756 protein-coding genes, 38 tRNA genes, 3 rRNA genes, 4 pseudogenes, 1 riboswitch and 1 other annotated feature (2 of these 803 cut by a window edge) are annotated in these 922,746 nt (G+C 47.9%); of the genes and pseudogenes, 356 read left to right on the top strand and 445 right to left on the bottom strand.

Features of this window, described 5'->3' with window-relative positions; all coding sequences use genetic code 11:
- Nucleotides 1-528, bottom strand: partial view of a 7-cyano-7-deazaguanine synthase QueC gene (gene queC, locus K0H59_RS11320; protein WP_023267229.1) — the 5' portion only. 192 nt of this gene lie to the left of the window's left edge; only the first 528 of its 720 coding nucleotides appear in the window; its start codon is at nt 526-528; its stop codon lies beyond the left edge, outside the window.
- Between the two features lie 188 nt (nt 529-716).
- Between queC and queE the strand changes: the two genes are divergently transcribed.
- Nucleotides 717-1,385 carry a 7-carboxy-7-deazaguanine synthase QueE gene (gene queE, locus K0H59_RS11315; RefSeq protein ID WP_220053177.1) on the top strand — a complete coding sequence of 223 codons (669 nt, stop codon included), beginning with the start codon at nt 717-719 and terminating at the stop codon, nt 1,383-1,385.
- Between the two features lie 191 nt (nt 1,386-1,576).
- Here queE and K0H59_RS11310 read toward each other — a convergent pair.
- From K0H59_RS11310 to K0H59_RS11300, 3 genes are all read right to left on the bottom strand, one after another.
- Nucleotides 1,577-1,661: transfer RNA gene (locus tag K0H59_RS11310), tRNA-Tyr, on the bottom strand.
- Between the two features lie 130 nt (nt 1,662-1,791).
- A tRNA-Tyr gene (locus tag K0H59_RS11305) sits at nt 1,792-1,876 on the bottom strand.
- Between the two features lie 39 nt (nt 1,877-1,915).
- Nucleotides 1,916-2,000: transfer RNA gene (locus K0H59_RS11300), tRNA-Tyr, on the bottom strand.
- 125 nt (nt 2,001-2,125) lie between these two features.
- Between K0H59_RS11300 and K0H59_RS11295 the strand changes: the two genes are divergently transcribed.
- From K0H59_RS11295 to K0H59_RS11285, 3 genes are all read left to right on the top strand, one after another.
- Complete coding sequence (locus K0H59_RS11295) at nt 2,126-2,614, top strand: VC2046/SO_2500 family protein (protein WP_088212335.1); 489 nt, start codon at nt 2,126-2,128, stop codon at nt 2,612-2,614.
- 249 nt (nt 2,615-2,863) lie between these two features.
- A complete protein-coding gene (locus K0H59_RS11290) occupies nt 2,864-3,151 on the top strand; it encodes a DUF406 family protein (RefSeq protein ID WP_011717114.1) in 288 nt (95 codons plus the stop codon).
- 188 nt (nt 3,152-3,339) lie between these two features.
- The gene (locus K0H59_RS11285; protein WP_220053176.1) at nt 3,340-5,523 is read left to right on the top strand and encodes a bifunctional diguanylate cyclase/phosphodiesterase; all 2,184 of its coding nucleotides are present in this window, start codon (nt 3,340-3,342) and stop codon (nt 5,521-5,523) included.
- An 80-nt stretch (nt 5,524-5,603) separates the two neighbouring features.
- Here the strand turns inward: K0H59_RS11285 and K0H59_RS11280 are convergent, their stop codons facing one another.
- Nucleotides 5,604-6,098 carry a YchJ family protein gene (locus K0H59_RS11280; RefSeq protein ID WP_220053175.1) on the bottom strand — a complete coding sequence of 165 codons (495 nt, stop codon included), beginning with the start codon at nt 6,096-6,098 and terminating at the stop codon, nt 5,604-5,606.
- Between the two features lie 30 nt (nt 6,099-6,128).
- Nucleotides 6,129-6,704 carry a DUF4440 domain-containing protein gene (locus K0H59_RS11275; RefSeq protein ID WP_220053174.1) on the bottom strand — a complete coding sequence of 192 codons (576 nt, stop codon included), beginning with the start codon at nt 6,702-6,704 and terminating at the stop codon, nt 6,129-6,131.
- A gap of 132 nt (nt 6,705-6,836) precedes the next feature.
- On the opposite strand from K0H59_RS11275, the gene smrA reads away from it, so the two are divergent.
- Nucleotides 6,837-7,427, top strand: a complete 591-nt coding sequence (gene smrA, locus K0H59_RS11270; RefSeq protein ID WP_220053173.1) for a DNA endonuclease SmrA — start codon at nt 6,837-6,839, stop codon at nt 7,425-7,427.
- A gap of 143 nt (nt 7,428-7,570) precedes the next feature.
- On the opposite strand, the gene K0H59_RS11265 is transcribed toward smrA, so the two are convergent.
- On the bottom strand, nt 7,571-9,433 hold the full coding sequence (locus tag K0H59_RS11265) for a M2 family metallopeptidase (RefSeq protein ID WP_088212339.1): 1,863 nt from the start codon (nt 9,431-9,433) through the stop codon (nt 7,571-7,573).
- A gap of 218 nt (nt 9,434-9,651) precedes the next feature.
- Between K0H59_RS11265 and K0H59_RS11260 the strand changes: the two genes are divergently transcribed.
- Entirely contained in the window at nt 9,652-10,290 is a 639-nt protein-coding gene (locus K0H59_RS11260) for a TetR/AcrR family transcriptional regulator (RefSeq protein WP_011622813.1), read from the top strand.
- A gap of 15 nt (nt 10,291-10,305) precedes the next feature.
- Nucleotides 10,306-12,585 (top strand): acyl-CoA dehydrogenase, encoded by a 2,280-nt coding sequence (locus tag K0H59_RS11255; protein WP_220053172.1) that lies wholly within the window; start codon nt 10,306-10,308, stop codon nt 12,583-12,585.
- A 141-nt stretch (nt 12,586-12,726) separates the two neighbouring features.
- Here the strand turns inward: K0H59_RS11255 and pyk are convergent, their stop codons facing one another.
- Both pyk and K0H59_RS11245 read right to left on the bottom strand, forming a co-directional pair.
- A complete protein-coding gene (pyk, locus tag K0H59_RS11250) occupies nt 12,727-14,166 on the bottom strand; it encodes a pyruvate kinase (RefSeq protein WP_088212341.1) in 1,440 nt (479 codons plus the stop codon).
- A gap of 185 nt (nt 14,167-14,351) precedes the next feature.
- Nucleotides 14,352-15,206 carry a MurR/RpiR family transcriptional regulator gene (locus K0H59_RS11245; protein ID WP_011622810.1) on the bottom strand — a complete coding sequence of 285 codons (855 nt, stop codon included), beginning with the start codon at nt 15,204-15,206 and terminating at the stop codon, nt 14,352-14,354.
- 312 nt (nt 15,207-15,518) lie between these two features.
- On the opposite strand from K0H59_RS11245, the gene zwf reads away from it, so the two are divergent.
- The 4 genes from zwf to K0H59_RS11225 are packed head-to-tail and all read left to right on the top strand — an operon-like array spanning nt 15,519 to nt 20,200.
- A complete protein-coding gene (gene zwf, locus K0H59_RS11240) occupies nt 15,519-16,991 on the top strand; it encodes a glucose-6-phosphate dehydrogenase (RefSeq protein ID WP_011717106.1) in 1,473 nt (490 codons plus the stop codon).
- A gap of 9 nt (nt 16,992-17,000) precedes the next feature.
- Nucleotides 17,001-17,699 (top strand): 6-phosphogluconolactonase, encoded by a 699-nt coding sequence (gene pgl, locus K0H59_RS11235; RefSeq protein ID WP_011622808.1) that lies wholly within the window; start codon nt 17,001-17,003, stop codon nt 17,697-17,699.
- Nucleotides 17,700-17,711: 12 nt separating this feature from the next.
- The gene (gene edd, locus K0H59_RS11230; protein WP_220053171.1) at nt 17,712-19,538 is read left to right on the top strand and encodes a phosphogluconate dehydratase; all 1,827 of its coding nucleotides are present in this window, start codon (nt 17,712-17,714) and stop codon (nt 19,536-19,538) included.
- A 20-nt stretch (nt 19,539-19,558) separates the two neighbouring features.
- Complete coding sequence (locus K0H59_RS11225; protein ID WP_011622806.1) at nt 19,559-20,200, top strand: bifunctional 4-hydroxy-2-oxoglutarate aldolase/2-dehydro-3-deoxy-phosphogluconate aldolase; 642 nt, start codon at nt 19,559-19,561, stop codon at nt 20,198-20,200.
- Between the two features lie 70 nt (nt 20,201-20,270).
- Here K0H59_RS11225 and K0H59_RS11220 read toward each other — a convergent pair whose 3' ends face one another.
- From K0H59_RS11220 to K0H59_RS11210, 3 genes are all read right to left on the bottom strand, one after another.
- Entirely contained in the window at nt 20,271-21,611 is a 1,341-nt protein-coding gene (locus K0H59_RS11220; RefSeq protein WP_220053170.1) for an anti-phage deoxyguanosine triphosphatase, read from the bottom strand.
- A 25-nt stretch (nt 21,612-21,636) separates the two neighbouring features.
- Nucleotides 21,637-22,224 (bottom strand): 5'-deoxynucleotidase, encoded by a 588-nt coding sequence (gene yfbR, locus K0H59_RS11215; protein ID WP_220053169.1) that lies wholly within the window; start codon nt 22,222-22,224, stop codon nt 21,637-21,639.
- 239 nt (nt 22,225-22,463) lie between these two features.
- The gene (locus K0H59_RS11210; protein ID WP_220053168.1) at nt 22,464-23,678 is read right to left on the bottom strand and encodes a pyridoxal phosphate-dependent aminotransferase; all 1,215 of its coding nucleotides are present in this window, start codon (nt 23,676-23,678) and stop codon (nt 22,464-22,466) included.
- A gap of 740 nt (nt 23,679-24,418) precedes the next feature.
- Between K0H59_RS11210 and K0H59_RS11205 the strand changes: the two genes are divergently transcribed.
- Nucleotides 24,419-25,801 (top strand): Na+/H+ antiporter NhaC family protein, encoded by a 1,383-nt coding sequence (locus K0H59_RS11205; RefSeq protein ID WP_220053167.1) that lies wholly within the window; start codon nt 24,419-24,421, stop codon nt 25,799-25,801.
- A gap of 267 nt (nt 25,802-26,068) precedes the next feature.
- On the opposite strand, the gene efp is transcribed toward K0H59_RS11205, so the two are convergent.
- The 6 genes from efp to K0H59_RS11175 all read right to left on the bottom strand — a co-directional run bounded on the left by efp (nt 26,069) and on the right by K0H59_RS11175 (nt 29,933).
- Nucleotides 26,069-26,629, bottom strand: a complete 561-nt coding sequence (gene efp / locus K0H59_RS11200; RefSeq protein ID WP_088212346.1) for an elongation factor P — start codon at nt 26,627-26,629, stop codon at nt 26,069-26,071.
- Between the two features lie 44 nt (nt 26,630-26,673).
- Complete coding sequence (earP, locus tag K0H59_RS11195; protein ID WP_220053166.1) at nt 26,674-27,858, bottom strand: elongation factor P maturation arginine rhamnosyltransferase EarP; 1,185 nt, start codon at nt 27,856-27,858, stop codon at nt 26,674-26,676.
- A 108-nt stretch (nt 27,859-27,966) separates the two neighbouring features.
- Nucleotides 27,967-28,494 carry a flavodoxin FldA gene (gene fldA / locus K0H59_RS11190; protein ID WP_088212348.1) on the bottom strand — a complete coding sequence of 176 codons (528 nt, stop codon included), beginning with the start codon at nt 28,492-28,494 and terminating at the stop codon, nt 27,967-27,969.
- Between the two features lie 55 nt (nt 28,495-28,549).
- Nucleotides 28,550-28,822, bottom strand: coding sequence for a LexA regulated protein (ybfE, locus tag K0H59_RS11185; RefSeq protein WP_011622798.1), 273 nt, complete (start codon nt 28,820-28,822; stop codon nt 28,550-28,552).
- Between the two features lie 11 nt (nt 28,823-28,833).
- Nucleotides 28,834-29,055 carry a DUF2788 domain-containing protein gene (locus K0H59_RS11180; RefSeq protein ID WP_007648263.1) on the bottom strand — a complete coding sequence of 74 codons (222 nt, stop codon included), beginning with the start codon at nt 29,053-29,055 and terminating at the stop codon, nt 28,834-28,836.
- A gap of 101 nt (nt 29,056-29,156) precedes the next feature.
- Nucleotides 29,157-29,933, bottom strand: coding sequence for an alpha/beta fold hydrolase (locus tag K0H59_RS11175; protein ID WP_220053165.1), 777 nt, complete (start codon nt 29,931-29,933; stop codon nt 29,157-29,159).
- Nucleotides 29,934-30,228: 295 nt separating this feature from the next.
- Between K0H59_RS11175 and seqA the strand changes: the two genes are divergently transcribed.
- On the top strand, nt 30,229-30,780 hold the full coding sequence (seqA, locus tag K0H59_RS11170) for a replication initiation negative regulator SeqA (protein WP_088212350.1): 552 nt from the start codon (nt 30,229-30,231) through the stop codon (nt 30,778-30,780).
- A gap of 71 nt (nt 30,781-30,851) precedes the next feature.
- Entirely contained in the window at nt 30,852-32,504 is a 1,653-nt protein-coding gene (pgm, locus tag K0H59_RS11165) for a phosphoglucomutase (alpha-D-glucose-1,6-bisphosphate-dependent) (RefSeq protein WP_220053164.1), read from the top strand.
- Between the two features lie 117 nt (nt 32,505-32,621).
- Here pgm and msrA read toward each other — a convergent pair whose 3' ends face one another.
- On the bottom strand, nt 32,622-33,101 hold the full coding sequence (gene msrA / locus K0H59_RS11160) for a peptide-methionine (S)-S-oxide reductase MsrA (RefSeq protein ID WP_220053163.1): 480 nt from the start codon (nt 33,099-33,101) through the stop codon (nt 32,622-32,624).
- 278 nt (nt 33,102-33,379) lie between these two features.
- On the opposite strand from msrA, the gene astE reads away from it, so the two are divergent.
- The 6 genes from astE (at nt 33,380) to sodC (ending at nt 40,356) form a co-directional block, all read left to right on the top strand.
- A complete protein-coding gene (gene astE, locus K0H59_RS11155; protein ID WP_220053162.1) occupies nt 33,380-34,414 on the top strand; it encodes a succinylglutamate desuccinylase in 1,035 nt (344 codons plus the stop codon).
- A gap of 162 nt (nt 34,415-34,576) precedes the next feature.
- A complete protein-coding gene (locus K0H59_RS11150) occupies nt 34,577-35,755 on the top strand; it encodes a thiamine pyrophosphate-dependent dehydrogenase E1 component subunit alpha (RefSeq protein ID WP_023265282.1) in 1,179 nt (392 codons plus the stop codon).
- Nucleotides 35,756-35,758: 3 nt separating this feature from the next.
- Nucleotides 35,759-36,736, top strand: a complete 978-nt coding sequence (locus K0H59_RS11145; RefSeq protein ID WP_220053161.1) for an alpha-ketoacid dehydrogenase subunit beta — start codon at nt 35,759-35,761, stop codon at nt 36,734-36,736.
- A gap of 9 nt (nt 36,737-36,745) precedes the next feature.
- On the top strand, nt 36,746-38,335 hold the full coding sequence (locus K0H59_RS11140) for a dihydrolipoyllysine-residue acetyltransferase (protein WP_220053160.1): 1,590 nt from the start codon (nt 36,746-36,748) through the stop codon (nt 38,333-38,335).
- Between the two features lie 144 nt (nt 38,336-38,479).
- Nucleotides 38,480-39,553 carry a quinolinate synthase NadA gene (nadA, locus tag K0H59_RS11135; protein WP_011622789.1) on the top strand — a complete coding sequence of 358 codons (1,074 nt, stop codon included), beginning with the start codon at nt 38,480-38,482 and terminating at the stop codon, nt 39,551-39,553.
- A gap of 290 nt (nt 39,554-39,843) precedes the next feature.
- Nucleotides 39,844-40,356, top strand: coding sequence for a superoxide dismutase family protein (gene sodC / locus K0H59_RS11130; protein ID WP_220053159.1), 513 nt, complete (start codon nt 39,844-39,846; stop codon nt 40,354-40,356).
- 123 nt (nt 40,357-40,479) lie between these two features.
- Here the strand turns inward: sodC and gap are convergent, their stop codons facing one another.
- Nucleotides 40,480-41,490 carry a type I glyceraldehyde-3-phosphate dehydrogenase gene (gap, locus tag K0H59_RS11125; protein ID WP_011622787.1) on the bottom strand — a complete coding sequence of 337 codons (1,011 nt, stop codon included), beginning with the start codon at nt 41,488-41,490 and terminating at the stop codon, nt 40,480-40,482.
- 212 nt (nt 41,491-41,702) lie between these two features.
- Nucleotides 41,703-42,590 (bottom strand): DUF2989 domain-containing protein, encoded by an 888-nt coding sequence (locus tag K0H59_RS11120; RefSeq protein WP_220053158.1) that lies wholly within the window; start codon nt 42,588-42,590, stop codon nt 41,703-41,705.
- A gap of 206 nt (nt 42,591-42,796) precedes the next feature.
- Here K0H59_RS11120 and K0H59_RS11115 point away from each other — a divergent pair, with 206 nt between their 5' ends.
- The 5 genes from K0H59_RS11115 to K0H59_RS11095 all read left to right on the top strand — a co-directional run bounded on the left by K0H59_RS11115 (nt 42,797) and on the right by K0H59_RS11095 (nt 46,339).
- The gene (locus K0H59_RS11115; protein WP_011622785.1) at nt 42,797-44,230 is read left to right on the top strand and encodes a glyceraldehyde-3-phosphate dehydrogenase; all 1,434 of its coding nucleotides are present in this window, start codon (nt 42,797-42,799) and stop codon (nt 44,228-44,230) included.
- Nucleotides 44,231-44,543: 313 nt separating this feature from the next.
- Nucleotides 44,544-44,619: transfer RNA gene (locus K0H59_RS11110), tRNA-Gly, on the top strand.
- A gap of 23 nt (nt 44,620-44,642) precedes the next feature.
- Nucleotides 44,643-44,716, top strand: a tRNA-Cys gene (locus K0H59_RS11105).
- Between the two features lie 49 nt (nt 44,717-44,765).
- Nucleotides 44,766-44,852 (top strand) — tRNA-Leu (locus K0H59_RS11100).
- Nucleotides 44,853-45,145: 293 nt separating this feature from the next.
- Nucleotides 45,146-46,339 carry an amino acid aminotransferase gene (locus tag K0H59_RS11095; protein WP_220053157.1) on the top strand — a complete coding sequence of 398 codons (1,194 nt, stop codon included), beginning with the start codon at nt 45,146-45,148 and terminating at the stop codon, nt 46,337-46,339.
- 131 nt (nt 46,340-46,470) lie between these two features.
- Here K0H59_RS11095 and K0H59_RS11090 read toward each other — a convergent pair whose 3' ends face one another.
- Nucleotides 46,471-47,394 carry a YvcK family protein gene (locus K0H59_RS11090; protein WP_220053156.1) on the bottom strand — a complete coding sequence of 308 codons (924 nt, stop codon included), beginning with the start codon at nt 47,392-47,394 and terminating at the stop codon, nt 46,471-46,473.
- Between the two features lie 316 nt (nt 47,395-47,710).
- On the opposite strand from K0H59_RS11090, the gene K0H59_RS11085 reads away from it, so the two are divergent.
- Nucleotides 47,711-48,523, top strand: a complete 813-nt coding sequence (locus K0H59_RS11085; RefSeq protein ID WP_220053155.1) for a glucosaminidase domain-containing protein — start codon at nt 47,711-47,713, stop codon at nt 48,521-48,523.
- Entirely contained in the window at nt 48,516-49,139 is a 624-nt protein-coding gene (locus tag K0H59_RS11080) for a DUF2987 domain-containing protein (RefSeq protein ID WP_220053154.1), read from the top strand. The genes K0H59_RS11085 and K0H59_RS11080 overlap by 8 nt, the downstream gene beginning before the upstream one ends.
- Before the next feature lie 58 nt (nt 49,140-49,197).
- Here K0H59_RS11080 and ttcA read toward each other — a convergent pair whose 3' ends face one another.
- The 11 genes from ttcA to ccoN form a co-directional block, all read right to left on the bottom strand.
- Complete coding sequence (gene ttcA / locus K0H59_RS11075; RefSeq protein ID WP_220053153.1) at nt 49,198-50,166, bottom strand: tRNA 2-thiocytidine(32) synthetase TtcA; 969 nt, start codon at nt 50,164-50,166, stop codon at nt 49,198-49,200.
- Nucleotides 50,167-50,243: 77 nt separating this feature from the next.
- Complete coding sequence (uspE, locus tag K0H59_RS11070) at nt 50,244-51,176, bottom strand: universal stress protein UspE (protein ID WP_220053152.1); 933 nt, start codon at nt 51,174-51,176, stop codon at nt 50,244-50,246.
- 142 nt (nt 51,177-51,318) lie between these two features.
- Nucleotides 51,319-52,071 (bottom strand): FNR family transcription factor, encoded by a 753-nt coding sequence (gene etrA / locus K0H59_RS11065; RefSeq protein WP_218738453.1) that lies wholly within the window; start codon nt 52,069-52,071, stop codon nt 51,319-51,321.
- 55 nt (nt 52,072-52,126) lie between these two features.
- Nucleotides 52,127-52,819, bottom strand: coding sequence for a sulfite exporter TauE/SafE family protein (locus K0H59_RS11060; protein ID WP_220055594.1), 693 nt, complete (start codon nt 52,817-52,819; stop codon nt 52,127-52,129).
- An 8-nt stretch (nt 52,820-52,827) separates the two neighbouring features.
- The gene (ccoS, locus tag K0H59_RS11055) at nt 52,828-53,040 is read right to left on the bottom strand and encodes a cbb3-type cytochrome oxidase assembly protein CcoS (RefSeq protein WP_023265289.1); all 213 of its coding nucleotides are present in this window, start codon (nt 53,038-53,040) and stop codon (nt 52,828-52,830) included.
- Between the two features lie 19 nt (nt 53,041-53,059).
- Entirely contained in the window at nt 53,060-55,459 is a 2,400-nt protein-coding gene (locus K0H59_RS11050) for a heavy metal translocating P-type ATPase metal-binding domain-containing protein (protein WP_220053151.1), read from the bottom strand.
- A 22-nt stretch (nt 55,460-55,481) separates the two neighbouring features.
- On the bottom strand, nt 55,482-55,961 hold the full coding sequence (locus K0H59_RS11045; RefSeq protein ID WP_220053150.1) for a FixH family protein: 480 nt from the start codon (nt 55,959-55,961) through the stop codon (nt 55,482-55,484).
- A 110-nt stretch (nt 55,962-56,071) separates the two neighbouring features.
- On the bottom strand, nt 56,072-57,040 hold the full coding sequence (gene ccoP / locus K0H59_RS11040) for a cytochrome-c oxidase, cbb3-type subunit III (protein WP_088212366.1): 969 nt from the start codon (nt 57,038-57,040) through the stop codon (nt 56,072-56,074).
- Nucleotides 57,040-57,216: a CcoQ/FixQ family Cbb3-type cytochrome c oxidase assembly chaperone gene (locus K0H59_RS11035; RefSeq protein ID WP_011072349.1), complete on the bottom strand. Its 177-nt coding sequence runs from the start codon at nt 57,214-57,216 to the stop codon at nt 57,040-57,042. Before K0H59_RS11035 ends, ccoP begins: the two co-directional genes overlap by 1 nt.
- A gap of 11 nt (nt 57,217-57,227) precedes the next feature.
- Complete coding sequence (gene ccoO, locus K0H59_RS11030; RefSeq protein ID WP_011622772.1) at nt 57,228-57,854, bottom strand: cytochrome-c oxidase, cbb3-type subunit II; 627 nt, start codon at nt 57,852-57,854, stop codon at nt 57,228-57,230.
- 12 nt (nt 57,855-57,866) lie between these two features.
- Nucleotides 57,867-59,303 carry a cytochrome-c oxidase, cbb3-type subunit I gene (ccoN, locus tag K0H59_RS11025; RefSeq protein WP_011072351.1) on the bottom strand — a complete coding sequence of 479 codons (1,437 nt, stop codon included), beginning with the start codon at nt 59,301-59,303 and terminating at the stop codon, nt 57,867-57,869.
- A 223-nt stretch (nt 59,304-59,526) separates the two neighbouring features.
- Here ccoN and K0H59_RS11020 point away from each other — a divergent pair, with 223 nt between their 5' ends.
- Nucleotides 59,527-60,012 carry a hypothetical protein gene (locus K0H59_RS11020; RefSeq protein ID WP_011717082.1) on the top strand — a complete coding sequence of 162 codons (486 nt, stop codon included), beginning with the start codon at nt 59,527-59,529 and terminating at the stop codon, nt 60,010-60,012.
- A gap of 108 nt (nt 60,013-60,120) precedes the next feature.
- On the opposite strand, the gene K0H59_RS11015 is transcribed toward K0H59_RS11020, so the two are convergent.
- Nucleotides 60,121-61,698, bottom strand: a complete 1,578-nt coding sequence (locus K0H59_RS11015; RefSeq protein ID WP_220053149.1) for a DUF3369 domain-containing protein — start codon at nt 61,696-61,698, stop codon at nt 60,121-60,123.
- Nucleotides 61,699-61,868: 170 nt separating this feature from the next.
- Here K0H59_RS11015 and K0H59_RS11010 point away from each other — a divergent pair, with 170 nt between their 5' ends.
- Both K0H59_RS11010 and K0H59_RS11005 read left to right on the top strand, forming a co-directional pair.
- On the top strand, nt 61,869-62,087 hold the full coding sequence (locus K0H59_RS11010; protein WP_220053148.1) for a hypothetical protein: 219 nt from the start codon (nt 61,869-61,871) through the stop codon (nt 62,085-62,087).
- A 61-nt stretch (nt 62,088-62,148) separates the two neighbouring features.
- Nucleotides 62,149-63,444, top strand: a complete 1,296-nt coding sequence (locus tag K0H59_RS11005; RefSeq protein ID WP_220053147.1) for a site-specific integrase — start codon at nt 62,149-62,151, stop codon at nt 63,442-63,444.
- A gap of 405 nt (nt 63,445-63,849) precedes the next feature.
- Here the strand turns inward: K0H59_RS11005 and fdhE are convergent, their stop codons facing one another.
- The 7 genes from fdhE to K0H59_RS10970 form a co-directional block, all read right to left on the bottom strand.
- The gene (gene fdhE, locus K0H59_RS11000; RefSeq protein ID WP_220053146.1) at nt 63,850-64,749 is read right to left on the bottom strand and encodes a formate dehydrogenase accessory protein FdhE; all 900 of its coding nucleotides are present in this window, start codon (nt 64,747-64,749) and stop codon (nt 63,850-63,852) included.
- Nucleotides 64,750-64,751: 2 nt separating this feature from the next.
- On the bottom strand, nt 64,752-65,375 hold the full coding sequence (locus K0H59_RS10995) for a formate dehydrogenase subunit gamma (protein ID WP_023265795.1): 624 nt from the start codon (nt 65,373-65,375) through the stop codon (nt 64,752-64,754).
- Entirely contained in the window at nt 65,372-66,274 is a 903-nt protein-coding gene (gene fdxH / locus K0H59_RS10990; RefSeq protein WP_220053145.1) for a formate dehydrogenase subunit beta, read from the bottom strand. Before fdxH ends, K0H59_RS10995 begins: the two co-directional genes overlap by 4 nt.
- A gap of 2 nt (nt 66,275-66,276) precedes the next feature.
- Nucleotides 66,277-69,294, bottom strand: a complete 3,018-nt coding sequence (gene fdnG / locus K0H59_RS10985; protein ID WP_220053144.1) for a formate dehydrogenase-N subunit alpha — start codon at nt 69,292-69,294, stop codon at nt 66,277-66,279.
- Nucleotides 69,295-69,982: 688 nt separating this feature from the next.
- Nucleotides 69,983-70,879 (bottom strand): SMP-30/gluconolactonase/LRE family protein, encoded by an 897-nt coding sequence (locus tag K0H59_RS10980; RefSeq protein WP_220053143.1) that lies wholly within the window; start codon nt 70,877-70,879, stop codon nt 69,983-69,985.
- A gap of 99 nt (nt 70,880-70,978) precedes the next feature.
- The gene (locus tag K0H59_RS10975; protein ID WP_220053142.1) at nt 70,979-71,830 is read right to left on the bottom strand and encodes a DMT family transporter; all 852 of its coding nucleotides are present in this window, start codon (nt 71,828-71,830) and stop codon (nt 70,979-70,981) included.
- 99 nt (nt 71,831-71,929) lie between these two features.
- The gene (locus tag K0H59_RS10970; RefSeq protein ID WP_220053141.1) at nt 71,930-75,295 is read right to left on the bottom strand and encodes a LamG-like jellyroll fold domain-containing protein; all 3,366 of its coding nucleotides are present in this window, start codon (nt 75,293-75,295) and stop codon (nt 71,930-71,932) included.
- Nucleotides 75,296-75,881: 586 nt separating this feature from the next.
- Here K0H59_RS10970 and K0H59_RS10965 point away from each other — a divergent pair.
- Together K0H59_RS10965 and K0H59_RS10960 are read left to right on the top strand one after the other, a co-directional pair.
- Complete coding sequence (locus tag K0H59_RS10965) at nt 75,882-78,719, top strand: TonB-dependent receptor (protein ID WP_220053140.1); 2,838 nt, start codon at nt 75,882-75,884, stop codon at nt 78,717-78,719.
- Between the two features lie 176 nt (nt 78,720-78,895).
- Nucleotides 78,896-79,651 carry a sulfite exporter TauE/SafE family protein gene (locus K0H59_RS10960; RefSeq protein ID WP_220053139.1) on the top strand — a complete coding sequence of 252 codons (756 nt, stop codon included), beginning with the start codon at nt 78,896-78,898 and terminating at the stop codon, nt 79,649-79,651.
- 193 nt (nt 79,652-79,844) lie between these two features.
- Here the strand turns inward: K0H59_RS10960 and K0H59_RS10955 are convergent, their stop codons facing one another.
- Complete coding sequence (locus K0H59_RS10955) at nt 79,845-81,749, bottom strand: family 43 glycosylhydrolase (protein WP_220053138.1); 1,905 nt, start codon at nt 81,747-81,749, stop codon at nt 79,845-79,847.
- Nucleotides 81,750-81,751: 2 nt separating this feature from the next.
- Nucleotides 81,752-82,819, bottom strand: coding sequence for an arabinan endo-1,5-alpha-L-arabinosidase (locus K0H59_RS10950; protein WP_220053137.1), 1,068 nt, complete (start codon nt 82,817-82,819; stop codon nt 81,752-81,754).
- A gap of 208 nt (nt 82,820-83,027) precedes the next feature.
- On the opposite strand from K0H59_RS10950, the gene K0H59_RS10945 reads away from it, so the two are divergent.
- Both K0H59_RS10945 and K0H59_RS10940 read left to right on the top strand, forming a co-directional pair.
- Nucleotides 83,028-84,473: an MFS transporter gene (locus tag K0H59_RS10945; protein WP_220053136.1), complete on the top strand. Its 1,446-nt coding sequence runs from the start codon at nt 83,028-83,030 to the stop codon at nt 84,471-84,473.
- 106 nt (nt 84,474-84,579) lie between these two features.
- Complete coding sequence (locus tag K0H59_RS10940; protein WP_220053135.1) at nt 84,580-86,967, top strand: glycoside hydrolase family 127 protein; 2,388 nt, start codon at nt 84,580-84,582, stop codon at nt 86,965-86,967.
- A gap of 269 nt (nt 86,968-87,236) precedes the next feature.
- Here the strand turns inward: K0H59_RS10940 and K0H59_RS10935 are convergent, their stop codons facing one another.
- The 10 genes from K0H59_RS10935 to K0H59_RS10890 all read right to left on the bottom strand — a co-directional run bounded on the left by K0H59_RS10935 (nt 87,237) and on the right by K0H59_RS10890 (nt 98,805).
- A complete protein-coding gene (locus K0H59_RS10935) occupies nt 87,237-87,872 on the bottom strand; it encodes a DUF4303 domain-containing protein (protein ID WP_258405924.1) in 636 nt (211 codons plus the stop codon).
- A gap of 311 nt (nt 87,873-88,183) precedes the next feature.
- Entirely contained in the window at nt 88,184-89,185 is a 1,002-nt protein-coding gene (locus tag K0H59_RS10930; protein WP_220053134.1) for a family 43 glycosylhydrolase, read from the bottom strand.
- Between the two features lie 61 nt (nt 89,186-89,246).
- Nucleotides 89,247-90,383: a family 43 glycosylhydrolase gene (locus K0H59_RS10925; RefSeq protein ID WP_220053133.1), complete on the bottom strand. Its 1,137-nt coding sequence runs from the start codon at nt 90,381-90,383 to the stop codon at nt 89,247-89,249.
- On the bottom strand, nt 90,358-91,320 hold the full coding sequence (gene yjfF, locus K0H59_RS10920) for a galactofuranose ABC transporter, permease protein YjfF (protein ID WP_011622755.1): 963 nt from the start codon (nt 91,318-91,320) through the stop codon (nt 90,358-90,360). Before yjfF ends, K0H59_RS10925 begins: the two co-directional genes overlap by 26 nt.
- The gene (locus K0H59_RS10915; RefSeq protein ID WP_220053132.1) at nt 91,317-92,534 is read right to left on the bottom strand and encodes an ABC transporter permease; all 1,218 of its coding nucleotides are present in this window, start codon (nt 92,532-92,534) and stop codon (nt 91,317-91,319) included. The genes yjfF and K0H59_RS10915 overlap by 4 nt, the downstream gene beginning before the upstream one ends.
- Nucleotides 92,535-94,034 carry a sugar ABC transporter ATP-binding protein gene (locus K0H59_RS10910; RefSeq protein ID WP_220053131.1) on the bottom strand — a complete coding sequence of 500 codons (1,500 nt, stop codon included), beginning with the start codon at nt 94,032-94,034 and terminating at the stop codon, nt 92,535-92,537. It lies immediately after the preceding gene.
- Nucleotides 94,035-94,065: 31 nt separating this feature from the next.
- Nucleotides 94,066-95,007, bottom strand: a complete 942-nt coding sequence (locus K0H59_RS10905) for an ABC transporter substrate-binding protein (protein ID WP_011717049.1) — start codon at nt 95,005-95,007, stop codon at nt 94,066-94,068.
- A gap of 98 nt (nt 95,008-95,105) precedes the next feature.
- Complete coding sequence (locus K0H59_RS10900) at nt 95,106-96,161, bottom strand: aldose epimerase family protein (protein ID WP_220053130.1); 1,056 nt, start codon at nt 96,159-96,161, stop codon at nt 95,106-95,108.
- Between the two features lie 79 nt (nt 96,162-96,240).
- Complete coding sequence (locus K0H59_RS10895) at nt 96,241-97,011, bottom strand: SDR family NAD(P)-dependent oxidoreductase (RefSeq protein WP_109286045.1); 771 nt, start codon at nt 97,009-97,011, stop codon at nt 96,241-96,243.
- Nucleotides 97,012-97,071: 60 nt separating this feature from the next.
- Complete coding sequence (locus K0H59_RS10890; RefSeq protein ID WP_220053129.1) at nt 97,072-98,805, bottom strand: IlvD/Edd family dehydratase; 1,734 nt, start codon at nt 98,803-98,805, stop codon at nt 97,072-97,074.
- Nucleotides 98,806-98,981: 176 nt separating this feature from the next.
- On the opposite strand from K0H59_RS10890, the gene K0H59_RS10885 reads away from it, so the two are divergent.
- On the top strand, nt 98,982-99,929 hold the full coding sequence (locus K0H59_RS10885) for a glycoside hydrolase family 43 protein (protein ID WP_220053128.1): 948 nt from the start codon (nt 98,982-98,984) through the stop codon (nt 99,927-99,929).
- 108 nt (nt 99,930-100,037) lie between these two features.
- Here K0H59_RS10885 and K0H59_RS10880 read toward each other — a convergent pair whose 3' ends face one another.
- The 5 genes from K0H59_RS10880 to K0H59_RS10860 all read right to left on the bottom strand — a co-directional run bounded on the left by K0H59_RS10880 (nt 100,038) and on the right by K0H59_RS10860 (nt 105,586).
- A complete protein-coding gene (locus tag K0H59_RS10880) occupies nt 100,038-100,754 on the bottom strand; it encodes a FadR/GntR family transcriptional regulator (RefSeq protein WP_011622747.1) in 717 nt (238 codons plus the stop codon).
- Between the two features lie 235 nt (nt 100,755-100,989).
- Nucleotides 100,990-101,598 carry an HAD family phosphatase gene (locus K0H59_RS10875; protein ID WP_220053127.1) on the bottom strand — a complete coding sequence of 203 codons (609 nt, stop codon included), beginning with the start codon at nt 101,596-101,598 and terminating at the stop codon, nt 100,990-100,992.
- Nucleotides 101,599-101,674: 76 nt separating this feature from the next.
- Nucleotides 101,675-103,177, bottom strand: a complete 1,503-nt coding sequence (araA, locus tag K0H59_RS10870) for an L-arabinose isomerase (protein ID WP_088212400.1) — start codon at nt 103,175-103,177, stop codon at nt 101,675-101,677.
- A 38-nt stretch (nt 103,178-103,215) separates the two neighbouring features.
- A complete protein-coding gene (locus K0H59_RS10865) occupies nt 103,216-103,911 on the bottom strand; it encodes an L-ribulose-5-phosphate 4-epimerase (protein WP_011626173.1) in 696 nt (231 codons plus the stop codon).
- A gap of 1 nt (nt 103,912) precedes the next feature.
- Nucleotides 103,913-105,586, bottom strand: a complete 1,674-nt coding sequence (locus K0H59_RS10860; RefSeq protein ID WP_220053126.1) for a ribulokinase — start codon at nt 105,584-105,586, stop codon at nt 103,913-103,915.
- Between the two features lie 368 nt (nt 105,587-105,954).
- Between K0H59_RS10860 and K0H59_RS10855 the strand changes: the two genes are divergently transcribed.
- The gene (locus tag K0H59_RS10855; RefSeq protein WP_220053125.1) at nt 105,955-106,485 is read left to right on the top strand and encodes a hypothetical protein; all 531 of its coding nucleotides are present in this window, start codon (nt 105,955-105,957) and stop codon (nt 106,483-106,485) included.
- A 215-nt stretch (nt 106,486-106,700) separates the two neighbouring features.
- Here K0H59_RS10855 and K0H59_RS10850 read toward each other — a convergent pair.
- Together K0H59_RS10850 and punC are read right to left on the bottom strand one after the other, a co-directional pair.
- Nucleotides 106,701-106,791, bottom strand: a tRNA-Ser gene (locus K0H59_RS10850).
- Between the two features lie 80 nt (nt 106,792-106,871).
- A complete protein-coding gene (gene punC, locus K0H59_RS10845) occupies nt 106,872-108,143 on the bottom strand; it encodes a purine nucleoside transporter PunC (protein ID WP_220053124.1) in 1,272 nt (423 codons plus the stop codon).
- Between the two features lie 115 nt (nt 108,144-108,258).
- Between punC and punR the strand changes: the two genes are divergently transcribed.
- The 6 genes from punR to K0H59_RS10815 all read left to right on the top strand — a co-directional run bounded on the left by punR (nt 108,259) and on the right by K0H59_RS10815 (nt 111,513).
- Complete coding sequence (gene punR / locus K0H59_RS10840; RefSeq protein ID WP_041408771.1) at nt 108,259-109,161, top strand: DNA-binding transcriptional activator PunR; 903 nt, start codon at nt 108,259-108,261, stop codon at nt 109,159-109,161.
- 259 nt (nt 109,162-109,420) lie between these two features.
- Nucleotides 109,421-110,080 (top strand): Bax inhibitor-1/YccA family protein, encoded by a 660-nt coding sequence (locus K0H59_RS10835; protein ID WP_011717039.1) that lies wholly within the window; start codon nt 109,421-109,423, stop codon nt 110,078-110,080.
- Between the two features lie 59 nt (nt 110,081-110,139).
- Nucleotides 110,140-110,529, top strand: a complete 390-nt coding sequence (gene tusD / locus K0H59_RS10830; protein ID WP_220055592.1) for a sulfurtransferase complex subunit TusD — start codon at nt 110,140-110,142, stop codon at nt 110,527-110,529.
- Between the two features lie 14 nt (nt 110,530-110,543).
- Entirely contained in the window at nt 110,544-110,900 is a 357-nt protein-coding gene (tusC, locus tag K0H59_RS10825) for a sulfurtransferase complex subunit TusC (RefSeq protein ID WP_086904827.1), read from the top strand.
- The gene (gene tusB, locus K0H59_RS10820; RefSeq protein WP_011622736.1) at nt 110,900-111,181 is read left to right on the top strand and encodes a sulfurtransferase complex subunit TusB; all 282 of its coding nucleotides are present in this window, start codon (nt 110,900-110,902) and stop codon (nt 111,179-111,181) included. Before tusC ends, tusB begins: the two co-directional genes overlap by 1 nt.
- Nucleotides 111,175-111,513 (top strand): TusE/DsrC/DsvC family sulfur relay protein, encoded by a 339-nt coding sequence (locus K0H59_RS10815; protein WP_088212406.1) that lies wholly within the window; start codon nt 111,175-111,177, stop codon nt 111,511-111,513. The genes tusB and K0H59_RS10815 overlap by 7 nt, the downstream gene beginning before the upstream one ends.
- Before the next feature lie 67 nt (nt 111,514-111,580).
- Here K0H59_RS10815 and K0H59_RS21260 read toward each other — a convergent pair whose 3' ends face one another.
- From K0H59_RS21260 to lrp, 7 genes are all read right to left on the bottom strand, one after another.
- Nucleotides 111,581-111,703 (bottom strand): hypothetical protein, encoded by a 123-nt coding sequence (locus K0H59_RS21260; protein WP_011622734.1) that lies wholly within the window; start codon nt 111,701-111,703, stop codon nt 111,581-111,583.
- An 18-nt stretch (nt 111,704-111,721) separates the two neighbouring features.
- Complete coding sequence (gene serS, locus K0H59_RS10810; protein WP_220053123.1) at nt 111,722-113,008, bottom strand: serine--tRNA ligase; 1,287 nt, start codon at nt 113,006-113,008, stop codon at nt 111,722-111,724.
- A gap of 18 nt (nt 113,009-113,026) precedes the next feature.
- Entirely contained in the window at nt 113,027-113,401 is a 375-nt protein-coding gene (gene crcB, locus K0H59_RS10805; protein ID WP_011622732.1) for a fluoride efflux transporter CrcB, read from the bottom strand.
- A complete protein-coding gene (locus tag K0H59_RS10800) occupies nt 113,394-114,725 on the bottom strand; it encodes a replication-associated recombination protein A (protein ID WP_220053122.1) in 1,332 nt (443 codons plus the stop codon). The genes crcB and K0H59_RS10800 overlap by 8 nt, the downstream gene beginning before the upstream one ends.
- 8 nt (nt 114,726-114,733) lie before the next feature.
- Nucleotides 114,734-115,354: an outer membrane lipoprotein chaperone LolA gene (lolA, locus tag K0H59_RS10795; RefSeq protein WP_220053121.1), complete on the bottom strand. Its 621-nt coding sequence runs from the start codon at nt 115,352-115,354 to the stop codon at nt 114,734-114,736.
- Between the two features lie 69 nt (nt 115,355-115,423).
- Entirely contained in the window at nt 115,424-118,180 is a 2,757-nt protein-coding gene (locus K0H59_RS10790; RefSeq protein WP_220053120.1) for a DNA translocase FtsK, read from the bottom strand.
- 321 nt (nt 118,181-118,501) lie between these two features.
- Nucleotides 118,502-119,008 (bottom strand): leucine-responsive transcriptional regulator Lrp, encoded by a 507-nt coding sequence (gene lrp / locus K0H59_RS10785; RefSeq protein WP_007647640.1) that lies wholly within the window; start codon nt 119,006-119,008, stop codon nt 118,502-118,504.
- 180 nt (nt 119,009-119,188) lie between these two features.
- Between lrp and ald the strand changes: the two genes are divergently transcribed.
- Nucleotides 119,189-120,304 carry an alanine dehydrogenase gene (gene ald / locus K0H59_RS10780; protein ID WP_011717031.1) on the top strand — a complete coding sequence of 372 codons (1,116 nt, stop codon included), beginning with the start codon at nt 119,189-119,191 and terminating at the stop codon, nt 120,302-120,304.
- A 47-nt stretch (nt 120,305-120,351) separates the two neighbouring features.
- Here the strand turns inward: ald and K0H59_RS21255 are convergent, their stop codons facing one another.
- The gene (locus tag K0H59_RS21255; protein WP_088212411.1) at nt 120,352-120,555 is read right to left on the bottom strand and encodes a hypothetical protein; all 204 of its coding nucleotides are present in this window, start codon (nt 120,553-120,555) and stop codon (nt 120,352-120,354) included.
- Nucleotides 120,556-120,820: 265 nt separating this feature from the next.
- On the opposite strand from K0H59_RS21255, the gene trxB reads away from it, so the two are divergent.
- Nucleotides 120,821-121,774: a thioredoxin-disulfide reductase gene (gene trxB / locus K0H59_RS10775; RefSeq protein ID WP_011717030.1), complete on the top strand. Its 954-nt coding sequence runs from the start codon at nt 120,821-120,823 to the stop codon at nt 121,772-121,774.
- A gap of 176 nt (nt 121,775-121,950) precedes the next feature.
- Here trxB and rplT read toward each other — a convergent pair whose 3' ends face one another.
- From rplT to thrS, 4 genes are all read right to left on the bottom strand, one after another.
- Complete coding sequence (rplT, locus tag K0H59_RS10770; protein WP_006081652.1) at nt 121,951-122,307, bottom strand: 50S ribosomal protein L20; 357 nt, start codon at nt 122,305-122,307, stop codon at nt 121,951-121,953.
- 16 nt (nt 122,308-122,323) lie between these two features.
- Nucleotides 122,324-122,518 carry a 50S ribosomal protein L35 gene (rpmI, locus tag K0H59_RS10765; protein ID WP_011072303.1) on the bottom strand — a complete coding sequence of 65 codons (195 nt, stop codon included), beginning with the start codon at nt 122,516-122,518 and terminating at the stop codon, nt 122,324-122,326.
- 85 nt (nt 122,519-122,603) lie between these two features.
- Nucleotides 122,604-123,146, bottom strand: coding sequence for a translation initiation factor IF-3 (infC, locus tag K0H59_RS10760; RefSeq protein WP_084294816.1), 543 nt, complete (start codon nt 123,144-123,146; stop codon nt 122,604-122,606).
- Nucleotides 123,147-123,149: 3 nt separating this feature from the next.
- A complete protein-coding gene (gene thrS, locus K0H59_RS10755) occupies nt 123,150-125,078 on the bottom strand; it encodes a threonine--tRNA ligase (RefSeq protein WP_011622724.1) in 1,929 nt (642 codons plus the stop codon).
- Nucleotides 125,079-125,871: 793 nt separating this feature from the next.
- On the opposite strand from thrS, the gene K0H59_RS10750 reads away from it, so the two are divergent.
- Nucleotides 125,872-126,072, top strand: coding sequence for a CPXCG motif-containing cysteine-rich protein (locus K0H59_RS10750; RefSeq protein WP_011622722.1), 201 nt, complete (start codon nt 125,872-125,874; stop codon nt 126,070-126,072).
- 9 nt (nt 126,073-126,081) lie between these two features.
- On the opposite strand, the gene K0H59_RS10745 is transcribed toward K0H59_RS10750, so the two are convergent.
- Nucleotides 126,082-126,702 carry a riboflavin synthase subunit alpha gene (locus K0H59_RS10745; protein WP_220055532.1) on the bottom strand — a complete coding sequence of 207 codons (621 nt, stop codon included), beginning with the start codon at nt 126,700-126,702 and terminating at the stop codon, nt 126,082-126,084.
- Nucleotides 126,703-126,735: 33 nt separating this feature from the next.
- Here K0H59_RS10745 and K0H59_RS10740 point away from each other — a divergent pair, with 33 nt between their 5' ends.
- The 3 genes from K0H59_RS10740 (at nt 126,736) to K0H59_RS10730 (ending at nt 128,570) form a co-directional block, all read left to right on the top strand.
- Nucleotides 126,736-128,115 carry an MATE family efflux transporter gene (locus K0H59_RS10740; protein ID WP_220055531.1) on the top strand — a complete coding sequence of 460 codons (1,380 nt, stop codon included), beginning with the start codon at nt 126,736-126,738 and terminating at the stop codon, nt 128,113-128,115.
- Between the two features lie 251 nt (nt 128,116-128,366).
- Nucleotides 128,367-128,443: transfer RNA gene (locus tag K0H59_RS10735), tRNA-Val, on the top strand.
- 50 nt (nt 128,444-128,493) lie between these two features.
- Nucleotides 128,494-128,570: transfer RNA gene (locus K0H59_RS10730), tRNA-Val, on the top strand.
- A 605-nt stretch (nt 128,571-129,175) separates the two neighbouring features.
- Here the strand turns inward: K0H59_RS10730 and K0H59_RS10725 are convergent.
- Nucleotides 129,176-129,778 (bottom strand): TetR/AcrR family transcriptional regulator, encoded by a 603-nt coding sequence (locus K0H59_RS10725; RefSeq protein WP_220055530.1) that lies wholly within the window; start codon nt 129,776-129,778, stop codon nt 129,176-129,178.
- A gap of 509 nt (nt 129,779-130,287) precedes the next feature.
- Between K0H59_RS10725 and K0H59_RS10720 the strand changes: the two genes are divergently transcribed.
- From K0H59_RS10720 to K0H59_RS10700, 5 genes are all read left to right on the top strand, one after another.
- Nucleotides 130,288-131,439 carry an NADH-dependent flavin oxidoreductase gene (locus K0H59_RS10720; RefSeq protein WP_220055529.1) on the top strand — a complete coding sequence of 384 codons (1,152 nt, stop codon included), beginning with the start codon at nt 130,288-130,290 and terminating at the stop codon, nt 131,437-131,439.
- 48 nt (nt 131,440-131,487) lie between these two features.
- On the top strand, nt 131,488-132,402 hold the full coding sequence (locus K0H59_RS10715; protein WP_220055528.1) for an alpha/beta hydrolase: 915 nt from the start codon (nt 131,488-131,490) through the stop codon (nt 132,400-132,402).
- 55 nt (nt 132,403-132,457) lie between these two features.
- Nucleotides 132,458-133,390 carry an alpha/beta hydrolase gene (locus K0H59_RS10710; protein ID WP_220055527.1) on the top strand — a complete coding sequence of 311 codons (933 nt, stop codon included), beginning with the start codon at nt 132,458-132,460 and terminating at the stop codon, nt 133,388-133,390.
- A 162-nt stretch (nt 133,391-133,552) separates the two neighbouring features.
- Nucleotides 133,553-134,173, top strand: a complete 621-nt coding sequence (locus K0H59_RS10705) for a flavodoxin (RefSeq protein WP_220055526.1) — start codon at nt 133,553-133,555, stop codon at nt 134,171-134,173.
- Nucleotides 134,174-134,195: 22 nt separating this feature from the next.
- Entirely contained in the window at nt 134,196-135,101 is a 906-nt protein-coding gene (locus K0H59_RS10700; protein ID WP_220055525.1) for an AraC family transcriptional regulator, read from the top strand.
- Nucleotides 135,102-135,143: 42 nt separating this feature from the next.
- On the opposite strand, the gene K0H59_RS10695 is transcribed toward K0H59_RS10700, so the two are convergent.
- The 4 genes from K0H59_RS10695 to K0H59_RS10680 form a co-directional block, all read right to left on the bottom strand.
- Complete coding sequence (locus tag K0H59_RS10695) at nt 135,144-136,193, bottom strand: NAD(P)-dependent alcohol dehydrogenase (protein ID WP_220055524.1); 1,050 nt, start codon at nt 136,191-136,193, stop codon at nt 135,144-135,146.
- A 31-nt stretch (nt 136,194-136,224) separates the two neighbouring features.
- Nucleotides 136,225-136,890 carry an NAD-dependent epimerase/dehydratase family protein gene (locus tag K0H59_RS10690; protein WP_220055523.1) on the bottom strand — a complete coding sequence of 222 codons (666 nt, stop codon included), beginning with the start codon at nt 136,888-136,890 and terminating at the stop codon, nt 136,225-136,227.
- 28 nt (nt 136,891-136,918) lie between these two features.
- Nucleotides 136,919-137,554 carry an SDR family oxidoreductase gene (locus tag K0H59_RS10685; RefSeq protein WP_220055522.1) on the bottom strand — a complete coding sequence of 212 codons (636 nt, stop codon included), beginning with the start codon at nt 137,552-137,554 and terminating at the stop codon, nt 136,919-136,921.
- 97 nt (nt 137,555-137,651) lie between these two features.
- Nucleotides 137,652-138,575, bottom strand: coding sequence for an alpha/beta hydrolase (locus K0H59_RS10680; RefSeq protein WP_258405910.1), 924 nt, complete (start codon nt 138,573-138,575; stop codon nt 137,652-137,654).
- Between the two features lie 136 nt (nt 138,576-138,711).
- On the opposite strand from K0H59_RS10680, the gene K0H59_RS10675 reads away from it, so the two are divergent.
- Nucleotides 138,712-139,629, top strand: coding sequence for a LysR family transcriptional regulator (locus tag K0H59_RS10675; RefSeq protein ID WP_220055521.1), 918 nt, complete (start codon nt 138,712-138,714; stop codon nt 139,627-139,629).
- Nucleotides 139,630-139,701: 72 nt separating this feature from the next.
- On the opposite strand, the gene K0H59_RS10670 is transcribed toward K0H59_RS10675, so the two are convergent.
- Together K0H59_RS10670 and K0H59_RS21375 are read right to left on the bottom strand one after the other, a co-directional pair.
- Nucleotides 139,702-140,577 (bottom strand): HlyD family secretion protein, encoded by an 876-nt coding sequence (locus K0H59_RS10670; RefSeq protein ID WP_220055520.1) that lies wholly within the window; start codon nt 140,575-140,577, stop codon nt 139,702-139,704.
- Complete coding sequence (locus tag K0H59_RS21375; RefSeq protein WP_220055519.1) at nt 140,574-140,804, bottom strand: DUF1656 domain-containing protein; 231 nt, start codon at nt 140,802-140,804, stop codon at nt 140,574-140,576. Before K0H59_RS21375 ends, K0H59_RS10670 begins: the two co-directional genes overlap by 4 nt.
- A 515-nt stretch (nt 140,805-141,319) precedes the next feature.
- Between K0H59_RS21375 and K0H59_RS10660 the strand changes: the two genes are divergently transcribed.
- Nucleotides 141,320-142,951, top strand: coding sequence for a methyl-accepting chemotaxis protein (locus K0H59_RS10660; RefSeq protein ID WP_220055518.1), 1,632 nt, complete (start codon nt 141,320-141,322; stop codon nt 142,949-142,951).
- 228 nt (nt 142,952-143,179) lie between these two features.
- Here K0H59_RS10660 and K0H59_RS10655 read toward each other — a convergent pair whose 3' ends face one another.
- Genes K0H59_RS10655 through K0H59_RS10645 form a run of 3 tightly spaced genes read right to left on the bottom strand, consistent with a single transcriptional unit; the run spans nt 143,180 to nt 148,930 of the window.
- Nucleotides 143,180-144,658: a sigma-54 dependent transcriptional regulator gene (locus K0H59_RS10655; protein ID WP_220055517.1), complete on the bottom strand. Its 1,479-nt coding sequence runs from the start codon at nt 144,656-144,658 to the stop codon at nt 143,180-143,182.
- A gap of 8 nt (nt 144,659-144,666) precedes the next feature.
- Nucleotides 144,667-148,026 carry a PAS domain S-box protein gene (locus K0H59_RS10650; RefSeq protein ID WP_220055516.1) on the bottom strand — a complete coding sequence of 1,120 codons (3,360 nt, stop codon included), beginning with the start codon at nt 148,024-148,026 and terminating at the stop codon, nt 144,667-144,669.
- Nucleotide 148,027: 1 nt separating this feature from the next.
- The gene (locus tag K0H59_RS10645; RefSeq protein WP_220055515.1) at nt 148,028-148,930 is read right to left on the bottom strand and encodes a phosphate/phosphite/phosphonate ABC transporter substrate-binding protein; all 903 of its coding nucleotides are present in this window, start codon (nt 148,928-148,930) and stop codon (nt 148,028-148,030) included.
- 309 nt (nt 148,931-149,239) lie between these two features.
- On the opposite strand from K0H59_RS10645, the gene K0H59_RS10640 reads away from it, so the two are divergent.
- From K0H59_RS10640 to K0H59_RS10585, 12 genes are all read left to right on the top strand, one after another.
- Entirely contained in the window at nt 149,240-150,475 is a 1,236-nt protein-coding gene (locus tag K0H59_RS10640) for a PP2C family protein-serine/threonine phosphatase (RefSeq protein WP_220055514.1), read from the top strand.
- Complete coding sequence (locus K0H59_RS10635; protein WP_220055513.1) at nt 150,472-150,867, top strand: ATP-binding protein; 396 nt, start codon at nt 150,472-150,474, stop codon at nt 150,865-150,867. The genes K0H59_RS10640 and K0H59_RS10635 overlap by 4 nt, the downstream gene beginning before the upstream one ends.
- A gap of 225 nt (nt 150,868-151,092) precedes the next feature.
- Nucleotides 151,093-151,434, top strand: a complete 342-nt coding sequence (locus tag K0H59_RS10630; RefSeq protein WP_220055512.1) for an STAS domain-containing protein — start codon at nt 151,093-151,095, stop codon at nt 151,432-151,434.
- A gap of 37 nt (nt 151,435-151,471) precedes the next feature.
- Nucleotides 151,472-152,740, top strand: a complete 1,269-nt coding sequence (locus K0H59_RS10625; RefSeq protein WP_220055511.1) for a polysaccharide biosynthesis/export family protein — start codon at nt 151,472-151,474, stop codon at nt 152,738-152,740.
- Between the two features lie 66 nt (nt 152,741-152,806).
- Nucleotides 152,807-154,219, top strand: coding sequence for an exopolysaccharide biosynthesis protein (locus K0H59_RS10620; protein ID WP_220055510.1), 1,413 nt, complete (start codon nt 152,807-152,809; stop codon nt 154,217-154,219).
- On the top strand, nt 154,174-155,469 hold the full coding sequence (locus tag K0H59_RS10615) for an O-antigen ligase family protein (protein WP_220055509.1): 1,296 nt from the start codon (nt 154,174-154,176) through the stop codon (nt 155,467-155,469). Before K0H59_RS10620 ends, K0H59_RS10615 begins: the two co-directional genes overlap by 46 nt.
- Before the next feature lie 256 nt (nt 155,470-155,725).
- Nucleotides 155,726-157,054: an oligosaccharide flippase family protein gene (locus K0H59_RS10610; RefSeq protein ID WP_220055508.1), complete on the top strand. Its 1,329-nt coding sequence runs from the start codon at nt 155,726-155,728 to the stop codon at nt 157,052-157,054.
- Complete coding sequence (locus K0H59_RS10605) at nt 157,051-158,106, top strand: glycosyltransferase family 2 protein (RefSeq protein WP_220055507.1); 1,056 nt, start codon at nt 157,051-157,053, stop codon at nt 158,104-158,106. Before K0H59_RS10610 ends, K0H59_RS10605 begins: the two co-directional genes overlap by 4 nt.
- Before the next feature lie 392 nt (nt 158,107-158,498).
- The gene (locus K0H59_RS10600) at nt 158,499-160,448 is read left to right on the top strand and encodes an exopolysaccharide biosynthesis polyprenyl glycosylphosphotransferase (RefSeq protein ID WP_220055506.1); all 1,950 of its coding nucleotides are present in this window, start codon (nt 158,499-158,501) and stop codon (nt 160,446-160,448) included.
- A 10-nt stretch (nt 160,449-160,458) separates the two neighbouring features.
- A complete protein-coding gene (locus tag K0H59_RS10595) occupies nt 160,459-161,952 on the top strand; it encodes a sugar phosphate nucleotidyltransferase (RefSeq protein ID WP_220055505.1) in 1,494 nt (497 codons plus the stop codon).
- Complete coding sequence (locus K0H59_RS10590) at nt 161,949-162,377, top strand: adenylyltransferase/cytidyltransferase family protein (RefSeq protein WP_220055504.1); 429 nt, start codon at nt 161,949-161,951, stop codon at nt 162,375-162,377. The genes K0H59_RS10595 and K0H59_RS10590 overlap by 4 nt, the downstream gene beginning before the upstream one ends.
- Nucleotides 162,378-162,427: 50 nt before the next feature.
- Nucleotides 162,428-163,768: a CDP-glycerol glycerophosphotransferase family protein gene (locus K0H59_RS10585; RefSeq protein WP_220055503.1), complete on the top strand. Its 1,341-nt coding sequence runs from the start codon at nt 162,428-162,430 to the stop codon at nt 163,766-163,768.
- Between the two features lie 75 nt (nt 163,769-163,843).
- Here the strand turns inward: K0H59_RS10585 and K0H59_RS10580 are convergent, their stop codons facing one another.
- Nucleotides 163,844-164,281: a hypothetical protein gene (locus K0H59_RS10580; RefSeq protein ID WP_220055502.1), complete on the bottom strand. Its 438-nt coding sequence runs from the start codon at nt 164,279-164,281 to the stop codon at nt 163,844-163,846.
- Nucleotides 164,282-164,618: 337 nt separating this feature from the next.
- Here K0H59_RS10580 and eco point away from each other — a divergent pair, with 337 nt between their 5' ends.
- Nucleotides 164,619-165,170, top strand: coding sequence for a serine protease inhibitor ecotin (eco, locus tag K0H59_RS10575; protein ID WP_220055501.1), 552 nt, complete (start codon nt 164,619-164,621; stop codon nt 165,168-165,170).
- Nucleotides 165,171-165,253: 83 nt separating this feature from the next.
- On the opposite strand, the gene K0H59_RS10570 is transcribed toward eco, so the two are convergent.
- From K0H59_RS10570 to K0H59_RS10560, 3 genes are all read right to left on the bottom strand, one after another.
- The gene (locus K0H59_RS10570) at nt 165,254-167,230 is read right to left on the bottom strand and encodes an ATP-dependent DNA helicase RecQ (protein ID WP_220055500.1); all 1,977 of its coding nucleotides are present in this window, start codon (nt 167,228-167,230) and stop codon (nt 165,254-165,256) included.
- Nucleotides 167,231-167,312: 82 nt separating this feature from the next.
- The gene (locus tag K0H59_RS10565) at nt 167,313-167,639 is read right to left on the bottom strand and encodes a hypothetical protein (protein WP_220055499.1); all 327 of its coding nucleotides are present in this window, start codon (nt 167,637-167,639) and stop codon (nt 167,313-167,315) included.
- A gap of 157 nt (nt 167,640-167,796) precedes the next feature.
- Nucleotides 167,797-168,297, bottom strand: a complete 501-nt coding sequence (locus K0H59_RS10560; protein WP_220055498.1) for a hypothetical protein — start codon at nt 168,295-168,297, stop codon at nt 167,797-167,799.
- A 628-nt stretch (nt 168,298-168,925) separates the two neighbouring features.
- Here K0H59_RS10560 and K0H59_RS10555 point away from each other — a divergent pair.
- Complete coding sequence (locus K0H59_RS10555) at nt 168,926-170,035, top strand: tyrosine-type recombinase/integrase (protein WP_220055497.1); 1,110 nt, start codon at nt 168,926-168,928, stop codon at nt 170,033-170,035.
- A 197-nt stretch (nt 170,036-170,232) separates the two neighbouring features.
- Nucleotides 170,233-172,290 carry a PhoX family phosphatase gene (locus K0H59_RS10550; protein ID WP_220055496.1) on the top strand — a complete coding sequence of 686 codons (2,058 nt, stop codon included), beginning with the start codon at nt 170,233-170,235 and terminating at the stop codon, nt 172,288-172,290.
- Nucleotides 172,291-172,341: 51 nt separating this feature from the next.
- Here the strand turns inward: K0H59_RS10550 and K0H59_RS10545 are convergent, their stop codons facing one another.
- The 4 genes from K0H59_RS10545 to K0H59_RS10530 form a co-directional block, all read right to left on the bottom strand.
- Entirely contained in the window at nt 172,342-173,835 is a 1,494-nt protein-coding gene (locus tag K0H59_RS10545) for an efflux transporter outer membrane subunit (protein WP_309304161.1), read from the bottom strand.
- Complete coding sequence (locus tag K0H59_RS10540; protein ID WP_220055495.1) at nt 173,828-176,995, bottom strand: efflux RND transporter permease subunit; 3,168 nt, start codon at nt 176,993-176,995, stop codon at nt 173,828-173,830. Before K0H59_RS10540 ends, K0H59_RS10545 begins: the two co-directional genes overlap by 8 nt.
- On the bottom strand, nt 176,995-178,251 hold the full coding sequence (locus tag K0H59_RS10535) for an efflux RND transporter periplasmic adaptor subunit (RefSeq protein WP_220055494.1): 1,257 nt from the start codon (nt 178,249-178,251) through the stop codon (nt 176,995-176,997). Before K0H59_RS10535 ends, K0H59_RS10540 begins: the two co-directional genes overlap by 1 nt.
- Nucleotides 178,252-178,513: 262 nt before the next feature.
- Nucleotides 178,514-179,278: a tRNA-uridine aminocarboxypropyltransferase gene (locus tag K0H59_RS10530; protein WP_220055493.1), complete on the bottom strand. Its 765-nt coding sequence runs from the start codon at nt 179,276-179,278 to the stop codon at nt 178,514-178,516.
- Between K0H59_RS10530 and K0H59_RS10525 the strand changes: the two genes are divergently transcribed.
- The 3 genes from K0H59_RS10525 to emrD all read left to right on the top strand — a co-directional run bounded on the left by K0H59_RS10525 (nt 179,277) and on the right by emrD (nt 182,525).
- On the top strand, nt 179,277-179,414 hold the full coding sequence (locus K0H59_RS10525) for a hypothetical protein (RefSeq protein ID WP_166485351.1): 138 nt from the start codon (nt 179,277-179,279) through the stop codon (nt 179,412-179,414). The two genes, K0H59_RS10530 and K0H59_RS10525, sit on opposite strands and share 2 nt — an antisense overlap.
- Nucleotides 179,415-179,766: 352 nt before the next feature.
- The gene (ampC, locus tag K0H59_RS10520) at nt 179,767-180,906 is read left to right on the top strand and encodes a class C beta-lactamase (RefSeq protein ID WP_258405923.1); all 1,140 of its coding nucleotides are present in this window, start codon (nt 179,767-179,769) and stop codon (nt 180,904-180,906) included.
- 374 nt (nt 180,907-181,280) lie between these two features.
- Nucleotides 181,281-182,525 (top strand): multidrug efflux MFS transporter EmrD, encoded by a 1,245-nt coding sequence (gene emrD / locus K0H59_RS10515; RefSeq protein ID WP_220055491.1) that lies wholly within the window; start codon nt 181,281-181,283, stop codon nt 182,523-182,525.
- 56 nt (nt 182,526-182,581) lie between these two features.
- On the opposite strand, the gene pssA is transcribed toward emrD, so the two are convergent.
- A complete protein-coding gene (gene pssA, locus K0H59_RS10510) occupies nt 182,582-183,895 on the bottom strand; it encodes a CDP-diacylglycerol--serine O-phosphatidyltransferase (protein WP_220055490.1) in 1,314 nt (437 codons plus the stop codon).
- An 11-nt stretch (nt 183,896-183,906) separates the two neighbouring features.
- Nucleotides 183,907-184,239: a DUF1904 domain-containing protein gene (locus K0H59_RS10505; RefSeq protein ID WP_011622704.1), complete on the bottom strand. Its 333-nt coding sequence runs from the start codon at nt 184,237-184,239 to the stop codon at nt 183,907-183,909.
- Between the two features lie 391 nt (nt 184,240-184,630).
- Between K0H59_RS10505 and K0H59_RS10500 the strand changes: the two genes are divergently transcribed.
- The gene (locus tag K0H59_RS10500; protein WP_011622703.1) at nt 184,631-184,807 is read left to right on the top strand and encodes a hypothetical protein; all 177 of its coding nucleotides are present in this window, start codon (nt 184,631-184,633) and stop codon (nt 184,805-184,807) included.
- A gap of 26 nt (nt 184,808-184,833) precedes the next feature.
- Nucleotides 184,834-186,375 (top strand): D-alanyl-D-alanine carboxypeptidase/D-alanyl-D-alanine-endopeptidase, encoded by a 1,542-nt coding sequence (gene dacB, locus K0H59_RS10495; RefSeq protein ID WP_220055489.1) that lies wholly within the window; start codon nt 184,834-184,836, stop codon nt 186,373-186,375.
- A gap of 107 nt (nt 186,376-186,482) precedes the next feature.
- On the opposite strand, the gene K0H59_RS10490 is transcribed toward dacB, so the two are convergent.
- The 10 genes from K0H59_RS10490 to aroA all read right to left on the bottom strand — a co-directional run bounded on the left by K0H59_RS10490 (nt 186,483) and on the right by aroA (nt 196,546).
- The gene (locus K0H59_RS10490; protein WP_220055488.1) at nt 186,483-188,240 is read right to left on the bottom strand and encodes an acyl-CoA dehydrogenase family protein; all 1,758 of its coding nucleotides are present in this window, start codon (nt 188,238-188,240) and stop codon (nt 186,483-186,485) included.
- A gap of 217 nt (nt 188,241-188,457) precedes the next feature.
- Nucleotides 188,458-189,000, bottom strand: coding sequence for a DUF2058 domain-containing protein (locus K0H59_RS10485; protein ID WP_011716975.1), 543 nt, complete (start codon nt 188,998-189,000; stop codon nt 188,458-188,460).
- A 59-nt stretch (nt 189,001-189,059) separates the two neighbouring features.
- A complete protein-coding gene (locus tag K0H59_RS10480) occupies nt 189,060-189,887 on the bottom strand; it encodes an SDR family oxidoreductase (protein ID WP_220055487.1) in 828 nt (275 codons plus the stop codon).
- Between the two features lie 63 nt (nt 189,888-189,950).
- Nucleotides 189,951-190,655, bottom strand: coding sequence for an orotidine-5'-phosphate decarboxylase (gene pyrF, locus K0H59_RS10475; protein ID WP_088211164.1), 705 nt, complete (start codon nt 190,653-190,655; stop codon nt 189,951-189,953).
- Between the two features lie 42 nt (nt 190,656-190,697).
- A complete protein-coding gene (lapB, locus tag K0H59_RS10470; RefSeq protein ID WP_220055486.1) occupies nt 190,698-191,858 on the bottom strand; it encodes a lipopolysaccharide assembly protein LapB in 1,161 nt (386 codons plus the stop codon).
- Between the two features lies 1 nt (nt 191,859).
- Nucleotides 191,860-192,135, bottom strand: a complete 276-nt coding sequence (locus tag K0H59_RS10465) for a LapA family protein (protein ID WP_011626213.1) — start codon at nt 192,133-192,135, stop codon at nt 191,860-191,862.
- Nucleotides 192,136-192,258: 123 nt separating this feature from the next.
- Nucleotides 192,259-192,546, bottom strand: coding sequence for an integration host factor subunit beta (ihfB, locus tag K0H59_RS10460; RefSeq protein ID WP_011072380.1), 288 nt, complete (start codon nt 192,544-192,546; stop codon nt 192,259-192,261).
- 73 nt (nt 192,547-192,619) lie between these two features.
- Nucleotides 192,620-194,287 carry a 30S ribosomal protein S1 gene (rpsA, locus tag K0H59_RS10455; protein WP_011622695.1) on the bottom strand — a complete coding sequence of 556 codons (1,668 nt, stop codon included), beginning with the start codon at nt 194,285-194,287 and terminating at the stop codon, nt 192,620-192,622.
- Between the two features lie 102 nt (nt 194,288-194,389).
- Nucleotides 194,390-195,082, bottom strand: coding sequence for a (d)CMP kinase (gene cmk / locus K0H59_RS10450; protein WP_011622694.1), 693 nt, complete (start codon nt 195,080-195,082; stop codon nt 194,390-194,392).
- Nucleotides 195,083-195,265: 183 nt separating this feature from the next.
- Complete coding sequence (aroA, locus tag K0H59_RS10445; RefSeq protein ID WP_220055485.1) at nt 195,266-196,546, bottom strand: 3-phosphoshikimate 1-carboxyvinyltransferase; 1,281 nt, start codon at nt 196,544-196,546, stop codon at nt 195,266-195,268.
- Between the two features lie 435 nt (nt 196,547-196,981).
- Here aroA and K0H59_RS10440 point away from each other — a divergent pair, with 435 nt between their 5' ends.
- Entirely contained in the window at nt 196,982-198,172 is a 1,191-nt protein-coding gene (locus K0H59_RS10440; protein WP_220055484.1) for an amino acid aminotransferase, read from the top strand.
- A gap of 239 nt (nt 198,173-198,411) precedes the next feature.
- Here K0H59_RS10440 and serC read toward each other — a convergent pair whose 3' ends face one another.
- Nucleotides 198,412-199,503 (bottom strand): 3-phosphoserine/phosphohydroxythreonine transaminase, encoded by a 1,092-nt coding sequence (gene serC, locus K0H59_RS10435; RefSeq protein ID WP_220055483.1) that lies wholly within the window; start codon nt 199,501-199,503, stop codon nt 198,412-198,414.
- A gap of 105 nt (nt 199,504-199,608) precedes the next feature.
- Nucleotides 199,609-202,365, bottom strand: a complete 2,757-nt coding sequence (gene gyrA / locus K0H59_RS10430) for a DNA gyrase subunit A (RefSeq protein ID WP_220055482.1) — start codon at nt 202,363-202,365, stop codon at nt 199,609-199,611.
- A 385-nt stretch (nt 202,366-202,750) separates the two neighbouring features.
- Between gyrA and ubiG the strand changes: the two genes are divergently transcribed.
- The 6 genes from ubiG to K0H59_RS10400 all read left to right on the top strand — a co-directional run bounded on the left by ubiG (nt 202,751) and on the right by K0H59_RS10400 (nt 209,183).
- Entirely contained in the window at nt 202,751-203,461 is a 711-nt protein-coding gene (gene ubiG / locus K0H59_RS10425; RefSeq protein WP_220055481.1) for a bifunctional 2-polyprenyl-6-hydroxyphenol methylase/3-demethylubiquinol 3-O-methyltransferase UbiG, read from the top strand.
- A gap of 1 nt (nt 203,462) precedes the next feature.
- Entirely contained in the window at nt 203,463-204,137 is a 675-nt protein-coding gene (locus tag K0H59_RS10420; RefSeq protein WP_220055480.1) for an HAD family hydrolase, read from the top strand.
- 485 nt (nt 204,138-204,622) lie between these two features.
- Nucleotides 204,623-206,911, top strand: coding sequence for a class 1a ribonucleoside-diphosphate reductase subunit alpha (nrdA, locus tag K0H59_RS10415; protein ID WP_220055479.1), 2,289 nt, complete (start codon nt 204,623-204,625; stop codon nt 206,909-206,911).
- Nucleotides 206,912-206,972: 61 nt separating this feature from the next.
- Nucleotides 206,973-208,103, top strand: a complete 1,131-nt coding sequence (gene nrdB, locus K0H59_RS10410; RefSeq protein WP_088211170.1) for a class Ia ribonucleoside-diphosphate reductase subunit beta — start codon at nt 206,973-206,975, stop codon at nt 208,101-208,103.
- A gap of 16 nt (nt 208,104-208,119) precedes the next feature.
- Nucleotides 208,120-208,530: a class I ribonucleotide reductase maintenance protein YfaE gene (yfaE, locus tag K0H59_RS10405; protein WP_220055478.1), complete on the top strand. Its 411-nt coding sequence runs from the start codon at nt 208,120-208,122 to the stop codon at nt 208,528-208,530.
- A 197-nt stretch (nt 208,531-208,727) separates the two neighbouring features.
- The gene (locus K0H59_RS10400; protein WP_220055477.1) at nt 208,728-209,183 is read left to right on the top strand and encodes a nuclear transport factor 2 family protein; all 456 of its coding nucleotides are present in this window, start codon (nt 208,728-208,730) and stop codon (nt 209,181-209,183) included.
- Between the two features lie 101 nt (nt 209,184-209,284).
- Here the strand turns inward: K0H59_RS10400 and K0H59_RS10395 are convergent, their stop codons facing one another.
- Nucleotides 209,285-211,303, bottom strand: a complete 2,019-nt coding sequence (locus tag K0H59_RS10395; RefSeq protein WP_220055476.1) for an FAD-dependent oxidoreductase — start codon at nt 211,301-211,303, stop codon at nt 209,285-209,287.
- A gap of 165 nt (nt 211,304-211,468) precedes the next feature.
- Here K0H59_RS10395 and sppA point away from each other — a divergent pair, with 165 nt between their 5' ends.
- Both sppA and ansA read left to right on the top strand, forming a co-directional pair.
- Nucleotides 211,469-213,313: a signal peptide peptidase SppA gene (sppA, locus tag K0H59_RS10390; protein WP_220055475.1), complete on the top strand. Its 1,845-nt coding sequence runs from the start codon at nt 211,469-211,471 to the stop codon at nt 213,311-213,313.
- Nucleotides 213,314-213,424: 111 nt separating this feature from the next.
- Nucleotides 213,425-214,438, top strand: a complete 1,014-nt coding sequence (gene ansA / locus K0H59_RS10385) for an asparaginase (RefSeq protein WP_011716958.1) — start codon at nt 213,425-213,427, stop codon at nt 214,436-214,438.
- A 69-nt stretch (nt 214,439-214,507) separates the two neighbouring features.
- On the opposite strand, the gene K0H59_RS10380 is transcribed toward ansA, so the two are convergent.
- The 11 genes from K0H59_RS10380 to K0H59_RS10330 form a co-directional block, all read right to left on the bottom strand.
- Entirely contained in the window at nt 214,508-214,789 is a 282-nt protein-coding gene (locus K0H59_RS10380) for a YeaC family protein (RefSeq protein WP_011716957.1), read from the bottom strand.
- Nucleotides 214,786-215,103 (bottom strand): hypothetical protein, encoded by a 318-nt coding sequence (locus K0H59_RS10375; protein WP_039977219.1) that lies wholly within the window; start codon nt 215,101-215,103, stop codon nt 214,786-214,788. Before K0H59_RS10375 ends, K0H59_RS10380 begins: the two co-directional genes overlap by 4 nt.
- Before the next feature lie 8 nt (nt 215,104-215,111).
- Nucleotides 215,112-216,239, bottom strand: coding sequence for a M14-type cytosolic carboxypeptidase (locus tag K0H59_RS10370; RefSeq protein ID WP_011716955.1), 1,128 nt, complete (start codon nt 216,237-216,239; stop codon nt 215,112-215,114).
- A gap of 180 nt (nt 216,240-216,419) precedes the next feature.
- Nucleotides 216,420-217,100, bottom strand: a complete 681-nt coding sequence (locus tag K0H59_RS10365; RefSeq protein WP_220055474.1) for a response regulator transcription factor — start codon at nt 217,098-217,100, stop codon at nt 216,420-216,422.
- A gap of 197 nt (nt 217,101-217,297) precedes the next feature.
- On the bottom strand, nt 217,298-219,859 hold the full coding sequence (locus K0H59_RS10360) for a TonB-dependent siderophore receptor (RefSeq protein ID WP_220055473.1): 2,562 nt from the start codon (nt 219,857-219,859) through the stop codon (nt 217,298-217,300).
- Nucleotides 219,860-220,823: 964 nt separating this feature from the next.
- Nucleotides 220,824-221,828, bottom strand: a complete 1,005-nt coding sequence (gene ruvB / locus K0H59_RS10355) for a Holliday junction branch migration DNA helicase RuvB (RefSeq protein ID WP_220055472.1) — start codon at nt 221,826-221,828, stop codon at nt 220,824-220,826.
- Nucleotides 221,829-221,948: 120 nt separating this feature from the next.
- Nucleotides 221,949-222,566 carry a Holliday junction branch migration protein RuvA gene (gene ruvA / locus K0H59_RS10350; protein WP_011626232.1) on the bottom strand — a complete coding sequence of 206 codons (618 nt, stop codon included), beginning with the start codon at nt 222,564-222,566 and terminating at the stop codon, nt 221,949-221,951.
- Entirely contained in the window at nt 222,563-223,084 is a 522-nt protein-coding gene (gene ruvC, locus K0H59_RS10345) for a crossover junction endodeoxyribonuclease RuvC (protein ID WP_011622671.1), read from the bottom strand. Before ruvC ends, ruvA begins: the two co-directional genes overlap by 4 nt.
- Before the next feature lie 201 nt (nt 223,085-223,285).
- Nucleotides 223,286-224,032 carry a YebC/PmpR family DNA-binding transcriptional regulator gene (locus tag K0H59_RS10340; protein WP_220055471.1) on the bottom strand — a complete coding sequence of 249 codons (747 nt, stop codon included), beginning with the start codon at nt 224,030-224,032 and terminating at the stop codon, nt 223,286-223,288.
- A 215-nt stretch (nt 224,033-224,247) separates the two neighbouring features.
- The gene (aspS, locus tag K0H59_RS10335; RefSeq protein ID WP_220055470.1) at nt 224,248-226,023 is read right to left on the bottom strand and encodes an aspartate--tRNA ligase; all 1,776 of its coding nucleotides are present in this window, start codon (nt 226,021-226,023) and stop codon (nt 224,248-224,250) included.
- A 184-nt stretch (nt 226,024-226,207) separates the two neighbouring features.
- Nucleotides 226,208-229,021, bottom strand: a complete 2,814-nt coding sequence (locus K0H59_RS10330; RefSeq protein ID WP_220055469.1) for a transporter substrate-binding domain-containing protein — start codon at nt 229,019-229,021, stop codon at nt 226,208-226,210.
- Nucleotides 229,022-229,169: 148 nt separating this feature from the next.
- Between K0H59_RS10330 and cmoA the strand changes: the two genes are divergently transcribed.
- From cmoA to K0H59_RS10290, 8 genes are all read left to right on the top strand, one after another.
- On the top strand, nt 229,170-229,901 hold the full coding sequence (gene cmoA, locus K0H59_RS10325; RefSeq protein WP_011622667.1) for a carboxy-S-adenosyl-L-methionine synthase CmoA: 732 nt from the start codon (nt 229,170-229,172) through the stop codon (nt 229,899-229,901).
- Nucleotides 229,898-230,890, top strand: coding sequence for a tRNA 5-methoxyuridine(34)/uridine 5-oxyacetic acid(34) synthase CmoB (gene cmoB, locus K0H59_RS10320; RefSeq protein ID WP_088211180.1), 993 nt, complete (start codon nt 229,898-229,900; stop codon nt 230,888-230,890). Before cmoA ends, cmoB begins: the two co-directional genes overlap by 4 nt.
- Before the next feature lie 83 nt (nt 230,891-230,973).
- Nucleotides 230,974-231,795, top strand: a complete 822-nt coding sequence (locus tag K0H59_RS10315; protein WP_220055468.1) for an ATP-dependent zinc protease — start codon at nt 230,974-230,976, stop codon at nt 231,793-231,795.
- Between the two features lie 209 nt (nt 231,796-232,004).
- Entirely contained in the window at nt 232,005-233,513 is a 1,509-nt protein-coding gene (locus K0H59_RS10310; RefSeq protein WP_220055467.1) for a UUP1 family membrane protein, read from the top strand.
- Nucleotides 233,513-234,457, top strand: coding sequence for an alpha-L-glutamate ligase-like protein (locus K0H59_RS10305; protein ID WP_220055466.1), 945 nt, complete (start codon nt 233,513-233,515; stop codon nt 234,455-234,457). Before K0H59_RS10310 ends, K0H59_RS10305 begins: the two co-directional genes overlap by 1 nt.
- Nucleotides 234,432-236,354, top strand: coding sequence for a M3 family metallopeptidase (locus K0H59_RS10300; RefSeq protein ID WP_220055465.1), 1,923 nt, complete (start codon nt 234,432-234,434; stop codon nt 236,352-236,354). Before K0H59_RS10305 ends, K0H59_RS10300 begins: the two co-directional genes overlap by 26 nt.
- Nucleotides 236,281-237,480 carry a DUF3541 domain-containing protein gene (locus tag K0H59_RS10295; RefSeq protein WP_220055464.1) on the top strand — a complete coding sequence of 400 codons (1,200 nt, stop codon included), beginning with the start codon at nt 236,281-236,283 and terminating at the stop codon, nt 237,478-237,480. The genes K0H59_RS10300 and K0H59_RS10295 overlap by 74 nt, the downstream gene beginning before the upstream one ends.
- A gap of 174 nt (nt 237,481-237,654) precedes the next feature.
- On the top strand, nt 237,655-238,557 hold the full coding sequence (locus K0H59_RS10290; RefSeq protein ID WP_011622660.1) for a LysR family transcriptional regulator: 903 nt from the start codon (nt 237,655-237,657) through the stop codon (nt 238,555-238,557).
- A gap of 176 nt (nt 238,558-238,733) precedes the next feature.
- Here the strand turns inward: K0H59_RS10290 and K0H59_RS10285 are convergent, their stop codons facing one another.
- The 9 genes from K0H59_RS10285 to K0H59_RS10245 all read right to left on the bottom strand — a co-directional run bounded on the left by K0H59_RS10285 (nt 238,734) and on the right by K0H59_RS10245 (nt 249,884).
- Nucleotides 238,734-240,938: a putative metalloprotease CJM1_0395 family protein gene (locus K0H59_RS10285; RefSeq protein ID WP_220055463.1), complete on the bottom strand. Its 2,205-nt coding sequence runs from the start codon at nt 240,936-240,938 to the stop codon at nt 238,734-238,736.
- A 2-nt stretch (nt 240,939-240,940) separates the two neighbouring features.
- Nucleotides 240,941-241,204, bottom strand: coding sequence for a hypothetical protein (locus K0H59_RS10280; protein ID WP_011716940.1), 264 nt, complete (start codon nt 241,202-241,204; stop codon nt 240,941-240,943).
- Between the two features lie 112 nt (nt 241,205-241,316).
- Nucleotides 241,317-242,432, bottom strand: coding sequence for a 2-iminoacetate synthase ThiH (thiH, locus tag K0H59_RS10275; protein WP_220055462.1), 1,116 nt, complete (start codon nt 242,430-242,432; stop codon nt 241,317-241,319).
- Nucleotides 242,429-243,193 (bottom strand): thiazole synthase, encoded by a 765-nt coding sequence (locus tag K0H59_RS10270; protein ID WP_220055461.1) that lies wholly within the window; start codon nt 243,191-243,193, stop codon nt 242,429-242,431. The genes thiH and K0H59_RS10270 overlap by 4 nt, the downstream gene beginning before the upstream one ends.
- 1 nt (nt 243,194) lies before the next feature.
- Entirely contained in the window at nt 243,195-243,398 is a 204-nt protein-coding gene (gene thiS / locus K0H59_RS10265) for a sulfur carrier protein ThiS (protein WP_220055460.1), read from the bottom strand.
- Nucleotides 243,395-244,396 carry a HesA/MoeB/ThiF family protein gene (locus K0H59_RS10260; RefSeq protein ID WP_220055459.1) on the bottom strand — a complete coding sequence of 334 codons (1,002 nt, stop codon included), beginning with the start codon at nt 244,394-244,396 and terminating at the stop codon, nt 243,395-243,397. Before K0H59_RS10260 ends, thiS begins: the two co-directional genes overlap by 4 nt.
- Nucleotides 244,393-246,075: a thiamine phosphate synthase gene (gene thiE, locus K0H59_RS10255; RefSeq protein WP_220055458.1), complete on the bottom strand. Its 1,683-nt coding sequence runs from the start codon at nt 246,073-246,075 to the stop codon at nt 244,393-244,395. Before thiE ends, K0H59_RS10260 begins: the two co-directional genes overlap by 4 nt.
- Nucleotides 246,076-246,077: 2 nt before the next feature.
- Nucleotides 246,078-248,249, bottom strand: a complete 2,172-nt coding sequence (gene thiC / locus K0H59_RS10250; protein ID WP_220055457.1) for a phosphomethylpyrimidine synthase ThiC — start codon at nt 248,247-248,249, stop codon at nt 246,078-246,080.
- Between the two features lie 158 nt (nt 248,250-248,407).
- Nucleotides 248,408-248,506: riboswitch (TPP riboswitch) on the bottom strand.
- Between the two features lie 175 nt (nt 248,507-248,681).
- Entirely contained in the window at nt 248,682-249,884 is a 1,203-nt protein-coding gene (locus K0H59_RS10245; protein WP_220055456.1) for a hypothetical protein, read from the bottom strand.
- Between the two features lie 276 nt (nt 249,885-250,160).
- On the opposite strand from K0H59_RS10245, the gene K0H59_RS10240 reads away from it, so the two are divergent.
- The gene (locus K0H59_RS10240; protein ID WP_011716932.1) at nt 250,161-250,844 is read left to right on the top strand and encodes a hemolysin III family protein; all 684 of its coding nucleotides are present in this window, start codon (nt 250,161-250,163) and stop codon (nt 250,842-250,844) included.
- 106 nt (nt 250,845-250,950) lie between these two features.
- On the opposite strand, the gene K0H59_RS10235 is transcribed toward K0H59_RS10240, so the two are convergent.
- Nucleotides 250,951-251,436 carry an NUDIX hydrolase gene (locus tag K0H59_RS10235; RefSeq protein WP_258405908.1) on the bottom strand — a complete coding sequence of 162 codons (486 nt, stop codon included), beginning with the start codon at nt 251,434-251,436 and terminating at the stop codon, nt 250,951-250,953.
- A gap of 111 nt (nt 251,437-251,547) precedes the next feature.
- A complete protein-coding gene (locus K0H59_RS10230) occupies nt 251,548-252,372 on the bottom strand; it encodes a tRNA (adenine(22)-N(1))-methyltransferase TrmK (RefSeq protein ID WP_220055455.1) in 825 nt (274 codons plus the stop codon).
- A 253-nt stretch (nt 252,373-252,625) separates the two neighbouring features.
- Between K0H59_RS10230 and K0H59_RS10225 the strand changes: the two genes are divergently transcribed.
- The 3 genes from K0H59_RS10225 (at nt 252,626) to K0H59_RS10215 (ending at nt 256,390) form a co-directional block, all read left to right on the top strand.
- Nucleotides 252,626-254,737, top strand: a complete 2,112-nt coding sequence (locus K0H59_RS10225) for a glycoside hydrolase family 97 protein (RefSeq protein WP_220055454.1) — start codon at nt 252,626-252,628, stop codon at nt 254,735-254,737.
- A gap of 282 nt (nt 254,738-255,019) precedes the next feature.
- Entirely contained in the window at nt 255,020-255,904 is an 885-nt protein-coding gene (locus K0H59_RS10220; RefSeq protein WP_220055453.1) for an AraC family transcriptional regulator, read from the top strand.
- 36 nt (nt 255,905-255,940) lie between these two features.
- Nucleotides 255,941-256,390, top strand: coding sequence for a carboxymuconolactone decarboxylase family protein (locus K0H59_RS10215; RefSeq protein ID WP_220055452.1), 450 nt, complete (start codon nt 255,941-255,943; stop codon nt 256,388-256,390).
- A 248-nt stretch (nt 256,391-256,638) separates the two neighbouring features.
- Here K0H59_RS10215 and K0H59_RS10210 read toward each other — a convergent pair whose 3' ends face one another.
- From K0H59_RS10210 to K0H59_RS10200, 3 genes are read right to left on the bottom strand one after another with little or no spacing between them, the layout of a single operon-like run.
- Complete coding sequence (locus tag K0H59_RS10210) at nt 256,639-257,154, bottom strand: hypothetical protein (protein WP_220055451.1); 516 nt, start codon at nt 257,152-257,154, stop codon at nt 256,639-256,641.
- 47 nt (nt 257,155-257,201) lie between these two features.
- On the bottom strand, nt 257,202-257,678 hold the full coding sequence (locus K0H59_RS10205; RefSeq protein ID WP_220055450.1) for a GNAT family N-acetyltransferase: 477 nt from the start codon (nt 257,676-257,678) through the stop codon (nt 257,202-257,204).
- A gap of 27 nt (nt 257,679-257,705) precedes the next feature.
- The gene (locus K0H59_RS10200; RefSeq protein WP_220055449.1) at nt 257,706-257,999 is read right to left on the bottom strand and encodes a YciI family protein; all 294 of its coding nucleotides are present in this window, start codon (nt 257,997-257,999) and stop codon (nt 257,706-257,708) included.
- A 750-nt stretch (nt 258,000-258,749) separates the two neighbouring features.
- Between K0H59_RS10200 and K0H59_RS10195 the strand changes: the two are divergent.
- Together K0H59_RS10195 and K0H59_RS10190 are read left to right on the top strand one after the other, a co-directional pair.
- Nucleotides 258,750-260,343 (top strand): annotated as a pseudogene (locus tag K0H59_RS10195) (MFS transporter).
- Between the two features lie 120 nt (nt 260,344-260,463).
- Nucleotides 260,464-262,977, top strand: a complete 2,514-nt coding sequence (locus K0H59_RS10190; RefSeq protein WP_220055448.1) for a glucan 1,4-alpha-glucosidase — start codon at nt 260,464-260,466, stop codon at nt 262,975-262,977.
- A gap of 232 nt (nt 262,978-263,209) precedes the next feature.
- Here K0H59_RS10190 and K0H59_RS10185 read toward each other — a convergent pair whose 3' ends face one another.
- On the bottom strand, nt 263,210-264,022 hold the full coding sequence (locus K0H59_RS10185) for a helix-turn-helix domain-containing protein (protein WP_220055447.1): 813 nt from the start codon (nt 264,020-264,022) through the stop codon (nt 263,210-263,212).
- Between the two features lie 79 nt (nt 264,023-264,101).
- Here K0H59_RS10185 and K0H59_RS10180 point away from each other — a divergent pair, with 79 nt between their 5' ends.
- Nucleotides 264,102-265,490, top strand: a complete 1,389-nt coding sequence (locus tag K0H59_RS10180) for an SLC13 family permease (protein WP_220055446.1) — start codon at nt 264,102-264,104, stop codon at nt 265,488-265,490.
- Between the two features lie 213 nt (nt 265,491-265,703).
- On the opposite strand, the gene K0H59_RS10175 is transcribed toward K0H59_RS10180, so the two are convergent.
- From K0H59_RS10175 to K0H59_RS10145, 7 genes are all read right to left on the bottom strand, one after another.
- The gene (locus tag K0H59_RS10175; RefSeq protein WP_220055445.1) at nt 265,704-266,303 is read right to left on the bottom strand and encodes a membrane integrity-associated transporter subunit PqiC; all 600 of its coding nucleotides are present in this window, start codon (nt 266,301-266,303) and stop codon (nt 265,704-265,706) included.
- A gap of 2 nt (nt 266,304-266,305) precedes the next feature.
- Nucleotides 266,306-267,958 carry an intermembrane transport protein PqiB gene (gene pqiB, locus K0H59_RS10170; RefSeq protein ID WP_258405907.1) on the bottom strand — a complete coding sequence of 551 codons (1,653 nt, stop codon included), beginning with the start codon at nt 267,956-267,958 and terminating at the stop codon, nt 266,306-266,308.
- A 22-nt stretch (nt 267,959-267,980) separates the two neighbouring features.
- Nucleotides 267,981-269,264, bottom strand: coding sequence for a paraquat-inducible protein A (locus tag K0H59_RS10165; RefSeq protein ID WP_220055443.1), 1,284 nt, complete (start codon nt 269,262-269,264; stop codon nt 267,981-267,983).
- 119 nt (nt 269,265-269,383) lie between these two features.
- Complete coding sequence (locus K0H59_RS10160) at nt 269,384-270,853, bottom strand: efflux transporter outer membrane subunit (protein WP_220055442.1); 1,470 nt, start codon at nt 270,851-270,853, stop codon at nt 269,384-269,386.
- Between the two features lie 2 nt (nt 270,854-270,855).
- Nucleotides 270,856-273,963: an efflux RND transporter permease subunit gene (locus tag K0H59_RS10155; protein ID WP_220055441.1), complete on the bottom strand. Its 3,108-nt coding sequence runs from the start codon at nt 273,961-273,963 to the stop codon at nt 270,856-270,858.
- A complete protein-coding gene (locus K0H59_RS10150; protein WP_258405906.1) occupies nt 273,960-275,069 on the bottom strand; it encodes an efflux RND transporter periplasmic adaptor subunit in 1,110 nt (369 codons plus the stop codon). Before K0H59_RS10150 ends, K0H59_RS10155 begins: the two co-directional genes overlap by 4 nt.
- Nucleotides 275,070-275,154: 85 nt before the next feature.
- Nucleotides 275,155-276,060 carry a LysR family transcriptional regulator gene (locus K0H59_RS10145; protein ID WP_220055439.1) on the bottom strand — a complete coding sequence of 302 codons (906 nt, stop codon included), beginning with the start codon at nt 276,058-276,060 and terminating at the stop codon, nt 275,155-275,157.
- Nucleotides 276,061-276,830: 770 nt separating this feature from the next.
- On the opposite strand from K0H59_RS10145, the gene K0H59_RS10140 reads away from it, so the two are divergent.
- A complete protein-coding gene (locus K0H59_RS10140) occupies nt 276,831-279,503 on the top strand; it encodes a TonB-dependent siderophore receptor (protein ID WP_220055438.1) in 2,673 nt (890 codons plus the stop codon).
- Between the two features lie 85 nt (nt 279,504-279,588).
- Here K0H59_RS10140 and K0H59_RS10135 read toward each other — a convergent pair whose 3' ends face one another.
- On the bottom strand, nt 279,589-279,765 hold the full coding sequence (locus K0H59_RS10135; RefSeq protein ID WP_220055437.1) for a hypothetical protein: 177 nt from the start codon (nt 279,763-279,765) through the stop codon (nt 279,589-279,591).
- A gap of 186 nt (nt 279,766-279,951) precedes the next feature.
- Between K0H59_RS10135 and K0H59_RS10130 the strand changes: the two genes are divergently transcribed.
- The 9 genes from K0H59_RS10130 (at nt 279,952) to K0H59_RS10090 (ending at nt 287,762) form a co-directional block, all read left to right on the top strand.
- Nucleotides 279,952-280,356, top strand: coding sequence for an ArsC family reductase (locus K0H59_RS10130; RefSeq protein WP_011716911.1), 405 nt, complete (start codon nt 279,952-279,954; stop codon nt 280,354-280,356).
- Entirely contained in the window at nt 280,353-281,498 is a 1,146-nt protein-coding gene (gene dapE / locus K0H59_RS10125) for a succinyl-diaminopimelate desuccinylase (RefSeq protein ID WP_220055436.1), read from the top strand. The genes K0H59_RS10130 and dapE overlap by 4 nt, the downstream gene beginning before the upstream one ends.
- Nucleotides 281,492-282,304, top strand: a complete 813-nt coding sequence (locus K0H59_RS10120) for a M15 family metallopeptidase (RefSeq protein ID WP_220055435.1) — start codon at nt 281,492-281,494, stop codon at nt 282,302-282,304. The genes dapE and K0H59_RS10120 overlap by 7 nt, the downstream gene beginning before the upstream one ends.
- 65 nt (nt 282,305-282,369) lie before the next feature.
- Entirely contained in the window at nt 282,370-283,200 is an 831-nt protein-coding gene (locus tag K0H59_RS10115; RefSeq protein WP_220055434.1) for an alpha/beta fold hydrolase, read from the top strand.
- A 153-nt stretch (nt 283,201-283,353) separates the two neighbouring features.
- Nucleotides 283,354-283,959: a carbonate dehydratase gene (gene can / locus K0H59_RS10110; protein WP_011716907.1), complete on the top strand. Its 606-nt coding sequence runs from the start codon at nt 283,354-283,356 to the stop codon at nt 283,957-283,959.
- Nucleotides 283,960-284,399: 440 nt separating this feature from the next.
- Nucleotides 284,400-285,587 (top strand): 8-amino-3,8-dideoxy-alpha-D-manno-octulosonate transaminase KdnA, encoded by a 1,188-nt coding sequence (kdnA, locus tag K0H59_RS10105; protein ID WP_011716906.1) that lies wholly within the window; start codon nt 284,400-284,402, stop codon nt 285,585-285,587.
- A gap of 19 nt (nt 285,588-285,606) precedes the next feature.
- Complete coding sequence (gene kdnB / locus K0H59_RS10100) at nt 285,607-286,677, top strand: 3-deoxy-alpha-D-manno-octulosonate 8-oxidase KdnB (protein WP_088211218.1); 1,071 nt, start codon at nt 285,607-285,609, stop codon at nt 286,675-286,677.
- A gap of 82 nt (nt 286,678-286,759) precedes the next feature.
- A complete protein-coding gene (kdsB, locus tag K0H59_RS10095) occupies nt 286,760-287,497 on the top strand; it encodes an 8-amino-3,8-dideoxy-manno-octulosonate cytidylyltransferase KdsB (protein ID WP_011622622.1) in 738 nt (245 codons plus the stop codon).
- 28 nt (nt 287,498-287,525) lie between these two features.
- Nucleotides 287,526-287,762: a DUF2897 family protein gene (locus tag K0H59_RS10090; RefSeq protein ID WP_220055433.1), complete on the top strand. Its 237-nt coding sequence runs from the start codon at nt 287,526-287,528 to the stop codon at nt 287,760-287,762.
- A 371-nt stretch (nt 287,763-288,133) separates the two neighbouring features.
- Here K0H59_RS10090 and K0H59_RS10085 read toward each other — a convergent pair whose 3' ends face one another.
- The 16 genes from K0H59_RS10085 to K0H59_RS10010 form a co-directional block, all read right to left on the bottom strand.
- On the bottom strand, nt 288,134-288,556 hold the full coding sequence (locus K0H59_RS10085; protein ID WP_220055432.1) for a GNAT family N-acetyltransferase: 423 nt from the start codon (nt 288,554-288,556) through the stop codon (nt 288,134-288,136).
- 28 nt (nt 288,557-288,584) lie between these two features.
- Complete coding sequence (locus tag K0H59_RS10080) at nt 288,585-289,112, bottom strand: hypothetical protein (protein ID WP_220055431.1); 528 nt, start codon at nt 289,110-289,112, stop codon at nt 288,585-288,587.
- 143 nt (nt 289,113-289,255) lie between these two features.
- The gene (locus K0H59_RS10075) at nt 289,256-290,116 is read right to left on the bottom strand and encodes a hypothetical protein (RefSeq protein ID WP_220055430.1); all 861 of its coding nucleotides are present in this window, start codon (nt 290,114-290,116) and stop codon (nt 289,256-289,258) included.
- 499 nt (nt 290,117-290,615) lie between these two features.
- Nucleotides 290,616-290,915 (bottom strand): hypothetical protein, encoded by a 300-nt coding sequence (locus K0H59_RS10070; protein ID WP_220055429.1) that lies wholly within the window; start codon nt 290,913-290,915, stop codon nt 290,616-290,618.
- Nucleotides 290,916-291,040: 125 nt separating this feature from the next.
- Entirely contained in the window at nt 291,041-291,685 is a 645-nt protein-coding gene (locus K0H59_RS10065) for a hypothetical protein (RefSeq protein WP_220055428.1), read from the bottom strand.
- A 105-nt stretch (nt 291,686-291,790) separates the two neighbouring features.
- Nucleotides 291,791-292,360 carry a DUF3601 domain-containing protein gene (locus K0H59_RS10060; protein WP_220055427.1) on the bottom strand — a complete coding sequence of 190 codons (570 nt, stop codon included), beginning with the start codon at nt 292,358-292,360 and terminating at the stop codon, nt 291,791-291,793.
- Nucleotides 292,361-292,782: 422 nt separating this feature from the next.
- Nucleotides 292,783-293,193, bottom strand: a complete 411-nt coding sequence (locus K0H59_RS10055; RefSeq protein ID WP_220055426.1) for a hypothetical protein — start codon at nt 293,191-293,193, stop codon at nt 292,783-292,785.
- 78 nt (nt 293,194-293,271) lie between these two features.
- Nucleotides 293,272-293,679, bottom strand: a complete 408-nt coding sequence (locus tag K0H59_RS10050) for a DUF4386 domain-containing protein (protein WP_220055425.1) — start codon at nt 293,677-293,679, stop codon at nt 293,272-293,274.
- Between the two features lie 756 nt (nt 293,680-294,435).
- Nucleotides 294,436-295,023 carry a cytochrome c3 family protein gene (locus K0H59_RS10045; protein WP_011626281.1) on the bottom strand — a complete coding sequence of 196 codons (588 nt, stop codon included), beginning with the start codon at nt 295,021-295,023 and terminating at the stop codon, nt 294,436-294,438.
- 8 nt (nt 295,024-295,031) lie between these two features.
- Nucleotides 295,032-295,517, bottom strand: a complete 486-nt coding sequence (locus K0H59_RS10040; protein ID WP_220055424.1) for a nitrate reductase cytochrome c-type subunit — start codon at nt 295,515-295,517, stop codon at nt 295,032-295,034.
- A 10-nt stretch (nt 295,518-295,527) separates the two neighbouring features.
- Nucleotides 295,528-298,017 (bottom strand): nitrate reductase catalytic subunit NapA, encoded by a 2,490-nt coding sequence (gene napA / locus K0H59_RS10035; RefSeq protein WP_011716900.1) that lies wholly within the window; start codon nt 298,015-298,017, stop codon nt 295,528-295,530.
- A 2-nt stretch (nt 298,018-298,019) separates the two neighbouring features.
- Nucleotides 298,020-298,277: a chaperone NapD gene (locus K0H59_RS10030; protein ID WP_011716899.1), complete on the bottom strand. Its 258-nt coding sequence runs from the start codon at nt 298,275-298,277 to the stop codon at nt 298,020-298,022.
- 44 nt (nt 298,278-298,321) lie between these two features.
- The gene (locus tag K0H59_RS10025) at nt 298,322-298,480 is read right to left on the bottom strand and encodes a periplasmic nitrate reductase, NapE protein (RefSeq protein ID WP_011716898.1); all 159 of its coding nucleotides are present in this window, start codon (nt 298,478-298,480) and stop codon (nt 298,322-298,324) included.
- A gap of 740 nt (nt 298,481-299,220) precedes the next feature.
- Nucleotides 299,221-303,102: an ATP-dependent RNA helicase HrpA gene (hrpA, locus tag K0H59_RS10020; RefSeq protein WP_220055423.1), complete on the bottom strand. Its 3,882-nt coding sequence runs from the start codon at nt 303,100-303,102 to the stop codon at nt 299,221-299,223.
- Between the two features lie 128 nt (nt 303,103-303,230).
- The gene (locus K0H59_RS10015) at nt 303,231-303,647 is read right to left on the bottom strand and encodes a CBS domain-containing protein (RefSeq protein WP_011716896.1); all 417 of its coding nucleotides are present in this window, start codon (nt 303,645-303,647) and stop codon (nt 303,231-303,233) included.
- A gap of 251 nt (nt 303,648-303,898) precedes the next feature.
- Complete coding sequence (locus K0H59_RS10010) at nt 303,899-304,930, bottom strand: isoaspartyl peptidase/L-asparaginase family protein (RefSeq protein ID WP_220055422.1); 1,032 nt, start codon at nt 304,928-304,930, stop codon at nt 303,899-303,901.
- Nucleotides 304,931-305,050: 120 nt separating this feature from the next.
- Between K0H59_RS10010 and K0H59_RS10005 the strand changes: the two genes are divergently transcribed.
- Together K0H59_RS10005 and K0H59_RS10000 are read left to right on the top strand one after the other, a co-directional pair.
- Nucleotides 305,051-306,907, top strand: coding sequence for an autotransporter assembly complex family protein (locus K0H59_RS10005; protein WP_220055421.1), 1,857 nt, complete (start codon nt 305,051-305,053; stop codon nt 306,905-306,907).
- The gene (locus tag K0H59_RS10000) at nt 306,904-311,184 is read left to right on the top strand and encodes a translocation/assembly module TamB domain-containing protein (protein WP_220055420.1); all 4,281 of its coding nucleotides are present in this window, start codon (nt 306,904-306,906) and stop codon (nt 311,182-311,184) included. The genes K0H59_RS10005 and K0H59_RS10000 overlap by 4 nt, the downstream gene beginning before the upstream one ends.
- 104 nt (nt 311,185-311,288) lie before the next feature.
- On the opposite strand, the gene rplY is transcribed toward K0H59_RS10000, so the two are convergent.
- A complete protein-coding gene (gene rplY / locus K0H59_RS09995; RefSeq protein ID WP_011622605.1) occupies nt 311,289-311,576 on the bottom strand; it encodes a 50S ribosomal protein L25 in 288 nt (95 codons plus the stop codon).
- 312 nt (nt 311,577-311,888) lie between these two features.
- Here rplY and K0H59_RS09990 point away from each other — a divergent pair, with 312 nt between their 5' ends.
- Complete coding sequence (locus K0H59_RS09990; protein ID WP_220055419.1) at nt 311,889-312,323, top strand: hypothetical protein; 435 nt, start codon at nt 311,889-311,891, stop codon at nt 312,321-312,323.
- Here K0H59_RS09990 and K0H59_RS09985 read toward each other — a convergent pair.
- The 10 genes from K0H59_RS09985 to K0H59_RS09940 all read right to left on the bottom strand — a co-directional run bounded on the left by K0H59_RS09985 (nt 312,274) and on the right by K0H59_RS09940 (nt 324,364).
- Nucleotides 312,274-312,822 (bottom strand): DUF882 domain-containing protein, encoded by a 549-nt coding sequence (locus K0H59_RS09985; RefSeq protein ID WP_011622603.1) that lies wholly within the window; start codon nt 312,820-312,822, stop codon nt 312,274-312,276. The two genes, K0H59_RS09990 and K0H59_RS09985, sit on opposite strands and share 50 nt — an antisense overlap.
- Before the next feature lie 123 nt (nt 312,823-312,945).
- Complete coding sequence (locus K0H59_RS09980) at nt 312,946-314,598, bottom strand: murein L,D-transpeptidase (RefSeq protein WP_220055589.1); 1,653 nt, start codon at nt 314,596-314,598, stop codon at nt 312,946-312,948.
- A gap of 201 nt (nt 314,599-314,799) precedes the next feature.
- Nucleotides 314,800-316,983, bottom strand: coding sequence for a glucans biosynthesis glucosyltransferase MdoH (gene mdoH / locus K0H59_RS09975; RefSeq protein ID WP_220055418.1), 2,184 nt, complete (start codon nt 316,981-316,983; stop codon nt 314,800-314,802).
- Between the two features lie 23 nt (nt 316,984-317,006).
- Nucleotides 317,007-318,644, bottom strand: a complete 1,638-nt coding sequence (locus K0H59_RS09970) for a glucan biosynthesis protein G (protein WP_220055417.1) — start codon at nt 318,642-318,644, stop codon at nt 317,007-317,009.
- 407 nt (nt 318,645-319,051) lie between these two features.
- A complete protein-coding gene (locus tag K0H59_RS09965) occupies nt 319,052-320,446 on the bottom strand; it encodes an ATP-binding protein (protein ID WP_220055416.1) in 1,395 nt (464 codons plus the stop codon).
- Between the two features lie 115 nt (nt 320,447-320,561).
- On the bottom strand, nt 320,562-321,221 hold the full coding sequence (locus K0H59_RS09960) for a response regulator transcription factor (protein WP_011716887.1): 660 nt from the start codon (nt 321,219-321,221) through the stop codon (nt 320,562-320,564).
- A gap of 10 nt (nt 321,222-321,231) precedes the next feature.
- Nucleotides 321,232-322,134, bottom strand: coding sequence for an FAD:protein FMN transferase (locus K0H59_RS09955; protein WP_220055415.1), 903 nt, complete (start codon nt 322,132-322,134; stop codon nt 321,232-321,234).
- A 97-nt stretch (nt 322,135-322,231) separates the two neighbouring features.
- Nucleotides 322,232-323,578, bottom strand: a complete 1,347-nt coding sequence (locus K0H59_RS09950) for a DUF3570 domain-containing protein (protein ID WP_220055414.1) — start codon at nt 323,576-323,578, stop codon at nt 322,232-322,234.
- 93 nt (nt 323,579-323,671) lie between these two features.
- Entirely contained in the window at nt 323,672-323,893 is a 222-nt protein-coding gene (locus K0H59_RS09945) for a DUF4266 domain-containing protein (protein ID WP_011716884.1), read from the bottom strand.
- 3 nt (nt 323,894-323,896) lie between these two features.
- The gene (locus tag K0H59_RS09940) at nt 323,897-324,364 is read right to left on the bottom strand and encodes a TlpA disulfide reductase family protein (protein WP_220055413.1); all 468 of its coding nucleotides are present in this window, start codon (nt 324,362-324,364) and stop codon (nt 323,897-323,899) included.
- 349 nt (nt 324,365-324,713) lie between these two features.
- Between K0H59_RS09940 and hyaA the strand changes: the two genes are divergently transcribed.
- The 6 genes from hyaA (at nt 324,714) to hypF (ending at nt 333,249) form a co-directional block, all read left to right on the top strand.
- Nucleotides 324,714-325,850: a nickel-dependent hydrogenase small subunit gene (gene hyaA / locus K0H59_RS09935; protein WP_220055412.1), complete on the top strand. Its 1,137-nt coding sequence runs from the start codon at nt 324,714-324,716 to the stop codon at nt 325,848-325,850.
- A 3-nt stretch (nt 325,851-325,853) separates the two neighbouring features.
- Complete coding sequence (gene hyaB / locus K0H59_RS09930; protein ID WP_220055411.1) at nt 325,854-327,557, top strand: nickel-dependent hydrogenase large subunit; 1,704 nt, start codon at nt 325,854-325,856, stop codon at nt 327,555-327,557.
- 21 nt (nt 327,558-327,578) lie between these two features.
- On the top strand, nt 327,579-328,253 hold the full coding sequence (gene cybH / locus K0H59_RS09925; RefSeq protein ID WP_088211234.1) for a Ni/Fe-hydrogenase, b-type cytochrome subunit: 675 nt from the start codon (nt 327,579-327,581) through the stop codon (nt 328,251-328,253).
- Nucleotides 328,254-328,260: 7 nt separating this feature from the next.
- Nucleotides 328,261-328,839 carry a HyaD/HybD family hydrogenase maturation endopeptidase gene (locus K0H59_RS09920; RefSeq protein ID WP_011622590.1) on the top strand — a complete coding sequence of 193 codons (579 nt, stop codon included), beginning with the start codon at nt 328,261-328,263 and terminating at the stop codon, nt 328,837-328,839.
- Nucleotides 328,820-330,670 carry a NiFe hydrogenase gene (locus K0H59_RS09915; protein ID WP_220055410.1) on the top strand — a complete coding sequence of 617 codons (1,851 nt, stop codon included), beginning with the start codon at nt 328,820-328,822 and terminating at the stop codon, nt 330,668-330,670. The genes K0H59_RS09920 and K0H59_RS09915 overlap by 20 nt, the downstream gene beginning before the upstream one ends.
- Before the next feature lie 71 nt (nt 330,671-330,741).
- Nucleotides 330,742-333,249, top strand: a complete 2,508-nt coding sequence (gene hypF / locus K0H59_RS09910; RefSeq protein WP_220055409.1) for a carbamoyltransferase HypF — start codon at nt 330,742-330,744, stop codon at nt 333,247-333,249.
- A 4-nt stretch (nt 333,250-333,253) separates the two neighbouring features.
- Here hypF and K0H59_RS09905 read toward each other — a convergent pair whose 3' ends face one another.
- Nucleotides 333,254-334,132, bottom strand: a complete 879-nt coding sequence (locus K0H59_RS09905; protein ID WP_220055408.1) for a LysR family transcriptional regulator — start codon at nt 334,130-334,132, stop codon at nt 333,254-333,256.
- A 161-nt stretch (nt 334,133-334,293) separates the two neighbouring features.
- On the opposite strand from K0H59_RS09905, the gene fdhD reads away from it, so the two are divergent.
- The 7 genes from fdhD (at nt 334,294) to hypA (ending at nt 341,243) form a co-directional block, all read left to right on the top strand.
- Nucleotides 334,294-335,154, top strand: coding sequence for a formate dehydrogenase accessory sulfurtransferase FdhD (fdhD, locus tag K0H59_RS09900; RefSeq protein ID WP_220055407.1), 861 nt, complete (start codon nt 334,294-334,296; stop codon nt 335,152-335,154).
- Entirely contained in the window at nt 335,138-337,459 is a 2,322-nt protein-coding gene (locus K0H59_RS09895; RefSeq protein WP_220055406.1) for an FdhF/YdeP family oxidoreductase, read from the top strand. Before fdhD ends, K0H59_RS09895 begins: the two co-directional genes overlap by 17 nt.
- 211 nt (nt 337,460-337,670) lie before the next feature.
- On the top strand, nt 337,671-338,432 hold the full coding sequence (gene hypB, locus K0H59_RS09890) for a hydrogenase nickel incorporation protein HypB (protein ID WP_220055405.1): 762 nt from the start codon (nt 337,671-337,673) through the stop codon (nt 338,430-338,432).
- Nucleotides 338,432-338,677: a HypC/HybG/HupF family hydrogenase formation chaperone gene (locus tag K0H59_RS09885; RefSeq protein WP_011716875.1), complete on the top strand. Its 246-nt coding sequence runs from the start codon at nt 338,432-338,434 to the stop codon at nt 338,675-338,677. Before hypB ends, K0H59_RS09885 begins: the two co-directional genes overlap by 1 nt.
- 58 nt (nt 338,678-338,735) lie before the next feature.
- Nucleotides 338,736-339,875, top strand: a complete 1,140-nt coding sequence (hypD, locus tag K0H59_RS09880) for a hydrogenase formation protein HypD (RefSeq protein ID WP_220055404.1) — start codon at nt 338,736-338,738, stop codon at nt 339,873-339,875.
- Nucleotides 339,868-340,887, top strand: a complete 1,020-nt coding sequence (gene hypE / locus K0H59_RS09875; RefSeq protein ID WP_220055403.1) for a hydrogenase expression/formation protein HypE — start codon at nt 339,868-339,870, stop codon at nt 340,885-340,887. Before hypD ends, hypE begins: the two co-directional genes overlap by 8 nt.
- Nucleotides 340,887-341,243: a hydrogenase/urease nickel incorporation protein HypA gene (gene hypA / locus K0H59_RS09870; RefSeq protein WP_220055402.1), complete on the top strand. Its 357-nt coding sequence runs from the start codon at nt 340,887-340,889 to the stop codon at nt 341,241-341,243. The genes hypE and hypA overlap by 1 nt, the downstream gene beginning before the upstream one ends.
- 131 nt (nt 341,244-341,374) lie before the next feature.
- Here the strand turns inward: hypA and lpxM are convergent, their stop codons facing one another.
- The 4 genes from lpxM to pheS all read right to left on the bottom strand — a co-directional run bounded on the left by lpxM (nt 341,375) and on the right by pheS (nt 346,095).
- Complete coding sequence (gene lpxM, locus K0H59_RS09865; protein WP_220055401.1) at nt 341,375-342,313, bottom strand: lauroyl-Kdo(2)-lipid IV(A) myristoyltransferase; 939 nt, start codon at nt 342,311-342,313, stop codon at nt 341,375-341,377.
- A 96-nt stretch (nt 342,314-342,409) separates the two neighbouring features.
- Nucleotides 342,410-342,706 carry an integration host factor subunit alpha gene (ihfA, locus tag K0H59_RS09860; RefSeq protein WP_011716870.1) on the bottom strand — a complete coding sequence of 99 codons (297 nt, stop codon included), beginning with the start codon at nt 342,704-342,706 and terminating at the stop codon, nt 342,410-342,412.
- A 3-nt stretch (nt 342,707-342,709) separates the two neighbouring features.
- On the bottom strand, nt 342,710-345,097 hold the full coding sequence (gene pheT / locus K0H59_RS09855) for a phenylalanine--tRNA ligase subunit beta (protein WP_220055400.1): 2,388 nt from the start codon (nt 345,095-345,097) through the stop codon (nt 342,710-342,712).
- A 14-nt stretch (nt 345,098-345,111) separates the two neighbouring features.
- Nucleotides 345,112-346,095 carry a phenylalanine--tRNA ligase subunit alpha gene (gene pheS, locus K0H59_RS09850; RefSeq protein ID WP_041413005.1) on the bottom strand — a complete coding sequence of 328 codons (984 nt, stop codon included), beginning with the start codon at nt 346,093-346,095 and terminating at the stop codon, nt 345,112-345,114.
- Nucleotides 346,096-346,565: 470 nt separating this feature from the next.
- Between pheS and K0H59_RS09845 the strand changes: the two genes are divergently transcribed.
- Entirely contained in the window at nt 346,566-348,083 is a 1,518-nt protein-coding gene (locus tag K0H59_RS09845; RefSeq protein WP_220055399.1) for a methyl-accepting chemotaxis protein, read from the top strand.
- A gap of 490 nt (nt 348,084-348,573) precedes the next feature.
- Nucleotides 348,574-350,535, top strand: coding sequence for a TonB-dependent receptor domain-containing protein (locus tag K0H59_RS09840; protein WP_220055398.1), 1,962 nt, complete (start codon nt 348,574-348,576; stop codon nt 350,533-350,535).
- Between the two features lie 61 nt (nt 350,536-350,596).
- Here the strand turns inward: K0H59_RS09840 and K0H59_RS09835 are convergent, their stop codons facing one another.
- Nucleotides 350,597-351,109 (bottom strand): rod shape-determining protein, encoded by a 513-nt coding sequence (locus tag K0H59_RS09835; RefSeq protein WP_258405905.1) that lies wholly within the window; start codon nt 351,107-351,109, stop codon nt 350,597-350,599.
- Nucleotides 351,110-351,169: 60 nt separating this feature from the next.
- Nucleotides 351,170-353,149, bottom strand: a complete 1,980-nt coding sequence (locus K0H59_RS09830) for an ATP-dependent DNA helicase (RefSeq protein WP_408733580.1) — start codon at nt 353,147-353,149, stop codon at nt 351,170-351,172.
- Nucleotides 353,150-353,448: 299 nt separating this feature from the next.
- On the opposite strand from K0H59_RS09830, the gene K0H59_RS09825 reads away from it, so the two are divergent.
- From K0H59_RS09825 to K0H59_RS09750, 16 genes are all read left to right on the top strand, one after another.
- On the top strand, nt 353,449-353,790 hold the full coding sequence (locus K0H59_RS09825) for a hypothetical protein (RefSeq protein ID WP_220055397.1): 342 nt from the start codon (nt 353,449-353,451) through the stop codon (nt 353,788-353,790).
- Between the two features lie 87 nt (nt 353,791-353,877).
- Entirely contained in the window at nt 353,878-354,321 is a 444-nt protein-coding gene (locus K0H59_RS09820; protein WP_220055396.1) for an acyltransferase, read from the top strand.
- 91 nt (nt 354,322-354,412) lie between these two features.
- Nucleotides 354,413-354,739 (top strand): hypothetical protein, encoded by a 327-nt coding sequence (locus tag K0H59_RS09815; protein ID WP_220055395.1) that lies wholly within the window; start codon nt 354,413-354,415, stop codon nt 354,737-354,739.
- 65 nt (nt 354,740-354,804) lie between these two features.
- On the top strand, nt 354,805-355,632 hold the full coding sequence (locus tag K0H59_RS09810; RefSeq protein WP_220055394.1) for a hypothetical protein: 828 nt from the start codon (nt 354,805-354,807) through the stop codon (nt 355,630-355,632).
- A 657-nt stretch (nt 355,633-356,289) separates the two neighbouring features.
- Nucleotides 356,290-357,189, top strand: a complete 900-nt coding sequence (gene hisG, locus K0H59_RS09805) for an ATP phosphoribosyltransferase (protein ID WP_220055393.1) — start codon at nt 356,290-356,292, stop codon at nt 357,187-357,189.
- Nucleotides 357,190-357,192: 3 nt separating this feature from the next.
- Nucleotides 357,193-358,494 carry a histidinol dehydrogenase gene (gene hisD, locus K0H59_RS09800; RefSeq protein WP_220055392.1) on the top strand — a complete coding sequence of 434 codons (1,302 nt, stop codon included), beginning with the start codon at nt 357,193-357,195 and terminating at the stop codon, nt 358,492-358,494.
- A 68-nt stretch (nt 358,495-358,562) separates the two neighbouring features.
- A complete protein-coding gene (gene hisC / locus K0H59_RS09795; RefSeq protein ID WP_220055391.1) occupies nt 358,563-359,768 on the top strand; it encodes a histidinol-phosphate transaminase in 1,206 nt (401 codons plus the stop codon).
- Between the two features lie 82 nt (nt 359,769-359,850).
- Nucleotides 359,851-360,942: a bifunctional histidinol-phosphatase/imidazoleglycerol-phosphate dehydratase HisB gene (gene hisB / locus K0H59_RS09790; protein ID WP_220055390.1), complete on the top strand. Its 1,092-nt coding sequence runs from the start codon at nt 359,851-359,853 to the stop codon at nt 360,940-360,942.
- Between the two features lie 147 nt (nt 360,943-361,089).
- Entirely contained in the window at nt 361,090-361,740 is a 651-nt protein-coding gene (hisH, locus tag K0H59_RS09785) for an imidazole glycerol phosphate synthase subunit HisH (RefSeq protein WP_220055389.1), read from the top strand.
- 132 nt (nt 361,741-361,872) lie between these two features.
- The gene (gene hisA, locus K0H59_RS09780) at nt 361,873-362,610 is read left to right on the top strand and encodes a 1-(5-phosphoribosyl)-5-[(5-phosphoribosylamino)methylideneamino]imidazole-4-carboxamide isomerase (RefSeq protein WP_220055388.1); all 738 of its coding nucleotides are present in this window, start codon (nt 361,873-361,875) and stop codon (nt 362,608-362,610) included.
- Nucleotides 362,592-363,365, top strand: a complete 774-nt coding sequence (gene hisF / locus K0H59_RS09775; protein WP_220055387.1) for an imidazole glycerol phosphate synthase subunit HisF — start codon at nt 362,592-362,594, stop codon at nt 363,363-363,365. Before hisA ends, hisF begins: the two co-directional genes overlap by 19 nt.
- Nucleotides 363,366-363,409: 44 nt before the next feature.
- On the top strand, nt 363,410-364,069 hold the full coding sequence (gene hisIE, locus K0H59_RS09770) for a bifunctional phosphoribosyl-AMP cyclohydrolase/phosphoribosyl-ATP diphosphatase HisIE (protein ID WP_023267317.1): 660 nt from the start codon (nt 363,410-363,412) through the stop codon (nt 364,067-364,069).
- A 664-nt stretch (nt 364,070-364,733) separates the two neighbouring features.
- The gene (locus tag K0H59_RS09765; protein ID WP_088211260.1) at nt 364,734-365,921 is read left to right on the top strand and encodes an aromatic amino acid transport family protein; all 1,188 of its coding nucleotides are present in this window, start codon (nt 364,734-364,736) and stop codon (nt 365,919-365,921) included.
- 257 nt (nt 365,922-366,178) lie between these two features.
- Nucleotides 366,179-369,382, top strand: a complete 3,204-nt coding sequence (locus K0H59_RS09760) for a YdbH domain-containing protein (protein ID WP_220055386.1) — start codon at nt 366,179-366,181, stop codon at nt 369,380-369,382.
- 13 nt (nt 369,383-369,395) lie between these two features.
- Nucleotides 369,396-369,596 carry a YnbE family lipoprotein gene (locus K0H59_RS09755; RefSeq protein WP_011716849.1) on the top strand — a complete coding sequence of 67 codons (201 nt, stop codon included), beginning with the start codon at nt 369,396-369,398 and terminating at the stop codon, nt 369,594-369,596.
- 24 nt (nt 369,597-369,620) lie between these two features.
- Nucleotides 369,621-369,971: a YdbL family protein gene (locus tag K0H59_RS09750; RefSeq protein WP_220055385.1), complete on the top strand. Its 351-nt coding sequence runs from the start codon at nt 369,621-369,623 to the stop codon at nt 369,969-369,971.
- A 151-nt stretch (nt 369,972-370,122) separates the two neighbouring features.
- Here the strand turns inward: K0H59_RS09750 and K0H59_RS09745 are convergent, their stop codons facing one another.
- The 5 genes from K0H59_RS09745 to K0H59_RS09725 all read right to left on the bottom strand — a co-directional run bounded on the left by K0H59_RS09745 (nt 370,123) and on the right by K0H59_RS09725 (nt 374,685).
- Nucleotides 370,123-370,464, bottom strand: a complete 342-nt coding sequence (locus tag K0H59_RS09745) for a hypothetical protein (protein ID WP_220055384.1) — start codon at nt 370,462-370,464, stop codon at nt 370,123-370,125.
- A 54-nt stretch (nt 370,465-370,518) separates the two neighbouring features.
- Nucleotides 370,519-371,304 (bottom strand): trypsin-like serine protease, encoded by a 786-nt coding sequence (locus K0H59_RS09740; RefSeq protein WP_220055383.1) that lies wholly within the window; start codon nt 371,302-371,304, stop codon nt 370,519-370,521.
- A gap of 112 nt (nt 371,305-371,416) precedes the next feature.
- Entirely contained in the window at nt 371,417-372,259 is an 843-nt protein-coding gene (locus K0H59_RS09735) for a trypsin-like serine protease (RefSeq protein ID WP_220055382.1), read from the bottom strand.
- A 320-nt stretch (nt 372,260-372,579) separates the two neighbouring features.
- Nucleotides 372,580-373,419, bottom strand: a complete 840-nt coding sequence (fghA, locus tag K0H59_RS09730; protein ID WP_011716846.1) for an S-formylglutathione hydrolase — start codon at nt 373,417-373,419, stop codon at nt 372,580-372,582.
- A 126-nt stretch (nt 373,420-373,545) separates the two neighbouring features.
- Nucleotides 373,546-374,685 (bottom strand): S-(hydroxymethyl)glutathione dehydrogenase/class III alcohol dehydrogenase, encoded by a 1,140-nt coding sequence (locus K0H59_RS09725; RefSeq protein WP_011622557.1) that lies wholly within the window; start codon nt 374,683-374,685, stop codon nt 373,546-373,548.
- 195 nt (nt 374,686-374,880) lie between these two features.
- On the opposite strand from K0H59_RS09725, the gene K0H59_RS09720 reads away from it, so the two are divergent.
- The gene (locus tag K0H59_RS09720; protein ID WP_088211265.1) at nt 374,881-375,762 is read left to right on the top strand and encodes a LysR substrate-binding domain-containing protein; all 882 of its coding nucleotides are present in this window, start codon (nt 374,881-374,883) and stop codon (nt 375,760-375,762) included.
- Nucleotides 375,763-375,849: 87 nt separating this feature from the next.
- Here the strand turns inward: K0H59_RS09720 and K0H59_RS09715 are convergent, their stop codons facing one another.
- The gene (locus tag K0H59_RS09715; RefSeq protein WP_220055381.1) at nt 375,850-377,139 is read right to left on the bottom strand and encodes an FAD-binding oxidoreductase; all 1,290 of its coding nucleotides are present in this window, start codon (nt 377,137-377,139) and stop codon (nt 375,850-375,852) included.
- A 280-nt stretch (nt 377,140-377,419) separates the two neighbouring features.
- Here K0H59_RS09715 and K0H59_RS09710 point away from each other — a divergent pair, with 280 nt between their 5' ends.
- The 4 genes and pseudogenes from K0H59_RS09710 (at nt 377,420) to K0H59_RS09700 (ending at nt 380,226) form a co-directional block, all read left to right on the top strand.
- Complete coding sequence (locus K0H59_RS09710; RefSeq protein ID WP_220055380.1) at nt 377,420-378,064, top strand: DUF938 domain-containing protein; 645 nt, start codon at nt 377,420-377,422, stop codon at nt 378,062-378,064.
- A gap of 138 nt (nt 378,065-378,202) precedes the next feature.
- Nucleotides 378,203-378,589 (top strand): annotated as a pseudogene (locus tag K0H59_RS21250) (LexA family protein); the annotation flags it as partial.
- Complete coding sequence (locus K0H59_RS21245) at nt 378,566-378,982, top strand: LexA family transcriptional regulator (protein WP_258405920.1); 417 nt, start codon at nt 378,566-378,568, stop codon at nt 378,980-378,982. The pseudogene K0H59_RS21250 and the gene K0H59_RS21245, both read left to right, overlap by 24 nt.
- Nucleotides 378,970-380,226, top strand: a complete 1,257-nt coding sequence (locus tag K0H59_RS09700) for a Y-family DNA polymerase (RefSeq protein ID WP_220055378.1) — start codon at nt 378,970-378,972, stop codon at nt 380,224-380,226. The genes K0H59_RS21245 and K0H59_RS09700 overlap by 13 nt, the downstream gene beginning before the upstream one ends.
- Nucleotides 380,227-380,436: 210 nt before the next feature.
- Here K0H59_RS09700 and K0H59_RS09695 read toward each other — a convergent pair whose 3' ends face one another.
- The 4 genes from K0H59_RS09695 to K0H59_RS09680 all read right to left on the bottom strand — a co-directional run bounded on the left by K0H59_RS09695 (nt 380,437) and on the right by K0H59_RS09680 (nt 385,925).
- Nucleotides 380,437-381,372 (bottom strand): M14 family metallocarboxypeptidase, encoded by a 936-nt coding sequence (locus K0H59_RS09695; RefSeq protein ID WP_220055377.1) that lies wholly within the window; start codon nt 381,370-381,372, stop codon nt 380,437-380,439.
- 55 nt (nt 381,373-381,427) lie between these two features.
- Nucleotides 381,428-381,886 carry a GNAT family N-acetyltransferase gene (locus K0H59_RS09690; RefSeq protein WP_220055376.1) on the bottom strand — a complete coding sequence of 153 codons (459 nt, stop codon included), beginning with the start codon at nt 381,884-381,886 and terminating at the stop codon, nt 381,428-381,430.
- A gap of 168 nt (nt 381,887-382,054) precedes the next feature.
- Nucleotides 382,055-384,106, bottom strand: a complete 2,052-nt coding sequence (locus K0H59_RS09685; RefSeq protein ID WP_164717957.1) for a S9 family peptidase — start codon at nt 384,104-384,106, stop codon at nt 382,055-382,057.
- A gap of 274 nt (nt 384,107-384,380) precedes the next feature.
- A complete protein-coding gene (locus tag K0H59_RS09680) occupies nt 384,381-385,925 on the bottom strand; it encodes a fumarate hydratase (RefSeq protein ID WP_220055375.1) in 1,545 nt (514 codons plus the stop codon).
- Between the two features lie 121 nt (nt 385,926-386,046).
- On the opposite strand from K0H59_RS09680, the gene pabB reads away from it, so the two are divergent.
- On the top strand, nt 386,047-387,450 hold the full coding sequence (pabB, locus tag K0H59_RS09675) for an aminodeoxychorismate synthase component I (protein ID WP_088211274.1): 1,404 nt from the start codon (nt 386,047-386,049) through the stop codon (nt 387,448-387,450).
- A gap of 25 nt (nt 387,451-387,475) precedes the next feature.
- Nucleotides 387,476-388,063: a CoA pyrophosphatase gene (locus K0H59_RS09670; protein ID WP_220055374.1), complete on the top strand. Its 588-nt coding sequence runs from the start codon at nt 387,476-387,478 to the stop codon at nt 388,061-388,063.
- 24 nt (nt 388,064-388,087) lie between these two features.
- Here K0H59_RS09670 and K0H59_RS09665 read toward each other — a convergent pair whose 3' ends face one another.
- Entirely contained in the window at nt 388,088-388,423 is a 336-nt protein-coding gene (locus K0H59_RS09665) for a hypothetical protein (protein ID WP_088211276.1), read from the bottom strand.
- A 151-nt stretch (nt 388,424-388,574) separates the two neighbouring features.
- On the opposite strand from K0H59_RS09665, the gene asnS reads away from it, so the two are divergent.
- Entirely contained in the window at nt 388,575-389,975 is a 1,401-nt protein-coding gene (gene asnS, locus K0H59_RS09660; protein WP_220055373.1) for an asparagine--tRNA ligase, read from the top strand.
- Between the two features lie 263 nt (nt 389,976-390,238).
- A complete protein-coding gene (locus K0H59_RS09655; protein ID WP_220055372.1) occupies nt 390,239-391,249 on the top strand; it encodes a D-alanine--D-alanine ligase in 1,011 nt (336 codons plus the stop codon).
- A 78-nt stretch (nt 391,250-391,327) separates the two neighbouring features.
- On the opposite strand, the gene K0H59_RS09650 is transcribed toward K0H59_RS09655, so the two are convergent.
- From K0H59_RS09650 to K0H59_RS09635, 4 genes are all read right to left on the bottom strand, one after another.
- The gene (locus K0H59_RS09650; protein WP_220055371.1) at nt 391,328-393,586 is read right to left on the bottom strand and encodes an EAL domain-containing protein; all 2,259 of its coding nucleotides are present in this window, start codon (nt 393,584-393,586) and stop codon (nt 391,328-391,330) included.
- 152 nt (nt 393,587-393,738) lie between these two features.
- Nucleotides 393,739-394,953, bottom strand: a complete 1,215-nt coding sequence (locus K0H59_RS09645) for an RsmB/NOP family class I SAM-dependent RNA methyltransferase (RefSeq protein ID WP_220055370.1) — start codon at nt 394,951-394,953, stop codon at nt 393,739-393,741.
- A gap of 152 nt (nt 394,954-395,105) precedes the next feature.
- Nucleotides 395,106-396,377 carry a sugar MFS transporter gene (locus K0H59_RS09640; RefSeq protein ID WP_220055369.1) on the bottom strand — a complete coding sequence of 424 codons (1,272 nt, stop codon included), beginning with the start codon at nt 396,375-396,377 and terminating at the stop codon, nt 395,106-395,108.
- A gap of 125 nt (nt 396,378-396,502) precedes the next feature.
- Nucleotides 396,503-398,125, bottom strand: a complete 1,623-nt coding sequence (locus K0H59_RS09635; protein WP_088211282.1) for an alpha-glucosidase — start codon at nt 398,123-398,125, stop codon at nt 396,503-396,505.
- Between the two features lie 499 nt (nt 398,126-398,624).
- Between K0H59_RS09635 and K0H59_RS09630 the strand changes: the two genes are divergently transcribed.
- From K0H59_RS09630 to K0H59_RS09590, 9 genes and pseudogenes are all read left to right on the top strand, one after another.
- Nucleotides 398,625-401,345, top strand: coding sequence for a TonB-dependent receptor (locus K0H59_RS09630; protein WP_088211283.1), 2,721 nt, complete (start codon nt 398,625-398,627; stop codon nt 401,343-401,345).
- Between the two features lie 109 nt (nt 401,346-401,454).
- The gene (locus K0H59_RS09625) at nt 401,455-402,945 is read left to right on the top strand and encodes a tryptophan halogenase family protein (RefSeq protein WP_088211284.1); all 1,491 of its coding nucleotides are present in this window, start codon (nt 401,455-401,457) and stop codon (nt 402,943-402,945) included.
- A 236-nt stretch (nt 402,946-403,181) separates the two neighbouring features.
- Complete coding sequence (locus K0H59_RS09620) at nt 403,182-405,044, top strand: alpha-amylase family glycosyl hydrolase (protein WP_408733573.1); 1,863 nt, start codon at nt 403,182-403,184, stop codon at nt 405,042-405,044.
- Between the two features lie 81 nt (nt 405,045-405,125).
- The gene (locus K0H59_RS09615) at nt 405,126-407,258 is read left to right on the top strand and encodes an alpha-amylase family protein (RefSeq protein WP_220055367.1); all 2,133 of its coding nucleotides are present in this window, start codon (nt 405,126-405,128) and stop codon (nt 407,256-407,258) included.
- Nucleotides 407,259-407,374: 116 nt separating this feature from the next.
- Nucleotides 407,375-407,758 (top strand): VOC family protein, encoded by a 384-nt coding sequence (locus tag K0H59_RS09610; protein ID WP_055647128.1) that lies wholly within the window; start codon nt 407,375-407,377, stop codon nt 407,756-407,758.
- Between the two features lie 209 nt (nt 407,759-407,967).
- Entirely contained in the window at nt 407,968-408,177 is a 210-nt protein-coding gene (locus K0H59_RS09605; RefSeq protein WP_088211287.1) for a hypothetical protein, read from the top strand.
- Between the two features lie 161 nt (nt 408,178-408,338).
- Nucleotides 408,339-408,751, top strand: a pseudogene (locus K0H59_RS09600) (hypothetical protein); the annotation flags it as partial.
- 258 nt (nt 408,752-409,009) lie between these two features.
- Entirely contained in the window at nt 409,010-409,222 is a 213-nt protein-coding gene (locus K0H59_RS09595; protein WP_309304160.1) for an ATP-binding protein, read from the top strand.
- Nucleotides 409,212-410,552 (top strand): sigma-54 dependent transcriptional regulator, encoded by a 1,341-nt coding sequence (locus tag K0H59_RS09590; RefSeq protein ID WP_220054197.1) that lies wholly within the window; start codon nt 409,212-409,214, stop codon nt 410,550-410,552. Before K0H59_RS09595 ends, K0H59_RS09590 begins: the two co-directional genes overlap by 11 nt.
- 403 nt (nt 410,553-410,955) lie before the next feature.
- On the opposite strand, the gene K0H59_RS09585 is transcribed toward K0H59_RS09590, so the two are convergent.
- Both K0H59_RS09585 and K0H59_RS09580 read right to left on the bottom strand, forming a co-directional pair.
- Complete coding sequence (locus tag K0H59_RS09585) at nt 410,956-412,455, bottom strand: EAL domain-containing protein (protein ID WP_220055365.1); 1,500 nt, start codon at nt 412,453-412,455, stop codon at nt 410,956-410,958.
- Nucleotides 412,456-412,749: 294 nt separating this feature from the next.
- On the bottom strand, nt 412,750-413,640 hold the full coding sequence (locus K0H59_RS09580) for a LysR family transcriptional regulator (protein WP_220055364.1): 891 nt from the start codon (nt 413,638-413,640) through the stop codon (nt 412,750-412,752).
- A gap of 116 nt (nt 413,641-413,756) precedes the next feature.
- Here K0H59_RS09580 and K0H59_RS09575 point away from each other — a divergent pair, with 116 nt between their 5' ends.
- The 3 genes from K0H59_RS09575 to K0H59_RS09565 are packed head-to-tail and all read left to right on the top strand — an operon-like array spanning nt 413,757 to nt 416,371.
- Nucleotides 413,757-414,188, top strand: a complete 432-nt coding sequence (locus tag K0H59_RS09575) for an organic hydroperoxide resistance protein (RefSeq protein ID WP_220055363.1) — start codon at nt 413,757-413,759, stop codon at nt 414,186-414,188.
- A gap of 37 nt (nt 414,189-414,225) precedes the next feature.
- Complete coding sequence (locus tag K0H59_RS09570) at nt 414,226-415,638, top strand: coniferyl aldehyde dehydrogenase (protein ID WP_220055362.1); 1,413 nt, start codon at nt 414,226-414,228, stop codon at nt 415,636-415,638.
- Between the two features lie 49 nt (nt 415,639-415,687).
- The gene (locus tag K0H59_RS09565) at nt 415,688-416,371 is read left to right on the top strand and encodes a type 1 glutamine amidotransferase domain-containing protein (protein ID WP_220055361.1); all 684 of its coding nucleotides are present in this window, start codon (nt 415,688-415,690) and stop codon (nt 416,369-416,371) included.
- Between the two features lie 87 nt (nt 416,372-416,458).
- Here the strand turns inward: K0H59_RS09565 and K0H59_RS09560 are convergent, their stop codons facing one another.
- Nucleotides 416,459-418,834, bottom strand: a complete 2,376-nt coding sequence (locus tag K0H59_RS09560; RefSeq protein ID WP_220055360.1) for a phosphatase PAP2 family protein — start codon at nt 418,832-418,834, stop codon at nt 416,459-416,461.
- Nucleotides 418,835-419,548: 714 nt separating this feature from the next.
- Here K0H59_RS09560 and K0H59_RS09555 point away from each other — a divergent pair.
- The 3 genes from K0H59_RS09555 (at nt 419,549) to K0H59_RS09545 (ending at nt 422,909) form a co-directional block, all read left to right on the top strand.
- Nucleotides 419,549-420,472: a LysR family transcriptional regulator gene (locus K0H59_RS09555; RefSeq protein ID WP_220055359.1), complete on the top strand. Its 924-nt coding sequence runs from the start codon at nt 419,549-419,551 to the stop codon at nt 420,470-420,472.
- 105 nt (nt 420,473-420,577) lie between these two features.
- Nucleotides 420,578-421,756, top strand: coding sequence for an MFS transporter (locus K0H59_RS09550; protein ID WP_220055358.1), 1,179 nt, complete (start codon nt 420,578-420,580; stop codon nt 421,754-421,756).
- A gap of 121 nt (nt 421,757-421,877) precedes the next feature.
- A complete protein-coding gene (locus tag K0H59_RS09545; RefSeq protein WP_220055357.1) occupies nt 421,878-422,909 on the top strand; it encodes a hypothetical protein in 1,032 nt (343 codons plus the stop codon).
- A gap of 70 nt (nt 422,910-422,979) precedes the next feature.
- Here the strand turns inward: K0H59_RS09545 and K0H59_RS09540 are convergent, their stop codons facing one another.
- The gene (locus tag K0H59_RS09540; RefSeq protein WP_220055356.1) at nt 422,980-424,077 is read right to left on the bottom strand and encodes an NADH:flavin oxidoreductase/NADH oxidase; all 1,098 of its coding nucleotides are present in this window, start codon (nt 424,075-424,077) and stop codon (nt 422,980-422,982) included.
- Between the two features lie 677 nt (nt 424,078-424,754).
- Between K0H59_RS09540 and K0H59_RS09535 the strand changes: the two genes are divergently transcribed.
- The gene (locus K0H59_RS09535) at nt 424,755-425,501 is read left to right on the top strand and encodes an ABC transporter substrate-binding protein (RefSeq protein WP_220055355.1); all 747 of its coding nucleotides are present in this window, start codon (nt 424,755-424,757) and stop codon (nt 425,499-425,501) included.
- 131 nt (nt 425,502-425,632) lie between these two features.
- Here K0H59_RS09535 and K0H59_RS09530 read toward each other — a convergent pair whose 3' ends face one another.
- From K0H59_RS09530 to K0H59_RS09510, 5 genes are all read right to left on the bottom strand, one after another.
- The gene (locus tag K0H59_RS09530) at nt 425,633-425,965 is read right to left on the bottom strand and encodes a hypothetical protein (protein ID WP_220055354.1); all 333 of its coding nucleotides are present in this window, start codon (nt 425,963-425,965) and stop codon (nt 425,633-425,635) included.
- A gap of 85 nt (nt 425,966-426,050) precedes the next feature.
- The gene (locus tag K0H59_RS09525; protein WP_220055353.1) at nt 426,051-427,178 is read right to left on the bottom strand and encodes a hypothetical protein; all 1,128 of its coding nucleotides are present in this window, start codon (nt 427,176-427,178) and stop codon (nt 426,051-426,053) included.
- Nucleotides 427,178-427,774, bottom strand: a complete 597-nt coding sequence (locus K0H59_RS09520) for a hypothetical protein (protein ID WP_220055352.1) — start codon at nt 427,772-427,774, stop codon at nt 427,178-427,180. Before K0H59_RS09520 ends, K0H59_RS09525 begins: the two co-directional genes overlap by 1 nt.
- 121 nt (nt 427,775-427,895) lie before the next feature.
- Complete coding sequence (locus tag K0H59_RS09515; protein ID WP_220055351.1) at nt 427,896-428,465, bottom strand: hypothetical protein; 570 nt, start codon at nt 428,463-428,465, stop codon at nt 427,896-427,898.
- Nucleotides 428,466-428,981: 516 nt separating this feature from the next.
- Nucleotides 428,982-429,413 (bottom strand): GNAT family N-acetyltransferase, encoded by a 432-nt coding sequence (locus K0H59_RS09510; RefSeq protein WP_220055350.1) that lies wholly within the window; start codon nt 429,411-429,413, stop codon nt 428,982-428,984.
- 285 nt (nt 429,414-429,698) lie between these two features.
- Here K0H59_RS09510 and K0H59_RS21240 point away from each other — a divergent pair, with 285 nt between their 5' ends.
- Nucleotides 429,699-429,833, top strand: coding sequence for a hypothetical protein (locus tag K0H59_RS21240; RefSeq protein WP_258405904.1), 135 nt, complete (start codon nt 429,699-429,701; stop codon nt 429,831-429,833).
- Between the two features lie 21 nt (nt 429,834-429,854).
- On the opposite strand, the gene K0H59_RS09505 is transcribed toward K0H59_RS21240, so the two are convergent.
- From K0H59_RS09505 to dnaQ, 4 genes are all read right to left on the bottom strand, one after another.
- Nucleotides 429,855-429,931 (bottom strand) — tRNA-Asp (locus K0H59_RS09505).
- Between the two features lie 56 nt (nt 429,932-429,987).
- Nucleotides 429,988-430,064 (bottom strand) — tRNA-Asp (locus K0H59_RS09500).
- A 165-nt stretch (nt 430,065-430,229) separates the two neighbouring features.
- Nucleotides 430,230-431,792, bottom strand: coding sequence for a TIGR03503 family protein (locus K0H59_RS09495; RefSeq protein ID WP_220055586.1), 1,563 nt, complete (start codon nt 431,790-431,792; stop codon nt 430,230-430,232).
- A 10-nt stretch (nt 431,793-431,802) separates the two neighbouring features.
- Nucleotides 431,803-432,531 carry a DNA polymerase III subunit epsilon gene (gene dnaQ / locus K0H59_RS09490; RefSeq protein ID WP_011717296.1) on the bottom strand — a complete coding sequence of 243 codons (729 nt, stop codon included), beginning with the start codon at nt 432,529-432,531 and terminating at the stop codon, nt 431,803-431,805.
- A gap of 70 nt (nt 432,532-432,601) precedes the next feature.
- On the opposite strand from dnaQ, the gene rnhA reads away from it, so the two are divergent.
- A complete protein-coding gene (gene rnhA, locus K0H59_RS09485; RefSeq protein ID WP_088211289.1) occupies nt 432,602-433,078 on the top strand; it encodes a ribonuclease HI in 477 nt (158 codons plus the stop codon).
- A gap of 36 nt (nt 433,079-433,114) precedes the next feature.
- On the opposite strand, the gene K0H59_RS09480 is transcribed toward rnhA, so the two are convergent.
- Complete coding sequence (locus tag K0H59_RS09480; protein ID WP_011717298.1) at nt 433,115-434,014, bottom strand: LysR substrate-binding domain-containing protein; 900 nt, start codon at nt 434,012-434,014, stop codon at nt 433,115-433,117.
- Nucleotides 434,015-434,037: 23 nt separating this feature from the next.
- Nucleotides 434,038-434,772, bottom strand: a complete 735-nt coding sequence (locus tag K0H59_RS09475) for a class I SAM-dependent methyltransferase (protein ID WP_220055349.1) — start codon at nt 434,770-434,772, stop codon at nt 434,038-434,040.
- Nucleotides 434,773-434,967: 195 nt separating this feature from the next.
- Here K0H59_RS09475 and gloB point away from each other — a divergent pair, with 195 nt between their 5' ends.
- Complete coding sequence (gene gloB / locus K0H59_RS09470) at nt 434,968-435,771, top strand: hydroxyacylglutathione hydrolase (RefSeq protein ID WP_220055348.1); 804 nt, start codon at nt 434,968-434,970, stop codon at nt 435,769-435,771.
- A gap of 252 nt (nt 435,772-436,023) precedes the next feature.
- Entirely contained in the window at nt 436,024-437,571 is a 1,548-nt protein-coding gene (locus K0H59_RS09465) for a LysM peptidoglycan-binding domain-containing protein (RefSeq protein ID WP_220055347.1), read from the top strand.
- 247 nt (nt 437,572-437,818) lie between these two features.
- On the opposite strand, the gene K0H59_RS09460 is transcribed toward K0H59_RS09465, so the two are convergent.
- The 3 genes from K0H59_RS09460 to K0H59_RS09450 are packed head-to-tail and all read right to left on the bottom strand — an operon-like array spanning nt 437,819 to nt 440,838.
- Nucleotides 437,819-438,478, bottom strand: a complete 660-nt coding sequence (locus K0H59_RS09460; protein WP_220055346.1) for a BsuPI-related putative proteinase inhibitor — start codon at nt 438,476-438,478, stop codon at nt 437,819-437,821.
- 2 nt (nt 438,479-438,480) lie between these two features.
- Complete coding sequence (locus K0H59_RS09455; RefSeq protein ID WP_220055345.1) at nt 438,481-440,301, bottom strand: AsmA family protein; 1,821 nt, start codon at nt 440,299-440,301, stop codon at nt 438,481-438,483.
- A gap of 42 nt (nt 440,302-440,343) precedes the next feature.
- Nucleotides 440,344-440,838: a putative 4-hydroxy-4-methyl-2-oxoglutarate aldolase gene (locus K0H59_RS09450; protein ID WP_086904121.1), complete on the bottom strand. Its 495-nt coding sequence runs from the start codon at nt 440,836-440,838 to the stop codon at nt 440,344-440,346.
- Nucleotides 440,839-441,057: 219 nt separating this feature from the next.
- Between K0H59_RS09450 and K0H59_RS09445 the strand changes: the two genes are divergently transcribed.
- A complete protein-coding gene (locus K0H59_RS09445) occupies nt 441,058-441,378 on the top strand; it encodes a hypothetical protein (RefSeq protein WP_011717305.1) in 321 nt (106 codons plus the stop codon).
- A gap of 202 nt (nt 441,379-441,580) precedes the next feature.
- Here the strand turns inward: K0H59_RS09445 and K0H59_RS09440 are convergent, their stop codons facing one another.
- Nucleotides 441,581-443,371, bottom strand: a complete 1,791-nt coding sequence (locus tag K0H59_RS09440) for a DUF885 domain-containing protein (RefSeq protein ID WP_220055344.1) — start codon at nt 443,369-443,371, stop codon at nt 441,581-441,583.
- A 311-nt stretch (nt 443,372-443,682) separates the two neighbouring features.
- On the opposite strand from K0H59_RS09440, the gene K0H59_RS09435 reads away from it, so the two are divergent.
- Together K0H59_RS09435 and K0H59_RS09430 are read left to right on the top strand one after the other, a co-directional pair.
- The gene (locus K0H59_RS09435) at nt 443,683-445,146 is read left to right on the top strand and encodes a DEAD/DEAH box helicase (RefSeq protein ID WP_220055343.1); all 1,464 of its coding nucleotides are present in this window, start codon (nt 443,683-443,685) and stop codon (nt 445,144-445,146) included.
- Nucleotides 445,147-445,191: 45 nt separating this feature from the next.
- Nucleotides 445,192-445,692 (top strand): peptidylprolyl isomerase, encoded by a 501-nt coding sequence (locus K0H59_RS09430; RefSeq protein WP_086904117.1) that lies wholly within the window; start codon nt 445,192-445,194, stop codon nt 445,690-445,692.
- A gap of 264 nt (nt 445,693-445,956) precedes the next feature.
- Here the strand turns inward: K0H59_RS09430 and K0H59_RS09425 are convergent, their stop codons facing one another.
- From K0H59_RS09425 to K0H59_RS09415, 3 genes are read right to left on the bottom strand one after another with little or no spacing between them, the layout of a single operon-like run.
- Nucleotides 445,957-446,397 (bottom strand): YcgN family cysteine cluster protein, encoded by a 441-nt coding sequence (locus K0H59_RS09425; protein ID WP_220055585.1) that lies wholly within the window; start codon nt 446,395-446,397, stop codon nt 445,957-445,959.
- A 56-nt stretch (nt 446,398-446,453) separates the two neighbouring features.
- Nucleotides 446,454-447,455 carry a lytic transglycosylase domain-containing protein gene (locus K0H59_RS09420; protein WP_220055342.1) on the bottom strand — a complete coding sequence of 334 codons (1,002 nt, stop codon included), beginning with the start codon at nt 447,453-447,455 and terminating at the stop codon, nt 446,454-446,456.
- Nucleotides 447,456-447,479: 24 nt separating this feature from the next.
- Complete coding sequence (locus tag K0H59_RS09415; RefSeq protein ID WP_220055584.1) at nt 447,480-447,758, bottom strand: YcgL domain-containing protein; 279 nt, start codon at nt 447,756-447,758, stop codon at nt 447,480-447,482.
- A gap of 123 nt (nt 447,759-447,881) precedes the next feature.
- On the opposite strand from K0H59_RS09415, the gene minC reads away from it, so the two are divergent.
- The 3 genes from minC to minE are packed head-to-tail and all read left to right on the top strand — an operon-like array spanning nt 447,882 to nt 449,644.
- Nucleotides 447,882-448,547 carry a septum site-determining protein MinC gene (gene minC / locus K0H59_RS09410; RefSeq protein ID WP_011717312.1) on the top strand — a complete coding sequence of 222 codons (666 nt, stop codon included), beginning with the start codon at nt 447,882-447,884 and terminating at the stop codon, nt 448,545-448,547.
- Between the two features lie 27 nt (nt 448,548-448,574).
- Nucleotides 448,575-449,384: a septum site-determining protein MinD gene (gene minD / locus K0H59_RS09405; RefSeq protein WP_011717313.1), complete on the top strand. Its 810-nt coding sequence runs from the start codon at nt 448,575-448,577 to the stop codon at nt 449,382-449,384.
- 2 nt (nt 449,385-449,386) lie between these two features.
- The gene (gene minE, locus K0H59_RS09400) at nt 449,387-449,644 is read left to right on the top strand and encodes a cell division topological specificity factor MinE (protein WP_011622938.1); all 258 of its coding nucleotides are present in this window, start codon (nt 449,387-449,389) and stop codon (nt 449,642-449,644) included.
- A 194-nt stretch (nt 449,645-449,838) separates the two neighbouring features.
- Here the strand turns inward: minE and rnd are convergent, their stop codons facing one another.
- The 7 genes from rnd to tsaB all read right to left on the bottom strand — a co-directional run bounded on the left by rnd (nt 449,839) and on the right by tsaB (nt 456,585).
- Nucleotides 449,839-450,948 (bottom strand): ribonuclease D, encoded by a 1,110-nt coding sequence (rnd, locus tag K0H59_RS09395; RefSeq protein ID WP_220055583.1) that lies wholly within the window; start codon nt 450,946-450,948, stop codon nt 449,839-449,841.
- A gap of 71 nt (nt 450,949-451,019) precedes the next feature.
- Nucleotides 451,020-452,693 carry a long-chain-fatty-acid--CoA ligase FadD gene (fadD, locus tag K0H59_RS09390; protein WP_011717315.1) on the bottom strand — a complete coding sequence of 558 codons (1,674 nt, stop codon included), beginning with the start codon at nt 452,691-452,693 and terminating at the stop codon, nt 451,020-451,022.
- A gap of 199 nt (nt 452,694-452,892) precedes the next feature.
- Complete coding sequence (locus K0H59_RS09385; protein ID WP_011717316.1) at nt 452,893-453,759, bottom strand: alpha/beta hydrolase; 867 nt, start codon at nt 453,757-453,759, stop codon at nt 452,893-452,895.
- Between the two features lie 21 nt (nt 453,760-453,780).
- A complete protein-coding gene (locus tag K0H59_RS09380; protein ID WP_220055341.1) occupies nt 453,781-454,593 on the bottom strand; it encodes a class I SAM-dependent methyltransferase in 813 nt (270 codons plus the stop codon).
- A 130-nt stretch (nt 454,594-454,723) separates the two neighbouring features.
- Nucleotides 454,724-455,431 carry a M50 family metallopeptidase gene (locus K0H59_RS09375; RefSeq protein WP_220055340.1) on the bottom strand — a complete coding sequence of 236 codons (708 nt, stop codon included), beginning with the start codon at nt 455,429-455,431 and terminating at the stop codon, nt 454,724-454,726.
- On the bottom strand, nt 455,424-455,732 hold the full coding sequence (locus tag K0H59_RS09370; protein WP_220055339.1) for a hypothetical protein: 309 nt from the start codon (nt 455,730-455,732) through the stop codon (nt 455,424-455,426). The genes K0H59_RS09375 and K0H59_RS09370 overlap by 8 nt, the downstream gene beginning before the upstream one ends.
- 142 nt (nt 455,733-455,874) lie before the next feature.
- On the bottom strand, nt 455,875-456,585 hold the full coding sequence (gene tsaB / locus K0H59_RS09365; RefSeq protein WP_220055338.1) for a tRNA (adenosine(37)-N6)-threonylcarbamoyltransferase complex dimerization subunit type 1 TsaB: 711 nt from the start codon (nt 456,583-456,585) through the stop codon (nt 455,875-455,877).
- 375 nt (nt 456,586-456,960) lie between these two features.
- Here tsaB and hemB point away from each other — a divergent pair, with 375 nt between their 5' ends.
- Complete coding sequence (gene hemB, locus K0H59_RS09360; protein ID WP_220055337.1) at nt 456,961-457,959, top strand: porphobilinogen synthase; 999 nt, start codon at nt 456,961-456,963, stop codon at nt 457,957-457,959.
- Between the two features lie 95 nt (nt 457,960-458,054).
- Here the strand turns inward: hemB and K0H59_RS09355 are convergent, their stop codons facing one another.
- Entirely contained in the window at nt 458,055-458,960 is a 906-nt protein-coding gene (locus tag K0H59_RS09355; protein WP_220055336.1) for a bifunctional methionine sulfoxide reductase B/A protein, read from the bottom strand.
- A gap of 377 nt (nt 458,961-459,337) precedes the next feature.
- Between K0H59_RS09355 and K0H59_RS09350 the strand changes: the two genes are divergently transcribed.
- A complete protein-coding gene (locus K0H59_RS09350; protein WP_220055335.1) occupies nt 459,338-460,177 on the top strand; it encodes an isopenicillin N synthase family oxygenase in 840 nt (279 codons plus the stop codon).
- A 147-nt stretch (nt 460,178-460,324) separates the two neighbouring features.
- Nucleotides 460,325-461,266 carry a ribosome biogenesis GTPase YlqF gene (gene ylqF / locus K0H59_RS09345; protein WP_069454860.1) on the top strand — a complete coding sequence of 314 codons (942 nt, stop codon included), beginning with the start codon at nt 460,325-460,327 and terminating at the stop codon, nt 461,264-461,266.
- Between the two features lie 296 nt (nt 461,267-461,562).
- Here ylqF and K0H59_RS09340 read toward each other — a convergent pair whose 3' ends face one another.
- The gene (locus K0H59_RS09340; protein WP_220055334.1) at nt 461,563-462,003 is read right to left on the bottom strand and encodes a hypothetical protein; all 441 of its coding nucleotides are present in this window, start codon (nt 462,001-462,003) and stop codon (nt 461,563-461,565) included.
- An 807-nt stretch (nt 462,004-462,810) separates the two neighbouring features.
- Between K0H59_RS09340 and K0H59_RS09335 the strand changes: the two genes are divergently transcribed.
- The 3 genes from K0H59_RS09335 to K0H59_RS09325 all read left to right on the top strand — a co-directional run bounded on the left by K0H59_RS09335 (nt 462,811) and on the right by K0H59_RS09325 (nt 464,687).
- Nucleotides 462,811-463,224: a Crp/Fnr family transcriptional regulator gene (locus tag K0H59_RS09335; RefSeq protein ID WP_249554904.1), complete on the top strand. Its 414-nt coding sequence runs from the start codon at nt 462,811-462,813 to the stop codon at nt 463,222-463,224.
- Nucleotides 463,225-463,338: 114 nt separating this feature from the next.
- Entirely contained in the window at nt 463,339-463,791 is a 453-nt protein-coding gene (locus K0H59_RS09330; RefSeq protein WP_088211311.1) for a GNAT family N-acetyltransferase, read from the top strand.
- Nucleotides 463,792-463,793: 2 nt separating this feature from the next.
- Entirely contained in the window at nt 463,794-464,687 is an 894-nt protein-coding gene (locus K0H59_RS09325; RefSeq protein WP_088211312.1) for a DMT family transporter, read from the top strand.
- Nucleotides 464,688-465,152: 465 nt separating this feature from the next.
- On the opposite strand, the gene rhlP is transcribed toward K0H59_RS09325, so the two are convergent.
- Both rhlP and def read right to left on the bottom strand, forming a co-directional pair.
- Nucleotides 465,153-466,001, bottom strand: coding sequence for a rhombotarget lipoprotein (rhlP, locus tag K0H59_RS09320; protein WP_088211314.1), 849 nt, complete (start codon nt 465,999-466,001; stop codon nt 465,153-465,155).
- A 210-nt stretch (nt 466,002-466,211) separates the two neighbouring features.
- The gene (def, locus tag K0H59_RS09315; protein ID WP_088211315.1) at nt 466,212-466,703 is read right to left on the bottom strand and encodes a peptide deformylase; all 492 of its coding nucleotides are present in this window, start codon (nt 466,701-466,703) and stop codon (nt 466,212-466,214) included.
- Between the two features lie 220 nt (nt 466,704-466,923).
- Between def and K0H59_RS09310 the strand changes: the two genes are divergently transcribed.
- Both K0H59_RS09310 and K0H59_RS09305 read left to right on the top strand, forming a co-directional pair.
- Entirely contained in the window at nt 466,924-467,364 is a 441-nt protein-coding gene (locus K0H59_RS09310; protein ID WP_220055582.1) for an MGMT family protein, read from the top strand.
- Between the two features lie 129 nt (nt 467,365-467,493).
- A complete protein-coding gene (locus K0H59_RS09305; RefSeq protein WP_220055333.1) occupies nt 467,494-468,306 on the top strand; it encodes a DUF3108 domain-containing protein in 813 nt (270 codons plus the stop codon).
- 155 nt (nt 468,307-468,461) lie between these two features.
- On the opposite strand, the gene K0H59_RS09300 is transcribed toward K0H59_RS09305, so the two are convergent.
- The gene (locus K0H59_RS09300) at nt 468,462-469,241 is read right to left on the bottom strand and encodes a class II glutamine amidotransferase (protein ID WP_088211317.1); all 780 of its coding nucleotides are present in this window, start codon (nt 469,239-469,241) and stop codon (nt 468,462-468,464) included.
- Between the two features lie 243 nt (nt 469,242-469,484).
- Here K0H59_RS09300 and fadE point away from each other — a divergent pair, with 243 nt between their 5' ends.
- On the top strand, nt 469,485-471,932 hold the full coding sequence (fadE, locus tag K0H59_RS09295; protein ID WP_088211318.1) for an acyl-CoA dehydrogenase FadE: 2,448 nt from the start codon (nt 469,485-469,487) through the stop codon (nt 471,930-471,932).
- A gap of 139 nt (nt 471,933-472,071) precedes the next feature.
- On the opposite strand, the gene K0H59_RS09290 is transcribed toward fadE, so the two are convergent.
- From K0H59_RS09290 to K0H59_RS09275, 4 genes are all read right to left on the bottom strand, one after another.
- Complete coding sequence (locus tag K0H59_RS09290) at nt 472,072-474,084, bottom strand: sodium:proton antiporter (protein WP_220055332.1); 2,013 nt, start codon at nt 474,082-474,084, stop codon at nt 472,072-472,074.
- 860 nt (nt 474,085-474,944) lie between these two features.
- The gene (locus K0H59_RS09285) at nt 474,945-475,409 is read right to left on the bottom strand and encodes a low molecular weight protein-tyrosine-phosphatase (RefSeq protein WP_258405919.1); all 465 of its coding nucleotides are present in this window, start codon (nt 475,407-475,409) and stop codon (nt 474,945-474,947) included.
- 71 nt (nt 475,410-475,480) lie between these two features.
- On the bottom strand, nt 475,481-476,503 hold the full coding sequence (locus K0H59_RS09280; RefSeq protein ID WP_220055331.1) for a hypothetical protein: 1,023 nt from the start codon (nt 476,501-476,503) through the stop codon (nt 475,481-475,483).
- A gap of 101 nt (nt 476,504-476,604) precedes the next feature.
- Nucleotides 476,605-477,519 (bottom strand): DNA ligase, encoded by a 915-nt coding sequence (locus tag K0H59_RS09275; protein ID WP_220055330.1) that lies wholly within the window; start codon nt 477,517-477,519, stop codon nt 476,605-476,607.
- Nucleotides 477,520-477,771: 252 nt separating this feature from the next.
- Here K0H59_RS09275 and K0H59_RS09270 point away from each other — a divergent pair, with 252 nt between their 5' ends.
- Nucleotides 477,772-478,143, top strand: a complete 372-nt coding sequence (locus tag K0H59_RS09270; RefSeq protein WP_220055329.1) for a diacylglycerol kinase — start codon at nt 477,772-477,774, stop codon at nt 478,141-478,143.
- A gap of 166 nt (nt 478,144-478,309) precedes the next feature.
- Here the strand turns inward: K0H59_RS09270 and hdfR are convergent, their stop codons facing one another.
- A complete protein-coding gene (gene hdfR / locus K0H59_RS09265; protein WP_220055328.1) occupies nt 478,310-479,167 on the bottom strand; it encodes an HTH-type transcriptional regulator HdfR in 858 nt (285 codons plus the stop codon).
- A gap of 108 nt (nt 479,168-479,275) precedes the next feature.
- Here hdfR and K0H59_RS09260 point away from each other — a divergent pair, with 108 nt between their 5' ends.
- From K0H59_RS09260 to K0H59_RS09250, 3 genes are all read left to right on the top strand, one after another.
- Complete coding sequence (locus tag K0H59_RS09260; RefSeq protein WP_011717333.1) at nt 479,276-479,728, top strand: DUF413 domain-containing protein; 453 nt, start codon at nt 479,276-479,278, stop codon at nt 479,726-479,728.
- A 20-nt stretch (nt 479,729-479,748) separates the two neighbouring features.
- Nucleotides 479,749-480,756: a RimK family alpha-L-glutamate ligase gene (locus K0H59_RS09255; RefSeq protein WP_220055327.1), complete on the top strand. Its 1,008-nt coding sequence runs from the start codon at nt 479,749-479,751 to the stop codon at nt 480,754-480,756.
- Between the two features lie 310 nt (nt 480,757-481,066).
- Nucleotides 481,067-481,930, top strand: coding sequence for a DUF481 domain-containing protein (locus K0H59_RS09250; protein ID WP_220055580.1), 864 nt, complete (start codon nt 481,067-481,069; stop codon nt 481,928-481,930).
- A 55-nt stretch (nt 481,931-481,985) separates the two neighbouring features.
- On the opposite strand, the gene K0H59_RS09245 is transcribed toward K0H59_RS09250, so the two are convergent.
- Nucleotides 481,986-483,611 carry a M28 family metallopeptidase gene (locus tag K0H59_RS09245; RefSeq protein WP_220055326.1) on the bottom strand — a complete coding sequence of 542 codons (1,626 nt, stop codon included), beginning with the start codon at nt 483,609-483,611 and terminating at the stop codon, nt 481,986-481,988.
- 160 nt (nt 483,612-483,771) lie between these two features.
- Here K0H59_RS09245 and K0H59_RS09240 point away from each other — a divergent pair, with 160 nt between their 5' ends.
- Nucleotides 483,772-484,797 (top strand): diguanylate cyclase domain-containing protein, encoded by a 1,026-nt coding sequence (locus tag K0H59_RS09240; protein ID WP_220055325.1) that lies wholly within the window; start codon nt 483,772-483,774, stop codon nt 484,795-484,797.
- A gap of 67 nt (nt 484,798-484,864) precedes the next feature.
- Here K0H59_RS09240 and K0H59_RS09235 read toward each other — a convergent pair whose 3' ends face one another.
- The 3 genes from K0H59_RS09235 to pdsO are packed head-to-tail and all read right to left on the bottom strand — an operon-like array spanning nt 484,865 to nt 488,665.
- Nucleotides 484,865-485,548: a class GN sortase gene (locus K0H59_RS09235; protein WP_220055324.1), complete on the bottom strand. Its 684-nt coding sequence runs from the start codon at nt 485,546-485,548 to the stop codon at nt 484,865-484,867.
- Nucleotides 485,549-485,557: 9 nt separating this feature from the next.
- Nucleotides 485,558-487,825, bottom strand: a complete 2,268-nt coding sequence (locus K0H59_RS09230; protein ID WP_220055323.1) for a marine proteobacterial sortase target protein — start codon at nt 487,823-487,825, stop codon at nt 485,558-485,560.
- A gap of 45 nt (nt 487,826-487,870) precedes the next feature.
- Nucleotides 487,871-488,665: a sortase-associated OmpA-like protein PdsO gene (gene pdsO / locus K0H59_RS09225; protein ID WP_220055322.1), complete on the bottom strand. Its 795-nt coding sequence runs from the start codon at nt 488,663-488,665 to the stop codon at nt 487,871-487,873.
- 245 nt (nt 488,666-488,910) lie between these two features.
- Between pdsO and pdsR the strand changes: the two genes are divergently transcribed.
- The 3 genes from pdsR (at nt 488,911) to K0H59_RS09210 (ending at nt 493,114) form a co-directional block, all read left to right on the top strand.
- Nucleotides 488,911-489,603 (top strand): proteobacterial dedicated sortase system response regulator, encoded by a 693-nt coding sequence (gene pdsR, locus K0H59_RS09220; protein ID WP_011622965.1) that lies wholly within the window; start codon nt 488,911-488,913, stop codon nt 489,601-489,603.
- A gap of 27 nt (nt 489,604-489,630) precedes the next feature.
- Nucleotides 489,631-491,790 (top strand): proteobacterial dedicated sortase system histidine kinase, encoded by a 2,160-nt coding sequence (gene pdsS, locus K0H59_RS09215; protein WP_220055321.1) that lies wholly within the window; start codon nt 489,631-489,633, stop codon nt 491,788-491,790.
- 124 nt (nt 491,791-491,914) lie between these two features.
- Nucleotides 491,915-493,114, top strand: a complete 1,200-nt coding sequence (locus K0H59_RS09210; protein ID WP_220055320.1) for a cystathionine beta-lyase — start codon at nt 491,915-491,917, stop codon at nt 493,112-493,114.
- Nucleotides 493,115-493,226: 112 nt separating this feature from the next.
- Here K0H59_RS09210 and K0H59_RS09205 read toward each other — a convergent pair whose 3' ends face one another.
- Together K0H59_RS09205 and yegD are read right to left on the bottom strand one after the other, a co-directional pair.
- On the bottom strand, nt 493,227-493,700 hold the full coding sequence (locus K0H59_RS09205; RefSeq protein WP_408733579.1) for a CreA family protein: 474 nt from the start codon (nt 493,698-493,700) through the stop codon (nt 493,227-493,229).
- Nucleotides 493,701-493,751: 51 nt separating this feature from the next.
- Entirely contained in the window at nt 493,752-495,206 is a 1,455-nt protein-coding gene (gene yegD, locus K0H59_RS09200; protein WP_220055318.1) for a molecular chaperone, read from the bottom strand.
- Between the two features lie 324 nt (nt 495,207-495,530).
- Between yegD and ppk1 the strand changes: the two genes are divergently transcribed.
- Together ppk1 and ppx are read left to right on the top strand one after the other, a co-directional pair.
- Nucleotides 495,531-497,693, top strand: coding sequence for a polyphosphate kinase 1 (ppk1, locus tag K0H59_RS09195; RefSeq protein WP_220055317.1), 2,163 nt, complete (start codon nt 495,531-495,533; stop codon nt 497,691-497,693).
- Nucleotides 497,694-497,735: 42 nt separating this feature from the next.
- Nucleotides 497,736-499,292 (top strand): exopolyphosphatase, encoded by a 1,557-nt coding sequence (gene ppx / locus K0H59_RS09190; RefSeq protein WP_220055316.1) that lies wholly within the window; start codon nt 497,736-497,738, stop codon nt 499,290-499,292.
- A gap of 85 nt (nt 499,293-499,377) precedes the next feature.
- On the opposite strand, the gene K0H59_RS09185 is transcribed toward ppx, so the two are convergent.
- The gene (locus tag K0H59_RS09185) at nt 499,378-500,247 is read right to left on the bottom strand and encodes an ion transporter (protein ID WP_220055315.1); all 870 of its coding nucleotides are present in this window, start codon (nt 500,245-500,247) and stop codon (nt 499,378-499,380) included.
- Nucleotides 500,248-500,404: 157 nt separating this feature from the next.
- Here K0H59_RS09185 and K0H59_RS09180 point away from each other — a divergent pair, with 157 nt between their 5' ends.
- From K0H59_RS09180 to K0H59_RS09170, 3 genes are all read left to right on the top strand, one after another.
- The gene (locus tag K0H59_RS09180) at nt 500,405-500,920 is read left to right on the top strand and encodes a murein L,D-transpeptidase family protein (protein ID WP_220055314.1); all 516 of its coding nucleotides are present in this window, start codon (nt 500,405-500,407) and stop codon (nt 500,918-500,920) included.
- An 81-nt stretch (nt 500,921-501,001) separates the two neighbouring features.
- Nucleotides 501,002-501,610, top strand: coding sequence for a VOC family protein (locus K0H59_RS09175; RefSeq protein ID WP_220055313.1), 609 nt, complete (start codon nt 501,002-501,004; stop codon nt 501,608-501,610).
- Between the two features lie 236 nt (nt 501,611-501,846).
- A complete protein-coding gene (locus K0H59_RS09170) occupies nt 501,847-502,107 on the top strand; it encodes a DUF5062 family protein (RefSeq protein WP_011626406.1) in 261 nt (86 codons plus the stop codon).
- Nucleotides 502,108-502,188: 81 nt separating this feature from the next.
- Here K0H59_RS09170 and K0H59_RS09165 read toward each other — a convergent pair whose 3' ends face one another.
- Complete coding sequence (locus K0H59_RS09165) at nt 502,189-503,109, bottom strand: M23 family metallopeptidase (RefSeq protein WP_220055312.1); 921 nt, start codon at nt 503,107-503,109, stop codon at nt 502,189-502,191.
- Nucleotides 503,110-503,175: 66 nt separating this feature from the next.
- Nucleotides 503,176-504,051 (bottom strand): 6-carboxytetrahydropterin synthase, encoded by an 876-nt coding sequence (locus K0H59_RS09160; protein ID WP_086904215.1) that lies wholly within the window; start codon nt 504,049-504,051, stop codon nt 503,176-503,178.
- Between the two features lie 579 nt (nt 504,052-504,630).
- Between K0H59_RS09160 and K0H59_RS09155 the strand changes: the two genes are divergently transcribed.
- A complete protein-coding gene (locus K0H59_RS09155) occupies nt 504,631-505,632 on the top strand; it encodes a cytochrome-c peroxidase (protein WP_220055311.1) in 1,002 nt (333 codons plus the stop codon).
- Between the two features lie 138 nt (nt 505,633-505,770).
- Here the strand turns inward: K0H59_RS09155 and yejK are convergent, their stop codons facing one another.
- Entirely contained in the window at nt 505,771-506,799 is a 1,029-nt protein-coding gene (gene yejK / locus K0H59_RS09150) for a nucleoid-associated protein YejK (protein ID WP_011622980.1), read from the bottom strand.
- Nucleotides 506,800-506,876: 77 nt separating this feature from the next.
- Between yejK and K0H59_RS09145 the strand changes: the two genes are divergently transcribed.
- Both K0H59_RS09145 and K0H59_RS09140 read left to right on the top strand, forming a co-directional pair.
- On the top strand, nt 506,877-507,095 hold the full coding sequence (locus K0H59_RS09145; RefSeq protein ID WP_011622981.1) for a YejL family protein: 219 nt from the start codon (nt 506,877-506,879) through the stop codon (nt 507,093-507,095).
- 66 nt (nt 507,096-507,161) lie between these two features.
- Nucleotides 507,162-508,952: a DUF3413 domain-containing protein gene (locus K0H59_RS09140; RefSeq protein ID WP_220055310.1), complete on the top strand. Its 1,791-nt coding sequence runs from the start codon at nt 507,162-507,164 to the stop codon at nt 508,950-508,952.
- A 139-nt stretch (nt 508,953-509,091) separates the two neighbouring features.
- Here K0H59_RS09140 and K0H59_RS09135 read toward each other — a convergent pair whose 3' ends face one another.
- A complete protein-coding gene (locus K0H59_RS09135; RefSeq protein WP_220055309.1) occupies nt 509,092-510,204 on the bottom strand; it encodes an NADH:flavin oxidoreductase/NADH oxidase in 1,113 nt (370 codons plus the stop codon).
- 100 nt (nt 510,205-510,304) lie between these two features.
- Here K0H59_RS09135 and K0H59_RS09130 point away from each other — a divergent pair, with 100 nt between their 5' ends.
- Nucleotides 510,305-511,171 carry a LysR family transcriptional regulator gene (locus tag K0H59_RS09130; RefSeq protein ID WP_220055308.1) on the top strand — a complete coding sequence of 289 codons (867 nt, stop codon included), beginning with the start codon at nt 510,305-510,307 and terminating at the stop codon, nt 511,169-511,171.
- A 196-nt stretch (nt 511,172-511,367) separates the two neighbouring features.
- On the top strand, nt 511,368-512,318 hold the full coding sequence (locus K0H59_RS09125) for a GGDEF domain-containing protein (RefSeq protein ID WP_220055307.1): 951 nt from the start codon (nt 511,368-511,370) through the stop codon (nt 512,316-512,318).
- Nucleotides 512,319-512,626: 308 nt separating this feature from the next.
- Here the strand turns inward: K0H59_RS09125 and K0H59_RS09120 are convergent, their stop codons facing one another.
- The gene (locus tag K0H59_RS09120; protein ID WP_220055306.1) at nt 512,627-513,130 is read right to left on the bottom strand and encodes a hypothetical protein; all 504 of its coding nucleotides are present in this window, start codon (nt 513,128-513,130) and stop codon (nt 512,627-512,629) included.
- Nucleotides 513,131-513,311: 181 nt separating this feature from the next.
- Here K0H59_RS09120 and K0H59_RS09115 point away from each other — a divergent pair, with 181 nt between their 5' ends.
- Nucleotides 513,312-514,499, top strand: coding sequence for a recombinase (locus K0H59_RS09115; protein ID WP_220055305.1), 1,188 nt, complete (start codon nt 513,312-513,314; stop codon nt 514,497-514,499).
- A gap of 147 nt (nt 514,500-514,646) precedes the next feature.
- Here the strand turns inward: K0H59_RS09115 and K0H59_RS09110 are convergent.
- Nucleotides 514,647-514,723, bottom strand: a tRNA-Pro gene (locus K0H59_RS09110).
- Between the two features lie 361 nt (nt 514,724-515,084).
- Between K0H59_RS09110 and K0H59_RS09105 the strand changes: the two genes are divergently transcribed.
- A complete protein-coding gene (locus K0H59_RS09105) occupies nt 515,085-517,265 on the top strand; it encodes a diguanylate cyclase (RefSeq protein ID WP_220055304.1) in 2,181 nt (726 codons plus the stop codon).
- Here K0H59_RS09105 and K0H59_RS09100 read toward each other — a convergent pair.
- Nucleotides 517,262-518,728, bottom strand: a complete 1,467-nt coding sequence (locus tag K0H59_RS09100) for a carboxylesterase (RefSeq protein WP_220055303.1) — start codon at nt 518,726-518,728, stop codon at nt 517,262-517,264. The two genes, K0H59_RS09105 and K0H59_RS09100, sit on opposite strands and share 4 nt — an antisense overlap.
- 164 nt (nt 518,729-518,892) lie before the next feature.
- Between K0H59_RS09100 and K0H59_RS09095 the strand changes: the two genes are divergently transcribed.
- The gene (locus K0H59_RS09095) at nt 518,893-519,414 is read left to right on the top strand and encodes a DUF6942 family protein (RefSeq protein WP_220055302.1); all 522 of its coding nucleotides are present in this window, start codon (nt 518,893-518,895) and stop codon (nt 519,412-519,414) included.
- 126 nt (nt 519,415-519,540) lie between these two features.
- Here the strand turns inward: K0H59_RS09095 and nadE are convergent, their stop codons facing one another.
- The 15 genes from nadE to K0H59_RS09025 form a co-directional block, all read right to left on the bottom strand.
- Nucleotides 519,541-520,371: an ammonia-dependent NAD(+) synthetase gene (nadE, locus tag K0H59_RS09090; RefSeq protein WP_220055301.1), complete on the bottom strand. Its 831-nt coding sequence runs from the start codon at nt 520,369-520,371 to the stop codon at nt 519,541-519,543.
- Nucleotides 520,372-520,582: 211 nt separating this feature from the next.
- Nucleotides 520,583-521,887 (bottom strand): inosine/guanosine kinase, encoded by a 1,305-nt coding sequence (locus K0H59_RS09085; protein ID WP_220055300.1) that lies wholly within the window; start codon nt 521,885-521,887, stop codon nt 520,583-520,585.
- A 190-nt stretch (nt 521,888-522,077) separates the two neighbouring features.
- Nucleotides 522,078-523,124 carry a ferrochelatase gene (gene hemH / locus K0H59_RS09080; RefSeq protein WP_220055299.1) on the bottom strand — a complete coding sequence of 349 codons (1,047 nt, stop codon included), beginning with the start codon at nt 523,122-523,124 and terminating at the stop codon, nt 522,078-522,080.
- An 80-nt stretch (nt 523,125-523,204) separates the two neighbouring features.
- Nucleotides 523,205-523,849, bottom strand: a complete 645-nt coding sequence (gene adk, locus K0H59_RS09075) for an adenylate kinase (RefSeq protein ID WP_220055579.1) — start codon at nt 523,847-523,849, stop codon at nt 523,205-523,207.
- A gap of 141 nt (nt 523,850-523,990) precedes the next feature.
- Entirely contained in the window at nt 523,991-524,854 is an 864-nt protein-coding gene (locus K0H59_RS09070) for a tetratricopeptide repeat protein (RefSeq protein ID WP_088211351.1), read from the bottom strand.
- 117 nt (nt 524,855-524,971) lie between these two features.
- Nucleotides 524,972-526,885, bottom strand: a complete 1,914-nt coding sequence (gene htpG / locus K0H59_RS09065) for a molecular chaperone HtpG (protein WP_220055298.1) — start codon at nt 526,883-526,885, stop codon at nt 524,972-524,974.
- A gap of 314 nt (nt 526,886-527,199) precedes the next feature.
- Entirely contained in the window at nt 527,200-527,799 is a 600-nt protein-coding gene (gene recR / locus K0H59_RS09060; RefSeq protein WP_023265729.1) for a recombination mediator RecR, read from the bottom strand.
- 12 nt (nt 527,800-527,811) lie between these two features.
- Nucleotides 527,812-528,141 (bottom strand): YbaB/EbfC family nucleoid-associated protein, encoded by a 330-nt coding sequence (locus K0H59_RS09055; RefSeq protein WP_047540411.1) that lies wholly within the window; start codon nt 528,139-528,141, stop codon nt 527,812-527,814.
- 169 nt (nt 528,142-528,310) lie between these two features.
- On the bottom strand, nt 528,311-531,448 hold the full coding sequence (gene dnaX / locus K0H59_RS09050; RefSeq protein ID WP_220055297.1) for a DNA polymerase III subunit gamma/tau: 3,138 nt from the start codon (nt 531,446-531,448) through the stop codon (nt 528,311-528,313).
- Between the two features lie 129 nt (nt 531,449-531,577).
- Nucleotides 531,578-532,129 carry an adenine phosphoribosyltransferase gene (gene apt / locus K0H59_RS09045; RefSeq protein ID WP_011623016.1) on the bottom strand — a complete coding sequence of 184 codons (552 nt, stop codon included), beginning with the start codon at nt 532,127-532,129 and terminating at the stop codon, nt 531,578-531,580.
- Between the two features lie 471 nt (nt 532,130-532,600).
- Complete coding sequence (locus K0H59_RS09040) at nt 532,601-532,969, bottom strand: YbaN family protein (protein ID WP_220055296.1); 369 nt, start codon at nt 532,967-532,969, stop codon at nt 532,601-532,603.
- A 119-nt stretch (nt 532,970-533,088) separates the two neighbouring features.
- Nucleotides 533,089-533,211 carry a hypothetical protein gene (locus tag K0H59_RS21235; protein WP_011623018.1) on the bottom strand — a complete coding sequence of 41 codons (123 nt, stop codon included), beginning with the start codon at nt 533,209-533,211 and terminating at the stop codon, nt 533,089-533,091.
- 156 nt (nt 533,212-533,367) lie between these two features.
- On the bottom strand, nt 533,368-534,108 hold the full coding sequence (locus tag K0H59_RS09035; protein ID WP_220055295.1) for a DUF2063 domain-containing protein: 741 nt from the start codon (nt 534,106-534,108) through the stop codon (nt 533,368-533,370).
- Nucleotides 534,108-534,947, bottom strand: a complete 840-nt coding sequence (locus tag K0H59_RS09030) for a DUF692 domain-containing protein (RefSeq protein WP_220055294.1) — start codon at nt 534,945-534,947, stop codon at nt 534,108-534,110. Before K0H59_RS09030 ends, K0H59_RS09035 begins: the two co-directional genes overlap by 1 nt.
- A gap of 91 nt (nt 534,948-535,038) precedes the next feature.
- Complete coding sequence (locus K0H59_RS09025; protein WP_220055293.1) at nt 535,039-535,470, bottom strand: hypothetical protein; 432 nt, start codon at nt 535,468-535,470, stop codon at nt 535,039-535,041.
- 259 nt (nt 535,471-535,729) lie between these two features.
- On the opposite strand from K0H59_RS09025, the gene K0H59_RS09020 reads away from it, so the two are divergent.
- Entirely contained in the window at nt 535,730-536,677 is a 948-nt protein-coding gene (locus K0H59_RS09020; protein ID WP_220055292.1) for a tRNA-dihydrouridine synthase, read from the top strand.
- A gap of 163 nt (nt 536,678-536,840) precedes the next feature.
- Nucleotides 536,841-537,200 carry a TraR/DksA C4-type zinc finger protein gene (locus tag K0H59_RS09015; protein WP_011717378.1) on the top strand — a complete coding sequence of 120 codons (360 nt, stop codon included), beginning with the start codon at nt 536,841-536,843 and terminating at the stop codon, nt 537,198-537,200.
- A 74-nt stretch (nt 537,201-537,274) separates the two neighbouring features.
- On the opposite strand, the gene K0H59_RS09010 is transcribed toward K0H59_RS09015, so the two are convergent.
- Complete coding sequence (locus tag K0H59_RS09010) at nt 537,275-539,923, bottom strand: TonB-dependent receptor (RefSeq protein ID WP_220055291.1); 2,649 nt, start codon at nt 539,921-539,923, stop codon at nt 537,275-537,277.
- Between the two features lie 411 nt (nt 539,924-540,334).
- Nucleotides 540,335-540,781 (bottom strand): annotated as a pseudogene (tnpA, locus tag K0H59_RS09005) (IS200/IS605 family transposase).
- A 253-nt stretch (nt 540,782-541,034) separates the two neighbouring features.
- Between tnpA and K0H59_RS09000 the strand changes: the two are divergent.
- A complete protein-coding gene (locus K0H59_RS09000; protein ID WP_041412604.1) occupies nt 541,035-541,709 on the top strand; it encodes a response regulator in 675 nt (224 codons plus the stop codon).
- Complete coding sequence (locus K0H59_RS08995; RefSeq protein WP_220055290.1) at nt 541,700-543,049, top strand: sensor histidine kinase; 1,350 nt, start codon at nt 541,700-541,702, stop codon at nt 543,047-543,049. The genes K0H59_RS09000 and K0H59_RS08995 overlap by 10 nt, the downstream gene beginning before the upstream one ends.
- An 18-nt stretch (nt 543,050-543,067) precedes the next feature.
- Here K0H59_RS08995 and K0H59_RS08990 read toward each other — a convergent pair whose 3' ends face one another.
- A complete protein-coding gene (locus K0H59_RS08990; protein ID WP_220055289.1) occupies nt 543,068-543,763 on the bottom strand; it encodes a 2OG-Fe(II) oxygenase in 696 nt (231 codons plus the stop codon).
- A 116-nt stretch (nt 543,764-543,879) separates the two neighbouring features.
- On the opposite strand from K0H59_RS08990, the gene K0H59_RS08985 reads away from it, so the two are divergent.
- Nucleotides 543,880-545,142, top strand: coding sequence for a DUF3391 domain-containing protein (locus K0H59_RS08985; RefSeq protein WP_220055288.1), 1,263 nt, complete (start codon nt 543,880-543,882; stop codon nt 545,140-545,142).
- A gap of 83 nt (nt 545,143-545,225) precedes the next feature.
- On the opposite strand, the gene corA is transcribed toward K0H59_RS08985, so the two are convergent.
- The 4 genes from corA to cobB all read right to left on the bottom strand — a co-directional run bounded on the left by corA (nt 545,226) and on the right by cobB (nt 548,126).
- Nucleotides 545,226-546,173: a magnesium/cobalt transporter CorA gene (gene corA / locus K0H59_RS08980; RefSeq protein ID WP_011716742.1), complete on the bottom strand. Its 948-nt coding sequence runs from the start codon at nt 546,171-546,173 to the stop codon at nt 545,226-545,228.
- Between the two features lie 126 nt (nt 546,174-546,299).
- Nucleotides 546,300-546,662 (bottom strand): hypothetical protein, encoded by a 363-nt coding sequence (locus tag K0H59_RS08975; protein ID WP_220055287.1) that lies wholly within the window; start codon nt 546,660-546,662, stop codon nt 546,300-546,302.
- Nucleotides 546,663-546,899: 237 nt separating this feature from the next.
- A complete protein-coding gene (locus tag K0H59_RS08970) occupies nt 546,900-547,349 on the bottom strand; it encodes an ATP-binding protein (RefSeq protein WP_220055286.1) in 450 nt (149 codons plus the stop codon).
- A 33-nt stretch (nt 547,350-547,382) separates the two neighbouring features.
- Nucleotides 547,383-548,126, bottom strand: a complete 744-nt coding sequence (cobB, locus tag K0H59_RS08965) for a Sir2 family NAD+-dependent deacetylase (protein ID WP_220055285.1) — start codon at nt 548,124-548,126, stop codon at nt 547,383-547,385.
- A 256-nt stretch (nt 548,127-548,382) separates the two neighbouring features.
- Between cobB and fur the strand changes: the two genes are divergently transcribed.
- The gene (gene fur / locus K0H59_RS08960; RefSeq protein ID WP_011716738.1) at nt 548,383-548,814 is read left to right on the top strand and encodes a ferric iron uptake transcriptional regulator; all 432 of its coding nucleotides are present in this window, start codon (nt 548,383-548,385) and stop codon (nt 548,812-548,814) included.
- A 91-nt stretch (nt 548,815-548,905) separates the two neighbouring features.
- Here fur and K0H59_RS08955 read toward each other — a convergent pair whose 3' ends face one another.
- The 10 genes from K0H59_RS08955 to sdhC all read right to left on the bottom strand — a co-directional run bounded on the left by K0H59_RS08955 (nt 548,906) and on the right by sdhC (nt 559,895).
- Nucleotides 548,906-549,403, bottom strand: a complete 498-nt coding sequence (locus K0H59_RS08955; RefSeq protein WP_220055284.1) for a GNAT family N-acetyltransferase — start codon at nt 549,401-549,403, stop codon at nt 548,906-548,908.
- 46 nt (nt 549,404-549,449) lie between these two features.
- Nucleotides 549,450-549,857 (bottom strand): nucleoside diphosphate kinase regulator, encoded by a 408-nt coding sequence (gene rnk / locus K0H59_RS08950; RefSeq protein WP_086904046.1) that lies wholly within the window; start codon nt 549,855-549,857, stop codon nt 549,450-549,452.
- Nucleotides 549,858-550,236: 379 nt separating this feature from the next.
- On the bottom strand, nt 550,237-551,109 hold the full coding sequence (gene sucD, locus K0H59_RS08945) for a succinate--CoA ligase subunit alpha (protein ID WP_011622417.1): 873 nt from the start codon (nt 551,107-551,109) through the stop codon (nt 550,237-550,239).
- The gene (sucC, locus tag K0H59_RS08940) at nt 551,109-552,275 is read right to left on the bottom strand and encodes an ADP-forming succinate--CoA ligase subunit beta (RefSeq protein WP_011622416.1); all 1,167 of its coding nucleotides are present in this window, start codon (nt 552,273-552,275) and stop codon (nt 551,109-551,111) included. The genes sucD and sucC overlap by 1 nt, the downstream gene beginning before the upstream one ends.
- 118 nt (nt 552,276-552,393) lie before the next feature.
- A complete protein-coding gene (gene odhB, locus K0H59_RS08935) occupies nt 552,394-553,590 on the bottom strand; it encodes a 2-oxoglutarate dehydrogenase complex dihydrolipoyllysine-residue succinyltransferase (RefSeq protein WP_011622415.1) in 1,197 nt (398 codons plus the stop codon).
- A 48-nt stretch (nt 553,591-553,638) separates the two neighbouring features.
- Complete coding sequence (gene sucA, locus K0H59_RS08930; RefSeq protein ID WP_088211368.1) at nt 553,639-556,458, bottom strand: 2-oxoglutarate dehydrogenase E1 component; 2,820 nt, start codon at nt 556,456-556,458, stop codon at nt 553,639-553,641.
- 214 nt (nt 556,459-556,672) lie between these two features.
- The gene (locus K0H59_RS08925) at nt 556,673-557,380 is read right to left on the bottom strand and encodes a succinate dehydrogenase iron-sulfur subunit (protein WP_011622413.1); all 708 of its coding nucleotides are present in this window, start codon (nt 557,378-557,380) and stop codon (nt 556,673-556,675) included.
- Between the two features lie 11 nt (nt 557,381-557,391).
- Entirely contained in the window at nt 557,392-559,158 is a 1,767-nt protein-coding gene (gene sdhA / locus K0H59_RS08920; RefSeq protein WP_011622412.1) for a succinate dehydrogenase flavoprotein subunit, read from the bottom strand.
- Nucleotides 559,159-559,506, bottom strand: a complete 348-nt coding sequence (gene sdhD, locus K0H59_RS08915; RefSeq protein WP_086904060.1) for a succinate dehydrogenase, hydrophobic membrane anchor protein — start codon at nt 559,504-559,506, stop codon at nt 559,159-559,161. It abuts the gene before it with no gap.
- Nucleotides 559,500-559,895, bottom strand: coding sequence for a succinate dehydrogenase cytochrome b556 subunit (gene sdhC / locus K0H59_RS08910; protein WP_011622410.1), 396 nt, complete (start codon nt 559,893-559,895; stop codon nt 559,500-559,502). The genes sdhD and sdhC overlap by 7 nt, the downstream gene beginning before the upstream one ends.
- 416 nt (nt 559,896-560,311) lie before the next feature.
- Between sdhC and K0H59_RS08905 the strand changes: the two genes are divergently transcribed.
- From K0H59_RS08905 to K0H59_RS08890, 4 genes are all read left to right on the top strand, one after another.
- On the top strand, nt 560,312-561,598 hold the full coding sequence (locus K0H59_RS08905; protein WP_011716732.1) for a citrate synthase: 1,287 nt from the start codon (nt 560,312-560,314) through the stop codon (nt 561,596-561,598).
- A 286-nt stretch (nt 561,599-561,884) separates the two neighbouring features.
- Nucleotides 561,885-562,949 (top strand): efflux RND transporter periplasmic adaptor subunit, encoded by a 1,065-nt coding sequence (locus tag K0H59_RS08900; protein WP_011716731.1) that lies wholly within the window; start codon nt 561,885-561,887, stop codon nt 562,947-562,949.
- Between the two features lie 12 nt (nt 562,950-562,961).
- Nucleotides 562,962-566,225 (top strand): efflux RND transporter permease subunit, encoded by a 3,264-nt coding sequence (locus K0H59_RS08895; protein WP_220055283.1) that lies wholly within the window; start codon nt 562,962-562,964, stop codon nt 566,223-566,225.
- Complete coding sequence (locus K0H59_RS08890; protein WP_220055282.1) at nt 566,222-569,278, top strand: efflux RND transporter permease subunit; 3,057 nt, start codon at nt 566,222-566,224, stop codon at nt 569,276-569,278. The genes K0H59_RS08895 and K0H59_RS08890 overlap by 4 nt, the downstream gene beginning before the upstream one ends.
- A 171-nt stretch (nt 569,279-569,449) precedes the next feature.
- On the opposite strand, the gene yqfB is transcribed toward K0H59_RS08890, so the two are convergent.
- Nucleotides 569,450-569,782, bottom strand: a complete 333-nt coding sequence (gene yqfB / locus K0H59_RS08885) for a N(4)-acetylcytidine aminohydrolase (RefSeq protein ID WP_220055281.1) — start codon at nt 569,780-569,782, stop codon at nt 569,450-569,452.
- A gap of 268 nt (nt 569,783-570,050) precedes the next feature.
- On the opposite strand from yqfB, the gene K0H59_RS08880 reads away from it, so the two are divergent.
- A complete protein-coding gene (locus tag K0H59_RS08880) occupies nt 570,051-570,269 on the top strand; it encodes a DUF2986 domain-containing protein (RefSeq protein WP_011716727.1) in 219 nt (72 codons plus the stop codon).
- Between the two features lie 153 nt (nt 570,270-570,422).
- On the opposite strand, the gene K0H59_RS08875 is transcribed toward K0H59_RS08880, so the two are convergent.
- Together K0H59_RS08875 and K0H59_RS08870 are read right to left on the bottom strand one after the other, a co-directional pair.
- Complete coding sequence (locus K0H59_RS08875) at nt 570,423-571,985, bottom strand: MATE family efflux transporter (protein ID WP_220055280.1); 1,563 nt, start codon at nt 571,983-571,985, stop codon at nt 570,423-570,425.
- Between the two features lie 288 nt (nt 571,986-572,273).
- Nucleotides 572,274-573,182, bottom strand: coding sequence for an AraC family transcriptional regulator (locus tag K0H59_RS08870; protein ID WP_220055279.1), 909 nt, complete (start codon nt 573,180-573,182; stop codon nt 572,274-572,276).
- A 211-nt stretch (nt 573,183-573,393) separates the two neighbouring features.
- Between K0H59_RS08870 and K0H59_RS08865 the strand changes: the two genes are divergently transcribed.
- Nucleotides 573,394-573,933 (top strand): cupin domain-containing protein, encoded by a 540-nt coding sequence (locus tag K0H59_RS08865; RefSeq protein WP_220055278.1) that lies wholly within the window; start codon nt 573,394-573,396, stop codon nt 573,931-573,933.
- 96 nt (nt 573,934-574,029) lie between these two features.
- The gene (locus tag K0H59_RS08860; protein ID WP_220055277.1) at nt 574,030-574,416 is read left to right on the top strand and encodes a cyclophilin-like fold protein; all 387 of its coding nucleotides are present in this window, start codon (nt 574,030-574,032) and stop codon (nt 574,414-574,416) included.
- 87 nt (nt 574,417-574,503) lie between these two features.
- Here the strand turns inward: K0H59_RS08860 and K0H59_RS08855 are convergent, their stop codons facing one another.
- The 4 genes from K0H59_RS08855 to K0H59_RS08840 all read right to left on the bottom strand — a co-directional run bounded on the left by K0H59_RS08855 (nt 574,504) and on the right by K0H59_RS08840 (nt 578,846).
- On the bottom strand, nt 574,504-574,941 hold the full coding sequence (locus tag K0H59_RS08855) for a cupin domain-containing protein (protein WP_220055276.1): 438 nt from the start codon (nt 574,939-574,941) through the stop codon (nt 574,504-574,506).
- Nucleotides 574,942-575,045: 104 nt separating this feature from the next.
- Complete coding sequence (locus tag K0H59_RS08850) at nt 575,046-576,092, bottom strand: NAD(P)-dependent alcohol dehydrogenase (RefSeq protein ID WP_220055275.1); 1,047 nt, start codon at nt 576,090-576,092, stop codon at nt 575,046-575,048.
- 93 nt (nt 576,093-576,185) lie between these two features.
- Nucleotides 576,186-577,256: an alpha/beta hydrolase gene (locus K0H59_RS08845; RefSeq protein ID WP_220055274.1), complete on the bottom strand. Its 1,071-nt coding sequence runs from the start codon at nt 577,254-577,256 to the stop codon at nt 576,186-576,188.
- Nucleotides 577,257-577,595: 339 nt separating this feature from the next.
- A complete protein-coding gene (locus tag K0H59_RS08840) occupies nt 577,596-578,846 on the bottom strand; it encodes an MFS transporter (RefSeq protein ID WP_220055273.1) in 1,251 nt (416 codons plus the stop codon).
- Between the two features lie 256 nt (nt 578,847-579,102).
- Here K0H59_RS08840 and K0H59_RS08835 point away from each other — a divergent pair, with 256 nt between their 5' ends.
- A complete protein-coding gene (locus tag K0H59_RS08835; protein ID WP_011622400.1) occupies nt 579,103-579,984 on the top strand; it encodes a LysR family transcriptional regulator in 882 nt (293 codons plus the stop codon).
- 85 nt (nt 579,985-580,069) lie between these two features.
- Here the strand turns inward: K0H59_RS08835 and K0H59_RS08830 are convergent, their stop codons facing one another.
- The 4 genes from K0H59_RS08830 to K0H59_RS08815 all read right to left on the bottom strand — a co-directional run bounded on the left by K0H59_RS08830 (nt 580,070) and on the right by K0H59_RS08815 (nt 586,961).
- Nucleotides 580,070-583,972 (bottom strand): S8 family serine peptidase, encoded by a 3,903-nt coding sequence (locus K0H59_RS08830; RefSeq protein ID WP_220055272.1) that lies wholly within the window; start codon nt 583,970-583,972, stop codon nt 580,070-580,072.
- A gap of 648 nt (nt 583,973-584,620) precedes the next feature.
- Complete coding sequence (locus K0H59_RS08825; RefSeq protein WP_220055271.1) at nt 584,621-585,025, bottom strand: YbaY family lipoprotein; 405 nt, start codon at nt 585,023-585,025, stop codon at nt 584,621-584,623.
- Between the two features lies 1 nt (nt 585,026).
- Nucleotides 585,027-585,893 (bottom strand): acyl-CoA thioesterase II, encoded by an 867-nt coding sequence (tesB, locus tag K0H59_RS08820; protein ID WP_220055270.1) that lies wholly within the window; start codon nt 585,891-585,893, stop codon nt 585,027-585,029.
- A gap of 114 nt (nt 585,894-586,007) precedes the next feature.
- A complete protein-coding gene (locus K0H59_RS08815) occupies nt 586,008-586,961 on the bottom strand; it encodes an SDR family NAD(P)-dependent oxidoreductase (protein ID WP_220055269.1) in 954 nt (317 codons plus the stop codon).
- Between the two features lie 324 nt (nt 586,962-587,285).
- Between K0H59_RS08815 and K0H59_RS08810 the strand changes: the two genes are divergently transcribed.
- A complete protein-coding gene (locus K0H59_RS08810; RefSeq protein ID WP_011716715.1) occupies nt 587,286-588,161 on the top strand; it encodes a 1,4-dihydroxy-2-naphthoate polyprenyltransferase in 876 nt (291 codons plus the stop codon).
- A gap of 155 nt (nt 588,162-588,316) precedes the next feature.
- Here K0H59_RS08810 and K0H59_RS08805 read toward each other — a convergent pair whose 3' ends face one another.
- Both K0H59_RS08805 and K0H59_RS08800 read right to left on the bottom strand, forming a co-directional pair.
- Entirely contained in the window at nt 588,317-589,126 is an 810-nt protein-coding gene (locus tag K0H59_RS08805) for a class III extradiol ring-cleavage dioxygenase (protein WP_220055268.1), read from the bottom strand.
- Nucleotides 589,127-589,197: 71 nt separating this feature from the next.
- Complete coding sequence (locus K0H59_RS08800) at nt 589,198-589,677, bottom strand: DoxX family protein (protein ID WP_011716713.1); 480 nt, start codon at nt 589,675-589,677, stop codon at nt 589,198-589,200.
- 199 nt (nt 589,678-589,876) lie between these two features.
- Between K0H59_RS08800 and K0H59_RS08795 the strand changes: the two genes are divergently transcribed.
- On the top strand, nt 589,877-590,776 hold the full coding sequence (locus K0H59_RS08795) for a LysR family transcriptional regulator (RefSeq protein ID WP_088211385.1): 900 nt from the start codon (nt 589,877-589,879) through the stop codon (nt 590,774-590,776).
- Between the two features lie 65 nt (nt 590,777-590,841).
- On the opposite strand, the gene K0H59_RS08790 is transcribed toward K0H59_RS08795, so the two are convergent.
- The 7 genes from K0H59_RS08790 to K0H59_RS08760 all read right to left on the bottom strand — a co-directional run bounded on the left by K0H59_RS08790 (nt 590,842) and on the right by K0H59_RS08760 (nt 599,864).
- Nucleotides 590,842-591,159, bottom strand: a complete 318-nt coding sequence (locus K0H59_RS08790) for a hypothetical protein (protein ID WP_088211386.1) — start codon at nt 591,157-591,159, stop codon at nt 590,842-590,844.
- Between the two features lie 271 nt (nt 591,160-591,430).
- Complete coding sequence (locus tag K0H59_RS08785; RefSeq protein ID WP_088211387.1) at nt 591,431-592,141, bottom strand: hypothetical protein; 711 nt, start codon at nt 592,139-592,141, stop codon at nt 591,431-591,433.
- A 290-nt stretch (nt 592,142-592,431) separates the two neighbouring features.
- Nucleotides 592,432-592,896: a hypothetical protein gene (locus tag K0H59_RS08780; RefSeq protein WP_220055267.1), complete on the bottom strand. Its 465-nt coding sequence runs from the start codon at nt 592,894-592,896 to the stop codon at nt 592,432-592,434.
- A 10-nt stretch (nt 592,897-592,906) separates the two neighbouring features.
- Nucleotides 592,907-595,024, bottom strand: coding sequence for a S8 family serine peptidase (locus K0H59_RS08775; RefSeq protein WP_011716707.1), 2,118 nt, complete (start codon nt 595,022-595,024; stop codon nt 592,907-592,909).
- A gap of 537 nt (nt 595,025-595,561) precedes the next feature.
- On the bottom strand, nt 595,562-597,088 hold the full coding sequence (gene gndA, locus K0H59_RS08770) for an NADP-dependent phosphogluconate dehydrogenase (RefSeq protein WP_220055266.1): 1,527 nt from the start codon (nt 597,086-597,088) through the stop codon (nt 595,562-595,564).
- A 227-nt stretch (nt 597,089-597,315) separates the two neighbouring features.
- Nucleotides 597,316-597,630 carry a quaternary ammonium compound efflux SMR transporter SugE gene (sugE, locus tag K0H59_RS08765; RefSeq protein ID WP_011716705.1) on the bottom strand — a complete coding sequence of 105 codons (315 nt, stop codon included), beginning with the start codon at nt 597,628-597,630 and terminating at the stop codon, nt 597,316-597,318.
- Nucleotides 597,631-597,956: 326 nt separating this feature from the next.
- Nucleotides 597,957-599,864 carry a propionyl-CoA synthetase gene (locus K0H59_RS08760; protein ID WP_088211390.1) on the bottom strand — a complete coding sequence of 636 codons (1,908 nt, stop codon included), beginning with the start codon at nt 599,862-599,864 and terminating at the stop codon, nt 597,957-597,959.
- A gap of 226 nt (nt 599,865-600,090) precedes the next feature.
- Between K0H59_RS08760 and K0H59_RS08755 the strand changes: the two genes are divergently transcribed.
- The 16 genes from K0H59_RS08755 (at nt 600,091) to K0H59_RS08680 (ending at nt 614,837) form a co-directional block, all read left to right on the top strand.
- Nucleotides 600,091-601,773: a murein L,D-transpeptidase gene (locus tag K0H59_RS08755; protein ID WP_220055265.1), complete on the top strand. Its 1,683-nt coding sequence runs from the start codon at nt 600,091-600,093 to the stop codon at nt 601,771-601,773.
- Nucleotides 601,774-602,046: 273 nt separating this feature from the next.
- Complete coding sequence (locus K0H59_RS08750) at nt 602,047-602,451, top strand: MerR family DNA-binding transcriptional regulator (protein ID WP_011623082.1); 405 nt, start codon at nt 602,047-602,049, stop codon at nt 602,449-602,451.
- A 153-nt stretch (nt 602,452-602,604) separates the two neighbouring features.
- On the top strand, nt 602,605-603,774 hold the full coding sequence (locus tag K0H59_RS08745; RefSeq protein ID WP_011716702.1) for an isovaleryl-CoA dehydrogenase: 1,170 nt from the start codon (nt 602,605-602,607) through the stop codon (nt 603,772-603,774).
- A gap of 100 nt (nt 603,775-603,874) precedes the next feature.
- The gene (locus K0H59_RS08740; RefSeq protein WP_220055264.1) at nt 603,875-605,482 is read left to right on the top strand and encodes a carboxyl transferase domain-containing protein; all 1,608 of its coding nucleotides are present in this window, start codon (nt 603,875-603,877) and stop codon (nt 605,480-605,482) included.
- A 59-nt stretch (nt 605,483-605,541) separates the two neighbouring features.
- The gene (locus K0H59_RS08735; protein ID WP_041412601.1) at nt 605,542-606,387 is read left to right on the top strand and encodes an enoyl-CoA hydratase-related protein; all 846 of its coding nucleotides are present in this window, start codon (nt 605,542-605,544) and stop codon (nt 606,385-606,387) included.
- The gene (locus K0H59_RS08730; RefSeq protein WP_220055263.1) at nt 606,387-608,426 is read left to right on the top strand and encodes an acetyl/propionyl/methylcrotonyl-CoA carboxylase subunit alpha; all 2,040 of its coding nucleotides are present in this window, start codon (nt 606,387-606,389) and stop codon (nt 608,424-608,426) included. The genes K0H59_RS08735 and K0H59_RS08730 overlap by 1 nt, the downstream gene beginning before the upstream one ends.
- Nucleotides 608,427-609,359, top strand: a complete 933-nt coding sequence (locus K0H59_RS08725) for a hydroxymethylglutaryl-CoA lyase (protein WP_220055262.1) — start codon at nt 608,427-608,429, stop codon at nt 609,357-609,359. It begins immediately after the preceding gene.
- Between the two features lie 88 nt (nt 609,360-609,447).
- Nucleotides 609,448-610,152, top strand: coding sequence for a CoA transferase subunit A (locus tag K0H59_RS08720; RefSeq protein ID WP_011071999.1), 705 nt, complete (start codon nt 609,448-609,450; stop codon nt 610,150-610,152).
- Nucleotides 610,153-610,260: 108 nt separating this feature from the next.
- A complete protein-coding gene (locus K0H59_RS08715; RefSeq protein ID WP_188870481.1) occupies nt 610,261-610,917 on the top strand; it encodes a 3-oxoacid CoA-transferase subunit B in 657 nt (218 codons plus the stop codon).
- 183 nt (nt 610,918-611,100) lie between these two features.
- Nucleotides 611,101-611,418, top strand: coding sequence for a hypothetical protein (locus K0H59_RS08710; protein WP_220055261.1), 318 nt, complete (start codon nt 611,101-611,103; stop codon nt 611,416-611,418).
- Between the two features lie 153 nt (nt 611,419-611,571).
- Complete coding sequence (locus tag K0H59_RS08705) at nt 611,572-611,772, top strand: hypothetical protein (RefSeq protein WP_220055648.1); 201 nt, start codon at nt 611,572-611,574, stop codon at nt 611,770-611,772.
- A gap of 95 nt (nt 611,773-611,867) precedes the next feature.
- The gene (locus K0H59_RS08700) at nt 611,868-612,470 is read left to right on the top strand and encodes a DJ-1/PfpI family protein (protein ID WP_220055260.1); all 603 of its coding nucleotides are present in this window, start codon (nt 611,868-611,870) and stop codon (nt 612,468-612,470) included.
- Nucleotides 612,471-612,505: 35 nt separating this feature from the next.
- The gene (locus K0H59_RS08695) at nt 612,506-612,817 is read left to right on the top strand and encodes a hypothetical protein (RefSeq protein WP_011716694.1); all 312 of its coding nucleotides are present in this window, start codon (nt 612,506-612,508) and stop codon (nt 612,815-612,817) included.
- A 222-nt stretch (nt 612,818-613,039) separates the two neighbouring features.
- Nucleotides 613,040-613,795 (top strand): sulfite exporter TauE/SafE family protein, encoded by a 756-nt coding sequence (locus K0H59_RS08690; protein ID WP_220055259.1) that lies wholly within the window; start codon nt 613,040-613,042, stop codon nt 613,793-613,795.
- A 219-nt stretch (nt 613,796-614,014) separates the two neighbouring features.
- Nucleotides 614,015-614,371, top strand: coding sequence for a hypothetical protein (locus tag K0H59_RS08685; RefSeq protein WP_220055258.1), 357 nt, complete (start codon nt 614,015-614,017; stop codon nt 614,369-614,371).
- Between the two features lie 34 nt (nt 614,372-614,405).
- A complete protein-coding gene (locus K0H59_RS08680) occupies nt 614,406-614,837 on the top strand; it encodes a GNAT family N-acetyltransferase (protein ID WP_408733572.1) in 432 nt (143 codons plus the stop codon).
- 68 nt (nt 614,838-614,905) lie between these two features.
- Here the strand turns inward: K0H59_RS08680 and K0H59_RS08675 are convergent, their stop codons facing one another.
- The 4 genes from K0H59_RS08675 to dapA form a co-directional block, all read right to left on the bottom strand.
- Nucleotides 614,906-618,001, bottom strand: coding sequence for an efflux RND transporter permease subunit (locus K0H59_RS08675; RefSeq protein ID WP_011626494.1), 3,096 nt, complete (start codon nt 617,999-618,001; stop codon nt 614,906-614,908).
- The gene (locus K0H59_RS08670) at nt 617,998-619,080 is read right to left on the bottom strand and encodes an efflux RND transporter periplasmic adaptor subunit (RefSeq protein ID WP_220055256.1); all 1,083 of its coding nucleotides are present in this window, start codon (nt 619,078-619,080) and stop codon (nt 617,998-618,000) included. The genes K0H59_RS08675 and K0H59_RS08670 overlap by 4 nt, the downstream gene beginning before the upstream one ends.
- 370 nt (nt 619,081-619,450) lie before the next feature.
- Nucleotides 619,451-620,548, bottom strand: coding sequence for an outer membrane protein assembly factor BamC (gene bamC / locus K0H59_RS08665; protein WP_220055255.1), 1,098 nt, complete (start codon nt 620,546-620,548; stop codon nt 619,451-619,453).
- Between the two features lie 3 nt (nt 620,549-620,551).
- Nucleotides 620,552-621,436: a 4-hydroxy-tetrahydrodipicolinate synthase gene (gene dapA / locus K0H59_RS08660; protein ID WP_011716687.1), complete on the bottom strand. Its 885-nt coding sequence runs from the start codon at nt 621,434-621,436 to the stop codon at nt 620,552-620,554.
- A 172-nt stretch (nt 621,437-621,608) separates the two neighbouring features.
- Here dapA and K0H59_RS08655 point away from each other — a divergent pair, with 172 nt between their 5' ends.
- Both K0H59_RS08655 and bcp read left to right on the top strand, forming a co-directional pair.
- Nucleotides 621,609-622,160 carry a glycine cleavage system protein R gene (locus K0H59_RS08655; RefSeq protein WP_011716686.1) on the top strand — a complete coding sequence of 184 codons (552 nt, stop codon included), beginning with the start codon at nt 621,609-621,611 and terminating at the stop codon, nt 622,158-622,160.
- A gap of 3 nt (nt 622,161-622,163) precedes the next feature.
- Nucleotides 622,164-622,631, top strand: a complete 468-nt coding sequence (gene bcp, locus K0H59_RS08650; protein WP_220055254.1) for a thioredoxin-dependent thiol peroxidase — start codon at nt 622,164-622,166, stop codon at nt 622,629-622,631.
- Between the two features lie 180 nt (nt 622,632-622,811).
- Here bcp and K0H59_RS08645 read toward each other — a convergent pair whose 3' ends face one another.
- Nucleotides 622,812-623,426, bottom strand: a complete 615-nt coding sequence (locus tag K0H59_RS08645; RefSeq protein ID WP_088211405.1) for a LysE/ArgO family amino acid transporter — start codon at nt 623,424-623,426, stop codon at nt 622,812-622,814.
- A 112-nt stretch (nt 623,427-623,538) separates the two neighbouring features.
- Here K0H59_RS08645 and K0H59_RS08640 point away from each other — a divergent pair, with 112 nt between their 5' ends.
- On the top strand, nt 623,539-624,456 hold the full coding sequence (locus K0H59_RS08640) for a LysR family transcriptional regulator ArgP (RefSeq protein ID WP_208662360.1): 918 nt from the start codon (nt 623,539-623,541) through the stop codon (nt 624,454-624,456).
- 114 nt (nt 624,457-624,570) lie between these two features.
- Here K0H59_RS08640 and K0H59_RS08635 read toward each other — a convergent pair whose 3' ends face one another.
- Nucleotides 624,571-625,671 (bottom strand): AI-2E family transporter, encoded by a 1,101-nt coding sequence (locus K0H59_RS08635; RefSeq protein WP_011716682.1) that lies wholly within the window; start codon nt 625,669-625,671, stop codon nt 624,571-624,573.
- A 208-nt stretch (nt 625,672-625,879) separates the two neighbouring features.
- Nucleotides 625,880-626,113, bottom strand: a complete 234-nt coding sequence (locus tag K0H59_RS08630; RefSeq protein WP_011716681.1) for a sulfurtransferase TusA family protein — start codon at nt 626,111-626,113, stop codon at nt 625,880-625,882.
- Between the two features lie 111 nt (nt 626,114-626,224).
- Here K0H59_RS08630 and K0H59_RS08625 point away from each other — a divergent pair, with 111 nt between their 5' ends.
- The 4 genes from K0H59_RS08625 to K0H59_RS08610 all read left to right on the top strand — a co-directional run bounded on the left by K0H59_RS08625 (nt 626,225) and on the right by K0H59_RS08610 (nt 630,932).
- Complete coding sequence (locus tag K0H59_RS08625; RefSeq protein ID WP_011716680.1) at nt 626,225-627,694, top strand: M48 family metalloprotease; 1,470 nt, start codon at nt 626,225-626,227, stop codon at nt 627,692-627,694.
- Between the two features lie 111 nt (nt 627,695-627,805).
- On the top strand, nt 627,806-628,156 hold the full coding sequence (arsC, locus tag K0H59_RS08620) for an arsenate reductase (glutaredoxin) (RefSeq protein ID WP_220055253.1): 351 nt from the start codon (nt 627,806-627,808) through the stop codon (nt 628,154-628,156).
- 47 nt (nt 628,157-628,203) lie between these two features.
- Complete coding sequence (locus tag K0H59_RS08615) at nt 628,204-628,584, top strand: DUF2069 domain-containing protein (RefSeq protein ID WP_220055252.1); 381 nt, start codon at nt 628,204-628,206, stop codon at nt 628,582-628,584.
- A 395-nt stretch (nt 628,585-628,979) separates the two neighbouring features.
- Nucleotides 628,980-630,932 carry a hypothetical protein gene (locus K0H59_RS08610; RefSeq protein ID WP_408733571.1) on the top strand — a complete coding sequence of 651 codons (1,953 nt, stop codon included), beginning with the start codon at nt 628,980-628,982 and terminating at the stop codon, nt 630,930-630,932.
- A gap of 181 nt (nt 630,933-631,113) precedes the next feature.
- Here the strand turns inward: K0H59_RS08610 and hda are convergent, their stop codons facing one another.
- Complete coding sequence (gene hda, locus K0H59_RS08605) at nt 631,114-631,824, bottom strand: DnaA inactivator Hda (RefSeq protein ID WP_011622356.1); 711 nt, start codon at nt 631,822-631,824, stop codon at nt 631,114-631,116.
- A gap of 77 nt (nt 631,825-631,901) precedes the next feature.
- On the bottom strand, nt 631,902-632,984 hold the full coding sequence (locus K0H59_RS08600; RefSeq protein WP_220055251.1) for a DUF2066 domain-containing protein: 1,083 nt from the start codon (nt 632,982-632,984) through the stop codon (nt 631,902-631,904).
- A 215-nt stretch (nt 632,985-633,199) separates the two neighbouring features.
- Here K0H59_RS08600 and K0H59_RS08595 point away from each other — a divergent pair, with 215 nt between their 5' ends.
- Nucleotides 633,200-634,438, top strand: coding sequence for a uracil-xanthine permease family protein (locus K0H59_RS08595; protein ID WP_220055250.1), 1,239 nt, complete (start codon nt 633,200-633,202; stop codon nt 634,436-634,438).
- A gap of 136 nt (nt 634,439-634,574) precedes the next feature.
- Here K0H59_RS08595 and K0H59_RS08590 read toward each other — a convergent pair whose 3' ends face one another.
- Entirely contained in the window at nt 634,575-634,907 is a 333-nt protein-coding gene (locus K0H59_RS08590; RefSeq protein ID WP_011622353.1) for a Grx4 family monothiol glutaredoxin, read from the bottom strand.
- Between the two features lie 226 nt (nt 634,908-635,133).
- On the opposite strand from K0H59_RS08590, the gene sodB reads away from it, so the two are divergent.
- The 4 genes from sodB to K0H59_RS08570 all read left to right on the top strand — a co-directional run bounded on the left by sodB (nt 635,134) and on the right by K0H59_RS08570 (nt 640,774).
- A complete protein-coding gene (gene sodB, locus K0H59_RS08585; protein ID WP_220055249.1) occupies nt 635,134-635,718 on the top strand; it encodes a superoxide dismutase [Fe] in 585 nt (194 codons plus the stop codon).
- A gap of 251 nt (nt 635,719-635,969) precedes the next feature.
- Nucleotides 635,970-637,904, top strand: coding sequence for a PrkA family serine protein kinase (locus K0H59_RS08580; RefSeq protein WP_011716674.1), 1,935 nt, complete (start codon nt 635,970-635,972; stop codon nt 637,902-637,904).
- Nucleotides 637,905-637,969: 65 nt separating this feature from the next.
- Nucleotides 637,970-639,238 carry a YeaH/YhbH family protein gene (locus tag K0H59_RS08575; RefSeq protein WP_041408751.1) on the top strand — a complete coding sequence of 423 codons (1,269 nt, stop codon included), beginning with the start codon at nt 637,970-637,972 and terminating at the stop codon, nt 639,236-639,238.
- 9 nt (nt 639,239-639,247) lie between these two features.
- On the top strand, nt 639,248-640,774 hold the full coding sequence (locus tag K0H59_RS08570; protein WP_088211413.1) for a SpoVR family protein: 1,527 nt from the start codon (nt 639,248-639,250) through the stop codon (nt 640,772-640,774).
- A 120-nt stretch (nt 640,775-640,894) separates the two neighbouring features.
- Here K0H59_RS08570 and fadR read toward each other — a convergent pair whose 3' ends face one another.
- Entirely contained in the window at nt 640,895-641,620 is a 726-nt protein-coding gene (gene fadR / locus K0H59_RS08565) for a fatty acid metabolism transcriptional regulator FadR (protein WP_220055248.1), read from the bottom strand.
- 303 nt (nt 641,621-641,923) lie between these two features.
- On the opposite strand from fadR, the gene nhaB reads away from it, so the two are divergent.
- The 3 genes from nhaB (at nt 641,924) to K0H59_RS08550 (ending at nt 646,937) form a co-directional block, all read left to right on the top strand.
- Entirely contained in the window at nt 641,924-643,525 is a 1,602-nt protein-coding gene (gene nhaB, locus K0H59_RS08560; protein WP_220055247.1) for a sodium/proton antiporter NhaB, read from the top strand.
- A gap of 95 nt (nt 643,526-643,620) precedes the next feature.
- A complete protein-coding gene (gene dsbB / locus K0H59_RS08555) occupies nt 643,621-644,148 on the top strand; it encodes a disulfide bond formation protein DsbB (protein WP_011716669.1) in 528 nt (175 codons plus the stop codon).
- Nucleotides 644,149-644,318: 170 nt separating this feature from the next.
- The gene (locus K0H59_RS08550; protein WP_220055246.1) at nt 644,319-646,937 is read left to right on the top strand and encodes a PAS domain-containing protein; all 2,619 of its coding nucleotides are present in this window, start codon (nt 644,319-644,321) and stop codon (nt 646,935-646,937) included.
- Between the two features lie 31 nt (nt 646,938-646,968).
- Here K0H59_RS08550 and K0H59_RS08545 read toward each other — a convergent pair whose 3' ends face one another.
- The 9 genes from K0H59_RS08545 to K0H59_RS08505 all read right to left on the bottom strand — a co-directional run bounded on the left by K0H59_RS08545 (nt 646,969) and on the right by K0H59_RS08505 (nt 655,224).
- Nucleotides 646,969-647,934, bottom strand: a complete 966-nt coding sequence (locus tag K0H59_RS08545) for a RimK/LysX family protein (protein ID WP_220055245.1) — start codon at nt 647,932-647,934, stop codon at nt 646,969-646,971.
- Nucleotides 647,935-648,124: 190 nt separating this feature from the next.
- A complete protein-coding gene (locus K0H59_RS08540) occupies nt 648,125-648,505 on the bottom strand; it encodes an STAS/SEC14 domain-containing protein (protein WP_220055577.1) in 381 nt (126 codons plus the stop codon).
- A gap of 374 nt (nt 648,506-648,879) precedes the next feature.
- Entirely contained in the window at nt 648,880-649,236 is a 357-nt protein-coding gene (locus K0H59_RS08535; protein ID WP_011716665.1) for a DUF3802 family protein, read from the bottom strand.
- Between the two features lie 160 nt (nt 649,237-649,396).
- Nucleotides 649,397-649,972 (bottom strand): YceI family protein, encoded by a 576-nt coding sequence (locus tag K0H59_RS08530; RefSeq protein ID WP_220055244.1) that lies wholly within the window; start codon nt 649,970-649,972, stop codon nt 649,397-649,399.
- A gap of 151 nt (nt 649,973-650,123) precedes the next feature.
- Nucleotides 650,124-650,576, bottom strand: a complete 453-nt coding sequence (locus tag K0H59_RS08525) for a YaiI/YqxD family protein (protein WP_220055243.1) — start codon at nt 650,574-650,576, stop codon at nt 650,124-650,126.
- Nucleotides 650,577-650,594: 18 nt separating this feature from the next.
- Nucleotides 650,595-651,233 (bottom strand): pyridoxamine 5'-phosphate oxidase, encoded by a 639-nt coding sequence (pdxH, locus tag K0H59_RS08520; RefSeq protein WP_220055242.1) that lies wholly within the window; start codon nt 651,231-651,233, stop codon nt 650,595-650,597.
- A 228-nt stretch (nt 651,234-651,461) separates the two neighbouring features.
- Nucleotides 651,462-652,397, bottom strand: coding sequence for an adenosylmethionine decarboxylase (locus K0H59_RS08515; RefSeq protein ID WP_220055576.1), 936 nt, complete (start codon nt 652,395-652,397; stop codon nt 651,462-651,464).
- Nucleotides 652,398-652,693: 296 nt separating this feature from the next.
- Nucleotides 652,694-654,607 carry a biosynthetic arginine decarboxylase gene (speA, locus tag K0H59_RS08510; RefSeq protein ID WP_011716660.1) on the bottom strand — a complete coding sequence of 638 codons (1,914 nt, stop codon included), beginning with the start codon at nt 654,605-654,607 and terminating at the stop codon, nt 652,694-652,696.
- A gap of 464 nt (nt 654,608-655,071) precedes the next feature.
- Nucleotides 655,072-655,224 (bottom strand): hypothetical protein, encoded by a 153-nt coding sequence (locus K0H59_RS08505; RefSeq protein ID WP_011071981.1) that lies wholly within the window; start codon nt 655,222-655,224, stop codon nt 655,072-655,074.
- Nucleotides 655,225-655,698: 474 nt separating this feature from the next.
- Here K0H59_RS08505 and K0H59_RS08500 point away from each other — a divergent pair, with 474 nt between their 5' ends.
- From K0H59_RS08500 to K0H59_RS08480, 5 genes are all read left to right on the top strand, one after another.
- Complete coding sequence (locus K0H59_RS08500) at nt 655,699-656,538, top strand: S1 RNA-binding domain-containing protein (protein WP_023265812.1); 840 nt, start codon at nt 655,699-655,701, stop codon at nt 656,536-656,538.
- Nucleotides 656,539-656,704: 166 nt separating this feature from the next.
- Nucleotides 656,705-657,370, top strand: coding sequence for a YceH family protein (locus tag K0H59_RS08495; RefSeq protein ID WP_220055241.1), 666 nt, complete (start codon nt 656,705-656,707; stop codon nt 657,368-657,370).
- Nucleotides 657,371-657,457: 87 nt separating this feature from the next.
- Complete coding sequence (locus K0H59_RS08490; RefSeq protein ID WP_011716657.1) at nt 657,458-658,288, top strand: ABC transporter permease subunit; 831 nt, start codon at nt 657,458-657,460, stop codon at nt 658,286-658,288.
- Nucleotides 658,285-659,193: an ABC transporter ATP-binding protein gene (locus K0H59_RS08485; RefSeq protein WP_220055240.1), complete on the top strand. Its 909-nt coding sequence runs from the start codon at nt 658,285-658,287 to the stop codon at nt 659,191-659,193. Before K0H59_RS08490 ends, K0H59_RS08485 begins: the two co-directional genes overlap by 4 nt.
- Before the next feature lie 377 nt (nt 659,194-659,570).
- A complete protein-coding gene (locus K0H59_RS08480) occupies nt 659,571-659,846 on the top strand; it encodes an HU family DNA-binding protein (protein ID WP_037425710.1) in 276 nt (91 codons plus the stop codon).
- Between the two features lie 295 nt (nt 659,847-660,141).
- Here the strand turns inward: K0H59_RS08480 and K0H59_RS08475 are convergent.
- The 9 genes from K0H59_RS08475 to K0H59_RS08435 form a co-directional block, all read right to left on the bottom strand.
- Nucleotides 660,142-660,228 (bottom strand) — tRNA-Leu (locus K0H59_RS08475).
- A 131-nt stretch (nt 660,229-660,359) separates the two neighbouring features.
- Nucleotides 660,360-660,446 (bottom strand) — tRNA-Leu (locus K0H59_RS08470).
- Nucleotides 660,447-660,494: 48 nt separating this feature from the next.
- A tRNA-Cys gene (locus tag K0H59_RS08465) sits at nt 660,495-660,568 on the bottom strand.
- A 20-nt stretch (nt 660,569-660,588) separates the two neighbouring features.
- Nucleotides 660,589-660,664 (bottom strand) — tRNA-Gly (locus K0H59_RS08460).
- Between the two features lie 210 nt (nt 660,665-660,874).
- On the bottom strand, nt 660,875-661,423 hold the full coding sequence (pgsA, locus tag K0H59_RS08455) for a CDP-diacylglycerol--glycerol-3-phosphate 3-phosphatidyltransferase (protein ID WP_088211423.1): 549 nt from the start codon (nt 661,421-661,423) through the stop codon (nt 660,875-660,877).
- Between the two features lie 47 nt (nt 661,424-661,470).
- Nucleotides 661,471-663,300 carry an excinuclease ABC subunit UvrC gene (gene uvrC / locus K0H59_RS08450; RefSeq protein ID WP_220055239.1) on the bottom strand — a complete coding sequence of 610 codons (1,830 nt, stop codon included), beginning with the start codon at nt 663,298-663,300 and terminating at the stop codon, nt 661,471-661,473.
- 109 nt (nt 663,301-663,409) lie between these two features.
- Nucleotides 663,410-664,054, bottom strand: coding sequence for a UvrY/SirA/GacA family response regulator transcription factor (gene uvrY / locus K0H59_RS08445; protein WP_011622328.1), 645 nt, complete (start codon nt 664,052-664,054; stop codon nt 663,410-663,412).
- Nucleotides 664,055-664,555: 501 nt separating this feature from the next.
- Nucleotides 664,556-664,646, bottom strand: a tRNA-Ser gene (locus tag K0H59_RS08440).
- 647 nt (nt 664,647-665,293) lie between these two features.
- A tRNA-Ser gene (locus tag K0H59_RS08435) sits at nt 665,294-665,384 on the bottom strand.
- 221 nt (nt 665,385-665,605) lie between these two features.
- Between K0H59_RS08435 and K0H59_RS08430 the strand changes: the two genes are divergently transcribed.
- Both K0H59_RS08430 and fabA read left to right on the top strand, forming a co-directional pair.
- The gene (locus tag K0H59_RS08430) at nt 665,606-667,339 is read left to right on the top strand and encodes an AAA family ATPase (protein WP_088211425.1); all 1,734 of its coding nucleotides are present in this window, start codon (nt 665,606-665,608) and stop codon (nt 667,337-667,339) included.
- Nucleotides 667,340-667,413: 74 nt separating this feature from the next.
- A complete protein-coding gene (gene fabA, locus K0H59_RS08425) occupies nt 667,414-667,929 on the top strand; it encodes a bifunctional 3-hydroxydecanoyl-ACP dehydratase/trans-2-decenoyl-ACP isomerase (RefSeq protein WP_011625892.1) in 516 nt (171 codons plus the stop codon).
- A gap of 107 nt (nt 667,930-668,036) precedes the next feature.
- On the opposite strand, the gene rmf is transcribed toward fabA, so the two are convergent.
- The 5 genes from rmf to rlmKL all read right to left on the bottom strand — a co-directional run bounded on the left by rmf (nt 668,037) and on the right by rlmKL (nt 674,551).
- The gene (gene rmf, locus K0H59_RS08420; RefSeq protein ID WP_011071969.1) at nt 668,037-668,213 is read right to left on the bottom strand and encodes a ribosome modulation factor; all 177 of its coding nucleotides are present in this window, start codon (nt 668,211-668,213) and stop codon (nt 668,037-668,039) included.
- Nucleotides 668,214-668,399: 186 nt separating this feature from the next.
- Nucleotides 668,400-670,226 carry a DUF3466 family protein gene (locus K0H59_RS08415; RefSeq protein WP_220055238.1) on the bottom strand — a complete coding sequence of 609 codons (1,827 nt, stop codon included), beginning with the start codon at nt 670,224-670,226 and terminating at the stop codon, nt 668,400-668,402.
- Nucleotides 670,227-670,253: 27 nt separating this feature from the next.
- Entirely contained in the window at nt 670,254-672,176 is a 1,923-nt protein-coding gene (locus K0H59_RS08410) for an ABC transporter ATP-binding protein (protein WP_220055237.1), read from the bottom strand.
- A gap of 1 nt (nt 672,177) precedes the next feature.
- The gene (locus K0H59_RS08405; RefSeq protein ID WP_220055236.1) at nt 672,178-672,417 is read right to left on the bottom strand and encodes a glutaredoxin family protein; all 240 of its coding nucleotides are present in this window, start codon (nt 672,415-672,417) and stop codon (nt 672,178-672,180) included.
- Entirely contained in the window at nt 672,410-674,551 is a 2,142-nt protein-coding gene (gene rlmKL, locus K0H59_RS08400; protein WP_220055235.1) for a bifunctional 23S rRNA (guanine(2069)-N(7))-methyltransferase RlmK/23S rRNA (guanine(2445)-N(2))-methyltransferase RlmL, read from the bottom strand. The genes K0H59_RS08405 and rlmKL overlap by 8 nt, the downstream gene beginning before the upstream one ends.
- 257 nt (nt 674,552-674,808) lie before the next feature.
- Here rlmKL and K0H59_RS08395 point away from each other — a divergent pair.
- The 7 genes from K0H59_RS08395 to K0H59_RS08365 all read left to right on the top strand — a co-directional run bounded on the left by K0H59_RS08395 (nt 674,809) and on the right by K0H59_RS08365 (nt 678,187).
- Nucleotides 674,809-674,885: transfer RNA gene (locus tag K0H59_RS08395), tRNA-Met, on the top strand.
- A 62-nt stretch (nt 674,886-674,947) separates the two neighbouring features.
- Nucleotides 674,948-675,024: transfer RNA gene (locus tag K0H59_RS08390), tRNA-Met, on the top strand.
- 33 nt (nt 675,025-675,057) lie between these two features.
- A tRNA-Met gene (locus tag K0H59_RS08385) sits at nt 675,058-675,134 on the top strand.
- Between the two features lie 428 nt (nt 675,135-675,562).
- A complete protein-coding gene (locus K0H59_RS08380; RefSeq protein ID WP_011622321.1) occupies nt 675,563-675,847 on the top strand; it encodes a DnaJ family molecular chaperone in 285 nt (94 codons plus the stop codon).
- 141 nt (nt 675,848-675,988) lie between these two features.
- Nucleotides 675,989-676,522: a hypothetical protein gene (locus K0H59_RS08375; RefSeq protein ID WP_220055234.1), complete on the top strand. Its 534-nt coding sequence runs from the start codon at nt 675,989-675,991 to the stop codon at nt 676,520-676,522.
- Nucleotides 676,522-677,280, top strand: a complete 759-nt coding sequence (locus K0H59_RS08370; RefSeq protein ID WP_086904444.1) for a hypothetical protein — start codon at nt 676,522-676,524, stop codon at nt 677,278-677,280. The genes K0H59_RS08375 and K0H59_RS08370 overlap by 1 nt, the downstream gene beginning before the upstream one ends.
- A 10-nt stretch (nt 677,281-677,290) precedes the next feature.
- On the top strand, nt 677,291-678,187 hold the full coding sequence (locus K0H59_RS08365) for a hypothetical protein (RefSeq protein WP_011716640.1): 897 nt from the start codon (nt 677,291-677,293) through the stop codon (nt 678,185-678,187).
- A gap of 58 nt (nt 678,188-678,245) precedes the next feature.
- On the opposite strand, the gene K0H59_RS08360 is transcribed toward K0H59_RS08365, so the two are convergent.
- The 11 genes from K0H59_RS08360 to K0H59_RS08310 form a co-directional block, all read right to left on the bottom strand.
- Nucleotides 678,246-678,674 (bottom strand): DUF6678 family protein, encoded by a 429-nt coding sequence (locus K0H59_RS08360; RefSeq protein WP_220055233.1) that lies wholly within the window; start codon nt 678,672-678,674, stop codon nt 678,246-678,248.
- Between the two features lie 182 nt (nt 678,675-678,856).
- Nucleotides 678,857-681,703 (bottom strand): ExeM/NucH family extracellular endonuclease, encoded by a 2,847-nt coding sequence (locus tag K0H59_RS08355; protein WP_220055232.1) that lies wholly within the window; start codon nt 681,701-681,703, stop codon nt 678,857-678,859.
- A 239-nt stretch (nt 681,704-681,942) separates the two neighbouring features.
- Nucleotides 681,943-682,458, bottom strand: a complete 516-nt coding sequence (locus K0H59_RS08350) for a GDYXXLXY domain-containing protein (protein ID WP_220055575.1) — start codon at nt 682,456-682,458, stop codon at nt 681,943-681,945.
- A 5-nt stretch (nt 682,459-682,463) separates the two neighbouring features.
- Nucleotides 682,464-683,570 (bottom strand): DUF4401 domain-containing protein, encoded by a 1,107-nt coding sequence (locus tag K0H59_RS08345; RefSeq protein WP_220055231.1) that lies wholly within the window; start codon nt 683,568-683,570, stop codon nt 682,464-682,466.
- Nucleotides 683,563-684,627 (bottom strand): DUF2157 domain-containing protein, encoded by a 1,065-nt coding sequence (locus K0H59_RS08340; protein ID WP_220055230.1) that lies wholly within the window; start codon nt 684,625-684,627, stop codon nt 683,563-683,565. Before K0H59_RS08340 ends, K0H59_RS08345 begins: the two co-directional genes overlap by 8 nt.
- A gap of 225 nt (nt 684,628-684,852) precedes the next feature.
- Nucleotides 684,853-685,248 (bottom strand): hypothetical protein, encoded by a 396-nt coding sequence (locus K0H59_RS08335; RefSeq protein WP_220055229.1) that lies wholly within the window; start codon nt 685,246-685,248, stop codon nt 684,853-684,855.
- A gap of 167 nt (nt 685,249-685,415) precedes the next feature.
- On the bottom strand, nt 685,416-685,811 hold the full coding sequence (locus K0H59_RS08330; protein WP_011625878.1) for a hypothetical protein: 396 nt from the start codon (nt 685,809-685,811) through the stop codon (nt 685,416-685,418).
- 34 nt (nt 685,812-685,845) lie between these two features.
- Entirely contained in the window at nt 685,846-686,310 is a 465-nt protein-coding gene (locus tag K0H59_RS08325; RefSeq protein ID WP_220055228.1) for an N-acetyltransferase, read from the bottom strand.
- An 82-nt stretch (nt 686,311-686,392) separates the two neighbouring features.
- Entirely contained in the window at nt 686,393-686,995 is a 603-nt protein-coding gene (locus K0H59_RS08320; RefSeq protein WP_220055227.1) for a GNAT family N-acetyltransferase, read from the bottom strand.
- A gap of 428 nt (nt 686,996-687,423) precedes the next feature.
- The gene (locus K0H59_RS08315) at nt 687,424-688,047 is read right to left on the bottom strand and encodes a 2OG-Fe(II) oxygenase (protein ID WP_220055226.1); all 624 of its coding nucleotides are present in this window, start codon (nt 688,045-688,047) and stop codon (nt 687,424-687,426) included.
- Between the two features lie 225 nt (nt 688,048-688,272).
- Nucleotides 688,273-690,420 (bottom strand): M3 family metallopeptidase, encoded by a 2,148-nt coding sequence (locus tag K0H59_RS08310; protein ID WP_220055225.1) that lies wholly within the window; start codon nt 690,418-690,420, stop codon nt 688,273-688,275.
- A gap of 691 nt (nt 690,421-691,111) precedes the next feature.
- On the opposite strand from K0H59_RS08310, the gene K0H59_RS08305 reads away from it, so the two are divergent.
- Nucleotides 691,112-693,169, top strand: coding sequence for a bifunctional 2',3'-cyclic-nucleotide 2'-phosphodiesterase/3'-nucleotidase (locus K0H59_RS08305; protein WP_220055224.1), 2,058 nt, complete (start codon nt 691,112-691,114; stop codon nt 693,167-693,169).
- 236 nt (nt 693,170-693,405) lie between these two features.
- Nucleotides 693,406-694,122, top strand: a complete 717-nt coding sequence (locus K0H59_RS08300; RefSeq protein ID WP_220055223.1) for a DUF2057 domain-containing protein — start codon at nt 693,406-693,408, stop codon at nt 694,120-694,122.
- Between the two features lie 226 nt (nt 694,123-694,348).
- Here K0H59_RS08300 and rrf read toward each other — a convergent pair.
- The 6 genes from rrf to gmhB all read right to left on the bottom strand — a co-directional run bounded on the left by rrf (nt 694,349) and on the right by gmhB (nt 700,721).
- Nucleotides 694,349-694,464, bottom strand: a 5S ribosomal RNA gene (gene rrf / locus K0H59_RS08295).
- A gap of 178 nt (nt 694,465-694,642) precedes the next feature.
- Nucleotides 694,643-697,535 (bottom strand): 23S ribosomal RNA (locus K0H59_RS08290).
- A 272-nt stretch (nt 697,536-697,807) separates the two neighbouring features.
- Nucleotides 697,808-697,883 (bottom strand) — tRNA-Ala (locus K0H59_RS08285).
- Nucleotides 697,884-697,927: 44 nt separating this feature from the next.
- Nucleotides 697,928-698,004, bottom strand: a tRNA-Ile gene (locus K0H59_RS08280).
- Between the two features lie 70 nt (nt 698,005-698,074).
- Nucleotides 698,075-699,617: ribosomal RNA gene (locus K0H59_RS08275) — 16S ribosomal RNA — on the bottom strand.
- The 16S, 23S and 5S rRNA genes sit together here with 2 tRNA genes alongside, the layout of an rRNA operon.
- A gap of 552 nt (nt 699,618-700,169) precedes the next feature.
- Nucleotides 700,170-700,721 (bottom strand): D-glycero-beta-D-manno-heptose 1,7-bisphosphate 7-phosphatase, encoded by a 552-nt coding sequence (gene gmhB, locus K0H59_RS08270; RefSeq protein WP_011625872.1) that lies wholly within the window; start codon nt 700,719-700,721, stop codon nt 700,170-700,172.
- 316 nt (nt 700,722-701,037) lie between these two features.
- On the opposite strand from gmhB, the gene K0H59_RS08265 reads away from it, so the two are divergent.
- Both K0H59_RS08265 and K0H59_RS08260 read left to right on the top strand, forming a co-directional pair.
- The gene (locus tag K0H59_RS08265) at nt 701,038-701,709 is read left to right on the top strand and encodes a GntR family transcriptional regulator (protein WP_086904656.1); all 672 of its coding nucleotides are present in this window, start codon (nt 701,038-701,040) and stop codon (nt 701,707-701,709) included.
- A gap of 92 nt (nt 701,710-701,801) precedes the next feature.
- Nucleotides 701,802-702,866: a ketoacyl-ACP synthase III gene (locus K0H59_RS08260; RefSeq protein WP_220055222.1), complete on the top strand. Its 1,065-nt coding sequence runs from the start codon at nt 701,802-701,804 to the stop codon at nt 702,864-702,866.
- 42 nt (nt 702,867-702,908) lie between these two features.
- Here K0H59_RS08260 and K0H59_RS08255 read toward each other — a convergent pair whose 3' ends face one another.
- Both K0H59_RS08255 and K0H59_RS08250 read right to left on the bottom strand, forming a co-directional pair.
- A complete protein-coding gene (locus K0H59_RS08255) occupies nt 702,909-703,508 on the bottom strand; it encodes a lecithin retinol acyltransferase family protein (RefSeq protein WP_220055221.1) in 600 nt (199 codons plus the stop codon).
- A 619-nt stretch (nt 703,509-704,127) separates the two neighbouring features.
- The gene (locus K0H59_RS08250) at nt 704,128-705,123 is read right to left on the bottom strand and encodes an NADP-dependent oxidoreductase (RefSeq protein WP_220055220.1); all 996 of its coding nucleotides are present in this window, start codon (nt 705,121-705,123) and stop codon (nt 704,128-704,130) included.
- A gap of 236 nt (nt 705,124-705,359) precedes the next feature.
- Here K0H59_RS08250 and K0H59_RS08245 point away from each other — a divergent pair, with 236 nt between their 5' ends.
- The gene (locus K0H59_RS08245; RefSeq protein ID WP_220055219.1) at nt 705,360-705,785 is read left to right on the top strand and encodes a MarR family winged helix-turn-helix transcriptional regulator; all 426 of its coding nucleotides are present in this window, start codon (nt 705,360-705,362) and stop codon (nt 705,783-705,785) included.
- 153 nt (nt 705,786-705,938) lie between these two features.
- Here the strand turns inward: K0H59_RS08245 and K0H59_RS08240 are convergent, their stop codons facing one another.
- The 11 genes from K0H59_RS08240 to smc form a co-directional block, all read right to left on the bottom strand.
- On the bottom strand, nt 705,939-706,625 hold the full coding sequence (locus tag K0H59_RS08240) for an exonuclease domain-containing protein (RefSeq protein ID WP_220055218.1): 687 nt from the start codon (nt 706,623-706,625) through the stop codon (nt 705,939-705,941).
- Complete coding sequence (locus K0H59_RS08235) at nt 706,625-708,487, bottom strand: DUF294 nucleotidyltransferase-like domain-containing protein (RefSeq protein WP_220055217.1); 1,863 nt, start codon at nt 708,485-708,487, stop codon at nt 706,625-706,627. The genes K0H59_RS08240 and K0H59_RS08235 overlap by 1 nt, the downstream gene beginning before the upstream one ends.
- Before the next feature lie 162 nt (nt 708,488-708,649).
- Nucleotides 708,650-710,386, bottom strand: coding sequence for a sodium:solute symporter family protein (locus tag K0H59_RS08230; RefSeq protein ID WP_088212110.1), 1,737 nt, complete (start codon nt 710,384-710,386; stop codon nt 708,650-708,652).
- Nucleotides 710,387-710,397: 11 nt separating this feature from the next.
- A complete protein-coding gene (locus K0H59_RS08225; RefSeq protein ID WP_011622295.1) occupies nt 710,398-710,664 on the bottom strand; it encodes a DUF4212 domain-containing protein in 267 nt (88 codons plus the stop codon).
- Nucleotides 710,665-711,111: 447 nt separating this feature from the next.
- Nucleotides 711,112-711,735: a thiol:disulfide interchange protein DsbA/DsbL gene (locus K0H59_RS08220; RefSeq protein WP_220055216.1), complete on the bottom strand. Its 624-nt coding sequence runs from the start codon at nt 711,733-711,735 to the stop codon at nt 711,112-711,114.
- A 130-nt stretch (nt 711,736-711,865) separates the two neighbouring features.
- The gene (locus K0H59_RS08215) at nt 711,866-712,717 is read right to left on the bottom strand and encodes an SDR family oxidoreductase (protein ID WP_220055574.1); all 852 of its coding nucleotides are present in this window, start codon (nt 712,715-712,717) and stop codon (nt 711,866-711,868) included.
- A gap of 62 nt (nt 712,718-712,779) precedes the next feature.
- Nucleotides 712,780-713,985: an HD-GYP domain-containing protein gene (locus tag K0H59_RS08210; protein WP_220055215.1), complete on the bottom strand. Its 1,206-nt coding sequence runs from the start codon at nt 713,983-713,985 to the stop codon at nt 712,780-712,782.
- A gap of 210 nt (nt 713,986-714,195) precedes the next feature.
- The gene (locus tag K0H59_RS08205) at nt 714,196-714,684 is read right to left on the bottom strand and encodes a DUF2919 domain-containing protein (protein WP_220055214.1); all 489 of its coding nucleotides are present in this window, start codon (nt 714,682-714,684) and stop codon (nt 714,196-714,198) included.
- 156 nt (nt 714,685-714,840) lie between these two features.
- Nucleotides 714,841-716,910 (bottom strand): NAD-dependent DNA ligase LigA, encoded by a 2,070-nt coding sequence (gene ligA, locus K0H59_RS08200; protein ID WP_220055213.1) that lies wholly within the window; start codon nt 716,908-716,910, stop codon nt 714,841-714,843.
- Nucleotides 716,911-717,008: 98 nt separating this feature from the next.
- Entirely contained in the window at nt 717,009-718,049 is a 1,041-nt protein-coding gene (gene zipA, locus K0H59_RS08195; protein WP_220055212.1) for a cell division protein ZipA, read from the bottom strand.
- Nucleotides 718,050-718,075: 26 nt separating this feature from the next.
- The gene (gene smc / locus K0H59_RS08190; protein WP_220055211.1) at nt 718,076-721,504 is read right to left on the bottom strand and encodes a chromosome segregation protein SMC; all 3,429 of its coding nucleotides are present in this window, start codon (nt 721,502-721,504) and stop codon (nt 718,076-718,078) included.
- 241 nt (nt 721,505-721,745) lie between these two features.
- Here smc and cysZ point away from each other — a divergent pair, with 241 nt between their 5' ends.
- Both cysZ and K0H59_RS08180 read left to right on the top strand, forming a co-directional pair.
- Complete coding sequence (gene cysZ / locus K0H59_RS08185) at nt 721,746-722,525, top strand: sulfate transporter CysZ (protein WP_089068065.1); 780 nt, start codon at nt 721,746-721,748, stop codon at nt 722,523-722,525.
- A 129-nt stretch (nt 722,526-722,654) separates the two neighbouring features.
- Nucleotides 722,655-725,054, top strand: a complete 2,400-nt coding sequence (locus K0H59_RS08180; RefSeq protein ID WP_220055210.1) for a carbohydrate binding family 9 domain-containing protein — start codon at nt 722,655-722,657, stop codon at nt 725,052-725,054.
- Nucleotides 725,055-725,113: 59 nt separating this feature from the next.
- Here the strand turns inward: K0H59_RS08180 and K0H59_RS08175 are convergent, their stop codons facing one another.
- The 3 genes from K0H59_RS08175 to K0H59_RS08165 all read right to left on the bottom strand — a co-directional run bounded on the left by K0H59_RS08175 (nt 725,114) and on the right by K0H59_RS08165 (nt 728,231).
- Complete coding sequence (locus K0H59_RS08175; RefSeq protein WP_220055209.1) at nt 725,114-725,563, bottom strand: hypothetical protein; 450 nt, start codon at nt 725,561-725,563, stop codon at nt 725,114-725,116.
- A gap of 170 nt (nt 725,564-725,733) precedes the next feature.
- Entirely contained in the window at nt 725,734-726,855 is a 1,122-nt protein-coding gene (locus K0H59_RS08170) for a beta-ketoacyl-ACP synthase III (protein WP_220055208.1), read from the bottom strand.
- A complete protein-coding gene (locus K0H59_RS08165; RefSeq protein ID WP_220055207.1) occupies nt 726,852-728,231 on the bottom strand; it encodes an RDD family protein in 1,380 nt (459 codons plus the stop codon). The genes K0H59_RS08170 and K0H59_RS08165 overlap by 4 nt, the downstream gene beginning before the upstream one ends.
- A gap of 245 nt (nt 728,232-728,476) precedes the next feature.
- Here K0H59_RS08165 and cysK point away from each other — a divergent pair, with 245 nt between their 5' ends.
- The 4 genes from cysK to K0H59_RS08145 all read left to right on the top strand — a co-directional run bounded on the left by cysK (nt 728,477) and on the right by K0H59_RS08145 (nt 735,156).
- Nucleotides 728,477-729,445, top strand: coding sequence for a cysteine synthase A (gene cysK, locus K0H59_RS08160; protein ID WP_011622282.1), 969 nt, complete (start codon nt 728,477-728,479; stop codon nt 729,443-729,445).
- Between the two features lie 212 nt (nt 729,446-729,657).
- Entirely contained in the window at nt 729,658-730,731 is a 1,074-nt protein-coding gene (locus K0H59_RS08155) for a methyltransferase (protein ID WP_220055206.1), read from the top strand.
- A 121-nt stretch (nt 730,732-730,852) separates the two neighbouring features.
- Nucleotides 730,853-731,842: a TDT family transporter gene (locus tag K0H59_RS08150; RefSeq protein WP_220055205.1), complete on the top strand. Its 990-nt coding sequence runs from the start codon at nt 730,853-730,855 to the stop codon at nt 731,840-731,842.
- A gap of 665 nt (nt 731,843-732,507) precedes the next feature.
- Nucleotides 732,508-735,156: a TonB-dependent siderophore receptor gene (locus K0H59_RS08145; RefSeq protein ID WP_088212121.1), complete on the top strand. Its 2,649-nt coding sequence runs from the start codon at nt 732,508-732,510 to the stop codon at nt 735,154-735,156.
- Nucleotides 735,157-735,309: 153 nt separating this feature from the next.
- On the opposite strand, the gene yfcC is transcribed toward K0H59_RS08145, so the two are convergent.
- Together yfcC and focA are read right to left on the bottom strand one after the other, a co-directional pair.
- Nucleotides 735,310-736,878, bottom strand: coding sequence for a putative basic amino acid antiporter YfcC (gene yfcC, locus K0H59_RS08140; protein WP_220055204.1), 1,569 nt, complete (start codon nt 736,876-736,878; stop codon nt 735,310-735,312).
- 276 nt (nt 736,879-737,154) lie between these two features.
- Nucleotides 737,155-738,129, bottom strand: coding sequence for a formate transporter FocA (focA, locus tag K0H59_RS08135; protein WP_011716602.1), 975 nt, complete (start codon nt 738,127-738,129; stop codon nt 737,155-737,157).
- Nucleotides 738,130-739,149: 1,020 nt separating this feature from the next.
- Between focA and pflB the strand changes: the two genes are divergently transcribed.
- Entirely contained in the window at nt 739,150-741,432 is a 2,283-nt protein-coding gene (gene pflB, locus K0H59_RS08130; protein ID WP_220055203.1) for a formate C-acetyltransferase, read from the top strand.
- A gap of 63 nt (nt 741,433-741,495) precedes the next feature.
- Nucleotides 741,496-742,236 (top strand): pyruvate formate lyase 1-activating protein, encoded by a 741-nt coding sequence (gene pflA / locus K0H59_RS08125; protein WP_011716600.1) that lies wholly within the window; start codon nt 741,496-741,498, stop codon nt 742,234-742,236.
- A gap of 15 nt (nt 742,237-742,251) precedes the next feature.
- On the opposite strand, the gene yfbV is transcribed toward pflA, so the two are convergent.
- Nucleotides 742,252-742,695 carry a terminus macrodomain insulation protein YfbV gene (yfbV, locus tag K0H59_RS08120; protein WP_083757889.1) on the bottom strand — a complete coding sequence of 148 codons (444 nt, stop codon included), beginning with the start codon at nt 742,693-742,695 and terminating at the stop codon, nt 742,252-742,254.
- 141 nt (nt 742,696-742,836) lie between these two features.
- Between yfbV and ackA the strand changes: the two genes are divergently transcribed.
- From ackA to K0H59_RS08100, 4 genes are all read left to right on the top strand, one after another.
- Nucleotides 742,837-744,036 (top strand): acetate kinase, encoded by a 1,200-nt coding sequence (ackA, locus tag K0H59_RS08115; protein ID WP_011622273.1) that lies wholly within the window; start codon nt 742,837-742,839, stop codon nt 744,034-744,036.
- Between the two features lie 125 nt (nt 744,037-744,161).
- Entirely contained in the window at nt 744,162-746,315 is a 2,154-nt protein-coding gene (pta, locus tag K0H59_RS08110; protein WP_088212125.1) for a phosphate acetyltransferase, read from the top strand.
- 470 nt (nt 746,316-746,785) lie between these two features.
- On the top strand, nt 746,786-747,220 hold the full coding sequence (locus K0H59_RS08105; protein ID WP_220055202.1) for a hypothetical protein: 435 nt from the start codon (nt 746,786-746,788) through the stop codon (nt 747,218-747,220).
- Between the two features lie 549 nt (nt 747,221-747,769).
- Entirely contained in the window at nt 747,770-747,994 is a 225-nt protein-coding gene (locus K0H59_RS08100) for a hypothetical protein (protein ID WP_088212127.1), read from the top strand.
- A 139-nt stretch (nt 747,995-748,133) separates the two neighbouring features.
- Here K0H59_RS08100 and K0H59_RS08095 read toward each other — a convergent pair whose 3' ends face one another.
- Nucleotides 748,134-749,045 (bottom strand): class I SAM-dependent methyltransferase, encoded by a 912-nt coding sequence (locus tag K0H59_RS08095; protein WP_220055201.1) that lies wholly within the window; start codon nt 749,043-749,045, stop codon nt 748,134-748,136.
- A gap of 6 nt (nt 749,046-749,051) precedes the next feature.
- A complete protein-coding gene (locus tag K0H59_RS08090; RefSeq protein WP_220055200.1) occupies nt 749,052-750,158 on the bottom strand; it encodes an AI-2E family transporter in 1,107 nt (368 codons plus the stop codon).
- A 97-nt stretch (nt 750,159-750,255) separates the two neighbouring features.
- Between K0H59_RS08090 and folX the strand changes: the two genes are divergently transcribed.
- From folX to gltS, 3 genes are all read left to right on the top strand, one after another.
- Nucleotides 750,256-750,624, top strand: a complete 369-nt coding sequence (gene folX / locus K0H59_RS08085; RefSeq protein ID WP_011622266.1) for a dihydroneopterin triphosphate 2'-epimerase — start codon at nt 750,256-750,258, stop codon at nt 750,622-750,624.
- A 70-nt stretch (nt 750,625-750,694) separates the two neighbouring features.
- Nucleotides 750,695-751,585, top strand: a complete 891-nt coding sequence (locus tag K0H59_RS08080; protein ID WP_220055199.1) for a TIGR01777 family oxidoreductase — start codon at nt 750,695-750,697, stop codon at nt 751,583-751,585.
- 550 nt (nt 751,586-752,135) lie between these two features.
- Nucleotides 752,136-753,359, top strand: coding sequence for a sodium/glutamate symporter (gltS, locus tag K0H59_RS08075; protein ID WP_086903895.1), 1,224 nt, complete (start codon nt 752,136-752,138; stop codon nt 753,357-753,359).
- 101 nt (nt 753,360-753,460) lie between these two features.
- Here gltS and lepB read toward each other — a convergent pair whose 3' ends face one another.
- The 3 genes from lepB to K0H59_RS08060 form a co-directional block, all read right to left on the bottom strand.
- Nucleotides 753,461-754,123, bottom strand: a complete 663-nt coding sequence (lepB, locus tag K0H59_RS08070; RefSeq protein ID WP_220055198.1) for a signal peptidase I — start codon at nt 754,121-754,123, stop codon at nt 753,461-753,463.
- Between the two features lie 319 nt (nt 754,124-754,442).
- A complete protein-coding gene (locus K0H59_RS08065) occupies nt 754,443-756,944 on the bottom strand; it encodes an ABC transporter permease (protein ID WP_220055197.1) in 2,502 nt (833 codons plus the stop codon).
- Between the two features lie 3 nt (nt 756,945-756,947).
- A complete protein-coding gene (locus K0H59_RS08060) occupies nt 756,948-757,697 on the bottom strand; it encodes an ABC transporter ATP-binding protein (protein WP_220055196.1) in 750 nt (249 codons plus the stop codon).
- A gap of 52 nt (nt 757,698-757,749) precedes the next feature.
- Here K0H59_RS08060 and K0H59_RS08055 point away from each other — a divergent pair, with 52 nt between their 5' ends.
- Together K0H59_RS08055 and K0H59_RS08050 are read left to right on the top strand one after the other, a co-directional pair.
- Complete coding sequence (locus tag K0H59_RS08055) at nt 757,750-758,349, top strand: arylesterase (RefSeq protein WP_220055195.1); 600 nt, start codon at nt 757,750-757,752, stop codon at nt 758,347-758,349.
- Nucleotides 758,350-758,493: 144 nt separating this feature from the next.
- A complete protein-coding gene (locus tag K0H59_RS08050; RefSeq protein ID WP_220055194.1) occupies nt 758,494-759,561 on the top strand; it encodes a DUF3083 family protein in 1,068 nt (355 codons plus the stop codon).
- Nucleotides 759,562-759,662: 101 nt separating this feature from the next.
- Here K0H59_RS08050 and K0H59_RS08045 read toward each other — a convergent pair whose 3' ends face one another.
- A complete protein-coding gene (locus tag K0H59_RS08045; RefSeq protein ID WP_220055193.1) occupies nt 759,663-760,394 on the bottom strand; it encodes a virulence factor in 732 nt (243 codons plus the stop codon).
- A 7-nt stretch (nt 760,395-760,401) separates the two neighbouring features.
- Entirely contained in the window at nt 760,402-762,954 is a 2,553-nt protein-coding gene (mprF, locus tag K0H59_RS08040) for a bifunctional lysylphosphatidylglycerol flippase/synthetase MprF (protein ID WP_220055192.1), read from the bottom strand.
- Between the two features lie 439 nt (nt 762,955-763,393).
- On the opposite strand from mprF, the gene K0H59_RS08035 reads away from it, so the two are divergent.
- Both K0H59_RS08035 and K0H59_RS08030 read left to right on the top strand, forming a co-directional pair.
- Complete coding sequence (locus tag K0H59_RS08035) at nt 763,394-766,129, top strand: SO2930 family diheme c-type cytochrome (protein ID WP_220055191.1); 2,736 nt, start codon at nt 763,394-763,396, stop codon at nt 766,127-766,129.
- Nucleotides 766,130-766,267: 138 nt separating this feature from the next.
- Nucleotides 766,268-767,461 carry an SO2930 family diheme c-type cytochrome gene (locus K0H59_RS08030; RefSeq protein WP_220055190.1) on the top strand — a complete coding sequence of 398 codons (1,194 nt, stop codon included), beginning with the start codon at nt 766,268-766,270 and terminating at the stop codon, nt 767,459-767,461.
- A gap of 140 nt (nt 767,462-767,601) precedes the next feature.
- Here the strand turns inward: K0H59_RS08030 and K0H59_RS08025 are convergent, their stop codons facing one another.
- The 3 genes from K0H59_RS08025 to K0H59_RS08015 all read right to left on the bottom strand — a co-directional run bounded on the left by K0H59_RS08025 (nt 767,602) and on the right by K0H59_RS08015 (nt 772,439).
- Nucleotides 767,602-768,633, bottom strand: coding sequence for an AraC family transcriptional regulator (locus K0H59_RS08025; protein ID WP_220055189.1), 1,032 nt, complete (start codon nt 768,631-768,633; stop codon nt 767,602-767,604).
- A gap of 193 nt (nt 768,634-768,826) precedes the next feature.
- Complete coding sequence (gene sohB / locus K0H59_RS08020) at nt 768,827-769,843, bottom strand: protease SohB (RefSeq protein ID WP_109287437.1); 1,017 nt, start codon at nt 769,841-769,843, stop codon at nt 768,827-768,829.
- A 112-nt stretch (nt 769,844-769,955) separates the two neighbouring features.
- A complete protein-coding gene (locus K0H59_RS08015; protein WP_220055188.1) occupies nt 769,956-772,439 on the bottom strand; it encodes a VolA/Pla-1 family phospholipase in 2,484 nt (827 codons plus the stop codon).
- A 261-nt stretch (nt 772,440-772,700) separates the two neighbouring features.
- Here K0H59_RS08015 and K0H59_RS08010 point away from each other — a divergent pair, with 261 nt between their 5' ends.
- The gene (locus K0H59_RS08010) at nt 772,701-773,438 is read left to right on the top strand and encodes a YciK family oxidoreductase (protein WP_088212142.1); all 738 of its coding nucleotides are present in this window, start codon (nt 772,701-772,703) and stop codon (nt 773,436-773,438) included.
- Between the two features lie 66 nt (nt 773,439-773,504).
- Here K0H59_RS08010 and K0H59_RS08005 read toward each other — a convergent pair whose 3' ends face one another.
- The 6 genes from K0H59_RS08005 to rnm form a co-directional block, all read right to left on the bottom strand.
- A complete protein-coding gene (locus tag K0H59_RS08005; RefSeq protein WP_220055187.1) occupies nt 773,505-774,467 on the bottom strand; it encodes an exo-alpha-sialidase in 963 nt (320 codons plus the stop codon).
- Between the two features lie 112 nt (nt 774,468-774,579).
- Entirely contained in the window at nt 774,580-775,455 is an 876-nt protein-coding gene (gene rluB, locus K0H59_RS08000) for a 23S rRNA pseudouridine(2605) synthase RluB (protein ID WP_011716577.1), read from the bottom strand.
- A complete protein-coding gene (gene scpB, locus K0H59_RS07995) occupies nt 775,448-776,044 on the bottom strand; it encodes an SMC-Scp complex subunit ScpB (RefSeq protein WP_011622248.1) in 597 nt (198 codons plus the stop codon). The genes rluB and scpB overlap by 8 nt, the downstream gene beginning before the upstream one ends.
- A 3-nt stretch (nt 776,045-776,047) precedes the next feature.
- Nucleotides 776,048-776,836, bottom strand: coding sequence for a ScpA family protein (locus K0H59_RS07990; RefSeq protein WP_011622247.1), 789 nt, complete (start codon nt 776,834-776,836; stop codon nt 776,048-776,050).
- 189 nt (nt 776,837-777,025) lie between these two features.
- Complete coding sequence (locus K0H59_RS07985) at nt 777,026-777,646, bottom strand: L-threonylcarbamoyladenylate synthase (protein ID WP_086904495.1); 621 nt, start codon at nt 777,644-777,646, stop codon at nt 777,026-777,028.
- Nucleotides 777,643-778,503 (bottom strand): RNase RNM, encoded by an 861-nt coding sequence (rnm, locus tag K0H59_RS07980; protein ID WP_220055186.1) that lies wholly within the window; start codon nt 778,501-778,503, stop codon nt 777,643-777,645. Before rnm ends, K0H59_RS07985 begins: the two co-directional genes overlap by 4 nt.
- A 210-nt stretch (nt 778,504-778,713) precedes the next feature.
- Nucleotides 778,714-778,821, top strand: a sequence feature (Trp leader region).
- A 51-nt stretch (nt 778,822-778,872) separates the two neighbouring features.
- Here rnm and K0H59_RS07975 point away from each other — a divergent pair.
- From K0H59_RS07975 to trpA, 6 genes are all read left to right on the top strand, one after another.
- Nucleotides 778,873-780,564: an anthranilate synthase component 1 gene (locus K0H59_RS07975; RefSeq protein ID WP_220055185.1), complete on the top strand. Its 1,692-nt coding sequence runs from the start codon at nt 778,873-778,875 to the stop codon at nt 780,562-780,564.
- A gap of 10 nt (nt 780,565-780,574) precedes the next feature.
- Nucleotides 780,575-781,183, top strand: coding sequence for an aminodeoxychorismate/anthranilate synthase component II (locus K0H59_RS07970; protein WP_086904498.1), 609 nt, complete (start codon nt 780,575-780,577; stop codon nt 781,181-781,183).
- A complete protein-coding gene (gene trpD / locus K0H59_RS07965; RefSeq protein ID WP_220055184.1) occupies nt 781,183-782,226 on the top strand; it encodes an anthranilate phosphoribosyltransferase in 1,044 nt (347 codons plus the stop codon). Before K0H59_RS07970 ends, trpD begins: the two co-directional genes overlap by 1 nt.
- Nucleotides 782,227-782,303: 77 nt before the next feature.
- Nucleotides 782,304-783,713: a bifunctional indole-3-glycerol-phosphate synthase TrpC/phosphoribosylanthranilate isomerase TrpF gene (gene trpCF, locus K0H59_RS07960; RefSeq protein WP_258405918.1), complete on the top strand. Its 1,410-nt coding sequence runs from the start codon at nt 782,304-782,306 to the stop codon at nt 783,711-783,713.
- 108 nt (nt 783,714-783,821) lie between these two features.
- On the top strand, nt 783,822-785,012 hold the full coding sequence (gene trpB / locus K0H59_RS07955; RefSeq protein ID WP_011622240.1) for a tryptophan synthase subunit beta: 1,191 nt from the start codon (nt 783,822-783,824) through the stop codon (nt 785,010-785,012).
- Between the two features lie 5 nt (nt 785,013-785,017).
- The gene (gene trpA / locus K0H59_RS07950) at nt 785,018-785,854 is read left to right on the top strand and encodes a tryptophan synthase subunit alpha (protein ID WP_220055182.1); all 837 of its coding nucleotides are present in this window, start codon (nt 785,018-785,020) and stop codon (nt 785,852-785,854) included.
- 99 nt (nt 785,855-785,953) lie between these two features.
- On the opposite strand, the gene K0H59_RS07945 is transcribed toward trpA, so the two are convergent.
- On the bottom strand, nt 785,954-787,009 hold the full coding sequence (locus K0H59_RS07945) for an alpha/beta hydrolase (protein WP_220055181.1): 1,056 nt from the start codon (nt 787,007-787,009) through the stop codon (nt 785,954-785,956).
- Nucleotides 787,010-787,298: 289 nt separating this feature from the next.
- On the opposite strand from K0H59_RS07945, the gene K0H59_RS07940 reads away from it, so the two are divergent.
- The 11 genes from K0H59_RS07940 to xthA all read left to right on the top strand — a co-directional run bounded on the left by K0H59_RS07940 (nt 787,299) and on the right by xthA (nt 800,191).
- Nucleotides 787,299-789,227, top strand: a complete 1,929-nt coding sequence (locus K0H59_RS07940; protein ID WP_220055180.1) for a TonB-dependent receptor domain-containing protein — start codon at nt 787,299-787,301, stop codon at nt 789,225-789,227.
- Nucleotides 789,228-789,457: 230 nt separating this feature from the next.
- Nucleotides 789,458-789,883: a glycerate kinase gene (locus tag K0H59_RS07935; RefSeq protein WP_220055179.1), complete on the top strand. Its 426-nt coding sequence runs from the start codon at nt 789,458-789,460 to the stop codon at nt 789,881-789,883.
- Between the two features lie 181 nt (nt 789,884-790,064).
- Nucleotides 790,065-790,346: a DUF2798 domain-containing protein gene (locus K0H59_RS07930; protein WP_220055178.1), complete on the top strand. Its 282-nt coding sequence runs from the start codon at nt 790,065-790,067 to the stop codon at nt 790,344-790,346.
- A gap of 579 nt (nt 790,347-790,925) precedes the next feature.
- The gene (locus K0H59_RS07925) at nt 790,926-792,416 is read left to right on the top strand and encodes a lysine N(6)-hydroxylase/L-ornithine N(5)-oxygenase family protein (protein WP_220055177.1); all 1,491 of its coding nucleotides are present in this window, start codon (nt 790,926-790,928) and stop codon (nt 792,414-792,416) included.
- Entirely contained in the window at nt 792,416-793,072 is a 657-nt protein-coding gene (locus K0H59_RS07920; protein ID WP_220055176.1) for a GNAT family N-acetyltransferase, read from the top strand. The genes K0H59_RS07925 and K0H59_RS07920 overlap by 1 nt, the downstream gene beginning before the upstream one ends.
- On the top strand, nt 793,069-794,964 hold the full coding sequence (locus tag K0H59_RS07915; RefSeq protein WP_220055175.1) for an IucA/IucC family siderophore biosynthesis protein: 1,896 nt from the start codon (nt 793,069-793,071) through the stop codon (nt 794,962-794,964). Before K0H59_RS07920 ends, K0H59_RS07915 begins: the two co-directional genes overlap by 4 nt.
- Nucleotides 794,965-795,048: 84 nt before the next feature.
- On the top strand, nt 795,049-797,262 hold the full coding sequence (locus K0H59_RS07910; protein WP_220055174.1) for a TonB-dependent siderophore receptor: 2,214 nt from the start codon (nt 795,049-795,051) through the stop codon (nt 797,260-797,262).
- 88 nt (nt 797,263-797,350) lie between these two features.
- A complete protein-coding gene (gene fhuF / locus K0H59_RS07905) occupies nt 797,351-798,379 on the top strand; it encodes a siderophore-iron reductase FhuF (RefSeq protein ID WP_220055173.1) in 1,029 nt (342 codons plus the stop codon).
- Nucleotides 798,380-798,534: 155 nt separating this feature from the next.
- Complete coding sequence (locus K0H59_RS07900; RefSeq protein ID WP_220055172.1) at nt 798,535-799,080, top strand: septation protein A; 546 nt, start codon at nt 798,535-798,537, stop codon at nt 799,078-799,080.
- On the top strand, nt 799,080-799,379 hold the full coding sequence (locus K0H59_RS07895; RefSeq protein WP_011072939.1) for a YciI family protein: 300 nt from the start codon (nt 799,080-799,082) through the stop codon (nt 799,377-799,379). The genes K0H59_RS07900 and K0H59_RS07895 overlap by 1 nt, the downstream gene beginning before the upstream one ends.
- Nucleotides 799,379-800,191: an exodeoxyribonuclease III gene (xthA, locus tag K0H59_RS07890; RefSeq protein WP_220055171.1), complete on the top strand. Its 813-nt coding sequence runs from the start codon at nt 799,379-799,381 to the stop codon at nt 800,189-800,191. The genes K0H59_RS07895 and xthA overlap by 1 nt, the downstream gene beginning before the upstream one ends.
- A 239-nt stretch (nt 800,192-800,430) precedes the next feature.
- Here xthA and K0H59_RS07885 read toward each other — a convergent pair whose 3' ends face one another.
- The 10 genes from K0H59_RS07885 to K0H59_RS07840 form a co-directional block, all read right to left on the bottom strand.
- Nucleotides 800,431-800,862 carry a nuclear transport factor 2 family protein gene (locus K0H59_RS07885; protein ID WP_088212158.1) on the bottom strand — a complete coding sequence of 144 codons (432 nt, stop codon included), beginning with the start codon at nt 800,860-800,862 and terminating at the stop codon, nt 800,431-800,433.
- Between the two features lie 128 nt (nt 800,863-800,990).
- Nucleotides 800,991-801,533: a GNAT family N-acetyltransferase gene (locus tag K0H59_RS07880; RefSeq protein ID WP_220055170.1), complete on the bottom strand. Its 543-nt coding sequence runs from the start codon at nt 801,531-801,533 to the stop codon at nt 800,991-800,993.
- A gap of 213 nt (nt 801,534-801,746) precedes the next feature.
- The gene (locus tag K0H59_RS07875; protein WP_258405901.1) at nt 801,747-802,127 is read right to left on the bottom strand and encodes a hypothetical protein; all 381 of its coding nucleotides are present in this window, start codon (nt 802,125-802,127) and stop codon (nt 801,747-801,749) included.
- Between the two features lie 446 nt (nt 802,128-802,573).
- Complete coding sequence (locus K0H59_RS07870; protein WP_220055168.1) at nt 802,574-804,028, bottom strand: methyl-accepting chemotaxis protein; 1,455 nt, start codon at nt 804,026-804,028, stop codon at nt 802,574-802,576.
- Nucleotides 804,029-804,142: 114 nt separating this feature from the next.
- Nucleotides 804,143-804,634, bottom strand: a complete 492-nt coding sequence (locus tag K0H59_RS07865) for a DUF1097 domain-containing protein (protein ID WP_011622224.1) — start codon at nt 804,632-804,634, stop codon at nt 804,143-804,145.
- 370 nt (nt 804,635-805,004) lie between these two features.
- Nucleotides 805,005-807,251, bottom strand: coding sequence for a molybdopterin cofactor-binding domain-containing protein (locus K0H59_RS07860; protein WP_220055167.1), 2,247 nt, complete (start codon nt 807,249-807,251; stop codon nt 805,005-805,007).
- Nucleotide 807,252: 1 nt separating this feature from the next.
- Nucleotides 807,253-807,750 carry a (2Fe-2S)-binding protein gene (locus tag K0H59_RS07855; protein ID WP_220055166.1) on the bottom strand — a complete coding sequence of 166 codons (498 nt, stop codon included), beginning with the start codon at nt 807,748-807,750 and terminating at the stop codon, nt 807,253-807,255.
- Nucleotides 807,751-807,753: 3 nt separating this feature from the next.
- Nucleotides 807,754-808,440 (bottom strand): NTP transferase domain-containing protein, encoded by a 687-nt coding sequence (locus K0H59_RS07850; RefSeq protein ID WP_220055573.1) that lies wholly within the window; start codon nt 808,438-808,440, stop codon nt 807,754-807,756.
- A complete protein-coding gene (locus tag K0H59_RS07845) occupies nt 808,440-809,453 on the bottom strand; it encodes an XdhC family protein (RefSeq protein WP_220055165.1) in 1,014 nt (337 codons plus the stop codon). Before K0H59_RS07845 ends, K0H59_RS07850 begins: the two co-directional genes overlap by 1 nt.
- A 225-nt stretch (nt 809,454-809,678) precedes the next feature.
- Nucleotides 809,679-810,323, bottom strand: a complete 645-nt coding sequence (locus K0H59_RS07840) for an MBL fold metallo-hydrolase (RefSeq protein WP_220055164.1) — start codon at nt 810,321-810,323, stop codon at nt 809,679-809,681.
- A 179-nt stretch (nt 810,324-810,502) separates the two neighbouring features.
- On the opposite strand from K0H59_RS07840, the gene K0H59_RS07835 reads away from it, so the two are divergent.
- Complete coding sequence (locus K0H59_RS07835) at nt 810,503-811,792, top strand: alpha/beta fold hydrolase (protein ID WP_220055163.1); 1,290 nt, start codon at nt 810,503-810,505, stop codon at nt 811,790-811,792.
- Between the two features lie 221 nt (nt 811,793-812,013).
- Here K0H59_RS07835 and K0H59_RS07830 read toward each other — a convergent pair whose 3' ends face one another.
- The 3 genes from K0H59_RS07830 to K0H59_RS07820 are packed head-to-tail and all read right to left on the bottom strand — an operon-like array spanning nt 812,014 to nt 815,666.
- Complete coding sequence (locus K0H59_RS07830) at nt 812,014-812,397, bottom strand: cytochrome c3 family protein (protein WP_220055162.1); 384 nt, start codon at nt 812,395-812,397, stop codon at nt 812,014-812,016.
- Nucleotides 812,398-812,438: 41 nt separating this feature from the next.
- Nucleotides 812,439-814,076 (bottom strand): histidine ammonia-lyase, encoded by a 1,638-nt coding sequence (gene hutH / locus K0H59_RS07825; protein WP_220055161.1) that lies wholly within the window; start codon nt 814,074-814,076, stop codon nt 812,439-812,441.
- Between the two features lie 36 nt (nt 814,077-814,112).
- Nucleotides 814,113-815,666, bottom strand: a complete 1,554-nt coding sequence (locus tag K0H59_RS07820) for a flavocytochrome c (RefSeq protein WP_220055160.1) — start codon at nt 815,664-815,666, stop codon at nt 814,113-814,115.
- Nucleotides 815,667-815,831: 165 nt separating this feature from the next.
- Between K0H59_RS07820 and K0H59_RS07815 the strand changes: the two genes are divergently transcribed.
- The gene (locus K0H59_RS07815; RefSeq protein WP_220055159.1) at nt 815,832-817,358 is read left to right on the top strand and encodes a sigma-54-dependent Fis family transcriptional regulator; all 1,527 of its coding nucleotides are present in this window, start codon (nt 815,832-815,834) and stop codon (nt 817,356-817,358) included.
- Between the two features lie 80 nt (nt 817,359-817,438).
- Here the strand turns inward: K0H59_RS07815 and K0H59_RS07810 are convergent, their stop codons facing one another.
- On the bottom strand, nt 817,439-818,608 hold the full coding sequence (locus K0H59_RS07810) for a porin (protein ID WP_220055158.1): 1,170 nt from the start codon (nt 818,606-818,608) through the stop codon (nt 817,439-817,441).
- Nucleotides 818,609-818,857: 249 nt separating this feature from the next.
- On the bottom strand, nt 818,858-820,984 hold the full coding sequence (locus K0H59_RS07805; protein WP_220055157.1) for a DNA topoisomerase III: 2,127 nt from the start codon (nt 820,982-820,984) through the stop codon (nt 818,858-818,860).
- 851 nt (nt 820,985-821,835) lie between these two features.
- Between K0H59_RS07805 and K0H59_RS07800 the strand changes: the two genes are divergently transcribed.
- Nucleotides 821,836-823,320, top strand: a complete 1,485-nt coding sequence (locus K0H59_RS07800; protein WP_220055156.1) for a sodium:alanine symporter family protein — start codon at nt 821,836-821,838, stop codon at nt 823,318-823,320.
- A gap of 105 nt (nt 823,321-823,425) precedes the next feature.
- Here the strand turns inward: K0H59_RS07800 and purF are convergent, their stop codons facing one another.
- The 9 genes from purF to fabB form a co-directional block, all read right to left on the bottom strand.
- The gene (gene purF, locus K0H59_RS07795) at nt 823,426-824,940 is read right to left on the bottom strand and encodes an amidophosphoribosyltransferase (RefSeq protein WP_011716540.1); all 1,515 of its coding nucleotides are present in this window, start codon (nt 824,938-824,940) and stop codon (nt 823,426-823,428) included.
- A 180-nt stretch (nt 824,941-825,120) separates the two neighbouring features.
- Complete coding sequence (locus K0H59_RS07790) at nt 825,121-825,609, bottom strand: CvpA family protein (RefSeq protein ID WP_023267711.1); 489 nt, start codon at nt 825,607-825,609, stop codon at nt 825,121-825,123.
- 110 nt (nt 825,610-825,719) lie between these two features.
- Nucleotides 825,720-826,544: a cell division protein DedD gene (gene dedD, locus K0H59_RS07785; RefSeq protein WP_220055155.1), complete on the bottom strand. Its 825-nt coding sequence runs from the start codon at nt 826,542-826,544 to the stop codon at nt 825,720-825,722.
- Nucleotides 826,537-827,835: a bifunctional tetrahydrofolate synthase/dihydrofolate synthase gene (gene folC / locus K0H59_RS07780; RefSeq protein WP_220055154.1), complete on the bottom strand. Its 1,299-nt coding sequence runs from the start codon at nt 827,833-827,835 to the stop codon at nt 826,537-826,539. The genes dedD and folC overlap by 8 nt, the downstream gene beginning before the upstream one ends.
- A gap of 51 nt (nt 827,836-827,886) precedes the next feature.
- Nucleotides 827,887-828,672, bottom strand: a complete 786-nt coding sequence (gene truA / locus K0H59_RS07775) for a tRNA pseudouridine(38-40) synthase TruA (RefSeq protein WP_220055153.1) — start codon at nt 828,670-828,672, stop codon at nt 827,887-827,889.
- A 103-nt stretch (nt 828,673-828,775) separates the two neighbouring features.
- Nucleotides 828,776-832,105: a FimV/HubP family polar landmark protein gene (locus K0H59_RS07770; protein WP_220055152.1), complete on the bottom strand. Its 3,330-nt coding sequence runs from the start codon at nt 832,103-832,105 to the stop codon at nt 828,776-828,778.
- Between the two features lie 179 nt (nt 832,106-832,284).
- Nucleotides 832,285-833,301: an aspartate-semialdehyde dehydrogenase gene (locus tag K0H59_RS07765; protein ID WP_220055151.1), complete on the bottom strand. Its 1,017-nt coding sequence runs from the start codon at nt 833,299-833,301 to the stop codon at nt 832,285-832,287.
- A gap of 2 nt (nt 833,302-833,303) precedes the next feature.
- The gene (locus K0H59_RS07760) at nt 833,304-834,434 is read right to left on the bottom strand and encodes a 4-phosphoerythronate dehydrogenase (protein ID WP_088212179.1); all 1,131 of its coding nucleotides are present in this window, start codon (nt 834,432-834,434) and stop codon (nt 833,304-833,306) included.
- A 315-nt stretch (nt 834,435-834,749) separates the two neighbouring features.
- Nucleotides 834,750-835,961 (bottom strand): beta-ketoacyl-ACP synthase I, encoded by a 1,212-nt coding sequence (gene fabB, locus K0H59_RS07755; protein WP_041408740.1) that lies wholly within the window; start codon nt 835,959-835,961, stop codon nt 834,750-834,752.
- A 138-nt stretch (nt 835,962-836,099) separates the two neighbouring features.
- On the opposite strand from fabB, the gene mnmC reads away from it, so the two are divergent.
- Nucleotides 836,100-838,187 (top strand): FAD-dependent 5-carboxymethylaminomethyl-2-thiouridine(34) oxidoreductase MnmC, encoded by a 2,088-nt coding sequence (mnmC, locus tag K0H59_RS07750; protein WP_220055150.1) that lies wholly within the window; start codon nt 836,100-836,102, stop codon nt 838,185-838,187.
- A 164-nt stretch (nt 838,188-838,351) separates the two neighbouring features.
- Here the strand turns inward: mnmC and K0H59_RS07745 are convergent, their stop codons facing one another.
- The 6 genes from K0H59_RS07745 to prmB form a co-directional block, all read right to left on the bottom strand.
- On the bottom strand, nt 838,352-838,960 hold the full coding sequence (locus tag K0H59_RS07745; RefSeq protein ID WP_220055149.1) for an RNA methyltransferase: 609 nt from the start codon (nt 838,958-838,960) through the stop codon (nt 838,352-838,354).
- 3 nt (nt 838,961-838,963) lie between these two features.
- Entirely contained in the window at nt 838,964-839,245 is a 282-nt protein-coding gene (locus K0H59_RS07740; protein WP_220055148.1) for a YfcL family protein, read from the bottom strand.
- 62 nt (nt 839,246-839,307) lie between these two features.
- A complete protein-coding gene (locus tag K0H59_RS07735; protein ID WP_220055147.1) occupies nt 839,308-840,450 on the bottom strand; it encodes an ATP-NAD kinase family protein in 1,143 nt (380 codons plus the stop codon).
- A 65-nt stretch (nt 840,451-840,515) separates the two neighbouring features.
- Nucleotides 840,516-841,685, bottom strand: coding sequence for an MFS transporter (locus K0H59_RS07730; protein WP_220055146.1), 1,170 nt, complete (start codon nt 841,683-841,685; stop codon nt 840,516-840,518).
- Between the two features lie 69 nt (nt 841,686-841,754).
- Nucleotides 841,755-842,849 (bottom strand): chorismate synthase, encoded by a 1,095-nt coding sequence (gene aroC / locus K0H59_RS07725; protein ID WP_011716526.1) that lies wholly within the window; start codon nt 842,847-842,849, stop codon nt 841,755-841,757.
- A gap of 114 nt (nt 842,850-842,963) precedes the next feature.
- Complete coding sequence (gene prmB, locus K0H59_RS07720; RefSeq protein WP_011716525.1) at nt 842,964-843,908, bottom strand: 50S ribosomal protein L3 N(5)-glutamine methyltransferase; 945 nt, start codon at nt 843,906-843,908, stop codon at nt 842,964-842,966.
- An 80-nt stretch (nt 843,909-843,988) separates the two neighbouring features.
- Here prmB and smrB point away from each other — a divergent pair, with 80 nt between their 5' ends.
- A complete protein-coding gene (gene smrB / locus K0H59_RS07715; RefSeq protein WP_220055145.1) occupies nt 843,989-844,519 on the top strand; it encodes an endonuclease SmrB in 531 nt (176 codons plus the stop codon).
- A gap of 65 nt (nt 844,520-844,584) precedes the next feature.
- On the opposite strand, the gene sixA is transcribed toward smrB, so the two are convergent.
- On the bottom strand, nt 844,585-845,055 hold the full coding sequence (sixA, locus tag K0H59_RS07710) for a phosphohistidine phosphatase SixA (protein ID WP_220055144.1): 471 nt from the start codon (nt 845,053-845,055) through the stop codon (nt 844,585-844,587).
- A 169-nt stretch (nt 845,056-845,224) separates the two neighbouring features.
- On the opposite strand from sixA, the gene K0H59_RS07705 reads away from it, so the two are divergent.
- The 3 genes from K0H59_RS07705 (at nt 845,225) to K0H59_RS07695 (ending at nt 853,209) form a co-directional block, all read left to right on the top strand.
- Entirely contained in the window at nt 845,225-848,014 is a 2,790-nt protein-coding gene (locus tag K0H59_RS07705; protein WP_220055143.1) for an insulinase family protein, read from the top strand.
- A gap of 286 nt (nt 848,015-848,300) precedes the next feature.
- Nucleotides 848,301-852,560 (top strand): EAL domain-containing protein, encoded by a 4,260-nt coding sequence (locus K0H59_RS07700; protein ID WP_220055142.1) that lies wholly within the window; start codon nt 848,301-848,303, stop codon nt 852,558-852,560.
- A 106-nt stretch (nt 852,561-852,666) separates the two neighbouring features.
- Nucleotides 852,667-853,209 (top strand): hypothetical protein, encoded by a 543-nt coding sequence (locus K0H59_RS07695; RefSeq protein WP_220055141.1) that lies wholly within the window; start codon nt 852,667-852,669, stop codon nt 853,207-853,209.
- 743 nt (nt 853,210-853,952) lie between these two features.
- On the opposite strand, the gene fadJ is transcribed toward K0H59_RS07695, so the two are convergent.
- Together fadJ and fadI are read right to left on the bottom strand one after the other, a co-directional pair.
- Nucleotides 853,953-856,082, bottom strand: a complete 2,130-nt coding sequence (fadJ, locus tag K0H59_RS07690) for a fatty acid oxidation complex subunit alpha FadJ (RefSeq protein WP_220055140.1) — start codon at nt 856,080-856,082, stop codon at nt 853,953-853,955.
- Nucleotides 856,083-856,087: 5 nt separating this feature from the next.
- The gene (gene fadI / locus K0H59_RS07685; protein WP_011622190.1) at nt 856,088-857,398 is read right to left on the bottom strand and encodes an acetyl-CoA C-acyltransferase FadI; all 1,311 of its coding nucleotides are present in this window, start codon (nt 857,396-857,398) and stop codon (nt 856,088-856,090) included.
- Between the two features lie 273 nt (nt 857,399-857,671).
- Between fadI and K0H59_RS07680 the strand changes: the two genes are divergently transcribed.
- From K0H59_RS07680 to K0H59_RS07600, 17 genes are all read left to right on the top strand, one after another.
- Entirely contained in the window at nt 857,672-858,628 is a 957-nt protein-coding gene (locus K0H59_RS07680; protein ID WP_011622189.1) for a MoxR family ATPase, read from the top strand.
- 73 nt (nt 858,629-858,701) lie between these two features.
- Nucleotides 858,702-859,670, top strand: a complete 969-nt coding sequence (locus K0H59_RS07675; protein WP_220055139.1) for a DUF58 domain-containing protein — start codon at nt 858,702-858,704, stop codon at nt 859,668-859,670.
- A 63-nt stretch (nt 859,671-859,733) separates the two neighbouring features.
- On the top strand, nt 859,734-860,327 hold the full coding sequence (locus K0H59_RS07670) for a DUF4381 domain-containing protein (protein WP_220055138.1): 594 nt from the start codon (nt 859,734-859,736) through the stop codon (nt 860,325-860,327).
- The gene (locus K0H59_RS07665) at nt 860,321-861,337 is read left to right on the top strand and encodes a VWA domain-containing protein (RefSeq protein ID WP_220055137.1); all 1,017 of its coding nucleotides are present in this window, start codon (nt 860,321-860,323) and stop codon (nt 861,335-861,337) included. Before K0H59_RS07670 ends, K0H59_RS07665 begins: the two co-directional genes overlap by 7 nt.
- Complete coding sequence (locus tag K0H59_RS07660) at nt 861,337-863,409, top strand: VWA domain-containing protein (RefSeq protein WP_220055136.1); 2,073 nt, start codon at nt 861,337-861,339, stop codon at nt 863,407-863,409. Before K0H59_RS07665 ends, K0H59_RS07660 begins: the two co-directional genes overlap by 1 nt.
- Nucleotides 863,403-865,064 (top strand): BatD family protein, encoded by a 1,662-nt coding sequence (locus K0H59_RS07655; RefSeq protein WP_220055135.1) that lies wholly within the window; start codon nt 863,403-863,405, stop codon nt 865,062-865,064. Before K0H59_RS07660 ends, K0H59_RS07655 begins: the two co-directional genes overlap by 7 nt.
- A 93-nt stretch (nt 865,065-865,157) precedes the next feature.
- Entirely contained in the window at nt 865,158-865,721 is a 564-nt protein-coding gene (locus K0H59_RS07650) for a sigma-70 family RNA polymerase sigma factor (protein WP_023267683.1), read from the top strand.
- Nucleotides 865,714-866,418 carry a DUF3379 domain-containing protein gene (locus K0H59_RS07645; RefSeq protein WP_011716512.1) on the top strand — a complete coding sequence of 235 codons (705 nt, stop codon included), beginning with the start codon at nt 865,714-865,716 and terminating at the stop codon, nt 866,416-866,418. Before K0H59_RS07650 ends, K0H59_RS07645 begins: the two co-directional genes overlap by 8 nt.
- Before the next feature lie 158 nt (nt 866,419-866,576).
- Nucleotides 866,577-868,028: a sodium/proline symporter PutP gene (gene putP, locus K0H59_RS07640; protein WP_220055134.1), complete on the top strand. Its 1,452-nt coding sequence runs from the start codon at nt 866,577-866,579 to the stop codon at nt 868,026-868,028.
- Between the two features lie 340 nt (nt 868,029-868,368).
- A complete protein-coding gene (locus K0H59_RS07635; protein ID WP_220055133.1) occupies nt 868,369-869,655 on the top strand; it encodes an OmpP1/FadL family transporter in 1,287 nt (428 codons plus the stop codon).
- A 100-nt stretch (nt 869,656-869,755) separates the two neighbouring features.
- Nucleotides 869,756-870,142 (top strand): VOC family protein, encoded by a 387-nt coding sequence (locus K0H59_RS07630; protein ID WP_220055132.1) that lies wholly within the window; start codon nt 869,756-869,758, stop codon nt 870,140-870,142.
- A 157-nt stretch (nt 870,143-870,299) separates the two neighbouring features.
- Nucleotides 870,300-871,016, top strand: a complete 717-nt coding sequence (locus K0H59_RS07625; RefSeq protein WP_041412588.1) for an SIMPL domain-containing protein — start codon at nt 870,300-870,302, stop codon at nt 871,014-871,016.
- Nucleotides 871,017-871,198: 182 nt separating this feature from the next.
- Complete coding sequence (locus K0H59_RS07620) at nt 871,199-872,212, top strand: efflux RND transporter periplasmic adaptor subunit (protein ID WP_220055131.1); 1,014 nt, start codon at nt 871,199-871,201, stop codon at nt 872,210-872,212.
- A gap of 35 nt (nt 872,213-872,247) precedes the next feature.
- Complete coding sequence (locus K0H59_RS07615; protein ID WP_220055130.1) at nt 872,248-875,499, top strand: efflux RND transporter permease subunit; 3,252 nt, start codon at nt 872,248-872,250, stop codon at nt 875,497-875,499.
- A 42-nt stretch (nt 875,500-875,541) separates the two neighbouring features.
- The gene (locus K0H59_RS07610; RefSeq protein ID WP_011716505.1) at nt 875,542-875,754 is read left to right on the top strand and encodes a DUF2892 domain-containing protein; all 213 of its coding nucleotides are present in this window, start codon (nt 875,542-875,544) and stop codon (nt 875,752-875,754) included.
- Between the two features lie 25 nt (nt 875,755-875,779).
- Complete coding sequence (locus K0H59_RS07605) at nt 875,780-876,178, top strand: rhodanese-like domain-containing protein (RefSeq protein WP_220055129.1); 399 nt, start codon at nt 875,780-875,782, stop codon at nt 876,176-876,178.
- A 584-nt stretch (nt 876,179-876,762) separates the two neighbouring features.
- On the top strand, nt 876,763-879,192 hold the full coding sequence (locus tag K0H59_RS07600) for a S8 family serine peptidase (RefSeq protein WP_220055128.1): 2,430 nt from the start codon (nt 876,763-876,765) through the stop codon (nt 879,190-879,192).
- Between the two features lie 41 nt (nt 879,193-879,233).
- Here the strand turns inward: K0H59_RS07600 and K0H59_RS07595 are convergent, their stop codons facing one another.
- From K0H59_RS07595 to K0H59_RS07550, 10 genes are all read right to left on the bottom strand, one after another.
- On the bottom strand, nt 879,234-879,779 hold the full coding sequence (locus K0H59_RS07595) for a YaeQ family protein (RefSeq protein WP_220055127.1): 546 nt from the start codon (nt 879,777-879,779) through the stop codon (nt 879,234-879,236).
- 85 nt (nt 879,780-879,864) lie between these two features.
- On the bottom strand, nt 879,865-880,776 hold the full coding sequence (locus K0H59_RS07590) for a bifunctional precorrin-2 dehydrogenase/sirohydrochlorin ferrochelatase (protein WP_220055126.1): 912 nt from the start codon (nt 880,774-880,776) through the stop codon (nt 879,865-879,867).
- Nucleotides 880,777-880,806: 30 nt separating this feature from the next.
- Nucleotides 880,807-881,166 carry a rhodanese-like domain-containing protein gene (locus K0H59_RS07585; protein ID WP_011716501.1) on the bottom strand — a complete coding sequence of 120 codons (360 nt, stop codon included), beginning with the start codon at nt 881,164-881,166 and terminating at the stop codon, nt 880,807-880,809.
- Nucleotides 881,167-881,440: 274 nt separating this feature from the next.
- Entirely contained in the window at nt 881,441-881,758 is a 318-nt protein-coding gene (locus tag K0H59_RS07580) for a DUF2007 domain-containing protein (protein ID WP_088212207.1), read from the bottom strand.
- A gap of 256 nt (nt 881,759-882,014) precedes the next feature.
- Entirely contained in the window at nt 882,015-882,962 is a 948-nt protein-coding gene (gene secF / locus K0H59_RS07575) for a protein translocase subunit SecF (RefSeq protein WP_023267666.1), read from the bottom strand.
- A gap of 12 nt (nt 882,963-882,974) precedes the next feature.
- Nucleotides 882,975-884,825 (bottom strand): protein translocase subunit SecD, encoded by a 1,851-nt coding sequence (gene secD, locus K0H59_RS07570; RefSeq protein WP_088212208.1) that lies wholly within the window; start codon nt 884,823-884,825, stop codon nt 882,975-882,977.
- 17 nt (nt 884,826-884,842) lie between these two features.
- The gene (gene yajC / locus K0H59_RS07565) at nt 884,843-885,175 is read right to left on the bottom strand and encodes a preprotein translocase subunit YajC (protein WP_023267664.1); all 333 of its coding nucleotides are present in this window, start codon (nt 885,173-885,175) and stop codon (nt 884,843-884,845) included.
- Nucleotides 885,176-885,201: 26 nt separating this feature from the next.
- Nucleotides 885,202-886,326, bottom strand: a complete 1,125-nt coding sequence (tgt, locus tag K0H59_RS07560) for a tRNA guanosine(34) transglycosylase Tgt (protein ID WP_011622165.1) — start codon at nt 886,324-886,326, stop codon at nt 885,202-885,204.
- A gap of 161 nt (nt 886,327-886,487) precedes the next feature.
- Nucleotides 886,488-887,525: a tRNA preQ1(34) S-adenosylmethionine ribosyltransferase-isomerase QueA gene (queA, locus tag K0H59_RS07555; protein ID WP_011622164.1), complete on the bottom strand. Its 1,038-nt coding sequence runs from the start codon at nt 887,523-887,525 to the stop codon at nt 886,488-886,490.
- A gap of 64 nt (nt 887,526-887,589) precedes the next feature.
- Complete coding sequence (locus K0H59_RS07550) at nt 887,590-887,793, bottom strand: hypothetical protein (protein ID WP_011622163.1); 204 nt, start codon at nt 887,791-887,793, stop codon at nt 887,590-887,592.
- 182 nt (nt 887,794-887,975) lie between these two features.
- Between K0H59_RS07550 and K0H59_RS07545 the strand changes: the two genes are divergently transcribed.
- The 3 genes from K0H59_RS07545 (at nt 887,976) to K0H59_RS07535 (ending at nt 890,028) form a co-directional block, all read left to right on the top strand.
- Nucleotides 887,976-888,602 carry an ACP phosphodiesterase gene (locus tag K0H59_RS07545; protein WP_220055125.1) on the top strand — a complete coding sequence of 209 codons (627 nt, stop codon included), beginning with the start codon at nt 887,976-887,978 and terminating at the stop codon, nt 888,600-888,602.
- A 104-nt stretch (nt 888,603-888,706) separates the two neighbouring features.
- Nucleotides 888,707-889,261 (top strand): protein disulfide oxidoreductase, encoded by a 555-nt coding sequence (locus K0H59_RS07540; protein WP_220055124.1) that lies wholly within the window; start codon nt 888,707-888,709, stop codon nt 889,259-889,261.
- Between the two features lie 95 nt (nt 889,262-889,356).
- Complete coding sequence (locus tag K0H59_RS07535; protein ID WP_220055123.1) at nt 889,357-890,028, top strand: RluA family pseudouridine synthase; 672 nt, start codon at nt 889,357-889,359, stop codon at nt 890,026-890,028.
- Between the two features lie 111 nt (nt 890,029-890,139).
- Here K0H59_RS07535 and K0H59_RS07530 read toward each other — a convergent pair whose 3' ends face one another.
- Complete coding sequence (locus tag K0H59_RS07530) at nt 890,140-890,574, bottom strand: hypothetical protein (protein WP_220055122.1); 435 nt, start codon at nt 890,572-890,574, stop codon at nt 890,140-890,142.
- Nucleotides 890,575-890,910: 336 nt separating this feature from the next.
- Between K0H59_RS07530 and K0H59_RS07525 the strand changes: the two genes are divergently transcribed.
- Nucleotides 890,911-892,290 (top strand): Gfo/Idh/MocA family oxidoreductase, encoded by a 1,380-nt coding sequence (locus K0H59_RS07525; protein ID WP_220055121.1) that lies wholly within the window; start codon nt 890,911-890,913, stop codon nt 892,288-892,290.
- 52 nt (nt 892,291-892,342) lie between these two features.
- Here the strand turns inward: K0H59_RS07525 and K0H59_RS07520 are convergent, their stop codons facing one another.
- From K0H59_RS07520 to K0H59_RS07485, 8 genes are all read right to left on the bottom strand, one after another.
- The gene (locus K0H59_RS07520) at nt 892,343-892,867 is read right to left on the bottom strand and encodes a CIA30 family protein (RefSeq protein WP_220055120.1); all 525 of its coding nucleotides are present in this window, start codon (nt 892,865-892,867) and stop codon (nt 892,343-892,345) included.
- 76 nt (nt 892,868-892,943) lie between these two features.
- Nucleotides 892,944-894,170, bottom strand: a complete 1,227-nt coding sequence (gene sstT, locus K0H59_RS07515) for a serine/threonine transporter SstT (RefSeq protein WP_011716493.1) — start codon at nt 894,168-894,170, stop codon at nt 892,944-892,946.
- Nucleotides 894,171-894,342: 172 nt separating this feature from the next.
- The gene (locus tag K0H59_RS07510) at nt 894,343-895,242 is read right to left on the bottom strand and encodes a chemotaxis protein CheV (RefSeq protein WP_220055119.1); all 900 of its coding nucleotides are present in this window, start codon (nt 895,240-895,242) and stop codon (nt 894,343-894,345) included.
- Between the two features lie 91 nt (nt 895,243-895,333).
- A complete protein-coding gene (locus K0H59_RS07505) occupies nt 895,334-896,854 on the bottom strand; it encodes a phospholipase D family protein (RefSeq protein ID WP_408733578.1) in 1,521 nt (506 codons plus the stop codon).
- A 148-nt stretch (nt 896,855-897,002) separates the two neighbouring features.
- Nucleotides 897,003-897,473 (bottom strand): dual specificity protein phosphatase family protein, encoded by a 471-nt coding sequence (locus K0H59_RS07500; RefSeq protein WP_220055117.1) that lies wholly within the window; start codon nt 897,471-897,473, stop codon nt 897,003-897,005.
- A gap of 65 nt (nt 897,474-897,538) precedes the next feature.
- Nucleotides 897,539-898,822, bottom strand: a complete 1,284-nt coding sequence (locus tag K0H59_RS07495; RefSeq protein ID WP_220055116.1) for a DEAD/DEAH box helicase — start codon at nt 898,820-898,822, stop codon at nt 897,539-897,541.
- A gap of 37 nt (nt 898,823-898,859) precedes the next feature.
- Nucleotides 898,860-899,426, bottom strand: coding sequence for a methylated-DNA--[protein]-cysteine S-methyltransferase (locus tag K0H59_RS07490; RefSeq protein ID WP_220055115.1), 567 nt, complete (start codon nt 899,424-899,426; stop codon nt 898,860-898,862).
- A 129-nt stretch (nt 899,427-899,555) separates the two neighbouring features.
- Nucleotides 899,556-901,184: a DNA-3-methyladenine glycosylase 2 family protein gene (locus K0H59_RS07485; protein WP_220055114.1), complete on the bottom strand. Its 1,629-nt coding sequence runs from the start codon at nt 901,182-901,184 to the stop codon at nt 899,556-899,558.
- A gap of 181 nt (nt 901,185-901,365) precedes the next feature.
- Between K0H59_RS07485 and K0H59_RS07480 the strand changes: the two genes are divergently transcribed.
- Both K0H59_RS07480 and K0H59_RS07475 read left to right on the top strand, forming a co-directional pair.
- On the top strand, nt 901,366-903,195 hold the full coding sequence (locus tag K0H59_RS07480; protein WP_086904850.1) for an ABC transporter ATP-binding protein: 1,830 nt from the start codon (nt 901,366-901,368) through the stop codon (nt 903,193-903,195).
- Nucleotides 903,196-903,561: 366 nt separating this feature from the next.
- Complete coding sequence (locus K0H59_RS07475) at nt 903,562-903,882, top strand: hypothetical protein (RefSeq protein ID WP_220055113.1); 321 nt, start codon at nt 903,562-903,564, stop codon at nt 903,880-903,882.
- A gap of 49 nt (nt 903,883-903,931) precedes the next feature.
- On the opposite strand, the gene K0H59_RS07470 is transcribed toward K0H59_RS07475, so the two are convergent.
- From K0H59_RS07470 to gltX, 10 genes are all read right to left on the bottom strand, one after another.
- Nucleotides 903,932-904,007, bottom strand: a tRNA-Glu gene (locus K0H59_RS07470).
- 100 nt (nt 904,008-904,107) lie between these two features.
- Nucleotides 904,108-904,183, bottom strand: a tRNA-Glu gene (locus K0H59_RS07465).
- A gap of 100 nt (nt 904,184-904,283) precedes the next feature.
- A tRNA-Glu gene (locus K0H59_RS07460) sits at nt 904,284-904,359 on the bottom strand.
- A 100-nt stretch (nt 904,360-904,459) separates the two neighbouring features.
- Nucleotides 904,460-904,535 (bottom strand) — tRNA-Glu (locus K0H59_RS07455).
- Between the two features lie 100 nt (nt 904,536-904,635).
- A tRNA-Glu gene (locus K0H59_RS07450) sits at nt 904,636-904,711 on the bottom strand.
- Between the two features lie 100 nt (nt 904,712-904,811).
- Nucleotides 904,812-904,887, bottom strand: a tRNA-Glu gene (locus tag K0H59_RS07445).
- 64 nt (nt 904,888-904,951) lie between these two features.
- Nucleotides 904,952-905,027 (bottom strand) — tRNA-Ala (locus K0H59_RS07440).
- Nucleotides 905,028-905,133: 106 nt separating this feature from the next.
- Nucleotides 905,134-905,209: transfer RNA gene (locus K0H59_RS07435), tRNA-Glu, on the bottom strand.
- A gap of 67 nt (nt 905,210-905,276) precedes the next feature.
- A tRNA-Ala gene (locus tag K0H59_RS07430) sits at nt 905,277-905,352 on the bottom strand.
- 104 nt (nt 905,353-905,456) lie between these two features.
- On the bottom strand, nt 905,457-906,866 hold the full coding sequence (gene gltX, locus K0H59_RS07425; RefSeq protein WP_011625747.1) for a glutamate--tRNA ligase: 1,410 nt from the start codon (nt 906,864-906,866) through the stop codon (nt 905,457-905,459).
- Nucleotides 906,867-907,465: 599 nt separating this feature from the next.
- Between gltX and K0H59_RS07420 the strand changes: the two genes are divergently transcribed.
- The 12 genes from K0H59_RS07420 to K0H59_RS07365 all read left to right on the top strand — a co-directional run bounded on the left by K0H59_RS07420 (nt 907,466) and on the right by K0H59_RS07365 (nt 915,274).
- Nucleotides 907,466-907,541: transfer RNA gene (locus K0H59_RS07420), tRNA-Val, on the top strand.
- 48 nt (nt 907,542-907,589) lie between these two features.
- A tRNA-Val gene (locus tag K0H59_RS07415) sits at nt 907,590-907,665 on the top strand.
- Nucleotides 907,666-907,697: 32 nt separating this feature from the next.
- A tRNA-Val gene (locus K0H59_RS07410) sits at nt 907,698-907,773 on the top strand.
- Nucleotides 907,774-907,814: 41 nt separating this feature from the next.
- Nucleotides 907,815-907,890: transfer RNA gene (locus K0H59_RS07405), tRNA-Val, on the top strand.
- 26 nt (nt 907,891-907,916) lie between these two features.
- Nucleotides 907,917-907,992: transfer RNA gene (locus K0H59_RS07400), tRNA-Val, on the top strand.
- A 25-nt stretch (nt 907,993-908,017) separates the two neighbouring features.
- Nucleotides 908,018-908,093 (top strand) — tRNA-Val (locus K0H59_RS07395).
- 143 nt (nt 908,094-908,236) lie between these two features.
- Nucleotides 908,237-908,467, top strand: coding sequence for a hypothetical protein (locus K0H59_RS07390; protein WP_220055112.1), 231 nt, complete (start codon nt 908,237-908,239; stop codon nt 908,465-908,467).
- Between the two features lie 394 nt (nt 908,468-908,861).
- The gene (locus tag K0H59_RS07385; RefSeq protein ID WP_011716484.1) at nt 908,862-909,884 is read left to right on the top strand and encodes a TRAP transporter substrate-binding protein; all 1,023 of its coding nucleotides are present in this window, start codon (nt 908,862-908,864) and stop codon (nt 909,882-909,884) included.
- Between the two features lie 62 nt (nt 909,885-909,946).
- Nucleotides 909,947-910,591 (top strand): TRAP transporter small permease, encoded by a 645-nt coding sequence (locus K0H59_RS07380; RefSeq protein ID WP_086904586.1) that lies wholly within the window; start codon nt 909,947-909,949, stop codon nt 910,589-910,591.
- Nucleotides 910,591-911,988 (top strand): TRAP transporter large permease, encoded by a 1,398-nt coding sequence (locus K0H59_RS07375; protein WP_011716482.1) that lies wholly within the window; start codon nt 910,591-910,593, stop codon nt 911,986-911,988. The genes K0H59_RS07380 and K0H59_RS07375 overlap by 1 nt, the downstream gene beginning before the upstream one ends.
- Before the next feature lie 98 nt (nt 911,989-912,086).
- Nucleotides 912,087-913,898: an ATP-binding protein gene (locus K0H59_RS07370; RefSeq protein ID WP_089068140.1), complete on the top strand. Its 1,812-nt coding sequence runs from the start codon at nt 912,087-912,089 to the stop codon at nt 913,896-913,898.
- The gene (locus K0H59_RS07365) at nt 913,895-915,274 is read left to right on the top strand and encodes a sigma-54 dependent transcriptional regulator (protein WP_011716480.1); all 1,380 of its coding nucleotides are present in this window, start codon (nt 913,895-913,897) and stop codon (nt 915,272-915,274) included. Before K0H59_RS07370 ends, K0H59_RS07365 begins: the two co-directional genes overlap by 4 nt.
- Before the next feature lie 123 nt (nt 915,275-915,397).
- Here K0H59_RS07365 and K0H59_RS07360 read toward each other — a convergent pair whose 3' ends face one another.
- Nucleotides 915,398-918,469, bottom strand: a complete 3,072-nt coding sequence (locus tag K0H59_RS07360; protein ID WP_220055111.1) for a transglycosylase domain-containing protein — start codon at nt 918,467-918,469, stop codon at nt 915,398-915,400.
- A gap of 288 nt (nt 918,470-918,757) precedes the next feature.
- Nucleotides 918,758-919,336 carry a thymidine kinase gene (locus K0H59_RS07355; RefSeq protein WP_126512879.1) on the bottom strand — a complete coding sequence of 193 codons (579 nt, stop codon included), beginning with the start codon at nt 919,334-919,336 and terminating at the stop codon, nt 918,758-918,760.
- A gap of 540 nt (nt 919,337-919,876) precedes the next feature.
- On the opposite strand from K0H59_RS07355, the gene K0H59_RS07350 reads away from it, so the two are divergent.
- Entirely contained in the window at nt 919,877-921,967 is a 2,091-nt protein-coding gene (locus K0H59_RS07350; RefSeq protein ID WP_220055110.1) for a multiheme c-type cytochrome, read from the top strand.
- Between the two features lie 170 nt (nt 921,968-922,137).
- Nucleotides 922,138-922,746 carry the start of a M3 family metallopeptidase gene (locus tag K0H59_RS07345; protein WP_220055109.1) on the top strand. It continues 1,542 nt past the right edge of the window, so the window shows 609 of its 2,151 coding nt (coding positions 1-609); it begins with the start codon at nt 922,138-922,140; its stop codon lies beyond the right edge, outside the window.

Here is a 922,746-nt window from a genome sequence, read left to right as displayed (position 1 = left end):
GGCCAGCGCCCAGGTTTGGGCCTTGTTGAGCCACATTAATGGGGTGATGATCTCAAGCTTTTTGTCCATGCCTTGCACCAGTGCCGATTCCATCGCGCGCACAAAGTCGTGGCGACAGTCGGGATAACCCGAAAAATCGGTTTCGCAGACACCGGTAATAATCGCCTCGGCTCCTAATTGATAGGCGTAGATCCCCGCCAAAGTCAAAAACAGGATATTACGGCCAGGTACAAAGGTATTGGGTAAGCCATTTTCCATTAATTCGTGGGATACGGGGATCGCATCGCGGGTGAGGGCAGAAATCGCTAACTCATTGAGTAAGCTCACATCCATCACCTTATGGCTAGTGATCTTTAAGCGCTTGGCAAGGGATTTAGCAACTTCAATTTCTTCACGGTGACGCTGACCATAATCGAAGGTGATCCCGTGGACTTCATCAAACTGAGTTAAGGCTTGAATAAGACAAGTCGTTGAGTCTTGTCCGCCACTGAAAACCACTACCACCTTTGAAACTGACGCTGCTGACATAGGATCCACTTAAATTGACACATAAAATAGGGTGTAAGTGTAACTCAGGCGCTAGGGCTTGCAAACTCTTTGCTGGCGCGTGGCGACGGGAATATCGCTCTTGGGATCACTCTGTCTGAGGCGGTAAAAACTTGCAGCTGCAGCTAAAATCCTCTATAAATGCCGCCCCAGAAAAACGGAACGCAAGCATGAATTACCCAGTCAACGAAGTCTTTGAAACCATTCAAGGTGAAGGTGTCTTTACCGGAGTCCCCGCCATTTTTGTGCGATTACAGGGCTGCCCTGTGGGATGTGCTTGGTGTGATACCAAACAGACTTGGGATCTGCTTGAGGAAAACAAGGTGTTACCCGAACAAGTGATCACCGTCGATGGTTCTGTGGGGCGCTGGGCTAACCATACGGCGCAGAGTCTTATCGAGGCGTTCAACGCTAAGGGATATACGGCGCGCCATGTGGTGATCACTGGCGGTGAGCCTTGCATGTACGATCTGCATGAATTAACCCACACGCTTCATGCTGCCGGCTTTGCCACTCAAATCGAGACCAGTGGCACCTTTGATGTGAAGTGCGATGCTGATACCTGGGTGACTGTCTCGCCAAAGATCAATATGAAAGGGGGTTATAAGGTGTTAGCGCAGGCCTTGACCCGCGCCAACGAGATAAAGCACCCAATAGCAACCGAAAATCATATCGTCGAACTCGATGAGTTACTCAAAGGGATTGATGTGTCAGCGAAAACTATTTGTCTGCAACCCATCAGCCAAAAACCAAGGGCGACGGAATTAGCGATGAAGGTGTGTATTGCCCGTAATTGGCGTTTATCGATTCAAACCCACAAATACCTGAATATCGATTAATGGCCACATAGAACTGCAGTATTTTTTAATGCTCAGAAATAGTTTTAACGCTCCGAATGGGGCGTTTTTTATCAGCAAAATCCATGGATGAAAAGCAATAGGGTTAAGCGATAGAATAAGCTTGAATAGCGGGAGTACGAGTAAGAAAAATTGGGGAATAACGCGAGATAAAGTGTGAGATAAGAAAGAAGTGGTGGAGGGAGAAGGATTCGAACCTTCGAAGGCGGAGCCGTCAGATTTACAGTCTGATCCCTTTGGCCACTCGGGAACCCCTCCACATATTTTCTTCAACTTTTAACTCTGACTCATTAAGACGAATTTAAAAGTTATCTTAAATCTTGGCCGGATTTAAGGGTAAAGCAAGTTTGCAGCAGACTAACGATTGTCTAACCATACAAGATAAAAGTGGTGGAGGGAGAAGGATTCGAACCTTCGAAGGCGGAGCCGTCAGATTTACAGTCTGATCCCTTTGGCCACTCGGGAACCCCTCCACGAGTATCTTTTATAGCATCGCTAATTGTTAGTGCAAATGGTGGAGGGAGAAGGATTCGAACCTTCGAAGGCGGAGCCGTCAGATTTACAGTCTGATCCCTTTGGCCACTCGGGAACCCCTCCTCAATTGCGGCCGCCATAGTAGTCAGAAACGTTTGGCATGTAAAGTCTAAATATGAAAATTTTCCTAAAGTTCTGGTTCAACTGGTCGATTAACTAACAACGAGTTGTTTTAATGATGTTTTTTTATGCAAATCGATGTTCCTTTAATCAACGAAGCCCAAATTGGCTCCCGCTTAAATGCGGCAATCGAACACAACAGGCGAGGAGAGTTCGCCCTGTTGTTATCGCTATTGTCGGCAGACGCGAGGGACATGGCGCAGTTTCAATGGCAAAAAGAGCTCGATAATGCAGAAAAATTGCAACGTCAGTTTGAGTTACCCCCAAAACAAGCGCTTGTGGCGGATTTATCGACGGATAACAATGTTACCGACAATAGTGCTGTTTTTGCCGAGCAAGGGGCGAGGGCGTTTCAACTGCAGCAGGCATTGCGCCCTGAAGCCTTAGTGATCCGCGGTGGCGAGCCTATCGCCATGGCTGAAGCCTTAAGTAATTGCGATCTCACCACACGCCTGCGCCAACGTGGGCAATTGCCATCCCCTAAAATGGACATCATGCATTTTGCCGATCAACTGGCGATTCAACGTAACTTGGTGCCGTTATTAGCCAGCGCCTAGCCAATATGTCGTCTTACCTCCAAGTCGCTTTCGGGCTGTTGAGGAAGATTCAGTCTTTAAAAGTACATCTAGGCTTTAAGGGACCTGTTGACCAAATAGCCATCAACTGTGTCGATACACAATAATAAGCGTGAGCTAAAGCTGAGTCTCTGACATCACAGTTATCTATAATAAGGCGTTAATGATGCAGCTTTAAGTTGATGCATCACCCTTAAATGCAGCTGTATAGCGATTAATGAGGAAAAACAGATGAAAGGTATCATTGCAGGACAAGCGGCTACCGTAAACGACACTTGCACCGATTGTGGCAGTTTTGTGGATATTGGCGCTGTGATTGATGAGCAGGATACAATGCTGGAGTTATCCTTTGCGGGTGCTCAGGCTGAGGTCGAAGCCAGCAAGATGCTGGAACGGGCTCAAGCACGCTTTAGCCAAACCCAAGGAAACATTGTCAAGAATGACGCGGGCGTTACCCTCAAGCTGGTCTTCGATGTGAGTGTCGAGAAGATGATTTTCCAATTAGAGAACGGGCTGTAAGCATAAAACCCTGCGGTAAATGTTGATTCATTTGTAATAAATTGTGCTCGATGTTGCTGTTTGAAATGCCAATGTGTAATCTGCATCGACAAAAATATTCAGGATTGGCGCAATTAGCACGCTGAAATGAGTAGTGCTACTCGCTGTAGTATCTGTGTTACCCAACACGATGTTTTGTAGGGATTAGAGTGAAGCGACGTCAACATCAGCACTTATTAGAGTCTTTAGTTCATTCTACGGCTAAGCAGCAGGGCGACTTTACGAAAACCGCAGAGCTAGCAACAGAGCTACTCTGTGAGAATTTAGCCGTTTCTCTGGTGTCGGTTTGGATTTTTTCTGCCGATCAATCTAGCCAATCCCTCGTCGCGCAATTTGGCGCAATGGCTCTACAAGACACTTACCGCCCCTCGCAGTTGCAGTCGCTGCCTCGTTATTTAAATGAACTCAAAAATCATCGCCATATCGATGCGGGTAATACCCTTATCGATCCACGCTTGACTGAGTTAGTCGATAACTACTTTATCCCTCGGCAAATTTTATCTAGCCTTGAGATTGGCATTCGCATTAATGGTCATCTCGAAGGCGTGCTTTGCCTTGAGCGAGCGCAAGTCACTCATCATTGGCACGACAGCGAAATCCATCTTGCTTGCCAAATGGCCGATCAACTGGCCTTAACGCTGGCCACTAAACATACCTATGATAAAGAAGAACGCCTAAGTCTATTTCGCTGTGCCACCGAGCAGTCACGCCAGATGAGCATGCTGATTAACCTGCACACTGAAAAAGTCGAATACGTGAACCAAGCCCATGAAGAGATCACTGGCTTAGCGCGTGAAAAAAGCATTGGCGCCAATTTACGTGAGTTAAGTTTTTTTAAGCAGCACAATCAATTAGCTGAGCAAACTCTCGCGCAGATCTTCAGGGGCGAGCAAGCCAAGGGCGAGGTACAATTTAATCGAGCCGATGGCAGTCGATACTGGCTCAAGTATGTGGTCAGTGAATTTATTACCGATCGCGGCAATCATTACGCCTTAGTGTCGGGCGAAGAAAGCACGGATGAACACAATTATAAGGCGGAGCTGGAGCGTTTAGCTTGGCGTTGCAGCCTCACTGGGCTGAATAATCGCAGCCACTTTAATCGGGTATTAGAGAAAACCACCAATGGATTGTTGCTTCTGGTCGATTTAGTCGCCTTTAAACGATTTAACGATACCTATGGCCATGAAAATGGCGACAGCTTGCTGATCGAAATTGGCCGGCGCTTAAAACATTTTTCGGAAATCAATAAGGCGACTGAAATCGCCCGTGTCGGCAGTGACGAATTTGCCGTGTTGCTCACCGATGATAACGCGGTTTACGATCTGGATTATTTCAGTACCCGTCTATATCAGCATTTAGCCATGCCGATTTTAATCGGTCGTGAGCAAATCGAACCTAAGCCCGCACTGGCGGTTGTCGATATCGCCTCGGTGGCGAATCTATTTGCGCCACTGACCTGCGCCGATATTGCGGTGCAATACGCGAAGAAGAAAAAGGGCACGGCCATTCAAGTGTTTAACAGCACTTTGCTCAGTGCCTTTAAGGAAGATGCGCAAATCGAGCGTGATTTGCATAGCGCGATTCGCGGCCGTCAATTTGAACTTTATTATCAGCCCTTACGGGATCTAGAGCAGCAAACCTATATCGGTGCCGAAGCTTTGATCCGTTGGCATCACCCGAAAAAAGGCGTGTTGTATCCCGGTGCGTTTATCGATATTGCCGAGCAATCTGGGATGATCAACGCCATTGGCAGTTGGGTGCTTGAGGCTGCGTGCCGACAACTAAATATTTGGCAGCACCATAATGCCGATTTGAGCATGCATGTTAACGTATCGGCGCGGCAGTTTTTTAGCGGGAACCTGTATGAGCAAGTCTGGCAACTGCTGACGCGTTATCGTTTGAAACCCAAAACCCTGATCCTTGAGATCACCGAGACAGAATTGATGGGCGATATTCGCCATGCCACGCTCTTATGTCAGGAATTAGCGGAGCTGGGGGTGGGGCTGGCCATTGATGATTTTGGTACGGGCTACAGCTCGATGCGTTATCTTAAACAGTTCCCGATCAGTAAGTTAAAAATTGACCGCTCCTTTATCTCCGATCTCACCATTAGCCGCGAAAGCCAAGAAATCGTCTCGGCCATTATCGCGATGGCGAGTGCGCTCAACATTTCCTTGACCGCAGAAGGGGTTGAAACTGCCGAGCAGGAAGCGTTTTTGGCCAAGAGTTTTTGCCATCAAGCGCAGGGTTATTTATACAGTCCCGCACTACGAGAGCCCGAGTTTGCACAATTCTTATTGGCGGCGAAAGAACCTAGTCTAGTGACGCATTAATCATTCAGATTAGCGGTGTCGGCGATATAAAAACAAAAGGCAATCAATCGATTGCCTTTTGTTTTACAAACCATCTTTTGTTAACCCTTCATGCAGCACTGCTTAAACTTCTTACCGCTGTGGCAGACGCAGGGAGCATTACGTCCCGGCAATTTGGCATGCATTTGATGGCCTTTAGTGTAAAACCAACGATCTTGCTCGAAGATAAACTCCGAGCGCTCGTAAATGGCATCAATCTCGCCACTCATTTTATACCAGGCTTTGAAGGTTACAGTACCGTGCTTGCGGCCATCGGGGTGAATGGTTTCATCGGCGGATAACACATCGAGCCCTAACCATTGGGGATGTGGACCTTGTTGGAGCTGTTCAAGGGTTAAGCCATCGAGGTAATCTGCATGGTGCGTTTTGATAATGTAATCAAAATTTTTCAACGTAAAAGCACAGTAGCGAGAGCGCATTAATTGCTCAGAACTCGTCGCCAGTTGTGCACCAGAATCGAGACCTAGATGCAGTGTTTGGCAGCAGTCTTGGTAGGGTTTTTGGCTGCCGCAAGGGCAGTTTTTGTCGTGTGTCATAATGGTAACGCTTTAAAATATAATAGATTACTATTTTTTCTTTTGGCTGTCAGGTAACGGTGGGAATTGGCGGCCATAGTAAAGATTGGGTACAGGTTTGGCATTCAAATAGAAACTGGGTTCGGCACGGTTGTTCATATCCAGCGTAACGTTCCAGCGCTGCTGAGAGTCTTTTTGAGTGCCAATCACAAATTTGCCTGCAAACTCACTCACAGGTTCGCCGGTCTCTTCAGCGGGGTAAAAACGCACTAGATAATAGCCAGTGTCAAACGCGCTGTTGCCCGATAACTTACGGTTAAGCACCCGAAAATCGATATCGATTCGGGCCTTTTTATTGCGGATTTTATCGAAAAATCGCTGGTAAATAGCAACGATACTCTCGCGGCCATAATAGATTTCTTTACTTTGACTTTCAGAGAGATAGCTTGCATCTTTCGAATAGATTTCTGCGGTAACTTCGGGGTCAAGCTCGGTAAATGCTTTAGTGAACAGCGGATAATTGGCATTGATCAGCTGATCGGTTGTCGTGGTAGTTTTGGCTTTTGTGGGAGTAGCAAAGCTTGGAAGCGACAATAGGCATATCAGGGCTAGCAGCAAAAATCTCATTACATTATTCTAATCAAGCATTCATGGCGCCACTATAATGGAGGTGCCCGCTGAACTAAAGGGTTGAATGTTTACAAAGTGTGTTTCTGTTCTAAAAGTGCACACTGAGCGTTAAGAGTGGAGGAGCTTGCCATGCTAGATGATGAATCGGCACTGTTTTTTGAGGAAATGGCGGGGGTTGTGCCACTTAAGGGCGATGTGAAGGCGGTGGATCTACAACCTAAGGCATTAACGGATGAGCAGCTTCAACGTCGTGAAGCGCTGCAACGCGAGGCTTATTTAGCTTGTATGCCCTTGGATTTAAGCTTGATCCCGATTATTGCGCCCGATGATATTGCCAGTTTTAAGCGCGAAGGGGTGCAGGGAGCGGTATTTAAGCGCCTAAGGCTGGGGCAATACAGCATTAAGATGGAGTTAGATGTACATGCCTATCGTTTGAGTCAGGCCCGTGATGCCTTACTCAATTATTTACTAGCGGCGCAGGCCCATGGCGAACGCTGCGTCATGCTTATCCATGGCAAGGGGCATAACAGTAAACCCGTGGCTGGCCTGCTCAAATCTGCCGTCTGCCATTGGTTATCACTGCTTGATATGGTGCTGGCCTATCATTCGGCGAAAACCGAGCAGGGCGGCACGGGCGCCTTGTATGTGATGCTGACTAAATCCGAACAGCTTAAGATTGAGAATAAAGAGGCAAACCGTAAGGGGATGGGGTGGCGTTAATAGGAGTGTGAGCGCATTGATTTTTCTGATAGTTATTCGCGTTCGTTATTAATGCCGAAGCTTAAAAAGAAAATGCCCAACATCGTTGGGCATTTTTATCGGTTTAGTTTAAAGCGTGGATATGACTGGCACCTGAGGCTTAATTACCAGCCACATTGACGATTTGCCGCCGTGTTTTGCTCATCGAGCCAGATTTTAAGCGGCGCAAAATAATCGAGCACGGCTTTGGCATCCATTCCCTCGGTACCCGTTACTTCTTTTAAGGCAACTGGCCAAGGTTGGCTAGCACCCAGCTCTAACATTTTGTTGAGTTTTTCCCCAGCGGCTTGATTGCCATAAATACTGCATCTGTGCACAGGTCCTTTATCACCGGCGGTATCACACAGCGCCTTATGGAACTGGAACTGCAGAATATGCGCGAGGAAGTAGCGGGTATAAGGCACGTTACCGGGCACATGGTACTTGGCACCTGGGTCAAAATCGGCTTCAGTGCGGTCTGTCGGCGCCTTAACGCCTTGGTATTTCTCCCTTAATTCCCACCAAGCTTGGTTATATTGCGCTGGAGTAATTTCACCGCTAAAGACTTTCCAGCGCCACTGGTCAATCATCAAACCAAAGGGTAGGAAGGCGATTTTATCCAGAGCTTGCTTTAACAATAAGCCAATATCCTTGGAAGCATCGGGCACGTCTTCGAGCAAACCAATCTGTTTTAGATAGCTTGGGGTGATAGATAGCGCGATCGTGTCACCAATGGCTTCATGGAAACCATCATTGGCACTGTTTTTAAACAGGAAAGGCTGCTGTTTATAGGCTCGTTGATAGAAGTTGTGTCCAAGTTCGTGGTGAATAACGGTAAAGTCTTCAGCGGATTTTTGGATACACATCTTGATGCGAATATCGTCAAGGTTGTCTAAATCCCACGCCGAGGCATGACAAACGACATCACGATCCTTAGGTTGTAAGAATAAAGAGCGACTCCAAAAACTGTCTGGCAGCGGCGCAAAGCCTAACGAGGTGAAAAAGCTTTCAGCTTGTTTGACCATCTTGTGCTCATCATAACCTTTCTGTTCGAGTAATTCCGTCACATCATAGCCAGGATCGGCATCGTCTGGGGCTACGAGATCGTACACATTACCCCATTGCTGTGCCCACATATTTCCTAATAAGTGGGCGGGGATCGGACCGGTTTTTGGTGCAATAACGTCACCGTACTCGTTATTCAGCTCGCCGCGAACATAACAATGCAGGGATTCGTAGAGGGGCTTAACTTGACCCCATAAACGGTCTAATTCCTGTGAAAATTCATCGGGTTTCATATCGTATTGGCTGCGCCATAACTCAGAGAGATTAGCGTAACCTAGATCTTTTGCCCCTTCGTTGGCGAGTTCGACTTCACGTTGAAACAGTGGGCGCATCGGTTTTGCAATTTCACGCCAGCCTTTCCACGCCTCAAGCAGCTTGGCTGGGTCTCGCGATTCCGCCATCAGGCTCGACAGCTCTGGCTGGGTCATACACTTGCCATCGGCGAAACAGTATTTGCCTTTACCGTAGAGTCCATTGAGCTCGGAGCTGATTTGCGCCAGCTCAGCATTTTTTGCGGGATCAAGCGGTGCAGGTAACACGAGTGCACTGCGCAGAATATTCAGTTTGCGCGCATTGGCAGGATCGAGTTCCACATTGGCGTACTTGGCAGCTTCGGTAGCGAATTTGACCGAAGCGGCACTGACTTTTTCACCCACTGCGGCCGATAGCGCAGCGGTATCTTCGGTGATGAAGTTACTGTAAATCCATTCGGCGCGATTCGCTTCGATAGAGAGCTGTGCCATCTGGGCTTCAGCATCTTGAATAAAGGCGATGGCCTGTGCTTTATCGGGCGCGGCATTAGTTGCAGCAGGTGCCGCTGAAGTAGTTTCGGCCTTGCTTTGTGCATCATTACAGGCGGTTAAGCCTAAGGTTAGCGCTATGGTGAGTGCGAGCGTGGTGGGACGATTCAATAGAATAGCCATGTATTGCAGTCCTTTGTTGTTTTTGTGTTAAGCATTCTACCTAAGCACAGTGTTTTTTGCACAGGACTTGATGACTTTTCATGGTTTTTTGCAACGGATGTGAGTGGCCTGTTAATCCTTGTCAGCAGGGCGCAGCTTATTTGGCCATTTTTCGTTTGACAACTCCCATACCAATGTTTAATTTAAACGAGTGTTTTAAATTAATTCAAGGTCACGGAATGGCAAGTCGATCCGATACAAAAACTAGAATACTTGATGCCGCAGAGAAGCTATTTGCCGAAAGGGGGTTTTCTGAGACGTCATTGCGACTTATCACGAGCAAGGCGGAGGTTAACTTAGCCTCGGTGAACTATCACTTTGGCTCTAAAAAAGAGTTAATCCGCGCCGTGTTAGCCCGCTATTTAGACGTGTTTATGCCCGCCGCATCGACGGCCATAAAGCGTTTGCATACCGCGCCAACACAGGCTTCGTTAGAGGAGATTTTCTCTGCGTTAGTCGATCCATTATTGGATTTGAACGAGCTGCGCACCGAAGGCACGACAATTTTCCTACAATTGCTGGGTCGCGGTTACATTGAAAGCCAAGGGCACCTGCGTTGGTTTATCACCACTCATTATGGGCAGCATTTAGACACCTTTGTAAAAGCTGTTTCGGCCAGTGCACCGCATATTCCTCCTGCTGAAATGTTTTGGCGCTTACACTTTACCCTAGGCACGATTGTTTTCACTATGGCGTCAGCCGATGCGCTCAATGATATTGCCGCGGCCGAATTTGGTGAGCATAACGACATCGAAGCCGTGATCCGTAAAGTGATCCCCTACATGGCCGCGGGCGTATCAGTCCCCGTGGCTTCTTAATAAAAGGTCTTGATTATGTTGACGATTATAATTATTGCCCTGATTGCGATTATTGCGCTATTTGCAGTAAAAAGCCTTCGGATGCAATTTATCACCCAGCCTGTTTTTCACTTCTTTAAAAAAGTATTACCGCCATTATCCGATACCGAGCGCGAAGCGATGGAAGCGGGTGATGTGTGGTGGGAAGGCGAGTTATTTCGCGGCAACCCAAACTGGAATACCTTGCACAGCTACGGTAAACCCACTCTTACGGCTGAAGAGAAAGACTTTATCGATAATCAGGTGATGACCGCCCTGAAAATGATCGATGATTTCGACATCGTGCATAACCGCAAGGATCTGCCACCAGAACTGTGGGACTACTTTAAGAAAGAAGGCTTCTTTGCGCTGATCATCCCGAAAAAGTTTGGTGGTCGAGCGTTTTCTGCCTACGCCAACTCAACGATTGTGAGTAAATTAGCCAGCCGCAGTGTGAGTGCTGCGGTCACTGTGATGGTGCCAAACTCATTAGGTCCTGGTGAGCTTTTGACTCACTATGGTACTAAAGAGCAAAAGGAGCGCTGGTTACCTGCATTAGCTAAGGGTGATGAGATCCCATGCTTTGCATTAACTGGCCCAGAAGCGGGCAGTGATGCGGGCGCTATCCCCGATGTGGGTATTGTTTGCCGTGGTGAGTTTAACGGCGAAGAAGTTTTAGGCCTTAAATTAACCTGGGACAAGCGTTACATCACGCTTGCACCTGTAGCAACCGTATTAGGTTTAGCCTTCCAGATGCGCGACCCTGATGGTCTGCTGGGCGATAAAAAGAATTTAGGCATTACCTGCGCCCTGATCCCAACCGATCACCCTGGTGTGGTGATTGGCCGTCGTCATAATCCACTCAATATGGCGTTTATGAACGGAACCACTAAGGGCGAAGAAGTCTTTATTCCGCTGGATTGGATCATCGGTGGTCCTGAGTTTGCGGGCAGAGGCTGGCGCATGCTGGTTGAATGTTTATCGGCGGGTCGCGGTATTTCTCTGCCTGCATTGGCGACGGCTTCTGGCCATATGGCGACCAAAACCACCACGGCTTACAGCTATGTGCGTCACCAATTTGGGATGGCGATTGGTAACTTTGAAGGTGTGCAGGAAGCGCTGGCGCGCATTATCGCCAATACCTATCAATTGGAAGCGGCGCGCCGTTTAACTACCACGGGGATCGATCTTAAAGTTAAACCTTCAGTCGTGACGGCGATTGCTAAATTCCACATGACTGAACTTGGCCGCGCGGTGATGAACGATGCGATGGATATTCAGTCGGGTAAGGGCATCCAATTAGGTCCTAAAAACTACTTAGGCCACCCTTATATGTCGAATCCTATTTCGATCACTGTTGAAGGGGCGAACATTTTGACTCGTTCCTTGATGATCTTTGGTCAAGGTGCGACCCGTTGCCATCCTTATGTGTTGGCCGAAATGGAAGCCGCGGCGATGGAAAACGAGCACGATGCGCTTGAGCGTTTCGACTCGCTGTTAATGGGCCACATGGGTTATGCCACTCGTAACGCGTTCAGTGCCTTACTCAATGCTTTAACTGCCAGCCGTTTCGGCAGTGCGCCAGTGAGCGGCGAAACTAAGCAGTACTATAAAGATATGTCGCGCCTTTCATCGGCATTAGCCTTAATGACGGATATTTCGATGCTGATCATGGGCGGCGATTTGAAGCGTAAGGAAATGTTGTCGGCACGTATGGGTGATGTATTAAGCCAGCTTTACTTAGGCTCAGCCACCTTAAAACTGTTTGAAGACAATGGTCGTCAACAGGACGATTTACCCGCGGTGCGTTATGTGATGGCCAATCGCCTACATTTAGCGGCTAAAGCGCTTGAAGAAGTGATCCGTAACTTCCCGAACCGTCCATTTGCCTGGTTGCTACGTGCGCTGACTTTCCCAATCGGCAACCATTTCAACGCCCCGAGCGATAAAATGGCGACCGAATTGGTCTCTGGCATGCTAAAACCAAGTCCTGCCCGTGAGCGCATTACTTTCCTATGCCCTGAGTTCGAAGGCGACGTGGGTGGTATTGCTGAAGTTGAACAGGCCTTTGTGGCGCAATATGCCTGTAAAGAGATTTACAAGAAGCTCAAGAAAGCACAACGCGCCGGAGAGTTACCAGCCAAAGTGCCTAATTTGGTGTTATTTGCTAAAGCGTTGGAGCAGGGAACAGTTACTCAAGATGAGCATCAAAAGCTGTTACATGCCGATAAGCTGCGCTTAGCTGCCATCAATGTGAATGATTTTGAAGCCCTATAATCTGCTTGGCTAGTACGACTGCTATCGTTTCTAGCCGTGACAAGAGATAAAAAAACCACCTCAATTGAGGTGGTTTTTGTTTTTAAGCTTGATGACGGTTAGGCTTGGTCTTTACGTCTAGCTAACGCCAATCAAGGCAGATTAAGCAACGATCAACACTTTACAAGTGTTTGTGCCGCCGATAGTTTCCATTGCATCGCCCTTGGTCATTAATACCAAGTCGCCGCTTTGCAGGTAACCCGCAGTTGTTAATGATTCCAGCGCTTTTTGCGCTAACTCATCGGCAGGATAAATGGTTGAGTCGAAGTAAATCGGTAACACGCCACGGTACAGTGCCATCTTCGCCAGGGTTGTCTCATGACGTGATAAACCTAGGATAGGTAAAGATGAGCTGATACGTGACATCAGTTTAGGTGTTGCGCCAGACTCAGTTAGGGCGATAATCGCTTTAACGCCTTCTAAGTGGTTAGCGGCATACATAGTGGAGAGTGCAATCGTTTCTTCAACTGAAGTGAAACGTGCATCTAATCTGTGCTTAGACACTTTCACGCTTGGGTGAGATTCGGCACCGATACACACATTCGCCATCGCCTTCACGGTTTCTTCTGGGAAGTCACCTGCTGCAGTTTCGGCAGACAGCATCACAGCGTCAGTACCATCGAGCACGGCGTTGGCCACGTCCATAACTTCTGCACGTGTTGGCATTGGGCTCGAAATCATTGACTCCATCATTTGAGTCGCAGTGATCACGATTTTATTCAGTTGACGAGAGCGAGCGATTAGCTTCTTCTGCACTGCAACCAGTGCTGCGTCACCAATCTCAACCCCTAAGTCACCACGGGCAACCATGACGACGTCAGAGGCTAAAATCACATCATCCATCGCTTCTTCGCTAGCAACGGCTTCAGCACGTTCTACTTTTGCTACGATCAGTGCATTGCTGCCAGCTTGTTGCGCTAAAGAACGGGCGTATTCCAGATCGGCGCCGCTACGTGGGAAAGACACGGCTAAGTAATCCACTTGGATCATCGCCGCAGTCAGAATGTCTGCCTTGTCTTTTTCAGTCAGAGCCGCTGCAGATAAGCCACCACCTTGTTTGTTGATCCCCTTATTGTTTGATAGAGGGCCAGCAACGGTAACAGTCGTGTGCACTTTACGACCTTCAACGCGCTCAACACGCAGTTGCACACGGCCGTCGTCGAGCATCAGGATATCGCCAACATTCACATCGTCTGGCAATTGCTTGTAGTCGATACCGACTTGATTCTCGTCGCCTTCGCCTTTACCTAACTCGGCATCCAGAATGTAGGCTTGACCTAAGTTCAGTTGAACTTTTTTGTTGTCTTTAAAGGTAGATACACGGATTTTAGGACCTTGTAAGTCACCTAAAATAGCAACATGGACACCTAATTCTTTTGCAATTTCGCGAGCTTGAGTCGCGCGTTTGAGATGATCTTCGGGGGAGCCGTGGGAGAAGTTAAGACGAACAACGTTTGCACCTGCCGCGATAATACGGCGTAAGTTATCGTCACGGTCAGTGGCGGGGCCCAGAGTGGTGACGATTTTGGTTCTGCGGAACATAAGATACTCCGTTAAAGTTAAAAAAATCTTGGGGCTATATTACCATGCAATTCCAAATTATGTAGTAAAGTTACAATCAAATTGATCTAAAGTTATGTTTCAAATTTGTGAGGTATCGCTGAAATTTGCTTTAAAAAAGGCTAGACGGACGATTTGCACTAGCCTTTTTTAAGATAGGAAGTGAATTACAGTATCGGATCTTTATTGATACGAGACTCTTTCAACACTTCTTTCACACGTTTTAAATTGTCACGGAAACGCGGGCCACGGCGTAGGGTAAAACCAGTCGCCAATACATCTATAGTCACCAATTGCGCTAAACGCGAGGCCATTGGCAAATACATATCGGTATCTTCTGGCACTTCCATCGTCACGGGCAGTGTACATTCCATGGATAACGGTGAGTTACGAGCCGTAATACCAATCACAGCCGCGCCGTTTTCTCTCGCTAAACGCGCTATTTCAATCAATGACTTAGTGCGACCAGTATGGGAAATCAGCACCACAACGTCGCCTTCATTGCTGTTAATGCAGCTCATACGTTGCATCAGAACATCGTCAAAACAGATGACAGGCACATTAAAACGGAAAAATTTATTCTGGGCATCATGGGCAACAGACGCAGACGCGCCTAAACCAAAGAAGGAGATCGTTTTGGCCTGAGTCAGAATATCCACGGCTTTATTGATGGCAGTGACGTCTAAGCTTTGACGTGCGGTATCTAAGGAAGCCATTGAAGATTCGAAAATTTTTGTCGTGTAAGACTCTGGAGAGTCATCCTCTTCCACATGGCGGCTCACATAAGGTGTACCGTTAGCGAGACTTTGCGCCAGATGTAACTTAAAATCAGGAAAGCCTTTAGTATCTAAGCGGCGACAGAAACGGTTCACAGTAGGTTCACTCACATCTGCCATCTTAGCTAGCGTGGCGATACTGGAGTGAATTGCTGTTTGCGGAGAGGCTAAGATCACCTCTGCAACCTTGCGTTCTGACTTACTAAAATGGGTGAGGCTTTTTTGAACCTTTTCTAGGGTATTCATACGCGTACGTCCGCTAAATTGAGAATGTAATTTTATTTATTTTTGTTTAGTGCTGTTGATCTGTTTCAGGATCTCACTAATCGACACTGCTTAAGTAAGTTTTAAGTACATTTTTGAAATAAGAATTTACTATCATCAGTAATTTAAGCACAAAAAGCATATCAGATTTATGCCCTAGGTGCCTAGTTAGCTAGAATGTTAATATTGATAAAAATAGATGCATTTAACAAATTCTGTTGTTATATTACAACAAAAGTGTGGATTTCTTCATTGGCTTGAAGGGACACGACATACAAAGGAGAGCGTAACGCAATGGGCAAAACAACATCAGGCGCCAAAGCTTGTGACTTCGTACTCTTTGGTACTAAAGGCGACTTGGCACGACGCAAGTTGTTACCTTCTTTATACCAGCTAGATAAAGCTGAACTTCTGGATAAAAACACCAAAGTCATTGGGGTTGCCAAAGATGAGTTCAGTCAGGATGAATTTAGAGAACTCGTCATCCTTGCGTTAAAAACCTTCGTAAAAGAAGCCCTCTGTGAAGAGACTGTCCAACGCTTCTTGTCCCGCTGCCATTATGTCGGCACGAACTTCACCGAATCAGCAGGCTACAGCGCCTTCCATGAATTGCTCAAACCAGAAGAGCGCGTCATGGTCAGTTACTTTGCCACCCCTCCTGCAATTTTTGGCGATATCTGCCGCTGTTTACACGAACAAAATCTTATCCATAGCGATTCTCGCGTGGTACTCGAAAAGCCGATTGGCTCCGATCTCGCTTCTTCCCGCGTAATTAACGACCAAGTTTCTGCCTACTTTAAAGAAAACCAAGTTTATCGTATCGACCATTACTTAGGTAAAGAGACGGTACAAAACCTGATTGCGCTGCGTTTCGCTAACTCGTTATTCGCGTCTAAGTGGGACAACCGGACCATTGACCATGTTCAGATCACCGTTGCTGAAGAAGTGGGTATTGAAGGCCGTTGGGGTTACTTCGATAAAGCCGGTCAGATGCGCGACATGATCCAAAACCACTTACTGCAAGTGTTGACACTGGTTGCCATGGATCCACCGGTTAACTTAGATGCCGACAGCATTCGCGATGAAAAAGTGAAAGTACTGAAGTCGCTGCGCCCAATCAATGCCGACAATGTGTATGAAAATACTGTCCGTGGTCAGTACAGTGCGGGCTTCCTCAAGGGCAGTCCAGTGCCAGGCTATTTAGAGGAAGAAGGCGCCAACCTTCAGTCCCACACCGAAACCTTTGTGGCGCTGCGTGTCGATATCGACAACTGGCGCTGGGCGGGCGTGCCATTTTATCTGCGTAGCGGTAAACGCATGCCGTTCAAGAGTTCTGAAATTGTGGTGTATTTTAAAAACCCACCACACAACTTGTATCGCTCAAGTTACCGTAACTTGCCACCTAACAAGTTAACCATCCGTCTGCAACCACACGAAGGGGTTGAGATCCAGATGATGAACAAGGTGCCGGGGCTAGAACAGAAACAACGTTTACAAACCACCAAACTCGACTTGAGTTTCTCGGATACCTTTAAAAACGAGCGTATTGCCGATGCTTACGAGCGTCTGTTGCTCGAAGCCATGCTCGGTAACCAAGCGCTGTTCGTTCGCCGCGACGAAGTGGAACAAGCTTGGACTTGGGTGGATGGCATCATCCAATCATGGGAACAAAGTAACGAGAAACCGAAACCTTATCCTGCGGGCACCTGGGGACCTGTAGCGTCGGTCGCGCTGATCACTAAAGACGGCCGTTCGTGGGATGAATAGGGGGCTTCGATGATTAAAGAAACCGTATTTAAATCCTTTGATACACCCGCAGCGCTCGAGCAGCAGTTGGCGAACAAGATCGCCAGCCAGTTGCAAGAGGCTGTGGATGCCCGTGGTAAGGCAAGCTTAGTCGTTTCCGGCGGCTCAACACCGCTGAAACTGTTTGAGCTCCTCAGCATGAAATCCATCGATTGGAGTGATGTTTATGTCACGCTCGCCGATGAGCGCTGGGTAGATGTGGAAGACAGTGCATCGAATGAGCGTTTAGTGCGTGAACATTTACTGCAAAACCGCGCGGCCAATGCCAAGTTCCGTGGATTGAAGAATATGTTTTCCACCGCCGAAGCGGGCGCCGATATGACCGCCGAGTCGCTGTCTAATTTCCCGCGTCCCTTCGATGTGGTGGTGCTCGGTATGGGTAATGATGGTCACACTTGCTCATGGTTCCCTTGCAGCGCCGAACTAAATGATGCCTTGAGCACTCAAGCACTGTGTGTGGCAACCAATCCCACCACGGCGCCCCATGGCCGGATCACATTATCTAAGAATGCGATCCTCAATAGCAGACAGATTTATCTGCATTTGGTCGGGGAACAGAAATTATCCGTATATCGTCAAGCCTTAGAAAATGATGATGTTAATGCTATGCCCATCAGAGCCGTGTTAGCGCAGCGTAAAACGCCCGTTGACGTGTTCTGGAGCGCTTAAGGAGTCACTCTCATGCACTCAGTCGTTCAATCTGTTACCGACAGAATTATTGCCCGTAGCAAAGCATCTCGTGAAGCGTATTTAGCCGCGTTAAATGATGCTCGTAACCATGGCGTACACCGTAGCTCGTTAAGCTGCGGTAACTTAGCCCACGGTTTTGCTGCTTGTAATCCAGATGACAAAAATTCATTGCGTCAACTGACTAAAGCCAACATCGGGATTATTACCGCATTCAACGACATGTTGTCTGCGCACCAACCCTATGAAACCTATCCTGAATTGCTGAAAAAAGCCTGTCAGGAAGTGGGCAGCGTTGCACAGGTCGCCGGTGGTGTACCTGCAATGTGTGACGGTGTGACTCAAGGTCAACCCGGGATGGAATTGAGCTTACTGAGTCGTGAAGTGATTGCCATGGCGACGGCAGTGGGCTTATCCCACAATATGTTTGATGGTGCCTTATTACTGGGTATTTGCGACAAAATCGTGCCGGGGCTATTAATTGGCGCCTTAAGTTTTGGCCATTTGCCCATGCTGTTTGTGCCTGCAGGCCCAATGAAGTCGGGTATTCCCAACAAGGAAAAAGCCCGTATTCGCCAGCAATTTGCCCAAGGTAAAGTCGATAGAGCGCAGCTGCTTGAGGCCGAAGCCCAGTCTTACCACAGCGCTGGCACTTGTACCTTCTACGGTACGGCGAACTCGAACCAGCTGATGCTCGAAGTTATGGGGCTACAATTACCGGGTTCATCCTTTGTGAATCCTGACGACCCACTGCGCGAAGCCCTGAATAAAATGGCGGCCAAGCAGGTGTGTCGCTTAACCGAGCTGGGCACTCAATACAGCCCAATCGGTGAAGTCGTTAACGAAAAATCCGTGGTGAACGGCATAGTGGCGCTGCTGGCAACCGGTGGCTCAACTAACTTGACCATGCACATTGTGGCGGCGGCGCGTGCAGCCGGCATTATCGTGAACTGGGATGATTTTTCTGAATTATCTGACGCGGTTCCTCTGCTGGCCCGTGTTTATCCAAACGGTCATGCGGACATCAACCACTTCCATGCCGCCGGTGGTATGGCTTTCCTTATCAAGGAATTACTCGATGCAGGCTTACTGCACGAGGATGTCAACACAGTTGCTGGTTTTGGTCTACGTCGCTACACCCAAGAGCCCAAATTACTCGATGGCGAGCTGCGCTGGGTCGATGGTCCAACCGTCAGCCTAGATACCGAAGTGTTAACGTCTGTCGCTACGCCTTTCCAAAACAACGGTGGCTTAAAACTGCTTAAGGGCAACTTGGGCCGCGCTGTGATTAAAGTGTCAGCCGTGCAAGAAAAACACCGTGTAGTTGAAGCGCCTGCCGTGGTGATTGACGATCAAAACAAACTTGATGCGCTGTTTAAATCCGGCGCGTTAGACCGAGATTGTGTGGTGGTGGTAAAAGGTCAAGGGCCGAAAGCGAACGGTATGCCAGAGCTGCATAAGTTAACGCCACTGTTAGGCTCTCTGCAGGACAAAGGCTTTAAAGTGGCTCTGATGACCGACGGTCGTATGTCGGGCGCATCGGGCAAAGTACCAGCAGCGATTCACTTAACGCCTGAGGCTATCGATGGCGGGCTGATTGCCAAAGTGCAAGATGGCGACCTTATTCGTGTCGACGCGCTAACGGGGGAGCTGAGCTTATTAGTCTCTGATGCCGAACTTGCCGTGAGAACCGCTGCTGAAATCGATTTACGCCACTCACGCTATGGAATGGGCCGTGAGTTGTTTGGGGCACTGCGTTCAAACTTAAGCAGTCCAGAAACCGGTGCGCGCAGTACCAGCGCCATTGACGAACTTTATTAATACAAAGGAAGAATACCGCAATGCTTGAGAATAACTGGTCATTACAACCACAAGATATTTTTAAACGCAGCCCTATTGTTCCTGTTATGGTCATTAACAAGATTGAACATGCGGTGCCGTTAGCAAAAGCCTTAGTCGCTGGCGGGATCAGCGTTTTGGAAGTGACATTACGTACTCCATGCGCCCTCGAAGCTATCACTAAGATCGCACAAGAAGTGCCTGAGGCGCTTGTTGGTGCGGGCACCATTTTAAATGAAGCCCAGCTCGATCAAGCGATTGCCGCCGGTGCGCAATTTATTATCACCCCAGGTGCGACGGTCGAACTGCTTAAAGCCGGTATGCAAGGCCCTGTGCCTTTGATCCCTGGCGTTGCCAGCATCTCCGAAGTGATGACAGGCATGGCGCTTGGTTACACTCACTTTAAATTCTTCCCAGCGGAAGCCTCGGGCGGTGTGGACGCGCTAAAAGCATTCTCAGGCCCATTAGCGGATATCCGTTTCTGCCCAACGGGTGGTATTACGCCAAGCAGCTATAAAGATTATTTAGCGCTGAAGAATGTGGATTGTATCGGCGGCAGCTGGATTGCCCCAACCGATGCGATGGAGCAGGGCGATTGGGCGCGTATCACTCAATTGTGTAAAGATGCGATTGGCGGACTCTAAGCCGTTTACTTGCACAACGCACCGATAATAAAAAACCACCTTGAGGTGGTTTTTTATTGCCTGAACAGCGCTACATTTCTTTGCTGAGTTCCACGTTAGAACCAGCTTTGGGGCTAAATAACTGCTGGTAAAGTCGTCCGGCAAACTCGTCTGTCATGCCAGAAATATAATCCGCCAACACCCTGTGGCTGTTTTGGCCTTGCTGCTCGCTGGTGCGCCAACGTTCTTGGGTATTGAGTGGTAATAAGCGCTCAGGATCCGAGGCAAACGCTTCAAAGAGTCCCATCACTATCTGTTGGCCCTTGTATTCCAGCATTTGGATCTCGGGTTTACGGATAACGTATTTATACACAAGCTGTTTTAGCACATTGAGCGCATGGGCAAATTCGGGTTCGAGGCTGGCATTAAACCGCAGCAACGGTTCCTCGAAGGCCGGATCGTCGTTGATGATAATGGCGGTGACAAAACCATTTACTAAGGTGCCTATGGCATCCTTTCGCAGATGATGTTCATGGGAGAAGAGCTTAGTGCCAATATCGGCAAGCTCTTGGCGGATCCAAGGATCGCCACTGTGCTTAAGTGTTGGCGCCACATCCTGTTGCCATTGCGAGGCGGTGACTATGCCCATGACGATGGCATCTTCAAGATCGTGCACCGCGTAGGCGATGTCGTCCGCCAGTTCCATAATCGAGCAATCGAAGGATTTAAACTGAGTGCGTAGATGGGGATAGTTTGGTTGCTGGCTCGGCTGAACAGAGGTAAAGCGCGCTCTATCGGCAACGGATAACGGTTCCAGTACCCAATCGAAAATGTCGTTATCATCGTCGAATATGCCTTTAACAGGCGGCCATTGTGACGGTTTAAGCTGTCTGTGATTGGTGATTTCAGGATGTGATCCCGGCACAAACAGCAGTGATTGCGGTGCGGGATATTTTAAAATGCCGAGCATAGTACGGCGGCACAGATTCATCCCAAAGGCCTCTGTATAGGGCTCGAGTTTCGAGAGGATGCGAAAGGTCTGGCCATTGCCTTCAAAGCCGCCGTGGTGGCGCATCATATAGTTGAGCGCGACTTCACCGCCGTGGCCAAAGGGCGGATGACCAATATCATGGGCAAGACAGAGTGATTCGAGTAGGCTCATCGAGCCTAATAAGGGCTTATGCTCGGGATACTTACGGCTCAGCTGTGCCGCGATGCCCGTGCCGATTTGAGACACTTCGAGTGAATGGGTTAAGCGCGTGCGATAGAAATCATTCATGCCCACCCCAAGCACTTGGGTTTTGGCCTGTAGGCGGCGAAAGGCGGCGGAGTGGAGGATCCTTGCCCTGTCCCTTTGGAAAGGGCTTCGATGATCATTACGTCGTTGTTTATCTTCGCCATGGCGGCGTTCTTGCCAAACACTTGAGCTCATATGCATTCCTAGCGAGAGTGATACATCACAACATCTTGTTAATTTCGTCTAAATTCAAGGTGAAACTTGGCACAAAGCAATCCATAAAATATTTCACCGCCGGATCGGGATTGGCCGCCAACATGGCTTCGAGGCGTTTGCGCGCGGTATTAAATTCGGTATTGCCGGCGCGATTTTCCTCTAGACACTTAAGGTAAGCGCACAGGGTATCGGCGGATTTGACTATGGCTTTGTAAATCGGATCGGCGTAATCGCTGATAAATAAGCTGCGATAATCCTCTTTAAATTCATCGGGCACCATATCGAGCATGCGTTGCTCGGCAATGGCCTCAATCTTCTTATACTCGGCTTCGATTTCTTTATTAAAGTACTTTACCGGGGTCGGCAAGTCGCCAGTCAAAATCTCACTGGCATCGTGGAAAATCGCTAAACTCGTCGCCTGATGGGCATCGAGCGAGGTGCCAAATTTCTTATTACTGATAATAACGAGGGCATGGGTCACCATGGCAACTTGCAGTGAATGCTCTTGAACGTTTTCGGTGCGCACGTTGTACATTAAGGGCCAGCGCTGGATAAGTTTCATTCGGGCGAGGTGGGCAAATAAATGACTCATAATGCTCCTTTATATGAATGCCTGACCGCACAACTGTAACTCGAGATAAATCGGTGAGAAGTGCGGCTTAAAAATACGGCTTAAAAAGTACGGCGATGAAGCTTTAGCCTAACACAGGCAAGGGGATAAGTGAGTGGCATGATTGAAGAGTTTTTACGCACTGCAAAAAATAAAGCGACCCAGAGGATCGCTTCAGTAGATAGTTACTTTATGCCCGATTTGGCGATGAGCCCACAGCACTATTGCTTGTAGGTCTCGAGGAAATTGCCAAACTCTGTCAATGCTTTGGTTAAATCTTCCTTATAGGGTAAAAACACCACTCTTAAGTGATCCGGCTCTGGCCAGTTAAAGGCGCTGCCGTGCACCAGGAGGATTTTTTTATCCCTGAGTAAATCGAGTACTAAGCGTTCATCGTCCCTGAGATTGAACTTCTTCATGTCTAATTTGGGGAAGGCATACAGCGCACCCTTGGGTTTTTTCACGCTGACACCCGGGATTTGGTTCAATAACTCAAAGCAGGTATCGCACTGCACGGTTAAGCGGCCACTGGGTAAAATCAGCTCATTAATGCTTTGGTAACCACCGAGCGCCGTTTGAATTGCATGTTGATTCGGCACGTTGGCACATAGGCGCATCGAGGAGAGCATCTCTAACCCTTCGATATAGCTCTTGGCTGCTTTTAGATTGCCAGACAACATCATCCAACCGACACGAAAGCCCGCCGCGCGGTACGCTTTAGAGAGACCATTAAAGGTCACGGTTAAGATATCATCTGAGAGGCTCGCGGCCGGAATATGTTTGGCTTCGTCGTATAAAATCTTATCGTAGATTTCGTCGGCAAACAGGATCAGGTTGTGCTCGCGGCAAAGCTCGATAACTTGCAGCAGTAATTCTCTGCTGTAAACCGCGCCCGTTGGGTTATTTGGGTTAATCAACACAATACCACGGGTACGGGACGATATTTTGCTCTTAATATCATCAAGATCCGGAAACCAATCCGCGTCTTCATCACAGCGATAATGTACCGCTTTACCGCCGGCTAAATTGGCCGCTGCGGTCCACAGTGGATAATCGGGTGAGGGGATCAGCACTTCATCATCGGTGTTTAATAAGCCCTGCATGGCCATCATAATTAGCTCTGATACACCATTACCGATATAGATGTCTTCGATATCGACACCATGAATGCCCTGCGCTTGATAATGCTGCACAATCGCCTTGCGGGCAGAGAATAATCCTTTTGACTCACAGTAGCCTTGGGCGCTGGGGAGATTGAGGATCACATCGCGCACAATTTCTTCCGGCGCTTCAAAACCGAAGGGGGCGGGGTTACCAATGTTGAGTTTGAGGATGCGGTGTCCCTCGTCCTCTAAACGTCTGGCTTCCTTGTGCACTGGGCCGCGGATGTCGTAGCAAACAGTATCCAACTTGTTGGACTTGATGATAGGGCGCATTTACACCTCGAAACATGCAGTTAATTTAGGCTTAAGTTTGTGCACCATAACGAAAATATCTGGCTTAAGGAAGGGGGCTTGAGCACAAATAACAAGTTTTTTTCATCAAACTCGCTAGTTAAATATGCTTTAACTAAGCTTTAAATAAATTAAAACAAGTTTTAAATGCTGAATATTTGCGGATTATCAAACTAATGAACTGTTGGTTTTGATGGGGTCAGCCTTTGCGACTATCAAGCGGCTTGCTTAAGCTTCTACTCGCTTTTTAGAAACTCGAAAATCCACTCACGGGTTAAATGTTAATAAAATTGTTAATCAGTTTTTGCTTAACCGCTGATTTACTGGCGGTGATTTGAGTTAATGCGGTTTTATCAGGCGTTCAGCGCTTTTTTGATATTTAGGCAGATTAACTGAATGCTTATTAAGCATTTAAGGTCAAATAAAGATTTTGTTGTACGTGCTTAAAATCATTTAAAATCAGATGTATATATCATTACTTATTTCAATATTAAAAATTATTTATGGTTAGCATAAATTTATAGTTGACTCGCTATTCGATGCGCTTTATTTTCTGCGCGATGTTTTTGGCAAGGCACCTAAGATAACAAGCTTTTAGCAGGTAATATCGGCGGAGTTAGTCATCATGAAGCAGCAATATTGGCGTCCGTTATCGAGGTGATTTCAGGCGCTGTTCTAAAAACTTTTGCCTTTTAGGCGACTTATTTAGAGGACCTAAGTGCATGTCTGAACCGACAGCGTTAAGTCTTATTCCACCTTTGGTGGTATTGGTGTTGGCCATTTGGTTACGCCGCCCCATTCTTTCTCTGATCATTGGTGCGGTAACTGGGTTTCTGTTACTCGATCCGTCGCAAGTCTTAAATAATTTCGCCAGTACTTCATTAAAAGTCATGGCCGATGAAACCATCGGTTGGTTGATTTTAGTCTGTGGTTGTTTTGGTGCGTTAATTGCCCTGTTAGTGCGTACTGGTGGTGCACTGGCGTTTGGTCGAAATGCGCTCAAATTTGCTAAAGGCCCTAAATCCTCCCTGTTTATGACCTTTATTCTCGGGATTGTGATTTTTATCGATGACTATCTGAACGCGTTAACCGTGGGTGAAACCATGAAGCGTGTGACCGATAAGTTTAAGGTATCCCGTGAAATGCTGGCCTATGTGGTTGACTCAACCGCAGCTCCAGTGTGCGTGCTCGTGCCATTATCTACCTGGGCGGTATTCTTTGGTGGCTTGCTGGTCGATAACGGTGTAGCGGCAGAAGGTCAGGGCATTAGCGTGTATATGCAGGCGATTCCCTACATGCTTTACGCTTGGTTAGCCGTGGCCATGGTGTTACTGGTGGTGTTAGGTGTTGTACCCGCCATTGGTCCGATGAAAAAAGCCCAGCTGCGTGCTGCACAGGGTGAACCAGCAGAAGCACAGGTCGATTTAGACCAAGTACAAACCTCTGACGAATACGCGATTGCTGCGATTGAAGAAGAGTTTAAACATGCCGACAATCAAGGCAAACTGCACAACTTCTTAGTGCCTATTCTGCTACTGGTTGCCTTTACCGTTTATTTTAATATCGACGTGTGGAAGGGCTTGTTAGCGACATTAGTTATCACGCTGCCTTACTATGCAGTGCAACGCTTAATGCCACTGTCAGAGATGATGGATCAGATGATCGATGGTTTTAAGAGCATGTTGCCCGCCATTGGTACCGTGATCGCCGCATTCGTGTTTAAGGATGTGTGTGATGCGTTGCTACTGCCACAATATGTAATTGAGTCATTGAGCCCCTTTATGACGCCTAAGATGCTGCCTGCGGTGGTATTCCTCTCTATGGCGATCCTGGCCTTTGCGACAGGTTCAAGTTGGGGTATTTTCGCGGTGACAATCCCTATCGTGATGCCACTGGCGCAATCGGTTGGTGCGGATATTCCACTGGTGATTGGGGCGCTGTTATCGGCATCCTCATTTGGTAGCCAAGCGTGTTTCTACTCAGATTCAACCGTATTGGCCGCACAAGGCTCTGGTTGTAACTTAGTGAGCCATGCGGTGACTCAGTTACCCTATGCGTTAATTGCCGCTGTGATTGCGTTCTTTGGCTTTATCTTGATTGCCTAAACCGCGATGCCGTAAATATAAAAAACCAGCTACGGCTGGTTTTTTTATGGCTCGCGTATATTGTTTACTTTAACTATTGGCGCTTGTTGCTCGCGCTGAGTGTCGAGCTGTTTGGCACGACGCTAAAACAAACGCTTACGCTACTTAACCTCGATATCCAATACCATGTGATAACTGTCCTCTGTAAAACTTTAGAAGCATCAAATTCGAGGCAATAAAAAAGCCAGTGCAGGCACTGGCTTTTTTATCTGGGACTGAGAAGGGCGATTATACGCGCTTCTTGAATTCACCAGTACGAGTGTCGATTTCAATCTTGTCGCCAACTTTAACGAAGTCAGCCACGCTGATTGTACCGCCGCCAGTGATAGTTGCTGGCTTCATCACTTTACCTGAAGTGTCGCCACGAGCAGATGGCTCAGTGTAAGTCACTTCACGTACGATAGTGGTTGGCATTTCAACAGAAATAGCTTTGCCTTCGTAGAAAGTCACTTGGCAAGTTTCTTCCATACCGTCAACGATGTAAGCCGCTGCGTCACCTAAGTTTTCAGCTTCTACGTCGTATTGGTTGTATTCTGCATCCATGAACACGTACATAGGATCAGCAAAGTAAGAATAAGTACAATCCAGACGATCTAAGATAATATCGTCAATCTTATCTTCACCTTTGAAAGTGGTTTCAGTACCAGAGTTAAGCAGTAAGTTTTTCAGCTTTAACTTAACGATGGCAGCGTTACGGCCAGAACGAGTTGTTTCTGTTTTCTGTACAACCCATGGGCTGCCTTCAAACATGATCACGTTACCAGGACGGACTTCATGAGCAGTTTTCATTACACAATTTCCTATATGTCGATTTTCTATTTCAGCGCAGCATCTTAGCTTTTTTTGACGAATTGGACTAGCCGAGTCGCAAGATCTGCAGCATTTATTGCGTCAATTGGCCAATCTTTAGCATGTTGCAAGAGTGGCAAACTGACAGGATTTAGGTTTTGCCAGTGAGTTTTCACGGCAGATTGCTCGCCTTGGTTAAATGCAACATTCAATTTAGACCAAGTGTCGGCAATATCAGGGGGCAGATTATCGCAGTAAAGTTGGATAAAAGCTCCTAATTTTATTAGATGATAATCATCTTCTTGCGGATAAATATGCCAAATAAAGGGTTTAGCGGCCCATTGTGCCCTCAGGAAGCTGTCTTCACCGCGAACAATATTAAAGTCACAGCTCCACAACAGGCGGTCAAACCCCTGCTGGTCTGTCATCGGCAAGATATGCAGGGTCAAATCACCGAGCTTGATTTGCTGTCCGGGGCTGAGCGCCTCAATCTTGCAGGGTAATAAGTGTTGTAAGCTGTTTAAGCTGCGTCCCTTGGGAATGAGTGCATGGATTTTGGCATCGCTTGTTGCACTGGCTTGCCAGAGCTCACATAACGCCGGTAGAGACTCGGTCTCATAGCTAAAGACGCTGTAGACAGTATCTTGGGCTTGAATATCCTTAAGGCCGAGGCGCTCAAATAATTGCAATTTATTAGCGCTATCCCGTTGCCATGCATCACGTTCGGCAAATAGCTCCCGCTCACAAATCAGTCCACCCGTCTTTGGGGTAAAGCCAGGAAAAAAGAAATACTTCTTGATGCCGCTTGCCTGCATCGACGGTAACCCATGGCAGCCATCGACCCAGTCTTCGGCACTTAAATATTCTAAATTCAGCCATGCGGGTACCGCTTGTGGTGTTGTGCTGTGCAGCGCAATGAGTTGTTGCTTGACCTCATCGGGCAGTTCACAGGCAAAGGCTTCAATTAACACCGCGCCGGGCACAAATGCCACGGGCAGGGGTGTTGTCCATTGATTGATGGTGACACCATTAAACACTTGGCTGCTAAGCTTGGGGTCAAGGCTCGGTAAGATATGCGAAAAGCTGTGTAAGTCATCGACCCAGAGTGTTATGGGGAGCTGATATTCATTGACCAGCTGTTTGGCTAAGCGCCAAGTAACGCCGATATCACCGTAGTTATCGACAACACAGCAAAAGATATCCCAATGGGCTGCGCGAATGTCTGTCATAAATGGAATGGCTCCGCGTTCACAACGTTAGGGACGAAAATCCCCCATAAAAAAAGCGGCGTTTAGGCCGCTTTTGATCCATCGTTAACGAATTAACGATAGCGCGAATTAGTCTTCAAACTCGGCTAAGCACATTTCTTCGTAGATTTGCTTAACCCAAGCATCGACACGCTCTTCAGTCAGCTCAGGTTGACGGTCTTCGTCAATCCCTAAACCGATGAAGTGGTCATCATCGACTAAGCCTTTTGAAGCTTCGAAGTTGTAAGTCGCTGTTGGCCAGTGACCGATGATGATCCCGCCACGGGCTTGAACAATATCACCCACCATGCCCATGGCATCGAGGAAGTATTCTGCGTAGTCTTCTTGGTCACCACAACCGAAGATAGCAACCAGTTTGTCGGTAAAATCAATCTGTTCTAATTCAGGGAAAAAGTCATCCCAGTCGCACTGTGCTTCACCGTAATACCAGGTTGGGATGCCGAACAGCAGCAGGTCGTATTCTGCGATCTGTTCTTTGGTGCTCTTGGCGATATCTTTCACCTCAACCATTTTCTTACCCAGTTTCTTCTGGATCATCTTGGCGACAGCTTCGGTGTTGCCTGTGTCGCTACCGAAAAAAAGACCTACAGTTGCCATTGTCTATCCTTTATGTCTAGTTCACTTATACGTTAATCTTGCTGCTATCGATTGCTCAGCATTCAATTTTTTGCTGAAGAATTAATTCGATTAACTGGCTTCGGCTGATGTTACTGGCCAATGCCTGCTCATTCAAGGCGTCATATAAATCTTGTGACACCTTTAACTCTATTCGCTTTAATCCTTTGGCTTTATCCCGCTGGATCTGGTTGCGCTTATTGACCTTAAGTTGCTGGCTACGGGACAAAGGATTGCTACGTGGGCGGCCCCGGCGCTTTTCATTGGCAAAAAGGTCAATGGTTGTTCTATCTGTTGCTTCTTTTGCCATGTTCTTATTGTTTAACCGATGCCCGAACCTTCCCAGGACATCTGGATAATACCTTTTGCAATAAACCCGGCGCAGCCGAGAAATAACACTAACCACACAATAAATCGACCAAATTTCGGCACATTACCTTGTTTAAGCACATCGTGGATGGCCATGCCGATAAAGAAAAATATCGCGGCAAAAAACAGGTTCAGGCCGATGGTTTCAATTTGTTCCATGTACTGAGATAACATACTTTCTTAGTCCTCTAGAGTCTTCTAAGGCTAAAAGAGGCGCGAATATATCACATCAGCAGGGTGTCGGCTATATGATTTAGGTCGAGAATCATTGTCATTTACACTGAGTGTTTGTCAATAAATTCAGACACAATACGATTAAACACCGCCGGTTTTTGGGCATGTAGCCAATGGCCACAACCTTCTAATGTTTTGGCCTGCGCCGCCGGAAATTGGCGCATGATCTCATCGCGATGCTCGGCGGTCACATAATTGGAGTCGCCACCACGGATAAAAAGGCTCGGTCCGTTAAAGACTTGTTGTGTTTCGTGCTTTTGATTAGGCCAACCAATGATGTTGGGATAGCAGCTTTTTAAGCCAGTAAGGTTCATTTTCCAACGAAAGCCTGTGTCGGTGCGCTGGAGGTTTTTAAGTAAAAACTGCGCGGTCGGCTCATCGATGCCACCCGCTAATAAATGCGCTAACGCGAAGCGGCGGTCGGTATGGCCTTCAAGTGGCAAACTTTCGAGTGCGGCAAATACCGCATCATGGCGCGGTTTGTAAGCAACTGGGGCAATATCGGCGGCCACCAAGCTGATGATGCGCTCTGGGTAAGCAAGGGCTGTTGCCATGGCGATTTTACCGCCCATGGAGTGGCCAACAATGTGCACGCGCTCAAGCGCAAGTTCATCTAACAATGCCACCATTGCCTTGGCTAAACTTGGGTAATCCATCGTTTGCCAATGTTCACTCAATCCGTGATTAGGCACATCGACACGAATAACCTGATGATTTGCTTCGAGGACTTGTCCTAGCCCCTTAAGATTATCTAAATTGCCAAAGAGTCCGTGGATAAGGAGGACTGCTTCTCCTTGACCTGTGGATGCAAAATTCATGAAGTCGCCTGTGCTGTGGTACATAAAGTGCTGCGGATTGTGCCCCTAATGGGTTAAGTTTGACAAGTCTTCAGGCGATTTTGAGGCACAGTGCACCGAACTTGCTGGCTTTTTCAGCGATTAACGCGCTTGTGCTAATTTGATGTGCGATTTCACGCATTTTTAGATTAATGATGCTTTATCAGATTGATAGAGATAGATACACTGGGGCAACGATCGCACAGATCCTTTGCGAGGATCGCCTGTGGTGCACTTTTTCGGTTAAGCCTATCGAATAACAAAGGATAATAAGGTTATGAAATACATCGAAGTGGATGAAGAGCTCTATCGTCATATTGCCAGCAAAACGGAACGTATTGGTGAGAGCGCCTCTGACATTCTCCGTCGATTACTCGGCCTGTCCGTCGATGCGGTTGAACAAACGCAACCACAGGCCATTAGCCAACCGAGTTTAGAGGCGGCGACGCCTGAGCCACAGGTTGCGCCTCAGGTAGAAACCTTAGTCTCAGCGACCGATTTCAATCAATTGGTGGATGAGCATAAGTTAGCGCAGCAAAAAGGCGCCGTGGGTCGCTTCTTATTCTTGCTCGAGAGTTTATATCAACAGAGCCAAGCGCAATTCTCGCAAATTTTACAGATCCAAGGTCGCGATCGACTCTATTTTGCGCGCTCACGGGAAGAGTTACTCAAGGCCAGTACTACCGCCAACCCGAAGGAAATCGGTAACACCGGATTTTGGGTCACGACCAACAATAACACTGCGAAAAAACGGGCGATTTTAGTCGAAGCCTTAGTGCAATTTGGTTGCGATGCCGAAATTGCCAACGGCATTGCCGAACGCGTATAACGCCTTTATCGACGCCACAATGATGCGGCGTTTCCATTTAATTAACCGATTTTCCAGTAGGAGAGGATCAGGTGGCAATACATCAACGGGCAGGACAAACCGCGAGTCAGACGGATCTGGTGAATATTCCAAAACTGATGAGCCATTATTACAGCATCAAACCTAATGTGGATGCTGCCGAGCAACGTGTGACGTTCGGGACCTCGGGTCACCGCGGAACTGCGTTTCAAGCAAGTTTTAACCAAGACCATATTTGGGCGATTACCCAGGCCGTGGTGGATTATCGCCAATCGGTGAATATTGACGGCCCACTATTTTTAGGTATCGATACCCACGCCTTATCTTATGCAGCCTACGTGTCGGCGATTGAAGTGTTAGCGGCCAATAAGGTGACTGTTAATATTCAGCAAAATGATGGCTTTACTCCCACGCCTGTGGTGTCCCATGCCATTATTTGCGCCAATCGAGAAGCGGCGCTGACGGGTGCCGCGTTAAGCGATGGTTTGATCATCACGCCATCTCACAATCCGCCGCAGGATGGCGGCATCAAGTACAATCCTCCCCATGGCGGACCAGCCGAAGGCAATATTACCGCTTGGATTGAGTCCCGCGCCAATGATTACCTGCGCGCAGGGCTGAAGGGCGTTAATAAGCTGGCTTATGCCGACGCGTTAACCTCGGGCTATGTGCATGCCATCGATTTGATTACCCCCTATGTGGCGGATTTAGTTAATGTGGTCGATATGCATGCTATCGCCAAGGCTAAGCTGAAATTGGGTGTTGACCCATTAGGCGGCTCGGGTATTCATTATTGGGCGCCGATTGCCAAGCACTATGGTATCGATATCACCTTAGTTAACGATAAGGTCGACCCAAGCTTTAGCTTTATGTCGCTTGATAAAGACGGCAAGATCCGCATGGATTGCTCTTCGCCCTATGCGATGGCAGGCTTACTGGCCCATAAAGAATCCTTTGATTTATGTGTGGGTAACGACCCTGACTACGACAGACACGGAATCGTGTGTCCGGGCACGGGGCTGATGGATCCCAACCACTATTTAGCGGTTGCGATTGATTATCTGCTGACCCACAGACCTCAATGGAGCGAGCAGTTAGCCATCGGCAAGACGTTGGTATCGAGTGCGCTTATCGATAAAATCTGCGCCTTCCACGGCAAAAAATTACTCGAAGTTCCCGTTGGCTTTAAGTGGTTCGTCGATGGGTTAGCCGAGGCAACCATTGCCTTCGGTGGTGAGGAGAGTGCGGGCGCCGCCTTCCTGCGCCGTGATGGCACGACTTGGTGTACCGACAAAGACGGTTTTATTCTGGTGCTGCTTGCGGCCGAAATGCTCGCGGTTACTGGCAAGACGCCGGGGCAACGCCATCAAGAATTAGTGGCGCAGTTCGGTCAAAGTTTCTACAAGCGTATCGACAGTCCGATTAGTCTTGAGAACAAAGCCAAATTTGCCAAGCTTAATGCTGAAACCTTAAACGCCACTATGCTGGCGGGTGAGAAAATTGATGCCGTATTAACCCATGCCCCAGGTAACAATGCCTCTATAGGTGGTATTAAAGTGACTACGGCCAATGGTTGGTTCGCGGCGCGACCGTCGGGCACTGAGGCGTTATTTAAGATTTACGGTGAGAGCTTTATCAGTGAGCAGCATCTTGCCGATATCATTAAGGACGCACAAGCCTTGATTGATAAGGCGCTTAGCGCCTGATCTAACGTTTAAGCATTTTTTACAGATAAAAAACGCACTCATGGAAATCCTATGAGTGCGTTTTTATTTGCAGCGATGAGCGGCAGAAGCCACTCACTCGGATGCTACAGGTTATGATCAGTACTCGAGATGGCAACTTGGTAAGTTGTTCTTATCGATATAGTTTTGATGATATTCCTCGGCCACATGGAATTGCTGTAAAGGCACAATTTCAGTCACGATGTGGCGCAATCCCCAACGGCCCGAGCGGGCAAAGGCCAGTTTAGAGGCTTCGGCCGTGGCTTTTTGCTCACGGTCATGGAAGAAAATGGTACTGCGATACTGAGTGCCAATATCGCCGCCCTGCATATTGAGTGTGGTGGGGTTGTGGTTCTTCCAAAACACATCCAATAACTCGTCGTAGCTGACAATCGCAGGGTCAAACTCCACTTGCACGACTTCAGCATGGCCTGTCTTACCTTTTTTGACTTCCTCATAGGTGGTCGCTTCGTTATTGCCACCCATATAGCCACAGGTCGCGTTGCTCACGCCGTTGACTTGTCTAAAGAAATACTCCACGCCCCAAAAACAGCCGGCACCGAAAGTTGCTAACGCCATGATAAATCCTGATAGAAGTCTAGATGGCTAAGGATTGTGATAAAACTCATGCCTAAAAGCAAGTGTGTCGACAAAATTAATCCTATGTCGGCCAAATGTGGCTAAGATGCTGTGGTTTTGCCGTGAAATGCGCTTGTTTGACCAGAATGACAGAGTAACGGCTCAAAAACTTGTGTTAGTATGGATGCGCTTTTTAAGGCGGGTAGCGATAAGTGCAATGAAACAGGTAGTTATTGCCATAAATCCCGTCTTTAACACGCTATTATAAGGAGAATTCTGTGTTACAAGCTCTGTTAGATTCGAAGGATTTTCTCGCGCTGACCCTCGCCAATCCGCAAACCCTCGGTGATGAGTTTAGTTTCACCTTAGGGGAACATACTCGAGTCGAAGTGTGGGACACGGGCGTCATCGTTTTTGAGCCAGCACAAGCCCAAGGTAAGGATGTCATTCTCTCCTGCGGTGTCCACGGTAATGAAACCGCCCCCATCGAACTCTGCAATACCTTAATCAAACAGCTTCTCCAACAAAAAATCATCGCCAAACAACGCACGCTGTTTATTATTGGCAACCCTTTAGCGATTAATAATGGCACTCGCATTATCGACGAAAACATGAATCGTCTGTTTAGTGGCGAGCATTCAAATCCACCGGGGTTAGTGAATCCTGAGCGGGTGCGGGCGAAAAAATTAGAAGCCTATGTCGACCGCTTCTTTAACGGCGCAGCCGCAGGGCGCCAGCGAATTCACTACGATTTACACACGGCGATGCGTGCGTCAAAACACGAAAAGTTTGCGATTTATCCTTATCGTCCCGGCCGTGCTTATAGCGCCGAGCAAATCATGTTTTTAGCGGCAAGTGGCGTGGATACTGTGTTATTTCACCATGAGCCGACGACGACCTTCAGTTATTTTTCCTCCGAGCAGTATGGCGCCGATGCCTTTACCATTGAATTAGGTAAGGTGTATCCCATGGGGCAAAACGATATGACGCGTTTTATTGCCGCCCAAGAGATGTTTATGCGCCTTATCACAGACAAACCCTTAGCGCTTGAGCCATTCTCAGCGGATAAGGTAAATCTGTATCAAGTGTGCCGGGTGATTAACAAACATTTTGATGATTTTGAATTTACCTTCGCGACCGATGTCGAAAACTTCCGAGCTTTCCCGAAAGGCTTTGTATTGGCCCGAGAGGGTGGGCAGGAAATTAAAGTTGAACAGGAATTTGAAGCGATTGTCTTCCCCAATGCTAAGGTGCCCATCGGCAATCGCACTGTGATTTGCCTGATCCCTTCAGTCGCGCCAGATGTTCGCTAGTTTTGTAAAGCATTATATACATGCCCACAGGGGATTAGTTGTCGTTTGAACTGTGCCAACGGTTGATAGGTAGTTTACGTTAACGTAATGTTCATCCGGCATATTCGTATAAATTAGGCGTTGTGGATTTTCCATGGCGTAACGAGATAACAAGAGCACAATATGAGCAAAGCAACACTCAACACTGATACAGTGCACCGTGTCGGCTTCTTGGATAAGGCATCGCTTCACATTCCTATCCTTCGAATTCTACAAGCAGACGGCACTACCTATGAAACCGCGGTTTTGCCTGTAATAGATGAAGCCTTAGCCACCAAAATTTACGATACTTGCGTATTCACGCGGGTACTCGACGAACGTATGTTAGGCGCGCAGCGTCAGGGACGGATCAGCTTCTATATGACCTGTACGGGTGAAGAAGCGGCGATCGTCGGCAGTGTCGCGGCGCTGGACGCAGAGGACGTGATCCTCGCGCAATATCGTGAACATGCGGCGTTGCGCTACCGTGGTTTTACCACTGAGCAGTTTATGAACCAAATGTTCAGCAATGAGAAGGACTTAGGTAAAGGTCGCCAAATGCCAATCCACTATGGCTGTGCGGCGTTAAACTACCAAACCATTTCATCGCCACTGGCCACGCAAATTCCACAAGCGACAGGTGTCGGTTATAGCCTGAAAATGCAGGGCAAACGTAATGTTGCCGTCTGTTATTTCGGTGAAGGCGCCGCGTCTGAAGGTGACTTCCACGCCGGCTTGAATATGGCTGCGGTGTTAAAATGCCCCGTGATTTTCTTCTGCCGTAACAATGGTTACGCGATTTCCACCCCAACCGAAGAGCAATTTGCCGGTAACGGTATTGCTAGCCGCGGTGTGGGTTACGGTATGCACACTATTCGTGTCGACGGTAACGATATGCTGGCGGTGTTAGCGGCGACGCAACAGGCGCGTGCCTATGCGATTGAGCATAATGCCCCCGTGTTGATTGAGGCCATGACTTATCGTCTGGGTGCTCACTCATCTTCTGACGATCCTTCTGGCTATCGCTCAAAAGAAGAAGAGGCGAAATGGCAACAACATGATCCGGTCAAACGCTTCAAGTTGTGGTTAATCAACAAAGGCTGGTTGGCCGAGGCCGATGATGCCCAGCGTTACGAGAAGTACCGTGAAGAAGTGTTAGCCGCCGTTAAAGTCGCTGAAAAATTACCTATCCCTATGCTGGATGAGATCATTGAAGACGTGTACGACAAGCCAACACCAGCGCTGAAAAAGCAGCTGAGTGAGCTTAAAGAGCACATCAAGAAATATCCGCAATCCTATCCCAAAAGTGCAGGGAGGCTATAAGCCGTGGCAGAAATGAATATGTTACAGGCCGTCAATGAGGCCTTGTCAATCGCCATGCAATCTGATGAGCGCATGGTGGTATTTGGTGAAGACGTTGGCCACTTTGGCGGTGTGTTTCGCGCAACCTCAGGCTTACAGGAAAAGTTTGGTCGCAGCCGCTGCTTTAACACGCCGCTGACTGAGCAAGGCATTGCGGGTTTTGCCAACGGTTTAGCCTCTAATGGCATGACCGCCGTGGCGGAAATCCAGTTCGCCGATTACATCTTTCCGGCGTTCGATCAGATAGTGAACGAGTCGGCTAAATTCCGTTACCGCAGTGGCAATGAATTTAACGTTGGAAGCCTAGTGTTCCGTACACCTTATGGTGGTGGTATTGCGGGCGGTCATTACCATTCACAATCGCCAGAAGCCTATTTTACTCAAACGCCAGGCTTAAAAGTGGTTGTGCCGCGTAATCCTGAACAGGCCAAGGGCTTATTATTAGCCTCTATTCGCGATAAAAACCCTGTGGTGTTCTTCGAGCCAAAGCGTTTATATCGTGCTTCTGTGGGTGAAGTCCCTGCGGGCGATTATGAAATCGAGCTAGGTAAAGCCGAAGTGGTGCGTGAAGGGAAAGACATCACCTTAGTGGCCTGGGGCGCACAGATGGAAATCATCGAAAAAGCGGCCGACATGGCGTCAAAAGAGGGGATTTCTTGCGAAATTATTGACCTACGTACACTCGCTCCTTGGGATGTGGATACGGTTGCCGACTCAGTGAAGAAGACAGGCCGCTTACTGATCAACCACGAAGCGCCATTAACGGGTGGATTTGCGGGTGAAATTGCGGCCACGATTCAGCAAGAGTGTTTCTTGTATTTAGAATCCCCCATCAGCCGTGTATGTGGTCTAGATACCCCATATCCACTGGTCCACGAAAAAGAATATATGCCCGATGCGCTCAAGACCTTTGAAGCCATTAAGGCATCAGTGAACTTCTAGGAGTCCGGTATGATTAAAGATTTTATTTTGCCGGATATTGGTGAAGGCGTTGTCGAGTGCGAACTCGTCGAGTGGTTGGTGCAAGAGGGCGATACCATTGCTGAAGATCAGCCCATCGCCGATGTGATGACAGACAAAGCCTTAGTGCAAATTCCGGCGCCTTTTGCAGGAGTCGTGACCAAGCTTTATTACGCCAAAGGCGATATCGCTAAGGTGCATGCACCGCTGTATGCCGTGCAGATTGAGGCTGACGACGCCGCGACTGTTGCTGCGTCTCAACCTGAAGTACAGGCATCTACTCAAGCATCTGCAAGCCAAGCCAGTGTGGCTGGTACTAGCGTGGAAGAGTTCCTGCTGCCCGATATTGGCGAAGGCATTGTTGAGTGCGAACTGGTCGAATGGTTAGTACAAGAAGGCGATACCGTGGTTGAAGACCAACCCATCGCCGATGTGATGACAGATAAAGCCCTAGTGCAAATTCCCGCCATCAAAGCGGGCAAGATTGTCAAACTGCACTATCGTAAGGGTCAGTTAGCTAAAGTACATGCGCCACTATTTGCGATTGAGGTTGAAGGTGGTGTTATTGCGCCAGTCAGCCATGTACAAGAAGCCAGCGCCGCGGTGAATACCGCTGCACCAGCAGCTTGCGCGGCGGTGTCCTCGGAGCCTGCTCGCCAAGGTAAAGCCTTAGCCAGCCCAGCTGTTCGCCGTATGGCTCGTGCCTTAGATATCGATTTAAGTCGTGTACCTGGTAGTGGCAAACATGGCCGTGTGTATAAGGAAGACATTACTCGCTTCCAAGCGCAGGGCGGCGCTGTGCCTGCCGTTGCGCCAGTGGCGGTAGCGCCAACTGTTGCTCAATCAACCGTCTCTACCGCAGTGGCAAGCGCACGGGGTGACATTGTTGAGCCTATCCGTGGCGTGAAAGCCGTGATGGCGAAAATGATGGTGGAATCGGTATCGACCATTCCTCACTTCACCTATTGCGAAGAGTTTGATTTGACAGACTTAGTCGCACTGCGTGAAAGCATGAAGGCCAAGTATTCCTCCGACGAAGTTAAGCTGACCATGATGCCATTCTTTATGAAAGCCATGTCGTTAGCCTTAACCCAGTTCCCTGTGCTTAACAGCCAAGTGAATGCGGATTGTACTGAAATCACCTACAAGGCGCGTCATAACATCGGTATGGCGGTCGACTCTAAGGTGGGATTATTGGTACCAAACGTGAAGGATGTACAAGATAAGAGCATCCTTGAGGTGGCTGCTGAGATCACCCGCTTAACCAATGCTGCGCGCAGCGGCCGTGTGGCGCCGGCGGATCTTAAAGACGGCACGATTTCGATTTCGAATATCGGCGCCTTAGGTGGCACAGTCGCAACGCCTATTATCAATAAGCCGGAAGTTGCGATTGTCGCATTAGGTAAGTTACAAACCTTGCCTCGCTTTAATGCGAAAGGTGAAGTAGAAGCGCGTCAGATCATGCAAGTGAGTTGGTCTGGCGATCACCGCGTAATTGATGGCGGCACCATTGCCCGTTTCTGTAACCTGTGGAAACAATACCTTGAGCAGCCGCAGGATATGCTGTTAGCCATGCGCTAATCGGCTGTCAGCCAATACTTACAGCCAATCCAGCAAAAAAGGACGCCATTTAGCGTCCTTTTTTATTTGCAGGCCATAAATGGGTTAATCTTTTGATCCCAATTACGTATAATTCGCGAACGTTGTTATCCTGATGGATTTGTTATGAGCCCCAGCCCATTTGCCCCGACAATCGAAACTATTGATTATCCGTTTCCGCCTAAGCCAATTCCTCTGTCCGATGCCGAAAAGGCGGACTACAAGGCACGTATCAAGCAGCTGCTGATTGAAAAAGATGCGGTATTGGTTGCCCATTATTATACCGACCCTGAAATTCAAGCTCTGGCTGAAGAAACCGGTGGTTGTGTTTCTGACTCACTCGAAATGGCGCGCTTTGGCCGCGATCATCCCGCCAAGACGTTAATCGTCGCCGGGGTGAAATTTATGGGTGAAACCGCCAAAATCTTAAGCCCAGAAAAAACCATTCTGATGCCGACCTTGGAGGCGACCTGTTCATTGGACTTAGGTTGCCCCATCGATAAATTCAGCGCCTTCTGTGATGCGCATCCTGATCATACCGTGGTCGTTTACGCCAACACTTCGGCGGCGGTAAAAGCGCGTGCCGATTGGGTGGTCACCTCGAGTATTGCCCTTGAAATCGTTGAACACTTAGACAGCGAAGGCAAAAAAATCATTTGGGGCCCAGACCGTCATTTAGGCAGTTATATTGCCAAACAAACGGGCGCCGAGATGTTGATGTGGCAGGGCGACTGTATCGTTCACGATGAATTTAAGGCCAATGCGCTGCGTGATTTAAAGCGTGTTTACCCCGATGCGGCGATTTTAGTACACCCAGAGTCACCCGCGAGTGTGGTGGCGATGGCCGATGCTGTGGGCTCCACCAGCCAGTTGATTAAAGCTGCACAAACCATGGCTAACGAGCGTTTTATTGTGGCGACCGATCGCGGTATTTTCTACAAAATGCAACAAGCGGCGCCGGGTAAAACACTGATTGAAGCGCCTACCGGTGGTAACGGTGCCACCTGTAAGAGCTGTGCCCACTGTCCTTGGATGGCGATGAACGGCTTAAAAGCCATTGAAGCGTCATTAAGTGACAGCGACAAAACGACCCATGAGATCTTTGTCGATGAAGATTTACGCGTGAAAGCCTTAATCCCGTTGACCCGTATGCTCGATTTCGCTAAGACACTGAATATGAAAGTGAAAGGCAACGCTTAACCAAGCGTCCATAACACTCACGAAAAATAAAATCCCTGCCACTTGGCGGGGATTTTTGTATTGGCTTAAATTGCTCAGCAGCTAAGCTGTTAAGCATCTGCTTAATAAGTCGCGCTAGCCTTAAAAGCCATTCTTCATAGATGCATATATGCTTCAATTTAAAGAAATACACGCTCTTTTACTTACCGGATCGGTGTTGTTGACCTAAATTTGATATAGCAAAGCGTAGGTGAATTCACTCATTACGCTGTGTTCATGCAATTTTGTATAAGATAACCATGGAGAAGGGTATGAAAAACATCGTGTTACTGCTTGCTTCAATGTCTGCTGCCAGCGCATTTGCGGACGTGAGTGTGCCAATGAATCTTGTCAATGAAAAGGGTGTGGGTGAAAGTGTCGGTCAAGTGACCATTTTAGAATCGCAGTATGGAGTGGTATTTACGCCATCACTCAAAGGCTTAATGCCGGGATTACATGGTTTCCATCTACATGAGAACGGCAGCTGTGATCCAAAGGAAAAGGATGGAAAAATCGTCCCTGCAGGCGCGGCAGGTGGACACTATGATCCTGCCGCCACGAAAGCCCACGGCACGCCATGGGGAGAAGGGCATTTAGGCGATCTGCCACCATTGTTTGTCGATGCAGACGGTGCTGCTAGCCAGGCCGTGCTGGCACCGCGTTTAAAAATGAGTGATCTTAAAGGCCATGCAATCATGATCCATGCCGGTGGCGATAACCATTCCGATCACCCTGCGCCTTTAGGTGGCGGCGGTGCGCGTGTGGCCTGCGGTATTATCAATTAATGCATCGCTAATATAAGTTGTTAGCGGCGAAATGCTAGCATTGGTAACGACAGTGCATTGATGAGCTTTACATCGGCATAAAAAAGCCCCGCAAGAGCGGGGCTTTTTGATAAAGAAGAATGATTACTTCGCGTTCATCAGCGCAACCGCGTTGTCCAACATACGGTTACTGAAGCCCCATTCGTTATCGTACCATGCCATCACTTTGACTAAACGGCCGTTTACGCGGGTTTGAGTCGCATCGAAGTTAGATGAAAACGCATTGTGGTTAAAGTCGATAGACACCAGTGGCTCTTTGTTAACCGCTAAGACTTCGCTCAGTGGCGCAACAGCAGCGGCACGTTCGATAATGGCGTTAACTTCTTCAACAGTGGTATCACGTGCAGCAATGAAAGATAAATCCACTAAAGACACGTTAACAGTCGGTACACGTACTGCTAAACCATCGAATTTACCTTGTAATTCAGGCACAACTAAACCTACTGCCGCGGCAGCGCCCGTTTTAGTTGGGATCATTGACAGTGCTGCAGCGCGAGCACGGCGTAAATCTGTGTGGTATACGTCAGACAAACGTTGATCGTTGGTGTACGCGTGGATAGTAGTCATCAGACCCGATTCGATACCAATCTCATCGTTTAACGGCTTAGCGAAAGGCGCTAAACAGTTAGTGGTACATGATGCGTTAGAGATAACGGTCATATCCGCGGTCAGCACATTGTTGTTCACACCGTAAACGACGGTTGCATCAACGTTTTTGCCTGGTGCAGAGATAATAACTTTTTTCGCGCCCGCAGCTAAATGTGGCTGTACAGATTCTTTAGAAGTGAAGATACCAGTACATTCGAACACGACGTCAACTTGTAAGTCGCCCCAAGGTAATTTACCTGGATCGCGCTCTTGGAAGGTGAGGATCTTGTCGCCGTTGACATAAATTGCTTCCGCATCATGCTCAACTTTGGCATTGAAACGACCATGCACAGAATCGTATTTAGTAAGGTGAGCATTGATTGAAGCGTCGCCTAAATCGTTGATGGCAACAATTTTGATTGGGTAAGCTTTTTCGCTTTCATACAGGGCGCGTAATACGTTTCTACCGATACGGCCATAACCATTTATTGCTACACGGATAGTCATCTCATATCCCTCTGGTGATTATAAAATTCAACTGGTAGTAAAATTACCAAACTGACAGCTATCGTCAAGTGAATTCGGCAATTTTGCCGGGATTCGGTTAACAAATTAGGTGTTTTTTTTACATCGGTCGCGAAAACACCATTTTTAGCACGGCATTTGGATAAAAAATTACAAGATGGCAAACATTTTGCCGACATTCCTCAAAACGCAAGTTAAGGCGAATTAGGTTTCTCTGGCTCGACAGTTGCTGCCGCAGGCGGTGGCGCCTCGGTGGGGTGAGGCGCGAGCCAAAGCGCAACAGGGCTCGTTGAATAGAGACCATCTTCTAACGCATCGATTAAGTTTTGGGCGTATTCATCTAATTTGGCCGCCAGCGTTTTGTCGCCACCGATTAAGGCTAGCATCTTATCTTCAGAATACTTCTGCTGCGTAAGTAGTAAATTGGCTTTTGTCAGCATATAAGTTTTTTCAAGCGCTTGGGTTTGGCGATAGGCAGAGGCAAGCCCAAGCAACCAATTTGGGTCAAAGTCAGCGTATTGGATCTCTGCGAACACTTTAAGATAGAGTTGTTGCGCTTTGATGGCATTACGGTTGCTGTAGTAGGTGGCTATCTGCGCCAACAGAAAAGGCTCAGTGACTTCGCCAGCGTTTTCTTGCGCCAATAATCGGCTTAGCGCACTGGTATCGCCAAAACGTGTCCATTGATAATAAGACATAAAGGGATCTTGGCGTTCACGGGTTTCATCCTGTAGGCGGCTGAGGTTTTGTGTGCTCAGGCGAAAGGCTCTGGCTCTGTCAGCCGTGCGATTCGTATGGATGATATGTTGCACCCCAGAGGCCAATTCAATACAACGACTGTAATCCTCGAGGTAAGTTAACTGTTGGTAAAGTTGCTTACCCGTAGGATTTTTGTTGTCTAATAGGTCGAATCGGCTCTGGATCAGCTTCGTTTTCTCGGTTAAACACCAACCATCCTTATGCAAATCGGCACAAATTTCAGGATTATTTTTACAAATCGTTTCGATATTTCGGCCATTATCACAACCGAAAAGGCTTATCGCGAGGGTAAATGATGTAATTATTACTAGATTTTGTCTCAAAATACGCTCCAAAATGCAATTTTCTCTAATAAAATTACAGATTTACAGAAAATATCTTACTGGCAAGCTGGGTCAGTTTTCATTACAATGGCGCCGACCAAAACACAGGGTTTCCCCTAAAACCTACATAAGATTATTGGTCTTTTCGTCATGTTACTCAAACCTTTCAATATATTTTATTGAAAAGTGAGATAAAGGATCTGTAAATGAGCGCTGATAAACACCTACAAAGTTGGCAAGAACGTTTTGAAATGGCAGAGGCAATGCAACCTTTGCTGGGCAAGTTGTACCGTAACCAAGGCGTCGAAGTTGTGGTTTATGGTAAGCCATTACTCAATGCTTCTACTATTGAGATTATTAAAGCGCACCGTTTAGTTCGTCGTCATGTCGGCGAGAAATTACGTTTACGCGAGAGTTTCCCATTTGTTCAAGCCTTAAGCAGACTCGCTGTTAAACAATGTAAAGTGGATATTGGTAAGCTTGCCGTTAAATACTGGGCTGAACATACCGATACCAACGAAATTGAAAGCTATATGGCACGCGAATTAGCGGCGGCGATTGACCATGCTGATGATATCGCTCCGCGTGATGTAGTGTTATATGGTTTTGGTCGTATCGGCCGCTTATTAGCGCGCTTACTGATCGAACGTACTGGCCGCAGCAACAAGTTAAGACTGCGCGCTATCGTATTACGTGGTGGTAAGAAGGGCGATTTAGAAAAACGCGCTAGCTTACTGCGTCGTGACTCTGTTCATGGTCCATTCAACGGTTCAGTTGAAGTGGATGAAGAGAACAACGCCATCATCGCGAACGGCACCTATATCCAAGTGATTTACGCAAACTCGCCTGATGAAGTGGATTACACCAAATACGGTATTACAGATGCCTTAGTGGTAGACAACACGGGTATTTGGAAAGATGAAGCTGGCCTTGGTTTACATTTGAAGAGCCCTGGTGCAAGCAAAGTGTTACTGACAGCACCTGCAAAAGGCGCCATCAAGAACATCGTTTACGGCGTGAATGAAGGCGACATCACTGCGGAAGATATCATTGTTTCTGCGGCGAGCTGTACCACTAACGCCATCACACCTGTACTGAAAGCAGTAAACGACAAGTACGGTATCGAGAATGGTCACGTTGAGACGATTCACTCATACACGAACGATCAAAACCTGATCGATAACTACCACAGTGCTGACCGTCGTGGTCGCAGTGCACCATTAAATATGGTGATCACTGAAACGGGTGCGGCTAAAGCCGTTGCTAAAGCTCTGCCAGTATTAGCGGGTAAACTGACGGGTAACGCGATTCGCGTGCCAACGCCAAACGTATCTATGGCGATCATCAGCATGAACCTCAATGCTGAGACCAACAAAGACGAATTAAACGAATACCTGAAAGACACGGCGCTGCAATCACCATTGCAAAACCAAATCGATTACACTGACTCAACTGAAATCGTATCAAGCGATTTAGTGGGTTCTCGCTATGCGGGCGTGGTTGATTCACAAGCGACCATCGCCGAAGGTAAACGTGCCATTCTGTACGTATGGTATGACAACGAGTTTGGTTACAGCTGCCAAGTAGTCGGTGTCATGCAGACCATGTTAGGCCTGACGACTCTGTCTCTGCCGGCATAATCGCCACGCACATAAAAACGTCTAATAAAAAGCGCCCAGTAGGGCGCTTTTTTATGGCGTGATGCGCTTTGTTACGGCGGGATAAAATCACTTCATCCCTTGTCGTTGCAAAGAAAATCATCAAATTGATTATTCCATCGGCAAGTTTTTATCTCTGTGGCTGAATATTGGGCAAACAGTGCTGCTAAGCGCAATATTTCAAATTTGATGATTGACTCTGAAGGTTAAATCGGTAGAATGCCAATCCGCAGTCAGGGGAAAGCGTAGCAACGTAACTCCTAAGCTTAATGACTCATTAAGCTGTGACATCGATGCGACATTAGCTCAGTTGGTAGAGCGATACCTTGCCAAGGTATAGGTCATCGGTTCGAACCCGATATGTCGCTCCAACTCTTTACGAGTTTGGAAATATGGCGCGATGGCAGAATGGCTATGCTGCGGATTGCAAATCCGTCGATCTCGGTTCGACTCCGGGTCGCGCCTCCATTGATTAAAGTATTAATGACATGATTCCCGTCGTTAATATAAAGAGTTTGCCCGAGTGGTGGAATCGGTAGACACAAGGGATTTAAAATCCCTCGCTGGTAACAGCGTGCCAGTTCAAGTCTGGCCTCGGGTACCATAACATAGAGAAGGCCTAACAGATGTTAGGCCTTTTTTATTGCCACAAATCCAGTTACAACTCCTACAAATTAATCCTGAAACGAATAGTGATCTGCCTCTTAAAAATCACAATAATCAAAAATTTCAGCTTCAAGATAATTGATCTCTCATTTAGTTGTTATTTATTTTAATCAATCCATAATACGCAAACTATTTCCTTAAGATGCGGCAATAGGCGCTATTCCCCCTCTTAAGACAGTGGTATAAATAAGCCGAATTTCCCCTACACGTGAACATTTAGGATAAGTAGTCATGATTTTCTCTCAGGTAGTACTCGCACCCGCTGATCCAATCCTTGGTTTAACCGATACCTTCAAGGCCGATCCACGCCAAGATAAAGTGAACCTCGGTGTTGGCATTTATAAGGATGAAGCAGGGCAGACTCCAGTATTACAGTCAGTGAAGAAAGCAGAAGCCCTATTGCTTGAGCAAGAGAAGACCAAGAACTATTTAGGTATTGAAGGGGTTCAAACCTATAACCGCGTAGTGCAAGAGCTATTATTTGGCGAGGGTAGTGAGCTTGTGACGTCAGGCCGTGCAGCGACCGCTCAGGCGCCAGGTGGTACTGGTGCACTGCGTATTGCCGCTGAGTTTTTACTGCGCAACACGCCATCGCGCACTGTATGGGTAAGTAACCCAACGTGGGCTAACCATCAGAATATTTTCGAAACTGCAGGTTTAACGGTTAAAGAATACGGTTACTACAACGCAGCTGCCCACGATATCGATTTTGACGGCATGATGACAGATCTCGCCAATGCACAGGCGGGTGACATTGTTTTACTGCACGGCTGCTGCCATAACCCAACTGGCATTGATTTGACCTTAGCCCAATGGGAATTGGTTGCCAATCTATGTGTAGACAAGCAGTTAGTGCCATTGTTTGACTTTGCTTATCAAGGTTTTGGTGCTGGGATTGAAGAAGATGCCGCAGGCCTACGTTTAGTGGCTGCAAAAGTACCTGAGTTGTTAGTGGCTAACTCTTTCTCTAAAAACTTTGGTCTTTATAACGAGCGTATCGGCGCTGTGACTGTGGTTGCACAAAATGCCGATGAAGCGGTGCGTGCCTTCAGCCAAGTGAAACGTACTATTCGCGCCAATTACTCAAACCCACCCGCACACGGTGCGTTAATCGTTAGCACCATTTTAAGCGATGCGACATTAAAAGCACTTTGGGTACAAGAGTTGACCGAAATGCGTGAGCGTATCGCTGAGATGCGTACTCTGTTCGTCCAAAGCTTAAAGGATGAAGGAGTGACCCAGGACTTTAGCTTTATTTCCCGCCAAAACGGTATGTTTAGCTTCTCTGGCTTAAATAAAGCGCAGGTTGCACGCTTGAAAGATGAGTTTGGTATTTATATCGTTGGTTCGGGCCGCATTAGTGTTGCGGGTATGACCAAAACCAATATGCCTGTGATCTGTAAAGCGATTGCTAAGGTTCTTTAATTTAGGACTCTAATTTAGCCCTCTAAATTAGCTTCTAATATAAGAAGAGGACTTATTAAAAAGGACAGCTTAGGCTGTCCTTTTTACATTGTGGATCTTGAGAGGCGCTTATGTTTGCTATTAATCGGTCGTTATGACGCCAAGGTCTCTAGCGGTAAATCCGACTTAATTCTCAATACTGCGCTGAGCGCATCACGCAGGCCCGCCTGATCGTGTAATTGCGGATTGTGGCGATTCCTTAACGGAAAGTGATTCATCAAAGTCCCAAGGCGTACTTGTTCAGAGTGGCGCAGCACCTTAGTGATCACAGGCTTACCAATCACTTGATGGCACCAAGCAATCCGCTGCTCAATGTTAAACTGGCCTGCTGGCGAAGTTTCTTCATTCAGATTGTCGATAAAGACTACGGGCGCGGTGCTCATCGCTAAGGCTTTGGCAAAGCAGGGCAGTAACAGTGGTGGCATAATACTGGTCAGGAAGCTCCCAGGGCCTAGGATGATTAGATCCGCGCGGCTGATGGCCTCACAGGCTTCGGCGGTCGCATCGACCTGTGGCTCAAGGCATAGGGCAATGGGCGCCTCATTCATCTTATCGACATTAACCTCACCAAATACCTTACAACCAGAGGCTTGCAATGCCACTAAATGGGTTGGTTGCTCTGACATAGGGATGATATTGGTTTCAATCTTAAGCATATGCCGAATCAGATTGACGGCTTCGAGGGGTCTAACACAAAGCTTATCGAGGGCGAGCAACATCAAATTGCCCAGATTATGGCCGCTAAGTTCGGTTTCGCCCTGAAAGCGATACTCAAATAATTGCGAGCTCACCGATGGGCGATGGGCAAGTTGAGATAGACAATTACGCAGATCGCCCCAGGCTATACAGTCCTGCTCGGCGCGTAATCTGCCCGTAGAGCCACCATTATCTGTGGTTGCAACAATGCCTGTGAGACGATTGCCCAAAAAATCCAGTGATGAGAGTACACGACCCAAGCCGTGACCACCGCCAATGGCGACCACGTGTCTGTATTGATTTAAGATTTGATGCTGCATGAGGGTTCCTTCCTGAATACCCATAAAATCCTGTCCTGTTGTTAAGCGGTGCTGCGAAGCCGCCTTTGAGCTCGTTTGCCAACACCTGCGTTAACGGAACCTTAGTATAAAAGCTCAGTCAAAAGCATGCACTAAATATTCACGCTGCAAATGTACCAAAGTGTATGAGTTAAGCGTGGGATCGCATTTTGGCGTAACAAACTCATACCAGCGTTGGGCATGGGCGGTTTTGCCGCCACATTTCGTGAATTTCAAGATATGACATATAATCTGGCGCTTATTTTGCCACTCGTGACTCAATATCAAAGGTGACTTATTGAAAACAGGTAGAATTGGTTCGTTTACACTCGCGTTAGCCCTAGTGATCTTAGCGATTTTTTCGCTGAGAGTCTGGCTCATTCCTACTATTGATGAGCCTGAATCTATCGTTAACCAACTGGAAAACTCCGTTGATCCCGTTACTCAAGTGCCTGATTTTTCTGCCATCAATGATGTGGCGGAAAAAAAGCGTGCCTTTTTTGATTTTCTCAGGCCGATTATTCAACAGCAAAACGCCATTATTGCCACCGAGCGTGACTTTATCACCGACATGTTGGCCTTAGTGGAGAACGACAGCACTCTGTCGGATACACAGCTAGCGCAGCTCAATCAGTTATTTGATAAATATCAATATGCTGCCCGTAATGTGGATGCAAAATCACTCAACAGTTTGCTTAAACGGGTCGATATCATTCCCGAATCTATGGTGCTGATTCAGGCGGCCAATGAATCGGGTTGGGGCAGTTCGCGTTTTGCCCGTGAAGGCTTTAATTTTTTCGGCGAATGGTGTTTTAGTAATGGCTGCGGCATAGTGCCATCCTCTCGAGGTTCGGGCAAAACCCATGAAGTGAAAGTGTTTCCCTCGGTGGACGCTTCAGTGTCTTCCTATATGCGCAATTTGAACTCGAATACGGCATATACACTGTTTCGCTCAATTCGGGCCGACTTACGCTCTCAGGAAGCCGAGTTAAGTGCCGATCAACTGATCTATGGATTAGTGAATTATTCTGAAAGGCAAGAAGCTTATATCGACGAATTACTCGATATGTTACGTCATAATGAAAAATATTTGGTGAAGGCGGATGTATAAAAAATGGTGGTTAGTGGGGCTTTGTCTATGTGCTACGAGCCTGCAGGCAGAAACGATTTCCCTCGAATATAAAGGCTTCTATGACAGGTTAAAGCAAGTCAATAAGGGTAATTATCAGCTAGTCGAAATCGCCTTTAGTGTGCCAATGCTGCCTAATTGCCAGATCCAGAGTGGCAGCATTTCAAGTGAATTAAATTCAACGCCACTTACGTATACTGCGGCGCAGCGGTTGTTTATTCCCTTTGATGATGCGCTGAAAGATCAACGCGCGTTAGTGAATCTAGAGTTTGAGGGCAAGGCTGAGGGCTGCGGTATTGCGATGCAAGTCAGAGCGAAGCAGACTTTAGCAACATACGACAAGGCGCGACTAGCGCAAATCGCCAGCGAAATGGATGCTTTACTCGGGGCTATGCAGGGCTTCCCGATGCGCTATTTTAAGGAGCCAATCGCGGGATTAAACTTTGAATTTGCTCAAGAGCAAGCCGTTACTGTGACGCTCGATGGGCATGAGCAACAGGTGAACGCCAGCTTTAAGTTGAGTACTGAACAACTTAACAGTTTGACATCATTGCAATTTAGCCAAGCGCCGACCGTACTGAGCCCTTGGGTTAAGTAACGATAGATTTAAGTTATAAAAAAGCCCACTCTCGTGGGCTTTTTTATACGTGCCGCGTTTACACTTCGTAAACGTTGACGATATTGATGCGTTTTGCCGCATCTAAATCGATATGGCCGCTGTTGACGATATCCAGAAAGTCAAATGCGGGTAAATCGGCTTCGGCCACATCACCCTTCATCGGCGCATTGGGATCGCGCTTCAAAGACACAAAGTCAAACTGCTCACGGTCAACACCCTGTGAAGGGGCAGTGTTTTGCATGGCGGTGAAAATGGTTTCAATACGGCCAGGGTAGAGTCTATCCCACTGATTGAGCATGTCTTTCACAGCTTGACGCTTGAGGTTTTCCTGCGAGCCACAAAGGTTGCATGGAATGATGGGGAATTTTTTCAATTCCGCATACTCTTCTAAATCCTTTTCACGGCAATAGGCGAGTGGGCGAATAACCACGTTTGCGCCATCGTCTGAAAGCAACTTAGGTGGCATGGCCTTCATCTTGCCGCCGTAGAACATATTGAGGAACATGGTCTCAATAATATCGTCTCTGTGGTGGCCTAGCGCGATTTTGGTCGCACCGATGCGCTGTGCAAAGCCATAGAGGGTACCGCGACGCAGGCGAGAGCACAGCGAGCAAGTGGTTTTGCCTTCAGGAATTTTCTCTTTCACAATCGAGTAAGTGTCTTTCTCGAGGATGTGATAGGGAATATTCAGGCTGTCTAAATAGGCGGGCAGCACGTGCTCAGGGAAACCTGGCTGCTTTTGATCTAAGTTAACGGCAATAATTTCGAACTGTACGGGCGCGCGCTGCTGTAGATTAAGCAGAATATCCAACATGGCGTAACTGTCTTTACCGCCACTTAAACAGCACATGACTCGGTCGCCATCTTCAATCATGTTGTAATCGGCGATGGCACTACCCACTTCACGGCGCAGACGCTTCTGTAACTTATTCAGACGGGTAATTTGTTTTTTTGATAATTCTTCAGGCATTTGACTCGCAGTAACTTCAGACATAGCTTCCAACATAAAAAAAGCGCCCAGTAACTCAGTTTCAGGGCGCGTATTATTCCAGCTATCGACGGCGGGGTAAAGAGCGGCGTGCGTTACGTCTCTTCAAGCGGCGATTTATAACCATCGGGTTTGATGGCTAACAAATCACAGTTAATGCTATCAATTACATGCTCTGCGGTGTTGCCGATAAGTGCCGCCGAGAATCCAGTCCGACCGACAGTGCCTAAAATGACCAGCTCGGCATCGAGTTGCTCGGCAAGCTCAGGGATCACATCCTCCGGCAAGCCTTCTTTCACATGACAGTGCAGGGTATCGATACCATAGGCATTGGCAAGGTATTGCACTCGTTGCTCATGTTGCATGCGAATGGTGTCGTTATAGGTTTGTGCATCAAAATCAGGCAGTTCAATGGCAAGATTCACTGGCGTGCCGGGATAACCATTGACTAAGTGCACTTCGGCGGCAAATTTTGCGGCCAAATCCTTGGCATGTTCGATAATCTTGCCGTTCAGCATCTGATGATCTGTGTCTTCGGTTGCCACGTTGACCGCGCAGAGAATTTTACCCGCTTCGGGCCAATCATGATCTTTGACCATCAACACAGGCACAGGCGCTTTACGCATCAAATGCCAATCGGTTGGGGTAAAAATCACCGCCTTTAACTTGTCGTGGGCGTGGGTGCCTTTGACGATCAAATCATATTGTCCGGCAATCGCATGATTGATGATGCTTTCAAATGGGCGATTGTGCCAAATCACTTGAGTATCAACATCGAGTTGCAGATGGTTGTAAGCAGTCAGTAGATCTTGGATCCACGCCAGACGCTGATCAATCACGCCTTGGCGCATGGCTTCGCGCTCTTGGCTCGATAGAATCGATGTCATTTCATAGGAGAAGTCAAAAATAGACAGAAACACAGTCACATGGGCGTTACTTTTACTGGCCAAGGTCACCGCTCGGGCGAGTGCAACCTGATGCTCTGTCGTGGGATCGACTACTACCAGTATTTTTTGATAATCCTTCATAACATGTTCCTTTAGTCATAGGCTCATGTTCATCATGAGCCTTTGGCAATTATCTGTATTGTTCTAGATCAAAACTCTTTTCAAAACCAGTGTCTAGCGCATTAATTACAATTATTAAAGCACAAATGTGGGAGGGTGTGACTTATCTGGCGATCCTGGCATTACCCGCCAAGAGATTCAGTTCATTGTGGTCAAGGATGGTGATGTATTTGCCTTTTACTTCAATCAAACCCGACTTTTGGAAACGGCCTAACAATCGGCTGATGGTTTCGACGGTTAAACCTAGGTAGTTACCAATGTCACCACGGGTCATGGTTAAACGGAACTCTTTAGGGGAGAATCCACGGCTGCCAAAACGATTAGCGAGATTACTGATAAACGCGGCGAGGCGTTCTTCGGCGTTTTTCTTACTGAGGAGCAAAATCATCTCTTGGTCGCTCATGATTTCATTACTCATTAAGCGCATAATTTGCTGACGTAACTTGGGCATGCTGCCTGAAAGCTCATCGAGAATGTTGAAGGGGATTTCACACACCATAGAGGTTTCTAAGGCTTGAGCAAAACTCTGATGGGACTGAGCATGAATACCATCAAAACCAATCACATCGCCAGCTAAATGGAAACCGGTGATCTGCTCATCGCCCTGCTCGGTAATAGTGTAGCTTTTGACTGTACCAGAGCGGATGGCGAACAGAGATTTCAACGGATCGCCTGATTTAAAAATCTGCTCACCTTTTTGAATTGGCTTTTTACGCTCAATGATGTCGTCGAGCTGATCGAGCTCATTGGCATTGAGGGTAAACGGAATACAAAGGGTTCCCATACTGCAATCGTGACAATGAATTGTGCACCCACTCGCGGCGGGACGACGGTTTTTATTCTGCTCTATTGTCATGTCGGTTCTCAAGTTAATCCACTGCAGCCATGTTAAACCAATTCACTCGCTTGGGCTAGTTTAGCTGCGACAGGGCGATATATAAAGTTTGTGCGCCAAAGGCAATTAAAAGTAAGCCACTCAATAATCTAACGGTTTTTTGCTGTACCCAATTGGCTAAGCGTTTGGCCGCCACACCGGCACTTAAGAGCGCAGGGAGAGTTCCTAAGCCAAAGGCGAGCATAATCAAGGCGCCTTGGCTGGCAGAACCTGCCGCCACCGACCAAGTTAAGGTGCTATACACTAGCCCGCAGGGCAACCAGCCCCAAATCAATCCAGCGGTGATGGCCTGCAATGGTGAGGCGATTGGCACGAGACGTTGAGCTAAGGGTTTAAGGTATCGCCACAACACTTGGCCGAGGCGCTCAATCTGTACTATCCCCACCCAGATTTTGGCAATGTAAAGCCCGGTCGCGATCATCATCACGCCGGCAATTATTCTCAGGATTAACAGGTAACTGTCGAGTTCGAATAAGTGCCCAAGCATGGCCGATGAACCACCCACTAAGGCGCCTGCGAGGGTGTAGCTTAAAATCCGGCCGAGATTATAGCTTAATAAGTAGGTGAGTTGATGGGCTAAGTGATTGCCCTGTTTCGGATTTGGAAGCTGGGAGGAAAAGGCGCCAACCAGGCCGCCACACATGCCAAAACAGTGGGCTGCGCCCATTAAACCAACAAGGAATGCGCCTGTGACGTTATACTCAATCACAGAGCCAATCACAGAGGCATGCCTTTGTCTTGGCTTGTGATTTTCTCTTGATTCGGGTTAGCTGCTTGACTCGGTTTATCGGCATCTTCATCGAAGAGAATCGACACGCTTTGACGGTCTAAGTCATCGAATTGTTCGGATTTTACCGCCCAAAAGAACACGGCTACGGCGATCAACACAAAGATCATCGCGATAGGAATTAGTACATAAATGATGCTCATAACCTAAGCCTTTTTGTTGTTATAATTTAATTCGTAATAATCTCAAACTGTTACCCACAACAATTAAAGAGCTTGCCGACATGCCAAGGGCGGCAATATAAGGCGCAACATGCCCAGTGACCGCCAGCGGTAAAATCAGCGCGTTGTAACCTAAGGCCCAAGCGAGGTTTTGACGAATAATTTGTGTGGTCAGTTTAGCAACCTTGACCGCTTGGGTGAAGCGAGAGAGGTGATCGCCAAGCAGAATCAGATCGGCGCTGTTTTTCGCAATCGCGCTGCCGCTACCCATAGCCACGGATAAATCGGCGCCCGCGAGTACTGGCGCATCATTGATACCATCGCCGAACATCGCGACCGGTGTCGATTGCTGCAATTTAGTCACCAGTGCCAGTTTATCGGCTGGAGTCAGTCCACTGTGGACATCGCTAATGCCGAGTTCTTTCGCCAATTGATGCACATGCCCTGAGCTATCGCCACTGGCGATACTGACTTGGCAACCTTGCTGCTTCAAAATATCGACGGTTTCTTTGCTATCGACGCGGATATTATCTTGGATCTCGATAGTGGCGATGACTTCAAACTGCTGATTGTTGCTACGGGCGAGCCAAATAAGCTGGTTTACAAGCTTGGGTTCGGCGGTGGTCCCCGTGAAGCTTGCGTTACCAATGCGGTATTCGGTGCCATTAATCAGGCCTTTTACTCCGAAGCCCACTTCATGGTGAACTTGTTTGGCAATCACATCGGTTTGGCTAAAGCTAGCAAAGGCTGCGGCAATAGGGTGGCGAGAACCTGATTCTAGCGCCGCTGCAATCGCGAGTACTTGTTCTTCGGTGAAATCTTTATGGCACTCAACTTTGGCTATTGATAGGGTGCCGCAGGTGAGGGTGCCCGTTTTATCAAAGACCACATGTTTGATCTGTGGCAGTTTTTCAAAGACGCCCGCCTTACGGGTAATGATCCCAAGGCGAGTAAAAATCGCGGTCGCACAGGTGACGGCTGTGGGGGTCGCCAGCGCAAGGGCACAAGGACAGGTGGCCACTAATACCGACAAGGTGACCCAAAAGGCATCTTCGGGGGAGATTTGCAGCCACACCAGATAGGTGATCGTCGCAATCGATAAGATGGTGCCTGAGAAATAACGCGACAGTTTATCGGCTAACATAGCCACGGCAGGTTTAGTGTTTGAGGCTAATTCCTGCAGACGAATAATCTCGGCAACTAATTGATCTTGCCCAAGGGCGGTGACTTTAACTTTAATGGGCTGGTCTAGGTTAATGGTGCCAGCAAACACTTGGCTATCGACGGGCTTTTCAATTGGCATTTGCTCACCGGTGAGCATGGCTTCATTGATGCTGGTGTGGCCGTCAACCACGATGCCGTCGGCGGCGACCATCTCGCCGGGTTTAATGAGAATAATATCCCCGAGGCGTAATTTTTTAGCGGGGATCTCTTCTTGCCCCTGGGCCGTGACCAAATGTGCCGTAAGAGGTACTAATTTGTGGAGATTGCTGGAGCTGACGGAAGCCTTTTGTCTTGCCTTCTGCTCGAAATAACGCCCCAGCAGCAGGAAGAAGGTAAACATGGAAACGGATTCAAAATAGACTTCGCCCGTACCGTTAACGGTGGCAAAGCAACTGGCGATATAGGCGCCGCCAATGGCGATAGAGACCGACACATCCATATTGAGTTTGCCACTCAGCAGGGTGCGAATGGCGCTGAAATAGAAGGGCTGCGCCGAATACAGCACCACGGGCGTGGCGAAAATCATGCTCACCCAGCGGAAATAATCCCGATATTGCACATCCAAATCGGTAAAGTAACCGGTATAGAGGGCGAGGGCGAACATCATCACTTGCATAGTCGCAAAACCTGCCAAGCCTAAGCGCAGTAGGAATTTACGGCTATTTTGCTTGGCGGTCAGTTCTTGCTCATCCACTTGATAGGGCGCGGCTTGATAGCCGATACGGCTAATTTGCCCAAGAATATCACTGAGTTTAACTTGCTGTTTATCCCAGCTGATCATCGCCCTTTGGGTGGTGGAGTTGACCATCACTTGGCTGACGCCAGGCAGTTGTTTCACTTTATGTTCGATTAACCAGGCGCAGGCGGCGCAGGTAATACCGTCGATGGACAGCGACACAGAGTCACGATTTTCCTCTGAGTGGACAAAGTCCAGCTGTACTTCGGGCAAATCGTAGGCACTAAACTGATTTAATTCATCAGGTACCAGCGCCGTCTGTTTACTGCCGGGCTCGGTTCGAAACTTGTAATAGCTTAATAAGCCTGCATCCACAATGGCTTGGGATACCGCTTGGCAGCCAGGGCAACACATGAGTTCATCGCGATCATTAATGCGGGTGACAAACTGAGTGCCCGTGAGCACGGGCTCATTACAGTGAAAACAACTTGGATGTGTCATAGCAATATTCATTCAACCACAATTAGTTCAACCACAATTGGACGTTGTCTTTGAGTTCGACACGTTGATGAATACGCCATTTGCCATCAAAACCTTCCAGACGGACTTCCCAAGCACCCGTTAACACATCGGGAAGGGTAATGCGATACACATGGTTGGCATCGGCGGTGACTGTGGTCTTAATGTCTTTTTCGGCAATTGTTGGGTGATAAAATTCGACTTTTAATGCGGCTTGGTAAGCTGGGCCGCCGTGTTGAGTGAAGAGGAGTTCATGATGATTTTGTTCTAGCTGCCATTGCATGCCAAGCTGCTTGGCATATTTGACCTTACTCAAGTCCATATTGATGGCTTTGCCTTCTTTGTAATAATCCTCGGCGACCAGAGAGTCAGAGTTTGAGAGGGCAATTTTTAGCGTGGTAAAACTTGCGACGACGGCACACAAAGGAAGAATAATTAAAAACCAAGGCCAAAACTGCTTATACCAGGGTTGTAGTTCGCTCATGTTAAATACCCATAATAAAAATTTGCGCCATTTTACCGTTAAAAGGTGGCTTTAGCACTTTAAAAAAAAGGCCTCGACGTTATCGAGGCCTTAGCGTTACTCACATCTAATTACTTGTTTGACAAGCTATAAACATAAGCTGCGATCACGTGGACTTTCTCTTCACCGAGAACGTCTTTCCATGCTGGCATCACGCCTGCACGGCCGTGCTTGATCGTTTCTTCGATCATGCCGCGGCTACCGCCATATAACCAAACATCGTCAGTTAAGTTAGGTGCACCCATGAGTTTGTTGCCTTTTGCGTCCATACCGTGACACGCAAAACAACCTTTCATGAATGAACCTTGACCTTGAGCGGCGAGTTTCTCGTCGTGCTCACGGCCAGATAACTTAACCACGTACTCGGCCAGACCTGCAATTTCGCTATCGTCGATTGGCAAACCACCTTTTGGTGGCATCATGCCATGACGACCGTTCATGATAGTGGTCTTGATAGTGGCTAAATCGCCACCGTATAACCAATCACTGTCGGTCAGGTTAGGGAAGCCTTTGCTACCACGTGCGTCAGAGCCATGGCACTGGGCGCAGTTTTGTAGGAACAAACGGCCGCCTACTTTCAACGCTTCTTGGTTTTTCACTAACTCTTCGAGTGGTGTTGCCAAGTAAGCCGCGAAGATTGGGCCATATTTTTCGTTAGCGTGTTTAACTTCTTGGTCGTACTGAACGTACATGCCTTCTTTTGCTGCCAGCTCAATCGCGGCTGCAGAATCGGCTTTAATCCCTTTCTCTGTACCAATGCTTTGGTTAGAGCTGGTCCAGTTCAGTAAACCTTTGTAGTTACCTAAACCTGGGAACAGGGCTAAGTACACTAGGCCAAACACGATAGTGATATAGAACATATAACTCCACCATTTTGGCAGTGGGTTATTGAGTTCTTCGATACCATCGAAACTGTGACCCATGGATTCGCCTTCTTTGACATCCGTGGTGTTCTTTGAACACACACGCAGCAACAGAAAACATCCTGCGATCACAATTAACGAGAGTACGCTAATCCAAATACTCCAGAAGCTACTCATCACTTATTCTCTCCTGAGTCCTTCGATTCCTTGCTGATTTCCTCATCGGAAAACACAAGATTCGCTGCTTCATCAAAGGATTTTTGACGACGCGAGCTATATGCCCAAGCAAATATACCGACGAAGGTCAGCATCACAATGATGGTTAAAATACCTTGTAATGTGCCGTAATCCATATATTGCCTCCTTATTTGAGTGCGTGACCCAAAGACTGAAGATATGCAATCAAGGCTTCCAGCTCTGTCTTACCTTCAACAGCTTTCTGAGCGCCTGCGATTTCTTCATCGGTGTAAAGATCATTACCCTTGTAACCGCCTTTGTGCATGTTACGCAGAATAGTCATCTTGTCGCCGGTTAACTTGCCGTCTAACTTGTTTTCGGCAAGCCATGGGAAGCCTGGCATATTCGATTGAGGGACCACAGCACGAGGATCGATTAAGTGAACTTCATGCCATTTATCGCTGTAGCGACCGCCAACACGGGCCAAGTCTGGACCAGTACGCTTAGAACCCCATTGGAATGGGTGATCCCAAACAGACTCACCAGCTACAGAGTAGTGACCGTAACGTTCAGTCTCTGCACGTAAAGGACGGATCATCTGGCTGTGGCAGTTGTAGCAACCTTCACGTACATAGATGTCACGGCCTTCAAGTTGCAGGGCAGTGTAGGGTTTCAAACCTTCAACAGGCTCAGTGGTATCTTTTTGGAAAATCAGCGGCGTGATTTCTACCAAGCTACCGAAGCTGATAGCGATAACAGTGAAGATCGCTAACAAACCGATGTTTTTTTCAACTATCTCATGATTAAATTTCATCGAGTTTGCTCCTTAAGCCGCTTTTGCTTCAGCCAGTGCTGGCAATGAATCTTTAGAGGCTTTCACAGTACGGATCACGTTGTATGCCATGATCAGCATACCGGTTAAGAAGAAACAACCGCCGAGGAAACGTACGAAGTAGAAAGGATAAGAAGCTTCCAGACTTTCAACAAAGCTATAAGTCAAAGTACCGTCAGCGTTAACTGCACGCCACATCAGACCCTGCATTACACCCGAAATCCACATAGACACGATGTAAAGAACAGTACCGATAGTCGCTAACCAGAAATGCACGTTAACTAACTTGATGCTGTACATACGGCCATGGCCGAACAGTACTGGGATCAAGTGATACAGAGAACCGATAGACACCATTGCCACCCAGCCTAGCGCGCCTGAGTGAACGTGACCTACAGTCCAGTCTGTGTAGTGAGATAAAGCGTTAACTGTCTTGATGGCCATCATCGGACCTTCGAAGGTCGACATACCGTAGAAAGACAGCGAAACCACTAAGAAACGTAGTACTGGGTCAGTACGCAGTTTGTGCCATGCACCAGATAAGGTCATGATACCGTTGATCATACCACCCCAAGATGGTGCGAACAGGATCAGTGACATCACCATACCTAACGACTGAGTCCAGTCTGGCAGGGCAGTGTAGTGTAAGTGGTGAGGACCTGCCCAAATGTACAGTGCGATCAGTGCCCAGAAGTGCACGATAGACAGACGATATGAGTAAACAGGACGACCCGCTTGCTTAGGAACGAAGTAGTACATCATACCTAAGAAGCCTGCGGTTAACAGGAAGCCTACCGCGTTGTGACCATACCACCATTGCACCATGGCATCGACCGCGCCACTGTACATAGAGTATGACTTGAACAAGCTAACAGGAACGGCCATAGAGTTCACGATGTGAAGCACGGCAACCGTAATGATAAATGCACCAAAGAACCAGTTCGCTACGTAAATATGCGATGTTGTTCGTTTGATAATAGTGCCGAAGAACACTATTGCATAGGAGACCCAAACGATGGTGATAGCGATATCGATTGGCCATTCTAATTCAGCATATTCTTTACCACTGGTGTAACCCATTGGCAGAGTGATTGCTGCTGACAGAATGATGGCTTGCCATCCCCAAAACGTAAATGCAGCTAATTTAGGTGCAAATAGTCGGGTTTGACAGGTGCGTTGTACGACATAATAGGATGTTGCAAAGAGGGCTGATGTTCCGAACGCGAAGATAACCGCATTGGTATGTAATGGTCGCAAGCGACTATACGTAAACCAAGGAGTATCAAAGTTCAGATGTGGCCAGATTAACTGAGCCGCAATTAATACACCGACTGACATACCAACAATACCCCACAAAACTGTGGTTAAGGCAAATTGGCGGACGATGGTGTAATTGTAATCAGCGCCTGTTGGCTGGGAATGGTTCATCATAATGCTTCCACTGCTTATTACTTTTACTTTTAGTAAAGACAAGCTTTACCTGTTATATATGACACAAAGCCCACTTCCCTATTAGGGTTGTGAAGCCATGTCAATGCGTTACCCTACACATTTGTGCTCAAATATGAGGTTTCGCAATGATACTTGAGCCATGTCAAAAAAGATACCAAAGATGGGGTCTGGAAAGTTGATCTAGATCAACCTACGCCATAGAATGTTAACATCTTGCATCACAAGGTTAATTTTTGTGCTTACTCGCAAACTTCTTCCGCTATCCATCATGCTAGTTATGATGAATCTCACAGCTTGTAATGAAAAAGCCACGCAACAGGTCGAAACAAAGGCTGTAGACCCAACACTTTGTGCTTTTACACAGGGGGATTGCATTAAAAACGTCGCGGGTGTTGAACTGCGAATTAGCCTGTCACCAGCCCATGCGCCGAGCGAAAAGCCATTAACATTGAAGCTATTAACCTCAGAGCCGATTGACAATCTTCAGATACGTTTAGAAGGTCGAGATATGTTTATGGGCATTATTCCTGTCAATCTTAATGAACTGAATAAAACTCACTATGAAGGACAGATGATTTACGGTTCTTGCAGCAGCGGATACATGGTGTGGCGAGGATTTATCCGTTTTAACCGAAACGGAGAGGAGCACGCCGTTATTTTTGACTTTCTTGCCGATAATCCTCACTAAGCAGGGGAATTAACTCCTATTAAACCCCTGTTGGTCAATTTAAACGAATAAACGCGTTGATATGGCGAATAATGATGAATTTTCTACTGATTTTTAAGCTTATTTTCATTATTCGTCATGATCCTTCCAACTCTCTTTGACCCGCACGAAAATATCGATGTCATTGATAAAGAGTTCCAGCAAATCGGGGTCAAAATGCTTACCCGCACCTTTACGCATTTCATCTATCACTTCGTTTAATGGCCATGCGGCTTTATAGCAACGGGCGTGAGACAGGGCATCGAATACATCGGCGATGGCAACGATGCGGGCAAAAATGTGAATTTGGTCTTGTTGTAAATTGCCTGGATAGCCAGAGCCGTCATATTTTTCATGGTGCTGCAAGGCGATAATCGCCGCCGCTTTAAGGATAGGCCGCTCGGAATTTGCGAGAATTTGATAGCCAATAGTCGGATGTTGGCGCATCACTGACCATTCTTGATCATCTAACTTACCGGGTTTGAGTAACACCGCATCGGGGATCGCGATTTTACCTATATCGTGCATAGGTGAAGCGCGGCGCAGCAAGTTGGCTTCGGTTTCGGTCAACCCCGCCAATAATGCCAACTGGGCACAATATTCCGCCATGCGTTTAACATGATTGGCGGCCTCTTTAGAACGACTCTCAACCACATCGCCTAAGCGCAGGATCAGTTCTGATTGGGTATCTTCAACTTCCTGATTCAGGAGTAGATTCTCAAAGGCAACCCCGACGTTTATCGCAAAGATATCGACCAGTTTTTTGTCCAAATCATCTATTTTATCAATGCCATCCATATAGAGTAGATTGATAAGCCCGCTCTTTGTCGGGAAGTAACCCACAAAACAATTGTCTTCGTATAGGCAGCGTTTTTGGATTAAGGCGCTACGTAGTAATTTACCAATATGCTCAGGGAGTTCTTTATGAGGAGGGCTATTGGCAAACTGGCCTGTTCCCGCGAGGATTTCGATTTCGGCCGAATCCACATGGCCGCTGATCGCATCCATCGCATTGCAGGTGAGTAATAAGGTTTCAGTATCGAGGTTGAGTAGGGTGGCGACTTGTGTAAGGAGTCCATCGGCAAACTTATGTAGCGTTCGCAGTTCAAACAAGCCCGAGGTGGCCTCAAGTACCCGCTCTAAACCCATTCTGTGATTCATTTGCGCGCGTCTTGCTTGTTCGATTTCCATAATATCGCGGTACGAGCGTAATGAAGAGTAGACGCTGGTCATCAGCTTGCGGGAATCGAGCTCAGATTTAGCTTTGTAATCATTAATATCGTAATTGACTATCACATCTTCTTCGGGGGCTTGTCCGGGCTGGCCGGTGCGCAGAATGAGTCGAATATTTTTGTTCACTTGCACTTCGCGGATCCATTTGACCAGCTCGAGCCCAGCATGGTCGCTCTCCATCACCACATCGATAAAGGCGACGGCAATGTCTTGCTCCTGTGCGAGCAGTTCTTTGGCCTGTTCACCACTGTAGGCATTAATAAAGGTGAGGGCACGGCCATCGAGTCGAAAACGTGAAAGAGCAAGTTTGGTGACAGTGTGGACATCGGGTTCATCATCAACAACAAGGATCTTCCACGGAGCGGCAGCGGGGGATATTTCTGTGGCTTTCTTCGCGGAGAACAACGGCTTTTTGTTTGTAAGATCAATCACCATCCGATACCTCATCACATAAAGGAGCGTCACACAGTTAGAGTGTAGTAGAAGCCAATCGGATAAGTTGAAAAAATTAATAAAGTGGGGGAGTTAGCATTATTGAATCAAGGTTATTGATAACTATTCTCATCTTGATATTATCGAGACAGGATTATTAGCAGGGGATTTATATGGCCGATCGGATCAATTTATCGATTTCTGAGGAGAAACTCGCGCAGCTTATCCGTGAAGGTAAGTTATGTGCGGCGGATTTCTCGTGTCTCGATAGTCAATCTAAACGTAAAGTCTGGCAGCTTTGTCTGATTTGCTGTCAAAAACGCATTAGTTGCCAGCAATGTACGCAAACAAGCTGTTCGCAAATTGAGTTTTTGGTTAATGCCGATAAATAACGTTATCGGCATTTGCGTTTAAGTATTATCATGCAATAAATAGTTAAATTTTAAAGTTAATATGCAGCTTCCTCCAGTTTTACCTCTGTTTGATTCAATTGAATTCATACAATATGGCAACAGTGTGGTGAATCAATACATCACTCAAGTCAGCTTATCTGATGTGCCCGATGCGGGTTTAGTGATGGAACACGCAACCGATTGGTTGTTCGAGCAAAAACACAGTGAAAACAACTATAAAGCCTATCGGAGCGAACTGACCACGTTCCTGCATTGGTGCTTTGATGTCGCGAAAATGTCGCCCACACAGGTATTACGTAAGGATATGAGTCGCTATGTGGATTATTGCTTGGCGCCGCCGCTGGAACTGATCGGCTATTTTAATGTGCCGCAATTTAAATTGGACAAATTGCGCGATGAACGGGTACCAAACAGTCTTTGGCGGCCATTTGTGGGCAAGAAACAGTTAGGGCAAATTCAACCCTATGTGTTGAGCGATAATGCGCTTAAAACCAAGATTGCAATTTTATCTTCATTTTACAGTTACTTAATGAGCGAGGAGTTTTGCGAGCGTAATCCCGCGCAAATTTGGTTGAATCACAGTCGCTTTGCGCAGAATAAGCACTATCAACGACAAGCTGATGAAGACGAAAACAGCCTAGCTTTCACAGAGTTACAGTGGTCCTATGTGATGAGCACAGTGACTCAGCTGGCAGAAACGACACCCGAATTACACCAACGTAGTTTGTTTTTGATTTCATTGATTTATTCCTGTTATCTGCGCATTTCGGATGTCTCGGCGCGGGTTGGCTATTCGCCGGTTATGGGGCAATTTAGGCAAAATCCACAGACAGGCATTTGGAGTTTTCACATTCCACTCAGTAAAGGTGGCAAAAAACGCAGCGTGGCGATTTCTAAGGCATTACTCGATGGTTTAGTCAAATATCGGCAATTTTTAGGGCTGTCCGATTTTCCAAACCAAGGTGAACATCATCCTTTGTTCGTACGTCATCGCGCCGCCGGTCGTGGCCGCGACGCAGGTCTTGTGAATGCCAATCTTGGGATCAGGCAAATCCGTGAAGATATTCAGACCATTATTAATCTCGCAGCGGATAATGCGCAAACAGATGGTTTTAATCACGATGCCGAGCAAATGCGAAAACTCACCGCACATAATATCCGGCACACAGGGATCACCCATGATATCAACATCAATCGTCGGCCATTGTCACACGTACAAGCCGATGCGGGCCATGAGAGTATCGACACCACATCGAAATATTTGCATACCACACAAATAGAAAGACACGAAAGCGCCTTCAATAAGCCATTAGACCATTTACGAGGGATTGACTAGTACCGCGCTGGCATCCCAAATCCCTCCTATATAAAACTGCGCACAATGTATATTATGTTAAATTAAATATTGATAAATATGGAAAGCACTATCCCTATGCGTCTAATTGTCCGCCCAATAAAGGGTTAAGATAGTCATCGTTTAGCGCTTACCGTTGATTTTTGGTCTTATCAAGGGATAGATTCATTTGATGGGGTTATTTCAACGCTATTTTCAAGGCGTTCCTACGTGAATATTTGGCAAGATTGCCCCTGCTAGTTTTGCAGATTTCACGTAGCGCACGAATGATACTTGAGTTAGTTTGATATCACAGTCGATGACCATTCGGTCACACTAAGTGGTGACCGAATGGAACATACAGTATCAAAACCATCCATGGCCTTGTTTATTAATCCTTTTTACTATTTAGGCCTCATGTGCAAGTAACAGTGGATTTACCGTTGTGGCACCATAGCCCTTTGCATTGAGTTCGGCATCCAATCCCATAGATGCGATATCGTCCGCTGCCGCATCTAACAATGGCAAACGGTTGCTAAACAACATCTTAGTGTATCCCTTACACGCCTCGCAGCTCTCAATCCGCACGGCAGCCTTGTGATCATCAAACGACCAAATCGACATCTCCCGGGATTGCTCGCAGCAGGTACAATGCGCGCGCACATAGTGCCACTCGCTTTCACACAGACTGCAATGCAGATAGCGCAGCCCTTCCCGCGGCTCATCGACAATCATGCTGGCGACGGGATGACAGCCGCACACTGGGCATAGGCTTGACTGCTTAACCTTATTCACATCCATTCGTGCAATCACCATGGGGGCCCAGTGTGACCAATACAAGGACAATCCCGCCCAAATAAATAGGCTGAACTGTGCAGGCACGGCACTAAACTCCCCTTGCCTCAGTTGAGTGCCCCACTCTAGCAATTGAGTTGGCGACTGCTGCTGTAACTCCTGGAGAACAGGCACTAAATGCGCGGGCACTTGAGATACCAATTCTGTCAGCAATGCTTGCAATGCTTGTAACCAATCCTGAGCCGTTTGAGTTTGGCTAAGGGACAACGGATATGGCACCTCAGCGTCAATTATTGGTGCTGGGCCCATATCCGTTGCCGCAAGTTTTTGCTGCACAGACACTAGGATTTGGCAGAGCTTGAGATAATCCGCCAGCGGAGAATCCTGCGCTAATTGGGCTAAACGACGTGCTCTATGCTGATAAACTTTCTCAGGATTTGCCGCTTTAAGCGGTTTTAATGCTAAGGGGGATTTATCAACAAAACTTAACGGGATATCGCTGGCCATCTTCATCGCTATTTTTCCTCGTGTTCTTCTAACATGGCTGGGTGGTGCTTACGAGCCCAAGCCTTAGAGACTTTGCCGTAGAGCATCCCTGTGATCGAACCTTCAATCCAGCAGGCCATCCACACGTGTACCACCAAGGATAACAGCATTAATATGCCGCAGGCCGAGTGGACTAAGGTGGCCCAATTGACGGCTTCTGCCGAGAACATGGGGGCAAAATAAGGTTGCCACATCATGATGCCGCTGATCAGAAACGCCAGTACAAAAACCACAAAGGCGCGGAATAACATTTTCTGACCTGGGTTGTAATGGCCCACGGGCGGAATGTTCTCTTCTTTTTGCAGTAACACCCAGACCACGGCTTTCATCCATGGCAAATCGTACTTATTCCACTTATTGTGCTGGTAATAGCGGATCAGCATCACAGCCAGCAGCAGACACATAGCGATCCCGAAGAATGGATGCATCACTTTTGCCAGTTGTGGTGTGCCAACAATGCCACTCAGCCACTGGAACGAAGGGTAAAAAAACGAGAACCCCGTTAAAAAGGTCACTAAACCCACAAAGACTATGGTCCAGTGACACAGACGATCAACGAGCTTATGGCGCACTATCATCTCTTTATGACTCATTGCTTTTCCTCCTCTGTGGCGCCGGCATCAATGTAACCGGGCTGATCTTCCTCGACGATGTTGCGCCCTACCGCAATGCGGTGCATCAGGGCGAACGCCGCCGTTGCGAGCAAGCCTGCGGTGCCAAAAGGTTTGAGCCAATCTTGACGCCATTCGGTGGCGGCAGGGATTTGCGGATCCTTTGGCATGCCATAGGTTTCGGGTTGCGTGATGTCGTGGAGGATCATCATCATATGCGTTCCGCCAACGCCCTCGGGGTTATAAAGTCCCGCCTTGCTGAAACCACGTTCCTTTAACTGCTCGACGCGTTTTTCGGCATAGAACAACATGTCTTCGCGGGTACCAAAACGCAGTGCTCCCACGGTGCAGGTTTTTACGCAGGAAGGCTCTAGGCCAACGGCGAGCCTATCGGAGCACAGGGTGCACTTATAGGCTTTGTTATCTTTGGCGCTGATCTTAGGCACATTGAAAGGACAGGCACTGGCGCAATAGCCGCAGCCAATACATTTGTTAGAGTCAAAATCCACTGTGCCATTAGCATGCTGCACAATCGCGCCGCTGGTTGAGCAGGCTTTTAAGCAGGCAGGATCGGCACAGTGCATACAGGCTGTGTGGGTAAATTGCCAACGCAACTTATTGTTATCCATCACTTCGTGATACTGCATGATGTTCCAGCTTTCGGGTGACAGTATCATCGGGTTCTGGTAACTGCCTTGGAAAGTACCGACATCTTCACGAAGGTCATTCCATTCGGAGCAGGCAACCTGACAGGCCTTACAGCCGGTACATTTAGTCGCATCAAACAGCTTAGTCACCTGCTGGACCGCACCAATGCGTGCTTGTGACGCAGGGGTGATGTCCGTGGTGCCTGAGATGCGGATAATATCTTGATAAGCCATAATTAGAAGCCCTCCGCTTTGGCAATATTCACAAGGAATGCTTTATATTCAGGGGTTTGGGTGTTGGCATCACCCACAGATGAAGTCAGCTCGTTGACGATATAACTCTTCTGCGTCAAGGCCTCGTAACTGCCATGGCGTGGAATACCAATGGTGTGGACTTTTTTGCCCTGAACCATCATGGGTTGGAGTCGTTTAGTGACATAGGCCTTAGTGACAATATGCGAGCGCTTGGAGCTCACTTTGACCCAATCACCGTTATTGATGCCCTTTTCCGCCGCCAAGGTTTCATCGATTTCGATAAAGTGTTGTGGCTGGGTAATAGCAGCCAGCTGGCAATGTGTGGTCCAGTTGTTGAAGTGCTCCGTCATCGAGTAAGTAGTGCCGACATAGGGGAATTCTTCATTGGTACCAAAGCTCTCACGTAAGCCTTTGAACATCCGCGCCACCGGATTATTGGTGACTTTAGGATGCAGTGGGTTACTCGCCAGTGGCGATTCGAACGGCTCATAATGCTCTGGGAATGGACCATCTTTTAAGTCACGCAGGGCAAATAAATGGCCAACACCATCGGCTTGCATGATGAAAGGATGGGCCGAATCTTCGGCGTTCAACTTGGCATTAAAGTCAGGCACATCAATGCCCTGCCACTTGTTGTCCTTGTATTCGAGCAGCACACGGCTCGGATCGCGCGGCTTACCTTGCACGTCGCAGGAGGCGCGGTTGTACAAGATACGGCGGTTTGCTGGCCAAGCGAATGACCAATTCGGGGTAATGCCTTTGCCGGACGGATCGCTATTATCGCGACGCGCCATGAGGTTGCCCGCTTCGGTCCACATGCCGGAGTAAACCCAAATACCACATGAGGTTGAGCCATCGGCTTTTAACTCGGAGAAGCCATTGAGTAGCTTACCGGTCGTGAGATCATAACCATTCATCTCCTGCGCGATTTCCTCGGAGCTAGGTTCATGCTCCATCGCATAATCCCATTTGATGGCTTCGATAGGCTCAGGCAAACGGCCGCCCTCTTCACGGTATAAACGTTTTAATTCCAGCATGATGCCAGAAAGAATTGCCGGATCTGATAAGGCTTCGCCGGGTGGATTAGCGCCCTTAAAGTGCCATTGTAACCAACGGCTTGAGTTAGCAATTGAACCACTTTCCTCGGCAAAGCAAGTTGTGGGTAAGCGGAAGACTTCGGTTTGAATGCTGGCCGTATCCACATCGTTAAACTGACCCGCATTACGCCAGAAGCTGGAGGTTTCATTTGCCAGTGCATCGAGCACTACTAAGAACTTCAGATTCGATAAGCCCTTAGACACTTTTTGCTTATCGGGCTGGGAGTTAAGTGCGTTGATACCTTGGATAAAGTAGCCATTAACTTCACCGTGAACCATCATGTCGATTTGCTTATTGATATCGTACTGTTGGTCCCACTTTGGCAGCCAGTCATAACCATAATCGTTTTCTGCGGTGGCATGATTACCGAAAAACGCTTTTAACAGCGACACGGTAAAGGCTGGGTAATTGTGCCAATAGTTGGTTTGGTTTGGTCTTAAGGCTTTAGGGGTGTAATGGGCTAAATAGTTTTGTAAATCAACATCTTTATCTTGAGGCAGTTTAAGGTAGCCAGGTAATCCTTGGCACAATAAACCTAAGTCTGTCGCGCCTTGAACGTTTGAGTGACCGCGCAGCGCGTTGACGCCGCCGCCCATGATCCCCATATTGCCAAGCAGCAATTGGATCATCGCCATGGTGCGGATGTTTTGTGCGCCGACGCTGTGCTGTGTCCAACCAAGGGCATACAGGAAGGTTGCAGCTTTATGGTCAACATGGGTCGCCCCAATTTGCTGACATACTTCAAGATAGGCGTCTTTCGGCGTACCCGTGATGCTTGAAACTGTGTCGGGATCGTAGCGATCAACGTGTTTTTTCAACAGGTTAATCACGCAGCGTGGATGACTTAAGCTTGGGTCAACCTTGGCGTAGCCTTCTTCATCTAACTCATAGAACCAAGTGGATTGGTCGTATTTATGGTTAGCCTCATCATAGCCACTGAATAAACCGTCATTAAATTCAAAGTCTTCCCGCACGATAAACGTGGCGTTGGTATAGGCCTTGACATAATTAAGGTTGATTTGCTGGGTTTCGAGCAGGTAGCGGATCATGCCGAGCAGGAAGGCAATATCGGTGCCTGAACGAATAGGCGCATATAAATCGGCGACGGCAGCACTGCGGTTAAAGCGCGGGTCGACCACAATCAACTTGGCGTTGTTATGCTCCATCGCTTCTGTCACCCAACCAAAACCGACGGGATGCGCTTCTGCAGCATTACCACCCATCACAATGGCCAGATCGGTATTTTTCATATCCGCCCAGTGGTTAGTCATAGCACCGCGGCCAAAGGTGGGCGCCATTGCGGCTGGTGTTGGGGCGTGGCAAACGCGGGCGATGTTATCTATCCCTAGCATACCAATGGCACGACCAAATTTATGGGTGATGTAGCAGCCTTCGTTTGCTTGGGCCGATGAGGTCATCATGCCAAGGCTGACTAAGCGGTTAACGGTTTGCCCCTGGGCATTTTTCTCAACCAGATTGGCATCGCGCTCGTCTTTGATGAGTCTTGCGATACGCTTAAAGGCCTCATGCCAGCTAATGCGCTGCCATTTATCCGAACCGGGTAAACGCACTTCAGGATATTTCAAACGGTGCGGGCTGTTTACATAGTCAACCAAGCCTGCGCCCTTAGGACACAGAGCACCGCGGTTAATCGGATTATCGGCATCGCCCTCAATATGAAAAATGCTCTGCTCCGCATTCTTCCCGTTACTGCTCTGGCTGTACATCAACAACCCACAACCCACAGAGCAGTAGCAACAATTGTTACGCGTCTCTTTTGCGCGCAGCAATTTAAAACCTCTGACGGATGCAAATGCCTTTTCGGACATTAACCCCAGTGCAGAAATAGCAGAAGTCGCGGCTCCCACAGCACAGAGTTTAAAAAACTGTCGTCTATTCATTGTCATTTCACACACTCTCTTTTATGTGCTCACTAAGTTGCAGCGCGTACGCTGCAGGCTTGAGTAGAGAACTTAACCCTACTCATGGTGTGAGTATAAAAAAGTGACTAATAATGACAATTTCTAACAGGTGATCAAAATCACATTAAGCCTTCAAAAGAACATTTAACCAAGATAAGTTGTTTATATGATTCTTATTGGAGTTAAAATCTATAAAAACTAACACTTACGATATTTAAGTGATTTTATCGGCATGGACATTTTGATTAGCCATTTTGTCCACTTTGTACCAAGTTCCATTTGGGGTAAATCTTATTGTTGACGCGCATCACAAAAGTGACGGCGATTGGTCAAAATATGAATGAAAATACCGATTAGGCACTTTTAGAGCAAGATCACAATTTAAGAGAAATGATCGGCAGAAAACAACCGTTTTTCCAATGGATGTTGCTAACAGTGGTCTCTATCAATGTAGCTAGCAGTGAGTTAAGCGGTTTAAACAGCAGCGAATAGTTGCCACTTGAGTGATGAAAACACCATAGAAAATCACTTATCAACCCTCAGTGTAGAACGTTTTGCAAGCAATAAATCGACTCAATAAAGCTATAAACTAAAGCTATAAAGATTGATTTAAAGAATAGTTTTAATGATTGATTTCATAACAGGTGTTAGCGAGTTTTATCACAAACTAACCGTTAAAGCGCGGACTGTCTAAGCCACAAATTCCATTTAATTGGTAGATAAACAGATCGCCGGCTTGCGGCTCTTGCTCTAATTGCGATGCCTCAAGGGAGTGTTTGGCACTGGTGACGATCAAAAATTCGCGTCTTTCACCGCCAAAGGCGATGCTAGTTGGATGGGTAACGGGCAATTTGAGGATAAGATCGACTTCACCATCGGGACGATAGCGCACCACTTGGCCACCACCCCACTGAGCATTCCAGAGATAACCCGCTGCATCGACATCTGAGCCATCAGGAAAAACACGATTGCTGGTGATCGCAAAAAGGCGCTTACGACTCAATAACCCCGTTTGAATATCAACATCATATTGATGGATTTGATGTGTTGGCGAATCGGCATGGTAGAGCGTTCGTCCATTTGGACTCCAGCATAGACCGTTGGAGATTTCGAGATGCGTTAGGCGTTGGTGGCAATCCCCATTCTCGTCAATGCAATACAGGGCGGCGTGTTGTGCTTCACTATGACGCTGTTCCACCATAGTGCCCGCCCAAAAACGCCCTTGCCTATCGATGCGACCATCGTTAAAGCGATTTCCCTCAATCTGAGCCTCTGGCTGCGCCAACCATGTCAGGCTTTGATCTTCAATATCATAGAATGCAATACCGATATCGAATGCGACGATAAGTGTTGTAGGCTTTGCCGTGAGGCCAAAGGAGCCGACGCGGTGCGGCATGGTGAACGTATCTAAGGTGCGGGTGGCGAGATGAAAACGATAAATCACAGCGGATAAAATGTCGGTCCACCAAATTGATTGGTGTAACTCATCCCATAACACACCTTCACCAAGGCGGTTGCCAACAGGGATTGTCATCAACAGCTCGCCAACCGTGACCGTTTGCATGATTTACTCAAGACATCCTTTTACCCAGAATGGCCTTATTCTTAAACAAGGCGTTGGATGACGCAAGGGCAAAAGGAAAAGATAAATGTTTCTTTCTATTTAGCTTTTATTTTGTGGTACAGATTTGCTTAGGACAACCAGTGCAATGCCACCGAGGATGGCACAGGAGGCAACCCATAATCGAAGGCTTAGGGGTTCACCCAGCAATAGCACTCCGCCAACGGCGGCAATTAACGGTACACTCAATTGTACTGTTGCGGCGTAGGTGGATGACAATAGAGGTAAAATGGAATACCAAATCGCATAACCTACGCCCGAAGCGATGGCGCCTGACGCCAAGGCATAGATAATCCCCATCTGACTTACTGCTAAGGGATCTCGAACTAATAGCAGTAATAACAGTGCCATTGGCACAGTGCGGATAAAGTTGCCTGCACTGATTGGAATGGGATGCTGGGCCCCTTTGCCCTTAATCGAATAAATCCCCCAAGCGACTCCGGCGCTTATCATCAGCAGTGAGCTCAAAAGCGGCGGCGCCGACAGCCCGGGTAACAACAGAAAAATTAACCCCGCGGCGGCGCAGACTAACCCAAACCATTGTTTAGTATTAAAGGTTTCTTTTCGGTACAGCCCATAGCCAATCATGGTGGCTTGTACGGAGCTAAAGAGTAGCAGTGCCCCCATTGAGGCCGTCATATTGATATAGGCGTAGGAAAACCCCGCTGCGTAGACAAACAAAGCCAAGGATGAGCCCCAATGGCCCTCGGCCTCCTTTGCAGGTTTGTTAAGGCTTAATAGCCAGAGCATGATGGCCCCAGACAACAAGCGGATCAGGGTAAAGCTGCCGGCATCGATACTGCCATCCTTGAGTGCGAGACGGCAAAGTATCGAGTTACAGGCAAAGGCCAGCATAGTAAGCGTCGTTAGCATAAATAGACGAAAAACAGTCATCAAATTCCTTAGTCACGGATAACCACAACTCTGCGGCCATGTTGCGGACAATAAAAAAGCACCCGAATGGGTGCTTTCAGTATAGACAGCTAATGCCGATTATTGATTAGATTCACCAAATAAATCAGCTACATCTTGTTCAGTAATCGCTTCGTCATAGAACTTGATTTCATCGATTGCCCCTTTGAAAGGCACATCCCAGAAGTTAACCCCGACCGCAAACTTAGTGGTCGGTACTGAGAAGATGTTCGGGAAGTTCGCGCCGGTAAACTTCAATTCACCATTGATATAGACCTTCACATCGCCGCCATTCACTGTGTACGCAAGGTGCGTCCATTGGGATTTTGGCATCACAAAACCAGTTCTACCGTCGTACCATGCTGTGCCCGACCAGAGTACCATGCGCTCATAATCATTTTGACCGCCTGGTAAGACGCTGGTCCAGCTGGAATCCGTCGCATAACCAAACAAGGCTGTAGTGTACTTATTCAGCTGCTCAGGGTTGAGCCACATTGACACTGAATAGGTGTAGTCTTTGATAAGGTTATTCGGCAATACAATACCCGAGGCACCATCAAAGACCGCCGCCTTGCCTACCGCGCCATCCACATAGCTGATTTTACCGCCTTCAACGCCAATCAGGTTACCCACTACAGTGCCCGCGCCGAAGTTAGCGGTACTGTCGTTAAGATTGTCTTCAAAACTATAGATTGCGACCGGTGTTGGCGGATTCTTAGCTTTAACGGTTGCCGTGAAGACTTTGGTTTGGGTCGCATTACCCAGTTTTAAGGTCGCCGTTAAGGTGACAACCTTGTCTTCTTCACCACGAACAGGTTGCGTTACGCCACCATGAGTATCAATAGTCGTTGGATCTGACGATTCCCATGAAATGGCCGAAGCATAAGGACCCGTTACTGGCAGTTCGATATTTTCACGCACCGTCGATAAGTCGCCTAGCTCCAGAATGGCCGTTGCTGAGGACAAGAGTTCACTGTCGGCTAACTTGTCGATATCGAGGGCTTTGACTTCTTCAGCCGTTAATGCCGCTTCATATACTTTTAGCTCATCGATAAGGCCGTTGTATGGAGCATCCCAGTAGTTAACCCCAAGACCGAAAACGCCCTGAGCCCCTGTAAAGTAGTTGGCAAGGTTACCGCTGCTAAAGCGCTCAACCCCGTTGATAAAGACTTTAACGAGCCCTTTATTGACGGAGAACGCCAGATGCGACCAAGTGTTTTCAGCGATGCGCTCACCCGTTACACCATCAAACCAGGTCTCCAGCACTGAGCTGCCGCTGGTATCGATATTATGGCTCCAGAACATGGTATTACCGTCCCAGCCCTGTGGCAGCAAGCTGACCCAGGTATTGGAGAACTTGCTACCATCTTCAGCGGTTTGCTCGTTAACTGCGCCGAAGAATGCCGTGGTAAATCCTGTGATAACCGCAGGACTTGCCCAGAAAGACACTGTGTACTCGTAGCTGGAGATAATGCCCGATGGCAGTAACACCCCGTGGGCACCATCTAATGAGAGGGCTTGTCCTTCAAAGCCTGTGGCGTAGCCAATGGCATCACCCGTTTTGAAGATCCTATCGCCAGTGGGTTGACCATCACTAAATAAGCCTAAGGTATCCTTGAGGTTATTCTCGAAGCTGTAGTGTGCAATACGGTTATAGGTTTTATGGGCAAATACGGTGATTTGGAAGGTTTTAGTCACCTTCTTACCATTGACCATAATCGTCGCGGTTAAGGTCACGACCTTATCGCCCTCGCCCACGTTGGGTCGGATAATGGTGCCATCGGCACGGATCACTGACTCGTCGCTCGATTTCCACTCGATAGTCGCCCCACGGGTACCATTTGTCGGTAAGTCGATCGTGCCTTCGGTGGCTTCGGTCGGCAGGCTAATGCCGTTTGCCGATGCCGATAAAATTTCCTCAGTGGTTTTATCGGTGAGTTTCACGCCCCAAATACTCGCCCCATCATTAGAAATGGCGCTAAATGTCGGCATGAGTTTGTTTTGCTCAGGATCCCATTGCCAGGCGAGTACGCCTTCAAACGTGCCTAAATTGTCTAGCATTAAGGTGATTTGGTTATCATCGCCCTGTTGGTATGTACCCGTCACATCGCCAGACACACTGCCTTTATTAGTCCAAGTACGGGATAACTTCACATGGACTGATTTGTGTGCCGCGGTATTAATATCTTTTGCGTGATTAATAAATTGATAATCACCGGTGACATCGATTTCATCGACAATGTTAGCGCCGTTGATCGGTGCATAACGCTGTGGTGAGGCAACTAACCAACCATCGCTGTTGAGAAATAGCTCATGTACGCGCACGCTGTGACCTTCGCCGGTATCGGGGAAGCGCGTATGGAATACTAAGAAGTATTTGCCCGTTTGTGCATCATAAAAAGCGGAGTTGTGGCCGGGTGAAAGGTAACCGTGATCATGACCCACATCGCCCGGGTGGGCCACAAATTGGAAACCGCCCATCAGTTTGACACCATAGTCGGCGATATTGCCTGCGGCCGTTGCGCCAATCATGTCCAGACCCGCAGCATCTACATAGGGACCGTTAGGATTTTTAGCGCGAGAGATACGAATGTTGTAACCGTCTTTTTGGGCGAAGCCGCCAAAGGAGGTAAACATATAATAGTATTCAGATTCTGGGCTGTAGATAACATAAGACCCTTCGATGGCACTGTAGTTACCACCCATGATCTTAGTGCCATAGCCCTGATCCGCTAACGGTTTACCCGTTGCAGGGTCTAACTGCATCACCCAGATCCCGCCTGAATAGGAACCATAGGTCATCCATAGACCGCCATCTTTATCGTAAAACACGGCTGGATCGATAGCGTTAGGGTCGACAAAGCCATCGTAAATTTGACCGTTTGCGCCAGGGTTTTCAGCCCCCTCTTGACCTGATTTCAGGATCAAGCCTTGGTTAACATAAGGGCCTAAAATATTGTCAGAGGTGGCCATCCCCAAATAGGAGCGCGATACGCAATCAATCTTATCGGGGCCGCCACAGAAGTCGTAATAGAAATGGTACTTACCGTCGGCAAGCTTTATCACATCCGGTGCCCACGAGCCGACAAAGCCACCCGTCCATGCGGTGCCTTCCGCGATTTCTGACTCATAGGTATTGAACAGGCTGCTCTCGGCTGCACCATCTGAGGCAATTTGTGTCCAGTTCATTAAATCAGTAGAACTGGCCACCGCGAGGTGGGAGCCGAAAACATAATAGGTGCCATCGGTATCTTTAATGATGGAAGGATCATGAACCACTGCATTTTTGTAGCTCACCTCACCTGCAATTATCGGATCCGCCGATGTCATAGGGGGAGGAAGTGTAAAGGTATTTGTGTCGTCTGCACTATAGCTGCTGTCGTCCCCACCACAGGAGGCTAGTGCCATGATCAAGCTTGCTGACACGAATGAGCGTTTAAGCACCATGAGCGTCGTTCCTTTTATTGTTGTGTTTGATAATTAGGTTAGCGTTTATCAATGTATCAAATCTAAAAGTAATACAATACTACTGTAACACTAAAATTACATTAGCATTCTGGGGATAGAAGTAAATATCTTGTGACAGAGATTTGTGAGATTTTGCAAAACATTTGACGTTAAGGTCAGCTTGCTTGACCAGTCTAACCTATTCAATCAAGACAATGCTTTAGTCGCCAAACCTTAACGCCATTCAATAAACTCGTTTAATTTCATGTTGATAGTGTTTATGCATCTTTTCGTCGCATTTTAGCGAAATGTGATCTTGCTTTCCTATTGCGTCAAACAGTGAGTTGACATGCAAATAGTCATACAATATTATTTTAACAGTTCTGATAAATTCTTAACCTCACCCGTTGAAGCGAAATTGGTTTAACGCGGTGCACTATACGCTACAAAATAGGCAACAAAATTCTAAATTTTCAGGGACACTGTGGGGATGTCCGTGACTCTGAAGTGGAATAAAAAAGACCGGGACGTCAGATGGTGTCTTAGGCTACCGGGTCAAATAATAAAACTACCGGAGATTAACTAGATGTTTAAACAGACTTATTTGGCAAGTGCTATTCTGCTTGCTCTTGCTAGTCAAGCGACGTATGCGGCAGAAGCTGAAGCGACACAATCGCCTCAGACGGAAGAAACGTCACGCCCCTCTTCTGGCGGTAAAGCGCAAAATAACGAAGAGATGGAGATCATTCAGGTTCAGGGGATCCGTGGTAGTTTAAATAAAGCGGTAGAACTTAAACGCCAAAACATTCAAGTTGTCGATGCCATTATTGCCGAAGATATCGGTAAGTTCCCAGATAATAACGTGGTTGAAGCCTTGCAACGGGTAACAGGTGTTCAAGTGACTGACCGTGCATCAGGTGAAGCCAATACCGTGAGTATTCGTGGTTTAACCGACGTAACCACTACAGTTAACGGCCGTCAAGTTTTCACTGCAGCAGGTCGTGAAGTCGCTATTGCTGACGTACCTGCGGCATTACTCGGCAGTGTAGAAGTCTTTAAAACCCGCTCTTCTTCTCAAGTCGCCAGCGGTATCGCGGGTCAAATTGACATTCGTACCCATAGACCTTTTGATTTCCAAGAAGAAAAAATTTCGGTAGCAGCCAAAGGTATTTACTCTGATCAGCCTGACACTATCGATCCCAATTTCAGCGCCTTAATTAGCGACCGCTGGGATACCAGCATCGGTGAAGTCGGCGCATTAGTTAACGTCTCCTATATCCGCACCAACTATAATGATCAAGTAGTTGCACCTGGCGCATCAATGCCCTATTACGCTGAAACTGGTGTCCAAATCCCTGATACTTATTGGAAGCGTGGCCTAGCCCATGGTTTAGATACCAGTGAAGGGGCCTTAATCAACGGTCAGGAATATCTGCTCATGCGCGACGCCGTATTCCAAAATATGAATAACGGTGAGCGTGAACGTCCAGCACTGAACCTATCATTGCAATGGGCGCCAACTGACACTTCCGAATATCTTTTTGAAGCATTCTATAACGGTTATCGTAATGATAACTTCAACTCTATGCTCTTTAGTAACGTAGATTCATCTGCTAACTGGAGCCAAGTGATTCAAGATGGTATTGAAGTTTATGATGGTACCAACGTGGTAAAATCGCGAACTGCCTATAATGTTGACGGATTTAGCAGTTCAGACCATAGCCATAACAAAACAGATAGTTATGTATTTGCCTTAGGAGGTAAGTGGGACTTTGATAATTTGACCTTAAAGTCTGAAGTGGTCTATCAAACCAGTACCTATGAATCACAATTTCTGGCGATGCGTGGTGTAAGCGCGAATAATACTAAAACTTTCTACGGTGTTGATGTTGACTATAACGACAAAAGCGGTGGTGTACCTAGCTGGGTTTATTTAGATAATCCAGACACAGATATTAATGAGTCTGATTTAACTCAATATGCCCTATGGCAAACGGCTCAATTATACGATAGTGGCGCTAAGGACGAAGGTGATTCAGTTACTTGGACATTCGATGGTGACTATTTCCTCGACTACGGCATATTTACTAAGATGAAATTTGGTGTTCGTGCAGAACAACGTGGTGCGAAACACGGACTTTACGATGCCGGTTCCTTGAACACCAACGTGTTATTTAGCGATCTTGACCCTAACATGTTCACCGTAACCTCCGGCTTCTTTGATGGCCGTGGTAATGTGCCGACCAGTTGGGCGATTGCCGATGGTAATTATTTATATGCTAATCGCTCAGCTATTGAAGCTATGTATAACGCCGATGAGCAAGCCCTTGCCATGTATACCAACTATGATATCACCGAAAAATCATATGCTGCATACATCCAAAGTGATTTTGAAACCGAGTTATGGGGTAAGCAAGTTGATGGTCAAATTGGCCTGCGTTACGAGAAAGCCGATGCTGATATGGATTTCTGGGAACGCAAAAAATATGCTGCAGAGGATGTTGTTGATGACATTCGATACTATCTCGTTCATGACACAGATACCAATGGAAGTGCGGAGTTATTACCAAGCTTAATGGTACGCTTCTGGTTAACTGACGACTTGGTTGCACGTTTTGCCTACACTGAAACGATTCGTCGTCCCGCCTTTGGCGATTTAACCACTGCGATTTCTTATACAGAGGACTTAACAAAGCTTGGGTTCGGTCAAGCTTCAAGTGGTAACTCTAAGTTAGAACCTACTACTTCACAAAACTATGATTTCTCATTGGAATATTACTTTGGTGAAGGATCTTCCATATTCGGTACTTATTTCCGTCGTGATATTGAAGGTTTCGTATTTAACTCTTCTTCTACTATTACCCGTGAAGTTGACGGCGAAACCAAAAAATATATCTTAAGCCGTCCAGAAAACGCTTCAAACGGAAAGCTGACAGGATTTGAGCTAGGTACTGTATATTTTCCAGAGAATATGCCTAGTTACCTAGATGGTTTAGGTACTCAAGTCAGTGCAACCTTCTTAGACTCAAGCCAAGACATTCCTGAGTTTGACTCTGAGAGTGGTGAGCAAATTGGTACTACAACTCGTGAACTATTCGGTGTGTCTGATACTTCTATGAGTGCGGTATTGATTTATGATAAAGACGATTACAGCGCTCGTTTATCATACACTTGGCGTGATAAATTCTTAAGTGCGTATGATGCAGGTAGCTTTGCTATGCCACGCGGTATTTATCGTAAACCTGAGCAGTCACTTGACTTCCAGTTCAGCTACAACATCAGTGATGAGTTTGTATTAACCTTCGATGCGACAAATATTCTTGATGATATCTATCAAGAATACTACGAGGACTCAGTACTCTATAACCGTACGAACAGTATCTACACTCGTACTTTTGCATTGGGTGCGCGTTACTCCTTCTAATTGACCACTGTTGTTTAAACCGAAAAAGCTAATCCTGTGGATTAGCTTTTTTTTGCTTTTCATCTAGATGTACAGCGAAAGCCTTAGCCGCGAAGAACTCGTTGGCCATCAAACTGCTTTTGTCTCTGGGAAAGCTTTGCTAGTTTAAGGATCCCACTCTTCCTCAAATATTGACTATGCATACCGCTTGGTTCGACTTTACGCTGCTCCCTATCGATATCTTTGCTCTGCTGACAATGACTGCGGCGTTTACTTCGTTTTTTACTGCCTGTTTTGGGATTGGTGGTGGCGTAATGTTGTTGGGAGTGATGGCGCAAGTTCTTCCGCCCCAAGTGATTATTCCCCTCCACGGCGTGGTGCAATTGGGCTCGAATCTGGGCCGCGCACTATTAGGTTGGCAGCATGTGCAGTGGTGGCTTATCAGTCGTTTCTTACCCGGCGCGCTCGTTGGTGCCGCCTTGGGGAGCTTAGTGTTAGTCGCATTGCCGCCAAAGGTCATGTACCTCACCATAGCCCTGTTTATTTTGTACTCCTGCTGGGGACCAAAAATCCCCCGAGTGGTGCTGGGAACAGCTGGGACCATTATCGCTGGGGCGGTAACAACCTTTATCTCGTTATTTGTCGGCGCGACAGGCCCCTTAGTGGCGGCCTTTATCAAACAACTAGAGGTTGACCGTTTTCGCACTGTCGCGACCTTTGCGATGGCGATGTCCTTGCAACATGGCGTCAAAATTATCTTTTTTGAGGGGCTGGATATTCCTATCCTGCCGTGGTGGCCGCTGCTGCTCTGCATGATTTTAAGCGGTGCCTTGGGAACCTGGCTTGGCTTTAAGATGTTAGCGCGGGTGACGGATAAGCATTTTGGCGTCGCCTTTAATTGGGTGCTGACACTGCTGGCGATACGTTTATTGTGGCAGGCCTTGGTGGGATAAAAACCATGGGATGAAAACTATGGGAGAAAAGAGCCTGAATAAAAAAGAGCAGCAGTTGCAAGCACAACTACTGCTCTGGTGCCGAGCAAACAAGGCTCAACCAAGATGCCGTTAAGCGACCTCAACTTAAACGACATTACAAGCACGCGTTTAGCCACCGCCGTGGTGATGCTCAGTTATTTAGAGGGATGAATTATTTCACCTCTCTAAAATAGAACTGTTGTGAAATGGTGTTTTTCCACACGTCCTCCACTATGTTATCGCCATTGGCATAGGAGCCATTGGCCACTTTCATGGACGAACCACCCTTGCGAGACACTAGCCTTAATGAGCCATTGGGCATCAACTCGCTACGGAACTCACTGTCGATGGCATTACACGCCCCTAACTCCAGATTACCTTCATTGGTCACAAGGCATTGATGCGCCTTGTTGTTTGAACGTTGGATGGATTGCAGACGGTAAAATCCATCGGTTGTCGGCATGGCTTGCCACTGCTGACAGGCATCGCCGGTGTATTCAAACTGAGCCACATTGGCATTAGGTTTAAGCTGACATTGTTCGGCGCTGACCACTCGGCCGCTATGGGCGTTGACTATGGCAAATGTTGAGATGGGCTCAATCCGCCAATCGGTGCATTCACTGACACGGTTTTCCCCTGCAATTACCTCGGCGCCAGCCTTTTTATTGCAGTTTTTTACCTGCAGATTGCCGATGGAGCGATCGTTTGCGAAACGGAACCAGCCTTCACGGGTCGAATCCACCGACCAACGCTGACAACGGGAGGCGACCCAAGGCGCAGTTTTCAGTGCCGTTGAAGACTCCTCTTGGCACTGAGCTTGAGTTAAAAAGGTACCCTGACCCACATTAGCAAAGCGATATAGGCCATCGTTACTCGGATCAATTACCCATTGGCTGTTGTCATCTTCGCACTTACCGACACTGACCTGCCCCTTGGCATTGGTCACTAGGCATTGACCCACCTCACGGCTCACGATGCGGTATTTCACGCCTTCCACTTGGGTGGTTATCGGACCAAACTCGCCACTTGGGACAGGCAGTTGTTTTTTATCCGCCATCGGTTCGCCAAATTTAGGCAAGCCTTTGTTATCCCATGTAAAGGGTTGAGCACGTGCCGCACGCGTACCACTACAGCCGTCGGAGGCCGAGGAGTTGCCATGGTAAATGAGCCAATCTTCTTTCCCATCGGGAGACTTGAAGAAACCATGGTGGCCAGGGCCATAGACACCATTGGCCTTGCTAAAGAAAGGCTTGTCGTACTTAGTCCATGCGGCGGGATCCATAGGATCGTCACCGGTGAGTTCAACCACGGCCAAGGAATAATCCTCAGTGTTACAAAAGCTTGCCGAGTGAACTAAGAAGGTTCTGCCCTCATGCTGGATGATTTCAGGGCCTTCGTTGACGTTTAAGCCTGATTTTTCCCAGTCGTGAATGGGCGCTGTGATCACCTTATGTTCGCCCTCGACGGTCCAAGGGTTGCTCATCTTGGCAATCAAGTTGACTTGATCTTGGCCATGCCATTCGGACCAGAGGAAATATAACTGGCCTTTATACTCCAAATAGCTGCCGTCGATATTCCAGTGGTCGGGCATTGGTGTGCCCTTAAACTTGTATGGCCCCATAGGGTCGCTGCCTTCACTCTCGAGGATATGGTTACGCTGGCCATCGAAGTTTTCTGCCACGCCCGAGGTGTAAATTACATACCAACGTAATCCCTGCGCAGTTTGTAGTGGGTGGAATTCGAACGCCCAAAAGTTACAGCAGTTGGATTTATCTGTGCCACTCCAAATATTGTGGGCTGGCGCATCGGCAAGCCCTGCAATGGTGGGCGATTTACGCATCACCAGCTCAGAGGTCCACGTGGTGGTGGTGAGATAATAGTTACCATTGTGGTATTCGAGCCAAGGATCTGCGCCATTTCGAAATAACGGATTGGCAAAGGTCGCTGCGGTAATGCGGTTTTCATCCGCGCCCTTCGCACTCTCTGCGGCATATAGGTTACCTGCCCCCAAGCAGGTCGCACTAAATCCCATGGCCAGCGCAAGCGTCGCCATTCGTTTGTTGATTGTGTGAGTCATTATTATTTTGTTCCTTCGGGTGCAACTAATACGCTCTGGTATTGATTGAGCGCCTTAGGATCGACCTCTGGCCAACCTTGGCGCCAGCTGAGTTCCGCCATCTTGAGTTTTTGTAAGCCATTATCGGCGGATTCGTAGGCATGAAAGACTAAGTAATCTTTACCGTCGAAGGCATAAACACTGTTATGGCCCAATCCCGGCCAAGCCTTAGTGCCATGCAGTAAAACCGAACCGCCGCCTTGCGCCATGTCTTTGCCCTCTTTATCGAGGTAAGGCCCGGTCACCGTTTTGGCGCGGCCCACGGCTAAGTGGTAAGTGCTGTCGTCCCCACGACAGCAAAGGCCATAGGAGACAAAAAGATAGTAATAATCATCTTTTTTATAGATAAAAGGCGCTTCGATTTCAGCAGGACCTGGCTCGGTTTCACCAAGCAGTGCGGGGCGTTCTAACTTGGCTAGCGTGTGCCACTCCTCTGGATTGGCGATGGAGATAAAGTCTGGATTGAGTTTGACCAGTTTTAACCCTTGCCAAAAGGAGCCAAAACTCATCCAAGGTGTACCCTGTTCATCGACAATAATATTGGGATCAATCGCGTTCCATGCATCGCGATTTGGCACAGATTGAACAACGATGCCCTTATCTGTCCACTGATAATCCTTTGAGTTTTTGTCGAGGGTTTTATTGACTGTTACGCCGATGGCCGAGGTGTTTTTACCAAAGGCTGATACTGAGTAATATAGATAAAACAAGCCGTTATGCTCAATGATATCCGGCGCCCACAAATGGCCGTTAAACTCTGGCGCAACGCCCTTTGCCCAGCTAGGCTCAGTTTCGAATACCCGCCCAGCTAATTCCCAATGGATTTTATCCTTTGAGGAATAATAGGTAATACCGGGACCTGTGCTGAAGAGATAATACTGTCCGGCCTCTTTTGCCATCACAGGATCGTGAATACTCACCTGCTTGGCACTCACTTGGCCTAGGGTTCCCAATACACCTAACAGCGCACAATTGAGCATCTTAAGGTGACGTTTTAGGGCTGTTTTCGGTGTGACTCTCATAGCTGGCATCAATTCTCCTTATGAACCCCATCCCATATAACAAAATAGTTATTATGCTATTGTATGATGAATTAAGTTATCATACTATCAGGACAAGGAAGTAACAATCAAATGCAAAAAAATTAACAGGAGAAAAATGTGTTAACATTGCGGAGGCGTTAAATCGCAAAATAACACAATAACTCACTGTTTATAATAAATATAATAAGGATTTCTGATGAGTTCTCATAAATTGTCAGTCATTGAAAAGATCGGTTACGGCTCCGGGGACATGGCCGTTAACGTGGTGATTTCGTCAATGATGTTAATTATAACCTTCTTTTATACCGATATTTTTGGGTTAAAACCCGCCGATGTCGGGATATTGTTCCTGCTGGTTCGTCTTATCGATGCCATTACCGATCCTTTAATGGGCATTATTAACGATAAAGTGACGACCCGCTGGGGAAGATATCGCCCCTACTTCCTGTTTATGGCGATTCCATTTGGTATTTCGGTGTTCTTAACCTTCTCAACCCCAGATTGGGATTACAATGCCAAGCTTATCTGGGCCTACTCGACCTATATTCTGGTCACTATTATCTTTACCACTGTGACTATTCCGTATATTTCGATTATCAGCGTAATCACCGATGATCCTAAAGAGCGGTTATCCGCCAACGGTTATCGTTTGTTCTTCGCCAAGATTGCCGCCTTTTTAGTGACCATTATCGTGCCTATGTTGGCGTCTGCCTGGGGCGGTGAGAACATTGCCGCGGGCTATCAAAAAGCCATGGGCGTGATGGCATTGATGGCAACACTACTGTTTTTATTCTGCTTTTTTACTACCACAGAGCGCGTGGCCTACAAGGTGGAAACTAAGCCTGTTGGCATGCAACTGCGATTATTGTTCAAAAACGATCAATGGTTAGTGTTAGTCGCGATTTGTGTGATTGGCACCATTGGCTATGTGATCCGCGGCTCAGTAGCAGCTTACTACGCTACCTATTACTTGGGCGGCGATGCCAAAATGCTCTCGGCATTCCTGTCGACCGGCGTGGGTGCTGCGATTCTGGCTATGGTCGCTTCAACTTGGATCACTAAGCGTTACTGCAAACTAAAACTCTTCCGCTACAGCCAAATCGTGGTTGGGATCTTAAGCGCCATCATGTTCTTTGCCGTGCAGCCGGGCGACATAGTACTGGCCTTCGTACTCTATTTTGCGATTTCATTCGTGGTGGATTTACATGCGCCTGTCTTTTGGTCGGTAATTTCCGAGTCGGTGGATTATGGCACAGTCAAAACGGGCCACAGGGTCTCTGGCCTTGCCTTTGGCGGGATCTCATTCGCCCAAAAAGCGGGGATGGGCGCGGCGGGATTTGTGGTGGGTATGCTACTGACCTACTTCAACTATCAACCCGGTGAAACTCAAAGCGAATTTGCGTTGACCGGTATTTCGTTAATGCTGACGGTGATCCCTGGTGCATTCCACGCGCTGATGGGCTTACTGATGTTCAAATACAAGATTTCTGACCGCGTTTATGAAGAAATCAAACAGGCTTTACCCGATCAGGCGCATGTCAGCCAAACGGATGCCAACTTGACGTCTAAGGCTCTTGCCTCTAGCACACAAGGCTCTGAGGCCGTAACGCCTAAGACTGCTGCGCCTCAAGTATCGGCGTAATCTTTCTGCGATAACACCATAAGCCCCTACCCAGGGGCTTTTTTATCACGCAAAAACTGAGTTAATCCAAACGTAAAACTCCAATCCGTATAATAAGGGAGCCAAGATGAACACTGCCCGATTGTTTGGCCTTTGCCTGTTATTGCCATTAACTTGCCCATTCGTATCCCAGCCAAGCTTTGCTAGCCTTACCCCCATTCCGCTAAACGATGTACGCCTAACCGCCGGGCCATTTCTGCATGCCCAGCAGACCGATTTGGCTTACATCATGTCGATGGATCCCGAGCGACTACTCGCCCCTTATCGCAAGGCCGCGGGAATTGCGACCACCGCCGACAACTACCCCAATTGGGAAAATACGGGCCTCGATGGCCATATAGGTGGGCATTATCTGTCGGCATTGGCCCTAATGTATGCCGCCACGGGCGATCAGGCGGTGCTTGAGCGCCTCAACTACATGGTGGCCGAGTTGGAAAAGTGTCAACAAGCCCATGGCAATGGTTATGTGGGCGGCGTCCCTGGTGGTGACAAATTATGGCAGCAGGTCGCCGCTGGCCATATCGAAGCGGATCTGTTTACGCTCAACCAATCATGGGTGCCTTGGTATAACGTACATAAGGTATTCGCGGGCCTGCGGGATGCCTATCTTTATACTCAAAATCCTACTGCGAAGAAAATGCTCGTCGGTTTTGCCGATTGGATGCTGGATTTAAGTCGCAATCTAACTGATGAGCAGCTGCAGCTTATGCTGCGCACCGAATACGGTGGCTTAAATGAAACCTTAGCGGATGTGTACAGCATTACAGGTCAAAACAAATACTTAAATCTTGCGAATCGCTATACGGATCAGAGCTTGTTGCAACCTCTGTTGCAGCATCAAGATAAACTGACCGGCCTACATGCCAATACACAAATTCCTAAAATTGTCGGTGTGGCACGTATTGCCGAGCTCAGTAATAACAAGGAATGGTTAGAAAGCGCCGATTATTTTTGGCAGCAAGTGGTTCACCAGCGCACCGTTTCCATCGGTGGTAACAGTGTGCGCGAGCATTTTCATCCCAGCGAAGACTTCAGCAGTATGCTCGATTCGGTAGAAGGCCCAGAGACCTGCAATACCTACAATATGCTGAAGCTGTCTAAATTACTCTATGAAAACAAACGTGATTTACGTTATGTTGATTACTACGAGCGGGCACTCTACAACCATATCCTCTCGTCCCAGCATCCGCAAACTGGCGGCCTAGTGTATTTTACGCCGATGCGCCCAGACCATTACCGCGTCTATTCCTCGGCGCAGGAAAGTATGTGGTGTTGTGTCGGCTCAGGCATCGAAAACCATGCTAAATACGGCGAGCTCATTTATGCCGAGGAGGACAACAATCTGTTTGTGAACCTGTTTGTCGATTCCGAGGTCAACTGGAAAGCCAAGGGCATCAGCCTTAGCCAAAAAACTCAGTTCCCCGATGACAATACTTCGCAGATGATTATCCATCAGGAGGCGGACTTTACCCTTAACCTGCGCTATCCCACATGGGCTAAGGGTGACGTGACCGTGAGCATTAATGGCGAGCCGCAAAGGTTTAAACCGACTCAAGGGCAATATATTCCCTTAACGCGGCACTGGCGCAAGGGCGATAGCGTGACCATCACCTTACCTATGGACATTAGTCTTGAGCAGCTACCGGATAAAACCGCCTATTACTCAGTGCTTTATGGGCCAATTGTGTTAGCAGCAAAAACGGCGCCTATTGCCAATGAAGCCTTAAACTTTATCGGCGATGCCAGCCGCATGGGACATATTGCCAGCGGCCCTATGTGCGAACCCAGTCAGGCGCCGATTTTTATCAGCGACGGCACCCGCTTTTTAACCGATATCCGCCGTGAGCCCATGAGTCAGCTGCAATTTACCACGGGTAAAGCACGTACAAATCAAGCAAGCCCCATCACGCTGATCCCCTTCTTTCGCCTGCATGACAGCCGCTATACCTTGTATTTTGGCCAGAGCGCTCCCGATGAATGGCAACAAAAACAGCAAGAGTTAGCTCAAAAAGCCCAGATGGAAGCCAAGCTGATGGCGCAAACCTTAGATAGTGTGCAGCCCGGTGAGCAGCAACCTGAGTCGGATCATTTCTTTAAGGCATCAAAGAGTGAAGCGGGCCTTAATGGTAATCGCCATTGGCGCCATGCCCAGGATTGGTTTAGCTACCAACTCGATGCCAAAGGTGAGCCCCAACCCGTATTGCGCTTAACCTATTTTGGCTTGGATGCAGGGCGACGTTTCGACATTTTGATCAACGATAAACGCCTTGCCGAAGTCACTCTGCCTGCCGATAAGGGGCCGATATTTTACAACGTCGACTACCCTATTCCCGCCGACATGCTTTTGGATAGCTCAGTGCCATTCAGGGTGAAATTTATGGCAAAACCAGGCTCCATTGCCGGCGGTTTATATGAGGTGCGCCTGCTAAAAAGTGAGCCAGCCTCGACTCAGTAAGCGAGCATCCCGAGCGCATGTAGTTACTCGGGCTCAAAAGACTCATTCAGACAAGGGAAAGTGAAACACTTTCCCTTGTTTTTATCCCCTTACCCATAGATTCTGCGCTTGGCACTACCTAATGTTTACTGGTGGCCCTATGCGATTCGCCGTAAATGACAATCACTAGCCGTCAATATATCAGTCACCATTTCAGTCAATATTGAGTGGGATGTTGTTGGTAACAGACGAAACAAGTCAATTGAGTTGAAAATTTTTGTAGGCAATATCTATTGCCATTGCTGATAAAAACTAGCGATCATCTCTTTATCATTACAACTTTGAACAAAATATTCGATATCAGCCTCGCTTTGATCGCCAAACCAGACGGAGAACAATATTGCCTGCGGGTTTAGCCCTCGCATGGTTTTAACCTCATTGAGCGCCCTGACTAATATGGCGTACAAAGCTTTAAGGTAAGCATCGTATGCCTCTTCGGACTCGAGCGCCTCAGCGTCTTTTTGCAGCAATTGCAGTTTGTCGTTAATTGCCTCAAAAATATCTTCATTTTCGTCGTGATGTGGGGAGTCGCAGGCCGACCAGCGCAGTGTTTGCTTAAGTTGTGTGAGGGATTTATGCCGAAAACTTTTATCGTTTTGATATTTCTGTGCGACGGCCGTCAGGCCTTCCTCGGTGAAAAGGGTCACACCTAAATATTCCACTAAGGGCGTGCTGTATAGGCAAAAACCGTAGAGGGTTTGCGCCGGATAGTGTGACAGCCACCAATCGTAATATTCCGCAAGCGCCAGAGCGAGTTCCTGAGCAAGCTCTTCTATTCTTGCTTCTATTCTTGCTTCAATATTTGCACTAATCTTGTCCTTGTTTATCGCCATCTCCCTACTCCTCGAACTTGGCAAAATCATCATCACTGATATTCACTTTCACACGCAGGCAGTACTTCTGCTCTCCATGTGAATGCTCGAGTGGCAATATAACATCTTTAGCTTTAAAGGCTGAATCAGTTAACTGATTGAAATAGCGATTGGAATGAGTAGTTAGGTTTTTATAGTGTTGATTATTGTGCGTGGGAGCCAAAAAATCGCGCTTCACTTAAGTCATAACGCTTAAATCGGGCATAAAAATGCGGGGCTGCTTAAGCATGCCCCGCGATGATCGATATTTCTCTGCGACGGCCGTTAGGCCTTTCTCAGTGGAATCATTTATGGCGGTAAATAAATTAGTAGAGGTTAAACAAGGGGCGGCCGCTCTCATCAAATGACACCGCTAACGTTCGCGCATGGCGATTGGGATCATAGAGTGGATCTTTAATGATTTGCGCTAATGGACGGGTATCTGTCTTTGGCACCACGCTTGGGTCGCCGACCGCATGTTCATAATCACGGGCATGGTAAACACAGATGGGCGTCACGCCATCTTCTGCTACGGTGAAACTGTTATGACCAGGGCCGAAGATTTGCTTGTCGACATCCGTGCACAGCACTGGCTGGCGGGTTTTCTTCCAAGAGTTACGATCGAGCAGATCAGCATGCTCATCGGCCTCCATATAACCCATGCAATAACAAGCACCTGTGGCGCTGGCCGAGAAAGTAATGAAGATTTTCCCCTGGTGTTTAAGCACTGCGGGGCCTTCGTTAACCCAAAAATCGACTCGTTCCCAATCGTAATCTGGGGTAGTGAGCATAAATTGCGCCGTCTTTAACTTGATGGGCGATGCCATTTCCGCAAGATACAGGTTGGATGCCGCAAATTGTCCACCGGTTTTCTCCGCCCAGCAGAAGTAACGCTTACCGTTGTTTTCGAAAATGGTCGCATCTAAGGAAAAGTCGATAAATGATTTATTATCACCATCGGCCGCCTGCATCATACCAAGTTCAATCCATTCATCATTCAAGGGATCTTGCCCTCGGCACTCAAGCACATAGGGACGTAAGGCCCAAATATTTTCTTCTTCGCTGGCAGCAAAGTAGATGTACCATTTGCCATCGAGATAATGGATCTCGGGCGCCCATACGTGGCGGCTCATCGGGCCACTTGGGTGTTTAAACCAGATGTCGTAGGTTTGGGCGTCTTTTAAGCCGTCTAAGGTCTTGGCTTTACGCAGTTCAATCCGATCGTAGGTCGGAACTGAGCCCGTAAAGTAGTAATAACCGTCGCTATGTCGGTACACAAAGGGATCGGCGCGTTGCTCGACTAGGGGGCTGTTTGTTGCTCTTATCATGGAAAACCTGTCTATTTCGATTACTTAAGTGTGCTATTCGTGTTTATTAAACGCATTTCGCTTATTCGCGGGATTGCGTGTCTTGCTGATTCAAGGTTTGGCTATCGCTCTGCTGATTATCAAATACGGGGAAACCGTCCGCCGACCAGCGAATGGCACGGTAGTAAGTGTGTCTATTACCGTCGGTCAATGGTGTCCCCTGCAGCTCAAGGTAATTACGAGCATGGTAAAACATCAGCTCGGTTTTACCATCCTCTGCCAGCACAAAACTATTATGGCCAGGACCAAAACGATTCAAGCTCGGCTCAGTGGTAAAGACTGGGCTTGGCGATTTATGCCAACTCTTGGGATCGAGTAAATCGGCATTTTCATCGGCCCATAGCAGCCCCATGGCATAACGGTCGTCCGTGGCACTGGCGGAATAGGTTACGAAGACTTTACCGTTTTTAACCAACACAGCGGCGCCTTCGTTGACTTTAAAACCTAAACGTTCCCAATCCAATAAGGGCTCGCTGATAATGGTTTCGTTATCAGAGAGTTGAGTTGGCGATAACATTTTGGCAATCACTAAGCCGGTGTTGTAACGCTTGGCTTTGTCCTGCTGCGCCCAAATAAAATAACGCTCGCCCTTCAGGCTAAAGCTGGTCGCATCGAGGGAGAAAGCATCCTGCGCCGATTGCAACTTGCCAAGTTCCTGCCATTGGCCCGTCATCGGCGAGTCGCCCTCGAGTCCTAAGACAAACATGCGGTTATGAAAACGCACATCCTTATTGCTGGCCGCAAAATAGATATACCAGCGACCATCGATTTTGTGCAGCTCAGGCGCCCAAATATCGATACTCATGGGGCCGGTTTCATGCTTGTGCCATAGGGTTTTAGGTGTTGCTTGGCGTAAACCATCGATGGTTTTCGCGTGGCGAAGTTCGATGCGGTCAAACTCAGGCACTGAGGCAATAAAGTAGTAACTGCCGTCATCGTCGCGGATCACCCAAGGATCCGCCCTTCTCTCGATAAAGGGCGCATTCGCATCGAGGGTTTGCACCGTGGCGCTGTGGGGTTGTGCGCGGCTAATTTCGAGCACAGGCACGGCTTGCGCTAATGGCAGCACCAATGTGGCGAGTAAGCAACAGACCAGAGGCAAGCGCCGAAAGACAGGTACGTTAGATTGACGATTATCCATGTTGTGTTTTGCGTCCATTCAAGAGTTTCTGTAACAGGATGAAGAAGAACAGTAACAGGCCAATGACAATCTTGGTCCACCAACTGCTTAAGCTGCCATCGAAGGTGATATAGGTTTGGATCACCCCCATCAAAATTACCCCAAGCACAGTGCCGAGCACAAAGCCACTGCCGCCAGTTAACAGGGTGCCGCCAATGACCACGGCCGCAATGGCATCCAGTTCGACCCCAATGGCACCAAGCGCATAGCCAGAGAAGGTGTAAAAGGTAAAGACAATGCCCGCCAGCGTCGCTAGAAAGCTGCTGATGGCGTATATGCTGATGGTGGTTTTCGCGATGGAAATCCCCATCAGCTCGGCGGAATGTTGATTGCCACCAATGGCATACACATTCGTACCAAAACGGGTGTAATGCATAACCACGGCGATAATCACAAAGAACAGGATAAAGATCAGCGAGCTTAAATCGAGCGCGCCATTGCCTGGTAGTGCAATGCTCATCTCGGCCACCGCATCGTAAAATGGATGGTCAATGGCAATCGACTCTTCGCTGAGCGTCGTCGCTAAGCCCCGCGCTAGGAACATGCCCGCAAGCGTCACGATAAAAGGCTGCAACTTATACACATGAATAATAGTGCCCATGAGTGCGCCAAACAGAGTGCCTAGGGGTAAGATAACCGCAAAGGCCAACAATGGATGCCACTGGTACTCGGTGATCAATAAACTGGTGACGACCCCGCTTAAGGCGATGACGGCGCCAACCGAAAGATCGATCCCCCCAGAGATAATCACTAAGGTCATGCCTAATGCGGTGATCAATAGGAATGCATTGTCACGCAATAGGTTGGTGACTACTCGGCCACTGGCAAAACCGTCAAACTGAAAGGTGCCAACCAGAAACATGGTCAGCAGCAATGAGGCGGTGATCCACAGCGGGATAAAACGTCTTGCTATCATAGTTTTTCTCCTGTTGCTGTACTAGCTTTTGCACTTGTGCCCTTTTCCACTGGTTTGGCATCCGTTTGGCGCTTGGATGTGAACAGCGCCGACAATTGGCGCCTAAATTTAGCCGATTGCAACAGCAGCACGGTCAGGATAACGATGGCCTTGATCAGCAAGTTAAACTTAGCGGGTAAACCGCTGACGATAATGGTGGTCGCTAAGGTCTGGATGATCAGCGCGCCGACGACCGACAAAATTAAAGAGAAACGCCCGCCCGTAAGCGCTGCGCCGCCAATCACGACGGCGAGCACGGCATCCAGCTCAAGCCAAAGCCCGGCGTTATTCGCATCTGAGCCTTGGATATCGGCGGTGCTGATCATGCCGGCCAACGCCGCGCACAGACCGGCAATGCCATAGGCAAACAGTTTGATGGATTTATCGTTGATCCCAAGGTAACGACTCGCCTTGGCATTACAGCCAACCGCTTCGATAAAAAGCCCTAGGGCGGTTTTACGCAGCAGTAATTGGCTGAAGGTCAGCATCCCAATCACAATCCACACTGGCATCGGCAGGCCTAAAAACTGACCCACCCCAATGGCGGCAAAGCCTGGGTGCTGGAAGGTGATAATTTGCCCTTGGTTGATAAGCTGAGCAACACCACGCCCAGCCACCATAAGCAGCAAGGTCGCGACAATTGGTTGAATGCCTAAGAAACTCACCAGGCCGCCATTAATGCAACCAGCTAAGATCCCGACGATAAGGCCTGCTGCGATAACGGTGACTAAACTGATATCCGGCACTAACAGTAGATTCGCGCAAACGGCGCCCGCAATCGCCATCACAGCACCCACCGACAGGTCGATTCCGCCAGTAGCAATCACGAGACTCATGCCAATGGAAAGCAGCGCCACGGGTGCACTGCGATTTAAGATATCAATCAAAGAGCCATAGAGTCTGTCGTCTTGATAGCTGATATTGAAGAAACTGCTGTCAATAAACAGATTGGCCAGTAACAGAATAGTTAAGGCCAATAGTGGCCACAGGTATCGACCAAAGGAGGTCGACTTGCCCGCTTGGTAACGGGCGTTTTTTTCTTGAACCATGGTCTTATGACTTTCCTGCATCCGCGGTTGCCGCTCAGATGAGTGCGCCTCAGATGCGTTCATCTGGGGTGAGATCAAATCGGCGGACATGCGTGTGGATGATAGGGTTTCGGCTGAGCTTTTCATTTATCCCTCCGCAATCGCTTGCATTACGTGTTGCGAGGTTAATTCCGCTCCTGAAAGTTCACGTACTGCATATCTGTCGCGTAATACCACGACTTTATTTGAAAAGGCCACGAGCTCATCGAGCTCAGACGATGCAACCAGCAGCGACATGCCTTCATCACACAAAGTTCTGATCAGCTTGACGATTTCGGCGTGGGCGCCAATATCGATGCCCCGGGTAGGTTCATCCAGCACGAGCAGGATGGGTTCGATGGCTAACCAACGCGCGAGAATTACCTTCTGCTGATTACCGCCACTCAATTGCTCTATGGGTTTATCCGCATCAGGCGTCGCAATCTGTAATTTATCGATAAAGAATTGGGCAATTTCCTGCTGCCGGGTGTTGGATAAATACCGCCACCACCCGATACGTGCCTGCAGCGCGAGAATAATGTTTTCGCGAATCGATAAAGGACCGATGATGCCGTCAATCTTGCGATCTTCGGGGCAGAGGGCGATCCCGGCGCTGATCGCATCCACGGGTTGTGACAGATTCAGTTTCTGCCCAGCCAAATGGATACTGCCGCTATCAACCAAGTCCAACCCAAACACGGCGTTGCAGACTTCGCTGCGCCCCGAACCTAGCAGCCCAGCAAGCCCAACAGCCTGCCCCTTTGGCACGGTGAGATTCATCGATTGGATTGAACCTTTCACCGACACATCTTCGAGGGACAAGAGCACGGCCTCAGCGCGGGTAACGGTGCGCTCCTTTTCCTGTTTATTAACCAATTGCTCCTGCAGAGAACGCCCGAGCATGGCTTCAATCAACTTAGGTTGTGGCAGTTCTGCCGTCAGATATTCGCCGATAAACTGCCCGTTACGTAACACGGTAATGCGATCGCTTATCTGATAAACCTGATCGAGGAAGTGAGTGATAAACACGATAGCCACACCCTTGGCTTTGAGCTGGTTTAAGATCCCAAACAGCACTTGCACTTCTTTGGCATCTAAGCTCGCGGTAGGCTCATCGAGCACTAATACCTTGGCCGACATGGCAACGCCACGGGCGATGGCGATCAGTTGCTGCACCGCGATGGAATAATCCGACAGCGGCGCGCTAACATCGATATCCAGCTTGAACTGGGTTAACACGGCCCGCGCGTCGGCATACATCTTTTTAAAATGGATCAGACCAAGGCGGCGCGGTTCGTAACCGAGGAACAGGTTTTGTGCCACGGTCAGATTAGGCACTAAGTTCACCTCCTGATAAACCGTGCTGATCCCCGATTTTTGCGCATCCATAGGTGTGTTGAAGTGTTGCGGCTCGCCAAGAAAGAGGATGTCGCCCATGTCTTTCGACTGGGCGCCTGTCATTACTTTCACCAGCGTCGATTTACCCGCACCGTTTTCGCCCAATAGGGCGTGAACTTCCCCTGCAAATAACCGTAAGCTCACATCCTCAAGGGCTTTAACGCCCGGATAATGCTTACTGATCTGCTTGAGTTCTAAAATAAGGCTCATAGCGCTATTCCCCAAGAAAGCGTCAATGGGATTATTGCTGGCGGCGCTTTTCGTACTCTGCGGCAGCGGTTTCTTGGGTAAATACATCACCCGTGGTGCTAATAAGCTTGGCTTGATCCTTATTGCCCTTCAGGTACGCATCGATAGCATCAAATGCTGGGCCGCCTAAGTATGGGCTCAGCTCAACCGTGGCATTGACATCGCCATCGGCCATCGCCTTAAAGTAATCGGGAACACCGTCCACGGAGACAATCAGAATATCTTTGCCCGGTTTTAAACCGGCTTCTTTAATGGCTTGCACGGCGCCAAGGGCCATTTCATCGTTATGCGACCATACGGCGCACAGTGGCTGACCGTTTTGCGCCTTGAGGAAACCTTCCATCACTTCTTTACCCTTAGCGCGGGTAAATTCGCCAGTTTGGCTACGAACAATCTTGGCATTGGGATAATTGGCAATCACTTGGTTAAAACCGGCTGCGCGATCAATCGCAGCGGTTGCACCTACCGTGCCTTGCAACTCGGCTATATCACAGTTGCCTTGGGTTTTATCCATCAGCCATTGGCCAATCTTGCGGCCTTCTTCGCTAAAGTCGGAGGCAATACGGGTGAGGAATAGGGAGTCATCATCGACCTTGATATTACGGTCGACAATCACGACTGGGATTTTGGCGCGTTTGGCTTCTTTCAGTACGGGTTTCCAACCTGTTTCTACCACGGGCGCGATAATAATGGCATCCACACCTTGGGCGATAAAGCTACGCACGGCTTTGATTTGGTTCTCTTGTTTTTGCTGAGCGTCGGCAAATTTTAAATCGATGCCACGCTGTTTGGCTTCGGCCTTGACCGCTTCGCTAAAGCTGGTACGCCAACCACTCTCGGAGCCAACCTGTGAAAAGCCCACTGTGGTGGCGTAGGCACAAGTAGCACTGACAGCCCATAATCCCAATGCGGTAATGATTTTATTATGTTTCATTATTATTCCCTTTATAATTTTAGGTAACAGAGATCCCCTAGCCTGCTGTTAACTGCAGACTAACTCGTACAAATAAATGTTATTTCGCCTTAATTGAATTAAATATTTTTAAACTTATGTACCGTAATTTGTTGATGTTGAGTATTTGCCTCAAGCATGACACTCGGGAAATGGTCAATGTTTACCGCATTCGGATAACCGTGGGTTTCTAAACAGAGACCATGAAATTGATTAATGCGATAACCTTCATCATCAATATGGCTGCCATCGAGAAAGTTGCCGCTATAAAATTGCACGCCGACTTCCGTGGTACTAATTTCGAGTTCTCGGCCAGAAAGCGGATCTTTTAACACCGCAATAGTCTGCAAACTGTTTTTATTGTCAGGATTTCTATCCATCACAAAATAATGATCATAACCATTGGTTAATTGCTTTATATCCGTAGCAATTAGCTTTGATTGTTTGAAATCGTAAGCGCTATCGTCGACTAAGATTAATTCACCCGTCGGGATCTGTTCATTATCGAGCGCTAGGAAATGGCTGGCTTGAATGGAGAGTTCGTGCCCTAAAATGCCTTGCTGCTTGTTGGAGGCAAGATTCCAGTAAGCATGATTGGTTAAACAGACAGGGGTGGTTTGATCGCAAACGGCGTGATAAGTCAGGGTTAATTCATTGTTTTCATTGAGGCGGTATTCTAGCTTAATGGCAAGATTACCCGGAAATCCTTGATCGCCATCGGGGCTGATAATGCTGAAAACCGCCGCTACACTGTCATTATCCTGCAGCGTCTCAACCTGCCAAGAGCAATGGCTTAATCCTTTCGGTCCGCCGTGAAGTTGATTATTACCTTCATTGGCGACTAATTGAATCGTTTTACCCGCTAAGGGGAATTGTGCTTTACCAATACGATTGGCGACACGGCCGGCGGTAATACCAAAATAATACGGATTAGTTGCCCAATCTTTAATATCTTGATAGCCAAGACTTAATGAAATAGGTTCTTGCGCTCGGCCATAAAGTTTGACTGACCAAATACTGGCGCCGTAATTTGACAGAACCACTTCAAGCCCGTGGCTATTGGTGAGCGTGACTAATTGTAATTCATCCGCAAATGCGGTGTGTTGTAGGCTTTTTTGAGTAACAGAGAGTTGCATGGTGAGTGCTTTACCTTTTATTTAAAATAAACTCAGCACTCACCTCATTATTCAATGAACTGAAATTTTATTGTGATATTTAAATCCAACCACCATCGACAATAAAATTTTGTGCGGTGCAGAGTTTGCTATCATCTGCTGCTAAAAATAACGCCATAGCAGCAATATCTTCGGGCATCACATATTCTTTAATACATTGGTTATTTTCGATATGTTTTGCCGTATCTTTATCTACCCAGTGTGTGAGTTGACGTTTTGTCATCACCCAACCCGGTGTTAAGGTATTAATCCGAATTTTATCTTTACCTAAATCGGCAGCTAACCCTCGGGTTAAGCCCATGGCGCCGGCCTTAGATGCGGTGTAACCCGCCATGCCCGCTTGCCGATTGTGCCAACTCATTGAACCTAAGTTGATCACTGAGCCTCCACCGAGGCGCTGCATTTGCGGCCTGACCGCTTGTACGGCGAAAAAGTAATGCCGCAAATTGGTGTTTAGGCATTGGTCCCAATATTCTGGGGTCACTTCGTCGATACTATGGCGTTGATCGCACGCGGCATTGTTAATCAATACCGAGATTGGACCTAAATCGTCCTCAACCTGAGCAATCACACGCTTGAGGGCGGCGATATCGACAAGATCGCAGTGATAAAATTTTACGCTGGCCTCTGGTTGAGTCTGCTTAAGATCTGCGACGAGTTGAGTCGACTCCTCAACTAAAATATCGACAAATGCCACCTTAGCGCCCTGCTCTAAAAAAGCATTAACCAAGCAAGCTCCAATACCCGTTGCGCCACCACTGATAAAAATGGTTTTCCCTTGTAAACTCGGGTATTGATTAGTCAACTTCATAACTCAACCTTTTATTAAAATAATTATCTGGTTTTATTATAAAAGAAAACGAGTTCATATTTAATGGGAATGTGCTGGTATCTCTGCACCTCGACATCCCACGAGAAAATCAAAATCACATCCCTCATCCGCCTGGAGAACATGCTCTTTAAAGAGCGAGAGATAGCCACCATTTACGGGAATGGATTTCACCGCCGCCAGTTTGTCAAGACGGGCTTGTAACTCTTGGTCACTGATCTCCAACTGTAACGTTCCGGCATAGGTGTCTAGCGCTATCATGTCACCATTTTGGACGGCGGCCAGTGGGCCAAGGGCTTGTGCTTCTGGGGCAACATGCAACACAACAGTCCCAAAGGCGGTGCCACTCATGCGTGCATCGGAAATCCTCACCATGTCCTTAATTCCTTTTTTCAACAGCTTAGGTGGCAGTCCCATATTGCCGACCTCAGCCATGCCCGGATATCCCTTAGGGCCACAGTTTTTAAGCACCATAATGCTGTTTTCATCGATATCCAATTCAGGATCGCCGATGCGAGCGTTGTAATCGTCGAAGCTTTCAAACACCACGGCCTTACCGCGGTGCTGCATCAGGTGCGCGCTGGCGGCTGAAGTTTTGATCACTGCGCCTCGGGGCGCGAGATTGCCGCGCAGTACGCGAATGCCGCCATTTTCAACCAAGGGATTTTCAAGTGACATGATCACCTCTTGGTTATAACAAGGCGCCTCTTTGACATTGTCCCAGAGGCTAGCGGCATTGACTGTGAGCGTGTTTTTACTCAGTAAATCATGCTCAAACAGCTGCCTTAATACTGCTGGCAGGCCACCTGCGTAGTAAAAGTCTTCCATTAAGTACTGACCCGAAGGCTTAAGATTCACTATGGTCGGTACTGTGTAACCATGGCGCCAGTCATCGAGTGACAGCTCAACCCCTATCCTGCCAGCGATCGCCTTTAAATGAATAACGGCGTTGGTTGAGCCACCAATGGCGGCATTCACTTTGATGGCATTGATAAAAGCATCACGGCTTAAAATTTTACTTAAGGTCAAATCCTCTTTGACCATCTCCACAATTCGCATTCCCGACATATGCGCCAATACTTGGCGGCGGGAGTCCACCGCAGGAATGGCTGCATTGTGTGGCAAACTCACTCCAAGGGTTTCCACCATACAGGCCATGGTCGATGCCGTGCCCATAGTGTTACAGGTGCCCGTCGAGCGTGACATATCCGCTTCGGCATTCATAAATGCGGCGAGACTGATGTTGCCCGCTTTATATTCTTGATGCAGTTCCCATACGAGTGTGCCCGAACCAACATCCTTGCCCTTATGCTTACCATTGAGCATGGGACCACCGGTAACAACGATTGTCGGTAAATCACAACTAGCCGCGCCCATTAATAAAGCCGGAGTCGTTTTATCGCAGCCTACTAACAACACAACACCATCGATGGGGTTGCCTCGAATGGCTTCTTCCGTGTCCATGGCCGCAAGGTTACGGGTGAGCATGGCGCTTGGACGCAAGTTGGACTCGCCATTCGAAAACACTGGAAACTCCACTGGAATGCCACCCGCTTCCCGAATGCCATTCTTTACTCTTTGCGCCAATTCCCGTAGATGACCATTACAGGGCGTCAATTCTGACCAGGTATTGCAAATACCAATCACAGGCTTATTTTGAAAGTGATGCTCGGGTATGCCTTGGTTTTTCATCCAACTGCGATACATAAAGCCATTTTTGTCATCACTACCAAACCAACTAGCCGAACGAAGTGTTTTCGGTTTTTTATTATTCATATGACACCTTCGTCTTCCAAGGCACATGCCCTGCCCGAACGATTGAGTAACACTCAACATAAAACGAACGGACGAACCTAATGCCCTGAGTTAACAATTTGTACTTTAATATTGCTAGCACGTAAAAGTATTGGTATTACTATAATACCAAAATATCAAAAAACAATAGAGGAAGTATGAAAAAGGCATTTTTGAGTGTGTGTTTGGCATTGAGTTCGAGTGTCAGCACTGCAGCGATTGCTGCTAACCCTCTGTTTACGGATGTATTTACCGCCGATCCCGCTGCAATAGTGCATCAAGATACTGTCTATCTTTATACTGGCCATGACGTAGCAAAGGACAATCGCACCTTCTTCGAAATGCATGATTGGCTCGTTTTTAGCTCTAAGGATATGCACAATTGGACGGCCCATGGCAGCAAGTTATCGGTCAAGGATTTCAGCTGGGCTAAAGGAGATGCATGGGCTAGCCATGTGATCGAAAAAGAAGGTAAGTTTTACTGGTTTGTGACGGCAAGACACAACAAAATCAATGGCTTTGCCATAGGTGTCGCGGTTGCTGATAATCCACTTGGCCCCTTCAAGGATGCCCGCGGCACAGCCCTTATCACTAATGATATGACCACAGATACTGAGATTGATTGGGATGATATCGATCCTGCGGTCTTTATCGACGATGACAAGCAGGCTTATATTTTTTGGGGTAACACTAAACCGCGATATGCAAAACTTAAAGACAATATGATTGAACTCGATGGCCCAATTAATGCCATTGATGTGCCTAACTTTACCGAAGCGCTTTGGGTACATAAAAAAGATAAAACCTATTATCTTTCATACGCTTCAGGCTTCCCTGAAAAAATTGCCTATGCGACCAGTGATAGCATCCTGGGCCCGTGGAAATACCAAGGCATCTTAAATGAAGTGGCGGGCAACTCGCCGACAAATCATCAAGCGATTATTGAATTTAAAGGTAAATCCTACTTTATCTACCATACCGGCGCATCGCAGGATGGCGGCGGTGAGTTTAGACGTTCAGTTGCCATTGACCCGCTGCATTACAATGCCGATGGCACCCTACAGCGCATTCATATGACGAGCGAAGGTATCAGCGAGCCGCAGTAACCCTATTTTCTGCTGGCAGCAAAGCAAAAAAGGTGAACCTAAGTTCACCTTTTTTATTGCTCGAGTGACGTTAAAGATAAGTAACTCGTTACTATGTTCGATATTTTGTTATTTACGCTCGATATTTTTATGCACAGTATCTTGAGACGTCGAGAGTAATTTATTCATTTCGGCTTTCGCGCCTTCACTGTCCCCTGCGGCAATCGCAGTATAAATGGCCTTATGCCCTGGGAGTGATTGGATAAAGTCATCCTGAATTGTGCTACTGAGTCTGAAGATTTCGAGCAGCGCAGATTGAATAGACACACCGAGAGACACCATAAACTCGTTATTGGTCGCATCTAAAATCGCCATGTGGAAATCGATATCCGAGGTATAGACTTCATCCGTACCTAATTCGGCCGCTTCCATCTTGGCATAGGCCGCTGCAATCACCTCAAGCTGCTCAGGGGTGCGTTTTTTCGCCGCCAGTTCCGCCGCTGCGGGTTCAAACACTTCACGGATTTCATAGAGAGAAGTGTAAAACTCGGGCGAAGGTTTAGATTGGGAAAACCAGTTTAAGATCACCGGATCGAACATATTCCAGTGGCGACGCTCACGAATACGGGTGCCAAGTTTAGGGCGAGATTCGATAAGCCCCTTTGCCGTGAGCACCTTAAAGGCTTCCCTTAAGGAGGTGCGTGACACTTCCAGCTCTTCACAGATAGCATTTTCGTTAGGGATATATTCACCTGGCGCATAAAAGCCGCCCACAATGCGAGAACCTAATTCGCTTGCCACCCAGTTATGGATATTCTGCGGACGGTTATTTGCCTGATTTGCCATAGTGCCCTCTTTAACTCTCTATCTCTGTGCTCAATCCAATCGGCTGGATAAGGTGCTTAACGCTGATAAACAAATGTTATGATACTACCTTTCCTGATAAAGGTAATAAAAATTTTGTTAACGCTAAGAATTTATGGGAATTTCCCTAAACTTACTGTCCCTACCTTACCCCAAACTTTTACATTGTAAAGTCTAATTTTGCGTTTTAACCAGTGATTGGACAAGCTCGCAAGGGCTACTGAGTGCCTAGGAAATAGTCATTTTCAATCTGTAATTCGGCATGCACATCGACCACAAACATCCCCGCAGCTTCGGCGGCTTGGATGCCCGCCTTTGCATCTTCAAATACGATACAGCGCTCAGGCGTTATGCCCATCAGTTCGGCGCAGCGTAAAAAGGTATCTGGCGCGGGTTTGGGTGACGCGACCTGATCTGCACCCACCACATAATCGACTAATTCCAGTAATCCACACAGGGTTAAGATTTGAATGGCTTCCTCTGTGTAGGCACCTGTGCCGACCGCCATTGGGCGTTTGCCCTGATTCTGCTTGGCAAATTCGGCTAATGCTGTCGGCTTTACATATAAATGCATAGTGTCGCGCACTAGGGCTTCTTTATACTCGTTCATGGCCTCGCTACTGGCCGTTGGCGTGACGCCAAAATGGGCGATCAGGATCTCTAAGGTGCCAATGGTGGGCACGCCCGCTAACGAGCGCATCAGTGCAGGTTCTACGGGGATCCCAAAGTGATTCAAAGTTTGTCGCCATGCCTGCTCATGCAACTGACCGCTGTCGACTAAGGTGCCATCCATATCGAAGATAATGCCGTCAAATTCTGTATACATCTGTGTTAACCCTATGAAATGAATGGTGCCAGAAAAATGAAAGCCGCCCGAAGGCGGCTTTATTGCTGCACGAGAATTATAAACCTCTTGCTAAACCGTAATAAACGGAATTTTGGCGAAGCTCATTCTTAAACTCGCGGATCTTAGTATCGGCATCGATAATAACCAGTTCAGCACCGGCCATTTCAGCAAAGTCGACAATCTGATCAGTCGTGATGGCTTGGCTATAAGCCGAGTGGTGAGCACCACCGGCGTGGATCCAAGCCGCGGCGGCAACCGCTAAATTCGGACGAGGCTCCCACAGCGCTGATGCGACAGGCAGATTTGGCAGATCCTGTGGTGGCGTTACTGTATCTAATTCATTGAGAATAATACGGAAACGGTTGCCTAAATCGATAGTCGATACGTTGATTGCTGGGCCCGCTTTACCAGTGAACAACAGACGTGGCACGTCACAACGCACACCAATGGTGTGGCGGTGAACTTCTAAACGTGGTTTTGCAGCGGCAATCGATGGGCACACTTCTAACATGTGGGCGCCGAGAACTTGGTCAGTCGCACCAAAGTTATAGGTGTAGTCTTCCATAAATGAAGTACCACCGGCACGGCCTTGACCCATTACCTTCATGATGCGCACCATGGCAGCCGTTTTCCAGTCACCTTCGCCGCCGTAACCGAAACCGTTCGCCATCAGACGTTGGGTCGCCAGTCCTGGTAATCCTGTCATGCCAGTGAGGTTTTCGAAGCAGTTGGTAAAGGCACCAAATCCACCTTGGGTTAAGAATTGGGTTAAGCCAAGTTCAATCTTGGCTTCTTTTCTTAAACGGTCTAATTGGTATTCATCGCCAAATAGCTCGTTACCCACTTGGTATTCGCTGGCGTAACGGTCGAGCTGTGCAGTCACATCGCCTTCGGCAATGGCTGCAATCGCCTCATTGAGTTCACCTAAGCTGTAGGCGTGCACTTCGTAACCGAATTGAATTTGTGCGGCAACTTTGTCGCCTTCAGTCACGGCCACTTGACGCATGTTGTCACCAAAGCGGGCGATACGCAGGTTTTGGCTCTCGTGCCAACCCGCCGCTGCGCGGCACCAATCATCGATTTGTGCCTGTACATCGCCCGATTGCCAGTGACCCACAACCACTTTACGCTCTTTACGCATACGAGTGCCGATAAAACCAAATTCGCGGCAACCGTGAGCACTTTGGTGGGTGTTCATGTAGTTCATGTTGATTTCGCTCCAAGGGAGCTCGGCATTGAACTGAGTGTGTAAGTGCATGAATGGCTTGCTTAATTCATTAAGGCCAGCAATCCACATCTTGGCAGGAGAGAAAGTGTGCATCCACAGGATCACACCAACACAGTTTTCATCGCTGTTGGCTGCTTGGCATACGGCGTGAATTTCCCGTGGGGATTTTACAGTTGGTTTATACACCACTTCGATGGAAATGGCGGATGATTCATTAAAGCCATGAACAATTTGCTCACTGTTTTTAGCGACTTGCTCTAATACTTTCGGGCCGTATAAATCCTGCGAACCCGTGATAAACCACACTTGTTTTTGTTTGAAGGCTTTCATATTACTCTCTCTATTTTGAAATGAGACCCGACTGGCAATTACTTGCTTTGGCCGTAATAAGCGTCTTTTCCATGCTTACGCAAATAGTGCTTATCAATAAGCTCTTGTTTTAACTGACTGATACCTGGTGATAATGTTTTGGTGAGATACGCCATCCGAGCGATTTCTTCGAGCAACACGGCGTGATATACGGATTTAGCCGCATTCGCGCCCCAAGTGAACGGTGCATGACCTGCAACGATTACCATGGGCGACTCGTTAGGATCTCGGTCGGCGAAGCAATCGAGGATCTGCACGCCGGTTTCTTCTTCGTAGTCGCGGCTGATCTGATCGTTGCGCATCACCGCTGTGCACGGGATTTCACCGTACACATAATCGGCCTGTGTTGTACCTAAACAGGGAATCGCAATCTGTGCCTGCGCCCAGGCAGTGGCGTAGGTCGAGTGGGTATGGGTAATGCCACCAATACTCTGCCACTGGCGATACAAATAGGTGTGTGTCTTGGTATCGGATGAAGGACGCATGCGCCCTTCTACGATTTGATTCTCAAGGTCAACAATCACAATGTCTTCAACCTTCAAATCTTCATAGGGCACACCGCTTGGTTTGATACCAATGACGCCGAGTTGGCGATCAATTTGTGAAACGTTGCCAAAGGTGTAAGTAACCAGTTTACGTTTCTCAAGCTCCATGTTGGCTTCGTATACTTCGCGTTTTAGCTCTAAAAAAGACATCTTATTTCGCTCCATCAACATAGTGGCCAAGGGCTAAGTACCCTAGGTAAAGCGCTTGATATTTCTCTGCGTTTTCAGGATTTGGCTGATAGGTTTTCGCAACGTTCGAGGCCATGGCTGCCTGGGCACTCAGCACATCGGGATAAACCCCGGCTGCGGTTGCGGCATAAATGGCGGCGCCCAGTGCGCAGCTTTGCTCGCTCTCGAGTACGTCGATGTTGCAATTCCACACATCGGCGCAGGTTTGCATAATGAAGTCGGATTTTTTCGAGATCCCACCAATGGTGACCACATGGTCAATGCATACGCCTTCCTGTTTGAAGCGCTCGATGATAGCCCGTGCGCCATAGGCGCTAGCTTCCACTAAAGCTTTGAAGACTTGCGGTGCTTGGCTACCCATGGTTAAGCCTGTGATAGCCATGGCAACAGATTGGTCGGCATCGGGGGTGCGACGTCCGTTAATCCAATCCAGCGCGACAATGCCCGTCTCGCCAACGGGGATTTTCGCGGCCGCATTGCCTAACATTGTCAGGGTTTCAGCTTCGAGTTGCTGAATGAGTTTGGCTTTGGTGTTTTCATCAAATAAGGCTGAAGTGTCAAGCTGTTGCATCGGCCATGCGGTGAGATCCCTAAACCAAGCGTAGAGATCGCCAAAGGCAGACTGACCCGCTTCTAGCCCTATCATGCCGGGCAATACAGAGCCATCGACTTGACCGCAAATGCCTTTGATACAACGCTCACCTATATCGTCATAACTGGCGACCGTGATATCGCAGGTAGAGGTCCCCATCACCTTGGTTAAGACGCCGGGTTTAACATTGGCCCCAACGGCACCTGCGTGACAGTCGAATGAGCCAAAGGACACGATAGCCTCGGTCGATAGCCCTAAATGCTGTGCCCACTCTGGGGTTAGCTTGCCGCAAACCTTGTCAGATGTGCAGGTTTCAAGCGGTAACTTGTCTCTCAAGCCATCGAGTAAGGGGTCGATGCCAACGAAAAAGTCATTCGGCGGATAGCCATTCCATGACTCATGCCACATCACTTTGTGACCGGCGGCGCAGCGCCCGGCTTTAAAGACCTTTGGATGTGTAGTGCCCGTCATTAATGCGGTGATCCAATCACAGTGCTCGACCCAGCTATAGGCGGCTTGTCTGACTTCGGTGTCGTGGCGCAGTACAAATAGCGCTTTCGCCCAAAACCATTCGGAGGAGTAAATTCCCCCTTCATATTTCAGGTAATTTTCGCTTGAATCGTTTGCCGCAGCGGTAATTTGCTGAGCTTCGAGGATGGCGCTGTGATCTTTCCAAAGCAAAAACATGGCATTGGGGTTATTCGCAAACTCTGGTTTTAAGGCTAAAGCAACACCAGATTCATCGACCGCGATTGGGGTTGAGCCTGTGGTATCAACACTCAAACCGCAGACTCTTTGCGCGGCGCCACTCGGGGCTTTTGCCCATAGCCCTTGCACTACCTCGATAAGGCTTTCGATGTAATCGAGGGGATGTTGTCTAAATTGATTCTTCGCGGGATCGCAAAAAAGCCCCTTCTTCCAACGTGGGTAGTACACCACATTTGTTGCTACTTCTGCGCCCGTTTGGGTATCCACCAATAACGCGCGAACTGAATCAGAGCCGTAATCAAGCCCTAACGCGTAAGCCCCTAAAACATTCGACATTTGCATCCCCGTACATTTTGTCTGCGTCCGATCCGGTTTACGCAGGTAGAGTAAATATTATTTAGTACTACAATATTACTACAGCTCAATAGTAATACAATATGATTTTAGTTGATGGTGATAAAATTTTTAACATTAAGGCTGAGCATGTAACGATTCGGGGGGATGAGCGTAAGGATGGGAGAAGCAGTACTGAGCTTGACTCGAGCATGAAGAAGTCGAATAATGGCGTCAGGTTGCAGAGACGCCTATCCGCAGAAGATGACATCACTCTGACTCATATCTCGATGTACGCATCACATGTATGACACAACAATTGATTAGGTTTGGCTTAGCGGAGATGCCAATAAAACTTAGGAGAATTGTTTGTGATACAACAAATTACCCCAGCACCACGCGCCTTAACTGAAGTCAAAATCCTCGCTAAAAAGCGCCTTAAAGCCTGCCAAGCTGGCGATGTAGTGGCGCTAGATAAACTCGCCTCCTTGATGAATAAGCAAGGTTTAACCCAGCAGGACATCCAACTCAAGCATTGCCAAAGCGTCTTGGCCCGAGAGCTCGGTTTTACAGATTTTAATCACTGCCAAAGAGTGTTATCGGGGCAAGCGTTAATTGGTGAAGACTTAGGTACCCTATTCCATAACAGGCGCTGCGATACCTTGCTCAATCACTGGTTTAGCGGTTTTGATGAGGCGTTGGCTTTTTTAGAGCAAGCACCGCAGATGGTGTTGTTGCCCTATAAAAAGCAGTTTTTCGTGGTCAACGGCCCCGACTATCTTGATGCTCTGGGACTTGCATTGAACGATCCCGACTGTATTTATTGCACATGGGTGGGGAGTGAAACGGTTCCTGCCTATGAAACTTTTGCGCTAAGCCTTATTAGGCATAAGCTCACTTAACCTAGCCTTACTTCACCTAAGCTACTTTGCTATTTGAACAACCAAGCTATTGGGAAATTAAATCTAGTGCGAAAGAAAAAGGCCGCTAATAACTTAGCGGCCTTTTTATCTGAATAGGGTGAAGGAACTGCGCTTAGCATAAGGAACCCTAGGTTCAACTTTCGAAATTCCAAAAACAAAAAAGCCATCATTGCTGATGGCTTTTCCGTAGAATATGGCGGAGGAGCAGGGATTTGAACCCTGGGTGGGCTATAAACCCACGCCGGTTTTCAAGACCGGTGCATTAAACCACTCTGCCACCCCTCCGAACGATGCGCATAATATAAGTTAGTTTACGGACTGTAAAGCACTAACTGATAATTCTGCGCTAACTGCTCGTATTACATTCAATCTGCTTGATTTTGCTTCGTATCTGCATTGATCCCAAGACGAGCAGGATCCGGTGCAGTAAAGTGTTTAGCAAAATCAGCCCAAGTTTGCTCGGTTTTTAACAGGTAACCTAAGATCACTACTAATGAACAGCTCAGAATCCCCCAACCTATGGCGACTTCTCCTGAACTTGCCCAGAGCGCGACTAAGCTTGAGGCGCCAAAGGCGATGGTGATTTGCAAAAAGTTCTGTAATCCTGCCGCCTTAGCCGCATTTTGAGTGAATTGTTGCAAAGCACTGTTTACTACAATCGGATAAATCGCCCCGTTCGCCGCTGCGAGTATCGAGAAGGAAATCAGCAGTGGGAAAATGGTTTCCGCCTTCATTAATAAGGTGAAAAACACAATCGAGATAACGCAGAGTCCAAAAATGGTCAGCAATACGTTGAGTGTACGGTCGGCACCAATGCGTTTTATCAACAACTTACTCGCGTATCCACCCACAATAAACATGATGGTTTGCGGAATAAAGCTCAGCCCAATCTCAGTTGCCTGATAGCCGTGTTGCTCCATCACAATCGGCCATACAGTAAGATATGCGAAAAACGCACCCGAACAGGCACCAAAAATCACCACATTGCCAAGGTAACGGGTATTTTTCAAAATCTGCCCGTAGGAAACCGCGCTTGGTTTAGCATCCTGATGCTCTGCATGGCTCGGCACGAAGTATAAGGTCATCAATACCAATAAAAAGGCAATCACACACAATGAGATAAAGATTGCACGCCATCCAAAATCGTTCAGAATATAAGCACCAAGGATGGGGGCTAATGCGGGTGATAATGCCACTAACGGCATAATGTTACTGAAAATTCCCTGCGCTTTTTCGGCATCATACTGTTCGACCACAATCGCTTGCCAGATGACCCCTGCACTACAGGCGCCTACGGCTTGGAAGAAGCGAGCGATGTTCAGCATCAGTATCGAATCGCTATTGGCGATGGCCACACTGGCGAGCGCAAAAATGCCAAGGCCGAGGATAAGAGCATAACGTTTGCCGAGTTTACTGACCAAAGGGCCATAAATCAGTTGCCCTAAGGCTAAACCGGCCAGAAAACAGGTGAGCGACATTGCCACTTGTGACGGTGAAGAATTGAACGAACTTTCAATTGCTTTGAAAGCAGGTAAATACATGTCAGTGGCAATAAAGCCTAACATGCTCAATAAGGCCAAATAGAATAAAAATATAAAAAACTTCATATTTACAAAGATATTACTAGACGTTTTCATAAAATAATCATGTCAAAAGACTTAAGGCGTGCAGTCTAAATACTTGTTAATTTGATTGGAAACGTTTATTTTTGACAGATGCTATCAATTATTTTCATCACAATGGATGTCAGCTATGCTCTCGGAACAAGCGTTAGAACTCATTGATATCGTGGCCCGGGTGGGGAGTTTTACGGCGGCAGCCAATCGACTGCACAAGGTCCCTTCTGCGGTCAGTTATGCCGTTAAACAAATCGAAGAAGAACTTGGCGTCGTGTTATTTGAGCGCCACCACCGCAGCGTGACCTTGACCCCCGCGGGAGAGCATTTTGTTAAGCAAGCCAGAAACTTGCTGACTCAAATGGATGAGATGAAACGCGGCACCCAGCGTGTGGCCAACGGCTGGCAACCCACACTGTCTATCGCCTTAGATAACATAGTGCGTGCCGACAGAATTAGCGTATTAATCGCCGACTTTTACCGCCATTTCCATGATATTGAGCTTATCATCCGCATCGAGGTCTTTAACGGGGTGTGGGAGGCACTTGCAACCGGGCGCAGTGATATCGCCATTGGCGCAACCACTGCTATCCCTGTAGGTGGTGTATACCAGTATAAGGACATGGGCGATATCCAATGGGCATTTTTGGTGAGTAAAAACCATCCCTTAGCCAGTATTGATCGCCCCTTGACCGATGATGAACTGCGTCCCTTCCCCTCCATTTGTTTGGAAGATACCTCGCGGGAAATTCCTAAGCGCATGACCTGGTTATTGGAGAATCAACGCAGACTCGTAGTGCCGGATTGGATCCGCGCGATTAACTGCTTTAGAGAGGGACTAGGCATCGGCTATATGCCAGTACATTTAGCCAGCGTATTTATTAAAGCGGGCGCTTTGGTTGAAAAGCAGCTTGAAAATCCTAAATTAACCAGCCCCTGTTGCCTAGCTTGGAACGCCGACAAGATGTCGCCCGCCCTTGCTTGGGTGCTCGACTACTTAGGGGATACTGAGAAATTACACCGTGAATGGTTGGCGTAATATTACTGCATTACCTCAGGATTAAGCTTGTTTTAAAGTCTTTGTGTTGCACTGGTGTAACGAAATACGCCTTAAGCGTTAGGCCGCTCAGAAAAATCAGTCATTACAACTTGTTATTTGTGGCGTGAATCCTTTAAGCCCAGCGCTGTTTTAGGTAGTATTCACCCAGTTTTACTGGATTTGCGATATTGATGGGAACTCTCGTCCCCGTTAAAAATCAAAATGATCAGTTTGGATTTAAAAGCTAATGGAGAAAGATATGACTCAGCAAACCTTGTACTCAGCGAGTGCATCCACCCTAGAAGTGAATAAACTTCTTAAAAATACCTATTTATTGTTGGCCATGACCCTCGCCTTCTCGGCATTGTGTGCAGGCTTAGCGATGGCACTCAATATCAGCCCTCTGATGTCACTCGGTTTATCTATCGGTGGTTTAGTGCTGTTGTTTGTTACCCTACGCAAAGCTGACTCGGCTGCGGGTATTTTCTGGGTATTTGCCTTCACCGGTATGGAAGGCGCCTCATTAGGTTACATGCTTAACCACTACGCTGGCATGACCAATGGCTCTGAGCTTATCATGCAAGCTTTAGGATTAACCTCGGTTATCTTTATTGCACTCTCGGCCTATGCAGTCACGACGAAGAAAGACTTCTCTTTCCTACGTGGTTTCCTGTTCGCCGGATTGATTGTGGTCATCGCCGCTGCGCTGATTAACATTTTCGTGGGTAACAGTGTGGCCTTTATGGCGATTAACGCGGGTCTTGCGCTGTTAATGACCGGCTTTATCCTGTTCGATACTAGCCGTATCGTGAATGGCGGCGAGACTAACTATATCCGCGCCACTATCTCCTTGTATCTGGACTTTTTAAACCTGTTTATTGCCATTTTGCATTTGCTTGGCATTGGTAACGATGATTAATCCCCTTTTCGGGAAACTTACGCTAAAATGGCCCTACTTTTAGGGCCATTTTTTTTATGATGAGCAAATTTATTATCCAAGTAAACGGGCCAGCCTATGGCACGTCGGCAAGCGTGAATGCCCTACGTTTCACCCAAGCCTCCCTGCAAAGCGGACATGAGATTGTCTGCGTGTTTTTCTACCAGGATGGCGTGTATAACTCGACGGACTTTAACTTACCCGCATCCGATGAATATGATGTGGTTAAAGGCTGGAAACAACTGGCGGCCGAGCATCAAGTCTCCCTCGTGAACTGTGTTTCTGCGGCATTAAGACGCGGCATAGTCTCGCAGCAAGAGGCACAAGAGAACGGGCTAAACCACTGGAATGTTGAACATTCTTTTATCATGGGTGGACTGGGTGAACTGGTCACGGGAATTGAATCAGCCGATCGTTTGATCTGCTTTTAAGCTTCGGAAATGCTATGAAAAAAATCTGTATATTGTTCCGAAGCGCGCCTCATGGCACTACTAAAGGCCGCGAAGCCTTAGACTTTGCCCTGTTAAGCGCCAGTTTTGAGCAAGAAGTGAGTTTAGTGTTTGTCGATGAAGGCGTGTTGCATCTGCTTAAAGATCAACAACCCGAACTTATCGGTGGTAAAGATTACCTCGCGGCGCTAAAAGCGCTCCCGCTGTACGACATCGAATCAGTGTTCGCCTGCAAACAGTCCTTAGGTGACTACGGTTTAAGCCATAGCTTGTTGTCTATTCCGGTGACTATCTTAAACGATGAAGCCATCTCAGCTCACTTAAAAGCCGTTGATGAGGTCTTAGTATTCTAATGATTTTACATCATATCCAAACCTCGCCCAGCCGAGACAATGCCCTCAAACTTTGCCTACGTTATGCTTGCAAAGAGGATGCGATTTTACTCTCGAGCGATGGCGTTAACGCATTATTACTGCGCCAATGGGCCATGGCGCTATCGCCCTTTAAGGTGATGGTGCTCAAAGACGATGTCATTGCCCGTGGCTTAACGGAACGTCTTAAAAACATTAGTCAGATTGATTACAACGAGTTTGTCGCTCAATCTTTGCAGCACGATAAGGTGATCACGTGGTAAATCCGCTTATATTCAATGGCGTCGAAATTGAACGCGACCATCAAGGCTATTTAAAGAATATCGCCGACTGGCAGCCGGATATGGCGCCGCTGTTAGCCCAAGAAGAACAGATTGAACTGACCAGTGCTCACTGGGAAGTGGTTAATTTTGTTCGGGATTTTTATCTGGAATATAAAACCAGCCCTGCAATTCGCGTGTTAGTCAAAGCGATTGGTCAAAGCTTAGGGCCGGATAAAGGTAACTCTAAGTACCTCTATACCCTCTTTCCGGTGGGTCCTGCCAAACAGGCGACAAAGATTGCGGGCCTGCCTAAACCTGCCAAGTGTATTTAAGCTTTAATCGATTCTGCTAACAAAAAAGGTATATTCCAGTGGAATATACCTTTTTATTTGAGTCGTGCTATTTCACGTTTTCTAACACAACCCAGACGGCTTTACCTAGGGTGGCCAACATCACTGCGCAAAACACGGCGATGACAGCGGTGTAGGAAAGCCAACGAAGATAACGTTGACCTTTATCCATGGTGTTGTGTTACGCCAATTAACCGATCTGAGTCAATCCACCCATGTATGGGCGCAGTGCTTCAGGAATCGTCACGCTACCATCGGCATTTTGATAGTTCTCTAAAATCGCAACTAAAGTACGACCTACCGCTAAGCCTGAGCCGTTTAAGGTGTGCAGCAATGCAGGCTTGTTATCTGCCTTAACGCGGTAACGGGCTTGCATACGACGCGCTTGGAAGTCCTTCATATTTGAACATGAAGAGATCTCACGGTAAGTGTTTTGGCCTGGTAACCACACTTCGATATCGTAGGTTTTGCTTGAACCAAAGCCCATGTCACCGGTGCACAGGATCACTGTACGGTATGGCAGGCCGAGGCGTTGCAGTACGGTTTCAGCGTGGCCAGTTAGCGCTTCGAGCGCCGCCATTGAGTCTTCGGGCTTAACCAGTTGCACTAATTCCACTTTATCGAATTGGTGCTGACGGATAAGACCACGGGTATCTTTACCGTATGAGCCCGCTTCACTGCGGAAACAAGCGGTATGCGCGGTTAACTTAATCGGCAATTCATCTTCATCGACAATGCTGTCACGCACTAGGTTCGTTAATGGCACTTCTGCGGTTGGGATCAGGCTTAAGCCTTGGCCTTCTTCGGTCGCAGGTTTAGTGTGGAACAAGTCTTCACCAAACTTCGGTAATTGGCCAGTACCCAGTAAACTTGCTTCGTTAACCAGTAATGGTACGTAAGCTTCGGTATAACCGTGCTCAGTGGTGTGCAGATCTAACATGAACTGACCTAATGCACGGTTTAAACGGGCGATTTGGCCTTTCATGACGATAAAGCGTGAGCCTGTGATTTTCACTGCGCTCTTAAAATCTAAACCGTTTAGGCCTTCACCTAAATCGATATGGTCTTTAACTGGGAAATCGAAGCCGCGTGGTGTGCCCCAACGACGAATTTCGACGTTCTCAGTCTCATCAGCACCGATAGGCGCAGACTCATCTGGCAGGTTTGGCATCGACATGGCAATCGCGTTCACTTCTTCAAGTACCGCGGCCAGCTCGACTTTCTTCGCATCTAATTGCGCACCTAAATCGCCAACCTGCGCCATGATGGCATCCACATCTTCGCCGCGGGCTTTTGCTTGTCCGATGGACTTGGAAATAGCATTACGCGAAGCTTGTAACTCTTCAGTCGCCACTTGCAGTGACTTACGTTTTTCTTCTAATTGAGTGAGATGAGCGACATCTAAAATAAAACCACGGGTAGCTAATCGCTCAGCGGTAACTGCTAATTCGTTGCGCAAAAATTTAGGATCTAACATGTGATATATTCTTAATAGTTAAATGCGAGAAAAAACCAGTTGTTGGCCTAAGTAAACCATAAACAAACATAGACTTAGGTTCAACACCACATTCAAAGCCGCCTTCAACCAATCTCCTTCTTGCATCAGCAATAAAGTTTCGTTTGAGAAAGTTGAAAACGTTGTCAAAGCGCCTAACAGGCCAACGCCGATCAGGGCTTTGAGTTCTGGGCTGATATGACTCATTTGTCCCAGTGCGTAAATGACGCCCATTAAAAATGAACCGAGGACATTGACCAACAGTGTACCAAAAGGAAAACTGCTGCCAAATACTTGGATCATGAATATTGAAATAAGATAGCGAAAAACCGCACCAATGGAACCACCCAAGGCCACAAGTAAGAGATTATTCATACCTTTTTCTCCCACTGGCTTGATCTAATTGCGCTAATTGCGCCAATTTGTCCTTAATCCGCTTCTCAAATCCGCGTTCGGTCGGGAAATAAAATTGCGACTCTTGTAAGGATTCGGGGAAATAATTCTCGCCGCTGGCATAGGCATTGGGTTCATCGTGGGCATAGCGATATTCGGCGCCAAAACCCATTTCCGCCATAAGTTTGGTCGGCGCATTACGCAGATGATAAGGCACTGCCTCTTGGCCCGTTTCGCGTGCCAGCGCCCTCGCCGCTTTAAAGGCGGTATAAACGGCATTACTCTTAGGTGCACTGGCTAAATACACAATTGCTTGGGCTATCGCCCGCTCACCTTCGGCAGGTCCGACGCGGTGGAAACAATCCCAGGCATTGAGCGCTACTGTCATGGCATTAGGATCGGCATTGCCCACATCTTCCGAGGCTATGGCTAATAAGCGTCTGGCGACATATAACGGATCGCCGCCGCCTTCTAAAATACGGCAAAACCAATACAGTGCTGCATCGGGTGCCGAGCCACGAATCGATTTATGTACTGCCGAAATCAAATCGTAAAACTGATCGCCATTTTTATCGAACCCTGCCACTTGATGGCCGGCGACTTGAACTAGCATCTCAGTGGTAAAACTGCCGCCATCGGCCACCATATCGCTCATCAGTTCAAGCAGGTTTAGTGCTTTGCGCGCATCGCCATCACAGAGCTGCGCCAGCGTATTGAGCACATCTGTTGGCATGACTAACTGACGTTGCCCTAACCCACGTTCGGGATCCGTTAAGGCTTGGGTGATGATATGCACTATCTCATCTTGGCTTAAGCGCTTGATAAGATAGACACGCGCCCGCGACAGTAAGGCGTTATTGATTTCAAATGAAGGGTTTTCAGTAGTCGCCCCAATAAAAATCACAGTGCCATCTTCAATGAAGGGCAAAAAGGCGTCCTGCTGACTCTTATTAAAGCGATGCACTTCATCAACAAACAACAAGGTGCGTTGTCCACGGGATTGAGCAACGGCTTGCGCCTGCTCGATGGCGGCGCGAATGTCTTTCACCCCCGATGTGACCGCTGAGATACGTTCAACATGGGCATTGGAATAATGGGCGATAAGTTCGGCAAGTGTCGTTTTACCTGTGCCCGGCGGTCCCCATAACATCATCGAATGGGCTCGGCCCGCTTCTAATGCTTGGCGCAGTGGTTGGCCTTCCCCCAACAAATGGGCTTGACCTATATACTCGGCAATCGTCCTTGGCCGCATACGCGCGGCTAAGGGACGAAAATCAGGCGCAAAATTAAACGATAAACTGCTCACGCGTAAACCTATTGGGTTTTAAGACGTTGATCATCCACATCAACGTTTTCTGGCAACACAAACTTAAACAGCGCTTTATCCGCGGCGCTAATGCTGTGTTGATTGCTCAAATCAAACTGGCTCAGGTTACCTTTATCATCGAGCACATTAAATTTATTCAGTATGCCTTTGTTAAAACAGACATTGACTGAGGAGATCCCAGCATCCGTGGCCTTAGGTTTGATTTCATAACAGTCTTGCTTTTGGGTCACGCTATATTGCGACCAAGTGGTGTCATCGCGGTGAACCAATAAGGCGATGGGTGATGCATTAATGGCTTCGGCAAAATCCATGATCACCACTTCTTCGGCGAAGGGATTATAGATCCATAAATCTTTACCGTCGGCGACAATTTGGGATTCATCGGGTGCGGTTAAATGCCAATAGAACTGGTTTGGATGGGCAAGCGCGAATACACCCGCGCCCGTTTGGATAACCTTTTTATTAATATCGGTAACGGTTTGCTTGAAATCCGCTTTGAGAGACTCAGTACCGTTTAAGGTTTCGCGCAATTGCGTTGCGTCATCGGCCAATACTGCATTGCTGTATAACAATGGTGATAACAACACAGCACACAACAGTTTTTTCATAGGTATCCTTTGGACTAAAAGTTGAACTCGCCGCATTATGGCGAGTTCAAACTGACATCTAGCTTAACATTAATAGTGTTTCGGGGCCGGCGGTGCCAGCACTTCGCGGTTACCATTATGGCCCTGCGCCGAGACCACGCCCTGCATTTCCATTTGTTCGATAATACGTGCTGCACGGTTATAACCAATCTTAAACTTACGCTGTACGCTCGAAATCGAACCTCTGCGGGTTTCGGTCACAAAGGCGACGGCCTCATCGTAAAGCGGGTCGTATTCCTCATCGGATTCGGCGGTTTCACCCGGCAAGAGCACTTGTTCGCCCTCACTCACGCCATTGAGGATCTCATCAATGTATTGTGGTTTACCACGGGCGAACCAATCGGCCACCACACGGTGAACCTCATGGTCATCAATAAATGCACCATGGACACGGTTTGGCACCGCGGTTCCTGGTGGTAAATACAACATATCACCCATACCCAACAAGGTTTCAGCGCCTTGCTGATCCAAAATGGTACGGGAGTCGATACGGGAAGACACTTGGAACGCCATCCGTGTCGGGATGTTGGCTTTAATTAAACCTGTGATCACATCCACCGATGGACGTTGGGTCGCAAGGATTAAATGGATACCAGCTGCACGGGCCTTTTGGGCGATACGGGCGATCAGCTCTTCCACTTTTTTACCGACAATCATCATCATGTCAGCAAATTCGTCGACGACAACCACAATCGATGGCAGTTTATCCAAGGCTGGCGCCTCAGGCTCCATGCTGTCAGATGACTTCCACATGGGGTCTAAAATCACTTCGCCATTGGCTTTCGCTTCGGCAATCTTCGCGTTATATCCCTTGATGTTACGAACGCCCATCATAGACATTAGCTTATAGCGGCGCTCCATCTCACCCACACACCAGCGCAGCGCATTGGCGGCTTCCTTCATGTCGGTAACCACTTCACAAAGTAAATGTGGGATGCCTTCATAAACCGATAATTCCAGCATTTTCGGGTCGATCATGATAAAACGAACATCTTCAGGGCCAGACTTATACAATAAGCTGGTGATCATCACGTTCACCCCGACCGATTTACCCGAACCCGTGGTACCGGCAACCAGTAAGTGCGGCATTTTGCCTAAATCAACCACCACAGGCTCGCCGGAAATGTCTTGGCCAAGCACCATGGTCAGGTTCGATTTGCTCTCGGTAAAGGCTTCACAATCGAGCACATCGCGCATGTACACGGTTTCGCGGAACTTGTTTGGCAGTTCGAGACCCACATAGGATTTACCCGGAATGACCTCAACCACACGCACACGCTCGGCCAGAAGTGAACGTGCGAGGTCGTTAGCGAGGTTTGAAATCTTCGAGGCTTTAATGCCTGGGGCTAAATCTAGCTCAAAACGGGTGATCACAGGACCGGGATAAACCCCCACCACTGTGGCCACAATGTTAAAGTCGGCAAGCTTGGCCTCGACTAAACGGGCAACTTGCTCTAATTCCTCTGGACTTATCGGATTCTTTTTACGATTAGGCACATCCAGCAAGCTGATGCTTGGCAGCGGATCCATAGGTTTTGCAGGGATAGGTTTATCTTCTTGTCCCGGTAAAACCACAATACCATCGACAATCTTCGCCTTTGGCGCTTCTTTTTGACGTTGCGCTTGAGTCACTGCGCCCGTTGAGGCTTTAGTATCAAAATCGATGACATCTTCATCGTTGAAACCTAACTCGTCTTCATCCTCGTCATCGAGCATGGTTTCACGATGGAATACGGGTTCATCGTCGTCATCTTCATCTTCGAAAACGTGCGCCTTGAAGTCAGTTTCATCCTCTAAATCTAACTCGGCTTCTTTGGGTTTAGCCACCCAAGGCGGCGCCTCAAAATGACCATGTTCAGCCACGGCGCTGGCTTGGTCCAATTGGGGCTCAACACGTTGTTGGCCTTTAGGTTCAGCCTTGGCTTTATTGCTGTTTAAACTCAAGATTTTTGCGAGCGCCGACAGCTTGCCCTTCCCTGTACTCGCTTCGGTGATGATTTCGTCGCTGACTTCTTCTTCCTTTTCTTCCTTCACTGGGCGAGTGGTAAAGATGCGACTCGGTGCGACTTCAGGCTCACGCACTCGGGCTTTTTCAAGCTGGTGCTGCGAATCACGGCGCTGCTTAAACTTATCAACGACCGTCATAAAACCGCGGGTATCTTCGGTTTCACGCTCACGTTTTAGTGCCTGTGGCAGACGTTTGAGCTTTCTGAAGCACCAAATAGAAACAAAGCCGACCTTCTCGACCACAGTTAACCAGCTGATCCCGGTTAACAGCGTAAAGCCCGAGCCTAAAAAGCACAGTAGCAACAAGGTCGTGCCGAGCTTATTAAAATACGGCAACATGGCTTGGCCGATAACATCCCCTGCCACGCCGCCTGCGGAAAATTCATAGATGTTATTAGCATTCATGCTGGCTAATGCCGAAAAACCGAGAATAAGCAGCAGAAAACCTATGATGCGCAGTGCAACTGAAAAGTAGTCAATTTCCAATAAATCATGGGCGCGTTTGAAAAGTAGCCAACCTGTAGAGGCCACAATGATCGGCATGATGTAAGCAGTGACGCCAAAAAAGTACAGCAGAATGTCGGCAATCCACGCCCCTACTGCACCCGTCCAGTTTTTGATATCGCCTTGAAAATGAGACTGGCTCCAGCCCGGATCCGACGGACTAAAACTGGTTAAGGCAAGCAAAATATAGGTGGCTAAAACACAGCAAATGATGAGTCCGCCTTCGAGCAGACGCTGCAGGCCTGAGAGCGTGCGTACACTATTTCCTTGAGACAAACGACTTAATCCATAAAAATGAAAACAGGTGGGCTAACGATACCAGAATCCCACTAAATGTGGAGCATCTTAGGGCGTTTTTATCCTAAGAATTACTGGTACAAGGCAAAAAATCGGCGCTAATGACCTAAAGCACAGGTTTTCAGCATTAACTGACTATTATGCAACCAATTTACCCGCGGAACAGAAGATAAAAACCAGATAAAAATTCGCCCTTAAGCTGGCAAACCTAAGGGCTAAGCAAGGTCATTTTTGAGTTTGAAACGGCGAGCGTAGGAATAAATAAGGGGCCTAGGCCCCTTATTGTAAACGTTCAGGGTATTAAATATCGGAGAGCAGATGGTTTATCGCGACACGACTCGTGTGTTTCACTTCTTCCATCACCACGTAAGTACGGGTATCGGACACTGAAGGTAATTTTAGCAGCGTCTCACCGAGTAAACGGCGATAAGCTGACATATCAGAAACACGTGTCTTCAATAAGTAGTCAAAGTCACCAGAAACCAGATGACACTCTTGAATATCATCTAACAGTTGCACAGCGCGATTAAACTTATCAAATACTTCGGGAGTATCACGGCTCAAGGTGATTTCCACGAATACCAGTAGGGATGCACCCAAGAAATGAGGATTAACCAAGGCGGTATAGCCGTTGATATATCCTTGCTTTTCGAGTCGTTTCACTCTTTCTAAACACGGAGTGGGACTTAATCCTACTCTTTTAGACAGTTCCACATTTGAAATGCGTCCATCAATTTGTAATTCATTAAGAATGTTGCGATCGATGCGATCCAAGTCTTTTACAGGACTCTTTTTATTATATGCCATTTATTTAACCTTGCTTTATCACTAAAACAACATTTTATTCTACGTATGTCTAAAGTTCAGCAGCATAAACTGCGTCGCCGATACTATACTAGATATCCCTGAATTAATCACGTTCAGGTCACGATAAAATAACAATTATGCCCATTAAAAGTGGGTTTTTCAGGCAATTGAGGCTCAAAAATGATTATTGGTGTACCAAAGGAAATTAAAAACCACGAGTATCGTGTCGGTATGGTTCCTTCAAGCGTTCGCGAATTGACCATCAAAGGTCATGAAGTGTTTGTCGAAACGAATGCCGGCACGGGAATTGGTTTTTCAGATCAGGATTATGTTGATGCAGGTGCCGAAATATTAGCAACTGCTGCTGAAGTCTTTGCTAAAGCAGAGATGATCGTAAAGGTAAAAGAGCCTCAAGCAGTCGAACGCGCTATGCTGCGTCATGACCAGATTTTATTCACTTATCTGCATTTAGCGCCGGATTTACCACAAACTGAAGATTTAATTAAAAGTGGTGCTGTATGTATCGCTTACGAAACAGTAACCGATGACCGTGGTGGCTTGCCTCTTTTAGCCCCAATGTCAGAAGTGGCTGGCCGCATGTCAATCCAAGCAGGTGCGATGGCGTTGGAAAAATCTTCTGGTGGCCGTGGCATGCTTTTAGGCGGTGTACCAGGTGTAGAGCCTGCAAAAGTAGTGATCATCGGCGGTGGTATGGTCGGTACCAATGCTGCACAAATGGCTGTGGGCATGGGCGCTGATGTGGTTGTGCTTGACCGTAGCATCGATGCACTGCGTCGCTTAAACGTACAATTTGGTTCTGCAGTTAAGGCTGTTTACTCAACTGCCGATGCGATCGAGCGCCATGTATTAGAAGCTGATCTCGTGATTGGTGGCGTATTAATTCCAGGTGCTGCGGCGCCTAAGCTTGTGACACGTAGCATGATCGCTCGCATGAAGCCAGGTAGTGCTATCGTTGATGTAGCAATCGACCAAGGTGGTTGTGTGGAAACTTCACATGCAACGACTCACCAAGATCCAACTTACATCGTTGATGATGTAGTGCATTACTGTGTCGCGAACATGCCAGGTGCTGTTGCCCGCACTTCAACCTTCGCCCTGAATAACGCGACTCTGCCTTATATCCTTAAGTTAGCTAACTTAGGTTATAAAGCTGCCCTACTACAAGACAAACACTTACTGAACGGTTTGAACGTGATGCACGGCAAACTGGTTTGTAAAGAAGTGGCGCAAGCATTAAATCTTGAGTACACAGCGCCAGCAAGTTTATTAGCCTAATCATATGAGAGCCTAGGTCCTTCTGACCTACTCTGCTTTGTTCGGCCTCACTCTGTTGAGGCCGATTTTTTATGTTGATCACAAATATCTACACCCGTGCAGGGTTTAATACCAACCGTATTAAATATCTGTTCATTCAGCGGGAATTCAACGCGCTTTAGACAAGGCGAAGGCTTGAAGGCATAGTGGCGCTCTGTCGAAAGTCTTAAACGCAGTATAAAGCGCGTTGAAACCTGCCCTTTGGGAGCCACACAGGCATCCCACTCCGGTGTTACATTGACTTAAAAGGGAATAACCATTTCTTCGTCAATGCGCCTTGGATTGAAATGCCTGCGAGGCTTTGAACTGATTAGATATTTAATGTGATTGGTATAAGCCAAAGCATCAGTAAACTCAGGCTGACAATTTGCCTTAGGATTCGATTAGCATAATCTAAAAGAATCACTAAACAGCGCTTTACCCCTACAGGTAAATTCCCTACAATCCATGCAATTTGCTAAAGGCACGGAGAGAAAAATGAGCCAAGTCAGACACAGTAACCTATTGATTTTAGGTTCAGGTCCCGCAGGATACACGGCCGCAGTTTATGCTGCGCGCGCAAACTTAAAGCCTGTGATGATCACAGGTATGCAGCAAGGTGGTCAGTTAACCACCACGACTGAAGTTGAAAACTGGCCAGGTGATGCTGAAGACTTAACGGGTCCAGCATTAATGGAACGTATGCAAAAGCATGCGGAAAAGTTTGATACTGAAATCCTTTTCGACCATATCAATGAAGTCACGCTGACTGAGCGCCCTTTCCGTTTAAAAGGCGACAATGGCGAATACACTTGTGATGCGCTGATCATTGCGACAGGCGCCTCTGCCCGTTACTTAGGTCTGGAGTCAGAAGAAGCGTTCAAAGGACGCGGCGTATCGGCCTGTGCGACCTGTGATGGTTTCTTCTATCGCAATCAGAAAGTTGCAGTCATTGGTGGCGGTAACACAGCCGTTGAAGAAGCGCTTTATTTAAGTAATATCGCCGCCGAAGTGCACTTAATTCATCGCCGTGACACTTTCCGCTCAGAGAAAATTCTTATCGACCGTTTAATGGATAAAGTAGCTAACGGCAACATTATCCTGCACCTAGATCAAACCATGGAAGAAGTGGTTGGTGATGCTATGGGTGTGACTGGCCTGAAAATGAAGAGCACCAAAGATGGCGCTATCACAGATCTGGCAGTTGCCGGTGTGTTCGTGGCCATTGGTCACAGCCCAAATACTGGAATCTTCGAAGGCCAGTTAGAAATGAATAACGGTTATCTGAAGGTGCAAAGCGGCCTTCAAGGTAATGCGACCCAAACCAGCATTGAAGGTGTGTTTGCCGCAGGTGACGTTATGGACCAACATTACCGTCAAGCGATTACCTCTGCGGGTACAGGCTGTATGGCAGCATTAGATGCTGAGCGTTACTTAGACGCTAAAAAGTAATCACGCGAAGAAACCATCGGATCAGGTTCTTAGTTTTAGCGAGATTCAAATAAAAATAGCAGGCATCAGCCTGCTATTTTTTATCTGTATTTTGTGACTCGTCTGAAGTAAGCCTGAAAAACAGTAACAAAAAAAGGGACCAAATGGTCCCCTCTTAAGTGCGGCAAACTAATTTCTTAGTTTAACGCTTCTTTTGCTTTTTCAACTAAAGTTGCGAATACAACTTTGTCGAATACAGCGATGTCAGCCAAAATCTTACGATCGATTTCGATAGACGCCTTTTTCAGACCGTTGATGAAACGGCTGTAAGACAGACCATTTTGACGAGCTGCAGCATTAATACGTGCAATCCACAGTTGACGGAATTGACGTTTTTTCTGACGACGGTCACGGTAAGCATATTGACCAGCTTTAGTTACTGCTTGAACAGCAACGCGGTAAGTACGGCTACGAGCGCCATAATAACCTTTAGCTAATTTTAAAACTTTCTTGTGACGAGCACGTGCGGTTACACCACGCTTAACTCTTGGCATTTTCTAATCTCCTAAATTAAGCGTATGGTAATTGACGCGCGATTGCTGGAACGTCAACTTTAGCAACTAAACACTTGTTACGTAAGTGACGCTTACGCTTAGTGCTCTTTTTGGTCAGAATGTGACGTAAATGGGCTTGCTTGCGCTTGAAACCATTAGCGGTTTTCTTAAAACGCTTCGCTACACCTCTGTCGGTTTTCATTTTAGGCATTACTAAAACTCCGCATTGGGATGTTAAATAAAAAGCAAGGCGAGCGAAGGCATATAGCCTTCGCTACTTTTATAGGTTGCCCTACTTATTTCTTTTTAGGCGCGAGCACCATAATGGCTTGTCGGCCTTCCATTTTCGGGAAGGATTCAACAATTGCATACTCATCCAAATCTGTTTTGATACGGTTCAACAGATCCATACCCAGGTTTTGGTGAGCCATTTCGCGGCCTCGGAAACGCAGCGTAATTTTCGCTTTGTCCCCGTCTTCCAGAAAACGTATCAGGTTGCGTAGTTTTACCTGATAGTCGTTTTCGTCAGTTCCAGGACGGAATTTGATTTCCTTAACCTGAACCTGTTTTTGCTTCTTCTTTTGTTCCTTTTGAGCTTTCGCTTTATCAAATAGGAACTTACCGTAGTCCATAATGCGACATACTGGAGGTTCAGCGTTTGGACTAATTTCGACTAGGTCTACACCCGCTTCATCTGCCAAATTCTGAGCATCTCTGATGCTCACCACACCAATAGCTTCACCATCAATGCCGGTTAAGCGTACTTCTGGTACACCTGTGATTTCTTCATTGATTCTATTAGGGGCCAGCTGACGCCCTGCTGTTTTCTTGATCTTTATGACCTATTCCTCCAACAATTTGAGACTACGGAGCGAAATTTGTTGATGGATCTTAGCGGCGAAATCTTCGATTCGCATCTTACCTAAGTCAACGCCATCACGAGTACGCACCGCAACTTCCTTATTTTCCATTTCCTGATCGCCAACGACCAATAAATAAGGAACACGCCTTAAGGTGTGCTCGCGTATTTTAAAGCCTATTTTCTCATTCCTCAAGTCAAATGAGGCGCGAATACCTTGTTCTTTGAAGAATTTGACCACTTCTTCAACATAATCAGCCTGTTTGTCGGTGATATTCATCACGACAACTTGCATTGGAGCCAACCAAGTTGGGAAACGACCTGCGTATTCTTCGATCAAAATACCTAAGAAACGCTCCAACGAGCCTAAAATCGCACGATGGATCATCACAGGCGTTTGACGGCTGTTATCTTCGGCGACATAAGTAGCACCTAAACGGCTCGGTAATGCGTAGTCTAATTGCACAGTACCGCATTGCCATGCACGGTCTAAACAGTCGTGCAGCGTGAACTCAATCTTCGGACCGTAGAAGGCGCCTTCACCCGGTAAAATGGTGAATTCGATATTGTTCGCACGTAAAGCTTGCTTAAGAGCTTCTTCGGCTCTGTCCCACATTGCATCGTCACCGATACGCTTTTCTGGGCGAGTCGACAGTTTTACAACGATGTTCTCAAAGCCAAATGTTGAGTAAGTGTCGTATACCATTTGGATACAAGAGCTGACTTCTGCTTGAACCTGATCTTCAGTACAGAAGATATGGGCATCGTCTTGAGTAAAACCACGGACGCGCATGAGTCCGTGCAGCGAACCTGATGGCTCATTGCGGTGACAGCAACCAAATTCCGCCATACGTAGTGGCAGATCACGGTAAGATTTCAACCCTTGGTTGAAGATCTGTACGTGGCCTGGGCAGTTCATTGGCTTAACCGCGTATTCACGGTTTTCACTGCTGGTTGTGAACATGGCTTCTGAGTACTTATCCCAGTGACCAGAACGTTCCCACAGTACGCGGTCCATCATCAACGGACCTTTCACTTCTTGGTAAGTGTATTGATTTAACTTACGGCGAATGAAACGTTCTAATTCGAGGAAGATGCTCCAACCATCGTTATGCCAGAACACCATGCCTGGTGCTTCTTCTTGCATATGGTAGAGGTCGAGCTGCTTACCAATTTTACGGTGGTCACGTTTAGCCGCTTCTTCGAGGCGGGCTAAATGAGTGCTCAGGGCTTTTTTATCCGCCCATGCAGTACCGTAAATACGTTGCAGCATCTTGTTTTCAGAGTTACCGCGCCAGTAAGCGCCGGCAATGCTCATCAACTTGAAATGATGGCAGAAACGCATGTTTGGCACGTGTGGACCACGGCACATGTCAGTGTATTCTTCGTGGTGATACAGCGCTGGAGTCGCATCTTTGCTGATGTTCTCATCCAGAATCGCAATCTTGTATTCTTCACCGCGGGCGGCAAAGGTATCACGGGCTTCTTGCCAGCTCACAACGCGTTTAACTACGTCGTAATTGGTTTTCGCCAGTTCCAGCATACGTTTTTCGAGGGCTTCGATATCTTCTTGAGTCAGTTTGTGCTCAAGATCGATGTCGTAATAGAAGCCGTTATCGATCACAGGACCGATCGCCATCTTGGTTTGTGGCCATAATTGCTTGATTGCATGGCCTAATAAATGCGCGCAAGAATGGCGAAGGATTTCAATACCTTCTTCGTCTTTAGCGGTAATAATAGAAAGTTCAGCATCGGTTTCGATAAGATCGCAAGCGTCTTTGAGCTCGCCATTCACGCGACCAGCGATACAGGCTTTAGCAAGACCAGGGCCGATATCAGCGGCAACATCGAGAGTCGATACGGGATGTGCAAACTCGCGCTTGCTACCATCAGGAAGTGTAATTACAGGCATGAAATATCCTTGTCCAGTGGTGACCCACACGTAGGGCCACATGGTGATTAAGTAAAAAGAGAATGCTCGCGAGGTTAAGACAGTACAGGAGTCTTAGCCGCCTTGCGTAACAGGACAGTTATTCTACGGGATAGCCTTTAAGGCGCGCAAGTTAAATGGCCCAATTGCGGGGCTTAGCACTCAAATCAGCTTCTTTATTAACACCAATCCGCAAAGTTTGCCGTGAATTCATCATATTGCAGTCAATCGTTCATGTGGCAGTCATCTAACACTCCTACGCTATGCGCGTTAAATGATTGCGGGTTGGTTGAAGGATTCCACCATGCCTACCACGCAGTCATATTGCCGTAAATAATGAAGCCAAAGGAGTTGGTATGTTCACGTGTATCCTATTGACGGTTGCGCTTAGCCAAGTCGCCCAGAACCCAATCCCAGTTAGCCCCACGACACTCACTCCACCTGAACGCCGAGCTTTTGCAGCAAATAGAGCAACTATCGCAAGCCATTAGTGACAATATAGAGGAAGGCATACTACCGACGGCGCCTATCGAACTTATGACGGTAAAGGATTGAGTTAGCTTAGCCGGTCGCATTGCTTGACGATTCTTACGCTAGATAAATCTCAATGAAAAAAGTACCCCGCGCTGAGATGAACGGAAAAATCTAGTTACTGAGATTTTGATACCGACTTTATCTAAGTTGCCACGGCACATTCTTGTATACTCAACTAAAGCCAGTATGAAGGCTTAGCGACAAGTGTCATCCCTAGCATTGGTTAGAGAGGAGTTGCGCCATGAGGATCATGAATAAAGTGATTGCCTGCCCCCACTGCGGACACCATCAACATATTAGTATTGATGCCAGCAGCGGCGATCAGGATTATTACGATGACTGCCGAATTTGTTGTAACCCCATCCACCTGCGTTTACATGTGGATGATGCCCGCCGCACCATAGAGTTATATATTGACTCGGACGACGAGCAAATTTACTAGGCATGTTAATTAAGATTGGCCGCTAAAACGTTTGGCCAGCACACGCTCGACGGTGTCGACGATGGCTTGGGTTTGGCTGTCAATTTCGATATTTAACTCATCTCCAACCTGACACTGGCCTAAATTGGTCAATTTGAGGGTTTCTGGGATCAAGTGCAGCATAAAACTGCTCTCGGTCACCTCGCCTACTGTTAAGCTGCAACCGTTTACCCCGACAAAGCCTTTATAAAGGATATAGTTCATCCATTTGGGCTCGACGCTTAAGGTCAGATCATAATGCTGCTCGGTGTGACTAATGTGGCTGACTTTCGCCTTGGTATGAATGTGTCCCGAGAGGATATGACCGCCGATTTCACTACCGAACGTCAAAGAACGCTCAATGTTCACCCGCTGACCCACGGTCAAATTGGCAAGGTTTGTCAGCCTTAAGGTCTCTTCCACTACATCGAAAAATACCCTATCATCAGCGACCTGAGTCACCGTCAGACATACCCCGTTATTTGCCACACTTGCACCAATCGCAAGTCCCTCATGCAAATCAGGTTTAAACGCTACCTCAAGGGTATTTAGGCCATCTTTCTTATGTATTGCAACCACCTCGCAGGTGGCTTGAACTATACCAGTAAACATTTTTTGCTCGCTTATTCGTTAAAGGCTGTATTTATGAATCATTCAGGCTTTCAGGCCAAACGCTTAATTCAACTCGCACTCCCTGTGTTGATCGCCCAAGTGACCCAAACCATGATGGGGTTTATCGATACTGTTATGGCGGGCCGCGTCAGTGCTGTCGATATGGCCGCCGTGGCCGTAGGAACCAGTCTTTGGTTACCCGCCATCTTATTTGTTCAAGGGCTGCTGATGGCGTTTACACCGTTATTTGCCCATCATAATGGCGCAAATAATCAGAAAGCGATTCAACCGCTGGCGTTTCAAGGCGCTTATCTGGCCTTAATTGGTGGCATTGGCGTAATGGTGTTTCTTGCATCCGCCCCACTCGTGCTCAGCCATATGAATTTAGAGCCTCAATTGTACAACTTAACCATAGGATATATCGACGGTATTTTATGGGGCGCGCCCGCATTTGTGCTCTATCAGGTATTACGCGGTTGCAGCGAAGGGATTTCTTATACGTTGCCGACCATGATCATCGGATTCGTTGGGCTAGCGGTGAATATTCCGGCGAACTATATCTTTATTTATGGCCATTTCGGCGTGCCTGCCATGGGCGGTGCTGGTTGTGGTGTCGCGACAGCACTGGTGTTTTGGGCCATGTTGATAGCCATGACGATTTATATGCAGCTACATAAAAAGTTTGCCGCATTGGCGCCCTTTAGCCAGTTTCATCGCCCTGATTTTGCCATCATAAAGAAGATGACGAAGCTTGGGATGCCGATTGCGATGGCGCTCTTCTTTGAGGTGAGCCTATTTGCAATTATTGCCCTGCTGTTGGCGCCATTAGGCGCGACCGTAGTGGCAAGTCATCAGATTGCGCTCAACTTCTCCGCCATAGTATTTATGTTGCCGCTTTCGATTGGTATTGCCGTCTCGATTCGTATTGGCTACTACCTCGGCCGCGATCGCGCAGATATTTCTGCCGTGGTGGCAAAGGTTGGATTGTGGTTGGCGCTTTCATTGGCCTTGTCGACGGCAATCTTAACGGTGTTATTCCGCTTCCAAATCGCTGAGTTGTATAACAGCGATCCTGAAGTGGTGGTACTTGCCGGCAGTTTGATGCTCATGGCCGCGCTGTATCAATTATCTGACTCAGTCCAAGTGGTCGCTGCTGGTGCCTTGCGTGGATATAAAGATACCCGCAGTGCGTTTTATATTACGCTGTTTTCCTACTGGGGCATTGGCATGACATTAGGTTATACCTTGGCGTATACCGACTTTATCGTACCCGCCATGGGCGCCCATGGTTTTTGGACTGGATTAATTGCCGGCCTCACCTCAGCGGCGCTGCTGTTTTTCATCCGCCTTCGTTATATTCAAAAGCATGGTGTGCATTTAAGTTTGATTGAAGGCGACAGCGTGCATCATTAAGCAGATAGAAAGATAAAACGGCGAGCATTTGGCTCGCCGTTTTATTTCGCGCGGGGTGATTTTGGCCTGCATCTCAGTCTAACTTGCCGTTTTATCAACAACTTTGCTGAAACACTGGACAAGTTGCACAGCAATTCACCATTTGGCAATAAAATTCATTTTTTTGCTTGCCAGCCTTTCGCTATCCCCCTAATATAGCGCTCGTTCCGAAGCGCAACGCTAAGTTGTGTTGAGGCAACAATTAAAACGATGCACCCGTAGCTCAGTTGGTTAGAGCACTACCTTGACATGGTAGGGGTCGGTGGTTCGAGTCCACTCGGGTGTACCACTCTCTTCACAGAGTCTAAAAAGTGAATTACTTTTTAAAAAGTAAACAGTGCACCCGTAGCTCAGTTGGTTAGAGCACTACCTTGACATGGTAGGGGTCGGTGGTTCGAGTCCACTCGGGTGTACCATTTCTCGCTTTAACTCCCTATAAAACTTCAATTCAAAATAATATTCCATCCGGATGCTTAATTTTATTTGTGCCTAACATAAAATCTTCGTGCCAGTTCATGGTTTTTCCATAAACATTCAAACATGCCCCTCCCTTTGGCTCTACCTGATTTTGCCTCTATTGTTTGAACCACATTTACCGCGTTCCCCCACAATTCGCCGTTTTTCTAAATTTGTGCCCATTTCGTGCCAAACCTGTTGGCATAAGTAGCTTTTGACGATTTTTTTATTGACCCCTCTAGTTGGCTCACAACAGCAGCTTAAAATGCAAAATAGCTTGAATCTCCCAAAGGAATCATTGGCCAAGGAAAAGATGGAATCGACACGATTTCACTAGACGACTTTGATCCCGATAACATACTGACATTTAAACTCTAACGGTGATAACCAGATTGGAGAATGCGCAAACTAATGAGTTTAAAAACGCGAAAAGCGACTTAGATTTGAATGTGACTGTATATACAGCACTTATGTGAAACGATGTTCCCGAATCTCTGTTTATCAATGCTTAGCGGCCACTAACCATCCAGATATACCTCCAGATTTAATCAGAGCGACTCAAACTTTACTTAAACGAAGTAAATGCCTGTAACGCAACGATAGCAACCTTATGAAGTTGCATAGCGCACGCACCATTTGTTGCTTGGATTGATAGTCCTTGAACGACTGTTAGAATAAAAGCAGCTAAAGCTTCCGGATCAGTATCGTTGTCTAAATCACCCGAGGTAACAGCTTCTTGAAATCGCACAACTAAGCGCGAATATCCCATTTGACGCCGCGCTATCAATTCATTTTTGACGCTTTGGCCACTATCACTGCAAGCTAAAGCACTTTGCACCATCATACAACCTTTGGGGTTGTGTGGATTTCCATATTCAGCGGCTGCTCCGAGCAAAATTCGTTCAGCAACTTTGTAGGCGGTCGGCTCGTTTAATGATGGATAAAAAAAGCCACCAACCTGGCTTTCGTACAGTTCTACCGCTTTTAAGAATAATTGCTCTTTATTGCCAAAAGTAGAATAGATGCTGGGTCTGTTTATTCCCATTGCGTTGGTTAAATCAGGCAAGGATGTCCCTTCATATCCCTTGTTCCAAAAAACGTTAAGCGCCTTTTGCAATGCATCGTCGATATCAAACTCGCGTGGACGCCCTACCGTATTAGAACTCATAAAATTGCAACTCCAAACAAAAGACTGCCGACCCAATTACATAGAAGACCCAATCAATATATACCGATGGGTACAGTAATTAAAGTCATCAAGAGTCATTTATTAATTACATATCACTCTATGTAAATCTCCCAAAGCATGCCCAGCTGAAATCCACTCAGTAGACATGCAATTAATTGTATTGATTAGAACCTAACTACACCAATTTTTAGATTTGTTGCCCAGGCGAGACTAAGAGAACTGAAATCTATAAAAGAAGCGCGTAAAAAGCCATGCAGTCGTTAAATTGTGTCAAATTCTCCGAAATGCCTAACGGGCAAGATATACTAGCTATTATTTGATTTTAAAAATTTTTATATAAAACCACCTTTAGAGTGGTAAATTTTTACCGCTCTAACCTCCCCTTCAAACTCATCATTTCAGGCAATAAGCGCGTCATTTTAGGCAAGGATTGTCAGTCGGTGAACTCTATACTTTTAACCAAGTTGAGTTAACCAAGAGCGCAAAAAATGGCATCCCAATTTCCAACACTGTTTAAACCGTTTCAGTTCAAGAATGGCAGCATTCTGCGTAATACAACCGTGATGGCCCCGATGACGACCTGGTCAGCGAATCTTGATGGCACAGTTTCAGATGAAGAAATTGCTTATTACCGCCGTCGTTCAAACGGTGTGGGGATGGTCATCACAGGGTGTACCCATGTCACACCCAATGGCGTCGGGTTTTATAACGAGTTCGCGGCGTTTGATGACAAATTCACACTAAGCTTAAAAGCATTAGCCGATGCGATCAAAAGTGGCGGAGCGAAAGCTGTCTTACAAGTTTTCCACGCAGGCAATAAAGCCGTACCCGAGCTGGTAGAAGGTGGTGTCGTTAGCTCAAGTAATGCCATGGCAACACCTGGTCCTTTTAACGGTTCGGATATCGCGCCACGTGAGCTTACCCCAAGCGAGATTAATGAGATTGTCACCGCATTTGGTCAGGTCACTCTACGCGCAATTGAAGCAGGCTTTGATGGTATTGAACTGCATGGAGCACATGGCTTTTTAATTCAAAATTTTCTGTCACCAAGATTCAACCTACGTATAGACCAATGGGGTGGTTCTCTTGAGAAACGAATGGCCTTCCCTTTAGCGGTCGTGTCGGAAGTCAAAAGGGTTGCTAAAGCGTTAGCCCCGACAGATTTCATCATTGGTTATCGATTCTCGTCGGAAGAGGCTGATATTGACGGCCTTAAGATTGAAGACACACTGGCACTGATTGATGAACTGCAAAGCTTGGAAGTGGATTACATCCATGCATCGCTAGCAGATGTGGTTAATTCAAAAGTCATGTACTCAGCTAATCATGAGTTAACCATAGAGCGGATTGTAAGCCATCTTCAGAATCGGATCCCATTGATTGTCGCAGGCCGAATTGACACACCAGAAGTTGCAGAACAAGCCTTGAATATGGGGGCGACTCTCGCAGCCATAGGTAAAAGCTTAGTCATCAATCCTAACTGGGTTGAACTGGTACAACAGGACAATTTACAGGAGATGGATTTCACTATCGCTCTGCACGACGTAGCACAAAAAACAATCCCAATGGGATTATGGAAAATTATTGAGTCAACGACAGGTTGGTTCCCTGTGAACACTGCAACCAACCTAAACGAATAACCACAACACTCTATATTTACGATGAATTTCAAACTGGAGATCACTCTCATGAACAAAGTCACATTCCCTAACACTAACGGTCTGAACATCACTATGTCTGGTTTAATTCATTTCCCAGCAGGATTTGATGAAACTAAAACCTATCCGGCTGTCGTCGTTTCTCATCCAGGCGGTGGTGTTAAAGAACAAACCGCAGGCACCTATGCTCGAAAGCTGGCTGAAAAAGGCTTTATTGCATTGGCATATGACGCATCTTACCAGGGCGAAAGTGGTGGTGAGCCTCGTCAACTAGAGAATCCACATGTACGTACCGAAGACGTCAGTGCGGCAATTGATTATTTGGTTACCCTTCCCTATGTCGATAACAATCGCATTGGCGCCATGGGGATCTGTGCTGGTGCTGGTTACACCGCTAACGCCGCAATCAATGACCGTCGTATTAAAGCGGTCGGTACTGTCAGCATGGTGAACATTGGTCAAATGTTCCGTAACGGCTGGGAAAATAACGTTAAAGACAGTGACGCTATTCCTTACTTACAAGCAGGCTCAGATTCAAGGACATCGGATGCGAGTGGTAACCCAACGGCGACGATGCCGATGGCACCTCTGAAAGAGGAAGACGCGCCTAACGAAGAGCTACGCCAAGCTTGGGAATACTATCACACTGACCGCGCCGCTTACTGTACCGCGCCAGGATTTGGTACAGCAAGAAGCTTAACGCAAATCATTAGTTATGATGCGTTCTTCAAAGCGGAAGCATTCTTAACCCAACCTTTATTAACCGTGGTGGGTAGCGTAGCAGGCAGTAAATGGATGAGTGACGACCTGATGGCTCGAGCTGCGAGCCAAGATAAACAAATGTATATCGTTGAAGGTGCAAACCACATGGACTTGTACGATGGCGAAGCAGAAATTGCAGAAGCTATCAGTGTGTTGTACCCATTCTTTAAACGTACGCTGTAATTATGAATGGATGCTAGGAGTGTAACCTAGCATCCTCCTTAAAGAGGTAACTTCCATGAAAAAAGTTAATTTTCGAAACGCGGATATGAGTTGGGATATGTCAGCGCTTATCCTGTTTCCATCAAATTTTGATGAGAGCCAAAAGTACCCTACGATTATCAGCGTTCACCCATTCGGTAGCTGTAAAGAACAAACATCGAGTGCCACTTACGGTAAAGCATTAGCAGAGGCGGGGTATATTGTTATCGCCTATGACGCTAGCTTCCAAGGCGAGTCTGGCGGTATGCCCCGCTATGTTGAAGACCCAACTCAGCGTGTGGAAGATGTCAGTCGTGTGATTGATTATGCCGTAACCCTTCCCAATGTGGATGCAGAACGAATCGGTGGTATCGGCATATGTGGTGGCGGTGGTTATATCATCGGTGCTGCTTTAACCGAAAAACGTATTAGAGCTGTCGTCGGCATTACGCCAGTCAATATCGGTCGCTTATTCCGAGAAGGATTCAGTCAGTACAATCCCATCGGCGCATTAGAGGCCATGGCGGCACAACGCACTGCCGAGGCCCAAGGTGCACAATTGATGGTGAATGAACTTTTACCACCAAGCCTTGAGTTTGCAAAAGAAAATGGTCTGACTGAGCGTGATGTCTATGAAGCTACAGACTATTACAAAACACCAAGGGGCCAACAACCTGGTGGAGCTACCAGAATGCTGTTTTCCCATGCTCAGAAAACCCTATCATGGGATGCTTTCTCCTTTGCGGAAACATTGATGACTCAACCCGTTATGGCTGTCATCGGTCAAAAGGTGGGCGCATTCGGTGCCTACAGCGATGGACGTGAAATCTATGGCCGTTCGGTTGCTTCTAAAGATAGACAGTTAGTCGAGTTGGCCGATTGGTCCCACTATGACCTATATGACAAATCGGAACCTGTAGGCCTTGCCATGGAACGCATTTTACCATTCTTCAAAGACTATTTACGTTAATTAAGACGGATTAGCGCCAGTAAATCACTGGCGCTGGTTTTCCTACCTCTTGGTTTTGATAATGTTGGACTTAGGGAAGGATGCAGCTTTTGAGATGCAAGATTATACCGATGGTCCCTACCGCCGTTTTAAGTTCAAACGCTTAACTCGTAAGGAATACAGATGATTAAATGGCTTTTTCTTTCGTCGTTTTTGATTGCGATGTGCTTGTTTACGTTTGCATTTGTGGTGACACGAATTGAGAATTTTCAACATGCTCAGAATAGCGAGCAAATGACTGATAATGCTGCTCATCCATTAAAGCCAAAAACGGCGGTCATCTATTTTTCAAGATCGGGAAACACAGGTGTATTAGCACAACACATTGCCCAGTCAGAACAAGCAGACCTGTTTGAAATCGATGCTGAAGATTATGCCTTAGGTATTCCAGGGTGGATGAGTGCCCTAAAAGATGCGCGAAATAATGTTGCTAGAATATCCCCGACTAAGATAAATCTTAACGGGTACGACAAAGTGTATTTGGGCGCCCCCATCTGGTTATATAGTCCTGCGCCACCGATTTGGCAGTTTGTTCAACATGCTGATTTAACAGAAAAAGATGTCATACTCTACAACTCATTTAACAGTAAGTTCGAACAGCGTTTTATCGATGATTTTGGTCTTTTAGTACAAGCGAAAGGGGCGAAGTCATTTGCGCATCAGTATATAAAACGTGGCAGAATGGGCTCACAAATTACGACAGAGCAAATGTTGGCTGACTTCGACAGTCAGCAACCTAAGTAACTAAAAATGTAGATATTAGTCTATGAATACCAATCAATATATTGAGACATTGCGTGACAGTGTGCTTAAGCACTGCAAACGAGAAGGTGATCATGCCACAGCATTGCCCGAACTCACACTGCATAACCGCAATGCACCCACCGAACCGCTGCATTGTATTTATACCCTGAGTTTGGCCGTCACCATACAAGGTGCTAAACAGATTTCCTATGAGGGCAATATTCTACCCTGCTCTGCGGGTCAGTCGATGTTAACGACCGTGGATTTGCCGGTAATTTCCCATGTGACGCACGCAAGCCGGCACAACCCGTTCGTCGCGTTAGTGTTGAAATTGGATTATACGATGCTGCTTCAGACGGCATCTGAATTAAATCTTGATAAGCCTGTCCGCGATATCAAGTATCAACCGATTTCGATTCATGATCTTGATGCAGGATTAACGGATGCGCTTAAAAGGCTCATTGAGTTGCAATCGGATAACCAATTCGCGAAGAGTCTCATTCCACTCGTTGAGAAAGAAATCATTGTTCGATTACTACAAGGGCCCCATGGGTTACAACTACGCCACTTAGCATCATCGGGGGTACCGAGCAGCCAAATATTAAAAGTGGTGACCTGGCTTAAGCATAACTTTGCTCAAACCGTTGAAATGGATGAATTAGCTGAAAAAGCACACATGAGTGGTACAACATTCAGACAGCATTTTAAAACGCTGACAGGAACAAGCCCACTGCAATACCTAAAGACCTTGCGTCTCCAAGAAGCTAGAGACCAAATGCTAATGAATGGACTTGATGCGACGCAGGCAAGCTCAATGGTGGGATACGAAAGTGCAACGCAGTTTAGCCGTGAATATAGTCGTTTGTTTGGGTTGCCGCCGCAAAAGGACATACAAAGGCTGCGTAAACAACAATTACCGATAAGATAAAAAGCAGGCTAGTTTATCTAGCCTGCTTTTTTAAATGAGATGTTACTTCAAAGACTGCATATCAATGACAAAACGATATTTTACATCTGACTTCAGGAGCCGCTCAAAAGCACCATTAATCTCCTGGATATCGATTAGTTCAATATCAGCAACGACATTATTAGCCCCACAAAAATCTAGCATTTCTTGAGTTTCTGCTAAACCGCCTATCAAAGAGCCAGTTAAGCTTTTGCCCCTGGCAATTAAAGGCACCGTTTCTACCCTTGGCTCGAGCGCGCCAAAATACCCAACTAAAACCAGTGCTCCATCAGGTGCAAGGGCATTGATATACGGATTTACATCGTGATTGTAAGGAATGGTATCAATGATTAAATCGAATGTTCCTCTGACAGACCGCATTTGTGATTCCGATGTCGAGATGACAACATTATCTGCACCTAGGGCATAGGCATCATCTTCTTTACCTTTAGAGCGACTAAATAAGGTCACTTCTGCCCCCATTGCTTTAGCAATCTTGATCCCCATATGCCCCAAACCACCTAGGCCAATCACTGCAACTTTTTTACCTGAAGTGACATTCCAGCGGCGAAGTGGAGAGAATACGGTTATTCCTGCGCACAGTAAGGGAGCTGAACTAGCCAAATCGAGATTTTCTGGAATGTGAAGTACGAAGTTTTGCGAAACGATGATCTTTTCGGAATAACCACCATAGGTAGGACTGCCATCATGACGATCTTTACTTGCGTATGTCGGGACAAAATTGTCACAGTATTGTTCTTGATGATGGTTACATGAAAAGCATTCTCGACATGAGTCGACTAGGCATCCTACACCCACTGTCTGCCCTAGTTTAAATCGAGTCACTTTGCCGCCGACTTTTGTTACTCGCCCAATAATTTCATGTTCTGGTACCATGGGATATTCTTCTTTACCCCAATCGCTTCTGACGTGATGAATGTCTGTATGGCAAATACCACAATAGAGAATGTCAATTTCCACATCATCTTCACGTAAATCACGTCGATTAAAAGTGAAAGGAACTAATGGAGTATCAGATGAATGCGCTGCATAGCCTTTCACTACTGTGCCCATGGTGAACATCTCCTTAAATATTGGTTATCCATCACTTTGCAATTGCGTTAATTTGAGCATTTTCGATCACAGCCGAAGCTGCATTCTTGCGTAACAAGTTAAAAATTGCCCGTCCCATTTTTTCTGTATCGGTGATCATGCTCGGAAATAGCCCTTGCACCATTTGCATTGCCCAACCCGTATATCGGTAAAGTAATCTGTAAACCGTTGTTTTCGACTGCTCACCATTTTTGGGGATAATCAGAGCAGGTCTGAGTAGGTACACGGCTTTAAACCCAATACCTAACAGACTATTTTCAGTTTTGCCTTTAATCCTTGCCCAAGCAACTTTGCCACTTTCGGTTGAATCGGTGCCCTTGCCTGAAATATACACAAAAGCCATTTCAGGATTAGCTTTATGGAAAGCTTCAGCGACAGTTAAAGGAAGCGTTTGATTGAGCTGAATGTATTCCTCTTCTGATCGATCTCCGCTAGATGTCCCTAAGCAGAATAAGCAAGCATCATATTCAGCGATGATTTCCATGACATCCTGATAGTCATACAAATTATTAAGCACGATGCTTTCTAATTTTGGATGCGTCAGTTTTAAAGCACTTCGACCAATGGTGAGCACTTTTTCAACATCTGTAGCAAGTAGACTCTCTCTTAAAACAGCGCTACCAACCATGCCCGATGCACCAAAAAGAATAACTTTCATATAAACCTTACCTATTTGATTCACGTCATTAATCAATAATGGGCATATCGCCATCACTATTGGGTTTGTTAACGCCAAGATTGCTTCTAGACCAGTTCTGCGGAGAATCAATAATTTGAGTAATTAATGCTGCGACACTTTTACGTGATACGACAGTCCCTTTAAAAGGCTCATCACGCTGTGTCACTTCATAATCAACTTCGTCATGATCTGTCAGCCAGGCCGCTCTTAAAATCGTGTAATCAAGTTCTGATGCTTCAATGGCATCTGCTGCATCACGGTAAGGTCCCAGATATTCCCCTATCTCACGCTCGTTCCATTCACCAAATTTCCCTGGCACTTCATTGTAGATCCCAAGCGAATTGACGAAAATGAGTCGATTGACGTTCGCGTTTTGCATTGCCGCAACAATGTTTTTAGCTTGAGCATCCAACTCTCCGGCCAAGTTGGCGTAGACGATGTCCTGCCCTTTCACTAATTCATGAATCAACTTTCGATTCAGTACATCACCAATGACTAACTGCGCATTGCTTGGTAATTCAACATTCAATTTGCTTGGATCTCGAACCAACAGTGTTTGCTGCACATCTTGGCTATCTGCGAGCATGTCGACTACCCACTGGGCTATCTGCCCATTGGCACCCAAAATCAATACTTTTTTCATACGATGTTCCTAGCTTGTTTGAGATTCAACCGATATCACAACCAATAAAAATGGTGACTTGAAAAGAGTGCCACGACTGCGGCACTCATGCTTTGGGTTAAAGGTTTGCTTGATAGAATGGGATCAACTTATCTAAAGCCATGCCAACGGGCTCTGGTTTGTCATATAAGTCGTAGTGGGACCAACCTTGAATTTCAACCAATTCTTTCTTCTTAGACGCAGCACGACCAATAATCTCACAACCATCACGGTAAGCACCGAAGGCACCGACTTTATCACCCACGACAACCATCAAGGGTTGAGTGAGTAACACCTCTGCTAAATGAAATGCATCCCAACCTACCGCAACAGCTTGGTGAGAAAACAATGAACGGTTTACCCCATTTGGTTTACGGCCACGATCTGAACGGTAGTATTCAGTTGCACCGAAAAGATCGGTTTCAATTAAACCTAAACGTTGCGCTTCTTCAGGCGATGGTGGGAGTAAGTCATCGACTCGACGTGCTTCACCACGAACTTCTGCAGTACGTTGTGCTGACATGGCTTCCATAGCGCTGATAGGGTCGAAACCACTGAATGCTTCACGCATTAATCGTCCATAATTTGCGCCAGTAACAGTGCCAATGGCTTTGATACGACGTTCAGTCATCGCAGCGTTAATCGCATAACCACCGCCACCGCAAATCCCGAGTACCCCGATGCGATGTTCATCAACATAAGGGAGCGTTACCAGATAGTCGACCACGACTCGGAAGTCTTCAACTCGTTGGGTTGGATCTTCAATATAACGAGGTTCACCACCGCTGGCGCCTTGATAACTCGCATCAAAAGCAATGACCACAAAACCTGCTTTCGCTAGCGCAGCACCGTAAACCTCACCAGAGGTTTGTTCTTTGCAGCTACCGATAGGGTGAGCACTGATAATGGCAGGATATTTATTGCCTTCTGTGAAGCTTGGTGGATAGTAAATATCCGCTGCAATATCCCAGAATTTGTTTTTGATCATTACGCTTTTCATCATCACTATCCTCAATAGATTTCACTTAACAAGCAACATGTGCCCTCACAAGTTGAGTTAAATATAGCCCCCTTATTTGGATTGATAAACAGCCCAATAACAACTACAGTGTTAAGTAAAATTTTACAATTGGTGTACTATGGATCCGACTCTTTTACCCGCATTAATGTGGTTTGTTCGAATTGCTCAAATAAAAAGTTTTACTAAAGTCGCCAAGGAATATGGGGTTACAAGAGCTGCCTTGTCCCAAAGTTTAAAGACGTTAGAGCAGAAACTTGGCGTTCAGTTGCTATTTAGAACCACCCGAGACATGTCACTGACTGAAGAAGGTCAATTATTGTTTGATTCTGTATTCCCTGCATTAGGGGACATAGATCGTGCACTCAGAAACATTGGTCAAGCCCATGATGAACCCTCAGGGTTGCTTAGGATCAATACTTCTCGGGTGGCGGCTAAATATCTGCTAGAACCTTATATGCCTGAATTTCTTGCTCAGTATCCTGAGCTTAAAATTGAACTGGTGATGGACGACGGTTTAGCAAACATCATTGCAGAAGGATGTGACGCTGGAATTCGACTCGGAGAATCATTGACAGAACACGTGGTCGCGATTCCCATTACGCCCATGCTAGAAATGGCTGTCGTTGCCTCTCCCCGCTATTTTGCAATAAATGGCAAACCCACTACACCATTGGAACTTTCTGGTCACAATTGTTTAGGCTTTAGAAACTCTTCAAGCCATTCGCTATACCACTGGGAGTTTACCTCCCCCAACGCTGATGGTCGTCAAATAAATTTTCAGCCCAATGGAAGACTCATTACCAATGATGATGAGGGCATGATAAGGGCGGCATTGAACGATCTTGGGTTAATTCAACATATGGATTTTGCAGTCAAAAGCCATGTTGAAAAAGGAGATTTGGTGCGGGTACTTGACGACTGGTGTCCTCCATTCAGTGGCTTTTTTCTATATGTGCCTTCTCGAGAAAATATGTCGGCAAAAACCCGAGTATTTATCGACTTCTTGAAGGAGAAAAGAGCGCAATGGAAAAAATAAAACCGCCCATCTGAACGCTTATCAGCACACAAAGCCTAGCCTTTTAGAACTAGGCTTCGCTCAATCGCAGAGTTATTCAATTTCTTCTAGAGTTACGGAAACGGTTCTTCCAGCAATGAGATTGACTCCTGGTTGAACCGTATCGATCTTAATCCGTACAGGTATGCGCTGCGCTAGACGGATCCAACTAAAGGTAGGATTAACATTTGCGAGCATTGTACCTGAAGAGGTCGTGAGTTCACTGTCGTTAATTCCCGCTGATAACCCTTCGACATGACCATAAATAGGCTGTGTTTCACCCATGACAGAAATTGTAGCCTTGGCACCATTACGGATACGGCTAAGTTTAGTCTCCTCGAAATACCCTAAGACATAAAAGCTTTTTTGGTCAATTAATGCCATTACTGGTGTGCCCGTGGAAGCGTAGGAACCTGGCCTTAGTGAAAAGTTGGTCACGACCCCATCGACAGGCGAAAAGACATCTGCACTGTTAAGGTTAATCTGCGCTAACTCTAGCTCTGCATTAGCACTTTCAAGATTGGCCTGCGCCAATAAAACAGCATCACGTTTGTCATCTCGTTGTTGTGCTGAAACCAGATCATTGAGTTTGGAGTAACGTTTGTATTCTCTCTCTGCGGTTTGCAAGGTAGCTTGGGATAACTTTAGGTTGGCTTGCGCTTGTGTAACATCATTCAAGAATCGAGTTTTATCCAAGCTAAACAATAACTCACCTGTTTTCACAAGCTGATTATCATGTACATGGATGGTTTCAATGCGTCCAGAAACATCGGTGGCCAATTGCACTATCTCAGCGCGTATTTTGCCATCACGCGTTTGTGGTGAAAAATGGTAATAACCATAAAGTTCCCATACCACAAATGTAGAAATGACGACCATTGATATGGTACTCAATATATTGAAACTAAATATAAAAATTTGTTTATTCATGATAGTACGTTACTTATTACTGTCATCATCCTTGCAAAGACATGAAAAATGAGTCCAGTTAGTGAAATGAACATGGCGGTAACAAAAATAGGCCTTTGGGCAAAAAGCTGATAAGCACCTATCTTTAACAATAATGTTGAAATTAATATCCTTAAGAAAAAAGCACATATCATGCAAATCAGTAATGGAGATACATAAATCCCAAATAGCTCTACCTCGTTAATCATAAACAGGACTCCAATGTGGGACTGTTGGGAATAAAGCAATCCGCAAACCCGTTAATAGGTGTTGGGCCGCGGCATCGGTAACATTGAGATTACTATCGATAAGACGTAATAACTTATCATGTCCTGAGCGTTGAAAACGCCCTGCTCATATCACTTCATTGCATTAGAGCTCAAGTCGATTGCCCCCGACTCTCTAAAGAACTAGAACAATCCCAACGTTATCGGACCTACCTAAGGAAGAAGTCGAGTTACTCATTAAAACCGACCACGAAATTTTGCGAAAAATCCGGAGTTCATAAGACTATTGAACATGATTGAAACCGAAAGCATTGACAGGAAGTGACTATCAATACCGCTGCATGAGCAAACAAGCAAGTCACTAGTGCAATTCAAATATTCATTGTGTGGACATAGCGAAAGTGAAGACTCTGACTTATATATCTATGGAAGGAAAAATACCTACATTAGGCTTCTTTTAACTGAATTTTAGCATAGTCATCATTGCTGGGGTTTACATGCGTAATCTAAAGATCAGTCACCTATTACTTGGCGCTTTTGCGATTCCAATTATTGCAATTCTAGGGTTAACCATGATGGCAATGAGCAAAATGCAGGTCATCAATGATCAGTCTACCGTCATATCCAATGACTGGTTGCCAGCCGTGCGGGTCATCGAGCGACTCAACGGTCAAACCGCAGATCTTAGGGTATTAGAATCCCGGCATATTCTCTCGCTGGATGAAGGACAGATGCGAGATACCGAGCGTGAACTGGAGAAAACCAAAGCGCAAATCGATGACTCTATCCGCACCTATGAGCAACTGATCAGCGGCAATGAAGAGCGAAATATCTTCAATGATTTTCAGCGCTTATATAAGGAATATCTGATCGTTCACCAGAAGCTGCTTATACTGTCACGGGCAAATAAAAACGAAGATGCTAAGCAATTGCTGCTGACGGAATCACTCGAGGCGTATAACGAATACTCGGATTTATTGCTGAAATTATCAGACCTGAATTACAAAGGCGCGCAGGACGCAAGCAACTATGGCGATGTGATTTACGATGAATCGATCAAAATAATGTTATTCATTTTGGTTATAGTGTCATTGCTGGTGTTAGTGACGTCGACGGCTATTTCAAAATTTATTATTACATCGATTAAAACCGTGCAGAGTTTTATGGCGAAATTGGCTAATGGCGATCTTTCCGAGCGCATTGCCGATATTGGCAACAATGAATTGGGTATTTTGGCCCAGGGTTGTAATGAGACTGCCGATAAAATCTCTGAAATGACCGAGCAATTAATTACCGTTGCCGACAATACCGCGACTTCGGCCGAAATACTCGCCTCGACCATGAATCAAGTTGAGCATAATTCCCAGCAAATGTTGGTGCAGGTAGAACAAATCGCGACGGCGCTCAATGAAATGTCCAGTACGGCACTGGAAGTGAGTAAAAATGCGACCGAGGCGGAAACCAGTGCCGGTGAGGCGATGGGCAATGTCTCTGAAGGCAATAAATCCCTCGGCGAGTCCGATAATATTTCAGTCAAAATCGGGGCGGCGATCCGAGATTCAGGCGCCATAGTGAATCAGTTGAAAGACTATTCTATCGAAATTGGCTCAGTTATTGACGTGATTACCAGTATTTCCGAACAAACCAACCTACTGGCACTTAATGCGGCGATTGAAGCGGCAAGGGCCGGAGAAGCGGGTCGCGGTTTTGCCGTTGTTGCCGATGAGGTTCGCTCTCTTGCGGCTAAAACTCAGCAATCCACCATTGATATTCAAGAAATTATTTCAAAATTACAGTCACAGGCGGAAAAAGCCGACCATTATATGAAGGCCAATACCAGTTTGCTGGATGAGTCACAATTGGTATCGGAAAAAGTCCGTAGTGCTTTCCAGGGGATTTCAGCCTCCGTCAATGCGATTTCCAATGTTAATACCGTGGTTGCCACGGCATCGAGCGAACAATCCAGCGTGACCGAAGATATTTCCAGAAATATCTCATCGACGGTTGAAATGGTCGATCAAAACGTGGTTGGGATCGGCAATGCCAGCAAGGCTTGCCATGATGTGTTATCTGAAGCGGGTAAACAAAAACAGCTACTTGCTTTCTTCAAAACCAAGCGCAGTTATTGATTAGAGAATAGATTTATTCAGGTGTCGATTGTGAGTTAAAGCGAACTACTGAACGTTAGCACACTTGAGATTTAGCGTACCTAGGTTATTGGAGCCTAGGCTGCGCAACAAAAGAGGATAAACACCTAACCGCAGACACTGTTGACGTTCAATGTGAAAGCACATTGTTTAGCTATCTGTTGAAGCTCTTGTTAACGCAAGTGTCTGCGGCTCAAAGCGGAGCAATTATTAGCTTGAACGTTCCGCTTGTTCTTCCCATGTCATACGTTTGCGATAAATGGTCGATGGGCTAATGTCCAGCAGTGCGGCCGCTTTAGGGACATTACCATCGCACAGGGCAATCGCCCCTTCTATCGTTTGCTTCTCGGTTAACCAAAGCGGTTGGATCCGCTGTTGCTCAGCAGTTTGTGTATGCGCCTCTTGCGTAGACTCTGCCGATAATTCGCGGCTCGCCACTTGAACGGGTGTATCAATGTCCAGTTTTGTCGTTTCGACCTGCATCTTGGTCTGCAGCTGAACTTTTGTTTGAGGCTGTGCTAGCGGCTTTAGCGGTACGGGGAACATACTTGGCTCGACATGGCTTGCGTCATTGAGTACCACAATCTGACGGATCACGTTCTGTAGTTGCCTTACATTGCCTGGCCAATCATAGGCTTGTAGCATGGCTGCAGCTTGTGGATTAAAGTCGATAAACTTTTTACCTTCTTCTTTGCTATAGGTTTTTAATAATTGTTTGGCCAACAAGAGCACGTCATTCCCACGTGCGCGCAGGGGCGGCAGTTCAATAGGAATAACATGCAGGCGATAAAACAAATCCTCACGGAAATGCCCAAGTTTGACTTCTTCCCAGGGCTCGCGATTGGTCGCACTGATAAAACGAATATCCACATGCTCTTCTTTAGAGCCGCCCACCCGTTGAAAGGTCCCCGTTTGGATAAACCGCAGTAATTTGCTCTGTAGTTCTAAATCCATTTCGCAGATTTCGTCGAGGAACAAGGTGCCGCCGTCGGCTCGGGTCGCGGCGCCATCCCGATTGTTATGGGCGCCGGTGAATGCTCCTTTGCAGTGGCCAAAAATTTCGCTTTCAATCAGTTCTTTCGGGATTGATGCGCAGTTTAAGGCGATAAAGGGTTTGTCGGCGCGATTGCCGACTTGGTGAATGGCTTGGGCACACACTTCTTTACCCGTACCACTCTCCCCCATAATAAAAACCGATGCCTTACTGTTGGCGACACAATCAATGGTTTTGTACACGCTCTGCATCGCCAGCGAATCGCCGATAAACCCTTGGTAATGACCCTTCGGCAAGCTGTTTTCATACTGAGTCACAAGCTCGAGTAATTGCTTTTGTTTAAGGGCATTACGCACCGTTATTGATAGTCGCTTGGCATCGAAGGGTTTAACTAAAAAATCGAACGCCCCTGAGCGCATCGCATCGATGGCAATGTCGATGCTGCCGTGGGCGGTGATCATAATGGTGCTGATATGGGGATGACTGTGCTGCACTTGCTTGAGGATATCGAGCCCCGACATATCCGGCAGCTTAATATCGAGAATTAACAGATCGGGCTGCCAGTTCGATAATTCCTTTAGGGCATCCGCGCCGTAATGCACATGGGTTACATTAATGTCCTCCGCGCGCAAATACTCCGTATAGAGCGCACCGAGTGACATACTGTCTTCAACCAATAATGCTGAATAATTCATAGCTATCCCTATTGAATAAATCGTTCCGTTAATAGGCTGTGAGTCTGTTTTCCGAGGACATCAATCTGTGCCATCAGCTCGGGAATGGCACCGAGTTGTTGCTGACGGGCACAGGCTTCTAATTTCTGAGCTAGTAAGAACAGCGCCGTCGCCCCAAAACTGCCTGAACTGCTTTTTAGAGTGTGCGCTTGATCTTCAATCTCGTCCACTTGCGTCGATTCGAGTTCGCTTAACTGATTGAGCCGCTGCGCCAATTCATCGCAGAAGATCGCCATCATGTTCGATAGACTCGCTTTACCTAAGGTATGTTCAAGCTCCGCAAGGAGCGGCTCATCGAGTAAACTCGCTGTATTTTCCGCGGGTTTCGGTGAGTTTTGTAAGCTGACAACGGCATTGGGCAACCATTTTTGAATGGCATGCAGTAAGGTCTTTTGTTTGACGGGCTTAGCGATAAAGTCCTTCATCCCGACTTGATAGCAATGCTCTATCTCTTCTTTCATCACATTGGCCGACATCGCCAGAATAACTTGCTCAGGGTGATTTTGCAGGATGACTTCCGTGGCCTCGAGTCCATCCATCTCGGGCATACGTACATCCATCAAGACGAGATCGAAGGGCTTTTCGGCGACCAACTTAACCGCTTCAAGCCCGTTGCAGGCATAAGTGATATCAAACCCCGCCTTGGTGAGCATGGTTCCGGCAATAATTTGGTTCGCGGGACTGTCTTCGGCGAGGAGGATATGGCCTTGGAATTTCTCTTGGGCCACATATTCCTCTTCAAACTCATTCGCCAGCGCATCTTTACTCAAGAGTGCTAACTGCATGGCGCGGCTTAGGGGCTTATTGACGACTTGATCTAACCCTAAAGTAGCGAGCGAATGGGTTATTTCGGTGCTCATACCCGATACCAAGGCCACCATAGAACCATCGGCGGTTAAATGCGCTTGCCTTAAGCGATTGACATTCTGTTCGTTTACATCCAAAAAGAAGCTTTCGTCGAGCAAAATCAGGTTGAATTGACCTTTTATTTTTTTCGTCCGTTTGATTGATGACCAGTCCATGACTTCAACCGTCTCTACTCCGTATTGCGAATATTGTTTCGAGACGAGCGATAGCCAAGTTGCATCATGGTGGGCAAGCAGAACCCGAGAATGGGCGGGGAAATAATGACTATGGCAAAAATTCCCCTCAAGCAATTGCAAAGACACATAAAAAGTAAAGCGACTGCCCTGACCAAGTTCACTTTGCAGCTCAATCGTGCCGCCCATCATAGTGATAAGCTCGCTACAGATGGCCAAACCTAGGCCTGTACCCTTGTAGTTTGTGTTATGGGTATCGTGTACTTGGCTAAATTCTTTGAATAGTTTGCTTTGCGCCTCCGCAGAAATACCAATACCTGAATCTGTGACACGGCAGTAGAGTTGCACCTCGGTTTGGTGATTGTCTGGGATCCACATTTCCACAGTGATGGTGCCGGATGCAGTAAACTTAATCGCATTATCGACGAGATTATGCAGCACTTGGCGTAAACGCTGCTGATCGCCAACCACGGTTCTTGGCACATTTCGATTCACAAAACTGACCAGCTCTAACCCCTTTTCGAAGGCTTTGGGCTCAAGAATTTGCAGCACTTGAGCGACCAGTTTATCTGGCTCAAACTCATGGGACTCTAGCACCATCTGCCCGGCTTCAATCTTCGAAAAGTCCAAGATATCGTTAATCGTATGCAGCAAAGCACTGCCCGCCTCCCGCGCGATATTGGCATGAATGCGTTGGTCTTTACTTAAGGATGAGTCGAGTAACAATTCCACCCCGCCTAAAATCGCGTTCAGTGGTGAGCGGATCTCATGGCTCATGGTGGCTAAGAAACGCGACTTCACTTTACTGCCCTGCTCGGCTTGTTCTTTTGCCTGCTGCAGTTTTTGCTCGTTGGCTTTGCGCTCAGAAATATCCCGCAAAAATGCCGTAAACAGCACTTCATCCCCGAGTTGGATCGGCACCACCTCAAGCTCGATGGGAATTAGATTGCCCGCCTTACAGCGCGCAAGTAATTCGACCCGTTTATTGAGAATATGGCCTTTCCCCGTTTTCCGATAACGCGCCATCCCCTGTTGGTGCCCATGATGTTTGTCTTCGGGGATAATTAAATCCTCCAATAAGGCGCCGACAGCTTCCTCGCGGCTATAACCAAACAGTCTGGTGGCCGCGAGGTTAAATTCAATGACTTTGCCCGACATATCGATGGTTATTAAGCAATCTTGGCTCGCCGCTAAGGTAGCAAGCAGCACTGACTCGGTTTTCGCCGCGGCGATTTCTTTGCGTTTCGCTTCGGATAAGTCTTTGACTAAACCGATAAACATCGCCCGATTATCGATGCTCATTTGGGACACGGATAAGGCGATGGGAAATAGCTGGCCGTCCTTACGTTGCGCCGTTAACTCGCGGCTGGTGCCGATGATTTTGGCAACATGGGTCGTAAAGTACTGCTGAATGTAGCCATCGTGCAGCGGCCTTTGGTCGAACGGCATAAAAATCGATACATTCTGGCCAATCAGTTCATTATGGGCATAACCAAAGAGTCGACTGACGGCGGGGTTGATGTCGGTAATGATGCCGAATTCATTGATGATCACAAAGCCATCGACCGCCGACTCAAGAATGGTGTTGAGGCGGATATTTGCCGCCTCTAATGCCTTAGTCCTAGCATCGACTTTATCGACCATATTGTTAAAGGCGCGGGTCATCTGGGCGATTTCATCCTTGCCTTTGACAGGCACCCTCACCCCAATCTCGCCCGCGAGAATGCGTTTCGAAGCACTGGTTAGCTGAGTTAAGTTACGGGTGAGGTAATGCCCAAGCAGCAATGAAAACAAGGCCACCAGCAGCATTTCAACCCCAGCGATTGAGAGGATCTGTTGTGTCACAGTATTAACCAGATTATCAAGGCTCTGGGTCTCAAACCCCATGTTCACTTTGCCGAACAGATAGCCATTGACTTCAATGGGATATTCGAGATCGAAGATCCCATCTTTGACTTGATCCAGATGTTTATCCGCTTGATGCGAAACCTGAATGTATTTATCGGCGCCGCCATAGGCCAAAATGCGGCTCTGATCTGAAACCGTTACATATAAGACTTCACTGTGGCTTAACAGCTCTTGAATTAACGAATGTAATGTCGCCAGATCGTTACTGATCACCGCATCCTGCGCCGACACAGAGAACAGCGTTAATGTGGTTTCGGCCCGTTTTTCAATTTGTGACTGATTAGACAACTTAAGGTAGTTAATGCTGGTATACACCAGCAAAAACAGTAATAAACCTTCGATTAAGGCGATCCCTAAAATTGTTTTCAGTCTAAACGACACACTATTTCTCCCCGAGCGGTTTGGTTAAGGAGCCGAGTTTGAGCGAGCGGACATCATCCCAATCCTGATCTTCTGCCGCAGTAAACGCTGAAAAATCCACCGATTCTAATAAGGTTTTGCCCTGCGCAGTCGTCGAGAGTGCCATTAACCGCTCGAGTAACATTTGACGCTGCGCCGCCGATACTCGTGGATGCGTTGCAATAGCATGAGGCGTATAGGTCGGCGTTTGCCACAATACCGTTAATTGCTGTTTTTGTGCCTCACTCAAATTATTAAAGGTGCGCTGTACACCGCCCCCCGCATCGACAAGCCCTTGCAGTACGGCTAAATATACTGAGTCATGGGAGCCTACATATTTTACCTGCACATTAAGATTGGCTTGCTGTAGATGTGCCCGAGGTAGCACACTGGCTGCAAATGCGGCGGGCGCCGGAAAAGCCAAGGTTTTTCCCTCTAATTGGGCTAACGATTTGATGGGAGAATCCTTGCGCACCACAAGCAACCCTTTGAGCTTTTTATCCTTTTCACGCGCTAAGGCCAAATAACCCGGGCTGTCATGAAACACCACATAGTGATAGGGATTCATGTAGGCAATATCGTACTCCCCTGCCTTGAGCCGCCGCTCAAAGGTGGGAATGTCGGGTGCCGTTGCAAATTGCAATTGATAATTTGCATTTTCGGATAAGGCGGCGAGGATCGGTGGCCACAGCTTTGCGAGTTGAGTGGCCGACTGCTGGGGTACTACGCCAAAAATCAGCGTCGGTTTAGGGGGAACAGGGGGATTGGTATCCTGCGCATAAGTCGGCGATACCCAAGCCATTACTATGATTATCAGATAGATAAGCTGCCATTTTATGGCATTATTAGGCGCTGCCTTGGCGCACAATCTGGAAAACTGAGCCATGCTAAATGTCCTTTTTTCAATGATATGCATTCTACATACAGGGCATAAAACACTTTGCCCCTATGCTGCATCAGCAACCCCTGTGCCATAAAAAATACCATCAATAAAAACAATCACCTTGGAGAACATTTCGCCTGAGATAAACTCACTATGGATGAGGGTTTTGCATTTTGCAACAAGATGGCAAAAATCAGTCTTAAGCCTGCGCTTTTCGGCGATCCTTTGCAGTATCAACCTCAATTAGTTGGCTTTTTTTAAATGGGCATAGCTCTTGCTATTCGAGAATATTCCCTTTGCAGGAGTCAGACTATGCCGCTCTCTTCGCTCACATCGATTCAAGCCGTTACTTTGTCTGTGCTGGTCGTGGAAGACACAGATTGCGAGCGCTTTTATATCACTCACCTGCTAAGACAGTTTGGTTGGTTGGTGGAGAGTCGCAGTAACGGTAAGGCTGCGCTGGATTACTTGCAGCAGAATGAAGTGCATATTTTAGTCAGCGATTGGCGCATGCCTGAGATGAGCGGCATCGAACTGTGCCAAATCGTTAAAAATAATCATCTGCCGCCCTTTGTGATCCTGCTGACGGCTAATAATCAGACTGCCGATATAGTGTTAGGTATTGAAGCGGGCGCCGATGACTTTATCTGTAAGCCTTTTCTACCGGAACTGTTAAAGGTTAGGATGTTAGCCGCGATGCGTATCGTGCAGCTGCAACATAACTTGAGCCGTAACAATCAACTGCTACAGCAAGGGCTTGCGAAAGAATCCGCTTTGCTCAGCACCATAAAACAGGATTTGTTTTCTGCCGCTAAGGTGCAGCGAGAATTACTGCCCCGCAGTAAAACCTTGCCAAGGGGCTGGCAGTTACACCATGAGTTTCAGCCCGCGAGTTATCTTGCTGGCGATCTCTATCAATGTTTCGATCTTGGCGACGATCAGCTCGGGTTTTATCTGATTGATGCCGCGGGTCATGGAGTCGCCGCCGCGCTGCAGAGTGTCAGCCTTGCCCAACGTCTGTCGATGGAACGTACCGATTGGTGCGGGTTATCGCCCCAAGAGATAGTGAATCAGGTTAATCGCGAGCTAAGCGATCCTGACAATACTGGTCGCTTTGTGACTCTGTTACTCGGCAAGATCAATACGCTGACGGGTGAACTAAGGCTGTGTAGCGCCGGCCATCCCGCGCCGTTACTGCTCACCGAGACTGGCTGCGAGCCCTTGCCCCTCGACACTGAGTTACCGCTTGGGATCCATGGCGCCGTGCAGTATCAAGATCAGCTAGTCACCCTCTTACCTGGCAGTCGCTTGTTGTTATTTTCCGATGGTACCTATGAGTGCCAACACCCCAAGTTCGGTTTTTTCGGCCAAGCGCGTTTGCAAACCCTGTGCTCGAAAGCCAACAGCTTGAGCGATGAAGCCTTGCTGCATCATTTGAGCCATGCCTTGCAACTCTGGCAAGGTGGCACAACTCAAGATGATATTTCGATGATGTTAATTACCTACCCGTCAGCCAACTATGCCAATGCGGCTTTGGAGGCATTATGAACAGCTTGCAGTTTAACCTCACCCATGAGCAATGGAGTCAACAGCCTTTTTGCTCTGAATTAGAGCAGTTTATGCTGATGCAAAATGTACATGAGCGCCAACGATTTAAAGTCATTACCTGCATACTCGAGGCGGTCAGTAATGTGATAAATCACACCGAAGATTCCCGTGAGCCCATCGTATTGATTGTTCACTGTAATCATGACCGGATTATCGTCGATTTACTGGACCGCTCGCCCGTGGTGCCTAAGGTTTCCTTCGACCAATGTCCTGACCAACTGAGCGAGCATGGCAGAGGCTTATGGATCATGTATAACTGGATGGATGCGGTGCGGTTTCAGACCACAGTGCTCGGTTCACATCTGAGGTTAACCTTACTGCGTCATCACTAAAGATCATTTCCATCATACCTAGCGGCGGGAATTTCCACCGCTAGGTTTCGTTTCATGTTCGTAGCGCTTTCCAATTGCAAATTGCAATGCATTTTCAAACCTAGCTCTATCCTTAATACCTTTGCCAAGTTAACTGATTGAATTTATTAATTATAAATATTGGCCTGATAAATGCCTATATGTTACTGCGGTTTCAATATTAACTGGCAGCCAGAGGTGATTATCATGAAATTCTTCCCACTCGAAAAATACAACGCGAGCCTAGTGATATTTCCCACAGAGATGATGATGGCCAATACGCCCACTCACAGGGCCGCGCTATTACGCCATATGGAGCAGAACACTAACCGCCTAATCATCAATCTTGAACAAGTGAAATACATCGACTCTAGCGGCTTGTCGGTATTGATCTCCGCTCTTAAACGGGCACAGCAGCATGATGGTGAAATATTGCTTTTGTCTCCTTCGGCCCATGTGCGCGCCCTGATTGAACTGACACGCTTACACCAGATTTTCAGCATCTATGAAAATCAAGATGCAGCCATCGCGCACTTTAGTTGCCACTAGCGCATCGTACAGGGTTTAGCTAAGAGGGAGTGATATTATGGAAAGGTTAACACTCAGCCATTTGGGCCATATCGCAGGTAAATGCCATTTATCCTTGCCACAAGTGGCTATCGGCGCCGCTATCTGCTTGTTAACGGCTTGCGTCACTCCCCTACGCACGACTCAGGATCAACTCTGTCAGCAACAGGCCGGAGAATATTGTCACTACTTCGGTCCGCAAACTTCGTATCTGCGTCAAGCAGATCAACAGTTGTTAACGGCGCAGGCTGAGAACGTCAGTCTTAATCCAAGTGAAGTTCAAAGCATTAGCGCCACATTCAGCGATACGGCCGTCCTCGATGCACAGCTCTCCGTTGGTGATAAATTGCGTGTGGGGATCCTTAATGGCGAGGATTTCAGTGCCGATGTGGAGATTGATGCCAACGGCCAAATCTATCTGCCCTATTTACCGCCGATTAATGCGCAAGGTTTAACAATCGCCACCCTCAAGCAGCGTATAAGCCAAACCTTAGTCAGCGAGCAATTAATGCAAGCCAGCAGCGTGCGGGTTAATATCAGTCCCATCGCCTGGGCGCCGGTTGAAATCACAGTATTGGGCTCGGTATTTGAACCGGGGCAGCACTTTATCAACCAAAAGTCCGATACCGAGATTAAGGATGATGACAAGAGCCATAGCGGCGATCAGGCAAGCGATCGCACCATAGCCGCCGCCCTTCGCGCCTCCGGAGGGGTGAGACCCGACGCAGAAATCCGTCAAGTACGAGTGATCCGCGGCCAACAGCATTTTTTACTGGATTTATCCGGCGTGATCAGCGGCACCCAAGTGCCACGTTTCCTCTTAAGTGCTGGCGATCAAATCTTTGTCCCAAGTTCTCGGCATTTTGAGGACAAACTCGTGCGTCCCTCGCAAATCACCGCACCTGGGATCCGCGTGTTTATTTCCAACTTAACCCAACCCGCGAGCAGTAACTCGCAATCGGCGGTAGATACCGAAGCGACACGTTTTCCCTACGGCACACGTTTACTCACTGGCGCGATAGCGGCTAACTGTGTCGGCGGTGCCCAAAGCACCAACGCCAGTCGTCATGTGTTGCTAGTGACCCGCAATCCGCTTTCAGACCAAACCGATATCGTCGAGCGCTCACTCGACAGCTTAATCCGTGATTCTTGGCAGCCACAAATGAACCCGGTATTGCTCCCTGGAGATGGTATCGCCTGCTATGACTCTGGCGTGACCAATGTGCGTGAGATTGCGCGCAGTCTAACCGACTTATTGGTGCCCGCAAGTTTACTCGGTTTGCTGTAGCTCGGAACAAGCGCTTGGGTGGCAGGTGACGCCACTCTTAGGATGATTTGCGAGGGAGAATTGATCATGAAAGCATCTCAGGAAGGCTACCCTCTACTGTGGTTAAAGCGCGCGCTGGTCAATGGCAGCAGCTTGCCCGCCCCCGCGCGCCGTAAGTTGTATCTAAAGACCGTGCTATCGGCATTAGCGGTGATTTGGCTGATCACAGGCCTTGTTATCGTCATCACCCCAACCCGCTATACCTGCAAATGGGTGCTGATTTTACCCGGCGCCGGCGCGGGGGCGGTCGTAAGTCTCGACAGTTTGGGCCAAGCCAGCAGTTCGAGCAGTTCTCCTTACCTGAGTTCTGCCATCGACCCGCGGGAAAACTATAAGGCCATCGCGCTAAGCGACAAATTATTAAGTGACGCAGCCGCCCAGTTAAATCTTAAGGCCTCAGCTTTGGGCACGCCAAAATTAAAGCTCCCCAGTCAAACGGGATTAATGGAGTTTAGTATCAGTGCCAATAGCGCCGAGCTTGCCGAGCAAAAAGCCTGGGCACATTATCGCACGCTACAGGGTACACTCTCACACCTGAGAATCGATGAAATCCATATTCGCGAAAACGGCGTCAGAATGGGGCTTGAGAGCTTTGCCGATAAAGTGCATCAGAGTCAGGCGAATATTGTCGCCTTCCAATCTAAGACGGGGTTAGTATCGCTAGATCAATTTAAGGAAGTTGCGGTCACCATTGAGCATTTACGCCAAAGCCAAGTCAATCTGACCGCTAAACTCAATGGCGGCCTTGCCAGTCAGCAACTGTTGGAAGCCGACTTATCCCTAACGGCGAGTCAGTCCACTGATTTGCTTAAGCTGAAAAACGATCAGCTGTTCCAACAACTCTTAGTTAAATATACCGAGTCTACCGCGCTGCTTGTGGGCCTTAATGGTCACTTTGGTGAGCAACATCCCCAAGTGCTGACCGCCAAGACAGAGCAAAAAACCATGTTGGACGCGCTACATAGTCGCTGCCAAAAATTGCTCATGCGCTGCGATCCTAAGTTGATGTTGATCCTCTCCGTTGACGATATCGATGGCCGCGCAGAACTGATGCAAAAGCTGATAAATATCACCACCGAAAACGAAGGCTTAACCCATGAGCTGGCGTCCCTGAGCACCCAGATAGATGAATGGGAAACCCGGCTCAAGCACAGCAATGACGATGCCGCCAAGCTCGAGGATTTACACCGAGATCATCAACTTGCGACCGCGGTGTTTACTTCCGCCATTGCTAAAATTGATGTGGGTAAAGCCGACATCTTTTCCGCTTACCCGTTATTACAGCTGTTTGCAGCACCGACTCGCCCCGAGAAGCCTGACAAACTGGGCTTAATTTTAACCTTAGTGGGTGGCATCGCCGCCTCAATGATGGTCATTGTCGGATTGAGCATACTATGGATACGCAAACCTATACTCCAGAAAATTCTGACGAACGACTAGTCTGGCTCGCCATTACAGGCACCTACTTCTTTTGGTTTTTAGGTGCCATGTATTTGGTTGCTCCAGTGATCGGTTGGATCTTAGTGCTGCGGATGCTCGGCAGACTGCTGTTTTACGCCGAAGGGTGCCGGATTTCGTTACCGATAGTGAGTTGGATATTTGCCATGTTATTGATGCTACTGGCATTAGTGATAGGCCATCTGGTAGAGCATTTAGGCATAGCCCAACTGATTAAATCCTCCATAGGTTGGGCTAAGGGCTGGGCGCTATTGGCGGTATTTCCGCTGGTTGGCGGTCTGCAAATTCGGCCACAGCTGATTTACCGCGCCTGCTGCGTCGTCGGCAAACATACCTTGATATTGTTTCCGCTGTTTGTACTTGCTTGGCTGCTTCACTTGCCGACAACCTTGTATGTCTCTCCCTTAAGCATTGTTGGCGGACCAGGGCCTGAGTTTTTCGCCGTCAGCCTGTATGAAATCGACCCTGGCAGCGGCATGCCAAGATGGCGCCTATTTACCCCTTGGGCTCCCGCGCTTGGCATGGTGGGTAACTTTTATTTTCTATTTGCCCTGCAGGAAACCAATAAGCGTTATCGAGTCTATGGCTTAGCTGGCAGTATCTTGATGGTGCTTATCTCCCAATCCAGACTCGCCATCCTCTGCTGCCTCGCCCTCGTCTGTTATTTCAACTTTATTCGCTACGCCAAATCCCCTTGGCTGTACTTATTGGTGAGTCCGGTTTTTCTATTGGCAGGTATTTTTGGCGAGTCGGTACTGTCTAGCATCGAAGCCAGTATTCACAGTGTTAAAGCCGCCAGAGCCGATTCGACTCGAGTGCGTGAGGCCCTCGGCCAAATCGCCCTCGAGCGCTGGGCGAACGAGGCGATTGTCTGGGGCCATGGCATTGTCGAGCGCGGCCCCCATATGGTGGAGTATATGCCGATTGGCTCGCACCACACTTGGTACGGTCTATTGTTTGTGAAGGGAATCGTTGGCGCCTTCGCGCTGGCGGTAGCCTTATTTGTCAGTGTGCTCAGTCTTCTACCTAGTTTGATGCAATCCAGACTGTCGGCGGTCGGAATGGCGGTACTGATGATTTTGCTGCTTTACACCTTTGGCGAAAATTTAGAGATCCTCGCCTATCTCTTCTGGCCAGGATTAATCGTGCTCGGGATTGCCCACAATCAAGCAAAGCAAGTGGCAAGTCTTCGCCATAAGAGCTTATTACAGGAACCATCACAACAACCATGACAGCAATCATCAGAAACCACTCAAACAAGTGCTGACTGAACTCCCTTCGTTAGTTTTTTCCTTGTCCTTTCAATACACATGGCCGTTGCAACTTGATTTGCATTTTGCAATCGGCCGCAAATCAAACCGCCGCCCTAATATGCATTTTCATTATAAATAGCCTAACAATATGTTTTTAAACTAGAAAATAAAAATTAACAAGCTGGCATAGAAACTGAATAGTCAACATAGGCACTCTTAACTGATAGGTGTTGCGATGAGCAGATGGGCATGGATACAAACCCTTAAGCACAACCAAGGTATCCGCCAATTGGGCAGCAGCATACTGTGGTTAGGCTCTGCCCAAGTCGGCGGTCGTATTGTGCGCCTTGGTTGCAGCATCATCTTAGCCCGTTTACTTACCCCCGAGGTCTTTGGCCAAGTCGCGATCATTCTGACCAGTTTTGAAATAGTCAGCATTTTTATTCGCAGGATCACCTCGGCATCACTGATCAAGATGGACGATAGCGCCTTTGCAGATCATCTCGCCAGCGCCAATCTGATCAATATTTTTGTGTGTGTACTGTCTTTTGTTGCCTTGAGCTTACTCAGTGGCCTGTTAGCGATTTACTATCAAGATGCACAGATAGTGAAGCCTATGATACTCATGGCAACAAGCTATTTGCTTCTCCCCTTTGGCATGCTGCATGCCGCCGCCAACCTACGCCAAAATAAGATGCGTATCGTCGCCAAAGCCAACCTGTGGCAGACGGTGGCCGACAGTGTGCTCACCGCTATCTTAGCGTTATGCGGCTTAGGGATCTGGGGGATTATTCTGCCTAAAGTGCTGGTGGTGTTGATTTGGGTAGCCGTGCATCGGCAGCATTCTGGCATCCAAAATATTCACACTGCCCCATTCGCCCGTACTTTCTCCCAGATAAACTTAAACCAATGTAAATCACTATTTCGCTTTGGTACTCAGGTGGCGCTTGGGGATCTTTGCCTCGCCCTAAGACAAAATATTGATTATTTATTAGTGGGTTACTTTTTAGGTGTCGAGGCGCTTGGGATCTATTTTTTTGCGGTCAATACCAGTCTTGGTATTAGCTTAGGGTTAATTCAAAGCTTTGGCACCGCTTTTTACTCCCATCTTTGCCAGAGTGATGGTGAAGATCCACTGCTTAAATACCGCCACGGCCTGCTGAGTATCATGCTGGTGACCTTGCCTATCATAGGCTTACAAAGCGCGCTCGCCCCTTGGTATTTACCCTTGGTGTATGGCCAACACTGGCTTGAGGCTGGCGCACTCCCAGTATTTATTCTGCTCTGTTTAAGTGGTTTAACGCGTCCCTTGGGTGAAGCCGCGAGTCAACTACTGATCTCCTGCGAGCTGAGTAAGCTGAATTTAGTCTCAAATGTCGGCTTTATTGGCCTACTGGCCCTGAGTATCAGCCTAGGCACCCTATGGGGGCTGAAAGGCGTCGCCATGGGCATCTTCCTCTGTTACCTGATTTGTATGCCGCTATTTGCCTACTTTGTGATGAAACCCATAGCACTCAAATTGAATTTACCCACCTTATCCCCTTCATTAGGAGGTTCATTATGATCCCTACAGTCTCTGTGGTGATGCCAGTCTATAATGTGGAAGCTTTTGTCTCAAAAGCAATTTCCTCTGTATTAGCTCAAAGTTTTACGGATTTTGAGCTCATCATAGTCAATGACTGCGCCACCGATAATAGCCTCGCCCGCTGTAAACAATTTTGCGACAGCCGCATTCGTATCGTGCAGCATGCCGTGAATAAGGGCTTAGCCGCCGCACGTAATACCGGCATACGCCATGCGATTGGTCGCTATGTGGCCTTTATCGATTCGGACGACCTCTGGCATCCGGATAAGTTAAAGCTGCATGTGGATCACCTGCAAAAATCGCCCAAGGTGGGGATCAGCTTCTCGCGTTCAAGCTTTATCGATTACCGGGGTAACCCGATCAATTTTTACCAAATGCCGCAGCTCACAGACATAGATGCTGGCCATTTGCTGTGCCGCAATCCTGTGGGCAATGGCTCTGCGCCGGTGATCCGCCGCGAGACCTTAAATGATATTCGCTTCCAAGCACTGAACCACAGCGAACATTACACTTGTTATTTTGATGAACAATTTCGCCAATCGGAGGATATTGAGTGTTGGTTTCGCATTGTGGCGACAACCGAGTGGCAGATGGAGGGGATCCCCGAGCCATTAACTTACTACCGCTTAAACCACGGCGGCTTGTCGGCAAATTTAGTGAAACAGTTGGCATCCTGGGAGCAAATGGTCACTAAGGCACGCCGTTATGCCCCTAAGATCCTGTTAAAGCATGAAAATGCTGCCAGAGCCTATCAGCTTCGCTATTTAGCCAGGCAAGCCATTCGCCTAGGCGATGGTCGTATGGCAAAAAACTTAGTCAATCAAGCACTGCTTACTTCACCACAGATCTTACTTAAGGAAACCAATCGTACCCTCACCACACTGATTGCGGCCTATTTGCAATGGTTAATGCCCCGAGGTTTATACCAAATGTGCGAAACCCTTGGCCAAAAGTACCTAGGTTATCGCCAACGTATGCAAATCAAACGTGATGGTGTGACGGCTAGCTTACTCACCACCCAATTAAAATAAGTCAAATCGACGCGACAGCAAACGTTACATATTCATCGTTTACAGATTCAAGGCGGCTCAGTGAGCCGCCTTGCTTTTGTCGTAGGTTAGTCTCTATTACATTGCGCTCGTTCTACCACGTTATTTGCGAGCATTTGAGATTGAGATTGTTAAGACAGTAACAGCGCCTGAGATCGCCACACCCTAGCCTAACTTCCATCTCAAATGGATTTGCAGCTTGCAAAGCAAACTGCAAAAAACCACTTAGCCCATAAAGCATTAATTCCTTAGTGATTGTTTTTAAATGATTTACTAATCTGGCCTGCATTATGCTTTGTGACTCTTGCCAAGCGCAGCTATAAGCCGTTATCGAGCGTCCCACTTGGCATCAAGCAAACTGCATGGAGGTCATGATGAATACTCAGAACTCGACTCAAGTACGCTGGTCTATTCGATTATTCGATAGCGCCATTGCGATGCTGGCCCTATTGCTCTGCTCACCTTTTATTCTTGTGGTTTACCTTTACCGCAAGTCACTGGGACAAAGCGTGTTCGAACGGGTGTATGTGCATGGTGGCCGTAATCAAATCGGCCTGTGGCAATTTGCCTATCAAGGCGCAGGATATCGTCTCCCCCAACTGTTTAATTTACTCAAAGGAGATATCGGCCTATTAGGTGTTGAAGCCCAATTTGCCTTCACGCCTTTAGTCGATTTACCTCAAGTTAATCGTATTGATCGAGTGGGTATATTTTCCATCAGTGCTATGCAGCGCCGGATAGGGATTGACTTTGAGTCCTGTGAGCAAAGCTTAAACATCGCCTATTCGAGCTTAAGCCGTTACTTTTTTGCGCTGCTAAGCGCTATTTTGAATAGCCTTTTGACCTCTGCTTCACGATCCCACACTAATCAAGTCACGATTTTTGGCGTGACCATGCGTAACCACAGCATGACAGGCATGCTCGACATGCTAGTACAACAAGCACAACATCCTGAACATCATTTAACCCCATTTGCCTTTGTGAATGCCGACTGTTTAAACAAAGCCTATTGCGATCCCCAGTACCATCAGATTTTGAATCAATGTGAAGCCGTTTTTGCCGATGGCATTGGTGTACGTATGGCTTGCCGTTGGCAGGGAGTGGATCTCAAGGGCAATTTAAATGGTACAGATATGTTGCCACTCTTATGTGAGCGCCTGATTAAGGCCAATCTGTCGCTCTATCTTCTGGGCGGCGCGCCAGAAGTCGCCCACCAAGCCGCCGAACAGCTTCAGTGTCGTTTCCCACAATTAAAAATTGCAGGCACCCACCATGGTTATTTCCATGAGGCCGATACCAAGCAAGTGATTAAAAAGATTAATCAATCTGGCGCTGCCGTGCTGTTGGTGGCCATGGGCGCCCCTAAACAAGAGCTATGGTTGAATCAATATCAAGCAAAACTTACTCCTGCGGTCGGTATTGGTGTGGGTGGCCTGTTCGACTTTTACTCCAACCGTATTAGCCGCGCGCCACTTTGGTTAAGGCAAATCGGCATGGAGTGGATCTGGCGCTTAATGCAAGAGCCCAAGAGAATGTGGCGCCGCTACATTATCGGTAATCCCCTGTTTTTATATCGGGTATACAAAGAACTGCGTGCTAACGCCAGCCTTAATGCAAAGACTCAAGCTGACGTACAACAAACACCCGCTACGCCCCAGTTTCCTAACTTAAGTGACTCAGGCTCACTTAAACGCTGTAAACGCATCCGCTTGCATCTGCTATTGAACCGCATCGTCAAACGTTGCCTCGATATCTTAGTCGCGACCATCGCCATGCTGTTGCTATCGCCTCTACTGTTGATCGTCGCACTGTTTATTCGATTGGAATCCCCTGGCGCCGTGCTGTTTTGCCAGCAGCGCGTCGGCAAGTGGAATCAACCTTTTACCATGTGGAAATTCCGCTCCATGTATCAGGACGCCGAAGCGCGACAGGCCAGCTTACAACAGGCGAACGAAATGCAAGGCGGCGTCCTATTTAAGATGAAACAGGACCCCAGGATCACCCGTGTCGGTCAATTTATCCGTAAAACCTCCATCGATGAGCTGCCACAGCTATGGAATGTACTCAAGGGCGAGATGTCACTGGTTGGCCCGCGCCCCGCGCTACCAAGAGAAGTCGCGCAATATAGCCCAAGCGATCGCCGCCGCTTAGAAGTTAAACCCGGCATAACCTGCATCTGGCAAGTATCGGGTCGCTCCGACATTCCCTTCGACCGTCAGGTTGAGTTGGATGTGGATTATATCTACCAACAATCCTTGATGGCGGATCTGTACTTGCTTATCAAGACCATACCCGCCGTGATTTTCAGCCGTGGTGCCTACTAAGGGGGTTACTATGCAAGCCATTATTTTCGCCAATCGCCATGGACACGAACTGGCACCGCTGGATAAACAATACTGCCCAGCATTACTCCCCATGGGAAACCGCGCCCTGATTGAATACACCCTAGAAGATGTCGCCAATGCCGGGATTGTTGAGGTAAAACTGATTATCTCAAGCCATGCCAAAGAACTCGAGGCGCATCTTGGCGACGGTAGCCGTTGGGGATTGAAGATTGATTACTTCCTCAGCAGAGAACAAGAGTCTATCAATTGCGTGATGTCACGACTAAAACTGGATTTCGAACAAGATTATCTCGTTGTAAGGGGCGATATGCTGCGCTCCCCCTGTATTAAACGCTTTATCGATTACAGCCTAAAGCGACCTTTACACTTAGTGTTACCCATAATGGCCGACTGCAATCCTGGTATGCTGCTATTGCCTAGCGCCTGTAACCATCTGTATCTCCTCGATTGGCCCTTAGAACGAGATCCAACGGTCACTAATGCCATGATGGAACCGCTACCTGGGCAGTGCGCCATGTTGGACTCCTTCGAATCCTATCTTAATGCCAATTTAGCCATAGGCGATGGCAGCTTTACTGGACTATCTCCTTCTGGTCGCCCCACTCCCAGTGGCCGACATGCCAAGTTTTTTCACCTAGGGGCTAAGGCACAAACGGGCAAATTGGACCAACATACCGCCTGGGGCGCGATTGGTGAGCAAACTTGGATAGCCCCCGATGTAGATATGCAAGACCAACTGATAATTGGCGATCAATGTGTTATCGAGAAAAACTGTCGTCTGAGTAACAGCGTGATCCTGACGAACAGCTTTGTCGGTGAAGGGCTGAATGTCGATAACTGCATTATCAGTAAAAATCTGCTGATCAATGTTGGATTTAATACAGCTATCGAAGTTGATGACCCTAGGCTTATCGCCTCAACCGAGCAGAATTTACACGCCCATGTATCTTGGTCGAGTCGTCTTATTGCCTTGATATTACTTGGCTTAAGTTTACCCTTCTGGCCATTACTCTGGTTGTGGAACTTATGCCATTCATCGACTCTCGGCCAGTCTAGACCAGCACTGAGTATTGCGTATCAGCCCATTAAACTCTGGCGCGTTAATTTGCCGCCATCAGGCATGGGATTAGCGCTACTACCACAGCTCTATCAAGTGTGTTTAGGGCGATTATTCCTGTTAGGCAGTCAATCCCCTGAGATGCATTCAGCATCCGAGCTTAGCGAAGCTACGCCACTATATGGCGTTTACGGCCCGCTGCAACTGCTTGGCGCCGAACTGCCAGAGGAAGAACAAGGGCTGATTGAGCAGGAATTTCTTAGCAAGCCTAAGGCATCGCAATGCTATCAAGTGGTCAAACTGTGCTTTCAATTAGTTTCTAAATCAGTGGCTTCAACAGGCTCTGCCACGGCAAAACAGCCCAGCACAAATCAACTTAGTGCAAGCCAGCCAAATATCGCCAATGAATGGGGGAACGGACAATGAAAACCATCATCACTTATGGCACCTACGACTTATTCCACTATGGTCATGTGAGATTGTTTCAGCGCTTAAAAGCCATGGGCGATAAGCTGATTGTCGGCGTCTCGACCGATGAGTTTAATGCGCTCAAGGGCAAAGCAGCCTTTTTCAACTATCAACAGCGCGCCGAAATGGTGGCCGCCTGTAAGTACGTCGATGTAGTGATCCCCGAGACGCACTGGCAGCAAAAACCTCAAGATATTGTGGCGTTAGATGTCGACATCTTCGGCATGGGCGACGACTGGCAAGGCAAGTTTGATTACCTCGGCACCCTTTGTCAGGTGATTTACTTAGGCCGCACCGAAGCGATTTCAACCACGGAAATCAAAACCAATCTGGCTATGCCACACACTAAGATGGCGCTAGCGACTCCCCAATTCGTTAAATAAGGCCGAGATTGAAGGAAATCATCAAAATCAAAGGGTAAGTGAGGGATATCATGGGCACAAATCTAGCATTAGCCTTACTGAAGAAATGCATTTTCACCCTCTCTTGGTTGGTGCCAAGAAACGCTAACAAGGCGGTATTAGGTTGCTACAAGAACCGTTTTGCCGACAATAGCAAATACCTATTTTTGCATTGGCAGCAGACGCACTTTATGCAAACCATTTGGATAAGCGGCGATAAAGCCCTTATCCATACTCTCAAACAACAAGGTTATACCGCCCATTCACGTTGGAGCCTGCTGGGCATTTACCATGCGCTCACGGCCAAATACTATGTGTACAATAGCTATATTGGCGATATTAATCAGTGGTTTGCAGCGGGTGCGGTTCGCATTAACCTCTGGCATGGTTTGCCGCTTAAAAAAATCGAGTTTGATATCACCACAGGGCCGTTAGCCCCCAAGTATCAAACCCGCTCCCTTTGGCAAGCTGGACTCAAGTCACTGCGTTATCACCAGGAATATGTCCGTCCGAGTTTGATGCTAAGCCCAAGCCTATTGGTCGGAGAGAGTTTCCAACGCGCCTTTCGGTTAAAAGAGGATTCGCTGCTGGCAAGTACTAATCCGCGCACCGATTACTATCTGCGTTACCCGGATCAGCGCCAAACGCTACCCTTAAAGGCGGATGCGACGGCCTATCGCCAAGTGATACTCTATGCGCCATCTTGGCGTGATGCTCTATGGCAAAACAGTCAAAAATCAACTCCACATTTAACGAGAGGTAATAGCGATTCACCCTACCAAGCGGCTTTTGACTGGCAAACCTTGTCCCAACATTTAGTCGATACAGATTCCTTGTTGCTGTTACGTCTGCATCCCAATGAACGCCACTACGCAGCACAGTTTTGTGCCTATCCTAATGTGCTTGATATCAGCGATTGGGACGATGTTTACGGGATTTTGCATCGTGTCGACCTGCTGATCACCGATTATTCGTCGTTATTTATCGATGTACTGCCACTTGAGATCCCTGTCATCTTTTACCGTTTCGACCATGAGCAGTATCTCAATCAGAGCCGCGATTGCTACGATATAGGTCAAGATCCGCTCAGTATTGGCCAGGTCGCCTATCAATTCGATCACTTATTAACATTGCTGCTGGAGATGAGTCAAATTAACGCCAAACCGCAGCCGAATAAGGCTTACAAACAATTACAGTGTTTATATTGGTCGCAGCACGCTAGTGGTTTATCAGCGGATAACTTAGCGACAGATGCTATATCTGTGGATGAAAGGCATGATGACAGTTTTGCACGTTTAGAGCGGCACCTGCGCCAAGGGCAAACTCAGTCGTTTAAGTTTGCCTTTGGCACTGATATCAAGCCTCGGATATGAAAGCTAGAAATAAAAGTTCTGGTATAAAAGCTCTGATATAAATAAATCCGCCATCTCACCTTGGTTTAAAGCCATTTATAAGAAGGTGTCTTTAAACCAATCCCAGATCCCGAGTGAGGTTTCCGGTAATAAATCGATACCGAGCGCTGATTTAAGCAAATATAACAGTAAGAGGCCAAACAAGGTACACAGCAAGATAAAGGCAATAAAGAACAGGCTAAACATCACCAAGGAAAAGCGTTTTTCTCGACGGGTATAAGCGCGTCTGTTTTTGCCTAAAAGGAATACATAATAAAAGCGCCATTTAATAAAAGGCAGCGCGAACGTACCTCGGTTATCAATAAAGTGTTTACCCCAAGTTCTGTCCCCCAAGGCAACACGTATCCCCATTAATTGTTCTTTTGTATAACTGTCGGCAATGTGTGGCGGTAATTTGGCCAATAACTTGAGAATGGTCGGATCCTGTTTAATCTTATCTAGCGTTTCTTGATCCCATGGCTCAAATTCATTCATGCCCTATTTCAACCCGATATTTATTATTTCTGAACAGATTATAGTCAACAAATTAAGCCATTTAGAGATATTACCATCAATCATTCGGTGGATATTCCCGTGCTATTCAGCTCAGGTTAACCGCGACGCGGGTATCATAGCGCCAGAAATTCACGCAGAGTTTAAGTTTTAAAAGCTATTATTTTCATTACGTTGTAGGAAAGTCCGATCTTTTTTGAAAAAATTTTCAAAAAGATTAACCCTTTTTTGCAGCTACTACGTTTACAAAGATAAGAATACAGCAAATGATGGTACAACCATCTGTGCTATGCCTTATCAACATCACTAGGAGACTATTATGAAATTGACTCACTTATTTAACACTGCGGCACTTCCCCTTGCCTTTGCATTATTGTCTTTTAATGCCGCAGCAGTGAGCCCACCACATCCAACGGGATTAAATGCACCTATGATCAGTGTCGCGAGTTTCAACCATAAAAATTATGCCGAGCAAGAAGCCACGAAAATGTTTCCGGCACCTGAGGCGGGTATGGTGCAACATATTTTGACCTTACCAAAACTTGAGAATGAAGACGACTACATGGTCGAAATCCAAATTGGCCAGACCCAATTAGTCGACTGTAATAAGCATGGTCTGAACGGCGAGTTAAAAGAACTCTCGGTTAAGGGCTGGGGTTATAGCTATTATCAAGTATCAGAAGTCTCTGAAGGCCCAAGCACTATGATGGCCTGTTTAGATATGGCGAAAAAAGAAGCCTTTGTCCGCATTCCAGGTGAACTTAAAATGCGTTACGACAGCCGTTTGCCTAAGGTATTTTATCTACCGGAAGGCACAGAGCTGCGCTTTAGAACCTGGAAAGTCGATTCAACGTATCACTACGCTAAATAAACTCGCATCAATATAAGTTGTTTATTTAATTGTATTACTACGGTGATATAAAGGGCATATCTCACGAGATATGCCCTTTTTTATCAGCAAGCTTCGTCGGCTAACTGCACTAATTTGGCTTTAATCTCGGCATATCTAAGGTGTTCGCAGCGACCAAAACCCGATAATTTCCGTACTTGTAGGCGAGTAAATAGTGGTAGTGTCATGCCAGCCAAAAACCGACAACGAGTATCTAGGGATAATGAAGCTAAACCTTTCGACTCCGCCGCTCGTTCCAGTTCATGTAAATCGGCCTTAAGCTGCGCATCATCAGGCCACTTTGGCACTTCGGAATACGCCAATTTAGCCATTTGGCCACGGCATACACTGCAATGACCACAGGATTGAGGCGCGGCGTTATCATCAAAGTAGCGGGCCAAATTGTAATTTAAACAAGTCGTTAGCTCAAAAAATCGCACTAACTGGGCAATACGTGCGACTTCTTTCGCCTCTTTGTTGGTAAAGTATTGATGGAGTTCATTGGCTAAATGCCCCTGCGTTAACGCATCAGCATCCACTTGATAAACATCCGTCACCCGCTTGGCTTCCAATTCGATAAGCTGTTGACTGGCAAGATATTCTAATGCAGCTAATACCCGCGTACGTTCCGCACCTGTGGCTTGATACAGTGCGGAAAAATCTAGACTGCCCCATACCCGCTTCATCTGAGTATGGGTAAAAATGTCATTTAAAAATGCCTGACGCTCGGGGGAAAACTGACTCAAGATCTGCGCTTGTGGCTCAATAAAACGGTAACTGATATCGGCGTAATATGCATAAAGCGGTTTAATCACGCCCAGCATTTCAAGCTGAACCAGCAAGGTTTTAAAGGGGAGTTGTCTGATATTACTCACATTTGACAGCTGATGAAGTTGCAGCTCCCAACGCCCATTGTGGGTTTCTTCGCGAATGTTATCGATCACGGCTGCAATACTGGCCTGTTCCGGCGTATCGCCGTAGACAAAATTTTCGACCGTGTTTATGCCATCTAAATTGGCCAAGGTCACGCACTGGGAGAGCTGACCATCCCTTCCCGCTCGGCCGATTTCTTGGCAATAATTCTCGATGGATTTAGGCAGATCGTAGTGGACCACAAAGCGAATATTGCTTTTATCTATGCCCATTCCAAAGGCAATGGTCGCAACCACGATGCGGATCTTACCTTGCATAAAATCTTGCTGAATTTGCTGACGTTTTTCATCCTCAAAGCCCGCATGATAGGCACTCGCATCAAAACCCATTTGGCAAAGTTTCGCCGCAACATCCTCCGCAGTATGCTGCAAAGTCACATATATAATCCCCGCGCCAGTAAAGTGATTAAGCTGCTGTTGCAGTGCTGTCAGTTTGTGTTGGGTTGCCACTGGCAAGACAGTCAAGTCGAGGTTTGAACGATAAAAGCCTGTTTGAACAATATGTTGTGGCTTGATATCGAAGCGCGCAGCCATATCCAGTTTCACTTTACGTGTCGCCGTGGCCGTGAGTAACAGCACCAATGGAATCGCTAATTCGCGGCGATAATCGGGAAGCTTTAAATAGTCGGGGCGAAAATTATGTCCCCATTCCGAGATACAGTGTGCTTCGTCAACAACCAGCATAGAGATAGGAATGGATTGAATAAATTGCCTAAAGCGCTCATTTTTAAAACGTTCAACCGAAACCATCAGAAGTTTTAACTCGCCAGAGCGAGCATCACGCATGACCTGTTGGGTCAATTCAGGCGTTAAGGTCGAGTCGATACTTGCCGCTTTAATGCCCTTCTCATGTAAAAAGCTCAGTTGATCTTTGATCAATGCCAGTAAAGGTGACACCACTAAGGTTAAATGGGGAAGTTGCAGCGCGGTAAATTGGTAACAGAGTGATTTTCCTGAACCGGTGGGAAAAATAGCAAGGCTCGAATGGCCTGACAACAGTTGCGAGACAACCTCCTGCTGCCCTTGCCTAAATCCATCAAAACCAAACTGTTGCTGTAATAATGACGCATAATCAGTGGCGTTAGCTGACGGCGTTATTGAATAAGACATAAACAAATCCTTATGCCACCACAAGGGTGGAGGCGACCACGCAAACTGATGAATGTGTGAATGAATACGAGTAAGCGTGTCGCTATGATTTTCTGGCTAAATATAAATTGATAAAAGCGGTCAGTTTGTCGTTGAAGGCTTCTTCAAAGGCATCAACATCTTGACCTAAGGTATTGAAATACTGTGTTACTTGCACTCGAGAAAGGCTTTTATTGGCGACACTGTATTCCATTTCAGGCAGCGTTTTATCGTACCTAGGCACAAGCGTCCAAGTCACCACATCGGCGGCGAAGTGCTTCATCGCTTGCTGCGCTAAGGCACAAAAAGCTTCAATATGCTCACGCCCATCGGGCCCCAAACACCCGGGTTCGACGCGGCAAAGGACGGCAACCGTTCTATGCTGTGACATGCTGTTTCCCTGTATAAAACGCATCAAAAATAGATAGTTACATAAGAGATGACGAAAGCGAATAAGTCATCTTTGCGCTTAAGCTCGCTCTCTTTGAGTGTATGTGACACGCGTAAGAAGTCACGTACGCTAAGGTTAAAAATCATATATCGATATTTTAAGCCTCGCTATCGTCATCAGTCATGGCTGCGACGGTCGCGGCATGTTCCGATAGTAACGTATCGAGCGCTTGATCAAAACTGTCCAAACGTTCGAGTTCCATATAACGCTTCAAACGCAAAATAATATCTTTGCTGACTTCGATATGGGATTTTTTCTGGCGCTTCTTAATTTGTGAAAGTTCTTTTCGCACCATGCGCCAACCCAAATCACTGAAATATTGATTCAGCATTTGATTTACGAATTGCAGTTGTTGGTCAACGGGCTGATTTTTTTTACGCTGTTGAACCAGCAAATTTAAATTCGCAATTAATTCGGTATAACTGGATTGGGACTGATTTAACTGAAACCACTCTGCCCGCTCGGCGACACTCTCGGGATGAACCATGCGATAAATTAACGGCAAGGCAAACACTAATTCAGTTTTATCTAACAGTAATAATTTTCGGCCCGCGGTAGGCGCGGCATGATGATATTCCCATAGCGTGTTTGTCGTCATTGGTATGGTTTTATACTTACTAATAATGGTTTTTGAATAGACTCATGATACCGACAAACAGCACAGATTAAAAGAATGGTTACACCATTTTATAAGTTCATTTTTACCGCACAAGGTTAAACGTCCCACTCCAGAAACACACGAGCTTGAGCACACACTTATCTTGTCCACTAATCCCCTGTTTTTGCATGGCTAAATCGATATCAGTTTGACATCACTAAATCACAAGATAAATTTTGGCTGCTACTTTTTAATAACATAAAATGGTTAAACCATCTTTTAAAAGTAAAGCTACTCACCCACAGAGTTAGCCGACTATCAAAATAAATGCAGATTGTTTTCTCGCCAAATTTAACTTAGATTATTGAAGTTGACTAAATAACAAACAACAAAACTAAGGTCCTCTTTATCTCTTATTAATGTGTTATTTGAACGCATCTTATACTTCGAGTTAGTTTTGTGCCCGCCTTCATAACAGCTCCACGTTAAATAATGCCTTCTTTTTAATCGATGCGTTTAATTAAACTACAAATAACACCTCTACCAGTGATAATGACGATTATCACTGGTAGATAAGCGCAGGTTTTACGTATAATTGCGCCAGTTTTATCGGCGGCAAAATACTCCCATGTCTAAATCGATTATCCATTATTCAACAGGTGGAAGTACTCCTAGCCGTTCCTCTGGCATAGCATCGAATATCACACCAAGCGATAGACAAATGGATCCGCCCTTTTTTGAGGAAAGCTCACTGCCCCAATCGGTTCACAGTGATTTTTTTAATGCGGCCGCCGAAACTGAATACGAAATCTCCAGCAATACCCGTCGAGTTTATCGGACCAGCTTTGGCCTATTTGAGCAATATTGCGCGACGCATCAACTGCAGCCGTTACCCGCCGATCCGCGCAGTATTATTTCTTTTATCGGTCATCAAAAAGAATTGCTCCAAGCAAGCAGTGGAACTCAGCTTTCAAAGCAAACCTTAACGACTCGGCTAGCCGCGATCCGTTACTATCATATTCAAGCAGGATTGCCATCCCCCACTGAACATCCGCTTGTGATCCGTGTGATGCGTGGTCTTAGTCGTAATCACCATAGACAAGTTCAAGATTATGATCAGCAACCAATCATGTACGATGAGGTCGAGCTACTGATCCAAGCGATAGAGCAACAACCCCATCCACTGCTACGCTTGAGGGATAAAGCCATCATTCAACTCGGACTACAGGGCGGATTTCGCCGCTCAGAATTGGCCAATTTAAAAGTACAATATTTAAGTTTTATGCGGGATAAATTAAAAGTGCGGCTGCCTTTTTCTAAAAGCAATCAACAGGGATTAAGGGAATGGAAGAATTTACCCGACTCAGAACCCTTTGCCGCCTATAATGCCGTCAAGGACTGGTTACATGAAAGTAACATTACCGAAGGTCATTTATTCCGTTCAATTTCTCGAGATGGAAAAACCTTAAGACCTTATCAAGTCAGTGATAAGGTCACATCTAAATCATCACTCGTCCGAAATAGTGGATTCTTAAATGGTGATGATATTTATCGGATCATTAAGCAGTATTGTTTAAAGGCGGGATTACCGGCGCAATATTATGGCGCCCACAGTTTGCGCAGCGGGTGTGTAACACAACTACATGAAAATAATAAAGATATATTGTATATCATGGCAAGAACAGGACATACGGATCCTCGATCATTACGCCATTACCTCAAACCTAAAGAAGATTAACCGCAGTATTAGCACTTAATTAATAACACTGTTTTTAATATTTATGTTAAGAATAATTTTATTTTTAAGCTATTTTTAATAAATAAGGAAAATTATTATATTGCAGTATTACTGTCATATAAACTCAGCTTTAGTGTCATATTGCTACTTTAGGCTTAGCTTCGAAATTTAATTCTTCGAACTAGCTGGAGTGAAATATGAGCAAGGCCACCTTTGATCCAACACTTTATAATAAAAGTAATAACGAACCTTTTAATCAAGTGTTGGATAAACATTTATCCCGTCGTAATTTTGTTAAAAGTGGATTAGGCCTAGGTGCGATGACCGCCTTTGCAGGCATGGGATTAGTCGGTTGTGGTTCGGACAATTCCCCTGCCCCTACACCTATTGATCCCGTTCCGCCATTACCACCGACTCAAAGTAGCGCCAAATTAAGCTTCACATCAGTCGCCGGCTCCCGCCTGGATGCGGTTGTGGTACCAGAAGGTTACAGCGCGCAAGTACTTGCCCCTTGGGGAACACCACTAAATGCTAAGGCCGCACCTTGGAAAGCCGATGGCAGCAATACCGCCGATGACCAAGCAAACTCTGTCGGTATGCATCATGATGGTATGCATTTCTTCCCATTGAATGATGCCGGCGATGACGGTTTACTCTGTATCAACCATGAATATATCGACGAGATAGCCCTGCATCCTAATGGCCCAACCGTAGATGAAACCACTGGATTACGTACCATCATCGATGAAATCCGTAAGGAAATTAATGCCCACGGCGTGTCGGTGGTAAGAATTAAACTCGTTAATAATCAATGGGAAGTTGTTTACAACGACAGTCATAACCGCCGCTTTACCGGCGCAACTGTGATGGATATCGCCGGGCCACTCGCTTATTCGCCACTACTAGAAACCCGTTATTCGCCCGATGGAAGTCAGGCTCGTGGCACCTTAAATAACTGTGGTAATGGTTACACGCCTTGGGGCACCTATTTGACCTGCGAAGAAAACTGGCCGGGTTACTTTGCCAACCGTGGCACTTTAGCCGCCGATCAAGCTCGCATTGGGATCAGCAAAAGCAGCACCCGCTATGGCTGGGATGATTTAGCGGGTCACGCCGAGGAGCGTCTCGATGAATTCGCGCGTTTTGATGTCACGCCAAAGGGGAATAGTGCACAAGATGATTACCGCAACGAGGCTAATGGTCACGGCTATATCGTTGAAATTGACCCCTACAATCCAAGCTCACGCGCCATCAAACGGACAGCCCTTGGTCGCTTCCGCCACGAGGGATGTACCTTTGGAAAATTAACCGAAGGTAAACCTGTGGTGTTCTACTCTGGCCACGATTCTCAATTCGAATACTTATATAAGTTTGTGTCGAATGCCGTGTGGGATCCACAGGATGCAAACAGCACAAATCGCCTGCAAATGGGTGATAAATATATGAATGAAGGAACATTGTATGCCGCTAAGTTTAATGAAAATGGCGCTGGTGTATGGTTGCCTTTGACCTTAGACAGCCAAACGACAGACGGTAAAACCTTAGGCGATAGCTTTGCCAGTCTGGCCGAGATTATCTTAAATACTGCTGGTGCGGCGGATTTAGTCGGCGCAACGCCTATGGACCGCCCAGAGTGGTGTGCGGTTGACCCCTTCACAGGTTCAGCCTACTTAACACTGACCAACAACTCTAAGCGTACCGAGGCAAACCCAGCTAATCCAAGGCTTAAAAACTCCTTTGGGCACATTATTCGTTGGGATGAAGGTGATAAAGACACTGAATTCACATGGGATATTTTTGTCTTTGGCTCACCGAGTGATGGCAATGCCGAGACCAACCTGTCGGGCTTAACGGATCTAAACCAATTTGCTAGCCCCGATGGATTGGCCTTCGACGCCCGCGGTATTTTATGGGTGCAAACCGATAATGGTGCCAAAGAAGTCGCCGAAGAAACCAATGATCAAATGCTAGCGATTGTGCCATCAACCTTAGTCGACAGCGCAAACAAGCAAGCCAGCGTCACGGCCGAAAACCAAATGGAATTAAAGCGTTTCTTTGTTGGGCCAAATGATTGCGAAGTCACAGGTTTTGCTATTAGCCCAGATTACACTTCGGTTTTTGCCAACATTCAGCATCCAGGTAACTGGCCCTATTCGAATAATGCCGCCGAAATAACGCCTGCTGGTACAGTACTGCGCCCACGTGCGGCAACAGTGGTGATCCGTAAACTCGATGGTAAAGAAGTGGCGGTCTAATCACTACCCCTACCGAAACCTGATAAAAATCCCCGCCATGCGGGGATTTTTTTATTCACTCACGGCGCCACCACCCAGCGCTCGATACAGTGCGATTTTGGCCAATTGCTTATCCCTTAAGATCTCGCTGTAGGCCAATTGGGCACTGAATAATTGCCGCTGCGCATCCATTAAATCCAGCGAAGTGGCCACACCATTTTGGTAACGCAGTCGTGCAAGACGCGCATAAGCCGATGAAGATTCAACTAATTCCTTTTGCGCTTTGATGGCCTGTTGGGCACGTTTAAGATTATTTAGCGCATCGTTCACATCAAAGTAAGCGGTCAGCACCACATTGCGATAATTCAGCATCGACTGTTTCGCGGCTTCGGTGGCGATATCATATTCGGCAGCAATCTTTCCGCGGTTAAAAATCGGCGCACTAATGCCGCCAAGGAGTAACCAAGTGACACCATTACTGTCGAAGATATCTTTAAGATGATTGTTCTCCCGACCATACACACCCGAAATGGTAAATTTGGGGAAAAAGGCCGCCTTGGCGATACCCACTTCCGCATTCGCTGCAATCATCTGCTGCTCGGCAATTTTGACATCGGGTCTTAATGTCAACAATTCAGAGGGAACACCTGTGTTGAGTTCATAGGGTAAACCCATATTTTCGGGTAAGCCTTGGGGAGATGGTAAAGCATAATCATATTCACCGAGTAAGATATGCAACTGATTTATTTTATATTTTCTTTCGTAGTCTAATGTCGGCAAAGTCACTTTTGTGCTTTGAAGCTCAACTTCTGCCTGACGCACATCGAGGCCCGAAATCACGCCATTGGCATGGCGAAGCTTGGCGATATCCAGCTCTTTCTGTCGTAATCCCACTGTGTCGATAGACACACTATAACGCTGCTCGATATCGAGCCATTCGTAATAACGGCTAGCAATATCGCTGATAAGGCTGACATGACTGAGCCTGAGCTTTTCAACCTCCGAAAGATAATCGGCCATAGCGGCCTCGCTCGCCCTACGGTTTGCACCCCAAAGATCTAGCTCCCACGAAACCGCGCCGCCTAAATCTAAGGTGGTACTCGGACTTGGATTAGTGCTGGTTGCACCGCTATCTAAACTGCGTTCATACCCAGCTTTGACTGAAACCTCAGGCCAAAGCGCACTGTCGACCACTGTCATTTTTGAACGTGCAGCGAGAAGACGCGACTGTGCCATTTGTAGGTCCAGATTGTTCGCCAACGCATGTTCAATCAAGGAAATCAGCACAGGATCTTGATAAAAATGCCGCCATGATAGGGCCGAGACTTCCTTTACATTCCCCTGCTCGGCAGTGGTTTGCGACAACATTTGCGCTTGATACTGGCTCGGTAACGCCAGATCTGGCCGCTGGTAATCTGGCCCCATGGCGCAGCCTGCAACACTCAATGCCGTCACGAGTCCCAAATAAAGCGGCTTTAAGCGCAAATGAAAACCCAACGAAATAGACTGGATCATAGGCTGAGTCGCCGTCGATTGAGAGTCAGATAAAGTATGGCGATTAACCACGGCTCACCTCCTCGACGGTTTCTTGATCTAGGAGTAATTCCTCTTTTGTTTTAATGGGTTGTTTAACGACTTTCTTTTTAACCCAGCCAGCTGTCGTGACAAAGAACAGCGGCACAAACACTATGCCTATGGTGGTTGCCAACACCATGCCACCCAGGATAGGTAACGAAATCGATTGCCGACTCACGGCCCCAGGGCCTTCGGATAACACCAACGGCAACACCCCAAGAATAAACGCCATGGAGGTCATTAAAATCGGCCTAAAGCGCATGGTGGCGGCTTCAAGCGCCGCCGAAATCCGCGTCCGACCTTGCTGATGCAACTGATTGGCAAACTCGACAATTAAAATCGCATTCTTCGCCGCCATACCGATTAAGGCGATAAACGCCACTTGGAAGAATAAGTTACTCTGCATGCCACTGATTAAGGTCGTCACCGCCGCCCCTAAGAGTGCGATGGGCGCGATCAGCAATACCGCGACAGGGATACTCCAACTCTCATAGAGCGCGGCTAAAAATAGAAACACGAATAACAGTGCCAACCCAATGGCAATGCCGGTTTGGTTCGCCGACTGCACCTCTTGGTAGGTAATGCCTGTCCATTCGTATTTAAACTCATCGGGCAAAATCGGCGTTGCGACCCGCTCTATGGCTTGGATAACATCACCAGTGGCGTAGCCCGTTGCAGGCGTGACATTGATGGAAGCGCTGGAAAATAAGTTGTAGTGGGTCACGGAAGATGGCCCAACCGTGTAATCATACTTAGCCAACACACCAATCGGCACCATAGCGCCGCTCGATGAGCGCACATAATAATCTTTGATTTGGTGCGGGAATTGGCGGTAACTCTCTTCCGCTTGGATCTTCACCCGATAGACACGACCAAAGAGGTTAAAGTCATTCACGGTTGAGGAGTCAGTTAAGGTTTTGATGGTGCTGTAAATATCACTCACATTCACCCCAATCGCCATCGCCTTTGCCTCATCGACCGTCAAATGCAATTGCGGGATTGCGCTCTGCAGTGACACACTGGCACTGGCAACTTCAGGCTGCAGTTTTAGCTGTTCGACTAATTCGTTTGCAGTTTCAATTAAGCCATCAAAATGGGTGCCAGAGGTGTCTTGGAGCTGCATTTCCACCCCAGAACCATTGCCTAAGCCGGGGACGGCCGATGGCAAATACAGGTTAAACTCAGCTTCTAAGACGTTTTTCAAGTCCTTATCTATCGCCTTCATCACGGATTGAACCGTGGCATGACTGGCTTCGCGCTCAGCCCAAGGCTTAAGCACCACTTCAAATTGACCGTTGGCCTGATTCGCCCCCGAGCGGCGGTTTTCCCCCGCCAGCGTAAATGAATAGGCCACGGCGGGATTGGCACGCACATATTGCTCGGCTTTCTTTAAAATCGCCTCGGTGCGATTCACCGTTGAGCCATCGGGCAATGTCATATCGATAAAGAATCGACCTTGATCCTCATCGGGCATAAAGCTGCTCGGCAAATGGGACATGATGAAATAGGTACCACCGAACATAATCGCAAAGGCTAAGTAACTGCGTTTGGCGTATTTATTGGTTAAGGCGACTAAGCCAACATATTGATTGGTTCCCAAGTCGAGTTTACGATTCAGCCAATGGAAGAATCCCCTTTCTGGTGCCTTGCTGGGTTTTAATAATAAGGCGCACAGTGCCGGACTTAAGGTCAGCGCGACTAGGGTAGAAATCAACACAGCGACCGTAATCGCCACCGCAAACTCACGGTACATGATGCCGGTGATCCCCGCTAAAAACGACACGGGCACGAATACCGCGCAGAGCACTAAACTGGTGGCCACCAATGCGCCCGACAATTCTTTCATCGCAATTCGGGTTGCATCGATAGCGCTCATACCCTTCTCATGGATTAAGCGCTCCACGTTTTCGACCACCACAATAGCATCGTCGACCACAATGCCGATGGCGAGAACCAGCGCGAGTAAACTCACGGTATTAATAGTAAAACCAAAGGCCAGCATGGCCGCTAAGGTCCCAATTAAGGAAACTGGTACGGCAATGGCGGGGATTAAAGTCGCGCGCACATTTTGCAGGAACAAGTACACCACCAACACCACAAGCACTAAGGCTTCTATCAGGGTGTGGATCACCTCATCGATGGATTCTTGGATAAAGATGGACGCATCGTAAAACACTTCCCATTTCATCCCTTGGGGAAATTTTTGCGACAGCTCGGCCATCGCCTGTTTCACCTTGCGGGTCACTTCTAGGGCATTTGCGCCCGGCAATAAATACACCTGCAAGATGGTAGCATTTTCACCATTTAACTGGGATTGCAACGTATAGGCGGAGGAACCTAGTTCTACACCGGCAATATCCCGCAGCCGGATAATCGAGCCGTCGGGATTGGCGCGCACTATGATCTCGTTAAATGCCTGCACCGAGCTTAATCTGCCCGCCACACTGATGGGCAAGGTTAAACTGATGTCGTCATTATTAGGTTGAGTACCAATGGTGCCTGCGGGGGATTCTTTGTTTTGTGCCTTGATGGCGTTGATCACATCTGTGGTGGTTAAGCTGTAACCCGCCATGGCATCGGGTTTTAACCAAATCCGCATCGCATAACTGCGTGAACCCGTGTTACGGGTGCGACCCACGCCGGGAATACGCCTGAGCGCCGATTCAATATTGATGGTAGCGTAATTACTCAGGTAAATTTCATCGAACCTTTCATCGTTCGAGGTTAACGCGAGTTTTAGCAATTCCACCGACGCATCTTTGGAGACGGTCACCCCTTCGGTTTGCACATCGATTGGCAGCCCCCCCGAAGCTTGCTGAGCGGAGTTTTGCACATCCACCGCCGCCAAGTCCGCATTGGTGCCCACATCGAAGGTAATGGTCACACTGGTGCCGCCCGAGTTGGTGCTCTTGGAACTCATGTAAATCATATTGGGCACACCATTCACTTCCTGTTCGAGCGGTGTGGCGACAGATTCGGCGGCTGTGGTAGAGCTCGCACCAGGGTAAGAGGCAGAAATGGTCACCTGTGGCGGCGTGATGTAAGGATACTGATCGACGGGCAGCTTAAACATCGCAATCACCCCGAGCAGCACGATAACAATCGAGATGACGCTGGCAAAAATCGGCCGATTAATAAAAAACTGCGCCATTATTTTTGCTCCTGCTTTTGCTGCTCCAAGGCTTGGCGCTTAAGTGCCTCGGCTTTTGACATCTCATCTTCCTTCTCGGCGTATTCCTTCGCGCTTAACGGCTCGGCAATCTGGCCGTGGCGTACACGGTGCATGCCTTCGGTGATCACCATCTCGCCAGCTTTGAGGCCACTTTTAACCACAACCCCTTCAATCCCTTGATGATCGATCACGATAAAACGTCGCTCGACCGTGTTATTGGGCAATACCACCATCACGTACACCCCACCCTGATCCACTTGGGTCGCTTTTTGCGGGATAACAATCGCATTGGGGATTTCGGACAGTTTAATCCGCACATTAGTATATTGGCCGGGCAACAGCTCTTTTTCAGGATTAGGCAGAATGGCGCGCACCTCAAAGGTGCCAGTGTTAGGGTTTACCTGGGGATCGGTAAAACTCACATCCCCGAGGTAGCGATATTCACTGCTATCGGGGAGCGTTATTCGCACAAAGCCTGCCAATGCTTTACCTTCGACCTCGGCTTCTTTTTTCGCCGAATAACTGGTCAGGCGGCGCTGGGCATTTAAATAATCCAGCGCCGACATATTAAAGCTGACATAAATCGGGTCGACCTGTTTAACGCGGGTCAATAGCGATTGGCCTTTACTGCCCACAAGAGCGCCAATATCAACCTCGGAGCGACTCACCAGTCCGGCTATTGGTGCCTTAATTTCGGTATAGCTGAGTTCTAACTCGGCCTCTTCCACCTCGGCGCGACTCGCGGTGAGGTTAGAACGCGCCTGAGCTAAGGTGGAGAGCGCATTATCGTAATCGAGTTGGCTAGCAGCATCCTGCTCATACAGCGGCTTTAAGCGTTTCACATCCCGCTCGGCCTTATCGAGAATCGCCTGCTGTGACGACAGTTTGGCCTTTAAACGATTCACCACCGCCACATAGGGTTTATTATCAATCTGATACAGTAGCTCACCCGATTTGACAGCACTACCTTCGACAAAACGCTTTTCCTCTACAAAACCATCGACGCGAGCCCGAACCTCTACATCTAAGGAAGCTTGGGTCACGCCAATATAATTGCCATAGAGTGGTACGGTTGCCGTGGTGACTTTTTCCACCACCACCATTTTGGGGGAGATTTTAATTTCAGGATCTTGGCAGCCACTCACCGAGAGACAGAGCAAAACACCACTCAGATAAAGGGGAAATGAGCCTAAGCGTGGAACAAAAAAACGAGCTGTAACAGATGGTTGAGGCATATGCGAATCCCGCACTCTAAAGACAGTGGAACCACTCGCAAGGACAAAGTGGTTTTAACAATTTTAGTCGGTTCTAGGTAACGTCCTGTGACCAATGCAAATTCAGTGTAAGGCAAACAGCATAAAATTGAAATTTTAAAATCAATAAGTTCAATGATTTGTGATGGGAATGCTAAAGCGAGGATTTACAGCGGATGAAAACAAGTGAAATCACTCCCCAAGAGTGTCAGTGTACTCTTGGGGGATTAAAAACTATCTAGTGTTAAACACTGGTTGGCGTTGCGGCGCAGTAAGCCGCTTCGAAGGCGTCGGTAAACTCGCTGATGGGTAAAATATCCTCGCGGCAGCGGCGATTGCGCCCGAGCAATGAGGACTCCACAAACAGATCGAACCAAGCCGTTAGTGCCTTACCATTAGCCTCCTCGCCCATTGCCGCCAGCGCAAGTGAGGCAACTTCTGCCGTCCCTAATTGAAAGTCATGACTGCCCTTACGTAAGGCATAGGTGGCTAAGGTATCGGGGTCGAAGGACAGCATAGGCAACCCCTGCAAATAAGTGCTTTTGCGAAACATCTTAATCGCCTCACGCCAACTGCCGTCGAGCATAATCAGCAAAGGTCGTTTCCCCTCGGCAAGACTGTCCATGGGCACCTCAGTCAATACGGTTTGCCCTTGGTCGGCATATTGCGCCGGAAAGACTAAAAAGGGTTGATAGTCGCTTGAAGCTAATAGCGCCAACAACTCAGGGGCGGGTTCGGTGCGCGACCAGAGAAAGGCATGGGTATCCGGGATAAGATCGGCAATTAAGCGACCGCTGTTGGTGGGCTTTAAGACCTCATCGTTATACATCAGCAGCAGAAAACTAGCATGAGTGGTCAACTGTTTACGCAGTGAACAGGTACAAAATTGCTCGCCCAATAGGCATAAATGACAGCGGATCAGTTTTTTACCGCGGGCGCCAAAGGGCTTAGTCGATATGGATTTACGGTATTCATATAAGCGATGTACAGCGTGGGGGGCTAGAGCCATGGCAGCCAATTCTCAGTCTATTTCGGTCAAACTTGTTTTTAGAGGCGCGACTCAGTATACGCCATTTATGCGTGTACTTGCGTGCGGTGGCGCAGTGTATCCTTTGGCCGTGAAAGGCGCAATTAGCCTAGAGTAAAAGTGGCATTGCCTTTAAATTTTCCTTTGGGTATTTCACGCCCCTACACAACAAAAACACCATTAAATCAGATCAAAAACTCAGCATTGCAATATAGGCATCAACCTCTTGTTCACCCTTTACTAAAATATTGCCGTTAATCCTATCACCCAAGCGAAATTAAATGGCGAGTCGAGCCTAAATCATGCTAAACCTTTCATCATTATCGAGTTTCAAACGGCGCAGATTGTTAATCCGTGCTGTTCAATCATGCCATCATCGCGAAAGGAATTGTATGCCAGAGTCTCTTCAGCCAGCCGTAAAAACAGCGAGGTTTTTACGCTTATCGACCCCATCACCCCTTCTCGGTTTAATGCTGATTACGGCGGCGCCATTAGTGGCCAATGCTGCACCACAGGTCCAGACAGAAGCCATGCAATCCCTTGTCGATTCGGCGGTTAATCCGTTAATGAAGGAATATGGGATCCCAGGGGCTATTGTTGGGATCAGTATGAATGGTCAACAGTATTTCTTCCCCTATGGTGTGAGCTCAAAAACCACAGAGCATCATGTCAGCAAGAATACCCTGTTCGAGATTGGTTCTATCAGCAAAACCTTTACCGCGACACTCGCAAACTATGCTCAAGTCGAAGGTAAGCTCACTTTGACTGATAAAGTAAGCCAATACCTGCCCGAATTAACGGGCAGTGCCTTTGACCAGATAAATCTTATCAACCTCGCGACCCATACCGCGGGCGATTTGCCCATGCAAGTGCCAGATAAAGTGACGAACAATGCAGAATTGATGCGTTATTTTAAAGAATGGCAACCCGCCTATGCCGCGGGAACACACCGAAATTATGCCAATCCCAGCATTGGATTACTCGGCTTAATTGCAGCTAAACAGTTAGGGCAAAGCTTTCCAAACGCAATGGAGCAAACCCTATTTCCACAACTGGGTATGACTCACAGCTATCTTCAAGTGCCAAGCAACAAGATGGCCGATTATGCCCAAGGGTATAATAAGCAAGATCAGCCTGTACGCCTGAATCCCGGTGTATTAGCCGATGAGGCTTACGGGATAAAAACCTCGGCCGTGGATTTGCTGCGTTTTGTTGAAACCAATATGCAGCAACATCCTCTTTCTCCCGCATTGCAACAGGCTATCGATGCAACTCACGTTGGCTACTTTGATGTCGGCATGATGACCCAAGAGATGATTTGGGAGCATTATCCCTATCCTATAGCCCTCGATAAGCTGCTTACGGGACATACCCAAGACGTGGTGTTTGGCAGTGTGCCAGTGAAAGCAATCGAGCCGCCGCAAGCACCACAGCCTGATTTATGGATAAATAAGACAGGTTCAACTGGCGGTTTTGCCGCCTATGTGGCTTATATTCCCGCGAAGAAACTGGGCATGGTGTTACTGAGCAATAAAAATTATCCCGTACCGCCTCGGGTGACTGTTGGCTACCAGATACTAACGGGCTTAACAGCACTGCCAGCGAAATGATCCCTTAGCACCCCTCATTCGATGGAAGGCAGATTCTGCTTTCCATCTTTTTAATTGTTAACTCACATAACGCTTTACGCTTCTATCTCTGTACTAATCTGAACGATAACTCTTTTATCCACATTGGATATATAAAATCTTGTTAATAAATAACTTGTGTTGATTAATTTAAGCTGCCGCTATTTATCAAAATCAAAACCCAATTAACAAGTTACTCACCAAGTGTAAGCTTAGTGTGACAATGATAATTCGATAGAAAAACTTATGAATAAGATTAAAAAATATTCCTGTAAATCAACATGATTGCCACTTGAACTGAAATGTTTTGGGCGTAAGATGCGCGCCATCGTTCAACTCTGCTTTTTAATGGAATTATGATGTCAGACGACACACCGTCTTTAATCTCACAAAAAGCGCCGACACCCGCCGCAGGCAGCGCCACTCAGTTACTCTTTATGCTGGTTTTTATGGTGGCCTGTGGGCAGATGGCACAAACTATTTTTGTCCCCGCACTCCCCCTTATCGCCCAAGGCTTAGCTGTGGATGCCAGTAAATTGCAGGCGGTCATGGCTTGCTATCTGCTCGCCTACGGCCTATGTCAGTTTATCTATGGCCCATTATCTGACCGAGTTGGGCGTAAAATGCCGCTGCTCATCGGCATTGGGATTTTTATCCTTGGTGCGTTGATGGCGGCAAATGCCACAAGTTTTAGCCAATTGATCTTCGCAAGCCTGCTACAAGGGCTAGGCACCGCGAGTGCGGGCGCCTTGTGCCGCAGTATTCCAAGGGACCATTACTTCGGCGATAACTTAGTTAGATTTAACAGTTATGTGTCCATGGCCGTGGTGTTCTTGCCCTTGGTCGCGCCCTTCTTAGGCAGCTTTGCCTCCGCTTACTGGGGGTGGCAGGCTGTGTATTGGGTGCTGTTTGGATTTGGCAGTTTGGTTTGGCTACTCCTTTGCTTTGGTTTTAAGGAATCCTTACCCAAGGATAAACGAGAACAACAACCCATTTTGGCATCCTATCGTCATGTACTGCGCCACCGCAGCTTTAGAGCCTATTTGCTTTCCCTTATCGCGACCTTTGCCGGCATTGCGGCCTTCGAAGCCATTGCAGGCGTACTCTATGGCCAATATTTGCAACTCTCGCCGTTTATGGTGAGCTGTTATTTTGTCGCGCCCATCCCTGGATACTTACTCGGTGCCCTGATTGCGGGTAGACAAAAACAGGCGCAGCGCACAGTGTTACAAGGGGTTGCACTCTTGGGCGCAGGCGCCTTGTTTATGTTGATCCCAGGTATATTTCAACTGGTCGTGGGATGGAGTTTATTGATAGGCTCGATTCTGTTTTTCAGTGGCGCAGGCATGTTATTTCCGACATTAACCTCGGCGGCGCTAGAGCCATTCCCACGCCAGGCAGGCATTGCGGGCGCCCTACTCGGTGGCCTACAAAACTTCGGTGCGGGGCTTGCCGCCTTAACTATGTCGCTCGTGCCAATGGGCGGCCAGTTAAGCATTGGTTTACTGAGCGCGCTGATGGTGCTGTTAGTGATTGTCGCCTTGCATTATGCGCGGGATCAAAACGATACCCACCACACCCTGTTGCCGCAAAATCCATAGTTGGCACAAACACCCAATAAAAAAGCCCACATTGGTGGGCTTTTTTATTGCTTCGATTAGAGAATGCGTCTGAGCAGGAAATCTGCCTTTAGCCTTCTAATGCGAGTCATAATCTTCTTCACTGGCGCGGGATAGCTCTGTAAGGTATCCACTTGACTGTAGTGATACAGCCGTTGCGTGTGTTCGAGGATATGGCTTTGTTCGGCCTCAAATTGTGCCTTCCAGCTACCGCTTTCATCGTGAATGAGTAAACCATTCTCTAAATCTAGCGCCCAAGCTCTTGGGTTTAAGTTTGAGCCCGTGATCAAATGCTTACGGCCATCGGCGCTGATCCCCTTGAGGTGATAGCTATTGATGCCATGTTTCCACAGGTGAATATTAAGCTGACCATTATCGATTGCCCATTGCTGACGCTTAGCAAATTTACGCAGCGATTGCTCATAGAGATACGGCAAGGCCCCTATGGTAGAGAAATCCTGCTCGGGCGGAATGTAAAAGTCATTCGCCGTTTTATCCCCAACCACTATGTCGATACGTTTGCCTTTACGCAGGTGCTTTGCCAAGGCACGCACCAGAATATAGGGAGGATTAAAATAAGGCGTGCAGATAAACAGCCTATCTTTTGACTCTTCCACCATGGCAATCACGGCTTTATTCAGCAGGTTATGTTTGCGGCCTAATCCCAGTAAAGGGGTGACACGATTACCACTGCGGGTAGCGTTAAACTCATACTGAGCCTGCGATAACCTAAGTTTGAAGCTGCGCACATCGGTTTTGGGTGGCAAGACTTCTTGCTGTGCATCTTGAGTAAGTGAGGCAACGGCAGGATCGGCAATAATATAGCGCTGGATCATAGTGCGCATACTGCGCGCTAACTCAGCCGACTCAATTACATGGTAACGGTCAAAACGATATTTATCGTTTTGCTGCAGATAAATGTTATTAAGGCTGGCACCGCTGTAAATCACGGCGTCATCGATCACAAAGCCCTTAAGGTGCAGTACGCCCATAAATTCACGGGATTTGACTGGCACGCCCATAATGTCGATAGGATGCTCTGCCTCGGCCATAACCTTGCGGTACATCAGATAGTTACCGCTATCACCCTTGTGACCAATCAAGCCGCGTCTAGCGCGGTGAAAATCCACCAAAATCTTGATATCTAACGCGGGGTTATTCGCCTTAGCCGTCATCAAGGCCTGTAAAATTTCGCGCCCTGCCTCATCGTCTTCAAGATAGAGTGCGGCGATATAAATGCTGTCCTTGGCATTTTCAATACGGCTAAGCAATTCTGCCTTAAATCGGCATGGCGTAAGCAACCACGTTAAAGCCTCGGGTTGAACGGCTATTCCACCAAGCTTATCTAGCAAGGCATCCTCCTTTAAACATGCTGACCACCCCGATAGGAAGCGCTTGGGGTCAGTGACAAAAACATCACAGCAATTTGGGTTAATTCTGGATAGGCTTCTGTCACTGCCAGCCTGATCGTTTGTTCTACTTTAAGATGGATATCAGGGTCGACCGGAAACCAAAGCAATTCGATTTGGACAAAGCGCTGATCAATTCTGCCATTACGGTAGCTGATGCTTGGGATCCAATCTAATGTAAAACTCTCTGCATTACCTTTACATATAGCCGCCAAAGACTGCAGTAATGTTTGGCTAAGCTCTGCAACGACTGCCTGTGGCAAGCCGCGCATACTAATATGAGGCATGGTTTTAGTGGTTACCTGAGATCCTAAAATCGTAAGGGGTAGAAATTACCGACTTCACTGCAACTCGGCAAGACTTTTCGGCGAAAAGCACGTGGGATAGCGCCTATTTTGCTGGTAATTTGACCTGAAACGACGCATTGCACATCAATGGAACTAAAATGCAGCAATTTAGTCCGCAAACGGCAGGCTTCTATGCCTCTATTCACGGCTAACTAAATGCTTTTACTGTTTTTCCCTGAATCTATTGTCCGTGATGATTAACCAACACTAATCAGGCCATAAACAAAATGGTGTGTGAGTCACAAAACAGGGCTTCTACCTTAGGCAAGCGTGCCTGTCATCGTTGTTTTAGCGTAAACTAAAACATCTTAAGTCCCAATTGCCTAACACCATGAACAAAAAAATCCTACTGACCCTCGCCCTCACCTTAGCCTTAGCTTGGGGCATTTTTCATTTTAAAGCGCAGCTCGGCTTACTCATTTTGCCGCTTTTTATTGGTTTGGTTTTATTTGTCACCCTAAGGCTGTATCGTCTAATGGAAAAAGACGATGGCAGCAATGACCGCTAATGGTAAAAATGATATTCAGGACACCTATGACGCACTCGCTAAACAAGGATAAGTTACAGGCATCATTCACTCGGCCCAAGATTAAAGGGTTACTCTTAGGCGGCTTGGTAAGCATGCTGCTGTCAACCCAAGCCCATGCAGCAATTCATCCGATGGATGAGTCGATATTGGCCAAGCAAATCGCCGATATTGCTCCGCGTCATTCGCAAGTCGCTTTACTGGCGCGTGATTTAAGTACCAATACCCTGTTATACAGCCAGCAAGCCGATACCTTATTTATCCCAGCCAGCACACAAAAAGTGCTGACCGCCGTTACCGCTATGGCTAGCCTTGGCCCAGATTTTCGCTATGTTACTGAGCTGTGGAGCGATGCGCCTATTCGCCAAGGTCATATTGCGGGCAGTGTTTATCTGCGTTTTAGCGGCGATCCGACGCTGACTCAGGACGATCTTAAGGCCTTGTTTGCCCATCTACAAAAGCAAGGCATAACAAGCATTGAGGGACATCTCTATCTTATCGGGGATAAACAAGAGCAATTACAAGCACCTGGCTGGGTGTGGGATGATCTCGGGATTTGCTTTGCCGCGCCAGTGTCGAGTTATATCATCAACCAAAACTGCGTGTACGGGCAGTTTTCGCCAAGCTCAACCAAGCATGCTTCTGAGGTCAAATTAAGGGCATCGAGTTTTGGGGTGAAAGTGAGTAGCGACGCCATATTCTCCCCCAAAGCAGGCCATGATTTTTGCCAACTCGATTTAGTACGCCTTGGCCAGAATCAGTATCATCTACGGGGCTGCTATCCTGGCAGTGAAGCGATACCGCTGGCGATTGCCATTAGCGATCCTGAAAAATTTGCCATGGACACCCTAACAGCGACGCTCAAGGGTGAAATGTCACTCTCAGGTAAAGTGAAGATAGGCAACGCCATCCCTTCGAAGGCAAAACTCATTGCCAGCCATAGCAGCGCACCTTTGCCTGAGCTGTTAAAAACCATGCTGCTGAAGTCGGATAACCTGATTGCCGACAGTTTATTTAAGCGCGTGGGGCAAAGTTATTACAAAACCCAAGGTAGCTTTACCAACGGTGCTGCGGCGATGCGCCATATTCTGACTGAACTCGGGATTGATTTAACCAACGCCAATATTGTCGATGGTTCAGGGCTTTCTCGCTATAACCTGTTGAGCGCAAAACAATTAGCCGATGTGCTGGCGCTCATTTACCAAGATGCACGCTTTCACAGCCTCATTGACAGTTTGCCCGAAGCCGGTGTCAGCGGCACACTGCAATATCGCTTGGGATACACTAAACCGCCCTTAAAACATCTTGTGTTTGCCAAGACTGGCTCGATGCAGGGCGTCGCAAATTTAGCTGGCTTTATGCGTTTAGCGCAGCAGCGGGATATTCTCTTTGTGGTGCTCGAGAATGGCATTAGTCCTGAAACTAAAAAGCAACGTAAGCCCGCCTTTAGCGCCGACTTTTTAACTCGGCTGCTGAGCGCTGTCGAAATTCAAACTCAGACCAGCCAAACAACGACCACAGAGCAGAGCACCGTTAAGTTAAGTGATTAACTCCCAATACGTGCATAGCAATATGCAAAGTATTAAAAACAAAAAGCACTGAATATCAGTGCTTTTTTATTAGGTGAATGCGAACGCTTAACGCGATTAAGCTTGCGTTAGAACAGCTCAGCTGGCATCGCCATAGTGCTGGTATCTCCCGCGCGCACTTGTGCTAAGTGATAGTCAGCCTTAGGCAGCAATTTGTCGAAATAAAATTTGGCGAGGTAGGATTTTTGCTCGGCAAACTGCTTATCTTCAGCACCCACCGCTTTATCCAACATGGCTAACCAATAGAACCCATAGAGGGTGAAGCCGAAGGCATCCAAAAAGTCGACCGCACTGGCGTTAATGAGCGCTGGTTGAGTGAACTTTTGCTCATTGATGGCTTCGGCAACATTGACTAAGGCATCCAAACGGGCACAAACGGCGGACACTTTCACCGCATCGACCTGAGTAAACTCACGCATTTGCGCCTTTAACTCGGCCACAAACTCCTTAAGGGTCGCGAGATTATCGCCTGTAACTTTTCGTCCTAGGAAGTCGATAGCCTGAATGCCGTTAGTGCCTTCGTAAATCTGCGCAATACGAGTATCACGTACTAACTGCTCAATGCCGGTTTCGCGAATATAGCCATGACCACCAAACACTTGTTGCGCCATGATAGTAGCATCTAAACCGCGGTCGGTTAAAAACGCTTTTGCCACGGGAGTTAACAAGCCCACATAACGAGCAGCCTTAGCTTTAGCCTCACCCTCGGCATATTTTGCTAAATCGAGTTGTTTACCGGTAAATACCGAGAGTGCGCGCCCCGCTTCTGTCATCGCACGTATGGTCAGCAGCATACGACGCACGTCGCCATGCACAATAATAGGATCGGAGTCGCTACCCGTGGGCGAGCCGCCAGCGGCAACGCCTTGGTTGCGCTCTTTGGCATAATCGGCGGCCATTTGATAAGCGGCCTGCGCACTGCCAAGCCCTTGAATACCGATGGCTAAGCGCTCGTAGTTCATCATAGTGAACATACACACTAGACCACGATTTGGCTCACCAATCAGGTAACCTTTTGCCTCATCAAAGTTCATTACACAAGTGGCAGAGCCCTTAAGCCCCATTTTATGTTCGATGGAACCGACGCTCACACCGTTCGCCTGGCCTAAACTGCCATCGGCATTAACCGTGGTTTTAGGCACGAGGAACAGTGAAATACCTTTGCTTTCAGGAAGCTTTGCCAGCACTAAGTGAATGACGTTCTCAGTTAAATCATGATCGCCACCCGTGATAAAGATTTTGCTGCCGCTGATGGCATAACTGCCATCATCCTGTGGGATAGCGCGGGTACGGATATTACGTAGATCAGAGCCTGCCTGAGGTTCAGTCATGTCCATGGCCCCTGCCCATTCACCGCTGTAGAGTTTTGGCAAATAGGTTTCTTTAATCTCTTCACTGCCGTGGGCATTAATACACAATGCAGCCCCCGCCGTGAGTGAGCCATACAGAGTGAATGCATTACAGGCGCTGTAAGCCATTTCATCGACTAACACCCCCAGCATTTTCGGCATGCCCATACCGCCGAACTCGGGTTCACCACACAGGCCCACCCAGCCGCCTTGGGAATATTGATCGTAAACGGCTTTATAACCATCGGGCGTAATCACTCGATTATCCTGATGAAGAACGCCTTGCTCATCACCAGCACGGTTAAGCGGATGGATTAATTCAGCACTGATTTTCGCGGCTTCTTCGAGAATCGCGCTGGCCGTATCCATATCGACCATTTCAGCAATATCAGGGAGTTGTGCCCAAGTATTTGGCGCATCAAAAACCTGTTCCAATAAGAAACGCATATCCGCTAACGGAGCTTGGTAAGGATTCATGGGTAGACTCTTAAACGTAGGATTTAAACAGTTGTTTTAATTTATACCAGTTCAATACAGAAAACAATCTCATTACAAATTCACTTTGCAACTCAGAACCAGCAAAACCGTTAATGTGAAATACGGGTAATAAAAAACCCTTAAGTTGCCTTAAGGGTTTTAGTGTAGCCAGAGATAAGCGATGCGTCGTCGGCTTAGCTCACGATTAACGCATTGATTACCACATTAAATCGTCTGGAATCGCATAATCGGCATAGGGGTCATCTTCGACCTCAACCGCTTTGCCTTCATCTTGTTGCCACAAGTAACCGCACCATTGTGGCACCAGTAGATTGACACGCTCGGCCAATTTATGGGGGACTAGATAGCTCTTATCTTCGTATCGAACAATCCCTAATAGACCTTTTAGCAGTTCTGATTGGATCTTTTCATCGATATAGACTGAATAGATTTTATTATCGAGGGTATAGTTAAACTTCACCTCGGCATGGCTTGGGATCTTAATCGCAAATTGAGTGAATTCACTCACTAAGCCACGCACTTGCCCACGGGCCGTCGCTTCGGCAAAGCGCTGCTCGTTCAAAGCCTTATCTTTTTCAGCTTGGAGTCGTTTTTGCTCGGCAATGTCACTCTTCAATGCGCTAGAACCATCATCCACCCGCGCCTTTTTATCGCGACGTTTTTGCGTCTTCACATCACGCACTTTTTGTTTACTGGCAAGGCCAGCCTTAAGCAGCTGCTCTTGTAATGCATTCGCCATGGATTTTCACCCGATTTCTCTATCAAATAAATAAGTTACAACGTTAAAATATTGCGCTATCACTGCTGAGCTTTAATCGCCAACTCGCCTAATGCCGTCATCGCAATGCTCGCTCCGCCAAGCGACCAGCCACCATCGACGGGTAACACAACCCCTGTAATGTACGAGGCATATTCTGATCCTAAAAACATCGCGGCATTAGCAATATCCTGCCCGACACCATTGCGTTTTAACGGTACAGACTGTGCAACTTGCTGTTGCAGTGCGGCGCTCGGCGCTAAACGGTTAAATCCTTCAGTGTCCGCAATTGGTCCCGGAATAATGGAGTTTATACGGATCCCTTCGCAGCCCCATTCTATCGCCAGTGTCCGAGTGAGCATGTCTACGCCAGCCTTGGCGGCGCAAACATGGGCTTGCATTGGCATGGCTATCGATGCCTGCGGCGCCGAGATTTGAATAATATTCCCTTGGGGGCGACGCAGTAAAGGATAAGCCGTCTTTAGCACTTGAAAACTGCCCAAGAGATCAATATCCATCACGGCCTTAAAGCCATTAGCAGAGAGTTTTGCCGCAGTCGCCGGAAAGTTGCCTGCCGCGCCACTCACCAACACATCGATAAAGCCAAATTCGGAGGCGATAGTATCAAAACCCTGCTCAACCGCAGCTAAATCCCTGACATCAAAACTCACCCCGAGGTGGATCCCATCTGGATTTGACTGTTTGAGCTGCAACACGGCGGCATCAATCTTGTCTTGACTGCGACTCGCCACCGCCACATTCGCGCCAGCCTGCGCAAAGGCGTTGGCTATCGCGAGGTTAATTCCACTCGTACCACCGACAACGACAACATTCTTACCTTGATAATTAAACATCGTAGTATTCAGCATGGGCATTCTCCGTGAACGGTCAAATTAACGTGCGAACAAGTGCTTAAGCCGCAATGGTTGTCATCATGCCTCTCTAGCGAGAGATTGATGAATCGCCTGCAACGCCGCCAGAGGATCGGCGGCCTTAGTGATTGGTCGACCAATCACTAAATAATCAGAACCGGCTGCAAGCGCCTCCGGTGGCGTCATCACCCGGTGTTGGTCACCCACGTCGCTGCCCACAGGGCGGATCCCCGGGGTGATAAGTTTAAAATCTTGACCTAAGAGCGATTTTAGTACACTTGCCTCTTGCGCCGAACAGACCACACCATCAAGGCCCGCCTGCTTGGTGAGTTTCGCGAGACGTTGCACATGTTCAAAAGCTGGCACATCAATGCCGATGAGTTTTAAATCCTCATCGCTCATAGAAGTCAGAACCGTTACTGCGATTAGCAGAGGTGCATCCTTACCATAGGGCTGCAACGCTTTTTTCGCCGCTTCCATCATAGCCAAGCCACCGCTGGCATGGACGTTTGTCATCCACACGCCAAGTTCTGCCGCAGCCGCAACTGCTTTGGCGACCGTATTGGGAATATCGTGAAACTTTAGGTCGAGGAAAAGATCGAAACCACGGTCGTGAATGTCTTTAACCAATTGTGGGCCAAACAGGGTAAACATTTCTTTGCCCACTTTGAGGCGGCACATGTTGGGATCGAGTTGATCTATCAGTTGTAAGGCGTGGTTTTTATTATCGTAATCAAGCGCTACGAGGATAGGTTTGGTCGTCATCATCTCTCCAACTGAGTTACACTAACAAGGTATTTCTAAAGGTTATTCACCGTCTAAGCCACGGATCCGTTTAATGGTGCCCCATTTTTTACAGGAGGGGCAATGCCAATACAGGGTGTGGGATGGGAAACCGCATTCTTTGCAGCGATAACTTGGACGGAATTTAATTTGTTGTTCAACAAGTTGCTCAAGCATAGTCAAACTTTGTTTGGCTTGCCCTTCTTCAGCTTGACGCAGGTGCATCTGCATTAAGTGCTGAAACCCCTTCATGGTGGGATGGCGGTACAGGGCATCCAACACCATGTTTTCAGCAGCTTTTATCTCATCGAGACTAATCATATGCTGAGCAAGCGCAACCACCACAGAAGCGCCCGCCCCTTCGGCCATCGCGCCCGCTAATAATTCTTGATAACCCTCTTTATCTTGGTTATCGCGATACACTTGCTTCGCCGTCGGCAAAGCATCGGCAAAGAGTTCTATGTCAGCCTTTTTCAGTGCCATCAGCATAGATTTACACTGGTTGTAATCCTTGGCGTCGAGGAATTTTTTGGCGAGCGTGAGTAAGGCTCGGCCGCACTTAGGATCTTGTTTTAATGCCTGTTGTAGTAATTTGATCTTGTCGGCATCGTCGCTGGTTTCATCCGCAAGCTGACAATAAAAATGAGCGATAATCGGTTTAAGCACCTGCTGACGCTTGCGACTTAAGCGCTTGGTGATATCGATGGCCTTTTGCCATTCCTTAATAACTTGGTAAATGGCAATCAGCTGCGTCTCAGACTCTTCACTATGGTCATCTTGACTCACCAAGTTCAGGAAAATCTCTTCAGCGCGGTCGTAAAACCCCGCCGCAAGGTAATCTTTCCCCAGTTCCATCATCGCAATATCACGCTGCTCATTGGTGAGCGTTGGGCGTGCGATTAGGTTTTGATGGATACGAATGGAGCGATCCACTTCGCCGCGTTTGCGGAATAACGACCCGAGGGAAAGATGGGTATCGATGGTTTCATCGTCCACATCGAGCATACTGATAAACAAGTCGACGGCTTTGTCTGACTCGTTTGACAACAGGAAATTCAAGCCGGTGAAATAATCACGACTTAATTGCTTACGCTGATTACTCTGGTTTTGCCTTATGCTCCGCCGCCCCATATACCAACCGTAACCGGCAGCAATAGGAAGCAACAGAAAGAGGATCTCAAGCATCTTAGGCGTCTACACCTTGAGGAGTTTTAGCGGTTTGGACCGTTAATTTCTTTCTGGTCGCCGCTAAAGCCAATTTCAGTTTGACAATATAATAGCTGGCCACGAGCCAACTCAACATAAAGCCTGCAAAGAAAACCACGGCTAAGACTACGGGTAAACGGTACTCACCCTGAGCCACAAAGTAGCTGATCGTCACTACTTGTTCATTACGTGCACCAAAAATCAATGCCACGATAAATAACAGTGCCACAAGGACTGTCGCTACAAAAGATTTCACGTCGCACTCCCTTAAACGCCTTTCAATTTTCTGATTATCCAAGAAATTTACTGAGCTGACCAGCTTTGCCTTGCATTAGATATAAAAAAGCCCCCTTACGGAGGCTTTTTGTAATGCGGTCAATTATACATTAACTGCGTCAACGCGTTCGCGCAGTTCTTTGCCTGGCTTAAAGTGCGGGACGTATTTGCCTTCCAATTCAACTGATGAACCAGTCTTTGGATTACGGCCAGTACGCGGTGCACGATAATGAAGCGAGAAACTACCAAAGCCACGGATTTCAATACGATCACCGCTTTCTAATGTTGTTGCCATTTGCTCCAACATCTCTTTGATTGCGCCTTCAACCTCTTTCGCCGACAGCTGCGACTGCCTGGTGGCGAGTTTTTCGATCAGTTCGGATTTTGTCATCCTAGCTATCCCCTATTATCAAGCCAAACACAGTCACCTAATGGGGAGAAAAAACTCCCCATACAACAGGCGATTATTTGCGAGCTGCTTTAAACGCTTCAGCCATTGCATTACTAATAACAGCGTCTTCTTGTTTATTCAAGGTCGCCATTACTTCTTTTTCTTCAGCTTCGTCTTTCGCTTTGATTGACAGGCTGATAGAACGGTTCTTACGGTCAACACCCATGAACTTAGCTTCGATAGCGTCACCTACTGAGTAAACAGTAGATGCATCTTCGATGCGCTCACGGCTGATGTCAGCTACACGGATGTAACCTTCAACAGTGTCAGCTAGTTCAACAGTCACGCCTTTAGCGTCAACAGCAGAAACAGTACCGTTTACGATAGTACCTTTCTTCTTGTCAGCTAAGTAAGCGTTGAATGGATCGTCTTCAGTTTGTTTAACACCTAAGCTGATGCGCTCGCGCTCTGGGTCAACAGACAGAACCACTGCGTGGATTTCGTCGCCTTTCTTGTACTCAGATACTGCGTCTTCGCCAGTGCCGTTCCAAGAAATGTCAGACAGGTGAACTAAACCATCGATACCGCCGTCAAGACCGATGAAGATACCGAAGTCAGTGATTGACTTGATCTTACCAGAAACCTTGTCGCCTTTGTTGTAACGAGTTGCGAAGTCATCCCATGGGTTGGTCTTACATTGCTTCAGACCTAGAGAAATACGACGACGCTCTTCATCGATGTCCAGAACCAGAACTTCAACTTCGTCACCTAAGTTAACCACTTTAGATGGGTGAATGTTCTTGTTAGTCCAATCCATTTCAGAAACGTGAACTAAACCTTCAACGCCTTCTTCGATTTCAACGAAACAGCCGTAGTCAGTCAGGTTAGTTACGCGACCAGTTAACTTAGTGTTTTCTGGGTAGCGCTTGCTGATTTCTAACCATGGATCTTCGCCAAGTTGTTTCAGACCTAAAGACACACGAGTGCGCTCACGATCGTACTTCAGAACTTTAACGTTGATTTCATCACCAACGTTTACGATTTCAGATGGGTGCTTAACGCGTTTCCATGCCATATCAGTGATATGTAACAGACCGTCAACGCCACCTAAATCTACGAATGCACCGTAGTCAGTCAGGTTCTTAACGATACCTTTAACTGCTTGACCTTCTTGCAGATTTTCTAACAGTGCATCACGCTCAGCGCTGCTTTCTGATTCGATAACTGCACGACGAGAAACAACTACGTTGTTACGCTTCTGGTCTAGTTTGATAACTTTGAATTCTAATTCTTTGTACTCTAAGTGAGCGGTGTCGCGAACTGGGCGCACGTCAACTAGAGAACCTGGTAAGAAGGCACGGATACCGTTTAATTCAACAGTGAAACCGCCTTTCACTTTACCATTGATGATACCGATTACAGTTTCAGCATCTTCGTAAGCTTTTTCCAGAACGATCCAAGCTTCGTGACGTTTCGCTTTTTCGCGAGACAGTTGAGTCTCACCGAAGCCGTCTTCAACAGAGTCAAGAGCTACGTCAACTTCATCACCAACAGCGATTTCTAAAACGCCTTGAGCGTTTTTGAATTGTTCAGCTGGGATTGGGCTTTCAGACTTCAGACCTGCATCAACCAGAACCATACCGTTTTCGATAGCAACTACAGTACCACGAACGATAGAGCCTGGACGGAATTCCAGAGTTTGAAGGGATTGTTCAAATAGATCAGCAAAAGATTCAGTCATGTTTAAGTTACTTTAATGTAATAAACCACAGTCAATCCTAGACGTGGAGTCAGTCAAATTATCCGTATCATCCTTAATACGAATACCTATCCAAACAATAATTTAGTTAGTGTTGGATAATTTTTGGTTGATGTAGTTGAGCGCAAGCTCAAGTACTTCATCAATACCTTTATCGCTAGTATCGATAACAAGCGCATCCTCGGCAGGGACCAAAGGGGCCACTGGACGATTCATATCGCGGTCGTCACGCTCGATAATTTCAGCTAAAAGGCGCTCGATATTAACATCGAAGCCCTTGTCCTGCAACTGATTATAGCGTCTTTGAGCCCGCTCCTCTGCAGAAGCAGTTAAATATAATTTAGCCGATGCCGTTGGGAAAACAACCGTGCCCATATCGCGGCCATCGGCGATTAATCCGGGTGCCGTTCTAAAGGCACGTTGACGACGTAATAAGGCTTCCCGCACACGGGGAAATGCCGCCACTTTAGAGGCCGCATTTGAGCATTCTTGAGTACGTATCGCAGTAGTGACGTCTTCACCTTCTAAGATCACTTGAACTGGGTCTTTCTCATTGCCGGTTAAAAATTTCACATCAAGGTGCGCAGCAAGGAGTGTGATGGATTCTTCATTTTCCAGTTCTACATCGTGGTGAATTGCAGCTAACGCCAGCACTCGGTAAATAGCACCACTATCAAGCAGTTGCCATCCGAGATGCTTAGCCAACAATTGGCTAATTGTCCCTTTACCAGCACCACTTGGGCCGTCGATTGTGACTACAGGAGCCCGTTCAGACATACATTCCTCCGCAAAAAATAATCATCATCCGTGAGTTCTTAACTAGAGCCCCGAAAATGAGCGCGCCGCATTGTACAATACAATACAAATAAAATCCGTGGATTTTTTATGAAGTTTAGAAGCCGCTCAAATGCGGCTTCATCATCTTGATATGACCCAAAGTGAGTCTGTTACAGGAAGCGGTTAGGCTTTGAGACTGGCAAATTGGGCAAAATAGTCTGGGAAGGTTTTCGAGGTACAATCGGGATCATTGATGGTGATCCCGCAATCGGCAAAAGCCAGCATGGAGAAGCACATCGCCATGCGATGATCGTTATAAGTGTCAATCTCTGCGGTATTGAGCACCACTGGCGGGGTGATTTGAATATAATCATGGCCCTCTTCCACTAACGCGCCAACTTTACGCAGCTCGGTGGCCATCGCCGCTAATCGATCGGTCTCTTTAATGCGCCAGTTATAGATGTTGCGTATAGTGGTCGTGCCCTTAGCAAACAAAGCCGCAGTGGCAATGGTCATCGCCGCATCGGGAATATGATTCATGTCTAAATCAACTGCGGTTAACGGTGCGCCACGGGCAATAATGTAATCATCGCCCCACTCAATATCGGCGCCCATTTTTTCCAGCACATCGGCAAATTTCACATCGCCCTGAATGCTTAAACGGCCAACACCCGTGACTTTCACCTCACCACCTTTGATGGCTCCCGCCGCTAAAAAGTAAGATGCAGAAGACGCATCCCCTTCCACTAACACTTTACCCGGAGACACATACTGCTGCCCGGCGGGGATTTCAAAGCGAGCATAGTCATGGTTAATCACCTGAACGCCAAACTGTGCCATCAGGGCTAAAGTAATGTCGATATAAGGCTTTGAAACCAGTTCACCTTTGACATGAATATTCACACTGCCCTTAGCGAGGGGCGCAACCATTAACAGCGCGGTTAAGAACTGGCTAGACAGATCGCCAGCAATTTCCACATCACCACCGTTAAGACCGGTTGCATTGATGGTTAGAGGCGGAAATCCTTCATTCTTAAGGTAAACAATATTGGCGCCCAATTGTTTTAAGGCATCGACCAAATCGCCAATGGGGCGCTCTTCCATGCGCGGCTCGCCGGTTAAGGTAAATTCGCCACGGCCTAAGGTGAGCGCAGCGCACAATGGACGCATTGCCGTGCCCGCATTGCCTAAAAACAGCGTTTGCGCGGTATCTGATGAAATCACGCCGCCTAAGCCAGTCAGTTCACAGACAGTATTATTTTGTGATAAGCGGTATTCGACGCCCAACTGCTTTAAAGACGCCAACATATGACGAATATCATCGGAGTCGAGCAAATTGGTTAGCGTGGTGGTGCCTTTGGCTAAGGTCGCTAATAATAACGCGCGGTTAGAAATGCTTTTTGAGCCCGGAATATTGATCTCACCGCGGACTTGCACAACAGGTTCAAGACGTAATTGCTTCATGAATAAATCTTCTTTCTCTTAGGGCGTAACCATCGACGGCACGCTGATTGAAAATAGGTAAATGGCAACCTCACGCTACATGGCGTCAAGTTAAGATTACAAATTAAAGGAGATTGGGGACCTTGTTGGTGCTTCGTCGTTATAAAATTACCGATAGTGACGCAGGATTCAACCGTTTTTTGCTAAAAAACGGCTTTTTAAACCGGAAAATTACTCAAGTCAGTCTAAAAATAACAAAAACACAAAATATCAGCGGTTAAATTGTGAACTAAAGCGTTTTTTGGCAGGCTTTTTTGCCAGATTAATTGGCCATAGTTCACAGTTTTTGCTTTAAATTTTTCATCTATCCACGCTATTCTAGGTTTCAAACGATAAATCACGCATATTCTTTGCAATTCATGTTGTCGCAATATAACCAAAAAGGTAGATGGAGCCATGTTTAACTCACTCGTCGCAATGCCTGCGGATCCTATCCTCGGCCTATTAACCCAATACCGTGAAGACTCACATCCTCAAAAAGTCGACTTAGGTGTGGGCGTATATAAGGATCCCGCGGGAAACACTCCCATCCTTAATTGCGTGAAAAAAGCCGAAAAATTCCGTTTAGACACTGAAACTACCAAAGTGTATATCGGCCCAACCGGTTCACCTCAGTTTAACACCCTGATAACAGAATTAGCCTTTGGCAGTGATCACAGCGCGATTATCACCAACCGCATTCGTACTGTTTCTACTCCTGGTGGTACGGGCGCCCTGCGCGTAGCCGGAGATTTTATTAAGCGCTGCAATCCTAATGCGGTGCTCTGGGTAAGCGATCCCACCTGGGCGAACCACACTGGCTTGTTTGAAGCGGCAGGTATCACCGTTAAAACCTACCCTTACTATGATTACGACACTAAATCATTAAAGTTTGATGAGATGCTCAGCGCGCTTGCTCAAGTTGGCCCGAACGATGTGGTGCTGTTCCACGCCTGTTGCCATAACCCGAGCGGGATGGATTTAACCACTGAGCAATGGGATAAAGTGGTTGCCCTCACCAAGGAGCAAGGTTTTACCCCGCTTATCGACATGGCTTACCAAGGTTTTGGTGATGGTGTCGATATCGATGCCTATGGCGTGCGTAAAATGGCCGCTGCGGTCGATAATATGATCCTGTGTAGCTCTTGCTCGAAAAACTTCGGCCTGTACCGTGAGCGTATCGGTTCATGCTCTGTGGTTGCAAAGGATGCGAACACTGCAAACATCGCGCACTCTGTACTGCTTTACGTGGTTCGCTGTCTGTACTCCATGCCGCCAGCCCACGGCGCGGCTATTGTCGAAACTATTCTCGGTTCAGCAGAGTTAAAGCAAGAGTGGTTAGAGGAGCTCAAAGTGATGCGCGACCGCATCAACGGTAACCGCGCGATTTTAGTGGAAAAACTCAAGGCCAATGGCGTTGAGCGCGACTTTAGCTTTATCGCTCGCCAAAAAGGCATGTTCTCCTTCCTAGGGGTTAATCCTGAGCAAGTAGCACGTTTACAGAAAGAATTCAGCATTTATATGGTGGGTTCGAGCCGCATTAGCATTGCAGGCATTAGCGAAGACAATGTGGATTACTTAGCCAAGTCGATTGCTAAAGTACTGTAACGAGGCTGTTGGGATGAAGCGCCTAAGTTGGCCTAAGTCCCCTAGCCTTCTTTTCGCTATTGCTTAGTGGCAGCTTTGACATAAGTGCCCGCTTTCATATCAACCTATAGCTTTATGCAACCAATAAAAAACGAATGCCTAGGCATTCGTTTTTTTGTCTCACTTTACGCGGTTAAAACTGACTTTATTCGACGCGTATCAATCTGCTAGTTAAGCAAGGTAAGCTCTATTCACAAAGCTTAACTATGCTTTGCCGCAAATTCGTTCATAAAACTCACCAGCGCGGCTACGCCTTCAAGTGGCATCGCATTGTAGAGGCTTGCACGCATGCCACCGACGATTCGGTGCCCTTTTAAGGCCACTAGGCCCGCCGCTTCGGCCTCTTTTAAGAAGGCGCCATCAAGGGATTCATCCGCCAGTTGGAAAGTCACGTTCATTTGTGAGCGGTTTGCCGCGACGACACCATTTTTATAGAAAGGATTGGCATCGATACAGGCATACAGCATTTGCGCTTTTTGCTGATTGACTTTCGCGATACTGGCCACACCACCTAAGGATTTAAGCCAGGCAAATACTTCAGCCGCTAAGTACCAGGCAAAGGTCGGCGGCGTATTGAACATAGAGTCATGCTCAACGGCTAAACGGTAATCCATGATGGATGATTGGGTTAAACTCGGCAGTTTCAACATATCATCACGCACGATCACGATGGATAAGCCCGAAGGACCAATGTTTTTCTGTGCGCCAGCATAGATTAAACCGTAACGACTAACATCAATTTCACGAGACATAATGGTAGATGATAAGTCGGCGACAATCGGCCATGGACTGTCTAACTCATCAAAAATTTCGATACCATCAACTGTCTCATTTGGGCAGTAGTGCACATAACGGTAATCGGCATCAATCTTATGCAGCTCAGGCAATACTACCGCATTGAGTCCATTATGTTTTTCAACAATATTAAGGCTATCAATTTGCGCGTCACCCGCCAGCTTTTGCGCTTCGGCTAATGCCGCAGAAGACCATTGACCACTGACTAAATACAGGGCTCGGCCTTGGTTGCCTAAAAAATTATTCACAACGGCAGAGAACTGACCGCGACCACCGCCGTGCATAAACAGCACATGATAGTTCTGTGGAATATGCATCAGCTCGCGTAAATCCGCCTCAGCTTGCTTGGTCAGCGCGATAAATTCCTTACCTCTGTGGCTGACTTCCATCACGGAGACACCTAGCCCATTCCAATCGAGTAATTCCTGTTGTGCTTTTTTCATTACCGCTGCGGGTAACATCGCAGGACCTGCACAGAAATTATAAATCGCGCTCACTGCCACTCTCCTTATTTACAAACCATGATATTAGAATTCATAAAATAAAACGTTGCCATGAAAAAAACGAGCGTCCAATTGGACGCTCGTTTTCATACTCTCGAATTAGTCTTCGTCTTGCTCGTCGTCAAGCTCTTCGTCTTCGTCTAATTCTTCTTCCAGTTCATCTTCTAAAGGCTCTTCTTGAACAGAGTCACCTTCAGCGACAACTGGAACGATTGGCATACCGTTTTCATCCAATTCGACCTCATCTTCGTCGCCTTGGATCTCATCGATACGCTGCAGACCAACCACTTTCTCGTCACTTGCGGTACGGATAATGGTCACACCTTGGGTGTTACGGCCGATAATAGACACACCGTTCGCTGGCGTACGCACAAGCGTACCTTTGTCGCTGATCAGCATGATTTCGTCATTGCCGCCAACTTGTACCGCGCCAACCACTGCACCGTTACGCTCGCTCACCTTGATCGATACCACACCTTTGGTCGCGCGGCTCTTCGATGGGTATTCGGACAGTTCAGTACGTTTACCGTAACCGTTTTCGGTCACGGTTAAGATAGCGCCATCACCCTTAGGTACGATAAGAGACACTACTCTTTGACCTTCTTCAAGCTTGATACCGCGAACACCGGTCGCGCCGCGGCCCATTGGACGCACGCCCTTGAAGTTGATTTGTGGGTTGCCTTCTTCGTCCAGTACTGGGTTGCCGTTTTCATCGAGTACGGCCACTTCTTCGCCTTCTTTAAAGCGAACCACTTTACCTTCGTTCGAGAACAACATGATCTCATCATCACCGTTGGTGATATCGACACCGATCAGTTGGTCACCGTCTTTCAGGTTCACGGCGATAATGCCATTAGCACGTGGGTTGCTGTAGGCTGTCAGCGCAGTCTTCTTCACGGTACCGTTAGAGGTCGCCATGATGATGTACTTATCTTCTGCGTATTCACGCACCGGCAGAATCGCCGTAATGCGTTCACCATCGGACAGCGGCAATAAGTTAACAATCGGACGACCGCGCGATGTGCGGCTCGCCAGCGGTAATTGATAGACCTTGAGCCAGTACATCTTACCGAAATCTGAGAAGCACAGAATGGTATCGTGAGTATTCGCAACCAGCAGTTTTTCAACGAAATCTTCGTCTTTCACCTTAGTCGCGGCTTTACCCTTACCACCACGGCGCTGGGCTTGGTAATCGCTCAGCGGTTGGTACTTGGCGTAACCTAAGTGTGACAGGGTCACAACCACGTCTTCTTCGTTGATTAAGTCTTCAAGACTCATATCAATTTCATTGGCATTGATGACAGTGCGGCGGGCATCACCGTATTCAGCAAGAATTTCTTCCAGCTCTTCTTTAATCACTTCCATCAAACGCTCTGGGCTTCGCAGAATAAACAGCAGACCTGCTATGAACTCGAGCAGCTCTTCGTATTCGGCGATGATCTTATCGTGCTCAAGACCAGTTAAACGGTGTAAACGCAGCTCAAGAATCGCCTGAGCCTGTTGCTCGGTCAGGTAATATAAGCCATCACGGATACCGAATTCTGGCTCTAACCATTCAGGACGCGCCGCATCGTCACCCGCTTTTTCAAGCATGCCCTGCACATGGCCAAGTGCCCAGCCCTGCTCAACCAGTTTCACTTTCGCATCGGCTGGGGTTGGCGAGGCTTTGATCAGCGCAATAATCGGGTCAATGTTGGCAAGTGCGACCGCTAATGCCTCAAGAATATGGGCACGTTCGCGCGCTTTACGCAGTTCGAATACGGTACGGCGAGTTACCACTTCACGGCGGTGCAGGATAAAGCACTCAAGCATTTCTTTTAAGTTAAACAACTTAGGCTGACCATTGGTCAATGCCACCATGTTGATACCAAAAGAACATTGCATTTGTGTCTGGGCATAGAGGTTGTTCAGAACAACTTCACCCACTTCGCCGCGTTTGATTTCGATAACGATACGCATACCGTCTTTGTCAGACTCGTCGCGCAGGCCGCTGATGCCTTCAATCTTCTTATCTTTCACTAACTCAGCGATTTTCTCGATGAGTTTAGCCTTGTTCACCTGATAAGGAATTTCGGTGACGATAATGCGTTCACGGCCGTTATCTTCGGTTTCGACTTCAGCCAGTGCGCGCATCACTGCGCGGCCGCGACCCGTCTTATATGCATCGATAATGCCTTTACGGCCATTGATAATCGCAGCCGTTGGGAAGTCAGGGCCTGGAATATGTTCCATCAACTGTTCAATAGACAGCGCAGGATCGGCAATTAGCGCTAAACAGCCTTTAACGACTTCGGTTAAGTTGTGAGGCGGAATGTTAGTCGCCATACCTACCGCAATACCCGATGAACCGTTGATTAACAGGTTAGGGACACGTGTCGGTAATACAGCGGGAATTTGTTCTGTGCCATCGTAGTTGGGCACATAGTCAACGGTTTCTTTTTCAAGATCGGCGAGGAGATGGTGCGCTAACTTGTCCATACGGATTTCGGTATAACGCATTGCCGCTGCGGAGTCACCGTCAACCGAACCGAAGTTTCCTTGACCGTCGACTAAGGTGTAACGCAGAGAGAAAGGCTGAGCCATACGCACGATAGTATCGTAAACCGCCGAATCACCATGGGGGTGATATTTACCGATCACGTCACCGACCACACGGGCAGACTTTTTGTACGGCTTGTTCCAATCGTTCTTCAATTCACTCATGGCAAACAGCACGCGGCGATGCACAGGCTTGAGGCCATCACGCACGTCTGGTAATGCACGTCCCACGATGACGCTCATGGCGTAATCAAGGTACGAATTCTTTAGTTCGTCTTCGATATTAATTGGCGAAATAGATGATGCCAGATCAGTCATAAACTGCTCGTTCCCCTGAAAATTAGCCGACAACGTATAATCCGTATCATTGAGCGGCCCAAAAACGTGATTTGGCATTCTAACACAGTTATTTAATGTCGCCAGACCTATCCTACGTGAATTGCGAAGGATGTGGCTTAATAGATGAAAACACTGTCAATTTGCCCTTTTAAACCCGATAAAACCCGTTGTTAATGGCGAAATTGAAGCCAAGACTTGATTAATCTCTGAGCAGAAAAACCGCTCTGCTTCACAAAGTGTTGAAGAATTAATGATAATTGCTGAAATTTCACTCAACCACAAAGACTTAGGATCAGCCAATACTGTGTTTATCCCCCATTGTCGTTATAATAGCCGCACAATGACAGCCGTAATAGGTAATAGCATGCAACAGAATACCAACGTGGACCCGCAGGAAATCGCAAAGTTTGAACGTATGGCCGAAACCTGGTGGGATCTCAACGGCGAGTTTAAGCCGCTGCATCTATTAAATCCCCTGCGCCTTAACTATATCGATCAAACGGCGGGCGGGATTTTTGGTAAGAAAGTGCTGGACGTCGGCTGCGGCGGCGGCATTTTATCCGAAAGCATGGCGCGCATCGGCGCGATCGTTCACGGCCTCGATATGGGTGAAGAACCATTAGAAGTCGCGCGTTTACATGCACTGGAAACTGGCGTGAGCATCAATTATGTCAAAAACACTGCCGAGGCCCATCGGGAAGAACACCGCGAATACTATGATGTGGTGACCTGTATGGAGATGCTCGAGCATGTACCAGATCCACAATCAGTCATTCAAGCCTGCTGCGATATGGTTAAACCCGGCGGTTTTGTGTTTTTCTCAACCATCAACCGTAACATTAAGTCTTTCGTCGAGACCATTATCGGCGCCGAGTACCTATTAAAGATGCTGCCCATTGGCACCCATGACCATAATAAGTTCATCAAGCCATCGGAACTCATGGCCTTAGTCGATAACACCGATCTTCTCTGTAAAGATGCACTTGGGATCACCTATAACCCACTGACGGGGATCTTTAAGTACACCCCAAAGGTCGATGTTAACTATATGATCGCGACGCAAAAGGTAGATTAAGATGAGCTTAGCTGAGGTTAAAGGAGTCTTATTCGACCTTGACGGTACCCTTGCCGATACCGCGCCGGATCTGGTTCAGGCCCTTAACCTCAGTTTGTTGGATGTCGGTATCGCGGCAAAAAACCTCAAAGACATGCGTAGCGCCGCCTCCCATGGCAGCTTTGCCTTAGTCGATGCGGCGATTCCCGGCGCGGATGACGCCCTGCGCACTCAAGTACAGCAAGGACTCCTCGCACACTATCAAAGGATCAATGGCGACCATTGCCAGTTGTTTGATGGTATCGCACCCCTGCTCGATTGGCTCGAGTTATGCCGTGTGCCATTTGGGGTGATCACTAATAAACCCGCCCGCTTTACTCGCCCTCTATTGCATAAACTTAAGCTCAGCTCGCGTATGCCGGTGATGATCAGTGGCGATTCGACTCGTTATCCTAAGCCCCATACCGCACCTATGCTATTGGGCGCGCAGCAATTGCAATGCCGGCCACAGCAAATCCTCTATTTAGGGGATGCAGAGCGGGATTTACTCGCAGCCCAAGCGGCGGGCATGCTCGGCGGTGTGGCGTTGTGGGGATATTTAGGTGAGGCCGATACACCCGATGCATGGCCTGCCTATGCGCAGTTTACCTCGCCATCGAGTTTGCATTCGGCCTTAAGCCAAGCATTAGCGAAATAGCAGTTACGAATTGACTCGTGCTAATTGCTCAACTGAACCATTAATGACGAAATTCTGCCCCATTTGCGGGTAATGCAATTTAGGCTAAGGGTCAATCCTTGCGATCGCGATCGCTGCTTATTTTAGCGATCGATCACACGGTGAAATTTGCGCAAAAAAACGTCATCAATGTCGCACGCTAATCTCAATTTGAGCTTCAGGGTTAGTCATCACTAACGCTTTTCTTTATCCTCAAGATATCCACAAGATACCCCCTGAATTGAGACTTGCAAATAGCGGCAAACCTCACTATCTTGTATCTCAGATTATTTAAAACACCATATCTTGTGTATAGGTAGCAATCAGACACACTAGAAGTTCCCCGTTAAATCGACTATCTCCTGCATAGTCAGCAGTATTAAGGGTTTTCAGGTTGATTGTTTTACAAGGAAACGTACGGTGACTTAGTTCACCTGAACAGATATCAGAACCAAGGCCTCTCTTCAATGAATAGCAATATGACAGTCACAAAACGCTGTGGTGCACGTGAGACAATCGATCTCGATAAGATACACCGCGTAATTACTTGGGCAGCCAAGGGATTAAAAAACGTTTCTGTTTCTGAAGTTGAACTTCGCACGCATTTACAGTTTTTCGACGGGATCCCAACCGAAGCTATCCACGAAACGATCATCAAATCTGCGGCGGATTTAATTTCCCCAGAATCACCGGATTATCAGTTTCTGGCTGCGCGCTTAGCCGTATTCCATTTACGTAAGAAGGCCTTTGGTCAGTTCGAGCCGCCAAAGTTATACGACCATGTGACTAAACTGGTCGAGCTAGGCAAGTATGATATGCATATTCTGCAGGATTACACCCGCGAAGAACTCGATATCATGGACAGCTATATCGACCATTGGCGCGATATGAACTTCTCCTACGCGGCGGTAAAACAGCTCGAAGGTAAGTATCTGGTACAAAACCGTGTGACCCACGAGATCTACGAGAGCGCCCAGTTCCTCTATATTCTGGTGGCGGCCTGTTTGTTTGCCCGTTATCCAAAAGAAACGCGCCTGCAATACGTTAAAGATTTTTACGATGCGGTATCGACCTTTAAGATTTCGCTGCCCACGCCAATCATGGCGGGTGTGCGTACGCCAACACGTCAATTCAGTTCATGTGTACTGATTGAATGTGGCGACAGCTTAGATTCCATCAACGCGACCGCCTCTTCTATCGTGAAGTATGTCAGCCAACGCGCGGGTATCGGTATCAACGCCGGTCGTATCCGTGCATTAGGTAGTCCAATCCGTGGCGGCGAAGCCTTCCACACCGGTTGCTTACCTTTCTACAAGTATTTCCAAACGGCGGTAAAATCTTGCTCGCAAGGCGGCGTTCGTGGTGGTGCTGCGACCCTCTTCTACCCTATTTGGCACTTAGAAGTGGAATCCCTGCTGGTACTGAAAAACAACCGCGGTGTTGAAGATAACCGTATTCGCCACTTAGACTACGGCGTGCAGCTCAACAAGCTGATGTACCAACGTCTGATCAAAGGCGAAAACATTAGCCTGTTTAGCCCATCGGACGTACCAGGTCTTTACGATGCCTTCTTCGAAGATCAAGACGAATTCGAACGTCTGTACCTGCAATATGAGCAAGACAGCAGTATTCGTAAGAAGACATTGAAAGCGGTCGAACTGTTCTCATTGATGATGCAAGAGCGTGCTTCAACAGGCCGTATCTACATCCAAAACGTTGACCACTGTAATACCCACAGTCCGTTCGACTCGAAAGTCGCTCCGATCAGACAATCTAACCTTTGTCTTGAAATCGCGCTGCCGACTAAGCCGTTGAACAACATTGACGATCCAAACGGTGAAATCGCGCTCTGTACACTGTCAGCATTAAACTTAGGTGCGATCAAAAACTTAGCCGAGCTTGAGCCATTAGCCGATTTAGCGGTACGTGCACTGGATAACCTACTGGATTACCAAGATTATCCAATCAAAGCGGCTGAAATTTCATCGATGAACCGTCGTACCTTAGGTATTGGTGTTATCAACTTCGCTAACTACTTAGCGAAGAATGGCATGAAGTACTCCGATGGTAGCGCGAACAACCTGACTCACAAGACCTTTGAAGCGATTCAATTCTATCTGCTCAAGGCGTCAATGAATCTGGCGAAAGAGCAAGGTGCGTGCCCATTATTTAATGAGACCACTTACGCCCAAGGTATTTTACCTATCGATACCTACAAACGTGATTTAGATAAGATTTGCAGCGAGCCATTGCATTTAGACTGGGAAACACTGCGCCAAGACATCAAGCAGCACGGTTTACGTAACTCGACCCTGTCTGCGCTGATGCCGTCTGAAACGTCATCACAGATCTCAAACGCGACTAACGGTATCGAACCGCCACGCGGTTTGATCAGTGTCAAAGCCAGTAAAGATGGCCAGTTAAAGCAAGTGGTGCCTGATTTTGATGAGCTGAAATACAACTACGAGCTGCTATGGCAAATGCCAAGCAACGAAGGTTACTTACAGCTCGTGGGTATCATGCAGAAATTCGTTGACCAAGCAATTTCGGCCAACACTAACTATGACCCAACGCGTTTCGAAGGCCGTAAGGTTCCGATGCAGACTCTGCTGAAAGACTTACTCAATGCCTATAAGTTAGGTGTAAAAACGCTGTACTACCATAACACTCGCGATGGTGCATCGGATCAACACGATGACATTACCAACATAGAGAAAGAAGATGACGGCTGTGCTGGCGGCGCCTGCAAAATCTAATCTTCAATGTTAACGGTTGCGGGATCCCTTTGGGATCCCGACTTATTGGAATACTCGTACCATGACCTACTCTACTTTTTGCCAAACACCCAACGATGCCACCCGTGAACCTATGTTCTTCGGACAATCGGTTAACGTCGCTCGTTATGACCAACAAAAATATGAAGTGTTTGAAAAACTGATTGAAAAGCAGTTGTCTTTCTTCTGGCGCCCAGAAGAAGTTGACGTGAGCCGCGATAAAATCGACTACAACTCACTGCCAGATCATGAAAAGCATATTTTTATTTCGAACCTGAAATACCAAACGCTGCTCGACTCTATCCAAGGCCGCTCACCTAACGTGGCGTTTCTGCCCTTAGTGTCGCTGCCGGAATTAGAGACCTGGATTGAGACTTGGTCATTCTCCGAGACCATCCACTCGCGCTCTTACACGCACATTATTCGCAATATCGTGAACGATCCTTCCGTGATTTTTGATGATATCGTGGTGAATCAAGAGATCCTGCGCCGCGCGACTGACATTGCCGAATACTACGATCACTTGATCAAGCTGACGCAGGTTTACCACCTGTTAGGCGAAGGCACCCATGTGATCGATGGCGAGCCGATTGAAGTCAACACTCGCACGCTAAAAAAAGCGTTGTACCTGTGCATGATGTCAGTTAACGCCCTCGAAGCGATTCGCTTCTACGTCAGTTTTGCCTGCTCATTCGCATTTGCAGAGCGTAAGCTCATGGAAGGTAACGCGAAAATTATTCGTCTTATCGCCCGTGACGAAGCACTGCACTTAAACAGCACCCAGCATATCTTAACCATTATGCAGGGCGGCAAGGACGATCCTGAAATGGCCGAAATTGCTGCGGAATGCCAACAGGAAGCCTATAACCTGTTCCTCAAGGCCGCCGAGCAAGAAAAAGAATGGGCAAAATACCTGTTCAAAGACGGCTCAATGATCGGTCTCAACGAACAGATCCTCTGCCAATACGTTGAGTACATCACTAACCAACGGATGAAGTCAGTTAACCTGCCACTGCCCTATGCCGAGCAGTCTAACCCACTGCCTTGGATGAAGAACTGGCTAGAGAGTGATGCCGTACAAGTAGCACCACAGGAAGTTGAAGTATCATCTTATCTTGTCGGTCAAATCGATTCGGCCGTCGACAGTGATGAATTCCTCGATTTCGATCTCTAACGGGATTTGATTGCTTATGGCTAAATCGAACCTGCTGTTAAACAACCCCTTTGCGAAGGCGCCGATTGTGCGCCTTCAAGGGCAACCTGTGCTGCTGTTTACCGAGCAGCACAATTCGTTGTTACAAGCACTCGAAGCCAAAAAAGTGACCATTTTCTCTGAGTGCCGCAGTGGTTTTTGCGGCGCTTGCAAGACCCGTATTATTAGCGGCAGCGTCAGCTATTTAACCGAGCCTTTAGCCGAGCTTAAAGCCGACGAATGTCTGCCCTGCTGCTGTATTCCTAGCGAAGATTTAGAACTCGATTTATCCCCCGAAGGTGCTGCAGTGGTGACCTATGCTTACGATAACAGTCGCGCCCAAACCCCATCGACACGTAAAACCGCCAATCTCAAAGCCGTTCCTCAGCAAGAAGTAGTAGAAGACTAATAGAGTCGTTTGCTACGGATTCGTATTGACGAACATCTTCCCTGCATAACACCTACTGTTCAGCAAAAAGACAACATCTTTGCGGATTCCCAAACGCTTTATCACTCGTCCTTGTTCGCTTGCCAAAAGATCATTATGTTATTGCTTTCCACTTACTTTTACTTTGTTTTAATGGACTAGTATTTCCAAGGAGATTTATGGGACAGTTAATCGCAATCATCTTGCTGCTTGTGTCAATGAGTGCGTTTTCGAGTGAAGATAACCTCGTTGCCGAGCTGAAGGACATGGATAGCAAGGTATTTGATTCATTTAATCGTTGTGCCGATGAGCAACAACTCAAGTTGCACGAGAGTTACTTTGCCGAGAAGGTCGAGTTTTACCATGACAATGGTGGTGTGACTTGGGACCGACAATCGATGAGCAACAACACTAAAAACTATGCCTGCGGCAAATACACCCGCTCACTGGTTGAAGAAAGCTTTCAAGCCTATCCGATCAAAGACTTTGGCGCGATAACTGAGGGCATTCATAAATTTTGCAGCCTAGAAACAGGCAGTTGTGATGGTAAAGCCAAATTTTTAATGCTCTGGCAACGCACCAATGGCCAGTGGCAAGTCACGCGGGTCGTGAGTTATGGGCATTTGCCCAACTAAGCAGATGACCCACTCATTCTGCTTGGCCCTTATCTTCATATCAATCAACAAAAAAGCCTGAGTTAAACTCAGGCTTTTTATTGGGTGAAAATGCTTAACAACTAGAGTAGCATCGCAAGCTCGGCGCCTTGACGAATGGCGCGTTTCGCATCGAGCTCGGCGGCCACATCGACACCGCCAATCAAATGCACAGGAATACCCGTTGCTTTCATCTCATCGACTAAGGTGCGGTTAGATTCTTGTCCGGCGCAGAGGATCACATTATCCACGGCCAATACTTCGGTTTGCTCGCCAACGCGGATATGCAGACCCGCATCGTCAAACTTGTCATAGTTGACGCCGGTTTTCATTTTCACATCGTGCTGTTTTAACACTAAACGGTGGATCCAGCCGGTGGTTTTACCTAAACCTTGGCCCATCTTAGAGGTCTTACGTTGTAGCAAGTAGACTTGTCTATGATCGCTATTATCGACTTCAGGCTCGGCTAAACCACCCGCATGCTGATATTGCTTGTCTATGCCCCACTGCTTTAACCATTTTTCAGGATTGAGGGTGCTCGACTCAGATTCGCAGAGGTAATGCGCCATATCAAATCCAATGCCGCCAGCACCAATCAGGGCCACTTTGTTGCCAATCGTGGCTTGGCCCGTCAGTACCTGTTGATAATCAACCACTTTGGGGCTATCAAATCCTGGCAAGCTTAACTCGCGCGGGACCACGCCCGAGGCGATAACGATTTCATCAAATATTTCGGTTTCCAGCACCTTAGCATCTAAACGGGTATTTAAGCGTAAATCGATTTTATGGAGTTTGATTTGATTGAGGAAATAACGAATCGTCTCGTTAAACTCTTCTTTTCCTGGGATTTTACGTGCCAGATTAAACTGCCCACCCACCTCGGACTTCGCCTCAAAGAGCACCACTTCATGGCCGCGCATCGCCGCATACACCGAAAATGCCATCCCTGCGGGACCTGCGCCCATCACTGCGATACGCTTCTTGTTATTGGTGGGTAAAAAGTTAATTTCGGTCTCATAACAGGCACGAGGGTTGACCAAGCAAGTGGCACGTTTCAGTGAGAATGTATGGTCCAAACAGGCCTGATTACAGCCGATACAGGTATTGATAAGCTCTGGCGTGTTGGCCGCCGCTTTATTCACAAACTCAGGATCGGCCAAAAACGGCCGCGCCATAGACACCATATCCGCTTGACCAGAGGCAATGATTTGCTCGCCAATCTCAGGCGTATTGATACGGTTTGTGGCAATCAAGGGCACTGAAACCGACTGTTTAAGTTTTTCAGTTACCCAAGCAAAGGCGCCACGGGGCACGCTGGTCGCAATCGTTGGCACACGGGCCTCATGCCAGCCAATGCCTGTATTGATAATCGACACACCCGCATGCTCTAGCCACTTGGCCAATTGCACGACTTCATCCCAAGTGGAGCCGTTGTCGACTAAGTCGAGCATGGATAAGCGGAAGATAATTATGAAATCTTTGCCCACTTTGGCGCGAATGGCATTCACAATCTCTATCGGAAATTGCGCGCGTTTTTCAAAACTGCCGCCCCATTCATCGGTGCGGGTATTAGTGCGCGAACTGATAAATTGGTTGATCAAATACCCCTCTGAGCCCATCACTTCAACGCCATCGTACCCCGCTCTTTTCGCTAAAGCGGCAGAACTGGCGTAATCCTTAATGGTGGCGCGAACTTGACGGCTCGACATGGCCGAAGGCGTAAAGGGAGTGATAGGCGATTTGATTTTACTCGGCGCCTGCGAAAAAGGATGGTAACCATAACGCCCCGCATGCAGAATTTGCATACAGATTTTACCGCCAGACTCATGCACCGCTTGAGTCACAATGCGGTGTTTACCTACTTGCCAAGGGAAACTCAGCTGACAAGCATGGGGAGTCAAGCGACCACGTAGGTTTGGTGAGATACCGCCGGTGACAATTAAACCGACGCCGCCTAACGCGCGCTCTTTATAAAACGCTGCCAGTTTCTCAAATCCGCCCTTTTCTTCTTCTAAACCCGTGTGCATGGAGCCCATTAACACACGATTTTTGAGCTGGGTGAATCCCAGATCTAAGGGTTCTAATAAATGGGGAAACGACATTCAAACATCCTTTTTAAACAAGTGATTTAAATGAGCATACCTTGAGTCAAATGTAAGCTCAACTGTTGCTAGGGGGTTAAAAGTTAAAATCCTTTACAATTGTGTTTAGCCAGTGAGGGGATTTTCAGTTAGCATTGGCACATTCGATAAGCAAAGGAGTGGCTAATGTCCGCTAACCCATCGTTTTTCAAGAGAATATGTTTATTTATATGGAACACCCTCAACGGGATCCGTAAATTCATACTCAACCTGATTTTTTTTGGCTTCCTGGCCATCATCCTCATTACTATTGGCAGCAGTGAGGATATTCAGGTCGAAGAGAACTCAGCATTGGTACTTAATCTAGCGGGTTCCATTGTCGATCAAAAACAGCAGGTCGACCCAATTGAAGCCGCACTTAAGCAAGGCAATAACGGCAGTAGCGATGGCGAAATCCTGCTGGCGGATATTATCTATGTGATTGATAACGCGGCGCACGATAACAGGATCAGCACCATAGTCTTAGACTTAGCCGAGCTGAAACGCGCAGGGATCAGTAAATTACAATCCATTGGCGATGCCCTGAATCGTTTTAAAGAAAGCGGTAAAAAGGTGGTAGCAATTGGAAACTATTACGAGCAAAACCAATACTTTCTTGCAAGCTTTGCCGATACCATTTACCTCAATCCACAAGGCAGCGTCTCTCTCGATGGCTTAAGTATGTATAACCAATACTTCAAGTCTGCCCTTGAGAAGCTCAAGATAAAGGCCCACATTTTCCGCGTCGGCACCTTTAAATCCGCAGTAGAACCATACATGCGTGACGATATGTCCGATGCGGCCAGAGAAGCCAGCAGCGCCCTACTTGCCGATGTTTGGCAGAGTTACACTCAAACTGTGGCGGAAAATCGCCAAATCGATGCCAATACCTTAGTGCTCGACTCGGCAAATTACCTCGCGCAACTCGATAAGGCCGAAGGCGATTCCGCCACTATGGCAATCAATATGAAATGGGTCGATACCCTAGCGACCGATGAAGAGTTCCGTAAAGTCATGCTCGATACCGTGGGTAAAGAGAAGTCGGGTGACAGCTTCAAACAAGTCAGCTTTTACGACTATTTAACCTTAGTGACACCTCTGCCAAGCTTCGTTGAACAAGACAGTGTCGGCATTATCGTTGCCAGCGGTACCATTTTAAATGGCAGCCAACCCGCCGGCCAAATCGGTGGTGATAGCACCGCAGAGCTGTTACGCAAGGCGCGATTTGATAAGCATATCAAAGCGCTAGTTCTTCGAGTCGACAGCCCTGGCGGTAGCGCCTTTGCCTCAGAGCAAATCCGCCAAGAATTACTCGCCCTCAAAGCGGCGGGTAAACCTGTGGTGGTGAGTATGGGTAGCCTTGCGGCGTCCGGCGGCTATTGGATTTCGGCCAGCGCAGATTATATCTTCGCAACGCCAACCACACTGACGGGCTCTATCGGGATCTTCGGGATGATCACCACCTTCGAAGATTCACTCGCCAGCTTAGGCATCCATACCGATGGTGTATCGACCTCCGAATGGGCAGGTTTGTCCGTGACTCGTACCCTCTCGCCACAAATTGAATCGGTTATCCAGCGTCATATCGAGCGTGGTTACTTAGACTTTATCTCACTGGTCGCTAAGGAACGTAAAATGACCTTAGAACAAGTGGATAGCATCGCCCAAGGCCGTGTGTGGAGTGGTAAAAAAGCCCTAGAGTTAGGTTTAGTGGACGAGCTTGGCGATATCGACCAAGCCGTTGCCAAAGCCGCTAAATTGGCAGATTTAAGCCTATTCGATACCCGCGTAATTGAACAAGAGCTCACGCCTGAACAGCGTTTTGTGCAGCAAATGTTTGCCTCTGTGTCAGCCTATTTACCCGCTTCACTCAGCCATTCAACACTGCTTGAGCAAATGCTGGCTCAATGGACTGGCAGCTTAAAGACCATCGCGGCCTTTAACGATCCTAACCATGTGTATGTGTATTGTGACAGCTGTGCGATCAACTAACGCAGACTCAAGATGAAGGACACAAAAGCCCGATTGCCTCGGGCTTTTTTATTGGGTTTATGCCTGCAAAATCGTATAATTAGCTCACTTGCAGCTAAGATAACGACAAGAATGACTAAACGCTCCATTTACGTCGCCTATACGGGCGGCACCATAGGCATGCAAAAAACCGCGAATGGTTTTGCTCCGGTGGCGGGTTTTTTGACCCAATGCGTCCAATCCATGCCCGAGTTCTACCATGACGAAATGCCTGAGTTTGTGATCCACGAGTACTGCCCGCTCATCGACTCATCAAACATGGCTCCGACCGACTGGCAAATGATCGCCGATGATATTAAGGCCAATTACGATAAGTACGATGGCTTTGTGATCCTCCACGGCACTGATACCATGGCCTATACCGCATCGGCCTTATCCTTTATGCTTCAAGGCCTGTCAAAGCCTGTTATTGTCACCGGCTCCCAAATTCCTTTGGCACAGCTGAGATCCGACGGTCAAACCAACCTGCTCAACTCTTTGTATATCGCCGCCAACTATCCAGTGGCGGAAGTGTGTTTATTCTTTAATAACAAACTGTTCCGTGGCAATCGTTCCACCAAAGCCCATGCCGATGGCTTCGATGCCTTTGCCTCGCCTAACTTCCCCTTACTGCTTGAAGCGGGGATTAAAATTAATCTGCGTGCAGGTAAAATTGCCACACCAAGCGATAAGCCTTTGGAAGTGGCTAATATCAGCCCACAGCCCGTCGGTGTAGTGACTCTCTACCCTGGTATTTCGACACAAATTTTTGAGAACATTCTGCAACAACCCGTAAAGGCACTGATTTTACTGACCTTTGGCGTCGGCAATGCACCGCAGGATGCGGCATTACTCGATACCCTAAAGCAAGCGGATGAACGTGGAATTGTGTTAGTGAACCTAACTCAGTGTTTCCAAGGCAAAGTGAATATGGGCGGTTACGCTACGGGCAATGCCCTCGCCAAAGCTGGGGTGATCAGTGGGGCAGACATGACCATTGAAGCCGCACTGGCTAAGTTGCATTATCTGCTGTCGAAAAACCTAAAGCCGAGTGAAATTAAAACTGCCATGTTGCAAAACTTGGTTGGTGAGCTCAGCCCCGACTAAAATTGAAACGTTACCCATGAAAAAGCCCACATTCGTGGGCTTTTTGTTGTTTAAGCATCAACTCTGCTATTACAGCTCGTCAGCTTTAAACTCGGCAATCGACTCACCACGGAATTGTTTCTTCAACTCAGCCTTCGACAGCTCATTTAATTTGCCACCGGCCGCTATGGTGAAATGCTCAGTTTGATCTAAGCGGCGCGCCTGATAGAGCATCACCACTTGAAGAGTCGATTCACGCTGGGCTTCGGTTAATACTGTACCATCTTCCCATTTGCCTAATTCAGCGGCGCTACGCAGCCTTTCATAGACTTCTTCGGGCATTTGGTCGATTACTTGATTAATGTCGGTCATACACTCTTTCGCTTATGTAATACGATTCTAACGCGGGTAATTAAATAACCCACAAAACCAAAGACAAAACAGATGGCGCCAATGGTCGCGCGCAAGCCTTCGGCAGGCTCTCCGCCCCAAAACCAAATCACCACCCCCGCAATAAACAGCGTCATGGCCACAAAGCTTTGGTTCATTAAGCTGCTGGATTTTTGGATATGACTGATCCGTGCGAGCGAGCTATTGTCACCATTGGTTTTTGCCTCACAATGCGGGCAAGCTGGCGCTTTGCTCGACATCCGTTTACGGCAAATTGGACATTCGATTAATGCCATAGTCGCACCTATCTTAACTTATCAACCACGGCGAGCATGGCAATTAATGACGCTTCGCCTAAATAAATGCTTCGCTCTGGCGACCAACCCACAAATGGATCTTGCAGGTTGTTGTTGTCTTTAAAAGGCATTTCTAAGGTGTTCGACAAGCAATCAAACGTTTGCGCCACCCAATTAGAGGCCACGGTCAAGTTGGCTTGACCAGGCTCATCTTTAGCGTAACCAAACTCGGTTTGGAAATCGGCACTGGCCAAGGTTAATGCCTGACTAAAATCAGCTTGTAGCTGTGCCAATCGCTCATTGTAAGCGGGAACGCCTTCACAACCCGCGAGGAATACATAGGGCAGGCCTTCATCGCCATGGACATCGTAAAATAAATCTACGCCCGTTTGCTGCATTTTATGCACTACATGGTAAACCTCTGGGCTTCTTTCTAAGCTCGGGGTTTGCCATTCACGGTTAAGGTTAACCCCAATCGCATTGGTACGCAGATGACCTCTTACGCTGCCATCCGGGTTCATGTTAGGCACAATGTAGAAGTTCGCTTTATCGAGCAGCGCTTTTGCCGTTGGACAATCGTTATCCAGCAGACGATTCACTAACCCTTCGACTAACCATTCCGCCATGGTTTCACCGGGATGTTGTCTTGCGGTGATCCAGATATTGCGTTTATCAGGATTACCATCGCCCACTTTCATCAGGGTGATATCGCGGCCATCTAAGGTCAGACCTAAATGCTCAAGATTAACATCGGGATGCAATTGTGCGTTGCTGAGCAGATCTAAATGACGCTCGTAGCTGTAGGGCGCAAAGTAGGCGATTTGAATCGCATCACAATCAAGCGCTAACTGAATGCTCAGTTTGCCATCGATATATTGGGTTGGCACACGGAACCAATGCTGGCGATCGTAACTGGCGACCGCATGGTAATCTTGCCAGCCCTTAGGATAGGAAGCGGTGCCCGCATTGATGATATTTAAGGTGTATTGATTACCCACCTCACCTTCGAATCGGAAGTTGAACCATTGATAAAACTCACCGCCCGCATCGGGACGGATTGCCAGTTGAATATCGTCTTTATTATCAAGATTAATGACTTGGATATTTCCGCCATCAAAATTGGCACTGATCCGCATAATGATTCCTACTTGGTTATTCATGTGAGGGTAATGATGCTGAATACGCATCTACTATAATGCCCGTTAGAATAAACCAAATCCGTATCAGGGGAAAATGAAAGCGACTAAAATTGCCTAAGAAGCCAGCAGTCGCGCTGTAATTCATCAGTGCCTAGTTTGTTAACCTCTCGCAACACATCAAGCGGAAAAACTGTATCCTTGACCACGGACCGTATTGATTAATGTCCGCGGTAAACGGGTATTCGCCAGCTTGCGCCTTGTATTACTGATATGCATATCCAAGTTACGATCGAAGCGGCCTAAGTCCTTCTGCAATACGGATTTTTGCAGTTCTTGCTTAGTGATCACTTGCCCCTTACGCTCGAACAGATATTTAAACAACCTAAACTCTGTTTGGGTGAGGTCCACGGCATTTTTGCCAATAGTGATCCTATAGGCAGCCTCATCGAATTTGACTGGCTGGATTGTCGCCTGCTCGATTGCCATTGGCTCTATGGCGCGCGGGATTAATCGACGCTCTAAGGCATGCAAACGCACCAATAACTCTCTAATGCTAAAGGGTTTCGTTAAGAAATCATCCGCACCAAGCTCGTAGCTTCGGATCCTGTCAGCCTCATTATCACGGGCAGATAACATCATGATAGGCGTCATACAGTCCCTCGCCTCTAATAGTGAGAAACCATCCATTTGCGGCATCACCAGATCGAGCATAATAATATCGGGCATAAAGCTGCGGATACGTTTGAGCCCTTCAACGCCATTTACGGCACATTCAACTTCATGTCCCTGTGTTTTCAGCGCCTCGGTTAACCAAACTCTGAATAATGGATCATCATCGACTAACAGTATTTTACTCATCCCTAAACACCAAACGAGAATCAATATCATTTATGTTACCATAATTAAAAATATGTCTCTAGCATTAGAAGATGATTAAAAATCAGTTTTAGTTTAATTGTGATCAAGTTGGCAGCGATAGATAATGGCCTGTAACCTTTTGCACCAAAACAAAAAAGCGCCCGAAGGCGCTTTTTAAAGGTTGGTTCTATTTTAGATTAGAACTTAACTGTTACACCACCGTAAATAGTACGGCCGATAGTGTCGTAAACTTCTGGAACAGTACCAGCATCACTTCCGTTAGTTACGTAAAGAGGTTTCTCATCAGTAAAGTTCTTCACACCTAAACTAACAGTTGTGCTGTCATTTACATGGTAAGTACCAGAAATGTTGTGATACAGAATTGAATCTACACCTCTTACTGCAACGAATGGGTTATCGTTCGCATCATAGTCAGTGTAAACATCATCCATTGATCTGATATAACGGTTGAAGTACATCACGCTCCAATCATCTTGACCTGCAGAGATGCTGAAGTTGTTACGTACGCGGGCATAAGCTCCCGTATTACCATCGATTGTGCCAGTATAGTTTTCACCATCCTGTTCGAACTTAATCAAGTAAGTAGTATCGTTACTCACTTTCCAATCTAAACCAAGTAGCTCAAAGTTATAAGCTAAGTTGAAGTCAACACCGCTGGTGTCCTGTGAGCCTACGTTAGTCAGTGCACTTGTTAAGTTGAATAAGTCACCATCAGCTGTGATATTGAATGTGCTACAAGCTTCCGCATCACCACCATGACACGCGTCTAAACCAACTTGTACGTCTGCACGAGCAATTGCATCAGTGACTTTGAAACGCCAGTAGTCAAGAGTCACTGACATACCATCGAGGTAGCTTGGTGAGTACACTAAACCAGCAGTATAAGACTCTGATTCTTCAGGTTTCAAATCAGGATCAGATGTACGATTCACTAAAATCTGACCAGTTTGCTCACTCAGAGGTAACCAAGGATTCGTTAAATAATCAAATGAACCTGAGTTACCGCCATACAGCTCAGCAACGCTAGGAGCACGGAAACCGGTCGCTGCTACGGTACGAACCATCAGCTCATCAGTCGCAGTGTAAGTTAAACCAATTTTCCAAGTGGTTGCTTTACCGAAAGTTGAGTAATCGTCTAAACGAAGTGCAAATTCACCCGTCAGTTTTTCAGTAAATGGTACGCTCACTTCTTGGAAGATAGAAATAACGTTGTAGTTGCCACTTGTAGGATCTTGTTGAGCGGCAGTACTGTCACCTGCAACAACAATTGCATCTGGATTGTAGAAACCACTTTCACGACGGTATTCAGCACCGATAGCGAAACCCACGGCTCCAGCACTCAGATCGAATAATTCACCGTTTAAGCCTGCAGATAATGTTTGCTGCTCATTACCACCCGTCTCTTGCTGGTCATAAGAAACATCCTTCATAGCATCAGTCAGAGGGGTTCCTTCAAACCATGCATATGGATCTGCATAGATTGAATTAGCCATTAATGTTGCATTAATAGAGTTAGCAACACCTGTCTTAGCTTCGTTCTTACCAAATGTGTAATCCACATTCCAATTCATACCCGTATGAACGTCTAAAGAACCTGCTAAACCAGCTGATAAACGCCAAGTATCAGTATCTTGGTTATAAATACGCGGGCCAACATCGTTCATACGTCTGTTGTATTGCACTTGTCCACGGGCATCAGCCTTGATCCCCGCATCAATCATGCCCTGGTCAAGGGTTAGGCAACCAGCAGTTGGATCTGTTACTCTTGGATCGCCACACACATTCAATTTGATTTGAGCTGGCTGCGCTGCAAGTTGTTGGTTAGAACGGCGATTGGTATAAATAGCATCCGCAGTCAGAACAACATCATTGCCTAGCTCTTGCGTCATATTGGCAAATAAGCTACGACGCTCGCTTGGTGTTTGGAAATAAACGTCATCAGAGTAGTTATAACCTGTTGTTCGATTAACCCAATTACCATTGGCATCGATAACTTTTTGGTTCAATGCACCTGTTGGAATAATTGAACTGGTATTATCCAATGGATCATACCAATCACGGTCACCTTGAATCACACCACGACGATCTGAGTAAGCTGCACCAAAAGTGTAGTTACCGCCTTCAGTATTGAAGCCATACAGCGCGCTGATGTCACCGTTTTCGCCGTCACCTTTGTCGGTACCGCTGCCGTTGAAGTCTAATTGGAAACCATCGAAATCTTTCTTGGTGATGATGTTCACTACACCGGCAATCGCATCAGAACCGTATACCGCTGAAGCACCGTCTTTCAGGATTTCAACGCGAGCGATCATTGCAACTGGGATAGAGTTTAAATCCACAGCACTGTCAGCACCTGAACCTGAATTCACCATGCGACGACCGTTTAGCAATACGAGAGTACGTTGTGAGCCCATACCACGTAAGTCAACTTGTGCAACACCGTCCGCACCGTTGTTGGTGGTTGAACCAACCGCAGCACCCGCCATAGAGGTTTGAACTTGTAACATTTGGTCTACAGAGGTAAAGCCTTCGGCTTTAATTGCAGCAGCATCAATAACGGTAACAGGAGAAGCTGTTTCCATATCTTGACGTTGAATACGTGAACCCGTGACTTCAATACGTTCTACTTTTGCAGTCTCTTCAGCTGCAAATGCGCTTGATGCGACAAAGGTACCAGCAGCAATTGAGCTAACGACAGCTAAATTAATAGCCGACGCAACTTTGGTTCTTTTGATCATGAATGAATGCTCCCTAGATCTTACTATTATTTTTATGCTTACAGCTTGTACAACAAATGCTGTACGACTGTTGCGCTTGATACTGAGGATTCACTTTCATTCAGTCAATATGCATTTTTTTAACCTTGAGCATCATTTTGTTCTGTATTTTTATCAATATTGTAAATCGATTGTTTTATTTAAATCTTGAATGCTATTTCAATCCTATTGTTAGCATTAAAAACCATATATAACGATAATTTGCAGCGACAAAAACTGTTAAAAAATAACATTAAGAAAACATATGATTACCACAAAAATGTGATGCATGTCACATTTTTTTGAAAGGAGACTATCTGATGCACAGAATAATATGTCGATTAATTATGAAAAAATATGCATATTGGTAATCATTGCAACAGAAAGAATCGTGTAGATATCATGGGTTTCACATCGCACATTGATACAAAATGAATAACTTGTGATTTTTATGCACCGCAAGTGTGCAATAAACACAAATGCAACAATTCATTGTCGATTATAATATCAAGCTTAAGTTCTAGGTGTTTTAGAGCGGGATAAGGGCTAAAAAGTGAACATAAGACGAACCATTACAATGTAAAAGCATTATGAGAATGCTTATTTTGCAAACAACACAAATGTCATTTCGAGCGGTTTAAACTCAACATATAAATACATTTGTTTTATTATTGTTAACCAACTAGATTAAATATTATTTACAAACCAAAATAAGAGCATTATTTAGCCGAATAAATTTAAATAAAAACAGTATTCAAGTGACACACCTGCTCCACAGCCCATTTAATTAAGTCGTTATTCATTAAATAATATTCATTTAACGATATAGATGTGGATACTCCTAGCGGCAAGTAATCTGGTGACAAAAAGCAGCAATAACAAAATCGGTAAAACAAAAAAGCGGCCAAGGCCGCTTTTTTGGTAACAAAGTCATCCTTCTTGGATGTTACTCTGGTTTTATCATGCCAAAATGCAGATAGGCTCTGGTTGTGGCAATGCGACCGCGTGGCGTTCGTTGGATAAAGCCTTGTTGGATAAGGAAAGGCTCCAATACATCTTCGATGGTTTCACGCTCCTCACCAATAGCTGCGGCGAGGTTATCAAGCCCCACAGGCCCCCCCATAAACTTATCGATAATGGCAAGCAGCAGTTTTCGATCCATGTAATCGAAACCTTCACCATCGACATCGAGCAAATCAAGCGCTTGCTCCGCGACTTTTTGCGTCACAGCACCGTCGTGTTTTACTTCCGCATAATCCCGCACTCGGCGCAGTAAACGGTTTGCGATCCTCGGTGTTCCCCGCGAACGTTTGGCAATTTCGGTGGCCCCTTCAGCATCAATGGCCAATCCCATCACCTGTGCCGAGCGGGTCACAATGGTGCTTAAATCTTTGACATTATAAAACTCAAGTCGCAGTGGAATGCCAAAACGCGCCCTTAGCGGAGAGGTTAACGCCCCTGCCCGCGTGGTCGCGCCCACTAAGGTAAAAGGCGGTAGGTCCAACTTAATTGAGCGTGCAGCGGGCCCCTCACCGATCATAATATCCAGCTGATAGTCTTCCATCGCAGGATACAGAATTTCTTCGACGACAGGACTTAAGCGGTGAATTTCATCGATAAAAAGCACATCTCCCACCTCAAGATTGGTGAGTAGTGCCGCCAAATCCCCGGCTTTCTCAAGCACAGGCCCCGACGTCGATTTAATATTTACGCCCATTTCATTAGCCACGATCATGGCTAAGGTGGTTTTACCTAAACCCGGCGGGCCGTAGATCAGCATATGGTCTAAGGCTTCTTCGCGATTCTTTGCCGCTTGAATAAACACTTTTAATTGGGCACGCGTATCATCCTGCCCTGTATATTCATCGAGCAATTTAGGGCGCATAGCCCTGTCGATAACATCGTCTTGACCTTGCAGCTGCGGCTGGATCAGTCTATCTGCTTCAATCATTTACCTATTCCTGTTACCGCATCGGCATACGGCACTTGCTATTTTGGTGCACTTGCAACCTAACTGGCTGCAAAAATCGCGTACCGCAATATAACACCAGCCTTGATAAAAACCATGCCATTAGAGCATCGATTTTAACGCGGCCTTAATCAAGGTCTCACTGTCCATGCCTTCTTTATAGGCGGCGGACACGGCTTTACTCGCCTGTGGTGGTTTATAGCCAAGGGAGATCAAGGCTGAAATAGCATCCTCTTCGGCACTGTTGACCGTCGGAGCCGGTGAGTAGTTGGATTGCAGCACAAACTCACGCTCAGAACCTACGGATGCCTCCATCAAGCTCTTCAGTTTATCGCGCATCTCGACCAATAAGCGCTCGGCGGTCTTTTTACCGACACCGGGTAATTTCACCAGCGTCACTATATCATCGCGCTCGACGCAGCCGACAAACTCGCTGGCGGTCATGCCTGAAAGAATAGTTAACGCCAGTTTAGGACCCACGCCGTTAGCCTTGATAAGCAAACGAAACAGTGAGCGCTCTTGTTTAGTGATAAAGCCGTAAAGCAGCTGGGCATCTTCACGCACCACAAAATGGGTATACACTGTGGTCGGTTGATTGACCTCGGGGAGCTCATAAAAGCTGGTGAGGGGCATCTGTAACTCGTACCCTACGCCATTGACATCAATCAACACCTCTGGCGCTTGCTTTTCAATTAACACGCCACGTAAACGACCTATCATCTGTACCGTCCATATGTTCTTGTTGTCGCTCGGCCACTTAAGGCGACCAAACTTTGATTGGTGTGATAATGACATACCGCAACGCCGAGTGCATCCGCAGCGTCGGCCTGTGGCGCCGCGGGCAGCTTAAGCAATTGCTGGATCATATGTTGAACCTGTTCTTTCTTGGCTCGCCCCGTCCCGACCACCGCATTCTTAATTTGGGTGGCACTGTATTCGGCAACGGGTAAGTTAGCCACTGTCGCGGCCACAATAGCAGCGCCACGGGCTTGACCCAATTTCAAGGCTGAGTCGGCATTTTTGGCGAGAAACACCCGCTCAATCGCAAATTCATCGGGTTGATATTGGCGAATAATTTCACTGATCCCATCAAAGATTTGCTTGAGTCTTAATGGTAAATCCTCACCCGAAGTGCGAATGCAGCCGCTGCCCAAATAAAGTTGCTGTCGCCCTTGGCATTGGATAACGCCATAACCTGTGATCCGTGAACCTGGGTCAACCCCTAAAATAATTGCCATGCTATCCCTAATGCTTGTTCCCGACTTAAGACAACCCATTCAACGGATAACTTAAGCACTAGCAACAGTGCAAAAAATCATAAATCTCACTAAGGTGGTCCTAAAGTAAAACACAGACGCTAAGGTCAATCGCTGTCTCAAGCTTTGTAGCTAAGTTTGTCAGCAGACTCTAGGCCACCTAACTCAGGTTAATGCTAAGACCTAACCTAAACTTTCCATAATCTCATCGGAGATTTCGGCATTATGATACACCTCTTGCACATCATCATGCTCTTCGAGGGTATCGATAAGACGCATAAACTTCTCCGCGGTCTCGGCATCTAACTCGGCTTTGGTCGAGGCAATCATCGCGATTTCGGCGTTATCACTGACAAATCCCGCCGCATCGAGGGCATCTTTCACCCCGTAAAACTCGGTCGGTTCGGTAAATACGTCAATTGCACCATCATCGTAGCTCACCACATCTTCGGCGCCCACTTCCAGCGCCGCTTCCATCAGAGCGTCTTCATCTGTGCCCGGCGCATAGGACAACACCCCGCGCTTAGTGAACAAATAGGCAACCGAGCCATCGGTCCCTAAGTTACCGCCGGATTTACTAAAGGCATTACGTACGCCACTCACGGTGCGGTTACGGTTATCTGTCATGGTTTCGACCATCACAGCTGTGCCACCCGGGCCATAGCCTTCGTAAATAATGGTTTCGAGTTGTTGCCCTTCAAGCTCACCGGCGCCACGCTTGATCGCGCGTTCAATGGTGTCGCGGGTCATGTTGCCGCCGAGCGCTTTATCGATTGCGATACGCAGACGCGGGTTTGAATCGGGATCCGAGCCACCTTCACGGGCAGAAACTGTTAACTCACGGATAAATTTAGTAAAGAGTTTACCGCGTTTGGCATCTTGCGCTGCTTTGCGGTGTTTAATGTTGGCCCACTTACTATGACCTGCCATGGGAGTTCTCCTCTACACATAGCCATTGCACATCTTATCAATAGCCTAAGGTAACCTTGACGGCGCCTCTTGTGAGGTTCCTATACCTATGTTCCTTTACACAAAGATTGACGGCAAATTCAGTGACGTCGGTAACGCAGATATTGATAAGAAATGAAATGACGGGGTAAAAATAGACCGAGGCTTACGCCTCGGTACTCGATAATCACTAAAGATTAGTCTTCAGTCTTCGCGGCTTTCACCACGGAAATGCCTAATTCAGCTAATTGTTGTGGGTTAGCAAAACCTGGCGCATTGGTTAACGGACACGCCGCAGTGGTGGTTTTCGGGAAAGCCATCACATCACGGATAGAGCTTGCGCCCGTCATCAGCATGATAATACGGTCTAAACCGAATGCCAGACCCGCATGTGGTGGCGTACCGTAGCGCAGCGCTTCGAGTAGGAAGCCGAATTTCTCTTTCGCTTCTTCATCGGTAATGCCAAGAATACGGAATACTGCAGATTGCATCTCTTGGTTGTGGATACGCACCGAACCACCACCTAATTCACAGCCGTTTAATACCATGTCGTAGGCATCTGACACACGGTTAGCCGGATTGGCTTCCAGCTCTTGTGGTGTCACGCCGCGTGGCGCAGTAAACGGATGGTGAACCGCATGGAAGCTACCGTTGATCTTCTCAAACATTGGGAAGTCAACCACCCACAGTGGACGCCATTGACCTTGGAGCAGGTTAAAGTCTTCACCGGCTTTAAGACGCAGTGCGCCCATAGATTCGGCAACCACAGTCGCGTTATCTGCACCAAACAGGATGATATCGCCCGTTTGTGCGCCTGTGCGGCTGATGATTTCGTTCACAATGCCTTCGTTCAAGAACTTCAGCACAGGTGATTGAATGCCTTCTAACCCTTGAGTCAGGTCGTTTAGCTTCATCCACGCTAAACCTTTAGCTCCGTAGATACCGACAAACTTAGTGTAATCATCGATTTGCTTACGGGATAGGCTCGCACCACCAGGAATACGCAGCGCCGCAACACGACCTTCTTCGTCATTCGCTGGGCCCGAGAATACCGCAAACTCCACTTCTTTGAGTAAGTCAGCCACGTCAACCAGTTCTAGTGGGTTACGTAAATCTGGCTTATCTGAACCGAAACGACGCATGGCTTCGTTATAGGTCATGCGTGGGAATTCGCCTAAATCGACGTTCAGCATCTCAAGGAACAGACCACGCATCATTTCTTCAGTCTTAGCCATCACCTGCTCAGACGTCATAAATGAGGTTTCGATATCGATTTGAGTAAATTCTGGCTGACGGTCAGCACGTAAGTCTTCGTCACGGAAGCATTTTACGATTTGATAGTAACGATCAAAGCCAGACATCATCAGCAACTGTTTAAACAGCTGTGGTGATTGTGGCAGTGCGAAGAATTGACCTTTGTAAGTGCGGCTTGGCACTAAATAGTCACGGGCACCTTCTGGCGTTGCCTTGGTCAGGATAGGCGTCTCGATATCTAAGAAGCCGTTTGAGTCGAGGAAACGACGCACAGCACTGGTCACTTTCGCGCGGAACATTAAGCGCTGCGCCATTTCTGGGCGACGTAAATCTAAATAACGGTATTTTAGACGCTGCTCTTCACTGTTGTTTTGATAGTTATCTAAGCTCAGCGGCAGCGGCTCAGAACTGTTAATAATCGTCAGTTCTTTACCTAATACTTCAATTTCGCCGGTCTTCATTTGCGCGTTGACTTGGCTATCAGGACGGGCACGAACCACGCCTTTTACCTGCACACAAAACTCGGCGCGCAGCGTACTGGCCACATTGAACACCTCAGGTAAATCTGGATCGTAAACCACTTGGACCAGACCTTCTCTGTCTCTTAAATCTAAAAAGACCACGCCACCCAAATCACGGCTACGATTAACCCAACCTACCAAGGTAACTTCTTGTCCAACGTGAGACTTATTGACGTCTCCACAATAATGACTGCGCATCTAACTCTATCCTTTATCCGGAAACCGGTGCTTTGGAAATAATCAAAACGAGATAAAAGCGGCATTATAGTCAAATAATGCCGATTACCAAAGTACTTCACTTTTAGGCGGTGAAGTATCAAACAGTTTTACGCCCTTGACTAGAGGCGAACGCACTATCTGCGTATAAACGTTCAAAAAACCATCAAGCCACGCGGTAGCAACGGCCACCCGCCGTTTTGGCTTGATACATCAGTTGGTCGGCTTGCTTCATTAACTCGATGGCCGTATCGCCATCGCGGGGATAAATGACCACACCAATGCTGACCGCAACCTCCACCATCACTCCTTCTACGCTGAAAGGCGATGCAAGCGAGTGCAGAATATTATCAGCAACTTGGGTCGCGGCATCGAGATCTTGCACACGATTTAGCAGGATCACAAATTCATCGCCACCGAATCTTGCCACTGTATCAGAATTGCGAATAGCTTTGCTCAATAATCCCGCCACTTTTAACAGCAAGGCATCCCCCACAGGATGACCATATTGATCGTTAATTTGTTTAAAGCCATCTAAATCGATAAACAACAAGGCGAAATGGCTATGATCCCGCCGATGGGCAAGTAAGGCCTGTGACAGCCTATCATCTAATAAAGCACGATTTGGTAGCTGAGTTAAGGCATCGTGACTGGCAACATGTTGCAAACGTTTTTCGGCGGCAAGTCGGCGGGTGATCTCCACGTTTAAGCGACGATTGACCACTAACACTGCCACCATCACCGCAGACAACACCAGTGCACCCATTAATAGATAGCGGATCCATTGCAGATACTGACTATTATCAGAATCGAGGGAAAAACTGACCCAATGGGAATAGATTTGCTGCTGGGTGTGTTGATCGATTTGCGCTAACACGCGATTGATTAATGGAATTAACTGAGCATACTGCGGATTGAGTCCAAAGTGGCTGTGCTGATCGGCTAAGTCACTGAGGAGTGACATTTTCAGCAACGGATATTGGCCCGTTTTTAGCTCAGAGGCCAGCGTCACCACCTTATCAATAAACACATCGGCATGGCCATCGTTGACCGCCGCGAGCCCAGATTGGGTATCGGGCACTAGCACCAGTTTGAGCGAGGGCTGCAATGCCATCAGTTGTGCCACCAGATGATAGCCTTCCACCACAGCGACCCTCTGCCCCGCCAATTGTGCCAGATTAAACACCGACACCTGCTCAAGCTGCGACACCATTCCCCACGGCGATGGCCAGTAGGGATCGCTAAAGGTTAAAAATTGCTGGCGCTCGGCGGTTTGCGCCACGCTGCCAGCCATAGCAATGTCCCCTGTACGTAATGCACTTATTAGTGATTGCCAATCATCAAAGCCAACAGGCTCTATCTTGATCCGTAATTGCTCAGCCAAAATGTAGGCAATGTCGCTGTTGATCCCCGCAAACTGGCCTTGCTCATCGCTAAACTCCATCGGTGGCCACTGTTTTAAGTAACCGAGTTTAAGTTCACCTAATTGTGAGAGGTAATCTTGCTCACCGTTTGAAAGCTGAATGCCGTGTAATCCCTTCTGATTAAAAATACGGTCCTTAGGATTCAGCATCCATTTCTGCTCTACCTCGGCAAACTCTTGCATGCTGATACTGCGAAAACCATTGGCGATGCGCTGGGTTAAGCCTGGATCGTCACTGCGGGTCAGGACATACACATCGGTCGGAAACTCAAGCTCAGGATATTGGTGAAATTCGGACCAAGCCTTGTTTTGCAGTAAATAGTGGGATGTCCATGCTCCTGCGGCAACAAAACCGGCTATCTCACCAGACCGTGCGCCTGCCACCATGCTATCCATATTTTCGTAATAGCGCAGCGTAACATCGGGCAGCGCTTTACGCAGCGCCACTAAATAAGGTGCCGTCGGCACAACGCCAATGCGTTTGCCCTTTAGGCTCTGCAAATCGGTCAGTTGCTGTTGATATAAAAACAGCCGACTCTTCACCGTATAGAGTTGCCAAGCGCGGGTTAAGCCGGTTTTTAGCTCGTCACTTTCAGGGTAACCGATATGCGCATCGGCTAAACCTTGGCGCACATCGTTGACACTGGCATTCATGTCGCCCGAGATAAAATCCACATTGATGCCCGTCTTGGCCGACCATAATTGCCAAAGATCCACATAAAACCCATGGGGTAAGCCATCGACACCTAAATCGACAAAGGGCTCAACACCTAACTGCATCGCCACCACAAGCCCCGCCTTTTGCCCGTGATAACCTAACCAGCGGCGCTCGGTTTGTTGCACAAAACGAGCATCGAGTGAATCAAACCCCTTATTAATCTTCTCGAGCAAAGCCTGATTGCCTTTCATCACGGCGGGGACAAACTGCATGGCCTTAATCGGAATACGTGCACTGATGGGAAAACTGCCCGCAATCGCTTGGCTTGATGCGGGATCGCGCAGATAGCCATCGAGTCCTGCAAATACAACCGTCTCGCCCGCCGCAACCCCCGCCAGCAGTTTTTCACGGCTTTCATAATATTTGAAGACTAAATTCGGCTCGATACGACGAAGCTCACCCTCATGGGATGAACCACTCACTATCCCGATTTGATAAGGAACAAGTTCCTTAATGGACTTTTTACCCTGTAAGGATTTATGCAGGTAAAGATAGGTACTGACATCGGCTATAGGCTCTGCGAAATCAAACAGCTGCTCACGCTCAGGCGTCTGCCCCATGCCAATATGCACTTGGGCTTTGCCCTGCTGCAATTGCTGCAGCGATTCATTCCAGTGGCGCGCCACAAACACTAATGGCGTATCGGTACGCTTGCCCCATTCCTTCCAGAGATCGACTAATAAACCTGTGGCTTCGCCGTCGTTGTCGACAAACTGATAGGGGAAACTGTCTTCCCCCATCACCACGATAAGCGATTCAGTCTGTCCTTGACTGGCGTTTACTGCGTTACTCAACATGCTGCAACACAGGATCACGATAAGCTGGAGCACTAACTTCAACTGGGGTCCCTAGTACTTGATGTACAATGTAAATACTTTGTTATTGATACATATTAGACAGAAATTTCGGGCAAATTACTAGCCGAGACTTGCTGCTAGTCGACGGGATTCGTTAAAATGCATGGCTGAATTTTCGAGATATTCCCAGATGAACGCTTCCCAAGATACTATCTACGCTCAAGCGAGCGAACACATTAGCGATTTCCAGTTTGATAACCGTGTCGCGGGTGTCTTCAGTGACATGATCCGCCGCTCGGTGCCTGGCTATACGCAAATTATCAATACTATTGGCGATTTTGCGGATCGTTTCGTCAAGCCTAATACCCAAGTATATGATTTAGGTTGCTCTTTAGGCGCTGCTACCTTAAGCATTCGCCGTCAAATCCAGGGCCGCGATTGCCGCATTATCGCCGTGGACAATAGCGAATCCATGGTGACGCGCTGCCAAGAAAACCTCAATGCCTATGTGAGTGATACCGAGGTTGAGCTGATCTGCGGCGATATTCGCGATATTCACATCGAAAACGCCTCTTTAGTCGTGCTTAACTTTACCCTGCAATTTTTACCGCCAGAGGACAGAGAAGCGCTGATCGCAAAAATTTATCACGGCTTGAATCCCGGCGGTCTGTTAGTGCTGTCGGAAAAAATTCGCTTCGATGATGCGCCGATTCAAAGTGTGCTCGAAGAGCTGCACTTAGACTTTAAACGCGCCAATGGCTACAGCGAGCTCGAAATCAGTCAAAAGCGCAGCGCGCTTGAAAACGTGATGAAGCCCGATACCTTAACTCTCCACCAGCAACGTTTGACTCGCCAAGGGTTTAGCCACTTTAGCTTGTGGTTCCAATGTTTTAACTTCTCTTCCATGGTGGCCATCAAGTGATCAGTTTCAGCTCCTTTTACCAACAAATTGCCGATTCCAATTTGCAGCATTGGCTCGAGACTTTGCCAGCCATTCTCGGCAAATGGCAGAGAGAACATAAACACGGCAACTTACCCAAGTGGGAAAAAGTGCTCAATAAGCTGCACTATCCCGCCCCAGACCAAGTGGACTTTGTCAGCAGTGTCACCGTCGGCACAGGCGAGCAACTAACGCCCGGCGAAAAGGAAAAACTTGAGAACCTACTGCGCCTGTTTATGCCTTGGCGCAAAGGGCCTTTCCATATTCACGGCATTCATATCGATACCGAATGGCGCAGCGATTGGAAGTGGGATCGCGTGAGCCCACATATTTCTCCTTTGCAAAACCGCACTGTGCTCGATGTCGGCTGTGGCAGCGGCTATCACATGTGGCGCATGCTTGGCGCGGGCGCCAAACGCGTGGTGGGCATCGACCCTTCGCCATTATTTTTATGCCAATTTGAAGCGGTTAAGCGCCTAAGCGGTGAAAATCATCCCGTACACTTATTGCCGCTGGGCATTGAAGAGCTGCCACCGCTGGATGCATTCGATACGGTTTTCTCCATGGGCGTCTTGTATCACAGACGTTCGCCTATTGATCACTTGTTACAATTACGTGATCAGTTACGTATGGGTGGGGAATTAGTGTTAGAGACTTTGGTAATAGATGGTGATGAAAACGCCGTACTCGTCCCTCAAGATAGATATGGGAAAATGAATAATGTATGGTTTATTCCATCCGTCGCGGCCCTGATGCTCTGGCTAAAGAAGTGTGATTTCACAGACATACGTTGTGTCGACACCGATGTCACCGCATTAGCCGAACAGCGCCGAACCGATTGGATGCCGAATGAGTCACTGGTTGAATATCTTGACCCTAACGATATCACTAAGACTATCGAGGGTTACCCCGCGCCGAAACGCGCAACGATTATTGCGGTGAAAAATCAACCCAATCAAGATTTGACCTAACGAGTTAACTCCAGTGGCCTAATACGCTTATGCCTAGGTAAACCCTAGGCATAAAATCCGTTTTAACGCCAATAGGAAGTACTATGCTAAAGCAGTTGATCGCTATCGCCGTTGCCAGCAGCTTAATGGGATGCGCAGCGACAGAACCGACCGCCCACGCCCCCAAACCACTCGATACTGATACCTTTAATACCCGTCTTAATCAGCAGCAAGATCAGTTAGTCGCTGCGATTAATCAGCAATGCCAACCGGCGGATTTAACCTCGCTTGCGACCCTCAACAGCCAAGTCGAGCAGTTAAGTCAGCAAATCAATCATTTAAATCAAGCAGCGAAAAACCTCAGCGCGCAAAAGCAAGCCGCTGTGGTGACGCCAGCACCGAGCCAATGCCCTAAATCCGCCCTTGGGGACAAGTTTTTACTCGGTGAAATCGAAAATGTGTTTATCGATGAACTCAATGCCAGTTTTGCCACTCGCATTGATACCGGCGCAGAATCTTCCTCCATCGATGCCCGTAATATCACCCTGTTTGAGCGCGATGGCGCCCAATGGGTACGCTTCGATGTGTTTACCCAAGGGGAAAAACAGCCTGCGACAAATTTCGAATCTAAGGTCGTGCGTTTTGTACGCATCAAGCAGGACGCCAATGAGAAGGACGATCGCCGCCCCGTGATCCACGCGCACCTTAAGATTGGCCAATATTCCGCAGAGACAGATCTTAATCTCACCGACCGTAGTCACCTCGACTATCCCTTATTGCTCGGCCGTAAATTTATCAAAGATATCGCCGTTGTCGATGTCGGCCAGCGCTATGTGCACGGTAAAGCAAAACAGCCCAAACCCAAACAACCCGATCCTGAGCAACCTAAAGCAGAGTCAGCTATCGTCTCCAGCGGCAAAAAATAACCGCTTGGTCTAAAGCCGTTCACAAGCTAAGCATAGAGCCGCTTGCGCTTATTGGTCTGTCAGCTTGTAACATCGCCGCTCACTCTGACGCAGCCTGATATAGCTAATATCCGCCACGCGACAATCTAACGCGTGACGTCGAGTTCGAACCGTCAATGCCCTGGGAAATCCCACGCTTTTCGGCCATTGGCGCAACATGGGAAACACGTATGCATTCACGTAAACCTTTTTACATTTTGGTGGCATTACTTTTTATTGTCGGTCTAAGCGCCAGCATCTATCGCGGCGTTAAGCATCAGGTGCCTTTTCTACCCGGTGAGCAAGTGCAAAGCTGGGCGGTAGACGCCAAAATCAGTTTCGATGGCACTGGCGATGCGGCCGAAGTGTCCTTCTCCTTACCACAGGATCCCGCCTATGAAGTCTTGGTCGAGAACGCCAGCTCCCCTGGCTTTGGGTTATCGGTGAGTGATGCTAAGGACGCGCGCCGTGCAATTTGGTCAATTCGCGAGGCCTATGGCAGCCAAGATCTCTACTATAAAGTGACCCTAGTGCCGACGGGCGTGACCCAAATCCACAGCGACGATATTCCAAGTCAACCAGAGCCTTACCTCTGGCCCGCGACCGAGAAGACCGCTGCAGAGCAAGTGATTAGCGAAACTTGGGCGCGCAGCGCATCGAATTTATCCTTCGCCCAGCAATTGATGAATGCAATCACTGCAACTAAGCGCAGCCAGAATATGGAGCTATTGCTGTCGAGCCAAACCGCGACGCAAGTGTTTTTGCATATGCTGCAAACTAAGGGCATTCCGGCCCGTGAAGTCAGCGGGCTCTACCTTGAAGACCAACGTCGCCGTCAATCCCTTTCGCCCTTTGTGGAAGTGTTCCATAACGGCGAGTGGGTCTTATATGATTTGGTTAAAGGCAAGCAAGGTCGTCCAGAGAACTTACTGCTGTGGGAACGCTCGGGCCATTCCGTGCTCGATGTGATGGGCGGAGTGAACTCGCAGGTGCATTTCTCGATGTTGCAAGACACCCGCTCGGCATTGGCGACCTCCATCGATATGATGATGAATAACAATGCTTTGGATTTCTCACTCTACCAATTACCGCTAGAGGAGCAGAGTCTATTCAAGGGCATTTTATTGATCCCTATCGGGGTACTGATGGTGGTGTTTTTACGGGTGATCATTGGGGTCAAGACCTCGGGCACCTTTATGCCTGTCCTTATCGCCCTCGCCTTTATTCAGACCAGTTTAGTCACGGGCTTAGTCGGCTTTTTGCTGATCGTGGCCTGCGGCCTAATGATCCGCTCCTATTTGTCCCAATTAAATCTGTTGCTGATCTCGCGAATATCGGCGGTGATCATCGTCGTGATCGGCATTATCGGCGTCTTTACCTTGCTGTCTTATAAATTCGGTTTAAGCGAAGGACTGACGATTACCTTCTTCCCGATGATTATTTTGGCGTGGACCATCGAACGTATGTCTATCCTCTGGGAGGAAGAAGGCCCGAAAGAAGTGATAGTGCAAGGCGGTGGCAGCCTAATGGTCGCCACCCTCGCCTACTTAGCCATGAGCGCTAGTTGGGTACAACACTGGGTGTTTAACTTCCTTGGGATCCACTTAGTGATCTTGGCCTTAGTACTATTAATGGGCCAATACACAGGTTATCGCCTGCTGGAACTCAAACGCTTTAAACCACTTGCGGGAGATGCCTAATGAATATTGCTTGGCCATGGGAGCTTCGCGCGCGCGGCGTGCTCAATATGAATAAACGCAATATTGATTACATTGGTCGCTATAATCCGCGTAAATTTTATAAACGAGTGGATGATAAGCTGCTGACGAAACAATTAGCACTTGCCAATGATATTGCCGTGCCCGATTTAATCGCCGTTGTGCGCGAGCAGCACGAAATCGCGCATATTCCCGAGCGCGTTAAAGGCCGCTCGGGGTTTGTGATCAAACCCGCCAAGGGCTCTGGTGGTAAAGGGATTTTAGTGATCACCCATATCGAACAGGGGCGTTACTATAAACCCAGCGGACACGAGGTCAGCCCATCGGAATTGGATAGACACGTGTCCAATATCCTCAGCGGTTTATTCTCCCTTGGGGGCAAACCCGATGTGGCGATTGTCGAGGGACTGATTGAATTCGATCCCGTGTTTGACGGTTACAGCCATGAAGGCGTGCCCGATATCCGCTTGATTGTCTTTAAAGGTTTTCCGGTGATGGGGATGCTCAGGCTCTCCACCGCCGCCTCCGATGGCAAGGCCAATTTGCACCAAGGCGCCGTGGGTGTGGGCGTTGACATTGCCACGGGAAAAGGGTTACATGCTGTGCAATTTGATGCTCCAATTGAGTTTCATCCAGATACAGGCAAAAAGCTCACCGATATCGTCGTCCCCCACTGGGACAGCTTGCTGCATACCGCATCAAGCGCCTTTGAAATGTGTGAGATGGGTTACTTGGGCACGGATATGGTGCTTGATCAGACTAAAGGCCCGCTGTTATTGGAACTCAATGCACGCCCGGGACTGGCGATCCAGATTGCAAATGGAAAAGGCATTTTGCCTAGACTTAAGCATGTCGAAGCCATGTCATCCCATTCAATGACAGTTGCAGAACGTGTAGCCTATGCAAAAATCCATTTTAACGGCTAGCCTGTTTGGCTGGTGTTTATCCTCCCTCGGTGCAGCCCATGCTGCGCCAAGTCCCGTGCCGCTGCTGGTCGAGCAGTGTTTGCGCCAACCCAATATCGATTTGGCTGGCGCCTTCGCCAGTTACGCCAGTACCCACCAGCTCCAAAGCTTAACACTGGCGGATAAAGCCCTAGTGTTAGAGCAGCAAACCATTGGACTGAATAATGTCAACGACAGACTCACCTACTACCGAGGTTTGCCGCTGTCGGGGGATGAGCGCCAAGGTTTACTGCAGTGTCAGTTGCGCTTGGCCGACACTCTGAGCGACTTACTAAACCAAGCTGAATTTAGCCAACTGGCGTTTGAGCTGACGCAAGCAGCTTTAGAAAATCATGCTGCAGCAAATCAGGAACAGGTGTTGCTCGGTGAGCAATTAACGGCTTTACTGCGCCAACATTTATCCATTATGGATAAAGCCAAGTTGCACACAGCGCAGGCCAGCATTCGTCAAGGCTTAGGCAATCAGCAGTTTCAACTGGATATTCAAGCAGATAAATGCCAGATCACGGATGAAGGAGCTGAGGTTAATACTGCCAATAACGAGGAAGAAACGGCAAATTCAGGCACTTTCTCAGGGACTATCGCGAGTTACCTGTTAAAACAACCCGATGCCGAATGTCGACAAACCCTGTGGCAAGCCTATCAAGGTCGAGCTAGGGAGCATAATCAAGTCGCCTTACACCGCATTGCTGAGCTGCGTCAACGAATTGCCAATGACGCAGGTTTTAGCGATTACGCCAGTTACAGCCTCAAGGATCAGCTACTCAATACCCCTGAGTTAGTTAAAGCGTTTCTCGACAGCCAAACCGAAGCGATTCAAGTTGCCCCTTGGGATCTTGGCCGAACCTTATCGCAATTACCCAGTACGGAAACCACCGCTCTAAATACCCGTGAGCTACTCGACAAGGCCTTAACGACCTTAGGCGAGTTTGGTTTACGTTTTGAGGTGATTGGTGAGCATCTCGATTCGACAGCCACTCAAACGACACTTTCTCAAACGGCACTTTCTCAAACGGCACCAGCACAAGCGCAGCAACAGATCCTCCGTGTTTACCATACAGATAGATTATTAGGAGAAGTGTATCTGGCCATTGGTGCTCAGGATGCAGTGAATAAGCCTAGGAATGCCAGTCAACACACCCTCAGGCAAAGTGTGATTGGGCAGCAATTTGGTCAACAGGCGCTCGAGCTGCCCGCGACACTCAATAATTTCAAAGATATCGAACGCTTTACCCAAGCTCTCGCCGATGCGATGACCTCGCTGGCGCGTGGCAGTCATTTTTACCTTAACAACACCTTAGGCCCGACGCTCGATACCAATCAATTACCGAGTCTTTGGCTCGCTAAGGTGTTACGCCAAACGCTATTTCCCCAATTTGATACCCAATATATTCAACCGAGGGAAACGCTCGCAAGCGCCTATGCGACTCAGCTTAAAGTCTTTCGCGCTAAGGTGGCACTTAACTTTTACCAGTCCTTAAACCAGCAGAGCTATCCGGATTTACCTGCTGAATTTAGCAAAAGCTTTGGGGCGAACTGGGCGCAAGTGATTGATTACCCATATAGTTTTAATGCAATCGCCAGCGAAGGCCCACGCTATTATCAATCCCTGTGGCAAGCCAAGCTCGCAACGCTTGTCCATCAATCCACCCAAGACTGCCAAGATAAACTTGGGCTTTTTAATCTCCTCGTGGTCAATGAGACCGCACTCACCTTGAGCGATCAACTGCGCGCCATACTTGGCGACCCCGTAGATGCCGCTGCGCTTATCCAAAGGATTATCCATGTCTCAGGATCTGAAAATCACCCACACACCACATCCGAAACACAAACTCACGCTATCCATTGCACTCTTTAGCGGTTTAGCCTTATTTACAGCACAGAGTGCTTTCGCCAATTCGCAAAGCACGCCCCCAAGTCACGCTGGGCTTGAGAACTCACAAAACGTTCTCGAGCCAAACGCCGCGGATAAAACCGAATTAAGCCAAAGCGACGTTGCGCAGCTTATTCAACACAACCTTGAAACTCATCTCTATACACTCCCGCCTCGGGTGCAGGGCCATTATGGGATCCGCCTCTATCGCCTGACGGGCGATGAGCAATATGCCAACGCCGCGTTAGTCGATCTTTATGCGGTAACCGAAGCCCAAGCATTTTATGCCTGCCAAGTGGATAACCCTGAGTTTGTACGTCAAGCTTCAGAGAACGCCATCGCAGAACTGGGTAATGGTCCCAGAGCCAAGGCCCGTAAAAAAGCCCTCGCACCTTTTCCTGAGTTTTTATTTTACTCCGATGTACTACTGCGATTCGCCAGTCGAATCGATGAGTTAGGCTTTACAGGTCCTTGCCATAATCAAATGATCCAAGCCCTCAAAAAGGCCGACTTACGTCAAGGTTTGACCGATCCCGCGATGATTAAAGCTTGGGCGGCGCAGCTAATTAACTATGTGTATTGGGCCAAACAATTGGGTGTAGGAGATTATCTAGAGGATTATAAAACGGCGTTTACTCGGGTTTACCCCGACGCGCAGGATGCCACACTCAGCAAAGCACAGTTTCGCAATAAGCTCTACGGCATGACGCATTTTATCTTTGCCGCGAGTGAATATTATCAGCATCGGGTGGATGCCACTGAATTTGCATGGATTTTGGATTACTTTGACGCCAACATTGAGCGGATTTTACAGGATGCGACCGATGATATTATTGCCGAAGTCGGCATTAGTTTTCTGCTAGCAGGCAAAACTGACCATCCTGTCGTGGCTCAAACTCGGGCTTATATTGCCAACTCGTTTGATGCCGATAGCCAAATTATCCCCTCACCCAAGGGCAATCCTGACTTAGCCCTTGGCGAGCATCGCAATGTGCTCGCGATTATGTTGCTTAATTGGCCAGAAACCCTCTATCCCGGGCCTTATCTTAACGAACTTAACGCGACGAAAAAGTATTTACCTATGGGCGTGACACCTAAGGTTATCGATTAATCCATCACCCATAAAGCTTACTGATCAGAGGTTGTCACGCCACAGCATTGCGACGCGATAACCTCTTTTTCAATTAACACGATAATAGTATTGAAAAAACGATCATAGCTCGCCACTATAAGCCTCAATCTATCGCTTTTTTAGAAACCTGTCGTTTTCGACATGAGGACAACCATGACTCGCGCGAAATCTACCCTTGAGCAATGGCGTATTTTACAGGCTGTCGTCGATTATGGCGGCTACGCGCAGGCGGCAGAAAAGCTCAACAAGAGCCAATCCTCACTCAATCATGCGGTGGCTAAGTTACAGCATCAGCTCGGCATAGAGCTACTCGAAGTTCGAGGCCGCAAAGCTTACCTGACACCACAGGGCGAAGTATTATTGCGCCGCTCACGCCATGTGACTCAAGCGGTCAATGAGTTAGAACAACTTGCTAGCAACCTTGAGCAAGGTTGGGAGCCTACACTCACCATTGCCCGCGAAATCGTCTATCCGATGGAAAGTCTAGTGTGCGCGCTAAGTGACTTTTTGCCCCATAGCCGCGGCACTCGCATCATAATGTTGGACTCAGTCATCACAGGTACTCAAGAATTAATCCTTCAGAATAAGGTCGATATTGCGATTTGCGCCGGAATTCCACCAAAGGGCTATTTATCCGAGCCTCTGTGTGAGCAGGAGCTGCATCTGGTTTGCCACCCGAGCCACCCCTTGGCTGAAATGGGTACCTTAGACGATGACAAGCTACTGGCGCAGCACCTGCAACTGGTGATCAAAGACACGGGCCTGCAACCCAATGTGGATATCGGTTGGTTAAAGGCCGAGCAGCGCTGGACTGTATCGAACTTCCATGAGGCGAAAGTCATTTTAAACCAGGGTATTGGTTTCTGCTGGATCCCATCTTTCCTTATTCAAGAAGAATTAGCCGCAGGCAAACTGGTGCGCTTACACCTCCAAGGCAGCCAAAAACGGCGCATTATGCTAAGCCTTGTGATCCCAAATCGTGATCAACAGGGGCCCGCTTCAAAACTGCTGGCTTCTTATCTCCTTAAGCATCATGGTGTAAGTACAAGCGAGTAACCACGCTCACATTCTTCCACCGTGTGCGCCAAAACCAACTCTTGGCTAGCAGGGAATCACTATGGGTTTATCCTTTAATGGCGACTGAACTTGCCAAACAAAGCAGGCTTAAGTGATTAGTCTTAATGGCCAAACGCTAGTTAGTTAAGATTTGCGGGCATTTCGAGAACGAGAGGCTAGACATTCACATCTAAGAAGCGTGGACGGTGCAGTGCTAAGGTTTGAGGATTGAACAGACCGCGTGTATTTTGACCGCTTGAGGACTCGAGCGCCAATCCATTGGACATAACACTATCTGGCTCGTAGCTAGACGAATCACTTATCCGCTCAAGTGAAACATCATTCGAACCTGATTGATTAACTTCAGTGTTTCCCTTACTCGCTAGAGTTGCCACGGCGACAGAGCCATAGAAACGCACCGCATTACTGCCGTTTAATGTGTGACTCGATGTGCCCTTGTTGTCACGAGACGACGCCAACCGCTGCATAGCAACCTCTGGCGCTTCATCCTTATTTGATACGGCGCCGATCGCTAAGATCGCCGTTGGCGGCTCGATGGTCTCTGTCGTATCAACTTCAGGGGTACTTGCTGCATCTGAAGTTTTACTCGATGCAACCTGCGCCGCAATGGCTTGCTTAATCTTATCAATCACTTCTGTCACAGGTGCCGATGGTTCCTCTTGGGGCACAGTGATATTGCCATTAGCATCAATCTTGCCCGTGACTTGAATTTGGCGCACCTTAAGCGGTGGTAAACCGTCAATCTGAGCCTCGGCACCAATCAGGGTTTCTGTTGTCGGTTGATCAACAATCTGCTGCTGACGTTCCTCAGCAAGTTTAGCCTTGGCATCATTCATTTTCTGTAGCGCTTCTGCGGCAACACGAATATCGGCCGAAGAGGGATCTACTGGCGCCATTGCCGCCGCATAGACTTGCTTCATCTTATTGATGGTCGCCAGCGGATCGCCAGGCACTATCGACACATCGATTTGCACCTCACCATCAGTCGCATAGCGCTGACCATCGGCACCTTTTTCATACTTGAAACTGGGGCTTTGAGCATATTGACCGCCCACACTCGCATGGGCATGCTCATGGGCTTTGACTTCTGTGTCCCTTGATTTTAATGCGTCCAGTTGGGCTTTTTGCTGCTCAATTGCCTTTTCTTGCGCTTGTTTGACTTGCTCTTTCGCTAAATCTTGCTGACGAGTTTGCTCGTCCTGAGCCTGCTGCGCTTGTTTACTTTGGTCGGCTTTGGCAAAAACCTCGGCTAAGGCTTGCTGCTTTTGTTCCTGCTCTTGTACCGCCTGTGCCCTTGCCTGCTTGGCTTGTTCATCTCGTGCATTTTGAGCTTGAATTTGTTCCGCTTGAGTCTGCTGCTGTTGCGTTTGAGCATTTGGGGTTATCCCAGCACCGACTTGGCCAATTTCCTCCGAGGGTTCATTAAAAACAAGGCTTAACTGCTCACTTAAACCGCTTGATTGATTGCTATCAGGAAGCGCATTTGAATTGGCAAAAGCTGAAGCGCTGAAATCTGACGCTTTGCCCATCGCATCGGCACCAGCAAATTCGGTCGTAAAAGGAGTAACTACAGCACTTGACGCATTTGGCAATATGCCATTTGACTCTGTTGGGCCAATATTCGTAGCGATAGCCGTAGATGTAGAGAAAATATTGGCTACCCCCACACTCGCGGAGCCAACACTGCTACCGGTAGTGGCAATGGTGGCCGCAAGGCTTGGGGCTGGAGGAGAAAAAGGCGTAACAGCACCACTTGTGGCGCTAAAACCGACGTCCGATGCCCCCAAGGTTGACACTGATGGCTGAGTGTCTACGATAGCAATTTGTCCCTCCCTCATTCCGCCAATGGAGCGGGGGCCGGTAAGTAAGCTGAAACTAGTATGACTTGATGCTAGTAGGCTTGTATCTAACGGAGCCGAATGTGACTGATTGAATTTTAGTGCTTGTAAAGGCGCTTTATTCGAATGTAACTGTTTTGAATTCAGCTGTGCCGTGGCGTTTCCACCGAGTGCGGTGAAAGCCTTCTGAACAGAGACTGTATCAACATTAGATGAAATCGGAGGACTAGCAGGTTTGACATCTGTCGATAACGCGGGCGTTGTCGTACTCATGGGCACAGCTTGGTCCATCGCAGCCCCGAGACTGCTTAATGATGGCGCAAGTGCCCCACTCGCTTCGAATTTTGGTGTATTCAGGTTAACGGTTGAGGCGGAGAGCGTTGCGACCGCCTGACCAATTCCCCCTTGATAAGTCTGTCCGCCTTGAGGTTTTCCCCCTTTTGGTGACTCAATTGACTTATCAACACCTAAAAACGAAGTGGATGGCGCGCCAATTTGTGATGACAGCGCCATAACCGACATAACTATACCTTGATGTTGATTATCGAACCTATTGCTTCAGATTCACGTTCAAGCACCTCAGTCGATGCCTCTCCTTGTCGCAATGATTCATTTGCCGACAGTAATGCAGAGGTTTTATCGGGCTCATCTACCGCTTTAGCGGTTTCTGTGGGCGCAGCACTTTGCGAAGGGCTAGGCTTTGCCACATCAATCGTTGCCTGCGTTAACCCTGATTGAGCTGTTTGCAAGCCTTGCAGACCGGAAGCATAAGCAGATTGGATTTGCATAGGAGTTTTCCTGCATCTGATGATAACTGGGTTAATTATTAATCAAACCTCAGGCAAAGTACAGGTTTATCCCCCGCCATAAAGGCATTTTAAAATCACTTTAAGCCCCCGATTAACACGCAATCCAAGCCGATTCCCAATCCTTAAAAACCGGATTAAATCCCCTGAGTCGCATCTGAGTCATGACCTGCTCAACAGTACGTTCATCGCTTATCTCAAACTGATCTAATTGGCTTTCTGGCGCCTGATAACCGCCTGGTTGCGTCGAGCTCCCCGCACTCATCTGTGTTATCCCAAGCGGCAGTAAATTGTCCCGAAGCGATGGCGCCTCGCGTGTCGATAAACTGATATCAAGTTGCTGATTAAACAGCCTGAAGGCACATATCATCTGCACCAGTCCAAGATCAGTTAAATGCACTTTTGGTGTAATGCCGCCGGTGCAGGGCCGTAAACGCGGTAACGAAATACTAAAACGAGTACGCCAGTAATGCCGTTCTAAATAGTCCAGATGATGGCCCATCAACAAGGCATCGAGCCGCCAGTCATCTAAACCCAGTAGCACACCTAGACCTATCTTATCGACACCCGCGCTGGCAACGCGGTCGGGCGTTTCGAGCCGATATGCAAAATCCTGTTTATTGCCTCGGGTGTGATGCTTGGCATAGGTCGCCGCTTGATAGGTTTCTTGATACACCATCACAGCATCCAGCCCTAGCTCGACAAGTTGACGATAATCAATCTCCTCAAGCGGCTGTACCTCCATGGCCAAATAACTAAACTGCTGTTTTACAATGGGTAACACACGCTTAAAGTAATCCATCCCCACTTTGGTTTCATGCTCGCCCGACACCAGCAAGATGGAGTCAAAACCACGGGATTTGATAATCGCCATTTCAGCCGCAATTTCCTGCTCATTGAGTACTTTGCGCTTTAGCTTATTGCTCATGCTAAAGCCGCAATAGTCACACTCGTTAGCACACAGGTTTGACAGATAGAGCGGCAAATAAAGTCCGATATTGGCCCCAAAGCGTTGCCGAGTGAGCGCCGCCGAACGTTGAGCCATCTCTTCGATATAGGGCTCCGCTGCTGGAGACAATAAAGCAAGTAAACTCTGTAGATTACCCTCGGGTTGCATCAGAGCGCGCTCAACCTCTACTGCCGTGCAGGAATATAACGCCAGCAATAACTTATCCCGTTCAATACGGGCAAATTGGTCGACAAAACTCATTGCTGCAAGAATCCCGTTAGTGGACTGGTATGCACAGCCTGAGTCTGCACTCGGCCAAGTCCGGCTTCAAAGGCGCGTCGTCCGCAAGCCACTGCATCCTTAAAGCACTGCGCCATTTCAATGGGAGAGGCACTGCTCGCGATGGCGGTATTAACCAGCACGGCATCGGCTCCTAGCTCCATCGCGTGGGCCGCATGGGACGGCGCGCCAATTCCCGCATCAATCACCACGGGCACTTTTGCCTGCTCAATAATCATCTTGATAAACGGCTCAGTCACCAGCCCCTGATTAGTGCCAATGGGGCTTGCCAATGGCATTACGGCGGCGCAGCCCACCTCTTCTAAACGTCGACACAGCACAGGATCGGCATGCACGTAGGGCATCACAATAAACCCGCGTTCACAGAGGGTTTTGGCCGCGGCTAACGTTTCGACCGCATCGGGCATCAAGTATTTAGGATCGGGATGAATTTCAAGTTTAACCCATTGTGTTCCCAGCATTTCCCGCGCCAGTTCAGCGGCGAATATCGCTTCCTTAGCATTACGCGCACCCGAGGTATTAGGTAAGAGCCGCACGCCCGCTTGCCTAAGTGGCGTAAGCAAATCATCGGCCCCCGCTTTTAAATCAATTCTTTTCATCGCAACCGTAACCAACTGCGATTTAGACACCTTAATTGACTCCAGCATCAGCTGACTTGAGCAGAACTTACCCGTGCCGGTAAATAATCGTGACTCAAATTCCACACCCGCAATCGTTAACATCTTAACCTCCCGCGACAACGGCAAATACATCAATCTTATCCTCATGGTGACAGAGGATAGATGACCATCTATGTTTGGGTACAACGGCCTCGTTAAGCACTAAGGCAACCGAATGTTGGCAAATATTTTGTGCTTCTAACAGGGCTTGTAAACTCAGCGGTTGTTGAAATGTCTGGGGTACATTATTGAGATGAATTAAAATCATAACAAACCTCGATTAGAGACGAATTTGAATGAAACGGCTGTAGTTGAATGGTGGGTGTTAGTGTTATCTCTTTCTACGCTCTTGCTTGGTTCGCGTGGCATTAACGCACTCGACTTTAATGAATTCGGCTTTAACCCGCACACCTCGCACTCGGGATCACGGGTTAAGGCGGCCGAATGCCATTGGAGTGACTTGGCATCGAAACGCCAAAATCGGCCAAGTAGTTCTCTTGTGGAGGCTATTGGTTGACTTGTCTCTTCGAAAGACTGAGCACCCGTTTGCAGTGTTGTAGAAGTTGGCGGCATGGCTAAGAGCAACAATTGCATCGCTAGCAGCGCCTGCATCGATGCCATCACGCCGACACTGGGGCCAAGTACACCTTGGCTGCTACAGTTTTGTGGCGCGCGAGTATTCGATGGGAAAATACAGTGATAACAACCGCCCGCAGGGAAACGCTGCTGATCAACGGCAAACAATTGGCCGTTGAAAGCGGCAATCGAGGCGCTCACCAAAGGCAAGTTATGCTCAATACACAGCCGATTGATATAATGGCGCGCCGCAAGATTATCCGTACAATCAATTACTAACCTAGTTTCTTTGCTATGGGCTAACAGACCAGCGAATACATCGCTCGCAGACTCAAGAGTCAAATGCTCGGCAAAGGCATCAATCTCACAACCTTGCGCCAACACGGCCAATTTCTGTTTAGCAATGAGGGCTTTGTGATGACCAATATCGTCTTCACTAAAGAGTAATTGCCGCGGTAGATTGGACAATTCCACCCTATCGCCGTCAACAAGCGTCAAGCGCCCGACACCAGCGCAGGCTAAATACTGCGCCGCCAATTGCCCAAGGCCGCCTAGGCCTACGATAAGCACATGAGCCTGTTTAAGTTGCAACTGGCCAGCCTCGCCGACCTCGGGTAAAAATATTTGCCGCGAATAACGAATAAAGTCTTTATCGGCAAGGGATTGCGCCTGCTCTTGTGTCGTGATCATAGGCTTGACTCCCAGGCTCGCGTCAATTCGGCAAGGGCCATTATTGGGTCATTCGCCTCGGTAATCGCCCGCACCACGGCAATATTGCTCACCCCAGTCGCTTTGACTTGGACAAGATTCGAAGGTCCGATGCCGCCAATTGCCACTAAGGGATAGTGCGCATTTAACAGCTCAACATAATGAGAGAGTTTACATAACCCCTGCGGCGCCGATGGCATTTGCTTGGTGGTCGTTGGGAAGATATGCCCAAGGGCGATGTAAGATGGCGCATATTGATGGGCACGCAGCAACTCGAAATAACCGTGGCTAGAAATGCCAAGAGCCAATCCTGCTGCGTGAATGGCGTTAAGATCCGTCACCGCCAGATCTTCTTGGCCAAGATGTACCCCAAATGCCCCATGCTTTATCGCTAATTGCCAATGATCATTGATAAAAAGCTGCGCATCATAGTGTTTACCTAAGGCAATCGCGGTTTGGATTTGTGCCTCAAGCGCCTCTGTCGTTAGCGCACACGACTTTATCCTGAGCTGCACCGTCTTCACGCCCGCCGCCAGTAACTGTTCTAGTAACAGTAGGTTATCGACAACGGGATAGATTCCTAAGTCAGGCTCAAGGCGCTTAAACGCGCCGCATTGCACATCACTGGATTCACTCAAGCTATTTTTAGGATAAGCCGTGACGTGAGGAAACGCCGTTAAGCTGTGCGGCCAAGCGGTACGCGCAAGTGGCCCAGGGCCTTGACCAATACCCTGAGCTTGGGTTAAACCTTGATTAACATAGGCTTTTGCTACCACAACTGCATCCTGCAACACAAAGCCAAAGGCTAACACCGAGGCGATGGCTGAAGACAGAGTACAACCACTGCCATGGTTATGGCGCGTGTTTATCCGCGCACTGCTGAGCCAAAAGCTGCCATTCGCGTCGAGCGGTGAACAGCTCGTAACCTGATGACAAATCAGCAGATCCTCCGCCAAACGCTGATTATTTGTGGCACTGCGCTGACTTGTGATATCGCTTTTCTGATCGCTTAAGCTATCCCTTGTATTAATGCCTGCACTTGCCAGAGCCGCAAAATCAATATCGCCGCCCTTGGCTAATACGCTGCAGTCTAATTGTTCAGAGAGTTGCATTGCCGCAGCGGTGAACGCGGCTCTTGTGTGAATTGCTGACGCTTGTTTGTCTGTGGCGACAGTAAGCCTTGCCAACTCCTGCACATTCGGCGTTATCAGGCTAATCAAGCCCTTAAAGGGCGTAAAATCCAGTGGCTGGCTCGCCGTGCTCTTATCCCCTAGTTCATCCCCACAGCTTGCGACCATCACAGGGTCGAGAATAACGGGGACGAGTGGAAACTGAATTTTAAAACCAGCCAACCAATCGGCAACTAAATGCAGTTGCTGCTGATTCGCGAGTAAGCCAATTTTAATCGCTTGAGGCGGTAAATCGACTAACAGGGTCGAAAGTTGCGAGAGTAGCATTGCATCACTCACAGGCTCAACTAAATCCACCGCCACCGAACTTTGAGCCGTTAATGTGGTGATCACGCTGCATCCATGGCCGCCCAAATCCTTGATGGTGGCTAAGTCGGCTTGGATCCCCGCACCGCCACCGCTGTCCGAACCCGCAATGGTCCAGACGATAGGTTTAGGCGCTAGGTGGCTATCATGTTTAGCAGGGCTCATTATCAAACCTCCGCAACCTGTACTGTGGGTTTGAGCTCTGTCCCGTCCTTATGCTTGGCCGATTCATTGGTTGTATTAGCTGTATTGGCTGTATTAGCATCGCCCAGCGGCAGATACAGTTTGGCGCCGGAAGCCGCAAACTCGGCCGATTTTTTCGCCATGGCCGCCGCTAATTCATCTTGGGTTTTGACTCTGATCTGCTGGATTGCTTCTGTGTTCGATTGCCCTTGTGGAGCAGAATTTATCGATGCAAGCGCTTCAGCGCTCTCAACATTTTGGCTTGACGAAGCCACTGACAACGTACCCGCCGCTAAACTTGCCGCATAGTCGCGCACATCTTGGGTGATCTTCATCGAGCAGAACTTCGGGCCACACATAGAGCAAAAGTGCGCAACCTTGGCAGACTCCTGTGGCAGGGATTCATCGTGGTAGGCACGTGCGGTATCAGGGTCGAGTCCCAGGTTGTATTGGTCTTCCCAACGGAATTCAAAACGCGCCTTAGATAACGCATTGTCGCGGATCTGTGCGCCCGGGTGACCTTTAGCAATATCGGCCGCATGGGCGGCAATCTTGTAGGCAATCAGCCCTTGTTTGACGTCCTGCTTATTGGGTAAACCTAAGTGTTCTTTCGGCGTCACATAACAGAGCATGGCGCAGCCATACCATGCGATCATCGCCGCGCCGATCCCTGAGGTAAAATGATCGTAACCCGGTGCAATATCGGTAATTTGTGGCCCTAAGGTATAAAACGGCGCTTCGGCACAGTGGATAAGCTGCTTATCCATATTCTCCTTGATAAGCTGCATCGGGATATGCCCAGGCCCTTCGATAATGGTCTGCACATCGTATTCCCAGGCGATTTTGACCAGCTCGCCTAAGGTTTCGAGCTCAGCAAACTGCGCCTCATCATTGGCATCGGCAATGGAGCCAGGACGCATACCGTCACCTAATGACAGCGACACATCGTAGGCAACGCACAGCTCGCAAATCTCGCGGAAATGGGTATAGAGGAAGTTTTCCTGATGATGGCTCAAGCACCATTTGGCCATAATCGAGCCGCCGCGGGACACAATCCCAGTCACCCGTTTGGCAGTCATGGGCACATAGCGCAATAACACGCCCGCGTGGATGGTAAAGTAATCGACGCCCTGTTCCGCTTGCTCAATCAAGGTATCGCGAAACACTTCCCAGGTCAGGTGCTCGGCAACGCCGTTTACTTTTTCCAGTGCCTGATAAATCGGCACTGTGCCAATCGGCACTGGCGAGTTACGGATAATCCATTCGCGGGTTTCATGGATATATCGCCCCGTGGACAAGTCCATCACAGTGTCCGCGCCCCAACGGGTTGACCAGACTAACTTTTCCACTTCCTCCTCGATGGAGGACGTAACCGCAGAGTTGCCAATATTGGCATTCACTTTCACCAAAAAGTTACGGCCAATAATCATAGGCTCAGCTTCTGGGTGATTGATATTTAACGGAATAATGGCGCGTCCACGGGCAATTTCGTCGCGGACAAATTCAGGGGTAATAGGTTTACCGATTACGGCGCCAAAGGATTCACCTTGGCCACGGCGGCTTAAGATTTCATCCTGCACCTCTGCGAGCGCCATATTTTCCCGAATCGCTACATACTCCATTTCGGGGGTAATGATCCCTTGGCGGGCATAGTGTAATTGGCTCACGCGTTTACCCGGTAAGGCACGGCGGGGACGAACAATTGCACTTGAACCGGCTTCGAAACGCAGATGATCAAGCCCATCATCCTTCAGGCGCTGCTGGGTGAAATCTGAGGTCGCACAATCAAGCACTTCGGTATCTTGGCGCTCGATAATCCAAGGTAATCTGAGTTTGGCTAAGCCTTGGCGCACGTTAATTTGCGCAGCTGGATCGGAATAAGGCCCCGCGCAGTCGTACACAGGAATGGGAGGATTTTTCTCAACTGTAGGCTCTGCTGCAGTGCCGCCAATCCGCGTATCGGTTTGCAGAATTTGCCGCATCCCTACACGGAGATCCTCACGACTCCCCTGCAAATACAACTTTTGCGAATTAGGGTGTTGTAATGGTTTAAGGGTATCGATAAAGGCTTGGGCCTGGGCGCGCGCCGCACGGCGGCTCGTTTGCCCTTGGGTGTTCACGGCAATCGATTCTGAGGACAATTCTAAACTGGACATAAGCAATCTCACTTTAACAAATAAAAATGGGGTTGCTTGTCTGGAGACTTGAGTGTTGAAGCTGAGCCTTGCAAACCCTAAGCGGATTTACGGACTCAATAACGACTAAATCGATGGGTTAATACAGGGCAAAAGGTGACCGCTGAGACGATTTAATGGATGTTATTATGCTTGTTTCCTTCGCAGGTTTTAACCTGATCAGGTTCAACGGATCCCGAATAAACGGTCTCAGCCAAGAGGCACTCCGACAAGATGGGCAAAAGTATAGGCAGAAGCGCTGCGAACAAACAAGCGTAATTTTAGGATAAAAATCAAATTACCAATCAAAAATAAAGAACAAATAACATATTGTATAAAAACAGATTTAATTTTAATAAACACTATAATCCACAATAAATATCATTTTTAGTGAAAATTTATCATCGTTACTTTTTAACCTTTTGGCCGCTTTACCATCATTTTATCAAGCTGCGCCTTAATGGCATCATCAATTTCTTGATTCATTTTCTTGCCACTGCAATCGAAGGGGAAACCTAAATTCTCAGCATAGGGATTAATTTGGGTACCGACTTTAACGACCCGATAGCAGGTATCCCCTTTACGGACAATTCGATTGGGATCCAGCTCTAAATCTAAACTGGTGGGGCCGCTAAAATCGTCGGCATTGGGCACAATCAACACCTCCATCTCGGGGCTCATTTCAGACATAGTCGACCGTTTAGTGTAATGATTTGCCTGCTCTAGCACTAAATCATCTAAGGCTTGCTCACGCTGACGTTCAAAATAACGCTGGGTAAATAAACCGACACTGCCAGCCGCACCGCTGTTTTGCTCACCAGTATCTGACTGCTGAGTACTTGCCGCTTGGGCCGAGCTTGATTGGACTTCTGCCTTTTGAGGTTTAATAGCTTCTTTTGCACTCTGCTGGGTTTGGCCCTGTGTTGAAGTCTTTGAAACTGCTCTATTTGACGCTTGTGCGCTGACTTCAGGAGGTTTTGCAATCTGCTCTGTAGTTTTTGGCGCAAGCTTTTCCGCGGGTTTTGGTGGCACTTTTGCGGCTGGTTCAACATCCACTTTCAGCTGCGTAGTGTTAGGCGGGGAAGTGATCGGCTCACTAGAAACGGTAGGTTCTTCAACGGAGTAATCTTGAGGCGGATCCGCTGGAGCGGTTTGCGTTGGCGGCGCATAAATAAAATACGCCTTTAACGCCTTGGTTGTAGTCCGTGTGTTGGCTGAAGATTCGGTAAACGACAGCCCTAAGTGTTCCGACTGGGTTCGCCATAAAAAAATTAATAACAACAGCAGTAAGCCATGGCCAAAGATGACCCAAAACAATGGCTTAAGATTGAAATACTGCGACCACTCTCGCCCGCTAAGATTTGAAGATGTTTGGAATATACTGTCGATATCTTTTTGGTTAGCCTCATACAAATTAAGGCTTATATCGCTCCCCAAAGGGTCTGCATGAGCGCTAAAGGGCTTAGCGTTCAAATCTGTAGCGCCCAGAGCTATTGCACTGAAAGACGTAGCACAAAACGGTATAGCGGAAAATGGTGCGGTCTCATCGTTTGTCACGCGGCCGTACGCATCAAAACTAAGATCATCTTCTGGGGTTATATTCGAACGAACAGGCAAAATCCATCCCTTAGTACTTAATGGACAAAGTACTTAACAAATCCATGACATCTACGGGAGATTAGAGAAAGTGCGCAGCACAAAGTTCCAAGGCGTTGACATTAATCAGTCGTAAACCAGCACCATAATGTTGTACAACTAGATAAGAGCTCGCCTAAGTCTCAGTTGATGATGTTACCCTTAAAATAAATTAGCTTACACGTGTAAGCTAATTATGGCTTTCCAATTTATCAACTGATAGACTCAGTCATTATCGCCATCGAGTGGATCAACAGCATGCCAAGCCAGAGTTTGATAGAGCCGCAAATGAGTCATGAAAAACCATTGAATATCAGTGGCTATAGCCTTAGTGAGGAGATAGCCAATAGCATCAGCCATGGCCTAGGGGTGATCGCGGGCGTGGTCGGCTTAGTGTTTATGATCCTCAAGGGCGCCGACCACCTCACCAGCATTCAGCTCACAGGTGTTATTATTTATGGTGCAAGCCTTATCCTGTTGTTTTTAAGTTCTACCCTGTATCACAGCGTGACGCATGTAGGCTGGAAACATAAACTTAAGATTGCCGACCATTGTGCCATCTACTGCTTAATTGCAGGCACCTATACCCCTCTGATGTTAATCAGCCTGCAAGGACAGCTTTCAACCATTATCCTTACGGCAATTTGGTCCTTGGCTATTGGTGGGATTTTATTTAAGACCTTGTTTATTCATCGCTTTAAAAAAATGAGCCTAGTGCTCTATTTAGTGATGGGTTGGCTGTGTGTAACTGTAATGGGCGATTTGACGGCGGCGATGTCACCGCTAGGATTTAAGCTTCTACTATTGGGCGGGTTGTTTTACACCTTAGGGGTGGTATTCTATGTCGGTAAACGCATCCCATACAATCACGCGATTTGGCATTTATTTGTATTGGCAGGCGCGATGAGCCATTTCTTTTGTATTTATTTAACCGTGATCTAGCACTAAAGCAGCCTTCACAAGAGATCCTCATAAGCCATCCTCAGGATGGCTTTTTGATGGCGGCGCTTTAAACCACTGTGCAATAACCCCATCAAGCTGACTTTATCTACAGCAACTCTTCTACGATTCGTTTGAGCAGAAAGGTTTCCCTGTCAATGGATTGCCCTTTATTGGCGAACGTTCGCTGAATTTCTTCATTATGGGCAATCGCTTGATGGATATTGATCCACTCTGGGCGCATCCCATTTTTAATCTCATGGGCTTCGAGTCTTGGCTCACCTAGGCCGCGCTCGCCAAGGCTCATATCGATTTCGCACAGGTAACAGTAAGAGTCCATGTGTACAACATTTGCGCCCTCACGAAACCAGGAACGATATTCCTCATAACGACCAAAGGGCGCTAACACTTTGGCGGTAATGGCGCCGGTTTCTTCCTGCAATTCGCGGATAAGTCCAACTTCAAGGCTCTCGCCCTTATCTACCCCACCACCAGGCAAACCGTAATCGCGATATTTTTGGGTATAGAGCAGCAAAATATCTTCCCCCGACAGCACTATGGCACGGGCGGCTTGGGTGGACTTCAATAAACGCATAATAAAACTCAAGATTAACGGCCTAATAGCATAAACCAACTCGATGGATTTACAGAGTAAAACCGTCAACGCCAAGGCTAAGCGCTCAATGGCCGCATGTTGACTATGAGGTTAACAATTCAGTTGCTGCAAAATGTGCTGATAGGCCGCCACAATTTGCGACTTGTTGGGCATGCGATGCTCAGGAATACGCTGATAATGGCCTATGGTTTGATCAAGATAACGCTTAGCTTGGTTGGTTTTATCCGCATTTAGCCCTTGCCACATGATTGAGCCCGTCGCACTTAAGGGCACAGCTTGATTTGTTTTTGAGCTGGTATTCGTTTTTGAGCAGGCATTGGCCTGAGTTAAATGCAGTATTTCGTAGAAACGTTGGTTTTCTTCGAGTAAATATTCATCTTTAAGTTTTAAGCCCAATTCCGACAACGCGCTGCGCACATGATAATTATGATGCACGGGACACAAAATAAATTCGAGCTGGCCCCGGCCTTGACTAAGGTTATGATTACCCGAATCATTTCCACTCTGAGTATCATGTTGAGTTTGCTGGTTTATAACAATACTGCGCACCAATTCAACCAGCAACTCACCGCCCACACCCGCAATAATCACTAAGTGCTTGGCTTGCTTGCCGTATTGCGCCAGTGGCAAGGCCGCCACATCGAGGCAATGCACTTGCCATTCACTCTGGGGATTGGCCTGTTGCTCAGCGTTTTGAGTGTTTGAGATAGACGGCTCGGGGAAAAACCTTGCTAACTCAAGGCTAAGTTGCTGCATCAATGGCGAGACACAATCGACAAAATGCACCTTAGGTGCGGCATTTCTTTGCAGTAACAGCATGCCGAGTAAACCATGATCGCAGCAGCAGTCCCAAATATGATCGTATCCAGGGCCCACCATTCGATTGATCTGCTGTAATCGCTGACTGATTTTCACCGCTCACTCCCAAACGCGTTTATATCACTGCCCATATCGGCTTAAGCTAAAGCCCCTTAAACACAATAAGAAAGCCAAGAAAGCCGCGCATTCTACCCGAGTCAGCGGTTAAAACCCATCTCTTTACGCCTTACTATCCGCCTGCCACCTAACCGCTCACTATGGTGAATACGTATGCAAACCATTGCGAGCAAAAACCCATCGCCACTAGTATGCATTGACCCATATTCACTATAAAAACAAGGATCAGGGAATGTTCAGCAATCCTCTTACCCATGCACACCACATCAACTCGCCAACGCGAAATAGCCGCCATTGGGCCGCCGGCCTATTTACGCCCAGCTTGCTAGCACTTAGCATTGGCAGCCTGCTCAGCACCAGTGCCACAGCGCAGACCCTCAACCTAAGCTCCCCCGATAAACAAATCGTCTTGAGTCTGAGTGATGATACGGGCCGCCCCGAATACCAAATCCATTTTCATGGCAAAACCATTATCGAACCGAGTCGCTTAGGCTTAGTCTTTGCCTCACTGGGGGAATTAGGCCAAGGTCTACGCATCAAATCGAGCCACAGCGCCAGCGCCGATGACAAATGGCAGCAACCTTGGGGTGAACAAGAGTGGATAAAGGATCAACACAATCAACTGAGCGTGGTATTAACCGACGGTAAAATCGACTTAAACCTCGAGTTTAAAGCCTTTGACGATGGCATCGGCTTTCGTTATCACTTAGCCGCCCAAAACGCCCTGCCTGCGAATACACAGCTTGCCATCACCGATGAACTCACCGAATTTAATATTGGTCAGAGTGATAAGGCCACAGCTTGGTGGATCCCTTCTCGGGGATGGAACCGCTACGAATATCTGTATCGCAACAGTGCGCTCAATCAGGTCGACCGAGCCCATACTCCATTTACCTTTAAACTGGTCGATGGCACCCATTTGAGTATTCACGAGGCGGCGTTAGTTGATTTTGCCTCAATGACCCTCGATCAACAGCGTGATGGCAAGCTCAAGGCCGATCTTACTCCTTGGTCAGATGGCACTCGCGTTAAAACCCAAGCGGGCTTTTATACCCCATGGCGCACCATTCAAATTGCCGACAAGGCCACGGGACTGCTTAATTCGCACCTAATCCTCAACCTGAATGAGCCCAATAAACTGGGGGATGTCTCTTGGGTTAAACCGGGCAAATATGTCGGTATTTGGTGGGGTATGCACCTCAATGAAAACACTTGGGGCTCGGGCCCAACACACGGCGCAACCACCAGCGAAACAGAGCGCTATATGGATTTCGCCGCCAAGTACCAATTTGATGGTGTCTTGGTTGAGGGTTGGAACCAAGGTTGGGATGGTGATTGGTTCCATAATGGCGATCAATTCAGTTTTACCAAGGCCTATGATGATTTCGATTTACCGGCCATTACCGCCTACGGCGCGAAAAAAGGCGTGCGCCTAATTGGTCACCATGAAACCGCAGGCTCTGTCACCCATTACCGTAATCAAATGGATGATGCCTTCGCCCTGTATGAAAAACATGGCGTGACCCAAGTCAAAACCGGTTATGTGGCTGACGGTGGACAAATCAAACGCATCGATGAGAACGGTATTACCCGTCACGAATGGCACGATGGTCAGTTTATGGTTAGCGAATATCTGCACAGCGTGACCGAAGCCGCCAAGCACCATATCAGCATCAACAGCCATGAGCCGATTAAAGATACTGGGCTTCGTCGCACCTATCCGAACTGGCTTGCCCGCGAAGGCGCACGTGGACAGGAATACAATGCCTGGGGCAGTCCACCAAATAGCCCAGAGCACACCGCCATGCTGCCCTTTACCCGCATGCTGGCAGGCCCAATGGATTTTACCCCAGGGATTTTTGACTTAGCCCCGAAAGGCTTAGATGCCGAAAACCGTGTGCAAACCACCTTGATGAAGCAGCTCGCCCTGTATGTGGTGCTCTATAGCCCAATCCAAATGGCTGCCGACTTACCACGCAATTACCAGAAACATTTGGATGCTTTCCAGTTTATCCGTGATGTGCCAACAGACTGGTATCAAAGTATCGCACTGGCTGGCGAAGTGGGTGATTACGTGGTGTTTGCCCGCCAAGCCAAGGACCAACAGGATTGGTACTTAGGCGCGTTGACCGATGAAAATGCCCGTGAAGTCAAGGTAAAACTGGATTTCCTCGACCCAAACAAACGCTATCAAGCACAGATCTACCGTGATGGCGCAAAAGCCGATTGGAAAACCAATCCCTATGATTATGTGATTGAAACTAAAATGGTTAGCGCCAAAGATAGCTTGACATTACAGCTAGCCAGCAGTGGCGGCACAGCGATCCGCTTTAAAGCGCTGTAAACTCAAGCGCTAAATGGACGCTAAAAGTCCCGAGCGACAGTCACTCTTGCAACAGTGACTATTGCAACAACAATCGAAGCGATAGTGACCATTACAATAGTCACCAAGAAGCCCTTCTTGGTGACTATTTTTTATTATTGAGTTGCTTACTTTTAGTTACAGCGCCTAACAACCGTTGGCGGATTTCATTTGAGCAGGACCACTGCCCTCCACTACTGAGTCACACTCGACACGGATGCAAATTGCATTAAGTTAGCTTAAGCTAAACTCCCCCAATGCTTAATGGTGACGACCTTGCGATACACGGCTGATGAACTCGAAATGCGCAGTTTTAAGCGTTTCGAGACCCAATTTGCCCACTTAGGCTTTAATCATTTTCAAGCCATTGCCCCACTGCGCCCTTGGGTGCAGCGCTATTTTCATTTGCATGTCGCGGCGGATTTACCGCAGCCAATCGACCAAACCTTCTATCCCGATGGTGGCACAAGCCTGCATTTTTATTTGCCATCGCCCGGCATTGGCGACGCGCCTTCGGTGTATTTTTACTCGGGCCAGCAGCGGCATTGTCACAGTTTCGCACCGAGTACCGAGCAAATTACGGTGCGTTTTCAGCCCGGTGGCGCCTTCCATTTACTGGGGGTTGAGCTTGCCGCCATTCAGACCGACACAACAGCAAGCGTTATCGATGTAACCCAGTGGCCCATCGTTGGTTTAACAACGCTCTTATACCAACTCGTTGATACGCCCAAGCCAAGCCAGCGTATCGCCCTCGTGGAACACTGGCTATTGCAACGTGCGCAGCAATTTGACTTAAGCTTATCGACGCGCATGAGCCTAGTCCCCGCAACCTTGCCTCAACTCATTCAAACCCAAGCCAATTTGGAGACCTTTTACGGGCAACTCCCCATGAGTCGTCGCCAATTTGAACGCAAATTTAAGCAGGAAACGGGTTTATCGCCCGCGCAGTTATTGCAGCTGAATCGAGTAAAAATTGCCCGCAACCTATTGAGTCAATCGCCGTCGCTTAGTCTCGCGCAGGTGGCCTTCGATTGTGGATTTTACGACCAAGCCCATCTACATCAGCATTTTTTACGGGTGATGCAGCAAACACCGGGACAATATAAAAAACGCAAGATGTCGCAAATCTCCAATATAACGGCCGATTAATCCCTTAGATTCAAGCCTCAACTTACAGGAGGCTTTATGTCAGAACGTATTCCGCGCCAACAGATTTACCAACTCCAACCCGGGCTCGCCAAAGCACTCATTAGCCTAGATAAAGCGGCTGCTGACTCGGCGTTTTCGTCATTATTGGTACATTTAGTCAAACTGAGGGCATCGCAACTCAATGGCTGCGCGTTTTGTCAGCGAATGCACGCCGAAGAAGCGCGCCACGACGGAGAAAACCAGCGCCGTTTAGATTTACTGGCTGCTTGGCACGAAGTCGATGGTCTCTTTGATGCACGGGAGCAAGCAGCGCTGCGCTGGACGGAAACCTTAACCCGCGTCGCCCAATCGCCAGTGCACGACAGTGAATACGCCGCGCTCGCCGAGCACTATTCAGAGAAGGAGATTGTCGATCTTACCAGCCTAATTATCGCCATAAATGGTTGGAACCGCATCGCGATTGCCTTCCATCTTCAGCCGCTCTAATCGCGCTAAAATTATCGCAAGCTAGTTCCTCAAGCCAGCAAGGGCACCTACTCTGGTGCCCTCAATACCTGTACTCGCATCAGTCATGTTTTGGCGAGTATCCAATAGCTAACAGCATTGATTGGCTGACTCAGTCAGGTTGAATGGCAACTTGAGGTAGTGGTTTGAAATAATTATTTGCGATAACAGTTTGATAAAGGAAAAGTTGATAGCGACTAACGTTCACGCTAGATAAGGAATTTTGTAGCCTAGTGGCACTGTTCGGTCTTTAACCAGAGCATGGCTTCAAATTGGGGTGATGAGGATTGTGTCGTGATAAAAAACTTCTCGATATCGACTGAGGTGATACTTTCGCAGCGCGCACTAAAATCACTATTTATCTGCTTAACAAAACCTGAGGCGAGAATGGCTTCCTTAAATCCCTGCCGTAGGGCCACCACCTTGGGGTTATGTATATTGCCCGCCGAAGCTAAGGCATCGGCAAACACCTGAGGGTAATGTTGCTGCAGATAAGTTTGCAACTCGTGCTGAAGACCATCGAACTGTGCAAGGGTTGACACTTGTACCGAGCGAATCCACACCGACTTGGGAACAACGGCAATCGCGTCTTTCAAGCTATCTACACCCGTGCTTGAGGCAAAAATCACCGCGTCATGATCAGCAAAATTTGTCTGCCACTTAAGTGGCTCAGCAACTGTGACTTCTGAAAACAGTGCGACTTCAGAGAACAGTGCGAATAAGACTGCCGTGAAATAACGTTTCATCCGAGATCCTTTCGATTTGTCATTACGTCCATAATCGTCAGCACGGCTTATAATTCCAGCGCTAATCGCAGCATATCCTTATGTTGTAATCCCTGTTCAAACAGAGGTACGTCGTAATGGGTTAAGAAGTGATCTTTTATCACAGCCTCGACTCTAAACCCCAGTCGCTGATAATAAGTAAGTTGATACCCAAAACTCCCCGTACCCAACTCCACACGAACCACCGACTTTTTCGCCAATTCAGTTAAGGCAAATGACAGTAACACAGAACCAATTCCCTGCCGCTGATAGTCAGGCCAAACTGCCATATTGAAGATTTCTGCAACCTTATCGCGAATTAGCTTAATCACACAAACGGCCACTATCTCACCTTTATGCTTGGCGGCAAAACACCAAGCTTTATCCAAATACGCTTCGATACTGGCAGTGGAAGGATCGGCCTCTAACAGCAATGCCATAGGGACTTGTTGCGCAGGCACCCACTCAAGATCCACAGGCTGCATTAAGCCTTGGGTATATTCCATTATGTTTTTAGCTCGTATCCCTACCCTTTAAATCTGCTCAATTAAAGCTTCTAAACCTGCTGCGGCTCGAGTGGGGACAAATTCCACCACCTCAAATTCGGCCACCTCTTCGATATAGAAAGGGTCGAGTTTGACAATGGCTTCAAGCTCGGCGCGACTATTTGCTTTGGCAAGGATCACTCCGCCAGTGCGGGGTACCTTACGGCCGGAGGCGATAAAGGTGCCCTTGGCATAATATTCATCGAGATAGGCAATATGAGCCGCCAAATGCAGTTCTACATCGGCCAGCGGTTTTTTGTAGGTTAAGGTGATAACAAACATAACGTTCCTTAAGGGCGTAATAACAAGCCAGAATAAATACTCAATTGCTCTTGCCACACACGTCAATGACGGCAAGTCGCCAATGGTCAGTAAAGTCTGGCGACATAGTGATGCATTATGCTTTCGCTATCAATAGCCTAGAAAGATGAGTCTGTTGATTAAGCTGAAAATGATCCATGTACTTCCCCACTAATCTTAGTGGGTTTCATGCCATAGCCCCTTATCACAGCGGGAGTGACCCGTGGAACAAGGTTCTTAACTCCCCCCACCGATGTGATAACTGGATACATCTAGGGTTTAAACCCATCCACGCCTCACGTAAAATCCACACACTATTAGTTACAGGGCTGTTTCGCCAGGGTTATCAAGGAATGATGAATACGTATGTAAGCGGTTGTGCGTCAATTGGCGCTGCGGCTACTATAAATTCGCTAGTTTCACCCTCTGCTTGTGGGGTTGAACACTGTGAGGTCGTTTCTGGTGGTTGCCTTTGAGGATAGCTGTCAGGCTTAGGTTCTTTTCTGCTACTGAGCATTTGCATCATAGCGTATGAAAATGAATTTATTGGCGAATATGCTTCTGAGGGAGAGGTATATTCGCCATTTTTTCACCTACACGGCCAAGCGATAATGCACTTTGGGGAAGCTAGCAAACACGCGTAAAACTGAGCAAAGGCCACTGAATAGGCCACACATTATAACGATAAATGACTCAAGGCAGCCCCGCTGCCCGCTACTGAAGGGAAGTTGCATGTCCGCGGATCAACAAACGGTTACCCCATTAGAGAATTTCTCGCCCAAGGTGGCGCAGCGCGCCGTACATAGGGTGCAACCCGAGCTGAATTTCTGGCAAATCTTCAATATGTGCTTTGGCTTTTTGGGGATCCAATTCGGCTTCGCCCTGCAAAATGCCAACGTCAGCCGCATTTTCCAAACCCTTGGCGCCTCTATCGATGATATCCCCATCCTGTGGATTGCCGCACCGTTAACGGGTCTGCTGGTTCAGCCTATTATTGGTTATCTTAGCGATAACACTTGGGGGCGCTTAGGTCGCCGCCGGCCGTATTTTTTAATCGGCGCCATTTGTACGACTCTTGCGATTTTTGTGATGCCGCATTCCCCGACGTTGTGGATTGCCGCAGGCATGCTGTGGATAATGGATGCCTCAATCAATATCGCCATGGAACCCTTCCGTGCCTTTGTGGGGGATAATTTGCCTCCCAAGCAGCGCACCCAAGGCTATGCCATGCAAAGCTTTTTTATCGGCATCGGCGCGGTGGTGGCCTCGGCCCTGCCCTATATTCTCAGTAACTTCTTTGATGTCGCCAATACTGCGCCCGCGGGCGAAATAGCCGATTCGGTGCGTTATGCCTTCTATTTTGGTGGTGCCGTGCTGTTTCTCAGCGTGGCTTGGACGGTTGTGTCCACCAAAATATTCCCCCGATGAACTCGCCGCCTTCCATGGCAATGCTGAAGCAGGCGCAGATGAGCAACAACATCGCACTCGCACCCATAAAAATTATCAATTTGCCGCTATCGTTTGGATGGCCGTAGGCGCACTACTGACGCTTGCAGTGTGGATGCAGGATTTAGATAAACAGCTGTATATATTAACTTTAGGGATTTTTGCCTTTGGCCCATTGCAACTTTACTGCGCACTGCGTTTAGACAAATCAACGCCCTCACAACGCGCGCAACTGGGCATTGTCTTTAATGTGGTCGACGATTTATTCCATATGCCGAAGGCCATGCATCAGTTAGCGATAGTGCAGTTTTTCTCTTGGTTCGCGCTATTTGCGATGTGGATTTACACCACCTCGGCGGTGACGTCCTACCATTTTGGCAGCAGCGATGTGTTGTCTAAGGCCTATAACGATGGCGCCGATTGGGTGGGCGTACTGTTCGCCTCCTACAATGGATTTTCGGCCATTGCGGCCCTGTTTATCCCGCTACTGGCTAAACGTATCGGTATCAAACTGACCCACACCTTTAATATGTTCTGCGGCGGTTTTGGCTTGATCAGTTTCTATTTTATTAAAGATCCCAGTCTGTTATGGCTGCCTATGATTGGCGTAGGTATCGCCTGGGCCTCGATTCTCTCCGTGCCCTACGCCATGTTATCCGGCGCCTTGCCGCCGAAAAAGATGGGCGTGTACATGGGGATCTTTAACTTCTTTATCGTGATCCCACAGCTGCTCGCGGCCAGTGTTTTAGGCTTAATTCTTAATGGATTATTTGATGGTCAACCCATCTACGCCCTGATCACCGGCGGCGTTCTGATGCTCTGCGCCGGAATTGCCGTGCTCTTTGTTGAGCAACCGAATACTCAGCACACTCAAGTGTAAATCCTACAACTCAGCACACTTGGCGTTTAGGCGTTTGGGCAACTCAACGCCAAGACGTGTAGCCACATAGCTTACAACAAGAATAAATCGCAATTAGCACCATTGATTGGGGAGATTTTGATGAATATGGAATCAACAACAGTTCGCAGCTTTTCTGACCGCCGCAACTTAAGCCGTAAGCCGATTGCGCTTGCAATTGCCGCAAGCCTTATCGGCGTTGCCAGCTTAACAGGCTGCTCACCCTCGGCCCCCAATGCGGACACATCAACACCGACCGTCGCCAAAGTCAGTGGCGCAAACGCACAAATTGCCCCCGGCGCCCCCGGCAAAGCGCCAACTTGGGCGTTCTCCGGTAAAACAGGGATTGGCACCTCCTATGAGCCTTATACTCAAGGGCAATATCAAGATAGTGCCCAAAATCCCATTAGCCGCGTGTGGTTCTCCGTAGCGCAGGGGATTTTAACCGAAACAATGTACGGCCTTATTCACAACGCTCAGCTCAAAGAGTTGCAATTTGTGATCACAGGCAATGGCTTTATCGATACCGAGAAAGACAACACTATCAGCAGCATTGAATACTTAGATACCGACGCTAATGGCCGCCCACAATCCTTGGCTTATAAGATTATCAATCGCGACGTTGAAGGTAAGTATCAGATAGAAAAACATATCTTTACCGATCCCGACCGCGATACGCTGATGATGCGCGTGACGTTTACCGCCTTTGAAGCGGGCATCACACCGCATTTATACGTTAACCCCCATATCGATAATGCGGGCGCGAATGATATTGGCCGAGTCGATCATCAAGCCCTTATTGCTCGCACCGCCGATCCCCACAGCAGCGTGATGACGGTTAAATCCGATATCGATTTTGCGCAGGCAACCACAGGCTTTGTCGGTGTATCCGATGGTTTGGCCGATTTAGCCGATAACGGCAAACTCGATACGCTGTATCAGGCCACCAGCAGCGCCGAAAATCCGACTCAAGGCAACATTGCCTTTACCGCCAGTTATCCCACACTCCAAGCTAATCAACCTCTTAATGTGAATTTGGCGATTGGTTTTGGCCATGATGAAACCAGCAGTTTAGCCAATGCCAATGCCAGCCTAACGTCAGGGTATGATACTGTGCTGAGCCAATACAACGCCGGTTGGCACAGTTATTTACAATCACTGCCCGCGATGCCTGCTATGGCGCAAAGCACCACAGATAATGGCAAACTGCTGTATACCAGTGCCATGGTACTCAAGGCGCAGGAAGATAAAACCTACGCTGGCGCCCTTATCGCGTCACTTTCTAATCCTTGGGGCGATACCGTCCCTGCTGTCACCCCCAGCACGGGCTACAAGGCCGTTTGGCCCCGTGACTTTTACCAATGCGCCATGGCATTTCTCGCCATGGGTGATACCCAAACGCCTAAAGTCGCCTTTGAATATCTTAAAAAGGTGCAAGTAAGCGATAAAACTCCAGGCTTTAACGGCACACCCGGTTGGTTTTTACAAAAGACCCATGTGGATGGCCAAATTGAGTGGGTGGGCGTACAGCTCGACCAAACGGCGATGCCGATCATGCTCGGCTGGAAACTCTGGCAAGCAGGCGTGTTGAGTCAAGCGGAATTGAGCCATTGGTATCAAGAGATGCTAAAAGCCGCGGCGGACTTTTTAGTCAGCGGCGGAGAGGTCAATCTCGACTGGAACCACACCCAAATTACGCCACCGAAAACTCAGCAAGAACGTTGGGAAGAACAAGCAGGTTATTCGCCTTCCACCACGGCCGCAGTGATCGCAGGCTTAGTGGCGGCGAGTGATATTGCCAAAGCAGTAAACGACAGCGATGCTAGTCAGCGTTATTTAGCGACCGCCAAAACGCTTAATCAGCAACTTGAAAAACACTTAGTGACGACCCAAGGTTTGCTTACAGATAGCCAAGGCATTAAGGCGCCTTATTATCTGCGCTTAAGTCCGAATGGTGAGCCAAACACCGCCGAGACACTCGCCGCTAATAATGGTCGAGCGGGATTAGATCAACGTCAGATCCTCGATGGCGGCTTTTTAGAACTGGTGCGCTATGGCGTACGTGGCGCAACCGATAAGCTGATTAATCAAAGCCTAGCGCTGGTGGATAACACCGAACTTGAGGACAATTTACGCCTCAAATACAGCTTTACTGCAAAAGATGGCAGTAGTGTACCCGGCTTTAGACGTTACGGTAACGATGGCTACGGTGAAGATACTGTCACGGGCGCAAACTACGCCGAATCGGGCAGTAATAGCGACAACCAACGCGGCCGCGTCTGGCCATTCTTCACCGGCGAGCGTGGACATTTTGAGCTGGCCCTCGCCAGCGCCAAGGGAGAGCTAACAGGGATAAATGCACAGCAAACCAAACAGCAGCTTATCAATACCTATGTACAAGGGATGGAAACCTTCGCCAACGCGGGTCTAATGCTCCCCGAGCAAGCATGGGACGGTGTGGGTAACGCCACACGTTACCAATATCAACTCGGCCAAGGCACTAACTCCGCTACCCCGCTCGCCTGGACCCACGCTGAATATATCAAGCTAGTGCGTTCAATGAGCGATGGTCGAGTATGGGATAACTACCCTATCGTCCCAGAAGCGTTGAAATAAATCCTACTCGAGACAATCTAAATGTGTCCTTTAGTGCTGATTAGCACTAAGGGACTCTGTTTGGGAACGCTCTTAAGGGGCGATTTCTCAGGTCTATCTCTAAGATCTACTTCTAAGAGCTATCTCTACGATCTAACCTTAAGAGCAATCTAAAGGAACTATCTTAAAGAACTATCTTTGCAGCTATCCAAAGCAGATTTATTTGTAACCACTTGATTTATAATTGGTAATACTACCGTGTGGCTTGCACGCTTTTTTGGGCGTATTCCTGAGGCGTGCAACCAAATAAGACTTTAAATGCTGCGCTAAAACTACTGACACTTAAATACCCAAGGCTATGGGCCACGCTCGTCGTGCTTTCACCTTGGGTTAACCGCTCAAGGGAGTTGAGTAATCGGTATCTTTGGCGCCATTGCCTGTAGGTCTGTCCAGTTTCGGCTTTAAAGAGTCGTTCTATGGTTCGAATACTCGCCCCCGCACTTTGAGCTAATTCGGCCAAGGTATACTCCGCCTGCGGTTTTTTGATCAACAGTTGGATCACTCGGCCAAGACGCGGATCCGAGCCCGCATTCAAGTAGGTATTCACACTGTCGAGCGCATCTAACTCGTCTATGGCACTTAAACCCAAGCGAAAATACTTGGCTGGTTCCATTGTGGCGTCTTGGCATAGTTTCAGCACCATTTCACGCATTAGCGGCGTCATTGTAACCATCACCACCTGCGTGTCCTGCACTCTAACGCGATAACTGGGATCGATATATAAATTGCGAAGATGAGCTTGGGTTTCACAGTTAATCTGATGCCGGCAACCACTGGGAAGCCACACGGCATGGGTCGATGGCACCACCCAAACCGCGTTGTCGCTCTGAACCCGTAAAATTCCCTTTGCGGCCCAAAGTAACTGCCCCCGAGGGTGAGAATGGGGTTCAACGCCCATTTCGGCCTCAAGATTGCGCGCATTACTCAATACGGGACGATTTGCATCTAACGTGAACGCAAATTGGCTGGGCGCCAACATTGTCGCTTTAGAAATAACATCTGACACATTACCACCTTAAAACGACATATTAACTGGGCTATCTTAGGTCGCAATATCAATGCCCGCAATATTAAGGTGATCCCCTATGGGTAAGTTAAGTATAAAAAAATGGCTGATCTTTAGCGCCATGCTCGTCGCCGTCTTGTTGGCCATGTTTCCACTACAGCAGCACCCTGCACTTTTTTCCTACAGCGCATCGGTCGTACTCATCACCCTGTTATTTTGGAGCACTGGCTTTATTCCGCCCTTTATGGCGGGACTGATCTTTTTTGCCTTGGCCACCATTTTTAAACTGATCGACCCCAGTGCGTTGTTCTCGGGATTCGGTTCGGCGGCGGTGTGGTTAATTATCTCCGGCTTTGTGATTGGTAGCGCTATTTCAGAGTCGGGATTGAGTCGCCGCCTTGCCGCCGTTATCGCCCCCGCGTTAACCATGAGTTATCCACGCATGATTGCGGGACTGGTCATCAGCGCGATACTACTGGGATTTGTGATGCCATCCTCGGTCGGACGCGCGGTTGTGATGCTCCCCATCGGCATGGCCTTGGCAGAGCAACTCGGATTTAGTCGTGGCAGCAATGGCCGGATAGGCATAGCAACCGCCCTAGCACTCGCCTGTAATATGCCCAGCCTTGCGGTGCTGCCCGCCAATATTCCCAACATGATTTTGGCCGGTGCGAGCGAAAATCTGTTTAACGTGCATTTTGGCTATGCTGAGTATCTGTTTCTGCACTTTCCGATTTTAGGTCTGCTCAAATCGGCCATTATCGTGGCGCTCGTGGTGTATTTGTTTCCGGCCAAAATTGATAAGACCCAGATTGCTGCAGCGACGGATATCGAAGAGTACGATGTGACCAAGCAAATTAAACTCGCTGTGTTACTCATCATCACCCTGCTATTTTGGATAACAGACTCATGGCATGGGATTAATCCAGCATGGGTGGGGCTAACGACAGCCATCATCCTCTTGCTGCCGAAATGGGGCATTATTGAGCCAAAGCGCTTTAATCAATCGGTTGATTTTTCAACGGTTATCTTTGTTGCCGCCGCACTAGGATTAGGTGTCCTAGTCAATCAATCTGGGCTCGGTAGCGCGCTCGGCCAAGCATTCAGCCAATACTTACCCTTGTCGCAAGGCGCCTCTTTACTCAACTTTATGTCCTTATCACTGATATCGACCTTAACCGGATTAGTGGCAACCGTGCCTGGCGTGCCTACGGTATTAACCCCCATGGCTGCCGACTTAGCGAATGCGACTGGGTTTTCTCTGCCCGCGGTATTGATGACCCAAGTGATCGGCTTTTCGACGGTGATTTTCCCCTATCAAGCGCCGCCGCTGATTTTGGCTATGCAACTGTCGCAGGAGTCCCTCGCCCATCTGCTGAGAGTCACCTTACCCTTAGCGCTGATCACCTTATTGGTGCTAATGCCGCTGGACTACCTCTGGTGGCAGTTGTTGGGCTGGATAAGCTAGCTCCCTCCCAGGAGCATTAATCGGTTTTCCTGCGACAAACGTTAAGATAAAGGCGACATTAAGCAATTTATACTTTGGCCAGTTATGCCAAAGCTCGCAGACCAAAGCCCATATGCCTGAGCTTAGGCAAAAGCTCAGCTTAATGTCGCCTTTAGCAGTGATTTTGCCTTATCACTGCCAACGCAATATTGTTGCCTATTGAGCAGCAGGCAGTCACTGAGCAGTATGCGGCGGCGCCATTGTGCGTATATATTCAGCAAGCTGTACCAACCCATTATCTAGGCTGCTGACGAGAGCCGGATAACCTTCTTCAGGCAATGAAACACGATATTGGAACGGCTGCTCACGCAGCACTTGCTGCGTATTATCCATCAGGCGCCACTGCCCGCCCACAACAGCCTCACCTGTATAGCTGCCATAAAATTCTGTCACGATTAGGTCGAGTTGGACGGATTTAGCAGGGCTATCGGTTGCTAAGGTCCATCTAGCAAATGCGCTGCATGACTGGCTTAGCAAATTGTTTAACCTCAATTGGATTTGCTCGGCCAGAGAACCTGCCCATAAATGCTGCCTTGCTACAACCAACTCCTGTGCTGAGGTTTGATAAATCAAACCATGGGTGTTGAGATAGTCAGCCAAGTTCACCCGATTAACCCTTAATGCGCACGGCTCGCCAGAACGGATAACGCCACGGCTGGTATCCGTTGTACCTGAAACTGCCGTATGTTGCAGGGCGATAAAATAAGTTTGAGGAGTGGGCTGACTGCTACAGCCCGCCATTAAAAATGCAATGAATAACAGGAAAATACGCATAGTTAGTTACCTTTAACTGGGATGGGATCTGCGGGCAGATCAGCCCCTAAAATAAGCGCGTTAGGCTTTTGATTCAGCTGGCGCGACAAGGGCGTTAATTCCTTCATTAAGGTTTGCAGTTGCTGCAGACTGGTCTGAAGTTCGGCATAAACGCTCGACTCTGGCCCATATCCCTTCGCCGTCAAACTTACGGCTTTCAAGGTTTGCTGTATTTCTGCGGGCAGCGACATCATTTCTTGCTGCTGTAACACTTGGTCTAAGCTCGCACCCACCTTATCCCACTGCGCCAATGCACTGGCGGTATTTTGTAGCGTGGTATTGACCTCAGAGAAGGTTTTTTCCAGCGGTAAGTTATTGAGCTTGCTGATAAGCTGCCCAACTTGCTTTTGGATCTCAGCCACACCCGCACGCTGCGTCGGGAATACCGGATAGCCCATAAAATCGGCGGTTTGATAGGGCTTAGCATCGGCATATAAATCCAGATCGATAAACAAGGCACCCGTGAGTAAATTGCCGGTTTTCAGGCTCGCCCGCAGACCTGAATGCAACTCTCGCTCGATTTCAGCGCGTAAATTGTTCAAGCCGACCTGTTCGGCATGCTCAAACACCCGCGCTAGTTCGATTTTGACCAAGACCGGAATCGTGCCATGGCTAAAGCGACCAAAATGCGGATCGAGTTGCTGCAAAGTGAGCGGTGATTTCACCACTTCGCCTATGGTGATGCCACGGAACTCCACCGTCGCACCGTCGTGTAATCCACGAATAGACTCATCGAATAACATCACGAATTCTAAGTACTTGTCGTACACACTCTGGCTCGCAAGCTCCTGCGAGTCATACAACCTAAAATCATGACCATCCTCTGTGATTTTTGCCCCCGCGAGGCGCCCTTCGGGCAAACGGAAACTCACACCACCAGAGAGCAAGGTTTCGAGCGACCCCACCTGCAGATTTAACCCTTTGGCCGAGAGTTGCATGTTAATGCCAGAGGTCAACCAAAACTGGCTGTTATCCCGAACGAGTTCATCGTAGGGTTTATTGATAAACAGCTGGTAAAAGGCTTCGCGCCGCTCGGTGTTAAAGCCTAAGGTTTCCACTCGGCCGACTCTAAAACCTTCATACAGCACAGGATCGCCCACACTTAACTTACCGGCCTGCGGGCTAGTCAGGGTGATCCGCATGCCCTCCTCGTCGGCCGATGCCACTGGCGGATTGTCCAGCACAGTAAATTCATACTGGGGCGTCGAAGATTTCCCTGGCTCTAGTTCGATATAAGCGCCTGAGAGCAAGGTATCTAATCCCGAGACGCCTTCCATGCCAATCCGTGGTTTTACCACCCAAAAACGTGCATCTTGCTTTAGCATACGTTTGGCATCGTTTGAGATCCGCGCCGTCGCCACTATGGCGCTGTAGTCATCGCTCAATTTTATGCTTTCTATCACCCCAACATTCACATTGCGGGATTTTAAAAAGGTTTTACCGACTTCTATGCCCTCGGCGGTTTTTAAATGCAGCTGGATTTCGGTCCCTAATTGGCTGAAATAGCTATACAACATCCAGCAGCCAATCAGGGCGGCGATGATAGGAACCAACCACACGGGCGAAAGCTGTCTAACCTTAGACTCTTTCGCTCGGATATTTTCATTATTTATCATGTTACTACTCATATTTAATGGGTCATTTTTCGCAGTTGTTGGTGTTGGATTGTCGCCACAGCACGCGAGAATCAAAGGCGATTGCCGACAGCATGGTTAAGATCACCACCATGGCAAAGGACAGTGCCGCTGGGCCGGGTTTAATTGCCATTAGCTCATCGAGCTGGACCAGTGCCGTGAGTAAGGCCACCACAAAAATATCAATCATCGACCAACGACCAATAAATTCAGTCACGCGGTATAGCTGCTGATTTTTAATGGCTTGATCTGATGAATGGGCCTTACCCGCTTGGCGGAACAAATAAGCCAGAGAAGCGATTTTGGCCGTGGGGATGACTATGCTGGCGAAGAAGATAATTGAAGCCACAGGGTAAGACCCCAAATGCCATAGCAGCACGACACCACTGATAATGGTTGACGCCTCGGTTTGGCCCACACTAGTGGTGTACATAATTGGATAGAAGTTTGCCGGAATATAAAACACCGTTGCTGCCAGCAAAAATGCCCACGCGGCTTGCATACTGTTTGCAGGTAAGTACTTATGCACCGCACCCGCGCAGCGGCTGCATTCAGTCGCATTGATGGCATTTAACTGACCACAAATAGGGCAAACACCATGATTCTGTTGCAGGTGCGACTCACCCACCCTCACGTACGGCGTTGCGACTCTCGGCGTTAATTTATCCCATACCCATGAGCTGTCGACTAGGCTAACAAACTTCACTAGCAGCAAGGTATAAATGCAAAACGCCCAGAAAGACGGTCCAAAGCCGACTTCTGCCAGCGACAGAATTTTCACCATGGCGACTAAGATCCCTACAAGGAACACATCCACCATCAACCAAGACTCAAAACGAAATACCCACTTGCTAGCGCGTTTAAGCCAGCTCAGTTCAATCGTTCTCCCTTGCTGGACTAAATAGGCCTGTCGATAAATCAGCATTGAAAAACTGATATATATCAGTGGCAAGATCACCACACACAGTAAGATGACCAAGGCCAACAGACTGTTACTGGCATAGTGCATACTGATCAGCGCCGACCACAGACTCGCCTTTTGGGATAAGCCCTGCACGCTAAAGGATAAGAAAGGGAACCCCAGACTCAGCCCTAGCATGATTAAGGTCGCGGCCCCATAGGCCCAAATCGGCTGAAAGGGAGTGGCCAACACGGACTGCAATCCATGCTGACATCTTGGGCAATGGGCACGATAGCCAGGCTGAGGCTCTGTGTAAGGCGTGACTAAACCACACTCCTCGCATGCCTGTAACACGCCATCATGGCGGGAATAAATGTTCTGTGACACGGCAACTCCTCACTCTGGTCACGATTAAAGAGGATTATCAGCAACGAATAATCGTCATGAAATCAGGCACCCCTGCCGCTGTAGTACCAGCTAACGGCAAGAGCCCCCTCATACAATCTTTAATCCGCGGTGTTTGCCAGAGTCCAGTCGCCGCCCAATGCCTTATAAAGCGACACCACACTCGATGCCGTTTGTATGCGGGCTAACACTTCCGCATCCTGCATATTGTTTTTCACATTCTGCGCAGTTAATACGCTCAAGTGATTTTCTAAACCGGCGCGATACAGCGAAGTCGCTTTTTGTACCGCAACCTCGGATTGCGCCTCTGCCTTTGCAATAAAGCGATGATATTGCTGGTTATTGCCATAATGCTTAAGTACGGTTTCGACTTCATTGATGGCATTATTCACCGCCTGCTGGTAGCTAAGCGCCGCGGTTTTAAAACCCGCTTCCTGTATTTCCACCATGGCTTGAGTGCGGCCACCATCGAAGACATTCCAGCTCACGCCCGCACCTAGAGCCCAAGTAAGGGAATCCGAGGAAAACAGATCGTCAATATGATCGGCCGATAATCCCGGTGCCCCCGTTAAGAAAAAGCTCGGATACTTAGCCGCAATCGCCGCGCCAAGCTCTTGGTTTTTAGCGGCCATTTCGCGCTCGGCAATGGCAATATCTAAACGGCGTGTTAGTAACTCTGAAGGTACGCCCGTTGGGATTAACTCCGTCATTGCGGGTAATGCCGCGGTGCTTAGACGTCCTGACGTCTCATTGAGGTTTTCCCCGAGCAAAATCGCCAATCGATGCAAATGCGCCTGCTCGGCCGAACTTAACATGGGTAACATGGCCTCGCTGGCGGCAAGCGCCGCCTTGGCATTAGCGACATCCAGCGGCGAGCCATAACCATTGCGCTCCAAGGATTCCACCAAGGCCAAGACTTCGGCTTGTTCGGCAATGTTTTGCCTTGCGATCGCCATCCGCTCCTGCGTACCACGGTATTGCAGATAGTTATCGATAACCTCCGCCGTCATTAGGGTGGTCAGATTAGCGCGGTACAATTGCGCCTGCTCGGCGCGGATTTCTGCGGCCTGAGTTAAACTCGCGATTCGGCCAAACAAATCCGCTTCCCAAGCAATGGTCGCGCCCACGGTTGTACTGTTGGGGTCACGATTCATCAACTTAAGGTTGCCGCCACCCAAACCTGCGGGCAGATCGATACCTCCAACCGCACTGCCCATCAGCGGATCGTTTTCACTGATGCGCATATCGAGGTACCCCGCGCCCACCGAAATGGTGGGTACTTTTAACGATGACACCGCCGCCTGATAGGCCCGTGCGGCGCGCACGCGCTCACTGGCGATCTGCAGACTAATATTCTGCTGCTGCGCCTTTGTCACCAGCGCATTGAGCTGAGGGTCGTTAAACTGACGCCACCAAGCTTGGTAAGCCAAGGCCTCTTGGCTCACGCCCTCCGTCGCCGCATTTAAATACAGCTCGCTGACTTTCACCTTTGGCGGTGCGTAATCAGGGGACATACTGCATCCGCCAAGCAAGCTTATTGCCGTAAAGGCCATTAATAGATGTTTATTCATGTTTAGGCCCCTTTGGCACTGCTAATAACCGATGGTGTGTTGTCCGTTTGAGCATCGAGTAATGCATCTTCCTCACGCTCTTCTCGACGATAAAAGAGTCGATACAAGGCAGGCATCACAAACAAGGACAGCACAGACGCTGCGGTCAAACCGCCAATAATGGTCGCAGCCATTTGGTCAAACAGTCTGTCGGTCAACAAGGGGATCATCCCCAGCGCCGTCGTCAGCGCCGCCATTGAAATCGCCATAGTGCGGTTGAGCGTCGCCGCCTTAATCGCCTCGGCAATTCTGCGGCCATTGCGGCGTTCGAGTTCAATCTGATCCATTAGCACAATGCCATTTTTGATGATCATTCCCGACAGACAGATCATGCCGACGATCGCCATAAAGCCGAAGGGTTTGTCCAATAACAGTAAACTCCAGACGATGCCTATCGCCGCCAATGGCAGAGTAATCATAATGATCAGCGGTTGACGGAAGGCGTTAAACATCGCCACCAAAATAATCACCATCAACAGGGTTGCCTTAGGATTCTGCTGCATCAAGTCGTCAATCGAGCGCTGCTCATCATAGTATTCACCGCCCCATTCCATCCGATAGCCTTCGGGCAGCGCAATCGCCTCGATATCTGCCGCAATGCTCTGGCGTACGTTCGATGCGGTATCGCCACTCACGCCCGCTTGTGCTGTGATCGCAGGCAAGCGGTTGCGACGCCATACCATGCTCTCTTCACCTTGGATCTCGATACTCTCAACCACTTGCCCCATAGGTACGCTGTGTGTGCCGAGTAATGAACGCACGGGAATATTTTCAAAATGCTCTAAAGAGGCATCGGCGCTACGCAATTTAATCGGGATCAAATCGTCACCGTGTCGCATAGTGCCAACATGGGTGCCTTCGGTGACACGATTGATGGCATTGGCAATATCGGTGCGTGTCACGCCGGCTAAACGGGCGGCATGCATATCTACCTGCGGCGTCATGACTTTGCTCTCTTGCCGCCAGTCATCGCGAACGTATTTTAAGTTCGGATGTTGACGCATGATGTCCTTAGCCTGATTGGCTAAGCTATGCAGCACCTCGGGATCCGGGCCAATAAAACGCGCTTCAATCGAATATTTATCCTTAGTCGCCAGCTTTAACTCCCTAAATCTTGGCTCTGCATAGGGGAACTGCTTGGCTAACCAGGCATCGCCACGCTGCACTAAGGTGTCGATATCATCGAAACTGCGCATATTGACGAGGATCTGGCCATAGCTCGCATCCAAAGGCTCAGGCTCGACCGTGACCGAGAACCGCGGTGCACTCTCGCCCACATAACTGGAGATGCTTGCCACCTCAGGTTGCGCCAGTAACCAATGCTCGACCTTACGCATATCCGTCGAGGTCTGCTCGATACGCCCGCCATTGGGCAGCCAATAATCGAGGAACACGATGGCGCGATCGGACGACGGCATAAAATTCACTTTCAATAACGGCGCGACCAGTAAGGTACCCAGCAGTAAAGGCAGGGTAAAGAGAATGGTCTTCTTCGGGTTTTCTACAACCCACTCCACCGCTTGCTGATACATCAGAGTGTAGCGAGAAGGCGGTTTTGCATTTTCAGCATCAACTTCGCTGGTTTTTCCCAAGAAATACCAACACATCAGCGGGGTGACGACCATGGCGATAATCCATGAGAGCAGCAGCGAGCTACATAACACCTGCACAATCGAGAGTGAAAACTCCGCCGAGTCGGTTTGTGATAACAGCACTGGTGCCGTGCCCATAGCGGCAATCACAGTCGCACCGAGGAGCGGCATGGCCATTTCTTTAATGCTGTCGATAACCGCCTGAGTACGCTCTATGCCCTGCTTGATCTTGGCTTGGAACAGATCGACGATCACAATGGCATTATCCACCAACATCCCTAGCGCTAACACAAAGGAGCCGAGGGACACCCGCTGCAAATCGACGTTGGTTAGATTCATATAAATCAAGGTGAACAAAATAGTGAGCAGCAGACTCACCCCCACAATCGCGGCGCTGCGCCATCCCATAAAGATCAGCAGCACAACAACCACAATCACCACACTCTCAATTAAGTTAACGATAAAGTTGTTAACCGACTTTTGAACTTCTTCCGGTTGATAGGCAATCACCCCAATGCCCGCACCATCCGGTAACTTGGCTTGATAATCAGCCAGCACAGCCTTTAAGGTATCGCCGATGCTGACCACGTTTATGCCATTCACAGGGCTCACGGCCAACGTAATCGCCTGTTGGCCGTTATAGCGGCTGAGTGTTGAGGCAGGATCTTGATATGCCATAGTCACATCGGCAATATCCCCTAAGCGGATCACCGCCGATTGCAGCCCATTTAAGCCAGTCTGAATGCTGAGATTGCGAATATCCTCAATACTCTTAAAGGTATCACCCTGCTCCACGCGTAGGTTTTCGATGCCAAGATCAAAATCCCCCGCCACAATCGGCATATTCTGGCTATGCAATTGCTCAATTAATTGCAGCATGGTGAGGTTAGCTTCCGCCAAACGCTCCTCCGAGATGCGGATATTCACCTCCTGCTCGTTAATGCCGTGCAGCTGAACTTTTTTCACCCCATCGACGGCTTTAATGCGGCGCTGTAACTCTCGCGCATGATCCTTCAATTCCGCCATTTCCATGTTGTCGCTATAGACAGCGAACAACATACCGTAGACTTCAGAGAATTCGTCTTGAACTATGCTGATCTGCGCCTGTACGGGCAGCTCTAATTTGACGTCTTCCACTTTACGGCGCATCAAATCCCACTGTTGTGGCAAGGCCTCCGAGTTCACTTTTTCCTTCAGATCGACAAAGATCATCGAACTCCCCGGACGGGAGAGTGAACGTAACTTCCAGAGGGATTCCATCTCCTCGAGCTTAGTTTCAATTTTATCGGTAACTAACTGCTCGACTTCCTTGGCATTTGCGCCGGGATAGAGGGTCACAATCACCGCACTTTTTACGGTAAAAGACGGATCTTCCAGCTTGCCTAAGTCGAAGTAGGAATAAATCCCCGCGATGATCGACAGCACAGTGAAAAAAATAACAAAGGTTTTTTGCCTTAGCGCAAAGGTTGAAAGACTCATGATTTAACCGACGCCCCACGTAAAATGGTGACGGCTTGGCCTTCTTCGACAAAAGCGCCGCCTGCAATCACGATTGGCTCACCAGAGGTTAAGCCGCCGGTCACACAAAAAGAATCGTCGGTCTGACTCACTGATTCCACGGGAGTCGCACTCACATGCTCGGCAATGACGCGATTAACATAAAGTTGGCTCTCGCGGCTCGTAACCGCCATGGCAGGAATACAATAGATAGGTTTATCACTGGCATAAGGCAGAGCGACGTCCACACTCACCGCCTTGCCCGCGACTAACTGTTTTGGAACATGCGCTAGCTTAAAGGTCACCTCATAGGTGCGCTTTAGGCGATCGGGTACTGACGCGATTTTGGCAACCACTGCGGGTACGGCTTCCGTGCCCTTAAACCAAGTCACTTGGCCTTCGGTGCCAAGTTTTAGGTTCCAGATCTGGCTCTCGGGAACATCCACTACCGCATTGAGTCGTTCGGGGCGATGAATGGTCAGGATTGTTGTGCCAACATTCACTTGCTCATGTTGTTCGACAAAGGTTTTACCCACCACGCCGTCATAGGGCGCGGTCAGCTCAGTGTAACGCAGGGCGTCCTGGGCTTTTTTCAGCGACTGGCTGACTAATTCGACGCCCGCTTTCGCGCGCGCTTCGGCGGCCACGGCACGGTCTAACTTCACGCTGGCAATCGCACGATCATTAATCGCACTTTTAACCCTTTGTAGTTCGATTTTTGCCAATTGATGGGCGGTTTTCGCCTCATCCAACTTAGCCGTCAGCTCCAGAACACTGACTTGAAAATCATGGGGATCGAGCCTTGCAATCACTTGTCCCTTGGTAACCTCTACTCCTTCTTCAGCCAACAATTCAGCGAGTACGCCTTGGACTCGGAAGGACAAATCCGCACGATTCTCCGACTCCAACACGCCGCTAAACTTGTAACCTTTATCCGTGACAGGTGCGGGTAGTTCCATCACTTGTACTAACGGACGTTTTGAGGTTGTGAGGGTTTGGTCTTCACTGCTGCCACAGCCTGCGAGCACTAATGCAATGCCCGCACAACACAAACCCGTTCCGATTTTGATTGGTTTTACTCTGTTCACCACAATTTCCTGTAACTAGGACTAAGGCGGCACAGAGTAAAGGAGGTGAATTTATTGGACAATAATCAAAAAAGGTACATCAATGTCACGAATTTTGTGACAATGTGACATCCGGTGTCTTACTCGCCTCATGAATTAAGCTATCGATCAGCAGCCGAGCCGCATGGGTCATGCCTTTGCGGCTAGGATAGACTAACCAGGCATCGTCAACGTAAACCTCATATTCGGGTAAAACTTCAACCAAATTACCTAATTGCAAGTGTTCAACCACACTTAACTCGGATAATAAACTGATCCCCGCACCGCTTAAAATGGCATGGCGAATATATTGGCTACTGTTCGAAACCAGTCGACTTTTTACTCGATATTCACCTAAATTAAATTTCCAATGATCTTCTAATTCACCATTTTGTAAACGATAGATCATTAATGCATGTTGACTAAGATCATCCAGCGATGTTGGCATGCCATGGGCCGCAATATAATCAGGGCTTGCATATAATTTGCGACACACGCGCATTAACGGTCGAGCGACAAAAGAATTATCTTTGATATTTCCGATATGAATACAGGCATCCAAACCATAATTTAAAATATCGTGATAACCGAGATTACTTACATGGGTTTCTAAGGTAATAAGAGGGTAATTTTTTAAAAAATCCTGCAATAAATGATGGGTCACAACATCGGCATCGCCAACTAAACCTAGCTTGACCGATCCCGTTGGCATATTACGTTGATTTTTGACCGACTCATTGAGGGATTCGAGCCTTGGAATAATCTCCATCAACTGCTGGTGGTAGTTTTCGCCTGTGGGTGTCAGCGACAATTGGCGTGTCGTGCGGGTAAACAGTTTAGTCCCCAGATCCGCCTCTAATTCACCGATACGGCGACTGACCGAAGCCCGCGGGATCCCAATCGAACTGGCCGCAGCAGCAAAACTACCTAACTCAACGACCAACAAAAACAGTCTAAGATCATTAATTCTCACATTCACCTCGTTCTTTTTACCCGCCATCAGCGTAGCGCTCTTGTGACGATCCGCTAGCCTCGAATCTTATCGCCGCAATGCTGCTCACTATACAGGATAGCAAATTGATTTATCGACCTTTTGCATCTCGCTAGATCAGGATAAGGCGTGAGCAATAAAACAGCCTTTTAGAAGCGGTAAATTGACCGGATAATATTTAAGCAGGTTAAGAATAAAACGACTAGTTTAGACACAATATCAACACCACTGAATACAACCTATCTTTATTGGTGACAGGATGTTTCAAATTCCTCGATAAATGCGACTATTTTAAAACTGAGAGTTTTGAAATGTAGAACTTTGACCATTCTGACAAAAATAAAATGTTAAATTATATTTTTAAGACTTATTTAAGGTTTATTTTTAAGCACTTACTAACGCTTATTTAATTTGCAACTTCAACACTCACCTGACACAGATCACATTATTTAAAACTACTTACCCTCGACTCTTTAATAATAGAATTGACATTGTAAAGACAATGTTTAGTTACATTGAGATACATCTAGTTATTTTCGCTCGCCATACCGCCATTCTTTATTTTTCAGCACACTTAATTAGCCTTTTAAATATTACAAATGCAACACTGTTACAGCTATTCAATAACAAATAAGCGGTTGATATTAAAGTTGTTAATGATAATTTTCCGGCTATGGAGGGCAGTTGCAAATAAATATAAGCCATGATGAAAACCTTCCTGATCATCACGGCATAACAAAGGGAATGAAAATATGACTACGCAAACAACCGTGGCACGCGCGGTTCGTTTTAGTTTACTCGCTCTAGTATCAACATCATTATCTCCGTTGGTATTTGCCGCCGATGAAGCGGCCGTTATCGATGATAAAGTGGAGCGTATCGAAGTCACGGGTTCACGTATTAAACGTACCGATCTTGAAAATGCCTCCCCTATCGTGGTGGTGAGCGCAGCTGACATCGAAAAAGGCGGCTTTAACTCAGTGCAAGACGTGCTAGGTAACCTGTCGCAAAACTCTGGTGGATCGATGACCCAGCAGGAAGTGCACGGTTTTACCCCTGCGGCATCGGCCGTCAACCTGCGTGGTGTAGGCGCTGGCCGCGTACTGACATTAATCAATGGCAAACGTGTGCCTAAATATCCGTTTGGGGCTGGTGGGACTGACAGCTTTGTCGATACCGCCAACATTCCGTTAGGGGCGATTGAGCGCATCGAGATTTTAACCACGGGCGCCTCGGCAATTTACGGCTCAGATGCGATGGGCGGTGTAATTAACATCATCTTGAAAAAAGACGTTGAACAAAGCACCTTCAAATATCGTCACTCTGATACCTTCGATGGTGGTCTGCAAAATAACCAGTTCTCCTTTATGACGGGTGTCAGCAGTGATAAAGCAAACCTGACCTTCTTCGCCGAGTATGAAGATCGCCAAGCGTTAAAAGCCTCAGACCGTCCTGAATGGGGAACCGATATTGTTCCGGGTAACTACTATTCCAGTTACAGCTCCTATGGCGCCAACCTTGTGGATAACAATGGTAAATTACTCAAGACCTTAAGCGCCGCAGAATGTGATGCGCGCGGTTATGTGATGATGGCCAATGGTAAGTGTGGTTTCGATCGCTCCGCACAGCGCGACTTCTCGCCTGAGCAAAAACGTTACTCAACGATGATCAACCTCACCAAAGACTTAAACGACAATCATCAGCTGTATTCGCGCCTCGATTACACCCATGCCTCGACCTACACCGAGATTGAATCGGCAACGGTCGGTGAAGATTTTATGTTCAACGTGTCGGGCAATAACGTCACTATCCTTGATGAACTCAATGGGTTATCCCAAGTCTTCGATAAAAATACCGCCTTCGGCGGAGATTTTGCCGGCGCCGCCGATGGGGACTATTACTACACTCGCCGTATGTCTGAGTTAGGTCCGCGCACCTCTGATTTTGAGACTAACAATTTCTCCTTCTTATTAGGCAGCAAAGGTTACCTCACCGATTCAATCGAGTACGACACCTCATGGTCGATTGCACGTCAAACGGTGGAATCCACCACCGCAGGCTCGCCAACCTACCAAAGCATGTGGAACTACCTCACCGCGGGCACAAACGGCAATTCACTACTGGATGTGATCTCGGCAGAAGATGCAGCATTGCTGGATTTCCAAGGTGGCAAGAAGGGGCAATCCACCCTATCGAGCTTCAACGCGGGGATCAGTGGCGATGCCTTTGAATTACCAGCAGGCACAGTGGCTTATGCCGTGGGCGTCGAATACGGTAAAGAATGGTTCTACGATAAGTCAGATAGTTTCACCAGCAATGGTGGCGTGATTGGTAAAGGCGGCAGCAGCGCCCAAGGTGAGCGTGAGCAATATGCAGGTTATGCCGAAGTCGCCGTGCCTGTGATCGAAAACCTCACTGTTACCCTTGCGGGCCGTTACGACTACTATGACGATTTATCCGATGTCGGCGGTCAGTTCAGCCCACAGGTCGCGGTCGAGTATCGCCCGATTGATAACCTGTTGTTACGCGGTCTGTATGCGGAAACCTTCCGCGCACCGGATATGCAGCGCCTATTTGGTGAGCCAACGGCAGCCTATAGCACAGTGATCGACACTCCAACCTGTGAAGCCGCAGGTGGCACGGGCCCCGCCTGTGAGAAAATTGACTCACTGCCAATTACTATCGGTGCCAACCCAGAGCTGGAAGCGGAAACCGGTAAAAACTATAACCTCGGCATGGTGTGGGATTATAACGATATCAACCTAACCTTGGACTACTGGATTGTTGAAATCGATAACCTAGTGAACAGCCCAAGCGCCCAGTATATCTTGGACCACGCTGACGCCTTCGCCGATAAGATTTTCCGCGATGCCAGCGGCAAATTAATTCAAGTGAATACTCAAGCCATCAACATGTCATCCCAAGAAACCTCAGGTATCGACTTCTCGGTAGGTTATCGCTATGAAACGTCAGGCTACGGCGATTTATCCGCACGGTTAGAAGGCACCTATTTGCTGAAATGGGAAGAGCAATTAACCCCAGATTCTGAGCCTTTAGATCTGATCGATGGTGACGGCTCAGCCCCACAAATTCGTGGTAACTTAAATCTGGGTTGGAACTACGATGACTTCGCCACTAACCTGCTGATCAAGTATACCGACAGCATGAATGGCCAGCGTAAAGAGGCATTTATTAACAACGGTTTAGCGGACAAGTACGCCGTCACAATCGACAGCCATGTCGAAGTGAACTGGGCAGCCAGCTATATGTTAACCGATGCGATTAAGTTCTCCGGCGGTATTAATAATATCTTCGATGCGGGCCCTGAGATTGATGAAACCCAAAACTCTTGGCCGCATTATCCACGTTCTTACTACAACGTTGTTGGACGTGAATATTATTTAGCGGTAGAGATGAACTTCTAATCAACCTCATGTTTTAATTAGTCTTGCTTCCTAAAACACAAAGCCGAGCAATTGCTCGGCTTTTATCTATTGGCTTCACGCTCAGTTACGCATAGGTATCAATCGATTTGCCTTGACTCGCCTCACGGGCGCGCTCCTTGGCAGACTCGCTTACCTCTTCCACCTTGGCTGGCGTTGGCTGAGCGGGTAACGCTGTGGGTGAAGACGAACGGTTGGCGGTATAGCTATGCGCTAACATTGGGCTGCTTGCACTGATATTCATCGCGATCCCCTTGTCGATTTAAGCTCAATACTCAGGTTCAGTACTCAGGCTCAAAACTTAGACTAGAAGCCAATACTTAACTGACGCTTAAGCTTTTCCTCTCAGTTCGCCCTGCTATTCCTAGTCGCATTCTGAATAGTTACCGCCCACACAAGCTTATATCCCCCTTGTGGCATCCAGCACACAATGCCACAATGCGAGCAAAATCAATGCGTGCCAACGGCGCCCCTCGATAGGAGCATCATCTTGACCCTTTTTGGTATTAAAAATTGCGATACAGTGCGTAAAGCCCGTAAATGGATTGAAACCCATCAACTTTCGGTCAACTTCCATGACTTTAGGGAAGATGGATTAGCAGAAAAGGATCTTCAGCATTGGTGTCAAATTGCCGGATGGGAAACCGTCTTTAATAAACGCAGTACCAGTTTTCGCGCCTTGAGTGATGCCGATAAAGCGGATATCGACCAAGCCAAAGCCATTCAACTGATGCTCACTCACCCGACGCTGATCAAGCGTCCAGTGCTCACCGTGGGTGAACAAGTGTTGGTGGGCTTTAACGAAGCCGAATATAAGAAGGTATTTTCCCTATGACGCACGCTTCGAACACCCACCCAGTTACCGAACTGACTAAAGAATTAATCGCCCGTCCTTCGGTCACCCCGCTGGATGAAGGCTGCCAAACCCTGATGGCCGAACGTCTTGCCGCCATTGGCTTTAATATTGAGCCCATGGTCTTTGAAGACACCACCAATATGTGGGCGCGTCGCGGTAATGCAGGTCCCGTATTTTGTTTTGCCGGCCATACCGATGTGGTCCCCGCGGGCGATTTGAGCCGCTGGCATACCCCACCCTTTGAGCCAACCATTATTGACGGTTACCTCTATGGCCGCGGCGCCGCCGACATGAAAGGCTCGTTGGCGGCAATGATCGTCGCGACCGAACGTTTTGTGGCTAAGCACCCCAATCATCCCGGTTCGATTGCGTTTTTGATCACTAGCGATGAAGAAGGCCCCTTTATCAATGGCACCACACGGGTTATCGATACCCTAGAAGCCCGTAATGAAAAAATCACTTGGGCGCTAGTAGGCGAGCCCTCATCGACCCTAAAACTCGGTGATGTAGTCAAAAATGGTCGCCGTGGTAGTCTCACCGCCAACTTGACCGTTAAGGGCATTCAGGGCCATGTGGCCTATCCGCACCTTGCAGATAACCCAATTCACAAAGCCGCGCCGTTTTTAGCCGAGTTAAGCCAAACCCATTGGGATAATGGCAACGAATTCTTCCCGCCCACCAGCATGCAAATCGCCAATATTAACGGCGGCACGGGCGCATCGAACGTGATCCCTGGCACCCTAGAGGTGATGTTTAACTTCCGTTATTCGACCGAAGTGACCGCGGAGATATTAATTGAGCGCGTGGAAGCCCTATTAACTGCCCACGAACTGGATTATGACCTCAGCTGGACCTTCAACGGCCTGCCCTTTTTAACTGGCGAAGGCCCACTGTTAGACGCAACTCGCCATGCGATCCGTCAGATCACTGGCTATGATACCGATCCGCAAACCACGGGCGGCACCTCTGATGGACGCTTTATAGCACCAACGGGCGCCAAAGTGTTGGAACTCGGTCCAGTGAACGCCACTATCCATAAAGTGAACGAGTGCGTGAAAATCGACGATCTCGAGCAGTTAGCCCTGTGCTACGAAGTGATTTTGGAACAGTTACTGTGTTAAACGCCACGCCACGCTTAAGGAACACTGCCCAGCTCTATGGAATAGAGAGTGGAATAGAGAGCGGAATAGAGAGCGGTGTAGTTAGCGGTTTCGACACAAGCTTAAATACCGACTTATCCGCTGATTTAATACAAGAGTCAGCGGAGAGACTGCAATTAGTCGAACTGCTCAGTCCCCATCACCCAAATGAAACACGCTTTATGCTGGAAGCCCAAACCGCCCTCGCCTTTAAGGCGATGGTGGACAGCGCCGCCAAAGATGGGATAGCTCTTGCGATTTGCTCGGCCTATCGTCCTTTTGACCGGCAACTCGCCATTTGGAACGCTAAAGCCAGCGGTAAGCGTGTAGTGCTGGATATCAACGAGCAGCCCGTGGATATCAGTCCACTGAGCGATGATGCATTAGTCGATTTGATTTTACTCTGGTCGGCACTGCCCGGCGCGTCACGTCATCACTGGGGCACGGATATCGATGTGTTTGATGCTAAGCAAATCGAGGTGAAATCCCTGCGTTTAGTCGAAGCCGAATACATTGACGGCGGCCCCTGCGCCCACTTGCACCAGTGGCTACTCCAGCATGCCAAGGATTTTGGGTTTTATTTCCCTTTTCAGCGCGGTAAAAGTGCCGTCAGCGCCGAGCCTTGGCATATCAGCTATTTCCCCGTGTCTCAAACCCTGTTACCCCAATTTGAGGTGCAGGCCTTAGCGCAGGTTATCCAGGACAGCGATATGCTGCTTAAAGAAGCGGTGCTCGCCCGCTTACCTGTGCTTGTGGCGGAATATGTACATCGAATAGCAAAGCCTTAAGGTTTCGCAATTCAACAACTTGATGGCGCCTTATACTCGGCGCTTATCTTAAAAAAGTAGGTTTTATGGATTTTTCTTCATACAGAAAACAACTCAACATCGCCGGTAGCCAACTCAGTTACCTCGATATAGGTTCAGGCCCAGCGCTATTATTTGGCCACAGTTACCTCTGGGATAGCGCCATGTGGGCGCCGCAAATTGCCATTTTAAGTCAACAGTATCGCTGCATCGTGCCGGATCTTTGGGGACACGGCCAATCGAGCGCCGTCCCAGACAGCTGCAACAGCCTCTTAGACATCAGCGAGCATATGCTAACCCTGATGGATACCCTTGATATCGAACAATTTGCGGTGATCGGTTTATCCGTGGGCGCCATGTGGGGCGCAGAGCTTGTGCTTAAAGCGCCGGCGCGTGTCAATGCACTGGTGATGCTCGACAGTTTTATTGGGTTTGAACCCGAGATCACCCGCGCCAAATATTTTGGCATGTTAGACATGATCCAAGCCGCCGGCAGTATTCCTGCACCACTTATCAGCGCCATTTCACCGCTGTTTTTCGCCGATAATGCTAAAGAACATAACCCCGAATTAGTGCAGCGTTTTGAAGCCTACTTGGCCGCGCAAACGCCAGAGACTATCCCGAGCATAGTAAAACTTGGGCGGATTATTTTTGGCCGCCGCGATACCATGGAATTTGCCGAGCAATTTACTCTGCCCTGTTTAGTCATGGTCGGCGTTGAGGACAAGGCCCGCAGCGTGCTCGAAAGTTATCTGATGAGCGATGCCATCGACGGTAGTCAATTAGTGCATATTCCTAACGCTGGGCATATTTCCAGCCTAGAGCAAGCTGACTTCGTCACTGAGCATTTAACTCGGTTTTTAGCGAAGGTATTGTAACTGCGCACCTATCATCAATGTGTCACTACACTGTGGCACATTGGATAGACCAGCAAGCGTAAATTTACTGGTATACTCTTGCTAAAAATGTGCTGCTTGCATCACTTAGGGCAATAAAGACATTTTAATATGTCAATAAAACAATAGGTTAAAATGAAACTACTCAAACCCTTATTCGATAACAACCGCCGCTGGGCCGGACGCATTCGCCAAGAGCACCCTGATTTTTTTGAGCAACTGGCAAAACAGCAGAACCCTGAATATCTTTGGATTGGTTGTTCCGACAGCCGAGTACCTTCAAACCAAATCATCGATTTAATGCCGGGCGAAGTCTTCGTTCACCGCAATATTGCCAACATGGTGATCCATACCGATCTCAACTGCCTGTCTGTACTGCAATACGCCATCGATGTGCTTAAGGTGAAGCACATTATGGTAGTAGGCCACTACGGCTGTGGTGGTGTACGTGCGGCGATGGGCAGCCAACGCTTAGGCCTTATCGACAACTGGCTCGGCCATTTACGCGATATTTACCGCATCTACCACGATGAACTAATGCAAATGGATGAAGCCAAGCGTTTCGACCGCCTGTGTGAGCTCAACGTAATTGAGCAAGTGGCCAACGTCACCAGCACCACCATAGTGCAGGAAGCGTGGGCTCGCGGCCAAGAACTGGCGATCCACGGCTGGATTTACGGTATCGATAATGGTCTGTTAACCGACCTTGATGTGACCGTCGATCGCGCGCAAAAGATTTAAATCGGTTTGAGTGAAACGCGCCATAAGCGCTACGTTTACCCGCCAAAAACCTGCCCCGTGCAGGTTTTTTGTTTTGATGCATCTATCGCACGCCACATACTAGAGCCCCCGCCAGATTGAACGTGCAAAGATAAACGCCAAGGTATTCCGCACTCGCCCCATTGGCTCTGCATAACGCCGTTAAGCTCACGCTGATGAGCTAAGCCATGAGCGAAACCTCGCTAAATGGACTCGTATGCCCCGAATACAACGACTAACAAGGGCTAGCAAGCACGAACACATGTAATAACACAGGGTTAAGTGAGCAAAATCTAAGCTCGAAACGTCAACATGACCTTATTTTCATCAATAAAACATCGCAAGGGATCTTTAGCCCAGTTATAATCCGCCAGTTAATTGCAGCGCGACCATGCGCCACAAATTCTAAGGAGATACCTTCCATGCCCGGTTTTGAATTATTTGGTCCAGAAGAAAAGCAAGAAGTCGCCGATGTGATGGAGCACGGCTTTACCTTCCGTTATAACTTCGACCATATGCGTAATGATCGCTGGAAGACTCGCGATATGGAGCAACTGCTCTGCGAGAAAATGAATGTTAAGCATGCTCACCTCTTATCTAGCGGTACTGCTGCGCTGCAAACAGCCTTAATGGCGGCAGGCATTGGTGCTGGCGACGAAGTTATCGTGCCACCTTTTACCTTTGTTGCTTCTGTTGAAGCGATTTTCATGGCCGGTGCTGTGCCTATTTTTGCCGAAATCGACGAGACCCTGTGTCTATCACCAGAAGGCATTGAAGCGGCGATCACCCCACGCACTAAAGCGGTAAACTTAGTACACATGTGTGGCTCTATGGCCAAGATGGACGAAATCAAAGCCGTCTGCGCTAAGCACAACATCGTATTGTTAGAAGATGCTTGCCAAGCCATTGGCGGCAGCTACAAGGGCCAAGCCCTAGGCACTATCGGTGATGTCGGTTGTTACTCTTTCGATTCTGTTAAAACCATCACCTGTGGTGAAGGCGGCGCGGTAATCACCAATAACACCGAAATTTACGATCACGCCCATATGTTCTCCGATCACGGCCATGACCATATTGGTAAAGACCGTGGCGCCGAGTCACACCCAATTATGGGTCTGAACTTCCGTATCTCTGAAATGAACGCGGCCTTAGGTTTAGCCCAGTTACGTAAACTCGATACCATTATCGACATTCAACGTAAAAACAAAAAAGTCATTAAAGAAGCGATGGCGAGCATTCCTGAAGTCAGCTTCCGCGAAATCCCTGATCCAGAGGGTGATTCAGCGGGCTTCTTAAGCTTTATGTTACCAACAGAAGCCCGTACCCAAGAGATCAGCAAAAAACTGGCTGAGAATGGCGTTGACGGTTGCTTCTACTGGTACGTGAACAACTGGCATTATCTGAAAAACTGGAAACACATTCAGGAGCTTAAGGCCCCTGCTGCGTTGCCAATCACATTAATCGCCGACAGACCTGACTATACTCAAATTTCTGTGCCGAAATCTGATGCCATTATGAGCCGCACTATTTCCATGCTCATTAAATTGTCTTGGACCGATGCTCAGATTGCCGAGCGTATTGAAAACATTAAGAAAGCATTTGCCCAATAATTAAACGGGAGTTTTTGCAATGAGTTTTAAAAATTTTAAAGTAGTTGAAAAGATGATCTTCGGTCGTGGCTCCTTCGCACAATTAGACGAAGTATTAGCTGCACAGCGTAAGGCCGACGATGACTTCGTGGTATTTTTAGTCGATGACGTTCACCAAGGCAAACCACTCGAAGCACGCATCCCAGTGAAAGCCCAAGACTTACTGATTTGGGTTAACGTAGATGATGAGCCAAGCACAGTGCAAATCGACACTCTGACCGAACAAGTTCAAGCCTTCAACGGCAAACAACCGGTTAGCGTAGTGGGTTTAGGTGGCGGTTCAACCATGGACGTCGCAAAAGCGGTATCACTGATGCTGACCAACCCAGGCGGCTCTGCCATGTACCAAGGTTGGGATTTAATCAAAAACCCAGCGGTTCACCACATTGGTATTCCAACGATTTCAGGTACGGGTGCTGAAGCATCACGCACCGCAGTATTGTGTGGTCCAGTACGTAAACTGGGTCTGAACTCAGATTACACAGTGTTTGACCAAATCATCATGGACTCTGAGTTAATCGATGGCGTTGAAACTGACCAATGGTTCTACACAGGTATGGATTGCTATATCCACTGCGTTGAATCATTAGAAGGTACCTTCTTAAACGAGTTCTCTAAGTCATACGCCGAAAAAGCCATGGAGCTTTGCCGCCAAGTGTACTTAGAAGATCACCCAGAAAAAGACGACAAGCTGATGATGGCGTCATTTATGGGCGGTATGAGTATCGCTTACAGCCAAGTGGGTGCATGCCACGCGGTATCTTATGGTCTGTCTTACATCCTCGGCTACCACCATGGTATCGGTAACTGTATCGCCTTCGACGTGTTAGAAGAATTCTACCCAGAAGGTGTAGCTGAATTCCGTCTGATGATGAAGAAGCACAACATCACTCTGCCGAAGAACATCTGTAAAGATCTGCCAGATGAAACCATCGCGAAAATGGTTGCCGTGACTAAGAGCATGGGTCCATTATGGGCAAACGTGTACGGCCCAACATGGGAAGAGAAAGTCACTGACGAAATGTTGACTGCCCTGTTCCGTCGCATTTAAGCTCTCAAGCAGATGACAAGGGCTCGTTGTGAGCCCTTTTGTCTATCTACACTGCATATCTTTGACAAATTAGGATAATTTAATGAATGTGACTCTGTTAATCCCGGCGCGTTACGGTTCAAGCCGCTTCCCGGGCAAGCCCTTAGCCCCGATTAACGGCAAGCCGATGATCCAACACGTGTACGAACGCGCGTCGTTAGCCAAAGGCCTCACCAATATTTATGTTGCAACCGATGATGAGCGTATTAAAAGCGCTGTAGAAGGCTTCGGTGGCAAAGTGGTCATGACCAGCCCTGATGCGGCATCGGGCACAGACCGTATCAATGATGCGATTAACCAATTAGGTTTGAAGGATGACGATCTGGTCATCAACCTTCAAGGCGACCAACCCCTAATCGACCCGACTTCCATCGAGCAAGTGATCAGCCTCTTCGAACGTCACCCAGGCGAGTTCGAAATGGCGACCCTCGGCTATGAAATTGTCAACAAAGCCGAACTCGATGACCCTATGCATGTGAAGATGGTGTTCGATAACGACTATTACGCACTGTATTTCTCCCGCGCACGTATTCCCTTCGGCCGCGATACCAAAGATTATCCAGTTTACAAGCACTTAGGTGTGTATGCTTACACGCGCAGATTTGTGCAAGCCTTCGCCGCCCTACCCTTAGGTCGTCTCGAAGATCTGGAAAAATTAGAGCAGCTACGCGCCTTAGAACATGGCCATAAGATCAAAGTCGCCATCAGCGCCTTCGACTCAATCGAAGTTGACACGCCGGAAGATATTCGTAAGTGTGAGCAGCGTTTAGCCGTTGATTAATCAGGGCGTTGCTCAATAAGGAGTTGCCATGTCGAGCTTAGAAGTGTGGATCATTATTATTTTGGTGGTCGGAGTGATTGCCAGCAATCTTGCCGCACTGAAATACAGTGCCAAATTCAAACTGCCCCAGTTTGGTCAGCACGATAAAGAGAAACAGTTAAAGACCGATAATCGCGCCAATCCCTCACCCGATGCCGATAAGTCTGCGGATGTGGTGAATGAAAATCGTGATAAAACAACCCAAGTTGAGCAAGATAAACCCTAAGCGAGTCGCTTTACTCCCAAGATTTATTCTTCAAAAAAGGCGCACTAGCGCCTTTTTTGTGGGAGAGAAATAACGTTTCGGCCTAGCTTGGCGTATACGCCCAATCTTTCACAGTAAAGATGAAGCATTGAATAATAAAGATTAATACTCGCCACTAAAATGCGTCAGGAAAAGAACAGCCTCACGTTTTCAAGTTTCATACAAGCCGAAGCAAGAGCGCGTGGAAAGGAACAAAAGCGTGTCAGGACGTCAGCTGAATCAGGTGAATTTCGGGTAAAAATGTTTATAGGTTAACGCCCAAAATTAGCGCGGAATGCCGCGCAGCGGCTACGTAGCCGCCATCACTTTTTGCTGGCGATAAAATTTAATTGTTAGGATACAGCACGGCTCATGTAGTAAAACCGATCATCTTCACTTGTTAAACCAAACCCTTGTCTCTTGTACAAATAAACGGCAGGGCTATTTTTAAACACTTTAAGCTTCAAAATGTGAGAGCCATGCTCTTTCGCCAGACGTTCCGCCTCAGCAATAGCGATTGAGCCAATCCCACGATTCTGGTAACTCTGATCCACTTGCAAATCTCGTAGCCAGCACTCTTCAATGTCAAAAGATAATCTAACAACACCAACAAGCTTTTCTTCAAATAAAATATCAAAGTTCACAAGCTCTTGTGTCATTTGCTCAATCTGGGCTTGATCCCAATCTACAGAGTATCGTTCATAATATGGCCGCATATTCGACAGAGTAAAATATGCTGCTTTTGCTAAATCCTTAGCTGGTCTAAATGTAACCATCGATCTAGTCTCCTAACGCCTGCACTTGTTAACCCTTGCTTGCCACAATATTGAATGTGGTAGATTCACCAATGTTAAGGCTGTTGGTAATAAAGAATGCCTCTACCTTTAAATCAAGAGGTATTTGACGCGATGGGTGCCCATCCAGCCACGCAAGTAACAATGTCATTTTCCCATCTTTATACTCTCCAACTAGCGGAACGTCAGGAAATATAGCATCCGGCAACAGCCCCTCTTTAACACGGAAATAGACAGCAAATTCTTCAATTGAATAGGTCGATTCTTTCGGCAACGAGATTTCTAACAGGATAACCCCTGCGGCATCGCACGAGCTGCCTGATTTAGCCGAACCTCTTGTGATACTTGAAACCTTGACTACCGGAGCTGGAACTTTTTCCCAGTAATCTCCTTTCTCACCTTTTTGAGCTGGTCCAGGATGTTCTTCCCAGCGTTCCAAGGTGGGTTTAAAAAGGTCCGCACCTCCAAAGGAACAAGCGAATGTAGATTGACTAAAAGCAGTAAATACAAGAATTAAAAATATGCTTAGATGCTTCATAATTCTCCTAGGGGGTTAACGCCCAATTAAGGTGTGAAGCACGCGACCACTAAACTTAGCTAGACCACCGTAAACACTAAACTCAACCCAAACGAAAAATGCCAAGCGTGCTGAATCACTCTTAAATTGTTTGTTAGCACTATTTACTTACGCCCCTTAAATGGCTGACGATCTAACCAACAGTTCCAGTTCAGATAACCATCATCAAACTCAATGAACTTGATTAAAACCAATGGCAAGAGCCTACACAAAGGCGAAAAATAGTCTGTTAACTTGAAGGTGTCGTCATTTTTAGTAGTTTTTTCAAGCTGTCCATTATGAAACAAGGCGTTTCGTAAATGGACATATGTCATTACTGATTTATAGTGGGAGTCGAGATTTTCCTGCTTTACATCAAAGCCGTAGCCAACCAACACTCGAGTTATCGGTGTCGCACAATTTTTAGATTTATAGTCATCTAGAATTGCTCGGCAAAATGATTCAAGTCCCGAAAACAGCAGATAATACGATACATCAATAAAACTACCACGCCCTCTAAAGACCTCAATACACCTAAAAAAAGCACCTCTGAAAGCTGTGTTTACCGGTGTAGTTTCAGATAACAGAACATCTAAAGATTTGCGAATGAAAACCTCACGTGAATTTTCACTAAATGCATCGTTCATAATTACACAACCACCGCCATTTTGCCTAAAGTGCCCCTGCACTTCTTTGGGGAAGTCATCATCTAAACAGTCATAAGTTTCATTACTTCGTAACTGATTTGTGATTATTACGTCCTTGTGGTCGATAAAAGACAGTACGGCTTCTAAATTAAAGACTAAAGACTTTAATTCATAAGGGCACTCGTCAGAAATTTCTAAGAATGCCGTTAAATGATAACAATTCTGATCCGCTGCTAACTTCTTAACTTGGGTGAACTGACTGTATAATGGAACTATTCTACACCCGTAAAACTCATATATTTTCGTACATTCATAGCCATAAATACCGACTCTTGTCATTAAATTACTCCATAGCTAGAGAATAGTGCTAACTATCGCCTAAACGGCGAGCAACTTGTTGCGAGTTCAGCGGCCGCAGGCCGCGATGTTTAAGGCGCTTGTTAGGCATTTGTGCCACGTTTAGTTTTGGGCTTTGTTAAAACCACTGCCATTAGAAAAATGCAAAAAAGCAAAGTAAAAAATGCGGTCGCATTTCCCCATATTGAGTGGACTAGAAAATCGTAAGTTGGTGCAGATATATGTTCAAACACCCAAAACATTGCTTTTTCCCCTGCTAAGTAATTTACCAGTACAAGTAACTCACCCAACTTGGGATGAAAGAAACCAATTGCTCCGCGAAGAATTAATAGATACGCCGTGACAATGGTTATTACCAAGATAGATCTTTTAAATAATGTCTGGCTTCGAATCAGCATTTGTAACTGCCTAACGCCTTTGTAAGGGGCGCGCGTTGTTTGCGCGTCCCAGCCCAACTTGTTGGGCGAACTTCACAAACTTGTTAGCAGTACTCACTAACAAGGCCGTACTTCTTAAGAAATATTTCAACTAGAAAATTTAGCTCTGCATTTCTTGGTTCAGGATTCATTAGCTCAATACTTTGTAACCTGTCTTCGGCCATATATCGCAAAGTTAAGCTGTAGTCGCCGTTACTCCAAAGTGAGCTGTCAGAAGTGAAATTGTGATAATCCCAAGAACCGCCGATACAAGTAACTTTTAAAGTATCCCAGATCAACTTTTCTACTTCCTTGGTATCTTTAAAATCTGACCAATGGCATTTAGGGAATATGGAAATCTTCAAGTGCCCACCTTGTACTGCTAACGCTTTGCTAATTGGCTGCCGCAGCGAAGCGTAGGCAGTCCAGTGGAGGCCACGCTACTTGTGGCCGTAACGAAATTAAGCAACTTGTTATACGGCATTTGCCACTAATTTCCATAATACTCATCTACTTGTTTTGATAGGTTTTTTATTGGTTTAGCTCCATCAAAATACTCTGAAGTTTTGTTATGAAACTCAACAAAGCCCAACTTAGTTTCAACGTCATACTCACCAAGAGCTTCATCTAGGAATAAATAACCTAAGTTGCCATAAGTCGTGTGTTCTTTTTCGTTGTAGTTATCAAAAAACAAAACAATGCCCAACTTATCTTCATCTTTATATAAGTTGTAATAAACGTCTTCAGATTTTATTGAAACACCACCAAAGTTAAGATCATTAAGTGGCGATCTTCGAGGCCGAAATTTTATGATTATCCATTTTTTCATTTCAGGTGCTGAGTTAAATAGCAATTCAACTGAAGAGAATGAATTTTTTATACCTCCAGCGCTTATTACAAACTCCCTTTTACCATTCTCTCGAATAGGGCTAAATTCAAAAGTAAGTTCGGGATCAACTTTAGAAAGCGCTGCAGATAGTTTATCAAAAGTGTTTTCTGTATCTCTTTCGAAGTTAAAGATCATATCTTCATTCTTTTGGAACCATTTCCAAAAATCAGCTTCAACCGATGCACTCGCTTTTGAACCAAATAACGAAAGTATTCCCATAACTATTAATTTAACTCCGTGTTTCATAGTTTCCTTGCCGTATAACGCTCGGCTCTGCGGCTGCCAAAAGTGGCGCTGCTATTGCGACAGCAAAAGGAGTGACACTTTTGGCAGTCCGACAGCAGCCGCTTGTTATGCATTGCAGGCCTCATGTATAAATAGATCAAAATTCTCTAGAATTTGACTGTTAATCTGACCTTGAAACCTTATTGTTCCTGCGCTTGTCTTCAAAGTATAACCTTCTTCTTTCGCAAAAACGTCTTTGGCTAGTAATGTGAAATTCGTTCCCTCCTTGTAGTTACGGCCATCTAGGTCGCTAAAACCACGAACAACTTTATACTCTCTACCTACTACTAATCGATAGAATGAGATTCTTGATTGCCACCAATATATTCCCTTTTTCCATTCTTCAATAGTTGAGACAAGTTCGTTTTCGGTAGCGAATGCTTTACTAAGAACAGTATCCCTTTCTTGATCCATGCCTCTCATGGAAATTGTGATTTCACCATCCCGTCCTTTCCCTGGGCCTTGGAAGGAAACAATATTCCTATCGTGACAACTGATGCCTCCAGTACTTCTCTCGTATGAAAAGTACGAAGTTAAAGGCTTTGATGGATTAGCAATATCTTTATTAAGAATGGATATTGCTTTGTCAATTGCTTCCCTAAGATACATTACTGGATGTTTCTCTAATTTATGCATAACGCCTAGTTAAAAGGTGCAGCGATAGCTGCATCCTAGCAGGCGAAGCCTGCGATTTGAACGACTGGTTGTAAGCTGGACGCGCCGGAGTTTCTACGAAGAACCCAACGGATTCGAAGACTGCGCCAACCTAAGCCCTGTGGCACGGAGTTGATGGAGCTGCATCCGAGCAAGCTTAACTTTAATAACCCTGTTTACTCACTAACACTGCGATGAAATTAGCACGCCAATGAAACCTACGTGAACTCGCCGCACCTGACCACAGGGTAGACCGGACGGCAGATGATGCCATAGAAACCGCGTCCGCTTTTATTCATGACTCCAGCCAAGTGCGACACGGAGCTTAATTTATGCCTTACAACGCCCAAAGCAGCGGCGCGCGTTAGCGCGTCCAGCCCACAGGGCGATGCTGCCTTGACTTGTTATACACCATTTTTGACTAAGTGCTCCGCTAACCTTGATTTAACTTCTTCAGGCGAAGTAAGCAAATCCGCACTAAACAAAACTTGCTCACCAAAGTTTTCTATAGCAATGGCAGCTTGGTAGCACGCATTAAGATCGCTATTGATAAGCGCTCGAATGACTTTCAAATAAACGGGATGAAACTGTCTGTCGTGTGACTTACCTAGAGCAAAAATTGCAGTTCCAAGAGCTTTAGTATCCGCAATCGTGTTCTCATTGATGTATTTCAATGCAGCTTGTTCAAACTCTTCAGCAGAATGCTGATTAAACAGCGCAACTTCATCCCCCCATAGTAGGTCGGTGTTATCTATGTTGGTTCTACAATGCTCAATTTTCAGCATTGCGACTCTAAAAAAGTCTTCGGGCTTCATGTCGATGCTCTTGGTGTATAACGCTTTAAACAGCGGAAAACGCGAGCGAAGCGAGTGGTTTTCCGATGATTTAACTTGTTAAATGCCATTTTGCTCACGATTAGCTTGTTGTTTGATCCTTGGCATTTGTATTTGCAACCAAATAAATACTGGTGCTAGAGGAACGAATGCTAACCAAGATTGCATTTGAAAAGCCCAAAAGTAAACAAACCAACCTTGGGCAGCAATCAAACCCAATAACTTTAACCAACGTGAAAAAAGCATTAAATTGCCCATTGCTGCTAATGGTAAACCAAAACAAAGCGCACCTAAGCCATACAGCCAAAGGTTGAAATTTACAGATGACGCAATCATGCCGACATCTATGGCAATACCAAAGAAAAATGGAAATAAAACCAGCAACATGACGGTTGTAAGAAAGTGCTCATTACGTCTGTGCTTTTCTTGAGCTTTATTTTTTCCTGCAAGTTTCTCTAATGTATCCATGGCATTTAACGTTTAACTCAGCCGACGCGTAGCGGTCGGCTGCAGTTTCTTGTTATATGGCCTATCGCAAGCGAACATGTTTGGCCACTCTGTTTTGTAGTAACCGGATGAGCTCAGGGTCCATTCGGGCATAATTGTCTGGTATATCTAGGCATACAAGCTTTTTTCCATGAAGCAAGTCTTTGAATTTCCTTGATACCTTATTCCTGTGGATCTTTTCCATGACGAATATAACGTCTGCCCACTCAACCAAATCTCCGCTCACGACCGACTCGGCGTCAGCATTCGTTCCTGCTCCTATTGCATTGATCCCTTCGTACTGAGAGAAGACTTCTTCTCCGGTTGGGCTCCGCAATCTATTCTCACTGCATACGAAGAGCAGGTTCATAACTTTTCCGCCATATAACATTTTATTAGTGCGCATGCGCGTTTATCTCGTTAGACCAGTGAAAACGCGCACTGTTAACTATCTGTATGCAAAGAACTTATCAGCATTCTGTTAAATATACCATCAGTAAAAACGCGCATGCGCGTTTTCCAAACCTATTATCTCGAATCAAAAATACATAACATATTGATATCAAATGATTATATGAATTATCACACGTACAAACGCGCAATGGGACTGAAACAAGCCTGAAATGGCGATAGCGAACAAAATCCCACCTTCTGCGTCATACAATTTATCTACGCCATAAAAAAGGCCAAGTGTGGAGAGCACTTGGCCTTTGGCTGGAGATGGTATGTGAGTCGAGTTTAGAAGCCTTCAACCCCTGCCATATCGGGAAGATGGTGAGCAATCCCTTTATGGCAATCGATACAGGTTTTCTCACCGCTGGCCAAGGATGTCGAGTGCATCTGGGCGGCGCGTGGCGACTGTCTGGTAAAGTCCATGTAGGTAAAGTTATGGCAGTTACGGCACTCAAGCGAGTCGTTTGCCTTTAACCGCTCCCATTCATGTTCGGCCAGCTCGCGACGTTTGTTCTCAAACTTTTCGCGGGTATTGATGGTACCAAACACTTTGCCCCACACTTCTTTCGATGCCTGCATCTTACGGGCAATCTTATCGGTCCAATTGTGCGGTACGTGGCAGTCAGGACAAGTCGCACGCACACCACTGCGGTTTGTGAAATGGATAGTCGACTGTAACTCTTGATAGACGTTATTTTCCATTTCATGGCAACCGATACAGAAGGCTTCTTTGTTGGTGGCTTCAAGCGCGGTGTTAAAGCCCCCCCAGAAGATCACCCCCGCCACAAAGCCACCTAAGGTTAAAAACCCTAAACTGTAGTGCACACTCGGACGATTGAGAACTTGCCAGATCTTTTTGAGTTTATCTAACATGCTGACTCCTAGTGTTTTTTCTGCTCAGTGTTCGCTTTAATCAGATGATCCATATCCACAAAGTCGTTCTCGACCAGTAATTTGGCATCCAGTTGCGGCACATGGCACTGAGTGCAGAAGTAACGTCTTGGCGAAAGCTCGGCTAAGAAGTTGTTATCCCTATCCATATAGTGAGTTACGCTGACCATAGGCGCTTGGGAGTCACCCGTGCGATGTCTGGCATGGCATGACATGCACTTGTTGACCTTAAGATCGAGCTGATAACCGTCGATCTTGTGCGGGATCACCGGTGGCTGCATCGGGTAGTTACGCACCTCTTTGATATCTTTGTTCAGCACCGCCTGCATGGCGGGCGGGTTTGGCTCAACGTTGATTGGCGCCTGGCGCAAAGTATCAATTCTGTCCTCAGGAATGCTCGCCGCAGTCACGCTGGTCATCATCAGGGTGGAGAAGGCAAGCACACTGAATGCTGAGACTAATTTGAATGTTTTCATCCTGTACTCCTTATACCTTGACGATTTTCACGGCGCATTTCTTAAAGTCGGTTTGTTTTGACAGAGGATCTGTCGCATCCAAGGTGACTTTGTTAATGAGCTGACTGGCATCGAACCAAGGTACGAACACGAGTCCCACTGGCGGTTTGTTGCGGCCACGAGTTTCGACACGGGTTTTAATTTCACCGCGGCGAGACACTACGCGCACCTCATCCCCACGGCGTAAACCGCGTTTTTTCGCATCTTCTGGGTGCATAAAACACACGGCATCGGGGAAGGCACGATAAAGCTCTGGCACGCGTTGAGTCATCGAACCTGAATGCCAATGCTCGAGCACCCGTCCGGTGGATAACCACATATCGTATTCAGTGTCTGGCGATTCTGCGGGCGGCTCGAAGGGCAAGGCATAAATCACTGCGCGGCCATCGGGTTTACCGTAAAACTCAAAACCTGAACCAGGTTTAACATAAGGATCGCTACCCTCACGGAAACGCCATTTGGTTTCTTTACCATCGACCACCGGCCAGCGAATACCATGGGCTTCATGGTAGGCATCGAAAGGTGCTAAATCGTGACCATGACCACGGCCAAAGGTGGCGTATTCTTCAAACAGACCTTTTTGGACATAGAAGCCAAAATGTTTCGCTTCGTTGTTCAGATACTTAGGATCGGTATCGGCCAGCGGGAACTTATCGACGTTGCCGTTTTTGTACAGCACTTCAAATAAGGTTTTGCCCTTAAATTGTGGGTTAGCGGCTAAGACTTCCTTCGACCAGACTTCATCGGTCGTAAAGCGTTTGGAGAACTCCATCAACTGCCACAGATCCGAGTGGGATTCGCCCGGCGCCTGCACCATTTGATGCCAGAATTGAGTACGACGCTCGGCATTACCATAGGCGCCCTCTTTCTCAACCCACATGGCGGTTGGCAGAATTAAGTCCGCAGCTTGAGTCGTCACAGTAGGATACGCATCGGATACCACAATAAAGTTGGCCGGATTGCGATAGCCAGGTAAGCCTTCCTCGTTGATGTTAGGCCCCGCCTGCATATTGTTGTTCACTTGCACCCAATAGCAGTTCAAATCGCCATCTTTTAAGCGGCGGTTTTGCTCGACGGCGTGATAACCGGGTTTTGGCGGAATAATGCCACTGGGGATCTTCCAAATTTCTTCGGCGTGTTTTCTATGCTCTGGGTTTGTTACCACCATGTCGGCGGGTAAACGGTGGGAGAAGGTTCCCACTTCGCGAGCCGTACCACAGGCAGAAGGCTGACCGGTTAACGAGAACGGGCTGTTACCGGGAGTCGAAATCTTACCTGTCAGTAAGTGGATGTTATAAATCAGGTTGTTACACCACACACCACGGGTATGTTGGTTAAAGCCCATGGTCCAGAAAGAGGTGACTTTAGTCTCGGGATCGGCATAGAGTTTGGCCAATTCGATAAGTTTAGCCTCAGGCACGCCCGACATCTTGCTGACCTTCTCCACCGTATATTCGGCGACAAAGGCCTTAAAGGTATCGAAATCAATCGGCGTCGAATCCCCTGCCGTTTTCACGTTTTTGGCTTTCTGCTCCAGCGGATGGGTTGGACGTAAACCATAGCCGATATCCGTGGTACCTTGGCGGAAGTTAACGTGCTTCTTCACAAAGTCCCAGTTCACTTTATCGTTTTGAATGATGTAGTTGGCAATAAAGTTCAGGATGGCTAAGTCGGTTTGCGGCGTAAATACAATGGGTAAATCCGCGAGATCGAAGGAGCGATGCTCAAACGTCGATAAAACTGCGACCTTCACATGGGATGCGCTTAAGCGGCGATCGGTGACCCGAGTCCATAAAATCGGGTGCATTTCGGCCATGTTAGAGCCCCAAAGCACAAAGGCATCGGCTGCTTCCATATCATCGTAACAGCCCATGGGCTCATCAATACCGAAGGTACGCATAAAGCCGACAACGGCAGACGCCATACAGTGGCGCGCATTCGGGTCGATGTTGTTAGAGCCAAAGCCTGCCTTCATCAGTTTAACCGCGGCATAGCCTTCCCAAACGGTCCACTGGCCCGAGCCAAACATCCCAACGGCGGTCGGGCCTTTAGCTTTTAGGGTTTCTTTCCATTTCTGCGCCATGATATCAAAAGCGCTATCCCAACTAATGGGAGTAAACTCACCGTGCTTGTCGTACTTGCCGTCGGTCATTCTCAGCATTGGCGTGGTTAAACGATCGCTGCCGTACATAATTTTCGACAGGAAGTAACCTTTAATACAGTTAAGGCCGCGGTTCACTTCGCTGTTTGCATCGCCGTGGGTGGCAACCACTTTGCCCTCGCGGGTCGCGACAATCACAGAGCAGCCCGTACCACAGAAGCGGCATGGGGCTTTGTTCCACTCTAATTTGGTTTGTTCTGAGCTGGTGATTAAATTGCTCGCCGATGCCGGCAGCGCTAAGCCTGCTGCGCCCGCTGCTGCAATCACCGCATTGGCTTTGATAAAGTCACGTCTATTCATGTTCATTCTTCACCCTCTTCGAGCTCTTCACTCTGGTGGTAAACCATAGTGGCGGACAAGACGCCAGGAATGGCATTAATCTGTTCGATACCGTCCATCAAGGCACGTTGGGAGTCACCTTCAAGTACGACGACGAGTTTCACTTCGTTATTGACAGAGAGTTCGGCATTTTCAATCGCCATAATGTGTTGCCTAACATCCGCCATTTTTTGTGGCATGACTTGCACCACCAGACTCGTGATATGAAGCTCTTTGCTCATCCGACACTCCGCTTATTCATGCTGTTGTTATTATTCTTTAGGCCTCAACCTGCACCCGGCGGGCCGGTGAAGATTTGGCTAAACCATATGGCAAATCCCAATCCACTCACCAACAACACGGATAAGAGGGGGGCGAGAAATACGGTTAAAAAGATAAAAATTTTCAGTTCTAAGGATTTTTCTGCTGCGCTGTTAGCACTCATGCGTCCTCCAAGAGGTTCGTTCCTGTGATGGATTGCTCTGACCAATGCAGGATTTATAGGTATCTCAATTACATCTTTGATCCACGAAATGATCATAGCGTTAAGGTGTTAACAAACTGTATACCTCCAAATCGGTAAACCCTTTGATGCTTGATCCAGATCATCAATTTGGCGATAGATTTAGTTAGATCATGGTTTTTAAGCGTTTTTTTAGATTGTAAATCGATTGATTGGTTATGTTTTTTTATTAACCAATTGCTAAAGCATGGAAAAGAGAGAGGCGCTAAGCAAGGAAACCGTACAAGATTTAAACAAAATATTCCTTAAGGAGTATTAGGGGATGGTAAAGGAAGGAACAAATTACCGATTATCCACGGCAAAATCGGTTTAACATCTTCGTCAAAGCCTTAACTCACTCAAGATACTGCTAAATCCTCTAGCGTATTGGCTAACTGACCCATCAATTTTTAGGTCTTTTAAAAGTCATTTCGGCCAATTTATTCGCATCGGCTTTGCTCCTTGGGGTTAGCGACCTGCGAAAGTCCGTAGCAAAAGCCCATAACGATAGCCCATAGCGAAAATCTACACAGTAGGTGACAAGTTTGTCGCGGCTAATGGTAGTTAGGTGAAAATGAGCCATAAAAAAGCCGAACCCTAAGGCTCGGCTTTTAATGTTATAGATAATGCATTGCGCTCAACTCACTGAATTTACAGATTAAATAAGTAATGCATCAGCGTCATTAACTTAGCAGGATATGGTTTAAGATACGCTTTTCCGAGATGGGGTAAGCCGTGCCCAGCGCCTGTGCAAAGCAAGACACACGGTATTCTTCAATCATCCAACGGGCTTCAATCAGTGCCGCAGGCACAGGCTGTGAGCGTGGCACCTTAGCAAGTTGCGCCGCGAGGGCCTCCTGCACTTTAGTGATACTCTGCATATGCAAACGGTCACGGGTCGGATCCACGGGCAGTTTATCGATACGGGTTTCAATCGCCTTTAAGTAACGCGCCACATCCACTAAGCGATTCCAACCACAGGCTTCGACGAATCCCTTGAACACTAATTGGTCTAATTGGCTTTGAATATCACTCATCGCAAAAGCGATATCTAAGCTAATTTTGCCCTTAGTCCGCTTTTTAATGCCTTGGTAGAGCGTCAAAATCTGCTCCACTTTTAGGGCAATTTGCTCGGCGGTAGGGTTCAGCTCTTGGCGCACCCAATCCTTGGCCTGCTCGAACTCGGCAGCATCGCGCACATCCAGCGCCTTTTCATCGAGCAATTGCTGCACGGCTGCGGCAATGATGTCATCAATCAGAATTTGCACTTGACCAAATGGATTGAAATACATCGCCAGTTTTGCCTTGTTAGGCAGTGCCTGTTGCAGGTGTTTTACCGGCGATGGAATATTGAGTAACAGCAGACGACGAAGACCCTGACGATGCGCTGCCTGTGCCTCAAATTCATCATCAAATAATTTGATAGCAACCGAGTCTTTATTGTCAATCAGTGCAGGGAAAGCCCGTACTTGATAGTTGCCCTTACGCTGCTCAAATTGTTTTGGTAAGTCGCCAAAGGACCACTCGGTGAGCGCTTCCTTTTCAATCCCCTTATCCGCCACTTGACGTATCGCCTTAGCGACCACGCCCTGTAACTCGGCCTTTAAGGTATCGAGTACCCGCCCCTGTGCCACTAACTTGCCCTTATCATCCTCAATCTTAAAGTTCATCAGCAAATGTGCGGGCATCTGCGTGACATCAAAATCTTCAGGATTGACGCGCGTACCACTCATACGCAAAAGCTGTTTGCACATGGCATCGAGTAAACTGGCGCTAAAGGGCTGCATCGCCTGTACGCAGGCACGGGCATAATCGGGCGCAGGCACAAAGTTACGTCTCAGCCCCTTAGGCAACGACTTAATCAGGGCGACGCATTTCTCCTCACGCATCCCCGCCACCAGCCAATCGAAATCCGTATCATCGATTTGATTGAGTAGCGCCACTGGAATATGCACAGAGACGCCATCATCACTCGCCGCAGGATCAAAGTGATAACTCAGTTGCAGGCGGATATTACCCTTGTGCCAAGTGTCGGGGAAATCGAGCGCCGAGATATGATCGGCACTGCGCTGCATGAGCAGTGACTTATTAAAATCGAGTAAATCGGGCTGAGTACGGCGCGCTTCTTTCCACCAGCTAAAGAACTTAGCCGCGTTATAGATGCCTTCGGGAATGCGCGGCTCGTAAAAGTCCATTAACACTTGTTCATCGACCAAAATATCGCGGCGACGGGACTTGTGCTCGAGTGCTTCGACATCCTCTAATAGCTTTTGGTTAGCGATAAAGAAGGCTTCTTTGGTCTGTAATTGCCCTTCGGCAAGCGCGCTACGGATAAAGATTTCCCGCGCTTCAACAGGATTTATCGGCCCGTATTGCACGCGGCGGCGATGCACCACAGTCAAACCGTAAAGCACTTGGTTTTCAAAGGCAATCACACTGCCCTGTTTTGCCTCAAAATGCGGCTCTAAGTGATTCTTTTTAATCAGATGCGCCGCTAACGGCTCGAGCCACTCAGGCTCAATTTTGGCGCAGCAGCGGGCAAACAGCTTAGAGGTTTCGGTCAGCTCCGCCGCCATGATCCATTTCGGGCCTTTTTTCGCCAGCGGTGAACCGGGGAACACAAAAAACTTACGATTGCGCGCACCTAAGTACTCGTTGTTATTGTCCTTAAAGCCGATATGACTCAGCAGACCCGATAACAACGCACGGTGCAGCGCATCGTAGTTGGCTGGCGTGTCGTTTAAACGCCACTTTAAATCGTGAACCGCTTGTTTTAGCTGAGTATATAAATCCTGCCATTCACGCACACGCAGGTAGGCTAAGTACTCGTCGCGGCATTTTTTACGGAACTGGCTGGCGGATAATTCCTTTTGCTGCTCTTTTAAGTGCTGCCAGAGGTTCACCCAGCTGACAAAATCAGAATGGGGATCGGCAAAACGGCGATGAGCCTCATCGGACGCCTGCTTTTTATCCATAGGGCGCTCACGGGGATCTTGAATCGACAGACCCGCGGCAATCACTAGCACTTCCTGCAAACAGCCCAGCTGATGACTCTCCACCACCATACGAGCCAGACGCGGATCCACCGGGATCTGCGATAACTGACGCCCAAGCGGCGTTAACACAATATTGCCCTTCTGCTGCTTAACGGCTTGTAATTCCTCAAGCAGTAAGAAGCCATCGCGAATATGGCGCGGATCGGGCGGCTCAATAAAGGGGAACGCTGCAATATCGCCAAGGCCGATGGCGAGCATCTGCAAAATCACCGAGGCTAAGTTTGTGCGTAGGATTTCGGGGTCGGTAAACGCGGGACGACTGTTAAAATCCGCCTCATCGTATAAACGAATACAAATACCTGGGCCAACACGGCCGCAGCGGCCTTGACGCTGGTTGGCACTGGCCTGTGAAATGGGCTCGATGGGCAGGCGCTGCACCTTAGTGCGATAACTGTAACGACTGATCCTCGCTGTGCCTGGGTCAATTACATAACGAATACCTGGGACTGTCAGCGAGGTTTCCGCCACGTTAGTGGCAAGCACGATGCGACGCCCAGTATGGCTGCTGAATACCTTGGACTGCTCGCCGTAGGACAGGCGCGCATATAACGGCAAAATCTCGGTATCGCGGTAATTGCGGCGATTAAGCTGCTCGGCGGTATCACGAATTTCGCGCTCGCCGTTCATAAAGATCAGAATATCGCCCAAGCCTTCGGCCACTAACTCATCGACGGCGGCAAAAATCCCTTCGATTTGGTCGAGATCCGCTTCGGTATCTTGCACTAGCGGGCGATAACGGGTTTCCACCGGATAGGTACGACCCGAGACTTCGATAATAGGTGCATTATTGAAATGCTTAGAAAAACGCTCAACATCGATAGTCGCCGAGGTGATGATGATCTTAAGATCGGGGCGTTTTTTCAGAATTTGCTTGAGGTAACCCAAGATAAAATCGATGTTGAGGCTGCGCTCGTGCGCCTCGTCGATGATGATAGTATCGTATTGATCTAAATAGCGATCCGAGGTGAGCTCCGCCAGTAAAATCCCGTCGGTCATCAGCTTGATATAGGATTCGCTCTTTAAGGCATCGGCAAAACGCACCTTAAAGCCCACGACTTCACCGAGCGGACTCTGTAACTCCTCGGCAACACGTGTCGCCACGCTGCGGGCCGCTAAACGGCGTGGCTGGGTATGACCAATAAAGCCGCGGCTGCCAAGGCCCAGTTCTAAACAGATTTTCGGGAGCTGAGTGGTTTTACCCGAACCGGTTTCACCCGCAATGATCACCACTTGGTTTTCACTGATGGCTTTAGCGATCTCATCGCGCATGCCGCTAACGGGCAAATTATCTGGGTATTGGATTTTCGGGCGCGCCTTAAGACGCTGCTCGACCTTTTCGAACGCTGCTTGCGCCTGCTCGGCCAGTTTGGCTAATTCTTGGGTTTTCTTATCAGAATCGGCTTCTTTATTGAGCTTAAATAAACGGCGGCGGATCCGCGAGGCATCACTTTGAAAGCACTGCTTGAGAAAGTCGCTCGATAGCGGATGTTTGTCAGAGTTCAAAACCAAATTCCATTGCTAGCATCGAAAACAGCGATCCTAGCAAGGAACGGGACGTATTGGTACGACTAATTTGGCCTCAAAAGGATGAAAAACAGGCAAATTAATCACCTTTTGAAGGGCTTAGCGCTTAGAGCTTAGGCGGGTGCTAAGTAACATTGCTGCATATACACATTCATGGCACGCAGCACATTCGTGCGGTTAATGGTACCAACGACTTTGCCCTGCTCGACCACGGGATAAATCTTAGGTTTAGAGCCAAGCATTTGCTCTGCTAATTGCAAAATGCTGTCATCGGGACCGACATACAAGACTTCGGTGCGCATACAATCTTTTACCACTGAGGTCATATCACAGTGATAACTGCTTTTAAGCATCACGGCTAAGCAATCTTGCTGGGATAAAAATCCCACCAAATCGCCGTTATCATCCACGACAGCGGCACCCATCTTGTTATTGTCTAACAGTTTTTCAACCGCAGTGGCCAGCGACATATTGGCGCGTAGCAACACGGGCTGACGGTCCATATGGTCGCGTATTTTTATAGAATCCATAGCAATCTCCCCAATCTATCCTTTACCAACTCAACTCGGCTTACGCTTTGAGTCTAGTCAAAATCTCGCAAGTGGTAAGCGATTAATATCGATTGGACTTATCTATTTACTCAGCGGGAAGGAAATTGGGCGGTTAAAAACGGTGATTTAGAGGGGTAATACTGGGCCTACAAGCGCCATTATGATTGGGATAGCTAAGAGATATTGCCTTAGCGCATGTTAAGCACGCGCTAAGGCAATAGACTGTAACCTTATTGGTCCTGCCAAATCATCACTTGGGCAGGCTCACTATTACTACGGGTAGCGCGGTACATGCCTTCGGTATTAAATGGCGTGGCAATATTGCCTCTGTGGTCGATCGCAATCACACCACCAGAGCCGCCAGCGGTGATAAGGCGTTGATTAATCACTTCATCTGCCGCTTGAATAATGGATTTTTGCTGGTATTTCACCTTAGCGCAGATATCGCCCGCCACTTGGTAGCGAATAAAGAACTCACCATGGCCCGTGGCCGACACAGCGCAAACGCCGTTTTCTGCATAGGTGCCCGCCCCAATCACAGGCGAGTCCCCGATGCGACCAAAACGCTTGGCCGTCATGCCGCCAGTCGAAGTCCCAGCAGCTAAGTTGCCGTTTTTATCTAAAGCGACAGCACCAACGGTACCAAATTTATAATCGAGATCTTTCATCTCAATACCCGCAATTTGGTCTGATTTTTCAGCCGCCTGCAGCTTTTGTCTGGCATCGAGTAATTGCTGATAACGGGCATCGCTATCGAAATGGCTGTTAGGTACCAGTTTAAAACCTTGAGTTAAGGCAAACTCCTCGGCGCCTGCGCCCGACAGCATGACATGCTCAGACTTATTCATCACGGCTAAGGCCAAATCGATGGGATTAGCGATATGGCGCACGCCCGCTACGGCGCCCGCATTCATGGTTTTACCATCCATAATGGAGGCATCTAACTCGTGGCCGCCATCATAGGTGTAAACCGAACCGACACCTGCGTTAAACAGCGGGCTATTTTCTAATACATTGATAGCGGTTTGCACCGCGACTAAGCTATCACCGCCCTGCTCGAGCACTTTTGAGCCTTTATCGACGGCCTCTTTAAGCTTGTCTTTATAGGCCTGACGCAGCTCTGGCGTGAGGTTGGCCTTAGAAATCGTGCCAGCGCCACCGTGGATCGCAATGGCAAAAGGTTTTTCATTCGCTTGGGTATTTTGTGACATAAAAAGTGCACTCGAGAGAATTAAACTAAAGGTGGCTAATTTTATTTTCATTATTTACATCCCCTTAAACAGTAACGTCCTTTGTAACCATTTCAATGACTAATTTCAATCATCTCCTTGCCTGTTACCTCCATTCTGGCGACAATGAAACCACATCACAGGGATATTAAAGTGCAGCGATTCTTGCAAATAACGTCATTACCTTTTCGTCTTCATTTGCTTGTTGGTCTGAGTTTAGTCACATCAGGGACTATGGCCGCCGATAACTTTTTAACGCTTTCTGTCAACGGGGTCGACGAAGCCCTAAAGCGTAACATTCTCGCCCACTTAGGTGCGATGCCAGACTCCGAAGTGCAGCGGCGCGCCTTTTTATTTAACGTGGAAGACAATGTCTCCACCGCTCTCGAATCCATGGGCTATTACCATGGAGAAGTGGAAGAACAGTTAGTCGAAAAGGACAAAGGCCCGTGGGAATTAAAGCTTACGGTCAAAGCGGGCGAACCGGTAAAGATCCAATGGGTCGACATTAATTTTTCCGGCGAGATGCTCGACGACCGCGCCTTCGATAAGTGGCTGGCGGATGTCAATATCAAACCTGGGGATACACTCAACCATGGGGTGTATTCCGATGTGAAATCCCAACTGGTGACGCTTGCCTTGGCTAGAGGTTATTTCGATGGCGAATTCACCGAGTCACAGATCAAAATCAACCGCGATTTAAACACGGCGCAAATTAGCCTGCATTTTAACTCCGGCGTGCGTTACCACTTTGGTCAAGTGAGTTTTGAAGGCCATAGCTTAGAGCCGGACATTCTCACTAAGCTTATTCCCTTCAAGGAAGATGCGGCCTATTCAACCCGTCGTGTCAGCGCCCTGAACCGCCAGTTGTTGGATACGGGCTATTTTGCCAATATCAAGGTTATCCCACAGATCGATCAGGCAAAGGACAATCAGCTTCCCGTAAAAGTAGAACTCACAGACAAAGCCAGTCACTCTATCGAGTTAGGTCTCGGTGGTGACATAGGTCAAAGCGCGGATAAAACCTTCGATCCCAGGGTGCGGGTCACTTGGCGTACGCCACAGATCAATAAATACGGTCATTCCCAAGAAACCAGTTTGGAATGGTCGCCTGACAGGCCCAAGTTTTTAACCACTTATACGATTCCGCTGACTCATCCCTTAGACGATCAACTCAAAATTCGTTTAGGCCTGCTGCGGGACAAATACGGGGTCACCCAGATTTACGAGCCCGAGAACCGCGATTTTCGTAACACGGGCCAATTGGAGTCGACTAAGTACTTGCTCGGGCTACTCAGGCAGCAACGTTTAGATAATCAATGGCTCATGAGCTATTCCCTCGATGCGATCCGCGAGGAATACACTCAATCTGACATCGATTACAGCCCCAGTTTTTATCTGGCAGGAATTAACTTTTCTAAAACCACCCGTGGCGATAACTCACTCGATCCCAAGTCCGGCTTTAGGCAAATATACAGCCTAGATTATGCCGATCCTTATCTGGGATCAGAAACCCGCCTTGCCCGTTTACAGGCCAAGTTTAAGTGGATTGATACCTTTTTTGATAACCACAGAATCGTGGCGCGCATGGATCTCGCCGCCAACCTAGCCAATGAAAATGAGCTGGCCTTTATTCCACCGTCACTGCGCTACTTTGCCGGTGGCGACCAAACCATACGTGGCTATGGCTATCAAGAACTTGGGCCATATCTCGATTACCTCGATGCCGATGGCAAAGTTAATCGTGAGGTTATCGGTGGACGCTATCTCATGGTAGGTAGTTTGGAATATCAATATTACGTTACCCCGACTTGGCGTGTTGCCACCTTTGTGGATGCGGGTAACGCCTTTGATAACAATCAGTTTGAGCCTGTGGTCTCTGTGGGTGGCGGTATCCATTGGATCTCCCCCATTGGCCCAATTAAGTTAGATCTAGGGGTTGGTTTGAAAGAAACAGACACCATCGACCGCTCATGGCGCATTCACTTAACCATGGGGACAGAGCTATGAGTCAGCCCCCAATTCATGAACCTAATGCAACGGCTCAACAAGAGAATCAAACACTTGAGCAATCCTCTTTGGAGCAAAACCCAACATGCGTGCAGCCCAAATCACTTAAGCTGCGCATTTGGCAAATATTTAAACTCTGCACGCGGATTATTGTTTACGTTCCCTTAAGTCTTTTGGTGTTAACGGCATTACTGCTAGGGACTGAAATTGGCTCTCGGGTAAGTGTGGGTTTAGCGGATAAGTTTGTGCCCGATCTGGCGCTCACCTACACCTCAGGCTCCTTAAATAAAGATCTCACCTTAGCCCACGCCAGTTGGTCGATGGATGGGATTAAGGTCGAACTCAAGGATTTACACTTAGCATGGCAACCCACATGTCTGCTGCAAAAACGGCTGTGCGTGAATGCTTTAACGGCGAGCCAAATCGATGTCAATATTGATACCGAGGCCTTAAGCGCAGGCGGCGCAGAAGTCGACGTCCCCCCCGAAAATGCTGAGCCGAGTGAACTGGTTCTACCCTTTGGCATCAAACTCGACAGCGCCGAACTGAATAACATCAATATTGCTGTCGATAAGATGCGCTTTTCGGCAAATCATATTCAGACCGCCGCCACTTGGTTTGCCGAAGGACTAACGGTCGAGCAGCTTAGCAGTGAAGGCTTGGCCGTGTTAATTCCAACCGACGACAGCCCTGCGCCAGACACACAGGCCACAGCTCTTCAAGGCGCAAACACTCAAATCACTAGCAAACAAGTCACTGACACCAAGGCAGCCGAGACAACTGCAGCGGCAGAAACCACGAGCGCAGCGACGACGCCTCCTCAGCCTGAGACAGAAAAATCAGCAACCGCAGTAATTACAGCAAGCGCTAAAACCACAGCAGATAAGCCAATTACTGATAAGGACTCGGCGAAAGCCCCTGCAAATCCTCAAGCTAATAAGCAAACGGATGAAAACACCGACAAGCAAGCATCTACAGAGGAATGGGCACTTGCCCATTTACCACAGGTTTTTATGCCTTTCCCGGTGGATATAAAGCACCTCAGTTTAGACAACAGCCGTTTACAGATTGGTCCGCGCGAAGATCTGTTTAGCCATATTGAGCTTCAAGGTAAATTTGCCAAGTATCAGTTAACCCTAGAAAAACTGCTGCTTGCCCATAGTTATGGCGAAGTTTCTGTGGTGGGCCAACTCGCCCTCGAACAGGACTATCCGCTCGCACTTGAGGTTCAGGCCAATGTCACTCAGGTTGCCGAGTTGCCAGAACTGACCCATCAACAATTAAGCCTAACGCTTAGCCAAAGCGTCGGACAGCTTGGGATCCATGCCCTTGCCAAGGGGGATGTGGATTTTAGTCTCAATGGACAATTGACCCTTAAAGATCCCACGCTGCCCTACAAGGTCAAACTGGAGAAAGCCCGCGCACAATGGCCGCTGCAACATGCCGAGTATCTCGTCAGCGATCTCAACCTCGACAGCCAAGGTTCTCTCACGCAACAAGCGGCGACGCTCAATGGAAATGTCACCACACCTTTCCATAAAGTGTTAGCCATCAGCAGTGAACTTCATCATCAAGATGCAAAACTCGATATTAAGCAGTTTAATGCTAAGGGCGAGCTAGGTTCGGTCGATGTCACCGGTGAGCTAGATTACGCTAAGGCGATCACTTGGAAAGCCAAGGTATTGCTCGATAACCTGAAATTACAGGAAATCACCCTGCTGGAAACCGCGCAGACACCTGAAACAACACCTAAAAAGGACTCCAAAGCGCCGAGCACAAATACCGATAAGCCAGCGCCTGCCACAGCAAATGCTCCTGCTCCTGCGACAACAAATGCAACTACAAGTGCAAGTGCAAGTGCAACGAGCAGCTTGCCAAACAGTTTAATCTCGGGCCAATTGCAGACCACGGGGCGCCTGTTAGATAAACAGTGGCAAGTGGCCCTAACGGACACTCAACTGTCGGGCACGATGCAAGGCTATCCGTTTGATATCACAGCCGATGTCAGCATCAACGATAAACTGTATATCAGCGCTAAAGGCGTCAACGCCAAGGTACTGGGTTCCACCTTAACCTTAGCGGGCGAAACCAACAAAACCTGGAACCTTGAGGGCAAACTGCAAGTCCCCGATTTCGGTTTATGGCTACCCCAAGCCAGTGGCCAATTGCAGGCCGATATCAATGTCACAGGGGATGAGAAACATCCACAGGTAGAGTTAACCGCGCAACTGGTCGATCTGGTGCATCAAAATATTAAGCTCAGGGAGTCAACACTCAAGGCTTACTATAAGCCTTTGGATGCCCATGAGTTTGCCTTATCACTCAAGTCCAAGGCACTGCAACTCGGCTCACAGAGCTTAGATACAGTGACTTTGGGCAGTAAGGGCGATATTCAAAACCAAAAACTCACCCTCAGCGCCTCAGGGGATTTAGGACTCGAGCTTGGCGTCACTAGCCAATACGATATGAAAAAATCCCAACTGCAGGCGCAGGTGAATAAAATCAACTTGGCAACCCCCGTCGGACGTTGGGAGATAGATAAGGATATTCTTGTCGCTTGGGATCAAAATAAGTCCAAAGGCAATATCAGCCCCTTCTGTCTGGTCAACCCCAACAGTAAGGTTTGCCTCGATAATCAAGTAACGATTGGCAAAACTGGCGAGGCTCAGCTCAGCTATGCGGGTAATTTAGGTAAGCTGTTAGTGCCTGTATTACCAAACAATATGCAGTGGGAAGGCGGTTCTTCACTCTTGGCAAACTTTGCTTGGGCGGCGGGACGTAAACCCACGGCCAATGTCGACTTTAATTTTACGCCCGGTAGCATCAAGCTTAAACGGGCAAAAAACCGTGAAGTCACCATTAATTATCAACAGCTTGATTTTAAAGCTAACTTAGATGCTAAACGACTCCTCTCATCGATTAGCTTTGAATCGGAAGATGTCGCCAGTTGGCAGAGTGAGGTCACGGTCAACGTTACGCCAGACAGAACCTTGTCGGGTTATGCCAATATCAAGCAAATTAACCTGCAACCCTTGGGCGAGTTTTTCCCGCAGCTCAATACCCTCGAAGGTTTGTTGACCAGCAGATTAAACTTTGCCGGCACCTTGGATGCCCCAGAGGTTTCGGGCAATGTGTCCCTGACCCAAGGTGCCCTCGCGTTGACCGCCAACCCAACGCTTATCAATAAAATAGATATGTCGATGGACTTGGGCGGCCAACAGGCATCGCTCAAGGGACGTTGGATGATGGGCAACGGTTTAGGCCGCGTCACGGGTGATATGCGTTGGCCTCAGGGTCAATTTAGTGGCGAACTTGCAATAAAGGGCGACAAATTAGCCGTGATCCAACCGCCACTCGCGCTGCTTGATGTTTCGCCCGATCTCACCATCGCCTTTAGCAGTCAACAGCTCGAAGTCAAAGGGGTTGTCGATGTGCCTTCGGGTAATATCAAAATAGTCCAGCTCGCCGAGGGCGGTGTTGCCCTGTCGGAAGATGTGGTCTTCGATGACTCGATTGCCGCGGCGCAACCTAAAGCCAGCCCCTATGCCATAGTGGCGGATCTAAACATTAATGTCGGTAACGACTTAAAAGTAGATGGCATGGGCCTTAAAGGTAAGCTGCAAGGAACCTTAAAACTGCAGCAACAGGCGTTCCGCCCACCACTGCTGTTTGGCGATATTAAAGTCAAACAAGGCAGCTATAAGTTTATGGGGCAAACCCTGAAAATCCGCACCGGTGAGGTGCAGTTTGTCGGCCCCACATCCGTCCCTAACTTAAATATCGAAGCGATTCGTGAAATTAAGAGTGAAGATCTGGTCGCGGGCGTACGTGTCACAGGTACGCCTGCCCGCCCGGTAGTGACCCTGTTCTCTAACCCTGCTAAGGAGCAAGCGGAGATCCTGTCTTACATTATCAAAGGCAGTGGTTTTAATAGTAGCAATAACGAGCAGAACAATTCGCTGATGATGGGTGCGGCACTGGGCTTAGGTTCACAAGTCGGCGGCGGTGGCGCTATCAATAACATTGGCAGTACCGCCACGGGGATTATTGAAGAGTTTGGCTTCTCGAACGTACAACTGGACACCAACGATGAGGGCCGCGTGGCGATCAGTGGCTTTATCGGTGATAACCTGATGGTGAAATATGGCGTCGGGGTATTTAACCCAGGGTATGAGATGACGGTCAGATACTACCTGTTATCGCAACTCTATCTGGAAACGGTATCAGGCACCTTAGGCCAATCCCTCGATATCTATTACAACTTCAATATCAAGTGATGTTCCCCCGCGTAGCCATGTTACGCGGGGATACTTATCTTTTTCGTTAAAAAACAGCCACAAAAAAAGCGCCCTATAGGCGCTTTTTTGCTTCAATCACGCGATTAAGCGTAAACGAAGTCAACGTGCTCGATCATTGGCTTGAACGCGTGACGTTGCATAGCTTGTGCACGGACACCTACTTCTTTGCCATCTAAAACGATAGTCACAACAGAAGTGTAGAAGTCTTCGTTAGTTTGAATGTTGATGATGTCTTTGTGATCAAAAACAATAGAAACTGGCTCTTTGCCTGCGCCGTAGATAACAGCAGGAACTTTACCTGCATGACGTAGGCGGCGGCTCGAACCTTTCCCTATTTCAGTGCGGGTTTGTGCTTGGATAGTGTAAGACATGTGTTTCTCACTTAAATTTAGAGTAAAAACCGTCACCATTTTCGACCAATGGTGACTCATATAAAGCGCGCGCATACTAACACAGTTATTCGGCAGGTACAAGAACAGCCCCACTCTTAAACCTGAATGATACCGAGCGGCTATCGTTATAAATCACAAAGAGTATTTATTGAATTGGAAAACTTGTTTGTAGCCTGTTACATAGCCGAAGCGGCTTTGATCTGAATCAAAAAACACGCGATCTTGATCACACTTAAGCCCGTCTATGCCTGCTAAGCTCGGGCAAATTTTGTCACTTCAGTCTTGTCAAACATGCGTCACGAGCTGTATTTATTGCAACAAGAAAATCATCTTTCATGCCAATTAGCCCGTGAACTCGTCTCACTTATCGAAACTGTACCCTATCAACAGACCACAATCGAATTGAAACTGTTAGAGCTGCTCGCCTGCACTCAACAAAAAAATCGCAGTTTGCTGATGTTGATGCAGCTTTGTGAATCATCCGCCGTTGAAGGCCAACGACTCAGGCAATTTAAGTTTTCACAGTGCCTCAATCAGCATGTGAACGACTGGCAACAACATCGGGAAATGAACAAGCTTGGGCAACTCTTTTTGCCGCTGTTAAAACATTATTTGCAGGATATTCAAGCACTCGAGCTGCAGTTTTATCAGCAGCTCTCAGTGCAAAACGATAAGACTACCAGTGGCGGACTGGGCCACAGTCAACATGCACAAAGCCCGACTTAGGGTAATAACCTACCCCACCTAATTTAAGCGATAACGCCGCATCACGAAGGGTCTTTAGGTTCACGCCTGGGATAGCGATGTCCATTGCCATGCCTTGCATATGATAACTTTTCTTTGCCACCCCACTGCTCTTACCCGCCAACATGGCGTTAGTCTTAGGCGAACGATAGCCTGAAATCACATGGATTTCGTTCTCGGTATTGAGGGTGCTCTTAAGGGTGTAAAGCAGATCGAATAAGCGTTTATCCATGGGCGCCGCCACATTTTGGCGATGGTCCCGCAGCAAATGACTAAAATCATTCAACACTTCGCTCTGATAATGGCCGTCAATCCAATAACTACCATTGTTATGCTCGCCCGTATGGCGATTATAGAGGCTGAGATCGCGAACCCCTTTAGTCGACCGACTTGCAAACGCTTTAGAAGGAATTAAAGAACACAATGCCACACCACTGAGGCCTAACAACAACTGCCTACGGGCAGGACAAAGTAACGTCACATCATCACCTTTTGTTCGTTTTTTGGACACTAAAACCGCAAATTATACTGAATCGCCATTCAGATCAAGCCTTGACTGGCTCGCAAGATTTCAGATTTCAAAATCTCTTAAAAGTTCAGGTCGTTATAGAATGTAAAAAATTGCTGCAGGTACCGCCTGGGTAAACTCAGCCTCTAGCTGATAAATATCATTGCGATATTGAATTTGCCCAGCATCATCAAGCCATGCTGTCCAATAAACCGTGTAAACCGGCATGGTATCTGACAACGCAAACCATTGGGATTGAGTGGTATTAGGCGCTAATTTGTCCCAAAGACGCGTATCTTTAACTAAGTGAGTCTGAAACCAGCGGGCCAGCTCCTCGACCTTTTCAACCCGAATGCAACCCGATGATAAGGCCCTATCGGTCTTTTTAAAGAGACTTGGCTCAGAAGTTCCGTGCAAATACACGCTAAAACTGTTGTCGAAATGAAATTTATATCGACCTAAGGCGTTTTTCGCCCCAGGGCGCTGCACTAAGCGATAGGGAAAATGGCTGGATGCCAACTCTTGCCACTCCTGCGGCGAATGTTCGACTTGCGCGCCGTCATAGTCGTAGACATCAAACCCACGATCCTGCAGGTAATGACCATCCTGACGTATATGGGGCAAGATATCGCGCCGGACAATGGTGCGTGGCACTCGCCACTGAGGATTGAGCACCACGCTGGAGATATGACTACTTAACAGTGGTGTAGGCCGCGATGCTTTGCCTACTATTACTTTTGAATTAAGAATGACCTTCCCCGCTTCGACGAATTGCAGCTCAAATGCTGGGATGTTTATCATCAGATAACTTGCAGGTAAGGTGCGCGTAAAAATCTGCTGCCTAAGGGTATTTTTGGCCAACAGCTGTGCCCGAGCATAGGGAGATTGATTTAGCCAATACAGGGTCTGCTTACCTATCACCCCATCCGCCTGTAAACCATGCAGGGTTTGAAAGGCTTTGATAGCGCTAACCAGCGCATCATCATAACGCAGGGGGTTGTTAACAGTTGCAACCAGCTTCGACTGTGCGACTGCTCCGGCAGGAGTTGTTGCGTCTGGTGAAATGGTGTCTGGCTTAATGACTGGCTCAGATCCTAGTTCAGATACTGGCTCGGAAGCTGTGCTAGGCATATTTTCTAGAAAACCTAATAGGAAAAGTCGCTGCGCAATCGGCGCGATGAGCGGACTCTCTTGTCCTGGACTGAGCTTATCTTCGAGGATGAGTGTATCCCACGTAGAGGATTCCGCTAACGCCATTAATTGCTTCAGCTTGAGGACCACAGCGCGAAAATACGCATCCTTTGGTAGCAGTGTTGCCGATGAGCATGGCGTCATGCATTCAGCTTGGGCATCAAGATACTGCCAATAGTTATCCAGTTGTAGCTGCATTTGCTGAAGCTTCACCTGCTCCTCATTATCCAGCGCCCTCTGCCGCCACTGGATCAATTGCTGATAATTGGCGCTAAAAACTGGGCTCACATCGGCAAGACTCAAGAGTAAGGTTTGCCCTAGGATTTGCTCAACTGCAGTGTCAGGGTCGGCGACTTCAGAGGAAAGTGCATCAGCTAGCAGCTCACCAGTTTGTGGTTCAACACTTAAAGGTGCAGTGACTGGAGGTTCAGCAGCATAGGATTCAATGACCACAAGCGAAAGTCCCATCAGCAATGTGCTAAGTGGCCAGCGCTTAACTGAACTCCAACTGCGATTTCGTTTGGTAGGATTTGGCGTTAATCGACTCACAGGCATCATAAACATCCCCTGTAATTGCAGATACTGAGCTGATATACCGCGAATGTTGACATCAACACTCAATTCACCAGTGATCTGTATTCACTATAGCTGAAGCCGTTAACGAAATGCAGGCAGCAAAGGGATAAAACAAAAATGCCACTGATAGGCATCTGTGGCATTTCATCGAGTTAGCGAAATAACGCTAGGTTGAAGTTCGCACTAGCAGAAAGACACTAAGTCTTCCGGCACAAACTGCTCTGGCAGTTTTTGTAAACTTCGCAGCATCAGCGGATTAGCCAGCACCAGCGCCATCTCCTGACGGTTAAATAACGCCAAGGCACTCTGTTGGCACTGCGCTTCATGCACTTTTACGTGCACAATAGCTTCAACCGGTTCAATGGGTGTACCCGCCGCACGCAGTGGCTGCTTATCAACCATAGCTAAATGCAGTTCCATTAACGCTGGATCTTTTAACACTTGCGCTAATGTCCAAGGCTGCTCGATATGCGCCTGATAAGCGGCACGTGCCTCTTGAGCACGAATACAGATAGGCGCAGGATTACGCTCCTCCGGCGTGGCCAAAATGCCAATGCGTTTAAAGAACTCACCAATTTTGATTGACCCCGTCCACGCCGAAATCGGCACGGCTAACCACAGACCAATCAAGGCTGGGCTCATCCACGCGAGCAATGTCAAAGAGTCCAAAATGGCCGCATAACCTAACATCACGCCCGCCAGCATATGCCAGCGGTGGCGATAGATCAGGGTTAACCAAGGCATGCTGCCATCGTCGCGGCGCTGTGGAGACCAACCACTGTCACGTCCCATCAGAATCGACATCACCGCACCGCAGTGGATGAACATCATGATAGGTGCGATCAGTGCAGAGAGGATTACCTCAAATATCACGCTTAAAATCGCTTTGATGCGACCACCGACACTGCGGGCAAAATTGCCATCTTTTAGCAGCAATAATACGCCGAAAATCTTAGGTCCAAACAACACGCCCATGGTGATATAGAACAATCTCAATGCCCTATCCGAGTCCATGATTGGCCATGTCGGGAACAGCGAGAATTGGTCGGTAAAATACTCAGGACGAATAAAGTGTGCCTGCAACGCGAGCATCAAACCGGTCAAAATCAATAACAACCAGAATGGCGATGACAGATACGCCATAATGCCCGTCATTAAGTGCAAACGGCTAACCCAGTGCAAGCCTTTGGTTGGCAGAATACGGGAATGCTGTAAGTTACCTTGACACCAACGGCGATCGCGCACGGCTAAATCGACAATCGATGGCGGACATTCTTCATAAGAGCCAGGTAAGTCGTAGGCAATCACCACACTCCAGCCCGCACGGCGAATAAGCGCCGCTTCGACGAAGTCATGGCTTAGGATATGACCACCAAATGGCGGCTTACCCTTAAGGTTTGGCAGACCTGCTGCGCCCATAAAGGCTTCGGTACGAATAATAGCGTTATGGCCCCAGAAGTTACCTTCTTTTTGTACCCACCAACCTAGACCCGTACCAATCACAGGACCATAAATACGTGCCGCAAACTGTTGCAGACGCGCCATTAGAGTGGTGCCATTGATCAGTGATGGAATGGTTTGGATAAGTCCGGCGTCAGGATCAGCCTGCATACGTTGTGCTAAGCCCGTGATGGTAGATGACTCCATCAAGCTATCGGCATCGAGCACCAGTAAGTGATCGTAACGGGAACCCCAACGGCGGCAGAAATCCGCCACGTTACCCGCTTTACGCGCCACGTTCTTACGACGGCGGCGGTAATACACGCGAGAATGTTTGTGGGTTTCTTGGCGCAGCACTAAAAACGCCTGCTCTTCTAACAGGGCGATTTCAGGATCTGTGGTATCACTTAATATAAACCAATCAAACGCATGGCCATGTCCCGTTTGCGACAAGGCTTCCGCCATCACAGATACCGCAGAGAACACCCTATCAGGCGACTCGTTATAGGTGGGCATCAAAATCGCGGTGCGGGTATGTAACTCAGTCTGGTCAAGCTCGTTTGGCTTGGGCTTTTTCAGCAACATGAAGAAGCCTGCGATACCACTACAAAACGCTAAGGCAATCCAGCAGAAGTTAATCGCAAACAGTACCAACATCAGATATTCGAGGGGAGTGATCCCGCCGATACTGAATACTGCGCCCATTTCGTAGATAGCAAACGCAGACAGTGCCAGTGCGCCGCCTACGACAAAAAATCGACGGGATACCTTCGAGCGCACGCCGTTAGCCACTGTGCTACGGCGTGGGAAGCCTTCAGGCATTTTGCTTAAGCTTTGGGGTTCCATCGCGCCAGGCCTTTCATTAGGCATGGCGCTACCACCCACGAGCACTTCAGTCTCAAGAACCGAATTCTCGGATACAGTCATATTATGTTGCTCCGTCATGGACCTTAAAGCGTCCAGCGATAGAGCCAGGTTTCAACCTGACGCGGTGTTGAGAACTTGAGTTCGGCACGTAATTCGATAAGTTCCTTATCTTCTGGCTCCAACTCAAACGCGAGGCGATAACCATTGTTAGCCGCGTTACGCGCAATAACCACATTTGAAATCACCCCACCGGAAGACTCAACCTTCGCGAGTGGTAATTCATCGGGCATGGCGCCGTTAAGATGATAATCCACGACAAACAAACGTCTTGGGGTCGCTTTTGCGATGTCGGCACGACCACTGGCAGTACGACTCACCACGACAGAATTGGTTTTCGCCGCTGGTTCCTCGCCCCAACTCATACGGTAAGCAAAATGATACTCGCTGCCCGCAGGAATAGGCTGACGCGGCTTCCAGAAGCTCACGATGTTATCATGAATTTCTGATTCTGTTGGAATTTCTGTCAGAACGACCGCACCTTGTCCCCAGTTACCCACAGGTTCAATCCATAAACTTGGACGACGCTCGTAGTGGGCTTCGAGATCTTGATAAGAAGCGTAATTGCGTTCACGTTGAATTAAACCAAAGCCCTGTGGCGAGTTGTCGGCAAACGCGCTCACCTGTAATTGGCGAGGGTTAGCCAGAGGGCGCCATAGGTGCTCACCACGGCCGTTAAACATTAACAAACCGTCTGAATCGTGAACTTCAGGTCTAAAGTCGTCGGTATCGTGGCGGCCATTAAGTGAATGTAAAAACATGCTAGTGCTAGGAGCTAGACCGACTTTGCTGAGTTCGACGCGAGGGAATAAGGTCGCTTCGACGTCGATCTGGGTGTTGTCACCAGGACGCACAGAGAAGCGATACGCGCCCGCAACACTTGGGCTATCCAGCAGTGCATGCACCACGATCAGGTTGCTGTCGTAGGAAGGACGTTCAACCCAAAATGCACGGAAAATAGGGAACTCTTCCCCTTCTGGATCGGCGGTTTTTAATGCCAAACCACGGGCAGATAAGCCATAGGAGTTACCTTTACCTAAGGCACGGAAATAACTCGCGCCTTGGAACACCATCAGCTCGTCATACACACCGTTGGTGTTTAACTGGTTATGAATGCGAAAGCCTGAGTAACCAATGTCATCATTTGGCAATGCTTGGCTGATAACTTCACCGGCAGTGAAATACTTAGGCTCGTAGGCTAAGTGAGTCGATTGGTTAGCTTCAACGATGGCAATTTCGATCAAATCTTGGAAATAGAAGCCACGGTGAAACATTTGCATTTGAAATGGTAAACCTTGATCGCGCCAAATGGACGAAATCGGGTTAAAGCGAATGTCGCGGTATTCATCGTAGGTTAACTTGGCGAGGCCTGCTGGCAGCGGATCCTTTAGCGCCACATAGGGCTTAGAAGCCAGCTTACGCGCCAGTTTCATTACAGAATCGCCATCAAAGGTGCCCGTTTTTGTAAATCTCACTTGATTTTTGTTCGCCGGCTGAGCCGTCGCCTTAGGTGGACTCACCACAGGTGTGGCGGGTTTGTTTTCAGCAGGCTTTGTCTCTTCAGCAAATGCCGTGCTCGACAGCGCAAATGCTGCGCTAAGCGCCAGTGAGCAAATGAGTGAAGAAGAAGGTTTAAACGATTGGCAACGCAACAAGCTAACCATAGGATAGGTAACCTAAAAATAAACTAAGAAATCAACGTTTTTTGTCTGCACAGTGAAATTTTTTTACCGCGGTTTGATGGTAAAAAAACACAGGCTGTTACATATCGCGAAAGATATCAGAAGGAGTAAAAAACTCATAAATAAAGATGCAGTTAACTCCTTTTGCACGATACTATTTAGCAATATACTTATACCAATAAAGAATATCAAATTCGAATTAACATACGGATTTGATCTTTAAAAGTAACATATGTGAGTAAAGTGCTATCTAGTTCGCATTATAGAAACAAAATCAGCCTCTTTTGCAAACTGACTGCTGACAATAATCTTAGGTGATGCCTGCCAATACGCGAGCCTATTGCAACAAAATTTATTGCATCAAGCGCGTACCAACAAAACAAACGATACTATTGAGGTAATAAAAGGGTAACCACTAAACCGCCATTTTCGCGGGGCGTTATCGTCAATTGCCCTTGGTGCAAATCAATAATGTGGTGGCAGATGGAAAGCCCGAGTCCCGCACCTATCCCCTCATTCTCATTGACGCGGTAAAAGCGTTCCGTCGCGCTGGCAATTTGCTCATGGGTCATGCCCTGACCACGGTCGGCGATGTTGATCTCTACATAAGCGTCAGTTAGCGCTGCACTAATGCAAATTTGCGTTTCAGCAGGACTGTATTTACAGGCATTTTCGATGATATTTTTCAGCACGATCAACAGGTAAAAGCGATCGCAGTTGAGCGTTAATGCTGCGTCTACTTCGATATTCCATTCATAGTCGGTGATCAGCGGCATTAGCTGGTTCAGCGCATCCTCCACCATCGGCAATAACGGATGAGGCTGCACATTCAATTCGGCAATCGAATCGACCCGCGCAAGCAGTAAGAGCTGCTCCACTGTATGACTCATATGCTTCACACCCGCATCGATGGCGGCGAGGTGGATGCGCTCCGCATCCCCCTCTCCCACTAAGCCTTCTAAACCCTGTTGATGTAACTTAATCACGGATAAGGGGGTTTTTAACTCATGGGCCGCATCGGCACTAAAGCGGCGTTCCCGCGCAATAAAATGCGCAATGCTGCTGATATATTGATTTAGCGCGCGGCGCACGGGCACAAGTTCCTTTGGGAGTGACATAGTGAGCGGCGTGAGATCGTTAGGCGAGCGCGCCATTAACTCGCGCTCGAAGGACTTCAACGGACGGAACAAGATGTAAAACAGCAAGCTGACGATAAGTAAGGTTAAGGGCACCACGATCAGCGGTACTATCACGGCATTATGCATAATCTGTGAGACCAGCTCTTGGCGCACTTCGTCCTGCTGGGCAGTAACTATCCAGACTTTGTGTTTGACCGAAAAAAAGCTGAACACATGCCAGAGCTCCCCTTCGAACACTTTTTTGCTGTAGCCTTGGACAAACTTAGTGATGGGTTGGCGGCCAATATTGTCTGAAAAGACCAGTGCTTGCCCCGCCTCACTCCAGATCTGGAAGGCGAGTTTATGCTCATAGGCAAGCTTTAACGCATCGGCTTTTTCGGCAAAGGTGCTCACTTGACTGTCGGGCACATGGAGAACTTGCGGCAACTCTTGCGGCGCTTTGAAAGCTTCCTCGTCGTGATAGAACAGTTCAAGCATTTTCGCGCTTTGCAGCATCTGCGCATCAAATAACTCTTCGATTTGATGCTTAGAATCTCGGGTGCTGAACCAGCTTGAAATGCCCACGGAAACTGAAATCCCCGAGAGCATCAGCAAGGTTAATAACAAACGTAATGAGTACACATCCAGCACCTTGAGTCGATTCACCCTGTGGTCCCCGTCGTTTATGGTGAGAGTAGACATGCCTAAAAGGCAGTTACTAAATACCGATAAACGCCGAGTTTGTCACTTAAATCCTTGCGCGAGTGTCAATTTTAATGGGTTAATTGACTTCGGTTAGGGTGTAGCCAATGCCGCGTACCGTCTTAATTAAGTCGTTGGCTAATTTTTTACGTAAATGGTGGATATGAACCTCAATCGAGTTGCTGCCGACCTCATCCCAACCGTAGGTTAACTGCTCTAACTGATTACGGGTCAATACACGACCTGCGGATTGTGCCAGTTCCAGCAATAGCTGAAATTCCCGGCGTGACAGAGGCACATTTTGATCGCGAAAACTCACTTCGCGGGTGTTGAGGTCGATACTTAACGCGCCAATATTCAAGCTGTTATTATCTAAACCATATTGCCGACGGACGATCGCCCGAATACGCGCGGCTAACTCGCGCACATCGAAGGGTTTACCTAAATAATCATCGGCGCCGATATCGAGGCACTCGAGTTTGGTATCAAAATCCGTGTTGGCCGTGAGCACAATTGTTGGGATCGAAACGCCTTCGGCGCGCCACGCTTTGAGTAGCTCCTTACCATTACCGTCGGGTAAGCCTAAATCGAGCACTATGGCGCTAAAGGTCTCATTCTTAATGCCCACCAATGCTTGCTGATAGCTACTTAGGTGATCGACCTGCATCCCCATTTTTGCAAGGCTTAAGCAAATCCCTTGGGCTAATAACTCGTTGTCTTCCACTAACATGATACGCATTGATAATGCCCTATCGAAAAATACTACACTGAACCGATTGCTCGGCTAAAAAGGCTTCGGCCTGCTCACCCTGTAACATGGCCATGGTGGCCAACATGCCCGCAGTGACACAGTTTGGCCCGAGTACCGTCACCGAGCGCGGTGCCCCGCTCACTGGATAGCCTGTACGCGGATCGACAATATGCCCATAACGTTTACCCTCGACCTCAATAAACCGCCGAGTATCACCACTGGTCGCTAAGGCGCCTTGGGTGATGGCAAGCACTTTAGCGGCATGGTCAAGCTGGTGTGGATCTTCAATCCCCACTTGCCAAGGCACAGCATTGGCCACCGGACAGGCGATATCACCGCCAAAATTAACCAATACCGAAATCCCCGCATAGGACTCGGCAAGCTCATAGGCGACCCTGTCGACCGCATATTCTTTGGCGATACCGCCAACATCGAGCTGCATGCCTTGGGGCATCAGCAACTCTTGGGAATTAAACTCAATACGCGTAAATCCCACTAAGGCTCGCGCAGCCTCAATATCCGCTTTGGCGGGCATCTTGGCGTCCTGCGTAAAACGCCACACTTGCATTAACGGGCAGGCCGAAATATCAAATAGCCCGTCACTTAACTCAAAGCATTGTTTCGCAAAAGCCAACAGTTGCCAGGTTTCTTCATCGATTGACTGACGTTTGCCATCAGCATGATTCAAACGCCATAGATAATTGCCTTCAATAAAACGGCTGTACTTTTGCTCGATTCTTCGCGCCTCACGGGCCGCCATATCGAGCATATCGTAGGCGATATCTTCATCATGGCTGGCAATCAATAGCTCACAGGGACTCGCCATGGCCCTAAACTCGCCCAAAAACCCCCAATCACGGCGCACGAGTCGATAAGGCGCATTAGGGGAAACTGCTGGCATCTTCGTATCCTTATTCTGTACTTCGCGTAACGCTCAATATGGGCAACACGCCCCATATTGATGCGCTTTGTTTGCGGCTCAGTAACAGAGTATACCTTTAAAATGAATAACTAAACTGCGCCGTTATCGCCTTTTGGGTTGGGAACAAGTCGTAGTTTTGCAGCTCACCCGGGATCGTTGTGCCATTGTTTTTCGGATCCTGTTGGTAATATTCCAAGCGATACGTCATCTCATGGCCGCCTGACAGACGGTGGCCAAACTTAACCCCAATGGTATAAGCACTCATATCACCAATGCGGTAATCCGCACTGGCAAACTCGGGTAGCGGCGTATCGGCAAGCAGGAACGGCTGATAGAAATTCACCGCCGACTGTTGGTAATAACGTAAGTGCAATTGCCCGTAGAAACTGCCACTAAAGTAATAGCGGTAGTGGGTTTCTAAGGTGTGCGAAGTCAAATCCCAATCGTCGGTGCTATAGCGGTAGGAAAAGTCCACAACACCTGAATCGAGTGCGCCTTTGGTCATCACATAAAAGCTGTGTTTCAGGCGCGAATCGGGGCGATTCTCGTAGACTATGTCCTCAGTGGTGCCGTTATTATCCACCACGCTCAACACTTTGTAGGGATCGGTTAAATAGCCGCTGACACTGGATAATCCATAGTTTGCTTGCAATAACCAACGCTGGTTCAATATTTGGGTAATACCTAACATCAAATCGACGGTTTGTTTATCATCGCTGCTCGTTTGGCGAGTCGCATCGAATGCCGCGCGATAGGCTTCATCCGTGGTAAAGTTATCGCGGATCGCCATAGAGGATAAGGCCACCGGTCTGCCACCCACGGGATCAACCACATCGAAGCTGTAAGACGTCCCTAAAAACAGCGTGGTGTTGTCCTTGTTAAAGCCACGCTCAAGCCCTGCATTCACGCCCATCGACATATAGTCGAATTCCTTAGAGCCATAGACGCCGCCGTTGACTTTCCAATCGGAATTAAGCACCTGTGACCAGTTAGCACTGCCCTGTACTCGAGTATCGTGGAAGGTATCATCAAGCGGTGTCTCACCCGCCGCCACTTTATACTGGCCATTACCGGAAGGACGAGTAAAGGTTTGGCTGTCGCTTTGGGCAACCGCGCCTGAAGCCGAAGCACCGGTTAAACTGTCGACCACTAGTTTTAAATCCAACACACTATCGTCGCCAAAGTTTTTTTGCGCCGTACCAATGGCTTCGATTGCCTGCACCCTGTCTTGCTCACCGTAATACATGAGCGCGGCATCGACTTTCCAATCATCGGCATTTTTTGCAAGCTCAGTGGCGTCGCCATTAGCGACAAACAAGCCACAACTGGCTAAAGCCAAGGCGCTGGCAATGTGCTTGGTCTGCGGTTTAGCTTGGATAACTTGTGGGGCTATTGAGTCTAACTTATTGTTATTATTTGTCATGGCTGACAACACCTTTATGTCACTGAAGCTTATTTAGACTAAAAACCTAATAAAAACGAAAATCTATGGCACAACCTGTTCAAGCAATACTGGCTAGTTACAGCCACAACCGCCGCCCGCGAACGCACGGCCGCCGCTGCTGCCTTCCTTACTAAAATAGATATGATCGTCTAATGCTTGGTCTAACTTTTCGCTATCGAGCGCCATATCGGCGCGGGCGAATTGCCCCTTTTCCCACGGCTGCACCCCTAAGCTTGAGCAACCAGTTAACCCCACTATCATCAACGAAACGGCAATCAAGGCGATTTTACGCATACACTACTCCTTCAACAGACTGATGAGTTCTTGCTCATAATCGGCGGCATTGTCTTGGTAAAAGCCCACATGGCTTTTAACTAAAACGCCTTGGCGATTGAACATAAAGCTGCTGGGCATCCCCAATAAATCAAAGCTTCGTGCCACATCTCCCTCGGGGTTAAAACGCACATTAAAGGTTGCAGGAACCTGCTTTAAAAATTCATCGGCAAGCGCCTTATCGGTGTCGAGGTTAATCGCCACCACGGCTAAACCTTGATCACGGTACTTTTGTGCCATCGCATTCATCCAAGGAAATGACTTACGGCATGGCCCGCACCAAGAGGCCCAAAAATCCACATAGACCACTTTGCCCTTAAACTCGGTTAAGGAAACCGCTTGGTTTTGCGCATCGAAAACTTGGTGATCGAGCGACGGAGCGGCATAGGCTCCCACACTGAATAATCCGAGTAACAACAAGAGTTTTTTCATACGTCTTCCACCCATCACAATTGCGTTTGAATCTATTAACTGAATCTTAAGGTTTTCTTAAACTGTAGAAGAATAAATTAAGTCTGTTGTTCCACTTATTCCTACGACATCAATTGATTACAAAGTGAACTCTAACGGAAAAAATGTTAAAAGTGCGACATTTTGTCTCATTAGCAAATTCGAAATTAGATCTGCGTCATGTTAATTAAATGTCAAAATCAGTTTCATCACATCTCTTGAAAATTCTTGATATGCATCAAGAATTATCAATCGCCTAGGGCCTAAACTTGCTATGTCAATTATGTAAACCCTTACCAATTTACATTTAAATAACAAAAAAGGTTGACCCATGGACACACATGCAGCCCTCTATGAACAGGGAAAGGCGCGCTTAGATGCGTTGCGCCAACTCGCTCCCCGTCAACAGCTCTCTCTTGTCGAAAAAATGCAACAACATGGCATCACCCGTCGTGATTTCATGAAATGGAGCGCCATGGTGACAGGCATGCTTGCCCTGCCGTTGCCATTTAGTAATTTAGTCGCCGAAGCCGCCGAGCTGGCCGACCGTGTACCCTTAATCTGGTTACATATGGCCGAGTGTACTGGCTGCTCTGAGTCCTTAGTCCGCGCCGATACGCCGAACTTAGATTCGCTGATCTTCGATCATATCTCGTTGGAATATCACGAAACCTTAATGGCCGCCGCGGGTTGGCAAGCAGAGGAAAACCTCGAGCATGCCCTCGAAACCTACAAAGGCCGTTATCTACTGGCCGTTGAAGGTGCAGTTCCAACCGCCAATAACGGCAGCTTCTTAACCGTGGGCTGTAAAGGTCATACGGGCTTAGAAATCATCAAGCATGCCGCCGCTGGCGCTGCCGCGATTATTTCAGTGGGCACCTGCGCCTCCTTCGGTGGTGTGCAAGCCGCCTACCCCAATCCCACAGGAGCCAAGGGTGTACACGAAGTGGTGAGCAAGCCGGTGATCAACTTAGGCGGCTGTCCACCGAGTGAGAAAAACATCGTCGGCACTCTGATGTATTTCATCATGTTCGGCAAATTGCCTGCGCTGGATATGTTCAATCGTCCTAAATGGGCTTATGGCGCACGGGTGCACGATAACTGTGAACGTCGCGGCCGCTTCGATGCCGGTGAATTCGTTGAAGAGTTTGGCGATCACGGCGCAAAAGAGGGCTACTGCCTCTACAAAGTAGGTTGTAAAGGACCTTATACCTATAACAACTGCCCCACAGAGCGCTTTAACCATCACACCAGCTGGCCAGTGTTAGCAGGCCACGGTTGTATGGGCTGCTCAGAACCTAACTTCTGGGATGATATGGCCGATTTTGAAAAACCCCTTGGTCGTCAACTCCTCCATGGATTGGATGCGACCGCAGACACCGTCGGTGCGGTGATTTTAGGCGCGACTGTCGTCGGCATTGGAGCCCACGCCGTTGCCAGTATTTTTGCCAAGCCGCTGGAGGAATAACCCATGAGCAAGCGCGTTGTTATCGACCCTATCACCCGTATCGAGGGTCACTTACGTATTGAAGTCGAAGTTGATGAGAATAATGTCATCAACAAGGCATGGTCTTCCTCTACCCTGTGGCGTGGTATTGAAGTGATTTTGAAAGGCCGCACGCCAATGGACGTGGGTCTTATCGTGCAGCGGATCTGCGGTGTTTGTACCTATTCCCACTATCGCTGTGGTACTGAAGCGGTGGAAAATGCCTTAGGCATTCAAATCCCGTTAAACGCTAAATACCTGCGCTCCTTAATGCAAACCTCGCTCTATATGCATGACCATATAGTGCATTTCTATCATCTACACGGTTTAGACTGGGTGGATGTTGTGTCAGCTTTAAGTGCCGATCCCGCCAAGGCTGCACAGGTTGCCCTTAAATATACCGACAAGCCGATTGCTGCGGGCGAAGGTGAATTAAGAGCAGTGCAAGAGCGGGTGAAAGGCTTTGTCGAAACAGGCAAACTCGGCCCCTTCGCTAACGCTTACTGGGGCAATGGCACCTATAAATTTACCTCAGAGCAAAACCTGATTGCCCTGTCGCACTATCTCAAGGCCCTTGAAGTGCAACGGGTTGCCGCAGAAATGCTGGCGATTTTCGGCGGTAAGCAGCCACATCCACAATCATTGGTTGTGGGCGGTGTGACCTCAGTGCGCGACATGCTAAGCCCTGCGCGCCTGCAGGAATGGAAGCAAAAACACGCGATAGTGACCGACTTTATCCTGCGCGCCTATCAAGCCGATATCGTGATGGCGGCGGAAGCCTTTGGTGGCGAAGCCAGTGTACTTGGCGGCGTGAACGTTAAAAACTTCATGGCAACCAATGACTTTGTGCTCGCCAATGGCGAATACCTGTTCGACCAAGGCGTGATCATGAAGGGCGACTTAGCGGGTGTGAGCGACATTAACCCTGAACTTATCGCCGAAGACGTAAGCCATGCATGGTACACCGCCGATGCGCCGCAACATCCCTACGACGGTACCACTATTCCTAACTACACCGGCTTTGTTGAGCGGGATACCGTTTACGGCAAACTGCCGACCTTAGATGGCGATGGTAAATACTCTTGGGTGAAATCGCCACGTTACCAAGGCGAACCCGTCGAAGTGGGTCCATTGTCCTGCCTGCTGGTGAGCTATGCCCGTGGCAATAAGGTAGTGGTCGATGCCGTGAATGCGTTATTAGCCCGTACTGGTTTGCCCGTTGAAGCACTGTTTACCACACTGGGCCGCACCGCTGCGCGTATGCTGCAAACGGTTATCGTGGCGCAGGAAGGCCTCAAAACCTTCGATGCCCTGCTCACTAATATTCAATCCGATGAAACCACCTATGTGAAGCCTCACATTGATCCGAGTAAGGAATACGTGGGTCACGCCATGATTGAAGCGCCACGCGGCATGTTAAGCCACTGGATCCGCATCAAAAACGGCGTCATTGAGAACTATCAAGCCGTCGTGCCCACCACCTGGAACGCAGGCCCTGTAGATGCTAATGGCAAGATAGGTCCCTATGAAGCCTCACTGATTGGCTTAAAACTGGAAGATCCCACTAAACCCCTTGAGGTGATACGTATTATTCACTCATTCGACCCTTGTATGGCGTGTTCTGTACACGTGATGGATTTCAAAGGTCAAGCATTGAGCGAGTTCCGTGTCAGCCCCAATGGTCAATAACAACGAGGGAGGGAACGCAACATGAACCATTCTGAAACCCGCATTCGGACACTGGTTTTTAGTCCCGCGATACGGATTTTCCACTGGCTACGGGCACTGACCATTTTAGTGCTGGTGATCACCGGATTCTATATTGCTTGGCCGTTTCTTGTGGCGCCCGACAGCACGGATGTATTGGTACAAGGCTGGATCCGCTTTGCCCATTTGATCTGCGGTTTTGTGTTGACCGCAGTCACCTTGGCCCGCTTCTACCTGTATTTTTTCAGTCGAAGTGATATCGAGCGGCGCTCATTCCGTGATGTGATGAGCGTTAAGAGCTGGATCACCCAACTGAAATCCTACATTTGGATGGGACACTTGCATAAAGCCGGTGTTTATGGACCGCTGCAATTTGTGACCTACGTAGCAATCTCCTTCGTGGCACTTGTGATATGTATTACTGGACTCGTGCTGTATGCCAACGTCTACCATGAAGGTTTAGGTGGCATGCTTTGGAGCAGCGCAGCTTGGATCACGGCGCAAATGGGTGGACTGGCTCAGGTGAGAATTTGGCACCACTACCTCACTTGGGCATTCGTTATCTTTGTGGTTATCCACGTCTATATGGCGGTTTGGTCAGGGATACGCTTCAAACATAACTCTGTCGACTCAATTGTCTCTGGTTACGACTACCCGAAACCAGACTCACACCACTAGGAGTCCAATGAAGATATTGCTACTGGGTATTGGCAATGTCCTGTACGCCGATGAAGGCATCGGCGTACATTTTGTCAATTACATCGCTGAGAATTATCAGTTCACACACGAGTCCCACCAGCTAGAGATGCTCGATGGCGGCACCTTGGCCCAGGGACTCATTCCAATTATTTGCCAATACGATTATTTGATCGTTGTCGATACCGTCAATGCCAACGGCGTCGAGGCTGGCGAAGTGTATTTCTTCGATTTTGATAAGGCACCACAGGAAATCGACTGGCAAGGCAGCGCCCATGAAGTCGAAATGCTACAAACCCTCAATATGATGGAAATGGTGGGCGACAGACCTAAAACCTTTGTACTGGGCGTCACCCCAACCGTGTTAGAACCTATGACACTGGGACTGACCACTAAGGTTGCCGCCGCCGTCCCTCTGATGGAACAAACCCTGTTAACCCACTTAGCCTCCCTCGGGTTCACCGCGACACGCATTGCCGAGCATAGTATCGATTCGCTGATCCCCAATTCTTACAAACGTGGCGTCACTACTGGTGAAAATATAGAAGATGAAACACATCAGATTTGAGTTTACCTGCTCACGGCAGGTGCCTTTGTATGCGCATTTATGTAATCAATACCTAAATTACGATGCGCTCAATATCAGCATCGGCTGCGACAGCCAAAATGACTTTGGCCCACAGATCTATTTTATTGAGGCGCAGGGCGAGCAAACACAACTTGAGCAGCTCGCCGATGCTATCGCTGCCGACTTTTTAATTTCCGTTTGGCTCGTCGATTCAGGCATTAAAGTGGTCGATGAGCCACAAGGCCAGCGGACATTATTGGAGGTTATGCCTACGGAAGTGACGCAAGCGGATAAATCCGTCGCAGCCTTTTGCCAGCAGTGTTACCCCCGCTTTGGTGATAATCAGGCGGCGCAATTTGGTCAGCTCGATTTAACTTGCCCCTGCTGCCACGGTGAGATGTGCTTAACCAGCGAGCAAAAGGCGCTCACACTTTCCGATCTTAAGGCCATGACCGCGCAACTTATCAGCCAAGGAACGCTTGATTTAACCAGCGAAAGCGTGCAATTAAGCTTAGCGCCTTTTGCCAATCCAACATCGGCAAGACCGCAGCTACTAATTTGTAATCCCAATACCCTCAACGCACATTTTTGTCTGAAAGATCATCAAGTCATCGCCCTATCCAGTATCGAAAAACCGCTGATTTGCGCAAGACCCACCCAAGCGCACGAAAAACTGTCAGCGCCTCTATACGATATCTGCTTTGGTTATAGCCGTGTGATACTGGTACTTGCCGAAATATTAAGGCAAAAAGGCATCGATTGGGTTTATCTGCAAGGGCAGCACCATAGACCACAACTAGCATGGGTGGAAGGTGCCTGGGCACAGCTTTCTAGCCCAACATTAGGCAGCGCGCAGCCCCAAGCGGAAAAACACTTCCATGCGCCAGAGCCCTTACGGGAAGAGATTCGTTTTTTAGGTTTTAAAGCGAAGTGGCAAGCCAATAAGAAAACCCGTTCACACCAAGGTTTACTCAGCGTTCAAGCGCTAGCTTCTACAGACAATACGGCTGAATATCAGGGCGATGAGGAAGATCATACTATTGCAGATGCGGCGCTGTTTGCGACCTTACTCAATGGCAAGTTTACCACCCACAAGCAAGCCAAAAATGCAGCGGTGATTTACTTAAGCCACGCGCATCCTAGCCAAATCGTCACCTGTGATAATAAAGGTGAAACCTCGCTGTTTTTCGCCCTGCCCGAACTGCCCGATAATGGTTATGAGATTTTCCATTGCCTCGACAGCAGTCCACAAAAAGCCGTCGCGCAAAAATTTAAAAGCCAGTTTCCTGATGATTACTTAAAGCTGCTGAGCCTAAAACTGCATGGCAGACGCGATAATCTTCAGAGTCTGTGGGCGATTGCCGCGGTATTGATTGGATTAAATCCGCAGGAAGAAACCCAGTCGCCAGCCTATTTGAGCGATGCCCTGCTCGCCGCGGCCATGCGTCACCAAGGTGCCAATGCGCCGCGCATCGACTATCCCCTCACCAAGGGCGAAGCGCACCGCAGCCTGAATTGGTGTAAAACCCTCGGCACTCTACTGAGTTTTCGGGTGGCTGGGCACAGCGATCCGAGTCAGCTGGCTTTTGCAATGCAAGACTCCCTCGCCGACTACCTCGCCAATTGGCTGGAACACATTGATTTAAATATCGGTGTACACAACATTGCCTTAGCGGGCAATGAGTTAGCCAACGAAACCCTCTGCAAGCGTATTAGCTTGCGACTCGGAAAAAACTTCCCGCTATTGCTTAATCGCAGCCTCGAGCTAGAGGGCGACAACTTAGCCGTAGGCGCGCTCTATGTGAAGCAGCGGCAGTTAAATAGCCTTTAACAACACCCGCTCATCACTAGCCTTAAATTCAGATAGCGCTAACGCATGGAGGATAAAATGTTTTATCTTCCATGCAGATGCCGCCAGATAAGCGAAGAAGACCGAGATTGAAAAAAGCCACCTCACCCGCCAATCAAACCGAGCGACTCGAGCGCCGCCAACTGCATATCACGGGCATAGTCCAAGGCGTGGGCTTTCGCCCCTTTGTTTACCGCTGGGCGAGTGAGCTTAAGTTAACCGGCACAGTGTTGAACAATGCCAAGGGCGTGATGATTGAGCTGCAAGGCAGCGCCGCACAGTTGGATTGCTTTGTGCGCGAGTTAACCACCAATCCACCGCCACTGGCGCGTATCGATCAGATTATCCATAGCCAGTTAGCCCTAAATCTTGAAGAGATCAGCTTCGGTATTATCGAAAGTGATGGCCAAAGTAATAGCTCTGGTGAGCATAACTTAGCAGCGCTGGTTGCCGTATCGGCCGACAAGAGTACCTGTCAGGATTGCTTAGGCGATATGCATAATCCACAGGACCGCCACTATGGCTATGCCTTTACAAATTGCACCAACTGCGGCCCAAGATACACTATTATCAATGCCTTGCCCTACGATCGCCATCATACGGCCATGGCGGATTTCGCCATGTGTCCCGACTGCGCCAAAGCCTATCAAGATCCGCTAAATCGCAGATACCACGCCCAGCCTGTGAGTTGCCCTAAGTGTGGCCCTCAATTGAGTTTAAAATCGCCTCAGGGCGAGTTACTCGCACCTCACTCCTTGTCTGTTTCGCAAGATAACAGCCTTGCGGTATTGTCGGCTGCGGCCGAAAAGCTTGCCCAAGGGCAAATTCTGGCGATTAAAGGCCTTGGCGGCTTCCATTTAGTCTGTGATGCAAGAAACACTCAGGCAGTCAGTCAATTAAGAGAACGTAAACAACGCAAGGCTAAGCCGCTGGCGGTGATGATGCCAACTATCGAAATGGCAAAACGCTATGTAACGGGCACACAGGCAGAGTGGCAAACCTTAAGCTCGCAGGAGCGGCCCATTGTACTGATGCAAGCACAGCATAAGCACGATCTAAGCCCTGAGATTGCGCCTAACATCCCCAAACTCGGGATCTTTTTACCCTACACTCCCCTGCATCATTTGCTACTCGGGCTATTTAATGCTCCCTTAGTTGCGACCAGTGCGAATCTGTCGGGCGAACCGATTATCACCCATTGCGATGAGCTTATCAGTCAACTAGGCCATGTGGTGGATGCCATCGTCGATCACAATCGGCCAATCCTCAATGGATGTGATGACAGCGTGGTGCAACTTATCCAACCACCAAATGGCTGTGCGTCACAAGTGCAAGTGCTGCGTTTAGCGCGGGGATATGCGCCCTTAAGTTTTCCGTTACCCAAGCCGCTCAGTCACCCCATACTTGCCGTGGGCGCCCAACAAAAAAATGCCATTGCTTTAGGTTTTGGCTCGAATGTGTTTTTAAGCCCACATATTGGCGATCTTTTTAGTGTGAGCGCCGAGCAGTACTTCGAGCGCACTTTGGCGACCTTCGCCCGCCTGTATCATTTCAGCCCCGAGCTGATTGTTCACGATAAGCACCCAGACTATGCGCCATCGCGCTGGGCAGAGGCGCAGCAACAGCAAAGCCTTGATACGCTGGGTGGAGACTCTCGTTCAATCCAAACCTTAAGTGTGCAGCATCACCACGCCCATGTATTAAGCGTAATGGCCATCAATCAATATCAGGATGCAGTGTTAGGCTTTAGTTTCGATGGTACAGGACTTGGGAACGATGGCAGCCTCTGGGGCGGCGAAGTCTTACTCACCACCCTTAACGGTGCCGAGCGGCTTGCCCATTTCGAGGCCATTCCCTTGCTTGGTGGAGAACAGGCAATTAAGCACCCTGTACGATTACTGCTAGCTTTGCTATTTGAACAAATGAGTTTAGCGGCGGTACAAGCCTTAGATTTGCCCATCCTAAAAAGCCTGACGCCACTAACCTTAAGCAATCTGCATCGGATCTGGCAAAACGGCCATGGGATTAACAGCTCCTCGGTGGGGCGCTTGTTCGATGCCCTCGCCTGCGCCCTAGGCTTTATCGACACCACCCAATTTGAAGGTCAAGCGGGCATGTTAATTGAAGCAGCGGCAAGACGGGCCGATACGCAGCAATTGCCCACGCTGATGCTCGACTTGCCCTTGGAAATCTCGGATATGCCCAGTGACAGCTCGGCACACGAACCGCATATCTGGCGCAGCAGCCAACTCTTTAAACAGATAATCACGCTGATTACCGAAGCGCCGCTCACGAATCATCGGCAAGAGCAGATCGCCCGCGCCTTTTTGCATAGTTTAGGAGATGCCATATGTGGTTATGCCGCGCGCTATCCAGCCCTGCCCATGGTGCTGTGCGGCGGAGTGTTTCAAAATCAATATTTGCTCGAATATTGCCTCAGTAAACTGCACCTACAGGGCAATACCGTGCTGCCTAACAAACATATTCCCGTCAACGATGGCGGTATCGCCCTCGGGCAGCTTTGGTATGGTATTCATCAAGACGTGAGCAATAACCAGTGATGGTTTAAGACTCAAGCTGACGCATAAAGGCTTTCATTGCGGGCGTAATGCTGTGCTTACGGGTCATAAATACCGTTTGCCCTGAACTGACACCGTCTAAAAGCTGATACGGGATCCCAAAGAGTTGCGATACTGACTCGGCAATACCGCGGCTGACGATAGCACTGCCTAAGCCATGTTTTACCGCGCCGATTAAGTGAAACAACGAGTCGGTTTCCAGCACCAGATTAAAATCGATCCCCGCCTGTGCCATTGCATTATCTATGTATTTTCTAAACTGCATATTTTGACTCAGCAGCACTAAGGGACGCGTGCCTATGTCCGCTAAAGACAAGCACTTGCTTGCACTGTCATCAACCGAATCACAGGACAACAGCGCCATTTGATTGGCCCGCTGCGGATAAAACACAAAGCTGCGTCGATTAGCCTCGGTTAGCTGTTCATCAAATCCAAGGCCGATATCGGTTTTATGCAGGCTCAGGCTTTCAATCAATTGCCCATTGGTCATCACAGATAACTTGATGCTGATATTGGGATAAGCCTGATTAAACAGCTTAATCAGCGGCATGATGTCGATGCTCGATTGCGGCACTATACCAATCCGTAACGAGCCAGTGAGCTGGCCGCGAAACAGGCTCAATTCCTGCTTTAACGCCGCCTGTTCCTGCAACATTCTCTCGGCGTATTGCAGCATGATCTGTCCCGCATCCGTGAGCGCCACAAACTGGCTGCCCCGCACCACTAGCTCAGTGCCAAGGCTTTTTTCAAGGGCGCTGATCCCCGCTGAGAGCGTCGGTTGCGTCACATGGCAGGCGTTCGCCGCTTTGGCAAAATGCTGTAATTGCGCGAGTTGTTGGAAGTAATGCAGGTGGCGAATATTCATAGTGCTTTCGATATAGTGTTTTAGACAAATCTGAAAAATCAAACCCTATTGGTATCCATAGTTTAATAGAAATCTTCTATCAATCCATAAAATAGTTTGATTGGCCTAGCGCGTAAGCCCTCTCTAGAATGTGATCAACATCCAATTTAAGGTTGAAATGCGTGCTAACTCACCCACTCGATTCGGCGAATGATCCAAGGCTCTGCCCTGAATCTCAATACAGCCCAAACACGGCACAACATGCTAGTGCCCGCTACTCGCATCTGGTTGAAGAGGTCGCTGCCGCCATCAACCTCAATGGCATTAGCTATGCGGTCATGATGATAACGCCCGATCACTTTGAGGACTTTGTGATTGGCTTCTTATTCGCCGAAGGCATTATCAGCCAAGACCAAGATGTGCATGAGATTGATATCACTCCCGTCCAAGACGGCGTAATGCTCGATGTCACCTTAGCTAATCGCTGCTTAATCGCCCTTAAACAACGTAAAAGACGGCTCGTCGGCGCGACAGGCTGCGGGATCTGCGGTGTGGAAGCCCTAGGTCATGCCCTACCAGATTTACCGCCATTACCCGCCTGCGCTCCCTTAGTGCTTGAGCATGTCGACAGCCTCAAACAGCAAATACATACACATCAGCTTAAGGCGCAGCGCAGCGGCGCTATCCATGCGGCTTTTGCCTTGGATGAGGCTGGCAATATCCTTGAGTGCCGTGAAGATATCGGTCGGCACAATGCGTTAGATAAGCTAATTGGCGCGCTACTGCGGCAAAAGCGCAGCGCCAAGGCGCTGCTGATGACCAGTCGCTGCAGCAGCGAGTTGATCCAAAAAGCGGTGCGTTATGGTGCCAACCATTTGATTAGTCTCGCGTCACCCAGCCAGCTCGCGGTGAAACTTGCGCTGAAATATCAGCTTAACCTTGTCCATATTCCTAAGTTTGATCCGCCAATCCACTACTCCATATTTGATGAAAGCCTTGCATTCCAATGCAATAGCGGAGAATTTTATGCCTGTTCATATTGAAAAACCGACCAAAGCCGGCGGCTTCCCCTCACTGCAATCGACCTTAAAGCATGTGCTGCGCAGCCAAAAGACCCAGCAAAATATCAAAAACCTGCTCAGGGTGAACCAAACCGATGGCTTTGATTGCCCAGGTTGTGCCTGGGGCGATAACAAGGCAGGCGCCTTTCAGTTTTGCGAAAATGGCGCCAAGGCCGTGGCGTGGGAATCGACGGGCAAGATTGTCGATCGCGACTTTTTCGCCCAGTATTCGGTGCGTCAGTTAGCCAAGCAGACCGACTATTGGCTCGAATATCAGGGCCGCTTGGCCGAACCTATGCGTTATAACGCCGCAACCGATCACTATGAACCCATCCGCTGGGATGATGCCTTTCAGCTGATTGCTGATACGCTTAATGGCCTTAGCGACCCCAATCAAGTGGAGTTTTACACCTCGGGCCGCGCCAGTAACGAGGCGTCCTACCTCTATCAACTGTTTGGCCGACTATACGGCACCAATAACTTCCCCGATTGCTCGAATATGTGCCACGAGGCCAGCGGCGTAGCACTCAACCAAGCCATTGGTGTCGGTAAAGGTACTGTCGTATTAAGCGATTTCGATGCGGCCGAGGCAATTTTTGTCTTCGGGCAAAATCCCGGCACCAACCATCCACGGATGATGAATGCCCTACGTAAAGCGGCCAAACTGGGTTGTAAAATTGTCACCTTCAATAACTTAAAGGAAGTGGCGCTGGAGCGATTCGCCAGCCCGCAAAGCCCAACGGAGTTATTAACCCCCGCAGCCACAACCATTAGCCATCAATACCTCACGCCACTGCTGGGCGGCGATATGGCGGCCATTCGCGGCATGGCAAAGCATATTCTTGAGTCGAACTCAAAGTGTATCGACCGGGAGTTTATCGCCACCCATACCGCGTTTTTCGCAGATTATGAGCAGAGTGTCCGTCACACCGACTGGCAACAGATTGAAGCCCAATCAGGCTTAGCCAAGGCAGATATTATTCAAGCCGCCACTGTCTTTAGCCAAAGTAAAACGGTGATTAGCTGCTGGGCTATGGGCATCACTCAGCATAAACATTCGGTCGATACCATACGCGAAATCATTAACTTGCATCTGCTCTGCGGCCAAATTGGTAAAGCTGGCGCAGGGCTTTGCCCGGTGCGCGGTCACAGCAATGTGCAGGGTAACCGCACTATGGGAATCAACGAAAAACCTAAAGCCGAGTTTATTGACCGTTTAGAGCATTATTTGGGCTGCCAATTACCCCGCGCCGCAGGTCATAACGTGGTTGAAGCCCTAAAGGCCTTAGATAGTGAACAAAGCAAAGTGCTAATTTGTCTTGGCGGCAACCTAGCTGCCGCGGCGCCCGACAGCGCCTTTACCTATAACGCCATGGGAAAAACGCAGTTAAATGTGCAAATCAGCACTAAGCTCAATCGCAGTCACTTACAGGTCGGCAAAGATGCGCTGATCTTACCTTGCCTTGGGCGCACTGAACTCGATAAGCAAAAACTCGGCATTCAAAAAATCACTGTAGAAGATACCTTTAGCATGGTGCACGCCTCGACAGGGATGAACGATGCGGTATCGCCATTATGCCTGTCGGAAATCGATATTGTGGCGCGCATGGCGCACGCCACATTAGCTGCGAAACCACCATCAGTGAGTACACCTAATACCAAGTCAATTGACTGGTTAGCCCTAAGGGATGATTACAACCTGATCCGCGATTTGATTGAGCAAACCATTGCAGGTTTTGAAGATTACAATCAAAAAATTAACGTCCCTGCGGGATTCCATTTAACCAATAATGCAGCGCGGCTCGACTGGCATACCCAAAGCCACAAGGCTGAATTTAACGCCTGTGCTTTACCCGACTCCATCCTCGCCGATTGTTCGAGTCAGGCCCTGACCAGTACGCTGCCAGTGTTGCTGCTGCAGAGTCTGCGCTCACACGATCAATACAACACTACCATCTACGGCATGGATGACAGATACCGCGGCATTAAGGGCAAGCGTAATGTGCTATTCATGAACAGTGATGATGCCAAGGCGCAGGGCTTTAGCGACGGCCAGTTAGTCGATATCCAATCGCTCACTAACGATGGCAAATTGCGAAAAGTGTATGACTTTATGGTGATTTATTACGAAATCCCTAAGGGCAATATCGCTGCCTATTACCCCGAGACTAATCCCTTAGTCGCCATCGACAGTGTCGGCATAGGCTCCTACACCCCAACCTCAAAATCGGTTCCCGTTATCTTAACGCCCGCAAACAGCAACAAAATCAGCATCGCCCAACTGTAAGTCACTCAAGCGCTTCATCACACAGGCCAAAGAAATGTTCTTTGGCCTTTGTTTATCCAAATAAACCTGACGAACATCAAAGAATCCGCAGCCGATTTGTATCACACTTAACATTAGCGTAATCAAATTAACCCTATTCGATAGCATCAGCATATTGTCAGGCAAATGCCGCCCAAAGAGGTGCTCGGCCTAGGACAAGGAGAAATATAAGATGTGTAAAGACTGCGGCTGCTCCTTACCCCGCCATTCACATGAACACGGCCACCTGCATCACCATCAGGAATTGCACACCAATCCTCAGCTTAACGATAAAAAAACCTTGTCGGTGATCCACAAAATTCTCGATAAAAACGATGTCGAAGCGGCCCATAACCGTGCGCATTTTGAGGCGCACAATATCTCTGCCTTCAATTTAATGAGTAGCCCAGGCAGTGGCAAAACCACCTTGCTTGAACACTTAAAAGAGTACACCGCCCTCAACTACGCCGTAATTGAAGGGGATTTAGAGACCTCCCGCGATGCCGACCGCTTAATCGCCAAAGGCATTCAGGCCCATCAAATTCAAACCGGCAGCGCCTGCCACCTCGACGCATTCATGGTGCACGGCGCTTTACATCACTTGCCACTCGAAGGCTTAGATATTTGCTTTGTCGAAAACGTGGGAAACCTCGTCTGCCCCGCTAGCTACGATGTCGGCACCCATAAAAATATCGTGCTGCTCTCGGTTCCAGAAGGCGATGATAAGATTGAGAAATATCCCGTTATGTTCCGCCGCGCCGATCTGGTGCTCATCACCAAATGTGACCTCTTGCCCTACTTCGATTTCAGTGTCGATGAGGCGAAAGCCCAACTTAAAAAGCTCAACCCCGACACACAGATTCTGGAAGTCTCCATTAAGGATGGCAATGCCATGCGTGCCGTCGTTGCATGGCTGAACGACAACCTTCACCACGCTGCGGGAGAGTCACAATAATGTGCCTATCTATTCCTTCCCAAGTGGTGGCCGTGGATAACGAGCGTCAATCGGTCACTGTCGATACCTTAGGCGTCAGGCGCGATGTGAGCAGTCATTTGATGACTGAGCCGTTAGCCATTGGTGACTATGTGCTTATCCATATCGGTTTTGTGATGAATAAAATTGATCGCAATGATGCACTGCAAAGCCTTGAATTATATAAAGAGATAGTCTCAAAACTTGAAAATGAGACCACGCATTAAGTAATCACCGCAGTAAAAGTGATAAAAAATAACAGCCAAAACTGCGCAAGGACTGAAGATGCTTGACCTAAAACAACTTTATCAAGGCTTTCGCGACCCCGATACCATAGCCTCGTTTGCGGAGGACATCGCCAAATGCGCCCGCACACTTAAAGAGCCTATCAATATCATGGAGGTCTGTGGCGGCCATACCCACACCATCATGAAATACGGCTTACTGGATTTATTGCCGGAAAATATTGAATTTATCCACGGTCCCGGCTGCCCTGTGTGCGTGATGCCCAAGGAGCGAATTGACCAAGCCGCAGTGCTCGCCCAGCAAGAGAATGTGATTTTAGTAACCCTAGGGGATATGATCCGCGTGCCAGGATCCCAGGGCTCACTTGCCAGTTTCAGGGCCAAGGGCTGTGATATTCGCCCTATCTATGACCCTTTAGATACGCTAAAAATCGCCCGCGACAATCCCGATAAAATCGTGGTGTTTTTCGCCATTGGCTTTGAAACCTCGACCCCCATGACCGCCGTACTGCTACAGTTGGCCGAGCAGGAAAAGCTGGCGAATTTGTTGTTTCATATCAACCACGTCTTAGTGCCACCCGCGATTGATGCTGTGATGCAAGACCCTAAGGCCAGGGTAAACGCCTTCATTGGTCCAGCGCACGTCAGCGTGATCAGTGGCGCCAAAATCTATCGCCCCGTGGTCGAGCAATACGGTACGCCTGTGGTGGTTTCAGGGTTCGAACCCGTTGATGTGATGGAGTCCATCCTGCGCATCGTGCGGCAAAAGGTGGCGGGAACGGCGCTATTAGATATCCAATACAGCCGCGCCGTGTCCGAGGAAGGTAATCTTGCCGCTCAGGCCAAGGTTAATCAATTTTTCCAGACTCGGCCGCAATTTCGTTGGCGCGGGCTTGGGCCCATTCCCAACTCGGCGCTTGAGTTAAGACCCGAATACGCCCACAGGGACGCCGAGAAGTACTTTAAGGACAGATTACCCGTCAAAGAGATTGACGATCATAAGGCTTGCCAATGCGGCGATATTCTTCGCGGGCTCGCCAAACCTAAAGACTGTAAAGTCTTTGGCCGCGGCTGCAATCCCGAAACCCCTCTCGGTAGCTGTATGGTTAGCTCCGAAGGCGCGTGTAATGCGTATTACCGCTATCAAGGCATAGATAGCAAGGAGCCACACCATGGCTGATTTCCAACCCAAAGATAAAGCGATTCAACTCAGCCACGGTGGTGGCGGCAAAGAGATGAATAAACTTATTCGTGAACTGTTTTTTACCGAGTTCGATAACCCCATCCTGCGCAGCGAAGAAGACGCGGCCAAGCTTGATTTGCAAGGCGCCACCGCCTTTACCACAGATTCCTTTACCGTATCACCGCTGTTTTTTGCTGGCGGAGATATTGGCAAGTTGGCGATCGCCGGTACTGTGAATGATCTTGCCATGATGGGCGCCGAGCCACAGTATTTAAGTTGCAGTGTAATCATCGAAGAAGGCTTTTCGCTCAATCAGTTAACCACTATTGTACGCAGCATGGCGAAGGAGCTTAAACAGAGCGGCGCCAGAATCGTCTGTGGCGATACCAAGGTCGTACCTAAGGGCTGCGCCGATGGCTTGTTTATCAATACCTCCGGCGTTGGACGGATTTTACGTCCGAATATCTCAGCGGCGAATGTCGCGCCGGGGGATGCAATCATTGTCTCCCGCGATGTGGGCTGCCATGGCGCTGCGATTCTGATGGCGCGCGAAGGCTTAACTCTTGAATCGGCTTTGCAAAGCGATTGTGCCACCCTTTGGCCTGTGGTTGAGCAGCTTATTGCGGCAAATATTCCCATTCATGCGATGCGTGATGCAACCCGTGGTGGGCTGTCTGCCGTGTTAAACGAGTGGGCAGCGGCTGCCAATGTCGGGATTACCGTCAACGAAGCCAGTATTCCGGTTTGCGATGAAGTCAAAGGCTTGTGCGAGCTCTATGGCTTTGAGGCGATGGATTTAGCCAATGAAGGTACCTTTATCTTGGCAGTCCCTAACGATATCGCCCTTGGCGCCTTAGAAATCATGCAGCGCTTTGGTCATTGCGAGCAGGCGGCCATTATCGGTACCGTCAGCGACGAACTTCCAGGAAAAGTGATCTTAAGAACGCCGTGGAATACCAAACGTTACTTAGACCTGCCCCAGGGTGAACTGCTGCCAAGGATTTGTTAATGCACGAATATTCCATCGTCAGCGCCTTGATTGAGCAATGCGAGCAACATGCTAGGGCCAATCAAGCCAATAAAATCACCCGCGTCGATATCAAACTCGGTGTGATGAGCGGGGTCGAACCCGCCTTGCTCGAGACCGCCTTTGAAACCTTTAAACTCGATGGGATCTGCCGTGATGCTGAGCTGCGGATGACGCTGCAACCCTTAGTGATTGCCTGTTTGGATTGCCACCAAGAGTCTGAGCTTGCTGAGCGCTCTATCGTCTGCCCTGCTTGTCACAGCTACCATACGCGGGTATTAGATGGCGAAGATATGCTGCTGATGCAACTTGAAATGGAGCAAGAGGATGAGCGCTGAGTGGCTATAAGCCTCTGACTCAAGCATTCACACTTGATAAAAGAATGGGCTTTAAGTATTCAACTTAAAGCCCATTTTATTGGTCTGCTAGCAGCCACTTTCACTATCAATAAGTCGCTATAGATAAATCACTATTGATAAATCGAAGCTTGCCCTTCTGGGCGGGTCTTAAGCAATCTTAAAAACCACATATACTGCTCAGGGTAAGCGAGGATCACTTGCTCAACCGCTTTATTCAGAGCTAACGCTTCGTTTTCTTTACCAACCATATCTTCGGCGGCAATCGCGGGCATTACGGTTAAATCAAACTGGCGTGAAGTTTGGTTATAACCAATTTTCACCGGCAGCACTTGGGCATTTCCCGCCTGAGCTAAGCGGCCAACCACGGGTAATGTCGCTTTAACTGTGCCTAGAAACGGGGTAAACACGCTTTGATCTGGGCCTAAATCCTCATCGGGCAAATAGAAAAAGCTATTGTTCTGCTTCAATTCGGCCAACAAGGCGCGGATCCCCGCCTCTCGCATATAAACATGGCCACCGCCACTGCTACGTACCCGATTATTAAACCAGTTGAATAAAGCGTTTTTGTGGGCCTTAGCCATAGTCACCATGGGCAAGTCGAGGTTTAACCTCAGTCCCGCATAATCGATGGGCCACACATGGGGCATGATAAATATTACAGGCTGTCCTTCCGCTTGCGCCGCTTGTACGTGCTCAAAGCCCATGAGATTCACACGACGGCGTAAATGCGCCTTTGAGCGTACCAACAGCTCACCTTGAGATAACAGCACTAAGACGAAGTTCTGCACGTTCTCATCGATTAAAGTTTCAATTTCTGCGGCGGATTTTTCAGGGAAACACGCCTTTAAGTTCGCTCTGGCAATACCTATTGGCTTTTTCGCAATTGGCGCCACCAGTTTGGCCAAGGTTCTGGCGATAGGATCACGCAGCCAGGCAGGCATGATCCCAAAAATGACTAATAGGCCGATCGCCAACCAAGTGACCCAATATTTAGGGTGCAATAAGGCCAGTTGAAAACGTCGGTCAAAATGTTTGGGCTGTCTTGACAAAGAAATCACCTCAGACAGTTAAAGACTGAATTCGCATAGGAAGAAAATAGGAAAGCCACTCGCGATGGAGTGGCTTTCCTATCAAACTTTAAGAAATTACTTGCCCGCGTTAGCTGCTTCTACGCGAGTTTTCAGTTTCTGGCCGGGACGGAAGGTCACGACACGGCGAGCGGAAATCGGGATATCCTCGCCTGTTTTTGGGTTCCTTCCCGGTCTTTGATTCTTATCCCTAAGGTCAAAGTTGCCAAAGCCAGATAACTTGACCTGCTCACCACTTTCAAGTGCGCCTCGAATTTCTTCAAAGAACGACTCAACCATCTCTTTAGCGACACGCTTGTTAATGCCTAGTGTTTCAAAAAGATGTTCTGCCATTTCGGCTTTGGTAAGTGCCATACTTTAATCCCTCAACGATGCGTTGAACTCGGTCTTCAGGGCAGAAACAACTGATTCTACTGTCTCAGCGATCTCTTTTTCCTCAAGTGTACGAGTAGTGTCTTGTAATGTAAGTGCTATCGCCAAGCTCTTCTTGCCGGGCTCAACACCTTTACCTAAGTATACATCGAACAAGTTTATGCCAACCAACTGATTTTCGCCAACTTTTCTTATCAATTTCATTACATCGCCTGCAGATACACTTTCATCTACGACTACTGCGATGTCACGACGATTAGCCGGGAACTTAGATACAGCTTGGGCTAGCGGTAAACTGGTATGCAATAAAGCATCCAATTCCAACTCAAAAACGATGGTTTTACCATTGAGTCCAAAAGGCTTCTCCAAACTAGGATGGATAGCACCTATATGACCGATCACTCGATCATTTCTCAATATTTCAGCACATTGCCCTGGATGAAGAGCAGAATGCGTCGCTACTCTAAAGCTAAATTCTGATGCGGAAACTGTCAAGCCGATAATTGCTTCTAAATCGCCTTTAAGGTCGAAAAAATCAACAGTTTTCGATTCCATAGCCCAATGTTCGTCATTTTGGAGGCCAGTTATGACGCAACCGAGCATAGCTTGCTGTCTTACACCTGATTCTGCATTAATATCAGGAACAAAGCGCAGGCCAGTTTCAAAAAGTCTCACACGACCCTGTTGACGACTTTGGTTGTAGCCAACCGCAGTCAATAATCCTGTGAACATCGACAAACGCATGGCCGACATTTCGCTGGAAATCGGGTTCGGTAACACCATGGCTTGCTCACCTGGGTGAACCAGATTTTGCAGCTTAGGATCGACGAAACTGTAAGTCACAGCCTCTTGGAAACCACGGGCCACTAACAGCGAACGTACGCGCTTGAGGCTTAAATCGGTTTCTTTATGGTCTGACATCCGCAGTGACGCCACAGGCGCAACGTTTGGAATGTTGTTGTAGCCGTAGATACGGGCCACTTCTTCGATTAAGTCTTCTTCAATCGCCATATCGAAGCGGTAAGTGGCGGTTGTGACCTGCCAGCTACCCTCGCCTGCTACGACGCCGAAACCTAAACGTTCGAGGATTTCAACCACGTCGCTATCGGGAACATGGTGACCCAGAATTTTATCTAACTTGCTGCGACGCAATAGGATTTGCGCAGGCTTTGGTAAGTCAGCATCAGATTTGGCTTCAACCACAGGACCCGCTTCACCGCCGCAAATATCCAGCACTAAGCGAGTCGCACGGTCCATAACCTTGTGCTGCATCTCAGGGTCAACACCACGTTCGAAACGGTGTGAAGAATCAGTATGCAGACCTAAACGGCGTGATTTACCCATAATCGCTAACGGTGCGAAGAAGGCACATTCGAGCAGAATGTCTTGCGTGGTGTCACTCACACCCGAGTATTCGCCACCAAATACGCCAGCAAGCGCTAATGGGCGGGCATCGTCGGCAATCACTAGGGTGTCGCTTGGAATGGTCACTTCGCTGCCATCGAGCAGAGTGATTTTCTCTTCGCCATTCCCCAAACGCACTTGGATGTCGCCAGTCAGCTTGGCAAGGTCGAAGGCGTGCATAGGTTGGCCGAATTCAACTAACACGAAGTTAGTGATATCGACGATAGGATCGATAGAACGGATACCGCTGCGGCGCAGTTTTTCCTGCATCCATAGAGGCGTAGCCGCTTTCACGTTCACATTCTTTACCACACGGCCTAAGTAGCGTGGGCACGCTGCGCTTTCCTTCACATTGATAGCCACTTTGGCATCAATCGTTGGCGTAACAGCTTGCCATTGTGGCTCAGTCACAGCAGCACGGTTTAACACGCCGACTTCACGGGCCAGACCCACCATGCCTAAACAGTCGGCACGGTTAGCGGTTAAATCCACTTCAATCACAGCATCATCAAGCTGGAGATACTCACGTAAATCTGTGCCTAATGGCGCATCTAATGGCAGTTCGATAATGCCATCGCTGTCGATGTCGATGCCTAGCTCGCTGTATGAACACAGCATGCCTTCTGAAGGCATACCACGCAGCTTAGCCTTTTTAATTTTAAAATCGCCTGGCAATACCGCCCCTACCATGGCAACGGCAACGCGTAGACCTTGGCGGCAGTTAGGTGCGCCGCAAACGATATCGATAAGTTCACCACTGCCGACACTGACTTTAGTCACGCGCAGTTTGTCTGCATCTGGGTGCTGGCCACATTCGACCACTTCACCAATCACTACGCCGTTGAACTCGGCAGCCACGGCATCAACGCCATCGACTTCGAGGCCAGCCATAGTGATCTGGTGGGATAATGCTTCACGGCTAACGGCAGGATTGACCCACTCACGAAGCCAAGATTCGCTAAATTTCATGCTATACAGCTCCGTTATTTAAATTGCTTCAGGAAACGCAGGTCGTTTTCGAAAAACGCACGTAGATCGTTTACGCCGTAACGCAGCATAGTTAAACGCTCAACGCCCATACCAAAAGCAAAACCAGAGTATTTTTCTGGATCGATGCCCACGCTGCGTAGCACGTTCGGGTGCACCATACCGCAGCCTAACACTTCTAACCATTTGCCGTTTTTACCCATCACGTCTACTTCGGCTGAAGGTTCAGTGAATGGGAAATAAGAAGGACGGAAACGCACCTGTAAATCTTCCTCGAAGAAGTTACGCAGGAAGTCATGCAACACGCCTTTTAATTCGGCGAAGTTTACGTTTTCATCCACCAGCAAACCTTCCACTTGGTGGAACATTGGCGTGTGAGTTTGGTCGTAGTCGTTACGATACACACGACCCGGTGAAATAATCCGCAATGGCGGCTTTTCAGTTTCCATAGTACGGATCTGCACGCCCGAAGTTTGGGTACGCAGCATCAGCTTAGGATTAAAGTAAAACGTATCGTGGTCGGCACGCGCTGGGTGGTGCTCAGAGATATTCAAGGCGTCGAAGTTATGGAAGTCATCTTCGATTTCAGGCCCTTGTTTTACCGTAAACCCTAATTCCCCAAAAAAGGTTTCGATACGTTCAATGGTGCGCGTTACTGGGTGTAAGCCACCGATGTCGATAGTGCGGCCTGGTAGCGTCACATCAATCTTTTCGGCGATTAACTTGGCTTCCAATTCGGCACTTTTCAGGCCGTCGATGCGCTCAGTTAATTTCTGTTGAATGGCCTGCTTCGCATCATTGACCGCCTGACCAAAAGCGGGTTTTTCTTCAGGACTTAAGCTGCCCATCATTTTCATCATGTCGGTGATCTTACCCTTCTTACCCAGGTAATCGACACGGATATCATCCAGTGCTTTTAGATCACTGGCCTGGTCAATAATGACTAAGGCTTGTTCTACGATCTCAGTTAACTGCTGCATTTTCTCTTCCACTGCATAGTCGCGCTTGATAAACAAGTGCTATGGGCGCCAAACTTTCAGGCTATTTGGGTGCTCAGGTTATCGGGCGTTAATGCCAGACGCTTTGCTAGCTATAACGAAATAAAAGGAGAGAAATTTTACGCGAGCGAGCGGCATATTACTAGGGTTTATTCGGGGTTTTTATCATGCAAATTCATGTGTTACCCCAACAAATGCCGCGAGTTGGAGAGTAACAAATCACGATTGCTGATTTTTACAGCAAACGGTTCATCATCTGCTACCACTAGCTACATATGTAGCTAAACTGTAAACTTACGTTTGTACCTTGCCAAAATTGCAGCAAATAAACTCAAAAAGACTGCAATTGGACAACAATAATACAAGCAACTGCTTACAAGACAGAAAATCATAAAGTCTATGGCAAACCGACCGATATTCATTTGGTCACAGCCCAATTTATCGAGGCGCTAATGAAAGAAGTAAAATTTCGCTGGATAGATCAATATCTTATCCACATGACCTTAAAAACCAAATTTGCAATTCTCGCCCTAGTTCCCATGTTTATGATTGTGGGATTAGCGGTATTTTTAAATACTCAGTTTAGGAATACCCTGCTCGAAAGCCATTTGAACGGCATTCAGGACTCGTCACAGAAAATCAATCAACTCGCGGCGCAGATCTATAACAAACTGCCCGAACAAGAACAGCAAAATCTCCCCAATCTTTTAAGCCAAGGCTTGCAGAATGTTCGGATTGTCACGGTTTCAGAGGCCGACAGCCGCGCGCAAACCCTTGCACGCACTGGTGGCGGTATCGATACCAGCAGTTCACCTAATCGGGCGATAAGCTCGGTTAACGCTCAAAACCTCGTCACTATCATTCCCGTCGACGATCGCGCGATTGATGCCTTACTGGCCGATGACAACATCTTAGTTTATGGCGTGATGGCAGTGCTGTTATTCGTGCTCTTCCTGTTTAGCTACTACATCTCCACCTTTGTGGGCGGTGCACTCTATACCACAGTGATGGCGCTCAAACGCGCCGCCTCGGGGGATTTGACTGGCCGATTAAACTTCTTCGAAGTGAAAGATGAGTTCAGCATCTTAGCGATTAGTATCGACACCTTGGTCGAGCGCCAACATACCCTAGTGAAGCAAATTGCTGAATCCACCAGCAAAATCCGCGAAGTGGTTTCATCATTTAGAAGCACGGCGCAGCAAGGACAAGCCCTTGCGGTCAATCAACGTCAGCACCTCGATTCCTTAGCCACGGCGATGGAAGAAATGACCGCTGCGGTTAAAGAAGTGGCGCGCAACGCCGAACAATCCTCCGCCGAAACCCAAGAGGCGAATCAGCAGGTCAATGCGGGCTCTAAGGATATTGAAACCACGGTAAGCGCGATTGATGTGCTGTCGGATGAGATTTCTGCCGCCTCGGATGCAGTCAATATCCTCAACGAAAACGCCAGCAAAATCGATGAAGTCGTTTCAACCATTAATGCCATTTCGCAGCAGACTAACCTACTCGCCCTCAATGCCGCGATTGAAGCAGCGCGCGCGGGCGAACAGGGCCGTGGCTTTGCGGTGGTGGCCGATGAGGTGAGAACCCTTGCAGGTCGCACTCAGGCGGCAACGGTTGAAATCAAGTCGATGATCGAGTCATTGCAACAGGGCAGCCGCAACCTGACGCAAGTGATGTCACGCACCGTTAGCCAAGCGAGTGAAGGCAAACAACATGTGCTGCAAACGGGTAAGGATCTCGAGTCGATTGCCCACCATAGCAGCCGCGTATTTGAAATGAGCGTATTGATCGCAACGTCTGCCGAAGAACAATCGGCCGTGGCTAACGAAATCGCCACCAATCTGATGGAAATTCGCAATCAATCCCACGATGTCGAGCAATCGGCGAACCAATCTGTGTCGGGTTGTGATGAATTACAAGCCACCGCTGGCCAACTCGATCAGTTAATGGTTGGACTTAAGGTCTAATACTGAAAATTGAGTGTCGAGTAATAGATGAAGGGATAACGTTTATCCCTTCATCTATATGCTCCTATAGGCCTCCCCTAGATTTATGACCTTCCCTCAGCATTTCTGCTTATTGTCTCATTCCGTGCACTAACTAGCCTGTTAACACTTTAAACTGCCGAGCTTTAACTGAGCTTCTATTAAGCTTCATCTAACGAGGTTCATTTCAAACCGTCGTAACTTAGACGCACGCTAAGCATGAATATTAAGCGTTAACACCAACAACCAGCATTTATCAAACCTGCTTGCAAAGCATGATTGACAGCATACAACCACTCATCGGGATTTAAGTTCACCTCAAAGCAAACACTTATTTTTACGGTAACAGAACAGTATCCCTTTGTTGTAAATATAAAATTTACACTGGCTTTACACTTAACTGTGGCATAGCGACTTGTTGATGCATTTAAGAATAATTATCATTCGCCAAAATTTTACAAGGAAGAATGATATGCCTGCACAACCCGATTTTACCCCTCGTCTGACGCGATTTTCCCGTAAAGTCCTCCCTTTAGCTATCAGCCTCGGCCTCAGTGCTATATCGGCAACGGCACTCGCCGACGATAGCGCCACAGGCGAGATGGAACGTATGGTGATCACTGCGACGCAAACCAAACACTCTGAGCTATCGGCGCCAGCATCAGTATCAGTGATTAATCGCACTGAGCTTGAAGCCTTAGTGATTGATGATCTCGCCAGTGCTGTGCGTTATTTACAGGGAGTGAATATCAGTGAAGGTACGCCCTATGGCCGCAATGAAATCAGCCTTCGGGGTCTGGATTCTGACTACACCTTAATCTTGATCAATGGCCGCCGCGTCAATTCCCGCGAGGCGCTGACCTCCAACTATGGCAATGACTTCGACCTGTCATCTATCCCCATGTCTGCTATCGAGCGCATTGAGTTAGTTCGCGGCCCCATGTCATCCCTCTATGGCTCCGAAGCCTTAGGTGGCGTAGTCAACGTTATCCTGCGCCAACCGACCGAAACTTGGCAAACCAGTGTTGGCGTGCAATACGACACGCCAACCAGTGGTGAAGGTGGTGATAGCACTAAATACAACTTCTACACTAGCGGCGCACTCGTTAAGGATAAACTGCTGGCGAACTTGATTGTCGATAGCAATAAACGTGATGCCTGGCGTTCAGATTTAAAGCCGACGATCGATGCCCTCGAAGACAGGGATGAGATCAGCGCCTTAGCCAATCTGCAATGGTTAATCGATAAGCAGCAGGATATGCAATTTGATATTAGTTACGCCAATGACGAGCGTGAGTCCGACTGGAATAACTACGGCACGATTCTGACCAACAACCAACAGGCGGAGCGCATTAGCTCAGGTTTGACCCATAACGGCCGTTGGGACTGGGGTGATACTCGCCTGCGTTACTATTATGAAAATGTCGAAGTAACCGATGATTCGGCGCTGATCGCGCAAATTGGCCATATCACTCAAACCAACCACAATCTCGACGGCCAAACCACAGTGTTACTCGGCGAACATATGCTGACGGGCGGCGCCGAATACCGTTGGACCAAACTTGAGAACAGCCGCAATATTTTAGGCGATGGCACCTTAGACGACAGTCAGTCGGCACTGTATCTGCAGGATGAGTTCAGTTTAGGCGAACTGAGTCTCACCCTCGGTGGCCGTGTCGATCACCACGATGTGTATGGCACTGAGTTTAGTCCTCGCCTCTATCTGGTTTATCCACTCAGCTCAGAATGGGTGATCAAAGGTGGCGGTGGTAAAGCCTTTAAAGCACCGAATATGTCGCAGTCCCAAGCCGATTATATTATCCCAGCCTGTCGTGGTGCCTGCTCTGTGGCGGGCAATCCCGACTTACAGCCCGAAACCTCGGTGAACTACGAGCTATCGACCCAATACCAAACCGCAGATTTTGGCGGCTCCGTCACCTATTTCCATAATGATGTAGAAAACAAAATCATCACCGAGACCTGGGACAGAACCCCGGGCGCCGTGCTCACCTATCAAAACGTTAACGAAGCTAAGATCACTGGTTGGGAATTACAGGCATGGTACGACTTAACCGACAGTTTAAGTATCAGTGGTAACTACAGTAAAACCGATGCCAAGGATAAACAAAATGGCGCGCCTTTTACTTTAACGCCTGAAGATAGCTACAACCTGAAACTGCAATGGCAGGCATTAGAGGGATTATCCACCTTTATTGCTTACCACTACACGGGTGAACAATATCTGAGAACCAACGTTAAATCAGATGGTTATGGTTCACTTGATTTAGGTGTGAATTATCAAATCAACCCTATGTTTAGAGTAAAACTAGGGGTGACTAACTTGACGGATGCCGAGCGCGATCAAATTGCCACCGATTTGGATTACATTCAAAAGAGCCGCAGCGTGTATGCTGGGGTAACGGCAAGCTTCTAATCCTTAGATCATGGCCTGCCGCGGCAGGCCATGCTTCCCCTCGAATATCAGCAAAATAAGTTTAGATTAATTTTTTATAGGCTCTCTGTGTTTCAACGCGGCACTTGATCTCATCAAACGTATCGAGGTCAGTATTGAGTCTAGGGCCAAGGTAAATTACCACTTCTCTTGCGCCAGCGCCCATGGCAAGTTCACGCAGTACCCTATCCTCAATATCGGTAAGGCCGCCTTCAGTCTTTTCTAACTGGTGTACAATCACCCGAGGCGCCGCTCGAAATCCAGATGTATGAAGTTGCGAAATGCCATATTGGAGCAGTTTTTCGGCGAGTTCAAAGCTTGCGACAAACATCCGAGGATGGGAAAAAGGATTAACCAGCCGTATGCCCTCGCCCTGCAAACCCATCGCCTCGCGACCAATGACCTTGATCCGCGTCTGAGTCGGCTCATCAACGAGGGCGAGCACAGGCTCATATTCAATACAGGTCTTATCACCAAAAGACTTTATCGCAATCTTAGCTTCCGTTAACTCAATCAATACATCTTTAGAGACTAAGCCTTTTAACCAAGTAAACACGTCCACACTCCAGAAAAGAAACACATAGTTAGAGCGTTTTAGCTCCAACTTATTATTGTATTAAGGGATTTTCCTTAAAAATTGCAGGGCTTGGTCTAAATCTCGGGTGCGGGACATCGGCGGCAGGGAATTTAAAAAGGCCTGTCCGTAGGCGCGATTCACAATTCGATTATCACAGAGAATAAGTACGCCGCAGTCCTTTTCGTCACGGATCAAACGTCCAACCCCTTGTTTGAGTGCAATAATCGCCTGAGGTAATGACACTTGAGTGAATGGATCGCCGCCCTGACGGCTAATATTGTCGGCGCGAGCACGGTAAAGCGGCTCATCGGGCGAGACAAAGGGCAACTTATCGATAATCACGCAGCTTAATAACTTACCGCGAACGTCCACCCCTTCCCAAAAACTGCTTGTCCCCAGTAATACCGCATTTCCCAGTTGGCGAAACTTGGTCAGCAGGCTCTGCTTGCCCGCCTGCCCTTGTACCAACAGCGGATATTGAGTGCGAGTGCGTAATGCCAGCGCGGTTTGCTCGAGCATTTTATGGCTGGTAAACAGAATAAAGGTTCGCCCCTGCGCCGCCTCAATCGCTTTGACACACACATCGACTAACTGCTTAAGTGCTTGCTGCTGATTCGCCACATTCCCCAGTTGTCTCGGCACACAAAATAAGGCCTGACGCGGATAATCAAAGGGACTGTCTAAAATATGTGCCTTGGCATCGCTTATCCCAAGCTCCTGCGCAAAATGGTCTAGGCTGCGGTTCACTTGCAAGGTAGCCGAAGTAAATATCCAGCTAGTATTGGCCACAAATAGCTGCTGACACTCGCGGGCAATATTGATGGGCGACATCCGTAGCATGACAAAGCGGCTACCAAACTCAACGCTGTACGCCGCCTGCGGGTTATCACAATTAAAAAATTGATTCAGTTTATGGTTTAACTCAGCCAGCTTTACCGCAATATCATCCATTAATTCACTGCGCCCCACATGCACAAGTAACAGCTTTTGCAGTGCGGTTAATTCAGCCAATAAATCCCAAGAGGCTAAGGCGATGGATTTATTGCCAAGTTGCACCCGCCAGTCCGACTCGCCGCTCGAAAATAATGCATTATGCCAATCACTTAACTTGGTTAAACAACGCTGACAGAATTGAGCAATCTGGCCCGTATCGCTGAGCTCAGTTTGATAAATTTGCAATAACTTTTGCAGATAGTCATCGATAGTGCGACTCGAGGATTGTTGCCCAAAGTAACTGACGCAGATGTCTGGCAACAAATGCGCCTCATCGAAGATCACGACATCGGGATCGGGTAATAGCTCGGCAAAACCCGTATCCTTTAACACGCTGTCGGCAAAGAATAAGTGATGATTCACCACGATGATTTTGGCGTCCATGGCGCGGCTGCGGGCCTTGCGGGTAAAACAGGCATCATAAAATTCGCAGCGCTGCCCAAGACAGGTCTCTTTGGTACTGACCACTAAGGGAAGCGTGGGAGAGTTTTCGGCAACAGAAGTTAAGCCACCGATATCACCATCCTTACTCATGCCCGCCCATTGGTTGATTTTCAGTAAATCATCCAATAATCGCGCCTCAATATGGCTGGCCTCCTGCATCTGCTTATCGAGCCGATGCTGACATAAATAATTATTGCGACCTTTCAATAGCGCGAGCTTGGGCGCTATCCCAAGCATAGATGTCAACGCTGGTAAATCCTTTAAAAACAATTGCTCCTGCAGGTTTTTACTCCCCGTGCTCACAATCACTTGCTTGCCACTTAAGATGGCCGGAATTAAATATGCGAAGGTTTTACCGACTCCTGTGCCCGCTTCGATCAGTGCATTGCCCTTGCTGGCAATCGCTTCACTGATGATTTGCGCCATTTCAACCTGACTCTGACGCGCACTAAACCCTTGAATATGCTTGGCAAGCACCCCATCGCTGGCAAAAGCGCGCAGCACTTCACTCGCCAATCGGCTCATCGGACGTTGAGCATCGCTCGACTGCTGATTGGATTGCTGAAGTTTGGCTTGCCGCATAGCTGGGCGTCGGGTGTGATTCAAGGGCGAGCAAGGTCCTTTAATAGGGTTAAATAATACGGTTAAGAGATGGCTAAATCTGGGTAAATTTGTCAGCAAGCGTTATAGAGCCTGATTCCGTCGCCGCAGTGTAATTAAGCCCGCCTAATAATACCAATAGTTTCAGTCCTGCGCCGAATTCAACACGAACATAGTTATATGCGAGAATATTGCGAAATTTGGCGACCAGTCGACAATACACTTTAAAAGATTGGCGCTCATCAGCCACGGATGAACGTTTAACGCGACAGGATAATTCAATGAAATACCCTTCTGGTTTTTTACTATTGTTGGCTTTTAGCCACGCGTCATGGGCAGGTTGTGATGAAGTTACTTCGCAATGCCTCGTTATTGATGGGCAGGAAGAGCGTTCTGAATCCTGTGAAATCGCGATTTGCGCCAATATGAACGAATATATAGTTGATGTTTCGCTCGAAAATGGCGGTACCATTTTTATGAGGCAGGATAATCAATCGCAGCTAATTCATGTTAATGGCAAGCAAGGTATGTTTATTAGGCAGTCCCCCGAAAAGCGCGACCAAACCTGTTATGCTATGGCAGATAAAAGCCTAACTTACTGCTTGCCAGATGCCGTGCTCTAATGAATATTGATAACCTTACACTTTAGACAGCAAAACAGACTGCAGATCACTCACTATGAAGGTAAGCGTGGAGCATAGAGGTTAACCATGCAAACGACATTATCTTTGTCACAATATGTGAAAAAGCGAAATGGTGTGCCACTGGGTGCCAATCACTCGATGAGGAATATGCTATCCCGGTCCCTTGGCGCTAAGTCATTCCCCATTTTTTGGCATTATTGGAATCCGATTTGGGGATATTATTTATCTCGTAATGTCATGCGCCCTCTCAGTCAGTTTATGCCAATGTGGCTTGCCGTCTTGCTCACCTTTTTAGTCAGTGGTGCGCTGCATGATCTCGCCGTTGCTCTGGTTAAATGGCGAGCCATGTTCTTTTTTACACCTTGGTTTGGCATCATGGGAGTTATCGTAATTGCCTCAAATAAATATGGTCTGTCCTACGGTGCATTGCCTTGGATTATGCGGGCCTTGATTAATTTACTGTTTATTTTCTCATCGTTTGCGTCAACCGAGTTCATACTGAGTCTGTAGAGGCCTTAAGCCTAATTCTGTCGGTTTAATTACCTCGCCTTAATTAACTCGCCATAATGATGTAAATGATGCTCGCACAAAAGGATATGTCATGCGATTAACATTAACCTTGGAAACCCTATTATCCCAACTCGGTTCTTTTTCGTGGCACTTGGATGTGTATAAAACCTTAGAGCAACCATTGAACCCCACAATGACGATGTTAATCATTGACGATGAACTTGAAGAGGAGCGCGACCAACAGGATGAGCCTCTCTACCCGCAAATCCAAGGTTATCAATACTTTTTAAGCATTGCGGACTTACAAAGTATCAAGGCTAATTTAGTGCAACAGCTGCCTAATGCCAGCTTACATGACATAATTCATGCAGTCAGTTATTACTATCAAAACGATGCTTATATGAATTTAGAGAGCTAACCGCTTTAATTAAGTTTTATAAGATAAATTAAACCCAATTATTAAAAGATAATAAAGAATCAGCTATGGATAAAAAAGCAAAAAGGATTTTATTCTCCACCTATTGGAAGAATGGTTGGATTGACGTAAAAAATAGAAGTCTCTCCGAGTCCGATTTTAGCTATGCCAAATCGAAAGGATTAATGTTTGATCCTTTAACTATCTCCCACGATGAATGCATCCTTGCCATCACGGCGCTGGTTAAAGACATATCGCAAGCACAAGTAACAAAAGGATTTTTAAGTAGTCTAACCTCTAGGCGATTGGATTGGCGCTCATCCCTTGCATCCTATGCGATCGCCCAAAAAATCCCATCACATCAATATACGCCTGTCATTTCAGGCACTTCCTATACGGATGGCAAACCAACGGCACACTCCTATACCTGTGGCATTTGCCGAGACAGTCAATATGGCATCCGAGGAAGTGAATCCTATATCGAGGCGGATATTAACGTATTCAATTTCGAGCGTATAAAATGGGGCGGCGTGCGCCATGGGGATATTTTGTATACCTATTTTGATTTAAGCCAATTTATTAATGCCGATATTCCAGAGCCGACGTCAGATGATATTGCCAGTTTTAGGGCAATATTAACGATTATCGAAACGTCAGAGCCGAGCGATTATCCCAGCTCACTGGAGAAAAGATTAGCGAGTGTAATTAAATCGAGTAAAGCTGAGCGGCAAATATTAATCGAGATATTAGCCAGTCTGGGAGTCATAAAACCCCGTTGTTTTGATAGACAACGCCGAGGCAAAAATGACTGGGTATTTGCCGAATATTGGCGTGGTGAAGACAAATATTGCCAACAGGCAGTTGATTACCTGTTTGGAGAATATTTAATACGGTAAAAGGGATGTCACGCGCTAATTCAGTATTAGCGCTGTGACTGACACTTAGCCACTATCGCCTGTCTAGAGAATACTGCTAGACAAGATTTACCATACTTACCGCCAGCCGAATTTGTCTAAACGCACAGGCGGCTTTGTGCCATCCTCTAGGAAACCTCAAGTATTCGCCCCTCCTTGCGATAAGCAGATTATCGTCCTGCGACCACCAAGATGAAACATTTTCACAAAACGCATAAATATTCTTATTTAGTTAAAATTAGCTGTTGCAAACGGCACAGAAAGCGGTTAGCTTAAAAAAACGTTCGATGGATAAGTATCCACCAACACCGAATTCAACAGAATACAGAGTATAGAGAGTCATATGAGCCCATTACTGAACGCTATCCACCATCATCACCACCATATGCGGTAGCCTTCGGACGCTCACTGCCGGAGGACTGTATCCTTCTGGCGGACTGATTCAAAGATGATCACTAACCCCTGGAAGGAATTCCGGGGGTTTTTGCTTTTAGGCTTTTTAACTTACAACTTAACTCATGTTTAGTATGTAATTTCAATATGTTAGCTAGATAAACACCGGCAAAACATAGAGACCAGTTAAACCATGCGACAAAAGAATATCATTTTGAATTTGTTAACTTTGAGCGAGACAAGACTATGACTGAATCAAACCGTTTACGCATCGCCATCCAAAAATCTGGCCGTTTATCCACCGACTCTCAGCAATTACTCAAGAGCTGCGGCGTTAAGTTTTCCATTAATGAACAACGCCTTATCGCACACGCAGACAACATGCCCATCGATTTACTCAGAGTGCGTGACGATGATATTCCAGGACTGGTGATGGATGGCGTGGTCGATTTAGGCATTATTGGTGAGAATGTGCTTGAAGAAGAGCAAATCGAGCGCCAAACCTTAAACAAACCCGCCGAGTTTGTGAAGTTGCGCCAACTGGATTTTGGTGCCTGCCGCCTGTCATTAGCCGTACCAAGCGAATTTAGCTATGCCGATGCCTCATCCTTGGAAGGCTTGAGAATTGCCACCTCCTACCCCAACCTGCTGCGCCGTTTTATGCAACAAAAAGGCATAAGTTATCGCGACTGTATGTTGAAAGGCTCGGTTGAAGTCGCGCCGCGTGCAGGACTTGCCGATGGCATTTGTGACTTAGTCTCCACTGGTGCCACCCTTGAGGCCAACGGTTTATACGAGACCGAAGTCATCTACCGCTCCATGGCCTGTGTTATCCAATCGACCCAAACCCAAACGCCGAGCAAACAAGCGCTAATCGACAGAATTTTATCCCGCGTAAACGGCGTGATCCGCGCCCGTGAAAGTAAATATATTTTGCTACACGCACCCACAGAAACCTTAGATCAAATTGTCGCCCTGCTACCCGGTGCCGAAAACCCAACGGTGCTGCCATTAAACGACGATACTAATCGAGTGGCCATCCACGCCGTCAGTACTGAAGATTTATTCTGGGATACCATGGAAGAGCTCACCGCACTCGGCGCCAGCTCTATCCTCGTAATGCCAATTGAAAAAATGATGGGGTGATCTATGGATATTTTGACTTGGGCAGCCTTATCCACCGATGAACAACAAGCCGCGCTCCAACGCTCACCTTTAATCGGTGACAGCGGCTTAGAACAAAGTGTTCGGGCGATTGTCGATGCCGTTGCTAGCCGTGGCGATGCGGCGCTGAAAGAGTTTAATCAAAAGTTTGATGGTTTTAATAGCGCCAATATCGACAGTCTGCGCTTAAGTGAAAGCGAGATTAGCGCCGCCAGCGCACGGGTATCACCCGAACTTAAAGCCGCCATTGCCCAAGCGATGGCCAATATTGATGTGTTCCACAGCGCGCAGCAATTTCGCCCCATAGACATTGAAACCCAAGCGGGTGTTCGCTGCGAGCTTCGTAGCGAACCGATTGAAAAAGTCGGTTTATATATTCCCGGCGGCAGCGCGCCTCTTATTTCGACCGTGATGATGTTGGCCCTGCCCGCCAAAATTGCCGGCTGCGAAAAACGCGTATTGGTGAGTCCACCACCGATTAACGATGCGATTGTGTATGCGGCAAACGCCTGTGGGATCACCGAAATCTATCAAGTGGGCGGCGCACAGGCCATTGCCGCACTAGCTTTTGGTACTGAAACGATTCCCAGCGTCGATAAAATTTTTGGTCCGGGTAATCGTTATGTCACCGAGGCCAAACGCTTGGTCTCCCAAGATGGACGCTGCACTGTGTCTATCGATATGCCTGCGGGGCCTTCCGAGGTGTTGGTGATTGCCGATAGCGATGCCAATGCGCAGTTTATTGCCGCGGATTTACTCTCGCAAGCGGAGCACGGTCCAGATTCGCAGGTCATTTTAGTCACGGACTCGGAGCTATTAGCACAAGCTGTCAATCAAGCACTCGAATCGCAACTGGCCGCCCTGCCGCGCCAAGAGATTGCCGCGACCGCCCTAAAAGGCAGCCGGACCATTTTGGTCAAAGATATGCAAGAAGCGGCGCTCGTGTCGAATCGCTATGGGCCCGAACACTTAATTATTCAAACCCGCTTCCCACGGGATGTGCTAAATCATATTCGCGCCGCAGGCTCAGTGTTTTTAGGCGCCTATACACCTGAATCCGTTGGGGATTACGCCAGTGGGACTAACCATGTGTTGCCGACTTACGGTTACAGCCGCGCGGTATCTAGCCTCTCCTTAGCAGACTTTAGCCGCCGCTTTACGGTGCAAGAGCTCAGTGCTAAGGGCCTGCTCGGACTAGGGCAAGCGGTGATGACTCTTGCCAGCAATGAGTTACTCGATGCCCATAAAAATGCAGTCGCGATACGCTTAGCCAGTCTTAAGGACTGATGAAAATAAGTAACGCACAATCAACAGTACGCTTAATTAACGCCATAGCAAGACTTAGGATGAATAGGATGAGCCAAGTGCCAACTAGCCAAGCACCAACGAGCCCTGCACCGACGAGCAATGTGCCTGTGACAAAGATTCCGAGCGCCAATTGCGCCAACAATACTCTCGATAACAATACTCTGGATACCACAAACATCGAGCCAACAACCCTTGCCGCACGTCTTGCTCGGCCCGAACTGCTCGAGTTAACGCCTTACCAAAGTGCTCGCAGGCTGGGTGGTCGTGGGGATATTTGGATCAACGCTAACGAATCGCCCTTCAATAATGTGGCGGTTGCCGAACTCGATTTATCTAAGTTAAATCGTTACCCCGAGTGCCAACCGCCCGCGTTGATCAATGCCTACAGCCAATATAGTGGTGTAGTGGAGAGTAAAATTGTCGCCAGTCGCGGTGCCGATGAGGCCATCGAACTGCTTATTCGTGCCTTTTGTATCCCTAGCATCGATTCCATTGCGACCTTTGGGCCCACTTACGGCATGTACGCCATTAGCGCGCAAACCTTTAATGTGGGCGTTAAGGCATTAAGCTTAACGGCTGAGTACGGTCTCCCAGCCGACTTTGCGACAGCCGCACGCGACGCTAAGTTAGTGTTTATCTGCAATCCCAATAACCCAACCGGCACTGTGATTGACAAGGCGTGCATAGAGCAAGCCATCCAAGCCCTACCCGATGCCATTGTTGTCGTCGATGAGGCTTATATCGAGTTTTGCCCAGAATATAGCGTTGCGGATTTACTCGAGACTTACCCAAACCTTGTGGTGCTGCGCACCCTTTCAAAGGCCTTTGCCTTAGCAGGCGCGCGCTGCGGCTTTTTGCTCGCCAATGAAGAAATTATCGAAATCATCATGCGGGTCATTGCACCCTATCCCGTGCCACTGCCGGTGAGTGAAGTGGCCGTGCAAGCGCTATCACCTGCCGGGATTGCGCGGATGAAAACCCAAGTCAAAGAGCTCAATGCGCAGGGCGAGCGACTCGCGGCGGCGCTGAATTTGTACTGCGAGCAATGGGGCGGCGCCGTGCTAACACCCAATGGCAACTATGTGCTCGCCGAATTTGACGACGTAACCAAAGTGGCACAGCTACTTATCGATAATGGCATTGTCGCGCGGGCCTATAAGGATCCAAGGCTGGCTAAAGCCATTCGTTTTAGCTTTAGTTCTCAGGCTGACACCGACCGCTTAGTGTCACTCTTTGAATCGCAAAAGCTATGAGCATTTAGCGCAAGTCTTGTCGCAGCATTGGCCTAATAAACTGATTTTATAAAGATAATAAACTGAATTGAAAGGTAGCAGCATGAACCCAGTATTTACCCCAAATGTCGCCCAGAAAATACTCTTTATCGACCGTGATGGCACCTTGATTGAAGAGCCCATCACCGACAAACAAGTCGATAGCCTCGCCAAACTGGTATTCGAGCCCCAAGTGATCCCCGCCTTACTGCGCCTGCAAAAAGCCGGTTTTCGTTTGGTGATGGTTAGCAATCAGGACGGACTCGGTACCCCTTCCTTCCCGCAGGAAGATTTCGATGCGCCGCACAATATGATGATGCAAATCCTTTCTAGCCAAGGGGTTAAATTTGAAGATGTACTCATCTGCCCGCACTTTAACGATGAAAACTGCAGCTGCCGTAAACCTAAACTAGGGCTGGTAAAAGACTTTTTGACCCAAGGCACCATCGATTTTACCCAGTCCGCCGTGATTGGTGACAGACATACAGATGTGGAATTGGGCAATGCCATGGGGATTAAAAGCTTTCAATATCAGCGTGGCAGCCTAGGCTGGGACGCGATTTCCGATGCCTTACTCAACAAGGGCCGCACCGCGACTGTGGTACGCACCACCAAGGAAACCGATATTCGCGTGACTGTCGATCTCGACAATGCCAGCAAAGGTGCCATCAACACCGGCATTGGTTTCTTCGACCATATGCTGGATCAAATCGCCACCCACGGAAACTTCAAAATGGAGGTGAATGTCGATGGCGATCTTGAGATAGACGATCACCACAGCGTTGAAGACACGGCATTAGCGATTGGGGATGCACTGCGCCAAGCACTGGGCGATAAACGCGGTATCGCCCGCTTTGGTTTTAGTTTGCCGATGGATGAGGCCAAGGGCGAATGCTTACTGGATCTCTCCGGCAGGCCTTTTATTAAATTCGCCGCCCAATTTGAACGGGAAAAAGTCGGTGAAATGGCCACCGAAATGGTGCCGCACTTTTTCCGCTCCTTTGCCGATGGCCTACGCTGCACCCTGCATGTGGCCGCCGAAGGAGACAACGATCACCACAAGGTCGAAGCACTATTTAAAGTACTTGGTCGCGCGCTACGTCAGGCTGTCAAAGTTGAAGGCGATGTGTTGCCATCGAGTAAAGGCGTGCTCTAACACCGTGCTAAACCTGAGTTAGGTGTGTAATGACTTGATGCAGGTTGATTAGCAAATAACACAAAGCCTGATGATTTTAACGAGGGGCAGTTCTAAGGATGCGGCGACAAGCCACTACCCCCACTGACCCATCAATAGGAAAACCCAATGTCAGCAAACATAGATGAATTTGATGTTGTCATCATAGACACAGGTTGCGCCAACTTAAGCTCGGTCCGTTTCGCCTTTGAGCGCCTCGGCGCTAAAGTGTTAGTCACCGATGACAAGGCCAGCATTAAAGCCGCCAAACGTGTGGTACTGCCAGGTGTCGGCAGCGCTGGCGCCGCGATGGCTTCGTTAACGGAAAAAGCCTTAGTCGAATTAATCCAAGGGTTAACTCAACCCGTGCTGGGCGTCTGTTTAGGGATGCAAATGCTCACTCTGCTCTCTAAAGAACGCGGCGGCCAAGCGCTGGATTGCCAATGCTTAGGCATTATTCCTACCGAGATTGACGAATTAGACCGTCAAGCACTTAAGGGCGAAAGTTTACCTCTGCCGCACATGGGTTGGAACCAACTGACCTTTAGCAATCCGTCTCAGGTTCACCCGCTGTTTGCCGGTGTTCCGGCCGGCAGTTACGTGTATTTTGTGCACAGCTACCGCGCGCCATTAAGCGACTACACCTTGGCACAATGCCGTTATGGTGAGGACTTTAGCGCCGCCATCGGTAAAGACAACTTTATGGGCGTGCAATTTCACCCCGAGAAGAGCGCCGCCGTGGGTGCACAAATCCTAGGTAACTTTTTAAAAATGCAGTAAATGCAATCGCTTATTAGCTTTTGACTGAGCTAAGTGTTGGGGAGCTAAGTTTGGCTGAGCCAGCTTTTTTCAGCCACAACATTCAGCAATAAAGCGCGGCAGCAAATACGCCAAAAGAATTAAGGACAACAGATGATTATTCCAGCAATTGATTTAATTGATGGCAAGGTAGTTAGGCTCTACCAAGGGGATTATGGGCAGCAGACCACCTTCGATTTAAGCCCTCTGGCCCAGTTGCAATCCTACCAAGACCAAGGGGCAAACTGGCTGCATATAGTAGATTTAACTGGCGCCAAAGAACCCACTAAACGCCAAACGGCTTTGATTGCTAAGCTGACAGCGGGGCTCAGCGCCAATATTCAAGTGGGCGGCGGGATCCGCACTGAAGAGCAAGTCGCCGAGTTATTATCCCTTGGGGTTAAACGCGTGGTGATAGGCTCGCTCGCCGTCAAAGAGCCAGAGCTAGTCAAAGGCTGGTTTAACAAGTTTGGCAGCGAGGCAATTTGCCTCGCACTGGATGTCAATATTAATCAGAACGGCGAGAAAATCGTCGCGGTTTCTGGCTGGCAAAGCGGTGGCGGTAAGAGTCTAGAATCTATCGTCGAGGACTTTAGCCAAGTGGGACTTAAACATGCGCTGGTGACTGACATCAGTCGCGATGGCACCCTCACTGGCGCCAATACTGAACTCTACCGTGAGCTATCCAGCCGCTATCCCAATATCGCTTGGCAAGCCTCGGGCGGCATTGCCATCCTTGAGGATCTTGCCGCCGTCCGAGACAGTGGCGCCGCGGGGATCATTATCGGTAAAGCTTTACTTATCAATCAGTTTAATGTGGCGGAGGCAATCCAATGCTGGCCAAACGAATAGTCCCCTGTTTAGATGTGAAAGATGGCTGCGTGGTCAAGGGCGTACAGTTTCGTAACCATGAAATTGTTGGTGACATAGTACCACTCGCGTCGCGTTACGCCGCAGAGGGCGCCGACGAACTGGTGTTTTACGATATCACCGCCAGTGCCCACGACCGTGTGGTCGATAAGTCTTGGGTTAGCCGAGTGGCTGAGCAAATCGACATCCCCTTCTGCGTCGCTGGCGGCATTAAAACCATCGGCCAAGCCCGTGAGTTATTGGCCTTTGGCGCGGATAAGATTTCGGTCAACTCACCCGCTCTCAGCGATCCGAGTTTAATCTCGCGCCTGCAGGATGAATTTGGCCGTCAATGCATAGTGATCGGCATAGACTCTTTTTATGATGCGGCGAGCGACAGTTATAAAGTAAAGCAATTTACCGGCGACGAAGCCGCCACCAAAGAAACCGCTTGGTACACCCAAGACTGGGTCGAAGAGGTACAAAAACGCGGCTGCGGCGAAATCGTGCTCAATGTGATGAACCAAGATGGCGTGCGCGGTGGCTATGATATCAAACAGTTAAGCCTAGTACGCCAGTTGTGCGACGTGCCCTTAATCGCCTCGGGCGGCGCTGGCACTATGGCGCATTTTCGCGATGTGTTTATCGAGGCTAAGGTGGATGCTGCGCTGGCGGCCAGCGTATTCCATAAGGCCATTATCAATATCGGCGAGTTAAAACAGTATTTAGCGGCCGAAGGCATCGCCATTCGCCAGTAACTCAACATCAGTAGCGATTGATACAAATAATAAGGTATGCAGATATGACAACTGGAACCACTTCAAGCTGTTGCCAAGGCCCAGCAAGTGCAGAACTGGTCAATAGCCTCGACTGGGAAAAACAACAGGGGCTTATCCCTGCGGTTATCCAAAATCACTTATCGGGCAAGGTGTTAATGCTCGGATTTATGGATAAAGCCGCGCTGCAGCACACGCTAGCGACCGGTGATGTGACGTTTTTTAGCCGCTCTAAGCAACGTTTATGGACCAAGGGCGAAACCTCGGGCCATACCCTAAAATTGGTTGCCATCGATAAAGACTGTGATAACGACAGCTTGCTGGTGCAGGTGTTACCCAATGGCCCAACCTGCCATAAAGGCACCGAAAGCTGCTGGCTCGATGGCAATGCCCACCCGTTTTTAAACAATCTGGCCGAGCTTATCGCCTCGCGTAAGGGACAAAACCCTGAGTCGAGCTACACCGCTTCCCTTTTTGCCCGTGGCACTAAGCGCATCGCCCAAAAAGTCGGTGAAGAAGGATTAGAAACCGCCTTGGCTGCAGCGACCCACGATAAAGAGGAGCTGATTAACGAGGCATCGGATCTGGTGTATCACTTGTTAGTCTTGCTTGAAGATCAATCACTAAGCTTAAGTGATATTAACGCCAACTTGCTTGCCCGCCATCAAAAAGCGCAGCAAAAGTAGTCCGCTTTCAAACCTCGAAGCACCACTCTGCCGCATTCCTTTTGGTCTGCGGCAGAGTACTCTTGATTTTGCATTCAGTTACGGCCTATTCACTTGCCGTAACCAACAAAAGTTCAGCCTCCATAATCCACCTTGCTACTCTTAACCTCTGCTAAAAACGGCACGACGTCACACAAATTGTACACTTGGCCCCTGACAAAAAATCAGCAAAATACTGTTGTAATGGTTGACAAGTACACCTTAACTGCCTATCGTAGCCTGCGTCCTCGAACCCGCACGAGGCATTGACGCAACTTATTAACGTTTAAGACAAATTTAAAAACAGGCGAATTGCCTTCGTTATGTGATGTGACCAAGCCATTAGATGTGTTCAAGTCACTCGATGTTATTAAGTGCCGAATTAACCCCAAGCAAAGGCGAGTTTTATGCGTATTACCACAGCTTATTATCCCTATCTGTAGCCGCAATGGCATAGATAGGCACACCCGCCTGACCTTCCATTGTGGCCATATCCCCAACGATCCGCAGATTGCGCCACGATCACAATACAGGTACATCACGTACCCTTTAATTCCCAGTATCACGCGCCACTCTGCACAGCTCCTCAATAAAGCACTCATCTGAGACAGTTGAGCCATTAATAAAGACGTTTGAGCGTAAAGTTATGACACAAAATAAATTTTTCGGCAGTTTGCTACTGATTGCAGGCACCACCATCGGCGCGGGCATGCTCGCACTTCCTATCGCCTCAGCAGGACTCGGTTTTGGTGTATCGAGCCTGATTATGTTGCTCCTCTGGGCGCTGATGGCCTACACCGCCCTGCTGATGGTTGAAATCCACCAATTTGCCCCGAGCGATGCGAGCCTGAACCAATTAGCCCGCACACTTTTGGGCGCTAAGGGCCAAGTGATTGCCAGTGTTGCCCTCATGTTTTTACTCTACGCCCTGTGCGCCGCCTATATCGCGGGTGGCGGCGAGCAAGTCAATCAAAAGCTCAATGCTTGGTTAGGATTAAATCTGCCGCCACAGGCCGGCGCCATCTTATTTACCCTGTTAGTCGGCACCATAGTCGGCTTAGGCACCCATTGTGTCGATTTGATCAATCGCGTGCTCTTTAGTTTGAAAATCATCGCGTTAATCCTAATGCTGGCCCTATTACTGCCACAGGTCGAAGGCACACATTTACTCGAGTTGCCACTAGAGCAAGGGCTTATCGTGTCGGCCATTCCAGTGATTTTTACCTCCTTTGGTTTTCATGGCTCGATTCCATCCGTGGTGCGCTACTTAGGCGTTGAGGTAAAAAGCCTGCGTAAAATCATGCTGCTCGGCTCGGCGTTACCGCTACTGATTTACCTGCTGTGGCAACTGGGCAGTCAAGGCGTACTCAGTCAAAGCCAACTGATGACGAATCAGAGTCTTTCAGGCTTTATCAATCAGTTAGCCAGTGTACTGCACAGCCAATACTTAAGTTCTGCCATCAGTGTGTTTGCCGATCTGGCGCTGGCAACTTCCTTTTTAGGGGTGAGCCTAGGTCTGTTTGACTTTATGGCGGCGAACTTAAGGCAGCAGGATAATGCTGCGGGTCGCAGTATCACCGCCGCCATTACCTTCGTGCCACCTCTGGGTTTTGCCCTCTTTTACCCGCAGGGATTTATAACCGCCCTCGGTTATGCGGCGATCGCCCTCGTGATCCTCGCGATTTTTTTACCCGTGACCATGGTGTGGGTACAAAGACAAACGCGCGATAAGGCAAACCTGCCTCAGGGTTACCGTGTCGCGGGAGGGAAGCTCGGTTTATTGTTAGCTATGCTCTGCGGAGTGGCCGTGATTGGCGCTCAGCTCTTGGGATAAGCTGCGCGGATAAACAATCGCGATAACGCTATTTTACTTTAAGCCGTATAAGTGCCTGTAAAATCAAGATGAATAATGACAGGCACTCAATCTTGCTTCGCGCAAGATTGCCAAGTTCTTTATTAGTCAGCCAGCGGCTTGAGTGTTAAACTGCCGCTAATCCCGCTTGCCGCTGAGCATCGGCAGCCCCAAATCGCCTCACGCTCCCATGGGGAACGGTAATCAGGCGCTGATGATAAGGATGACAGTAAAACCCAATGGTTAAGACGCCGACATCGCCAAATCAGGAGACTGCCGAGCACTCGCATCAGGCGATGCCTCAAGAGACGACTGCGGCCGCAGCGCCATATTCGGCGGCGCCTCGCCGCGGTTCAACACTCAAAAAGCGCCTAAAACAAAGCTTGATTGCCACCTCTGTGGCCGGCCTCTTAGCTGGCGCGGCGCTAACCATTTGGATTGTCAACAGCCAAACCGAAGCCCTGATCCTGCGCGTCGCAAATTATGCATTAAGCGGCATGGACGGTGAGCTTAGCGATATTCGTTTAGGCCCCATGGGTTTAGAACATTGGCAAATTCGCTCTGCGAGTCTACGCGTACATGACTCGCATTTAGTAATAAATAATCTTGATATTCAGCTTGAATTCAACTGGCCCAAGAGCCTTGAAGAACTGAAGCAACTTGTCCAAGTTGAGAGTTTGACTCAAAAAATCAAGCGCATTAGCACAGGCGAAATAGACGTTGAACTAGGCGCATCGCTGCTGGAGCGAAGCCCCACCATTGCCGATGAACAAACACCGGCGCTGGCACTAAATATCAAATCCTTACCCTTAATTGAGATAGGTAAAACCACGCTCAGATTAGCGCCGCAGGCAGAGCTTCCCGCCTATCAGCTGGTGATGGATACACTCAGCCTGAATCATCAAGCTGAATTAACTACAGCCTTTAGCAGCCCCGAGGGTGAGCCGTTAGTCCAGCTTGCCGCTACGCTTGGCAACGAACAATGGCGCTTGAAGAGCGAACTTAATATCGCGCCGCTACTGGAAAACCTGCATCAAATTGGCCTGCGCCAAACCCAAGGGAGCATCCTCAGCCAACTAACTCTGTGGGATCAACAGTGGCAGCAACTTGGGATAGGATTAAGTGGGCAACTCAGTTCTGAGAGTGCAATGACACTCGCCACAGGCGAAATCACAAGCCGCCACCGTATTCAGCAGCCCAACATCAGCTTAAGCCATTTTGCCGACTTAACGCTCGCGCCCCAGCCGGCTTTGGGGTTTGAGCTTAGCGGATCACTTGCCTCACTTAACCTCACCCTTGAGCCCTTTAGCCTTGCGCTTACGCCGAATGCGGCACAGCACACGCAGCTATTAGCGGCACTGAATCAGTCTCTGCAATTGAGCGATGAAAACTCTCAAGCGCTCCTTACCCTGCTCTCGGGGCTGAAAAGCAACGAGGCGCCTGTGGGCCTTGGCTTTTCGATGACAGCGCCGCTGCACTATGCACTGACATCTCAAGCGAACACCCATAAACCCATAGCGCTGCCCGCACTAGAGTTAACCACCCTAGGCAGTAAGCTTGAAACGCGCATTCACTTACAAGAGACCCAGTTAACGCCCACGCCAGATGCTTGGAATGTCGCGAGCCGCTGGCAACTGGCGCTTAAGCAAACGACCCCGCTGTCGCTGCGGGAGCTCTGGCACGCAGCCCCGCAGGATCTCAGTTGGGGCGCGGGAATGTTGCAAACGGCGGGTCAGGTCAGTATTGCTCAATCGGCTCAAGGGCTGAATTGGCAAGTCAGCACTGCGTCAGTGACGAGTGATTCAAGTGACTCAAGTGACACTCTACAATTTGCGCTGGAAGATGTGCAGCTACAACAAACAGCGCAAGCCGCCGAGCACCAAACGAAACAGACGCAGTTAAGCCTTGGCAGTATTCAACTCAACGCCAAGTCCCCCTTGGCCGCAAGTGCAACCCCGTTAGCGACTAAGGATACGACTGGCGCGCAATCGACCGAGTTTGCCTTCAAGCTGCCGCCGCTCTCGCTCGCCTTATCGCAACTGCGCGTAAGCCAAGCGGTAGATAATATTGAGGGCAACACCGCCGCGAGCGCAATACAGAGCAGTCGCAACGATATTAGCCTCAAGGCGTTTTCCCTTGAGACATCAAAGCCGATGACCCTCGATTACTCGTCGCTGCAATCCATTGTAAATACTATTCAATCGAGTCAGTTGACTAACCAAGTTAACTGGCAAGCGCAGCAACTCTTGATTGAAAAGCAGCTCAGCGCCAAAGGCCGCACACGTAAACAGACTGTGCTTAAACTGGATAATTTAACGCTCTCGCAGACATTAAACTGGCAAAACCAGCGTCTTCACGGCCATGAACAGTGGCAAGTCGGCACGGTTGCGCTGCAAAGCGACCATCAATTACAGTTCGCCACGCCTCACAAACCCCTGTTGTTAACCGGCCAGTGGGTTGTCGATACCAGCATGACAGAGGCGCTATCTTTGCTTAATCAAACCCAGCCCTTGCCCGCTGAGTTAAATGTGACTGGTCATAACCAATTACAGGCACAATTTAAGCTGACACATGAGCCAGAGCAGACCCAATTTGCCATGCAAATTACCCAGTCGATGACAGAGCTGGAAGGTTTTTATCAAGACACGACCTTTGAAGGCGGGAAATTACAGGCCCAATGCGAGTTCACATGGGGGCAATCCTATAAGGCGCCGCAAGCGCCAGGCTATTTCAGCAGTTTAAGCCGACTAAACTGCCCGCAGACTGTGATGACTTTTAACTTGTTCGATCCCGGCTTCCCCTTGACCGACATTGAAGTGGAGGCCGATATTGTCCTCGCCAAGGATGCCGAAAAGCTACCCGACAATTGGCTGCAACAACTCACGGGCTTAAGTGATACCGATGTCTCAATGACTGCTAAGGGCAAAGTATTGAGCGGTCAGTTTTTATTGCCTGACTTTAATTTAAAATTGCAGGACAAGTCCCACGCCTATCTATTATTGCAGGGCATGAGCCTTGAAGAAGTACTGCGGATTCAGCCGCAAATTGGTATCTATGCCGATGGTATTTTCGATGGCGTGTTACCCGTGGATTTGGTCGATGGCAAAGTCTCGATCAGCGGTGGCCAACTGGCGGCCCGCGCGCCCGGCGGTCTCATCGCCATTTCGGGTAATCCTGCGGTCGATCAAATGCGCCAATCGCAGCCTTATCTCGATTTTGTATTTTCGGCGCTAGAACATTTAGAATACAGCCAGTTATCCAGTAGTTTCGATATGGATCAAACCGGCGATGCCAACTTATTAGTGGAAGTCAAAGGCCGCAGCCGAGGGATTGAACGCCCCATCCACTTGAATTACTCTCATGAAGAGAACATGCTGCAATTATTCAGGAGTCTTCAGATTGGTAACGATCTGCAGGACAGAATCGAAAAATCCGTGAAGTAACAAGGAAACCTCAGTGAAGATCATTCAATTACAGCAAGTGAGTTTAGGTACATTGCTGCTACTGGCGGCATTGCAAGGCTGTGCCCCAACGGTAAAGATTGAGCCGCCTGACAAACCGATTGTGATTAATCTCAATGTGAAAATTGAACACGAGATAAAAATCAAAGTGGATAAGGAGCTAGATCAGCTTCTATCAGATGATAAGTTGTTCTAATCACAAAGAATTGAGGAATATACAATGAAATCAATGCCACTCAAAACCCTGCTACAAAAGCCAACATTACTGCTGTTGCTCGGCCTGAGTTTATTCAGCTTAAATGCCTTTGCCATGTCATTGCAGGAAGCTAAATCCCAAGGTTACTTAGGTGAGCAGCTCAATGGTTATTTAGGCCTAGTGCAAAATAATAGCGAGGCCAAGACCGTGATGGACGATGTGAACAACAAACGCCGCGCCCATTACGAAACCATCGCTAAAAAGAACAATATCTCCGCCGCCGATGTAGCCAAACTTGCCGGTGAAAAAGCCATCGCCGCCACAGATAAAGGCAACTATGTGCAAAATGCCCAAGGAAAATGGGTTAAAAAGTAGAGAGTTAGTACAGCAAAGCGACTAAGCACTCACCAAAACGCCTGCAATTGCAGGCGTTTTTGTCTCAAGCATATCTTGCAGATTGACCCTATCAATGCGATTGCACTTGGAAAGCCCCAAGAGATGAAGTTAAATTTGTGCGCGATTTTTACTACCGAGTGATATACAGCTCTTCAACCACGAATCGCCAGCCTTGTTTCTGCATACACTGGACGAGTAAAACACTGCGTAGTGCGTGACTAGGCAACATTTCAGTAGATGAACTCAACTGTTCCAAACACAAATTCAGCGCCTGAACTTGTTCAGCTTGTCGCTCAGCCGTCATCTGATTGGCTCCTTCATTGCCAATTGGCGCCCATGATTTGAAGTAACCAAGATGGGGCGCTATTACTTCAAGTCCCGTCAACTCTTGGCTTGTTTGTTCATAGGTCCCCCTCGTATGGCAACCAAACAACATGGTGAGTGAGCAACACAAAATCGGCAGTTTACCCATAGTTTCCTAAAGCAGATAAGTTGAGGTTAGGCTCACATTGCTCGTTGTTATCAATTAGCTATCAGAGCAGCCAGCGAGCCTAATATTTGCTGCCTTAAATAACGTTTGCTCAATCCAATCCCGAAAGTATGAAATACGTGAGTAATGTTCAATCACGCCATACTTGCCCTCTTCCCAATTCGTTGACTCAGCATTTTGCCATGAGCTGACACCGATAAGGCAAACTGAATCGGCCGAGGCGAGGTACGCGGGGCCACCCGAATCTCCAGGGCCACTTATCCCCTCCAACGGCAAGGCATTCGCGTCGCGGTCAAAGACAAATTGCAGCCATTGTTCTTGCACCCCAACCACGGCATTGTGGGCCGCGCGTAATTGTTTATCGGCCCCCGCGACACCCTCCAGCCCATTACCATAATCACCACGTCCGACGAAGGTGGCGATTTTGCCCGTTTCGGTAGAGGCATGATTCAATTTAGCGAGTGTTGCATCTTCGATGGGAGAAGCCAATTGAACCAATGCTATGTCATTGGGAAAATGCCTTTCTTTCCAAAGTGGATGTTTTATCACCTCTTTAATCGAGTAGAAATCCGTTTTAAATTGCACTTTATTGTCTGTCTTTAGCTCATTGGCCACATGCGCCGCTGTCACAATCCATTGCTTATCGATAAGGCTGCCAGTGCCAAGCACGATTTCATCACCTTTATAAAGTCCTAAAAAGGTGACCGTCGAATTATCGCTTTGCGCCGCCACTTGATATTTCGCGTCATCCACATCATGTCTAATAATCATGGCATGGGCGGTACTGGTTATCGCCAGTAACAGTACGAACATCCATTTCATATTGAACTCCCTATCGTTGTATGTTGTCTTTCGCCACTATTCAGTTAACCGCGCACTTAGCCGTGACATAAGTTGGTATGAAGTAGAATTAACCGTGGTTAAATCTATCGCATTAAAGAGATGGTTTTAACCCTATATCAGCACAGACTTCGGCTAACATTTCTGCCGTCATTCCTGCTGGCAGTTTATCCAGTTTTGGCAGGGCGAATTGCTGCTGCAGTTTGGCATCGCCACTGGTGATATCCTCAATCCAAGCGCTAAAGAAAGACACTCTGGAATACACTTCCACCACGCCATACTTGCCTATTTCGCCTCCACCCACTCTGGAGCTGATCCCAAGTAAGTAATGTATGCCCTCAAGCGTGAGATAGGCTGGACCACCACTATCACCGCCGCCAGAAACCCCTTCCAAGGGTAGCGCCTCATCCCCCGAATCGAATGTAAATGTTAATAATGGCCCTTGGGCAAATTCGACGCTATTTTGCGCTTTGCGCAGCACTCCTGCATTGGCGCCATTATCCACGGTTTGCCCCGTTAAACCATTTCCGGTGCCACCCGCCCCGATAAACCAGATGTTTTTGCCTAATTCATCGGAGCGTTTGTAGAGTCGAGCAGGCGTCACGTCTGTTACGGGGTCGACTAATTTGATTAATGCAATGTCATGGCTAATGCCTGGCTGATACCCCTTATGCACAAATACACTGTCGACCTTATGGTCAGTATCCAGTATCCGAATATCACTCCCGGGGGTGATGCAAAAAGTGGCGTGAGCCGCAGTCACAATCCAATCTGGCTTGATTAAGACGCCATGGGCGCCATCGGTATAAAAAGTGGCTAAGGGTGGAAAATCGCTCGCATCAGCAAGGTACTTTTGCGCATCCACATCGTGGCGCACCACTAGGGCCGATGCCGATAGGCTAAAACAGAGGAGTAAAATCGTTAGAGTGATACGCATTATGTCCCTATGCCATTTAGATTGGGCGAGCGGATTAACTCAAATAAAATGCCCACACTAAGACGGTAACTACCGAGTGATTAAGGCAATGCTATTGCACCCAGTCATTCCTATTAAACCCGATATTCCTATTGGCGAGAACTTAACAGCTTTTTCTTATTTGAGATATAGCCGCTGCATTCAAATCATTCAGGCGCAATGGAACAACATGACATGTTGAATGACATCGCAATTTGTCCGTAGAAAATAAAAAGCGCGGTGAACTTAATGTTCACTGCGCTTTTTATATTAAACCCTAAGGTGGTTAACGCTAGGCAGCCTTATTTAAAATACAAGCTATGGAATTTAAGGTGCTCTTCGATAAAGCTCGCAATAAAATAATAGCTATGGTCGTATCCCGCCTGCATACGCAAATCTAAGGGGTAACCTTTTGCTTTGGCAATATCACTGAGCGTTTGCGGCATCAGTTGCGCCTCTAAAAAGCTGTCGGCGTCACCTTGGTCGACTAATACGGGCACTTCGTTAATCGCCAATTTGAGTAACTCACAGGCATCGTATTGGCGCCAGTGCTCGCGATTCTCGCCCAAATACTCGGTAAAAGCTTTAATCCCCCAAGGCGCGTTGCTTGGATTACTGATAGGACTAAAGGCCGAGATTGAACTGTATCTGTGGGGATTGGTTAACCCTATGACTAACGCGCCGTGCCCGCCCATCGAATGGCCAGAAATAGCGCGTTGATCTGTTACGGGGAAATTGGCTTCGATCAACGCAGGCAGTTCATGCACTATATAGTCGTACATTTTATAGTGACGATTCCAAGGCGCTCTGGTCGCGTTCAAATAAAACCCCGCGCCTAAGCCTAAGTCATAGGCTTTATCCGGTGCATCGGCAACATCATCACCACGCGGGCTGGTATCTGGGGCAACGATGGCTATCCCCAATTGAGCCGCAATACGCTGCGCGCCCGCCTTCTGCATAAAGTTTTCGTCGGTACAGGTGAGACCCGATAGCCAATACAACACAGGCACAGGTTTGTTGGCCGCCTCCGGAGGCAGATAAATCGCAAAGCGCATCTCGCAATTCAACGCCTGAGATTGATGGCGATACTGTTTGTGCCAACCACCAAAGCTCTTGTTACAGCTGATATTTTCTATGGTCATTTCAATCCCTTTCCTGTTCACTTTTAGCGTTTAGCTGCCGTTCAAGACCCTATCACAAGCTTAAAACGCATAAGCAGCAGATAAGCTGTATGCGGTTATCTGCTGCTGTGATGGCAAACTGAGCGCTTATTTATCGAAATGGATCACGCTGCGAATGCTCTTGCCTTCATGCATCAAGTCGAAGGCTTCGTTAACTTGCTCAAGTCCCATAGTGTGGGTGATAAAGTCATCGAGCTTAAACTCACCCGCTAGGTATTGTTCAACGATTTTAGGTAATTGCGAGCGTCCTTTCACACCACCGAAGGCAGAACCGCGCCATACACGCCCCGTCACCAGTTGGAATGGACGGGTAGAAATCTCCTGCCCTGCGCCCGCAACCCCAATGATCACTGACTCGCCCCAGCCCTTGTGGCAACACTCGAGCGCGCTGCGCATCACATTGACATTACCGATACATTCGAAGGAGTAATCCACGCCGCCATCGGTCATCTCGACAATCACCTCTTGAATAGGTTTGTCGAAATGTTTCGGGTTAATACAATCGGTTGCCCCTAATTTACGGGCAAGTTCGAATTTGGATTCATTGATATCGATGGCAATGATCCGACTGGCTTTAGCCATTGTTGCGCCAATAATGGCCGAAAGACCGATACCACCAAGGCCGAAAATCGCCACGGTCGCGCCCTCTTCCACCTTAGCGGTGTTCATTACGGCGCCCATACCTGTCGTCACACCACAACCCAGCAGACAGATCTCTTCTAATGGCGCGGTTTTATTGACTTTAGCCAATGAAATCTCAGGTAATACAGTGTATTCAGAGAAAGTAGAACAACCCATGTAATGGAAAATGGGCTGGCCATCTTTATAGAAACGCGTGGTGCCATCTGGCATTAAACCTTTGCCTTGGGTCGCACGGATCTTCTGGCACAGGTTTGTTTTACCCGATAAACAGAATTTACATTCGCCGCATTCTGGTGTGTAAAGTGGGATCACATGGTCGCCCACCTGCACGCTGGTCACGCCTTCGCCCACTTGCTCAACAATACCACCGCCTTCATGGCCGAGGATCGCAGGGAACACGCCTTCCGGATCGTCACCACTTAAGGTAAACGCATCGGTATGGCATACCCCAGTCGCCACGATGCGAACTAACACTTCGCCGGCTTTAGGTAACATCACATCGACTTCTTCAATCTTGAGCGGCTGTCCCGGCCCCCAGGCCACGGCGGCCTTTGACTTGATAAACTGTGGTTTTTCGTTCGACATGCTTGCCTTTCCTTCTCTTAATCAATGGGCTTATCGATTTACGGCTTATCCTAGCCCGACTCGCTTGTAAGCATAGATTGGGGCGGGCGGATAAGCTTAAAAATAGTGTGCAGTAATGCAGTCACTAGATTGTATTTATTTCCTGAGGATTGATAATCTAGCATTTTGGCAATTCATTTTTACCAAGGGGTAATAATGTACCTTTGGGATGGCATATCAGAATTTGTGGCAGTGGCCGAAGCCGAGAACTTTACCTTGGCGGCGCAGCGCCTCAATGTGTCCACCGCCCACGTGAGTCGGCAAATCGGCGCGCTGGAGAATCGCCTCGGCACTAAGCTGTTTTACCGTACGACTCGTAAGGTATCGCTCACCGAAGAAGGCACGATTTATTATCGCCATTGCCGCCAGTTGCAGACAGGACTCGAGGAGGCTGAGCGGGCCATTACCGATCTAAAGGGCTCACCCCAAGGATTAGTAAAACTCACCGCGCCCGTGGCCTACGGCGAAAAATTTATCATGCCATTGCTCAATGATTTTATGGTGCAGTATCCCAGCGTGGAATTTAATGTCGACTTGACCAACAGAACCTTAGACTTGATTGAAGGCGGCTATGATTTGGCTATTCGCCTTGGCAAACTCGCCGACTCCAGCCTGATGGCCAAACCCTTAAGTAGCCGCACCCATTATGTGGCCGCCTCACCCAGTTACGTTGAAAAATACGGTGAGCCCCATACGCTTTCGGAATTAAATCAACATAATTGCCTGATCGGAAATCACAATTACTGGCGCTTTATCGAAAATGGCCGCGAGCGCAATATCAAGGTACGTGGCAACCTTATCTGCAACAGCGGTTATGCCCTGCGCGATGCAGCGTTAAAGGGCATAGGGATCGTGCAACTCCCTGATTATTATATTGAGGAAGATATTCATGCGGGTAGACTCATCTCCTTCCTCGACGCCCACCGCGAAGCTAAAGAAGGCATTTGGGCGCTCTACCCCCAGAATCGTCACCTGAGCGCCAAAGTGCGGGTATTAGTGGATTATCTGGCGGAAAAACTAGCAATTGTGAATGCGTAGTAGCGAGTTCATCGCGGCGACCCAGAGTAATAAATCATCCAATTTTAGTAGCAATAACGCCGCTGAGTTTGATGGATTACACGCTATTTAGCGCCAGTTCTCCCTCAGGGTGTAATACAACATCCCTAGGGCAAGGGCCTGATTACCAAACCATTCATTCAATGGGATCCGGATATGACGCATCGCGGAGAAGAGATCGAACTCGCGCATTTGCCCATCGATCGCCTGCCCCATGATCTCTGCCATAATATGAGAAGTCGCGACACCATGACCCGAATATCCCTGACAATAGAAGATATTCGGCGCTATCTTGCCCAATTGGGGAATACGGTTTATCACGATCCCCGCCATACCAGCCCAAGCAAATTCAATATCGACATCTTTTAATTGCGGGAAAGTGCGTTCAATCGCCGGACGCAGCTCGGCGGCAACGTTTTTAGGATCGCGGCCGCTGTAATTGGTACCACCACCAAACATCAAACGGTTATCGGCGGTTAAGCGGTAATAATCCAGCACGAAGCGGCAATCATACACGGCTAAATCCTGCGGATTGAGTTGTTTAGTCAGCTCTGGCGGCAATTGTACCGTCGCGCAATTGCCAAGTGAGGCGGGAAATAACATGCCCCGCAGCTGAGGTCGGCCCAATTTATGATAGGCATTACCGGCGATAAGTACACTGTTTGCCTTCACCCTGCCCTTTGGCGTGACCACAGTTGCCAGCTCTCCTTGCTGTATATCCAGCACCTGCGAGTGTTCAAAAATCTTAGCGCCTAAGGAGGCTGCGGCTCGCGCCTCACCAAGACATAAATTCACCGAATGCAGATGCATATTACGCCGATTAACCAACCCGCCGTGATACAAGGGCGAAGCTAAATAGGCTGGCATCTCCTGCGCAGGCACTAAGGTCATAAACTCACCCATGCCACGGCGATTGGCTTCATCGAACATTTGCTGTAACTCGCCCAGATGTGCGGGGCGATACGCCGTCTGGATATGGCCAAATTTTAAGTCACAATCAATGTCATACTTCGCCACTCGGTTTTTAATAATATCGTGGCCGCGCCAGCGCAGATCCCATACATAATCCTCGGCCTCCTGACCAAGCTGACACCGCAATTGCTTGGTCATGGCGGCATCGCCGGACAAACTTCCCGTCACTTGGCCACCATTGCGGCCAGTGGCGCCCCAGGCAATTTTATTGGCCTCAAGTAGCGCCACTTGGTAACCCTTTTCGGCCAATTCCACCGCCGTCGCTACACCGGTAAATCCACCACCGATAATGGCTACATCGACCCGAACATCACCTTCAAGTTGTGGATAATCAGACTCTTGCTTGATGGTGGCATTGTAATAAGAGGCGCAGCGTTTGGCAGACATAGGGCTCCTTTGAACAGATTTAAGCTGTTTTTGTTTTATATTTTTTACATTTGTTCAGAATTTTTGAGTATATCGAAGCCAATATCTGGGTCAACATCAAATTGTAGGAACGGAATGAAACTCAAGTAGTGCACCCATCCAGAAGCGTGCTTATCAATAGAATTCGCCGCCGCATTGGCTTAAGCTACAGGCCATCATGACCTCGATGGCAGGCTGACACCGAGTTTGTGTAAGACAAACACTTTGCCTACCCCTCGCAAGGAAAAATTTAGGACATACCATGTTTCAGGATCCTCAAACGCCGCCTAGCTTGCTGCCCTTTTCTCAAGCCTGTGAAAATAACAAAGCGCCCATACTCGCCGTGCTACAAACTGCCTTTGCCAACACCAAACAGGTGCTTGAAATTGGCAGCGGCACCGGACAACACGCGGTCTACTTTGCTGAAAATCTGCCTCAGCTTTTTTGGCAAACCAGCGATCAAACCGAATACCTTGAGGGCATTAGTGCAAGATGCCGCCAACAAGGGCATCAAAAAGGCATCAACAACCTCGGCTTGCCCTTCGCACTCGATGTCACCCAGCCTTGGCCCATCGATGACATCCGTATCGACGCCGTATTCAGCGCCAATACTCTGCATATTATGAGTCAAGCTATGGTTGAAGCGTTTTTTACTGGCTTGGGCCAATATTTGCCACAACTCAAGACTCTCTGTATTTACGGCCCTTTTAACTACCAAGGCCAGTTTACTAGCGACAGCAATCATCAATTCGATCAGTATTTAAAACAAAGAGATAGTGAGAGTGGGATTCGGGACATAGAATGGATTATTCAGCTCGCCCAAGCGCAAGCCTTCACACTGATTGCAGATACCGCCATGCCCGCCAATAATCGGCTGCTGCATTTTTCAAAACACGCCACTGACTGATACTAAGTAAAACACTAACTTAATCATGTGGTTAACCTGTACTGACTGACTAGCAAGCCAATTTAACACTCAGTCCCATTTGCGAATAGAACAATGCTCGCTATAATTACTGTATTTATATACAGTAATTATATTGCTATGCGTGTTTACCCTATTATTCCTTGGCCCGCTCACGCGGGAATTAGCGGCTTTGAAAGCCCAGCAGCAGAATATACTCAGCTTGGATTGTGTCTTGATGATTTACTCGTATTGCACCCCAGTGCAACACGGCTTTGTATCGCTCAAGGCGACTCGATGAAAGGTGTCGGCATATTCGATGGCGATCTGCTGGTCATCGACCGCCATATTAAGCCTTACACAGGGTGTGTGATTTATGGCCAACTCAATGGCGAGTTCATCTGCAAAATCTATGATGAAAAACAGAGAATGCTGCTCTCTTCCCATGAAAACTGCCAAGCCATAGTGATACACGATTACGATGATTTTTGCGTTGAAGGGGTCGTGATCAGAACCTTGAGGCAACATTTCTATCTCAATGATTCTATTAATATTGCTTCAGACTATTCTGAGCTTAGGACAAACCTGGATGATCTATTGGTATTACACCCTTGTGCAACCTGGTTTGGTGTCGCCCAAGGGGACTCCATGCAAGATGAAGGGATATATGATAGAGATATATTAATTATTGACCGACAAGTTAACGCATTACAGGGAGCCGTTATCGTTGCCCAGCTCAATGGCGAGTTTATCTGCAAAATTTTTGATAAAAAACGCAGGATGTTACTGTCTGCTAATCCGCAATACCATGCCGTGCCGATACGAGATTGCGACACTTTTAGTGTTGAAGGAATTGTTATTCGCTCGATTAGAATGCATTTTAAATCTTCATTACAGGGCTTATGGTCATGTACGCCTTAGTCGATGCCAACTCGTTTTATTGCTCCGCTGAGCAAGTGTTCCGCCCCGATTGGCGCGGCAAACCGATTATCGTACTAAGCAATAACGATGGCTGTATCGTGGCTGCCAACCGTCAGGCCAGAGAACTTGGCATCCCCAAATTTGCGCCGTATTTTCATGTCAAAGAACAATGCGCCAAACTAGGGGTAATAGTGTGTTCTAGCAACTACGAGCTGTATGCCGATTTGTCGGCAAAAATGATGGAAATCATCGGCCGCTTCGCTCCCGACCAACATATTTACTCCATTGATGAATCATTTTTATCCTTCAAGCACTGCCACACCAGCATCCCCTGCTTAAAAACACACGGCCTTCGCATCCGCCAAACCGTTTGGAAAGAAGCTCGCATACCCGTTTGCGTTGGCATAGGTGCAACACTCACACTGGCTAAAATCGCTAATCATGCCGCTAAAAAATTACCCGGCTATCATGGTGTTTGCCTGATAGATAATGAACCTCAACGAATTGAAATTCTTAAACAACTCTTAGTCAGTGATGTATGGGGAATTGGGCGCCGCCTCAGCAAAAAATTGGTGAGTATGGGCATTCACACCGCTTACGATCTGGCACAAATGCCAACAGGCCTTGCTCGCAAGCAATTCAGCATAGAGATAGAACGAACCGTCCGAGAACTTAATGGCACAGCCTGTAAACAATGGGATCACACGCGGGCAGATAAACAACAGATATTTTCCACTCGCTCCGTGGGTGAGCGCATCATGGATTTTGAGGCGTTACTACAAGCATTGAGCAAACACATTGGGATTGCAGCGGCAAAAGCCAGAGCACAGGGCTCATGTTGCAAATCGATGCTGATTTTTGCCAATAACTCCCCTTACGATGAACAACCCGTTGGTTTTAAATCCCTTATCCATTTCCCCACTGCAACCAATTGTACCATTGAGATGACGCAAGCAGCGTCTTTAGCAGCACCAAGATTATTTCGACCAGGAGTTAAGTACTACAAAATAGGAATAGGCCTGATAAATCTCGAACAAAATAGGTATCAACAACTCGATTTGTTCAATTTATCTAAAACTAAACCCACACTAATGAACGCATTTGATGGAATAAATGCCCGTTATGGGCGAGATACCTTATTTTTAGCCGCACAAGGCATAGAACAGAAATGGGCAATGCGTCGCGCATTACTCACACCACAATACACGACGCTGTGGGGTGGCATACCTAGAGTAAAATGCTAGCCGTTCATTGCAAGAACTGGAGTGACCTAAATTTTGCCCAAAACAACAGAATAAATTAGTAAAAACCGATGCTATTACATAAATATGGAAGGGCGTTGGCAATAAAAAGCCCTCGTTTGAGGGCTTTTATCATTTTAACTTAAGCAAAATCAATTGCTCGCGTCTTGAAAAGCGTTACGGCTGTTCAGGCTTAGTTTCAAACAAACTCAATTAGCTCAACGCTAATATATAGTCGATGGCACTGGTGACCGCCGCGACTTGGGCTAGGTTACACTCTGCGGGTGTGGCCGATGGGCTGTCGGGATACACTTCGGTGGTGGTGTTATAAATACAACCCGTCACACTGCTGCATAAACCTAGCGCTTTTAATGGGTAGTTGATCACTCCGTGTTGCACCACAGTCGAGCCGATAATCTCGCCCTTGTCATCGGCGGGTGCGATGTGAGTCACTTTGCTTACCCCATCGATAATCGCCTTTTGGAAGGCATCCTGCGGATTTTCGGTATCGCCTACGGCATAAAAACCATCTGGAATGGTGCCGGGGATAAAGTCTTTGCCATCACGCGCGGCCAAGGCTGGACGAAATTCGTCTTCATCCGAGTCGGTGGTTTCATGTAAATCCACATGCACATCAAAACCTTGTGGGACGCTTGCTACCAGTGCCATCAGTGCTGCCGACTCTTCAGCGGGACTATTAGCATAAAACGAGCGGTTTGGATCGATAGCTTTCGGGTTCCAGCGATTGATGGTCTCATAACCCCAAGGGCTTACACATACTGCCACCACTAGGTTTACTCGCTTCGCATAATGAGCCGCGTTGTTAGCCAAAAAGGCCAAAGCGCCATGCACGCCACTGGTTTCATAGCCGTGTACGCCACCTGTGACTAAGACGGTTTTCTTGTTCGGATCGAAGCTTGCTGATTTGACCGCAAACAAGGGATAACGCGCAGGATCAATTGATAAGGCGCCATATTGCACCACACTCAGCCCTAATTCGGCCAGTTGTGACTCCATCGCTTTTAGTGGCGTGACAACATTGTCTTGGTAAGAACGCTTAATTTGCGTACTAGCAAACCATGCCGCCTTTTCAGCATCGCCCCATTTTTCACCGATTGTCCCGATTGGGTAAAAACTCACATTCGCCATAGGTTATCTTCTTCTGATTTTATGTTTTGGTCTTATGGTTAAAGATCGTTATAGATCAAAGCACGAGTTGCATTGGAATATCGCGGATCCCACCGCGCTCGCGAATATCACTTTGCGCAATAAAGCCAAAGCGCTGATAGACTGGCAGCGCATTCACCGCAGAATTGACGGTAAAAGTGCCGGGATTCCCCTTCGCTAGACACTCAGCTTTAGCAAGCTCCCACAGCTGACGCGACAGGCCTTGCCCCTTGGCAATATCCGCCACAAATAGATGATAAAGATGACTGTTATCCTTCATCCCTACCACACCGACGAGTTCACCAACCTCATTCACTGCAACATGATATTGATAACCTAAGGCAAAATAATGCGCCACCGATTCAACCGACATGGCGTTGACTAAGGTTTCAGCGCCCACATCTGTACACGTGGGAGTGATATAAACTCGTGTAAGCAGCGTAATTAACGCGCTTATCGACTCAATATCTGCTGTACTCGCCGCTCTGATCTGCATCTTCATTCCTTGATATATAACTGTAGCCAGTATTTAACGCTGTTCGTTCGACGGCGTGTTTAGCTGGATACCAACCATCCAATTATTAAAAAGCCAGAACAGGGTTCTGGCTTTGGCAACAAGTTAACGGGACTTAATACCCAGTGGATTTAAGTCCATTATCCTAGATTACTTTTTCGTCCAGCTATCCATCCAACGGAACACGTTCGCGTACCATTGTTCTAGGTTTTCTGGCTTTAAGATCCAGTGGTTTTCGTCAGGGAAAATTAACAGCTCTGATGGAATACCCTTACGCTGCATATAGCTGAATGAGGCTAAACCTTGGCCATAAGGCACGCGGAAGTCCTTCTCACCATGGATAACCAGCATTGGCGTCTTCCAGTTTTCCACATAGTTTACTGGGTTAAACTTCTCATATAAGGCTTTGTTATCTGAGTAAGTGCCGCCAAACTCATGCTCTGGGAACCACACTTCTTCGGTAACATAGTACATGGAGCGCATATCGAACAGACCCGCGTGGTTAACGAGGCACTTAAAGCCATCGTTCCAGTTGCCTTGGATCCAGTTCATCATGTAGCCGCCGTAAGAACCACCCAAGGCACAGGCATTTTGCGGATCGAGCCATTTTTGTTGCTGACTCACCGCAGCTAGACCTTTTTGTAAGTCTTCTAATGGCTTACCGCCCCAATCTTGGCTGATAGAATCGGTAAAGGCTTGGCCGTAACCGGTTGAACCGTGGAAGTCCACCATCACAACGCCATAGCCCGCACCTGCCCATAACTGGGCATTCCAACGACCACTGAAGGCATTACCAAATGAACCTTGTGGACCACCGTGGACTAAGTATGCAATCGGATACTTTTTGCCTTCTTGGTAGTTGGCAGGTTTGATCCAGTAACCGTAAACATCTTCGTTATTCCAACCCTTAAAGCTAAATTGTTGGAATTCACCGAATTTGATTTCGGCCAGCTTGTCTTTATTGACTTCAGTCAGACGTTTCAGGCCTTGGCCGTCGGTGTTGATGCGGTACAGATCGCCCGGTTCAACTAAGGTTTTGCTGTCGAAGATCAGTTGATCGTCGGCGATCGCAATCAGACTGTTACTGCCGTCGCTGTAAACAGACTGCACATCACCAAACTGAGTATTCACTTTGAAAATAGACACTTGGCCAATGTCCTGCGCCGTCACATACAGAGTACGGTTGTCCGGTGCAAACATCAGCGAGCTTGGGCTTCTGTCCCACAGCGGTGCCACTTCCTTCGACTGTCCAGTGCTGGTATCACGCAGCATAATGCGGTAACGATCAGCTTCGAAGCCGGGTTTAGTCATCGCGAGGTACGCCATATAACGGCCATCGCTTGAGAATGTTGGCTGGGCGTCCCAAGCGATGTTATCGGCAGTTAAGTTAGTGGCCTTGCCACCATTTACACTCACCTGCCACAGATCGTAGTTTGTGGTCCAAGCTTGATCTTTACTTGGCGCTTTGGCGCTGTACACCACATATTTACCGTCAGGTGTGAAGGTCACTTCTTCCATGCCTGAGAATGGCTTAGGTGGAGTTTCGGTATCCAAACCTTGGGTGATGTCTACCACTTTGGTCAGCTTTTCGCCGTTAAGAGCACCCACAAATAAGTGGTTACGGGCATGATCTTCCCAGGTATCCCAGTGACGCACCATCAACTGCTTGTATTCACGCCCCGTCGATTTACGCTCTTCTTCTGCCTTGAATTTGTCCTTCGAGCAAGCTAAGTCTTTACACTCTGGGAAGACGCGCATGCTGAGCACGATTTGCTTGCCATCGTTAGAGAGTTTGTAACCATCGATATCCAATGGCAGATCAGAAACTTGCTGCGCTTCACCGCCCGTTAATGGCAGTTGGAACAGCTGGCTTGAACCACTGCGGCTGGCGAGGAAATAAATTGATTTGTCATCGTTTGCGAAGCTGACATCGTGCTCAGTACCCGCAGCCGAGGTGATCTGCATAGGTTTAGCGTCCGCTTGCGTCAGATCGAGAATATATAAATCCGAGCTCGCCTCTCCCTTGTCATTAACGGTCTTCAGGCCGTAGACCAATTTTGTGCCATCATGGGACACCGCGGCTGAATGCAATTTGTTGAGTTTAACCAGCTGTTGCACAGTAAAAGGCTTAGGATCGGCCGCGTGGGCAGAGCAGGCCAAACCTGCCGCGCCAAGCGCCAATAGGAGAGGAGCTATTTTCATTGTTATATCCATCTTTTGTTAAACACATTCGGTAGTTGTACCGAATGAACGGTCAAAACGATCATCAATCGTCTTTGTGAAGATAAGTTTGCCACACTAACGAAACAAAAACGCTCAAGCAAGCCAAAAGGCGTACTTGAGCGTATTTTTTTGTGACAAATTGTCAGTCAGCATCGAATGGCGTCATTGAGTACCACTCGCCGCCCTATCCCGCTCAAATCCCGCTTAAAAAAGCGTCATTTTTGCAAGAAGGACATTCGCTTAGGCCATTTGCTTAGGCTTTGGCGTTAGCGATATTCACTTTCCAAATCGCAGGGCCGGTTTCATGGGCATTTACGCCGTTTGAGTCAACCGCCACAGTCACTGGCATATCTTCAACGTCAAACTCGTAAATCGCTTCCATACCTAAATCGGCAAAGGCCACTACGCGTGATTTCTTAATCGCTTTAGACACTAAGTAAGCCGCGCCGCCCACAGCCATCAGGTACACCGCTTTGTGTTTCTTGATAGATTCAACGGTCGCAGGACCACGCTCAGCCTTACCAATCATGCCCATCAGGCCGGTTTTATCCAGCATCAGGTCAGTGAACTTGTCCATACGAGTTGCCGTTGTTGGGCCCGCTGGACCTACAACTTCAGCGCCGACTGGATCAACAGGGCCTACGTAGTAAATGAACTTACCAGTGAAATCTACGCCCTCTGGTAAACCTTCACCGCTTTCAATCAGGCTTTGAATACGTTTATGGGCAGCGTCACGGCCGGTCAACATTTTACCGCTCAGTAGAATAGTTTCACCGCTCTTCCACTGTTCGATATCAGCTTGTGTCACTGTGTCTAAGTTCACGCGGCGAACATCGCTGCCCACTTCGCGGGTGATTTCAGGCCAATCGCTCAGTGACGGCGGCGCAAGATCAGCAGGACCCGTGCCATCTAAGTGGAAGTGAACGTGACGCGTTGCGGCGCAGTTCGGGATCATGACTACAGGTTTTGACGCTGCGTGGGTCGGTGCTGATTTGATTTTCACATCTAATACAGTCGTTAAACCGCCTAGACCCTGCGCGCCAATACCGAGGTTGTTAGCACGCTCGAAAATGTCTAAACGCAGTTTTTCTTCGCTGGTTTCTGCGCCGCGCGCCATTAACTCATGGATATCTACGCTTTCCATCAGCGCTTCTTTCGCCAGCACGGCCGCTTTTTCAGCGGTGCCACCAATACCGATACCGAGCATACCTGGAGGACACCAGCCCGCACCCATGGTTGGTAGCGTTTTTTCAACCCAAGCAGCGATATCGTCAGATGGGTTTAACATTACCATCTTGGCTTTGTTTTCACTGCCGCCGCCCTTGGCAGCAATAGCCACTTCCACATGGTTGCCTGGCACCATATCGATATGCACCACGGATGGGGTGTTGTCTTTGGTGTTTTTACGGCTACCTGCAGGATCAACCACAATCGATGCCCGCAGTGGGTTATCTGGGTTGGTATAAGCACGACGCACACCTTCATCGACCATTTGCTGCACGGTCATATCGGTTTTGTCCCACTTAACCCCCATACCAATCTTAACGAAGGTGGTCACAATACCCGTGTCTTGACACAGTGGGCGTCTACCTTCGGCAGACATACGCGAGTTAATCAAAATTTGCGCAATCGCATCCTTCGCCGCCGCACTTTGTTCACGCTCATAAGCTTCGCTCATGGCATCAACAAAATCTTTTGGGTGGTAATAGGAGATGTATTGCAGGGCATCGGCCACACTTTCAATAAAGTCGGCTTGTTTAATCACTACATTTTCAGACGTTTCATGGTGAGATGACATAGTAGGTGCGCTCCAGCAGCCTTTAGGGCCTTACTTGTTTTTTGTGTAATTCTTTCTGGGCCAATATGATACTCTTTCCCATCTTTTTGGGCTACATCACATTTTTAGATAGGGTTAATTGATGGCAAATAGGGCGGCATTACCGCTGGCAGTACGCCAACTTGACTGGACTTTCAGCACAGCAGCAATCTTCGAACACTTTGCGGCAGAATCTTGGGCCATATTGCTCGACTCGGCCAATGCGCCCCATCAGGACGCTAAATTCGATATGATTTGCGCAGGTCCCATCGCCACCCTCATCACCCAAGGCGAGCTCACTGACATTCGAGTTCATCTGCCTGAATTAGCCGAGCCGCCTCACCTCAGCCCGCAGGATGACCCTTTTACGCTGGTTAATTTGCTGCTGCGTCATTGGTATCCGCAATCCTTTAGCTGCAATTTGCCCTTCAGTGGCGGCGCCATGGGCAGCTTTAGTTATGATTTAGGCCGCCGAATTGAACAGCTCCCCAGTACTGCGGCGCAGGATATTCACCTCGGCGAGATGAATATTGGCTTTTACGACTGGGCATTGATTTTCGATTATCAGCAGCAAAGCTGGTTTATGGTGCACTATTTAGGGGATGCCGCGCTCGATGTTCAATTGAAAATCATTGAAGCAAAAATAGCCGACACCACCAAACAGGCTGAGTTTCGCCTCACCAGCCCTTGGTCGGCGCAGCTCACCAAAGCCCAGTACACCTCAAAATTTAATCAAGTACAGGCGTATCTGCATAGCGGTGATTGCTATCAAATTAATTTAACCCAGCGCTTTGAAGCTGAGTATCAAGGCGATGAATGGCGTGCTTACTGCAAGCTACGAAGTGCCAATCAAGCGCCCTTCTCCGCCTTTATGCGACTGGATGACAATGCGATTTTATCGATTTCGCCCGAGCGCTTTATTCAGCTTCGCGGTGACGACATTCAAACCAAACCGATTAAAGGCACTCTACCGCGCCATAGCGACCCAGCGCTAGATAAACAAGCGGCGCAAGCTCTCGCCCATTCGCCCAAGGATCGCGCCGAAAACGTGATGATTGTGGATTTGCTGCGTAACGACATCGGCAAAGTCGCAGCGCCCGGTACTGTGCAAGTGCCACATTTGTTTGCTGTCGAAAGCTTTCCGGCGGTGCACCATTTAGTCAGTACCGTTACCGCCAAGCTCGACCCACAATACCATGCCTGTGACTTGCTGCGGGCGGCCTTTCCCGGCGGTTCGATTACCGGTGCGCCTAAAATCCGCGCCATGGAAATTATTGAAGAACTGGAACCCTCACGCCGCAGTCTGTATTGTGGCTCCATGGGTTATATCAGCCAAGATGGACAAATGGACAGCAGTATCACCATACGCACGCTAGTGGCTGAACAAGGTAAGCTCTATTGCTGGGCGGGCGGCGGCATAGTCGCCGACTCGAATGTCGATGCCGAGTACCAAGAAAGCTTCGATAAGATTAGCCGCATCTTACCCTTACTCGATAGCCCTCAATAAGCGTCAGCACACGAATAGGAAGCCTATGGATCAAGCGGAATTTAGACTCAGATTTAATCTGCATCCTTTAGCCACGCAAGATCCGGCGGCTATCCCTCACCTTGGGTTACGTAAAGCCGCGGTACTCATCCCCTTGCAGGAAATCCAAGGCGAGCTCAATCTGATTTTAACCCAAAGACCGATGCACCTTAGGGCGCACCCAGGGCAAATTAGTTTTCCCGGCGGCAAGATTGAACCCAGTGACAGCAGCGCCATTACGGCAGCACTTAGGGAAGCGGAAGAAGAAATTGGCCTTTGCCGGGAAAATGTTGAAGTGATAGGCACCCTCCCCGCCCATAACACCTTTACCGGTTTTGAAATCACTCCTGTCGTAGGCATGATTAAGCAAGATTTTGCCTTAAGGCTCGATCCCGGCGAAGTCGCCGACTGTTTTACCGTGCCTTTAAGCTTTTTTATCGAGCCGGAAAATCGCCACCGCAAACAGTTTTTACGCCAAGGGCGTTATTACAGCGTACATTTTATTCCCTATCAGCAGCGTTTTATCTGGGGCGCAACGGCGGCGATTATCGATCACCTCTGTCGGCATTTGAGTCTGCCCGAGGAGATGCTGTAAACCCGCATTCCCCTTTTGGATAATTCAAATCACAAAATGCACGTATAGACCCGCCGCCAGCGAGGTTAGCAGCAGCAAGGGAATATTAAACCAATAACCGAGTTTGCTGTGGTGGGCGACATAGTAATTAAACGCCAGACTAATCAGGCTTATCGCACCACAGCCCCAGATGATGTATTGCAGTAATTCGGTTTCGCTTGGGTCCCAATAGTGTCTGAAGGTTTCACCGCGACTCAAGTAGGATCCGACCTCTCGTTCGGGGCGAGCCTCGCCAAACACCATCAACGCGTACACCGCCAAGGTCCAGCCCAGAATGGATAATGTGGCGAGGATCATCTGAAATATTTTGACTTTCCGCATACCGCCTCCCAAGTTTTAAGGCACCCTATCACTCAATATTAGTAATATTAACCTCAGGATACCTTTTTCAGCTTGAGAAAAGCCACCAGCAAGGTAATATAAACCTCCAAAAATTTTCATATAAAACGTTTCGTTGGAGAACTAAGCAACAATGAGCATTGCATCGGTCGCTTCTGTATTTAAAGGTGAGCACGCAGTTGGTTCGACAGTCACAGTCCGTGGCTGGGTCAGAACCCGTCGTGACTCTAAAGCTGGCATCTCTTTTTTAGCTGTCTATGACGGCTCCTGCTTTAACCCTATTCAAGGTGTTGTGCCAAATAGCTTAGAAAATTACGACAACGAAGTGTTAAAGCTGACAGCTGGCTGCTCTGTGATCGTAACCGGTGAGATTGTTGAATCTCCTGGCGCTGGCCAAGCCTATGAGCTGCAAGTTACTCACGTTGAAGTAACTGGCTGGGTTGAAGATCCAGACACTTACCCAATGGCGGCTAAGCGTCATTCTATTGAGCATTTACGCGAATTGGCGCACTTACGCCCACGTACCAACATCATTGGTGCCGTTGCCCGCGTACGTAACTGTTTATCTCAAGCGATTCACCGTTTCTACCACGAAAATGGTTTCGTGTGGGTGTCTACACCGCTGATCACCGCATCAGACTGTGAAGGCGCGGGTGAAATGTTCCGTGTATCCACACTGGATATGGAAAACCTGCCACGCACCGACGATGGCAAAGTGGACTATGACAAAGACTTCTTCGGTAAAGAGGCGTTCTTAACCGTATCAGGCCAGCTGAACGGCGAAACCTACGCCTGCGCCCTGTCAAAAATCTACACCTTTGGCCCGACTTTCCGTGCTGAAAACTCAAATACCAGCCGTCACTTAGCGGAATTCTGGATGGTTGAGCCAGAAGTGGCTTTCGCCACCTTAAGCGATATCGCCAGCCTTGCTGAAGGCATGCTGAAATACGCCTTCAACGCCGTATTAGCCGAGCGTATGGACGATCTGGAATTCTTCGCCCAGCACGTGGATAAAACCGTGATTGAGCGTCTGCAATCTTTCGTATCGAGTGATTTCGCCCAAGTGGATTACACCGATGCAGTAGACATTCTGCAAAAATGCGGCCGTGAGTTCGAATTCCCAGTGTCTTGGGGTATCGACTTATCTTCTGAGCACGAGCGTTATCTGGCCGAAGAGCACTTCAAAGCCCCTGTGGTTGTGAAGAACTATCCAAAAGATATCAAAGCCTTCTACATGCGCCTTAACGAAGACGGTAAAACCGTTGCCGCGATGGACGTGTTAGCCCCTGGCATCGGTGAAATCATCGGTGGTTCACAACGTGAAGAGCGTTTAGACGTGCTGGATATGCGTTTAGAAGAAATGGATCTGAACAAAGAAGATTACTGGTGGTATCGCGATCTGCGTCGTTACGGCACAGTGCCACACTCAGGTTTCGGTCTGGGCTTCGAGCGTTTAGTGTCTTACGTAACGGGCGTATCGAACATCCGTGACGTGATCCCATTCCCACGCGCGCCACGCACTGCGAACTTCTAATTTGTCCGTTAACAGACAAATCCTTTAAAACGCGCCTCGGCGCGTTTTTTATTGCCCTGTAAAAATGCGTTAAAATTCATCACTCGGTCAAACTCCTTCGCCTGAGTCCTTGCACTTTAGGGGGCAAGAAATCTAAGATGGCTGCGGCTAACTTATGTGCTTAGCGCAGATAACGGCCCTGTTGCAGGAAGTGACGACGTTGTCGTTAGTAAGCGAGTTGCAAAAGGCAACTCAACAGCATTTTGCTCAATCGAGGAATCATAATGTCAAAAATCAATTTACTTTTGCTGTGCGGCGGTGGAAGTGCGGAACACGATATTTCCCTACTGTCGGCTAATTATTTTGAAACCTCATTAGCAAAATCCGAGCAGTTTAATGTACTGCGCGTGGTACTGGACAAGTTTGGCCAATACCAAACCGCCGCAGGCGATGACTGTGAGCTGACCAATAACCGCGAAATTCGCTTCCGTGATGAAACTAAGTCGCCTTGGCCTGTGGATTATGTCATTCCTTGTATTCACGGCTATCCAGGGGAAACAGGCGACATTCAGTCTTACTTTAATCTTATCCAACTGCCCTACTTTGGTTGCGAATCCGAAGCCAGCAGCAACTGTTTTAACAAGATCACCGCTAAGATGTGGTTCAGCGCCTTAGGCATTCCTAACACACCTTACATCTTCTTAAATCAATACGATGATGAAGCGATTGCCCAAACCCAAGCGGCGCTCGAAAACTGGGGTTCGATTTTCGTCAAGGCCGCATCCCAAGGCTCATCGGTCGGTTGCTATAAAGTCGATGACAGCAGCAAAGTGGCTGACGTGTTAAAAGATGCCTTTGGCTACGCGCCCTATGTGATTGTTGAGAAAACCATTAAGGCCCGTGAGCTGGAAGTCGCGGTCTATGAGTATCAAGGCGAAGTGGTCGCGACGCTGCCGGGCGAAATCATCTGTGATAGCAATACCTTCTACACCTTCGATGAAAAATACGCCAAGAGCAGTAAGGCACGCACCGATGTGGTCGCGCAAAATGTGCCAACTGACATTAGCGAGCAGATCCGCGCCTATGCGATTAAAGCCTTTAAGGGCATGAAGCTGCGCCATCTGTCACGCATCGACTTTTTCTTAACCCAAGATGATGAAATTCTGCTCAACGAAATCAATACCTTCCCGGGTTCGACACCGATTTCGATGTTTCCTAAGATGTTGCAAAACCATGGGCATGATTTTACCGAATACTTAAGTTTAGTGATTAACGGCCAGTTAGCGGCTAAGTGATAGACCGAGTGATAGGCTAAGTAAACTGAAAAGCGCGCCTATATGGCGCGCTTCTTTTTTGAGGCTTGTTCGAACTCATCATGAACGGTGATGAGTCGCAGCTTGCTCGGCAAGTAACTCAAAAAATGCCGCCTTGGGCATGGGCTTATAAAAGATATAGCCTTGAATTTCTTGAATATGGTTTTCCATCATCACCTTAAGCTGCGCCTCGGTTTCGACCCCTTCTGCCGTCACACTCAAATTCAGCGCATGACTTAAGCGCACAATCGCCTCAATCAATGCGAGGTGGCGCTCACCTTCATCTAACCTATCGATAAAACTCTTATCGATTTTGATTTGATCGATCGGGAAATTCGCCAAATAGGATAAGGAAGAATAACCGGTGCCAAAGTCATCGAGGGAGATTTTAATGCCTCTTCCGCGTAACTCGTTCAGCACTTGGATTAGATGCACATGCTGTTTCATCAGCAGCGATTCAGTGATTTCTAAGGTGATAAGCTCGTAGGGAAACTCAATTAATCCCAGCTCTTCGATAATATCGGCGAAGGAGTCACAAAACGCATCCTGCAACTCGTGGGACCAAAACTCAAAGGTCGACACGTTCACCGCTAAATTGATTGGCCAGCCTAGAGCTTGCATATCGATGATGGTTTGCATCACGGCTTTGCGTACATAGCGACCAATGTTAACGATTAAACCGCTGTTCTCGGCGATGGGAATAAACTCATCGGGGGAAATAAACTGCCCCTCGTGCTGCCAACGCAGTAGCACTTCGGCGCGCTGAACAAGCCCAGTTGTCGCATCCACAATCGGCTGAAAATACAGCTCGAAGGCTTCTTGTTCTAAGGCTTGTTTCAGCAGTGTATGCAAATTCGCAATGCGCTCGGCATTTTGCTGCATTTGCTCGGTGAAAAAATGGTAACGGTTACGGCCATCCGCCTTGGAGATATACATGGCCTGATCGGCGCAGTTTAACAGCTGCTCCAAATCCAACGCATCCTCGGGAAAGCGCGCGATCCCTATGCTGACCGAGCTATATACGCCCTTGTCATGGGACAATTCATAACGTTGATACACACGTTTATTAATCTTATCAGCAAGCTGCGACAATTCTCTTTGCGTCACAAGGCCCGGAAGCAACAGCGCAAACTCATCGCCCCCTAAGCGGGCAAATACTGCTTGTTCGTTCAAACAGGTCTTAATCTGCTCCACGACCTGCACCAGCAGCGCATCCCCTTTATCGTGGCCGTAGGTATCGTTCACTTGTTTAAAGTTATCTAAATCCATCAGCATAAAGCTAAAACCTGGGGTTAAGCTGTCGGCGGAGATCAACTCTTGGATTTGTCTAAACAAGGCATTACGGTTTGCCAAGCCAGTGAGGGGATCATTGTTGGCTTGATACTTAATTAACTGCGCTGCCTTTTTACGCTCACTGATATCGGAAAATAACCAAGCAAAACTATTCTCGTTACTATGGGGCTCGCGAAACACGGTCACGGTTAAATCGAGGTAAAAGGTTTCACCGTTATTACGCAGGCCAATCAACTCACCCTGCCACATTTTACCTTCAGACAGATGTTGAAACAGGGAATCGATTTCGTGGGGCTCAGAGGGAGAGAAAAAGTGTTCAGGGCAAAAATCATGAATATCAGTGGTTTTAGGATAAACCATCTGGGTAAACGCATCGTTTGCATAGAGCACGGAATAGCTGGCATTGGTGATGACTAACGACAGAGGTAGGCGATCAAATATTTTCACCGCAAGGCGCTGAAACTCGAGTGACCGACTGCGCTCTACCGCTAAACTCGCCAGCCTTGCCGCCTCAGAAATCAAGGTTAAATCCGCAGCTGTCGGTACTTTTACGGTTTCATAGTACATGGCAAAGGTGCCGAGGACCTTGCCTTGAGTATCTTTGATAGGCTCAGACCAACAGGCCCTCAGCCCGTGGGTTAATGCAAACTCTTTGTACGGCGCCCAATAGGGATGATGTTCAATGTCATCGACAATCACCCGCTGCCCCGTAAACGCCGCGGTACCGCAGGAGCCAACCCCAGGACCTATTTCGACGCCATGGATGGCTTGGTTATAACTGACGGGTAAATGGGGCGCGGCGCCCGTGAGCAGCTTTTTACCGTCTTCGCTGAGTAGCAATACGGAGGCATGCGTGCCTAAACGCTGATCTTCAATTTTTAAGACTAAAGCATGGAGGATTTCTGCTAATGGCGCGCCATTGAGCAGCATAGACAAGATGCCGTTATAGCATTCTAAGCTAACGCTTTGATTAAATTGAGCATTAATCTCGTCGACACTGCCCGTTACCGCAATTCCTTCGTCCATACATCCCTTAGTCATTTAGCGCTTAAGTTAACGACCTTACTAAGATGAACAACCTTTGTAAATCAGGGGTGAATTTTAGGTATTTAGCCGCACTAAAGCAACTTTTCAATTAGGGATGAAAACTTGCTTTAGTGGCGAGAGAAGATGCGGGTTTATTCTTGAATTCGCTCGAGTTTTGCTAAATAAAAGCCATCGAAACCCGTCTCGGCGGGACTGATGGTTTCATCTTCGAGTAAACGGAAATTGGGGTTTTCCGCTAAAAAAGCATCCACTTGGCCGCGGTTTTCACAGGGGAAAATTGAGCAGGTCGCATACACCACAATGCCACCCACCTTCACCATGCGGCTATAGCTGCTTAAGATATGCTTTTGCAACTCCATCAAAACCGGCAAACGCTCGGCGGTATCACGCCATTTGGCATCGGGATTGCGCTTTAATACCCCAAGGCCTGAGCAAGGCACATCGAGCAGCACGCGATCGGCGCTGAGTTTTAAGCGTTTGATAGTTTTTGAGCCGACAATTAATCGGGTTTCGATATTATGGGCACCATTACGGCGGGCGCGTTCTTTAAGGTTGTCGAGTTTCCATTGCTCCACATCCATCGCCAATAAACGGCCTTTGCCCTGCATCTGCGCGGCGATATGCAAGGTCTTGCCCCCTGCGCCCGCGCAGGCATCGATCACGCGCATGCCCGGTTTAGCATCGAGCGCCGCGGCCACTCGTTGTGAGCCCGCATCTTGCTGCTCAAATAATCCGTCTTTAAAGCAGTTAGTGCGAAACAGCGCAGAATCAGAGGTCACTTCAAGGGCAGAATCAACGCCCTCGACCGCTTGAGTGGTAACAAACTCGGCCGCCAGTTTTTGCGCTAACTCATCACGAGTCACTTTAAGGCCATTGACCCGCAGGAAACGTTTTGGCGGAGTGCTTAAGGCGGCGCGCTCCTTCTCCCAGAATGCCGCAAGTTGGGCTTGACCCATAGCATCTAACCATTCTGGGCAACCGTCCCAAAGCACAGGCTGGTTCTTAGCCTGTTCGATACGCTCGGCTAAACGCTCGGCATCGACCGGCAAGGAATACTGCATTTTTGGCAGTTCTAACTTGTGGAATAAGTGCCACACATTAAGCAGCTTAGAGCCTAAACGCTCCATTTCTTCCGGCTTAATTTCGGCTAAGAAACAATACAGATTTAACCGGCGAAGAATATCGCCCGTCACGGTGGCAATACGCGCCTGTTCGGCGGGCACTAACTTTAACCCAGAGAAATGCTGAGAATAAGCCCGGTCTAAGGGTTTTCCTTCGCTCAGTACCATAGCTAAGATACTGATCACTAATTCATTCGAGCTGGCAGAAAGCGGAGAATTCAACATTTACAGGTCACCGTGAGTAATAAAACCGGGGGATCATAGGAGGTCAGGCACTAATACGCAAGTAAACAGATGCCCAGTTGTCTTTTAGAGGCAAAAAAGTCCAATAAAAAAGCGACCCATGGGGATCGCTTTTCTCGCATCGGCCAATGCCGTTACATTTTAGAACCTTTCGCGCCGTAGAACAGGATAAAACCGTAACACACCACAGGCAGAATAAAGGCCAATTGAATGCCTAAGTTATCGGCTAATACGCCCTGTAATAATGGCACAATCGCACCACCGACAATGGCTAAACAGAGAATGCCACTGCCCTGAGAGGTGTGCGGACCTAGGTCACGCAGCGCTAGGCTGAAAATGGTCGGGAACATAATTGAGTTAAATAATCCCACGCCCAAAATCGCCCACATGGCGACACTGCCACTTGTGGTCATGGCCACCAGCACCAACAATGCCGCCATAAAGGCATTGAAGGCAAGCACAGTACCTGCGGGGATTTTTTGCATTACCGCCGAACCGATAAAGCGTCCGACCATAGCGCCGCCCCAATAATAGGCGATGTAATGGGCCGCTTGCTCTTCTGGCATGCCGACGATGTGTGCTTCGCCGAGGAAGTTAACTAAGAAGCTACCAATCGAGACTTCTGCGCCCACATAGACAAAAATCCCCACCGCTCCCAGCACTAAATGCATGCTTTGCAGCGCACTGGTCTTGCCTAAATGGGTTTGTACTTCGCCTGCCGCGGCTTCGCTGTGTTCACGGATAACAGGCAAATCTAACTTAGCGAAAATGATCGCCAGTACCGCAAGCGCCGCAGCTAGCAATAAGTAAGGCAGCTTAACGACTTCCGCCTCGGCATTGGCTTGGGCTAATTCAGAAGACACTGACGCGGCAACGGATAAGATCAGAATCGAGCCAAAAAATGGCGCAACAGTGGTCCCAAGTGCGTTAAAGGCTTGTGTCAGGTTCAAGCGGCTCGATGCGGTCTCGCTGCTACCAAGCGCGTTAACATAGGGGTTAGCCGCCACTTGTAAAATAGTGATCCCTGATGCCAAGACAAACAAGGCGCCGAGGAATAAACCGTAGGTCGCAAAGGAGGCTGCTGGGTAGAACAAACCACAGCCGATACTCGCAATCACTAAACCTGTGACTATGCCCTTTTGATAACCGAGTCGTTTTACCAGCTGTCCCGCCGGGATCGACACCAGAAAATAAGCGCCAAAGAAGCAAAACTGGATCAACATCGCTTGGGTGTAATTGAGTGAAAACACCGCCTTAAGATGGGGGATCAGAATATCGTTCAGACAAGTAATAAAGCCCCACATAAAAAACAGTGAGGTCAATGAGACTAACGCGAAACGATAATTACCGTTTCCCGCCTCGCTCACGCTGCTCGTGTGGCTGCTGGTGTTTATAGATGACGCCATAGTTGTGCTCTCTAATCATGTTTTTATTATCTAAAGGGAATGTCCCTTAGGCGTTTTCGTACTACGACAGGCAGCCACAATTAACTTGCGCTGCCCATCCGAAGTGGTGCTATGCCGAGTCGAAACTAATTCAACAACGCATAAAAGCAGGCATAGGCCGAAAATGTCAATGTGTCGGCGACCCTTTGCGCAGTTTTCAAACCGTGACCGGTAATTTCTTGCTGGATGCTGAGGGCATTCAGTGATAATGCCTGCTCTGTATCTTGTAGGTTAAAGCACACCAGTAGCTTTTGCTCCCCGAACGTACGCACGAACACCAACAAGGGTTCTGGCGCATCGAGGAATTCAATTTCCCCTTCAACCAAAGCGGGATAGCCTTTGCGCCATGCGAGGAACTGACGATAGCCATGTAACATCGATTGGCTATCGGCTTCCTGCGCATCGACCGCCAGTGCTCTGTGTGCATTCGCCACAGGCAACCAAGGTGTCACTTGGCTAAAGCCACCAAAATCAGCACTTTGTTCCCACGGCATAGGTGTACGGCAGCCATCACGGCCCTTAAACATTGGCCAGAAGGTTTTGCCGAATGGATCCTGCAACTCGTGGTATTCAATCGGCGCCTCGGTTAAACCCAGCTCTTCCCCTTGATAGCTACAGACACTGCCTCGCAGTGAGTTAACCATGGCATTGAGCATTTTCACCATGTCGGATGTTTGCTTACCACGTCCCCAACGGCTGGCGACGCGCTGTGCATCGTGATTACCTATCGCCCAGCAGGGCCAACCATCACCAATACTCGCTTCCAGTGCTTCTACCGTTTGGCGAATATAAGCGGCGCTATAGTCATCGGTCAGCAGCTCGAAACTGTAGGCCATATGTAAGCGATCTTCGCCCTTGGTATAGGCGGCCATCACGGCGAGTGAATCCTCGGCGGAGACTTCGCCTAAGGTCACAACACCTGGATAACGATTGATTAACTGGCGTAATTCTTCAATAAATAGAATCGTTTGCGGTCTATCATTATTGTAGTAATGGTACTGATAGGCATAAGGATTATCTTCACTGAATCCGCGCCCTTGGCGTTTATCCTTGGGTTTGGGTGGATTATCCCTAAGCTGCTCATCGTGATAACAGAAGGTAATGGCATCTAAGCGGAAACCATCGACGCCCTTCTTCAACCAAAACTCCACATTATCTAATACGGCTTGACGCACGTCGGGATTGTGGAAGTTGATGTCGGGTTGGCTGCGTAAAAAGTTGTGCAGATAATATTGTTGTCTGCGCGGCTCCCACTCCCAGGCGCAACCGCCGAAAATGGCTAACCAGTTGTTTGGCGCCGTACCATCTTCCTTAGGATCGGCCCACACATACCAATCTGCCTTGGGATTGGTTCGGCTCTCGCGACTCTCACAAAACCACGCATGTTGATCTGAGGTATGGCTTAACACTTGGTCGATAATGACTTTAATGCCACGTTGATGGGCTTTTTCAATCAGTTCATCAAAATCCTGCATAGTGCCAAACAGAGGATCAACCTCGCGATAGTCACTGATATCGTAACCAAAGTCGGCCATAGGGGATTTAAAGAATGGCGAAATCCAAATCGCATCCACATTCAGGCTGGCAATATAGTCCAACTTAGTGATAATACCGCGCAGATCGCCAACGCCATCACCATTAGTATCCAAAAGGCTACGTGGATAGATTTGATAGATCACAGCTCCACGCCACCAAGTTAACTCACTCATATTGCCCCTTTATCCTTATTCTTCAGCGCGCTAACCCAAAAACTCTCACATGAGCAGTTACAATCATGTTACTGCGGAGTAAAGGCGCTACGGCTTGTATTAGTGGCAACGAGCATACGTGAACAGGGAAATAAGGTTCAATACGCCTGCATACGTATGCAAAACAGGCTATCATTAGACTTGTCTGATTAAGATTAAATTAACCCTTTACTAACATAAGGTTGCGTTGAATTACTCGGAGATAAAATCGGAGTTTTTTTGGCCGAAATCCCCGTTTTGGCAGGCCTCTGACCTATTGAATACGTATGCACAATATTGTGAGGCCAAGATCCTCGGGAGTAGTATCTTCACCGTTGCATAACAATTTGGTCATAAACGCAGCACTTATGCAGTCAATTAAGCGCCGAAATACCAAAAAAAAGGCCGCAAAAACAATGCGGTAATAACGATAAAACGCTCTACATAAGCGGTAAAAAGCGACTTCAAGGGGAAGATAGAAATGATGCGATTTAAACCCAGCTTGCTGACCTTAGCACTCGTTGCTGCTGGCGCCAGTATGCACTCCTACGCAGCAGATGATGCGACTGCACAAACAACAGCACAAGATGACAATATAGAAGTCATCCAAGTAACAGGTATCCGCCGTAGCCTGCAAGAATCTCAATCTTTAAAAATGTCATCATCTTCTATTGTTGAAGCGATTTCAGCAGAAGACATTGGTAAATTACCCGACGTAAGTATTGCAGAATCACTTGCCCGTTTACCAGGTGTATCGGCACAACGTTTAGATGGTCGTGCGAACGTGATTTCAATCCGTGGTATGGGACCTGATTTTACAACCGCAACACTCAATGGCCGCGAACAAGCCTCAGTTAACGATAACCGCAGTGTTGAGTTTGACCAATATCCATCCGAATTATTGAACCGCGTAGTTGTCTATAAAACTCCAGATGCTTCGGTAATGGCGCAAGCAATCGGCGGTACCGTCGATATGCAAACGATTAGCCCTCTTGCACATGGTGAACAAACCGTTGCAGTGGCTGTACGTGGTGAGATGAACGATCTCGGAGCCCTCAACAGCGGCTCTGACGATAAAGGTTATCGCGGTAGTATCTCTTATATTGACCAATTTGCCGATGATACCTTAGGTGTGGCAATCGGTTATGCCCGCATGGTATCACCTAACCAAGAAGAACGTTGGCAAGCTTGGGGTTATCCAGAAAATGCCAATGGCGATAGCGTGTTAGGAGGAGCAAAACCCTTTGTTCGCTCTAGCGAATTAGAGCGTGATGGCGTGCTGGCCGTTGTAGAGTATGCTCCAAACGATCGTTTCCACTCGACTCTCGATCTTTACTACTCAAAATTTGTGGACGATCAACGCCTACGTGGTATTGAGATCCCAGCAGCTTGGGGAACTAATGGAGGTGTAATTGCCACGACAACTGTCGATGGCTTAGTGACTGAAGGCGTCATCAAAGGTGCTGAAGTCGTTGTGCGTAACGACGTAAATAAACGTGACGCAGACTCTCTATCTATTGGCTGGAATAATAAGTTCAGCATCAACGATAGCTGGAACCTTGAAGCTGATGTGTCTCTGTCTAAAGCGAATCGTACCGACATTGGTATGGAGAGCTACTCAGGTACTGGTCGCGGCACGGGTGTCGGCGCAGTGGATGATTTAAGCTTTGCCTACAATGGCAAAGGTGGATATGTTTTTGATCACAACCTCGATTATGCAGATAAAAACGTTATCAAACTTGGCGATCCTCTCGGTTGGGGTAGCCCACTTGGCGCCAATACTCAGGACGGTTTTATTAACAAACCCGAAATTGAAGATGAACTAAAGTCTTTCCGTCTAAGTGCTGAATACATTCTCGATGGTGGCGCGGTTCGTAGCGTTGAGTTTGGTGTTAACCGCACCGACCGTGATAAAACCAAAATCGACAAAGGCTACTATTTAACGCTAAAAGGCTATGATGGTTCAGCCGATTATACGATGACGGTTCCTGACAAATATCTACTCGATCCAACCTCCCTTGCCTTCTTCGGTATGGGCGATGTACTGAGCTATGACTCATTAGCATTCTATAATGACGGCAACTATATCGAGACCGACGTCGCCGATGTGGACTTATCTCGTGCGACTAACTCTTGGGCAGTACAGGAAAAAGTGACAACGGGTTATGTGTTAGCGAATCTAGAATCTGAAGTATTTGGTATTCCATTCACAGGTAATGCAGGCCTTCAAGCTGTGTATACCGATCAATCATCAGACGGTACAGTTGCAACAGTCGAAGATGGAATTGTTGAATTAACGCCACGCACGGCAGGTGATTCCTATGTTGAATGGCTACCAAGTTTAAACCTAAGCTTTGAAGTAGCAGATAGCCAAGTCGTACGTTTTGCCGCTGCGCGTACCTTGACTCGTTCACGTATGGATAAGATGAATGCCAACTTGAACTACAGCTATAACCAAAATCCAAATGATGGCGTTAACTGGACAGGTAACGCGGGTAACCCAGAACTTCGTCCTTGGTTAGCACGTCAGTATGACTTAAGTTATGAAAACTATTTTAGTGATCAAGGTTACTTCTCTGTCGCAGTGTTCTACAAAGACCTAGAAAACTACGTCTACGATCAAAAAGTAGATTTCGACTTCAGTACCCTCTTCCCAGGCGTACCAGGAAATCCAATCGGTGTGATCACCCAACCACAAAATGGTGAAGGTGGTTATGTTCAAGGGATTGAAGCTGCAGTGTCATTAGACTTTGGCATGTTTGCAGATGTACTAAGTGGTTTCGGTACAGTCTTAAGTGGTTCATACAACGACAGTGAGGTGAAAGAGACACCAAGCAGCGCGCCAACAACTCTGCCTGGTTTGTCTGAAAAGACCTTAAACGCAACCGTTTATTATGAAAGTTCAGGCTTTGAAGCGCGTATCAGCTCTCGTTACCGCAGTGACTTCCTCGGCGAAGTGACTAAGATCAGTCTGCAACGTGAAAACGTGAACATTAAAGCGGAAACAGTGGTCGATGCTCAAGTCAGCTATGACTTCAGCGAGAGCGGCATAGAGTCTCTGTATGGATTATCGGTTCTTTTCCAAGTCAACAACTTAACCAATGAACCTTTCACCTCTTATACAGGTTCAGACCAACGTTTAGTACGTGACTACCAAAACTATGGCCGTAACTTCATGTTAGGTGCCAACTATAAGTTCTAACAGTGACAGCTAAGCCTCTGCAAGCATTGCAGAGGCTTTTCTTTTATATTTGTCACAACCACTCATCTCTATTAATCATCAGCCTACTTAATTAACGAAGGGCTAAACCATGGGTCAAATCAAAGATATTGTCATTGTGGGTGGCGGTACTTCGGGTTGGATGACTGCAGTACTTCTCGCCAAGTTATTTAAGCAAACCCTCAATATTACCCTTGTGGAATCTGCTGATGTTGGCACCATTGGCGTTGGTGAAGCCACTATCCCACCACTGCAATTATTCAACAGTGTTCTAGGGATCCCCGAAAAAGAATTTATCAAAGCAACTCATGCCACCTTTAAACTCGGTATTCAATTTGAGCACTGGGGGAGTCTGGGTGATAGCTATATGCATGCCTTTGGCAACATTGGCAAAGACATAGGGTTTACTCAATTCCACCACTATTGGCTAAGTACAAAACCCCAAACTATCAGCGCATTTTGGGATTACTCGCTCAATTACCAGGCTGCAATACACCATAAATTTCAAGCTATTGAACATATTCCCCACTCACCTTTAGCGGGGATCACCCATGCGTATCATTTTGATGCCGCTTGCTACGCTCAGTTACTGCGACAATACAGTGAAAAAGCGGGCGTAAAACGCATTGAAGGTAAGGTTGAAACGGTCAACCGCACTGAAAATGGTTATATCTCTAGCCTCAGCCTAATCTCTGGCGTATCAGTCCAAGGCGACTTCTTTATCGATTGCTCAGGGTTTGCCGCCCTTTTAATTGGAAAAACACTTAATGTTGGCTATGAGAGTTACCAAGATTGGCTACTGTGTGACAGTGCTTTCGCAGTACCCAGTGAAAAAGTCGCTGAGATCCCCCCTTACACACGTGCCATTGCCCATGAGGCTGGATGGCAATGGCGGATCCCACTGCAACATAGAACGGGAAATGGCATTGTCTACTCTAGTCGCTACATGAGTGATGACGAAGCAAAGGCAAAGTTACTGTCGACGCTTGATGGCAAGCCACTCTCTGAGCCAAAAAAAATATCCTTTATTCCTGGGCGTAGGTTAAAGCAGTGGCAACATAATTGTGTGGCGATTGGTCTATCGAGTGGCTTTTTAGAACCCCTTGAATCAACAAGTATTCATTTAGTGCAATCGGCCATCATTCGATTAACGAAACTCTTTCCCCACCAAGGTGTGGAGCAAGCCACTGTGGATGAGTTTAATCGCCAATCTCAACTCGAATTCGAACAAATCCGAGATTTTATTATCCTGCACTATCATCTCAATCAAAGACCAGTATCGAATCAAGACTCGATTTGGCACGCCTGTCAACGGATGCAAGTCCCTGAAAGTTTGCAGCAGAAAATCACCTTATTTAAGCAAACTGGCTCAATTTTCAGGCATAAAGAAGAACTCTTCACGGAAGAGGCCTGGGCTCAAGTCATGCTAGGTCAAGGGATTATTCCCCAGGATTTTAATCCATTAGCTCACACGGTTGAACAACAAGACTTAACTGAGTTTTTTAGGAATATCAGAGCAATCATAAATAATAGTGTCAGTAAAATGCCAACTCATGAGCAATATCTCGCACAGTTGGTTTAATGCCATACGGTTAAAATTACTTGAAGGGTACTACGCATTCACAACTTGGTAGGAAGTAAGGAACACTTATGATCTTCAAACGACAACATCTTTTACTTAGTATTAGTCTGCTATTAAGCTGGAATACACAAGCAGATACTATTGGCTCTACAGCTTTATTATCAGCAAACCTTATTCCTACAGAAGAGAGCTCAACGGCAGCTTTAACAATCGAGCCGCTCTCTTGGTGGGCTGGCATGCATAATCCTAAGTTGCAATTGATGCTGCACAGCAGTGCCCTGCCTGCGAATGCTGCGCAGCTTAAGGTTGAGATTGCTGGCAAAGATGTGTTGTTTGAAGGGATTGAACAGGCGGATAATCCCCATTATTTGTTTATCAATTTAGACTTGCGCCACGCCAAACCGCAGACCTTTGACATCCGCATTCTCGCTGGCGACAAGCAGCTCTTACAACTGCCCTACACTTTAGCTGCTCGGGCTGATGGCAGCCGTGAGCGCCAAGGTTTTAGTAATAAAGACGTGATTTACCTTATCACCCCAGACCGATTCGCCAATGGCAACCCAAGCAACGACAATCAAGCCGATATGCTCGAACATGCGGCGCCTGATAATTCCGATGGTCGCCATGGCGGCGATATCGAAGGTATTCGCCAGCACTTAGACTACTTAGCTAAACTGGGCGTCACTCAGCTGTGGATCAACCCACTGCTTGAAAACAACCAAGCCCAATATTCCTACCATGGTTACGCCATTACCAATCTTTATCGGGTCGACCCGCGTTTTGGCAGCAATCAGGATTACCAAAGGTTAGTCACTGAGGCCAAACAACGTGGCTTAGGAGTAATTAAAGACGTGGTGCTTAACCATATTGGCTCAAACCATTGGTGGTTAAAGGATTTACCGAGCAGTGACTGGCTCAATGTCCCGCAGCAGCCCAATGCAACTGACACACAAACGGCTCCTGCGGCCAGTTCTACCAGCCTCAGTTCTACCAACCTGGGCTTTACCAGCCATAGACGCACCACAGTGCAAGATCCCTACGCCGACATGCAGGATAAAAGTGATTTTGTTGACGGTTGGTTTGTCGATTCAATGCCCGATCTTAATCAACGCAACCCAAAGCTTGCGACTTATCTTATTCAAAACAGCATTTGGTGGGTGGAATATGCGGGGCTTTCGGGCATTCGCGAAGACACCTACTCCTACGCCGATAAAGCCTTTTTAGCCCAATGGTCAAAGGCGTTAATGGCCGAATACCCGAATTTTAATATTGTCGGCGAAGAGTGGACCGCCAATCCCATTACTGTCTCCTATTGGCAAAAAGGCAAAATCAATGCCGATGGCTATAGCTCGGATTTACCGAGCCTGATGGACTTTCCACTCTATGAAAAGCTGCTTGAAAGCCTGAACGAGCCAGAAGGCTGGGATACAGGTTTTATCAAGCTTTACGAGATGTTAGCGAATGATGTGGTGTATGCGAACCCAAGCCAGTTAGTCCTCTTTGAAGGCAACCACGACACCAATCGGATTTATAGTCTGCTGAAAGAAAACCTGCCGCTGTACCAAATGGCCCTCACCTATGTGTTAACGGCCAAACGCATTCCACAGCTGTTTTACGGTACCGAAGTGTTGATGACTAGCCCGACCGAAGGTCGCCACGACGGTGTAGTGCGTAGCGATTTCCCGGGAGGCTTTGCCAATAGCAAGGTCAGCGGTTTTAGCGATAAAGGGCTAAACGCAAAACAGCAGCAAGCACTTGCGTTTGTGCGCACCCTACTCAATTACCGTAAACATTCAGCCGCGCTGCAAACGGGCGATTTACTGCACTTTGTGCCGCAAAACGGCATTTATGTGCAATTTCGCTGCGCGGCAAAACATGCCGCAGCGGGCAATGCCTGCTACCAAGCCGATGCGGATAAAGTGATGGTGATTTACAACAAGAATGACCAAGCACAAACCCTGGACTTAAGCCGCTTTAGTAAGGTATTGGCAGGCAATACTTCTGCTAATTCAGTTTTCACTGGGGATAAGTTCATGCTGAATCAATCACTTGCTCTGCCCCATGCTGGCGTTATGCTGCTTGAGCTCAAACACCTATAACCCGTAAATGAAGCAGCTAAGCAATACATAACAGCGCGGCCAAACCATAGTTTGGCCGCCAAGTCAGTAAAGGAATCTAGGTTGAATTTTCTATTATCTAACAGCAGCAAACGTCGCGATTATCGCTGGCAACGGGGATTAAGCGTACTGGCCCTCAGCAGCATTAGCGCTTTTAACGCCATGGCCGCTCAAGTAATCACCACTCAAACAATCACTACTCAAGCAACGGCGTTACAGGCAGTGGCAGCTAAAACTGTGCCTGCCAATCCAAATGTAGGCGAAGGCGAAATCCTGCCAGCCCATCACAATGCCGAGCAAGCAAATAAGTTTAAACCCGTTGTTTATCAAATTTTTACCAGGCTCTATGGTAATAAAAACCCCACTAATAAACCTTGGGGCACGATTAGCGAAAACGGTGTGGGTAAATTTAATGATATTGATGACACAGCGCTCAAAAGTATCAAAGACTTAGGCGTTACCCATGTGTGGTATACGGGTGTACCCCACCACGCTTTAATTGGCGATTACAGTGCGATTGGCGTGAGTAATGATGATCCCGATGTGGTTAAGGGACGCGCCGGTTCGCCCTATGCGGTTAAAGATTATTACAACGTAAACCCCGATTTAGCGGTCGATCCCGCCAAGCGCTTACAGGAGTTTCAGGCACTTATCGAGCGTACCCACAAGCAAGGCTTAAAAGTGATTATCGATATAGTGCCCAACCATGTGGCGCGTAATTACCATTCCATCACTAAGCCCGAGGGCGTGCGCGATTTTGGTGAAGACGATAATCAAACCCTTGAATATGCAAAGCATAATAACTTTTATTATGTGACGGATAAAAAGCAATCCTCTGGCTTTCAAGTGCCCGATTTGCCTGATAGCCTCAAACCGTTAGGCGGTGAATCGCATCTCCTAAGTGATGGTCAATTTAAGGAAATCCCCGCCAAATGGACGGGCAACGGCTCACGCCTCGCCAAGCCGGATATGAACGACTGGTATGAAACCGTTAAAATCAATTACGGTGTCCGCCCCGATGGCAGCCATGATTTCCCCGCACTACCGCCACGCTATGCCACTCTAGGCGCCGAGCAGCACTACGCATTTTGGCAGCAACATAGTCATGAATTACCTAACTCTTGGATCAAATTCAATCAAATTACCCAGTATTGGTTAGCAATGGGAGTCGATGGATTTCGTTACGATATGGCCGAAATGGTGCCCGTCGAGTTTTGGAGCTATTTAAATAGTCATATAAAACATAGCCATCCCGAAGCTTTTATCTTAGCTGAGGTCTATAACCCCGCGCTGTATCGCGATTATATTCAGCTCGGCAAAATGGACTACCTCTACGACAAGGTCGATCTTTACGACACCCTCAAAGCCATTATGGCAGGGCAAAAAAGTACCGCGCAGATCGCCGCTGATCAGGCCAAGGTGCATGATATCGACACGCATATGCTGCATTTTTTAGAAAATCACGATGAGCAGCGCATCGCTAATGCCGCCTTTTTAGGTAGCTTAAGTGGTAATGCCTCAACGGATGCGGTCGATCCCCGCTACGCCCTGCCCGCGATGGTGGTGTCTGCGACCCTAAGTACTTCACCGACCTTGATTTATTTTGGTCAAGAAGTGGGAGAAGCGGCGACGCAAAACCTAGGCTTTGGTCATGCTTCGCGCACCAGTATTTTTGATTATGCGGGCGTTCCCGCCCATCAGCGCTGGATGAATCAAGGTAAATTTAATGGCGGCCAATCAACCGCCGCAGAAATCGCGTTACACGCCTATTATCAAAAGTTATTGAACCTCAGCACGGGGAAAAATGCGCCCGCGCTCTTAGGGCAATATGACTCGCTAGATGCTGCTAACCGCAGCGCGGTAGCGGCTGCAAAGGCTAGCAATAAGGCTAACAATGGCAGCGCAACGGATTATGATGATTCAACCTTTGCCTTTGTCCGCTTTGAGGCTAATACAGCCGATAACAAAGGTCAAAAGCTGATTATTGTCAGTAACTTTAGTCAAACCCAAACCAAGTTATTTTCCCTTAAACTGCCCCAATCTCTGATTGCGCAATGGCGGTTAACCGATGCAAGCTATCCGCTTAAGGATTTACTGGAAGACCATACGGCGCAGTTAATCGTCGAACAAGGTGAAGGACAAGTTCAGCTGCAGCTTGCCCCTCTGTCCTCCGCGATATTTGAACTCGTCCATTAGCCAGATAAGGTAAGATAAAAGATCAAAGGTCAGCACCAGAGTCACACACAGTTGTGACTCTGGTCTTTTTAAAACACACTAGCCTAAACATCAGTTAAACAGTACAGAGGCAAGCCATGTTACTCGGCATTCACCATGCAGCGATTATTTGCAGTGACTATCAAAAGTCCAAACACTTTTATGTGACGATTCTTGGCCTTAGCGTGCTTGCAGAGCATTATCGTGAGGCGCGCCAGTCCTACAAACTCGATTTACAACTGCCGGATATGAGTCAAATCGAGTTGTTTTCCTTCGACAATCCTCCCAAGCGCCCTAGCTATCCCGAAGCCTGCGGTCTTAGGCACCTTGCCTTTCGCGTCGCATCGATTGAAACGGCTATCGAGCATCTTACAGCCCATCATATCGCCGTCGAACCTGTCCGCATTGACGAATACACTGGCAAAAAGTTCAGCTTCTTTAGCGATCCCGACGGCTTACCCTTAGAGTTATATGAGCTATAACCTGAATCCTCAATGTATTAATAATGTAAATAAAACAACGCACTAAAATAGCGTACTCACGCAACGAATAAGATGAATAAAGCTTAATTACGCCAAGGGATATTTAGCAGTAGACTCAATGAAGCGGCGCAGCACTAGCTCATCGTTTGACCAACATGGCGCAGTAACTGGTCGGCGCTTACTAAACGCTAATCACAGAGGAGCTCAAGGTGTTTGATAATCCAGCAATATTGTTATGGAGTTTAGTTTTCGGCCTCTTTGGTCTAGGCTTTTTCACCTACGGCAAGCGCCAAGCCGCCCCCATCCCACTAGCCGTCGGCCTCACCCTGATGATTTATCCTTATTTTGTCACCAATCTCACGCTACTTATCGCCATCGGCATCGCCCTTATCGCACTCCCCTATTTTGTAAGAATATGATTTGGGGTAGTTGAAACACTCTAAACCAGAAATAGGTGTTAAAGATGGGAAAAGATAAAATAGTTTAGTTAAGGGCAAACATGTGGTCCCTACAAGGCTTTGTTTCCTAAATCGGTAGCCACTGTTCAAAACGACATTGCCTATCAACTACTCCCTCAAGCATGCCAAAACCTCGCATTAAAACGACTAACTGGAAACAATACAACCAAGCCTTGATAAACCGCAGTTCGCTTACCTTCTGGAACAATGAGAGCGCTATTGTCTAGTGGAAAGTGAAGAAGCATGGTACAGATGGTAAACACCGGGTTTCGTGCAAACTGCATATCGCCGTTGATACCCACTCGCAGTGAGTTTTCAGACGCTTTATTTATTATTCAAATAAGAAATGTAAACAGCGCCATGGCCATCACCGCCGTTCAATCTTAAAAACGGCTATGTACAAAATAAAGCACAGCTGGGTGGCGGCGGTTTAAGTATGTGAAATGACTACGCTCAAGTTGTAGAAACTTACGCCATGCACAAGGCGCTGAATAAACTTACGGGGCTAGACATGCCTTCTATATATTATTTGATATTCAAACCATTAAGAAGAATTTTGTGCAGTTATTCGATTTTAAAAACAAGGCCACACCGACCTTCAGTAATAATTTTCGTCTCCCAAATAGTAAAATAACGAATACTGTTGTTAACCGACAAAGTATTAAGGAATGACCCTCGGTTAGAACTGATTTGTTGTCACGAAATGGTCACGGTCACGAAGAGTGGAATAGGATTGTAAAGGAAATAAAATCCAAAAGCCCATGCTGTTTAATCGCATGGGCTTCATGAAAAGGTGATTGATAATGGTTGCGGCATGCAGCCCCATATTCAGTCGCGGATCCGCGAACCGTTTTTCACCACTCGGCGCGAACAGGGCGGCACAGGGCTTGGACTCTCAACCACCAACAAAATTCTGGTCGAACACGGCGCCCAGTGGCTTATCCACTCCCAGCCCAATATCGGCACCGAAATGAAAATTCTCTTAGGAATGAGCAATGAAGCTTAGTCGCAATATACTGCTCGTCGATGACGAAACCCGCTGGTTACGCACCATAGATATGCTACTTAATCGGCATATTCCCGAGGCCAAGACCTACACCTGCGAGAACAGCCGTCAGGCACTGCAATTGATCAATGATCTAGATATCGCGCTAGTGCTGCTCGACCTGAATATGCCCGTACTCGATGGTCGGCAGCTGCTAAGGGACATCCGCGAGCAAGCTCCCTATGTCAGGGTCATTATCCTCACGGGCCTCAATGAGACCGAAATAGCCGTCGAGTGCATGAAACAAGGTGCTTACGATTTTATCACTAAGACCAGCTCCACCGACCAGCTACTGCTCTGTGTAAGGCGCGCCATGGAAGTCATTGGGCTGGAGCGGCGCTATCATCAAGTTAAGGACGGTTTCTTTAACCGTATGGATCTCAGTGCATTCAATCAGATACTCACCACGGATATCAAAATGCACGACTGCTTTAACTTCGCCGCGACCTTGCAAGACAGTCGCGAGCCGATATTACTCGAAGGAGAAATGGGCACGGGCAAACACGTATTTGCCCATGCGCTGCAACAACTGGTGAGCCCTGAACTACCATTGCCAGAAGTGTCACTCGCCGATTTATCGATGCAAATGCTGGAGCAAAAACTGTTTGGCAGCGCCAATCAAGTGGGACTACTGGATATGGCAGGCACGGGCTTTTTATTGCTGGATAATCTTGAGCTCGCAAGCTTCGAAGTCCAAAGGTTGCTCAGCCAACTGTGCCAACGCAAACGCTATTTTCCCCAAGGTTCACTGCGAGAAACCGCCCTGAAATGCCGTTTGCTGTTTAGCACCACAAGCTCATTGGAACAGCTAGAGCAGCAAGGATTTTCCCACGGCTTACTTTATTGCCTGCTACCGCAGCGGCTAAAGTTGCCGCCGCTTCGCGAGCGCACTACCGATATAGGCCTGTTATTACAGCATTTTACCGAACAAGCCTGCCAAGAGTTGGGTAAAGACTACCTCGCCCTGCCCCATGACCTGGCCCGGCGCTTAGAAACTTACCCTTTCCCCGGTAATATTGCCGAATTAAGAGCGCTCACCTTTACCGCCGTTGGGATAAGTCATGGCCAAGAACTCGCACTCGCGCCCTTTTTTAGGGTGTTAGAACAACCGCAACTCACGCCCCCAATAGAGCGGATGACCTTCCCAGCTATTCTGCCTACGATCAGCGAAACAACGCAGCAGTTGATCCATGAGGCGCTTATCCGCACCAATAACAACCAAAGCGCGGCGGCTAAATTACTTGGGATCACCCAAAGTGCTTTAAGTCGACGATTAAGCAAACATGAATGACCATCGCTCAAGAATCATTCGCAGTATTGTTGAGCAATTAAATATGAGCAGAAACGAGACGCAACTATCGAACGTTATAACCAACTAACTTCTGAACAATAGTGTGGGTGAAATATTGAATCGCCACTTAAATCGAAGCCACTTTCCAGCATTAAAAAAATTAGGCCAACAAGCCAGTACCAAGCAGAGCTAGTCAAGTCATGCGAAACAAGGAATGGGGCAAAATTTAGCTAGGCCAGCTAGCTAACTCGATGGGGCACAATTCCGTTTTATATACTTCACTTAGCCTTGTTCAAACCGACAATACCACTCTCTTTATGAACCAGTCTTTTTGACCCCAATGTACTGACTTAATCGCAGGTTCCTTAGATAAACTGTCTCAATTAGAGATATTTATAACTGATCACATAAGGTACTTTTGGATGAACTCGTCTATCGGTAACGGTTTTCCAAACATATATCCTTGATAGCGCTCGATGTTTCTAGCCTTCAGATAATCAAATTGAGCCTGTGTCTCGACACCCTCCGCGAGTAAAATGACATCAAGACTCCGCGCGAGGCTGATAATGTTATCTAAGATTTTTGTATTTCCACTTTCAATGGTCGCTACGTACATCATATCAATTTTGATTATGTCGATTTCAGTATCATGCAGGTACTTCAATGAACAATGGCCGGTACCAAAATCATCTAATGCAACTAAAACATCTCGACTACGCAGTTCATGAATAGCTTTGCGATACGTCTCATTGCTAGAGAACTCTTTACGCTCAGTCACTTCGATAAGCAGACTAATGGGCTTATCGGCCATGGCCGACTGAAAATGTTCTATTTCTTGGCATAGTGTATTGCTATCGAATTGGATTGGGCAGACGTTAAAGCCGACTCGAAAATATTGTCTGGCTTCAGGCAAGTTGACCTTTGAAAAAGCTAACAAACATTTTTGCATGAGGATAGAAGTGATCTCTACGATTTGACCATTTTCTTCGACGCGGTCAATGAAATCAGCGGGGGATATTACGCCCTTTTTAGGGTGTATCCAACGTACGAGCACCTCCCCTCCAGTAACTTCGCCACAATCGTTTACCACTGGTTGGATATAGGGATGAAACTGATTTAGCTTTATCGCTTTACGTATTCGCCAATAATCTAGGCTAAAGGTATGCAAGTATCGAACTAAACTTTTAGCACTCATCAACATGATGAATGTCCAAGCAATTAGTAACACCCCGTAGTTATAAAAAATATACTTTGCAAATGCAGTCGTTGAAATATCACTGTCGACAGAAAATAAGTGCTCCGCAGGCAGACTGTTCTGTTCATCAACGATGCGGCCATCGGAATAAAAAGTAGCATTGTCAAATCGCATTACTGTCTTTAGAAAGCGAGGATCCCCTAGTGTTCTAAACACCGACTCAGGATAAATTCCCACGTACACCCCATAAAACTCAGTCTTTTGAAAGCGTAGTGAAAGGACTCCTTGCCTATGAGTGGGAAACAACTCTGAAAAGGGAGTCTGAGTTACATAAAGTAACTCAAGCTGTTTTCCTGATGCTTTCCAGTTCTTAATTTGTCTAAGCGTTTGCCTCGAAATGGTACTGCAAACAATGACACCACCGTGGACAGCATTGATACTGCGGATATAGGGAGAGGACAGTAAAAGCGGCATTGAATCTCGAAGGAAACGGTCGCAATCAGTGATAGGGATAGATGGTGATAATTTCGATGCATAAAAATGTTGTATTTCTGAAACGGCATCAGTCATTTGCTGACTAACCCAATTCTCTCTGTCTTTTGCTTCCGAATTTAATCGAGAAAAACCATTGACCAACAGTAGTAAAACCCCCATAGAATACAGTGCAAAAACAAATATATAACCCCAATGAGTATCTTTTTTTATCATTTATTAGATCTACACTAATTGTTCTATTAGGTTTAAGTATATAGCATGTTGTTTAGACTGCTTTCATGCTACACATTTGCCTTACCGTGGGTAAATAATCAACCTGCTTTAGGTATGACCAACACTAAAGACTGATTTTCGTGTGATGTTAATATACATTTAGTCTCAAAACATAACTCATTGTTTATCATTTAAGATATTTACATTTACAGATTAAATTTTGTTCGCAAATCTGTTCTTGGCTGCACTGTTTTCCTGACCCGTGTAATTGAGTGCAAGTTGCAACCACTTACGTTACAAAACACCTTGTAGACGATCTAAAAGTGCGCTTCGAGCATGAGCAACCCTTGGCTGCCGTAAGGCGCTCGGCAACCAAATAAGGTAATAAATAATTTCAGTTTGCGTCCTTGGCGGCGGGATGAGCATTAACTCACCAGAGTTAAGTTGCTTTTGACATAAAAATTGCGGCAAAACGGACCAACCAATTCCTTGAACCAGTAGATTTCGGTGGGCTCGGAGATCTTGACCTACCATAGCGGGAATCAAATTGGACGCATCAATGCGGTTCGCATTAAGCCAAGCATCCACTAATGATAATTCTAAGTTGTAGGCTAATAGCGGCTCTTGAAGAAGTGCACGATCAAATTCTTCCGCTTGTACAATGCGCTCAACTACCTTCGGTGAAGCCACGGCAATCACCTTATTTGTCAGCAAAATTTCGCTTTTCAAGCGATTATCCGTCACTGGATGAGCAGAGATCCCCAAGTCACAATGCCCCTCTAATAGCATTTGCGTGACCATGGGACCATCCCCTGTGTGCATCCGAACGCGAATTCCCGCTTCAAGCAGTGGGGCTAATTCAGGCGCGAGATTTTCTGCCATAAAATCAGCATGACCAATCAGTTGTAAAGCACCAGAGACATCACGAGAACGCGCTCTCGCAGACGCAAGGGCGGCTTCAGCCGCATCGAGTTTGTCGCCAATATCAGCAGCCAATTCATCCGCAATAGAGGTCGGTAGTACCCCATTGACTTGACGCTCAAATAAAGGCCGACCGACAGCCACTTCAAGCCCTGCGATGTGTTGCGATACCGCGGGTTGCGTCAAATTGAGCATACGCGCCGCACCACTTATTGAGCGTTGTCGATAAACCTCAATAAACGTTCTTAGCCGGACTAACGACATATAACCCCATAAATTTATTTATACCCCAACCAAAATAGCATTGTTATCTTCGGCACTCAAAATTCTTTTATGCTTCATTCAACGCAAATTTACACATTCCGATTAAGGAGATAGTGATGTTGAAGAATGAACTTTATCGCACAACTGCTACGGCAACCGGTGGACGAGATGGCTATGCAAGAACAGAAGATGGCTCACTCCATATTTGGTTAGGGGCTCCAAAAGAGCTTGGAGGGCGTGGGTTTGGTAATAACCCTGAGCAACTCTTCGCTGTGGGATATGCCGCTTGTTTTCTCAGCGCAATGAAAGCAGTTGTTGCAACCAATAAATTAGCCTATCCAAAGGTGCCAGATGACGCCAAAGTCACTGCACAAGTCGGTATAGGCACATTAGAAACACAGGGATATGGCCTCGCCATTACCCTTAACATTGACCTTCCAGGTATAGAAAAACAGCAGGCTCAAGCACTCGTTACAGCGGCACATCAAGTATGCCCTTACTCGAATGCCACCCGCGGCAACATTGACGTTCAACTGAACATTATTTGAGTCAAACCTAGTTTATGTGGATGGAGTAAAAACACCAATGAAGCAAACAAAACAAGAATTACTGAGCATACTTAGCGGCTTAAAAAGCTCACACCTCAAATTAGGCGTAACTGATGCGGCGGTTCGCCGTGACAGATTATTACGAGCAGTAAAACTACTCAGTGATAATCACATTCAGCTCACAGCCGCAATCAGTGCCGACTTTGGCCACCGCAGTGGCTATCAGTCACTGCTTGCTGATATCGCAAGCAGCATCAGTGCATTAAAGTTTGCCGCCGAGCATGTAGAGCAATGGATGCAACCTGAAATAGTGGCGGCGCCCGCTGACGGCATGCAAACCTGGATTGAGCAGCAACCGCTGGGCGTGGTGGGCATTATCAGCCCTTGGAATTTTCCACTGAATCTCGCATTCGGCCCTTTAGCGGGCGTGTTTGCCGCTGGTAATACTGCAATGCTGAAGCCTTCGGAGCTAACACCCAATACCTCATTACTACTTGCAGAATTGGTCGCTCGATACTTTGAGCCACACGAGTTGGTCGTGGTATTGGGTGATGCTGAAGTTGGGCAAGCATTTAGTACTTTACCATTTGACCATTTGGTCTTTACGGGGAGCACCGCAGTTGGAAAGCATGTCATGCGTGCTGCGGCAGAAAATCTCGTTCCAGTGACGTTAGAGCTAGGCGGTAAATCCCCTGTAGTAATTGCAGAGGATGCAGATATTCAAGTCGCCGCTGAGCGCACGATGACGGTCAAAACATTTAATGCAGGCCAGATTTGTGTATCACCTGATTACATATTATTGCCTCAGGCAGCAGCTAGCGACTTTGTCACTGCGACACGCCAGTTTATGGCAGAGAACTTTCCAGCCATACAGCAAAATAATGATTACACTTCAATCATCAGTCAAAGACACTTTGAGCGCTTAGTAAACCTTATCCATGATGCCAAAGAAAAAGGAGCAGAAATCATCAGCCTAGCTCCCGCAGGTGAGCAAGACTTTGATGCCATAACACGCAAGATTGCCCCGCACATTATCTTAAATGTCACAGAGGATATGTTGGTGATGCAAGAGGAGATCTTTGGCCCACTGCTCCCAATCAAAATCTATCAACAGATTGATGAAGCGGTTGCATATATCAATGCACATCCAAGGCCACTCGCCGCTTATTATTTTGGAAATGACAGCAAACATCAGCAAGCATTTTCCTTGAGGACAACTTCCGGTGCACTGGTGATTAACGACATCATGACCCATGCTTCTATCGATACCTTACCCTTTGGCGGCGTCGGGGCTTCTGGGATCGGTGCTTATCACGGTATCCACGGATTTAGACGTTTTACCCATGCCAAGCCCGTGGTTGTTCAAAGTGAAGATGGTGCCTCTAATTTACGTTTACGAGCTCCATACCAACACAAACATGCCATGTTGAAATCGCTATTTACCGCTTAATGACACTGACTATTTTAATGACGCCCACTATATGGGATGAGGAAAACACATGAAAATTTTAATGGTACTAACTTCGCATCGTGAACTAGGAAACACTGGCCACAAGACCGGCTTTTGGTTAGAAGAGTTTGCAGCGCCCTATTATACCTTCAAAGATGCGGGTGCAGATATTGTGTTAGCGTCTCCTCTTGGTGGTCAACCGCCACTCGATCCCAAAAGCGCGCTCGAGGATTTTCAAACCGACTTAACCCATAGATTTAATCAAGATCCTGTAGCGCAACATGCTTTAGCGAATACGGTGAAATTAGAAACGGTTAAGGCAGCAGACTTTGATGCCGTTTTTTATCCTGGCGGTCACGGACCATTATGGGATTTAACCAACTCTAAAGAGTCAATTAAATTGATTGAAGCCTTTACAGCAGCCAACAAACCGACCGGATTTGTCTGTCACGCCCCAGCAGTATTACGCCACGTGACCACACCGAATGGTGAACTATTGATTAAGGGCCGTAAGGTAACAGGTTTTACGAATGGAGAGGAAGCGGATGTGCAACTGACAGACGTGGTTCCATTTTTGATTGAGGATGAGTTTATTCGTCTGGGAGCGAAATACCAAAAAATCGAAAATTGGGCGCCCTATGTGGTAGAAGATGGCCAGCTCATTACTGGTCAGAATCCTGCCAGCTCTGAAGCCGTGGCCATCACTCTGTTGAAGCATATCTCTCAAGTATAAAGATAGCGGTACTCCACACTTGATGAAGCACTTCGGACTGGTTTTAAAGCCCTCACCCCAATGTTGAGGGCTTTCATCTTCACATCATTAACCTTGAGGGGTTACTGTGACTGTTGCACCACGTTCAGTGTAACTAACTGATGCTGCATAGGTTACATTTGTTTTATCAGTCACACTGATGTCAGCAAATTTACCTTCCAAATGAGCCGCACTCATAATAGTGAAGCTGGTTGCCACCGTTAGCTTGGGAACCGTTAAGGCTAGAGACAAATCGTTTCCTGTAAGATAAATACCATCACTTGCAGAAATTTGTCCTTGGTGAGTTAAATCTAGCGCTAATGTCCCTGCGTTCATGACGAAGTTGGATACTTGTAACGCACCTTCAGTATTGCTTGTTGCACCTGCTGGAAGTGCAACTTTGATAGCTCCACCTTGCTGGTAAAGTGTGTGACTACCAAATGCTGATGAGGAAGCAGCCACTAAAGTGCCATCCTGTACCAAAGTGCCACCGCTATAAGAGTTGTTGCCCGCAAGAATAAGCATTCCTGTACCACTCTTTTCTAAGCGTCCTTCTCCAGAAATGTCATTATACCAACGGTCTACAGCATTAAATCCGCCAAGACTTGCGTTCATATTAATTGAAATATTGCTATCGAAGGCACCAAAGCCATCGGCGGCATCAACAAGGTTCAGACGTCCCCAACCACGGGATTTGTTAATCACTGGGTAGTTAGAATCTATTTCGGTAGATGCTAACACTTGGCGACGTTGGTTTGCGTCTAAGTACGGAAAACGAGTTTTTAGCAGTATTTCAGCACCTTTGGGTACAACGGGTTCGGCATTTGGTTCCGACAACGGTGAGAATCCATAAGTCAAACTTGCGCGATAGCGAGTTTTCATCTCGGCACGATCGGCATACTCATCAGACAAATTACATGTTCTAGCGGTGTTCGTCGTGCAGTGCGCGTAATCATAAACATTGTCGTAACCCGCCTCTTGCGCTTTAGCCAGGAAATAAGCTTGAGCTTGTGACACTGCAGCATCAGACGCGGCTTCGTTGCCACTGTCAGCTAACATCGCGGCAGAAATTGCCGTTGCCATAATGCGGCCACCAATGACATCTAATGGTGAATGCATACCCGCCACAATACGACTCGTTCCCAAATCACCAGCCCTTGCAACCATTTCTGCGAAACGTTCTGGAATGGCATAGGCATAGATTAAGCCTCGGTCAAAAGCTTCTGCGGTGTGACCACTAGGGAAAGCACCATCTTTAGCGCGGCTCGAATAGAGTGCAGGTAATGCATCTACCGCTGTTTCACTTGCTCCTTCAAACTCACTGAAGCTATTGGGAATACCATCATTGTCAGAGTCTTTTCCATAGTATGTAGTACGTGCAGCGCACAGCAGACCCGGCATAGGAATAGCAATAGGATTTGCAGGACGTTCATAGTACTTATAAACATCGACAGATGCTCCATCAAGACCCAAACAAGCGTTTGTCTCCAGTGCATGAACGTCAGTTATCGCACTCGCGATGGTTGAAGAAGGGTCAGAGAAGTTTGCAGTGCTGTAATCATCGGCACTAATGCGCCAAGGGCGAGGCGATTGGAAATGATATTTAGGCGCTTCTGTTGAAGCACCGTATGCTGCAACGGTTTGCAGCAATTTCACTACATCACTCAGGGCCGTAGCCTGTTCGTTAAGTGTCGTCGTGCCAAATCCTGTACGAGTTGAGTTAGCCAGCAGGTTATACAGATCCCCGTTGTATTTCACATTGGCAATATCGAGAACGGTAGCATCACCGTTGACACTATCAGTCAGTACGACATCGCCATTGGCATTAACACTAAATGAAGATGTCGCATTGGCACCGCTGCGATAGTCATTAGCCATTGGCCCCAAGCCAGACGTGATACTAAAACCTTTGTCACGCTGATCGTCTAAGTATGCTGCGACCATTTCTGCTTTAGAAGCTTCTTCTGTACGTTTTTTCACATAGTCGAAGTTTTCTTGCCACACCTTTCTATTTAGAATTTTCTCATTGCTAAAATCCAATGGAATTGCATAACTGGTGCTATTCGTACCCCCACCAACAACACCAGGATAGGCTTCATAACCCTCAGCAACCGATTTCGATTCAGAAGAGCCGGTTAAAGCCCAAGTATCATCGCCGACATACCAAATATCATCGAAACCTTTAAGAATTTGAATTAATGGGTTTACTGATGGGTCGTAAGCCACAACGTTGCCGTTATTGTTCGTCACAGGAATATGCCCATCAACGACAGCAATGTCGGTTCCAGATAACGAGGGTTCTGCAATGAATGAGGATGCAGATGTTCCGGTCGGTACACCTGGATTTATGAATGATACATCTTTGTCATCAGACGAGTTACAGGCAGCAAGGGCTAAAGCAACGGCACTGACAGCAAATACCTTAACACATGACTTATTCGTCATAGTTTAAAATCCTTATTTGATCTTGGAATATAGAGTGAGGGATTCAGTCGTTCTAAGCAGTTTGGAAAACTAACTATTCAAGATGACAGAAGCGTGACGGATAAATGACAATGACCAGTTAAAAATGAAAATCATTTAATAGCTAAAGGGAAAGGCTGTTGTAGATAAATGCTTTTTAATTTTTTAACTTTAAATTCTGATGGTTACATCTTAAACAATTTGCAAGCACAATTGTGCTTTATACTTTCGAGGGCAATAATTTGGCAGCAGTGCCGATTTCATCGTAGCAAACATGGCAATGTGCATAGAGTCTGTTTAAAGGGAGATTTGTAAAGAATTAGCCGACTTTTGAGCTTGCCGATGCAATCTTTTCAAAGCTATTGGGGTGAACTTGGACCGTGCTGGCTATCTTTCAGGACAACCGACTCGAGCTTTTGGGGACAGCTTACCAAGAAACATAACCCTACAATAAGTTTGCGAGTTAAATCATGATCTAATGATAGGCATTGGATACTGACTCATTCATGAATATATGGAGAGTGAACATAGGATTGCATTTTTCAGGTTTGCTTCGCAAACAACAGAATCAATATGAAATCAACAACAAATGCAGACTCCAACACCTCTTTCCATTGGCAATGGACTGAGTTTATCCGTATACAATTAGAGATTTAAACTCGATAATTGTTACAATCACTCTAAAAGGTATACCTAATGTCTACATTAAATTCAGACGAATCGTTTCGAGGGATCACAACCTTTGTCGTCGCAGCCAATTCTTGCAGTTTTACTGAAGCGAGTGAAAAATTAGGGATCACTAAATCCGCTGTCGGGAAAAGTATTGCAAGGCTAGAAGAACGCTTAGGCACTAAACTCTTCCATCGCTCAACAAGAAAACTCAGCCTAACTGGAGATGGTGAAGCTTATCTGTCCAGTTGCACAACTGCTTTGGAAATCCTCGATTCAGCAGAAAACTCTCTAAGCCGTCGTAAAGATAATCCATCAGGCGTCATCCGTATTGATATGCCAGCATTTTTTGGACGTCATTTAATGATGCCAATCCTGACTGATTTTTCCAAACAGTACCCTGATATAAGATTTGAGATGTCATTCAATGATCGTCTTGTCGACCCCGTGGAAGAGGGTTTAGATTTAGTATTACGATTCAGTGAATTAAAGAGTACAAATGAGTTAAAGTCGCGCTGTTTAAGCGACCAAAATCTGTATTTGTGTGCAACGCCGACATACTTCAAACAACACGGAACACCAATACATCTCGACGATCTCACCAACCATAATTGTATTATGGGGTATCGATGTCGGGCACCTTTAGCATGGAAACTTAAGGACAAAGAAGGAAAAACCATTCAATATGTCTCTGATAAACCTCACCAAATCGGTGATGGTGATGCATTGTTGAAGGCTTGCTTAGGTCATATGGGGATCGTCCAGCTTCCCGAAAGTATGGTTAGGGAGCACATTGACACTGGTGCGCTTATTCCAATATTGCTTGAAAACATGCCACAACCTGTTGCTCTACACATCTTGTGGCCATGCACTAAACATCTAGTACCAAAAGTTCGTTTACTTGTTGATGTGCTCATCCAAAAAGCAAGAGAAGGCCATTTCGACAAGTAGAATTAAACTCTACATTAAGTGGAAATCAGACTTATTTATCAACTCAGACGTTACGATTAAACTTATTTCAATAAATATTTAATCGATTTTTTGAGGAATAAGATCATGCCACTTGCACTCTGGGCGCTGGCGATAGGCGCCTTTGGTATTGGTACCACTGAGTTTGTCATTGCTGGACTGCTACCAGCCATAGCCGCAGAATTTCAAATATCCATCCCCATAGCGGGCTATTTAGCAACCTCGTACGCATTAGGGGTGTTTTTTGGTGCACCAGCCCTAATCATTTTTGGCGCTAAGATCCCGCGTAAAACCATGCTAATGATTGTGATGGTACTTTTTATTATAGGAAATTTAATCACAGCATTTGCTCCTACCTTAGGTGCCGCAATACTGGGGCGTATTATTACCTCACTGGCCCATGGTGTATTTTTTGGTATTGGCTCTATTATTGCTGCGGATATGGTTGTGCCATCAAAGCGTATTCAAGCAATTGCTTTCATGTTCATGGGATTAACGATCGCAAATCTTGTAGGCGTTCCAGTAGGAACTTGGATTGGTGAACACTTAACTTGGCGTCTGACATTTGGTCTTGTTGCTGTAGTTGGCTGTCTTACAGTACTAAGTGTTTGGCGACTAATCCCACATCAAGAGGCCCCAAAGGATCAACGTTTTTCCAAAGAAGTTAAGGCTTTCAGTAACATTAATGTGCTCTTAGCTATGGGAATCACCGTTTTGGGGCCAGGCGCATTTTTTACTTCAATTACTTATATCGCCCCGATGATGACTGACATTGCGGGTTTTAGTAGCTCTAGCATAACTTGGCTGATGCTAGTATTTGGATTGGGTCTGTGTGTTGGCAATCAACTTGGAGGTAAATACGCAGACAAAGCATTAATGCCGATGCTTTATATCACGTTAGGTGCACAAGCGATTGTCCTATTCGTATTTAACTATGCCGTTCACAGTCAAATCATGTCTATCATTTGTATTTTTCTGATGGCTGCATTTGGGTTTGCAACCGTTTCTCCTATTCAAAAGCTTGTACTGGATAAAGCAAAAGCTGCTGGAGCATCCACATTAGCTTCTGCAGTCAATATCGGTGTATTTAACTTAGGAAATGCCGTGGGAGCTTGGTTTGGCGGATATGTCATCACGGCGGGTTTTGGATTGCAATCTCCTAATTGGGCCGGTGGATTACTTTCTGTTGGGGCTCTGATACTTGCCATCATCTCAGGATTAACGGACAAAGCAGTACACGGGCAAGCAATCTCTTCAACAAATTGATTTGATGCAAGGGAGCTTCAGCTCCCTTGTGCTTGACGGGTTCAGCTTATCCAAATTGTCTACCTAGTAATACTCAAAGAAAGCGTATCTTCGCGTTAAACATTTTTATCGGAGGTCTGGTTTGAAATATAAAGGAGTGGTCTACGATGTCGGTTTAAGATTCGTAGAAGGAGGGGAACTCTCCGTAGAGCCCTTCGATTCGAAGCTTGTTCAATACAATATGAATATTATTGCGCATGACTTATCTGCCAATACCGTTCGTATCGAAGGTGAAGACATCGACAGATTGGTTGAAGCAACTCGTTATGCCAATACAGCAGGGTTAACGGTCTATTTTAACCCTTGGAAAATGAATGTGCCTGTTGAAGAACTTCCAGAGTATTTTCACAAGGCCGCGATGCAAGCTGAAACATTACGCAAAGAAGGAGTAGATATCGTCTTCGTTTGTGGTTGTGAAATGACGTTATTCAATAAGGGGATTTTCCCTGGCAATTCGGTCATGGAAAGAGCAATGTGGCTTGGTGGTGTTTACCAATCTCCCGATGGTAAAGAAATTTTTGCCGAAAAATCAAAAGCGCTAAATGAAATATTGCACAAGATAAGTAACGCTGTTCGCTCTGAATTCCTTGGCCCTATCACTTATTCTTCTGGCGCGTGGGAAACAGTTGATTGGACACTATTTGATATTGTCGGCGTAGACTACTATCGCAATGGCGAGACTGTCGAAGAATACACATCGGGGCTAGAGAAGTACAAACTGGACAAACCCTTAATAGTGATGGAAGTGGGTTCGTGCACCTATGAAGGCGCAGCAAAAATGGGCGCTGGAGGATTTATGTTATTAGAAGGCGTAAATTCAGATGGGACTGGTCGCTTTATCGATGGAAAGGTGCCTGTCCGCAGTGAACAAGAACAGGCTAATTATGTCGAAGAACAGCTCGGTCTATTAGAGATCAATGGTGCAGATGGCGTTTTTATCTACGTATTTTCGTTCCCGGTATACCCCTTTGGAGAAGGTGCTCGCGATCTGGATATGATGTCTTTTTCACTGGTTAAGACATACCCAGACTCCGACCCACGCTCAAAACAACTTCCTCCGTGGGAGAAGAAAGAGTCTTTCTATCGAACCAAGACATTTTTTGAAACACACTAGTTCTGAGTATTAAATACAGTAACCAAAAGGCCTCCTCACATGAGAGGAAGCCTTTTATATTTTCAGCCCATTAGCCGCGATACTTTGCTAGCCAGTGCGCATAGGGTGCAGGTAGTGTTTTCCATGACGCATCTTCCACGCCTAACTTCTTTGCCATTTGATAGGTGTAATGTGGATTTGCTAAATGTGCATGCCCCATCAAAACAAGATCCATCTGTCCTGATGAAATCGCATGAACTGCGTCTTCAATATTGTCCATGCCCCATGCTGTTGATACTGGTAATTGTGTTGCTTCACGTATTTTCTGAGCAATAGGTGCCATAAATGCCGGTGCCCATGGAATATTCACATCGGGTGTTGAAAAACCAATACTCACACTTAAAAAATCCAAGCCAAAAACCTTCATACAGTTTATAACTTGAATGGCCTCACTTAACGTTTCTTGGTCTCGCCCATCAAATTCAATCACACCCAAGCGAGCGGTGAGAGGCAAATGTTCCGGCCAAACTTTGCGCACTTCACTGACCGTCTCAAGTAAAAACCGACTACGACCTTCTAAATCACCACCATATTCATCGGTTCGTTGATTGGCATGCACAGACAAAAAGCTTTGTGCTAAATAACCATGAGCAAAGTGTAATTCTAACCACTCAAAACCTGCGTCACGGGCACGAATAGCCGCATTCACGAAATCTTGTTTAATTGATTGGATTTCTTCTAGCGTGAGGGCTTTAGGTTGCTTTGGTAAATTCGCACCAAATGCAATAGCAGAAGGAGAGACAGTTGACCAACCGTTGGGCTCCCCCTCTGAAATATGGTCATCACCTTCCCAAGGGATGTTTGCACTTGCTTTGCGGCCAGCATGACCAATTTGAATACCTGCGACACTACCATTATCTTTAATGCATTTTGCAATGTGAGCTAGGGCTGTTGCTTGCTCATCATTCCAAATGCCAAGACATTTCGGGCTGATTCTCCCTTCAGGTGAGATTGCAGTCGCCTCAACAATCACCAAGCCTGCGCCACCTCGTGCTAACCCTGTGTAGTGAACATCGTGCCAATGATTTGCTAACCCATCTTCAGCTGTATATTGACACATCGGAGGTATAGCAATGCGATTCTTTAACGTGATTGATTTCAGCTTAAACGGGTCAAATAAAGATGACATAAGCATTTCTTTACTCTAAATATTATAAGATAAGTATCATTCTATCGTTGAAATTATGAGTGATAAATAGACAGCAAGATGACAATCTGTAGAGTTCAGGGAAACAATAATGCCTTGCTTCATATAAAGCAGAATAAAAATAGCAAGGCTCAAAAGGATACTAAAATGAAGGCGTGTTACTCAGAATAAAGATGAGTATTAGTGAAAGTTGTATCGACTAAAAATTCATAATTAACCAGCAAAAGTAAGAACGAAGCACATCAAATCCTCATCGTGTAGTTAATATTAATGAGTTCCCCAGCATTATAACCAGATCTTGACCAACCTCGCTGTACATCGCAATGCCATGGAAATATGTAGAGTAAAACGAGTTAGATTTACTGTGGCTATACTACTTTGATGAGCAGTTTTACGATGGCAAGTTTGGCTATATTGCTCTTGCTTAATTACCTATCGAGTCATAACGACGTTAGCTGTATGCATACAGCTAACGCCATTAAAGCTCTTACTATATTGCTATAAAATACAATAGCTTAACAAATATTCAAATTGCTATTTAATTTAATTTTGATATATTTCAATTAGATATGGGGGTTGTAGCTAGAAACACAGCGAAGGGTACTCTGTAATTGATAGGGATTTGGCAAGTAAACTAATCACTTTGAGGAGAGCTTGGAATGCTACGGCATACATTGTTCGGATTGGCTATCATGTTGGCCAGTTCAGCCAATCATGCTCAAACTTCTGATGAAGTATTGCTTTATTTCACAGGCCGTCCCCCATTTATCTGGCAAGATGAACAAGGTGTTATACACGGCATTAGCTACGAAATCGGCAACCAAGTCTTTACTTTAGCAAATATTCCTTTTCGCTGGATTCGTGCTCCATCATTAAGAGTTCAGAAATATTTTGAGGAAGATCAAGAGCCGTTGTGCCTAGTCAATTGGATTAACACAAAAGAACGGTCTGAGCTTGGCCGAGTATCATTGCCCACTTACCTTGAAGGAGACTATGTTGCTGTCATGCCAAAAGAAAATACAGAGCGATTCAAGCATCACGCTCTCTCTCAAATCTTACAAGATAAGACAGTGACAGTGTTGATAAAAGGTGGATATGCCTACAGTACAGTATTAATGGATTTATTTATCAATATGCAAGCTAAGGCTATCGACCTGCGAGGCGATCAACAGCATAACCTAATGCTATTAGCTGAAAAACGTGCCGATATTGGTTTTTTCGAGCAACAGGAGTTAGAACTGTTTATCAAAACCAATCCACTCTTAACTGAAAAAGTAGCCATAATCCGATATGATGAAATAAATGCTTCCCCAACGATGCGACATATAATCTGCTCAAAATCGGTAACAGAGGAACAAATGCTGCGAATAAATGCGGCTATTAAAGAACTAAAGTTACCTCACTAATCCTTAATAATGGGACATTTCTGAGTTAAAGCCTTAACTCTAACTCGTCAGTTTCGGATAAGAATTTCTATGGATTAACGCCAAGTACTATGGCAGTTTGTAAGTTGCGTGTTGCTGAGCCTTGTTTGCCTTTAGTCGTGATAGAAAGCCTCAGACACATAGAAATCGCAGAAAGATTTGATATCTTCCTCATTGTCGGACTCGATAGCTCTGGCTCGCAGTTTATAGCCACGCACAATTCGGCTGTTGTTTTCAATGGCGAACTGAATCATCAAATCATTGCTGCTTAAATCAAGCTTCTCTAATTCAGATTTAGCTGACTCCGCATTACTTTCAGTGAAAAAACTTTCCTTCATTTGCATATCTGGCTCAATACGCAATTCTCTATGTTCGCACAGCAATTTCTCTTCAGTAGCTTCCGCATGAAGAGAGAACAAAATGGCTATGACAGCTAAAAACTTCATCACAGCTCCTTAGGCATAACGCCCGCATTTGCGGCTGGTTTGGAGCGCAGCGGAAAACCAGTCCGACAACATGCGCTTGTTAGGGCTAAAATACAGACTTATTGAGGATGACATTTGCATCATAGCTCTGGCTAAAAGGCCTGAGCTCCTCATAAATTGCTTTAGCTAAGTCTGAAATTTCATTTGTAAGAATTTCTAAAGCTTCAGTCTTACTTTCTTCATTAAAGATCTTTCGGCTACCATCAGGAACATCGAGAGTATCACGATAAGATTTTACAGAATTAAGAAAGGCTAAATGTGCTCGAGCTTTCTCCACCAGTGCCAACTTCATGTAGCTAGGTACATTTAAATCTGCATTCATATGAAATGCTATTGCAGCCAAATCATAGCTACTCAAATTCTTTACAGTTCTCTTCTTGTAGTCAGGCATATCAGCAATCATGTTCTTCAATAGTCGGATTACAGATTTCAAATTTCCTGAGTACAATGAATCTCTATCATTTATCATTTTGATGTGGGTAAATGGATAATTAAGATGAAATTCATGATCTGCTTTATGATATATTTTAATACCTCGGTCGCTTTCTAGACCTGAACGCTGATATTTTATTGTGTCAAACCAAATGGCTGGAACAATATCAACCTTTCGTCTTAAGCTTCCACCTTCCAAAGCAATTGACTTGTTTCCCGAACTATCCACTTCTGCCTTAGGGAAATTAACGGGCAGAATACGTTCTGATTTTGCCCTAACATCTTTAGCAATATTAATCAGACTTCTTGGATCTGTTGCGGGAGAGTATCCATTTGGATTTACTTTAGGAAGTTCAATATTTACAGGGTTAGTAACAATGATCAGCATATCAACATCAGAATGCCCTTTGATATGAATATCTAAAGCCACTGAGCCTTGAAGCCGTTTGGTGACAGATTCACCGTTATTTAGCAAACTATTAATAAGACTATCAGCTACTCGATTACCCTCATCAATAGATACCTTTGTAGATGCTGGTTCTACAGCGGACATTGCGCCTATCGCGTATTTGACACCAGCGACTTCATTCAGACTTTCAAATGATTCTGATTTCCTGACATCAACTCCTCGCTGTATTGCGTTATTGGCAGAAAAAGACTCCATAGACTCATAAATAGCTCGTTCACGAGTTCCTTGTCTGCGCTCTTTAAGCGATTTCAACCGTTTTTCAAAGTCAATCATTATTGAACCCTTTTCAAATTCATAACACCAAATGTCTTTCTTCCTGCACTATTGAAATAGGAGGCTTTGCCAACCGTAAGTTCTTTATTAAATTCAACTTCGCAGTAACCTTTATGAGAATTCAACTCATGGCTCTGCTCTATTTCTGGCTCATTTTTGTAACTATATGAAAGAAGCCAGCCACCTGTTGGACCGAATCGCTTAGAAAAGGTCGCCGTATAACTTTCGCTTTGACTGTTTTTTGTTTTTAGATGTACTTGGATATTTTTCCAAGTTTGCTCAATTCCAATAGAACCTTCCCAATCGAATTTAGTAGTCCCATCATCATTAAGCGTTTGCCCCTTAAGCTCCCATTCCCCATTTAAGTTTGGAACTTCAAACAATGGAATTTTCCATACCCATTTATTGAATATCCAATGAAGCAAAAAATATACTACGCCAGTGGTAATTGTTGCTTTTGTAAATGCATCAATGCCACTTAGATTACTAGCAATAGCCAATAGCTGAGCAATTCCACCTGAGAGGGCAATAGATATAAACCCCAACCACCTTCCAATAGCAGATCTATCATGTCCAAATACAGCATAATCGTGCATAGCTTTCTCCGTGATTTAATCGGGGCCCTAACGCCCCAATAAGGGGCTGATAATAGCTTGCTAAAATGTGTAGCGAAGCGGAACTGAGCAAGCTGTTAGCAGTCCCGCCTTAATTGGCTTGTTATATTTTATTTCTTATATGTTCAAAGCATCTTTTAATTGAGCTGGTATTATCAACTTGCCCCTCTAGCATTGAAATACTTGGTTCTGAATTTTCTTGTATTTCATTACCATCATCATCCAAAAGTATAATATTTGGGCCTCCCCACCACTCTGCTTGACCCTTTACGTAGTTTTCAGATGAAAGGTCTAAGTCTATTTTTAAACCTGCATCAGGCCAAAGCAACAGATTCCCAATTACAGAATTCTCAGTTATGTCGAGCATTGCAAACCCATAATCAAAATCTTCTGGTTCGGTTTCGGTTGCTGCGTACTTAATGAAATAACATGCGTTAGGCAGTTTTTTAGTTCTGTACCACTTCCATCTAAGAGAATCATTTATAGCTTCACTCAGGTCACTTGGTATGACATCACCAGGTATTTCCTCATAAGAAAGAAACAAATCAATTTCGAGCACTAACGTCGAATTTGCTTGTGGCTTCAAATTAAGAAACTGTACTTTTGCAGTTCTATCATCTGTTGTTGCACATGAACTCAGAAGGCAAATTAAAAGTATTGGAAGGTATCTCATTTGTTCTCGATTGCGACTGAAAATATAACATTTTGTTCGTGCGCATGCGCGTTTACCTCGTTGGACCAGTGAACACGCGCACGGTTAACTACCTGTATGCAAAGAACTTATCAGCTTTCAGCCGAATACACCATCTGGAAAAACGCGCATGCGCGTTTTCCAAACCTATTAACTAAAACTCATCCACTATAGTTAATTGATTTTATAGAATTTTATTTTTTGTAAATGGAATTAATGCGCACTGATTTTGTCTGAAAACCATACCCAAACACCTAAATTTAAATACGACTATATACCCATACATTGTTAGCTTACTTCTGGTAAGGCCAAACATAGGCAAATAGATAAAAATTTGTAAGCCAGCAGGTGTGGGAATTTTCGATTGAGCTAACGAGCCGAAACACGGAATGGGGCATTAGCTAGTCAATTAATAACAATGCTAGCGTATACGGAAACGCCCAAAGTTATTAGCTTTGGGCGTTTCTTCTAACAAACTTGGTTACGACAAACCGAGCTTTAAAGTGTCATATGCAGAATTGGAAAAGGTTTTCCCATATCATCAAGTGGCGAGCGCGAAACGACTTTGAATCCCATATGCTCGTAGAAGTCCACCGCTTGTGGATTTTGTTCGTTCACATCGACTTTGGTTGCACCTAACTGCTCTATTGCGTATTGCAGTAGCACTTTACCAACTCCTTGCCCTCTTGCCTCGCTTAAGATGAAAAGCATTTCAATCTTTGAGTCGTGGACACCCACAAAACCTTGAATTGAACCACTTTCATTTTTCACACACCTTAACGTGACAGCTGGAAAAGCCTGCTCAATGATAATTGGTTTAAAAAACTCAATATCTTCTTCTGTTATGAAGTCATGAGTTGCTCGGACTGAGTTTTCCCAAACATCAAGCATTTCTGCATAATTTTCAGGAAGCACATTTTCTACAATCATAGGATTTACTCTAAAGTTGACTGAAATTCATGTGCAGCCGCGAGTGGGTATTTTACCGACAAAGGATATGTCCGTCCATTTAGCATCAACATTACTTTTATTTGGGAAAAGATAAACCATCAGCACAGAAGTAAATAGCAAATCTAACACCGAACGGGGCAAAATTGAGCTAGCCAGGCTAGCTATAATACACAAGTTCATAGAGTGTTCTGTGAATACATGCCAACTATCATTAGAAATTCCCAACTCTAAAATAGTAAAAAGCGAAATAGACTGATACTACAGATGACCAACAATATTTTAAAAATGACCCTCGGTCAAAAGTGGGTTATGGTCACAAAATGGTCACATTTTGGTCACGGTCACGAAGAAAGAAATGAGATAGGAACTAATGAAAATCAAAAAGCCCATGCTAATTAATAGCATGGGCTTCATGAATGTTGGCGGAGCGGACGGGACTCGAACCCGCGACCCCCGGCGTGACAGGCCGGTATTCTAACCAACTGAACTACCGCTCCAAATTTTTATTATACCGCTACTAGAGCACTATAATTTTAACTTTCAACAACTTGACTGGCGGAGCGGACGGGACTCGAACCCGCGACCCCCGGCGTGACAGGCCGGTATTCTAACCAACTGAACTACCGCTCCACTCAAGTTGCGGTGAATAATACGGTTGAGCGTTCGAAGCGTCAACCGTTTTTTTCACTCAATTGCATCGTTTAGTTAAAATTTCGCCAAACTTAACAAAACCCCATGATAAATGGACAAAATATCTGCAAGCTGACGTCGAAATAGCCAAACAGTTCTGTGCTTTTATCGGCGATTATCCGGCTCATCCGGCATGGTCAAATCAATCTCATCGAGGGATGGCGCCTCTGGCTTATTTTGCCCAGCCTCATCTAACATCCGTTGCTCTGCGGCGGCCAGTGCCTGTGCGAGACTTTGACGCTTACGCCAGAAAATCAGCCCCGCGACCCCAAGCAGTACTAGCACGGCATTGATGGTAATGATCCAAAACAGCGCATCCTGTTTTGCTACGGCCTCTTCTTCGGCGGCCTTTTGCGCAGCAACGGCGGCTAGCTCCTCTTCACTCGGTGGCGGTTCAGGAGGCTGCACTAAGTTAAAGAAGAGTTCTGGCAAATCGAGCAGGATTTCACGGCCTGTGACCGTGGTTGTCGCCACAGTACCTTTAATACGGTAACTGCCAAACTCGGTCACTGGTGGTATAGGCAGTTCAGTATCGCTCTCCTTAAGCCCATGAACGACAAGGGGAAGCTGTAAACCTGCTGGCCCAACAAGCTCGAATGAAAAATGGGTTTCAGCCAATTGCAGCACACTGCTATCGGCGTGCAACATGATTTTCCATCGCCCCGTTAACGGATCATCAGGGGTGATCACCTCGGCATTCACGGGGCGTGGCGATAAGGTAAAGGGAAAAGAAACCTGTCGTTCAAACACGTTATTACGGGCTTGGACCACAAAGTCGTACTCGCCCCAGGGCTGTTTTAGATTGATATCACTGGTAAACATGCCATCGTCGGGTCTTTCATCGAACTTTTCGCCATTATCTTTGTAAGAGCCGACGATAATGTCACCGGCGGCAAAGTTTTCATCCCCTGCACGATGCTTACTGACAAAATGCGCGGTCCATTCGACAAGATAATCGAGCCCCGGCATGCGCACCCGCTCCGCATCCCCCATCAATTGAGCAACCACTTTGGTTTCTTCACCTTGGAATAGCGGCTGTGGCAGTTGCTGCACTTCAATTTCAAGTTTAGAGACTCGCTTAAGTTGCGATCCCGGCACCACCTTACCCACCAGCTGCCAAGGGCCAGGCTGAGGCGATTCGATATAAATAATGTCGCCAGTAATACCATCGACCCATTTCACCGTTTCAGGGTGACGGTTGGCGTACCACTTGCTGCCGTCGGGCAATACGATCACCACAGGCGCCGAACCGTACTCCCGCTGGATCAACAGCGTCATGCTGCTGACCATATGATCCACCCGAAAGCGATTTTTAAGCTCAGAGGCAGTATCGATGGGCACCACTTTTCGAGTCGCTGGTTTGGGCGGCTTAGCTTGAGTGTCGTCACTCAGCTTGGCATCAACTGGCTTTTCGGCGCTAGCTTGCCCGTCAGCAGCTTTATCTGCACTCGCATTAGCCTCACTGACTGTTGGCTCACTGACTTGAGCACCATTGGGTTTTGCGACGCTTGGCTGCGCTTCTTGGGCCTTTGGCGCCATATTGGCAGGCTGCTCAGTGGTTTTAACAGCAGTAGTCAGAGCATCGGCGGCAAGCAAAGAAGCGCTCAAGCAGAGGCCGCCGAGCACTAATGTGGTATTTCGTAGGGATTCTCGCAGCGACATCGTCATAGGCAATAAATTATCCTCTCCAGAGGCATTTTCCTGATTTTGCGACTAAATCAAGACGCTTTTCATGCATAACGAGTTCATCGGCCGATGCGCTGATCACTTTAAGATTAAGTGATGCCGGATCAAAGCGTTGGATGCCCCCCGCCTCTTGACCGACTTCATCGTTAGAGAGATTGAACTTGGTCTGCCCGCCTGTCATCGCCAAATACACATCGGCTAAGATCTCGGCGTCGAGTAATGCGCCGTGGTACAGGCGGCGAGAGTTATCGATACCGTAGCGCTTACATAGGGCGTCTAAGTTGTTCTTTTGCCCTGGATGCAAAAATTTTGCGATATCGAGGGAGTCTAAGATCTCACAGATTTCACTGGTCTTTGGCCCTAATGGCTGCAGCAGCGAAAATTCATGGTCCATAAAGCTCACGTCGAAGTTTGCGTTATGGGCCACAATTTCGGCGCCACTGATAAAATCGATAAATTCTTGCGCTATCTGATGGAACCTAGGCTCATTGGCGACGCGCTCATCGGTGATGCCGTGAACCGCAATCGCTTCTGGGTCAATCGCTTGGCCGGGATTGATATATTGATGGAAATAACGGCCCGTTAAACGGCGGTTGATCACCTCAACACACCCTATCTCAATAATTCTGTGGCCTAAATACACTGCCCCACTACCTTGGTTCATACCCGTGGTTTCAGTATCCAAAATAACCTGACGGCTTGCGTTTGAGATAATATTCATACTTTTATGCGCTTCTTATGACATTTTTTGGTTATACTCGGCCGGTATTTACGCTGCGGATAACCATTTGATGACTGAACTAAAACTGATCCACATCTTCACCGATGGCTCTTGCTTAGGCAACCCTGGCCCCGGTGGCTATGGCATTGTAATGAATTATAAGGGCCATACAAAGGAGATGTCCGATGGTTTTGCCTTGACGACCAATAATCGCATGGAATTATTAGCCCCCATCGTCGCCCTGGAGGCGTTAAAAGAGCCTTGTAAGGTCATTTTAACCAGCGATAGCCAATATATGCGCCAAGGGATCACCACCTGGATCCATGGCTGGAAGAAAAAAGGCTGGATGACCTCGAATCGTACACCAGTGAAAAATGTTGATCTCTGGAAACGTTTAGACAAAGCAGCCCAACTCCATCAAATTGATTGGCGTTGGGTGAAAGGCCACGCCGGACACGCTGAAAACGAGCGCTGCGATCAACTCGCCCGCGCCGCCGCTGAAGCGAGCCCTACCCAAGTCGATGAAGGCTATCAGCCTGAGTCCTAAAACCGGCCCTCATTTCGGCGCTAAACGTTGTGCCGATCACTCCCGAGATAAATGGAAGAAATTGCCGCAAAACTGCACAAAGGCTAGGCCTAATGACGTGGCTTGGCGGCTCTTGTGGGTAATCCGATAAAACTGTCGCTCTAGCACTAGGCCTTCAATGGTTACCAGTGCCAGCTCTTTTCGGCTGATGTCTTTATCCAGCGCCAACTCCGAGAGCACGCCCAGTCCAGCGCCTTGTTTTACTGCAAGCTTAATGGCATCGGGCGTGGTAAAGCAGAATTTCGCCTCAGGCTGCATGCCTAATTCATTGGCTGCATTGACAAAATATTCACGCGTGCCCGAGCCTTCCTCCCTTAATACCCAGGATTGACCTTTGACTGCCGCGGGTTTAACCGTCTGCCCCGCGAGGGGATGCGCGGGATGGCAAAAGACTAATAGTCTGTCCTTATGCCAAGGCTCAATATTCAAGCGATTATCGGTGCAATGTCCTTCGATAAACCCCATTTCGGCGCGAAATTGCGCGACCGATTGGATCACTTCTTGGGTATTGGTAATGGCCACATCCACATGGGTCTGCGTATGTTGCTGGCAAAAGGCCACCGCCGCTTTTGCTAACAAATAGTTACCAATCGTGGAACTGGCACTCACGCTTAAATGCCCGACTAAATCGCCGTCTTGGCGTGTAAACGCCTGCTCGATTTGCTCGACTCTATGTAACAAGTCCGTCGCCAGTGGCAACAACAAATTTCCTTGGGAGTTGAGCTGTAATCGATTGCCAATCCGCTCAAATAAACGGGCATTGAGCTGTTTTTCTAATTCGGCCAAGGCCATAGAGGTTGCAGGCGGCGACAGATTAACTTGCTCCGCCGCTTTCGCCACTTGTCCACTGCGTGCAACGGCTTCAAATACCGCAAGTTGCCTTAAGGTTATTCGCATAACAGACTCATTAATGAATGAAATTATTTGGTATGTTCGGATAAATGCCCGGTTCGACCCGCGCTCGGGGCTGTGGTCCAATTCGGCTGTAACACTTTACGTTTGTCGCGGATGGGCGTTAATGGCGACTCTAATTTACGCGCCACAATCAAATATAAGCTGCCCGCACTGGGTAGCCATGAGGCCAAGGTTTGCTGCATAAAACGGCCATCATTAAACTCACCAATTAACGGGTGGTAGACTAAACGCTCATCGCTGACGACTTGGTAGCCTAATAACCCTAACCAATCTCGCACTCGAGATGGCATGAAAAAACGCCCACACCAGGGCAGATTGTCCTGATATTTTGGCCATAACTTACCGAGAAACACTGGGCTTAGGGGGTTAAAGCCCACGATAAATAAGTATCCGCCGGCGATCAGCACCCTGTCGGTTTCCCGTAGGATACGGTAAGGATCGGCTTCAAATTCGAGCAGCAGGCTCATCAGCACCGCATCGATCACCCCATTCTGCAGGGGTAAGTGGCAAAAATCACCAATTAACGAGGCATTGGGTTCTGAGCACAGAGAGAAATGGTGGGCAACGGGGGATGCCATGCTCGAGAGATCGGCGCTTAACGGACCGAGTTTGAGTAAGTGGTAGCCAAACACCCTTGGCCACCAATCGGCAAGCTTATCGGCAACGGCTTGTTGGAGTGCAGGACCATTGGGCAAATCATCCCATTGCTCGGGTTTGCGCATAGAACTGTTATACGACACAAGTCTCCTCCCTTCACGTTACCCATATGCTTAATGCTGAATGCAAATCACCCATCTTGCCCATTACCGCCTAGGCATTTGTCCCTAGCTTATGCCATAAGCAATTGGCATGGACAATCGCAATAGTCGCCAAGTGAGCCCCTCTTATGGATAATAACCTTATCTTCAAAACGAAATACAGCGATCGGCGGTGCTATGCTCACTATAACAGCGATTAATGCCTTTAATGACAATTATATCTGGATGTTGCGACAAGACTCCCAGCAAGCCGTGTATGTGGTTGACCCAGGTGATGCCAATGTCGTGCTCGACAACTTGCACGCCCAGCGACTCTCGTTAGCGGGTATTTTGATCACCCATCACCATAGGGACCACACGGGTGGGATCGCCGCCCTAACGGACCATGTAAAACAGACTACAGGCCATGACTTAGCGGTTTATGGTCCACAAAGTGAAGATATTCAAGGCATCAATCAGCCGATTGCTTCAAAACAGAGTGACACACTCACCCTGCCTTTTATTGAATCGCCCGTACGTATCCTGTCCGTACCCGGGCATACCGCTGGGCATATCGCCTATCTGGTTGATGACGCATTATTTTGCGGTGATACCCTCTTTAGCGCAGGTTGCGGCCGCTTATTTGAGGGCACACCAAGCCAAATGTGGCAATCCTTAAGTCTGCTCGCGGCGCTGCCCGATGAAACCCGAGTCTACTGCGCCCATGAATACACCTTATCAAATCTGAAGTTTGCCCAAACGGTCGATACTGATAATGAAGCGCTTAACGCCTACGTGGAGCAGGCAAGCACCCTTCGTGCCCAAGGCAAAGCCACCATTCCCTCTACGATCGGATTAGAGCGAGCCATTAATCCCTTCCTGCGCCCTTTGTCGCCCCCCATAGTCGACAGCATAAAAAATCAGTTTTGTGATCAAGATCTGACTAAAGCAGATGAACTGACCTGTTTTACCCTACTCAGGCAGTGGAAAGATATTTTTTAGTAAAAAACGATCTATTTATGGCTGAAATTTATACAGTTTTTTCCACTTTTGATGATGTAAATCAAAAGTGACCCTACAAGATGTACGATAATTTAGGGACAAGATCAAAAAGATCCCATAGAATGGCTCGTTTTTGCGTGAATACTTTGCGCTCTGTGTTGCCACTATTTACATAATAATCAATTCGTTAGCTTATTTAGGCTAGATGAGATTGTGCAGTGGCAATGCACTAACAGAGGACTATCGTTTTCCATGAGAGTATCACTTTATGTTGTAGTAGGGGGATTTGCCCTACTCACAGGTTGTCAGACTTTAGACAACCATCAGGTGACCAAGCCTGAAGCTGAAACCGTCACAACCGAAAATACCGTCCCACAGTATTATCTCGCAACCGAACCCGAGTCGGCGCAAATTACTGATGTATGGGAGCGAATTCGTCAAGGAATGCAACTCCCCGTTCCTGACAAAAAATTAGTTAACTATTATCGCGATTGGTACATCAAGAATCCCAAACACCTCGAAGTGATTTCTGAGCGTGCGGCGCCTTACATGTATTTGATCGTCGAAGAGCTTGAAAAGCGCCATCTCCCCATTGAGATCGCGTTGCTACCGATTATCGAAAGCGCCTTCGATCCCAGCGCATCCTCAGCCAGTGCCGCCTCTGGGCTTTGGCAATTTACGACCCCAATGGCCAGCCATTTTGGGTTAGAGATGAACTGGTGGTACGACGGTCGTCGCGATGTGCCCGCCTCCACGGTGGCCGCGTTGGACATGCTCGAATATCTGTACGACAAAACCAATAACAATTGGCTTTATGCGATTGCAGCCTACAACTCGGGCGAGTCTCGCGTCCTCAATGCGATTAAACGCAATGAAGATAAAGGCCTTAAAACCGATTTTTGGTCACTGGATCTGCCAAAAGAGACTGAGCGTTACGTGCCACAGTTATTGGCCCTCGCCGAAGTGATTAAACATGCCGACGAGTACGGCATCACGCTAGCGCCAATTGAAAACAGCCCTTCTATTGAAGTGGTTGATATCGATAGCCAAATTGATTTAGCTATGGCTGCAGGGCTCGCCAATATGACGACCCATGAGCTATTAAAACTCAATCCTGGATATAACCGCTGGGCCACCGCACCGACGGGACCCCATACGCTGGTATTGCCGATTGATAAGTCAGAAGAGTTTAAAAAAGCACTGGCCGAAACCGAGAGTGACGCACGTGTAAGTTGGCTCAGATACACCATTAAATCCGGTGACAGTATCGGCGCCATTGCAAAGAAACACCATACCACAGTCAATGCGATCCGCGCGGCTAATGGTATGAAAAATAACAATATCGTCGCGGGTAGACACCTGATTATTCCGGTCTCTGCCGACGATAAACAGCTGTATGCCATGTCAACCAGCCAGAAGTTACCTAAAAAAGCGGCAACTTCGACCTCTGGCAATAAGTTGACTTACCAAGTGAAATCCGGCGATACCCTGTGGCAAATCGCACAGAATCATAAGGTATCGGTGAAACAGCTCACCGCTTGGAACCATTTAAGCAAAGACAGTAAATTGCAGATGGGCCAAAAACTGACGATCGTTGCGCCGCAAACCCAAGCGGAAGCGGAGCAAATTCGTACCGTCAGCTACAAGGTGAAATCTGGCGATTCCTTAGCGCGCATTGCCAGCAAGTTTAAAGTGACGGTTGCCGAGCTGCTCGAATGGAACAGCTTAACCTCATCACAATATATTCAACCCGGCCAAGTGTTAAAGCTGGTTGTGGATGAAAGCAATTTAAATGCGTAATGCTGAGTTTGAAAACGACTTAGATATTGAGTTAAGCCCGACTTATCGGCGATAGAGCCACAAGCACTAACACTTAAGCTTGTTGTGATAAGGCAAACAAAAAGGCAGTAACACTGGGTTACTGCCTTTTTTATTCGCAAGATCCGTTCTAAGTCCCCTCGAGACTTGCCCTTCGAGCCTGCACTCTTTCAATCTGCAATGTTAAATACACAGTAGTTTGCAAGAATGGCGCTATGTTTAGCAACCGCTACTCGAGGGTGAGCAAGTACACCACGGGCGCCATTGCTGGCAATTCACTCTCCAGCGCCTTAGCGGCAAATTGCGCCTCAAGATGAGCCCCTTCATTTGGGATCCCAGCCAAGGCTTTTGCCGGGATCGCAAACCTGACCACCAGCTCCTCACCAGCCGCTAACTGAGTATCACGCAGGGCTTGAGTAAACATCATATCGTCAGACCAAGCCCAAAGACGCTTTCCTTGCACTGTGGTCAGTAGCAAATCGGCTGTCATGCCCGAGTGATAACGCAGTGCAACCGCCTGAGTCGAGGGATTGCGAACCGTTAATGTCGCCTTAAGGGGTTGTTTAAAATCCACAAAAGCATCGAGGGAAAGCGTACCAGTGAGCAAATCCTGAGACTGATTGTTCGAAACCTGTTCCACTTTTAAGCTGGATTTTGCTTCAATTCCCTGTAGTTTGGCCGCTAAATCGGCGGTCTGTACCACTTCAGGTTGTTTCGCCGCCTCGGTACGAATATCCGTTTTTGGCGGATTAGGCTGGGCCTGCGGGGCAAAGCAGCCAAACAGCTGCCCCGCCAGCAATGCCATCCCAAGTGGGCGCGCAATGCGTGTTAATGTCTGCTTAGGTCGACGCTTGCTAGCAGAAACATGCTTAGCGATGTGTTTTCCCATGCCTAAAAACCACCGAGTTTTTTCAGTAGGGAGTCCTTTAATTTATCCTTGGCTTTATCCGTTTCTTCCTTCAACTGATTGTTCAGCAGCGCTTGGGTATCTAAGGCATACTCAGGTTTTTGGAAGGTGCCGGTGATCGCCAGTGGAATATCAATGCCAGCCAATGCATCTTTCTCGCTACCGCCCTGACCTTTGAGGGAATTGACTAAGGTCGTGGTCAATCGGTAATCCAAGCCTTCGGTCAACAGGTTTGCACTGCCTTTACCCGCCACCCGTAATAGCGGTGATGACATGGCAAGATCAGGATTTGTCGCTACACCGTTTTCTAGGCTGAAGTTACCCGTCAAGCTCGAGAAGTCGGTTTTACGCTCTTCTTTGGTGTCGGCAGACATGTCACCTTTTAACTTGGCCTGAGCACTACGGATCATTTGTGGAATATTCACCCCGTAAAGGGCACCGTCGGTAATATCAAAACGGCCATTAGCAAGTAGGTTTTTCTTCAACTGCTCTGGAATTAAACTCTTACCTTTACCCTTAACGTTGAAATTGGCCGTACCTGCTAGGATTTCCAGCTCAGCGGCATCCTTAAGTAATGGACGAATTTGTACACCCGAGATTTGCTTATCAAATTGGTAACTGGCAACTTTTGAGCGGGCATCAACTTGCGCATTGAGCATCAATTTACCTTGGTAAAGATCCGCCGTCAGTTGCTTAAGATCAACCACACCATTCTTAATGCCTAAATCCATCAACCAGTTCTGCGTTGACAGGTTCGCCACCTTGATGGATTTCACAGCCAATGTCAGTTTGGCATCTAAGCCATTGAGCGCGGTAAGATCTGGCTCAACCGCCTGAGTCTGTGAAGGCGTGGCAGCGGCTTGTTTTTCCGCCGTATCCGATTTTGGCAATAAGGCATCGAGGTCAATGTCACCCACTTGCAAATCCGCGTTAATTTGCGGCACTTTACCGCCGTAATTCACCGCCAACTTGCCCGCTGCATTGATATCCATCGCCGTTAATTTACTGATGTCCGCCGACAACTGCTTTTTATCTAATGCGATTTGACTGTTTAGACTAACCTCTGCGGTCAGTTTTTTATTGGGGATCCCCTCGCCTTCAACTTGAGTCGCAATATCCAGCTTCTCAATCACCAGTTGATTAAAATCATGGCTTAACTTGATTTGCCCTTCGCCTTTGCTGCTCACTGTCATATCAGGCAGGGTCGCGGCAAATTCGTAGGCCATAGGCGCAAATTTATCGAGTGAAAATGCCCCCAGCGTAAATTGCTTCAAGGTTAAGGTTTGGGTTTGTCCCTTAGCTTCATCAATCAAATTGATTTCGGTATTGGTAATCGAAACGCCGCCCACATCAATGCTGGTTAATTGTGCTTTGGCGCTAGGCTCGGCAGGCGTTGCGGGTTTATCTGCGCCCTTGCCCGTTAAGCCATCGAGGCTCGAACTGCCATTTTTTCGGGTGACCAAATTGATTTTGGCACCATCAAGGCTTAGCTGCGCGATTTCAATTTGCTTGCTAAACAGTGGCATAAGCTCGACTTCTGCCACAGCTTTATTCACTTCAAGCATAGCTTTAGGTGTAAATCCCTCGGGGTTGGAGAGTGAGATCCCCCCTAGATTAATCCCAACCGTCGGGAAAAATGTCCACGACAAATCATCACCGATGACAAGCTCACGCCCAGTTTGCTTTTTAACGGCGTTGACAATTTCTGGTTTAAAATCATTAGGGTCGAAAAATACGGTGAGATATAAGGTGACTGCAACCACTAAGGTCACCAGAAGAGCTAAAAGCCACTTAATGAATTTCATAGAAACATCCTTATCAATAACATCTTGAATTTTTGGTAACACTTAACTTAGAAAGGCAAAGTTTAATGATGCCTCGCTCACGGCAATACCATTCTCATCGGCATAAAGCATCATGCCGGGTTTTACTGTCACAGCGCCAAACTCAATCGGCACATCGATTTGACCTTGGTTTAATTTTTCGGTCTTGATAGGCATAGCCCCTAAGGCATAGACGCCGAGATTAAAAGTAGAAAGCCTTGCCACATCACGGACATAGCCATTAATCACCACCCCCTGCCAACCGTTATCGAGGGCACTTTGCGCGATCAAATCCCCAAGTAACGCCCGCCGGGGTGAACCGCCACCATCGACGACCAATACTTTTCCATGACCGGGCTGGGCCAGCACTTCTTTCACTTTGGAGTTATCTTCAAAACATTTGACCGTCACAACTTCACCCCAAAACAAACGCTTACCACCAAAACTGCGAAAATCGAGCGGTAACAGCGACAGTTTTGTAGGGTAGTGATCGAACAAATCAGGCAATAGATCAAGCATTTGGATCTCCGCGAAGTGAAAAGTTTAGACTAACCATTATTGTAGACCCCTACAAGCCCAATGCGAAACTCGACTTTTTAATGAGGTTTACACTTTAAATAGTTTATGAGCATTGGCATAAACATGATAATCTGCGATAGTTAACCTCCTATGACACCCGCTTGGGTACGTTAATTCATTATTTCGCTTCTCAACTTCTTGTAATAAAGTGAACACCAAATGACAACAGATCTTGATTTGCAAAGCGCTATTGCCGCGCTCGATGAATATGGATATGAGAAAAAAGCCTCAACGGATCTTGAGCAAGCCCGTAATAAACAACAAATGGGGAAATATATCAAATCCCTAGACTACAGTTTACGTCGATTATTGATATTGCAAGAAACTGTTAACGAATTAGTAGAAGAAAAGAAACATCAGCTTGCACAACAAGAAAACATTCAAACCTATAAAACCAAAATCATTAACCTCTCTCGCGAATTAAACCTTTCCTACGAAGAAGTATTAGCCATCATGGCAGATGCTGACACTAAGAAATAATCTTCTTCGAAAATTACACATCTTACCCTTTCCGCTAATATCTCGGTTCAATAAAGCATCTCAGGATTGTTGCTTGAGTGATTTTGGCGGTCTTAAGGACGTTATGGAACATCATTCATGACCAATGAATCGATTTTAAGCGAATGGCGTTTAGCGAATAGATATAAGGCGCTCTGTTAGCGCCTTATATCTGGATGATGGATTACTGCTCTAACATTAATTGGCGAATATATTTCACCGGCGCACTACCATAACTTAAGAACTTCTCATGGAATGCTTTTAGGTCAAAATCCTTGCCTTTAAGTTGCTTATATTCCTCGCGGAAATCGTAAATTTCACGGTAACCCGAGTAGTAACTCGTCAGCTGCACTTGGCTTAGGGTGGCACGGCGCCATTTGCCTTCCGCCTCAGCACGTTGCTGGAACGCTTCATCCATCATCAGACTAATGGCTTGCTCTTCAGTCATGCCTTTAACATGAATGCTGTAGTCTAAGATGGTGTTACAGATAACACGTAAATTCCACTTGTAATACATTAACCACATTTCAGGCTCGAAATTACCATAACCTTCTTCAAGCATCATGCGTTCGGTATAAACGGCCCAACCTTCGACCATAGCGCCATTACCAAATAAGCTTTTCACTAAGCTTGGCGACTCATTGGAATAAACTAATTGGGTGTAGTGTCCAGGAATCGCCTCATGGATATTTAAAATCTGTAATATCCAGTGGTTATATTCGCGTAAATAGCTTTCAGCGGATTCATCACTCATACCATCGAGTGGTGTGACGTTATAATAGGTATTGCCTAATTTATCATAAGGACCAGGCGCACTAATCGAAGCTCCCGCATAACCACGCATATACTCAGGGGTTTCACGTACGACTAATGGTTTTTTAGGATCTAAAGTCACTAAGTCTTTTTGATTTACAAATTCAATCAACTCAGGAATTTGTTTACGCACTTCGCTCACAAAGTCATCACGCTTAACGTGCTGTGTCGATAATTTATCAATCAATTGACGAATCGCGATTTTATTGTCGGCAGGTTTTGGTGTAGTGAAATATTTTGGCCACAGCTTGTCGGTGATCTTCGCCATTTCACCTTGCACTCTTTCTTTATCCGCCATGGCTTTTTGATAAAGTTGTTTTGCTGTCATGCCCGCTTGGATATCAAAGGCAAACTTTTGCTCGTATAATTCTTCGCCAATTCTAAAGCTGCGGGCGCCGTCTTTTTTAAGTTGGCTGACCTGTGCATTTAACCAAGTAATATGTTCGTTAATCGCTTTCGTTGCCGTATCGAAACGGGATTTAAACAGCGATTTTTCCGCATCCGACAGACCCGAATCCGCTACTTGCTTCAATAAATCATAGGAGAAGACCGAAAACGCACCTTGGTTTTGCATCACAGCCAATTCAGTGTGTTCTAGGGTTGGCTGCTGGATATTGCTGCGCGCCGCGGCGTAATAAGCGGGGATATTTTCCATTCTGGCCAATACGGAACGTAATCTGTCATCCAGTGGCGCAAAGTTTTCGTTGATGATTTGTGCAAAACCGCCCGCCACGTTATAGCTCGAGGGATCCCATTGCCATGATTTAAAGTCGGTGATTTCCCACGCCATGCTGTTTAGCAGATTATCAATCAGGTGATAATCGATGGTTTCGTTAGAGCTCAGAGACTTAAGTTCAAACTGTTTCAGCTTTGCCTGCTGGGCTTTCACAAAGGCGAGCGTCTTAACACGGCTGGCTTCATTGGGGATTTCTAAATAGCCATCATTAACGTGTTTGCCGCTGTAGAGTGCCCAGGTTGGCGCTAATTGCCACAGATCATCGATAAAGGTCTGGCTAAATTGTGCAAAGGCGCTGGTCTTGACATCAGCACTGACTGCGCTTGATTTGGCGGTATCGGCTGACGCTTGAGTTGATTGCGATTGGCAACCCGCAAGGCCTGTGAGCGATAACAAGATCGCAAGAGAGATGGCGGTTTTCTTCATTCTTTTTCGTCCTTTTTATATTTATGCGTTAATTCCAGTGCCTCGAGGCGACCGTAAGCGTCTAAAACTTAACTCATCAGACGCCAATAAAAGGACTTAAGTTAATCATATCAGCCGCCTAATTGCAGCTGTGTTGCAAGCGAATACATGCCCAGTTACAAATTTGTAAGCCCGAGTGCCGATAGCACTCAACTATCAACCCGTGTGAGATAATCCCCTATTTCACTATCGCTACTGCTATAATAGCGACCTGCTTCGCTGTTCGCCTCAGGCCTACAGTTTGCCAATAAATCATTTAGTTGAGACTCTCAATGCCATTCTCCCAACTTGGATTACACAGCGCGCTTGTCAAAGCTGTGACTGAACTGGGTTACACGACCCCTACGCCGATACAGACAAAGGCCATTCCCAGCATTTTAGCGGGCAAGAATGTGCTTGCTGCGGCGCAAACGGGTACAGGTAAAACCGCCAGTTTTGTGCTGCCGCTGCTGCACAGATTCGCTGACGCGCCCAAGATCCGCCCTAAGCGAGTGCGAGCCATCATACTCACACCCACACGTGAGCTTGCGCTTCAGGTCGAAGAAAATATCAACCAATACGCCAAGTATTTACCCTTAACGGCCATGGCGATGTACGGTGGTGTCGACGCCGCGCCGCAAAAGAAACGGCTGATTGAAGGCGTCGATTTACTGGTGGCCACGCCTGGGCGTTTGCTCGACATGTATACCCAAAGGGCCATTCGTTTCGATGAAGTCTCAGTATTGGTGCTCGACGAAGCCGACCGCATGCTCGATATGGGCTTTATCGAAGATATTAATAGCATCATAGAAAAACTCCCCGAGCAGCGACAAAACCTTTTATTTTCAGCCACCTTATCGAAACAGGTGAAAGCGCTGGCGAAATCCGCGATTCCGGACGCCATCGAGATTGAAATCAGCCGTAAGAGCGCGGCGTCAACTCATATTGACCAATGGTTGACCACGGTCGATAAAGATAAAAAGTCGGCGCTGTTAAGTCATTTGATCCAAGAAAATAACTGGTCACAGGCATTAATTTTTATCCAAACCAAACACGGCGCCGCCAAATTGGTTAGCCAGTTAGAAAAGCGTGGCATTGTTGCAGAGGCTTTTCACAGTGGGCGTAGCCAAGCGGTGCGCGAGCAACTGCTGATCGATTTTAAAGCGGGTAAAGTCTCCTTTTTAGTCGCCACGGGCGTGGCCTCACGCGGCATTGATATCGATGCCTTAGCGCGGGTGATTAACTACGACTTACCCGATGAAGCCGACGACTATATCCACCGCATTGGTCGTACAGGACGTGCGGGTAATCAAGGGGAAGCAATTTCCTTTGTCTCTAAGGATGATTTTAGAAACCTATGCGCCATTGAGCGCCGCTTAGGTCATATTATCGTGCGCAGGGAGATTGCTGGCTTTGAGCCGAAAAAAGTCGTGCCGATTTCTATACTCGATTTTGTGCCTAAATCGGCATCTTCAACAGAGCGTAAATCCCATAAACTCGCCGAGACAAGTGCTCAACCACGCCCCTATTCGAGTGGCAAGCCGGGCACCTTTGAGGCGACACAAGCCAAGAAACATCGCAGTGCCAAGGCGACTTCTGCGCCTAAAGGCCAAAAGGCAGGGGCTGATAGTCGCTCAGATACTCGCTCAAATAGCCGCCCTGCTAACCCATTGCAAGGTAATCCATGGCAAAACAGCATTAAGCCGCAGGGCGATAGCGAACCCCAAGCAAATCCTTGGCACAAAAGCACTAAGTGAATTAGCAGCTTATTAACGAATTAACTCAAAATAGCAGAAGCAAATATGACGATTATTTTTACAACCAACCTAGGTGATATCAGTATCGAACTCGATATGGAGCGCGCGCCCGTTACCGCCAAAAACTTTATCCGCTACTGCCAAGAAGGTTTTTATGAACACACGATTTTCCATCGAGTGATCAAAGGCTTTATGATTCAAGGCGGAGGCTTTACCGCCAAAATGAAAGAAAAGCCCACCCACGAGCCGATTGTCAACGAAGCCAACAAAGGCCTATCGAATGTGTTTGGCACTATCGCTATGGCCCGTACCGATGCACCGCACTCGGCGACCGCGCAGTTTTTTATCAATACGGCCAACAATGAGTTCCTCGACCACACGGCAACCACGAACAACGGTTGGGGTTATGCGGTATTTGGTAAAGTCACCGCGGGACTCGAGGTCGTGCTGCAAATTGAAGGCGTAAAAACCACCCGTGTTGCAGGCCATGAGGACGTGCCCCGTGAGCCAATCATTATCGAAAAAGTAACTATTGTTGAAAAATAATAATTACCGTTGAAAAATAGTAATGATCGTTGAATAAGTTACTTTATCTAATCGATGAATAGTGTGGCGTTACTTAGCTGTGGTACAGCAATAGCGCATCCATTCCTTGATAGATAAGGCTTTGGTTTTAAACCCTAGATAGAAAAAGGAGCACTCAACTCAATGGTTAGTTGCTCCTTTTTGTTTTTTCACATCTGATTGTTTATTAACGTCTGGCTGTTTATTAACGTCAGTTATTAGAGACTAAAAGCTGCTGGGATGGCGTTAATCCAGATTCTTAAGCGGCCACAGCACGATATGATCTTCAATATCTTTCACCCTGCGCTCATCCACCACTTTGCCTTGAATCGACATCCCCGCAAGGTGCATGGCTTCTTTAGAGCCCGTAAGTAATGGATGCCAGCTTGGCAAGTCTCGACCAGCGGCTAAACGACGATAGGCACAGCTATCGGGTAACCACGTCAGTTCATGGACGTTTTGCGGTGTGATCACAGTACATTGGGGAACATGGCTAAAACGGTCACTATAATGCTTGCAACTGGCACTTTGATGATCGAGCAGTAGGCAAGCTGCATTGGTGTAATACAACTCTTCGGTTTCATCATCGATCAACTTGTTTAAACAACACTTACCACAACCATCGCAGAGGGACTCCCACTCCTGCGACGTCAACTCGGTTAACGCTTTATTCTGCCAAAATGCCATGTTTACGCTTATCTTCATATAAAAAACCCGCTTAATGCGGGCCATTTTACACCAATTTACTGGGGAGTCTTAATTCTCTCCGATAAATGCACCACAGAGATGCCAAAATAATCACCCTCGCCTAAATAATTCACTGCTTGCCAGTGCATTAAGGCGCGGTAATTGCCATAGACCAGATATTTTCGGCCCTTAACACCGTCAGGCATGATAAGCGAAGCGTGAATATCCTCACGATTCGGTAAATCCGTATTATCGAACCGCCTGACACCGAGCTGTTGCCACTTGGCTAAGGTTTGGGATTGATTAAGTCCGATAAACTCAGCCTTAAGATCCGCCGGTGCTTGAACCTGACGTCCCCAAGTATCTTCACCATTCCAGCCCTGCTGCTTTAGCAGATTTGCGGCAGAGGCAAACGCATCGGCCACATTATGCCAAATGTCTTTTTTACCATCACCGTCGCCATCTTGGCCGTAGGCTAAATATTCACTCGGTAGCAATTGGGTTTGTCCCATAAAACCTTTGTCATTGCTTTTAAGATCATCAAACTTAAGATGCTCTTTATCCATGATGGAAAGCGCAGCCATAAACTCCCGTTGGTAACGCGCCGTATCTTCGCCAGTAAAGGCTAACGACGCCATCACAGACAGTACTGGATAATCCCCCGACGCATCCCCAAAGTTAGAGACTAAGCCCCAGAGCGCCACTAAAAACCGCGGCTGCACCTGATACTTATCGGCAATATTGCTAAATAGCACTTCATGCTCGTTAAAGAGTACGCGCGCCGTATCCACCTTCCATTCTGGCACCACCTCTGGCAGATAGGTTTCAAGGGTTTGGGATTGGCTTGGCGCTGCGGCCACATTGGCTTTTTTAAAGCGTTTTATCTGCGGGAAAGCGTTGTTGATCGTCGCTTGGCTAATGCCTTGGGCACTTGCCTCTTGCTTAAGCTTTAGGAGGTAATCGTTGAAGGAAGCGTCTTGCCCTAACGCGCTATGGCTTATCAAGGGCAAGAAAATCAATGTACATGCTGCAACGCGTTGAAGGAGGGTCTTTGGCATATACCTTTGTCCGCAGTTTATGGGCTAGTCTTTAATCCCAAGACTTTCTCTGTGTTCGGCCAATAAATTAACCTGCGGTGGCGGAATTTGTAAATAAAAACCCTTTTCCTCGAGTGCTGCTTTGACCTTTTGAATATCGGCGATACCGAGGGATTCACGCTTAGCGATGGGGAACACCATCACTAACTGAGGCACACCAAACATCTCCAACAACGCTTGGGGAACATCATCAAAACAGTCCCTTTTGTTCACAAATAAGTAAGTGTCAGCCTTTCGACTACTTTTATAAACCGCACATAGCATAAGAGTATAAATATCCAATAGTTCAAACTTGCCAGTCAATGGGGCACACTATAACATGGTCGCCTAGTAATTTAATTGTAAAATCAGCGAACCGACTGATGATTTCTGGAGAATAGTGCCGGGATGTCAAAACCTAGCTTAGAGTTAAAAGGCGCTTCTTTTACTCTTTCAGTGCTTCATATCAATAGCAGCGACTTAAATGCTGTCATGGCTGAATTAGATAGCAAATTGGCACAAGCCCCTCAATTTTTTCTGGGTGCCCCTTTAGTCGTCAATCTCAGCGCCATCCAAGATAACGATTTCAATTTACATGGCTTAAAAGAGTTATTACTTTCCCGCCAGCTCGTTATCGTGGGGATCACCGGAGCAACGACTGCTCTTAGTAATCAAGCCAAGACCCTAGGCCTTGCTATCGTCAAAGCGGGCAAACAAAGCGTGACGCCCCCGCCTGCACCGCGTCAAACGAAGGTTTTGAAGCAAAATATCCGCTCAGGCCAGCAGGTCTATGCAAAAAATGGTGATTTAATCATATTTGGTGCCGTAGGTAATGGCGCTGAAGTCATTGCCGATGGTAGCATTCATATTTATGGCGCATTACGAGGAAAAGCCATGGCGGGCGCGGCCGGCGACAGCAGCGCGGTAATCATCGCCCATTCCCTCGAGGCCGAATTAGTTTCAATAGCAGGGCAATATTGGCTCGCTGAAAATCTACAACAACATAGCTCAGATAAAAGCGGCTGCATTCGCTTAAATGGCGAGTCGCTTATCGTTGAATCATTGCCCCTCTAAATGGCATAAAAAAGGATAGAGAGAAACATGGCACAAATTATTGTTGTCACTTCAGGTAAAGGTGGTGTTGGTAAGACCACATCCAGTGCGGCGATTGCAACTGGACTTGCAATACAAGGGCATAAAACTGTTGTTATCGATTTCGATATAGGCTTACGTAACTTAGATTTGATCATGGGCTGCGAGCGCCGCGTCGTCTATGACTTTGTCAATGTGATCAACGGCGAAGCCAATTTAAATCAGGCACTCATCAAAGACAAACGCTGTGAAAAACTGTTTGTACTGCCTGCATCGCAAACCCGCGATAAAGATGCACTGACTAAAGAAGGCGTGGGTCGTGTGCTCGATGATTTAGCCAAAGAATTTGATTTTATTATTTGTGACTCACCAGCAGGGATTGAGCAAGGTGCGATGATGGCGCTGTACTTTGCCGATATCGCTATTGTGACCACCAACCCTGAAGTGAGCTCGGTTCGCGACTCTGACCGTATTCTGGGCATGTTGCAAAGCAAGTCACGCCGCGCCGAACTGAATTTAGAGCCGATAAAAGAGTACTTACTGCTGACTCGTTATTCGCCGAGTCGGGTAAAATCGGGCGAAATGTTAAGTGTTGACGATGTAAAAGAAATCCTTGCCATTGAATTACTTGGTGTTATCCCTGAATCACAATCTGTACTCAAGGCCTCTAACTCAGGGGTGCCTGTGATTATCGATCAAGAGAGTGATGCAGGTGCGGCTTACAGTGATACGGTCGCGCGTTTACTGGGTGAAGATGTGCCAGTACGCTTCATTACGGAAGAGAAAAAAGGTTTCTTACAACGGATATTTGGTAGCTAATTATGTCTTTACTCGACTATTTCAAAAGCAAGAAAAAGCCTAGCACTGCGGTAATGGCAAAAGAGCGACTACAAATTATTGTGGCCCATCAACGTGGACAACGGGACACCCCCGATTATTTTCCACAGATGAAACAAGAAATTATCGCAGTTATCCGCAAATATGTGCATATTTCTGATGATCAAGTTTCTGTGCAGTTAGATCAGAACGACGATAACCTGTCGGTACTCGAACTTAACGTCACATTGCCTGACAGATAAGTCGAGCGTTGGCGTCATCCTCATCACGGGGATGACGCTTTCTGCTGCGCTTTCCCCAGCCTTCGGCGACATAAGATTGAACTAAGACTTGGTTACACTTGTTTAGCAAAGCTTTATGTTCGCGTTCATAAAGGTCTTAACAACACGCCAAGACCTCGATGTTACTGCAGATTATGTATTAATCAGCTCTCAAATTAGATGTCAAGCTTGGCCAACAATTCGGCGGCGATTTGTCCGCGCCAGCCACTTAAGACCGTCGGTAACTCACCCTGCTGTTTATCCCAACGCCATTGTAAATACTCATGAATATGACGTTTAGATCCCAGCATCTCCATCGGGATAGCATGCTGCTCGCACAGTTCAGTTAAGCAGGTTTTAATATTCTTAAAGGCCGATTTGTAACCTGGTTTAAGCGCTAAGACATCCACTAATTCGGGAGGGTTGCTTAAATCGGCAGTCTGCATCACCCGTAAAATATCTTTACCGTGAATGCGTTTCTCCTGCTCGGTCAAATCGTTCAGTTTGAGCAAATCGCCCATGCTCTTAGGCTGCTTCTTCGCTAGCGCGATCAGGCCGTGATCTTTAATCACAAAGCCCAAAGCTAAATCCCGCGCTAAGGCTTTTTCTAAACGCCACTTAGCCAGCACTTTAAGGTAAGCCAATTGATGCTCGGTAAGCTGAAAAGCATTCTTCACTCTCAGGTACGCAGTATCCATATCGGGCGTCGCTAAGCGCCCTTCTGTCATCCGCTCACCTTCTTCATACAGCCAGCCTAAGCGATCTTGCGCTTTAAGCTTGTCGGCAAGTTGCGGATAGAGTTGATACAGATACAACACATCGTTGGCGGCGTAGCTCAGCTGCGCCTCAGTTAAAGGGCGGCGCATCCAGTCGGTGCGCGACTCACCTTTATCAATCACTTCACCTAAACAGGTTTCCACTAACTTGGCATAACCTAGGCCATGGCCCATGCCACATAAAGAGGCTGCGATTTGGCTATCGAACAAAGGCGTAGGTTGACGCTGACCATAATGGGCGAAGACTTCTAAGTCCTCGCTGCACGAATGCACCAATTTGATGATGTTGGGATTATCCAGCAAAGACCAAAATGCACTGAGATCTGGCAGCGCAACCGGGTCAATTAAGGCCAAGGTTTTACCATCATAGGCTTGAATGAGGCCAAGCTTAGCGTAATAGGTACGTGTGCGCACAAACTCGGTATCTAACACGAGCAGTCGGCTCTGTTGATATTGAGCGACGAGGGCATTAAGGCTCGCTTCGTCGCTCACATACTGAAACACTGACAAATTCTTCTCCAGTTCCTGTGGGTTAAGCACCGTCCATAAAAACAAAAGCCGGCTCATTGCCGGCTTCAATCTTACGCGCGCTTCACTTCGTCTCGAAGTTCTCGTCGCAAGATCTTACCCACGTTGGTTTTAGGTAACTCGTCCCTAAATTCTACCAGCTTCGGTACTTTATATCCCGTTAAATGCGCGCGGCAATGCTTAATGATGTCGTCAGCGGTTAAAGATTTATCTTTTGCCACCACAAACACCTTCACTAATTCACCACTGGCGTCATTAGGCACACCAACGGCAGCCACTTCAATCACTTTAGGATGTAACGCGACCACTTCTTCGACTTCATTGGGGAAGACGTTGAAGCCCGACACTAAAATCATGTCTTTCTTACGGTCGACGATATAGAAGAAGCCTTGTTCATCCATATAACCGATATCGCCGGTGGCAAGCCAGCCGTCTTTATCGATCACTTTGGCCGTTTCCTCTGGGCGCTGCCAGTAGCCTTTCATGATCTGTGGACCTTTACCAAACAGTTCACCCGTCTCGCCTTGCGGCAACACATTACCTGCATCATCACGCACTTGAATTAAGGTCGATGGCGCAGGGAAACCGATAGAACCATTGTAACCGTCTAAGTTATAGGGGCAGCAAGTGAGTAGCGGCGAGGCTTCGGTTAAACCGTAACCTTCAAGTAAACGGGTTTTCGTGATGCTTTGCCATTTATCGGCCACGGCTTTTTGCACCGCCATCCCGCCACCAATGGATAATTTTAGGCGAGAAAAATCCAGTTCAGCAAAATCGCTACTGTTCACTAACGCATTAAACAGGGTATTGACGCCTGTCAGCGCGGTAAAAGGATATTTTTTCAGTTCGGCCACAAACCCTGGAATATCCCGAGGATTAGTGATTAACAGGTTTTGGCTGCCCTTATGTAAGAACAGTAAGCAGTTTACTGTTAAAGCAAAAATATGGTAAAGCGGCAAGGCTGTTACTACAAATTCGTTGCCATCACGCAGTGCGGGTGAATAAGCACCATTGGCCTGTAATACGTTTGCGACCACGTTTTTGTGGGTCAACATGGCGCCCTTTGACACTCCAGTCGTTCCACCAGTGTATTGCAAAAAGGCTAGGTCATCACCCGTGATAACGGGTTTGACATACTGCATTCTGCGCCCTCTTGAGAGGGTTTCGCGCATTGAAAGTGCATGGGGTAAATCGTATTTAGGCACTAGTTTTTTAATGTATTTGACTACAAAGTTCACTAAGGTGCGTTTTGGCGCGCTCAGCAGATCCCCAAGCCCGGTGATAATCACACTTTTAACGGGTGTCTGGTCGACAACCTCTTCCAAGGTACGGGCAAAGTTTGATACGACAACAATGGCCTTAGCGCCAGAGTCGACTAATTGGTGCTTTAATTCGCGGGGAGTGTAAAGCGGGTTAACGTTCACCACCACCATGCCCGCACGTAAAATACCAAACAGCGCAATGGGATATTGCAGCAGGTTCGGCATCATCAGGGCGACACGGTCACCCTTTTGGAGTTTCAATTCATTTTGCAGATAAGCGGCAAACGCACGGCTGCGTTCTTCAAGTTTACGGTAAGTTAGCGTGGCACCCATGTTGATAAATGCCGGTTGATCCGCATATTTGGCCACCGCCGTCTCGAACATATCGACGAGCGATGAATACTGATCCGCATTAATCTCGGCAGGTACATCTTTTGGCAAATGATTAATCCAAGGCTGATCCACTACTTTCTCCTAAATCCCCACAACTGCGGACACGGTATCCCTACTACCGTCAATACTCGACAAATACCGAGTTAAAATACCGACTTACATTTTATTGTTATTGATTGACCCGCATAAATCATACGGGCGTTTTAATTTTGATCATCATCACATAAAAAAAACAAAAAACCTAGCGTCTTTTTTATGTAAGCAAAAGCGATTATTCGACAAACTGCTGGATCAAGTGCGCAACCCCTTTGGCGTTATCCATGTGCACATGGTGGTCGCCCTCGAGCATATGTTCAGACAAGTGTGTGAACCATTTCCTCGCCTTGGGCAGCGCAGCCTGCAACTGGCTAAAGCCCTGTTTGCCGCAGATTAATAAGGTCGAGACCGAAATATGCTGCATCAGTGCATCAACCTGCTCAAAGGTCAGCCGCATGGGTGAGTCGAGCCTTAATCTTGGATCGCTACGCCACGCAACACCATCGGTGGTTGGTTGCATATTGCGCTCGAGTAACAAACGGCACCAAGGCTCCGCCAGCCCCGTTAAGTGCACTCTGGCTTTTACTGCGGTGTCCATATTGTCGTAGACTTTTAGCTGTTTATGCTTTTGCGCTAAAAACTTCTCGTGCTGATAAAAACTCTTTCGCAGCCGCGTTTTCGCTTGAGTCGCCGACTCAAACAGTGGGCTTAACGCCTCAATCAAAATCAGTTTGTTGACCTTTTCTGGAAAGGTCGCGGTATACGCCGAGGCAATAATGCCCCCTAATGAATGCCCTATGATAGCCAGCGGCTTTTGCGGCAACATCGCCAGTAACGCATCGAGATCGTATAAATAGTCAATCCAATGCAATGGATAATGTCCCGGCCGATGCGCAGAAAAGCCATGACCGGGCCAATCTATGGCAAGTATTTGATAATGAGGCAAATACTCAGCGAGAGGCTCAAAACTGTTCGCATTGTCTAACCAGCCATGCAACGCAAGCAATAATGGCTTATCTTTCGCTCCCCATAATCGACCACTCAGCTTGATATGGGGTAACACAAACTCGACTTGATTTTTGGGGGCGAAAGATTGCCACATATTGCCTCTAATGTCAGGTGATTAGCGCGATTTTTTGATAAATTTGAGCGTCATGCGATCGCTCTCACCAATTGCTTGGTATTTTTCCTTATCGGTATCGCCCAAGGCAAACGAAGGTGGCAGCGTCCAGACGCCCTTGGCGTAGTCCTTAGTGTCTTTCGGATTGGCGTTGATTTCTGAGCTTTCGGCTAAGGTAAAACCCACTTTTTTGGCCAGCGCGATCATCTCGTCTTGGTCCATGTAGCCCGTGCTCATATTCATGCCTTTATTGGCTCTATGTTCGACCACGCCAAACACACCGCCATCTTTCAGCACTTTATAGGAGGCGGCAAACACGTTTTCGAGCTGGTCGCTTGAGGCCCAGTTATGTAAGTTACGGAAGGTTAATACCAAGTCCGCACTGCCATCGGCACCTAAATTCATCTTGGCCGGTGGGTCGAGAACCACCATTTTTGCATTACCAAATAAAGCTTTATTGGCCGTCATCCAAGTATCGAATTTCACGCCCGCATTGGCGCGATAGCGATTACCTGGGGTATCCGTGCTTGGGGTAGTTTCGAAACTGGCGGCAATATACTGCCCCTTAGACGCAAGATAAGGGGCAAGAATTTCAGTGTACCAGCCATTGCCGGGCCAGAGTTCAATCACGGTTTGTGTCGGGGTTATACCAAAAAATGTGAGGGTTTCAGCGGGGTGACGATAAATATCACGACTGGCGTTTTTCGCTTGGCGAAATTCGCTCTTAATGGCCTTATCCAAGCCTTCATCGGCATAGGCCATACCGGAACATAAACCAGCAATCAGCATACTGGCGACGAGTGTGACTTTTTTCATAATAATTCTCCTTGGATACCGAAGACTTAAGCTAGCAGTCTATATAAAAAAATCCAAGAATTAGCCGCACAAGTTGACTATTTAGGCTGTAAATATTTGTGATGCCATAGCGACATTATGCCGCCATAGATTAGCGAGAGATGGCAGAATCCACCCGCCGCCAAGCCATAAACAAGGCGCAGAGACTGCAAAACAGCCAAATGGCGACCCAAATCCATGCCGGGATCCATGAACGCTCGGCCAGCAGCACCGCATCGCCCTGCCCTTCGAGTCCGAGCAATACCGTCGGGCTTGCCAGCGCATTGAGCATGATCATCAGGCCGATAATGCGTAAAAATTGCGTGAGGATTTTATTTTTGCTGAGTTTTAGCGGCAGTAACAACACTATCGTCAGCACAGCGAATATGGCTAAGGTCAGTAAATCTCGCCCCCACAGCAGGCCGCTTAACACCACTAAGCCGCCTAAAAACGCAAAACTTAGGCGAATGCCCTTAGGCCAAGTTGCCAACAGGTAAATAAGGTATCCCCAACAGGCTGCGCCAAAATAGCCCGCAAATCCAATCACCAGTGGCGAGCCACCTTGGCTAAAGCAAAAACCTGCACCATTGGGGAAGAGTTGAATATGACTCACTATGCCGCCACTGAGCACAGTCGCTATCCCATGGGATAACTCGTGAAAATAGCTCTCTAGCCACTTAAAAGGCACGCTCAGATAAGGGATGCGCGTCAATATCAGTGCCAGCATTAGTTCGATGATAAACAAACCACGGCTAGGCAAACCGCCGGTTAAACGTGGAGTAAAACGGGATTGAGAAGACACAGGCGCAGTATCAGGCATAAATATCCACACCGACCATCTGCTGAATTTCTTCACGTTTGGCGGCATGTTGCGTTTGTAGGTATTGGGCGATAGCCCCTTGATGACCTCGGGTGCTTTGCTCGTACTCGAGCTGGGCACCGAGTCTAGATTGTAGGTTTTGTGATGACCCATCCGCAGTATCATCAAAAGCTAAGGCAGAAACCGCATCGAGCTCAATCACAGGGCGTGGCGCTTCCGTGGGCGACATTCCCTGTATGACTGCGGGGCGATTACTCGCAACCGCTTGTGTCAAACTCGTTTGAAGCGAATTTACCTGCATCAAAATGCCCAGTTTATATCCTATAAGCCTAGTTAACCTTGTTAGGCGGTTGTGACGAGTGCCTAACTAAGAATTGATGTCTGCATCGAGAACCCATGCAGACAATCTAGATTCTAACGTATCATAGGCGAGAATGAACAGTTTATTCACGTCCCGGTAACTTTTTCCATGTCACAGTATCGCGTAGGTACACAGGTTCGAGTTCATCGACACTGGTGGTTAGTCCTGCTTTGATACCCGCTTCGGCCAGCGCTAACATGGCACGGGCATCGGGATACTTCACCGCCGCTAAAGTGGTAATCCCGCTACCTAACGCTAATAACTCGGGATAGGCATCAAAGCCAGTACCACAGCCCACAATGGCTTTATTAAGATCGAATGCCAGTTCAACCTGCTCTGGCGCGCTCACTACCTCTTTACCGACTAAGGTGGCAATGCCATCGACGGCAACGAATTGACCCCAGTACACTTCTCCCATGCGCGCATCGATACAACAGAGCACTTGCTCGGCAGCGTGCTCAGCAATCGCCATTTGTGCCATGGCCGCTAAGGTTGAAATACCGATAACGGGTAAGTCTAACCCTAGGGCTAAACCTTGAGTCATGCTAGTGCAAATACGGATCCCCGTAAAACTACCTGGCCCACGGCCGTAGGCAATGGCATCCAGTTTATCTAAGCCGACATTGGCTTGTTTTAATACGGCTTCCACCATAGGCAATAAACGCTGACTATGCTCCCGTGGCGCATCAGCTAACTCAGCAAAAACCTGTCCTTGATAATACAGGGCAGCCGAACAAGCTTCGGTACAAGTGTCGAGGGCGAGAATACAAACAGAGTCTTGGGGTGTTGTCATATAAAAACCGCGCTGTGGGTATAGTTGAGCAGACGAATAGCGACTTATCGAAGTCCTGCACTATACCAAGTGTAAATTGGCGCAAATGATAACATCAAATAATCGAAAGCAAAGGCTTAAAAACAGCGGTTAATGGCTCGATTAGCTTAGTGTCGAGTTTGTGATCGCCATCACTAACTCAACAACCTCTTCGGCCTTTGGCCAAATATTGGGAAACTTTTGCCCTATTTTAGGTCAGAGCAAACAGTGCTGAAGCTTTTGTCTCACTTAATCAAGATCACCAAAGCAACAAGTACAACCTAAGCATCGTTTTTACTCTCTCCCTTTGACGCGAAGCTTCGCGTGATGCTTTCACACTGTTAATAAGGAAATTCAATGAGCAGTACCAGAGAAAATACCCTTAAACCCCTGCGCCGTTTAAGACGCCTACGCCGCACCGAAGCGATGCGTGACCTAGTGCGTGAAACCCAAATTTCCCTAAGTGACTTGGTTCACCCACTCTTTATTGAAGAGCACATCAGCCAAGCCGTGCCTATTTCAACCTTACCGGGGATCAGTCGTCTGCCCGAGAGTGCGCTTGCCGATGAGATCCAAAGGCTTTACGCATTAGGGATCCGCTATGTGATGCCCTTTGGAATATCCCACACCAAAGATGCACAGGGCAGCGACACTTGGGATGACAATGGCTTACTCGCACGGATGATCCGCACCATCAAAGCCGCCGCGCCAGAGATGATGGTGATCCCCGATATTTGTTTTTGTGAATATACCGACCACGGACACTGCGGCGTATTGCACCATGACGAAGTCTGTAACGATCAAACCGTGGCTAACTTAGTTAAACAATCCATTACCGCCGCCAAAGCGGGAGCCGATATGCTGGCGCCATCGGCCATGATGGACGGCCAGATTAAAGCCATTCGCCAAGGGCTGGATGAGGCAGGCTTTGAGCACATTGCCATTTTGGCCCATGCTGCCAAGTTCGCCTCCTCCTTCTATGGGCCTTTTAGGGCCGCGGTGGATTGTGAACTTAGCGGAAACCGTAAAGGCTACCAGCTCGATTACGCCAATGGTCGCCAAGCCTTGCTCGAAGCGCTACTCGATGAAGAGGAAGGCGCGGATATTCTGATGGTGAAACCCGGCACGCCCTATTTGGATGTGTTAAGTCGCCTAAGACAGGAAACCCACCTCCCCTTAGCGGCTTATCAAGTCGGCGGCGAATATGCCGGCATTAAGTTTGCCGCACTGGCGGGCGCCCTCGATGAGCGCGCCGTCGTCACCGAAACCTTTATCGGGTTAAAGCGGGCCGGCGCCGATTTAATTGTCAGTTATTACGCGAAACAATATGCCGAGTGGTTAGCGCAATCCCGCTAATGCGCTGAGTCTTCAGCCTATTGACCAAGCAGTTAACGAAAACGCCACCCTAATCGGTGGCATTTTTTATCCGTCATTTTGCTCGAACATTAAGCCTATGCTTGCAGCTCGGCAAAAAGGGCTCTGATCTTCTCAACCTTTGGCCTTACCACAATTTGGCAATAGGGCTGCTCACCATGCAGGGCGAAGTAATCATTGTGGTAATCCTCTGCGGGATAAAATGACTCAAAGGCCACCACTTGGGTCACTATCGGCGCATCAAATACCCTTTCCTCGGTTAATTTGGCAATCATGGCATTGGTCTCTTCAATCTGCGCCACATCGTGAGCAAAGACGACGGAGCGATACTGTGGCCCTTTATCATTGCCTTGACGATTCAGCGTGGTGGGATCGTGACTATCAAATAACACCTGCAGCAGTGTTGTAAAGCTGATTTGCGCAGGGTCAAATTCGATGTGCACCACTTCGGCATGCCCCGTTAATCCCGAACACACCGACTTATAATCGGCATCGCTCGCTTCGCCGCCCGAGTAACCTGAACTGACATTCAGCACACCCTTAAGGCTCTTAAAAATCGCTTCAACACACCAAAAACAGCCCGCACCAAAGGTCGCAAAGGCCGTTTTATGCGTCGATGCAGCCGCCTCATCGGCCGCTTGAAACAGCATGGAGACAGAATTAACGCAGTGACGAATATTCTTCGGCGTTAAATATTCCCCTTCGAACACATGACCTAAATGGCCGCCACACTGGCTACAGACGATTTCGGTACGGCGGCCATCGGCGTCAACATGGCGACTCACCGCGCCCGGAATTTCATCATCGAAGGCTGGCCAACCACAGTGGGCATTAAACTTATCTTCTGAGCGATACAAAGGCGCATGGCATTTTTTGCACAAATACACGCCTTTGGCGTCATGTTTATAGTACTCACCGCTAAAGGGACGTTCTGTGCCCTTTTCTTCTATGACATAGCGTTCAAAATCAGTCAGTTTGTTCATAAAAGTCTCCTTTAGCTCCTAAGGTATTCGCCTGCATAAGACCGTTTATTCCTTAGGTTTATTGCGCCTCGGCCTGAATTGGCTTTTTGGCATAGTAGCCGCTTTAGTCGATAAAATCCTGTTGATTGAGCCATTGCTTAAATAACTGGAGGAAAATTCAGCAGTAATCTCAGTCCGTCGTCTTGAGTGTTTGCACCAAACAGAGTGCAAAGCTACACTTGCTGCGGGTCAATTCTCTACCCAAATCCTTTCTATTTTGGCCGCTTTGCACTAGGGCTTAGCGCACCATACCGATAATGAGATAAGTGGCAACGACTCCTTACCGTTATCCTTAGAAAGTGTTTGGTTAACAACCATATATAACAAGTAGAAACAATATGAAATTAGAAACCATTGATTATCGCGCAGCCGATAGCGCCAAACGCTTTGTCGAATCCCTACGTGAAACGGGCTTTGGTGTGCTCTCTAACCACCCTATCGATAAAGAGTTGGTCGAAAGTATTTACACTGAGTGGCAAGCCTTTTTCAATTCTGACGCTAAGAACGAGTTTATGTTCAATCGTGAAACCCACGATGGCTTCTTCCCCGCGTCGATTTCAGAAACCGCAAAAGGCCACACAGTTAAAGACATCAAAGAGTATTACCACGTGTACCCTTGGGGTCGTATTCCAGATTCTTTGCGTGCCAATATTCTGGCCTACTATGAAAAAGCCAATGCACTGGCCTCTGAACTGTTAGAGTGGATTGAAACCTACTCACCAGACGAGGTGAAAGCCAAATTCTCTATCCCGCTGCCAGCAATGATTGCCGACAGCCACAAAACCCTGCTGCGCATCCTGCATTACCCACCGATGACGGGCGATGAAGAAATGGGCGCTATCCGCGCTGCAGCCCACGAAGATATCAACCTCATCACTGTGCTACCCGCGGCCAACGAGCCAGGGCTGCAAGTGAAAGCCAAAGACGGTTCTTGGTTAGATGTACCAAGTGATTTTGGCAATATTATCATCAACATTGGTGATATGCTGCAGGAAGCCTCGGGCGGTTATTTCCCATCGACCTCACACCGCGTGATTAACCCTGAAGGCACGGATAAGACTAAGTCGCGTATTTCTCTGCCCTTATTCTTACACCCTAATCCTTCGGTTGTGCTGTCTGAGCGCTATACCGCCGACAGCTACTTAATGGAAAGATTGCGCGAGCTGGGCGTCCTGTAATTTCAACTACGCGTCAGCGAAATGAGTGATAAGCTCAAATTCGCATCAAGATTAAGCAATTAAGCGCCTTCGGGCGCTTTTTTTATGACATTCGTCGCCTTCAAGGTAGAATAGCCGTCTTTAGATCATTTAGAACAAGGCGCTATCATGGCAATTCAATGGTATCCGGGGCACATGCACAAGGCACGCAAAGAGATCGAAGAGGCTATGCCTCAGGTCGATCTGGTGATTGAGGTGCTGGACGCCCGTATTCCCTACAGTAGTGAAAACCCCATGGTGTCAAAGCTTCGCGGCGACAAACCTTGTATCAAGCTACTGAATAAATCCGACTTAGCCGATCCTGATATCACTGCCCAATGGATTGAATACCTTGAGCGTGAACAAGGGGTAAAAGCGACTGCGATTACCACGCTACAACCGGGTATGTTGAAAATGCTACCGGATCTTTGTCGTAAGTTAGTACCGAGTCGCGATAAGACCGAAAAGGACATTCGCACTATGATCATGGGGATCCCTAACGTAGGTAAATCCACCATTATCAATACCTTAGCCGGTCGTGTTATCGCTAAAACCGGTAACGAACCCGCCGTCACCAAAAGCCAGCAGCGTATTAACCTGCGCAACGGCATTGTGCTCTCGGACACACCAGGGATTTTATGGCCTAAAGTTGATAACGAAGCCAGTAGCTATCGCCTCGCCGTCACGGGTGCCATTAAAGATACCGCCATGGAATACGAAGATGTGGCACTGTTTGCCGCTGGTTATTTCTTAAAGGCGTACCCGAAGGAAATTTGCGAGCGCTATAACATCAGCGAATTACCTCAGGATGATATGGCGTTACTCGAAGAAATCGGCCGTAAACGTGGCGCACTGCGTCCCGGTGGTCGCATCGATTTGCATAAGGCTTCAGAAGTCGTGTTACACGATTACCGCTCAGGTCGAATTGGCCTGTTGTCCCTCGAAACCCCTGCGATGGCTGAAATCGAAAAAGCCGAAGTGGAACGCATTCTGGCTGAAAAAGCCGCCGAAAAGGCCGCTAAGCTAGAAGCGGAAAAACTGAAACGCTCAGGGAAGCGACATAATGTTTAAGCGCTGTATTTAAGCGCTGTGCGTAAGCCTAACCGAGCAAGAGGCGCTAAAGCGACTAATTTAAGTGATTAATTAAATTGATTATTTAGATTAAAAATCGCTTTACAGAATGCATCAACAGCCCTAAGTTCGGAATAAAAAGCCAGCACTACCTTAGCGCTGGCTTTTTATTTGCCCCACGTATTCATGGTTCGCGAAGCAATCTCTCAATCTACAGCAAAATTTACTGCGATGTTGGCAAGCGTCTATTAGTGACAATATAAGCCTTAAGCCATTTATGCTTACGGGCTATTCCATCAGTACAAACCAGAGGCACTATTGGGCTCGAACACCGGGGCTTGGCCTGCGGCTATCATGTTGTAACTTAACATAAAGGGCACTCCCCCCTCAGAGGCCATTATATTGTCCATCCAGCCAATCGGATTATTGAACAATGAGTTATCGTGATTTAATACCCCAATGGCGCCGTTGGCTTCATCAAAGTCCCAAACGACTGAGCCCCAGTGCCAGTTGAGCCCTTTTACATATTGCCAGCCAAGCAAGGCCCCGAGTGCGTAAATCACATCATCATCCATCACTCGTTGATTTGCCCGATAGTCACGCGTCAGTTCCGTAATCGCCGCCACTATCTCCGGCGGCGATGTGTGCTCCGACAAACTGAGCAATACAAGCCCTTTTTGAGCTAACTTTTCGAGTTCTTTCTGAATGTCCTCAGATATCGCATTAATTTCGGCCATAATACCTCCCTTAGAATGAGCCAAATCTCCAAAGCAAGATACGGATAAAACCTATTGGCGCCAATACCACATTGGGATGAAAACACTAAAGCAGATCACCCATTGTAGATAAATCCATCAGCATGAAATGGGACATTTCCAATTTACGATGACGGGCTGATTTCTACCCAATCGATAAGTTTTAGTATCCCAAACGCAACCAAGTACCGCTGATCACAGTGCCTGAGATGCAAGAAAATGAACATAAACGTTCATCCTTGATCTGTAGTGCCAGATTCACTTTATGCATGATTTTTCGTAGGATATGCAACCCATGGCTAATCCCTGAAGCTCTCCCTCCCCTTTCTAAGTTGACGCCATTATTCAATGATAAATTTTGCCACTGAGCTCTCAATACATTCCTCATGGTTGGCAGCGGAGAATCGATGAAAAAATCCCCAATTTCGAACAAAGATAGTATGTATAAATATTTATTTTTCACATTGACATGCAATCAGTATTGCATGCGTAATCAGGATGGAAATAAGTTTGAAAGAGTGGGGTATATTTTGCTGGTATGGTGAGAATGGAAGTAGCAGTATCCATTGTTTATAAGTTAACATCGTCAAGCATGATGTTGTCCGTCTTAATTTTTTCTGGCAAATTGGTTATTACGCTTCAACATCCCGTTCGATTAGCTACAGAGACAACTTAGATACCACGCACTATGTTTGACGCTTTCCAGCAATACAACAGTATGACTTTACTCAGCAAGAGATAGAGCAATTAACGCACTCAGCAAAACTAATTGAGTTACCGACACGGCATATGTTGCTCCATCAGGGTGAAGTTGCAAAAGAGATTTTCTTTCTATTAGAGGGAATATGTCGCGCCGCTTATCTGACTGATAAGGGGAAAGAGTTTAGCAAACAGTTTTATTGGGAAAATGACTGGATCATTGGTTTTGAAAGCTTAGTCAACCAACAACCTTCACCATACCAGCTAGAATCTCTTACCCAGAGCTCTATTCTGTCTCTGCCTATCGAAACATTGATAACTTGGCGTGAGCAAAAGCACAGTATTTATCTTAAGCTGCTTGAAACGCAACTAATGTATAAGGAAAACAAAGAACGCTTTATGTTGCTCTATACTCCTGAAGAGCGCTATGAATGTTCTGCCAACATTATCCCAACTTGCGAAAACGTCTCAACGATTATCAAATTGCCGCTTATCTTGGCATGACCTCAATCAGTCTAAGTCATATCAAAAAGCGTAATCAAAGTTAACTATTGTTAATGCCTTAATAATCCTGCCTTGCTACATTGCAGACTTCATCAATAGCAAAGCAGGAAAAGAATGATTACTTGGCAACTCAAATCGTTTTCTCAACTAACTACAATACAACTATATCAACTACTTAAACTCAGAGTTGAGGTGTTTGTTGTTGAGCAAAACTGCCCTTATCCAGAATTGGATAACAAAGATCACCAGCAAGATGTTTACCACTTATTAAGCTATCAAGGTGACAAACTAATAGCCTGCGCACGCCTATTGCCAAAGGGGATTAGTTACCCATCTGCCAGTATCGGTCGTGTGACTATTTCAAAAAATCATCGCGGAGGTGGCTTTGGTCATCAACTGTTACAAGAGGCTTTAAGTGCATGTGAGCTGTTGTGGCCTGACGAGTCAATCGAGATTGGCGCACAAAAGTACCTGTCTGAATTCTATCAGCATCATGGATTTATACCGACTTCTGCTATCTATTTGGAAGATGACATCCCACATATCGATATGAAGTTGGAAAAGTAACCATACCTTTCTCTGTAACCAATGTTGCGATACTACTTCTCATAATAGGTAACTTTGCTACTTCACTGTCTGATGTTGCTGTAAAGTTACTTAATGGCGAAATCTCAACCTTTCAGTACATTTTCATACGCCAATTATTTTCCGCTTTGGTTATTTGTCCTTTATGGTTGAAGCAGTCTAAGCAGCAGCGAAAGTTGTATAGCCCTAAACTCCATCTATTTAGAGCACATTTGATTGTTATAGGCAGCGGTTGCATGGTTGTAGCGATAACTCACTTAACTCTAGCGACAGCTAACGCGGTTTTTTACGCAGCGCCGCTGGTTATGCTACCGCTATCCATCTTACTTCTCAGCGAAAAACCGACGATTCAACGCAGTGCATCAACTCTCTTAGGATTTATTGGCGTTATTGTAGTGTTGAGACCATCAGAATTTCAATGGGCAGCAATTTTCGCACTCGCTACCACGCTAACCCTAGCACTATTCAATATCACTGCAAGAAAATTACCAGAGCAGCAAACGGTTGTAAGCACACTCTTTTGGACATCGTTACTTTCACTACCTGTATCAGCTAGCCTAGCTTTTTTCTACTGGACACCTATTTCGACCATACACCTGTTGTTGATTTTAGCCAGTGCAGCTTTGGTTCTTACTTACAATGGGTTGGTTGTAACTGCTTATCAACGTGCACCAGCTAGCTCTATTGCTGTTGCAGAGAACTCAGGGCTAGTATTTGTCACTTTATTTGGTGTGATATGGTTCGATGAAGTGCCAGACATCTTGACCGTATTAGGGATATTCATGATTATACTGCCTTTATTGCCTTGGAAATCATTGCTTAAATTGAGGCTATGCTCAAATCAATCGTCTGAGAGACAGAAAAGTATTATCGAGTAATGTCAAATTGACCACTTTTAGTTAGTTTAAAACAGACTTGTCACCTCTCTGAAAAATCTGTTGGTTTCGATAATCTATTTGGGATAAGGAATGTTAGCTGAAGATTAGAATCTGTTTTTCTCTGCTAAATTAGAAATATCCAGTTCTAGGTTAGAACTTTCAACTGAAATGCATAACAATACAAGCTATGATTTCTGATTAGTAGTCCCGTTTTTGAAAGTAAATGGGAGTTTTCTGTCACGGCCTTTCTGCTAGTAACCATGAACAAAAGTACGGTGATTTCAGTGGCACTGATTTGCCACTGAGTAATTACGTTAACACCGAATGGTGCAAAAAGCTTTTACCCGGATGAACAGTTCAATAGTCGTTAAGATTGCCATCAATAAAGCAGTGCTCTTAACGGTATAAATATCATCCTAACTAACCTTCCCTATCAACTAAATAGGCTCAAACCAATCAACTCAACTATTCTCTGCAGATAGTTAAACGGCGAAGCGCAAATATGCCCAGTAGCGAAAGGATTAATAGGGATAAACTGCCACCACCGCTATAACCTTGTTTATGTTCAATGGTTGCAATATGTTCTTCTTTCACGCGGGTTTTAAAGCGGGCTAATTCGGCGTCTAAGTTAGTGATCATATCGTTTACCGCTAGATCAAAGCCTTCGGCGGATTTTTCACGTAACACGTTGGTGACGCTCACCGCGGTTGATGTGTCGCTAAGTTGGTTAATGCCGGGCGCTCTGAACAGCATCTTTTGGCTGCGCATATCAAATACCGCAGTATCGACAAAGGTTTGGATCGCGTTTTCATTACCGGGCACCATATACATGCCGACTATGGTCCAATACAGCAGTGAAGCCTTATTCTCGCTGCTTTGTAACAGTTGATCGTAAGACACCAGCGCCATCACATCGACATCGTGTAAGCGGGCGACCTGCTGCAGGGTACTAAAACCTTTGCCATTTTTAAGGTAAGTGCTGGGGATTAATTCGATACGGTCAATAAAGTCATATTTAACAAAGGATTGTTTCACTTTATCCAGCAAGGCGATTTGCGAGCTGCTATCGAGGGCTTCGGATTGCCAATGGGTGGAAGGTAAAAAGGCAATGCCGACCGTGATGGGAAGACGCAGTACCGGAATACTAGGCTGCTGCGCCTCACGCTGTTTATCGTCGGGATAGAGATATTCAACCAGACTACTGGAGACCACGTTTTTTTCGGTGGTGTTACCGTTAAAAAACGCACTGCAACCACCAAGCAAGATGCTAATCGATGCCAGCGCGCCCATAAGCGCTATGAATTTTGTCTTCATCTGTTTCCCTACCGTATCCTTACTGCGCACAGGCCATGCAACCCGTGCATATTGCCGCTACCTTAGCGAGTCACTGCTGTAAAAACAAGCCGTTAACTTCACATATCGCGCTTTTGTTTGGCTTTTTAAATGCTTAGAAACAACAAAGCCGCATCGGAATGCGGCTTTGATTTAGATGATTACGACAATCAGTGGCGCAAATTCATCTGCTTAGGCGTATTTACGCACTTTTTTCAACGCGATTTGCTGCTTTAATGTTGATAAATGTTCGATAAACACTTTACCGTGTAAATGGTCGATTTCGTGTTGCAAAACAATGGCTAAAAAGTCATCGGTTTCGATTTCAATCGCTTTGCCCTGTCTGTCTAAGGCGGTGACTTTGACCTTTTCGAAACGGCTCACTTTTGCGCGATAGCCAGGGATAGAAAGACAGCCTTCTTCACCCACATATTCGCCAGACTTTTCAACAATCTCTGGATTAATCAGCACTAAGGGTTGATCGCGATTTTCGGATAAATCGATCACAATCACCGCATCTGTACTGCCCACTTGGGTCGAGGCCAGACCGATACCATCGTCGGTGTGGTACATGGTTTCGATTAAATCATCGATAAATCCCTGAATCGCTTCAATGTCTTTTACGGGTTCTGCTTTGCGCTTTAGACGCTCATCGGGAATTGTCAGAATATCGAGTACAGCCATGCCTGTTTCATCTCTTAGTGAGTCAAAAAATTTGCCGCTATTATGAACTATTCCTGTGTTTTCTCAATATTCAAAACTAAATAGTTTAATAAAAATCATTACAATCGATTTTTTAGATTTAAATTGTAGCAGCTTGTAGCAGCATTAACAGTCCGCGGTTTCACTTGGGCGCTATTTAACGTTACACTGGCTCACCTCTTTCATGGTTTTATTTGGCATCATCATGCGGTTTGCAAAAGATAAATCTCCACTTTATCGCTACTTAGAGCAAGATAAGGCCATCACGCCAGACGAAACGCACAGCACACAAGAGACACAAAGCAAGCTCTCGCCGATGGCGAAGATTTGGCATATTGTCGCGATGATCCCGCCTGGCAAAGTCAGCAGTTACGGTAAGGTGGCCGATTTTGCCGGTTTACCCGGTCGCGCCCGCTATGTGTCGAAGGCGCTCAAATCGGCCCCCGAACATTTGTCACTTCCTTGGCATAGAGTACTCAACAGCCAAGGGAAAATATCCTTCGAAAAGCATTCAGTCCCCTTTCAGGAACAGATGGAATTATTGCGTATTGAAGGCGTTACAGTGCACTGTGGCAACGTAGACTTGTCTGAGTTTGAGTGGCAACCGGATATGGCAACCTTAGTGATGTCAATCCCCTTCTAGTTTAAAATATTGATCTATAAACTGTTTACACCCGATATGGCCTCAGCTATAAACAATTAAGCTTGGCAGTTTAGCCAATGGGATAAGCGGTGTTAGCCGCAATCTGTTTGCGATATAAAGGAGCATTACTTGCGCACAATTCCAACGTTATTCGTGAGTCTCGCGCTCACCCACAGCGTATTTGCGATGGCGGCGCCAACGCCTTTAACGCCTCAAACTGCTGAATATCAAGTTAATTATGGTGATATTGAGTTGGGTAAGGCCAAGTATCAACTGCCCGCCATCGAGGATGGCGTTTATAAATATCGCTTCGACAGCGACCTTAGCCTGTTATTACTGACCGATGTGCGCCATGTGCTGAGTGAATTTGGCCAAGAGGGTAATCAATTATTACCAATGCGCTATTTGCATGAGCGCAAAGGTGTTGGCCCGAATTTTGTCGAGCAAACCGCCTTTGCCAAGGCACAGGGGATGATCCACACCCGTTATAAGGACGAAAAAGGTAAATTCCCCTTTGAAGGTGATATTTTCGACCCTTTAATGGTGCAGCTGCAGTTTCGACTCGATATCAGCACTGGTAAAGAAGTGCTTGATTATAAGATGATTAAATCCAACGAGCTCGATGAATATAAGTTCCATGTGATTGGTAAGGAGCGAATGACAATTGAGAGCGGCAGTTACGATACGGTCAAAATTGAGGTAGTGCGGGACAATCATAAACGCCAAACCTTCTTTTGGATGGCGCCGGATCTAGCCTACCTGCCCGTTCGTTTAACGCACTTTGAAAAAGGCAGCAAACAGCTGGATATCAAACTACTGAATTATCATTTCGACGATGTGCCAGTTGCAGTCGCGCCCGCTGCCGTTGAAGCCGCTGCCGTTGAAACCGAAATTCCGACAGAGCAGAAAGTACCTAAGCTTTTAGGTACGGGTGCTAATTAAGCCTGATACACATTTATCGCCGATTTCAGATGGATTGAGTACTGCTTCTAAGATGCAGTAACTGCGCAGCACAAAAGGCCAAACGTGAGTGACTCCGTTTGGCCTTTTTCTCTGATTAAATGCCATCAAAAAGAGCGAAAGTGACAACGCCCCGATTACAAATCGATAAGCAGCTCACCTAAGCGGAACAACTTCCAATTGCCGGGCTGCATCACCTGCCAGTCTTCGTTTTCGGTCAGCGGCCGAGTCGCAATCACAGTCACGACATCGTGTGGTGTGGTTTCTTTATCAAAATCAATCACCACATCGGTATCAATTAATTTTGCCTTGCCAAACGGCGCTCTGCGGGTGATGTAACAAAGATTATTACTGCAATAGCTCATCAAATATTCGCCATCGCTGAGGATCATATTAAACACCCCAAGGGCGCGGATTTGTTCGGCAAGCGTAGCCACAAACCGAAACACCGCTTGCATGTCCTCTGGGCGGCGGTCGCCAAACTTGGCCGCGACTTGCTCTAATATCCAGCAAAAAGCTAGCTCGCTGTCGGTATCGCCAACGCTCTGATAGCGGGAAACCTGAAACTTCGCCTGATAGTCGCTCAACTGGCCATTGTGGGCATAGGTCCAATAACGGCCCCACAACTCACGGGTAAATGGGTGGGTATTTTCAAGGGAAACACAGCCGCGATTAGCTTGGCGAATATGGCTTATCACCACCTCGCTTTTAATCGGATAAGATTTGATCAACTTTGCAATGTGCGACTCACTACTCGGGCAGGCATCTTTAAAAGTACGGCTGCCACGGCCCTCATAGAAAGTGATCCCCCAACCGTCGACATGGGGCCCAGTGACGCCACCACGCTGTGCTAACCCTGTAAAACTAAACACAATATCGGTCGGCACATTGGCGCTCATCGCCAGTAACTCACACATATTTCTCGCCTTTCTCAATCCAAATATCCACGGTTTTGCATTGTAACTAGTTGATGACATTTGTGGAATGATCAAAGGTGACAAAAAATTTAAACAATTGTTTGAAAAATACTTGTATTAAAACTGCCTTAGGTTTAACTTTTATGCGACACAGGTCAGACCACAAACTATAATTGTGATCGCAATCAACAAAACTCGTTATAACCTGTGATTGGCACTCGGTCATACTTAAGGAGAAATACAGTGACTACCCTACTTTGGATCATCGCCATGATCTTAGTGCTAGGAGCCCTAGCTTACCTTCGGGTATCTTTGCTCACTGCCACTATTGCAGCCGCTGTTGTGATGACAGCCGGATGGACACTCGATGTTGTCGGCCCTATCTCTTGGATTATCTTCCTGGTGATCGCGCTGCCCCTCAATATCAGTGCATTTAGACAAAATGTTATCAGTCGCCCACTGATGAAGATCTACCGTGGCATCATGCCCGAAATGTCTTCTACCGAAAAAGAAGCGATTGAAGCTGGTACCACTTGGTGGGAAGCCGATCTGTTTGCGGGTAACCCAAACTGGAAAAAACTCCACAACTATCCTGTCGCTCGTTTAAGTGCCGATGAGCAAGCCTTCTTAGACGGTCCCGTTGAAGAAGTGTGCCGCATGGTGAATCAACACCAAGTATCACACCAACTGGCTGATTTGCCTGCTGAAGTATGGCAATACCTGAAAGATCACGGCTTCTTCGCCATGATCATCAAGAAAAAATACGGCGGTTTAGAGTACTCAGCCTACGCCCAATCACGCGTATTGCAAAAACTTGCCGGTTTAAGCAGCGAGCTGGCATCCACTGTAGGTGTACCTAACTCCTTAGGCCCTGGCGAACTGTTACAACACTATGGTACGCCTGAGCAGCAAAACCATTACCTGCCACGTTTAGCCAAAGGCTTAGAAGTCCCTTGTTTCGCGTTAACTAGCCCAGAGGCTGGTAGCGACGCAGGTTCTATCCCAGACTTTGGTATTGTGTGTAAAGGTCAATGGGAAGGCGAAGAAGTCTTAGGTATGCGCTTAACCTGGAACAAGCGTTATATCACCCTTGCCCCAGTTGCCACTGTATTAGGTCTGGCGTTTAAACTGCGCGATCCTGATCACCTGTTAGGCGATAAAGAAGAGCTGGGCATTACCTGCGCGCTGATCCCAACTGACGTTGAAGGCGTTGAGACTGGTCGTCGTCACTTTCCGCTGAACTGTATGTTCCAAAACGGTCCCACTCGCGGTAAAGACGTATTCGTACCATTAAGCTTTATCATTGGTGGTCCGAAAATGGCTGGCCAAGGTTGGCGCATGCTGGTTGAGTGTTTATCTGTTGGCCGTGGTATCACACTGCCATCAAACTCTGCCGGTGGCGTGAAAACCGCCGCTCTCGCAACGGGTGCTTATGCACGTATTCGTCGTCAATTCAAACTGCCGATTGGTAAGTTAGAAGGAATTGAAGAGCCAATGGCACGCATCGGTGGTAACGCCTACCTGATGGATGCAGTGACCTCATTAACCACCACAGGTATCGACTTAGGTGAAAAACCTTCGGTTATCTCGGCTATCGTGAAATATCACCTGACCGATCGTATGCAGAAATGCGTTATCGACGCCATGGATATCCACGGTGGTAAAGGTGTGTGTTTAGGCCCTAACAACTACTTAGGCCGTGGCTATCAAGCGGCTCCGATTGCGATTACCGTTGAAGGCGCAAACATCCTGACACGTTCGATGATCATCTATGGTCAAGGTGCTATCCGTTGTCATCCTTATGTATTGGCCGAAATGGAGTCAGCGTTTGATACTGAGTCTGGCCAAGGCTTAGCCAACTTCGATGCGGCCATCTTCGGTCACATTGGTTTTGCGACCAGTAACTTTGTCCGTAGTTTCTGGTTAGGTCTGACATCAAGCCGTTTCTCTAACGCGCCATACTCAGATAAAACCAAGCGTTATTATCAACATATGAACCGTTTCAGTGCCAACTTAGCCCTGCTATCTGACTTAGCAATGGCAACCTTAGGCGGTAACTTAAAACGTAAAGAGCGTATTTCTGCCCGCTTAGGCGATCTGTTAAGCCAGTTATACCTCGCTTCTGCAACCTTAAAACGTTACCAAGATGAAGGCCGTCAAACTGACGATCTACCACTGGTGCAATGGGCGGTTGAAGATGCGCTGTACAAGTTGCAGGCTTCATTAGACGATTTACTGGATAACTTCCCTATGGGTCTAGGCGGCGTGTTACGCGCCATCATGTTCCCATTCGGCCGTCCACTGAAACGCCCAAGCGATGTGTTAGATCATAAAGTGGCTAAGATCATGCAGACCCCATGTGAAAGCCGTGATCGTTTAGGTAAAGGTCAGTTCTGGACTAACTCTGAGCACAATGCTGTGGGTATCCAAGAGCAAACACTGAAGGATATTTTGGCCGCCGAACCTTTATTCGACAAAGTCTGCAAAGCCAGTGGCAAACGTTTACCTTTCATGTGGTTAGATAAAGTTGCCGCCGAAGGTAAAGCCTTAGGCGTATTGAGCGACAGCGAAGTACAACTGTTGGAACGTGCCGAAATCGGCCGTATGAAGTCTATCAATGTGGATGACTTTGACCCAGCAGAGCTGCGCCCTGAAGTCGTCGCAACGACGTCACAGGAACGCGCCGCTTAATAGCGAAGCTGTACCATAAGCCCATCTAAATAAACAAAAAGGCACTACAATGTAGTGCCTTTTTTATTTTCGCCTCACTTAACAGGCTTATCTCTTCGCAAATACCAAGCTCATCCTGAGTTAACCTTGGCCTTGTCCATTATCCCTTCGCCAACGTTTCATCCGAGGTATTGATGTTATCTTGTACGTCAGCCTCAGGTTGTGATGGCTCTTCGGCCTTAGTTTTCGCTTGTTGCTCAAGCCGTTGGCGCTCAGCTTCAGCTTCTTCCTCGGCCTTGGCTTTCGCTAGGGCCGCTTCTTCCGCCGCTTTGGCCTGAGCAGCTATCGCCTCTTGCTCGGCAATCGCCTGTTGGATTTTCGCTTCTTCAAGTGCTTCAACGGGCAATAGGCTGATTAACTCGATGCCATTGGGGAATTGGGTGTCATTACCTGACACAATCACCACTTTGCCTTCTTTGGTCAAATACACTAACGGCAATGCCGTTTCGCCATAACGTTTACGGAAATGCTCGAAGGTGAAGTTTTCAGTTAAGTTAGTGACTTTAAGCTGTGCCCCTTTCGCCATTTGACTGGCAATTTTGGCGTAAGATACCGCATCACCAAACAAACATAATCGCTGTTTGTAGGTCTCTGATAATTGATGGCGCGCGCTGCCTTGCTCGGCATTATTAAGGCCAAAGACCTTTTTAGAACCTAACACATCTTGAAAATAAAAGGTCACCAGCGGGTTTAACTGCTTATAAGGCGACATGATCAGTACTCGACCAATCCCAGTTAAATCCATATAGGTTTCAGCATGTTCCGAGGCGGGATTGCCAAAATAGACCGGAATATTATCCATCCGCGCGAGGCGAATGTTATCCCAGTTGCTGTCGGCCAGCAGCACTTTGACGTCTTTGCTTTTTAAGATTTTTGCCAGTTCGCGGGAAAACTTGGAGGCTCCGAAAATTAATAATCCTTGCGCCGAACCCGACGTCACTCCAAGGTATTTCGCCCAGCGGCCCGCGGTTAAACTTTGGATAACGACAGTGCCGATAATGATTAAAAACACTAAGGGCACAATGGCATCGGCGCCCTGCACATTAGTTGCCTCTAACTTAATGGCGAATAAGGAAGATACCGCCGCCGCCACAATCCCCCGCGGCGCAATCCAACATAGAAACCATTTATCGGCCTTTGATAGTGACGTCCCAATGCCTGACACCCAAATACTGAGCGGCCGCGCAACCAGCATAGTCACGGCGAGTACGCCTACCCCGCCCCAACCTAAATCCATCATGGCATTCGAGTCGAGTCTGGCGGCTAACAGGATAAATAAGGCCGAGATCAAAAGAACTGTCAGTGTCTCTTTAAATTCGAGGATTTCAGCAATATCCACACCGCGCATATTCGCCAGCCAAATCCCCATCACAGTCACAGTGAGTAATCCGGACTCTTCCTGCAGTAGGTTTGAGCCGACAAAAATCCCCAGCATAAGGGTTAATACTGCGGTATTTCGTAAATAATGCGGCAATAAATTACGGCGGATCACTTGGCCAATTAAGTAACCTGACGCCGCGCCTAAACCTAAGCCAAGCGTGAGCATGGAGCCTAGAGCATAGAGCACATGGCTAGTGGGGTCACCAGATACAGTAATGTATTCAAACACTAATACAGCAAGTAGCGCACCAATGGGGTCAATCACAATCCCTTCCCAGCGTAAAATACTCGCCAGTTGCGACTTAGGCCGTACGCTGCGCAGCATAGGCACAATCACGGTCGGGCCCGTGACCACCACGAGGGCGCCAAATAACAGTGCAACCTCCCAGCTAAAATTCAGTAGGTAAAAGGTCGCGACACTGATACAACCCCAGGTGATCACCATTCCGATGCTCACTAAGTGTGTCACCATACGGCCATGATCTTTAATCTCTTTAAAATTGAGGGTCAATGCCCCCTCAAACAGGATCACGGCAACACCGAGTGAAATGATAGGAAACAGTAAATCCCCAAAGATTTCATCGGGATTGAGTACCCCAAATGCAGGGCCTAACATCAAACCACAGAGTAATAAGGGTAAAATTGCAGGTAACCTAAGCTTCCAACCAACCCATTGACAAAATAACGACAGCACCCCGATGAGTGCTAACATCCCAGTGATTTTTTCAACCATATAACTTCCTTTAGTTGGCATGGAGTGGTCAGTATTAACCCAACCTAACACGCTTTTTCCATACAGAAAAATGAACTATTGGTGATAACAATAGCAGCAAAAAAAGCAGTCCTGTAACTCGAATAGGCCGATTGACAGCGAATATTCAGCTTTCAGTAAAAATAAAGGGGTAACAAGAAACAATACCTTAGGCATTAGGTAAGGTATTAAGCAGAAATACAGAAGCAAAATGCTCTGAAAAGATAGATAGAAAAAAGCCCCATCTTTTGATGAGGCTTATTCTATTTGGCGGAGCGGACGGGACTCGAACCCGCGCCCCCCGGCGTGACAGGCCGTGCAGATATGGATTTTAGTGCGTTACCTATTTTGTCTAAATTGTTGTCAATTGATTCAATTGGCATTATTTGCATGACCATCGGACTGAACATTAACGACAATTAACGACAATGTGGTGGTCACGGTCACGAAAACCGGTCTTTTCACCGATCAACATTTGATCAATTTTTATAACTAAAAATAGTGTTCACTTCAATATTTAAAGTAAATATGTACTCACTCGAAATTACACTCTGTAGCCAAAATGTTTTAAAGCAGCAAAAAAGGATGAGTTTTCCATATCCTGCAGTGAGGAGTGTATTCATGACTTTGTCTCTGAAATCGATAGAAACATTGAAATAAAGCTGTAGGAATAGAACACCTCTATATAACCCATCACCCGCACTAACACCCTGCTGATAAATTGCTCAACTGGAAGCAACAAGCAGTCAACTAAAATTTGATACTTTTAACCCCCAATACTGTTTGTTTAGTGCAGAGATTGTGTCTCGTTTTGGGGCAATAACGCTTTATTCCAATCGCACTTAATCGTGATTATTGCCATTTGTTTTTCCGGCTAACTGGTCTAATAAAGCGTTCATACTCTGTTCGAGTAGGTCGAGGACTAATTCGAAACCTTGTGTACCGCCGTAATAGGGATCGGGAACCTCATCCGTATCGCAATCACCGAAGGACAACATCAGCTTTAATTTGTATTGGTATTCGGGTGGGCAACGGCGGCGTAAATCCGCGAGATTGCAATTATCTGCCGCTAAAATAAGATCGAAATGCTCAAAATCGGCATCAATTACTTGTCTCGCTCGTATCCCCTCAAAACTCAAGCCGCGTTTTTTACCAGCCGCCATAGAGCGACTGTCGGGGTGATCCCCTTGGTGGTAATCAATAGTGCCCGCCGAATCGACTTCGATATTAAGACGGCGCTCGTGAATTTTAGCGCGGCAAACGGCCTCGGCGGTGGGCGAGCGACAAATATTACCCATGCAGACCATTAAGATACGTCGTACATGCTGATCTTTTACTAACACTTTATCTTCTAACAACTTAACATCCTCTCATGTTGCTACTTAGGTGTTGATGCCATCTGACCAAAGGCGGGGGAAATACATTTTTTGACTTCAAAATGGTAACCATACTGCTCATGGGCAGACTCAGTAATTTCCAATATTTCATAGTCATTTAGCTCAATCACCACTGAATCGGCCAATTTATCACAACGACTGCGACCGTCGGCTTCAAATTTATAGGCAAATAAGGCAATTAAATCGCGGATCCCTTTGTAATAGCTATGGCCAAAGGCCTTAAGTGTTTCGGTGGTGTCGGTTTGATTAGGCTGCTGCGTGAGTTCAGTTCCCGCTTGTTCAATACTATCCTCGGCTTTGAGAATGGTTTCGCCTTCATTAACCACCCGTTTATCTAGCGAATCATGTTTCAACGCTTGGGTTTTCTTGGCTAAATCCCCAACCCAGTTTTCACCATCGGTAATCGCAACCAAGTTTAATAACAACACCACAGACAGAATCATACGCACTAGCGCGGTTGTCACCACAAATCGTTTTTTACTGCCTTGCTGCTTGGCTTCGAGTCCTAAAATCCGCAATCCGATATGGAAAAACAAATAACAAGGGATCACCAATTGCAACAGAAGTAAGGCAAGGATGGAGATACACACAAACCAAATCGGCAGATACAGCAAAATGGCAAAGTTATGGGTGTAGGACAAATGTGAGGCCGATACACCGGTGATTTCGTTCACCACACTGCCACTGGCCGCGAGGGCGAAGTTTGCAATAACCGCATAAAACAGCAGGAAAATGGCTTTACCCGCCAGCGTATGCCAAGCCATGGCAAATTTGGGCCAAAACTCAATAATCAAGGCGATAGCGGTGATGATGGCGGCAATCCAAATTTCGGGCTGAAATACCATTAACGCCAGTAACGCGAACAGGTAACAACGCTGGGCGACATTTAAGCTCAGCCAAAATTGCTTAAGCGACACGAATGGATGTTTAAGCCATGGAGGCGCAGTCAAGGCTTGCCGCACACGCTGCTTCCAAAGGGTTAATCCATATTGACCGTCGACCAAATCTCACTCCTTGATATGATTGCCCATTAATAATCAATACGATACTCGGCAAAACTGTTGTTAAACGTTCGATTTTTATCAAAATCCAACAATTTCGCAACCTATTCTTTGTCTTCTGGCGGCATATCACTTCTTACCCGCAAGAAGCTCGCAAAGCGTGGTAAGCCATTGACGGTTAATCCAAGATATTTGTAAGTGATAAGCGTACCAATTGCGGGCGGATGCTGACGCTCGGCCAAGCTAAAACCCGTACCAATACTAAAAACACGGCCATCAGCTGTTTGCACTCTCAATGCGCCCAGTTGCCCGGCAAACTGTCCTTTACCCGCTATATGTCCAATCACTCTGGCCTCGGCATCTAAATAGGGCTTTAACTTCATCACGTTAGGATTACGACCCGGTACATATAAGGCCGTGCGTCGATGCAAGATGAAACCCTCACCACCTTGAGCCACTAGGGAGTCTAATTTCTGGTACAGCGCCTCGATACTTTCTACGCCCACTTGCTCAATCACTTGCAGGTAAACCGATTTACCTGCAATCAGGGTTTGCATCTGCTGATACCGCGCTGCAAAACTCCCTTGCGCCTTGGGTAAATCAAACACCATAAAACGCACATTCTGCCACTCGCTCTCATTCGCTGACGCTTGGCGAATCAGCCCTGATATGGCCTCAAACCGCCCTCGCCCGAGCCATAATTCACCGTCCATAGGGGTGGGCGGAAAATCCGCAGTAAACCAACTTGGCGCTAAGATGGGATTGCCCTGACGAGTCATTAAGCGTTTGCCATCCCAATAACCGCGCACACCATCGAGTTTTTCGCTGACGAGAAAATCCTTGATGTGGGCACTCTTCTCCTTTGAGAACTCTGTCGCTAATTGAATATTCGGTGCTTGGGGATTGGCGTCACTCACAGCCATGAATGAGCCGCAAATTCCGCAGTAAAGACCGAAGAAAACAGTGAAACGCAACACAAATGCAAATGTTAAAAAAGGTAAGCGAGTTGTAAGAGTCATTCCTTTGCCTCTTCATTAAAGCGGTATTGAGCTTCAAGCTTAGTCTTAAGATTTATTGGCCGCGAATACGACCACAGTCCGGTAACACCCTAGCAGGACTGCGAATTTGTCGGTTTAGCTATTTATACGCTTAAGTTATCGGGCTATACTGCGGCCTCTTTTTTAAGCTCGTTCAAATGTTAACACGCAAGTCGTAAGTGGTTTGAACGGGTAAATGCTTCGCGAACAATCGCCCAAGTCGATGGAATTATTATGAAACCAGCAAACAACCACGGTATTAAACGCATCTTTAGAGCGACGGGATTTTCGATGAAGGGCTTAAAAGCCGCTTGGATCCACGAAGCCGCTTTTAGACAGGAATTGATGCTGGCCGTAGTCATGCTGCCCATCGCCCTGTTGGTCGATATCAGCACCATGGAAAGGTTGCTGCTGATCTTAACCTTATTTATCGTGTTGATTGTTGAGCTATTGAACTCGGCGATTGAAGCCGTGGTTGACCGTGTTGGCAGTGAAATCCATCACCTCAGTGGTCAAGCAAAGGATATCGCCTCTGCCGCGGTATTTATGAGTCTAGCGCTCTGCGGTATCACCTGGCTTGTGGTGCTGCTACCACTATTTATTTAATGCGCTATTTATTTAATACGCTATTGATTAAATGCCTTGATTTAGCAATCTATAACGAGCACATTTATCTAACAAAGCGAAGTGTTACTTCTTAACTGATTGTTCTGCACTAAAAACGCCTTTGGATTAGCATCTAAAGGCGTTTTTTATGTGCAGCTGTTACAGATTAGCGTATATCAGCTGACTTATCGGCTAAAAAGCCAATCGCCTGTTTGATTTGCTCTAAGCGGTCATTTTCAGCCCAATAGGCAACATACACGCTGCGTGAAATGGCGCTCGCTCCTGCTACTAAATGCAACTCGCCGCGGTTCAGCAGTGGCTGAACCAAATGCTCGGGTAAAAACGCGCAGCCACCGTTATTCAAGATAAAATCCAAGGCGATACGGGCCGAGCTAGTGTGTAAGGTCGGCACGGGTAAAGCTGCATATTCCTGGGCATGCAGGATATTAAAGGCCGTGCCCCAATCCACTTTGACATATTGGCCGGTCTGCACCGCATTCACTGCCACATCCATGGTTTTGGACACCAACAGAAGATTAATTTGGCCTAATTGCACCAGCTCGAATTGGTCCAGTTTGGGTGGGTCGAAGGAAATCGCCAAATCGAGGGTGCGGTCCATCAATTGCCGTGTCATCACAGTTAATGGCAACACTTCGGTCCGCAGGGCAACACCGGGCAATCCCACATGCAAATGCTGTAAATGCCCTTGCAAATAGGCATCCCAAATATTGGGGCCTGCGCCAATGGCGAGTTGAGTCGATTGTAGCTGACTGAGGGAAACATCCTGCTTGGCGCGCTCCCAAGCGGTTAATACCGCTTCAGCATGTCCAAGCATACGTTCGCCCGCCGGAGTGGGCTGAATATTGTTGCGTTGGCGCTCAAATAAGGCGACGCCAAGAATACTTTCGAGCTGTTTTACCCGAAAGCTTACCGCGCTGCGGGTAAGGTAAAGATTTTCCGCGGCCTTGCCAAAATGACGGGTACGGGAGACTTCCAAAAAGGTCTTAAGTAAATCGGTATCCATAAAAATTCTTGACCAACATTGGCAAATTTTTTTGATTTATAAATCAATAATACTAGCCAATACTCCAGTTGCAAATCTTTGTATATCAAAAACTAGAAGGTAACAGCCATGTCTGAACAGTCTTTTTCAAACGCTAACAAGGGTTCTGAGACGGTGAACGGCTCAGCTGCCAGCTTTGTATCCCATAAACGTTTTTATGACGATGCCAATTTCCCGAAAGGTTTTAAGCGCAGTGGCGACTTCACCAGTAAAGAAGCCGAACTGCTTGAAATACATGGCCATGCCATGAAAAATCTCGACGAAGGCAAGACACTCCCCGTCACCGCCGATGAAGCGCAATTTGTCGAAGTCATCAAAGGAAACATCGCTCCCAGTAGCTTGTTAGAGCAGATCTGGTTAAAGTACCGCAAACTCGCCCTAGGTAAACCCTTTTATGCCGTGGTTGGCACAGTACATTTGCCCCCCACTAAGCCTGAGGCCGAGCCCGAAGCGGCATTCGATGTGGATGTCGAAATTGACGATGATGTTCAGGATGAAGCTGAACCCGAGGATAAAGAATGAAAATGAAGGTTTGCGATTAAATGCGTGGGTGGATTTTATATAAAGAAACCGCGACTCAGCTAAAACCTGAATTGTATGAAATTGAACGTCTATTGGCGGCTGCCAAGGCCGACAATATTGAGTTAGAAGTGTATGCTCCGGATGAGTTCGATCTCACCGTGACGAGAGAAGACAACAAGAGTATTTTGTTAAACGGTCAACCCGTTGAATTACCTGATTTTATCATCCCTAGAATGGGCTCCGGCACCACTTACTTTGCGTTGGCGATCATTCGCCATTTAGAACGTTTAGGGGTGTACTGCTTAAATCCATCTAAAGCCATTGAAATCGTAAAAGATAAGCTCTTTTCCCAGCAATTACTGGCCGAGAAGAACTTGCCCACGCCCAAAACCATGCTGGTGAAGTTCCCCGTCGATATCGAACTGGTTGAACGCCATTTAGGTTTTCCGGTGGTAATTAAAACCCTTTCGGGTTCACAGGGTAGCGGCGTGTTTTTGTCCCATAAGGCCCGCGAATTTGATGACTTAATGCAATTAATCGAGGCGACCAATAAAAACGCCAACATCATTCTGCAGGAGTTTATCGCCAACAGCCACGGCCGCGATCTCAGGGTATTTACCATTGGTGGACGCGTGGCCGGCTGCTATGAGCGCCGTGGCCAAGAAGACAGCTTTAAAGCCAATGTCAGCGCGGGAGGTTCGGCGCGCCCCTTCGAGATCACACCTGAAATCGAATGGTTGGCAACACAAACCGCCAATATTCTCGATTTAGATGTGGCGGGTATCGATTTGTTATTCGATAACGGCCACTACAAAATTTGTGAAGCCAACTCATCCCCCGGTTTCGAAGGCCTGGAATCCTGCTTAAACGTGGATATTGCGGCGCAAATCCTGCACTTTATCCGCATCCGTTTAGGCATGTTTAACAAGGATGATAAAGCTAGCGAGCCACAGCCAGTTCAAGCGCTGGGGTCCGAGGTCAGCGCGGCAGACGTCAGTACGTCTGAGCCCAAATCTGCGACTAACTAGTACAGCAAGTGATACTCTATCCTTAAGCTCTTATCTGCGGCCCAGTCTCTACTGGGCCGTTTTTTTGGCTGAACCATACATTTTCTTCACAAATCACCAAGATGCAAATTACCGTGATCTCTCCCACAAGCTCGCCATACCAAGCCAAATAGCCGTACTACTTTTGTTTTAAATCACGAAACAACGCATTTTTTAAAACATTTTATTCACATTTTGAAATTTGCTGTTACACTCCAAATGTCCATAGCTTATGGCACTAAAGTCTGATGTTATCGCTGGATATAATAAGAAGAATACTGGAGTAACGTTGATTTCCACTCGTCTAACACCCCTAGTGATCGCCCTACTCGGCAGCAGCTCTGTGCTGGCGGGCGAATTGAGCCTTGAGCTAGGGGGATTTTATTCACAGTCTGATACCAATATGGAGGTGACAAACCCGAACACGGGGAACAACTTCACCTTAGACTATGAATCCGATCTACAACTGGCCGAGAATGAGTTTTTACCCTTTGTTGAAGTCAATTATCACTTTAACGAGCGGCATAATATTTACCTCGACTGGAAACAACTGCACCGCGACGCCGAAACTCAAGCCTTATCCAAACCCTTTCAAATTGAAATCAACGACACCATTTACGATATCAAGGCTGGTGGCCGACTCAACTCCACCTTAAATATTGATATTCTGCGCGTGGGTTACGGTTACGATGCCTTCCAAGGTAGCAATTACGATGTGGGCTTCTCCCTCGGTTTGCATACTATGTTTATCAAAACGGGGTTTGAAGGCGTTATCGGCGTCTGTCATGCCTCTGAGCTACTGAACAATGTCTGTGGTAGCCAGGCGATTCCCCGCATCGTCGATGAAAATGTCACCGCACCTTTGCCGGATTTTGGCGTCTATGCCAACTATGAATTTATCCCAGGCTGGAAGCTGACGACTCACGCCCAGTATTTCTACATTAAACTCAATGATGTAAAGGGTGAGCTGGTAGATGTCAAACTCGGCATCGATGCCAATATCACCGACAACTGGCGCATGAGCGTGGCCTATAACTACTACAAGGTCGATGTGGATATTGCCCAAAAATCACCGAATAAAGATACCCAAATCGCCGACTACAACATTTACTACAGTTTTATCGGCCCTATGCTTTCGGTCAGTTACACTTTTTAACGGATTGATAAGCATAAAAAAGGACGCCTTAGCGTCCTTTTTGCATTTTATATGATTACTTTTTACGACCGTCCTGCTCACGCTTGGTCTTAAAGTCCGAAGCCTCTAACCAATGTGGCCAATCGCTGCCATTAGCTAAGGTCGTTAACATGCTCGCCATCAGATCTAAATCCTGCTTCACCCCTTCGAGTGTCCAGTTAGGATCATAATCATCGGCGCCCTTGTGGTATTTATGGGCAATATAGTCAGGATCCGTATCCCCAAGGCTCATAAATAACAAGCCAGGCACACCTTGCTGGGCTAGCGCGAAGTGGTCCGATCTAAACATCAGACCATTTTGTGGTCTTGGATCACCCTTCACGACACGTCCCTGCACCTTAGCGGCCTTATCCAAATAGGTTTCTAACTCAGACACGCCCTCACCATAGCGCAGAATATAATCCACACCTTGGTTCATATTCATGCCGTCGATATTCAAAAAGGCGACGATGTTTTTAGTCGGTACACTTGGATGCTGAGCAAAGTGCTGGGCACCAATCAAGCCGGTTTCTTCCGCGGTAAAGGCACTAAACAGAATTGAACGCTCAAGCGGCGCGGTTTGCGCTTGTTTGGCAAAGTAACGCGCCAGCGCCAACACGCCCGCCACACCACTGGCGTTATCCACGGCGCCATTGATGATCTCTGGCTTGCCATCTTCAATCACTGTACCTAGATGATCCCAATGGGCGTGCATCATCACCACTTCATCGGGGTGGCTCTTGCCCGGCAACAGTGCCGCCACATTGTGGGATTCAGCGCGCTCAATCGTATTGTTTAAACTGACATTGGCCTTTAGCTTTAAGGGAATGGCCTTAAAGTTTGGCTTGGCGGCTTGTTGCTTTAAGGTATCGAAGTCCATGCCTGCCTTAGCAAAAATCTTATTGGCAACATCATGTTGCACCCAGCCCATCACACCCACCTGTCCTTGGTTATTATTGGCATCAACCAAGGTGAATTTAGTGCCAGTATTGGAGTTTTGCACCACTCCCCAGCCATAGGCGGCTGGTGCCGTCTCATGGACGATAAATACAGCTTCGGCGCCTTGACGCGCGGCCTCTTCGTATTTGTAAGTCCAGCGGCCATAGTAGGTCATCGCATTGCCTTTAAAGACCTTAGGGTCTTGAGTTGCAAAACCTGGGTCATTGACTAACACAATCACAGTTTTGCCTTTTACATCAAGGCCCTGATAGTCATTCCAACCATATTCAGGCGCATTAATGCCATAACCGACAAACACCACATCGCTATTATTAAGGTTAACGTTATCGCTAATTCTCTGAGTTCTGGCGGTAAATTCACTGCCATTGGCAAACTTAAGTCCACCGATATCAAGTTGCATGTTTTGATCGGCGGTGATTTTCGCCAGCGGTACCGCCTGCAAATAGCTGTCGCCAAATCCCGGCTTAAGCCCCATCTCTTTAAAGGCTTTCTCAAGATAATCAATCGTCAGTTGCTCGCCTTCAGATAAGGGCGCGCGGCCGCCGAAGGCATCACTGGCTAAGGTTTTGACGTCGGTGCGATACTGACCGAGATCCATGCTGACACTGAGGGAAGATTCGGCCATAGCAGGCAGTGACAGTAAGGAACCTAGGGCACCGGCAAGGATGAAATTTTTCAAGACTTTCTCCCAAGTTATTATCATTATTTAATTTTAGCGATAAACTCTATCATATCCCCCAACGCTTTTGGCAGGTAATTCAGTCTGCATTTGGGCATTAGTTGTAACGGGATTTAACGAGCAAAACTGTTTACCCATATGTGGTATACCAAGTTTATCGAGTTATTTTTATTGGGATGTATCCATGTCACGAGATTTATTACAAACCGCAGCCTTGAATCTTAAAAAAGCGGTGCCTTTAATGCTCAAGCATCAAATTCCCACCACGCCAATCAATTATGCCCTGTGGTATACCTACGTGGGCGAACAAAACCCAGCGTTAAACGCCCAGCTCGATACGGTTATCGCCCACTACAACACTTGCCCGCCGGTCAGCAGCGAGTTGTTGTTCCGCCAGTATGTCGCCGATCCGATTGAGTTGGATGTGCGCGATATGCGGCTTAACCTTGAGGCCATGTCTACCGAGCTGTCGCAATCGATTCGGGATACCAATCTCGATGCGACTGAATTCCAAACCTGTATTAATGACAATTTTGCCAAACTCAATGGCATCGAAGAAGGTGCACTCAGCGTTGAGCAAGTGCTCGATTTAGTGCGTAATTTGGTGAAGGAATCCGAAAATATTCGCTCGAGCACTGAGTATTTCACTACTCAGCTACAAAAAGCGCAGACTGAGATTGATGCGTTAAAACAAAAGCTTGAAAAAACAGAAAAAGATGTACTTTACGATGCGCTCACGGGCTGTTTAAATCGCCGCGCATTCGATGCCGATATCGCCGGCATGTTGGCGCAGGCCCCCGAGGGCACCTGCCTTATCTTGGTCGATATCGATCACTTTAAGGCCTTTAATGACAACTATGGCCACCAACTGGGTGACCAAGTATTAAAAGCCGTTGCGAAGCGTCTACAAGAAGCCTGCCGAGATGGCATTAAACTGTACCGTTTTGGCGGTGAAGAGTTTGCTATTTTGGTGCCGAAGAGCCAACTACGTATAACAAGGCAACTGGCCGAGGCCATGCGCCGTGGGCTTGAAAAACTCAGTCTTAAGGATAGGCGTAGAGACCAACGCATTGAAAATATTACCGCCTCCTTCGGCGTCGCCCAGTGGCAGGAAAAACAAGTCGCTATCCAACTCATTGAAAGAGCGGATATGTTACTTTACGAAGCCAAACGCTTAGGTCGAAATCGGGTGATGCCGATGAGCAACTAGCTCGAGTAAAAAGGCAGAACTCAGGTTCTGCCTTTTTATTTACCACGCCTTAATAAATCCTTGCTCGCTAGGCCACCTTTTGAACCCTTGCTTGAGTCACTATCGTTTCAGCGGATTGCACTACAGCGGGCTCGGGCTCGACCGGGATAGCCTGCACCACAAAACGCAGTTCGGCGCCCCCTTGCAACGCATCGAAGGGATAGCAAGTGATTAGGGTTAAACGATTATCCTCACTTGGCGCCATCCACTCAGTTTGCGATTCATGCACCACTTCGGTCGCCACCACTTGGTAAACAATCTCCTTGCCCGTCGCGGTTTGCAGCGCCAGACGGCGTCCAACACTGATGCCATTTAACATCGCAAAATGCGTATCCCTATGCCCTGCAATCACAGTGTTGCCTTGCGTGCCAGCGGGCGAACTCGACAGCACTAAGGCTGGCCCGAAGGCCAAATTACGGCCTGATGCGCCCGCCAACACATATAAGCTGTCGTTGGATGCCGGACCATCGAAGTGATTCGGTCTTTTAGCTTGCTCGATGGAGAGCTTAGCCACGGGATAGGTATCGGCCCAGGACCAAGGTTTATGGGACTGACCATCGATTAAGGTTTTAGCCCAGGCTTGTTCAATCAAATATTGTGCAAAGTGTGCTTTCGCTTGCATATAAAATCCTTTTCCAAACAACGTGATGCCGAGTAATACCAATCCCACCAGCAACCCTATTTGTATCTGTTGAGTCATGCGCATACTCATGGACATGACTCAAGTATTCAGCGCTAATGACAGCGCGCGTTGCTGCCGCTGCTGGCGACGAATCGACAGCGCAAGCATCAAGGCAAGCAGTAACACTGCGCCACCTAAGAGCATGTCGAAACGGCTCGAGGTCGATGTTTGTGGCAAAACGCCCATTGGCTGCCACCCCAAGGGTAAATGCTGACGCACCACCGCATCGCGGCTCATGGCATTACTGGTGATGGGGGTTAAATCCACCGCGACCAAACTGGTATAAGGGCTGACTAAGTGATAGTTCAGCGATAGAGCCGTGACCTGTTGCTTGACCTTGTCATCGTTAGCGCCGTTTTTACTCAGCTCTAACGCCGCAATCTGTTTGCGCGCCCAGAGTAAATCTAGTCCCGCCGCTGGCTGCGCTACATCCGTTACAGGAGCGCTTGAGTCATTGGCTTGCAAAGATAATGACTGTTGCCAGTTTTTATGGCCCTGACGACCGGAGATCACGAGTTCCTGAGGCTCACGTGGTTGACGCTTTAGGCTAATCAACACTGGTTCACCGCGGTATAGATCGGGAATAGGCGCTGGCCAGTAGTCAGGCACAGAGCCATCGTCAAAGCGTACCTGCAAATCGGTGAGCACTGGATACTGGATTTTGCCCAGCAATTGACTGATCTTTTGTTCCACCTCATCCACATCACCAATGTAAGTAAAAGTGCCGCGCCCAAGTTCAGCCGCACGCTGCATAAAATGCGAGTTCGGCGCCGAGCCAATGCCTACGGTGAAAAGACGGTTGTCGCCGATTTGATTGCGGATTAACTCAAATAGCGCCGCCTCATTGCCGACGGAACCATCGGTCATAAAGATCACTTGTCTTAGCGACTTATGCTCACTCGAAGCTGTGTTAAACGCCTGCCTTGGTAGCGCGGCATTTAAAGCCTGCGCCATTTCGGTGCCGCCATCGGCCTGTAAACGATTCACAAACTGACGTGCCTTGTCCAAATTACTCGCGGTCGCGGGCAGTGGTGTTGACGATAATAAGGACACCTCGGAGTTAAATTCGATAAGGTTAAAACTATCCTGTGGCCTTAAACCGCGCAGCGCATAACGCAGGGCATTTTTTGCCTGAATGATGGAATCCCCCGCCATCGACCCCGAAGTATCAATCACTAAAATAAGCTCACGGGGCAAGTTCAGTTGTTCACTCGCCTCGACTTTGGGCGGCAGGACCATCACTAAGCTATAGCTATCGGTATTGCTACTATTACCAGTTGAACCTGTATCCGCACTTGCCTTGTCGTCCTGCGTCGCATGGGTTTTGCCCGCTTGGTTGAATACCCAAGCCACGGGACTCGTGCCCTGCTTAAGGCGCCATTGCAGCACAAAGTCACGATTGGCAGGCACGCGATTCGCCAAGGCCGCCGTCAGTTGGCCCTGTTTTTCCGCTATCGTAATGGGATGATACGGACTCACCACGGCTGATTTGTCCACGCCTTCACCGAGTTTGACCTTAATATCGGCCTTAAGCACAGGGTCTGCCTCGCTATTGGCATCGCGGATGGGGGCAATAATCCGGTCGGCATCGAAGACTTGGCTGCTGGTCACGCGCTCACCATTGTTTCCGCCTAGCGTTAACCCAGGGATATAGCGCGGCGCCACCACCAACGGAAAACGTAGGCTAAAAAGACCATCTTCATAATGAATGGTTTCTTGATAGCTGATTTCGACCACCAACTCCTCATCGGGAGCGAGGTTGGCGACTTCGGTCGTGAACATATTGGGCCGTTCTTGGCTGACTAGACTGGCACGTTTCCCTTCGGCTTTGGCCTGTTCAAAAATCTGTTTTGCCTGCTGTTTCGGGTGAATTTGACCTTCGATGATCCGCTCACCAATGTGCAAACGCAGTGAGTCCACCGCCGCCTCATTGGGTAAAGGGAACAGATAGCGGCCATTGAGGACAAATCCCGTTTGATTACTGAAAACCTGCTTTACGCTCACCCTATTGGCTAACCCCGAGACCTGCATCGACACTTGCGTGTCCACGGGTAAGGACGGCATTAAACGGCCGCTGGCGGTTTGATACACCAACATCCCTTGGGTGATATCGTCGAAACTGAAGGGGGGCAATGTGCTCGCCGTGTGTTCATCGAAGGTCGCGGCAATATTTTGCGGCGCCGATAAGGTGCCCACACTGTTCGGTGAGGCTAACACCGCAAATGGTAGCCCCCAACAAATGGAGGCGCCGATCACTAGCATCGCCAGTGTTTGACAAACTTCTTTTACCCTTTTCCCTGTGATCATCACAAAGGCTCCTGATCTTGGTTGAATACGATTGATATTGTTGAATTATTCGGTCACGCGGCTCGCCATCAGCCCTTGGTTAGGCTGCATGGTCAGAGTGACTCGGCGATCAAATACATCTGATTCACTATCTTGCTGATCATTGAGCGGCATTCTGGCGCCGAAGGCTTGGGTGGTGATCCGCTCAGGGGCTACGCCTTGCTTAATCAAGTATCCCCGCACTTCTAACAAACGTTGCTCCGAGAGCGCTTGGTTGTAGGCCAGATCACCGCGACGGTCGGCATAACCTTTCAGCTCGAGATTGGACTCGCTCGAGCGCTTCATCACCTTGGCGACATTGTCTAATTGGGGCAAAAAATGGCTTTCAAGCTCCGACGAGCCAGTACGGAACTGCACATTCATGCCCAGCGCCAACTCACTTAACAGTTGTTGTTGCTCGGCAAGCAGTTCATCGAGTTGCTTTTGGGTTGAGGCGTATTCGGCGGCGCGTTGCTCGCTGGCCTGTTGTTTGGCCGATATGCTCGCCAGTTGTTGGCGCTGCAGCGCAATATGCTGTTGCTGGGTTTTAACCTTGTCGGTATCGGAAACCGATTGACCGATTAAGGTGCCGGTAAATCCGCCGATAATGGCGCCAACTGGGCCGCCCACTAGGGCGCCAAGTAACGCTCCGCCGCCAAGACCTATCAGCGCTTCGCCATCATCCTCATCTTGCTCAAGCATCTCAGTCTGTGGCTCTGAGAGCACGGGTTGATTTTGCAGGGATACCCTTGCCGATACGCTAGCGATGGGCGCGGCGAATACACTCAGTACCAAGATATTAATCAGCGTCTTTTTCATCATCTCATTCCTTTTGATTTGTGCTGCGTTTACCCTCCTAAGTCATTAGCGCGGCGGGTAAAACGGAATGAGCTTATTAAACACAAGCGCAATGGCATAAGCGGGGATGGAAAATGGCAATGCGACTATCAATTGTGGCAACAAAATGGCAATTGCATTTGGGAGCTTTTTTCAGAAATAAATTCCTGTATAGTCACGAAAACTTATCCCCAGACACTTAGTCCCAGCAGTCAATAGGAAGATGGCTAATGAAACGTATCGCCATTGTGGAAGATGAAGCGGCCATTCGCGAAAATTACAAGGATGTGTTGCAGCAACACGGTTACAGTGTGCAAACCTATGCCGACAGGCCATCGGCCATGTTGGCGTTTAATACCCGTCTGCCGGATTTAGCTATTATCGATATCGGCCTTGGCAATGAAATTGACGGCGGTTTTATGCTGTGTCAGTCCCTGCGCGCCATGTCAAACACTTTGCCGATCATCTTCTTAACCGCACGGGATAGCGACTTCGATACTGTGTGCGGCCTGCGTTTAGGCGCCGATGATTACCTGAGCAAAGAAGTGAGTTTCCCCCATTTGACCGCTCGCTTAGCCGCGCTGTTTCGCCGCTCTGAGTTAGCCACCAGTCAAACGCCGCAGGAAAATTTACTGGAGCGCGGGCCGCTCACCATCGACGCCAATCGGATGCAGGTTTCTTGGAACCAGATCCCGATTGAACTCACAGTTACCGAATTTTGGATGGTGCACGCCCTGGCCAAACACCCGGGGCATGTCCGTAGTCGCCATGAGCTGATGCAAGAGGCGAAGATTTTTGTCGATGACAGCACTATCACCTCCCATGTGAAGCGCATCCGTAAGAAGTTTATGGCCGCCGCGCCCGAATTTGATTGTATTGATACCGTTTACGGCATGGGCTATCGCTGGGACAGCCTAGCCTAAACCATGTAGCAGATTAGCCAGCATTCTATGACACGTTTTCCCTTCGGTCTTCGCACTAAAGTTATTGGCCTCAGCCTGTTTTTACTCTGCCTACCTTGGCTGGGGTACCAATATGTGTGGGAGATGGAAAAATACCTGCGCCACGGTCAGGAACGCACCTTGGAGGGCACCACTCAAGCCTTAGCGACCGCCTTACACGAGCGGCCAAAACTGTTCGACGGTCAGGCCAGCTTTTTAAAGCAGGTTGAAAAGAGTCGCGATCTCTATGCTTACCCCCTCGCAGGCGCGATTCTGCTCGATGGCAAACTCAATGAATGGCAAGAATATCAGCACAGATTTATCCAGTACGGCGAGGCGAATCTCATCATGCGCGCCGATCCCAGCGCGCCGCTCACCTTGAGTTTTACCCATATGGTGGGTCAGTACGATGGTTATCTGTATGCCTTTTTTCAGGTGGTCGATCCCAATGTGGTGTTTCGGGGAAAGAATGCCTTAAGCGTTGATAGAAACGATCACCTGTCGATTGCGACCCTTGCCCCCGACAATAAATTTAAACGCTATATCGTGGCCACGACCCAGCCAGGCTGGATCAGTGCCTTCGAGCTGCCCGCCAATCCTAAGCAAACCGTGCCCGTGACGCCCGAAGTCCGTATTCAAGGGCAATGGGCCACCACGGATGTGGGCTACAACATCGAGCTGCGGATCCCCTTGGATATGGTGGGTAGCAAACTGGGATTTGCGATTTCCGATGTTAACGACAGCAAGTACCGCGATATCACTGCCGTTGTCGGCACCTCCGCCTTAGATACCGTCGATAAACTGGGCACTGTCTTAGTGCCATCACCCGAAATTGAGAATATTATCAAAGGGATGAGCCACTATAGCTCACGGATTTGGGTGGTCGATAAACACGGGCGTGTGCTCGCGAAGTCTGGCGATATCCGTGATAGCAACAGTGTCTGGACACGCACCCTCGATGATGAAAACAGCAACTCTATGTGGCAACGTTTTCAGCGTGACTACCTGCACCCGCTCTACTATAAAATCCTCACTAAACCACCTAAGGATTTTATCGATTCTCTGCAGGACTCGACCGAACTCGACGGCAGCCATATTCAAAAGGCACTTGCGGGACAACAAAGCTCGACCTGGCGACTGACCCCAGACAATAAGGCTGTGGTGCTTGCTGCCGCCAGCCCCATTTGGATTGATAACAATGTGATGGGCGCCGTGGTGGCCGAAGAAACCACCCACGGTATTCGCACCCTGCGTAACCGCGCGCTGGAAAAATTGTTTAACGTGATCCTGACCATTATGAGCATGGGCACCTTAGCGCTGTTTTTCTTCGCCTCGAGTATTTCCAATCGTATCCGCAAACTGCGCGATGAAGCCGAAAATGCCATCGACAGTCAAGGTCGTGTACGTAATCATTTAAAACCCTCCAAGGCACGGGACGAGATTGGCGACTTATCCCGCAGTTTTGCCAGTATTGTCGGCCGTTTGGGTCAATACACCCATTATCTAGAGAATATGTCGTCGCGCCTGTCCCATGAGTTACGCACGCCGGTGGCAGTCGTGCGCTCCTCGTTAGAGCACTTAAATCTGCAAACCTTAGATAAAGACACACAAAAGTATGTCGATCGCGCCCAAGAAGGGGTGAGCCGATTAAGCATGATTTTGAACAATATGAGTGAGGCGACACGCCTCGAGCAGAGCCTCACTCAGGCCGATGTGGCTAAGTTCCCGCTGTCCCAAGTGGTGAGCGGCTGTATGCAAGGCTATCAAATGACCTACCCTGAGCAGCAGTTTAGCGTCAAAGTGCCCGAGCAGGCATTGATGATGCAGGGCGTACCTGAATACATCGCCCAATTGATGGACAAGCTTATCGCCAACGCCATCGAGTTTTGCCATCAAGGCAGTGCGATTGAAGTGACTCTCACCCAAGTTGGCAAACAAGCTACTTTGCTTATCAGCAACTTAGGACCGCAATTGCCAGTGGATATGTCGGAGCAGATCTTCGACTCCATGGTTTCGGTACGGATCAATCAAGCCCAAGACAAACCTCACCTCGGCCTAGGTTTGTATATTGCGCGGCTTGTGACCGAGTTCCACCAGGGGAAAATTTTGGCCCGCAACCGCAGCGAAAACGATGGGGTCGATATTCTGGTCACCCTACCGCTGAGCTAATCCACGCTCTGCAACTTGAGGCAAACTCATCTGTTTGCCTCCTGCCATTTTCACGGGCAGATGCTAAGATGACGGCCATCACAATGGATAACAACATAAAAACTGACTCGCCAAGGTAAGCCCTATGACAGATAAACATCAGCTAGCCACCCAAATCGTCAGCGTCGGTCGAGATAAAAAATGGACCAAGGGCGTGATTAATCCGCCCGTATTTCGCGCATCCACTATCGTCTTCGACACCATGGAAGACATGCGTCACGCCGCCAAAAACAAAACCAATGGCGAAATGTTTTATGGCCGCCGCGGCACCCCAACCCATTTTGCGTTTCAGGCGGCGATCAGTGAGCTCGAAGGTGGCGCAGGTACGGCGCTGTATCCCTCGGGTGCAGCGGCGATTAGCGCGGCTTTATTATCGTTTTTACAGGCGGGCGATCACCTGCTGATGGTTGACAGTGTTTACGAACCAACCCGCGATCTTTGCAGCCATATTCTGGCGGGCTTTAATATTGAGACCACCTATTACGATCCCCTGATTGGTGAAGGTATCCGCGAGCTTATTCGCCCCAATACTAAGGTGCTGTTTTTAGAGTCTCCCGGCTCCCTCACCATGGAAGTGCAGGACGTCCCGACCCTATGCCGTATCGCCCATGAACATGGATTGGTGACTATTCTCGACAACACTTGGGCGTCGCCAATCAATAGCAAGCCCTTCGAGATGGGTGTCGATGTGTCGATTCAAGCCGCGACCAAATATATCGTCGGTCACTCTGATGTGATGATAGGCACCGCGACCGCCAACGAAAAGCACTGGCCGCAGCTGCGTGAGCGCAGTTATTTATTGGGGCAAACGACCTCCCCCGACGATGTGTATCTCGCCACGCGCGGATTACGCACCCTAGGCGTGCGCATGGCACAGCATGAGAAAAATGCCCTTAAAGTGGCTAACTGGTTGAAAACGCGCCCCGAGGTTGACCATTTACGTCACCCCGCCTTTGATACCTGCCCAGGACATGAGTTCTTTAAACGCGACTTTAGCGCCGCCAACGGCCTGTTCTCCTTCGTGTTAAAGCAAGGGGATCAGGAGGCGGTTACCGCGCTCGTTGAAAATATGCAGCATTTTAAAATGGGGTTTTCTTGGGGCGGTTATGAGAGTCTGATCCTAGGGATTTTCGGGATTGAAAAAATCCGCAGCGCCACTCAGTGGGATGCAAGCAAGCCGTTGATCCGTGTGCATATTGGCCTAGAAGATCCCGATGATTTAATTGCCGATCTCAGCGCGGGCTTTGAGCGCTTTAATGCCGTACTCGCCGCCAAGGCCAAATAAAGCTTAAACAAATTATGTGTTAAACAACGAAGGCGGGAACTCTCCCGCCTTTATTTTGCCCCGCCTTCTTTGTGCCCCGCCATCGTATTACTTCGGCTTCAATTCACCTTTGCTATTTTGGCTGAGCCCCGCTGACAGCGGGGTCAATCCACGCCTGTGAGCCGTACAAAGGCACGGTCGATAAGGCATGTTTGTGGCTACCATTGGTCTCTTTGGTCGAATAGGACAAATACAGCAGGGTTTGATTGGGTGCATCGTAAATTCGGCGCACTTTTAAGCTCTTAAATAAAATGCTTAAGGATTCGGTAAAGACCACTTCGCCGTGTTTGCTCTTATCGATGTTGGCGATATCGGCAGCGGAAATCGGCCCCGTTTGACGACAACTTATGCCCATATCCGAAGGATCGGCAAAATCGAGGTTCGCTTCGATACGGCTAATATGGCAGGTCACCCCAGGGATTTTAGGATCCTGCTTGGCATCGATAATCACATCCTTAGTGGTAAATAACCCAAGGCTCACTTTACCGACATCATCGCCACAGCCCGTGAGTACCGTCCCCGCCAGCGTCACGGCCAGCAAAGACATCAAAGCCTTATTGACTCTTTTCATCTGTTTATCCTTATTCATCATCCTTCCCTATTGAGCAAAACACTTTTGTGCCCAGCGCGTTAACCCCGCCGTCACCGAACCAAAGTGGTCACCGACGACCACTGGGGTATCGGGATAAAGGCTAGTGATTTTAGCGTAAATCGCTGGGCTACGCGCGGTGCCACCCGTCACATAAATCACATCGGGTTTGCACTCAAGACTATCGGCATCCACGGACAGCTCCTCTGGCGCTAAGCCATTGCCCGCAAGACTCTTTGCCGCCTGAGTCAGGGCTTGGTGCATCAGCGCCTCAACCTTGGTGAGCGAAGGCTCAATCGCCGTTTCAAAGCCCGTACGGCTCACTTCTGCCCGAAGTGATGTTTCAATAAAGTCCAGCGCACTCTGCATCGTTTGCGCCTCAGACAGGGCAATTTTAGCGCGCTCGGCTAGTCGTACAATTTGGTAGCTTAACTGTTGTTGCTGCACTTTGAGCAATCTTTTTAACAGCAGCGGCTGCTCGGCCTCTTTAATGAGTTCATCAATCAGTTTGCGAGTGCTTAAGGTGGCAAACTCGCGCTGGGCGCTAATATCGTTGACGGCGACCGCATTCCAAAAAGGATTGCTCGGCATAGGCTTACCATTACTCATCAGCGAGCCTAAGCCAAAGTGCGGCATAAAGGCATTCATCGCCAGCGCAATATCCAAATCGTTTCCGCCAATCCGCTGGCCGCTGTGCCCAAGGCAATCGGCACTGCGATCGAAACTCGCCTGGTGCTTAGGCCCCATTTTGACCACGGAGCAGTCGGTCGTACCGCCACCCACGTCGACCACCAGCACAGTTTGGTCGGCACTGAGACTCGCCTCATAATCCATCCCCGCTGCCAGTGGTTCGAATAGGAATGCCACATCGACAAACCCCGCCCGTTTCGCGGCTAAGGTTAAAATGGCCTCGGCTTGACGGTTGCTCTCTTCACCACCAATGCCTTGAAAGTTCACTGGGCGGCCAATCACCGCATGGGTAATGCTAGTCTGTCCCTCAGATGCGACGCCCTTTTCGGCAAGTACGGCTTCGGCGCGCACTTTAATGTGCTGCATCATTAAGGTGACTATGTCTTCAAACAGGGCGACTTGCTCAGGCCTAAGACCGGTCGCCCCTAAAAAGGATTTTGGCGAACGGACATAAAAACCTTCTTCCGGCATTTCAAGATAAGCGGCCACGGCCTGCTCACCCACAAACACCGCTTGGGTTTCGGCATCGAGATCTAATTCATGGCGCACCATACGGGCGCGGCTCAATTGCGCGGCGCGCTTCTTGGCATAATCCGCTTTCAACGCCTGCGGCAAGCCACGGTAAACGGCCTCGGCAATAAGCTCCCTATCCATTGCATACACAGTGGAAGGTAAATAGGCTGAATCGCTCGATAAGGGTAACAGTGAAACGTCATCTCCCTGCATGATCCCAACGGCACAGTTGGCACTGCCATAATCAAATCCGACAAACATCCGCTTACCCCTACAGTCAAACCACAATCAAAAAGCCGAGCAAGGTAACACAGTTTGCCCCAATCCCAAAGGAAGCCCAGCACAGTTTCCCTGCTTTACCTTGTAAATTTGCGGCTAAATGTAAGTTCATTTTAAAGTCACATTTCTGTCACACTTGTCATCAATCTGACATATTCAGCTCGTATCTTTGAGCGCATATCACTTTCGCCTGAAGGGGAAATGGTCAGTAAATCCCTTCATTTTTCAGTAGCAAATCTGATTGCACTCCGATGGATGAATGCTATTGTATATTGCGCCATGACGCTTGCTTAAAGGAGCTGTGCAGTGTCCCCGAATACCGATAAACTGTCGATCGATAAAGAAATCTCTTGGTTGTCATTCAACGAGCGGGTGCTGCAGGAGGCCTGTGATCCCAATGTGCCTATAGTGGAGCGGGTGCGCTTTTTAGGCATATTCTCCAATAATATGGATGAGTTCTTTCGGGTGCGGGTGGCCGCGGTCAGACGTTCAATTCTACTCTCCGCGTTGCAGGAAGGTCGCAGCAATAGCCGCCACCTCATGGCCAAAATTCAAACCAAAGTGATGGCATTGCAGGAGCGTTTCGATAGCATTTACGTCGAGTTGATGCGTGAATTAGTCCGCCGCAACATTTTGTTAATTAACGAAAAACAATTAAGCGAGTTCCACAGTAACTGGCTTAAAAAACATTTTCGCGATCATTTTAAACGCCATATCGCGCCGCTTATCGTTAACAACAATCGCGATTTAGTAAAGCATATCAACGACGACGCCACTTATCTGTGTGTGTGTTTGTTCACTAAATCCCGCAGACAATATGCCCTCGTGGAAGTGCCCACCAAAAATGTGCCACGTTTCATTGAGTTACCCGCCGAAAAATCGAAGGCGAAAAAATACTTAATCCTGCTGGATAATATTATTCGCCACTGTGTGGACGATCTCTTTGGTCCCTTCTTCGAGTACGATGCGATTGAAGTCTATTCGATGAAGCTGACCCGCGACGCCGAGTTCGATATTACCGACGAACTTGAACAAACCCAGCTCGAAAAAATGACCAAGGGTTTGAAAAAACGCCTGACCGCCGAACCTGTGCGCTTGGTGTACGACAAAGAAATGCCCGAGCATATGCTCGAAATGCTTAAAGAAAATTTAAACATCAGCTCGACTGAATGTTTGATCCCCGGCGGACGTTACCACAGCTTTAAGGACTTTATCGGCTTCCCCAACCCTAGCCGTGATTACCTCGAAAACGAAAAATTGCCCGCGCTCAATAGCTCGGGCTTTGGCCGCAGTGCCAACAGTTTCGATGCGATCAAGATGGGCGATATTATGGTCAACTACCCGTACCATAAGTTCTCCCACTTTACCGAAATGGTGCGTCAGGCCGCCTACGATCCTGCGGTGCGTTTTATTCGCATCAACCTTTACCGTGTTGCGAAAAAATCCCATGTGATGCAATCGCTTATCGATGCGGTGAAAAATGGTAAACAAGTCACCGCCGTGATTGAGCTGCGGGCTCGCTTTGACGAGCAATCCAATATTGAATGGACACGGGTGCTCGCCGAGGCGGGCGTGAAGGTCCACCATGGGATTACCAGCTTAAAAGTACACTCTAAGTTGTGTTTGATTGGCCGCGAAGAGCAAGGCGAGATGAAACTCTATTGCCACGTAGGCTCAGGCAACTTTAACGAAGGCACGGCGCGGGTCTATACCGACTTATCGCTGTTTACCGCCAATCAGGAAATCGCCCGCGAAGTGGAGCAAGTGTTTGACCTGATTGAACATCCTTACCGCCGCGATAACTTCCAGCATTTGATTGTGTCGCCCTATGATGCGAGACAAAAACTGACCCATTTGATTGATAACGAAATCGTCAATGCCCAGAGCCATATTAAGGCAGCGATTACCTTAAAATTGAATAACCTGCTCGATGAGTCCTTAGTCCAAAAACTTTACGAGGCCTCGGCTGCGGGGGTCAAAATCAAACTGTTGATCCGCGGTATGTGCTCGCTGATTCCACAAATTCCGGGGATCAGCGACAACATCGAGATTTACAGTATTGTCGACCGATTTTTAGAACATTCACGGGTGATGCTGTTCCATGCCGGTGGTGAGAATAAATTATTTATCAGCTCCGCCGATTGGATGAGCCGCAACATAGATAACCGCGTCGAAGTAAGTGTGCCTATTTATGATCCGCGTCTAAAACAAATGGTGATGGATATTTTATCGTTACAGTTCAATGACAACACTAAGGCGCGCATCATCAATAAGGAACAGAGTAATCCTTATCGTAACCGCGGTAATAAACGTAAAGTGCGTTCTCAAATTGCCATTTATCAATATCTGATTAATTATGAGAAGCGATTGCAGCAAGAATTTAGCGCCCAGCGCGAAGCCGCAAAGCTTGAAGCGGAGCACGCGGCGGAACTTGCCCACAATCCCGAATTACAGGCCAAAGCCAGCTAACGCTGGCTTTATCATCGTCTCGATTGCCTAAGGATAATCCGATTGGTTGCCACACATTCACAACCGCGACACTTTGTCGCTATCGACATGGGCTCAAACAGTTTTCATCTGGTTATCGCCCGTGAGCAAGACGGCAGCTTGCAAATATTGCACAAAGAAAAACAACAAGTTCAGTTAGCGACGGGCCTCAATGCGCAGAACATCCTCAGCATGGATGCTATCGAGCGCGGCCTCAATTGCCTGCGAGACTTTAATCAGCGTTTTTCCAACCTCGACCAAGCCCAAGTGCGTTTAGTCGCCACCCATACCCTAAGGGTCGCCAAAAACCGTGAGCAATTTATTGAAGCGGCGCTCAGCATAATGCCTTATCCGGTGGAGGTGATTTCTGGCCACGAGGAAGCACGCCTTATCTATAACGGCATTGCCCAAAGCCAAGTGCTGGGTAAACGCAATATCGTAATCGACATTGGTGGCGGCTCGACCGAAGTGGTACTCGGGCAAAAAAATACCCCCACCCATTTATCGAGCCTGCGTTGTGGCTGCGTGAGTTTTAACGAGCGCTTTTTTATCGATGGGCAAATCACGCCGGCCTCATTTCGCGGAGCGCAAAGCGCCGCCGATAAACAATTTGCCTCGCTCTCAAAAGAATATTTCAGCGGCGATTGGGACTTAGTGCTTGGCAGCTCTGGCACAGTCAAAGCCATTTGCGAAGCGATTCAGGAAGATCATGGCGATGAAATCGTCACCCTCGCCCGCCTCAAACAATTAAAGCTGAAACTGATTAAGTGCGGACACATCAGCCAAGTGCACTTTGCCAATGTCGATGATAAACGCACGCCACTGGTGCCCGCTGGCCTTGCCATTTTAATCAGCTTTTTTAGGCGCTTACCCATTGAGCAATTGGAATTTAGTCCGGGCGCCCTGCGCGAAGGCGTACTCTACGAATTAGCGAAAATCGGTCAGTATCAAGATATTCGCCACCGTACGGTCGACAGTATTGCCCAGCTTTACCATGTGGATATGCCCCATGCGGCCAAAGTGCGGGACACCGCCATGGCGCTGTTTGAGCAAGTCGCCGATGAATGGGGATTAAGACCCCATGCACGTTTGCTGTCCTACGCTGCCACCTTGCATGAGATTGGGCTGCACATCAACTCAAAGGCATTGCATAAACATGGCGCTTATATCATTAGCAACAGTGACTTACCGGGTTTTAGTGAGGCACTGCAACAGGATTTAGCCAGGCTTATTGCCAACCACCGTAAGAAACCCAATGAATTGCTACTCGCCGAATTAGAGCCAAGCCACAAACTCACCCTCATTCGCCTCGCCTGTCTGCTGCGCTTGGCGGTATTAGTGCATTTAGGCCGAATTGCCAAAGCCCTAGTGCTGGAGAAAATCCAAGTCGTTCCGGATGGACTCATGTTAGTACTGCCCAGCCATAAACGTAAAATCAGTTTGTTTATGAAAGATTTGCAGCGTGAACAAAAACAGATGGCGGCTTTAGGGATGCAGCTGCGTTTAGTCTCTAGCCTTGGGCTGGATCAGGATAAAAATCTCAAGGTAAAAGACGACACACTGAACGCCGTCGCCAGCTAATCTCTTCGTCCTTTCTCATCCCTTCTAATCCTTCCTCCCTTAGTGCCGTTAACGTACTAAGGGATGAAGAAACCTACATTTGATGCTACTTATCTCCTTTCCCTTGGGGCGCTTCGAGCTTATCCAGCTCACAACCGCAACGATTACAATAAGTGGCATCGAGGTCGTGGCCCATCTTATGGCATTGGTTGCAGGAACGCAGATCCCTGTGTCGGCCCACTTCTTGGGAGATTTCAGCGGTTAAAATCCCCGTTGGGATCGCAATAATCGAATAACCCAGCAACATAGTAAAAGCCGCAATCGCTTGGCCTAATTCGGTTTTTGGCGTGATATCGCCGTAACCCACAGTCGTGATTGTCACAATGGTCCAGTATACGGATTTGGGGATAGAGCTAAAGCCATTCTCAGGGCCTTCGACCACATACATCACGGCACTTAACACCATGATGATCAAACTCACCGAGAAGAAAAACAAAAACACCTTGCGGCTCGACTGCAGCATGGCCTTGAGCAGTAGATTACCTTCGCTTAAATAGCGCAGTAATTTCAGTACCCGAAAGATCCTAAAGAGGCGCAGCACCCTGATCACTAAGGTGAAATTCGCCCCTGGAATAAACAGCGCCAAATAACTCGGCAATACCGACAATAAATCCACTAAACCGTAAAAGCTGCGGGCATACAACACAGGATGGGTCGCGCAATACAGCCTTAAACCATATTCAATGGTAAAAATCAGCGTAAATACCCACTCTAAAACGCGAATGATGTGCCCATAATCTTGATGAACCGCTTCGACCGTATCGAGGAACACCAACGCCACACTGAGCACAATACAGACCATTAAGCCGATATCGAAGTAGCGTCCTGCGGGCGTATCAGTGCCAAAAATAATAGTGCGTAACTGATGTTTTAAGGGGCTTTCGGTGTCTGGTTTTTCAGGCGACAGATCTGACATAGGGGAAAACTTCCTTGCGATAAAAAGCGTTATCTTTTCCAAATCCTCAAAGTCTGCCATGCAATTGCCACTAGCTCAAAATTATCTACTCACATAGACATAAAATTGCGGTATGATGCGCGAAAAACCTATATCTGTGTCATTTTTAGAGGAAGACATGCGCGTACCCCTACTCACTAAAACAATTACTGTGGCCCTGACTCTCGCCGCACTGATTTCACCCCAAGTGCTCGCCTCATCGGGTATAGGTAAAGTCGATTTAGTGGTGATCACTAAGTCTGAGTCGAATATGGCGCTGTTAAGGGACGGCAAAATCCTCAAACAATACCGTATTGCCATGGGTGACTTGCCGACGGGTCACAAGTTGACTGAAGGCGACCAACGTACGCCGCAGGGCCGTTATATTCTGGACTATAAAAAATCCGATAGCGCCTATTACAAGTCGATCCACATTTCTTATCCCAATGAAGAAGATAAGTTAAGAGCCAAGGCGCTGGGGATCCGCCCGGGTGGCATGATCATGATCCACGGCCAGAACCCACGTTCACCTCTCTCGCCTGAGCAGGCACAGCAATACAACTGGACCGACGGTTGTATCGCCATTACCAACGCCGAGATGGATGAAGTGTGGAAAGCCGTTGATGAAGGCACGCCCATCGAGATTTGGCCCTAAGCGCTAAGCTTGATTAGCCCTATGCGACTCAACGCCCAGTCAAATGGGCGTTTTTGTTTGTACCCGTTTTAAGGATGTTTTATGTCAACAATCACTACAGAGGCTGAAGTATTCAGCTACGCCACATTAGAACAGACATGGCCTGAGTTTGAGGCGAAAATCCTCGCATTTCTCGACCAATTAGGCTTAGCGGACAAGGCCCTGCATTGCGATCATGTCGCCTTGAGAGTGAACAGCATAGCTGCTGCCGATGCGCTCAAGCAGGCCTTTAACGCACGCGGGCGGATCATCTCGGATAATCAAATTAATGGCCGCACTATCCTGATTATCGAACTTGATAAGCCATTAATATTAGGTAGCTTTAACATCGACTGCGTCGAATTACCCTATCCCGGTGATACCCTTTATCCCCAAGAAGGTTGGGAACATATCGAACTGGTACAGCCATCCACTGCACAGGACTGCGACAGCCTAAGCCAAGAACTAGCCCAGTTGTGCCCATCGCTTGCGCCCTTACTCCAAGGGAGAACGGCATCCTTAACCGAAGCGCCGATAAAAGTGAAATACAGCTCGCCCAAGGGCGATAAAGAACGCTTAGCCAACCCCACCATCGCCTTTAAACAAGCCGATGTCTGTATCAAAATTCACCCGCACAGCATAAAAGCGGTTATCGCCAGCGAACAGGCGTAGAGGAAACTGCAATCCATTTGCGCCCCTTCTCGAGAAGAGTGTGAGCACCATACCAATTACTGACAATTGCTTGTATAAAACAGGCAGTTTGAGAAAAAGTCAGCAACAATAAAGGTAGAAATAGTCTAGCTTATGACTATTAACGCTTTGATTCGCCATTAGGTTTTATCGATTTTTGTGTTATCGACCACGGGAATGCCAGCAAGCTTCCCGTGATTTCCATAAGGACGCAGCGCATGAAACCACACAAGCATGAAGCACAGCTACTCAAACTCGCCTTGGAGATTGGTATCGGCTACGCCAAAAAGCGTGGTTTTGACGACTTTGATAAGGGTGTATCACCCAAGGATAAAGTGGAATGTATTTATCGGCTGTTAGTGACCGATAATTTGATCCAACCCTTAGCCAAAGATAAGGAGGATGGCCCGAATATGAAGCACAAGCTGGTACTGTGGATCATCCGCCATCTGCCGACCGATCACCCGTTATTGCAATAAGCGCTCAAGCATAAAACAGGGCGCCAATGATTAGGCGCCCTGTTAGGAAATAAGAGATAGGCTAAGAGATGGTCGCGGGATTTACTTCGCGACTTTTTGCGCTTTCTGTGCTTTTTCCGCCGCCAGCACGGTCGCCATAGATGGCACTATGGTTGTCGGATCGAGGCGCATTTGATACCAGTTCAATCGCCAATCTAAATGCGGGCCATTCGCTCGCCCTGTCGCGCCGACTTCCGCCACGGCTTGCCCTTGCTTAACGGTTTCGCCCGCATTCACATAGAGTTTGCTTAAGTGCAAAAAGCTGGAACTCACGCCATAACCATGGTCGATGATCATAGTGCCGCCCGAATAAAACATATCGGGAACCGACAGGCTAATCACGCCATCGGCGGGCGCGACAACCACAGTGCCGGTTTTCGCGGCGACATCCACCCCAAAATGGGGGTTGCCAGGCACATCATTATAAATACGCTGACTGCCATAGACGCCCGAGATCCTGCCGGTTAATGGCCAAATAAACGACTGTAAAAATGCCGTTTGCTCGCTAAAAGTACCACGGGCCGCTTTCACCTGCGCCGTATCTTTGGCGGCACGTTCCTGCGCCACGGGATCGGGCTTCATGATCTTATTGCTGATGCCCCTAACGCTCTGAATATTGTATTCACGCTTAGTGACACTGAGCGGTTTGACTTCGGTTAAGCCATCGGGATAGACCAAGCGTAGCTCTTGACTCAACTGCGCATCCCTATCAAAACCAAAGGCAAAATGGCCGTCTGGCGTCACTTTTAATGCCTCACCATTAAGACTTATCTGCGTGCCCGCCGGCGCTTTACCACGAATTAACGCGCCCTGCTCAAATTGCCCTTCAAAGCTGACCTGCGCCTGAGTCGATAAGCTAAACAGGGTTAAGAGCGACAAAACTACCGCCTTACAGCTGCGCGATGGTGTATTCGGCAAAGTGTTTAACAACTTAGGTCGGGCATTAGGTAAAGCGTTTAGCATCTTCTCAAAAATCCTTATTCAAACAATAACGCCCTAAAGATTAGGGCGTTATAAAAAATCGACGGGTTAATTGCCTTTACTTACGATGGCGCCTTTCCCCACGCCTTCGTAGGCAATCACTGTAAATTGGCTTGAAGGCACTTTTGCCACTAAGGTGGTCGCCATATAGTCGGCCAGCAATTCAACCGTAGTATCGTGCGGGATCAAATCACAACATTCCTTGGGCATGGCCAGTTGGAAATCCCCCTGCGGCGCTTGATAGTGAAAGCCATAATGGCTGTCATCACTGATCCGCGTTTGTGGCGATAGGTTTAAGGTCTTCACTGACACTAAATCCTCCTCGCTACCGAGGTAGATATCGTGCCAACGCTTGGCCCAATATTCATCCCATTTCGGTGCCGGAATGCCGTTCTCAAACACTTGAACCGGGCTGCGATGACCATGGGCAATCCGCTGGCAATTGCCATCGTGTTTACGTAAACCATGGCTGTAATGATAGTAAGGCGAGTTCAGGATCTCATGTCTTAAGGTGAGGCTAATACCTTCGACATTATCGGGCAGAGTTTCCCGCAGTGCTTTTTGCAAAAAGGCATTAACGCTTGGAATATCAATCTGTTCCGATGGAACGAGTGCAAAGGCTTGGGAAGGACAAGCTAAGTGGATCTCACCGAGTGCGCTATCGAAATCCATCCATACCCGATCGCCTTGCTGCTGCCAACGCACGCCACTGTACGCAGTCGGCACCAATAAACGATGGTCAGCCACCGCATCAATTGTCTGTTTAATGGTTCGTTTCACTTTAGCGAAATCGAGCACCATATTTTGCTCGTCTAGGCCGCCTTCTAATACCACATCGACAATCCAGCTTTCCCCCACCATGCCACGCTTTGGGCAAAGATAGGAAAAATCGATCACGGTTAAATCTTTAACAAACAGTTGCATTGACTCTCCTCGGCAGAAAAACAGTCCGCCTAAATAGGGATTGCGCCACTTAGCGATGGCCGAGCACGCTCACTTGGCCATAACCAAGCTTACCCAAACAGTAAATAAGGATTCTAATCAATTCTGCCTCGCCCCGCGACAAATGAATCCACTGTTAGGCGCTTTTTATCTGTATGACACAACAAATGCACAAGCTGCGCGCATGAGTTAACCAATTCAATGGCTAATTGAATGGCTGAGTAAGCAAAAAGCAAAATGCTCTTACGCCACTCGCCCATCCCTTGCGCGCGGAAACATCTCGATAAGCCCGTCAAGGGTCACATCTGATCAATAGCGATGAATAGACGAGGGTAAATATTGGCTGGTTAATAGATACTCGCGATTAGCAGGTGAATTGCTAAACGAAACGCCACTCACACTATCGAGATAATCAAACAAAAACAGCGAATTAGCTCACAAAAATCTAATCCACAACTGCGATAGACCCAATCGAAACAAGGCGTTATCTCTAAGGCGATTAAGCCGTTAGTATCGCCCTATAAACCACACACAAAACAAGGTTAATAAGGGAGAGACCAGATGATAAAACTCACCGCTATTGCGATCAGTATTATGGCCATGTTAGGCGGACACTACGCCGTTGCTGCCGAACCGATTGAAGTGATTACGCCTGCTAAAATCACTGAGCCAGAAAAAGTCGAGCTGGGTAAGATGCTGTTTTTCGAACCTAGACTGTCGAAATCAGGCTTTATCTCCTGTAATTCTTGCCACAATCTTTCCACCGGTGGCGTGGATGCCCTGCCTACATCGATTGGCCACCATTGGCAAGAGGGTCCAATTAACTCCCCAACCGTGCTGAACGCCGACTTTATGCTGGCGCAATTCTGGGATGGTCGCGCCAGCGACTTAAAAGAACAAGCCGCAGGTCCGATTGCCAATCCGAAGGAAATGGGCTTTACCCATGAACTCGCCACCGAAACCGTTGCCTCGATGCCCGCATACCGCGCTCGCTTCGCTAAGGTCTACGGTGATGAAAAAGTCGATATCGATCGTTTAACCGATGCCATTGCCGCCTTCGAAAAAACCTTAGTCACGCCGAATAGCCCCTTCGATCAATATTTATTGGGTAAACAGGATGCGATTAGCAGCGAAGCCAAAGCCGGTTACCAACTGTTTAAGGACAAAGGCTGCGTCAGCTGCCACAACGGCCCAGCGGTCGGTGGCACTATGTTTATGAAGATGGGCCTCATCAAACCGTTCCACACCAATAATCCTGCCGAAGGGCGTAAAGGCGTGACGGGCAAAGAAGCCGATAAATATGTGTTTAAAGTACCAACGCTGCGCAATATCGAGCTCACCTATCCCTACTTCCACGATGGCAGTGTTTGGACGCTTGAAGAAGCGGTCAATACCATGGCGGATATTCAGTTAGGACAAAGGCTTACCGACAAAGAAACTAAGGAAATGGTGGCCTTCTTAAATTCACTCACGGGTGAACAGCCGCAGATCACCCTACCAATCCTGCCACCGTCGAATAAAGCAACACCACGCCCAGTGCCATTTGCGGCAGCGACCAAGTAGGTCGAGCTAAACGGCACTTCAGATAAGTCGCTTTCGCGCAAAAGAGAAAGGCCGAGGATTCATCCTCGGCCTTTTTGTTCAATACTGGATGCTTAAAAAGCGGACGCTTAAAGCTTAAGCGATAATATCCCTAGCGGCTTATTCGCCCTTAAGACGTCTATCTAACTGGTCTTTTAGGTTAGCGGGCACGCCTTTAATCAAGAGCGTGTCGGAAATCGGATCGTAAATCACTCGCTGCCCTAAATGGCCACCATCGAAGCTAATGGTGACGCCGCCACCAGTACCCGAAAACTTCTTCAATTGTCTTAAGGTCGATTTATCGGCGGGAAATTCTTCATCCAACTCATAACTGCCGCCACGGGCAAAGTCATAGAAAGACTCCATACCTTGGTCGGCGAGTTCATCGGCTAAATCTTTGATCTCAATGTCGGCACCTTCGTCGAAACGCTCTGAGCAATACTCAAACACTTTGTTACGGCATTGCTGACGTTCTTCTTTGGTCAGATCGCTGCTGGCAACAAAATCTTCCACCGCATTCATTAGGGTCTTATTTTGCGCCTTGGTATTCACGCCTTCGACACAGCCCATAAAGTCGAGGAAAAAGTCCGCCACCTTACGGCCAGCACGTCCACGGATGAAGGAGATGTACTTGCGAGAGTCCTTATCGGCCTGCCATTCGGTAAGATCGATACGCGCCGCTAATTGAATATTGCTTAAATCTAAGTGGTTGTTTTGCGACAGTTCCATATCATCGAGTACCGTCATCGATGATTTGGCACTCAACAGCGCCACAAACAAAAAGTCACTCGCCATACTGGTATAGCAGGACATCAACAGGAATCCGCCTTGGCTAAAATCATATTTTGCCAACTCTTCCTGCAACAACTTACTGGCTTGGCCGGTAAATTCGACGAAGCCTAAATCCCCTGCACGGTATTCCTGCAGCGCGTTAGAAAAGGCAGGATTAGCCTCACCGTCATCACCATGGATACCAAAATAGCCAAATCCTTTGCCGGATTTGCTGGTATAAGTCTGATGCAATTCTTCCAGCATCATCTCGACAGCCTGACTGTTCAGCAGAGGTTGAGGACGTAAACGGCAGCGTAATTGCCCCTGACTGTCCTGGGAAATCTCGTGAATAATTGCTTGTTCGATGTTAATACTCATAAGCCCTGATAGTGATGCTGGAATAAATCCGCTATTATATGCCGCTAATCCATTCCAAAGTGAAACATTTTTTGATTATGGCAATCCAATCGAAATACTCAAACGCACAAGTTGAATCATTAATCGCCGAGATTTTAGCGGTACTCGAAAAGCACAAAGCCCCTACTGACTTAAGCCTGATGGCGCTGGGCAACTGTGTCACTCACCTGCTCGAGCGCAAAGTGCCAAGCGAATCTCGCCAAGCGGTAGCTGAACAATTTGCGAAAGCACTCGCACAATCGGTGAAATCCAATTAAGTTAGTCGAGTAACAATCGTTAAAACAACATAAGATACAACGTCTTTTAGGAATAAGCGGATCACTATGGTCGAGCGAAAAAAGCAAATGAGCCGCGATCGCGTGTCACGACTCATCAACTGGGGACATTGGTTCGCCTTCTTTAATGGCCTGTTAGCCATGATTGTCGGCACACGCTATCTGAGCAGTGTGGGTTATCCCGAAACTTGGTTTGGCTGGGGCTACCTCGCCGTCAGCACCATTGGCCAGTTCAGTTTTCTTGCTTTTATCGCCTACTTGATCTGCCTATTCCCGCTGACCTTAATCTTGCCTTATTCCAAGATTTTAAGGGGCTTAGCGGCAGTTATCGCCACCTTAAGCCTGTGTATCTTACTGTATGACACCATAGTGTATGCCGATTATGGCATGCACTTGAGCCCCTTCGCCTTCGACTTAGCCTGGGCCGATTTAAATGCCCTGCTCCACGGTACCTCTTATATTGTCACGCCCATCGCCATTTTGGTGATTGAGCTAACGGCGGCCAACTTCCTGTGGAAACGGATTGAGAAAATCCAAAAGCTAAATCTTGGCAATAAGGTTATTACCCTAATTGGGGTGTGTTTTGTCAGCAGCCATTTGATCCACATTTGGGCCGACGCGGCCGATATCACCGAAATTACCCGTTTCGATGATACTTATCCACTGTCGTACCCTGCCACTGCGCGCTCCTTTATGGAAAGCCATGGGATTGATGGCTCTTCACAATCGGATGATGAAGCCAATCATGCGACCAGCACGCTCAGTTACCCCACGCAGCCACTACAGTGTCAAGCCGACAGCAAACCCAATGTGTTAATGTTGACCATCGACAGCTTACGTGCCGACATGGTGGATGCTAAGACTATGCCGTTTTTGCATCAATACACTGAGCAGAATCAGAGCTTTACCCAGCATTACAGTGGCGGCAATCAATTTAGAACCGGCATGTTCTCCCTGCTCTATGGCTTGCAAGGCAGCTATGGCGATGCGCGCATCTTCAATAGCACTAGCCCAATCATGACCCAAAGCTTTAGACAGGCGGCTTATCAGCTTGGCTTATTTATCCCAGAAACCAATCTGAATTTACGCTCCGCGCAGGCCATGTTTAATGACTTTACCCCCGTCATCGCCAAAGAAACCAATGGCAGTGCCGATGCGGATTTACGCAGCGTTGGCCACTTTAAGCAGTGGCAAAGCGAGCAGCAGGGTCCCTGGTTTGCCCTCGTCAACCTGAAGGCACCAGAGAATTTTGATACCCCAGTCGGCTTCCTTGGTATCGAAACCGTTAAGGCCGATGCCAATTTGAAACCCGCACAAAAGGTGCTGTTTAACCAATATCGCCAATCATTGAATTTTATTGATAAGCAAATCCAAGCGATAGTGAGTGAGTTGCCGAGCGACACCTTAGTGGTGATCACTGGTGTCAACGGCAAGATATTTACCAGCAACAGCGATGAAGCCCAGCGCAATTTGTCACCCGAGAGTGTCAGAGTGCCTATGGTCATTCATTGGCCGAATGTCGGTGCCAGTAAGGTTAAATACCGCACCAGTCACTATGGCGTAGTGCCAACCTTGATGACCCATATCTTAGGTTGCACCAATAACACCACGGACTACAGCGCGGGCCGTAGCCTGCTGCAACCGAGTCAAGAGACCTGGATTTACATCGGTGACAGTCGAATTTTTGCCATTTATCAACAGTCGGAAATCACCGTCATCGACCGCCATGGTAAATACCGTATTTACGATGAAAACTTTGAACACAGACTGCATAAGAAGATGAGTGCGCCTGAGCTTATCCAAGTGATGCGAGAGGGCCGCCGCCTCTATAATCATTAAGTAGAGAGGTCAATAAGCTAGCCAATCGTTACAGGTCGTTTTTGCTCCCAGTAAAGCTTGGGTTTAAAACGAGAAAAAATAAACAATAATTAAAAAGCCCCACTTTATCGTGGGGCTTTTTATTTGGCTAAGAACTAGCTCAATCTATGGATGATTCCGCCTTCACGGTGGAATAACGCTCTAACCAATGGGCGTAGGATGAAGGTAACACCCAAGATGGACGCGAAACCTTTAAGGTTTGTGCCGCTTGATAAGGCCAGTGAGGGTTAGCCAAAAATGCTTTACCTATCATCACTAAATCCATTTGCTGATCTTGAATCGCTTGCTCTGCGTGGTGAGGATTATCCATGCCCCATGACGTTGCCACCGGGAAACCCACTTCCCGACGCACTCGCTCGGCAATAGGCGCCAAAAAGGCCGGGCGCCAAGGAATATTGGCCGTAGGTGTTGAAAAACAAATACTGACGTTAAGCATATCGAGACCAGCGCGCTTAAATTGCTTCACCAAGGCGATGGACTCACTCAGGGTTTGCTCGTCTTTATCATCAAATTCAATCACACCAAAGCGGGCCGTTAACGGTAAATGCTCAGGCCAAACCGCCCTCACCGCCTCAACCGTCTCGATAAGAAAACGGCCTCGCCCTTGTGCATCACCACCGTATTCATCGGTACGTTGGTTGGCATAGGTCGAGAAGAAGCTTTGCGCTAAATAGCCGTGGGCAAAGTGCAGCTCTAACCATTCAAACCCAGCCTCAAGCGCCCGTTTGGCCGCCGCCACGAAATCGGCTTTCACACGTTGAATATCGTCAATCGTCATGGCTGTTGGTACTTTGCCAAGGTTAGCACCAAATGCCACGGCCGATGGCGACAATGTTTGCCAGCCTTGCTCACCCTCAATATGGTCATCCCCTTCCCAAGGAATGTTGGCACTGGCTTTGCGACCAGCATGGGCGATTTGGATCCCCGCCACCGCGCCAGCGCCTTTAATCGCCGAAGCGATGTTGGCTAAGCCTGCCGCTTGTTCCTGGTTCCACAATCCTAAACAGCGCGGGGTGATCCGCCCCTCTGGCGATACGGCGGTCGCCTCAACCACCACTAAGCCTGCGCCGCCGCGAGCTAGGCTAGTGTAATGTACTTGATGCCAATCGTTACTCAGTCCGTCGAGAGCCTGATACTGGCACATAGGCGCCACGGCAATGCGGTTTTTAAGCGTGATATCTTTTAATCTGAAAGGAGAAAATAGCTGGGTCATCTGACAGTCCTAACCATGGGTTAACTAGATGAGGACAGACTAAAACGAACGTGCCATAATTAAAAGCATCACCATATTATAGGTTCTATAAGATTTCGTTATGATAAATCCACAATGGCTCAATACCTTTGCAGTGTTAGTGGAAAAGGGAAACTTTACCCGCACGGCCGAAGCCATAGGTATCACCCAAGCCGCGGTCAGCCAGCATATCAGTCGCTTAGAGGAAGAGTACGGCACCCTATTTTTGCGCCGTAGCCGCCAACTCGAAATCACTCCCATTGGTGAGCATTTGTTGAGTTACGTCAACGATATAGACTGCGCCGAGAAGCGATTACAGCAAAAACTCATTCAAGACGATGCCCATATTGGCGAGATTAGCCTTATCACCCCTGGCAGTATTGGCTTAACCCTCTACCCCTTGCTTTTACAGCTACAAACGGCGTTTTCGCAGCTAAAAATTCATCATCGTTTTGCCCCCGATAATGAAATCCTCTCCGCCATTCTCGCTAATCAACATGAGCTGGGGATGGTGACGTTTAAGCCGTCGGATCCCAGTATTTGCAGTAGCCATTTTACCGAAGAACCCCTCGAGTTGGTTGTGCCTGCGGGGCAGAAAATTACCAGTTGGCAAGATTTGCAGCGCCTCGGATTTATCTCCCACCCCGATGGCGAAGCCATGGCCACCCGTTTATTGAGCCGCAAATATCCGGGAAGTCCTGGCATCCAAGAGATCCGCTGTAAAGGTTTTATCAATCAGATAAGCTTAATCTTGGAACCCGTCGCTAAGGGACTCGGCTTTACCGTGATCCCTCGCTATGCCCGTAAGGCCTTTGAACGGCAAGAGGAAATCTATGTGGTTGAGTGTGGAAGCCAAGTCGTGGACACCATTTGGCTGATCCACAGAGCTGAGTGGCCTTTGTCCCGCCGGGCACAAACGGCTATCGCTTACTTAAAAAGTCAGATTTAACCTAAACTGACAGGTTGAAATGTCACGGCGAAAGGCGTTAAAGGGGCAAAGTGAATGCCTAGTAATAGAAATCTAGCCATTTTATAACAACATAATTAATTGAATATCGGACAGATTTATATTTATAGGTTATATTAGCATCTATAAATAGTACTCCATGTTGTTAGTACTCCCTTTAATTGCACGGCTGCGAACAATGACAAAAATTGCCCCACAACACGCCGAAACGGGTTCCGATACCAACCATAGTCAAGCCATTGATACTATTTTAAATAGTCTCGATGCGCTGGTATATGTCTCTGATTTAGATACCTATGATTTACTCTATCTCAATGACTACGGTGTATCGGTTTGGGGGGAGGCAAAGGGTAAAAAGTGCTATCAAGTGCTGCAATCGGCACAACACTCCCCTTGTCAATTTTGTACTAACCCTAAACTATTGGATGAAAAGGGAAATCCTGCAGGCGTCCATGTGTGGGAGTTTCAAAATACCCAAAATGGCCGTTGGTACCAATGTCGCGATCAAGCCATTCATTGGACCGATGGCCGATTAGTTAGAATCGAAATCGCCACCGATATCACCGAACGCAAACAAATGGAGCAAGCGCTGATAGAGGCAAAATCCACGGCCGAGCGTCTTGCCGACACTGACGAACTGACTCAGCTCTATAATCGCCGGGCTTTTTTCAATCTCGGTCGCCAAGTTGCGCAGCAAACAGCACAACCACTGGCCTTTATCATGTTCGATATTGATCACTTTAAGCGGATTAACGACCGCTGGGGCCATGCGATGGGTGATGCGGCGCTTATCCATATCGCAAGATTGACGCAAACCAAACTGAGAACAAATGATATTCTTGCTCGTTTAGGCGGCGAAGAGTTTGGACTGATTTTACCCAACACTCACCATGAACAAGCATGGCAAGTGGCGGAGTCAATTCGCCACGGGTTTGATACGCAGCCACTACAGCTTGATGGCTACAGCATCCACTGCACCGCAAGCTTTGGTATATCATCCTTAAGCTTGCCCCAAATCAATCATCCCGATGAGGCACAAGCCCTCTTGGAAACCCTATTCAATAATGCCGATCAGGCCATGATGCAAGCCAAGCGCGCAGGTAGAAATCAAGTCAGTGATGCGGCATAGCCACTGTAGATAAATTTCAACCATTTAAGAAATAGTTTAGCGGCTATTATCATGCTCAATATAGAGAAACATAGCGGGTATATTTAACACTTACAAGAATACCTAAAAGCTATATTTTTCTCTAAATTATTACCATTTACTAAAATTAACAAAACTCTGTAAAAATCCAACAAAAAATTAAAACAGCCCAACAATTAACAACTTACCAACAACCCCCTGAGCGATGTACAGCTACTTATCGACAGAAAATAGTAACTTAATCACTATATCAACAATTAAAACATGACAAAGCCTACTTTATACAAAATTTAAATAAAGCAATCAGGTTGAATGTCTACATATTTATTAAGGATTGCTGAATCAATTTTTACAACAACTTCTTGACCATTCTCAAGAAGTATTGGCATACGAATTTCAGCACCAGATCGATAGGTCTTAGTCGTATCTAAAACAACATGCTTAGTAAAATCAATTGGGTAGGTAATTACACCTCCTACAGCCAAAACATTCCAATCAGAAGTTTTTACATATTCAGTTAACGGTCTCAGGCTAATAAGCCTATTCTCATTAACACTTCTTAGATACATCCTTGCTCTAGCTAAATCAAAATATGCGGGTTCAGCTATATTTGGGTCTACAAATAACTTTTGTCCTGATACATTAGTAAGAGTAAGAGTAACTTGCCCATCTGTTGTACATAAAGGAGCCAAATCCAAACGTATATACTGTTCATCCCGAGAGAAAGTGGTTGCATTCCCCAAAAAAGGAAAACAACACGTAAAAATTGATAACAGAACCACTAAGTACTTCATAGGCATACCCGTAATAAATATTCGTAGTAATATGGATTATGGGCTAAACGTTCTAAAATATACAACTCATTTCCAGTATCGATTAGCCTCTTATAATCAGCAATATCCTTATAAAACTCTTGCCAAATTGCACTTAGAGTGCATTCAATCAGTGTGAAAATCATACCTCAAGGTAATTAACATGGTTCGCCCAAAAAAGTCGCATAATAAAAGCCTGCCTCAGTACCTTAAGTTTGATAGTTCTAAGGGCACTTACCGCTTTACGTTAATAAATGGTGTTCGCAAAACACTCGGTAAAGATAAGGTGCAAGCGATTCAAATTGCGGTTGAGTACAACCGCATTATGCGACCGACTGTTGGGCTAAGTGTGGATCAGTTAATTGAGGCCTCGAGTGAATCGCCTCTGGCTAATGGCCAGTCCTTTGCCAGCCATGTGGACCGACTGTTAGAACTGATCTTTAAAGAAGAAATGCCAAGTAAACAACTGGCCAGTACCATGCGCAACGATGCCGAACGGGTTAAAGCCTATTTTGCGGAGGTTCGCAGCCAAGATATTAGCCTTGAGCATATCAACGGCTATTTAAACCAATATCATCCTGATGCCAGCCCCAATGTGCATAACCGTAAGCTGGGGTTCTTAGAGAAACTGATTAACTACGCGATCGACCAGTCCATCATGTTAGATAATCCGGCCTCTCGAAAGATGAAAAAGCGTAAAACCAAAGGCAAAGAACGCCAACGCCTCAGCTTTGAAGTGTATCAACAAATCCATGCCGCGGCGCCATTGTGGTTACAAACAGCAATGGATCTTGCGTTGCAATCGACCCAAGCCCGCCTTGAAGTGTCGCGGATTAAATACAGCATAAAAAAACCTAAGGACGGCCAATGCGGTTGCCTATGGTTTGATGAACCTGTGGATGGCATTTATGGCACCCTATTTATTCACCGCCAAAAGGTAGAAGAAAAAGAAGCCAGCCATGTAGCCATACCGATTGGTGAAGTATTAAAGGCCATTATCGATAAAAGCCGCGACGGGTTACTTTGCCCTTATGTGGTTCATCGCCGACCTGACAAACTCAATAAGCAAAGTGTGGCCACAGACCACCGCTATCAGCTTGATCCTAATTACCTTAGCAGAGCCTTTTCGGCATTAAGGGATGAGCTAGGTCTGTGCGACCATTTAGAAATGAGCCAGCGCCCAACCTTCCACGAGATCCGCGCGCTATCTGCCAGATTGTTTTCTGATATGGGTGTTGACCCTCAAGGTCGGATGGCTCACACCGATGCTAAGTCCACCAAAATCTATGTGCGGGATCATCTGCAATGGACCGAAGTACCTCACGCTGAGATTAAAATTAGCCATAAATAAAACTAAGGCAAAGCACTAATTGGAAGAAGGTTTTTTGGAAATCCGTTAGTCCCCCATTAGTCCCCCGTTAGTCCACCCTGACATAAACAAGCAGATACAAAAAAGCCCGCAACTGATTAAGATTGCTGGCTTTATTGTTTATGAATTTGGTCGGTATGAGAGGATTCGAACCTCCGACCCCTGACACCCCATGACAGTGCGCTACCGGGCTGCGCTACATACCGAAAATATCGTGCTTAAATAAATTATCTTAGATAAGCTTAAGCACTTGTTACTTAAGATGCTATTGAGTGGGGTTCACCTTAAGTGAGCCAGACTTTAGCAATTGCCTCGCCTCTGTGCAAGTGCTTAGTGAGATGAGTTTGATCAACTGCTTAGTTTCTGGTCTGTGTGGCGAATTTTTGCCAGAAACCATATAGCCGCTAGCAGGTAAAACCATGGTGAATGCCAGACTGTGAGCTAAGGCCAAACTTAAGTCACCTGTTCAATATCAAATTAAGAAACTTCTGCTAAGCTAGATATAATTTATAGTTTCAGTGCAATCGATTGCTTTTTAAGCATAATTTTGACTAAAGGGACTTATCTTTGCGTGTATCAGCTCTGAATATTGCCCATCTAAAGTTAGCCACCTTTCTCGGCCTACTGGGTTTAGTGCTCAACATCTACCCTATTCCACTCTTTGCCAACGTCCAGCTTATTTTAGGCAACGCGGCGGTGGTGATTGTGGCCATCTTACTCGGGCCTTGGTATGCCCTGTTTACAGCCCTATTTACGGCAACGGGTTTGATGTTGGCTTGGTCCAGTGCCCACGTGTATCTGGTGTTTTTGCTTGAGGCGCTGTGGTTGGGGTTTGCGCGGCGCAGAGACTTTCCCATACTCTACGCCAGCATTTGTTATTGGCTGTTGTTAGGCTTGCCATTAATGGGCTTATACCTGTGGTTAATCACGGGGATGCCGACTTACCACATTCCCTTTACCACGGTAAAACAAGCTTTTAATGGCATTTTCTACACTACCTTAGGTGAGCTTTGCGTGGTGGCACTCCCCAGTTTGTGGCACTTAAAAGATAAGCTGGTAAACCATACTCGCCGAACCATGAGTGCCCAGCTTAGCTATCTGTTTATTTTGATTACCACCATCAGCTTACTGACCTCATCCCTCGTGTTTAATCATTATTTTATGGATAAACAACAGGTGTTGATTAATCAAAACCTCAATGACACAGGGATCTCCTTAGGCCACGCCACCGAAACTTATATCAGCACTAACACCCGTACTATTGCCAGCATAGGTAAATTTATCAGCATATCGGGTTTGCCTTTAGAACAATGGCAACTCGTCCTCGATAGTGTTCAAGGGTTAACCCCCAGTTTTACGACTATGTTTATCGCCAATGAGGATGGCGACATAGTGGCGGGCAGCCCACTTGAGAAACTTAACCAAGTTAAGCTGTTACCACAAAAAGTGAATGTGCTAGATAGGGATTACTTTATCCAAGCTTTTATTCACCATAACACCTTTGTCTCGCCGGTATTTATTGGCCGTGGGCTCGGCAAGGACATCATCATCGCCATCAGTGCCCCGATCTTTAAAGAGGAGTCTAAAACTGCGATTGGCATTGTTGAGGGCAGTCTCGATTTAAGTTACTTCTCCAATATTGATAAGCAAAATCAACACCATGAGACGCAATCCATTATCTTATTGGATGAGAAGAAAAATATTGTTTACGCCTCGGAAAGACTCGGTCTACAGCCCTTAACCCCTTTCAACTATGTCACGGGTAGCACTGAGTATCGCACGCGATTACAGCTGATGAATATCAATCAGGAGGATACCGAAACGCCTGAATATATTTACGCCCACCATAAACTCAAAAATGGCTGGCATTTGTATGTGGTTGAGCCGTTTGTCCCCCTGCTGACCTTAGCCCAAGAGCAATATACTAAGACCATAGTGCTACTGTTACTCAGTATGGTCGGCGCCATTATTATCGCCAAAGCAATCAGCCGTTTAACGACTACTCCCCTCGCCTTACTGGCGCAACATTTTAGCCAAAAGAAAGACGGCAGTATCAATGAGGAAAAATTTGAACATGAGCTGCTCGATAACAGTACGCCAAAGGAAATCTATAGCCTGTACGAGAGCTTAGAAGCCAATCAGCAAGCACTGCTCAGTTATCAACTCGAGTTAGAGGATAAAGTAAAACAGCGCACGATGGACTTGGAAATCGCTAACCGAAAACTCAAGGATATGGCCGAGCGGGATTCCCTCACCAATTTGTACAATCGACGTTATACCGAAAAGCAATTCCTGAAAATTCAAGACTTGTGTGAGCGGGGCCAAGATGCCATTGCAGTGGTATTGCTCGACCTCGACTTCTTTAAAAAAGTGAATGACACCTACGGCCATCTGGCGGGCGATGAATGCCTACGGGTGATGGCAGAAGTGTTAACGAGTCACTTTAAGCGTGATGTCGATTTGCTGTGTCGTTATGGCGGTGAAGAGTTTGTCTTGATATTACCTATGTGTAATACCTTGAAAGTTGAGCAACATCTTAATGGCTTCCGCGAAAAACTCGCCAGCGTGGTGATTACGAACCCGGCCGATCAAGTCACTTTTAGCGTCACAGTCAGCATAGGCGCCATCATTGCCGATGCCGCTTACAGCTCAACGCTTGAAGTTTGGTTAAAACAGGCGGATGAGAACCTGTATAAGGCTAAGGAACAAGGGCGAAACTGCGTGGTTTGCACCCTAGTCACAGTTTAATCGGGCATATGCGCGGCGCGATATTGGTCAATTCGCGTCAGCATATAGGGGAAAAACGGATTCCATTTTTGGCGTAACATTTCCGCAGCGGGCACGCTATACACTCCACGCTCGCCACGGGATGATGCAGCGCCAATTTGGATCCGGTGTAATTTTTCATTGGTTTTAATGCCGTATAATCCATCATCTTCATTAAAGGGTAAGGCCACATGGGACAGAGAATACACCCCCGCAGGCCAATGCAAAGATACGCTTTTCAGCGCTGGTACACTATTATCTTGAGGCATAAGACCAAACTCCCGCGCTTGAACCTGAGTCGTCTCGCTATCCTGATTTTCAATCAAGGTGCCACGGTAATGGATAGTGTCAGAGGATGCCGGTAATAACGCTAGCAACGGATCATTTGCCATCAATTTACTGTTGATCACGGTACGGTTCATATCAAACAACACTAACTCATGGCCTTTCTCGGGCAGCACTTGGTAAAGCAGGTTCACCACCGCGGCGCTTGAAACCGTCGCATCTGCAACGGATTGAAAGGTTAATATGTCAGGAATATGCTCACGTTGTGCAGGCGTTAACCCACTTAATAGACTTTGATTACGCAGCGCTAATTGGTAGACCACATCACCCGCGTTCACCGCAAAAGAGGTGTATTTAAAGGGATCGTATTCCATTTGAATACTGTTCCACTGCAACTTATCTAAGTCGAGTAAACGGCCAACCCAGCTTTGCCAACGGGCAGCAGCCGCAATCGGTGCAAGCCCAATAGCGGGCGACATAAAAATCATTCCCGCATAATCGGGATCTTTCTCCTGATTAATAAGTTCTAACTCATGGTTAAGCGCTACCGCGGCGCCCGTTGAAAAACCAATCACAAACAGCGGTTTACCTTTAAGCTCTTGTTTCATATGTGCCGTTGCCAAATTCATCGCGGCGGCTAAGTCCTGCCAGTAGAGGCTCGTTAAACCACTTGGAATGGTGCCATGGCCTGGGAGTCTTAAGCCAAGTACATGGGCTTTACCCTTAAAATGTGCTGCCACATTGGACATGGCATAGGGCGAATCGGACATACCATGGAGCAACAGTACGCCAAAGGGCGCATTGGCCTTAGGCCACTCGAAGGTGCGATTCCAGTTATGAGGCCAACGGGCAGGATCCGACAGGCTATTTTTAACATAACGATTCACGGGTGAAGCATCCGTCGCCGAGACTTTTTTAAGCACTTTATTGTCCACTTCGGCAAATAACTTATCTTCTAAGGCGATGTAATCACTGAATTTGTCTAATTTAGTGTTGTAGCGAAACTCGTTTTTAAGCTCAGTAGTGTGCCAAAGGGAGAGATCGGGTCTGGCATTGAGAAAATGTATGCCTGTCACCAACAGGGCGACGGCGATCCCCAAACAGGCATAAAATGCCGCGAAAAATAAATGCTTGGTTGAGCCTATGATGATGGCTTTCATTCTCGTCCCTTGGATCCCATAAAATGCGCAATCAGATTATAAGGTTAGATAAAAAAAAACCTCAACTTTCATATTTAAGATTTGATCTCGCGACAATTTAGTTTCGGCTGTATTCCTAAGTTAGGGTAAAATCCACCCCACTTTTATTCCCATATTCGACTGTTATGCATATTGGCCCAGCCGCAGCGACCTATGCGTTTTATCTCCCCAATCCCCCACTCTTGCCTGAAGATTGGCATTGGGAGCAAGATAACGCGATAGCAGAACTCATCGCCTTAAATGGCAATCACTGGCGTAAGATCTTCACAATTCTGGCAAAATTTTGCGCGCCCGGAGAGGATTGGCGCGATTATCGCGACAACTTATTACTCAAACAGCGGCAAATGCTGCTAATAGGTGCCAATACCCTCTCGCCTCATGCCAAGATTCATATTGTCTGTGGGCAAGCTGCCGCCATGGCATTAGGGATTGCAGCCGATAACCATATCGCTACTGACGCGTTGCAAACAACCGAACAGCAATTAATGCACGACTCCCAAGGTAAACTGCAAGACGTCACGGCAATGATGCAGTCGCAGTCTCCACTCTCAAGCTGTGTACTGCTCACGCCTTATTTAGACTATCGCCAATACTCAAACGCTTTGATTGCCCTGACGCGTAACCATCTCCAAGCGAAACAAAGCTAAAGAATAGGACTCAGCTTGATCCAAATAGGCTCGATTCAATTTGGCGAGATAGCATTAATTTCGCACATAAAAAAAAGCACCCCATTAGGGTGCTTTTCGTTAATGTTCAAACGATAACCGTCTTAATTAATCGTAAATAGTGGGGATAGGTTGACGCTTATGCTGCGTGGCCTTGTAGATATTGATAAGTTTTTCTTCAACATCCTTGCCGACTTCTTTCCCTTCAAGGAAATCATCGATTTGCTCGTAGGTCAGGCCGAGCGCGACTTCATCTTCCAGTAGCGGTTGATTGTCTTCCAAATCCGCGGTTGGCGCTTTATAAACTAAGGACTCTGGCGCGCCCAAATATGCCGCAACTTGACGTACTTGGCGTTTGTTAAGGCCAAATAAAGGCGCAAGATCGCAGGCGCCATCACCCCATTTGGTATAAAAACCGGTGATATTCTCGGCGCTGTGGTCTGTCCCCACCACAAGCCCGCCCACTAAACCGGCTAACTCATATTGGGCAATCATGCGCATGCGCGCTTTCACGTTACCTTTAATAAAATCAACTTTTGCCGCATCCGGTGAATGCAATCCCGCTTCGACAAAGGCAGTTAAAGTCGCCTGATGCACACCATCGACCCCTTGATGCACATTGATGGTGACTAATTTGGTCGGCTGAATAAATTGGCAAGCTTGCTGAGCTTCGTGCTCATCTTTTTGAATTTGATAGGGTAAGCGCACCGCAATAAACTGATAACCGCCGTCAGGATACTCGCTATTGAGGCTATCAACGGCCAACTGGCATAAACGCCCCGCTGTCGACGAATCCACACCACCGCTGATCCCAAGGACCAAGGCTTTGCTGCGGGCTGCTTGCAGTTTAGATTTAATAAACGCCACACGGCGCTGCACTTCGAACTCAGGATCGATTGTCTTGAGTACCTTCATTTCTGTTAAGATCTGCGCTTTCACCGAAAATTCCACCTTAATATTCGCTGTTATTGGGAGCAGTGATTCGGCTAACGTTATCATTTATTCGGGTCTGCCTGTAGCAAAAATTAACATCTACAGGGTTAATTGTTGAGAAAACGTCATTGGCTCAAGTTTTCATCTATCCCAAAAAAACAACAAGGGCAATAACGGTTTGCCGCGATTGCCCTTATTTACTCAAGTCAGTACTGACTTATCTTTCCCAGTAGGATTCTTCTAAGCTGTCTTCACGCTCAGGTAAACCGCGGGAGAGACGCGGACTATGCTGCGCCAACACCTCGTAAGCCACGCGGTTAGCGTACTTACAAATTTGCGAGAATGACGAATAACACAAACCATCACGCTTGTGCTTGCTTGAGCCTGGCACATTGGTCTTGTGGAAGGTATTGGCCGCCAAATCGTGCAATAACGCCGACAACGCGCCATCACCAGCACCGTTAGTGTTACCGATTTTCTCTGGGCCGCCCATGTAAGGCGAAATATGGGCAAACACTTTAATCGGGTTTTCGCAGTCACGCTTCAGCTTAGGACGCGAGAACTCATAACGGTTAAATTCGGGGATAGCACCGGGCAGCAGTGTATGGCTGGTTTCACGCTTTTCGGCATCATCGGTATAACCTGCGGTGTAAAGCCCGATGGGGCCTGCAGTGGTTAACACCATATCACACCACTCGAGGGCTTTTTCGCTGGCAAGCAGCGGATCGCGAAATCCGGTTAAGGCCTCACCTTCATCTTCGTTCATCGCCAAAATGGTCACATGCTCTTGGATAAAGTTTTGCCACCAAACCGGATCTTCTTCGATTAAGAAACGTGTGCCTAAGGTCAATACCACAGGGACTTCGGCGGCTTTGGCATATTCAATTGCGCACATGGCCGCATCGGTGATCCTGTCGCCGTCGCTGGCACGCATTAAATAGGCGGTTAATACCAAGGCAGAGCTACCCTGCACTACGTCTTTATCAATGTATTCTGGGGTTAACTTGTCCATCGCCCCTTTACTGATCGCAAAGGTACGCTCACCACAATCGGAAATCAGCGTAAAACAACGGCCGATAGGGCCATCGACGGGTTGCAGGAAGTTAAGGTCAACCTTAGAAGAAGTGTTACAAAGATAACGGTAGGCGTAGCTGCCGACTTCGATATTTTGGCTCATCACTCCAAATAGCACTGAGCGGTCATCGGCCAAAATAGAATAATTGTGCACTGTGTTACCAATAGTGCCACCCGCAAACTCATCGCTGATCAAACCTTGTTGTTTCAGCTCGGTATACAGGGCATGCGCTTGCTCGTCATTGATCAGGGTCGAATTGCCCTTAGGTAAACCATAACGGCTGAGCAACTCATCCTCAACCTTGGCTTCAATATCCACTAGGGTTTGATCGATACCGCTGACATAAGTCGCAAAGGGTTGAGGTTGCTGGGTTAATTGCTCAAGCAGTGGGTCACGGGTTTTGACCGGGAAATAATGTTTCGATTTGCGCTGACCGGGAAACTTCATAGTGGCTCTCTTTTCCTGGCATCCATGCTAATGGGCATTACAACGAGCGTTGGCTCATCGTGTCCTAAAAATAATGAGTCTAGGCTAGAGAGATAAAAAATCCACTCCCGAGCCACAAAGGGCGCAGATTCTACCATAAAATCAGCATGAAACTAGGCCGTGTTTCGGTTTCAACCGGAGAAATTTACCGTCACTCTGCGCGTATCCAAGGTTGAGCTTGTTCTTGCACCAATTGCCTGAGCAGCTCGATATGGAACTCATCATCATTTAAACAGGGAATAAAGTGATAGGCCTCGCCGCCCGCATGCAGGAAAGTCTCTTTACCGCCAATGGAAATTTCTTCTAAGGTTTCAAGGCAATCGGTGGCAAAGGCAGGGCAAATCACGTCGACACTTTTCACGCCTTGGCGGGGTAAATCGGCCAGCAGCTCATCGGCATAGGGCGTTAACCACTCTTCTTTGCCGAAGCGGGATTGGAAACACACTTGCCATTGTCCGTCGGTTAATTCCAGCGCCTGCGCCAGTAACTTGGCCGTCGCGCGGCACTGCTCAGGATAGGGATCGCCTTCGGTGGCATACCGCAGCGGAATACCGTGGAAGGAAAGAATCAACTTGTCGGCCTGCCCGTGGGTTTTCCAATGGCGTTTCACTGAATGCGCTAAGGCCGCGATATAGGCTTCGTGGTCAAAATACTGTTTGCTGAAACGCAGCTCAGGAATGTCACGCACTTGGGTAAAATACTGCGCCACCGCATCGAACACACTGGCGACGGTTGAGCAGGAATATTGCGGATACAGCGGCAGCACCACGATACGTTCGGCGCCTTGGGCCTTGAGTTTGGCAAAGCCGCTCTCAATCGAAGGATTGCCATAGCTCATGCCGAGTTCTACCGGAATGGTTTGATTAAAGGTCGCGCTCAGATCCGTGGCTAATTTTTGCGCCTGCTGCTCACTTATCACCATCAGCGGTGAGCCCTGCTCCGTCCACACGCTCTGATAAAGTTTGGCCACCTTGGCGGGTCGGGTGTTAAGAATAATCCCCTGCAAAATCGGCTGCCACAGCCAAGGGGACAAATCGACGACCCGAGGATCACTTAAAAACTGTTTGAGGAATCGCTTAACCGCTTTGGGAGTGGGTTCATCGGGCGTGCCGAGATTGACCAATAACACGCCAAACGCAGGAGAGGGAGAAGTCAATGTGTTACCTTTTATCAGCCAAATACCTCGGCAGGCTAACATTCGGTCGCCAATAAAAAAAGCCTACAATAGCAGGCTTTTTCCTAATATGAGAACTTGTTCTCGAATTTAGCGAATGATGCTTATTTCAGCACGCTGGCTAACTGTGCACTCACAGCCGCTACCGACTGAGTACCATCAAACTTGTGGTATTGAGTGTTACCCGCCGCAGCCACTTTGCCATAGTATTCAACCAATGGCTTAGTTTGCTCGTGGTAAATGCCTAAACGCTTACGCACTGTGGCTTCTTCGTCATCTGGACGAATCGCTAAGTCTTCGCCAGTCACATCATCCTTGCCTTCCACTTTAGGTGGATTGAATACCACGTGGTAAACACGGCCAGAACCTGGGTGAACGCGACGACCGCTCATGCGCTTAACGATTTCTTCGTCTGGCACATCGATTTCGATCACGTGATCAATGCTGATACCGTTTGCCGCCATCGCATCCGCTTGTGGGATAGTGCGTGGGAAACCGTCTAACAGGAAACCTTTAACACAGTCGCCCTGTGCGATACGCTCTTTAACCAGTCCAATGATCAGATCATCAGAAACCAGTTGGCCTGCATCCATCACTTTCTTCGCTTCTAAACCCAGCGGAGTACCGGCTTTAACGGCAGCACGTAACATGTCGCCAGTAGAAATTTGTGGGATACCATACTGTTCCATAATGAACTGGGCCTGGGTACCTTTACCGGCACCTGGGGCGCCCAATAGGATAATGCGCATCTCAAGAGTCCTCTTTTTCGCATTGATATTCTTCTTAGGGCGGCGATCTTCGCACATCTGGCCGCCATTGAGAAGGCTTTTAGCTTCGACTTTAGCCTCAGAAACCGTAAATAAATCGCAGTTTTGCAGCTAATTTAATCCTTAATAGAGCAAGGTATAGAGCTTACGGCGGTACTGATTCGCCAGACTATTCCCTTGCCCAAGCGCCGTTAAAATCTCCATAAAGACTTGTTTTACTTTGCCATTTTCAGCGGTTAAATCCTTAGATAACACACTGTATAAATGTGCAAGCGCTTCTTCGTCTCGGTGGGCCGAATGCAAGGCCTTACAAAGTTCGAGTAATAACACTAAATCCTGCGGATTATGCTCGAACTTCTGCTGCAAATCACGAATTTCTGGCGTGTCCGCCGCATCCAAAGCAAGGGTTAATTTCGCCTTTAAGCTCTGGTAATAACCGTCTTGGTCGGCAAGGCCAATCTGCTCGAGTAGCAGCTGCGCTTGGGCGAGTTCACCCTGCATCAAGTACACATCGGCAAGCACTAAACTCACCTCGGCCGCCTGATTTGAGGCGCTATAAGCCTCTTTCAGTAACACGGCCGCCGTGGATAAATCCTCCGCCGATACTTGGCTTAAGGCTAATAGGGCTTTGGCTTGCTCAAGCTGTAATTGCCATAAGGGTGGCAAGTGTTTCTCTAGCATGGCGCTCACCTGCACCGCCTCTTGCATGCCCGCAAAGCCATCTATTGGCTGGCCCTTATCGAGCACTAAGGTAGTCGGCAGTGCTTGAATGCGGAAATAGTTAGCGATTTCCAGCTCGGTTTCGCAGTTCACTTTCGCCAGCACAAAACGACCAGCATGCTGCGCGGCAAGCTGCTCGAGTGTTTGCACCATGGCAACACTCTGCGGCTGTGGCTGGGCCCAAAACACCATCACCACCAGTTGCTGCATCGAAGCATCAACCACTTGCTGAATATTGTCTTTCGTTAGATCGAGGATATTGTCCATGGTTTTCCTTACTCCCAAACTGGCACCTCTGTAGAGAAATGCCCTAGGATAATGCTCTTTGCGGTGCCTAAAACGGAATCGGGGCACTTGTGTCTCGACTCAAGTGCCCCGAATGTCTTACTTCAGGTTCGCCAATAGCATTTGGTTCATCAGCTTAATAAAGGCCGATGGATCGGCTAAGCTGCCCTTCTCCGACAATTGCGCCTGTTGCAATAACAGATTCGACCAATCGGCGAAGGCGGCTTCATCTTGAAGATCGTTTAAGCGCGACACTAATGGATGCGCTGGGTTTACCTCAAACGTCGGCTTGACCTCTGGCACTGGCTGACCTGCAGCTTGCATCAGTTTGATCATCTGGCTCGACATCTCACCTTCCCCCGTCACCACACAGGCTGGGGTGTCGGTTAAGCGTGAAGTGACTTTCACATCGGCCACGCTGGCGCCTAATGCCGCCTTGATGCGTTCAACCAAAGGTGCAGACTCTTCGGCAAGTTTCTCCTGCGCTTCCTTCTCGGCCGCATCTTCCAGCTCACCTAATTCCAGCTCGCCACGGGTCACTGAATGCAGTTGCTTCTCTTTGTATTCGGTTAAGTGATTGATTAACCACTCGTCGATACGTTCTGACATCAGCAACACTTCGATGCCTTTCTTACGCAGCAGTTCTAAGTGCGGGCTGTTGGCGGCGGCTTCGTGGCTGTCGGCAACGATATAGTAAATCTTGGTTTGGCCTTCCTTCATGCGGCTAATGTAATCATCGAGTGACACAGTCGGTGCCGCGCTGCCCGTATGGGTAGACGCAAAACGCAGTAAGCCTGCAATACGCTCACGGTTTGCAAAGTCTTCCGCTGGGCCTTCCTTCAACACTTGGCCAAATTCGGCCCAGAATTGTTGGTATTTTTCCGCATCGTCTTTTGCCAGTTTTTCCAACATGCCCAGCACGCGCTTAGTGATACCGGTGCGCATCGCTTTGGTGATGTGGTTGTCCTGTAATATCTCGCGTGACACGTTTAGCGGCAGATCGTTTGAGTCAATCAAACCCTGCACAAAGCGCAGGTAAGATGGCATAAACTGCTCGGCGTCATCCATAATAAACACGCGCTGAACAAAGAGTTTCAGGCCATGCTTACGGTCGCGGTTCCACAGATCCCATGGCGCTTTTGAAGGGATATACAACAGGTTAGTGTATTCCTGTTTACCTTCAACGCGGTTATGGCTCCACAGCAGTGCGTCTGTGTAGTCGTGGGAAATGTGCTTATAAAATTCTTGGTACTCTTCGTCACTGATCTCAGACTTGTTGCGCATCCACAGCGCAGTCGCCTTGTTCATGACCTTCCAGTAACCTTCGGTTGCAGGGATTTTTTCACCGTCAGGGCCATCGCGCTCAGGGGTGCCTTCCTGCCACATTTCAACTGGTACAGAGATATGGTCTGAGTATTTGGTGATAATGGAGCGTAGGCGCCACTCATCGGCAAACTCTTTCTCTTCATCACGCAGGTGCAGGGTAATCTCGGTACCACGGCTCGCCTTAGTGATGGTATCGACAGTGAAGCTGCCCTCACCTTCCGATTCCCATAATACGGCTTCATTGGCCTTATGGCCTGCCGCACGGGTGCGTACAGTGACTTTTTTCGCCACGATAAAGGCAGAATAGAAGCCCACACCGAATTGACCAATAAGCTGCGAATCCTTTGAGGCTTCGCCAGAGAGGTTTTTAAAGAATTCAGCGGTGCCCGATTTCGCGATCGTGCCTAAATGCTCAATCACGCCATCGCGGGTCATACCCACACCGTTGTCTTCGATGGTTACAGTGCCTTTTTCTTTGTCTGCGCTGATACGCACACGTAGCTCACCGTCACCTTCGTATAGTGCGTCGTTGGTCAACGCAAGGTAACGCAGCTTATCGGCCGCATCCGCAGCATTGGAGACCAGTTCACGCAAGAAAATTTCTTTGTTGGAATACAAAGAATGGATCATCAAATGCAACAGCTGTTTGACTTCAGTTTGAAAACCATGAGTTTCTTGTTGTGACATGAAATTTTCCTTATTTGTTACGCAATTTGGTTAAAGCAAACGCTTAGTAATTAATAAAATGGGGCTGTAAATCCACTTTTCAAGGGGGGAGATAAAATCACAGATCAAATGGCGAAAAATAAGGCAATCTGGGGCGAAAATACGGCCTATAACCCAGATATTTGTGGAGTCCGTCGTAAATGAGGGAGGCTAACGCGGGAAACAAGAACACTAAGATCATCTGCACAATACTCTTTAATCACATCATCCTGCGCCCATAAAATAAAAACCCGCAAGCACTGGGCTGGCGGGTTTTCTCTTTAGGCCATCGCACGCTACAGCGGGATACGCCCATTGAAAGACAGCGCTAAGGTGGTACTGTCGACATATTCCAGCTCGCCCCCCACGGGAACGCCGTGGGCGATACGGCTGATCACCACTTTGTGGCGCCGTGCCATATCGGCAATAAAGTGGGCGGTGGCCTCACCTTCAACCGTGGGATTGGTCGCGAGGATAAGTTCGGCAACATCGCCCGAGGCTAAGTGACGCTCTAATAGCGCCAAGCCTAACTCCTCAGGTCCCACCCCATCGAGTGGCGATAAATGGCCCAGCAATACAAAATAGCGACCGGTAAAATGTCCACCCGCTTCAATGGCTAACACATCGGCCGGCGTTTCGACTACACAAATCGTCGACGAGGAGCCGCGTTTATGGCTAGCACAAATCGGACAGAGGCTTTCTTCAGTGTAGGTTCGGCAAGACTGACAATGACCGATATCGCTCATGGCACTCGACAGTGCAGAGGCTAATTTAAGCCCAGCTTTTCTATCGCGCTCAAGCAATTGAAACGCCATACGTTGAGCCGATTTCGGCCCAACCCCTGGCAAACACCGCAGGGACTGAATTAACTCGTCAAGCAGGGGACTAAATTTCATTGTCTATCTCAATTAAAATGGCATTTTCATGCCTGGTGGTAATTGCATACCGCCAGTCACTTCGGCCATTTTGGCTTTCTGGTTTTCTTCGATACGACGCGCGGCATCGTTACACGCTGCGGCAATCAAATCTTCTAACATCTCTTTATCGTCTTCCATCAAGCTTGGATCGATTTCGACTTTACGTACTGTGTGTGAGCCAGTCATGGTCACTTTAACCAAGCCAGCACCTGATTCACCGACCATTTCCATGCGGGCAATTTCTTCCTGCATTTTTGCCATTCTTTCTTGCATCATCTGGGCTTGTTTCATCAGATTGCCCATACCGCCTTTTCCAAACATAGTCATTTCTCTTCTATTAGGGTGAGTCGCAAGCTTTTAAGCTGGCTAATCTTACTGAAATAAATGGGATTGGCAATCAATGCCGATATCCCATCACTAAACTTATGATCTTGATAGTGAGTTTTTAACAAACTCTGCCACTCCACGCAGCATATGCACAGAGGAAATATTACTCGGGCTCAGGCAGTGCGGGGATAAGTCCGCTACGCTGGGCTAGCAATTCTGGCGGATAGAGTAAGGTATCCTGATCCAGCTCGGCGCCAAAGCGGTTAATCAGCCATTGCACATTATCGTCCATCATCAGCGATTGGCGTGCCTGCTGCAGTAACTCTTGGTGAAAACGTTTGCGCATCTCTAAGGGGGTTTCCCGCGCGGGATCAGTTCCTATGACCACCTCAACCTGCCTCGGGTTCCCCAATGCGGCTGTCAGTGCCTGCTCGAGCTGCTCAATCGCCACGGGCGCCGCCAAGTGTTTCTGGTCGGGTTTTAGCAGCAACGGCAAAGGATTAGCCTGCAGCTGACAAATCGAGTTTACCGCCAACTGACGCACACGGCCGCCAATCTCTAGGCTCGCCATGAGCTTGTACCAGTGCAAGTCTAAGGGATGACCGGTAATCGATTGCGCCAGCGCTAATGCGGTGGATGACGTTGGTTGTACCGTCTCGCTTGACTGTGACTGCACCGCATCTTGTGGCTGAGTCGGTTGCTGTATTTGTTGCTGCGTTAGTTGTGGTGTAAGTGCCTGAGGCGGCTGCGGCGCCGTATTCATCTCAGGGCTTTGCGCAGCTGACTCGCTCTCTTGCACAGCCTCTTGCCCAACCAGTGTCGCCTCGCTATCCGTTGGCGATATTTGAGCGGCGACGGTCGCAGCGCCTAAATCATCAACAGTTGTTTGCGGCACAACAGCGGTTTCACGCTGTAGGTTAGCACTTGCAGCCGATGCGTTGGCATCATCCATTGTCGCGACGGGCGCCTCTTCCCATGGAGGGCGATCGTTCGGGTCAAACGGCTGAGTTGGCGTGACATTTGATTGTGAGTCAAGATGGAGCTCGGCCTCGAAATCATCGTCAAAGGGTAGCTCAAAGTCGTTATCGGACGCGTGACTAACCACTTGCGGCTCGATAGATGCATCAACTGAAGACGTGTTTTGTGAAGTCACATGAGAGACTGGCGCGGTATGCGCACTCTGGCTCGGAGTTTTAAGCTTAACTTCCGCTGCTGGCTTTTTTCCATCACCTTCCTTGGTGCTGAGTGCATCAAGATCGGATAACAAGGAGTCACGCGCCGCTAATACCGCCGATAAAATATCGTCATCCTCGAGGGACACTGTAGTTGAAGCTGGAGGTGTTGAAGCCTGAGAGGTTGTTGAAGCTAGGCTTTCGCCAATAGACTGCGATTGGAGGGCCACAGCAGACTCATGCACAACATCCCTATGACCGATAGACTGAGCACTGTCGCGATTAAACGAACTCTCTTCCAAGCCAGAGAATCCGCCCTGCTCCTCAGCCATAAATTGTGAATAATCATCCTGATAGGCATCGAGCGGCGCGGCGGCATAATCGTATTGACCGTAATCCTCAGCGGAATACTCGTCCGGCGCTACCGCATCAACATTCTCGTTAACACTCGCTTGAGTTTTTTCCTCGATATCATCAAGAGATAAGGCTACGGGTTCTGTTAATGTCGCTGGAGAAGGCTTCTGCTCAACGCTAGCAGTATCTACTGTTGCAGCTTGATTATGCTCGGCATCAATGTTCGATGCAGGCGTAGAAACTGAGCTCGACTCAGCGCTTGAGTCAGGGCTTGCATCAGTTTTTGAATCAAGACTTGATTCTGAAATTGAGACGGCCTCAGTACTCGATGCTGCACTTGCACCAAAGCCTTGGCTTTCGGCTTGGCTTAAGATCACTTGCTGCTCGGCAATTAATGCGGCATTCAGTTCAGCCTCATCATCAATCGCATCATCGACAGCTAACATATCCTCAGCAGATAAGGCTTGTTGCGAAGCTGTAGCGTTCTCACTCTCAGCCATAGGCTCAGACATTGTAGCCTGTGGCAGAGCCTGTGAGTCACGCTCAGCGGTTAGCAGAGTTTTTTTTTCAGCCACTGCCTGATTAACGGCCTGTTCAACCGCAGGCATATTTGATGCGGGCGTCGCAGACATTGGCTGCTGAGCTGGCAAACTCACCTTAGCAGCGTCTTCGACCTGCCAACGTTTCACGGGCTTTTCGGGAACAAATGCCACCGCTCGGAGCAGTGCCATTTCGAGGCCCGATTTAGGATCCGGCGCATGGGGTAAGTCTTTACGGCCAGTCAGTAAAATCTGGTAATACAACTGCACTTGTTCCGGCGCTAACTGCTCGGCAAAAGCTTGAATTTGCGCGCTATAAAGGGATTGCTGCGCCGCAGCAGGTGCAAATTGCGTCAGGGTAATTTGATGCAATAATTCCAGTAAACTGCGCAGCACTTCTTGGGCGTCCGCGCCATAGGCGAGCACCTGTGCGCAGCTTTGCATTAAAACGCCAATATCGGCATCGGTTAAGGCTTCGAGTAAGCGCAGCACATGCTGCTCATCGATGCTGCCCAGCATAGATTGCACTTGATTGAGCATCACAGTGCCACCACCGAAGGCAATGGCCTGATCGGTCAAACTTAAGGCATCACGCATACTGCCATTGGCCGCTTTGGCGAGCAGGGTTAAGGCTTCGTGCTCAAAGGGCAATTGCTCTTGGGTTAAAATATGCTGTAGCTGAGTACCAATTTCCTGCTGGGTTAAGCTCTTTAAATTAAATTGCAGGCAGCGAGATAACACAGTCACTGGCAGCTTTTGCGGATCGGTCGTCGCCAGTAAAAATTTCACATGCTCTGGTGGTTCTTCGAGGGTTTTTAGCAGCGCATTAAAACTGCTGCGGGAGAGCATGTGTACTTCGTCAATCAGGTAGACCTTAAAACGGCCACGGGTCGGACGATATTGCACATTATCTAAGAGTTCACGGGTGTCATCGACTTTAGTGCGCGAAGCGGCATCGACTTCGATCAAGTCAACAAAGCGGCCTTGGGCAATTTCGACACAGCTGCCACACACACCACAGGGGGAAGCCGTTACGCCCTTTTCACAGTTGAGGCCTTTGGCGAAGAGGCGCGCCAAACTGGTCTTGCCCACACCGCGAGTACCCGTAAAAAGATAAGCATGGTGTAAACGTTGTTGCGTTAACGCATTCGTGAGCGCGTGCAACACGTGGCTTTGGCCGACCATCTGTTCGAATGTGGCAGGGCGCCATTTTCTGGCTAACACCTGATATGACATGGAACTCCCCAATGTGCATGACAAGAATGTTGGTACAAAAAAGGGGATCGCGCCCCGAGATAGTTGCAAGATAACATGTCAATTAACGACATGCCATTAAACTATCCCTAGGCGCCTTTGGCTGAAGAATTATTCGCCTTCAAACTCACAAAGTTTAACCAACTCAAGACCTAAGGCAGTTAAACGGGCTTCGCCACCGAGATCGGGTAATGAAATCACAAAGGCCGCATCTTGCACTTCCCCACCCAGTTGGCGGATAAGTTTGACTGTGGCTTCGATAGTGCCGCCGGTAGCTAGCAAATCGTCAACCACCAATACTTTGTCATTCGCGGTAATCGCATCGGTATGGATTTCAAGGCTATCGTGGCCATATTCCAGCTCATAGCTTTGGCTAATGGTCGCACGTGGTAACTTACCTGGCTTACGTACAGGCACAAAACCAATGCCTAATTCCAGTGCTAAAGGCGCACCAAACAAGAAACCACGGGCTTCGGTGCCCACTATCTTGGTAAAGCCTTTATTGCGATATTGCTCAACTAATAAATCGATAGTCGCTTTATAGGCCGCGGCATTTTCCAGCAGACTGGTCACATCGCGAAATAGAATCCCTTCCTTAGGATAATTAGGAATCGTTTTAATGCTTTGCTTTATCAAGGATAAGGTTTCTGTATTCATAGCCATTTAATTTAACTTAATCGTTTCGCCACGCGTAACTGCTGGCGGTAAAAACAAAACGTCCACAGCGAGTGTGGACGAGCTTTAATAATTCGCACAAAGCTTATGCCGCTTTGGTTTGAGTTGCAATAAGCAGCGTATTCAAGTGACGAATTGGTTACCAATTTGTGCCTTAGATCAAATGTGCTTCCATAGGGTGTGTGGACGTTTCAGGGTTATTTTTGCAGCTATTTGGCTGGCGTTTATGCAAGGCAAAGTCCGTGCTGTGTAGTTATTCTACATAAACGGACAATAACGCAGCAGAAACGTCAACCAAACGCTGCCCGAAGGGTTCGTCTGGCAAGCATTTGCTCTTACTTTCTGTCATAAGAGCCGCTCGTCATTTGAGTAGAATTACTACATGTCATTCCTCGTTTCGCGAGCACAAGCTTGCCAGAACGAACAAAATTTAATCTCGAAACATCAACACGCCCTACGCTAGGATTCGATTTCAGGAATGGTTTTAAGATACCAGAGTAATCCGGCCGCCATGGTGAGCAGCAGTAACTTCACCCAGATAATCGGGACCACCAGAATGCTAACGCTAAAACTGAGTCCCGTGAGCAACATCGCTCGGCGTTTAAGGCCGGGGCGCATCGCCCTGTGTTGTTGCCATTGGGTCAGCGCATCGGCAAACCAAGGATGTGTCATCAACCACTGGTGTAACCGCTCGCTTGAGCGGGCAAAACAAAAAGCCGCCAATAGAATAAACGGCACTGTCGGCAATAGAGGCAATACCATACCCAGCAGTCCAAGGCCCAACGCCAAGCAACCTATCAATAAAAACAAACCGCGTTTCAATATCATAGTTTGTAGATGACCATATAGTTTGTGGATAAGTAAAGTATGTCGCTGCCTCAAACCTAAAAAACAAAAGCCACTCTAAGAGTGGCCAGTAGTATACTCAATTTGAGATTAAAACCTGCTTAAATTAAGCCTAATTGCTTTAACCAAGTCAGGCTTGCTGGAAGCGTCGGCAACAGTAAGACTAAAATAAAACCAATAAAATACATAAAGTTAAATGGGTCTTTAAATGGCTGACTGCTCATTACAGCTCCTCAAATGTGTGCAAAGATAAGTGCGCAGGAATCGTACAGTGATTAAGATCACAAAACGGGCGCCATTGTAGCGGTTTGTCAAATCAACAAAAACCCTTTTTCTGTAAGGTTATTGCATTTATTTTGCTGATTTTAGCAACATACCGCTTAAATCCCGCGCACGATCCCTTTCACGGCGAGTTGTTCGAGCAACTGAATACAACCTTGGGTTAAGAGATCCGGTTGCATTTGCGGATAAATGCCTTGCAGCCAGTTCAATATCTCATCGAGGCTACTCTGGCCTTGCTCTGCCAAATATCCCAGCACTTGCGCACTTAATGGCGTTAATTGTAAAAAAACCACCTCACCCGCTTCATCCTGATAGAGGCAAAAAAACACTGGCTGCGGCAGCGCCTCTGTTGGACGAAAATCTTGGCGGATCTGCTGCACCGGATACTGGTACTGTGCCACACTGGCCGTTGTTGCTAAACATAGATGACGTTGCAGAATATCCTCTTGGGATAGCAAAACTTGCTCACTCGTTTGCAGCGCCGTTGCCACTCGCAGCTCGAGCCATTCATAGTGCGCCAACTCGAGCATAAAAGGCGGATCACTTTCTGCTGGCGAATATTCAAATTGCAGGAATTGTAAAAATTCTCCGGCAATATCAATAAAAATTGGGGACTTACAATCGTGTTCACTGAAAAAAGCCTGCACTAAGGCTTGCCACTGTACATCGCTATAGAGACTTTTGAGCACGGGAAAAGCATTAGAGACAAAGCCCATCACATTATTAAAAAACAACTCTCGGTAAACCTGCATCCGCTCGAGGGGCACACCGCTCGGCACAGGCTTTTGGGGATCGCGAATATAATCGATAAAGGATTGCTGTACTTGCTTAAAATCCATCAGGCAATCCTCTTATCTAAACAATTTTTCGCCCGCGCTTGATAGGCATGGATTTGGTTAACCTCATCCAATAACTGCACCGTTTCAGGCAGATTAAAATCACGCTCGAGCAGCGTCGGCAAGACGCCATGCTGGGCATAGCACTTATCCAACAATGCCCAGACCGGATCGTTGATGGCGCTGCCATGGGTGTCGATCAGCAAGGTTTCAGACTGTTGGTAATGCCCTGCGATATGCAAATAGGCGATGCGCTCCGTTGGCATGGCCTTTAAATAAGCCTCGGCATCGTATTGATGATTTATCGAGTTCACATAGATATTATTCACATCTAACAGTAGCTTACAGTCGGCCTCTTCTAACACTGCGGTTAAAAACGCCTGCTCACTCATCTGTGCGCTCGGCGCGGCATAAAAGGAAATATTCTCGAGGATCAAAGGCCGCTCTAAAATATCCTCCACTTGTTTTACCCGCGTCGCCACATGCTTAACTGCGTCATCGGTAAAGGGGATAGGCATAAGATCGTATAAATGACCGCCACCCGAGCAATAACTTAAATGCTCCGAATAGACTTCAATTTGGTGCAGATCCATAAACGCCTTCACTTGGCGAACAAACGCCAAATCTAGGGGGGCAGGACTGCCGATAGAGAGTGACAGACCATGGCAGAAAAAAGTATGTTGCTCAGTAAGCTGCCTAAATTGCTTGCCATATTTTCCACCGAGCGTCATCCAGTTTTCAGGGGCGACCTCTAAAAAATCGATAGCCGTTGGCAGCGCTTGGCAAAACTCACTGAGCATTTCACGCCGTAAGCCTAATCCAACCAATCCACTCTCTTGCATTGCTGTAACCTCTTTACTGGCGTGCCGCTAAACAAAGGCCAGCAGAGGCTGGCCAAGTGTAGAATTGAAGCTCGATAGTATCGACTCGCGCTTATTTCATTTCTTTTTTGACGGCGTCGGCCTTAGCTTCGACTTTTTCAGCGGCTTTTTTCATATCACCACCGCATTTGCCTTCACCACACTTACCTTCATGAGCTTTATCGGCAGCAGCTTTCTTCATATCGGCGCCACACTTACCTTCACCGCATTTGCCTTCATGGGCTTTATCAGCGGTTGCTTTCTTCATCTCGCCACCACACTTGCCTTCACCACACTTACCTTCTTTGGCTTTTTCGGCTGCAGCTTTTTTCATATCGCCGCCGCATTTAGCTTCGCCACATTTACCTTCTGAACCGACGATTTGATAACCCGCTTCCATGGTTTCAAATCCGAATGGGTTGGTTTGCGCATTCACGACGAACGCAGAACCGACCACCACTGTACCTAACGCCACTGCAACGGCTGTTTGCTTAACTGACTTCATATATTTCTTCCTTTTATTTGATGAATGGTGGCCAACAACAGTGTTGTAGCTGGCTTACTGCAAAAGACCCGCCCCATCTCGGTTTCATTTCAAAAAATATCACCAAATCACAGAAATAATCAAAATATGCTGATAGGAAACAGAATTTAGTCGTAAAAATCCTCAATAACAGCCCTTACCCTTCCCTCGCAATGCTTTGTAACCTCAGTCCAATAGGATAGAATGCACGCCCTTTGAAACTGGATATGGGTTTGTTGCAGTGCGCGTAATTTTGGCTCCGATGGAAGGCGTGGTTGACGACTTAATGCGAGATATTTTGTCTTCAATTAACCCCTACGATTTGCTCGTCACCGAATTTGTGCGCGTGGTTGACCAACTCTTACCCGAAAAAGTGTTTCTCAAACTCTGCCCCGAACTGCTCAATGGCGGCTTTACCCCCTCGGGCACGCCAGTTCGTGTACAGCTTTTAGGGCAAGAGCCCAACTGCATGGCCGAAAACGCAATACGCGCGATTGAGCTTGGTTCCCACGGCGTCGATGCAAACTTTGGTTGCCCCGCTAAGATGGTGAACCGCAGCAATGGCGGCGCGGTGTTGCTGCAATACCCTAATACGATTCACGACATTGTGCGCGCCATGCGCCAAGCTGTGCCCGCCGAACATCCAGTGACGGCGAAAATTCGGTTAGGCTACGAAGACAAATCCCTGTTTATGGAAAATGCGCTGGCCGTGTATGAAGCGGGCGCGACAGAACTGGCTATCCATGCACGCAGTAAGGTCGATGGTTACAAACCGCCCGCCTACTGGGAATACATCACCGAAGTGCGCGAGCGTTTGCCCATTCCAGTGATTGCTAATGGTGAGATTTGGAACCGCGAAGATGCCGAGCGTTGCATTGCGGTGACGGGCTGCGACAGCATTATGATAGGCCGCGGCGCCATTTCGCTACCCAATCTTGCCGACACGATTAAGACTGGCGCGGCGCCTTACTGCTGGGCTGACACCTTAGGCTTGATGCTAAGCTACACCCAACGTGAACTGAGCGGCCGTAAGAGTGATTATTATCCGGCGCGAATTAAGCAGTGGTTTAGTTATTTGAATCGCCAATACCCCGAGGCAGACACCCTGTTTAGGGAGCTGCGCATCTATAAAACCACAGAGGAAATTGTGCGAGTGCTGGAAGAGGCGCAGCAACGCCTAGGCGAATAGCCACTGATAGCACATAGGATAATCCCATGAGAAAGTGGTGAAATTTTATTTAAAACACCACTAAATCCCTGCAAATCGGACAGATACTTGATCTTTATCATAGTCGTTGATAGTGGAACTATTAGACTGAATGTCCAGAGTCAGATAAAACAGGCGATTTTACGTGAGCACCACCCATATCAGACAAGAATTGTCAGAGCTTGAAGCTAATCTAAGGAAGGAAATCGGCGCGCTCCCTCAGTTTATTGAAATACTTGGGGCGCATTATGCCAATCTTAGCTTAGGCGAGTTAATTGACCGCCTGGCACAGAGTCACCTCGCAGAACATCCGCTATTTTGTCGTTTAAACCGCCTCGATGCCGCCTTCTGTCAACTCGACTTAGGCTTATATGGCCTATGCTCAGATTGCGAAACCGAAATCGAAGCCGAGCGCTTGACCCAAGATCCCACTGAGCAACGTTGCAGCAGCTGCGCCGAGCATTATCAGCATGAGCATCGCCATGAGCTGCGGCTGAGTCATTGAGCAACATCGATATATTCCACAGGCAAAAAAACCTCCGCAAGCGGAGGTTTGGGTTATTCAGGAAGGGAGATAACTTAAAACTTCTGATTAATTCTCAGATAATAAGTACGACCTAACACATCATAAAGGCCGACGTTTACATCACGATAATCTGCATAGGTGTAATAGTTTGGCGCATCAGCATCAAACAAATTATTCACTCCAACGGTGATTGAACCGTTATAAGCGTGCTGATAGGCAAACTGGATATTGTGCTTGAAGTAGCTAGAATAATCGACGTAACGATCAGTCTCCTCCAAGGTATTGTAGTAATCAGCAGATTGACTACCTATATACACCACAGTCCATGCCGCTGAAAAGTCTTCATATTTCCAGCTAGTTGCAAAATTACCACGCCAATCAGGTGAATCTGTCGTGCCCGCGTAATCAATCATCTCAGCTTCTGCATTATCTTGCTTTTTAAAGTCAAGAACATGGGTCAGATCAATCTTGAAGTTAAAATCACCGATTGCGGTTTCTAAGTTGTAGGCGGTTACAAAATCGATACCCGAAGTTTCTACTGAGGCTAAATTACGTACACCCGCTTCAATATATTCAATCTTGCCATCTACACCACGGTGAACGTAGGGTGAAGAGCCATTTTTGATTTCATCACGCAGGATGTCATCAACATCAACCGATTCAATTTTATTATCATAAGTTATTGAAAAATAAGACATCTCTATATTCCAATCATCAGTGACATTCCAGACTCCACCTAAAGTGAGTGAATTCCCCTCCTCGGCCTCAAGGTTAGGATTACCACCATACCAAGTTTTATGTTGATTATTGGTTGCACAATACACAGCATCCACATTTCCGGGTTGATTACACCACAACGAATCGACACTCTTTTCAAAGCTCAAGGATTGCGAAGAGAACATCTCACTCATATTAGGTGCGCGGAAGGAATCGCCATAACTTGCCCGTAATAATAGACTGTCGACTGGTCGCCAACTTAAGCCAAACTTTGGTACCACTGCATCGAAGGTAGAAGAGTTAACCACAGACCCTTGTGCACCAGTGAGCGAACCTTCCTGCTCGTAACGCTCATAGCGAACCGCAGCAGATAACTCGACATTGGCCGGTAATCCGACTTGGAATTCCAAATAAGCCGCGGTGCGGTCACGTTCAGCGTCAACGTCATCTCCCCCTGAACCACCCGAAATAATGCCTGATGCCGATTCAGGATCACTGGTCTGCTTGAACTTGATCATTTCATATTCAAGTCCACCCACCATAGCAACTGAAACATTACCATTATCAAGTAGTAGCGTTGAGGCTAATCCGTCGATTTGAGTACTTTCAAATTTACCTTGATACACACCAGTATGAGCTGCTTTACGATACAGCTCTGTCATTTGCTGGTTCCATTGCTCATAGCTCATGCCAGAAGTATTGAAAATGTCATACTGCTCAGAATCTATCCCTTGCTGGACAATCTCATCGTTAATCAAGTTGTAATTAAAAGAGTTAGTAGTTGAGCGGGAATGCTGAGCATTTAATTCCCAATCGATTCCATTGCCTAATTCCAGGGCGCCAATAAAACCGCCTAATATATCGACATTATTGGTTTCAGTTAAAGTATCGCGCTCACCAATTTGAGCTGAGCGCATATAAAGAGTCATACCCTCACCAAGTGGATTAAATTTATTATCGGCACTCATCACTGGATAATTGGTTGATACTGGCGTCCCGGCATATCGAGTTTCAGTTTCAGCCAAAGAGGCAGATGTTCGGCCACGAAATTGAATGCCATCGGAAATATCATAGGAAAAATTCGACAAAATTGAATTACGTGTTTGGTCACCAAATAATTTGGTCACATTGCCATGGTTATATAAACAGCGGCCAATATTATTACCATCGGTAGTATCTACAGTATTTTCAGTTTGCTCACAGATTTCTGAATTACTATACCAACCGGATGCCGAACTACCATTAGGCACTGAGCTAAAACCACTGTAGGCCGAATAACTCGGATCATCCATCGTCAAAATATCACGATCCATTACCGCTTTGGTATCATAATATTCATAGGTTAACGTGATATTCCCCTTATCTGTGTTATAACCCGTTGCAATCGATAAACGATTTGCATCACCACCATCAACACTCGGTTGTTCTGTGCTGTAATCGAGTTGCAGACCATCAAACTCTTTCTTCGTAATAATATTAATTACACCCGCAACTGCATCAGAACCATAGACAGCAGAAGCGCCATCACGCAGAATTTCGATACGCTCAACGATTGCCATTGGGATAGAAGATGTATCAGCTACAGAGCCAGAGCTGGAACTAGTACCCGGCATACGACGGCCATCAAGCAACACGAGTGTTGCCGAGGAGCCTAAACCACGAAGGTTAACGTTGCTTGTAGAACTCGCCCCTGAACCATATCCCGAAATACCACGCCACGAGCCAAAACTATTAATCGCCGAATTATTTAACACATCGGCTACAGTTTTCTCACCCGTCATAGCAATATCTGCGGCATTAATCACTGTCACAGGCGAAACAGTTTCCATATCGACCTGTTTAATACGTGAACCAGTAACTTCAATACGCTCAACTTTAGTATTTTCCTCCGCAGAAAAAGACATTCCAGAGAATAAAACGCTCGCTGAACCCATAGTAATAACACTAGCGCGCACGGCTTTAGCTGCTAACGTTAGATGATGCATATATCTCTCCTTGAGGTTTAATTTTTTAAACCCGACTTGTTGTTTTTTTGTTGAATCTCAAGCTTCCTTGACGTATCAATGTTGTTAAGAACAATGAATTTCATCAACCTAAAATAACAATCACAAAACAAATTGATACATGTATCATGAAGAAAAAGTAAAACAATCCACACTTAACCAGTTGCAAATCAGATGGTTATAAAAACGCTTTGATATGGCAAGGTTATTTTCATAGCGATACAAATAGAGTTAATTGATAATAAGTGGTTACAAAAAACAATTAAAAAAACAATCAACTTCATTCGATTCAAAATGTATCAATCTATAAATTTATTTTTAATAGTAATATGTCGACAACATGGTAATAGGCAAAACATAAGTAAAAAGCCCCATAGAAGGAGGGCTAACAAACTAATATTCCAATCCTAACTCAATTTTTCTCTCGGCTTTCTCTTTTGCGGCTTTATCCTGATACCTTATATATCTTCTGATAATATCCTCATTGGCTCCTACTGAGTCAACAAAATAGCCCCTTTGCCAAAAGTGATTCCCCCAAAGCCATTACCTTTTTAAATAAGGAAACTTTGCAAACAGCCTGATTGCTGTTCGGTCTTTAACAAAAACCATCAATTCCGATACGATTAGACTTGGTGGAGTCCTTACAACCAAGTCCACATGGTCCATTTGCACATTTAGTTCTACCACCGTACATCTCTTCATATTGCAATAAACATAAATACTTCAGTAAAGCTCCTTACCCAAGTTTCCTTCTAGAATCTTGTATCTGTACTTCGGTGTCCACACTAAGTGATACTGACAACGGTAAAATACGTGCGATGAAAACTCATATCTGCTCATGCTATTTACTCATTCATTTGCTGATAACAAACAAAGGCAGAATTTAGTATGGGCATTCTACGGGCAAAGCTCAGATGACTGATCATCACCAGAGGAGGTGGTTTTAGAATGCCAATAAATTAGTACTTATTTTAGCCACTGCTTTAGCTTGGTCAGCCGAGGTTAAGTTGCCATTGGCTAAAATAAGACAATATTTGGCTCCCGCGTATATTTTGCGTACACTGAGCCCAGTCGACTTTAAGGCATGAGAATTATGAGAATTTTGGTTGTTGAAGATGATCTTATTTTATCCCACCATCTAAAAGTACAGTTAAGCGATTTGGGCAACCAAGTCCAAGTCGCCCTCACCGCCAAGGAAGGCTTCTTCCAAGCGACTAACTATCCCATCGATGTGGCCATCGTCGATTTAGGTTTACCCGATCAGGACGGCATTAGCCTTATCCAACAATTACGTGAAGAAGGCGTTAAGGCGCCTATCTTAATCCTAACTGCCCGAGTTAACTGGCAAGATAAAGTTGAAGGCCTCAACGCGGGTGCCGACGACTATTTAGTGAAACCCTTCCAGAAAGAAGAACTGGTTGCCAGACTCGACGCCTTAGTCAGACGCAGCGCAGGCTTTGTTAAACCCGTTATCACCAGTGGTGAGTTAAAACTCGATCTTGCCGCTAAACAGGTCACCCTTGCGAATGAAGTCATGGAAGTCACCGCTTTCGAATACCTCATCTTGGAATATTTGATGCGCCATTGCCATGAAGTCGTCGCCAAACAGCGGCTACTGGATGTGATTTACGGCGACAAAGAAGGCGATCCGAACACCATTGAGGTCATGGTGAGCCGTCTACGTAAAAAACTTACCCGCGATGGTATCGACAACCCTATTGTGACCATCCGTGGCCAAGGTTATAAATTCAATCTGCCATGCAATTAAGACTCAAAATGAAGAAACGTCTGCTCACGCGGATGTTTCTCACCTCATTATCAATCATCACCTTAGTCGGATTTGGCCTTGCATGGATGGTCAATATTCTGCATGCGCAAAATAGCTACAACGAAGAAACTGCACAGCTGATCGCCGAGATCCCCCAAGTCGCCGCCGAGTTGAGGGAACATGACTTGATCCCCGATACCAGCGCCTGGTTGGAGGAAAATAACAAGCAAGAACGCTATGTGATGGCGAGCTGCGATGAAAAATTTAAACAGGTGTGGACCTCTTCCCTCGCCGTTGACCGAGGGTTGTTTGATACCTGCGAACGTTTCAACGAAATCCGCAACGACTCACCGCCCTATTACCTGACCATGGCCGATGACAGAGGTTACTTCGTGTATTTACTCGCGGTCGAAATTGCGGGAGTACATTACAACCTGCTGGTGATGAAGGATGCCGCCAAACTCGAGCAGGAATACAGCAAATTCAGTAAACGCACCTATATACGTTTGGCCATGGTGCTCGCCCTCGCGCTGATCCTGCTGGTCAGTGCGGCTTATTGGGGGATGCGTCCGTTGGTACGAATGCAAAATGAGTTGCAATCGATTAACCAAGGTAAAACGAAATCGCTTTCAGAAGGTTACCCTGTTGAGCTTGAAGGGGTCACTCAAGCCCTTAACCAACTCTTACAACAATCAAGCGCGCAACAGCAACGCTATCAAAATGCGATGAACGATCTGGCCCACAGCCTAAAAACCCGTCTTGCCGCCGTTCATGCCATTACCGATGACACGAGTCTCAGTAAACAATCTGCCAATGAAAAAATCATGGAACAGATAAGCCAAATGGATCAACTGGTTAAATATCAACTTAAACGTGCCATGTTGGGTCGCCAAGGCTTAAAGCAGGAACACACCGCCATCGCCCCGCTAGTCGATCAACTCGCGCAGATGTTATTTAAAATTTACCGCGAAAAACAGGTGCAATTTAAGGCTAACATCCCCACAAACCTGCAATTCCCGGGCAATAAGGGCGACTTGATGGAGCTATGTGGCAACCTGATGGAAAATGCCTTCCGTTTGTGTATCAGCCAAGTTCAGGTCAGCGCCCGTTATACGGATCAAGGTGATTTTGAATTAATCGTCGAAGATGACGGACCAGGGGTTGAAGAGAAGCTGCGCCAAAAAATCATTCAACGGGGCGTGAGAGCCGACACCCAATCTCCAGGCCAAGGCATTGGCTTAGCCGTGTGTGATGAGATTGTCAGCAGTTATGGCGGCGAACTCAGCATTGAAGAAAGCCACTTAGAGGGCGCGCGCTTTCGCATTCGCATCCCAATCTAAGTAGTAGGTCTCAGGCTATTAAGCATATACTGCGTATAACTGCTCGGCGCGGTTAAACATTACCCATGACGTGGCAATATATTTATCGTTACTGATCGGCATATTGCCGCGATGGGAATGGGTAAAACCTGCGGGCGCAATCACCATAGTACCTTTCTTTGGCGAAATCTTACGCTGCTGGTAATAAAACTCGGTTTCTCCGCCCTCTTCCACATCGTTTAAATAAAACATATACAGCACGACACGATGCAGCGCCTCATTGTGGTTTAGTTGGGGAAATTGCTCCGAATGCCAGTGGGGATATCCGCCTTTATTTTGCTGATATTTCTGCACATTGATGCTACCACTGCGATATAAATATTTGACTAATGCTTCGGCTCTTGGCTTGCCGAGGCGCTCAAAATTATTCGGCGTTAAGGTTACCGCTTGCCCTTGCTCGTCACTCACAGAAACCGCCACCGCGCCCATTAGGGCCATCGAATACTTAGTAAAATAATCCGTTGTGCCCTTTAGGGTATAAGATAACAGTTCATTCTTGATGGGTTGTAAATCGGCAAAATTATCTAAGGTGAGATCGCGGCTGATCTTCTTTTCGAGGTCGACACCATTACCCGTTTGACCATCGACCACACCGGCATGTTGTTCAAATGCAAGAATGAGACGATCACATAGGTCATAGGGTAACGCATTAGGGTATACTTCAATAAAGTCCATATATGCTCAGTGCTTCGGCTATTTTCTACCCTTACTATGCTGACACGTTAGTTAAGTAATTGTAAAGCTGCATCATTGATATAAAATAACCCCATTGGCTTCACGATAACAAGAATATGAAAAAAAGCTGTAAAGTCTCAGTCCATCAATTACAGGTCGGCAATTTTGTGCGTTTGCCCGTGGCCTGGAAAGATCACCCTTTTTTATTCAGTAGCTTTCACATCAAACAAGCTGCGCAGATTGAGCTCATTAAAAATCTGGGCATCGAATTCGTGATTGTCGATTTAGAGCGCAGTGAAACCACCCCCTTAAATCCAGATGCCGTTAATCCAATAAAATTGCCGCCGACGGCCGAGATCAATGTGTTAAAAAACGACATGGATCAATACAAGGCCGAGCAAATCGAAGTGCAAAAAAAGCTGCGCCGCGATATCCATAAAACCGAGCAAAACTTTACCCGCTCAGTAGCTATGATGCGCAGTCTTATTGCTAAGCTTCGCAATCGACCACTCAATGCCGTGGATGATGCCAAGGATTTAGTCCATACCATTGTCGAGCAATTGTTAACCTCCGATAACCTAGTCCTGCATTTAATGAGCGATGCCAAACAGGATGAAAGCATTTACTACCACTCATTAAACGTAGCCATTCTCTCTATGCTCATCGCCAAAGAGATGGAATGGGATCGCAGCGAAATCGAATTGGTCGGCTTAAGTGCATTATTTCACGATGTCGGCAAACTCAAAGTGCCGCCGCAAATTTTGAAAAAGACCACACCATGGTCGGCGCCAGAGCTGAACTTTATTAAACAACATCCGCTGCTGGGGATTGAACTGCTTAAACTGGCCGATAACTTCCCTGAAGCCGCCTTGCCTCCTATTACCAATCACCATGAGTTTCTCGATGGTACAGGTTATCCAAAAGGGTTAAAGGAAGCAGATCTGGATAAAATTTCCCAACTATTGGCCGTAGTGAACGAGTACGACTCGCTTTGTTATCCGAGTAATCAGGGCAAAGCGCGTATGCCCTATGCCGCCTTGGGCTATTTATACAAGCAGTACAAAACCAAATTAAATCAGGAATATATTGGTAAGATGATCAAAATGCTCGGCATTTATCCACCCGGGAGCGTGGTGGAGCTGTCGAGCGGTCAATATGCCATGGTGATGTCGGTCAATCTACAAAAACTGCTTTGCCCGAAAATCCTTGTGTATGATGCACTGGTGCCCAAAGATCAGGCGCCGATTGTCGATCTTGAAGTCGAAGGGATAACGATAGTCCGCTGTCTGCCGCCCGCCGCACTGCCCGAAAAAGTACACGAGTACCTCAATCCTCGCGAGCGCGTGAGCTACTACTTTGGCGGTGATAGTCGTAAATAATCCATAAAGAGATTCATTTGCCCAATAAAAAAGCCGGAGTGACTCCGGCTTTTTTTGTCTCTTTCGAAATCATTGAATGTCTATTACAACCAATGCTTACGTTTAAAGAAGAAATACGTACCCGCAGCACTGGCGAGCATCATCATGATCGCCATCGGATAACCATATTGCCAGCCTAACTCAGGCATACCATGGAAGTTCATCCCGTAGCTGCTGGCAATCAAGGTGGGCGGCAGAAACACCACAGCGGCAACCGAGAAGATTTTAATGATCTTATTCTGCTGTAAGCCACTGAAACCCATGGCGGCATCGAGCAGGAAGTTTAACTTATCGAAGATAAACTGACTGTGGGGCATTAACGACTCGATATCCGAGAGCATTTCCCGTAAGTCTTTCAAATGTTCATCGGACAATTGGCCACGGTAGTAGCGCTGCATATAACGCAGTGAGCGCTGGGTATCGAGCAAGCTCAATCGAATTTTACCGTTGGAGTCTTCCTGCAAGGTAATAAGCTTGAACACATCATCGAGTTCTTCGCTGTCGAACACTTGCTCACCGACATTTTCGAGCACGGTATACACATCCTCAATCAAGTCAGAGAGGTAATCCACTTTGAGGTTAAACAGCTCGAGGAACAATTCCTGCGGGGTTGAGACTTCGAGTCGCCCTAAACGTAAATAGTTACGCAACAAACGGATAAGGCCGACATCCTCCTCACGTATGGTCAACAGGAAATTCGTCCGCAAGTTGAAGGAAACGTTCACCCCACGTACGTCTTGTCCCACCCGCTGGGGGAATAACGAATTGATATGTAAGCCGTCGCTGTTTTGATAAAAACGCGCCGAGGCCTCAATCTCGTTGATATCCTCTTCGTCGGGCACTTCTTCAACGGAAAAACGACTTAACCATTCTCGCTCTGCATCATCAGGTTTATAGAGATCCAACCATATGGTCGACGCCGGAATACTGTCTTGTGTGTTAATCTCAGTGACCGTCAGTTGACGGTTTTCGTAGACATAGGCAGTAATCATGTGTCCTCCTGAAAAAAACTTAAGCTAAAAAGTCCACTTAAGTGCAGGCTAAAAAATTGTCGCTAGTTTAACGCATAACTTAGTAATGAAAAGGCGGGAGCGATAAATTCATAAAATAAATCTGTGTTAGTCTTCGAGAATTTCCAGCCGCTCCGCATTAGAAAAGCGAATATGTACGCCCTCAACCGTCACCATTTTGGCCTCAGAGATATCCCCTTTACGCGCCTTGTACACGCCGGATAACACCCCTGCAGGGGATACTATCGTCACAGTCACGACTTTATGTTGATCGTACCAATACCACACACTGTAGCTTAAAAGACTCAGCCCCAGCAGTAAAAATGCGCCCCGCATGCCGTAACGGCGCCACAGACTCTGCATCGGCGGAAAATCCACCGAAGTGGCAGACGCCTGCTTAGGACGCCGGTTGGTCAGCAGTAAAATCGCCATAATGATAACGGCTAAGGTGAGCAGCAGTTTTGTTAACAAGGAACACTCCAGAGGGCGGGACTTAGCTGATTATAATCGACATTGAAATGCGAAACTGTCATTAAGATCAAGCTTATGCAACACAATATCACGACTGTATAACCGCATATTTCAATATCAGGCTAACAGCAGAAGATAACAACTTATCACTTAACTGAGAAAATCGAGTCAATTGAAAGTCGAGTCAATACAAAGCGATGACACGCTATGCATCTACACAGCGGCAGATGAGGCGCCCTAGAATGCCTCAAACTGCGCGGCCATACGCCGTATTTGATTTAGCGGCACTCCATGACGATTACGCTCGGCGCACAGTTGTTGATGCGCGCGGTCTAAAGGCTCGCCCACCAGTACGATACGCACTTGATAATCTAAAGCTTTCGCTGCCGCCTCATAGGCCATGTATTCCCAGCGGCAAAGATTAGTGTTGTCACAAATCACAATGGGCTGAGCGCTACTGAGCGCGTGAATAAACGCGGTTAAATTACGTTGATGATATTCGGAGAGTTTTTTGGCATCGAATCGATACTTCTCTCCTTCGTAGAAAAAACTATCGGTCGAAAAAATTCCGCCTTGGCGAACGCGAATCGCCTCTTCTAACGGTAGATTAGCAACAAACTGCTCGACCCAATGGGATTTACCGCTGCCCGGTAATCCCCGCATAATAATCGCCAGTTTTTGCGTCATACGCTCGCTGCTCATTGTTTTAAATCGGCCCAGTTAAATCAGATTAGACTCGGCTAAATCGGAGCCAATCACTTTACCTGCGAGTATGGTATCGACCAATTTAGGCACCAACTCCCCCGCTTTACCAGTTAAATGATATTGGAACTGGCTGTGTCTGTCGGGTGTGACTAAATTAACTTCCACCGTTTGCGCGCCATGATGATTGGCCGTATCGACAAACCCTGCCGCCGGATACACAGTACCCGAGGTGCCAATGGCGATAAACAAATCGCAGTTATCGAGCGCATCGTGAATTCTGTCCATCCCCAGCGGCATTTCACCAAACCACACCACATGGGGGCGTAATCGTTGCGCCGGAATACAGCAGGTACAACAGTTATTGGGGCCGAAGGGTTCTCTTAATAGGAAGGTTTGACGCGAGCGTGGGCAGCGACCTTTAGATAATTCGCCATGCATGTGCAATAAGCGCCGTGAACCAGCCCTTTCATGTAAGTCATCGATGTTTTGAGTCACGACCAATAATTGCCCTGCAAATTCCGCTTCTAGCTTAGCTAACGCCAGATGCGCCGCATTGGGCATCACGGCGCCACTGTGCAATTGCTCCCAACGACTGTTATAAAATCGCTCAACCAGTTCGGTATCGCGGGCATAACCTTCGGGAGTGGCCACGTCTTCAATATGATGCTCTTCCCATAGACCATCTTGATCGCGAAAGGTACGTAATCCCGATTCGGCAGAAATGCCCGCGCCAGTTAACACCACAATATGCTGGTACATACCGCTTCCTTTTATTGTAATTATTCTGTCCATTGTCCCGACATTTGCGCGTCGTGAACATTATTCCTTGGTATAACCTTACAAAAACTATGCTTGAATTGCCGCAATTTATTGCAATTTCGCGCTAAGTGACACAATTTATCTGCATATAGACCCATAAAGCTAGAACAAAGGTTTAAGTTTTTAATTTGACCCCCTATAATGGCATTCACTATCCACGGATGAACCTATTGGTTCTGCAATCAAGAGATTAGCAATGACAGATGGAAATCAAGCGCTCAAAAAAGCCGGTTTGAAAATCACCCTGCCACGAGTCAAGATCCTCGAACTGATGCAAGGACCTGAAAACCAACATATCAGTGCAGAAGACTTATACAAGAAACTGCTCGATTTAGGTGAAGAAATTGGTCTAGCAACAGTTTACCGTGTATTAAACCAGTTTGATGATGCCGGTATCGTATCTCGCCACCACTTCGAAAGTGGCAAGGCGGTATTCGAGTTATCGACTCAACACCACCACGATCACTTAGTGTGCCTTTCTTGCGGCAAAGTGATTGAGTTTTCAGACGAAGTGATTGAACGTCGCCAAGACGAGATCGCCAGCAAGTACAACATTAAACTGACTAACCACAGCTTATATTTGTACGGTCATTGCACTAACGATAAGTGCGATCATAACGACGAGTAAGCAGATTTAGCTCAATCTGGATATCAACCAGACAGGCCTAATAAAAAACCAGCCATCTAGGCTGGTTTTTTATTGAAACACTCAGGCGCTGTTAGAGCACCTTTGCGTACACATTCACTTTATGCCCCATAAACTCGCTCGGTTCACGCCAATGCATGCCTATGCGTTTAGCAACGCCTTCAGAGCCAATGTTACCCTCTAGGATCAAGGCAATGATTTGCGTAATACCAAACTGCGGGAACACGCTAACTGCCGCTTGAGCAGCTTCGGTACCAATCCCCTTGCCCCAATACTCGGGGAAATAGCGATAGCCAATTTCGACTTCGTTATATTCAGGAATAAACTTTGGTCCGCAAAAGCCAATCACTTTATTATCGGCTTTATGCTCCACCGCCCAGCGACCAAATCCACGCTGCTGATAATCCTGTGAAATCACGTTATGGAACAGCTCCCGTGCCTGCTCACGATCGGTAAAAGGCACGGTTGGAATATATTTCAACATCGCTGGGTTACTGTTCATCAAATAGAGGGCATCGATATCCTGCTCGGTAAATGGTCTGAGTATTAAACGCTCTGTTTGTATAATCATTTTGGCTTCCTTCATATTGCCCTCTACACACTAATATCCAGCGCGATTAACGGTGGAAGTCACCGCTACGCTCTGGCTGATAAACGATTTCTTCGATACGCACTTTGACCATTGAGCCACCTGGGCCTGGCCATTCGATTTCATCCCCTTGGGATAAGCCCAATAAGGCACTGCCCACGGGAGCGAGAATAGAAATGGTGCCCTCACCTGCCGCATCCTTGGGATAGACTAACCGTAAGCAGAAGGTATCCTGACTGGATGACACGCTAAATTTCACTTCAGAATTCATCGTCACCACATTACCGGGCATTTGCGCTGCGGGCACAATGTCGGCTCGGTCGAGTTCCGCCTCCAATGCCGCGCGCCCTGGGAAGGCGTTCGCCGGTAATGACTCCAACAGACGCTCGAGTCTTTCTAAATCGATTTCTGAAATAATGATCTTTGGTGTTTTCACAGTCTTTCCCTCGTGTAAATAGATGTCCCTTAGGGTTAAACATCTGTGCTGGCCTATCCTCCCCCAATGGGATAAACCGATATAAAAATACGCTCGCAGCTTAATGCCGCAATCGCGTGGTAATTAAGTACAAGATTTATTGCTGAACAGCCGTGGTGCCATAAGCGCAGGGCTTAGGGTTGTGGCTCTACTAATGCATTCACACGTCAATCAGGTGATGACGCTTGGTAGAGAGGCCCAATCTAACCCTTTGTAAATAAAAATGCTAGCCTGCGCGGTGTGAGCTTTGCCCACTCTCACACTTTACTGCTCGGCACTCGCTAACAGACGCGCAATAAAAAAGGCGCCTTAGGCGCCTTTTCGTGTGTTAACGGTTAGATTACCAACCCGTTTTAGCACGCAGCGCTTTGCCGATATCCGCTAACGAACGGACAGTTGTCACGCCCGCTGCTTCTAATGCAGCAAATTTGTCAGCAGCAGTACCTTTACCGCCAGCGATGATCGCACCCGCGTGACCCATACGCTTACCAGCAGGAGCAGTTACACCCGCGATGTAAGACACAACTGGTTTAGTCACGTTAGCTTTGATGTAAGCCGCCGCTTCTTCTTCAGCAGTACCACCGATTTCACCGATCATCACGATGGCTTCAGTCTGTGGATCGTTTTGGAACATTTCCAATACGTCGATGAAGTTAGTACCTGGGATTGGGTCACCACCAATACCTACGCAAGTAGATTGGCCGAAACCTTCGTCAGTAGTTTGCTTAACCGCTTCATAGGTCAGCGTACCTGAACGAGAAACGATACCCACTTTGCCTTTTAAGTGGATGTGGCCTGGCATAATACCAATCTTACATTCACCTGGAGTGATAACACCTGGGCAGTTAGGACCGATCATGCGAACGCCAGTTTCTTCTAGCTTCACTTTCACTTCCAGCATATCCAGTGTTGGGATACCTTCAGTGATACATACGATCAGCTCGATACCACCGTCGATAGCTTCGAGGATAGCGTCTTTACAGAAAGGAGCAGGAACGTAGATAACAGAAGCAGTTGCACCAGTCGCAGCGACAGCGTCTTTCACAGTGTTGAACACTGGCAGACCTAAGTGCTCAGTACCGCCTTTACCTGGAGATACACCACCCACCATTTGCGTACCGTAATCGATAGCTTGTTGAGAGTGGAAAGTACCTTGACCACCGGTAAAGCCTTGGCAGATTACCTTGGTATCTTTGTTAATTAATACAGACATTATTTGCCCTCCGCAGCTTTAACTACTTGCTCAGCCGCATCAGTCAGACTGTTAGCTGCAATGATATCAAGACCTGATTTAGCTAATACTTCACGGCCTAATTCAGCGTTAGTACCTTCTAAACGCACTACAACTGGAACTTTAACGCCAACTTCTTTAACAGCGCCAATGATACCTTCTGCGATCATGTCACAACGTACGATACCACCGAAGATGTTAACCAGAACGGCTTTAACATTGCTGTCAGACAGAATGATCTTGAATGCTTCAGCAACACGTTCTTTAGTCGCGCCACCACCTACGTCGAGGAAGTTAGCTGGCTTGCCGCCATGCAGGTTAACGATGTCCATAGTACCCATCGCCAGACCAGCACCGTTCACCATACAACCTACGTTTCCGTCCAGCGCAACATAGTTCAGTTCGAACATTGCAGCGTGAGCTTCACGGGCGTCGTCTTGAGATGGATCGTGCATTGCTTTGATTTTTGGTTGACGGAACAGTGCGTTACCATCGATACCAATTTTACCGTCTAAACAGTGCAGGTTACCTTCAGTGGTGATAACCAGTGGGTTGATTTCCAGCAGAGCGAAATCGTGGTCAACGAACATAGTCGCCAGACCCATGAAGATCTTGGTGAATTGCTTCATTTGAGTTGGGTTTAAGCCCAGTTTGAAGCCAAGATCACGTGCTTGGTATGGTTGAGGACCAGTCAATGGATCGATGATCGCTTTGTGAATGAGTTCTGGCGTTTCTTCGGCCACTTTCTCAATCTCAACACCACCTTCAGTTGACGCCATGAACACTACGCGACGGGTAGCGCGGTCAACTACTGCACCTAAGTACAGTTCGTTAGCGATGTCGGTGCAGCTTTCTACTAAAATTTTAGCAACCGGCTGACCTTTCTCATCTGTTTGATAAGTCACCAGATTTTTGCCTAACCAGTGTTCGGCAAAGGCTCTGATTTCTTCTTTATCGCCAGTGACTTTAACGCCACCCGCTTTACCGCGGCCGCCTGCGTGTACTTGACACTTAACAACCCATAAATTTCCGCCAATACGGCCTGCCGCTTCTACAGCTTCTTGGGCTGTATCACATGCAAAACCTTCTGACACTGGTAAACCATATTCGGCAAATAGGGATTTTGCCTGATACTCATGCAAATTCATGATGATCTATCCGTATACTTCTAATCAAATCCAACTGGCCCCACGGGGCCAGTCACGAGGGTATGTCTGACGCTTGTCTTTAACTAACAGGCTAAACTTTATTGTTTAGCGCGTTAGATTATAGGTCAAGTAGCAGACGAGTTGGGTCTTCCAAGAAGTCTTTAATGGCGACTAAGAAGCCAACTGACTCACGGCCATCGACAATACGATGGTCATATGAGAGAGCTAGGTACATCATGGGCAGGATTTCAACCTGACCATTGACTGCCATTGGGCGGTCTTTAATGGCGTGCATGCCTAAAATCGCGCTTTGTGGCAGGTTTAAAATTGGGGTAGACATTAACGAGCCGAATACACCACCGTTAGTCACAGTGAAGTTACCGCCAGTCATATCAGCCACAGTCAGCTTGCCATCACGGCCTTTGATCGCCAGATCGCGTACTGCTTTTTCGATATCAGCCAGGCTCATGGTATCGGTGTCACGCAGTACTGGGGTGACCAGACCACGAGGCGTCGATACTGCGATGCTGACGTCGAAGTAGTTGTGGTAAACGATATCGTCACCATCGATTGACGCGTTCACTTCTGGGAAGCGTTTCAGCGCTTCAGTTACCGCTTTCACGTAGAAAGACATGAAACCTAAACGGATACCGTGGCGCTTTTCAAAGATATCTTGGTATTGCTTGCGGATATCCATGATTGGCTTCATGTTCACTTCGTTGAACGTCGTGAGCATTGCAGTAGAGTTTTTCGCTTCTAATAAACGGTTAGCGATAGTCTTACGTAAACGTGTCATTGGAACACGCTTCTCACTACGACCAGCAGCGAGTGGTTGTACCGCAGGAGCCGCTGGAGCTGCAGCCGCTTTAGGCGCAGACTTGATAAAGGCTTCAACGTCTTCTTTAGTGATACGGCCACCGACACCAGTGCCCTTCACTTTGCTCGCATCAACATTGTGCTCAGCCAGTAAACGACGTACTGATGGGCTTAATGCATCGTTAGACTCTTCAGTCGCAGCAGCGGCAACAGGTGCAGCAGCTTCGGCTTCGGCTTTAGTCACTTCTTGACCAGAAACCGCACCCGCGATGAACTTAGCAATCACTTGCTCGCCCAGAACGGTATCGCCTTCTTGGAACAGGAATTCACCGATGTGACCATCTTCTGGTGCAACCACTTCCAGTACGACTTTGTCAGTTTCAATATCAACCAGATTTTGATCACGAGAAACTTGCTCACCCACTTTTACGTGCCAAGTGGCGATAGTTGCATCGGCAACAGATTCTGGCAGTACGGGTACCTTGATTTCGATACTCATGAAAAACGATCCTTTTTTATAAAATGTCTATTACTACAGTCTTAGCTATTACAGCTTTAGGGCACTGTTCACTAAAGATTCTTGTTGGTGAGCATGCAGCTCAGGGTAACCACAGGCTGGTGCAGCAGATGCTTCACGGCCAGCATAGGTCAGTTTTGCCCCCGCAGGGATAGCAGCCCAGAAGTGATGTTGGCTAGAGTACCAAGCACCCTGGTTTTGCGGCTCTTCCTGACACCATACAAAATCGGTCACATGTTGGTAGTCAGCTAAGGCTGCAACCATTTCTTCATGTGGGAACGGATATAACTGTTCGACACGGATTATTGCGATGTTGTTGATGTTTTCTTTACGGCGTTTTTCCAGTAGCTCGAAGTACACCTTACCGCTACAGAACACGACACGATCGACTTTGCTCGCTTCTAACGTATCGATTTCACCGATCACGTTTTGGAAGGTGCCATTAGCCAATTCTTCCATGCTAGAAACCGCTAATGGGTGACGTAGCAATGACTTAGGTGACATCACCACCAGTGGACGGCGCATTGGGCGCACCACTTGGCGACGCAGCATATGGTAAACCTGTGCTGGCGTTGATGGCACACACACTTGCATGTTGTGGTTAGCACACAGCTGCAAGAAACGCTCTAAACGGGCGCTTGAGTGTTCTGGACCTTGACCTTCGTAACCGTGTGGTAACAGCATGGTCAGACCGCATAGACGGCCCCACTTCTGCTCACCAGACGACAGGAACTGGTCGATAACCACTTGAGCACAGTTTGCGAAGTCACCGAATTGGGCTTCCCAAATCGCTAGGCCACCAGGCTCTGCTGTGGTGTAGCCGTATTCGAAAGCCAGTACTGACGCTTCAGACAATACTGAGTCAGTGATGTCGATTGGACCTTGGTCTTCAGACAGGTTGCGCAGCGGCATATAGGTGGTTGCATCGTTTTGGTTGTGCAGAACCGCGTGACGGTGGAAGAAAGTACCACGGCCAGAGTCTTGACCTGTAATACGAACGCGCTTGTTGTCTTCCAAAATCGTGGCGTAGGCTAAGGTTTCAGCAAAGCCCCAGTCGAGTAACTTCTCGCCTTTTGCCATAGCAACGCGATCGCCGTAAATCTTAGCAACGCGTGAATGCAGTGGGTGGCTCTCTGGCACGTAGCTGAGCTTGTCAGCCAGAGTTTGCAGACGCTCAAGTGGTAGAGATGCTTGATACGCTTCGTCCCACTCACGGCCAATGTAAGGAGTCCAATCCACTGTGTGCAGTGTCATTGGACGCCATTCTTTCACCACACAGTCACCTTGGTCTAAGGCGTCACGGTAGGTGTTGATCATGCTGGTCACTTCATCCGCACCGATGCTGTTTTCGGCGATCAGTTTGTCAGCGTAGATCTTACGTGGCGTTGGGTGTTTCTTGATCTTGGCATACATCAATGGCTGAGTTGCACTTGGCTCGTCAGCTTCGTTGTGGCCATGACGGCGGTAACACACTAAGTCAATCACCACGTCACGTTTAAACTCGTTACGGTAATCAACAGCAAGCTGCGCAACAAAGGCAACGGCTTCTGGATCGTCAGAGTTTACGTGGAAAATCGGTGCCTGAACCATCTTAGCGATGTCAGTACAGTATTCAGTTGAACGCACATCAAAATGGTTTGAGGTGGTAAAACCAACTTGGTTGTTTACCACGATACGGATGCTGCCGCCCACTTTAAAGCCACGGGTTTGAGACATGTTGAATGTCTCTTGCACGATACCTTGACCCGCAATTGCAGAGTCACCGTGGATCGTGATTGGCATCACCTGTAAACCGTCTTTACAACCACGGCGGTCTTGACGAGCACGTACAGAGCCCATGACCACAGGGTTAACGATTTCAAGGTGTGATGGGTTAAAGGCCAGTGCTAAGTGCACGTTGCCACCCGGCGTTTCGAAATCTGAAGAGAAACCTTGGTGGTATTTTACGTCGCCTGAACCGTGGGTATCGGCGTGCTTACCGGCGAACTCGTCAAACAGTTCGGCTGGACGCTTACCTAACACGTTCACCAGTACGTTTAAACGACCACGGTGAGCCATACCAACGACGATTTCTTTCGTGCCCGCTTCACCTGCGCGGTAAATGATTTCGCGCATCATAGGGACTAACGCATCGCCGCCTTCTAACGAGAAGCGTTTTGCACCAGGGAATTTAGCGCCTAAATATTTTTCAATGCCTTCAGCAGCATTTAGGCCTTCGAGAATGCGGGTCTTAACGCTTTTATCGTAGTTAGCTTTACCTAAGGATGGTTCGAGACGTTGTTGGATCCAACGCTTCTCATCGGTATCGGTAATGTGCATGTATTCGGCGCCAATCGAACCACAGTAAGTGGCTTTTAGCGCTTTGACTAAGTCAGCCAGCTTCATGGTTTCGCCGCCGTGGGCGAACGAGCCAGTGTTGAACTCACGTTCCATGTCTTCTTTGGTCAGACCGTGGAATGCGGGATCTAAATCGGCAACAGGTTCACGTTTCCACAATTCTAACGGGTCGAGGTTAGCCCCTTGGTGACCACGGAAACGGTGGGCGTTGATCAGCTGTAGCACTTTAACTTGCTTAGCATCCAACTCAGGATCGGTCACACGAGCTGCGCTCTTATGACGTCCGTCCATCGCTAAACTGCGAAAATAATCACGTACTTTGGAGTGAGCCGCTTCAGGCGCGTCTTTAGAAGCACCGTTCACCGGAGGGAGATTATCAAATACCGCACGCCAATCGTCAGAGACTGACTGTGGGTCTTCTTGATAGGCTTCATACATCTCTTCTACGTAGGTCGAATTTGCACCACTTAAGTGAGATGATTCGAGCCAGGCTTTCATGATGCCTTGGTGCATTGCTATTCCTTTCAAACTTTATACACGTGCTTAGCCATAGTTTTTATATGCAATCTCAAGCAATTACCTTCGATGCATAAATTTTGCCGCCCCTAGATATCCAGATTTCACGGCGCGTTGTCTTCCATTACATACACAAAAGAGCCACCTTCTATACCCAGAAAGTGACTCTTCGAGAGCTATATTATTATTGATTTAAGCTCGGGTTCTCGCATTACACAGCTCGCTTAAGCAGCATTGACTTAATGTGACCAATTGCTTTAGTCGGATTAAGTCCTTTTGGACAGACGTCAACGCAGTTCATGATGCCATGGCAACGGAACACGCTGTAGGCGTCGTCCAGCTCAGAAAGACGTTCTTCTGTCGCTGTATCGCGGCTGTCGATCAAGAAACGGTAAGCGTGTAGCAGACCGCTAGGACCGATAAACTTATCAGGATTCCACCAGAACGATGGGCAAGCCGTAGAACAACATGCACACATGATACATTCGTACAGACCATCTAAATGCGCACGCTGTTCAGGCGACTGTAAATGTTCACGGGCAGGCATCTTCTCATCGTTGATGAGGAACGGCTTGATCTTCTCGTACTGCTTGTAGAACTGAGTTAAATCAACCACTAAGTCACGTACGACTGGCATACCTGGCAGTGGACGAATTTCCAACTTCTTACCTTTGAAGGTAGAGATTGGTGTAATACAAGCCAGACCGTTTTTACCGTTCATGTTCACACCGTCACTACCGCAAACACCTTCACGGCATGAGCGACGGAACGCTAACGTTGGGTCCTGTTCTTTCAACTTGATCAGTGCATCAAGCACCATCATGTCAGAGCCTTCAGCCACTTCCAGGCTGTAATCCTGCATGTAAGGTTTTGTATCTACATCAGGATTGTAACGATAAACTGCAAATTCCAATTTCATCTTTGCAACTCCTAGTAGGTACGTTTCTTCGGCGGGAATGCTTCACGTAACTTAGGCGCCATATTCACAGCACGACGATCCATGGTTTCAGTCACAGGGTCAAACAGGGTGTGACATAACCAGTTATCATCATCACGCTCTAAATAGTCTTCACGTGAGTGAGCGCCACGGCTCTCTGTACGGAAGTTAGCGGCATAAGCAGTGGCAATTGCCGTCGCCATCAGGTTGTCTAACTCTAAACATTCAATACGTTGAGTGTTGAATTCACGAGAGTTATCAGACAACTTGGCATTTTCTAAACGCTTACGGATAGCTTTTAACTGCTCTAAACCTTCTGCCATTGCATCGCCACGGCGGAATACAGAGAAGTTTAATTGCATGCAAAGTTGTAAATCTTTACGGATTTGCGCTGGATCTTCGCCAGACTTGTTGCTTTCCCAGCGGTTTAAGCGTGCTAAAGTCGCTTGAATTTCCGCATCGGTCGCATCTTTTGGATCCGCAGTCTCATCGAGTGCTTTACCTAAGTGTTGACCCGCAGCGCGGCCAAAGACCACTAAGTCGAGCAGAGAGTTACCGCCTAAGCGGTTAGCACCGTGTACAGACACACAGGCAATCTCACCTACTGCGAATAAACCAACCACATCTTGCTCGCTGCCGTCGTCATTCTTACGAATAACTTGACCGCTCACCTTCGTTGGCAGACCACCCATCATATAGTGACAGGTTGGCAGTACTGGGATTGGACCATCGGCCGGGTCGATATGCGCGAAGGTACGAGAAAGTTCACACACGCCTGGTAGACGGGCTTCTAAGGTCTCTTTACCTAAGTGATCGAGTTTCAGTAAGCAGTGTGGGCCTAATGGACCATCTAAACCACGGCCTTCACGGATTTCAGTCATCATAGAACGTGCTACCACGTCACGAGATGCTAAGTCCTTCGCGTTTGGTGCATAACGCTCCATGAAACGCTCGCCGTCTTTGTTCAGCAGGTAACCGCCTTCACCACGACAACCTTCAGTCACAAGTACACCCGCGCCAGCGATACCGGTTGGGTGGAATTGCCACATTTCCATATCTTGCATCTGAACGCCTGCACGCATCGCCATACCAACACCGTCACCGGTATTGATGTGTGCGTTTGTGGTAGATGCGTAGATACGACCTGCCCCGCCAGTAGCAAGTACAGTGGCCTTGGCTTTGAAGTAAACGATTTCACCGGTTTCGATTTCAATCGCAGTACAACCTACGATGGCACCGTCTTGGTTTTTCACTAAATCGAGGGCATACCACTCAGAAAACACTTGAGTTTTGTGTTTAACGTTCTGTTGGTATAAGCAGTGAAGCAGTGCGTGACCAGTACGGTCTGCCGCAGCAGCGGTACGCGCCGCTTGTTCACCACCGAAGTTTTTAGATTGACCACCGAAAGGACGTTGGTAAATCTTACCGTTATCGAAACGAGAGAAAGGTAAACCCATGTGCTCAAGTTCAATAATGGCTTCTGGACCGGTTTGACACATGAATTCGATAGCGTCTTGGTCACCGATAAAGTCGGAACCTTTTACGGTATCGTACATGTGTTGTTCCCAATGGTCTTCATGGGCGTTACCTAACGCAACGGTGATACCACCCTGCGCAGATACAGTATGAGAACGGGTTGGGAATACTTTAGATAAAAGCGCACAGCTCTTACCTTCTTTAGAAATCTGTAATGCTGCGCGCATACCGGCACCGCCGGCACCAATCACTACAGCATCAAACTCACGTACTGGAATACTCACTTAGACACCCCACACAATAACAATGCCGGCCGCCAGATAACAAAAGACGGTGACGACGAAGGTGAACTGTAAAACACCACGTAACGCAGTGCACTTGACGTAATCCGTCAATACTTGCCATACACCAATCCAGGCGTGAACAAGCAGTGCAACCAGCGCAAGCAGGGTAAACACTTTCATTGGCAGAGCGCTAAACAGGCCGTGCCAAACGTCATAGGTGAGAGGGGAACTACATGCAATAAAGCCAACCATGAAAATGGTGTAACAGGCGAGGATTACTGCACTAGCGCGTAGTAGAATAAAGTCATGAACACCACTGCGTCCAAAACTTGCTGCATTGGTTACCATACCCATAACCCCGCTAAAATTGAAAAGGCTACCGTCAGTACAAATACAGCTTTCGCTGAGGCGGTGCCCGAAGCCAACTCTTCCCAACGACCGGTATCCATTACTAAGTGGCGTAGGCCACCGAATAAGTGATATGCCAGTGCAGTCAAAATGCCCCACATGATGAACTTCACGACGAAGTTATCAAACAGAGATTGTACGCCTGCGAAACTTTCAGCGGAGGCTAAAGATGAATTTAGCAACCAAATAAGAATGCCAACAGCGAACAGCATGATGACACCGGATACACGGTGAAGAATTGACACAATCGCTGTTGCAGGAAAGCGAATGGTCTGCAGATCTAAATGGACAGGTCTTTGCTTTTTCACGTTCTGCTCACTCAGCTCCATTGAGCATTTTTTTTGTTATGTGAACCGCTTTTGTACAAACTTTAAACCGAGGGGTAAATCAGGGCAAAAGTAAACACAAAAGCAAAGTTTAAACAAACAGATAACTATTTGAACACTCACTTATTTAACATGTAAACAAAGGGTGTTTTAACATCATCGTTTGCAGCCCTTATTAGGCGGAGGCAAGTATACTCGCGCGAAATGTCAAATACAAACATCACAGAATGCAAATTTTGTTTTTTTAAGGATATTTTCACCTAAGTGCCAGCTGCACCAAGGAAAGTAAAGAGATTTATACCATGGTCTAACAAATTTAAACGCTTATTTAAATTGAAATGTGATCTAGAATGGCTGTAAAGTAATGGCGGTTTGACATGCCGCACTCACAGATAAGAACGAAGTAAGGAGAACGGGGTATGGCTGATTTAAAAGCCAAATTAGAATTACCAGGGAACGACTCGATAGAATTGCCAGTAAAGCAAGGATCCGCTGGTTTTGACGTAATCGATATCAGTAAACTTGGCAGCAAGGGTTACTTCACTTTTGATCCAGGTTTTCTCGCGACAGCCTCCTGTGAATCTGCAATTACCTATATCGATGGCGATCAAGGTATATTGTTACACCGCGGCTATCCAATCGAGCAACTCGCCGTTGACTCAGATTACTTAGACCTGTGTTACCTGCTGCTTTACGGTGAACTGCCGACGAAAGAGCAATATGCTGAATTTGTACACACAGTAAAAACCCACACAATGGTTCATGAGCAACTCGCCTTCTTCTTTAGAGGTTTCCGTCGTGATGCTCATCCTATGGCGATGTTATGTGGTGTTACTGGTGCATTGTCTGCATTTTATCAAGACTCACTCGATGTCAACGATCCTCGCCACCGCGAAATCGCCGCTTATCGCCTAGTCTCCAAAATGCCAACGATTGCCGCTATGTGCTACAAGTACTCTTCTGGCCAGCCATTCGTTTACCCACGCAATGACTTAAGCTATGCAGGCAACTTCTTAAGCATGATGTTTGCCGTGCCTTGTGAAGAGTACAAGGTAAACCCAATCGTTGAACGTGCTATGGATCGTATCTTCATTCTACATGCGGATCACGAACAAAACGCGTCAACATCAACCGTACGTTTAGCCGGTTCTTCAGGCGCGAACCCATTCGCGTGTATCGCTGCGGGTATTGCTTCTTTATGGGGCCCTGCACACGGCGGCGCGAACGAAGCTTGTCTACAAATGTTAGAAGAAATCGGTTCAGTAGACCGTATTCCTGAATTCATCGCCCGTGCGAAAGACAAGAACGACCCATTCCGTCTAATGGGCTTCGGACACCGTGTTTACAAAAACTTTGACCCACGTGCCAAAGTGATGCGTGAAACCTGTCACGAAGTGTTAAAAGAGCTGAAAGTACAAGATCCATTATTAGATGTGGCCATGGAACTTGAGCGTATCGCACTGGAAGACGAGTACTTCATTTCGAAGAAACTCTATCCAAACGTCGACTTCTACTCTGGCATCATCATGAAAGCCATTGGTATTCCAACTAGCATGTTCACTGTACTGTTCGCATTAGCACGTACTGTGGGTTGGATTGCTCACTGGAAAGAAATGTTGGATCAACCAGGTCACAAGATCAGCCGTCCACGTCAGCTATATACTGGCGAGACTTCGCGTGATTTCGTAAGCCAAGATAAACGCTAATCGGCATTTATCGATTAAAAGCGCCCACTGGGCGCTTTTTTATTGGGATTTTCATACCCGCCCTTCGCTCTTCTTATCACTCCCAGCCACACAATCCCGAATGACCTCGCTTCAGCTTATTTAGCATTTCTCATCACTTTTTAAACTTTTTAGCTACATTTAGTAAGTTTGCCTAATCTACAATCTGACAAATTTAAGTTAATCTACTGAAATTAATGTATTTTTAACTTTGGCATGTTTTCTGCTTTCAGATGGCATCACAAAAATGACAACAGGTAATACTCTTATGGAAAAGTCAACAATTGCTAAGTTCGCCCTACCCGTGCTGTTAGTGTCAATGTTAGCAGCATGCGGCGAAGAGGAAGTGGCTAAAAAAGAAGAACAATATGCCATTCCCGTCGAAACCACTACCGTGATGCAGGGTAATGTGTCTTCGTTTTATAGCACTACCGCCACCCTCGAAGCCCCACAGGAAGCTAACGTCGTGAGCCGCATCGCCGGCCTTATCGAAGCCATTAATGTCGAAGAAGGCGACCGGGTGCAAAAAGGACAAATCCTCGCGGTTATCGATGCCAAACGCCAGCAATACGATCTCGACCGCTCCGAAGCCGAAGTGAAAATCATCGAGCAAGAGTTAAACCGCTTGAAGAAAATGACCAATAAAGAGTTTATCAGTGCCGACTCCATGGCAAAGCTCGAATACAATCTACAAGCCGCCATTGCAAGACGGGATCTTGCTGAGTTACAAGTCAAAGAAAGTCATGTGGTCTCCCCTATTGACGGTATTGTTGCTAAGCGTTATGTCAAAGCGGGCAACATGGCCCAAGAATTTGGTGACCTCTTCTATATCGTCAATCAAGACGAGCTGCACGGGATTGTCCATTTACCTGAGCAGCAATTAACCAGCCTACGTTTAGGCCAAGAAGCCCAAGTCTTTAGCAATCAACAGAGCAAAAATGCCATCCACGCGAAAGTGCTGCGCATCAGCCCTGTGGTCGACCCACAGAGTGGCACCTTTAAAGTCACCTTGGCCGTGCCCAATCAAAATGCGCATTTAAAAGCTGGGATGTTCACACGGGTCGAATTGAAGTATGACACCCATGAGAATGTGATCACTGTGCCCTACAGTGCCCTGATAAACCAAGACAATAAGCAAGCCCTGTATGTGATTGACGGCAGCAATGCTAACCGCCGCGAAGTCGAAATCGGCTACCGCGAAGGTGACTCGGTGGAAGTCGTCTCCGGTATCAAACCCGGCGAGCAAGTCGTGACCCGTGGTCAGCAAAATTTGAAAGACCAATCCTTAGTTGAAGTCATTACCCCACTTGATTTGGCCTCAGCGAAGAACTGATAGGAGTCTTTCATGTCAATCATCAGCACCTCAGTTAAACGGCCAGTCACGGTATGGATGTTCATGCTGGCCATTATGTTATTCGGTATGGTGGGGTTTTCGCGCTTAGCGGTAAAACTCCTACCCGATTTAAGCTACCCCACCTTAACCATTCGGACCATGTACGATGGTGCGGCGCCCGTTGAAGTAGAACAACTGGTCTCAAAACCCATTGAAGAAGCCGTCGGCGTAGTGAAAGGCTTACGTAAGATAAGCTCTATCTCCCGCTCTGGCATGTCCGATGTAGTGCTCGAGTTTGAATGGGGCACCACTATGGACATGGCGAGCCTCGATGTGCGTGAAAAACTCGACACTATCGCCCTGCCTCTGGATGTTAAAAAGCCATTATTGCTGCGCTTTAACCCCAACCTTGACCCTATCATGCGTCTCGCACTGTCGGTGCCTAATGCGTCTGAGGCTGAACTCAAGCAGATGCGCACCTACGCCGAGGAAGAGCTTAAACGCCGTTTAGAAGCCCTCTCTGGGGTGGCCGCGGTGCGTTTATCCGGTGGTTTAGAGCAAGAAGTGCATATTCAGCTCAATCAGGAAAAGTTATCTCAACTCAATTTGAATGCCGATGACATTAAGCGTCGCATCAACGAGGAAAACATCAACTTATCTGCGGGTAAAGTGATCCAAGGCGACCGTGAATATCTGGTACGTACCCTTAACCAATTCAATTCATTGGAAGAATTGGGACAAGTGATCGTCTATCGCGACGCACAGACCTTAGTACGTCTATTTGAAGTCGCCACCATTACCGATGCCTTTAAAGAGCGCAGCGACATTACCCGTATCGGCAGCCAAGAGTCGATTGAACTGGCTATCTATAAGGAAGGTGATGCCAACACGGTCGCGGTGGCTAAAAAGTTGCGCGATGAGCTAGTCAAAATCAACCAAGATCCTAAGCAAAACAAACTGGAAGTGATTTACGATCAGTCCGAGTTTATTGAGAGTGCCGTGAGCGAAGTGACTTCATCCGCGCTAATGGGCAGTATTTTGTCCATGCTGGTGATTTACCTGTTCCTGCGCAATATTATCCCGACGCTGATCATCTCTATCTCGATCCCCTTCTCGGTGATTGCTACCTTTAACATGATGTACTTTGCCGATATCAGCTTAAACATCATGTCATTAGGCGGTATTGCGCTCGCCATTGGTCTCTTAGTCGACAACGCCATTGTGGTGCTGGAGAACATCGACCGCTGCCGCAGCGAAGGCATGAGCAAGTTAGATGCGGCTGTCACAGGGACTAAAGAAGTGGCTGGCGCGATTTTCGCCTCCACCCTAACCACACTCGCGGTGTTTGTCCCCTTGGTATTTGTCGATGGTATTGCCGGCGCCCTGTTCTCGGACCAAGCCCTAACAGTGACCTTTGCCCTGCTCGCATCACTCCTGGTGGCATTAACCTCGATTCCAATGCTGGCCTCCCGCGAAGGCTTTACAGCACTTCCTGAACTCATCAAGAAAACCCCGAAGGAGAAACCCACTACTAAGCTAGGTAAGTTAAAACACTACAGCGCGACGGTATTTTCCTTCCCGATTGTGTTGCTCTTTAGCTACTTACCGAGTGCATTACTGACATTAGCATTAGTCATTGGCCGCTTCTTCTCTTGGCTGCTTGGGTTAGTGATGCGCCCACTGAGCAGTGGTTTTAACTTTGTTTACCATGCTATCGAGTCGGTTTACCACAAACTGCTGGCGATGGCGCTGCGTAAACAAGTCGCCACCTTGTTGCTGACCATAGGGATCACTGGCGCCTGTATTAGCCTGCTCCCCCGCCTTGGCATGGAACTCATCCCACCGATGAACCAAGGGGAGTTTTATGTGGAGATCCTGCTGCCTCCTGGCACGGCGGTCGGTGAAACTGATAAAGTGCTGCAACAACTCGCGATGTCGATTAAAGACAGGCCGGAAGTCAAACATGCCTATAGCCAAGCGGGCAGCGGCGGTCTTATGACCTCTGATACCGCCCGTGGCGGCGAAAACTGGGGGCGTTTACAGGTCGTTCTGAACGATCACACGGCTTACCATCAGGTAACACAAGTGCTGCGTGACACTGCGCGCCGCATACCTGAGTTGGAAGCCAAAATCGAGCAACCTGAACTCTTCAGCTTTAAAACCCCATTGGAGATTGAGCTCACGGGTTACGATTTACACTTGCTCAAACGCAGTGCCGATAGTCTGGTTAAGGCGCTTACCGCCTCCGAGCGCTTTGCCGATGTGAATACTAGCCTGCGTGATGGTCAGCCAGAACTCAGCATTCGCTTCGACCATGCTCGCTTAGCCGCCTTAGGCATGGATGCGCCCACGGTCGCCAATCGCATCGCCCAGCGCGTCGGTGGCACGGTCGCCAGTCAATACACAGTACGTGACCGCAAGATTGATATTTTAGTGCGTAGCGAACTCAATGAGCGGGATCAAATCAGTGATATCGATGCGCTAATCATCAACCCCAACAGCCCACAACCGATTGCACTGAGCGCCGTAGCTGAAGTGTCATTGCAACTAGGCCCATCGGCGATTAACCGCATCAGCCAACAACGTGTGGCCTTAGTATCGGCCAACCTTGCCTATGGCGACTTAAGTGACGCAGTAGCCGAAGCGCAGCAAATTTTGTCTGCACAAGTGTTGCCAGCCTCGGTTCAAGCACGCTTTGGTGGGCAAAATGAGGAAATGGAGCATTCATTCCAGTCACTGAAGATTGCATTAATCCTGGCAGTTTTCCTGGTGTACTTAGTGATGGCGAGTCAGTTCGAATCGCTGCTGCATCCGCTGCTGATCTTATTTGCTGTGCCGATGGCGCTGGCAGGTAGCGTGCTGGGGCTCTATATCACCCAAACCCATTTGAGTGTGGTGGTGTTTATCGGCCTCATCATGCTCGCGGGGATTGTGGTCAACAACGCCATCGTACTGGTAGATAGAATTAATCAGCTGCGCACCGAAGGCGTGGACAAGCTTGAAGCCATTAAGGTTGCGGCCAAATCCCGTCTGCGCCCGATTATGATGACCACCCTAACCACAACTTTAGGTTTACTGCCGATGGCCTTAGGTTTAGGTGATGGCTCAGAAGTCCGCGCACCGATGGCGATTACCGTAATCTTTGGTTTGAGCCTCTCGACCCTATTGACCCTGATTGTGATTCCAGTGCTCTATGCCCTGTTTGACCGTAAAGAGTTTACGCATACCGCCACAGAGCAAGACAACACGGCAGAAACCGCGGAGGCTCGCCTATGAACCTCACCCGTTTAGCGATAAAACGCCCTGTCACCACCAGCATGTTTTTCTTTGCTATCTTGCTGTTTGGTTTAGCTTCTAGTCGCCTATTGCCGCTCGAAATGTTCCCCGGCATCGATATCCCACAAATTGTGGTGCAAGTGCCTTACAAAGGCTCAACGCCAGCGGAAGTCGAGCGCGACATCACTAAGGTGCTCGAAGAGTCCCTCGCCACTATGGGCGGTATCGATGAGCTGGAATCCGAATCATCCCAAGAGGGTTCGGAAATCGAGATCAATATGAAATGGGGCGAGAACGTCGCCACTAAAAGCTTAGAAGCACGGGAAAAAATCGATGCGGTGCGGCACTTATTGCCCAAGGATGTTGAGCGGGTGTTTATCCGCCAATTCTCCACCGCCGATATGCCGGTATTAACCATACGGATTTCGAGCGATCGCGAGCTCTCTGGCGCATTCGACTTGCTTGATAAACAGCTCAAACGTCCGCTGGAGCGGGTCGAGGGGGTGTCTAAGGTTAATCTCTATGGGGTTGAGCAAAAGCAGATTGAGGTCAGGATCAATGCCAACCGCCTCGCCGCCAGTGGCTATTCGGCAACCGAGTTACAGACGCGTCTCGGCCGCGAAAACTTTGTGTTGAGCGCTGGCACTTTGCGGGAAAGTAATCTGGTTTATCAGGTGTCACCTAAGGGCGAGTTTCGCAATCTAGAAGACATTAAAGCCCTAGTGCTATTGCCAGGGCTGACCTTAGGTGACGTTGCCGATGTGCAATTTGCGCTACCTGAACGGGTCGAAGGGCGTCATTTAGATAAGCATTACGCCGTGGGTCTGGATGTGTTTAAAGAATCCGGCGCCAACTTAGTGGAAGTGTCTGACAGGGTATTAAAGGTGATTGAGCTTGCCAAGCAAGATCAACAATTCCAAGGTATTCGCTTGTTTATCATGGAAGATCAAGCCTCTGGCGTAAAATCTTCTCTCTCGGATCTGCTGCTGTCGGGACTAATCGGCGCCTTGCTGTCTTTTATCGTGCTGTATTTATTCCTGAGAAACTTCAAGATGACCTTGATTGTGGTGTCATCTGTGCCGATTTCGATTGGTATGACGCTAGCCGCTATGTATCTACTAGGTTACAGCTTAAACATTTTGTCGATGATGGGGCTGTTATTGGCGGTCGGTATGCTTATCGATAATGCGGTGGTGGTGACTGAGAGTGTGCTGCAGGAGAAACAAGGCAAAGATACTAAAAGTGTTCAAGACAATGAAAATGCGGTCATGACAGGGGTCGATAAGGTCAGTCTTGCCGTGCTTGCGGGCACTATGACCACGGCTATCGTATTTTTACCCAACATCTTTGGGGTAAAAGTCGAGCTCACCATCTTCCTTGAACATGTGGCGATTGCGATTTGTATTTCGCTGGCGGCCTCACTGTTAGTGGCTAAAACATTAATTCCATTGATGCTAACTAAGTTCCACTTCGATATCACACCAGAGAAAGCGCCGGGTAAGTTGCAAAACTTCTACAATCGTAGCCTCAACTGGGTGCTACTGCGTCCTTGGCGTTCTGGGCTGATTTCGGTGGCGATTTTAGTATCCACCGCCCTGCCGCTATCGATGGTCAAACAGGATCAGGAGGACAGCCAAAGTAAGGAGCGCATTTACGTCAACTACCAAGTGGAAGGTCGCCATAACCTCAATGTGACCGAGGCAATGGTGAGCCAAATGGAAGAGTATCTTTATAATAATAAAGAAGAATTCCATATCGACTCAGTGTATAGCTACTATGCACCCGACGATGCCTCCTCGGTAATTTTGCTGAAAAAAGACCTGCCCATGCCACTGGATGAATTAAAGAAGAAAATCCGCAGCGGGTTTCCTAAATTCTCCATTGCTAAGCCTCAATTTGGCTGGGGCAATGATAACTCGGGCGTACGCGTCACGCTCACAGGTCGCTCCACCTCAGAGCTTATCCATTTGAGTGAGCAAGTATTACCCTTACTCTCCAATATCAAAGGGTTAGTGGATGTGCGATCCGAAGTGAACGGTGCGCAGCAGGAAGTGGTGATCCGCATAAATCGTCAGATGGCGGCACGACTGGATTTAAAACTCAACGAAGTGGCTTCTAGCATATCAATGGCCCTGCGCGGCTCACCGCTACGCTCATTTAGACACGACCCCAATGGGGAACTGCGTATCGAAATGGCCTATGAGAAGGAATGGCAAAAATCCCTCGAGAAGCTAAAACAACTGCCGATCGTGCGTATCGACCAACGTCTGTATACCCTTGATAACCTTGCCAGTATCGAGATCCAACCTAGGTTCGATACCATCAAGCACTATAATCGACAAACCTCGCTTTCTATCGGGGCGAACTTAGATAATCTCACCACAGAGGAAGCCCAAACGAAGATCAAACAGGTGATGGAAAATGTGCGCTTCCCGAATGGTTATAACTATTCGCTGCGAGGTGGGTTTGAGCGTCAGGATGAAGATCAGAGCGTGATGGCTATCAATATGCTGCTTGCTATCGCCATGATTTACATCGTAATGGCGGCGCTGTTTGAATCCTTGCTATTACCGACGGCGATTATCACCTCGATTCTGTTCTCGATCACTGGCGTCTTTTGGGCACTGCTGCTCACAGGCACACCTATGTCGGTCATGGCCATGATAGGGATCTTGATTCTAATGGGGATTGTGGTGAATAACGGCATCGTATTGGTCGACCAAATCAACCAGATGACACCGGAGCTCGATAAGTTGTCGGACACCATACGCGAAGTCTGTATTACCCGTCTGCGCCCGGTACTGATGACAGTGGGAACAACCGTACTAGGCCTAGTGCCACTGGCAATGGGCGATACCCAAATCGGCGGCGGAGGCCCACCCTACTCGCCAATGGCCATTGCAATTATCGGCGGTTTGTCGTTCTCAACGGTGACGAGTCTGTATTTGGTGCCATTATGTTACCAACTGCTCTACCGAATGCGTTATCGCGCCGCGGTGCGCCTAGGTGAATCGAACCGCATCGCCCAAAAACTCCTACCTTGGACGGTTTAACTAGTTAATATTTGCGATATAAGTTCGCATTGCACTTGAAAGATAATAGGCTGACTTGCATCAAAACAAGCCAGCCTATTTTTTAAGCAGCACTTAGTCAATAGCGTTAACCAATTGGATTAATCAGCAGACTAAATCAATGGGCTAAATCAACAGGCTTAGTCAATTGAGTTAATTAATAGGCTGCGCCCTTGTATTCACAACACAAAAACGAATTTGAAATAACTGCTCAAGGCCGGGATAAATCTCGTGGATCACTCGGCGCAGCTCAGGCAGCGTCATATTCTCCTGGGTAGCATGTTGCTCTGTCAGCGCCGAAAACAATACAGGCACAACCTCAATCACCTTAATATCACAAAACCAACGGTCAGCTTCGAAGGTCGATACCGGCAAAATTTGCCCCGCAAACACATGGGACTCGGCTTCATCCCTTAAGGTAATGGTCTTAGCCCCTGACAAAATATCCTGCTCGAAACGCTCAAAGAAAGTGATCTTAGTTAACAAGTGACCTCCGCCTATTGCTTTTTAAAGTGTTAAAAATTGATGGCTATCAATACGTTAAATGGGTAATTCACGCTCACTTTAGCGTTAATAAAGTGCATTACCCATAAAAAACGCCATATTCTAGCACGGCTTAGATCTCGCTCTAGATACCGCTTCGACTGCGCCGTAACAGCAAAACATGGAGAGATTGGCAATATTCAGTTAGAATCCAGCTTTAATTGAGCCACTGGACTCAGCCTGCATAGGCAAAAACCGAATTAGAGATGTTATGAACAAGAAGCAAAAGATCGTTAAGAAAATGGCTAAGCGCGAAAAAGCCAAACAAAACAAAATCGAGAAGCCCAAGGTGGGTGTAAAGCCGCGTTATATTTCTAAAGCGGAGCGCGCGCGTCTTGAAGCCGAAACGCCAGAAGCCGTGGCTTTAGAAGTAGCGCAAGAGATCGCAGGTGTCGACGCTTCTAGCGCGGAAGATAAGGCTGCGAGCTAAGCCTCTTTGTGCCGTGACTCTCGGGATGCTCACACTCAGATAAAACGCTTTCGATTGAATGCGAATATGCAAAACATAAAGGCCACTTTTCAGTGGCCTTTATGTTTTATCAATTTTTATCTCTTTAAATTACCAAGATGGTTATCTAAGTGTTTACGGCGTATTCGGTTTCGCTTTATCAAAATCCACCGCAGCGGTGGCCGCCTCGCATTCCTGCTCTTCGGTCAATTGACCCATTTGCACATGGGAGGATGAAAACGGACTCGTAGATGAGGGCAGATTTTGGCCAACACAATTGGCAATTTCTTCCTCATCCCCCGCCAGTAGCTGCTGGCACTTATTATGCGCCTCTTCGGTATCGCTCACGACAGACTGAGCTGCGTTTGCACGACTTGCCAGAGCCACCTTATCGACTAAGCGGTAGGCCACCCACACGCCCATGATCCCAAAAAGAATTGAGCCTAAAACTTGGCCGATTAACACACCGTATACCCCGCCCCATTGCGCGCCAAAATACACGAATGGCACAGTGCCTAACGTGGCTTTACCGACATTGAACAGGGTGGAATATTTCGCTTTGCCCAGATTATTAAACGAAGCATTGGCCACAAATAAAATGCCAGAGAAGGTAAAAAACACCGCGATATAGCTACAGAAAAACTCGATAAGCGCCGCGCTATCGCCTTTCATATCGAACAGGCTCACCACCTGCGATTTAAGCAAGAACAGCAATAGCGACATCACCACCACATACAAGGTACAAAATTGAATCGCCTTGGTTAAACTCTCACGCACCCGGTCGAATCGGCCCGCCCCGAAGTTTTGCCCAACAATCGGCCCAATGGCACCGGATAACGCAAAAATCATCCCAAAGGTGACTGGGATTAACCTGCCAAGCACCGCCCAACCGGCAACATAGGCATCACCAAAATCGGCAATCGCGCGAGTCACAAAGGCGTTACCTATGGGCGTAGCGATATTCGTCAACATGGCAGGCCCGGCAATGGCGAAAATCGGTTTGAGATCGGCAACAAAATAGCTGAAGTTAAACTTACCCAGCAGTTGATGTTTTACCACTACGCCGCGCCCGGCAATGATAAAGACCGCGATACGGGCAAGCACCGACGCCAGTGCCGCACCTTCAATTCCCATGGCGAACAGGAAAATAAAAATCGGATCCAGTACCGCATTAACCCCGCCGCCCGCTAAGGTCGACATCATCGACAGCTTGGCATCCCCAACGGCACGCAGCGCACCGCCAAGGGCCATCGCAAGGCAAATAAAGGGTAAAGAAGGCACCAAAATGTACAGATAACTCTCGGCAAGTTCGGCGGTATGGCCGCTCGCCCCTACTAGAGTCACTAATTCGGGGATAAAGCAGGTCACCACCACACTCACAAAAAGGCTGATTAAGGTGGTCACCGCCGCACTATTGAGCAATAGGCGTTTAGCCAGCTCCACATCCTTTGCACCAATCGAGCGGGATACTAACGCGCCGAGGGCAATCGACAGGCCGATACCAATAGAAGTCGTAAAAAACGAAATACTGCCCGCATAGCCCACCGCCGCGGCTAGTTCATGTTCACCAAGCAAACTTAAGAAGAAAATATCGAGTAAATCGACCACAAATAAGGCAGAAATCCCCACGGCGGCGGTCGAACTCATCACGAGGATATGACGAAGAATCGAACCTTCAACGAATTTGGCTTGGGTCATGGGGTTGTTTTACCTTGATCTATTGGATGGACTGACATCAAATCCAGTCTGCGGCTCTCGCCACTTTAGCAGTCTCTTGAGTAGGTAAGCCTACCATGAGGCAGCGCACATAATAAATCATTTAAACGATTTGGTTTGTTACGAATAACTTACACACTCAGGCCTTTACTCTCACAATAGCCTGTTTGGTTCGAATGCCCTCAAGCCATGTAACTCGGTCGTGCTTAAGCCCGTCGCTTATCCCACATCCGTGACTCTAGGTTACCGTGTCTAGCTTACTTGCTTAGCTTAGGTCGATGATAACCAGTGGATATCGACATCTCGTTTGGGGGAATTGCCAAACAGACGCGAGTATTCGCGGGAAAATTGCGATGGACTCTCATAACCGACACGATAAGCAGCTGCGGCGGCATCTATGCTCTCGCTTAACATCAATCGGCGAGCCTCCATCAAGCGTAATCGTTTTTGATATTGCAGCGGACTCATTGAGGTCAATTGGCGAAAATGATGGTGAAAGGTCGACTTACTCATTCGGGTCATATCGGCTAAATCATCGATGCTAAAATGCTGGGCAAAATTCACCTTCAGCCACTCGATAGAATGCGCGATACGTAAACCGTGGCTGCCCGCCGACACGATTTGCCTTAAGCGCGCCCCCTGCTCACTGATAAGCACTCGCCAAAAAATCTCTCTTTTAATCAGAGGCGCAAGCACAGGAATCGTCTCTGGCTCATCGAGTAAGGCAACTAAACGGCTGAAAGCATTCAACAAGCTTGGGGTGGAATGGCCTAAAATCATGCCTTGGTCGGTAACCGTATCCTTTTGCCTCGCTAAGGGCGTTTGCAACATTAAGTCACTCATCACCGCCAAATCGAGTTTTAGCACGACACCGAGGTAGGGTTTTTCAGCACTGGCCTCTAACACTTGCATGGTGGCGGGTAACTCTAAAGAGGTGATTAAGAATCGACTCGGATCGTAGATCAATACCTGCTCCCCCAAGGTCATACTCTTCGCGCCTTGCACCACAACCGCAATACTTGGCTCGACAATACAAACCGAGTTGGAGGTGGGCGCATTCTGCCGATAAAACTCGAGCCCCTCGACCTCAGATGATGCCCATTCGACGCCAAGGGTTCTTTTGGCCACATTGTCAGCAAGCACTTGGGAAAAACCATTCATCATTTGCGTCTCACTCATCTGTTTTCACCCGTTTTTATCAGTAGCAGTCGGCACTCGGTCATTTGAATTTATCTTACTCGCTACCTAACTCGTTAGCATACGAAATGCCTAACAATTGGAGAATTAGGCAAGCATTACCGACGAATGAACTACTCTGCAAGCCTGCAAGCGGCAAAAATAAAGGATCCGAACAAGTGATTTTTTAGTGATTGAATAAAGGAGAAAATCGATGAAACCCATGCATTTTGGATTAGGCTCCCTGCTATTGTTAACGCTTGGCGTTCAGGCAGCAGAGCCAGTGCCAGCATCAGTGCCTGTGTCAGTGCCTGTATCAGAGATAATGCCTAAAACAGCGATTGCCATTGAGCAAATTAGTATTGCCCGCAATGGCACTCAGCTCCCCGCGACGGGGCTCGAAGACTATTTTACCGGCCGAGTGCGCGTTGAGCCTTTGTTTCAGGCCAAGGACGAAGGTCGCGCATCTGGCGCCTTAGTCACCTTTGAGCCAGGCAGTCGCACCCATTGGCATACTCATCCAGTGGGGCAAACCTTAATCGACACCTCTGGAATGGGCTGGGTGCAACAAGAAGGTCAAACACGCCTTGAAATTCATCCAGGGGATGTGGTGCAGATCCCTGCGAATGTCAAACATTGGCATGGCGCGACGAACAGCACACCCATGACGCATATCGCCATACAAGAAGCCAACGCGGGTAAGGTGGTCACTTGGCTAGAAAGTGTCTCCCCAGCACAATACGACAAGCCCTGAATCAAGCTTAGCGACTCTTCGCCAAAGCAAGCTAAACCAAAGCAAGTTAAACCAAAGCAAGCTACAAACGCCATGACGCAATCTAAGGAGACTTCGATGAATATTAGTGTGACCGCAAACGGCAAAGCATATCGATTTACCCTCCTCGATAATCCAACGGCGAAGGATTTCTACGCCCGCTTACCCCTAAAACTCACGCTTAAGGCCTATGCCAATACCGAAAAAATCGCCATGCTCGAGCCAAAGCTCACCAAAGCACAGGCGCCCAAAGGCACCAGCGCTAAACGCGGCGATATCACCTATTACGCCCCTTGGGGTAACTTAGCCCTGTTTTATAGGGACTTTGGCTATGCCGATGGCTTAATTCCGCTCGGTACTCTTAGTAACGAGACGAGTAACGAGATGAGCAAAGCGATGAGTGATGAATTTGTCGAACTGCTTAGCGGCAAAGATCTCGAGGTGGTGTTCGATAAACTGCCCTAACCATATAAAGCAAAACATAAAAGCAAAAAAGGCGACACTGAGTTCGCCTTTTTCTTTTAATTCCGAGCACTTTCGCCAGTGATTGAGTTACTCGCCGACACTATCGCCATTTAAGTACACAGTATCAGTGACAGGTTCAAACCAATCGACCGCTTTCCCCTCAAGCGCCTCTTGAACGGCCACATGCTGCATGGAAGATGATGCCGTTGCACCATGCCAATGCCGCTTACCACAATTACACCAAATCAAATCCCCTGGGCGAATTGTAGTGCGCTCACCACCTTCACACTGGGTCCAACCTTCGCCTTGGGTAACCAATAGCATTTGCCCGAGTGGATGGCTATGCCAATGGGTTCGCGCGCTCGCTGAAAAATTCACTACGGCCATGCCTACCCGCGCGGGTGGCGGCGCATTGAATAAGCTGCTGATCACCACCTCGCCGGTAAACCATTCACTTGGCCCTTTAATCGGCTGTTGTGTTCCCGCGGGGATCAGTGTCATGGATGCGGTTTCTAAGGTATTCATTAAAAACTCCTTTACTGACGTTGTCTTAAACTGATTTAAAAGTGATGGCGGTATGGGGAATAGTCCGCAAATCCCTTTTAACAAATGAGATAATCTTCTTAAGCCTAGAAGGACGATGCCTGCATATCGATCACAAATCGATAATGCACGTCGGATTTCTCCAGCCGTTCAAAGGCTTCATTAATCTGCTCCATTTTGATCATCTCAACCTCTGGCAAAATGTTCATTCGGCCGCAGAAATCGAGCATCTCTTGGGTCTCGGCAATGCCACCAATGAGTGAGGCGGCAATACGGCGACGTCCCATCACCATAGGCACAGTATTCACCTCGGCAATCAGCCCCACTTGACCGACTAAGGTGAGCGTACCATCCACATTCAGTAACGGCAGGTATGGGGTAATGTCATGCTTTGTTGGCACTGTATCGATGATAAGCTCGAAGCGATTGGCAGCTTGCTGCATGCGCTCAAGATCTGAAGAGATCAAAAAGTCACTCGCACCGAGTTCCAGCGCATCGCTGCGCTTACTTTCCGAGCGGCTCAGTACAGTAACATGGGCGCCCATCGCGGCCGCAAGTTTGATCGCCATATGGCCTAAACCGCCCATACCAATGACAGCGACTTGACTGCCAGGCCCAACGTTCCAGGTTCTTAAGGGAGAATAGGTAGTGATCCCCGCACAGAGTAAGGGCGCGACTTTAGCAAGGTCGAGCGATGCTGGAATACTCAGCACAAACTCTTGGCGCACGACGATATGCTTGGCATAGCCGCCCTTGGTAAGCTCTTGGGTGTGCCTATCGACACTGTTGTAGGTTTGGGTAAAACCCTGCTCACAAAACTGCTCTTCACCATGATGACAGTGAGTACATTCCTGACAACTGTCGACCATACAGCCCACAGCGACATGATCGCCCACTTTGTATTTGTTAACTTGGCTGCCCACTTGCACCACGCGGCCAACGATTTCATGGCCAGGCACTGTGGGATACACCGTCCAGCCCCAATCGTTTTTCACTGTGTGTAAATCGCTATGGCAGACACCGCTATAGAGAATTTCGATAGCGACATCGTTGTCGCGTAATTCACGGCACTCATAGTGATAAGGTTCTAGCGGGCTTTGCGCCGACGCTGCGGCATATCCAATGGTTTGCATATTTCATCCCCTGTGGATTGAGGCAGAAACGTAAAATGACACGCCTCTGCGAGAAATCATCAAGGCCAGCAAAAGCGCTGGCCGTGAACTAAATTACAAATACTGAGTGAAAAATTGCGTCAACTTATCGAAGGGGATCAGCTTCACTCTGTCATACAAGTCAACATGGCCAGCACCTTTTACCAGATAGAGCTCTTTAGGCTCAGCTGCGAGGCTGTAGGCTTCTTGGCTAAACTCCAGTGAGTGCGCTTCATCGCCAGCAACAAATAACAAGGGGCGCGGAGAAATCGAATCGATATCGTTAAATGGATAGAAATTCATAAACTTAGTGTTACTGCTCAGGGTCGGATGCGTCGTCAGCTCAGGCGATGATCCCGCTGGTGTATACTCTCCCCTTGGGGGGCGATAGAAGTCATAAAACTCCTTGGCAATGGGGTGAGAGTTTTCATCGATTTCATGGAGTGTGCCGCCAGTGTATTGGGTTTGACCACCGCTAAACTCCACATAACGCTGCGCAGCCGCCTCGGCGATCAATTGTTTGCGCTGCGCTAAGGTCAACGACTTGCCATATAGATGACGGCTAAATCCGCCCATGTCATACATGCTGACGGTGGCAATGGCTTTCATGCGTGGGTCAATTTTCGCGGCGCTAATGGCAAAACCACCGCTACCACAGATCCCGAGCACACCAATGCGCTCTCTGTCGGCAAACTCGCTGGTGCCCAGAAAGTCTACCGCGGCGCTAAAGTCTTCAGCGTACATGTCCGGCAGCACGGCATTGCGGGGATTGCCCTCACTCTCTCCCCAGAAGGATAAGTCGATGGCGAGGGTTACAAAGCCGCGTTCGGCCAGTTGCTGGGCATAGAGCACGGCGCTTTGTTCTTTTACCGCGCCCATAGGGTGGCCCACGATAATGGCGGCGCGTTTTTCGCCCGCCTTCATATCCTTAGGCAAATACAGATTGCCCGTGACATTCATCTTGTATTGGTTTGGAAAAGTGACTTTTTGCATAGTCAGGGTTTCACTCCGATAAAAATTGTTAGCACCATGGGATAAATCACCTTGATGGCCCGATGTTGCCGCTAAGGCCGGCAAGCTTGTATTTATCAACCATGCCGAGATCAGCAATGCCGCCAAAGACAATGCACCGTTCGATGTTTTCATATTCAATCCTTAATGGGGAACAGAGGTGTCACTTAGGCGATATGCGTTAAATGCCATGGCAACTCATGCTGAATTGTCGACAAAACGACCAAGACATTGAAGCCATGAAACTCGTGGTTACTTGCCTAAAACTCCGAAAATGCGGAAATCATGTAGTAAAAGGTGAGGAAATCGAGGCCGGATAACGTAGCAATGTCGCGTTCGGCTTTATTTATCCCGTTAACACGGATAAAAATGAGGCAAATCTGGCGTACAAAAAGGCCAACGGGGAGTCGTTGGCCTAAGCGTTTATCGAATTTTGAATCTGTGGCGAGTAGCAGCGCCAACAGGCTTAGCAGACTATAACGCCACGCGGCTCATCTGGGTCTGGTGATAACGCAACCGACCGATAGCTAAGGCGATTAATGCAAGCAGTGTTAATGACCCCATCACGACCCCCTGCCACTCGGCTTTATGCCAAAATAGCATCAGGTAAGGCCCGCCCAGCGCTGCGCCTAAGTAATAACAACACAGATACAGCGACGTCGCCTTGGCGCGGTCGCGGCTTGCGCGCATCGCCACAAAGGAGTTGCAGCAACTGTGGGTTAAGAAGAAGCCACAGGCCGTCATCAAAAAGCCCAAGCTAATCGTGACCGGAGTATCGAACAGGGTCAATAAACTGCCCAGTAACATCAAGCACCAAGACCATTGGTATAACTTATGTTGACCAAATTTTGCCAACCACTTGGCAGTAAAATAGGAGGCCACGGTACCACTGGAATAACACAGGAAGATCAACGTCGCTTGGAAACGGCTCCACTCGTAGGGCGCGGCCATCAAATGCAATTGAATAAAGCTAAATTGATTCACCATCATCATAAAAGTGACCCCACCGATGGCATAGGCTAAACGCATCTGCGGATCGGTAAGGTGATGGCTAAAACCATAAAAATCCTGTAATAAACGTGCCCGTTTTGAAAGTGTTGGCGAGGTAGTTTGTCCGCCCGATACCGCCTGCGCATCGGCGCCAGAAGGCAATAAATAACTGGTTAAAGCAACGCCCGCAAGCGTGACTAAAAACAGCAGCCACATGGACTCTTGCCAAGATAAAAACTGCGACATCACCCCGCCGAGTAACCGGCCGACAATCCCACCGATACTGTTGGCCATGATGTAAATGCCCGCGGCTTTGAGCATAGTGCTTGGCGAGAGTTGCTCCTTAAAATAGGCCATAGCAATGGCGGGCACCGCTGCTAACAGCACACCCTGTAAAAAGCGCACGTAGACAAGTGCATTAAAATCCCCTGCCCAAATCAACAGCAGATTCGACAGCGCCAGTAGCCAAAGGCTCACCACAATCGGCGTATGGCGGCCAATTCTGTCGGACACGACCGCATAAATTAATAGCGAAAACGCCAGCGAAAAGCTGGTGACCGAGAGGATAAGCGTTGCCTGTGAGCCCGATACCACAAAATGCTCGGCGATCAGCGGTAACATGCCCTGCATCAAATACAGATTGATATACACCACCACGGAAGCCACACACAGGGCCCACATCAGTCGGGTATCACGTTGTTTACTGTCGATAATAGTGTCTAACACGGCTTGCACTTTTGGCCTCGATAACGCATCACTCTCAGGATAGACAAAGATTAGCACTGGGCATAACATAACAATAATAGATAATTTATATTGAAATTATTGATTTTTGTTATAGCTAACAGTTGCGATACGTCTTGTTATCGGCCAAGCCATGCGAGATACGACTGTACTGGGTTATGGCGCCTTGTTAACCCTTAAAGCACTGTGTAATCGTGTATAAGTGCCCTCGAGCATAAGTACAATCCAGCATAAAAGACGGATAATCATGGATATACGCCAACTTAAACATTTAGATGCGCTGGCCAATACCGGCAGTTTTACCGCGGCGGCCAAGAAGCTCAATATGGCGCAGCCTGCCCTAAGCCAAAGCATTAAACGGCTCGAGCAGTCGCTTGGGGTGACACTGATTAATCGCACCAGCAATAAGAATGACAAGCACCTCGCGCTCACCGCCGAAGGCTTAGTGTTGCACCAGCATGCCACGTTGATCCTAAAGCAAATCAAGCAGGCGGAAGCGCAAATCCGCGCCATGGCGAATCTCACCTCAGGGGAGGTACGGATTGCAGTGCCGGGTATGCTGGGCTCCTTCTATCTGCCCTCACGGCTTATGGCGTTTCGCCATCAATATCCCGAGTTAAAGCTGTCACTGTTCGAAGGCGGTACCCGTGACGCGCTGCGGATGTTACAGCAGGAAGAAGTGGATATCGCCATCATTACCGCCCAGGATCTGCAGAGTGACTTCGATAGCCAATTGTTGATCCGTGAGCAGATGGTCATCGCCATGGGCGCCGAGCACCCGCTCGCCGATCATCCTGCCGTCAGCCTCAACGACTTCTTTGACCATGAATTAGTCATGTTTAAAACTGGCTATTTCCACCGGGAATGGATCCTCTCCCAGGCCAAAGAGCTGGGTAAAAAGCCCAATATCGCCTTTGAGACTAACCTGATTAACTTAATTAAACAGATTGTTTCCCAGGGATTTGGGATCACCAGCGTGCTCGAAATGGCCATCAGTCCAAAAGACGATATTCTCGCCAAGCCCTTTGACCCACCGGTGTTTTTAAATCTGCACATTGCGTGGAAAAAGCAGCGCCCTGTCAGCCAAGCCGACCGCGCCTTTGTGGAATTTTTAATGAAAAACCGCTAACAAAAAGCAATAAAAAGGGCCGATTGCTCGGCCCTTTTAATGAGTCACCTAATACTTAAGGTGAAATAGGTTAACTCATAACAAGTTAGCGCTGTTTACGGCGACCAAAGGCAAATGGCAGCAGTAATAAACTTAACCAGCCAAGAGCACCACCGTCATCCTTCTTCGGCGGAGTATCAGTAATCGATACAGACACTAAGCTCGAATCACTATTGCCGTGGTTATCGGATACCGTCAGTTGGAATGACACGGTTTGTGCCGCACCATTCACACTTGGCGCCACTAAGTTTAATTTGGCCGCTGCAGGGTCAAAATTAAAGCTGGTGCCACCTAACTGAGTCCACTTGTAGGTCAGCGGATCATTGTTCGCATCCGATGATTTGCTTGCATCGATAAACAGCGGCTTACCTTCTTGCACTGAGGTTGGCGCTTCAACCTTAGCCACGGGCGCCACTTCAGCCACATCAAACTGGTAACTTTGCGTCAGGGTTTCTGACGAGGCATTGTTGACCTTGTTGGTTAGGCTTAACTGATTATCGACACTCGCCTTACGTGGAACCAACTCAAAGCTGATGTCCTTCGCGTCAGCGCCCGATGGCATCTCGACCGTCCAAGTGATCTTATTACCCTCTTGCTTACCGTCATGGCTGATGTTAGCCACTTCATGGCCTTCAGGCAGTAGAGCTTCTAAGTTATACACACGTGTTTCTTGGGTTCTGTTGGCTTCGATGCGGGTCTTCATCATCTTTGCCACGCCTGGTGTCAACTGACCACTTAGCGCATTGCCAAGAGGCGACAGCACATCATCACCCACACGTTCAAAGATAACGGGTAACTTCACTGGCGCTACCTTGTCATCACCCGTGGTGAGGGTCAGCATGGCTAAACCATCGTCGCCCACTTTGAGCGCGTCCTTCCACGCCAGCTTGACGTCGAAGTCTTTAGTATCGCCAGAAAGGGTCGCCGTGAGGTTATCCCCCGCGGTTTCGTTGTTGTAGAAGGTCAATTGTTTCAAACCAAACACGTCATCGGCCGTCGCGGATGAGGCGCTGTAGTTTTGCACAATCACATAGTAAGTGCCTTTAACAGGATTGTTGAGTAAGACACTTTCCTCTGAACCGTCTTTCGCCGATGAAGCCACTCGAGCCAGCTTACTACCATCGTTTTTATCGAGTAGCACGTACATATCGAGATCAGGCGACGTGGTGTAGCTAATCGATGCACGGAAATACAGTGCATTTTCATTCACGTCAAATTTAAACACTTTGACCCCATCGGCAAGATCATCAGTGTATGAGGCATTGTTCGAGTCTTGCTTCACGCTTGACTCAATGGTTTGGCTAAGCTTTAGGCCCGACACTTCGGCGCCAACGCTGGTAAAATCCACCGCCTTTAAGCCTTCAAGATTGATTTCATCCGCATTACGGGTCGCTTCAATATTCACCAAATTGGGCAGATTACGCTTACCAATCTTAGCGGCAATCGGCATAGTCGCCGTTGGGAAACTTGCCGACTCGAGCACTAAGTTGCCAAAGCCCCAATCTGCGCCCACTTGTGTCACATCGGCGGTTACGGTAATGGTTTGGCTCGCACCTTTTTTCAGGGTAAAGCTTTCAGGCGATACCGTTACTGCTAACTTATCGGTCACCGCTTGGCCCTTCGCCGTCCAGCTACCATCTTGAGTTGCGGTTACGGTACGGGTCCAAGTACAAGTATTCACGCAGCGAGAATCGGCCATGCTAGGCACGTTTAACTTACGTGGGTCACCGTTCACGACTGGGTTAGCAATTTCATAGTTCAGGGCGCTTTCGTCCATCACTAAACCGGTTTTAGCCGCTAAATCGACACGAATACGGCCAGCGCCCACATCGAACGGATCGGCAACGGTTTTAGCATCGGCTTTTTTCATCGCCTGTGCGGTCGTTGCAGTTAGCATTAATGCGGAGCGGATATTGTCCGGCGTCCAATCCTTGTGCAATGACTTTAGCAGCGCACCAGCACCCGCAACATGGGGGCTTGCCATTGACGTGCCCGACATCAAGGTAAAGTCGGCTGGATTTGTGCCCGATTTATCATGGCCAAATTGTTGATCAGCATAAGCAGCGTAAATATCTGAGCCAGGAGCGGCCACCGAAGGCACAATCACATCATTGGTCGCATTTGGACCAATCAGTGAACTGGCAGATAACACATCGGCCTCACGGCTAATCGCTTGCGGTGTCGGGGTTAAGGTTAGCTCCACAGCAGGATTGGCGGCCATGGCCTCGAGTAAGGCTACGCCATCGGTGTTACCAATAAATACCGCAGGGACATTTAACTTCTCCAATGCCGACATGGTTAAACGCGCATTGCCTTCACCATCACGGTTGTACACTATGACCGCTTTAGCGCCCGCGGTTAATGCACCCGACACTTTAGTAGCGAAATCACATGAACCGCGTTTGATAATCGCAATTTTGTCTTTAAAGGCATCGGCAGGGAATACTTTACAGCCTTCCACATTGGTCGCATCAATCGCGCCTGCAAATACGGGTAGCCCTTTCACGACGTCGGTTTGCACAGGGCCTGAGCCTGGGGTGAATTCAAAGGTCTTACCATTAAATTCCAGCTCGCGTACCACTTCACGATTGTGAGTCGAGTTAGCGACTGAGGTATACCAAGGTGCGTTTTTAGACGATGAATAAGGCACCTGCGCGATGTTTGCCCGAGTGTTGCCCGCCGCAACCGCAGCAAAAATGCCCGCATTACGCGCCGCTAAGAAGCCCTGCTCAGTCGCGCTGTTCCATGGATTGCCGCCGCCACTGATAGAGAAGTTAATCACGTCCACGCCATCTTTAATCGCATCATCAATCGCTTTTAAAATCGGCGCCGTTGCACAGCCACTGTATGTATCTTCTTGATCACCTGGCTCACAGACTTGATAGGCAATAATGTTTGCGTGGGGCGCCACACCGGACATTTGCGCAAACGTTAAGCCAGTCGGGATACCCGCACCTTCGAGCTTACCCACTTCCCCCTCAACATAAGGAACATTGAGTAATATGTTACCTGCCGCGGTGCTGGCCACGTGCGAGCCATGGCCGCCGTAGTCTTCGCCGTTTTTAGCGGGCGGCGTCGCGCCGAAAACCTTTTCATCATCATAGATATCGGTGATTTCAGGGTAGCTGCGCACACCAATCAACTTGTCGTTACACATGCTGGCAAAATCGGTTTTACAGTCACCCACATAAATCCCTTGGCCTAAGGGGTTGGTGTGATCGTAACCATCTTCACCCACATCGGCGAAAGAAGCGTGATCAGAGTTAATCCCTGAGTCGATAATCGCCACAATCACGCCTTCACCCATGGCCTTAGTGCCCGTCGCACTACCGTCCCACACCTTTGGGGAGCCGATCAGTGCCTGACTCACATCGGTTTCAAGCTGTTCGATTTTCTCACGTTCGATATAAACCACTTCAGGTAATTCGGCCAGTTTGATGGCTTGCGCCTGAGTCATACGCACGGCAACACCGTTGATGGCGTATTGGTAAGTGGTCAGCGGCTCAAGACGGGCACCAATGGCCGCGCTGGCGCTCGTTAAAAAGCGCTCTTGCTTGACCTTGAGGAAACTGACGTAATTTTTGACTTCAGGTGCGGCGGCATTCAGTTTGACATTGCCTGTCTTACCGGTGCTTTTTTCCTGTGAGGTCGACTGTATATGTTGTGGACTGGTGGCCTTAAAGCCTGGAATATCCCCTTGATAATTCGCGACGGCGCTGTCACGTAATCTTACGATATAGGTATATTCTCCCTCGGCTAAATCTGGCTCAGGAATAAATTTTACATCTTGGTTGTTAACCGCGGTTAATTGACCACGGGTCGAATTATTTGATAATTCGGCTGGAATATCTAACTGTAACGTTTCACCGGTTGGCGATAATACGGTTTGCGCATTTGCCGCAGCTGATAGCAATGCCATAGACACTGCTAGTGCAATTTTTGTTTTCATGTTCGCTTCCTTCGCTATATTAAAATTACTGCTGAAAGTTCCATTTTTAATATTTATTCAGTACAGCAATATCATAAAACGACTGTAACTGAGAGAACTTTACCGCAGCGTTTTAACACGTAATGATACATATTGAAACACCTCATTAACCGGATAATTACCCATAAAATCAATTAATAAGAATGTCGTTCTCAATAAATATTCATTGTTTAACGGTTAACGGAATGCGAGATGGTTTATGCTGCGAAAGGGAATGTTAGCAAGCGCTTAAAAACCAAATAAAAATTCATTATCACTCATTAATAAATCCTTTGCTCAATTGATAATTAACAGTATGCAAAACCGATAAATCAAGATGAAAACGGATTACATTTAAATGAAATAATTTCAAGCAGACATAATTTTTCACAATTAAGACTGTGATGAATTAGAGGATTGCATGGACAAATAACAGGCATATGATTTAACGAATGTCGTACTTTTTATCGAACTTATTGTCCATACGAAATACACAGAACAAAATACAGAGTATGGCCATCCGATAAAAGAAAAGTGAAAGAGTGAAAAATAAGCAATAAAAAAGGGGATTGACTCCCCTTTCGAAAAAACACATTCACCATCCTGCCAATAGGCTTTAAAGCATTTAACCTAGGGCTCAGTGCGTACCGCTTTCATCAGTACTTCCGTGGTGTATTTATCATTATTAATCACGGGGAAGCGGTCATAGGTTTGAAAAATCACCTTGTCCTGATACTTGATCATGGCCACTACGCCGTAATTAATGCGTTTATCGATAGATTGCGCCGGTAATAAGAACTTAAACGGCACAGGCGCCCTAGCGATATTAAAGCTCTTTTGGGCAATGATGACGCCGGGCGTGTTCAAATCGATAATCGCAATGGTAATTTCACTGCCTTGTGGCAGAAGGATTTTTTCCAAATAGCCCGCAGCCCCATTCACCACCACCGGAGGATCGGGTTGAACTGTCACGCAGCCACTTAAGGCAAATATCACCAGTAAGAATGAAAGAAACAACTTTATTTTCATCAACATATTAACTTCCTTTTACCATACGGATCAGCCCCTCTTGGGTCGTCGATGCGACAAGCTCACCCTGCTGATTAAAAAATTGGCCTCGTACGTAACCCCGTCCGCCGCTGGCGGTTGGACTGTCGATACTATAAAGCAACCATTCTCCCATATTAATCGGGCGATGGAACCACATCGCATGATCGATCGTTGCCATGCGGATCCCTGGTGTTAAAAACGACACCCCATGAGGCTGAGCCGCCGTGACTAAAAAGTTAAAGTCAGAGGCGTAGGCCAGCAAATATTCGTGAATATGGGCATCCGTTGGCATTGGCCCATTTGCCCTTAGCCACACATAGCGATAGGGTTCGGTTTCTTTGGGCGCGAAGGGATGCAAGGGATTGACTAATCGCATCTCAATCGGCGCGTCTTCCATAAACTTTTCCAGAATGCGCGCGGGCACTTTATCCCTTAAGGTCATCGCCAGCTCATTTTGATTTAATAAGCCTTCAGGGCCCGGCACCTCAGGCATTTTGGCCTGATGGTCAAAGCCCGCCTCGGGTTCTTGGAAGGAGCAGGTCATATGAAAAATCGGCCGTCCCTTTTGTATTGCGCTCACGCGTCTGGCACTAAAACTGCCGCCGTCTCGCATATTTTCCACTTCATAGACTATGGGTAGTTTCTCATCCCCTGCACGTAAAAAATAAGAGTGTAGCGAATGCACTTTACGCTCTGATGGCACAGTTTGTTTAGCGGCGCTCAAGGCCTGCCCCATCACTTGGCCACCAAATACATGCCCAAATCCTAAGTCTTGGCTTTGACCACGAAACAGCCCGATTTCAATTTGCTCGAGGGATAATAATGATAAGAGATCGTCTAATACCTGACTCATGGGATCCTACTGAAAATTAGCAACTAATGCCCAAGGGTAACTCAGTTAGACTAGGGCTGACCAGTAGAGAGTCGATAGCTTATTGCATCTTGTGGCTTCAGCCCGCCCAAAGCACTACTCAATCTTAATATGATGCTCAAGGGCACTCTGTTTTGACCAAGCCAGCACTTTATCTTCGCCGCAGGTATGCAGATTAATCGGAAAGGCATAATGCAACTCAGGCCAGTACTTGACCAGTTTATCGGGTGTGCACAGCCCCTCACTGAAATAGATGGACTGAAATTCGGCAAACATCCCATGACTCACGCTGCCCGCCCCCGCAAGCAAATGTTGGCCATTGGGTGCTGCACGACTGACTAAAAATGCCATGGTCGCCGTGACCGTATCAAAGGAAAACAGCGGTTGAATCGCTGGGGCTAAGTGTTTATGCGTCATGGCCGTGAGTGCCTGCGGGCACAGGCTATTGATATGGATGTTATACTGCTCGCCCTCTAAAGCAAGGCTGTTAACCATACCGACGAGGGCCATCTTGGCAGCGCTAAACGGGACTTGATGTAAGTCGCCAAACAACGCCGACACCCCAGTGGTCATCAAAATTCGGCCATAGCCATGGGCCTTCATCAGCGGCCACAGGGCTTGGGTCAGATAAAAGCTACCATGCACATCCACATCAAACTGTCGCTGCCAGTCGGCTTGTTGGATATGCTCGAAGGAGCACGCGCCGTAAACCCCGGCGTTATTGACCAAAATATCCACGCGTTGCCAATCTTGCTGTAGGCGATTCACCATCGCCTTGACATCATCCTGCTGGCTAACATCCACTTCAAAATACAGGCATTCTCCCCCGAGCTTCAAAATGGCCTCATGGGTTTGCTGCAGTTCTACGTTAGTTACCTGAGTTAAGTTAGAAGAGCTAGTTGCCCTCAATGCCTCGACTTGGGATGGACGCCCCTTAGGTTGGTCAACTAATACCAATTTGGCGCCCCGCTCAGCCAACATAATGGCATAGGCTCTCCCTAGCCCGGAGCCTGCTCCCGTTACCAACGCCACTTGATTATCGAAACGCATCCTATCGTATCCTTATCATTGACATTAACGCTGAACGCCACACTTAACCATTCACCCCACAGCTCTGGTTATTGCAAAAATAGGGGTGAAGTTCATCGGCTTAACCGATGTTCGGCTGTGGATCACAGGGGATATAAAAACACAGGCATAGTGGATTTTCTTTGAACTTGGCGACAAATCTTTCCCCTGAAAGCGAAACATCTGTGCGCCAATTCAAACTCTATTACATGCGTGTATTAGATAGTACTCACTTTAACGCAATTTCTTGTTATGCTATGACGCTGTTCACTACCCAATTCTTTTCTTAGATAACGACTGGACATCATGAATCCTTGGATTTTAGCCATCAGGCCCCGCACCTTACCCGCGGCAATCGGTCCCCTGTTAATTGGTAATATTCTGGCACTGCACCTTGAGCGTTTTAGCTGGTTAATTGCCGCCACCTCGATGTTGTGCGCCATCCTATTGCAGATCGCGGTCAACCTCGCCAATGACTACTTTGACTTTAAAAACGGCATTGATACTGCCGAACGTATTGGTCCGGTTCGCGTAACCCAGAGTGGCATGATCCCCCCCCATAAAGTACGCAATGCGATGGTCCTCTGTTTAGTACTAGCATTAACCGTGGGCTCGTATTTGATTTGGCATGGCGGCTGGCCGATTGCTATTTTAGCGGCGGCGGCCATTTTAGGCGCCCTCGGCTACAGCGGCGGCCCTTATCCTCTGGCATCACACGGGCTAGGTGAAGTCGCCGCCTTTGTGTTTTTTGGCTTAGTCGCCGTGGTCGGCAGCTATTATCTGCAGGCGGGTGATACCAATATGAATGCCTGGCTACTTGGCTGTGCCATTGGCTTATTTAACGCCGCCATTATGTTGGTCAACAACACCCGCGATATTCGTACCGACACCCAAGCGGGCAAACATACCCTCGCGGTGAGGATTGGCGAGGCGCAGGCCAAAGTCTTGTATCAAGCCTTAATTTACTTGCCCTTTGGTTTAGTGATCGCGGGATTCTTACTGGGGATCCTGCCGGGATTACCGGTACTGCTGGCGGGCTTATCCCTGCTTATTGCCCGTAAACTGAGCAGCGATTTCTATGCCGTATCGGGTGAAGCCCTCAATCCACTATTGGGACGCACGGCAAAACTCACCATGATATTCAGTACCCTATTCAGTGTGGGACTGGTGTTTACCGCCTAAATGGGAATATCAACGTCTCGGGATTGCCTCAGAGTTGAGTTAAAGACCAGCCCGCAAGGCGGCTAGGTTAAAATAGCCAAGGCTTAAAATACAAAAAGGTTCGTCACGATGCGTTTAATACGCAACATGACGAACCTTTTGCTTTTAAGGGCAAATTAAGACCAGAGATAACCCGATATTGCCGTGTTAAATAACACGCCACTAAATTGATGTGTGGCTTTTGGCGTCTGCAAATGCGCCGCCCCAAAACACACATGCAAAGGAATTAAGTGTTCTTCCCTTGGGTGGCTAAAACGTGCCTCCGGAGCCGATTGCCAATCGATTAATTGCGCCTTTGCTTGGCTATCGCCTGATGTCATTACATCGGTTAACCAAGTATCAAACCCTTGGCTGCGAGGCAACACCTTAGGATCGCCGGAGAAAAACGCCCGCATATTGTGAAACGACATGCCTGAACCGACAATCAACACCCCTTGCGAGCGTAATGCAGCAAGGGCCTCGCCAATAGCGATATGAGCACTCGGGTCGAGGTGCTGCACTAAGGACATTTGCACCACAGGAATATTCGCCTCCGGATACATCAACTTAAGTGGCACAAAGGTGCCGTGATCGAATGCGCGCTGATTGTCGAGCCGCACCGAGATTCCACTTGCATTGAGCAAACCAGCAATAGTTTCGGCAAGCTGCGGCTCACCGGGCGCGGGATAAGAAAGCGTATAGGCCTCAGGTGGAAAGCCATAGTAATCGAACAACATGCCAGGATGTGGATGGCTCGACAGTGTCACCTGCGCCTCTTCCCAGTGTGCCGTCACCAATACAATGGCCTTGGGTGTCGGGATAGTATCCGAAACCTTGGATAAAAATGCCCTTAACTCCAGATGATTTACATCATTGAGTAGCGGTAATGGCCCGCCACCATGGGGAACAAATAACACTGGCATTAAAGCGGAATTCGCGTGCGTCATAATAAACTTCTCTTGATGAAACCGTTAGTTATCACTTGTAAATCAGATCTTGCCAGCCTTGTGACTAAGAATTAGAAAGCCGCTTTCATGTCCACCAGCTGACGTTGAAAACGCACTAATCTATCAACGGTTTCATCGAGCTTGATGATTAAAAACAACAGCGCAGATAAAGACAGTGCGGGTAACGCGCTCAGGGTGGTTTCGTAATTAAAGTGGTAGTAAATAGCCCCCATCATCACCGACAGTAATGCCGTCGCCGACAGGACTCGATATTCACGCCAGCCAATGCCAATCGCGCCCAGCACTTCAATCACACCGATAAAATAGCCAAAACCCGTGGGCAAATTCATCACGCTAAAGGGCACATGGAAAAACGGCACGCTGAGTAACTTGCCCATGCCCGAGAATAAAAACACTATGCTCATCGCCAGCGTCACCACCACCGCCGCACGATTTAAGGTATTGGCACAGATAAAGAGTTTTTGAGGGTCAGTCTCGGCAACGGTTTTATCTGCATTGCCTTTGGCTAAACATAATTGATTTATCGACATAACTACCTCATTACTCATCTCTTTTAGCCCCTGTTCAGCATTAACCCTCGCTAAACGGCACCCTAAACGCAAAGTAGTGGACTCGCATTGAGCCCACTACTGTCATATGGCGGAATTATGCGCCCACAAAAAATAAATAAATATGGAATAATATCTAACATCTCCTAAAATAATTCTTTATTTGTTTAAGAGTCTTGCCATGACCTTAGAACAACTGCTGATGTTCAATACCGTCGCCCTCGCCGGCTCACTAAAGGCCGCCAGTGACAAACTTCATAAGACCCAACCGGCGATCAGTCAGAGCATTAAACAGCTGGAATCCCAGTTAGATTTAGTGCTGTTCGACCGCCAAGGGTATCGCTTAACGCTCACTCAAGAGGGCCGAAAGCTGTTGCAATACGCCCAGCGCGTGTTGAATGAAGCGCAGGAGATGCGACAAGTCGCTAAGCATTTAGCTAAAGGTAACGAGGCCAGTATCACCTTAGCCTTCGAAGCATCCTTTAATCTTACCCGCATCTTGCCGATACTGGAGCGCACACAAAATGAGTTCCCTCACACTCAAATCATTCTTAAACAAGAATATTTAACCGGCGCGCTCGAAGCCTTAAATCAAGGCAAAGCCGATATTGCGATTTCAGCGGGCGGCATTGATCCTGTCCGTTCCAGCCAATTTGAGCTGGCCTACTTATTTTCAGGTAGTCTGTTGGATGTGGCCTCACCGCGCTTGCTGAGTCGGCACCCCACTCTAAGCCATGTGCGTGAATTGGTGAACGAGTACCAAATTGTGATCCAAGATACTGGCACTGGCACCGCCAATATCGAATTTGGGGTGCAAGCTGGGCAGCGCCGTTGGTACGTTAATGATTTTTATACGAAGAGAATGCTCATTCAGAGCGGCATGGGCTGGGGAAAATTACCACATTATTTGGTGGAACAAGCCCTCGCGGATGGAAGCCTATTACCACTGGAACTGCGCGAAAGGCAAAACCTTATCCAACTCGATTACTATGTGATGCGCCCGCCCCACTCGCCATTAGGCCCAGTGGCACAGGCACTGTGGAAAAACTTAGTCCAATTAGCCGCAAAGCAAAGCGTCTAAGCAATCTAGGTATCATACGCTCAAGATATGTCGACTGAATAAGCATTTATGGAGCAGCCGCAGAGCTAATGACTGAGCAGATTCAACCACTCTTGGGGACTTGCCAAAATAAATTGATACTCGCCGCCATCAATCAAGGTGATTTTTATCGCATCAGAGGTCACAGGTAAAATACCTCCGCCCTTACCCCAACAGGATTCAACCTTGGCGATATCTTTTCTTTGCAGCTGATAAGGCCCAAGTCTTAAGGTTTTATTGTAGGGGGAGAAACAAACCAGCTGCTCGGTGACACTTAGCTGGCCATCGGCTCGCGCCACACCATCTTGCGCCGTCGCGATAGCTGACTTGATTAGGCTTTCTTGAATAGTCTGATTTTCTTGCATAGTTTCACTCCATTGAATAGTACTAATAGCTTTATTCCAACTTACCAAACACTGCAGCTATTTCAAGTTTAACGATATTCACTTCCACGATACGACTTACGACGGGCTGTTACGATAGCCCCTCAATTTAGGCACTAAAGCTGATGCATTCAGTATTCATTATGCTGATTCAGTAAGTGTCTATCGTTGGTTTATCCTGCCATCTGCGGCCACTGTGACCTAATTTGTCCGACAGACCGCTTAATCATTCTTATCCCGTGAATAAATTCACTCAGCGTTGATAATAAACAACTGACCAAAAATCAAACTGCTCGCCTTTGGCGGCGCACCAATCCGGAAACGGCTCAACCCCAGCAAGAGTGGAATACTCCTCCCAGCAATTGATCATCGACAGGTAATAATCATACCTGTTTTGCAGCCTTGATTTACTCTCCTGCGTTTGTAACCGCGTGATTAATGCTTGTGCTGACGCTAGCGAGTCTTTTGCCCGCGATATATCCCCCAGCAATACAGATTCAGATAAATGGTGGGTCTGAAAATCGACACTGTTTAAATGGGACAACGCGACTTGAGTGAGGCAAATTTCATCGGTAGGCTCGAGCGCCAACGCCCTTTCATAGGAGGAGATATCCTCGCCAATGAAGCCTAACCATTTGTTGGGGATGGGATTATTGGGCTCATCTAATGCCCATTGGGTTAGCACGCCTTTAAGCAAGACGATAAGGGGATAAGCGAGTAACTGGTGTGTTTCACGGTGCCAAAAGCCTAAGGAGGATAGCTCCTCCGCCATTTGCCTCTGCTCGGCCAAGGGCTGGGTTTTACAGTGTGATACGAATTTATTTACCGTCGCAATCGCTTGCTTCTTTAGTCCTTGCTCTTTTTGCAGGCAATATTGACCAAAAAGTTCATACCCCTTCCGGGCAGAATACAGGGCCCCTATCGCCTTTAATCCTTCAAAGTTGTCGCTATTCCAGTAGTTCATAGAGGTGTTTAAGTTAGTAGCTTGATTTAGGTGTTTAAGTTAGGCGTTTGAGTTAGGTGCTTGAGCTTCGTGGTCTTCACCAACAAGGTATCTTCGGTCAGTAAAAATATACCCCTTAAGCGCAGATTGTAATCGCCAAGCCCATCTGAAACCAAATGATTTACCATTAAGCAGTTAACTACCCACGGTTTTTATCTCAACTTGGCCACTTTTATCACTGCTATTGAGCAGACCTCCAAAATAATAAAGGGCCTTGCGGCCCTTTATTCGATGTTAACCTAACAAGATGATTATTGGATTTCTTGCTTGGCGAGTGCGCGGTCAAGTTTGGCGCGCTCAACCTCTGGTGAGGCTTTAATCGCTTGAATTAAACCGAGCAGATCTGTGCCCTCTTCGGCGGCAAGCAACAATAAATTGTTGTTATTTTGCCAATCTACTTTTAGACCATGGGCCTTAGTAAAATCGGCAGCCGACACACCAGGTTTTAACTTAACCACTAATTTACCGGTCATTTCGGCAAAGGCCTTACCCGATTGGGTGACCACTTTTTGCCCTTTGACCAACTGCTTAGCCTGCTTGACCCCTGACTCAGTTTTTACAAAGTAAGGCGTATCCAAACCTAAAAACTCAGCACGACTAACCTGAAAACCCTTAGACTCAGTTTGAGGTTCAGTAAATTCGACTTTGTCATGCGCCATCGCCTGCACCGACAGTGAAAGGGCCACAGCCACTAACGATAAATTTAACGCTTTCATTGATTACTCCTTAAGATGCAGACTTGGCAGCATGGCCATGGAAACGAATTGACCAACCTTTCAGCTTGCCATCGGCTTCGTTAGGGATAGAGATATAGCCTTGATCGTATTTAACAAATCGATAGCTACCGCTATTCACATCAATCAGCTTGATTGTCCATTCACCTTTTGATGATTCGCCATAGAAGGCATTCGATAACATAGGAGTTGCATCGTAGCCAGTGACCAGATCATCTGGGTCAGTTTTATCCATCACACCTTGGTAAACTAAACCGTTATAAGGTGTCATCAACACACTCTTAGTACCCGAAGGTGAAATCAGCTCGACCGCTAAATCCGGTAGACGTAGGTGGTCGGCAGTCAGCTCAATCTGTACGGCTTCAATCACTAAATCGTCTGCGACCACTTGGGTATCAGTCACACCATTGACGTCCGCATCGGGGATAGCCTTAGTGAGTTCAGGGCTTGCTTGCCACTCAGTGACCACATAGTCACCTAAATCTTCGGCATAGGATTTAGCCAGTTTAACGGCTTCGGTAAGATCCACACGACCAAAACCATAGAGGTTATGGAAAGAGAATCCAGCCGCGTTTTGCAACCAGCCAGGGATAGCCGTGTACACTGGAGCGGCTTCACCTTCACCTATGGTCACCGTTTTAGGTGCAATATCCGCATCTACTTTGGTTGCAGTCTTGGCGAGGATATAGCGAACATCACGCCAAGAGAGATCTGGATTCGCACTCATGATCACCGCCACCGCGCCCGAGGTATTTGGCGCCGCAGACGAGGTGCCATTCATGGTCGAAGTGTAGTCACAGTTAGGGTTTAATGGGTTCAACCCACCGTGGAATGGCGTGCTCGGTCTATCTTCAGCAATCGCGGAACCATTCTCACATCCCATACGGTCGGTAGTCACAATTGCAGGATCATCATCACCATATTCACCACCCGGTGCAGTGACGAAAATGTTCGAACCCACAGATGAGTAGCTTGAGAGCTCGCCCTTAGCGTTAATGGCACTGACTACTAAGTTATACACGTTAGCATTGTCAGAGGACATGTTAGAGTTATGGAAAGGTAAGCCGTGGTTAGCAGGCTTTTCCGCCGTTGCAGTGAAGTAATCCCCTGGCAACCAGAAGGTGCGGTAACGATAGTAGTTATAGCCGTTGCCCGCAGATTTAACGAAAATACTGCCTTTACCATCGAAACTTTGGGTTGCAATATCTTGATAAACCTCTGTTTCATCCTCATCAAAACCATGGGGGAATGGCACGCTGTAACCATAGCTTTGGTTAAAGACACGCGCGCTATCACTATAGGCACTGGCACCATGTGATTTAGCAAAGTTTTCAAATGTTTGAACGTTCTCGACTTTACCCGTTGGGTCTTGATCTAAAAAGTTAAAGCCAATCAACTTAGCCTTAGGCGCAACACCACGACCGCCGATGCCATTCCAGCCCTCGGCTGCAATAATTCCACCAACGGCAGTACCATGGCCCGATTCACCCGAGAAAGGCGTTGGGTCAACTGTACCGGTAATCAAATTATAAGAACCGCCATTGACCGTGTTGTTCATCAAATCTGGGTGCGCAATCTCTAAACCATCGTCTACCACAGCAACGGTAATACCTTGTCCCATGGCATTATCTGAAATCGCACCGCTCACATTCATATCTTCACCAGCCACACCGCGGTGAGCCGCAAAAGCATTCTGCCCGGTGTTTTTTAAATGCCATTGGTAGGTAAAGAGGGGATCGCCATGCTTAATATTGATTGTCAGATTGGCTTCAGCCTGTAATTGGCCGTCGGACACTTTGAACCGAACCACTTCAGTCCCTTCGCTGGCATCGGATGCATAGGTAAATTCGCCAGTGTTTTTATTCACTAGCGTAAAGGTGCCCAGTTTAAGATCGGCTGGGTCAACCAACGAATAGGTCAAACCACCTTCGGCATCGCTCGCTTCTAGTTTTCCAGTAAACAGCATCGACTGTGACACATCAACAGTCATATCCGCCGTGGTCGGGGCAGTATTCACTTTAGGCACAGGTGCCGGAGCCTTCTTATCATCGCTCCCACAGCCAGCCAATAAGGCCGCCGTGATGCTCAATGCAACAATGGACATACGCATAGTAGACATTCCTTCTTGTCATTACTTATTGCAACTTAATTTGGCGTGATAATTTTGATTAATCTTATTCCGCATTAAGTTCTGTTATTTTAGTTATTCCCTATGATTCCCGATAAAACACAAGCACCAAATAGGAAGCAAAGATTTAACACAGAAGAAATAATTGTGAAAACAAATATAAATAGAATGGCAGACCGATTAAATATTTTTGATTATTTTATCGACAATACCAAAAAGAAATCAAGATAAGTTAAAGCGAGGCACATTGGAGCAAAATCAATGTAAAACAATGAATTACATACCATTAAATTATTTTAAATTTACAGTATGGCAAACAGTTAAACACACATACTTTTTTACATTTTTAAATATTCAAATCCTCTTATGATGTTACACTTATAAAAATAACCATACTATAGATACGGTAAATAATATAATTAAACACCGCTAGATTAACATTTAAATAACACATAGTGTTTATCAAAATAAAGCCAAGCAATAAAAAAGCCCCTATTTAGGGGCCTTTTTACAATCTATTTAGAGTTTAATTAATACCCTGTTTGGGGCACTCCAATCTAAATGATATTTCTCGCCAGCGGGCTTATCTAAGCGCTCAAAGGTATGGGCACCGAAAAAGTCCCTTTGACCTTGAAGCAAGTTTGCTGGCAGGGTCTCGCTGCGGTAACTGTCGTAATAGGCCAATGCCGAGCTAATACAAGGCACGGGGATCCCTTGCATCACAGCCGCCGCCACCGCACTGCGCCACTCGGTTTGTTTTTCCGACAAGGTCGTTGCAAAGGTGTCGGCCATCAATAAACAGCTTAAGTCCGCATTCGCTTGATAAGCTTGAGTGATAGATTGCAAGAAGGTGGCACGAATAATACAACCCGCACGCCAAATCTTCGCGATTTCAGCAAAATCGAGCTGCCATTTTTGCTCCTGCGCCGTCATCGCCATCAGTTGGAAGCCCTGGGCGTAGCAACACACTTTCGCGCAATAGAGCGCACTCTCTAAGGCATCGATTAAACTGGCTTTTTGAGCATCATCCATCGCCACTGAGGCAGGACCTGCGAGCTTTTTACTGAGCTCAACACGGAGGGATTTTTGGGTGCTCACCGCGCGCGCATAAACCGCTTCGGCAATGGTGGGAGCCGGGCAACCAATTTGCAAACTGCTAACCGCAGTCCAAAGCCCGGTGCCCTTTTGCCCAGCTTTATCGAGGATCATCTCAACTAACGGCTGACCAGTTAACGGGTCCGCTTGTTTGAGTACTTCGGCGCTGATCCCCATCAGATAGCTGTTTAAACTGCCCTTATTCCAGCGTTCAAACACCTCACCCACCTGTGCCGCACTCATGCCTAAGCCATCGTGCATTAACTGATAGGCTTCGCAAATCAGCTGCATATCGGCGTATTCAATCCCGTTATGCACCATTTTCACATAATGCCCAGCGCCAGCAGGACCAATATAGGTCGTGCAAGGCTCACCCTCGGTCACGGGATTACCCGGCTCAAAACGCTCAATAGGCAGCCCTGTTTGAGGATCTACCTTTGCAGCAATGGCCTTCCAAATCGGCGCAACATGCTGCCAAGCTCCAAGATCGCCACTTGGCATTAATGAAGGACCAAAACGGGCCCCCACTTCTCCACCCGAAACCGCCGAACTGAAGAAGATAAATTTCCCTTGGTAACGCTTTTCGCGCTCAACGGTGTCCGTCCAAAGACTGTTGCCCGTATCGATAACGATATCGTCCGCTTCGATGCCGGCAGAAATCAAGGCATGACATACCCCATCCACAGGCGCACCCGCAGGGACTGACAGCACGAGAATACGGGGGTGAGCGAGGCTTGCTAACATTTCTGAAAGATTAGCACAGCCTGTAATACGCAGATCCTGTCCTACACGTTCTTGTTTTTCTTGTTGTAAAACACCGTTGACTTTAACAGGATCAAGGTCGAAGGCACTGACGCGATATTGATTGTCGGCAATGTTTAGCGCGAGGTTTTTGCCCATCACGCCAAGGCCAATCACGCCAATGTCATTAAGATTGCTGTGGTTTTGCATTATATAATTCCCACGGGTCACAGAGGTTAGAAATAACCAATTTGGAGGTGTAATTATATCGGGCTTTGTAACTTAATTACCAGAGACAATAGGCGATGCATACGATTGGCAATCTCGATTACAGCCTAAGATGTGTTGTTTTTTCAGGAGAATATTCCTAGATTTCATCAAACATCTTTACCAATCGTATACATCTGGGCAAGCTCTTCCCTAGGGAAGTAAATGGATTAATGAGCGAGTTTTAAGCCGAGCACGCCAAGCAAAATGAGGATTAAGCTGGCGATTTTCAGCAGGCTCACGCCCTCACCTAACAGAATAATGCCCGCAATTGCCGTGCCCATGGCACCTATGCCGACCCAAACGCCATACGCCGTGCCTATCGGTAGCTGTTTAACCGCCAGCCCCAACAGCAGCACACTCACTGTCATGGAGAATACAGTAAACACACTCGGCCAGAGGCGGCTAAATCCGTCGGTGTACTTAAGCCCGATCGCCCAACCAATTTCAAATAGTCCAGCAAGAATTAATAGAAACCAGCTCATAGAGAACTCCCATACGGGGTCGTCCCCAAATTGATATCGGCGTATTTAGGGTCGTCCCTAAGCCGTTGTGAAATGTGTAATGTCGCTAACAATTTGAATCTAGATATAAAGCTTAAGATCCAATTCCTTAATAGTGCTCCGTAAAGACTTAACTATTAAGTATGCGGGCTAGACTAGCAAATAGTGATATATAAGAGCAAGCCTTGGGCTCCAGCGATTTCTCCCAAAATAAAAGCGATAGCCTGATGGGACTGCTCTCATCAGGCTATCGCTTTATCTTGGCTGTACGGCCCTTATTTTTGACCGCTCACTACTGCCTTGTCAGATTACCCTACAAGAGCATCGGCATAACCCATGCGGGTTAAGGTCGTGCGGACTAAATCGAGGGTCTGCGGATCTTCAATGGTCGCTGGCGCCGTATATTGCTGATTATCGGCAATTTTACGCATAGTGCCGCGCAGGATTTTGCCCGAGCGGGTTTTCGGTAGCTTTTGAATCGCACTCACCAACCTAAAGGACGCGACGGGACCAATTTCTTGGCGAACGAGGGCAATTAACTGCTTATGCAGTTCCTCGTCCGTAATGGTCACGCCCTTTTTCAGCACCACTAAGCCCAAGGGCACTTGGCCTTTGAGTTTATCATCGACACCAATCACGGCCGCTTCGGCTACATCGGGATGCTGACACAGGACCTCTTCAAATCGCCCGGTGGAGAGTCGATGGCCGGCTACGTTAATAATGTCATCGATACGGCTCATGATATACAGATAACCATCTTCATCCATGTAACCCGCATCCCCCGTAAGGTAATAGCCTGGGTACATAGATAAGTAACTGTCTTGATAGCGTTTATTATTTTGCCAGAGTGTAGTGAGCGTACCCGGTGGCAACGGTAATTTGATGACCACGTTGCCCGAGACATTCGCCGCCACTTTGGCGCCTAGTTCATCGACCACATCGACTTCATATCCTGGGACGGGTCGACCGGGCGATCCCGCTTTAACCGCAATCGGTGCCACCCCCATCAGGTTCGCAGCCACAGGCCAGCCCGTTTCTGTTTGCCACCAATGGTCGATAACCGGTTTATACAGTTTGGCTTCAGCCCAATGTAAGGTATCGGGATCGCAGCGCTCCCCAGCCAAAAAAACATTCTTCAAACAGCTTAAATCGACACCTTGGATAAATTCGCCGTCGGGATCTTCGCGCTTAATGGCACGGATCGCCGTGGGCGCCGTAAAAAAGCTTTTGACTCGATATTTAGCAATCGTGCGCCAAAAGGCGCCGGGATCAGGTGTGCCTACGGGTTTTCCTTCATATAACAAGGTCGTCGCCCCGACAAGCAGCGGGCCATAGACAATATACGAATGCCCTACAACCCAGCCCACATCCGATGCAGCCCAAAACACATCCCCTTGGGCAATATCATAAATATTGGCCATGGACCAAGCCAATGCCACCGCATGGCCGCCATTGTCCCGCACCACGCCCTTGGGTTGACCCGTGGTCCCCGAGGTATAAAGCACATACAGGGGATCGGTGGCTTTCACTGTCACACAATCGGCACTGTCGCTAGTACATAAGGCGGTTTGCCAGTCCTTATCGCGCCCCGCTTGCATCTGCGCCTCATATTGGGGGCGATTTAAAATCAAGCAGTGCTCAACTTTGTGCACGGCTTCATTTAATGCTTTGTCCAGTAAGGGTTTATAGGGCACCACGCCCGAAGGTTCAATCCCGCAGGAGGCGGACATTACCAACTTTGGTTTAGCATCATTGATCCGGGTCGCCAGCTCATTAGCCGCAAAGCCGCCGAAGACCACCGAATGGATGGCGCCAATGCGCGCGCAGGCAAGCATGGCATAGGCGGTCTCGGGCACCATGGGCATGTAGATGACCACACGGTCTCCCTTAGTCACGCCAACGCTTTGCAAATAGCCCGCAAGCCTTGCCACTTGAGCCTGCAACTCACAGTAAGTAATGCTGTATTCGGTTTCCGTCACAGGGCTCACGTAATGGATGGCAATTTGCTCACCACGCCCCGCCAACACGTGCCTGTCCACCGCGTTGTAGCAAGTGTTTAACTCGCCATCGCTAAACCAGTGATAAAACGGTGCCTCGCTTTCATCTAATATTTGTTTGCTCGGCGTAACCCAGTCTAAGGCCTTGGCGGCTTGTTGCCAAAATGCCTGTTTATTCGCAATAGATGTCTGATGTAATTGTTGTCCAACATCTGTCATAAGGCCTCCCATCATGACACTCACCCGTGTCACCACAGATGAAACTCTCCCCTTCCTTCCCAAATTGATTATGACCTGCCCAGCGCTATTCCCCCATTAGACTAAGGGATATAACCACTAAAACTGTTAAACATGTTGGATAATTGTACAGCACACTTGCTGCACGGAATGTTTCAACATAGTCTTATGTCTTTAATGGATTTTTTCATGGAAAGAAATACTCATTATGATGCGCTTCAAACAATTCAAACCTGCTTTACTCCTGATCCTCAGTCTCGTTAGCGCGAGCAGCTTTGCATCAACCCAACAGCTAGAGACTTTACTCGAACCTTTATCTATTGGTGAACGAGCCAAGGTCGACAACACTCAGGTCATTAGTGCCAAGTTGCTGTCGCGGGTCTACCAAGTGCGTCAATACCAGCCGCTTTGGCAAGACAGAGACTACGCGGGCACTATGCTCGATGTGATAAAAAGTGCCGATGATGAAGGATTGTCGAAGGAAGATTATCACTACTCCAAGCTAGTCGAACTTTACCAACAGCTCAGTGCCTCGAATTGGCAGGATGAATACCGCAGCAGTGTATTTGAAGTGCTGCTAAGCGATGGGATCATCACCTACGCCATTCACTTGCTAAACGGCAAAGTGAACCCCAGTATGCTCGGCAAAACCTGGAATTATGATGAAACCCATCTGGATTTCGATACCACGTTAAAGCAGCTCGAAGAACACATTAAAGCACACACTGTGGCTGATGCTATTGCAGGCTTAGCACCTAAGATTGCGCCCTATCACCAACTTAAACAGTATCTTGCCCAGTACAAAGACTTGGCGGCCCGTTATCCCTTTAGCCCCATTCCCTATACGGAAGTCATCAAGCCCGGCAGCACTTCCCCTTCGGTACAAGGCATTGCTACACGGCTAACAGAGTTAGGTTACTTAGCTGCAAGCACGCCAGCGGATAATAGCGCCGCCGTGAACCAGCCCTTAACGTACGACAGCACGCTTGAAGCTGCGGTGCGTCAATTCCAAACCGACCATAGTCTCAAAGCCGATGGCGTGATTGGTGCGGGCACTATGGCGGCGCTAAATGTGCCCTACTCGCAACGGGTCGATCAGATCCGTATTAACCTCGAGCGAGCGCGCTGGTTATCGGCAAATTTGCCCGCCAATTACCTTATCGTCAACTTGGCAGGTTACGAGCTGTTACTCTTTAAAGACAACAGCTTAAGCTGGCGAACCGACATTATCATCGGCAAAATTAACGCTAAAACACCGCTGTTTAAATCCAAGTTAAAATACGTGGTTGTTAACCCTACTTGGACTGTGCCCCGCAGCATCTCCACCGAAATCATCAATCACTTGCGTAAAGATCCCGATTATTTACAGAAGAAACACTTTAAAGTGGTCGAAGGCTCGGGCACGCCCGTGGATGCAAGCGGCATCGATTGGCACAGTATGACGCGCAAAAACTTCCCCTACTGGTTTGTGCAAGACCCGGGTGAAGATAACTCACTGGGATTAGTTAAGTTTATCTTCCCTAACCAATACTCGATTTATCTGCACGATACGCCAGCAAAAAGTCTGTTTGAACAAACGGATAGAGCCTTCAGTCATGGCTGTATTCGAGTCAAAGATCCGCTCGTGCTGGCGGATAAATTGCTGAGTGCCAATGCCAATTGGTCAAGTAACACGCTCAGTAGCAAATTAAGTGAGGGAAAAACGGAAAACCTGTTCTTAGATGAACCCTTGGACATTTTGATCATGTATTGGACCGTCACCTTAAAGGACGGGAAAATCAAGTTTTACAATGACGTATATAAACGCGATCCGGTACTTATCGAGGCGTTAAACCGCCCAACTTATGAGGGTGTGTTAGCCGATGATGGCTTGCTCAACACCATGGAGTAAGCGCCGATAATCGCGGCTTTTGATACAAGTTGCTTGCTCACTCCACTGCGCTGCGTTGCCCAATTGTAAGACGAGGGCAATGCGGCACTTCCCCGCGTTGACGAAGTCTTTTCGACTCAGTGTTTAGATCATTAATATCAATAGGTTGAACTGAGGTCACTCTAGCGAGTGGCAACAAGAATTGACAAAAAATTCAGACTAACCACGCCACAATCTTTACCTTTACGTAAACTTCATATATCTTGCTAAAAAATGATTAACTAAGGTGCCTGAATGAGCGCAACTAACACGCCACAAACGACTTATTCGATCAGTGATCTCTCCAAAGAGTTTGATATCACGACCCGAAGCATTCGTTTTTACGAAGACCAAGGCTTACTTAAGCCAAAACGTCGCGGTCAAACCCGTATTTACAGTCTTAAGGACAGGGTTCGACTCAAACTTATCCTGCGCGGCAAGCGCCTTGGGTTCTCTCTCGCAGAAACCCGTCGCCTGTTCGAACTTTACGATGCCGACAAGAGCAGCACTACCCAGCTCAATACCATGCTTGCCCTAGTGGAAGAGAAAAAATCCGCACTGCAGCAGCAAATGGACGACATTAAAGTGGTACTGATGGAGCTGAATTCGGCCGAGCAACAATGCCGCCTCGCCCTAGAAGAAAGCAAGGCCAAGGCCTAATTCCTTCGAGGCTTGCGAGCATAGCATTAATCAACACCTCAGTTGGTACGACCGCGTGACAGGGATAAATCACGCACTGTAAGACGGTTTTAAAGACTCAAGCACCTAATAATCATAAAAATATAAATTAGAACCTAAGATAGGACACAAGCAATGAACTCACTCTACACCAGTCTCAATTTTGGCCTAGGCGAAGAAGTCGATATGCTGCGCGATGCGGTGCAAGATTTCGCTAAACACGAAATCGCCCCTATTGCCGCTAAAGTCGACCACGACAACGCCTTCCCTAACGAAATTTGGCCCGTGCTCGGTGGAATGGGACTCTTAGGTGTTACTGTGCCTGAGGAATACGGCGGTGCGAACATGGGCTATCTTGCCCACGTGGTCGCCATGGAAGAGATTTCCCGCGCCTCGGCCTCTATCGGATTAAGTTACGGCGCCCACTCTAACCTGTGCGTAAACCAAATTAACCGTAACGGTAATGCAGAGCAAAAGGCCAAGTATTTACCAAAGCTGGTCAGCGGTGAACATATCGGCGCGCTGGCGATGAGTGAGCCCAATGCAGGCTCAGATGTGGTTTCAATGAAGCTGCACGCCCGTAAAGAAGGCGACCGTTATATCCTCAATGGCAACAAAATGTGGATCACCAACGGTCCCGATGCCAATACCTATGTGATTTATGCCAAAACCGACTTAACTAAGGGCGCACACGGCATCACGGCCTTTATCGTTGAGCGTGGTTTTAAAGGTTTCAGCCAAGCACAAAAACTCGACAAACTGGGAATGCGCGGTTCAAACACCTGTGAACTGGTGTTTGAAGATGTCGAAGTGCCAGAGGAAAACATTCTCGGCGGCCTCAACAATGGCGTTAAAGTGCTGATGAGTGGCTTAGATTACGAGCGCGTCGTGCTCTCAGGCGGCCCGCTTGGGATCATGAACGCCTGTATGGACATCGTCGTGCCTTATATCCACGAGCGTGAGCAATTTGGTAAATCCATCGGTGAATTCCAATTAGTCCAAGGCAAATTAGCCGATATGTACACAGGTATGAACGCCGCTAAAGCCTATGTGTATAGCGTAGCGAAATCCTGCGATCGCGGTGAAACCACCCGTAAAGACGCCGCAGGCGCCATCCTTTACAGCGCGGAGCTGGCAACCAAAATGGCTCTGGATGCCATTCAATTGCTCGGCGGTAACGGTTACGTCAACGAGTATGCGACTGGCCGCTTACTGCGCGATGCCAAACTCTATGAGATTGGCGCTGGCACCTCAGAAATTCGCCGTATGCTGATTGGCCGCGAGCTCTTTAACGAATCGAAATAAGCAGCCTAGGGCGAACGGCGCATGACGAGCTTTAGCCTTTCATGCTCCTCGCCCACCGAGCCAACTGATACTGAGTTACCGCTTTATAAGGACAATCAAAGTGACGCAATTAAGCAGTCGTATCAACGCCCGTAGCGATGAATTTAAAGCCAAATCCGACGATATGGCCGCCCTAGTGGCCGATCTTAAAACCAAGCTTGCCAAAATTGAACTCGGCGGCGGCCCCGTTGCCCTTGAGCGCCATTTGGCCCGCGGTAAACTCCTTCCCCGTCAACGGGTTGAGAAACTGCTCGACGCAGGTTCGCCCTTTTTAGAGCTGTCACAGTTCGCGGCCTTCGACGTTTACGATGAAGAAGTGCCCGCCGCAGGGATTATCGCCGGTATCGGCCGAGTGAGCGGCGTAGAGTGCATGATTATCGCCAACGATGCCACAGTCAAAGGCGGCACTTACTACCCTATCACGGTCAAAAAACACTTAAGGGCACAAGAGATTGCCAGCCGCTGTCATCTGCCCTGTATCTATTTAGTCGACTCTGGCGGCGCTAACTTGCCCCGTCAGGATGAAGTATTCCCGGATCGCGACCATTTCGGCCGGATTTTCTACAACCAAGCACAAATGTCCGCCAAGGGCATTCCGCAAATTGCGGTGGTGATGGGTCTGTGTACTGCGGGCGGCGCCTATGTGCCTGCCATGGCTGATGAATCTATTATCGTTAAAGAACAAGGTACTATCTTCTTAGCTGGGCCGCCGTTAGTTAAAGCCGCGACCGGTGAGGAAGTCAGCGCCGAAGAACTCGGCGGCGCCGACGTGCACACTAAAATTTCAGGTGTGGCGGACCACTTAGCCCAAAACGATGAGCATGCCTTAGAGCTTGCCCGCCGTGCAGTGCTGCGTCTAAATCATCAAAAACAAATCAGCAGTCTGCTGAGCCCAGTTAAGCCACCTAAGTTTGATATCAGCGAACTCTATGGCATTGTCGGCACCGACTTGAAAAAGCCCTTCGATGTGAAAGAAGTGATCGCTCGCATCGTCGACGACTCGGATTTCGATGAGTTTAAAGCCAACTATGGCGCCACCTTAGTGTGTGGTTTTGCCCGCATTCACGGCTATCCCGTGGGAATTGTGGCCAACAACGGCATTTTATTCTCAGAATCGGCGCAAAAAGGCGCGCACTTTATCGAACTGTGCTGCCAGCGCAAGATACCGCTGCTGTTCCTGCAAAACATCACCGGCTTTATGGTGGGTAAAAAGTACGAACACGAAGGTATCGCTAAGCATGGCGCCAAGATGGTGACCGCAGTGTCCTGCGCCAATGTGCCTAAATTCACTGTGATTATCGGTGGCAGCTACGGCGCGGGTAACTATGGTATGTGTGGCCGCGCCTTCGAACCGACCATGATGTGGATGTGGCCCAATGCGCGCATCTCTGTGATGGGTGGCGAGCAAGCCGCTGGCGTATTAGCCACGGTTCGCCGCGACGGCTTAGCCCGTAAAGGCGAAGAATGGTCTGCTGAGGATGAAAAGGCCTTCAAGGCGCCGATTATTGCCCAGTACGATAAAGAGGGTCATCCCTACCATGCCAGCGCCCGCCTGTGGGATGACGGCATTATCGACCCGGCGCAAACCCGTGATGTGGTGGGCCTTGCCCTGTCAGCCGCATTAAATGCCCCTATCGAAGACACCCGTTTCGGCGTCTTCCGTATGTAGCGCATCTTGCGATGCCTTACGTATCACTCATAGAGGGAATCACTATGACGGGAATAATGATGACTGACACACAACACCAGAACACTAGCACTCAATCCTTAGCTAATTTGCAGCACGTCAGCTATGCGCTGAATAACGGCGTGGGCGAGTTAATCCTTAACCGCGCAGAAGTGCACAACGCCTTCGATGAGGTGATGATCAGCGAAATGATCGCCGTCCTCGGTTATTTTGCCGAGCACAAAGACTGCAAACTGTTGGTATTAAAAGCCAATGGCAAAAACTTCAGCGCAGGCGCCGACTTAAATTGGATGCGCAAACAAGCCAAGATGGATTTTGAGCAAAATCTGAATGACGCCAAGGCGCTGGCTAAGCTGATGCAGGATTTAGATACCTTTCCAAAACCTACTATCGCCTTAGTCCAAGGTGCAGCCTTTGGCGGCGCGCTTGGGTTAATCTGCGCCAGTGATATAGCCATCGCCACCGAGCGTGCCAGTTTCTGCTTAAGCGAAGTCAAACTAGGGCTGATCCCCGCAGTGATTAGCCCCTACGTTGCGCGCGCTATGGGCAATCGTGCCTCACGCCGCTATATGCTGACCGCGGAGCGTTTTGATGCGCAAACGGCGCTCAAACTCAATGTTATCCATGAGATTAACGATGATTTAGCGGCCGCAGCCCAACCGATTATCACCGCGCTACAGGCCAACAGTCCGCAGGGAATGGCATGGGTAAAGACCCTACTCGCCCGCCTCGAAGATGGCGTGATAGACCAAGATACGATTGATTACACCAGCGAGCGCATCGCCCGCATTCGGGTATCTGATGAAGGCCAAGAAGGTTTAAACGCCTTTTTTGAGAAACGTCAGCCGAACTGGCACACGCCAACAGATACTCAAGGAGTTCTTTGATGTTGACTAACAGCATGTTCACTAAGCTTTTAATTGCTAACCGTGGTGAAATTGCCTGCCGCATTATCAAAACCGCGCAGGCCATGGGCGTTCGCACCGTAGCCTTATATTCCGATGCCGATAAAAACGCGCGCCATGTTGCCATGGCCGACGAATCGTTTTACTTAGGTGGCAGCGCCCCAGCGGATTCTTACCTCAAGGGCGACTTGATTATTGAGATTGCCAAAAAAGCTCAGGCGCAAGCCATTCATCCAGGCTATGGCTTCTTATCGGAAAATGCCGATTTTGCCCGCAAGTGTGAGGCGGCCGGAATCGTATTTGTTGGCCCAGGCAGCGATGCCATCGATGCCATGGGCAGCAAGAGCGCGGCCAAAGCCATTATGACGGCGGCACAAGTGCCTTTAGTGCCGGGTTACCATGGCGACGATCAAACCGATGCCACCCTCAAGGCCGAAGCCTTAAAAATCGGCTTCCCGATGCTGATTAAAGCCGCCTACGGTGGCGGTGGCAAAGGTATGCGTATCGTTGAGCATGAAGGCGAAATCATGGACGCCATCAACTCGGCGCGCCGTGAAGCGGCCTCCTCCTTCGGTAACGATAAGTTATTGATGGAGCGTTATTTACGCCAGCCTCGCCATGTCGAAGTGCAAGTGTTTGCCGATACCTTTGGCAATGCGATTTACTTATCGGATCGCGACTGTTCGATTCAGCGCCGTCATCAAAAAGTGGTCGAAGAAGCGCCAGCCCCAGGTTTAAGCGATGAGCTGCGCGCCCAAATGGGTGAAGCCGCCGTAGCCGCCGCCAAGGCCATCGATTATGTCGGTGCGGGAACCGTTGAATTCCTGTTAGATACCGACAATAGCTTCTACTTTATGGAGATGAATACTCGTCTGCAGGTAGAGCATCCCGTGACCGAAATGGTGACGGGCCAAGACTTAGTCAAATGGCAGTTAATGGTCGCCAGTGGTCAGCCGTTACCGCTCAAACAGGACGAAGTGCGTATCCATGGACACGCCTTTGAGGTGCGTATTTACGCCGAAGATCCGCAAAATGAGTTTTTACCCGCCAGCGGTAAGCTCAATTTCCTGCGCGAGCCCGAGCAAAGCAAATACGTGCGTATTGATTCCGGCATCCGTGAAAACGATGTGATCAGTAATTTCTACGATCCTATGATAGCCAAGCTCATCGTGTGGGATGAGTCGCGTCCACGTGCGCTACAACGCCTAGTGCATGCCCTCGAGTCCTATCAAATCAGCGGGCTTAAGCACAATATTGAATTTCTCGCGAATATTGCCGAGCATCCCGCCTTTGCCAAGGCGGATTTTAGCACCGACTTTATTACCCGTTACGGCGATGCGCTGATTGGCAGTGCTTCGAGCGAAACCGATACGGCTATCGCTTTTGCCGCCCTGTATCAAGTACTTGCCCGTAAAGAAGCCGCCAAAGCACAGGCGATTAATAGCGCCGATCCTTACTCGCCTTGGGGCCAAGTCAGTGGCTTTAGACTCAACAGCGTTAGCCAGCATACTATTGCCCTGCTCGACGATGCCCACGAGTTACAACAATTGGTATTGTTAGACTTTGGCGATCACTATCAGCTATCTCTGCCAACGGAAGAAGGTCATGTCAGCAAGTCCCTTAGTGGTGAGCTTAAGCAGGATTTACTGTTAGCCGAAATCAACGGCCATAAGAGTAAAGTGCCAGTTAGCGCTCAGGGCGATGATTTTACCTTGTTTTTACCCTCAGGCAGTTATCACTTCAGGGCGGTTAAAACCCAAGTGGTTGAGGCAGAATCGAGCAATGAAGATAAGCTCAAAGCCCCAATGAACGGCACAGTCGTCACCCACTTAGTGGAAGTCGGTGCTGAGGTGAAGGCAGGACAAGGGCTACTGGTGATGGAAGCGATGAAGATGGAATACACCATCGAAGCGCCCTTCGACGGTATTGTTACCGAGTTCTACTTCAAGGCGGGCGAGTTAGTGAGCGATGGCGCAGTGCTGCTCCATGTAGAGCCCAAAGCCCAGAGCGAGGAAGCCTAAATGTCTGCGCTGGATCTTTCGAACTTAAGCGCCAGCTCGGATAGGGTTAGCCTATTCGAGATGGGGCCCCGTGATGGCTTGCAGAATGAAGCCGCCGTCCCAACACAGGCCAAAGTCGCTTTGATTGAATCCCTCGCCGATGCGGGTGTGAAGCGAATTGAAGCAGGCAGTTTTGTGTCCCCCAAATGGGTGCCACAAATGGCCGATAGCGGCGACGTATTGCGCCAAATTCGCCGTCAAGCGGGCGTGGTTTACAGCGCCCTCACCCCTAATGTCAAAGGCTTAGAGCTGGCGCTGGATGCAAAAGCTTCCGAAGTCGCTATCTTTGGTGCAGCGTCACAAAGCTTTAGCCAACGCAATATCAACTGTTCGATTGAAGAGTCGATTGAACGCTTTATCCCGTTGATGGACATGGCAAAAGCCGCCAATATCCCAGTACGTGGCTATGTGTCCTGCGTTTTAGGTTGCCCCTATGAAGGGGAAATCGCCGCGAGCGAAGTGGCAAGAGTGTCTGAAATCCTTTACAAAATGGGCTGTTACGAAATTTCGCTCGGCGACACTATCGGTGTAGGCACGCCGTTAAAAGCCCGTAAAATGCTGCAAGCCGTGATGGAGCGAGTCCCGGTAGAAAAGCTCGCCCTGCACTTTCACGACACCTATGGCCAAGCATTAGCCAATATTACCGCCTGCCTCGACTTAGGTGTGCGTAGTTTTGACGCCTCAGTGGCGGGTCTTGGTGGCTGCCCGTATGCAAAAGGCGCGTCGGGCAATCTGGCGAGTGAAGACTTGGTCTATATGCTCCACGGACTCGGTTTGAAGACGAGTATCGATTTAGAAAAACTGGCATTAGCGGGTTTTGGGATCAGCAAACAATTAAATCGTCTTAATGGCTCTAAAGTCGCCAATGCAATCTTGCAGGGCGCTAAAGCCTAGGTGCTAGGTGCTAGGTGCTAGGTGCTAGGTGCTAGGTGCTAGGTGCTAGAAACGATTGGACACGAATAACAATTTAAAGGACATCAAAATGGCAGGACTCAATAAAGTCGTCAGCAGCTATGAAGAAGCGTTAACAGGTTTATCCGATGATATGACCATTATGGTTGGCGGTTTTGGCCTGTGCGGTATTCCTGAAGGCTTAATCAATCAAATGGTTAAGATGGGCGTTAAGGGCTTAACCGCCATTTCAAATAATGCCGGTGTGGATGATTTCGGTCTGGGCTTATTGTTAAAACACCGCCAGATTTCGACCATGATCGCCTCCTACGTCGGTGAGAACGCCACTTTCGAACAGCAAATGCTCTCTGGCGAACTGAATGTGATTTTAACGCCGCAGGGCACGCTGGCGGAAAAAATCCGCGCCGGCGGTGCAGGCATTCCGGCGTTTTTCACCGCCACAGGCTACGGCACCCCCGTGGCTGAAGGTAAAGAAACCCGTGAAATCAAAGGCCGTCACTATGTGTTAGAAGAATCTCTGACCGCCGATTTTGCCCTCGTTCGCGCTTGGAAGGCCGATACTATGGGTAACTTAGTGTTCCGCAAAACCGCCGCTAACTTTAACCCTATGATGGCGACTGCGGGCAAAATCACGGTAGTGGAAGCCGAGTTTATTGTGGAGCCGGGCGAGCTCGATCCTGATCATATCCATACTCCCGGCATTTATGTTGATCGCGTCATCCAAGGCAAGTTCGAGAAACGTATCGAGCAGCGCACGGTAAAAGCGGCGAAATAAGAAGCGCGAACGATTAACAACGCAAGCTAAAGCGACAGAGTCTAAGCCCTAAATAAAGACGAAAAATTGAGGCCAATAGCGACTCTAGGTAAAGGAAGGATAAAGATCATGGCATTATCAAGAGAACAACTGGCACAGCGCGTTGCCAAAGAATTACAAGACGGCTACTACGTCAACCTCGGTATTGGCATTCCGACGCTCGTGGCTAACTATATTCCCGCAGGAATGGAAGTGATGCTGCAATCGGAAAACGGCCTGCTCGGCATGGGGGAATTTCCGACGGAAGAAACCATAGATCCGGATTTAATTAACGCTGGTAAACAAACCGTTACCGCAGTAAAAGGTGCCTCGTTTTTCTCCTCCGCCGAAAGCTTTGCGATGATCCGTGGCGGCCATGTGGACTTAACCGTACTCGGCGCCTTTGAGGTCGATGTGAATGGTTCCATCGCCTCATGGATGATCCCTGGTAAGCTTATCAAGGGCATGGGCGGCGCAATGGATTTAGTGGCGGGCGCGGAAAATATTATCGTGACTATGATGCACGCCGATAAGTACGGTAACTCTAAGCTGTTACCCGTGTGCGAATTGCCCCTCACTGGTTACGGCTGTATCAAACGTGTTGTTACCGATTTAGCCTTTATTGAGATTAAAGACGGCGCCTTCCATCTGTTAGAGCGCGCCCCCGGTGTCAGCGTTGAAGAAATTGTTAGCAAAACCGCTGGCAAATTAATTGTGCCAGAGCATGTACCAGAGATGGTGTTTTAAGCATTCTTTAACACTGTAAGTTAATAAACTCACACAATACACATCAGCTAAATGCTAGGCTTAGACCTCCAAATAAGCCTAGCTATCTAGTGAATTACCCAACTAAATTATCCATTGCTAATAATTAGCAAAAACTAAGCAGCTATCACATTGTTAACACAGCTAAAGAAGGGAGAATGCTTAGTGAAATTTCCTATTAGATTCACTTATGACGAAAGCGTTGTACTTTCACTGGGTGCAATACTGTGGGTTGAAGCAATCATCGGCTTATATGGTATTGGCATCTATTTAATTGGTACCTCGCCAAATACCCACGAAGGCATAATATTAGCGGCTGGCATGTGGTTTTATTCCCTATTTTTTCAGATCCCCTACGCGTTCTTTTTATATAAGTATTGGTACAACACTCGCCCCCTAGTAAAACAGCTAACCGTCATATCCATCCCAATATTATGGTTTCTTTATTTTTATCCAGCTTATCAAGGGCTAAATGTTGTTTAAGGTCCATCATTTTAAAACCTATTAACTGAAAGCAATCGATTTACTCGCCTACAGGTGCTGAATCATTGTTACCAAAAGATGTTTTAACTCTTTAGCCATCTTAAGCACAGTTACGGTAAACTCGCCGCAGCCCAAATAGTAAGGATGCTCAAGTTGTTAGCTAAATTCCTCAATAAACGCAGCCGCAAATATATGCATGATCATGTTGCAACAACAGGGTTCCAGCGGATTGAAGATGCGGCCGATGACGTGTTAACCCAGACATTAACCAGAATGCAAAGCCAAGATTTTAATGCCCATGCTATTTTTGCCAAGCGGCTCCCATCGTTGAGTGCTGGTAAAAATGTTGATTAACCATGCATTCCAATAACCCCATATTGATAACCCCAGACTTATGGTTGAGCCTATTCAAGCCTTAAGTCATCCCAATGCAAACGAGAGGACAAAGGATGTACCAGATTGCGATTGTGATATTTGATGAATTTACCGATATCGATTTCTTTTTAATGCGCGATATTCTTGGCCGCACAACAACCGATTGGACAGTCAAAGTGCTAGGTACCAAACCTAGCCACAGGTCAAGTTTGGGAATGACGGTAGAAACCGATGGTCATGTCTCCGAAATCGCCGATGCTGACGTGGTATTATTCAGCAGTGGCTACAAAGGCGTACCTGCCGCACTTGCGGATCCTGAGTTTATGTCGGCCCTTAAATTAGATCCCTCGCGGCAATTACTTGGCAGTATCTGCGCAGGATCATTCTTCTTTGCCAAGTTAGGCTTACTCGACAATATCTCGGCAACAACGCACCCCGATGCCAAACCCGCATTGGTAGCCATGGGCGTCGATGTAGAAGACTCTGCTCTGGTGGTCAATGGCAATATTGCCACTGCAGGAGGTTGTCTGTCCTCACTCTATTTAACGGGTTGGGTTGCGGAGCGCTTGTTCGACAGTGCAAAGCGTCGCGAAATTCATCGGCAACTGCTCCCCGCAGGCCAAGCCGATGTGTTTGACGCTTTAATCGAGTCGTCGATTGCCTCAGCCATTCGCTAATATGGTGTGCAATCCTCTGGATAAAGGGCGCAATTATGACACTCAAAGCATTACTCAATCAGTTAAAAACCGAGCACAAGATCACCAGCGCAGCCGAACTTGCAGCGCTATTGGCGCAAGATAAGGAGCTGGTACAGCAGATAAAACAAGCGGATGCGCAGTATTGGGTCAACTTTAGCAAGCAGACGTTTGATGGTTGGTACTGCGTCGCTACGCCATCGAATGCCAGTTACCATGTGTACTATCAAGAGCGTGGGCAACATTGCTGGGAAGAAGAAGTATTTAGCGATCAATACTTGGCCATAGCCACTGTGATATTTGCTTCAGGACTTTTCCATGCTGAATAAATACATCACAGTTAGGCGTTAATCACTTTCGATGAGTTAGGCTGAGCACTTAATGCCAAGACTTTCTAGCTAAACCGATTCAGACCCCATAACAAAGCCATTAACCTGTTGCCACTTAACAATATTGATGGCTTTTCATCTGAGTGACTTACTGTTAAGGTGATGTTTTTATAGGCAATTGACGTTCAACTTCTACACGTCAATGGCAGCGGAGCATTCACTATGGATTGGTTACTGATCGCCCTCGCAGGCTTACTCGGCGGCATGTTAAATGCGGTGGCGGGCGGCGGCAGCTTTATCACCTTATTTGCCCTTGTGTTTGTGGGCGTGCCACCACTCATGGCCAACGCGACGGGCACCGCCGCTCTGCTCCCCGGCTACCTTGCCAGTGCTTGGCGTTTTCGAAAAGAGATTGAATATCCAGCAAATCTTAACCTAAAAACCCTGTGTTTGATTGCGATAGCTGGCGGATGCCTCGGCGCGGCGATACTGCTAAGTACCAGCGAGCAAGTGTTTGCTTATCTTGTCCCTTGGTTGATTTTGCTGGCCACACTCGCCTTTATCGCCGGACCTTGGTTACTCAAAAAACGTTTAGCGAATGCCAGCGTCCCCCGTGTGAATACCGTCAAGCCACTGACTGCAATGATGATTCTCAGTCTCGTCTGTATTTACGGCGGTTATTTTAACGGGGGATTAGGGATTATTTTACTCGCCACCTTTGGGTTACTCGGCCAAAGCCAATTACATGGGATGAACGGACTTAAAAATTTACTCTCTGCCCTACTCACCACCATTGCCGTGGTGATTTACGCCCTAGGTAATCTGATTGACGGGCAATATCTGTTACTGCTTGCCATTATGGCGATTATTGGCGGCTATCTTGGCGCCGCGCTGGCTTATCGCATTCCCCAATCCCTGTTGCGGGGTTTTATTGTGCTTGTCGGTTTCGCCATGAGTGTTGGATTTTTTATGCGTTAATGCTTCTGAGTCAGAATGTTCCCTGTAGTAATAGCGGCATATCTCAGGTGATCACAATTAGCGAACGTCGATTTAAAGCTTCTCATAATAAATCAATTTAACGCTATGAATTAGTTACGCCTTCTGACTTTTCATTTAGCCGTAACTTGGTTGAAAATGAGTGCTTTAGGCAGACAGTTTAAATAACAGATACAACAACACTATTAGTGATTTAAAAGTATGAAAACACGATTACCGATGATTATCATAGCTCTCGCTCTCCAGACGGCATATTCAGCCGAGCCGGTAAAAATGTATCTTTCAGAGGATGAACTTCCAACAACATGCATACTGCTCGCACCAGTAAAAGCTTCTGAAAGCTATAAAAAAATACGCCGGAATTCAACTTGTCTGGCACAGAACTCATATCAAGAGTTTTTATGCAATGCCAATCTAAAGCCCATGAACTTGGAGGTAATAGCCTACTTAAAACAGGGCATTCATCTTTTCATGGTGCTGATTTTTTCGGTTACACCTGCAACGGCATCGCCTATAAATGCTGAGGTTTATATGACACAACAAATGGTCATGAACTGATAAGCGTTTTTAACATTGGAGTATATTGAGAGAAATGCTAATAAAAAAAGCACAAATAACCGACCTTAACGCCATGGCTAACTTACTGTTGCAGCTGGGTTATAGTGCCACCGAGGCGCAGTTACAGCAGTATCTCGATGATCCTAAAAGATCCGATGAAATCTATCTCGCCGAGTCTGAGGGAGCCGTGGTTGGGTTGATAAGTTTGATCTTTTTTGATTATTTTCCTTCGCAGCAGAAAATCTGCCGCATTACTGCCTTAGTGGTGACTGAAGCGAGTCGAGGTTTAGGCGTGGGGACGCAACTGATTGACTTTGCCAAAGACAGAGCAAGTGAGCGGGGTTGTCGCCAGCTTGAGGTCACCACCTCTATGCGCCGCGAGCAGACCCAAGCCTACTATGAGTCCATTGGCTTTGAGAAAACCTCCTTTCGCTATATTCAACATCTTGACGTTACCCCAAAGTGATTTCGCCCAAATAAAATAGGCGCTTAAGTGTACTTAAGCGCCTATTTTGGCTAAGCGTTCGCGTGGGATTAATCCTGCGCCAACTCCTTATCTAATTGCTGGGCAATGGCTTCTGGTGAACCACTGTTACGGGCAAAGAGACCGTAGGCGGTTGGGATCACAAAGATAGTGAACAAGGTCGCCAGCATAATGCCCGAAAGCACCACTACACCAATCACGAAACGGGTTTCCGCCCCCGCACCTGCGGCCAATACCAGAGGTACGGCGCCCGCGGCAGTGGTAATCCCCGTCATCAGGATCGGGCGTAAACGCTGGCAAGAGGCTTGAATAATGGCGCGGTCAAAATCGACGCCCTTATCCCGCAACTGGTTGGCAAATTCGACGATCAGAATACCGTTTTTCGCCGCCAAACCGACGAGCATAATAATCCCAATCTGGCTGTAGATATTGAGACTCTGACCCGTAAACCACAGCCCTATCAAAGCGCCAACCGTGGCCAGCGGTACCGTCAGCATGATCACCATTGGGTGAATATAGCTTTCGAACTGCGCCGCTAATACTAGGAACACAATCCCCAGCGCCAGCAGGAACACAAAGTACATTGAACTGCCAGATTCTTGATAATCAAGGGATTGTCCCTTGTAGCTGATCACCGCTTCCGCAGGCAGATAAGCACGCGCCACTTGATTGAGGTAATCCAGCGCTTCACCTAGGCTATAACCATCCGCCAAGCTGGCTTCGATAGTGATCGCCCGCATACGATTGTAACGGTTGAGGGAACTGGCATCGGCAAACTCTTCTACCGTGACTAAGTTCGACAGCGGGATCAGCTCCTTAGTCCGTTCGGAGCGAACATAGATATTTTGCAGATCGGCCGCGGTGTTTTGGTTACTGCGCTCCCCTTCCACAATCACATCATACTCTTCGCCATCACGCATAAAGGTAGTGACTAAACGCGAGCCCAGCATAGATTCCAAGGTGCGGCCGATATTGGAAATCGATACCCCAAGGCTGGCCGCCCTGTCCCTGTCGATGACCACTCTAAGCTGCGGTTTGGTCTCTTTATAGTCGTGATCAAGGCCAAGCAGTTTAGGATTTTCCGCCGCCTTTTCCATCATAATATCGCGCCAGCGGGCCAATTCTTCGTAGCTTGGGCCACCAATCACAAACTGCACAGGTTTACCCACGCCACGGCCAAAGGCTTGGCGCATCACAGGGAAAGCTTGCACACCGGCTAAATCCGCAAGGCGCTTGTTAATATCGCCTATCACTTCTTTCATCGGGCGACGTTGTCCCCAATCTTCGAGCACGATAATCGCCATACCGTTAGAGAAGTCGGCGGCGCGGCCAAAGCCACGGGGAGCACGGATCAACAAGCGCTTAATATCGCCTGAGTCCACCAACGGCATTAACCGGTTTTCCACTTCGTTCATGTAGGATTCGATATACTCGTAACTCGCGCCCTGCGGCCCGTTCACCATCAAAAATAACGAACCCCGGTCCTCCTGCGGCGCAAATTCCTGCGGCACTTTTTGGGCGAGCAGCACGCTGCTGCCGAGTGCAATCAAGACCAATACCGACATCAGCACAGGTCTTGCCATCGCCTTCTCAAGCGAGCTTTGATAGCCACGGGAAATCCCCGTCATAATGCTATCGACCTTACGCACTAACCAGGAATCCTGGGATGCGGGTTTAAGCAGCTTAGAACACATCATCGGGCTTAAGGTTAAGGCCACGATACTGGAGAAGATCACCGCCGCACTCATAGCCACCGCAAACTCCTTAAAGAGTTTACCTAAGTCCCCTTCGAGGAAAGTGATCGGCATAAATACCGCCACTAGCACTAAGGTGGTGGCGATAACCGCAAAGGCCACTTCACGGGCGCCCAAAAATGCCGCCTTTAAGGGTGAATCCCCTTCTTCGATACGGCGATGAATGTTTTCCAGCATCACAATCGCATCGTCTACCACCATACCGATGGCGAGGATCATCGCCAGCAGCGTCAACAGGTTGATGGTATAACCCAGGGCATAGAGCACGATAAATGTCCCGAGCAAAGACACGGGCACAGTAATCGCGGGGATTAACATGGCGCGCACGCTGCCAAGGAACAGATAAATCACGATAATCACCAGCACCATGGCTGTGAACAGGGTTTGGTACACCTCTTTAATCGAGGCTTCGATAAACACTGAGCTGTCGTAGCTACGTTTAATCGACATGCCTGCGGGCAAGGTAGGATTGATTTTATCGACTAAAGCGTTAACGGCGCGGGCCACTTCTAAGGTGTTAGCGGTCGACTGTTTCGACACCCCAAGACCAATCATGGCCTCCTTGTTGCCACGGAACATAATGCGCTCTTCTTCCGAGCCAATTTCCACCTTAGCCACATCGCCAAGTTTGACTAAATAGCCATCTTCACCTTGGGAAATCACCAAATTAGCAAAGTCCTCGGCGGTGCGATAGCTACGCTCTAAACGCACGGTAAAGTGGCGTTCTTTAGACTCGAGCGAACCTGCGGGCAACTCAACGTTTTCAGCCCTTAGCGCAGCTTCAACATCGGCTACAGTGAGACTTCTGGATGCGAGAGCTTGTCTGTCGAGCCAGACGCGCATGGCGTAGACCTTGCCACCACCAATACGGATCATCGACACCCCATCCACCACGGACAGACGGTCGGATAAATAGCGACGGGTGTAATCGGTCAGCTCTAATGTGGTCATTTGATCCGACACTAAGTTGAGCCACATAATCACTTCATCGCCACCGTTGGCCTTTTGCACCTCTGGGGGATCGGCTTCTTCGGGTAAGTTATCTAACAGGCCCGAAATTCTATCGCGCACATCGTTGGCCGCATCTTCAATGTTGCGGCTGATATCGAACTCTAAGGTCACCTGCGAGCGACCATCACTGCTCGATGAACTCACATGGCGAATACCTTCGACGCCGCTGATCCTATCTTCAATCAGCTGGGTGATACGGCTCTCGACCACGGCGGCACTGGCGCCGCGATAGTTGGTTTCAATCGAGACAATCGGCGGATCGATGTTAGGGTATTCCCGCAGCGGTAACTTATCGAATGCCACTAAACCAAAGGCCACCAGCAATAGGCTAATAACCGAGGCAAATACCGGTCGTTTAACGGAAAGATCTGTCAGGATCATACACTTGGCTCCGTATTAGCATCTGAAAGATAGCTAAACTTTTCAGCCAATTCGGTTTTGACCACATCGCCTGGGTGCACTTTGAGTAGCCCGCGGATCACCACATTTTCACCAATCTCTAAACCACCGAGGATTTCGACCCAACCGCGGGTACGAATACCAATGGTGACTTGTTTACGCTCAATCACATTGTCCTTATTAACGCTGTAAACAAAGTGCTCTTTTTGGATCGGGATAATCGCCGACTCAGGCAGCATTAAGGCCTCGCGGCTGCGCTTGATGAGTTTCACCTTCATCAGCATGCCTGGCAGTAAACGTAAATCAGGATTTGGGATTTCGGCGCGAACAATCACGGCGCGAGTGGTTGGATTAACGCGGCTATCGATAGAAATCACTTTGCCTTTAAAGATTTCATCGGGAAACGCCACGGCTTTGGCTTCGACTTGTTTGCCAGGCTGTAGGTCTTGAATAAAACGCTCAGGCACCGAAAAGTCTAATTTAATCTTAGAAATATCATCGAGTGTGGTGATCTCAGTACCCGGAGTCACTAGGCTACCCACACTCACTTGGCGCAGGCCTAAACGGCCATTAAAAGGCGCCACTATGCTGCGATCATTGAGGGATGATTGCGCCTGCTCTAACTCGGCGCGGGTGGTATCGATTAAGGTTTGCAGACGATCACGCTCTAGCTCCGCCACTGTGCGGCTGGTCACCAGAGAGCTGATCCGCGCTAATTCGCGCTGGTTGTCGCTCACCTTCACCTGCGCGACTTTCACTTTGGCTATCTGCTCAGCATTTTGCAGTTGCACCAATAAGTCGCCCTTTTTGACGATATCACCATCATCAAATTTGAGCGAAGTAACTACATCGGTGACTTTCGGCGTGATAGTGACAGACTCAAAGGCCTTGTTGGTGCCTATGGCTTCGACTTCGTCACGCACTGGGGCCATGGCGGCCGTCGCGATGACCACATTAGGGGTGAGCTTAATTTTAGCTTGCTGCGTCTCTTGGGGTTGCATACTTTGGTATCCAAACCAGCCCGCAGCCAAAATGGCGATGATAATTATGATTTTTTTCATCTGGCTTCCAAATGATGATGACTCGCATTAGTGACGGCTAGTTTACCCACTCGCATCATTGCATCAATACGTTTTACTTTTTCTTACAAATTACGCCAACTGCATAAAATATGTAATAAACGGCGATTCGAGTCAGAAAGGGGAAGATGGATTAAGAATACAGTAGGATAATTGGCATTTTTAGCGAATTGCTTCAACAAATATCAAAATTACAACCAGTTTATCTAAAACCATGCTTTAAATATTGATATACGCCAGAAATATTCTGAAACATCATTCTGTATAGTTAACGCGCAGGGCGAGCACAGCGGTGCTCAAATGGCAGGCACAAAAAAGGGCGATAAATCGCCCTTTTTTGACTGAGATAGAATTAACGCAGTTTGCGCTCTTCTTTCATCAGGCTAGACAACGACTGGTACACATTGGTCACGACGTCATTTGACAGTGGTTGGTCTTCACCGTCGCGCAGCAGGATTTTGGTTTCCTCTGGGCTATCACCGTCTTCAAGCAGTATGCGGTAACTGCCTTCCTTCAAGGCCAATTGCTTGTCGTTCCACAACGAACTCCAGAAACCAGAGTTGTCGGTAAACTTAATGAAGTATAAACCCTTGGCGCTGTCCATATCGGCAATTTCAAAGCCCATTTCTGGCAGCACAATACGCAGACGTTCCCACACTTGTTTGTATGGCGCTTTCGCGGACCAGTAAGCAGCCCCTTCTTCAGGCGTCACTAAATCCACATTGATCCCTAAGGTCTGCTTCAAACGATTCGCTTGAATCGCTTGCTCGCGCTTCACACTCATATAAGCGATAGAGCTGTTTAGCATGTCGATGGTGTAACGCTGTTTATCTTCGCTGCTTAACAGGACATCTTGCTCTTTACCGTCGTAAAACTCTTGGTGCTCAACCAAGTGAATAACGATATTGGCGGTACGGCCGTGTGGACGAGTTTCGACGTCGAAGCGATAACGTTGACGCAGCAGATACTCTTTATCCGAACCCCAGAGGCTAGACTCCAATACTTCCGTGTTTTCAATCCAATCGGTTTCGATAGTACCTTTATCGAAATCACGGTTGCGGATGCTAATGCCTTGCTTAGCAAAGAAACCATCTAAGTTAGTGAAGATCTCTTGCTTAAGATCGACGCTGTTATCAATTGATTCAACCACGATCTTAATGTTATCGCTGCCCTCTTCCACGTGCGTACCTTCTGCCATTGGCAGTACTTGCAGTGGAGGACGGATATCGAGGTTTTTACCAACCAGCGCGGAATTCGCCTTCGGCCCTAAGTTAGGCACTTCAAATTCTTTATTGTATGGCGGTGCTTTTAATCCCTCGGGGATCTTCAGCATTGGCGCTTGCTCGGCCTGCACATAGTCTTCACCGCCGTTTGCTTGGCGACGCTCTAATGGCGAGCTACAAGCTGCAACGGCAGCAACTAGGAACAGTGGGGTGACTTTCTTTAACATTAATTATTTAACCTCTATCTGGGCGCGAGTCATTGCATCTAACAACAGACCATGACATTGCTCAGAAAGTTCAGTCAAAGGTAAACGAATATGGCCACACTCAATCAGTCCCATACGGTGGGCGGCCCACTTCACAGGAATTGGGTTCGCTTCACAGAACAGTGTGCTATACAGACCACGCAGCGGCTCATCGATGCTCGCCGCTAATTCGGCATTACCCGCCAGTGCTGCGTCACACATGGCTTTGAATGCTTTTGGCACTATGTTGTTAGCAACCGAAATCACGCCATTACCGCCAAGGAGTAAAAACTCCCTCGCCGTTGCGTCATCGCCGCTGTACAACATAAAGTCATTACCGCAAAGCTCACGTAAACGCTGTACGCGTGAGACATCACCCGTGGCTTCTTTAACGCCAATAATATTGCTCACAGCGACCAATTCAGCCACGGTTTCGGGCTTCATGTCGACGGCGGTGCGTCCTGGAACGTTATAGAGAATTTGCGGAATATCTGTGCTCGCCGCGACCGCTTTATAGTGCGCGACTAAGCCCTTTGGCGTGGGTTTATTGTAGTAAGGTGTCACGCCTAACATGGCGGCAACCCCTACTTTAGATAAAGACTTGGTGAGTTCGATAGCTTCAGATGTCGCATTCGCGCCATTGCCACCAATCACAGGAATACGGCCTGCGGCAAACTTAACCGTTTGCGCGACCACAGTAACGTGCTCATTCATTGGCAGAGTCGCTGACTCGCCGGTAGTGCCCACGGCGACGATGGCGTCTGTGCCTTGGTCAATATGGAATTCGACTAACCTTTCAAGACTTGCAAAATCTACTGAGCCATCACTGTTCATTGGCGTGATTAAGGCTACGATGCTTCCGTTTATCATCTGACTTCCCCAAAATTTCAGGATTCGCTATGGTACTGATGCCAACCATTAATGACAAGCACTAACGGGGCTCTCAAATTGAATTAGTTATGGTAGCATTACATCCCGCACAAAAACTCGGCACTCAGTCTCGAGTTTTCGCTCTATGATATCGAAAAAGTGAGGACAATTCATGACCAATTTCCTGGTCGTAACCGCAATGGGCGTAGACCGTCCTGGACTCGTAAGTAAACTAGCTCGGCTTGCCAGCGACTGTGACTGCGATATCGTCGACAGCCGTATGGCATTATTTGGTAACGAATTTACCTTAATCATGATGTTGTCAGGTTCGTGGGCATCCATAACGAAAATTGAAAGCCTGCTCCCGAGTCTCAGTGTTGAATTAGAACTGATGACAGTGATGAAGCGCACCTCTAAACATACGCCGCAAAACTACCTTTCACGCCTTGAAGTGCGCTTTACCGGTAAGGATCAACGCGGCACCATGAAGCTTATCACCCAGTTTCTCGCCGACCGTTCCTTAGACTTAGCCGCAGTACGCTCTTTCTCTGAAGAACTCGACAACGGTGAGCAAACCCAGACGATTTCGTTGACCATCAATATTCCTGAAAAAGTTGAACTAGAAAAGCTCGAAAAGAGTATCTATCAACTCTCTGAAGAAATGGCACTGGATTGCACCATTAGACGCATGGAAGGCACCACCTCAAGAAGCGATAGAGGATAATTGATGAACACATTAACCGCTGGCGCGAAAGCGCCGCTATTTACCCTTCAAGATCAACAGGGTAATGCTGTTTCCCTACAAGAATGCTTAACGCGCGGCCCGGTTTTAGTCTACTTTTACCCTAAGGCTTCAACCCCAGGCTGCACAGTGCAAGCCTGTGGTTTACGTGACAGCAAAGCTGAACTGGACAGCCACAAAGTGACCGTGCTTGGCATTAGCCCAGATCCCGTGGCCAAATTAGCTAAGTTTGCGGAAAAACAGTCGCTTAACTTTACCCTGCTCAGCGATGAAGACCACAGCGTGGCCGATGCCTTTGGCGTGTGGGGTGAAAAGAAGTTTATGGGCAAAATCTACGACGGTATCCATAGATTGAGCTTCCTCATCAATACCGACGGCACCATTGCCCACGTGTTCGATAAGTTTAAAACCAGCAATCATCACCAAGTCGTGCTGGCGCAAATTGCCGGTTAATTGCGCATTTTAGTGCCGTATTAATGCCTCTCGGCTCAACACAGCGTACAAAAAATTAGCAGTTGAACGCAAAAAGGCCCTTTATCAGGGCCTTTTTTCATGAAAAATTTTCAGCTTGCGTCTAAAAATCAACCTGATTTGCACAATAAATTCAAGCGGATGCAGCTTAATCACCCCAAATTATGCCAGATAAGGCCACATAATGGCCGCGGCGATGCTCCACATGGTCAACCAAATAAAGCGGTCTAAATATCGCCACGCCGCTGGGCGACTAAATATCGGCGCTAATAAACGCGCACCAAAACTTAAGCTAAAGAACCAAATAAACGAAGCCAGTACCGCACCCGCACCAAACCAAGGACGATGGGCATCTTCGAACTGAGTACTAATACTCCCCAGCAGCACGACTGTATCTAAATAAAGGTGTGGATTGAGCAGGCTGATCCCAAGCGTGGTCAGCATGGCCTTACGCAAAGTATCGGCATTTTGCGCATTGCCCATCTCCATCCCTTTAGCGACAAACGAGGCCTTAAGTGCATTGGCTCCGTACCAAATCAAAAAAGCGGCACCACCAAAACTGGCCACATGTTTGATAGTCGGGAAGGCTTCGATAATGTGCCCAAGCCCCGCCACACCCGCAGTGATCATTAAGGCATCGATGATTGAACAAAGCAGCGCAATCGGCAAAGGATAAGCTCGCTTAATCCCCTGCTTTAGCACAAAGGCATTTTGCGCCCCTACGGCAATAATCAAACTACCACCAATGCCCATACCTTGTATAAACGCCGTTTGCATACCTACCTCTCATGTCTGAAGAAGGCGCTAGCATAGACAAAACAACAAAATTAATATAACTAATGTTTTTTATGTATCATAAGTAAAATTAATAATCTTAAGGACGGCAATCATGTTGGAATACGCCAATCTTAAAGCGCTTGCGGTCGTCGTCTCCGAAGGTGGTTTCGAGCGCGCCGCCAAGGTGTTGCATATTACGCAATCGGCGGTGTCACAGCGCGTCAGGCAATTAGAAGAACGAGTCGGCCAATCCTTACTAATCCGCTCAACGCCCGTGGTGGCAACTCCTACGGGTAAACGTTTATTGCGCCACTATTCACAGGTGCAACTACTCGAGAGCGAGTTGAGAGCCGAGTTAGATGCCGATGACCCAAACCATCCCACGACGGTGCGAATTGCCGTCAATGCCGACAGTTTAGCCACATGGTTTTTGCCCGCCTTGGCCGATATGTTCAGCCGCCATGCTTGGCTGCTGGAATTGATTGTCGATGATGAGTCCTATACCCATCACCTATTGAAAAACGGTGAGGCCGTCGGTTGTGTGACCACAACGGCTAACCCCATGGCCGGTTGTAGCAGTGAGTTTTTAGGAACCATGGAATATATGTGTGTCGCCACCCCAGCATTTGCGGCGCGTTATTTTCAATGGGTAGAAAATAGCGAAGATGTCGGCGCTCAAATTACCCAAGCGCAGCTCGCGAAAGCCCCGGCCGTAGTGTTTTCAACCAAAGATAAAATGCATGAAAAGTACCTCGCCCAGTATTTTCAAATGTTGCCAGGCCAATGGTGGCAACACAGCATTCCCTCATCGGAGAGTTTTTTAGAGGCGATTAACTTAAGTCTGGGTTATGGTTTAGTGGGACACTTACAGGCAAAACCTTTGATAGACAAAGGCATATTGATTGAACTCACCCCAGAAAAACGCATTCGAGTGCCCCTATATTGGCAACATTGGAATATAAAGGCCAAGCAAACGACCTTGGTGTATCGCGCCCTTGCCGCCACCGCACAGCATCTATTGCAGCAATGATGAGTACAGCAAGAGTGAGTAAAACAATTGTTAGCACAAATAGTTAGCGGATAAAAAAACTGAGCACTCAGGCTCAGTTTTGTTTTCTAATAGTTTTTATCTACTGCCAGCGGCTTAGGCTTCTGCCGAATCCGCCTTCACCTGCGTTATCGCCACGGGTTCAATCTCGGTTTTCGGCCAAGCATTGATCACCGCTTTCACCAAGGAGGCTAATGGAATGGCAAAGAACACGCCCCAAACGCCCCATAAACCACCAAACACCAACACGGCGGCGATAATGATGACGGGGTGTAAATCCACTGCATCGGAAAACAAGATAGGCACCAGCACGTTGCCATCTAACGCCTGAATAATGCCGTAACCTAACATCAAATAGCCAAACTCGGAGCTAAAGCCCCACTGGAAGAAGGCCACCAACATGATAGGTAAAGTGACTAAGGTCGCGCCCACATAGGGAATGAGCACCGACAAACCAGTCAACACCCCGAGTAAAGCCGAGTATCTCAGCCCCATAAAGGCAAAGAAGATGTAGCTCGCTACTCCGACAATCACAATCTCAATCACTTTGCCGCGGATATAGTTGAAGATCTGCTGGTGCATTTCGAACCACACCTTGCGGGCTAATTGTCGATTAGTAGGGAAAAAACGTTTGCTGCCACTGATCAGTTGGTCTTTATCTTTCAGAAAGAAGAACACTAATAAGGGCACTAAAATGGCGTACACCATCAGCACCAATAACGAGGCCGAATAACCTATCAGTTGCTTGGCAATATCGAGCAGATGCTGGGTATCGAGCAGTTTTTTAAGCTCGGCGACCATTAAATTGAGCTGCTCAGAGCTGACAAACTGCGGATACTGGGTCGCTAATCCCTGCAAGGTTTGTAAGCCTTTGTCGATCATACTCGGCAAATCTGTCATCAAGCTCACGCCTTGGCGCCACACGCTCGGGATAAGGCCAAAGGTCAGCAGCACCACTATCCCTAAAAACAGCACGAGTACTAAGGAAGCGCCCGTCGTGCGATTAATCCCCAATTTCAGCATTTGCGCCACGGGCCATTCGAGCAAAAAGGCCAGCACTAACGCCACGAGTAACGGCGCTAATAAGCCACCCGCAAAATACAACACTAGGGCAAGACCGACGAGAATGGCGAGCAACGTCACCGCCTGAGGATCGCTAAAGCGCTCTTGATACCAACGAGAGAAAAAACTAAACATGAATTCGTTCCAATGAGGTGATTGGCTTTCCGAAAACGCAGGAAAGATGCTTATGCTTTGGTGGTTAACCTTATCGCATCCGTTTTACTGTGTATATGCTTGAAAATCAGTTAACTGCTACCTATGACCGACACACAAAGGTGAAGTTGCAACCAGCGATGCTAACTGGCCATTTTTACTGCGGCATTGAATCATGCTTTGTGCGTGCTTAGCCCTGCGATAAATCAACTTTTGTGATTAATAATCCTAATTGGCTGGCGTCATCTTGCAATGTCACGACGCTATGACCCTGTTTTTTAAAAAACGCGGGAACATCTCGGCGGGAACCTGGGTCTGAGAGTAGGATATGTAAGCTGTCGCCAGCAGACACGGACTTCAATGCAAGTTTGACCTTAACCAAGGGAACGGGGCAGCGAAATGATGTTAAATCAATAAAAATCATAATGAACTTGCTATGAATGAACTTGGGCTATTATCCTAAGTTGCAACTCAAACTACAAGCTAAGGGCTCCCTCGCCTTAGTTGAGACAATTAAAAGAGATAAAGGATCCACTTGCGTAATTTGACGTTTTTGACCCGATGTAAACCCCTTGCGGCGAGTGTGCTTTCATTAATGTTACTCGGTGGAGCCGCAAAGAGTTTTGCCAACAACGACTTGCCCGACTTGGGCACCGCCGCCGTCAATACCTTCAGCCTAGAAAAAGAAATGGTCTATGGCGATGCTTATATGCGCGTTATTCGCTCATCGGCGCCGATGCTGAACGATCCGGTATTGAGCCAATATTTGACTGAACTGGGCAATAAATTGGTCGCCCACGCCACGGGAGTCAAAACGCCCTTTTATTTCTTCTTACTGCAAAACGATGAGATCAACGCCTTCGCCTTCTTCGGCGGCCACGTTGCAGTACACACAGGGCTATTCCTTAACGCCGATAACGAAAGTGAGCTGGCCTCAGTGCTCGGCCACGAAATTACCCACGTGACCCAACGTCACTTGGCACGCTCCCTCGAAGCACAGCAAAAAAGTGGTCCAGCGACCGTTGCAGGCCTACTGGGGGCGATTTTATTAACCATCGCCGTGCCTCAGGCGGGGATGGCCGCACTGGCAACCACTCAAGCCATGGCGACCCAATCGAAGATCAACTATACCCGTCTGCATGAAAAAGAAGCCGATCGGATCGGCATGCAGATTCTGGTCGATGCGGGCTTTGACCCTAATGCGGCCGCCGATTTCTTCGGTAAACTCGCCAGTCGCTACCGTTTTACCACCACGCCACCACAAATGTTGCTGACTCACCCATTACCCGAGTCACGGATCTCCGAGGCGCGCGATCGCGCCCACCAGTATCCACACCGCTATGTGCCGGATAATCTCAACTTCCAGCTCGCCAAAGCCCGTATTCAGGTGCGTTTTTCCAGTTACAGCGACGATGCGGTATTGAGCATGTTTGAAAAGCAGCTCAATAAGCAAACCTACGGCTTTAAAGAGGCCGCCCTCTACGGCAAAGCCTTAGCGCTGTTTAGATTGAAGAAATTTGATGAGTCCGAAAAGATTATCGATGAGTTGTTAAAAATCGATGATAACAACTTGTTTTATATCGATACCAAGACGGATTTACTCAACGAGCGTAAGGATTTTGCTCAGGCGACTAAGTTACTCGAAGCCCAGCGTAAGATGAAACCCACATCGCAGGTGATTAACGCGAACTTAGCCAATATCTATATTGAGGCCGGTGAGCCAGCGAAAGCTATCCCACTGCTGGAAGACATGATTTTCCTCGACAAGCAAAATCAACTGCCCTATCAACTGCTCAATCTTGCCTATAAAAAATTGGGCAATCAGGGCATGGAGTATTTTTCCAATGCTGAGTTAATGGCGCTAGGTGCTAACTATAAGGGGGCAATTGATCAGCTGAACTTTGCCTACCGCGCTTCGGAAGGTAATCCCTTACAGCTGGCACGAATCGAAGCACGTATCCGCCAATTTAAACAAGCGGATAAAGAGATGGATGCCCTGAAGTAAAATAGCCATTTTATCTTTATCCCTTATAATCGCGCCCCGAACACCCTGACGGGGCGCTGTTTTTTCTGCTATCATCCGCGCCATTGTTTTAGCCGATTGAGCATAAGTACTATGACCCAAGCAACGATTTACCATAACCCACGTTGTTCAAAGAGCCGCGAAACCTTAGCCCTACTCGAGCAGCAAGGCTGTGATATCACAGTAGTGGAATACCTCAAGAATCCTCCAAACGCCGCTGACATCCGTGGGATTTTAGCCACTCTCAAACTTAGCGCCCGTGAGTTAATGCGCACTAAGGAAGACGAGTATCAAGCACTGGGACTCGCCAATCCGGCATTAACCGAAGAGCAACTTATCGATGCCATGGTCAAGACGCCAAAATTGATTGAACGCCCAATAGTACTGGCCAATCAACAGGCAGCCATTGGTCGTCCACCGGAAAATGTACTGAACATTCTCTAATCTTCGGCCATTTCACCATCATTCGATGCGATTAAGATAGGAACATCATGACCTCAAGCACTCTGCTGACACTGAGCCGTTTAGGCTACCTTGCCCTCGTTCTCCTGCTGGGCGGTTGGTTTATTGGTCAGGGCATCAATGGGGAATACACCTTATTATTCAGCCTACTCTGGCTAGTGCCTTTATTGTTGCCTGTTCGAGGCATTTTAAAGGGCAACCCGTACACCTACGCCTGGGCCAGCTTTATTTTATGCTTATATATGCTGCACGCCCTCACCTTGTTGTATGTCACGACCGATGCATTGGTCTTTGCCATTATTGAAGTCCTGCTGATTGGCACTCTGTTAGTCGCGTTCCCGTTTTATGCTCGTATCCGTGGACGTGAACTCGGCTTAGGCCTTAAGAAAAAGTCCGACAAGCAAGACTGATAGTCAGATCCAATCAATCTCATCGCTAGCGGGGAACAGCAAGTCACGATTAGCCAGTGCCGATGAGCAAGTTCCGATCAGTAAGTTCCGATGAGTAAGCGCGGTTCGGTTTTAATACCGCTCCGCGCTCTTTGTTTTGAGAAGTTGTGATTCAAAACATCATGATTCGATAAATCCTCCCACTTTTATAATCCTCACTCACAGTCAAATACGCTGCTGTATTAATCTCTTTTCGGTACGACTCCAACTCCGCAAATTGACAACATTTAACCTACCTTTCATCACTTTTTGTAACTAAAAGAGCATGCTATAGTCGGTCGATATGCCAAGGAATGACGGCCAATCAAGCCAGTCATATTACAAAAACAATAACACAGCGTTAATTGGAGTGAGTCATGATGGAAAAATGGGTTCCAATGCGTCGATTAAGTATTATCGCGGCAGCCGTCGCACTCAGCGCCTGTGGTGGCGGTGGTGGAGATAATAATGATGGTGGTACAGTCACCCCACCAACCACTAGCGTGCCACGCTGCGCCACAGTGACTCCACTCGTCACCACAGACTCAGGCGCCATCCGCTTTAAAACTGAGCCCCAATATGTGGTGGGACAATCCAGCGCCATTATTGCCAGCCTAGGGAATCGCGATTCACAGGATCTTACTTTCCGCTGGCAACAGTTAGAAGGACCCAGCATTGAACTCGTGAGTCAAAATAGTCCAGTATTAGCCTTCGATATTCCCACTGCAGGTAGCTACCGTTTTAGCCTACATATCAGCGGCAGTAATATCGATGAGACTGGCGAAATAGCGATCAATGCCGACAACAGCGCGGGGGCAATGCTGAACATTCGTCAAGATCATCAAGCCGTTGAGGGTAACGATGTCAGCCTACGAATCGCTCAGCAAGCGGGCCTTAGTGCATCAAGCATCAATTGGTGTATCGCCGAGGGCCCTAGTGTTAGTCTCGATATCAGCGATCCCTTTAGACCGCTGTTTACCGCGCCCACTGTTGGTCAAGATACCTTAACCCGCCTTAGGGCATCGGCCACGATTAACGCCAATACCGTGACAGACGAAGCCTATGTGCTCACTACGGCATCGCCCACAATAAGCTCAACCTACTTCGATACGCCCGTGGCGCGCACCCACGCTTATAACCCCGGCTCTCCCTATGCCAGTGCCTTAACGAGCTGTGTGTACTCGAATCAGTTAAAAGAGGCTTGTACTATCAACCAATTGCCGCTTATTGGCCAAGTCTCAAATACGCTCGATGTCGATACAATTCTCGATCGTGTATTAGTGTCCCACGATTGGATGGGGGACAATTTCGCCGCGTTTTTACGTCAAATGGACCCGAACAGCGATTTCGCCCGCCTGCTACAATCGGTCACCGCCGTGGTGATCAGCTATGATGTGCGCCCCTCGTTTTATTGGGTCGTCACAGGGGCGATTTATCTCGACCCGAATGATTTGTGGCTCACGCCAACCCAGCGTGACAGCATTAACGAGGCGCCGGATTATCGCAGCGACTTTGGCAGTGAACTCAATTTCCTCATGCCGTGGCGTTACGTTAAAAATAACCAATATGCTTCACAGGGATTCCCAATCACGACGCGCGCCACCCGCACGCTCAGCCAGATTAATCCCGATCTCGCTTCACTCTTGTACCATGAGCTTGCCCACGCCAATGACTTCTTCCCAAGAAGCATTCACGCCACGCTCACTGGCCCCAGATTGTTGGACGACTATAGCCGCCGAAATGCCAATAAGAGTCTGATATCCGATCAAGTGAGTCGCAGCTATCCCCTCACCAGTACCGAAATGACAGGCCTTGCGGCGGTGAGCTTCTTGGGCACCAAAGCCACTGCAACCCAAAAAGCCTATCAACCTTCGGATGTGAGTACGTTTTTCTCCGGTGATATCGCCAATGACTTTTATAACTATTCCAGTACCCGTGAAGACGCGGCGATGCTGTTCGAAGAAGCCATGATGAGCTATCGCTACCAAATCCAGCGCGATGTGGCCGTCACTAACCTACCCGCAGTTCTTACAGCAGATACAGTGATTGTTGACTGGGGACAAAGGGGACGAATTGGTGATGATAGTCTGGCAAACCGCGCCGCCTTAGTGATCGATGGCATGCTGCCAGAGCTTGACGGCATCAGCTTGCTCACGAGCCTGCCCGAGCCCATTGCCATGACGCAAGGCCAAAGCTGGCGCCAAACCCTGGGAATTTCACCTAATACTACCCCAGTGAAAGGCCTACAGGGAGGCGCGGCAAGTAGCGAAACGCTTACCGAGCCAGAACTGCGTTTCAGTGGCGATCGTCACCGCCATCCACAGCAGTGATCTGGATTGCTAAAGCGGCGGAGACACTAGACTCAAGCCTTTTAGCAGACTGAAGTTAACGATAGATGTGAGATTAATAGAGATAAAAAAGCCCGTCGTGATACGACGGGCTTTTTGTTAACACTAAATGTTTATTAACACAGGCTTTCGATTAACAGTAACTAACTGTAAGTCAATGCGATTACAAGTGGAGCATTTCTTTAGCAAAAGGAATCGTGAGCTTGCGCTGATGTACTAGGGATGCCTTATCCAGTTTATCTAACACATCAAACAAGGTACGCAGGTCCCTTGCCATGCGGTTCAGCAAGAAACGACCCACGTCTTCGGGCAACTGTAATCCGCGCATCGCCGCACGACGTTGCAGGGCCGCTAACTTTTCATCATCGGCCATGGGTTGCAGCTGATAATTGAGTCCCCACTGCATTCTAGAGACTAAATCAGGCAACAAGAAGCCTGCATCCGCGGGCGCCGAGCGGCCGCTGACTACCAGCGCACAACGCTTGTTCTCAGCGACACGATTGTACAAATCGAATATGGCTTCTTCCCAAATCGGGTGACCCGCAATGTCATCCACATCGTCGATGCAGATCAAATCGAGCTGCTCCAAGCCTTCCAACAGCGCGGTCGAGATACTCGCATGAATGCCAAGGGGAAGGTAAAAACTGCGGCGGTCGAGTTCATTGGCATGGGCACAGGCGGCGTGCATTAAGTGCGTTCGACCCGATTTCACTGGTCCCCACACATAAATAGCGGCTTCACCTTGGCCTTCGGCATTGGCACGCAGCTTTTGGATAAGTTCATCATTACCCGCAGCCGGATAATAACTGTTAAAGGTTTCATCATCCGGTAAGTAAACCGGTAACGACAGTTGTAGCGGTGAGTTTAATGGCACTCGTACGTCTCAATATCAATAAATTATCGACTCCCCCACATGACTGAGCACATATGCCCAGTCACGACGAGGGAAGTTTAAGGTAACCGCCATTGATAGACAGTTTTACCCGCTGGGCTGGCACTGGCAGAAAACTCCCCTGGTGCCACCACCGAAATTCGCGGCTCTAGACTCAGTAAACGCTCAAAGTCGGTCTGAGAACCAAATAAATCCAAGGAAAACGTCGCGGTATTACCTTGGATGCGCGACAGAGTCGCATTTTTAACTGCACTGAGTTGCTTTAAGTATTTTTCAACTTCAACCAACTGCGCCATTTTATCAATGTTCACGAAGGTCACACTGGCGCCGACCTGCTCGCCCGAATCGGCGATGGCGTACTTAGTAAAATAGTAATCGCCTAGCGCCGCCATCATAGCAGTGATCGCCTGCGCGCTATTCTCTGCCGTACCATTAAAGCTAAACAGTGGCGGCGTTAACGAGTCGATCATAGCCTTGGTATACAGGTTTAAGCGGTAACGCACTTGGTTTCCCGCAGGGTCAATAGCAACGAGGGCTAAGAAGTCGGCTTGATAACGTCCCGAGACACTGGCAACGATATCGGCAAACATGCCTTTGACATCATTGGGATTGATGCCCATCAATTCATCGAGATCGAGGATCGGCAGCAAGACAGGAATACCGCGTTCATCGGAAAAAGTCGTAAATGCCTGACGCTCGGCTAAGGTCGATGAATCACTCAGTAAAATCGTGTCACCTTCACTTGGCATGGCAACCCAAAAGAGCGTCAGCGGACGTTGAATGCCCCACACAGGTAATTGGGCCTGACGTAACAGGGTAATAATGCGGCGATGTTCAAAGTTGGCTTTTAACAACAGTTGGCCATTTTGCTCAAAGTAACCAAACTGGCTGAGCAGTGCATCAGGATTGGCCAGTTGCGATTGGATAACGCCGTTATCTAAAGAGCGTGCTGTCCCAGTATTCTTAATGATCACTTTTTCCAGCGCGGCTTTAAGGGCTTTATTCCGCTCAGGCACGGCGCGGGAAGCCACGGGCACATCGGCTTCATCTAATTTACTCACTTCAACAGCTTGCAGGCTATTAACGGTAAACAGGCAGTATAAAAACGCGAGTAAGCTTGGCTTTAATAGGAATTTCAGCATCTTTGAGTAGTTGAAGTAACGTCAGATAGTGCAAATTGTACCATAGTTAGCGCCTTTAGCGAGTCTTGGGGAGATTTCCAGCACGGATTAAGTGCTGCCACTTGCTTTGGCAATAAAACAGTGATCCTCACCTACAAACGAGCCATTTTATAAGGAACATATAGCAACAAACTGTTATCATCTCGCGGTTTACCCTAAATTTACGAGAATAATAAATGAAACGACTCGCTATTCCACTTCAGGGCGCGCAAATGCTGTTTGTTGCATTTGGCGCCCTAGTGCTAATGCCGCTACTCACGGGGCTTGATACCAGTGTCGCCCTGTTTACCGCGGGTATTGGTACTCTATTGTTTCAGTTGATCACGAAACGCCAAGTCCCTATCTTCCTCGCCTCCTCCTTCGCTTTTATTGCTCCAATTCTCTATGGAGTACAAACCTGGGGGATCCCATCAACCATGGGCGGCATCATTGCCGCGGGTCTAGTCTATGTGCTCCTTGGGGCACTCGTTAAAGTGCGCGGCACCGACTTTATCCATCGACTGCTACCGCCTGTGGTGGTTGGCCCTGTGATTATTATCATTGGTCTAGGTTTAGCGCCTGTGGCGGTAAATATGGCGTTGGGTAAAAGTGGAGATGGCAGTTTAACGCTCGTTCCCACCAATACGGCTTTGATTATTTCCCTTGCCTCACTCTGTACCACCATAGCTGTGGCTATTTTTGCCAAGGGCTTACTTAAAGTCATGCCCATTCTGGCGGGGATTGTGGTGGGTTATAGCCTAAGTCTTGCCTTTGGTATCGTGGATTTTGCGGTGGTTACCGCAGCAAGCTGGATTGCTATCCCGAAATTTGTCGCGCCCGAATTTAACTGGCATGCCATCGCCTTTATGATCCCGGTCGCGATTGCGCCTGCGGTTGAACATATTGGTGACATCCTTGCCATTTCTAATGTCACGGGTAAAGACTTTATGAAAAAACCCGGCCTGCATCGCACCTTAACCGGTGACGGCGTCGCGACAATTGCCGCAGCAGCCTTCGGCGGTCCACCAAACACGACTTATTCTGAAGTGACAGGCGCGGTGACTTTAACCCGCAACTTCGACCCCAAAATCATGACGTGGACGGCGATCACCGCCATTACCTTAGCCTTCGTCGGTAAGTTAGGCGCCCTGATGCAAACCATTCCCGTCCCTGTGATGGGCGGCATTATGTGTTTGCTCTTTGGTTCGATCGCCGCGGTGGGTTTAAACACCTTAATTCGCAATCATGTGGATTTATCCGAGCCACGTAACTTAAGCATCGTGGGTGTGACGCTGGTATTTGGTATCGGTGGTATGGCCTTTGGCATCGGCTCCTTCAGCCTCACGGGCATCAGCCTCTGTGGTATTGTGGCCATCACCATGAATCTGCTGTTACCCGCGAGCAAACACCACGAGCGTGACGCTGCATCACACTAAACAGTGTGAGTTAGCACAGTAGAACATCCTTCATCGCCTAATCCTTATGCCTTATGTTAGGAGCAGGCAACAAAAAAGCCGCTAAGTTATTCACTTAACGGCTTTTTTATTATTCTTTCATCACTTTTACGCGTGATTACTCTGCGGTTTTGTATTTATCAGCAGTCGCTTTGATTAACGGCTGTAATTCGCCTTTTTGGTACATATCAACCACGATATCACAACCACCAATCAGCTCGCCTTCAATCCACAATTGTGGGAAAGTTGGCCAGTTTGCATACTTAGGTAATTCAGCACGGATATCTGGGTGCTGGAGAATATCCACAAATGCAAACTGCTCGCCGCAGTTGATCATGATTTGTGCTACCTGAGATGAAAAACCACAGCTTGGTAATTTAGGAGAACCCTTCATGTATACGATGATTGGGTTTTCAGCGATTTGCTGTTTAATTTTCTCTACTGTTTCCATTTTAATTCCTAAGTACGATGACATTGACTCAATGCCGCTATTGTACGACAGCTAGGCAAAGAACAAAATCCCACAGTTTGTAAGGTTATGCCCTACAATTAGTTTTTCGATGACGCCTATCTAATCAATTAGCCAAACAATGATTCACATCACAAATATTATCGGTACAATAGAGCGCAGTGAGCACGTTTAAAAAACGATAACCTAAGACCATGGAGAGATACTAATGGCTTTCGAATTACCCGCATTACCATATGCAAAGAACGCACTAGAACCACACATTTCTCAAGAAACCATTGAATACCACTACGGCAAGCATCACAACACCTACGTTGTTAAGCTAAACGGTTTAATCGAAGGAACCGATTTCGCAGGTAAATCTTTAGAAGAGATCATCAAGACTTCTACTGGTGGCGTATTTAACAACGCAGCTCAAGTTTGGAACCACACTTTCTACTGGAACTGCTTAGCACCTAACGCTGGCGGTGAGCCAACAGGTCCTGTGGCTGATGCCATCAGTGCTGCATTCGGTTCATTCGACGCATTCAAAGCACAATTTACCGATTCTGCGGTAAACAACTTTGGTAGCGCTTGGACTTGGTTAGTGAAAAAAGCCGATGGCACTGTAGCTATCGTTAACACTAGCAATGCTGCAACCCCTCTGACTGACAGCACTGTGACACCAATCCTGACTGTTGACGTGTGGGAACACGCTTACTACATCGATTACCGCAACGTACGTCCTGACTACTTAGCCCACTTCTGGCAATTAGTTAACTGGGACTTCGTGAACCAAAACTTCGCTGGTTAATCGCTGCTAAGTCATTCCTAAAAAGAGCCCAAGTGGCTCTTTTTTTATGGCCTCACAAATCATCCACCTTTCCCTTTTCGCCCAACCTCGCCCAATAGCTACAAGTGCAACAATTGCAATTGCAATCATTTGTTATTGTTTTTATTTGATATTTTTTTGACACAGCTGGCAAGTTTATGTCTAAGATTAGTGTAGGAAGCTGAAAAATCAGTTATCCATCCATGACATCACTGGCGTTTCAGGGGGTTTATATGGGCATTTTCGAGCATTACCAAAAGCGCTACGAACAAAAACTCGATGAAGAATACACTTTGCAAGAATACCTCGATATCTGCAAAGAAGATCGCAGTGCTTATATGTCAGCGTCCGAGCGATTACTGCTTGCCATCGGCGAAGCCGAAATTATTGATACCGCGAAAAATCCAACCCTAAGCCGTATCTTTTCAAATCGTCTCATCTCACGCTATCCCGCCTTTAAAGACTTTTACGGTATGGAAGATGCGATTGAACAAATCGTCGCCTACCTAAAACACTCGGCCCAAGGCTTAGAGGAATCGAAGCAAATTTTGTACTTACTCGGCCCTGTGGGTGGCGGTAAGTCATCATTGGCGGAAAAACTCAAAGCCTTGATGCAAAAAGTGCCAATCTACATTTTAAGCGCTAATGGCGTAAGAAGCCCGGTGAATGACCACCCCTTCTGTCTCTTCGATGTCGAAGAAGACGGCCAGCTGCTGCGGGATGAATTTAATATTCCCACCCGTTATCTAAAAACCATCATGTCGCCTTGGGCGGTGAAACGTCTGCACGAGTTTGGCGGCGATATTTCAAAATTTCGTGTGGTCAAGGTCTATCCCTCTATTCTCGATCAATTGGCGATTGCCAAAACCGAACCTGGGGATGAAAACAACCAAGATATTTCCTCCTTGGTCGGTAAGGTCGATATTCGTCAGCTAGAGCATTTCTCGCAGGACGATGCCGATGCTTACGCCTACTCGGGCGCACTCTGCCGTGCAAACCAAGGGATGATGGAGTTCGTGGAAATGTTCAAGGCGCCGATTAAGGTGCTACACCCACTGCTCACCGCCACCCAAGAAGGTAACTATAACGGTACCGAAGGCTTATCCGCCCTGCCCTATAGCGGTATCATTTTGGCGCACTCTAACGAGTCAGAATGGTCAACCTTCAAAAACAATAAGAACAATGAAGCGTTTCTCGACAGGGTTTATATCGTCAAAGTGCCCTATTGCCTGCGGGTATCGGAAGAATTGCAGATTTACAAAAAATTACTGCAAAACTCCGAGCTGTCCCAAGCACCATGTGCACCTGGCACCTTAGAAACCTTGGCGCAATTTAGTGTGCTCTCGAGGATCAAAACACCTGAAAACTCCTCCATCTACTCTAAGATGCGGGTCTATGATGGTGAAAGCCTTAAAGATACCGATCCTAAGGCAAAATCCTACCAAGAGTACCGCGACTACGCAGGTGTTGATGAAGGTATGAACGGTCTTTCTACCCGTTTCGCCTTCAAAATCCTGTCGCGGGTATTTAACTTTGACCACTCAGAGATTGCCGCTAACCCTGTCCATTTGTTCTATGTACTCGAGCGCCAAATCGAGCAGGAACAATTCCCCGGCGATACCGCCGAACGTTATCTGGAGTTCTTAAAAGGCTATTTGATCCCTAAATATGTCGAATTTATCGGTAAGGAAATCCAAACCGCGTACTTAGAGTCCTACTCTGAATACGGCCAAAATATCTTCGACCGTTATGTCACCTACGCCGATTTCTGGATCCAAGATCAGGAATACCGTGACCCCGAAACTGGCCAATTGTTTGACCGCTCCGCACTGAATGCCGAACTGGAGAAAATCGAAAAACCCGCGGGGATCAGCAACCCTAAAGATTTCCGTAATGAGATCGTTAACTTTGTCCTGCGCGCCCGCGCAAGCCATGAGGGCAACAACCCACTCTGGACCAGCTACGAAAAACTACGCACGGTAATTGAGAAAAAAATGTTCTCAAATACAGAGGACTTATTGCCTGTAATTTCCTTTAACGCCAAAACCTCGACTGACGATCAACGTAAACACGATGATTTTGTTAATCGAATGATGGAGAAAGGCTATACCAAAAAACAAGTCAGACTGCTGTCTGAGTGGTATTTACGGGTTCGTAAATCCTCTTAACTTGCGCTCACTAAAAACGAGGCTTTGGTGTTGCCAAAGCCTTCGCTGGGGTTTGGGAGGTGCGTATGGCGAACTTTATCGATAGACGGTTGAATGCGAAAGGAAAAAGCACAGTCAACCGCCAACGCTTTATCAACCGATATAAGCAACAAATCAAAAAAGCCGTCAGCGATGCCGTCACGCGTCGCAGTGTAACGGATGTAGATAAAGGCGAAAAAATCAGTATTCCCACACGGGATATCAGTGAACCTATGTTCCATCAAGGCAAAGGAGGCGTAAGAGACAGAGTCCACCCAGGTAATGATCAATTCACCCGCGGCGATAAAATCGATAGACCCCAAGGCGGCGCTGGCGGCGGAGCGGGTAAAGGCGATGCCTCGGATTCGGGCGAAGGAAATGACGACTTTGTGTTTGAAATCTCAAAGGATGAATACCTAGAGCTGCTCTTTGAGGATTTAGAACTGCCGAATCTGCAGAAGAATCGCTTAAACAAGCTCGTCGAGTATCAAATCTACCGTGCGGGTTTCACCAATGATGGTGTACCAGCCAATATCAATATTGTGCGCTCACTGCGTTCCTCCTTGGCGCGCCGCATTGCCATGTCGGCAAGTAAAAAGAAATTGCTCAAAGAGTTAGAGCAAGAGCTGGCGGAGCTTGAAAATATTCCGGGTACTAAAGCCGAACTGATTTTGGATTTAAAAGCCCAGATTGAGGCGCTTAAGCAGAAGATTGCTAAAGTCCCCTTTATCGATACCTTTGACTTACGTTTCAATAACTTTGCAAGGCGTGAAGTGCCCTCAAGCCAAGCGGTCATGTTCTGCTTAATGGACGTGTCAGGCTCGATGGACCAAGCGACAAAAGATATGGCGAAACGTTTCTATATCTTGCTGTACTTATTTCTTACCCGAACCTACAAAAACCTCGAGGTGGTCTATATCCGCCACCATACCCAAGCGAAGGAAGTGGACGAGCATGAGTTCTTCTACTCCCAAGAAACTGGTGGCACGATTGTCTCAAGCGCATTGAAATTAATGCACGAAATTCAGCAGGCTCGCTACCCTGCCGATGAGTGGAATATCTATGCAGCACAAGCCTCTGACGGTGATAACTGGGCCGATGACTCTCCCACCTGTCGACAATTATTGGAGCAAAAAATCCTGCCGCTAGTGCGCTATTTTAGCTATATCGAAATCACCAATCGTGCGCACCAAACCCTGTGGCGCGAATACGAATCCCTACAACAACACTACGACAACATAGCGGTGCAACATATTCGTCAAGCCGAAGATATCTACCCTGTATTTAGAGAATTATTTAAAAAGCAGGCGGTTTAAGGGGGCTCTATGGGGATAAAAGAATCAAAAACGCGTACAGCCTTGAGTGACGGTCCCGACTGGAGCTTTGAGCTGTTACAAAGTTATCTAAAAGAGATTGAGCGTGTGGCAGCCATTTATAAGCTAAGCGCCTATCCCAATCAAATCGAAATCATCACCGCCGAGCAGATGATGGATGCCTATGCCGGCATTGGCATGCCCATTGGCTATACCCATTGGTCCTTCGGCAAACGTTTTATCGAAACCGAACAAGGCTACAAACGTGGGCAAATGGGGCTCGCCTACGAAATCGTGATTAACTCCAACCCTTGTATCGCTTATTTAATGGAAGAAAACACCATCACCATGCAGGCATTAGTGATGGCGCATGCCTGTTTTGGCCATAATAGTTTCTTTAAAAATAACTACTTATTTAAGACCTGGACGGATGCAAGCTCGATTATCGACTACTTGGTGTTTGCCAAAAACTACATCAGTGATTGCGAGCAAAAATACGGTGTCGAGCAGGTTGAAAGCATCATCGACTCCTGCCACGCTCTGATGAATTACGGTGTCGACCGCTATAAACGCCCATCGGAAATCTCCTTTAGGGAAGAACAGGCGAGGCAAAAAGACCGCGAGGCTTACCTGCAAAGCCAAGTGAACGATTTGTGGCGTACCATTCCCACCCATCAACAGCAGCAACCGTCGACCACTAAGCGCCGCTTTCCCGCCGAGCCGCAGGAAAATATTCTGTATTTTATTGAAAAAAATGCACCGCTGCTGGAGTCATGGCAACGGGAGATTATCCGTATCGTGCGTAAGATGGCGCAGTATTTTTATCCGCAAAAACAAACACAAGTGATGAATGAAGGCTGGGCAACCTTCTGGCATTACACCATTTTGAATCATCTTTATGATGATGGCGTGGTCACCGACCGCTTTATGATGGAGTTCTTGCAGAGCCATACTGGCGTTGTCGCCCAACCCGAATATAACAGCCGTTACTACAGCGGTATTAATCCCTATGCCCTTGGGTTTGCGATGTTTACCGATATTCGGCGTATGTGTGAGTCTCCCACAGAGGAAGACAAAGCCTGGTTCCCTGATATTGCGGGCAGTAATTGGCTCGATACCTTACATTTTGCGATGCAAAACTTTAAGGATGAAAGCTTTATCAGCCAATACCTGTCACCGAGGGTGATCCGTCAGTTCAAACTGTTTGGCATCCACGATGATGAGAAACGTAATTATCTGTCCGTGTCAGCCATTCACGATGAGCAGGGTTATCAAGACATTCGCAATTTACTCTCGCAGCAGTACAATCTGTCGAATATTGAACCTAATATTCAAGTACATAACGTTGAGATAAACGGCGATCGTTCCTTAACCTTAAGGTATGTCCCCTGTAATGACATCCCGCTCGCCAACACCTATAAGGAAGTGTTAAAGCATCTGCATCGCCTCTGGGGCTTTACCGTCAGCTTGGAGCAATTAAATGCCGATACCAGCGTGACCTTGTTAGCCTCCTGTCCAGAGCAACCTAAGGCCGACTAAAAATCAGTTTAATTAAAAAGCCAAAAGTAAAAGCAAAAAGCCGTTTCTCAATGAAACGGCTTTTTATTTAACCAATCTTAAAACAGGCCACTGACCGCTTTTAAGCTTCAGAATCGAAACTTAAGCATTGCCGTCCTGCTGGGCAATCGAAGTTGGCATATCGTCGCGCAATTGCAACCACATTTTACCGCTATTGATACCGTAGGTACGCATTAATGCGGGCACATCGATATAGTTTTTAGCTTTGGCTAATAGTTCGAGCTCTTTATAGAAGTTCAGCGCTAACTGACGCGCCTCAGGGCTACTGAAATAGTAACGACCGACTCGGCTATATAAACCTTTAAAGCCGTTTAAGATCAACACATACAGCGGATTGCCTGAAGAGAAGGCCAAGGTGTGGTGCAACAGGTAGTCATACTCGGCGAAGGATTCGGCCGTGTCTTCTAATTGGTGAATTTGCCCTAGGACTTCAACGGCAGTATCTGGGCTGTTGCGCAGTGCGCCACGGAAGTAAATCGCGCTGACATTGGTGCGAGCCGACAGCAATTGGTCCACCAGCACAGGGAAGCCTTCAGGATTGAGATCCGCTATGGTTTCAAGAATGTTAAGGCCTGAGGTTTCCCAAAAATTGTTCACCCGAGTCGGTTTACCATGCTGAATTTTCAACCAACCATCACGTGCTAAGCGTTGCAGCACTTCACGCAGGGTGGTACGTGTAACGCCAATTAATTCAGAAAGCTCACGTTCAGCCGGTAAAATGGACCCTGGGGGAAACTTATTTTCCCAAATCGATCTTACAATATACTTCTCTGCAAAACTTGCAGGTCCTTTGGCATTGATAATCATCAGCCCACTTTTCCAGTTGTTGTGCTTTATAATGGTCACTGATCATACCAGAGCGGTAAAAAATGGAAACCATTGACTGAGGCTCACCTTAAAATCACCGTACAATTGTCACAGAAATGTTCAAAAAAACGACATGAATCAACAGCAATTGTGCCAATTTTGCCGATTAGCTCCGCTTTTTGAAATCTGGGTTTCAGTATATCGTTACATTAGCATTCTCTTTAGGCTAGACTGATTTTCTAAAACAAATGCCAGAAACAATAACCTGTGCAATTTTAAAAGATAATTAGAAGAGAGGATGCCATGCCGATGACAATGAGTCAGGCGTTTATTGGGAACTTCTTAGGGAATTCTCCTAAGTGGTACAAGATCGCAATACTGTCGTTTTTAATAATCAATCCAATACTCTTTTTCTATGTCAGCCCCTTTGTGGCTGGTTGGGTATTAGTGCTTGAATTTATTTTTACCTTGGCAATGGCGCTAAAATGCTACCCATTACAACCCGGTGGTTTATTAGCGATTGAAGCTGTCGCCATCGGAATGACCTCTGCCAGCCAAGTGCTACACGAAATTGAAGCAAACCTTGAAGTGCTATTACTGCTGGTGTTTATGGTGGCTGGCATTTACTTCATGAAGCAGCTACTGCTGTTCGTGTTCACTAAGATGATCACTAAAGTACGCTCGAAAATCTTAGTGTCTCTGCTGTTCTGTCTAGCTTCCGCCTTCTTATCCGCCTTCTTAGATGCGTTAACCGTTATCGCCGTGATTATTACCGTGGCGGTTGGTTTTTACTCTATCTATCACAAAGTTGCCTCAGGTAAAGATTTCTCGGCAGATCATGACCATACCTCCGAAGGCAAAAATGACGATGGTGAAAACCAGCTCAATGAAGACGAGCTGGAATCCTTCCGTGGTTTCTTACGTAACTTATTAATGCACGCCGGTGTCGGTACTGCATTGGGTGGCGTGTGTACTATGGTGGGTGAACCGCAAAACTTAATTATTGCGGCTCAAGCAAACTGGCAATTTGGCGAATTTGCGATCCGCATGTCACCTGTGACAGTGCCTGTATTGTTCGCAGGTATCTTTACCTGTTTTATCGTCGAGAAATTCCGTTGGTTTGGTTATGGTGCCCAGCTGCCGGATGCAGTGCATAAAATCCTATGTGATTATGCAGCCTATGAAGACGCGCGTCGTACCAATAAAGATAAGATGAAACTGGTTATCCAAGCCTTTGTCGGTGTGTGGTTAATTGCGGGTCTCGCGCTGCACTTAGCGTCTGTGGGCTTGATTGGTCTGTCTGTGATCATCTTAACCACAGCCTTTAACGGTATTACCGATGAGCATGCGCTAGGTAAAGCCTTCGAAGAAGCCCTGCCATTTACGGCCTTGTTAGCGGTGTTCTTTGCGGTTGTGGCGGTGATCATCGACCAACAACTGTTTGGCCCAGTGATCCAATGGGCACTAAACCATGAAGGTAATACCCAATTAGTGATCTTCTATATCGCTAACGGTTTACTCTCTATGGTCAGTGATAACGTGTTTGTGGGCACGGTTTATATTAACGAAGTCAAAGCCGCCCTGATTAACGGTCAAATTACCCGCGATCAATTCGATCTGTTAGCGGTCGCCATTAACACTGGTACTAACTTGCCTTCGGTGGCAACACCAAACGGTCAAGCCGCATTCCTGTTCTTATTGACCTCGGCCCTTGCACCGCTGATCCGTTTATCCTACGGCAGAATGGTGTGGATGGCATTGCCCTACACTATCGTGCTATCGATTGTGGGCGTGATGGCAATTCAATCGGGCTTCTTAGAGCAGATGACCCAGTACTTCTATGACTCCCATGCAATATTGCACCACAGTGTTAAAGAAGCGTTAGCGCCTGCTGCAGCTCACTAACATAAATATCGGAGTTGACTGAACTTTATGAGTTCAGTAAAGTCAAAAAAACGCCCTACCTTCGAGGGCGTTTTTTGTTGATACGGAGTTCACTTTTGACAGCATTCACTCGCTTTGCCCATTCCCGCGCATCTTGGTTCATTCTCACAGGCTCTGCGATTGCCCTCGAAGCGGCCGCCTTGTATTTCCAATATGTGATGAAGTTAGATCCCTGCGTGATGTGTATCTACCAGCGGCTCGCCGTATTCGGCATTTTGGCATCTGGACTGATTGGTATGACGGCGCCCAAGTTCCTTATCGTTCGCATTCTAGGCGCCATTGGTTGGGCCGTCAGTGCAACCTGGGGACTAAAACTGGCGCTAGCCTTAGTCGATATGCAGAATAATCCTTCGCCCTTCTCGACTTGCTCATTTTTACCCGAATTTCCAGCTTGGATGCCGCTCCACGAATGGTTCCCATCCGTGATGTTACCAACGGGTATGTGTACCGATGTGCCATGGCAGTTTATGGGCGTCACCATGGCCGAATGGATGGTGGTAGCCTTTAGTGGTTATCTGGTCGCGCTGTTACTGTTTATTGTGCCCATCCTAAGCGGCTCGAATAAACCTTCGCTCTACAAATAATCTGCATCAATAATCTTCCTAAGGCAGACATAAGGTCTGCCTTATTTTTAACTGTCTCTGTCAATATTTATCACCGAAAGCACTGTGCGAACTTTGATTTAAGCCAATGGCAAATAGGCCAAAAAACGCTAAACTGGCTCCATGATAACGGCATTTGGAATGCGTAGAACATGGATAAACGGCCTCTCATTGAGCCTCAAGCACCGTTAACCCACTGGCAAAAAAGTCTGCCGTTTAAACTCAGTCTGATCCAACTGCTGATCGCCAGCATACTGATCTTCAGCACGGCGTGGGTCATTCTCAACATTCAGACCCAACAGATCAGTGAGCAACAAACTCTGCTCAATCAAAACCATGGCCAAATCATCATTGCCAAATTGCAGGAAATGACCTCCCAAGTGGAGAATCAGGTCAATGCCATCAGCCAAATCGCCATGCTATACCGTTATGAGCCCGAGCAGCTCAGTAAGAGCATTCCGGTATTACTCTCGATTGAAAATCAAAAGGCGATTATTTCAGGTGGCGGGATTTGGCCCGAGCCAGGGGCATTTGACCGGCAAAAGTTTCGCGATAGCTTATTCTGGTCACACAATATTCACGGCGAATTAGTCGCCATCAACAGCTATAACGACGACAGCTTTCCAAGCTACCACACCGAAGAATGGTATCGGCCAACCCGCTATTTTCCCGTGGGAAAAATATTTTGGTCTAAATCCTATGTCGACCCGACTACCCATGAACCGATGGTGACTGCATCGGGCGCTATGTGGATGGAACATCAGTTTATTGGGGCGGCCACCACGGATATCAGCCTTGAAAAACTTAGTCAGCTCCTACGCAATACCATGCTCGATGTGAGCGGCTATGTGATAGCCCTCGACCATCAAAACCAAATCTTGGCCTCGCCGAATAGCGATATTTTACCGCAATCTTCGCAAAATCTACCCCATACGCTACAAACCTTCGACGAGTTAGCAAAAACAGAGGCGGCCTTTAGCCCAATCGCCTCGGCACTGCACTTCGCCGACCGCAGTTTTATCGAACAAGCCGTGGCTGAGCGCGTATTTACCCAAGAGCAAATGGATAACCTCACCCGCCTAAGCGGGGACAGTGAACGGGAGATGCTCTCTGCCATCGTCAATGACAATGCTAAGAGCCAGTTCTCGAGCCCAAGGCGGATAGCCTCGGTTTCATTAACTATGGACCCCATCCTCAAGGGCCCCTCGCTGGTGTCGGTGTTTTTAATGCCCCACACCTACTGGAAAATTCTCGTCGTCACGCCTATAGCCCCCTTACAGGACACGGCCAAAAAACTTATCGAAAAAGTCGGGCTCTCCCTAGTATTAATTCAGATGCTCGGCCTTATCCTATTGTTTTTACTGCAACATCGACTGATTATCGCCCCCATTATGGAGATGGTGCAGGCACTCAAACGCAATGATTCGGCCTCTATCGAATTAAAAGCCAAGGAGCGACATGATGAGGTCGGCCTGCTCGCAAAAAGCTTTTTATCCCGCACCCAACAGCTTGAAGTCGCCATGGCCAGTTTAGACGCCAGTAATCTCGCGCTCGAGCAGCAATTACTAACCCAACAACATTTTCAGCAGGAGTTGAGTCAGCGCAAGGAGCAATTAAGATCCCTACTCGACTTCTCATCTACCATCATTTATATCAAAGACTTAAATGGGCGATACACCTTAGTGAACAACAAATACTGCGAAGTTTTAGGGATTGAGCGGCGCAAGATCATCGGGGCCACGGACTTTGATCTGTTCCCAAACTCACTCGCACAGCAGTATCAACAGAACGACCAAAGGGTCACCCATAGCCACGAGGCCCTGCATTTCGAAGAAGTCATTCCCTCTCTTCGAGGCGAGCTTATCTATCAAATGAGTAAATTCGACATTCGCGACGATGAGGATAATTCCTTGGGCGTCGGCGCCATTGGTTTTAATGTGGACTTGAGAAAACGCCAAGAAAAAGAACAAGAAAAGCTGCTGCAATCGCAATTAAGCCTGCTTAAAGAGCAGCAGCACAAGACCCAACTCTCGCAGCAAGAAAACAGCCAGCTCAGGGAACAACTCTTCGCGATTCAAGATGAGATCAATCAGCAAATCCAACTCAACTTGAGCAAACAGCAAAGTCAGAAACTGATGCAGAACTTCCTAGCCGATGTCATGAGCCAAATGATGCTCGAACAGGACAAACTCCTCGCCCAGATCTGCCAAGTGCGCAGTAAAGAGGATGACAGCCATCAAGCCCAAGTGGTGCAGTTGATGAGCCAGCAGGCGGCGAGACTCAGGCACATATCGCAGCTGTTTACCGATCAGCATAGTGAGATACGCCCGCTGCATTTAGCCCAGTTTATCAATCAATTACTGAGCTTATTACAGCCACAATTGTTGAAAACTCAGGTTAAGGTCAAGCTAGAGTGCGACGAGCAATTGGTGGTCGATGGCAATGCCTGGCAATATTTGCAGTTTTTCTACCGGCTTATCAACAACACCTTGCACCATGCCTTTAAAGAGCATAATCAAGACAGAACCTTAGTGTTAACACTCGAGAAAAAAGACGGTGAGTTGTACATGCAGCTTAAGGACAATGGTGTTGGGATACCAATTGCACACCTTGAGCAGCTAAGACAGGAAATGCAACAAAACCAATGTATTGGCACACTGACTTGCATTAATCTTTGGATAAAAGAAGAATTACATGGCGAGCTGGCGGTAGAGAGTGAGCTCAATCGTGGCACTCTGATTGAGTGCCACTGGCCATTATCTGCGATATAGCCACGGCTATACACAAACCGATTGAGAGAAACTAATCGCTCGACTTATCGAGGGTCACATCCACCAGATAATGGCCCTGTAGCCAGTTACGCCCAATCAAGAGTTTATTGGACATCTGACTGCGATCCTTAAGATTCACTTTGACGGGATACTCCAATCCCGGCTCACCTAAGGTCAATTCGACCATATAACGTACTTCACTCCCCTGCGCGTTACGGATAAGCGAGGTATCGACAATCCGTGCCCTTAACCGCTTTTCCTCACCACGCTCATTTTCGGTAGTGAAATTGAGCCACTTACCGATGTTGTTATCCATATTGGTAGGATCTTCATCGTCAATCTTGAGATCAATCGCATGCAGGGAATTTTCAACCGCGCCGGTATCGATGCGTGTTTTAAAGGTCAATTCCGCCTCTTTCACATTGATAAAAGCCGTCGGGCCAATCAGACGTTTCTCGGCCACATCGACAACATAACGTCCCGCTAACCAATTACGGCCGATCAGTAATTTGTAATCCATATGGCTTCGGTCACGTAGGTTAACGGCAACCAGACGATGCTGGCCCTCAAAACCAATATCTAACTCCACCAGATAGCGCACTTCACTGCCTTGGGCGTTATTCACTGTGGTGGTCTTTAGGATTTTCGCCGCTAAGCGCCGCTGCTCGCCCGCCTCATTTTCGGTGGTAAAGTGTAGTGTTTTACCTATGTTATCGTGCATCTTGTCGGACGCACCGCCTTCAACTTGCAGATCGATGGCATGCAAGGAGGTGTTCGCCGCGCCCGTATCAATTCTTGCCTGAAAATCCAGTTGTGCGGCGATGAGGCGCATCTTCTCCGACTGACCAATTATCGCCTTTGTGTCACCAGATACCACACTCTTAGCTGTCGTTTGCGCCTCTTCGCTGACTTTGCCGCAGCCAGCAAGACTCAAACTTGCGATAACGGCGCCTAGCAATAATGTGGTGCAACGACCGACACTCTGATGTTGTAACATCCTCACTCCTTATCTGAACGATGACGGGTCAGCCACATTGAGCCCCATCACCTTGGTCGATGTAGGGGCTAGTGATAGCATAAAAGCACAGGAAAAGAGCCGAAAAACACTAAGCCGGGGGCAAATACAGCATTTAAGCCAATGAATAAATAAGGAATAGTCACAAGTTAACACACTATAGTTACAGCCGTTACACCTCTGCCACTTTCGCTTCGTCTAACCAAGCCTTCGCCAGAGCGCGCTCATGTTCGCTAAAAACCTTCACCGGACAGGGCAACATAAAAGCCAGTGTATTGACCATAGCACCAAGGCTTTGCATGTCCGCAATCATCACCACCCGCGAGAAATCACTAAAATGAAACACACTGAGTAAAGCATCATCCCAGAGTGCACCCACGGTAATACCAATAAAGTCTGGGCCGAACTCGTACCATAAGCGAAGGCTTGCATGATCCTGCAACTTGGCCTCAATTGCAGGCAGTAGTAAGGCTTCGATATCTTCATGGGTAACTTGGCCCGATACCACTATGGTCAGCATATCTTCGGCATAGCTTGGACGTATGGTTAGCATCATGCATCTCCCTTTACAGCGCACTAGAAAATACGGCTATAGAGTAAAGATATACCCTGTTAATGAAGATGCTTGAAAAGTGGAAATTATTTTACTCAAACTTGGGGGAACCTGATGCGATAGTGCATGTGATACGAGGTGAGGTGACCTGGTTTGCAAAGATCACGCTCGAGCATAACACTATGCACGGTAGGTGAAGCTCCATGAACTTCGCGCCTTTAAGACCTGAGCGAAAGCATCGACTGACGCCCCCCAATAACCCACTGAGCCTATGTAATGAGCTCGATATCAAATAATGAGGGAAATAACGAATCAACGGATAGGACTAACCCAAGTAACGAGGTTAATCCTAAGATTAAGCTTAAGCGAAGGTATTACACATGGACTTGGATTTTCGCGATTTCTTGATCGAATAAATTCTTGATAAGGCCTGAAAACTCAGTGATAAACAGCGTTTGTTCTGGCGTGGCTCTATGATTTGCCACTGAGGCTAAGATTTCCTCAAGATCGTACACAATCGCATCGACCTCACGGATAATGGTGTTGCGTTCGGCAAAAGAGAGGGAAGGATTTTGGCCGCAAACCATAATAATCTGTGCGGATAATTGCTCTTCGAACAACTCCATCACAGTATCATCGGACACATTTTGGGTATCAGGCGTTTCGAACAAGCCGAGATGCTCAGTCAAATACTGGATCAAATGCATGTAACCGTCTTTATCTGTGACCATTTTTTACCCTTCACACACCAAAATCTATCGCCAAAGGCGACACTGAAAAAACAAAACCCACCTATAAAGTGGTCGATATAAAGATTTGCACGTCAGCCACTCACTAACCATATCTCGAACTGGAGAGCTGACGTATTGATCTAAGCCAATCTTATCGCTGTTACTTTGTTAAGGTTAGTACAAACGACACAGGAACGGCTTGGCTAATACTAGATAAACCCGCGATATCACGCAATTTATCCACACCCGAAACCAAATCGAATTCGTTCGCATTGACTATTATCGGCTGAAAACTGCTAACCATCAGTTTATTATCAGATACTTTGGTTAAAATTACCGAAAAAGTTTTCGTTTGTTGTTTGCCATGGAGGGAAATTTTCCCATCGATGTCAGCAACCTTAGACCCACCCACGGCAAGTTCTTTCAGCATCTTAGTATCCACCTGCGAGCTTAATTTCAACTCGGGATACAAGGACACTTCAAACAACAGGTTTTGCATACGCTCATCGCGCACTTCGATACCTGTCGCCACGCTCATCAGTGGAATGGTTAATTCAAATTGACCATTCTCTTTAAGTACACCATTGAGTTGCTTAAAGTGGTGAACTTCAGCGATATCACCCTTTTTTACCGATACAAAACTGACCCGAGAATCCTGCCCCATCACTTGCCACTGGGCCGCACAACTAAAACTAACCAGCGTCGATAATGCCGCGATTCCTATCCATTTTTTCATTGTATCTATCCTCAATCAGTGAGTTTAAAGGCAAGACAGTCACCCGATAACATGCGCGTAACCGCCAAATCACTCAGACAATCTGTGATAAAGATCACCTAAGTCTCGCTAAAGATACTCTTTTTCTTAATTAGCGACCAGTTAACTATCGTTAAACTCGCACCAACCACTTATCTAAACTATTGGCAAAAGCCTGTTTATCCGCCGCCGATAACGCATCTGGGCCACCAGTGTGTACGCCCGATGAACGTAAATCTTCCATAAAATCGCGCATCGTCAATTTTTGGCGAATATTGTCAGTGGTGTAGAGTTCGCCGCGGGGATTGAGCGCTAGCGCACCCTTTTCAATCACTTGCGCCGCTAACGGGATATCGGCGGTGATCACTAAATGCGTGAGCTCAACATGGTCGACAATGTATTGATCTGCTACATCAAAGCCTGAGCCGACACGCACTTGACTGATATAGGGTGATGGAGGCACCCGCAACATTTGGTTCGCCACCAACACTAATGGCAGTGATTTACGCTCAGCCGCGCGAAATAAAATCTCTTTAATCGGGTTTGGGCAGGCATCGGCATCGACCCAAATCTTATACTGTCCCACGCTTACGCTCCTAGCCTATTAAGGTGCTAAACGGTCAATGACCCATTCATTCGCTTGGCGAGTGTAGAGGAAACGATCGTGCAGCCTGTGTTCTCCGCCCTGCCAAAACTCGATACTCGAGGGCTTAACCAAGTAGCCGCCCCAAAAACTCGGTAATGGTACATCGCCCTTGGCAAATTTGGCTTTCATCTCAAAGAACTTGCCTTCGAGCACTTGTCGCGCGCTCAGTTTACTCGACTGCTGTGACACCCAAGCGGCAATCTGGCTATCCTTGGGACGGGTCATAAAGTATTTCAGCACCTCGGCGGTAGAGAGTGGCTGCGCCTCACCGAGAATCGATACTTGGCGTTCAATCGGATGCCAAGGGAAATGCAGGCTCACTTTATTGTTGGTTGCGATCTGCTGCGCCTTACGACTGCCTAGGTTAGTGAAGAAAACAAATCCCGTGTCATCGAAACGCTTTAATAACACTATCCGCTGGTAGGGCTGACCATGCTCATCGACTGTGGCGACACACATCGCAGTGGGATCGCTGAGCTCAGCATCGCGAGCTTGCGTCATCCATAACTCGAATAGCTGCATGGGATTTTGAGGTAAATCGGCGCGTCTTAAGCCGCCTTTGGTGTATTCGCGGCGAATATCACTGAGATCTGTCATAGGGTTTCCTTTTACAAGCGCACAATGATTGCCATCGGTGCAATCCGCTGATAAAGCAAGTTTACCATGCCTTACTCGCAATTCGCTGCTCTGTTATTAAGCCATCAATAAAAAAGCCAAGGCAGTAAACCTTAGCTTTTTAATTGATAATCCAACGCTTAAGTAGGGTACTGAGATAGTACTAAGATGAACTAAAGCAGCGCAGGCAAAACTCACCAAGGTATGCCACTACATAAACTCGGGCTGTAACACTTGGGTTTCAAGCTGTTGGTAATGACTAAAGGTGATCTCCCCTCCAGATGCTGTGGTGACCACGGCTTGGCCAAGACACAGATGCTCAGGGAGTCCCGCGGTAAGAATGGGCTGATTAAAACTAATCAAATCCCAACTGATTGGAGAGAATAAATCTACTAGCCGCGCCACGACGGGATGAGAGTAATTCGCTAAATCGAGATTAGTCTCGAAGCTCACATAGGAATGCTCCCCTAGCCCCAGAGATGGCGTAATATGCAAGGTAACATAGTCTGTCCCACGTATCGCATTCAACGAAAACCCAGCAGGCTGAAAACAATGCATATCAAACTGAAAATCGCCGAAAAGTTGCTGAAATCCAAGCCGCTGATAAATCCCCTGCTCAGTTTGTGTCGGCAGCTTGAGATAATCGGCAAGTTCGCCACGGATGTGGTACATCATCAATTCAAGGCAAGTCTCGGTTGAGGATACAGTTTGCTTGTCAGTACAAAACAGATAGTGGTGATGTGAGTCTAAATGGCCCACTCGAAAGGCTTTGCCAGGGATCAGGGTCCGCAATTTCGCGATATCGTCCACAAAGCTGGTGCTTTGTCGCTGGGCTTGGTATTCATTCTTGCGCTGATAACAGAGTGCGGCAATATGCTCCACACCTAAGGCGTTGATAAAATGGCAGGCAGCATCCACTAGGGTGCTATTACCGCAGGTGAGTAGCAGAATCTTATCATCCCAGACGAACAGACTGGATTCACTCAGCAGATAGGCATCGCAGGCAGGATTACTGATTGTGGACAAGATATCCGCATTGGCGCAGGCCACTAAGGTTGACCAAAAGCCGTACTCTCGTTGGCGTAGTGACGCCATCTTGGGAGTGAGTCTGATCTCAAGCTTTTTTTCCGCGCCTTCAAAAAACATCAAGCCGTACGCCTCATCTTATCCCTGTGTTTGGGCATCTATTGGTATTGCAGTCATTCATGCTTCACAGTCAACGCTGACTTAAGTGAATGCACGCATTTAAGACTGCTACCCCATCAATTTTGTGCGGCTATTTTTACACGACTCACGCCGCAATAAAACCACCGAGCTTGCTTTTACAAGATTCCAGCCTTACAAAGCACTCACGCTTATAACTCGCTAGCAAAAACAATAGGCTATAAAAAACAAAAGTCAGCCTAAGTGTCCCTAGGCTGACTTTTTTAACACACTCAATATTAAGAAAAATCTTCTAAATAAGTGTAACCTTTTAGGCCCACTTGCAGTTCTTCTAAAATCTGGGCGCGTTCTTCTTCGGCAATGTGCTGATTCACTAACTCTTCGTAAGTACGCATAAAGTCAACGGCATCTAAGTTAACATAACGCAGTACGTCAGCAACCGTATCACCGGCAAGAACCGACTCAATGTTGGTCATACCGTTCTCTTCGATGCTGACCACCGCAGAGTTAGTATCACCAAACAGGTTGTGCATATCACCTAAGATCTCTTGATAGGCGCCGACCATAAAGAAGCCCATCAGATAAGGACTTTCAGCGCTCCAAGCCGGTACTGGCAGTGTGGTTTCAATCCCTTGACCGTCTACGTATTGGTCAACAATACCGTCAGAGTCACAGGTGATGTCCAGCATCACGGCGCGGCGCTCTGGCGCTTTGTCTAAACCAGACAGTGGCAGCACAGGGAACACCTGATCGATACCCCAAGCATCCGGTAACGATTGGAATAATGAGAAGTTAACGAAGAACTTATCGGCTAACTTTTCGTTTAACTCATCGATAATCGGTCTGTGGTAACGGTTTTTGGTGCTTAACAAACCTTGCACTTCGTGACATACACGCAGGTTAGCCTGCTCAGCCCACGCACGTTCTGCCAAACTTAATTGACCTAAAGCAAACAGCGATTGCGCTTCTTGCAGGTCACTTTGGCTATCGTGGTAAATCTCAATCAAAGCGCGTTGATCGGCGCGGCCGCTGATCTCAGTCCAAGATTGCCACATGTTGTGCAGCAGTTGTGGCGACTCTTCCGCAGGCGGCTGGATTTCTTCGACTTGATAGGCTTCAGTACCAATCACATCGGTGATTAACACAGCATGGTGCGCCGTTAAGTGACGGCCAGATTCTGAAATAATACGTGGCATAGGTTGCTCGTATTCATTACAGATATCGGTAAGCACGTTGACGATGTTGTTCGCGTATTCGCTTAAGCCATAGTTCATTGAGTTGTTACTTTGGCTACGGGTACCGTCGTAATCCACCGCTAAACCACCGCCGACGTCGAAGCAGTTAATGCTGGCGCCTAACTCACGTAATTCACAGTAGAAACGTGCCGCTTCGCTCACACCTTGACGAATATCGCGGATGTTGGCGATTTGCGAACCTAAGTGGAAGTGCAGTAACTGCAGAGAATCTAACATATCCTCTTGTTTTAACTGATCAACCACGGTAAGAATTTGCGCTGCTGATAAACCGAATTTCGATTTTTCACCGCCGCTGGCTTGCCACTTGCCTTTACCTTGGAATGCAAGGCGAGCACGTAGACCTAAGCGAGGTTTCACCCCTAAACGCTTAGACTCGGCCAACACCATCTTCAGCTCAGACAGTTTTTCTAAAACGATGTAGACCTTATGGCCTAACTTTTCACCAATTAAGGCTAAACGAATGTATTCGTTATCTTTGTAACCGTTACATACGATCACTGAACTGGCTTTTTGCGCCATGGCCAACACGGCCATTAATTCTGGCTTACTGCCGGCTTCTAGGCCTAATTGTGGAACTTCTTTTGATGCTTGGCTCGCAAGGATCTCTTCTACCACAGTTTTTTGTTGGTTTACTTTAATGGGGTAAACCAGCAAATAGTCCGCCTGATACTCATACTTTTGTATCGCTTGGTCGAATGCTTGGCACAAACTGTTCACTCTGTGGTGCAGAATTTGCGGGAAACGAACTAATACAGGTAAAGCGACCCCTGCTTTAACCATGTCTTTTGCTAGCTCATTTAAGCCAATCTTGTGATCAGGATTCTTAGGATCCGGCGACACTGTCACCTCACCTTGGTCGCTGATCCCATAAAACCCTTGGCTCCAGTGGGTAACGTTGTACCCAGCACGAGCAGCATCAATAGACCAATCATTCATTTTTATTTAGCCCGTCTATAAAAAAATGGGTTAAACGGCCACTGCATTCTTGCGCGACCGCCCGTTCGACAAACCCAGGTAAAACAAATGTTTACCTGACATACAATTAGGATGAACTCACCCTATTTAATGCAGCAAAATCAACCCAGCTTAGGTGACATTGATGCGTTTTTCCTTAACGCAGCCGGGGTAGACCCCAGATTCTTATTACTTTGGCGATGGTAGGAGATTGCGTTCATATCACCCTTTATCGCCAAGGTTTCTCACCAATGGCATTAACCTTAGCGCGCTTTGAGGTTAAAAAACACCCAAAACCCTAACGTTAGGCGTCGCATCACAGCTCAAGACCCAAAATTCACTAACAAGGGGGTTTAAGCGTGTCTACAACAACAGGTAACACTAAAGGAACAACATTACATATTAAGCGGCTAGGCAAGACCGAGCGCACCTAATAACAGGCAAGATTATTGTAACAGGGGACTGTTGGCTTCTTCGCGGCCAGAATTGATACGGATTAACGTGAGATGTTTAAGGCTGGTATCGTCATAGGGCACAACGATTGAGCGCTGACATTGTGATGCTTTTAGGCAAAGAGCAAAAAATGGATGCTTGTGCATTAGCTAAACAATTCCTCTTAACCCCATGTAACCATTATAAATTGTACGTTACACGGTTAATGACCTGTGAACCATAAAACCATTACAACTCACGTAATATTTGTCATGTCTGTAACGAGCGAAGTCGTTAAACGGCGCAATTAAACCGCGCAATGTCACAGATTGCAAGCAAGAATCTCATTTAATATTTTTCATTAAAATATAACAAACACCCCATTAACAGGGTAGGCTGTCACACACTGAATTAATAAAAGTAAATTAATAACTTAGAGAATAATCCTACTTTTAATACGTTCAATATTTTTTAATAGGCTTGCAGAATAAATGGCTAACAATCGCAGCGGCGGCATGATTTTTAACGGCGACTAAGCCATTAATCCTAAAGTGCAAACCTAAAAGCCGAACTGGAAGCTGCCGTTTACGGATAAAGCGGTTATAATCACCGCCGAATGACATCTATAGATAGAGAGCTACATGGTACAGATAGGAAAAACCTGCAAACTTGAGGTGGTAAAACAAGTCAGCTTCGGTGTGTATTTAAATGCCCACGAGTTTGGCCAAGTGTTACTGCCCAACAAAGCCACCCCAAAAGATTGCCAAGTCGGTGACTGGCTAGAGGTATTTTTATATCTGGACTCTGAAGATATCGTCATTGCCACAACGCGCAAACCGCTTGCGCAAGTCGGTGAGTTTGCCTATCTAAAAGCCGTGGCAACGGGTCCTTACGGGGCATTTTTAGACTGGGGATTAGATAAAGATCTACTGCTGCCCTTTGGCGAGCAGCATAAACCCATCGAAGAAGGCCGCTCTTACCTCGTCTACGTGCATGTTAACCGTGCGGATGAACGTATTGTCGCCTCATCAAAAATCGATAAGTTCCTCGATAAAACCCCGGCGCAGTACGAAGTGGGTCAACAGGTCGACTTATATATCGGTGGCACCACAGATTTAGGCTACAAAGCCATTATTAACCATGCCCATTGGGGCGTGATTTACCAAAATGAAGTGTTCCAAAAGCTGCGTTTTGGTCAAAGAGTGAAAGGTTTTATCAAACAAGTGCGCCGCGATGGCAAAATCGATCTGGTCTTGCAGCAAGGTAGTAAGCAAGAGCTCGATAAGCACGCGCACATTATCTTAGTAAAACTCAAGCAAGCGGGTGGCTTCTTACCGCTGACCGATAAAACCGATGCCGAAGTGATTTACGAGCAACTCGGCATGAGTAAAAAAGCCTTCAAGAAGAGCATCGGCGGCCTGTTTAAAGCGGGCAAATTAAGTATCGACGATGATGGCTTACGCCTGACTGAAGCAGACTGATCAGGCAGAATAGTCAACCGAATACGGGACTTAGCACTCTCTTGCCCCCATGTTCGTGCTTTATTTGTACAAATAGTTTGCCTTAAACCTCAGTTTACCGACAAGCGCTAGGATATTAAGCATGGCTCTGTTATAACAAAGCCATGCTTTTTTCTTTGGAGCTTATATGGAACTCACGTTACACGAAGCCAGAGTTATCGGTTGCCTACTTGAAAAAGAAGTCACCACCCCAGAGCAATACCCGCTTTCACTCAATGCCCTAACCCTCGCCTGTAATCAAAAAACCAGCCGCGATCCCGTATTGGACTTAAGTGAGGCGCAGGTTCAAGATGCCCTCGATTCGTTGAATAAAAAGCGCTTAATCAGCGAGCAATCCGGCTTTGGTAGCCGAGTCGTCAAATATAAGCACAGATTCTGCAACACCGAATTTAGCGAGTTACAACTCTCCAGCGCGGCGGTAGCCATCGTCTGTTTGCTGCTGCTTCGCGGCCCACAAACGCCGGGCGAATTGCGTACCCGCAGCAACAGGCTGCATGACTTTAAAGATGTGCTCGAAGTGGAAGCCTGCATTAAGCAATTGATGGAGCGAGATAAACCCGTGCTAGCCCAACTGCCACGGGAGCCGGGTAAGCGTGAATGCCGTTATACTGAGCTGTTCTCCCAAGGCGCGGAGCAAATTAGCGCCGCGTCATTCACCAATGCCACCAATGCAGATGCACACCCGCTAAACGAGCAGGATAGACAACAACTGGAAGCGAGAGTCACGCAGCTTGAAGAGCAAGTGGCTGAACTTAAAGATAAGTTAGACTCGCATATCGCTTCTTTATCCTAACCGCGCCGCGGACGACTTTCGCGAATGGTCGCTCTTAATGATGACTAACGTGAAAGTTTGTCCGCTCACTCACTGACGAGACAGCGAATGACACCGAACGCTCCCAGTACATTCAACAACATGCTTTTGATCGCTGGCTTTGAATGTCGAAAATTTCTATTTAACCTTCGCGGGATTATCGCCCTTATCGCCTTTGCATTAGTGTGGGGCATACTATTGCTCTACCCCATCCAAGGCGCTTCGACTTTATTGATGCAGCCCAATATCAAAGATCTGATCGACGGTCTCTTAGGCAACCAAGCACTCAATGTGCTGTTTGACTGGCCCGTGGCGGAAATGGCCATCTTCTGGTGTTTTGCGCTGTATCTGTTTCCCATGTTCAGTATTTTGATTGCCGCCGATCAGTTTTCCTCAGACAAAACCCGCGGCACATTGCGCTTTTATACCCTAAGAACCAGCAAAGACAGCCTGCTCTTCGGCCGCTTTTTGGGGCAAATCTTGATCCAAGGTCTACTGATCTTATTGACCATACTCGCCACCATAGCACTGGCACTCACTCGCGATATAGGCTTGTTATTACCCGCATTAACGTCGGGGGCCTTGGTCGGCGTCAACTTGGTTATCGTGATTTTACCCTTTACCGCGGTGATGACCCTATTGTCCCTCTATGCCAACACGGCAAGACAGGCTATGGTGCTCGCCACCATCTTGTGGACCGTCGTCTCAATTGCACTATTGATTTTGGGTAATCAATCCAGCTTATTTGAAGGTTTACAATGGATATTACCGGGCGCTCAACTGTCGAACATGGTCAACACCAATGGACTCAATAGCTTTGCCTACGCACCTATTCCCCTATTACAAACTGCATTCGCCCTCTTCCTTGGCCGCGTTTATATCCAAAGGAGTCAACTATGATCCTCATTCAATGCCAAGGACTGTCCAAACACTATGGCAGTAAAAAAGCGCTCAATAACGTTAACTTAACCCTCGAAGCGGGAGCGCCCATCGCCCTGGTTGGCCCTAACGGAGCAGGTAAAACCACACTGTTTAGCCTGCTCTGTGGTTACCTCACCCCAAGCGCGGGCACGGTGCGTATTCTGGGAGAAGCGCCCAATAGTCCAGCATTATTAGGCCAAATTGCCGCCCTGCCACAGGATGCAACGCTCGATCCCAATTTAACCATTATCAGCCAGTTAAGCTTCTTTGCGCGTCTTCAAGGGATGGATAGCAAGCAGGCAAATCAAGAAGCCCTGCGAGTACTGAATTTAGTTGACTTAGCCGAGGTGGCGCAGCAAAAGCCACCGAGTCTAAGCCATGGGATGAGTAAACGTGTGGCGATTGCTCAAGCCTTAATCGGCTCGCCTAAGCTGGTATTACTAGATGAACCCACCGCAGGACTCGATCCCGCCAATGCCAAGAAAATCCGTGAACTCGTCAGAACGCTCTCGCCCAACACCACCTTTGTGATCAGCTCGCATAACTTGGACGAGCTCGAAAAGCTCTGTGACCAAGTGCTGTATCTAGATAAAGGTGAGTTGGGCCAATCGATTTCGATGCGCTCATCCAATAGCGGTAGTGATTATCTCACCCTCACGATGGAACACTGTGACAGTGAAGCGCTGATCCAAGCCGTAGGTCAAATACCCGGTGTAGTGAATATCACCTCAAAACAACCCCATGTGTTTGTTATCCAATTGGATGACACGGCAAATCGCCATTATGAATTTGAAACCGCCCTCCTCGCCTTATTTAAGCAGCAGCATTGGCAATACAAGATGCTGCTGAAAGGACGCACATTGGAAGAGACGTTATTTTCTTAAGCCCGCGATAAGTCCAGCCATAATTCCACCGCTTAAACCAACTCTTACAGCGCCCGCAAGGGCGCTCAGCAGACACAGTGTTGTTTATACACAGCGAAAGCAACGCCATTTCTTACACCCCATCAAAGGTGGAACAGTCGTAACTATCAGGGTTAAAACGCTTTATCCTCTAACGTCCACTTTAGCGCTAAACGCACAGGGGCAACTTAGCCCCTAACGCTGCTTATATGAAGAGTATTTCCGTTTCACAAAAAAGTTTGCCGCTGCTAACCAATAAAGCAGCAGTTAAGCCGCTTTGGTAAAGCTAGGCTTTCAATCTGATCCCGAGCTTGTTATAACTCCCCTTTCCTGCTCTTTCGCTGAATTCAGAGGTTTCAATGAACAAAGCACAACTTATCCAACGTATCGCCACTTCGCTTGAACAGTCCCAGGCCAGTACTAAACCTGTTGTCGAACAAATCCTGCAACAGATCCATATCGCCTTAAGCGAAGGTGAGAAAGTCTTCCTCCCGCAATTTGGCACCTTTGAATTACGTTATCATTTACCTAAATCGGGTCGGAACCCACAAACTGGCGAGACGATGGAGATCGCAGGCTTTAACCAGCCAAGCTTTAAGGCGGCGACAGCGCTAAAGCAAGCGATAAATGAGTAGTATTGTGGATGTGTAAAAATTGCCTCGTGAAAACCACGGGGCTTTTTATGGGGCAAGGTTAACGATATTACTTTTGCAAGGAGGAAGATGCTCCTGCTGAGTTTGACACTATCAAGTTCAGAGCGCAGAAATAAGAAGATTACAAGGCCAGACTAGAGCCTGTTCGACAAGTGACAGTGCACAAGAGGCTCTAGATGAGAAGATAAAAAGTCGCTGTAAAACAAAGAAATCGGTGCTGTAAATGCAAAAAAGCCCCGACGAATGTCGAGGCTTATTTACTATTCACTAAGAATAATGGTACCCGAGGCCAGACTTGAACTGGCACGCTGTTACCAGCGAGGGATTTTAAATCCCTTGTGTCTACCGATTCCACCACTCGGGCAAACTCTGAATATCGCAAGCACAGCTATTGATATTTTTAACTCTTTGCTTCGTTATTTTACTTATATTTCAAAAATATAATTAACGAAGTTTAACGCTTCAGCTCGCTTTGAGCTGTCACCATTATAATAATGGTACCCGAGGCCAGACTTGAACTGGCACGCTGTTACCAGCGAGGGATTTTAAATCCCTTGTGTCTACCGATTCCACCACTCGGGCAAACTCTTTATATTAACGACGGGAATCGTGTCATTAATATCTTAATTATGGAGGCGCGACCCGGAGTCGAACCGAGATCGACGGATTTGCAATCCGCAGCATAGCCATTCTGCCATCGCGCCATATTTCCAATCATTTAGATTGGAGCGACATATCGGGTTCGAACCGATGACCTATACCTTGGCAAGGTATCGCTCTACCAACTGAGCTAATGTCGCATTTCGATTTCACACTCACTCAAAAAACAAGGCATCGTATCCACCTTACCAACTGAGCTTATGTTGCATCTCGTAGAGTTAAGATTTTGTTTTCACTTCGTCTCTCGTCTACGGGGAGGCATTCTACCTATTTACCATGCAGTGTCAACCGCTGTTTTATCGATAACTTACTGCTTGCGCACTAAATAATCTCTTTGATCTTTTATTGCGCTATTCAGCCGTTAAATCTTTCCAGGCGGCTAAAATGTAACTCATCATTGACCAGAAGGTTAACACGGCAGCGATATATAACAGCACAAATGCCGCGGTGATCATGAGTGGGTTGTATTGCCAGATCAGGCCAATAATCGCCACCATCTGCGCCGCCGTTTTATATTTGCCGATCCAAGAAACCGCAACCGTCCCGCGCTTACCTAATTCGGCCATCCATTCACGCAGGGCTGAAATCACAATTTCGCGACCAATCATAAACAGTGCCGGCAAGGTTAACCAAATATCGGCATATTGATCCACCAGCAACACCAGCGCGGTGATCACCATCAGTTTATCGGCAACGGGGTCGAGAAAAGCCCCAAAACGCGTGAGTTGCTTGAGTTTACGGGCGGCATAGCCATCCAAGGCATCGGTAATGGCGGCAAGCCAAAACACAAATGCAGCCACGAAGGGAGTCCAACTGTACGGCAGATAAAAGAGCACCACGAAGATGGGCAGTAAAAAAAGCCTAAAAAGGGTTAATGCTATAGGTAAGTTAAACGGCATGATCAAACCAGTTAGTCAAAAGCAGCGCCAATCTTGCCTTAAATTTATCACCCTCGCAATGCATCATGAATGGTTTGTGCCATTTCTATGCTAATACCGGGTACTTTCGCTAACTCGGCCACACTCGCGCCCTTCACTTCCTGTAAACCACCAAGATGTTGCAATAACGCCTTGCGCCGCTTAGGACCAATGCCAGGAATCGACTCGAGCGTCGACGTGTTACGGGTTTTCTGACGACGATTGCGATGGCCTGTAATCGCAAAGCGGTGAGACTCATCGCGAATATGTTGAATAAGGTGCAGCGCTGGCGAGTCATCTTCGAGGGAAAAGCTAGTTTCAGTGTCGCCAAAGATTAAGGTTTCAAGCCCGGGTTTACGGCTCTCCCCCTTTGCCACCCCAATAAGCTGCGGCGCTTTATCTAAATTGACGAATTTCTCATCCACTATTTGCTGCGCGATACGTAGCTGGCCCAAGCCACCGTCGATAAATAAGATGTCAGGAATTTTGCCGCTGGCATCGATTTTATCAAATCGACGACTAATGGCTTGTTTCATTGCGGCATAATCATCGCCGGGCGTAATACCTTCAATATTATAACGGCGGTATTCGGCCTTATGTGGTCCTTCGCGATTAAACACCACGCAGGAGGCTACCGTGCTCTCCCCCATGGTATGACTGATATCGAAACACTCCATCCGCTGAATGGGCGCATTGAGCTCGAGGATCTCCTCCAGCAAGACAAAACGCTGTTCAACGGTGTTTTTATGGGACAGACGCGTCATCACCGCATTGGTGGCATTGGTCAGTGCAAGGCGCAAAAAGCTTGCCCTGTCGGCGCGCACATTGGTTTTGATGCTGAACTTTTTATTTAGCGCCTCAGAGACGGCCGCTTCTAACTCATGCAATTCTTCAAAATGATGGCTTATCACCACTTCCTTAGGAATTGTGCGTTGAATATCGGCATTTAAATAAAACTGTAATAGGAAGGAACGTAAGACTTCTTCGATATCCGTTTGCGCGGGCACAGTTGGATAATAGCTGCGGCTACCAAAAATTTTACCTTCGCGGATAAATAACAGGTGAAAACACGCGATGCCCGAAGCGTAGTGCACACCGATAACATCCATATCCCCGGTATTGCCCGAGACTTCTTGCTGCTCGGCCACGCGGCGCAGCGCCATAATTTGATCGCGAAAACGCGCGGCTTGCTCATAGGCTTGCTGCCCGGCGGCCTCTTCCATCTTTGCCACAAGTTCACTGATGACTTGCTTATCTTTTCCCTTTAGGAACAGACTCGCCAGTTTAACCTGCTCGTCATACTCCGCATTACTGACCTTACCGACGCAAGGTGCACTGCAACGGGATAACTGGTACTGCAGGCAGGGACGAGTGCGGGATTTATAATAGAGATCATCACACTGGCGGATAGGAAACAGCTTTTGCATCAAGTGCAAACTTTCACGCACCGCGCCGCCATTGGGGTAAGGCCCAAAGTAATAGCCCTTTTCCCGCTGCGGCCCGCGATGGTATGCGAGGCGTGGATGCTCATGTTGGCTCAAGAAAATATAGGGGTATGACTTATCGTCCCGCAGTAACACATTGTATTTGGGCATGTACTGCTTGATATAGTCATTCTCAAGCAGCAGCGCATCGGTCTCGCTGTGGGTCAGCGTCACATCGATATGATGGATATGGGACACCAGCGCTTGGGTTTTCACATTCCCAAGGTTTTTACGGAAATAGGAGGATAAGCGCTTCTTAAGATCTTTGGCTTTACCCACATAGATGACGTCACCTTTGACGTCATACATGCGATAAACCCCAGCAGAGGATGAAACTGTGCGTAAAAAACTCTGGGCGTTAAAACCTGTCGACATCGTTATACACCCACTCTTTGACTCACTGTCTTCAACACAACTTGATAAATCGTCTTCACACTCACTGCTAACACTTAATTAATGCTAGATTCATTGACACAAGCGGCCACTAGAAATGGCCAGCGTCTAACATTTTATAACGGATCGCTAAACGGGTCAGCTCCACATCACCACTGATCCCTAGTTTGGCAAACAAGCGATAACGGTAACTGTTAACGGTTTTTGGGCTAAGGTTGAGCTGCTCAGAAATATCATTGACCTTTTCACCATTGGTGATCATCAACATAATTTGTAGCTCACGCTCAGACAAGGCTTTAAACGGATTCTCATCGGCAGGGTTGAATTGGCTCAATGCCATTTGCTGGGCAATTTCTGGGGATAAATAACGCTGACCACGGGAAACCTGACGTATCGCTTGCAGTACTTCGGGAGGTGTCGCCCCTTTGGTTAAATAACCGGACGCGCCCGCCTGCATCACTTTACTGGGGAAAGGATCTTCAGTATGCACAGTTAACACAATAATCTTGGCATGGGGCTGATAACGTAAAATTTTACGCGTGGCTTCAAGCCCCCCCATTCCCGGCATATTCATGTCCATTAAGATGACATCGGCTTCATTTTGTCTCGCCCACTGTACCGCGGTTTCGCCATCTGGCGCTTCTCCCACGACTTTGATCCCACGTTCATCTTCTAAGATGCGACGGATCCCAGTTCTTACAAGCTCATGGTCGTCAACTAAATATATCGATATCAACTTTTATCCACCTTTAACCAATGTCGACTAACACAGTGTAGTCAAATCAGAATACCGCAACCGGAATATAGGTTATCAGGGTAATTTAGCCCAACAATGGCATTTCGCAAAGCATAAAATGAATATTGTTAACTAGATGATATTTAAAGGAACAACGGACTCATTAACCCAGTTTAAATTCTGCACTTAAGGCGCTGCGGGTTTCGGTATTCACGGCAAATAACCAAGTGTGTGCTCAACGCCGCAAGTTTTAAACACCATAGAATGGAAGGCTAAAATACAAAGGACCGCGAATTGTTTAGCGGTCTTTGGATTGCATTTGACGGAGAAGCAGCACTTAGCATGAGAACCTCTGGGATTCAAATGATATTAACTAACAGCCATTATTGCTGATGGTTTATCTGTGGAATATTGCGGAGGTGCTGCGCTGAGAATAAGGAACCTAAGGTTCAAATAGCAAAAACAAAAAAGCCATCATTGCTGATGGCTTTCCGTAGAATATGGCGGAGGAGCAGGGATTTGAACCCTGGGTGGGCTATAAACCCACGCCGGTTTTCAAGACCGGTGCATTAAACCACTCTGCCACCCCTCCGAACGAGCGAGATAATAGCTATCTCCCCTCTGGTTGTAAACCTAAATTTATTATTAATTGAATTGATTGGCGATTTGATACTCAGTCGTCGATAAATCCATCGAATAACGCCTAATCTTCAATCAAAAGCCGTGTTATCCCTAAATTAAGGTTGTACTTATAGCCACTTAGGCCAAAAACGCTGCGCTCAATACACTCGCCCCCCCCCCATTAACTTCTTTAACTCGACAGCACCTTAAAGTAGCCACTTTATATAGTCGAAATAAAGACTCGATAAAAAGTCACTCAAATCAAAGCGCGCTAAAGGCTTGTGAAGGCAAATTGGCGATGCTGATGACTGAACTCATAAGTGGCTTAGAAGGTAGGTATAAACCCTCAAGGCAAATATAAGTTCATTTAAGACAATGCGAGAGACTGAAGCGAATGCGACCCCATATGAGCCAAGGAAGTACTCAAGCAGGCTCTGTTCAGATGCAGTATTAAATAAAGCACAGGAAGCTTGTGTGGACTTGAATGCAAAAAGGCCGCTAATGACTTAGCGGCCTTTCTAACAAATATGGCGTAGGAGCTGCACTGAGAATGAGGAACCCGGGTTCAAATTGCACAAACAAAAAAGCCATCATTGCTGATGGCTTTTCCGTAAAATATGGCGGAGGAGCAGGGATTTGAACCCTGGGTGGGCTATAAACCCACGCCGGTTTTCAAGACCGGTGCATTAAACCACTCTGCCACCCCTCCGAATGGCGCAAATAATATAAGCATCATCGGTGCTTGTAAACAGCAATTTTTCAATATTGTGTCAAATGCTCATCTTATGTTCACCAAGATGTTTTTTCAGGCAAATTGCCAACAAATTTTCAGCAATATCTGAGTAAACCAACGCAAAAACACCTATACAGTAAGAGACTTGCCGTCTTGGTATGGTAAAATCGCGGTAACTTTTCATGGTAAATGCTTATATGAATTCACTCTTAATACCATCATCCTCACTCGCGCCTGAATTTAACCTTCCTACCTTGCCGCAATCGGCCACAGGGTTAAAAGCCCTGCTTTTAGGGCAAGAACGTGTATTGGATGCCTTTAAGTTACATAACGCCATTGCCGATCAACAGCTCTACCTCGCCGATTTTCCGGGCATCGACCGACAATTAATCATGCAAGCCCTAATGGAAACTGTCGAGCCCTTATCCAGTGCTTATTTAGTGGCGGCTCGGCCTGTAGAAAAAGCCATTCAGTTCCAATGGCAGTATGAAGCGCCGCTCGATAATCAAGGCGCCATTGCCGAGAAAAATGTCAGTTACCGTTACCTGAGTGGCAATATCCGCCGTGCCGATCTTCTCGGTCGCATGGTGCAATCGGCAAATGGCAGCAAATATCAACCCGGTGCACTCGCCCAGTGCCACTATGTGTTTATCTGCGCCGAATCGCTGTGGAAACGCGAAGGCCTATGGGATCTGGTCATGCAAATTCTGACGCAAAAATCGTATCAGATAAGCAGTCACCTCAGCCCTATTCCGCTAAATTGTAAAATCATTCTTATTGGTGCAGGCTTAATCTATAGCCAAGTCCGCTCAGAAGACTGGCAATTTCAGCGCCACTTTAGTTTGCTGGCAGAGCTGGCGAGTGAACTCGATCTGACGCGCTTTAAAGAAGTGCAATATGCCAGTTGGTTACAAGCCGTGGCTCAGAGCGTTGAAGTTGGTTTAGAGCAATCAAGCCTTGCGCCGCTGTTTAGGCACAGCGCGAGGTTGACCGAACATCAACGCCGTTTAAGCCTCTCAATGCTCGATTTTGCCCAATTAATGGCTCAGGCTAAGGTTTATCGCGGCAAAGCCTCTATCAATGCCGCCAGTATTGAACACGCGCTCGAGCAAGCCAACTACCGTCATAACAGCTCTGAGGAATTTTCGGGGCAAAGTTTTGATGACAATTTCATAAATCTGCCAACTGAAGGCGCTATGGTAGGACAGATTAATGGCCTGACTGTGATCGATGCGATTGACCATAGTTACGGCGAACCCGCGCGGATCACCGCAACCGTGCATTATGGTGATGGCGAAGTGGCTGACATTGAAAGAAAGTCCGAGCTGGGTGGCAATATCCACGCCAAAGGCATGATGATCCTTTCTGCCTGTTTGTATCGTATCTTTGGTCGCGATGCACCGTTGCACCTTAATGCCAACATCGTATTCGAGCAGTCCTATCAAGAGATCGATGGCGATAGCGCCTCGCTCGCCGAATATTGCTGTTTGATGTCGGCGATTGCCGAGCAACCGATTATCCAGTCACTCGCGATTACCGGCGCCTTGGATCAATTCGGTAATGTGCAAGCCATTGGCGGCATTAATGAGAAAATTGAAGGCTTCTTTAATCTGTGTGAGCGTCGCGGCTTAACTGGCGAACAGGGCGTGATTATGCCGAAGTCGAACGTTCTGCAGCTTAACCTTGCCCCAAAAGTGATAACAGCTGTAGGCAAAGGACAATTCCATATCTATGCGATTGAGCATATGGACGAAGCGGTGGAGCTGCTGATGCAGATGCCCGCGGGGGTGGCCAATGAAGATAATGACTTCCCAGAAGACTCCTTATACGGCCTAGTGCAAGAACGGCTAGATAAGTTGGCAGGAAATGGCGAAGAGGAGATTAGCTTAATGACGAGGTTACTCGCAAAACTGGGATTATTTCGCCATTAATTAGCTGATCGGAGTTGTTTAGCTTACACGTGTTCGCTAATCTTGGCGGCTCTTATTGCTGGAGTAGTAAAACAATGAATAAAGCAAACAGTTTCAATAAAGAAGAACTCATCGCCTGTGGCCATGGGAATTTATTTGGTCCAAACTCGCCTCGTTTACCCGTCGATAATATGTTGATGATCGACCGGATCATTACTATTAACGATAACGGCGGTGAATTTGGCAAAGGTGAAATTGTTGCTGAACTCGATATTAATCCAGACCTATGGTTCTTTGGCTGTCACTTTATTAGCGACCCAGTGATGCCAGGCTGTTTAGGCTTAGACGCCATGTGGCAATTAGTGGGTTTTTACCTCGGTTGGGAAGGCGCCGAGGGTAAAGGCCGCGCGCTGGGCGTAGGTGAAGTGAAATTTACCGGACAAGTATTACCCGGCGCGAAAAAAGTGACTTACAAGCTAAATATCAAGCGTACTATTCATCGCAAGTTAGTCATGGGTATTGCCGATGCCATCCTTGAAGTGGATGGTCGTCAAATCTATAGCGCGACCGATTTAAAAGTTGGCGTATTTAGCGACACTTCGACCTTCTAATCGCTGCTGTACCCTACACGACTCGATACAAAAATGCCCTCATCTGAGGGCAATTATGCTGCATTACTCTGTCTGTTCTGGGCTATTTAATCCACGAGAAACACTCGTTATTTATTAAATAGCCCATTAACTCGGCCATCCACACCTTCACGCCAACCACCTAACCACTGTGACCGCGAATCAAGATTTGCATAAGGACAAAGCTCTTTAGAGCGGCCCCCAATACCAGCCTGGAATCCTTTGGAAAAAGCTCTGTCTAAACGATCTCGTTTTTGTCTTTTCATGCAAGCGTCCTCTGTTCTACGTGAAATAGAAGCAACAGCTTCATCCATAGAGATAGTGCTTTTCAGCCTCGAGATCAATCAAAAAATCGTCCATTTTATCGACTATTTATTAAACTATTGAGATCATGATTAAAAAAATCGAGGCATTTTGCCTCGATTTTTTGAGTCTGAATTCAAGCTGAAAAATTAGCGAGTGCGGCGACGTAACCAGACTAAAGGTAACGCAAGTAACCAAGCAAGAGAAGCGGCACCTTTACGTTCGTAATTGCCTGTGTCAGTGCTTTCATCCACTGTACAAGCTTCACCATTAGTGGTCGGTTTTAATACAACCATACGCGGAATATAAGCTGTGACTGGGTCACCATTACCACTGAGTTCAAATAGCGGCAAACCATTCTCACCCACAATAACATTACCATCCGAGTCAAACTGATAGGAAGGTTTACGAATAAAGGCAGTACCTACGATAGTGCCATCTTCATTAATGCTTGCGGCTTCAACAACCAGAATATCGCTGTTGTAGCTTAGCACCTTACCAGTGCCATCCTGCACTTCGACCTGATGGCGAGTCCAATTACCATCAGAGCCTTTTTCAAAACCCTTGGATTCACAGGTCAGCAAGTTATTGAGGTTACTGAACTCCCCAGTAGATTTCTCATACAGGAAGCCCGCCTTAGGACGTGGTTTTTCCTTATCATAGGTGGTTTCAATATAACCAACAACTTGACCTTTATTATTGATATCTTTGGGTTTGCTAGATAGGTCCGTGGTAGTTGATGCAAAGTCATTTGGCGTAACATAAGCCACTTCAGGCGTATTGGTATCAAAGTAGAAGAACTTATCACGTAAATATCCTTGGATATAACTACGATAGCTACCAACAAGAATACCGCTGTCATTCACATCGTAGGCGATGGAGCTTGAAATAGAATCACCCATCGGGATCCAATGGTATTGATAGTTACCCTCAGCATCTTTGCTCCAATAGGCTGCGTCCTGACGTAATCTATCGGTATTACCGTTACGGTAAACGTGCGAGCGTCCTGCGACCACACCTTCATTGTTAACACCCAACGCTTGGGCGGTAAAGGTCAGCGTATTGTCACTGGCCGGAGTTAACCCTAAAGGTAAAGCGGTTCCCGTTGCAGCACCATTGTCCAGTTGCCATACATAAGCACGGGTTTGGTACTGAATATTGCGTGTACCTTGAGCATTAGGGTATTGCTCGCGTTGAATACACACATCTAACGGTAACGTATTATCTGTGCCTAAACAGTAGGCTACGCGGTCGCCACCGTATTTGCTGATATCGGTACTAGCATAACCAACAACCAAATTATTGTTGTTAACCGCCGTCGCCGCCGACCAACCGCCTAACTCAACCGTTTTATCATCCTTCACGTACTGAGTGTAAGGTGGCAGTAATGGGATTTCGCTATCGCCTACTTTGGCTACACCGCGATACTCATAATCACGGTAATACCAGTAATCAGTCGTATCATCTGTAGTTGCGGTATTTTCCGTCTTCTTTTCAGGGGCCGTCATGCTGCCCACTTTCACGCCGGCATCGTTGATGCCGTAGTAAAAAGTATCGACAGAGTTAACTACCGAAGTATCGCTGGGTGGTGTAGTGCCGTTGATACTATCGAAGGTCGGTAACCATGCACCAGCGGCACCATTTTGCGCGGCAATAAACGCAAAGTTATTGGCAACAATAGCTGCCGTAATGGAGTAAGTAATGGTTTCCTCAGGGGCAATACCATCTTCAACGTCGATAACCCCACCTTCCACATCAGAAGTACTGAGTTTTTTCTTACCTTTAGCGATACCGACTAACTCATCGTTGGCATTCACGCCCAAGGCATAACCGTTTCGAGTGCCTTCGAGCGTACCTTGCAGATCATAATTATCAAGATTAACAATTTCATATACGGGTGCGGCATGGGCACTGTGTAATACGCCAAGGACACCTAAGGCAACCAAGGAGAGGGCTTTATCCAACTTTGACTTCATTAATTCTATTCCCATTTTATTATTGGTTTACTTCAGTGACTCAAGCTCTTCCCATCGCTCGAAGCAAACTTCCAATTGCTTTTCTTTATCCGCCAACAGGTTCAATACCGAATTGATTTTATCCTGTGTTTGACTATAAAAATCTGGGCTTGCCACTGTGGTTTGCAATTCGAGGATTTCTGCCTCTAATGTTTCCATCAACTCAGGCATGGCCTCTAATTCACGCTGTAACTTATAGGACAGTTTTTTCGCGGCTTTGGCGGGCTCGGCCACTTTTACCTCAGCGGTTTTTACTGTCGCAGTAGCTTCGACCGTGTTTGGCTGACTAGGTTCCTCTGAATAAAACTTTGCTCCTTGGTCAATTGCGTCTTGATAACCACCAACATACTCGCTCCAATGCCCATTACCCGCATACCACCAGCTGCTGGTGACAGTGTTATCGATAAAGGCCCTATCATGGCTCACAAGCAACAGTGTGCCTTGATACTCAGTCAGCAGCGACTCTAGCAATTCTAGGGTCTCAATATCAAGATCGTTTGTCGGTTCGTCGAGGATAATCAGGTTAGCAGGACGAATTAGTAACTTAGCCAGCAGTAATCGGTTTTTCTCACCGCCCGATAATGCCTTTACAGGCGTACGGGCGCGCATCGGCGAAAATAGGAAATCCTGCAGATAACTTAAGATATGGCGATCTTGACCATTAATGGTGATGGTCTTTTTACCCTCACCCACGTTGTCTTCAACGGTTTGCTCAGGATCCAGCGCCTCACGGTATTGGTCGAAATAGGCAATCTCTAACTTAGTACCGACTTTCACCTCACCCGATTGAGGTTGTAACTTCTCAATCAACAGCTTGATAAGGGTTGATTTGCCACAACCGTTCGGACCGATAAGCGCAATACGGTCGCCTCGAAGTACCGTGGTATTAAAGTTTTTAACCAGATTTTTATCGGGCAGATTGTAGTTTAAGTCCTTCACATCGAAGACTAACTTACCCGAACGCTCAGTATCGGCCACCGCCATCTTGGCATTGCCCTGACGATTCAAGCGCTCGCTACGTTCTTGACGCAGCGCCTTGAGTGCACGCACGCGGCCTTCGTTACGGGTACGACGGGCCTTAACGCCTTGGCGGATCCAGACTTCTTCTTCGGCTAATCGCTTATCGAATAAGGCGTTTTTCTCGGCTTCAACCCTTAACCATTCCTGCTTACCATCAAGGTAAGCTTGGTAATTACCAGGCCATGAGGTCACCACGCCGCGGTCTAAATCGACGATGCGGGTCGCCATGCGGGCAATAAAGCCCCTGTCGTGGCTGATAAACACGATGGCGCCTTGGAAATCCAGCAGGAATTTTTCCAGCCATTCGATGGTATCGATATCTAAGTGGTTAGTCGGTTCATCAAGCAGTAATAAATCCGGCTCACTGACGAGGGCACGAGCAAGCGCCACTTTACGCTGCCAACCACCGGATAATTCACTTAAGGATTTATCGGGGTCGAGGCCTAATAACTCACAGTTTTGTTTAATGCGCGAGTCAAGCTGCCAGCCGTTGTGATGATCCAACGTTTCCTGCAGCTTTTGCATTTGATTAAGCATGCGCTCCATCAGCTCAGGTTCGGCATAAGCCACATCGTGGGACAGTTGATGGTATTGCTCTAACGCTTCACCGACTTCCTTTAAGCCTGCAGCGATATAAGAGTAGACAGAGCCCTGCTCCGCCTTTGGTGGATCTTGCTGCAAACGGCTGACTGTGACGCTGCCATCGATGTTGAACTCACCTTCATCGAGCAGCACATCGCCGGATAAAATCTTCAATAGACTCGACTTGCCCGCACCGTTGCGGCCAACAATACACACTCGCTCGCCGCGCTCAATGGTAAAATCGGCATTTTGCAGCAACGGAGTGTAACCATAGGCTAACGAGCCATTATTGATACGAACCAGACTCAAACTAAGCTCCTAAAAATTCTTGTAATTGGGTAGCGTCAAAGGGCCAAAACAGGCAACGCTCATCCGCGGCCTTCACCACGGGAATACGCACGCCATAACGTTCAGCTAAGGCTTCATCATCGCAAATATCGATGGCCGTAAAAGGCACCTCTGCGGCATTAAGCAATGCCGCTGCCAGTTCACATAAGTGACAGCCTTCGGTGTGGTATAGAATGTAACCCGCTTGTGGTACATTATGCATGGGTGATTAACCAAGTATTATGGATATGGGGATTGCGCTTGTAATCCATAGGTAAAGTCACATCATCGATGTTTTCCACTTTGATTTTCATCTTGCCCAAGGTTTCGGTGTCCATCTTAAACTTGCGTTTGTTGTTAGAGAACACTATTTCCCCATTTGGACTTAATAGCTTCATAAGCATGCCCAGTAAGTTCACATGGTCACGTTGCACATCAAAGGAATCTTCCATGCGCTTGGAGTTAGAGAAGGTCGGCGGATCGATAAAAATCAAATCGTATTGCGCGGATTTATCGAGCGCACTATCGCGGATCCATTGCAAACAATCGGCCTGCACAAACTCATACTGCTTGCCACTGAGATCGTTTAACGCAAAGTTTTCCTTTGCCCACGCAAGATAGGTGTTGGACATATCGACCGTCGTGACCGACTTAGCGCCACCTAATGCGGCATGCACAGAGGCAGAACCTGTGTAGGAGAACAGGTTCAATACCCGGCGGCCTTTCGATTTTTGTCCCACTAAACGACGGGTTAATCTGTGGTCGAGGAACAACCCAGTATCCAAATAACCCGTCAGGTTTAACTTAAACTTAGCGCCATATTCGGTGGTGATAAGCTCAAGCTTACGCTCATCGAGCTTTTGATATTGATTGGTGCCCTTTTGACGCTCACGGGTCTTCATGGTGATCTTGTGCGGATCGACACCAATCGCAGCAGGCAGCGCCAAGAGCACATCGCTTAAACGACGTTTTGTCACGGCCTCAGGAATACTGGCCGGCGCCATATATTCCTGCACCACGATATGATCTAAGTAGCGATCGACCGCCACGTTATATTCGGGAATGTCGGCATCATATAAACGGTAGCTGTCGATACCTTCTTTTTTCGCCCACTTTTCTAATTGCTTGGCGTTTTTCTTAATACGATTCGCAAATGCTGGCGCGATATCGGCAATGTCCACCCCTTCCGGCAATACGGGCGTATCACGGCGAGTGCTTTGCGCGTGCAAGGTATACAGGTTAAAGGCACACTCTAGCGCACCGTTAAACATCTTCATCTGTTTATCGGCTTTGAGTTTCAGTGCCGAAATCAGCTCGATATCGCTACAGAGCATGGCCACTTTCCAGCCGCCATACTCCTTTTTAAACTTATCGCCTAATTGGTAATACAACTGTAATAGCTCAGAGACACTGCCTAAACGCTCGCCGTAGGGAGGGTTTGTAATCAAGTACCCTTCGGCGGCAGGCGGCTCAACATTCAGCGCATTAGCCACTTTAAAGTCGATCAGTTCAAGTACACCGGCGTTTTGCGCATTACGTTTTGCTAGGGCCACTAAGCGCGAATCGATATCCGAGCCGTAGAACTTCACTTCGCAGCGTTTTACCCCTAAAGATGCGCACGCCTTGGCTTCTTCTAAAATTTCTTGCCATGTGGCTTTATCGTGGCGGCGCCAATGCTCAAAACCAAAACGGCTGCGCTGCAACCCGGGAGCAATATCGGCAGCCATTAATGCAGCCTCAATCAGTACAGTACCACTGCCGCAGAAAGGATCGAGTAAAGTGATTGGCGCGGCTTTCCAGCCACTGCGCACTAGCATGTTGGCGGCAAGGTTTTCTTTTAACGGCGCTTCACCGGTCGTAGATCGATAACCGCGTTGATGCAAAGAAGGTCCCGAGAAGTTCATCGCAATGGTAATCACACCATTACGGAAATGGGCGTCGATTTTAATGTCGGCATCGATACGAGCGACGTTTGGACGGGCATCACCGTCATCACGGAAACGGTCAACAATCGCATCTTTAATCTTTAACGCACCAAATTGGGTGTTGTTGATAAAACCGCCAGTGCCGTGAAAATCGATACTAAAGGTGTTGCGATTGGAGAAATGAGCAGACCAATCAATACAATAAGCTGCGTTATATAATTGCTCCGCCGACTCACAGGGGCCCTTATAGATCACCAGCACGATACGGCTGGCCAAACGCGTCCACAGGGTAATACGGTAGGCTAAGGCAAGCGGCGCGGTAAAATAGACACCGGCAACACTCTCTTTAATCTCAGTCGCACCAAATTCTGTGAGTTCTTGGGCTAAGCTATATTCAAAGCCCTTAGGGGCGGCAGCAAAAAAATTAAGCATGGGATAATCAATACACAGTCAAAATCAAAGCGACATTATACCTGTGAAGCGACATAAAAGATAAACAGTTATTAGCCGAAACTCGATTTAGTCAGGCAGTTACCACTCTCTTTACGACAGATAAGCGGGCCACATTGCCCAGATTGTCCGAAATTCCCCCATTACGATTCATAATTAAGCACTCGTTCATTTTTTTGAAATTCCTCCTTGCAATGCCACAGCACTGCCGTTATAGTTCGCCCCGCTTTAGAGACGGACGCGGGATGGAGCAGCTTGGTAGCTCGTCGGGCTCATAACCCGAAGGTCGTTGGTTCAAATCCAGCTCCCGCAACCAATTTAAAGCCAAGGTGATGATATTCAAAAGGATATCCAATCTTGTAAATCCTCAATATCGGACGCGGGATGGAGCAGCTTGGTAGCTCGTCGGGCTCATAACCCGAAGGTCGTTGGTTCAAATCCAGCTCCCGCAACCAATTGATGGATAACAAATAGAAGTAATAATCGGACGCGGGATGGAGCAGCTTGGTAGCTCGTCGGGCTCATAACCCGAAGGTCGTTGGTTCAAATCCAGCTCCCGCAACCAATTATCGACTTACAATCACTAGGCCAGCATTAAGCTGGTTTTTTATGCCTAAAATTCACTTCTTGTGTATCTGATTCGTTTCAGCCAATGGTAACGACTCGCTCGTCGGGCTCTACTATCTATAAGCAACAGACGAAGTGGCTGGTTTAAATCCAGCACAAGTTGCTAGCCATCAACTCACTCAGTTTACTTATCTTTTCCCCCGCCCCTGTTTGGCTTTATATACCTTATCTCCAAAAGCGCCGGCGATTTTTATCAAGCCTAATAAATGCCACGATTTCAGTCATAAATGCCAACAGAGTCGTTTGCCGCCTAATGCGCATTTCTGCTATGATCCATCGCTGACTAATCATAATTCCACAAATTGACAGATAATCAGCACTTAGCTTTTATCTTGCGATACCAACCCATCGCCTGCAGGTACAAATATGATTAACCACTTTAGTGTGCTCGGTATCAAACCTAGCGCCAAAGAAGACGACATTAAAAAAGCCTATCGCCGGCTCTCAAACAAATACCATCCCGATAAGTTGTTAGGTGCCTCTGATGAAGAAAAAGAACAAGCATCACAACAACTTGAGCGCGTTAAAAAAGCTTATGAAGTGCTCTCAGATCCCAAGCTTAGAAATGCGTTTATCCGAGACTTCAATAATGTGATCGTGACCGATCCCAATGGCGCGATGCGCGAATTGTGGGATCAATTTTACCCTTAAGCGGGTTATTTCCAGTGCAACACTGGGAGTGCCAAATTAATGAGCTTAGTTTGCCAAGCCCCTTAATTTGAACCTTTTATTGCAACACGGTTTATTTTGAGAAGCTGTTTGTTTGATAGCTTTTTATTTCGAGACATGCCCATGGCCAAAAAACTGAATATCTCACGCATTAATGAGCTTAAAACCAATGCCTACGACAATATCGAGTCCTATGATGACCCGGATACGCCCAAGGCACTAGAGCAATTTACCAGTCAAATCAAAAAAGTATTACAGGCTGACCCTAAAATGCTCGAGTCGGTACCCGAGTATCTGCCTGTGGCACTCTATGGCCGAGTAAAATTCCCAAGTGATGCCAAACTCAAGTGGGCTCACTGGATTAATACCGCAACGCAACCCGAGTGGGACGAGTTCAAGGTCACTATCGGCTTTAACAATGCCGATGTCCCCTTAGTGCAGGCGGTGCGCGCCTATTCAGAAGATTTATTGATTGAAAGCTGCGCTGTACTCTATTTACTGGAAAATCAAGGCAAAAGTGCACCTGCGCCTAAACGCAGCGCTGACGATGATTTTGAAGACGAAGACAGTGATTACGCCGATTATGCCGATGACGACGATGATGATGGCGAAGAGGAAGATGGCTACTACGATCACTACGATGATGAGGACCGCTAATGAACACTAGTCTCATTGAAATAACCGTTGCCGAGATTAAAGAGCTCGCCGATGTCGAGCCAAAACAGGCCAGTAAACGTTTCGAACTCATCGCCACCACAATGAACGATGAGCAATTAGTCGAAGTCATTGAAAAAATGGACATTGTGACCCTGACGCAAATCAACAGTCACCACGATATCTCCTGCCCGTCAATTATGTCGGAGCTGATGACCCCTGAACAAATTCGCGACATCGTCTGTCAGCAACCATTGTATTGGGAAGAAAAAATCAAGAACAATGCCGAAGAACTTATTCAGCATACCTTTGATTTTTTGACCTATTTAATTCGCATCCAAGATAGCGAAGAAAAACAAACCGCTATTTTAGAGTGCATTGCCGAAGATCCCGCCGGCCTCTTCTATCTGTCTATCCCCTTTATCGAGATGATGCTGGGCGAACGCCACGACGATGAAGACCACTTCAACGATTATTACGACGATGAAGAAGATACCGACACCGTCGGCTATGACAGCCGTGTCGACAGTGAAGAAGCCCATAGTTTAAGCCTAGATGATCCACGTAGTCTGATGGCGTTAATCCATGAGCTGGCACCCGATGTAGAAAAAGCCATTAAAAACCTACTGCGTAACGAAAGCTCTGGCTGGGAAATGATCATTAACAAGTTCGTCAATGAACTGGTTATCCAAGCGAAAGAGAAAAACCAAGTCACGGACGAATACGCAGAAGTGGATGATATGTTTAGCTTTTTAGATTAAGGATCCCTAGATGCAACTGGTACTGCGTGATTTAGACCAAGGCCCATACCTGAGCAAGGTGTTGGCTAAAGGCCAAGCAGACGACACCCTTAGCGGTGAGCAGCTCGCACAAATCAAATCTAAAGCCATTTTGATGAGCCTCAAATTGGCAGATAAGTTCTACAACAAGTACAAGATGCACTTACTGGAACAGGCGGCGCACGATGTGATTGGCGTCGTCAGTCTCGGATTAATGGAACTGTCTGATCAGGACCAACAGCAAGCGGTGCGTTTATTGCTCACCGCCGATGGCGTGGTCAAATGCTTCCAAAAGGGTTGGAGCATGCTCAGCGTCGTCAGCAAACATAAGCTGGTGAATGGTAAGTCGCTCTATGGTGACGTGGATAAATTCCTGCTGGAACAAGTCTCTACGCCGCCAGATGCCGAAGAGTGGCTGGGCTATGAGGCCTACCAAGATGCATTGGCCGAGCACCAACGTCAGCAATCGATTGCAGCGCTAATGGCGCAGTTTTATGCCCAAACTAGCTATGATCCTTTGGATTTCTTAAATCTGGAGAGCGTATTGGCCGAAGCCGTGCTGTATCGGATGTTGTTTGATAATGCCAAAGTCAGACAAGATCTGAAAAAGCGCATTGCCAAAATCAGCTTGCAGGACGAATGGTTTAGCCTCGAGTATATCGAGCAGCAAACCCAAAAAGCCTTGGCGGAACTCCCCGCGGAGCTGGCCGAGACTATCGGTAAAGATTTAGGTAAAAACTTTGCGCCAGCATTGCTGCGTACATTGAATTTCGCGAAAAGCTACCGCGAACTGCTGCTGAGCGACGCCTCCCCTGAGCGTTTAGAAAGATTCGAGCATAAAGAAGGACTCGTCGGTCTACTCGGCTGGCCACTTTATATCGTGCTTTAATCCTAAGCGGGGCGCTAATCAATTAGCGCCCCGCTTTTTATCTACCATCAGAAGTTGCTTACGCTTCCTTTATCGTCTCGCCACCTGCTGCAATACAAAATACCGGCATAGCCGCATCGGGGCGAAGGTAGCCCCAAATCCTGATCCCTTGTGCTTCTTTGCTGTAGGGGAGCCGATACTTGTGCAGTTGCGCCTCGATATAATCAGTAAAATCCGTGGTTTTTTCCGGTAGCAATCTGCCGCGGTGTTCTCTTTTGAGCGGATCAATCTCAAGCCATTCAATCCTCTCGCAAATTGCGAGTAACTCGTCCCACCACACTGGCGTGAAACCAGGGTTTGGTCCTTCATCTTCCAGCAGCTTATAACGCACATGGGGCACAAAGTCCGGCTTTTCATGGAGCGCCTGCTCAAGCTGACGCCATTTGGTGAGGTTTATCACTGAGGTTAATTGATGCTGATTGAGGTACACCAAGGTGTCTGCATTCATTGCGATGCGCCTGCTCCCTGTGAGTAAAAATCCATACGTGGCGTCATCTTAGCTTAAGCGAGGATGTACTTACAGCGACTTAGCTTGAATTTAAAGCACGCGATTGTGAATTAAAGTAAGCGAATAAACGTAAAAAAACCTGCAATAGCAGGCTTTTGATATTTAAAGAAAGAGGCTAGCGCTTAACGGAATGTCAGTGACGTGGTATCCGTTAATTTATCATTGTCTTTCACGGTTAACTCGACCGTATGTAGTCCGCGGCGTGCTTGGCGAAACACCACAGGACCACTCGCACGGCTACCGTTATCAAACTTCCATTTATGCTGTTTGATCACACCATCGGTGTCATAGCTGGTCGAAATAAACATATCGACTAACCATAAATTGATGTGCTGAATTTGCGCAACGGGTGGCTTTTTCACGTTCTCAACCACTACAGACACCATTTGTGAGCTGCTATGGCTTAAACCGTCATTATCGGTCACGGTTAACGTCACTAGATAATCACCAGTTTGCGCATAGGTGTGGGATACCGACTCACCCATGGCTTGGCTATTATCGCCAAAGTCCCACTCAGTAGAGACGATTTGGCCGTCGCTATCAATGGAGGTTGAAGTCAATTGCACACTCCCACCATTCACAAGCTGAGTAAAGCTGGCTTCAGGAGCCACGTTTTCCGCTTCGAGCAGGAGTGAAATCACCACAGGATCATGATCCGATGAGCGATAAGCATCACTGGCATAAAGGTCTTGCACCTGCGCAGCCGTCTTAAACTCTTCGTTGTAATCTAACACGCGCGGCTCGTCGGTATTGATATGCCACTCGGTCACATCTAGGACTTTATCCACTAACGCGGCATTGGCTAGCGCATGGTCTAACTGCCCTGATTCACCCGAGAATACATAGGAATAAGGATTGGCTTTTTCGAGTTTTGCAAACAACTCGCTAAAGCCAGCGTTAGCCAATGCGCTTAGCGGATCTTCCTTAGCGTAGGAGTTTAAGTCGCCAATCAGCAGTACGCCTTGCTCTGGATACTGCGCGGCAATCCACTGCCCTGCCGCCGTTGCTGCGCGGGTACGGGTAATATTGCAGTTACCTTGACCATCGTTCATATCTGGATCGCCTGCACACTCACTGCCCTTAGATTTCAAGTGATTAACCGCAACGACTACACTCTCCTCACTGCCGTTTAGCACGAAGGCTTGAGTCAACATAGGGCGGTTTTTGCTGTCGTCGAACAGTGGCTGCGCGGCGTCATCCAAGGGAGAGTTAGCACTCGATAAAATACGCGCATCACCCTGAGGGCTCACTTTGTCGCTGCGATAGATGAGACCGACGGTAATCGCATCCGTACCGATCGCACTTAAGTTGTTGCCATTGACCTTTGGAATAACATAGGCATAGCGATTTTCACCCACGGCGGCATTGAGGCCCGCCACGAGATCGGCAATCGCCGAGTTAGCGCCAAAGCCATCGTTCTCGATTTCCATCAGACCAAACACATCGGCACTGATCCCTACCATGGCGCTGACAATCTTCGCTTTTTGACGCTCAAACTCACTCAGGGTATTGGCACCGCGCGCAGTAGGGAAACCGCCGCCCTGTCCATCGCCATTAAAGTAGTTCAGTACGTTAAAGCTGGCGACTTTCAGATTGCCACCTTCGGCAAGCACTGGCGATTGTGGACGAGGATTTTCTGCCACAAAATTAACTGGCTCAGTCGGCATAATGCGATAAAGATTAAAGCCATAGTGCATAACGCCCGTCAGGCTCGTGGCTTTGTCACCCACACGCACAGTGTTCGATGCGCTTAAACCTGGCGCCGGGAAAATCACAGGATCAGGGTTCTGCGCCGTTAAGCCATCGTCGAGTAAAATACTGTCTTTGAGATTGGCAGCAGTGACGGCTAAGGCATCTGTGCCTGGCGCGGCCACTTGCGTCCCAATAAAGTGACGGCTGCTACCGAGTGAAATTTCACCATAGCGGCCCAAGTTGTAGACTTCGTTCACCACCAGGTCTTGGCTAAAGCGGACGCGCATGCCTTCAAAGGGTTCAAAGTCATCGCTCGAATTCACAGGTAAGGTCACCACGGCGGCTGTCGGTAGGGTCTGACCTGCGGCGCACAACTTATGATCGGCAACCGTAGTCAGTTCCGTTAAGCCTTGATATTCAGTGACTTTAGCCTTTAAGCGTACACGGTCGCCCGCCACATAACCCGTTGGCGCATTACCGGTATAAACAAACACCCCTTCCGAGGTTTGTGGATCGTTATCGGCTTCGTTGTCGGCCATTTGCACGAAGATGCCCTTGAGGCCAGCTTCTTGGTTACTCACCACTATGGCTTCTACCACTAAGGTTTGTCCGTTTAACGGACTGACATTGGTCGAACCTTGCAGGGCATGGATAGGCGTTGAGGCTTCACCACAGGCTAATGAACTCGGTGGCGGCTCAACAGGATCGGTTGGAGTGCCCGCGCTGAACTTACCCAGATCCGAGATATCGTCTTTGGCAAAACCTAACCATGTATTAAAGGTGACTGCATCATCAATAATGGGATCGGCGATTAGCTGTTCGGGATTGCGGCGCAGGGTATTGTCCTGCGTCGATAAATCACCACTGCCCCACTCACTGCCGGGATCTACACCCACTTGGCCCAAACTATCAATCACTTGGTCTTGATAGGTCAGTACAATGGCATCGTCACCATTGAAAAAACTCGCGCTGCTTTGTTGATTTGTCACCGCCAGAATATCGGCCGATGCATCATTATCAGCAACCACATGAGTCGCCCCTGCGGCTAAGGTGCCGGTCAGGGCGATAGTCGTGCCCACCGTTGTGCTACCATTAAAATAGAAGCGCAATTGATACTGGCTTAAATCGATGCTGCTGGCGGTTGGGTTGTATAACTCAATGGCTTTGTTGTTGCTGCTGCCTTCAACATATTCAGTAATAATCAGATTATCGGCAGCATGGGCAAACCCACACACGCCACTGATGGCTAACGCCAACAGCGTTTTGTTATTAAACATAATGACCCCTAATAAGTATCTTTTTTATATTGGTATTGAAGTTAAAGACTTACGATTTCACGAAGCGCTTAGCCTCGAAAACTGACGATACTATAGGGAATCAAGGTTACAAATTAGTTGCACGCAAGTTGCAACTTAAGATGGATATTTAGGCGGCAATTTAGCGGATTGGACTAGGAAAAATAGCAAAGATGGCGGGCATGGCTCACCATCTTGTTAAAGATCATCAGAGTAGCCCCTTATAGCGGCATCAACTGCTCATCGAGTAAGCTGACTAACAACAATTCTCCCTTATCGCTGACTCTAAACTCACCATACTTTGCTTGGCTGAAGTGGTCGGCTTGGCCCTCTTCAAAGAAAAAACTATTTGAGGCGAGTTTTACTCTATGATTGCGTAGGCGAAAATCTACCGTGAGTTGCTCGGCAGCTTTGGGTTGATCACGGTAAATTCCGACAAAATGCGCCACCTTTTGCGAGTCGAGCGTCAACAGCAGTTGTCCCTGCGTCATCCCCTCGGGCAACGCGGCGCGCACCTCCTGCGCAATAGCATACTCCAAGGCCATATAATCCCCCTGCATAATCGAGCGAGGATCCACTGGCGCTAAGGCAAAACGTACCACTTGGCCATCCTGTAATAACTGCTCAAACTGAGCGATTCGCCAGTTGATGCTTATCAGCAGTACCGCAGCGGTAAACACCACTAAGACTATGGCGCGCTTATGAAAACGGCTTAATGCTAAGGTCGCTTGATTCATCATGCTTACTCCTTTGCTGCGACCAGCACTTGTTTGATGGGAAAATAGCGCCACATCAGCAATCTCGCGATAATAAGCACTCCGCCTAATCCCATCAAATACAGAGATTTAAGCATTAAGGTCGTCTCTAGGGAATAATAATAGCCCGCCGCAAACACCAGCCCAGAGGCAATCCCCATCCCCTTAAGCCACACTTCATGCCCGTAGTGCCCTAACAATATCAGCAGCACAGCCGTCGATAAGCCCTGCATTGGCAAAGACAGTGCACTAATAAGCACTAACCCTAAAAGCGCGAACAATATGGCAGGATGGGTGAATGGGATCTGCCATTGCTTACACAGACTCAGGAGCAAAAAGCTGCAGATGGCAAACACGACCAGTAAATGAATCGCGGTTATCCCCGACTGCCACCCCACGGCATACAACTGCGAAAACTCCCTATCCAGACTAAACACATGCATAAGTTGAATGGTGAGCAGATTTGCACTCGTGGCAAAAATCCACATTCTCGCCCTTTGATAGTGGTGCCCAGTGCGGTGAAGATTGAGTAGCACAACACTAGATAGCAATAGCCACTGCGTCGGCGTTAACGATAAGAGATGCCACTCGGCCAACAGGCCGGTGACACAGGCACTACAGCCAAATGCAAATACCCACTGGGCCGCAGCGTGCTTGATAATCGCCCAAAGCAGTAAAAACAATGCAGCCATGCTCAGATACCAAGCCAGATTGAAGGCTTCGCCGAGTAAATCAAACAGCCCCCAAGCCAAGGCAAGCGTGCCGCTTAAGCAGGAGGCAAAGGCAAACTGCTGCAAAAAGTGCTGTTGGCGCCCGCCCCAATATAAGGCAAGCCCTAAGCCTAGATAGCTACCACCGATAAAGAGTGCCGCGCCGCCTTCGAATCGCCCCAATAGGCTATCGAAAAGTGACACCATAAAACCTAATAAAAACCAAGCGGCTATCCAGGCTGCACCGGCTTGCATCAAGGCGATATACCAAGGCATGTCTTGCGATTCGGGTAACTCGGGGGAATTCACTGCGCCCTGAGCATACAAACTCTGCCACAGAGATTGCATCGACTCATTCTGGAGCTCATTCTGATGCTTATTCATGGCTTAGCCCCTCATTCTCGCTGGGTGTCTGCGTAGGCGAGATTCCCGCTTTAGCTTGCCGATGCAGTCGCCTTAACACCGCACTTAAGCCTGTGCTCGCTAAAATGATGTAAAGCCCAATCAACAAAAAGCCGCCAATGGGATCGCTATCGCGAAACAGCAGTTCGGTGAATAGCGCCGCGCCAACGGTAATCAAGCTAAAGCCACCCAACGCCAAGGGATAAACCTGCAATCGTTTGTGCCTGAACCACCAGAATCCAAACAATAGATGGCCAACGTAGCCAACCCACACACCGACAAGCAGCGGCTTAGTGTCACTCGGCTCAAAAATCATCCAACATACCAGTAAGGTAAAGCACCCCATGGCCGTCAGCGAACTCGCATACTCTACAAATGGCGCATGCCAACGTCTGCTGCTACTGCCGAGAAACACAAAACCGTAGTAGATAGTCAGATTAAGGACCACGAAGAAACATAACCACAACTGTTCATCTAGCCAGAGCGAAGTCGTATCGGCATACAGCCCAAGGCTTAAATTGACTAGCCCCACCAGCAATAGCCATAGGCCATCAAAGCCTGCCACCCACGCGAAGGGCAGAATCACAAGCGCCCAAATGGCGAATAACTGCCAAGGGTCTGCGCCAGTTTGATAGGTTTGCCCGACCAGGGCTAACAATCCTCCCACCAACAGGCTCACCACCAGCAGCGCAGCATTGGCAAGGGTTGCTCCAAATAAAGAATGAGAAGGGTCAACGAGCCGCTTCGCCGCACTGCGATAATACAGCCAGACAAAGCTGACAAGGCTAATCAATAGTGCCGCTTCAATCAGCGCAAACTTGCTCATTCGCTCGAGGGACTGCCAGTTATAGGCAAAAAAGAAAATCACTCCGCAGGCAAAGCTTAACGCCCCCGACCATTGTAAAAGCTGTGCTAATAAGCTGCGCCAACTGGCGGCGTTGGGTGGTACGGATAACTGTCGATAGAGTTCATTTGCCTCGGTTGGCGTGATATGTCCCTGTTCCAGCCATTCATAGACGTGCGAGGTAAGATGGCGCAATCTGAAATCTCCCTATTATTAGCTGACGTGACAGCGCAATTTCATCAGATGCTATCACTAAGTGCTACAACTAGGTGCGCAACAAACCAGCCAAGTAAATTGCCAAAGATAGTCCCTATTGTATTGATCAATAGAGCAAATAGATAAGTGAATCTTCAGCCTTATCCATAAATCAACCAAAGGGATAAAAGCACTGTCTTTTGAAGGGTAAAATGGTCAATTAAACTAAAGTGCTTGTAGCTGCAGTGGACTCAGCACAGCAAGCAAGGCTATCAATAGAAATACTAAGGATTGCAAACGTAGGCGCAGGCTGGCTTGGGGTGGGGATAATAAGGCCACGTAAAACAGCCAAATCGCATACATACCGTAATTAAGCCCCAAAAACAGCAATAAGCTGTAGCCATACATTTCAGGAAGGAGTTTGAGGGCACACACCAAAAACACAGCGGTAGTGGATAAATAGAATACGGATTGGCAATAAAATAGCGCGCTAACCCACTGTTTATCTGGCTCAGACAAAGGCGTATTCATCAACTTCGGCAGCCGCTTTTGTTTCCCCTCCACTAAGTGGTAAACGCACGCGCCAGCGCTCAGGATTGTTGCTATTGCCAGACTGATCATTGGTTATCTCTCGCCCTTATTCGCTGCCATCAGGCCCTTGCATATCTAGGGAGTAAGACCCGCCAAAGCTCAACTCTATTGCAGGTGCTTAACGCTAATTCAAAAAATCATTCTTCAGATAATAAAACAAAGGAGCCTCAGGCTCCTTTGTTTATCACGCGCAATACTTACATGGTGGCCATGGTCCAGTAATCGAGGCGCTTTTGCGGATCGGCTAACAGGTTTTTACATTCTTCTTTGTATTTGCCCATCAGCGCACCTAAGTTACTTGAGCCGCCTAAGCTCTGGATCTGGCGCGCCTTAGCGTCGGCCACCGCTTGGGTGACTTCGGCTTCTGACTGATACTTCTTCGCCAGATTTTCAGCCTCGACCTTAGAGGTTTTTAAACGCTCACCCACCGCCTGCATTTGCGGAGCATTCATGGCGCCAATGGCCTCGGAACTGATTTGATAATAAGCAGCACATTCAATGGCTTCTTTACTAAAGGCCTTTTCTGCCTCATCGGCAACTACACTATGGCTCACAGTTAACATTAAGCCGGCAACGGCAAACGCTTTAAACATCTTGTTGTCCTTTTTATTCGCAATTAAGCATAAACTACTTAAGCAATGAGTGGATCTCAAGCTCGTAAGTTAAAAATTTCTGATCCCGCACAAAGCCTAAGGCCTCATACAATCCCTGCGCGCGAACATTCTCCTTTTGGGTCTCGAGCACTAAGGCGCGAGCGCCCTGGGCTTTGGCATACTCAGTCGCCTGTTGCACCAAGGCCCGACCAATGCCGACACAACGCGCATGCTGGGTGACAAACACATCGTTTAGGATAAAAATCGGCGCCAAACGCAGCGATGAATAACTGGGATACAACTGCACAAAACCCAACCCCATTCCCTCGGGTGAGCGCGCGATAAACACCACGGACGAGGCATCCTGCAAACGCGCACAAATAAACTGCTCCGCCGCCGGGACATCATCCTTACAGCCGTAAAACTGCCGATACTCATTAAATAACAGGGCAACCTCATGACTATGGGATACGTCAGCGCGAGAAATAATGTTTGCCATCGGCCTTTCCTACCTCAAATCTACGGGCGTGTTGCGACTCCAAATAGCGAATGAATGCCGCCATTTGAAGCCTCGACTCGCCCTACTCTACCGGTCGTTGCTGTAAGCGAAATGCTAAGTTGTGTTTCACTGTGGCCCATTCAGAATCGATTATGGAATACACCACGGTATCGCGGATCGTGCCATCCTTGAGGATCTTATTGTTGCGCAGCACGCCATCTTGCTTAGCGCCGAGGCGGGCAATGGCTTGGCGGGATGCTTGATTATGCCAATGGGTGCGAAACTCGACGGCAATGGCATCGAGGGTTTCGAAGGCAAAGGTCAGTAGTAATAACTTGGATTCGGTATTGATCCCCGTGCGCTGGACGCGCTTGGCGTACCAAGTGTAACCAATCTCCAAATGGCGATGCTCGCTCTCCCAGTGGCAGATACGGGTGCAGCCGACAATCTCACCGGAGAGACGGTCGCGCACCGCAAACGGGAAACTCTCGCCGCGCGCTTTCTCATCCAGAGCTTTAGTCACATAGGCTTTCATCTCACTTGGCTCTGGCACACTGGTAAACCATAAACGCCACAACTCGCCATCCGCCACCGCTAAACTCAAGGCGGCAACATGGGATAAAGATAGGGGTTCCAGCACGACATGTTCGCCCGTTAAACAACCTAAAAGATCGCGTTCGCCCACAGTATCGCCTCCATTAGCTGACTAAAAAGTGTGTCCTTGCGCACATTTTTTACTAGCCTAACATTAATCTAAAATAAAAAAACCTCTATTTTCAATGTGATTTGATAATTTCATTCTAGGTGCAGGCGCTAAGATTTCCTTAAGCTTCGCCGTCGAAAATGACGTGTTGATGAATTGGATTAGGCAGATGTTGTAGTCGTTCTGATGCAGCCAAATAACGCAGGGATCTAAAGAGTTCGGATAGTGATGACTCCCCTTTTGGTCTAGCGTTAGCGCAAACTAGCAAAAGTGAACAACTTAGACATCGATTTGACGGATGTCGATAACGCTGCTCCATTAAGATCAAAAAAGCGCAGTGTTTACATAGAAACACTGCGCTTTTACGTCGCAATCAGCCTTTGGCTATCTCAAGTCAAAACTACCTAAGATTAAAACCCGTGCACGCTATTACTCACCCTAAACCAGCCGGCAATACTGTTGCGCTGGGCTAAGGTTTTACTGACCTCATGGGGGAAGCGCTCGCTTAAGAAAATCACAAAGTGGCCCATTTTAGGCGCGATGCGTTCAATCTCATTATCGGCTTCATCGTAAATAATCAGCTCGCCACAGTCTGCTGGCGTCCAATCGGGATTTAAGAAAAATACTGTGGTTAAGATACGGTTTTGACTGCCTTTTAGCGCATCCACATGCTTCTTATAAAAGGCGCCGGGTTGATACACAGCATAATGGCTTTCGTAGTCGAATAATCCCATAAATAATCGACGATTTAGGCCATCCTTTAACTGCGTCATCAAGTCTAAATACAGGCTATCTGGCTCGCTCTGCTCCTCCAGCCACTGGATCCTATCACGGCGGATATCAGGGTTGAGTTGCTGCTCTGCACCACGTCCAATCGAAGCCGCTTTGAGCTCATGTATTTCTGTTGCTTGGATTTTTTCCAATAATACTTGGCTAATGGGGTGAGGAATTAACTCGGGTAAAAAGATATAGCCTTTGTCTACCAAGGCGTCAGCGATCACATCCAGCACTGCTTCACTTAATTGCGAAACCATTAATGCTACATCCAATAATAAGAAGCTACGCTTTAGCTGTACTCAAGGGCTCAAAGGAGGGGAAACTGAGCCTGATTTTCGAGGGGCGTCGATACGGGATAAAGAAGCTATCCCACAGTCAAATTTGGCGGGATTTTAGAGTAAAGATTATCGAAAAACAATAGCGTAAAAAAAGGCTTGATAGGTTGCCCTACCAAGCCTTTGGCCCTTTTTACAATGAATCGTTTAATCGACTAAACCACGACGCTTTAATAAGGCATCGGTCGTGGGTTTTTGACCGGTAAAGTGGATGTAATCCTGCATCAGATCTTCGCTGTTACCTTTAGACAATACCGCATCACGGAACTTATCGCCGTTTTCGGCTTTCAAGCCACCATGTTGGCCCATATAGGCAAAGGCATCGGCGGCAAACACTTCCGTCCACAGGTAGGCGTAATAACCAGCAGAATAGCCACCGGAGAAAGCATGGCTAAAATAGCTCGACTTATAACGCGGTGGAATCGGCGCGAAATCGAGGCCGTGTTTGGCTAACACTTGATGCTCAAACTGTTCCACATCTTTGATTTGGGTGTCGGCACCAATCGAGTGCCATTCCATATCCAGTAATGCAGCAGCTAAATACTCTACAGTATCAAAACCTTGACCAAATTTATTCGAGGCTAAGATTTTATCGAGTAAGGCTTTTGGAATAGGCTCACCGGTTTGGTAGTGCTTGGCGTAATTGGCAATGACCGCAGGGTCAATATTCCAATCTTCGTTAACTTGAGACGGAAACTCCACAAAGTCACGCGCCGTAGAGGTACCCGCTACACTTGGGTATTTCACCTTGGAGAATAAACCGTGCACCGCATGACCAAATTCATGGAACATAGTGGTCACTTCATCGAAGGTCATTAAGGTTGGACCGTCGGCAGGTTTCGGGATATTCAGTGCGTTATACACCACAGGCTTAGTGCCTAGTAGGCCGCTTTGAGTGACAAATTCATCCATCCATGCGCCGCCGCCCTTGCCTTCACGGGCATAAGGGTCAAGATAGAACAGACCAATAGAGCTGTTATCTTTATCGAAAACCTCAAAGGCGAGGACATCGCTATTCCATACTGGTAAATCGGTGCGCGGTTTAACGCTGATGCCGTAGAGTTTGTGCATCGCGAAGAACAAACCATCCTTCAGCACAGAGTTAAATTCAAAGTAGGGTTTGATGCTGCTCTCATCGAGGGCGTACTTTTGTTGACGCACTTTCTCGGCGTAATAAGCCCAATCCCAAGGTTGTAATTCAAAATTACCGCCTGCCTTTTTGATTTCGGCTTGGATATCCGCCGCATCGGCCTTAGCGTGGGCCAACGCCTTAGGCGCCAAGTCATCTAAAATTTCATACACGGCAGTTGGCGTTTTAGCCATTTGGTCGGCCACGGCATAGGCTGCCCAAGTATCAAAGCCGAGTAGATTGGCTTTCTTAGCGCGCAGCTGCGCCATCTTCACGATTAAAGGGCTATTGCTGGCAACGACGCGGTGAGCTGAGGTTTCCCAGACTTTTTGGCGCAGTTCGCGGTTATTTAAACTGGCTAAGATAGGCTGACGCGTCGTATTCACTAAGGTGATCAGGTAACCCGTTTTACCCGCCGCCTGTGCTGCGGCCGCTAAGGTGGCGATTTCGCTATCAGATAAACCGTCCAGTTGTGCTTTATCGGTCACAACAATCACATCGTCTTTAAATGACTTTAAGCTGTTTTGGGAAAACTCAGTCGCAAGGGTCGCTAACTCAGCATTAAAGTCGCGCATTTTGGCTTTATCGGCATCGGATAATTTGGCCCCAGCACGTACAAACTGCTCGTAATAAAACTCGACTAGGCGCTTATCTTCGGCATTTAACCCAGCACGTTGTTGATACACGGTTTCGACACGGGCAAATAAACTTGGATCTAAGTAAATATTATCGCGGTGAGCCGACAACTTAGGCGCTAAATCCGCCTCGTTTTTTTGAAAATCATCGTCGGAGATTAACCCCGCCAGATTGAAGAAGGTGCGTGACACTCGAGTTAACAACTCACCCGAGGTTTCCATGGCTAAAATCGTATTCTCGAAGGTTGGCGCCTGTTTATTGGCAATAATGGCGGCAATTTCAGCCTCATGTTCCTTTATGCCCTGCGCAAATGCGGGGGCATAATCCGAACTCTTGATCAGATTAAACTGCGGAGCTTGATCCTGCAGTGGACTCTTACTCAATAACACATTGGTCGCATCAGCTTGAGTCGATGCGGCAGCTTGTGTCGCAACCGCATTGGCGGCCTCAGTATTTGCTGCCGGTTTTTCTGAGCAAGCGCCCAATAACAATGCCGCGGCCACGGCAGTAGTAATAACAGACTTACGCATAGGAACTCCCTAGAGTGTTACTGCCCTGTCTTTATATTTTTTAAGTGAAAGGTGCGAGTAACGGATTTTGGCTTCTCTTCCAACTGACGCATAGTTTGGGCGCCCGTTTTCGACGCACAACCTTAGCAAGTTAAGCGAGCTTCGGCCAAGTTTTCAAAGCCTAGGATCGAGGGGAATTTGTATCTCTTTATGTGTGACGGCCGTCAAACGACGGCATCAAGGGGCTTTTGTCTGCGATTGAGCGACGAGCGGTCATAGGTAAGGCGTACAAACAATCAAGTTTTTAACTGGTAGAATTTATTTTATAAATAAAAGCTTAGGCAAAAACACCTCATAAAAATCGGCAACATTATCTCAAAGATTCATCGAATATAAGCGCAGGCGAAATTCAATCAGCTAACAAATATTAATTATTCTTAATAAACTGCTGGCAACATCGAATTAACCAGCCGATGAATAAAAATACCGCAGCCATGGTGCACAAATTAATCAATCAAGCGCCTAGTCACAATTTGAAACAGCTTTTATCCAATTAATGTCACATTCAGATCATCAAATCTCTTTATAATCCCCGTCCGTTAACTGAATGACGCGATGACCTAACGGTTCTTTCGTCATGAATTAACAGGATGATGGACATGTTCTCAAAAGAACATGTATTAGGGTCAAATAAATATAAATAGAGAAAACGATGTTAAATAAAAAACTACTCGCAGTGATGATCACTGCCGCCCTAGGCGTAAGCGCCTGTGGCTCGGATGATGAGCAAATCGTTCAAGCGGATTTACGTGTATTAGAAACCACGGATCTGCACACAAATATCATGGATTTCAACTACTACAGCGGTAAAGAAGATCCGACAATCGGTCTAGCTCGTACCGCTAGCCTTATCCATGCCGCCCGTAAAGAGGCCAAAAACAGTGTACTCGTAGATAACGGCGACCTGCTTCAAGGTAGTCCTATGGGTGACTATATGGCTAAAGTCGGCCTACAAATGGGCGATGTTCACCCCGCCTATAAAGCAATGAACCTATTAGATTACGAAGTAGGGAATATCGGTAACCACGAATTTAACTATGGTTTAGATTTTTTAAATAAATCACTTCATGGTGCAGAATTCCCTTATATTAACGCCAACGTCTATTGTGCCGACGATAATGGCTGCTGGAATGATGTGAAAAAAGGTGAGCATTTATTCACCCCTTATATCATTAAAGAAAAACAAATCGTCGATAGCGAAGGAAATAACCAAACCATTAAGATTGGTTATATTGGTTTTGTGCCACCACAAATCTTATTGTGGGATAAACAAAATCTTACTGGCAAAGTAACGGTTGAAGATATTGTTGCGACCGCCAAGAAATATGTGCCTGAAATGAAAGCAAAAGGCGCGGATTTGATTATCGCAATCCCCCACTCTGGTATTGGTTCGACCGAAAATCCTGGCGATCCTATGGCAGAAAACGCAACCTATGCCTTGACCTATGTTGACGGTATTAATGCCATCCTCTTTGGTCACAGCCACTCTATTTTCCCCGATGCCAAATATGCCGACTTACCTAATACAGACGTGACTAAGGGTCTGTTAAATGGTGTGCCAGCCGTCATGCCTGGACGCTGGGGTGACAACTTAGGTGTGGTCGACTTTAAACTCGAGCGTAAAGACGGTAAGTGGTCTGTGCTCAGTGCCACCACTAAGGCACGTCCTATCTATGATGGCGCAACTAAAACACCATTAGTCGAAGCCGACGCCGCCATCCATGATGCCGTTGCCGCCGAGCACCAAGGGACACTCGCCTTCGTGGACGAACCGATTGGGGTTGCTGCCGCCGATATGTACAGCTTCTTGACCTTAGTACAGGACGATCCAACCGTACAAATCGTTTCTGACGCGCAAATTGCTAACGTCAAAGCCAAACTCCCCGAGGCGTTAAAAGATCTGCCCGTCTTATCGGCTTCTGCGCCATTCAAAGCCGGTGGTCGCCACGGTACAACCAGTGATGCAGACCAATATGTACAAGTGGATAAAGGCGCATTGACCTTTAAAAACGCCGCCGATCTTTACCTCTACCCCAACACTATGGTGGCGGTCAAAGCAACGGGTGCTGAACTGAAAGATTGGCTGGAGTGTTCGGCTAACCAATTCAATCAAATCGATCCAACCAAGACTACGCCGCAGGAGTTAATCAACTGGGATGGTCACCCAACCTATAACTTCGACGTGCTCGATGGCTTGACCTACAAGATTGATGTGACTCAACCAAGTAAATTCGACCGCGACTGCGCTGTCGTCAATGCCAATGCTAACCGTATCGTCGATTTAAGCTACACAGATGCCAACGGTAAAGTCTTCACTGGCGAAGAGTTTGCGGCCAAAGAATTTATTGTAGCCTCAAATAACTACCGCGCCTTTGGTGGCAAGTTTGCCGGTACCGGCAGTGATCATGTGGTACTCGAACTGCCAGATACTAACCGTGAAGCCTTAGCGGCCTATATCACGGCGCAATCTCAGTTCAACGAAACCACAGGCAAGTATGATGGCATGGTCAACCCAAGTGCTGACTACAACTGGGATTTCAAAACCATCAGCACCAGTGTTGCGTTAGATATTCGCTTCCAAACCCAAGATAGCGATAAAGCCGCTACCTTTATCGAAGCAAATAAACAACGCGAAATGACCAAGATTAGTAAAGATGAACTCGGTTTTGCCGTGTACCGCATCAACCTAAGCCAAGATAAAGCGAAGTAATTTGCGTTATTGCGCTTAAGTTAAGCCAACGTCAGGCTAAACTCAGTCTCGTACTTAGGCAAGAAAAGGCTCCCAGTGAGCCTTTTCTTTATTCTACATCGCAGCCCAATATCGATGATATGTATCGCGCTTTGGGCACCCTTTGTGTTCTTTGTGACCATCAGCTTAGCTCTCCACTTTGTGTTAACGGCTATCTCACTTATCATTAGTGCGTGATATCAACCAAGAGAAAGCCTATGAAATCCCCCTCTATCCTGTGCGCATCCGCCATACTGCTTGCCAGCCTGCAACCCGTTAGTGCCGAAGTTCTCCTGCAACTGCCAAGTGATGTCGAGCTGTTAACTGTGAATGGACAAAAGCCATTAAGCACCTCGCCAGTCACGCTGAGTAATGGATTGAACCAAATTGCGTTTCGCTACAATGCCCAGTACCGCAAACAGGCTAATTCGGTGCGCTATCAATCGGACGTGCTGATCATCCGCTTTAATGAAACCGACCAAGCATTACAGCTCAAACTGCCCAGTATCGACTCGGCAAAAGCTGCAAAGCAGTTCGATGAGTCACCGTCACTTACGCTTTTAGATAAGCACAATCAAGCGATTAGCTTCGACCAAGACAGATTAGTGAAAAACGGGCTTCAGATAGGCCGAAACTTCGAGCAGGAAATCTTTCAATACAATCAAGGCCAACATCCCGCATCGATAACGCTTGCCGCAGTGCAAAACCAGCCTCAAGTATCAGCAACAATGACTGCACCAACTCTGCCAGTCGCCACTTCTGCGCCATCAACAGCCGTAACCGCAAGTGCTGCCGCATCAACAGCTGCAGTAACACAAGACGCAACAACAGACTCGCCGACCCAAGCTGAAATCAGCCATATGCTGGATTATTGGTATCACCTCGCCGATGACGCCACCAAAGCAAAATTCAAGGCCAAAATTAACGGGCAATAAGCGTATTCGTTAGGTTTTGGCAGTAATAAGGGAGTAAGGCACGCGACCCAATACAGAATAGAGCAGCCTAGGTTGCTCTTTTTATTGGCCTAATGTTATTTGCTTAAATTGCTGGGTGGTAAGCGTGAGTTCAGTGAGAATATATAAAGAGAGTAAAGAGGATAAAATTGAAACACCAAAAACAAAAAAGCCAGCTTATTCAGCTGGCTTCATTGTTTATTTAGGCGCTTGGCGATGACCTACTCTCACATGGGGAGACCCCACACTACCATCGGCGCGATTGCGTTTCACTTCTGAGTTCGGGATGGGATCAGGTGGGACCACAATGCTATTGTCACCAAGCAAATTTGTTATTCACTTACCCGTCTTATCTTTATGCAGGCAGTAAATTAATTCGGAAAGCTGTTTGAGTTGCACTTCTTAAGTGTTTGTATTCAAGCTAAGTACTGTACGACCTCCAGGGAAGGAGGAAGTACTGGAAAATGTCTGGAACATTTTCAGTAAAACCCATCTGGGTTGTATGGTTAAGCCTCTCGAGTCATTAGTATCAGTTAGCTCAACGCCTCACAACGCTTACACACCTGACCTATCAACGTCCTAGTCTCGAACGGCTCTTTAGTGGACTTAAAGTCCAAGGGATGACTCATCTTGGGGCTCGCTTCCCGCTTAGATGCTTTCAGCGGTTATCGATTCCGAACATAGCTACCGGGCAATGCCATTGGCATGACAACCCGAACACCAGCGGTTCGTTCACTCCGGTCCTCTCGTACTAGGAGCAACTCCCCTCAATCATCCAACGCCCACGGCAGATAGGGACCGAACTGTCTCACGACGTTCTGAACCCAGCTCGCGTACCACTTTAAATGGCGAACAGCCATACCCTTGGGACCGACTTCAGCCCCAGGATGTGATGAGCCGACATCGAGGTGCCAAACACCGCCGTCGATATGAACTCTTGGGCGGTATCAGCCTGTTATCCCCGGAGTACCTTTTATCCGTTGAGCGATGGCCCTTCCATTCAGAACCACCGGATCACTATGACCTACTTTCGTACCTGCTCGACGTGTCTGTCTCGCAGTTAAGCTGGCTTATGCCATTGCACTAACCGTACGATGTCCGACCGTACTTAGCCAACCTTCGTGCTCCTCCGTTACTCTTTGGGAGGAGACCGCCCCAGTCAAACTACCCACCAGGCACTGTCCTTAACCCCGATTAGGGGCCCAAGTTAGAACATCAACACTACAAGGGTGGTATTTCAAGGACGACTCCATCAGAACTAGCGTTCCAACTTCAAAGTCTCCCACCTATCCTACACATGTAGGGTCAATGTTCAGTGCCAAGCTATAGTAAAGGTTCACGGGGTCTTTCCGTCTAGCCGCGGGTATACGGCATCTTCACCGCAATTTCAACTTCACTGAGTCTCGGCTGGAGACAGCGTGGCCATCATTACGCCATTCGTGCAGGTCGGAACTTACCCGACAAGGAATTTCGCTACCTTAGGACCGTTATAGTTACGGCCGCCGTTTACCGGGGCTTCGATCATGAGCTTCTCTTGCGATAACCCAATCAATTAACCTTCCGGCACCGGGCAGGCGTCACACCGTATACGTCATCTTGCGATTTTGCACAGTGCTGTGTTTTTGATAAACAGTTGCAGCCACCTGGTATCTGCGACTGCCGTCAGCTTAGGGAGCAAGTCCCATCACCAACAGCAGCGTACCTTCTCCCGAAGTTACGGTACCATTTTGCCTAGTTCCTTCAGCCGAGTTCTCTCAAGCGCCTTGGTATTCTCTACCCGACCACCTGTGTCGGTTTGGGGTACGATTCCCGCTAACCTGAAGCTTAGAAGATTTTCCTGGAAGCATGGCATCAACTACTTCATCCCCTTGGGGACTCGTCATCAGCTCTCAGTGTATAGTGACCCGGATTTGCCTAAGTCACCCACCTACCACCTTAAACGCGGACTACCAACGCCGCGCTAGCCTAGCCTTCTCCGTCTCTCCATCGCAGTTAGCGGAAGTACAGAAATATTAATCTGTTTCCCATCGACTACGCCTTTCGGCCTCGCCTTAGGGGTCGACTCACCCTGCCCCGATTAACGTTGGACAGGAACCCTTGGTCTTTCGGCGAGGGGGTTTTTCACCCCCTTTATCGTTACTCATGTCAGCATTCGCACTTCTGATACCTCCAGCGTGGGTTACCCCTTCACCTTCAACGGCTTACAGAACGCTCCTCTACCGCGCAACCCTAAAGGATTGCACCCGTAGCTTCGGTGGTATGTTTAGCCCCGTTACATCTTCCGCGCAGGCCGACTCGACTAGTGAGCTATTACGCTTTCTTTAAATGATGGCTGCTTCTAAGCCAACATCCTAGCTGTCTAAGCCTTCCCACATCGTTTCCCACTTAACATACACTTTGGGACCTTAGCTGACGGTCTGGGTTGTTTCCCTTTTGACGACGGACGTTAGCACCCGCCGTCTGTCTCCCGGATAGCACTCTTTGGTATTCGGAGTTTGCAAAGGGTTGGTAAGTCGGGATGACCCCCTAGCCTTAACAGTGCTCTACCCCCAAAGGTGTTCGTCCGAGGCGCTACCTAAATAGCTTTCGAGGAGAACCAGATATCTCCCGGTTTGATTGGCCTTTCACCCCCAGCCACAAGTCATCCGCTAATTTTTCAACATTAGTCGGTTCGGTCCTCCAGTTGATGTTACTCAACCTTCAACCTGCCCATGGCTAGATCACCGGGTTTCGGGTCTACGCCTTGCAACTAAACGCGCAGTTAACACTCGGTTTCCCTACGGCTCCGCTATTCGCTTAACCTCGCTACAAAACGTAAGTCGCTGACCCATTATACAAAAGGTACGCAGTCACGGTCTCAAGAACCGCTCCCACTGCTTGTACGTATACGGTTTCAGGTTCTATTTCACTCCCCTCACAGGGGTTCTTTTCGCCTTTCCCTCACGGTACTGGTTCACTATCGGTCAGTCAGGAGTATTTAGCCTTGGAGGATGGTCCCCCCATATTCAAACAGGATATCACGTGTCCCGCCTTACTCGTTTTCATCAAAGGTTAGTTTTCGTGTACGGGGCTATCACCCTGTGCCGCTGGACTTTCCAGACCATTCCACTAACACCCCTCTGACTTAAGGGCTAATCCCCGTTCGCTCGCCGCTACTAGGGGAATCTCGGTTGATTTCTTTTCCTAAGGGTACTTAGATGTTTCAGTTCCCCTCGTTTGCCTCGCAACGCTATGTATTCACGTTACGATAACAGCTTATGCTGCTGGGTTCCCCCATTCGGACATCGTTAGCTCAAATGCTTGTTACTAGCTCGCCAACGCTTTTCGCAAGTTACTACGTCCTTCATCGCCTCTGACTGCCAAGGCATCCACCGTATACGCTTAGTCGCTTAACCATACAACCCAAATGAGTTTCACTCACCTAGGTCGTTGCGACCAGCTGGTTTTACTTGTCTCATTTCCGACCAAGGAAATGGACTCGCCTTAGACTTGAATATTCAAGACACTTAAAAAGTGTTTTAAGAACTCAATTTTTTCGTATTAACACAACGACAGACATCATTGCATTAATTACTATCAGCTTTCCAAATTGTTAAAGAGCGGGCTTAAAAAAGCCAAAGATAATTTTTCAGTTTATCTTTGGCATCTCTAACCAGATTGCAGTAAATGGTGGAGCTATGCGGGATCGAACCGCAGACCTCCTGCGTGCAAGGCAGGCGCTCTCCCAGCTGAGCTATAGCCCCATTTACATGCAGTGCGAGTATCAGATGTCCAACCCTCAAAGGATTGGTGGGTCAGAGTGGACTTGAACCACCGACCTCACCCTTATCAGGGGTGCGCTCTAACCAGCTGAGCTACAGACCCATCTTTTACTCTATCTTCTATCAAGCAAATCTGTGTGAACACTCAACAAACATCGAGTTAGTCGTATAGGTAAGGAGGTGATCCAGCCCCAGGTTCCCCTAGGGCTACCTTGTTACGACTTCACCCCAGTCATGAACCACAAAGTGGTGAGCGCCCTCCCGAAGGTTAAGCTACCCACTTCTTTTGCAGCCCACTCCCATGGTGTGACGGGCGGTGTGTACAAGGCCCGGGAACGTATTCACCGTGGCATTCTGATCCACGATTACTAGCGATTCCGACTTCATGGAGTCGAGTTGCAGACTCCAATCCGGACTACGACGAGCTTTGTGAGATTAGCTCCACCTCGCGGCTTTGCAACCCTCTGTACTCGCCATTGTAGCACGTGTGTAGCCCTACTCGTAAGGGCCATGATGACTTGACGTCGTCCCCACCTTCCTCCGGTTTATCACCGGCAGTCTCCCTAGAGTTCCCGCCATTACGCGCTGGCAAATAAGGATAGGGGTTGCGCTCGTTGCGGGACTTAACCCAACATTTCACAACACGAGCTGACGACAGCCATGCAGCACCTGTCTCAGAGTTCCCGAAGGCACTAAGCTATCTCTAGCGAATTCTCTGGATGTCAAGAGTAGGTAAGGTTCTTCGCGTTGCATCGAATTAAACCACATGCTCCACCGCTTGTGCGGGCCCCCGTCAATTCATTTGAGTTTTAACCTTGCGGCCGTACTCCCCAGGCGGTCTACTTAATGCGTTAGCTTGAGAGCCCAGTGTTCAAGACACCAAACTCCGAGTAGACATCGTTTACGGCGTGGACTACCAGGGTATCTAATCCTGTTTGCTCCCCACGCTTTCGTGCCTGAGCGTCAGTCTTTGTCCAGGGGGCCGCCTTCGCCACCGGTATTCCTCCAGATCTCTACGCATTTCACCGCTACACCTGGAATTCTACCCCCCTCTACAAGACTCTAGTTTGCCAGTTCGAAATGCAATTCCCAGGTTGAGCCCGGGGCTTTCACATCTCGCTTAACAAACCGCCTGCGCACGCTTTACGCCCAGTAATTCCGATTAACGCTTGGACCCTCCGTATTACCGCGGCTGCTGGCACGGAGTTAGCCGGTCCTTCTTCTGTAGGTAACGTCACAGCTGCAAGGTATTAACTTACAACCTTTCCTCCCTACTGAAAGTGCTTTACAACCCGAAGGCCTTCTTCACACACGCGGCATGGCTGCATCAGGGTTTCCCCCATTGTGCAATATTCCCCACTGCTGCCTCCCGTAGGAGTCTGGGCCGTGTCTCAGTCCCAGTGTGGCTGATCATCCTCTCAGAACAGCTAGGGATCGTCGCCTTGGTGAGCCATTACCTCACCAACTAGCTAATCCCACCTAGGTTCATCCAATCGCGGAAGGCCCGAAGGTCCCCTCCTTTCCCCCGTAGGGCGTATGCGGTATTAGCAGTCGTTTCCAACTGTTATCCCCCACGACTGGGCAGATCCCTAGGCATTACTCACCCGTCCGCCGCTCGCCACCTCATGAGTAAACTCACTTGTGCTGCCGCTCGACTTGCATGTGTTAGGCCTGCCGCCAGCGTTCAATCTGAGCCATGATCAAACTCTTCAATTAAAAGTTTTGTGAACCCTAAGGTTCGGCTCAATGAATTCTGATTTGTCGTTTCAACTCGAAAGTCAAAACAAACTGTACATATTGCTATGAACACTCATTCATTGATTTAAATTTTGATTACTCGCCAAACGGCAGAGTAATTTCGATTAACTCAACACCTGTGAGTGTCCACACAGATTTGCTTGATAAATTGTTAAAGAGCATGGTTATTTGCTTTAAGCGCCTAGCGCTTTATGCTTTCACCGTTGACCCCGCTGGGCCAGTGGATGCGCATTATAGGGATGTCAGATTTTACCGCAACCCCTTTAGGCAAAATAATTAGAAAAACCGAAGTGAGTGTGCATTTTTTAAACCAAACATCGGTTTTAGCGCCTAATTCGCTGTAATTTCCATCACTTTGGCTATCTCTATCATCTAGCTAACGCCGTTAGCATCGCTCACAAAGCAAAACGATAAAGCCAATACCGCACTTTTTTTCTTGTTAAGCTCGTGCCTCAAGTTCAATCTTACGATTCGAATAGATTGATGCGCGCTTTAAGTAGCAAGGATAGGCTACTTCTTTAAAAATCCTGGCACATCGGCAATGCTATCGAGCACTACAGACGCCTCGCTATCATCAGCAATGGCTTTACCTGTACGGACGAGGATACGTGTCGGCACCCCTGCCGCTTTGGCCGCGAGCATATCGTCTGCTTTATCGCCCACCATCACCGACTGCGACAAATCGATTTTCAGGAATTTTGCCGCATCGAGTAGCATGCCTGGTTTTGGCTTGCGGCAATCGCAATCAACTTTATATTCACCGAGACCTTTTTCATTATGATGCGGGCAATAATAGATGCCATCGAGGTCGACACCTTTATCGGCAAAGTTCCAATCCATCCATTCGGTGAGACTGTGGAATTGATCTTCGGTATACATGCCACGGGCAATGCCCGACTGATTGGTGACCACCACCAATTTGTATCCCATTTGTTTTAATGCAAGGCAGGCTTCAAACACACCTTCTATATATTCAAAGTCATCCACCTGATGCACATAACCATGATCTTTGTTGATCACACCATCACGGTCTAAAAATACGGCTCGATTGACTGTACCCACAGTACTACTCCACTCACTAAAAACGGCGCTTAATGCGTAATTTCCCTATTATTCCATCCATTGCAAGAAATTGCACCGCGAAGTTGTCAGCGACATGACGGAGTTTGAACAAGTTCCGGCTTATCTCGCCCCTGGCGGGCTTCAAACAGTATTAAATCGTACTTATCCCGACGCATTTCGCCGATAAAATCGGCCGATAATGCTTTTTTAGGCTTAAGGGATGCGGTATTCAATCGAGCTTTTCCCTTTATTTGTGCTGTTTTTAACGGTAATCTTGCACGGATAACAATAAAACACCTAAAAATAGACGGTCATAATGAGTCGAACTACGCCTATAGTCCATAAAACCCGCACCCAATTAGTTGTAGAAGTGCTCAGAGAGAAAATTCTTTCGGGTGATATAGCCGCAGGAGAACCACTCAGACAAAGCGCCTTAGCCGAAGCCTTACATGTAAGCCGCATTCCCGTGAGAGAAGCCTTACTACAACTGGAGGCGGAGGGGCTGGTGAAGTTCGAACCCCATAAAGGGGCGACCGCGACCGAATTATCCGTTGAACAAGTGACTGAGCTTTTTGAATTACGCGCCATGATCGAGACCGATCTGCTCGCCAAAGCCATACCACGACTTCAAGAAGACGATTTAATCAAAGCAGAACGCGTATTGGAGCAATTGGAATCGGCCTTTAAACATGAAGATGCCGTCGCCAGTTGGAGCGAGCTAAATACACAGTTTCATACCTGTTTATATCAAGCCGCCAATCGTCCACATACGCTAGAGGTTGTCCACGGCCTCAATACTAACTGCGATAGATATATCCGTTTGCAATTGCTGCTCGCAGGAGGTATTCCCGCAGCAGAGCACGAGCACCGCGAACTGCTCAACTATTGCAAACAAAGAGAAACAGAGAAAGCCACGGCGTTGCTGCGACATCATATTTTGCATGCCGCAATGACAATTCGGGATCTCGTCGCCAAACAGGTGGTATAGATCACGGACTGTCATTCGTTATACCGATAAGCTTTGTTGTCGATTTGAGGCAGCACTTCAGGTTCTGCCTTTTTTATTTGAGAGAAAACACCATGCAGTACGCCACTATCACTGGCTGGGGAAAATGTGTTCCTCCCGCCACTTTGACTAACGATGATCTTGCTACTTTTATCGAAACTTCCGATGAATGGATTAAAAGCCGTACCGGGATCAGCCAGCGTCATATCAGCCATGTGAATACCTCTGAGTTAGCATCGGTTGCCGCTAAACGCGCCCTTGCTGCGGCGGGCATTGACGGCAGCGAAATTGATATGATCATTTTAGCCAGCGCCAGCCCAGATACCTTGATCCCGAATATTGCCTCCACAGTACAGGCGAATATTGGTGCAAGTTGCGCAGCTTTCGATATCAACGCAGCCTGTAGTGGCTTTTTGTATGGCTTAGGCTTAGCCAGCTCACAGATCAAGAGTGGCCAATGCAAAAAAGTACTAGTCGTCGGTGCCGAGCGTTTGTCTTTCTACCTCGATTGGTCACGCCGTGAAACCGCAGTGCTGTTTGGTGATGGCGCGGGCGCGGTTGTCGTGGAAGCGACGGATGTGCCAGGCGGCGTGTTAGGCTATGAGCTGAATAACGACCCTGACGGTCGTGATATCCTAAAAGCCGGTTTTGGTACTGCGATGGATAGATTCTCCGCTGAGTCCTTAGATTTTTATATTCAATTCGATGGCCAAGAAATCTTTAAACGTGCCATTAATGGTATGAATAAGTTAAGCACTCAAGTGCTGGAAAAATGTGGCGTCGATAAGGATGAAGTCGACTTAGTGATCCCACACCAAGCAAACGAGCGCATTATCGATACCCTCGTTAGCCGCATGAAGATCCCTAAAGAAAAAGCCTTCGTGAACATTGCTAACTATGGTAATACCTCTGCGGCCACTATTCCCATCGCCATCTGCGATGCATTGGAGAAAGGTTTAATTAAGCCGAACCAAACTATTTTGTCCTGCGCCTTCGGTGCGGGATTAACCTCAGCAGCGCTACTATTGCAATGGTGCGAGCGCGTAACGCCAGTTCAAGTGAGTGATGCTCAGCTGCCACCTTGCGAGTTGAGTGGCATTGAACTGGTTAAACGTGCTGTGGATTATTTCTGTAAGTAATAAATCCCGAACACAGATAAAAGGCCATCTTCGGATGGTCTTTTATATTTTTATCTCTTCAGGTACTCGACGCATTTCATCCCAGTAAATCCCCTGCTTAAAATAGCCTGCGAGTTTTTGATTTAATTCGTTAAAACTTTTTATGGCCACCTCTTCACCACATAAGCATGACCAAACAAATCGATGGCAGTTATTGTCGAACAAATCGTATTCGCGGTATTGATAAATGGCCCGCTCGGCGCGGCTCACCATATCACTGGCAATCAGTGGTTGATGTTGATGATTACAGGCAATATAGATTTGGCTGCCAGTGCGCCCCGCTAAAAAGCGCTTTACCGATACCGCCCTTATCAGCCCTGAGCCATGTAGCTCGACGAGGCAATCATCCGCCAACCAAATGCCCGTATGTTCAATGACCCCAAACACATAGCAGCAGACAATGCTGCCAGGCTGCGGCGAGACTTGTTTAAAGCCCTTTTGCCACTGACTTGGCGCAGCGACCATGGCTTGGCCGCCCGTCGTTTGCCGTGGAGCCTTGCCTAATAAGCGGTCACGCTCAAGCTGCTGGCGCTTTTCACGCTCATCGGCGAGCAACAACGCGCCCATCGCCGCGCTGCCGAGCCAAAGTAACGGTAATGGCATCATCATCCCCTTATGGCATCAGTTATCTGTAAAAGGCATCATTAAGAAATAGCAGGTTAAGAAAGTCGGATGGAGTTTGCGCCCCTCCTTGCGCTCACCTTTGTTTAAGGCCTAATTCTTTAAACCTACAGTTCTTTAAACCCACAGTACTTTAAACCTACCATTCTTTAAACCCACCTTTCTTTAAACCGATAGTTCTAAAGAACTATCGTTCGGTCAGTGTGCCTTAGCCTTTGAATTCTCAATAATAAGAGTGAAGTACAGTTTCACTTAATTGCCAAGTTATCCGTAAAGATCCTCAAGCATAATACGGGTAACTTACCTTTTAACGGGTTATTGAGCTTCTAAGGACTGCGATGTTGCAGTGTAATGGGATAAGCGTGAATTAAAGCTGAAATCGCTAGCCGGAGCACAAACTCAGTCGGCTAGATTGTGAATAGCCAAAACTGAAGCCTTGATAACACAGGCTTCAGTTCAAACGGTGACTTTATTCGCTTCAGCAAGTGGCATGCGCCGCAGCATCACTTAGCATGACTCACGCTTGACATGATCCACGACATCAAGGTGCATCGGATTTCACCTTTGCACCTCAATGGTTAGTCATAAAAGCCTAGCAAGATTAGAGTTTAACTAGCATTTTGCCTTTGTTTTTACCTTCAAACAGGCCGATAAACGCCTCAGCAGCTTGGTCTAAACCTTGATAAACGGTTTCTTCCGATTTTACTTTACCCGCTTGCAGCCACTGCGCCATTTGAGCGATAAACTCTTCAAACTGATCGAAGTAGTCCATCACAATAAAGCCCTGCATGGTTAACTTTTTAGTGTTGATGGCTAACAGATTACTTGGCCCTGGGACTGGTGCCTGCGCATTATAATCGGCAATCATCCCACACACAGGAATGCGACCATATTCGTTTAGCACATTCAACGCGGCTTCAAGATGAGCGCCGCCGACATTCTCAAAATACACATCAATGCCATCGGGCGCAGCGTCGCGCAAAGCCTGAGTTAAATCAGTGACTTTTTTATAGTTAATCACGGCATCCACGCCCAAACTTTGAACCAATTCGGCCTTCTCATCCGAGCCAACCGAAGCAATCACTTTACAGCCATTAAGCTTAGCGATTTGACAGACAACCATACCCACAGCACCCGATGCCGCTGAAACAAACACGGTATCCGTTGGTTTTAACTTAGCGATTTGCATCAGCCCCACCCAAGCGGTTAATCCGGGCATGCCGATAACACCTAAAAAGTATTGCTCAGGAATATTCACCGCAGGCAATAAGGTGAGATCCTGCCCATCACTAATAAAGGCGCTGCGCCAACCGCTGATATGGCTCACTTTTGAACCTACTGGGAATTGTGGATTGAGTGACTCAATCACTTCGCCTATTGCCCCGCCGTCCATAACCGCATCAATCTGGAAGGGTGGAATGTAGGAATCCCTATCCATCATACGACCACGCATATAGGGATCGACTGACATCCAGGTGTTTTTAACCAGCACTTCGCCGGCTTTTAATGCGGGCAACGTCACCTCGACCTGTTTAAAGTTTGCCAGCGTCGGCATACCAACAGGGCGTGATGCTAAATGAATTTGACTGCTTATCATGGGGTTAACCTCTATTACGTCGAACACACAGCAAACTGGAAGTGGAGTGATATGTTGTCGACAATGAACCAATTTATTAGCTTGCAAATAGTTTGCGCACAAACTGTTTGCCAATAAACTACCCACAAGTGACGCACAAATCAACCATTACGCCTAAAAATATTTTGCACACAAACTATTTTTACAGAGTGGAATTTGTTAACATCAGCCTTCATTGTTTATTCTGGGTACGCTTTATGGCTCAAAAATTATCAGACAACGTGTGCTTTGCACTGTATTCGGCGACCAACTCATTAGTGCGAGCCTTTCGTCCCATCCTTGACGAATATGATCTCACCTACCCCCAGTACATAGTGATGCACTCACTCTGGTACGTGAACGACGTAAGTCTCAAAGAATTGTCTAACGATACACGTTTAGATCCCAGCACCTTAACGCCAATCGTTAAACGCTTGGAGGCAAAAGGATTACTCACCCGCAACTTATCCGAGTTGGATGAGCGTAAAAAGGTCATTTCCCTCACCGATAAGGGCCGACAATTACAGGAAGAAGCGACTCAGCTTACGGAGAAATTGGTGGCACGCTCCAACATGAATGCTGAGCGTATCGAGGAGTTACGTCGCTTATGTCTTGAATTAGAAGCGGATTTATCGAAAGACTAGCGAGCCGAATTAGTACGCTTTTAAAGCCGCTTTTTGTGAGCACTCAATTCTAACAACACGGCGTTAAACTTAGAGATTCAATCTAAGAAAACAAGCTGAAGAGATTTTGGGGCAAACAATGGAACGCTAACCTTTAGGGCGCTAACACACCGCTTAGCGTGAGTAAGCTAACAATTCACCCACCTTTAACTCATCGGCGCCGCCCATGCTTGCCACCTGCGCCAATAACAATTCGCCGCAGGCCAATGCGTCAGTAAGGGCGCTGTGGGCGCCATATATCGGCAATCCATATCGCTCACGGCATGCCCCAAGCCTTAAGCTGCCTTCTTTAAGCACTGAGTGTTCGCGTAGCAAACGGTTTTTTTCCAGCAGTAGGGTATCAATCGCAGGCAGTACAATCGCTTGATGATAAATCGACAAGATATCTTGCTGTAAGAAACGGCAATCGAGGGGGGAATGATGCGCAACCAACACATGACCACGGGTTTGCGCCACAAACCATGCCATCGCCTCTTCAATCGTCACCGCCTCGGTTAAATGATTATCGAGGATCCCATGGATGGTCGCACTCTGCCCTACACTGCCCTGAATTTGCACCAGTTTTTGCTGAGCGCCCATCAAGGGAATCGCCCCATTTTCAATCGGCACTAGCCCAATACTTAAGATTTGGTCCTGTAAGGGATTGAGGCCTGTCATCTCCAAATCCATCGCCATCAAGGGCGCCCGACTAATGGGTAATTCCAACAGCGGCACTAAGGATTGGTAATAGTCCTTAAATAGCCGATGCTGACAGCGTAGCGCACGCCAGCGCAGCTTAGCGTTCACCCACCAAGGCCCCATTAAAAGCTCCGCATAAATTTCATCTTCATCCCCGACTGGGCATCATGGACCACCTTAAACGCATCCCGCAGTTGATGCCTCACCAAAGAAGATAGATGGCCGGGTAACAAATAATTACTGATCTTAAGCCCCTGCGTATGTTGGTAGCCTTGATTCGATAAACGCATATGGGCAATAAATTCATGGGCATCGGCCAAATTAAGCGCATCCTTACGATTGAGAATATTGGCGTCCATCAGCGCCCGAATTCGTTTGGCGGTATTCACTTCCTTAATCCCCGCCGACAGCGCATACACGCGGGCGATATCGTTGATTAACGCATTTCCTTTATGTTTTAAATCAATGCCTTTTACCTCACTGCCATCACGCTCTAACACAAATTTTCGAAAAAAGCCTAAGGGTGGCGACTCGACGAGGGAATTGCCCGTCATCCCCGCAAGGAAAATATCATTGTCTTTGGTTTGTGCCAGCACTTTGTCCTGCAGGGCATCGAACAGGGATTGCGGGCCAAAGACTGAACGCATATCAAAGAAAATACTCGCATGCATCAATGCCTTAGGTTCTGGCGTGACCACCCACTTTTCAAAGACCTGCTGCCATTCGTTGAGTGACATCCGCCACTGTGGGTTTTGCGCCATGATATTACCGGGACAAAAAGCATAACCACATTGATCCAGCCCCGCACAAACCGCATGGGTCAAGGCATCGAAATAGCCTTTGGCGTAGTCGTCCATTTCTTCGGACACCAGCAAGCCGTTATCTTGATCCGAACAAGCGGCTTGGTCTTGTCGCCCTTGCGAGCCAAAGGCTAACCAGCAAAATGCCATCGGCGCCTCACCGAGAATTTGCTGATTGAGTACAATCAAGCGCCGCGTTAGCGCATCAGTGACCGAGGTCAGTACCCGACCAATCTCCTCAGCTCTCGCATCGGCACTGATTAAATTTTGCAGTAACAAGGGAATTTGTTTACTAACGCTAATAAGGCTGGCGAGGTCACGCTGCCGCTCAATTTCACCAATCAGCAGCAGGGGCTGTGAACCTTGACCGCGCAAAATGTCGGTACTGGTCACCATGCCAATGGCTTTTACTTCCTCGGTATTTTGCTCATCAATGATCGGCAAGTGATGAATGTTATGCTCACTCATCAATAGCATAGCCTCGAAAATCAACGCATTGGATGAAATCGAAATCGGCGATGTGGTCATGGCTTGATGCACGGCGATTCGGCCATCGAGCCCTGCGGCGAGCACCCGGTTACGCAGATCTTTATCGGTTAAAATCCCCACTAGCTTATGATTGTCCGTAACCAATAAGGACGAAACCCGCGAGTTGCGCATCAAGAGCGCGGCTTGCGTCACACTGGCATGGGCGTCGATCATAATAGGCGAAGATGACATTAAGGTACTGATTCGACTAGTAGTCGTTAAATCTTTCGCCTTAAACCGTGCCTCGTGACGTAAACGCTTGGCAAAGGCGCGGGTAAAAAATTTATCGAAGTGTCGACTCTCGCTTCGCAGTTGGTCAAACAATGCCTGCGGTAGGTGATACACTAGACTGTCTTCAAGAATAGCGACCCGGTTAACCACTTTCTCCCCAGACAACAGCGTCGAAAAGCCAAAAAACTCCCCTTCGGCGACCCTGTCCACTAGCACCCCTTCGGGATCCCGCACCTCAAAGGCGCCGCTGCGAACTAGGTACAATTTCGGCGCATCGGCATCAAATTTCACAAACCCCGAGGCTTTACTGTAGTAACCAACGATCACCGACTTAGCGCAACGTAAGATGATCTCGTTGGGCAAAGTATCGAAGGGGGCTGTGGATGTTAAAAACTGCACAACGGGTTGTAATTCGCTGGCGTTCATAGCAACACCTTATTTTAGGTGAATTTTATCCCACTATAGCGCGCCCAATTGTTGGGCCATATACGACTAAAGTCAGCCTTAAGCTTGCGCTGACTCCATAAAAACAAAAGGACGCTAATGCGTCCTTTTATCTTAATTTAGCTAAGCAAAACCCAGCAGTGATTAATGGCTGCTCGCTTCTCCCGCCCCTTTAGGGAACCGGATAGATTCAACCATATCTTGTACATGGGCAGGTGCCGCTGCGGTCACTTTACAGACAATAGCCGCCACCGCAAAGTTCACCACCATACCGACCATACCGATACCTTCTGGCGAAATACCGAGGAACCAGTTAGCCGCTACGTTAGCCGTTGGGTCTACAAACTTGAAGTAGATGATGTAACCCGCAGTGAACAGTAGACCGATAACCATACCTGCGATTGCACCTTCTTTGTTCATCGTCTTAGAGAAGATACCCATGATGATGGCTGGGAACAGAGAGGATGCCGCCAGACCGAAGGCGAACGCCACTACCGCTGCCACGAATCCTGGTGGGTTAACCCCGAAGTAACCCGCAATCACGATGCCGATACCGGCAGCTAGTCGAGCGTACATCAGCTCTTTCTTGTCAGAGATATTGGGCATCAGGTTCTTCTTCAGTAAGTCGTGTGACACTGAAGTCGAGATAACCAGTAACAGACCCGCAGAGGTAGATAACGCCGCCGCTAAACCACCCGCAGCTACCAGTGCGATAACCCAAGCTGGCAGATTCGCGATTTCTGGCGTTGCTAATACGATGATATCGTTGTCGATCTTCATTTCGTTAGGGCTAGCAGCATCTTCCATTTTGCCTTTGGCATAGTAGATTTTGCCGTCGCCGTTTTTGTCATCCCATTTGATCAGACCGGTTTTTTCCCAGTTTTTAATCCAATCTGGCGCAGTTTCATAGGCAACACCCTTTTGATCTGGACCGTTAATGGTTTCGATCATATTGACGCGAGAGAATGCCGCCAATGCAGGAACAGTGGTGTACATGATAGCAATAAACACCAACGCCCAACCAGCTGACACACGCGCATCTTTCACTTTAGGTACAGTGAAAAAACGCACGATAACGTGGGGTAAGCCCGCAGTACCCACCATCAAAGCGCCAGTAATACAGAACACGTCGATCATGCTCTTAGAACCATCAGTGTAAGGTGCAAAGCCTAGATCCGCAGACAGATTGTTAAGTTTCTCTAACAGATAGACGCCAGAATTATTCCCCGCAGCATCAAGTAACTGAGCACCGAAACCGATTTGAGGAATGATATGACCCGTCATCATCACAGATAAGAAGATTGCAGGCACCATAAAGGCGAAGATCAGTACACAGTATTGGGCAACCTGAGTATAGGTAATCCCTTTCATACCACCGAGTACCGCGTAGAAGAACACCACGGCCATACCGATATACACGCCGGTGTCCACATCCACTTCGAGGAAGCGCGAGAATACCACGCCCACACCGCGCATTTGGCCAGCGATGTATGTAAAGCAGATGAAGATAGCGCAAATAACCGCGACCGTACGAGCCGCTTGTGAGTAGTAACGCTCACCCACGAAATCAGGCACAGTGAACTTACCAAATTTACGTAAGTACGGCGCCATACACAGTGCTAATAATACATAACCGCCCGTCCAGCCCATCAGGTACACACTGCCGTCATAACCGACGAAAGAAACAATACCGGCTAACGAAATAAAGGATGCCGCTGACATCCAGTCGGCTGCCGTTGCCATACCGTTCACTACAGGGTGAACACCGCCACCCGCAACATAGAACTCTTTAGTCGAACCCGCACGGGACCAAATCGCGATCCCAATGTAGAGCGCGAACGACAGCCCCACAATCAGATAAGTTAATCCTTGTACACCCATTTCCGTTCTCCTTAGTCTTCTTGTACGTTATATTTTTTATCTAAGGCGTTGGCTTTTGCCGCGTAGACAAAAATAAGCGCAACAAAGACATACATAGATCCCTGTTGGGCAAACCAGAAACCTAACTTGAAGCCCATGAAATGGATTTCATTGAGTACATCAACCAATAGAATGCCACATCCAAATGAGACTGCGGCCCAAATAGCCAATAGGCCTAAAACGAGACGTAAATTCTCATTCCAGTAACCTTTTGCTTTATCGTTGTTTTCAAATGCCATAGCGACTCCCCTGTGCTGTTTTATTTTTAAGTCTTGTTAAATCTAGCAACAGCAGGAGTGACCACAATCAAGACCTTAGTCTAATTTGCGAAGCGCCTCACATCAGGAAAAATCGAATAGTATTTAAAATCATAAAGTTAACAATGATTTTACATTTTGATGCAAAAGTTATTTTTTAAGCGGCTTAGACCAATGTCGAAGATCCTAAGGCTAGAAACCGATAAAATGACGTGCTAGATGACAGTAAGATTCGACGATTGGTAACAGTAACTGGCTGTGATATAAACAAAATATCGTACTGCATTGGGGTTAGTTGGCGGTCATAAACCCAATTGCTACAGTTCAGATGTCTCAGTAAAATGGTAAAAAATAACCCAGCATCGCTGGGTTATTGGGAAACAGATTGGCGGGTAAGTTTACGCTGCCATAAACACAGCTATCAGCCTTTTACTTGGCGGCTAAGAACTTGACTAGCTCGGCCAATTCTTCAGGTGTATGCACCTTAGACGTCACTAAATAGCGACCATTGACTAATAAGGATGGCACACCCTTAATACCCGATAATTCCGCCTGCGAGTCGTAATTCATCAAAGTAAATTTCGCATCGACAGAGTTCATCGCCGCATCGACATCATCGGCCTTCGCGCCTTGAGCCACAAAGAAAGCTTTTACCTGTTCAGGACGAGTAAATTGTTCACCCTTTTCATGGATTTGTTTAAAAATCGCTTCGTGCACTTGCTTGGTCATTTTCAGCTTTTGTGCAACAAAATAGGCTAATTGACTCAACTCCCACGCCGGACGCCCCGCGCCCACCGGCGTGCGCTCGAAAGCCACATCTTTGCCTAAGAGTTTTACCGTGGAAGCGACAAAGGGTTCCTGCTTGTAGCAATGTGGGCAGTTATAGGAGAAGAACTCTCGCAGCACAGGCTTTTGTGCTTCGTTGATGCCAGCGACAGTGACATAATCCTTCCCTTCTTCAAAACTCGCCGCCTGCAGTGCAAAGCTCGCACTTAACACCAATCCACAGGCCAGCGCCGCCAAAGGTCGAACAAAATTAGTTAGGCTTTTCATATTTTCTCTTCTTATTAGTGACTGCATCATTGAATCGTAAGTCGTTTGCGATACGCACAGGCCATTAAGATACCTCAAAATATGGCCAAGGTTCTTAAACATTTGTTAACAATAGGCGCTAAATCACCCACTAACAGGCCGCCAGCATCGCAAGGGGCGAAACATACTGATACTCAAACCCAAGCTCGCGGACTATCGCATCTCCTAGAATAACTTTGCTGGCTTGTACCTGCTCATTAAATTGCGGCGCCACTAATCCCAAGGACTCGGCGGCAGCCACATAAAATTCACTTCTGGAAGGATGCTCTGGCGCACAAAGATTATAGATAGCAGCAACCTTCTCTCCCTTCGCCTTTGCAGCAATAATCAAGCTCACCGCCGCGACACAGTCCTGCAAATGCACCAGATTGACCGCAACATTGCCGCCCGATACATCGGTTTTACCGGCAAAGAAGCGACCAGGATGACGTTTAGGTCCAACCAAGCCGGCAAAACGTACAATGCAACTATTCGGCTGGCGAGCAAATAAGGCTTCGGCATCCAATAACACCTGTGATGAAGCCGATTCCGCCTGTGCGTCCGCTTCGGTCATCGACTTATCGAGGGAGGGATAAACGCCCGTAGTGCTGATAAACACTATGCCCTGATAGTGCCAGCCTTGGGTTAGCGCAATTAACTGCTGTAATTCTTGAAGATAGGCACTGTTGCCATGTTTGAGGCGCGGAGGAATATTGACGACAAGAAAGTCTGTGTGAAACAAGGCTTTTAAAGCCTGCGCATCGGGGACAACATCAGCCTCATCCCCGAGTTGCAGTTGGAATCCATGGACCCCCGCCTCAGTGAGAGACGCTAACTCCTCTGCGTGGCGTTTAGCGCCAGTGACTCGGTAACCCGCTTGCACTAACTGCTTCGCGAGGGCAAAACCAAACCAACCACAACCGACAACCGCAACACTTTTTTGATCTGCCACACTCAGCTCCATTTCCATTGACCGACACCACAAGGTATTTCGGCCAATAGCATACGGAACTCAGGTGGCGGGATTCAAGCTTGGAACGAGCTAAAATAAAAACTAATGCCTTTATCCATTTGCAAGGTGCGGATCGCGCCCTCGGTTAACTCTTCCGCGCGAATGGTTTTTTGTACTGTCACCCCTTCATCACTTAAAAAGCGTAACGAGGCCTCGCTACCATCTTCCTTACAGGCCCACACCTGCGGCTGACTCACCTCTTTGGTGGTCATTATCACCTTAGCAACAGTGTCGTCGGATAACTTGACGATAGTACCCGGCGGATAGATACCTAAAATCTTAACCAACACCGCAATTAAGGATTCGGCATGTTTACTCGCACGATTTTTAAATAAATAGCCTAATGCCACCTGCGGTGAAGACGCCTGCTCGCCACTAAGCTGCTGATCGTAATCGTTCGCCAAACTCACTATTTGAGTGGTAATAGGGATTTTGGCCCCCGAGAGCCCATCGGGAAACCCTGAACCATCAATAAACTCATGGTGATGCAGTACAATATTCAGTACTTCCTTTGGGAAGAGTCCCGAACGATTCAGCATGTCATAGCCAAAGTTCGGGTGCATTTGCAGGTAATTGGCCTCATGGGCAGTGAGCGCGCCCCGTTTACGGCGGATCACATCTGGGACTTTGAGTTTACCTATATCGTGGAATAGGCTTCCCAAGGCAATATCGCGCAGATCCCGCGCTGGTAAGTCGAGTGCCTGACCTATCATCATGGCTAATACTGCTACCGAGATGCCGTGTTGAGTCACGCTGACATCTTTTTCATCCATTCCGACCAAAGTGAGGAAAGGTTTCTCGACCTCCTGCAAATGGCTGAGTAAATCCTCCACTAAGGCGGCAGACAAGCGATAAGCGCCTTCTGGGTCGCTCACCACTTTGCCATACACATTGCGGCACTGGTTAACGCTCTCTAAAAAACGCTTCTGGCTTAAACGCATCGCCTTACGGGTATCGGCCTTTAAGTCGCGCTCAGGTGGAGCCTCTTCAATCTCCTCGACATTCTCCTCTTCATCCGTCGATTCGAGTTCATCACTACTACCAGAGATCAGATACACATAGGGCACACCGAGTCCGCGGATCATCTCAATGTGAGCCGGGCTACTAATATCCACACGGTTAAATAAAAAAGGGTGATTCGTCCATGACAAAGGCAACTTGACCCTCATGCCAAGTTGAAGTTCGGAAAGTAATAGTTTTCGTTGGGCTGCTTTTGCCACGCAATATGACTCCTTTCATGTACGCAAGACGCATCAAATTTTCGCTTCTTTGGTCGCACATTTAAGCTAAGTACATATAACTATAGATGATTCAACAAAATCAGTAAGCTATAAGTGAAAAAATGCTTATCAAACTGAGGGATAGTACACACAAATTATCCCTCAGTGATTAGATATTAGATAAAAAGCTGAAATTACAACGAGATGACCTTAGTCTTCTTTTACCGACGTTACAGTCTCTTTCGGCCAATCGGCGAGGTAATAGCTGAGGCGTTTTGACTTGTAGACATACAAACCTGACCAGAACAACACTAAGGCGTCGAGGGCTAAACTCCAATGGAATAAAAATTGCCCGTGGATTAATCGCTGCGCGAGTAAGGTCGCATCGAGTAATAATAAAATCCACAATCCCCACTTAAGGTGGACAAACACCGGGCGCAGCCAAGAGGGCGAGCGGCGCCGCTCCGCCAGCACCACAACATAGAGCACAACGGCACCCAGCCCCGCCGCGAGTGCGAGTAAAAAATCAGACTTTTCGGGATAGAAGAGTCGCACTAATTCAGCTCTGTCACTGGCTTGGGTCAGAGAGGCAATAAAAATACACCAGCCACGGGCGAGAAAAGCCAAGATGGCATATAAAAATATCGGTGGTTTGATATGGCCTTTATCATCGAGCCAAGTGATGTGACTAAAATTCAATCGCAATCCATTTAGTAAAAACTAAAGCAATATAAACAAGATGGTGGCGTAACGGCTAAATTCAATGGCTAACATAAATAATTCGAGTACAGCGCTTTAGACCTAGCCATAAAAAAGCCCCGCAAGGCAGGGCTTTATCAATGAAGCGGCAGCGTGTTAGCTATTTGCTGCTAGAAGAGCCAACAACTCATCTTCACCAATCACTTTCACGCCAAGCTCCTGCGCTTTGGCAAGCTTAGAACCCGCCGCTTCACCCGCAACTAAGCAATCGGTATTTTTCGAGACACTGCCCGCCACTTTGGCGCCTAAGGCCTGTAATTGCGCCTTAGCATCGTTACGGTTGAGTTGATTTAAGGTACCGGTTAGCACCCAAGTCTGTCCCTTCAATGGCTGCTCATCGGCGCTTGGCGCAGCAATCGCAGGCCAGTTGACGCCAGCCGCAATCAAAGCATCGATCACTTCTAGGTTATGGGGCTGGGCAAAGAAATGCGCCACATGCTGGGCAACCACTTCACCAATATCTTCAACTTGAATAAGCTGCTCTATGGTGGCCACGCGCAGCGCCTCTAGGCTACCAAAGTGAGTCGCCAGGTTCGCCGCCGTGGCCTCCCCAACCTCACGAATGCCTAAGGCATAGAGGAAACGTGGCAAAGTCGTGGTTTTAGCCGCTTCAATCGCCAGCGCGAGATTAGTGGCCGACTTCATTCCCATACGGTCGAGCATGGTCATCATAGAGGCAGTGAGTTTAAATAAGTCCGCCGGGCTTTGAACCAGCTCTTTATCAATGAGCTGCTCGACAATTTTATCGCCCATGCCGTCGATATCTAATGCCTTACGGGAGGCAAAATGCTTGATCGCCTCTTTACGCTGCGCCTCACAGAATAAGCCGCCGCTACAACGCGCCACGGCTTCACCTTCTAATCGCTCAACTAAACTGCCGCAAACGGGGCAATGTTGCGGGAAGGCAATCGCCTTAGCATCTTCTGGGCGACGCTCAGGCACTATGGCGACAATTTGCGGGATCACATCGCCGGCGCGGCGGATAATCACAGTATCGCCCACCATCACACCTAAACGCTCGATTTCATCGGCATTGTGCAAAGTCGCGTTCGATACGGTCACGCCACCGACGAACACAGGTTTTAGACGCGCCACCGGAGTCACCGCGCCGGTGCGGCCCACCTGAAAATCTACGCCTTCGAGCAGCGTCATTTCTTCCTGTGCGGGGAACTTATAGGCAATCGCCCAACGGGGAGATTTGGCCACAAACCCTAAGGTTTGCTGCTGGGCGATATCGTTAACCTTCATCACCACGCCATCGATCTCAAAGGGTAAGTCGGCGCGGCGAGTCAATATATCTTGATAGTAGGCAAAGACTTGGCTGAGTTCGTCGCAGACTTTGATCTCGCTACTTACGGGTAAGCCCCAAGATTTTAGTTGCTGCAATTGCTCGTAGTGGGTCTTAGCTAATTCGTGAGAAGTCGGCTCCACCACACCTAAGGCGTAGGCATAAAACGACAGCGCCCGTGACGCGGTAATTTTACTATCGAGCTGACGTAAGCTGCCCGCCGCCGCATTACGCGGATTGACGAACAGTTTTTCATCCTTTAAGCGCGCACGCTCATTCAGCGCCTCAAACGCCGCCTTGGGCATAAAGGCTTCGCCGCGCACTTCGACCAATTCGGGATAGTTGTCACCGCGCAGTTTGAGCGGAATCGACTTAATGGTTTTAACGTTTTCGGTAATATCTTCGCCCACGGTACCATCACCCCGTGTCGCAGCGCGCTCAAGCACACCATTGCGATACAAAATACTCACCGCCAAACCATCGAGCTTCGGCTCACAACAAAAACTCACTTCGCCAACTCTGTCGCTGACACGTTTATGAAACGCGCTAAAGTCCGCCTCATCGAAGGCATTATCGAGACTTAACATAGGCTTAAGATGAGTAATTTGCTCAAACTTGGCCAGTGCCATGCCGCCCACTCTTTGGGTGGGCGAGTCGGCAGCAACAAACTGAGGATACTCGGCCTCAAGTTGTTTCAGACGCTGCATTAATCTGTCGTATTCGGAGTCGGTAATGCTTGGCGCATCATCAACATAGTAACGAATATTGTGTTCATTCAGAGATTGGCAGAGCACCTGCATCAATGGCTGCGCATTGTGTGGCGTGACAGCTTGAGAAAGCAGTTCAGATAGGCGTTTATCGAGTTGAATGTCTTGCATATTCATTATCCAGAATTCTTAAGCATCAAAAAGTTGCAAAAAATGAGGCCGCATTTAGCGGCCCCATCTGTCTATCACCGCAGTCTCGCGGCGTTGCATTAAGCGTTTCCGCGAATGCGGTGTAAATAATCTTGCTTAGTAAACTCGCCCCAAGGTTGACGCTGACCATCAAGCACCACAGCGTCGATATCATCCGCCAATTGGCGCGCCGAGTTAAGCATGATGGAGAAGTTCATTAGCGCATCACCGTAGCAAGGTAAGGTCATAAAGAACACCACGCCTTGGGTGCTGAATTGTTCCATATTGTCTGGGTCAAAAATCCCAGGTTTTACCATATTCGCAATAGAGAACAACACCTTACCATTACCCGCATTATCCACATGGCGGTGGAAAATATTCATATCGCCATATTTAAAGTTAAGGGTTAAGAAGCATGGTAGCAATTCGGCACCATTAAGCTGTTGACCTTCTTTTGCCACGACGTGCAGCACTAATACATCGCGTGGCTCACCTAAATCATCATCTGGCTGTTCAGCGACTTGAGGTTGCTCTTCTTCATACGCCTCTTCCTCATCGAACAGGGCGGTTTGCGTAGGCATTTGCACCTGCGCACGTTGCTCTTCGGCGGCTTTTTGCGCCACCATGGCCGCATGGGATTGCCCTACATGGGCTTGGGCTAGATTGGCAGAATGTCCTGGTAATACGGGCTCTTGGCGTGATGCTTTCGGACCACGGTGTTGCTCTTTGGCCGTTGGCGACTGCAGACTAAAATCTGGCTGCGCCATGCTTGGCTCTTGCTTAAACAGTGGCTTAGGTTCAACTTGCACGGGCTCCACGGGTTGCGGTTGTGCTTTGGCTTCTTGCTTTAAATAAGGGTTAAACGCAGGTGCCTCTGGGGTATGGGCTTCATTCGCTTTACGGACTCTGACGGCACCAATACCATCGGCGTCGAAACCATCGGCATCGACACGCTTAGGCGCACCCTCGCCGCGTTCGGCCTGCTTTTTATAGAAATTGCCCATCGGACTATCTTTCAATGACTTAGGTTGTTGTCTTCTGATAGACCAAAATCCATGCACCAGCACAGCAACTATGGCTATGGCGCCTAAAACGAACAATACTAGTTGCAAATCTTCCATTGGTTACCCTGTCTTTCTTCTAGTTATCAAGCGTCGGCCATTGCCACCGCTTGCTCTAAATCTACTGCGACTATACGGGATACACCCGGCTCATGCATAGTCACACCGATAAGTTGATCAGCCATCTCCATCGTAATTTTGTTATGGCTGATATAGATAAACTGTACGCTCTGCGACATTTCCTTCAATAATCGGCAGAATCGTTCTACGTTGGCATCGTCTAAGGGCGCATCCACTTCGTCTAACATACAGAAGGGAGCTGGATTCAACCTGAAAATCGCGAATACCAATGATAAAGCCGTTAGGGCTTTTTCACCACCGGAAAGAAGATGGATTGTACTGTTCTTCTTACCTGGCGGCTGGGCCATGATGGTCACGCCCGTTTCTAATAAATCGTCTTCCGTCAGCGCTAAATACGCGCGTCCGCCACCGAATACCTTAGGGAATAAACGCCCTAGATCTTCGTTTACCGCATCAAATGTGGTCTTAAAGCGAGTGCGGGTCTCCTTATCGATTTTCCGAATGGCTTCCTCTAGGGTGGCCAGACCGTTATTTAGATCTTCATCTTGATGATCCAAATAGGATTTTCGCTCACTTTGTTGTTCGAATTCTTCGATCGCCGCGAGGTTTATCGCCCCTAAGCGAATAATTTTTTGGCGGATCTGATCCAAATCACGCTGCCACTTGTCGGGATGCCCATCCGCAGGCAGGGCATCGACAATCTGAGCAAGCACAATTTGTTGCTCTGATAGCGCCGCTAATTGGCTATCGGCCTGCCCTTTTAATCCCTCACGACGTAACTTTAACGTGCTGAGGCTTTGAGTCAAGCCCTCAAGCTTACCAAGCTCTTGTTTTTGCTTTAATCCTATACTGTTTAGCGTTTCAGTGAGCGAACTTTGTTGCGACCTGAGGCTTTTAAGTGCTTGTTGCTGACTCTGCTGTTGATTGAGTAACTGCGCCAGTTGTTCGCTGAGCTGTACCGTTTGCTGATCGCCCTCTTGTGCCGCTACGTTGGCAAGTTGGGCTGACAGTGTTTCCTTTGAGTGGACTAATTCACTGACACGTACACGCTGTAATTCAATTTGTTCAGTGCTCACCGCCATCCGAGTACTGACCGATTGCAGACTGGCATTGAGGCTCGCTAAGCGGCGCTCGGCATCACCAATCTGCGCCTTCAAGGCTTGATGACGTGCCATATCCCCTTGGGCATCTTGGCTTTGTTGCTGTTGCTTCTCAAGGCTGACCTCCAGCGCCTCTGCCAGTTCATCCTCTTGCTCCGCAAGCAGCATTAACTGCTCGGCAAGCTCGGCTAACTCGGCCAGGGTTCGGGCAACGGTTTCTGCGAGTTGCTCCCGTTTAGCTTCACGCTGTTTGGCCTGGGCCTGCGCGTTATTAAGCTGGGTAGATTTGGTGGCTTTATCGAGCTGCAACTGGTGTAAGCGTTTAGTGCCTTGGCTTAAGCGGTCACGCACCTGGGTTAATTGCTGCGCTAGTTCATCGAGCTTTGCCTGCTGTATGGCCTTCGCCTGCTCACACTCGGCGATAGCCTCGCTCAGCTCGGTTTGCTCTTTACTCAATTGCACCAAAGATTGGCTATTGTCTTGTTTGGCAATCAAAAAACCTTTGCCGAGCAGATAACCGTCGGCGGTGACTATTCGCTCATCGGCCGCCAAGCTCGGCAGCAGGGCTTGCGCACTGGCCAGATTATCGGCCCATTTGAGTCCCTTAAGCCAAGGAGCAAGGTTCAATTTAGCACCAAAGATGGGAGAGCCATCGAGATGCACATCCGCCGCCAAGGCCGCATCGGCATAAAACCCTATCTCATTGGCGTTAACGCCCACGGGCAGCGTCATCAATCCCTGCAGCGCAAGCTCTGCTGCGGCTTCCCAGCCGTTTTCCACTTGAATGCTTTGCCACAGCTGCGGCTTATCACTTAACTCTTCTTGTTTTGCGAGCCATTGTTCAACCAGTTCGAAGCGTGCCCGCATCGAGGTTAAACGCTGTGATAATTGCTCAAACTCACCGCGTGCTAAATCTAACGCGTGAGTATCGGCAGCCAGAGTGGATTCAAACTCTTGATTGATTTCAACTTGTTCAGCTAATACTTGCTCTAACTGGGCAATCTCGTCATTGAGTGATGCGCTGTTATCTTCGAGTGCATGCGCATTAAGCGAGGCCAACTCTTGTTGTTGCTCTTGGTGTAACTGGGTTTTATGGGCATTTAATTGCTGTTGATGAGTCAGCTTGCTGCGGTGTAATTCTAATTGCAGTTTATGCTGAGCGACGGCCGCCGCCAGTACTCTGGCGCTTTCACTTTGCGCCTCACTGCGCGAAACACTCATCTCCCACTGGGCTTGCAGCTCATCGAGCATTTCTTGCTGCAACTCGTGTTGCGGCGCAAGTTGGCTAAGCTCCGCCTCAAGCGCTTGAAAGCTGGCTTGATAAGCGGCTAATTTGGCTTGGTTTTGAATGATTTGCTCACTCAATTGCTCAAGCTGATTATGCAACTGGGCATCGCGCTGCTTTTGGCTCTGTAACTGTTGTTCTAACTTAGCAATCTCAGTACCCGTTAGATAATAGGCTTCGACCGCCTGCTGCTCCTGCTCGGCTAAGTGCGAAAGTATGAGTTGCAACTCGGTGCTTTCTAACTCACCGGTTTGCGCTAAGGACTGGGCCGCCGCTTGTTGCAGCTCGAGCGAGCTAATCTGCTCCGATAGACTCGCCATTTGGCTCTGCAGCTCTTGATAGCGCATCACCAGCAGCTCGGCATGGGTTTTACGCTCTGCTTGTTTCAGCTCACGATATTGCTTCGCCGCCTTGGCCTGCTGACTGAGTTTTTCCAGCTGTTTTGCTAACTCGCTGCGAATATCCCCTAAACGCTCCAAGTTTTCGCGGGTATGACGGATACGGTTTTCCGTTTCACGCCGACGCTCTTTATAGCGGGAAATCCCCGCAGCTTCTTCAATAAAAGTACGTAAATCTTGGGGTTTAGATTCGATTAAACGTGAAATCGTGCCCTGCTCGATAATGGCGTAACTGCGCGGCCCAAGCCCAGTGCCCATAAACAGATCGGTGATATCTTTACGGCGACACTTTTGGCCATTGAGAAAATACCAAGACTCGCCGTCACGGCTCACCTGACGTTTTACCGAGATTTCTTCATAACTGGCGTATTGGCCCGCAAGGCGACCCTCTTTATTTTCAAACACCAATTCAACGCCCGCCACAGACACAGGTTTACGGGCGCTGGAGCCGTTAAAAATCACGTCACTCATGGAGTCACCGCGCAAATGTTTTGCCGAGCTTTCGCCCAGCACCCAACGCACGGCGTCAATCACGTTAGACTTACCGCAGCCATTTGGGCCAATAATGGCACTTAATGCCTGTAAAAACGGAATTTTGGTGGGATCGACAAACGACTTAAAGCCGGCAAGTTTTATTTGTTTTAATCTCATGGTGCCAGTTAGCGCGTCTCAGTATAAAAAGCCATCAGGGCGATGACCAATAGGGATGCAGGCCAATATTAGCCCGAGTCGTGTCATAGAATTCTGAGGCCAACTTTAGCAAAGCAGGCAGTATTTTGTAACGCTTTTTATTGAATTCATATGGCTTTTAGCTTGTCATCTCGCGACGAGTTGATCACAATCGCACTTATCTGTATCTCACGCTGTATCTCAACTTTTTTGGAATGACGATATGACACAGAAATCCTCCTCCCCTTCGCAGGGTAAAAGTGGTGTGAATTATTTTCTCGATGGCTTTGGTTTAATCAAACGTAAAGGCCTGCGCACCTTTGTATTTATTCCCTTAATGATCAACTTAGTGCTGTTTGCGGCTGTTATCTATGTGGCGATTGGGCAGCTCGATGTGCTCTTCACTTGGATGAATGCCCAGCTCCCCGAATACTTAAGTTGGCTTAACTTTTTGCTCTGGCCGTTAGCGGTGACCACTATGTTGGTGATGCTGGCGTTTGTCTTTAGTTCGGTAATGAACTGGCTGGCCGCGCCCTTTAATGGCTTGCTGGCCGAAAAGGTCGAGCAGTTATTGACCGGCAAACCGATGAATACCGGCTCGGGCATGGACATAGTCAAAGACTTACCACGCATTCTTGGCCGTGAATGGATCAAACTCAAATACTATTTGCCCCGTGCGCTGGTATTTTTGTTGCTGTTTTTAGTGCCCATGGTGGGGCAAACCTTAGCGCCAATTTTGTGGTTTTTATTCAGCGCTTGGATGATGGCAATTCAATACTGCGACTATCCCTTTGATAACCATAAGGTAAGCTTCAAGGATATGCGCTTTGCCCTTAATCAAACCCGCGGCACCAGCTTTACCTTTGGTGCGACTGTGACCCTGTTTTCGATGATCCCCGTGGTGAACTTTATCGTCATGCCAGTGGCGATTTGTGGTGCCACCGCCATGTGGGTCGATAAGTACCGCGAAGCTTACCGTAATCCTGTGGTTTCTCCCGAATAATCCCCCAACGCACTGGATGCTCGCCATCCAGTGCAGCCTTGGGTTTTCAGCTATTTTTAATACAATTCTTGTAACAATTGCCCACTCTTGTTAACGCGCAATTTCTGGCACACTGCGCGCCATTTTAGAATGATTTGGGCCTTGTTGTTGAAGACGTTTCTCCCCTTAGTGTTATCGACTGCGGTATTTCTCAGTTCGCCAAGCTTGGCGGGCTCAGCCAGCCAATTTCAATTAACGATCCCGACCTTAGAAGATGCCGCCGAGATTGATGGTGAATTTGATGAGGTAGTGTGGCAGCACGCGGCGCAGGCCGAGCTAGGCTATGAGACTCAGCCCGGCGAAAACACGGCGGCGCCCGTTTACACCGAAGCCAGAATCTACGCGACCCAAACCAGCCTATTTGTGGCCTTTACCGCCAAAGACGGTCAACCACAACATATCCGCGCCACGCTCAAGGACAGGGATAATCTTTGGGGCGACGATCTGGTGGGGATCAAACTCGATACCTTTAACAATGCCCGTTTGGCCTATCAGTTTTTTATCAACCCACTGGGCGTGCAACTAGACTCAATAGAGAATGAGCTCACGGGCGAAGAGAGTGAAGCTTGGGATGGCATTTGGAAAACCGCTGGTAAAATCACCGCCGAGGGTTATCAGGTGGAAGTCGAGCTGCCATTACGACTATTTAACTTTGACGATAAAAAAACTGTTCAAGAATGGGGATTTGAGCTGATCCGCTACTATCCACGCAATGAAAATCATCGCATATCTACCCATAAAATCGATCGCAACATCAGTTGCCAGCTATGTCAGCTCGGCGTCGCCACGGGCTTATCCTCCGCCAAGCAAGGACAAGATCTGCAAATTACCCCGTCCTTTGTCGCCAATCGCGATGAGCAAAAAAGTGAAAATGGCTGGCAAACCGAGAGCAACTATGAACCTGGGCTCGATTTGCGCTGGGGCATTAACTCGCGCACCTTGCTAAATGCCACCATTAATCCCGATTTCTCCCAGGTTGAGTCCGATGCTGGCCAGCTCGATATCAACAGCACTTTTGCGCTGTTTTTTGATGAGAAACGCCCCTTCTTCCTCGACAATAAAGACTACTTCGATACCCAAGTGAATCTGCTGCATACCCGCAATATTGTATCACCGGACTATGGGCTAAAACTCACCAGCCAAACCGAACAACACACTTGGGCATTGCTGGCCGCCAATGACAGCCAAACGACCTTTTTGATGCCGGGGAATTTAAGTTCTGAGGTCACCTCCTTAGCGGAAGAAAGCCTTAACCTTGCGGCGCGTTACCGCTTCGATATGGATAAAACCTTCTCCTTTGGTGGGCTTATCACGGCAAAGAGCAGTGCCGACAATCAACTAACAGCATTTGCCGAGCAAAATGATTACCACAATTATGTCATGAGCTTAGATGCGAAATACCAACCGACAGCCCAGGATATCTTTACCGCTCAAGTCGCCCATTCCCAGACTCGTTACCCCACAGCCCTGTACCAACAGTTTTGTGGCAATGTGGAGGGAGAACTGACAGAAGGGCTACTCTGTGGCCAAACGCCGTTAAGCTGTGAGCTCGGTCAATGCCAAGTGAATGAGCAAGTGTTACGAAGCCAATCGGATCGGGATTTCAGTGGCGCCCTGTATCAACTGACCTACGAACACAACGCCCGCGATTGGTTCGCCTACGGCGAGTACTACGATGTATCCCCCAATTTTCGCGCCGATTTAGGCTTTGTGGAAAAAATTGATTACCGCACCTTGATGGCCGGTGGTGGCTTAATTTGGTATCCCGAAACCGTATTTAACAAGATTAAATTCGGTGGCGACTGGGATATCACCCACAATCAAGCCGGGGAACAGCTCGAGCAAGAGTTTGAGATCTTTTGGGAAATGTATGGCGCGCTGCAGAGCGAGCTATCTTTTGGGATAGAAACCCGTGAACGCGTCGGCCCACGCCACGACAGCGCGCAACTGGCGGTGTTAGGTAACAGCAATCAATACCAAGAAACCCAAGGCTGGCTTTACGGCGCGATTACGCCCACCTCAGCCCTCAGCCTTGAGCTGGAGATCCACTATGGCGATGAGATTGATTTCCTTAACGATCGCTTAGGCACAAAAACCTTAATCAATCCGATGTTCAAATGGAAAATAGCCAACGGCCTGTCGGTGGATGTTTCCCATCAATATCAGCATATGGAAGTCGAGCAGGATAAACTCTTTACCGCAAACCTCTCGGATGTGCGCCTGCACTGGCAATTGAGTCTGCACAGTTTTATTCGCCTATCGAGCATTTACACCCAAATCGAGCGTAATCTTGCGCAGTATTTGTATTCGACGCCCGATAGCGAAGCGGCACACTTAGGTAATGAAATCCTCTACGGCTACAAACTCAATCCCCAGAGCGTGTTCTATTTGGGCTATTCCGACAGTTTAATCTCGGATGATGAACTCACGCGGCTCACTCGGGATGAGAAGACCTATTTTATGAAGCTAAGTTACGCTTGGTTGCTCTAGGCTGAAAGGTTTAGCATAAAGCCCACAACAAGGCTTGTGGGCTTAAATCGAGATTCTAACTAAGACTCATAAATACCCAATAAGCTTGGGCTGGGAAGTGCAATCCCCATTGCGGTAAGCTCCATTCCCCAATGTCGCAGCAGCGCAAGATATGCCTGCTCAAAGGGATAGCGTGGCTTAGGGAATGCCCACTCAGAGGGAAAACACCATTCCTCCTCGCTCTCATCAATCGCTAAATAGGCGGCGAAATCATGGTTTGTCTCAATCAGCGCAGCGGTTAGATTTTTCGCCATCGCGACCCTGTGGGCAGAAGTAAATCCCGACTGTTCACTAAACTCATCAAACACATAAGCATCGTACAGCGCTTGCAGCTGCGCGGGATCTAAAGGATCGTAGCGATTGAGAGTTTCCCCGAGCGTTTCCTCACGGTCATAACAATTAAAAGCGCCAAGAAACCAGCCAGGATTGGGATGAAACGGAATATCCGAATCAGGGTAAAGAAGCGTCATGGTGACAGGTTCTCGTATCGGAACTGAGGCTTTAAAAAAGTGTTTTTTAGGCAGCTAACTGCCTTCTCTTAGTAAAGGCATTTTCGGTTAAGGTACCGCATCGAGCCGTTTAATCAATGTGCAGATATAAAAGCTAAAGCCCCATTACTGGCACTGGGGCTTTAGTCGATTTAGCGTTTTTGCAAAATCACGCTACCGATGGAGTAACCCGCACCAAAGGAGCTTAATAGCCCTAAATCGCCCGCGTTAAAGTCAGCGGAATATTTATGGAAGGCAATCACAGAGCCTGCAGAGGCGGTATTGGCATACTCATCGAGCACAACGGGCGCTTGCTCTGGCGTTACCTCATCCCCTAGCAGTTTTTTCACCACGAATTGGTTCATATTGATGTTGGCTTGATGCAACCACAAACGTTTAAAGGACTGTGGCGTGAGGGATTGCTCGGCCAGATGCTCGTCTAAATGCTGATAAATCATCGGCAACAGTTCTTTAAAGACTTTGCGGCCCTGCTGATGGAATAACTTATCCGCCTGATGCACCGAGCTTGGATCACAGCGATTTAAAAAACCGAAATTACTGCGAATATTGTTCGAGTAGTCAGTAAAACAACGACTTGAAACAATGTTAAAGCCCTTATTGGCGGCCACTAGGCTTTGCTCTTCGAGCACCATAGCAGTCGCTACATCGCCGAAGATAAAGTGACTGTCACGGTCACGGTAGTTCACCTGCGCCGAACAAATTTCGGGGTTAATCACTAACACCCGAGACGCCGAGCCCGTCGCAATCGCATTGGCGGCGGCCACAATGGCAAAGGTGGCCGAAGAACAGGCAACCTGCATATCGTAACCATAGCCACGGGTACCGAGTGCCCGCTGAATTTCAATCGCCATCGCAGGATAAGCGCGCTGCGTATAAGCACAGGCAACGATCACTAAATCGATTTGCTCGGCCTTCACATCCGCTTGTTTAAGCGCCATCACTGCCGCCTCAACCCCAATTTCGGCCTGCATAGATAACTCGTCACTGCTACGCTCAGGAATAAGCGGCATCATGATTTCAGGATCGAGAATACCGTCTTTAACCATCACATATCTGTGCTTGATGCCCGAGGCCTTCTCGATAAACTCACTGGAGGAATAAGACAGCGGCTCAACATGGCCCTGCTCAATTAATCCTGCATTTTCAAGGTTAAACATATCCACATAAGCGTTGAAGCTCTCCACCAAAGCTTCATTAGAAATACTGTGTGGCGGCGTAAATAAACCGCTGCCAGAAATAACGACCTGTTTCATAGGTGCTCCGAACGGGTGCTTGTTGTAAGGTGAGCAGACGTCGCATTATTCTGTGTTGGCACGGCGGCCAATGCGTGTTCAGCCTGCGCCTGTTGCTGCTCTAATTGATGCTTTTTATGCATTTGCGCTAAGTCTATCACGACTGTGGAAGATATTTTATCTTGGATCCCCTGTCGATTGGCATCCCAAAATATCTGCATAAAGCCCAGTAAGCCCGTCGTGAAGCCCGCCGCATAACCACCATAACGGCCAAATGCCCCCCAAAGGCTGATTTTAGCGCCATCGAGTTGGATAACGCGGATGCCTAAGAGTTTCTTACCTAAGGTCTGACCATCAAATTTGGCGGTAAACACGGTGAAGTAAAATGCAGCCCAGCCAAAACCTAAGCCCATATCGCTCATAAAGCCTTTGATCCACGCCAGCACACTGCGAGTGTCATTCTCTTCTTCATCATCACCGGCTTCACTGTTAGGGCTTTCGGTTTGATGCGCAGGATTGAGGTTGATGTCAGGAACTAAGGGAGCATTTTCCATTGCCGCTCGATTATCGGTTTGAGCGTTGGCTAATCCATCGGTTTGCGGTTCAGATACGGGAACTGCGTCAAGCTTGCCATTTGGCGACAAATTTGCGAGCGACTGACTTGGCTCTGGCGGCTGTGATAATGTGCTTGGATCCTTAGCTAAATCCTTTGTTGAATTTTTCACAGAGCCCTTAGTGGAGTCTAGGGTGACTTCAAACACCTTCACCTCGGGCCAGAGACTGCCCGCCATAATTTCATCACGTAACTGCGTTTTATCGGCCTCGGATAACTCCGAGCTCGCTAAAGTATCTAGTACCATATCGCGACGCTCAGCTGCCGACATTCCCTCCATAGGCACATTCTCGAGCGTCTGAATCTCGAGTGTCTGAGTGTCGAGCGTCTGCTGCAAAGCACGGATCTGTTCACGGGCACAATCGGTATTTTCACAGAGTCCGAGGGAGACAAGGCTAGGAATCGCCTTAACAACAGCATTGATATCCTGGGGCGCGTTGACCTTTTCGCGGGAAGTTTTACTCGATTGATGGAAATTCCACAAATTCCCCGCCGAGCTAAAGAGCATCAACCCCAACATGGCCGCATACAGGCCCCATTTGAGTAAGCGGCCAAACTGACGACTGCGTTTCTCGATATAAATAATCCCCACCACCAGCAGAACAAACAGCCAATCCATTTGTTCGGCTAAAATAGTGATAAATAAACCGTCGATTAACATCGCCAATGCCCGCTTAAATGGCGTGGCTAACGGGGTATAAAGTACCGATTCGGCAATAGTGAATGCCTTAGGGGTGACCATAGTTCTTGGATCTTTGCCCAAGTCCGTTTGTTGTTGCTTCATAGTGTGGCAATCCGATTCCGATAGAAGTTTTATAAGTGAAACATCAAGTGGTTATTCTTATTTACAGGTTATTTTTTATTGATGTTAGCAAGAGGTTAACACAGTTAAACCCACTGCCAATTGGGCTTTGCGAATAACAGGATTATCTTTAATAACCAAATCGAATAAAGAAGAACAAACAATCACTTCTAAATGCGCCACAGGCGATTATGATTCAATAGTGCAAACATAGGAGCAAGCAATCCATGAGCAAAATTTTCGAAGACAATTCATATACTATTGGCAATACCCCGTTAGTGCGTTTAAACCGCGTAAGCCAAGGTAAAGTGCTGGCAAAGGTCGAAGCACGTAATCCAAGTTTCAGTGTCAAATGCCGTATCGGTGCCAATATGATTTGGGATGCCGAGAAAAAAGGCCTGCTCACCAAAGACCACGAACTGATTGAGCCAACCTCAGGTAATACCGGGATTGCCTTAGCCTATGTGGCGGCCGCCCGTGGTTACAAGCTGACGTTAACTATGCCAAATACTATGAGCTTAGAGCGTCGTAAACTGCTGAAAGCCTTAGGTGCAAACCTAGTGCTGACCGAAGGCGCAAAAGGCATGAAAGGTGCTATCGATAAAGCGGAAGAAATCCGTCAATCGGCGCCTGAAAAATACATTATGCTGCAGCAGTTTAATAACCCAGCAAACCCTGAAATCCATGAAAAAACCACTGGTCCAGAGATTTGGAACGATACCGATGGTGCTGTGGATGTGTTTGTTGCAGGCGTGGGTACTGGCGGTACCATCACAGGTGTAAGCCGTTACCTGAAAAAAGTCGCTGGCAAAGCCATTACTTCTGTCGCGGTAGAACCCGCTGATTCACCGGTTATTACCCAAACCTTAGCGGGATTACCAGTGCAGCCTGGTCCACACAAGATTCAAGGTATTGGCGCAGGTTTTATCCCTGGCAACTTAGATCTTGAGTTAATCGATCGCGTTGAAACCGTCACCAACGATGAAGCCATCGACATGGCGCGCCGCTTGATGCAAGAAGAAGGCATTTTAGTCGGTATTTCTTCTGGTGCTGCTGTGGTTGCGGCGAACCGCATCGCGGCTCTGCCAGAGTTTGCGGATAAAAACATTGTGGTTATCCTGCCTTCGGCTGCCGAACGTTACTTATCGTCTGTACTGTTCCAAGGCCAGTTTGGCGACGAAGAGAACATTCAGTAATCAAGCAATTAGGCCGACAAAAATACCCAGCATTGTCTGGGTATTTTTATGGCCGAAATTTATGGGTAATCACGATTAACACCGCTTCCCTCTCCTCCAGATCCGCATTTATTCACTAAGTTGGAGCTAGTTCATAGTTTTCCACCGCCGCTCTGACTTTTGCCGTTAACTTCGCTATAAAGATTGTATTCCTTTGTAAACTCAGCCAATTTATGTCCTTCTACCACACCCCGAAAGCCTTAAGCGCCTTCGATGCCAAATTTGAGGCACAAAAAATCGCCTTTGGCCCCATCAGTTTTCAGGTTGCCCATTGCCTGCTGAAATTTGAAGTATTAGCCACCATTGACCAAGCAGGCGAACAAGGGGTAAACATTGCCCAACTCGCGCAAACCAGTGTGTTAAACGAGTATGCCCTTGGCGTCTTACTCGATATGGGATTGAGTATGGGACTGGTATGGCTCAATGGCGATGCCTATGTACTCGATAAAACAGGCTATTTTTTACTGCACGATGATATGGCGGCCATTAACCTCAATTTTGTACAGGATGTGTGTTATCAGGGACTGTTTCAACTCGATAAGGCGCTAGTCGCGGGTAAACCCTCTGGTTTAGCTGTATTTGGTGATTGGCAAACGATTTACCCCGCACTCAAGGATTTACCTGCTGAGGCAAAGGCCAGCTGGTTTGCCTTCGATCACTATTATTCTGACCACGCTTTTCCGCAGATGTTACCCTTAGTGTTTGCCCATTCGCCCAAGCATTTAGTCGATATTGGCGGAAATACGGGTAAATGGGCGCTAAGCTGCTGCGAGTTTCATCCTGAGGTTGAAGTCACCCTGATGGACTTCCCCGGCCAATTAGCCGTAGCCAAAGACAATGCTGCCAAGCATGGCTTTGCCGAGCGGATCCATACCTTTGCCACCGATTTGCTCGATGAATCACGCCCCTTTGTCGAAGGCGCCGATACCTATTGGATGAGCCAGTTCCTCGACTGCTTCTCTTTGGAGCAAATCCTCAGCATTTTGCAACGCACCGCTCAGGCGATGACGCCAAACAGTCAGTTGTTCATTGTCGAAACCTTCTGGGACAGACAACCCTCCGCCGCCTCAGCCTATTGCGTCAATGCGACTAGCTTGTATTTTACTGCGATGGCTAATGGCAATAGCCGTATGTACCACTCTAAGGACTTGATAACGTTACTACATCAAGCGGGCTTATATGTCGATGAAGACACTGACAACCTTGGTCTTGGGCATACTTTGCTGCGCTGTAAACGAAAACCTTAAGCATTAGAAAATTTGAATGTCTGAATAAAATTAATCAATTTTATTTATCAAACTCTCGACCATACACTGACATTAACAGATAGACACATCGAATTAATGTCAGTGTTGAGAGGTAACAAACATGACTTCAAAACGTAAACGCTGGACAGCACAGGCAGCAAAATTACCTAGCCCTATGGGCGGACTCGCCCTCGCGATTGCAAGCTTAGGTTGGACTTGGGAGAGTGTGATGCCCTCACTCAATGGTTGGGGCCAACTGACAGGGGCAGCCATCGCCTCAGTGTTACTCATGCTGCTTGCGGCAAAATTTATACTGCATCCCTCAGTGCTGAAAAACGAACTCAGCCATCCGGTCGTCGGTAGTGTGATCCCGACATTCGCCATGGCCTTGATGGTAGTGTCGAACCTACTCGGCCATTATTTCCCCCATGTCGGCTTAACCCTTTGGCTAACCGCCATTGTTATCCATGTCATCTTTTTAGGCGCCTTTATTTACTACCGCGCTATCGACTTCAAACTCGAACATATGGTGCCCAGCTGGTTTGTGCCACCCATTGGCATCATAGTGGCGGCAGTATCCTTCCCCAGTAATGGCGCGCCATGGTTAGTGAACTTGATCCTAGCCTTCGGCATGCTCGCATATTTAGTCATGCTGCCATTGATGCTCTACCGATTAATCTTCTGTCAAGCTGTGCCCGATGCGGCTAAACCCACCATTGCCATACTCGCCGCGCCAGCCAGTTTATCCTTAGCGGGCTACTTAACTGTGTGCGATCAACCTTCGATTGCCTTGGTCGCCGTATTGGCCAGTATTGCAGTATTGATGACAGCAGTGATTTATCTCGGTTTTTTCCATCTGCTCAAATTGCCCTTTAGCCCAGGCTATGCTGCGTTCACCTTTCCCATGGTGATCGGCGCGACGGCACTGTTTAAAACCGCCCACTGGCTCGCGCAATTTAGTCAAATGAGCGACCTCACTCACTGGGTAAGGTTACTTGCGGACTTCGAACTCGGTGTTGCAACCATAGTCGTTTGTTATGTCGCACTCAGGTATTTAACTCATTATCTACCTAATCCTACTCACATAATAGATAACGCCACTACAGTTTAACCTACTCATAAGTATTAAAAACGCTTAGCATCGGGTGTCTATAAAACATTCAAACCTCATTTCATAAAATATTTGTATGACAAAATAAGTGAATTTAAATTCACTTATTTTGTCTAGTTAAATACATTTTGCTAAAAAATCCCCATAAAATAGTTAGCTTAAATTGAAAACACTGAATACTTAAAACTCACTGAATAAAAGATACTCAAAAACGAGTTAATAACCGTACAGCATCTACTGATTTAAGCTATTTTTAATACAGCACCAATAAAAATACAGTATTCAAAACCGTATAAACGCTGAGCTTAAATAAAAATCTAAATATACAAAAAAAGTATGATTATTTTATTCTTACAAAAACTTTCAATTTTTACGAATAAATAACAACCCATTAATATATATTCAAACTTACTGCTGGTTTTATTGCCAAAATTGGTTTTAAACATCTAAAAACCGCTAACACACTCATAAACAAAACCAATAAAAAACATTTAATTAACAATCAATGATTAAGCATTGCAACTTACGCAAATTTACACTGTTGCACTTGTTATTTTCTTGTGGTTATATCTTGAGCCTAATTAAATAGGGCTCTATTTCTTACAACGTTCCGTATTTAATTAAAATAACAATTAAACAAATAACAAGTGTTAAGGGAGAATGATATGCGCGCTAATTCGACATTAGCCAAAGCGGTTCGCTTTGCGTTAATTGGTGGTGCCACAACAGCAGCTTTATCTAGTACTGTTGTTTATGCTGCAGAGGATAACGCTAAGGTAGAACGTATTGAAGTAACAGGTTCCCGTATTCAAAGAACTGATATGGAATCAGCGTTACCGGTTACTGTTTTATCGGCCGAAGATATTGCCAAAACAGGTTTAAGTGATGTTTCTGCTGTTTTAGCACAAATGCCATTTAACACTGCTGGTAGTTTTATTAGTGATGCAGGTAGCTCTGCCAGTAACCATGCCAGTTCAGGTATGCGTGGTTTAGGTTCGAACCGTACGTTAACCTTAATCAACGGTCGCCGTATTGCGCCATCTGCAACCTTTGGTGGTGATGCTACTAACCTCAATTTAATTCCAATGGATGCAATCGAGCGTATTGAAATTTTACGTGACGGTGCATCAGCAATTTATGGTTCAGATGCTATCGGTGGTGTAATCAACATCATCCTTAAGAAGACTTTTGACGGTTTAGCATTCGATGCCAAATTTGGTAGCCCGACTCAAGGTGGAAGAGACGAAAAGTCAGCTTCTGTCACTTTCGGTAATACCAGTGATAAAAGCAGCAGCTTAGTGATCATCGAGCATAAGCAATTTGATCCACTGCAAGGCGGTCAACGTCCTCATTTAACCGCGAACTGGGACAAGAAATACGGCCGTAGTGGCTTATATGCACCAGAAGGCACATATCGTCCAGTTGAATCTCGCCCAGTGAAAGACGCAGATGGTACCTTCGGCACCCCAGTCTACACTGGCTTACAGGTTCCAGGTAAAGATTGTCCAGCCGATCGCATTGTAACCACCAAAGACGGTTCAGCTTGTGGTTTTAACCAGTTTGATGGTACAGACTATTTGCCAGATCAAACAAAAGACTCTGTATTCTCTAATATGACTTATCGTATTACTGATGAATTAGAGTGGTTTGGTCAAGCTATCGTAATGCGTGATAAATCCATCACGTCTTCTACCGCGCTGTGGACTCCTAACCTATACATGGCGGCAGATAATCCATTAAACCCAACATTCGGCACAGCGAATGCTTCAGAAGTTCAAGCTTATCATCGCTTGAAGGGCGTAGCTGATCGTAAGACTGAATTCGACTCAAACGTTGTAGACATTGTCACAGGTCTAAACCTTGAGTTAGATGCAGGCTCTCTGAGCTGGTACGTACAATACTCAGATCAAATCGTAAACATTGAAACTGACTCTTACGTATTCGAAGATAAGTTACAAGAAGCGGTTGATAAAGGTCTATACAACCCATTTGTTGAGGGTGGTAATGCGACCCAAGAAACTTTAGATACTTTCTTGCATACAGCGACTCGTAAAGCAACATCTAACACTACTGGTACAGGATTATCATGGGCCGCACTGGCTCCTATCTCCTTACCAGGTGGTGACTTAGGTTACGCTGTGGGTATGGAATACCAAAAAATCGAATACAAAGATACCCGTGATGCTCAACAAGCAGCTGGTAATGTATTAGGAACTTACGGTGGTGATTCTGCTGGTGATAGAAGCTACAAAGCAGCATTCGTTGAATTAGAACTGCCAGTGTTAGACCACTTGAATGTGAAACTCGCTAGCCGTTACGACCAATATAGCTTGCCTGATGTTGGCCAGCTTTCTAGCTCAGTTAACGTCCGTTACGAAGCCTTAGATAACTTAGTGTTACGTGCATCTTACGGTCAAGGTTTCAGAGCTCCATCACTGGATGACCTGTTAGGCAAACCAGCGACTAGTTACGACAGAATCACAGACACCACTCTGTGTCAAAGTCTGCCAGCAGATCAAAAAGACAATCCAGCTTGTGAAGATAACCAGTACCTACGTAAGAGTTCAGGTAATAAAGACCTAGACCCAGAGAAATCTGCTCAATACTCTTTCGGTGCCGTATGGAATATTACTGAAAACATTGACTTAGTTGTTGACTACTACAACATCGAAATCACTGACCAAGTAAGCTATATCGATGCACAAACTATCGTTGATTTAGAAGCAATTGGTGGTTTAGGTGCTTATGACCCTAACTACATCTACGTTAAACGTAAAGCTGACGGCACCATCGATGAAATTGGCGCTGGTAACATCAACATGGATGGCGTACAAACCTCAGGTCTTGACGTGTCATTCACATCAAACTTCGATTTTGCTGAATTTGGTGCATTTAAGTTTGCCGTTGAAGGAACTTATGCGCTTGAATACACAGAACAAGCAAGCCCGATTGCTAAGCGTTATGATGTGTTAGGTACTAAGGGTTATCCAGCACTACGTTTCAACACAACATTTAGCTACGCCATCGATGACTTCTCTGCATCGTTGATTGCTAAGTACATTGACTCTTATGATGGTGAAACTCCACAGCAACAAGAAGTTGGCACAAACAAGCAAGACTTCTCATCGTTCACTACATGGGACCTCACCCTGAACTATGACTTCGACAGCTATGGTAAAGTCACTGTAGGTGCTCGCAACTTGTTTGATGCAATGCCAACGGTTAACTACAGCTTAGGTTACCCTGGATACGATACTGATACTCATAATATCTTAGGTCGTGTCGTGTTTGCAGGATACAAAGTGAAATTCTAATTTCCCTATAGGAAGATAGAAAACCACAACAAAAATGGCATCCTCGGATGCCGTTTTTTTTATCTCCTGTTTAATCAATTAACTGAGTTAACCCTTAACGCCTATTTACCCGCAGCTTCAGGTTAACACTAGCGCCAAGCTCAATCTTCGTACCTAGTTAAATCCAAGATAATGCGCGCCAATCACCAGCACACTTGAGACCAACATCAGCAGCAACATAAAACGCCAGACAAATTTCAGCCAGTTGCCCCAATCGACGCGGCATACACCAAGGGTCGCCATCAAGGACGCTGAGGTGGGCACTATGATATTGGTGAGACCATCACCGAGTTGAAAGGCCAATACCGCTACCTGGCGCGTTACACCGACGATATCAGAGAGAGGTGCCATCAGTGGCATAGTCAATGCGGCCTGCCCTGATCCTGAGGTCACAAAAAAGTTGAATACGGATTGAAATAACAACATAAACCACGCCGAGAGTGCATCCGGCAGATGGCCAATCACCCCGCCTGCGCTGTTCAGAATCGAATTAAGCACACTCGGTTCAGTCGGAGCACCGCCGCCAAGGAGCAGTAAAATCCCCGAGGCACATCCCACTAAAAGAGCTGGCTCTAACATAGTTTTAGCGCCATCCTTAAAACTCTGCGCCACCTTGTTAAGCGTTAAGCCATTGAGCTTAAACACGCAGCCAATGACGCCGGCCACCATACCCATGGTAAAAAACTGACTAGCGATCTCGGGGATAAACCACGCCTTTGCCACAACGCCCCAAATCACCCACACCATAGTCAACACTAACAACAGCAGCACCAACACATCCCCAAGATTAAAGCGGCTCTCGAGCTGAGTATTGGCATGGTGCTCACGGAAATAAGCATCGGACTGATAACTATGGGAGAGACTGGGTTGCTGCTGAATACGATGGGCGTAACGCATGGTAAAAACAATGCCAAGCAAAGTGAATCCAAGCCACATTGGGAAGCGAAACTCACTGCCTGAAAGAACCGGGATCCCCGCAATCCCTTGGGCAATCGCCACACTGAAGGGATTCATCCAAGAACTGGCAAAACCAATTTGGGTTGCCACATAGGTCACCATCACAGTGGTGATACCGTCATACCCTAAACGGATCATGAGTGGGCAGATGATAATCGCGAAGGCAATGGCCTCTTCTCCCATGCCAAACACGGCGCCGCCTAAGGAAAACAGCGTAAATATCACCGGAATGAATAACTTTTCATTGCCACGGGTTTTATCGATTAACTTTAAGATGCCGTTATCTATGGTGCCAGTGGCCATCACCACCCCGAAAGAGCCGCCAATCACTAGCATAAACATGATCACGCCAATCGCGCTGCCCCATTTAGACCCCGAGGTTAGGCCCTCAAAGGCGAAGTTAAAAAAGCCTACCCCGCCCTCGCCTTTAAACAGTGCCACGGGTTGCAACTTAGGTTCGCCCGCATCATCCAATTGATAGGCAAAAGAATTAGGATCGACGACAGTCCGCGCTTTATCGACGCCATCGGCCAGATAATGCACCTCTTGGGTTTGAAACGAGCCGATGGGGATAAAGTACGTCATTAATCCCGCAAGTAATGCCACAAAAAAGATGATCACTAAGGTATCGGGCATTTGAAAGGCTGAGAGAGTATGTGAAGCGGATGGTGCCATAGCAGTCTGAGCTGCTTCTGTTGGCTGAGCCGTCGAGGGTGGCGTCGTCATAGATGCGCCATTTTATGTCAAACAGAAAAGGCCGCACTATAAACTAAAGCGCTGTAAATCAGTACATAAAATCTTCATTCGCTTACATGAATACGCAAAATGCTTACATCTATCACAAACAGCTAATCTGCATAAAAAAGCGTTTTACTGCGAATGCAGCACAAAAAAGCCCAGTAACACTGGGCATTTTTATAAGCCTAAGGCAAGCAGTCACTCAAGGAGCACTTATCCCAAATCTAAGCGACTGACTCTATATGTCACTTTGTTGACTTTTAGTTACTTACTTTCTTGGCTATTTTTCGCCTTTTCAGTATGCAGTGGCGATGCAAAAAAGTGCGGTTGATGGGATTTTTGCGGATCGGGTAAGGCAATTTGGCCCTGCTCAATCCACCAATAACCGAGGCCAACGATCACACCGCCGCCGACAATGTTTCCTAAGGTCACGGGAATTAAGTTATTGAATACAAAGTTTGCCACGGTTAAATCGGCAAATTGTTCTTGGGTCACACCTAAAGAAGCAAAAAACTCAGGGCTGGCGACCGACTGAATAGTGATCCCAAGCGGCACCATAAACAGGTTTGCGATACTGTGTTCAAAGCCACTGCTGACAAACATGGCTACCGGGAGGATCAGTAAAATCGCTTTAGTTAGGGATTCGCGGCTAGCGAAGGTCATCCAAATACCCAGGCATACCAACATGTTACATAAAATACCTAAGCTAAATGCTTGTACCCAAGTATGGTGTAACTTATGTTGCGACACTTTTAACGCATTTAAGCCCCAGTTACCGCCATCGAGCTCATATAAGCCAGCCGCCATGATCAAGCCAACCATTAACATGGCGCCGACAAAGTTGCCGATATACACGCGGCTCCAGCATTTGAGCAATTCACTGGTGGTCACCTGCTTTTGCGCCCATGCAACGCTGCTCAGCACCGAGCTGGTAAACAGCTCACCACCACAAATCACCACCAAAATTAAGCCTAAGCTGAAGGCAATCCCACCTACTAGGCGCACTAAGCCCCAAGCGCTATCACCCGCACCCGTGGTTACTGTCAGATAAAACACAAAGGCTAAGGCAATAAAAGCGCCTGCAAAGACCGCTAAACCAAAGGATTGCCAAGGCGCCTTAACCACTTTGCTTTTACCGTAAATTTCGGCTTGGTGATAACAGCTAAAGTGCGAAGAAACCTGTATTGGCTCATGGCCAGTCGAGGATGTTTGTGGAGCATTAGCGTGTGAGTCTTTCATAACTGTACTCCCAAAGCCGATAAACAAACGCGAACTTGCAACATAGGTCTCTCCTACAGCGCCCAAGCGCAGATCAAACCAATCAACATTTACATTAAGACTTGCTTAAATGATGACTCACTAAAGTCACGCTTTGTAACATACAAATCGCATTAGCCGTGAAGCAGAGTTTGCCAAAGCGTGATGTTATTCACAGGTAGAATGTAAAAATTTTGAAGCCATAAACACAAAAGGTTAATTGGTCATACCAATTATAAACACCTTTCACCTATTTACCATGTCACTTTTGAATATCATTTTTAGGTAAGATGAAGCAGATTTAACCTTACATAAGGCGAGTGTCCGTAATCAAGATGACGGCTTGTGGACGACGCCACTGTTCGCGCTGCATTCATTTGAAGAGAAACAATCATGTTTCCTATCCCCTCAAACCAAACGCTTTCATACTGACTTATTTTCCGTCAAATGCCCTACCACCGCCTAGCATCCTGTATAAACCAGCCTTTTACGACGACTGTTTTATCAGGCCAAAGACCGCCTAAATCGTAAACAATTAAAATCAATCGATACGGTGATAGCTTTCGTCGGTTAAAAGCGCGACAGTCAATCAAATAAGCGATGACATTGGCTGCTAATGGGCCAGCAAAAGCGTGCTTTAAACCTTATTGTGCTAAAAAAATGCTACCTTGCTAGCAAATTTGCGATTAACCGGGCACAAACTCGCCCGTTTAAGATGCGAGAGTATAAGAGCTATGCTAATATGCTCATGGATAATTGGTCTTACCAATTTATAAAAAGAGTTATCGATAACCGATAATCCAAGTTAAACGAATATTTGTCATCTTATCGGGTATCAATAGACAGACACTTGGCGCGATAAATATCCCCAAGTTCCAGTTCCCATCATAGGGCGTCATCTTGAAGGGAGCTTTAATCAGGAAATAGCGATTGGCCTATACTCAACATGGTTTGCCCCATGAGCGCCAATGACCTTTATCTCAACCAAAAGGTATTAGTACGATGACCGACAAAACTGAACTGTTTGCCAACGCATGGGAAGGTTTTACCCCTGGCGATTGGAAATCTGAAGTCAATGTACGTGACTTTATTCAACAAAACTATGCTCCCTATGAAGGTGACGAGTCATTCCTAGCCGGTGCCACCGAAGCCACAACCCAGTTGTGGGACAAAGTGATGGAAGGCATCAAGCAAGAAAACCGCACCCACGCGCCAGTTGATTTCGATACTAAGATGGTCTCTACCATCACTTCCCATGACGCGGGTTATATCAATAAAGATTTAGAAACTATCGTTGGTTTACAAACCGATGCGCCGCTCAAGCGCGCTATGTTACCTAACGGTGGTATTCGCATGGTTGAAGGCTCATGTGCCGCTTACAACCGCGAACTCGACGCCGATGTAAAATACATCTACTCAGAACTGCGTAAAACCCACAACCAAGGCGTATTCGACGTCTACACCCCAGAAATCATGGCATGCCGTAAATCCGGCGTATTAACTGGTTTACCCGATGCCTATGGTCGTGGTCGTATTATCGGTGACTATCGCCGCGTAGCGCTGTACGGTATCGACTTCTTAATGAAGGATAAATTTGCCCAGTTCAGCTCACTGCAAGCGCAGTTTGAAGCTGGCGAAGATTTATCTAACGTTATCCAACTGCGTGAAGAAATTGCCGAGCAGCACCGCGCTCTAGGTCAAATGAAGACCATGGCCGCTAAATACGGTTTCGATATTTCTCGCCCAGCCGCTAACGCCAAAGAAGCGATTCAATGGACATATTTTGGTTACTTAGCCGCTGTGAAGAGCCAAAACGGCGCGGCAATGTCTTTAGGCCGTACCTCATCATTCCTCGATATCTACATCGAGCGCGATCTGAAAAACGGCACCATCACTGAGCAACAAGCTCAAGAAATGATTGACCATTTCGTGATGAAACTGCGTATGGTGCGCTTCCTACGTACTCCAGAATACGATGAGTTATTCTCAGGCGATCCTATTTGGGCAACTGAATCTATCGGCGGTATGGGCTTAGATGGCCGTACACTGGTAACCAAATCTAGCTTCCGTTTCTTAAACACCTTATACACTATGGGCCCAAGCCCAGAGCCAAACATCACTGTGCTCTGGTCTGACAAACTGCCTGTAGGCTTTAAGAAGTACTGCGCGAAAGTGTCTATCGACACTAGCTCTATTCAGTACGAAAACGATGACTTAATGCGCCCAGATTTCCAATCTGACGATTACGCTATCGCTTGCTGCGTGAGCCCAATGGTTGTGGGTAAACACATGCAGTTCTTCGGCGCCCGTGCAAACTTGGCAAAAACCATGCTGTACGCGATTAACGGCGGCGTTGACGAAAAACTGAAAATCCAGATCGCCCCTAAAGCTGACCCAATCACCGACGAAGTGTTGAACTTCGATGACGTGATGAATCGTTTAGACGACCTGATGGATTGGTTAGCGACGCAATATGTCACTGCGCTAAACTCTATTCACTACATGCACGACAAGTACTCCTACGAAGCTGCGCTAATGGCGCTGCACGACAGAGACGTTCGTCGTACCATGGCTTGTGGTATCGCAGGGCTTTCAATCGCAGCCGACTCACTGTCAGCCATCAAGTACGCTCAAGTTAAACCTGTACGTGATGAAAACGGCATTGCCGTCGACTTTGAGATCAGCGGTGATTATCCAAAATTTGGTAACAACGACCCACGCGTCGACGATATCGCCTGTGACTTAGTTGAACGTTTTATGTCGAAGATCCGCGACCGTAAAATGTACCGCAACGCTATCCCAACTCAGTCAATTCTGACCATTACCTCTAACGTGGTTTATGGTAAGAAAACCGGTAACACGCCAGACGGTCGCCGTTCAGGTGCGCCATTTGCACCGGGTGCAAACCCAATGCACGGCCGTGATGAGAAAGGCGCTATCGCCTCGTTAACCTCAGTGGCAAAACTGCCTTTTGCCCACGCACAGGACGGTATCTCTTACACCTTCTCCATCGTGCCTAATGCCTTAGGTAAAGATGAAGACGGTCGCCGTACTAACCTCGCGGCGTTGATGGACGGATATTTCGCCCACAACGAAGGACATGAAGGCGGTCAACACTTGAACGTTAACGTGATGAACCGTGAAATGCTTGAGGATGCGGTCGTTAACCCTGACAAGTATCCGCAACTGACCATCCGGGTATCGGGTTACGCAGTGCGCTTTAACTCTTTGACCCCAGAGCAGCAGCAAGACGTGATCACACGTACTTTCACAAAAGGTCTGTAAGCTAAATTAGGTAAGGCTGTAGTACAATGTACTACAGCCTCACTTATTTCAACAGGAGTCACAATGGCAGTTACCGGTCGGATCCACTCAGTGGAATCCTTTGGCACAGTGGATGGTCCAGGCATACGGTTTATCACCTTTATGCAGGGCTGTTTAATGCGCTGTCAGTATTGTCATAACCGTGATACTTGGGATCTTGATGGTGGCAAAGAAGTACAGGTCGACGAGTTAATGAGCCAAATCATTAGCTACCGCCCCTTCCTCGATGCCAGCAACGGCGGTGTGACCGCCAGCGGTGGCGAAGCCATATTACAGGCGGAGTTTGTCGCCGAACTCTTTAAAGCCTGTAAGAAAGAAGGCATTCATACCTGTTTAGATACCAACGGCTTTGTGCGTAAGTACACGCCAGTGATTGACGAGCTACTCGATAATACCGATCTGGTGTTGCTCGATATCAAACAAATGAATGACGATAAACACATTGAACTGACTAAGGTCAGTAACCACAGAACGCTGCAATTTGCCGAGTATCTCGCCAAACGCAATCAACCTACCTGGATACGTTATGTGGTTGTGGGTGGATTTACCGACGATGAAGCTTCGGCATTACAACTGGCCGAGTTTATCAAGCCCATGAAGAATATTGAAAAAGTTGAACTCCTGCCCTACCACGAGCTGGGTAAACACAAGTGGGAAGCGATGGGAGAAACCTATCAACTCGATGGCGTCGCCCCACCGAGTCGCGACACCATGGAAAAAATTAAAGCCGTGTTTAGCTCACAGGGGATTAATGCGGTGTATTAAGACGCCAAGGGAGGCTTAAAGCTCCTCCCAATAACTGGCATCTAAGCGCTCAAAGGCTATTTTTAAGATGAGCGCCATATCAAGGTAACACGCCTTAGCGCCCAAGGATTGGCAATGAATGCCCATGGCAGACAATTTCGCACTCAACTGATTACTCCAGTCGAACAGCGATAAAGGTAATGGATGGCGCGCACGCCAGCCTAACCACAATAAGCCCTGCAACGGCAGGCTAATAAAGAACAACGCGATTGTGAGGGCTTGGGGTAAAAACGCCCAACCATAGGTATAAATTTGACTCACACTCGCCAAAATCGCCAGCACTGGCATCACCAGAATGGCAAGCTGAGTGGCGCGTACCACCCGATACTCAGGAAAATACAAACCCAGTTGTCTAACCATAGGCCACGTCTTCATATAACGACGACCGTCACCTAAGGTTTTGAGAATATTGATACTCAATTTTAGACACCTACAACAGAGGAACACTGCTTTTACCATAGCACAATCTGGCACTGCGCCCCAAGACTGTGATGGCAAATTACGCAAGCGTTCCCAAGATTTTGAATCGTTAACTTAAACACAATGGCAAAAGGTTTACACATGTCTAATAAACTGGTTTTAGTACTCAATTGCGGTAGCTCTTCACTCAAATTTGCCGTCATTGACGCGCAAACAGGTGACGATCAGATCTCTGGCCTAGCCGAGTGTTTTGGCTTAGAAGACTCGCGCATAAAATGGAAAATCAACGGTGAAAAGCATGAGTCCTCTTTAGGTGCATTTACCGCTCACCGCGAAGCCGTTGAATTTATCGTCAATAAAATTCTTGCTGGTCAACCTGAATTAGCCGCGCAAATTCAAGCCGTGGGTCACCGTATCGTACACGGTGGTGAGAAGTTCACCCGCTCTGTGATCATCGACGAGCATGTGATCAAAGGTATTGAAGAATGTTCTTCACTGGCGCCATTACATAACCCTGCGCACCTTATCGGTATTCGCGCGGCCATTGCGTCTTTCCCTAAACTGCCACAAGTGGCGGTGTTCGATACTGCATTCCATCAAAGCATGCCTGAGCGCGCTTTTATCTACGCCCTGCCATACAAGCTGTACCGTGAGCACGGTATCCGCCGCTATGGTATGCACGGCACTAGCCACCTGTTTGTGAGTCGTGAAGCCGCTAAAGTGTTGAACAAGCCTTTAGAAGAAACCAATGTGATCTGCGCGCACTTAGGTAACGGCGCCTCTGTGACTGCGGTTAAAGGCGGTAAGAGTGTTGATACCTCAATGGGACTGACGCCGCTCGAAGGTTTAGTCATGGGCACACGCTGTGGCGACCTCGACCCCTCTATCATCTACCACTTAGTGCACCAACTCGGTTACACGCTGGAAGAAGTCAACAACCTGATGAACAAGCAAAGTGGTTTGCTCGGGATTTCTGAGCTGACCAACGATTGCCGTGGCATCGAAGAAGGTTATGCAGATGGTCACAAAGGCGCGACCTTAGCACTGGAAATCTTCTGCTACCGTCTGGCGAAATATATCGCCTCTTACACTGTGCCGCTCGGTCGTTTAGATGCCGTAGTCTTTACCGGTGGTATCGGCGAGAACTCCGACATCATCCGCGAGAAAGTGCTCAACATGCTGCAAATCTTCAATTTCCATGTAGATAGCGAGCGTAACAAAGCGGCCCGCTTCGGCAAGAAAGGCATCATCACCACAGACAACAGTACCGTTGCCATGGTCATCCCCACCAACGAAGAGTGGGTTATCGCCGAAGATTCGATTAAACTCATTACAAAATAATAAGATGATTCAAGCCGTTTGCTCTGCCAAACGGCTTTGTTATTAGCGACCTACAGCTAAACAAACACAAGCAAAGCAGCAGAGACGACTCACTCTGCCAAAAACCATCGAACTTAGAGGTTTTTATGTCTCGAAATATCATGTTAATCCCCATAGGCACAGGAGTTGGCCTGACCTCCTTAAGCCTAGGTATGGTGCGCGCATTAGAGCGCCACGGGGTAAAAGTCCAATTCTTTAAACCCATTTCCCAGCTGCGTCCGAATGATAATGGCCCAGAGCGCTCTACCACGATTTTAAGCAAATCGCCCACGGTCAATCCGTTAGAGCCCTTCGATATGGCCCATGCCGAAGCACTGATCCGCGCCGATCAAACCGATGTGCTAATGGAGCAAATCATTGCCCGCGCCGCAGAATGCGCCAGCAATACCGAAACCCTGATCGTTGAAGGTCTAGTGCCAACCCGTAACCATCCCTTCGCCGATGATGTGAACTACGCTATCGCCAAGGCAATGGACGCGGACGTGATTTTCATTGCCACCCCCGGCAGCGACACGCCAACTGGCCTGATGAACCGCCTCGAAATTGCCTACAACTCCTGGGGCGGCAAAAACAACAAACGTCTCATTGGTGCCGTGATCAACAAGATTGGCGCACCAGTGGACGATGAAGGTCGCGCGCGCCCTGACTTATCGGAAGTGTTCGATCATCAAGGCGTACAACGCTCTGATGCGTCCATCATGTTCCAAATGCCAGGTAAGAGCCCACTGCGCATCTTAGGTAGCGTGCCTTACAACCTCGATTTGGTTGCACCACGCGCATCGGATCTGGCTAAGCATCTACGTGCCCGCATTCTCAATGCCGGCGAGATGAACACCCGCCGCCTACGTAAAGTCACCTTCTGCGCCCGCAGCTTGCCCAATATGGTCAACCACATTAAGACAGATTCACTGCTAGTGACTTCAGGCGATCGCTCCGATGTGATAGTGTCAGCGTGCCTCGCCGCCATGAACGGCGTGAAGATTGGTGCCCTGCTACTGACGGGTAGCTACGAGCCAGAGCCTGAAATTCTGAAACTGTGTGAACAGGCCTTCGAGACAGGTTTACCGGTATTCCTCATCGATACAAACACTTGGCAGACTTCATTAAACATCCAACGCTTCGACCACGAAGTGCCAGTGGATGATGCGGTACGTATCGATTTAGTCCAAGAATACGTCGCTAGTCATATCGATCAGAGCTGGATTGAAAGCGTGACCAAAAACTCCCCTAGGGAACATCGCTTATCACCCCCAGCGTTCCGTTATAAGCTCACCGAACTTGCGCGCGCCGCCCACAAAACCGTGGTGCTGCCAGAGGGTGATGAACCACGTACCATCAAGGCCGCCGCGATTTGTGCCGAACGGGGTATTGCACGTTGCGTGCTGTTAGGTAAAAAAGATGAAATTCAACGTATTGCAGCACAGCAAGACGTTGTTCTGGGCGAAGGCGTTGTGATTGTCGACCCCGATGAAGTACGCGATCGCTATGTTGAACCAATGCTCGATCTGCGTCGCAGCAAAGGCTTGACTGAAGTCGTTGCCAAAGAGCAATTAGAAGACAACATGGTGCTCGGCACTATGATGCTGGCGCAAAACGAAGTCGATGGTATCGTCTCTGGCGCGGTAAACACCACGGCCAATACGATTCGTCCGCCGCTGCAGCTGATCAAAACCGCACCGGGTTCTAGCCTTGTTTCTTCCATCTTCTTTATGTTGATGCCAGACCAAGTGCTGGTTTACGGTGACTGTGCTATTAACCCCGATCCAAACGCCGAACAACTGGCCGATATCGCCATTCAATCGGCAGAATCTGCCAAGGCCTTCGGTATCGAACCAAGAGTGGCGATGATCAGCTACTCAACCGGTAACTCAGGTACTGGTTCGGATGTGGATAAAGTGCGTGAAGCGACCCGTATCGCGAAAGAAAAACGTCCTGATCTGGTTATCGACGGTCCACTGCAATACGACGCGGCCGTGATGCCAAACGTGGCTCGCTCTAAGGCGCCTAACAGCCCTGTTGCGGGCCAAGCGACTGTATTTGTGTTCCCAGATCTCAACACGGGTAACACCACCTACAAAGCAGTACAGCGTAGTGCTGACCTCATCAGTATTGGCCCCATGCTGCAAGGCATGCGTAAGCCTGTGAACGACTTATCCCGCGGCGCCTTAGTGGACGATATTGTCTACACTATCGCACTGACGGCTATTCAAGCGTCACAAAACGATGCCAGCAAAGCCTAATTTGCTCAGCTAAAACTATACAAAAAGCATCACAAAAAAGCACTGACCTGTTCAGTGCTTTTTTATTTCAGAAGGGAAAGGATCACAAAAAACGGACAGCATTAAACGCTTAAAATATCCTCAAAAGATCATAAAAATGCTGTTTGGGGAATTCACACGCTGTGAATAGACTGGGAAAATCTAAGAAAATATCCACAAGGAAATGGCTGGAGAACGGCATCATAGAAAAGCGTCACTTTTTAACCAGCAACAAAAAACATATGTAATCAGCCACTTAAAAATTATCCCTCTAGTCTTCAACATAGTTTTCCACAGATTCTGTGGATAACCTAATGAAGTCATCCTTTCAGATATGCCACAGGCGGCCGATCCGAGTCAAGTCATTTTCGGCAGTGACCACCATCATTACAAAACTTGAACATGGCCGCTAAAATCGCGATACTCATGACAAATTCCTATAACGAAAAGCCATGAGAACCTTATTTTTTCTTTCATTCCTGTTTTTGTTTGGTTGTGGCGATGCCTCAGATAAAGAGCAGCACGTGCTCACTCCCGAAGAGGTGAGTCTCGGCTTTTTTAGCGCCATTTATGTTGACCGAGATGTGGAGAAGGCCAAGTTATATGTCGATGCTCCACTCAAAGAAGTCCTAACCCACTATTACATCGCCGCCGCGGTGCAGCGCAATATGCTCGGCCTGTCGATGACCAATGTCGAAATGGAAATTGATGATATTGATATCGACTTTTTCCGCAAGTTCACCAAAGACGTCATAGTGGTCGTTAAGATGAAGGGCTTAAAGGGTGGACAGCCTTGGATTGATGACAGAACGCTGCGGCTGCATAAGATTAGCGGCAAGTGGATTATCGTTGAGATCATGCCTGAAAAACGTAAGGTGAATGGTTAAACGGTGTATCACTCTCTTTCAGCTTGATATCCAAAATCAGATAAAAAAATCGCAACCCTAGGGTTGCGATTTTTTTGTGCTTGTATTTGTTACTTCAGACTCAGAATCCGCACTGTAAACTATAGGTTTACAGGACTTAGACCGCTTCTTCTTCGCTCTGTGCAGGTAGTGACGTCATTACGTCATCTTTAACTTGGTAGTAAGCGTTTTCGTATTCATGAACTTCCATAACAACTCCTGCTCGATTTTGTAAGGTCGCAAAGGCATGCCGTTCTATGCTGACATTTTGCCCATGAGGAAAGGGAATTTCCGTGGCGCAGAGTATACCAAAGCCAGATCAATAATTACAGAAAACTTTCAGTTTTGTTTCGATGTAAAAGATAAAAACGGTTTTTGACGCTAAAAAAGGCGTCAAACCGTATCTCAAAGTGAAAGCCTTTCAGTTGATATAGCCTAATGCACTAAAGAGCGCGGGCTTACAAACAAAGAATCTAGGAAGACGGGCACAAACTGCTATCAATTAAGTAATGATGCGAGTAGGAGGTCGATATGAATGCCATCATTGAGTTTGAAGCCGCAAAACTCACCACCTTATTCAGCCACGGCGATATCTTGGGGATCCATATGTTTATGGAGCAAATGAATATCCCGCTCGATGTGCAGGATAAACTCTATGCTGAAATTTCTGCGCTTAAGCACTTAGATCCACACAATGTCAGTCTCGCCATTGAACATCATGGGCAATCGCAACTCTCAGAGCGGTTAAGCTATTAACTGGCTAGTTAAGTAAAGATGGGATAAGGCGCGAAGCTACATCATGAAGCGCCATCATAAAGCCTCTTTAGGTCTTATGATGGCGTTCATGACAGGGTTTTATGACGGCTTTTATGATGGCATTTTATGACCAGAGCGCTTACGCCTTTAAGCGGTAACGCAGCACCTTTAATGATTTCTCCTCAGAGACATCAACAAAGGCGGCGGGATTGGCTAAGCGCTCAAGGTATTCGAGTGCAGGCGCGGCGTCTTCGACCTGCTGACGTAAAAACTGGGTATCGAGTTCCGGCGCATTTAAACAGAGTAGCACTTCGGCATTCTCGGCTAACAACTCTGGTAAATGCCTGATCAAACGCACATAATCCTTAGTCGCCACGAAACTGCCCTTTTGATTACTCGGCGGATCGGCAACCACTATGTCATAGGGTCCTAACTTGCGTAACTTACCCCATGACTTAAAAATATCGTGCCCTAAGAAGCGTGCACCCGCACTAAAGCCATTCAGCAGATGGTTCTGCTTGCCTATGGCTAACGCCCCTTTACTCATGTCCATGTTCACTACTTCATCGGCGCCGCCCTGTAGCGCCGCCACCGAGAAACCACAGGTATAAGCAAACAAATTCAGCACTTTCTTATGGCGAGCATGGGCTCTGACCCATTCACGGCCATTAGCCATATCGAGGAACAAACCGTGGTTTTGTCCCCGCAATAAATGCACCTGAAACTGGGCGCCATTTTCGCTGACCACATGGGGTTCGGGCACCTCACCCGCAAGTACTTGGCTAAAGGTTTCGCCACCGCTGCGGTATTGATACACCAAGTTTAACGGCCGATTGGGCTGTATCACTTGCCAACGCGCCGTAATCGCCTGTTGGCACTGGGTCAACTCGGCCGCATCGAGGGGAGTAAAACTGGTCAATAACAACACGGGCGCGAACCAATCTAAACAAAGATGTTCGCAGCCAGGGTAATAACCGCCGCGGCCATGGAATAATCGCGTGGCATCTTCCCCGACCTCTATCGTCGCCAGTGCTTCTATAAAACGTTGCATTATCTACTACTTATTATCTGTTGAATGGGTATCGACAGGTTCAGAAATCGGAGCGGTGCTTGTCGATTGGCCCACCAGTTTATCATCCACATCGTCGGATAATAAAATGGCTAACCAGCTACCACTCTTGCTGGATTCGAGGGCGATTTTCACCACCATGGTTAAAGGAACCGACAGCAACATGCCGACCGAACCCAGCAACCACCCCCAAAAGATTAATGATAAAAACACCACTAAGGTAGAGAGCCCAAGACCGCGGCCCATAAATTTAGGCTCAACCACGTTGCCCATCACCATATTGGCCCCAACGTACAGCAGCGCAGTTCCGCCCGCCGCTGCGGGGCCTAATTGGATAAAGGCTAACAACACGGCGGGAATGGCCGCAATAATCGAGCCGATATTGGGGATATAGTTGAATAAAAAGGCAATAACCGCCCAAAGCAGCGCGTAATCCACGCCGATAAACGCGAGCCCAACACCGACAATCAAGCCCGTCGCTAAACTGACTAAGGTCTTGATCACCATATATTGATTCACCGATTGCAGAAAACGGTCAATCTGCTGCAAACGCATGTCGGGATCGTCCAGTGCCAAGTGCAGTTTTTTCGGCAGAGACTGCGCCTCAAACAACATAAAGACGATGGTCAAGATGATCAGGAACAAATTCGCCATCACATTGCCGACACCCGAGAGCATATTGGTGGTCATAGACAGCGCCATGCCAGGGTCGAAATAGGCCAGCACTTGATCCTTAGAGATTTGAATATTCAGCGCCTGCAACTTATGCAGCACCCAGGAAAACTGCTCCACCAGCTGATCGCGATATTGTGGCAACTGCTTAGAAAACTCATTAATCGAGCTGCCTACCAGAGAAGCGAGCCATAAGCCCATCAACACGATAAAACCCATCAACAGGATCACGGCGAGCCATTTAGGTACGCGGTATTTGGTCATCAAGCCAATCGCCGGATTACAGATCACCGCAATAAAACTGGATAGCACAAAGGGAACAACAATCGGGCTGGCGGCCTTTATCCCTGCCAAAATAATCACCACAAAGGCCATGACGGCAAAACCTTTGTAAGCGGCAGACGGCGTATTGGAACGTGTCATGGCGTAAAAATCCTTCTTGATCTTAGATAAAGTTGTTAGGCTAGCCCAAGAAAAGTCTCAAACTCAATCACCTAAGCCATAAAACTAGATTGTCATTATGAAACCAGAAACCGCGATTATACGCATTAAAAACTTAAGACTGCGCACTTTTATCGGTATAAAAGAAGATGAAATCCAAAATCGGCAGGATGTGATCGTCAATGTCGTCATCCACTACTGTGCCGACAAGGCGCGCAACAGTGATAATGTCGACGATGCGCTGAATTATCGTACTATCACAAAAAAAATCATTGAGTTGATTGAAAACAATCGCTTCTCACTGCTCGAAAATCTCACCAGCCAGACATTAGCCATCGCCAGCGAGCATCCTTGGGTCGAATTTGCCAGTGTCGAAATCGATAAACCCCACGCCCTGCGCTTTGCCGATTCGGTATCGATGGAGTTGTGTTACCAAAAACAGCAATAAAGTGATCCCCGCACGCCCGTTATCGTATATTGCTTATAATCAAAGAAAACCATCAACCAAGGACTCGACGATGAAGATATTGATAACGGGAGCAAGTGGGTTTATTGGTCAGCAATTAGTCGCCCATTTAGCCAATCAGCATGAATTGGTCTTGCTCACCCGCCACCCCGGCAGCAGCCGGCAACTATTAGGCCCGCAGCACCAATATCTCAGCAACTTAGACGAAATTGATGATTTAAATCATATCGATGCAGTGATAAATCTTGCCGGTGAGCCGATTGTTGCTAAACGTTGGAGCGCGCAGCAAAAACAGCGCATCTGCGATAGTCGCTGGAATACCACAGCGCGACTGAGCCAACTGATTTTACACAGCTGCACCCAGCCCAAGGTGATGATAAGTGGCTCTGCCATCGGTTTTTATGGCCGCCAAGGCGCCATCCCCATCGATGAAACCGCAGCCCCACACCCCGAATTTAGCCATGATATTTGTCAGGAATGGGAGCGACTCGCGCTACAAGCCGCCACCAAAACCCGCGTCTGCATCCTACGCACGGGTATCGTGCTTGGCCATGGCGGCGCACTCGCAAAGATGTTGCCGCCATTTAAATTAGGACTGGGTGGACCGATAGGCCACGGCTGCCAGGGCATGAGTTGGATACACATTCAGGATATGGTGGCGCTGATAGACTTCTTACTCAACCATGACGAATGCGAGGGCATTTTCAATGCCACCGCGCCCAATCCTGTCAGTAACGCCGAGTTTGCCACCACCTTAGGCCGAGTGTTAAATCGCCCGACCTTTATCACTACCCCAGCCGCTATGCTGCGACTCGCCATGGGCGAAATGGCGGAATTACTTATCGAAGGACAATTTGTGCTGCCCAAACATGCGCTCGATGCGGGATTTAACTTCCGTTTTGAGCGGCTCGAACCTGCGCTCAGGGATGTACTCGCGAGTTAATAGTTTTTTCGACTCCAGCATTTTCGGTAACTGGCTTGAGAATAAAATGTTACCAAGCGCAGATTCGAGGGTTAACGCCATGCTGAATAATGGCTTGAAAATCAGAGATAAAAATCCCCTAAGGTGATTTATCTATCGGCTTGGTTTTAGGCAATGCTGCGCTCGCATCTGGCAACAGCCGAAAAACATAAATGCAACACAATGATTTTAAAGACAATTTGGCGACAATAACGCATTTTTCTGTTACACTCCCCGCCTCTTGCTTATCGCTATTGACGTGTTAGCGCCCGCACTGAAGCACAGTTAACGCTCCGAGCAAGTTCATTATCTTCAGTATTCGCCCCCTCGGTGGCGATGCTGATCAACTACACCAATACGGTTCATATTCGCGCTTAATACTCCTTCTCCAGCCTTGGGGATTGACAAGAATCTGTCCTTAGATCGCGCGTTTAACACTTAGCATTAGTCAATGCTAAATAACGAGATGGGTCGCCCTCACTCTGCATGAGTACAGCGGTATTCCCACACAAACCATTTTTAAGGAACTATCATGCACACCACTTATACAATTGGCGAACTCGAGTCGTTCTTAATTGCTATCTTCGTGCTGTTTATTGGCCATTCCATCAATCGCCATGTGCGTGTTTTTAGACAATACAATATTCCCGAACCTATCGTAGGCGGGCTGGTCGTCGCCGCCGTTGTGGCCTTTTTACATTTCCAAGACATCACTCTCGCCTTTAGTTTACCCATGCAAAACACCTTAATGCTGATGTTTTTCAGTACGATAGGTTTATCGGCAAACTATAAGTTACTGCTTAGTGGCGGCAAAAAAGTGTTTATCTTTTTAGGCGTAGCGTCTGTCTATATCGTCATTCAAAATGCGGTAGGAGTGAGTCTTGCCAGCCTCCTCGGCTTAGATCCCATCTTGGGCCTTATCGCAGGCTCGATTACGCTGTCAGGCGGCCATGGGACTGGTGTTGCCTGGTCACAAACCTTTGCCGAAAACTACGGCATCAACACCTTAGAGCTTGCGATGGCGGCGGCCACCTTTGGCTTAGTCATGGGCGGCATTATCGGCGGCCCCGTCGCGCAGCGATTAATTGGCAAACACAATCTGGTCTCAAGCTACGGCATGGGCCGTAAGCACCACGCCACGCATCCACAACTGGTGACCTATGATCAGCTCGAAGAGGACCAAGTCACCGCCAAGACTATCATCGAAACCCTGTTTGTACTGCTCATCTGCGTTGCTGGGGCGAAATGGTTTACCGTGTTTGTTAGCGAATATCAGCTGAATTGGCTCAAGATGCCAGACTTTGTCTATGCCCTGTTTCTTGGGGTTATCATCGCCAACATCACCGAAGTGACCCGAGGTTATAAACCCCATACCGAGAGTATCGATGTGATAGGTACTGTGGCACTGTCGTTATTCCTGTCTATGGCATTGATGAATCTCAAGTTGTGGGAAATTTTGGATCTGGCTATCCCCTTACTGATTATCCTGTTGGTGCAAACCGCAGTGCTGGCGGTATTCGCCTATTTTGTGACCTTTAAAATTATGGGCAGTAACTATGATGCGGCGGTGATCACCGGCGGTCACTGTGGCTTTGGTATGGGCGCCACTCCTACGGCGGTGATGAATATGGGCGCACTGGTGTCACGCACCGGCCCCTCGCCTCAAGCCTTTATGGTGGTACCGATTGTCGGCGCATTCTTTATCGATATAGTCAATTTAATTGTATTGCAGGGCTACCTCAGCTTTTTGATGTAATCGCACAAGGTTTTGTGAAAACGCTTTATCATCAAACAAAAATGGCGCCGATAAGGGCGCCATTTTTTTATATCTCGTGGAGAGTGAAATCTAGGTACAAATTAGAACGCGCGCATCATGCGTTCTGGTCGCGGCAGGTAATAATCGTTGTAATCCAATGAGAAGACCACTGAGCTTGAGCGGCCAACAATCTCCTCTCTGGGCACAAAACCTATGACTCTTGAATCGGCACTGTTATCTCGATTGTCCCCTAGCGCCAAATACTGGTTATCAGGCACAGTAACAGGGCCAAAATTAGCCAGCTGCGAAGGCTGCGGATTAAGTCGAATACTGTGGGCTATGCCGAGGAGATCCTCCTGCCACTCGGTGACATTCGCCGGCGCATAGGCACTTAATGTTTGCTGTGTATATGCGAGTGGTTTGCCATTTAAATACAAGCGATTATCCCGCATCATCACAGTATCACCGGGTACGGCGATCACCCGCTTAATCAGCTTTTTATCGGCTTTTTTAGAGTCGAACACGATAATATCCCCACGTGTTGGGTCCGCAAGTTTAACGAGTGGGATATGGGTAAAGGGCACTCTGATATCGTAAGCCATCTTATTCACCAGAATGCGGTCGCCCTCAACAATCGTCGGCAACATAGAACCTGTCGGCACGGTATTCCAATCGGCCACCGCACTCCTAAACACCAGCATTAAGCTGATAAACAACAAAAAGGAGCGATTATCTCTAAGTAATGTTCTAAGTTTTTTAAACATTCTGTTTATCTCCCTAAGGCCAAAATCCAGCAATCTTCTCGTTTGATGACAGTGTTAACTTATCAATTGCCAGACGTAAGCAACTCATGCTCCTTTAATAGACTCATCAATATCGGCGAAGTTCTTCGCGGATAACATCTTGGCTTTTTCCATTTGTAAGCCAATGTGACAAGTGCTCAAGCTCAAGCTTAGGCTCAGGCTAGAACACTCAAATAATCACCATAAAAAAAGCACTGGTTTAGGCCAGTGCTTTTTTTACATTTTGATTTTACATCTAATGGTGTCGCGGCATTCGCCATAACCCCAAACAGGCCTCATCTTAAGCGCCCGCTTTTAATAATTCGGCGCAGGATTGATTGAGTAATTGGCGGCAGCGCCAAACACCCAGCAGCGCGACTAACAAGGCGCCGCAGACAGGGGCAATCCCCCACCATGGCCAGTGCATATACACATTGAGCTCAAACACTTGGGTCTTTAACAGATACAGCGCAAATTCCGCCACTATCACTGCAAGCACCCCAGCGATGCCTCCGAGTAATGCAAATTCAAGCCCAGTGGCGCTACGCAGTAACCAACCAGAGGCGCCAAAGGTGCGCAGCACAGCGAGTTCACGCTGGCGCGTGGCCATTCCCGCCTCGGTTTGCGCGATAAGCACTAAAGAACTGGCCAGTAAGACGAGAACCAAGACCAACGTCAGCGACAGCGACACCTGCTCAATAATTTGTCGCAATTGCCCCACCATGGCGCCGACATCGATAATCGACACAGTAGGAAACTGCTGGATAAGCTCGAGGATCACTGTGTTCTTTGGTGCATCATTCCCTAGCTCATCCGGCTTTTTGTCATTGAGGTAGAAACTTGCCATCGAGGTATAGGCAAAGGGCGCCAGCGCTTCTTGAGTGAAGATCATAAAGAAGTTTGGCTGCATGGTTTCCCAGTGCACGGCACGGATACTGGCGACCTTGACCCTAAGCTCTTGGTTATCAATCATGTAGGTCAGCGTATCGCCCAGCTTTAGCCCTAAACGCTCGGCAACACCTGACTCGACAGAAACCTCATCCGCCGCCTGATTAAAATGCCCTTCAACTAACTCATTGTTTGCGGGTAAGCTATTGCGCCAAGTGAGATTAAGCTCGCGGGAGATCCCTACTCGTCCCTTCTCTCCCGCCTCAGCCTGCTCGTTGGAGATCAAGGTTTCACCATTGATTTGAGTCAAGCGGCCGCGAATGACGGGATAGATATCCGTGGCTGCTATGCCTCTCTGCGCCATAAAGTCATTTAATGGCTTAGCATCATCGGGGGCGATGTTGACCAAGAAATAGTTGGGCGCATTCTCGGGCAGCTGTTTTTGCCACTCGTTCAGCAAATCTTGCCTCAGGGCCAAAATGGTCAGTAGCAATACCAAGGCCGCACTAAAGCCCACCAATTGCACCGCATTTTGCCGCGCGCGGCGGCGTAAACCCGCGAGTGCAAGTTGCAAGGGATTGGTGGTTTTCATGCCGACACTGTGGCCAAGGCGGATCATCACAAAGCCTAAAATACTGAGTAATACGCCGAGTAGCAGCACAGCCGCGACCACCGTCAGTGTCAGCGCCCAGCTTTGGGAATACAAATATCCCAACAGTGCCATCGCCCCTAAACTTAAGAGTAAATGCAGCCACATGCCGAGCTGCAAGCCTTCGAGCTGCCTTTGTAAGACCCGCAGCGGCGGAATCGCCAGCAGGCGCATCAAAGGATAGGCCGAAAACATAAAGGCGCTGATAAGCCCAGTGCTGAGCCCAAGCAGTAGCGGCCGCGTCAACGGTGGCGAATAGGCAGCGATTTCAGGGGGTAACAGTTGATTAATGCCTAAATCCAGCAGTGCTCCGCCGATTAATCCCTGCACAATGCCGAAGAGCGTCACCAGCAGTAAATGGATGCCAAATAGCCGACGAATTTGTGTTGATGAGGCGCCAAAGGTTTTAAGCATAGCCACCACATCATAATGACGTTGGCAGTAACGTTGGGCTGCAATCCCAATCGCGGCGCAAGCAAGCGCAATACCGAGCAAACTTGCCAGCAGTAAAAAGCGCTCCGCCCGCTTCACCGCGCCCGCTATCGGTGAGTCGCCGGACTGCACATCGACCCAGCGTTGGGAATTATTCAGCAGCGGTTTAACGCTATTTTCAAAGGCGCTTAAGGCGCTTTCTTCACCCACAAACTGATACAGATAGGTCACTCGGCTGCCAGGTTGGATAACCCCTGTCTTGGCGACATCTTCAATCCGCATTAACACCACGGGGGAAGAAGCAAACGGATTAAAACCCGCATCGGGTAAGCGGCTGATTTCTTGACTTAAATGAAACTCACTGTTGCCCAACTCCAATGTTTTCGGGTATCCCAAGAGTCCTCCTAAGCGACTCTCGAACCACACCTCATCGGCGTGGGGCAAGCCTTGGGCTTTTTCATCTTGGCCATTGGCCGCTTTGAGTTCGATATCTCCCTTAAGTGGATAACCAGACTCAACCGCCCGCACTGTGACTAACTGAAACTTATCCCCCGCATACACCATGGAGTTAAATTGCATATTGGTCACATGCTTAAGACCAAGCTCATCGGCCTTGGCCAGAATGCTGGCGTCAATTTGAACAGGAGAGTCGATAATGCGATCGGCGGCGATAAACTGGGTCGCTTGCCCGTTGATAGCGACTTGCAAGCGCTCACTGACCCGCGCTAGACCGCTAACCGACAGCACAGCCAAGGTAATGGCGAGGATAATCAATAACAACTGCCCCTGTTGCAGCTCGCGCTTAAACAGGCGCCATGCCAAATTAAGCTCCATGGGTTAGGCCTCCTTGGCGCTTAATTCAAGGTTGCCATTCACATTGTGCGATGAGGCCGAATCTAACTCTTCCTGCAAGTGGCCGTTATCCATAACCAGTTGCCGTTGGCAGCGTTTCGCCAATTGCAAGTCGTGGGTGACGAGGATGAGCGTGGTGTGGCTCTCTTGGTTCAGCTCAAACAACATATCGGCAATTTTATGGCCGTTGACACTGTCCAAATTGCCGGTTGGCTCGTCGGCAAAAAGCACTTTAGGTTCACAGATAAAGGCGCGGGCAATAGCCACCCTTTGCTGCTCACCGCCGGATAACTGCTTAGGTAAATGGGTCAAACGGTGTGATAACCCCACGCGCCCCAACATAGCCTCTGCCTTCTCCTTGGCATTTTTTACCCCAGCTAGCTCGGCAGGTAACATCACATTTTCGAGGGCGGTTAAGGTATCAACTAACATAAAAGATTGAAAAATAAAGCTCACTTTCTGCTTACGCAGCGCGGCTTTCTGTTCTTCATTGAGCGGTGATAGGGCTTGGCCATCGAGCCAAATCTCCCCCGACGTGGGGGTATCGAGCGCGGCGAGTAAGCCAAGCAGTGTCGATTTGCCCGAACCGGAGGGGCCTAATATCGCCACACTTTCCCCCTGCTTGACATCTAAGTTAATGCCCTTGAGGATAGTGAGCGAACCTTCCTGAGTAGTCACCGATTTTTCGAGGTTAACAACATTGATGGCACTGTTTTTTGAAACGACGTTAGACATAGGATCCTTCTTATACAAATCGTTCTTGCGTCAATCGCTAAGATGCAAGCCGATGGCAAAGGCCGTGAGCGCCTGCATCCTGTTAAGTCTGTTTATAACCACGCCAGTTCAGGCGGCGAAAGTATTGATCCTCGGCGATAGCTTAGGTGCCAGCTATGGCATGTCGGAACAAGTAGGCTGGGTGGCGCTGCTGCAAAAAAATTTACCCGAACATGAATTTACCAATGGTTCGGTGAGTGGTGAAACCACAGCGGGCGGATTGCGTCGTTTGCCTGCGCTGCTCGATTCCGTTTCCCCCGATTTAGTGGTGGTCGAACTCGGTGGTAACGATGGTTTACGTGGATTCCCCCCAACGCAACTCAAAAATAACCTAATCCAAATCATTACCCTAGCTAAAAATAGCGGCGCTAAAGTGCTACTGACCGAAATCATGGTACCGCCTAACTATGGCCCTCGCTATACCCAAAAGTTCACCCAAGTGTATCAAGAGATTGCTAAAGACGAGGAGATTGCATTAATCCCCTTCTTTATGCAGGACATTGCGCCCCATCCTGAGTTGATGCAAAGGGACGGAATTCATCCCAATGAAAAGGCCCAAGAGAAAATAGCCACTTGGATGCAACCTTGGATTGAAAAAGCACTAACTCAATAAAATCGCTGCAATTTTAAGCTAATAAACAGCTTGCTGATGTAAAGTTGCACTTAAGCGATAAAAACATGCTCCAACGCAACATTAACGCCCGAGATAAACAGTAAAATTCATGTTAGCAAATGGTTAACCCAACAAGGAGTCAATATGTCCCTTAGCCATCAGCAAAAAGTGTACATACCCAAGGAAGCTCGTACCAACCAGTACATCACCGCCGAAATTAAAGTCACGGATGAATTACTGGCGCAATACCCCGATTACCATAGCTGTTATCAAACCTTAAGCCGCATTATTTTTAACTTGGCAGAACAACACGATCTCCGTAACGTTCATGTGATCACTAACGATAAACTGCCAGTTGTGCGTTACCACACCGAAGCCTATTGTTTCCAAACCGCTGAACAAATTCTGTTTTTTTACAATCCCGCCTATCACGAGGCACAAAACCTGTTCACCGAGGACAACTACCGCGCCCGCAAACTGCGTATTGTGTTTTTAGCGACTGGCGATGAGATCCGCAGCAACTCGGCCAATTTCCATACCCGAGTACGAGAACTCCTAAACGAATTAATGCCTAAGCTGCCGATTAAAGATCTCAAAGTGAAGATCCGCGACCACCAGCATTTATCCTATGATTTATTTGCTAAATCAAAAGGTAATAAAGAAACCTACGGCTATAAACTCAGAGCCATAGCACCAAGATACAAGGCCAGAAAATGTGACCTGCCAGAAAATGTTAGCTCACTCACCTATGTCACCGTCAGCTTGCCGCTGAGTCGCAAACTCAAACAAGGTTTACAACCCGACTCTGCGACGGACTTTAGCCCGTTATATCAACATCTTGAAGATAACTTCCTCAAGGCCGCAGCTAATAAGCAATTAACGCGATTGGCTATGATAGCCAACGGCCTAACTCCCTTAGTGCGTAACAGTAAGTTTGAGAAGCTCGACAGCAAGGCCGAAGTGCAAATGATCGGTTTTGACCCGAACGCAACCGAGCAACAAGTTATCCGCCGCTGGGATGCCGACAACTTAGTCGAAGCCGCGCATTTTACTATCGTCGCGGGTGCAAAAGATTGTGATGACTCCGGCTATGGCCGTTTTATGAATAACGTCGAAGCCGCACTGAAAACCTTTGCCGCCGAGATTGGTCTAGATCCAGAGCGAGAAGATCTCGTGGTGCGCTTCCACCAGCACATTAGCTACCAGCTCTAATCATTCGCTGTAGTACAACCTAAAACAAAGGGCGCATCAGCGCCCTTTTTATCTTTTATTCCAAAGTATTAGGATCATAGGATGCCATGCGCTAAAGCGCGCTAATTTGGCTTCAACCAACCTTTTATCAACTTGACTACTTTATCGTAGTCATCGTCAAAACTGTGGCCACCGCTTAACTCCATCACAGTGACATTGGGCTGCTTGACCTCTGGGCATAAATGCAGCGGCGCATCGTCCTCTTTACCGTAGAGGCAAAGCATAGGTACAGAGGTTTGTTTGTTCACTTCGGGCAAGGTTAAGTAACGGGCCGATTGATTATCCGAGGTGACCATCTCGCTCACATGGATTTCAAAATCAGAGGATTGTGAAGGAGAGAGCAGCACAGCCCCCAAGATATTTTTCCGATACTGCGCGGGCATCTCGTTTAGCACAAAGGGGATGACTTCCGCCCCAAAGGAATAACCAATCAAAATCACTTTTTGCGTGCCAAATTCCGCCTGATACTTGTCGATAATGGCTAAGGTATCTTGGGTGACATCTTTAGGATCTTTTTGTTTCCAATAGTATTTCAGCGAGCTCCAGCCGACCACAGGCCATCCCTGCTGCTGTAAGATGCCCCCAACGGCTTTATCAAGCGTCGCCCAACCGCCATCACCACTCAAAAAAATCACCAGCGGTGGTTTGCTATGGGATGGCGCAGCGTTTACCTGAGTTGATGGTTCGACAGGCAACAGGGTCAACCCCAGATTATCGGCAAACTCATCGGCAAAGGCGTTAGTAGTTGAACATAAAAGTAAAACGCTCAGTATCTTGATTAAGGATTTCGTCATCTCGCACCTACTTTTTAAATACGCCAGTTGCACCACGACTCGTTAAGGTCACTAAACTCCCCAGCACTACGGGTAAAGAGAGCCCGCCATAACAAATCAAATACTTAGCTTCCCATCTTGGATTAAACTTATCCTTATACCTCCTAAGCCCCTGAAAGTTGTAAAATTTATTCCCCTTCTTATAAACCGTTTTGGCAAGCTTGGTCCAAAACGGCACCAAGGCTCTATCGGTTAATCCTGACATGGGCGCCATGCCAAGATTAAACTGCTGATATCCTTGCTGTTTGCCCCAAAGCAATAGCTCTGTAAACAAAAAGTCCATAATGTTGCTGCCCGATAAATTCGGCAGATAACGCATCAAATCAACGGAAAACTCCATTTTGGCGCCACTGGCCCACACATTTGAAAAAGCCACCAGCTCGCCGTTCAAATACACTAAGGCCATTGGCGTGGCGCACAGGTAAGCGGCGGAGAAATAACCAACCGAAAACCCCTTCTCTCGCCCCTGTTTGGCCTTAAGCCAACAGCTTGAAATAGCCTCTAATGTTGGCAATAGACTCTGCACCTCACTGGCATCGACAAGCTTAAAGCTCAAGCCTTCCCTTAATGCCTTGGCATGGCTCTGTCGCAAACTGCGATACTGACTCGACTGCAACTCAAATTCCGCCAAGGACACTATGGCCTCTTCGCCGAGTTTATACAGGCTCAACCCTTGCTCTAAAAAGTGGGGTAAATACTTTTGCGTCACTTGATAAAACACTGGCCAGCCATCGTAGGCATCACACAGCTCGCGAAACTGCCACAGGAGATCATCAAATTTATCTGGATCACCGATAGGATCGCCCATCACCACCCAGCAATGTCCGGCGCGGGCATACATTAAGAAGGCATCTTTATCTTCATTAAATAACAGCGATTTATCTTGTACTAAGGCGAGATAACCATGGCTACTCGGCGCATCGGCAACAATCTCCATGGCGCAGTACAAGGCCGAGCTATCTAGGCGACTGGTATGGGGTTTTCGCACCGCGAGCACATAGCGAATGGCAAAACCGAGCAGAATTACTAAGGCTATCGCACCACCCCGTAACGCACGGGACACATGGCTATCCTGCGAGAAGGTTAACCAAAGAGAATGGTCATAATCCACATCTTGGTAGGCAAAAAACAACACCCACACCATTAAAAACAATGCTGCGGCGAGGGACAATAACCAGCCGAAGGAATATTTAACGCCCACAATCGAACCTTGGCGATAAAACACCTGTTCACAGGGCAGCATTAATAAATAGATAAGACCGAGCGCCAGGGAAATCTGCCACTCAGCGCCCTTAAGCACAATAAAAACAATGGCTACTAATAACAACTTTTGGGTGAGTACAAAGGCTTTTTGATAACGCTTAAACAAGCCATGGGATAATAACAGTAGCAAAATACCACTGGCACTCAATATTAAGCTCGACAATTCGACTATCGGCAGCGGCACTATCTCCCCTAGCCAATGATATTTGTGCATAATGGAAGGGTTAACCACTGACAGCAATAAAACTAAACCAACGGAAAACACACTAATGCTTAATAGTGACGGCAATAACTGCCTGACAATATGTAAATCAATATTTATCTTAGATAATTTATCCTTATTATTGAATGCCAAGCCCACCACAAAATAAATCAGGGCAAGCATAAAAGGCACAATATAATAAATGACGCGATACACAATGACAGAGCCCAGTATTTGCTCAACGGGTAAATACTGGGATAAGGTCACTGTGACTACAGATTCAAAAACACCAATCCCCCCAGGCACATGGGCAAGCACCCCGATGGCATTCGCCACAAAGAAAATACTGAGCACTTGAAGGTAACTTAACCCATCCACCGCAGGCAGCAGGGAATAGAATAATGTTCCCACCACTAACCAATCGAGTGTCGAGACCACAAACTGCTTCAACGACTGAGTCAGTACGGGAGGCGCAAACTCAAACCCTCGAAAATAAATCGGTTTTTTACGCCACAGACTAAACAGAAAATACCCTACTACGCCGAGCAGCATCAGAACGCCAAACACGCGACTTAAGGAAAACAACCACGTTGGCAACGGCAAATCAGCCAATTGCTGCGCTGGGAAGTTAATCAGCGCGATACCACAAATAAAGAATAACCCGAGGAAAAAAGTCACCGAGCAGGCAAGCACTATTTGAGTAATCTGATTACCGCTTAGCCCTAACTCTGAATAAAACTTATAGCGTATCGAAGTGCCTGTGAGTAATGAAAATCCTATGGTATTGGAAAAGGTAAAGGCTAAAAATGAAACGGGAGCGACTTTTTGATAGCTTAATGATGAGCCAAGTTGCTTAATCGCAAGATAATCATACAAGGTTAAGATTAAGTAGCTTGTCACTGTCAATGCAATGGCAAGCGCAAGCTGTGAAAATGAAAATAATTTAACCTCAGCCAAAATATCATTTAATTGATAATCCTGCTCAAGGTTATACAAAAGCAATAACGAGACTGTGAATATTAATAAGCTAATAATCACCCGAATACGTCTCCCCATTTTCATCTCCACATATTGTTTAAGGGGCAAATCAAGGTTAATGGCTATTATGGATAAGGCATTAAATCTGAATTAACTTTAATTTATTATTAAGTGCTGTTTTAGCGAAAGATTTTTAACATAGTGATTTTTGAGTGGCAATCAAATTAAACGTTAACTAGATGATGTTTTATTCATCTTGTAACAAGTATGTTTTAATTTGCATTAATAATATCCAACCGCCTTATCTGAACATACAAACACCAGTAAAGGTATTCAGTAAAGCCCCAACGACTCACCCATATTTTGGGTTGAGAATGTTGAGCTTAAATCGAGTCTCTTAAAACTATCTCCCCTTACCGCCGCGATGACTTGCACCATTTTGGCCATATTTCACATTGCCTTTTGCTGCCCCTAGCGCATTCTGTTAACGAAATAATAACAAAAAGCAGGAGCACCTATGTTCAACAAGACGACACACCCGCTGGCGAAGAAGGGCGTTAAGGCGACATCACTCCACCTTTGGCCAATCAACTCCCACGGGAATAAAACTCAAGCTAAGGCGAATTGGCTGATGCCAACTGGGGTCGCCCTACTGATGGCTTTTAATCTCACGGGTTGTTTTTCTGACGATGACCCAGCCCCAGAGGTAGTGACACCGCCCGTGGTTCAGCCCCCTGAAACAGGTCCCACCTTCCCCGAAGGCGCCATCAAAATCCCGGCGGGGGATAATCTCACCACTCGTATTCAAGAAGCCTTAATCAACGCGCAAAGTGGTGCTGTGATTGTGCTACCAAAGGGCACCTTTAATATCGACTCGACCTTGCTGTTTGATGGTGACGTGGATGGGGATGGCAGCTATGCCAAAAACGTCACTATCATGGGCTACGGGATGAAGGACACTGTGCTTAATTTCTCTCAAGCTAACTCGGGAGATGGGATTTTCGTTCAGAATGCGCTGAACATTACCATTCAAGATCTGTCGGTCAATGAGGCCAAAAACAATGGCATCAAGCTTAAAAATACCAATGGCATCATACTGCGCCGCGTGGGGGCGGTGTGGGAAGGTGAGCTCGACAAAGATAACGGCGCCTATGGTCTGTATCCCGTTGAGTGTGAAAACATTTTGATTGAAGACAGCTATGTCCGAGGCAGTGCCGATGCGGGCATTTATGTGGGCCAATCCCAATATATTGTGGTGCGCCGCAATATCGCCAAGGAAAACGTAGCGGGGATTGAGGTCGAAAACTCTAAATATGCCGATGTGTATGACAACGAAGCCATGGGTAACACCGGTGGGATTTTAGTGTTCGATTTGCCGATCAACAACCACAGATACGGCTCTAGCGTGCGGATTTTCAACAACAAAGTGTATGACAACAACACGCCTAACTTCGCCAACGCCTCGGCCAACCCAGCTGGGGTGCACATAGTGCCGCCGGGGACAGGGGTGATTGTGCTGTCTACCGCCGATGTGGAAATCTTCAATAACGAAATTACCCACCACGATACCTTAGGGGTGACTGTCAGTAGCTTCTTTATTGCAGAACCCGATATGACCTCCTTTGTCGGCAACTATGGTCAACCAGGTCAAGCCATTGAAGACGGTTGGCGCCCAGTGCCACGCAATATTTACTTGCACGACAACGTGATCACCGACTATGGCAGCAAGCCTAAAGGTTACTTAATTCAAGATATTATCCGTGCTTACGTTATCAGTCATGGTACCTTGCCCGGCGTACTCTACGACGGCTTAGGGGAAATGCTTGCCAATAACGGCACCGCCGCTTACCTAGGTTTGAAAGAGGCGCCCTTTGCCGCAGATGGCAGCGATAACGTCTGCGCCAGTGATAACGGTGATGTGTCCTACGGCAGACTCTATGCCAACAGCAACACCGACATCAGCATCGCCGATGTGCAATACGAGAAGACTCAGAACAACCTGCTGAAATGTACCCAAGTGAGCCTACCCGTACACACAGTCACCTTCGCGGGCCAAGTGTTTGGCTGCGGTGTTGACGATAATACCGCAGGCTGTGATGGCGGCGTGCTCGTTGGCGGTGGTGGCACTATAGGTGAAGGCGAAGGCGGTTTAGTGGGTGATGGTGACCAAAGTCTTTGTCAGGCGACGGGTTCAAACGTCAGTTGGGATGCACTGCTAAAAGCAAACTGCCCTAAACTGTCGGATTACAACCTGTTTAGCGATGCCAAAAACCCCACGGCAGGGCCTAATTCGGGCGGTGTCCCTTACGATCTTAACACTCAGCTCTTTACCGACTACGCCAGTAAATACCGCTTTGTGTATTTGCCTTCGGGACAAAAAGCCAGTTACTCCGAAAACGAAGCGTTTGATTTCCCAGTGGGTAGCGTCATCGTCAAATCCTTTGCCTTGCCAAGCGACACCAGTAAGCGCGGGATCAGTAACGAGAGTTTGATTGAAACCCGTTTGCTGATCCATCGTCCAACTGGTTGGAGCGCCCTGCCCTATGTGTGGAATGCCGATAAGACAGATGCGACGCTGGCGAAAGCCGGTGCGATTAGCAGTCAAACCTTAAGCCATAAAGGAGAAAGCCTCACCTTTAATTACATGGTCCCGAGCATGAACCAATGTAAGCAGTGTCACCAGTTTAAGGCCGATGACAACAGCAACGCCGTGTTTGTGCCTATTGGTCCTAAGGCGCGCCATTTAAACCGCAATTACAGCTATCAAGATGGCACCATGAACCAACTGCTGAAATGGGAAAGCCTAGGTATTTTGCAGGGATTGCCAAATCTGAGCCAAGTACCACAAGTGCCCGCCTACCACGATGGTGACGAAGCCACAGTCGCAAGCTTAAGCGATACCGCATTAATGCAAACGGCAAAAGGTTATCTCGACATCAACTGTGCCCATTGCCATAGACCCGAGGGCAACGCCTCTAACACAGGCCTTAAACTCGAATACTGGCGTGGCTACAGCGATGATGCGGGTTTCTCCCACGGTACCTGTAAATCGCCGGTCGCCTATGGCGGTGGAAACTTAGGTTTCGACGTAGTGCCTGGCAATGCCGCTGAGTCCATCATGCACTTTAGAATGCAAAGTACGACCCCGGGCGATCGTATGCCTGAAATCGGTCGCAGCCTATCCCATGATGAAGGCGTGGCGCTGATCAGCGAATGGATTAAACGCCTGCCTGCGGCAAGCTGTTCGCACTAGCGTTATCGGTAACAGTGGGTGAAAGCAGGCTTGCAATCACCCACTTGCTTACTACTCCAAGACTGAGCGACACCCTGACAGAGAAGGCCGATTTAGGCCTTCTTATTGCAAGCAACAGCTTAAAGAGCGGATAATCCAATGAAAAACCGCCTAACACTTATCGCAATCTTCAGCTTAACGATTCTAGTAACAGCCTGTGGCGGCGGTGACAGCCAAAGCAGCGATAATGGCCAAACGCCGACTCCGCCGACGACTCCTACAGTGCCGACTGTACCGACAACGCCCACCAGTCTGTGCGTGAATACCACAGGGCAAGTTAACTGGTCCGCCTTAATGGCAGAGGACTGCCCAGAGTTAAGCCAATACGGGCTCTTTATCGACCCCGCAAACCCTACCGCGCAGCCGCAAGCACCGGGATTTGGCTATCAGCTCGCCACACAGCTGTTTTCTAACTATGCCAGCAAATACCGTTTTATCTATTTACCCGCAGGCAGCAGCATGCAATACCAAGCACAGGAGGCATTCGAGTTTCCAACTGGCGCCGTGCTAGTCAAAACCTTTGCTCTGCCTCAGGATACAGCTATCACAGGCATAGCCAACGAAACCCTTATTGAAACGCGGCTATTGATAAAACGCTCCCAAGGCTGGACGAGTCTGGTTTATCAATGGCAACAAGGTGAAGCAAAGCTGCTAACCGCGGGCGCAAGCGTGCACCATACCCTGATTAATCAGGGCCAAAGCCAAAGCTTCGATTACAACATACCAAGCCGCGCCGAGTGCAAAATTTGCCACCAAATCAATCAAGATAACACTAGTCAAATCATTCCGATTGGCCTTAAAGCCCATCTCTTGAATCGCGATATCATCGACCAAGGGCAAAGCGTGAATCAACTCAGCCTGTGGGCTAAACAAGGCAAGCTTGAGCTGTTACCCGAGTTAAGCCAAGTCGCTAAAACCTATGCCATAGACAACCTCCAAGCCGATTTAACCAGCCGTGCTAAGGGCTATTTAGATGTTAACTGCGCCCATTGCCACAGCGCCAAAGGCTATGCCAGCATCTCCGGCTTACGCCTTGGGTTTTATATCGACCATACCAGCTATCAATATGGCATTTGCAAACAACCACCCGGCTGGGATGGCGGCGCCAAAGGACTCGATTACGATATCGTCCCCGGCAATGCTGACCACTCGATTCTGCTCTATCGCCAAACGCTGTCAGAACCTAAAGATCGCATGCCGCCCATCGGTCGCAACCTTGAGCACCAAGAAGGCGTGGAATTAATTCGTCTATGGATAGATTCACTGGCACCGAGTTTAGGGAATTGTACTTAGATGGATGGCTAGCGGTTATCAACACTAGGAAGGAGATGCAGGCAATATGACTGTATCTCCAACCAACCGCCAAATGATTTAACGATGGTTTTAACGGCAAAACTGCGGCTTCAAGGGCAAAGTTCAGTCAATCGCCTTATTTAGTTAGCCCTTTCACCACCATTTAGCCGGCTAAAATATCCAGGCGGATGGCCAATCCAATGCTTAAAGGATTGACGAAAATGGCTAACATCGCTGTAGCCTAGGGTCTCGGCAATCGCCTCAATATCCAATTCGCTTGCTAAAATCAACTCGACCGCCCTTTGGCAACGCACCTGATCGACTAAACGTTGATAACTCGAACCAAGCTGTGCCAGCTTGCGCCGAAAACTGCGATCGCTCATATGCAGTTGCGTCGCCATATCATCTAAATGGAGCACTTGGGGAAAATGTTCGTTGATTGCCGCCAGCACGGTTTCGATAAAGGATGTGGTCGAGACAGCAGTGACCTTTTCGGCGTAGGCAGGGAAAGGATACTGCATAGCAAGCGCAAGATGGTTAAGGGAAATGCTCCATTCGTAATATTCGCAATTAAACTGCACTTGAGCACCGGTGGCTTCATTTAAAAAATAGCTGTCACGGACAGGTTCCGCCAAATGGATTTGCCTAAGCGTTATCGCCTCCCCCGTGAGCTCTCTGGCAAGCCCTAACAGCGAACCTATGCTGTGCAGAAATTGAAATCCATATTGTGCTTGGTCGATACGGCCAGTATTGAGCCAACGAATGCAAACACAGTCTTCCTCGAGGCGCACTAAGGTATCGGTAAAACTGCCAACCAGTTGGGGATGATTGACCACAAACTGCAGGCAAGCCTGTAAAGACGTTAGCTGTGCGAGATGGGGCAAGAGCACATCTAAACTACTCACCCGATAGCTCAGGCCTAATTTAGTGCCGATATCGGGGTCGCCGCCCTGCAAGCGTAAAAACTCCATTGCATATTCCACCTGCCACACAAACACAAACTGGCAATGATTGAGCTCTGCTTGGCCAACACCGATATGTTCACAAACTTGCTGTAAGGCTTTTTCGCCTAGCTGCGAGGCAATAAAATCGAGAATATTACGTAGTTCAAATGCGGGATAGGTTTGATCACCCACCATCAGGTTCGTCTTGTAGTCGACGCGCTGTAACATGGAAAATCCTTAATATGATTTGTTCAGCTTTTAATTCCCTAGGTGATTAGTTGTATAAGATCTCGCTTATTTTGAATAGTCTTAAACCAAACTTAATGTTAAAAAAATGTATTATTTTACTTCGCGCTCGGACAAAACAAAAACGCCTGCATATTCGCAGGCGTTTTCATCAGGATTGAGTCAGCTCGTCGGCTTACATGGGACGATTTTTCTCAACTAATCGATTAAAAATCGCATTGACCGATAAAGACGCACCATGGGCGATTTTATCTGCCAGTTTCTTACGGACTTGGTAGCGCAACTTGTAGACGGTACGTTCGCCAGCTAACTGCATTAATACATCATCACTGGTTGAAATCGCATCGATAAGGCCTAATTCAATCGCCTGTTGACCATACCAATGTTCGCCCGTGGCCACCTTTGCCAAATCGAGCTGAGGACGATACTTGCTCACGAAAGCTTTAAACAATACGTGGGTTTCTTCCAGCTCCTGTTGGAACTTCTGTCTGCCTTCGTCAGTATTTTCGCCAAAAACGGTTAAGGTGCGCTTAAAATCACCAGCCGTGTGTTGCTCGTAGTCGATTTCATGTTTCTTCAATAAACGGTTGAAGTTAGGCAACTGGGCAACGACACCGATTGAGCCTACGATGGCGAATGGCGCGGCATACACTTTGTTTGCCACACAGGCCATCATGTAACCACCGCTGGCGGCGACCTTATCCACGCAAATCGTTAATGGGATCTCTGCCTGACGTAGGCGGTCAAGCTGGCTAGAGGCTAAACCGTAGCCATGCACCATGCCTCCGCCACTTTCGACATTCACCACTACTTCATCACCCTTTTCGGCAATGGTTAAAATCGCGCTGATTTCTTCCCGCAGAGAAGCCACTTCGGCGGCATCAATACTGCCTTTAAAATCAATAACAAAAACTTTGCCTTTGCTGTCTTCTTCGGCCGCTTTTTCCTTCGCCTTTTCGTCTGCTTTCAGCTGTTTTTCGTAGGCTTTAAACTGCTTCTTCGACAGCAGCTCTTCCTTCAAGCTGTGTTTAAGCTCTTCCAGTTCTTCTGAAAGATTGGTGATCCTCAGTTCACCTTTATCCGATTTGTGCTTCACCGTGGACGCGAGCACCACAATAATCACAGCAACAAGCGCAACCACAATCGTCACGGCTTTCGCTAAAAACATGCCATATTCGTATAGAAATTCCAAAGTACTCTCCGTTGGGGCCTAAGGTGATCCGGTTTAGTGCGCGCTATTCTAACAGCCTAAAGCGCCATAAAAAAACCCAGCAAAGGCTGGGTTTTTAGGATTTTACACGCGACTAGTTAGAACAGGTCGCGATCACGCTTGGATCAGTGACGAAAATAGTCGCTTCACCTTTACCTGCGGTAGAAGCATAGGTCGCCACTTGAGTTTGCATCTCAACCGTTGCCGCAGCAGCCATACCATCCGTTGAACTCTTCTCGCTTGGATCAACAATCGAGCTATGGTGACCCTTAGCAAAACGCACCGCACCAGAACCTTTGGTGGTTGCATCCACACAAGGCAGACCGATTGCCGAAATCAACGGCTCAGTGCCTGAGAGTGGGAAGTTATCGACGCGATTTGGTAACACCTGGTCAGGTAAGTTGCCGTTACCATCACCCGCAATTTCGATTAAATGTACGGGTAATCCTGTTGCTTTCAACATGCCTGCATGGTTAACCGGATCCGCCGAATCCACCGCCGTTTGCACCGCAAAGGCAAAGGTTGGAATAAACTGCGCGTAAACCCCTTGTACTAATGCCGCATATTCTGGGCTGCCAGGCTCGTATCCCGCAGTATTGGCTTTATCCACTAATGCTTGGAACGTCGATGAGGCTGTGACATTGCTAAACAGTACTGGTCCAAAGGTCGCAGAACCAGCGAACGCACCCGCTAAGCCACCCGCTGGCGCCGCCAGAGAGACCGCATTGATGGCATAAGGGTTAGGTAGCGCTTCGCCCGTGCTTGGATTTTTCATGCCCGTGCTGGCATAAGTCGCAAAGTCAGTGCCGACAATCGCACCTAAACTTAAGCCCTGCGCGCTAATCTTGGAAATATCGAATACTTGTGGTTGACCAGCCTGTGCAAGCCCCTGCGCTAAACCCGTTAAGGCTAAACGCACGCCAAGGTGATCCATGGTGGCCTGACGGAAGTTATCCCGCACCGACAGCGTGCTTGAGATATTCACGAAGACGAGTGGATTACCATTTTTAAAGGCGTCAGGTGTACCAATCACGTTACCAAAGGAAGGATCGGTTGCCGAAACTTCGTAAATCCCATCCCCATTGGCATCAAACGAGCGGGCACCATGCAAAGGCATATCGATGGCCACCGTTGCCACGCCCATGGCGGCATAGCTGCCCGCATAGGCTAATGACATTTCCTTACCGCCGCCTAAACCATGCAGTGCAATCGTCGTTGGCCAGCCAGAAGTCGGTGGTGTAAAGGTTAAACCTTGTTGCTGATAGAAGGCCGCGAGTTTGGCAGCATTTGGCATAGAAATCAGTACAGGTACCGTTTCATAACCTTTAATCGCAGGGATGGGGTTAAATTTGGTTAAATGCTTAGTTTTATCCGCAGCCGTTCCATCATCTAGCAACCAGGTTTTACCCGCCATCAAAGAAGGATTCGCTAACGCATCGGCAGGGTTTGCAATCCCATTGGCCACCGCCTGCATACCAAAGTTGGTTTGACTTAAGGTACCCGCTTGCAACGCTAATAATACCGAAACTGGGCTATCACCTTGGGCTTTCCAGCGGCCATTGATCAGCGGCTGACCTGCCGATGACAAGCAGCTGACCGAAGAGCAGTCACCGTAAATTGGCAATTTAATCTTAGCGGTATAAACGTCGGCTAGGTTCGATACTACATACGCCGCGCCATCTGCTGGCGTTAAGCCTGCAGCCTGCGCCACAGTGTAACCCGCAGGGGTTGGCATTTGCGCAAAACTTGGCGCATAAGGTGCGCCCTGTGCCATCAAGAGTTTTGTGGTTTCATAGACGTTTGCAACCGATTGAGTGGTAAACAAGCCTGAATAGGTAATGGTTGAAGTATCGACATTGTGTGCCGCTGCAATCCCTTTCTCATAGCTGTTGACTAAGGTTTGTAGCATCAATTGGTCAGGCGTTTCTAAGGGTAAGGTGTTGATATCCATCTTCAACGTACCATAGGTCGTTGAAGGGGCAATGCCACGTCCCTCTGAATCTTGGATTAACTTGGTTGTTGCATAAATATAAGACTGGCCAGCTTTAAGCGGTTTGAGTGGCACAATAACGACTTTGTTACCCGATGCCGTTGAGACGAAATCCACCCCAAATTGCAATTCATCGCCGACTTTACAGGCAGATACTGACGGTTTAGTTGTACATTCAGTATCCGATGACAACGGACCACCCACAGTGGCCTCAAACATTCTCACTGCGCCCGGTTGAGCAACCGATGCCGCCATCAGGGTCAGTTGGGTACCATCATGGTCTTTTGCTAAATCGATATCGATTGAAATGGGTGATGTGGTTGACCATCCATCTAAGGCACCAAGGGCAATTTGTGGATCGACATAGTTCCCCGAACTTTCACCCGGGATTGATAAGGTGCCATCCGTGGTGCCACTGAACAGCAAATCATTAGGCAAAGGCACTTTAGCATTCGCGGGGTCAAACACCATATGGGATTCAGGGATGAGCGGCTCTGTCTTATCCTTGAGTTCGTTATAACTGTCCTCGCCACATCCTGTGAGGCCCAGTGCTGATGCAATCGCAACACACAAAATGAGTCTTTTCATTTTTTTTCCCCAAATCTTGTTGTAATAGTTTTGTTTTCCCCAAGAAATTAGTCACAATAGCGCAAAAGCTATGACTAATAGGGCTTATGTTAGCCCCTAACTCGTTTCAAGTTAACGTAAAAATATTGAGTTAGCCACAAGTTTGTCACAAACATTTTAGCTATTTATAACAAAGTTTCATTCATTTGTTTGAAACATGCGTTTAGCAATTCGGCGACTCTAGAAGTGGCGGGCATTTTCGCCAAGAGGAATAAAAGGCTCATGTTGGAATATCAAGCAGCAAAAGATTTACTCCAAGGTAAAACCATCCTGGTGACAGGCGCTGGCGCAGGTATCGGTCGCGCGGCGGCCATTGAATTTGCCAAACACGGTGCTACCGTGATTTTACTCGGTAAAACCGTCAAAAAACTCGAAGCCGTATACGATGTAATAGAACAGGCGGGTTACCCAACGCCAGCCATTGTGCCGTTGGATTTAAAAGGCGCCACCGAACAAAACTACCGCGACATGGCCGAAACCATTGGCGAGCAGTTTGGTCACTTAGATGGTCTGTTGCACAACGCCAGTTTACTCGGCGCCTTAGGCCCGTTTGAACACATCGATATTCCATCACTCGAAGATGTACTGAAAGTCAACGTCACCTCACAGGTCATGCTGACTAAGGCCCTGTTGCCTATTATGCGCCAAGCACCCAGTGCCTCGATTATCTTTACCTCAAGCAGTGTTGGCCGTCAGGGCCGCGCCTACTGGGGCCCCTATGCCTTCTCTAAATTTGCAACCGAAGGTATGATGCAAGTACTCGCCCACGAATGTGATGGTACTTCTGTACGCGTAAATAGCATTAACCCAGGCGCGACTCGCACCGAAATGCGTGCTAAAGCGTACCCTGCCGAAAATCCATTAGATTTAAAAACGGCCGAAGAAATCATGCCAACGTATCTCTATTTAATGGGACAGGACTCTAGCGACATTAACGGTCAGCAATTTAACGCTCAATAAGCCGCGCTGCTCTAACTCATTGATACCTAGAAAATAAAGGGAGCCCTACGCTCCCTTTATTTTTGCTCAATCACTGAACCTAATCTTCGCAAAGTAAATCATCGCCTTAGGCTTCTCAGCAGCCTCTCCATTATGGACTTGGCTCTTATCTGAAACCGATATCATTTCGTGACTTGAATAATAGCTCACGTAAAGATAACCCCCTTCGAGCACAACTCCAGCATAACTGGTATCGCCTTGCGAAGGTAAAGTAAGCCACTCGTGAATTGTGCCCGTCTCTTTATTTATCTCAATAAGTGCTGTGCGAACGTTTTCTTCATAAAGACGCACAACCGCCATCAAACGGGATTGATAAACAAACATCACCGGCCCACCAATGCGTTTATCGAGTGTTTGCCACGCCCATTGATTGAATGGCGGTAAACTATGGCCGAGTAAACCTAAAAACTCGTCACTCCACACGGGATCACGCCTTAATAAACAAAAACAACTCCCTTGGTGAAATACGAGCGAGCTTTCATTTACATAGCCTTGATTATTAAACACTGACATCCAAGACTTGAACTGCTGTCCATCATCACTTTTATAGAGACGAGTATCCCCATCAGGCCCCGCTCGATACCCCACGCCATAAAGTGCATCTTGATGCTCAGTTAAGCGCCATAACCAATAGCCTTTATCAGCGACCTCATATGGTTCAGACCAATGCACGCCATCCTTTGAGCGCCAAAGATAGGACTGTAAACCTGATTTATCGTGATGAGCACCACCACCTAATAGCAACAACTCCCCTCGAAATTCAATTAACTTGCCATCGCGCAAATCCGCTTGAGTAGAAGTCAGCAGCAACACACTTTGCCACGTCCCACCAGCATCTTGAGAACGGAGAACCCGCAAGGCGCCATCGGGTGAAACATGGGCAGAACCTTCCCTAAACACACAGAATAATGCGCCCTGAAATAAGACGAGATCGGTAAAGGCATTATGTTCACCTTGATCCCAAATTCGCTTAACCGATATTAACTCCATGGTTCATCTCCTCGTCATCTTTAGGCTTGTTATAGCATAACCACTGGCCGCAGAAAGCAAAAAAGGCCGCAAGCGGCCTTTTTACTGAGAGACTTAACATCACTCGATGACATTAACTACGCTGACGTGTTGGCTTGGCCTTAGGCGTCGCGGTTACTTTATGCTTGCGTACGGCGCGGCGAATTTTTGCACTCTTCACCTGAGCACGGGCCACACTGTGTTTATCGGCAGCCAGCATAGTGCGAGTTTCAGGTTCAAGACCCGCTAATTGGCGCAGGTAGTTAACTTGCTCAATAGGCAGTTCAACCCAGCCACCACGAGGCAGAGATTTAGGCAATTCCACCATACCGTAACGCACACGGATAAGACGGCTGACTTGCACCTCTTGGGATTCCCATAAACGACGCACTTCGCGGTTACGGCCTTCACGTAAACATACGTGCCACCATTGGTTCATGCCCTCGCCGCCCGCGGCTTTAATGGCATCGAACTGCGCCATACCGTCTTCCAACATTACGCCGGTACGCAGACGTTGTACCGCAGCTTCAGGCACTTCACCAAAGGTACGTACCGCGTATTCGCGTTCGACTTCGTTAGACGGGTGCATTAAACGGTTTGCTAATTCACCGTCAGAGGTAAACAGCAATAAGCCTGAAGTGTTGATATCCAGACGGCCGACCGCAACCCAACGGGAGTCACGCACTTTAGGCAAACGGTCAAACACAGTTGGACGACCTTCAGGGTCTTTACGGCTACAAATCTCACCTTCGGGTTTGTGATAGGCCAGCACGCGGCAAATCACATCATCGGCGGACTTAAGCGATACAGCTCTACCATCGATACGAACCTTCGCATCGGCTTCGATACGGTCGCCAAGATTGGCAATCACGCCATCAATACTAACTCGGCCTGCAGCAATCCATGCCTCCATCTCACGACGGGAGCCATGGCCTGCACGGGCCAAGACTTTCTGCAATTTTTCACTCATTAGTATCTTGCTCTTCTGACTGTTCAGGCGTTACTTTCAAACCTGAAAATACCGCCTGCAATGACTCAGTATCCGTAAGCGCAGGTAAATCCGCTAGGGTATCTAAGCCAAAATAGGCTAAAAATTCTAAGGTCGTGGCGTAGAGTGCGGGTCGCCCCGGGACTTCTTTGTGGCCAACGACTTTAATCCAATGTCTATCTGACAAACTTTTTATGATATGGCTACTAATGGCCACACCACGCACCTGCTCAATATCGCCACGGGTCACGGGTTGACGATAGGCTATCACCGCCAAGGTCTCTAATGTTGCCCGCGAATACTTAGGTGCTTTTTCCTGCCACAGGGGTTGCAAAAAAGGACTCAGGACTTCCAAGGTCTGGAAGCGATAACCTCCAGCCACTTTCACAAGTTGAACACCCCGCTCCTGATAATCCTGCTGCAACTCTTCCAATGCGGCTTTGATTTTGTCTCTGGAAACACTGAAATCCGCCAACACGGTTTCTTTCAACATTTTCACCGACAAGGGTTTCCCCAATACAAACAGACTCGCTTCAATAAGCTGTTTTAATTGAATTGGATTTATCTGCATCAATTAATAGGCCTTTACGTAAATAGTTGAAAACGGCTCTGTTTGGTACAATTCCACTAATAGTTCTTTGACCAATTCCATCAGCGCTAAAAAGGTCACCACCACACCGGCGCGGCCTTCTTCGACGCTAAATAAACGCTCAAAGGGCGTAAACGTCTCGCTATTAAGCATGGCTAAAATTTGGCTCATGCGCTCACGGGTCGATAACTGTTCACGCTTAACATGATGATCTTCATTGGCATCGATACGTTTAAGCACTTCACCAAAGGCGCGAGCGATTTCAAATAACGATACATCGGGCGGGATCACCAAAGGTTTGATATTCGGTGAAGGTGCCGCGGTTGCTTGAAACACATCGCGTTCAAGCCGAGGTAAATCATCAATTTTTTGCGAGGCTTCCTTGATCACCTCATAGGCCTTCAATTGACGGATCAACTGAGCCCGTGGATCTTCCTCCACTTCATCTTCCGCCACCATACGCGGCAGCAGCAGACGGGATTTAATCTCAGCCAGTGTTGCCGCCATGACCAAATAATCCGAGGCCAGTTCGATACGCGCCTGAGTGAGCATCGCGATATATTCTAAATATTGCGCGGTGATCTGCGATATGGGTAAATCGACAACATCTAATTTTTGCTTACGGATCAAATACAAAAGTAAGTCGAGCGGCCCTTCGAAGGACTCCAAGAACACTTCTAACGCCTCAGGTGGAATAAACAAATCCTGCGGCATTTCGGTCATTGCCTGACCGCGAACAACGGCTAAGGGTAAACTTTGTTGCGTGCCCTGCATCCGCTATCCCCATGTAAAACAATCGTTTTTAAACGGTTGTAGATGACTAACTCGAACCCATAATGAGCGCGGTTTAAGCTCGCTATGCAAGCGCCCCCACGCCAAACGCGCGATTATACCCGCAATTGAGCGGCGATAATACTGTCAAATGATGGTTTTATCGCCTTAATCTCTTAGGATAAATCGCGGTTAGAGAAAAGGAGTAACGTCGCCCGCGCCTTCACGCAGCACTTCGAAACCATCTTCCGACATATCGATGACTGTGGTCGGTTTCTCGCCTAAGTAGCCACCGTGCAGGATCACATCCACTTGATGTTCTAACAGATCGCGAATGTGCTCAGGATCCGATTCAGCAAAATCACTATTAGGCATCACCAAACTGGTCGACATCAGCGGCGCATCTAACGCCTCTAGCAACGCCAAGGCAATCACATTGTCTGGCACGCGGATACCAATGGTTTTCTTCTTGTCATTTTGCAGACGACGGGGCACTTCCTTGCTCGCCTTAAAAATGAAAGTGTAAGGTCCAGGCGTGCAGCTTTTTAAGATGCGGTAAGCCTGATTATCCACCTTGGCATAGGTCGCTAACTCGGATAAGTCGCGGCACATTAACGAGAAATTATGGTCATGCTCGATTTGACGAATGCGGGTAATGCGCGTCATCGCATCTTTCTCGCCAATCATACAACCGAGGGCATAGCCCGAATCGGTTGGATATACAATCACACCGCCGGACTTAAGCACAGCCACTGCTTGACTGATCAGGCGTACCTGTGGATTTACTTCGTGTACATAAAAAAACTGACTCATGGTCGTTCCACCCAAGATCCCGACTGCCAGACCCAATCAATACCTTGAGGCTGGTAGAGATTTTTACCTAGTTCAATCCAATTGCTTGGAAAGTGAAAATCACTCCCTATCGATGCAAGCAACTGATTTTGGACACTCAGCGCCACTAAATTGGCCCTATCGTCCACCGTTTGTTGGCCGAGCACCACTTCCATGGCATCCCCGCCTGCTTCTTTAAATTCTCGCACTAAACGCTTTAACCATTTGGCCGACAGCTTATAACCGCTCGGATGGGCCAATACCGCAAGGCCGCCCGCGTTGTGGATCACCTCAATCGCGCTGGCCATATCGCCCCAATTATTGGGCACATAGCCGGTTTTACCGCGAGCTAAATAACGTTTGAACACACTTGGCATATCCACCGCATGGCCATTATCGGCAAGCCAGCGTGCATAGTGACCACGGCTTAAGGCGGCTCCTGCGGCGAGTTTTTTAGCGCCCTCATAGGCGCCATCAATCCCCGCTTTAGCCAAGCGATGGCCGATTTCTTCGGCGCGCTGCTCACGCAACTCTCGCTGATGCGTTAAAAAGCCTAATAACTCGGCATGGGTCTCATCAAAGTTGAGCGCCACAATGTGAATATCGTAACTATTCCAGCGGGTTGAAATTTCAACCCCAGAAATCAGTTTTAACGGTTCGGCCTGCGCTTGATTGAAGGCGCGGGCTTCACTTAAGCCTGCAACCGTATCGTGATCCGTAATCGCAAATAACTGCACGCCCTTTTCAAGGGCTCTGGCGACCAGCTCGGACGGCGTGAGATGACCGTCGGATGCGGTCGTGTGGCTGTGCAAGTCAGCCAATATGCTTTGAGTATTCATGCCGTTATTGTACGTGAATTTAAGATGAAATGTGCATTTATCTCACACTTTATCGAGCAGGAATGGCATTCGGTACAGTGATTTAGCGATATTAATCCATCATTTTGAAAAATATTCAATTGACTTTCGCCTCAGGCTCATGTTTTCTATAGCTCAACTAACGAATTATTGAGACCCTTTTGAATGACTCAGATTAACGCTTCTTTCAACATCATTTGGTGGTGGCACTTCCCAACTTAGCGGGTGGTGTGAAGCTCTGTGCTCATTTGAAAGTAACAGAATCAACAAAAAAGCCCGCAGAAATGCGGGCTTTTTTGTTGGTGCGAAAAATGTCTGCAACGCGGTAAACGGATAAAAAGCGAGATAAGCATGACCCTAAAGACATTTAATCAGGTTACCCAAGTTGATGGCGCGCATTTTGCCCCGTCTCAACAGACATTCGCACGTTCGCATACGCTCAAGGCGACGCTGGCATATCATAGCGACCCACTGCGCCTGTACCAGCACATCACCCAAGATGTACCCCATACCATGTTGTTAGAATCGGCAGAAATCGACAGCAAGGAAAATCTTAAGAGCATGGTGATGACCCATGCGGCGCTGATGATCCGCTGCGATGGCTATCGTTTACGCTTTAGCGCACTGAGTGACAATGGCGTCAGTTTACTCGCCCCCATCGAGCAATTTTTTATTGCTCGTTCAAGCCAAACTCAATGCCAACGCGATGGCCACAACTTAGTGGTCACGCTGCAAAAGGACACTGAGCTTAAGGATGAAGATGCCCGCTTAAAATCCACCTCGCCCCTCGATGGTTTGCGCTTGTTTGTAAAGCATATCGACTGCGGCCAGACGCCAGCATTCGAAGACTTATTTTTAGGTGGCGTGCTCTCCTACGATTTGATTGATACCGTCGAGCCACTGCCTGAAGCACCAAATGGTGCAAATGATTGTCCTGATTATTTATTTTATCTCGCCGAAACCTTAATTCTTATCGATCACAAGCAAAAGCAAGCTGAGATCATCACCCACAACTTCAGTGAAGTTTCAGCAAAACAGGTTGAAGTGACCCAAGCCTTAGCCGAGCGAGCAGAGAATATTCGCGCTCAATGTGAAGCCCTAGCCAAGAGTGCAACACCTGCGCCCGCCCTCGTCGGCATAACGGCCACAGAGCAAGTGAATGTTAGTGATGATGACTTCAAGCAAACCGTTATTGATTTAAAAGAACACATTATTGCCGGCGACATCTTCCAAGTCGTGCCTTCACGCAGCTTTAGCCTGCCCTGCCCCAATACCTTGGGAGCTTACCGCGCACTACGTTTAACCAACCCCAGCCCCTATATGTTTTATTTCAGGGGCCATGACTTCACCCTGTTTGGCGCCTCGCCCGAGAGCGCGCTGAAATATGAAGCCAGCAATAATCAGGTCGAAGTCTACCCGATTGCAGGCACCCGTAAACGCGGCAAAACCGCCAGCGGCGAGATCGATTTCGACCTCGATAGCCGTATCGAACTCGAATTGCGTTTGGATAAAAAAGAGCTCTCCGAACATTTAATGTTGGTCGATTTAGCCCGTAACGATATCGCCCGTATCAGCCAAAGCGGCAGCCGCAAAGTGGCCGAGTTACTTAAAGTCGACCGTTATTCCCACGTCATGCACTTAGTCAGCCGCGTCACAGGTCAACTACGCCAAGACTTAGATGCACTCCACGCCTATCAGGCCTGTATGAATATGGGCACGCTAGTTGGCGCCCCGAAAGTGCGCGCCTCTCAATTGGTGCGTCAAGCAGAAAAGACCCGCCGCGGCAGCTACGGCGGCGCTGTGGGTTACCTCAACGCCCTTGGGGATATGGACACCTGTATCGTTATCCGCTCCGCCTTTGTGAAAAACGGCGTTGCCCATATCCAAGCGGGTGCTGGCGTGGTGTTTGATTCCGAACCGCAGAGTGAAGCCGATGAAACCCGCCAAAAGGCGCAGGCTGTGATTTCGGCCATCAAGATGGGCGCAGGCTTGGATGAAAGCCAGCAAGCAACTGCGACCACTACGACTGAACAACAAAGATAAGGAGCCCAAGATGAAACTCTATTTACTCGATAACTTCGACTCCTTTACCTACAACTTAGTCGACCAATTTAGAAGCCTTGGCTGTGAAGTGGTGATCTACCGTAACGATGTTGCCGCCGACTATATTGCCAACAAGCTGTTAGCGGAAACCGAGCCTAGCGCCTTAGTCCTATCGCCAGGCCCAGGTGCACCCCATGAAGCGGGATCTATGATGGCGCTAATCGACAAAGTCGCGGGCAAAGTGCCTATGCTGGGGATCTGCTTAGGCCATCAAGCCATGGTGGAATATTACGGCGGTAAAGTGGAGCGCGCGCCTTTTGTGGTGCACGGTAAAGCCAGTCCCACCTTCCATAATGGTACGGGCGTGTTTGCTAACTTACCTTCACCCTTACCTGTCGCCCGTTATCACAGCTTAGTGGCGACAAAAGTACCCGATTGTCTTGAAGTGATTGCCACCACAGAAGAGATGCCAATGGCGATTCTGCACGCCGAGCACAGGGCGGTCGGTTTTCAGTTTCACCCAGAATCCATCTTAACAACCTTGGGCAGCACATTGTTAACCCAAACCCTACGCTTTTTGACTCAAGACATCGCCCACAATACCGCAGGAGCCCAATAATGAGCGCAACATCGATTCAGCCCCTGCTCGATATCTTGTTTCAGGGTAAGGCATTAACCCGCGAGCAAACCGCCAGCCTCTTTAGCACCCTTATCCAAGGTGAAATGAATGAGGCCGTGATGGCGGCAATGTTAATGGCCCTTAAAATTCGCGGCGAAACCATTGCCGAAATCAGTGGCGCCGCCGATGCAATGCGCGCCGCCGCCAAGCCATTCCCCTATCCAGCCTCAAACCGTAGCCAAGGGATTATCGATATTGTCGGCACTGGTGGCGATGGTTTTAATACAATTAATATCTCCACCACAGCCGCCTTTGTCGCGGCAGCCGCTGGCGCCAAGGTGGCAAAACACGGTAATCGCTCCGTTTCGAGCAAATCGGGTTCCTCAGATTTACTCGCCCAATTTGGCATCGATTTAACCATGTCACCCGAACTGGCGAGCCGTTGCCTGGAATCACTCAATCTGTGCTTCCTGTTTGCGCCCCATTACCATGGCGGTGTCAAACATGCGGTGCCTGTGCGCCAAGCGCTGAAAACTCGCACCTTATTCAATGTGTTAGGGCCATTGATTAACCCAGCACGCCCAGAATTTATGTTACTTGGGGTCTATAGCCCAGAGCTAGTGACGCCCATCGCTCGCGTACTGCAAGCCCTTGGCACGCAAAGAGCCATGGTGGTACACGGCAGTGGTTTAGATGAAGTGGCGCTCCATGGCAGCACGCAAGTCGCCGAGCTTAAAGACGGTGAGATTATTGAATATCAACTAACGCCGGCGGATTTTGGTGTGCCACAAGCCCAAATTAGCGAGCTTGAAGGCGGGGAGCCTGCACAAAACGCCCAAATCACTCAATCTATTTTGCAAGGACAAGGCAGCGATGCCCACACCCATGCGGTTGCCATTAATGCCGGTTGTGCCTTATATCTGTGTGGCCTATCGGACTCAGTCAAAGCTGGCACCACCCTTGCGCTCAATACCATAAAAAGCGGCAAAGCCTTTGAATTACTGAATCAACTCGCTAAAGTCAGCAGCGAAGCACAGGAATAATGACCATGGCACAGGTTCAACAACCCGAAGCCCATCGCTCGGAAGATAATCAAGCATCGCAGGATGTAAGGGGTAGCATGCAAACCAGCACCGCAAAAGCCAACGTTTTAACCCGTATCGTCGATACCAAGGCCGCCCATATCGCCGCCCTTAAGCTGCGTTTTCCTGAAGACAGCTTAGCCCCCAAGATTTCGGATCGTAGTCTATTTGCGGCCTTAAAAGCCCCGAAGGCGGGTTATATTTTAGAGTGTAAAAAAGCCAGTCCATCCAAAGGCTTAATCCGTAAAGACTTTGATGTCGAAGCCATCGCTTCTATTTATACCAAGTATGCAGCAGGAATCTCGGTATTAACCGACGAGCAATTTTTCCAAGGGGACATGGACTATATCCCGAGAGTACGGGCAAAAGTGAGCCAACCGATTCTGTGTAAAGACTTTTTTGTAGACGAATATCAAATCAAGTTGGCGGCACATCAGGGCGCCGATGCGATTCTGCTGATGCTTTCTGTGCTCGATGATGAGCGATATCAGCAACTTGCTAGTGAGGCAGCCAAGTATCAACTCGATGTGCTGACCGAAGTCAGCAATGAGGAAGAACTGAAACGCGCCATCGTCTTGAATGCACCTATTATTGGCATTAATAACCGTAACTTACGGGATTTAAGTACCGATTTAGCCACCACAGAAGCCCTTGCGCCGCACATCGGCAGCGATCGCGTGGTGATCAGCGAATCGGGCATTTACACTAACGAGCAAGTGCGTCGCTTAAGTCCATTAGTCGATGGCTTCTTAGTCGGTAGCTCGATTATGGCCGAAGAAGACATTGATTTAGCCTGCCGGAAATTGATCTTCGGTCACAATAAAGTCTGCGGCCTCACCCGCCTTGAAGATATTCAAGCGGCGGCCACTGCCGGCGCCGTATATGCAGGACTTATTTTTGCTGAAAAATCACCGCGCGCGCTCACCCAAGAGGCCGCAAAGCAGTTAGTACAGCAATACCGCGCCGCCAACTTGCCCGCCATTGAGTTTGTCGGCGTATGTGTGAATAGCACACCTGAGTTCATGGCGAGTATCGCCCAAGAATGTGGCTTAGCCGCACTGCAACTGCATGGCTGTGAGACTGAACTGGAAATTGCCGAGCTAAGCCAATTGCTGCAACAGGCCGGACTGAACACTCAAATTTGGAAGGCGGTCAGTGTCGATGCTCAAAGCGGCGAACTTGCTGCTATGCCAAGAGGTGTGCAGCGTTATCTTTTTGATAGCAAGAATGACGCAGGTTTTGGTGGCACGGGGCAAGCCTTTGATTGGCAACTCCCCATTGCCCATAAAGCCGAGGCCATGCTCGCGGGTGGCCTCAATGCTGACAATGCCGCACGAGCCAATGCTCAAGGATTTTACGGTTTAGATTTTAACTCTGGCCTCGAAACAGCCCCAGGCATTAAGTCGGCAGAAAAAATCCAAGCAGCATTTAGTCAATTACGACTCTAGACCAGCTTTTATAAAAACCTGTGCAAAGCACAGGCTAGCCAGAATTGAAACTCGATGGCCAAAACCCAAACCACCATCGAAACAAATGAATTGGATAAGGAACAAGGTATGTCACAGTTAAAGCTTAACCCTTATTTCGGCGAATACGGCGGTATGTATGTGCCGCAGATTTTAGTCCCCGCCCTCAAGCAACTCGAAAACGCCTTTGTCGAAGCGCAGGCCGATGAATCCTTTCAAGCCGAGTTTACCGACCTACTGAAAAACTACGCGGGCCGCCCAACGGCACTGACCTTAACCCGCAATTTAAGCCCTAACCCTATGGTGAAAATCTACCTCAAGCGGGAAGATTTACTCCACGGCGGCGCCCATAAAACCAACCAGGTATTAGGCCAAGCATTACTGGCTAAACGTATGGGTAAAAAGGAGATTATTGCCGAAACCGGCGCAGGCCAACACGGTGTTGCCACCGCCCTTGCCTGTGCGCTGCTGGGATTAAAATGCAAAGTGTATATGGGCGCGAAAGACGTTGCCCGTCAATCACCTAACGTATTTAGAATGCGTTTGATGGGCGCAGAAGTCATTCCTGTCACCTCAGGTTCTGCCACCTTAAAAGATGCCTGTAACGAGGCGATGCGCGACTGGTCTGGCAGCTACGAAAAAGCCCACTATCTATTAGGCACAGCCGCAGGACCGCACCCTTTCCCGACCATAGTGCGTGAGTTCCAACGTATGATAGGCGAAGAAACCAAGAAGCAAATGCTGGAGCGCGAAGGTCGTCTGCCCGATGCGGTGATCGCCTGTGTCGGCGGAGGCTCTAATGCTATCGGTATGTTTGCCGACTTTATTGATGAAACCAGTGTCGAGCTGATTGGGGTCGAACCCGCAGGTAAAGGCATCGATACCCATATGCACGGCGCGCCGCTCAAACATGGCAAAACTGGGATTTTCTTTGGTATGAAGGCGCCCTTGATGCAGGACAGCGAAGGTCAAATCGAAGAGTCTTACTCGATTTCGGCAGGCCTCGACTTCCCATCGGTTGGCCCACAGCACGCCCATTTGAACGCGATTGGCCGTGCGCGCTACGAATCGGCCACCGATGATGAAGCCCTAGAAGCCTTCCAATTATTGGCTCGCAGCGAGGGGATTATCCCCGCGCTCGAATCGGCCCACGCCCTCGCTTACGCCCTGCGCCTAGCGAAAGAGTGCACCAAAGAAACCATTTTGGTCGTTAACCTCTCGGGCCGAGGCGATAAGGATATTTTCACTGTGTCAGACATTTTAAACGGTAAAGAGGAATAACTAAGATGAGCAACACTGCAACCCAAACTATCCCTCACCAAGGCGGCCGTTATCACGCAGCGTTTAGCCGTTTAAAAGCCGAAGGCCGCGGCGCCTTTGTGCCCTTTGTTACTTTGGGCGATCCCAGCCCTGAACTGTCGCTGAAAATTATCGACACCTTAGTGCAAAATGGTGCCGATGCATTGGAATTAGGCTTTCCCTTCTCCGATCCGCTGGCCGATGGCCCAGTGATCCAAGGCGCGAACCTCAGAGCCCTCGCCGCGGGTACAACGCCCACACAGTGCTTCAACCTATTAGCGCAAATTCGCGCTAAATACCCAGAGCTGCCGATTGGGTTATTGCTGTACGCGAACCTCGTATTCGCTAATGGCATCGATACTTTTTATGCCAAAGCGCAGCAAGCGGGCGTGGACTCAGTGCTTATCGCCGATGTGCCAGTAGAAGAAGCGGCACCTTTTATTCAAGCCGCTAAGGCCCATGGTATCGCGCCGATTTTTATCGCGCCGCCCAATGCCGATAGCGAAACCCTTGAAAAAGTGAGCCTAAGTGGCGAAGGCTATACCTATCTATTGTCCCGCGCTGGTGTGACAGGCACAGACACTAAGGCGGGTACGCCCGTTGAAGATATTTTAGCTAAGCTGCAAGCATTTAATGCGCCGCCACCGCTATTAGGCTTTGGGATTGCCGAGCCCGCTCAAGTTAGCGCCGCCATCAAGGCGGGCGCCGCGGGCGCGATTTCAGGCTCGGCCGTGGTGAAAATTATCGAAGCTCATCAACAGGATGAAGTGAAACTGCTGGCAGCATTAGGCGAATTTACCCGCGCCATGAAAGCGGCAACCTAATTAATTTAACCACTGACAACTGAGCACAGGCGTGTTTGCACCTGTGCTCAGTTGTTTCTAAGCGCTAAAAATGCCTCCAACTCAGTTCGACAATCACGTCTACCTCAGTGCCTCATTTGACTTAACACCAGCAAAATACGCTTTCAATGACTCAAGGCTTTGTTTGCGATCGCTGAGCTGTTGTCTCTCGCTATATTGGATCAACTGCTCGAGGTATTGCTGAGGTGGAGTCACTCTCAAGCCAAAGCGCTCCGATAATAATCGATATTGATCAATCACTTGCTGCCTGCTAAATGTCTCGGCATAGATATCGATGGCAAAGTCTTTAAACAGATGCCGAATACCATCGTATAAACCTATGTGACTCACACTCTGATGTGTCTCGTCGGGATAGTATTTGGCCGCAAAACTCAGTCCTTGGGGTGGACTTTTAGTCAGCTTATCCGCAAAGGCCAAATTTAAATCTCTATGATAGGAAGACACGCCAAATCCCGGTGACAAGGGATTATTTGCAATCGCCATAAAGAGTTGTTTCTGGTTGAAACTGCCCTTTTCAACTCGGTTTTCGAGCTGAGTGAGGTAATGTGGGCTGTCAAACCACAGGCTAGTATCAATGGCGATATAGGCCGAAAAAAGTTGCCTGTCGGTACGTAGTGCCTCCATCGCCACTAAGCCCCCAAAGGAGTGGCCCACCAACACATTAATGCCATTGGTTCGCAGCTGACTATGTATGTTTGGCGCTAATTCCTGCTCGATAAAATCTAAAAATCGCCCCGCTCCCCCCGTTTGCTGGTATTTGGGATAGCCTTTTTTCCCACTCGGCAACACCAGCGTATGGGTCGGCGTGTAATCCCGCATCCTTTCGGTGTTATTAATGCCAACAATAATCATCTTAGGGATTTGCGGCATAGCGCCTTGACTTAAAAACTGTAGCAAGCTTGCCATATGACCAAATTGTTCATCTGCATCCAGCAGATAAACAACGGGATACGCCTCAGTCGATTGTGCATATCCCTCAGGAAGCGCAATCAGATACTGCCGTGTTTCCTTAAGCAGTTTGGACTGCAATTGCTGGCTTTGATATTCCACCGCAGCGCTGGGCTGCGATATCACGCTCCCCATCAATAAACCGACTACAACTAAAAAGTATCGCATTGGGTACTGTTTCCTATTAGGAAGATATTGAATATTCGATGAAAATGCATTTAAGACGCTAATAATGCGCAGTCTGCATTGAGGGACAAGGCGACAGTATTTCCCCTCCTCCATCCTGCTAAGTGACATGAATCACATCATCTTCGATTACATTGTAAATGACAATTATTATCATTCAAAGGAATGAGTGATTGTGCTATTTTGGCGACCAGTTGAAATAGTCGATTTACAAAGATTTACCATTTTTGCTTTGTTAATTAATTAGATAATGGATATCGGGGGATTGAAATTGAGTAACCATAAAACGCTAAATCGTTTTCCTTTCGCACTGTTAGCACTCGCCTGTTCACTGCAACCACTCCTGTCGGCACAGGCCGATGACACAGAACTCGAACATATAGTGGTCACCGCCAGCGCTAAGGACCAACAGTTAAGTTCAGCGCCCGCCTCTATCTCTGTCATCGATGCCGAAGAGATTAAATTGCTGCCCGTAAAAGATCTCGGCGATGTGCTGCGTGGCAGTGTCGGGGTCAACGTGGTCAGCGGTAACGCAGGACGTAACAGCCTCTATGTCCGTGGTATGGATGAAACCTATGTACTAATGCTCGTTAACGGCAAACGCGTGTCCTCCTCAAACGGCCTATGGCGCGGCGGTAACTTCGACATTACCGCAATTCCGATTGATGCAATCTCGCGGGTCGAAATTGTCCGTGGTCCAATGTCGGCACTCTACGGCTCGGACGCCGTTGGCGGGGTGATTAACGTGATCACTAAGGCGCCGACCGAGGATTGGCAGCTCACCCTCGATGCCGAATACAGTCAAATGCAAGAAGGTGAAGGCGGTGATAGACAACGCTACAACGTGTTTACCTCGGGCAAATTGACCGATAGCTTAGGGCTGATGCTCACCGCCGAATCCGCAGAGCAGGATCTTTGGCAATTACCCGAAATCACACCGACCTTCGATACCATAGAAGAGCGTAAAACCAAGAAACTCTACAGCGCACTCACTTGGCAGTTGACTGACAATCAAACATTAGACTTTGATTATCAATATGATAAAGACAAAGTCCCCCTCACGACCTATGCTGAAAAATCAAAACGCGAACAGCAAATCGAGCGCAACACCTTTGGCCTTACCCACAAGGCAGACTGGCAATGGGGCCAAACCCAGTTAGAGGCTAATCTCGAAGATTCTAAACTCTACGACTACAACAGCCGTTACAGCCTGCAGCCGCCTTTAGGTCGCCATATTGATGAAAAGAATACCAGCCTCAAAGCCACCAGCTTTTTCAGCCTATGGCAGCAGGACTTTACCTTAGGCGGCGAATACCATAAGACCGAGGTTGAAGATCCAGTTCAGTACCCCACAACTAAGGGTGACAGCGTCGACCAATACTCACTCTTCGCCCAAGATGAAATCGACTTCTTAGATGACTGGACGCTGACCTTAGGTGCCCGCTACGAAGATAATGAAAAGTATGGCAATAACCTCAGCCCGCGCGCCTATATTGTCTATCGTGCCACCGATAAACTGACCTTTAAAGGCGGTGTAGGCACGGCCTTTAGGGCTCCGGCGTTATTTGAGTCATCGCCCACCTTTGCATCAGTCAGTTGCGGTGGTGCCTGCTCCGTGGTTGGTAATCCCGGTCTCGACCCAGAAACCAGCGTAAACTATGAATTCTCAGTGCTAATGAGTGATAACACCTGGGATATTTCGGCAACGGCCTACCACAATAAAGTCAAAGACTTAATCACAGTATCGACCTGGGATAGAGTGAGCCCGAGCCGGACTTATTACAATGAGTCCGAAGTGACCTTACAGGGGATAGAACTGACGGGCCAAATCGATTTGACCGAAGATCTCAGTCTTAAAGGCAACTACAGCTATCTCGATACAGAAAAAAGCGATGGATCAGAGTTAAATGGACGTCCCGATCAAACCGCCAACCTTCAGCTCGATTGGCATATGACTGATGACTGGCAACTCTATGTCAGCGGTAACTATTTTGGTGACTACTTAGATAGCAGCGCGATAAAACGCAGTGGCTATAGTCGCTTCGATTTTGGCACCAGCTATAGGTTAACGGAAAACATCAAGCTACGCGCGGGTATGACCAACTTTACCAATGAGCAACCCGCTGAAGATTCCGACGGCACCACAGAAACCATTCTGCCGGGACGCGCCGTGTTCGCCGGGGTGACGTTAACGCTGTAATCGCCTTCAATGAGTGTTTTGCCACTGAAGGGCCAAATCATCGGATTTGGCCCTTTTCTTTCTCGCCTCCCACACTGCGACAACCAATGATGACAAGGCGAGCACTCACAGCTTCTTAAAACTGTCAAACCCAAGGCTTATATTGAGCGCTGAGTCGCATGTCTTAGCGAAAGAGATGTTAATATAGCGCCGGTAACATCGGCAGTTTTGTTATGGTAAATGGACTTTTTATGCAGTATCAAATCTATATTCTCGACGTCACCCCTTGGGGTTGTGGGTTTCAAGGTGAAGTGGCCGCCCAATGTGATAATGGTGCCCCGGTGTGGTTTTATTATCAGGGTAGCGATCAACAGGCTAAACAACGTTTTCCAGTTAATCAGTGGGTTAAGGTTGAACTCTTCGGCCGCTTAGCCAAGGCAAACCTGCAGACCGACATCATCGAACACCGCCAGAGTTTGCACTTCCCTAAACATAATTGTCACTTTGAGGCATCCGGGCAAATCGTTGAGATCACCCAAACGCCCGATGATACTGTGTATCTATTGCAATCGAGCCTTCCCCTGCCCTTCGATAATGAACTGGGCACCTCTCCGATCTCCCGCGGTCATTGGGTCAATGTCACTGGGGAATTATGGGTGACTAACTGGCAAGATTAAGGCTAAGCTAGACTCCCTTCCTAAACCATGACTTTGCCTAACGAGACGGTGAATCATGGCTAAGCGTCAATGGCTTTTAGGCCACTTTGTCTCTAGAATGGCGAACAGGTTGTGCTTAAGGTATTAATGATTAAGCCTAATCTATACATTCTTTCGCCAGAGCAAATCCGATTGAGGCCCCATGTCCAGCTTAGATTCTGTACCCAATAAAAACCGTACGATTTTTGGTACTCCCAAATTACCCGCTAAATACGTTACGATTGTGATGCCGTTTTTTCTATCGATTTTAATGAGTTGTATCGTTTCAGGGATCAGTACCTTAAACGGTGTCGGTGCATCGGGGCAATTTGTTGAGCTCTGGTTTAGCGCATGGTTTATCTCTTGGATTGTTGCCTTCCCGACTCTATTGATGGTGCTCCCCTTAGTGCGAAAGCTAACCGCCGCCTTTGTGCAATTACCTTAAACTCACCTCTGCGTTTAATGCCGTTAAAGCCATTTTCTAAAATGGCTTTTATGTTTTTCCTCGCTTTGCCCATACATCACCTAATAACCTAGTCGAGCACTCGGATTTACAGTCGATTTACACTCAAGATTGGCTCACACTTTCGTTGCTTAAGCCTGCGTCCCCCAATCCCATCAGTCCGAAATAAATCCCTATTCAACCCAAATGTAATTGACTGTTTTATTTTAAATAATTTTTAAAACATCTCCTTAAACATAAGTTTTACACCATTTTTGCTACGGCAATTCCCTCGCAAACAAACCGTATTTCGGCCCTTTATTTCCCAGTCAAAAGTACAACTCCTCCGACAACAATCAAATGAGAATGGTTTGCATTTGTAATTTTTAGAGTGCTAATTTATTCGCCGTTGCGCTGAGGTAGTAATCCTCAGCTTATGCGCAACACATGGAACCGATCCTGATCCGCAAGATAAGGGAATGACTCACTCGGCTGAGATAGAGAGAACCACTCCTGGCTTGCCCATCAGCCGATGATGACAACCACAGTTTCGGTTGGCAGCTGGAACTTAAGGAGGCGTAAGTGACTACCCCAAAAAAGGAAAACGATCGCAGGATTTTCGATCTACTCGGTATCGGCATAGGTCCATTCAATCTCGGATTGGCCGCCCTGAGTGAACCCATCGATGGCTTTAGCTGTTTGTTTTTAGATGCCAAAACCGAGTTTGACTGGCACCCCGGCATGCTGCTCAGCGCCTCTCGGCTGCAAACGCCGTTTATGTCCGACTTAGTGACCATGGCCGATCCCACTAGTCGCTATAGTTACCTGAATTTTGCCAAGCAAACTGGCAGGCTGTATCCCTTTTATATTCGTGAGAACTTTTTCCTGCCGCGAAATGAGTATAACCAGTATTGTCAATGGGTTAGCAAACAGCTCTCCAATCTGAGATTCGGTTTTAAGGTCACCCAACTAGATTACAACGCCGGTGAAGGTATCTACCATGTTACGGGTGTGGATAGACGCAGCGGCCAGCCCCAAACCTATTTGTGCCGTAAACTGGTGCTCGGCACGGGCACCACACCCTATGTACCCGACAATTGCCCGATACACGACCCCCGCGTGATGCACAGCGCCAGCTATATGCAGCAGAAAACTTACCTGCAGAGCCAAAGCGCCATTACCGTGATCGGTAGTGGCCAAAGCGCGGCGGAAATCTTTTACGATCTGCTGCAAGATATTGATACTTATGGTTATCAATTAAATTGGATGACCCGCTCGCCACGCTTCTATCCGCTGGAATACACCAAACTCACCCTAGAAATGACTTCGCCAGATTATGTGGATTACTTCCATGAACTGACGCCAGAGAAACGCAGCCGCTTGATTGCGAACCAAAAATCCCTCTACAAGGGGATCAATGCCGAGTTAATCAACGATATTTATGACCTGCTTTACCAAAAACGCTTAGTCAGCGATATCCAATGTCAGCTGCTGACCAATGTGGCACTCGATAAGATAGAGACCTCGGGTGACAAGCTAACGCTCAAATTCAACCACCTCGAACAGGAATATGCCCTCGAGCAACAAACGGGCGCCGTCGTGTTAGGCACTGGCTATCAATATCGTTTACCCGAATTTATTCAAGGCATTAAATTACAAATTGAATTTGATGATCGCGGCCAACTCGCCATTCAGCGGGATTATGGCATCGATATCAGAGGCGATATTTTTATCCAAAATGCGGGCCTGCATACCCATGGCATCAGCTCACCGGATCTGGGCATGGGCTGCTACCGCAATGCGACGATTCTGCAAGCGGTTTTAGGTTACGCACCCTATCCGATTGAAGACAGTATCGCCTTCCAAACCTTCGATCCCAGCAAAATCCGCGCGCAGCAAAACCAACCCACAAGCAGCACCCATTCAGCCATAACAGCCACACCAAGCAAGACTATATCTTCGGCGGTGCAACCTGCGCAGCATCGCGGCCTTGAACCACAAACTGCGCTGCGGATAAGCCCTTCGGGCGGCAGTGTGTCGGTGTTGATGGCACCCCACAAGGAGGCGCAGTAATGGCCAGACATTGGAGTCGCCACTGTGCGGCCTCACTCTCAACACCCATTGTGATTGATGAGTTTGTGTTTAAACCGCTCAATCTCCCGCAACACCTCGCTATGTTGCAGAGCTGGTTTAACCAAGACTATGCCCGCTTTTGGGGGATGCAGGGGATGAGTCTCGATGCACTTGCTGAGGCGTTGGCGCCAAGCGAGCACAAGGTTGCGCTAATAGGTGAATGGCAAGCCAAACCGCTGTTTATGGTGGAGTTGTACGATCCCGCCCAGGATGAAGTGGGTGAGCACTATGCCGTGGAGCGACTCGATTGCGGTATGCACCTCATCCTCGCGCCGCTTGAGGGTAAGCCTGTTCATGGCTTGTCCGGTCAAGTGATGCAGGCTATTGCTGAGCTCATTCTCGAAAAGCTTGCCTTTAAACGAATGGTTGTCGAGCCGGATCAGCAAAATCACAAAATCCACCGCTTAAACAGCCAAGTTGGGATCCGCTACCAAAAAGCCATTCAACTGCGCAGCAAAGCCGCATTCCTCGGTTTTTGTAGCGCCCAGAGTCGCCAATTAGCGCAAAAAACCAGCGCCCCTTTTATGCAACGCACTGCAACTCAAGTAACCCATGCAACCGCAGTTAACCCTATCACTTTGCAGGTAAACCGATGAACTTAGCCACTAACCGCGCATTACTCACGCCATTCACTCAAACCGAATTCCCCACTCTGGAGGCCGCTGCCCACACGCATGTTCCCGCCCACTTAATACCGGAATATTGGCAGGCGGCCAATCGCCATTTGGTGAAGAAAATCCTCTGCGAATTTACCCATGAGAAGATCATCACCCCACAAATTTACCGCCAAGCGGCAGACATCAATCACTATGAGCTAAGGCTCAAGGACTGCACCTATTACTTCAGTGCGCGCCATTATCAGCTCGATCACCTTGAGATAAAAACCGAGTCGATTCGGGTCAGCAGCGCGGGCCAAGACAAGCCACTCGATGCAATGAGTTTGATTATCAAACTGAAAGATGCCTTAGGCATGAGTGAAACTCTGCTGCCCACTTACCTTGAAGAAATCACCAGTACCCTCTACAGCAAGGCCTATAAGTTGGCCCATCAAGCCATCCCCGCAGCAACACTCGCTAAGGCCGACTATCAAACGATTGAGGCGGGCATGACCGAGGGGCACCCAGTGTTTATCGCCAATAATGGCCGCATTGGTTTTGATATGCAGGACTACGACCAATTTGCCCCCGAGAGTGCCAGCGCGCTTCAGCTAGTGTGGATTGCGGTGCGTAAGGACAAAACCACCTTCTCCGCCCTCGAAGGATTAGACCATGATAGCTTGTTAAAACAGGAGCTTGGTGAACAGTTCACCGAGTTTCAACAACACTTAAGCGCACAGGGACAAGCGGCCGATGGCTTTTATTTTATGCCCGTTCATCCTTGGCAGTGGCGCGAAAAAATTGCCCGCACCTTTGCTGGCGAAATCGCCCGCGGCGACATTATTTATCTCGGCGAGAGCCAAGATTGCTATCAAGTTCAACAATCGATCCGCACCTTCTTTAACTTAGCTGCGCCGCAAAAATGCTACGTCAAAACCGCGCTTTCTATCTTAAACATGGGCTTTATGCGCGGGCTTTCGCCGCTGTATATGAGCTGCACCCCACAGATCAACGCTTGGGTGGCCAAGCTTATCGAAAGCGATAGCTATTTTGCCGAGCAAGGTTTTGTGATCCTAAAAGAAATCGCCGCAATCGGTTATCACCACAGGTATTACGAAGAGGCGCTCACTCAAGATAGCGCCTATAAGAAAATGCTGTCGGCGCTTTGGCGCGAGAGTCCGTTGCCGCATATTGAGCCGCAGCAAACCCTGATGACCATGGCGGCGCTATTACACGTCGATCATCAGGAGCAAGCCCTGCTTGCCGCCTTAATCGCGCACTCGGGCTTAAGCGCCAAGGAGTGGGTCAAGCGCTATCTCAACCTCTACTTATCGCCGCTATTACACGCCTTCTTTGCCTACGATCTGGTGTTTATGCCCCATGGCGAGAACCTGATTTTAGTGCTCGATGCTGGCATCCCGGTCAAAATATTGATGAAGGATATCGGCGAAGAAGTCGCAGTACTCAACGGTAGCGAGCCACTGCCGCAAGAAGTACAGCGCCTTGCGGTCGAGCTTGAAGAAGATATGAAGCTCAACTATATCTTGCTCGATATTTTTGACTGTATTTTCCGTTATTTAGCGCCAATTCTGGATAAGCAAACCGAAGTCAGCGAAGCGCTGTTTTGGGAGCTTGTGGCAGACAATGTGCGCGACTATCAAGCGCAGCATCCGCAGTTGGCGGACAAATTTGCACAATACGATCTCTTTAAAGACAGCTTCGTTCGCACTTGCCTGAATCGCATTCAGCTTAATAACAACCAGCAGATGATTGACCTTGCCGACAGGGAAAAAAATCTGCGCTTTGCGGGCGAAATTGTTAATCCGCTGGCCGCCTTTAGGCAAAGCCATGCCTTTGGCTCAGCAAATCAGAAGCTAAAACCCAACCCCTAAATCACTTTTAACCTTGAGTGGGCCCGCGCCCACTCTGGGCACGCGTCTGTGCCCAAAAACAACCTAGTCAACCAAACAGCCTAAATGGAATTTAAGATCATTATTATGAAAACCTTCCCCCTCAACCGCCTCGCGGCGCACTGCCAACTCGCCATCACACGCCCTGAACTTATCCTCTGCTCTGCCATACTCAGCATGCCCTATGCTTATGCCGATGCCAGCGACACCCAGAAAAAGTCCACCAAAGACATTGAAATCATTAATGTCGTTGGCGCTAAGGATCTCCACGATAATCGCTACAAAACCCCAGCGATGAACACGGCAACGGGTCTAGATTTGTCCAATTTAGAAACGCCGCAATCCGTCACCTCTGTGACTAGCCAAATGATGCATGACCAGCAACTAAACAGCGTGATCGATGCCATGACTAGCGTAGCTGGCATCAACGCTAGGCCGATGGACAATGACAGATACAGCATCAGCTCCCGCGGGATTGCGGTCACTAGCATTCTTTACGATGGCGTGCCCACCACCTATGACACCCGTTTTAACTACGGCGATAATCTTATCGATACTGCCATCTACGAGCGGGTGGAGATTGTCCGTGGCGCCACAGGATTAATGACAGGTGCGGGTAATCCCTCGGCCGCGATTAACCTTATTCGTAAACGCCCGACACAAGAATTTATGGGCAGCACCTCAGTGAGTGTTGGCTCATGGAACAATCTGCGCGGCATGGTCGATTTATCCAGCGGCTTAAACGACAGTGGCAGCATTCGTGGCCGTGTTGTCGCCGCCTATCAGGATAAAGAATCCTTCCAAGACAGATACGAGCAGCAACGTACCACCCTCTATGGCATTGTTGAAACCGATATTACCGCCAGCACACTGCTTACCTTAGGCGTGGATTATCAAGACACCACGCCCGAAGGCACTATGTCCGGCGGCCTGCCGCTGTTCCACAGTGATGGCAGCCGTACAAATTACGATCGCGCTACCTCCACCGCCCCCGATTGGGCCTCGGCGCATACCCAAGGGCTCAATACCTTCGCCAGCCTTGAACATCATTTTGATAACGGTTGGGAGCTAAAAGGCACCTACAGTTACGGCGATAACTCACTGAAATACGATGTACTCTGGGCTACAGGCTATCCTGATCCGGTAACAAACATAGGTACAACCGCAGGCTCAATCGCCTATGTCGATGGTAGTCGTACCCAACATAACCTCGACTTACGGGCGCAGGGAATGTTTGCCCTGTTTGGCCAAGAGCACCAGCTCACCTTTGGCTGGACGGGTCAGCGCCAAGAGTTTGCCAACCCTTACTATTATCCTACGGCCGCCGTGCCGCCCTTGGGGGATTTTCGCGATCCTAACTTCCAGTATCCAAAACCTCAGTGGAAGGAGACTCACACCACGGGCTCCTTCGGTGAAACCGAGCAAAGCGCCGCCTATGTGGCCACGCAGCTCAATCTGACCGATGCCTTGGCATTGCTTGCGGGGCTACGCCTTAACCAGTGGCAAACCGACCAAGATAACTTTGGCAGCAAGTATGATTTCAACGTCGACAATGAGCTCACCACCTATTTTGGTCTGACCTACGCTCTGGGCGAGCAATACTCCCTCTACGCCAGTTATACGGATATTTTTGCGCCGCAAACCTTGCAGCGTATCGATGCCAGTTACATCGACCCCGTCAAAGGCAAAAACTACGAGGCGGGTATTAAAGCCAGCTTAATGGATGAAAGCTTAGATATGTCGTTGTCGGTATTTGAAATTCGCCAAGATAATGTTGGCGAACGCACTGGCGATGTGTTGCCGGGTACCACTATCCCAGTGTATCGAGAGGTTAACGGCACTAAAACCCAAGGCTTTGAGTTTGAATCCACGGGCAAAATCACCGATGACTGGAATATCTACTTCGGCTACACCCAATTCAGCACCGACGATCCTAAGGGCAATCGCATCAACACCACTTCCCCTCGCCAGCAGCTAAAGCTCTTTACCACTTATACCTTTAGCGGCGATTGGAACAAGTTGCAGCTCGGCGCAGGGGTTAATTGGCAGAGCCGTGTCTACCAAACCGTGAACTCACCCTTAGGCAGAGTCGAGGTTGAGCAAGACTCCTACGCATTGGCCAGCCTAATGGCAAGTTATGCCTTTACTGAGCAGCTAAAGCTAAGCGCCAATGTGCACAACGCCTTAGATAAAACCTACTACAGCCAAGTGGGGCAATATAGCCAGTTCCAATACGGCGCCCCACGCAGCATGAGCGTGAATTTGGATTATCGCTTCTAACGGACTGTCGATACCCAACTGTTAATCAATGAAAACTGCGGTGAATAAACTCACCGCAGTTTAATCCATTCAAGCCTAAGGAGTGATTATGGCGCGCCAAGGAGAGTCAGTCCCTGCCTTAGTCAAGCTTTACAGTAAGACTAAACCGAGTGCTACCAAGCACTGCCAGACCAAGTGCGCGCAGAGTTTAGGCACTGCGAACACCAAACAAACAGAACTCGGTTTAACAAAGAACCAAATGGATTTAACTCAAGTCGCCAAAGCGTTTAATCAACGACTGGCGCTACGCGCCCCTTTTTATGCTCAGCATTTTGTGGCAACCACTAAGCCCCAAGGACTCAGTGTTGATACTTGGAGTCAACCAGCCGTTTATCAGCAGCTGTTACTGGATTTTGCCAAGGCCTATCCACCTTTGGCAAAAACCACATCTTCCATCCCGTCAGAAAATGTTCCCGAGCAGGTATTGCTCAGCCATAGCCATAATTCCAAAGCCCTGCACTCGCTCTGGGGGCAGTGGTATTTCGGTCTGTTAGTACCGCCCATGCTGGAGTGGATTATTAACGCGCCGCACTCGCTTGCGAGCACCCTTGAGCAAATTGAGCAGATTGATATAGCGCCTGAGCATTTTTACCTTAGGCCCCACGATTCGGGCAGAGTCGCAGGTTTTGAGTTTCAATTAACCTTAGCCCCCACTCCTCAGGTGAAAACCGCCATAGTTAAAACCACGGTATTAACGCCCCCCCGCGAGCGACAACTTATTAAATGGATTCAAAGCCATCTAGTCCCTAGCGTTGAGCGATTAGCCGATTTAAGCCCAACACCCGCCAAGCTGTATTGGAGCCATTTAGGCTACCTTATTCACTGGTATTTAGGCGAAATGGCATTGCCAAATATTGAATTTGAGTACCTTAAGGCGCTGCTATTTAACACAAAATCCTTTGAAGATGGCGAGGCTAATCCACTCTATAACAGCATTAATCTGCTGCCCGACACTGCAACTCACACTGACAATATTCGCCGCGTGTGCTGCTTAAGGTATCAACTCGTTAATAGTCATCGCTGCGGTGATTGCCCGTTAGCCACGCGCGCCCAAGCAAAACGTGCCGCACAAGCTTAGCCTTATCGGTCAGACAACTTATAAGGGCAACATGGATTGCAACAGCCGTTGCCGCCGCTTTGATGCAACAGTTAGCAATCGGTCACCTTTCACGGCTTTTTCCCTCTAGCCCCCCGTGCTACACTCAAGCCCACGTCTTCTTAACACGATTATTTATGAAACAACTGCTTGATTTTCTGCCCCTCATTATCTTTTTTGCCGTCTATAAATTTTTCGATATTTATATCGCCAGTGGCGCCTTAATCGCAGCCACCGCACTGCAATTAGTCGTGACCTATGCGCTGTACAAAAAATTGGAGAAGATGCACTTTATTACCTTCGCTATGGTGACAGTGTTTGGTACCCTCACCTTAGTGTTCCATGACGATGCCTTTATCAAGTGGAAAGTCACTATTATTTATGCTTTATTTGCCCTAGCCCTTGGCGTGAGCCAGCTACTCAACAAGTCGATTTTAAAGTCCATGTTGGGTAAAGAGATGAAGGTGGCCGATAAGATTTGGGCACACGTAACTTGGTACTGGGTGAGCTTTTTTGCCATCTGTGGCCTAGTCAATATCTATGTAGCCTTTAGACTGCCGTTAGAAACTTGGGTGAACTTTAAAGTGTTTGGCCTCACCGCCTTAACCCTGATTAATACCGTTATCACCGTCTTTTACCTTTATAAACATCTTCCCGAAGATCAACGCAAGGAACTCAAATAATGTGGTATATGATTTCAGCTCAAGATGTTGAGAACAGCTTAGAAAAACGTTTAGCAGCGCGTCCTGCGCATTTAGCACGCTTACAGGAACTGGCCGATGAAGGTCGTTTGCTGGTTGCGGGTCCACACCCCGCTATCGATAGCGAAAACCCAGGCGATGCGGGTTTTAGCGGCTCATTAGTGGTTGCGGATTTCGATTCGTTAGCCACGGCTCAAGCCTGGGCAGATGCCGACCCTTACTTCGCGGCGGGCGTATATCAAAGCGTTGTGGTTAAACCCTTTAAACGAGTTCTCCCTTAATGAAAATCGTTTCTTTCAATATCAATGGATTGCGTTCTCGCCTGCATCAATTGCAAGCGTTAATCGACAGCCATCAGCCCGATATTATCGGCCTGCAAGAAACCAAAGTGCACGATGAAGCCTTCCCGCTCGCCGAAGTCGAGGCCATGGGCTATCACGTGCATTACCACGGTGGCAAGGCGCACTATGGCGTAGCCATGCTCTCCAAAGTTGCACCACTTAAAGTGCAAAAGGGTTTTGCAACCGATGAAGAAGATGCGCAGCGCCGCATGATTATCGGCACCTTTGCTCAGGAAAATGGCCGCCCGCTAACTGTGTTGAATGGTTATTTCCCCCAGGGCGAAAGCATCGACCATCCGACAAAGTATCCTGCTAAGCGTAAGTTTTATCAGGACTTAATGGCGCATCTGCACGCTAATCATAGCAACGATGAAGACATCGCCATCATTGGAGATATCAATATTTCGCCTATCGATTTGGATATCGGCATCGGTGAAGTCAACCGCAAACGTTGGCTAAAAACCGGCAAATGCAGCTTCCAACCCGAAGAGCGTGAATGGCTGAAAACCCTGCAGGATTGGGGATTGGTGGATACCTTCCGTCAACGCCACCCCGACCGCAGCGAGCGTTATTCATGGTTCGATTACCGCAGCAAAGGCTTCGATGATAACCGTGGCCTACGCATCGATGTGATCTTAGCCACGCCGTCACTGGCCGCACGTTTAGTCGAATCCGACGTCGATTACGATCTGCGCGGCATCGATAAACCCTCAGATCACGCGCCAATTTGGAGCACCTTTAAAGAAGCCTAACACGCTTGAGTGACTACTTTAATCGATATAAAAAACATCGGCCTAGGCCGATGTTTTTTTGTTATAGAGTCCAATAAAGTACCCATCTAATGTCACGATCGGATAACGCTCTGGATCAGCCGCCGATAACGCGTTTAATGTATTGAGTAATTCCGTTATCCTTGTCACAACATACTCCATTGCGAAGACTTGTTCTCGATCATGGTTTAACGTACTGCTCACCTACACAATGCTACTCATTAGGCCTGCTGTTGACCTGACAATACAGAGATCCTCGCTACATCGAGGCTTGGGAAGTCAGGGTCGACGTACACGTACATGCGGCTAATAAGATGGTCAGTAAACTCAAAAACACTGCAAAAACGACCAGTTGAAATCTTGTTGTCTGGCCAAACGGTGCCATCACTCATGACCCCACCTTCTTGCCCTTCAACGATAACTTTATTGCCAGAAACAGTGATGTTAAAACCGTCGATATCATGCCAAATACTGCTAAGTGAACTGCCGATGCGATTGCCAAACTCAACTAAGCTGTCCTTACCCATAGCGCGTCCAAATTTGGGGAAGAAAAAGTCTACCTCTTCGCTAAATAAATCTAAGTAACTCGCATCACCCGCATCAACTTTCTTAAAGTATTCAATGGCAAGCTTAACTAATGCATCCTTTTCCATCATTATTCCTGTATCTATACTGATTTTTAAACAAAATTCCATCTAGCGGGGCACTAAAGAGTCCATGACAATCTAGAGCCAAACCACGGATATTTCTGACATTAACCACTTGTTCAAATCAGTTGCCCTCAGGCTCTTAAATCTTCAGCAAGTAGCCCATAAAGAGCAGAATCCGAGATAACGCTACTCACCTCCCAGCGCTGCCTTAGATGACCTTCTTTGATAAACCCCATACGCTCCAACACCTTGGCAGAAGAAACATTCTCAGGGTCAATCTCCGCTTCAATTCGACGCAAACCCAATGTATTAAATGCAAATTTAATTAATGCAGTCCCAGCCTCGGAAACGATACCTTTTCCCCAATATTTGGGGCTTATTCCAAATCCAATTTCAGCTCGCTTTGACTCTTTGTCATAATTAAAGAGCATCACTTTACCTAGCAGTTCGCCACTATGTTTTTTATAAACCCCTAATGTCATTCCGCGGGAATCACACATGAAGTCGGAACTATTATTTATAAATGCAGCGGCATCATCTAATGATCGCCAAGGAGGAGAATTCCAATATTTCATCACCTCTGGATCGGAAAAAATGTCAAATAATGCTTTAGAGTCATCTTCATTAAATGCTCTAAGAACTAAACGTTCTGTTTCAATTTTTATTCCTAACATTAAAGCTATCCATTTACTGTTTAAGTTGGAAATGCACACGGAGTCACTATATGCAAAGAGATTTATTTAGTTTATCAAAAACATAGCAACCGAATAGATAGTGAAATAAGGCCATTAGACTTTTGCGACAGTAGGCAATATTCGGCTAAAGGAGACATAACTAAATCACTTTTAAAAGGCAGATATTGAGCTTGGCAAATCAACCTCATCCCGCTAATTCAAAGCTTGATAATCAAGACTGCCATTGTGATACAGCCGGATTTCAATTATATCTATTTGCTGTTTTAGTGATGACAAACGTTCTATTAACCAGAGATAGCCGATTTTATAGGCCGTCTGTAATAATGTGATCAATTCATCTTCTGGCGTATGCGCTTCATCAATGGCCAAGATACGGTACCAGTCGAAGGATTTAAAATTAGCAATTGTGTCAGACTCAAGCTCGGCCGTTAATAGCCATGAACCATTCATCATAGATGCTATATCAACAAAAAAATCGCAGTAAGCTTCCCCTTGGGTATAGGAGAAATTCGCATATTCCCTCACCAAGCCATCAAATTCCTCTCGGTAGCCATCAAGTGTGTCTTTAACCACGCAGGCGGCTCTCTCAACCCTTTGCATATGCTCGTCAAATCTCTCTTATGCCTTGGCCCCTAATCACAGGGGATATAAGGCTGATAACCTACCCCAGTTTCAGCGCCTCTCCAACGGTATTTTGATAATGAAACCAAAGTCACGCTTTAGACTGATTAAGCATTTACCTTTTATTAACAATGAGTTGAATTTATACCAAGCTGTAGTTTCAATGCTCAGCGGCTAAATGAAAGTCTGTAAGACTTTGGTTCACTTTGACGTGTCTCAGCAAAGGCAATAACAATAACGGATGTAAATAAGCATAAAAAATGGCGGCTGCATTAGATGCAACCGCCATTTGTATTTGGATATTTGGATTTAGTTATTTAGATTTGGCGACTAAGCTTCGCCAGCTAACCACCGTTTCGCTTTTATACTAATGAGAACCAATCCATAAAAACCGCGGCTTAGCTAGTGCGGTACTGTTTAAGGATCCCTTCGAGTTCAACCGAGGCATGTTGCAAATCATGCGCTAGGGTGACACTGCGCTGCGCCGTTTGTTTAATGGTATCGGATTGATGACGGATCTCATTAAGTTGGCCAGCAATATCACGGGCGGCAACGCTCTGCTCTTCCGCCGATGCAGCAATCTGGCTGCTCATATCGAATACAGCATTAACCGATTGCGCCATCCCCTCAACATCGTCGCCCACGGCAATAATGGCGCAGCGGCCTTCATCGGCGCGGTCCACAATTTCAGTGGTGATATTGGATAGCTGACGAGTGCCCGATTGCAATCCTTCGATCATCGCTTGGATCTCAACTGTCGCTTGTTGAGTACGTCCCGCCAAGGTACGTACTTCATCGGCAACCACCGCAAAACCGCGGCCTTGTTCGCCCGCACGGGCCGCTTCAATCGCCGCATTCAGCGCCAGCAAATTGGTCTGCTCGGAAATACTGTTGATGGTCGTCACTACGGCATCGATACCCGCCGCATCCTTAGATAACTGTTCTACCGATGAAAATGCCGCGCCAATCTTGGTTGAGAGCTGCCCGATACTGTCCACCGTGTGGCTAATACGTCCTTGGCTGGCACTCATTTGGCTGGCGTTATCTTTGGTCTGGAGCGAGGTGTTGCTGGCATTGACCGACACTTCTTCAATCGCCGAAGTCATCTGCGCCATGGCAACAGCCACTGAATCTAAAAATTGATGCTGGGCACCAATTAACTCGCCACTGCTTTTTGCCTGCTGATTAAACTCATCGGCGGCGAGGGAGAGCGTCTGCGCATTGCTGCGGATAGCACTCACCATTTCGCTCATATTATCGGCGCAGCGGTCAATTTCGCGGGCGATTAAGCTGAAGTCATCGGTGCCGAAAAAGTTTAATCTAAAACTTAAGTCGCCATCGGCTAAGCGTTTGATGGCCATGTACATATCCCACAGGCCACCGCCGAGGGAGGTTGAAATCCAGTAGCTGAGTTGGAATAAGGGCAATAAACCGATTAACGCGAGCCAAAACATTAAGTTGGCATCGCTGCGCCCCTCACTTTCCCATTGGGCAACATTTTGCGACAGCTCGAGTGCGCCGCCTGCTCCCACGCTGGCACTGGCGGTTACATTATCCCTTTGGCGCTGCGCCTCTGTTTGGCGAGTGACAACACTTAAACCATTGTCACGGGCAAATTGTGACAGGGCATCACCCTGCAACTTTTGCGTATTCGCGACTTGGGCAAAGGCATCGACGGTCGCCTGTACCCGAGCCACAGAGGCGGCTTCGAGGTTGCGGTGAGCATGTTGGTAATTGACGAGTGCAACGGCGGCGGTGATCAGCGCCACCATAGAACAGACAACCCAAAACTTTCCGTTGAGACTGAATTTGATCAATATGGCATCAATGGTGCGAAACTGGATTTGTTTCATCTTGATATTTCCTAAGACCTAAAGGCTATCGGGTACTAAATCAGCATTATAGCTCATCTATTCCATCACTTTTTTACCGCACAGGCATCATCTGCAGATTAAAACATGATGAATTTAATCGGCACTGGCGATTTCAGAACCTGTTGATGCTGACCATTTTTGGCGAAGAGTAACTAACTGCGCCGTCAACAAACTCATGCAAAAACCTAACAGCGCGCCCAACACTAAGGATGGCACAATATTGGCGACATCCCCTGCCATGGCAAAAGTAATACAACAGCCAATAAAAGCGCCGGGAATAAAGCTTAATTTTTGATAACTGGCCTGCAGGCACATTGCCGAGGTCGCGATACCCGTAAACAAATAACCAGCCACAGGCGATACGAAGAAACTGCTACCGCTGATAATGAGCCAAGCCCAAAACACACCGGAAAGATTGGTGCACCACGCCATCATCACGCCTTGAAAACCGGCCTTCGGCTGAGCAAAGAAGGTGCTACAACCTAAAAAGCCAATCCAAGTAACGAGATGAAAGGCATCTGCGATACCACACCAGACAGCGGCTAATAGCCCCGCCGAAATAGCGACTTGCCAACGATTTTCCATGATGACCCCTTTGTATTGTTTTCACGGAAGTTAATACTCAAATGCGCTTAAGGTGCGGCTGTATTATGGTGTTATAGCGCCCTTCACTTCCGTGTCGATCAATTTTTAGTAGGGATCTGCAATCGAAAACAGACTCACAGGCCGACTAGGAACCGATTCAAATGAATGTGTACGCGAGTCCGCATACCTTAGGTCACTTGAGTAAACATATTGGTTAAATTACCTCTATTCTGGTAACAAAAACCTGATCTATTGCTAATTTTCGGCATTAATGCCCGTAAATTTGCTAACAAGCAATTTATTTGTGGTAAAAAAACGAAAAAAGCGCTTGTTAGGCGCTTTTTTGCTCACTCAGGTGTGGTTTACAGCATCACACCTTTAACTGTTTATTAACCGGCAGGTCGCGGATCCTAAGGCCTGTTGCGGCAAATATCGCATTGGTCAGGCTAGGTGCCACTGGCGGTACACCTGGCTCCCCTACACCCGCAGGCGGTGCATCCGAGTCGATAATGATGATCTCCATCTCTGGCACTTGGGGTAAACGTAGAAGCGGATAATCATGGAAGTTAGACTGCATCACCTTACCCTGTTGGTAACTGATCTCCCCCATTAGCGCCAAGCTTAACCCAAAGACTATCGCGCCTTCAGTCTGCGCTTTCACCCTGTCGGGGTTAACCACAGTGCCGGCATCAATCGCAGCAATGGCATTAAGCACTTTAAGTTGTTTATCCTCACCGACCTCAACCCGCATCGCCACCGCCACCACACTCACAAAGCTGCGGTGCACCGCAAAGCCCCAACCTTGATTCTTACCCGCTTTAGGCGCCTTAGCTTGGGCTTGTTCAACCGCCTCAATCACCTTGAGATAACGGCCGACATCAACGGGGTGACGAGTTAAGTCTTCGCCATAGTTGCCATATTTAAAGCCTTGGTTTTCAAAGGTCTCTCGCCTCGCTTGACCCAGTAAGCTGCGCCACATATCGGGGCAAGATAACTTGGCTTTATGGGCCATTTCATCGACAAAACTGCCCACGCCAAACCCATGTTGAATGTTACATACCGAGCGCATCCAACCGATACGGCTGTGGGCGCTGGCCTTGACGGCCTCGTAGCGTAAATTTGCGAGTGCAAAGGGCACATCGACAAAACCTAAGTCCAACTCTCCGCCGGATGGATACTCAACGCCCTCGGCAAAGGTGGAGCTGATCGACGGGAAGCCTGTACGCGCCAGTAGCGCCGTGGGTTTGTTATTGGCATCGAACAAGGCCTGATAACACTGGGCACTGATGGCATGGTAATAACCGTTTTGGATTTCATCCTCACGGCTCCAACTCACCTTAACCGGCCGTTTAAATTGTTTGGAGAGTAGCGCCGCCTCCACACTGAAATCCGGTTTGGACTTACGCCCAAAGCCGCCGCCCAATAGCGTCACATTCACTTTCACCGCATCTTCGGCAATACCTAAGGCCGCTGCCACATTTTGCTGGGTACTCTGCGGCGTTTGTGTCGATGCCCAAATTTCACAGCCCTTATCGGTCACATTGGCGGTGGCAACGGGTGGCTCAATGGAGGAATGGATGAGGTAAGGCACGGTATAAATAGCCTTAAGGGTATCGTCCTTCGGCCAGGCTTTGACCTCATCCCCAACTTGACGTACCACCTTGCCAGGGGCTTGTACCTTGTCCACCAGCTCTTGCAGATAAGTTTTAGAATCATGGCTGCTGTTGGCAGACTGAGTCCAGCTCACTTGCAAGGCTTTACGTCCCTGCAGCGCGCTCCAAGTGTTTGTCGCCACCACAGCTACGCCGCCTAAGGCTTGAAAAGCCGGAGCGCCCTTGGACGTTGGCAAACGGTATACATCGACCACCCCCGCTACTTTGCGCGCCGCACTATCGTCAAGACTTGCCACATCGCTCCCCAATACGGGTGGGCGCATAATGCTGGCATAAAGCATGTTATCCACTTGGATGTCATAGCCATAGACAGCCTTACCCGTGAGCATGGCCTGCATATCGACTATCTGACGCGAAGCCCCAATTTGCTTGAAATCCTTAACCGCCTTTAACCGCAGCGAATCGGCCGCTGGCAGTGGTAATCCCGCCGCATCGAGGGCTAATTCGCCAAAGCGCGCAGCACGGCCAGATTTGGCATGCAGCACTTGATGATCTTTGGCCTGCACTTCACTCACGGGGACTTTCCAGCGGGCTGCGGCGGCTTGTTCAAGCATGGTTCGAGCCATCGCGCCCATCTCACGCATGCGGTCATAGTTTTCGCGGATACTGCGACTACCATCGGTATTTTGGCTAGCGTAGCGTTTATCGGCGAGTCCTTGAATAGGCACAATTTTATCCCAATCGGCCTCCAGCTCTTCGGCCAAGATTTGTAAAATCCCAGTGCGGATCCCCTGACCCATCTCAGAGCGGTGACAGGTCAAATAGACCTTGTCATCCTCACCGATGGCGATAAACAGATTGAGCCGCGCCTGCTGATCCTGCGCCAATGTCATGGGGCTCCAACTGAGGCCACTCGCCCCAAGGGCGAGACCGCCCCCGACAGCACCGAAGAGTTTTAACACATCGCGGCGACTGATATTTTCAACTGCGGTGAATGTACTCATCTTAGCCCTCCTGTTTGGCATAGCTTTGCAGCGCCGCTTTTATCCGAGGATAGGTACCGCAGCGACACAAATTACCCGACATTGCAGCATCAATTTGCTCCGCCGACGGTTTAGGATGCTGAGTGACTAAGGCCGCCGCCGACATTAATTGCCCGGCCTGACAATAACCACACTGGGGCACATTGTGCTCGGCCCAAGCATTTTTAAGCTTTTGATTATCCAGCCCTTCAATCGTGGTCAGTTGTTTGCCTTGCGCCTGGGATACGCTGGTTAAACAGGCGCGTACAGGTTGACCATCTAAATGCACGGTACACGCGCCGCAGAGCCCGGCGCCGCAACCATATTTAGTGCCCGTTAAGCCTAAAATATCCCGTAACGCCCAGAGGATGGGCATATTCGGATCCGCATTTAAGGTAAAAGATCTGCCATTAATGGTCAGGTTTTGGGAAGGCATCGCAAGACTCTGGTCCTTTGTCGCCTCCGAGGATGGTATTGCCATAACTCACTCCTTAAGTGCCAACCACGACGCAAGATCGGCTTTAGTATCAATATCAATCGCGGCATGGGGTAAGGGAAAAGCCACTAACTCACCCACATTTGCCAGTTGTTTTAAGATGGATTTGGCGCCGCGATCGCCGGTCAAATCCGTTAATAAATCGAGTATTGAGGCATTAAAAATAGCAGGGGCACCTAATTCATCCAACTTCCCTGCTTCGTGATGATAAAGTGCGCCCACAGATTGCTGACTCGTTTGCCAAGTCTCAATCAACTGCCGATAGTCTTCAAATGTCAGCGCGACCTGATCCGCTAAGGTGAGTAACATGCCATCAAACTGCTGCGCTTTTGCAAAGTCCGCCGCAGCGCGCAGCGACGATGACAAACCCGTCTGCCAGTCGGCATTATGCAGTAGCGTGAATTGATTCGCCCCAAAAGCCTCAAGTTGGGGACGAAGTTCGTGGGCATGGGCACCAAGCACCACCAGCAGCGAAGCGCTGACTTGATTGGATGACTCCATTGCCAATGGCGCTGAGGTGAAGCGAGCCAAACGGTCGATATGGCGTTGTATGATGCTTTGCCCGCTATTTGCATTTGAGGACGTGGATAAGGGCTGTGCCAGTTTAATCCCCTGAAATCGCCTGCTCTCACCCGCGGCCAGCACGACAATTAACAGCCGTTGGCGGCTCAGCATTAGGGCATTATCCCATCGAGGGTCGAACATGGCGCGCCGTGTAGCACCCCATGGCATTGGGCTAAAATGCTCAATGCCACAGCGCAGGGTAACTCGCCACCAAGCGCAAGCCCCGCAGGCGCCGAGAAGTAACCGCTAAATGATTCGGTACTGAGGTCGGCCATCGCCAGCACTTTGTCCCGCCTATGGGCAGGCCCCAAGAGCGCAACATATTTAAGATCATAAGCTTGAATGGCCTTTAGCGCTGCGGCATCCAAGTTCAAGTTGTGGTGCATCACAACGGCACAGTCCAACTGCGCGATAAGCCCTTCGACCTCATCAAGACTTTGCTTAACGATATGGGCGTGGGGGAAATCGGCAGTTCGAGCATACGCAGTGCGAGTATCAAAAACACTGACTTGCCAACCTAAACTGTGGGCAATTGCCGCCACAGGCTGGGCATCAATTCCGCCGCCAAAAATCCCTAAATGAAATCGCGGTCTTAAGGGAATGATTAACGTATCCCCTTCGGTGGCGCTGAATATCCCTGATTTTGCAAAATCCGCCGTTGGAAAAGGTGCGTTATCCACCGAATAAAACTGCGCCGAGTAACTGCGAGCATCGCTGCCCGCAGGTGCGAGAGGCAATTGATAAAAACCTGATTGCCTCTTACGCAGCGCTTTTGCCACTTCGACAAGCCCTATGTCGTGATTTTCTTTTAGTAGTGGGATCAACATGATATCGACTTTGCCACCACAACCTAGGCGGTAGCTGGCATCGGATTCATCCGTCGCATCGTAGGTGACGCAGGCAATCTGTTGCGACTGCATGGCATTTTGCGCATGGCGACGCAGATCCGCCTCTAAACAGCCACCGCTTAATATCCCGGCGCCTTGGCCAAATTCATGGAACAGCATCATGGCGCCAGGTTTACGGTAGGACGAGCCTTGAATATGGGTGATCACCGCCAACACCCAAGCATCATCGGCTAAGGGTAACCAATGCTCTAATAAGTCTTCAATTTGCTGAACCATGCACAACACTCCATGCTTGCATCTGCGGCGATATAGATGAGTGAAGCCAATAAATGACATTCGACTTAACAAGTTAGCAAAGCTGAACTCGCATTGATAGGGGAAATGGTGAACAAAATATTGCGGCAAGCGAAACGAAGATAAGCAGCAATGGCAGCGAAAGTGAATGGGCTAAATGGATTGTTCGCGACGCATGGGCACGCGTCGCGATGAAGAAGCGTCTACCTAGAGTAATAATTGATCGGCGACAAAGGGGTTGTGTTCGCGCTCTTCCCCAAAGGTCGACATAGGACCATGGCCGGGAATAAATTCCACATCCGCCCCTAAAGGCCAGAGTTTAGTGGTGATGGATTGGATTAAATCCTGATGATTAGATTGCGGAAAATCCGTACGCCCAATCGAGCTCCTAAACAGAATATCGCCCACCCAAGCCAGATGCGCGTCAGCCGAATAAAATGCCACGTGACCCGGAGTATGCCCAGGGCAATGCAACACTTTTAAGCTTTGCTCACCCACAGTGACTACATCTCCATCCTGCAAATATTGCTCGGGCTCAAAGGTATCACAGTGGGGAAACCCAAAGTTTTGGCTCTGTTTGGGCAGATTATCAATCCAAAACTTATCCGCTACATGAGGCCCCACTATAGGAACATTTGTTTGCTGGGCTAATAATTTAGCGCCCCCCACATGGTCGATATGACCATGAGTGAGTAAGATTTTTTCGAGGGTGAGCCCCAGTTTGTTCATTTCGCCTAGAATACGGTCGACATTCCCTCCCGGATCGACAACCGCGGCACGCTTCGTTTTTTCACACCAGATCAAGCTGCAATTCTGCTGGAAAGGTGTCACAGGAATAATTTGGTACTTCATAGCTTCAATCTCGTGTTATCCATAGCCGATAGATTACGCTAAGAGGCTTATCATGGCTCAAATTTTTACAATAAAAATTGATCTTGACCAAAGGCGAATCAAATAATCCTAACTTGCGACAACAGGGCTTTTGTATACAATCTGCCATAAACAACAGACCCTACCCTTAAGGTTAATTGATGAAACCCGATATGATGCTCGCCGGTGTCCTCGCCAAAAAACACACATTCAACCTGCCACTTGATTATCAACAACCGATTGGTGAACAGATCAGTGTGTTCGCGCGGGAGCTCTGCGCCATTGAAAATAAAGATAAAAAACTACCTTATATCGTCTTTTTTCAGGGTGGCCCCGGCTTTGCTGCCATGCGCCCAGCGAATAACAGCGGTTGGATCCGCCGCGCACTCAAAGAGTTTAGAGTATTATTGCTCGACCAACGGGGAACTGGGCTTTCTAGCCCCATTAATTACCAAAGCCTCGGGCACTTAACGCCTGAACAGCAGGCCGAATATTTAAGCCATTTTAGGGCCGATAATATCGTCCGTGATGCCGAATCAATTCGCGCCCAGCTTTGCCCCGCCGACAAGTGGGCGATTCTAGGTCAAAGCTTCGGTGGTTTCTGCGTGCTGCATTATTTAAGCGCCGCGCCTCAGGGTGTGAGTGAAGCCTATATCACCGGCGGCATTCCTTCCCTTACGCGCAGCAGTGATGAAGTCTATCAGGCCACCTATCAGCGCGTGCTCGCCAAGAATAAGGACTTCTTCCAGCGCTTCCACGATGCGCAGCATCTCGTGACTCGCCTCGCCAAACATTTACTCGATCATCCAGTGCAGTTAGCCACGGGCGAGCGCCTCACGGTTGAAATGTTGCAACTGCTCGGCATTAACTTGGGCATGGAGCAAGGCCCAGAGTCGGTTTACTATTTGCTTGAACAAGCACTGGTGCACTCGCCCCAAGGTGATTATATCAACCCGCTGTTTTTAAATCATTTCTGCCAATTACTCGACTACAACACTAACCCAATTTTTGCCCTGTTACACGAGGCCATCTACTGCCAACACAGTGCGTCACAGTGGTCTGCCCATAAGGTGCGTGAACAGTATCCAGCCTTTAACTATCAAGTGGGTAAGCCTTTCCTGTTTACCGGTGAGATGATTTACCCTTGGATGTTTGAGCAATTTAGCCATTTAGCCCCACTCCAAGCCGCGGCCAATCTCCTTGCCCATAAAACGGACTGGCCGGCGCTATACAATCTTGAGCAGCTCAGCCAAAACCGCGTCCCGGTTGCGGCCGCGATTTACAGCGAAGATATGTATGTCGAGATGAACTACAGCCTAGAAACGGCCAAACAAGTAGCTCATCTAAAGTATTGGTTAACCTCGGAATATGAGCACAATGGCATTCGAATGGATGGCGAGCGGATCTTAGATAAGCTCATCAGTATCAACCGCGGTGACAGCTTAAGATAAATGTTAATTTTAAGGGTTAATTAAGTAAAAGCTGTCATTGTGTGCTGGCTCCTCATCCATATGAGTGATTTTGGCTACAACATTCAACGACCAATTTTCCGTAAGAGTAATCCGTATTGGCTTACTCTTTTTTTTGCCTAAAAAAATGCACTCAACCGGGTTGAGTGCATGACAAAGATAGTCAAAAAAAGCAGGGGAGCGAGTTTCTAATCGAGATGAAATTAACGTTTCATCTGAGGATAAGTAAATTCATGGCATTGATTGCAATAGACTTTACTTTCTTTATGTTCCTGATGGCAGTAAGTACATGGCAGATCAGTACCATAGTGCAGACTGTCATGGGGATTAGGCTCAACCGAATGGCCCGCATCGGCTGGACGCTTAGTCAGCTTAGCCACCTCCTCGGGTGTACCATGGCAGCTACTGCAAGTCGCTGCATCGGGAACGGTTTTACGTTTTGCATCACCGTGGCATGCCGCGCAATCGACTTTACCATCGGCTCCTGTCATCACCTCTTTATGGTAATCCTTGATATTCAATGCATTAGCGGCCATTGGCGTTGCCAGCATGACACCGAGTAATAGAATAAATACGGGTTTTAACATCAGAGTCTTCCTAGGCGGGGCATCGCGCCCCGCATCGTAGATTAATAGTTTGCAATAAAGTCAGTTGACGCTTGGATATCGGGGGTAAACGGACGGTCCTTGGCGACAAAAGGCACTTTTTCACGGTAGGCCTTGTACATGGCTTGTGTGGCCTTGCCGAGCTGTAGATCTGGGTGAGCTTGCTTACGTAAATCAATCGCTTGAGTAGAGTGCAGCAGTTCTAAGCCATAGATGACTCGGGTGTTATCCACGATTTGGATCAGGTTGTCCGACGCCAACTTAAGGTTAGTGAAGGTATCTTCAATCCCACCAGCGATAGAGATCCCATCGAAGGAGACTGGCGTGGCTAACTGCTTATTACGCACTTGCATATCGACAAAGGCTTTTTGAATCGCACCGAAGGCATGGCCTTGATTTTCCGGCGCACTCAGAAAGCGCGTCAGCTTAGTAAAGTGCTCATCGGACAGATGAATAGTACGCATCACACTGTTATGGGACACATGGGTCAGGGCCACACTCAGGTTTTGCACCGCGAGTGCCACAGGCAGCGGCTCAAAGTTAGTGGTAGGGAACACACCGCCCTGCCCTTCGACCAAATATTTAGCCACTTGTGGGAACTGGGCATACTGGTTCGACGCGCCCACAATCACTGCTGGGTTATCGTCTGAATGGTTGATTTGGATATTGATCACTTCATCCAGTGAGGCTAAAGCCTGCTCGGCGCCTGCAAAAGTGTAAGCCGTGGTTCTAAAGCTTAACGGATCCTGTAATGGACGTTCATCGTTTAGCTGCCATAAATAGCTACCATCGAGCTGCTTTAGAATGTCACTGGTGGCCGATTTAATGTAAGGGAACGGCCGGATGTCGTTGGTTTGCGGCAAGAATGGCGCCACGTTACCGTTTAATCCCTCAAGGCTTAAGCCAAAGACGGTAGGCGATACGGACAACAATTGCTTCGCCTCACGGTAACCTTGCATGGCATAGGCAACGGCAAAGGCATTGTTAGACAAAATCGATAGCGCGTCTTTACCCATAGGTGCTAAGGGGGTGATCCCCGCATCGGCCATCGCCTCTTTACTGCTCACACGCTGACCTTTGTAGAACACCTCCCATTCACCAATCATGGCTAAACCGACATGGGATGACAGCAGAATATCCGCTTCACCTACCGTGCCCTTGGCTGGGATAACAGGTGTCAGCCCTTGGTTAAGATAGGCTTCATAAAGCTCGGCCACCACAGGTTGCACACCAGTTTGTCCGGCCAGCATAGTATTTAACCGCACGGCTAAGGCTAAGCGTGTTAAGCGGATGGGCGTAGCTTCACCGACACCAGCACTGTGGGCACGCAGGGTGCTGAGGTTAAAGCTTCGAGAGGCATCGAGCACGGCATCACTCAGCTTACCGTTGGCATCGAACAGCTTGTGATCTTTGTTTAGCCCAACGCCCACGGTTAAGCCATACACAGGTTTGCCCAGACGCGCCGCTTCCATCAGTAGTGCGTTTGCTTTCACGAGTTGGGTCTTGGCCTGAGGTGCAATCTTCACTTTTGCACCATCGGCAATTGCCCAGGCTTGGTCTTGGGTTAAATGTTTACCGTCGAGTACTACTTGCTCCATCGCGAGTGCGCTGCCTGAAAGTAGACTCAAGGTGAGTGAGGCCATCAACATGGATTTATTCATTATCATTCTCCAACATTTTGTTATTTTTAATAAAATCTAAGCTTGCTTGAGCGTCACAGCACTTGCCGCGGCGCAGTTACGACCGGCATTACGCCCAGTGACAACCCCTTCGGCCACGGCACAGGCGCCTAAACGGCTGGCACCATGAATACCGCCCGTGGCTTCGCCAGCGGCATATAATCCGGGAATGGCTTTATTGCTGACCAAATGCAGTACTTCGGATTGGGTATTTACCTTCACGCCGCCCATGCAGTAATGCACCTTCGGCCACATGCGCACCGCATACCAAGGCCCTTTATCGAGCACTATCGCCTCCTGCATAGGGCGATCGAACTCTTTATCTACCCCTGTTTTCACCGCTTCGTTCCAACGCGCGACCTGCGCCTTTAATGCCTTAGCTGGCATGCCGTAAATCGTGGCCAGTTCATCTAAGGTCTCGGCCTTGCTGATGACCTTGTATTTCAGGCCCCAATCTAAGGTCTGTGCCTTACTGGCTCCGGCAGCATTAGTAAAACCAATGGGATAGACAGGCTGCCCCTTCTCATCCCGTCGGGTCATGATGGCGTCGGCACGGGCTTTACGGTCGGCTAATTCATTGAAAAAACGCTCTCCGGTGCGCACATCCACCACAATGCCGTGGGGATAGGTGGCGATAGTGTTGAACTGGGAAGCCGTACCAAATCCCTTCTCGTCGGGGGATGCCCATGGGCCAAGCTGAATTTGGTCTAAATGAATGGGATTGGCTCCAATGAGCATCATCTGTTTGAGCGCCTCAGAGGTGGCACCTGCATGGTTGGTTGAATCTAAATCACTATTTAGCTCAGGTAATTGCATCATGCGGTATTCAATATCGCGACCAAAACCGCCAGTCGCCATAATCACGCCACGTCGCGCGCCGATTCGAGATATTTTACCCGTGCGCTCATTGGGAAAATAAAAACCTTCGCGAACTTCGACACCGATCACCCGTCCGGCCTCATCTTGTACAAAGCCTTCGAGCTTGGTCTGATTTTTCATGATGACGCCCTTGTCTCGGGCAGCTTTAATTAGGGGGCGAATAATGCCAGCGCCTGAACTTTCAACGGTTTGTAACACTCGTTGTACCGAGTGGCCGCCAAAGTGCTGAACAAACGGCTTCCAGTTCACGCCGTAATCGATCAGCCACTGGCAGGATTCTGCGGTGCCGTTACACACCAGTTTGAGCATTTCCACATCGTTCATGCCGCGACCAGCCCGTAGCATGTCCGCCACCATGGCATCGACTGAGTCTTCAATGCCTGCCTGCTTCTGTAGGGCTGAACCTGCGACCGCCATGGCGCCGCCGTTGATGGTCGAGTTGCCACCAAACACGGGCATCTTATCGATAACCATCACGCTCACGCCGGCTTCTCTGGCCTGCAACGCCGCAGACATACCCGCAAAACCGCTGCCAACCACGAGCACATCGACGATTTCATCGAAGTTGATAGGCGCAGAGTCACAGCTGGCAGATACTGGCAACGCGATACTCGCCCCGAGCCCTGCGGCCATGACCATACCGCCCTTTAATAATTGTCGACGCCCCGAATTAATACCTTGGGTTTTACTCATGCTGATTTCCTTCAATAATCACTGGAACTTGTCAGCGTGAAAGTGCAGATGCTGTGCCAAGCACCTAAAAAGAGGTATTTAAGCGGGGAACTTTGATTGCAGGCACAAAATCACGAAATATAAAGATCTACAATCACGATACTTAGTGATTAACTTGAAATATCAATGGAAAAACACTTCTATTACGAATCAACCCTAAGACTCTGTAGCAGTCTGCAGCTCGAAAAATCGTTGCACAGTTACTTCGAGTTTATTCGGAATGAACTGCCTATTGACGGGCTATTTGTGAATATTTTTCGCAAACAATTTAATGATATACAGTTTATCGCCCATGTTGATGATAGCCATTACTGCACGTTAGATAAGCGCATCCAAATTCCTGAGAAGATGGCGCAATACTTAGAAGATCCCGAGCGACCAAGGGTCAGAATTGTTAACGATATAGAGCATGATCCTGTCACCTCTTTAGTCGCACCACAGGTGATTAAAGACATTCGCTCGGTGATTATTCTGCGAATGTCGATAGAAAATACCCACCTTGGGATAGTCGGCTTTTATGCCAAAACCACTGGAGTTTTTAGGCCCCGCCATGCCGACTTAATCGCGCCGCATATGCAAAACCTCGCGCTGATCACGGCGCTGAATTTAAGGGATCGCAACTTACTCAAAGAAAACGAAGCGCTCTCCAAGCAAAACGTAAGTCTGCGTCGCACCTTAGATATTCAAAATGGCGTGGTTGGCGCCAATTCTGGCCTGAAACAGGTCATGCAGCAGGTGCAATCCATCGCCAAAATCAACACCACAGTGTTAATGCTTGGGGAAACGGGCTGCGGCAAGGAAGTCATAGCCAATGCCATTCACGAATTGTCGGAGCGCTCGGGTAAGCCTTTTATCAAGGTAAACTGTGGCGCCATTCCTGATACCTTGATTGATTCAGAGCTTTTTGGTTATGAAAAAGGCGCATTTACCGGCGCCGATTCACGCAAAATTGGTTACTTCGAGCAGGCCAATGGTGGCACCATTTTCTTAGACGAAATTGGGGAACTACCGCTTTCGGCTCAAGTTAGGTTACTCAGGGTACTGCAAAATAGTTGTATCACCCGCGTTGGCGGCCACGATGCGGTGCAACTCGATATTCGTATTGTGGCCGCAACCCACAGAAACCTTCAGGCCATGGTGCATAGAGAAGTGTTTCGTGAAGATCTCTGGTATCGGCTGGCGATTTTCCCTATCGAGATCCCATCGCTCAGACAAAGACGCACTGATATACCTCTGCTGGTACAACATTTTATCGAGCAGCTCAGTGCCAAGTTCAATTTACCGCAGCTGCCAAGAATCGCCCCAGAACAACTGAATATTCTCAACCAATATGGTTGGCCAGGGAATGTGCGCGAACTCATTAATGTGCTCGAGCGCGCCATCATTCAGCACCCCGCAGGGCCACTGGATTTTAGCTTTCTGGCGCCACAGAGCCTCGAAACCGTAAAAACCCCATCCAATCAAACCGTAATTATCGATCCAAGTCATGCCAGCGATAAGCTGGTGCCGCTCGAGGTGATGACCAAAAAATACATCAGCCATGCCTTAAGGATCACGGGGGGTAAACTCTATGGCCCAGGCGGCGCCGCCGAATTGCTGGATATCAATGCCAATACCCTGCGCAGTAAAATGAAGAAGTTAGGGATTGTGTAACGCATTGATAAGAAATGGATAGTTATGAAAAAGGCCACTATATGTGGCCTTTGCTTTATTTTGCCGAATTAATTGGCCAATTAGAAGAAATAACGGATACCAACGGCATAGTTATTATCTTGTAGATCTTCGTAGGCTTTATCATCCATATCGCTGAAATCGATTTTGGCTTCGGCATACATAATAGTGTCGCGGCTATAGCGATAATGCAGGCCTAGTACAGCAAATTGGCGGGTCCATTTACCTTGGATGACGGTGTTTTCATCGGTGTCCAAATCTTGGTAAGTCAGCAATAAGCTAGGTACGAATCCGTTATCGTAGTGGTAAGCAACAATAAATTCGGCGCCGGTTGAGTCGTAGAGATCGCCACCGACTAACTCATTTTGCTCACTCTTATGGGCGTTGAAACCGACATATAGGCCGTCGGCATCACGACCCGGCGCATATTGGTAGAAGCTGCCATATTGGGCGCCGATACCGATGATTTGATTGGTATTATCGACGTCTTTACCCGCAAGATTGCCGATGAAGTCACCACGGTTAAAGCCCGCTAACACCTTAAATTTGTCGGTGAAATAGTAAGTCGCACTCGCACCATAGCTAGGTTCGAAACTCAGCTCAGAACCATCGTTTAAGGCATTGCCTAAATTGTCATAGAGCGCCACATCGCTATTTTGCTTAGAGGCGTATTGCACCGCGATATGCAAATTGCCAAAGGTATTACGGTATTGCAGCGCTGCATCCGCACGCCCCGCGCCGGTGAGGCCGCCATCACCGAAGGTATAAGCACCGACAGACCAGCCGGTAAAGGCATTGAGCACGTCTGTGGTGTAAGCCACATCATAATAAGCCCCCCACTGCTTACCAAAGGTGAGCGAGCCCCATTTGTCGTGCGACATGCCGACATAACCTAAACGGTTAAAGAGGAAATCTGAGGTTTTTGAAGCCGATAACTGACCACCACCTTGACCTTGGGTATAGATCAGACCATCGTCACTGGTGACCATGTTAATGCCCCATTCGGTATGGGCAAAGGAGCGCCAGCCATTTTTCTCTTGGCGGTCGAAACGAAATCCCACGCGGGAAAAGTTATCAATTACTGAGGTTTCGTGGCCATCGTTTAACGCCGCAAAGCCTAGCCAACCCATCATATTGACGCTATTGGTTTGATCGTTATACAGCTCGACCGCTTGCGTTGTACCAGTGAGCAGCACCGCAGGGATCATCACTGCTAGCAATTTCTTTTTCATATCATCTACACCTTTTAATTCAGCTAAATCATAAATAATCATATGATTTAATTGGCTTATTATATTCTCCAGCCAATACACAGCAGTTTGCATGCCACGGCGCTGAAAAGCTGAATTTGAAGGTGTTTTTTAGAAGTGGATCCGCCAATCACGAAATATCGTGATTGGCGGTAATTAAATATCGCGGAATAAATTAAATATCGTTACCAAATCCCGTGGTTTAGCGACAGTTTGATCACATATGTGTCATCAAGCTTGGGCAGGCACTTTGCTCGTTCGCCGTCTAGGGGCAGTCGGTTTAGCTGTCGTGGAGGTAGAAGATGCTGCGGCTGAATTGCTAGCATTCCCTTTTTTAGGCCCAGTGCCGGCTTTTTTCACGCCAGCAGCGCCTCTGGCTCCGGCTTTTCGATAACCGGACTTTTTAGTCGCGGCACGCTTAAAGCCCTGCCCTTTTAAGCCATTGAGGGCTGAGGGCAATTGAGCACCCGCATTTTCGATTAAGTTATTTAGCGTCCCCAGCAGTGGTTGCATAAAGCCTTGATAAGAGATTTCTTTATGGCAGATACCGTTTAGGCTTGCCTCCCACTGCGCCGTCATATCGGGCGTCGTGGCGCTAGTGGGTAAACTATTGATTAAGCCCTTGCCTACCTCAGTGGCTACAATCGACTTGCCCTGACGCTGAATAAAGCCTCTCTTAAACAGCAGTTCAATAATGCCTGCGCGAGTCGCTTCCGTACCTAGGCCATCGGTTTCCTTTAAAATTTTACGGATCTCGGGGTCAGTGACATAACGGTTAATCCCCGTCATTGCGCTCAGCAAAGTCGCATCGGTAAAAGCCTTGGGTGGTTGAGTTTGCTTCTCGACTAATTCACCGTGGTGACAATGAAGCACTTGCCCTAAGGTAAGCGGCGGTAGCTGACCAACATATTCCCCTTCCCCTTCCCCTTCCTCTGCGTCCTTATCGCCTTGCGTAAAACTCGCTGTGGATGATGCGTCTTTTCGTTCGTTCTCTTCTCTAGCAAACAGTTGTTTCCAACCGAGAGATTTATCCTGTTTTGCCTTGGTTTTAAAAAGGCCACCTTCGATCGTCACCTCGACCGCAGTTTCACTGTAGCAATAGGCGGGGTAAAACTGTGCCAAATACTGACGGGCAATATGCAGATAAAGCTGTCTTTCCCGCTGGCTTAAGCCAACTAAATTAGGCTGTTTTTCCGTTGGAATAATAGCGTGGTGCGCATCAACTTTTTTATCATCCCACGCCTTAGATTTAAGCCGAGGATTCGGCGCCTCAGCGTGTACGACTAACTCGGGCGCACCGCCCGTAATGGCCGCTAATACCCCGCTTGCAAGCCCATGCTGCTCTGTCGGCAAATAACGGCTGTCTGAGCGTGGATAGGTGATTAGCTTATGGCGCTCGTATAAGCTCTGGCAGGTATCGAGCACGTCCTTCGCGCTCATCCCAAAGCGCTTGGCCGCATCGATTTGCAGCGCCGATAAACTGTAAGGTAAAGGCGGATTCTGCTGCTTATCCTTAGTGCTTAACTGGGTCACTTTGGCGGATTTATCGGTGATCCGCCGCACCACATTTTGCGCTAACCCCTTAGCGAGCACGCGCCCTTCCTCATCCATATAGGGTAAGCAGGCTTCACTAGGTTGCCACTTCGCCGTAAAAGCCTGATCTTTGTCCGTCACTAAGTGAGCCAGAACCTCATAAAAAGGCTTAGATTGAAAGTTCGCGATTTCTTCATCGCGGCGCACGATAAGCCCAAGCAGTGGTGTCTGTACTCGACCAACCGATAGTACGCCCTGATAGCCGACCTTTTTCCCTTGGATGGTGTAGGCCCGGGTCATATTCATGCCATAGAGCCAATCGGCGCGGCTTCGGGCCAGTGCCGAAGTCGACAAAGGAATAAACTCACGATTACTGCGAAGTTGCGACAGGGCACGCTTCACCGCCTGCGGGTTTAAGTCGCTGATAAGGAGTCGCTGCGTTTGCTGTAATTTATCGCCCGTCACACCCAAATAGGCGATCACTTCATCAACCAATAGCTGCCCTTCTCGGTCGGGATCGCCAGCGTTCACTAGCGTATCGGCCTGTTTCACCAGCTTTTTAAGTACTGTGAGTTGGCTGCGGGTCGCGGCCTTAGGTTTAAGCTGCCACTTCTCGGGCACTATGGGTAAATGCTCAAACTTCCACGATTTAAACTCGGGATTATAGGCATCGGGCTCGGCCTGTTCGAGCAAGTGCCCCACACACCAAGACACACAGTTGCCCTGGGCGTCTTCAATAAACCCGTCACCTTTTTTGTGGGGTTTAGGCAGCACATCGGCAATTGCACGCCCAAGGCTTGGTTTTTCAGCAATATAGAGGATCATATCTACATTAAACACTGGATATAATTACAGTGCAATTTAGCCCAAAGCAGACAAGAGTGCAAACCGCCGTTTTATCTTGATGGCCGATTTAACTCGCTCTGCGGCAATGGAACACTAAAGCTGTGTAAATTTAGTTGAGAATAATTCTCATCTAAAACTAAAATCCCTTGCATCCGTTACGAGGAATTGAGAAAAAGAGATGAATACACTGACCTTGCCAAGCCCTACACCCCCCGTCTTTAAGCCAGCGCTTGCCTTAAGATTCAATCAATTAGTGATCTTCCACAGCCTGTCATTGCTGGCGTTAAGTCTACTTTGTGAAATGGGGCTAAAAAGGCTTGGGCTTGAGACACCTTTCCTTTCTTGGGGAGTTTTCCTGTATTTGCCCGTGGCAGTAAGCCTATCTTTGCTATTAAAACATAGGGTTAGCCGACGCAGTCTGGTATGGCTTTTCGGACTATGGATGCTGTTATGGCTGGTAATGTAAGCCCCGTTTTTAAGCCTTGCACTGATACCCACACCTACATCCGCTTCGGCAAAAATAAAGAGTGCCGCCCCAAACATCTTGCCCCGCCTTTACTCCTACATCCCGACTGTCAAACTCAGTTAGTAATCTAGTCAGTTAACGCACCGCTAAATCCCTGCTCAGTAAAGCCACCAAATAAAGAACGTTAAATTATCAATTATTTAACAACTTTAGCTATGAAGCGGCTCAAAAAGCCGTTATGTTGAAGCTCTTGGGCGTGCGCACACGTCTTAACCTTAGGCCAAATTGGCCGTTTAGTACCCAAACTTACAAGCAAATATCTTAAAAACTCTGCAAAAACAACAGAATATTGGAGTTAAATTATATGAATGAGATTGTTAATGCGGTCAACAATATCGTTTGGAGCCCCGCACTCGTTTATCTTTGTCTCGGTGTAGGACTCTTTTTCTCCCTGCGCTCACGTTTCCTACAGTTACGCCATTTACCCGAAATGATCCGTTTAATGTTTGATGGAAAAAGCACTGATGCTGGCGTGTCTTCCTTCCAGGCTTTAGCCATGACTTTAGCGGGTCGTGTGGGAACCGGAAACATTGCCGGTGTCGCCACTGCGATTACCTTCGGCGGTCCGGGTGCATTGTTTTGGATGTGGATGGTAGCGTTTCTGGGCGCAAGCTCAGCATTCGTTGAATCCACCTTAGGCCAAGTCTACAAAGAAAAAATCAACGGAGAGTACCGCGGCGGCCCCGCCTTTTACATTGAAAAAGGCTTAGGCATGAAGTGGTACGCTTGGACATTTGCCATTGCGACCATTTTTGCCTGCGGAATTTTACTGCCTGGCGTGCAAGCCAACTCGATTGGTTCGAGCCTAAAAACCGCCTTCGATATCGACCCTAACGTCACCGCCGCTATCCTCGCTATGCTGTTAGGGTTCATTATCTTTGGTGGCGTAAAACGTATTGCCCACTTTGCCAGTACCGTAGTGCCCTTTATGGCACTGGGTTATATCATCGTCGCCTGCGTGATTATTGCCCTTAACATTGGTCAGCTGCCCGATATTATTATGTTGATCCTAAAAAGCGCCTTCGGATTCGATGCAGGCTTTGGTGCGATTCTCGGTCTTGCGATTATGTGGGGGGTAAAACGTGGTATTTACTCAAACGAAGCGGGCCAAGGTACAGGACCACACGCTTCTTCTGCCGCAGCCGTGAGTCATCCAGCCAAACAAGGTTTAGTGCAAGCCTTCTCAGTGTATGTTGATACCCTATTCGTCTGTTCAGCCACCGGCTTTATGCTGCTGATCACGGGTTTGTATAATGTGCAAGGCCCAGATGGCGCCGCGCTTTATACCGGGATTGCGGGCGTCGCAGCAGGCCCAGGTTATGTGCAAACCGCAATGGAAAGCATGATGCCAGGCTTTGGTAATATGTTTGTTGCCGTAGCGCTGTTCTTCTTCGCTTTCACCACCATTGTGGCCTACTACTATATTGCCGAAACCAACATCGCCTATATCAATCGCAAGGCGAATCGTCCTTGGCTCACAGTGGTACTGAAAGTAGTGCTGATGGCGTCAACTGTTTATGGCACAGTGAAAACCGCCGATTTGGCCTGGGGCATGGGTGACATTGGCGTGGGTCTCATGGCGTGGCTAAACATTATTGCCATTATTCTGCTGCAACGCATCGCCTTCACTTGCCTGAAGGATTATGAGTCGCAACAGAAACAAGGGGTTGAGCCGTTATTTGACCCTGAAAAACTCGGTATTCCCCACGCAGACTATTGGGTTGAACGCAAAAATGCGCAGGATGAACTCGCGCAGAGTCAATCCAGCGAGACTCCTAAAATCTCCTAAGGATTGCAGCTCCCAATAAAAAAGCCAGTGACTTATCACTGGCTTTTTTATTATGCATTTTAAAGTGTGCCCGCTTAACGCCAAGCACACACTCAACTCACCACCTTATGGATGGCAAACGTTGTGTAACTCTAAGTTAGTGCCAATGTCTTTATTACGGTCGGCTTTAGCATCGTCGTTACGTAACTGAGTCAAGTGGTCGAGGTAAGATTGGTCAACATCGTTAGTGATGTAGTGACCGTCGAACACTGAGGTTTCGAAACGTTTGATCTCTGGGTTTTCCATTCTCACCGCTTCAACCAGATCCGGCAGGTTTTGGAAGATAATGCCATCGGCGCCAATCAGCTTAGCAATTTCATCGGCATCACGACCGTGGGCAATCAGCTCATTCGAGGTTGGCATATCGATACCGTAAACGTTCGGGAAACGAATTTCCGGTGCCGCCGAGGCAAAGTACACTTTCTTCGCACCCGCTTCACGCGCCATCTCAATGATTTGTTCTGACGTGGTACCACGAACGATAGAGTCATCGACTAACAGCACGTTCTTACCCTTAAACTCAGTGTTGATGGCATTGAGTTTACGGCGTACCGATTTTTTACGCTCCTGTTGACCAGGCATAATAAAGGTGCGGCCGATATAACGGTTCTTCACAAAACCTTGGCGGTAAGGTAAGTCCATGCAACGGGCGATTTCTAATGCGATATCGCATGAGGTTTCAGGAATAGGGATCACCACGTCGATATCATGGTCGTACCATTCTTTTTTGATCTTTTCACCGAGCTTAGCCCCCATGTTTACGCGGCTGGCGTAAACAGAGACGTTGTCGATAGTCGAATCTGGACGGGCAAAATACACGAATTCGAAGATACAAGGTGAGTAGCTTGGCTCTTTCGCGCATTGGCGAGTGTAAAGCTGGCCATCGAGAGAGATATAAATCGCTTCGCCTGGCGCCACATCGCGCATCACTTCAAAACCCACGGCATCGAGCGCCACGCTCTCAGAGGCCACCATGTACTCGGTACCAGTTGGAGTTTCGTGCTTACCTAATACCAGTGGACGAATACCGAAAGGATCGCGAAATGCCACCAGACCTTGACCGATAATCATGGCCACAACCGCATAGGCGCCACGGGCTTGCTCGTGCACTTTAGCGATAGTGTCGAACACTTCGTCAGGCGTCAGCATTAAGCTTGTGGTTTTTTGCAGCTCATCGGCCAGCAGGTTTAATAATACTTCTGAGTCGGATGTGGTGTTCACATGGCGACGTTTTTTGATCAGGCCTTCAGCTAATTCAACCGTGTTGGTTAAGTTACCGTTATGGGCTAATGAAATCCCAAATGGCGAGTTAACATAGAAAGGCTGCGCTTCTGACGCGCTGGAACTGCCTGCAGTAGGATAACGTACGTGGCCAATACCTGCATTGCCCTGTAGGCGTTGCATGTGTTTGACTTCAAATACATCTTTGACCAGACCATTGGCTTTACGTAGTCTGAAAGCACCACGATCAACGGTCACAATACCTGCCGCATCCTGACCTCTGTGTTGAAGCACGGTCAGTGCGTCATAAATGGTCTGATTAACCGATGATTGGCCAACTATTCCGACGATACCACACATGGGTAAGCTTCCTCATTGTAAGATGTTCTATGCCCTTTCATGTTGAAATATAAGTAAAAGACGAAGTAAATCCCCAGCCATACGGCTTAAGCGCTTCATCTCAGTGTTGAGTCCGTGGCCTTAGGCTTCGGGCTCAACCTTACTTATCCTCCATCACTTAGGATAAATTTATTGTCTTTTTTATAGTTTGGGTACAAAGCTGGAGGTGTTTTCCAAATAGTGAAAGAACCATTGGATCACAACGCCAAATTCGGGCACTAGTACAGAGTCCTTCCACCATTGGGTGTTGGGTGAGCCTGTAAAAGCATCCATAAAAAACAGCAGCGCACTGACGATCAGCGCGCCCCTAATGGCACCGAAACACAGACCTAAGAGTCTGTCAGTGCCAGATAATCCGGTTTTAACCACTAATTGCCCAATGATGTAATTGATGAGGGCGCCGAGTATTAAGGTGGTGATAAAAAGAATAGCAATGGAGACCCCATTGCGTAGCACCTCATCGTTCATTTGCGTGAGATGAACGGCGAGATCTTGGTAAAATTGGCTGGCAACAAAGAAAGCCGCGAACCATACCACTAACGACATGGCTTCTTTGGCAAATCCGCGGATCAGACTGATAAGAGTCGATAACCCGATAACAAAGATGATAGCGTAATCAATCCAAACCATTGAGATGGCTTTCCAGCATAGGCTTTAAGACGGCGCGATTCTACCAGAGACTGAAACGATTCTCACCCCTAGCGAGGTAAATAAATTATTTCAGCCCCTGCTGAATGGCATTAAGATTCCAAGGGATTAAAAGGCACAATTCGGCCTTTCAAACGGGTTAGAGTTTCAATTTCTTCCTGCATTTTCTTCAGCTTAGCTTCGGAAACATCGGGCCCCACAAACACTTTCGTCAATACGCCATCCTTAGGCGTGTCTGGAATTGTGTACGCCTTGTAACCACTTTTACGTAACTGCGCCACCAGCGCTTTTACGTTGGCGGCATTGCTAAATGCGCCTAGTTGCAGGGTAAGTCCAGGTTTTAATGAATCGCGGCTGACCACTTTAATGCCATCGTCTTTGGCAGGTTTTGCAGATTCTGTTTTCACGGTTTCGGCTTTCGGTTTGTCCGCTTTCGCGACTACGGTTGGCTTGGATTCTGGCTTTTTCGTCTCAGTTTTAGTTGGAGTCGGCTTTGGCGTCTCTTTCTTCGGTTCGGCCTTAGCGGTCTCGGTTTTCACCGGCGCTTTCACCTCAGGCTTAGTTTCCGCTTTTGCCGTCTGTGGTTTGGCGGTCTCTTTCACCGCGTCCGATTTAGGCTCCACTTTTGCCGCAGACGTGTCTTTGACGTCAGTATTGACCGCCTGCGCTAACGCCGCCTCATCATTAGGAGAAGACTCTTCGGGCAAAGCACCTTCGCCATCCACATCTTGGGTGGACAACACCTCAAACATATCATCGGCGTTTTGCTGCGCTATCGCGGCAGGACGCAGGGGAATTTCGGCAAATTGTTCCTCTTGACGATCCTTCTTGCCATCTAAAATATCCGGCAGAAAAATCACCCCGAGGGCGACCAGCACCACAGTGCCGACTAATCGATTATGAAACTGGCTAGACAAAACGGTTATCCTGCTTAAAGAGAGACTTAAAACCTGCCACAGTGTAAAAGGAGCCAAACACAATTACCACATCATCGGGCTGAATTTGCGCTTTTAATGCCGTCCATGCCACGGCGATATCGTCAAACTCATGGGCCTTAGTGTCTTGCGCTAAGGTTTGGCGCAGCAGGCTTGCATTGGCGCCGCGCTCACCCTGTAAACTCACTAAGTACCAAGTATCGATTAAAGGCGAAACCACAGGTAATACGCCTGCAATGTCCTTATCCTTTAGCATGCCGCACAGGGCAAACACTCGCTTCCCTGTCACCATAGGCGTGAGCTGCTTGACTAAAAAGCGCGCCGCATGGGGATTGTGGGCCACATCGAGTAAAATCAGCGGCTGCTCGTTAACTTGCTCTAAACGCCCCGTTAAGCGCGCGCTGCTAATACCTTTGGCAATGATATCGGCGGTAATATGCGGCCAGCCATGCTCAACAATCGCAATCACAGTCGCAGCGTTCGGCAATGGCAGTGTCGGCAAACGGAGCTGCTTAAGGGTGAATACTTGGCCTTGGTAATCCCACGTCTGGCCATCTTGCTGGTAACTAAACTCCTCGCCCACACGATAGAGCTTGGCGCCAACATCTTGGGCGACATCATTGACCGTATGGGGTAAGTTTGGCTCGCCGACAATCGCAGGGCGACCTTGGCGAAAAATGCCCGCCTTTTCACGGCCGACCAGCTCGCGGGTATTGCCCAAATAGGCCTCGTGGTCTAAATCGATGGACGTCACCACGCTGATATCGGCATCAATCATGTTGGTGGCATCCAAACGGCCGCCAAGACCGACTTCTAAGATCACCACATCCAACTTGGCCGCTTTAAACAGAATTAAGCCCGCCAAGGTGGCATATTCGAAGAAGGTCAGCGAAATCTCGCCGCGCGCCGCTTCAATCTGTTCAAAGGCAGCAACAAAGGCTTCATCGCTGGCGTCCTGACCGTTAATGCGCACCCTTTCGTTGTACTTGAGCATATGGGGCGAGCTGTAGACGCCCACCGTCAGACCAGATAAACGCAGGATATTCTCGAGCATGGCGCAGGTGGTGCCTTTACCATTGGTGCCCCCTACAGTGACCACTTTGCTAGGCCCGAGATCCAATAATTGCAGGCGCGCGGCAACCTTTGAAACCCGGGTTAATCCCATATCGATTTCGGTTGGGTGAATCGATAATAAATAATCTAACCATTGTGTCAGTGGCGCATTGGCACTCGGCACAGTTAAAGATGTCTGCTCTGTCGGGGCTGTGGTCATCTGTTCTTTCCTTCCTTCGATACGCGCTACACTTAACGAGCAAAGCGGCGATTAATCCAGCATAAACAATGGCCCTAAAGCCAACTTAGGCAGTTGATACTGCTCGGGATACGTCACATCGACTAAATAGAGCCCATGGGGTTTGGCGGTGGCCGCCGCTTGATTTCGGTCTTTAAGAGCCAACAAATCCGCCATCCAGGTCAGTGGCTGATTGCCTAGACCAATTTCCAGCAGGGAGCCCACAATGTTACGCACCATATGGTGCAAGAAGGCGTTTGCAGAAATATCGACAATAACGTACATCCCCTGACGGGTCACTTTTACGCTGTGCACATTGCGAAACGGGGTTTTCGATTGGCATTGAATGGCGCGAAAACTGGTAAAGTCCTGCTCCCCCAGCAGCGCCTGCGCCGCAACATGCATTTTATCGGCGTCGATATCACCGTGGTAATGGCTCACGCCGTGATGTAGGATCCCGGGGCGGAAATTATGATTGTAAATCACATAGCGGTAACGTCTAGCCGTGGCTGAAAAGCGGGCGTGGAAACTGTCATCCACCTCTTTTACCCAACGAACGGCGATATTATCGGGCAAATTGGCATTCACACCTAAGGTCCACGCGCCTTCGTTACGTATGGCATTAGTCTCGAAATGCACCACCTGCCCCGTTGCATGAACGCCGGCATCGGTTCGTCCCGCACAGAACAAGCTGATGGGTTCGTTCGCCACCTTAGATAAGGCTTGTTCTAATTGCCCTTGTACTGAATCGACTTCGGCCTGACGCTGCCAACCGAAATAACCACTTCCGTCATATTCAATACCTAATGCAATCCGCATCCACACATCCTCACAGTTGATTTAGCGGCGCATTTTATCACAGCAGCCCACAAAAAAAACGGCGCTCTGCGCGCCGTTAGTGTGAAATCAAGCCCTTTAAGGATTAACCCATCTCTTTAAGTAAACGGGCCGCTTCTTCTTGCTGACGCTCGTTACCGTCGATTTGGACTTCCCGTAGCAAGGCTTTAGCACTGTCGCTGTCATCGATTTCGATGTAGGCACGGGCTAAATCGAGCTTGGCATTGACTGAGTTTTCCTCGTCGTCCACGTCGATCATGGCGGCATCGCCAATCAGCGCGCCGACATCGCTCATCTCCACATCCATTTCGGGATAAAGATCTGTCTCAGTGTTGTCCTGCTCGGCATCGTTAAGCAGTTTTTCGATATCGATATAACCGTGCTCGTTTTGGAAGTTAGTTAAATCATGCTCTGGAACAAACTTCTTCGACTTGCGGGATTCCTGCGCATCGAGGGCGGCTAAGGCCTCATCGACGGTGAGCGTATGCTCATCATCGAGGGCAAAGCTGTCCTCAGGGGTTAATACCTCTTCCTCTTCAAGTTCGGTATTAGTGCTAAAGGCGGCAAGCACGCTGTCATCGCTTAAATCAACGTCATCGGTATCGTCTTTTAAATCAAACTCGCGGCCTAAATCCAGCTCATCGTCGAGGTTAAACTCAGTGCTCGCTGCCGTATTTTTAGCTTCAACCTCTGGTTTTTTCGCATCTGGCGCAAACTCCAGCGGTTGACGTTTAGTGCCCTGCACTGGTACAGGATCTAAGGGCAAATCGACTTCCGGTTTGACCGGCGTTTCCGCCTTAGGCGTAGGCGCAAAATTCAGTTCGGTATCCCAATCGAGCACATGGGGATCTTTAGTCTTATTGGCCTTTAAGTCATTGAAGAAAGATGACTCTTTTTCCTTCGCACTTGCTGCAGCCGCTACTGATGCGGCGACAGCGGCACCCGCCAGTGCAGGCGCGATATCGTCAGGCTCTTCATCAAAGCCTGTAAACTTAGGCTCTGCGGCAGCGTTATCCTCACTGTCTTGGTTATCCGCAATCTCTTCGCTCAGTTCGAAGGTATCGTCTGTGCCATCAATGGCATGGGCGGCACCAATGCCTTTGAGTAAATCTTCTTCCTCATCTTTTTCTTCTGGCTCGACATGGGTAGTTTCTATGTCGAAGTTAAAGTCGTCGGCATCCGCCTCGGCTTGTTCAGGCACATCGAACTCGGCTAAGAGTGCATCGAGATCGTCCTCTGCCGTCGACAGGTCTTCAGGTAATGCGGCTTCGAGTTCAGCGGCGATGTCATCGCGCTCAAGGGCGGCTTCTGCTTGAGCAATATCCTCGGCCCTAGTATCGTCGACAATAGTCTCTTCGACGAGCGCTTCTTGCGTGTTAAAGCCTGCCAATAACTGGTCGAGGTCTTCATCGCTCGTTGGTAAGTCGGGAGCGAGTTCATCATCCAACTCGGCAGCAATCGCCGCAGCGACTTCAGGATCGGGCTGCGCGGGAGCATCAAAGCTGGCAAGAAGCGCATCGATATCATCGGATTCGCTTACGCCTATATCAGTTAAGTCATCATCGAGCTCGGCGGCAATTTCATCGCTTAAATCGGGTTCGGGCGCGGCGGGTTTATCAAAATCTGCCAGCAAAGCATCAATATCATCGGTTTGCGCCACGCCTAACTCGGCTAAGTCATCATCCAACTCGGCGGCAATTTCATCGCCGAGATCGTCAGCTGCTTCTGCTGGTGCCTGAGCATCATCGGTCAGTAAGGCATCAAGATCCTCATCGGCCGCTGCGGCAGGCTCGTTAACCTCGGGCTGGTTAAAGCCTGCGAGTAACGCATCGATATCGTCGTCGGCTGGCGCTGCATCGTTTTCAAGTTCAGTATCGAGTTCGGCGGCAATCGCGGCGGCTAAATCTTCATCCTCAGCGGCGGGCTCTGGTTCAGCAGGTAAATCGAAACCGGCTAACTCGTCGAGTTCGTCCAGCCCTGCAGCTGTGGTTTGAGCTTCCTGCGGGGTCTCTTCTTCATCTGAGCCTAATCCAGCCAGCAGTGCATCGAGATCTTCTTCCTCCAGAATATTGCCGGATGCGGCTTTTTCTTCGGCTTCCTCTTGATCACCCATGGCCTCAGCCCAGAGATCGTCCAGAGACTGGCCTTCTTCCTCTTCAAACTGAGGTTCAGGTTCAGTGCTAACACCTGGGTCAATAAACATTTCTGATGCCATGTCCATCTGTTCATGGCTATCGGTCATTTCCTGCTCGGGTTGCAGGTCGACACTGCCGACATCGAGTAAACTGTCGATGGAATCGGCATGGTCAGTATCTAAATGCACCGCCATGTCGCTAAGATCGTCATCATCCATCGCCAGCACAGACGCACTCGCCACGCCAGCCGCACCCGCGGCCATCATAGCAGCCTGCTGCGCTTCTAGCTCGCGGCGCTCTTTATTGCGTTTACGGCGTAATAGCCAGAAGACGAGGACCAGTAGCAATAATGCGGGGATCACCGCCGCCGCCACAAGGAGTAGCGGATTACTCATCAGGTTACGCCACAGATCATCGGGCTCTGCGGGCATGGCAGGCTCATCAGTCGTAGCCGCTTCTGGTGTTTGTGCGGCCTCGACCTCGGCTTTAAGGGCAAGGTTTTGCTTCTTGCTGGCCTGCAGAGTTTCTTCTAATACCGCAATCTGTTGATTTAATTCTTCAACCTTGGCTTTGAGTGTCTCAACATCGGTATTTCTCACCGCGAGTTGATCTTGCGCTCTGGCTAACTCGTCAGTCAGGGATAAATTCTTGCTCTCCGCTGCTTCGAGGCGTGCATTGATATCCGAACTCACCATCTTAGGCGCGGTTGGTGTCGCTGCCACTTCCGCTTTGGTCACTGTCGCCGCTTCGGGCTTCACCTCGGCCTTAGGGGGCGTCTCCACCTTAGGTTTAGGCTGTGCAACTGTCTGAGTCGGTGCCGCTGGCTTAGTCGCAGGTTTGGTTTCTACCCTAGGCGTAGCTTTAGCGCCAGAACGAGCCTGCTTATCGCTGCGCTCGGCGCGGGCAATGGCCAGACTATTGGGAATGGCGAGCATCACTTCTTTCGAAGGGATCAGCAAAATCATGCCACGTTCGAGGCTGTTATAACTGTCGGAGTTAAACGCATGGGGATTAGCATCAAATACCGCGGCCATCACCTGATAAACGCTGACACTAGCATCGGGGCGGACTTTTTGCGCAATGCTCCAGAAAGTGTCCTTAGAGGTCGTTGGTCCATATTGATGATTGACCTGACGGATCTGTCCGTCTGGGCCCATGATTTTTAAAGGTTTTATTTTGGGAGTATCAGCAGCTATCGCAGGATCAATAAAAGAGGTCGTGGAAGAAACAGCTAAAACGGTGGCCATCAGGCCCACAAGATACGAAGTGCGAAATTTCATCAATCCTTCCCTTTGAAGCGCTATTTAAGTTATCTCGCTGATAACAGGCTTTAGGCAATTGTATTTATTGAGATTACTATAAACTAGAAATCCCAGCCCTGCTACTGTTCACAATTGTAAAACAAAAAAAGCCTGCTGGCAGCAGGCTTTTTCACTGGGCATCAATCGCCACTTAAGAGTTAGTAATAGTCTCTCACTAAAATCTCGGCAATTTGCACACTGTTTAAGGCTGCGCCTTTACGAATATTGTCCGACACCACCCAAAGGTTAATACCGTGAGAATGGGAAATATCCTTACGCACACGGCCCACATAAACAGGATCGGTACCTGCTGCATGGGTTACAGCTGTTGGATATTCGTCATCGGATTCGAACAATACCACTCCTTCGGCATCGCGCAGTAAAGCTTTAATATCTTCTGCATCGGCGACTTGGCGCGTCTCAATATGTACGGCTTCTGAGTGACCATAGAATACTGGTACACGCACGGCCGTTGCGTTGACGAGGATTTCGTCATCACCGAAAATCTTCTGGGTTTCCCAGACCATTTTCATTTCTTCTTTGGTGTAGCCGTTATCCATAAATTTATCGATTTGCGGCAATACGTTAAACGCGATTTGCTTTGGATAAACTTCAGCGTCAGCAGGCAAGCCTTGTAGCAACTTAGTGCATTGTTTTGCCAGTTCTTCAATCGCCTTTTTACCTGTACCAGAGACAGACTGATAGGTCGCGACGTTAATGCGGCTGATACCGTAAGTGTCGTAAATCGGTTTTAGTGCCACCAACATTTGGATGGTCGAGCAGTTCGGGTTCGCAATGATATTACGGTTGCGGAAATCGGCAATCGCATGGGGGTTAACCTCAGGCACAACCAGTGGAATATCAATGTCGTAGCGGAAGTGAGAGGTGTTATCGATCACCACACAACCCGCTTCAGCGGCGATAGGCGCCCACTTGGCCGAGACATCGCCACCGGCAGAGAAGAAACCGATTTGTGCTTGACTCCAATCGAAGGTTTCGACGTCCAAAATGGTAACTTGTTTGCCATGGAAGCTGACCGTTTCACCGGCGCTACGGCTACTGGCTAAAGGATATAAGTTCGCAACCGGGAAGTTACGCTCTTCGAGGATCTCAATCATTGTTTGACCCACTGCACCCGATGCACCTAAAACGACAACATTAAATTCCTGCGACATAATTACCGACCGACTCCTGAAAAACCTAAATTGGACAACCAATCTACCTCAGATTGGCCGTGATAAGCCAGCGCCAATGCACTAAATTCGCGTCTATGTTTGTGATTTTTTCTCATAGTGTCGAAGCCATTCTCCTTTACAAAGCCATTTCGGAATACGGCATCGTCATCACGCAGGTCGTAGACGAATCTCGCCAGCTGTAATAAGGCTTTTTCATCGGGGGCTTGTTCGAGTTCAACCGCCTTAAAATGAAATGGAGGCAGGAGCTCAGATAAGCGTTTAGTGGCCGGAATGGCTAACAACTCACACAACTTTTGGTACAGCATAAAAGTGCCGCGGGCCTTACCCTCTAAGCTGTAACCGGCGATATGCGGGGTCGCAAACTCAGCAAAAGGCACCAGCTCCGGCATGGGATTTGGCTCCCCTTCCCATACATCGAGCACCAATTTAAGGTCATCCCTTTGCTGCTTAACCTTAATTAAGGCTCGATTATCAATCACATCACCGCGGCAACAGTTCACAAGCCAGGTATTGGATTTAAGACTCATCAGGCGCGCTTCATCGAAAAGATGCAGCGTCTTATGCTCGCCAGTGCGAGTGATGGGCACATGTAGGCTGACGATATCTGCTTCATTTAATAGAGTTTCAAGGCTCACAAAATGGCGGGGATCGCCTTCGGCCGCTTTGATGGGGTCATTGAGTAATACCTTAATGCCGTAGGCTTCGAGGCATTTGGCCGTTGCGCTACCAGTATTACCCGCACCGACAATCCCCACGACTTTGCCCTTGAGCGGCGAATTAAACCGCGCCGCCAGTTCTAACATCGCAATAAAAGCAAACTCCCCGACTGCGGTCGCATTACAGCCGGGCGCATTCGAAAAGGGGATGCCACGCCCTGCAAGGTAGCCCAGATCCACATGATCCGTCCCTATGGTGGCACTGCCGACAAACTTAAGTTTTGAATTGGCATCTAACAGTGCGGCATTCACTCGGGTGACCGAGCGCACCAGCAGCACATCGGCATCTTGCACCAGCTCAGGCGTCAGCGTGCGGCCATTGACTGGGATTATCTCGCCTAACGCCCCAAATAAGGGTTCGACATAGGGCATATTTTCATCGACAACAATCTTCATGGGGACCTTTCTGATAAAAATGGGCTAGAGAATGAGTAGCCAAGGATTCTAGCAAGACTCTGATCATAAACCCAATCTCTAAGTCGCATTATGCCAATCGTATTAAATATCTGTTCATTCAGCGGGAGCCACACAGGCATCCCATTCCCGCGTTACATCGACTTAAAAGGGAATAACCATATCAGCATCAATGCGCCTTGGATTGAAATGCCAGTGAGGCTCTGAACTGATTAGATATTTAATGTGATTGGTATTGCTCAATTTCAGCCAATAAAAAAGGAAGCCTAGGCTTCCTTTTTTAACGCAAATAATGGCTTACTTATATTTACGCATCACCAATGTTGCGTTAGTGCCACCAAAACCAAAGCTGTTGCTCATCACAGTGTTTAGCTCTGCATCGCGGTATTCACGCACGATTGGCATGTCCTTCGCGGCTTCATCTAAGTTATCGATGTTGATGCTCGGCGCAATAAAGCTGTTTTCCATCATGATCAAGCTGTAGATGGCTTCGTGTACACCCGCCGCGCCTAAGGCATGGCCTGTCATAGACTTAGTCGATGCAACTGGTGGGCACTTGTCTTTAAAGACTTCACGCAGGGCTTCTAACTCACGTACGTCACCGACTGGAGTAGAAGTACCGTGGGTGTTGATGTAATCAATTGGCGTGTCCACATCGGCCAGAGCCATTTGCATACAACGCACCGCACCTTCGCCAGACGGAGCAACCATATCGTAACCGTCTGATGATGCACCATAACCAATCACTTCAGCGTAAATCTTCGCGCCACGAGCCAGAGCGTGCTCTAACTCTTCAACGATTAAGATACCGCCGCCGCCAGAGATCACGAAACCATCACGGTCTGCATCATAGGTACGGGAGGCTTTTTCTGGAGTGTCGTTGTATTTAGTCGACAGTGCACCCATCGCATCGAAGCCCATGGTCAGGGTCCAATCCACTTCTTCTGAACCGCCCGCAAACACCATATCTTGCTTACCCATTTGGATAAGTTCAACGGCGTGACCGATACAGTGAGCACTGGTCGCACAGGCAGAACTGATTGAGTAGTTCATGCCTTTGATTTTGAAGGGAGTCGCCAAACACGCGCTGGCTGTGCTCGACATAATGCGTGGCACGATATAAGGACCGACGCGTTTTACGCCTTTTTCGCGCAGAATATCCGCCGCTTGAACTTGGTTAGAAGACGAAGCGCCGCCTGTGCCCACAATCAAACCTACGCGAGGATTTGAATACTGCTCTTCAGTTAACTGAGCATCCTTAATGGCTTCTTGCATTGCAATGTAAGCATATGCCGCAGCATCGCCCATAAAACGCAGCGCTTTACGGTCAATCAGCTCAGAAGGATCTAATTTGATATTGCCCCATACATGACTGCGTAGTTGCATTTCTTCAAACTGAGCGGAATGTGTAATACCACTACGGCCCGCTTTAAGTGACTCAGTCACTTCTTGCTTGTTATTACCGATACTTGAAACAACACCCATTCCGGTGATCACGACTCTTTTCATTTTATTGCTATCCATTGTGTACATGTCAGTACCTACTTTTTGCTGAGCCAATAGTATCTGTTTTGCTTCAATTAAGTGGTCAGCTTTCCATAAAGGCGGGTAAAATAATGCCCAATATGAGACCGAGAGTATATTTCTTTGACTGCTAAGCCCCAAAAATCTTGCCAATTTAAGCGTGATTACCCGCAATTGATCAACCTTTATCCCCCATGCGCGTTGACTACTGCACAGTCTCTGGACAATTTAACTCGCCTTCGACGCTCTCGCTTAACGACGCCATCAGCCCAACTCGGTCAGGGACTGTGCGTCATGGGGCAATGGGGATTGGGCGATGGACTCGAGCTGCTCTCTCTACTACAACACTGGCAAACGCAGACTCAAAGCAACACACGGCTGTTAGTCAAAGTGTTTGAACCCAATCCCATTAACGATTACGAACTTAAATTACTTTGGGATCAATCGCAAAGCTTAATTTCCACGCCTCATTTACAACCGCTTGCCGATGCAATACTTAAGGCAAAACCTGCACGCATTATAGGGTGCCAGAGATTAATCTTTGATGACGGCCGCATCACGGTCGATTTGCATTTTGGCGACCTACATACAGCACTTAGTCAACTGCCCCACAGCCCTGCTCATCCTATTCAGCAATGGCTGGTTTTACCGCATTTGGCATCGCAGTTAAGCGGCAAACTAGTCTGGCAAATGGCGCGTTTGAGTGCCGATGATGCCCAGTTGATTGGGGCAAATTTGGCAGAAACCGTGCAGCAGTTTGCCCACAGCAGTGGCTTTAGCACACTTAATGTCAGCCAAGATGCCTTGAATGCTGATGCAAACGACGCAAGTCAGATTATCACCGATGAGATTTTGCTCCATGAGCGCAAACTGCTGCGCCAGCAAGCCGATACGGCTCAAGCATTTACCCCAAAACCTGCAGCGCTCGCGGCTATAGATCACCCTGTTGCCATCGTCGGTGGCGGACTGGCCTCAGCGAACCTAATGCTATCCCTCGCCGAACGAGGCCAGAGTAGCATATTGTTTTGTAAGGATAATGAGTTAGGTCAAGGCGCATCAGGCAATCGCCAGGGGGCAATTTACCCCCTACTCACGCCTGAAAATGATGAGCTTAGCCGTTTTTTCCAACAGGCATTTTTGTTCAGCCGCCGCCGTATTGAGGCGCTAAGCCATACGTCGATGATGGAGACAGACGCCGCCCCTAATATTACCGCGATTTCCCATGATTTTTGTGGGGTACTGCAAACGGGTCATGATGAGCGTAGCCAACAACGGCTGGATAAAATCATCCAAAGTCAGGACTGGCCAGCAGAAATCGCCTACGCCGTTGATACGAATGAAGCTAACGAAATAGCTCACATAGGTATTGATAAGGCTGGATTTTTTTATCCACTCGGAGGCTGGGTTTGCCCATTTGAATACGCCAAGGCGGCGGTGGACAAGGCCTCGCAACTTGCCAATGTGCAGTGCCATTTCAATACCGAGATCACCGAAATTGAATGTGATGCGCAGGCTTGGTATCTCCATGGTCAAGGCCAGCGTTTTGGACCATTTCGCCAACTCGTGCTCGCCAATGGCGCGCAGCTCACTCAATTTTCAGCCAGTGAGCGGTTACAGATAAGTCCGTTTCGCGGCCAAGTGAGCCATGTCCCCGCCCAATTTAAGTTGAGCCAATTGGCGACAGTGTTATGCGCGAATGGTTACCTCACGCCGAGTCATCAAGGCTTGCATTGCCTCGGTGCCAGTTATGTCAAAGCGGCAGAACACCTCGATTTTTGCCCGCAGGAGCAACGGGAAAACCTTGGGAAAATGCAAGAAAGCTACCCCAATCAAGCCTGGGTTGATGATATCGACATCAGCGGCAATAGCGCCCGTGTCGGCGTGCGGATGGTGACGCGGGATCATTTCCCCATGATGGGCTGTGCGCCCGATGTGGCTGAAATATTAGCGCGCTATGAACAGCATCAACTCAATCAGCAGCAGGCAGAACAAAGCAAGCATTATTGGCAAACGACCCCCGCGCCTATCCTCGATGGCCTTTATATTTTGGGTGGTTTAGGGTCGCGGGGATTAAGTTCAGGCCCTTTGGCGGCCGAATGCTTGGCGGCACAATTAACTGGTGAACCGCTGCCACTAGATTGGCCAACCTTAAATAAACTCAACCCCAATCGGATGTGGCTACGCAAACTGCTCAAAGGCAAAGCACTTTAGTAAAGAGCGGCTTGAGTGAAAACTAGTTGATTAAAACAAAGACTTATAATTGAATGCTAATCAGACTTGCATCTAATCGCACCAATGATTGGCTGCTCAAAACAAAAAGGATTAAGCAGTGCTTAATCCTTTTTTGTATTTCGACTGAGCATTGAGCATTAACCCTAAAGCGAAGAAACCTGCTTAGTGGTTTTTACTCGGGTACGATTATTATTGTCGCGACTTTGGCGGATCAAGGCATCACCATCAAACTCGGTCTGAGCAGATACCTGCTCGCGATGGGCTTTCGCCAATCTATCGTAAAGTAGTACGTTCACCGAGGCCGCCAGATTCATGCATCCCACAGTTGGCACATACACTACTGCATCGGCTCTATCGATAATATCTTGGCCAATGGTGCCATCCTCTGGGCCAAACACATAAAAGGCTTTCTCAGGATGCACAAACTCAGGCAAGGGGGTCGCCCCTAGGACTAAATCCACGCACACCAGCTTAGTGTCAGAGGGGAGCGCATCGAGTAAGGAGGCCACCCCAGTTAGCGGAATGCGCTCGGCGGCGCTCTGGGTATCGGCGTTATATTGCTGCGGCCCACGGGCGGCATATTCATAGCGTTTGCCGGTGTAGAACACCGCATCGACACCATAACAGCCCGAAGCGCGCATAATACCGCCCACATTGGTCGGGGTTTTCGGATTGACTAGACCGATATAAACCGCTTGCTGCGCCTCAGGTGTTGCCATGGTCTCAACCGAAGTCGTCGTGGATGAACTCATCAATTACGCCGCTAAATGACTAACAATCTTGCCATGTAATTGTGCCCACGCCGCTTCTACTAAGGCAAAATCGGCATCATTCAATTCTTGGCGCGCGAGGGCTAAACAGTCGGTCATTTTTTCAAGCAAAGCTTCTAGCGTGCTCTCGCCTTCGTCTTCGAGTTGCGATAACACCACCGCCACATGGCCTTGCAGATAACCGCAGGCAAATAAGGCATCGTCATCACCATGGTTCACTACCGACTCAATCCACTGTTCTAGTGCTTCTTCATACTGCTCTAACATCGGGTCAAACTCTCCAATAACGTATTTCGTATTTCGCCCAAATGGCCGCTGGCCCCTCGGTGCTATAAATCTGAATAGTCGGGGTTGGCCACCTGATACATTACATAATCATGGTAACCCGTCGTAACTTTGTAATAGCCACAAAGCTCACGATCTAATTGAGGGTCGCCACTATCCACAATTAAGGGACGTCCTTCAAGTGCTTTTAGTTTAGTTTTTGTGGCGAGGATAATAATATTGTCCTTACCGAGGCGGCGGATAAGCTCTGGCGACAACTGCTGGTTGCCACGGCCGAGAATGTGCCCCTGCCCGCCAATCAAGGTAATAACCAGTTTTGCCGGCTTATCTTGGGTAAGGTAGAGCAACTGCTTAGCGGTTAAATCACTCGCTACTAAGGTTTTATCTTGGATAAGATCAACCCCCAACAGGGTGTTATCGAGGCCAAGCTCTTCCATCACAAAGGCGACCGTGCTGCCCGAGCCCATAATGTACAGCTCGTCTTCCATCTGCTGAATAACATCGGCGGCGATGTCGGCGAGCACGAGCTCATCGACCTCTTTTCCACCCATCTTCACCGCTTGCACATAACGCGGCTCAGCAGGCACTAACAGTTCACCAAAACGTTTGGCGCGCACAGTGCCTTGGCGAAAGGCCACTTCATCGATATCCATCACATCGGCGCTCATCAGGCTGACTAACTCACCTTCGAGCAGCATTTTCACCACCATGCCCGCAGCATGGGGCGTGATGCCATAAACGCCCGAATGGATTTTTACTCCAGCCGGAACACCGAGCACGGGTAATTTATCGTCGATAACCGCTTGTTCAAACACGCTATACACATCACGCGCGGTGCCATCGCCCCCCGCAAACAGTAATAAATCCAAAGGTTCATTCAGCAAGGTACGCACAACGGCTTGCGTGTCGATGGCCTGAGTTTTATCTGGGGTTTGATACACCACACGGGTGTTAAAACCTAAGGCGTTGGCGGCGTCTTCCCCCATCACGCCGGAGGCGGTAATAATTTCGATATCATTGGCATAGGGGGCAATCACTTCTAAGGCTTGCATCATACGCTTTATCGCCTTGGGCTCGGCACCTAAGGCGAGTGCCTGCTCGGCCACGCCATCGCTGCCTTTGAGCCCCACACTGCCACCTAAACCCGCCAGTGGATTGATGACTAAGCCTAAACGAAACCGGATCACCTTAACCTCTCTTTTTCATTATTCTAGTTTTTACAATGAGTTATTTTTCACAACAAAATATAAGCTTATGCCGCAACCGCTTGCGCCCTATCCTTAGGGATCAAAAATACCGCTAACATAGCAGCAAAGGCACAGGCCGCCGCAAATACCCAAGACCATACAGCGCCGCTACCATCACCCCAGATATAACCGCAAATCCACGTCCCGAGCGCGCCGCCAACCCCAAAGCTTAAGCTGGCATACAGGGCTTGCCCTTGACTGCGATGACTGGCATCAAAATTTCGATGAACAAATTGAATCGAGGCCGCATGGGTCAAGCCGAAGGTGAACGCATGCAGTACTTGGCTCAAACCCAGTAATAACATGCTCTCAACGCCAAAGGCCACCAGCAACCAGCGCACGGCGGTCATGGCGATACTGACAACAAGCAAGGTATTGACGCCATAACGTCCAAGTAAGCGAGGCGCAAACATAAACATTACGATTTCGGCCATTGCACCGAGGGCGACAAAAATCCCCGCGGCCGCTTCGGTGTATCCCGCCTGCTTAAGATAAAGCACAAAAAAACCGTAAAAAGGCCCAGCGCTCATCTGTAATAACATCGCCGACACCATGAACCACAGAATGGGTTTAGTCCATTTGAGCGGCTGGCGCTCGTTGCCTTGAGGGCGCACGGCACGATTCGCAGGCAACGGCAAGGCGCTGACCAGCATCCCAGTAAACAAGGCTAAACCAATATAAGGTAATACCTCAGTACCCCATTGGCCGATGGCAAAACCGGCACCAACCACTAAGCAGATATAGCCAATGCTGCCAAAGCTGCGGATTTGTCCATAGCGGCTGGCATTTTCACCTAAGGTTTCGAGGGTGATTACCTCAAGCTGTGCCAAAATCGCATTCCAAAAGAAGGTATACAGCGCAAGGCTCAGCGCCATATACACAAAGCCACCGTGGTAGAAAAAACTCAAATACGCCAGCATCGCGGCGCCCGCGCCCATCTTCACCAATTCGGAGCGCATGCCAGTGCGATCGGCCACCTTGGCCCACACATTGGGTGCCACGATACGGGTCGCCATTAAAATCGCGAGCAAAAAACCAATTTCTTGAGGGTTAAATCCACGGTTTTCGAAGAAGACCCCAAGGTAAGGGATCATAGTGCCGAGAATTGAAAAGAAGAAAAAATAACAGGCACATAGCCAGCGTAACTGCTGGCTTGTGCTAGAGATAGTTGGCATTAACGCATTCCATTTATTACACAGTCGCTATGCATCTTTATTCCATGCAGACTGTCTCATTCATCGCACCTATCTCATGCCGAGAATAGGTGTATGACTGCGAACATCCTGATTTTGAGCTCTGTGTCTTAACAGATGATCCATCAACACAATCGCCAGCATAGCTTCGGCGATCGGTACCGCGCGGATCCCGACACAGGGGTCGTGACGACCTTTAGTCACCACTTCCGCCATTTCACCTTGGGCCGTCATGCTTTGGCCCGGCACACTGATACTCGAGGTCGGTTTTAACGCAATATGTGCAACAATGGGTTGGCCCGATGAAATGCCGCCAAGTATGCCACCGGCATGATTTGATTCAAAACCCAGTGGCGACATTAAATCGCGCCCTTCCGAACCTTTTTGCGTGACAACTCCAAAACCATCGCCGATTTCAACGCCTTTTACCGCGTTTATGCCCATTAAGGCATGGGCGATATCGGCATCGAGCCTGTCGAACACAGGTTCGCCCAATCCAACGGGAACACCAGTCGCTACCACAGAGATTTTGGCGCCAATGGAATCACCGGATTTTTTCAGCTCGCGCATATATTCATCCAGCGCCTCGAGCTTACTCGCATCGGGGAAGAAAAAGGCGTTCTGCTCGATTTGACTAAAATCGAGGGTCTCGGCACTAATCGGTCCAAGTTGCGACATATAACCTTGGATACTAATGCCATGCACTTGTTTTAAATACTTTTTCGCCACAGCGCCCGCCGCAACCCGCATAGCGGTTTCGCGGGCAGATGAGCGGCCGCCACCACGGTAATCACGCAGGCCATACTTTTGCTGATAGGTGTAATCGGCGTGTCCTGGACGGAATAAATCTTTGATATTGGAGTAATCTTGGCTGCGCTGATCGGTGTTTTCGATCAGAAGCCCAATGGAGGTGCCTGTGGTTTTGCCTTCAAACACACCGGATAAGATCCGTACTTCATCAGGCTCACGGCGCGCGGTGGTATAACGGGATGTGCCAGGACGACGACGGTCTAAATCATGCTGCATATCGGCTTCGGTGAGTTCGAGCCCTGGTGGGCAACCATCAATAATACAACCGAGCGCCACACCGTGACTTTCACCAAAGGTAGTCACCACAAAATTTTGACCAATACTGTTTCCAGACATCCGCTTTTTACACCTTAAATGATTTGCTTATCGCTCCGCGCCCAGCAATGGCTGGACAATTCTTTTTCCCGCTGCAAGCCTAACTGGCAGCGGGAAAAGACTCAACCTAATTTATTATTGCGCGTCGCGATAAATAGCAAAAAGCGATTGATGTTCGACCAGTTGATCGCGAGTCAACACAAACACACCGTCTCCGCCGTGTTCAAAACTCACCCAAGTAAAAGGTACTTCGGGGAATTGCTCCATCAGATGCACCATAGAGTTACCTACCTCAACCACTAAAATCCCCGTTGGTGTCAGGTATTGGGCCGCATTCGCTAAAATGCGTTTGGTTAAATCGAGGCCATCGCGACCCGAGGCTAAACCAATAGCTGGCTCATGGTGGTATTCATCTGGCATATCGCCGATATCTTCTTCATCCACATAGGGCGGATTAGAGACAATCAAATCATATTGTGGACCTTCAGGAATGGCTGAAAACAGATCAGATTGCATCGGGAACACTCTGTCCATTACCCCTAAGGTTTCAACGTTGATTTGCGCCACATCGAGAGCATCTTCGCTGATATCCAGCGCATCGACCTCGGCTTCATCAAATTCGTAGGCACAGGCAATTGCGATACAACCACTGCCGGTACATAAATCTAAAATACGATTAACAGGTTTGCCGTATAACCAAGGGCCAAAGCGATTGGCAATCATCTCGGCGATAGGTGAACGTGGCACCAATACGCGCTCATCCACATAGAACTCTAGCCCTGCAAAGCGCGCTTTATTGGTTAAATAAGGCACAGGTAAACGTTCACGTACGCGGCGAATGATCAGCTCAACGATTTTGTGTTTTTCGCTGCTGGTTAAGTTACTTAAAATCACCTGTTGGCCGATTTCTTCGGGCAAATGCAGCGCATGAAATACTAAGGCGATAGCCTCGTCCCACGCGTTATCCGTCCCGTGGCCATAGTACACATTGGCATCATTAAAGCGGCTCACCGCCCAACGCAACATGTCACCTATGGTGCGTAACTCTGTTACAGCTTCATCTACAAAGATCTTATCCAAAACGCTCTCCCGCTTGTTTGTTCTCAAACATTGTAACTGAACTCTATTCAGAAACCATAGGATTCAATAGAATACCCGCCATGAATAAAGACGATGATAAAGAAGGCATGGCGATGTTTTCGGCGCTGATCGAGGGGATAAAACCTATCGCCCAAGATAAGCGGCATTTTCGCACGCCCCTAAAAACCAAACAGGAAATTGAACTGAAAGAGCAGCAACTGCATGCTGACAGTTATTTCTCAGATACTTATCAACCTCTGCTGCCCGTTCAGGGGCCAATGCGTTGGCTCGACGAGGGTGTCGACAGTCTCGAGCTTAAACGCTTAAGACGCGGCGATTACCAACCTGATTTATTGCTGGACTTACACGGTTACCGCCAATCCGAGGCAAAACTCGAACTCGCGGCGCTGATCCAAGCCTGCGTAAAACAGCAAAGCCAATGTTGTTGTGTGATGCACGGTTATGGTACTGGCATACTAAAACAGCAGGTGCCAATGTGGTTGGTGCAACATCCTGTGGTAAAAGCCTTTCATCAAGCCCCAAAAGAATGGGGTGGCGATGCGGCGCTGCTGGTACTTATCGATATTGGCGACCAACCACATCGACGTTAATGGACATATTTATCCTCTAAAAACAAAGGGCCCACTAATGTGAGCCCTTTGTTTTATCGAAGACATTAACTAATGCTGTGGGGCGCATGTTGCCAAACAATGCAGGCCTGCTCGGCATGTTTATCTATCAGAGTAATTCCCGAGGTGGCAAACAAGGGCGGCTCAACACCCGCAACTAGCTCGCTGACCAAATAGCCTAAGAGCGGCATATGGGAAATCACCAGCACTTTATCGGCCTTGTACAATTCGGCATAAGCAACAATTAAGGCGGCCACATTGGCGGGATCACCTGAAGGCACTAAATCATCCACGACCAGCCATTTACGTGGCTCGGGGAAATGTTGACTCAATTCTTGCCAAGTTTGCTGCGCACGTAGATAAGGGCTGACCAAAACAAGATCAAAATCGCTGATACTTCGGGCTAACCAGTTACTCATTAAGACAGTATGGTGTCTTCCTAAATCGGTAAGCGTTCTGTCCCTATCCGACTGAGCATTAAATCCAGCGTCACCATGTCGCATCAAAAATAGCTGCATACTTCTCTCGCTACCCACACTTGTTTTTGTTTTATCCCAATTGTAGCCCTAAAATGGATTTCAACAAACCTTGTAAGGGTTAATCTTTAGTCGATAAACACAAGAGATATTTGCCAAAAACCATTAAGACTATCAATATATAACAAGCCATCGTTACCGGAGTGTCTCTTTGCAAGCCTCTCAGTCTATTTACAAAAGTCCAAACGATCATCGTCAGTACCGTTATCTCGTGTTAGATAATGCCCTGCGGGTATTATTGGTCGAAGATTTGGACGCCAGCCAAGCCGCCGCTTCCATGGCGGTGGCCGTAGGACATTTTGATGATCCTGTTGATAGACCCGGTATGGCACATTTTTTAGAGCATATGCTCTTTTTAGGCACGGAAAAATTCCCCGACTCCGGCGAATATCATGCCTTTATCAATCAGCACGGCGGCAGTAACAATGCTTGGACCGGCACAGAGCACACCAATTTCTTTTTTACCATCAATGCCGACGTATTTGCCGACTCCCTAGACAGATTTAGCCAATTCTTTATCGCCCCCAAATTTGACCTTGATCTAGTTGATAGGGAGCGCCAAGCGATTGAATCTGAATTTAGTTTAAAGCTGAAGGACGATATCCGCCGCACCTATCAAGTGCTTAAAGAAACTGTTAATCAACAGCATCCGTTTTCAAAGTTTTCCGTGGGCAATTTAGTCACGCTAGGCGGAGAACAGGCGCAGGTCAGAAGCGAGCTATTGGCGTTTTATCAAAGCCATTACAGTGCCAATTTAATGACGCTCTGTTTAGTCGCCCCTATGCCGTTAGATGATTTGCAGGCGCTCGCGGCCCAATATTTCAGTGCTGTCAGCAACTTAAATCTCGTCAAACAGTATCCTGATGTGCCACTGTTTTCAGAAAATGAACTGCTTAAGCAAATCAATATAATCCCCTTAAAGGAACAAAAGCGTTTAAGTATTAGTTTTAACTTTCCAGGTATCGATCACTACTACAAACGCAAGCCGCTGACCTACATTAGCCATATCCTCGGCAATGAGAGTAAAGGCAGCCTGCTGTCGTATCTTAAAGAACAAGGTTTAGTGAATAATCTCTCCGCAGGCGGCGGAGTCAATGGCTATAACTTTAAGGACTACAGCATAGGTCTACAACTGACCGACAAAGGCGTGGCCAATATTGACGATATTGTATGCAGCTGCTTTGAGTACATTGAGCTGATAAAAAACCAAGGCCTTGAGGATTGGCGCTATTTAGAACGAGCGAATCTGCTCAAAATGGCGTTTCGCTATCAGGAGCAGGTGAAATCCCTCGATTTAGCCAGCCACTTAAGCATCAATATGCACCACTACGAAGTGGAAGACTTAGTCTTTGGTGACTATCGCATGGATGGCTTAGATATTGATGAAACCCTTGAACTATTGCGCTTAATGACGCCGCAAAATATGCGCTTGCAACTCATAGCACAGTCCGTTAAGACCGACCGCAAAGCCAATTGGTATCATACGCCCTATAAAGTCTTACCGATAAAACCCGAATCCCTTGCCCGTTGGCAAGTGACACACATTCGCCCAGAGTTGCAATTGCCTGCTGCCAATCCCTTTATCGTGGCCGATTCCATTGCTCGGCCCGATAAAAGTGAAGTCGCCGTACCCGTGATTGTCGCGGAATCAACGGGATACCGAATTTGGCATAAAAAAGACGATGAGTTTAATGTCCCCAAAGGCCACATGTATCTATCCCTCGATTCGGAGCAGGCGAGTAAAACCCCAAAACATGCTGCCCTCACCCGCTTATACGTTGAGATGCTGCTCGATTACTTGACTGAGCCCACTTACCAAGCGGAAGTCGCAGGGCTTAGCTATAACATTTACCCCCATCAGGGTGGCATCACCCTGCATTTGTCTGGTTTTACGGGGAATCAAGAAACGCTGTTAGCCCTGCTGATCCAAAAGGCGAGAGAACGTAATTTCACCGAAGAACGGTTTGCATTAATTAAATCTCAACTGCTACGTAGCTGGCAAAACCTCGCGCAAGCCAAACCGATTTCGCAGCTATTCACTAGCTTGACCGCCACGCTGCAAAAACGCAGCTACGAGCCGGCTCGCATGGCACAGATGCTTGAAAATATCACCTTAAATGATCTGCATAACCATGTACGTGCCTTTTACGAGAAGATTTACCTCGAAGGGCTGATTTATGGCGATTGGCTTGTATCAGAGGCGCAAGCCTTAGGAAAACGACTGGAACATATATTATCCCTCGTCTCTAGCCCAAGCGCGGAGTCGACCCGTGAATTAATCAACTTAACCGGGCAAGGCACCCTGCTTCGGGAATTGGCTATCGACCATCAAGACAGTGCGATTATTGTTTATTATCAATCAGCTATTGCCACACCAGAAAAAATGGCGCTGTTTAGCTTACTCAACCACACTATGTCTTCGACCTTCTTCCATGAGTTACGTACCGAAAAACAATTGGGCTACATGGTCGGCACAGGTTATCTGCCACTCAATCGCCATCCGGGACTCATTTTCTATATTCAATCCCCGACAACGGGACCGCTGCATTTATTAGAGGCAATCGATGAATTTATCGCGGACTTTAATTATGCCGTCATGCAAATTACCAATGAAGAATGGGAAAGCACCAAACAGGGACTCATCAATCAAGTGATGGAGCATGATGCTAACCTAAAAACCCGTGGCCAGCGTTATTGGGTGAGCGTAGGCAATCGTGATTATCAGTTTAATCAGCGTGAATTAGTGGTCGCAGAAATCAACAAACTCACTCGCCCAGATCTTATTAAGTTTATGATGCGAAAAATGCGCACTAAGCATAGCGATAGACTGGTGCTTTTTAGCACAGGTTCTGCCCATGCGGCCCAGTCAGCGCTCAAATCAGAGAATATGATTACCGATCTTAAACTCTTTAAACAAAACACTGAAAAGTTCAATTTTTGACAAGTTAGTACTGACGTAATGGTATTCATGTCATATGGGTAACCAACAAACAAAATCGCTAAATGCACGTAAATCTATAGTTGTATCTATTGCCAGTAAGCAAAAAACTGATGGAAAAGTTGGTAGTTCAATGCCAATGCGTCAAGAGAAAGTACAAAATTAGTCCATCTATATGCTATTAAAAGGATTTTTTACATTCTGGCTTTTGACAAAAGCTTCTATTTCTGGAAAAGTGATGTAACACAATTGTTTCATGGCATCCTCGGACAATACTAAGAACTACACTATGCCGAAAATACTCTTAAAAATCGTCTTAATCGCTTTTTTTGGCATCCTTGCATTAGAAGACGTAACCGCATCTCCCTTTTCAAATAAATCACCTATTATTCTCCAGTCACAATCGTATGGTGTGCCAGAAGGACTTTCCCAAAGTACCGTTACGTCGATAGTTCAGGATCACGATGGATATCTATGGATTGGAACCTTTAATGGGCTCAATCGGTTTGATGGAAAAAACTTCAAGCACTTTTATGCTAATGATGCCAGAACAGGGCTTCCTAGTTCTTTTATTAGAAGTTTACTCGTTGATGATCAAGGAGTGTTATATGTTGGAACAGACAGCGGTCTAGTTGTTTACGATAAACTTCAAGACTCATTTTCTCCTTATGGCCTATCAGTAAAAAATACTCCCGTCTGGAGTATCAACTCAAAAAATAACAGCCTCATAGTTGGTACTGATAAATCCATTATCGATATAAGCAACCAAGAAAAAAAATACGAACTGTCCAGTAAAGGATTAAGTGAAATAAAAAAAGCTATAAAAGTTGGTGATAATTATTATATAAGAGATTACTCAGGAAAACTATTTAAGTTAGTAAATAATGAGTTAAAAGAAATCGCTCATGGCACAATAGATTTAGATGAAACGAATGATAATGAAATTTCAATATCATTCAACCATGGGTTATATCAATATAATGGCAACGAAATAGTAAAAACGGACTCTCGACCATTCTCTCAACTCGCAAAGTACAATAATACCATTTATGGATTCACCAACGGAAAAATTGTTAACATCTCAAAAAACATCATAATAGGAACTCTTCCTCCAGACCAGGTAGATAAAATATCTTCATTTGTTGTAACGAAAGATATGTTTATATTAGGCACTATTGACAAAGGCTTTGTTATTGTAAAAAAACTTAACAATTTAGTACAGCAAACTGATTTATCGAAAAACAACACATGGCATCTAACAAAAAACACACAAGGGTTTATAGTATCATCTGAATCAGAAAATATAGACCTTTTCGACAATAACTTTAATCTAATAAACAGATTTAACACTGAAACCCAAGGATACAAATACGCAATATTAAATGAAGAAGGTCTTTATTTTGGAACTAATTCAGGATTATTTTTAAAGACTGAGAAAAGTTTAATAATGATTAGTGACAAATCAATATCTTCATTATCTAGCAATAGTGACAACTCCATAATAACAGCTGGAACATCTGATGGTAAGGTGTTAATCATCAATAACACTGAAATTATTGATGTTATCGATACGAAAAATAGCGAACCGATTTTTGATATTGAATTTTACTCACAAGATTTGATCTATATAGCTGGTCAGGGTGGCTTTAAAAAGTATGAGAATGGACGATTATCCAGCTTAGGCGAGGAAATAACATACAGTATAATGCAGGAAAATAATGGAATTTATTTTGGGACATCTACATCTTTAATGTTTTTCGATAGGCGCGATAATAACATTTCTAAGATATTTTCCAATAAAAAAGAAGTTTATTCAATCATTAATGATGAAAACTATATAACCGCAGCATCATTAGGTGAAGTCGTAATATATGAAAAAGAAAGCAAAAAAACATATACTTTAAAGACTGCTAACGGAAGTCAGTATGAATACAATTCGCCAAGTGCAATAGATGTGAATGGTTATGTCTTACTTGCTGGAATAAACGGTGTCAGCATTTTACACCCCCAAAATGTCATAAACTATATTAAAAGCAAAGAAATAAGCCAAACAGAAATATCTGATTTCCTTGTGTTTAATGTTTCACAAGAAAATGATAGCACTTTCTTTAATAACAAAAATTCAGCTATTAACGAAATAACCTTAAAGTATTCAGATTATCCATTTTCCTTCAACTTTATCTCCCCTATGTCGGAAGACTCATCCACTAATTATAACTATAGAATGTATGGTCTTTCTGATACATGGATATCGGCAAATGGAACCAACTCAGCAACATATACGAATTTATCTCCTGGGAAATACAATTTTCAAGTATATGCTATCAATTCACTTTCAGGTAAAAAATCTGCAATAAAAGAAGTTTCAGTAATTATCACACCTCCTTGGTGGTCCTCAACTCAAGCTAAAATATTTTACTTTGTTATATCAATGTTCATCGCTGTTTTTATATTTAAAGCAATATTAAGAAAAAGAGAAATTCAGCGGCAAATAGCTTTAAGCGAAGAACGCTTAAAACTTTCTTTATGGGGAAGCGGCGATGAAATGTGGGACTGGGATATAGAAACGGGTCACATTTTCCGCTCAAATATTTGGGGAGCATTGGAATTTCCGAAGGATGGTCAACGTTCTGGTCATAGTGATGAGGAGAGTAATATTCATCCAATGGATCAAGAACGTGTAAGGGAAGCGCTTAACAAACACTTCTACGGTGAAACCGATCATTTTGAAGCGGCATACAGAGTTAAAGGCAAAGATGATAGCTGGATCTGGATCTTAGACCGAGCAAAAATTGTAGAAAGAGATGATAAAGACAATGCGCTGCGGATGACGGGCACAATTAAAAACATCAGCCAATTCAAACAAAAGGAAGAACAATTAAAACTGTTCGAAAAAGCCATTGAAAATATTTCCGAAGGTATGTTTATTCTCGACAGCGAATATCGATTTGTAGAGGTAAACGAAGCGTGTTGTAGAATTTCTCAGCGTAATCGCACTGATTTTATAGGTAATCTGCTTACCTTCGATTTGTATCCGGAGTCCTTTTCTAATCAAATTCGTACCATGTTAAAACAACAAGGTCGTTGGGCCAGCGAAGTCGAAGCCAGCCGTGGTGATAAAAGCCATTTCCATATGGAACTGACTATTGACGCCATTTATGATGAGTTAGGTGAATTATCGCATTACGTAGGGGTATTTTCTGATATATCGAGACGTAAACAACAAGAAGAGGAACTTCGTAAACTCACCAACAATGACCTATTAACGGGGCTGCCCAATCGCTCAAACTTGCAAGTTACATTAGGAAACTTGGTTAATAAAGAAATTACCCATGCCTTAATGGTACTCGACCTCGACAATTTTAAACGTATCAATGACTCCTTAGGTCATCAAATTGGTGATCAGTTACTCAAGCTAGTGTCCGTCAGAATTAAGTCTATTCTCCCTAAAAACACCAGTATCTATCGTCTAGGTGGCGATGAGTTTGCGATTGTACTCGACAAAACATCTGACATTAGTGCCTGTGCCGCGATTGCAGGACGAGTAATTGAAGCCTTTAAAACCATGTTTGAAATCGGTAATGAGCAGCTGGTTTTGGGCGTGAGTATTGGTATTGTTTTCTACCCTGAGGATGAACAAAGTGAACAGGCACTTCTGAGAAAAGCCGATATTGCCATGTATCATGCAAAATCTGCCGGCGGAAATTGTTACCAATTCTACTCAGAATCCCTTAACCAACATGCAATTAAACAACTTGAAATTGAAAACCTCATTCGTGAAGGATTAAAAGAAGATTTATTTGAGGTGTATTATCAACCCAAAGTCGATCTTAAAAGTGGTCACGTCGCGGGGATGGAAGCCTTAGTCCGTTTAAATCATCCCACCCGTGGACTGATCCCACCGAATGATTTTATTCCCCTTGCGGAAGAAAATGGCCTTATTATTGAAATCGGTGAAATTGTACTTAGAAAAGCCTGTTTTGCGGCGCAGAAATGGCGTGAACAAGGGCTCTTCAAAGGAAGAGTCGCCGTCAATTTATCGTCACGTCAGTTTGCCCTACCCGATTTACAGCAACGCATAGAATCTATTTTACGCTTAACGCAATTACCGGCCTCTCACCTAGAACTCGAAATCACCGAAGGGACGGTTATTAAGCAGCCAGAAATGGCTATAACCGTTATGCAGCAATTAGCTAAGATGGGAGTGAGCCTCGCGTTGGATGACTTCGGTACGGGTTATTCTTCACTTTCTTACTTAAAACGGTTCCCAATTCATACGCTCAAAATCGATAAAGCCTTTGTCGATGATATTGATAAATCTGACCGAGATTTGAAGATGGTCGATTCAATCATTACCATCGCTCACAATATGGGTCTGTCGGTTGTTGGTGAAGGTGTAGAACAAGCCGCGCAGCTAAATATCCTTCGGGCCCTTAACTGCGAAGAAATACAAGGTTATATCTTTAGCAAAGCGATTAATGAAATTGAATTTACTCAATTGCTTCAAGATGATCGGAGTAAATTCATGCCCCACCACAAGATTATTTGATCATAAAATTATCTCTCAATCGGTAGTTTGAAACATTGGCACAACATCTGCATTAAGGTGTTCAGAGTCAAAAAATAAAACATTATCAACTACCCTGAGAGATAAAATGATGAAAGGAATTCTAACTGCAGCAGCATTACTGTCTACAATCGGCTTTGTAACAACAGCCGCCGCCATTGAAACAACTGTAGAGAAAAGCCTTTCTCAAACTGTTGTATCATCCGAAGCGACTAAAGACGTTAATCCAGAAGTAGCTGGTCATCCTGCTGTCAAATTCAAATCTGTTGAAGTTACCGGACATCCTGCTGTCAAATTCAAGCCCTTTGAAGTCGCTGGACATCCCGCAGTGAAATTTAAATCAGTTGAAGTTGCAGGACATCCAGCTGTTAAATTCAAGCCCTTTGAAGTCGCAGGACATCCTGCAGTGAAATTTAAATCCGTTGAAGTTGCGGGACATCCTGCAGTTAAATTCAAGCCATTTGAAGTCGCTGGACATCCTGCAGTGAAATTTAAATCCGTTGAAGTTGCGGGACATCCTGCAGTCAAATTCAAGCCATTTGAAGTCGCTGGACATCCTGCAGTTAAATTCAAGCCATTTGAAGTCGCTGGACATCCATGCGTTAAGTTCATTAACACAGAAATCGCATAACATTAATCAGGTGAAGGAGAGTGTCTATGTTAAATTCAATCAAAAAAGCACTTGGTTTCGCAAAGCCTGTTCGTAAAAAAGTGAAATTACCAGAAGGCTTAAACCACCTTGAAGTGATCCCTGCAAAGGGTTGGTGGAATTAATTTCACCTTCAGGCGGAAATATACCGTTCGCAAAGCTTAGAGCCATTTGCTAGCGCGTGGCCTAGGTCAATAAAAAAGGAGCTAAATGCTCCTTTTTTATTAGCCACATTTACGACAAATCATATCAACATTAAGCGGTTAGACTAGCGTCAGAAGTCCGGCGCATTCTGCTTAGCGCAATACGTTTATGGGAGGAAAACAGTGGAAACGCTAAGGGTCCCAGTATAAATCCCATTACAGCCCAATAGCTTACCGAAAGTCCTACTCTAAAAGCCGCAATGCCAAAACACCAGGAACAACTCACCGACAAGGCGACAACCACATAAAACATGAATCCCACAGCAACCTCTTTATCGGCTAAGTCATTATGTGCAAATCAAAAAATAGCCGTTCTCAATATAAATAGACTCTGAGTGAGGCTATTTATCAGCACTAATCAACATATACAGACGGTATCACGGTACAACTGCCGTAAATAGGGACGCCATAATACAAGATCACTCAAACAAATGTGAACATTTTTTAGGCAAAAATTAGCCTTGAGGCAATAAAAAAGCGGCATCATATTGCCGCTTTTTTAGTCAACCCCTATTTGTGCACTTAGAAGAAACGAGCCTTTTCTGCCGCCATCGCCTTAAGACGTGGGCATGGCTCAAATCGGTCGCCGTATTGAGCTTGATAACGTTCCAGTATGTTGACCAAGTTATCGGCACCCAGGGTATCAATATAGTGGAATGGGCCACCTAAGAATGGTGGGAAACCAATACCGAAGATGGCGCCAATATCACCATCACGCGGTGAGGCAATAATGCCGTCATCTAAGCAGCGCACAGCTTCATTGAGCATTTGCACCACACAACGCTCGGCCACTGCGCTTAAGTCTTTGTCCATACCAGGCTTGATGCCAAGTACTGCGTAAACGCTTTCATCCACGGCTTTCTTCTTGCTCAACGCTTTATTGCCAGCAGCATATTGATAGAAACCTTTGCCATTTTTACGGCCTTTTCTATCATCGCTCAGCAACTTATCGAAGGCTGCTGGGGCTTTAAAACGCTCGCCCAATTCTTTTTCAAGGATTGGAGCGATTTTAGCACCGACATCGATACCTACTTCATCGAGCAAAGTGATAGGGCCGACGGGGAAACCGAACTTCACTAAGGCTTTGTCTAAGTGCTCAATACTCTGCCCTTCCAGCAGTAATTGTGCAGCTTCGTTCATATACAGCGCGAGGATACGGTTAACATAAAAACCGGCACCGTCTTGTACCACGATTGGCGTTTTACCCTGTTTGCGGGCAAAGGCCACTGTGGTGGCAATCGTCTCAGGAGACGTTTTCGCATGGGCAATCACTTCCACCAGCGGCATTTTTTCTACTGGTGAGAAATAATGTAAGCCAATCACATTTTCAGGACGGCTGGCCGCCTGTGCAATTTGGCCAATGGGTAAAGATGAGGTGTTAGATGCAAAAATCGTGTGCTCGCCGCATTCACGCTCAATATCTTTAACCATCTGATGTTTAAGCGCTAAATCCTCAAATACGGCTTCAACAACAATATCAGCGTCCTTAACGCCTTTATATTCGGTCGTCGTTGTCATCAGTGCCATTAAATTGTCGCGAACGGCCGGCGTCATATGACGACGTTTAACGCCTTTATCCAATAACTTATAGGCGTAAGAAAGCGCATTGCTTAAGCCCTTTTCGTTAATGTCTTTTACCCGCGCAGGAATTTTCGCCTTAGTCGTCGTGACCGAAGCAATACCACCGCCCATCAAACCGCCACCTAAGATCACGGCTTTTTTGACTTTACGTGGTGTCGCCCCTTCGGCGCCAGTTTCTTTCTTCATCTCTGTAGTGGCAAAGAAAATACTGCGCAGCGCCTCAGATTCTTTCGACACCACCAGCTCTGCAAAATGGCTGGCTTCTACCTCAAGCCCTTTCTGCATTCCTTTCGCCATACCTTGGCGTACACAATCAATAATTTTTGCCGGCGCAGGATAGTTGCCTTGGGTTTTCTTAGCGACTTGCTTGGCAGCTTGATCAAAAATAATGTTACGGCCGAACCCTGTGCCTTCGAGTAATTGATTAACCAGCGATTTTTTAATCGGTTTCGCCGTGAGTTTACCCGCGAGCGCCATTTCCACTGCGGTTTGCAACAGAATCGTCTGTGGTACTACGTCGTTGACTAAGCCCATCTTTAACGCTTGTTTCGGACGAATTTGTTTACCCGTCAACATCATATCTAGCGCAGTGGTGATCCCCACTAAACGTGGCAAACGCTGAGTACCGCCGCCTCCGGGTAATAAACCGAGTTGCACTTCGGGTACGCCCAACATGGTCTTGCCATCATCACTGCACACACGTTGATGACACGCGAGCGCAAGCTCTAAACCGCCTCCTAAACAGGCGCCATGTATCGCGGCAACCACTGGGATATTCAAGGCTTCTAACTCGTTAAATACTACATGCCCTTGCTGGGATAAGGCTTTCGCATCGCCCGCCGTTTGACAAGCGTCAAGCATAGAGATATCCGCCCCTGCTACGAAGGAGTCTTTTTTACCCGAAATCAGCACTAGGCCACGGATACTGCTATCGCGTTTAATCTCCGACAGGATCTCACTGATCTCAGGGCCAAATTCTGCCTTGAGGGTATTCATGGTTTCGCCGGGTACGTCCATCATTAGAATGGCGATACCGTCTTCACGGCGGGTTAAATTAAATGTCTTTTCCATCGCCATTACTCCACTTCCACAATCATTGCAGCCCCTAAACCACCCGCAGCACAGGCCGTTGCCAAGCCCGTTCCGCCGCCACGACGTTTAAGCTCACGACAAACCTGAGTGATTAAACGCGTACCTGTGGCCGCAAAAGGATGACCGTAAGCTAAAGAGCCGCCGAGCACGTTAAATTTGCTCATATCGATTTCACCAATGGCACGATTGCGCCCTAATTTTTCTTCGGCAAATTTCTTTGAGGCAAACATCTGCATGTTCGCTAAGGTTTGTGCCGCAAAGGCTTCGTGCATTTCGATGAGGGTTAAATCTTCTAATTCCATGCCGGCGCGTTTTAATGCCAATGGCGTTGCATAGGAAGGTCCCATCAACATGTCTTGCCAGACATCAATCGCGGTAAATGCGTAGCTCTTAATGTAACCAATAGGTTGATAACCCAAGGCTTTAGCACGGCCTTCACTCATCAAAATGATCGCCGAGGCGCCATCGGTCAGCGGTGTACTGTTCGCGGCGGTGACACTGCCATGCTTTTTATCGAAAGCGGGACGCAGTTTAGCGTAAGAGCTTAAATCGGAGTTTTCACGAATGTTATTATCGCGCTCGATAAACTGTTTATAAGGTGGAACATGGGCCACCATCACTTCGTCACGTAGATGACCTGAAGCCCACGTTTCACTTGCCAACGTGTGGGAGCGGTGTGCCAGCGCATCTTGATCGGCGCGGCTGATATTATACGTCTTGGCCATTTGCTCTGCGGTTTGCCCCATGGACAATCCAGTTGAATACTCGGCAACGGCAGGCGGCACTGGCAATAAGTCTTTGATGCCTAAACGGCGGAAAATCTGTAGTTTTTGGCCAAAGCTACGGGCTTTATTCAGATCGACTAAGGCATGGGCGAGCTTTTTAGATACCCCAATAGGCAATACAGAGGAAGAGTCTGCGCCGCCGGCAATACCAATCTCAATATTGCCAGTCATGATTGACTCGGCCACATTCACCGCAGATTGAAAACTGGTCGCACAGGCACGGGTCACGCTATAAGCATCGGTTGACACATCCATGCCGGTTCCTAACACGATTTCACGGGCAATGTTCGGTGCCGCAGGCATTTGTACCACCTGACCGTACACTAATTGCTCAATCAATTTAGGATCCAGTTCGCTACGGGCCAGCAGCTCGTTAACGACCATTTTGCCCATATCGAGCGCCGACACACCGTGGAATGCGGTCGCCTGTTTCGCAAATGGCGTTCTTAAGCCCGCCACAATGGCGATACGCTCACCCTTTGCGTTAGTTACCTGTTGTCTATCACTCATTTGTCACCCTCTTTATGTGCGCTATCGCTGAGAGATTTCAGGCGGCGCTATCGATTTCCATGTTTGCCCTGCTGTTTGGCACCAAAAAAGCCTAATAACAGGTCTGACCATTAAAGTGTGATCTGATTCTAACTTCTTGTCAGCAAGTTTTAAACACCTGTTTGTTTTTTTAACACTAGCCAAACCCTTAGGGAATTCTTTACCATATTCGTTGTCTATAGCCCACACACGTATTTTCAATCGATATTTTCAACCTAAAAAACGAGTAGCATCATGCCTTTGAGTCGCTTCCACGCATTACGCACTTACCTAAATAAGGTTGTTTTAGGGCAGCCAGTTTTGACCGAAAACCTGCTCATTGCCCTCATTGCCAATGGCCATTTATTAGTAGAAGGCCCACCAGGTCTTGCTAAAACCCGTGCGGTTAAAGCCCTCTGCGATGGTGTGGAAGGGGATTTTCACCGGATCCAATTTACCCCCGACCTGCTGCCCGCCGACCTTACGGGTACGGATATCTATCGCTCACAAACTGGCACCTTTGAATTTGAAGCGGGTCCGATTTTCCACAATCTTATTCTCGCCGACGAAATCAACCGCGCCCCCGCTAAGGTACAGTCGGCGTTATTAGAGGCCATGGCCGAAGGTCAAGTGACCGTTGGGAAAAACAGTTATAAGTTGCCGCCGCTCTTCCTCGTGATGGCAACACAAAACCCCTTAGAAAACGAAGGCACTTATCCGCTGCCCGAAGCCCAGCTCGACCGCTTTTTAATGCACCTGAATTTAGATTACCCAAGCGGTGACACTGAAATCGAAATTCTGCGCCAATCCCGCCAAGAAGCGCTCACCCATGAGTTGCCGACTGCGGAGCCGATTGCCCAGGCCGACATTTTTGCCGCCCGTGACGAAGCGATGGAAATTTATCTGGCCGAACCGCTAGAGAAGTACATAGTCGAAATCATTATGGCGACCCGCCAACCCGCGCGTTACAGCGACGAACTGGCAAAATGGTTAGAGTACGGTGTGAGTCCTCGCGCGACAATTTCGCTGGAGCGCTGCGCTCGTGCCAGAGCCTGGTTACACGAGCGCGATTTTGTCTCTCCCGAGGATATTCAAGCCGTTGCGCCCAATGTGTTAAGACACAGACTGCTGCTGAGTTATCAAGCACAGGCCGAAGGTGTCAGCCGCGATCAAGTGATCAACCATATTTTGACTCAGGTCGCAGTTCCATAATCTCAGAACATAGACTGGATACGCGGGCTGATAAATCCTAGGTAACTGAATCGCTTTGTATGAGTAGCTTTGAATGAATAACAGTGCGCTAAACGCATCCCTACACAGTGACGGCAATCCACATGGCTTGCCATTGTTTGCCGACGGGCTGCATTTAACCGAGAAAGAACTGCTCGCCTGCCAGACGATTGCGCGGGCTATTCCTGAGCGTCACAGCCGGGCACGAGCCAATATGGCGGGACATCGCAGCAGTTTAATCAAAGGCCGCGGGATGGAATTTGCCGAAGTGCGTCACTATCAACAGGGCGACGATGTCCGCACCATAGACTGGCGCGTGACCGCCCGCACTGGGCAAACCCACACTAAGTTATTTATTGAGGAGCGCGAGCGCCCTATTCTGTTACTGCTCGATTTAAGCCAGAGCCTGTATTTTGGCTCGAGTTTATTATTGCAGTCGGTACAAGCGGGGCATTTAGCGACCACGCTAGGTTGGAATGCCATCAACCACGGTGACAGACTCGGCGCCTTAATAGCCTGCGAATCTGAACATCTAGAGTTAAAACCCCGCAGTCGCCGCCAAGGGATATTGCAGCTCATTTCAGGATTGCGCCGAGTGCACGAGCAACAACTCAATCAGCTCGGCAGTCACCTTCGGGATCCTGACCATATCCTGCGCGCCTGCCAGCGCTTGCAACGTATCGCGAAACCGGGCTCATTAATTTGGATCATCACAGATGGCAGCCATTTTACGCCGCAATGTATCGCGCCGCTGACAGAACTTAAACGCCATTGTGATATTGGCGCCTATCTGGTGACCGACCCTCTTAGGCAGGGCAACCTCAATTTACCCAAGCAGTTTAGTTTACCGGTTCGCGAAGGGGACCAAGATCGAGTGCTGACTCGCGACAGTTATCAAGCCTGGCTTGGGCAGCAACAACAGCAGCAGAATGACTTTATCGCCATGATGCAAAAGCTAAAGGTACGTACCCAATTTATCGACGCGGGTTTACCCCTCGCGCAGCAGTTAGCCTTACTGCAATAACAGCACGGCAAATAAGTGAGTAAAAGTAAACAGTGCATAATAAAGCATAAGTGAGTCCAAAGCGTGAACCCACAAACTCTAAATCTAGCCTTGGATAAGGCTGCCACGCCAAATCCCGCTTTGGCGGATTTACAAGATATTATTCTCCCCGACCCGATTGGGGCTTGGCCATGGGCCATAGGTTATTGGTTAGCACTCGCTATCCTGTTAGTTTTGTTGATTGCCGCGATTCTTTGGCTCAAAAAACGTGCCGCTTACTTAGCGCCTAAAAAAGCCGCCCAAGGTTTATTTGCAGCACTTGATCCTCATTCGGCCCAGTATCCCTCTGACGTGAATCAGCTGTTAAAGCGCACCGCCTTAAGTTATCTGCCAAGGGAAGTGATAGCCAAACTCGACGGCCCCGCGTGGGCAACCTGGTTAGATAGCCATTTGCCCGAAAAGCAACGCGGCCGCATAGGGCCTTTATTGGAAAAACGCCATCAGGCTAAACCACTCAGCGCCGAGGAGGCCCGTGAGTTACAAGCCCTCGCCCACAGCTGGTTTGCCTCAAAAGCCAAATTAAGCGCACCGATAATGGACACTGCTGCAAACCAAAACCCGACGTCGTCAGCAGCAGTCACACCGGCTCCAGCTAAGCCTGCGGAGGAGCAATGTTAACAGTCGCATGGCCTTTGGCATTGATTTTACTGCCTTTACCTTTTATTTTTTGGCGTCGCCAAACGGTGCAAGCCGAAGGTGGCCGCCTGCAATTGCCCGGTATTATCCAAGCGGGCAAGGCCAATATCACTAGCCACAGCCGCCAAAGTCGCAAGCGCTATTGGTTAATGTGGAGCTTGTTAGTGCTTGCTATTGCCCGCCCACAATGGCTTGGCGATCCGATTGAACTGCCAAGCCAAGGGCGGGATCTCATGCTGGCGGTGGATTTATCCGGCAGTATGCAGATTGAAGATATGGTGATTAACGGCAAAGTGGTTGACCGTTTTACCTTGATCCAACACGTGGTCAGTGAGTTTATAGAGCGTCGCAAAGGCGATCGTATCGGTTTGATTTTATTTGCCGATCACGCCTATCTACAGGCGCCACTCACCCAAGATAGACGTTCTGTCGCCCAGTTTTTAAAGGAGGCGCAGATTGGCCTTGTCGGTAAACAAACGGCGATTGGCGAGTCGATTGCGCTCGCGGTCAAGCGCTTCGACAAAATGGATGAGAGTAACAGAGTATTGATTTTATTGACTGACGGCTCAAATAACGCCGGTAATATCGATCCTGAGCAAGCAGCCCAAATCGCCGCTAATCGCAAAGTGACGATTTATACCGTTGGTGTGGGTGCCGATGTCATGGAAAGACGCACCCTGTTTGGTCGTGAGCGCGTCAATCCGTCGATGGATCTCGATGAAAACCAACTCAAGCATATTGCCGATGTTACCCATGGCCGCTATTTCCGCGCCCGTAACAGCCAAGAGCTGGAACAGATTTATCAAGAAATTGATAAACTGGAGCCCGTGAGTCGCGATCAACTCAGTTATCGTCCTCAAGCAGAGCTATTCTATTGGCCGCTCGCCCTCGCGCTGCTCACCAGCATTTGGATAGCCTTAGGTCAGTTAGCACTGTTTTCGCGGACTAAAAACCCTGTTCCATCAGCAACACCACGGGGGGATGTTCGTTAATGAGCCTGCATTTTATTCGTCCAGAATGGTTACTCGCCCTGTTGCCACTCGCCATCATCCTGTGGGCGCTATGGCGTCAACACCAGAGTAACAGTGCTTGGAACCGCTATATTGCGCCGCATTTGGCCAAAATATTGGTCACAGAGGGCACGCAAAAATCTCGTCGATCACTGCATATCTTGGCTTTCACTTGGGTGATTGCCACCTTGGCCTTAGCGGGGCCAGCACTCAATAAGCAATCTTTGCCCGTTTTTGCCGCCGAGCAAGGCCGAGTGTTGGTGATGGACATGTCCGTCTCCATGTTTGCCACCGATCTGGCGCCCAACCGCTTAACCCAAACCAAGTTTCGAGCGACGGATTTACTCCGCGGCTTAAAAGAAGGCGAAACTGGCCTGATTGCCTTCGCTGGCGATGCCTTTACCATAAGCCCGCTCACCCGAGACACGGGCACACTGCTTAATTTATTGCCCACCTTAAGCCCTGACATTATGCCGGTGTTGGGCTCAAACCTAGCGGCCGCCCTAACCCAAGCTAAAAATTTACTGGTACAGGGCGGGCATCTACGGGGCGATATTATTGTGATGACAGATGGCATCACCCCGAGGCAATTCGATGAGGCCAACTCGGCCTTAGCTGGTAGCCAATATCGGCTCGCGATCATGGGATTTGGTAGCCCCCAAGGCGCGCCCATCCGCTTACCCGATGGCCAATTACAGCGCGACAGCAGCAATGAAGTCGTTGTCGCCAAAACCGACTTTGGCTTACTGCAAAAATTAGCCGATAACCATAATGGCATCATGGTCCCCAATCGGGCCGATGGTCAGGATTTAGTGCAGTTGCAACATTGGTTAAGCGACAGTGGCGATGCCAAAGCCACGGATCTCGATGGGGAAACCTGGCAGGATCTTGGCCCTTACCTCGCCTTACTCTTACTCATCCCTGCCCTGCTGAGCTTTAGGCAAGGCATGCTCGCCAACTGGCTACTGATGGGATTGGCTGGCCTATTGCTCGGTGCAGCCCCACAGAATGCTCATGCCAGTGCATGGGACTCACTCTGGCACACACAAGAGCAACAGGCGATGCAGGCCTATCAAGCCGAAGATTACGCCAATGCCGCTCAAAAATTCGAAACGCCACAATGGCAAGGCGCGGCACAGTACAAGGCGGGCGAGTACGAACAGGCGCTAAAAAACTTTGAGCAAGATAGCTCTGCTAATGGCCTGTACAATCAAGGCAACGCGCTGATGCAACTCGGTAAACCCGATAAAGCCAAGGAGCGTTATCAGGCCGCACTCGACAAGCAGCCCGAATTCCCACAGGCTAAGGCCAACCTTGAGTTAGCTGAGAAATTGCTGAACCAGCAAGAATCGCAGCAAAATACTGACAATCAAGATAAGCAGTCTCAAGGCGATCAAAACCAACAGGGACAGAACCAGAACGATCAGCAGCAGGGACAAAACCAGCAACAAGGTCAGCAGGGAGATCAACAATCCTCGCAACACGACCAAGCTCAAGATCAGCCTCAAGAGCAGCAGTCCCAACAGCAAAATAATCCTGACCAAGCAGACGAAAAACCGTCGCAGGAGCAAGAGTCTTCATCCGAGCAGAATAATCCTGAGCAAGGCGAACAGGATAAACAGCAAGCGAGTGACGATAAGGCCAAGCAAGAACAGCGAGATGCACAGCAAAAACAACAGCAAGCCGAGCAGCAAGCCAATCAGCAACACGGCGCCGATAACAATGCTGAAGATAAAGAAGATCCAGCCAGCAACGAGGCCAAAATGCAGGCACAGGTCGAGGATGATAAGTCTAAAGCTGAGCAAGAACAGCAACAGGCCATAGCGTCAAAAGCGGATAAAGAGAAACAGTCACAGGCGGATAAAAACCCAGACACCGCTGTTGAGTCTGTTGAAGCGCCGCCAAGTAACAGCGAGCCTTTGCCAGCTGAGATGCAGCGAGCACTGCGGGGCGTGAGTGAAGATCCACAGGTGTTGCTGCGTAACAAGATGCAACTCGAATATCAAAAACGCCGTCAAAATGGCCAAATATCAAGGGATAACGAACAGTGGTGATCAGACAATTTTTTATCCTCCTCACGCTTTGCATCGCGGTCATTCAGCCCGCCTTTGCCCTGAGCAAACTCGAGGCGTCGGTCGATCGCAATCCGGTGATGGAGGGAGAGTACTTTGTGCTCAATGTCAGTGCCGACGATGAGGTCGACACGGGTAAACTCGATACCTCTATCCTGCTTAAGGATTTCATCGTGGGTCGCACCAGCGTGAGTCGTAGCACCCAGATAATGAACTTCGATGCGGTTAAAGAAACCCGCTGGCAAGTACTGCTTGCCCCAAAGCAAAAGGGCCTACTGACCATTCCATCCTTTAGCATTGATGGCGTCAGCTCCGCTGAAATCCCCCTCAAGGTCGTCGAAGCGGGCGCACAACCTGAGCAGGCCAAAAATCTGTTTATCGATGCCAAAGTCTCGACCGATGAAGCCTACGTCGGCCAGCTTATCACCTACAAAGTGAAACTCTATCTTGCAGTCGAACTGCAACGCGGTGTGCTCAATGCCCCCGTTATCGAAGGCGCGCAGATTAAGCAAATTGGCGAAGACAAGGACGGCTCGGAGATCATCGAAGGCCGTCGTTACCGCGTGATTGAACGCACCTATGGCATCATTCCCGACTTACCCGGCCAAGTGAACATCAAAGGCGCGACCTTTTCTGGCGATGTATTAGTGGAATCCCAACGCCGCGGCGGCATGTTTGGCTTTAACGAGAGCCGCCCAATGCAGGCTGGCGCGCCCTCCTTAAGCATTCAAGTCGAACCAGCGCCAACTAGCTTCCAAGGCCAATGGCTTGTTGCCGACTTAGTGGCTTTAAAAGAAAGTTTTCCTGAGGATGTAAAAGAGTTTACCGTCGGAAGCCCCATCACCCGAACGCTCACCTTATTGGCTTCCAATGCCGATGAGAATAGCCTGCCGGATATCGCGCAAAACCTGCCGCCAGAGCTTAAATCCTATCCCGAAAAACCCCAGCGCCAGAGCTTTGTGCGCGACGCACAAATTGTGTCCCAATACAGTATTACCTCGGCCATCGTCCCCAGTAAGGCGGGCACTTTTACCTTACCCGAAGTGAAAGTGCCTTGGTGGAATCCGCATCTTAAACGCCAAGAAATGGCGACCCTGCCGGCCCGCACCATTCAAGTAAAAGGTGGCGCCGTGGTCGATACGCCCATCGAACCCAACTGGCAGGCAAACACCAGCACCAACAATGAAGGCCATTGGAGCACCAATCTGTTCGCCCTGCTGTGGCTGGTGACATTAGTTGCCTGGGCCGTTACCTTTGTCGCTTGGCGACGCGCGCTTAAGCGCCAACCGACGGTCCATACACAAGTCGCCTCGCAACCGCTCGCTCTTGACACAGGCATTAAGGGCTTAGAGCAAGCCTGCGCTAAAGGCAATGTCAGTGATATTTTGCAGCAATTGCAGCAATACTGTAGTGAGCAGGCCGCTCGCCCTATGACGCTCGATAAAATTGCGGCGCAGTCGAGCGAGTTAGCAGAGGCGATTCGTCAGCTGCAAGCCTTAGCCTACGGCGGCAAAGCCAATAGCGACGACCAACTGGCAAGCGCTGTAAAAGCATTGTTAAGCGCTGTGAAAAGCGGCAAGCTACACCCTATGACGCAGCAATCTACGCCATTACAACCGCTGAACCCCAATGTCTAAACACAGATAGATAAATCAAAACGACGCACGGCATAATCGAATGAGTAAGGTGTAATCTTTTGAATCGTAAAATAAAAAGAAAATATCGAAAAAATGTTTGCTAACTGGCGAAAGAAATCCGTCGAGCCCGCGGTCTCTTCTGACATGCTGAGCAAACAACGACGATACAACAGCCTAGTCAAGGCACTGCACGCCGATATCTTCCGCTATGCCTTTTGGTTATGCGGCGATAAGCAGGTGGCAGAGGACATCACCCAAGAAACCTTCTTGCGGGCATGGCGCTCTTTAGATTCCCTACAGGATGATAAAGCGGCGAAGGCTTGGCTGATCACGATTCTGAGGCGCGAAAACGCCCGTCGATTCGAGCGCAAACAATTCGATTACGCCGATGTCGAGCAAGAGAGTTTAGAAGATCACATCGCCTCCAGCACGGAAGAGCAAACCGAGCAATATTGGCTGAGGCGACAAATCGCTAAGCTGGATATTGAATATCGGGAACCCCTATTACTGCAATTGATTGGCGGTTTTAGTGGGGATGAAATCGCCCAACTATTGGAACTAAATCGTAATACCGTGATGACGCGTTTATTTCGGGCGAGAAACCAATTGAAAGAATTACTTGAGAAAACTGAGGTAAGAGGCCAATCCAATGGATGAGCTTAAATTTAGACGTCAAGCTTATGAAGATCCTCATAATCAAGATCCTGAGTTTGTTGCGCAAATGCAGGAAAGCGCAGAAAACCAAGCATTCGTCGCTGAGCTTAAAAGCTTAGACGCCAAGCTCACCCACGCCTTAAAAGTGGATGTGCCAGAAGATTTAGCCGACAAACTGATCCTGCGCCAACAATTGCAGCAGCACCATAAGCAGCGCCGTCAAACGGGATTTTTAGTCGCCATGGCCGCATCCATTGCCTTTATTGTGGGGATCAGTTTCAGCTTGTTGCGCCTAGGCCCTGTGGATTTAGCCGAGCATGCCTTAGCGCATGTTTACCATGAAGGCGTGGCCTTGCAAGTGGATCAGAATGTCAACTTCAGCCAAGTGAACGCGCAGCTCGCCTCCTTAAAAAACCTCGGCCACGCTAAATTTACTGAGCAGCCCGGTAAGGTCTACTACACCTCTTACTGTGATTTTCAAGGGGTTAAGAGTCTGCATTTAGTGCTGCAAGCTGAAAAAGGCAAAGTCACTCTGTTTATTGTGCCGATTGAAAAACGCATGGTGTTGGACAACACCTTCGCCGACGGTAAATATCAAGGTATGGGCTTTGAGGCTGGTGATGCATACATTTTGCTTGTGGGTGAAGATAAGACCGACCTTAGCTTCGTAAAAGACGAAATCAAGAACACCTTTATCTAACCTATTAATATCAAATACTTTCTTATGCCGACCTCCGATCTTTTCTCATGCTAGGAGGTCGGATTTCGATCACATCTTTATCTACTAATGGGTTCTTGCTCAAACATCTGGTAGCATGCTTGCCACTTTTAATAATAACAAGATGGGATAAAGACAATATGACGATTGAAACCCCGATTTTAATCACATTTGTTGGCTATTTAGTATTGATGATGGGCATAGGATTTTGGGCTTACCGTGCCACCGATACTGTTGATGATTATATTTTAGGTGGCCGTAAAATGGGCCCCGCCGTAACTGCGCTCAGTGTGGGCGCCTCCGATATGTCAGGCTGGTTACTCTTAGGTTTACCTGGTGCCGTTTACTTAGGCGGCTTAGGCGAAGCTTGGATTGGTATCGGCTTAGTCGTCGGTGCTTGGCTTAACTGGTTGTTTGTGGCCAAACGATTGCGCATTTACACCCAATTAGCGGACAACGCCCTCACCCTGCCCGACTTCTTCGAGAAACGTTTTCACGATAAACAGGGTTACCTCAAACTCGTCTCTGCGGTCACGATTCTGGTGTTTTTCACCTTCTATGCATCCTCTGGCATGGTGGGCGGCGCCATTCTGTTCGAAAAAGTCTTCGGTCTCGATTACACCGTTGCCTTAGTCATTGGTTCGGCCATCATCGTTGGTTACACCTTTATTGGTGGCTTTTTTGCCGTGAGTTGGACCGACTTCTTCCAAGGCTGTTTAATGCTGATAGCCCTGCTGATCATCCCCTTTGCGGTGTTTTCTCACCCTGAGAGCCATGCTGGGATTGAGTCTATCGACCCGGCTATGCTGGCACTTATCAGTGACAAAACTACTGTGATCGGTCTGTTATCACTGCTCGCATGGGGACTGGGTTATTTCGGCCAGCCACATATTTTGTCGCGCTTTATGGCCATTGGTACTGCCGATGCACTGCCGCTGTCACGCCGTATCGCCATGAGCTGGATGATGTTATCCCTCATCGGTGCTTTAGCCACAGGATTAGCAGGTTCACTGTATTTCGCCAATCAACCACTGGCCAATGCCGAAACCGTGTTTATTCATTTAGCCCAAGCCGCCTTTAACCCTTGGATTGGGGGCTTGCTGATCGCCGCAATTCTGTCGGCCATTATGAGTACCATTGATTCGCAGTTATTGGTGTGTTCGAGCGTCATCACCGAAGACTTTTATCGCAAATGGTTGCGCCCTCAAGCCGACGATCGCGAGCTGATGATGGTAGGTCGTATGGGCGTGCTGGCCATTGCCGTGATCGCAGGCATCATTGCATTGAATCCTGAAAGCAGTGTATTGAGCCTTGTGAGTTATGCGTGGGCAGGTTTTGGCGCCGCCTTCGGTCCTGTGGTGATCCTGTCACTCTTCTGGAAGCAATACAGCCGTAACGGTGCAATTGCTACCATTATTGTCGGCGCATTAACCGTGGTGATATGGAAGCAGCTCACTGGTGGCATTTTCGACCTATACGAAATCTTACCTGGATTTGTGTTTGCAATTATTGCAGGGGTTGTCGTGAGCAAGATGTCTCGCCCAGCAGAAGCCATCACCGCAGAATTTGAGCAATTTAAATCTGCGTTGTAACAGCAGAAATTATTTCTGAGAACGTAAAAAGCGTACAAGTGTACGCTTTTTACAATTTGTATAAATTTATTAACCTTTCATCAGTTACAAAACGTTAACCTCAATTAAAACCTCGCCTTAAGATAAAAGCCAAAGATACCAAGCATCTGGCCCGACCATTCGTTCATGCTAAAGTACGACCCCGTTTTAATTAACTGTTATTTAACAAAATTAGAATCTGGTCGGACTTGTTGAGGTTACACACAATCCCTAACATGCCGAAGATTATAAAAGGATTTGCGCGTTGTTCCGGCGACTAGGACCGAACAAAATCCAATACCAAAATAATGAGAGAATAATAATGAAATCATTCAACAAGACGCTGCTTGCCGTTGCAGTTGCACTGGCGAGCTCACAAACTTTCGCTTCGGGTTTCCAATTAAACAGCCAATCAGCCACAGGTATGGGCCGTGCTTTTGCTGGTGACGCAGTCATCGCCGATAACGCCTCTGTGTTATCGCGTAACCCAGCTGCGATGGCATTATTCGATAAAGATGCAATCTCTTTAGGCCTAACCTATGCCGATATTACTGTTGACGTTAAAGACGTTAACTTTGCCGGTGGCGCCGTTGACTTAGGCAGTATCGACGATGCGGGTAGCTCTAAAGTTATCCCGAACATTTTCTACATCCACCCAATCGACGATAAGTTAGCCGTAGGTTTTGCTGCATTCTCTAACTTCGGTACAGGTACAGACGCCAGCTCTTTGTCTAAGAACAAGCCTGCAGCACCTTTCGACCTACTCGGTGAAACAGAAGTCACTACAGTGAACTTTAACGCCAGCGTGTCATACCGTATCAACGATATGTTCAGCATCGGTGCGGGTCTGGATGCTATCTACGGCGAAGGCCGCTTAACCCGTAACGCCGGTACGACTCCGATCGTTGACGTAGACGCTGACGGTTGGGCCTTCGGTGGTATCGTGGGTGCCACCGTTGAATTAGATAAAGATAACCGTTTCGGTATCAGCTACCGTTTCAGCCCAACTGTTAACGTTAAAGGCGATATCAATACCATTACAACAACTACTATCCCTGGTGTAGGGACAGTACCTGTTGCGACTAGTTTCGATAGTTTAGATGTACCGCTAGCGGATATTTTCCAAGTTGCTGGTTTCCATCAGATCACACCTAAGTTTGCTCTGCACTACACTGCGCAGTACACCCAATGGGGCAACTTCGATCAAATCACCGCGAAAGACGGTACTGCAACGATTGCCGCTGTGGGCGCGACTCAAGCTGTAGGTGATGTTGCACTGAAAGAATACCAATGGAAAGATTCATGGTTATTCAGCGTAGGTGGTACATACACCATCAACGAACAATTCACTGTTCGTGCAGGTTATATGCATGACCAAGGCGTTGTGGACGAAATCAGCTCGATTTCATTCCCAGACTCTGACCGTAACTGGTACACAGCGGGTATGAGCTACCACATCAACCCACAAAACACCGTTGATTTTGGTATCGCGTACATTAAAGGTGAAGAAGTTCACCTGATCGAAAACAGCGCTATCACAGGCCCTGTTAACGCCGTAACCGAATCAAAAGGTATGTACTACTCAGTACAGTACAGCTACCAGTTCTAAGCTGTTTACGCCTCAAAAAAGCCGCATTTATGCGGCTTTTTTGTATCTTGCGTATTTATTGCCTAAAGTTAATCCATCCTCCCCTTGCACTGTCACCCTTATGGCAAAAGTCATTGGACTCGGTGGTATTTTTTTTAAAAGTACTGATCCCGTCGCGTTAGCCACTTGGTATCAAAACCATCTACAAATACCCATTGAAAACTGGGGCGGCGCGGCTTTTTATCATAACGATAAACCCACGCCCGGTTACCATGTGTGGACCCCCTTCGACCATAACACCAGCTATTTTGCCCCGACTGATAAAAGCTTTATGGTCAATTTTATCGTTGACGATCTGGAGCAGGCCCTACAGCAAGTCACTCAGGGCGGCGGTAAACAGATTGGGGAGATTGAAGACTCGGAATTTGGCCGTTTCGGTTGGTTTATCGACCCCGATGGCAATAAAGTCGAATTATGGCAACCAAGCCCAACGCCACCCGCGAATTAAGCTGTTCAGTTATAAGCCACTTTGCAACAACAGCTTTTCAATCCTGAATAGCAGCTGAGCATTTAGTATTAAGCGCTCAGCTTTGCGCCTTCACCTATGCCCAAAATCATCTAATTGCAGTATGGTAGCGAAAGGCATCCCATCGAGAGAATCAGTTATGCAAAAGAGTTACCTACTCCCCGCCCTCGTGCTTGGCGGTTTTTTATGTGCGGGCATGGTCTATGTAGGACAAAGCGCTAGCTCGGCGCTGTTAGAGATGAAAGCCCTAGAGCGCACAGTCACAGTTAAAGGGCTGGCCGAAAAGGAAGTGAAAGCCAATATCGCCATCTGGCCGATTAACTTCACCGAAGTCGACAATAACCTGCCTAAGCTCTACGACACTGTGCAGCAAAAAACCGACAGAGTGGTTGCCTTCCTCAAGGAACAGGGTTTTAGCGACAGCGAGATTACCGTATCGCTGCCGACGATAGAAGACAGGCAGGCCCAAGGCTACGTCGACCCGAACGTGAGGTATCGTTACTCGGCTAAGGTGAATCTTTCTGTCTATACCCCACAGATTGATTTAATGCTCAGCACGCGTAAGCAAATGATAAATTTGGTTAAAGAAGGCATTGCCATCGGTAGCCAAGATTATGAAAACCGCACCGAGTTTTTATTTACGGCGCTCAATGATGTGAAACCGACCATGGTGCAAGAAGCGACGCAAAATGCGCGGGAAGTGGCCGAAAAGTTTGCCAAGGACTCACAATCGCGTCTGGGTAAGATTAAGAGTGCCAGCCAAGGCCAGTTTACGATTTCCGATCGTGACAGCAGCACGCCTTACATAAAACAAATTCGCATTGTGTCTACGCTGACCTATTATTTAAACGACTGATATTTAAAGCAGGACAAAGACCTAAGAGTGATGACAAGGCGATTGATGTAAGGGAAGATTCATTCGCCGTTTCCCTATATTAGCGAAATCGATTACATTAAATTTTTCTAATAAATATTGATTGCCTAATCAAAACAACTCCATTAGAATTTACTCATGAATTATTTTTGGGATGATTTGGTATGGCTGCAATCTCACGTACTCTATTCACATTATTCGTTTTTTCCCCCTTCGCCACCCAGGCTGCGCCCTTGGCGACCCTCGAGGTGATGAGCAAACCGTACGCGAATTGGGTGACCTTAGACGCCAGTATCGAGGCCGTCAAAGCGGCTACTGTCTCGGCGCAAACCTCAGGGCGTATCGTTAAGCTCAACTACGACGTTAATGATGTTGTGCCAGAAGGCGCGGCATTACTCGAGATCACCAGCAAAGAACAAGGCGCGGAACTGGCAAGCTATGAGGCCGATCTCGCCAAAGCCACAGCCCTGAATGTGGAGGCGCAGGCCCAATACAAACGCTATAAAGAACTCTTCCCACAAGGCGCGATTTCAAAAGGTGCCATGGATGAAGCGACCGCCAATGCCAAGGCCGCCGAACAAGCCGTGAGTGCCGCCAAAGCCCGGGTTATCAAAGCCACTGAATCCCTCAAATATACTGTGGTATCGGCGCCATTTAGCGGGATTGTCACTGAGCGTTTAGTCGAGTTAGGCGAAACCGTCAGTGTCGGTCAGCCACTGCTATCGGGGTTTTCACCGAGCCAAATGCGCGCTATCACCCAAGTGCCACAGCGCTATATTCAGCAACTGAAAAACGCGCCTGAGTTTATGGTGCGCTTAAGTGATGGCCGTGAACTCACCTCCAAGGATCTCACCATCTTTAGCTTTGCCGATCCTGTGAGCCACAGCTATCAAGTGCGGATTAACCTGCCTAAGGATGAACCCAACCTTCAACCCGGTACCTGGGCCAAGGCGCTGTTTAAAAATGGCGAACGGGAAAAAATCCAACTGCCGACCTCGACGCTTATCACCATGAATGAACTTAGCAGTGTCTACATGAAAAAAGGCGAGCAATTTGTGCTCACCCAGGTGCGCGTCTCTGAGCCCGTCGGTGGTGAAGTAGAAGTCCTCGCGGGACTGCGAACCGGTGATATTGTCGCCATGGATGCTTACCAAGTGTTGCTTGAACAAAAGCAATAAATTCCCTAGCGATATCAACTTGATGAGGTTGTTGAATGAAACACGCTACTGAATCTTCGACGTCACTTGGCATTTCAGGCCGGATTGCGGCCGCATTTCAAAACAGTGCCATTACGCCACTGCTGGCACTGCTGGGCTTGTTACTCGGCTTATTTGCCATCTTAGTGACCCCAAAGGAAGAAGAACCGCAGATTGACGTCACCTTTGCCGACGTCTTTATCCCTTTCCCTGGCGCGACCCCGACCGAAGTCGAAAACTTAGTCACCCTGCCCGCAGAGCAAGTAATCTCTGAGCTCAAAGGGATAGACACGCTCTATTCTTTCTCCCAGCCCGATGGCGCGATGATCATTGTGATCTTTAAGGTCGGCGTGACCCGCAACGATGCCATTGTCAGCCTCTACAACCAAATTTATTCCAATATGGATAAACTGCCGCAGGGGGCGGGTGTCGGTGAGCCATTGATTAAACCACGCGGTATCGACGATGTGCCGATTGTCAGCCTGACACTCTGGTCCAAGGACAAACAGGTCTCGGCCGAACAGTTGACCCATGTGGCGTTGGGGCTAGAAACCGAAATTAAGCGGATCCCGGGTACGCGGGAGATTTACACCGTTGGCCAACATGAGATGGTGGCGAATGTGCGTATCGATCCCGCCAAGATGAACAGCTTCAATCTCACCTACGACAAGTTGAGACAAAGCCTGAATGACAATAATCACATCTCGATGCCAGCGTCTTTAGTGCAAGGTAATCAAGAGATTAAGGTTCAAGCTGGCCAGTTTTTACAATCCATCGACGATGTAAAGCAGCTGGTAGTAAGTATTTCTCAGGATAAACAGGGTAAACCTATCCCCGTTTATTTGGCCGATATTGCCGATATCAGTTTAAAGAGTGATATTCCCACCCAAAGCGTTTGGCATAGCGACAAGACGGATATTTACCCCGCAGTAACCATAGCCATTGGTAAGCAGCCGGGACAAAACGCCGTCGATATTGCCGATGCGACGCTTGCACGCATTGCTAAGGTCAAGAATGTGTTGATCCCCAGCAATGTCGAAGTGACTGTTTCGCGCAACTATGGTGAAACGGCGGCGGATAAATCTAACACCCTTATTCTTAAGCTGATTTTTGCCACCAGTGCCGTTGTCGTATTGGTATTTTTAACCATGGGTGCCCGTGAATCACTGGTGGTCGGTGTCGCCATTATTATCACCTTGGCGATCACCCTGTTCGCCTCCTGGGCGTGGGGATTTACCCTTAACCGAGTGTCACTCTTCGCGCTGATTTTCTCCATCGGGATCTTGGTCGACGATGCCATTGTGGTGGTGGAGAATATCCACCGGCATATGGCGCTCGGTAAAAAATCCTTTAGCGAACTTATCCCCGTTGCGGTCGATGAAGTCGGCGGCCCAACGATTCTCGCCACCTTTACCGTTATCGCCGCCCTGCTGCCCATGGCATTTGTGTCGGGATTAATGGGCCCTTATATGAGCCCCATTCCCATCAACGCCAGTATGGGTATGCTGATTTCGCTTGTGGTCGCCTTTATGGTGACCCCATGGCTGAGTCGTAAGTTGCTCAAACACCACAGCGGCTCGGCGACTGATACCGCCCACCACTGCAGCGATGCCGATGCTCAGATGAACGAGAGCAAAATGGTGCGACTGTTTACCCGTTTAATCGGCCCCTTCCTGCTAGGTAAAGGTGCCCGTAAAGCACGGATTGGACTAGCTGCCGGGGTCTTTGTGCTTATAGGTATCGCCGTGGCCTTGCCTGTGGGTCAGCTAGTGGTGTTAAAGATGCTGCCCTTCGATAATAAATCCGAGTTCCAAGTCATGGTGGATATGCCTGAAGGCACGCCTGTGGAACAAACCCAGCGTGTCCTTCAGGATTTAAGTCGCTACCTGGCCACTGTGCCCGAGGTGGAACATTTGCAGCTGTATGCCGGCACCAATGCACCGATGAACTTTAACGGCTTAGTGCGCCACTATTTTCTGCGCCATAGCCAAGAGCTTGGCGACATTCAGGTCAACCTAGTCGATAAAAAGCATCGCAAGCGTGACAGTCACAGCATTGCGCTGTCGGTACGTGAAGAATTACAGCACATCGGCGCTAAATATCAGGCCAATGTGAAAGTCGTCGAAGTGCCACCTGGCCCGCCAGTCTGGTCGCCGATTGTGGCCGAAGTCTATGGTCCAAGTCCTGCGATTCGTGAACAAGCGGCCTACGAGCTACAGTCGCTGTTCCGTGAGACTAAAGATGTGGTCGATATTGATATTTTCTTGCCCGCAGCGCAGCAAAAATGGCAGGTGATGATCGACCGCTCGAAAGCCAGTCTGATGGCAGTGCCATACAGCAATATCGTTGATTTAATTGCGACTTCGGTTGGCGGCAAGGATGTAAGCTATTTGCATATAGCGCAGCAGAAGCAACCTGTGCCGATTCGCCTTCAACTACAAGAAGGGGCAAAAATCGATTTAGAGCAAGTGCTGAATATGAAGCTACAAAGCCAAACGGGGCAATCAGTGCCCGTGTCTGAGCTGGTGACGATTAAGCGCGGTAAAATCGATGCTCCTATCATCCATAAGAATATGATCCCTATGGTGATGGTGGTTGCCGATATGGCCGGTCCGCTCGACAGTCCGCTCTATGGCATGTTCGACATGGCGGGCAACATCGACGGCGAAGGTGGCTTAGGTTTCGATCAGCATTATATCCACCAACCAACCGGACTAGACTCAGTCGCCGTGCTTTGGGACGGGGAATGGAAGATCACCTACGAAACCTTCAGGGATATGGGCATTGCCTATGCCGTGGGGATGATTGCGATTTACTTATTGGTCGTTGCCCAATTTAGATCCTATCTGGTGCCGCTTATCATTATGGCGCCGATCCCTCTGACAGTGATTGGGGTCATGCCGGGGCATGCCCTACTCGGCGCGCAATTTACCGCGACGTCGATGATTGGCATGATTGCCTTGGCGGGGATTATTGTCCGTAACTCGATATTATTAGTGGATTTTATCAATCAGGAAACCGCCTCAGGGGTTCCCTTTGAACGGGCTGTCATCCACTCGGGCGCCGTGCGGGCTAAACCCATTATGCTGACCGCTTTGGCGGCCATGATTGGCGCCCTGTTTATCCTGGACGACCCTATCTTCAACGGGCTTGCGATCAGTCTGATTTTCGGGATTTTTATCTCGACCTTACTGACCCTAATCGTTATTCCAGTGCTTTACTACGCGGCGATGAAAAATCGCATAAACTTAACTCAAACAGCCGATTAACCCACAATAGGCAGCTTTTTAGGCTGCCGCTAGGAGCAAGGTATGTCACTCGAACGCAGCATTATGGCTTTTGCCGGATTTATGGTGTTACTGTCTTTGGTGTTAACCGCTTTTGTACACCATAACTTTTTGTGGTTAACGGCCTTCGTTGGCGCTAACCTATTCCAAAGCGCTTTTACGGGTTTTTGCCCTGCGGCCATGGTATTACGCAAGCTAGGCGTCAAATCTGAGGCTGAAATCGCTAGACAAGGTTAATGCATATTTGCAAAGGAGAAAGTCAGTGTTCAACAAGTTACTGTGTCGCAGTAAAACCTTACTGGGGGTGGCCCTCTTGAGTCTGTCATCACTTGCCTTAATGCCCAGCGCGGCAAGAGCCGCCGATCAAGAGCCCCAAGTGGCGTGGCAAAAAATCGCTGCTGGCGCTATGGTGCTCGATGTTCGCACCCCAGAGGAGTTTGCCGAAGGCCATTTAGCCAATGCGGTTAATATTCCCTTTGAGCAAGTCGCCGCTGAGTTTGCTAAGCGCGGTATCGCCAAAGATGCGCCCGTAGTGTTGTATTGCCGTAGTGGTCGACGCAGCAGTATCGCGACCGAAGCCTTAGTCGCTGCGGGTTATACCCAAACCTATAACGGTGGCGGTTATCAGACCCTAGCCGACGCTCAGCCTAAAACAGAATAATTCGCTGTTGAGATTAACGATGAAAAGCGCCTGTTGGCGCTTTTTTTGTATTTTGTTCTTTTCATTTACCCTGACACAGATATTTATCAGTCGTTTATGCTGTTAATGATATGCAAATAAGCCAATAAATTGTCAAACGACAAACTACCGACACTAAAATTCAATAAAACCGCATAATCAATCACTTGAATAAAATTCAACATCTTAACCAAACAGATAAAACCATTTTTGAAATTATTCATTCCAAAAAAATATATAAAGTAATTTCAATTAAATAGCTTCACACCGTTTTAAAGATATCGCCATTTTTAGCGTAAAAATTCGCATTTGCTTATTCACCTTTTCCACATAAAAAAACATAAATATTTAAAAATATCGGTTACAACTTGTTACACATGAGTATTTATTCATTTTAAACGCTTATCAACACAGTTGTTTTTACCAACCACCATACCATTAACATTTAATTTACAAATACTTACCTCAAAGATAAATTCACTAACCGAGTAGCATCTGAGTCGTAGTTATTCTTTAAAAGCACAAAATAATAATGATTAACACTAAATTGAACATGGAAGAAAAACATGACAATCAATCGAACCACTAAGATAGCCCTGAGTTTATCTAGCTTAGCTATTGCGATCTCGGCAGGTGTTAATGCTGCCCCCGACGCACCGGGTTTTGCCGCAGCCAAACAAGCACAGACCTCTCCACTGCCAAAGCGCTATATCGTTAAATTTAAAAATGCCGATGCGCCAGCCCTGATGTCTGAAAGCAGCCTGCAGAGCAGCGATCAGCTTGCTACCACAATGAATTATCAGCCTCAAGTGGCTGAAATTAGCGCCCAGCACAGTGTGTTAAACAAGGCGCAAGCCAAAGAAATGAAGCGTATCGGCCGCAGTAACAGCTACTCAGTTAAGCTGGATAACAATGGCATTAAGGCATTAAGAGCCCGCGCCGATGTGGAATATGTGGAAGAAGACATGCCACGCCACCTGCTAAGCGAAACAACGCCTTGGGGACAAACCTTTGTAGGTGCAACCCAATTAAGCGACAGCCAAGCGGGTAACCGTACCATCTGTATTATCGACTCAGGTTATGACCGTGGTCACAGTGATTTAAGCGGTAACAATGTCACGGGTACCAACAACTCTGGCACAGGTAACTGGTACGAGCCCGGCAATAACAACGCCCATGGAACCCACGTGGCTGGTACTATCGCGGCGATCGCTAACAACGACGGCGTGATTGGTGTGATGCCAAATCAAAATGCCAACATCCATGTGATTAAAGTCTTTAACGAGTCTGGTTGGGGTTACTCCTCATCCCTCGTATCGGCCGTAGATACCTGTGTGGCGAATGGCGCAAACGTTGTCACCATGAGCTTAGGTGGCGCAGGTTCGAGCACTACCGAACGTAACGCGTTAGCGGCCCACTACAATAACGGCGTACTGTTGATTGCCGCTGCCGGTAACGATGGTAACAATACCCACAGCTACCCCGCTTCGTACGATGCGGTGATGTCTGTGGCATCGGTCGATAATCATAAAGACCACTCTGCTTTCTCTCAGTACACCAACCAAGTTGAGATCTCAGGTCCTGGTGAAGCCATTCTCTCTACCGTGACCCGTGGTGAAGGTCGCTTAGCCGATATTACTATCGGTGGCCAATCCTACTTCAACTCAGGCGTTGTGCCGCACAATCGCTTTACGCCATCGGGCACCAACTACGCGCCCAATCCATACAATGGCACAGCAACCGCAACCTTAGCCGAATGTACGGTTAGCGGCTCAACCTTCAACTGCGGCAACATGGCTAACAAGGTGTGTTTAGTTGAGCGTGTGGGTAACCAAGGCACTTCATACCCTGAAATCAACGCGGTAAAAGCTTGTAAGAATGCAGGTGCCAGCGCCGTTATCGTGTACAGTAACAGTGCCTTACCTGGGCTACAAAACCCCTTCTTGGTCGATGCGAACAGCGAAATCAACATGGTGTCAGTGTCTGTTGACCGTGCAACCGGTTTAGCACTGCGTAACCAGTTAGGCGCAACGGTTACCGTAAGCAACCAAGGCAATAAGGACTACGAGTACTACAACGGTACGTCGATGGCGACCCCACACGTTTCTGGTGTGGCAACCTTAGTGTGGAGCTACCATCCAGAATGTAGCGCAGCTCAGGTACGTAACGCACTCAAACAAACCGCTGAAGACTTAGGTACAGCAGGCCGTGATGACTACTATGGCTATGGTCTAGTCAATGCCGTTGCAGCGAAAACCTTCTTAGATGCTTCCTGTAATGGTCCTACGGATCCGGTTGACCCAACTCCAACTGACAGCGTGTTAGTGAACGGTGTGCCAAAAACCGGTCTAAGCGGTGCCGCCAGTGAAGAACTGCATTTCTCGTTTGAAGTGCCACAGGGTGCCACTAACTTAGGTTTTGTGATGAACGGTGGCACGGGTGATGCGGATCTGTACGTACAGTACGGCGCAGCGCCAACGACCTCAAACTACGATTGCCGTCCATATAAAGGTGGTAACAGTGAATCTTGCCCAATCAGCAACGTTCAATCTGGTACTTACTACGCTATGGTGAAAGGCTATTCAGCCTTTAGTGGTGTATCGTTAACCGCAAGCTACACAGCCCAAAGCGGTGGTGGCACTCCTACCACGCCAGCAAGCTACACCAACACAGATAATTACAATATTCCTGATAACAAGACCACAGGTATCACTAGCCCAATCACAGTCACTCGCACGGGTAACTCAGGCACTGTGACTGCCGTGGTGAATATTGTTCACCCTTACATTGGTGACTTAAAAGTGCAGCTCATCAGCCCAACAGGCCAAACGGCAACACTGCATAACAACACTGGCGCAGGCGCAGACAATATCAACAAGAGCTACACCGTTGATATGACAGGCGTTGAGTCGAGCGGTGTTTGGAAACTCAAAGCGGTTGATAGCGGCCGTGGCGACGTAGGCTATATCGATAGCTGGGAACTGAAATTCCAATAATGTTCGTCTAAAAAAAAGAGCCTGCAATTGCAGGCTCTTTTTTATTGGTCATCTTTCAGCATTTCGGGCTCGATAAGCACGCTGTGCTCATTATCCGATAACCAGACTTGCCCTTCACTGATGGACGCTTGCAGCGACATGGTGCGGCTCACTAACGCCTCCATCGCCGTCACCGACTCTTCGGCAATATTCCACACTTTAAGGTTTTTATAACGCTCGAGGGCCGCTTGATTCTGTTTCCACCAAATAGGAACACTACGACCACCGTAGGTAAATAGCTGCACCGCTTTCGCGCGGCCGCTCGCCTTACGCAGCCATTTCTCATCGGCTTGGCCAAACTCAATCCACAGGTCCACTTCACCGGAGAGACTCCTGTCCCACAGCTCAGGCTCATCATCGACGCACAATCCCTTAGTAAAACTTAAGGTCTCGGAAGCGTTTAGGATAAAGGCCAGCAGACGCACCATCATGCGGCCATCGGTCTCGGAGGGATGCTGCGCTAACGTCAGCTGATGATCTTGATAATAACCTCGGTCCATATCGGCGATCTGAAGATTGACCTTAAATACGGTCGCTTTGAGAGCCATAGTACATCCTAAACTTAACGATAAAAAATAACGGCGAGTCTACCTAAGACTCGCCGTCAGCTCAAACAAACTGCGATAAAGAAGACTAAATCGCGCCGGGGCGTAAATGCTTCGCCACCGGGAAATGCGCCTTAAGTTGCTCAATCTTCTGGGTATCGGCGACCAACAACATGCGCGAGCCTTGCTCATATTCACGGCTGATATCACTCAGCGCAGGGAGCGCTGCGCGATTAGCATCGCGGCGCACCAGCTCAGCCAAGTCCTCGGCTAAACCTACCTCGCTGTAAATCCAGTCGAGGCGCTGTAATAACGGCATGGCCGCCAGCGGCAATAACTCGACGGGCGTGGCCTCGTCCAATAGCAGGATTTCCCCGCGGCTGACGATATGATTAAAAGCATTTTGATAATGCTCAGGGGTGCGCACATCAAACCTATCGCCATTGGTGTCGAAAAAACGCTCCCAGAATAATCGGCGCGTCGCGGTTTTGGTGAGTCTTTGCTGCACTTCGAGACGCTTGTCGGCCACGAAGTCGAACAAGGGCTTAAGGGATTGCGGCAGGCTGGTCTCTAAGCGAGCGCGAATGGTGCGCGCAAACACGGGCGCCGCGCCTGCTGTGCTTATCGCCACCACAAGACGGCCCCTATCGACAATCGATGGGGTAATAAAGCGGCAATAGGCGGGATTATCCACGGCATTGACCCAAATTCCCCGCTCGGTGGCTAAGGTAGCCAATTCAGCATTGAGCTTATCGTTCGCGGTCGCTAGATAGATGAGATCGTAGTTTTGAATATCGGCCTGCACCACGGGCCGCTCAGACAATAAAATCCTGCCCGCATCGGCATAAGCCTTCACCTCGGGATTCACCTCAGGGGCAATCACATGGATATTGGCTTCGGTACGCGTCAGCAAGGCCAGCTTACGACTGGCGACATCCCCCGCCCCCACCAACAGGACATTTAAATTAACAGTATCAATAAACAGCGGGAAATATTGCATGCCACTCACCTATAAAAAAACCAGCCTAAATTACTCTTGCACTACAGGTAATTGGCGTTGGATCCAGCCCTTGTAACCGCCAATCAAGGAGGCGACCTTTTGGTAGCCCATTAGCTGTAAACTGCTGGCCGCCAACACTGAGCGAGCACCGCCCGCGCAATAGAGCAACAGGGGTGTATGTTTATCGGGAAAGCGCTGTTCAATGTCGCGCTCAATAATGCCGCGGCTCATGTGTTTCGCCTGCGGCAGGTGATCCTGTAGCCATTCATTATCTTCACGGACATCTATCAACACCCAAGCGTCATCGGCTTGATAGGCTTCAATACTCACTTCAACAACATGGGGACGAATCGATTCGACAAGAGCCGAAAAAGCACTGGATGGATGCATCAGATCCTCCTTAGATAAGGGATTGAATGACTTAGCTAATATCAATTGAAGTGTAATTCGCTACGCGGGGAGACGCAATCCTTGCGGTTAACGGCATGTGACAATCGCGGGCTTTATGAGCCAAAGCTTGCGGGGGGAATGGCTCCTACCTCTTAGCCTTACTCGGATAGCCTGGAATAGACGCTTGGCGCTGAGAACAAGGCGGCATTGCTAGCCCCATGCTTTCAACGCATCACAGTGTCAGCGGTTTGAGAAACGATGAATGGGATGAGGATTAATTATGGCTTTCGCTGCGCTCGGCGCTGCAATGCCAGCATAATTCAAAACTGCCCTCATTCATCTCATGGCATTGCACGCATTGCCACTGGGGACTAATCACATCCAAACCACTTAATTGGGCCTGCGCTTTCGCCAGTTGCGACTCACGTACCCAAAGCTCAACATTATGTAGCCCGGCGGGCAATTCACCCACGCCGCCTAATAAGGCCTCGCCACGCAACTCCACATGAATACCACAGGCTTCTAATAACCCCTTCCATGTATGGGCCTGCAATAAGTTTCCACCAGCGACTAACGTCTTACGTTCTTCCATGCGACATCCTACAACAATACTCTCTAGATATGGGCAGCCGACATCCTACTGTGAAATAACCAAGCCTGTCGAGCGCTGTTTTTTACAGCAGTTGTTAATGAAATTAACATTTAGGTTTTACAGCATTAGTCACTATAAAGTTGTGAGTTTGCTAGCAGATTATCGGAAAGGCCAAAATTCTCAGTAAAAAAAAGCCACCTCAACGGTGGCTCTTTTTCAACAGTCGTAATACACGACTTCGAGTCTCAATACCCGATTAAGGCATCATAGAAGGCTGATCGGCGCCTTCTTTCTCTACTTCAACTGGCATCATATGCTCACGGCAAATGCCCAGTTTGATCGCAAGGTAACTTGCTACGTAGATAGAAGAATAAGTACCGACGAAAATCCCCAATAACAGTGCTGTCGCAAAACCATGGATCATAGTGCCGCCCTTCAGGAACAGCGCCACAACGGTCACCAGCGTCGTACCGGTAGTGATAATGGTACGGCTCATGGTTTGGGTGATAGAGACGTTAACCACTTCTTCAGGCTCGCTCTTACGCATCTTGAGGAAGTTTTCACGGATACGGTCAAACACAACGATAGTATCGTTCAATGAGTAACCCACAACCGTTAATACCCCCGCCAGTACGGTCAGGTCGAATTCCAGCTGGAATAAGGAGAACACACCTAAGGTTACAATCACGTCGTGGGCAAGTGCTGCCACCGAACCGAAGGCTAAACGCCATTCGAAACGGAAAGACACGTAGATCATGATACAGATAAGCGCGACCAATACCGCTAAACCGCCCTGCTCGGCCAGTTCTTTACCCACTTGAGGACCGACGAATTCAACACGTTTCTGTTGAACGCCCGCATCCACTTGTTGGGCCGCTGCCATCACAGATTTGACCTGTACATCGCTGCTCACGCCTTCTTTCACCGACAGACGCACCAATATGTCACGGCTAGAACCGAAGTTTTGTACCACTGCACCGTCTAACTCAGGTGCAGACAGTTTCGAACGCAGCACGTTCAAATCGACGGGTTGAGTGAACTCCATCTCAACCACAGTACCGCCGGTAAAGTCTAAGCCCCAGTTAATGCCTTTGGTCGCCAAGGACACCAGCGAGCCAAAGACCAAAATGGCAGACATAATACTGATAGGCAGCGCATGACGGAGGAAGTTAACCGTACGTTTTAAAGATAAAATTTCTAACATTATCGCTTCCCCTTAGATAGACAGCGTCTTCACGCGCTTACCGCCCCAAATCGCGTTCACGATTGAGCGAGTACCCACGATAGCGGTAAACATCGATGTCGCAATACCGATCATCAGGGTCACCGCGAAGCCTTTGATCGCGCCAGTACCCACGGCGAACAGGATCAGCGCTGTCAAGAAGGTGGTGATGTTAGCGTCGGCGATGGTAGAGAAGGCGTTACCGTAACCTTCGTGAATCGCCTGCTGTACGCTGCGACCTGCACGTAACTCTTCACGGATACGCTCGTAAATCAGTACGTTACCGTCAACCGCCATACCCACAGTTAACACCATACCCGCAATACCAGGCAGGGTTAATACGGCGCCAGGGATCATAGACATCACCCCAACCACCATCACTAAGTTTGCCGTTAAGGCTAAGTTAGCGATCAAGCCGAAACTACGGTAGTAAACCAACATAAAGATAAGTACGACTGCCATACCCCAAATCATGGCTTGCACACCGCTTTCGATGTTTTCCGCACCTAGGCTTGGACCGATAGTACGTTCTTCCACAATCGATACAGGCGCAATCAGGGCACCAGCACGCAGCAGCAGTGCAAGGTTTTGTGCTTCACCATGGCTTAAGCCAGTGATCACAAAGTTACGGCCTAAACGCGCTTGAATGGTCGCCACAGAAATCACTTCTTGGATTTTCTGCATCTTGACACTGCCATCGGCGTTACGTTCACCGCTGTCTTTATATTCGATGAACAAGGTCGCCATCGGTTTACCGATATTGTCCTTAGTCACGTTAGAGAAAATGGTACCGCCTTTAGCATCGAGGTTGATGCTCACCTGTGGACGGCTGTATTGGTCGAAGCTAGGTTGTGCGCCGGTAATATGATCACCCGTTAGCATCACTTCCTTCTTCAGTACCACTTGACCGCCTTCACGGCGTTGGTACACCTCAGAACCCGCTGGAACACGGCCAGATTGCGCCGCATTCGGGTCGGCCTTATCGTCTACCATGTGGAATTCAATCGATGCAGTTGCACCTAAGATTTCCTTGGCACGGGCAGTGTCTTGTACACCAGGCAGCTCAACGATAATACGCTCAGCACCTTGGCGTTGCACCACAGGCTCAGCTACCCCTAACTCGTTCACACGGTTACGGATAGTAGTAATGTTTTGCTGCAGCGCTTCTTCTTTAATCTGCTTAAGATAGGTTTCGCTCATCACGGCTTGCAGAGCAAAATCTTCACCCTTGGTCACGTCGGTGAACACCATGTCATTGCTGCGCGATTTTAAGAAGCGTTCTGCACTGGCTAAACTTTCTTTGTCACGGAATTTAATCTCGATACCTTGTGCATTGTTACGAATGCCCGCGTAACGGATTTTTTCTTCACGTAATTGTGAACGGAAATCGGCCACTTTGGCCTCTTCCATCTTACGGATGGCTTCGCCCATGTCCACTTCCATTAAGAAGTGCACACCACCACGAAGGTCCAGACCGAGTTTCATTGGGCTACCGCCCATGGACTCGAGCCACTGCGGCGTCGCAGGGGCAAGGTTGAGTGCCACGGTGAACTTATCGCCTAAGTCTTCGGCGATGGTTTCCTTGGCCAGCAACTGTTGGTCCGCGTTTTGCACGCGAACCAACAATTGGCCTTTTTCAAGCTCAGAACGTTTTACCGCAATGCCCTTACTGGCTAACAGCTCGTTCACTCTGGCTTGGGTAGATGCCGTGACTTCAGCACCTCGAGTCGCCACTACTTGCACCGCATGATCTTCACCGAACAGGTTAGGTACGGCATAGAAACAACCTATGGCGATGACGAGCACCACCATAATGTTTTTCCACATTGGGTATTTATTTAACACGCCTGAGCCCTCTTGGCTTACAACGACTGGATAGAGCCCTTAGGCAATACAGCTGCAATGTAATCTTTTTTAATTGTAATTTGAGTTGTGTCGTTCAAGCTCAGTAACACGTAGTCATTTTCATCGCTGATCTTTGCAATCTTGCCTAAGATACCGCCGCTGGTCAGGACTTCGTCGCCCTTGCTTAAAGATGACATCAGGTTCTTGTGCTCTTTAACACGCTTAGATTGCGGACGGAAAATCATGAAATAGAAAATCAGACCGAAAATCACCAGCATGAAAATCAATTCCATGGTGCCGCCACCCTGTGGAGCGCCTGCAGCATTTGCATATGCATTTGAAATGAACATAGTTTTCTCTTCTTATTAGCAAAAAATCAATCGACTAACTCTGGTACTTCACGACCTTGACTGGTATAGAAGTCCTTTACAAAGGCGTCTAATGTACCCGTCTCAATCGCCCCGCGCAAACCTTCCATTAACATTTGATAGTATCTCAAGTTGTGAATGGTGTTTAAACGCGCACCCAGAATCTCATTACAACGATCTAAATGGTAAAGGTATGCCCGTGAATAGTTTTTACAGGTATAACAATCACACTTAGGATCGAGCGGTGAAGTGTCATCACGATGACGCGCATTGCGGATCTTGATCACACCTTCACTGGTAAACAGATGACCGTTACGGGCGTTACGGGTTGGCATCACACAGTCAAACATGTCGATACCACGACGCACACCTTCAACTAAATCCTCTGGCTTACCGACCCCCATCAGATAGCGCGGCTTGTCCGCAGGAATTTGTGGACAGACATGCTCAAGAATGCGGTGCATGTCTTCCTTAGGCTCACCTACGGCCAAACCACCGACGGCATAACCGTCGAAACCAATTTCGACTAAGCCTTTTAAGCTCTCGTCGCGTAAATCTTCATAAACACTGCCTTGGATGATCCCGAATAATGAATTGGGGTTTTCCAGACGGTCGAACTCGTCGCGTGAACGCTTAGCCCAACGCAGTGACATCTGCATTGACTTGCGCGCTTCATCTTCAGTTGCTGGATACGGGGTACATTCGTCAAAAATCATCACCACATCACTGCCCAATGCATGTTGAATTTGCATTGATTTTTCAGGATCTAAGAAGATTTTCTCGCCGTTGATTGGCGAACGGAAATGCACACCTTCTTCGGTAATTTTACGAATGTCACCCAAACTGAACACTTGGAAACCGCCCGAATCGGTCAGAATAGGACGCTGCCAGTTCATAAAATCGTGCAAGTCGCCATGCTTACGCATGATTTCTTCGCCAGGACGTAACCACAGGTGGAAAGTGTTACCGAGCAGAATATCCGCGCCAGTGGCACGCACTTCTTCAGGCGTCATGCCTTTTACCGTACCGTAAGTACCAACAGGCATAAAGGCTGGGGTTTCCACCGTGCCGCGTTCAAAAATCAAGCGACCACGGCGCGCACGGCCGTCGGTAGTGTCGAGTTCAAATTTCATAATTCACCTCGCCAGATAAACAGTCTGACTACATTTGTAATGGCACGCGCCATTTTGATTAACAATAGAGATAGGGGCAGATCCAAAAGGTTCAACCTTTGGCTGAAAAAAATTACCGCCCAAACTCAATGTGGGCGGCTATTTTAAAACAAAATCTTGGTCTAGTGAGCTTTTTTCGTCACAAACATGGCATCGCCATAGCTAAAGAAGCGATATTTTTGCGTGATTGCGTGTTGATACGCCGCCATAACATGATCAAAACCAGCAAAGGCACTGACCAACATGATGAGCGTCGACTCCGGCAAGTGGAAGTTGGTGATCATGGCATCGACGATTTGGAACTGATACCCAGGGTAGATAAAGATATCGGTATCGCCGCTAAAGGCTTTAAGTTCGCCTTCACTTGCACGGGCCGCACTCTCCAGTGAACGCACGGACGTCGTCCCCACAGCAACCACACGCTTGCCCGCCGCTTTAGTTTGGGCAATTAAATCCACCACATCCTGCGGCACATTGGCCCACTCGGAATGCATTTTGTGCTCGAGTACGTTATCGACGCGCACAGGCTGGAAGGTGCCTGCACCCACATGCAAGGTCACAAATGCGATATTCACGCCCTTGGCCTTTAAGGCATCGAGCATGGCATCGTCAAAGTGCAATCCCGCCGTTGGCGCGGCAACCGCTCCGGGGTTTTGGTTATAGACAGTTTGATAACGCTCTTTATCGGCATCTTCATCGGGACGGTCGATATAAGGAGGCAGTGGCATATGCCCTACTGCTTCGAGCACTTCTAAAATCGTCAGGTCGGATAAGAGTTCGAGCTCAAATAAAGCGTCATGGCGCGCAGCCATCTTCATCTCATAACCGCCATCGAGGTGGATAATGCTGTCCACCTTCGGGGATTTAGAGCTACGTACATGGGCGAGGATGCGCTTATCGTCGAGCATACGCTCAACTAAAATCTCGAGTTTGCCACCACTGGCCTTTTGGCCAAATAGACGCGCAGGGATCACCCGGGTATTGTTGAATACCATTAAATCGCCAGGATTAATCATCCCCAGCAGATCGGTAAACTGTTTATCAGCGAGCGTGCCAGTATTGCCATCTAAGGTTAACAGACGTGACGCATTGCGTTGCGCCATGGGATAACGAGCGATAAGTTCGTCGGGAAGATCGAAGGAAAAGTCTGTTACGCGCATGCAAAGGCCTCTAGATAGCTTAGAACGGCGGCTAGTCTATGGTTAGAGGCTAATAAGATCAAGATTACTTGTTCGCGATATCCATATCGGCGTCTGACTCATTTAACACATTTGAGGCTAACGCATCATCGACATCATATTTAGGTCGAGTCCGCGAAAAATGATCCATACGAAAGCTATGTTGCTCATAGGGAATATCGACAAGCACTTTTTTACGCTTAGGGCGCTCGTCTTTACCGAGCATTTTGGTAAACCAGTTCCACATCATCCATGATCCTTAACAGGTTAATTGATTGGTGCATTTTCAGCCCATTGTTAGCATTTACCCTCCTGTTGAAACGCTAACGTAAGCACTCCCTTAGAAAAGCACACGATTTTTGCCTATTTGCGCTTTCCTCAGCGCGCCCGCCCATGATACCGTGAACTAACGCGATTAACCAAGCACAAAAAATGAACATTCTTACACACTTACATCTGGCCGAGATCAGTAAAACCCACCTAGGCGCCAATCTGGCAGGCAATTTTATCACTGCGCCAATCGATTCTGCGCCGCAAGCACTTCGCCAAGGACTGTGGTTAAACCAAGAAATCAATCAGCTCTGCGCCACCCATGAACTGACCCAAGAGCTAATGGCCCTGTTCCCTGCCCAGTTAACAAGCATAGCAGCTGATTTGATGTTCGTAAGTTTCGATCATTATTTAGCCTACTACTGGGAAGAATATCATCACCTGCCGCTGCCCGAGTTTAGCCAAAAGGCCTATAGTGAACTGGCAGAATTTGCGACGCAAAGCGATGAGTATCACCCTCAGCCCTGTCTGAACCTCATCGCCGATATGCGCAGTCAAGATTGGTTAAACGCTTACGCCACGCCTAAAGGCATTCAACAGGCCTTAGCGCAACGGGCAAAAGGTCATCCGCACAGTGCCTTATTTAACGGCGCGGATAAACTGCTAGCAAAAATGCAGATAGAGACAGAAACCGCCTTTCGCACCTTTTACCCTCAGTTGATGGCCTACACCCGTATTTGGAGTCGCAAAACCCCGAGTGACTATCTACCGAATGGCTCAGCCGACTAAGCTCTAAGTCGAACACCTCCATTCTGGTATCAAGCCTTGTTTAAGCCTAAGCGTTTACCCTAACGCCTTTGCGATAACGCCTATTTAGTGAGGTTTCCGTCACAGTGACGACTGCAAACTCAAGCGCTAAGCCAGCTCAAGCTCTCAGTTGGCGCCAAAAACTACGAAGCCCGCGCTTTTGGCTTAAACAGCTTAGGGATCTTAGCATCATGGCGTTGGTGCTCTACGGCGTCAGCCTCTATTTGCAACGGGATATGATCACCGGTCAAGCGCCAGTATTAAGTGGTATCGCGATTGATGGTAGCCAGCTTACACTTAATTCTGCCCAGACAGAGCCAACATTAGTCTATTTCTGGGGCACTTGGTGCCCTGTGTGCCGCGTCACCACCCCTATGGTTGAGAGTATCAACCAAGACCATAATGTCATTTCAGTGGCGGTGGCCTCTGGCAGTGATCGCGAGATCCAGCACTATATGGACGAGCATCGATATCACTTTCCGGTGCTAAACGATGAAAATGGTGAGCGAAGCACTCAGTGGGGGGCGATGGCATTTCCTGCTATTTATATTATCGATACCCAAGGGGAAATCCGTTATGTCACCTCGGGAGTCACCTCGACTTGGGGCATGAAGTTCAGATTGTGGTTGGCTCAGTTCTAGTTCAGTTATAACAGCCTCAGCAAACGCCAGCTCGAGAATATACTGCTTAGTGACTGATATTTTGCTAGTATGGCCGCGCAAATGATGAGGATACGATGCAGATATTCGATTACCAGCCCCCTTCAGTCCCTTGGATAGATCTTCGCTATCAAGATAGGGATTTGATCATTATTAATAAACCTTCTGGATTGTTGTCTAACCCCGGCCGAGCCGCACATACCTTCGATTGTGCCCTGACCCGACTACAACGCTTGTATCCTGACACCATTCTCGTGCATCGACTCGATTGCGCCACCTCAGGCATTATGGTGTTTGCCCGCAACAAAAAGGCCGAGTCCCAGTTAAAGACCCAGTTCCAAGATAGGCAAAACGAAAAAGTGTATATCGCCGAGGTCATGGGTTTGATTGCAAAGGATGCTGGGATAATTGATTTAGCCATCGCGCCCGATCCCGAGCACCCGCCCTATCAAAAGACGCAAGCGGCAGGGACGGCTGGCGCGAAGAGTGCTCTGACCCATTATCGAGTGCTAGAAAGACGCGAAAACAGCACCTTAGTCGAATTAACGCCACAAACGGGCCGTACCCACCAACTGAGGGTGCATATGCTCGCCTTGGGGCATCCCATTCTTGGGGATGAATTTTATGGCGATGCTGAGGTGATAAAAGCCAGACCGAGACTCTGCCTTCACGCCCAAAGTTTACGCTTTACCCACCCTTACTCGGGTAAAGCCATGCATTTTTACAGTAAGCATCCCTTCACGGCTTAGCACAAATAGTTAACCGCTAAAAAGACACGAGGTCGCCTTAAGCGACCTCGTATTGAGCAAACCGGGTTGGTGTTTGCCGATTTATTGATTAGCGTCTTTCGCTGTGACTCATTAAGCCACGCGCTGATTGAAATCAATATCAGCCATTAACTTATCGACTTGAAAATAACTGCCCTGCTCATTACAAAACTGCAGTTGCATGGCGGGCGTCACCATAAAGTATTCACCGAAGAAGTTGCCACCGATATCTTCCACTTTTTGGCCCTGCGGCGTATCGGACAAACTCACTTCATCCAAACTATGGCAGCCATCGCTAAACCAAGTTTCTAAATAATATTTGTCCGCTTCTTTATAGAGGGTAATTTTGTCACCAAGCAGTGGACGCTCATCTAACCAACGACCAATAATTTCTCGATTTTGCATATCTGACTCCCGCCAATGAAGGCGACGGCGTTTTTCAATCCCAGACATCCTGATATCCTTATGCAATACCCACTCACCTAAAGTGAACGTCAGTTGTGGTAGTACATTAAGCATAGAACCCATTTACCGCTTTACTCCCCCGAGTCGCAAATTCCCCCAAATCAACCACAAAATGTAATTTTTTGGTTAAATTAAATTTGCTAAACGTTTAAAAACTAAAAGATAATTTCGCCTGATTAATTAATCGGCAGTGTAGCTTAATTAGAAAATAAAAACGCGATCTTTATCACCATTTACCTATTGCTAAAGTAAAGATAAATACCTTATTTCACATCTTGCGCATTCATCCCCACGAATGAGCTTGTTACATCTTTTATTATTCACTCGGCTTAGGATTCTGATATAACAAACGGGATATATATCGCCCTACAAATAATCAAAAAATAATGCAGGAAGCCTATGCACAATATTCATCGCCGCCATTTTCTAAAAGCTGCGGGCGCCGTTACCGCAGGTCTGGTTACGGCCAATATTGCCCTCAATGCCAACGCCAGCAGCGTTGCCCCTAAACCCCGCGTTGGAAAATCCGTGATCGGACTTATCGCCCCGAAAATGGAGGTGGTTAGAGTCGGTTTTATCGGTGTGGGAGAGCGGGGTTTTAGCCATGTCGAACAATTCTGCCATTTAGAAGGCGTGGAACTTAAAGCCATTTGTGATACCCACCAAGCCGTTATCGATAGAGCCGTTGAGCATATCGTTAAGCAAAACCGGCCAAAACCTGCGGTCTATACGGGGAATGATCTCAGCTATCGCGAACTGTTAAACCGCGATGATATCGATATTGTGATTATTTCAACCCCGTGGGAATGGCACGCTCCCATGGCCATAGATACCATGGAAAGTGGTAAACACGCCTTTGTGGAAGTGCCATTGGCACTGACGGTAGAAGAATGCTGGCAACTTGTCGACACCGCCGAACGCACCCAGAAAAACTGCATGATGATGGAGAACGTCAATTACGGCCGCGAAGAATTGATGGTGCTCAACATGGTGCGCCAAGGTGTGTTTGGCGAGCTGCTCCACGGTGAGGCCGCTTATATCCATGAGCTGCGCTGGCAAATGAAGGAAATCGACCATAAAACTGGTTCCTGGCGCACCTATTGGCACACCAAACGCAACGGTAACTTATATCCCACCCATGGCTTAGGGCCGATTTCTCAATATATGAACATCAACCGTGGTGACCGTTTCGATTATCTCACCTCCATGAGTTCACCCGCACTCGGGCGCGCGCTGTATGCCAAACGAGAATTCCCCGCCGGCCATGAGCGTAATCAGCTCAAGTACATCAATGGCGATATGAGCACTAGCCTGATTAAAACCGTTAAGGGCCGAACCATTATGGTTCAGCACGATACCACTACTCCTCGGCCCTACAGCCGCCATAACCTTATCCAAGGCACCAATGGCGTTTTTGCCGGATTTCCAAATCGGATTGCCGTTGAGCACGGCGGTTTTGGTAAGAGTTACCACGAGTGGGATATGGACATGCAAAAGTGGTATGACAAATACGATCATCCACTCTGGCAACGCATCGGTAAAGAAGCCGAAATCAACGGAGGTCATGGCGGGATGGATTTTGTGATGCTCTGGCGTATGATCTATTGCCTACGTAACGGCGAGGCGCTCGATCAGGATGTCTACGATGGCGCCGCTTGGTCTGTGGTGAATATTTTAAGCGAGCAATCGCTGAATAACCGCAGCAACTCGGTCAACTTCCCCGACTTTACCCGCGGCGCGTGGGAACATGCCACGCCCTTAGGGATTGTCGGCGCCTAAATCACTCTAAAGTGAGCGATTAACGTAAAGGGATACACTTAGGGTTATCCCTTTAATAACACCCTATCGATTTAATCTTTAACGAAAAATCACCACTTTGCTGCGCGCCAATCACCAGCCCTATGCTAGTTAGACGGCTTAAATCTATCACAGCACGCTCAATCGGCTTACCGCGGCACTGGGGATGAAACGCCGTAAACGGGATTTCGATGCGTTGCCAGTGAATAATACTGCCACCGTTAACGCCAAAGGATTGATGCTTAGCATCGGGCATTGGCGCCTGATAAACCGTGCTCTGCGGTGTATCGGCATCCTTAAGGTTCACTTTGTAGTGCTTGCTCCTGTCGCGGTCGAGTTCGAGGTAAATCCCACTAAACTTGCCGACATCAAGCGGCGAAAACTCGCAGCGCACTGAGGCAAACCCGCCACCATTGGCGAGCGACACATGGCCGCTAAACATCCCATAGCCTAAAGGTGAGATGGTGAGCTTACTGCGTGACAGGCCGCCCATCACGGTATCATTGACGCCATACCAAGACTTAGCCGCATCTAAGTCCTTAAAATCGAAAAGGATCATAACTACTCCCATAAAAAAAGCAGCCACCGTGGTGACTGCTCTTATGATACTTTTTCTACACTAACAACAGCACACTTTATCCAAGTTTAGCTTTGTTTTCAGCAGCTTCACAAGCAGCGGCGGTAAAAATCACGTCCGTAGAGCTATTCAGTGCGGTTTCGGCCGCATCTTGGATAACCCCGATAATAAAGCCAACGGCAACCACTTGCATGGCCACATCATTAGAAATACCAAACAGGCTACAGGCCAGTGGGATAAGCAGTAATGAACCACCGGCAACACCCGATGCACCACAGGCCGAAATCGCCGCCACGACACTCAGCAGTAACGCCGTTAATAAATCCACCTGAATCCCTAAGGTATGCGCCGCGGCTAAGGTCAGCACGGTAATGGTAATCGCCGCGCCGCCCATGTTGATGGTTGCACCTAACGGAATAGAGACAGAATAAGTGTCTTCATGCAGCTTTAACTTTTCACACAGCGCCATATTCACTGGAATGTTCGCTGCGCTAGAACGGGTGAAAAATGCAGTTACACCACTTTCACGCAGACAACGGATCACTAAAGGATAGGGATTACGTTTAATTTTCACGTAAACAATCAGTGGGTTCACAATCAAAGCTATGATAGCCATCGCGCCGAGTAACACGGCTAATAGCTTGGCGTAACCCGCAATGGCGGCAAAACCGGTTTCGGCAAAGGTCGCTGCCACCAGACCAAAGATACCGATAGGTGCTAAACGAATGATAAAACGCACCATTTGTGAAATACCATGGCTCACATCGGCAAACACTTGCTTGGTCGAATCACTCGCATGGTGCAGAGCTAAACCTAAACCCACACCCCAAGCCAAAATGCCAATGTAGTTGCCCGTCATTAACGCATTGACTGGGTTATCAACCAGTTTAAAGAGTAAGGTATTGATGACTTCGCCAATGCCCTGCGGCGGACTGGTGCCCTCAACGCCAGCGACCAACACTAAATTGGTTGGGAACATCATACTTAACACCACGGCGGTTAACGCTGCGGCGAAAGTGCCAAATAAGTACAGCACCACAATCGGGCGCATATTGGTTTGAGTATTTTTCTTTTGATTGGCGATGGAAGACGCCACTAGGATAAACACCAGAATAGGTGCGATGGCTTTTAATGCACCTACGAAGAGACTTCCTAAAAACGCGACTTGCTTTGCGGCTTCATGTGAAAAACTGGCTAGACTCACACCAGCGATGATCCCCACGAGAATTTGCAGCACCAAACTGCCATTAGCCAACTTGGCTAACAAAGACGATTCTTGTTTCATTACTTAACCTATCGTTATTATATTTCGGCTGAGTTTCCCCACCCCACACCTTCAAAATCGAGGCCAATAAGGTTTTTATAGGATGTGATCGAACTTGTCTAGCTTTGCAGGGAAATAAGCCGATTAAATTACCCTGCCCCTGCAAAACCCTTACAAAAATCCAACATGGGACCTAATTCGCCCGCGTAGCCGCTAAATCGGCGCCCCGCAACATTGCTTCCACCAGCTCATGGGCATCAAACTTTGTCAGCGCCTCATTTGCCCCAACTTGGTGGGCTTGGCTGACGCTTATCTCGCTCGAAAGTGAGGTATGCAGAATGATATAAGCTTTGGCGAGAAGAGGATTGTCACGCACTTCAAACGCCAGCTCATAACCATCGAGTCCAGGCATTTCAATATCGCTGACTAGAATATCGATGGGATGATGCTCGGCGGCGGCCTGCTCCATAATCGAGAGAGCCTCTTTACCGTCTGGGGTCACAAAATAAGGAATGTTAATGCTATCAAGCGCATCGGAAAGTTGTTTGCGTGCAACCTTAGAATCATCCACCAACAAAATACGCATGGGTTTTAACTTCTCGCGCTGCACGTCAGTTAAAATAGCGCGATTGGCCTCGGGCGCATCGGGGAAGACTTTCGACAACAACAACTCAACGTCGAGTAACTGCACCAGCTGATTATCGTAACGCGTCACTCCGGTTAAAAAGGCATTACGGCCTAAATTAGCCGATGGCGCTTCAATATCGCGCCAATTGCACTCGATAATTTTATCAATCGCACGCACCAAAAAGCCGATAATCATCCGCTGACAATCGGTAATGATGATATAGCAATGTTGGCGCTCTTCATCGGTGATGGGGCGATAACCAATCGCTGCCGCCATATCTACCACGGGAATGGTATGGCCGCGAATCGTTGCGGCTCCCATGATCGTCGGATGAGATTGAGGAATTTTACTCAGCGGAGTGTAAGGCACTAACTCACGGATTTTAAGCGTGCCCAGAGCAAAGACCTGTGTTTGCGACAACCGAAACAGTAATAGCCCCTGGGATTGACTTGCCTTGCTTTTCATAAACCTAAATTCTCATTAACTATTCTGTTTTTATCATAACGGTTCACAAAATGAGTTGCGATAGCTAAAACCGCTATTTAGTCACCTTAGCTTATAACTGTGACTCTATTGGCAATAGCCCGAGGAAGTCAGCTACAAAGATACGCCAAAATCCGGCGTCTGGCTCACTGTCGTAGCGCTGCTGCGCCCCATCGTCCCACCAGACGAGATCGCCATCCTCCAAGGCGAGTCGATAGGTATTCGTCGCGAGCTTTTCTTCAATATTATGGCTGACATGGCCACTCAATTGCGGCTGAGAGATCAACAGTCCAAGCTCGGTATTCACCGCCGCAGAACGGGGGTCAAAGTTAAATGAGCCCACAAATATTTGATTATTATCAAATACAAACGATTTGGCGTGCAGGCTGCTTTTTGAGCTGCCATGCCAGCTGTGTGAGCGTTCCCCCGCCTGTGCTTTCACCTCGTAGATTTCGACGCCCGCGGCCAACAAGGTTTTTCGATATTGCTTATATCCCGCATGCACCGCCAGCACATCGGTCGCTGCCAGACTATTAGTTATGACTCGTACCCGCTTACCCGACTGCGCCAAGAGTGTGAGCAAATCGGTTCCCGATTGCGTCGGCACAAAATAAGGCGAAATAATGAGTAACTCGGACTCCACCTGCGTCAGGTAAGGTAATAACTGGCTGAGCAACCAAGTGGATTTATCGCCCTGCTGCAATTTATCGGGCGGGTCAACCAGCACTAAGGCTTTGCCCCAAAACCAAGTCATGCTATCGCTCTGCAAATTTGCCAATAATTGGCTTTCGGCTAAGCGCTTCACATATTCGCTGGACTTGGACTGTTCACGCTGCTCACTCACCCGCTGCGCCAGCGCCTCAAGCTCCGCCTGCGTGGGATTATGATCACTTAAGACTTCAATCGGATGGGTCGTGTCGGCATTCCAATATCGATCAAATTCATCGGACACCTTAGGCACAGCATCGCCCATGGCTAACAGGTCAAAGTCACCAAATTCGAGGTCACGATTCGCCGCAAAATACTCATCACCAATATTACGTCCACCGACAATAGTCATCACATTGTCCACGGTGAATGATTTATTATGCATCCTGTGATTTAACCGACTAAAACCAAACAACATGGCAAGGCCGCGGTAATTGCGCTCTGTGCTTGGGTTAAACAACCGAATATTGATGTTAGGGTGGCGCGCGAGGGCAATTAGCTGCTCGTCCATGTCGGCACTGGTCATATCATCCAGCAATAAACGCACTCGCACCCCGCGGTCCGCGGCATCCAATAAAAACCACGTCAGCAAGCGGCCGGTTTCATCATTACGATAAATATAATATTGCAGATCGATACTGCTGACGGCGGACTCAATCAGCAACAAGCGAGCGACGAAGGCATCGACTCCATCACCAAGGGGAAACACCCCAGTTTGCTCTGGATGCTGCGCGATAGCAGTTTTTACCGCCTGATACAGGGTGGAGTTTTCGGCTAAGGGATAGGCTGTTTCAATTGATTTTGCGGGTAATTCTGCCATTGAGCTACAACCGTTAATCAACAGGAGCAAAAGCCCCCAAAAGGGAAGCGAGAGACGAAATACCATTTGTTTGACGGGATAACTCTTGCGTTTTTGCCCTATCTCCTTGGCAAGATACTGAGCGATTGTGTTGGCGAAGGTGGCGCCACAATTGCGCAATGATATCCCTAATATCGTCACTAAATGGTATTCCTTATTTTATGAATTCAGATGGTTATTCCTGTAACGCATAGAGCACATCGAAGGCAAACTGATCCCAACCTTCGGCAGTAAACGCAATATCGCGAATGCTGCGCACTTGGCTAACGGCATGCAAAGGCGCGGCGCCATTGACCATCAAGTAATAGGCCATGATAAGCCCAGTACGGTCTTTGCCCGAGCGGCAATGGATTAACACGGGCAAATTATCGGCCTCACACTGCTGAATAAACGCCAGCGCACGCGGTAACTGGGCAACACATATAGCAACATCCCCTTCCTGCGGCGGGACATTACGGGAGAAAGGAATGCATTCATAACGCAGTCCATGGTGCTTAAAACTGCCCGGCTCACAGCCCTCTCCGCCATTCACTGATAACACGGCACGGATCCCAGAGTCCTTAAGCTCGGCTAAATCCCAAGGATCCTTATTGGGGCCACTTCGACCCGCTATCTTGCCTTCAACTAACCAAAATAGATGCTGCATACTGCTCCCACAAACCAGATGCGAAGGGACATGAGATGCACTAAGCATAACTCACGTCCAAGGAATTAAGATTTTTTACCCCAAAATTCAAGGTTCGCCGCGGGTAACTGTTTACGCTTTTTCTTGCCTGTGCCTTCGGGTTTAGCCTGCGGTTTTTCCTGCGCTAACACTTCGAGTGGCATTTCGGCATTCGCTTCAAATCCGGGGATTTGTTCACGTACCAGTTTGATTTTGTTTTTCTTTTCAATTACGCCGAAGTGATGATATTCCTCATGGGAAATCAAGGTCACCGCCAAACCCGACTCTCCCGCGCGGCCGCTACGACCAATACGGTGCATATAGTCAGCTGGACTTCTTGGCAAATCGAAGTTAATCACCACTGGGAGTTTATCAATATCAATACCGCGGGCTGCGATATCGGTCGCAATCAACACACTGATTTCACCACTTTTAAAACCATCGAGTACCCGAGTTCGCGCACCTTGCGCCTTATCGCCATGGAAGACTTCGGCACTGATCCCACGTTTAGACAGCTTCTGTGCGAGGTGATTACAGGTGTTTTTAGCGCTGACAAAAATAAGCGCCTGCGACCACTGATGCTGTTTAATCAAGTGTGCTAACAACGCCGTTTTTTGTTCACGGTTGACTGTGATAACGCGCTGCTCAATGGTACTTTCTTGCTCACTTTGTAGATGATATTCAAGCGGTTGATGTAACAAGGTAGCCGTAAGTGCACGCACTTCTTCAGGGAATGTTGCCGAATACAATAAGGTTTGTTTCTTGGCGGGCAACGCCTCAAGCACTTGATTTAATTCATCAGTAAACCCAAGGCTTAACATGCGGTCCGCTTCATCCAGCACTAAGGCTGAGACGCGATTGAGCTTAAGCGCATTGCTGGCTAATAAATCCAATAAACGGCCAGGTGTTGCCACCAGCACATCGGCCCCCGCGCGTAAGCTTTGCATTTGCAGATTGACAGACACACCGCCGAATGCCGCGACTATCTTAAGTTGGCCATTGAAGTGAGAGGCATAGGATAAAAAGCTATCGGCAACTTGCTGTGCTAATTCGCGGGTTGGCACCAGTACCAAACAACGCACTTGGCCTGCCGACTTTTCCGCAGTCTTCGTCTCAAACAGGCGCTGTAGTAACGGCACGGCAAAGGCGGCCGTTTTGCCTGAGCCCGTATTCGCCCCCGCTAATACGTCCCGTCCACTGAGCACGGCCGGAATAGTCGCCGCTTGTATGGGCGTAGGCGTCACATAGGTCAGCTCAGAGAGTCGATCACACAGGGGCGCAATAATGCCAAGTTCGGCAAAGCTGGCAACGGAGGAAGAAGCTTGGGTCATAAAAAATTACATGGCTCATCAATAACAAATATGACCGCTATTCTAACGTAAAATGCGCTCCCTTGCTTGTCGATTCCAGCATTAACAGCTGTTGTTTCATCGTTAGTCCATAGGCATAACCGGTTAATTGGCCATTTTTACCAATGATACGGTGACAGGGCACAATAATCGCGATGGGATTGGCGCCATTGGCGGCACCTACCGCCCTGACAGCTTTGGGTCTGTCGATACGCTGGGCGATATCGCCATAACTGCAACTCTGCCCATAACCGACCTGCACCAGCGCCTGCCACACCTGCTGCTGAAATTCGGTTCCCTTGGGCGCTAAGCTCAAGTGGAACTGGGTTAGCTCACCGCGAAAATAATCCTGTAGCTGCGCCTTTGCCAGCTCAATATGGCTTTTGGCCCGCGCGAGTTCGACATCAGTTGCAGCCTTCAGCGGGATCTCCGTTCGGCTCGACCCAACGACCGTTAAGTGGCTCAATCCGTAGGCATTGGCATTGAGTTGTAGTATGCCGACAGGGGTACTTAAGGTATCGACAACGCAGGGCTGATAATCTTTGGCCGTTGGCGCGCTAATCAGTTGGGATAAATTCGGGCTCATAATGGTTCTCGTAAACAACTTTAGTACAGTGTTTTCGTACTGTGTTTCCAATAGTTAATAATGGCTCTCATATGGAGCCTCGTCACTAGTTCCTAGTCACTGGAACAATAACGAATGGCCTAAAATGCCTTATGCATTGGACCACAACTGGAAGGTCAAATAACTTCCCCAAGGGGCGATATCCGCACTCACCCGCTGTGCTAGCGTTGTATAATCCAGCTGTTTTACCACTTCAACATTCACGCCTTTTTGCGCGGCAACACTGGCTAACAATTGTTTTTTAACGATTAAATCCGTGTGCAAGAAGATATTCGGATCGCCAAGTCCACGTAATTTGGCGTAGGCAATGGTCCAAGGGCCTATGCCTTTTACCCCAATCCACTCATCGACTGAGGCTTCGGGCTGCTCACAGATAAACGCCGCAAGCGCATTGAGCGCCAGTTTGCGCGCACCGGGCATTTTAAGCTCATCGAGACTCGCTTCACGAATCGCCTGCGGCGTGGGGAAAAGGCGATATTCCCGCCCATTTAAACTAAAGCGTTCGCCATAGGCTTCGACCAATATATTCAGTAATTTAGTCGCCTGCACTACGCTCACCTGCTGACCTAAGACGGCTCGGCAACCCGCCTCAAACACCGCGCCTGCGCCAGGGATCCTAAGCCCGGATTTGCTACTGAGTTTTAGATCGGTCAAGTGCTGAAGGTTGTGTTCAATCTGCTGCATATCGGCATCGAGATCTAAAATGCGCCGCACTTGGGTGATGAGCTTTTGTAGGCCGGATAAGGGCGAGTCAGGCGTTAACGTCAGCGTGATTTTAAAGCGATGCAAAGGTGCCTCATGGACGATATGCACCACTGCGCGAATATCCTCAATTTGCAGGGTGCGGCCATACTCAAGTGGTATATTTGGGTCAATCGCCTCATGGGAGTGAGGGGTTACACTCTCACTAAACCATTCCATGCCTGCGACGGCGCGCAGGCGATAAAAGGCTAATTGCGCCGACCAATCGAGCGGCGGTCGATAATACTGATACAGACTCAAGCTGTGTGCTGGCATCTCCTGCGAACAAGCGAGTTCGGCACACTCCCCATCGTCTACTTTAATAGTCGATTTCTGGCTGGATTTTCGTAATTGTGTGGGCGTTAATTGCAGCGCCTGCTGAAACGCCTCGTTAAAACGGCGAATACTGTTAAAGCCTGCGGCAAGGGCGACCTGAGTGATGGGCAACTGCGTCTGATGCAACAACTGCTTTGCGAACAATAACTGACGATAGAGGGCAAATTGTTTAGGTGAAGTGCCAAATCCTGCAGTAAATAACTTATTTAAATAACGGCTGCTGATCCCCAGTTTGTCCGCCAAGGCCTCGACCGTTAATCCGTGCTCGCCAGATAAGGCGCCAGCTTCAATCAAACCTATCGCTCTGTCTAAGGTTGTGTTAGTACCTTTCCACGGATTAGAGCCTGGGGCACTGTCTGGGCGGCAACGCAGACAAGGCCTCAGCCCCGCCTGCGCAGCTTTAATGGCCGAGTCAAAATAACGCACATTTTCTTCTTTAGGTGCAACGGCTGGGCACACTGTTCGGCAATAGATCCCCGTACTTAACACCCCCACAAAGAACTTACCGTCAAAACGTGGATCGCGGCTCATGCGCGCTTCACGGCAAATCCCGGCGGATATTTGGCAATCCTGCGCGTCGCTTGATGCCAGCTCGTATGGCGGTTTTGGGGCTGAGTTTTGGCTCACGGCTGTCTGCTTCATTTGGCTATCCGACACTCTTATTCACAATTTTGTACTTGTCGGTTACTGTACGTCACCCTATGCTAGCACACTCGCGGAAAACGGAACTGGATCATCGCGTGCTTTTAAAGTGCAAGATCCTATATGCTAGACACCTCGACGTTTTCCCCATCCACTTTTCTCAATAAAATAGAGTCAATTCATGTTTAAACGATTTGAATCTTGGGTTGAAGCCCTGCCCGATGGTGAACCAACCAAGCCGCCCACAGGGGTGTATGCGTTCTGCCGGCATTACACTAAGGGCTATGAATTACCGCTTATCTTAATGTCGGTGCTGACGGCATTAATCGCCATGCTCGAAGTCTCGCTCTTTGGCTTTATGGGGCAATTAGTCGATTGGTTAGTGAAAAAAAGCCCTGAGACACTCTTTCAAGATGAAGGCTCGACGCTGTTATTAATGGGGCTGATGGTCCTAGTGGTGATGCCATTATTAGTGCTATTTCATGCGCTGATCATGCATCAAACCTTGCTGGGTAATTATCCCATGTCGATTCGTTGGCTTGCGCACCGCTATCTGCTCAAGCAAAGCGTGTCCTTCTATCAAAATGATTTTGCCGGCCGCATTGCCACTAAAGTGATGCAAACTTCCCTTGCGGTCCGTGAAACCGTCATGAAACTGCTCGATGTGCTGGTATACATTTTAGTATATTTCACCTCCATGCTGGTGATGGTGGCCAGCGCCGATGTGCGTCTGGTGATCCCCATGCTGATCTGGCTGGCGCTCTATATCGGTTTACAGTGGTATTTTGTGCCTAGGCTGAAAACGGTTTCGACCGAACAGGCCGATGCGCGCTCGACGATGACGGGACGCATTGTTGACAGTTACACCAATATCACCACGGTGAAACTCTTCGCCCATACGGATAAAGAGGCCGAGTATGCCAAGGCGAGTATGCGCAGTTTCCTCGACACTGTGTACCGCCAAATGCGCCTCGTTACGGGGATTAGTGTTAGTGTGCAAGTGATTAACTATATGCTCGCCTTCAGCATTGCCGCTGTGTCTATCCTGCTCTGGAGTGACAATGCCATTTCTGTTGGAGCGATTGCGATTGCCGTGAGTTTAGCGCTGCGTCTCAATGGCATGTCGCAATGGATCATGTGGGAAATCAGTTCGTTATTTGAAAATATCGGCACTGTGACCGATGGGATGAATACTCTTTCGAAAACGACACTTATCCAAGATTCGCCCAATGCCAACACTTTAGTGGTTGAGCAAGGACGTATCGATTTTAATCAGGTGAGTTTCCATTACGGCGAAGAAACTGGTGTTATTGAAGATCTGAACCTTAATATCAAAGCGGGCGAAAAAGTCGGTCTCGTTGGCCGCTCGGGCGCGGGTAAGTCCACGCTAGTGAACCTGTTGATGCGTTTTTACGATGTTGAGAAAGGCCAAATTTGTATCGATGGTCAAGATATTAAAGCGGTCAAGCAGGACTCACTGCGCTCACAGATTGGCATGGTGACTCAAGATACGTCTCTACTGCATCGCACGATTCGGGAGAATATTCTTTACGGTAATCCTGATGCGAGCGAAACCCAGCTCGAGCATGCAATAAAACAGGCCCAGGCCCATGATTTTATTAATGAACTGACCGATCCTAATGGCAACCATGGCTTAGATGCACAAGTGGGTGAACGTGGGGTTAAGCTCTCCGGCGGACAGAGACAGCGTATCGCGATTGCTCGGGTACTATTGAAAAATGCGCCGATTTTACTGCTCGATGAGGCGACTTCTGCCTTGGACTCCGAAGTGGAAGCTGCGATTCAGGAAAGCTTGTACGAACTAATGCAAGGAAAGACTGTGATCGCGATTGCCCATAGATTGTCCACTATCGCCGCGATGGACAGATTAATCGTGCTCGATCAAGGTCGTATCGTCGAGCAAGGCACCCATCAAGAGTTAATTGCCGCGGGCGGTATCTATGCCCAGCTTTGGGCGCATCAAACTGGTGGCTTCCTCGGGATTGAGTAGCTTTGCGTTTCTTAAGCGCACCACCTTTCACTTTGATTTGAAAAATCATTGAGTTTAGATGTAAAAGGCGACCTCGAGTCGCCTTTTTATTTGGCTTTATTATTAGTCTTATTGTTTGTTTTATTGGCTGGGTGGTACAGTCACAAAGAGTTTGTTGCCAGCACTTATCCTCAACAATATCCGCATCCTCAAAATATCCACAAACAAGGCCCTTTAACTATGGTGATCTACTGAGAGCGGACGCCGTTTGCTCTCATCTAGGTACTGCGATTTGATAAGAGGTAATACCGCAGAAAATACTAACTCCCCTACCGCAACCCAAAACAAATAAACTGATACGATCTCAATAGAATAGGCTTATAGCTTATGGCTTATGGCTTATGGCTTATGGCTTATGGCTTATGGCTTATGGCTTATGGCTTATGGCTTATGGCTTATGGCTTATGGCTTATGGCTTATGGCTTATGGCTTATGGCTTATGGCTTATGGCTTATGGCTTATGGCTTATGGCTTATGGCTTATGGCTTATGGCTTATGGCTTATGGCTTATGGCTTATGGCTTATGGCTTATGGCTTATGGCTTATGGCTTATGGCTTATGGCTTATGGCTTATGGCTTATGGCTTATGGCTTATGGCTTATGGCTTATGGCAGGATAACGAATTTTAGATACAAAAAAACCACCTAAAGGTGGCTTATTGTTCTCAACTAACATTAGCGATTAATTTTAGTTGTGGTGGTATCCCCTAGGGGATTCGAACCCCTGTTACCGCCGTGAAAGGGCGGTGTCCTAGGCCTCTAGACGAAGGGGACACAAGGACTTATGTTTTTCCTCATAACTGAGGTCTTGCTAGTTATCTCACAAATCACTCGATAGTCATTTGTGAGAGCACCCTATCTTTAAGGGATAGAGTGGTATCCCCTAGGGGATTCGAACCCCTGTTACCGCCGTGAAAGGGCGGTGTCCTAGGCCTCTAGACGAAGGGGACACAAGGACTGATTTTTAGCCTCATCACTGAGGTCTTGCTAGTTATCTCACAAATCACTCGCTAGTCATTTGTGAGAGCACCCTATCTTTAATGGATAGGGTGGTATCCCCTAGGGGATTCGAACCCCTGTTACCGCCGTGAAAGGGCGGTGTCCTAGGCCTCTAGACGAAGGGGACACAAGGACTGATGTTTTTCCTCATCACTGAGGTCTTGCCAGTTATCTCACAAATCACTCGCTAGTCATTTGTGAGAGCACCCTATCTTTAAGGGATAGAGTGGTATCCCCTAGGGGATTCGAACCCCTGTTACCGCCGTGAAAGGGCGGTGTCCTAGGCCTCTAGACGAAGGGGACACAAGGACTGATGTTTAGCCTCATCACTGAGGTCTTGCTAGTTATCTCACAAATCACTCGTTAGTCATTTGTGATAGCACCCTATCTTTAAGGGATAGAGTGGTATCCCCTAGGGGATTCGAACCCCTGTTACCGCCGTGAAAGGGCGGTGTCCTAGGCCTCTAGACGAAGGGGACACAAGGACTGATGTTTAGCCTCATCACTGAGGTCTTGCTAGTTATCTCACAAATCACTCGTTAGTCATTTGTGATAGCACCCTATCTTTAAGGGATAGAGTGGTATCCCCTAGGGGATTCGAACCCCTGTTACCGCCGTGAAAGGGCGGTGTCCTAGGCCTCTAGACGAAGGGGACACAAGGACATATTAATTTGAAAACTATTAATGACTAACAGTGCTCTCGCTTAATACGGCGAATTTGGTGGAGCTAGACGGGATCGAACCGTCGACCTCTTGCATGCCATGCAAGCGCTCTCCCAGCTGAGCTATAGCCCCAAATTCTTTCGACATACTGATATTCAGTATATATCGCAGAAACTGGATTTGTTCTTACCAAACGACTCGTTAGTCATTTGCTAGGAACCCTATGTGATAAACATAGTGGTATCCCCTAGGGGATTCGAACCCCTGTTACCGCCGTGAAAGGGCGGTGTCCTAGGCCTCTAGACGAAGGGGACACAAGGACATATTAATTTGACTCGCATTATTACTAACGCTCATCTCGCTTAATATCGGCGGTAAGTTTGGTGGAGCTAGACGGGATCGAACCGTCGACCTCTTGCATGCCATGCAAGCGCTCTCCCAGCTGAGCTATAGCCCCAAACTTATCAAGCTGTATTTAAGTGCACTACAAGCATTCGCTCGTCTGTGTCTCAACTACGGGGCGCATTCTATGCAGCGCACCTAAATGTGTCAACTCGTTTTTTAGGAATTTATTCTATCTGCTACAAATTCAATCGCTTTGGATATTCTTTGCTCAGAACGCGCCTTTCCTATTAAGAATAAGGTGATATCTAAGCCAGGAGACTGCCCTGCACCTGTCACAGCGACACGTAATGGCATACCTACTTTACCCATACCGACTTCTAATTCAGTCGCGGTGGCTTCAATCGCTTGGTGGATAGCTTCAACAGTCCACTCAGTTAATGCAGCCAGTTTTTGTTGCACTAATTGCAATGGCTCAAGCGCGACACCACGTAAGTGCTTTTTCGCTTGCTCAGCATCGAACTCTGCGAAGTCTTCATAGAAGTAGCGGCTAGAAGCGGCTAACTCTTTTAAGGTCTTAGCGCGTTCAGCCAGAGCCGTCACTACCGCAGATAACGCAGGGCCATTTGAGGTATCGATCTTTTGATCGTCCATATGCCATTGTAAGTGCGACGCCACATATTCAGGATCGAGCGTCTTAATATAGTGTTGGTTTAACCAAACCAGTTTTTCAGTATTAAAGGCAGAAGGCGCTTTGTTGATGTCGTCTAACTTAAAGAGCTGCTTCATTTCTTCTAAAGAGAACACTTCTTGATCGCCATGTGACCAACCTAAGCGAACTAAGTAGTTAAGCAGTGCTTCAGGCAGATAACCATCATCACGGTATTGCATTACGCTTACCGCACCATGGCGCTTAGATAACTTGGCACCATCGTCACCTAGAATCATCGACACGTGGGCATATTCAGGAATAGGTGCGCCTAATGCTTTAAGGATGTTGATTTGACGTGGGGTGTTGTTGATATGGTCTTCACCACGCACCACACAGGTAATCCCCATATCCCAATCGTCAACAACCACACAGAAGTTATAAGTCGGAACGCCATCGGTACGGGCAATGATCAGATCATCTAATGCATCGTTTGAGAATTCGATACGACCACGAACATGGTCATCAAACACCACTGAACCGCCGATGGGGTTTTTGAAACGCACAACAAAAGGCTCGTCAGTGTCACGCGCTGGCAAGTCACGGCAGCAACCATCGTATTTTTGGGCTTCGCCATTTGCCGCTTGAGCTTCTCTTAAAGCATCGATACGTTCACGCGAGCAATAACATTTATAAGCTGTGCCCTGCTCTAACATCTGCGCGATGATTTCGTTATAACGATCAAAACGCTTAGTTTGATAGTACGGGCCCTCATCCCACGTCAGACCTAACCAGTTCATGCCCTCTAAAATGGCATCACAGGCAGCCTGAGTTGAACGTTCAATATCCGTATCTTCGATACGTAAAACAAACTCACCATTATTGGCACGAGCTTGTAACCAAGAATAAAGAGCAGTACGGGCACCGCCCACGTGCAAAAAGCCTGTTGGGCTTGGGGCAAAACGCGTCTTAGTTGTCATAATGGGACACTAACCTATATAAAGTCGTCTAGATAAAGACATTCACGGTAAAAAGTGGGCTTATTCTAGCAGCCTAAGTCTGCGCTGCAAATGGCACTTAGTGCAGGTATTGCAGATCCCCTCAAAGTATCAGCCCAAAGGTGAGCGCTTTAGATGGCTCTGATAAAGATGAGAATCCAGCGCCCCATATCCGAAAACAAACACTCGAAAACCCAAGCCATGTCATCGAAACTAAATAAAGGATACGCATCTCTATTTAGAAACATGCCATCGAGATTTAGCAAAATAGATGAAGAGAATGGCGCAGTGCCCTACTCCTTAATCATTTAAGCCGTATAAGAGAACACTTTTCAGCCTAAAAAAGCCGCAAACCCTCAAAAATGAACGCTTAATGATGCGATAGGCTGACTTATTGGCAAGATGAGCGCAAAAGCCTGAAAAGAAAATACCGACGAAATTGTCCAATAAAGTAACACTTTGAATGATGACGTGATTAACATTAAGTCAATCCGAGCAAAAATAGCGCGACCAATGCTTTTTTCATTAAAAAGCGTTGACACTCGATCGAACCTCCCTATAATACGGCTCCACACAGCAGAGGTCGCTTAGCTCAGCTGGGAGAGCACCTCCCTTACAAGGAGGGGGTCACTGGTTCGATCCCAGTAGCGACCACCATGTGTTAAATGCAAATTTAATCATGGTATACAAGTTGTTATATGCCCGGGTCGCTTAGCTCAGCCGGGAGAGCACCTCCCTTACAAGGAGGGGGTCACTGGTTCGATCCCAGTAGCGACCACCATATACTTCTCATTCACTGTGTCGTCATTCTCCGGTCGCTTAGCTCAGCCGGGAGAGCACCTCCCTTACAAGGAGGGGGTCACTGGTTCGATCCCAGTAGCGACCACCATATTTTTAGAATGACATTAAAATTTGTATTGAAAGAATTCCGGTCGCTTAGCTCAGCCGGGAGAGCACCTCCCTTACAAGGAGGGGGTCACTGGTTCGATCCCAGTAGCGACCACCATAATTCTTCAGTACTGATTTACCCCGGGTCGCTTAGCTCAGCCGGGAGAGCACCTCCCTTACAAGGAGGGGGTCACTGGTTCGATCCCAGTAGCGACCACCATATTCTGCAGTATTGATTTACCCCGGGTCGCTTAGCTCAGCCGGGAGAGCACCTCCCTTACAAGGAGGGGGTCACTGGTTCGATCCCAGTAGCGACCACCATATTCCCCCAAAAACTTTACCCCTAGCTCAACTCAACTATGCTTGATCTTAATCAGCATCTGCTTAACTGAGTCTGTTACCCAGTATTCAATCCGATTAAACGCTGCTGATTGTTGCCTTAGGCATATTCGGAGATCAGCACTATGGCCAGCGTCAGTCAATCTGCATCCCTCACCAATATTGCAGCGTATTTAAAACATACCCATGCCTGCGATGAACAAACCGCGCTGAGGGAAGCCCGTGAAGTTATGCACAATCTCGTCAGCATGCGCCAAAAAGGCTTTATTACTGGCTGGTACTTCGATGAACGCGGGCATTTGGAGTTACTTCCGAGTGATGAAATCCTTAAGCGAATTGGCGAAGAACACGGCTGACTGCCGCATTACTTCATCTTAGCCATCCCACCAATCCCCTACTCCATAGTCATTTTTCAGCCAGCTTTTGATCTAAAAGCAACTTATTTTGCTCAGTTAATCATCAAGCTAAAAACCTCTGCTCATACCCCACAAAATGCAGTTTGGGTGGATTTCCACCCATAGCCAAAATCAACGTGAGCGAGATCTCACCCACAAAACTAAAAGTGTGACAAACGTCAAATGAACTACACTTTATTAACCAAACACTTACAGAGTGCATCGTAAGTTGGCGTGGTATTTGCCTTTATTAAGACAGACCTCAGGGAAATCAAGGCTGTATTCCTACTCACACTTGGTAACAAACTAACCAAGGCTGAGGACAAATCCTAACAACAGAAAAAGGAACTCAAAAATGACATTGAATCAACAAATGGGTATCACACGTCCATTAAAAACCGTAGCTAAGATGCTGGCACTGGCCTCAGTGTTCGCGACCAGCTTTAACGTGTTTGCGGCGCCCGTTGAAATCAAGTTCTCCCACGTGGTTGCAGAAAATACGCCAAAGGGTCAAATGGCGTTGAAGTTTAAAGAACTCGTTGAGCAACGTTTACCTGGTGAATATACGGTCAGTGTATTCCCTAACTCACAGTTATTTGGGGATAACAACGAGTTAGCGGCACTGCTGTTAAACGATGTGCAATTTGTAGCGCCTTCTCTCTCAAAATTTGAACGTTATACCAAACGCCTACAGGTTTTCGACCTGCCATTCCTGTTCAATGACATGGATGCAGTAAACCGTTTCCAACAAGGTGAAGCAGGCCAAGCCCTGCTGAACTCAATGAGCCGCAAAGGGATTGTCGGTTTAGGTTATCTGCACAATGGTATGAAGCAGTTTTCTGCTAACACACCACTGAAACAACCTTCTGATGCTAAGGGCTTAAAATTCCGCGTGATGGCATCTGACGTATTAGCCGCCCAGTTTGATGCTGTGGGCGCTATCCCTGTGAAGAAACCATTCTCTGAAGTGTTTACCCTGCTGCAAACCCGTGCGATCGACGGTCAAGAAAACACTTGGTCTAACACCTATTCACAAAAATTCTATGAAGTTCAAAGCCAAATCACCGAAAGTAACCACGGCGTGCTGGACTACATGGTCGTAACCTCTGACGCCTTCTGGAAGAGCTTACCAGCGGATAAACGTAAAGTGATCAAAGAAGCCTTAGATGAATCTATCGCTTTAGGTAACAAGATCGCCGCTGAAAAAGATAACGAAGACAAGCAATTAATCCTTGATTCTAAACGTTCGCAACTGGTGACCTTAACGCCAGATGAGCGTCAAAAATGGATTGATGTAATGAAACCTGTTTGGGCGAAGTTTGAAGACCAAGTAGGTAAAGATGTGATTGAAGCCGCTGTTGCTGCAAATAAACAATAATGAAATAAACCGCTTAACCTCTATTTGGGGTTAAGCGGTATTTGAGCGAGGGGAGTACAGCTGTGATATCGCGAATTTTTGGTTACTTTGAAGAAGGGGTGCTCAACCTCTTAATCACCTTAATGACACTCTTAGTGTTCACTGAGGTAGTGGCGCGGTTTTTCTTCAATACCGGTTTTTTATGGATCCAAGAACTGACCTTAACCCTCTGTGGTTGGTTTGTGCTCTTTGGTATGTCCTATGGGGTGAAAGTCGGTGCTCACATCGGTGTTGATGCGTTTGTAAAAAATCTGCCCCCTAAGGCTAAAAAGATCACTTCCCTAGTGACGGCATTGATTTGCTTAGCTTATTGCGGACTATTTTTAAAAGGTAGCTGGGAATATCTGTCACAGATGTACCAAATCGGCGTACCGATGGAAGATATTCACTTTCCTAAGTTCCTGTTAAACAGCTTAGATCCCGACTTTGCTTGGAACACCTTAAAGATTGATGTCGAAGACGGCGCTGTGCCTATTTGGTTATCCCAAAGCATTCTATTGATTGGTTTTAGCATGTTGACTTGGCGTTTCTTAGAACTGTTTATCGCCATCCTGCGCAACCAAGTTTCTGGATTCCAATTTGCCGACGAAGCGAAAGAAAGCATGCATTTAATTGATGAAGGTGCTCAGCACGCACAACAAGAAACAGACAATAAGGAAGCGAAGTAATGGCCATTGCGACCCTCTTTACTGCCCTACTCGTCTGTATGTTTTTAGGTATGCCTATCGCGATTGCGTTAGGTTTCTCGAGCATGCTGACGATTTTATTCTTCTCCAACGATTCCCTCGCCTCAGTGGCGTTAAAACTTTATGAGTCATCGTCAGAGCACTATACCCTGCTGGCGATCCCATTCTTTATTCTGTCCTCAGCCTTCCTGTCAACCGGTGGGGTGGCGCGACGGATCATCGACTTTGCGATGGACAGTATCGGCCATATCCGTGGCGGTTTAGCCATGGCCTCAGTGATGGCCTGTATGTTATTTGCCGCGGTATCAGGTTCATCTCCAGCAACTGTGGCCGCCATTGGCTCGATTGTGATCGTCGGTATGGTGAAAGCAGGTTACCCCGAAAAGTTTGCCGCCGGTGTGATTACCACTTCTGGCACCCTAGGGATTTTGATCCCACCTTCAATCGTAATGCTAGTGTATGCGGCGGCGACGGAAGTCTCGGCTGCCAGAATGTTTATGGCGGGCTTAATCCCAGGTTTGATGATGGGCTTCCTGCTGATGATAGTGATTTATATCGTCGCCCGTTTTAAAAATCTGCCATCACGCCCCTTCCCTGGCTTTAAACAACTGGGGATTTCCAGTGCTAAAGCCTTAGGAGGTCTGGCGCTGATCATTATCGTGTTAGGTTCAATCTACGGCGGTGTGGCCAGCCCAACTGAAGCCTCTGCCGTAGCCTGTATGTATGCCTATTTCATTGCGGTATTTGGTTATCGCGATATTGGTCCATTGAAAAATGTCGCATGGCGTAACCCTAATGAGCCTATTCCCAGCGCCATTGTCCGTAACTTAGGCCATATGGCGCTCGGACTGATTAAAACCCCAATCGACAAAGAAATCCGCCATGTGGTGCGCGACGGGGCAAAGGTCAGCATCATGCTGCTGTTTATCATTGCCAACGCCATGCTATTCGCCCACGTGCTAACCACTGAGCGTATTCCCCATATCATTGCCGAACATATTGTGGGCATGGGCTTACCCGCGTGGGGCTTCTTAATCATTGTCAACTTACTGCTGTTAGCGGCGGGTAACTTTATGGAGCCATCGGCCATCGTGCTGATTATGGCGCCAATCCTGTTCCCAATTGCCACCCACTTAGGTATCGATCCTATCCACTTAGGCATCATCATGGTGGTAAACATGGAGATTGGTATGCTGACACCGCCGGTGGGGCTTAACCTCTTCGTGACAGCGGGGATCACAGGCCGCAGTATCGGCTGGGTGATCCAATCTGTACTACCTTGGTTAGCACTGATGTTGGCCTTCTTGGCGCTTATCACCTACGTGCCACAAATCTCCCTGTTCTTGCCAGAATTTCTGGATAAGCTCAACGGATATTAATCTCAAGGATTAAGGATTATTCCTTGATTCTAGATAGTTTTTAAGCGAGCCTACTCAGGCTCGCTTTGTTTTATTCAGTGTGGACAGGATTACCTGCTATGTTGCCCATGACGCCCAAGGCCAAACAACGTCTTTTAATGACCATAGTGCTACTTGCGGGCTTATTTGCCATCTTAAAATTGACCTATTGGGTGCACTTTCATCAGGGCAAAATTGAAATACAACAACAATCCGAGCGACAACTCAAAGAGCTGGTCAGCTTCTTAGATGGCGCCCTATCGCGCTACGAGAGTATCCCCCACGTACTTTCAACTAACCCTATGCTCGCCAATGTCTTAAACGATCAACAAAACCCCAAGAAGGTACAAGAGCTCAACCTATATTTGGAAGAAATTCAGCATGTGACTGAGGCATCCGATATCTATCTTATCGACGCCCTCGGCATTGCGATTGCCGCCAGCAACTGGCAGCAGCCTTTTTCGTTTATCGGCAAAGACTACTCCTTCAGACCCTATTACACCGATGCGATTTCGGGCAATTTAGGCCGCTACTATGCGGTGGGCACCAGTTCGGATAAACGTGGCTTTTACTTCTCTTACCCTATTTATCAGCAAGGCGCCAAAGGCATTCTGGGCGCCATTATTGTAAAAGTGGATATCGCCGATATCGAGCAGCAAAGCACCAGCATTGCGATGGCTGGCCAATATCAATTCTTAATCAGCGACCCCGACGATATTGTATTTATCTCCAGTGTCGATGAATGGCGCTTAGCCTCACTCACACCGCTGACTCAGGCCAAACAATATGCCTTAAATGCCTCAAAACGTTACGCGGAGCGGCCGATTGGTGAATTACTGATAAAGCCACAATATCAAGAAGATAGCCTAAGTAACGGCCATATCTACCAAATTCGCTCCGGCAACAGTCAGGCGCAATATATGGATACCCATCATTTGATGACCAAGGCGGGTTGGCGGGTGCATATTCTGGCGCCGATGAAACCCCTGCTCGAATCCATGCCCGCACTTATGCTGTTATCGGCCTCTATCTACTTGTTGCTCGCCTTAGGCTTACTCTTTAGTAGCGAGCGGCGCCGCAACTTGCAACGTATGCAACTCGCCCAGAGTTTACTGGAGCAAAGGGTGGAAGAGCGCACCCAAGATCTGCAACAGGCCAATGATCGCCTCAAGGACACTCAGGATGAACTTATTCAGGCGGCTAAGTTGACCGTGATAGGTAGCCTATCCGCCAGTATCAACCACGAGCTGAATCAGCCCTTGGCCGCACTGCGCAGTTATGCGCAAAATACCCAAACCTTCCTCGCTCGCAATATGCCGGATAAAGCCTCTGATAATCTTAAAATTATTATCGAGCTGACCGACCGATTAGCCGATATTGTCGGCCAATTTAAGAGTTTTACCCGTAAGAGCCAAGGCACGGATAGTGCGACCGATCTTAAGGGCTGTATCAAACAAGCCCTGACCATAGTCCAGCCCGAAATCGACAAGCAAGGGGTTGAGCTCGATGTGCTGTTGCCCGAAGGCCAATATCAGGTCTGGGGTGATAAAGTGCGATTGCAGCAAGTGTTTGTGAATATTATGAGCAACGCGATTGTCGCCATGCAGCAATCTTCAAAACGGACACTGAGTATTAGGGTAAACTGTGCGGACAAGTTCTGTATCAGTATTCAAGACTCAGGCCCAGGGGTGCGCGAGAGCCAAATGGAGAAGATTTTCGAGCCCTATTTCACCACCAGTGAGCGTACAGGGCTTGGCCTAGGTTTATCCATTTCCCAGCGCATTATCGAGTCTATGCAGGGGCAAATTAATGTTGCCAATGCCGAGGACGGCGGCGCGATTTTCCATATTATTTTACCGATTTATTTAGCCGAGGAACGTCAGTCATCATGAGTCTGCCCAATTCAATTCAAGACTATAGCGTACTGATCATCGACGATGAGCCCCATATTGGCACAGTGCTAGTCCAACTGTTTGAGCTGGAAGGCATTAAAGCCTTCGCCACTACCGATCCCAAAGGGATAGCCAAATTACTCGACAGGGACTGGGCGGGCGTGGTGATTTCCGATGTGAATATGCCGCAGCTCGATGGCATCAGCCTGATGCAGCAAATTCGTCAGCAAGATCCCGATTTACCCGTCGTGCTGCTCACCGGCTTTGGCGATATCGCCATGGCGGTCAATGCCTTAAAACAAGGGGCCTACGATTTTCTCGAAAAACCCTTTAACAACGAACACATGCTAGATGTGGTGAAACGCGCCTTAGATAAACGCAGCCTCACTCTAGAGAACCGTAAATTAAAGAAAGAGTTAGAAAGCCATAACGTGCCAGGGCCAAGAATATTAGGCCACAGTGTCGGCATTTTGCGCATGCGTCATATCATAGACCAAGTAATCGACACCCCCGCCGATGTGCTTATCGAAGGTGAAACGGGTACGGGTAAGGAATTGGTCGCCCGCTATCTGCACGACCACAGCAGTCGCAATCAAGCTAACTTTGTCGCCATTAACTGCGGCGCGATTCCCGAGAACTTGATTGAGAGCGAACTCTTTGGCGCCGAAGCCGGAGCCTTTACCGGTGTCGATAAACTGCGTATCGGTAAGTTTGAGTATGCCAACGGCGGCACACTCTTTTTAGATGAAATCGAAAGCACGCCACTGTCGTTACAGGTCAAACTGCTGCGGGTACTCGAAGATCGCAAGGTCGAGCGCTTAGGCTCCAATAAGAGCATTCATTTGGATATTCGGGTCATTGCCGCCACTAAAGTGGATTTAAAGTCCCTGTGCGACACCGGAGAGTTTCGCCAAGACCTGCTCTATCGCTTAAATCTGGTGACAGTGCCGATTCCGCCACTCAGGGATCGCCGAGAAGATATTCCCTTATTATTCTTACACTTTGCCCGTATGGCCTCAGCGCGTTACCACAAAGCGCTGATTGCCCTCAATGCCGAGCAGAATGCCATCCTCACCTCCCACGACTGGCCGGGTAATGTGCGCGAGCTGCGAAATCTGGCAGAACGTTATGTATTGCTCGGTGGTGAAGCGGCCTTCGCCGGCAGCTTAGGTAATGCACCGAGCCTGCATACCAGCATGTCGCTGTTGCAACGGGTCGAGTTTTTTGAGCGGGTATTGATAGAAGAGGCCTTAAGCCATAACAAGGGCAGCATTAAGCAAACCATGGAGCAACTCGAACTGCCCCGCAAAACCTTATACGACAAGATGCGTAAGTACGATTTAGACCGCAAACAATATATCAACGCTGACGAGTAGCCTGTCGGTGCCAATAAAAACCCCGCAAACCGATTCACGGCTGCGGGGTTTGCTTTATCTAAGGAACCTCAAGCTAGCATTTCATGCTTATGTATCAAAAACGCATATTGCAAAAGTGAGTCATTACTCATCCCGCACACACATGCCCTTCGAGGATTTCACATAGGGCGCGAGAATTGGCATCATGCCCTTCATCACCTGTAATGGCAGCGCCGAGGTAAAACTAAAATCGTCCGACTTACTGCCCGGCACAAACGCGGTTAAGGTGCCGAAATAATTATCGCCTAAGTAAAACACAAACGTCGCGGTACGGTTCATCGCCGTGGTAGCCACTTTGCGGCCCTGCTGCATCTGGGTCACGATACGGTTATCGCCCGTCCCCGTTTTACCGCCAATTGCCAGCATCTCGCCGTTATCGTCGGTAAAGATACCCTTAAGACGTCGTGCAGTACCGTTTTGAACCACGTTTGCCAGCGCCGCCTTTAAGGCTTGGGCGACTTCATGGCGCATCACTCGTTCACCTTGAGTATTTTGGTTTTCGAGCCGAACTTCATAGGGTGTTTCTTCGGCAAAGTGCAGTTGATTAATCCGCACCGTAGGTAAACGATAACCATCGTTTTGGATAATCCCCATCAACTCCGCCAGCGCCGCGGGTCTGTCCCCCGAACTGCCGAGCGCCGAGCCTAAAGAAGGCACCATAGATTCAAAGGGATAGCCTAAACGCGCCCAACGTTGATGAATGTCGAGGAAGGCTTCCACCTCCAGCATTACCTGTACCCGCACATCCCGCGCGTTTTTATGTCGGGTTCTAAACAACCAACGGTAAACCTCTTGACGCTCATCCTTACTGGCTTCCTTCACATCGTTGAGATTGGCCTCAGGGTGTTGATTCAAGTAATCGAGCACCCATAGCTCGAGTGGATGCACCCGCGCGATATAACCTTGGTCAGGCAGATTATATTTTTCAGGGCCGTACTTGTTATACAGCTCTTTAATGCGCTTATCCGTGTAATTGTTTTGCGGCAAACGCTGTTGTAAGAAGGCCTTAAACGAGGCCATAGACTCATTAGGCTGCAAATAACGGTAAGCCGCGGTGAGCTGCTGCTCCGCTTGGGTTTGGCCATCGAAGAACAGCTCTAAACGCTCATTTGGCGCCACTTTCTTATATTTACGGTAGAACTTATTGACGAAGGTATTGCCTTCGCGGTCAGCAAACACCCGTAAATATTCCTCGCGGCGTGGGTCCTTATCGTTGCGCAGCAGACGCGCCATGTTGCCTTCGTTTTGCATACTGCTGCTGTAGTTGACTATGTCACGCATCAAACGAACGAAGGGTAAGTTGATGGAGTTTTGCAACGCCTCATACATGGTTGGCACTTTAAAATCTTCTGATTTTTTAAAGTTATTGAACACATGCAAACCGCCACCCGTGAAGAATTGCTCATTCGGCGAGGCTGAATATTCCCGCTGCAACGCAGCATCCAGCATGCGGTCGAGACGTCTATCCGGATTCACAATCAAGTAATCAATCGCCCAGCGCGTGAGATGGTCGCGGGGTTCAATCTCAATCGATTCCAACTCAATACCGTGTTTCTTCGAGTATTTGTCGTGGATTTCGGCAATGATCTCAAGGTATGTTGCGAGCACCCTGAGTTTGGCCGTCGAGCCCAGCTCTAACTTACTGCCCTCGTTAATATCGAAGGGTTGGTCAGTACTGTCGGTTTGCACCCGCACACGGTTCGCCGTCTCGGTTTTTTCATAGAGGGTAAAACTGTAAAGCACGTTTTGCAGTTGGCTAGGTTCGAGTAAGCGCTCACCTAAGAGGCCGACTTTCTCAGCTGTTGCGGCCTGCCCAAGACTGCGTAAGTAATGACTCACCTGTTGTTGTAAGTCGCTGTGCAAGCTGCTGTTTACGGTCAAATCGAGGCGGTCCAAATCATACAAGCCGACATTTAACATGCCCGCAGTACGAATGCGTATCGTATTAACGCCCTTATCCGCTCCCGACTGGGTATTACGTTGGGCTTTAGCCACCTTAAACTGCAGTTTTTGAGCAAGTGCCGCATCCCTAAGTTGGCGGTCAATCAAATAATACTGGCCGAGTAACCGAATATGGCTGTCGACCAGATTCTCTAAGTCTTCATGTCCCTGCAACAGATAGTAGGATGGACGACGCTGGGCAATCATCAAGGCCACCACTTGGCGGAACACTTGACCACGCTTAGCGGCATTGGCTTTGATTTGCGGCGAAGCAAGCAGTTTATTGGCGGTATCGAAATCGGTACCAAACCACGCCCACAGGCCATCGCCTATGCCATGCACTTCACCGTGATTAGGCGCTGAGGATAAAGGCACAGTATTTAGATAGTCTTGGATAATGCGTTTACGAGCAGGCTCGGTAATTTCCCCCTGCTGATAAACGCGCACTGTGGCCGAGCCAATTTGCAGCAGCTTATCCTTGATGCTTAAGGTTAACCCTTGGGAGGAATGGCGGAACTTCTCAATTTGCGTCGCCAGCGTACTGCCACCAGCGGTAGACACATTCATCCCCACCATTTCAGCGATTTGACTCATCCCCGCCACAATAAAGCGCGGCCAGTCGATCACAGGGTTAAGTTTGGGTTCTGTAGTCCACAGCTCGCGGTTTTCAATAAACAGTAAGGTATTGACGATTTCATTGGGGATTTTATCATCATCCTGATACACACGTTTAGGATAAGCAAACTCATAGAGATCGGTATTGCGACAATCTAGCAGGGTCAAACCCGATTGCGCTTTCTCATGGTAAGGCGGGAAAAAGCCCATCTGTGCGTATTCCTGCAGTGCGGGGGAAAACTCGACTTGCTGCGTCACTTGGAAGTTACGTTGCAGCAATCTATCGATATATTGCGGCAGCTTACTGTAGCCGTGACGCTCATCGAAGGGGCCGTAGCTTGGATAGATAATTGACTGAGTGGGCTGATTTTTCAGCTCATAGGTCAAGGTCTTCGCATATTGATGAACATACTTAGACTGGAAATAAGAGGTTTTGACCTCCTGGCCAATTAACACCGCCACACAGATAATCAGAATAAAAAACAGGAACCAGACACGCCCCTTAGATCTTGGCTTGCGCTGACGCTTAGCCTTAGGTTCGGGTTGTGGCGGACGAGGACGATAATTTTCGAATTGCATTTCTTGCGTAGAATTAGGCAAAACGGCTCCCAAAAATCACTTAACAAATCCTTTCTACGTGGGAAAGTTCCCAACCTATGCTCAACACATCCAGTATCAGGGCAAAACTCACACTTAAGTTCGTCCACTGTGCATGAGTCTGCAAATACATTCCTTTGCCTTCATTGAGCAAGATCTAACAACACAGGATCATTGCGTCTCTCGTTAGATCTCACCGTATTTTAATGAGTTGGCAGCATGCCTCAAAGTGGTTAGCGCAAAAATACTTATCTACATTTTACGAGCTGCCAGCCACACTTAAAGCTTCAATCAATCCCAAATAAATTCACGAAAATGCTTACGGCAAACCGATTCGTAACTTTCATTACCGCCAATTGCCACCTGCTCACCTTCACGCATCACTTTGCCTTCGCCATCGAGGCGCACCACCATATTGGCTTTACGGCCACAGTGACAAATGGTTTTCAGTTCAACTAATTTATCGGCCCAGGCCAATAAATAATGACTGCCGCTAAAGAGTTCGCCTTGGAAGTCGGTACGTAAACCATAGCACAAAACGGGGATATCAATTTTATCAACAACATAAGTAAGTTGTTTAACTTGCTCTTTGCTTAAGAATTGGCATTCATCCACCAATACACAACTTAAGTGATTTTGTTGATGGGCAGTGGTGATCATCTCTATCAGATTGTCTTGGCTACTAAATACCTGGGCTTCAGTTTCAATCCCAATGCGTGAAGCCACTTTACCTTTACCATATCTGTCATCGATGGAGGCGGTCATCACTAAGGTATTCATGCCGCGTTCGCGGTAGTTATAGGAAGATTGTAGGAGAGAGGTGGATTTACCCGCGTTCATTGCTGAATAGTAAAAGTACAATTGCGCCAAAACGAATCCCTTTTTTAAACTGAATTTATCGTTTCTCTGTTGCCAGAGCTTATGGCGCCTAGTTTACCATTGCGTCGCCCCCTAACACACTAGGCCTGTCTCAGCTTTTCTACTGAAATCCACACTCGATTTCACGAATGCGCATTTTAACCACTATTCCTCCCCTTCGACGCTTCGATTGATTGTTCGTATTTCCGTCCAAACCGTAAAAGACAACTGGAGACACCTGAGCAAAATGGCAATTGTTACAATAAGCTTAATTTAACCTTAAATATTGTTTTACATAAGAAAAAACACATTAACAAAAGTTTAAAAATGAGATCTACCTCCAAAGTAATAGGACTAAATGCGGTTTGGCTCAAAAAACAAACATATCGATAACAGTAATATTTCGCTCGAGACAGAAATGCTCAATAAAAAAATAAAAGCTATTCGAACGCTTGCAAATTAAATCAGCGGCTCAAAGCACTAATCTCCCCTGCAAACTTTAGTGCTGCAATCCGTGCCTTTATACGCGTATTGGATTAAATGGAGATTATGATGAGAATATTCACATCAAAGAAACTGGCATACCTAGTCGCATTAGCCCTAACGGGCGCACTCGTAGGTTGTGGCAGTGACGGTAAAGACGGCGCACCAGGCCAACCAGGCGATCCTGGCCAACCCGGTAAACCAGGAGACCCATGGACTCCACCACCAGTCACAAGTTCAACTGTGACCAATGTTAAAGTTCTGGGCTACAGCTTTGCCGAAGGCAGTATCACCTATGAATTTGAAGTCACCGACGAAAATGGCAACTTAGTCAATGGACTGCTAAATGCTGAAGCCAAAGTCGCGGCATTAACAGACAAAGGCTTTATCAATAACCGCGATGAAGCCGATATCAACAATGTCGCCGACAATGTGCACATTGGTGGCGCAGCGACTCAAGCCACTGAAGGCGCAGAGATCAAGTCGTTAGGCGATGGTCACTACAGCTTTAAAGCACCGATGAAAGGCGTCAATGCAGGCACTGAGGGCATTGTATGGCTCAGAGTCGGCGGTAACAGCGAAAGTGGTATTGCACGCTCAGCCCCCATGGTGGTGAATAAGCCAGAAGGCACACATTCAACCACCACCGACAGCTGCTATTCCTGCCACGTGGATTACTCCACGAGTCCACGTCGCCACGCCAGCTATGTCGCCACCGGCATGGACAGCGAAGTCACCTTCGTTGAAGGCTGTTTAGCCTGTCACGGCTCAGTGAGCCGCGGCGCGAAGAATGCCGAAGGTTTCTCAATCGGCGGTTATGCTACTAATACCCTGTCTAAGATTGGCCACATTAATCACCAGAAATTCACTAAAGATTTCAGTGTGATGAACTGTAGTTCTTGCCACGTTGAAGCACCGACCAACATCAGTGTTTCAGGCCCAGGTTGTATCGACTGTCATAACACTGGCGGCGTACCAGGCGCGATAGTGCCAAGTAACGGTGCCGATGTGCGTCCAATGCATGAAGGCAAAGAAGGTATTACCGAGCGTCAAGCTATCCGTGCTAAGTACCAAGTTACCCTATCAACGCCAGTTAAAGTGGATGATATTTCAACCTTAACGGATCACTATGCGCCCGATGGCTCAAGCGTTGCAAAAGCCGAACCTGGCTGGTGTACCACACTGACAGTGAAAGATACTGACGGTAATATCTTTAGCATTAAAGATAACTTCAACTACTCAGATCCTCTGGTATTTGATGCCAAGAAGCCGATTGTTTACGCCGGTGCTTATCTACATGCCTATGACAACAACACCTTAGTGGGTCGTCCAGGTAACCGTACTAACTATTACTATGGTTACAATGCCGATGGCACTAAGAATATCTGTCACTTGCTCACAGATATCAGCGCAGTAAACGCTAACTATGCCTACTCTGCACGTGTCACCTTCAGCACCGCTGGCTGGATGGAATACGACGGTAACCAACGCTATCAAAGCAATGGCAACCTCAGAGCCAACGGTTATGACGGTTCAATGGGTGTTTCCTTCACCGCCTACTCAGATGTGGTAAATCCAGTCACAACTGCAAAAGTCTCAGCTTTTGAGCGTCGCACTGTGATCAGCGATAACAGCTGTACGACTTGCCATAACGATGCTACCGCCTTCCATAAGAACGGTGCATTCGATCAAGGCGGTAACGGTTGTATTGCCTGCCACGATAACGGCATGGCGCGGACATCGGCCACACTGGGTGCAGGTTTTGGTCCTATGATCCACAGCTGGCACTGGGGTAATGGTGCGAATGTTGGTGAGATGAAGGCCGATGGCACTCAAGCCAAGACCGCGAACGGTGCAGGCGCCATCAACCCAGTCACCAGCTGTGTTGCCTGTCACGAAACCGCGATTGATTTAAACAAAGTGCCAAATCAATACATCCTTGAGCCTGGTAACAAGATGACCAGCCCTGTCACGGCAAACTGTTATGCCTGCCATACTGGCGATGCAGTCAAAGCCCACATGGCAAGCAATGGTGGCGAGATCAGCGTCCCAGCCACTGGCGACTGGTTCAAACAACCTACGGGTGAATCTTGTGCCGTGTGCCACAACACAGGTAGCAGCTCTGGTATCGACAAGTACCATAACTTTACCCGTAAGTAGTTAGTCGTCCCGCTATTTTCCCTGCAAGGAAATAGTCCAAGCGCCCTACGATTGTAGGGCGCTTTTTTGTTTACTTTTACTTACAACTTAACCCCATAGGTTTTCAGTCCCATTTAAGTTAGTAACGTTAGAGTCACAAAAAACTACAATTCTAAGGAAATCACTCAACTATGCGTAAAAGTTTTATTGCCATCGCCATTGGCGCCACACTGATGACAGGAGCACTGGCAGGTTGTAGCTCTCAAGATACCAAAGCCGCAAATGTGACCGCAGTTCAAACCCAAAATCCTCTGTTCCAAGCCAGCACACTGCAATACCAAGCGCCTGATTTCAGCGTGATTAAAGACGAGCATTTTCAGCCCGCATTAGAGCAAGGCATTAAAGAGCATTACCAAGAGATTTTGGCCATTGCGAGCAATCCTGCCGCCCCGACCTTCGACAACACTATTGTCGCCATGGAAAAAAGCGGTGCCCTGCTGACCCGTGCATCGAGCGTGTTTTACAACCTAGCAGGTTCAAACAGCAATCCAGCCCTGCGTAAAATCCAAGGCGAAATGGCGCCCAAAATGGCGGCTCACTCGGATAACATCAACCTCAATCCCGCGCTATTTGCTCGTATTGAAGCAATTTATAACGACCGCAATAACTTAGGCTTAACGCCTGAAGCCGTTCGTTTGGTTGAGGTGTATCACCAACGCTTTATCATGGCCGGCGCTAAACTGACCGATGAGCAGAAAGTGAAGATCCGCGCTCTGAACGAAGAACAATCGACGCTGACC

The organism is Shewanella sp. FJAT-51649 (assembly GCF_019457435.1).
In the GTDB taxonomy this organism is placed as follows: domain Bacteria; phylum Pseudomonadota; class Gammaproteobacteria; order Enterobacterales; family Shewanellaceae; genus Shewanella; species Shewanella mangrovisoli.
The sequence above is the reverse complement of the archived record's forward strand: the minus strand, read 5'-3'. Positions and strand labels throughout refer to the sequence as shown.

Bases quoted from the DNA above. Each gene is read 5' to 3' on its own strand.
- queE (WP_220053177.1), top strand. From the start codon at position 717: ATGAATTACCCAGTCAACGAAGTCTTTGAAACCATTCAAGGTGAAGGT.
- K0H59_RS11295 (WP_088212335.1), top strand. From the start codon at position 2,126: ATGCAAATCGATGTTCCTTTAATCAACGAAGCCCAAATTGGCTCCCGC.
- K0H59_RS11290 (WP_011717114.1), top strand. From the start codon at position 2,864: ATGAAAGGTATCATTGCAGGACAAGCGGCTACCGTAAACGACACTTGC.
- K0H59_RS11280 (WP_220053175.1), bottom strand. From the start codon at position 6,098: ATGACACACGACAAAAACTGCCCTTGCGGCAGCCAAAAACCCTACCAA.
- K0H59_RS11275 (WP_220053174.1), bottom strand. From the start codon at position 6,704: ATGAGATTTTTGCTGCTAGCCCTGATATGCCTATTGTCGCTTCCAAGC.
- smrA (WP_220053173.1), top strand. From the start codon at position 6,837: ATGCTAGATGATGAATCGGCACTGTTTTTTGAGGAAATGGCGGGGGTT.
- K0H59_RS11265 (WP_088212339.1), bottom strand. From the start codon at position 9,433: ATGGCTATTCTATTGAATCGTCCCACCACGCTCGCACTCACCATAGCG.
- K0H59_RS11260 (WP_011622813.1), top strand. From the start codon at position 9,652: ATGGCAAGTCGATCCGATACAAAAACTAGAATACTTGATGCCGCAGAG.
- K0H59_RS11255 (WP_220053172.1), top strand. From the start codon at position 10,306: ATGTTGACGATTATAATTATTGCCCTGATTGCGATTATTGCGCTATTT.
- pyk (WP_088212341.1), bottom strand. From the start codon at position 14,166: ATGTTCCGCAGAACCAAAATCGTCACCACTCTGGGCCCCGCCACTGAC.
- K0H59_RS11245 (WP_011622810.1), bottom strand. From the start codon at position 15,206: ATGAATACCCTAGAAAAGGTTCAAAAAAGCCTCACCCATTTTAGTAAG.
- zwf (WP_011717106.1), top strand. From the start codon at position 15,519: ATGGGCAAAACAACATCAGGCGCCAAAGCTTGTGACTTCGTACTCTTT.
- pgl (WP_011622808.1), top strand. From the start codon at position 17,001: ATGATTAAAGAAACCGTATTTAAATCCTTTGATACACCCGCAGCGCTC.
- edd (WP_220053171.1), top strand. From the start codon at position 17,712: ATGCACTCAGTCGTTCAATCTGTTACCGACAGAATTATTGCCCGTAGC.
- K0H59_RS11225 (WP_011622806.1), top strand. From the start codon at position 19,559: ATGCTTGAGAATAACTGGTCATTACAACCACAAGATATTTTTAAACGC.
- K0H59_RS11220 (WP_220053170.1), bottom strand. From the start codon at position 21,611: ATGAGCTCAAGTGTTTGGCAAGAACGCCGCCATGGCGAAGATAAACAA.
- yfbR (WP_220053169.1), bottom strand. From the start codon at position 22,224: ATGAGTCATTTATTTGCCCACCTCGCCCGAATGAAACTTATCCAGCGC.
- K0H59_RS11210 (WP_220053168.1), bottom strand. From the start codon at position 23,678: ATGCGCCCTATCATCAAGTCCAACAAGTTGGATACTGTTTGCTACGAC.
- K0H59_RS11205 (WP_220053167.1), top strand. From the start codon at position 24,419: ATGTCTGAACCGACAGCGTTAAGTCTTATTCCACCTTTGGTGGTATTG.
- efp (WP_088212346.1), bottom strand. From the start codon at position 26,629: ATGAAAACTGCTCATGAAGTCCGTCCTGGTAACGTGATCATGTTTGAA.
- earP (WP_220053166.1), bottom strand. From the start codon at position 27,858: ATGACAGACATTCGCGCAGCCCATTGGGATATCTTTTGCTGTGTTGTC.
- fldA (WP_088212348.1), bottom strand. From the start codon at position 28,494: ATGGCAACTGTAGGTCTTTTTTTCGGTAGCGACACAGGCAACACCGAA.
- ybfE (WP_011622798.1), bottom strand. From the start codon at position 28,822: ATGGCAAAAGAAGCAACAGATAGAACAACCATTGACCTTTTTGCCAAT.
- K0H59_RS11180 (WP_007648263.1), bottom strand. From the start codon at position 29,055: ATGTTATCTCAGTACATGGAACAAATTGAAACCATCGGCCTGAACCTG.
- K0H59_RS11175 (WP_220053165.1), bottom strand. From the start codon at position 29,933: ATGAATTTTGCATCCACAGGTCAAGGAGAAGCAGTCCTCCTTATCCAC.
- seqA (WP_088212350.1), top strand. From the start codon at position 30,229: ATGAAATACATCGAAGTGGATGAAGAGCTCTATCGTCATATTGCCAGC.
- msrA (WP_220053163.1), bottom strand. From the start codon at position 33,101: ATGGCGTTAGCAACTTTCGGTGCCGGCTGTTTTTGGGGCGTGGAGTAT.
- K0H59_RS11150 (WP_023265282.1), top strand. From the start codon at position 34,577: ATGAGCAAAGCAACACTCAACACTGATACAGTGCACCGTGTCGGCTTC.
- K0H59_RS11140 (WP_220053160.1), top strand. From the start codon at position 36,746: ATGATTAAAGATTTTATTTTGCCGGATATTGGTGAAGGCGTTGTCGAG.
- nadA (WP_011622789.1), top strand. From the start codon at position 38,480: ATGAGCCCCAGCCCATTTGCCCCGACAATCGAAACTATTGATTATCCG.
- sodC (WP_220053159.1), top strand. From the start codon at position 39,844: ATGAAAAACATCGTGTTACTGCTTGCTTCAATGTCTGCTGCCAGCGCA.
- gap (WP_011622787.1), bottom strand. From the start codon at position 41,490: ATGACTATCCGTGTAGCAATAAATGGTTATGGCCGTATCGGTAGAAAC.
- K0H59_RS11115 (WP_011622785.1), top strand. From the start codon at position 42,797: ATGAGCGCTGATAAACACCTACAAAGTTGGCAAGAACGTTTTGAAATG.
- K0H59_RS11095 (WP_220053157.1), top strand. From the start codon at position 45,146: ATGATTTTCTCTCAGGTAGTACTCGCACCCGCTGATCCAATCCTTGGT.
- K0H59_RS11090 (WP_220053156.1), bottom strand. From the start codon at position 47,394: ATGCAGCATCAAATCTTAAATCAATACAGACACGTGGTCGCCATTGGC.
- K0H59_RS11080 (WP_220053154.1), top strand. From the start codon at position 48,516: ATGTATAAAAAATGGTGGTTAGTGGGGCTTTGTCTATGTGCTACGAGC.
- ttcA (WP_220053153.1), bottom strand. From the start codon at position 50,166: ATGTTGGAAGCTATGTCTGAAGTTACTGCGAGTCAAATGCCTGAAGAA.
- uspE (WP_220053152.1), bottom strand. From the start codon at position 51,176: ATGAAGGATTATCAAAAAATACTGGTAGTAGTCGATCCCACGACAGAG.
- etrA (WP_218738453.1), bottom strand. From the start codon at position 52,071: ATGACAATAGAGCAGAATAAAAACCGTCGTCCCGCCGCGAGTGGGTGC.
- ccoS (WP_023265289.1), bottom strand. From the start codon at position 53,040: ATGAGCATCATTTATGTACTAATTCCTATCGCGATGATCTTTGTGTTG.
- K0H59_RS11050 (WP_220053151.1), bottom strand. From the start codon at position 55,459: ATGACACATCCAAGTTGTTTTCACTGTAATGAGCCCGTGCTCACGGGC.
- K0H59_RS11045 (WP_220053150.1), bottom strand. From the start codon at position 55,961: ATGAGCGAACTACAACCCTGGTATAAGCAGTTTTGGCCTTGGTTTTTA.
- ccoP (WP_088212366.1), bottom strand. From the start codon at position 57,040: ATGAGTAGCTTCTGGAGTATTTGGATTAGCGTACTCTCGTTAATTGTG.
- K0H59_RS11035 (WP_011072349.1), bottom strand. From the start codon at position 57,216: ATGGATTACGGCACATTACAAGGTATTTTAACCATCATTGTGATGCTG.
- ccoO (WP_011622772.1), bottom strand. From the start codon at position 57,854: ATGAAATTTAATCATGAGATAGTTGAAAAAAACATCGGTTTGTTAGCG.
- ccoN (WP_011072351.1), bottom strand. From the start codon at position 59,303: ATGATGAACCATTCCCAGCCAACAGGCGCTGATTACAATTACACCATC.
- K0H59_RS11020 (WP_011717082.1), top strand. From the start codon at position 59,527: ATGTTAACATCTTGCATCACAAGGTTAATTTTTGTGCTTACTCGCAAA.
- K0H59_RS11015 (WP_220053149.1), bottom strand. From the start codon at position 61,698: ATGGTGATTGATCTTACAAACAAAAAGCCGTTGTTCTCCGCGAAGAAA.
- K0H59_RS11010 (WP_220053148.1), top strand. From the start codon at position 61,869: ATGGCCGATCGGATCAATTTATCGATTTCTGAGGAGAAACTCGCGCAG.
- K0H59_RS11005 (WP_220053147.1), top strand. From the start codon at position 62,149: ATGCAGCTTCCTCCAGTTTTACCTCTGTTTGATTCAATTGAATTCATA.
- fdhE (WP_220053146.1), bottom strand. From the start codon at position 64,749: ATGAAGATGGCCAGCGATATCCCGTTAAGTTTTGTTGATAAATCCCCC.
- K0H59_RS10995 (WP_023265795.1), bottom strand. From the start codon at position 65,375: ATGAGTCATAAAGAGATGATAGTGCGCCATAAGCTCGTTGATCGTCTG.
- fdxH (WP_220053145.1), bottom strand. From the start codon at position 66,274: ATGGCTTATCAAGATATTATCCGCATCTCAGGCACCACGGACATCACC.
- fdnG (WP_220053144.1), bottom strand. From the start codon at position 69,294: ATGAATAGACGACAGTTTTTTAAACTCTGTGCTGTGGGAGCCGCGACT.
- K0H59_RS10980 (WP_220053143.1), bottom strand. From the start codon at position 70,879: ATGCAAACGGTCACGGTTGGCGAGCTGTTGATGACAATCCCTGTTGGC.
- K0H59_RS10975 (WP_220053142.1), bottom strand. From the start codon at position 71,830: ATGACTGTTTTTCGTCTATTTATGCTAACGACGCTTACTATGCTGGCC.
- K0H59_RS10970 (WP_220053141.1), bottom strand. From the start codon at position 75,295: ATGGTGCTTAAACGCTCATTCGTGTCAGCAAGCTTGATCATGGCACTA.
- K0H59_RS10965 (WP_220053140.1), top strand. From the start codon at position 75,882: ATGTTTAAACAGACTTATTTGGCAAGTGCTATTCTGCTTGCTCTTGCT.
- K0H59_RS10960 (WP_220053139.1), top strand. From the start codon at position 78,896: ATGCATACCGCTTGGTTCGACTTTACGCTGCTCCCTATCGATATCTTT.
- K0H59_RS10955 (WP_220053138.1), bottom strand. From the start codon at position 81,749: ATGACTCACACAATCAACAAACGAATGGCGACGCTTGCGCTGGCCATG.
- K0H59_RS10950 (WP_220053137.1), bottom strand. From the start codon at position 82,819: ATGCCAGCTATGAGAGTCACACCGAAAACAGCCCTAAAACGTCACCTT.
- K0H59_RS10945 (WP_220053136.1), top strand. From the start codon at position 83,028: ATGAGTTCTCATAAATTGTCAGTCATTGAAAAGATCGGTTACGGCTCC.
- K0H59_RS10940 (WP_220053135.1), top strand. From the start codon at position 84,580: ATGAACACTGCCCGATTGTTTGGCCTTTGCCTGTTATTGCCATTAACT.
- K0H59_RS10935 (WP_258405924.1), bottom strand. From the start codon at position 87,872: ATGATGATTTTGCCAAGTTCGAGGAGTAGGGAGATGGCGATAAACAAG.
- K0H59_RS10930 (WP_220053134.1), bottom strand. From the start codon at position 89,185: ATGATAAGAGCAACAAACAGCCCCCTAGTCGAGCAACGCGCCGATCCC.
- K0H59_RS10925 (WP_220053133.1), bottom strand. From the start codon at position 90,383: ATGGACGCAAAACACAACATGGATAATCGTCAATCTAACGTACCTGTC.
- yjfF (WP_011622755.1), bottom strand. From the start codon at position 91,320: ATGATAGCAAGACGTTTTATCCCGCTGTGGATCACCGCCTCATTGCTG.
- K0H59_RS10915 (WP_220053132.1), bottom strand. From the start codon at position 92,534: ATGAAAAGCTCAGCCGAAACCCTATCATCCACACGCATGTCCGCCGAT.
- K0H59_RS10910 (WP_220053131.1), bottom strand. From the start codon at position 94,034: ATGAGCCTTATTTTAGAACTCAAGCAGATCAGTAAGCATTATCCGGGC.
- K0H59_RS10905 (WP_011717049.1), bottom strand. From the start codon at position 95,007: ATGAAACATAATAAAATCATTACCGCATTGGGATTATGGGCTGTCAGT.
- K0H59_RS10900 (WP_220053130.1), bottom strand. From the start codon at position 96,161: ATGCAACTCTCTGTTACTCAAAAAAGCCTACAACACACCGCATTTGCG.
- K0H59_RS10895 (WP_109286045.1), bottom strand. From the start codon at position 97,011: ATGAAGTTGACTAATCAATACCCGAGTTTACAAGGGAAAACCATTTTT.
- K0H59_RS10890 (WP_220053129.1), bottom strand. From the start codon at position 98,805: ATGAATAATAAAAAACCGAAAACACTTCGTTCGGCTAGTTGGTTTGGT.
- K0H59_RS10885 (WP_220053128.1), top strand. From the start codon at position 98,982: ATGAAAAAGGCATTTTTGAGTGTGTGTTTGGCATTGAGTTCGAGTGTC.
- K0H59_RS10880 (WP_011622747.1), bottom strand. From the start codon at position 100,754: ATGGCAAATCAGGCAAATAACCGTCCGCAGAATATCCATAACTGGGTG.
- K0H59_RS10875 (WP_220053127.1), bottom strand. From the start codon at position 101,598: ATGTATACAGAATTTGACGGCATTATCTTCGATATGGATGGCACCTTA.
- araA (WP_088212400.1), bottom strand. From the start codon at position 103,177: ATGAAAGCCTTCAAACAAAAACAAGTGTGGTTTATCACGGGTTCGCAG.
- K0H59_RS10865 (WP_011626173.1), bottom strand. From the start codon at position 103,911: ATGTCTTTTTTAGAGCTAAAACGCGAAGTATACGAAGCCAACATGGAG.
- K0H59_RS10860 (WP_220053126.1), bottom strand. From the start codon at position 105,586: ATGTCGAATGTTTTAGGGGCTTACGCGTTAGGGCTTGATTACGGCTCT.
- punC (WP_220053124.1), bottom strand. From the start codon at position 108,143: ATGAAAACGTCTAGTAATATCTTTGTAAATATGAAGTTTTTTATATTT.
- punR (WP_041408771.1), top strand. From the start codon at position 108,259: ATGCTCTCGGAACAAGCGTTAGAACTCATTGATATCGTGGCCCGGGTG.
- K0H59_RS10835 (WP_011717039.1), top strand. From the start codon at position 109,421: ATGACTCAGCAAACCTTGTACTCAGCGAGTGCATCCACCCTAGAAGTG.
- tusD (WP_220055592.1), top strand. From the start codon at position 110,140: ATGAGCAAATTTATTATCCAAGTAAACGGGCCAGCCTATGGCACGTCG.
- tusC (WP_086904827.1), top strand. From the start codon at position 110,544: ATGAAAAAAATCTGTATATTGTTCCGAAGCGCGCCTCATGGCACTACT.
- tusB (WP_011622736.1), top strand. From the start codon at position 110,900: ATGATTTTACATCATATCCAAACCTCGCCCAGCCGAGACAATGCCCTC.
- K0H59_RS21260 (WP_011622734.1), bottom strand. From the start codon at position 111,703: ATGGATAAAGGTCAACGTTATCTTCGTTGGCTTTCCTACACCGCTGTC.
- serS (WP_220053123.1), bottom strand. From the start codon at position 113,008: ATGTTAGATCCTAAATTTTTGCGCAACGAATTAGCAGTTACCGCTGAG.
- crcB (WP_011622732.1), bottom strand. From the start codon at position 113,401: ATGAATAATCTCTTACTTGTGGCCTTGGGTGGTTCCATTGGTGCGGTT.
- lolA (WP_220053121.1), bottom strand. From the start codon at position 115,354: ATGAAAAAACTGTTGTGTGCTGTGTTGTTATCACCATTGTTATACAGC.
- lrp (WP_007647640.1), bottom strand. From the start codon at position 119,008: ATGGCATATAATAAAAAGAGTCCTGTAAAAGACTTGGATCGCATCGAT.
- ald (WP_011717031.1), top strand. From the start codon at position 119,189: ATGATTATTGGTGTACCAAAGGAAATTAAAAACCACGAGTATCGTGTC.
- trxB (WP_011717030.1), top strand. From the start codon at position 120,821: ATGAGCCAAGTCAGACACAGTAACCTATTGATTTTAGGTTCAGGTCCC.
- rplT (WP_006081652.1), bottom strand. From the start codon at position 122,307: ATGCCAAGAGTTAAGCGTGGTGTAACCGCACGTGCTCGTCACAAGAAA.
- rpmI (WP_011072303.1), bottom strand. From the start codon at position 122,518: ATGCCTAAAATGAAAACCGACAGAGGTGTAGCGAAGCGTTTTAAGAAA.
- thrS (WP_011622724.1), bottom strand. From the start codon at position 125,078: ATGCCTGTAATTACACTTCCTGATGGTAGCAAGCGCGAGTTTGCACAT.
- K0H59_RS10750 (WP_011622722.1), top strand. From the start codon at position 125,872: ATGAGGATCATGAATAAAGTGATTGCCTGCCCCCACTGCGGACACCAT.
- K0H59_RS10745 (WP_220055532.1), bottom strand. From the start codon at position 126,702: ATGTTTACTGGTATAGTTCAAGCCACCTGCGAGGTGGTTGCAATACAT.
- K0H59_RS10740 (WP_220055531.1), top strand. From the start codon at position 126,736: ATGAATCATTCAGGCTTTCAGGCCAAACGCTTAATTCAACTCGCACTC.
- K0H59_RS10725 (WP_220055530.1), bottom strand. From the start codon at position 129,778: ATGAGTTCTAATACGGTAGGGCGTCCACGCGAGTTTGATATCGACGAT.
- K0H59_RS10720 (WP_220055529.1), top strand. From the start codon at position 130,288: ATGGCATCCCAATTTCCAACACTGTTTAAACCGTTTCAGTTCAAGAAT.
- K0H59_RS10715 (WP_220055528.1), top strand. From the start codon at position 131,488: ATGAACAAAGTCACATTCCCTAACACTAACGGTCTGAACATCACTATG.
- K0H59_RS10710 (WP_220055527.1), top strand. From the start codon at position 132,458: ATGAAAAAAGTTAATTTTCGAAACGCGGATATGAGTTGGGATATGTCA.
- K0H59_RS10705 (WP_220055526.1), top strand. From the start codon at position 133,553: ATGATTAAATGGCTTTTTCTTTCGTCGTTTTTGATTGCGATGTGCTTG.
- K0H59_RS10700 (WP_220055525.1), top strand. From the start codon at position 134,196: ATGAATACCAATCAATATATTGAGACATTGCGTGACAGTGTGCTTAAG.
- K0H59_RS10695 (WP_220055524.1), bottom strand. From the start codon at position 136,193: ATGGGCACAGTAGTGAAAGGCTATGCAGCGCATTCATCTGATACTCCA.
- K0H59_RS10690 (WP_220055523.1), bottom strand. From the start codon at position 136,890: ATGAAAGTTATTCTTTTTGGTGCATCGGGCATGGTTGGTAGCGCTGTT.
- K0H59_RS10685 (WP_220055522.1), bottom strand. From the start codon at position 137,554: ATGAAAAAAGTATTGATTTTGGGTGCCAATGGGCAGATAGCCCAGTGG.
- K0H59_RS10680 (WP_258405910.1), bottom strand. From the start codon at position 138,575: ATGATGAAAAGCGTAATGATCAAAAACAAATTCTGGGATATTGCAGCG.
- K0H59_RS10675 (WP_220055521.1), top strand. From the start codon at position 138,712: ATGGATCCGACTCTTTTACCCGCATTAATGTGGTTTGTTCGAATTGCT.
- K0H59_RS10670 (WP_220055520.1), bottom strand. From the start codon at position 140,577: ATGAATAAACAAATTTTTATATTTAGTTTCAATATATTGAGTACCATA.
- K0H59_RS21375 (WP_220055519.1), bottom strand. From the start codon at position 140,804: ATGATTAACGAGGTAGAGCTATTTGGGATTTATGTATCTCCATTACTG.
- K0H59_RS10660 (WP_220055518.1), top strand. From the start codon at position 141,320: ATGCGTAATCTAAAGATCAGTCACCTATTACTTGGCGCTTTTGCGATT.
- K0H59_RS10655 (WP_220055517.1), bottom strand. From the start codon at position 144,658: ATGAATTATTCAGCATTATTGGTTGAAGACAGTATGTCACTCGGTGCG.
- K0H59_RS10645 (WP_220055515.1), bottom strand. From the start codon at position 148,930: ATGGCTCAGTTTTCCAGATTGTGCGCCAAGGCAGCGCCTAATAATGCC.
- K0H59_RS10640 (WP_220055514.1), top strand. From the start codon at position 149,240: ATGCCGCTCTCTTCGCTCACATCGATTCAAGCCGTTACTTTGTCTGTG.
- K0H59_RS10635 (WP_220055513.1), top strand. From the start codon at position 150,472: ATGAACAGCTTGCAGTTTAACCTCACCCATGAGCAATGGAGTCAACAG.
- K0H59_RS10630 (WP_220055512.1), top strand. From the start codon at position 151,093: ATGAAATTCTTCCCACTCGAAAAATACAACGCGAGCCTAGTGATATTT.
- K0H59_RS10625 (WP_220055511.1), top strand. From the start codon at position 151,472: ATGGAAAGGTTAACACTCAGCCATTTGGGCCATATCGCAGGTAAATGC.
- K0H59_RS10620 (WP_220055510.1), top strand. From the start codon at position 152,807: ATGAAAGCATCTCAGGAAGGCTACCCTCTACTGTGGTTAAAGCGCGCG.
- K0H59_RS10615 (WP_220055509.1), top strand. From the start codon at position 154,174: ATGGATACGCAAACCTATACTCCAGAAAATTCTGACGAACGACTAGTC.
- K0H59_RS10610 (WP_220055508.1), top strand. From the start codon at position 155,726: ATGAGCAGATGGGCATGGATACAAACCCTTAAGCACAACCAAGGTATC.
- K0H59_RS10605 (WP_220055507.1), top strand. From the start codon at position 157,051: ATGATCCCTACAGTCTCTGTGGTGATGCCAGTCTATAATGTGGAAGCT.
- K0H59_RS10600 (WP_220055506.1), top strand. From the start codon at position 158,499: ATGAATACTCAGAACTCGACTCAAGTACGCTGGTCTATTCGATTATTC.
- K0H59_RS10595 (WP_220055505.1), top strand. From the start codon at position 160,459: ATGCAAGCCATTATTTTCGCCAATCGCCATGGACACGAACTGGCACCG.
- K0H59_RS10590 (WP_220055504.1), top strand. From the start codon at position 161,949: ATGAAAACCATCATCACTTATGGCACCTACGACTTATTCCACTATGGT.
- K0H59_RS10585 (WP_220055503.1), top strand. From the start codon at position 162,428: ATGGGCACAAATCTAGCATTAGCCTTACTGAAGAAATGCATTTTCACC.
- K0H59_RS10580 (WP_220055502.1), bottom strand. From the start codon at position 164,281: ATGAATGAATTTGAGCCATGGGATCAAGAAACGCTAGATAAGATTAAA.
- eco (WP_220055501.1), top strand. From the start codon at position 164,619: ATGAAATTGACTCACTTATTTAACACTGCGGCACTTCCCCTTGCCTTT.
- K0H59_RS10570 (WP_220055500.1), bottom strand. From the start codon at position 167,230: ATGTCTTATTCAATAACGCCGTCAGCTAACGCCACTGATTATGCGTCA.
- K0H59_RS10565 (WP_220055499.1), bottom strand. From the start codon at position 167,639: ATGTCACAGCATAGAACGGTTGCCGTCCTTTGCCGCGTCGAACCCGGG.
- K0H59_RS10560 (WP_220055498.1), bottom strand. From the start codon at position 168,297: ATGACGACAAACACGCTATGGGAATATCATCATGCCGCGCCTACCGCG.
- K0H59_RS10555 (WP_220055497.1), top strand. From the start codon at position 168,926: ATGTCTAAATCGATTATCCATTATTCAACAGGTGGAAGTACTCCTAGC.
- K0H59_RS10550 (WP_220055496.1), top strand. From the start codon at position 170,233: ATGAGCAAGGCCACCTTTGATCCAACACTTTATAATAAAAGTAATAAC.
- K0H59_RS10540 (WP_220055495.1), bottom strand. From the start codon at position 176,995: ATGGCGCAGTTTTTTATTAATCGGCCGATTTTTGCCAGCGTCATCTCG.
- K0H59_RS10535 (WP_220055494.1), bottom strand. From the start codon at position 178,251: ATGCCTCAACCATCTGTTACAGCTCGTTTTTTTGTTCCACGCTTAGGC.
- K0H59_RS10525 (WP_166485351.1), top strand. From the start codon at position 179,277: ATGGCAGCCAATTCTCAGTCTATTTCGGTCAAACTTGTTTTTAGAGGC.
- K0H59_RS10530 (WP_220055493.1), bottom strand. From the start codon at position 179,278: ATGGCTCTAGCCCCCCACGCTGTACATCGCTTATATGAATACCGTAAA.
- ampC (WP_258405923.1), top strand. From the start codon at position 179,767: ATGCTGATTACGGCGGCGCCATTAGTGGCCAATGCTGCACCACAGGTC.
- emrD (WP_220055491.1), top strand. From the start codon at position 181,281: ATGATGTCAGACGACACACCGTCTTTAATCTCACAAAAAGCGCCGACA.
- K0H59_RS10505 (WP_011622704.1), bottom strand. From the start codon at position 184,239: ATGCCTCATATTAGTATGCGCGGCTTGCCACAGGCAGTCGTTGCAGAG.
- K0H59_RS10500 (WP_011622703.1), top strand. From the start codon at position 184,631: ATGAACAAAAAAATCCTACTGACCCTCGCCCTCACCTTAGCCTTAGCT.
- dacB (WP_220055489.1), top strand. From the start codon at position 184,834: ATGACGCACTCGCTAAACAAGGATAAGTTACAGGCATCATTCACTCGG.
- K0H59_RS10490 (WP_220055488.1), bottom strand. From the start codon at position 188,240: ATGAATCCTTACCAAGCTCCGTTAGCGGATATGCGTTTCTTATTGGAA.
- K0H59_RS10485 (WP_011716975.1), bottom strand. From the start codon at position 189,000: ATGGCGAATGCATTACAAGAGCAGCTGCTTAAGGCTGGCCTTGCCAGT.
- K0H59_RS10480 (WP_220055487.1), bottom strand. From the start codon at position 189,887: ATGCTGAATACTACGATGTTTAATTATCAAGGTAAGAATGTTGTCGTT.
- pyrF (WP_088211164.1), bottom strand. From the start codon at position 190,655: ATGACGACCAAACCTATCCTCGTAGCGCTTGATTACGATAATAAAAAC.
- lapB (WP_220055486.1), bottom strand. From the start codon at position 191,858: ATGCTTGAGATCCTCTTTCTGTTGCTTCCTATTGCTGCCGGTTACGGT.
- ihfB (WP_011072380.1), bottom strand. From the start codon at position 192,546: ATGACAAAATCCGAACTGATCGAAAAACTCGCCACCAGGCAGTCGCAG.
- rpsA (WP_011622695.1), bottom strand. From the start codon at position 194,287: ATGACTGAATCTTTTGCTGATCTATTTGAACAATCCCTTCAAACTCTG.
- cmk (WP_011622694.1), bottom strand. From the start codon at position 195,082: ATGTCTGAACGGGCTCCTGTAGTCACAATCGACGGCCCAAGTGGTGCT.
- aroA (WP_220055485.1), bottom strand. From the start codon at position 196,546: ATGAAGCAATTACGTCTTGAACCTGTTGTGCAAGTCCGCGGTGAGATC.
- K0H59_RS10440 (WP_220055484.1), top strand. From the start codon at position 196,982: ATGTTTAACTCACTCGTCGCAATGCCTGCGGATCCTATCCTCGGCCTA.
- gyrA (WP_220055482.1), bottom strand. From the start codon at position 202,365: ATGACTGATCTGGCATCATCTATTTCGCCAATTAATATCGAAGACGAA.
- ubiG (WP_220055481.1), top strand. From the start codon at position 202,751: ATGCAACAGAATACCAACGTGGACCCGCAGGAAATCGCAAAGTTTGAA.
- K0H59_RS10420 (WP_220055480.1), top strand. From the start codon at position 203,463: ATGAGCTTAGCTGAGGTTAAAGGAGTCTTATTCGACCTTGACGGTACC.
- nrdA (WP_220055479.1), top strand. From the start codon at position 204,623: ATGAATAGCAATATGACAGTCACAAAACGCTGTGGTGCACGTGAGACA.
- nrdB (WP_088211170.1), top strand. From the start codon at position 206,973: ATGACCTACTCTACTTTTTGCCAAACACCCAACGATGCCACCCGTGAA.
- yfaE (WP_220055478.1), top strand. From the start codon at position 208,120: ATGGCTAAATCGAACCTGCTGTTAAACAACCCCTTTGCGAAGGCGCCG.
- K0H59_RS10400 (WP_220055477.1), top strand. From the start codon at position 208,728: ATGGGACAGTTAATCGCAATCATCTTGCTGCTTGTGTCAATGAGTGCG.
- K0H59_RS10395 (WP_220055476.1), bottom strand. From the start codon at position 211,303: ATGTCGTTTCCCCATTTATTAGAACCCTTAGATCTGGGATTCACCCAG.
- sppA (WP_220055475.1), top strand. From the start codon at position 211,469: ATGTCCGCTAACCCATCGTTTTTCAAGAGAATATGTTTATTTATATGG.
- ansA (WP_011716958.1), top strand. From the start codon at position 213,425: ATGACTAAACGCTCCATTTACGTCGCCTATACGGGCGGCACCATAGGC.
- K0H59_RS10380 (WP_011716957.1), bottom strand. From the start codon at position 214,789: ATGACCGACATTAATCAAGTAATCGACCAAATGCCCGAAGAAGTCTAT.
- K0H59_RS10375 (WP_039977219.1), bottom strand. From the start codon at position 215,103: ATGGCATTAATCGAATGTCCAATTTGCCGTAAACGGATGTCGAGCAAA.
- K0H59_RS10370 (WP_011716955.1), bottom strand. From the start codon at position 216,239: ATGCGGATCAGTGCCAATTTTGATGGCGGAAATATCCAAGTCATTAAT.
- K0H59_RS10365 (WP_220055474.1), bottom strand. From the start codon at position 217,100: ATGAGTAAAATACTGTTAGTCGATGATGATCCATTATTCAGAGTTTGG.
- K0H59_RS10360 (WP_220055473.1), bottom strand. From the start codon at position 219,859: ATGATCAAAAGAACCAAAGTTGCGTCGGCTATTAATTTAGCTGTCGTT.
- ruvB (WP_220055472.1), bottom strand. From the start codon at position 221,828: ATGATTGAAGCAGATAGACTGATCCAGCCGCAGCTGCAAGGTCAAGAC.
- ruvA (WP_011626232.1), bottom strand. From the start codon at position 222,566: ATGATAGGTCGTTTACGTGGCGTGTTAATTGAAAAGCAAGCGCCAGAG.
- ruvC (WP_011622671.1), bottom strand. From the start codon at position 223,084: ATGGCAATTATTTTAGGGGTTGACCCAGGTTCACGGATCACAGGTTAT.
- K0H59_RS10340 (WP_220055471.1), bottom strand. From the start codon at position 224,032: ATGGCAGGTCATAGTAAGTGGGCCAACATTAAACACCGCAAAGCAGCG.
- aspS (WP_220055470.1), bottom strand. From the start codon at position 226,023: ATGCGCAGTCATTATTGTGGAGACGTCAATAAGTCTCACGTTGGACAA.
- cmoA (WP_011622667.1), top strand. From the start codon at position 229,170: ATGAACGCTTCCCAAGATACTATCTACGCTCAAGCGAGCGAACACATT.
- K0H59_RS10315 (WP_220055468.1), top strand. From the start codon at position 230,974: ATGCTAAAGCAGTTGATCGCTATCGCCGTTGCCAGCAGCTTAATGGGA.
- K0H59_RS10310 (WP_220055467.1), top strand. From the start codon at position 232,005: ATGCATTCACGTAAACCTTTTTACATTTTGGTGGCATTACTTTTTATT.
- K0H59_RS10305 (WP_220055466.1), top strand. From the start codon at position 233,513: ATGAATATTGCTTGGCCATGGGAGCTTCGCGCGCGCGGCGTGCTCAAT.
- K0H59_RS10300 (WP_220055465.1), top strand. From the start codon at position 234,432: ATGCAAAAATCCATTTTAACGGCTAGCCTGTTTGGCTGGTGTTTATCC.
- K0H59_RS10295 (WP_220055464.1), top strand. From the start codon at position 236,281: ATGTCTCAGGATCTGAAAATCACCCACACACCACATCCGAAACACAAA.
- K0H59_RS10290 (WP_011622660.1), top strand. From the start codon at position 237,655: ATGACTCGCGCGAAATCTACCCTTGAGCAATGGCGTATTTTACAGGCT.
- K0H59_RS10285 (WP_220055463.1), bottom strand. From the start codon at position 240,938: ATGTCGGTTATGGCGCTGTCATCACAAATTGGCGCGCCATCCACTTCG.
- K0H59_RS10280 (WP_011716940.1), bottom strand. From the start codon at position 241,204: ATGCAAATCCAATCTGCTTATGCTTCCGGTCTGCAAGGCTTGCAAACA.
- thiH (WP_220055462.1), bottom strand. From the start codon at position 242,432: ATGAGTTTTGTCGACCAATTTGCCCGTATTGAACGGGATAAGTTATTG.
- K0H59_RS10270 (WP_220055461.1), bottom strand. From the start codon at position 243,193: ATGTTAACGATTGCGGGTGTGGAATTTGAGTCACGATTATTTACCGGC.
- thiS (WP_220055460.1), bottom strand. From the start codon at position 243,398: ATGATTTTAATTCATCTCAATAATGTACCCCAGACATTTCAACAACCG.
- K0H59_RS10260 (WP_220055459.1), bottom strand. From the start codon at position 244,396: ATGATCACGACACAAGAGCAGGCGCAATCCCTTGCCGATAAAGACTTT.
- thiE (WP_220055458.1), bottom strand. From the start codon at position 246,075: ATGAGCCCTGCTAAACATGATAGCCACCTAGCGCCTAAACCTATCGTC.
- thiC (WP_220055457.1), bottom strand. From the start codon at position 248,249: ATGTCCAGTTTAGAATTGTCCTCAGAATCGATTGCCGTGAACACCCAA.
- K0H59_RS10240 (WP_011716932.1), top strand. From the start codon at position 250,161: ATGCCAAGCCAGAGTTTGATAGAGCCGCAAATGAGTCATGAAAAACCA.
- K0H59_RS10235 (WP_258405908.1), bottom strand. From the start codon at position 251,436: ATGCGTTTATTGAAGTCCACCCAAGCCGCCCGTGCCATAGTGCTGTCG.
- K0H59_RS10225 (WP_220055454.1), top strand. From the start codon at position 252,626: ATGTTCAGCAATCCTCTTACCCATGCACACCACATCAACTCGCCAACG.
- K0H59_RS10220 (WP_220055453.1), top strand. From the start codon at position 255,020: ATGGTGACGACCTTGCGATACACGGCTGATGAACTCGAAATGCGCAGT.
- K0H59_RS10215 (WP_220055452.1), top strand. From the start codon at position 255,941: ATGTCAGAACGTATTCCGCGCCAACAGATTTACCAACTCCAACCCGGG.
- K0H59_RS10210 (WP_220055451.1), bottom strand. From the start codon at position 257,154: ATGAAACGTTATTTCACGGCAGTCTTATTCGCACTGTTCTCTGAAGTC.
- K0H59_RS10205 (WP_220055450.1), bottom strand. From the start codon at position 257,678: ATGGAATATACCCAAGGCTTAATGCAGCCTGTGGATCTTGAGTGGGTG.
- K0H59_RS10200 (WP_220055449.1), bottom strand. From the start codon at position 257,999: ATGTTTGTTATCACCTTAACCTACAAAAAACCGCTGGCCGATGTAGAA.
- K0H59_RS10190 (WP_220055448.1), top strand. From the start codon at position 260,464: ATGAATATGGAATCAACAACAGTTCGCAGCTTTTCTGACCGCCGCAAC.
- K0H59_RS10180 (WP_220055446.1), top strand. From the start codon at position 264,102: ATGGGTAAGTTAAGTATAAAAAAATGGCTGATCTTTAGCGCCATGCTC.
- K0H59_RS10175 (WP_220055445.1), bottom strand. From the start codon at position 266,303: ATGCGTATTTTCCTGTTATTCATTGCATTTTTAATGGCGGGCTGTAGC.
- pqiB (WP_258405907.1), bottom strand. From the start codon at position 267,958: ATGATAAATAATGAAAATATCCGAGCGAAAGAGTCTAAGGTTAGACAG.
- K0H59_RS10160 (WP_220055442.1), bottom strand. From the start codon at position 270,853: ATGAATAAACATCTATTAATGGCCTTTACGGCAATAAGCTTGCTTGGC.
- K0H59_RS10155 (WP_220055441.1), bottom strand. From the start codon at position 273,963: ATGAGTCTTTCAACCTTTGCGCTAAGGCAAAAAACCTTTGTTATTTTT.
- K0H59_RS10140 (WP_220055438.1), top strand. From the start codon at position 276,831: ATGACTACGCAAACAACCGTGGCACGCGCGGTTCGTTTTAGTTTACTC.
- K0H59_RS10135 (WP_220055437.1), bottom strand. From the start codon at position 279,765: ATGAATATCAGTGCAAGCAGCCCAATGTTAGCGCATAGCTATACCGCC.
- K0H59_RS10130 (WP_011716911.1), top strand. From the start codon at position 279,952: ATGCCACAATGCGAGCAAAATCAATGCGTGCCAACGGCGCCCCTCGAT.
- dapE (WP_220055436.1), top strand. From the start codon at position 280,353: ATGACGCACGCTTCGAACACCCACCCAGTTACCGAACTGACTAAAGAA.
- K0H59_RS10115 (WP_220055434.1), top strand. From the start codon at position 282,370: ATGGATTTTTCTTCATACAGAAAACAACTCAACATCGCCGGTAGCCAA.
- can (WP_011716907.1), top strand. From the start codon at position 283,354: ATGAAACTACTCAAACCCTTATTCGATAACAACCGCCGCTGGGCCGGA.
- kdnA (WP_011716906.1), top strand. From the start codon at position 284,400: ATGCCCGGTTTTGAATTATTTGGTCCAGAAGAAAAGCAAGAAGTCGCC.
- kdnB (WP_088211218.1), top strand. From the start codon at position 285,607: ATGAGTTTTAAAAATTTTAAAGTAGTTGAAAAGATGATCTTCGGTCGT.
- kdsB (WP_011622622.1), top strand. From the start codon at position 286,760: ATGAATGTGACTCTGTTAATCCCGGCGCGTTACGGTTCAAGCCGCTTC.
- K0H59_RS10090 (WP_220055433.1), top strand. From the start codon at position 287,526: ATGTCGAGCTTAGAAGTGTGGATCATTATTATTTTGGTGGTCGGAGTG.
- K0H59_RS10085 (WP_220055432.1), bottom strand. From the start codon at position 288,556: ATGGTTACATTTAGACCAGCTAAGGATTTAGCAAAAGCAGCATATTTT.
- K0H59_RS10080 (WP_220055431.1), bottom strand. From the start codon at position 289,112: ATGAAGCATCTAAGCATATTTTTAATTCTTGTATTTACTGCTTTTAGT.
- K0H59_RS10075 (WP_220055430.1), bottom strand. From the start codon at position 290,116: ATGACAAGAGTCGGTATTTATGGCTATGAATGTACGAAAATATATGAG.
- K0H59_RS10065 (WP_220055428.1), bottom strand. From the start codon at position 291,685: ATGAAACACGGAGTTAAATTAATAGTTATGGGAATACTTTCGTTATTT.
- K0H59_RS10060 (WP_220055427.1), bottom strand. From the start codon at position 292,360: ATGCATAAATTAGAGAAACATCCAGTAATGTATCTTAGGGAAGCAATT.
- K0H59_RS10055 (WP_220055426.1), bottom strand. From the start codon at position 293,193: ATGAAGCCCGAAGACTTTTTTAGAGTCGCAATGCTGAAAATTGAGCAT.
- K0H59_RS10050 (WP_220055425.1), bottom strand. From the start codon at position 293,679: ATGGATACATTAGAGAAACTTGCAGGAAAAAATAAAGCTCAAGAAAAG.
- K0H59_RS10045 (WP_011626281.1), bottom strand. From the start codon at position 295,023: ATGTTAGATAAACTCAAAAAGATCTGGCAAGTTCTCAATCGTCCGAGT.
- K0H59_RS10040 (WP_220055424.1), bottom strand. From the start codon at position 295,517: ATGAAAACATTCAAATTAGTCTCAGCATTCAGTGTGCTTGCCTTCTCC.
- napA (WP_011716900.1), bottom strand. From the start codon at position 298,017: ATGAATAGACGTGACTTTATCAAAGCCAATGCGGTGATTGCAGCAGCG.
- K0H59_RS10030 (WP_011716899.1), bottom strand. From the start codon at position 298,277: ATGAGCAAAGAGCTTCATATCACGAGTCTGGTGGTGCAAGTCATGCCA.
- K0H59_RS10025 (WP_011716898.1), bottom strand. From the start codon at position 298,480: ATGAGTGCTAACAGCGCAGCAGAAAAATCCTTAGAACTGAAAATTTTT.
- K0H59_RS10015 (WP_011716896.1), bottom strand. From the start codon at position 303,647: ATGGATTCTATAAAAATACGCGACCATATGGACCGTCAGCCCGTGTTG.
- K0H59_RS10010 (WP_220055422.1), bottom strand. From the start codon at position 304,930: ATGAAAATAAAATTAGCCACCTTTAGTTTAATTCTCTCGAGTGCACTT.
- K0H59_RS10000 (WP_220055420.1), top strand. From the start codon at position 306,904: ATGAGTCAGCCCCCAATTCATGAACCTAATGCAACGGCTCAACAAGAG.
- rplY (WP_011622605.1), bottom strand. From the start codon at position 311,576: ATGTCTTACACTATCCAAGCACAAACCCGCACTGAAATAGGGAAAGGT.
- K0H59_RS09990 (WP_220055419.1), top strand. From the start codon at position 311,889: ATGCGTCACGAGCTGTATTTATTGCAACAAGAAAATCATCTTTCATGC.
- K0H59_RS09980 (WP_220055589.1), bottom strand. From the start codon at position 314,598: ATGATGCCTGTGAGTCGATTAACGCCAAATCCTACCAAACGAAATCGC.
- mdoH (WP_220055418.1), bottom strand. From the start codon at position 316,983: ATGACTGTATCCGAGAATTCGGTTCTTGAGACTGAAGTGCTCGTGGGT.
- K0H59_RS09970 (WP_220055417.1), bottom strand. From the start codon at position 318,644: ATGGTTAGCTTGTTGCGTTGCCAATCGTTTAAACCTTCTTCTTCACTC.
- K0H59_RS09960 (WP_011716887.1), bottom strand. From the start codon at position 321,221: ATGCGTATCATGTTAGTGGAAGACAACGAGTTATTAGCCCAAGGGATT.
- K0H59_RS09955 (WP_220055415.1), bottom strand. From the start codon at position 322,134: ATGCCAGCAGTTTCCCCTAATGCGCCTTATCGACTCGTGCGCCGTGAT.
- K0H59_RS09950 (WP_220055414.1), bottom strand. From the start codon at position 323,578: ATGACAAATAATAACAATAAGTTAGACTCAATAGCCCCACAAGTTATC.
- K0H59_RS09945 (WP_011716884.1), bottom strand. From the start codon at position 323,893: ATGCGTAAAATCGCCTTGATTGCCGTTTCGTTGATGATAGTGGGGTTA.
- K0H59_RS09940 (WP_220055413.1), bottom strand. From the start codon at position 324,364: ATGAAAAAACTCTTGTTGTTACTCGGATTATTCAGTGTGGGAGCCTAT.
- hyaA (WP_220055412.1), top strand. From the start codon at position 324,714: ATGGACACACATGCAGCCCTCTATGAACAGGGAAAGGCGCGCTTAGAT.
- hyaB (WP_220055411.1), top strand. From the start codon at position 325,854: ATGAGCAAGCGCGTTGTTATCGACCCTATCACCCGTATCGAGGGTCAC.
- cybH (WP_088211234.1), top strand. From the start codon at position 327,579: ATGAACCATTCTGAAACCCGCATTCGGACACTGGTTTTTAGTCCCGCG.
- K0H59_RS09920 (WP_011622590.1), top strand. From the start codon at position 328,261: ATGAAGATATTGCTACTGGGTATTGGCAATGTCCTGTACGCCGATGAA.
- K0H59_RS09915 (WP_220055410.1), top strand. From the start codon at position 328,820: ATGAAACACATCAGATTTGAGTTTACCTGCTCACGGCAGGTGCCTTTG.
- hypF (WP_220055409.1), top strand. From the start codon at position 330,742: ATGCAGATGCCGCCAGATAAGCGAAGAAGACCGAGATTGAAAAAAGCC.
- K0H59_RS09905 (WP_220055408.1), bottom strand. From the start codon at position 334,132: ATGAATATTCGCCACCTGCATTACTTCCAACAACTCGCGCAATTACAG.
- K0H59_RS09895 (WP_220055406.1), top strand. From the start codon at position 335,138: ATGCCTGTTCATATTGAAAAACCGACCAAAGCCGGCGGCTTCCCCTCA.
- hypB (WP_220055405.1), top strand. From the start codon at position 337,671: ATGTGTAAAGACTGCGGCTGCTCCTTACCCCGCCATTCACATGAACAC.
- K0H59_RS09885 (WP_011716875.1), top strand. From the start codon at position 338,432: ATGTGCCTATCTATTCCTTCCCAAGTGGTGGCCGTGGATAACGAGCGT.
- hypD (WP_220055404.1), top strand. From the start codon at position 338,736: ATGCTTGACCTAAAACAACTTTATCAAGGCTTTCGCGACCCCGATACC.
- hypE (WP_220055403.1), top strand. From the start codon at position 339,868: ATGGCTGATTTCCAACCCAAAGATAAAGCGATTCAACTCAGCCACGGT.
- hypA (WP_220055402.1), top strand. From the start codon at position 340,887: ATGCACGAATATTCCATCGTCAGCGCCTTGATTGAGCAATGCGAGCAA.
- ihfA (WP_011716870.1), bottom strand. From the start codon at position 342,706: ATGGCACTTACCAAAGCCGAAATGGCAGAACATCTTTTTGAAACACTA.
- pheT (WP_220055400.1), bottom strand. From the start codon at position 345,097: ATGAAATTTAGCGAATCTTGGCTTCGTGAGTGGGTCAATCCTGCCGTT.
- pheS (WP_041413005.1), bottom strand. From the start codon at position 346,095: ATGCAGCAGTTAACTGAGATCGTAGAACAAGCCTTAGTCATTATTGAC.
- K0H59_RS09845 (WP_220055399.1), top strand. From the start codon at position 346,566: ATGAAAGAAGTAAAATTTCGCTGGATAGATCAATATCTTATCCACATG.
- K0H59_RS09840 (WP_220055398.1), top strand. From the start codon at position 348,574: ATGCCTGCACAACCCGATTTTACCCCTCGTCTGACGCGATTTTCCCGT.
- K0H59_RS09830 (WP_408733580.1), bottom strand. From the start codon at position 353,149: ATGCGGCAAGCCAAACTTCAGCAATCCAATCAGCAGTCGAGCGATGCT.
- K0H59_RS09825 (WP_220055397.1), top strand. From the start codon at position 353,449: ATGAAATACCCTTCTGGTTTTTTACTATTGTTGGCTTTTAGCCACGCG.
- K0H59_RS09820 (WP_220055396.1), top strand. From the start codon at position 353,878: ATGCAAACGACATTATCTTTGTCACAATATGTGAAAAAGCGAAATGGT.
- K0H59_RS09815 (WP_220055395.1), top strand. From the start codon at position 354,413: ATGCGATTAACATTAACCTTGGAAACCCTATTATCCCAACTCGGTTCT.
- K0H59_RS09810 (WP_220055394.1), top strand. From the start codon at position 354,805: ATGGATAAAAAAGCAAAAAGGATTTTATTCTCCACCTATTGGAAGAAT.
- hisG (WP_220055393.1), top strand. From the start codon at position 356,290: ATGACTGAATCAAACCGTTTACGCATCGCCATCCAAAAATCTGGCCGT.
- hisD (WP_220055392.1), top strand. From the start codon at position 357,193: ATGGATATTTTGACTTGGGCAGCCTTATCCACCGATGAACAACAAGCC.
- hisC (WP_220055391.1), top strand. From the start codon at position 358,563: ATGAGCCAAGTGCCAACTAGCCAAGCACCAACGAGCCCTGCACCGACG.
- hisB (WP_220055390.1), top strand. From the start codon at position 359,851: ATGAACCCAGTATTTACCCCAAATGTCGCCCAGAAAATACTCTTTATC.
- hisH (WP_220055389.1), top strand. From the start codon at position 361,090: ATGTCAGCAAACATAGATGAATTTGATGTTGTCATCATAGACACAGGT.
- hisA (WP_220055388.1), top strand. From the start codon at position 361,873: ATGATTATTCCAGCAATTGATTTAATTGATGGCAAGGTAGTTAGGCTC.
- hisF (WP_220055387.1), top strand. From the start codon at position 362,592: ATGCTGGCCAAACGAATAGTCCCCTGTTTAGATGTGAAAGATGGCTGC.
- hisIE (WP_023267317.1), top strand. From the start codon at position 363,410: ATGACAACTGGAACCACTTCAAGCTGTTGCCAAGGCCCAGCAAGTGCA.
- K0H59_RS09765 (WP_088211260.1), top strand. From the start codon at position 364,734: ATGACACAAAATAAATTTTTCGGCAGTTTGCTACTGATTGCAGGCACC.
- K0H59_RS09760 (WP_220055386.1), top strand. From the start codon at position 366,179: ATGGTTAAGACGCCGACATCGCCAAATCAGGAGACTGCCGAGCACTCG.
- K0H59_RS09750 (WP_220055385.1), top strand. From the start codon at position 369,621: ATGAAATCAATGCCACTCAAAACCCTGCTACAAAAGCCAACATTACTG.
- K0H59_RS09745 (WP_220055384.1), bottom strand. From the start codon at position 370,464: ATGGGTAAACTGCCGATTTTGTGTTGCTCACTCACCATGTTGTTTGGT.
- K0H59_RS09740 (WP_220055383.1), bottom strand. From the start codon at position 371,304: ATGAAATGGATGTTCGTACTGTTACTGGCGATAACCAGTACCGCCCAT.
- K0H59_RS09735 (WP_220055382.1), bottom strand. From the start codon at position 372,259: ATGCGTATCACTCTAACGATTTTACTCCTCTGTTTTAGCCTATCGGCA.
- fghA (WP_011716846.1), bottom strand. From the start codon at position 373,419: ATGACCATAGAAAATATCAGCTGTAACAAGAGCTTTGGTGGTTGGCAC.
- K0H59_RS09725 (WP_011622557.1), bottom strand. From the start codon at position 374,685: ATGTCGAACGAAAAACCACAGTTTATCAAGTCAAAGGCCGCCGTGGCC.
- K0H59_RS09720 (WP_088211265.1), top strand. From the start codon at position 374,881: ATGTACCTTTGGGATGGCATATCAGAATTTGTGGCAGTGGCCGAAGCC.
- K0H59_RS09715 (WP_220055381.1), bottom strand. From the start codon at position 377,139: ATGTCTGCCAAACGCTGCGCCTCTTATTACAATGCCACCATCAAGCAA.
- K0H59_RS09710 (WP_220055380.1), top strand. From the start codon at position 377,420: ATGTTTCAGGATCCTCAAACGCCGCCTAGCTTGCTGCCCTTTTCTCAA.
- K0H59_RS09700 (WP_220055378.1), top strand. From the start codon at position 378,970: ATGTACGCCTTAGTCGATGCCAACTCGTTTTATTGCTCCGCTGAGCAA.
- K0H59_RS09695 (WP_220055377.1), bottom strand. From the start codon at position 381,372: ATGGCGAATGTGAGTTTTTACCCAATCGGGACAATCGGTGAAAAATGG.
- K0H59_RS09690 (WP_220055376.1), bottom strand. From the start codon at position 381,886: ATGCAGATCAGAGCGGCGAGTACAGCAGATATTGAGTCGATAAGCGCG.
- K0H59_RS09685 (WP_164717957.1), bottom strand. From the start codon at position 384,106: ATGAAAATAGCTCCTCTCCTATTGGCGCTTGGCGCGGCAGGTTTGGCC.
- K0H59_RS09680 (WP_220055375.1), bottom strand. From the start codon at position 385,925: ATGTCATCTCACCATGAAACGTCTGAAAATGTAGTGATTAAACAAGCC.
- pabB (WP_088211274.1), top strand. From the start codon at position 386,047: ATGGCAAATAGGGCGGCATTACCGCTGGCAGTACGCCAACTTGACTGG.
- K0H59_RS09670 (WP_220055374.1), top strand. From the start codon at position 387,476: ATGGATCAAGCGGAATTTAGACTCAGATTTAATCTGCATCCTTTAGCC.
- K0H59_RS09665 (WP_088211276.1), bottom strand. From the start codon at position 388,423: ATGCGGAAAGTCAAAATATTTCAGATGATCCTCGCCACATTATCCATT.
- asnS (WP_220055373.1), top strand. From the start codon at position 388,575: ATGAGCATTGCATCGGTCGCTTCTGTATTTAAAGGTGAGCACGCAGTT.
- K0H59_RS09655 (WP_220055372.1), top strand. From the start codon at position 390,239: ATGTCAAAAATCAATTTACTTTTGCTGTGCGGCGGTGGAAGTGCGGAA.
- K0H59_RS09650 (WP_220055371.1), bottom strand. From the start codon at position 393,586: ATGGACGAAGGAATTGCGGTAACGGGCAGTGTCGACGAGATTAATGCT.
- K0H59_RS09645 (WP_220055370.1), bottom strand. From the start codon at position 394,953: ATGTTGAATTCTCCGCTTTCTGCCAGCTCGAATGAATTAGTGATCAGT.
- K0H59_RS09640 (WP_220055369.1), bottom strand. From the start codon at position 396,377: ATGGCGTCATCTATAAACACCAGCAGCCACACGAGCAGCGTGAGCGAG.
- K0H59_RS09635 (WP_088211282.1), bottom strand. From the start codon at position 398,125: ATGAGTGAGTTAACTTGGTGGCGTGGAGCTGTGATCTATCAAATCTAT.
- K0H59_RS09630 (WP_088211283.1), top strand. From the start codon at position 398,625: ATGATGCGATTTAAACCCAGCTTGCTGACCTTAGCACTCGTTGCTGCT.
- K0H59_RS09625 (WP_088211284.1), top strand. From the start codon at position 401,455: ATGGGTCAAATCAAAGATATTGTCATTGTGGGTGGCGGTACTTCGGGT.
- K0H59_RS09620 (WP_408733573.1), top strand. From the start codon at position 403,182: ATGCATAATCCTAAGTTGCAATTGATGCTGCACAGCAGTGCCCTGCCT.
- K0H59_RS09610 (WP_055647128.1), top strand. From the start codon at position 407,375: ATGTTACTCGGCATTCACCATGCAGCGATTATTTGCAGTGACTATCAA.
- K0H59_RS09590 (WP_220054197.1), top strand. From the start codon at position 409,212: ATGAAGCTTAGTCGCAATATACTGCTCGTCGATGACGAAACCCGCTGG.
- K0H59_RS09585 (WP_220055365.1), bottom strand. From the start codon at position 412,455: ATGATAAAAAAAGATACTCATTGGGGTTATATATTTGTTTTTGCACTG.
- K0H59_RS09580 (WP_220055364.1), bottom strand. From the start codon at position 413,640: ATGTCGTTAGTCCGGCTAAGAACGTTTATTGAGGTTTATCGACAACGC.
- K0H59_RS09575 (WP_220055363.1), top strand. From the start codon at position 413,757: ATGTTGAAGAATGAACTTTATCGCACAACTGCTACGGCAACCGGTGGA.
- K0H59_RS09570 (WP_220055362.1), top strand. From the start codon at position 414,226: ATGAAGCAAACAAAACAAGAATTACTGAGCATACTTAGCGGCTTAAAA.
- K0H59_RS09565 (WP_220055361.1), top strand. From the start codon at position 415,688: ATGAAAATTTTAATGGTACTAACTTCGCATCGTGAACTAGGAAACACT.
- K0H59_RS09560 (WP_220055360.1), bottom strand. From the start codon at position 418,834: ATGACGAATAAGTCATGTGTTAAGGTATTTGCTGTCAGTGCCGTTGCT.
- K0H59_RS09555 (WP_220055359.1), top strand. From the start codon at position 419,549: ATGTCTACATTAAATTCAGACGAATCGTTTCGAGGGATCACAACCTTT.
- K0H59_RS09550 (WP_220055358.1), top strand. From the start codon at position 420,578: ATGCCACTTGCACTCTGGGCGCTGGCGATAGGCGCCTTTGGTATTGGT.
- K0H59_RS09540 (WP_220055356.1), bottom strand. From the start codon at position 424,077: ATGTCATCTTTATTTGACCCGTTTAAGCTGAAATCAATCACGTTAAAG.
- K0H59_RS09535 (WP_220055355.1), top strand. From the start codon at position 424,755: ATGCTACGGCATACATTGTTCGGATTGGCTATCATGTTGGCCAGTTCA.
- K0H59_RS09530 (WP_220055354.1), bottom strand. From the start codon at position 425,965: ATGAAGTTTTTAGCTGTCATAGCCATTTTGTTCTCTCTTCATGCGGAA.
- K0H59_RS09525 (WP_220055353.1), bottom strand. From the start codon at position 427,178: ATGATTGACTTTGAAAAACGGTTGAAATCGCTTAAAGAGCGCAGACAA.
- K0H59_RS09520 (WP_220055352.1), bottom strand. From the start codon at position 427,774: ATGCACGATTATGCTGTATTTGGACATGATAGATCTGCTATTGGAAGG.
- K0H59_RS09515 (WP_220055351.1), bottom strand. From the start codon at position 428,465: ATGAGATACCTTCCAATACTTTTAATTTGCCTTCTGAGTTCATGTGCA.
- K0H59_RS09510 (WP_220055350.1), bottom strand. From the start codon at position 429,413: ATGATTGTAGAAAATGTGCTTCCTGAAAATTATGCAGAAATGCTTGAT.
- K0H59_RS21240 (WP_258405904.1), top strand. From the start codon at position 429,699: ATGACCAACAATATTTTAAAAATGACCCTCGGTCAAAAGTGGGTTATG.
- K0H59_RS09495 (WP_220055586.1), bottom strand. From the start codon at position 431,792: ATGACGATGTCGCTGCGAGAATCCCTACGAAATACCACATTAGTGCTC.
- dnaQ (WP_011717296.1), bottom strand. From the start codon at position 432,531: ATGAATATTATCTCAAACGCAAGCCGTCAGGTTATTTTGGATACTGAA.
- rnhA (WP_088211289.1), top strand. From the start codon at position 432,602: ATGACTGAACTAAAACTGATCCACATCTTCACCGATGGCTCTTGCTTA.
- K0H59_RS09480 (WP_011717298.1), bottom strand. From the start codon at position 434,014: ATGCGAATAACCTTAAGGCAACTTGCGGTATTTGAAGCCGTTGCACGC.
- gloB (WP_220055348.1), top strand. From the start codon at position 434,968: ATGCTCACTATAACAGCGATTAATGCCTTTAATGACAATTATATCTGG.
- K0H59_RS09465 (WP_220055347.1), top strand. From the start codon at position 436,024: ATGAGAGTATCACTTTATGTTGTAGTAGGGGGATTTGCCCTACTCACA.
- K0H59_RS09460 (WP_220055346.1), bottom strand. From the start codon at position 438,478: ATGGGAAAACACATCGCTAAGCATGTTTCTGCTAGCAAGCGTCGACCT.
- K0H59_RS09455 (WP_220055345.1), bottom strand. From the start codon at position 440,301: ATGAAATTCATTAAGTGGCTTTTAGCTCTTCTGGTGACCTTAGTGGTT.
- K0H59_RS09450 (WP_086904121.1), bottom strand. From the start codon at position 440,838: ATGCTTGATCTATTGCCTGATTTGTTCGATCACTACCCTACAAAACTG.
- K0H59_RS09445 (WP_011717305.1), top strand. From the start codon at position 441,058: ATGACAACAGATCTTGATTTGCAAAGCGCTATTGCCGCGCTCGATGAA.
- K0H59_RS09440 (WP_220055344.1), bottom strand. From the start codon at position 443,371: ATGAAGAAAACCGCCATCTCTCTTGCGATCTTGTTATCGCTCACAGGC.
- K0H59_RS09435 (WP_220055343.1), top strand. From the start codon at position 443,683: ATGCCATTCTCCCAACTTGGATTACACAGCGCGCTTGTCAAAGCTGTG.
- K0H59_RS09430 (WP_086904117.1), top strand. From the start codon at position 445,192: ATGACGATTATTTTTACAACCAACCTAGGTGATATCAGTATCGAACTC.
- K0H59_RS09425 (WP_220055585.1), bottom strand. From the start codon at position 446,397: ATGGCATTTTGGCAGAATAAAGCGTTAACCGAGTTGACGTCGCAGGAG.
- K0H59_RS09420 (WP_220055342.1), bottom strand. From the start codon at position 447,455: ATGCCAAAGACCCTCCTTCAACGCGTTGCAGCATGTACATTGATTTTC.
- K0H59_RS09415 (WP_220055584.1), bottom strand. From the start codon at position 447,758: ATGCTATGTGCGGTTTATAAAAGTAGTCGAAAGGCTGACACTTACTTA.
- minC (WP_011717312.1), top strand. From the start codon at position 447,882: ATGTCAAAACCTAGCTTAGAGTTAAAAGGCGCTTCTTTTACTCTTTCA.
- minD (WP_011717313.1), top strand. From the start codon at position 448,575: ATGGCACAAATTATTGTTGTCACTTCAGGTAAAGGTGGTGTTGGTAAG.
- minE (WP_011622938.1), top strand. From the start codon at position 449,387: ATGTCTTTACTCGACTATTTCAAAAGCAAGAAAAAGCCTAGCACTGCG.
- K0H59_RS09385 (WP_011717316.1), bottom strand. From the start codon at position 453,759: ATGTGGCAATCTTTCGCCCCCAAAAATCAAGTCGAGTTTGTGTTACCC.
- K0H59_RS09380 (WP_220055341.1), bottom strand. From the start codon at position 454,593: ATGAAAAAAGTCACACTCGTCGCCAGTATGCTGATTGCTGGTTTATGT.
- K0H59_RS09375 (WP_220055340.1), bottom strand. From the start codon at position 455,431: ATGCCTGATACTGCGCCTGTGTCTTCTCAATCCCGTTTTACTCCACGT.
- K0H59_RS09370 (WP_220055339.1), bottom strand. From the start codon at position 455,732: ATGCAGGTAAATTCGCTTCAAACGAGTTTGACACAAGCGGTTGCGAGT.
- tsaB (WP_220055338.1), bottom strand. From the start codon at position 456,585: ATGACAACACCCCAAGACTCTGTTTGTATTCTCGCCCTCGACACTTGT.
- hemB (WP_220055337.1), top strand. From the start codon at position 456,961: ATGAGCAGTACCAGAGAAAATACCCTTAAACCCCTGCGCCGTTTAAGA.
- K0H59_RS09355 (WP_220055336.1), bottom strand. From the start codon at position 458,960: ATGAACAAACTGACTGATTTTGAACGCTATGTCATAGAAGAAAAGGGC.
- K0H59_RS09350 (WP_220055335.1), top strand. From the start codon at position 459,338: ATGAAATTAGAAACCATTGATTATCGCGCAGCCGATAGCGCCAAACGC.
- ylqF (WP_069454860.1), top strand. From the start codon at position 460,325: ATGGCAATTCAATGGTATCCGGGGCACATGCACAAGGCACGCAAAGAG.
- K0H59_RS09340 (WP_220055334.1), bottom strand. From the start codon at position 462,003: ATGGCCGAAATTAATGCGATATCTGAGGACATTCAGAAAGAACTCGAA.
- K0H59_RS09335 (WP_249554904.1), top strand. From the start codon at position 462,811: ATGTTGCTCCATCAGGGTGAAGTTGCAAAAGAGATTTTCTTTCTATTA.
- K0H59_RS09330 (WP_088211311.1), top strand. From the start codon at position 463,339: ATGATTACTTGGCAACTCAAATCGTTTTCTCAACTAACTACAATACAA.
- rhlP (WP_088211314.1), bottom strand. From the start codon at position 466,001: ATGAAGACAAAATTCATAGCGCTTATGGGCGCGCTGGCATCGATTAGC.
- def (WP_088211315.1), bottom strand. From the start codon at position 466,703: ATGGCTGTACTCGATATTCTGACAATTCCCGATGAGCGTCTAAAGCGC.
- K0H59_RS09300 (WP_088211317.1), bottom strand. From the start codon at position 469,241: ATGTGTGAGTTACTGGCGATGAGCGCCAATGTGCCGACCGATATTGTG.
- K0H59_RS09290 (WP_220055332.1), bottom strand. From the start codon at position 474,084: ATGGTTGAAAAAATCACTGGGATGTTAGCACTCATCGGGGTGCTGTCG.
- K0H59_RS09285 (WP_258405919.1), bottom strand. From the start codon at position 475,409: ATGGTCTGCATGGGTAATATTTGTCGCTCGCCCACCGCCGAGGCCGTT.
- K0H59_RS09275 (WP_220055330.1), bottom strand. From the start codon at position 477,519: ATGACTCTTACAACTCGCTTACCTTTTTTAACATTTGCATTTGTGTTG.
- K0H59_RS09270 (WP_220055329.1), top strand. From the start codon at position 477,772: ATGAAACCAGCAAACAACCACGGTATTAAACGCATCTTTAGAGCGACG.
- hdfR (WP_220055328.1), bottom strand. From the start codon at position 479,167: ATGGATACCGATTTACTTAAGACCTTTTTGGAAGTCTCCCGTACCCGT.
- K0H59_RS09260 (WP_011717333.1), top strand. From the start codon at position 479,276: ATGTCTGAACAGTCTTTTTCAAACGCTAACAAGGGTTCTGAGACGGTG.
- K0H59_RS09255 (WP_220055327.1), top strand. From the start codon at position 479,749: ATGCGTGGGTGGATTTTATATAAAGAAACCGCGACTCAGCTAAAACCT.
- K0H59_RS09245 (WP_220055326.1), bottom strand. From the start codon at position 483,611: ATGATAATAACTTGGGAGAAAGTCTTGAAAAATTTCATCCTTGCCGGT.
- K0H59_RS09240 (WP_220055325.1), top strand. From the start codon at position 483,772: ATGTCACGAGATTTATTACAAACCGCAGCCTTGAATCTTAAAAAAGCG.
- K0H59_RS09235 (WP_220055324.1), bottom strand. From the start codon at position 485,548: ATGAGTATGCGCATGACTCAACAGATACAAATAGGGTTGCTGGTGGGA.
- K0H59_RS09230 (WP_220055323.1), bottom strand. From the start codon at position 487,825: ATGATCACAGGGAAAAGGGTAAAAGAAGTTTGTCAAACACTGGCGATG.
- pdsO (WP_220055322.1), bottom strand. From the start codon at position 488,665: ATGATGAAAAAGACGCTGATTAATATCTTGGTACTGAGTGTATTCGCC.
- pdsR (WP_011622965.1), top strand. From the start codon at position 488,911: ATGAAACGTATCGCCATTGTGGAAGATGAAGCGGCCATTCGCGAAAAT.
- pdsS (WP_220055321.1), top strand. From the start codon at position 489,631: ATGACACGTTTTCCCTTCGGTCTTCGCACTAAAGTTATTGGCCTCAGC.
- K0H59_RS09210 (WP_220055320.1), top strand. From the start codon at position 491,915: ATGACAGATAAACATCAGCTAGCCACCCAAATCGTCAGCGTCGGTCGA.
- K0H59_RS09205 (WP_408733579.1), bottom strand. From the start codon at position 493,700: ATGTCTTTGCTGGCCGTGACGCTGGCGGGGACGGTACTCACGGGCTGT.
- yegD (WP_220055318.1), bottom strand. From the start codon at position 495,206: ATGTTTGTCGGATTTGATTATGGCAGTGCCAACTGTGCCGTTGGGATC.
- K0H59_RS09185 (WP_220055315.1), bottom strand. From the start codon at position 500,247: ATGTCAGATCTGTCGCCTGAAAAACCAGACACCGAAAGCCCCTTAAAA.
- K0H59_RS09180 (WP_220055314.1), top strand. From the start codon at position 500,405: ATGCGCGTACCCCTACTCACTAAAACAATTACTGTGGCCCTGACTCTC.
- K0H59_RS09175 (WP_220055313.1), top strand. From the start codon at position 501,002: ATGTCAACAATCACTACAGAGGCTGAAGTATTCAGCTACGCCACATTA.
- K0H59_RS09170 (WP_011626406.1), top strand. From the start codon at position 501,847: ATGAAACCACACAAGCATGAAGCACAGCTACTCAAACTCGCCTTGGAG.
- K0H59_RS09165 (WP_220055312.1), bottom strand. From the start codon at position 503,109: ATGCTAAACGCTTTACCTAATGCCCGACCTAAGTTGTTAAACACTTTG.
- K0H59_RS09160 (WP_086904215.1), bottom strand. From the start codon at position 504,051: ATGCAACTGTTTGTTAAAGATTTAACCGTGATCGATTTTTCCTATCTT.
- K0H59_RS09155 (WP_220055311.1), top strand. From the start codon at position 504,631: ATGATAAAACTCACCGCTATTGCGATCAGTATTATGGCCATGTTAGGC.
- yejK (WP_011622980.1), bottom strand. From the start codon at position 506,799: ATGAGTATTAACATCGAACAAGCAATTATTCACGAGATTTCCCAGGAC.
- K0H59_RS09145 (WP_011622981.1), top strand. From the start codon at position 506,877: ATGGCAATCCAATCGAAATACTCAAACGCACAAGTTGAATCATTAATC.
- K0H59_RS09140 (WP_220055310.1), top strand. From the start codon at position 507,162: ATGGTCGAGCGAAAAAAGCAAATGAGCCGCGATCGCGTGTCACGACTC.
- K0H59_RS09135 (WP_220055309.1), bottom strand. From the start codon at position 510,204: ATGACCCAGCTATTTTCTCCTTTCAGATTAAAAGATATCACGCTTAAA.
- K0H59_RS09130 (WP_220055308.1), top strand. From the start codon at position 510,305: ATGATAAATCCACAATGGCTCAATACCTTTGCAGTGTTAGTGGAAAAG.
- K0H59_RS09125 (WP_220055307.1), top strand. From the start codon at position 511,368: ATGACAAAAATTGCCCCACAACACGCCGAAACGGGTTCCGATACCAAC.
- K0H59_RS09120 (WP_220055306.1), bottom strand. From the start codon at position 513,130: ATGAAGTACTTAGTGGTTCTGTTATCAATTTTTACGTGTTGTTTTCCT.
- K0H59_RS09115 (WP_220055305.1), top strand. From the start codon at position 513,312: ATGGTTCGCCCAAAAAAGTCGCATAATAAAAGCCTGCCTCAGTACCTT.
- K0H59_RS09100 (WP_220055303.1), bottom strand. From the start codon at position 518,728: ATGAAAGCCATCATCATAGGCTCAACCAAGCATTTATTTTTCGCGGCA.
- K0H59_RS09095 (WP_220055302.1), top strand. From the start codon at position 518,893: ATGCATATTGGCCCAGCCGCAGCGACCTATGCGTTTTATCTCCCCAAT.
- K0H59_RS09085 (WP_220055300.1), bottom strand. From the start codon at position 521,887: ATGAAGTTTCCCGGTCAGCGCAAATCGAAACATTATTTCCCGGTCAAA.
- hemH (WP_220055299.1), bottom strand. From the start codon at position 523,124: ATGTTAGCCTGCCGAGGTATTTGGCTGATAAAAGGTAACACATTGACT.
- adk (WP_220055579.1), bottom strand. From the start codon at position 523,849: ATGCGCATTATCCTATTGGGCGCCCCAGGTGCCGGTAAAGGTACCCAG.
- K0H59_RS09070 (WP_088211351.1), bottom strand. From the start codon at position 524,854: ATGGACAATATCCTCGATCTAACGAAAGACAATATTCAGCAAGTGGTT.
- htpG (WP_220055298.1), bottom strand. From the start codon at position 526,885: ATGTCACAACAAGAAACTCATGGTTTTCAAACTGAAGTCAAACAGCTG.
- recR (WP_023265729.1), bottom strand. From the start codon at position 527,799: ATGAAATTTAGTCCCCTGCTTGACGAGTTAATTCAGTCCCTGCGGTGT.
- K0H59_RS09055 (WP_047540411.1), bottom strand. From the start codon at position 528,141: ATGTTTGGAAAAGGCGGTATGGGCAATCTGATGAAACAAGCCCAGATG.
- dnaX (WP_220055297.1), bottom strand. From the start codon at position 531,448: ATGTCATATCAGGTGTTAGCCAGAAAATGGCGCCCTGCCACATTCGAA.
- apt (WP_011623016.1), bottom strand. From the start codon at position 532,129: ATGGCTATGAATACAGAAACCTTATCCTTGATAAAGCAAAGCATTAAA.
- K0H59_RS09040 (WP_220055296.1), bottom strand. From the start codon at position 532,969: ATGATATTGAAACGCGGTTTGTTTTTATTGATAGGTTGCTTGGCGTTG.
- K0H59_RS21235 (WP_011623018.1), bottom strand. From the start codon at position 533,211: ATGAGCAGTCAGCCATTTAAAGACCCATTTAACTTTATGTATTTTATT.
- K0H59_RS09035 (WP_220055295.1), bottom strand. From the start codon at position 534,108: ATGGATTTTAAGCAAGTACAGCAATCCTTTATCGATTATATTCGCGAT.
- K0H59_RS09030 (WP_220055294.1), bottom strand. From the start codon at position 534,947: ATGCAAGAGAGTGGATTGGTTGGATTAGGCTTACGGCGTGAAATGCTC.
- K0H59_RS09025 (WP_220055293.1), bottom strand. From the start codon at position 535,470: ATGAAGTCAGTTAAGCAAACAGCCGTTGCAGTGGCGTTAGGTACAGTG.
- K0H59_RS09010 (WP_220055291.1), bottom strand. From the start codon at position 539,923: ATGCATCATCTAACGTTAGCAGCTAAAGCCGTGCGCGCTAGTGTTATT.
- K0H59_RS09000 (WP_041412604.1), top strand. From the start codon at position 541,035: ATGAGAATTTTGGTTGTTGAAGATGATCTTATTTTATCCCACCATCTA.
- K0H59_RS08995 (WP_220055290.1), top strand. From the start codon at position 541,700: ATGCAATTAAGACTCAAAATGAAGAAACGTCTGCTCACGCGGATGTTT.
- K0H59_RS08990 (WP_220055289.1), bottom strand. From the start codon at position 543,763: ATGGACTTTATTGAAGTATACCCTAATGCGTTACCCTATGACCTATGT.
- K0H59_RS08985 (WP_220055288.1), top strand. From the start codon at position 543,880: ATGAAAAAAAGCTGTAAAGTCTCAGTCCATCAATTACAGGTCGGCAAT.
- corA (WP_011716742.1), bottom strand. From the start codon at position 546,173: ATGATTACTGCCTATGTCTACGAAAACCGTCAACTGACGGTCACTGAG.
- K0H59_RS08970 (WP_220055286.1), bottom strand. From the start codon at position 547,349: ATGACGCAAAAACTGGCGATTATTATGCGGGGATTACCGGGCAGCGGT.
- cobB (WP_220055285.1), bottom strand. From the start codon at position 548,126: ATGTACCAGCATATTGTGGTGTTAACTGGCGCGGGCATTTCTGCCGAA.
- fur (WP_011716738.1), top strand. From the start codon at position 548,383: ATGACAGATGGAAATCAAGCGCTCAAAAAAGCCGGTTTGAAAATCACC.
- K0H59_RS08955 (WP_220055284.1), bottom strand. From the start codon at position 549,403: ATGATTATACAAACAGAGCGTTTAATACTCAGACCATTTACCGAGCAG.
- sucD (WP_011622417.1), bottom strand. From the start codon at position 551,109: ATGTCTGTATTAATTAACAAAGATACCAAGGTAATCTGCCAAGGCTTT.
- sucC (WP_011622416.1), bottom strand. From the start codon at position 552,275: ATGAATTTGCATGAGTATCAGGCAAAATCCCTATTTGCCGAATATGGT.
- odhB (WP_011622415.1), bottom strand. From the start codon at position 553,590: ATGAGTATCGAAATCAAGGTACCCGTACTGCCAGAATCTGTTGCCGAT.
- sucA (WP_088211368.1), bottom strand. From the start codon at position 556,458: ATGCACCAAGGCATCATGAAAGCCTGGCTCGAATCATCTCACTTAAGT.
- K0H59_RS08925 (WP_011622413.1), bottom strand. From the start codon at position 557,380: ATGAAATTGGAATTTGCAGTTTATCGTTACAATCCTGATGTAGATACA.
- sdhD (WP_086904060.1), bottom strand. From the start codon at position 559,506: ATGGTAACCAATGCAGCAAGTTTTGGACGCAGTGGTGTTCATGACTTT.
- sdhC (WP_011622410.1), bottom strand. From the start codon at position 559,895: ATGGAGCTGAGTGAGCAGAACGTGAAAAAGCAAAGACCTGTCCATTTA.
- K0H59_RS08905 (WP_011716732.1), top strand. From the start codon at position 560,312: ATGGCTGATTTAAAAGCCAAATTAGAATTACCAGGGAACGACTCGATA.
- K0H59_RS08900 (WP_011716731.1), top strand. From the start codon at position 561,885: ATGGAAAAGTCAACAATTGCTAAGTTCGCCCTACCCGTGCTGTTAGTG.
- K0H59_RS08895 (WP_220055283.1), top strand. From the start codon at position 562,962: ATGTCAATCATCAGCACCTCAGTTAAACGGCCAGTCACGGTATGGATG.
- K0H59_RS08890 (WP_220055282.1), top strand. From the start codon at position 566,222: ATGAACCTCACCCGTTTAGCGATAAAACGCCCTGTCACCACCAGCATG.
- K0H59_RS08880 (WP_011716727.1), top strand. From the start codon at position 570,051: ATGAACAAGAAGCAAAAGATCGTTAAGAAAATGGCTAAGCGCGAAAAA.
- K0H59_RS08875 (WP_220055280.1), bottom strand. From the start codon at position 571,985: ATGACCCAAGCCAAATTCGTTGAAGGTTCGATTCTTCGTCATATCCTC.
- K0H59_RS08870 (WP_220055279.1), bottom strand. From the start codon at position 573,182: ATGAGTGAGACGCAAATGATGAATGGTTTTTCCCAAGTGCTTGCTGAC.
- K0H59_RS08865 (WP_220055278.1), top strand. From the start codon at position 573,394: ATGAAACCCATGCATTTTGGATTAGGCTCCCTGCTATTGTTAACGCTT.
- K0H59_RS08860 (WP_220055277.1), top strand. From the start codon at position 574,030: ATGAATATTAGTGTGACCGCAAACGGCAAAGCATATCGATTTACCCTC.
- K0H59_RS08855 (WP_220055276.1), bottom strand. From the start codon at position 574,941: ATGAATACCTTAGAAACCGCATCCATGACACTGATCCCCGCGGGAACA.
- K0H59_RS08850 (WP_220055275.1), bottom strand. From the start codon at position 576,092: ATGCAAACCATTGGATATGCCGCAGCGTCGGCGCAAAGCCCGCTAGAA.
- K0H59_RS08845 (WP_220055274.1), bottom strand. From the start codon at position 577,256: ATGAAAACATCGAACGGTGCATTGTCTTTGGCGGCATTGCTGATCTCG.
- K0H59_RS08835 (WP_011622400.1), top strand. From the start codon at position 579,103: ATGGATATACGCCAACTTAAACATTTAGATGCGCTGGCCAATACCGGC.
- K0H59_RS08830 (WP_220055272.1), bottom strand. From the start codon at position 583,972: ATGAAAACAAAAATTGCACTAGCAGTGTCTATGGCATTGCTATCAGCT.
- K0H59_RS08825 (WP_220055271.1), bottom strand. From the start codon at position 585,025: ATGTTGATGAAAATAAAGTTGTTTCTTTCATTCTTACTGGTGATATTT.
- tesB (WP_220055270.1), bottom strand. From the start codon at position 585,893: ATGAGTCAGGTATTAGACGATCTCTTATCATTATTATCCCTCGAGCAA.
- K0H59_RS08815 (WP_220055269.1), bottom strand. From the start codon at position 586,961: ATGCGTTTCGATAATCAAGTGGCGTTGGTAACGGGAGCAGGCTCCGGG.
- K0H59_RS08810 (WP_011716715.1), top strand. From the start codon at position 587,286: ATGAATCCTTGGATTTTAGCCATCAGGCCCCGCACCTTACCCGCGGCA.
- K0H59_RS08805 (WP_220055268.1), bottom strand. From the start codon at position 589,126: ATGACGCACGCGAATTCCGCTTTAATGCCAGTGTTATTTGTTCCCCAT.
- K0H59_RS08800 (WP_011716713.1), bottom strand. From the start codon at position 589,677: ATGTCGATAAATCAATTATGTTTAGCCAAAGGCAATGCAGATAAAACC.
- K0H59_RS08795 (WP_088211385.1), top strand. From the start codon at position 589,877: ATGACCTTAGAACAACTGCTGATGTTCAATACCGTCGCCCTCGCCGGC.
- K0H59_RS08790 (WP_088211386.1), bottom strand. From the start codon at position 591,159: ATGCAAGAAAATCAGACTATTCAAGAAAGCCTAATCAAGTCAGCTATC.
- K0H59_RS08785 (WP_088211387.1), bottom strand. From the start codon at position 592,141: ATGAACTACTGGAATAGCGACAACTTTGAAGGATTAAAGGCGATAGGG.
- K0H59_RS08780 (WP_220055267.1), bottom strand. From the start codon at position 592,896: ATGAAAGCGTTAAATTTATCGTTAGTGGCTGTGGCCCTTTCACTGTCG.
- K0H59_RS08775 (WP_011716707.1), bottom strand. From the start codon at position 595,024: ATGCGTATGTCCATTGTTGCATTGAGCATCACGGCGGCCTTATTGGCT.
- gndA (WP_220055266.1), bottom strand. From the start codon at position 597,088: ATGCAAAACCACAGCAATCTTAATGACATTGGCGTGATTGGCCTTGGC.
- sugE (WP_011716705.1), bottom strand. From the start codon at position 597,630: ATGAGCTGGTTTCTATTAATTCTTGCTGGACTATTTGAAATTGGTTGG.
- K0H59_RS08760 (WP_088211390.1), bottom strand. From the start codon at position 599,864: ATGACAGATGTTGGACAACAATTACATCAGACATCTATTGCGAATAAA.
- K0H59_RS08755 (WP_220055265.1), top strand. From the start codon at position 600,091: ATGATGCGCTTCAAACAATTCAAACCTGCTTTACTCCTGATCCTCAGT.
- K0H59_RS08750 (WP_011623082.1), top strand. From the start codon at position 602,047: ATGAGCGCAACTAACACGCCACAAACGACTTATTCGATCAGTGATCTC.
- K0H59_RS08745 (WP_011716702.1), top strand. From the start codon at position 602,605: ATGAACTCACTCTACACCAGTCTCAATTTTGGCCTAGGCGAAGAAGTC.
- K0H59_RS08735 (WP_041412601.1), top strand. From the start codon at position 605,542: ATGACTGACACACAACACCAGAACACTAGCACTCAATCCTTAGCTAAT.
- K0H59_RS08730 (WP_220055263.1), top strand. From the start codon at position 606,387: ATGTTGACTAACAGCATGTTCACTAAGCTTTTAATTGCTAACCGTGGT.
- K0H59_RS08725 (WP_220055262.1), top strand. From the start codon at position 608,427: ATGTCTGCGCTGGATCTTTCGAACTTAAGCGCCAGCTCGGATAGGGTT.
- K0H59_RS08720 (WP_011071999.1), top strand. From the start codon at position 609,448: ATGGCAGGACTCAATAAAGTCGTCAGCAGCTATGAAGAAGCGTTAACA.
- K0H59_RS08715 (WP_188870481.1), top strand. From the start codon at position 610,261: ATGGCATTATCAAGAGAACAACTGGCACAGCGCGTTGCCAAAGAATTA.
- K0H59_RS08700 (WP_220055260.1), top strand. From the start codon at position 611,868: ATGTACCAGATTGCGATTGTGATATTTGATGAATTTACCGATATCGAT.
- K0H59_RS08695 (WP_011716694.1), top strand. From the start codon at position 612,506: ATGACACTCAAAGCATTACTCAATCAGTTAAAAACCGAGCACAAGATC.
- K0H59_RS08690 (WP_220055259.1), top strand. From the start codon at position 613,040: ATGGATTGGTTACTGATCGCCCTCGCAGGCTTACTCGGCGGCATGTTA.
- K0H59_RS08685 (WP_220055258.1), top strand. From the start codon at position 614,015: ATGAAAACACGATTACCGATGATTATCATAGCTCTCGCTCTCCAGACG.
- K0H59_RS08680 (WP_408733572.1), top strand. From the start codon at position 614,406: ATGCTAATAAAAAAAGCACAAATAACCGACCTTAACGCCATGGCTAAC.
- K0H59_RS08675 (WP_011626494.1), bottom strand. From the start codon at position 618,001: ATGATCCTGACAGATCTTTCCGTTAAACGACCGGTATTTGCCTCGGTT.
- K0H59_RS08670 (WP_220055256.1), bottom strand. From the start codon at position 619,080: ATGAAAAAAATCATAATTATCATCGCCATTTTGGCTGCGGGCTGGTTT.
- bamC (WP_220055255.1), bottom strand. From the start codon at position 620,548: ATGTTAAAGAAAGTCACCCCACTGTTCCTAGTTGCTGCCGTTGCAGCT.
- dapA (WP_011716687.1), bottom strand. From the start codon at position 621,436: ATGATAAACGGAAGCATCGTAGCCTTAATCACGCCAATGAACAGTGAT.
- K0H59_RS08655 (WP_011716686.1), top strand. From the start codon at position 621,609: ATGACCAATTTCCTGGTCGTAACCGCAATGGGCGTAGACCGTCCTGGA.
- bcp (WP_220055254.1), top strand. From the start codon at position 622,164: ATGAACACATTAACCGCTGGCGCGAAAGCGCCGCTATTTACCCTTCAA.
- K0H59_RS08645 (WP_088211405.1), bottom strand. From the start codon at position 623,426: ATGCAAACGGCGTTTATACAAGGTATGGGCATTGGTGGTAGTTTGATT.
- K0H59_RS08640 (WP_208662360.1), top strand. From the start codon at position 623,539: ATGTTGGAATACGCCAATCTTAAAGCGCTTGCGGTCGTCGTCTCCGAA.
- K0H59_RS08635 (WP_011716682.1), bottom strand. From the start codon at position 625,671: ATGTTTAGTTTTTTCTCTCGTTGGTATCAAGAGCGCTTTAGCGATCCT.
- K0H59_RS08630 (WP_011716681.1), bottom strand. From the start codon at position 626,113: ATGATTTTTATTGATTTAACATCATTTCGCTGCCCCGTTCCCTTGGTT.
- arsC (WP_220055253.1), top strand. From the start codon at position 627,806: ATGACCCAAGCAACGATTTACCATAACCCACGTTGTTCAAAGAGCCGC.
- K0H59_RS08615 (WP_220055252.1), top strand. From the start codon at position 628,204: ATGACCTCAAGCACTCTGCTGACACTGAGCCGTTTAGGCTACCTTGCC.
- K0H59_RS08610 (WP_408733571.1), top strand. From the start codon at position 628,980: ATGATGGAAAAATGGGTTCCAATGCGTCGATTAAGTATTATCGCGGCA.
- K0H59_RS08600 (WP_220055251.1), bottom strand. From the start codon at position 632,984: ATGCTGAAATTCCTATTAAAGCCAAGCTTACTCGCGTTTTTATACTGC.
- K0H59_RS08595 (WP_220055250.1), top strand. From the start codon at position 633,200: ATGAAACGACTCGCTATTCCACTTCAGGGCGCGCAAATGCTGTTTGTT.
- K0H59_RS08590 (WP_011622353.1), bottom strand. From the start codon at position 634,907: ATGGAAACAGTAGAGAAAATTAAACAGCAAATCGCTGAAAACCCAATC.
- sodB (WP_220055249.1), top strand. From the start codon at position 635,134: ATGGCTTTCGAATTACCCGCATTACCATATGCAAAGAACGCACTAGAA.
- K0H59_RS08580 (WP_011716674.1), top strand. From the start codon at position 635,970: ATGGGCATTTTCGAGCATTACCAAAAGCGCTACGAACAAAAACTCGAT.
- K0H59_RS08575 (WP_041408751.1), top strand. From the start codon at position 637,970: ATGGCGAACTTTATCGATAGACGGTTGAATGCGAAAGGAAAAAGCACA.
- K0H59_RS08570 (WP_088211413.1), top strand. From the start codon at position 639,248: ATGGGGATAAAAGAATCAAAAACGCGTACAGCCTTGAGTGACGGTCCC.
- fadR (WP_220055248.1), bottom strand. From the start codon at position 641,620: ATGATTATCAATGCCAAAGGACCTGCAAGTTTTGCAGAGAAGTATATT.
- nhaB (WP_220055247.1), top strand. From the start codon at position 641,924: ATGCCGATGACAATGAGTCAGGCGTTTATTGGGAACTTCTTAGGGAAT.
- K0H59_RS08550 (WP_220055246.1), top strand. From the start codon at position 644,319: ATGGATAAACGGCCTCTCATTGAGCCTCAAGCACCGTTAACCCACTGG.
- K0H59_RS08545 (WP_220055245.1), bottom strand. From the start codon at position 647,934: ATGTTACAACATCAGAGTGTCGGTCGTTGCACCACATTATTGCTAGGC.
- K0H59_RS08540 (WP_220055577.1), bottom strand. From the start codon at position 648,505: ATGCTAACCATACGTCCAAGCTATGCCGAAGATATGCTGACCATAGTG.
- K0H59_RS08535 (WP_011716665.1), bottom strand. From the start codon at position 649,236: ATGGTCACAGATAAAGACGGTTACATGCATTTGATCCAGTATTTGACT.
- K0H59_RS08530 (WP_220055244.1), bottom strand. From the start codon at position 649,972: ATGAAAAAATGGATAGGAATCGCGGCATTATCGACGCTGGTTAGTTTT.
- pdxH (WP_220055242.1), bottom strand. From the start codon at position 651,233: ATGACAGATCTCAGTGATATTCGCCGCGAATACACCAAAGGCGGCTTA.
- K0H59_RS08515 (WP_220055576.1), bottom strand. From the start codon at position 652,397: ATGTTTTTTGAAGGCGCGGAAAAAAAGCTTGAGATCAGACTCACTCCC.
- speA (WP_011716660.1), bottom strand. From the start codon at position 654,607: ATGAATGATTGGTCTATTGATGCTGCTCGTGCTGGGTACAACGTTACC.
- K0H59_RS08505 (WP_011071981.1), bottom strand. From the start codon at position 655,224: ATGCACAAGCATCCATTTTTTGCTCTTTGCCTAAAAGCATCACAATGT.
- K0H59_RS08500 (WP_023265812.1), top strand. From the start codon at position 655,699: ATGGTACAGATAGGAAAAACCTGCAAACTTGAGGTGGTAAAACAAGTC.
- K0H59_RS08495 (WP_220055241.1), top strand. From the start codon at position 656,705: ATGGAACTCACGTTACACGAAGCCAGAGTTATCGGTTGCCTACTTGAA.
- K0H59_RS08490 (WP_011716657.1), top strand. From the start codon at position 657,458: ATGACACCGAACGCTCCCAGTACATTCAACAACATGCTTTTGATCGCT.
- K0H59_RS08485 (WP_220055240.1), top strand. From the start codon at position 658,285: ATGATCCTCATTCAATGCCAAGGACTGTCCAAACACTATGGCAGTAAA.
- K0H59_RS08480 (WP_037425710.1), top strand. From the start codon at position 659,571: ATGAACAAAGCACAACTTATCCAACGTATCGCCACTTCGCTTGAACAG.
- pgsA (WP_088211423.1), bottom strand. From the start codon at position 661,423: ATGCCGTTTAACTTACCTATAGCATTAACCCTTTTTAGGCTTTTTTTA.
- uvrC (WP_220055239.1), bottom strand. From the start codon at position 663,300: ATGTCGACAGGTTTTAACGCCCAGAGTTTTTTACGCACAGTTTCATCC.
- K0H59_RS08430 (WP_088211425.1), top strand. From the start codon at position 665,606: ATGAATTCACTCTTAATACCATCATCCTCACTCGCGCCTGAATTTAAC.
- fabA (WP_011625892.1), top strand. From the start codon at position 667,414: ATGAATAAAGCAAACAGTTTCAATAAAGAAGAACTCATCGCCTGTGGC.
- rmf (WP_011071969.1), bottom strand. From the start codon at position 668,213: ATGAAAAGACAAAAACGAGATCGTTTAGACAGAGCTTTTTCCAAAGGA.
- K0H59_RS08415 (WP_220055238.1), bottom strand. From the start codon at position 670,226: ATGAAGTCAAAGTTGGATAAAGCCCTCTCCTTGGTTGCCTTAGGTGTC.
- K0H59_RS08405 (WP_220055236.1), bottom strand. From the start codon at position 672,417: ATGCATAATGTACCACAAGCGGGTTACATTCTATACCACACCGAAGGC.
- rlmKL (WP_220055235.1), bottom strand. From the start codon at position 674,551: ATGCTTAATTTTTTTGCTGCCGCCCCTAAGGGCTTTGAATATAGCTTA.
- K0H59_RS08380 (WP_011622321.1), top strand. From the start codon at position 675,563: ATGATTAACCACTTTAGTGTGCTCGGTATCAAACCTAGCGCCAAAGAA.
- K0H59_RS08375 (WP_220055234.1), top strand. From the start codon at position 675,989: ATGGCCAAAAAACTGAATATCTCACGCATTAATGAGCTTAAAACCAAT.
- K0H59_RS08370 (WP_086904444.1), top strand. From the start codon at position 676,522: ATGAACACTAGTCTCATTGAAATAACCGTTGCCGAGATTAAAGAGCTC.
- K0H59_RS08365 (WP_011716640.1), top strand. From the start codon at position 677,291: ATGCAACTGGTACTGCGTGATTTAGACCAAGGCCCATACCTGAGCAAG.
- K0H59_RS08360 (WP_220055233.1), bottom strand. From the start codon at position 678,674: ATGAATGCAGACACCTTGGTGTACCTCAATCAGCATCAATTAACCTCA.
- K0H59_RS08355 (WP_220055232.1), bottom strand. From the start codon at position 681,703: ATGTTTAATAACAAAACGCTGTTGGCGTTAGCCATCAGTGGCGTGTGT.
- K0H59_RS08350 (WP_220055575.1), bottom strand. From the start codon at position 682,458: ATGAATCAAGCGACCTTAGCATTAAGCCGTTTTCATAAGCGCGCCATA.
- K0H59_RS08345 (WP_220055231.1), bottom strand. From the start codon at position 683,570: ATGAATAAGCATCAGAATGAGCTCCAGAATGAGTCGATGCAATCTCTG.
- K0H59_RS08335 (WP_220055229.1), bottom strand. From the start codon at position 685,248: ATGATCAGTCTGGCAATAGCAACAATCCTGAGCGCTGGCGCGTGCGTT.
- K0H59_RS08330 (WP_011625878.1), bottom strand. From the start codon at position 685,811: ATGTTTAAAGCGTTTGCCGTTGCCGGCTTAATGTTAACTGTGAGCCAT.
- K0H59_RS08325 (WP_220055228.1), bottom strand. From the start codon at position 686,310: ATGGCAAACATTATTTCTCGCGCTGACGTATCCCATAGTCATGAGGTT.
- K0H59_RS08315 (WP_220055226.1), bottom strand. From the start codon at position 688,047: ATGGTTTCGCAATTAAGTGAAGCAGTGCTGGATGTGATCGCTGACGCC.
- K0H59_RS08310 (WP_220055225.1), bottom strand. From the start codon at position 690,420: ATGCGTAAGTCTGTTATTACTACTGCCGTGGCCGCGGCATTGTTATTG.
- K0H59_RS08305 (WP_220055224.1), top strand. From the start codon at position 691,112: ATGTTAAATAAAAAACTACTCGCAGTGATGATCACTGCCGCCCTAGGC.
- K0H59_RS08300 (WP_220055223.1), top strand. From the start codon at position 693,406: ATGAAATCCCCCTCTATCCTGTGCGCATCCGCCATACTGCTTGCCAGC.
- K0H59_RS08265 (WP_086904656.1), top strand. From the start codon at position 701,038: ATGAGTCGAACTACGCCTATAGTCCATAAAACCCGCACCCAATTAGTT.
- K0H59_RS08260 (WP_220055222.1), top strand. From the start codon at position 701,802: ATGCAGTACGCCACTATCACTGGCTGGGGAAAATGTGTTCCTCCCGCC.
- K0H59_RS08255 (WP_220055221.1), bottom strand. From the start codon at position 703,508: ATGCCATTACCGTTACTTTGGCTCGGCAGCGCGGCGATGGGCGCGTTG.
- K0H59_RS08250 (WP_220055220.1), bottom strand. From the start codon at position 705,123: ATGATAAGCAGTCAAATTCATTTAGCATCACGCCCTGTTGGTATGCCG.
- K0H59_RS08245 (WP_220055219.1), top strand. From the start codon at position 705,360: ATGGCTCAAAAATTATCAGACAACGTGTGCTTTGCACTGTATTCGGCG.
- K0H59_RS08240 (WP_220055218.1), bottom strand. From the start codon at position 706,625: ATGGGGCCTTGGTGGGTGAACGCTAAGCTGCGCTGGCGTGCGCTACGC.
- K0H59_RS08235 (WP_220055217.1), bottom strand. From the start codon at position 708,487: ATGAACGCCAGCGAATTACAACCCGTTGTGCAGTTTTTAACATCCACA.
- K0H59_RS08230 (WP_088212110.1), bottom strand. From the start codon at position 710,386: ATGGGTGTACAAGGATTAACTTATCTGATTGTGGGGCTGTCGTTCGCG.
- K0H59_RS08225 (WP_011622295.1), bottom strand. From the start codon at position 710,664: ATGGCATTTGAAAACAACGATAAAGCAAAAGGTTACTGGAATGAGAAT.
- K0H59_RS08220 (WP_220055216.1), bottom strand. From the start codon at position 711,735: ATGAAAAGCCTAACTAATTTTGTTCGACCTTTGGCGGCGCTGGCCTGT.
- K0H59_RS08215 (WP_220055574.1), bottom strand. From the start codon at position 712,717: ATGGAGCTGAGTGTGGCAGATCAAAAAAGTGTTGCGGTTGTCGGTTGT.
- ligA (WP_220055213.1), bottom strand. From the start codon at position 716,910: ATGCAAGACATTCAACTCGATAAACGCCTATCTGAACTGCTTTCTCAA.
- zipA (WP_220055212.1), bottom strand. From the start codon at position 718,049: ATGGAAGATTTGCAACTAGTATTGTTCGTTTTAGGCGCCATAGCCATA.
- smc (WP_220055211.1), bottom strand. From the start codon at position 721,504: ATGAGATTAAAACAAATAAAACTTGCCGGCTTTAAGTCGTTTGTCGAT.
- cysZ (WP_089068065.1), top strand. From the start codon at position 721,746: ATGACACAGAAATCCTCCTCCCCTTCGCAGGGTAAAAGTGGTGTGAAT.
- K0H59_RS08180 (WP_220055210.1), top strand. From the start codon at position 722,655: ATGATTTGGGCCTTGTTGTTGAAGACGTTTCTCCCCTTAGTGTTATCG.
- K0H59_RS08175 (WP_220055209.1), bottom strand. From the start codon at position 725,563: ATGACGCTTCTTTACCCTGATTCGGATATTCCGTTTCATCCCAATCCT.
- K0H59_RS08170 (WP_220055208.1), bottom strand. From the start codon at position 726,855: ATGAAACAGGTCGTTATTTCTGGCAGCGGTTTATTTACGCCGCCACAC.
- K0H59_RS08165 (WP_220055207.1), bottom strand. From the start codon at position 728,231: ATGAAGCAACAACAAACGGACTTGGGCAAAGATCCAAGAACTATGGTC.
- cysK (WP_011622282.1), top strand. From the start codon at position 728,477: ATGAGCAAAATTTTCGAAGACAATTCATATACTATTGGCAATACCCCG.
- K0H59_RS08155 (WP_220055206.1), top strand. From the start codon at position 729,658: ATGTCCTTCTACCACACCCCGAAAGCCTTAAGCGCCTTCGATGCCAAA.
- K0H59_RS08150 (WP_220055205.1), top strand. From the start codon at position 730,853: ATGACTTCAAAACGTAAACGCTGGACAGCACAGGCAGCAAAATTACCT.
- K0H59_RS08145 (WP_088212121.1), top strand. From the start codon at position 732,508: ATGCGCGCTAATTCGACATTAGCCAAAGCGGTTCGCTTTGCGTTAATT.
- yfcC (WP_220055204.1), bottom strand. From the start codon at position 736,878: ATGACGACGCCACCCTCGACGGCTCAGCCAACAGAAGCAGCTCAGACT.
- focA (WP_011716602.1), bottom strand. From the start codon at position 738,129: ATGAAAGACTCACACGCTAATGCTCCACAAACATCCTCGACTGGCCAT.
- pflB (WP_220055203.1), top strand. From the start codon at position 739,150: ATGACCGACAAAACTGAACTGTTTGCCAACGCATGGGAAGGTTTTACC.
- pflA (WP_011716600.1), top strand. From the start codon at position 741,496: ATGGCAGTTACCGGTCGGATCCACTCAGTGGAATCCTTTGGCACAGTG.
- ackA (WP_011622273.1), top strand. From the start codon at position 742,837: ATGTCTAATAAACTGGTTTTAGTACTCAATTGCGGTAGCTCTTCACTC.
- pta (WP_088212125.1), top strand. From the start codon at position 744,162: ATGTCTCGAAATATCATGTTAATCCCCATAGGCACAGGAGTTGGCCTG.
- K0H59_RS08105 (WP_220055202.1), top strand. From the start codon at position 746,786: ATGAGAACCTTATTTTTTCTTTCATTCCTGTTTTTGTTTGGTTGTGGC.
- K0H59_RS08100 (WP_088212127.1), top strand. From the start codon at position 747,770: ATGAATGCCATCATTGAGTTTGAAGCCGCAAAACTCACCACCTTATTC.
- K0H59_RS08095 (WP_220055201.1), bottom strand. From the start codon at position 749,045: ATGCAACGTTTTATAGAAGCACTGGCGACGATAGAGGTCGGGGAAGAT.
- K0H59_RS08090 (WP_220055200.1), bottom strand. From the start codon at position 750,158: ATGACACGTTCCAATACGCCGTCTGCCGCTTACAAAGGTTTTGCCGTC.
- folX (WP_011622266.1), top strand. From the start codon at position 750,256: ATGAAACCAGAAACCGCGATTATACGCATTAAAAACTTAAGACTGCGC.
- K0H59_RS08080 (WP_220055199.1), top strand. From the start codon at position 750,695: ATGAAGATATTGATAACGGGAGCAAGTGGGTTTATTGGTCAGCAATTA.
- gltS (WP_086903895.1), top strand. From the start codon at position 752,136: ATGCACACCACTTATACAATTGGCGAACTCGAGTCGTTCTTAATTGCT.
- lepB (WP_220055198.1), bottom strand. From the start codon at position 754,123: ATGTTTAAAAAACTTAGAACATTACTTAGAGATAATCGCTCCTTTTTG.
- K0H59_RS08065 (WP_220055197.1), bottom strand. From the start codon at position 756,944: ATGGAGCTTAATTTGGCATGGCGCCTGTTTAAGCGCGAGCTGCAACAG.
- K0H59_RS08060 (WP_220055196.1), bottom strand. From the start codon at position 757,697: ATGTCTAACGTCGTTTCAAAAAACAGTGCCATCAATGTTGTTAACCTC.
- K0H59_RS08055 (WP_220055195.1), top strand. From the start codon at position 757,750: ATGGCAAAGGCCGTGAGCGCCTGCATCCTGTTAAGTCTGTTTATAACC.
- K0H59_RS08050 (WP_220055194.1), top strand. From the start codon at position 758,494: ATGTCCCTTAGCCATCAGCAAAAAGTGTACATACCCAAGGAAGCTCGT.
- K0H59_RS08045 (WP_220055193.1), bottom strand. From the start codon at position 760,394: ATGACGAAATCCTTAATCAAGATACTGAGCGTTTTACTTTTATGTTCA.
- mprF (WP_220055192.1), bottom strand. From the start codon at position 762,954: ATGGGGAGACGTATTCGGGTGATTATTAGCTTATTAATATTCACAGTC.
- K0H59_RS08035 (WP_220055191.1), top strand. From the start codon at position 763,394: ATGTTCAACAAGACGACACACCCGCTGGCGAAGAAGGGCGTTAAGGCG.
- K0H59_RS08030 (WP_220055190.1), top strand. From the start codon at position 766,268: ATGAAAAACCGCCTAACACTTATCGCAATCTTCAGCTTAACGATTCTA.
- K0H59_RS08025 (WP_220055189.1), bottom strand. From the start codon at position 768,633: ATGTTACAGCGCGTCGACTACAAGACGAACCTGATGGTGGGTGATCAA.
- K0H59_RS08015 (WP_220055188.1), bottom strand. From the start codon at position 772,439: ATGAAAAGACTCATTTTGTGTGTTGCGATTGCATCAGCACTGGGCCTC.
- K0H59_RS08010 (WP_088212142.1), top strand. From the start codon at position 772,701: ATGTTGGAATATCAAGCAGCAAAAGATTTACTCCAAGGTAAAACCATC.
- K0H59_RS08005 (WP_220055187.1), bottom strand. From the start codon at position 774,467: ATGGAGTTAATATCGGTTAAGCGAATTTGGGATCAAGGTGAACATAAT.
- rluB (WP_011716577.1), bottom strand. From the start codon at position 775,455: ATGAGTGAAAAATTGCAGAAAGTCTTGGCCCGTGCAGGCCATGGCTCC.
- scpB (WP_011622248.1), bottom strand. From the start codon at position 776,044: ATGCAGATAAATCCAATTCAATTAAAACAGCTTATTGAAGCGAGTCTG.
- K0H59_RS07990 (WP_011622247.1), bottom strand. From the start codon at position 776,836: ATGCAGGGCACGCAACAAAGTTTACCCTTAGCCGTTGTTCGCGGTCAG.
- K0H59_RS07985 (WP_086904495.1), bottom strand. From the start codon at position 777,646: ATGAGTCAGTTTTTTTATGTACACGAAGTAAATCCACAGGTACGCCTG.
- rnm (WP_220055186.1), bottom strand. From the start codon at position 778,503: ATGAATACTCAAAGCATATTGGCTGACTTGCACAGCCACACGACCGCA.
- K0H59_RS07975 (WP_220055185.1), top strand. From the start codon at position 778,873: ATGACCCTAAAGACATTTAATCAGGTTACCCAAGTTGATGGCGCGCAT.
- K0H59_RS07970 (WP_086904498.1), top strand. From the start codon at position 780,575: ATGAAACTCTATTTACTCGATAACTTCGACTCCTTTACCTACAACTTA.
- trpD (WP_220055184.1), top strand. From the start codon at position 781,183: ATGAGCGCAACATCGATTCAGCCCCTGCTCGATATCTTGTTTCAGGGT.
- trpCF (WP_258405918.1), top strand. From the start codon at position 782,304: ATGCAAACCAGCACCGCAAAAGCCAACGTTTTAACCCGTATCGTCGAT.
- trpB (WP_011622240.1), top strand. From the start codon at position 783,822: ATGTCACAGTTAAAGCTTAACCCTTATTTCGGCGAATACGGCGGTATG.
- trpA (WP_220055182.1), top strand. From the start codon at position 785,018: ATGAGCAACACTGCAACCCAAACTATCCCTCACCAAGGCGGCCGTTAT.
- K0H59_RS07945 (WP_220055181.1), bottom strand. From the start codon at position 787,009: ATGCGATACTTTTTAGTTGTAGTCGGTTTATTGATGGGGAGCGTGATA.
- K0H59_RS07935 (WP_220055179.1), top strand. From the start codon at position 789,458: ATGCAGTATCAAATCTATATTCTCGACGTCACCCCTTGGGGTTGTGGG.
- K0H59_RS07930 (WP_220055178.1), top strand. From the start codon at position 790,065: ATGTCCAGCTTAGATTCTGTACCCAATAAAAACCGTACGATTTTTGGT.
- K0H59_RS07920 (WP_220055176.1), top strand. From the start codon at position 792,416: ATGGCCAGACATTGGAGTCGCCACTGTGCGGCCTCACTCTCAACACCC.
- K0H59_RS07915 (WP_220055175.1), top strand. From the start codon at position 793,069: ATGAACTTAGCCACTAACCGCGCATTACTCACGCCATTCACTCAAACC.
- K0H59_RS07910 (WP_220055174.1), top strand. From the start codon at position 795,049: ATGGAATTTAAGATCATTATTATGAAAACCTTCCCCCTCAACCGCCTC.
- fhuF (WP_220055173.1), top strand. From the start codon at position 797,351: ATGGCGCGCCAAGGAGAGTCAGTCCCTGCCTTAGTCAAGCTTTACAGT.
- K0H59_RS07900 (WP_220055172.1), top strand. From the start codon at position 798,535: ATGAAACAACTGCTTGATTTTCTGCCCCTCATTATCTTTTTTGCCGTC.
- K0H59_RS07895 (WP_011072939.1), top strand. From the start codon at position 799,080: ATGTGGTATATGATTTCAGCTCAAGATGTTGAGAACAGCTTAGAAAAA.
- xthA (WP_220055171.1), top strand. From the start codon at position 799,379: ATGAAAATCGTTTCTTTCAATATCAATGGATTGCGTTCTCGCCTGCAT.
- K0H59_RS07885 (WP_088212158.1), bottom strand. From the start codon at position 800,862: ATGGAAAAGGATGCATTAGTTAAGCTTGCCATTGAATACTTTAAGAAA.
- K0H59_RS07880 (WP_220055170.1), bottom strand. From the start codon at position 801,533: ATGTTAGGAATAAAAATTGAAACAGAACGTTTAGTTCTTAGAGCATTT.
- K0H59_RS07870 (WP_220055168.1), bottom strand. From the start codon at position 804,028: ATGAAACAAATCCAGTTTCGCACCATTGATGCCATATTGATCAAATTC.
- K0H59_RS07865 (WP_011622224.1), bottom strand. From the start codon at position 804,634: ATGGAAAATCGTTGGCAAGTCGCTATTTCGGCGGGGCTATTAGCCGCT.
- K0H59_RS07860 (WP_220055167.1), bottom strand. From the start codon at position 807,251: ATGAGTACATTCACCGCAGTTGAAAATATCAGTCGCCGCGATGTGTTA.
- K0H59_RS07855 (WP_220055166.1), bottom strand. From the start codon at position 807,750: ATGGCAATACCATCCTCGGAGGCGACAAAGGACCAGAGTCTTGCGATG.
- K0H59_RS07850 (WP_220055573.1), bottom strand. From the start codon at position 808,440: ATGCTGAGCCGCCAACGGCTGTTAATTGTCGTGCTGGCCGCGGGTGAG.
- K0H59_RS07845 (WP_220055165.1), bottom strand. From the start codon at position 809,453: ATGGTTCAGCAAATTGAAGACTTATTAGAGCATTGGTTACCCTTAGCC.
- K0H59_RS07840 (WP_220055164.1), bottom strand. From the start codon at position 810,323: ATGAAGTACCAAATTATTCCTGTGACACCTTTCCAGCAGAATTGCAGC.
- K0H59_RS07835 (WP_220055163.1), top strand. From the start codon at position 810,503: ATGAAACCCGATATGATGCTCGCCGGTGTCCTCGCCAAAAAACACACA.
- K0H59_RS07830 (WP_220055162.1), bottom strand. From the start codon at position 812,397: ATGTTAAAACCCGTATTTATTCTATTACTCGGTGTCATGCTGGCAACG.
- hutH (WP_220055161.1), bottom strand. From the start codon at position 814,076: ATGAATAAATCCATGTTGATGGCCTCACTCACCTTGAGTCTACTTTCA.
- K0H59_RS07820 (WP_220055160.1), bottom strand. From the start codon at position 815,666: ATGAGTAAAACCCAAGGTATTAATTCGGGGCGTCGACAATTATTAAAG.
- K0H59_RS07815 (WP_220055159.1), top strand. From the start codon at position 815,832: ATGGAAAAACACTTCTATTACGAATCAACCCTAAGACTCTGTAGCAGT.
- K0H59_RS07810 (WP_220055158.1), bottom strand. From the start codon at position 818,608: ATGAAAAAGAAATTGCTAGCAGTGATGATCCCTGCGGTGCTGCTCACT.
- K0H59_RS07805 (WP_220055157.1), bottom strand. From the start codon at position 820,984: ATGATCCTCTATATTGCTGAAAAACCAAGCCTTGGGCGTGCAATTGCC.
- K0H59_RS07800 (WP_220055156.1), top strand. From the start codon at position 821,836: ATGAATGAGATTGTTAATGCGGTCAACAATATCGTTTGGAGCCCCGCA.
- purF (WP_011716540.1), bottom strand. From the start codon at position 824,940: ATGTGTGGTATCGTCGGAATAGTTGGCCAATCATCGGTTAATCAGACC.
- K0H59_RS07790 (WP_023267711.1), bottom strand. From the start codon at position 825,609: ATGGTTTGGATTGATTACGCTATCATCTTTGTTATCGGGTTATCGACT.
- folC (WP_220055154.1), bottom strand. From the start codon at position 827,835: ATGACCACAGCCCCGACAGAGCAGACATCTTTAACTGTGCCGAGTGCC.
- truA (WP_220055153.1), bottom strand. From the start codon at position 828,672: ATGCGGATTGCATTAGGTATTGAATATGACGGAAGTGGTTATTTCGGT.
- K0H59_RS07770 (WP_220055152.1), bottom strand. From the start codon at position 832,105: ATGAAATTTCGCACTTCGTATCTTGTGGGCCTGATGGCCACCGTTTTA.
- K0H59_RS07765 (WP_220055151.1), bottom strand. From the start codon at position 833,301: ATGTCGCAGGAATTTAATGTTGTCGTTTTAGGTGCATCGGGTGCAGTG.
- K0H59_RS07760 (WP_088212179.1), bottom strand. From the start codon at position 834,434: ATGAAGATTGTTGTCGATGAAAATATGCCCTATGTCGAACCCTTATTT.
- fabB (WP_041408740.1), bottom strand. From the start codon at position 835,961: ATGAAAAGAGTCGTGATCACCGGAATGGGTGTTGTTTCAAGTATCGGT.
- K0H59_RS07745 (WP_220055149.1), bottom strand. From the start codon at position 838,960: ATGAGTTCATCCACGACGACTTCGGTTGAGACCATGGCAACACCTGAG.
- K0H59_RS07740 (WP_220055148.1), bottom strand. From the start codon at position 839,245: ATGTTAGAGCAGTATGAAGAAGCACTAGAACAGTGGATTGAGTCGGTA.
- K0H59_RS07730 (WP_220055146.1), bottom strand. From the start codon at position 841,685: ATGCCAACTATCTCTAGCACAAGCCAGCAGTTACGCTGGCTATGTGCC.
- aroC (WP_011716526.1), bottom strand. From the start codon at position 842,849: ATGTCTGGAAACAGTATTGGTCAAAATTTTGTGGTGACTACCTTTGGT.
- smrB (WP_220055145.1), top strand. From the start codon at position 843,989: ATGAATAAAGACGATGATAAAGAAGGCATGGCGATGTTTTCGGCGCTG.
- sixA (WP_220055144.1), bottom strand. From the start codon at position 845,055: ATGCAGCTATTTTTGATGCGACATGGTGACGCTGGATTTAATGCTCAG.
- K0H59_RS07700 (WP_220055142.1), top strand. From the start codon at position 848,301: ATGCCGAAAATACTCTTAAAAATCGTCTTAATCGCTTTTTTTGGCATC.
- K0H59_RS07695 (WP_220055141.1), top strand. From the start codon at position 852,667: ATGATGAAAGGAATTCTAACTGCAGCAGCATTACTGTCTACAATCGGC.
- fadJ (WP_220055140.1), bottom strand. From the start codon at position 856,082: ATGGAAAAGACATTTAATTTAACCCGCCGTGAAGACGGTATCGCCATT.
- fadI (WP_011622190.1), bottom strand. From the start codon at position 857,398: ATGAGTGATAGACAACAGGTAACTAACGCAAAGGGTGAGCGTATCGCC.
- K0H59_RS07680 (WP_011622189.1), top strand. From the start codon at position 857,672: ATGCCTTTGAGTCGCTTCCACGCATTACGCACTTACCTAAATAAGGTT.
- K0H59_RS07675 (WP_220055139.1), top strand. From the start codon at position 858,702: ATGAATAACAGTGCGCTAAACGCATCCCTACACAGTGACGGCAATCCA.
- K0H59_RS07665 (WP_220055137.1), top strand. From the start codon at position 860,321: ATGTTAACAGTCGCATGGCCTTTGGCATTGATTTTACTGCCTTTACCT.
- K0H59_RS07660 (WP_220055136.1), top strand. From the start codon at position 861,337: ATGAGCCTGCATTTTATTCGTCCAGAATGGTTACTCGCCCTGTTGCCA.
- K0H59_RS07650 (WP_023267683.1), top strand. From the start codon at position 865,158: ATGTTTGCTAACTGGCGAAAGAAATCCGTCGAGCCCGCGGTCTCTTCT.
- K0H59_RS07645 (WP_011716512.1), top strand. From the start codon at position 865,714: ATGGATGAGCTTAAATTTAGACGTCAAGCTTATGAAGATCCTCATAAT.
- putP (WP_220055134.1), top strand. From the start codon at position 866,577: ATGACGATTGAAACCCCGATTTTAATCACATTTGTTGGCTATTTAGTA.
- K0H59_RS07635 (WP_220055133.1), top strand. From the start codon at position 868,369: ATGAAATCATTCAACAAGACGCTGCTTGCCGTTGCAGTTGCACTGGCG.
- K0H59_RS07630 (WP_220055132.1), top strand. From the start codon at position 869,756: ATGGCAAAAGTCATTGGACTCGGTGGTATTTTTTTTAAAAGTACTGAT.
- K0H59_RS07625 (WP_041412588.1), top strand. From the start codon at position 870,300: ATGCAAAAGAGTTACCTACTCCCCGCCCTCGTGCTTGGCGGTTTTTTA.
- K0H59_RS07620 (WP_220055131.1), top strand. From the start codon at position 871,199: ATGGCTGCAATCTCACGTACTCTATTCACATTATTCGTTTTTTCCCCC.
- K0H59_RS07615 (WP_220055130.1), top strand. From the start codon at position 872,248: ATGAAACACGCTACTGAATCTTCGACGTCACTTGGCATTTCAGGCCGG.
- K0H59_RS07610 (WP_011716505.1), top strand. From the start codon at position 875,542: ATGTCACTCGAACGCAGCATTATGGCTTTTGCCGGATTTATGGTGTTA.
- K0H59_RS07600 (WP_220055128.1), top strand. From the start codon at position 876,763: ATGACAATCAATCGAACCACTAAGATAGCCCTGAGTTTATCTAGCTTA.
- K0H59_RS07595 (WP_220055127.1), bottom strand. From the start codon at position 879,779: ATGGCTCTCAAAGCGACCGTATTTAAGGTCAATCTTCAGATCGCCGAT.
- K0H59_RS07590 (WP_220055126.1), bottom strand. From the start codon at position 880,776: ATGCAATATTTCCCGCTGTTTATTGATACTGTTAATTTAAATGTCCTG.
- K0H59_RS07585 (WP_011716501.1), bottom strand. From the start codon at position 881,166: ATGCATCCATCCAGTGCTTTTTCGGCTCTTGTCGAATCGATTCGTCCC.
- K0H59_RS07580 (WP_088212207.1), bottom strand. From the start codon at position 881,758: ATGGAAGAACGTAAGACGTTAGTCGCTGGTGGAAACTTATTGCAGGCC.
- secF (WP_023267666.1), bottom strand. From the start codon at position 882,962: ATGTTAGAAATTTTATCTTTAAAACGTACGGTTAACTTCCTCCGTCAT.
- yajC (WP_023267664.1), bottom strand. From the start codon at position 885,175: ATGTTCATTTCAAATGCATATGCAAATGCTGCAGGCGCTCCACAGGGT.
- tgt (WP_011622165.1), bottom strand. From the start codon at position 886,326: ATGAAATTTGAACTCGACACTACCGACGGCCGTGCGCGCCGTGGTCGC.
- queA (WP_011622164.1), bottom strand. From the start codon at position 887,525: ATGCGCGTAACAGACTTTTCCTTCGATCTTCCCGACGAACTTATCGCT.
- K0H59_RS07550 (WP_011622163.1), bottom strand. From the start codon at position 887,793: ATGATGTGGAACTGGTTTACCAAAATGCTCGGTAAAGACGAGCGCCCT.
- K0H59_RS07545 (WP_220055125.1), top strand. From the start codon at position 887,976: ATGAACATTCTTACACACTTACATCTGGCCGAGATCAGTAAAACCCAC.
- K0H59_RS07535 (WP_220055123.1), top strand. From the start codon at position 889,357: ATGCAGATATTCGATTACCAGCCCCCTTCAGTCCCTTGGATAGATCTT.
- K0H59_RS07530 (WP_220055122.1), bottom strand. From the start codon at position 890,574: ATGGGTTCTATGCTTAATGTACTACCACAACTGACGTTCACTTTAGGT.
- K0H59_RS07525 (WP_220055121.1), top strand. From the start codon at position 890,911: ATGCACAATATTCATCGCCGCCATTTTCTAAAAGCTGCGGGCGCCGTT.
- K0H59_RS07520 (WP_220055120.1), bottom strand. From the start codon at position 892,867: ATGATCCTTTTCGATTTTAAGGACTTAGATGCGGCTAAGTCTTGGTAT.
- sstT (WP_011716493.1), bottom strand. From the start codon at position 894,170: ATGAAACAAGAATCGTCTTTGTTAGCCAAGTTGGCTAATGGCAGTTTG.
- K0H59_RS07510 (WP_220055119.1), bottom strand. From the start codon at position 895,242: ATGAAAAGCAAGGCAAGTCAATCCCAGGGGCTATTACTGTTTCGGTTG.
- K0H59_RS07505 (WP_408733578.1), bottom strand. From the start codon at position 896,854: ATGGTATTTCGTCTCTCGCTTCCCTTTTGGGGGCTTTTGCTCCTGTTG.
- K0H59_RS07500 (WP_220055117.1), bottom strand. From the start codon at position 897,473: ATGCAGCATCTATTTTGGTTAGTTGAAGGCAAGATAGCGGGTCGAAGT.
- K0H59_RS07495 (WP_220055116.1), bottom strand. From the start codon at position 898,822: ATGACCCAAGCTTCTTCCTCCGTTGCCAGCTTTGCCGAACTTGGCATT.
- K0H59_RS07490 (WP_220055115.1), bottom strand. From the start codon at position 899,426: ATGAGCCCGAATTTATCCCAACTGATTAGCGCGCCAACGGCCAAAGAT.
- K0H59_RS07485 (WP_220055114.1), bottom strand. From the start codon at position 901,184: ATGAAGCAGACAGCCGTGAGCCAAAACTCAGCCCCAAAACCGCCATAC.
- K0H59_RS07480 (WP_086904850.1), top strand. From the start codon at position 901,366: ATGTTTAAACGATTTGAATCTTGGGTTGAAGCCCTGCCCGATGGTGAA.
- K0H59_RS07475 (WP_220055113.1), top strand. From the start codon at position 903,562: ATGGCTTATGGCTTATGGCTTATGGCTTATGGCTTATGGCTTATGGCT.
- gltX (WP_011625747.1), bottom strand. From the start codon at position 906,866: ATGACAACTAAGACGCGTTTTGCCCCAAGCCCAACAGGCTTTTTGCAC.
- K0H59_RS07390 (WP_220055112.1), top strand. From the start codon at position 908,237: ATGGCCAGCGTCAGTCAATCTGCATCCCTCACCAATATTGCAGCGTAT.
- K0H59_RS07385 (WP_011716484.1), top strand. From the start codon at position 908,862: ATGACATTGAATCAACAAATGGGTATCACACGTCCATTAAAAACCGTA.
- K0H59_RS07375 (WP_011716482.1), top strand. From the start codon at position 910,591: ATGGCCATTGCGACCCTCTTTACTGCCCTACTCGTCTGTATGTTTTTA.
- K0H59_RS07370 (WP_089068140.1), top strand. From the start codon at position 912,087: ATGTTGCCCATGACGCCCAAGGCCAAACAACGTCTTTTAATGACCATA.
- K0H59_RS07365 (WP_011716480.1), top strand. From the start codon at position 913,895: ATGAGTCTGCCCAATTCAATTCAAGACTATAGCGTACTGATCATCGAC.
- K0H59_RS07350 (WP_220055110.1), top strand. From the start codon at position 919,877: ATGAGAATATTCACATCAAAGAAACTGGCATACCTAGTCGCATTAGCC.